The following is a 922,746-nucleotide window of genomic DNA, read 5'->3' on the forward strand; positions in this document are numbered from 1 at the left end:
CGGTCATACATTAGCTTCGAATAAGTGTAAAGGATAATACATTGGGGCAGCCTTGCTCTAACAATACTTTAGCAGCGTGCCTCAATGTCACTCCTGTCGTATATATATCATCGACTAAAATAACCGGTTTGTTAAGCGGTTTTTTTAATCTAAAAGGATTTACAGAATTCAACCTTTCTTCTTTTGATTTTTTTGCTTGTTTTTCACTCCCGATCCGTTCTAAATAATTCGCTTTTGGGATAGGGAGAAACTCAGCTAACATGGCTGCTTGATTAAATCCACGCTCCTCTTGTCTTTCTTCACTTAAAGGAATCGGCACTGCTACATATGCCTTTGAAGTAGTCTTTATCATGCGTTTAAAGTGGATACGAAATGTTTTTTTAAACACATTACCAAGTTCATAATCTCCTTGATACTTCCATTTCGTGATGATTTCTTGCATAAAATTACTATACGGGTAAACCGAATAGTTACTAGCTAAACTATCCTTTGAAGGAGCTTTTTCCCAATGGATACAGTCCAAACATTTCCCTTCCGTACTCGAACGACTGCATCTTGTGCAACGTGGGCCATCTATTGCCACTAATAACTGATTGCAAGCATCACAAATAACTTTTGCTTCTGGATAAAGCATGGTTCTCCACGTTACTTCAGGGAGAATATTCTTTTCACAAAGTAGACATGTCATCATGTAAATCCTCCTAGTTGATTCATTCTTTTAATTAAGCGAATGGCTCGCACCATGGCATTTGTTTTTCCATCATGAAAGAAAACGACTTCCCCGTCAGGATCTTCTGCGCTTCTTCCTGCCCGTCCTGCAATCTGAACGAGCGCTGCTTCATCAAATACAGAATGACCAGCGTCTATGATAGCCACATCAACAGAAGGAAAAGTTACGCCTCTTTCTAAAATGGTCGTGGTGACTAATACTAGGAGCCTTTTATTTCGAAATTGAGAAATTTTTCGTTCCCTTTCAGGATCAGATGCATGTACAGAAGTTATTTCCGATGCATCTTTAATTATTTTCTGGTTAAAAAGAATAGTATATATATGACTAACTACTTTTTCTGTAAGAGAGATAGTTGGAAGGAAAATCAAGAGTTGACGTTGCTTGTTTTCTCGCTGACAAAGCCATCGGATAAATGCTCGAGGAGCGGTTCCCTTTTGTAATTGCTTGTGTAGAGAAAAGCACATGCACATCTGAGGAACAGGGAGCGGATAACCGTGATAACGGGTTGGCACAAAAACATGTTTCAACTGATTCCACTGTAGTTTACGTCGTTCTTTACGTCTAGGAGTAGCAGTTAAATAAATCATTGTACCTGAAGGCTTTAAAGCTCTTTCTGTCGCAAAGGCCAAAGAAGTATCTGCATGATATGGAAAAGCATCTAGCTCATCAATAATGACCACATCAAATGCATGTTCAAAGCGTAAAAGTTGATGGGTGGAAGCAATAATGATTTGCGAGGTGCCTCTCTTTTCCTTGCTACCTCCGTATAACGCTTGAATCAGTATGGTTGAAAAAGCTTCTTGTATTCTCGGAAGTAGCTCCCTTACTACATCGACTCTCGGAGTAGCAAGACAAATGCGCATCCCTTGCCGTAAAGCTGCTTCAATACCAGCAAATAGCATCTCTGTTTTTCCAGATCCGCAAACAGCCCATACTAAAAGCGAGGATTCTTGCTGCAAAATAGCATCACGGATTGTTTCAGAAGCCTTGGATTGCGCACCAGTAAGTTGACCTTCCCATGTACAAGCCCACTCATGCTTTTGCCAACAAGCTGGCTCACCATTCCACCGATACAGTGGTTCTGTCTCCATTACTCGTCCCATTTGGATGCAATTACGACAGTATGCAATAAGGCGTTTCTGATTAAGATCATGCATGTTGGAGAATTGAGATTTTTTTCGATTTCCGCAACGTCGACATATTTTGATAAACGGGGTTTTCATGATAGATGGGATAGGGGTCAATATGTTTTGCTCGAGAGAGGCGTGGAATAGTTCTTCATCAAGAGGAATTTCTTTTCGGAGCAGTAATTTTCCATCACAATGTTTGACAAGTTCTAGATATAGCGAAGTAGTAAGTTTTTCTATCATCTTTATCTCCTTTGATTGTATTAATTATAGAAAGTAGGATAGATAGCAATAGGGGTACATTTTTTTGAAAAACCTGGATTTTTACCAAATCTTTATCGCAGAACAACGGCAGTGTTTTTCTTATAATCTAAACCTTAAAACTTTTTGCTCACCTATACTTACCTATAGGAAAACAAAAATTTATAATTACTTATCTGCTGACATATGGTGTTTAGAGAGGGTATATAGTCAATCATAGCAAATGAAATAGGGTTTATAAAGTGACAATTGCAAGTTTTCTTTCGCGCAACTATAAGAGGAGATTTTCTCTAGAAAATTTCGTTAAAAACCCTACTTTATTCGTGCTAGTACAAAATGATACGAACTTTTATAATTTAAACGAATTGAGCTCTTATAAGGAGGATATAATTATATGTCACAAACCGCTAACCTGCTTAAGAAAATGACGAAAGCTCTAAAAGAAGATACTTCCTTAATAGATGATATGGATGTCGTCTATCAGTTTAATTTTAAAAGCGATTATCCAACCACTTATCAACTACTATTACGCGGAAAAGACAGTTATGTTGTAGAGGGAAAAACAAAAAAAGCAGATTGTATTTTATTTATGAAAGAAGAGCATTTTCTTCAGCTAGCGACAGGTGAATTAACCGGGACTAAGGCGCTCTTTACTGGTAAGTTAAAAATGGAAGGCAATGTGAAATTGGCCTTAAAATTAGAGCATATTCTATCTGCTTATAATCAACATAAGACCGTTTAAATTTTAAATGATCCCTTTTCTAATTGCATACGCAACCGCTTCTGTCCTGTTTTTCACCTCCATTTTTCGCATAATTGCCGTCATATAATCACGAACTGTATACTCGCTTAGATGTAATTTATCAGCCGCACTACTCGTTGACTCTCCTTCTGCCATCAGTGCTAAAACTTCAACTTCTCTCACAGTTAAGCAGAATGAGCGTTTATCTATATGCGGCTTTTTTTCGAACTTTCCAATCACTTCTCCTGCACTTTGTCCAAATTTAAGCAAAGCTGTGTATGCGTCTTGTGAGATAGAAAATTGGCTATAAGGCCCTTGATCAAGAATAGCTGCACCTATAAGTCGGTTATTTGAAGGCTGATACAGCGGAGCAACAACTATAGACTTCAATTGAAATTTATTAATGTATTCAATAGGAAAGCTTTCCTTTGCATCCGTAATGAAAAGAGGTTGCAGATATTTCATCCCCTCTCCAAACAATTGCAATAGCTTCATTCCTTTGTCAATCAAAGGAAGATTACGCACATCCTCCATTATTTCTTGAATTGCTTTATTATCAAATTGATGACCTAACAAGCCACTTCCCACTCTATCATCTGATGAATAGGAAAAAATACCACATCTTTCAAAAGGTAAATAATTAATGAAGCCTTGCGTAACTAATTTCACAGATTCATCAAATGTCTTTGCTTGAATAATGGATTCATAAAACATAATAACAGAGTCTTTCCATTGCTGTTCTTGACGAGGTGCCTTTAATCTCCTTGAACTGTTTTCAAATAATTGCAATATATAGTTTATAAAAGGAATTGTATAGCCAGCTCCTTTTCTATCTATACATATTAAAAGTGTACTATACTTATAGGGTATCGTAATCGTATTTTTATTATTGGAATATGGCATACTTGAGAGTGTAAAATATTTTGTGTAAATAGAAATACCAATTAAACAAGTTCATAGAAAAAGGAAGACCCTTTTTGTAGAATAAAGTTAGCACACAAAATTCACAGAAAAGAGGTCTTCCCTATGAACCATCTTACTACAGATTTAATTGAAGCACTAGCAAAAAAACAAGATATTGAAGAAGTTTTTCGCCGTCATCTAGAAGAAGCTATTAACCAATTACTAAAGCATGAATTAACTGTATTTCTGGATTACGAACCGTATGAACGCAAGGGAGTTCATTCAGGTAACTCTCGTAATGGGTTTTATGACCGTACTTTTAAGACGGAGTACGGTGAGCTACAACTTCGTATACCAAGGGATAGGAACGGAGAATTTCAACAACAAACAGTGGCTCCATATAAGCGTTCTAATGACACGCTGGAACAGTTTGTTATTCACCTTTATGAAAAGGGAATCACAACAGATGAAATCGCACATCTAATCGAACGAATGTACGGACATCATTACACCAAACAGACCGTATCTAACTTAACAAAATTGGTAGCAGAAGATGTACAAGCATTTCATGAACGTAAATTAGAAAACCGTTACGCATGCATTTACTTAGATGCTACTCAAATCCCTATCCGTCGTAACACGGTAGAGAAAGAGTCTGTATATATTGCAATTGGGATCACGGAAGACGGCATAAAAGAAGTATTAGACTTTACTATTGCACCAACAGAATCCGCACACGTATGGGAAGAATTGATGCAGGAACTATATCAGCGTGGTGTTGCAGACGTTCTGCTCTTCATCTCAGACGGTCTAACTGGCATGACAGATGCTATTCACCGTGTCTATCCTAAAGCAAAGCATCAGGTGTGCTGTGTCCATGTTGCCCGCAATATTGCTAAGAAGGTTCGTGTCAAAGACCGTGCAGAGATACTTAGTGACTTTAAAACGGTTTATCATGCCATAGACAAAAAAGAAGCCCTACAAGCGTTAGAACAGTTTCAAAGCAAATGGGAAAAGACATATCCACGTGTCATTGACGCAGTTGTAAAAAATGAACAATTATTAACATTTTATGAGTTCCCTGCCTCTATTCGACGGAGTATCTATTCGACAAATTTAATTGAAGCCTTCAATAAAGAAATAAAGAGATACGTCAAACGAAAAGAGCAGTTTCCAAACAAGGAGGCTTTAGAACGTTTTCTTGTCACGCGATTTCTAGAGTATAATCATAAATTCAGCATGCGCTGCCATCGAGGCTTTGATCAGGCAAAATCTGAATTAGTTGCCTTGTTCGAATCTCTGGAAAATGGGACTTAGAACCCGCCATCCTTGACCTTGTTTACGGTCGTGGTGTATATCTACTGGCGGGTGCAGAAAATATAGCCACATAAGGCTCCACCCGCTTTTTTATGGTACCACGACCGTACTCTTCTATACTCTCGCTGGCAGGGTCCCCTATGCCCAACACAGCGAATCACAAAGAAGAGGCACAAGGTCAAGGACAAGCAGCTAACGCTGTGGCTATAGAGATTTCCTGATTATTTATTCAGAGTTAACATCTACAAAAGGGGATTTACACAAAATTATTGACACACCCGCATACTTTTTAATAGTTCTTCTGTTAAATTAAAAAAGGTGCTAGCTTTAAAATCATGAGATGGACGATTCCATTGTTTATTGCTCTGAAACCATTTGCTGATGTAAAATACTTGCTCATTTTTTTCCACGACTGCTAACCAATCAATTGGAAATTGTTCCGAATTTACAAGTTGATCTAGAAAATCATCTATAGTAAATAGAAAATCTTGTTTATCCGTAAGTATATGGTCCCGCATCTTCATAAACACATATTGAATGGCTTGCAGGTCACTATAATCATAGTTTGACTTCCGTTTAACTACCCTATGGACAGCAATTTCCATTAAAGTAATAACAAATTGGTTCATGGGCTGACTTACAGATTTCCTCTTCCCTACTTCGTTTATTTTAATTAATAGAGCTTCTTTATCATATTGAGAATCAAAGATTAAATCTGAAAGCACTTGTAATGAAATAGGGATTTTTGCTAACTTCGTTTCACCACTTTCAAAATAACCTGAAACTTGTTTCCAATGATACTCAATTTGTTTTTGGTTTTCTCTTATTAAACATAAACCATACTGAAAAAAAGTATCCATATATTGGTCTAACCGCATTACTTTCGCCTCTTTTCTTTTTTTAGATAAAAGTTAATAACCACCACCTCACGAACGATGAATGATTATTCATTCATAAATAGACGACATCCTATAATTTTAGGGGGATTATTGCCGCATTTTTTGAAATGCTACAATTTTCGGAATTGAATAGATAACAAAAAGAATCTACAGTTAGATTAACATCTTCAGTATAACAGATATGATTTTTCATTTCTGTACTATAACTGAATTTATATTAACAAAAATTAAAAAGGTTTACAACACGATGGAAACATTGTTCAAAGGAGCGTGATATCAAAAAATGCAATTTAGAAAGCATTGTAAATAAAAAAGGAGGAGATTCTCATTCATAAATTCTCAAAAAAATTGATCATGGTAGTGTTGAGCTTTTTTATTGTGTTTTTCTATAGTGGTGGAATGAAGACGGCACATGCCCAAGAAACAACAAAATCATTTAATTATGTATGTACAGCCAATACTTCTTTTGGTGAGATAGCTATTAATATGAACGTTACACCAACTGCCACAGTACCAAATAAAGTACAAGCCAATCAGGAGTTTTCTGTTTCTAATATACAGACTACTATTGGTGTAGACTTAACCGGACAAATCGAACCATTAAAGGGATTTATTAACCCATTTAACGGTCATGTAAATCAATTGAATTTAACATCGCCAAGTGAAACAGTGAATGTGTTTGGTTCGGAAGGAGTGGCTATTCCCGAGACGCCATTTGATCCCAACGATACCCTGATTTCCTTTCAAATTAGTGGCAATGATACGAATTTCAATGCAGGAGAGGATGATGTAAACATTCATGTAGGTGAAATAGAAGCAGAAATTTATGCAAAATTAGGCACGACACCAATTGATCTACCTGTCACTTGTACCCCTCCAGAAGATACACTGTTTACAACAGTAAAAGTGGAAGAAAAGCTGGATAATCAAGCACCTGTTATTACGTTAAAGGGTGATAACCCAATGACTATAAAAGTTGGAGAAACATACAACGATCCAGGAGTCATGGCTAAAGATGAGATAGACGGGGATCTAACTAAGCAAGTAATAGTTTCTGGTGATCTGAATACTGAAAAACTAGGCGAATACAGCATTACATATACAGTAGAAGATAAAGCCGGAAATCAAGCGACAGCTACTCGAATTGTATATGTAGAAGCTGCAGAACCAGATGACGATGAAAAGCCGGGGGATGGTGAAAAACCTAGTGACGATGAAAAGCCAGAGGATGATGAAAAACCTAGTGACAGTGAAAAGCCGAGCGACGATGAAAAACCGGGTGACGGTGAAAAGCCAGGGGATGATGAAAAACAGGATGATGGCGAAAAACCGGGGGATGATGAAAAACCAGAAGAAAATAATTTAGGTGCAGGAAATGATGACAATAAACCTGGTAACGGCGTAGTGCTTCCAAATACTGCAACGAATATACCGTTCATATTATTAATCGGTGCAATACTTCTAACAGCAGGCGCGTCCATACCTTTGTTTAGAAAATATATTTTTAATTAAACAAGGAAATTGGCAGTGAAAATCTGTATTGATTTTCATTGCCTTTTTAGAAAAAGTGCTAATAAAATCCTTTTCCTAATTTATAATCTTCAAGAAAATAGATAAATTCGACCTGTAGCCAATCCTTATAGGGGAAAGTTTCTACAAACCTTAAAATTCTAAACTGCCCACTGTACAAATGAAGTGCCTGCTTACAAGCATTTGAACAACCCTGAAGCCAACAAGATAACTTAAAGGAGGATATGATATGGGAAAAGCGGGTTATATTTCCGCAGAAATAAAACGTATTTTCCAAAATAAACATGTAATTCTCACCGTCTCTTTAGCTATATTCGTCCCACTTCTATATGCCATGATTATGTTGTCACCAAAATGGGGTCCTTATGACAATACGAATAATTTACCAGTAGCAGTAGTAAACAATGACCAAGGTGCCATGTCAGATGGTGAGCGTCTAAACATCGGCGATAGTTTAATGACTAGCTTGAAGGAAAACAAATTGCTAGGCTGGGAGTTTGTATCGTCCAAAGAAGCGAAAAAAGGCATGGATAATATGAAATATTATATGACGATTGAAGTTCCAGAAGACTTCTCAACAAAAGCCTTGACCGTTCTCGATGATGAGCCAATAAGACCTACATTACATTACATGCAGAATGAAGGGCTACACTTCATGGCAGCACAAGTTACTAATAAAGCTGCTGAATCAATAAAAACGCAGTTATCTACACAAATAACCACAACATATGTAGAAAATGTAGTCGCTCAATTAAAAGAAGTATCAAGTGGATTTACAGAAGCCTCAGATGGTGCGAAACAGATCAATCTTGGGTCTAATAAACTAAAAAATGGGTCTGAGCAAATTCTAGATTCTTTAAATGAAAAATCCTCCGATATCAAACGATTAGCAAATGGAGCTCAACAATTAGAAGATGGGTCCCAAACGATGAAAGAATCGCTGGTTTCTAAACAGGAAAATATAACGAGTCTTGCTAAGGGTGCGCGAGAATTAAATATAGGAACAGGCACACTTTTAAACAACTTACAAAATAAAACAAATGATGTCACAAAATTAGCTAATGGCTCTTCACAGGTACATGAAGGAACGATACAGTTAATGAACGCTTTAAATGAAAAATCAGCTGATATTGCTCGTCTATCCAATGGGGCTTCCGAATTAGCAGATGGAGCGAACGAACTACGTACTGGTTCCACAAATTTATTGACAGGCGCAAAACAAGCAAAAGATGGAACAACACAACTGAAAAATGGGCTTAGTGAAAGGATTATCCCCGGAAGCGAACAATTAGCTACAGGAGTTCAACAAGCCCAAGCAGGTGTTCACGATACCATTCAATCCATGCAAAGCTTACAAGCAGCGCTTCAAGAATTACCCAACAGTGTTGACGGACTAGAAGATAATGCTTTATACAACATCATTATGGCTCAACTAAATGAAACTTTAAAAACAAGCCCACAAAAACAAAAAGATTTTCAAAAGCTTGTTAACGGAGCAAATCAATTACGAGACGGCCTAAAAAATGAGCTAAGTGTAGGTGTGACCGATTTGAACAGTGGTCTTAAGCAACTTGTAGAAGGTCAACAACAATTTCAAAACGGTGTAATTGAACTAGAAAAAGGAGCGACTGAAGTAGCAGCTGGTAATAAAACCGTAGAAGCAGGATGGAAAGAGTTACAGACAAACGTAGCTACATTACAGGAAGGAACCAAGCAAATAAAAGACGGGAATCTAACTGTAAAAAGTGGGTGGAGTGAGCTTACAGCTGGTACGAAACAATTGCTTAATGGCTCCAGACAAGTACGTGATGGAAACAAGACAGTAGAGATTGGGTGGCAAAAATTGACCGCTGGTGCAATAGAACTGGAAGATGGTTCTAGTCAAGTAAGCGCTGGAAATCAAACTGTAAAACAAGGCTGGGAAACGTTAACAGATGGGGTTTCACAAGTAGACGGTGGCCTAGCAAATTTATCTGATGGAAGTGAAGAATTACAAGCAGGTTTAGAGGGAGGTGCTGCGAAAACGAACAATTTAAACACTACCCAAGAAAATATTTCCATGTTTGCGGAACCTGTTGTTTTAGATGGCGAAGTAATGAACAGCTTTCCTTTTTACCGTGATTCAAACGCACCATACATTTTAACATTAGCGCTTTATGTTGGCATTTTAATTATGTCCTTTGCAGTTAAATATCGCACTCCTGTTATTATTCCTCCATCAGCAACAGCTTGGTTTACTGGCAAAGCTATAAAGCTAATAATGCTTGCTATTCTACAAGCATTAATCCTATCTTTATACACACTCGTTTTCCTAAATTTAGATGTGCAAAGCGGTGTTTCTTTCGTCTTGTTTTCTATTATGGTAAGCTTAACTTTCTTAATGATTATTTTATTCTTAGTAAGTGCAGCTGGAAATGTTGGGAGATTTATAGCATTGGCATTCGTTATCCTGCAATTGTCCACAACCGGATCACCCTTACCAGTTGATATGCTCCCAGAAGGATTACGTCAGATGAGTACTTTCTTACCATTTACGTATTCGCTTGAAAGTTACAGAAGTATTATATCTTTAGGCATAACCTCCAATACATGGGAGAGTGTTGGCGGTCTATTCTTATATTTTAGTATTTTCGCATCACTCGCTATGAGTGTGTTCTATATTCGATTCAAATTTATGAGAAAACAAATGCATTATCAAAATAGTGATGCTAAGGAATCCGTTAGCTAACAAAACTGAAAAGAGCCTCCTTTATAAAGAGGCTTTTTTTTACTTAAAAATTTTATACTATCATAGCGTGTAACAAATGCTATTTCTGCTTATACCATGTCACACCCAATGCACCTTCTCCAAGATGTGTGCCAATAACAGGTCCAAAATAACTGATAGTCGTTTCAGCGTCAGGGTATTTTTTTAAAAATCGTTGTTCCAAATCAAGAGCGTCAACTTCATTATTTGCATGAACAAAGGCTACCTTGATTGCCCCACCTTCAGAAGCATCTTTTTCCAGCATATCAAGTATCCGCTGTAGCGCTTTTTTCTTGGTACGAATTTTTTCGTATGGCACAATTATTTTATCTACAAAATGAAGAATTGGCTTTACTTGTAGGACACTACCTAAAATGGCCTGTGCCCCATTAAGACGTCCTCCACGATGTAGATTACTTAAATCGTCTACCATAAAATATCCACGCATCGTTTGCTTCATCTCATCGAATCGACGGATAATTTGCTTAGGCTGTTTTCCTTTTTGCACCATATCTACTGCTTCTAATACATAAAAACCTTGCGCCATACAACTAATTTCCGAATCATATGCATAAACTTCAATTCCGTCTACCATTTCACCAGCACTTACTACCGCCTGATATGTACCACTAATGCCACTAGAAAGATGGACGGAAACAACCGCATCATATTCTTTAGCCAAATCCTCTAAAACATTTGTAATATAACCAATCGAAGGCTGTGAAGTTTTTGGCAGTTCGTTCGTTTCCTTTAATTTTTGATAAAACTCTTCCGTTGTAATGTCAATTTCTTCCTGATAAGAAGTGTCCGTAAACTGGACACTTAATGGCACCATATGTATATTAAATTTATTTCGTATTTCTTTGGGTATATAGGCCGTGCTGTCTGTCATTACAGCAACTTTCATGCAAACCTTCTCCTCTTTATATAGTCTTTGCTTTTATATACTAGTACAACAATCCTATTATATTCTACATGAAATTAATAAAAAATGCATGTTTTAGATAAAGGAAGTATGTGTCAAGTTTTTCTCAACATAGTTACAACCTCTACATTTCCAGCACTCTATTTATGCACACTTTTAGTGATTTATAATACAATAATTTTTTTAAATACATGTAAGCGAAATGTAGCTAGTGACCGCTCTCGCTATATACACTGCAGACTCCCTCCATGGATATGGAAAATCTCTTTAGATTAGGAGTTGTATTTTGATGGTAGTTTTCATTCATTATCCCCGTTTCCTATACTATTAAAAAACTACCTTATGACAGCCACCGTTTTTCTGATCTTATACCTCCGATAGTGCAAAAAAAAAGACACTTCTGAATAGAAGTGACGTTTTCTTATGGTTTGATTGGCTACACTTCGCCTTGTTTAAATGGTAGCTTCATATACGAATAAGTAGAAGAAGTAGAGTGCTTACTAGATTACTTCTACCCACCCTTTGCGGATAGCAGCAACAACAGCCTGTGTTCTATCATTAACATTCATTTTTTGTAGAATATTACTCACATGGTTTTTTACTGTCTTTTCGCTAATATAAAGTGTTTCAGCTACAGCGCGATTGCTTTTTCCATCTGCCAATAATTGTAATACCTGGCACTCTCTTTTTGTTAGTAAATGGAGTGGTTGCCTATATTCTATACCATTTTCCGCTAATGACGATAGATTGTCTTTTGCTAGTCTGCGATACTCCATCACTAAGTTATGTGTCACTTTTGGATGCAGATAAGAACCGCCATCACTGACAACCTTAATCGCTTCGATCAATGCCTCTGAATCCATTTCTTTTAATAAATAACCTTGTGCCCCAGTTTTTAGAGCGTGGGTAACATAGCTCTCATCATCATGGATCGATAAAATAATGACGCTTGTATTTGGAAAATAACGGACAAGATCCTTGGTTGCCTGAACTCCATTCATATTTGGCATATTAATATCCATTAACACGACATCTGGGTTATTTTCCTTTACAAGTTTGGCAGCCATTGAACCGTCATCGCCTTCTGCCACTACTTCAAATGCCGGTTCAAAATCCAATATTCTTTTTACGCCTTCACGAAATAATTTATGGTCGTCTATTAAAACAATACGTATTTTTCTTTCCTCAGTCATTATAATAGTTCCTCCTGCATCAAAAATAAATTTCTTTCCCCTGGAATTCCTTATGATAGAATCAAATATTATCTATATCTAGACTTACCTACGATGAATAAGCTTCTTCCGAAGTTAGGGTTTGTTAATATCTTCCTTAGAGCAAAAAACTTCTGTTTCATATCGGAATTTTAGAGTGTTCTATTTTATTATACCGTTATACAGACGTATAAGGAACCTTTATGTAAATAGTTGTTCCTTTTCCTATGCTTGATGAGATATTCATTTCACCTTCAAGCATCTCCACTCTTTCTCTCATACCAATTAATCCAAATGATTTATCTTTTTTTAACGAAGGGTCGAACCCTACCCCATTATCTTTAATTACCATCGTTAAATCACTTTTTCCTATATCCAATTTCACTTGAATTAAAGAAGCTTCTGCGTGTTTTACAGCATTTTGTAAAGCTTCTTGTACTAATCGAAAAACAGCAATTTCATATTTTTGATGCAATCGCTTTTTCTCTCCAAATGCATGAAATTCAATTTTCAAATTATTATAGTCTGCGGTGGTAGAGATATATTTTTTCATGGTAGGAATTAAACCTAAATCATCCAAAGCCATCGGACGGAGGTCATAAATAATTCTTCTTACTTCGTATAAGGAGGAGCGTATCATCTCACGAACACTTTTGATTTCTACCAGTGCTTGATCTACGTCTTGATTAAGAAAAGTACGTTCTACCAGTTCAGATCGCAATAGTATATTCGCGAGCATTTGTGCTGGTCCATCATGAATTTCCCTGGAAATTTTCCGTCGTTCTTCTTCCTGGGCTTCAATAATTTTTAAGCCAAATTCCTGTTTTTCTTTTGCTTCTTCAAGCATTTCATTTACTTGTTTAAAGTCATCATGTAAATAGTTAAGAACCACAGATATTTTACCAGCTAACCCTTCAGCCCGTTCAATGGTTTGTGCAAGAGAAATTAATCTTCTCTCTAAATCATCTCTTTTTTCACGCAGTACACTTTCTTCCTGACGCAACATGGCTAGTTTAGTCTGCATAGAATGTGTCTTTTCATATACTTCTCTTATCTCGGCTTCAGAGTATCTATCGAAATGCTTACTCACTTCAGCTAGTCTCCTACGAGAAAAGCGAACTTTTTGTTCCAAATCGTCACCATCATTAATATGTTGTGCTACCCTTATTTTTGTATCTTGCAACTCTTTCACAAGATGTTCATGCTCTTTTCTTGCTTCTTCACTAATACTAAAAATTTCATCTTTACTATTTTGCACTACTTCAATCATCTCATGAATAATATAATCTAAAACTCGATCGCTAATTCTTTGCGCCATCATTTCCCACCAACCTATGTTATAATTATACGCAAACTGTCCAACTTTTTATAGGGTCTTTTAGCATACATAAGAAAGACGTAAAATGCATCTTTGTACTCAATTTATAAATACAACCGGACCTCTATTCCTACTTTTTACTATAAAGTGAATCTTCAATACGTGTGGTTTTCTTTAACCCCCACTGATTCTTTAAATGAACAAAGGTGCTGTTATCACCCAATTAGGCTTGTTCAGCTCACATCTTTTAATGCTTGAAATGAGAGCTTTACAGCACTTTATACCCGGGATAAAAGGACATGTTTATACATTTTTGTAAAGCCGTTTTTTCCATAGCTTATAAAAGAAAATCTTGTGAATGAAAGATTCACTTTATGATGTATATCCCTTTTTCTACTCTATAAAACCTTTGTTGTAGGTTATATAATTTTAATTTTTTATCGCTAATGTGTTTGAAAATACTTTATTTGTAGGATTTATGTAGAAAATTCGAGAATATACACTGTTTGTTAGCACTATAATCCGACGGTTTACAAAACGAATATATCTTATTTTATCACGCAAATACCAAGGAGGAAATGGAAATTGCTCGATCGTTATTATACTGTAAAACGAGAAGGTCAAGACGAAATTATAATACAAAAATCTAGGTTTATTGGCTATGTTAAAAGAGTTGAAACGGAAGAAGATGCACAAAAATTCATTCAAGAAATAAAGAAAAAACATCATGATGCAACACACAACTGCTCTGCTTATATAATAGGAGAACACGACCAAATTCAAAAAGCGAATGATGACGGAGAACCTAGCGGAACAGCAGGAGTGCCTATTCTAGAAGTACTGAAGAAACAAAAATTGAAAGATACTGCAGTTGTTGTCACACGTTATTTTGGAGGTATTAAGCTTGGAGCAGGTGGTCTCATTCGAGCATATGGGAGCACAACTTCACAAGCAATTAAAACAACTGGAGTGGTTAAGCGTCAGCGCATGCAAGGATATACGGTGACTGCGGATTATGGGTTATCTGGTAAATTAGAGCATGCTCTACGACAGTCGGAATACATCTTACACAAAACAGATTATACAGATCAAGTCACGTACCATGTTTATGTCGAAGTGGGAGCAGAAGCAGATTTGGAAGCTTTTATAGTTGAATTAACCAATGATCAAGCAAGAATAAACAAAACAGATACGACTTACCTTGAAATTGATGTATAAAAGCTGATTTTTATCCTTCCTATCATATAAAGGGAGCTCTTCTTTCAAAAGAGCTCCCTTGAAAATTGTTCTATTTTGTTGAAATATAGATGTAGACAAACTCACGTTTTGGCAAGTACAAAGAAATATGAACAGCACTTTGACTCCTCATTTATTCCTATCCCAACCTCAAACATTTGCTTACTGCTTCCCAAATTAAGAAACTCTTGCTAATAGAGAAGCCTTTTATTAAAGTAACTTACACGCTGCTTCGTCCGCTATAATAATAACATTATTATGGTTTTGCAATATGGAAGCTGGAAATTCTTCGCTTACTTTACCATTTACTACTCGTTTCAACGCTTCCGCTTTTCCTTCTCCAGAGACAAGCAATACAATTTGCTCACTCTCCATAATGGTTTCAATTCCCATTGTTATTGCTTGCGTAGGTACTTCATCAAGCGATATAAAAAAACGTGCATTAGCTTGACGCGTAGACTCATCCAGTTGAACAATATGCGTTCTGCTTGTGAACGGGGTTCCTGGTTCATTAAAACCAATATGCCCATTTAAACCTAGACCAAGAATTTGCAAATCTATATTACCTGCCTGTTTAATACGTTTTTCATAATTTATAGCTTCTTGATTAAGATCAAGTGCATTACCATTTGGCAAGTATGTTTGATGAGCTGGTATACCAAGATGATTAAATAGTTTTTCATTCATATAGTAGTTATAGCTATTAATATCTTCTTTTTCCAAACCTACATATTCATCAAGATTGAAAGTAACAACATGTTCAAATGATACTTTTTCCGCTTTATATTGGTTAATTAAATACTCATATAATCCTTCCGGAGTAGATCCTGTTGCCAAACCTAGTACTGGTTTTTCAAGCGCATTTACTTTTTCGATGACCATTTCTCCGGCACGTTCACTTAACTCTTCATAATTACGAACCTTCATTAATTCCATTTTCTCTATCTCCTTTAAATGCTATTTTCCCTCTGCAAAATGTATACTTAATATCCAAATGTTCATTCACAATGAGAACATCGGCATCTTTTCCTGGTGTGATACTACCTTTTCTATCATATATGTTTATTTGTTTGGCAGGATTTACAGCAGTCATTTCAATAATGTTATGCATAGAAGCTTCTGTTAATCGCAACATGTTTTGCGCACCTTCCTGCATTTTTAAAATGCTTCCTGCTAAAGTACCATTATCTAATACTGCTCTATCTGCAGAAACATGTACGGGCTGCCCACCTAACTCATACTCACCAGCAGGTAAACATTTTGCCCGCATCGCATCTGTAATTAAAAGTAGTCGTTTACTACCAATGTTTTGATAAATAAGTTGCAACATTTCTGGTACAACATGAATACCATCTGCAATGAGTTCTGCACGTAATTCTTTGAGTTGCATAGCTGCACCAACTGTGCCGATATCACGGTGATGAATACCGTTCATAGCATTACAAAGATGTGTAACTTGCTTAACCCCATGCTTTACAGCTTGTTGCATCATAGAAAAGTTAGCATTCGTATGACCTGCAGACACATTGACCCCATCAGCAGCTAATTTTTTTATAAACGCTCCATTCGAGTCAAGCTCTGGAGCCATTGTAATCGTTTTTATTTTGTTTCCAGATAGTTCCTGCCAGTGGTTGAATACGTCTATATCGGGATCTTTAATGTATTGTAATGGCTGAGCACCCGCTTTCTTCTTTTCAATGAATGGTCCCTCCAAATGCACCCCAACCACTTCTGCTTGACCAATTTTATTGACGTAATCACGTACATTTCTTAAAGCTGCTTCCGTTTGCTCAGGAGACTGTGTAATCGTTGTCGCTAAATAGCTAGTCGTCCCTTCTTTGGGAAGCGTTTTACTCATCGTATCTAAAGCTGCTTCGGTAGCATCCATCACATCCGAACCATTCGCACCATGAATATGTCCATCAATAAAGCCAGGGATTACAGATAAACCATTTGCATCTATCACTTGCGTTGCTTCAGGTAAACAAGCCGGAAAATCCCCATGTTGGTGAACAGAACTAATTTTCCCTCCATCTAAAAGCAAACTGCCATTTTTGATGATCGTCGTTTCTGTGAATATATTAGCGTTTTTAATGAACATAGGCAAAGTTTTATCCATTTCAGGTCGCTTCCTTCCTTTGATGTAAAATATGTATTCTGCTATATTGAAGCAAAATCACCATTATCTATTAAAAACATCATTTCCTTCATTAAGCACCATAATAACACAACTTGTGTTATACTTCACATTTTTTTATAATCATTTATCACTTTATGATTTGCTGAAAAATTTTTGCTATCAACATTATTTATACATTGATTTTCCCAAAAATATAAAACTTATAACATATGAAGAAGTAGCATCCCAGATATTGAAATACTACTTCTTAGTTTTAAGATTTAGGTGCTACTGAACTTGTTAACGTAATACTCCTTAATTCTTTAACAAGCATATTCACCATTTCTTGTGAAGAGTTTATATTTTGATTTTCTGTTTCTTGAATAACTTTCTTTAATAAATTTTTATACTTTTCCTGCTCACCCATTCATTTCCCACCTCTAAACTTCCATTTTGTGTAAATGAACCATTGACATGAAGCTTCAATAATTTTATAATTTTTTACCAAATCACTATAAATTCTACTAAACTTTACACAGTTATACAATGGTTTCACTATTTTTTTCAAGATTAAGAATATACATAATATTAACCCCTTATTACTTCATTGCTTTTCAAGTTGGTTGAAGTAGCTCATTTTGTGTTAAAAACACAATCCTTCGTTCCCGCTTTTATTTTATGATTAGTGAAATTTGGCTTATCGCCAAAACCGCATCCTTTAGAAGATAACCGGGAAATTTTTACGCTTTCGTTTGCCAAATATTTTCAGGCTATAATATTATATGTCACTAAAATAAAATTGGGAGTCACTCTAATAAAACACCGAATACTTTCCTAACGTGTAAACAAAAAAAGAATAATCCAGAACTTTTTACCGCTCTTTGGTTATTCTTTATTCATTCGCCATTTATTAAATTCTAAGTATTCTTTAAATGTTCTTTTATCATTCCCGATTCCATTGTTTCTTTAACAATTTCCAGCCACTCCTCATCATATTGTTCTGCTGCTAAACTTGTTTCCTCTTGTAACAACTCATTTATGGACACACCTAGTACATAAATTAATTTTTCAATGAACCGAATAGAAGGATTTTTCTGTAAACCGTGTTCAATGGAACTTAAATAGGATTTTTCTACACCAGTCTTTTCCGCTAATGCTGAAATTGACATTTTTTGCCTTTTCGTAATTCTTTTTATTTTTTCTCCAATCAATTCTTAATTCCCCCCCTTCTTTCAAATGGCATTATGCCATAACTTTTGACAATAGTTGTTTTTTTCCGAAAAATCATTTTATACTTTAATCCCTTCTCGGACATTACTTAAAAACAAACGAATACTTTATCTACATGTATATGCGGTTGCTTACAAAATTGAAAGGAGAGGAAAAATAGACGAATACGACTAATTTCGATATAATCAAACCGTAAATTAATTTTATAATTTGCCTCTTTAAATGATCATTTATACAGACAAATGCAATAAGGTGTAAAATATTAGCAAATAACACTAACAGACTTCTATCATCTTAAAAATGCTTTCAACTAAGCACATGTTCAACCTAGCAGCCCAAGTTGGGTTAAGGTAGCTCTATCATTTTCTTTAGAATTACTTTACTTATCACTAAATCATTATGGCGAAAAAGCGCCTTGGTTTTACTTTTAGAAATTTTATATACTTTATACAGTGTTAAAAATTCGTCTTCACACAAGGAATATAGCTAAGTTAACAAGAATAATGATATAGGAGTGAATTTATTGAGTACGAGAATGGAGAAAAGCAAAAAAAAGCGGAAATGGCCGTTATGGCTAGGTAGTATCTTTATAGCCATTCTTTTAATTGTAGGAGCAACTATTTTTTACATTTGGAATCAAATTAATAGCACAGTTGACACGATGCATAACCCACTTTCACGTGACAATGATCCAGAACGACAAAAAGAACTCGAAGCTATCTTTAAAGATACAAAAGCTGTGAACGTTTTACTGCTCGGAGTCGATGAACGAAGCGGTGATAAAGGAAGATCGGATACGATGATCCTTTTATCGCTTAATCCAAAAACGAATGCAATGAAAATGATAAGTATCCCCCGTGATACATATGTCAACATTCCTGGTAGAGGAAAAGATAAAATTAATCACGCATATGCGTTCGGAGATGTAGAACTATCCGTCCAAACCGTGGAGGAAAACTTTGATATTCCAGTACATTACTATGCCAGTGTCAACATGGAAGGTTTTAAACAAGGGATTGATGCATTAGGTGGAGTGACCGTCACGAATAAGACCGCTTTTTCTCAAGGGGGTTCTGAATTTCCAAAAGGTGACGTGCAATTAAACGGAGAACAAGCATTAGACTACATACGGATGCGAAAAAATGATCCCAGAGGTGACTTAGGTCGTAATGAACGACAGCGCGCAGTAATCATGGCTGCTATTAATAAAGGAGCTAGCTTTTCAAGCATTACTAAATTTGGAGATATACTTACCATACTCGGGGATAATGTCAAGACGAATTTGGACATGGATGATATGCAGACGTTATTCAGCAACTATCGAAACACGAGAAATAACATATCCACTATAGAAATTAAAGGGAACGGTCAAATGATCGGCGGGATTTGGTTTTATGTTGTCCCTGAGTCGGAGTTTAGTCGTGTACAGTCTGAGATTAAAACGCATATGGATGGGAAATAGTGTGGAATAAAGTAACATGAAAGGACTGTACGTCCATGTTACTTTGCTAAATTGAAATAAAGGGAGGTTACTATGAGAAAATTAATTGTTATCGCAATCATATTGTTAGTAGGAGTCATAACTGCCTGTTCTGATGATAACGCAACACCAAGCGATCGCTTTTCCAATTATATCAATCATTGGAACAAGAAAGAATTCGATAAAATGTATGCCATGTTAAGCAAATCAGCTAAAGAAAATTATCCAACAGAACAATTCGTCGATCGTTATAAAAAAATTTATCAGGATTTAAATGTTTCTGATTTAAAAATTGAAGCAGAAACATTGAGTGATAAAGAAAGTGAAAAAGCGATGGAAGATGGAAAAGTATCCATTCCTTTTTCCGTAAGCATGAAAACAACAGCAGGTCCTATATCTTTTGATTACGAAGCAAATCTAATCAAGCAAGAGGATGAGGATAAAGAAAACTGGTATGTAGATTGGGACACTGGTTTTATTTTCCCAGAAATGAAAGATAGCGGTGAGCTCCGGATTGATTCTACAACACCTGCTCGAGGCGAGATTCGTGATCGCAATGATATGCCTCTTGCGATGAATGATACCATTTATGAAATAGGAATTGTACCTGAGAACCTTGGGGAAAACGCAAAACAAAACAAGAAAAAAATCGCCCAACTACTTGGACTATCTATTGAATCAATTGACGAAAAACTGAATGCCAGTTGGGTAGAGCCAAATTTATTTGTTCCAATAGCAAAAATTACGAAAGAGGATGAAGCGCTCTGGAATGAGCTTGTTGCTATCAATGGTATTACTAGGCAAGAAACGACAGGACGAATCTATCCAGGGGGAGCAGCTACCGGAGCACTCGTCGGTTATATCGGACAAGTAACTGCAGAAGAGTTAAAAAAACAGAAGGAAAATAATTACTCTGCACAAGATACTATTGGTAAAAGAGGATTAGAGAAATTATACGAAAAACAGCTACGCGGCATAAAAGGTAGTACCGTTAAAGTTATAAATGATGGAGAAGAGACGATTCTCGCAGAAAAAGAGGCCAAAGATGGCGAGAATGTACAGCTAACCATCGACATAAATGTGCAGGAGAAAATCTATAACACACTAGATGGCGATAAGTCTACAACCTCTGTAATAGATGCAAAAACAGGGGAAACACTTGGCTTAGTATCCAGCCCTTCTTTTAATCCAAATGAGATATTATATGGAACAACAGCAAATATTTGGAAAAAACTAGAAGAGGACAAAGAAAATCCACTCTTAAATCGTTTTTCTTCCACCTATGCTCCTGGATCGGTAATTAAACCAATTACTGGGGCAATTGGAATGAAAAATGGAACGATCGATCCAAAAGAGGGGTTAAAAATAAGTGGTCTTACTTGGAGTAACGGGGAAGGCTGGGGAGATTATGAGGTAACACGTGTATCCCAATCAAACGGCCCTGTTGACCTACATGATGCTATCGTTCGATCTGATAATATCTATTTCGCCATGCAAGCTGTCGATATGGGTGCAAAAGCTTACGTTGAAGGACTGAAAGCATTCGGCTTAGGTACGGATTTCCCATTTGAATACCCGATTACAGCATCTTCTATATCCACTTCAGAAAAGCTAGATGATGAAGTGCTACTAGCAAATACAAGCTATGGTCAAGGCGAAGTAGAAATGAGCTCGTTACACCTAGCTACAGCTTATACAGCATTTTTAAATGACGGGAACATGCTAAAACCAACTTTGTTAACAAGTGAAGAGAAGGCACAAGTGTGGAAAGATAAATTAATTACACCAGAGCAAGCGGACATAATCAAAGAAGCACTGCGAGATGTTGTTGTAGATGGAACAGCAAAGCGTTCTGCAAAAAATGCTAAATTCCCTGTTTCGGGTAAAACGGGGACGGCTGAGTTAAAATTAACTAATGATAGTGACGGTCAGGAAAACGGTTGGTTTGTTGGTTATCCTACAGACGATGAAGACATTATTGTTTCCATTATGATTGAAGAAACAAAAGGCAATAGTGGTCTTTCTACAGAAAAGGCGGTAGAAATACTCCATAAAATGAAAGAATAACTGTTAACGCACTCTGACTTTTACCATTCATGGGAAATAGCTCTTGGTATGAAGAAGGATACGCACATGGGAATATGCGTATCCTTTTCTTATTGTTCTAAAGTTAATTGTTCTTGTTCCGTAAAAACTCTAGATCTCGTTAAAAAACGCTTCCCTTCAGGCCCTTCTAGGGAGAACATGCCTCCCCTTCCATTAACTGCATCTATAATGAGCTGTGTATGCTTCCAATATTCATATTGATCCTTTGATATATAAAATGGCACTCCAGCAATACTACCCAATAACACATCCGCATCACCGACACGAAACTCATGGAGAGGGTAGCACATTGGTGAGCTTCCATCACAGCATCCTCCAGACTGATGAAACATTACTTCTCCATGTTCACGTTTCAACTTTTCTAACAATTGAAGTGCTGCTTTCGTCGCTGTTACCCGTTCTACCATATGATCCCCCTTTTAACAAAAAGTCTATACAGCTCTAAAAGCCCACTCTCCATTTCTCCGCCTCCTATTAAAACAATATAGTTTATTGTCGATTTCTTATCGTAAAACTGGACTTTTTGGCGCATTTGAAGTACAGAACATTTCCACTTTCTATTGCATTAAAATAATCCTGCCGGCCTTTCGCTATAGCTTACTAGCAAGTTTTTCGTTTGCTGATAATGGCTAAGCATCATTAAATGATTCTCCCTACCAATACCAGACTTTTTGTATCCGCCAAATGCTGCATGTGCAGGGTATTGATGATAGCAATTTGTCCATACGCGACCAGCCTCTATATTTCGACCAAAACGGTAAGCGGTATTAATATTTCTCGTCCATACCCCTGCACCTAGTCCATACAGTGTATCATTTGCAACCGTAAGTGCTTCTTCTTTATCTCTAAAAGTTGTTAATGACAGAACTGGTCCAAATATCTCTTCTTGAAAAATGCGCATTTTATTATTCCCTTTAAAAATAGTTGGCTCTACATAATAGCCATTTTTCAAATCAGGGTCATCGACTTCTTGTACATTTCCACCAATTAAAACCTCTGCTCCCTCTTGCTTACCTATATCTAAATAAGATTGGATTTTCTCCAATTGTTCTCGAGACGCTTGTGCTCCCATCATCGTAGTAGTATCCAATGGGTGCCCTAACTTAATTTGTTTGACCCTATCTATAGCGCGCTCCATAAATTTATCATATATCGTTTCTTCAATTAATGCTCTAGATGGACATGTGCATACTTCCCCTTGATTTAACGCAAACATCGTAAACCCTTCGACCGCTTTTTCTAAAAAACCATCATCCTCTTCCATTACATCTGCAAAGAATATGTTCGGAGATTTACCACCAAGTTCCAATGTGACAGGAATAATATTTTCCGACGCATATTGCATAATTAATCGTCCGGTAGTTGTTTCCCCTGTAAAGGCTACTTTTGAAATTCTACTATTTGAAGCTAGTGGTTTACCTGCTTCAACGCCAAATCCATTAATCACATTCACAACACCTGCAGGAATTAAGTCTTTCACTAGATCAAGCCATACATGAATAGAAGCTGGCGTTTGTTCAGCTGGTTTTAAAACAACACAGTTTCCAGCAGCTAGTGCAGGAGCTAATTTCCATGTAGCCATTAATATTGGAAAATTCCAAGGAATAATTTGTCCTACTACTCCTAAAGGTTCATGGAAATAATAAGCGACCGTATCTTTATCAATTTGACTAACTCCGCCTTCCTGTGCTCGAATCACACCTGCAAAATAACGAAAATGATCAATAGCAAGTGGTATATCTGCAGCTAACGGTTCACGGACTGCCTTTCCATTATCCCAAGTTTCTGCAACAGCTAACTTTTCCATGTTCTCTTCCATTCGATCAGCGATTTTATGAAGCAACAATGATCTTTCCGTTACCGATGTTTGGCTCCATATCATTTTCGCCTCATGAGCGGCATCTAACGCAGCTTCTACATCTTCCTTTGTCGATCTTGCTATCTGACAAAATACTTCTCCAGTTACCGGACTTGCATTTTCAAAATAATTTCCATTGGCTGGTGGAAGATATTCTCCTCCTATAAAATTATCATATTTTTCCCTAAAATGAACTACAGCATTTTCCGTATTTGGATTAGCATACCTCATCTAACTTTCTCCTCCCTTTTAAGAAAGCGCTTTCAAGTAATTGTGATTTTAGTATAACAAATCATTTCGAATAATTGCAAGATTATAGCTACTTGTATAGTATGTCTAAGATTTATCATATCTTAAGGAAACGATTCTTATAATATATGAGCGAAGGCGCCGGCGCCAGTTTAGCAACGTAGCGAATCGAACGAATCAACAGAGATAAATATAGTGCAAAAAACCCTTGATATCTATCAAGGGCTAGTAGCAGGGGTTTATATCTTATAAAGAGATACTTATTGGTTCATGCTACTTAAGTTCAGGAAGAGTCCTTACTTCCTTTTGCATAGTGGACTTACATAACGGACATGTTGGTTCCTCCTCAAAACTATACGACTCCCGCATCCAACCTTGACAGTCGTCACTGGTGCATGACCAAATGTTCGTTTCCACTTCTGGAACCGGTTCTTTTGGTCCACGTGAAAAAGACATGTGAGCATCTCCTTTCTTATACTAACTTCTATTATACGCCTATTGTTGCCAGAAGGAAAGCTACTAAGCGTACAACTATCGTTCGATGCATCCTGTTTCTAGGGTTTAAAAAGGTTATTCTACTTATATTATATGTTATTGAGAAAAGATTTATGTAATGAATTAAATATAACAACCGTGCTAAAGGCGCCCTATTGTCACTTGTGTAGTCTTGGTGAAAATTGAAACTTCCCATCAATGGACTACTAATTCTTGAAGCGAGAATCTTAGAGCCCCCTTCTATTTGCTATTAGAAAAACGCTGTCATTTTATTATACTATAAAACTTTCCTAAAGTATAAAAAGGAGAGAAAGATATCTCCCCTTTTGTTAAACCGTTCTATACATCTACAGCGCATGCCGTCTAATTGCTTTGCCAACTCCATCTGCGTTGTTCACATCTGTAATGTAATCCGAAGCTTTTTTTACCGCTTCTTGCGCGTTACCCATAGCAACACCTACTCCAGCTTGTTGAATCATTTTTATGTCATTCAAACTATCTCCAACCGCCATCACTTCATCCATTGTTATTCCAACCAAGTTACAAACTTTTTCTAAACCTTTGGCTTTATTTACTCCTTCAGGGTTTACCTCTAGGTTCGTTGGTAAGGAATTCGTCATTTCCAGCCCATCTATAAAAGATAGCTCTTTAATCATTTTTTCTAAAGTGACTGGGTCATGAGACTCACAACCGAATTTCAACCATTTTAGCTCATGAACATTTTCTGGTAACTCATTACGATATACTTGTTCTGTAGTGATCATCCATGTCGTAAGTCCAAGCCCTGTAGCTATATGGTACATCTGTTCAATTTTCTTAGAGTCGAACAGATGTTGCTCGACAAGCTCTTGGTCTTTCGTCCAAATCTCTCCACCATTCACTGTTACGAGATAAGATTGTAATCCTAAAGATTCTGCAAATGGGTAACAAGATTTCAACCAACGTCCAGTACTTAATACAACATGAATTCCTTTATCCATTGCTTCTGAAATTGCTTGACGAGTCAGTGGTGTAATTTCATGATCCTTTGTTAATAACGTGCCATCCATGTCTAAAGCGATGAGTTTAATATTCTTTGCTTGCTCCATTATTTTCCAGCCTCCATTTATCAAGTATTTCTAGTTAAAACGAAACCCCGATCATACATACTCGTTGTTATATAAGGAATGATAAGTAGTGCTAATAAAATAAAGAATAACAATTCAATGTTAAACATATCTACAATAACCCCACCTAATACTGGTCCGACCATTCTTCCTGCGGCACCAACACTATTTACGATTCCTTGATAAAAACCTGTCCTTCCTTGTGGGGCTAAATCATTTGCCAAAGTAGGAACGGCAGGCCAAACAAGCATTTCTCCCACTGTTAAGATTACCATAGCTATCGCAAACATGCTAAAGGTTTCTGACCATAACGCAATCAGAAAAGATATAAGAAATATGGTATTGCCCACATATATTTGCATTTTTTGTGAAGTAACCTTTGTGGTAAGCAACTTTATGAAAGGCTGACCTAACACAATAAGAAAGCCATTAATTGCCCATAAGGTACTATATAATTCTAATGGTATTTGTAAATCTTGCGTATAGGAAGCAATAGTGGATTGCCATTGACTATAAGCAATCCAAGTTATTAAAAAGCCGCCACATAAAATAAATAAGGAGATAAAAGCTGCTTTATCTTTAATATTTCCTTGCTGTTTTAAAACGGTCGTATGCATCTGGCGATCTATATAAGCATCCATTGGTTTAAACGTCATGAAAACAATAAGAAAAAAGCTAAAAAACAAAATCGCATTGCTTATAAAAATATAATTAAATGATATACTTGCTACATAGCCACCGACAGTAGCTCCTAATGCAACTCCAAAATTCTGAGCAACATATATGGCATTAAACGCACGTCTTCCTCCTTCTTTCCAAATCGAACCAGCCATCGCAAACATAACAGGCCAGGTTATCCCAGAACCAAAACCTATTAGAATAAGCGCAATAGAATAATATACAATGTCATGATGCAATAATACCATAACGGTAGAAGCCGTCATTGCTAACCCTGTTCCGAAAAGGATCGTTTTATAAGGGCTGAACTTATCAAACAATATACCGCCTAGTAAGTTACCTGCAATGGAAGCACCTTGGTTAAGCATTAAAATAAACCCTGCAAAAGCAAGGCTTTTCCCCAATTCATTGTGCATATATATAGTGTTTAATGGCCATAAGAAAGAAGCACCAGTGACATTTACCGTTGTTGCAATTACAAGTAGCCAAATTTGTTTTGGCATACATATCACCTTCTATCCTATGATCTTATCTACGTTATTTTAAATCATTTCGGATAACGAATCAATAAAGTAGCTCTACATATACCGTTAAAATTTATTAACACAGTCGCAATGCTTCATTAGATTTAGTAAATGTTCAAAATTGAAGTTTTTAGCACCTTCTATCGAGATAAAGTAGAAATAATTGTTTTTACAGCGCGCGTTAAATCGGACTGCGACCAGCTAGGAAGTTGTTTTTTTAAAGCGAGCTCATGAGATGCTGGAAGATGGATAAAACCAACTGGGATGGATAAAGCATGCTTCTGTACAAAATGTAATGCGTGATACATAACGTTGTTGCATACGTATGTACCGGCAGTATTTGATATATGTGCAGGTAGCTTTTCTTCATGTAATGCATCAATTATTTTATGTAAGGGTAAGGTGGAAAAATAACCATCTGCACCACCAGTTACTATTTTCTCTCCATGCGGTTGGTATCCTCCATTATCTTTTAAACCGTCATTACAGTTTATCGCAATCCGCTCAGGTGTAATAGCACTTCTTCCTGCAGCCAATCCCAAAGCAATCACAGCTTCTGGCTCTAGTTCTTCCATATATGCAATCAATTGTTTTCCTGCCATCATAAAATCAACCGGCAATTTTCTAGCAACAATTTTATAACTATCTATTACTTCTCCATCTAGTTCTTCTACTATTTTTTCTGTGGGGTTTATTGGATTATCTAGGAATGCCGCGAAACCAGTTAACAATAATTTTTTCATATTTATAACTCCTTTTACTATTTTATCCAACTATTACAACAAAGAATTCTTTATAAGAAACATCATAACATACATTGAAAAATAAACTCACTCCCTCGCTCCTATCTATGTAATGAACGAGTTGCTTGCAGAAAAAGTAAAATAATTACCGAATGAAACGAAAAATTGCTATTGACAATGAAAACGAAATCATCTTACCTTGCTCAAATTATGATAGTTAAATATAATGTTATACATGGGAGAAAAAGGGGGAATATGTATGATTTCGTCAACTTGGAATTGGATGTGGGAGAAACATGACGAATTAAAATCTTTTTTTACATTTTTTGTCCAAGCTAATTCCTCTAGATTATCAACTGGTAGATCCATAGACCCTTTCGATAGTCTAGTAGGAAACAATAATGATCCGGGGAAAAATCGTAACTATAAGCCTGGGCAGCTTATTGGTTTAATTGCAGGTCCATTATTATTTACCATCACTTTATTATTCTTTTCACCTGAAGATTTATCTCAACAGGGATTAGCCGTTTTAGCTAGTACGATTTGGGTTGCAATTTGGTGGATGACCGAAGCAATCCCCATTCCAGCAACTTCTTTATTACCAATAATTTTATTTCCTTTAACAGGTGGCTTAGATATTGGTACTACTACATCTTCCTATGGAAGCGATACCATATTTTTGTTTATGGGTGGTTTTATGATAGCGCTAGCAATGGAAAAATGGAATCTACATAGGAGAATTGCACTATCCATTATTTCTGTAATTGGTACGAACACGAACCGTATTATTCTAGGATTCATGGTTGCAACTGGTTTTTTATCCATGTGGATTTCTAACACTGCTACAGCAATGATGATGGTTCCTATTGGTTTAGCTATTATTTACCAAATTTCAGACGCCTTAAAAGACGATCCTTCCATCGACACATCTAAAGAGAACTTTGCTTTTGGAAAGGCTCTCATGCTGAGTATTGCATATTCAGCATCTGTTGGAGGTATTGCTACATTAATAGGAACACCTCCTAACGCAGCATTAGCAGGCGTCATTAATAAAATGTATGGAATAGAGCTATCTTTTGCGAAGTGGATGTTATTTGGCGTGCCAATCGCATGGGTGTTTATTTTTATCATTTGGTTCTACCTAATTAAAATAGCTTACCCATTAAAACTAAAACAGCTTCCTGGTGGCAAAGCATTGATTCATCAAGAAAAGCAAAAGCTTGGGAAACCTTCCGCTGAGGAAAAGGCTGTTTTCACTGTATTTATTCTAGCAGCTTTGGCTTGGATTACTCGTTCATTTTTACTTGTTCAAATTAACCCTAATATAAATGATGCGATTATCGCTATGAGCGCAGCTATCCTTTTGTTTTTGCTACCCTCCAAAAATTATAAAGACACGTTTCTATTAGATTGGAATACAGCTGTGAAGCTACCATGGGGAATCTTGTTATTATTTGGGGGCGGTTTAGCAGTAGCAGCAGGATTTACGCAGTCTGGCCTTTCTGAATGGATCGGAAATCAATTAACTGCATTGCAAGGTATTCATATTTTTATTGTATTGCTAGTTGTTGCAGGACTAGTCATATTCTTAACAGAGATTACTTCCAATACCGCAACAGCAAATATGATGTACCCTATCATGGCGGCGCTCGCTTTAGCTCTAGGAGTCCATCCATTCGTAGTCATGATCGCTGCTGGTGTAGCTTCATCTTGTGCTTTTATGTTACCGGTTGCTACCCCACCAAATGCCGTCGTCTTTGGTTCAGGTTACTTACGAATTCCAGATATGGTTAAAGCTGGTGTGGCGTTAAATATAATTGGCTCTATTTTAGTCACGGTAGCCATTTATTTCTTACTGCCGATACTTTGGGGAATAAACATTACGGAAGTACCTGATTTTGTGAAATAAAAAGAAACAGCAACAAACAGTGACGTAGTAAAAACATATTCATAATTTGTTGTTATTCATAAACATGTGGGAACAAATAGATTCCCACATGTTTATTTTCATACTATTGAAAAGCTATAACAAAGGAGCAAGCGCCCGTTTAGCAACGTAGCGAGTGGAGCGAATCAACTAAAGTTTTAGGACTCATGGAACCAATGATGACTTATCGTAGGGCGATTCGTGAAGTGGCCTAGTTGCTGGACGCTGGATCCGGACGTGGCTTATTTCGATTATTTTGTTATACATAAGCCCCCAATTTTATACTTTCTTATCTTCTAAAAAAGTTGAACAATAGGCCCAGCTTTTTTACGTATCAGTAAATGGCAGAGTACTTATCATTACATTTTCTTTATCCTTTTTCTTCCTCCATATTTCTAATTCGTATGGTGTCTACCACGATATTTTCCCCATAACTACTGGCTTATTTGCACCAGTTGCCGCAGGGAGATTATTCGTTCTTTGCTTATAACATTGATATCCTAGTAAAGCAAAAGAGATCGCCTCTTTGGCATCTGCAGGCATTCCAATCTCATCCGTTCCGCAAACAATGACGTCCTTAGACAAATATTTAGAAATAAACGTTAATAGCGTTTTATTATATCTGCCCCCACCACTAATAAACACTTCTTTTAAGCTAGCAGATGCTATATATTTATTAATCTCTAAAGCAATGGTCTTTGCAGTTAAAGCCGTTACCGTAGCCACTTTATCATCATTATCAATTTGAAGACGCTCAGCTTCAAGCCATAGCTGGTTAGAGTACGCTTCTCCGAATAATTCTCTTCCCGTACTTTTAGGTGTTGTTAGATGGAAGTAAGGGTGATCTAAAAGCTGCGACAGCCAGGCTTCATTGACTGTCCCTTTTGCTGCTATAGCACCATTTTCATCATAACTTTGTACACCGTTTGTAGCCAAACTTGTAAAAGCATCCATTATCATATTTCCAGGCCCGGTATCATAAGCTAGTACATCCGCTTCTTTACATCCTTTTGGAAGTATGGTTACATTGGAAATGCCTCCAATATTAACTAGCGCTCTTCCGTATTCTTCTTTCCGATACAACTTATAATCCGTGTATGGTACTAATGGAGCTCCTTGTCCACCAGCTGCCATATCTCTCGTTCTAAAATCACCAATTGTTGTAATACCGGTAAGTTCTGCAATCATACCAATATCCCCAATTTGTAGCGTTGAAACGACTTTATTTCCTTCTATTTCCCTTGGTTCTGGCTGATGATATATCGTTTGACCATGTGAACTAATTAACAAAATTTGTTCCGATGACAACCTAGCATCTTCCATCACTTGTTTCGAAGCATCTGCAAATAACTTTCCAAGATACATATTCATGCTTGATATTTCTTCAATACGTACTGTTTCTGGATTACACATGTTTGAAATTCTTTCTTTCATTTCTTTTGAATAGGAAAAGCTAGCAAAATGAAGTAGTTCAAAATTTAATGAGTGATCTTCATTTATTTTGACGACCGCTGCATCAATACCATCTAAAGAAGTACCAGACATTAAACCAATAACAATATTGCTTGACGTCGCTGATTCTAACATCTCCATTGTCCTTTCGTGTTCATAAAATGAATTTATATAAGCGTTTTCAGATCGCTCTATGTTAACTATACCATAATCAGGCGTCTTTTGAAATTATGTTTCGTTAATTTTAATGATTTTCGTAACTAAATTTCAATCGAGAATTTATATGCATTTGCATAAATATAACTCACATTCATTTTTTTCGCCGTAAACTCTTCGGTAAATGAAAAATGATGAAAGCTAAACCTATTCCAAGGCTAATGTAAGGTAGAATTAATGTTGGGTCTTCATAAATGAAGTAAGCACCTACACCGGTAAAAAGCCAACCAATTAATTCATAAAACAAATGTTTTAACATATAATCTATTTCTCCTCCTTCCATAATAAAGCAGAGTTCTTTATAACTTACACAAGTACCTACATAAGTTTTATTTATTCATGTAAGCAGAATTGGAAGTGTTCTGACGCCTACCGTGTGGAATAGAACGACTGACAAGTAAATAAACCATTGGTATTAGTCCAAGTAACACAGCTAGTCCTTTCCAATGGAAATTTTCCCAAATTGGCGCTAAAGCAGAACTACCTAAGGTAACACCTATGTAATAGGAAACCAAATACAAGCTAGAAGCACTCCCTTTGTGGTGTGTAACTGTTTCACTGACAGAAGAAGCTGTCAATGAATGTGCTGTAAAAAAGCCAAGACAAGTAATGCAAAGCCCAACCACAATAATAGGTAATGAGTTATGTACTGTAAACAATATACCAATACCTAAGGTAAGCATACCACCTATGCGAACTTTTTCTAACCCTATGAAACTGGAAAGCCACCCGGCTAAAGGTGAACCAATGACTCCAAGCCCATATGCCAGAAAAAAGTAAGAAATAGTATGCAGTGATAATAAAAATGGCTCTTCTTGTAGATAAAAAGGCAAGTAGGTCCAAACCCCTGTAAACGACATTTGCAAAACAATTCCTAATCCAAAAACGAGTAACAATTGTGGATCTTTAAGATGAAATAGAAATCCGTCTATATCCTTACTAAATCGTAGCCGGCTAGGTTGAAAATGTTTAGAATGTGGAAGCAAGAAATGAGTTAATATTAAAATAAGACCTCCAAATGCAGCTAGTCCATAAAAGGCAACCTGCCAAGATATAGCATCTGACACTATCCCCGTTATTACTCTTCCAGCCATCCCTCCAAGTGCATTACTAGATATATATAATGCTGTTGCAAAAGCTGCACTTTTAGGTTCAATCTCCTCATGTAAATAAGCAAGTGCTGCAGCTGGTAAACCAGCAAGAGCAAAGCCTTGTATAAACCGAAGTATAATAAATATTATAAAACTATCAGTGATTGGCATAAGCAGAAACGGAAAAATAGCTCCTAATAAGGATATTTTAATAAACTGCGTTCTTCCCATTCGATCTGATAAAAAGCCCAAGATGATTAAACCTACAATTAAACCAATAATAGTAAATGACATAGATAAACTAGAAACGGAAACACTAATTTGAAATTCATCAACAAAGACTGGCAATAAAGGTTGAATTGCGTACATACTAGCAAAAATAAAAAAAGATGCTAACGCTAAACTAGCATTAATCCTCCAAAAATAACTATCTTTCACACTATATGGTTTTTTTTCAATCGTTTTATTTGAATTCTCTTCTTTTGTTACATTATTTTTCAAAAACATACTTGTCTCTCCCTGCACCAAAACCAAATGTTACAACAATCACAGAAACGATAATTAACACTACTAATGAAACGTCCCAGCTCTTGGTTTTATCAAAAATAAATCCTATCATAAACGGCCCAAAAGCAGCAAGAATATAACCAAAGGTCTGTGCCATTCCTGATAAAAAGGCAGCTTGTTTTGCAGTTTTCGCTCGCATACCAAGGAATGTCAATGCCAAGGCAAATGTACCGCTTAAGGAAAAGCCAATTAAAATAACACTGATCACCATAATAGAAAATGTTTCTCCGAATAATAAACCAGCATATCCACTAACAGAAAATAATCCTAATGCTAGTACAAGCCCTTGTTGAGAACGAAATTTCTCAGCAATTACAGGTACAAGAAAACTTGCAGGTAATCCAATAAATTGCATAAAAGATAATAGCCAACCTGCTGTTGAAGCACTTATCTCATTTGCCTGCAAAATCTCTGGCATCCATGATATCGTGACATAAAATAAAAAAGATTGAAACCCCATGAATCCCGCTACTTGCCAAGCTAGTGACGAAAGCCATATTCGTTCTTTCTCACTGTTATTCCCATGATAATAAACAGGATGCTTCATTTTTTCATGTTTTGTTAGGTAAAACCATACTACCGTCCCGATCAATGCCGGTAGAGCCCAAATCCATAAAGCCATCTGCCATCCAAGTCCGAACCCTTCCGCTATAGGAACACTTACTCCAGAAGCTAATGCTGCAAAAATCCCCATAGCTGTAGAGTAAAGGCTTGTCATCCATGCTACTTTCGTTGGAAATTTTTCTTTTATTATACTCGGTAAAAGAACATTACAAACCGCAATTCCTAAGCCAATGAATAACGTTCCTGCAAAAACAAATACAGCCATCGAAACACTGCGTAAACTAATACCGAGAAACAAAGTAAGCAGCCCTATGAGCATAATCATCTCATTGGAATATCGATAACTGAACTTCGCTACAAGCGGTGACATAACCGCAAATGCTAATAATGGCAGACTCGTAAGTAACCCTGCACTCCAATTAGCTAATTCTAGTTGGTCACGTATCATACCGATAAGCGGTCCAACAGAAGTGATTGCTGGTCGCAAGTTAAAAGCAGCGACAATAATACCTGCTATTAATAAATATTGATACAAAACGGATTTCTTTTCTTTCATTTGTTCCACCGTCGCTACTCTCCTTTTTAAAAATTCCCTCTCTAATCATAGCACAAAAAAGTAAGGTTAGCCCCTGAAACAAAACAAACTCTTTAGCATTTTCCGTATAACTTTGCTATAATAACACATATACTAAAAAGACCACAGTGCTAGCTGTGGTCTATGGATAAGCGGTTCTCAAAAGAGGATCGGCTTTATTGGGATAGGCCTCTGCAATGACGTTTTTTTAAGAGCATGAGGTCTATTTTTTATTCATGATGCGTACCACTAACGTCAACAATGTCACCAGAAAGGTGCCAAATGCGAAAATAACTACAAAAACTTCATATACATTCACCTGGCTCACCCCCTTTCTTATAGGGTTTGCCGCCGACTCCACAAGAACGTTATCTTTATTTAGTATGCCATACATATAGAATTCCATACACAAAAACGGAACAAACGTTCCTTTTCGCCTATATGCAAGCACAAGCCACTTACTAAAGCTTGTATATTCCATTATATGTTCTTTCCGTGCCACGATGTAATGCATTTGAAATGTATATTAACTAAATAGTTATTTGAATACACACATATATTAACAATTTTCCAACGATTAAAAAATCTTCCTTTGTTGTTAAGTTATAGGAAAGGCTATCATTTTTCTTACACTTTCCTATAGGGCATGAATGATCTCAAAAAGCCTCTTTTCATAAGATGCCTTCACTCCCTCTCAAACTTGACAAGCGCACATCCTCCCATTCCTGACAGCGTAAGCCTTACTTACCACGGGCGCCTTATATACGGATAGTATCTCGTTCCACGAGGATCACAAGGCTGCTCTATAATGAAATAACCAATCGGAGCACAGCATAATACTGACCACGATTGGTTATTTTCTTTATTTCTCTTACTCTTCTTTATTGTCACTTTCATCTATAACACTTTCTGGACCACCATAGAAATAATCACTTGTATCAACGGCGTCCCACTTTTCATTCGGTGTGTAAAAACGAAGTAGATCGCCATATAGCACTTCATCGGAGAGCTCAAGTTCTTTCATAACTTTCTCGTGCATTTCTTTCATTTCATCTGTAGGCTCTTCAATAACTTCTTTTGTTTCACTATCATAATATTTTCCGTCTACATAGCTGTACTCTGGCGACATAAAGTTTCCATTACGGAAAGGAACAACCTCATGATGGTCTTCAGAGAACATATCAGTACCAAACTGAATATAGTCTTTCGCATCAATACCAAGAATATGAAGCATGGTCGGCATGACATCAATTTGACCAGCATATGTTTCTACTGTTCCTTCACTCTCTACACCAGGAATTCTGATCATAAACGGAACACGTTGTAAGTCTGCATTCTTCATTGGTGTAATTTCTTCATCCGTTATTTCTTCCATTGCACGATTATGGTTATCAGAAATACCATAGTGATCACCATAAATCATGATAATCGAATCTTCATAGAGCCCTTTTTCTTTCAAATCATTGAAAAATTGTTTTAATGATTCATCTAAATAGCGAGCTGTTTGGAAATATCGATCTACTGATCCATCACCCGTTTCAGCAGGCTCAATGGTAGCATCTTCCTCATCAATCAAATACGGATGATGATGCGTCAACGTCATCATATGCGCGTAAAATGGTTGATCCATATCTTCTAAATACGGCATGGATTGTTCAAAGAAAGGTTTATCTTTCAATCCATAGTTGATAACATTTTCTTCACTCATATCATAGAAATCTTCATGATAAAATTCATTAATTCCTAGGTGTTTATATACTTCATCCCGATTCCAAAACGACTTTCCATCACCATGAAAAACAGAACTTGTATAATTTTGCTCTTGTTCGAGAATTGCCGGTAATGCTTGATACGTATTATTACCTTTTGTAACAAAAGCTGAACCTTGTGGTAAACCATACAACGACGTATCCAGCATTAATTCAGCATCTGCTGTTTTCCCTTGCTCTGTTTGATGAAAGAAGTTATTAAAGTACGTAAAACCTTTCTCTTGTTCATGAACTAAGGAATTAAGAAATGGTGTTACTTCTTCTCCATGGAGCTCGTAATCAATTAAAAATGATTGAAATGACTCCAAGTGAATTTTAATAATATTTTTCCCTTCACCTTTACCGAAGTACTTTTCATTTGGTGCCGCATACTTAGATTTCGTGTAATTTTCTACTTTCGTAATGTCATTACTATCAGCTAAAACGCGCCTTGTTGACGTCTTTGCACTTTGAATAGCATCATAGATTGTAAAATTGAATGCTCCTAAATATTTTACTAGATAGTTTCTATCAAATGTACGTTCTAGTAATTGTGGTCGGTCTGCTTCCGCTAAACCAAGATTAATACTAAAAGCTAATACCCCAGCTGCAATTACTAAAAATGGTTTACGGAATTGCATCCGTTGCACAGACCAATTCTTTCTCACAAAAACAAATAACCCGATTAATAAAATAATGTCAATCCCATACAATAAATCGCTCCACTGTGCTAGGTCAGCAATGCTTCCTCCTATGCTGCCGAAGTTATCTGTTTGAAGCATCGTTGGAATCGTAATGAAATCACTATTGAAACGATAAAACACGACATTCGCATATAAAATAAATGTAAGTATCGCATCAATAATGATAATCCAAATTCCAGCTCTTCTACCCTTTGCAAATAACGCTAGTCCTAGAAAAATTAAGGCAGAACTTAGTGGGTTAAAGAATAATAGAAATTCTTGCATTGCTCCACTTACCCCTAAGCTGAATTCAAATTTATATATCAAATACGTTTTCACCCAAAAAAGCACTAGTGCTACCGCGAAGAATCCTAATTTACTGGATATAAATTTCTTCACTTTCTTCACCTCAAATTGTTATAATTCAAAATTTGTTCCTTTAATTTCATTTAAATTTAATATTAATTTTTCTTAATACGATTGTTAATTATAACGTATTAAATCCTTGCGGTCAATTTTTTTATAAGAGTAATAGTTGACTAGTTTTACCAAAATTTGTCGAAAAACAACTAGATAGAAAAACTCGGTTGACCGCCTTTCATATGTAGCGATCAACCGAGTTCTACTAACTGGCTCAACTTTAGCTGGTGCTTGAAGAACCTTATAACCCAATAAAATGGATAACTATAATAAGAAAATGTACGCTTCCATTATATAGTAAATCGTTGCATTAAAGTTTTTAAATTGTCTGCGAGTTTGGAGAGGCGGTCAGCGTTGGCAGATACTTCTTGCATGGAACTACTAGCTTGCTGAGCAGAGGCAGATGTTTGCTCAATACCAGCTGCAGACTCTTCAGAAATCGCCGCAATTTCCCCCACAGAACCATGCATCTCTTTACTATTTTCAGAAACCCAATCAAAATGTTCTTTAACCTGAGATATTGCATTTGCCATTTCATTGACAGAATGATATATAGATTCAAATGTATCTTTTGTTTCTTTCATTTGTTCTGAACCAGCAGTTACCTCTTTATATCCATCTTGAAGTGATGTAGTTACTTGATCGGACTCTGTTTGAATATCATTAACTACTTTTGTAATATCATTTAGTGACAAAGATACCTGTTCTGCCAGTTTCCGTACTTCATCGGCAACGACCGCAAAGCCTTTCCCATGCTCCCCAGCCCTTGCTGCTTCAATGGCTGCATTTAACGCTAATAAATTCGTTTGTTCAGCGACTTCACCTATCACAGTTACTAATTTTGAAATTTCCTTCGTTTTTATATCTAAACCGCGTACGCTTTCTACAGCATTCTTTACAATATGATCTATCTTCACCATTTGGTCGTTTGTCGTTCCCATAATATCATGTCCAGACTTTGTTTTTACTAAAACTCCCTTAGAAGATTTCTCTATGCGATTACTGTTCTGACTCACTTCTTGGATGATATTGTTTAAATCGTTCATCATACTTGCTAAATTAGCTGCATGATTTGCCTGATTTTCTGCCCCAGAAGCAAGCTCTTCCATCGTCGCAGCCACCTGCTCTGTCCCTTGCTGCATTTCATCAGAAGCTTGGTTCAGAGCTTTCGATTTATCATCAACCACGCTAGACACATTTTTAATGGAAATTAACAATTCTTTTAATTGCTCATTCATCTCGTTCGTTGTCGCCATTAGCTCAGCAATTTCATCTTTTCCTTTTATATCTAGCGGTTCATTATTCAGTTCTCCGTTAGCTATCTTCGTCATTCTTTCTTTCACACGCTTTAACGGTTTTGCTATGGAATAAGCAGTTAGCAATGCAGTAAGCACTCCTAGTACTACAACGGATACTGTAACGATCAACCCAAAGCTTAACGTGAACTCTCCAGCTTGAATAACGTCCTCACTTTTATTTGTAATATTGTTTTCACTCTTTTGTGCTAACTCCTTAAATCCATCAATTAATTGATTTCCAATTGGTTGAATTTCATTTGCCATGATGACCTTTGCTTTAGCACTATTTCCTTCGTCCATTTCTTGAAAGAACTTATCCGTCAGTTCACCCCATTCTAGTTTCTTTTCCATTAAAAGCTTAACTTCTTCCGAATTATTGTGTTTTGAAACATAGTTCTCCAATTCTAACGTTTCATCAATTGTATTTTGGAAGCTCTGTTTATATCGTTCATCATTATATAATAAGTACCCTCGCAAATAACCGGTTCGCTCAGCCATATTAAATGCCAATTGTTCTTCAGTAACTAATAATTGCATATCCTGTTGTATCATTTCTTCTGTACCCTGATTACTTCTGTTAATGCTTATTACATTTATGACTCCTAATAAGATAACTAGCATAATTACAATCGAAAAAGCAAAAAAAAGTTTCATCCGAATGCTTTTAAATGTAAATAACTTACGCATGTTCATTTCTCCCTTGTATATAGTCTAGATGTTCCACTATCGGAAAGTATAAAATTGTAAGGTTTTTAGTATAGCAAAACGATGACATATCATTGCTAAAGATTTGGCGATAATCCAAGTTTTTCTCATAAATAAGTAAATTTTATATAAATATTTTAATCCATATATAAATTTCCCTTCTCCAACGTGGGTGTATAATTATTTTAAACATTCATATAGCTAATTAGTGAACAACAATCAAGTTTTAACAATTCGCTTATTTTTTTATCGGTATAAAGATACGAAATATGAAGCTTTATGAAGTTTTTTTAACAAATCTTCTTATTTATTGTGAGGCAAGGACCTACCTCACTCCTTTTATAATTCGTTAGTTTATAATTAGTAATAAAAATGAAGCTATTTATAAATATTGCTAAGCTTCCGATATTAATAATGGACGCCTTTTTCTTGCGAGTGAAAATTGTTTCTTTATTTAACAACTTCGTATAATGACTTTCTCGTAAGGAAGAAGAGGTATTAAAAGATGATGAAACAAAAAACAAATCAATTAGCTTTACAACCTGATTAGGAGTGTGGATAAAATGAAGGAAACAACAGTTGAGCAAATAAATACGCACCCTTTGCTGCAGTCATTTGTTACTGTTGCTCCATTTTTACAAGATTTAATTAACGATGATATTACAATAGGTATTTATGACACAGAGAAGTTAATTATTAATTTTCCGGCTAACACTTTCTCTTTAAATGTGCAACCTGGCGATCCATTAGTAGAAGGGGATATAGTAACAAATGCCATTCGGCAAAATAAAAACCAATCGGCCATCGTTCCTGCTGAGTTATTTGGTGTGAACTTGATTGCTCGTGCTGTACCACTTCATGATGAGACTGGAAACCTTATTGGGGGTGTTGGGGTCGGGCTTAGTGTGGAAAGAGCAAATCAGCTGTCCGAAATTTCTTCTAATTTGTCAACTGTTTTTGAAGATGTAACCAATACCATACAAGATATGGCAGAATCCATTTCCGGTTTAGCAAATAACATGTCCGTCGTCTCAGAAAAAGCTACAGAAGTTACCAAACAAGTAGATACAATCGAAGACGTCTCCAATGTGGTGAAAGGAATAGCTGACCAAAGCAATTTATTAGGATTAAATGCAGCCATTGAATCTGCCAGAGCTGGGGAGCATGGGAAAGGATTTTCGGTTGTAGCAAATGAAATTAGAAAAATGGCGACAAACTCCAAAGATCATGTGTCTGAAATCCAAACAATAACAAATACGATTAAAGAAGTCATTGCTAATTTGAATAAGCATATTCAAGATACGAATGTAGAATCAGATAGCCAATCAGCGGCTATTGAAGAATTATCTGCAACTGCGCAAGAAATAAATAGTAATATTCAATTACTAGCTCAACTTGCCAAAGAAAATATGCAACTGAAAAATTAATTTATCGGAGGGGTAACTATGTCATTTAAAAAATTGCCAAGTCAATATATTAACGGCGTGTGGAAAGAGGGGGCTTCTCCCCTTATTATGGAAAACAAAAACCCTTATAATGGCGACCTTCTCGCCACATATCGTGCAGGCAGTAAAAAAGATTTGGATGATGCTTATCAAGCTGCAAATGCGGCACAGAAACAATGGGAAAAAACCAACCCTGTAACTAAGCGCGAGGTGTTTGAAAACGCAGTTCAATATATAAACGATAACTATGAATCCATTGTTAAAATAATAATAGAAGAGATTGGTGGGACAAGGTTAAAAGCAGAATTTGAAATAGGACTTGTAACCAACATCATAAAAGAAGCTACCACATTTCCTTTTCGAATGGATGGGAAAATCTTAACCTCCCCTATCGATGATAAGGAAAATAGAGTTTACCGTGTTCCTGTAGGTGTTGTTGGCGTAATCAGCCCATTCAATTTTCCATTTTTCTTATCCATGAAATCGGTAGCAACAGCATTGGCAACTGGTAATGGAGTTGTGCTAAAACCCCATGAACATACACCAATTACTGGTGGAACAATGATTGCATCTATTTTTGAACATGCTGGATTACCAAAAGGTCTACTCAATGTAATCACAACAGAAATTTCGGAAATTGGGGATGACTTTGTTGCACACCCTATCCCTCGAGCTATTTCTTTTACCGGCTCCACAAAAGTTGGAAAACATATCGGTGCCATTGCAGGAAAACATTTAAAGGATGCACACTTAGAATTAGGAGGAAATAGTGCATTAATAGTATTAGAAGACGCGGACATTGATTTAGCGGTAAGTGCTGCTGTATTTAGTCGTTTTACACACCAAGGGCAAATTTGCATGTCTGCGAATCGCTTAATTATACATGAAGCAGTTTATAACGAATTTGTTGAAAAATATGTAGCGAAAGTAGCTACATTACCGTGCGGAGATCCCAAAGATCCAAACACCATTATTGGGCCGTTAATTAATCAACAGCAAGTAGAAACAACGAAAGCTTTCATTACTAAAGCAATAGAAGATGGAGCCAAGCCTATTCTTCAAGGAAAAATAGAGGGAAATGTGATAGAACCTGTGATCTTCACAAATGTGACTCCTACTATGTCTATAGCAAAAGAGGAAGTATTTGCCCCTGTTGTATCTATTTTACAAGCATCAAACGACGAAGAAGCCATTTCTATTGCAAATGATACCTTATATGGTCTAAGTGGAGCTATTCATACAAGAGACGTTGAGCGTGGTGCAGAGCTTGCAAAGCAATTAGATACAGGGATGATCCACATTAATGACGGGACCATTAACGACGAGCCTCATGTCGCATTTGGGGGAATGAAAAATTCAGGTTTAGGACGTTTAAATGGGGAATGGAGCTTAGATGCCTTTACTACTTTTAAATGGATTAGCGTTCAGCACAAGGCTAGAAACTATCCATATAGTTAAAACTCGCATGTTGAACAACCTATAGTATAAAAAACTGCACCCAATTGGGTACAGTTTTTTTTATTTTTAAGCCGCAATAGTCATGGACTAGTAGAAGAAGATATAATTCCCCTTATCATCCTCTTCCTGTGAACAACTCAGAAATATAAGAAAGCAATTGTTTTGCTAAAATTGTTGGATTATATATATAAGATGGACCGCTAGGATTCACATCTAAGACATAGATGTTTCTCAAATCGTTCATCGATAAGCTAATAGCTACTTCAGACATACTTTCTTGATACGTGTTTTTTAAAGTAGTAGCAGCATTTTCAGCAATAGCCATAAGCTCTGATTCCAATAACTTTACCTCTTGACCATCGTATGTCTCTGTTAAATACTCCAGCATATCTCGCCTGTGAACAGTCGCATTGCTTCCTGCTTCAAAACTTTTCGTTTTGACATATCCACTTATGAAATCCCAATTTTTCATTTCCTTGTTCATTAAATGAACATGTATAGAAACCAAATCATCTCTATTTTCGAAAGCTGTAATACGTGGATCAACTTGGACAACATAGCTTCTTTCCTCTAATAATTCCTTTAGTTTATTTGTCAATGGAAGTTGACTGTACACTGTTTTTCTTTTTCCATGAATAAGCAAATATTTACCATGTTCAAGTTCCTTTATAACATGTTCATCATATAATGTCCCAACTTCAGGCTTTAGCACAACCTGGTGATGGGCCTCTAACATTCTAAAAATATCTCTCGTTCTCTTTACTTGTTGGAAAGGTAACATATACTCCCTGTCTGCTAGATGGTTATATAATTCAGATCGTTCGGTGAGATCATTCCAATTATTAGTAAAACTTGCTTTCTCAGACAATTCTTCATACAGCCATTGCATCTGTTTACTATTTCTCATCTTCAATCTATCAAACACTATGTCAGGATACTCTATTATTTTAGCAATCCACACCCCATCCTCTAATACATAACCACGGATGACTCTTTCATATTCATCAACATCCTTGGGACTAAATACATAAAAATAAAATTCTTTTTGTTCTGCCAGCTTTGCAAATTCCTTGGTCAATGCATCTCGAACATGTTTTCCTACTAACATACCTATTGTAGGTTTTCCATTCGTTGACGCATTGGAGATATTGGCTATACTGGAATTAAACCGTTGCTGAAGTATCCGATCAGAACGAAATATACCATTTTCAGCAAGGTATTTCGCATAGGCTATTGTATTGACTGCTCGTTTTTCTTCGTGATAGGCAGTTTGCGGACCATTATTCGCTTCATGCATCCAGTATCTACCATTTTCATCAATTGCAAAATCCAAACCAAGTTCATCTAATGCAAAGTTGTATAACTTATCTAAATGGCTCGCTACTTCTAAGGATAGTTGCAAAATATCATGTGCGTACTTTTCTCCAAGTTCGCCATACTCATGAAGTAAAAATGTATGAAAGTCTTCTACTCTTCCTTCTGTAGCAACATTACTTAAATTACTTTTTCTATTTCCAACACGCGGGTATATGTGCGTGATTATCCAATCCCCTTGTCCATTCTTTTGGACGTGAGAGCGAATATGATACGGTTCATCGTCTTTCGTACGTGTATGAATATACCGTTGAATAATAAAACTACCTTTTTTTCTTAAAATATGCTCTTGCAACCATTTTGAAAACACATCTTGATTTAAAATTTTTTCTTTTTTATGCTCCATTAAAATGTAACGGTTACCTTTTTTGGTAACAAAGAAAATATTTTCCCCACGGTTACTTAATAGTGATTTAAACACTACTTTATTATTTTCTTGTAAAAAGTCAAAAACATCACTTTCCTTTTGACAAAGTCTAAACGGAACGAGTAAATCAGCATATTTACGGTACTTAACCATTCGTTTAGGCAAAGAAAATTTGTTACCTACATGATAGCTTGTAAAAGGGATTTTCCGTCTTAATTCCCTTTCGACATGGGAAGGTCTAATTGTTCCTATATTATTAATGACATCTGGAAAAGGAGCAGTTATTCTCTCCCAGTTTCCATTTACATATGTATCAGCTTCTACCTCATTATTCTTTAGGTCGACATCTGTTTCTGTAAAGAATAGTAAACGGGCATGTTGTTGTTGACTTTCTTTAACTAAAGCTTGAAGCCTTGGTTGAGGTAAGAACTTTACAGGATTCGCCTGTGGGGAGAAGACACCAATTGTATACACTTTTTCAGCTTTATTTTGCCCATCTATTCCTTCCATATAGGATAACATTCTCTTTAAAAGTGGCAAAAATGAAAATTGAAGTACTTCTGTAATCTTAATGAATTTATTTGCTTCCAATAATTGAGCGACTTGCAATAGATAGTTTTCTAATTTACGCTTGTCATCTCGTAAAAACTCGTCATTCTCAAACGTCTTACTTACGGATTGCACACCTTCCACAATAGAACTAAATATAAAGATTGCCTGATGGCTTTCTTCTTGCTTTACTAACTGATAAAAATATTCTGTTGCCTCAACAATGGTATGTAATATGTTGTTCGCTTGTGATAGCTGCTTTTGCGATATTGCCTCCATATGAACACTCCTAAGGGTTTAAAAACTCTTCTTTATTGTTATTATCGGATCAAAATAGAAGTAGTTTGAGAAAATATTTGGATTTTTAATGCAGAGCACATCAGATTTGTTCCAACTTCCCCGCCTCTTCATTTATTTTTAATGTCCTGGATCATATCTTTTACTAGCGCTTCTTGATAGCCTGCTTTTTTCATTCGTTTCATTTCTTTTACAAGTGGCAATAGTGTAGTGTGTTCCATGCACTCTAGTTTTTTTAATCGTTCTTTATCGATTGGTTTCACAGGATTACTTTTATGATATGCCGCTACATCCATTTGCCATAGACGCAACTGGGGTGCATAACGATGTAATAATCTTTCCGCCATTCCCACTCCTTCTGGATAAAAATCACTCGCATAATGAATGATACAATCTTCCTTTGCTAGTAAATCGCTAAATGTAGATAGTCTTTTTTGCGACTACGGAAATAGTGGCGGCGTTCTCCCAATCGCTGGACGACACGAGTAATACGACGAATTTGTTCATTCGTTCGCGTTTGTAAGCTATCTAATTCACTTTCTCGATAAGCATCTCCTAAAAACCAGATTGTTAACGTCTGCCACTTGCCTTCCATATCTTCCATTAATGCTTCATCTTCTGTTACATCTTCAAAACGTGGCACATGTTGCTGGTGAACGATGACTTGCTGCATAAAAGCATATAACTTTTCCTTATCGATCGTCCGAAGTAATTGCTGTGTTTTTTGCGCCGTATGCTGTAACCCAACGATAAAATCTCTTAAATAAGTCGTAAATTGATCTTTAAACACGAGAAAAGCTTCCGTATGTATACGTTCTTCTGCTTGTTCACTATTTATATGTACAATATAATCTGAGGTGTTTTTAGTAATGGAGCGAAAATAGGTGAAAATGTCATTCCACAGTTGCGAACATTCATCAGCCGCTGGAAAGAATGACTGTTGAAGCATCTTTTCTAGTTCGACTAATGATTGGTACAACCGTTCGAATTCTTTTTTCTCCAAAGATCCACCAAATACGTCACCACCTTTTTCCATTTCAACGAGCATTCGTTCAAATTCGACTGTATAAGGTGTACATTGATAACGAAAACGTTTCTTTTTAAATTCCTCGATTGTATGTGCTCTTCCCATTTCTTGTCTAGCTAATAAATTATTCCATTTTACCAATTGATCTAAATCTTGATGGAGTTGTTCTTCTGTATAATCTTTTAAATCCGTTGATTCTTTTAAATACGTCAATATTTCTTCTGGAAATAAAAATTCACGCATTCGTTCATGTTGGATATAGAAATAACGTAGAATAGCTCGATAACTCCAAGCTTTTTCAGCCGTTAAATAACTCGCTTCGACAACCTTTTTATACGTTTGCATATCTACATTCTCCTAGTTTAAACGTTTCTTCACTTAGAATGTACTTTTATCATAGCTAGTGAATCGCCTAAAGGTATTTTATATTACAAGAATCGACTTTTTTTATATTGTAAAGTCTTATAATCCACAAGTCCAATCGTACAATAGAGAGGGGGGGCGTATCTGTCTCAAACAATTTCCAGCACTTCATTTATACACACTTTTACTGTTTGTTTCGTGCGGTAGTGGCCACTGCGGAAAATTTTTTACCATTAGAGGGGGTATCACTTACGTAATGAAGGGAAATATCATCTATATAATTATAGAATAACTACATGCGTATTTATGCCTACATCCTCTTAATAAATCCTTCCAAATGCACTTGTTCATCTTACGATTGCTTGGTATTCTGATTACCGTCGCGTTTGTAGTGAAATGTAGAAATTTTTTAGAGGTTGTTCAAAAAATGCATTGAAAAAACTTAGCTTATCACTAAGTCTTATGACGAAAGCCTTTGTTTTTCTTATACGATAAACCAAAAAAAATTATACTTTTCCTATAGTGCTAAAAAGTGACTCATGGAACTTCATCGTTGCTTATTTAACGGACTGCATACACTCCACTACTTCAAACTTCACCGTCCAGAACTGTTATCCTTTTTATCTATTTTTTGCACATGCGCTTTTTTATATGGTTATCTTCATGCTAAAGGGGGAAACGAGGCTTGAATCAAAAGCAGATAAATGATTTATTATCCACCATGAATGATTTGCTGGAAGAATTGGAAGAAATACGAGAAAAAAGTAGGCAAGTGGATGATCAGTGTAACGATTTAGACATTCGAGCAAGTAATATGAAAGGAAATATAAACCAATTAGAACAAGGGTTACAATCCTTAGAAGGGCAATTTAACTTAGTCACAACAGGTCACGAAAATGTGATCTTTTCCAACACTTCTTGGCTTTAGCCCCATCATCAGTCAAAAATTCAAAATATACAGGAGGTACATTAAAAGAGTATCTCCTCATTTTTATGACCCATATATTCCGAAAATTGTTTTTTTCTGAATAATGTGGTATATTATTCATATGACAATTGACGAGAGGAGGGCATAGGTAAAGAAGCAATACTTAAAGAAGGGGGATTTAAATTGAAAAAAGCTTTTTTCTTATTGTTTGTAATTAGTTTATCATTATTGGCAACGCCATCAGCATCATTAGCTTTGGAAGAAAAAGAACATGACTTGAAATTAACTAACGAGGATTTGTCACATTTACAAGAAGAATTAGTTAAATATGATGTAGAAGCAGAAATAGCTAAGAGTCTAAGTGAGAAGCTTAATAGCGGACAATTACTAGATTCCATGACTATGACAGAGGAAGATGCAGTAGATTCAAGAATTAAGAAGCATTTAGACGGTAGCGAAGAAAAACTCTATATCTATCCTGACGGTTCTATTACAGTGGCAGGTGTTGAACCTGATAAGATTACAGCTTTCGCAGAAGGTATTAAAGGAGGTAGTTGTAGAACTGGAACAGGTTATACAAATTGCACTAACAAAGTGGTTTACTATAAAAACCCTGGCGTTTGGGAAATCAGTTTTAGAGCAAATTATACATTTCAAAGATCGCAATTTGACATTATCTCAAGAGTTTATAATCATAGTGTATGGATGATTGGTGGAACAGCCCAAGACCCATCATTAAGAATGTTAAAATCAAAAGAAAATAGCGCAGGTCCAGCAAAAGCTCGCTTCTCTACTTATCTTAACTTAGGCGGAAGCTATGGAACTTTAACCAGAAGTGTTGAATTGAGAGTAGGTAATAACCGAGCAAAAGTTTACGCTGCTAAATATTATTAATATTTTACAATAGGGGACTATTCCTGAAGAGGAATCCCCTATTTACATTTTAGAAATTTAATTCTACAATTAAAGAAACATTAGATTAATTTCAATAGGAGGAATTGCTGTGTTTCTAGGAGATTTGTTGTCACAACTTTTCGTCTATGGATCAATAGTTTTAATAATATTGATTGTCTTTTTAATATATCGTAATTCGAAAAATAATTAACACATAAAAATCTGTATCCCTTCATAATAATATATTTTATGGTAGTTGTAGCATAAATTATTAAAAACATACCCATTTGATAAAAATAATTTTGCCTATTTTAAAAACAAACCTTCTTAAAGGAGATAAATAAAATTAAGAAAAATCGGGCAAAAACTGAGGCCACTGAAAAAGCCCAAAAAGATATGATTTCCAACTTTATCATGGGAATCATGTCTTTTTAGATGCAGGAATGTAAGTTTGTAAAGCTGGACATATGGCGATTCGCAAAGCACGCCAAGGAAAGAAAAGTGTCGCGAAGAACCAAACAGATACCTATTATTTTGACGTGGAAAAATGTAAATTTTGTCCGTTCAGAGAAGGCTGTTACAAATCTGGAGCTAAAAGCAAGAGTTATTTCGTAAGCACCAAATCGAATGAACAAAATGAACAGGCGAAGTTCCAAGAAACGAATGATTTTAAAGAGAAATCCAAAGAACGCTATAAGATTGAAGCGAAAAATAGCGAGTTAAAACACAGACACGGATATGATTTTTCAACATCTTCGGGTCTAGTTGGCATGGAAATGCAAGGAGCCATGGCAATATTCTCTGTAAACCTAAAACGAATATTGAAACTAATGGGTTAAAAATAAGCAAATTGAGTGCATAAATCAGTAAAATGAGGACTTACACTAAGAAATCATAAGATTTTCAGTGACCTCTCTTAGGCTGCCTTTCTTCTAAATTTAAATGGGATTGGTACCCTAATTTTTCTTGAATACGTTCTTCATTATAAGGCTTCATAAGTATTATTCCTACACAATTTCTGATCTCCTGAAATGATAACGAATTGTATTTAATTGGAATTCTTCCTATGTTAATTAGCAAACACCAATAGTTATTAATACACTATAAATAACGCACTGGAAATATAAAAGTTATAACTATGTCGAGAAAAACTTCCACTCCTTTAAAAGCAAATGACCATTCTATTCTAAAAAGTGGTAAAATAAGAAACAAATACTTTGTCACGGAAAGGAGTTTACTTCATGACAAACATTCCTATTTTGGATGGTCATAATGATACATTATTAAGATTACACAAGTCACATGAAAGTGAAATGATTTTCTTTAATGAAAATACTTTTGGGCATATTGATTTGCCACGTGCAAGAACAGGCAAGTTTGCTGGAGGCTTTTTTGCTGCCTTTACTCCAAATGAGAACTACAAAGTCGAACCAGAAAAACATGTAACTAAAACAGGATACGATATGCCCTTACCACCACCTATTGATCAGCCATTTGCATTGAATTATACGAACGCCTTGGCTGCAACTCTTTTTAAGCTAGAAGCCGCTTCAAATGGAAAAATAAACGTCGTGAAAAGCAAGGAAGAATTGATCCGTTGTTTGAACAAGCAAAAATTGGCTACTATTTTCCATATAGAGGGAGCTGAAGCGATTGATCGTGAGTTCCATGCGCTTCACGTCCTTTATCAAGCTGGGTTGCGATCATTAGGCATTGTTTGGAGTAGACCTAATCGATATGGCGAAGGTGTTCCTTTTCGCTATCCATCTTCTCCTAACATCGGTGATGGGTTAACAGATGATGGAAAACGCCTCGTAAAGGAATGTAATCAGCTCGGAATTATGGTTGATACAACGCATTTAAACGAGAGGGGATTTTGGGACGTTGTTCAGTTAAGTGATGCTCCTATTGTAGCAACTCATTCAAACGTCCATGCAATCTGTCCAATTTCAAGAAACCTTACCGATAATCAACTCAAAGCAATTAAAGATAGTAATGGAGTAGTAGGCATTAATTATGCAGTCAATATGTTACGTCCTGACGGTCAATTTGATACAAATATTCCATTAGATACCATTGTTGATCATATCTCCTATATAGCGGATAATTACGGAATTGATCATGTCGCTTTAGGATCCGATTTCGATGGCACAACTGTACCAGATAGTCTAAAAGATGTGACAGGTTTACCTAAATTACTAAAGAGGCTAGAAATAGCGGGGTTTGCAGAGCAAGAAATTGAAAAAATTGCTTATAAAAATTGGATACGCGTATTAGGAGAAACTTGGAAGGAGTAAGGTCTATAGTTAGCATTTCAGAAATTAGATATGTAGGGAGTTTATCCTAATAAAGTGATACTACAGGCAGTAACCGTTTACCGTTCTTCTACTTCATGTTTTCCAGCTTATTCAAGGAGATGACCTAAAGTAATAGGTGCTGTTATCTTCCACTTAGACTTGTCTAGCTTACATTTTCCAATTCTTAAGCTGGGAGTCCTACAGCACCTTAAATCCGGATAAACTCTAAATCTTAGTTTGTACTTGCCTCTTGCATCCTTTTTATCATATCAGAAGTAACTTTTACATCAAGTTGTGTAAAACCGCCTACGATAGATCCATAAACAGGTAAGAGAGAAGGAGTTAAAACTCGAAAATAGTCATCCTTTTCCAAGTTCCTATGGACAATTGGTAAAACTCCATCCACATCGTTAAAGATTCCGCCACACAATACCACTTTAACTTCTTCCCTATCTGTAAACAATTTACGATAAAGTGTTACGATGTGATGTACTATTTCAATTGCAGCATTTTCAACTATCCGGCTAGCTACACGATCATTTCTTTTATAGGCACAAAAAACAATTTCAGATAAACTTGCAATCGTTCTCTTCATATCTTGCGCAAAATAAATATGGTCAATGAGAGAGCGAGCATTATCTACACGGAAATGTTCATAGAGCATATCCAATAGTATTGTTTGATCTCCTCTTCCATCTTGGAATTTTAAAGCGGCAGATACACCTTGCCTTCCTATGCTGTAACCACTACCTTCATCACCAAGTAGATGCCCCCATCCCCCTACTCTATCTTTATTTTGCTTCTTGTTTATTCCATAAGCTACAGATCCGGTTCCTGATATATGAACGATCCCCGGATCACCCAAAGTTCCGGAATATAACGCATTTAACGCATCTATCTCCAAATAAACTTTGCTGTTCTTAGGAACTAATGATGATAAAATACCTGTTATTTGCTGTTTTATTTCAGCGCTCCCTGCCCCAGCTATACCTGCATAAACACAGATTACACGTTCAAATTCAACTGGTGCCCGATCTTTTATACGTTGGAATATAGCTTTAAATATCTCATGTAATTCCTGGTTAGATATTACATTTGCATTCGAAGGACCGACTGTAAAATTAATTACTGTATTTCCTCTCATATCAACCATTACTACCTGTGTTTTTGTACCCCCACCATCAATACCAATTATATATTCCATTTTCCCCCTTATTTCCCTTCCCTTTGTATATCCATAATGGCTTCACGTAAATTACCACTGTTTTCCTGTAAAATATAACAGGCCTCATCTGACTTCAATTGAAACATGCTAATAAGAATAGCTGCCTTTAAATTAAACTCAGATTCCTGCAAAGCCTTTTTTGCTTCATGTTCTGTAACATTAGCAATGTCACATACTATACTAACAGCTCTATCTCTTAATTTTTGATTCGTTGCTTGAACATCAACCATATAATTATTATATACTTTTCCATTTTTTATCATAGAAATAGTCGATATCATATTTAAAACCAACTTCTGAGCCGTACCTGCTTTCAAACGAGTAGAGCCTTGAATAACTTCTTCTCCTACAAGAAGTTCAATAGGATAATCGACTAATTGACTTATTTTTGTATTTTCCTTACAGACAATACAAGCAGTAGGTATATGCTGTTTTTTTGCTTGCTTAATTCCACCAATAACATAAGGTGTTTGACCGCTTGCTGCAATAGCGATTAGGAAATCTTTTGATGATAGATGCTGTTTCGCATCATGTTCCCCCGATTCTACACTATCCTCTGCATTTTCAATTGCTTGTCTGATCGCATTTTCCCCACCAGCAATCAAAGCAGTGAACAGATCGGGTTGAACCCCAAAAGTTGGTGGACATTCCGATGCATCTAGTACACCCATTCTTCCACTTGTGCCTGCCCCCATATATATAATTTTTCCGCCATTCTTAATCGTTTCGGTTACTTTTTGAATAACGGGCTCAATCTGATGAAAAGCTTTTTCTACAGAAACAGGAACCGTCGTATCTTCTTTATTCATATAAACCATAATTTCTTTAATAGACATTTGATCTAAACCCATTTAAAAGAACCTCTCTTCAATTTTGAGCTACATTCGTTTAACGTCCATGTAAAGCTAGTGAATAATTTTTTCAAAAGCTGCCACACCAAATTTATGTAACTCAAATTGTTTTCATTTTTCTTCGAAGCCAAACTTATCCCATGGCTGCAGATGATCAAGAAGTAATACCTCTTCCTCACGTATTCTGCCAACAACATTGGACTTACCTGAATTCACCATATCTTGCAATGCAATTTGTAACTCTCCAGCATATTGTTTATATAAATCACTTTCAATAATAATATCCCCGCGCTTTATATTCGGTGTATGATGCACAGGGAAAGAATGCCCTCGATACTTGACCCGACTTTGAGTAGACCGAATTAAATAATCAGATACATCCCCACGATAGAAATGTGGTTCATCAAAAATAATTTTTCTCTCCAAGTCAGAGATTCCTTCTTCTACTTTTATTGAAAAAATAATTTTTTCACGCTGTAGCGTACTCAGCTTCTTTAGCTCTTCTTCAGATGCATAAGCATTGCCAATAATTACATCGTCAATTAAATTGGTAGCCCATAAATGTTTTGCCTGTACTTCAATAGGTAATGTACGGTGCATTTCCAAAGTAGGAAGGCCTTCCATAATAGGCCATGGTCCATAAGTCGCATCGGAAGAAGATACAAATGCTGCTGTTCTTAAACCGTAATCTTTAAATTTCTTACTACACTGTATAAAAAAGTCATAAGCAAGACCTGAATACCTATGTGGATAAAAATTATGACAGCCTACTAACTTTTCTTTATTAGGACGATAACTCATGATATTATCTAAGTATTTCGTTGCGTTACTCATGTTTATTTCTATCTTTAATTCATACGGATTAAAAGTCATTTGCGCTTCTTCATTTCCAGTAAAGCCAAGATCTAATCGAATACCATCAACACCTAATGCATTAAAAAATGATAAATCATTATATGAAATATTTAATTCTGAAAAAACTCTTGGATTTATATCACAAATTACTTCCATACCCAGTTGTTTGGAGAACTGAATGGTTTGTTTAAAGTGTTCAATAATTTTCTCAGCATCACCTTCCATGGATAGAAGGCATGTAAAAATACGAGTAAAACCATATTTATGCGCCAATTCAATATACGCTAAATCATCTTCCACCCTTGAATGATTCGGGTATATAGAAATCCCCAAGTTTCTCATCTAATCACCTCTATCATGATAATTTTGTTTCTAAGCAATGAATTCGTTGTAGCATTTTTATCATCTGTTCAATTAAAGATATTTCACTAATGGATGTCATTAGATGGTCTTGGGCATGCACCATTAATAATGACATCTTCACTGGTTCATCATTTATTTCTGCTTGAATTAATTTCGTTTGCGTATTATGCGCTTTCGTTAATTGCTCTTGTGCTTCCTTCAATTTTTCTTCTGCATCGGAAAATGCGCTCTCATAAGCTAACTCCAGAGCTTTGTAGGCAGTAGCTTTCGCGTCACCACCGTGGGAAATAATAGAAAAAATATCCATTTCTACATTCATGATATAGACCTCCTTAGCTATTTATCAACATCATATCATACTTAAAATAAAATTTTAAGTTTTATTTTTTTATATTGAATTTTTCTTTCACATACTATATAATCAATGTATGTGAAACCCTTTTCACATTTTCACGACTTATACAAATTGAGGAGGTAATAAAATGAAAGTGTTATTTGTATGTTCTGGGGGAATGTCTAGCGCAATTGTAGTTAAGGCGCTAAAGACGGAAGCGAAAAAACATGGGCATGAAATGGAAGTCCACGCTATTGGAACAAGTGAGGTTGAACAAGAAATGCAAAAAGAGTGGGATGTTTGTATGGTCGCACCACAAATTAAACACCGCTTTGACCAAGTCAAAGTGCATGCGGACGAAGCAGGAGTTCCTTGTGGAGCAATTCCAGCACAAGCTTACACGCCATTAGGTGGTCCTTTACTATACAAAACTCTAAATGAACTCATCAAGTAAAGCGAAGGGGAGAGATTACCTTGAGTAAATTTGTAGATTTTATGGAAAATAAACTATCCGCTCCTATGGCACGTTTATCGGAACAACGTCATTTATTAGCTGTTCGAGATGGAGTTATTTCTGCATTACCTTTTATTATTGTTGGATCATTCTTTTTAATCTTTGCTTTTCCGCCATTACCACAGGATTGGTCAATTACACAATGGGCAACAGCGCATGCTGCAGAAATTTTAATTCCATACCGAATGACCATGTTTATTATGTCATTATACATAGCATTTGGTATTGGCTATAATCTAGCGAAGTCCTATAAAGTAGACCCTTTATCCGGAGCGCAAATCGCTGTTGCGGCTCTACTATTAACCCTAACGCCAACTGCTCTTGATGAATTAGGGTTTGTTCTACCAATGCAATATTTAGGTGGACATGGACTATTTGTTACCATTATTGTATCCATTCTTGCTGTAGAAATATTTAGAGTTTGTAAACAAAAACAAATTACCATTAAATTACCTGAGCAAGTACCATCTTCGGTTTCTCGCTCATTCGAAGCACTTATTCCCGTTGCCATAGTAATCATCTTAATGTCAACCATTACCGTTGTAATGGGAGTAAATCTACATCATGTAGTCGATAAATTAGTTGCTCCATTAGTAACTGCAGGCGATAGCTTATTCGGTGTATTAGTACCAGTATTTCTCATCACTTTCTTCTGGTCATTCGGTATACATGGGGTTTCTGTCGTAGGTTCTATTGCAAGGCCACTATGGGAAGTATATCTTGTTAACAACTCTCAAGCAGTGGCAGATGGAGCTTCGACCATTCCGCATATCGCACCAGAAACTTTTTACCAATGGTTTATTTGGATAGGTGGTTCTGGGGCTACATTAGGTCTCGTTATTGCGATGTTGCTTTTCGCAAGATCTAAATACATTAAAAATTTGGGTAGAGCTACGATCGTTCCTAGTTTGTTTAATATAAACGAACCAGTTATTTTCGGGGCACCAATTGTTCTTAATCCCTTATTGATTATTCCGTTTATTATTACGCCAATTGTTACAGCGATTATTGCTTATTTTGCAACATCTATAGGATTAGTAAGCCCGACATATATTATGCCACCATGGACATTACCAGCTCCAATTGGTGCATACTTATCCACTGGTGGTGATTGGCGAGCTGTTGTATTAGTACTAATAAATATTACCATATCTGTAACAATCTATATGCCGTTCTTAAAGCTATATGATAAAAAAATGATAGCTATGGAACAAGGAGAGGAATAAGAAAATAACATTACAATGGGACAGGCATCCAAAGCATTAGGCTCCCATTCATTATTATCGGAGTGTAATAATATGAAAGAATTTGGAGTGCAAGGTGGAACGCAGCTATATGGGATCAATTTCATCCTTGCGTAAGACGTTCATTTTTCCTATGCAGCAATGAAGAAAAGAGAATAGAAGGTGTTCTCTTTTCTTTTTACTCTATAGATGAGGTGAAAATATGATTCAATCCAAAGGCATCATCCCTAGAATTAGTTTTAAAGGGGTATTTGTGTTTATGTCAATAACCATTTTAGGGTTATTGCTGTTTCCCACCCTTTTCATGACTTTAGGTATTACTAAAACAGCTAGTTTTTTTATCGCTTGTACCATTTCTTCATCCATTGGTAGTATGCTCGTTTTAACTAAAATTGATGGAAAACCTACTGAAAGAATCTATTTCAGAAAAAGAATAGCGCTTTCAATGATTGTCGGACTTTTATCAAGTGCACTCATTATTTTTGTTTTTGGAGGAGATATTTTTGGATACTAAAGGTATAAAACTTGTCACTATTGGCGGTGGATCAAGCTATACACCAGAATTTGTGGAAGGCATTATTAAACGGTATAACGAATTACCAGTCAAGGAGCTCTGGCTTGTCGATATCGAAGACGGCAAAGAAAAACTTGATATTGTAGGAAACCTAGCTCGAAGAATGGTTAAAAAAGCCAACATCCCGATGGAAGTACATTTAACTTTAGATAGAGAAACTGCTTTACAAAATGCGGACTTTGTAACTACACAAATTCGAGTCGGATTGTTAGATTCAAGAATTAAAGATGAAAGGATACCAATTAAACACGGAATGATTGGCCAAGAAACAAATGGTGCTGGCGGATTATTTAAAGCCCTTCGAACCATTCCAGTATTAATGGAGATTGCTGAAGACATGCAAAAATTATGTCCAAACGCTTGGTTAATTAATTTTACAAATCCAGCAGGTATCGTTACGGAAGCATTAGTAAAATATAGTAAACATAAAAAAGTGGTTGGTGTTTGTAATGTACCAATTAATATGAAAATTACTATTGCAGACCTTTTAAGCGTGCCTGAAGAAAAAGTTCAAATTGAATTCGCAGGTTTAAACCATATGTCTTATGGTACGGATGTATTTGTAGACGGGGAATCAAAATTAGCGGAAGTGATTGAATTATTGGCTAAACCTGAAAATCAACTATCTATGAACAATATAGCACCTCTTCCATGGGAAGAAGAATTTATTAAAGCACTTCATATGATACCTTCTCCTTATCATCGTTATTATTATAAGACGAAGGAAATTTTAGCTAATGAACAAAAAGAATACCAAGAAGGAAAAACAAGAGCAGAAACAGTCAAAGAGCTGGAAAGTAAGTTATTTGAACTTTATAAAGATCCAGACCTAAATATTAAACCACCCCAACTTGCTGAAAGAGGTGGCGCATACTATAGTAATGTCGCTTGTAATCTTATTTCATCTATTTATAACAATACAGGAGACATCCAAACGCTTAATGTTGTGAACAACGGAGCAATTTCCAGTCTTCCTGACAACACTGTAGTCGAAGTGAACTGTACCGTAACAAATAAAGGACCAATCCCTTTAGCTGTCGGTGCTTTACCATCTCCTATTAATGGACTTATTCAACAAATCAAGTCTTTTGAGCTAGCTGCGATTGAAGCAGCTGTAACAGGTTCTTATGAAAAAGCATTGTTGGCATTATGTATTAACCCTTTAATTACAGATGATGGAAAAGCAAAAGTAATTCTTGATGAATTACTTGAAGCACATAAAGAATATTTACCACAATTTCAATAATACTTAATAAAAAACTTGGCTTGTCACCATGTCCTATGGCGAATGCTGTAGTTTTTCTTAAACGATAAAAACCATACGTCAAAAATGAAAGCTACATTCTGGCGCATGGTTTTTATTTTTATCTTCCCCCTACAGAATCCCGATACACAATTTCATGTGGAATAATGATACGTTTTTCAGGGACAAAATCCGATTGCGTTTTTTCAATTAAAGCTTTCGCAGATTGTACACCCAGTTGATATATTTGAATGTCAACAGTTGTTAAAGCTGGACTTGTCAGTTCAGATAGGTATACATTGTTAAAGCTTACCAATGAAATATCAGTAGGGACATCATACCCTAATTTTTCCAAAGCACTTAGCACCCCTAGACTCATTAAATCATCACTTACAACAATTCCTGTTGGCGGATGCTCTAATTGCAGCAACTTCTCTATTGCTTCTCTCCCTCCTGATTGAAGGAATTCACTATGAATACAATAAGCTTCACAAACTGGTAGTTCCGCTTCATTTAAAGCCGCTTTATATCCGTTTTCTCGATCCATCGTTACAATAAGATCTCTGGAACCACCAATAAAAGCAATATGCTCATGGCCTTGGTCAATTAAATAATTTGTTATCTCTTTTCCTGCTTTATAGTTATCATTATCGACATGTGTAATTTCACTTACATAATCATACGGTTTTCCTACAATTACAAATGGGAAATCTTTTTCACGCAAAAAATTTGTTATTCGGTCATTCATACGTGAGTAAAGTAAAATGATTCCGTCTACATAACTGCCATAAACCATACGTTCTACTTCAGCAAACATCTCTTCTTCTGTTCCACCACTCGATAACATCATCGAATATTGCATATCATGGGTAACCGTTCCGATACCTCGCAACACTTCCGGGAAGAACGGATTTTGTAAAGACTTATCAGCAGATGAAGGCATCACAACGCCAATCGTTTTGGTAGACTTGGCGACTAAATTTCTAGCATTTACGTTAGGGTGATATCCTAATTCCTTCATTGCCTTTCGAACCTTCTTTTTCGTATCCAGACTGATTCTCGGATTATCTGCAATTACTCTAGACACAGTAGAAGGTGATACACCTGTCGCCTTTGCTACATCTTTTATTGTTACCATTTTTTACATCTCACCCTCTACTCCATCATTTGTATCATTAGTTAGTATATGTTATAGGTTTATCGTTGTTTGCTTTCCACTTTTCGCTCCATTTATTATAACATGCTGCCCTTCGCTAAGACCAATTACATTCACTTTTATGTCCTGATAACTTGGCTGATACGTACCCTCTTTGCGTTTCACTTCAACGGCTACTTGATCCTTTGTCGAGATGATCTCTAAGTCGAGTTTAAGATAAGTACCATTCTCAAAAGCAAATGTTTCTCCATCATCATCATAAAGCATACATGTATATGTTGCATCTTTCTGGCTTGCGAAAATATGCATGGTCATATCGGTTCCTTGTTTTTCCTTGTTAGAGATATAAGGATTTTGCAACACTGCTGTTCCTTTTTTAATAAAGATCGGTAATTGATCCAGTTCTGCATGAACAAGGTGTACTTTACCCCCTTCAAATTCTTTTCCCACAATGAAGTCTACCCAATCACCTTCTGGAAAGTATACAGCACGATCTGTAACTGCTGGGGCTAAAATTGGCGCGATCATCACATTATCCCCAACCATAAATTGATCGTTTAGATTATAGGTCTTCTCATCAGTAGGATACTCCATGAATAACGGACGCATTACAGGCAAACCTCGTTCACTTGCTTGACGAAACAACGTATACCATTGTGGCATCCATTCATAACGCATTTTAATATATCTTCTTATAATATCTTCATACTCTTCCCCAAACTGCCATGGCTCTTGATACAGCGTTCCGATAGCTGAATGATTACGGAAAAACGGTGTAAACGCGCCAACTTGCGTCCAACGAACCAATAGTTCTGGGTTTGTATCATGGGCAAATCCACCTACATCAGGGCCAGTAAAAGCAACACCAGATAACCCTAAGTTCATTACCATTGGCAGACTCATTTGTAAATGTTCCCAAAAGCTCCGATTATCGCCCGTCCATACTGTAGCATACCGTTGTACACCAGCGTAACCGGAACGAGTAAGCAAAAAAGGACGTTTACCATTTAATTGTTCTTTTAATCCTTCGTAGGTTGCTTTCCCCATTAATAAACCGTAGACATTATGCAATGCACGATGTGTTGTAGGATTGCCATCATTCCGATGCATGACAGCGGTATCCATTGTTTTTGTTTCATTAAATACAGCTGGCTCATTCATATCATTCCAGACACCTTCTACACCCATATCGCTGTAAAACATATGCTTATCGCCCCACCATTTCCTTACACGTTCCTCGGTAAAGTCAGGAAAGGCGCTTTTACCTGGCCAAACTTCTCCAATATAAATATCATCTTCAAGATACTTACAGAAGTTGTCATCTCTTACCCCTTCTTGGTAAATGGTATATTCAGGATCTTTTTTCACACCTGGATCAACGATTGGCACAACACGAATTCCCATATCTCGAAGATCCGCTATTAATTTTTTAGGATCAGGGAAACGATTTTTATCAAACGTAAATACACGATAACCATTCATATAATGAATATCTAAATGGATGACATCAACAGGAATATCTCGCTCCACAAATTTTTTCGCTAAAGCACGAACTTCTTCTTCCGATTCGTAGCTATACCTTGACTGGTGATAGCCTAATGCCCACTTTGCTGGAAGAGGCATTCTTCCAGTTATGAAAGTATATTGTTCTAAAACTTCTTTTGGAGTGGGCCCTGCCATCACATAATAATCGACTTGTCCCCCTTCTGCACGAAAGGTATACATATTATTATAGCTTTTCATATCAAAGGTCGTTCTAAATGTATTATCAAAAAAGATACCATGTGCTTTTCCTTGGCGTAGTGTCATAAAGAAAGGAATAGATTGGTACAAGGGATCTGTTTCTGGATTATGCGGTGCATATACATCACTATTCCACATCTCATATTTTTCTCCGCGTTTATCTAAAAAACCACTTTTTTCTCCGAATCCATAGTAATGATCTGTAGTGAATTTCTCTTTACATACGATTACTTCTCCGTTTTCTCTAAAAGCCATGCCACGTTCTTTTTCTCGAACAATAACGCGTCCGTTGATTTCATGAATAGAGACACGAAATGGCTGTTTACGTATAGCAACTTCAAGCTCCTCTGTTTGTAACAAAATGATATCCGACATTTCCTTTTCAGTAATTGGCATGTTTTTTGGCTCTACTACCACTGATTTCGAGTCATTTAAATCAACTTTCCCTGTAGGATTCATTACAACCCTAACAATGGAAGGATGATAAAAACAAACAACGACATGTCCCTTTTCACATCGAAAAGAGTAGCCTTGGGAATTTCTCTTAAACTCTATTACATTCCCAATATCGCAGAATCGAATTGCTTCTGTCTCTGTATTATTTCCTGGATGAATAGCAAAACTAGTATCCTCTAGCACGGTAATACCTCCTACTGTCGATTTTCGAACCGAAAAAAGATATGTTGCTACCCTTTCGTCGCTCCTGAGGTTAAACCAGAAATTAAGTAACGTTGCAATAATAAGAACACAAGCGCAATTGGCACAGCAATAAGGATGGAACCAGCAGCAAACCTAGTGAAATTTGTTGAAAATTGGTCATTGATAAAATTAAATAACCCTAGTGCTAATGTATATTTTTCAGGACTTGTTAGCACAATCCTTGGCAATAAAAAGTCCATAAATGGCGCCATAAAATTAAATAATGCGACAACGGCTAAAATAGGCTTGGCCAATGGTAACATAATCGTCCAAAATATTTTTAAATGACCTGCCCCATCTATTTTTGCCGCTTCGTCCAGTTCTTTAGGTATCGTATCAAAGTACCCTTTCACCAACCATGCGTTGAAAGGAATTTGCCCACCTAAATAGATTAACATTAAACCATAAAGAGAATCGGTTAAGCCAATTGTATTTAATAGAATGTACAAAGCAACCATACCCATTAAAGCAGGAAACATTTGTAATAGTAAAAACATGTACAATCCGTATTTTCTACCAACAAATTTGTATCGTGAAAATGCGTATGCAATTAACGATGTAATGATAACCGAACCGACAGAATTGACAACGGCAACATAAAGGCTATTTTTATACCAGATGACATAATCACTATTTGGATCAGTAAACAACCATTTATAATGTTCTAACGTTGGGTTTTTTGGTATTAGCTCTGTAACCATCATGTTAGAACCCGGATTTAAGCTCATCATAAATGCCCAAAACAGTGGGTATGCGATTAAAACAAACATAACAAATAAAAAAATATAGATAAACGTTACTTCTATTTTTGATTTTTTCTTACGCGACATAGCCATTAGTAACGCCCCTCCTCTTTAAACGAAGCCGTTTTTCTAAACTGATAAAAGGCAAATATAGAAACAACTAACCCCATAATTATCGTGATTGCAGCAGCCATATTGTAGTTATTAGATTCAAATGTTAGTTTATACACCCAGGATATTAGTATATCTGTTCCCCCAGCGTTTTGACCACGAACTGCTGGGTTACCTTCATTAAATAAGTAAATAATATTAAAGTTATTAAAGTTTCCTGCATATTGCATAATTAACAATGGCGCAGTTGCAAATAAAATATGCGGTAATGTAATGTGTCGTAATTTTTGCCATCTTGTACCACCATCCACATCTGCTGCTTCGTACATATCTCGAGGAACGCTTTGCAATACACCTGTAAATAAAGCAAACACAAACGGAAAACCTAGCCACGTTTGAATCATAATTAAAGCAACCTTTGTCCAAAATGGATCAGATAACCAAGGCAACATAACATTAAACTGGCTTAGAATATCACGATTAATGGCTCCAAAAGTAGGATTAAATAAGGCCGAGAAAATTAAGATAGAGACAAACGCCGGAACCGCCCAAGGAAGAATTAGTATCGTCCGTATTGCCCGTTTAAATTTTATTCGTGTATCGTTTACTAACAATGCTAATATTAACCCTAAAGCAATCTGCAATGTAGTGGCAACAACCGTCCATACTATCGTCCAACTAAAAACACTAAAAAATGTATCTTTCCAAATATCAATATGAACTAAATCAACAAAATTAGTAAAACCCACCCAATCCAACAGTTTTCGGGGAGGGGCATTATATTGATTGTAGTTTGTAAATGCTAACGCAAACATAAATAGTAAAGGTACTACAACAATAAATAACAACATAATTAACCCCGGCATTATCATGAAATAAGGGAAACCGTTGTTATAAAACCCTTTTACACCCTGTAACAAGGTTGGTTTAGGTCGATTTGCTTCTCTTGCTATGGCGTCAGAACGAGCATCCATAAAATTATAGATGTATATTCCAATACCGAATGCTAATACAATTAATGAAATTAAACCTTGAATAAGTAATTGAATAGAATGGTGTTCCCTAGGTATCGTACCAAGTGTAAAAAGCCCCCAAATACCTATATCTATATAATCCCAAGTTGTAATTAAAAATGCAGTTGAAATAATTAAAAATATAAAACCTTTTAAAAAACGTCGATTATACATTTGTCCTAAACCAGGTATAATAGATAAGATTACTGCTAGTGTACGAGGTTGTATTTTTCGGGTTTTAGATACCATCTTTTCTTCAGCCATCCCGTTTCTCCTCCTCTTGAAACATACTGTGACAAAATTTATCGTAAGCGATTGCGGTATAGTCTCTCTATACCGCAATCATATTTTAATTAGCGCCAGTAGACTCTATTTTTTGTTTAATAGACTCTACTGCCTCATTTAAAACTTCCTCTACAGGTTCACCTTTAGAAATAAAGTTTAAAGCATCATTAAACGGTTCCCATACTTGCTGCATAGCCGGTACACTAGGCATAGGCTCTCCATATTTAGTCTGTTCAGCAAATGCTGAGTAAAGAGGATTTTCAACAATTTCCGGGTCTTCCATGGCATCTTTACGCGCAGGTAGTTCTCCGGCAATATCGTAATAAAGTAAAGAACTCTCAAAATTAGTCAAATAAGCCATTAAATCTTGAGCCCACTCTTTGTTTTCTGAATAATAAGAAAGCATATATGACTTAATACCTACAAATGATTTAGGGTGTTCCCGGTTATCTAAAACAGGAATTGGAGCTGCACCTAAATCTTCTCCTAAATCTTCCTCATATTCTCGAACCATCCACGGTCCATTGATAACTGCGGAAACCTTACCTTCTTTAAATAAACCATTCAATATATCAGGAGTTAGATCTTGTGGAATATATTCTTTTTCGTACCATTCTTGTACTAATTCTCCACCTTTGATAGCGCCTTCATTATTTAAACCGATATCCGTTGTATCGTATTTCCCATTTTCATTTCCGAAAACGTAAGCTCCATTTCCTGAAAAGAATGGATATACAAAATACAAATTCGCTGCTTCTAACAAAAATCCATATTCATCTCTTGCAGGATTAGTATCCTTTTCAGCAATTTCCATAATCTGTTTCATTTCTTTCGGTTCTTCTTTTACACGAGACTTGTTATAAAACAGAGCATAAGTTTCCGAAACAGCTGGATAACCCCAATACTCTTCCTCATATTGCACAGCTTTCAAAGCATTCTCTGTATATTCTTCTTCTTTTTCTCCAAGATCAATTGGCTCTACCAATCCTCTAAGGACTAAGTCGCCTATTCTATCATGAGGTTGGTAAATAACGTCTGGTCCATTACCTGCAGGACCCTCTACATCCAATTTTTCAATTTGTTCTAACATACTAACTGGAATCATTTCAACTTTAATCCCTGTTTCTTCTGTGTACTTTTTGGTCATTTTTTCTAAGGCTTCTCTTTGTTTTTCTTCATCATTTACCCACAGCGTTAAAGTTTCTGGTTTTTCTGGCATTTCATCAGTAGTTTTGGCATCTTCTTTTTCACCTGATTTTTTACTATCATCAGGCCCACAAGCTGCTAAAAAGCCAATAAGTAAAAACATTGCAAGTAAATACATAAAACCTTTTTTCATATTTGACCCTCCTAAAAATGAAGTTATTCACAATCAGCACATTTTGTGAAAACGTTTGCGCTATATTGTATTTTTATTATACATCAATTTAAGTAAAATGCAATATTAAATATAAATTGTTTTCTTTATTAAGTATAGTATGGTTACGTTTGCAACGAATTACACTTTATTCTCATTATATTAGCGCAAACGTTTTGATGAAGGGTAACTGAATTTTTTATTAATCCTTCACTTTTAGATTGACATTTTAAATTAAGCGTTTAATAATTAATTTATATACTATGTTAGACAGCATAATTTGAGGGCAATGCTTTTGTTTATCAAACAACCCCGACTTTTGATGAAGTCGGGGTTGTTTTTTTGAAGGGAGGGTAATTGTTGCTAACTTCTCACAAAATTATAAGGAGGATGTATGAATGAAAAATATTTGGAAATCGCTTGCATTAATTATTTTTATTTTTTTCGCCACACCCAACCTCGTTTCAGCTGATCAAAATGAAATGAGCACAATTAATTACTCTAAAGATGTTATTTACCAAATTGTAACAGACCGCTTTTGGGACGGCGATAAAAATAACAACCCACCAAGTGATATATACAGCGCGGACTGCCAAAACCTTCATAAGTATTGTGGAGGGGATTGGCAAGGAATTATAGACAAAATTAATGACGGTTATTTAACAGACTTAGGCATTACAGCTATTTGGATTTCTCAACCAGTTGAAAATATACATGCTTTGCATCCAAATGGCTATACATCATACCATGGTTATTGGGCTAAAGATTATAAACGAACAAACCCTTATTACGGAGATTTTTCTGATTTTGATCTTTTAATCAATACTGCACACCAAAATAATATTAAAGTAATAATGGATTTTACACCTAACCACTCTTCTCCAGCTTTAGAGTCAGATCCAAATTATGCTGAAAACGGAGCAGTATTTGATGACGGCTCATTATTAGGTAGTTATTCCAATGACCCTGAAAATATTTTTAACCATAATGGAGGAACTGATTTTTCAAGTTACGAAGATAGTATTTATCGAAACCTATATGACTTAGCTGATTATAATTTAAATAGCGCCAAAATGGACAACTATTTAAAAGATTCCATTAAGTTATGGCTAGATAAAGGCATTGATGGTATCAGAGTAGATGCAGTAAAACATATGCCTCAAGGATGGCAGAAATCACTAATGAATGAGATTTATACACATAAGCCTGTATTCACTTTTGGAGAATGGTTTTTGGGTAAAGGAGAAATTGATCCAAAAAACCACCATTTTGCTAATGATAGTGGTATGAGCTTATTGGATTTTAGATATGGACAAACTATTCGTTCTGTTTTAAAGGATGGTACAAGTAATTGGCATCAATTTCATGAGATGATAAAACAAACAAAAAATAATTACAATGAAGTAAATGATCAAGTAACATTTATTGATAACCATGATATGGCTAGATTTACATCTGAAAAGTCTTCAAAAACATCTACAGATATTGCATTAGCAGTATTATTAACTTCTAGAGGCGTACCTACTATCTATTATGGTACGGAACAATATTTAACTGGAGACAAAGACCCTGAAAACAGAAAACCAATGACAAAGTTTGATAAAACTACGAAAGCATATAAAGTCATCCAAAAGCTATCAAACTTAAGAAAAACAAATCCAGCTCTTGGCTACGGACGTACAAAACAAAGATGGATAAATTCAGACGTATATATATTTGAAAGAAAATTTGGTAACAACGTTGTGATAACCGCTGTAAATAAATCAGATAAAACGTATACAATTTCTAATCTTAAAACATCCTTTCCAAAAGGAAAATATCGAGACATACTAAACAGTAACTTAGCTGGAGTAGATTTGGTTGTTCAAGATAATGGAGATGCGGATAATTTTGATATCGAACCAAATTCAGTATCTGTTTGGGAATGTACTCAAAAATCTGAATCACCCTTAATAGGACATGTTGGTCCTATGGAAGGACAATATGGAAATACGGTTACAGTTTCTGGAGAAGGGTTTGGAAAGGAAAGAGGTACCCTAAAAATAGGGGATGAAAAGGCAAAAATAATAAGCTGGGATGATTCAAAAATAAAATTCCAAATACCGAAGATGTCTGGCGGAAAATATGATATTTCACTTAAAACATCTCAAAAAATAGAAAGCAATACCTATCAAGATTTTGAAGTTTTAAACGGAAAACAAGTAAGTATTCAATTTGTAGTTAATGACGCCTATACAAGAACGGGAGATAATATTTATCTAACCGGTAATATAAGTGAACTTGGCAATTGGAAAACCGAGGAAGCCATTGGTCCTATGTTCAATCAAGTTCAGTATAAGTATCCTAAATGGTATTATGAGGTAAGTGTCCCTGCTAATAAAAAAATTGAATTTAAATTTATAAAAAAAGATCATACAGGTACTGTAATATGGGAAAGTGGAAAAAATCACACATATACTACACCAAAACAAGGGACCGATACAATTAAAGTAGATTGGCAGGAATAAATATTTAACTCACTTTAATGGAAGGTGGCTCGCGCTCTATGCGAGCTGTGGTGGTTTCTGACTCTAGTAACAAAGGAATTTTAAAACAATTTTAGCGCAAACGTTTTAATTAAGGAGGTAATAAAAATGAGGAAAGAAGCAATCTATCATAGGCCTAAAAATAACTTCGCTTATGCCTACGACAAAGAAACACTACACATTGTTCTACAAACAAAAAAAGACGATATGAAAACAGTACAGCTTATATTTGGTGACCCATACAATTGGAAAAATGACGAGTGGCAAAGTGAAACGAATTCAATGGTTAAAACAGGTTCTACAGATTTCCATGATTATTGGTTTATTGCCATTCGCCCACCATATAAACGATTACGCTATGCTTTTATTTGCAGTGATGAATCAGAAACGTGCTTTTATGGGGAAAGTGGCATTTTTGACAACCCTCCAAAAGGTATCGCTAACTATTTCTGCTTTCCATTTTTAAATGCAGCCGATGTATTTCAAGCACCAGAATGGGTGAGAGATACGATTTGGTATCAAATTTTCCCCGAACGATTTGCAAACGGGGATAAAAATCTAAATCCTGAAGGCGCTTTACCTTGGGGGTCTACCGATCCTTCAACAACAAACTTTTTTGGCGGGGACTTTCAAGGAGTTATGAATCATTTAGATCACCTTGAAAGTTTAGGAATAACAGGCATTTATTTTACGCCAATTTTTAAAGCGGATTCTAATCACAAGTATGACACGATAGATTATATGGAGATTGATCCGCAGTTTGGTGATAAACAAACGTTTAAAAAGCTAGTGGAAGCTTGCCACGATCGAGGGATTAAAGTAATGCTTGATGCCGTATTTAATCATAGTGGCTATTACTTTCCACCGTTTCAGGATGTATTGAAAAACCAAGAGCATTCCAAGTACAAGGATTGGTTTCATATTTGGAATTTCCCTGTCGTTACAGAGCCACAACCAAACTACGACACATTTGGATTTGTCGCATCGATGCCTAAACTAAATACGGAAAATCAGGAAGTAAAAGACTATCTATTAAAAGTTGCGCGTTACTGGATAGAGGAATTTGATATTGATGGTTGGAGACTAGATGTAGCTAATGAAGTGGATCACAGTTTCTGGCGCGATTTTCGTCGTACCGTTAAAGAAGCAAAGCCAGATGCTTATATATTGGGTGAAATTTGGCATGATTCCATGACTTGGCTGCAAGGCGACCAGTTTGATGCTGTTATGAATTATCCGTTTACGAATGGGGTCATCGACTTCATTGCCAAAAATACAATGGCTGCAACTACATTTAAAAATGCGATTACAAAAGTATTGCATATGTACCCAAGGAATGTAAATGAAGTGGCATTTAATTTATTAGATAGTCATGATACACCAAGAATTTTAACGATAGCTAACGAAAATATCGACCGTATTAAATTGCTTTACCTGTTCCAGTTTTCCTTCTCAGGAACCCCTTGTATATATTACGGGGATGAAATCGGCATGAGCGGAGGACACGACCCAGGTTGCCGCGCTTGTATGGAATGGGATGAGGAAAAACAGAATTGGGAGCTGTTTACCTATGTACAGAGACTAATTCATTTACGTAAAACGGAGCCTTTATTCGGAAATGACGCTTCATTTCGCTTTTTATATGCAAATGATAAGACGAATACGATTGCCTATGAAAAATATGACGAGAAAAAACGTCTTATTTTCCTGTTAAATGCAGGTGAAAAAGAGGCTAGTATATCAAATGCTTGCATTTTTGAAGCGAGCGAGCAAGTAAATGAATGGAGCGTTTCTCTCCAATCAAATGGTGTGAGTAAAGAATGTACAAACATATCAGAATCGCTAACTGTACCAGCTCTTTCCTATCGTATATTTGAATGTACGAAATAATATGTAAAGCCTTTTGAGGTGGTTTCTCAAAAGGCTTTTTCGTACTATAGGATGGCTTCGATGTTTCGTATATGGCTGATAGTATCTTAAGATAACTCAATTTGTCCACCTGCTTTATGCAACAGAAATGAATGAATTTGTTGTTTGTGGTGATTATCATGCCAAATAAATGCGGCAATATAATTAAATAATGTGTGTGGATAACCAGAATATTGATCCATTTTCTCGCCGTTTAATGTGAAGTTTGCAAAAGATTCAGCTTCTGTTTTCTGTTTTACAGCAAAAACTAATTTTTCACGCGTAATCGTTTTTTGCTCAATGAGATGTTTGCATATGCACAGGCTGGCGTGTTGATTATTTCAAAGTCCACGCTCTGAATAGTAGCATCTTGCTTCATTTTTGGAAGCATTTCTTCAAGAATGTACCTATCCCAAAAAGTCATATGACTAATGATCTCTGCTGTCGACCACTTCCCTTTCGCAATTGCTTGGAACATGTCATCTTCTGGCACTTTGGTTAACTCGCTTATCCAATTATTGCATATAGCAAATGCATGTACTAACGCTTTCATACTTTCCATCGTTCTTCCTCCCCACTCCCCATATAATTCGATATAATCATTAGTACCCAAACGCCCATCATACATATTATCCAAATTTACGAAAAAGTCCTTCTTTTGGGATTTTTATTTCTATGAGGAAAAGGGTTGATGAATAAAAATGATAGGAGTATTATATTTTATGTAATACCTTTGCTGGTGTAGCACAGTTGGTAGTGCACTTCACTCGTAATGAAGGGGTCGGAGGTTCGAATCCTCTCACCAGCATTAATACAGTAGAGCGCTTAAACCTTTTATGTCAATGGTTTAGGTGCTCGTTTTTATTGGTACAGTTTATACTATTTTTGAGTGATACAGCATTTTTGCCGCAAAACTGCCACAAAAAAATGTAACCTTATATTAATAAATTCATATAATAAATGAAAAACGTATGGTGTGTTTTAAGTCGGTTAAAATTTTGTTGTCGATATAGAACTTTTTCTTTTAATAATATTAATACCATCGTTTTTAATAATTCCTCAATAGAACGGGAGCTTTGGGGCAACAGAAGCGGCGAAAGCTTTAAGTTTTTCAAAACCTCATGATGCAATAAAAAATCACGTTGATGAGGATGACTCCGCCATCCACGGAGTCATCGACAAACTAGGCAGAAAACAAAGAAAGAAATTCGTGAATGAATCGGGATTGTACGCTTTGATCTTTGGAGCTTCTAAGCAAGGTAATAATCCAGAAATAAGAGAAAGAGCTAAGAAATTTAAACGTTGGGTAACTCATGAAGTGCTTCCGTCAATCAGAAAACATGGAATGTACATGACAAACCAACTAGCACAAGAAATTACGAACAATCCAGAAATCATCCATTTTATTGCAGAGCAAGTCGCCAAAATAAATACGGCTAATAATCAATACCATGAACAAACGAACAACAAATTAGAAGTTATCGACAAAAAGATTTTTAGTTATCAATTCCTGTGACTTCTGTTGCCTTATTTAAACTTAATTCAATATCAGTATTCCCCACAATATGTCTTACCTTTTTAGTATAAAGTTTATTCGTCGTAGTTTTTGCAAACAGCACGATAATAACTTTTTCTCCAGTAGAGTACCCTGCTTTAAATAATTTTAGATCAATCTCTCTTTTGCTTTTTGTAAACCCTTTAGTATCAGCCCATTCTAATTTCACTCTTTTTGTATCCCTTGATAAAACATTGATTTTCTTATCCTTTTTCATTTTTATATAAAATCCTATTTCGGTAATAATAATAGGTACATTTCTCTTATTTACAAACCTGATTTGATATAGCCTCTTCTCTTTTCTAAACAATAATTCTCCCTTTGGAAAATTACTAACACGAACGGTATACAATGTAACTGCAAGTGCTAAAAGAGTCAATACTGAGAGTGAAATATTTGATATGGCAGTTATAGCATTCCAATCAACTATACCGTTTTCAAGCAATTCAGCAACCCCCTTTTTTCACTAAGTTATTATCTCGCCATCCTTTTCGAGGACTGTCCTGTGATAATCTGGATTAACTTCTTCTGTTGGTTGTTTATCCCAACAGTTTGCTCTTTCTAATAATTTAAGCCAGCAGGAACAGCCATTTTATATTCGCCGATATATAAGCGGTGACCTCTATCCTCATTGGTTATCGCTCCTCTCGTGCTCTTCCTTCTATCTTCTTTTCGCTTCCCCCTTCATATTTGACGGAAACAGGTCATTTAATGTGCATTTAAATATTTTTGCTAACAATAACCCTTCTTGAATAGTGAACTGTTTTTTTCCGCGTTCTTTTTCGTGGTATGTTTGAGGATGCACCCCCAACTTTATTGCTACCTCTTTTTGATTTAGCCCACTTTCCCTTCTCGCTATATACAGATTGGAATTCATCTACCTTTCCTCCTTATACTTAATTAGCTATTTTCTCTAACTCTGTATCAAACAAATAACCTATCAAGAGACTTAGCTAATTGTTGAATAGTCATAACAAGATCCATTCCAAAATTCAACCTCGCTTCATTCAAGCTTTTCTTTTACCGCTAGTGATAAATTTGTTTGTTTCCTCCTTCTCTTTTCTTCTTCTTTTAATAATTATCGGTGCTGAATGTAAAGCAAAAAACATTAGAATTTTCTCTTGAACATGCTCTGGTGCGTTGTTCACGTTCGTCACCTCCTTTGTTTTTATTTAATTCCGAACCACTCGTTGATGGCATCATAGATGCCGAAATCACTTATAGCTGAAAAATTTTGCTTGTTTAAAGCCATTATTAGGCCTGTTATCCGTTAAACGGATATTGGCTTTTTTTAATCATCACGCCTTCTGAACGTTGCGATCTAAATATTACTTTATAGATACCGAAGTCACTTAGAAAAAAACTTTTGATTCATACCCGTCAATTTGACAGATGTGAGATATTTCTTTTTTAAATGTCTTGTCATTGCGCTTGTTTCGCTATAACCCAACGCATTAGCTACCGCCCACCATTCAGATTATTAAAACTTCAACAAATAACCTTTATTAGAAAAAACTTGAGTAGAGGACAAATTGTCCCTAGTTGCAGATTACTCTACTAGTACCCTTGTCCAATTTTGGATAGGCTCCTTCTGTAGTAAAAAATCACGCATGGTATAGCAAGTACCCACCTTTTGTGGGTAGGTAATTCCAATTAGGACGACCTAAGTTAGGGCTCCCTATACTTTAAGTGATGATGGCACATTTATTTCTATCTGCTAAACGGATAGTATTCTTTTCTTAATCATCAAGCAATACCTATTACATTCACTATAACAGATCCCTCAAATTTGAAGATACCCTTCAGGGATTTTTTTGCTTATTTTTAGCAATACAAACTGAGGGTTGCCGAAAATTCGGCAACCTGGTGTAAAAAAAGAAAGACTTGAAATAAATCAAGCCTCTGAAATAGGAATATTACCTAAAACTATCCCTCACCTTCTTATTACGTCTTTGCTTTTCTGTCACATAAGGCTCTGCGATATAACCTAGTTGTCTACCATCTACTTCAAAGCTTAAATGTCTCATAGCCTTAACCATAGCCATAGCCATTTTATCGTAGTCAATAGATTCGCCACCATTAGCCGCAGGATTATATTTCTTAGGTACTACAGCTTCACCTTCGTGTAAGTACGCCAACCCGTCTTTAGCTACGTAGTTTGTACCTACGTTTAACTTAGGAATGTTAGGGATGTTAGGAAACCCAATTGATTGCCCGCCTTTACCCCCAAGCCCGGGAACCCAATCGGGAATTTTAGGTAGTTTTATATCTAACCCATTTAAAGCGTTAATCATTCCATTTATAGCACCTATAACACCATTAACAGCACCTTTTACACTACCCGTTATGCCATCCCATATATCATCGGTTGAGCTTTTAACACTATCCCATACGCCTGTGATGGTATCTTTAATGCTGTTAAACACTCTTGATACGGTTCCTTTCAAACCATCCCATATACCCGTGACAATGCCTTTTATTCTATTCCACATGTTTGATGTGATACTTTTAAGCCTGTTCCATATACCAGATATGACGTCTTTAATACCATTAAAAATCCCACTTGCAGTTGACTTAATACCATTCCATAACCCTGTCACAAATGATTTAATAGCATTCCATACGGTTGATGTAACGGACTTAATACCATTCCACACGCTCGAAAAGAATGCTTTTACAGCATTAAATACAGTCATGGCTACTGATTTAATCCCATTCCACACGCCCGTTAAAAATGCTTTTAAGGCTGTCCATACAACGGTTGCTACTGTTTTAATATTATTCCACGTTTCAGCAAAAAAGTTTTTAATTGCTGTCCAAACAACCACAATTACATTCTTCATGATTTGCCATTGTTCATTGAGAAATGCACCTAATGATGTAACAACTTCAACAGATTTAGCTTTTAACCAATCCCAAGTTTCCCCTATCCACTTAGAAACAGAATCCCAATTCTTCCACAGTAGTACAATTCCAGCTATCAAACCTGCAATAGCTGCTATAGTTCCCCATATAGGTGCAGATATAGCTCCAATCGCTGTGGCTACAGCAGAACCTACAACTTTCAATACACCAAGTATTTTTGTTACAGAAAATATGATAGGTGCTAACGCCATTAATGCACCAAGCACAACGGTTATCACAGAACCAATAACAGCCAAAGTAGATACCAGAGCAGAATTTTCTTTTGCCCAATCTGCGAACGTTCCTACTACATCAGCAATATCATCTAATAAAGGTTTGAGTGTTTCTTTTATAGAAACAAAAGCTTCTCTGATTCTTTTTAATGGATCTTCGTCGGCTTCTTCTACTGCATCTGTAAATCCTTCCGTTCCTTCTTTTAGATCAAAAGTATCTTTTTTCGCATTTATCAATACATCTGTAATAGCTTTCCCTTGATCTTCGTACATTGTTCCGAAAATAGCTACACCTAGTTGACTTCTTTTTGTTTCATCATCAACGCCAACCAAAGCCTTTGCTACATCAGACATTGCCTGCTTTCCTGTTTCTCCGCCTTTCGCTACATCTTTACCCCACTGCTGTAGTTGTTCAGATGAAATATCAGTTCCTTCTATTAGTTTCTCTACAGATTTAGGTACTTCATCACCAAATTCAGAAAGAAGTTTTCTCCCTTCTCCTAATCCATCTAAAAGATTATCTATATTCCAAGATTTCGTATCAACGCCAGAAGCGAATATGGTTTGTATTTCTTCGGCGTTGTAACCAGCCATAGATAATTGAGTACCATACTCAGCTATAATATCTAATTGTTCTGGAGGGAAGTTAGCTTTCAGTAATGAGTTAGTTAATGCTAAAGCTTCTTCATTACCTATCCCTAGTGCTGCGCCTATCTCATTTGTTTCTTGTATTAATTCTGTGAAATCAATACCAGAATAGTTACTAGCGATAACAGAAGCGCCTTTAGCCACTTTTGAATTAACTTCATCAGTTGCATTTGCGTTTAAAGCCCATTGCCTGCGAACACCTTCTAAAGCTTCTTCTGCATCAATTCCATAAGTAGTGACTTCATTTATTGCCCCTCTTACCGCTTCTTTTGATTTTTCTGGTACATCAAAAGTAACATCAATTTTTGTATCTAAGGATGATGTATCGAGCGCCTGTTGTATAGCTGTTCCTGCACCAACTCCTGCCGCTAAACCACCTAAAGCTGATTCAACGCCATCTATGGCTTTTTCGGTTTTTCCTGCTTCATCTTTAACGCCTTTCATATCTTTTTGCAGGTTATCTAATTCTTTACCATCATCAACAGAAGCTAACTTCTTTTTAAATCCATCTAGTTGGCTCTCTGTTTTAATAACTTCCCTTTGAAATGCTCTGTAAGCATCTTCCCCTATACCCCCACTTTTGAATTGTTTTTCAACTTGTTGCTGAGCTTTACGTAATTGACCAAGTTTATCACTTGTGTTTTCTACTTGTTGAGTGAGTATTTCCTGTTTTTGCGCTAATAGAGTGGTGCTTTTAGGATTAAACCTTAAACCTCGTTCCACTTCCCTTAATTCACTATTCAATTCGCTACTACGCTTATTTACGTCTTTAAGCGCCTTGTCCAGTCCTTTCGTTTCACCATCTAATTGTATTGTGATGCCCTTAATACGTTTTGACATAATATTCCTCCTTGTTAAATAAAAAAAGCACTAACTAAACGAAAAATCGTTTAATCAGTGCCCTGGTTGTTCCAGTAGCGTATTTATTTTTCTGTAAAGCTAACCTCATAATGAGAAATCTTTCCATCTTGCCATACAATGGTTTGCTTTCCATAACCGCTTTTAGGTTTCGTCACTTTTTCCTCTTTACCATTTCTAATTATATACGTTTCATGATTTTGCTTTTCCACGGAAACGCCCCTTTCTAGCATGTTGGGTTATAGCGTATGCTATTAATTCATTAATCTGCTGAAAAACAGATATAACTGGGAATTGCTTAAAATCTTCAAGCCATATTCTAAGTTTAGGAATTTCTTCATTAGCGTTTTTCGCAAAGATCCAGCAAACATGAAGCAAAGCATAATGATCAACTTTCTTTAGATCTGATGGCGGAGATGTTACGGAATTAATATTATACTTTATAACCACATCATATTTTTTAACATCTTTTAAGAAATCTCTTTTTAATAGTTTTTTATATCTTTCTACAGTATCTTCTGTAGCTTTAAACCGTATTGGTTTTGCATCTATCATAATGACCTTTTCCATATATAATCGCCTGCCTTCTCCCATTTGCTTTAAAAAAAGTTCTCTCATTACTATGCTATTGGAAAAGTCTCCCCTTGCCTCGGCATCCCAAAACCAATTTAAAGCTTGCATGGGGCGGGGGATCTATTTAATATCAATATAGGGGAATTCTTTCTATTTCCGTTCATAATAGCTTAAAAACATATTTATAGTGCTATTTCCTTTTATCTATACCACACCCCTCACGCGTGACCTCACGCATAAAAATTAACCTCCTTCCAACGGTTTCCTTTATGAAAGCGAATTTCAGAGAACAAGGGGGCGTTAAAGCATAGATATTATTTTTAATCTCTCCAACCTCTCTTTTCGTTCTTCTTCTTCAAATTCTTTTAATAATCGTTGTCGAATTGCTTCTTGCTGTTGGTAACTTATAGGCTGATCAACATGAATTTCTGAATCTTCATAAGCAGGTAAAGCTACAGCGCTGATCTCTGTCAACTTAGCTTTATGCACGGTTCGATAACTTAAACCATATTTGGAGTGATCCCATTCATCACCACCTTTTGGTATTCTAAAACCAATACTAATACCTGTTAAATCTCGCCTTCTAACTAATTCAAATAGGTCATTACCTAATGATGTGTCCGGTACATATAACCTAAAATGTAATCCTATACCGTTTTCCTTTAAGGATAAGGTTCCCGCACTTTTACGCCCTAACACTTTAGAACTATCATGAGCCATGAAAAAGAATTGATCATCACGTAGCAAGCTTTCGAGGAAAGCACCTTTACGGATGCTTTCCTTAAATTGCTTGGATCCCCTTTTTAATATGGATGAATAACGATTCCATTTAACGGCATAGCCCGATAACGTTCTTTCATCTTCATTGACATTCGTTGGTGTAATACGAGTTTCGATTGTTCCCATTAGAAAATTCCTCCACCGTGAACAACAGCATTAGGTTTCGTATTAATCTCATATTTTTGTTTATTGAATAGCTGCGCATAACCATTATCAAAAAATTCCGCACGTGGTTGGATCTTTAAACCTTCTACTGTTGACCAATCATAACGATTAGCTAAAGGCCTGACTTGTCCTTTCAATTTCCTATAATCCTCATTTACTTGTTCTATTTCTTCAAGTAGCTGTAAATACTCTTGTTTCTTCGCTTCGATCTTACCCTCTAACTTTTTACCCTTCTTTAACAAATCTTCTTTTTGGTCTGCATATTTATTAATGACATCAATAGCTTGATCTAGCATATTCTCTGGTTTTGAAGGATCTAAACGTTTGATGAAATCCTCAAGGGTGGAAATGCGACTTTTAACATTTTCTTTTTGTTGTTTAACCTTTTCAGCTTGATCAAATTCCAGTTTTGACACATGAGCGCTATAATCATCTTCTAGTCCTTCTAGCTTTTTTTGTTCCTGGGAAAGCTCTTCTTCAAATTTTTCTTTTTGATTTTGTAACTTTTCACCTTCGGCACGATATTTTTTCATTAAATCTTCCATGTTTTCATTCTCCTTTATTTTCGTTTTATATAATTAACTCTTTGAATTTATGAACGATTCAAACCCGTCATCATCATCATTATCTTTATTTGCTAAGTGCCTGTTCATGGCATCAGATAGAACTCGATAATTCGTTTGATTCAATTTAATAAAGTCTTTATATTCCTTAGCCTGTACTCGTTCCCTTTCATAAGGCGGCGTATTAGGAGATTGTGTAAAGAGTTCCGTATAACCATACTCATGCAAGTTTTTTGACAGATCTTCTATCCTAACCTCTAATATCGCTGTATTTAAAATTGTCTTATCCAATACAGCTAACATAGATGGAGATAAATCTTCATATTCTTTTCTAAGTCTTTCGTATTCTTGTTTTATCCTTTCATCTACAGATAAATCTTGTTCAATTGGCATAAAAACACCTCCTTTTTTAGGGTAGGGGGTCACGCGAAATGACCTGTGTATTATTTGTACCTCCATCCAACGGTTTCCAAATAACTAGCACTGTTTATTTTTTAGGAGGGCATAGCTATATCCTTTTTTGAACAATTGTTTTATCGCTTAATATGCTGACTAGCATTTGTTTAAACAACAACTCTTTCTTCTCTTGTTTGTTCATTCCCTTGCTCCCTTTCTTTTATATGTTGTATGTCATTTGCTATTGTTCGAACAACTTCTCTAATCTGTTCACCTAATCCGTTTTTAGAGAAGATCAGATGATTATCCTTCATCAATTTATTAAACAAATGTTGCTGTTCTGCTCCTAATCCTTCTATAGCTTGTTGATAGTAGTTCATGTTCCTTTGTATGCGCACCTTCTGCTTCTCATAATTTGATGATAGAGAAGCTAACTCAATACCTAACGTTTCTGTTGATCTATGGCAATAACCAATATGTCCTAAAGCTAGATCTAGTTGAGGATAGCCACTATATAGAATTTCTTCCCTTCGTTCCTGGTATTGCTCATTTAACACTTGCATTTCTTGCTCTGCATAAATGTATTTTTGTAACTCATACCATTCTGTTAAATCCATTTCCCCACCTCTGCATTTATGTTGGCTTGACTGCTTTTTTCATTGCTTTGTCACCCCTTTAAGATACATCTTCATATTCTGCTTTTTCTTCTAATACTTGTATAATCTCGTTTTTATAAGTAACTAATAAACGCTTTAAATAGTATGGAAGATTAGTTCCGTTATTTACTATTAATCTATCTTCATTTACAGATAGAGAGAAACCAGCTAATTCCGCATAATCTATCAACTTTATAATTCCGATCACGTCATCACATCCTTGTATGAATAATTGGGTATAACTCTAGTTCATTTAAGTGTTTTTTTATAGAGTAACAAGTAAGTAACAAACAGTAACAAGGGGTAACAAGCATTTTATATTCTTGTTACCAAGATCCGCCTTACTCTCACAAGGCTTTTAAGATTTCAGTAACAAAAGTAACAAGTTTAAGAAAAAATATACTTACATATATATTTATTTTTTATTATCATGTTTTTTTCAGTAATCCCATGTATGTTTTATATTTCTTGTTACTATTGTTACTTTTGTTACTCATGACGTTTCAAACGTTGATATATAAGGTTTTTGTAGAGTAACAAACTTCCCTTTTCGTACCTTTTGACTTGTTACCTTTGTTACTATTCGCTAAAAACGTCATCACATCCTTATATGAATAATTACCAAATTACCATTTCAATACTAGATAATTACCTGTCTTTTATTCTTTGGTAATTGCTCTATTAGTTATCAATTCAACGTTTGTATCGTTCAAATTACCAAATTACCATTTTTGATAAAACTATAACTTATATATGATATTGTTTTTTTATTTTTTTTACTTTCTAGTTATATGTTAGTGTGTGGTAATTTGGTAATTTTGGTATTTTACACTTTCTAGCTGTTGTTGCTCTTGGCTTTAATGAATTACCATTTTTTTAACCAATTTGTATTAATGGTAATTTTGGTATTTAATGAGATATCCCAAATTCGAACCCTAGTTCACTTACGTATTTCATATTTACAGGAATAGCCTTATATGTTTTCCTTTTAACAGTAATCGGCTTATAATCTACCTTTTTACCATTCCTTTCACATGGGATTGTAATTCCTCTTTTCATCCATTCCTTACGTATCTGTTTCTCCTCAATTCCTAAATAGTCCTTAACATACGCAATCATTAAATAAAGTTGATTGTTTCTGTAGATAGCCTTATGAATTTGTGGTTCATATTCATAAAAAATATCTTGCCTGCTACTATCCAAATCAGTTAAAATTTCCTCCAGAAACTGCATAGGCTTGTCTATTGCTCTGTTTTCTTCTGCCATTTCATCAAATAAGCGTGATATTGCTTTTAAATCTATATCCATCCCTAGCATTTTGTTCAATATACTTCCCGTAAAATGAATAGCTGCATAATATCCCGCTAAACGACTTAAAACTTCATTCCCTTTTGCTTTATCTATATAATGTTTTCTAAAGTTGTGGTATTCAGGAATTAAGTCTTTCTTTTGTTTTTGCCATGCTTCCAAGAAATCAATTCCAATTGCGCCATAATTGTTTTCCATTCCCTCATACAGTTGTATGATGTTGTCTTGATCTTTTTTTAATGGTTCATCAATTAACGGAATAATTCTAGCTGCCGCACCGCCCTGGTTCTTAGCATATTCATTTAGAGAAACTTCTCCTGTACTTAATAGGATATTGTTCCAGGTGTATTCCCTTTGACTTCCTTTTAAGCTACCTCGCCCTTTTGATCTACCGCCACTAAATTGATAGATAATATCTTTTAAAACTCGTTCATTAGCTTTTCTAGTATCATCAAGCAATAAAGGATAGCTGTTTAAATATGCCGCCTTGCGTTCTATAGAAACTCTTGTGGCGTTCCATTCACTTAACAAGTTCTCATTTCCCCAAACACTAGCTGCCGCTCTTAATGTTGTTGTTTTTCCTTGTGAAGTCGTTCCACTAAGATCAACAATGAATGGCTGTACTCTAAGATCTTTTATAACAATGCTTGCAAAGCTTGCTAATACCATGAAAACAGCTTTTGGGCTTTGTTTAAGTCGTTCAAATACTTCATTTTTCCATGATTCGCTTGTTCCTTTTATTTCAAAGCCTTCATTTATTTGTTTTTCACCTTGATCTATCGCCATAATCTCAACATCATTTGTAAGAATAGGATGAATGAATCTTCCTTTAATGCTTCCTAACCTCTCAACTGCATAATGCTGTTTAATATCGTTTGCTAGTAAATACCGATCAAAATAAGTGATAATCTTCCTAACGTTATTTTCATTAATAGAAAAGCCTCTATCGCTTAGTTCAAGCAATTCTTTTCTAATAGCAATAGTAGAAGCTGGTATGATCTCTTTCACCGTTCTATTACGTTCTTTCCATTGAATTTCATAAAATACTTGTGGCCGTTCCACATTATAAAACTCTTTCGTTATATATGGTGTTTTTCGAGATACAAGCGTTGTAGCTACATTTCCATCCTTATATTCTTTTTCCTCAAACAAAGTGTTCTTAGAGCCTATTTTAAACGGCTTGGGTATTACTATATTTTCTTGTTCACCTTCAATTTGCAATTCAAAACTAACATCACTCTTATTGGAACGGTTATTCTCTTCGCCAACTTTTTTTAAAGCTGAATTAACCTTCTCTCCAATAGATCTAAGGGGAAAATCTTCTTTGTATGGAACAAAGTATTCATAAGCTAATTCCAGGCTTTCTTGCACCTCTTTTTTACTCACACCACAATGCAAAAGCCTTCTTGCTAAGTCATAAAAATCACCATCACGTGAACCATTAGTTTCATATGGATAAGCCATAGGTGAAGCTGTTTTTTGTCCATTCCATACTTTTTTTAAATAATGTGGTGGTTCATCTAGCTGTTCTAAGCTAGTTGATACAATATAACGCCCCTCAGTATTATAAGTTGGAAATACTTCATAACCTGAACCTGCCTTACGTGCATCTGTTGCAATCCCTAATCTATTAACATAACCTTGATACTGAGTAAGTCCTTCCGATTCTCTAAATATAAAATGAAAACCTTTAGGCGTTTTAATAGCGTGGTGATGTACTAACTCACCTTCTAACAAGTCTTTGAGCAACTTCCCCTCTACTTCATCATCCACATCAATTAAATATCTTCCTTTAGGGATAACAGCGCCGATCCAACCGCCTTGTTCTAACCATTTATTTATTTGATCGTCATTTAATGACTGTGTATCTTTCCATTTTCCAGCAGCCTTTTTAGCTGTTTGGTAATCAGTATTTCCCTTGGAATATCCAATTAGCTTAATGATCTTTGCACCAGGCATTAATTCATGAACTTTATCTGTATAACGTGTTGTGATAGCCTGCAAGAAGTTCACCCCCTTTACTTCAAAAAAACTGTATATCAAATGCGATTTATGTTATACTTATGGTAACTATATAATTGCTTATAAGGGCTGGAAACCTAAGCGATTAATATTGGCAAGATTCCCTTTCAAGGTCGGATAACCATTTATCAATGGATTCCTTTTTAAACATGGTTCTTGTCCCTATCTTGATATGAGGAATCTTCTTTTCCCTACATAACTTGTAAACAAAATCTGTACTTAAATCTAAATACACTGCCATTTCTTTCACAGTCATGGTAGTACGTTCAATTGTTGGAAGGTTTTTCATTTCCTTTTGCTTAATAGCTTCTTTTATATTCATTGTTTATTCCCCTTTCGTTATTGGACAACTGCTAAATGCTTGGATTTTGTTTCCTTAATTTTTTCTGGTTTCCCATCTCGAATATACATTGCTTCACCTTTACTGTTTTTAAAGGTATTTGGCGTTTCCATGCCTTGAGAAGCCATAAATTCTTCCATAAGGCTTAAATGTCCTTCCGCTCTTCTTAAAGAACTCATATAACAAAGTAACTCAACTTCAAAGTTCATTACTTCCCCATTCATGTACTCCCATAAAAACTCAGATATGTTTTCACCAATAGGCACATCTTTATCCAGCATTTCGATATACTCTTTTGTATAGAAATAATCTTTCGCTTCAATCTTATAACCTTTGAAGTCTTTATCAATTGGAAATATGTTCGTAAATTCTCTAGGTGTAAGCAATCCCATTGTGCTTTTGATAGCACTAGCTAATTGAAATGCGTCTAATATCTCATTAAATCCTTTTTGCTCTGGTGCGCTGTTTACCATTTTTACACCATATAATACGGTTTTTTTAATATCATCCTTATCTAAGCTAACTTGGTATGCTTTTACCGAATTAATGAATGCTTTTAAGTACAAATAATATTTCTCTTGATCGTTACGCCTCATGTTGTACCTCCTGCTTAATGAATTTTTCGAACAATTGTTGTTTGGTGTTTTTCAACTCATCATTAACCTGGTTTAGGTCATCAACTGTATATTTTAAAAGATCATCCATAAGCCGAATGGTTTGGTGAAACTCTCGAAAAGAAATGCGTAAAGTTTCTATATTCACGTTATCCATATCATCACGTAAATGCCCTATAACTTCCCTTACATCATTTAAAGTGATTACCTTTAAGTTCAAGTCCCCTGTTTGCGACTCTAATTCATGAACAAGTTCATTTAAATTATTTTCCATTCGCTTCATCTCCAATCAATAGATTCGAAATATTTTTTTGGCACTCTTGTATTGCTTCCAACTGCGAATTAAAAAGATAAAAAATTGCGTTTAGCTTTTTTTGGATCTCTCCATGTTTCATAAAAGTGCAGCTGCTTCAGGATGCTGCTGTGTATCGTCTATAAGTTCACCAAAGAATGACATTTGTCCGTCCATTATCTCTAAGCTTGCTTTTATTTCCGTGGCTTGATCCATAATTTTATGGTTTTTATTTTCCATGCTTACCACCTCCTTCTCTTTATTTTCCAACACATGACATTCCATAGTTTTACTAACTTCTTGCTTAGAATAAAATCCTTCGTATGCTTCATGAGCGCAATCTTTTGAACAGAATACAGATCCATTCTTTCCAGCCCGATAATAGCGACTTTGAAGTATACCATTCCCACAGTTAGAACAAATCATTTTATTTCTCCTTCCTTCGCTTACGTTTTAACTATCACGTTCTATAAAGAACTTCTTTTGTAATTCGTGGTTTACATTAATGTCAAAAAAAATATCATATGGATTTTTTTCTAAAACGTCACATATTGCAGATATTGTCTTTTGTGTAGGATTACTTTTTCTATTTTCAACATTACTTACTGTAACCCTACTTAAACCAGATCGCCTTGCAAGTTCAGAAATAGAGATTCCTCGTTCTTGTCTAAATACCTTCAATTTATTGTAATTCATGATTTACACCTCCTTGAGCATAATTATAAAGTATCTCTCTGATTTTTGTCAACCATGATTTACAAAACCTACAACCAAATTATAATAAATATCTTGCTATTTTGTCAACCTCGATTTACAATTGCTTTAGAAAAAGATTTAAAAGGTGGTGACAAAATGAGTCAACTAGGTGAATTTTTAAAAGAACTCAGAGGGAATAAATCAATTCGAGAAGTCGCTAAAGGTATTGGCATCAGCCATACTTATTTAAGCACATTAGAAAAAGGATATGACCCTCGAACAAAAAAAGAAAGAAAACCTACATTCGAAGTCTTAAGTAAATTAGCTAAATACTATAATGTATCAAGTGAAACATTAATGCATAAAGCAGGTTATACTGATTTAGATCCTCTTAAATCATTTGGAGAGAATTTAAAAATATTACGAGGTGAACAACCACTTGAAAAAGTAGCAAAAGAAACAAATATATCTGAGAAGTACTTAAAAAGATTAGAGGAAGGTTTACCAGGGAATCAGAGACCAACTATATCGAATGTTATTAAACTTGCTGAATATTTTAATGTGAGAATATCAAATTTTGCCTTTTTAGCTGGTTATGACGAAACAGACATAGTCAAGGAAAGAGTTGGTATAGACATGGAATCTCCTGCAGATTTAGATATACGATATAGATTGGTCAGACCAGATAAAGATGCATATTACAACGGAATCAAATTAACTGAAGAAGAACGAAATGAAGCTGTATCGATTCTAGATAATCTTTTTAAAACCAAATGTAAATAGACAATTCTAAAAGTTATAGTTGAATAGGGTGATCTTATGGCTGGTAGTGTAAGAAAGCGTGGTAAAAATTCTTGGGAATTATCTGTCAGTCTAGGTTTAGGTGCTGATGGAAAATATATAAGAAAATATAAAAACGTTAAAGCTAAAAACAAAACGGAAGCCAGGAAGCTTCTTACGGCTTTTGAAAATGAAATAAATAGTGGTGAATATATCGAACCAACAAAAATTAAGTTTGCTGCTTTTGTAAACGACTGGCGTAATCTATATGCAAATAAGCATTTTGCAGCTAAAACACTTGAAGCATACAACTATATATTAGATGGCCATATCATACCTGCATTCGGAAATAAGAAACTAGAAACCATTCAACCAATCCATATAACAAAATATCTTGATGACTTGGAAAATGCTCGTAAAGATAAAAAAGAAGGAAAGCTTTCAACTGCTACAATCTACAAACATTATGCAATACTCCGATCTATCTTCAATTACGCTACAAACCATTTACGCATTTTGAAGAAAAATCCCGTATCACTTGTTCCTAAACCTAAAGTTGAAAGCAAAAAATATGAGGTATACACAGATGAAGAAGTGAATGATTTATTTGCTTTACTGGAGAATGAGTTAATTCATTATGGTTTAATGGTAAAAATCGCTATTTTAGGTGGGCTTAGACGCGGTGAAATACTTGGCTTGCTATGGGAAAATGTAAACTTTGACAAGAATACCGTTCAAGTACAATATTCGCTTAACTACACAAAAGATAAAGGATATGAATTGAAAGCACCTAAAAATGGTGAGGAAAGAACTATAACGTTACCTGGCTTCTTAATGAATGAACTAAATGAGTACAGCCATTTACGAAAAAAAGATCAATTACAAGCTTCAGAATTATGGGATGGAGAATACCACGACTTTGTATTTTCTACTCACGAAGTAAAAGAAGGTCAAATTGTGGAGTTTGGAAAGCCTTTTTACCCTGGTAGTGTCTCGAGGTGGTGGACTAGATTTTTAAACCGCACTAAATTTAAAGCAATTCGCTTTCATGATCTACGACACACAGCTGCAACACTTTTAATAAATGAAGGACTTCATGCAAAACATATTTCCTCACGATTAGGTCATGCCGATATTCAAATCACCATGAATACTTATGGCCATTACTTACAAGAAGCCGATCAAAATGCTGCTAATATCTTAGAAAAAAAGTACGGAAAAAAGAACGTTTAAGCACCATGTTTATGGTGTTTTTGTTTGCCTACAATTGCCACAAAAACTGCCAACAAATTTACACAAAAATAATTATAACCTATCAAATTTATCAAATGAAAAATAAGCAGGTAATAACAAAAGCCTGCTATATCAGTACATGCAAAGCCAAAACTGTTATAGTATTTTCAATGTAGCACACTCGTAATGAAGGGGTCGGAGGTTCGAATCCTCTCACCAGCATATTTGGCAAGTATTGATATAATGCTGTTCTTGATAAATTCAAGAGCAGCATTTTTATTTTCAATCTTTTTTTGCCGACCAATCTGCCGACTAAATCTATACTAATTTTGGTGATATTGGATTTATTAGATTACTGTAATAATTAAACATTTTAAGTTAAGACTGATTAAAAAAATGTGCGTAAAGCATATTTTCCGCAAACAAGACATAGCATATTAGCCTTTGTAATTTGCTATGTCTCATTTTTTCCTAACTTAGCTGATATAGATAATACTTATAAAAATCCCACCACAGATGATTTCTCTATTCCCAATAAGCTACTGAGCGCTTGTGAAGCATCTCTCGAAATTGTTGCGTTGTTTTTTCCAAAACAGTGTTTGTTGAAAAATCAATAATTACCCCATATTGACGAATTAAGTCTAATTTCCCTATTACCCCCTCTCTATACTTTATAATTACATTTTGTGGTTCTTCTGTTAGCCACGCCTTTCTATTTTCTCTTATATAATTGCGCTTTCTGCTGGTTTCTTCTTGTAAAATTTCATAATAAACAACATCAGGATCAATTGCCTTGATAACCACGCCATAATCTTTTTCTGCACGAGCAATAGAAACGTAGCCATCTTTAACATCTTCTAATACCGATTGTGGATTACGTTTTAGTGGGTCGCCAAGTCCGCCTCCTCCAGCTGATGGTCTTGTAAATCTATCCCCTTCTTTTAATGAAACATTAGAAAAAAAAGCACCTAAAAATTCTTCTTTATCTGTTTGAGGATTTAACCAATTTCCGTGCGGGTTTGACGGCAAACCGCCAAAGATCCCCCATGTAACTGATCTTGAACGGTCACAACATACAGACATAACAGCGTCTTGAATCGCCGTTAGTGTTCCCCCTTTCTCAACTCCACACCCTCCGCGATATTCACCGGGTCCTCCAGAATCAGTCATAATTTTATGATAAGATGTAATCACAGGGGTTAAACGCTCTTGACCTTCACAAGGTTGCACACTCAACCCCGCTCCAAAGACTGGTGACATAGCATTCGCCCCATCTTTACTTATACGACCACCGTGGCCACCGACCATCCAGTCATACCACATAAAAAATTGATTATATCCTTCTCTTTGATCCCATCCTCCAATTAATAAATACTCTAAATTAAAAGAACATGCTAGCGCTTTTTCCGGCATAATATGTGACCACAACTCAAAGCAAGCATTCATAATTTTCTCAAATGGTCCTGAACAAAAACCAGATACAGCCACTGGCCAATCTGCATGAACAACGGAACCTTTTGGTAAACTTGCTTCTATAACGCGATAGAAGCCAGAGTTTAATGGTATATCAGGAAAAAACGTTTTCGTCCCAGCATATAGACCCGAAAGTGAGGAACCAAAAGTTGCATTCAAAAAACAACCAATAGTGGAATGTGTCCCATCCAAATCATAAACAATTTGATCATCTTTAATAGATAATTTTACTTTAATAGGAATCATTCCGTCTCCAAAATCTGGATCCATATCGATATAATCTATTGTTTCCCATGTTCCGTTTGGAAGCTGCTTTAATTTCTCTCTGGTTAATCGTTCTACATAGTTTTGAACTTCAGCAAATGCTAATAATACTTTATCTATTGTATATTTATCTATTAATCTGAGAAGCTCTTTTTCCGCTACTTTTGTTGCTTCTACCTGAGAACGTAAATCTCCAAACCGTTCTTCTGGCACCCGCATATTGCTCACAATAAGATTAGCTACATCTTTCAAATAGTTACCCTTACTCCAAATTCGAGTTGGAGGTATGCGAACACCTTCTCCAAAATGAGCTTTAGAGCTAACATCAAAAGATCCAGGCATACCTCCACCAACATCAGCCCAGTGACCATTTGACTGGATAAATGCAATCAGTGTTTTCCGGTAGAAAACCGGTCTTATCACCCTAACATCACTAAAATGAGTCCCCCCACGATAAGGATCATTAATGAGAAATACGTCCCCGGGGTGAATATCCTCTTGAAAATATTCAATAATTGCTTTTGCAGTTAAATGTAAAGTGCCTACATGAACAGCGATATCCTGCGTACCTTGCATTACAATATTCCCATTAGCGTCACATAATGCAGAACTGAAATCTCGATTATATATAACAAACGAATAACACGTTCGTATTATCTGTTCCGACATCTGATCAACTAAATTAATAAAACTATTCTTTAACACTTCAAATGTTACTGGATCTAAAGAATTGTTTTTCATCACTTCCATCACGCTCCCCCTATATTCACATGAATAATTATATTTTTATACTCATCAACGGTAGCGGTAAACTGTGGCGGAATAATAATTGTCGTATCTAACTGTTCGACAATTGCAGGTCCATGTATAAAGCTATCTACTGGGAGAAGTGACCGTTTATATATTGGTGTACGAACTAAACCATCTTCTTCCTTAAAATAAACATGACGATATTTCTTTAAAGCATTTTCTAAATTCCCTGAAGGCTCCTCTTTTGCTAGTTCTGGTTTAGGTACTGTCCCAATAGCCTCAACACGTAATCCATAAATTTCTACCTTTTGATCTGGATTCGAGAAGGCGAATGCCCGCTCATGTTCTTGGTGAAACTTGTCTAAAGCACTACTTAAAGAAACGATTGGACGATTGACAGTGACAGCTAGCGACCTCCATTGACCGGAGTAACGCATTTCCAAATGCCGAATCAATTGCATGTTTTGTACGGAGACCTTTTCCTTTTTTAATAACTCTATTCCCTTTTGCTCTAATTTAGCAAATGCCTTATTTAAATCTTCTTGATCCACATCTTCCATATTGGCTACATAAGTTTGGGTTATATCGTGGCGGTAATCAACAAGTAAACAGCCGTATGCAGCTGCAACACCAGGATAGGTGGGTATAATAACATGAGGAATATGCAGTTCTTTTGCTAGATAAGCGCTATGCAGTCCTCCTGCTCCACCAAAAGCAACTAATACGAAGTCTCTTGGGTCATAGCCCTTTCTAACCGAAATAAGACGAAGCGCATCACTCATGTTAGCATTAGCTACATTTAATATCGCGTCTGCGGCTTCCAGAGAAGTATAGCCAAACGTTTCACATATTGGTTGCAGCGATTGAAGCGCTTGTTCTTTTTTTAACTGCATCTCGCCATTTAATAGGGAGTTGCTGAGCCGACCTAATATCAAATTCGCATCGGTGTTTGTAGGCTGTGTTCCACCTTTCCCATAACTTGCAGGGCCAGGAAATGAACCAGCACTCTCTGGACCATTTCTCAGAGAACCACCTGCATCAATCCAAGCTAAACTCCCTCCCCCTGCACCAATCGTCATCAGTTCAATACTTGGAAATCCTATTGGATACCCATACTCGATATACCATTCTTTTGTCATTTTCAAATTTCCATCATAAACTAAAGAAATATCCGTACTTGTTCCGCCCATATCTAATCCAATGGCACTCTTATACCCGCATAAACTTGCAATATGCTTAGTTGCAATTGCTCCAGCAGCAATACCCGAACTCGCAAGTCGTCCCGCGTATTTTGGTACATTTTCCGAAGTAATCACACCACCTCCAGAATGCATAATTAAAATTTCTCCTTTATACCCCTTTTCACCTAATTTACTTTCCAATGTCTTCATATAATTGGTTATTTTTGGGCCAAGAACAGCATTAATTACTGTTGTACTCATCCGCTCATGTTCAAAAATTTCTGGAAGAATATCACTTGAAATAGTGATGAAAACATCTGGTAGTTGCTCTTGTAATATTTCCTTTGTTACACGTTCATTTTCCCCATTGATATAAGCATTTAAAAAACAAACGGCAATGGCTTCTACCCCTCTTTTTTTCAGCTTGTGTGCTAATGCTTTTACTTCCTGCTCATTTACATCAACAAGGATATCACCAGCGTAATCCGTTCTTTCTGTAATTTCAAAACGATCTCTTCTTTTGATATATGGCTGGGCAACATCGTTATACGCATCCCATAAATCCAATTTTGTACCTCTACGTATTTCTATTGCATCACGAAATCCTTTCGTAGTAATTAGTGCCGTATTAGGAAGTTTCCGTTCTATTAAAGCATTAGTCCCTGCAGTCGTACCGTGCGAAAAAACCTTGATCTCTTCAAAAGGTATATTAACCTTTTTCAGCCCTTGTATGACACCAATATCAGGATTTGCAGGAGTAGATGACGTTTTCTCTACAGAAATCTTCTTATTAATTTCATCAAATACAAACACATCTGTGAACGTCCCACCCACATCAACAGCAACTCTTAAATTCCCCATATTTCTCCTCCAATGCTTTAGAAAGCCTTTGTTTTTCTTATCCTATAAACCAAAAAACTCACATTTCCCTAAAATATTTAAAACCAGTTATACAGACAGAGAAAATCCATCAATATAACTGGTTTTAATCTAGGGTTTGCTCAACCGAAAAAAGAGAGTCAATTAGATTTGGCAGTTAATTAAATTTAGGTACTTAAAATACGAATTATTCTTTATTTAAAAAATATTTTAACAAATAATCTTGCAATTGTCACGTTTTTTTAATTGGCTTAAAATATGTGCTTCCTAAAGATGTCTGTTTAAAATATAAAGACAGACACGATGAATAAGCCTATTGCTATCGCAATAACGAATAGTAAACTACCTTTCCACCCTAAAGCACCTACTAAATCTGACAAAACACTTCCATGAATACTACTTGAAGGATTATTTAATTCCTCTTGTCTCATTCTTTCCCTTTTTCTTTCAGGAGTTTCCTTACCCTCTCCGTCTTTTTTCATTAAGTACTTCCTCCCTTCCTAATTCAACATGTACAAGGTAGAATCTTCTCTAAGCCAATGGAAAGAAGTATTTTTTGCTGATCATATTAGCTAACAAATTTATACAACCGCTTCCTTTTTTATGGTACTATTACGTGGAGGAGGAATTCATATGGCTATAATCAGTACATTATTAGGTACAATCGCATCATTGGGGATCATTGCTGGCATTATCTTACTAATCATGGGTGCTATTAAAAAGAAAAAATACAGAGGCGGCTTGATAACACTCGTTTCCATCGTTTTATTTAGCATAGCATCCTTTATGATGCCTGACGAGTTGAAAGAAAAGTATGCAAACCAAGAACAAAGCAAAGCCGAAACCACGGATAAAGATAAACGAGTAATTGATGATGATTACGATGACGACGAATACGACGATGATAAACGCAAAAAGAAAACCAACGCGCTTTCTTCTCAACAGAAAAAAACGATAAAAGCAGTACAAAATTTCCCTACTTTTACGAAAGAATACAAAAAATTAAGCCGTAGTACACAAAAGAAAACATGGGATAAGCATTTATCTGGAAAAAAAGTAACTTGGAAAGGTTACGTGATGGAAGCCAAAGGAAAAAAGGTATACGTTTGGGGAGGAAACAGATACAACGGGCAAAAATGGTCTAAAGTTAAATCAAGTAAGAAAAATGAGGCTTACCAAGTGTTTCTTGCCGATTTTGGAAGAAGTACTCCAAAGAAAGCATTGAAGCCTGGGGATAAAGTAACAATAAAAGGTACATTGATGTCCAGCGGTGACCCGAAACAAAATATGCATTGGAAACTACATAACGCCAAAATTGGGTATTAGAAAAACCTAGCTATCGGCAAAATCTTATGACGATAGCTAAGCTTTTCTTATATTATTGTTTTCCTATAGGGAAAGGAGACAAGTTTCCTTTCACTAAAACACGATCGTTTTATTTTGATGCACAATGATCCGATCCTCCAGATGCCATTTGACAGCACGTGATAGAACAACCCTCTCGATCGCTTGTCCAATCTTCTTCATTTTCGCAATATCATCTCTATGGTCTACTCTACCGATATCTTGCTCAATAATCGGACCTTCATCCAGATCATTGGTTACATAATGAGAGGTCGCTCCAATCATTTTTACACCGCGTTCATAAGCACGTTCATATGGCTTTGCACCAACAAAAGCTGGTAAAAAAGAATGATGGATATTAATGATTCTGTTCTCATAATTTTTAACAAAGTCACTTGTTAATATTTGCATATAGCGCGCAAGCACAATAACATCGACCTCGTAATCTTTCAGCAATTGAAGTTGCTTTTCCTCTACTTGTTTGCGAATATCTTTATTTGCTGGAATGTAATAAAAAGGAATTCCCAGCGACTCAACTGTTTCTCTAGCTGTTTCATGATTGCTAATAACAAGAGCGATATTCGCCATAAGACCACCGCTTTGATATTCCCACAACAATTCCATTAAACAATGCGGTTCATTAGAGACAAAAATCGCTACATTTTTCAATTGACTAACATAAACGAATTGCCAATTCATCGCAAATTGTTCGCCAATAGGTTGAAATGCCTGCTCAATTTGCTCTGCCTTTTCACCTAATTGCGGACAATAAAATTCAATCCGCATAAAAAACTGACCGCCGTCAGGATTCAATGTATATTGATCAGAAGTAATAATATTTGCTCCGTTTCGATATAAAAAATCAGAAACAGTGGCTACTATTCCAGGCTGATCTGGGCATTTAATTAACAGACGTGCCTTGTTTTCATTTTCAATTTTAAAATATTCAATACTTTTCTTCATGAAGTGATTCATAGTTAATACCTCAATCATTTATTTTTACATAATACAATATGCTATTTTAAGAAATGAGTCAATACTATTTCTTTCTATCACTTATAGATTTCATGCAAATAACTTGTCACTATTGAAAAGATCTTTTACAATATTTATTGTTCTTATATATGGAGAAGTACCCAAGTCTGGCTGAAGGGGGCGAAATGCGCTAGAGCGTGTATGCGCCTTGTTGGTTCAAATCCCACCTTCTCCGTTTGATATTCACATGTTAAAAATACCAACAATTATTTGTTAAGTTGCATATATACTACCTCCATCGAGATGAGCTTCCCTCCTTCTTTTAAGTCCTATTTCTACAATAGCCATTAAGCTTACCAAAATGCATGAATGATGTTAGCTTCTTTCCCTGCAAGCTTCTATAAACGCATGAAAAATATTTTTAGAGACAGCATCTTCTTCTATCGCTAAGTTTTCCGGATGCCACTGAACTCCTAATAAGAAAGACTCTTCTCTGCTTTCTATTGCTTCAACGACGCCATCACTTGCCATACCACAAATTTGCATACCCTCTCCAAGCTTTCGGTTAGCCTGATGATGCCTACTATTCACTTTTATTTTTTCCATACCGGCAATTTCTCGTAATACGGAGTCCTCTTTCACGTGAACATAATGAGAAGCATGACCATCGGGAGCATGTTGCTTATGCTGTAACAATTCCCCTTCCATTTGTGCATAAATATCTTGGTACATATCGCCGCCTAAGGCAATATTTAAAATCTGACACCCTCTACAAACTCCTAATATGGGTTTTTGGTGCTTTTGTATTTCTTGTATTAATGCAACTTCGTATTGATCACGTATCGGATTAATTTCCCCTAACTTCGGATGCGGTTCTTCAACAAATAATGTAGGGTCGATACTATTGCCCCCTGTTAAATATAACCCGTCAATTAAACTGGCAATTTGTCTTATTTGCGTTTCTGAAGGTACAAAAGGAAGAATTATTGGGGTGCCTCCCGCTCCCTCAATTGCTGTAATATTAGCAATACTTACAAAATGCATATTCGATGCGTTTTCTACAGATGGCGTTACTCCAATAACTGGCTTCATTGAAAACACACTCCCTAGAGAGAATTTTCTGTCTATAAACCTGACTTCTAATTAGTATACGGATAATTTGAGCAAGTTGCCACATGTTAATAAAAATATTTCTTATTCCTTATAAAAAGAAATATTTCTATGTATTTTTCGTTCAACTGCATAAAATGAAGCTTCAATCAGTGAGGGGGCTTTCATCCCCCCACGAATTGTTGTTCTAAAGCCATTATCTCCCTCTTATACTTTCCTAGTACACATCTTTTCTAATGCTAACATCACCTTATATCCAGAATAAAGACATAGCCACAAAGCGACCTTTTTAGAGAAATAGGAAAGTATAAAAATTTGCTACTATAGGACAAAGAAATAACGTAATAGCGACGTCCGGTTCCATTGCCAGCAACTAGGCAACTTCACGAAATCGACCTACGATAAGTCACCATCGGTTCGTACCTCACCGTGGTTCCTTTATCTCAGTCGCTTCGTTCCAGTTGCTACATTGCTAAACGGGCGCTTGCGCCTTTGTTCAAGACATTTAAATGAAACGTGCTCTTAATTTTCCTGAAATCATATCAATTACCGTTACCATCAAAATAATCCCTAACAAAATAATCCCTACTCTTTCCCAATCTCTAACACTTAAAGCGAAAATAAGCGGTGTTCCTATTCCTCCAGCGCCAATGACACCTAAAACTGCCGCGGCACGTACATTTACTTCAAAGCGATACAATATGAACGAGAAAAAGTTTGGTAATACTTGTGGTACAATGGCAAAAATAAAGGTCTTTACTGGATTTGCTCCAGAGGATATTAATGCTTCTTTGGCACTTAAATCTACATGATCCATACTTTCTGAAATTAGCTTTCCTAACATACCAACAGCACCAATACCTAAAGCTAGAACACCTGCAAAGGCTCCTGGTCCTACTGCTTTAATAAATAATAAGGCAAGTACAATATCAGGGAACACACGAATAAAACTTAACATAAACTTACTTGTTCCAACAGTAGCCTTAGACTTAATAACATTTTTTGAAGCTAAAAAAGCAAATGGAATACAAAGAATACCAGCAATAAATGTTCCTAGCAAAGCAATAGCTAGTGTATCTAACAACCCACGAAGTAAATCCTCTCCATCGGGGTCATACACATAACCCCAATCAGGTTGAAACAGACCAGAAACAATAGCAGAAACCACTTCAACAGATGTATCCTTCCATTCTAATTTCGGTAGACCAACAAAAGCCCAGATGTATATAGCTGAAACGATGGCAACAATTGCAATCAAACGAATTCGCTTCATGTTAATTTCTCCCTTATTCTTGTTGACAAATAATCAATAATTAAAACAACTACTAATGTATAAATAATAATGGAAGCTGTTTTCCCATAGTCAAGAAATCCAAGTGTTTGTTCATAATATAGACCAATACCCCCAGCTCCCACCAAACCAAGCACTGCTGCCGCACGGATATTAATTTCGAATGTGTATAGAAAGAACGACATAAATGATGCCATTATTTGCGGGACGACACCATAAAAAATCCATTTTAATTTATTTGCACCAACTGCGGTCATTGCCTCCAGTGGTCCAGGGTCTATTGCTTCAATCGATTCATAAAAAAGCTTAGCAATAATACCAATAGAAAAAAACATGAGCGCAAAAATACCTGGTATAGGTCCAATACCAAACACGGCAACAAATAAGGCAGCTAATAACAACTCAGGTATCGTACGAATTAAATTTAAAACAAACCTGGCTGATGTTGTAATCCATGCAGAGCTGAAAACATTCCGCGCTGCCAAAATTGATAACGGGAATGCGATTAAACCACCAAGCGTTGTTCCAACTACCGCCATACGAATGGTTTCTAAAATCGGCTGTGTGATAACCGAAAAATAATCCCAATTCGGCGGCACCAATTGAACAATAAGATCCCACATATTCGGCAATCCACGAAGTAACTCTGTAAATGAAAATTCAATTTGCCAACCTCCCCAAAGCAGTAACACTGCTATGAAGACTGTTGTAAAAAAAGGCTTTAGCTTAGATGGAGGAACAGGTATTACTAGCGACTGGTTAAACTGTGATTCTTTCATTTTGCAACTCCTATCTGTTCTGCCACTAATTCATGGTTTCCATAAATAGTTGCAAAAACTTCTTCTGTTGCTTCATTAGCTTTTCCATCAAATACTATTTTCCCTTTATTTAAACCAATAATTCGACTAGCATATTTTCTAGCCAGATCAACAGAATGCAAATTAACTACCATTGTAATATTTAATTCTTGATTAATTCGCAGCAAGTCATCCATTACTTGCTTCGTTGTAATTGGATCTAAAGAAGCTACTGGTTCATCCGCTAAAATAACTTTAGCCTCTTGCGCTAACGCACGAGCAATGGAAACCCTTTGCTGCTGTCCTCCAGATAGTTGATCCGCACGAATATAGGCTTTTTCTGCTATATTTACACGGTTTAATGCATTCATAGCAAGTTCTTTATCTTGCTTAGAGAATAAACCTAGTATCATTTTTAATGTCGAATGATAACCGACTCGCCCAGATAAAACATTTCTCATGACGCTGGATCGACGTACGAGGTTAAAGTTTTGAAAGATCATCCCAATGTCTCGTCGAATTCGATACAATTCGTTTCCTTTTGCTTCAGAAATCGAATTTCCGTTAACTGTTATTTCTCCTTCACTTATTTCATGCAGACGATTAATGGAACGGAGGAGCGTAGATTTCCCTGCACCAGATAACCCTACTATAACGACAAATTCCCCCTCCTTAATTTGTAAATCAATATCATCTAATCCTTTTGTACCATTGGAATATACTTTAGAAACATTTCTTAATTCTATCAAGGTTTCCCCTACTTTCTATTGAAGTAAAAGGAGGCTGTTCGCGATTGGCGAGCAGCCTTCTTTGTAATTTATTGTAGTCACAGAAACGCAGTCTGTAAGATTATTTTTCTACTTCTTTACTTACCTTTTCTTCATATTCTCTCACAATATCAAAATTGCTATCTTGTGATTCTACGTATCCTTCATGAGAATAAATATCACGAATGATTTGCTGACCTTCCTCGTCTTTTCCAATAGCAATAAAAGCATCCGTAATAGCTTTCTTCATTTCATCATTAATTTCAGGACGAATCGCTACGGTATCATTCGGAATTGGTTCCGTAAATTCAATAATTCGTGTTTCTTCAAAAACATCTTCATAGTCACTAGCAACGACATTACGAGCATCTTGAAACGTTACAGCTGCGTCTATGTCACCATTTAACAAAGAAATCACCGCTTGATCATGCCCTTTTAATGTTACTGGCTCCACATCGTTCAAAGGATGAATACCAGCCTCTAGTAATGTAGCTGCTGGCCAAACGAAGCCTGCTGAAGATGTTACATTTTGATAACCAATTTTCTTTCCTTTTAAATCTTCAACAGACTCAATATCAGAATCTTCATTGACAATAAAGATAGAATTATATGAATCCACTAATTCTTCTGTTGGGGAACCATCATCATTTACACCATAACGCTGCGCTTGCAACATGACATCGCCTGAACCTTTTTCTTGTGCAAGTACATAGGCGGTTGGTGGTAAAAATCCAACATCCACTTGTTCTGAATCCATAGCTTCTATGATCGTGTTATAATCCGTAGATACACTTACTTCAACAGGAATATCTAATTCTTCACTAAGTAATTCTTCCAAAGGCTTTGCTTTCGCCTCTAGTGTATCTGCATTTTGTGAAGGAACAAATTGCACAGAGAGCTCGTCTAATTTTTCTTCACCTTTTTTTGCTTGTGCATTATCCGCATCATCCCCACAAGCAGAGAGAAATCCAATTGAAAGTAATAAAGATAGTCCTACGTATTTTGCTTTTTTCAAGCCCGTTCCCTCCTAATAGATGTAATCTTCAAGTGCTTTTCACCGAAAAAAACCACTTCTCTTTCCCTTTCTAATGATTGTTATGTATAAAGTTTTGATTTCGCTGAGCACTCTTCCCCTATTCTACAAAACAATTATTTGGCTAGTATTAATTACATGTAAACTTTACGTAATTTCTTTAAAGCCATATAATAATTCGAAACCTTAACTATGCTAATTCGTATATTTATAAATAAGGGGGAACACAAATGAAAACCTACCATTTACAAGCTCCTATTTATTTTTCAGCAAAAAAATCCATACCTATAACCATTGATCAAGAAGAGGTCGGATACATTCGCAAAACAACTGCTAATACACTTGAAAAAGATCGTGTTTTTACCTATACAAGCTATGATGAGGAAAAATATTATGTTCTTGGAATAAAGAAAAATGGTTGGAAACGCCTCGTATTAACCGAGTATCAGCTACAAACTAATTCTAAAAAGTATCATTTCAAAGATAAATTAGGGAGTAACATACTTTATTTTTGTGTTATGGGGGAGGTAGAAAATCATCAAATTCTAATCGAGGAAAATTGGGCTGGAGATTTAGAAATAAAGTTTAATCATAATAAAGTTGCCAAGATTAAAGTTGCATCCCTTAGCTTGAAAACAACCTTTCAGTTTGAGGACACTGTGGAAGAAAATAGTCCTTTATTCGCACTCACCATTCTTATGTATTTCATGTTCAAAATATATAAAGATGAAAATAATTGGATAGAAGGACTACTTGAATGAATGTTAATATTTTTCATGAAATGATACTTTTAATCACTTCTTCGCGAACACTTCCAGCACATTTCTCTTCCTCATTACTCCCTATCCTGCATCACTGCTAATTTGCGCCTCATTTACTTTTTCCTTTTATATTCATGATATAATGGATAATACACTTATACATCATGGATAAAAAGGAGTTATAAATTAATGAAGGTGAAAATGAACGTTCAAACTGTCTACCACGGAGACTTACTACGTGCAGGAAAAGTATACGACGTAGATGACGAAACAGCGAAGCGTTGGATTGCCAGTAAATTAGCTGAAAAGGCAGAAGATCAATCAGTTAAGCGATAGGATTTAATATAATAAAGTGAAATTTTCATCACTGGGTGGCTTTCTTTCACCCCCCACTAATAATTAGAAAACCAATCTGTGATTTTGTTGCTGGAGGGAAAAGGAATGAACAACATATCGAAAACCTATTGGGATAATTTTTGGAATGCTAGACGTGAAGAAAAACCAACAGCTGTAACCGCTTGGCAATTTGACGATGACCCAGACGACTATTTGGCTCAACTGGTTATCGATGGTCTAAAAACAGCTCTGGGCAAATATTTTATGAATCGGAAAATGAACCAATTCATACTGTCCAAGACTATAGCATTATTTTAAATAGCAATGAGGAGCCACTAGCAATTATTAAAACCATCGACGTACAAATAATGCCTATGAATGAAGTTCCAGAAGATTTCGCTACCGCAGAGGAAGAAGGAAATAGAACATATCAATACTGGAAAGATACGCAATGAAAAGTTCTTAAAACAGGAACTTAGGAATGTAGGTCTTGCATATTCAGAAGATATGATGTTGGTATGTGAACGTTTTACATTAAATGATGTCAAGCAGAAGTAAAAGGCTCTAGAAAACTTAGCTTGCTTTTAATCGTTTTAAAAAAACTTAGCATCACCCAGTCTTTATGGCGATGGAGCGCCATCGTTTTGCTTATGCTATTAACTAGAAATTTAATACTTTCCTATAGTAGAAAAAACGAAACGCACCTCCAATTGTTAACTGATGTTCAACGATGGGAGGTGCAATCTATAGACAAGTATTTTTACCACCTAAAAGACATTTCTTTTATTTAAAAGGTAGTATACAAATGTATTTTTCGTTTTCTTCTTTAAATTACAACGTCATTTATTCGCAAAAAATTCTTCTGCTTTTTCTAGAAAGACTTCTTGATCAGCAGTTAGATCGTATTCTTCTTCAATGGCATCTACAGGGCATACTGCTTTACAAGCGCCACAATCAATGCAAATATCTGGATCAATATAAAATTGATCAGGACCTTCTTCTATACAATCAACAGGGCAAACGCTAACACATTCCCCTGACTTCTCGCCTCGGCAAGGATCTAAAATAACAAAAGCCATCTATATTAACCTCCCTTATATCATTAAACCAAGCTTACTTCTTATTTAATGATACATGAGAACATGATTGCAAGTAAACAGCTTTGAAAAAAAACTTTAAATTCAATACGTGAAACGGATCAACCTACTCCAATTGCACACCCCATTATTGTTTCCTATTTTTATGTTTCTTTTTCAAAAGCATGCAACGTATCTATCGCTAACTGCGCTAAAAAGGATGTTCCGATAGGTAAAGCACGTTCATTTATTTGAAAGCGCGCATCATGTAGGGAAGCTTGTTTATTAGTTTCGTCTAATTGAGTACCTAACCAAATAAATGCACCAGGATAACTTTCTAAAAAGCGACTAAAATCTTCACCAGCTAAAGACGGATTTATTTCTGGTGTATCTAGATTTAATTCGTTAGCTGTTTCCCTTGCTAGACTGGCCCATTTTGGTATATTAATCGTAGCAGGATAACCATCTTGATACGTAATATCTACTTTCACTTCAAAAGCTTCTGCAATTTGTTTCGTAATAGTGAAAAAACGTTCCTTCAGGCGAGCTCGTATAAAAGGCTCATAGGTACGAATAGAACCTTCCGCTTTTACTTGATTTGGAATAATATTCGCTGCCTCGCCTCCCGTTATTTTGCTTATCGTTACAACGGATGCCTCCAAAGGATCTAGACTTCTACTAACAATGGTTTGCAAACTGGTGATAACATGGCCTAAAGTTACCATCACGTCCGTGGTTTGATGAGGCATGCTTGCATGCCCGCCAACCCCAGTAAGCGTGATTTCAAATTTATCCGAAGCGCCCATCATTTCTTTATTTCTTACACCAATTTGCCCAACAGGCAAATCCGGCCATACATGTTGACCGTAAATTACATCTGGAACATATTCAGAGAAAATACCCTCATCCATTAATCGCTGGGCTCCTCCTTCTGGCGCATCTTCTTCAGCGGGCTGAAATACGAGCAATACCGTTCCATTAAATTCATGACGTAATTGTTGCAACACATAACCCGCTCCTAACAACATAGCCATATGCGCATCATGACCACAAGCATGCATTTTATTTTTGTATGTTGAACGGTAAGCGTGGTCGACTAATTCCTGAATAGGCAATGCATCCATATCAGCACGAAGCGCCACGGTTTTTCCTGATGACTTACCATGAATAATACCTAATACACCATGTGTTGCGTATCCGGTTTCAAAAGGGATTTCAAACTGCCGTAATTTTTCTTGAATAAAAGCTGAAGTTCCAATTTCTTCGTTGCTTAACTCCGGATATTGATGGAAATATCTACGTATGAATTCCACTTCTTTCTCTATCTTTTTCACCTCATAAGCTATATTCGATTTTTTCATTATTCCCTCCATCATACAAACATTGTGATAATACTTTATTTTAGTATAATTTCTCTTTTTTAAAAAATTTCATTTTGAGTGATATTTTATAGATGGTTTAACAGCTGTTTATTACGTTTAGAGCATGCTGGATGTTGACTATTGAAGTAGTTCAATTCAACAATAGCATGATGACAACTCAAAAGAAGTTTTTATTATGCGAACATATAGCTACCAAATGTTAATGCAACTAGATGTGAGGATGTAGCGCTGAAAATTATAAAGAGCAAAAGATGATCCCATTGAAGCTACAAAACAAATGGCAAATGAGAAGCGACCTAGCAAGGTGAAAACACTCGAAAAATCCCATCAAGCACTAGATGAAAAGCGGTATAAATAAGCATTTAAGAACAACAACCTTGTGATAAAAGCTATCACAAGGTTGTTATAGCTCATTTATTTCTTCAACTTTAGTTTTGCCAGCTGTTCTGCTAATGCATTATTAGCAAATCCATCATCATCCTGCTTTTTCAAGTATTTATTAACTTCTTTTCTCGAAACATTATGCTTTTTCTCTCGTTCTTTTCTTGTCTGGAAAGTAGATAATTTTTCTCTATGCCCACATTTACAAGTGAAAATTTGCCCTTCTCCTTCTCCACGAAGTTCCAGACGTTTATGGCAGTTAGGGCAACGAGCGTTTGTCTGCTTGGCAATATTCTTTCTATGTCCACATGAGCGATCTTGACAGACTAACATTCTCCCTTTTTTATTGGATATTTCCAGCATGAGTTTTCCACAATCTGGACATTTTGTTCCCGTCATATTGTCATGTTTGAATTTTTCCTGACTGGATTTAATTTGCCGAACAACTTGTTTTGTGTAGCCTTTAATTTCAGAAATAAACTGCTCTTTCTTCGCTTTTCCTTCTGCAATTTGACTAAGCTTTTGCTCCCATTCGGCTGTCAATGCCGGGGAACGTAAATCTTCTGGTACTAATTCAAGCAGTTGTTTGCCAGTTGAAGTTAAATAGATATACTTTCCTTTCAACTCCATGTACATGTTATGAAATAATTTTTCAATAATATCTGCGCGTGTGGCGACCGTACCAATCCCACCCGTATCTTTTAACGTATGGGCTACCTTTGTATCATACGTATTCATGTAACGAACAGGGTTTTCCATTGCTTGTAATAATGTACCTTCTGTGAATCGTTCTGGTGGTTTCGTCTCTCCTTGTGTTAACGTATAACGAACAGGGTGAAGTTGCTGTCCCTTTTCTATAGTCGGTAATTGTTGTTCATCTTCTTCTATATCATCCGAGAAGTTGCGCTGATATAATTCCTTCCAGCCTTGTTTCTTAACCATTTTCCCTCGTGCAACAAACTTTTCACCCTTTGCTTCAGCGATAATTGTCGTTTGTTCATATTCATGAGGATCTGATAAAACTGCCAAAAACCGCTTTACAACTAAATCATAAATTTTTCGTTCTTTATCATCAAGATCCGAAAGCATAACAGATTGTTCGGTAGGAATAATCGCATGGTGATCTGTTACCTTCGCATTATTTACAACTGATTTTGGTAATTTTAAATCTTTACGCAAAATCTTGTTAGCATGACGAGCGTAAGCATCTACGCCACACGCTTTTACGCGATCTTTTAATGTAAAAACGATATCTGTTGAAATCACACGTGAATCTGTTCTAGGATAGGTCAATACTTTATGCTGTTCGTATAGTTTTTGCATAATAGACAAAGTTTGCTTACCAGAAAATTGAAACATTCGGTTAGCATCACGTTGTAATTCTGTTAAATCATACAATTGTGGTGCAGATTTTTTCTTATAATTTTTCTCAACATGCACAATTTGTAGCGCTTCATTGGTTATTTTCTGAATTATTTTTTCAGCTGTTTGTTTAGAGAAAAGTCGTTTATTATTTTTTTCATCTTGCCAAAGAAGCGAAAACTCTTTGTTCGTTTTTGCTTCTATTCCATAGTATGTTTTCGGTTGAAACGTTTTTATTTCCTTTTCTCTTGAGGCTACCATCGCTAAGGTTGGTGTTTGCACACGACCAGTGGATAGTTGGGCATTAAATTTTGTTGTTAAAGCTCTTGTAGCGTTAAGACCAACATACCAATCCGCTTCAGATCTTGCGACGGCTGAAGCATATAGATTTTCGAATTGTTTCCCCGGTTTTAACTGTTTAAATCCATCTTTAATTGCTTTATCCGTTACAGAAGAAATCCATAGGCGCTTAACAGGTTTTTTCACATTTGCTTTTTCCAACACCCAGCGAGCTACTAACTCTCCTTCTCTTCCAGCATCTGTAGCAATAACAATTTCATGAACATCTTTTCGATGAAGTTGTGTTTTTACAGCTTGGAATTGCTTCCCTGTTTTTTTAATTACCGTCAATTTTAATTCTTTCGGCAGCATCGGAAGGTCTTCTAATTTCCATGTTTTATATTTTGCATCATAAGCCTCAGGATCTGCTAACGTCACAAGATGCCCTAGCGCCCATGTGACGATATATTTTGAACCTTCCATAAAACCATTTCCTTTTTTATTGCATTGCAATACACGGGCAATGTCCCGTCCTACAGAAGGCTTTTCTGCTAATACTACTATTTTACTCATATTTAAAATCCTCTCTAACGTTACCTATTTTTCATCATAACATAAAAGCGAGTTTCTTTGACACTCCAACCCTTAAAGGCATAAGCTTCGGAAAAATGTGTACTTGCACAGCTAGTGAGGAGAAAAGTTATTCGTCTTAGAAAAACTTGATTTATCTCCAAATTTTTATGGAGAAAGCCTAATTTTTGCTTAACCTATAAATCCTAAAATTTTTATACTTACCTGTAGCGCAAACAGAATATGCAGTGAATATAAAGCGTATGATTTATCACGAGGTATTCAGAAGTTGGATACGCACAACAAATAACATCGTACATACAATATTTTTAGAACAATGCAAAGGAATTGATGCTATGCTATTTTATACAGGGTTAATTCTATTAGTAATTGCGGTAAGTTTAGACAGCTTTAGTGCAGGAGTTGTTTATGGTATGCGTAACATTCGTGTCCCTTTTAATGCTCTTTTCATTATTATGGTATGCTCTGGAGTTATCGTATTTGTATCTATGACTATTGGTAGTATGTTTCTTACTGTCCTTACACCAGATATTGCAAGTATGCTCGGAGGAAGTATCTTAATTGTACTAGGTTGCTTTGCTTTTATTAACTGTTTACGTTCAAAATCGGACACGTCGAATCAAAACCAGAAGCGGAAACAAAATATTTTAACAACTGTTTTATCTACACCTGATAAAGCTGACTTGGATCGTTCTGGTATCATTTCACCAAGTGAAGCGGTATTGCTTGGCTTTGCTTTAGCTCTAGATGCATTCGGCGCTGGGATTGGTGCATCCATGCTAGGATATGCCCCTATTCTAACCGCTTTGTTAATTGCTTGCATGAGTGGCGCTTTCTTATACCTAGGTTTAACAGCAGGCAGAATACTAACGAAAAATAGGCATATGCAACGACTCACCTTTCTTCCCCCGCTATTACTCATTACACTTGGCATAACAAATTTAGTTCATTAACTTTAAGATGAAGTCGAAAGCCGTTTATCTATTTAAACACTGGCATTGTGATGAATTCATCCCTCACGGAAAATATATGTCACTTTTACACGAGTGGCGGGTGACCCAGTTCATTCTAATCGCATTGTTGGGTCTCACCGCCGCCTATAGAAGTCTACCTATATTATCACATCGTCCAATCATCTCTGAGGTTAATAAACTAAACCGTCACACTGTAGCTATTCTTTTCTATGAATATTTCTGCAAATCCAAACTTAAGTGTACTTTTTTATAAATTCAAGCCATACGTGTACTTATTCACTTGCTTAGTAATGACCTGCTTGATTTCGTAATATCATCCACTTCCTCTCAAATGCTTTTCATACAGTTTAGTTTGAATTTAGGGAAACCATACATTTATTTTATCTACAATGCTTTTACAAGCCCGCCATCTACGATTAAAGCTTGACCTGTAATATACGTATTTGCTCCGGAAGCTAAAAATACAATTGCTTTGGCAAATTCCTCTGGCTTACCATAGCGCTTCATGGGAATATTTTGTTCAGCTTTAGCCATGATATCTTCTGGCGATGTTTGCAATTTATCTGCTTTTTTCTTGTTTAAATCAAGAACCCGATCTGTTTTCACAGAACCTGGACCCACCGTATTAATTAATATATTGTCTTCACTTAGTTCTTGAGCTAACGTTTTGGAAAGACCAACTATACCTGGTCGCATTGTATTAGATAAAACTAGATTGTCAAGTGCTTGCTTAATAGAAGAGGAAGCGATATTGACAATCTTCCCACCTCCATGCTGTTTCATATGCGGAACTACTTCACGAATCGTTCTTACAAAACTAAGTAAATTTAATTCAAATGCATGATACCAGCTTTCATCATCCATTTCGAGAAAACTTCCTGCTGGCGGACCTCCAGCATTATTAATGAGAACATCTACCTTCCCTTCTCTTTCTACAATAGAGAGAATCATTTGCTTAATTGCATCCGCATCTTTCATATTGCATACGTAGTATTCCACGTTTGGATTAGCCGTAGCTTCTTTTATTTCTTTTACAGCCCTCTTTAAGTTTTCTTCATTTCGGCTACTAATAAACACAGTTGCTCCTTCTTTTGCAAACTCTGTAGCAATCGCATTTCCTAACCCTTTACTTCCAGCAGTAACTAGCACGGTTTTGTGTTGTAATTGCATATCCATTAATCATGCTCCTTTTTATCATGGCTTTTAAGTATTAATCCTAATTTCCCCACAACAATGGGTTACTTATACAAGTTTTTCTCTTTCAGTACACGAAGAAACTGTTTATATAAAAGTAAGCTACAAAATTTCTAAATTATAGTATACCTAATATGAAGCTACTTTTCCTCTTCTAGATCACATGCAAAATCTTTTTCAGAAATTCATAATTGACAAAACAATAATAATATGATAGTATTTATTAATTGTAATGAAGTGGCATATAAGCATTGGCATTCTACTATGTTTTTGACCATGCTTATTCACACTGGCGCGACTTCGGGGTCGCAAGGACGTAAGAGCAGGTAGGGCTTACGTTGCTTAAGTTAGAGAACATCCAGTGGAAAGATTACCGCGGTTATAGATGAAATTAGCATGAATCATATTTTAAATGAGTAACGTAATAGTTGTTTAGAATTGGCATCCATGAACACATTACTTCAACTATCGCATCTTTTAGTTGGATAGTTACCTTCGTACGTAACATCTGATGACTATTTCAAACGTACTGAAATTAATGATGAATTTCTCACTCGATTCCTATCGAGTTATTATAAGACTTATGTGTTACTTTGTAATATAAGGGGTACTCTAAGATGGGTACCCCTTTTCCAATACATATCACAATAACTTGCCTTATGGCAAATCTTTACGGCGAAGCTAATACGATAAACCCTACAAATTTATATTATAGTGGAAAAAAGGAGTTAAAATGATGCATCATTTAACTGGAACTATTCAGAACTTGCTAGTTGAAAGAAGGATTGATACTGGTTATGTATTAAGCCACAAACAGAATGAGGTTTTATTACATCATCAAGAAACAAATAAGGAATTAACGCCTGGGGAAGAAATAGAAGTATTTTTATATACAGATAAGAAAGGGAAGGTTGTAGCTTCTACACAACTTCCTCACATACAAATGGATAGCTATGGATGGGCGACTGTCAAAGAAGTAATACCTAATCTTGGCGTATTCTTGGATATTGGAACAACGAAAGAAATACTTGTTTCTAAAGATGACCTCCCTCTATACGAAAACGTATGGCCACAAATCGATGATTGCTTATATGTAACGTTGGGACGAGATAAAAAAGGAAGGTTACTTGCTTTTCCTGCTACAGAATCCGTAATTTTACAAGACATAGAATCTGCTCCAGAAGAATTATGGAATACTCCTATCTCTGGTACAGTGTATTTCACTAGCAAAGAAGGTTCGGCAATAATTACATCTGAACATTACCGAGGTTTCATTCATTACACCGAACGCAAGCAAGAACCTCGATTAGGAGAGCTTGTCACAGGAAGAGTAATTGAAGTAAAGACCGATGGAACGTTAAATATCTCCCTTCGTCCAAAGAAAAAAGAAAGCATGGAGGAAGATGCAAAACAAATTTTAGACCATCTTCAAGCAAATAATGGCTCTATTCCATTTGATGACAAAAGTGACCCAGAAGATATACGAGCTACTTTTCACATTAGTAAGGCAGCTTTTAAACGGGCACTCGGTAGGCTAATGAAGGAACACAAAGTCGAACAACATAATGGCTACACTTATTTGGTCCAAAAAAAAGTATAGATAAACTTGCTTTACGGTGAAAGCTACACACTAAACCCTAAGAGCATACTTTTCTTTAGTACAAACAAAAAAGAGCGAAAAAGTATCGCTCTTTTTTGTTACGCTTTTACATTTGCATACGTGTCAGTTAACGCTGTAATAATGAGGCCAATCGCTGCAGCAAATAATGATGCAATGCCCCATCCCCCTAAACCAGCGCCCATGATTTCTACTTTTCCGATTACGGAAGCTAACATAAGAAACACCAACCCAGTTAAACCTATTAAAATACCTGGGAAGTAACCTGTATAGCTTTCCTTTGAAGTCGCTTTTAGTAGTATCAGACTAACTGCAACTACTGCAACTGCTAATATTGCACCAATTGTAAGCACCGATTGAAACATTTCTCTCACCTCATACATAAATAGCTACTGAATATAGTCTACAATTGAACAGGTATAAAGTCAATAAGTCTAACTCTTTTTTAGAATGCGTTTCCATATAAAGGACGTCTTCATTCAGTCAAGTTTTCTAACACAATTAACGGAAGTTACATCTATTATAATACAAGAGTAGTTTCGTTTTCATTCTAATTAAGTAAATTCATGTATGAGAATAAAAAGCTTATGGAACAATTATATTAATTATTTAAAGCACTGTGTACGTACCATTTTCCAGTACAAAGCTTATGTATCGTTGACAAATAATACAATCATTTCAATAATAGATAGGATGATACCTTCAAAAATTAATAAAGGAGAAATGAACCAATCATGACATACAAAACGCTATTCTTGGACATTGATGGAACTATTTTAACCCCAAACCATACTTACACTGCCTGTACAAAAGACGCAATTAAACAAGTACAGCAACAAGGTATACTCGTCTTTATTTGTACGGGAAGACCTTTACATGAAGTAAAAGAATTAGGTGAAGAATTGGGAGTAGAAGGGTACATAGGCTACAATGGAGCTTATGCAATTTATGAAAACCACATACTTGTTAATAAACCAATGGATAAACAAATATTAGAACAGTTTTTAGCTTTAGCAAAGCAAAATCACCATGAATTAGTTTGTTATACAAAAGATAAAAACTATTACACTTCACTGTCACATCCTGTCATCAAGAATTTTGTAGACGTTTTTCAACTTAGAAACAACCAACTTTTAACTACAGATGTACACGAACAAATCCTAGGTTCCTCTATAATTAATGTTTTACCAAGTCAAGTACAGGCTTATGAAGAATTAGATACAGACATCCACTTGTCAGAAGTAACCGTAAATAATATATCAAATTGCTATGATATCATTCGTCAACAAGTTAATAAGGGAGAAGCGATAAAAAGCGTGCTGCAGCATTTAGATATAGAGCCACGTCAAGCAATCGCTTTTGGTGATGGAATGAACGATAAGGAAATGTTACAAGTCGTAGGGGAAGGGTTCGCGATGGAAAACAGTAACCCTGAGCTATTTGCTTATGCCAAGTACAGAACTACTTCTGTAGAAGAATCAGGTATATACAACGGGCTTAAACAACTGCAACTTGTGCGATAGAAGGAAGCTCTAGCTAAGAACTCGGATATCCCCAAGCATTCAGAACAAAGGATCGGGGCGCACGTTTAGCAACGTAGCGAATGAAACGAATCAACGAAATATTTAGGAATCATGTCACTAAAACAGGGGTATGCCGACGTCGGGCGGCAAGCCCTTTTTAGTCGACCTTCCTCTTAGCGACGAACCGATGATGACTTATCGTAGGGCAATTTCATGAAGTTGCTTTTTTGCTGGGCGATGGAGCTTATTTCGTTATACACAAGCAACTCATTTTATACTTTCTTACCTTTTAACAAAACCCTTCGCTGTGCTTATATGTTAAAGAAGTGAATCTTCCATATAAGACGTTTAGGTACTGTTAGCTCCCAGTTCTTAAAGTAGGAACACCTTATACTGACGCTAACGCTCTGTCCATCATGCATAGCTTGCAACACAAACTCATGCTATGCTTTTATAACAAAAAGCCTCCATAAACCAATGCACCACCAATAACAAATGCGGGATGCAATTTAAATTTTTCCATTAATAGATAACTAATTAAGCTCAACAGTGCTGTTTGGAGCAAACCTATGTTAACGTAAGATTCACTAAAAAAACGCCAGGCCATAACACCAAGCAGGATACCGATAACTGGTCTAACATATAAGGTCATCCGTTTTACTTTCGGAGAGTCTTTATATTTATATAGAATGCTTAATAAAATAATAACCAAAATCAAGGAAGGCGCTACAGTTGCAAACACTCCAACAGATGCACCCAGCGGTCCACCTACTTCATATCCTATATAACCTGCCATTTTTGTAGTGATAGGTCCAGGTAACGAATTGCCAAGTGCTAAAACTTCACTAAACTGTTGGACATCCATCCAACCGTAACGAGAGACGACCTCATTTTCGACAAGTGGTATAGAAGCAGGACCTCCACCGTACCCTAAAATCCCTGGAATAAAGAAAGCAAGAAATATCTCCCAATATATCATGATGAATCACCTTCTCTTTCCGATAGGTGCGTTTTCTCTCTTTTACGATCTTTTTTTACAATCGCTAAGAATAATAAAACTCCAATAAGAATACCAGGATGGATATTGACGAATTCTAATAGGACAAAAACGCCAACGAGCATAGATCCTGTGGGAACCCACCCCATACCTTTTCCAGCTTTCTGAATGAAATGCCAGGTTAATACTGCAAGCATTACTCCAACTACTGGAATTACAGCTGCTGTCATCCCTTGTACCCAATCATAACCTTTAATAGATGAAAGGGAAGATAGTAATAAAATCATTAAAAAAATCGTAGGCAAAATCGTTGCTAGTACAGCATTTATGGTTCCTAAAATGCCAGAAACACGATATCCAATATATCCTGCTAGTTTCGTTGCGATTGGTCCAGGTAATGTATTGCCAAGTGCTAATAAATCACCAAATTCTTCATCACTCATCCACTTATATTTATCGACCACTTCTTTATGAACGAGCGGAATGGAGCTAGGGCCACCGCCATAACCTAATATACCTACTCTGAAAAAAGCTACAAAAATATTCCATTGTAATTTCATAAGTCACGTACCTTTTTGTAAAATTAACCTCCGACTCATACAACCAGCTAAACTATATGATGAGAAGGTTGAAATATCTTATGGAATCAATCATCGCTTACTAACCGCTAGGTAAACGAATAAGAACTTTGAGTGCTGTTAGTAAGTTGCTCCCCATTCTTTAAGCGAAGTCTTAAAGCAACTTAGATTAGTATAATATGAACCTATGTTTTCTACCTCTATTTTACCAAGCAGCTATCGTTCCATCCGCCCTCGATTCTGTACCACCAATCAACACACCAGTGTCTGGATTTCTCCAAATAATTTGCCCTCTTCCAAAGTTATTTGGTTCTAGCTGTACTTGAATACGATGTCCTTTTTCTGCTAACTCCAAAGCAATATGATGTGGAAAACGATCTTCGACTTCAACTTGCTTATCTTTTATCCACTGCCACCGCGGTGCATCTAGTGCGACTTGTGGGTTCATTTGAAAATCAAGCGTATTCATAATCACTTGCACATGGCCTTGCGGTTGCATAAATCCTCCCATCACCCCAAATGGTCCTACAGGCTGATTATCTTTAGTCATAAAGCCAGGTATAATGGTGTGATAGGTTCTTTTCCCACCTGCAAGAACATTTACATGGGAAGGATCCATCGAAAAATTGTGACCTCTATTTTGCAAAGCAATCCCTGTGCCAGGAACTACAATACCAGAGCCAAATCCCATATAATTGCTTTGTATAAATGATACCATATTCCCTTCCTGATCGGCAGTAGCTAAATAAACAGTACCACTTAAGGCAGGCTCTCCAGCTTCTGGTTGTAGTGCATGATCTCCTATTAACCCTCGGCGGAGCGCCCCATATTCTTCACTTAGCAACTCACTTACTGAATACCTCATATATAATGGTTCAGATACATGTTTCTGTCCATCTGCAAATGCTAGTTTCATAGCTTCGATTTGCTTATGATATGTTTCAACATGATCTTTCTCTTCAAAATGAAATCCTTTTAAAATGTTCAATGCTTGAAGAGCAATAATCCCTTGGCCGTTCGGTGGTATTTCCCAAATAGAGTAACCTCGGTATTTCACATGGATCGGTTCCACCCATTCCGGATAATAGCTAGCTAAATCATCATTTGTTAGAAAACCACCACTTTGCTTGGAGAATTGATGAATACGCTCTGCTAATTCTCCACGATAAAAAGACTCCCCGTAGCTATCTGCTATTTCCTGTAATGTCGTTCCATGGTTTGGTGCGTACCATATTTCGCCTGCTGCAGGTGCTTTTCCTTTAGGTGCAAAAGTTGTAAACCATTCTTTAAATAAATCGTCTGTCAGTTTCCATTCATAAACTTGATAGGCCTTTTTCCAAAACCTACTTAATATTGGCGAAACCGGAAATCCTTCATATGCATAATGAATTGCAGGCTTTAAAACTTCTTGCAACGAAAGCTTACCAAACTTTTTAGATAACTCTGCCCAAGCGCTTGGAGCTCCAGGAACAGTAACTGGAATCCATCCATATTCTGGAATATCCTTATAACCTAACTCCTTGACAGCATCCACGGAGATATGTTGAGGTGATTTTCCACTTGCATTTAAACCATGTAACTTCCCTTTTGTCCATACTAATGCAAACGCATCTCCTCCAATACCATTCGATGTCGGTTCTACTACAGTTAGACATGCCGCCGTTGCAATAGCAGCATCAATCGCATTGCCTCCTTGTTTTAATATTTCAAGCCCTGCTTGTGCGGCTAACGGCTGCGAAGTTGCTACCATTCCTTTTTTTGCATATGTAGCTTGACGTGGGACAGCATAAGGATAAGTTTGCCTTTGAAAAAATTCCATAACTATTTGACTCCTTTTTCATAAACGTTTTTAATCTTTCTAAATCGATAAAAAATGAAGTTTCATCCAGGGTATAAGGTACAATAAAACTCCACATCAAGAAATGGAAGATGTGAGCTGGACAAATCTAAGAGAAAGATAGCAGTTTTAAACTTATTCCTAAGACCTTGAGGTAATACCATCAAGGTGCTAAACAATCAGCGGAAAGATTCCTTTTATACGAATGGAGCAATTTTAAAATTATTTAAATAATAATAAACAATAATCCCGTTGTCAACCCAATTACATTCATTAATAAACTTTTTAACTATAATTACAAACATAAAAGGTCTAAATAGCAAAAACAACTTTCATTTCGTTACATTTAACACTATATATAGGAACTCATTACACATCGTAATTTTCTTACGTTGTTATTTTTGTTAAAATAAATAGGAATACAAAAAATTAGTAGGAGCTATGATATGAAATTGGATCATATAGATAAAAAATTACTAGAAGCTTTAACCGAAGATGGTAGGTTATCCTACGTTGAATTAGCAGAAAAAGTCGGGCTATCACGAGTAGCCGTAAAAGACCGCGTTCAAAACCTAAAAGATAAAGGAGTTATTGAAAAATTTTCGGTTGTTATTAACTCCGAAAAATTTGGCAAGCAAGTCTCAGCTTTTTTTGAAGTAGATGTAGAACCTATGCAATTACAAGAAGTTGCTCAAAATTTAGCTGATAATCCTCAAGTAGCAAGCATCTATCAAATGACTGGTCCTAGTACATTACATATGCATGTACTAGTTGAAGATTTTCAAAAATTAGAAGCTTTTATCAATGAAGAATTATACTCTGTAAGCGGAATCACTCGCGTCGAAAGTTCGATTATTTTAAAGCGTTTTAAAAGCCGAACTGGATTCAAACTGTAGTTTTGCTTATTATATCCTATATTATAAAAAGAAGTTCACCTTTCACTTCCAAAACTTAGAGGAAACCAAAACCATCTAAAAAGCAGTAAAATACACATCACCACATTGTTTAAGCTTAAAGTTATTTGTGAAATTTCCAACATATCGTTACAAATGAAAAGAGGGACAACATGTTTGACCTACTAGTTATGATGTTAGAGCGACTCGGTATTATTGTCATGATCGCTTTTTTACTTACACGTCTACAATTTTTTCGCAATATGATTTCACAACATACATTAAGTCAAAGCCAACAATATAAGGCTATGCTTTTCTTTGGCTTATTTGGCATTATTGGTACATACACGGGATTAATTTTTAATACAGGTACTTCTGAAATTGAACGTTGGCGAATTGGGATTGAGCCAGATGAAGCAATTGCGAACTTTAGAGTTATCGGCGTCGTTGTAGCAGGACTTCTAGGTGGTTATAGAATTGGCATAGGCGCAGGAGTTATTGCTGGTGTTCATCGTTTCCTACTAGGAGGCTATACGGCGTTAAGCTGTGGAATTGCTACCATTATTGCGGGTTTTTTCTCCGGATATTTTCACAAAAAACAAAGCCACCATTCATTACCAAAAGTATTTACAATTACCGCAACGGCAGAAATCATCCAAATGTTGCTTATTCTGCTTTTGGCAGGGTCATTTGAACAGAACATTCCTTTAGTAGAAGTTATTGGCTTGCCTATGGTAATTGCAAACGGCCTGGGCGGTGCTTTATTCATGCTCATTATTCAAATGGTCATTCAGGAAGAAGATAAAGTTGGTGCAGTTCAAGCGCAATTAACTTTGCGTATTGCTGATAAAACACTTGCCCATTTAAGAAAAGGACTAAATGAACAAACGGCGCAAGCAGCCTGTAACATCCTTTATCAAGAGATGAACGCTATTGCTGTTTCCATGACGAATGATAAGGAAATTCTCGCTCATGTAGGGTTGGCTGATGATCATCACAAACAAGGGAATCAAATTCAAACACAAATCACAAGGGATACCATTCATTCTGGAGAATTAATCGTTGCTTCCGGGCAACAAATCCATTGTAGCCATGATAATTGCCCGTTAAAAGCCGTCGTTGTAGCTCCATTAAAACAACGAGGAAAAACCATTGGCACGTTAAAATTTTACTATCATTCCAAAGAAGATATTAACCGTCTAGTAAGAGAGATGGTAAGCGGATTGGCAAAACTGCTAAGTAATCAATTAGAGATTGCCCGTGCCGAAGAAGCGTTGCAATTAGCAAAGGCATCAGAGATTAATGCGTTACAAGCACAAATCAGACCCCACTTCTTATTTAACACGTTAAATACGATAACGTCTCTCGTACGAATTGACCCGATGAAAGCAAGAAAATTACTTGTATCGCTTTCCCATTTTTTAAGACAAAATTTAACTGTAACGACAGATCAAGAAGTTACCATCGATCAAGAATTAAAGCATGTACAAGCCTATTTAGATATTGAGCAAACACGTTTTCACGATCGCCTACACGTGGGGTATCACATTGATGACGATTGCTTAAAGGAAACAGTGCCTCCATTAATTTTGCAACCAATTGTTGAAAATGCAATGAAACACGGCTTAAAAGATAAAAAGGAAAACGCAAATATTATTATACAAATTTATATTAAGAATAATGCTACACATATATCTGTTACAGATAACGGAAAAGGAATACCGAATAAAGAAATGGACCGTATTGGTCAAAAAGTGGTTCCATCTAAATCCGGTACAGGAATGGCTTTATATAATATTAATCGCAGACTAACCATGAAATTTGGCCCATCAGCGAAGTTAGTCATCACTAGCAAAACACATGAAGGAACATGCGTGCAATTTTCAATTCCGAGAACAAAGGCGCAAGTGCCCGTTTAGCAACGTAGCGACTGGAACGAATCAACCGAGATAAAGGAATCACGGTGAGGAACGAACCAATGATGACTTATCGTAGGGCGATTTCGTGAAGTCGCCTAGTTGCTGGGCGCTGGAGCTGGACGTGGCTAAATAACTTAGTAAGTTTATCCACAGCTGCAAAATTTTATAATTTCCTAGACGAGAACAAAGGCGCAAGTGCCCGTTTAGCAACGTATCAAGTGGAGCGAATCAACGAAAGATTTAGGAATCACGCCACTAAAACAGGGGTATGCAGACGTCAGACAGCAAGCCGATTTTTAGTCGGCCTTCCTCTTAACCACGAACCGATGATGACTTAGCTTAGGGCAATGGAGTGAAGTCACCTAGTTGCTGGGCGCTTAAGCCGGACGTGGCTACTCGGTTGTTTTGCGATACACAAAGCGCCTCATTTTATAATTTCTGGACAATAAGAAATAGACAGACGGAGGAATATTCATGAATCGCACCATTAAAACTTTAATTGTAGATGATGAAAAATTAAATCGAGAAGAGCTTATTTATTTACTAAATAACTTCCCAAATATTGAAATTGTGGGACAAGCAAATTCTGGAGAAGCATGCATCATGGAAACCATGAAAAAGAAACCTGATCTTGTTTTTCTTGATGTAGAGATGCCAGAAATGGATGGAATGGAAACAGCTGCTTCACTAAAAGAACTTAAACACCCTCCATTATTAGTATTTGCTACAGCGTACCCTCAGTTTGCTGTCCAAGCTTTTCGATATGAAGCCATTGACTATTTATTAAAGCCGTATGATGAAAAACATTTAGAACAAACGATTTCTAGAATTGAAAAAACGTTATTTCATGTAGAAGAAAAGGAACAAGAGGTTGCTAATAAATTGGGGATTGAAAATGAAGATGGCGTTATATATGTAGACCCTACTGAAATACTCTACTTGCAGAGCGTAGACAAACAAGTCAAGATCGTGACCAAATCTAAAATATTTTTTTCTAAAAAAACTTTAAAGGATTTAGAAAAAAGATTAAGCACCTTTCGTTTTTTTCGCATTCATAAAAGTTATGTTATTAATCTTCATTATGTAAGCAAACTCACTCCATGGTTTAATGGCGCTTATAATTTACAGGTCTTCGGCAGAAATGAATCTTTACCAGTGAGTAGAAATTACGTAAAATCCTTACGCGAACAATTAGAACTTTAAACAATTTTATTTTTGTCACCTTCTCATAGAAAGTGAATCTTCAATCAGCAGGGAGAATTGTTTATAAACGCACAAGGAAGGTAGATAGTAACCGCTGATGGGCTCGCTCAGCCTCCTTGTTGGAAAAGCTTGGCTTGTCGCCAAGTCTTATGGCGACAGCCTTTGGTTTTCTTATACTATAAAACAAAAAAACCTTATACTTTCCGATAGTGAAAAAAAGCAGTTCGCTTTTTTTCCTGCGGGATCTTACATTCCCTTATACTAAGGCAAGATTGGCTACTACAAAACGTCTATATCTTCTTTATTACTCTTAACATAGTTTACTTGATTATACTATTTTCTCATATTCCATCTCACGTATTTCCTAAACTGTTCATCCCTTTCACGTTAATCTAAAATCAAAACATGTTAGCTAGGAAAACTTGCATGTTATCCTGAATTCCCCCTTTAAAAACGGTTTCATATTACATTAGGAGTGTAAACGAATTCAACGAGAAAGGGATGACGTGATATGTTTACATTTATAGGAGGAATTATATTATTAATTATAGGTTATTTCACACATGGTAAATTTATTGAAAAAGTTTTTGGAGTTCAACCAGACAGACCAACACCAGCCATTACGAAACAAGATGGCGTGGATTATTTGCCATTAAAACGGAACAAAAATGCCATGATAGAGTTAATTAGTATTGCAGGCGTCGGTCCCATTTTTGGGCCCATCATGGGAGCTTTATATGGACCAGTAGCATTTCTTTGGATCGTTATAGGTTGTATTTTCGCAGGAGCAGTGCACGATTATTTAACAGGGATGATTTCCATTCGTAATGGCGGAGCACATCTACCACAACTGGCCGGAAAGTTTTTAGGAAAATATATGAAACATATTGTTAACATATTTTCCGTTCTGCTTCTACTACTAGTCGGTACCGTTTTTGTTAGTTCTTCCGCTGGCCTAATTTTTGATTTAGTAAATGGATCAATTGCACTTGTAGCACTTATTGTCATTATCTTTGGATACTATATCCTATCCACGATGTTACCGATCGATAAATTAATTGGGAAGTTGTTCCCGATATTTGGTGCATTTTTACTTATTGGAACATTAGCGTTAGGTATTAGCCTTGTTATCAATCAAGCGCCAATTCCAGAAGTATCTTTAACCAATTTACACCCTGAAAATACACCCATATTTCCGTTATTGTTTCTAGTTATTTCATGTGGTGCTTTATCTGGATTTCATGCAACACAATCACCAATTATTGCTAGAACGACAAAAAATGAAAAAGAAGCAAGAAGTGTCTTTTATGGCATGATGATCGTAGAAGGAATTATTGCTATGGTATGGGCCGCCGCAGCTATGAGTTTATTCGGTGGGACCGTTACTTTAAATGAACTCATTAACACCATCGGAACGGGTGGGATTGTAAGTGAAGTTGGCACGATGATGCTTGGATCCATCTTGGGATCTGTTCTTGTATTATCCATTATTTTTCTTCCACTTTCATCTGGTGACACGGCATTTCGCAGTGCACGCATGATCATTGCTGACTACTTTCATGTATCACAAAAGAAAATTACGAAACGTTTAATCATCGCTCTACCATTATTTTCAATATCCGTTATTTTAACAAATATGGATTTCACCTTGCTTTGGAGATATTTCTCTTGGGCCAATCAATCTTTAGCGGTTATTGCATTATGGGTAGCATCCATGTATTTATTTATTGCCAAAAAGAATTATTTCGTAGCCATGATTCCAGGCATTTTCATGACCTATGTAACTACAGCATACATCCTAAATGCTCCAATTGGATTTAGAATACCAATGAATATAACTTATATACTAAGCGCAATAATCACAATTGGAATAATTGGCTTATTTTATAAATATGCACGGCAAAATGCAAGAAATGGGATGAAAATTGAAGAAAGCGTTGCTGTTTCTCCATCTAAAGCAGCTTAATAACTTCATAAATACTTTAGAACCCGTATTTCCAAATAGTACGGGTTCTTTGTTAAATACGATACACTTTTAAAATCCAACATCTTATGAAATTTGAAAACAATATTGCCCTCTTTACTTTAGTAAGCAAGAGGGCTAAAAGAATATTTTATTTATTTTTCAGGGAAAGAACTGCGTACAGCTTCATAGACATCATCCACGTTTTTGCCCATACCCGATTCTACTGCGGCAACATATGCTCCTTCTACAATTGGCGCTTCGACTAATTTAATGTCTTCTTGATCAGCTATTTCCATAGCCATTTCAGCATTCATTTTTGCACTACCAAGATCATAAAATAATAGTACGCCGCTTCCGCTATTTGCTTTTTCTATGGCACTGTTAATTTTTTCAATACTCGTACCTATCTCATTGTCCTCCGTTCCTCCAGCCACTTCAATAGGAACTTCTTTCATCACTTGACGAATCAATTCTTTAGCTCCTTCAGCAATTTTATGGCTATGAGAAATCAACACAATACCTACATAACTCATGCTTTACTATCTCCTTTCCACACTTCTGCTAGAGCTTCAAAAATAAAATAAGTAGAAGCTGAACCTGGATCTTGGTGTCCGATCGTTTTTTCTTTAAAATAGGCTGCTCGTCCCTTGGTTGCGGTCATTGCTTTAATTTTTTCAAGTGCAGCATCCGCGCTGGCCATGAGTCCATCAGGTGTCGAATGCTCATTATCTGTAAAATAATGTGCGATTGATGCCCACATATCAACCATAGTTTTCTCGCCTTCTTCTGCTTTACCACGTTGTTTTAACCCATTTACTGCTTCATTTAATGCAGAGCTGAAACTAGTTTGGTCTACAAGTTCTTCTCCTTTTAGTTTCGTTGATAGTTTAAGGAAAGCAGTTCCAAATAGGGGACCTGAAGCGCCGCCTACTTTCGACATTAACGTCATCGCCACATCTTTGAAAACTTCAGATACATTCGTATAAGTAGCTTCTTCCAATTTTGAAGCTACTTCTTGAAACCCTCTAGCCATATTTATTCCGTGGTCACCGTCTCCAATAGGCTGATCTAAAGCCGTTAATTCATCTTTGTTGGTTTGCATTTTTTCATTTGCTCGTTGCATCCATTGAACTGTATTCATTACATTTAGTTGCATTTTTATTTCCTCCTAATTGCGAAATGCAGGTGCTTCAGACGGAGCTTGTAGTAAAGATTTTAATTCGTCATCTAGCTTTAGCAAAGTAACTGAACAACCCGCCATTTCCAACGATGTCATATATTCTCCTACAAATGTTTGAAATACTTCAATACCTTTATCTTTTAACAGGCTTTGCACCTTTTTATTAACAATAAATAGTTCCATTTCCGGAGTAGCACCTAAACCATTAATCATTACAGCTACTTCTTGTCTTTTTGGTATGTCTATATCAGCGAAAATTCGTTCTACTAATTCTGTAGCAATGTCATCAGCAGAAGCGATTTGCTTTCGTTCAATTCCTGGTTCTCCGTGAATACCTATTCCTATCTCCATTTCATTATCATCTAACTGAAAACTTGGCTTCCCAGCAGCTGGGACAGTGCCAGAAGTTAACGCCATTCCCATGGAGCGCACATTGGCTACAACCTTATCAGCAACACGCTTTACCTCTTGCAATGAAGCGCCACTTTCAGCCATAGCCCCAGCTATTTTATGAACGAGTACGGTACCAGCTATACCCCTTCTCCCCGTTGTAAACGAGCTATCTTCTACAGCAACATCATCATTTACAATTACTTTTTCTACTTGAATACCTTCTGCTTCAGCTAACTCTGCAGCCATTTCAAAGTTAAGTACATCCCCTGTATAGTTTTTAATAACGAGAAAGACGCCTTTTCCTCCGTCTGCTGCTTTAATTCCTTCAAATACCTGGTCAGGTGTTGGCGATGTAAAAACTTCACCTGCAACTGCACAATCTAACATACCTTTTCCAATATATCCAGCATGAGCTGGTTCATGACCGCTACCCCCACCACTCACTAAACCAACTTTATCTTCTACAGGAGCATCTTTACGAGCGATGACAAGCGTCTCAGGAATTACTTTTAATTTGGACGGATAAGCAGCAACTAGACCTTGCACCATATCTTGTACAACTTCATTTGGATTATTAATAATTTTTTTCATTGCTTCATTCCTCCTTAACTCTATTGTAGTAAAATTTTTTTACACTTGGAAGGCTTTGGAATTTTTGTTTTCAACAATCTTGTGTATAAGTACTTCCCTTAAAAGGTATTACTTTTCGCGCCTTAGAAAAATTGGTTTGTCGCCAAGTCTTACGGCGAAGCCTTTGTTTTTCTTATACTATAAACCCGAACAAAGGATCGGAGCGCCCGGTTAGCAACGTAGCGACTGGAACGAATCAACTAAAGTTTTAGGAATCATGCCCCTGCAACAGGGGTATGCCGACGATGGGCGGCAAGCCCGTTTTTAGTCGGCCTTCCTTTTTAACACGAACCGATGATGACTTATCGTAGGGCGATTTCGTGAAGTCGCCTAGTTGTTGGGCGCTGGAGCTGGACGGGGCCCATTCGGTTATTTGGTTACGCCATAGCATCACATCTTATACTTTCTTATCTTTCAAAAAATCTTATGCTTTCCTGTAGTGTAAAAAGAGGTCATGCTTACCCTTAAGATAATCCTGACCTCCTTTTTTATACATTTTATACGATTATTTAAAAACTCTTGTCGCTTCTACAGCCTTTTGCCAGCCAGCATATAATTTTTCACGTTCTTGTTTGCCCATGTTTCCATGAAACGTTTTTTCTACTTCCCATTGACGGGCTATTTCATCTTTGTCTTTCCAATAACCTAACGCTAAACCAGCTAAATATGCAGAGCCTAATGCTGTCGTTTCCTGAATGACAGGACGTTCAACAGGTACTTCATCCAAAATATCACTTTGAAATTGCATTAACAAATCATTTTTAACGGCTCCTCCATCCACACGTAACGTTTTTAAATCTAATTGTGAATCAGCAACCATGGCATTAATAACGTCTTTAGATTGATACGCTAAAGATTCTAGTGTTGCACGTATGAAATGACTTTTTGTTGTTCCACGAGTTAGCCCAAATACAGCTCCTCTAGCATCGCTATCCCAATAAGGTGTGCCTAAACCTACAAAGGCTGGGACCATATATACGCCATCCGTGTTTGGAACATTTTTGGCAAACAGCTCACTTTCCGGAGAATCTTCAATGAGTTTTAACCCATCTCGAAGCCATTGAATAGCAGAGCCAGCCACAAAGATACTGCCTTCTAATGCATACTCTACTTTACCGTCTACTGCACAAGCCAACGTAGTTAATAAGCCATGGTCAGAAGCTACACCCTCTTCACCTGTGTGCATAAGCATAAAGCAACCTGTACCGTACGTGTTTTTTACCATTCCTTTTTCAAAGCACGCTTGCCCGAATAATGCTGCCTGCTGGTCTCCAGCGATACCTGCAATTGGAACTTCTTCACCAAAGAAATGATAGGATACCGTATGTGCGTATATTTCTGATGATTGTTTCACTTCAGGTAGCATGCTTTTCGGGATGGTTAAAATTTCTAATAATTCATCATCCCACTGGAGATCATAGATATTAAACATCAATGTACGAGATGCATTCGTATAATCGGTTATATGTGTGGTTCCAGCAGAGAATTTATAAACGAGCCAGCTATCAATCGTACCAAATAATAATTCTCCATTTTCCGCCTTTTTTCTTGCACCTTCTACGTTATCCAAAATCCATTTTACTTTCGTACCGGAAAAATAAGGATCAAGAAGCAATCCTGTTTTCTTTCTAAACAATTCATTGTGTCCAGCTTCTCTAAGTTCCTTACAAATATTTTCTGTTTGACGAGATTGCCAAACAATGGCCCGATAAATTGGTTTGCCTGTTTTTTTATCCCAAACCACAGCAGTTTCACGTTGGTTTGTTATTCCAATACCGGCAATTTGATTCGCTGCTAAATCAGCTTTACGTAATACATCTGCTATACAAGCTAGTACAGATGTCCAAATTTCATTTGCATCATGTTCCACCCAACCTGGTTGAGGAAAAAATTGTTCAAACTCCCTTTGTGCTGTCTCGACAATTTCCCCTTTCTGATTAAAGATAATCGCACGAGAACTTGTCGTACCTTGATCAATTGACAAAATATATTTATTTTCCATTATTATCCCCCTAAGCGTTATGATTATTTATTTTAGCAGAACGCTCTCCCTTCGTCTCCATGCTAACTGCCCCTATTATAAGTAATGCAATAACAACACTTAATATCCAGAAAACAGCAGTGAATTCACCGATAAATAGTGCATCGTAAAAAAATGCTCCATATATTCCACCTAAGATTGGACCTACGATCGGAACCCAAGCATATTTCCAATCGGAAGAACCTTTCCCCGGAATCGGAAGTAAGGCATGAGCAATACGTGGCCCTAAGTCACGAGCAGGGTTAATAGCGTAACCCGTTGCCCCACCTAATGACATACCTATTGCTATAATCAATACCCCAACTATAATCGGATTTAAACCTTCTGTAAATTCATTTGCTCCAATAAACAAAAGCCCTAAAACGAGCACAAATGTACCAACCATTTCACTCAATAAGTTTGCAAGCGGACTGCGAATTGCTGGTCCAGTAGCAAAAACGCCTAGCTTCGTAGCTTGATCCTTTGTTTTTCTCCAATGGGGTAAATAATTAATAAAAACGACCGCCGCACCAATAATTGCCCCTATGATTTGCGCCGTTACATACATCGGTACTTTAGACCATGGGAATTCTCCAATAGATGCGAAACCTATCGTAACAGCAGGGTTAATGTGTGCAGGAGAGTAGTTCCCGACTGCATAAACCCCAAAGGCAACTGCCAATCCCCAGGCAATCGTAATAACGACCCACCCAGATCCTTCCGCTTTGGATGACTTTAAAGTCACACCACCAACAACACCACCACCAAGAATAATGAGAATCATCGTACCAATTAATTCAGCTAAAAATTCTGATTCAGCCACCATAACACCCCTTTGATTTAGACTACATTAATTATGGGCTTTAAATATAAATTTCTTTCAGTGAGAGCTTCTATCTAGTTGTATACTTCTAATGTTGCTATCTTTACATTCACTCACTCCATTCTCATGACGGAGTATACTGAGAAGCCTTTCTCCAAACCACTAATAGAAGCACTAGCCTTTTCTAGCTCTCCAATTTAAAATATCAGAATTATTTTAATTTTACAGCATACGAAAAAAATCCACACCTTTATATGCATATCATTCCCTCAAGAATTATACTATCATAAAGTGTGGATCTCCTATTCTCCGCCACATAATTAACTTATAGGTTTATATTACTTCACAAAGAAAGCGTTGTCAATATTTTTTTACTGCTTACCTTGGTCATAAAAGAACTCCGATTATCGTTCTTTTATATTGACAGAAACTTATGTTTTCTACAACATGACATAAATCTGTAAAAATATTTTAGGAATTAGGTTGCTAAAGTTTATTCCCCGGGAAATATTCTTCATTTACGGGTACAGTGTCAATTGCTCTCCTGTCATACTATCCAAATAGGTTGTATGATAATTCCCCTTCACCCAATCTGGTAATTGATCCTGATACAACCGACTTTTCACGTGACCTGATTGTCCAGGTGAAACGATATGGTAGCCTTTTGATGGGGTTGCCATATCTATTACAAACCGCCAAGAAGCACCATGATCTACAATCCCTGTTTCTTCTTCAAAACTTGCAGCCATTGGCGTTACACTGCTTCCATCTACTGGAATAGGACCTTCTTGATTAAAAATATACTCTAAAACAGGATGAACGTTGGAAAGAGGGTGTTCAAAGTAGACGCGATGGTAATCTCCCCATTTCCACTCTGATATAGTCTCCCCATATTTTTCTTCTAACTCCGTAATAGACTGTTGTAATGAATCCAATAAAACTTGTTGTAAACCTCCATAAGTTTCTAACCATGCAGACGGTTCTCCTTTAATTGCTTTTCTTAATAAAGTATCTGTCGAATGTCCCTTCCCTTTAAATAGATCTAACATGGAATCTGGTATTTCTTGATAAATGGTCTTTTCAATATTTTTGTGCCAATGATGAAATAGTAATGGCTGACTAGCAGAAGCATCATCCTTATAATCCCATTCATCTAAAAGACAGAGTGCTTCTGTAGCTTGTTTGGATAGTTTTCCCCCTTCTAATAATTGTAAAAATGAAGGTGTAAGTTCTTTTGCTTGCATGTTAAAGCTATCCATTTGTAAATCCTGCATGCCTTGAACTGTTATTTCCTCCACACTCTCTAATACTTCTGCAATGCGTTCATAGCGATACGGTTGCGCCCATACATTACTTATATGGTACGGATAATCTTCTGTCGTTATTTTGTTGTTAGCAGTCGCAATATAACCTTTTTCTGGATTAATCATTATAGGAAGCTCATCAAACGGAATATAGCCACGCCATTCATTTTCTCTTTGCCAACCTGGAAGTGGGAGCAAGGCATCTTTTCCGTTTTCATAAACTGGAATATTTCCATTTGCCTTATAAGCTATTGTTCCGCTTTTAGAAGCAAAGACAAAATTTTGTGCGGGGGCTAAGAACTTTTCCAATCCCTTTTCAAAGGATTCCCAGTTCTTCGCTTTATTTATTTGTAAAATAGCCTCCAATTCCGTCGTTGCTTCTAATGCAGTCCACTTGAGTGACAGAACATTTTCCTCCCCACTATCTTCAACAAATTCGGAGATAACAGGACCATGCCTTGTTTCGACTACTTCATAATCAATCGTTGCTCCGTCTTTCACAGCAATCGGTTCCTGAATAATACTTGCTTTTTCCCACTCCCCTTCAAATAAAAACGTCGCTTTAGAATAAGGCTTTCTTTTTTCAAGGTATAATTGTTGCACATCTGGTCCTGTGTTGGTTACTCCCCACGCAATTTGTTCATTATGACCTAATATAATTCCTGGAACTCCTGCAAAAATAACACCGCTTACTTGTTGCGTTTCGGTTTGCAACTGCATTTGAATCCAGATAGATGGAGTCGCTAAGCCCAAATGTGGATCATTTGCTAACATAGGGAATCCAGAAGCTGTTTTCTCACCAGAAACGACCCAATTATTGCTCCCATTAAATGCTGGCGGAATAATTGCTTGAGATAGTTTATCTTTTACAGAAACATATTTTTCTTTCATAATAACAGGCTTTTCTTGAGGATAAGATGGAAATAACTCGTATGCTTTTTCTTCTCCAAATTGTTGTAGTAAATAGTAATTGAACGCTTGCTGCTCCCAGTGACCACCCAAATCAAATGCCATGTATTTACCAATAGTTAATGAGTCTAGTGGTGTCCATTTTTCTGGTTCAAAGCCCATTAATTTAAATTCAATTGGTAGCGTATTATCTTCCTTCGCTTGTTGCATATAGGCATTGACCCCTTTGGCAAACGCCTCTAATACTTCTTTTGCTTCATCGCTGTAAAGGTCGTAAGATTTCTCAGCTGCTCTTCTTAGTCCTAATGTACGAAAATATTTATCTTGATCAACAGCTGCCTCGCCTGCTACCTCACTGATCGTACCGGATGCCTGTCTGCGGGACATTTCCATTTGAAATAACCGATATTGTGCTTGGACATACCCTTGTGCTGCATATAAATCATGTTCATTTTGCGCCTGTATCTTTGGCACGCCATTAGCATCCGTGATCACGTCCACCTTCTGCTTTAAAACGGAAAGCTGAATGCTTCCCTCTGTTTTTTCAACCAAGCGATCCAAGTAAACAGTAACAACAAAAAAAGCGATTACTAAAATGAGTGTTATCATTCCAAAAATAATGATTGTTAATTTCGTTTTCTTTCTTGTTTGTTTTATGGTCTTTTCCTCCATTCTTTCTTCCACTTTCCTCCCCTGCCTTCATTTAAGATGTAATTTTTTATCTATTGAAAAATATTTATCACAAAAAAAGATCTATAGACCTTTCGAGATACATGTTTTTCTTCGTCTACTACATGCACTTTTACGCTAACGTGTATTAAAAGCTTAAGCATGTTGTCCAGCTATGTCAGAAAACAAAAAATTTATTCATTTCATTTTGATAAGATGTGAAACTTTTACATCTTTCTATTCGTAACCTAAGTAACGTATAAGCTTTGCTAAGAAAATTTGGCTTATTGATAAACCCTTTCTTTATATTTCAAGTCTCACTATTCTCATACAGGAGGTGACTTTCCTTGAGTATTCTGTTGGATTTATTTGATATTGTACGTTATTTTTATGAATCAAGGCGTGTGGAAGAAAAAGATATTGAAAAAAATATCCGTTACCTAAAGCAACAACAGTGGTTTCAAAACTACTTAAAACATCCAGAAATATATAAAGTAATTGTTTATGATAGAGATGTGCGTGAATGGATCGGAAAATTAAAGTACAAGAAGCTAAACCATCCATCTTATGTAGAAAAAGTACGTAAAAAAATAGTAAATTACTATCAAAAAAGATAGATATTGTTATTCATTAAGTACTTGATGAACATAATGTCTTGCTATCCATTGATACGGTAACTATTTTCCCCTATTTTTAACATGCACGAAGCGACAAACTCCATCGAAAAGCTGTTGTACATCAAACGCCGTGGTTTTCGTGCAACCACGGCATGTTTGCTCATACATGTTTATCTAAGAACAAAGGCGCGGGGCGCCCGTTTAGCAACGTAGCGAGTGGAACAAATCAACGAAAGTTTTAGGAATCATGCCACTAAATCAGGGGTATGCCGACGCCCTAAGGCAAGCCCGTTTTTTAGTCGACCTCCCTATGTAGCACAAACCGATGGTGACTTATCTTAGGGCAATGGAGTGAAGTCGCCTAGTTGCTGGGCGCTGGAGCCGGACGTGGCTTATTCTATTATTTCCTTATCCCAAAGCATCTAATTTTTATACTTTCTATCTTATGAGATAAACATGACTTTTCTTCAACTCTTATGGTGGAAAAACGTCGCTCCTTAAAATGTATGCTTTCCTAAAGCATTAGATTAAGAATCGATCCTTACTCCACCACCTTGACATCATACGTTCTCAACCAGTAATCTATCTGGCAAAGATGAGCAATGAGTTGCGGTCCTTGCATTAATTGTCCATACCACGGTTCTTTAAATTCTTTCCCCTCGCTTACTAAAATAGCCTCTACTTTTTCCTTATTTAAGAACTCAAATAATCGAGCATCCTCATCGTCTACTATTTCCCGCATCCATTTTTTCACTGCATTTGTATACGCTGGTTGAAATGTTTTTGGAAAAGGGCTTTTTTTACGGTAAAGGATGGTCTCTGGTAGAATGCCTTCCATTGCTTTTCGTAAAATACCTTTTTCTTTCCCTTCAAGTATCTTCATTTCCCATGGTATATTCCACACGTACTCTACTAAACGATGATCCGCATAAGGCACACGAACTTCTAAACTCGCTCCCATACTCATCCGATCTTTTCGATCCAATAACTGAGCCATAAACCAATGCATATTTAAATAAAACAGCTCTCTTCTACGTGCATCCTCCTCTTTTTCTCCATCAAGGCGTGGTGTTTCATCGATTGTTTCCTGATAACGCGCATACACATATTCTGAGAGCTGTAACTTCTCCTGCCAGTGAGGATGAAGTAAATCAATACGTGATGACAAAGATCGCATCCATGGAAAACCTGTTTCTTCATCCGTCGGTGGGGAATGAAACCATGGATATCCTCCAAATATTTCATCGGCACATTCTCCTGATAAGCTCACTGTCGTTTGCTTTTTAATCTGTTGACAGAACCAGAGTAATGACGAATCTATATCCGCCATTCCAGGCTGATCTCGTAATTCTACAGCCTTTTTTAAATGGCTTGCTAATGCTTCCCCAGAGATCACTTCATTATGGTGATTCGTTTGAAAAACGGTTGCCATCTCCTCAATAAATGGCTGATCCATGGACGGTTGAAATTTGCTTGCCTTAAAATAATCTGCATTACCTTTATAATCTACAGAAAAAGTAGTGAGAGACCCTTTTCTTCGTTCCTGAAAATATTGCGAGGCAATTGCTGTGATAGCACTCGAATCTAAACCACCAGATAAAAAAGTGGATATAGGAACATCAGAAACGAGCTGCCGTTGCACTGCATCAATACATAGCTCTCTTACTTTACTTATTGTTTCGGACATGGAATCTGTATGATGACAACTGTTTACATTCCAATAGCGCCATTTCTTGAGACCATTTTTTGAAAAAGTTAATGCATGACCTGACCGAAGCTCATGCATATTTTTAAATAGGCCATGTCCTGGTGTCCTAGACGGACCAAGACCAAATATTTCTGCTAAACCAGAACGATCAATTTCCGCTTTTACTTCTTCGTGAGCTAGGATAGCTTTTAGTTCGGAGCCAAAGATAAACTGCCCATTTTTTTCTTGAAAAAATAACGGTTTAACCCCCAAGCGATCTCGAGCTATAAACAGTTGTTCTTTTTCTTCATCCCAAATTGCAAATGCAAATATTCCATTTAAATAATCGACGCATTGTTCTTGCCATTCCAAGTAAGCAGTAAGCAACACTTCGGTATCAGATGTCGTTTCAAAATGATAGTTTTTCTGCCTTAAATCGCTACGTAGTTCATCCGTATTATATAGTTCACCATTATATATAAGCGTATAAGTATGACGGTTTTTCGCTTTGTGCATTGGTTGCTTTCCACCTTCAATATCAATAACTGAAAGCCGCTGATGCCCAAAAGCAACATGTTGATTCATCCATGTATTCGTTTCGTCCGGTCCACGATGTAGCAATGTGTCTGTCATCTGTTCAAGCATTTTTTCCTTTGCCCGCACATCTCTATTAAAATCCACATAACCTACTATTCCACACAAATTAAGTCACCCTCCCTAGATGCATAGAGCCTACAGAACAGTTTATGAAAGGATGTAGCAAAATATAACTTGCATCTTACATAGTGAAGTAATTCTTCATTCCGTACAGATTTTTCATTTCTCACCAATGAAGTACAAAAGGCGAAAGGGGGCATAGGTGACGGCTACCTCCTCACCTACACTTGTCCAGCACACAACTCTCCCATTCTTGAAGTATATGTCTTAGATCAACTTCTATCCAGAACAAACAAAGAAACAGCCTGTGAAATAGGTTCACAGGCTGTCTATCTAAATGTTTTATTCAGCTTTTACTGGTTCTTCTTGCGTTACCGCAATTTCATAGTAATTACCCCAGTTATGTGCTACAGAGTAATTCAATACGCGCTTATTCACAGGAACTAATTTTGCGCGATAATTGGTAGGAATGACCGGAACTTCTTCGACCATTAATTCTTGCCATTCTTTATACACTTTCTGACGGTACTCTAAATCCATAGCATCTCTAGAGACACCTTGCTCTAGAAGTTGATCATTTTCTTCACTTGCATAGCGAGAGAAGTTAAACAGAGCGTCACGTCCATATAATCCTGCTGGGTTGACATCTGTTGCCACACCCCATCCTGCTGCATATACATCGACTTTCGGATCATCGTCACCACTTTGTCCAATTCGATCATAGAATGAATTAAACTCTTGTAAACGACCATCTAATAGTTGTACATTTAATCCAACTTTTTTCCAAGATTGAATGTAGTAATTTGCAACTGGTTCAGCCGTTTCTCCACCAGACATAGAAGCAAAATTAATCACCAAATCTTCGCCATCAGGATTTTCACGCATTCCGTCTCCATCGGTATCCTTATATCCTGCTTCATCTAACAGTTTCTTTGCTTGTTCTGGATTATATTCGATTCCAAGATTGTCTTGATCATGGAAATCTGGATGTGATGGTGGAATTAATGTTGTCGCATTCCAGCGTAAGCCATTGTAAAATTGCTTCCCTACAGCTTCATTATCAATGGCGTGTCCCATTGCTTTACGTAAATTCACATCCGCCATTTTCTTATTTGGATCCGGTTTTACTTCTTTCTTCTCTTTATCCCAAGTTCCTAATTTGAAGCCGATATAAGAATAAGCCATGTCCACATTCCCTATAAATTCTACATTAGACATATCCGCATTGTCTGGATATTGATCTGTAGGAAATTCATGAACCGTATCTACTTCTCCCGATTCTAAAGCTTGTACAACTGTTTTCGGATTCACGACTTTAACTGTAACTTCATCTAACTTTGGTTCACCTTGCCAATAATCTTCATTTTTTGTGTATACGACAGCTTCTCCTGGTGTAATACTTTTTACTTTATATGGTCCCATGCCGATTGGTTCTTTTCTGACAGCGTCAGACTTTTCCATTTCCGCTATAGGGATATCTTGAAAAACATGCTTTGGTAAAGCGTAAGACCAAATTCCACCGCTTAATAAAGAAGGGGATGCTTCTTTGTACGTAATTTTCATCGTTTTCTCATCTACCACTTCAATACCAGAAATAGAATCAGCTTTTCCGTTATGATATTCCTCCATACCTTCAATAACTGTAAAATCATCGCCATAACGAACACCAGGATAATCAGGGTGACCGATAACTTCATAAGCATATGCCCAGTCTTCAGCAGTTACAGGCTCCCCATCATGCCAATTTACATTATCACGAATCGTAAACGTAAACACCTTACCACTATCATCTACTTCAAATGTGGCAGCACCATCTTGGGTGAAATTATGCGTTTCATCCGCAGATAATAAAGATTCATCAAACCATTTAATAAACTCAACATCATAAGCTCCTGAGTAGAAGTTAAAATTTAACAGCCCTTCGAAAGCTGTATCTGTGACGACACCAAATTTCAAGTGCCCGCCATCCATCGCTTCGCCTTCATTTTTCGTTTCTACATTAAAATCTTCAATCGAGTAAATTTGATCTCCATCTTTTCCAGACTTCTTATCGCCCGATTTATCTGACTTACTCTCGTCATCTCCGCCACAGGCAGCCAGTGTAAGTACTAAACCTAGCAAGAGTGCGTATAATAAAATACGCCAACGACTTCCTTTCATGTAAAAACCTCCCTAGTTTGTTTATACGTCATAGGACGCGATCTATACTTAACATCATGTGATGTAAGCAACATAATCAATTAACCTCTGCGCTGTCTTGCATCTGTAGCACGCTTCAATGCTTCGCCAACATTTCGGACAGCTAACATTAATAAGAAAACCATAATCGCTGCTGGCACCCAAATCCACCATCTTAATTCTAGAGTTTGTGGGTTTCTTGCATAACCAAGTAATGTTCCAAGACTTGGGGTATCTTCTGGAAAACCGAATCCTAAAAAGGACAACCCAGACTCTAAACCGATATTCGCAGCCAAGTTTAACGTCATCGTCACAATAATTAACGAACTTAAATTCGGCAAAACTTGAAAAAACATAATCTTCCAGTTCGGAGTTCCTAACGTTTTGGAAGCCTGTGCATAATCAAGTTCTCGCTCTTGTAACGCCTTTGAACGAATTAACCGAGCAATCCCCATCCAGAGAAATGCAGTCATTATCAATGAGAAAGACCATATACTATATTTAGGCACAATCGCAACAAATACAATAACGATCATTAAAAATGGCAAAATTAAAAAGAAATCAACAATACGCATCATAATGTTATCGACTGTTCCACCAAAATAACCAGATACAAGCCCGTAAGTAATACCGATAATCCCTGTCATAAGCGTCACTAAGATACCTATTGATAAGGAGTTGCGCGTCCCAATAATAAGCTGTCCAAAAATATCTCTGCCCCCATAATCCGTTCCTAGCAAAAACTCACTAGACGGTGGCTGATTAATAGCAAATAAATCTACTTTAACAATTTCATCTTGATTCAAAAATAAAGATACTCCGTAAACAAGGCTTGTAATAACAATAAGAAAAATAAAAGATATAAGCGCTACTTTATCTCGCACAATTTCTCGCCAAATTACTTTCGCCATAGAAGGAGCTTTTTCTTGTTCTACCTCTACTACTTCTACATTTGAATATTCCATTTATGTGTCACCTCCATGATAGTCCATTGTTTATTTAATTCGAATACGCGGATCTACGAGACTTAAAATAATATCTGATAATAAGGCGCCTAAAATAGATGCGATTCCAAATAACAAGACAACAGATGTTACGACACTATAATCCCTTTGCAGCACAGATTCCATAAATAACAATCCCATACCTGGATAGCTGAAAATTGTTTCAATAAAAACGGTCCCGCCAATAAGTCCCGTAATTTCAAAACCGAAATAAGCAGCAATTGGTAATAAGGAATTGCGGAAAATATGTCGACGATAAACGCGTGATTCAGAAGCACCTTTTGCTCTTGCCGTAATGACAAAGTCTTTCTGTTTTGTATCAATGATTTCACTACGCAAATACTGCACCGTATTTACGGTAGTAATTAATGCCATCGCTATCGCTGGTAGCAATAAGTGATTAACTTTACTCATAATATACGCAAATGATCCTGGTTCTAATCCCGGATCTACACTTCCGCCAGTTGGGAACCAACCTAAACCATAACCAAAAGCCCATAACATCACTAAAGCAAAGATAAATAATGGCGTGGCAAAACCAATATACGTGTAACCATTAATTAATTGATCTCGCAATGTATCATTGTAACGTCCACTCGTAATACCTAATGGGATGGCGATGAGATATGTAATGATTAACGTCGCTAAGGATAACCAGAATGTGTTTACAAGGCGCTGGCCGATTAACTCAGAGACTGGCATCTTAAAGCGAAAAGATTGTCCTAAGTCGCCTTGAATGGCTGATGTCACCCAATCTTTATATTGTACATACCATGGATCATTTAGCCCGAGTTTCTCTCGTTGCTCTTCAATTGCTGATGGATCAATATTTGGATCGATTAAACCAGACAACGCATCCCCTGGCATTAGTTGTGCCATAATGAATACTAATATACTTAGCAAAACAACTTGTGGCATCGTAATTAACAGTCGTCTAACAATAAATTTCCACATGCTATCAACCTTTCTGCGGTAAAGCTACTAAATGGGAGTCAGATATATGGCGTAATGTATACGCTAGACCTTCTTGATCAAAATAATCATTATAATTTTGCTGATACTCTTTCTCTACTTCTTCGCGGTATACTTTTTGCTGTTGACGGTTAACTGGATTAATATCTGGGATAGCTGCTACTAAGCGTTTCGTATAAATATGTTGTGGATGATTAAAAATATCCGCTTTCGTACCCGCTTCCACGTAACGTCCTTTATACATAATGCCAATCTCATCACACATATGCTTTACAATGCCTAAATCGTGGCTTATAAATAAGTACGTCAAATTTAAATCCTTTTGAATATCTTGCATAAAGTTAAGGACTTGTGCCTGAACCGAAACATCTAATGCAGAAACAGGCTCATCGGCAATAATTAATTTAGGCTTTAAGGCGATTGCTCTTGCAATACCGATCCGTTGCCGTTGTCCACCGGAGAATTGATGCGGGTATTTTAAAATACTTTCAGGGCTTAACCCTACTTGTTCAAGCAATTCTTGTACGCGTTTTTTTTCTTCTGTTTTCGTTAAGTTTTCAAAGTTTCGCAACGGCTCTGCAACAATATCAAGTACTCGTTTTCTGCCATTTAATGAAGAATAAGGATCTTGGAAAATCATTTGAATATCTTTACGAATATCAGACTTTTTGGATTTAAAGCCTGCTAAATCTACACCATCAAACTTCACCGTTCCTGAAGTAATATGATTTAAACCGATAATCGCTTTTCCGGTTGTTGTTTTTCCAGAACCAGACTCTCCTACAAGACCATACGTTTTTCCTCTTTCAATGGAAAAAGACACGCTATCAACAGCCTTTATTGCACCTATTTTACGATTTAAGATTCCCCCTCGAATGGGAAAATGCACCTTTAAATCGTTTACTTCAAGAAGTGCCATGACTTGATTCCCCCTCTACCTTTTCTTCCGGAAAATAAAATTGCTGATAACAGGTACAACGAACGAAATGCCCTGGTGTTATCTCATGTAGCTCAGGATTTTCTTCATGTGCATCCTCACTAATCCACGGAATTCGTGCTTTAAATCGACACCCTTCTCGCGGAAGATTTTGCAAGGATGGAACAATTCCTTGAATCACGTGGAGTTTGTCATGCACACTATCTTCAGCCGGAATGGAATTTAAAAGGGATCTCGTGTATGGATGAAGCGGCTTTTGAAACAACGTATAAACATCCGCAATCTCTACAATTTGCCCTGCATACATAACGGCTACACGATCCGCCATTTCAGCGACAACACCTAAATCATGGGTAATTAAAATAACACCTGTATTCATTTGTTCTTTTAAATCATTCATTAAACCAAGTATTTGGGCTTGAATCGTTACATCAAGCGCTGTAGTAGGCTCATCAGCAATGAGTAGTTCTGGCTTATTAGCAATAGCAATGGCAATCATCACTCGTTGCCTCATTCCACCAGATAATTGATGTGGGTACTGTTCACAGGTGTACTCTGGACGAGGGATGCCAACTTGATTTAACAAGTGAATAACCCGTTCTTTTCGTTTTGTTTTCGATAGTTGTCGATTATGTAATAATAAAGCTTCCGCGATCTGATCTTCTACCGTCATCAACGGATTTAACGCTGTTAACGGGTCTTGAAAAATCATCGCCATATCATTGCCTCGTAGCTTGTTTAATTTCCCAGCTGATAAATGAACAATATCTTCACCTTTAAATTGAATGCTTCCATCTATTTTGGCTTTTGTATGTAATCCCATAATAGAAAATGCTAAGGCGCTTTTTCCAGAGCCTGATTCACCAACAATCGCTAATGTTTCATTCTTATTAACAGATAAAGAAACATCATCCACAGCGGCATAATAGTCATCATTAATACGAAACGATGTTTTAAGATTTTTAATTTCCAAAATGCTATTACTCATGTTGACCTCCTTCTAAATTCCAATCTAAAAAGAAAGAAAATTCTTTCTTTTTTACTTTCAAAAATTGGTTTTGTGTTGTTTTAATTTTTCTGACATTTAATCTAGTGACATGGTGCCTATTCCATTCGTATATAACGACACATAAGAGTTTAGATTATTGTAAACTAAAATAAAATAATTATTTGTATTATACGGTAAAAGACCTCCCTAATCAAGTTTTTATTTAAAGAGAATATTTTTATTTCATAAAATTTTGCGAATATATTCTTATTAAATAAAATATTCCGTCTTTTTTTATAAACATAGAACACATCATACTATTTTAACTTATTGTTCTTTTCTGGCAGTGCTACTATTGACAGAAAAAACTTGGTTTATTAGTACATATTCTTGACAAAAGGCCCAGTTATTTTACTTACACGACCGTAGAGGTTTTCTTTTATCCCCCAAGGATTGTTTAATACCACTTTCAGGTAGTGCTAGACTTTTTTTTTTTAAACAAACTCAAAAGAAAAAAGAGCTGATAGCCCCTAATCTGCAGGGTATAACAGCTCGTATTACGCAAGAGGAATTCATTTTTATTTGTTATTCAGATAGATAAACAGAATCAACCACTGTCCGTTTAAAAGGCGATCCAGAAATTGTCTCGCCATTTATATCCATCGTAATATTGTAGCTTCGATTCTTTTTTAACTGCGAAAATTCTTTTGATAATAGAGGTAAGCCTTTCGACGTGGCAGTCACTACAGGAATTTGCTGTCCTGATTCCACAATTGTATAGTGTACTTCTATACTCTCTTCTTTCACCTGCTTTTTATTCGTTTTCCATTTGCTATCGCTTCCACGATCTTGTGTCTCTGATAGAATTTGCTTTTGAATTGCTTTATCATATTGACCATGCAATAAATAGGCGTTTTTCTTCTCACTACGCATTTTTAATGACCATTCTCCAGCTGAAGGTTGATTGATTTGTATGTGATACCCCGTCGCTCCAGCGAAAAAACCACCCTCCTGTTGCGTCACTTGCACATCGTCATAAACTTTTCCATTCGGATCAATAAGTTCTACACGTTGGAGTGGATTAGCTGTGTACAACTGTATATTTACCTTGTCAATAGCGTCTTCGATTGGAAATAGATGCTTTTCAGCTTTGTTATTCCTTAATGCATCGCCGTGTACATATTGCTCTGTTTTTGCAGTCTTTGAGATTTGTTCCTTATAAATCAAATAATCCCGACTCGGGTTATTCCCCTGCAACACATCGTCTTGTATGATAGGAAAGATACGATTACTTCGGATAGAAGTATGGTTCCAATCCCCAATTGCAACTTCTTCTCCTTTAGGCAGACGACTGCTCACAGTTGTTACCACGCCATCATTATCACCGTAACTGGATAAATACATTCCTCCAAACCATGTCGATGAAAATACCGATCCCCAATCCGTACCACCTAAAGTGTAATAATCATTTACATAGGCATAGGTTTCTTCATCTGTCAAAGAACGAAAATGTTCCATATATCCGGTCTCAACCGCAGATGTTCCTTCACCTCGCATCCCGAGTAATTCAGCTAGCCAACCAGCCCAACTACTATTAGCCAAGTCCGCTAGTTCGGATCCATGATGCGGACTAGATAGAGTAATAATACGATCTATATATTGCCAAGCTCCGTAATAAGTTGCCGCAGCTTGCGCATCAACGCCACCTTTACTGTACGCAATAATCGTAATTGGCTTCCCTTGGAATTGATCTGAAATTTCCGTAATTTTTTCAGCGAGCAATTTTCCATTATCCCACATATCGGCAGAAGCGCCACCTGCATCATGAAGCTGGATAAAAACCGTTTCATATCCCGCTTCAAAAGCAGCTTCATACAATCCACCATCCTCCCAAAATACTTGTGCCACATTGTTTAAACCAGGCACAAATAAAAGCAAAGGGGCGTCAGGTATTGGATTAGTTGGCGTCTCTCCTACAAACCATTCCCCTGGCGTTTCATCATTTCCGTTATCTCCCTTCCCCATTGCAGACCCTTTTGTTTCTTCATGAAGCTGTTTGGCTTCCGACAAACTTTGCGATTGTGCAATAGCATAAGATGGAGTGGACAATAGCAATAAACCGAACAACAACGACAGAAATAAGCGTTTCGCCATTTTTTCTCCTCCATTTTAAATTTGTCATCTATAGAAACATCATTAGACAATGATGGGATTTGCAAGATGTCTGGAAAGCATCTAATTCTACGAAAATAACATAATGAATAAAATCGAGATGGTGGATTTTCAACATGTATCATAATAACTACGTTGGAACGAAAATAGGGAGTGTGTTCATCCTTCCTATTAGTACTGATTCCCAGTTTATAAATTAGGGTTATATGCTGAACAGCAGAAAATAAGCACTTATTTGCCTTTTTTCAAAGAGGTCTTTCCCGTCTTACGCAAGTTGTATGAACAATCCGTAATGAAATCCTTCTGTGAATTGTTCACTGGCTTTATAAGATCAATGTACATGATTTTTTATAATTTGAACATCCGTTATTCGTCCTGTGAAAATAATCCTAGAAAATAGTAATGGGATGGACCGCTGAAAAGTGCGTTTTGCTTGAGTAAACCATCCTGCTTTCATGTTTGATGACTGACTAAAGCTAGCATAGCGAATTATTATACTATAAAAATAATGTTAATTTATCTTAACATAATGGTAACTCAACTTGACATTACATCCGCTATCTCATACACTATTTGTAACCTCTACATATATGTTTGAAGGAATCACTCGCGCATTGGAAGTTCTCTAGGAAGGAGATGGCTTTCGTGAAATTAAACAATCGTGTAAAAGAACTACGAGCGCGATTTGATTTAACGCAAGAGCAACTCGCCAAAAAAGTAGGCGTAACCAGACAGACCATTGCTGCCATTGAAAAAGGCGATTATGTACCATCCTTACTTTTGGCATTAAACATATGCAAAGTGTTCCATCTTCCTATGGAAGAAACTTTTTGGTTATTGGAGGACGATTAAAAGATGAGATTAAAATGGGTGTTCTTTATTAACGTATTGTTATTGTTGCTAGCTGCTTGGGGATTTATTCCTATTTATTCATTTGGAATGCAAGTAGCCAATGCGATTAAAGGTGAGAGCACAGGAGAATGGATTAATATTACACCGACGATCATTTTTTTATTCATCTGTTTAGGGGTTGGGGTCTTGATGTACAGACATAATGCAAAGAAACATAAGCGTATGCTATTGAAATTATTCATGCCTGTAGAGTTTTCTGAACAAGATGAACGTGAAAAAATGATTAACGCTCACGCTTGTCGTAAAGTTTATCTTTTCATGCCATTGATTTTTGGGATAATCCTTTTTTTAATGGGCTTGTATCCATTCATAGCTGACACGTTTCCTTCTTATCCGATGTTACTTTTATTCATCTTTCCGATTGCACAAATTACAATCTACTATTTATCTGTACGTAACAAATTTTAACTACTAGTCATAAGAAACACATTTACATTGTACAACAAGAAGCCGCTCTGCCTGCTTAAAATGCACTTCCAGGCAAAGCGGTTACTGGGTGCGTTATTTATTCGTTCTCTGAATAAATAAGAATCCAATTACCCCTAACAGCAATTGCTTATACTGTTGAGATAACTTATCAGAGACCTCGACAATATCATTATCTAAGTCGTGAAACAAAGTAGTATACTCATGCGGAAACCTTCCATTATAAAAATAGGCCCAGCGATGATGATGTTCATCGATCCATGTGAAATCACCAGTCATAGTAGATCCATCAATAAAAAGCATTTGCTTTCCTTTCTCATCAAAGAGCTTCCCTTTTAGTCGCAAGACACTTTTAAAATCTTTCTGAATATAAAACCCGATATAATTGTCACTTGCATCGTAATACGTAACTTCCGTTTTCTTCATGCCTTTTCGCTTCAACTTAAATATCAGTTCTCCAGTGTTAGAGATAAACGCAAACTTTACTGGTAGCCAATTTATGAACGAACTATTATAAATGAGCAAAGGATAGCACCAGAACGAAACGTGCATAAGTTGAAAAGCGCCAACATACTTGCCCGTTTTTTCAAAACATAATAAACGCGGTAACAAACTAGCATCCTTTTTAAGTACGACATGATCAAGTTGCAAAATAGATGCTTGTGAAAGGCCTATCTCTACGTCTTTTAATTTCTGATAGCTTATTCTGCTTCGAATAATTATTATTATTAAAAATAAAACGGGTAAACCTATAATGGATACTTCTCCCCACTGTTTGGCTCCTGTTGGCGTCCAAATCAATATATACCCAAGAACTACAACGATAAATATAGCTAAAAATATATACCCCATTTTTTCTCTTCGTTTATACATTTCTTGTAACAAATTCCTACCCCCTATCAACGATTTTTAGCAAATGTTTTCGTCCATAACCAACGTCCAATTGAAATGACAATAATAACGATCGCATACGCCGTAACGATACGTAAGAAGCTATTACTAATCTTATTCATAAGCCAACTACCAGGATAATAAAAAATAATAGCAGATAGAACTGAAATAATGATAAATGCCAAAACAATATATACCACATGCATAAGGGATATATCTTCTATATCGTTTATTCGTTTATATAAAAGGCATATGATGACAATGAAACTTGCTATTTCTAAAACCCATTGTAACAATAATCCCTCCCTTTTAAATAAAGTACGAAGAGGTACTAGGCACAGTTTCATATTTCATCAAAATTTTAGCATTCCCCCTTATAAAACCTCACTAATCGCCAAGCCTGGATGGGACAAATGCAAATATCGTTTTCTTCTATAAACGCTATATTTTTTGTTATGTAGAAAACATGAATTGTCGACAAATATTATGCGATAAGTCAAGTTTTTCTTATACTATAAACCTTTACACTTTTATACTTTCTTATAGTGCAAAAAAGCACCCCATGGAGTGCCTTTAATCTATACTATTATTTATTTCTTTTATTCATTAATAAACACTTGCAGAAATCGATGAAAAGATTGATTGTCTTTAAACACTCCTGCATCTTGTAAAATACGTACGAACGTATTACCGACTTCTTTACGCACAATTTCTCTTGCTTCTTCTGTAGTTTGTACATCTGGATACTGCTTTTTTAAGTTGTCTGCCCAAACGCTATGATGCTCCGCTACTTGCTGCTGTCCATGTAATAAATAGCTCTCTATTTCAGCTAATTCTTGCTTCAAACGGGCTGGCAATACAGCTAAGCCCATCACTTCTATTAATCCAATATTTTCTTTTTTAATATGATGTACATCTGCATGCGGATGAAAAATACCTTGAGGATACTGTTCTGTCGTTCGGTTATTCCGCAAGACAAGATCTAATTCATATTTGTCCTTACGTTTTCTAGCAATTGGCGTAATGGTATTATGCGGCGTTTGCTCCGTAAAAGCTTGAATATCCGCTGATTCATCCGAATAATCTTTCCATGAGGCTAAAATGTCATCTGCTGCTTCTACTAAATCAGTACTATTGCTTCCCACTAAACGAATAACGGATAATGGCCAATGTAGGACAGCACAATGCAATCTTGGATACTTTCTCCACGAAAAGGAAAATGCTTCTTTCGCATTCATCATAGCAAATTCATACTTCCCTGCCTGATAATGATCATGACTTAAGATAGATCCACCAACGATTGGTAAATCTGCATTGGAGCCAATAAAATAATGCGGGAATATATCTATAAATGCTAAGAGCCGTTTGAATGTTTGCTGATCGATTTTCATATTCCGATGTTCTCCAGCTAGTAATATACTATGCTCATTATAATATACGTACGGAGAATATTGAAAAAACCACATCTCGTCATGTAAAGGTACTCTTATCATGCGGTGATTTGCCCGAGCTGGATGATCTATTCGCCCAGCATAGCCTTCATTCTCTATACATAATAGACATTTCGGATACGTCACATTTTTAACATTTTCCCGCTCTAGCTTCATTTGCTCTGGATCTTTTTCCGGTTTGGATAAATTAATCGTAATATCCATCGTCCCATAAGCCGTGTCCACCTTATAGCTTATGTTTTTCGCAATTCGATTCATTTGAATATAGTTACTATTTTTTGATAAAGCATAAAAGTAATTCGTAGCTTCTATTGGTGATTGCTTATACTTTTCATAAAATGTCTGGTTAATTTCTGAAGGGCGCGCGATAAGACAATTCATGATATGAGCCGTCAGTATTTCTTTTTCACTTAAAACGTTGCGAATAATTTCATGCTCCAATGCATATTCAATCAAATGCTCTACTAAATTTGGGATGGAAGTATCTCTTGCTGGTACTACTCCATCTGGATATGCCTCTAATTGCAAGACATTCATAATTTGGTTCCTAGCATATACTTTGTCAGCTTGTGCAATCATTTCTGTGGTACCTGCTTTTTCAATAAGTCCTGCTAAATAGGGATACACCATCCTTCATCACTCCTTTAAGGTCCATATTCTACAATTTCACATAACATCCAACTAGGAAAGCACACACGCTCTTAACCCTGCACCAATAATGCCTTGGTGATTGTTCAGCTTACTAATCTCCATATTTTCTAGGATATGGATTTGTTCAGCAAGCAAATACGTTTGGAGTTTTACTTTGATTAGCTCTAATAACCAAGGATTATGGGTAACTACACTTCCTCCAAAAACAATTTTATTTGGATCTAACAAACTACTGACAGTATAGACACCCTGTGTTAGAACAAATACCATTTCTTCTATCAACTGCTGTGCTTCTTCATCACCTGTCAAATAGTTAGCAAAAATATCTTTCGTTATGACCTGATCATCTGCATATATCTTTCTTGCCTGTAGTTGCATTGCTGGTCCTGAAGCAGCATTTTCCAATCTTTGTAAGGCTTCGCTGTTTAATTTAGAATAAACTGGAATTAAACCTAATTCCCCAGCAAAACCAGCACCACGAATAAATTCACCATCTTGAATAATAGAACAGGAAATACCAGTACTAATTGTGATATAAACAAGCAATTCTTGATTAGCCATTTCCGCTTTTTTCCACTCTGCAAACGCAGCCATATACACATCATTATCAATGGCAATTTTGTCAATACCGATTGCTTTTTGGAGTCGTTCCATAAATGGAAAGTTATCCCAGGGTAAATTATTCTGATAAACAGCAATCCCTCGCTCACGATCTACCTTCCCCGGGACACCTGCGCCAATGCCATATATTTCATGTTTTGGAATACTAGAATGGTCTAGCAGCTGTTCTACACATTGCACAACTTTAGCAAACATCGTTTCCTTATTTGTAGGATCACTGCTCACTTTTACCTGTTGAATTAAATTGCCATATTCATTTACAATTCCTGCCGCCACTTTTGTTCCGCCAATGTCAATCCCAATGCTGTATTTCATCCTTATCCTCACCTTTACAACACATGGCTTAAGTTACTCTTTATAGATAAACTTAGATATCGCCAATTCTTATGGCAAAAGCCGTCGTTTTGCTTATACTATAAACCTTAAAATTTTTATATTTTCTATAGTCCAAGAACGAAGCCTGCTTTTTTAATCTTCCGCACACAGAGTAAAGACTGCACTACTCCTTTATACAAATTTCCGATTATAGTTCCATAGTAAAAATAAAAGACCTGTTAAGCCAATAAGTTGAAGAAATAGTTCAAATTTGCCAACGGTTTGTTGTCCATAAAATATGAGAAACAGACAAAATAGAAAGAAAACAACCTTGACAACTACAAAAATTTTATCCTTCATGTGTAGTCCTCCCATATGATTTCGCTTGCTTCTAACTCAACTTGACGTTTGTTTCCATCGCCATCATAAACATTGGTAACTTGTTTTTCGGTAGAGTTATTAATAATGGCATATTTTTTCACTTCTGGGTATGCATGTACTTCACAGTGCACATTTGAAGCAAACCATTTTCTCATTTCTTCTTCTTTATGAGCTGCATAATACATGGCACGTAATAATAATCTCGTATTCTCATGACTATACGGTAAACCTGCGATATATACGGCTCTCCCCTTTCCAAAACCGGAGCTAGCAAGATGAACACCATCATTAGAATATTCGATAATTTCTGTCGCCTCGTTTAATGCAAAGATATACTCCATGCTTTCACCAAAATCAAATGCAGTCATATCTTCAGCAATAAAATGATTCTCGATTACTTCTGTAAAATATTTATTCGTCGATAAGCTAAAGCCTAATTCTTTATCTAATCCAAAAACATTAGCAAGCTGAAAATAGCGCCCTTCATGATGATAAGCAGTTGGTTCTCCTATACCAACGAAACCGCCCCCCTCATATATCCATTTACGAAGAATGGAAATTAATTGAGGATTTTTCCATTTCTCGCCGCCAGAAAACGCAGTCCCTGCATCACCTACATTAATAATCACATCTATATCTTCTGGTACCCCTTTTGCGATTACATCGTCAAAACTAATAAAAGATACGTCCACTGCTGATCCACTTAATGCTTCTAATACACCATGATAAGAATACGCTTTTTTATACCATTTTCCGTGGGCAACAATATGCGTTTGCCATGTTCGCAATTTCCCCCATGCATTTAAAACGGCTACTTTTAGACCTGTATACGGTTGAATTCCGTGAATATTATCATAAATTTCTCGAAATTCATTTGTAACCTTCTCCACGTAATCAACAAATTTAGGAAACTTATATGCTAAACTTAAATAACCGCCATAACCAATTCTATCTAAAGGTTTGCGCATTAACGCTCTTCTTGCTGTTAACCAATTTTCGTTTGCTTCAATAACCGGATCATTGCCTTCATAGAATGTGTCAGGAAAGAAATAAGGTAAAAATCTTCCTTCCGTATATTTCACACCTGGAATATCAGAAATAATTCGTAACGTCGTTCCATCACCAACGCTACCAACAACGGCGTCCATGCCGACAGATGGAAAATAACTACCATAAGGTTCTGTTCCAATCCAATTATCGCCTAAAAACATCATCGCTTCTTTATCATGCTCATGAACGATATCAACTAATTCCTTCACTTCCTTTGCAACGAACTGCTGAATAAAATCAATATAATCTAAATACGCTTGTGAAGGAATACGAAAAGTCGTGTTGTAATAGCCTTTGTTCACAATATCTTCTGGCCTTAAACGGTAGCCTTTCTCTTTTTCAAACGCTTCAAGTGCTGCAACGGAAACACTCGCACCGTAGCCAAACCAATCCACAAACTTCTCCTTACCTAAATCATTAAAAATGAGTGTGAAATGATAGAAAAAGGTCGTAAAGCGAACAACGTCTGTATCTGGATTTTCCTTTAACCATTGTTGTAAATATGCTTTTACATACTGGTTAGAATGAGGTTGACGGACATCAAACGGGATATCATGTGGTGTATCTCCCCAATCATTTGTTATATGATTATACATTTGCGTCGGATCCCATTTCATATATGCTAAAAAAGAAACCGTATATTCATGCCACTGTTCAACTTGTTTCATCGTTACACAATTCGTTGCTTCATCTACTTGCCAATAGTCTGGTGAAACAACCTCACCTGTTGTTCGGTCGATTACTTCCCACCAACGCTTTGGATCATGAATATAATCCGGCGTTATTTGTTCCTCAAAATAACCCTTTAAAAACGGAATTTCCAACGTGGTTTCTGTTGCTGTATAATAGGGCGACATTAAATATAGTTGCTGCATTTCCTCTGGATGCTGTTTAGCAAAATCATTATGATTTCGAGCCACAAAATACGTCGTATAAATTTTCGCATCTAATTGTTTGATCTCATCATCCAACTTCGTTCCATCGCTATCTCGCAGTGCATCTGCACCCCAGCGCTCCATCAATTCCTTCGTCTCTTGTAAAAAATGTTGCTGACTTGGTAATGTAACTCTTCCTGTTGTTTTTTTCATCTCTCACACCTAACCTTTCACTCCACCAACTGTCATTCCTTGTGTTAAACGTTTTTGAACCAAAATATATAGAATTAATGTAGGAAGCATGACGATTACCATACCTGCATACATCGGTCCGTAATTCACTGCTGAACGTTCTGCAGCCATTAAATTCAACAATCCAACTGGCAACGTTTGATTTTCTGCCGGCATTAGCGTTAGCGCTAATATATACTCATTCCAAAATAATAAGAAATTAAATAAGATAACAATCACGATACTCGGTGCCGCCATAGGAAACATGACCGAAAACATTGTCCTATAGTACCCTGCACCATCTATACTTGCTGCTTCTTCAAAATCAGAAGGTAATGTTTTAAAATAACTTGATAATAAATAAATCGTAAATGGTAAAGCTGTTGAAGCATAAATGAGCGCCAACATAAATCGATTATTCAGTAAAAGCTCACTTCCTACAATTGTTCTTAAACCTGTATCCCAATCTAAGAGCATTAGGAAAATCGGCACTGCAATATAACTAACATTAATGAACAAGCCTGCTTTTACCATGCCATTAATGAAACGATTTCCTCTAAATTCAAATCTAGACAATACGTATGCCGCTGGCAGTGCTACAACTAATAAAATGATTAAAGCCATCGCTGTAACAAGTACAGAGTTTAATAGATATTCACCCATCTGCGCTTCTTGGAACGCTTCTACAAAGTTAGCTAAATGAATACCATCCGGAAGTGCCCAAGGGCTTCCATAAAACTCTTTATTTTGCTTGATTGATGCTAAAAACACCCATGCGACAGGTACAATAATGGAAACCGCTAATGTGATTAACGCCACATAAATAAATAATCGCATTAAACCGTCTAAACTCAATTTCTCAGAATTTTTCATTAGAGACTCAAACCTCCTTTAATACTCCAATACATCGCGCTTTGTTATCCTGCTAACAATCGCTGCTAATAAGAAGGAGAACAGAAACACAATAACCCCAATAGCCATTCCGTAGCCGAAGGTAGAGTTTCCATACGCTTGATCATACATGTAAGAAAGAAATACTTCTGTTGACCCATCAGGTCCTCCGCCTGTCATCGCTTTTACTAATAAAAAGCTCAAATTAATCGTACTTATAATAAAGAAGGTTAGCGTTGTACGAATGTTATTCCATACTAGAGGTAATGTAATACTCGTAAACTGTTTTAGTTTACTTGCCCCTTCTAAAGAAGCTGCTTCATAAAAACTTGGTGGGATACCTGCCATACTTGACATATACATCACCATATAATAACCAATGGCCTGCCATATAAGAGCTGCAGCCAAACTATAAATAACGACCTTTTGATCCCCCAACCACATTTGTTGTAGATTCTCTAAGCTGAATATACCTAGAATGCTATTTAATAGACCACTTGAAGGGTCATAAACGGCTGAAAATATCCCCGCAATAACAACAATGGATAAAATATTTGGGATGTAGAAAATAATCCGAAAGAAATTTCCACCCTTTACGTTTTCTTTCGTTAAAATTGCCGCAAAAAAGACGGCAAACGAAAATGTAACAATCGCGACGACAACGATTAAGAAGATGGAATTTTGAAAAGAACGAATAAACGTCATATCATTCCAAAGTAGCTTAAAATTATCTAAGCCAACGAACTGTTGCGTGTTAGAAAAACCACCCCAACGGTAAAGCGACATCCGAAACACCTCGAATGTTGGCATAAACATAAAGACCATTAATAAAATCAAAGCTGGCGAAACGCATAAGCCAATAAATAGATTACGTGACCTCGTTTTGCTCATTTTCTCACCTCTCTCCAATACAAAACCATCATGTAACATGAATTTCATTCAAACGCTTCTTAGAAATGTCAAAAGCCATTTATAGGTATGTTTATTAACATTTCATTGTAATTATCTTGCCCTGACTTGTATATTCATGGAAGGCAGCCAGTTCCTAAAATGCTGTTCTTCCTAAAATAACATGCATGCAGAGGAGGCTGCCCTGTAAATCCATTTATTGATTCATCCAATTATTTGTTAAAGACTGAGCGAATAGATTTGGAACGAACGAAAATCTTTCTAACGTCCATTGGATATGATTAATTTAAAGCTGGTCTAAGCTTATCACTTACTTCTTCTATTTTCTCTTGCCATTCTTTAAATGTCATATCGCCACTAATGACACTATCAATACTTCCGTATAAAGTATCACCCATATTCGCCCCAGGAACTGGTTTTGTAGAAGCAAAAGTTCCCATAGCTGGCAGCACACCTTCCTCGTCATAAATACTATAGAAAGTTTGTTTTTGGCCATCTAATTGTTCGGTAATACCTTCAATTGGCTGTACTGCTCCTGCTTCTAAGAATGTATCTGCTGCTTCGTCTGAATACATATACGCAATAAAATCTTTCGCTACATCTTTATTCTTTGCATCTTTTGGAATCCAAATTTGCTCGAAGAAAGTAAATGCATAACGGTCACCATCATCTTCAAAGGCAGGGATAGAAGTCATACCCCAAGCAAAGTTTTCAGCACGTGGTGCTTCCTTCATTTCATCGACAACCCAGTTACCATTTGGCATAAATAAAGCTTTATTATCTAAGACTAATTGCTGGTTTTTCGTAAAATCATTTGGATTAGCATTTGCTACTGTATTCGGATGTACATAGTCTGCTAGTTTTTCGACGGTTTCTAATGCTTTAGTTGCTTCCTCGGATTCCCAAATGCCATCTTCATAGGTCATAGCAGAGCTGTAGAAATCTGCTCCACCTGCAGCATATAGCATGGATCCAAGTAACGTATCAAAGTAGTTGCTCGTTGGATACGTAAATAATGAAATACCTTCTTCTTTTGCTTTATCTCCTAATTCCCACATCTCATCCCAAGTTTTCGGCACTTCCCAACCTTTTTCTTCAAATAAACCTGCATTGTAGAATAAGCCAGTTGGACTGTAGAACATTGGCGCTAAATAAGTTTCTCCATCAGCGTATGGGTTAGTAGCTAGTGTATCTGTAAAACCTTCTAAAAGTTTTTCATTTACTTTTGTTTCTTCTCCAGGTACTTGCATATCAAAAACATCTGTAATGTTTTCTACACCATCTTCTTTAATCAAGGTTTCCGTTAAAGCTTCTTCTCTGTTTGTAGCTAGTAATAACACATCTGGGTAATCCCCGGCTTGCATATTTGGTCGTACAACTTCTTCCAAGTTCTTTTCCATTTGCAGATCAACCTCTACATCTGGATTTACTTCTTCGTAAGACTTCACAACATTTTCCCACATTTCCGTACCATATGCAGATTCTAATGCAGCTACTTTTAATGTTGTTTTCTCGCCGCTACCTTCTTTATCTGCTGATTTTTCTTCCTTCTCTTCTCCATTGGAACATGCTGCTAAAGTAAAAATAACGAGAATGATAGAAACAGTTAATAAAAACTTCATTTTTTTCATTATTGAAGCCCCCTGTTTTAATTGTTTTCTTGCTTACCCTTATACTACAATGGTTAAAACGCTTTCACAATAAACATCTTGTCTACTTTTTTAGGTTTATTGCTTTTTGCAAAAGCCCCCTATAAAATAGTACGTATAGATGCATAATATGAAAATATCCGTAATTAGAATTCTTTTGGCGAAAGCGGTCGTTATGCTTAAACTATAAAGTCTATCATGTATACAATGAAACTACCTCCTTTGCATGCACCCACTCCTAGTTAGATATAAAAATGTAGTAGATTTTCTATATAAAAAACAAATAAAGTGTAGTTCAATAGTAACATATACTTGTTTACCACTTCACGAGCTTATAGATGATAGAAAAGAGGTTATAGTAAATGTCCTATGAGGTGTACCAAATGAAAGGTGCAAAGCATGAAAAGCCACCGTTCAAACTTCTATATATTACTCATTCCGAATATGATAAAGGCTGGCATAGCACGCAACACACCCATCATTTTTCCGAATTATTCTATATTGTCAAAGGTAAAGGCTCATTTATACTTGCTGACCGAGAAGTTCCCATTAAAGAAAATGATTTAGTCATTATTAATCCGAATGTGGAACATACAGAAAAGTCTAATTGGGATGATTCCCTTGAATATATTGCTTTAGGGATAGAGGGATTGTTTTTCAGCCAAGCGGATAATAAAGACTCACACTCTAGCTTATACCGTTTTCAAGTAGATCGAACTAACATTCTTTTCTACTTGAACCGAATATTAGAGGAAATACAGGAGCATAAAGAAGGACATGAATTAATTTGTCAAAACATTATCGAGATAATGATTATCAAGTTACAAAGAGACAAAAAGCTTACCATCAATCAAACGGAGTCACCAAATATTAATAAAGCTTCTGCCTTTGTCATGTACTATATAAATCAAAACTACCGTGATGACTTAAACTTAAATAAATTAGCTGAGATCGGCCATATTAATAAATATTATTTAGCACATACATTTAAAAAAGATATGGGTATATCACCAATTGAGTATTTAAACAGAGTCCGAATTAAAGAAGCAAAGCTCATGCTCGAAACAACCGATTACTCTATTGCGCACATCGCTGCTTTTACTGGTTTTTCATCCCAATCTTTTTTCACACAAGCATTCAAGCGCTTAGCAAAGCAAACGCCTTCTAAATACCGGAAGGAAATGAGAGCGAATTCATAACTAAGATTTGTAAAGATAAAGTTCATACAATTTGTGTAGGGGTGCTTACACATCCCACTGATTGCTAGGAATCAAGGGTATGACCTGAAGGCCTCTGACGAAAAAAGGTCATTTAGGTGATGTTACCTCACACTTTGACTATAATATAAATCCCATGCTAATTATGCATATATCTGGAGATAAAGAGAAAAACCGCATGAAAACAAGTTTCTTCTAAAACTTTCATTTCATGCGGTTCATTATAGTGATATTATATAAGTACATATTTTCTTCGACTTATACAGTATTCTTAGTTTTAGTATGCGTATGCATAACTACTTCATTTGTCTCTAATCTTCTACGGTTTCAATTCGTAAATTATCTAGCATAAATGTACCTTTACCAGTACCGCCATTTAATGATGTACCGTCATTAAAAATACCAATATACGTTTGGTAATTTTCTGACCCTTTTACCGTAAAGGTTGCCGTTTTCGTGTCAACTGCTGACGAAAGTTTTTCATTTATTTGAATCCCTTCCGCTTTATTAATGTCACGAACATCAATCGCCTTATTACCAGAGATAAATCGATAAGAGTCGGCTGTTGTTTGATAATCAAACGTTACTTTATACGTTTTCCCCGCTTCAAAATGGAAATGTTGAGGTATAGTACGATAAACGAGACCTTTATTACCTGTATTTACTTTCAGCGACCAATTTCCAGCTATTACATCATCGACTACTTTTTTGCCTGCCCAACCTTTTTGTGTGTACGGGGCATGAAGCTGAGATAAATGAACGCGGTTATCTTCTACGCCTTCTGTATTACCAACAACGAACGGATAGATACCTTGCACAACAGATTCAAAATCTTGTTCAAATACAGCTTCAGAAGCGTGGTTACTTAAGCTTTTTTGTACGATACGAATATCATCAAATTTCGTAATCCCTTCTCCAGATTCACGTTTTAAAATTAATTTAGCAGATGATTTTTTCGCTGTAAATGCTACTTGCATACGTTGCATCTTACTATTATATCCGTCATTAGTTGCATGAGAATCTGCTTTCACATAATTTTTTTGCAAGCTTCGATACGTATAATTCTCTACATTTTTCTGCTTACTGCCTTCGATTTGAATACTCGCTTTTGCATCACTATTATTTTCTACGTAAACTTCTGCAACATAATCTTTTTCTGGCTCTAAATTACTAATTTTCTTCGTTACTTTAGAGTCTTTGGTTGGATTTGTAAATTGCAAATAGTAATCGCCACTGCTTAAATTCCGTTCACTACCTGTTTGATCTGTTCGTTTCACATGAACCGATTTTTTATCGCCAGAAACCTTTGTATGCTTCGTTTTCAAAGTTCCAGCATTGAAGCCTGTATCAATAACGTGGGAGTTTTCACTCCATTCTTTTACTTGCACGCCTTTCGTTTGCTTCGCTTCAATAACGTATGGTGTAGCTGGTTGAGCGTTTAAGGTGATCTGATTATTTTTAACGTTTATCTTTTGTTTTTTGGATCTACCTTGATCGGTTAATTTATACACGTATACCTTCGATGCATTTTTAAATTCATCTGGTAATTCCCAAGTCGTTTTACCGCCCTCTAAATTCCAATGATACAATTTTTTTGCATCAGGTGTCGGTGTTTCAAAATCTTGTTCAACCCATGGCAATAAATAGGTGTCGCCATCTAAAACAACTTTGTCGTTAAGCGTAATTACTCGCTCTCTAGAATTGTCTTTTCTTGTAACTTTTACTACATCACCATTACTAGGGTCCTTTAAAGTAATTTCTTTCTCTAGATTCGTTTTAGTAGGGTCACCGTCCATCGTTTCCCAATTCATAACATAATATTTTTGTAAAAATTTCGTTGGTACGTTGGTGTCAAAAGTCATGTTTATAAATTGGTCAAAGTTTTTATCGGATTGCCAGCCTTCAAATCCAGCTAACTCAAATCCACCAAGCAATGGATGATCTGCTGTGCCACCAGCTTCCGGCCAATTCAGCACCCATGAGTCTCTTTGGTGATTGCTAATAAAACGAAGCACTTCCGAATTAATCCCTTTATCAGTTGGTCCACCATAATTTTTATCAGTAGCCCAATGCTGCCATGTGGAATAATTAGCAATAGCTGTGCCAAATTCCGTTGTCATTCTCCAGCCTCGATCAGCAAATTGCTCTGCTACACGATTAGATTCCCATTGATCTTGATACCATACATCTAAATAAATAAAATCTAAATTTGGTACATTTGCCTTCAGTTCATCCAAGCGTTTCGCACGCGAACCAGTATATAAATCTTTTAACTTATCGATGGTGTAAGACTGATCTAACCAACCCCATCCTTTTGCTTCTGGTCCATTTATTAATTCTTCACTAAATGATTTTGCTTCCGGATAAGCTTCCTGAGCATTAATATGCACACCAAATTCTGCGTTATATTTGTTTCCTTCTCTAATTAATGCGTTTATATCTTTTATACCACCAATACGTTCCCCAACATCGCCATAATCTGGATGTCCACTATCATGTCCTTCATTGGCGTATCCTTTTAAGAGAACTGCTTGTCCTAGTCCATCCGTTGCTAAAGCAACCTTTTTCACATTATCAAGCGTTTTCAAAAAGGGCTGTTGCGCATGAGAGCCAAAGTTCATAGCAATTCGTGTTCCTACTGTATTGTTTACCGTCTCAGCACCTTCTACTTTTGGCAGTAAATCTCGGTATTCAATGGCTGCATCCTGCCAATCAACTTGCCCATCGTCATTTATATCTTCTGCAATAACAACTTTAACGGTAGGGGTATTAGAAGCAGGCTGATTCATAAAATCACGGTGATAATATAAAGCATTTGAACCAATTCCCATTACTTTATTACCGTTTTCATTTTCATAACGGCTTGCTACAAGATTTCGATAACCGTTTACTTCTGAGCTTGACCATACGCCTGCGCTAAGTTCATTGGTGGATAAAAATGCCGTATAATAGCCTTTTTTTGCGCCGATATCCTTCAGCGTAGCATCCACTTTTACAGTAGTATCTCCCGGCTTCTTAACATCACTGCTCAAATTAGTAAGCTTGGCTTCGGCACCTTTTTGCGCATCATGCACCGAAATAAAATTTAAATCAACAAATTCTATTGTTTCTATTTGAACATCTGTTTTCGAATCTACTTTCTGTATTTGGTAAACGACTTGGTTGCCATCTACTTTTAATGAAAGCTTCACATGCACGTCTATATTTTCATATTCATCTTTTACATGTAATGAATAGATCGCTTCCTGATCATTTACCTTTTCAAATGCCACTTCTGGATAGTAAAGCATGTTATTCACCTTTAATCCATATACCGGCGTTTCTTGTCCATACATCATTTTCCCGTCTACATCATATTCCACTACTCGAGGATAGACTTGATCAACGGTTACATCCATATAATCAGAGCTTAACGTTTCTAATATAGGATCTTTACTTGGTGGTGTTGGTGGTACATATTCTTTTATTTTCACATTCGAAATGTTTATATTTGCTTCACCTCGGCTCTTTTCCAAACCGAGCAACCCTGGTGAATCAACACCTTCTGCTTGTGTCCAAGCACCTATCTTGTCACCATTAATATATAGGCTTGCAGTGTCATCCATAAATTTAACCCGAAGCTTATAAGTTTTATTTGCCTCTAACGCCACACTATTTGTCATGGAAGTCCACTTATTTGTCGGACCAAAGATTTCCCCAAAATACTGATTATTACTATCTCCGGTTCCAACATACGTATAAGCAGAATTGTCTTGAACTCGGTAAATAAAGCCAAAACGCTTTAAATCCGAATCTGCTGTAATATCCGCCTCAAAAACTCCATTCTTTATTTTAGGCATGTTACGATAGACAATTTTGTTCTTTCCATGAGATGTTACACCGTACGTAACGGAACCATCGTTGTTATACTTTAGCGTCCCATCTCCTTGTAAAACTTCAAAATCGCCATCTTCCAGTTTGGAATCAGTAATATGGACAGATTCTGATTTTTTTTCAGCTTTTGATTGCTTCTCCACTTGTACTTTTGAATCCTTTACATCTAAGTTAGCATCAGACTCTTCAGCCGCAACACGAGATGGAGACATACTTGTTATTATTCCTGTCGATACGAGCATCAGTACAGTAAGAAAAATGGCTAGTCTTTTTTGCAAGCTTTTACTCAAAATAGCAACCTCCTCCAAATGTCTATGTTTTAGTACTAGTACTAAGTTAAGCCTATCCTTAATGAAGCGCTTTCACAATAAGAATGTTGTTAGATTTTTTAGAGATATTGTTTTCTCTGCAGTGAAATAAGATAAAAGAACTAGCAAAATGGCTCATATAGAACAAAAGACTTACCAGTTTTTACGTTTTATATTCGTTGTCCATGACGCGTCATTGAACAGTTAGAAAAACGTGGGTGATACTTTAATTTTTCTATAGTGGAACGAATCAACTAAAGTTTTAGGAATCATGTTCCTGCAACAGGAGTATGCAGGTGCCCTCCGGCAAGCTCGTCTTTAGTCGGCCTTCCTATTTAGTACGAACCGATGATGACTTATCTTAGGGCAATGGAGTGAAGTCGCCTAGTTGCTGGACGCTTAAGTCGGACGTGGCTTATTCTGTTATTTCCTTGCCCCAAAGCATCTATTTTTTATATTTTCTTATCTTACAAAAAAATGTACTTGTCCAACAAAGACAAGTACACTACGCATTCAGAGTACATTCCTATATTTATTTACGATATCCATCAGGATTTCCCACGTGCCAATTCCAGGCATCCTCTATAATTTTTGTTATTAGGGTGCGCTTTGGATTCCATCCTAATATCTCTTTCGCTTTATGTGAACTTGCAATTAGTGTACTAGGATCGCCTGCACGCCGTTTCCCAATTTTGGCAGGTATTTTCTTACCAGTTACTTGTCTAGCTGTATCAATAATTTCTTTCACCGAGAACCCTTGGCTACTTCCTAAATTGAATATATCGCTTTTTCCTCCGCGCTGTAAGTAATCTAATGCAAGTAAATGTGCATCAATTAAATCTTGTACGTGAATATAATCACGAATACATGTACCATCTTCCGTAGCATAATCATCTCCAAAAATGGTTATATGGTCTCGTTGTCCCAACGCTGTTTGTAGCACAATTGGTATTAAATGTGTCTCTGGATGATGGTCTTCCCCTATCTCGCCTGTTTCTCTTGCTCCAGCAACATTAAAATACCTTAACGATACATATGTTATTCCATGTGCTTGTTCAGTCCATTTCATCATTTTTTCCATTGTTAATTTTGTTTCGCCGTACGTATTAGTTGGATGAGTAGCCATTGTTTCTGTAATTGGAACGGCTTCTGGCTCTCCATATGTAGCGGCAGTAGATGAAAAAACGATATGTTTCACGTTATATTCAGTCATGACTTGTAGTAAAACTTGCGTGCCATACACATTATTATCAAAATATTTCAATGGATTTTCCATCGACTCACCAACCAAAGAATTGGCAGAAAAATGAATCACAGCCTCAATGGATTCTTTAGCAAAAACCGTGCGTAAAAAATGAATATCACGAATATCTCCGTTATAAAATACAGCTTTCGGATGAATTGCCTCTTGATGACCTGTCTCTAAGTTATCTACTACGATTACTTCTTTTCCTTGATCCATTAATTGGTATACCGCATGAGAACCTATATAACCAGCACCGCCTAATACTAATATACTCATTTTGTTGTCTCTCCTTTTGTATGTAATGGGTGTTGCAAATAGCGCCGTTAACGACTAATATCATCATCTTTTGTCTTACATACTTGATCTAACAGCATTCTTAAAGTACGCGCTTTCAAGATGACATTAACTTTTTTCATTTCAACTATATCCTACATCGCTTATGACTTCCAAACAAGTAAATACATCATTTACACAAAAATTAGTCGCATTTTTTACATATAACGGACCAAATAGTTACTTCTAATCCCTTATTTTTTGCATATATATCTTTTGGTGTACGTTTGAATTATAGTAAAACTACAATGAGGAGGAGTTATGCATTGCCAAACACCATTTGCGAAAGGAACATCAAGATAAATATTGATAACATGTGGTCATTTATTAGTGACCTTAATAACTGGGCACCACTGGTTCCTGGATATGAACAGCATAAAATGGTGAACCAAAAGAAATCTATCTGGATATGTGAAGGAAAAGTTGGATCGTTCCAAAAAACGGTTCAATTAACCGTGGTCATTACCGAATGGAATGAACCAGAAAAAATCTCTTTCCAACTATCCAGCAGCAACCAAATGCTAACAGGGAATGGAACCGTTTGCGCCAATAAACTTAGTGATAGAGAAACCAATTTTACTTTTTCTCTTACACTCCATGCAAAAGGGTTGGCTGGAAAAATGGTAAATGGCTCATTAAGAGCATTTCTACCGAAACTAACTTCAAGCTTCATAGATGCAATGATTCGTCATATGTACGGAACAAAGGCGCAAGCGCTCGTTTAGTAATAGAGCGACGGGAACGAATCAACGAAAGATTTAGGAATCCTGCCACTAAAAAAAGGTTATGTCGACGTCGGGTAGCAAGCCCATTTTTAAGTCGACCTTCCTCTTAGTGACGAATCGACGATGACTTATTGTAGAACGACTTGGTGAAGTCGCCTAGCTGCAAGGCGATGGAGCTAGGCGTGGCTATTCGATTATTTCATTATTCACAAGCACCTCCGTTTACCATTTCCTATACTACGAAGCAGTTGCTATTGCTAATTCTTAACAAATCATTAGAAAAACTTGACACATCCCCTTTTCTAGAGAAAGTCGACAGCATATTTCCTACATGTTAGAATGGTATGCGTGTTTACTTTGCTTTTTAAAGAGAGGGATTTATATACATGACGACTATTACGAAAAAAATGAATCCAACCGTACTAGCATACATACAAATTATCCTTGGTGCTACGCTAGTAGGCTTAGCTTATAATATTTTTCTATTACCTGCTAAATTGGCAGCAGGTGGCATATCTGGTGTAAGTACCATTTTATTTGAGTTGTACCAAATTAGTCCTTCTTTCGTTCAATTTTTAATAAATATCCCTATCTTTATTATAGGATGGATAGCATTAGGCAAAGACTTCAGCTCGAAAACGCTGGTAGGTACATTTTGGGTTCCATTTATTATTTGGTTAAGTTCCGACATTCCCATTACATTAACAAACCCTTTACTTAGTGCCATCTACGGAGGGATTATCCTTGGAGTTGGGTTAGGGATTGTTTATAAAGGAAATGGATCAACTGGTGGTACAGCAGCTATTGCGCAAATTGTAAAGAAATTTACTGGATTATCGAGTGGATACTCCCAATTAATTGTGGATGGAGTAGTTGTCATTTCTTCCATTATTGTATTTAACTTGGAATTAACACTTTTTGCACTCATGTGTATTTATATTACAAGTAAAACGATCGATATTGTTCAACTACAAACCTCTGCCACAAAATTGGTGATGATTATTACGGATAATGAAGAGCGTATTCAATCCATAATTCGAACGGAATTGGATCGAGGTTTAACAAAAGTACGTTCTGTTGGAGGTTATTCAGATAAAAAGAAAACAATGATTCTTTGTGTTGCAGAACAGCAAGAGGCCGTTCAATTAAAGAAGATATTGCAGCGAGAGGAAACCGATTCATTTGTCATCTTCTTGAATGCTTCCGAAATACTAGGTAGAGGTTTCTCACTTGATAAATATTATGGACAAAAACTCTAAACCATTTTTAATGTGCTTCTTCACATAGCACTCCCCGCACCATTTTTGTTCATATGGTACGGGGATAAATTTTGAAAACCGTTTTTATGAGGTTCCCTAAACTAGCGTTATGAGTAAACAAGCTCACGGTGAGACAAACGTGCAGCTAGTTCCTGTATTTTGGGCATGGTGCTAATATCCATGTTTCCACCACTTACAATGACCCCACAATGTCGGGATTTTAATTGCTCATTATGGGTGAATAAGGCGGCAATTGCTGCAGCACCCGCTCCTTCCATTAATGTTTTATTTCGTTCAAGCATGTAAACAATAGATGATGCAATCGCTTCGTCAGAAACGGTTATCATATCATCCACGTATTGTCTGATTAACGGTAATGTTCGTTCACCTGGCTTTTTCACTGCAATTCCCTCAGCAATCGTTTGGACGGCATGTAGATTTTCTGTTTTACCAGTATGGAAGCTTTTATAAATAGCAGCTGCTCCCTCAGCTTGCACCCCAATCACCTTCATATTTCGATTCACATGCTTTGCTGCAACAGCAATACCGCTAATTAATCCTCCTCCACCTACTGGAACTAATATCGTGTCAACCCGATCTTCTTGACGTAATAATTCCATTGCAACTGTCCCTTGACCAGCCATGACATCATAATCGTCAAATGGATGAATATATGTTGCACCTGTACGAAGCTGATGATCCATAGAAGCCTCATATGCTTCTTGAAAAGTTTCTCCAGACAAAACGACTTCTGCTCCATAATTGCGTGTTGCATCTACTTTTGCTTGTGGCGTTTTCTCTGCCATAAAAATTGTCGCTTTTGCCCCTAATTTACGAGCTGCATAGGCCACTCCTTGTGCATGATTTCCAGCTGAAGCAGTAACCACACCTTGATCCAGTTGCCGTCGCTTTAATTGCATTAATTTATAGGTAGCACCTCTAAATTTAAAAGCACCTGTTTTCTGTTGATTTTCCATTTTAAAATAAACATATTTCCCTAAAGCTTGATTCGTTGTCTGTGATGTTAATAAAGGTGTTCGATGAACAAGCGGAGCAAGTCGCTGCAACGCATTATATACCTTTTCACCTGTTAAGCAATCCCCAATATCTCCACACTCCCTATCGAAATTAAAATTTTTCCTTGATTTTTATCACATACTTTTTTCGTATCGTGCAATTTTTTCCTCATGTTGTAATGTTAAAGCTATATCGTCCAATCCGTTCATTAATTTTTGCTTATGATACTCTGGAATTTGAAACGGATAAACCATCTCTCGGTCCATAATTTGCTGCTTTTCCAAATCTACATCTAAAATAAGTTCCTCTCGTTCCGCTTTTTTTAACCATTGGTTTACAAGCTCTTCTTTTACTTGGATAACGATGATGCCATTTTTTAAAGCATTATTATAGAAAATATCCGCAAAGCTTGGCGCTATAATAACTCGGAACCCAAAATCTAATAGTGCCCATGGAGCATGCTCTCTTGAACTACCACAACCAAAATTTTCACCTGCCACTACTATCGAGGCGTCTTCATACCGTTTATCGTTTAAGTTGAAATTTTTTCTAAGCTCTCCATCATCATCGAATCGCCAATGGTAGAAAAGATATTGCCCAAATCCAGTACGCTCAATTCGTTTTAAAAATTGCTTCGGTATAATTTGGTCCGTATCTACATTCGTTCGATTTAATGGGTATACTACACCTCTATGCCTTTGAATAGCTTCCACTGGCTCCCCTCCCTCTTTTATGCATAAAAATAAGTTAAGAAGAAACTTTCGTGCTTGCATAGTCTCGAACGTCTACAAATCTCCCTTCAATCGCAGCAATAGCTGCCATTTCTGGACTAACTAGATGTGTTCTAGCACCATTTCCTTGCCTGCCTTCAAAATTACGATTGGAAGTAGAAGCACAGCGCCCACCAGAAGGAACTACATCATCATTCATAGCTAAGCACATGCTACAACCTGCATCACGCCATTCAAACCCAGCTTCTTGAAAGATTTTATCTATTCCAAGTTTCTCCGCTTGTAATTTGGTGCTAAACGAACCTGGAACAACAATGGCACGTACTTCAGGATGGACTTTTCTCCCGCTTACAATAGAAGCAGCTTTTTGTAAATCATCTAATCGTGAATTCGTGCACGAGCCAATAAATACATGATCAATATGAATAGAAGAAATTGGCTGGTTCTCCAATAACCCCATATATTGAAGCGCACGTTCTACATCTTCAGGGTAATCTGTCTCCTCTAAACTTGGCGTTGATCCACTTACAGGTACACACATAGCTGGATTCGTTCCCCATGTTACTTGTGGCTCTACTTCGTCACCTCGGATGCTGACATAATGGTCATATATTGCTCCTTCATCTGTAGCTAAAGCTAGCCATTGTTGCGCTTGTTGGTTAAATGCTTCTCCTTCCGGGACATGCGCCTTTCCGCGTAAATAGTCCACCGTTTTTTCGTCAGGGCTAATCAAACCTGCACGCGCACCAGCTTCAATGGACATATTACAAACGGTCATCCGACCTTCCATGGGAAGATTACGAATTGCTTCTCCCGTGTATTCAATAACATACCCCGTTCCAAAACGAACACCAAATTTAGCAATGATTGCTAAAATTAAATCTTTAGCAGTTACACCAGATCCTAAATCACCTTCCACATGGACATTTAATGTCTTTGGTTTTTCTTGCCATACCGTTTGTGTCGCTAATACATGCTCCACTTCACTCGTACCAATTCCGAAAGCTAAAGCTCCAAACGCTCCGTGTGTGGACGTATGACTATCCCCGCAAACAATCGTTTTTCCCGGTTGTGTTAAACCTAACTCTGGCCCAATCACATGAACAATCCCTTGATCAGGGTGGAACATATCTGCTAATGATATATGGTTTTCCTTACAATTACGCCGCAATGTTTCCATCTGCTTCTGCGAAATCGCATCTCTTATTTCATCTCTGTTTTTGGTTGGTACATTATGATCCATCGTCGCATAAGTTAAATCTGGTCTTCGGACTTTGCGATTATTCAATCGTAAACCTTCAAACGCTTGTGGGGAAGTTACCTCATGAATTAAATGCAAATCAATATATAATAAATCTGGTTTCCCTGCTTCTTGATGCACGGTATGTTGTTCCCAAATTTTTTCAATAATCGTTTTTCCTGCAGCCAATTTTTCACCCCCTCTTTGTTATGCATAAGAATTACAAATACATTGTGAAGCATCATTCGTAGCAAGGTTTCCTAATATTATATCTGTCATTTCTTTTGTTCCAACGACCGTACCGTTTTTAATAGATAAATCAGGCGTATGGTAGCCTTGTTCAAGTGTCATTTGTACAGCGTACTCTATTTCGTCAGCCTCCTGTTCCATACCAAAGGATTGACGGAGCATAGAGCTTGCAGAGAGAATCATCCCGAGTGGATTGGCAATTCCTTTGCCAGCAATATCTGGTGCTGATCCATGAACAGGTTCATAAAGACCTACGCCATCCGTTCGAACACTTGCAGAGGAAAGCATTCCTAAGGAACCCGTTAAAACAGACGCTTCATCACTTAAAATATCTCCAAACATATTTTCCGTCACAATGACGTCAAATTGCTTTGGATTTGTAATGAGTTTCATTGCCGCAGCATCGACAAGCAAATGATCCACAGCGATGTCTGGGTATTGTTTGCTCTTTTCTTCCACAACCTCTCTCCACACCCTGCTTGATTCTAAAACATTTGCTTTATCCACAGAAGTGACGCGCTTCTTTCTCGTTCTAGCTGTTTGAAAAGCTTTATCAACGATTCGCTCTATTTCTGTTTGAGTATAATACAATGTATCTACCACTGCATTTTCCTCTGGAATACGTTTTTTCGGTTCGCCAAAATATAATCCACCTGTTAATTCACGAATAATTAAAATGTTGCTTCCCTCTACTATCTCTTCCTTTAAAGGAGAGGCATGCAGTAAAGGAGTAAATGCCTTAATTGGCCGCAAATTTGCAAATAAACCTAACTCTTTGCGAATACCTAACAATCCTTTCTCTGGTCGCTTTTCTCCAGGTAAGGCATCCCATTTTTCCCCTCCCACTGCTCCTAATAAAACGGCATCCGCTTTTTTGCACGCGTGAATCGTCGTTTCCGGTAAAGGCGATTGTTCTCCATCAATTGCAGCACCACCTATGAGATGCTCTGAGAAGGTGAATTGATGATTGAAATTTTCAGCAATTGCTTGTAAAACACGTACGGCAGCATCCATAATCTCTTTACCAATACCGTCACCAGGAAGAATAACAATTTGCTTATTCATACATTTCTTCTCCTTTTCACTGAGTTTTTACAACTTCTTTCTTCTCTGCATTCACCTGTTGAATAATATACCGATTGACTGCATTTAGATACGCTTGCACGGAAGCTTCCATGACGTCTTGTGCCGAACCCCGGCCATTTACAGTTTCTCCATTCACTGTAAGTTGAACGCGCGATTCCGCTAACGCATCTTTTCCACCTCCGACAGAGTTAATCTGATAATCAATTAATCTTGTTTCTTCTTCGGTTAATGACTCTAGTGTTTTATATAATGCTTCGACACTCCCTTGTGCTGTACACGCCGTTTTCACCTTTTTACCAGACGGGGTCTTTAATTCAACAGCAGCAGTCGGAATGTTATTGGATCCATATTGTAGTTGAAACATTTCCAACGTATATTTATCCACTGTAGCAGTGTTGGTTTGGATCTCCGTTACAATAGTAAAGATATCGTCATCCGTTACCTCTTTTTTATGATCTGTTAATCGCTTAAACGCCTCAAACGCTTGCTTCATATTATCTTCTGTTACGCGCATTCCAAGTTCTTTTAATTTATCTTTAAAAGCGTGACGCCCCGAATGTTTCCCCAAAAACAGCGTATTTGCTTGAACGCCAACCAACTCTGGAGTAATAATTTCATACGTAGAAGCATGTTTTAACACACCATCCTGATGGATTCCAGATTCATGGGCAAATGCATTTCTTCCAACAATGGCCTTGTTTGCTTGAATATGCATTCCTGTCAGTTTTGCCACCATATCACTCGTTCTTTTTATTTCATCAAGCTTTATATTTGTTTGATAAGGATAAAAATCAGAACGAATCTTTAAAGCAACGACAATCTCTTCTAAGGATGCATTTCCTGCCCGTTCACCAATACCGTTAATTGTTCCTTCGATTTGTGTCGCACCATTTTCTACAGCAGCAATAGAATTTACAACTGCCATCCCAAGGTCATTATGACAATGGCATGATAACATTGCTTTTTCAATATTAGGAACATTCTTTCTAATATAATGGAACATATCCCCATATTCCTTAGGTGTTGTGTAACCTACCGTATCTGGTAAATTAATAACAGTCGCACCAGCATCAATGACCTTTTCAATAATTTGTGCTAAAAATCCCCAATCTGAGCGTGACGCATCTTCTGCTGACCACTGCACTTGTGAAAATGTTTGCTTTGCATATGCTACCATTTCTGTTGCTGTTGCAATTACTTCTTCCGGCGTCTTTTTCAGCTTATACGTCATATGAATTGGCGACGTCGCTAGAAATATGTGAATTCGCGGTTCATCTGCACCTCTTAATGCTTCCCAAGCAGTATCAATATCCGACTTGACTGTTCTTGCTAAAGCGATAACGGACGTATTTTTTAACGTGTCTGCAATTTCCTTGACCGCTTGAAAATCGCCTTCGGACGAAGCAGGAAAACCTGCTTCAATCCGATCCATACCTAACCGTTCTAACTGTTTGGCGATTTCTATTTTTTCTAACTTATTCAAATTGACGCCTGGTGATTGTTCTCCATCGCGCAGTGTCGTATCGAATAGTTTAATTGTTGACATGAACTTTCACATCCTTTTGTTTATTTTGCTTTTTCTGTAACGGCTCTGAAACAAAAGGCATTAATGCACGTAACTCCTTTCCTACTTGCTCGATTGGATGCTGGTTCTCTTTCGCATTAATTGCATTAAATTGCGGTCGTTTCGCTTGATTTTCTAAAATCCAGCCTTTAGCAAAAGCTCCTGTTTGCACATCTTGCAAAATTTCTTTCATTCTAGCTTTCGTTTCTTCATTTACTACGCGTGGCCCTGATACAAAGTCCCCCCATTGGGCTGTATCAGAAATAGAATAACGCATATTTTCCAAACCACCTTCATAGAGAAGATCAACAATTAACTTCATCTCATGCAAACATTCAAAATAGGCTACTTCTGGCTGATAACCAGCTTCCGTTAATGTTTCAAATCCTGCTTTAATTAAACTTGTCACGCCTCCACATAATACAGCCTGCTCGCCAAAAAGATCCGTTTCTGTTTCTTCTTGAAAAGACGTTTCTAAAATTCCAGCTCGAGCAGCGCCAATCCCTTGAGCATATGCTAATGCAATTTCTTTTGCCTTTCCAGACACATCTTGATAAATGCCATAAAGTGCAGGAACTCCGGCTCCTTCTTCATACGTACGACGAACTAAATGACCAGGCCCTTTCGGTGCTACAAGAAAAACATCGACATTAGATGGCGGGACAATTTGACTAAAGTGAATATTAAATCCATGGGCAAAAGCGATCGCATTTCCAGGTTGCAAGTTCGGTTCAATGCTCTCTGTATAAACGGTAGTTTGCATTTCATCTGGTAAAAGAATCATGACTACTTCTGCCTGTTTTACAGCATCTGCTACCGACAGGACTGTAAACCCATCCTCTTCTGCTTTTACTTGAGACTTTCCTGGTCTCAGTCCTACGATAACATCAAACCCGCTCTCTCTTAAATTCTGAGCATGTGCATGGCCTTGTGAACCATACCCAATAATAGCAATTCGTTTCTCTCTTAAAACCTCTGTGTTTACATCCTGCTCATAAAGTACTTTTGACATTTTTATTCCTCCCTATTTTAAATCGTAAATGCATTAAGTTCTGTCACCTGTGTTGGCTGCTGTCCACGTAAGAAAGCTGTTACACCAGTTTTAGTTAGTTCTTTAATCCCATACGGCTTTAATAATGAGATAAGTGCTTCTACCTTATCTGGCCTTCCAGTTACTTGAATAGTTAAGCTATCTCTACTCACATCAATCACAGAAGCCCGAAACGGGGTAATCATTCCTTGTATCTCTGCACGTAACTGACCACTTCCGCCAACTTTAATTAATGCTAGTTCCCTCGCTACAATTGCTTTTTCTGTAATATCAGAAACTTTCAATACGTCGATTTGCTTATTTAACTGTTTTGTTAGCTGTTCTAACTTCTGATGGTCCTCAATTTCAACAACAAACGTCATTTTTGAAATACCCTCTGTTTCTGAGGCACCTACAGAAATACTCTCAATATTGAACTGTCGTCGATATAGCATTCCTGTAATTCGGTTGAGGACACCGCTACGATTTTGTACGGTTGCCGTAATAATCCGCCTCATTTTCTCACCCCGATCATTTCATGAATTCCCTTACCAGGTGCGATCATTGGGTAAACAGAAGTTTGCTGTACAACACGACAGTCAACTACAACAGGACCATCGAAAGCTAACGCTTCTTGTAATACTTTTGGAACGTCTTTTTCCTTTTCAACACGCATGCCGCGCACGCCATAACTATCAGCTAATTTTACAAAATCCGGATTTTCCATAAACAAGGATTCTGAATAACGTTTTTCATAAAAGCTTTCCTGCCACTGTCTCACCATGCCTAAAGCTTGATTATTGACAATAATAACTTTTACGGGCAATTTTTTCTCTTTTACGACGGATAATTCTTGAAACGTCATTTGAAACCCGCCATCTCCTACAATCGAAATGACTACATCATCTGGAGCTCCCAATTGTGCGCCGATCGATGCTGGAAATCCAAATCCCATTGTCCCTAAGCCTCCTGATGTTACCCAGCGGTTTGGCTTTTCAAACGCGTAATACTGTGCTGCCCACATTTGATGCTGCCCAACGTCCGTAGTTACAATCGCTTCTCCTTTTGACAAATCATGAATTTGTTCCATCAACCATTGTGGTGAAATAAATGTTTCCGATCGATCGTACCAAAGCGGATATTGCTTTTTATACGAAGTTAATTGATCTCGCCAAGCTGATCGCTCTACAGGCTCATTAGAAGTTGCTAGTAACGCTATTAATGCTTCTTTTGCGTCTGCCACCACTGGTATTTCCGTTGAGACATTTTTGCCAATTTCCGCTGGATCGATATCAATATGTGCTACTTTGGCTAAAGGAGCAAAATGCTGTAAGTTACCAGTTAAACGATCATCAAAACGAGCACCGATATTAATTAAAAAATCACATTCATAGATTGCCATGTTTGCTGTATAGCTCCCATGCATACCTGCCATACCAAGTGACAATTCATGCGATCTTGGGAACCCTCCAAGCCCTAATAACGTGTTCGCAACTGGAAGCTGAAACTTTTCTGCAAATGCGATTAATTTCTCACTTGCATTTGCAAAAATAACTCCTGCACCAGCTAAAATTAATGGACGGCTAGATTTGCTTAATGCATCCATTAGTTTCGTAATTTGCAATGGATTTGGGTTTTTATTTGGTTGATAGCCAGGAAGCGCAAAGTGATCATCGTAAACAGCATCAGATAACTCAGAAGAAATATTTTTCGGAATATCTACGACTACAGGACCTGGTCTACCAGTAGAAGCAATATGAAAGGCTTCTTTAATAATTTTTGGTAGCTCCAAAAGATTTGTTACTTGATAATTGTACTTCGTAATTGGAGTGGTAATCCCCATGACATCTGCTTCCTGAAAAGCATCGGTACCTATGACGCTGTTAGCTACCTGACCAGTAAAAACAACAATTGGTAATGAATCCATCATTGCATCTGTAATTCCAGTAATTAAATTGGTAGCTCCTGGACCAGATGTAGCAATAACTACCCCCGGCTTCCCTGTAACTCGAGCATATCCTTCCGCCGCATGAATGGAACCCTGTTCATGACGGGAGAGAACATGCTCAAATGGTGCATTGCTGCGATAAATAGCATCATAAATCGGTAAGACCGCACCACCCGGGTAACCAAAAATTGTATCCACTTCTGCTTCTACTAAGGCATTAATTAACACATCAGCACCTGTAACTATTTCTTTTGTACTTTCCAATTCATGCTTTACCTGCACTTTCACTTCTCGTGCCTCCTTTTAAAAAGTAAATATTAGGAAAATTTTGCTTGCCGCCAACTTTTTATTGTGAAAGCTATCATTTTTTTATACGATAATGCCTAAAATTATATAACGCATAAAATTAAGCTCTACACATATCATTTCTAACTCTCAATCATTCCTTTCCCTCCAAGATAGACCAAATCTTTTGAAAATAAATCGTTTGTTTTCAGCGAGATAGTTGCCACCAATCTTAGAGAAAGTTAACTTATCACCAAAGTCTATTGGGCGAAAGCATTCGTGTTAGCTCAGATGGTTTCCTATTGTACAACAAATAAAAAACGCCCTCCTCCCCCATAAGACTGCAAGCTTAATTACAGTAATTGGGGAGAAAAGCGTCTGCTCTTCACGGTACCACCCAGCTTTTTAGTATCCTCACGAATACTAACTCGACGAGTATCATCGGTTACGGTATTAGAAACATAACCTAAACTCTTTTGGATAACAGGTACATACAAATTGCACCTGGCTGGCCTATTAGGTTGCCTGTTCAGTCCAGCACTCAGAGATGATGTCAGAGTATATTGTATTTCCGGGCTTCCAGCGTCCCCGAATCTCTGTGAATACAGTAGTCATACTCCTTTTTTCCCTTCATCGCATTAAATTCATATTCTTTTGTAAATAATCATTGTTTCCATTTATTTGTTTTTTTGATATTGCCGTTAATAATATACTGTTTTTATTCAGACGTCAACAGCTTTTTTAAAGTTTTTTGGTATTAATAATTTTATTGTTCATTTGTATACGCTTACAGAGTTGTCGGACTTCATTTAGCTATTTTTATTACAATTTCTTTACAAAGCAATATATCAGTTAAAACTTTATTATTATAGGTTTAATATAAAAATAACAATGCGCAATATATTTTTAGCATATATTGCGCAAGTTATGAATTTGAAAAAGTATTTCATTAACAAATATATTGGTATCTCACTTGACTATTTATTTAAATAATCGGTAATAGCTCCTAACGAAGAACAGGATACGTTATGAGCATATTTACCTAACACACCTTTTTTGTACAATGGAGGAGCAGTCCAATGTTTCTGTCTTTCCGCTAATTCTTGATCTGATATTGCAAACGATATCTCTTTTTGCGTAGAATCAATCGTCACCATATCCCCTTCTTGCAAGAAAGCAATTGCACCACCAACCTGCGCTTCTGGTGCGATATGCCCGACGACTAGCCCATGTGTTCCGCCAGAGAATCTACCATCGGTTAATAGAGCTACTTTTTCACCTAGCCCTTTTCCAACTAAAATAGCTGAAATAGACAGCATTTCCGGCATACCCGGGCCTCCTTTTGGTCCGACGTAGCGTATGACAAGTACATCTCCTTCTTTAATCTTATTATCCAATACCGCTTCTGTTGCTTCTTTTTCTGTATTAAAAACCCGCGCAGGCCCTACATGTCGACTTACCTTTACACCAGATACTTTTGCTACAGCGCCCTTTGGGGCAAGGTTACCCTTTAACACAATAAGTGGTCCATCTTTACGTTTCGGATTATGAAAAGGCATTATCACTTCTTGTCCTTCTTGTAAGGACGGCGCTTCTTGCAAATTCTCTGCAATTGTTTTACCAGTTACCGTTAAGCAATCGCCATGAAGATACCCATTTTCATGAAGGAACTTCATTACAGCTTGTACACCGCCTACCCGATGTAAGTCTTGCATAACATACTTACCACTTGGTTTTAAATCAGCTAAATGAGGCGTCTTTACTTGCATGCGATTAAAATCCTCGATGGTTAAATTCACTTCTATAGCGTGTGCAATAGCTAACAAATGTAATATTGCATTTGTTGAGCCACCTAATGCCATTACAACCGTAATGGCATTTTCAAAAGCTTCTTTCGTCATAATATCTTTTGGATAAATGCCTTTTTCTAATAAGTGATAAACTGCTTTACCAGCTTTATTACAATCATTTACTTTTTCTTTTGATTCTGCAGGATTAGAAGAACCTCCTGGAAGACTCATACCTAGCGCTTCTATTGCTGAAGCCATCGTATTTGCCGTATACATACCACCACATGAACCTGCTCCAGGGCATGCGTGACATTCAATTTGGCGTAACTCTTCATCGTCAATGGAACCATTATTATGCTTTCCAACACCCTCGAAAACCGACACTAAATCTATATCTTTCCCCTTTAAAGAACCAGGTGCAATCGTACCACCATATACAAAAACAGCAGGTACTTCCGCATTAGCGATCGCAATCATACATCCGGGAATATTTTTGTCGCATCCACCAATAGCTACTAACCCATCTATATTCTCCGCGCCTACTACTGTTTCAATAGAATCTGCAATTAGATCTCTACTGGGCAAGGAATAGCGCATTCCTTGCGTTCCCATTGATATTCCATCAGACACTGTGATCGTATTAAAAATTAATGGAACACCCCCCGCTTCTCGCGCCCCATCTTTTGCTTGACGAGCTAGCTCATCAATATGTATATTACACGGGGTTACTTCACTCCACGTACTCGCCACACCTATCATCGGCTTGTTAAAATCCTCATCTGATACACCAACTGCTCTAAGCATTGCTCGGTTCGGCGCCCGCATAACACCATCACTAAAAACATGACTTTTAATTCGCAAATCTTTATCCAATGAAACCCCACCTTTCTTTCGGAATATTATATGCCTAATTATCAAATAGTTCAATATGTTTTTACTTTATTTTAGAAAAGCTAAAACTATCACCACACTTTGTGACGGAAAAACCCGATCGTTTTGCTATACTATATTCTTTATACGTTTTTAGTCTTAAGAACTTGGCTTTTAGCTAAGTTCACATGGCAAAATCCTTCACATTGTTTATACTAGACAAATAAGTAGCTCAATTCAGATTTATTTACGTAGAATATCGCTTTTGAACATTTTACTGTTTACTCGCATACACCATTTTTTACAACATTCAAGCACTTACTTATCACTACGATATCTTTGTTCCATTTGCCACCTCAACATCAGGTGCTAATAAAATAACGTCCCCTTTTTCTGGCACTCCACCTAATACGAGCACTTCAGACTTGAAGCCTGCGATTCGCATAGGCGGAAAATTAACAACTGCTGTTACTTGCCTCCCTACTAAATCTTCTGGTTCGTATCGTTTCGTAATCTGAGCAGATGCTTGTTTTATTCCTAGCTCCCCGAAATCAATATATAGTTTAATTGCTGGTATCTTTGCTTCTGGAAAAGGTTCTGCGTTTCTCACTGTTCCAATACGCATATCTATTTTTTTAAAATCTTCTATATGAGCCATATTAACGCCTCCAATATTTTAATAAAGTGAATTTTCAATTCGTAAAAATTTTTCATCCCACTCTAACTATTTCAACATTAAAATCTCGTTTTTTATCCTATTCTCTCTTCCACCTTCTAGACATGACCATTCGATTATTTTGTTATAACAAGCACCTCATTTTATATTATCCTAGACAACGAAATAAAGCATGTAGGGCTGTTTTTCTCCCTTATTGACTCAAACACACATCTTGTATTTGAGAAAAAGACGTGCTACTTTTAAGCACATAGCACACCTTTTCCCACTCCTATTATTCCCTAACCTGACCGTCTCCATAGATATAAAACTTACTTGAAGTAAGTGCCGGTAACCCCATAGGCCCTCTAGCATGTAATTTTTGGGTACTAATACCAATTTCCGCTCCATACCCAAATTCAAAACCATCTGTAAATCTTGTAGAAGCATTGTGATAGACAGCGGCAGCATCGACGTGCTGCTGGAAATAATCAGCATGTTCATTGTCCTGCGTAATAATAGCCTCTGAATGCCGTGTACCATACTTATTAATATGATTGACCGCTTCCTCACATGTAGAAACTAATTTAACACTAATTGCTAAATCAAGATATTCTGTATACCAATCTTCTTCTGTGGCTAATTTCGCTTTTGAAAAAGCCTTACAAACATTTTCGTCCCCGTAAATTTTCACCTGCTCTTTGTCCAGTTTTTCTAGTAAAGAGTTTCCATGTTCCTTAAACCAATCCTGATGAACGAGCAATGATTCGATTGCATTACATACAGACGGACGCTGTAATTTTGCATTTAAAACAAGCTTAAAAGCTAGCTCTTGCTTAGCAGAAGCATCAATATACATATGACAGTTACCAGCTCCAGTTTCAATTACTGGTACTGTTGAAGATTGTAAAACTTTTTGAATGAGGTTTTTCCCTCCTCGAGGAATCAATACATCTAAGTATTCATTTAACGTAAATAATTGTTGTGCCGTCTCTCTACTTGTATCCGTAATGAGTTGAACCGCATCTGCTGGAAGCTTTGATTTAGCCAAAGCTTGGTGAATCGATGCGACGATAGCTTGATTGGAAAACGTAGCAGATGAGCTTCCCCTTAAAATAACCGCATTTCCTGTTTTTAAAGCTAATGTGGCCGCATCAATCGTTACATTTGGTCGTGCTTCATAAATCATACCTATTACGCCGATGGGAACGCGTTTTCTTTCCATACGAAGACCATTATCTTTTTCAAGACGCTCAAGAACTTCACCAATTGGATCATCTAATGCAATAAGTTGAAATATAGCGTCATACATGGCTTCAATTCTCGTATCATCCAACATAATTCTATCTAAGATCGATGTTGAGATGCCACTTTTTTCTCCGACCTGTAAATCCTTCTGATTCTCTTTTAGAATCTTCTCCTTGTCTTCTACCAACTGCTTTGCAATGTATTCCAACGCTTCGTTCTTTTCCTTTGTTGTTATACCATTCAACTGGTAGCTTGCAACTTTTGCCAACTTCCCTTTCTCTTGTACTTCTGCCATCGTCATTCCTCCCTGTTTCATTTAAATTATGTTAATCTCACCCAACGGTCTCGATGAATAACCCTAGATGATAAGCAATCTTTGTCCACGCTCCTTAGTTGCAATTCTTTCATAATTACATCTGCTGAACAACTTGCCTCCCCCTTGCCAATTAACCCATTTTCTCCATATACTTCTACAACGTCCCTCTCCTTAAACTGCCCTTGCACTCTCCGGATCCCTGCAGCTAATAAACTTGCTCCTTGATAAAGGATTGCTTCTTCTGCACCTTTATCCACGTAAAGTTGACCTACCGGATCTGAATGAAGTGCAATCCATTGCTTATTGGTCGTAATCGAACCTTTAGCAGGATTAGAAATATAAGTACCATCTCCACTTCCTTCCAAGATTTGCGATAATTTTTCAGCGCCTTTTCCAGTTCCGATAAACACACTAACACCTAATGATAAAGCCATCTTTGCAGCTTCCAACTTCGATTTCATTCCTCCAGTACCTACTGAAGACCCATGTTGATCTGTCTGGTCAACCATTTCTTCTGTAATTTGGGCAAGATGGTCATATTTTCTAGCTGCTGGATTTTGACGTGGATTTAAATCATAGATGCCGTTAATATCGGTAAGCATAATGAGCTGGTCTGCATGAACAATACCGCTAACTAAAGCTGACAACATATCATTATCTCCAAATGTAAGTTCTTTGATGGATACCGTATCATTTTCATTAATAATTGGAATAACTCGCCGTTCTAATAGTTCCATTAACGTATTAAACGCATTTTTATATCGTTCTCGATCTTTAAAATCGTCTCTCGTCAATAATAATTGGGCAGCCCGTAAATCATATTCTGAAAATTTTTCCATATATGTTTGAATTAACAATCCCTGTCCTGCAGCCGCAGCAGCTTGCTTTCCTTTTAAGGTTACAGGCCTTGATGCATAGCCAATTTGTGGAAAACCTGCGGCCACTGCACCTGATGAAACTAAAATAACGTCATGCTTTAATTCGCGAAGCTTGGCAATCGCTGCCACATGTTCGGTTAACTTTGCCTCATCCATTTCACCATGTGCATTTGTTAACGAACTACTTCCTATTTTTACAACAACTCTCTGTTTCCTCACTTTACATGCTCCTATTCCCATATCTTTTATATTTTATATGTATCTATCACATGGATATATAACATGATCTTAACACCGTTGTTTTACTTATAATAAACCTTAGAAATTTTTACCTATAGTGAAAAAAGCCCTATTCATCCCTCTAAATCAAGGACGAAAGAGCTTCTTCCGCGGTACCACCTATGTTAGATGTTAGAATAACATCCCGCTTGCTTCGATAACGCCGAATATAGCGCCCATTTTTCATGGGACTCAAAAGGCAGGTTCTGTGGCTTCAAGCGTGGAAAGCTCCCAGCTTCTAACTCCCCATCTCTGGCACTGAATCATCCACATACTAATCCTTTTTTACCGTTCAACTTGTTTTTATAATATTATGGATACAAAAGCGAAGAATGTCAACTATTTTATTTATTTGGTTGCTTCTAGACGAAAAAGCATCATCTAAAACTCTCTTTATCTACTAAGTTTAACCGACTCTTTGTTTGATTCCGTTTTGATAAATAGAGATAAGACAAGTGCTATAATCGCAAACACTCCAGCTACAATAAATGAAACATTTACTCCATGAATCATTCCTTGAACACCTTGTTCTGGTAATGCGGAATTTGTCATCACTGTTACTAGTAAAGCTGTTCCAACAGCTCCGGCAACTTGGCGCATCGTGTTATTCATCGCAGTTCCATGCGGTATAAGATGGAATGGTAATTGGTTTAATCCTGCCGTTGTAACAGGCATCATGACCATGGCTATCCCAAGCATACGAACCGCATTTACTGTTGCAATATAGCCAAATGACGTATTCATAGATATATTTGTAAACATAAATGTCGTTATCGTGACAATAGACAGACCAATAATGGCTAACCAACGTGCACCGAATCGATCAAATAATCTTCCAGTAATTGGGTTCATTACTCCCATAACAATGGCACCAGGCAAAATCATTAAACCAGATTCCAAGGCGGTAAACCCAAGCATATTTTGTGCAAGAATAGGAATGATAACTGCTGCGCCAATCATTGCCATAAAAGTAACCATTCCTAACGCTGTTGTTAAAGAAAAAACAGCATTACGGAATACGCGAAATTCTAAGATAGGTTGTTCCAATTTCATCTGCCTTAAAATAAACATGGTTAATGTAATGGCACCAACAACTAACGATATAATTACCTGTGCGCTTCCCCAACCGCTATTACCTGCCACACTAAATCCATATAATAAACCACCAAAGCCCAATGTAGACAAGATAATCGATATCACATCTACTTTCGGAAATGTTTGTTTCGTAATATTTTTTAAAATAAAATAGGCAACAACGATGTCGATAATAATAATTGGCAATACGACATAGAATACACTTCTCCACGGAAAGTGCTCTACTAGCCATCCAGACAATGTCGGCCCTATAGCTGGCGCAAAAGCAATCACCATACCGAACATCCCCATCGCTGTACCTCTTTTTTCAATTGGATATATGAGGAACAGTATCGTTTGCATTAACGGCATCATAATGCCTGCTGCCGCTGCTTGACCGATTCTCCCAACCATTAACACAGAAAAGTTTGGAGCAATTGCACAAATAAGTGTACCTACCGCAAATATACTTAATGCTGTTAGGAAGAGTCCTCTTGTCGTAAATCGTTCAATTAAAAATGCCGTAATTGGAATCATAATGCCATTTACTAACATAAATATAGACTGTAACCACTGAACTGTATTGGCGTCTAACTGTAAATCTTGCATGATCTTTGGCAAAGCAGTTGCTAATAAAGTTTGATTTAAAATGGCAACAAATGCACCTGAAATTAAAACGATAAGCAGTGGTACTTTATTTACTTCTCTCGGATTATTTGTTGTTGTATTTTCTGAAGTCACCATACCTCCCCTTTCTTCATGCATAAAAAATATTTTTCGTATGCACGTGTTCTTTTGCTTGCTCCTGTATAATGGAGCACGTGAAATACTTGTGTTTATTCCAGAAACACATTGCACAGTGAAAAAATTCATTTCTTATACGATAAAGTGAGTCTTCAAGCAGTGAGATACTTATCATCCCACTGCTTATTAGAAAACTTGATTTATCCCTCATTCTTTTTTAAAAAAACTTGGCTATTGTCAAGTCTTTATGACGAAAAACATGGTCGTTTTGCTTATACGATAAACCCTAACTTTCCTATAATGTAAGATAACCACGCTGTTGTTTGTCCTATGTTTTTCTATGGGAGCAATCGTATGAACTAAAGGTAGCTAAAGAGATAGGAGATTTAGATGTTGTTACCTCGCATTTTATATCTCCCAATTCTAAAGCTCACTTTTATTAGGAAAAACTTAATCATAATCAACATTCACTCACTATGTGACATAATTAACATCATACCATATGATAAAAATGATACAAACCAATACGTTTTTATGGTTTAAAAGTATAAAATCCAAATTACAGGAAGGATACTTTTAGTAGTGTAACGTTGTAGAATTTCTATTTATTTATAATAACATTCATTGACAAGAAATCAGTAGCCATAAGTAGTTGGATCTGAATTCTTAGCTAAACGTTCCATACAAAATGAAAAATATGGAAATCATACCTTTAAAGGGCAATTGCATACGCCTACTCAATCTTGTTCACAAAAATTTTTTCAGTTGTTTGTAAATATCATAAAACGATCCTCTAGTTCAAATTTAAAGTGAAGGTAGCTATGAAGTTCCCCATTTTGAAATGGGTATAACTGTAATTCTTTTGCTTCTGTTGCATGGTTAACAATAATTTCTTCCATTAAATCAACAGGAGTTTTATTCATTGTAAGTAACCCTAATTGTTCGGCAGTATGGTATAATTTAGCTTCATGTACTTCTTTAATTAGCTGATCTATGCCTTTTTCACGTTGCTTTATTCCTAATCGCCTGGCTTCTACCTCTACCTCAAATTGGATTAATGCTTGTTTTAATTGTTCTGTCGTTTTACCTTCACATACAACCCCCAATTGGTTGGCTTTCTTCCTTAATTGTTTATCATATACTTCTTTCGCTAATTGTTCTGCCGATTTTCCAGTTGTTTTTAAACCAAGCTGTTTTGCTTTTTGAACCACTAGCGTATAATGAATCGCTTCTAGTAGCTCTCTTTTACTTCTTCCTTCTGCCTGAATGGCATATTTTTTCCTAGCTTGTTCTATAATTAGCTGCTCTACTTCCTTTTGTAATGTTCCTTTAGATTTCCCTTCCACTTGAATGCCCATTTCCTTCGCCGTATACATCAATAACATTTTATTATAACGCTGTTGTTCTTTATTGTTAGTTGGATCGGATTTTGTTAACAGTTCATGAAGAGAAGCTTCTATTGCTTGTTGACCTGTTAAAAGCAAAATCAAAATCACACATATCGATACACACATTTTTTTTTGCATACGAACCATCCTTTGTTGTTAGTGCTCTCAAATATGTAGTTTTGCCAAATTAGTCAGCCACAATTATACCAATTACTTGAAACCTTCTGGATGATTATTCGTACATAGTAATAGTAAGGAATAACAGATACTTCCATACTCGCTAAAGCGGAATTATTTTCAATGGTAATTAGAATAGAATATACGATAAATACTTTTAAGTTTTTTAAAAAATCTACTTATTACCAAAATGCCTTCCATTTAATTCAGAAATAATTCCCAAAATTGGTTATGCGATAATCTTAGAAAAACTTGCTATAAATCCTAAAGATTTTATGTTTTTCTATAGCGAACAAAGAAAGGTTGGAATACATATGAAAAAAGTAATGCTCGGTTTGTTAAGCCTATCCTTGTTATTGTTGAGTGGTTGTGCCCTATTAGAGGAAACGACGAATTCTTTAAATTATGCAGAGGAAGCAACTGCCTACGTTAATGATTTAAACAATTTTTTAGAAAAAGCTTCTACTTTAGAAGCAGATGAATTAAGAACAGAACTGAAAAATCTACAAACTACAATAACTGACTTTATTGATATCGACCCACCTGCCATCGCTGAAGACATACACCAAGAATTAAAAAGTAGAAGTGAACAATTATTAGATACAACGAACAATTTAATGGATCAAGGGGAGATAACAGTTGAACAGTTTACAGATACAGAGCTTTATCGTACGATTGAAAATATCCAATCACTGCAAAATCAAATTGAACAATTGGAACTGTAGTCGGGTGAACTGTTCTTTAATGGAGACTTCAAAGCGAGTTTCAAGTAATATTTTGGAAGTTTTATAACTACCGCAGATAGCCCATTTAAGTAACAGCATCTTGCGCTTATAGAGATGCTGTTACTTATATTAAGGGAGCCTTCAATTAGTGACATACAGAATAACTTGGCTTTTCACTAAATCCGTCTGGTTCTGAAAAAAATTATTCAAAGAATTCCATATGCTGTTTATTTTGTTTATAATAAGTTAATCGATCTGCTAAAGTACCTGTGTGAAATTCGAACTTATGCCCATCAGGATCTGTAAAATAGATGGATTTTTTATCCCTCACATCTCTTTCTCTTCCTTGCAAAATATTCACATTTAACCTACATAATAAATCATATGCTCTGTCAAACTCTGCTTCATCAATGGAAAATGCGAGATGCGTATAAGATTGATGGATTTCTTGCCGCGGAATATCTTTTTCTTCGTTTAACGCAAGCCACAGCCCATCCGTATCAAAATATGCAGTGCTCCTCCCTTTAACTAACAGCTTTGCCCCGAAGACTTGTTCATAAAATATAACCGACCTTTCTAAGTCGGAAACAGAAAATAAAACGTGATTTATTCCCTTCATCATCTTTCCCCTCCGCTCAAATATGTATATGGAGTGATTGTTTCCTATTGGATAAAAGCGCATACGTTTTTTTAAAGAGCGAGTCATCATTTGCCTGAATAACTTGCTTTAAATGAAGTGATCGTCACTTTATCCAAATATGGTCTATATATTTTTTTCTATACACTATTTACTATAACAGGAAGTATGTATATAGCATCATTCACCATGATAAGTTTTAGTCGATTTACGTTTATCAAGGTATTTCTTCACTACTGGATATATGACTGGTCCATATTTAATTAATTTTCGAATTAATTTCTTCATCCCAAACCCTCCCATTTATACTTTAGTTTATCGCAAATTACAATTAAATGAAATCTTGTTTGACAAACCTTCGTTATGTATTAAAAATTCATTCCCTTTTTTAACCGCCACCAAACAAATCCTCGCAAATATTCGCTGTTTAATTGGTCATACTAATAACATACAACTATTAGAAAAACTGTCGCTAAGTCGCATAGCGAAAGCTGTAGTTTTTCTTATACGATATACCAAAAAATTTTATACATCTATAGCGAAAAAGGAGTGGTAATATATGGCACATCATCGAAATTCGATTGAACAGACGTTATTAGCGTACAAAAAGGGTGTAGACACCTTTTTAAAACAAATGCCTGCATTTACGAAAAAGTATCATGATTTTACAGAAGCTTGCTTTCAAGAAGGAGAGCTTTCTGCTAAAGCAAAGCAGTTAATAGGTCTAGGTATTAGCTTACATGCACAAGATGAGTATTGTATTATTTATCACACAAAAGGATGCTTGGACCAAGGTTGCACAAAGCAGGAAATTTTAGAAGCGGCAGCTGTTACAGCAGCATTTGGTGGTGGAGCATCTATGAGCCAAGCAGTAACGCTCGTTCAGGAGTGCATTGACGAACTTTCAAACTAAGCAAATGCAGAGAGTTGCCACAATTGTTGTCGCTTGGCTCATGTGGTAACTTTCTCTTAACTTTTGCTACAAAGTACCTTTATTCTCCTCATTTAATGCTTACTATTGACACGCTTTTCTGAGAGTAGTCACTTCCTTTACTTACTTTTATAGATAATCCTCCGTGCAGGTTGTTAGCAACATGCTCATCATGGTAAGTAGGATGCAGAACACGATTGGAATTTTTCACGAAAGTTACTCCTGTCGATCTCAGATTTCATATGCCTGGCTATGTAAAAGCAAATGAACAACACTTAAAAAGAGCTGACGTTGCGATGGCTTTTCCCAGTCTTCAGGAACTTCCGCCATCAGCCACAATACTTCGTCTAAAAACACATGCTCTAAAGCCATTTTCCATACTCTTTTTTCTGCTTCTGTCAATTGTACAAACTGATAATAACCAGATAAAAACGCCTTCCATTGTTCTAAGGTAAATACGTGATCAGGTGCAGAAGATAATTCATTATGAAATAATAGTAATGCTAAAGCTAAATCAAAAACACGCGGAACTTTTGCAGCATTGTCGGGATCAATCAAATAAGGTTCAGGTGTAAAGACTAGGTTATTCGCTTTATAATCATGCGGTGTTAAAACATGGGGCAAGGAAAGTTCCTTCAAACAAGATTGTTTGGTTACACAGGAAAGTAATTTTTCTTCTAACTGAGTTATAGGAAAAGTAACACGGTTCCGTTTAGCATGATTTGTGATCGCTCGTACGCTTTCCTCTACTTCTTCATTTGTGAAATCATACACATCATATTCTGGAAGTTGAAATAGCTCTCCTTTTGGTGATAACGCATGAATATGCCCTAATAAACAACCCGATGCATATATTTGTGTATGTGTCGCTGTATACGCTTTTCCATGGATAAATGGGTACACAACGTAACACGCATCTCCCAGTTCTTGCTGATTATTTGTGTTCATTTTAATCGGTGTAACAATATAAATGCCGTTCTCTTGTAAAAATCGTGTGTATCTCGCTAATGCTTCGGCACGTTCAAGTGGTTTTTGCGTTTTCTTCACAATAACCTCTTCCCCTTTATATGAGGCATGGTAAACGGGAGAAAAAGGGTAAATACTTTTGGGCTCTTTTTCAGCAGCTATTTGAAATTGTTCTAATACTTTTGTACTTTGTAAATCAATTACCTCCTCTTGTAAGTGTCGTCCATCCTCTATTATAGGATTTGTCCAGGTTTCTAATTTCTAGCAATTCAGAATAAATATCACCACACTATGAACGATGAGCTTTTTTATCAGTGGTATACATCAATAGCCAACAGTCGTGATATTTCCCTTCATGAAACGCATAATGCAATAATTTTTTCACACGTTGAAATCCTGCTTTTTCATAACAAGCTACTGCCCTAACGTTCTCTACATGTGGGTCGAGGACAACCTTGGACGCACCGTACGCTTCCATGAGAAATGCCGTTACTTTTTTTATAAGCTCCGTTCCAATTCCTCTATTTCGATAATTACCTTCACCAATGAATTGATCCATACCGTAAGCGCTTGAACCTACAAGGGGCATCAAATTACTTGTACAGCTATTAATTGGATAATACTGCAAATAACCAATTGGAATTTCATTACAATATATAATACAGCGGGATATTAAAGCATTATTTGTATAGAATTTATCCTCTATCATTTCCATAGTATAGGATTTATCCCTCCCCCATAAAATTTTAAAACAGAAGGATCACACAACCAACTCCTTAGCAGTGCTTGATGCTTCTTGTTTAACGGCCGAATGGAAAGATTAATTTGCATTTCATACCTCCTCGGATAGTATGTTAAGGCATTACTTTTTCGCCTTCTTAATCTGATTAATTCATAAAAATTGTATCTGCTCTTGCACCCGTTACTTTCCACTGCAGGCGGACGCTTTCCTCAGGGCTACTTGAGCCTCTTCGCTCACAAAAATTTTTCGCTGTGGGGTCTCAAGACTCATGCTATTCCGCTGGAGTCGCGCCCTCCGTTCTAAGTAACTTGGTTTGGATTCACGAATGAGTAAAGACCTTAAATAGTATGTCAAATATCTTGGACGTTTCGTGATGTTCTAGATAATGGTCTTAGGATCATTTGGGATAATAATATGTATGAGGAATAGAATTAGAAAAAGGTATAAAAAAATTTCAATTAAACGAGACCCGTCATAAAAATACATCTGTACAGCATTAATTTTTTTTGCTAAAAATAACTTTTATAAGCATTTTTAAAACGCTTACTTTACATTATATCAAAAACAAGATAGCAAAAAATCACGATCTTCCTCAAAGGTTAAAGGCAGTTGATGTAGTTCTTCTTTTTCTTTCCATGCAACATCGTAAATTAATCCATCGGGATCTTGTATCTTTATATGGCCATTAATTAGTTCAACTAAAAAATACTGTATTTCAACGTTTGCTATTTTCTTTGTATGTAGCTTTTTGTTAATGGTTACCTGATATCCTGTTTCTTCAAAAACCTCTCGTATACAACATACTTCGAACGTTTCATTAAGTTCTGTTATTCCAGATGGCACTGCCCACTTCTTTTTTTCTTCAGGCTTCCCTTGTAGCACCATTAACATTTGATTGCAGTTATTCATACAAATCCCTGCAGCACCCGTTATTCTATCCACTCTTTCTCCCCCTTTATGCATACTTATTTATACCTAGTTTTATTGCTACACATTACACGACATCCTAAAAGGTGTATTCTTTTAGAAAACGAGGCTTATGGTGTAAGTTGTAGCTTTACTTATTCTATAAAACTTTCAATTTTATACTCTTATTGTGTAAAAATACTTATATCTTTCCAACCATATACAAGCGTTGGTAATTCATGACCTCCAACATGCAGCTTTGTGCGCTGGAGCAAGCTTCCGCCCATAGCTTCATAGAAATGTTTCGCTGGATTATCCGCTAATACCATGACAATCATTGTATCTACACCGTCCTTATAGAGCTGTTCCACAACCTTTTGAAACAACATGTTCCCTATTCCTTTTCTTTGGTAGTCTTCTAAAAGATAAATAGCATAAAGTTCACCATCATATCCAGCATATTTTCCTGTCCTCTCTTTGCCGCCCATAGCAAAACCAACCATATAGCCGTCCTTATCTTCAGCTATATGGATTGGTTGGTTTACTATTTGCTCGCGCCATTTTTTTGGCTCATACGTTAAAGTTTGTAAAAATTCATCTGGCAAGATTCCGCTGTACGTTGTTTTCCAACTATCTATATGAACTTTGGCTATAGATGCAGCATCATCTACATTTGCTTTACGTATCTGCAACTTCTTACCTCCTTTTAATAGCGTTCGTTTCTTTCTATCATTTCAGCGCATATATCATGAGATAGATTCAGTATAGCCGCTTCAACGACAATAGCCGTTAACCCATGTTCTGATTGCGTTACATGCCGTTCATTCTGTTCCCAATATACAGCTTCTCCTTTTTGAACAGGTAGAAAGTATCCTTCAGCTCCTTTTACTTCCCCGCTACCTTCAACTACAAAAAGAAGCTGATCTGTTGAAGCAGCATGCTCACCAACAACACCTCCAGCTTCTAGATATAGATAGCTCATTTGGATGGACGCTTTATCAAGTTTTAATAACGGTGTAATGCTTAGATTTTTTGATTCATGTGCTGTAACTTGCTTTGCATACGCGGTTGAAAAACGGTAAATTTTCATTTTAATCGCTTCCTTTCTACCATTTTTATACGTCGTCATAAAAAGGTGCAAAGGATCTCGGCTTTATTTTTTTATATTTTTATAAGCTTGAAGGGACAAGTACAAACGATGGGGGACTGAATGGTAATCATACTGCATAGGTTTTTACAACTATCATTTGCTTCTTTATGAAAGCACCATGCGAACTGTTTGCAATTGTTGCCCAGCAAAATCTTCCGTGAATTCTTCTACTTTTTTAAAGCCTTTATGTTCATAAAAACGCGTGCCTTGCTTATTTTCTTTCTCAACATGAATATAAATTGCCGCATTGCGATTTATTTGTTTTCCAGCTTCTAATAGTGCTGTACCTACTCCCATCCCTTGATATTCTGGCAATATATAAATAGCAGCTAATTCCATTGTTCCTTTATCTGTAACAGGAGAAAAATTTGCAAATCCAATCACCTTTGCGTCTACTACAGCAACGAAAAAATGCGATCCTTTTAACCGTCTAAGCAACATATCTTCACTATAAGCACCAGCTAAAAATGTATCTCGAGTACCTTTAGGTATAATTCCTTCATACGTGGCGTGCCAGCTTGTTACTGCTACTTGTTGAACGGATTCAATATCTGCTTCTTCCATCTTGCGTATGCTCAAATTCATGCTCAGTCTCCTCGTATGTATAAATTAGGCAAATCGTTTTTAGCCTATTGTTTTTATATGTGCGTGAACCATACTTCACAGTGAAGTCGAAGCGCTCCTCTCATACTGCTTAGGCCCCTAAACGTTCGTTGCAGAAACCCGGCTTACGCCTCTTCCGTGCCATTCAAAAAGCTGTTCCATCTTTTATTGACTTATAATCATTTCTTGCTTGATTTCGAAAATCGCTTTATTCATGTATTTTGTTTCGCTGTAAAGAAGGCGGGCACAAGCGATTGTATTGTTTAATTTTTTTATTCGTAAGTTTTATTTTGGCCTTCCTTTCTTCTACATGCAAAATAGCTAGTTCTTCTTTTAACACGTCAATTTCATTAGCTAATTCGATCCATTTTGGTAAGACGTGATTATCCTTCATTGTTTTATATAACTGCTGTTCTTGACTAAAATTGTCACCCTTTAATTTTAGTGGCTTTCCTTTTCCTGGTAAATTTTCAAATTGTCCTTCCCTTTCTGCCCGTTTAACCATTTCACTAATGGGATCAGTATATTGAATTCGCTCATTCACTTCATGCTCTTTTTTCGATTCTTTATCCATCCACATCCCTCTTTTCACTTTTGGTTTTATTATAGTATTCGACATATTCCATAAATAACCTGCTTCACAGAAGCGTAAAAACAGGCGAAATATCTGAGAATAAAAGCCTTTTTTATTGGACAAATGAATACCGATATAACAGTTCTACATTTGCTTCTATTTCTATTTGCCCGGCTTGAATCAGTGTCGTGGTACTTTCAGCAGAAGCAGAAAAGGCTTTATAAGCTACTGGAGGTGGTGAGGTTTGTTCTATAATCTTAAGCGGAACGGTATCTAAGACTACATGGAAATTTTGGGCAATGGTGCTGGCTTTGCGAGTTCCATCCTCTAAAGCAATTTGCAAAGCCTGATCATAAGCGGCTGCTTGCTGATCAGTTGAAAATTGAATATCAAATACGCGGTTTACTCCTTCTAGAACAGTCCTATCAATAATAGCTCCTATTGCTTCAAAATCTGTAAGTGTAACTTGAAGCGTGTTCATAACCTGATACCGTTGATTTACAGGCTTTCCATCTTTATAGTCAAAAATAGGTCGGATAGTAAAGGAAGAGGTTTGTATTGCTTGTGGAGGTACACCTAATTCATTTAAAGATTGGATCACTTGATTCATGATGCGCGCATTTTCCTGTTGCGCTTTCGTAAGGGATGGATCTTCTGTAACGACTCCTAATTGAATCGAAGCAATATTTGGCTCCACCATTACTTTTCCTGTTCCATACACTTTCATCGTCCTACTAAAGACGGCCTCTGTCCTTGTAGGCATTTGATAATAGTTGGGATACATGTGAAACAGTCACTCCTTTCATGATGCTTTTTAGCAATCATTAAAGGTTATGCGGACATTAACGTAAAGATGAAAAAGAGAGGAAGGAAGTTTAAGCGGATTCGTTCTAATAATTGTGAACTTCAGCGAAAAAGTGGTGAAATTCAAGCAAATTCCTTGTGGACTCCAGCGACTTTCTTATAAATTCAAGCGATTCCCTTGTGAACTTCAGCGACTTTACAGAATTTGTATCCTGCTCTCTCTTAGAATCGTAAAACTTCTACCTTATATTTTCTGCCACTAGTATTTCCAACAGCGCCCATTTTTTCTTTCATAAGTAATCGTTTCATCATATGGGAAGATGGTACTTCTAAATACTCTCGAGCTTGGCGATTCGTTATATACGGTTCTATCAATAAAGCATAATCAGAAAGCGCATGTCGATGAGCTGTTTTTGACTGTTGATGACAGCTACTGCACCGCCACATCCCATAATGAAAGTACATTTTGCTTTTCTTACAGTTAAAGCAAAATACACCTCGAAGAAGCTCATTCTTTGTCAGCGCATACTTCTGCATAACAGCAACCTCTTTTGTTATATGAGAAGAAATTAGGAGAGAGGATAAACGAAGCAGTTCTTCTTCAGATAAGCAAGATTGCGTATATGTTTCTTGAAATAGCTCCACCTTTTCAAGTAGCTTTTCTTTTTGAATAATATGTTTTGAAATCGTCGGATCGTTTGTGAGATTTTTAAGAATGGTTTTGGGGTGAGTATAAATGACTAATTTTTCAAGTGGGACTGGCGGAAGGTTGTATTGTCGCAACCATCGAAGCAATCTCGTGTGTTGTAAATTTATTTGGTATATTGGATGAGTAAAAGCTTCTTCTTTTTCATTTACAAAGCGAATAGCTTGTCCCATGTCATCAAAAATTACATGATCTTTAATATTTTTCACTTCCAAAATGAAGAGAAACTTCGTAGAGGCAACGAGAATGTCTATTTGAAAATAGCCGTGTTCATCTTTCAAGCGAATATTATAGAAGATGAAGAAATTATGGTAGGGTAAAAATTGGAGATAATATTCAAGGGATGCTTCGCCTATATAACCTGCTCGCAATCGTTTCGCTTTACTTGTAATGCTCTCTTTTAATATGTGATGAGGTGAAATTCTTCGTGCTAATGCTTCCATTTGTAAAAGATAATGTGGAGCTTGCAATGGCTTTATTATCAATCGATCACTCCTTTTATTTAAGTTACTACTAAAATAACAGATTCGATAACATACTTCAAAAACCTGCAAGAAGTTTAAATTTATTACGCTTAGATTGTGAACTTCAGCGAAAAAGTGGTGAACTTCAAACAATTTCCTTGTGAACTCCAGCGACTTTCATATAAATTCAAGCGATTTCCTTGTGAACTTCAGCGACTTTACAGTTACATCCAGTAATCAGGATTAGCCATTCTAATTTCTTCAACAACATCGTCTAAATCTGTCGGTGTAATCGTATAAATGGCATGATTTGGTAAATATCGTTTAGCTATTTCATAAAAGAAGCGCGTACTTCCTGGATACTCCTGATCCATAAGTAATAAGCAGGCGTCGCTTTTATCCGCTAGCCATAAGTTTTTTGCTTTAAACTGATAGGCTCCACGATAATCGCCTTGATATAAGGGTTTATAAAAATCAGCTGTTGCAACGATGGATTGGTACTTCTCTTGCAATGGCTCCGGCCAGCGACTGTCCTGATTTTCAAACGGTGGAAATATTCCTAATTGAACATCATAATTATCTTGCAAATCAAATATCACCTCTGCAGTCCACATTTCCACACCCATTTGTCCAGATAGGATCACCCATTCCAAGCCCTCCTCGATCATCGGTATTAATCGCTTTTTTATTGCGGCCTTTACATATGTAACCCGTTCATCCTCCTCATTAAATATATTGATTTCCATTGGTTTATATCCTGTTACGGTTAAAATTTTCATTTTATACGCTCCTACTCATTGGGTCTTTATTCCACTGAAGAATAGCTTTATACAATGACATCAAATTAGTGATGGCCACTAACAATAACATAACACACTTCTGCTTGGGATAATAAAGAGCTGACATATACTATGCCAGCCCTCATTCTAAGTTAACACCATTTATGTGGTGGTTGGCAATGTTTTGGCTTATGACAGCCGTGACCCATTCCTGGTCCCATTCCTGGCGCCATTGCTCCTGCTACTTGACCATTTCCCATTCCTGGTGCCATTGCCCCTCCTACTTGAGATGGCACATTAAAAGACCCACCGTATACATCTACACTGCTATTTGTATTTTGTACAGAAGTAGAATGAGGAAATACATGCTTATTAATTGTCGTATGATGATTTTGCACCGTCGTATGCGAAGGGTGAATATGCTCTACAACATTTTCACTACATTGTTTTACACAATCATATTTTGTTGGATGAACGACCTGCTTTGGGGGACAACACTTCCCATGATGATTCCACATGAAAAATTCTCCTTTCCTGTTATAGGTTCACTAATAACCTATGGCAAGTATCACCCTTTTGTATAAGTCAATCACCTAAAAAGCTAAAATATGTTGTAAAAAAAAGACTAGTCCTGTTTGTTTTCATTTACATCAACAACATAAATTTAGTAAAAACCAAAGCTAATTGCTGTAAACCATAATATATATTTCCCTATAGCGTCATATAGAGTCGAGCAAAATATAAGTAATAACCCCCTCACTTATGCTATAATATGATTTTGTTTTCCATATTGAATTAACGCTTCAAAGGGGTCCCCTTCAAGCCCTAGTAGTTTACAAAAAGCTACCTCTGTATTCACCCCTGATTGTTTGAAGTGAATCACTTTCTGTTTCCATTCAGGATACTTTAACAATATTTTTTCTTCAATAATCATGTGCAAGTAGGCGTATTGCTCATTGACTGGCTGATTTTGCGCAAAAAGTTCAAAAGAGAATGATTGATAAATAAAGTTCACTTTCAACACTTTCCGTTCACGAATATATTTACGTTTTAATGTAAATGATTCATGGTGCGAGTATAACCGCTTTAGCTTCTGTTCCAAACACCGCAAATCTTTAGAATGTAAAATGATATCTAAATCTGACTTAGAAGTATGAATCCCTAAAGGAAATGTACCGCATAAAATCGGATTATATGCTTTTAAATCATGCAGTACATTTAAATGCATGATTACTTCATACGCTTGCTTTTGCTGTTTATCGCCAGTTAAAAGCCTTTCATATACGTTTAGCATCATTTTAACCTCTTTTCCAAACCGGTGCATGTATGCACTCACTCAAATGTTTGCCGAATAGATTCTTCGTTCTCCCCATTGTAATGAGCCCAAGCTTGAACAGGACGAAGCGCTTTAACCTCACTTTTTACATATTGCATTTCACTTTTACCCTCCATAAAAACATGCAAATAAGCATAAACTGGGCGAAAATCATTTTTCTTATACCAGTCTACAACCCAGTCATCATCTCTTGTCCATGCTTCCAAATAGGTCAAGCCTTTTTCGATTGCAAGGTTTTCGACTCGGTGTAATAATTGCTGTCCAATTTGAAGTCGCTGATAATCAGGGTGTACAGCAAGATTCCAAATCATTCCTCCAAGCCCCCGTTCACCTGTACATACCTGATTCTTTTCCGCCTCATATTCTACATCGATCAGCCCAACTACTTTGTTTTGGTAAATAGCCACCAGTTCAATAGACGGATGCTTATACTTTTCCTTTTCTTGTAAGACATTATCATAGTAAGCTGTTGATAGAAAAGCCAATACCCTACATTGTAACCATCCTTTTTCATCATTTGGATGGTAGGCTTTAATTTCCAAATAACCCCCTCCAATATCTATCTATTATTTGTTGTTCCCCTGCGCTTTCAATAAATCCCTTATTTCCTTTAATAATTCTTCTTGGGCGTTCACTTCTAGTACTTCCTCTACAGGATCTTCTTCTTTTTTACGTTTAAATTTCATTAATAACCGAATAAATAGAAATATAGAACCTGCAACAATAAAGAAATCAACAATGGATTGGATGAACAACCCATAATTAATAGTCGCACTTTTATAGGTGAATGATAAATTGCTTAAATCGATACCATTCATAATAATGCCGATAAATGGGGTAATCATATTTTCTACTAAGGATGTTACAATGGCGCTAAATGCTGCTCCAATTACAACGGCTACAGCTAAATCAACCACATTTCCTTTAAACGCAAATTCTTTAAAATCTTTCCACATAACGAAGCACCCTCTCCTGCCAATTTATACGTTTAATCATAGCAAAAAGTGGGGGAAAAGTAATTAAAAAGTATAGCTGCTAAAAAAGAACAACTGTCATATAGACCCCCTAGCATAACCAATCATCCTTTGTAACCTCCAATAAATTTCTTTTACTAGTGGGTATTTGGTAACTGCTAGTCATAATAAATTCAAATAACAGGGCAATGGAAGACATTACAAAAAGACTGATTATTGATAATGACATGTATTAACATGGAGATAGCTTATTCCGCAAAACATGCCACATTACTGAATTACGTTTTCAGGCGTATCATAGATGCAAATACTATGACTCAAAATCTAAAGGGAATTTACTTCAAATACCTTATACACTCAAAAGATTCTATATCCTAAAAGAAATCAAACACTACAAATTTTTTTACTATATAATAGATATTGCTTAAAAAGATCTAGTTCATCTAGAGTGGGGGAATCTTATAAAAACAATAGTTGTTTATTGTCATTATTCATCAAAAACTGGCCCCATATATATCATAAATGATAACTTGAGAATTTAACCATTATAAAAGTTGGAGGTATTATACGTCTATGGAGCAATTATTGAGGCAGATCAAGCTACTAAGTGAAAAAGAACCAAAAACATTGGAGCAAATGGCACTAAAATTATCAGAAGAGGTTGGAGAAACCTCACAAGCAGTATTATCTTACTTAAAAGTAAATGGAAGTGAATATAAACAATTAGGTATTCATGAAGTAAAAGAAGAATGTGTAGATGTCATTCTTGTAACGTTAGCTTTATTCTATAAAGTAGCTGAAAATGAAAATGAGTTACAAGAATTAATAATAAGAAAAATGGACAAATGGCAGCGTAAAATATAAAAGAGCTGAGCCATTTATTATTTACTAGGTGCTTTAATAAAATAATTTAGGGGCTATTTTTACTGCTTTTTGTATTTTCCAATATTCATTAAACAGTTTTTTTCATGGAGTAAGGTGTTGCATAAAAACCCTATACGGCTACCTTTTTCAATTTATACCTCTCATAATTTCACTATTTAAGATTATATAATACTTTCATTTTTGTTAAACTATTGGTAGTAAATAGGAGGTTAGAGGAAAATGAATGTCATTGAATTTCAACAATGGGTAAAGGATTATTATGAAAGTAGGGGCTGGTCCGAATTAGACATTTTTATTCGTATCGGTTTTTTAGCAGAAGAAACGGGTGAAGTTGCACGCGCTATAAGAGCGCTTGAGATAGGAAGAGATAGGCCCGATGAAAGGAAGGAATCTTATGAGAAAAATAAACAAGCGTTAACTGAAGAATTAGGGGATGTATTGGGTAATTTAATCGTAATTGCAAACAAGTACAATATCCCACTAAAAGAGGTGTTTCACTCACATAAGAAGAAACTCTCCGATCGTTATTTTAATGATGAGGCAAGCAAATAGCTTTAACCAATCAGTGGGATTAAAAAACCCACTGATTCAGTTTTTTACTTTATAACCCATGATGTGGATTATGCTTTTGTCTTGAATGATTTGCCTTTTTCACCTTTTTAGAGCCAGCTAACGGTTCTCCATAAGGTTGCCTCGGGCTTTCAGGTAGGTCAGGGTGTGATTGCTGTTTTGGACCTTTTGGTTTACCTCCCATGGAATCCCTCCTCGTTTCGTTACAATTAGCATTTGTAGCAAGCGCCCAGTTTATTCGTGATAAATACACATAAAAAACTTATCTAGGATAATAACGAGACAGAGCTACCTTTCCATTCTTCTCCCAAAATAGCATAAGCGTATTCATCCCACCATTCGTCTTCATGAGGAATGCATTTTTTAAAGTAGCCTTCTCTCCTCATACCGATCTTTTCCATGACACGATATGAAGGAACATTCTCTGGCTGGCAAGTGGCTACCACCCTATGTAACTTTAGCTCTTCAAATCCATATTTTAGCATTGCGAATGCAGCCTCTGATGCGTAACCTTTATTATGATATTTGGAATTAAATACCCACCCTATCTCATATGTATGGTTGCCGAAATATTCTAAAAATTCAACGTGGCCGATTAGAGTTTTCGTGTTAACTAATATTACTGGGAATTTTTCGGCTGATTTACCCATGTTCTGTTTAATACAATTTTGTGTTTCCTCTTTTGATAGCAATCCTTCAGGCATATATTTCATAACAGAGCTTTGGGATGTATAGTGATACACTTCTTGCCAATCACCCCATTCAAAATTACGTATAAGCAATCTTTCTGTTCTTATTTTCATACAAATTCTCCCTAAAATTATTTATTGACATGAACTCAAAAAATAGAATTTTTTTCTACAGAACTTGCTTTCAGCTGTTTCCCCTTCATATGCATCATCCTAACTAACATACACTTTATAAGAAGCTTTTCTAAATTAAAAAAGATATATGCCCATGTGGAGCATAATATCTTTTTTTATTTAGTCTATTTGCGTATATTCCTTTTCCCTTATGCATTCTTATTTATTTCTCATAGGCATCTGTTAATGCTGTTACGATTTGCTTTTTACGTGAGACAACTCCTTTTAACAACGCACGGCTACGCTGGTCAAGGTCAACGTTAAATGCGTCTTCTACTTTTGTTTTTCCAATCCCAACAGCAAGTACTTCCGAATCATTGTTCAAGATATCCGTAACAACGAATAAAAATAAATCAAGATTTTTTTCTTTGATAATATTGGAAATTTCCGCTTCAATTTCTGCTTGCATTGCATAGATTTGTTCTGTATCAACAGCATTTACTTGGGCAATTTCTACTTTTGCACCACCCATAGAAAATTCTTTTGCATCCATGGTTATTAATTCGGAAATAGACTTATCTCCTAAATCTGCACCTGCTTTTAGCATATCAAGACCATACGTATGCACATCTACTTCAGCAATTTTTGCTAATTCATAAGCCGCATCAATGTCTTCTTGTGTACACGTTGGAGATTTCAAAAGTAAAGAATCAGAAATAATGGCTGATAGTAATAAACCAGCAATTTGCTTTGGAACAGCAACCCCATTTTCTTTATACATCTTATTTAAAATAGTAGCTGTACATCCAACAGGCTCAGCACGGAAATATAACGGTTCACTTGTTTCGAAATTGGAAATTCGATGGTGGTCAACCACTTCCGTAATACGAGCATCTTTAATATTCGCTACACTTTGTTGAAATTCATTATGGTCAACGAGAATTACATTCGTTCCTGGCTCTACTTCCTCCATTAGCGCAGGTGCTGTTGCTACAAAATAATCAAGTACATATTGCGTTTCTTTACTAACTGCACCTAATCTAGCAGGCTCTACATCCATTCCTAATTGCTGTTTTAAATTCGCATATCCGATTGCAGAACAAATTGCATCTGTATCTGGGTTTTTATGTCCAAAAATTATCGTCTTTGCCATCAATCATTTCTCCTTCTAATAAGCTTTTACCACTATTAGCTTATCAAAATTCATTTAGCTTGAATAGCAATTTAACAAAAATTCATTAGAATAGTCGTAAAGAATAGCCATGGATTTACTTTTTTCACACTTATTTTTATGATGGTATAGAATACTATTTTTAGATACAGTATGAAAACGAAAGGAATATCTTTAATGAAAAAAAAAGCAATTATCATTGGGAGTGGCATTGTTGGTGCTTCTGCTGCTTATTACCTTACCAAAAGCAATTGGGATGTCACCATTGTTGATAGTAAAGAAAAAGGACAAGCGACAGACGCAGCAGCAGGGATCGTTTGCCCGTGGCTGTCCCAACGAAGAAATAAGGCATGGTATGAATTGGTCAAAGCAGGTGCTAGAATGTACCCAAACTTAGTGAAATCGCTTGCTAAGGATGGAGAAAATGAAACTGGGTATCAACAAGTTGGGGCATTACATTTACATCGAGATGAGCAAAAATTAATCGCAATGAAAGAACGAGCAGAAAAACGAAAAGCAGATGCACCCGAAATTGGGGATATAGAGCTATTATCTCCCGAACAAACGAAAGCACAGTTTCCTCTATTAGACGACAGCTACCGTTCTGTATATGTTAGTGGAGCAGCACGTGTTGACGGAAGAAAGCTCCGTGATGCACTTCTTCGAGGAGCACAAAAGCACGGAGCAAAGCTAATCAAAGGAGAAGCAATCTTACAAAACATTGGACAAAGAATTACAGGAGTTACTCTACAGGATGGAGAAGAGATAAAAGCAGATATCGTTATTGCTGCAACAGGTGCTTGGATGCGTGAATTACTTTCTCCTTTAGGAATTTCCTTTCAAGTTGAAGCGCAACGAGCACAAATTTTACACGTACAACTTGCAAACCAAAATGTAGACTTGTCTACTGCACCCGTTGTAAAGCCACCCAATAACCAATATATGCTCACCTTTCCAAACAATCGAATTGTCCTCGGTGCAACATATGAAAATAATGTTGGTTACGATTGGCGGGTAACTGTCGGTGGAATGCATGAAATAATTACAAAAGCGATGGAATTCGCACCACATGTAAAGGATGCGTCAATTGTAGAAGCACGAGTTGGCTTTCGTCCTGTAACGCCAGGACATCTACCAGTTGTTGGGGCTCTCGCTGGTTTTCAAGGATTGCTATTAGCAAATGGACTTGGATCAACAGGTCTAACGATGGGGCCATTTATTGGTTCTCAGCTAGCAAGTTTAGCAATGAATATACAACCAGAGATTGATTTCTCTCCTTATGATGTACGAAACGCTATCAGAAACCGAGCCTAATCTAATCTGAGGAAGCCACGGAATAGCTTCGCGGGTATGTTTTGTAAAATAGGTAAATAAAGTTCATATTCAATTTTCGTTTTTCTTTCATCCCCACTCATTGTCTAGAATCCCAAAGGTAGGACCTTAATGCATCTGAACGAATCGAGTTTTTAAGAATAAAATAGGTCGGATGAAATCAAAGATAATCTATTGATTCCATCCGACCTTACTTAAAAATCTAGTAACCCGTTCATTTTACAATTAACACAGGGCATTCCACTCTTTTAGCAACTTTGTGACTGACACTACCTAACAAAAACGTTTGTAGGTTATTCCTGCCACGACTCCCTAAAATGACACAATCAACATCATGTTCATTGGCATAAGTTACAATTTTCGGGCCTGGTTCGCCATGTAAAACAGTAACCGTATAGTCTATTTCTCCTTCTTGTAGCACCTCTGTTACAGGTTGCATCCTTTCTTGCCTGTTTTTTTCTACTTGCGTATGATCTGTAGCATGTAGCACATCTGCTTTTGCAGTCTCACCGTCAACCACATATACCACTTCTACTTTAGAAGCAAACTTTTTAGCTATTTCCACAGTATACTCAGCAGACCTCACCGAATGAGAAGATCCGTCTGCTGCTAATAAAATATTTTGAAACAAAGCTTTCACCTCACATATTATTTTTTATAAAAACTTGGCTTATTGCCAAATCTTTATAGCGGAAAAACGCTATCTTTTTTCTTATACTATAAACCCTATAGTATAACGTAGAGAATAACGTACTTTGCTGAACTACAGATTTCGGTTACATACGCTATTTCTTTTAAAAAACTTGGCTATCTGTCAAGTTTTACTTATACTTTAAAGTCTAAAAACATTGTTTTAATGTCCAGATGCGTTAGAAACACCGCCAATTCTCTGCTTTAAATTTCTGCTTGCTTCATTTAAACCTGTGATTTCCACACGAATATCCTGTTGAGCGAATTTGGCTTCTATTTTATCTAATGCGCCTACTGCTGAGTCGTCCCATAAATGGGTTTGTGACAAATCAATTTCTACACATTGAATATTCTCCGTATACGAAAACTTGCTTGGCAAATCACTGACAGAAGCAAAGAAAAGCTGTCCTACCACATAATAGATGCGCTTGTTTTCACCATTTACTCGTTTACTCCGTACAGTAACATGGGAAATTTTCGCCGCAAAGAAAATGGCGCTAAGAACAACACCTGCAAGTACACCTTTAGATAAATCGTGCGTATAAACAACTACAACAACCGTTGTAAGCATAACGATGGCATCTGTGCGTGGGATTCGATGTATATGCTTGACAGATTTCCAATCAAATGTGCCGACAGATACCATAATCATAACGCCTACTAAAGCGGCCATAGGAATCTGCACTACTAACTCGCCTAACGCAATGATAAGAAACATGAGAAACACACCTGCTACTAGAGCTGACAATCTCCCACGCCCTCCAGACTTCACATTAATAACCGATTGTCCAATCATGGCACAACCTGCCATGCCACCAAAGAAACCCGCAGCAATATTGGCAATACCTTGTCCGCGACTTTCTTTATTTTTATCACTCTCTGTATCTGTCATATCATCTACAATACTTGATGTGAGTAGTGATTCTAATAACCCGACAACAGCTAACGCAAAGGAATAAGGTAAAATAATCATGAATGTTTCCCACGTAAATGGAACAGATGGAATTAAAAATGCAGGTAACTCTTGCGTTAGTGCTCCCATATCGCCAACTGTACCAACTTGAATATCACCGAAAATAACAATGGCTGTTACGACCACAATTGCCACTAAAGCTGACGGAACTGCTTTCGTAATTCTTGGTAATAGATAGATAATCGCTAAAGTTACACCTACCAACGCGAACATTACCCAGCTTTCACCTTGAAAATGGGGGATTTGCGCTGTGAAAATTAAGATTGCCAACGCATTTACAAAACCAATCATTACTGACCTGGGAACAAATTTCATCACTTTAGCAAGCTTGCAAACCCCAAAAATAATTTGAATAATACCAGTTAAAATGGTTGCTGCTAATAAATAATCTAACCCATACTCAGCAACTAATCCCCCCATTAGAAGAGCCATTGCTCCAGTTGCAGCGGAAATCATACCTGGACGCCCTCCGACAAAAGCAATCACTACTGCGATACAAAAGGATGCATATAATCCAACCATCGGATCAACTCCAGCTATAATAGAAAAAGCAATTGCTTCTGGAATCAATGCTAAGGCAACCACAATTCCAGCTAAAATATCCCCTTTAACGTTACCAAACCACTCCCGCTTCCAATCTTGTACTATCAAATAGTTCTACCTCTTTCTATGAGTATTCTTCAAGCCTCTCCTAGCTTAAATCCGTAATTAACCTTAGCATTATAGCATAAGATTACCTTTCACTAAACACGCAAGAAAGCGGGTACATTTTTACCTATATTTATTTTACTTTGATTTACTTTGATATACTACCTCATTTGTTAAAAGTAATCTTATTAACATATTTACATTAACATAAAGGTTTGGTAAGCTAACTTTATATTTAATACCATTGAACATGAAGATACATTGGGGGATAAATTGTTATGAAAGGAAAGATAGCTGTTTTCGCAGTAATTATTTTTACAATGATTGTACTTATATTATGTTGGTTTTGGTTGCAAGATGTAATTACTGATTATGATTTAGAACGTACTTCTCCTGTAGATGGTGTACATCCGCAAACAACAGAAATGCTTCCATCTCACATCGATTGCAAGCAGTTTTAGAAAAACTTAGTTTATTGCCACATTTTTTATCTATGGGCTACGAACAAGTTGCAGGAGGAAAAAAATACATCGATCAGGACGCCATTTTTCTAATCGATGGTTACTCATCCATTCAAGCCCTACCGCGTACAAAAAATGAGTAGCAAGCATAACACCTTTCCATTTCTTCTTTACTGTTTATACCAACTTAATGCCCGCTGCTCTACATCTTTTACAAAATCATTTTTTCCGCTCATATATTTTTCCATTTGATTTGGGTAGTTTTTTGCCAAAGTCAGTTTTAGGTTTCCATATTCTATAGCTGTCGAGGGGTGATGGATTAAATAATCCCTAAATGCGATATGCCGTTTGATATGCTGGTCTCCTTGTTGAAACATATGTACATGATGCGTCCGCTTGTACTCACCTTTAATAAAGAATCTTCTTCCTTCGATACCATATTCACCTAATGCATGATACCCTAGATTTTCCATTCCTTCTATATACTCACCTACTTCCTCAATGGACTTTACTACTGGCATTATATCTATAATTGGTTTAGCAGCTAAATCCGGCACAGCCGTACTACCAATATGATGTATCGTAACTAATTCCGTTTGAAATAACTCTTTTATATATGTTGCTTCTTGTCCAAAAAGTTGCTGCCACTGACTTTGGTATGGAATAACTACTACTTCACGCATGGATTTATCTCCTCTTCCCGTTATTATAATGAGGCTCCTGTGAATGAGAAGCCTCATTTCATATAATACAATACTCTCTTAGGAAAACTGTTGTCGTCTTCCCCTAAAAGAGTGCATTTTCGCAACCAAAAAAACTTATATTGCACGTATGCTACTGTTATTAAACGATTACTAGTCTTCTTTATCAGTAAAATAAGCATCTATAATCCGTTGCCCGATTGTTTGGTTAATTTGATGTTTTCCACTAACAATCCCTGTGTGAGGTACAATAATAGCAAAAGCCATTTCAGGGTCATCATAAGGTGCATAGCCAACAAGCGTGAGATTTTCTGTATCAGCCTTCTTTTCTCCATCGGCATAATAAGCGTTTTGAGCCGTTCCTGTTTTTCCAGCGACTTTATAACCTCGATACTTGGATGTTCCGAAAAAACGAACGGAAGTTCCTTGTGATTCATTGAACACTTGCCTAAATCCTTCTTGAATACGTTCAATATTTGATTTGCTCATATCAATACGATTTAATACTTCTGTCCCCTTGCTTTCATAAACAGAACCTAATTGATCTTCTGTTGGCGACGGATTACGAATTTCCCTTACTAAACGAGGGCGAACACGATTGCCATCATTTGCTATTGTGGATACATATTGCGCTAGCTGTAATGCGGTGTAGTTGTCATACTGCCCAATGGCAAAGTCCATCAATAAACCTGGTTGAAATTGTTTATCGCCAATTACTCCTTTTGGATCCTCAGGATAATCGATACCGGTTCGGCTACCTAAACCAAATTGTTGAAAATAGCTACGCATTTCATCCCATGCTGCTACATCAAATGCAGCACTTTCTCCATTGGGAAATGGATAACGATGTTCCCCTCCCATTTTTAATGCAATATAAAACATATATACGTTTGATGAGCGACGTAGTGCATCAAAATCATTTACTGAACCTAAATCACTATAAGATCCTTTCGGAGCACCAGAGGCAATCTTTATTTTCCTGTCATGAAATACTTGCCCTGGAGAAATAACGCCTGACTCATAACCTGCTAAAACGGTCGCCCCTTTTATAGAAGATCCTGGCAAATGCGCATCATGAATTGCTTTATATGGAGCGTTATTATATTCATTTTTTTCCTTATCATACAATACACCGCTGACAGCGAGTAACTCTCCTGTTTTTGGATTCATAACTACCGCCATCGCATCTGACATGTACTGATGCTGATAAGGATGCTTTTGAATGGTTTTCTGTAACTCTGTTTGTAATATTTCATCTACTTTTTTTTGTAAATCCATATCAATGGTTAATATAAGATCTTTCCCAGCTATTCCTTTTACAGCTACTTTTGAATCTATTGTGGTTCCATCTTTCGTCGTAGTGTATTGTACTTGCTCCTTTCTACCTCGTAAAACGTGTTCATAATATTCTTCAATCCCACTAATTCCAACGCGATCATTCCGACTATATCCTCTTGTTAAATAGTATTCCAGTTTTTCTTTTTGCAGTCCCCGTTCTTGAGATGTAATCTTACCAACTAGGCTTTTAAAAGTTTCTTCATATGGGTATTTACGTTCCCAATCTGCAATCGCATTGACGCCAGGTAAATCACTTAAATTTTCAGACACTTTGGCGTACTCTTCGGCAGTTACACCTTCATTCTTAACAATTTGTGGCGTTAATGCGTATGCTTTATCTAATTCCTTTTTAATGGCAATAATTAACCTATCTTGCTCTGACAAGTCATTCATCTCGTGCTTCTTTATTCGTTCTAGGGCAAGATCATATTCTTCTGTATCATCTAATTTCTTTCTTTCTTCATCCGTAAGTCTTTCTATTACATCCTCTTTATGATTCAAGTAATAATACTCTCTTTTCAGTCTTTCATTAATGTCTGCAACATCTTTTACTTCAACTGAAATGAGCTTAGCTAACTTTTCAGCTACCTCTAATCTCTCTTTCGCCTGTGTTCTTTTAGCTGGAGTATAAGTAATGGCATATCGCGGTTCGTTTCCAACAACTAGTTGATGATTTCTATCATATATTTGTCCACGCGGCACTGGCACTTTCGTTGTATCGTTTACCGTGCGATCGATCTCTTTCTGAAATTCTTGGCCCTTCAGAATTTGCACAATACCAAGCTGAAGAATTAAAGCTGCAAACATAATAAACATAATAAAAAATAACAAATTCAATCGAAATGGCAGCTTATCCTTCCGTTCTTTTTTCTTTATTCCCTTACTCATTGCTTTCCCCCTTAATTGAAATACTTATCCCCTTTCAATTATTTTAAAATTTCCACTTATACGCCTTTTGAATTGATCATATCACGTTACACATACACCATCAACCAATAATTTCCTTTTAGAGACATGTGTTAATTACACGTCTCTAAAATAGTGACTGTTCTTTCATCACTTACACCTTTACTGAGTAACCCAAAAGTAACACTTTTTGCTAATACATAATACAATCATTAACAATTTTGTCGAAAGTACGTTACAAAAAATTCAATATTTCCGTCGTTACAAACAGGGATTTAATTGTATAGTATTAACAGGAGGTCCAAATGTCATAGTAGAATTGGGCTAATTCTGTTTATAAAGTTCCATTTTTGCTTTCATAGTAGGATGCAATCATGCAGGCGAGAGATTAATGTCCACATATCCTTATATTAGAGATATTCTCATTAACTATATTTTGCTCGCATGTTATTTTTGGAAATTATTTTTTTCGCTTGCAACCGAACATAGGTCTTATCGATCACATACATGTATCATGCAAAACTTTCCATACATCTGAAATGATTATAAAATCTATATCTTCATAAACAGAATGCTTTTCATTCATATTGTTCAATAGCGAACATTGTGAGACATACGGAACGTAATAAATTATTTCTTTTTCACATTTGGCTCACTCCATGAGGGGATGTTCAAACAAGATATACATTCCACTAACTATTCGAATGATGAGATTTACTGAAAAAAGCTTAACCCCACAAAAAATGGGAGGAAGGAGAACCTTTATGGACGTTATTATGTTATCGCGAATTCAATTCGCATCTACAACTATTTTCCACTTTATTTTCGTGCCTTTATCCATTGGTTTAGTATTTTTAGTTGCACTTATGGAAACATTGTACGTTGTAAAAGGGCAAGAAAAGTACAAAAAAATGGCAAAGTTTTGGGGACACTTATTTCTTATTAACTTTGCTGTCGGAGTCGTTACCGGTATTTTACAGGAGTTCCAATTCGGGATGAACTGGTCTAACTATTCTCGCTTTGTCGGTGACGTATTCGGTGCACCACTCGCAGTTGAAGCACTATTAGCTTTCTTTATGGAATCTACTTTTTTAGGTTTATGGATTTTCGGTTGGAAAAGACTTTCTAAAAAAGTACATCTCCTATGTATTTGGCTCGTGTCCATTGGAACAATTATTTCTGCGTTTTGGATATTAGTCGCTAACTCATTTATGCAATATCCAGTCGGTTATGAAATTAACAATGGTCGCGCCGAAATGAATGACTTCCTAGCATTAATTACGAGCGGTCAAGTATGGGTGGAGTTCCCACATACTGTGTTTGGATCATTAGCCACAGGAGCATTTCTAATTACTGGTGTAAGTGCTTGGAAATTGCTTAAAAAACAAGATACGTATTTCTTTAAAAAATCATTTCATATCGCTTTAGTCGTTGCAATTATTTCTGGTTTAGGTATTGCCTTTACTGGTCATGCTCAATCACAATTCTTAGTAGAAACACAACCAATGAAAATGGCAGCAGCAGAAGGTTTATGGGAAGACAGTGCTGATCCAGCTCCATGGACAGTCTTTGCTAACATTGATACAGAAAATCAAGAAAACTCATTTGAAGTCAATATCCCATATATATTAAGTTATCTTTCCTACAGCGAATTTAGCGGAAGCGTGGAAGGAATGAAATCCATCCAAGCCAAATATGAAGAGTTGTATGGAGAAGGAGACTATATCCCTCCAGTTAAAACAACATTCTGGAGCTTCCGTATTATGACGTTCACAGGCGGATTAATGATCGTATTAGGACTTTATGGTGCTTACTTAATAAAACGTAAAAAGCTAGAACAAAGCAGGAAATATTTAAAAACGATGCTTTGGGCAATTGCTTTACCGTTCATTGGAGGTACAGCCGGCTGGATTATGACAGAAATTGGCAGACAGCCTTGGGTCGTATTTGGAGAAATGCAAACACAAGACGCAGTTTCACCGAACGTAACCGCTGGGCAAGTCCTATTCTCACTCATCTCATTTAGTGCAATCTATTTGATCCTTGCACTTGTGATGGCTTACTTGTTCGTTCGAGTAATCAAAAAAGGCCCTGTTGAAGAAGAAAAAGATGTCAAACTAACAACAGATCCTTTTGGAGAGGAAGGGTATGGTTCCTATGCTAAGTGAGGTATGGTTTATTTTAATTGCTGTATTGTTTGTCGGATTCTTGTTTTTGGAAGGCTTTGACTTTGGTGTTGGCATGGCGATGCGTTTTGTTGCTAAAACGCCAGTTGAACGTCGGGTATTAATTAATACAATTGGCCCTGTTTGGGACGGAAATGAAGTTTGGCTAATTACAGCAGGTGGGGCGATGTTTGCTGCGTTCCCAAATTGGTATGCCACTTTGTTCAGTGGCTTATACATGCCACTAGTAATCATGCTTCTTTTGCTCATAGGGCGCGGAGTAGCATTTGAGTTTAGAAGTAAACTAGATAATCCTAAATGGCGGGACACTTGGGATTGGACAATCTTTATTAGTAGCCTATTGAACCCATTATTATGGGGAGTTGTGTTCGCCGCATTGATGGCAGGCTTACCAATTGATAGTGAGATGAATATTTACGCTTCTGTCTTTGATTACATCACACCGTATACGTTAATTGGTGGAATTGCAATTACATTGCTCTGCTTTTTACACGGGCTATTCTTTATCACGTTGAAAACTACAGGTGACCTACAAAGTAGAGCTCGTGAAACTGCCAAAAAAATTGTTTACGTTGTTGGTATAGCTTTAGTTACCTTTGTGGTTGCATCTTATTTCTACACAGATATTTTCGAGGTGAGAGGTGCCATATTAATTCCCATTTTCGCGCTTATTGTATTGGCAGTTGTCTTAGCTGGAAATTTTGCTAAGAAAAGTCGTGATGGTTGGGCATTTACGATGACCGGATTAACTATCGCGCTCACAGTAACGTCTGTATTCGTCGGTTTATTCCCACGTGTAATGGTAAGTAGCTTAAATCATGCTTTTGACTTAACGATTCACAATGCAGCTTCAGGAGACTATTCGTTAAAAGTCATGACCATTGTAGCCGTCACTTTATTACCTTTTGTACTTGGTTATCAAATCTGGAGTTATTATGTATTCCGTAAACGTATTAAAGAAGAGGAGCATTTAGAATACTAATGAAGAAAATGATGCGTAATCATTTACTAACGTACAAAGGGGTAAGACCGACACTTGCCATTGTTATTTCCATTACAATCGTGGAAGCAATAGCCATCATTCTGCAAGCAAAATGGTTAGCAGAATGGTTATTTCGCTTATTTAACGGCGAATTATTTCAAGAAACATGGAAGCTAGGCGTTTTTTTCCTTATTGCCTTTGTTACAAGGTATCTTATGGGTACATTAAAGAAAAAAATAACCTTCCAGTTTGCTGAAAAAACAAGAGTGGAAAAAAGAAAACAATTATTGGCCAAGCTTTTTGCGCTTGGCCCTAGCTACACGAATAAACACGGTACAGCCAAGTTAGTTAATTTAGCCATGGAAGGCGCAAACCAACAACGTACTTATTTAGAATTAATTATTCCCAAGATGATTGCTGCATGTATTATTCCACCAATGGTACTCATTTACGTTTTCTTTCAAGATAAACTGTCAAGTATCATTTTACTCTTAACCGTTCCTATCATTATTGCATTTATGATTTTATTGGGATTAGCTGCGAATAAGAAAATGGAGCGTCAATGGCATTCCTATCATTTATTATCCAATCATTTTATTGATTCTTTACGGGGGTTAGAAACATTAAAGTTTTTAGGTAAAAGTAAATCACATGGAAATACAATTGAAAAAGTGAGTGACGAATACCGAAAATCCACTATATCAACATTACGAATTGCTTTTCTTTCATCTTTTGCACTTGACTTTTTTACGATGTTATCGGTTGCCTCTGTTGCTGTAGGACTAGGATTACGTCTCATTGAAGGAAACCTATTATTAGATATTGCTTTAGTCGTATTAATTTTAGCTCCAGAGTTTTTTCTTCCTATAAAAGAAGTTGGAGCAGACTACCATGCAACATTAAATGGACAAGAAGCAGCCAAAGCAATTGATCGGATTTTAGCAGAGCCTGTTCCTGAGAATAATTCCGTTATTACCAACTCCATTGCATGGACAGAAAGCAGCATTTTAAAGCTTTCTTCTGTTAGTCACTCCCATGACGATAACGGCTTACAAGCTCTATCTACCATTTCCATGCAAGTAAAAGGTTTTGAAAATATTGGTATTGTTGGTGCAAGCGGTGCAGGAAAGTCGACTTTAATAGATATATTAGGTGGATTTTTAACACCTGATCAAGGGAGTTTTCGCGTCAATCAGCAAATTTTAGATAGCTTAAATACAGAAGCTTGGCAGCGTCAAATCACATACATTCCACAACGCCCATATATTTTTAGTCAGTCGGTTGCAGATAATATTCGATTTTATGAACCAAATGCATCGGATGAAGATGTGTGGCAAGCTGTTCAAGATGCAGAATTGGATAAATTAATCCATACCTTTCCAAATGGTATAGAACAAGAAATTGGTACTGGCGCACGTGCAATTAGCGGCGGTCAAGAACAACGTGTCGCTTTGGCTCGAGCTTTTCTTGGTAATCGTCCTATCCTGTTATTAGATGAGCCGACTGCCCATTTGGATATTGAAACGGAATACGAATTGAAACAAACGATGACAACATTGTTTAAAGATAAATTAGTCTTTTTTGCAACGCATCGGCTGCATTGGATGGAGCAAATGGATAAAATTATTGTGTTAAAAGATGGTGTCATCGTAGAAGTGGGGGCACCACATGAATTATTGCTTCGTCGCGGAGAATACTATGACCTCGTGCTATCACAATTGGAGGGAGTACAATGAAAGCATGGATTATTCCATATGTAAAAATGCATTACAAAGGGCTAGCAGCCAGCATTATTATCGGTTTATTAGCTTTAGCCTGTGGTGCAGCGCTTATGTTTACATCTGGGTACTTAATTTCCAAATCCGCCTTAAGACCTGAAAATATTTTAATGGTCTATATTCCCGTTGTTTCAGTGCGAGCCTTTGGTATTTTTCGAGCGGTATTTCACTATCTTTCTCGATTAGCGAGCCATGATACGATTCTGCGCGTACTAGCAAATATGCGTAGCAGATTGTATCAGACTTTAGAGCCACAAGCAGCTTTTATTCGTTCTCGTTTCCAGACTGGTAGGATACTAGGCGTATTATCAGATGATATCGACCATTTGCAAGATTTATTTATTCGTACGATTTTACCGAGTATCACTGCACTTGGTATGTACGGCATCGCTATTGCTTGTCTAGGCTGGTTTGATATGGTATTTGCTTCACTTATGGCAATATATCTCTTTTGTATCGTTGTGTTCATTCCGTTGTTTTCTTTGTGGTCTAGTCGAAAACGTACAGCATTAATAAAACAGGGGCGCTATGATCAATATCATATATTAACAGATGGATTACTTGGCATTAAAGATTGGATGATTGCTGGAAAACCAGATGAATTTACGAAGCATGATGCAAAAAAAGATCAAGCTGTTGCCATTGTTGAGCGACGCGTTAAAAGTGAGCAACGAATTCGCGACTTATTCCTTCAGCTCATCATTGGTGCGATGGTGATTTCCATGGTGTACTGGTCAAGTTCGATGGTAGCTGAAGGAAACATGCACGTGACATTAATTGCTGCTTTCGTTTTAGTTACATTGGCTATTGCAGAAGCTTTTTTGCCCGTATCCGAAGCCTTAGAACAAATTCCAGAATACACAGAATCGCTTTCAAGATTAGAAACGCTCGAAGAAACAGATCAAGAAAAGGTTGCTACTAAGTCACACATATCTTTACCAGAAGCATCTGATTCTGTAGATATTCAGCTTGATCATGTTGCCTTTCAATATCCGGGTTTTGCCAAACAAATTTTAAAAGATGTTTCCATTTCGGTACCTCAAGGAAAGAAATTAGCTTTGTTGGGAAAAAGTGGTGCTGGAAAATCAAGTATCATCCAACTAATTTGTGGTTCTTATGCACCGACAAAAGGAAATGTTACACTTAACGGCATCGATGCAACAGCTTACGGCGATTCTCTATTTGAAATCGTATCGATTTTAAATCAACGACCTCATTTATTTAACACGACGATCGCCAATAACCTACGACTCGGCAACCAAAAAGCAACAGACCAAGAAATTGTAGAAGCTGCTAAAAAGGTACAGCTCCATGATTATATTATGAGCCTGCCAAAAGGTTATAACACGATGATGGAAGAATCAGGACAAATCTTTAGTGGCGGTCAACAACAACGAGTAGCATTAGCAAGAATATTATTAAAAGGCTCTCCTGTCGTTATTCTCGATGAGCCGACAGTCGGCTTAGATTCAAAAACAGAAGCTGACTTGTTAAAAACCATTTTTTTAACGCTTGATGATAAAACCGTTATTTGGATTACACATCATTTAGCTGGTATGCAGCGTATGGATGAAGTTGTCTTTTTAGAAAACGGCTATATTGAAATGCAAGGTTCGCACCAAGAACTACTAAGCACTTCACAGCGATATCAAGATTTATACTATTTAGACGTCCCACCATCAATTCGTAAAATGGTGCAAGTTTAGTTTAGAAGGTTTCAGTTATAAATAATAACTGAAGCCTTTTTTTAGTTTAAAAAACGATAGCTTTTGCATAGATACTTAGCAATAGCTATCGTTTTGGCTTAATTTTGCATGAAATAACTCACCTACAAGTGCTGTTCATATTAGATGGCGGCTGTCCCAATACGAGCCATAAAGGTTTCTAATACAAGTAACTGCTTTTTATTTCAAAGTCGATAGCACTTTCTCCACTGCTTGCGCTGAAATCGCGTTTGCAAATGATTGTCTTTCACGAACTGCTTTACCAAAATGATATTGCTCTGCTTTTGTTGTCTGTTTGACTTCAGCAATATTATCCGGAGTGAGGCCTGCACCAGGCATAATGATAGGTCCTCCTGTTTCATAAGAATACTGAACTAAATGAGCGAGCTGTTCTTTTCCTGCTTCACAGCTTTGCTTTCCACCAGATGTTAGAATACGTTTTACATGATCTTTATACTTTACTAACGTTTTGTATGCTGCATACATATCCTTCACTTCATCAAAAGCACGATGAAACGTAATATCTACTCCCGGAAAGCGTTCAATGAGATCATGAAGCATTTGTTCGTTAATTGTAAGATCCTCATTTAGTGCGCCAAATACAATCTGATTACATTGCAAGCTCTCCAGTGCCTTTATATCTTCACAAATAACTGCAAATTCCTCTTCTTGATAATAGAAATCATGGCTATGTGGCCGTATCATGACTTGAACAGGTATGTGCACACTTCGTAAGACTGTTTTTATCATTCCAAAGCTTGGTGTCAAACCACCCTCCTGTATAGCTGAAACAAGCTCTAATCGATCTGCTCCTAGCTTTTCAGCTTGCAATGCATCGTGTTTATTCTGTACAATCAATTCCAATTGCATTTCGTTTCCCCAACTCCTTTTCTACCAATTTGGTTAATAATCGGACTCCAAAACCAGTAGCCCCTTCGACATGATAGCCATACACCTTCCAAGGTCGCACCGTATTTGCCATATCAATATGTACCCATTTCATATGTCGCTTTATAAATTGTTGCAAAAAAATGGCTGCCGTAATCGAACCACCATATTTAGAAGCACTCCTATTATTTAAGTCTGCATAATCACTGTGCAAATATGCTTTATAATCTTCAATTAATGGCATAGGCCATACATGATCCCCAGTTTCTTCGCCAATTTCTTTATATGTCCACAAATCCTTCTCGTTATTAGTAAAAACACCAGCTGTTTTTAACCCTAAGGCTTGACCAATAGAGCCTGTGAGTGTAGCAATATCAATAATAGTTTCCGCTCCTACGTCTTGAGCGTATAAAATGGTTCTATGTCAAATGTTGGGGTGGAGTGAGATGCAATCTCACCCTACCCAACATGACTTCCAATTTTTTTATACTTATGTAAAAGAAGTATTCTTGCTCTTGCCCTTAGGAAGTTCCTGAATCCAAAGGCGTTCCTCTTCATGACTTTCGTTAGGTTATTAATTCCCTCCAAAAAACCATTTGAGTAATCAAATAAAAAGCTGTTTAATACCTCTGTCTGCCAGTTCTTGAATGTACGGATAGCCTTCTCAAATTCAGGGAGACCCTCTTGTTCTACCTTCCTGTAAAAATCCAATAATCCTTGTTTCGTTTCTTTGATCTTAACCTGTCCATTTTCCTTGGCTTGCTTGAACCAAAAGCAGTAGGACTCTTTCAATTCGTAAGCCCTGCGAAGTTCTTCATCCATCCCAAGATACCTGTCCAAATACCAGCGTTCCTTTTCGGTTAGCTTTGCACTGTCTTTATAAAACACATAGCGCATCCTTTTACATTTTTTACGGTCATAATCATTCCATTCAGATTGGATTCTTCTTCTGACTCCGTCAAGAGCCCAATAGATATAACGACAAAAATGAAAACGATCGGCTACAATAACCGGTTTCCCCAATGCCTTTTGGACAGCTGCCTTAAAAGAAGGACTCATGTCCATAATGACTACATCCACATTGGTTCCATGTTTTTGGAGATAATCCTTGAGGGTCTTCTTTTTTCGGTTTGGCAAAATATCAATCGGTTCCTTGGTCTCTCCATCAGCAATAATCAATTGATATTTTCCTGCCTTTGTATCTCCCTTGTATTCATCGATGGCAATCACCTTTGGCAATTCTTGAACCTCTGACATTTCCTTTACGGCCAAACGGTCAAATCTGCGCATGACGGTCGATACGGAGACGCCAAACTGCTTGGCTGTTTCCTTAAAAGTCTTCGCTTGCACTATCCGAACGGATACCGCCCGATTCCATTCCATAGAAAGCCGTTGATATCGATGAACAAAAGGATTCTCCTCCGCAAATCGTTTCCCGCAGCACGAACAGGCATAGCGGCGTTTTTTGTAGAAGAGATAAGTTAATCGTTCAAACCACTTTAAATGTTTGATCTTTTGGATCCGATAATCATGAACTTTCTTGGTTCTCTTTCCACAGCTGGGACACTTGTGTACCTTGACAGGCATTTCTACATGAAGCGCAATACCACCTTCCATTTCCTCCACTTTTGTAATCCATACATCTTCAAGACCAGGCATTTTTATGGTAAAATTCATTTGCACGCAACTCCAATCTTTTCTTGTTTCTAGTCAATTCAAGTATAAAAGAATTGGATGTTTGCGTGTATATTTTTATGCGCAAATTGTGGGGAAACCCCAACATTTAGTATAGAGCCTATAAAAAATACCATCGGCTAAAATTAGTCTACCTTCTGCATCCGTGTTACCTACTTCCACATGCATTCCATTTGCATAAGAAATTACATCTGCCGGCAAGTATGCATTTTTCCCTACTACATTTTCTACTAATGGAATAACTGCGGTAACGTATACAGAGCTATTCAGATCAGATAAAAGCTTCATCGCACCTACGACAGCCGCTGAGCCCCCCATATCCATTTTCATTTCCCAAATTCCAGTCCCTGTTTTTACATTAACACCTCCTGCATCAAAGGTCACTCCTTTACCGACAAGCGCTACATGCTTTCCTACTGTATTTTTTAATGTAAGAACGACCATTTTAGGAGGATGAACACTTCCCTTTCCGACCGTTTTAACAGCTTCTAAACCATGTTTCGTAAGATCAGCTGTATCCAAAATAGCCACGTCTACATCTGTATCTCTAAAAATTTCTACTATTTTGCTTGCATAAGCTTCTGGCGTCAGTTTACTAGGGGGCTCATTACATAAGTCTCTAGCTAAACATACAGCATCACTTTTAGTTTTGGCCAATGCAACATATGCGCCATAAGATGAATAATTATATTCTAGCACATAGTCCATCTCTAAACGATTACGCTTATAGTACTGAAATCGATAACCAGCCAGATACCAACCTTCCATAAGAGCGGTAACATAACTTGCAACATTGCTTCCCTCCATTACAAGTTCCAATCCTTTAAACAAGCCGTTAAAATTGATAGTAACTGTCTGAGACAAAAATTCTTTGTCCACCTTCTTTCGTAATTCTCCACCAAGATGTCGGATATTTTCCATATTTTCACTCACCGGACAGATACAAACCAATAAATAGATCGTTGTTTCCGTATAAAATAATTTCATCTCCCCAAAAGATGCTTTTTTAACAAATGAATGACTTAAAAGCGGACTAGGCTCTAAAGGACAAACATGAATTTCCATTTTCTAACCTCCCAGTACAAGTAGAAATTATTAAAAAAACTTGGCTTATTACCGAATTTTTATGGCAATAGCTTTAGGTTTACTTATACTTAGAATATAGAATTTTACTCCCTCATAGTACAAAAAAAGACGACCCAGTAGCGTCATGCACATAAGCCGTCTTTTATTTTCCTATATTTCTTAATAGTTCTTAACATCTATCTCTTATTTTTCACTGCTAGAGCAATCGAACCTTTAACTGCTTGTTCATCATCAAGTTTCGGTGGAACAATTAATTCATCTACATCGTTCACTTCCAAATAGTCGTTTAACAACTTCATAAACTGCTCGCGAACCATTGCATAAAGCCTTTCCTGTTTCAATACTCCGCCACCAATAACCATTTTCTCTGGGGAGAGAATAACATAGATATTCATTAGCCCTTGCGCTAAATAATACGCTTCTATCTCCCATACCTCATCAAGATGTGTAAGTAAATTTGCTTTTCTACCATATCGTTTTTCAATCGCCGTCCCAGAAGCAAGCCCTTCCAAGCATGACCTATGACTCGGACAACTACCTACAAAAGTGTCGTTTGGGTGTTGCTTTAGTAACATATGTCCCATTTCTGGATGATTTTTTCCTTGAAACACTTTCCCTTCCCCAACAAATCCTGCTCCAATTCCAGTTCCTACCGTCATGTATAAACAGCTCTCCGCATGCTTACCAGCACCGTAGTAATACTCACCCAGACAAGCTGTATTCACATCCGTATCCAAATATACAGGAATATTGTATTCGCTTTGCAATTTTTCAAGAAGCGGATAGTAACGCCATTTTGTTTTCGGGGTATTTAAAATGGAGCCATATGTTTTGCTGTTCTTATTCAAATCAACAGGCCCAAACGTACCTACACCCAACGCTTCCATCTCAAATGAAGAAAAGAACTGTTTTGCTGAAGCTAGTGTATCCTCTGGAGAAACAGTTGGAAAGCTCGTCTTTTGAAGAATGTTTCCATTTTCATCGCCAACCGCACAAACGAATTTTGTACCACCTGCTTCAATTGCTCCAATTAACATAAACATCTACCTCCTATAAGCGGGGAAAAGCAACATTTTTTTCTTAATTTTATCTCCATTTCATGTCTAAATATCCATAACTCGACGTACATCCCATTTTTTCACATCAAGCTTTATTTCACCGTCCGCTGTAAACAGAACATTCTCTTCGTTCTCATCGTCAAATACTCGAGAAGTAAACACTTCCTCTCCTTGATTTAGAAAAATTTCTATAGAGGACGTATCTTTTAAAATAAGTATGTCGCTTAGGGTATCTAATTTGCAGTGTCTGCTTTCCATAGTCTGATAACTTGTAAAGCTTTTTCGTTTAAAAGTGAAAACTTTTAATAACGAATCATATATAATTTGAGACCCAGCTATTTGTATATTTAAACAGGATTGCTTCATATCTTCCACAGTTAAATATACAGCAAATGCCTTGTCAACGCATAATGATAACAATTGTTGCGCATTTAATACAACTTCATTAAAACGAACTTCGTTTTCCAGTAACTGTTGAAACTCTTCCACAGGATATTGTAGCAATGTTCCATTTTTCCAATCCAATTGACGCGGAACGGTCAAAGCATGGACCCACCCATTATTTGCTGTAGGAAGCTGGGAAGACCCTTCCTCGGCATTTCCCATCCACCCAATCAATATCCTTCTCCCCTCCTGATCTTGCATCGTCTGAGGGGCATAAAAATCAAAACCTCGATCCAATTCCACAAAAGCATCATGCTCAAAAGACATCGTTTTTTTCTCTATCTCCCCAGCAAAGTACCCAGATTGATAAATATTTTGATATTGAAAGCCTTGTGCAGGTATTCCTTGTGGGCAAACGAGCAGAATATCTTTATTTCCTAATCGAAACAAATCAGGGCATTCCCACATATAACCGAAGTGGTCTAACCCTTGATGTCCGTTACCAGTTAACGTTCCTGCAAATGTCCAATTCCATAAATCAGCAGAACGACATAACACAACCTCTCCATTTTTCGCCTCTGTTTGTGCACCAAGCACCATCCACCAGGATTCATTCATATAGAATACTTTTGGATCACGAAAATGAGCAGTGTAACCGTCTGGAACTTGAATAATTGGTCCCTTTTTTTCAAAATGGATTCCATCATTCGATATTGCCAAACACTGATAAGATTGCCGATTTCCTTCATTATCCCTCACATTCCCCGTATAAAAAACGTACAGTCGATTCTGGTATACAACAGCACTTCCAGAATAACATCCATTTTGGTCATACCATTGATCAGGGAGTAAAGCAACAGGTACTTCTTGCCAATGAATAAGGTCTTTAGATATAGAATGCCCCCAACATTTCACACCATGCTCAACAGCAAAAGGATTCCACTGATAAAAAATATGATATTTTCCTTTAAAAAAGACAAAACCGTTCGGATCATTTAATAGTCCTACTGAAGGCATTAAATGGTAATGCAAACGATAGCGATCTCTTGCTATTAAAGGTTGGTTTTTCTCCATTTGTTTACATACCATATCTTTTGTTACGTTATTATTCATATTCTAAACTCCTAAACTTATATATGATACAAAGAAACTTCAATCTATAAGTGCTCCCTTTCAAAATTAGAGTAAAGCAGGAATCACTTATTTTAATTTTGATAGCCTTTATCCATTGTTTTTCAATTGCTTATCGGAAAATCCAAATAACCAAGTTAGCGCAAATGCTACTCCAACTGCAATGATATTCACAAGTAAATAGGATAGAATTTGCCCATCCAAATACAATAATGTACCTGGAATTATGGTAATAGCCATTCCAGTCCCTTTTAATTCTAACAACATAGCGGAAAAACCTCCTACGCCACCACCAATTAACCCCATAATAAATGGTTTTACATAGCGTAAATTCACCCCAAATATAGCTGGTTCCGTTATACCTAAGAAGGCAGATAATGAAGATGGAAAAGCTAAAGCTTTCAATTTCTTTGATTTTGTTTTTAAACCAACTGCAAGTGCTGCACCACCTTGCGCAGCAATAGAAGCGGTAATAATGGCATTAAATGGATTACTTCCTACATCCTCTAACAGTTTTATTTCTAAAAGATTAAAAATATGGTGAACACCCGTAATGACAATAATTTGGTGCAAAAAACCGATAAGCAAACCAGCTAACCCAAATGGTAAATTTAAAACAGCAAGTGTACCATCTAAAATATAATTTTCTACCACATGGAAAATGGGTCCAATGATAAACAGAGCTGCACCTATCATTATAAGTAACGTTAAAAACGGCGTTATAATTAAATCCAATGCTTCCGGCACACGCTTACGAATTGCACGCTCCAATTTAGCTCCAATAATTCCAGCAATAAACGCTGGAAGTACCGATCCTTGATAACCTACTACAGGTATAAAGCCAAAAAACAGTAATGGTTCAGCACCTTCTGCAACTCCCCAAGCATTTGGTAACGAGGGGCTAACAAGCATTAGTCCAAGTACAATTCCTATAATCGGTGTACCGCCAAATACACGAAACGTGGACCAAGCAACGAGTGCTGGTAAAAAGATAAAAGCCGTGTCCGTTAATATTTGCGTAAACAAGATAAAATTATTAGGAATATCTGCTGGAACGAATCCGAATAAAGCTAAAATTTTCTCCTGCATAAGTAACCCACGTAGCCCCATAAATAAACCTGTTGCTACAAGTACTGGAATAATGGGTACAAACACGTCTCCTAATGTACGAATTGCACGTTGTAACTTATTTCCGCTCTTGCTAGCTTTCTTCGTTTGCTCCTGTTTATTAATCGTAGAAACATGAAGCTTCTCTACTTCTTCATAAATTTGATTTACTGTACCAGTTCCAAAAATAATTTGAAACTGTCCAGAATGAAAAAATGCCCCTTTCACTTTTGCTATGGTTTCCACCTGTTCACGGTCAACTTTGTCCTCATCCATCACCAGTAAACGTAACCTAGTTGCACAATGTGCGATCGATGAAATATTCTCTTTCCCACCAACAGCTTCCAACAGTGCTTCAGCTATTTGTTTGTTATCTAACATTTTATCCCTCCTAATTTTGTGGTATCGATCCCACAAAGCAGATATAATATTGCAACGCTTCACCTTCGCATAAGTGAAATTTTCAATAGAATAACTTGACCTTGGGGCAAATCTTATGGCGGAAAAACGCCCTAGTTTTTCCGCTATACCCCTAAAGTTTCTATACTTTCCTATAGTGGAACAAACGAATATTGACTATTCCCTCTCTATTCTTAAAGAGGGATTTAAAGATAAAACGGTGCATGATTCCATTGTGGGATCGATACCACACCGCATAAAAATAGGTGAAATCGATTTCACCTTTATCATACACTATCTCTAGATAGAAGTCTATAGTCTAATACAAATTTCTTTTGATAATCTTCACCTTGAATAAAAGCTAGTAGCTGTTTAGCCGCTTCTTCTCCTGCTGTTTCGTTTTTGTAATCCACTGTCGTCAAAGGCGGATCGACATATTGAGATAGTTCAGAAGCACCAATGCCTGCAATGGCAATATCTTTAGGTATCTCCATACCAATCCGTTTTACATAACTCATCGCCCCGATTGCAAGTCTGTCTGTAACAGCAAAAATCGCTGTTGGTCGCTGTTTGGAATCCTCTATAATTTTCTTCATCGCTTTACAACCAGAATCAATATCAAACACACCTTTTTGCACCCAAGCTTCTTCAATAGGCAAGTCGTGGGATTTCATTTCATCGTAAAAACCTTTTTTACGAAAACAGCCTACAGCCTGATCTGTTTCATCCACGCCAATAAATCCAATTTGTGTATGTCCTTTATCAACTAAAAAAGCTGTCACGTCTCTGGCAACATGATAATCATCATACGTCACGCATATCACATTTTCTGCTTCCTGACCTACCATTACAAATGGAAGGTTCATGCTTTTTATTTTTTGCGTGAGCTCTGGTTCTGTGTTAGTCGCTATTAATACAATACCATCTACTTGTCTAACAAGGAGATCCAAATATTCAAGTTCCTTCTCCTTATCATGATCCGTATTCGCAAGTAAGATTTGGTATCCGTGCTTAGATAATTCCCTTCCCAGACCTGTTACAACTCTGCTTGGCGTTTCCGTTTGTATGGTTGGTAAAATAACTCCAATTACTTTTGTTTGCTTTGTTCGCAAAGATTTAGCATACCCACTCGGTACATAACCCGTTTCCTCAATTACTTTTTCTACTCTTTTTCTAGCCTCTTCACTCACATAGCCTGAATTATTTAGCACACGAGAAACCGTTGACCTTGACACATTTGCCATTGTTGCAATATCCTTAATCGTTACCAAATAGCTATCCTCCCTACAGCAGTTCTGTTTACATTGTTTTTAATCTTTATGGCTTTAGAAAAACACTACTTTTCTTTCCTGTAGTGTAAAAAAATATCCGCACCTTCTTTAACGATAGACGTTACCACTTTCAATAAAATACCATTTCCCCTGACTTCTTCCGACTACTCCACTTAGTTGCCAGCCTTCCTCACATAAATCTGTTATTTTCTTTGGTACGGACAATGGTCCAATTACCTTATTCCCACCAAACATTGGTTGTAGCCACAGCTTCCCGCTTTCAATGTGGTCAATATAAAAGTACCCTTCCTCTTCTTCTTCATACATTACTTGTGGTGATTTTTTTGTTTCCTCGTAAATAAGATCGGATACTTTTTCAACGGTAGGCAAATTACTCGCCTCTGAGAAATATTCTTTCAGTTCTGCATAAACAGCTTGATGAATATATTGATTATCATATAACCATTTGACTAACTTTTTCATAACACGAAATGCTTTTTTCATAAAATCTTCACTACTCATCACTTTACGGATAATAAAGTAATCTAAAAACTCGCCAAAAACTTTACTTGACAATTGTTCTGCTCCAAATATACGCGTAAAGCTTTCCATATCCTCTTCTATCTCTTTCTCCCAACACTCCAAATTCGCATCATCTAAATAGTTATGCGCGTAATCATTTAAGTAGATTCTAAATAACGACACCACACTTTCATAATCACGAAATGTTTTCGGTTTTAACCGTTGTTTCTGTTCATTTAAGAATTCTTCCAAAATAGCATTAATAGAAATCATTTTTAGCCTCCTAATTTTAATGACATACCTTTGTCAGCCTTATGTTCTCCCCCTCGTCAAGTGGTTGTAAAACACCTATACAAAAGATTTTACAGGAAAATAGCTTGCTGGTAAAACATACAACAAAAAACCTCTTTAACAAAAGGTTGTCCATCTATAAAGAAGAGAAAACAAACGTTGAAACTACATTTTGGATGGATGCTGGATTACTGCAAAGGTTAACAGTAGAATCTGCCATTTTAGGAATATATATTATGAGGGCGTTAATTAATAAGTAGAAGACAATTAACATAGCAGTCATTGTGTCAAAAATTTTAAATTCTAGCAACCGGAAAAATATTCCCCCCTGTATGCTACTTTAAATCAGCCTCTAGTTCTATTGTTACATTTCCTTGTATAGCTCTTGAGATCATACAGCTTTTCTCCGCTTTTTCAACAAGCTTTTGCAGCTGAATTCTTTGTTCTTCGGTCGCTTCTACCTTTAGGGTAACCTTTGGTCGGTGAACAATTTTTTGATATGTAAATACACCTCGTGTAACATCAACAATTCCTTCTGAGTCTAAGCTCATTTCTTCTAAAGGAAGCGCAGCACGTTCAATCATGGCCGCAAGTGTAATAAGGTAACAAGTTGCCGCTGCCCCTAACAGCATCTCATCTGGATTCGTCCCAATACCCGGCCCATCCATTTCCGGGGGGATAGATACGTTAGTCCGTAAATTTCCTGATGCAATATAACCGCTAGAATTTCTTCCACCAGGCCACGTTGCAGTTAAATGAAAACGATGTTCTGCCATTTTTATCACCTCCATTAAAGAATAACAGAATACCCAAATACCTAAACTGGCTACCTCAGAATCTTTAAAGCTGAATCCATCGTTTCACTTATACTATAAAGCCTAATATTTGCGTTGTCTATAGACAAAAATCAGAACAAAAGGATCGAATTGGTATCATTCGATTTTACAAATCATGCTTTGTTATTCTCGCTCATAAAAATGGAAGTGGTTATATTTTTACTGTTTAAATATTCTTTGATCTATATATAAGCTAGAGACATTTTTAAAGCACTTTTTCCTTCCTATACCTATAGTCCATTGCCTCTAAAAAAATGGAAAAACCCTAAAAATAATAGCTCATTTCATGATATAATGAATGGGCATTTATAAATGAAGTAATAAAAGGGGAGAGGAATTTGGCATTAACAGATCACGAAAAACTACTCGTAAGCTCAGAATTGAACCGAAAAGGTAAAAACATGCTTTTAGCGTATGTATTACTTATCTTCTTAGGTACCTTAGGTATACATCGATTCTACCTTGACAAAAAAGGGACTGCTATTACGCAACTTATACTCAGTGTTGTAGGTGGGCTTACAGCAATCATTCTTATTGGGTTTATCCCTCTTATTATCGTGGGCATATGGCTTTTCATCGATCTATTCTTAGTTCCAGGTATGGTCGAAAAAGAAAATGAACGTATTGAGCAAGAAATCATTCGAAATTTACGTTAAATGATGTCATTCATTTACATTTCATAAAACTTGGCTATCGCCAAAATCTTTATGACAATAAAGCGTCAAAACTCTAAAAAATTCATGCTTTCCTATAGTTAAATAAAGGTGAACGGCAATCCAAGCCGTCTCCTTTATTTTTCTTTTACCCGACTCTCTTTGAAACTTTGAAAAAACATCTTTATCTCCAAATCTTTTCAGCTTGAATAGAAACTCGCCTGTACGTGCAATGCCTATTCTAATAGATGAGTTTTTGCAAGTACAATCCATGATGACCTACAATACGGTAAACACTACAACCTTAAAAATTACTATAGAGTAAACAAAGCCACCCGCATTAAAACTACGGATGGCTTTATTCCTTTATTTATCACCATTTATTAACGCTGTTCTTTCTTAGAAACTTAGTTTTGGGTTTGATAGCTTTTATTTGCTACCTTATGATCGGCAACAATTAGATAGGTTTCTTCAATTGGATTATTTTCCATAAAGCTTGTTAATATTTCAAAAACACCTTTTTGTATTCTCCCCTGAGCCTCTACAGTCATACCTGAATAATGAACAGTAAGACCTGTTTGTTCAAGAGAACGCCAAGGATGGTTCTTTGGTGCCGGTTGTGGATACCAAACGTCACCACCATAACGAACCTTACCACGATTAACTGCCTCTGCAATAGCATTTCGTTCTACAATTCCACCTCTAGCGCAATTCACAAGTACAGCACTATCTTTCAAGTTACAAATGACGTCTTTATCAAATTTATTTTTCGTATCCTTTGTTAACGGTGATTGAATAATAATTACATCAGATGTTTTTACTAAAATATCAAAATCAACATATTTAATTCCTAGCTTCTCTTCTATATCTTCTTTACGATAAGGATCATTATATTGTAAATGTACCTCAAATGGCTTTAATCTCTCTGCCGTTAATTGGCCAATACGACCAAATCCAAAAATACCAATTGTTTTACCAAACATGTCATGTGCTTTAGCACCTACTTTAGGTAAATCCCACTCTCCTTCTTCAGCTTGTCTATGTCCTTCTTCATAATTTCTTAGTAGCAACAGTGCTTCCATAACGTTTTGCTCCGCTACACTTACATTATTACTCCCAGGTATTTCGGCTACTGTAATCCCTTTGTCTATAGCAGCATCAAGATCGACATGGTCTGATCCAATTCCAGCAGTAATAGCTAGCTTTAAGTTTTTCGCTTTATTTGCCCTTTCTTTCGTAATATAAGCTGGAAGAAATGGTGATGAAATGACTACATCCACATCTTCAATGTAATCGTCCACTTCTTTATCACTGGTAACAATCGTTAATTTATGCTCTGTATTCTTTAGGAATTCATCTAGCCCCAATGTCTTTTCTTTGGATAATAATTGTGTAGCAGTTGTAGCTTCTGGAAAAAGTGCTAGGATCTTCATGTGTAACTCCCCCTCGTATATATTGTATAATTTGATCCATATGTTAGATTTACCACTTTTTTACTTTTATTAAACATTTTCATTCAAATGTACCATTCCATACTACTCTACTCACTATTTTCCTTCTACATACTTTAGGAAATCTCAATAAAGAACAGAAAAAATCTTTAAATTGTATATGTTTTTTATAAAAAAATGTAATTATATGTAAAAATATAAGTATATATAACTATTTAATAATAAAAAACAGTTCTATTTACCTAAAAAAAGTGGTTGACTCACCTTTTTATTCCATTGTATATTAATTTTGAACAATAAAAAGATAAAGAAAGAAGTGAAATGAAGCTATAATGTGAAGTGTTATACAACATGATATTAACTTTTGGAATCGTTTAACTGGCAGGAATTTTTTAATCAGATGGGTTGATTTGGCTTGACCTCTCCTCTCCTTTCAAATGCAAGCATCCAAAGGTTAAATAACAAATGGAGGTGAAATAAAAATATTTTTTCTGAATAATGATACAAAACCAACTTTCATTGAACTAAAACGGTAATTAATTTCAGCACCTAAATTCAAGCACAAATAATTTGTGAAATTTATCACAATATAACTATGGGTTTGAAAGGTAAAAACCCCTGTAAGCCGAACGTTTGTTAGTAAATGATCGCTGCTACTAAACTAACATTTTACATCAATTCAAGAAACACTGAACTTAGAAAGGAGCGTTTTTTATGAAGAAAAAAATACTATCATGTTTAATGATTCTAGTTGTTCTATTTACTGTCTTTATACCCCAAAGCGCATTTGCAGAATCAAAAGAGAGTTTGCGGAGCGTGACTTTTTCCAATTGGATAAGGACATTAGGTTCTCAATACCCACTGCTTCAAGCTTATGGATTAGTAATTTTAAAGCAGCCAGATCTAAACGTCAAAAACATGAGTAGCTTATCAAATAACCAGTATATAGCAAGGAATAACGTTCGTGAATGGCTAGATGAATACAGTTCAAAACTCATTTACATTAATGAAAATATGAATGGATTAACACAAAGAGTCGATTATTACTACGACCGCCTTTATGATTTATCGGAACAAATAGATAGTAATGAACAGGCTAAAAATTCCTTTTTAAGTCGATATAACCGACTACAGAGAGTCATGGATGATGTACAATACAAAATGGAAAGAACCTCCATGAATTTACAAGCTTATCATGACCTATTAGAAGAAGATAGCAACAATTTTTCCAAAAAAGCAGATCAAGCAATTGCTTCATTGAACGGCGGAGATGGCAAAGCAACAACAATAAGATCAGCTATCAAAGCAAATATGGAAGATATTCAAAATGAACTAGTAAAAATACTCAATAACCCGGACGAAGTATATGACTTCTCTTTTAAACTAGGTACAGAGATTTACAACACGGTGAAAACGGGAGCGGAAACCAAAACGGTAGATGTAGCGTCTATTGAAGCTTTAGGAAAAACATTAATGAGTTCCGAAGATCTGGATACAAAAGAATCTTATTCTACTATTCGCCAAAAACATAAAACCGTTACTTCATTAATGAAACAGCTATCGGAAATTGAACATCAAGCAACAGAGGTTACCATTACAGAAGATCAACTATTTGGATTTTCTTCCATGGTTGAACGCCAAATCACTATCTTTAATTATATAGTAAATGAATTTACTGAACTAAATCATATTATGGGCAATTTAAAAGAAGATATTATAGAAGGCAACATTACTCCATCTGAAATAAAGCGACAACTTAGATATTACAAAGATATAATGGATGAAATAGATAAGCAAACAGGACAATTTGAAGAATTTACTACATCAGTTAAATACTAATCATTTTGTGTTAGGAGGGAATACGAATGGCAAAAAAATTTTTAAAACCTATTTTACAAGTAGCAGTGGCAACAACATTAATATTTAGTAGCGTTGCTCCTTCCTACGCTTCTGCTAGTGTAGCTGAAAATAATCACCAAGCAGACAAAGTTAGTGACTTAGCCAATCAATATAAAAAATATGAACTAGGGCCAGAAGGACTAAGACAAGCACTCGAGACAACAGGATCTAATGCGCTGGTTATGGATTTATATGCTTTGACAGTTTTAAAACAGCCAGATATCAAGTTTACTAATGTTGTTATCATCGACAATAACTTACAAAATAAAATCATATCTGATCAAAGTATTGCAAGAGAGAATGCAAAAGTATGGTTAGATCAATTAAAACCACAATTAATTAAAACGAATGAAAATATTATAAATTATGATAATCGTTTCGAAGGGTACTATGATAAGCTAATAGAAGCCGCAGAAAACAAAGATAAAGATGCCTTAGAAGCTAGAATAAAAAGACTATCGAGGAGCGTTTCCAAAAACAAACAAGAAGTCGACCAATTAATTGTCGATTTAAAAGAATACAGACAAAAATTACAGTCTGATACACAAAATTTAAAAGAAGATACAAATAGGCTTTCCTCTATTTTAACGGGCGAAGATGCAGGTATACCGCTTTTAAAACAACAAATTGAATCTTACCATGATGCGATTAGTAAATATAACAAAGTATTAATAGCCTCTTCTGTCTCTACATCATTAGGACCTATAGCTATTGCAGGAGGAATCGCTGTAATTGCTACAGGCGCAGGAACGCCACTTGGTGTTGCTCTTATAGCAGGCGGAACTGGACTAACTGGTGGAGGAATTACGGGTATTGTATTAGCCAAACAAGGAATTGATGAAGCAGAGTCAGAAATTAAATCTATAACCAAAGAATTAACAGATACAGAAATTCAATTAGCGTTAGCAACAGGAATAAAACAACAGACGAATAATTTAACCAAGACGATTGATCTAGCAATTGACTCTTTACAAAACATTTCAACGCAGTGGAGTACGATGGATGCAAAATATAGAAGTTTACTTAGCGATATTGATTTTATGAGTCCTGAAGACCTTGATCTTATTAAGGAAGACTTATCTATTGCTAAAATGAGTTGGAGTAATATTCGAGACTATGCGCAAAAATTATATGTAGAAGAAATTAAAGTTGTCGATAATCAATAAAATGCAACTTAGGATATAAAATGAACCAACAATCAGTCTAGGAGTTCATCCCTCCTTCACTGATTGTTGGTAGCTTAAACTTTTGCTTATACTTTAAAATCTAAAGAACGCTAACAAAACACGCAGTTCATGCTGTAATCTTCCACTTAGATTAACCTAAAGGCAGATTACAGCACGTTATATTCGGAATAACAGGTGATAAATATGCAAACCAAAGTAATGAAACAAATATTTATTTGCTCCATCATAACAACTTTTTTAGTAACCTATTCGTTACCACAAACAATGATTTATGCAGCTGAACAAACAGAAACAATGAAACCCGATTCAGAAAAGATAATAAAGAATTTAGAAGAATTGGCTACTAGTATAGCGAGTATAGACTCCTATGCAACAACTATCCAAAACGAACCAAAACCCAATTTAACAAATTTAAATGCTGTAAGTGACAAATTAAAACGTAACATAAACAATCATTTTGCCGATGCTAAAAACAACGCTACGTATTGGACAAGTAGTTTAAAGCCTTCCATGAACACATTTCTAGAAAGTATTGGACATTTTAACGATGTATTTCAAGAAAGGCATTCTACATTATTAGCTGCTTTGGAGAATAATGACAAAGAAAAGATACGTGCTGAGGTAGAACGGCTTAATGATAATATTGTAAGACAAAGCGAAAACGCAGAAAGATTAGTTAAAAATTTAACCCAATTTCGAGATAATGTAACGAAGGATACACAACGTTTCAAGAACAATTCTAATCAATTAGAAGTCCAAACCATATCATCTTCACAGGCTGATATACCTCTTTTAAAGAGAAAAATTAATTATTATAATGATGTCATTGATAATACTGATTATAGAATAGCGGCTGGTTCATTAGCGTGCGCTTCCCTGATTGGCTGTATTTGGGGAGGAATTGAGATTGATAACGCTACAAGTGATAAACGAGATGCAGAATATCAAATAGACAAACTTAAAGCAAAAATAGATGGGATTGAGAAAGAAATAGCTACGATAACAGACATACAAAGTAAACTAACAAATATGGTTCAAAAAATTGATACAGCTATCGATTCCATCCAAAATTTAACAAATTACTGGTACCTCATGAACTCTAAATACCAAAACTTGCTGGACGATGTCCGTATATTAAATCCAGGAGAGTTAGATCTTTTAAGAGAGGATATGCAAATTGTAAGTAGAAGTTGGGAGCAAATTAAACAGTTTGCCAAAAACCTAGCTCAAGCATTAAAATAATACAATAGCACGATACACGTTTATTCCTATTAAAATATTTGATGTCACTTTTATTACACATAAACAGTGAGGGTTTTTCCCTCACTTCAAAGTGGCGAAAAACAGAATGAAAGGAGAAAAACACATATGACATTTGAAGAAGTATTACCTGAATTAAAATCTGGTAAGAAAGTGATTCGTAGTGGATGGAATGGCGCCGAAGTATATGTAAAGCTCGTTGAAGAAAGTAAGCACGATGGTGAAAAGCTTCATCCATACTTTTTAATCAATGTCTCTGGAGAAGGCTATACCATGTTCACCCCTACTGTATGTGATATTCTTGCTGACGACTGGACCATCATTGAATAATATGAATGTTTTTGGAGGTTGTATATGAAGTTTGATGAATATACAGGACAAACTGTTTTTATCACTGGTGGCGCTTCGGGTATAGGAAAAGCGCAAGCTGTCTGTTTTCTAAGAAATGGCGCTAATGTATTTGTCTTCGATAAAGAGAAAAAAAACGTAGCAGAAATGGAAGAACAATATAGCGGACAATTCACCTATGCGTTAGGAAGTGTTACGGATAAAGCGTCTGTCCAAAGAGCTGTGCAACACGCATTACATAAATTTGAACGCATTGATATTTTACTAAATACAGCGGGGATACTGGATGGATATGTAACTACATTAGAAACAGAAGAATGGTTATGGGATAAGGTTATGGACACAAATGTAAAAGGAACCTACCTTGTAACCAACGTCGTACTTCCTTATATGCTTCAGCAAGAAAGCGGAGTTATCATCAACATGTCATCCATTGCAGGCTTTGTTGCTGGTGGCGGTGGTGCTGCGTATACTGCTTCTAAGCATGCCATTATAGGTTATACCAAACAATTGGATTATGACTATTGCAGAAAAGGAATTCGAGCTAACGCGATTGCACCAGGTGCGATTAAAACGCCAATGAACAAAGCGGATTTTTCTGGAGATGGAAAAATCGCCGAATGGGTAGCGAATCAGACACCTGCTGGGAGATGGGCAGACCCCATAGAAGTAGGCGAGCTCACGCTTTTTTTAGCAAGTAGGGCTGCTGATTATATGCATGGTGTCGTTATTCCTATTGACGGCGGATGGACCAATAAATAATTCTATTATTGCGCAAGCTGTTTCGTTCTAATATAATAGTGTAGCAAACATAACAAAGATGTACTGCAACACTTCCTTCTTTGGTTGCAGTTATTACTAAAATAGCTAGATGCTATTTTACAAAGGAGAAATATAAATGCATAAGTTAATATCTCAAACATCTTCACCAACGATGATCTCCGAGCTAACTAAAATTGCCATTATTAGTTCCCTCTATGTGATTGTTACCATTTCTCTCGCTCCAATAAGTTTTGGTGCTATTCAGTTTCGTTTATCTGAAATGTTTAATTTTCTAGCATTGTATCATAAGCGTTACGTTATTGCCGTCACTTTCGGAGTTGTTATTGCCAATTTCATGTCCCCTACTTGGTTCTTTGATGTTCCAATTGGTAGCATTTCTACTTTTCTTGTGTTAATTTTTTGTAGACATGTAACCCAACAAATGAAAAATGACATACTAAAAATAGCTACAACAGCTATTATTTTTGCTGTCTCCATGTTCACAGTTGCAACACAATTAACGCTCCTATTTGACTTGCCTTTCTTTTATACATGGTTAACCGTCGGCATCGGGGAACTATTATCCATGACGATTGGTGGAATAGTGATATACTGGTTAGCAAAGAGAGTAGATTTCACAAAATAATAGGTAGCTAAGTTTCTCTCAAACAAGCCTTCCTAAGTGAACGGCTTGTTTTTTATTTCACCCTAATTATTCATTCTAAAAATAGGCGCAGAAAAAATTTAAAAGGATGATATCTAACAAAAATACGCTAGCTCCATAATTTATTCTATCTGTAAAATTTTGATTCGTTGTAATACCTTCCAGAAAAAAGCTTAGTACACAAAGCTAGACGATAGTTTGAGGTGCAAATTTTGTCCTGTTTTAACCAACCTACTAGCAACTTTAAACATTGATAATAACTTATCATAGGGCAATGGAGTGAAGTCGCTATTCGGTTATTTCGTTATACTTAAGCACCTAATTTTTATACTTTCTTATCTTGAAACTAAGGCTCGGAGCGTCTTTATTCTCACATCATTGTGTTGACAACAAAAGGACTAATGTATATCATATGACTAAATAAACAATTTTAGTCACACAGTACATAAGGAGGTATAAATTTGGCTACCGCTTTCTCCAACAACGAAAAAGAAATAATTAGAGGAAAACTGCAACAGGCTGCAAAGGAATGCCTCGGGAAGTATGGCGTTAGGAAAACGACCGTCGATCACCTTGTCCAAATAGCTGGCATATCAAAGGGTGCCTTTTATAAATTTTATCCCAAGAAAGAAATCCTGTTTTTTTACGTCTTAGAAGACTATCAAAAATCACTCATGAAAGAATTAGCAAACAGACTTGAGAAAGAGCTTACCATAGGAGTGGAGCAGTTCACTAATTTCATTTTTCAGTTATATCAAAATGTAAAACAATCTTTTCTGATGAATCTTATTCAACAGCAAGAATTAGAGTACCTCATGAGAAAAATCCCGCCAGACATCATAATGAACCACCACTCATTAGATGCTATGTTTATGGAGCAAGTTTTTTCTTATATAAAGATAAAAGACCATGTAAATAAGCGTGTTGTCGCAGCTTCATTAAGATCGATTTTCATGAGCATGATGTACATGGAAGAAATCGGTGAGCAAGAATTTGATGAAGTTCTAAAGCTTTTAATTAAGGGAATCGCTCTGCAAATTATAGAGGAGGTTGAGACATGAATGACGTTATTTATACAGAAAATCTAACAAAAGCATATGGGCAAACCTTTGCAGTTAATAACGTTGATTTATCTGTTGCGAAAGGCGAAATCTATGGTTTTTTAGGTTTAAACGGTGCTGGAAAAACGACAACTATCCAAATGCTATTAGGTATGATCACACCTACTTCTGGAAAATGCTACCTCAATGGAGAAAAAGTTCATTCTAAAAATAAGGACATTTGGCGTCATGTCGGTTATATGGTGGAAACACCCTATTCCTATCCAGAGTTAACGGTAAGAGAAAACCTTGACGTTATCTGCAAACTAAGAGGGATTAGAGACAAAAGTTGTGTCGATTGGATCATTAAAAACTTAAAATTAGAAGCCTACACTGCTAAAAAAACAAAACAACTATCTATGGGAAATAACCAAAGACTTGGAATAGCAAAAGCGCTACTTCACCATCCTCCTATTTTAATATTAGATGAGCCGACGAACGGATTAGACCCTGCTGGCATCGTTGAAGTTCGTCAACTTCTGAAGGAATTAGCCCAAAACAGAGGCGTAACCATTCTCATATCTAGCCATAAGTTGGATGAAATTTCAAAAATAGCTACAAATATAGCCATTATACATCAAGGGATGCTAATCAAAAAAATATCTGGTGAACAACTGGAAAAACAGTTGCACAAAACTTTGCTACTAGATGGAAAAAATAGGTTAGCAATCAAACACACTCTATTGACAGCAGGTTATAAGGTTTCTACGGATAATGAAGAAAACTCACCACTTCAAATGAAGGAAGCAAATGCAGTACATGACCCTGGGCAAATTGCTACATTACTTGTAAATGCTGGGCACCCACCAACATTACTAAAAGTAGTAGAAGAGGATTTAGAAATGTATTTTCTAAGAACCATTCGAGAATTTGGAGGCGATCAACATGAATAAACTTTTCGTCAGCATTTCCGTTGAATTTAAAAAGTTATTTCACTCAAAAATCCCTTTAATAACTTTGCTTACATTTATGCTCATACCTTTTATTGGTGGTTTTTTCATGTTCGTGTTAAAGCATCCGGATTTTGCTGAAAGCCTTGGTTTTATTTCTACCAAAGCACAAATAATGGGGTCAGCGGATTGGTCCTCTTATCTTAGCTTACTTGCACAAGCAATTTCCATTGGCGGATTAATTATTTTTGGTTTTATTATAAGTTGGATCTATGGCAGAGAATACTCCGATCGAACGATAAAAGATTTATTAGCACTACCACTATCTAGAAGTACCATTGTATTGGCAAAGTTTTTAACAGCCTTTATTTGGTGTCTTATCTTATCTTTATTTGTTTTATTGGTTGGACTACTTGTAGGAATGATGCTTGATTTACCGCAAGGATCAAAGGAAATAGTAACTCAAGGCATCATCGTCTTTGGTCTTTGTGCCACATTGACCGTACTTCTTTCTACACCAGTCGCTTTTGTTGCAAGTATTGGTCGCGGATACTTATCCCCCCTTGGATTTATGATTTTCACACTCATCTTAGCACAAATAGTTGCAGTAGCAGGATACGGTGCGTATTTCCCTTGGTCTATCCCAGCCCTTGCTAGTGGAGCAGCTGGCAACAAAGCATATATCGTTGAAGAAATCAGTTTAATTATTTTACTTTTCACTAGTGCGTTTGGATTGCTAAGTACGATGCTTTGGTGGCGATTAGCAGATCAATGCTGATAAAAACGCTTCTTTGACAACTGTGCTTATGTAAATACGTAGAAAAACTTAACTTATCGCTAAATCTTATGAGATAAAGAAATCACGGTAAGGAGACGAACAGTGATGATTTATCTTAGGAAAATGAAGTTAAGTCACCTAAGGGGTGGGTGGGGAGCAGACATGGCTATTAAATTAATTCCTTATCCCAAGGACCTTATTTTATACTTTGTCACTAGCGTTGCATTAATTAAATCTGATGATTAAAAATACTAAAAATGTTCAAAAATTAGTGTTCATACAACAAAAAAATCCTTTACAATGGAAGTACAGGTGGTTCCTGTCCAAATCCAAAAGTAAAGGATAACTGCATGGACAAGAATACACTAAAATCATCATTTGGTAAATGGGTTTCACCTATAAATACGAAAAAACTATATGAACAAGTAGAAGAAAATAAACAAGATTACTACACAAAAAAACTGACAACGGAAGCGTATATAAAGTTGCTGTTACTTGCTCAATTACAAGGATTTGAGAGCTTGGAAGAGATGAGCGATGCACTAATAGATGGTGAACTTCAGAAAGTATTGGGGTTTGAATCGATTAGCCCATCGCAACTTTCAAGGAAGAACAATGAAATGAATCCAGCCATCCTTTCCCATTTATTCTTTGATCTTGCATACAAAATCAAAGGTCTCCAATTTAAAAATGGGAAATACATGCCATTAAAAATCATTGATTCTAGCACGCTTCCATTAAACTTAACGAATCATAAGTGGGCGAAATTCCGTAAAACAAAAGCAGGAGTTAAGCTACATTTACGACTTGTATTTATGGATAAGGGCACCGTCTATCCTGAAAAAACTGTGATTACAACAGCCAAAGAACATGACAGAAATCAACTGGAAGTTCTCGTAGATGACAAAGAAGCCATGTATGTGTTTGACCGTGGATATGTTGACTATGAACGATTTGACCGAATGACGGATGAAGGCTACTTTTTCGTGTCCAGACTAAAGAAAAACGCCGTCATTCGTGAAGTAGAATCATTTTCTGTACCTAAAGATGCTACAGCTTTATCCGACAAGATGGTTTACATCGGTTCGACGCAAAATCGCACAGAGAATGTATTCCGTCTACTTGAAGTAGTGGATACAAAGGGGAACATTTTGCGATTAATTACTAACCGTTTCGATCTAAATTCCGAAGAGATTAGTGAAATTTACCGTCAACGGTGGGCCATAGAGCTATTTTTCAAATGGCTCAAACAGCATGTAGAGATCAAACACTTTTATGGTATGAGCGAAACTGCCATTCAAAATCAAATCTTCCTTGCGCTCATTGCTTACTGTTTACATGTACTTATCCAGTTAGAGATGAGGAGTAAGAAGTCCTTACTCCGAATTAGCCGCTGGTTAAATAAAGTGCTGTGGAAACCTGCGTACATCTGGATCCGCAGATTTGACGATAGATCTATTCCGTAAATACATACACTGTCGTTGTTGCTAACAGTTTAATTGTATAATTTTTCCAAATGGACAGCCCACCTTTGCTTAGGTAATGTCTTATTGGCAAAAAATCTTGTGCAAATGATTACTGAATTTTCAAACTAATTTTATGCAACGCTAGTGATACTTTGTATAAGATAAACTCTATTTACACTTATTTAACCATTGATTTTAGACATTTTTTAAGAATCTAAAAGTTATAAAGAAAAAGTTTTTTATGATAGTTAGTGGTCTAAATGGGAACCATTGTAATTTCTTGTTTCTAAACAGTCGCTCAAAACCAATTTAAGGTACTGTTTTATCTCTTATTTAAAGTTTTCAATTACGTTAACTCTCTAATAGGAAATCTTACAGTACCAAATATTAACGTTAAAAAACCTTATTGCTTAGATTCTGATTTTTTCTTTTTTTCCTCCTCTTTCACTCTTTCCGCCTGTATTAATAACCTTTCTCTGTCTGTTGGATACGGGTGACAGGTGAATAAAGTAGCTAAATCCCGATTTTTTTGAATTTCAAGTGGGTCCGTTTCATCAGGAGCAACCACTTGTTGACTGTACACACGATAAGTTAACGTATCGGTCATAGTATGGATATAGAAAATGTCACCATCGTTTAATTCATCGACATTACGAAACATGGCTTTCGTTCCCATACCTCGGTGCCCCGCTAAGACGGTATGATTGCTCTCACCACCAACTGGCAATGATGAGCCTTCAATTTGCCCAATCCCTTTATCAAGGGTTTCTTCTGTAGCTCCTAAAAAAATTGGAATCATCTCTCCAAGTTTTGGAATTTCGATAGCCGCAAACACTTCATCGTCGTCTATTCCAAGACAATTTTTAAATTCAGCCAGCTTTTCTTCATTATCAAGAAATGGATCACGAAAACCTGAACTATCATAAAAGATTTCTTTATTACATGCAGAAGCTTTTTCCATAAGCTTGTTTATTTCCTCTTCGGGTTTTTCTTCTAAGTCAGCCTGAAATTGATCAACTTGTTGTTTTTGTAAGTAACTGTTGACGAGTTTGGCTGCATGCGGATATAAAAAAATCAGAATACCTGCTACAAATAATAAGATGATTGCTTTTTTTCCCTTCATGAGCCTTCCACCTTATTCTTTTTTTTACGACGTTTCAACCACCAAACAAGAATTAAAATTACTAATAGGCCTGCACCACCTGCAATATACCAATAGTTAAACGTATCGGTTACTTCTTCTGTTTCTTTCGCCTTTGATTCATCATAGGGTACTCGCTTTCCTTTCACTAGCATCCGGTGAGTATTCAACATATAAGGTTCACATGTTAATAATGTCATGTATTCTTCATTATCTTCTGTCTGTAGCCACTGCGTTTCATGTGGAAGAACAATTTCTACATCATACACTTCATAAGCATATTTTTCGTTCAACACATTAACATAGAATTGATCTCCTTTGCCAAGCTCATCTAAATTACGAAATAATTTCGCACTAGGCAGACCTCGATGAGCGGTGAGTACGCTGTGAGTCCCTTTTTCTCCTGTAGGTAAGGAAGAATTCTCCATATGCCCCACACCACGTGATAATACATCTTCCCCAGTGCCATGATAAATAGGCAGGTTTGAACCTATTTTAGGAATCTCGATACTTCCAATTGCTGGGTCAATATTTAGTGCATCGTAATAACTTTTATTTCCAGCTGCCTTATTTCCCTCCGCCCCTTCTTCTGAGAAAGGATCAACAAAATCGACTTCGGAATTCTCCAATTTTTTATTATGTTCAGCTGCTTTCTTTTTTTCTTGTTTAATTTCCTCTTCATCCATGTTTTCAACTGTCTCAGCATATTCTTTTACTACAGATTGATGTACTTGTGTCGATAAAATGTTACTTATTATAGGATAGGAAAAGACACCCAATCCAACTAAAAATATGATAATAATTATTACTCGCTTCATCATTTTCCCTTCCTATCGTAAATAAATTTTATACTATTGAATGTATTTCACTACAATGGAAATTATGTTTAGCTTATAGATCAAAAAAAATTAAAAAAAATGATTATTCCTTAGAAAAATATGTAACATGGAAAATAGGAGAAAGAATAATTCTCTCTCCTATTCAACCATTCTTCTAACTAAGCAATAGCTTCTAGCTTTCTACGACGGAAATATAGTGCAAGCGCCATTCCCATTAACGTTAAACCAATAAGTGTGAAAATAATCGTTCCAATACCACCTGTTGTTGGTAGTTCCCAAAGTGACTTCGAGTTTTCAACTTCATAACTCAACTCTTTATTATTTTCTACTTTTACTTCTACAGGTTTTGATAGTAAACGATATGGCTTTTCTTCACCATTTTCTGTAGTATACGTGGGTGCTTTTGTTTCATGAAGCTGATACGTTCCTGGTGTGAGACCAGTAATAGAGAATGTACCATCTTCTCCAGTTACTAAGTTTTCTAATTTGCCATTGAATGCTTCTCCGTTTACTTTAACGACTTCTCCAGCATTAGATGTGTCAATGACATTACCATCCATATCTGTTAATTTAAACTCTGCACCTTTTAGTTTTACATTGTTATCAGAAGCATCCACTTTAATAACGTCTATACCACCTTCTGTAGGTACTACTACTGGTGGTTCTTCTGGATTTGGTGGTTCTATTGGTTCTCCTGGTTCATTTGGTTCATCTGGATCTTCTGGATCGTATGGCTCGTATGGGTCAGGATTGTCTGGATCAGCTGGTCTTGTGTAAGATCCTTTATTGTTATTGAAATGAAGATCAGCCGTATTTTCAATGCCGATTTCGCCTTCTTTTAATTCGGCATCCGGTTTAATTTTTGCTGTAAACGTAATTTTAACGTCCTCACCAGGGGTTAATTGACTCGGATCTTTAATTTCCCAAATTAATGTTTGGCCTTTTTGCTTAAAATCAACATTGGATTTATTTGTACCTTCAATCTTCCATCCACCATCAATACTACCTTCAGAAACAAACTCTAGACGTTCATCTAAAGTATCTGTCACACCAAGTGCTTTATATTTGTTAATATCTTTTGGTGTTTTAATTGTAAGGTTGTACTTATATTCTTTATTACGATCAAAATCCAATTTCTTTTCGCCATTAGCATCCTTGTCAATTTCAGGAGTATTATAGTTTGTTACTACTCCATTTTCATCGACAATTCCATCGACTGTCGTCCACTCTACTACTATATCTTGTAAATTTTCTCCAGCTTTTTTAACTTCAAATGGAATTCTGGTTGTATTTAATGCATATCCTTCTGGAGCTTTCGTCTCTTGGAAATAATACTTTCCTTGTGCTAAACCATCCACTTTAATTTTTCCAGCTTCATTTGTTGTTAGTTCCCCAATCTCATTTCCTTCTTTATCTACAGCAAGGGTACCGTCTTCGTTATATAAGATAAAACTTACACCTGGTAGTGGATTTCCATCTTCATCCTTTTTCACTATTTCCACAGCAGAACGAACGGTTTCATTTTTTGGATATACATGGACATCGTAATTTAATGTAGTGCGATCTTTGTTCGTCATTGGGATATCAACAAAAAATGGATCTGGATTTAAAATAACATTTGCAGGTCCATCTGTTTCAGTAACTTCATAACGACCTAGCTCTAATTCATCTGCTTTGGTGAAAACGACTATTCCATCTTCGCCAGTTTGTTTTTCAATCGTTTTTCCATCAGCTACCTCTGTCCACTTATCTGTTTCCGAATTATATTGATGTGTTTGTTTTAACGTAAATGTTACCCCTTCAACTGGATCTCCTTCTGCATTTTGGCCAGGTAAACCTGTTCCATCTTCACCAGGTGCTGTTCCAGGTTCTTGTTCGAACTTATGAATTGTTAATGACGGATTGTCCTCATCCCCTTTTATTTCCTTGGCAAATGCTGCCTGTGGAAGTAACAAGGATACAATTAAAGTAAAGATTAATGCGATGTTTATTTTCTTTTTTTTCGTTACGTTCATTTAACTTCTCCTCTCATTAATCACACATGAATAATCTTATTTTGATGTTTATAAACATATATAGCTTTAAAATACATCATTACCTTAAAGCGTATTTTCCGTAGATGTTATTTGTTCTTTGGATGTTTGATCTCTTCTTTTTTTTCGTATAAACAGGAGAATGGCTACTAACATTAGCCCAACACCCGATCCATAAAATAGTAACGTTCCAATCCCACCAGTGTCTGGCAAAATCCAACCGTTTTTACTATTTTCTACTTCAATCTCTTCATGAAGGTTTTCGGCAGAAATTTCTACATGGATAGGATTATTTAGCAAACGGTAACCTTCTGGAGCCTTTGTTTCTGTTAGTTCATACTCCCCCCACGACAATTCTTTAAATTCTGCTATACCCGCTTCATTCGTTTCTTGAGATTCTACTATTTCTCCATTAGCATTTTTTAATTCAAAAGTCGCTCCTTGTAAAGTTTCACCGTTTTCATCCACTTTTTGAACCGTTAATGTTCCGAGTTCTTGCTTGTATATATAACGGACAGTCTGCGGATCTTTTTGGAACTTTCCAGTTGCCGGAGCACCTTCCTCGTCTACTTTTACAAATGTATATCCTGAAATATCCTTTTGCTTCGTCGTGTATGTGTCACCAAGTTTACCAGTGAAAATTTCATTGGAGGCTATCTTATTGCCTTCTTCATCCACATATTCTGCAGTGACATCACCAGCAATCAGATCCGTTTCTTTCACGTAACCAAACCAAACCTTTTCTATTGGATTATCTGCTTTTAAACTTACACGTGTTGGGTTTTCACCTACATGCAATGTATAATCAGTCACATCATTTGCTGTTACTTGATACGTTTCATTAAACTTTAATTCTTGCTGATCATTTTCTTGATGGGCTTCTTCATAAAATTGCTCTGCTAAGGATGGATCAGAAACGACATTACCATTCTGGTCAATCGGATCTCCGTCCACATTTACACGATAACCCTTTTTAATAATTTTTCCTTTATCAATTCCTGCTTCTGGAATTGGAAATGGTTTTGTTTGCGGGTCGCCATTTGGATCCGTATAATTTAGCGGTGTATCTTTGTTCGTTGGATATCGTTCATTTCCTTTTGGGTTTTTATCCCAATCAATAGTCACCTTGTACTTTAACGTGTACGTTTCATTCTCCTTAATATCACCTATATCCCAAGTAAACGTTTCTTTTGCTTCATTCCAATTTACTTCTCCATGACTTGCTGAAAAGTTTTTGCCACTGTAACTGCCATCTTTTACGAGGTTGAACATGTCTCCCATTGGGTCAGTTACAACACTATTACTTGCTGCATAGTGCGACAAATCTGCACTAATTTCAGTAAAAATCTGTTGTAATTCATCTTCCGTTCCTTCATAGTAACCTCTGTTTTGGCTATTTTTTAATACATATATTGCTTCTTCGTAATCGCCCACATCTATGCCGATGGAATATATATCGTTGCCAGAAGTCATAATCTGAACTGCTTCAGAAAGAGTTGCAATTCCATTTGTTCTGACTCTGAACCCATCAAGCCAATATGATTCCCATCCTAAGTAGTAAGATGCTCCAGAACCAATTAGTTCATTATAATTAAAATCAGAGAGCATAAAGTTATATCTATTATTCGGCCATGTATACCCCTCTGCCTTCCCCGCTCTAAAACTAAAGGTCGGTTCACCATCACTTAAAAGGACAATCGTTTTTCTGTCTGCATTACTTCTATTCAGTAATTGTTTTGCTTTATGGAGACCTGCCTGGATATTCGTTGCTCCATCTGGTCCTCCAGTTACACGGATTCGTTCAATCGCCCTTTTCAATACTTGTTTTTCGCTATGGCCTTTAAAATCCACATGTCTGTCTGCTTCTGTACCAAACGGCACTAACGCTATTCTAGTCGTTGCATCTTCTGTTAAAAGATTTTCAACAAACTGTTGTGCAGCCTGTTTAGCTTTATGAACACGACTCCCATACATCGTATTAGAACGATCAAATAATAAAACAACATCTGATTTTTGTTTTAAATTTTTTCCTTGAGCCGTTAATTCTATCTCCCATTCTCCATACTCATCAGTTGATTTTGCCTCTTTTAATAACTTTAATGAGCCTGGATTTGGCCAGTTTGTATTTATTTTTGCCATATATTTTGCAGGTGTAGTATACGATGGATACTGCTGTTGCTGCCCCTGTTGTTTTATAGAATCTTTATTTTCAGCTTCTGGTTTTACTGCTTCTTTTTTATTTTTTTCTTTTTCTTCATTCTTTTCTTTTTCTACTTTATTTTCCGATGTTTCTTTGTTCTGTTTTTTCTTCTCAGGTTTCGAACTATCCGGTACTTCCTTTACTTGAAATGAATAATCCTCTTCGAATACTACATTTCCATCTAACTTTCCAGTAATAGCTAAAGCGTTATGAGATTGTTCCAGATTACTTAAAACAAACGCTATTTGTTGCTCGGGTACACCTTTTTCCCCTTTAAGCGTTAACACGTGTTTTTTAGCATTGTAATCTAAAGTAGCTCCTTGTTGTATAGAACGCGTCTTTTCCTCATCATACGTAGCCCCTTTTGGCAGTTTGATTTCAAGCATACGAAATGTGGAAAATTCCGCCTGAACTTGCACAACTACACCCTCTGTAGTTGCCTCCTGATTTGTAAGAATATCTAAGTACGGATCTTTATCGTCTACCTCACCTCCAACTATTGTAGATGTAAACCCTTGTAGCACGAGTACCATAACAATAAAAAACAAAACTACTTTTTTACGAAGAGTTTTTAGTATCAATCTGTTCCCTTCCCTCCTTTCCATTCCTGAAATATTCTAAAGACTTGTTCTAAACAAATAGTAAACATTTCTAAATATTAAATCCTCTACACTTTCATCTCCATTTAAAAAATAAGCGTTAAAAAGCCCTACCTAATGATAGGTAAGGCTTTTTAACGCTTATGATTAATCTTTAATTTGAAAAATATGTTTCCGTATTGTAAAAAAAACTTAACTTATCGCCAAATCTTTATAACGAAAACCGTAGTTTTGCTTATACTATAAACCCCAAAATTTTATGCTTTCCTATAATGTAAAGAAAAAAATGTTTTTCAGGTAAAAGTTAATTAATTGATCTTTTAAGGCCATATGTTTCTGGGGTAATATCATTAACTTTTGGGATTCGACGTAATTCTGATAAGATCAACCACACAAATGAAATGGAGAGCATACCGACACCTCCGATAGCAAATATAATTTGCCCACCGAAAACAGATCCTAGTGTACCACCAATTAAAAAACCTAGAGGCATCGTTATAGAAGACAAGCTTGTAATAACTGAAAAAACCCTTGCTAGTAGTGAACTTGGAATAATACGTTGCCCTGTTGCTGATAGTAGTACTTGTGTAGCACCAAGTGGTATCAGTGATATTCCATACACAATGACAGCGGGTATATCCCATGGAAGAAATGCAGAACTTATCCAAAGTAAGGCACTAAACAAATAAGTTACAATCATCGTCTTGCCTAGTGGAAAAGCACCGACAACGGAGCTTAATAGTGCTCCAATTAAGAATCCAGCAGAAAATGCACCCATAAGAAATCCATAGGTAGTAGATCCTCCACGAAAATCTGCGTAGACAGGCATTACCGCCAAAGCGATACCGAAAGAAAAGTTAGCAATAATGGTAGCAATAAAAAACTTACTTATAATGGATTGAAAAACATACTGGAATCCTTCCTTTAGGTCTTTTCCATACTTTTGAAACGCCTCCGTCAGTTTTTGTTTTTCTTGTTTTTCTTTTTCATACGTTTTTAAGACGGGCAATGTCCAAAATAAAAGCAGCGCCACCATAAAAACAATAGAATCTAACAAATAAATGCTAACAGCACCAACTATACTTATAAGTACTCCAGCAATGCCATTAAATGTCATATCAATACCCTGATTAGCAAAAGAAAAAAGAGAATTACCTTTCACCAACTCATTTTGCTTCAATAACTTTGGCAATGCAACCATTTGAGCTGGATACGAGAATTGTTGAATGCAAGATATAACTGGCATAATGATAAGTACCATCCAGACATTTAAATCTCCGGTGTAGTGAGCGATTGGTATAATAAGCACAAGTATAATTTGACATACTTGTGTGATTATTAAAGTTTTTCGCAAAGACCAGCGATCGATAAATGGTCCAGCCAGAAATTGAAAAACATCCGGAATTCTTGTCAAAAACCCAGCTAATCCAGTATAAAACGCTGAATGACTTAACTCATACACCAACCACATTGCTGCAATAGCATACATACTATCACCAATATTTGAAACGATCTTCCCTAAGAAAAGCTTGGTAAACGATTTGTTTTTTAAAAGTATCCACATCGAAAAAACCCATTTCTACTAATAAAATGAACCTTCGATCAGTGGTATTTCCCCCCACTAACTGAAGTAAAACCATTACTAAAATTATAGTCTCCCTTAAAAAAGAAATAATATTTTTTAAGGACGATGAATTACTCCCCACTACCCATGTTTTTATAAATAGAATATTTCATAGAGAATATCTTTTTATAAATCCAAGGTTGTCTACTCTATTAAATGATCCCAAAGCCATTGCTCAGGATTTTTAGCGATCCATTCTTCTCCTTGTGCAAATAAGTGTTGTAGAAAGGTGGACTGAGATAATGCGTTGGGATCAAGACTATCTCCAACCATGAAACGAACTTTGTTTTCCTCTTCATTCCAAATAGAACCCAGAGGATATACTTTTGCTGACAGACGCTTGGCAAGCACATAAACACCAATTGGTGCTTTAAATGTCCCACCTAAGAAGGGCACTTCCTCTTCTTCTTGATTAATACCATATGAAAACTCTGGGAAAATAATACCCGTTGCTCCCCTCATAATAGCTTTAGTAAATTTTAAAGGGCTTGTATGTGAAGGTACAGGAACCATATCTATGGAATCACTGTATGATGCTTCAAGATATGTAGACATCCATTGCTGAATGATATCTATTTCATCACTATTTACGAGTATTGTTGTTTTATCGAAATAACGTGTAACTAACGGCATGGACATCGTATGCATACCCATATGAAATGGAGCAATGATAATACGATTTTTAGAATGAGCGGGTTCTATCGATTTTAATAATCGATCACTCTCCGGTTCAATGATCTGATCATATTGTTTGTTGTATAGGGACAAGGACAAGTAGGTCCAAGCAGATTTTCTTTTTTCTGCAAATAAACTATAAGCATGACTAATTTCCTCAGCGCTTTGGTTCAAAGCGGGAAATGACTTGATCACAGGTACATATTTCAATGGATTTAGTGTATTCGAATTCATGTCTGTTTCAACAATGGTTTTCAAAAAAAGATCTGCTAATTGTTGCTCTTCTTTTTTTTGAAAGGGGATATTCTTTAAAATAGAGTGAAATTGCAACAAATTATTAAAGTTTAAGATTGACATGTTATGACCTCCTTCTTTTTTTAAGAGATAAGAAAGTATAAAAGATGCTATGGGATAACCAAATAACCCAATGAGCCACGTTCAGCTCCATCGCCCTGCAACTAGGCAACTTCACGAATCGCCCTACGCTAAGTCATCATCGGTTCGTGCTAATAGGAAGGAAGACTAAAAACGGGCTTGCCTTAGTGCATCGACATACCTCTGTTTTAGTGGCATGATTCCTAAAACTTTAGTTGATTCGCTCCACTCGCTACGTTGCTAAACGGGCGCCCTGAGCCTTTGTTCACTAAAAGAAATTACATACACTTTACTATACACAGTCAAGCATACTTAAACTTATTTCATAAAACTAGGATAGGACTTTGGTATATTCGCACACCAATCACAATTTTCATTACGTGAACCTGGTCTCCATTTGAATTTTCCAGTTTCTAAATCAAAATCACCCATTCCATTCACAAGTAAAGGCCTTGTTAAATTAGTAATAACAGCTACTGTATCCGAGATGATAAAACTTACAAGAATTTGTATCAGCGGATTAAAAGAACCAGAAATGCCACGGATATGTTGATAAACACTATGCATATCTTTTCTCTCCACCAGCGAATCGTAACATTTCCAACACCCAGTTACTCCCGGAATTACAGTTGTACCTGTACTAGTAGAATGACCATGATAGCCACCTCCAACAATATGCGCAATATTGTTCTTTGTAAGATGGGGCGTGATCCAATCAGCTAATGTATCTACAGAAGGCTCATCGGCACATAATATAACAACCGAGCATGTTTTAAGTTTTTCTAAAATGTTTGCAGAAATATCTTGGGTGATAGGGTCATGCACAGTTTCTATTAACGTTCCATATCGATGATGTAATATATTTTTTAAAACGTTTACTTTCAATTCACCAACAGTGTTTTTAGGATACAATGATTGATGAGTTAAATTGTGAGTGCTTACATTATCATGATCAATTAGAATTAGGGAGGGAATTCCCATTGCCGCTAACTCATGAGCAACTCTGCTTCCAACGCCTCCCACACCAATGATTCCTACTCGGCTTGAACACCATGCTCGTTCACTGTCTAATAGCTGATCAAGCGAGGATGTTTGTGCAGCAAGATAACTCCACAATCTACTTTCTCCTGTTAAATTCCAAGGTTGATTACCAGTTAACAAGATTTTATCATTTACTAGAGTTTGTAATGTTTCTACTAGCATTTCTTTTGTAATTTCATTTTGTTCTCCCCAAACGAGAAGTTCTTCAAAATTTCGCGGCTGTTGTAAATAGGTTAAAAAATTTATAAATACACTCATACTTTCATATACAATGGTTTCTGAACGGTTTAACAATCTACAGATAATTTGTCCCTGTTCCGTTTCTTCTACCTGAACATCAGGCTGTTTTAACCAATATGTCGACACTACAATCCCCCCGTAAAAAGAAGCCAATTCATTTGTAGAATTGGCTTCTTCACTTTAACTAGCATTTTTTTGTCCCAGAAGTATAGCGATCCACGCACTTAATCATTTCTACCACCACCTTGTTATTATTCATAGAAATTATAATATATTAGAAAAAAATAGTCAAATTTGATTTTTTTGTTAATTTATCTTTAATTTTTAGATTTTTAACTTTACAATTATGAAAAAGATATTGTTTCAAATTGCTATACCGTTTAGCTGAATAACCACTTATTTACACCTATTAAACATTTTTCATATAGTAAAGACGGGTCCATAAGATAGTTTTAACCACGAATAAAACGATTCTTCACAGATTACATATCATTTTATTTTATGTTATACTCCTTTGCATTTTCTAAACATTTATTTAAAATGCCGTAGAACAGCTTGACTATCGACAAGTTTTTATGGCGGTGGCTATTATTTTGTTTATACTATAAAACCTGAAAACAGTGTAAAAAAATAGAGAATTTGTGCTTCCTTTTCATACTATTCCCCTCTGAACATTAATGAGAAAATACTTTTCTGCCTGACTTCCATGAGTTGTACCATCCAACAATATCATTGTTTGGGAGCACTCCTACTTCAGTTTTTAAGTAGCTTTTCAAATATTCATACTGTTGATGCACATGCGCAGGATTGTTTTCAAGTGCATAAATTTTCATTAAAGCAAAATGAGCACTTTCTGTTTCTGGGATAATTTTACATATATAACTATACCATAGTTTTGCTTCAGCCATATTTTGATTCTTTTGATAAAATGCCGCAATCTCCAAAGCTTTCGTCAACCAAATCTGCTCCCAATAATATCGTTCTGACTCTGCCCACCAAAAGTCATATCCCTGTAGATATGCACCTCTGTATAAGAACAATACTTGAATATAATTATTAACGGATGTTTCATTCAAAGATGGTAGCGTTTTAATTTGTTCTTTCCATTCTTCAAAATCTAAAATAATATTCTCTGTTTCTAAAACGTAGCCATCAGAAACATTTTGTAATCTCAAATGTCTATGATACTTTCTCAGTGTTTTTCTTACGTAATAAATTGTTGTATACAACAATGAATTGGCTCTTTCTAATGCTAGGTCAGGCCAAAGTAGCTCAATTAAAAATGATTTTCTGACCATTTTCCCTCTATGATGTAATAAATATAAAAATAATTCCGCTGCTTTTTTCGTTCTCCAGGCAACAAATTCACGTTTCCCTTTAACCGATTCAACCGAGAATTGACCGAGCACATTTACATAAAGTGGTGAATTTTTTTCAATTGTAGATGACTGTAAATTATTATCTATTCGTTCAACTGTTTTTTTCAAACGTTCAGGTGGAATTGGCTTAACTAGATAATCGATTGCATTAAGCTCAAATGCCTTTACAGCATATTTATCATAAGCAGTCACAAAAACAATAAGTAAGTTTGGCTTATCTTTTAAAACTTTTTCAGCCAAACGAATACCATTCATTTCCGGCAACCCTATATCTAAAAATATTACGTCCACGTCCTCTTTAAGAATAGTTTTATGTGCATGGATAGGATTAGTTATTTTACCAATAACATACATTTTACTAATCTTTTTGAGCTGTTGTTCCAAATAGTCTAAAGCCGATTGTTCATCATCCACAATAATAGCCTTCATAATAATTCCTCCATCCATTCAAATTATTTTCACCATTTCCATACTTTATCAACGATTTCTAAACAAAAACTAAAATGTAAGCGTTCAACCAGTTATATAGTCCTAGTTAAATAGCATTATTTACTAATTATATATACAAAAAATAGTTAATAAGGACCATATCGGTTTTAACAGCAAAACTTGTTCTAACAGCATTAAACTTTTTAAAAACATCCTGAACGAAGTAAGCAACTGTTGAAAAACATTTATAAAACTTGTCAACACTGAAGTAGTGGATGCGTTTTAAAAACTTCACTTGATAAATTACCTGTCATGAAAATAATATGCGAGAATGGATAAAGAATATTATAATTTTTTAGATTTAAATTTGGTGAGATGAGATAGATTTTTAAAAAAATGAAGAATCCTGAGGGTAGAAATATATATAAAGGTTTTGTACAATTTTTAAATAATGATAGAATTTTACTAGCAACATATATAAGGCGAATATGCCGTATGAAACTGAAGCTTTATTATGGATACAGTTTCTAAAAACAACCTTGCTCATCTGTTAATTTGGATGAATTGCCAAGGATGTCCACTAGAGGTTTTTCTTTTTATTACATTATTTTGAGCTTTCGACGTCATTATCTTTCCTCCTAGGCACATTTATAATCCTTTACCCTAATAGGTGTTTATGGAAACTTTTAGTAAACTTAAATAAACGAAACATACAGTAAGAGTTTTCATCTAACTCCTACTGTATGTTTCGTTAAACCCATTGAGCAACATTCGTACCATGAATATTACCATTTATATAGGCTTGTTTATGCTTTCTTATAGTAGAAACAAAAAAACATCCAAACTTCGCTTATTACAAGTCTGGATGCTTTTCTACCATTTTATTATTTATTATACGCAACTCGATTAATATTCATTAACTGACGAACACTTACGTTATCCGTAATACTGCTTCCACCAATTGCACCACAGCCCAGTGTTAGGGATGGAGCTAGATTTGTAGAAAAACCAATTCCCCCAAATGTTCCCGGTGTATTAATCAAAATACGAGAGGCTTTCATACGTAAACCAAAATCTTCTACTAACTCATCATTTGTTGTGTGCAACATAGCTGTATGTCCTGCACCTTCATTTTCTAAAATGGTATTACATGTTGTAACACCTTCATCCCAATCATTTACCGTGTACATTGCTAGAATTGGGGTTAACTTTTCACGTGAGTACGGATTATCAGGTCCTATTGTCGTTTCCTCTGAAATAAGCACACTTGTATCTGCAGGAATGATAATCCCACATAGATTAGCAACTTCTGTAACGGCTTTACCTACAATTTGTGGGTTCATGGTGCCATTTTCTCGCATGATAAAGTGAGATACTTTTTCTGATTCTTCCTGGTTCATAAAATAAGCTTTACGCTTTTTCAATTCCTTTACAACTTCTTCTTTTATACCTTTCTCAACAATAATGGATTGTTCTGAAGCGCAAATCGTACCATTATCAAATGTCTTACTCGTAATAATCCGATCGATTGCTTCTTCGATATGAGCTGATTTTTCAATGAAAGCTGGACCGTTACCAGGCCCCACCCCAATTGCTGGGTTACCTGAAGAATAAGCAGCTTTTACCATTGGTCCACCACCAGTTGCCAAAATTAATGCTGTATCATCGTGTTGCATTAATGCTTGTGTTCCTTCTAAGCTTGGCGACTCAATTACTTGAACTAAACCTTTTGGTGCTCCAGCGTTCACTGCTGCTTCTTCCACAACGCGTGCAGCTTCAACAATACAGTTGACAGCTTTTGGATGTGGTGATAATACAATGGCATTTCTTGTTTTTAATGCCACTAGTGTTTTAAAAATAACCGTAGATGTTGGATTGGTAACCGGTACAAGTGCTGCAATTACTCCCATTGGCACGCCTATTTCAATCACTTTATTCATTTCATCTCGATTAATAACGCCTACGGTTGGTTCATCTTTAATGCTCTCGTATACTTGCTCACTAGCGAATAAGTTTTTCGTCGTTTTATCTTTCACATTACCGAATCCTGTTTCAGTATGTGCTTTATATGCTAAGTCCTCTGCAGCCTCTGTTAGTCGGACAGATATAGCCTTTACTATTTCATTGACTTGTTCTTGGGTGAAACTGGCATATATATGCTGGGCGTGTTTCGCTTTTTGAATTAGCGTCTCTACCTCATATGTTTGTACAGTTTCTTGCACTAAATTTATTGCCATGTTTGACATCCCCTTTTCAATTAATTTCTATACCTCTATGATAAAGCGTTTACAAAAAAACTGTTAGGACTATTTATATTTATTTTTGGACAATTTTGATATTAGTTCATTAATTCACAAATAGATGCATGTATAAACCTAAAATCACCTCCATTATCATGTTATACTTATAATAGAAGAGATATTTCATATTTACACCCCTTCACATTGTTCCCAAAAACATGTATTCTGTATGAATTAGCATGTAGAAGTAGAGTGTTTTGTTCTAAAGATCAGGAGAACCTATAGAGAGGTGATAGCATGTGTCGTGTATTATTAGCTAGTCCCGAACACGCAGACCGTAAATTTCTAAAACAAATTTTTGCAGAACATTTTTTTAATGTCCTATTTCTTGACGATGCCTTATCTGCTGAAAAAGCATATGAACGTTCATTAGAACAACGACCTGATATGCTTATATTAGATGTCAGTGGATCGAGTGAAGAAATTTTTCAATATAAGATAAATATCGTTAAACGCCACCCAAACGTGAAAGTTATTTTAATAGACAATGAGGAAAACTTTAAACATATTCAAACAGCAATTCGTTGTGGAGCAGTTGACTACTTGGTGAAGCCATTAAAAGTCGAAGAATGTAAATCTGCCATTCATCGGGCAATTTTGGCACTAAATCAAGTATCTTTATTAGACTATGAACGTAAATCTGTTACCGATACCATTAAAGAAAGCGCCGCTCAAATGATGCAATACGTCCATGAACATTATTATGAAGAGATTAACTTGGATTCATTAGCAGCATTCATGCATTTAAATAAAAGTTATGTAAGCCGTTTTTTCAAAGAAACCGTCGGCATGTCTTTCGTAAGTTATTTACGACATTATCGGTTAGAACAAGCAAAAAAATTATTGCGCACATCCGATTTAACAGTCACAGAAGTTGCCGAACAAGTTGGCTATCTTGACTTAACCTATTTCAGTAGGATTTTTAAAAAAGAAAACAACCATACACCCAATGAATATAAGCAAATTTTTCAAGGAGAACATGTGCCAGCTGATATTGCTTTTGCAGAGGGACATCATTGAATGATGGATGCCAGTTACACAGAAGAGACACAGCTATAGGACGTGTCTCTTGCTTTATTTAAATAGCCAACCATCCTCGTGTAAAAGGATAAATAAATCTGCATCCAGAAAAGTTCGACCAATACGCTAAGTAATGATTTCTAGTTGATGATCAATTCGATGATATAGCACTTTAAAAGCTAACTTCAAGGAGAAGTATGAAGCATTTTCTAAAGTCTATGAAAAGCTTAAAAGAAGAAAACAGTATCCATTGCTATAATAATATTATAGTTGGGTGAGTGGCCAAAAACCTCCGAGATAGAGAGGAGGCTCGTGATTACTGCAGATATAGCAAATGTTATTATAGATTTTGCATCATTAGCCTTAACATTTCTAATGGTTGTAATTATGATCATGCAAAAAGAGTAATCACCCCTAGCTATCCGGCTGAGTGGGTGATTACCCTTTAAATTCACTATTATAAAACGCTGAACGCTCTTCAAAGCGGACAACTATTTATTGACGTAGGGGTACAATCACCTGCGACTTTCTTTATATACCCAAGTTATAATATAGTTATGCTTACTTATCAAAAACGGATAAAACACAGTATACTGTGCTTGAAGCATTGCCTTTTCAACAACATAGTCAACATTTAGTTCAGAAATAGCCCTTTCGCCACTCTGAACTATTTTTCTTCCATCACATCCGCCGTATCTTCTTCGTCAGCAAATAGATCAATTATTTTCCCAAAAACGTATAGTAGAAAAACAAATACCAAGCCTATGATTGTAGCTCCAATAAAATTCGTATCTAGTCGTTCAGAATAGAGGTTAAACGCATTCATATACACACTAAAAACCGTTAAGAAAATAATCCATTCCTTCAAACTGCTAGGGCCAATGTCATCCAAAGAACGAAACTTTTTATCTTTTCGATCAATGAATATCGCAATTTCAATGATTGCTACCATGAATAAGCTTAACAGTGTGAAGCCTGTAAAAAACCAGAAGTTCCCCCAGAAGTCTTCATAAAAATGAAAATCAATGAACGGTATTACTTGAGCAAGGTAAATGACAGCAAAGGAAATAACAAATGGTATGGCTATAAACAAAGTTGCTAAAATAATCACCATGACTAGTAATAGCATATTCGCCAAAATCAACCCGATATCTACTTTCTTTTTATTGTTTCCCATATTCATGCCCCTTTCATGAGAAAACTTTGAATATCGTAAAGTCTTATTGGCGATAGCTTACGTAGTTTTGCTTCCACTATAGGAAAGTTAAGATATATCACAGAGCCCCTTGTTAGCTTAAGAATAACGGCGAAATCTTTCTGCATTTTAACTTATATCTGATACGTATTTACTAACTACTTTGTTTCGTGAAGTTTCATGTTCTCTTATATTCTTCCGCCGTTTAACTGGTTTGGACGTACTGACTTTATTCCAATTAAAAAACAGTCTGTACAATGAGAAGAAACTTCTTCAACCTATCTCTGTATTAGGAAAACTTTGCTTGTCTCCAAGTTTTAGTAGTGAAAGCTGTAGTTTTTCTTATACTATAAACCTATAAACTTCTATACTTTCCTAAAGTATAAAAAAGCTTCTCCTTTGCTTAGAATACCAATTTTATAAAAGGTGGTGGGGCTACTTGCGACAATCCATTAAGAATCAACCAGATAAAATAAAGATATTGAGGTTGTAGCAACGATTATTAATGGTGAAAAAGTTTTTGATATCACTTTATCCTAGAAGTGAATTTTCCATCAGTGTGGGTTCTCTTTGATCCACACGGATAATTAAACAAAGAAGCCACCATCGTAGGCAGGCTTCTATGATGCTACTTCTAAACGAAATCTACATTTCATATAAAACAAAGCTAATTCTGAATGTACGTATCAAATACTTCGCCAAAATCCTTTTGCGTATTTTCATCATATGTTGATGTATACCATTCAAATGCAAATTTAGTAGCTTCTTCAAATTCTTTGGATATCATTCCCTCTTGAAAACGGTTATCGTTAAATAAAGATTGAGAGACTTGTAAACTATCTTTAGCAAATTTTTTCTTCCGCTCATTCGAATCTTGTATTTGCGAAATGGTTACCAATGATTTGTATAAATCTGCAATTGCTTCGCCTTCTTTTTTACTAATATCAACAGAAATTGGCATCTTGCCAATGGAGAATTTAATTTCTAAATCCAAATCCACAGTACCTGCTGTTTCTACAGATACATCGCTAATGGGATGTTGATAGTAATCATAACGATAAATGTTACGTTTACTACTTGATGCTTTTTCGCCATCAAGGTGAATTAACGCAAAGTTTGTAAAGCAATACTCATCTGATTTTGACTTAATGAGAAAGTGAATCTTCTCTCCTTTCTCATGTAAAATATAGTCATCTGACTCTGTCTTATCAAAATCCTCTGGAGAAATGATTTTTCCGATATCGCTTAAACCTAAAGCATCGCTTGCAATTTTCTTAAACATCGTTGTTGGCCTCCTCAAAATTTGTCAAAGCACTATCTCTTTCATCATAACTTATCCACACAGAAACAGAAACCTTTTTGGCAATATAGGAACGCATAAAATTATTATGGCTAAACAAAACAACGGCTTTCTAAGGGAGTTTGTCAAAATCTACTTCTATAGAACACTAAGATGCCACAAAGTAAGCTTTCAACCAGTCTGTATACGTTTTAATATTAGGAATATTAATTTGTTCCCACGGCAAATACTTCATGGCATGGGAAGTATTAAATAACACAACCTCATCATTGGAAGTAACCCATCCTCTCTCAACTAAACGTTGAAAGCCAGCCCATGTTGCTGCTCCTTCAGGCGATGAGGATATACCTTGCTTTCCAAATGATTGCTGAGACTGCTTAATTTCCTCTTGAGTTACTGCTATAGCTTTTCCACTTGACTCAGAAAGAATGGAAACAATTAATTCACCGTCAGGAGGGCTTGGGACGCGCATACCAGTAGGTGCCGAATCAACGTTTTCCGCTTGCGCTTTAAACTTCCTACCACTTTCACATGTATCAACAATTGGTTGGCACCCAGCTTCTTGTACGCTTACCATTCGAGGTAAATCTCCTTCAACAAGCCCTAATCGCTTTAATTGTTTAAATGCTCTCCACATACCTATTATTCCTGATCCTCCTCCTGTAGGATAAATAATAATGTCTGGCAATTTCCAGTTTAACTGTTCCGCTAATTCTAACCCCATTGTTTTCTTTCCCTCAGCTCTTCCTGGCTCTTTAAGTGTACCAACATTATGCCAACATTGATCAGCTTGTCCAACTGAAATAATCTTCCCTGCATCGTGAATCAACCCATCTACTAGAAAAGTGTTAGCGCCATATTGAACACATTCATCTACAATTAAACCTGGACAGTCGCTTGGTACAAATACATGTGATTCCATACCGGCATAACTAGCATATGCTGCTAGCGCAGAAGCAGCGTTACCATTTGAATTAACAGCAACTTTCTTAATTCCATATTCCTTTGCAATAGACAAAGCTGCGGAGAAACCTCTTGCTTTAAAACTCCCAGTTGGGTTCTGTTCTTCTCTTTTTACCCATAATCTTTTTGCAGGGAATTTTTTCTCAGCCTCTTTCATTCGTACAAGTGGTGTCCATCCTTCCCCTAAAGAAACAATATGCTTTTCGTCTTCTAACGGCAATAACTCCTTGTATCTCCACATCGTAGCAGATCTTTCTTTTAAGCTATCCTTTGTTAAAGTATGACCAACATGTTCCATATCATAATCTACTAAAAGTGTTCCTTCACATGTACATTTCGTTTCTTTAAGACTAAAAGCAGAAGTTTTCCCGCAATTACTACAGCTAAACCAAAACTTCATATTATTGTTCCTCCTCATTTTTATAAGGATCTTTTTGATTCGCTAATGCTATATTTCTAGTAATTGTTTTGTTTTTTAGTAGTGATTGTTACTCCTTTTTCTCAATAGCGAAACCAAATAGTAAACTAAGACAATTTTCTGTCATATAACTTTATACGCTTTGATTTTGTGGCCAATACAAATCATGCTCTTCCACTTCGGTTATTTTATTTTTCTCATCAACAAATACTACTTTTGGGTTTAATGATTTGATTTCTTCGTCAGTCATTAACCCTAAGCTTAATATGATAACAATATCACCAGGTGAAAATAAGTGAGCTGGAGGACCATTTAAACAAATCCTACCTGATAATTCTGGAGCTGGTATAGCATAAGTTTTCCATCTAGTTGCATTTCGCAAGCTTGTGACTTGAACCATTTCATACGGTTTAATATTTGCTTCTTTCATTAGTTTAGAATCGATTGTAATACTACCCACATAATCCAATTCAGCTTCTGTAACAGTTGCTCGATGAATCTTCCCTTTGCACATCATGCGATACATGATTATTCCCTCCTTTTCTTCATGGTACAATACTGTTTTTTATAAATCTATAAAGTCATAACGTCCGAACCAGTTGATAATACTAGTAATAGTAGTATTATTTTAATTAATATTGCATATAATGGAAGCTTGATGGTATGCCAAGTTTTCATTATAGTAAAGCGTAAAATATTTTCTTTTAGTGCGTCTTCAAAAAGAAAAAACAGGCTTGGTTGATGTAACGGCGTGAGAGCAACTAGAATCACGATAGTACTAAGTGAAAAGCTTAACTGCTTTATAATTTTCTGCGTTGAAAGCACTTAGTCTTTTAAAAAATGGACAGAAATGTTAAAATAAAAAAATAAATCGCATAATTTCTGTTTGCTCCATACTTCCACATAAAAATACTTATTCTCAAACTCTCCTTAGACTTAGGATATATAATTACAAGAGATAGCATTTTGTTGGATTAAAACCCTAGCAGTTCTTATTTTTATTACTAAATCTTCCAAAGAGGTGATATAATGATTATTCCATACAACCAACACCATCCCTTTGTTCATGATAGCGTTTTCGTAGCACCAGGTGCATACTTAATTGGCGATGTAACTATTGGTGAAGAATCTACTATTTGGTTTAATACCGTCTTAAGAGGGGATGAGGATGCCATTACAATAGGGGAAAAGTGCAGTATTCAAGACAATTCTACTATCCATTTGTTTAAAAATTGTCCTGTGGTTGTAGAAGATGAGGTTACAGTGGGACATAATGTTATTTTACATGGTTGTAAAATAGGTAAAAGATCCATTATTGGAATGGGATCTACCATTCTAGATGATGTAGAAATTGGCGAAGAATGCATCATAGGAGCAAATACCCTTATACCACAAGGTAAAAAAATACCTTCACGTTCCCTGGTAGTCGGATCTCCAGGTAAAATCGTTCGCGAAATAACTGCAAAGGATCTTGAGCTTATTCAATTATCCATTGATACATATGTACAAAAAGGGAAAGATTTCAAACAAATACTGAAAAAATAAACCATTGCTGTTGGGAGGTATCCCCTCCCAATACATTATGCGTCAACTTAACACTATACCACGGTTAACTCCTACAAAAGTTTTTCCATACTAAGCTTTAATATCTGTTTGGCATCTCTTACCATCGTTTCTACTAATTCCTCTACAGTAGGACAATCATCAATCAAGCCGGCTATTTGTCCACCATTAATAAAACCATTATCCAAATCGCCTACTATCGCCCCTAATTTATGGTGATCTTCGGTTGTTTTCTCTATAAACAAATTAGGGTTCTCATGATTCATTTCGAGTTCTGCCAACTTATGAACAAAGTTTGTTTTCATTAATCTACGAATATGATGATATCTTCTTCCAACAATAATTGTTGATTCATCCGTAGCATGAATAATTTTCTGTTTATAATTATCATGATAAGGTGATTCCTTCGTAGCAATAAAACGCGTTCCCATTTGTACACCTAGCGCCCCTAACGATAAAGCCGCCGCCAAACCTTTACCATCAGCAATTCCTCCCGCTGCGACAACGGGTACACTTGCTTTTTCAACAACTTGGGGAATAAGTGTCATTGTAGTACTTTCATTTAGTGCATTAATACCAGCAGCCTCATACCCTTCACAAACAATAATATCCACCCCAGCAGCTTCAGCTTTTTTGGCTTGGCTTACGGTGGAAGAGACACAGATAACCGTTATATCATGCTCTTTGAGCAATGAAACAAATGGTGCTGGGTTGCCTGCAGATAAAGAAACGACAGGAACCTTTAAGTCAATTAATTCCTGAATTAATTGTTCTGTATGCGGATGAACAGATATAGGAACATTTACACAATAAGGCTTTGATGTTCTTTTCATCATTTCTTTTATTTTTGTTAAAACCTCTTCAACTGGCATATTCCCTACACCTATTGTTCCTAAGCCACCAACATTCGAAATCGCTGCTGCAAGCCCAGGATCACTTATATTTCCCATCCCTCCCTGTAAAATAGGATAAGTAATATTTAGTCGTTCCGTTAACAAATTGCCCAATTTACTCCTCCTTCGCAATGGTTTGTTTTTGCCTTGGACAGTTATCATATCCTGCTAAATAAATCGCTCTGAAAAAAGCATTCGCTTTTGTTGCAAGAATTTGATAATACTCATTAAATAACTTCGCCGCACGTTCACCTAACCATTTCTCTGGCAATAATTCTTTTGGAATACCTGGATCGACAAACAATGATTTCCGATAGTAATGAACAAGTAAAGTTCGTTCTACAAAGCAGTCTTGGTCACTCATTTGCCCATGTTCTATTTTCATGGCATTGGCAATCATTTTTTCCTCATACGCATGAATAAACTTTTCGTATAGCATATTTATATGATCTATATCCCAACAGCTGCGTATGATTTGTTTATTCGCTTGGAAACCTTCATTTTTAGCTTCAAAAAAATAAACCTCTTCTTTAATACCGTATTTATCAATAATGTCATAAATTTGCTCTTTTAAATGATTCGGTGTAATCCAAACGCCATTGGACAGTAAGCCAAAACCACTCCAAATCAATTCTTTACGCAATTCATCGCGAATATGCCTTCTTTCTTCAGGAATGGTGTACAGTAGCGTCCGCCATTTTCCATCCCACTCCGCAGGCTCCATTCTATAAATACGACTGGCCGCTTCTTCCATTCTTTTTTTTCCACGCTCGGTCAATGAATAATAACTTTTGTTTGCTTCCTTACGACTGACAACCCATCCCTGCTTACTCATTCTAGAAACAGCTGATCTTATAGACTGTTCATTATGGTCAAATGGCTCCAATAATTTAATTAAGCTACCAACCCATATTTCATTACCGTAGTATCGAATATAGTCTCCAAATAACGTAAAAATCATTGAACGTGTGTTTGGTTTGCTTTGCACGATTATCATCCTTTGCTAGTATGAAACTGTATTATCTTCTAAATAGAATATGGGAGGAACACGTTCAATGCCTCTATTCATTCACCGATAAATTTAGGGGGTCTTTTTTCATAAAATGCGGTCAGCGCTTCGACCCGATCTTTCGTTGGAATCGTTAAGTGATATGCACTTTCTTCTATTTTTATCCCTGTTTTTAAATCCGTGTCCATCCCATGTTGAATAGCAAACTTTGCTTGCCGAATGGCGATTTGCGGCATACGCACGATAGACTTAACAAATAATTCACAGCTTTCAAAAAGTTCTTCTTGTTCCACTACTTTATGAACAAGACCATACTCCAAAGCTTCGTTAGCATAAATCTGTTTTGCCGTTAAAATAAATTCCATTGCTTTTGCTTGCCCTATTAATCTAGGAAGTAGTTGCGTACCACCAGCACCAGGTATAATCCCCATACTTGTTTCTGTTAACCCCATTGTCGCATAAGAAACAGCTATGCGAAAGTCACATGCAAGCGCAAGCTCCAACCCACCTCCCAAAGCATATCCATTTATTAACGCAATGGTCGGTTGAGGAAGATTGGCAACTTGTTCAAACACAGAGCTAATTTTTTTAACGTTACGAATAACTTCCTTGTTTCCTAATTGTCTACGTTCTTTTAAATCTGCTCCTGCACTAAAGGCCTTCTCACCACTACCTGTAATGACTACCGCCCAAATATCGTGATTCATCGACAAATCTTCTATAACACGCTCTAACTCTAGTAATGTAGAATAATTAAAGCAATTTAACACTTCAGGTCGATTTATCGTGACATAGGCAATTCGTTCTTTTGTCTTTAATAAAACGTTACTCATTTTTTCTCCCCCTAACTTACCATTTTTCAATAACTGTCGCAATTCCTTGCCCCACACCAATACACATTGTAGCAAGCGCATATTTACTATTACGACGGTTCATTTCATGTAATAAAGTCGTAAGAATTCTTGCTCCACTAGCTCCTAATGGGTGACCAAATGCAATTGAGCCTCCGTTAACATTAACTATTTCCGGATTTAATTCAAGTTGTTTCATACATGCAATCGACTGGGATGCAAACGCTTCATTCAATTCAACTAAATCTACGTTTTCTATTTGTAGATTAGCTCGTTGCAATGCTTTTTTGGATGCTTCAATAGGGCCAATACCCATGATAGAAGGCTCTACCCCCGATGTTCCACTCGCTATGTAGCGTGCCATAGGCTCCGTACCTAATTGCTCCGCTTTTTCTTTGCTCATTAATAACAACGCCGATGCCCCGTCATTTATTCCAGATGCATTACCTGCTGTAACCGTCCCTCCACCAAATAATGGTTGTAAGCTAGCTAGTTTTTCTCGAGTTGTTGCGGGGCGTGGATGTTCATCTTTATCGACAACCTTCTCTTCCCCTTTAAACATATACTTTACTGGAGTAAGTTCATCATAAAACTTATTTGTTTCTATTGCTGCTTTAGCTTTCATCTGACTAGCATAAGCAAAATCATCTTGTTCTTCTCTTGTTATTTGAAATTGTTTTGCCACATTCTCTGCCGTTTGTGGCATGGAATCAGCACCATACATTGCTTCTAGCCTTGGATTAGTGAAACGCCAGCCAATCGTAGTATCTAGTAAAATCTTATTTCCCCGTTGAAAAGCGAATTCTGATTTAGGTAAAACATACGGTGCTCTTGTCATGCTCTCTGTTCCACCAGCAATATAAATATCCCCATCTCCAACCATTATTGCGCGTGCCGCCATATGAACAGCATCCATTCCTGAACCACAAAGGCGATTTACGGTTGTACCAGTTACACGAACAGGGAGCCCAGCAAGTAGGAGAGCCATACGAGCAACGTTTCTATTTTCTTCCCCAGCACCATTTGCATTACCTAAAATCACTTCGTTAATGGCATCTATGGGTAACTTTGGCTGTCTATCAATGATCGCTTGAATGACAACCGACGCTAAATCATCTGGACGTACATATTTTAATGAACCGTTGTATCTTCCTATTGCCGTCCTTACTGCATCAACGATAACCACTTCTTTCACCTCTCACTCCCTCCTTCATAGACATAGACACCTTTTCCTGTTTTTCTTCCTAATCGCCCTGCTTTTACATACTGTTCTAAAAGCGGTGCAGGACGGTATTTATCCCCTAACTTCTGATGTAAATACCGAAGATTATGAAGTCTTGTATCTAAACCAACTAAATCTCCTAATTCAAATGGTCCCATTGGATAATTCAATCCGAGTTTAATCGCTTTATCAATTTCTTCCGGGGTACCAAGTCCTTCCTGGAGCATATAAAATGCCTCATTGCCTACTAAGCAACTAATACGACTTGTAACAAACCCAGGAAATTCTTGAATTGTCACCGTTTCTTTACCCAGTTTTTCAGCAACGTTTTCTGCTATTTTTACTGCTTCATCACTTGTTTCCAAACCACGAACAATTTCAACTAATGGCATTTTATGAACTGGATTAAAAAAATGCATAGCAATAACGAAATCGGGTTTGGTTGTGTATGAAGCTATCTCCGTTGGACTCATGGTCGACGTATTTGTAGCAAATAAACAATTTCTTGGTGCATGGCGATCAAGTATGGAAAAGATATCTTTTTTAATCTCTATTCTTTCCGGAACAGCCTCAATGATAATGATGGCATCTTTCACCGCTATTTCTAAATCTGTTTCATAACGAATGCTATCCTTTCCTGCTATCGCCTTTGCCTCTGTTATCTTTCCATTAGCTATTCCCTTTTCATACAATACATCTATCTCTTGTTTCGCTTTGACAAGGACTTCTTCTTTTACATCCACAAGCTTAACAAAATAACCACTTAATGAAGCAACATAAGCAATTCCCCTTCCCATTACCCCTGCGCCTACAACCACAAAATATCCACGCATCGAAATCTTCTCCTTTTCTGCTATTTGAAATAAAAAGCGAACTTTTCCCTAAAGGATATTCGTTCGCTTTTATTCCAAGACAGTACATATTATTCTATAGATTTAATGGATTTAACGGTTTTCTTCCTGCATAAGATAAAACACTTTTAGTTTCTGTATATAAATCTAGCGTCTCTATTCCTAGTTCACGACCAAATCCAGACTGTTTATATCCACCAAATGGAGTGCCAGGAAAAGCAGAAAACGGGCAGTTCACCATCACCACACCAGCCTGAATACGATCAGACACACGCTTTATAAGACCTTGATCTTTCGCCCAAATAGCCGCAGCCAGACCGTATTTTGTATCATTAGCTAACTGAATCACTTCTTTTTCATCTGTAAATGTCATCACAACAACGACAGGACCAAAAACTTCCTCTTGCGCAATTTTCATATCATTTGTTACATTTGTTATTACGGTTGGTGCATACCAATATCCTTCTGCAAAACCTTCTACTTTTAAGGGATGTCCCCCTGTTACAACGGTTGCACCCTCTTCCTTTGCTCCTTCTACATAACGATGGATCTTATCCAATTGTTGTTTACTAATAATCGCACCAACGTGAGACTTTTCTGACATCGGGTCATCTACAACTAGTTTCCTTGTCTTATCGAGAAAACTTTCCATAAATTCATCATACATATCTTCATGGATAAATAAGCGCGATCTTGCTTCACACGATTGACCAGTGTTGTAAAAAATACCGAAAACAGACCCGTTAACCGCCGCCTCTAAATCGGCATCTGGGAATACGATGTTGGGAGATTTTCCTCCCAACTCTAAGGTAACCCGCTTTAAGGTTTCCGAAGCTTTTGCCATAATATCCTTCCCTGTATTTGTTTCTCCTGTAAAGGCAACCTTGTCAATGCCTTCATGTTTCGTTAAATAAGCGCCAATCGTTGCACCTGATCCTGTTACTACATTAACAACCCCTTCAGGTACACCCGCTTCTGCACAAATTTCTGCTAACAAAATTGCCGTAATTGGTGTTAAACTAGCGGGCTTTAATACAATAGAACAGCCTGTTGCAATGGCAGGTGCCACTTTCCAAGCAGCCATCATCATTGGGTAATTCCAAGGTATAATTTGCGCTGCTACACCGATCGGTTCTTTCTGCGTATAATTAAAAAACTGCCCCGGAACATTATTTACCGTGCCACAATGTCCAACAATTGCCCCAGCATAAAACTCGAAATCTTCTATTGCCTGCATAACTTGACCTTGAGCTGCGGAGATGGTTTTACCACTATTCATAACTTCCATCTCAACTAATTGATGAAACCGCTCCCTCATAATCGAAGCAATGTTGTTTAATACGCGTGCGCGCTTTCCTACTGGATAACGCTTCCATTTACCATTATCAAAAGCTTCTCGAGCTGCTTCTACTGCTAAGTCTACATCTTCCAGATTTGCTTTTGGCACTTCAGCAATGACTTCACCTGTTGCAGGATTGTAAACCGTCGCCATTTCACCTGACTTAGCCTGTGTTGATTTTCCATTAATAACCATTTGGTATGTCTCACGCTTTAGCTCTTTCGCAAAAATTGGCTGTTCTGTTGTTTTTACCATTTCCAACGCTCCTTTTTTAATATCCTTTATATTTAGGGGATCGTTTATCCAAAAAGGACTGAACCCCTTCTGCATAATCTTCTGTCTTACCAGCAATTTCTTGTCCAAACGCCTCATAATCTAGCATATTATTTAAGTTCGTTTCAAAGCTTTGGTACATGTAACGCTTGATTAACCCAATTGCTTTTGTAGGCATATGAGCCAAGCGATCAACAAATGAAGTCGTTTCTGCCTCTAACTGATCTGGTGGGACTACTTTTGTTACTAGACCAACCTCCTTCGCTTCTTTTGCCGTTAGCTTCTCACCTAAAATAGCTAATTCAAGGGCTTTTGCTAAACCGACGATACGAGGCAAATAATATAAATTTCCAGAGTCTGGAATTAACCCAATATGGATAAACGCCTCCATAAATGAAGCTTGTTCCGAAGCAATTCGAAAATCACACGCCAATGCCAAGCTTAACCCAGCACCTGCTGTTGCTCCATTAATAGAAGCAATAATTGGTTTTTCCACTCGAGCAAGCTCTTTCATCATCGGTTGGTAGCGGGATTTAATAATTTCCCCTAGTTGCATCTCAGGTTGTAGGCTGCTAATATCTTCTCCAGAACAGAATGCTTTTCCGACACCAGTAATAACAAGGGCACGTATTTTATGATCCTTTCCCACGCTTTGAAATACTTCGATCATTTCTTGATTCATCGTACTTGTAAATGCATTTAATTTCTCAGGTCGATTCAAGGTTAGCCAAGCGACCTGATCCTTTTCTTCATAATGAATGGTCTGAAACATTTGCCCAACTCCTATTTCCCCTGAAAATGAGGCGATCGCTTTTCCATAAATGCCTGCATCCCTTCTTGTTGATCCTCAGAAGCAAAAAGCAAAGAAAAGTTTTTTCGTTCATATTGCATCGCTTCATTTTCAGTTACATTCTCTGCCCTTCTAACCGTATCTTTTATTAACCGTAAAGCCAAAGCCGGTTGCTTCTTTAATTTTTCAGCAAAATGTATCGTCTCTTGCATAAGAAGTTCATTTGGTACAACCCGATTCACCATTCCCCAATGTTTCGCTTCTTCTGCTTCCAAATGATTTCCACTCCATAGAAATTCTAATGCCTTTCTTTTCCCTATTAATTTCGTTAATTTCACACAACCTCCAGCACTCGGCATAACACCAAGTTTCACTTCTGGAAATCCAAATTTACTATTTGCTGCTGCAAATATCATATCAGCACATAATGCAAGCTCAAATCCACCACCGAGGACAAATCCGTGCACTGCAGCTATTACTGGTTTTTTTATTAATGCAATACGATCCCAATCAGCAAACTGATTTTTCAACTCCATGGAAACCGCATTTTCTCCCATCATTTCTTTAATATCTGCTCCAGCAGCAAAAGATTTACCGGCGCCAAATAAAACAATGACTTTCACTTGCTCTGAATAATCAAATTCACATAATGCAGTTAAAATTTCTGCTACCATCGATTGATTAATAGCATTTAAAACTTTTGGGCGGTGCAACTCAATGTTTCCAATTTCGTTGTCCGTCCAAACTTTAATATATTGATAGTTATTCAACTTCCTCACCAATCATCATCGTCACTAAATCCCCAGCGAATGACATCAAATCTTTTCCAGATGCTTTTGCTTCATCCGTTTTCATCGCCGCTTTTAATGCATCGTGATCGTCATAATACATTTCACATAACAGATAGTACTTACTTTCCCCACTAGGTGAACCTACAATTTTAGTAACTTCCATTTTACGTAATCCAGGAATTTTTTTAGTGATGGGCGTATGAACATTCTGATAATGTTCATCAAAACTAACCTTATCCTCAGGGCGTTTATACAATGCTATTAATTTAACCATTTATTTTCCACTCCTTCAAATAAATTAGCAATGGGTTTCATTGCTTCAAATGGGTTTTTACACGCATTACAATAAAGAATACTTCGGCATGCTGTTGGTCCAAATATATTATCCATCGTTGTATACATGGAATGACAATAAGGGCATGGAATCTTCCAAGGTTCACCCGCAGTAAAAGAAGCAGGTGGGGGTGAAACTCCATTTTGTCTTAATTTTTCTTTCCCCGTTTCCGTAATGCGATCCGTTGTCCACGGAGGATGAAAACGAAATGTAACTTCAACCTCTAATTCATCGTTCCAATCTAACAAGCGCTTTTTCACTTTTTCTTTTACATCTGCTTGAATCATATTTAAAGCTGGACATCCACTAAATGTTGGTAATAGCTCCACTTGAACAAAACCGTCCCTTTTCATTGCTATGTTTTCCAACATGCCTAATTCAACGATACTAATATACGGCATTTCTGGATCAGTTACTTGCTGTAATACTTGCTGTACTTCTTTCTTTAGAAGTAAGTTTTTCGTCATCCTGTATCCCTCACTTCATCTTTATTACCAAGAAACTGCTTGCTTATCACCTCCGTATACTTCACTCAACACTTCCAAAGCTTCCGTTAAATCTTCCGTATGTTCTCCATTGCGTCCATTTCCACTTTCCATGCCAAGAGATGTCTTGGGTGAAAATTGCATTTCACCAAATGTATCACAAACTCTTCTTAACCATTCATTTCGCAATTTGTCTTCTTGCGCTATCAACTGATAATCACATATTTCTTTACCGTATCTACCTAAAGAGATTACTCCGTCAAACTCTTGCCAACATGAGTTGATAGCATTTTCCATACGATGACGGGCTTCTTTCGTACTCGCCATTAATTGTGTGAACCAAGTTTCCCAATGCATAGAATGGTAGTAATGCTCTGATGAGATTTTCTCTGCTACTTGTTTCAAAGGCTCATAACTAGAATGATATAGAGATTCTAAGCGAATTTGTTTCAACACACTGAACAAATAATGGCGAACTACCGTATTGGCCCAATCATAATTGGGATTTTTTAAATAATGGCCTAATCCGTTCTTCCGCTCTAAAAGAATAGCATTTCGAAAGGATTCTGGCTCTCTACAATGTGATAACGTATCAACATCGCCCGCTCCTAATTCCTCTAACAATTGATAATACATGACCGCATGCCCCATCATATCTTGATTGATGGATGAAAAAGCAACATCCTCCTCAATATGAGGCGCCATTCCGAGCCATTCCGAGCCACGATAGGCTAGAATGAAATTATCATCTGCTAATTGATAAAGTAATTCACACAAAACCATATCTTCTCGTTGCAACTTCTTTATCCCTCCTTCACTTTTGTATCATGATTAAATTCTTTCCATTTCTTAGGGAGATCTACATAGCCACGAGTTTCCCGATAAGCTTTATTATCCATGAATTGAAAGGCTTCTCTTTCTTCTTGGGTCATCTTCCTAACTTCTTTTCGACTTACAACCCACAATTCTTTCACGGCTTCACGCCGAAAAAAATTTTCTTTCGCCATGATATAAGCCATTTCCTTGTTGGGTGCTGTTAAGCTAAATCGGTGTTCTAAAGGTAAGCCATCCCTTTTCCTGCTAAAAACTTCAAACGCTTCATAAAATTGTTCACTTGCCATGATCGCACTCCTCTCCGTCATCCAACATGTTCACTTGCTTGTTCTTTGTATTGTTTTAACGCATCCCGAACCCATTGACTATTTACATAAGAATTCCTGCGTAAAGCTAGCCTTTCATCTGATTTTGGTCCATTCCCAGCTACTATTCTTTTAAATTTCTGCCAATCTGGCTCTGTATAACGCCACTCTTGTGTATCTTCATCAAAACGCAACTGTTCGTCTGGAATGCTTAATCCAAGTAATTGAATTTTTGGTACATATTTCCTTAAAAATTCTTGCCGTAATTGCTCATTTGTTTTTGTTCGAAGTTTATACTTTATACCAATATCAACATTGGTGTGACCTGTTTCTTGCTTTGATTTCGGGCCAAAAAAGGTTAATAACGATTCCCACCAACGATGAAGTGCTTCCTGTAACATGGTTTTTTGTTTTTCCGTTCCACTAGCCAAAGCTAGTGTTAAGCTTTCCCCATGTTTCGCATGGAAGGATTCCTCCTGACAAATTCTTTTCAATGCTCTTCCATATGGTCCATAAGAAGTATTTAACATCATCGTTTGTGATAAAATAGCCGCTCCATCCACTAACCAAGCAATAATAGCTGCATCTCCCCATGATGGTGCAGGCATATGAAAGACATTATGAAATTTAAGTCGCTTTGTAAATAAATCCTCCATAATATGGTCTCTTGTTTTCCCCAATGGTTGGATTAAATCTTCTACGACGCGTAACAGCAACTGACCATGCCCCATTTCATCCTGAACTTTAGCCATAATAGCTAATTTTCGATGTAAAGTTGGCGCCTTAGGTACCCATTCTTTTTCAGGGAGTGCCCCCATAATTTCACTAATCCCATGCATCGAAATTAAACGTATCAATGCCTTTCTATATTCGTCTGGCATCCAATCTTCCGCCTCTATTTTTTCACCTTTTTCAATCCTTTCCATAAAATGATCATATTTTTCATCAGCTGTTAATTGGTGAAAAGGAGTTAAAACCATGTTTTGCAACCTCCTTAAATTTTTATTCCGCTGTCTCTAACAACACGAATCGCTTTCCCCATCGACCGAGGGATCGTACCAGGATGTTCAATGCTCACATCTATACTAACGAGACATTTACTTTTTAATTGTTGAAAAACTTGATCAGAAAGCGCTTTTATTTTTTCGTGTTCTAAATTCCCATCTAATTGTCGGTACATCGTTTCATTGATCTCTACTTTTAACAACACTTTATCTAATGAGCCTTGATTCACAACATAAAGCTGATAATGTGGTTCTAGCTCCTGCATCTCTAATAGAGCGCTCTCTATCTCCGTCGGGTAAACATTCACGCCACGAACAATAAGCATATCATCAATTCTTCCTTTTACACGTGACATTCTCGTTGTTGTTCTGCCGCATATACAAGGTTCTTTCGTAATGGAAGCTATATCACCAGTACGATAACGAATAATCGGAAAAGCTTCTTTGGTTAAACTAGTAAAAACAAGCTCCCCTTCTTCTCCTTCTCGTACGGGGTCCAACGTATCTGGATGAATGACCTCCACATAAAAATGATCATCAGCGACATGCAGACCAGATTGTGCTTGTAAACATTCACAGGAAATTCCAGGCCCCATCACTTCACTTAATCCATAAATGTCCATGGCTTTAATTCCCAATCTTTCTTCTAACTCTTTGCGCATTTTCTCTGACCAAGGTTCAGCACCAAATATTCCATATTGCAAGCTGGTTTTTAGGGGGTCTTTTCCTAATTGTTCCATTTTGTCAGCAATATTTAAAATATAGGAAGGAGTACCAACAATGACACTAGGCTTAAAATCTTCTATTAATAACACTTGCCTTTCTGTATTTCCTCCTGAAACGGGAACGGTGGCCATTCCTAGTTTTTCTGATCCATAATGTAAACCAAGCCCACCAGTAAACAAACCATAACCAAATGCATTTTGTAGAATACGATGCTTATTTCCTCCACAAGCAACAATTGCTCTAGCAACAATTTCCGCCCATACTTCCAAATCGTTTCTAGTGTATCCTACAACAGTCGGTTTCCCGCTTGTACCGCTAGAAGCATGGATTCTTTCAATTCCACTTATTGGTAATGCAAATAATTGGAATGGATAATTATCTCGCAGATCTTTCTTTTGCGTAAATGGTAATTTCTGAATATCTTCTAAGGATTGAATGTCGTTTGGGGTTAGATTTAATGCTGCAAATTTTTTATGATAATAAGGGGTTTTATCGTAAACGGTTTGCACTGTTTTTTTAAGTCTTGATAATTGAAGTTTTTCCATACTTTCTCTAGGAAGCGTTTCCATTCTTTGGTTATAAAACATGATTTCACCTACCTATTCATTGTATTTATGCAAATACTCTAGATGAAATTTACATTAGGAAACGGACTTTCCGCTAAAAAATCCGTAGCTACATAAGTTTTTATCATTTTTCGCCGCACTTTATTTATAGTTGAAAAACATGACTTTTTACGAATTTCCTATGAAAAAAACGTTTTCATTTTACATATACTATTAAAATAACTTCGCTATCGACAGATCAATATGGCGATAGGCGCCTTCATTTTGTTTATACGACAATCCATAAAAATGTGCTCCTTCCTACAGCGCCAAAAAAACTCTGTTTGTCTCAAGAGATAAGAAAGTATAAAAATTGGATGCTTTGGGATAAGGAAATAACTAAATAAGCCACGCCCGGCTCCAGCGCCCATCAACTAAGTGACTTCACGAAATTCCCCTACGATAAGTCATCATTGGTTCGTAACCTCCCCATGGTTCCTAAAACTTCAGTTGCTTCGTTCCATTGGCTACGTTGCTAAACGGGCGCCCCGAGCCTTTGTTCATGTATTCCTTCTCTTTTTCAGGGACGTCTTCTTCTGCATATATAGCTTGAACTGGGCAAACTGGCTCACATGCTGCACAGTCTATGCATATGTCAGGATCTATGTAGTACATTTCATTTCCTGAATGAATCGCATCTACAGGACAAACTTCTACACACTCAGCAGACTTTTCAAAAGAGCAAGGAGATGTAATAACAAACGCCATGTTCCTCTCTCCAATCTTAACTTTTCATTTTTTCCCACTTTTCAAATAAAGTTGTGCTATGTTGGGGTTGATGCCTAGATTTAGGGTCTATATACGTTTTAGCACTACTAATTGCAGTAACTGCATCACCAAATCCTGAAGCAATTAACTTCACTTTTCCGTAAAAGGTAACAACATCGCCAGCAGCATAAATACCTTGGATATTCGTATTCATAGCTGAATCTACTTGAATAGCATTTTTCACAAATTCTAGCCCCCAATTTTTAATCGGACCTAAAGAAGATATAAAGCCGTAACTAGCGATTAATTCGTCTAACGGAATTTTCATCATTTCTGAGTCTTTTACGTTTTGGATAGTAATTTCTTCTATTTTTCCGTCGCCTACAATTTCATGTAATTGAAAGGGAGTAAATACGTCAACCTTAGAGTCAAACAGTTTAGAAACAGTATGTTCGTGGGCCCTGAATTGCTCTCTTCGGTGAATAACTTTCACATTTTTCGCCGTTGGCTCAATCATCATTGCCCAATCTACCGCTGAATCTCCACCACCTAATATACAAACGTTTTTATCCTTATAACGATTTACATCTTGAACAAAATAGTGTAAGTTCTTTCCTTCGTATGTATGTGCATTTGCTAATTTTATTCGTCGAGGTTCAAAGGCTCCTATACCAGCAGTAATAAGAATTGTTTTTGAATAATGCACTTCTTTGTCTGTAGCAAGTTGAAAATATTGATTATTAACCTTCACTACATTTTCTACCGTTTGCTGTAATACAACATGGGGATTAAATTGCATTGCTTGTTCCGTTAGCTGATCAATTAATTCTTGTGCCTTCACTTTCGGATATGCCGCAACATCATGAATGTACTTTTCAGGATATAATGCAGACAATTGCCCACCTAAATGAGGTAAACTTTCGATGATTTTCACTTTCATCTGTCGTAACCCCCCATAAAAAGCAGCAAATAAACCTATTGGCCCACCACCTATAATCGTTACATCATACATACATTCTTCTTTCACTTTTTCACCTCCACTTATAAAAGCTCTCTTCCTATTTTATCTAGAAGCTATTATTTCGCCCTACATCCATGATGGTTTTCTATAGCGTATGAAAGGTAAATATTTCTTCTCATCTATCAAGCATTTAAATAGACGATTTATTTCATGATATATCTTTAGAGCAACTATTAGAACAATATTTTATATAACGTTTTATAAACGGCATATAAAATAACGTTATATAGATGGTATCATCAAAGATTAAATTTTGTCAATATTTTATTTAATTTAATTATTTAAATATTTTATAAGTATCAAAGGGAACACAAATAAAACCCCTTTAAAAACGAAGGAGTTTTATTTAAAATGCTTATTCTAGTTTACCTTTGTTACACTGAGTTAAGAAGTAAGGGAGGAGGTTTATTTTATCCCAAATATAAAGTGCTTTAAGACCGTTGTAAAATTCACTTTAGCGTATCTTTAGGTTGGCCATAATCTTTAAATCTTTCTACCATCATCGTCATTTCCTCGTCGGCTAATATGATGGGATCACCAATTGCTTTGGACTGCCAGTACAACCTTGCACAAAATTCCAGTTGCTCTGTAATAGCATAAGCTTCTGCAAGAGAACTGCCAACTACATTAATACCATGATTTGCTAATAAAACTGCTTTTCTATCTTTCATAGCTTCAAGTGCATTTTCAGCCAATTCCCTTGTGCCATATGTTGCGTATGCAGCACAACGAATATTTTTTCCTCCACTGTGTGCAACAAGGTAATCGATAGCTGGTAAATCAACATTTAAGCAAGATATTGTTGTGGAATACAGAGCATGTGTATGAACCATTGCAGTTACATCGCATCTATTTTTATAAACAATGGAATGCATTTGAAATTCACTCGAAGGCTTTAACTCACCTTCCACCACATTACCATACAAATCCATAATAATAATATCTTGCTCCCTCAATTGATGATAATCGATTCCACTTGGTGTAATCCCCATTAGCCCAGCTTCTTTATCAAAGATACTAATATTCCCACCAGTTCCAACCGTTAAGCCAGCATCAATCAATTTCTTTCCATATGCAACAATTTGTTTTCGTTCTTCTTTTAAATATTTCATTAGTAACCCTCCACATATATGTTATTTTACCTAGTTATTCTTTTTCATACCTTTGTTGAAGTAACCCTTTAAATGAGCTTGCTTTTTTAGGGTATCTTCTTCTGTGTAAATATTGAGCTATCATTGCTAAAATCACAGCTAAGATAGTAGGAACTATCCATTTCGTAAACACGGAAATAATTAAACATAACGCCGAAAGAAAAATGCATATGTTTAGCAAAAGCTCTTGCTTATTCATCTAAGTTATAGTTCAAAGATTTATTTTTAATCGTACAAATACCTAACTTATCAAATAATAACGCTTTTTCAGCAATGTATGCATTGTATTCCAAACGTCCAAGATTATCATAAGCTTTTATTAAATTAGTATCCGTAATTAACACGCCATGCTTATTCAATAACATAACGTTTGTTATTGAATCTAAAGCTTTATTCTCCATATGATGTTTAACTGTATCCGCTAAATCTTTTGAAGTCGCAGGAGCAAAATCTAAACATGGTATATCGCCAAACTTTTGCGTTGATTCTGTTAAATTAGGCATATCCATTCCCATTGTCGCAAACACCATTGATTTAAGTGCGTGTGCATGAAGTACACAGCCAATCTGTTGATTGTGTTTATAACATGCCATATGCATATTAATTTCTCTTGTAATTTTCCCGTCACCTTCGACAATATTTTCATCCATATCTACCACTAAAACTTGGTATGGGGAAATATTACAATGGTATTCTTGAGACATATGGGTTGGTGTCATAATAATATGTTGATTATTCACCCTAACGCTAACATTGCCACCAGCTGTATTTGTCTCATAGCGAGAGAACATGTTTCTCACAATTTTAGCCAACTGTTCTCTTTCTCTTTGATACAACAATCTTATCGCCACCTTATAATTGAGTGATTTTTACTTGTTGCTCTCATTTCATTGCCGCCTTCACATCAAACGTCGAATCCTATATAAATATAATTTAGTACTTTCTATCCTTGTGCCTTTAATTCTTCTGTTCTCTTCAACATTTCTTTTCGATACAGGATAAAACCTAATACCCATACAGCAGCTAAAGCCAGTCCAATTATGCTAAAACTACCAAGCTCCGTTAAAATATACCGAAATACTGGGTACTCCACTGTACTCCAAGTAATTTGCTGACCCGCTTCTAATTCAACGGCTTTGGTTGAATGGGCTAAATCTGTCATAATATCAGCAAAATAGGTAGCAGCATACAGAAATATTGGTGTAGTAATTGTACAGATTACTAACATCCGTAATAAGTTTCCACCTGTTACAATTAATGCGGGTACCGCTAATCCAATGTTTAAGATTCCCGCGAAAGGTAGAACTGCATTTGCTGGTAATATAAGAGCAAAGAATAACGTAATTGGAACTAAAATAGTCATTACTACCCATGCCTCACTAGATCCAGCTAGTATTGGCCAATCAAGCCCAATAAAAATTTCTCTACCTTTAAAGCGTTTCTTCATATAATCATTAATTGCTTCTGACAATGGAGATAACGCTTGCATAAATAGTTTAGCTACCATCGGGAATAATGTTAGCGCAGCAGCTGCTTGCATAGACAAAATGAGTGAGTCAGCGATGGAATAACCAGCAGCCAATCCTAAAAGCAACCCAATAATAAAACCCATTACATGATTTTCCGCAAAAATACCAATTTTGTCTCTTAAAGCATTGGCATCCATCTCTTTATTAAACACTTTAAATTTCCGTAACATCCAATCAATTGGCATTAGTAATGTACCGATTAAAAAAAAGTTATGAGAACTTGTAACTCCCGGAATATTAGTCAATGTCTCAATTTGTTTTTGGTTCAAATCAGCAAATACCAATTCAAAAATGATTACTATAGCTGAACCAATAAGAGCGACATACATACTTCCTGTTACACCGTATATAAGCACAGCTGTAAAAATCTTCCCCCATACGTTCCATAAGTCAACATTCAACGTTTTTGTCTTATTTATCAGTAGCATCACTCCATTAATAACAAGCTGAATAGGAAATAGAAGAAATGCATATGGCCAAGCCCAAGACAATGAAGCGGCGGTCGTCCATCCCCCATCAACAGCAGTTAATTCAATGCCTGTTCTCTCTGCTAAAGCTTGCGCAGCTGGTGTTAAAGCATCAAGCATGAAGCCAATCACAAGATTCATTCCTAAAAAAGCTACACCTAAAGTAATGGCTGCACTTAAAGCATTTTTAAATTTCATTTTTACAAAAATACCAATTAATAACATAACTGCCGGAACAAATACAGAAGCACCTAAATCTAAAATATATGAAAATATTGTGTTTAGCAGTTCCACCATTTAACCTCCTCGTATAGATAAAAGTTACTATAATTCGACCAGACTATTTCGTCTCTTCGATAAATTAAAACGCTATTTACTTTAATGCATCTAGCAATTTTTGTGTTTCTTCTTCCATTCCCATACCGGTTAAAAAGGCTATTCCATTTAGAGTTGGAATATCATATTCTTCTGTATTTTTTGTAATTGAAATATACACATCGCTGGTCTTTATATACTGATCTAACGACTTAATATCAACTGCTTCTACACTTGCTCGAACACCTTTTTCTTCCAAAATTGACTTTACTTTTGATGCTACCGTCTGACTAGTCGCTACCCCTGAACCACAAGCTACAATTACTTTTTTCATTTTTCATCTCTCCTAAAATTGTTTTTTAAAAATGCAAGCATCTCTTTCTCATTTGAAATAGATTGAAATGTATGAACAAATTGCTCATCCTTGAACTTATCAATAATCACTGAAAGTAGACCGACTTGTTTTGCTGGGTCCTTTATACCAAGCATAAATATGATATTTACTTCAAGCCACGTGTCCGTAGTTGCCATTTGCAAAAATTTCATTGGCTTGTTAGCCTTTACAACATATATAAATGGCTTTGTAATATGCTTTGTATCCGTATGTGGTATAGCTAACAATGCTTTTCCTGTAGACAATCCTGTTGGAAATTCTTTTTCTCTTTCGATGATTGCTTGATTAAAAGTATCCTCTACATAACCGTTTTTTATTAAATCATGACTAAGCGCTACAAACATATCATCCGACGAATGAAATTCAGTATTTAGTTTAATTAGTTCTTTCTGAAATAAAGTTTCGAAACCCATCTTCTGCTCCTCCTAGATTGTTAAGAATACTCTGGATGGTAAATATATTATCTTCCTTCATCATTTCACACATGACGTTTTTATCCATAAATAAATTGTTTAATCGAATTAAAGTTGGTACGTGATCATTATCAACAGAAGGAGCTAACGCTACAACTATCTTTACTTCTTCACCAGTAGGGGTAAATACTGGTTTTTTTAGAATATTAATTTGGAAGTCCTTTTTTTTCACCCCATATTCTGTTGCTGCATGAGGCAAATAAACATTCGCAGCAATTAACATCTGCTCATAATTATGGTAGAAAATCGTTTTAGTTTTATTGATATATTTTTCTGTAATACTATTTCTTCTTAAAAGAGGTAACATGGAACGATCAACAATTTCCTCCCAATTCACATCCTCTTTCATAATGCTTATATGGTCGATAGAAAATTTAAAGTGCTCCAATGAATTGTTCAAATAATCACAAGTTGTTTGATTTACTAAGACGGAACCAATTTTCTTAGAAACAACATCCAAATATTGTGTTGGAACGTAAGGTTGAATTAACTTTACCAGTGAATGCACGAATCTATTACTATCACTTTTCATCTCATTTCGCACCTTACTTCTTAATTCCATCCTACTTTGGCTATCTAAAATTGGTGGAACAATAAAAGTGGTTCGATGATCATTAATTGGAATCGTTGTAAAAATGAAATCAACCTCGTATCCACCTTTTTTAAACTGTCTAACTGCATAAGCACCAATAAAGTCTATTCCTGGAAACATGGATTGTAATGTCACTAATAATAGTTTAGATATGGATGTTCCGCTTGGACATAGCACTACAGCTTTAAAAATGGTTTCTGTCTCTTCTGTTTCATAGATCCAACTTAAGACAATCATGCATAGGTAAACAATTTCTTCTGTAGACATCTCCCTATGAATAATATCTTCAAAAGGTTTAACAGATTTTTTTACTATACGATAGATTTCTTGATATTGAGCTAAAAATTCTTTTGTTAGTGGGTTATTAATTTGAAAACCAAGCAAACTTCGGTAAATAGCAGGTCTCATATGAAGAAGTACTTTATGCTTTAATTCTTTTCTACGATACATATTAATAGCCAAATTCACTTCAATATTGTCAATAAAATGATCCGTTGCTTGAGATACCTCGTCCCCATCTGTAATAAATAGCGCTGACTCTACCATATTGGATGCTAATATTTGTAAGGATAAGTAAAGCAAATCGCTTTGTGTTAAATCATTATAATCCCAAAACATCTGCTGTATTTCAGGAAACTCTACAGTGTTTTTAATATCATAGCTTTCTATTTTAAAGGACCAATTACGATTGAATTTGCTCGCCCTTTTTAAAACAAAGTGAATAATATATGGAAGTTCATCTAATTGTTCATCGGTTAATGTTATACCGATTCTACTCTCTACTCGCTCCAGTCTTTTTTGCAACCGAAATATTTCTGAACTATCTACAAAATTCTTTTCTTCCAACAGTATTCGCCCTGCCGAGGACCGAAGCACGTTTTTCACTGCTGTTACTAATACATTTCTTATTGTAAACTCTGAACCTTTCATAAAATAACCTAACTTGCGAGAATAGTCCACTTCAATTCCTTTTAAACGTAAATTTTCTTTCAGTGGTTTCATATCATTTAATATCGTATTTTTACTCACTAAGCATATGTCTGCTAATTCCAGTAAGGATAAATATTTTTTATCCACTGCTAATGCAATAAGAATCAAATGGTAGCGAATTTCAAATTCATGTTGACTAAATAATTTTTCTCTATCTAGAAAAAATTTCTTATAGCAGATCATCTTACCAACTTCAGACATATAGACTACTTCATCACTTGAAATAATGACATCTTTTTTGAAAGATTGATTCATATCTTTCATTATGTTCATAACTTCATGCTTCGTAAATTGGAACTCGGTTATTAATTCATTGCATCCCACACTTTCTTTCAGTATTAGGTATTTAATAAATCTTCTTTTAACGCCTTCCATCCTTTCACCTCCTTTCCTCTAACAAAAGCGTACCATAAGAAATAAGTCTATTTTCGACAATCTATCACAAAACAATTAAAGCGCTTTCGCTTCTTTTGTGATGAACCTCGTTTTCTTTTCGTTATATTTCCATTCATATAGTCACTGAAATACAAAAACAGTCTAAATATATTCTTAGAAAAACTTGGCTTATCGCCAAGCCTTATGGCGAAAGGCGTAGTTTTTCTTATACTATGAACCTTTACACTTTTATACTTTCCTATAGGGAAATTAAAACAGCGTCAACAAGGCAATCTTACTAAGCCTCGTTAACGCTGTTTCTCTTCAATATCCATTTTATCCTATCATCTACTTCTTTTGTTTTGCGCATCCCTACTTTTTCCAGCACGCTTATGGATGGCAAATTTGTAACCAAGCATTCTGCATGAATTTGCTCTACAGAAGCGAAAGCAAAGGCCCAATCTATAAGCGCTCCAACAGTTTCTGTCGCATATCCTTGATTACGAGCATCATCCATGATTCCATACCCAATTTCTACCGATCGTTCTATACCCGGTTTTCCTTTAAATCCAGCATTACCAATTAAAAGTGTATTCTCTTTATTACAAATCAACCACGGTCCCCAGCCCAATTGACTTTGATCTTCTTGCAACTTTTCTATGTGTTGATAGATATGGTTACCAACACTTTGTTCTCGTTCTAAAACCATGTTTACGTTTTCCTCTGTACAAGGAACTAATAAAAGTCGTTTCGTTTCAATTTTCATGATTCCCTCCAATAACAACAAAAGGAGCTAAATTACGAATATACAAGTTGCATGACTTCATCTATTAGATGATCAGGTTTTTCTTCCGTCAATTGTTCTCTTTTATGACTCCCCCAAGTCACTCCACATGATGAAATAGCAGCAGCTTTAGCCATTTGTAAGTCATATATAGCATCTCCTACCATAACCGTCTCTTCCTTTTTTAAATGATACTGTTCAACGATGTTTAAAATACCGTCAGGATGCGGTTTATAATGAGATACTTTGTCTGATCCTATAATATCATGAAAATAAGTACCTATGTTTAAACTTTGTAGATTCCGTTTTAGTACATCTGTCTTTTTACTTGATAAAACAAATAACAATTTTTCCTCTAAAACCATTTTATGTAACACTTCTGGTATATTCTTAAAAACGGTTAGTAAATCGCTTTCTAACTGTTTATACTGTTCACGGAAAGTTTGCAATAAAAGCTTATACTCATCTTTCAATAACTCTCGATCTGCCATTTTTTTAAAAGATGTTTCAATTGGGATTCCCATATAGTGTTCGATAGTATCCGCAGACGGTATATGTAGTCGTAACGCTTTAAAAGCATTCTGTGTTGCTAATACACTGCATTGCTTTGAATCTGCCAAGGTTCCATCAAAATCAAATATAATATTTTTATAGTTCAATTTGTACACCCCCCTCTTCATCCATAAACCTCAGTTATTTGTTTGCCGTATATTTGTTACTCCCTGGACGTTGCTTTATGTTGTTCCAAGCTTTAATTGCATCTTCCCTACTTTTTCCTTTATTAGCCGGATCTGCAAAAAGTCACGAATAAATTGATTATATTCAAATTGTGGAGCAATCGTTTTCTTGTATGACGGATCTTTCTTTCATTCGCCCTCCTCATACCACGCTTGAACAACATCATGATACGTGTTACCGACATTTTCTTTAAAATAGTTTTGAATATACGTAGAGAAGTGAAAATTCGGGATAATTGTTTTAAAAAAAGCCCGCACATGCTGACTACAACGATGATTTTCCGTAATTACAGTATCTAAGCTTAATTCGTCTTTTGTTTTTGCTTTTTTAGTACCGCTTCTTTTTCGGATTGGCTTTTTTACCTCACCTGTACGCAAGAAAGTTTCAATGCGGTCTGTAAGTTCTAATTTCGATCCCGAAGTACGAATGCCATTTTGCTTACAAAATAATTGTAACTCTTCTTTTAACCAATAGTAGTCTTTGAAAGTTTGTACATGAATATCTTTCGTTAATGCTGGTCTCAATTTTCCATCTCCTAACGATTACATCTATTATAGAACATTCGTTGCTTTATATCCACCCGCTATAACAAATACAATTAGTATTAGAACAAAGACTCGGGGCGCCCGTTTAGCAACGTAGCGAGTGGAGCGAATCAACTGAAGTTTTAGAAATCACGGTGAGGCACGAACCCATGATGACTTATCGTAGGGCGGATTCATGAAGTCGCCTAGTTGCTGGGCGATGGAGCGGGACGTGGCTCATTCGGTTATTTGGTTATCCCATAGCATCAAATTTTTATACTTTCTTATCTCTTGAAAAATAAAGTTGACTTTGTATGACACTATGATATGCTTCAAGTATAGTATTTCTACTAGGGGAGCCCCACTGGCGGCTGAGACAACGACCCTTAGAACCTGATCTGGTTTGTACCAGCGGAGGGAAGTGGAAAACTACTTAACAGCGTTACCTGTTTCATTTTTATATGTATGGACAAAAAGTCCTTTTACACAGATAGGTTGCGTGTATTAAGTATATCCCTTTCTTCCTCGAGCAATGAAAACATGTATGTATGAGGAGGAATTTTTTTATGTCATTTACAGACACATTACGAGAAGTAACCGCAAAGAGTTGGGAGCAAAGTGTAAAACATCCATTTGTAAAAGGGATTGCCAAAGGTGATTTATCCCTAGACATTTTCAAGTATTATATTTTACAAGACATTTATTACTTGAAGCACTATGGAAAAGTCCATGCCTTGGCAGCTACATTAGCTGAAGATTTTCAAGTAACAGCTATGCTAGCTGACAAAGCAAAAGGAACTGCACAAGCAGAGCTAACCGTTCATAAACAGCATGCAGAAATCTTAAACATCACAGATACAGATTGGGATCATTTCAAACCAGCCCCAACTGCTTACGCCTATACATCACACTTATATCGCGCTGTAGCATCTGGAAGCCTAGGTCAAGCTATTGCAGCCATGTTGCCTTGTTATTGGTTATACGCAGATATCGGAAAAACGTACGAAAATGCAAAACCAACCGAAAAAATCTATCAAAATTGGATTGCTACCTATGCAAGTGACTGGTTTCAAGATTCAACCAATGAACAGATTCATTTGCTTAATCAAATTGCATCCGAATCTACGGAGAAGCAAAAAGAAAAGATGAAAGAGCAATTTATCATTGCTAAAGAATACGAGCTTGCCTTCTGGGAGATGTCCTATATAAAGGAAAATTGGTTCTCTGACAGACATTGGCATGAGCTTTCGATGGCTTAAATAAATACAAAATCAGTGAGAGAAACCTATCTTTCACTGATTTTTTAATGTATAGAATTATTCCTCTTCTCCAGAAAATCTGTAAGTTCCAGGTTAATGATTATTTTTTATCATCATGAACATATAGAAAAATTGAACTACAATGGACACAACGAAATTTTTTCTGCATAATAACGATATATCCTAATTTTCAACTTACTACAACATGGATATAGAACAGATAATAATTGTTTATAGCTAGGAATGAATTCACTCTATATCCAGTCAAAACTATATTCTAGCCGAAAATAATTATCTAACATTTATTAATTTTGAAGGAGCGTTAATATGAACACTCTCCCCCTTTTATTAAGAAAACTTGTTACTTCTTACATACTAACTATCTTTATTGCTATCTACTTTGCAATCTTTTATCTATTCCCAATAGAATCAGCTTCCTATTATTTAGAAGTGGACTTTTTAGGGTGGACTTTCATTTATAGCATTTATATTTTTCCTGTACTGCTTTTATATGGAAGTCCTATTTCAATTATAGTAGAGCTCATTCATAAAAAAGGCATCTTTAAAAATAGATGGCTTTACATTCTATTACATAGTTTATTTGGAGGATTTTTCGGTATTATTGTGGTGACTCTTGACTCTTTTCTTTTTAATTGGTTATTCATTTTATTTGGCGCATTTCTGGCATTATTATACGCTGTGATTGATCGCATTCTCTATATAAAAATAAAAAGCAAAAAAGCAATTTGGATTAGTCTATCGTTTCCAGTTATTATATTAGCATTCATGTGGGGTGGTTTTCAATTTGCATCAGAGCCTCTCCCTCCATTTACTGCAGAAGATGCTATAAAATTTGCCTCAGAAGGAGATGAAATGCTAGCAAAATTCCCACAAAAAGAAGGTATTTCTAAAGTGAAAATTGACGGATACCATATAATTCAAGAAACAAAAGCTGAAATTATTGATGATGATACTTATATCCTATATTTTTTTGAAACATGGAGTAAAAATAGTGAAAGCGATTCATTTTCTGTTTCCTATAAGATAGACCGTAATTCTTCAACTTTGCACAACTCAGATTGGAACTATAGCCGTCCATTTGAATATTAAGTCTATCTAGTTTGGTAAATTTAAAGCGTTGGAAAACAGATTTTTTCTAAGAGGACAATAGATAAAGTGAACCTCAATGAGTGGTTTTCTCATCCCCCACTGATGTTAGTACCGCAAGGGTATCACCTAAAGGCAACTGAACGAATCGGGGATTTGGGTGCTGTTATCTCCCACTTAGACTTGATCAACTCACATCTCCAATTTTTGAAGTGGGAGGCTTACAGCACCTTATACCCGGATAAAAACCCTGGCTGCACCATTTTCTAAATTATTTGAGATAAACGAAAGGATTGCATAATTGCACCTTGTAATGAAATACTTTTTTATAAACTGTTAATTAGTTGCTCCGTTGTCCGTATCGTGGCAAATTCACCATGCAATGTAGCCAGAGATACATTATGTATAGTTTCTGCATCATAATATCTATTATTTTGATCTTTCAATCCAAATGCTGCAGTAGCATCTGAAATCAGATATGTATCAAACCCTAAATTACCACTCATTCTTGCAGTCGTTGATACACAATGCGGTGTAGTCAATCCCGTAATTACAACGGTTGATACTTCATTTGCTTTTAATTGTTCTTCTAAGTTAGTACCAATAAAACTACTGTTTACTTTTTTTGTAATGATAACTTCCCCCTCGATTGGTTCAACTATTTCTTTGATAGCAAAGCCTTTATTCGCCATATGAAATACGGAATGAGGATTATCAGACGTGTGTTGTATGTGAATTACTATCCACTTCTTTTCTCTCCATAATTGTAGTATTTTTCTCATATTATCTTCTGCATCTTGATTATTTCTCTCGCCCCATTTTTTATCATCAAAAGCCTTTTGTACATCGACCAAAAGTAAAGCTTTTTTCTTTTCACACATAAATTTCTCTCCTCCTAATGTTTTATCTACCATTTTTATTCTTATTTTAAATAAAAATTTTACATATTTTACAAAAAAAGATAATTAAAACGACTAGGTAGTGTAGCTACTTTTGAATATCTTCTTGTACATCATTAGGACAATTAAACTGTCGGTTGGGTTTCTATTATTCATTGTACTTCCCCTTCCTTATCTACTTTTAGCCTAATATAATTATTTCAAAATTGCTATCTTTTTTGTAAAAATCTAGGCAGAGTACCTTTATTGCCATAGATGGATCCCTTTATGGTTTAATTTGCAATATCCCCCACCGGCATTCTCCTAACTTATACTTATTGAATACAATAATAAAAACACCCAACAGTTAGTTTAATATCACGCTAACTTCAGGGTGTCCTCATCTATATTGTTACTTTATCATGTAAGAATTCAAGCAAAAGTAAAATGAAATGAACCTATGCACATTCCTTTAAAATACAAATTCCATATTGCTTTAGTTCCTTATGGATCACAGGACTATCAGCTATACCTTGACAATAACTGTATTCTAAGAAAACGGCATACATACTGTTCCATGCAGCCTCTAATTCGGTAAGTAAATCCTTTTGTTCCGTAGTAGTTAACGCTGCTTGTAATTGCTTGAAAATGTCATCAGCATGATCTTCTTCTTTTTTTAAATTTGAGTTTGTTAAAGCATTACGGTAGGCAACTTGGTGAATGCGCTCAACAAAAACGATGTTATTAAATGCCTTTCGTAATATATGCTGCTTAGCATCTTCTGTTTCTTTTTCGTCCGTAAACATATATCCTTCTTGTTCATCACACAGCATTTCTTCTGTTTGCTTCACGTGAAAGAAATTATACATGTCGTTCCATTCATTTACCGAATTAAAACAACCCGATGTTTCTTGAAAAACAGTCAAAGTGCTCGCTTTCATATTGCATCCCTCCATCAAAGTTAAGTTACCTTATTCCTGGCACATGCCTTCTACCGTCATAGATTTTGCATAATTCCAAAAATTATTCATTTGAAAAGTAATTTAGAGAATTATACAATATTTCACCTCACTATAATTAAATTTTCAAAATTAATCTGTACAATTATACTAACATATGTTCGTTTTTTTGCACAGTTAAACCTCTTAAGATATGAAAGCTTTTTTACCTATACCCACCTTCGTTCATAGGTGGATTTGTTCATCCTTTCATCAACAATTTCTTGATTAACGCCATAAAATAACCGCAGAAAGTCACAAAAGCAAATTCGACTTCCTACGGTTACTATGATGTTTCAAGTTTAGTTAACTATAAGTTAAACACAAAACAAGCATCAACGATTACTTCTATTCTACTTTTTTCATTGCTTTATTACTTGAACCAAATTCTTGGATTTTTTCATGTACTGTTTCCTTCATTGCCTGTTTACTTAACTCCAATAATTTCTTTGGCTCATATACTTCTGGATTTTCTACTAAACTTTGTTGTAGTGCTTCTCTCCAAGCTATATTCATTTCAGTATTAATATTAATCTTAGCATGCCCCAAGCGTATTGATTTTTGCAGTTGGTCTAACGGTATTCCACTTGCTCCATGTAAGACAAGTGGGATTTCAACTTCTTTAGATATTTCAGCCATCTGCTTAAATCCTAGCTTTGGTTCACCAACATACTTCCCATGTACAGAACCTAGTGCAGCGGCAAGCGCATCGACTCTTGTTTTCTCCACAAGCTCTACACATTCTCGTAAATTGGCATAACAAATATTGCCTATTAGACCATCTTCATAACCACCAACCGTACCAATTTCTGCTTCAACGGATACACCATTTACATGTGCATAGTCTACTACTTGCTTCGTATTTTTAATATTCTCAGCAACTGGAAAATGGCTACCATCGTACATCACAGAGCTATATCCAGCGTCAATCGCTTCAAAACATCTTTCTACACTTTGCCCATGATCCAAATGTAATACAACCGGAACAGTAATTTGTTGAACTTCCATTAGATTACGAACCATATCAGAAATTAGTTTGAAACCACCAAGATAATCCACCAATCTATCCGAAGAAGCAATAATAACAGGAGCCTTTGCCTCTTGAGCTGCTTCTAATATAGCTTGTGGCCAAATAAGACCATTTATGTTAAAATGTCCTACAGCATATCCTGCTTGTTTAGCTTGAGGAAGTATATCATTTAATGTTACTAATGCCATGTTCATTTCTCCTATTTAATTTTACAAAGCTTTCTCTTTTACTTTATTTATTCCTTAATACCCTTTCGCCTGCTTCATTGCTTCTTGCTTATTTTGAAATGCCTTATTTATACTTTCCTTTTTAGAAACTTCAGATAAACCGACATTCCACCAACTTCCCTCATAGCCATCTGACATTGTTTTTGGAAGAACTTTAATTTCAATTAATGTAGAATTTGGTTGTTTTTTCGCATCTTCAATAGCTAGTCTCAATTCATCAAGATTACTTATTTTATAGGTCTTAGCGCCGTAACCCTCTGCTACTTTTGCATAGTCTATGTTTAAAATTGTACCAGCTGCTGTTCTAAATTCTGTTCCTTGGTTTGCGCACCCGTTACCCATTTGTAGATTATTAATACAACCAAATCCAGAGTTATCAAATAGAATAATATTAATTTTTTTATTGTATTGAATAGCTGTAACAAGTTCCGAATGTAGCATTAAGAAACTCCCATCACCAACAAAGGCATACACTTCTTTATCTGGTTCGGCTAGACGTGCTCCTAATGCACCAGCAATTTCATACCCCATACAAGAGTAACCATATTCCAAGTGATACGTATTAGGAACGACCGGATTCCATAATCTTTGCATATCTCCTGGTAATGAACCAGCCGCCGAAACAACAATGGCGTCTTCATTAAGCGATTCATTTAATGCAACAAATACTTCTGTTTGCGTTAGTTCTGTCTGTAAAACATTTGCGTATTCGTTTAACTTTTCTTGTGAAAAATGTCCGTCTATTTCAGGAACAAAATCTTTCCGTTTAAATTGAACATTTGCTAAACGCTTTCTTTCATCTAGCCATTCCCTTTTTAATTTTTCTAATTGCGTACCATAATTTGCCTTATATCCTTCTAATAGTGGCGCTAACTCCTTTAGTGTCGCTTTGGCATCACCGACAACTTGAAATGCGTCTAACTTATATGCTTGCATACGACTTATATTAATGTTAAGGAATTGACTTTTTTCCAAATTAAACAACGTTTTAGAAGAAGTGGTGAAATCGGTATATCTTGTACCAATACCAATAATTAGATCTGCCTCTTTAACTACCTTATTTGCAGCAGATGTACCTAAAATTCCTAGTCCACCTAAATTATTTTTGAATTGCCACTCTACAGTCGATTTCCCAGCATGTGTTTCTACTAATGGAATATCATGTCGTTCTGAGATGTGGATTAATTCCTCTCTTGCTTCTGAGTACTTACAACCACCACCAACAACAATTACTGGTTGATGACTGTTTTTAATTCTTTCTACACTTCCTTCCATTTCACGCTTTGTAGGTACTGTACGGTTGATATAATGTACGCGTTTTTGAAAGAATTCAATTGGATAATCGTACGCTTCCCCTTCTACATCTTGAGGTAAGCAAATCGTAGCTGGCCCCATCGTAGCTGGATTGGTCATTACTTCAAACGCTCTGATCAAAGCAGACATTAGCTGTTCTGGTCTTTGAACGCGATCCCAATAACGCGAAACGGCTTTAAATGCGTCATTTGTTGAAATAGCAATGCTTGACTCTTGCTCTATTTGTTGTAATACTGGATCTGGCTGTCTTGTAGCAAATGTATCTGCTGGTAAGAATAAAACAGGAATCTGATTAGCCAAAGCTGTGCCGGCAGCTGTTATCATATTCGCTGATCCTGGTCCAGCTGAACTAGATAAAGCATAGATCTTTTTACGTAGGGATTGTTTAGAAAAAGCAATTGCTGCATGAGCCATCCCCTGTTCGTTTTTTCCCATAAAGGTTTTTAAGTGGCCTGCGTCTTCTTCTAAAGCTTCCCCAATTCCAAGAACATTGCCATGGCCATATATATGAAAGATACCTTCAACAAAAGGATGTTCTTTGCCATCAACAGATAAATACTGCTGGTTTAAAAACTTTATTAACGCCTGGGCAGTTGTTAAACGAATGGTTGCTACCATAAAATCTCCCCTCCATATCTATTGGGACTGATCGTTGATTAAATCCTCAATCTCTGAAACGGTTGGCATCGCTTCAGAAGAACTATGCTTACTAACAACAATCGCTGCTGCTGCACTAGCATATTTTAAAGCGGTTTCTACATCTTTCTCATTAAATAACGCATAAAGAAATGCAGAAGCATAAGCATCTCCAGCACCAAATGTCTTTAAAACTTTGGTCTTGTAAGCGTTTGCTTTATATTCTTTTCCCTCTTTACTATATGCAAAAGATCCTTCGACACCGTGTTTAATGACAATTAATTCAGGCTCATATTTAAATAATTCCTTTACAGTATCTTGATTATCTCCTGCTTCTTTTCCCTCTAACATATCAAATTCATCACGGGTACCGATGACAATATTCGATTTTTGTGCTACTAATGTGTAATAAGTGGATACTTCTTCCTCTGATTTCCATGTGTATGGACGGTAGTCGATTTCAAAGATAACTTTTACATTGTTTGCTTTTGCGTATTCAACAGCAGTTAATACAGCCTCTCGAGAAGGACTTTGTGCAAGAGCTGTTCCAGATACTAAAAGAACTTCAGACTCACGGATATATCTTTCTTCCACCTCTTGTGGTGTTAAATAAAGATCTGCTACATTATCTCTATACATTAAGATAGAACATTCACTAGGACTCTTAATTTCTGTAAAGGCTAACCCCGACTTCCTTCTTTCTTGATCCGACACCATTTGCGATGTATCTACACCTTTTCCAGCCATATAAGTCGTTATAAATCTTCCGTGCTGATCATCGGATACTTTTCCAATAAACCCAACATTTAGCCCTAAATTTGACGTCCCAATAGCAATATTTGCTGGAGAACCACCGACATACTTTTGAAAAGTCATAGTTTCTTCCATTGGCCGATTATATTCAACAGCATTTAAATCAATACACGCTCTACCAATAGCGATTATATCCATTTTTTTATTTCTTTTTTTTAACCTCATGCTCTTATCCTCCAATTTCCAATTAGAAAGTTTGTTCACCTAGTCACTACAGATAACTGTTTCCCATATGAAGAGTATATGTGTAATAAAATGAAGCTTTATCTTTCATGATTTACTGCTGTGCTAGAGGCGCTGTGATCTCCCACTTAGATTTGTTCAGCAAGCATCTCCAATTATTGAGATAATAATGTTACAGCGCCGTCCAGATATATTATCAATTCATCTACACCTATTTCTTAGGGGGATGAATGCGTATTACTTCCTCTTTAAAATCCACTCATGATCTAAATCGTTATGAAACTTCCAAATCTTTTTAGGACCAGCCATGACATTTAAATAATAGGAAGTGTAACCATCTGGCACTCCAACAGGGTGATAGCCTTTGGGAACGGAAACTACATCCCCATGCTCTACACTCATCGTTTCATCTAAAGAACGATCATCTGTATACACACGCTGGAACACAAAGCCTTGTTCAGGGTCTATTTCATGATAATACGTTTCCTCTAAAAATGATTCTTCTGGCAAATTATCCTGATCATGCTTGTGAGGAGGGTAACTTGAAAAATTACCCTCATCCGTATATACCTCTACAACTAGTAAACTACTAGATACAGCTGAACTATCTGGTAATATATTGTGTACCATTCTTTTATTCTGATATTTCCCTCGATGCTCTACAGAGTTATCAGCTGCCCGTATCACTTGAGCTTGCCGTTTTTCTGTTGCAGGTGCATAGCATAATGCTATCTTACAAGCACTTTTTGCAGCTATTTTTAATGTAGAATCCTTTGAAACATAAACACTATCTGTCGGTTTCTTTTCAAATACGGAATCGCGTGTTCCTAATTCTTCAAACAGTTGATCTCCTGTTTTTACAGAAGCCTTTCCTGTTAAAACAACAATACATACTTCTTTATCAGTCAATTCTTCAGCATAGGTCGCTTGTTCATCCAACTGAATGAGTTTAAATGCGACGTATTTTAAATCTGAATTTCTTTCATGAACATCTTGCAAAATAGTAACTCCAGAAACGTTATGATCGTTCGGTTTGTATTGCAACTTACTCATAACCATGCTCCTTTATTTAAAATCTTTTGTTGCATATCTAGCGGTAACCACTTTCTTATGTGTGTAGAATTCAACACCGTCTTTTCCATTGGCGTGCAATGTTCCATAAAAAGATGATTTCCACCCTGAAAATGGGAAGAATGCCATTGGTGCTGGAACACCTAAGTTAACTCCGAGCATACCCGCATCTATATTTTCACGGAAATAACGGATTGCATTTGCACTATTCGTGAACAAGCATGCACCATTAGCGAATACAGATTTATTGGCCAATTCTACTCCTGCTGCCAGATTCTTCACTTTCACAACACAAAGAACAGGCGCAAATAATTCCTCTTTCCAAATGGTCATTTCTGGAGTGACATCTGTAAATATAGTTGGACCGACAAAATATCCTTCACTTGGAATTCCTTCACGACCATCCAATACTAATGTAGCACCTTCGTCTACACCTTTTTGAATATAATCAAATGTTTTTTGCTGATGTTCTTTACGAATAACTGGCCCTAAAAACACCTCTTCATCTAATCCATTTCCCATTTTTAATTGTTTAGCTTCAGATGCCAGCTGTTCCATGAATGCATCATAAATACCTTCTTCTACTGCCACAACGGATGCAGCCATACATCTTTCACCAGCAGAACCATAAGCAGCAGCGATTACATTCCGAATCGTTTCATCTAAGTCTGCGTCATTTAAAACAATGGTATGGTTTTTAGCACCAGTTAAAGCTTGCACGCGCTTAAGATTTTCAGAACCTTTTTGGTAAACATACTTTCCAACAGGTTCTGACCCTACAAAAGATACTGCTTGTATTTCTGGATGTTCGAGTATTCCATTCACTACATCATGTGCACCATTTACAATTTGAAACACACCATCTGGAAGACCAGCTTCTTTAAACAATTCAGCTAATTTTTCTGTTAAAAGTGGCGTACGTTCGGATGGTTTCAAAATAAATGTGTTTCCACATGCAATGGCCATTGGGAACATCCAACAAGGCACCATCATTGGAAAATTGAAAGGTGAGATTCCGCCAACTACACCAATAGGGTAACGATAATTGGTCGCTTCTACATCGGTAGCAATGGATGATAATGAATCTCCCATTGTTAAAGAAGGTGCTCCAGCAGCAAATTCTACATTTTCAATTCCACGTTGCACTTCCCCTAGAGCTTCACTGTATGCCTTTCCATTTTCAATCGTTATTAAACGAGCAAGATCCTCCTTGTTTTCCATGAGTAACTGTTGGAACTTAAATAAGATACGTGCTCTTTTTGGTACAGCAGTGTTACTCCATGAATGAAAAGCTTCACTGGCTATTTCTACGGCTTCATCTAATTCTTTTTTTGTGGAAATAGGAACTCTTGCAACGACTTCCTCTGTTGCTGGATTTAAAACATCTTCAAAAGTTTTCGTTTCACTTCCAACCCATTTTCCATTCACAAAGTTTTTCAAAGTTCTAATTTCACCCATTATGAACACCTCTTTTTGAGTTTTATTGTTATCTTTTGATTAACATTTAGTTATATGTTGATTACAATTCAATATTATATTAAACTTATATTAAAGTCAAGGTTTGATCATTTATTATCATCACTTTATTATTAAAACATGGTTAACTGTTGATTAACTACTATGAAAATGGTATCTTGAAATACAATAATATGACTAAGGAGCGCTTAAAATGAAATTAAAAAGAATACAGGAAATTGAAGCTTACGTTCACGAAAACGGTAGTGCAAGCATTGATGAACTTTGTGATAAGTTTAATGTGTCTAAAAACACTATTCGTCGTGATATAAACAAAATTGTAGAAAATGGGACAATAAAAAAAGTCTATGGTGGAGTTGCTTCTGTTTCTAATCAGCTTAAACCCTACGAGCATCGCCACTCCAGCCATTCAGAAGAGAAAATAGCCATTGGTAAAGCCGCAGCGGCGGAAATTGAGGATAACGATCTTGTTTTTATTGATTCCGGTACAACAACTAGTTGTATAGGCGATTTTTTTGATCCGGAAAAAAGAGTAACCATCATTACCAATAACTTAAATATTATTAATAAAGCCGCTGAGTTAAGTAATTATCAGCTCATATTAATAGGTATGACATATAAACGTGCTACCAGATCTTTTGTCAATGTAGAGTCTTGGGAATACTTTAAACGCATCAATATTACCAAAAGCTTTATGGCAGCAACAGGACTTTCAATTGAACGCGGTGTTACGAATTCAGATTTACTAGAATATGATATTAAAAGCCGCATTGTCGAAAAGACGGATCGAAACATTCTGCTAGTCGATCATTCAAAATTCGATAAAGCCGCTTTAGTCACCTATTCAAATGTTGAAAAGTTTCATCAAATCATTACTTCAGATTCTATTCCAGAAAACTATAAAGTCTATTGTAAGGAGAAAGGTATTAAAATTAATTATGTCAATCAAAATAAAAGTCATTAAACTTCTAAAATCCCTTGCTCATCCGCCTTCATTTGCTAGGGGCTAATGTTATACATTCTGCCCTTTTCTTTCCCCTTACCCACGCTTCTTAAAATACGGCATTGTGTTGCTACTTTTTCAATTTTTACATGCTATTAGCTATATTTTCTCATCATCTCCATGCCATTTTTATATTACCAAAGTCTTTATAACCTAGAACGCCATCTCTTTCTCATACTATAACCCTAAAAATTTTATACTTTCCTATCGCAAAATAAAAAACATAACAGGATAAAGTGATTCTCAATCGGCGGGGTCTCACCCCACCGATTATCAGTAACCCAAGGATATCATCGCCTCTTAAGAAGGAAGTGACTTAGATGTTTTATGTACCACTTAGACTTGTACAGATTCGCATCTCCAATTCTTTGAGCGAGAGTGTTACAGCACCTTCTACCCGGGATAAATAGCACTTTATCTATTCTGTTACGTTTTTTGTATTAAATCTATAACTCACCATTTAAAAATTGTGCCTCACCAAATCCAAAGCTCCAATCGCTTGCACTGTTCGTCACAATTGAAACCATTACATCCTTCGAGTCCATACCGCAAATCTCATTCAATTCCTTGACAAGGAGGTTATAGAATAATTTCTTTTGCTTATCCGTTCGAGGTGTACTTCTTACAGAAATAGCCACAACTTCATCGCTTCTTTTAAATCCTAAGCCTGTATCTTCTATGATTAGTTCATGTTTGGGATGCTGATGAACTATTTGATATCTATCACCCTCAGGAACTTCAAATGCTTTAACAACAGCACGGTGAGATGCATCTAATAATAACTTGATTTCTTCTTCCGTCCTACCTTCTATCAAATCAAACGTAAGTAACGGCATATACCTTCCCCCCTATTGTTAATACCTTATTTTTATACGACATCTATAAGATTTAATTTTCTCCATTATCCACAAACAGAAAAAAATTATTGATATTTTTCTACTTTTATTGGAAGTCCAGTTAATAACGATTCTTTTGCCGCAGAAGCAATTCGCTGTGCCATGATGCCATCAACGAAGCCACAAGGAACTTCCTCATCGTTATTAATTGCTTCAAAAAACTGTTCTACCTCTTCAATAAAAGCATCATTATATCTTTCTAAAAAGAAGTGTAGCGGGTTACTACTTTTTACACCCTCTTTTAATAGAACCTCAACACTAGATTCTTTTTCATTATTTACTTTTGCTGATCCTTTTGACCCAAATGCCTCTAATTGCTGATCATATCCATATACAGCTTGTCGACTATTGTCAATAACACCTACTAAACCGTTTTCAAATTTTAAAGTAATTAATGCTGTGTCAATATCTTCATACTGCTTAATCTCTGGATTTATGAGCGCTCCACCTACCACATATACTTCTTCAACCTCAGAACCCGATATGAAACGGGCCATATCAAAATCATGAATACTCATATCCATAAATATACCACCAGAGTGAGATACATATTCCAAAGAGGGTGGTTCGGGATCTCGAGATTGAATCTTTAAAATATGCAAATCACCAATAGCTTTATTTTTTACCAACTCTTTCGTTTTTGCAAAGTTACGATCAAATCTTCTATTAAAGCCCAATTGAAACTTCACACCAGCTTGTTTTACTACCTTATGAGCTTTACACGTATTTTCATCCGAAAAGCATATCGGCTTTTCGCAAAAGATGTGCTTTCCTGCTTTTGCTGCTTCTGTGATAATTTGAACATGCAAACTGGTAGGAGCACATATAAAAACCACATTAATTTCTGGATCGCTTATAATATTTTTATAGTCTTTGGTTAAATTTTCCACTCCAGACTCAGAAAACCAATCTTTCATATGATCAGCCTGGGGATCTGATACTGTTTTCAGACGTACATTAGGCATATTTCTCATATTATTAATATGCAATCTCCCAATTCTTCCTGCTCCAATTACTCCTACTACATTCACTTTTTCTTTTTCCATGATTTGATATCCTCTCTCTTTTAGATATTTCATCGTTGTTATTTTCCTTTAATTAGCTAACACAACAGGCGAGAAAACAGTATACATAATTACCACTAATAACAAAGCTATGGCACTCACCCATTTCACATGTTTCCAAGGAGTCATATCAACCTTATTAAGATTTGCTTGGAATTGAAAAGGTTCTTTTAATGGATTTATTCTTGTTGACATCCATAAAACGAAACAATCTAATATAAATAAAACACTAAATATATAAAGATAGTTTATCTCAGCGAGCAACCCTTGAGCTGCAATATAAACAACAAGGTGGAAGGAGAAAGTAATTTTGGCCCCTTGCGCAGTAACTCGCTTGTTCCAAAAACCAAATAGAATAATAACTAGTAACGGCAAACTATATAACCCGTTAAACTCCTGTATAACGTTATATAAGCCAGTTGGTGCAAAAGCAATTAATGGCGCAATGATTATTGATATAAACCCAACAATGACGGTTACAATTTTCCCCATCCTAGCGACTTGTCTATCTGTTGCATCTTTATTAAAAATTGGCTTGTAAAAATCCAAAGAAAACAAAGTGGCCGTTGAGTTTAATGAACCAACAAATGAGCTTAATATTGCACCAAATATAACAGCCGCAAAGATGCCATATGCCCATTCAGGTAACACTGCCGAAACTAAACTCGGATAAGCGTCATCTTGATTAGCAATGCCTCCATCAAACATATTAAAAGCAACAATACCCGGTAATACTAGAAATAAGGCTCCAAAAACTTTAAAGAAAGCTACATAAAGCGCACCTTTTTGTCCTTCTTTCAAACTTTTTCCACCTAGCGCTTTTTGCACAATCATTTGATTACAACACCAAAAATATAAATTATTGAACAACATCCCTAACATTAAGGTAGGCCACGGGACATAATCAGAATCTATAGCGCCCCAAGCATTTAACTTTTCCGCTGTATTTTCACGAATAAAATGAACCCCGTCCATAGCGCTTCCATTTCCAAGTGTCACTATTCCCAAGATTAATATCAGTATACCTCCTGTAAGTAGACCAAATCCATAAATAGTATCACTAAAAGCACTTAATGAAAGCCCTCCCATTAAGAGGTATAAAACTCCTACAGCGCCAATAAAAGCTGCACAAATAGCAACTGCTATTAGTGGATCTACACCTAGGATTTCATCTATGTTAAACAACTTATTAAAAACCAAAGCTCCAGAATAAAGTACTACAGGCAAAAATGAAGTCAAGTACGTAAACATAAACAGTATGGAGATAAGCCTTTTTGTAAACGTATCATAGCGAATTTCAATAAAGTCAGAAATCGTATTTACGCCATACTTCATGTACCTCGGAAGAAAAACTAAAGCTAATAAAACAATCGCAATTGCAGAGGTGACCTCCCAAGCCATGACTTCCATACCAGCTGCATAACTTTGACCATTCTGTCCAACTAGTTGTTCTGTTGATAAGTTCGTCATAATGATTGTCCCTGCTATAGACAATCCCGTTAGACTATGACCTCCCATAAAAAATCCTTCTGCAGTAGAAATATCAATATTTCTACTTTTCCGCCATGCATAAAGCCATACTAGAGCTATAATGACAACAAATGTCACTAGGGCAAACGCATTCAATGTATCCCCCTCGTTTCTAACTTCTTTTAATGAAATTATTTAGATATTTCGATCATTTTTCCAGCGTCAACCGATTCTTGACAAGCATTCGCAATTACTGTACTTTCCAAACCATCGTATACAGTTATACCTGGTTGTTTCCCATCCTGAATACACAAAATAAATTCTTTCATCTCTCGGAAAAAGGCCTCTTTAAAACGTTCTGAAAAATGTTGCGAAGTAGGCCTTACCACTCCTTGATTATTAAAAATGGAAACTTGATTCTTTTCAGGTTCCTGCGCAATGCGCAGCATTCCTTTTGACCCTATTAGTTCCGTTTCCACATGATAACCGTGCGCCGCATTTCTACCGGCAACTAAAAGAGCCATTGTATCATCCTCTAATTGCATCATAGCGGCTCCAGTTTCTAAATCACCTAAATCATCTAATTCAGGATAAGTAGTATTCTTTCCAATTGCCCACACGCGTTTCACTTCTTTTCCAGAGAACCATCTGACTAAATCGATATCATGGATAGCCATGTCAGCGAATAGCCCACCACTTTTACTGTTTGTTGCAAATTTCACAAAATTTTCTAATTCAGAAGCTGGATCAATGCCATAACAGCGAATTAAAGTTAAATCACCAATTTCACCATTGTCTACCTTTTGTTTTGCGTATTGATAAGACTTATCATAACGTCTCATAAAGCCTAAGTGGAATATTTGTTTCGGATAACCTTCTACTACTTCAATCGTTTTTTCTATATCTTCTACTTCTACACCGATTGGCTTTTCACAAAATACATGCAGCCCTTTTTTCATAGCTAAACGGATATGTTCACCATGAAGCCCCGATGGAGAAGCAATCACTACTGCATCAATTTCAGCATCCAAGAGCATATTTTCAAAACTTGTATACGTTTTCTCCACACCTAGCTTTGTTTTTGCCATTTGGAGTTCTTCATCCACAAAACTACAAACAGCTACCAATACAGCTTCTGGAATTCTCTCCACAATATTTTCAGCATGAGTAAAACCCATTCTTCCTAAACCAACAATTCCCAAATTTATTTTCTTCAATTAGCTCCCAGCCCCTCCTGTGTCATAAATATTCGACTTATTTTAGATAGAATGATGAGATGACGCCAGAGAAAACTACTGTATAGATGCCAATGATTTATTTAAAGGCAATAATGTCTCATCAATGTACTTTTTTCCTTTTAAGGCATATTCTAAAGGATGCGCTTTATTAGGATCTTGTTCTGCTTCTATAATAATCCACCCTTCATATCCAGATGAAAGCAATTTTTTATAAACTGGGACAAAATCAATATTTCCATCACCAGGAACCGTGAACATTCCAGCTAAAAATGATTGTAAAAATGATTTCCCCTCTTTGTTACATTCCTCTTTTTCATCTTTACGAACATCTTTAAAATGAACATGTTTTATTCTATCTATATGCTTATTTAGTAGATGCATATATTCATCATCAGACACATAGATATGCCCTGTGTCATAAAGCAAATTCACATAATTTTGGTCTGTATTGTACATTAAACGATCGACCTCTTCTAGGGTTTGAATACCCGTTCCCATATGATGATGATAGACAAGTTTCAACTCATATTCATGCGCTACCTTACCAAGAAGATCTAATCCACTACATAAACGGTCCCATTCTCCATCTGAAAAAAACGGTTTTTCGGCAAATACATTCTTATCAGTTCCCTGAATGCTATACGTTTGTTCAGATACTACAGCGACATCTGCATTTACCGCATTTAAATATTCACAATGCTTACGAAATGCTTTTTCCGCCTCTTCGATACCATCTCGAATAATATAACTACTAAACCACTTACCAGCAATTCTTAATTTGCGAAGTTCCAATTCCTTATTTAATACTTCTGCTTCCGGAAAGAAGCCTCCCACTTCTGTTCCTGCATAATCAGCAACAGCAATGTCACTTAAAACATGTGATAGCGTGTTTTCTGCTCCAATTTCAGGAATGTCATCATTTCTCCAACCAATCGGTGCGATTCCCCATGCAATATTCGTCATTAAAATTACACCCTTCCATATTTTATTAATAAAGTTAACCAATAACTTGTTAATTATATCCTTATAAAAGTAAAAACAACAACTTAATATCATATCTTGGTTAAGTATTGGTTATGTTTGATTACATTATATATTTAAAAGCGTTTACAGTCAATAATTTCTTTGTGACATATTAATGTATAACAAGGTGTATTAAAATTTCTGTATAATTTGGTTGTTTTTTGGTATTATTTTGATTAAGTACAACTATAATGTAGACATAGGTGATCATCATTATAAAACCCATTGATTCACTCCACATTAGAAAAACTTGGCTTGTCGCCAAGTCTTATGGTGAATGGCGTAGTTTTTCTTATACTATAAACCTATAGACTTTTATACTTTCCTATAGTGGAACAAAGGCACAAGCACCCGTTTAGCAACGTAGCGAGTGGAACGAAACAACTGAAGTTTTAGGAACCATGCCACTAAATCAGGGGTATGCCGACGCCCTAAGGCAAGCCCGTTTTTTAGTCGTCCTCAATATTTAGCACGAACCGATGGTGACTTAGCTTAGGGCAATGAAGTGAAGTCGCCTAGTTGGTGGGCACTGGAGCCGGACGGGGCTCATTCGGTTATTTGGTTACGCCATAGCATCAAATTTTATACTTTCTTATCTTTTAAAAAAAGCTTGGCTTATCGCCAAGCTTTTTTATATATAGAGGCTAAAAATGAAAATGTAACGTCTGCTAAATCTTAGAAAACTTGTTGAAAGCCGCTTATTAGGCTTTTTTTTACCTCAAATTTGATAATTTTAATCCTAAAGTTACCTTACCTTTTCAAAAGAAATATTGGTGCCTTCTTCCTTAATTATTCACACTTCCATATCCAACGTCTCATCCATACGCACTCTAGCAACTACACCAGCTAAAAATGGCAATAAAGCTACCATTCCTATCGCCCAGCCGACCCCCATCACATCAGCTATGAGTCCAGCTAGTAACGCACCAAAAGCATAGCCGCTATCTCGCCAAAACCGATACACCCCCATTGAAGAAGCTCTCCAGTTAGGTGCAGCGACATCACCAATAGCAGCTTGCAACGTCGGATAAACCATTGCCGTTCCTAAACCTAATATTAAAGCTCCAGCGACCCATAGTGAAAAACTGCTAACTAGCAAAATAAACCACAGCGCAATAGCTTGTATCCACATGCCATAAGTAATTAATTTCTTTCTACCAATTTTATCACTTAATATTCCTGTAAATAATTGAAAAAACCCCCATGCAGCTGGGTATAATGCAACTATGGTTCCAGTTTGCGCTACCGATAATCCAACAGAAGTAAAATATAATGGGAACAACCCCCATGCCATTCCATCTTTGAGATTAGTAGATAGACCTGAAAAGCTAATAGCTGAAAGATTCTTGTCCTGCCATGTAGTTAATTGAAAGATTTTTCTCGATGATAAATCTCCTCCACTATTTGTCATAGCTGCGCTTTGCTTCATTTGTAACTCTATATGATGCCTTGTATCTCTCACAGTTAATGATAACAGTATCCCTACCACCGAAATTCCTATTCCGATATAAAATGGCTCGGGTCTCAAAGAATAAGTAGAAGCGACATAACCTGAAATAGCTGCCAATAAAGCTACTCCAGAATAACCAGCGAATTCATTTAACCCCACTGCTGTTCCTCTTTCATTCGACTTGGAAAGATCAATTTTCATATTAACCGTCATGGACCAAGCCAATCCTTGATTAATTCCCAGTAAGATATTGGCAAAAACGATAACCCACCATGCATGCGCAAAAATAATCAACATAGGAACAGATAAACCAACGATCCAACCAAGTAATAACACCTGCTTACGACCAAATCGATCTGCTATATGACCAGCAAAATAATTTACGATCGCCTTAGAAAAACCAAAGCTGATAATAAAAGACAACGCAGCACTTGTTGATGCCAGTCCGAATTGATCTTCGCCTATAATCGGCAAAACGGTTCTTTCTATCCCAACCATTGAACCAACAAACAAGTTCGTAATTACTAATAAGAAAAACTGAACATAATTCTCCTTCATTCCTAGCTTGAATTCACTCATTTTATTCACCTTTGCTTTCTAAAAATTCAGGTATTCGCCAATTCTTTTAGCGAAAGCCGTAGTTCTTCTTATACTAGACCTTTAGACTTTTGTACTTTCCTATCGTACAAGAAGGGGCTGTTGCACAATCAGGTAATTGATTGTGTAACAGCTTTTTTGTGTATACACAAAAAAACAGACCACAAAGGGCCTGTTCTCATGTATTATTGATTTATGACAAATAAAAGAATAATACAAGCCCAGTATACGCAAACTGCAGCAAATTATCAATTATATTTACCGATGGATGTAGAAGAAATGATTCCTATGGATGATTCGGTCCGGCTCCACTGCCTCTTATGTGAAAGGATGGATTATAGAGAACTACTACAGGCATACGCTTCCAAAGGGAGAAAACCAGCAGTCGATCCAGTCATTCTATTTAAGGTCATTACCTACGCAGCCTCGCAAAAAATCTACTCTTCCCGAGGGATAGAAAAAGCATGTCGTCGGGATATCAATTTCCGTTGGCTTCTTCAAGGGTATGCAGCTCCTGATCATTCTACTATCAGTCGTTTCAAGCAAAAATATCTGACCGATACGGTGATGGAACAGCTCTTCTTTCAACAAGTCGTGTGGCTTTATCAACAAGAAGCGATTACCGGTGAAACCATCTATATCGATGGCACCAAAATCGAAGCGTATGCCAACCGGTATTCTTTCGTATGGAAAAAGGCAATCACCAAACATGAAGCCAAGATGTATACCAAATGGCAAGCCCTGCTGGAACAGATCAATACAACATACTGTCAGATTTTCACCAGTCCTTACGAGACTTTTTTAGAAGATTTGAAAAAAGTGCTTGTTTTCCTGGAGAAAGTAAAAGCGAAAGAAAACATCACGTTCGTTTATGGAAAGGGGAAAAGAAAAACGGTCCTTCAACGTTATCATGAACAAGTAAAGGAAATGCTTCAACGTAAAGAACACTACGATACTTCCAATCAGATTATGGGAGAGAAACGAAACAGTTATTCTAAAACAGACCATAATGCCACGTTTATGCGAATGAAAGATGATCCTATGAAGAATGGTCAACTCAAACCAGCTTATAATGTCCAAGCTGCCGTGGATGCGGAATTTATCGTTGGGATCAATGCGTTTTCCGATCGAAACGACACAACAACATTGATTCCAATGCTTCAATACGTAAAGGAACATCTTCCCTTTACCTATCGCAACATCGTCGCAGATTCTGGATATGAAAGCGAAGAAAATTACGTGTATTTAAAGAAGCAAAAACAGACGGCCTATATCAAGCCGCAAAATCATGAACGCAAGAAAAAAGCTTCTTTCAAAAAGGACATCAGACACCGAGAAAACATGGCTTATGATAAAAGCACAGATACCTATACCTGTGCCAATAACCAGCAGCTGCATGCCATAAGAAACTATACGCGAACCTCGCAGACTGGCTATCAATCTCAGGTAACCGTCTACGAATGTGAAGATTGTACAGGTTGTCCGCTCAAAGAAAAATGTACAAAAGCGAAAGGGAATCGCCAACTGCATGTAGCCAAGGAATTTCTGGCATACCGGGAAACAGCGCAAGAAAATATTCTAACAGAAACAGGCACACTTTACCGTATGAATCGCTCCATTCAAGTGGAAGGAACGTTCGGCGTATTGAAGGAAGATTATCATTTGAAGAAATTTCGTACGCGAGGAACAGGCAATGTACGAAACGAACTTTTAATCCTGGCATTTGGTTATAATCTCAATAAAATACATACGAAAATTCAAGCTAATCGCCTAAACCTCTATTATCATCCATTAAAGACAGCTTAAAAAAAAAAAAGGCGAGGCTTATTTAAGTGCGTCAAAAACCGATTAAATTTCCCTTTATCACCATAAATAAAATAATGCATCTTAAAACGAGCAATCTCATATATAAAAAGGAGCTGTCAGCAAATGCATAATATGCATTTTGCGACAGCTCCTTCTTAACTGTTCTATTTCTTTATCAATAACAATGACATCGATTCTTTCAAATAACGGTTCAGAAATGTTTATAGAAGATGAATCATTACTATCAATGGCTTTCCATTGTATTTCCTCTATGTTAAATGCTTGTTTCAATTTATCACTGGAAAATGGTAGAAACGGATGTAATAACTGAGCTAAATTGACAATAATATAGACACAACTTCTTAACGTATTTTGACAATCTTTAGGAGAAGTTTTTACTTGAAGCCATGGCTTTTGCTGATCAAAATATTTATTAACACCCCTAATAAACTCAAAAATTAACTCTAGCGCTTGTTTAAAATGAGTGTGTTCAATCATTGTACCCACTTGATGATAAAGCTCATCTACCTGATGCTTCATTTCTTTATTAATCTGTCCTTCAGGCACGACTCCATGAAAGAATTTTTCAATAAATTTCACACTCCTATTCACAAAGTTACCATAAGCTCCAAGCAGCTCGCTATTATGGCTATAGACAAATTCACGCCAGGAAAAATCAGCATCTCTATGTTCAGGAGCATTGATTGTTAAGAAATATCGTATGGAATCTGGGTCATATTTCTCCAACATGTGCGGGACCCAAACCGCCCAGTTTTTGCTAGTAGATAGCTTTTTCTTCTCGATCGTTACATACTCATTAGAAACCATATAAGTTGGAAGGGCCGGCTTATTTATACCTAATAATATACCTGGCCAAATAATTGCATGAAACGGGACATTATCCTTTCCATGAACATAATAAGAGATCGCGTCCTCCCCCCAAAAAGAAGTATGATCCTTATGATTATCCTCTGCCCATTTTTTACTAGCGGTATAATAACCAGCAACTGCTTCAAACCAAACGTAAATTTTTTTGTACTCATAACCTTCAACAGGTACAGGTACACCGACTGGTAGGTCTCTTGAAATTGCTCTATCATGTAAGCCTTCCTGTAAATATCTTTCTGCTATTTTAAGTGCATTTTCTCGCCAAGTCCCCGTTTCTTTCATATCTTTGAGGTAATGCTCCAATAACTGTTGAAAAGTACTCAATTTAAAATAAAAATGCTCTGTGTTTCTTGTTACAGGTGAACTGCCACATAGTTTACATTTTTTATTCACCAGTTCTAATGATTCAAGTATCTTGGAGCAATGCTCACATTGATCTCCACGTGCTTCTTTTCCACAATGTGGACAAATACCTTCTACGAAACGATCAGGTAAAAACTGTTCACAAGTACTACAATAAGCTTGTTCCACCTCTTTGCGGTAAATGTTACCCTTTTCCATTAAGGTGGTGAATATTTCTCCAACCGTGGTATGGTGATGTTGTGCATCTGTACGTGTATAGCAATCGTAAGTGAAGCCAAGCTGATCAAAACATTGTTTAAACTCTTTATGATACGTATTGGCTATTTTTTTTGGTTCCACTCCCTCTTGTTTGGCCCGTATTGTAATAGGTGTTCCATTACAATCACTTCCAGACACATATAGCACATGATCACCCTTTGCTCTGTAATAACGCGCTAAAATATCTCCAGACAAAAGACTGGATATATGCCCTAAGTGCAATGATCCATTTGCATATGGCCAAGCCCCACCAATTAGTATATTCATCACTTTTTTCCTCTCTTCAAAAATTTATAAAAATCTTGTGTTTTCTTATAATGCCAAAAACCCCGCCCCAAGACAATAAATATTGTCAAAGGACGAGGTTATACTCGTGTTACCACCTTTATTCACTAATCATTCACATGAATAGCCTCCATTAGTACGGAACAATAGACGACATGTTCTTATACAATGACATGGATAACGAGTGTCAAATCTCGTCATACCCTTACTTAAGAGCTCAGATATGCAGCTCAGAGACCATGTTCAATCAATTATTCCTTGCTTCTTTTCAGCTACCAAAGCTTTCTGTATAAGAATTCACTTGATCTACTCTTCTCTTCATCGCTTTTCTTCTAAATAATGATAGTCATTAGTATTGCACAAGGATGTATAGAAGTCAACGATAACAAACAGAATATAATTCCCTCAACTAGCTTTTACATTAACTCATGATCTGTATTCACTTAGACTTTATTAAATAAAACAACGTCTACAGTTGAAAAAATGAAACATTCGCACTCATCACTTTAATGCATTATATCAACAACTATCCGCGATGCAAAATCAGGCGTTTCATAGAACACTTTTCTTTCTTGCAAATGAAAATCAGCAATGAACATTGTATCTTTTTTCAAATATTCAATAGATGATAATACAGGACTATTGCTTATTTCAATGGTGCCTCCTTCTTGTAATAACTCACCACAAATCTTTGCATAAGGTATTTGGATAGTTAAAGTATTTTTCCCTTCAACTATTTTAAAGTCATTCATTCTCATATTTATATCTAACACAACTCTTGTATAGTTAGAATGAATACCATACCTTATATTGTTTACATAGCGTGCCGAAACAAGTATTTCTCGGTTAGCTGTATAGCTTCCATATTTTGCTGTTATTTGTCCCTCTCCTTCTTTTTCAGCGTGAAATATCTCGTTTTCTATATACCCAATATTCCCTGAGGTAGTCCAAGTAATTAAACTAGTATCAATCTCTAGTTTTCTGCCATTTTTATCATAACCTCTTAAAGCTAATGCCACATTTTGACCTGAAATCATTTCCACATCCAAGGGCATAATCCCTAACGCCCCTGATGGCTTGTAAGGTTTTGCTTTATCTGGATATGGAGGATAAATTAAATACTTATTTCGAACATTCTTTACCCACTTATCCAAATCCACTTGCCACGAGTTAATTATTTCACTGACTGGATGATCGTTCATAATCTTAGTAGGTACTTTAGTATTTCCAATTAAATTAACATAACTCTCATTCATTTTAAATTTTTCTGGGTTTTGATCTCTCATTGCATCAAGCAAGTTTAACCCTAAAGAAACCAAGTCAACTTCTGAAATATTACTTATATGAACCTGTACCCCACCAATTAATTTTCCCTTATACTTTCCGAATCTTGAAGTAAAATAAGCTGGTCGAAACTTAACACCTACAAGATTACGTTTTTTCATTTCTTCTGCCAATGCTTCACTTTCAATCCATGGGGCACCTACTAATTCAAACGGTTTTGTAGTACCAAGCCCTGTAGACAGTGACGTATCATCCAATAGCTCCGTTCCAGTATATAAATAAGCTGTCTCTTCAGTAGGAATATTTGGGGATGTTAGAACCCAAGGTAGCTCCGTATTAGAAAAATACACGTTTCTTCTCCAACCTTTGACTTTAGCTACTTTTACATCTATTCCCAAACTGTATTCTTGGTTCCACATTAAAGCTAATTCTCCAACCGTCATCCCATGCCTTACAGGGAGTAAAAATCTCCCCATAAAACTTACTGCATCTTTTGATCGCAACGGCCCCTCCACTTTCATACCACCAATTGGATTCGGTCTATCTAAAACAATTATTTGTTTATCGTACTCTGCAGCTGCTTCCATAACAAATCCAAGAGTGTAAATATAGGTATAAACATTGGAACCTATATCCTGAATATCAAATAATAACACATCTACATCCTCAAGCATTTCTTCTTTTGGCTTCCAAGTCGGACCATATAAACTGTATACAGGTAAGCCGGTTTTTTCATCTACATAAGATTCCACATACTCTCCAGCTTCCCGGTCACCTCGAATACCGTGTTCAGGGCCATACAACGCCGTTAAATACACTTCTGGATGTGCATATAATAAATGAATGCTACTCTTTAAATCACTTGTAACTCCTGTATGATTTGTAATTAATCCTACTCGCTTCTCCTCCACCCACGATAAATGTTCATTTAAAAAAACTTCAATACCTGGTATCAATTTTCAATCCCCTTCATTCCTATTTTTAAATATATATGTGAAGAGAGTAATATTTTTAACCGCTTCATGAAACTTTTTCTTTGCCACCAATTTTTGATAAGTACAACTCACTCAATTGTTGAAACTTAGTTATCATACATCCTATTCATTAAATGGTTGATTTTTTCACTTTGTTCATTTTGATTTCGATGAAGTATTATTAATTCTTCTATTAAGCTCTTTTCTGATATTACAGACATTAAATGATCCTGAGCATGAACTAATAAGACAGGGATATTTTCAAGCTCTCCCTTTGTATCTTCTTGAATTAGTTTCGTTTGTAATTTATGCGCTTGCAATAATTCAGTATGAACAAGCTTCATTGAAGATTCAATGGCATTAAATTCAGCCTCCCGAGCATGATTTAATGCCTCATACAAGTGTTGTTTTGCATTGCTTGCATGTAAAATAATATTCATTGATGCATTCTCAACGTCCATCCGCGACTCCTCCATAATGAATCAATTCAATAGATTGTTTTTGCATATATTCTTTCATCTTGTTGTTAGTTAAGACAGCCACTTCTTTCATTCTCATCCTGTTATAACTGCTAATTTTATATAAACCAGAATCTATAAATCCTGGGTGGCACATCATTTCTGTAATCCCTGGTTTTAAACGTGTTAAAATATCTTTAAGATTATTAATTGAAACGTTTTCTTCCCCATAAAAACCTCCACAAAAATAATCTGGACTCGCTATTTTATACGCTATCTTTGTGTCAGGAAGCAATCTAACCGGCATATTATAGTTTTTTGCAGTCTCTAAAACGACATCCAGTAACAATGGAAAATGATGGTGCAGGTGATGATGACTATCTATATGCGTTACATTTCCATACCATTTATGTGCTAAATCAAGCTGAGCCTCGACCTCATTTTTTATATCCTCTCTTTTAGCAGATTGCATTAACCCTTCCTTTTTCAAAAAATATCCAGAATGACTCGTTAAACTACTTTGGGAAGCAAAGACGGGACGACCTGCATCAAAAACGAGATGCAAGCCTACTCCCAAATTAGGATGTTTTTTTGCTTCTTTTAAACTCTCTTTGGCAAATGGCATATTAACCATGACAGTTGTACTTGATACGATGCCATATTGATGAGCAAATAGAATTCCATATGTCACACCAGCCGTAATCCCAAAATCATCCGCATTTATAATAAGTTTGACTGTATTGTTACCCATAATAAGACTCCTAACTTTCTGTAGTAGCAGCCACTGACTCACTAGCTTGCTCTTCTTCTAATAGTTTTTTATCGTACAAACGGAAAAACGGATAATAAATACAGATAGCTACAATAATATTGATCATCATTAATACACCACCACGCCAATCACCTGTTGTCAATATTCCAGAAAAAGGAGGTGGTGTCGTCCATGGAACAATTACATAAGGTTTTCCTACAAATCCAAGCGACATTGAAAAATACGTGATAATACCTACTGTTAATGGTGCTAGTATGAAAGGTAAAAATAACAACGGGTTCATTACAATTGGAGCTCCAAAAACGATTGGTTCACTTATATTAAAGAAACTTGCCCAAATAGAGCCTCGTCCCAATCCTTTTAAATGCCTCGAACGAGCTCGCCAAACAAAAAGTATGGTTAATGCTAAAGCCATGCCTGAACCACCAACTGCCCACCATATCGCCATAAATGGTTGCCCAATTATATATGGAAGTTCCTCACCAGCCTGTTGTGCAGCAACATTTTGTTCTGTTAAACTATACCAAATTGGAGCCATAACACTTGCTACAACGGATATGCCATGAATTCCAAACGACCACAGTAAATGGATTAGAATTATTGCAATAATTGCTCCCCATAAACTTGATCCCATAGCTTCTAAAGGTTGCCTTAAAATAGCGGCTACTACTCCATGCAATGATAAATTGAAGAAGTTACGCAACAATAAGTCTACTCCCCATACTATAAAAATAATGATTGCTCCGGGAATAAGAGCTGTAAATGCTCGCCATACTGACGGTGGCACCCCTTCAGGCATACGAATAACAATATTTTTGTTTTCAAAAAAACGGAAAACTTCTACTGTGAAGATGGCTAAAACAATGGCAATAAATAGTCCTTCACTTCCCATTAAGTTTAACGGTATATTTCCTTCTTCAGTAAGAGGGGTAGCGACAAAAAATGTAGCCACACTTAGTACACCAGCAGATAATTCATCCATTCCATAGCTTTTCGCAAGGCTATATGCAATTGAAAATACTGCGATTAGACCTAACAAACCAAAGGTAGCATTTACTGGAATACTTAACGTTTGTGCATAGGGTTTCATAAATTCAGCCCACGATTCAATTGGTGGAGATGAAATAATCAGAAAAACGCTTCCAATAATTAATAGCGGCATTGTTGCTATAATTCCATCTCTTACTGATTTTAAATGACGTTGTTCAGCCAATTTCCCTGCAACTGGCATAAAATAACGTTCCATAGACTCATTAAAACGATTCACTATACACCCTCCTCATCATTATTCTTTAAATGAAGCGCTTGCTCTAGCACTTTTTCACCATCTGTCGCTCCATATGCTCGTATATCAATAATAGCAATTGGCACCTTTTCCTTTTCTGCTTTTTTAAATAGTTCCTTCTTTTTATAGCGAATTTGTGGACCTAAGAGCATGACATCTGAATCTTTAAGTTGTCTATCTATCTCGTCTACCGAATGTGCTTCTATTTTCACATCCAACTCTCTGCGACTGGCTGCTTTTTTCATTCTTTCTACCAAAAGGCTTGTACTCATCCCTAATGCGCAAAGCAACGTTATTTTCACTGTACGTTTCCCTCCTTAAATCTTAAACTGCGGTAAAAACTTTTTATTTATCATAAACATTTCTTTTAAAATAGCATTTGCCTTTTCAGCGGAAGGGATAAGTGGGTGTAACGTCAATGCCTGATGAGCAACACCTTTATCCCCATTAACACCAGCTTCAACAGTGAGTTCTTCATATGCTTTCACATGTTGTAAAAGTCCTCTGATTTGCGGAGAAACTTGCCCTACTTGCAATGGAGTAACCTGATGCCGTTCCACAACACAATTTACTTCTATACAAGTATTGATAGGTAAACAAGAAATTGATCCATTATTACGAACATTCAATGTATGCATTTCTTTTGTATTCAACTCAATCGATTTAATCAAATTTACAGCTGCCTCCGAATAGTACGCACCACCTCTTTGTTCTAAAACTTTTGGTTTTTTGCTTAGTTTTGGATTTTGATAAATTTTAAATAGTTCTCGCTCAATCTTCTGAACTTGATCAGCACGGGTTTCATTTCGTTTAAACTCCTCTAATTGCTGTTGTAAAATCCGATCAGACTGATAATAATATTTATGATAACCACATGGAATAGCATCTAAAGATCTTAAGAAATCAAGATCCCAGCCAAAGTCAGGAATATTTTTTGCTTCATAAATATTTGACCATCCATTAAATATATCTTTAATTCTTGACTCGCCCCTAATATATAAATCAGTCAGCCAAAGCAAATGATTTATACCTGTGAAATTGATGCTCACATCCTTCATAGAAACGTTATAAGCAGCAGCAAATTTTTTATAATAATTTATCGGGTTATTGCATAAACCAATAACTTTTACATTGCTATATTTTAAGACCGCCTCTGTTACAATTCCTGCAGGATTTGTGAAATTCAATAACCATGCTTTGGGTGCAAGTTGTTCCATATCATTGCAAATATCTAAAATAACTGGTATGGTACGTAATGCTTTCATATAGCCACCTGCTCCGGTTGTTTCCTGACCAATTACTCCGTGTTTAATAGAGGTGTATTCATCATAACGACGCATTTTAAGCTGTCCAACTCTAAGTTGGGTAATAATGTAATCTGCACCTTTTATCGCCTCTTGTCTATTGAAAGTTGCAACAATTTTAATTGAATATCCTGATGCTTGAATCATTCGCTTTGATAGCCCTTCTATAATGGACAACTTCTGTTTTCCTTCTTCTATATCTACTAACCAAAGCTCCTCTACTCGTAAAAGTTCTTGATTGTTAATAATTCCCTCTAACAATTCAGGCGTATAGGAAGAACCCCCTCCAATTACCGTTATTTTTAATCCACCCATTAAAGATCATCATCCTTTCTTTGATTAAATTAAATATTCCACTTTCATCATAGTATGTTAACGCATACATATCGAGGTTGGTTTTTACCTCTATTAAAGGTAAAAAATCACTTCGAAATAGAAAGGATTTCCCTTTTCCAATAGAAATAAAGTTATGTTATAGAAACATAAGAAAAACTACAGCGTTCGCCATAAGGCTTGGCGAACGCTGTAGTTTATAAACCTTTAAACTTTTATAATTTCCTATAGTGTAATAAAAGAGCAAAAGTTTAACTAAAATACTTTCACTCTTTTTTCTATTCTTCTATTACTTCTAATAATTCCGAATACGTCTTGCATCTTAGTAACTGAAAGACCTTTTGTTTATCATTCATTAAATGAACAAGAGATTGAAACATGAGTTGCAGATCTTCTTTCCTATTTTTATTTATATTAAGTAATATGACTAATTGAACAAACTTATCTCCCCAGTTTATTGGACGTAATAAAGTTAATATAGAGAGAAAGGTGGCATTTGTTCCTGGTTTTAGTGGATGAGGAATCGCTACCATATTGCCAAAACTAGTTGGTGCATAACTTTCTCTTTCTAGTACAGATTGTATATAATCTGTGTCTGCTTTTCCTTTCTGCACTAAATTATTTGTTAAAAATTTAATAACTGATTCTGGTATTTGAAAATCATATTGTAAAAATGTAAACTCTGGAAAAATAAATTCTTTTAAGTCTATATCCAAACAATCTAACATACGCTCAATTTTAGAAACATCTATATTACCAAGAATATTACTTATATGAATAACTGGTATTGGTAGTTTATTTTTAATTGGAATTGTACTAATAATAAAATCATAATCTTTAAGGTTAAGACGTGTTAAGTTATATAGTTCTATTGTCCCAGTAATATGAAGTTTCTTCCCAAAAATATTTATCAACTTATGTAAAAGCAATTGCGAGCTTCCCAGACCCGTAGCGCAAACAATTAAGCTACGCTTCCGTTCCATATAGGAGCGTTTTGCCTTTTCTAATGCAGCCTCTATATGAAGAGCAACATAGCCGACTTCACTTTCATTAAACTGAACACTAAATCGTTCATTTATTACACTAACCCCTGTTAATGCCGCTTCGAATGAAAGAGGGTATTCCATTTTTATTTCCTCCAACATTGGATTACGTATATTCATTTGATAGCGAAAACGACTAATAGCAGGTTTAAGATGTAAGCATAAATTTCTTAACAGTTCTTCATCATCTGTTAACTTTAAATCGTACTCATTATCAATGACCTGTATAACCTCCTTTGCTAGACAATAAATTTCCTTATCAACTATACTTTGAAAATCTAAATGATTAGCAGTGGAAGTCAGCTTTGTTCCTTTTAAATGAATGGCTAAATAAGCAACTTCTGTTTTGGGAAATTTAATTCCTAATCCGCTTTCGATTTGCTCTACTATCTTTTGTGCTACTTCATATTCTCTTTCATAAAATAAAGAATATATTTCTTCTTTTACAAATTCAACAGACTTGTGTTCTAACAAACGCTTATATGCAATGGATAAGTGAATGATCAAATTGTGTAAACTAATATCGGAAATAGCGATATGATGTTTTCTTATATTTTCGAGAATGGAATTCCTTATGATATTCAATTCTTCTAACGACAAAATATTCCCCATTTGCTCTTTTAGAAGTAATGGATGTTGATTAAAAATGTATTCAGACAAACAAAAACGGATGAACGTTTCATCGCCAACTATTTTCATTCCAAAGTTAGGTTTATGTTCAATAAACAACCCATAAAATTGTAGTAATTCTCGAACCGTTTTTAAATCACCTTGTAAAGTAGATCTACTAATGAATAACTCTGCAAGTAACTCCTCTATTTTTATATAATCGGTACAAAACAATAGTTTTTCTAATAGATAATTTACTCTGGCACTTGAATCTACGGGGACCACCGTGCGAAATTCGTTTACACATTTTGATAACAATTTAGTTATTTTTTCTTTATTCTTGCCTTTTAAAATATATCCTTTTCCGCGTAAGGATTTAATATACATATTGTAGTCTCTAAGAATCGTATTCAATTGTTTTATTTCCATTCTTACTGTCTTCGGACTTACATTAACCTCCGTAGCCAGTTGAGCACTCGTCACCACCATACCTTCTTCGTTATCAAGCAATTTTAAAATTGCAAACTGGCGAGATCTCATAAGCTCACCTCAGTTATATAATACAGACTTTAAATTATATAAATAAACAATTGTTTTTTTCTATATTTAACATCAGCAAATTAACCCTATAGCATCATTGGGATTTCTCCCAAAAATTCACAGAGTCATTTTAATACTAAGAAACTATATCAATCCATTAATTATTTTTTCAACTCCTCCCCTGCTATTTTCTTTTATTATATACAATTATTTATTGTTTGTAAAACTTTATACCAATTTTTAATTGCCTTAATCTCCACAGTCTTTTGGTTTACAAAATAAAATATTCATCTGATATAAGGATATACAAAAAGCGCATCAAGTAATGCGCAACCGTTTTTGGGTGATCTTTAAAACGTAGTTAGAGTTTTTATCTTCTAATTAATAATTGAAGCCAGTATTTATCTATTTAAAAACCGTTTAATTTTTATCTTTCCCCCATATTTCCAAACACTTCTTTTTTACTTTTTCTGCTTCAGATTCTGTTTTGCATAGTAATAAACAATTGTCATCACCACTAATGACACCTGCTAGCTGCTTCCATTCTAACGATTCCATCATATATCCAATGGCTTTCGCATTGCCTGGATCTGTTCTAATAATGACAAAGATTCCCGACACTTCGATGGATTGAATCGCTTCCGAAAAAAACTGTTGTAATTTTTGAATGGTTGATGATTTTTCTTTTACACTGCTGGGTAAATGATAACTCTCCACACCATTTGGTGAATACTCTTTCCTCACTTGTATTTCTTGCATATCTCTTGAAATGGTTGCTGGTGTAACATCATACCCCTGATTCTTTAATAATTCACGTAATTCTTTTTGCGTACGCACTTCGTTGGTTCGTATAAGTGCACAAATTTTTTCTTGGCGTTCTTTTTTATTCATCAAACAACCTCCCATTTACAAGGGATTATTATAGATACTGTGCTCCCGCTTCAAATTTTTGAATCATCGTGAAGCGAGAGCCTAGATAATAAGCCAACAATACCGCAACTATTCATTTTGGATAACTGTTCCAGCATTTTCTCCTACAGCTTCAGCAGCTTTACTTAGCGAAGTAATAATACATTTTCTACCAGGTTTCGATTCAACAAATGTAATGGCAGCTTCTATTTTTGGCAACATACTACCTGCAGCGAATTGACCTTCTTCCGCATATCTTCGTAATTCTGTTGTGGTAACTTGTTCGAGCACTTTTTGCTCTGGTTTTTGATAATTTACATATACATGTTCTACTTCAGTTAAAATTACTAACTTATCTGCTTGAATGAGCTCTCCTAATTTCTCGGAAGCAAAATCTTTATCTATCACAGCTTCTACACCGATAATCTGCTCATTCTTTGAATAAACTGGAATACCACCGCCACCAGTACTAATCACAATCGTTTCCTTATCCATTAGAGCTTTAATGACTTCATGTTCTAAAATTCTCAAAGGCTGAGGCGAAGGAACTACTCTTCTCCATCCTCTTCCAGCGTCTTCCTTAAATGTAATATCATTCTTTTCCATTTGTTTTTTTGCTTCGTTTTCCGAATAGAACGGACCAATTGGTTTGGTCGGTTGTTGAAAAGCTTTATCATCTGGATCAACCTCTACTCTAGTTACAACCGTAGCTACTTGGTTGTTGAGCCCAGCTTCATGCAACTGACCATAAAGTGCATTCTCCAACCAATAACCAATCATTCCTTGACTCATTGCCCCACACGTATCCAAAGGCATCGCAGGCGTCTGTTCACTATGAGATTGAATTTGTTGTAATAAAATATTTCCTACTTGAGGACCATTACCGTGTGTAATAGCTACTTGGTAGCCTTGTTTAATAATTTCTATTAACTGTTTTGCCGTATGGTTTAACGCTTGTTGCTGTGCTTCAGCCGTTGCACTACCAGACTGAATCGCATTACCGCCTAGTGCAATCACAATACGTTCATTCGCCATTTCATCCTTCCTTTCTGTTAGATGGTTATCCTGCCAGTAACTAAGCCACCTATTGCAATTACTGCTAAGACAACAAATGCAATCATTAGCGATTTTTCTACCTTCGTGTCTTGCTTTTGAATGCCATTTTCTTTTAACGCCCGTTTATAAAGAATAATCCCTGGAGCATATAACAACATGGTTAAAAGCAAGTAGCTTATTCCAGCAGCATATACGAGCCACAAAGCATAAATGCTCGCAATAAAACCAATCACTTTCTCTTTGATACGTTTTTCTCCTACTTCATATCCTTCACCTGTCATGGTCAATTTTACTTGGTAAAAAGCCGATAACATATAGGGAATAAGGATAGCTGAAGTTGCCAAAGAGAACATAAAATTATATGCTGCTTCAGAAAATAAAAGCGTTATCAGAAATAGTTGGATAAGCCCATTGGTTAACCATAACGAATTGACGGGGGCGTGATTTTTATTCTCTTTTGCTAGCCATTTAGGAAACACTTTGTCTTTTGCCGTGACATAAGGTAACTCCGCTGCGAACAACGTCCAACCAAGCCAAGCTCCCATAACCGAGATGATTAGACCAAGGTTAATAACAATAGCTCCCCATTTCCCAACAATTTCTTCTAACACATAAGCCATTGCAGGATTTGGTAAATTAGCTAATTCTTCTCTTGACATAATCCCTAACGATAACAAAGAGATTAAAATGTAAATTAAAAGCACACTAATTAACCCAATTACTGTGGCTTTCCCAACATCAGAGCGATTTCTTGCTCTACCTGACATTACAACAGCACCTTCAACACCGATAAATACCCATAAAGTAACTAACATCATGCTTCTAACTTGTTCACCAACAGAGGCCCAACTAAAACCTTCACTGCCCCAGAACTCAAATGAAAATGTATCCCATTTAAACGCAATGATCGCTATAATAATAAACAAAAATATAGGAATCACTTTGGCAATCGTTGCTACTGTATTAATAAGCGCAGCTGAACTGACACCACGTAAAACAAGAAAATGCACGGACCATAAAACGACGGAAGCACCGATAATACTAGCGACATTTTGACCGCCTTCGAACATGGGGATAAAGTAACCAATTGATGAAAAAACTAATGTAGCATAAGCTACATTCCCTAAAAACGCCGATAGCCAATAACCCCATGCACTATTAAATCCTAAAAATGTTCCAAACCCAGCTTTTGCATAGCTATAAATACCGCTATCTAATTCTGGTTTCCTTTGAGTTAAATTTTGAAAGACAAAGGCAAGGGCTACGATACCAATGCCTGTAATAATCCAGCCAATAATGGCTGCACCGGAATTAGATCCAAGTGCTATATCTCCAGCTAAGTTGAATGCTCCTCCTCCAACCATGGAACCGACAACTAGCGCAATAAGCGCCACTAGCCCTAGCTTTTTTTCATCTTCACTCATTTTGTACACCTCCCTTTATAAATAGGGGTTGATTAGCTAGTTTCATTTCCATTCGTTGCAGCCATTACGGCTTTAATCGTATGCAGCCTGTTCTCTGCTTCATCAAAGACAAATGAATTCTTACTTTGAAATACTTCATCCGTTACTTCCATTTCCTTTAAACCAAACTTTTCGTGTATATCTCGTCCTACTTCTGTCTCTAAATCGTGAAAGCTCGGTAAACAATGGAGGAACATGACATTGTCTTGATTACCTGTTTTCTCAAGCATTGCTTTATTTACTTGATATGGATAAAGTAAATCAATTCGCTCTTTAAACTTATCTTCTTCTCCCATAGATACCCACACGTCAGTATAAATCACTTCAGCTCCAGAAACGGCTTCATCAATATCGGAAGTAATCGTAATGTTTGCTCCAGAATCTTTTGCCACTTCTTCCGCATAACGAACTACATCCTCATCCGGAAATAATACCTCTGGTGAGCAAATGCGAACATCCATACCAACCTTCGCACAGCCGATTAATAAGCTGTTTCCCATATTGTTTCTACCATCACCAACATAGACGAACTTAACACCTTTCAAATGTCCAATATGTTCTTTTATCGTTAATAAGTCGGCAAGAATTTGTGTAGGGTGGAATTCATTTGTTAACCCATTCCAAACAGGAACGCCAGAATTTTCCGCTAAACCATTTACCGTTTCCTGATCGAATCCACGGAATTGAATGCCGTCAAACATTCTTCCTAATACAATGGCTGTATCACGAACAGATTCTTTCTTCCCAAATTGAATATCATTTTTTCCAAGATATTCTGGATGTGCTCCTAAATCAATGCATGCTACTGTAAAGGCGCAGCGTGTTCTGGTAGAAGGTTTTTCAAATAATAGGGCAATATTTTGCCCTTTCATATAATGGTGTGGCGTGCCAGATTTTTTCTTTGCTTTTAAATCAGCTGCTAAATCAAGCAAATAATGAATCTCATCCGCTGTAAAATCTTTTAATGTCAAAAAATGTTTACCAGTTAATTGTTTCGTTAACTTTGTCGCCATTTTCATCCTCCTAAAATTATTAATTTATAGTTAAAAATGGTAATTACCTTTTGTTATTTTTTTCACTATGCAAGTAGTTTCTCGATTGCATGCTTTTTAGCTTTATAAATCTTCTCTTGATAACGGCATACTCATACAACGCGGACCACCACGACCTCTCGACAATTCAGAGCTAGTGACTTCAATAACTTCAATGCCATGTTCACGTAGCAATTTGTTAGACACGTAGTTACGGTCATATGTGACAACGACACCAGGTGCAATTGCCAATGTGTTTGAACCGTCATTCCATTGCTCTCTCGGCGCAGCAATAACGTCTCCTCCTCCACATGGGATTAACGCAACATCTTTTAGACCCAGTACTTCTTTTAGTGTTTCCAACAAATTCGTTTTATGCGTTATTTTTACGGTGTCTTCTTCTTTCCCTTGTTCCAAAATATAAATATCCATTTGTCCATCTTTATTTTGAATCTCGGGGTGGATGGTAAATTTATCGAAATCAACCATTGTAAATACGGTATCTAAGTGCATAAATGCTCTTGACTTCGGAATTTCTACAGCAACAACGCGCTTTATTTCCTTTTGGCGTTTAAAAATATTTATAGCCAATTGCTCAATGGATTTTGCTGCCGTTCTTGCACTTATACCAATGGCGATCGTATCTTTGCTTAAAACAAGCTCATCGCCACCTTCTATGGGGCACGGATAATCGCGATCCAACCAAATAGGGATATCAAACTCAGCATACCTAGGATGATGATGAATGATATAACTCATAAATAGCGATTCTCGCCTTCTTGCAACTTCTCTCATGGTATTAATCGTTAACCCATTACCTATCGTTGCCGCTGGATCTCTCGTAAAATAAAGATTCGGCATTGGATCTAAATAAAATGGGTAATGATTATCTAACAATTCATATAGATGGTTCCTTTTCTCCACTGGAATTTCTGATTTTCTCACACCAGCCATAATTTTCTTTACCATCTCTTCGGTGTCAAACGACAATAAATAATCAGCTATTTTTTGCGCACTACCACCATGGACATTCGATTCCAATAATATTTGCTTCACAAATTGCTGTCTTAACTCTTCTGTATGAAGCGCTTCTGTCATTAAATTGGTTAAATAAAGTACTTCAATACCTCTATTTCGTAACGTTTGAGCAAAATAATCATGCTCTTTTTGAATCATTGGTAAATGAGGAATATCATCAAATAACAAATGCTCTAAATAATCAGGGGTTAAATTTTCAACTTCTTTACCAGGTCGATGCAACAAAACCGTTTGTAGTGCACCAATTTCAGACGTAACATGTAATGGTTGCTTCACTTCCATACCTCCTCATATTGTAAAAAGTGGATGAAGACCTAAATGAAATAATGATTGGTCGCCACCTTTCCAAAGCTTTTCATGGACTTGATCTTAACTCGCAAATCACTAAATGATCCATGAATGTTAACTTATTTTAGATTGGGCAGAGATTGCATCTGCTTTTCTTGTAGATAGTTTAAACAAATACGAAATAGCTATACATGTTAGGTTAAATATTTTTAGTTCAAGAAATTAAAATGGCATTTTTCGCTTGAGGTGAACTACTTTTAAACCGGCATGAGCGAATTCCGTGTTATGGCGAGCGTTTTTTGGACGAGTAGGAGCGAGTTTGTGGGGGAGAGCGATTTTCGGAGAGCAGGAGATAGTTCTACGCAAGGACGGGCGAATTTCAACAGACGCGAACGATCCAATCGCCAGCTCATGGCAGTATACATATTTTCACAATACAAATAGCCGAACAATTATCTTATGATTGTTCGGCTTCTATTTATATAACGTTTTACATTTTTTCTGGTGCATGTACACCAACCATACGAAGCGCATTACCAAGCGTTATTTTAACTGCTTCTAGCAACGCTAGCCTTGCTTTCGTTACTTCTAACTGACTTTCATCTAACACTTTCTCTGCATTATAGAAACTGTGCAATTGAGATGCTACATCAAATGCGTACTGGGTTATTTTATGCGGAATTCGTTTCTCCGCAGCATCCAACACCAGTTGCGGAAATGTAGCTAATAGCTTTAACAAGTTTATTTCACTCGTTTGTTTTAATAAAGAACTGTCATACTTTTCATAAGCATAACCATTTGTTTCTGCCTTATCTAATAACGTACAAATTCGTGCATGCGCATATTGTACATAATAAACCGGGTTGTCATTCGATTGGGAACGAGCAAGATTTATATCAAAATCCAAATGCGTATCACAGGAGCGCGTATTCATCATGTAACGCATGGCATCAACGCCTACTTCTTCCATCAGTTGCCTTAGTGTTAGCGCCTTTCCAGACCGCTTACTCATTTTCACTCGCTCGCCGTCTTCAAATAAATTCACCATTTGAATAATCTCCGTCTCTAACTTCCCTTTTGGATACCCTAATGCTTGGATTGCCGCTTCCATTCGCGGAACATAACCATGATGATCCGCTCCCCATACGTTAATTAACTGATCAAAGCCACGCTCCAATTTATCGTTATGATAAGCAATATCAGACGCTAAATACGTGTAGCTTCCATCTGATTTAATAACGACGCGATCTTTATCGTCCCCATATTTTGTCGTCCGAAACCATGTAGCACCATCCTGTTCATAAATGTCACCAGATGTGCGCATTTTATCGAGCGCTTGATCTACTTTCCCCTTTTCATATAAAGACATTTCCGAAAACCATTGATCAAATGGCACCCGAAATTGGTTTAAATCATGCTCGATCTTTTTCAATTCAAAGTCTAATCCGTAGCGCCGAAAATAAGCTAAACGCTCTTCTTTCGGTTTGTGCAACCATACATCGCCTTCATCTGCGGCTAATTTTTTCCCAATATCGATAATGTCTTGTCCGTAATAGCCATCCGCTGGCATTTCCGCTTCTCGTCCTAGCGCTTGCATATACCGCGCTTCCACTGATAAAGCAAGGTTATGCATTTGATTACCAGCATCATTGATATAATATTCTCGCTCGACGTGATAACCAGCAGCTTCCAATACGTTACCAAGCGCATCCCCATAACTCGCACCACGAGCATGACCTAAATGAAGATCCCCTGTAGGATTGGCAGAAACAAACTCAATTTGAATACGATAATCTTTCGTATCATGTTTGCCATAATCCGCTTGTTCTTCCAAAATATACGGTACTAACGGTGTTAAATAATCATAGTCCATAAAAATATTAATAAAACCAGGTCCAGCAATGTCCACCTTGCGTATATATGTACCTGCTACATCGATGTGGTCGACAATAGCTTGGGCGATTTGCCTTGGCGATTGCTTTGCCATTTTTGTCAGTTGCATAGCAATATTCGTTGCGTAATCACCGTGCTGTTCATTGTTTGGCTTTTCTAAGACAATTTGCGGTATATTGACTTTCTGATCTACTAGTTTAGCTCGTACCAAAGCTTCTAATATGGAAGTCTTCACCTTTGTTTCAATCTCTTGCACCATATTCATTCGTGTTGTCCTCCTTTTTAATTTCAATTCCCTCTATAAACTATATTAATACCTTCAATCTCATTAACAAGAAGCAAAAAATGGAATTACTTCCTATTTCATAGCTATCTTTCCCTGTTTTCATTCTAGACATACTGATTTGGAACAAAGGCGCAAGCGCCCGTTTAGCAACGTAGCGAGTGGAGCGAATCAACTGAGATAAAGGAATCACGGTGAGGCACGAACCGATGATGACTTATCGTAAGGCGATTCGTGAAGTCGCCTAGTTGCTGGGCGATGGATCCGGACGGGGCTCACTTGGTTATTTGGTTACGCCGTAGCATCAAATTTTATACTTCCTATATTTGAAAAAAGTATGACATTTTTCGTACACTTTACGAACATTGCCATGATATTTATTATGCATCTATACAAATTGTACCCATAATCCTTTATGATAAATCATAACCCTTATGATAATGTAAAGACATAATATAATGGAGGTTATTTCCCATGTTAACAGAGCAACTTGCTTCAGAAATTGTAAAACGAACAATGTCTATATTGGAGTTAAATGTCAATGTAATGGATAGGACAGGAACGATCCTTGCTTCAGGTGATCCAAATCGCGTTGGACAACTTCACCATGGAGCATGTAAAGCGATTGAACAAAAACAAACCATTGACATTCATTCGGTAGAAGAAAGTTGGCGAGGTAAAGCAAAACCTGGTATTAATTTACCAATTCGATTTCATGATGATATCGTTGGAGTTATTGGTATTACCGGTGAACCAGAAAAAATTAGAGGCTTTTCTAAATTAGTGCAAATGGGAGCAGAACTAACGTTAGAGCAAGCTTTTTTGACTCGAGAGATAGACCGAAATGCTAGAATGCGTGATGATGTTATCTCTCACTTATTATTAGGTTCCGATAAAGAACAAGCATACATACTAGATAGAGCGCGCTCGCTTAAAATCAATACAGAAGAAACATTTGCCGCTATTCTTCTTTCTATACCTTATCATACAGCCACCACCCAACCTGTAAATCAAATTGAAGCTTGGGCAAATACGTTGGTTACAGAAGAAGATGAAATCGTTCGTTTTTACACGAACCAATTTGTTATTTTAAAAAAACAACAGAAGCCGTATCTACATACAAATGATACCTTAAACAAATGGTTAACAAACAAATTACCCTCTGCACCTATTTCGGATTTAACGGTTGCCTTAGGTCCATTTGCAAGTGGATTTATTGGCTGGAGACATTCCTTTGAAACGGCACAAATTGTTAAAGATACAGCAGAAGCTTTATATCCAGAAGGCGGCGTTTGGGACCAACAAACACTAGGGCTATCTATCTTATGTTATCGTTTTTTACAGGCCGCAAATGAAGAAGCACAAGCGATTAGCTCTATTTATAAAAAAATACTTCATGCAAATGACGGTAAAACACTAGATGAAACATTTACAACCTACGTTAAAGCGAATGGAGAAATGACAAAAACAGCAAATATCCTCTTTATTCATCGTAATACATTAGCATACCGGTTGGACAAAATTCATGAAATAACTGAAAAAAACCCAAGACATCTACAGGATCTTATCGAGCTAAAAGTGGGAGAAATACTTTATAAGTTAGCAACATAATGCATATGCACAAAACAACACAATGAAAGCACTTACTTTTCATGCGTTTGCACAATGATTCATGACCTACTTCCCCTCTACAATAGACCTATAACATAAAACGTCGAAGGAGGAAACCCTAATGGATATTGAAGTAAGTGCATGGGGCGCAATTATCGGTTTATTCTTAGCTATTTTTATGATTTTAAAGAAAATCCCACCTGCTTACAGTTTAATTACTGGCGCCGTTGTAGGTGGACTTGTCGGTGGTGCGAGCCTAGTAGACACCGTGCAATTAATGGTTGGGGGCGCGCAAAATATCATGCCCGCTGTACTAAGAATTTTAGCTGCTGGTGTATTAGCAGGCGTACTAATTGAATCAGGTGCGGCCTCAAAACTAGCACAATCAATTGTTTACAAATTCGGGCATACGAGAGCATTGCTTGCATTAGCTATCGCCACTATGTTGTTAACGGCAGTAGGTGTATTTGTTGATGTTGCCGTTATTACGGTAGCACCAATTGCTTTAGTCATAGCTTCAGAAGCAAAACTATCAAGATTTGCCATCCTTATTGCCATGGTAGGTGGAGGTAAGGCGGGGAACATCATGTCACCGAACCCGAACACGATTGCTGTATCGGAGGCTTTTGACGTGTCATTAACATCGGTTATGGCAGCAGGAATGATTCCAGCACTTTTTGGGCTTATGGTAACTTATATGATCGCAAAACGTGTTTCTGCAAAAGGTACGGCTATTCAAGCAAGTGAAATTGAACAATCAAATATGGAATCGCTACCTTCTTTGTTCACAGCAGCCTTAGCGCCTATTGTAGCCATCCTGTTACTTGTGATGCGTCCATTATTTCATATAAATATTGATCCAATGATCGCATTACCTGTTGGTGGATTAGTCGGCGTTATAGCAATGGGGAAATGGCAGAACACAAATGCTTATATTAAAAGTGGATTAGCAAAAATGGCACCGGTTGCAATTTTACTCATTGGAACAGGAACAGTAGCCGGAATTATTACAAATTCGAAATTAGATACAGTCCTGATTCATGTATTAGAAGGATTTGGTTTACCTGCTTTTGCGCTAGCGCCAATATCAGGAATGTTTATGTCAGCAGCAACAGCATCCACTACGGCAGGATCTGTCGTAGCAAGCAGTGTGTTTAGCGGAGCTATTTTAGAATCCGGAGTTGCTGGTTTAGCCGGAGCTGCTATGATTCATGCAGGTGCTACCGTACTTGATCATATGCCACACGGTAGTTTCTTTCATGCCACAGCAGGCAGTGTTGGCATGCAAGTGCAAGAACGTTTGAAATTAATTCCTTATGAATCGTTCGTAGGTATCACAATGGCCATCGTCTCTACCCTTATCTACGGTGTATTTGAATGGTTTTTATAAGTCTTAACATAGAAAAATATGCAATACCTTATTCCTATAGTGTAAGAAAGGAAGTGAGCAAAAATGAAGAAAACCAAAATTGTGATTGCCCCAGATTCATTTAAAGAAAGCATGACAGCAAAACAAGCTGCTAAGGCTATAGAGCGTGGATTTCGTTCTGTATATACGGACGCTTTAGAGGTGGATATTATTCCAATGGCTGATGGAGGTGAGGGAACAACCCAATCTTTAGCAGATGGATTACAAGGAACACTATATGAAAAAGAAGTTACAGGACCGTTAGGAGAGGGCGTAGTTGCAACCTATGCGATCTCGGGAGATAGATCAACTGCAATCATTGAAATGGCAGAAGCATCAGGACTTCACCTCGTTCCAAAGGAAAAACGGAATCCATTGTTAACTACTACTTTTGGTACAGGTGAATTAATCAAAGCAGCCTTAGATAAAGGCGTTACGAAAATCATTCTAGGGATTGGTGGTAGCGCTACAAATGACGGTGGTGCAGGGATGATTGAGGCACTTGGCGGTATTTTTTACGACAATCATGGCTATCAACTAAAGCGAGGTGGCGGGGCATTATCTCATCTAGCTCAAATAGACTTGTCACATCTAGACGTCCGCTTAAAATCTATAGAAGTAGAAGTTGCTTGTGATGTGGATAATTTGCTTCTTGGTCCTGATGGAGCAAGTGCCGTTTACGGTCCACAAAAGGGAGCGACGGAAGAAATGGTTCAACAATTAGATGATGCATTATGTAATTTCCATGAAATCATTTCAAAAGCTACTGGTACTAGTGTTAAAAACGTACCTGGTTCAGGTGCTGCGGGTGGTTTAGGAGCTGGTCTATTAGCTGTACTTCATGCCAAGTTAACACCAGGCATTGATATTGTGCTAAAAGAGAGCCAATTTTTCGACCGAGTAAAGCACGCTGACCTCGTCATTACAGGAGAAGGGAAAATAGATAAGCAAACGATTTACGGCAAAACTCCTATTGGTGTTGCAAAAGCTGCCAAAAAATGTGGTATTCCTAAGGTCATTGCATTTTGCGGTACGCTAGGAAAAGGATATGAAACGATATATACTTATGGTATTGATGCAGCATTTAGTATCACACCTGGCCCATGTCAACTAGAAGAAGCAATGATACATGCAGAAGCATATTTAGAAGGAGTAGCAAGGAATGTAGCTAGGATTTATTGTTATGACATTTAAAGAATGGAGAAGTGGAATTTCTCGAGATAGAGCCACTTCTCATTTTTTAGCTTCATTCATTGTAAGTACAAGAAAAAACTTCAAGTAGTGCTTTTACACATAGTACTGATTTTGCAAGCCTTTGAAGCACTTAGTAGAAAACTACATAAATCCTTTCATCCACAACCACTAACACAGACCTTATTAAAAGCATTTCACAACGTCTAACACCACTTATTATTTCAAATGTACTTTTTACTATTCTGGATCTCCTTCTGTAGCTTCAATTCCAGTTACAAAATCATGCTTATCTAAATTAGCTTTAAAATCAAAACCATCAGTGCGCTATTAAGGTCTGAATTCGGTATTGTACCAGGCTCAGGCCTTTTAGTTTTGCCTTGATTCGTTTGTTGTTATAGTATTCTATATATTTTTCTAGCTCTTGCTTAAAATGCTCTATACTTTCGAATTCATTTAAATAAAGAAATTCTGATTTCATAATGCCAAAGAAGTTTTCAATAACGGCATTATCATAACAGTTGCCTTTACGTGACATACTTTGCGTAATCAATCTTTCTCTCAAGGCGTGCTGATATTGTTTCATTTGATAATGCCAGCCTTGATCCGAATGAATAAGCAGTGCATCTTCCTCTGATAACCGTTTAAATGATTTCTCCAACATTTCCGATACAAGTGAATAAGTAGGTCTAGAGTCGATTGTATAGGCAATGATTTCCCCATTATATAAATCCAGTATAGGTGAAAGATAGAGTTTCTCCCCAAATAATTTAAACTCTGTAATATCCGTTACCCATTTTTGATTTGGCTTTTCGGCATTAAAGTTCCGATCTAAAATATTTGGTGCGATATTGCCAACCTTTCCTTTGTAAGAGCGATATTTTTTCATTCGAACTAGGCTTTTTAAACCTAATTCTTTCATGATGCGTTGGACTTTTTTATGGTTTACCTTATGCCCTCGATTCCATAGCTCGTCCCGGATACGGCGGTATCCATAACGTCCTTGATGCTCATCGTAGATAGCTTGAATCAGCTTTTTCAACTCCACATCTTTATCCGGAAGTCCGAATTTACTTACTATATAGTAGTACGTGCTACGTGGAATCTCTGCCAGCTGCAGAAGTGCCTTCACAGGGAATTCATGCCTTAGTTCATAGACTACTTGCGCTTTGTCCTGTTTGGTAATTTCTCCTTATTTTGAACTAAGGCATTTAGCCAATCAAGGTATGCTTTTTATTATGTTTTTTAATCAACTAGTAACTCCAAGTAATATTTATCATTTTCTTCTATTTTTCTTAAAAATTCCTCAAGAGAAGTCGCAATTTGAATATCATAATAATAAACTGGACTGCTATTCTTTTCATTCAATTCAATTGACATTAAAGCTGATTCGCTACTTTCAAAAAATATTAGTTTGTTATTTTCAAATTCATTATAGATTTCTATGTCAGGATAAAACTCAAAATCATTATCTCTTAATCGAAAATCTCTTACGGAATAAGGATCCATAATACGATTTATATTAAACTCTGAACCTTTAATAAACCCGTAGCCAACCTCTATATAAAAATTAACAAACTCCTTAGGAAATTTTAAATCGAGTTCCTTCTCAACCTCTTTTATTTCATTTTCAGTTACTGGATAAAAACTATTTTCTTTATTTGCCTTCATAGATTCGTATCCCATTATTTTTTACTTCCTTTAAATAGTTTATTTGCTTGTGTACCTGCTCCATGTATACCAGCTTGATGCTCATTTGGGAACTTTGCAGGATGCATATTCCACCATTCATGTTCTCCGCCAAAAGTATTTTCAATCATATGATGAGCATCATACTTATCTCCTTGTTTCCTAATTATTTTACCTATTTTTTCTGAAATAACATTTTCATTAACACAGGCCACTTTTGCCCCGTGTTTTCTTCCCACTCTTTAATTACTTTATTTTTTTACCTTATCAAATGCCTTAAACACATTACTAATTATACCGCCCTCTATTTGCTTCAAATTCGCCCAGATATCATTACAATCCACACGCATCATCGTATTTCTTGAGATCGGTGAGATATACCTGGTAGTTGTTACGTAATAACCTTATTAAGCTCCGAAATTAAAGTCTAAAAAACCTTGACTGAGTAGTCAAAACTCAATCAAGGGTTATTAATCACTCATTAGTCATAAGTTCCGAAATGAACTTGGGCAATGTAACATTCAACTAATTGTTTTCCTTTTTAATTTGTTCAAACCAAAGTCTAGCAATAGAACTTGCAGTTTTATTAGAATCATTTGTGTGTACAAGTTCATATTTATAACGTGCGGTTAGTTCATTTGATTTCACATCATAAACAATCTTAATTTCTGCAGGCATTTCACGATCATATTTCTTACATAATTTAACTATTTCTTTAATATTTTCATTAATTATTTTTACAACTGCTTTTTGCCGTTCCACTGCTATATCATAAGAAAAATTGGTATCATCCTCTTCATTAACTAATGCATCATTGAGTTTATGTCTCTCTACAATTTTACCATTGATATTATAAAAAAAGTCACTTGAAACTAGACCTTCTTCATATGAACAATATATATATTTTTATTAGCTCTTTCAAAAACATACTCTAAACAAATTGAAACCATATCTTCCTGCAATTCACTAAAGTAATCCTCAAATACTTTACCCAATTCATTCACTCCTAGTTTATTATATTTACTTCCTCATATTTTCCACCTATTTCATATTCCACGATAAATTCTGATGGCCTTTTATTATTTTGGTCGTATTTGATTTCAACATTAACTTTTATTTGTAAGTCACGCTTCACGAACCTTCACCGCCAATGGCTGCTCCAAGCTCCTCGTCAACTTCTTTCATGCCTTTAAGTAGAGCTACACCTGCTTGATGAATTTCTTCCATCTGTTTGACCAAGTCTTGATTGACATCGTTATTCATGTTATCTAATAAACCATCCACTTTGGAGATAAAATCCGAATTAAAGGTTTTAAGCCTGTCCCTCGTATTAGAGCGAAAGTCTGTTGTATACCCCTCAAAATCATCAATCGCTACCCGTAACTCATCAATAATTTTTTGCAGTGCTATAAAGTCCACTTTAATTTGTTGTCCAGATACCACAAAACCTCTCCCATCATCCAAAACTAGCGGAAATGAATGGATTCGATTTCCGAAATTAATTGTTGAAGTTCATGCACCATCTCATTCACAATCGCTTCCATATGCTCCTCTACAGATGCATTTTCTAAATCCATATCAGCAAAGTTTTGTTTAATTTCCTTCCGTGCATCTTGCAAATTGTTAATAATCCCTGCATCCCATCCCGCGTACAACAAGCCACGGCAAAAATCGCGATCATATAATGCCATCACACATCACCTACTTTTTGTTTCAAATCCATCTCCTGCTCTAACTGAGCCATATCATGATTGGAAAACTCAATCGAGTTCATACCTTTTTCAACAATAAATTCTTTTTTCATTAAGAATACATACGCTTCTTCCATCTCATCCTGATACCCACGGTGAATGATTCTTTTTATCAGTGGTGCGGTAAAATTGATTTTCGCACCCGCTTTGATCTCACCAACTGGATACAATATTCCGACATAGGGAAAATAACTTTGGTAATTTTTTGGACTTACAAACCGCTCCGTAATTACTACTTTAGAAGGAGATGTCTTATTTTTATCCGGCTTAAAAAAAGTAGGATCGAGCTCCACAACCGTTCCAAGTGGCAGTACTTCCCTCATTATTTCTATTGCATTTGTTAAAAGTTGAAATAACCTATCATGATGCAAAGTAAACTGCTTATTTATAAACATAACTGTGCAGTAACCTTCTTCTTGCTTACATGAAATGATGCCATGGCTCCATGCTACATCAATGTTAGGCTCCCTTTTCTTAACAGCTAAAAATAAATCGTATAACACCTTCTCCTCGCGCAAACATAATTGAAAAAATTCACGAACGTTTTGTTTTAGGTCCAAATCCAAACCGGATTGCGATGTTTCCAATATCTGATTTATTTTCTTTAAAACAAGCGTGGTTAATTGTTTTTGCATCCGTTCCGTCATAACTATCAACATCTCCTTTCGTTATCGGTAGAAGAAATACCTTGCTCCCCGATGTTGGCTTATCGCAAAGTCTTATGAAACACTGTCCATGTTTACTATAAACACTAATTTTTTTACTTTTTTATAGTGTAAAAACTTAAAGCCTGTTTAAAACAGTATCTCAGTCTAGTAAAGTGTGCCCACATGGGCTCAGTTCCCCAGTCCAAATTGAATGGCCATCTTGTTCTGTTTTAATTTGCTTTATATACGTCATCTTTGTATGGAAAAAACTATCCTATAGTGTAAAAACTCACCTGCAAATGCTTTTATAATTAATGGTAACTACTGTCCAAGCGGTTACATGTTTATAAAAATGCATAATTCAGCTATTTTATGCTATATCATTATCATAATGCTAAAATTATCCATTCACAACAAGGCTTTTTTCCTAATTATTCATGAATAATTCCAACTATATGAGTATAAGTACAGTTCTTTTCACCTAGTATTTTTACCATATGTTTTATTTTTTACAACGTATTATTGTGATTAAAAACTATACTGTTGTTTTAATTGAAATAAAGCTCTTTTCATAAACGTTTGCACAACAGATTAAACTTACCTGAACATCTATTTGCTTCTTCATTAATCTTCTCAGCCAACAACTCTTCCTTGTAGCATATACACTTTACCAATTATTAGTTGAAAATATAAAAACAACCAATATTTAATTGTATAATTCTGTTAAAATACCTTTAAAGGGGGCTGGCAATGTACAGCTTTAGTGAACGTTTAACAGATGTACGAGTAGAAAACGGATACGGTCAAAAAGATATCGCTGAAAAACTAAATATAACTACAAGTGCGTACGGCTATTACGAACAAGGAAAAAATGAGCCTTCCATTGAAACAATTAGAACACTAGCAAAGCTGTTTGACGTATCTACCGATTATTTATTGGGGTTAATTGATCAACCTAAACATCCCGTGAATTTTACTATAGAAGATGACTTCTCATTAACTGAATTGGAATTGCAAATCGTAAAAGAAATGAAAGAAGAAGAATTCCTAAAACAATTGAGCGATAATCCTACTGAAAACGTGGAAAAACTAGTGAAATTTTGGCGATTTATTAATGAGGAGTTGTAAACAATAAAGAGATACATAGCTTGAATACCAGCGATAAGTTTATGAAGGTCTTTCCTACTAATCCACATAATCATGTTGGTGCGAACCTGAAGTGCACATAGAAACCTCGGGGGATCGCACCTATTTTTGATTGTTTTTGTTAATAAATGGAATGAAAGAAGCCAGTTTTAGATTTTCCTTCTAAAAATAAAGGATTTAGAGTGTTTTTGGGGAATTATAAATGGGAATCGCTATCGCACCTTGGATAGGTGCGTGGATTGAAATAGGTGGGGATACAAACCCTGATACACTATAAGTTAAGCGCTACAATCACAGATTGGTCTGTATCAAGCTAGAGATTCGGTGACAATGGAGGGTACCGTCACCGAAAACATTTAGCCTTTCCGTATTTCCGAGTAAACATAATAATAGTAACTCTTAACTGAAATTCATTTGCAAGGATCATTACGATGATGAAATATTCAAATTTTCTGTTTGAAATTATAAACCTAACAGTCAACTATAATATTATCAATTAGTCTTGCCGTTGAAAATCGCACCGCAACCGCAATAAGCACCTTTCCATTTACTTCAGAGATGTCTTCTAAATAAGGAAAAGTCAGCATTTCCACATAATCAACTTCTACATTTTCACCTAACTGCTGATCTAAATAATGACGAACTGTTTTGATAATAACGTTTGCGTCTGTCTCTCCTTCGATAATTAGCTTTTTCCCTAATAGCAAACTATTAAATAAAGCAGGCGCTTTTTCTTTCTCCTCTCTTGTCAGCTTGACATTCCTTGAGCTTATTGCTAGTCCAGAAGGTTCACGCACTGTATCCACTGGAACAATTTCTACAGGGAAATCGAATTCCTCGACCAAAGCAGTTACAATTGCGAACTGCTGCACATCCTTTAATCCAAAATAAGCGCGGTTAGGCATCGTAAGATGAAACAGTTTTGTTAGTACAGTAACCACGCCATCAAAATGTCCTGGACGTGTTGCACCACACAACTTATCTGTCTTTTCTGTCACCATCAATTTTATAGACTTCTTATGCTTGTACATGTCATCAACACTAGGCATAAATAATATATCAACACCAGCTTCTTCAGCTAGTTTCTTATCCCGCTTTTCATCTCGAGGATATGTAGTATAGTCCTCGCCTTGTCCAAATTGCAGCGGATTAACAAAAATACTCATAATAACGTAATCATTATTTCGTTTTGCTTCTTCCACTAATGCTAAATGCCCCTCATGCAAAAACCCCATAGTCGGAACAAAACCAATGGAATGATCAGCTGCTTTTACTTGTTTTGCCCACAAATACATTTCTTCTTTTAATGCGATGGTTCTCACGTTATTCCCCTTTCTCTAAGGAAGTTAATTCTTCCTGTTCCATGCTAAATGTATGCTTACTTCCTTTAGGAAAGTGACCTGCCTTTACCTCCCGTATATAATCGTTTAATCCATGCAATACTTCACGATTTACATCTGCAAAACTTTTAACAAATTTCGGTACACGCTCGACGCCAAATGTTACCACATCATGAAAAACAAGCACTTGTCCATCTGTTTTCGAACCAGCTCCGATTCCAATTACAGGAATACGTAATTGATATGCAATTTTTTGCGCAAGCTGGTGCGGAATGCACTCTAATACAAGAGCAAATGCTCCTGCTACTTCACATTGCTTCGCATCTTTCATTAATTCTGTCGCTTGTTCAGCAGTCTTTGCTTGCACTTTGTATCCCCCTAGTACTCCGGCAGACTGCGGTGTTAATCCAAGATGCGCCATCACCGGGACCCCCGCATTCGATAACGCTTGAATGATGTCTATTACTTCTCCCCCTCCCTCTAATTTGACTGCATGAGCACCACCTTCTTGCATCATTTTCCCAGCTGTTCGAAGCGCTTCCTCTTTGCTAATATGATAAGACATAAAAGGCAAGTCCGTTACAATAAACGTGTCTTGCGCACCCCGCTTGACCGCTTTTGTATGATGAATCATATCACTTATCGTAACAGGTATAGTCGAATCATAACCAAGCACAACCATTCCTAATGAATCACCAACCAAAATCATATCGATACCTGCTTTTTCTGCTAGCTTTGCTTGTGAGTAATCATAAGCAGTTACCATTGCTATTTTTTCTCCTACTTGTTTCATTTTCAAAAATTCAATGGTAGACTTCATTTTCATCTCCCCTTCCGTTTGGTTGGAAAACTTGTTTTTACCTAAATTTATAAGGATACTGCAGCCTTTCATTTACTATAATCTAAAGATTCTATACTTTTCAGCAGATAAAAAATAATAACTTGCTTATCGAGCAAGTTAAACACGCAAACTTCAAATCGCTCACTTTAAAACAAAACGTTAAATTCTTTAACGTATACAGCGTTTTCAGATTTGAACGTTCAATGATGATGCAGTATGCTTATACAACCTAGTCTTTATTTTCACTTACTTTCATTGTAACTTCAATGGCTTTCCTACCTTTCCATAACAATATACGGTATCAAAAGGTACCATAGCAGCCCTTAACATGTATTAATTTTAAATTGCTGTATCTTTTTATATAAAGTCACACGTGAGATACCTAGTTTTTTAGCAGCAACTGATTTATTGCCATTATATTTTTCTAGCAACTGTATAATTCTTTCTTTTTCGAGTTCTTCCTTTTCCTGCAATAAAGACATATCAGTTATTTTATTCTGTTCCACTTTTTTTCTCTGCAAGTTAAAGTGTTGCGTCAGCTCTTCCCAGTTGATATATCCATTTTCAGCCAATATCGTAATTCTCTCCATAAGATTACGAAGTTCTCGTATATTTCCTGGCCATTTGTAAGCAACAAGTTGCGTTATAACTTCTTCTTTTAATAAAGGGACAGGCATTTGGTATTGGGATGCAAATTGTTTCAAAAAATAGTTAGCAAGCTCTGGAATATCCTCCGTTCTCTCTCTCAACGATGGCATTTTCACTTGAATAACATCGAGTCGATAATATAGATCCGAACGGAACTTATTTTCATTCATAAGTTTCTCAAGATCTTGATTCGTTGCTGCAATGAACCGCACATTTAACCCTTTTCCCTTTGAATCTCCAATTCTAAAAACCCGGTTTTCTTGCAATACTCGAAGAAGCTTCACTTGCATTTTTTTAGGAAGCTCACCAATTTCATCTAGAAATAAAGTACCTCCATCAGCCATTTCTATTTTTCCTTTTCTCCCTTGTTTTTCCGCCCCTGTGAATGTCCCTCTTTCATATCCAAATAACTCACTTTCAAACAGCGCTTCTGGAATAGCACCACAATTTACAGGTATAAAAGGTCCATCCCTTCGAGCGCTTGCATCGTGAATAGCTTGCGCACATATTTCTTTTCCTGTTCCACTTTCCCCAAGGATAAGCGTTGTGGCATCTGTACTAGCGACTTTTCTAGCAATACGTATGGTTTTTTGTAAAGCTGGACTTCTCCCTTTCATTTTTGAAAAAGGGGTTTCTTCTTTATTCATATATATTTTTCTCTTAAGTTCATTTAACTCTGTAGAAGTTGATAACAAATTTTCATTTAATCTTACAATGTTAGAAACATCACGATCAATGGACACTACACCAATCAATTCGTTGTTATCGTTGTAAATCGGAGCGGAATTTATTACAACATGCTTATCCTCTCTAGGACGATGATACGCATTTTTAACAGGTTGTTTCGTTTTTAAAACATATAAAAGCAATAAATCTTCGTCTTGAAAAAAATCTGTTATTGGCTTGCCAATGATTTCATCTTGGTGAATCGTATACGTTTGAACTGCAGCATCATTCCAAAATAAAACTTTACAATCAGGTGCAATAACTACTATAGCATCATCTTCTGTTGCAAGAATTGTATTTAATATGTAATTCTTATTCATTTCACCCCACCCCCTTTATCAGATAACTGTAAACAATTGTATACTTTTCTTACATTTTTGTAAATAAAGTATACATAAAACAAAATACAACACCTTATCAAAATGTATATCAAATAGTTAGACTTTTATTTATCCCCACTATTTTTCAAGTCACTAGCGTATTATCTAAAAACTTCTTACAAAATCCTCTCTGACTTTGTCTTGTTCAGCACACATCTCCCAATTATGGAAGCAGTTTAATACTCAGGTTTTCAAGATGATGAAATCATGCCGTTTAAAGCTGAGTTTAGACTAGTGGGATCCAAAGCAATTGGCATATTTTTTGCTATATGAATTTTGAAAGCTTTATATCATTAGAAAGGAAGATGACTATTGATTAATATCTCAAGCCTATTACAAGCAATCGATACACATACAGTGGGAGAGCCAACTAGAATTATTTTAAAAGGGATACCTAAATTAGAAACAAATACGATGTGGGATAAGAAACAAGAGCTAGAAGAGAAATTTGACCATTTAAGAGCAGTTTTAATGAATGAGCCAAGAGGGCACTCAAATATGTTCGGAGCATTTATTACCGAACCCTGTAATAAGAATTGTGATCTCGGCGTTGTTTTCGCTAATACGAAAGGCTACTTGAATATGTGTGGTCACGGTACTATCGCTGTAGTTACTGCGGGAATTTCACTTGGTATGATTGAAAAAAAAGAAAAGGTTCTTCTTGATACACCTGCTGGTATTATTTCATGCCATGTAACATTTGAAAACGAAAAAGTAAAACGAGTCTCATTCCATAACGCCCCTGCTTTTGTGTACAGACGAAACCTTACTGTGAAAATAGAGGAAAATCTAGAATTGACGTTGGATATTTCCTACGGTGGTAATTTTTTTGCCATATTAGATGCTACTCAACTTTCTTTAAGCATATCGCTTAATAATGCGGAAAAATTTATTGATTTAGGGATGAAAATAAAGGATGCGGTTAATAAACAGATAACTATTTCACACCCAGATTATCCGCATATAAATACAGTAGATTTAGTAGAATTCAGTGAACAAGTTGAGGACAATTATTATCGTAATGTCGTTGTATTCGGAAATGGTCAAATCGACCGTTCACCTTGTGGAACTGGCACCTCGGCAAAACTTGCTTTACTTAATTTCCCAGTTGGTGAGCAAATGAAACATGAAAGTATAATTGGTACTTCCTTTACTGCGAGTGTTGTAAAACAAACAAAAGTCGGTCATTTTAATGCTATTATTCCACAGGTATCTGGTTCTGCATGGATAACAGGATTCCATCAATTTGTAATTGACCAAGATGACCCCTTTAAGCACGGATTTTCGGTATAGTTATAGAAAAAGGAGTTTAATATGAACACAAAATTGACAGCGCTTCAATTATTAGCAGTTAGCTTCATGCTGTTCGCAATGTTTCTTGGTGCGGGAAATATTATTTTTTCCCCTATAGTTGGGCAACAAGCTGGCAGTAATGCATGGGTTCCCATGTTTGGATTTTTAATAACAGGAGTAGGACTTGTTCTCTTAGCGATTATTGCGCTAGCAATGGCTGGTGGGAGAGTGGAAACTCTAGCTGAACGAGTCCACCCGAGGTTCAGCTTCTACTTTTGTATTTTATTATTTTTAACCTTGGGACCATTTTATGTTATACCGCGTACCACATCCGTAGTATACGAGATTTCTATACGTCCTAATTTATCAATGATTAATATGGAAGCAAACGTTATTTTATTTGTTTTTTCGTTTCTATTTATAACAATAACAGCTATTCTCTCTCTTAACCCTAATAAGTTTGTTGACCGACTAGGAAAAGTCATTACTCCTATATTCTCCATTCTACTTCTTATTATTGTAATAAAATCGATTATTACACCAATGGGAGTAATACAACAACCACAACCGGCCTATATAGAGGGTGCATTTCTTAAAGGATTTACAGAAGGTTACCTTACAATGGACGTTCTAGCAGCGTTTGTTTTTGGAGGCGTTTTCATGAAAACGCTAAAGGGTTTAGGTGTAGTAAATCCAAAACAAACTGCGAGTATCTTTATTAAGTCTGGTTTCATTACTGTTGTCGGCTTATCCCTTTTACATATTTCACTTGCATGGCTTGGAGCGACAAGTATTGAAGCAATTGGAATCTTAGATAATGGTGGAGTCGTTCTTGCTGAAGCTTCCCGATACTTACTTGGTAACACTGGTCTATTGATGATTGGGACAATTGTTATTCTGACTGGGTTAACGACAAATATCGCATGCTTATCGGCCGCTGCTGAATTTTTTGAACGCGTATGCCCAAAGATCAGTTATAAGAATTGGATATGCATGCACGCTTGCTTGGGTTTAATAGTTACAAATTTTGGGTTAAATCAAATCTTAAACATGGCAACGCCTGTACTATTCTTTCTATACCCAATGGCCATTACACTCATTGTATTAGCGCTAATGAATAACTGGTTTAAAGGATATCAACCTGTATATATTGGTTCAATGATAGGCGCAGGTAGCATTGCTATCATGGATGCTATCAAACAAACGGGACTTGTCACGGAAAATATTTTAAATGATTTTTTTTCATTCCTTCCTTTATTTTCAAACGGAGGAGGCTGGATACTACCAGCATTTATTGGAGGAGTGGTTGGTTTTCTATTTTCTATATATAGCCGAACAGACAAACGTAAATATAATCTCAAGGGAAAAGCTATCTAATTTTATTGTAAAGGGGTTTAAACATGATGCGAAATTTTTTCATCCATATCTCTAATAATGAATTCTTAAATAATCAAGCGAAAAAGTGGGGCTTTTTCCTTGGAGCAGATAAATTCATAGCGGGAACTACTATACAAAATGTTTCAAAAGCGGTTAAACAACTGAATGCAACTGGAATAAGTTGTACACTAGATAATTTAGGGGAATTTGTATTGGATAAGACAGAAGCTAGCAAAGCAAAGGATAAAATCTTATTATTGCTGGAAGCCATTGAACACGAAAACATGGATTGCCATTTATCCGTTAAATTAACACAACTTGGGTTAGATATTGACCAAGACTACTGTATTTTAAATATGACAGAAATTCTTGATCTCGCAAAAAAATATAACATTTTTGTCAATATTGATATGGAAGATTACGCCCATTATGAGCAGACATTAACGATTCTGAAATATCTACGTAAAAATTATACAAATGTAGGTACGGTTATCCAAGCTTATTTATATCGGTCAGAAGATGATTTAATGGACCTTAAAGATGTACGTATACGTTTGGTAAAAGGCGCTTACAAGGAGGATGCAAAAGTAGCTTTTCAAAACCAACAAGAAATAGACGATAACTTTTTGCGACTTTGCAAAAAAAGACTTTTAGATGGGGCGTTTACCTCATTCGCTACACATGATCATCACATTATTGATGAATTAAAAAATTTTGTTAAAGAGAATAATTTGGATCAAGAATGTTTTGAGTTTCAAATGCTTTATGGATTTCGAAACGATTTACAGTCTAAACTCGCTAAAGAAGGCTATCATTTTTGTACTTACATTCCATTTGGTGATGACTGGTTTGGGTATTTTATGCGCCGCCTAGCAGAACGTCCGCAAAACTTGAATTTGGTTATAAAAGATGCCTTTTACACAGATAATAACCGATTAAAAAGAAGACCTGTGATTACAAGTCTTTTCATTGTATCCTTTGCGACGATTTGCTGTATAAAGGCAAGAAGGAGAAAATCATAAACTTATTTAAGAACAAAGGCGCAAGCGCCCGTTTAGCAACGTAGCGAGTGGAACGAATCAACTAAAGTTTTAGGAATCACGGTGAGGAACGAACCGGTGATGACTTATCGTAGGGCGATTTCGTGAAGTCGCCTAGTCGCTGGGCGCTGGAGCCGGACGAGGCCCATTCGGTTATTTGGTTACGCCATAGCATCAAATTTTATACTTTCTTATCTTTTAAAGTAAAACGTCATTCAGCAGGAGGTTAATCCTATCTCCCACTGAATGACGTCATCATTTTGCCCCTACTGCCATTTTCGTATATTACTCTTCTATAAAGTAGATTTTCTAGCTTAGCATGCAATCAGTAAGCATTGTACAACGAATATTATTACTTCATTCCGCAAAACAGACGAAGCATCTCTCCTAAAAAGGGGCACTTCGTCTGTTGATTCTTTCCATATAACGACATTCTATTTCTCTTTTGGAAAAGCTGGTTTAGAAAACGCGCTTTTGATGGGCTAAAACTACCGAATATAAGAAACATTTCGCTTTACGATCGCATCTTTGAGCCACTTTGGATGCATACGAAGGAGGTCATCTGGTAGCTGGTTTATATCAAAGTAACGCACATCTAACGTTTCATCATTTTTCCCAACGACATTTCCCCCAATTACTTCACATGCAAAACAATTGGTTACGAAATGACTTACGTTTCCATTCGGATAAGAAAAAACTTGCGACTCTGGATCAGAATAAACGCCTATCAATCGGTTTACTTTAACATCTAAGCCAGTCTCTTCACGAATCTCTCTAATAATCGCTTCCTCCACTGTTTCTCCCGGCTCAACATGTCCAGATGGTATCCCCCATAATCCATTATCTGCTCGTTTCATTAATAACACACGCTGATCACGATTAAATATGATCCCTGCTACGCCAGCTTTAATTGCTTCAGGCCATGCAAAATCTGGCGGCGTCCAGTTTTTCATGACGATGCTTTGATCAAAAAGCGCTTTTAAATTCGATACCGTAACATCTGAATTACGAAAATCTCTTGCTGATGGAAATGCCTTCACTTGCTTATCGGATACTAAAACAGCTGGTATTCCGGCTTGATGTGCACCCAATATATCTGTAGATGGATTATCACCAATCATCACCGCTTTTGTAGTAGCATCCACATTCTCAAGCGCTTTTTCAAACATATACGGGTAAGGTTTTCCGATAATAAATGGTCTTTGATCTGTTGATGCATGAAGCGCTTCTATAATTGCCCCAACGGCTGGCAAAGGCCCATTTGGCGTAGGGAATGTTTTATCTGGGTTCGTTGCAACAAATTTTGCTCCTTGATGAATACATGCTGCAGCATGTTGAAGATCATAAAAAGAGAGGTCATTGCTCCATCCGACAACGACAGCCTCTACTTCTGTTTCTACTTCTGTATCCATTCCAACCTGCTTGCATTCCCATTTTAAATGTTCATCGCCTAAAATAAATGCAGTATGAATGCTTTCCCTTAGTAAATATTGTGCCGTTAACCAAGAGGAGGTAATCACTTCCTCTTTGCTTACTTCTATCCCAAGACGCGATAATTTCTTCACCGTTTTTTCTCTTGTTGTACATGGGTCATTCGTTAAAAACCGAATATCTTTATTCGCTCGCCGAAGTCGTTGAAGTGATTCCACTGCCCCGTAAAGAGGTTCATCCCCGATAAAAACAACCCCATCCAAATCAAATAAAAATCTATCAAACTCATCAACTATCGCCATTATTTCCTCTCCTTAGAATCGGTAATAGAACTTAGTTATTACCCATTCTAATAGAAAAACGATATAATTTCACTACTATTTCGCTGGTTTCATCGATTTATATATGGCAAACGGGGGAAATTTCCATTCCTGTTTCCAATGATGAAAAGGATGCTTTTCTTGGATCGATTTTAATTCTGCTTCAGGAATATCTTTTAACGTTGGCTCTATAAGTTCTAATCCTTGGAAACCAGCTTCTGTTAAAAGCTCCTCATAGACAGACTTCGGCCAATGAAAATCACGCAATATTAAGTCCTCTTGCTGGTCTAAATGTAACCATTCTTGCCGCGCTTCACCGCACCTATATGTTTTTCCCTTCCTTCCATTTTGAAACGTAGAAAACTCAATCCCCGTAGAATCCGGGTTCGTATCTAAGATAATAAAAGAAGCTTGAGGAGTTAAAACGCGATAAATCTCCTTCATAATTGTTAAAATTTGTTCTTTTTTCTCCGTATTAATAAATACATAACATGCCATAGCTGCATCTACTGAATTATCTTGCAGAAAAGAAAGATTATCATTATTTATTAAATGATATTTTATATTTGGATGGCTCCGTTTTTCCGATGCGATGTTAATCATCTCTTTGGACTCATCTACAGCGTAAACATTTACTCCCGTTTTTTCCGCTAATCGATACGATACCTTTCCTGGACCGCAACCATAATCAAGTACACTTGCTATCTTGGAGTTTGACCGTAGTGTTTCAAAAACAAATCGAAAACCTAATATTTGTTCAAGTATGTCATTATAAGCTTCAAACTTATTCGCGATATCACTTTTTTTAAATGACGTTTTCATACGATACCTCGCTATCATTCTAATTTACTTGCTTTGTAGAATGGGCCATTTGTTAACTACTAAATGCTGATATACTGGCCACAACTGATGATAAAGGGAATAATCCATTGGTCTTTGATAAGCTATATATTGATACAAACTAAAAAGTAACACAACTTGCTTCCAATATTCTGGTAAATCAAGCTGTTCAATTTCACTGCCAGTCATGCTTATATGGTCATTTCTTAATAAGGCTTCATATTTTAATACCATTTCTATGGCAGGCCAATTATTACCGCTTGGCATACGCGGAAATTCAAACATTGCCTTTTTATGCTTGGATACAGAACTCGCTTCATGAAGCACACTTTCCGTCCAATGATCATCTGGCTGATAAATATGGATAGATCCAACATGGTGAAAGAATTCTCCTATTTCTAAATCAAGTTCTCTTGCCATTAATTCTTGCATCCATGTAAAGGAAAAAATATCACTAACCATGCCGCGAAATGCATCATTTGCGCGCATAAACGAGGCCATATACAATTTGCCCTCTCTTACAAAAAACTGCAATCCTAAAGTACAAGAGATGTCCATATTATTGGCTATTACTAGTTCTGTTGCATCAAATATCTGAATAAACGCTCGTTTGGAATCAGGATCGTTATTCATTAATAAATCTTTAATTTGGTTCCATTGGTTTATTTTCGCATTGCCAAACTCAAAAATTTTTGGACCATATGCTGTGCCTGTCAATGTTTTTCCATTCATGGAATACGCACGCATTTTCTTATTATAATAACCGATAAACGCTAGGCTATTGTCACCTGCTGCATACCATAAAGCTTCAGCAAAATTAAATACTATATTTGTTTTTCTGCTAGGCAAATAGCAGATTCTTTCTATCGGATTTTCAATAGTCAAGTGATAACTTAGTTTCTCACGGCTTTTATTTCCACGCGGCGCATTATAAAACTGTGGCTCATTATATACCGTGTCAAGCGTTTCAATATACGCCTCATGGAAGTTGTTAAATCGCATGTATGTCATCCTCCAGTTAAATTATAAGTTCATTTCTTCTAGTTTGGTTAAATAGTCTGCTTCTTCTTGATAATACATATAAGTAACAGGAGCCATAGATTCTAAACCTTGAATTAAAAACGCATAGTCTTTTCCTTCTTCTAATAACAAAATAATTGGTTTTTGTAATGCGGATGCCCAACCAATTTCAATATGGGTACCTGGAGAAGGTGGAGATCCTGGAAAGGCGACAAATAGATCACAAGCGCTTATTTCTGCAAAATCGATTGCTGTACATTCATGAGGCGTCATAAAATCTTTTCCCCACCCTTCCCGCTTGTGTGCATTATGAACAGTAAAGCCTTTATCCTCAAAATAAGAGATAAGCTGCATTAGCTTTTGCTTTTCATGATGATCCATTACTCCCGTTTTTGGGTTGACAAGACTTTTAAATGGACCTGCAAGAAATAGTTTTTTGCGTTGACTCATTTACTCACTCCTTAAAAATAAATAGGTACCCTTGGATACATGTAATGCGGTATACTATTTATCCTTTCTTTATGAAGTCTGTACTGCTTTTTCCTAAGTAGGTTGATGCTAATTTATTGTTCAATCATTGCAATATTGATACTTCCTACTACTTAAGTAAAAAACAGTCTATACATGGTTATGTTGGTTTTTTGTTTCATAGAACACCCTTTTACAAAAACTATGTAGCGAGTTCGCTTTCCTATGTTATCTTCACTCGCTTGAAACTTTTTACAGCAATGAATCGTACTAAAAACATAAGGAGGAAAAACGATGCTAAAAAACTCGGCCTAGTATTTGGTATTATCCTATTCTTATGTTTGATCCCCAGCACCGTTTTTGCCGTTGATTTTTCCATTAATCAAAGCAGAGTGGATGCCTATTTACAGAATGATGGGGAAGTTCATGTAAACGAGCAGCATACGTACCAGTTTGACGGCGAATTTAATGGCATGACTCGTACCCTAATTCCTTCAAAGGATGCATCTATTCATAACGTAACTGCTAAGGAAGCTGGAAAAGATTTAAAAGTAAAGCAAGAAGAGAATGTTTATAAGATTTATCGAAGTGGTAAGGACGAAACCGTTACGATTCAACTGTCCTATACCATTAAAAATAGCCTTCAAGCTTATTCTGATCTGGTTGTATTTTCTTGGTCTTTTTTTGATAGTGAAAATGAAACGGATTATGAGCATTTCGATGCATTTATCCACCCACCGGAAAAAACAGAAAATAGCGTTGCCTACGGTGAAGATGAAGCTTTTAAAACAGAGAAACAAAAAGAGGATGGTACGATTCATTTTGCCATGGGGTATGTGGATTCTTATGAAAATGGAGCTATTACTGTTAGTTATGATCGGTCTCTTTTTCCGGGTGTTTCTATTACGGAAGAGAAACTCATACGCGAAGAAATGCTTGCAACGAAGCAAGCATTGCTCGATAAAGAACAAGCATTTTTAAACAGAAAATCAACGTTAAAAGAAATATCACCTTATGTGATAAGTATTTTTAGCCTACTTAGCTTGTTCCTACTATTTGTTGCCTGGAGGAAAAAGCAAGTACAAGAATTAGAATTGGCGCGTTTGTCAGAATCCGTACACTTTTTACCTAAACAAGAAATGAGTTTACCAGCAACGGTCGCTTATATGAAGCATGGCAAAGTCGGTTCTACAGTAATGACTGCTGCTTTACTTGATTTAGAACGAAAAGGATTCATTCAACGGGATAACGATGATTTGCATAAGTTTACTGTGATCCATGAACAAACAGACCATCAACATGAGAAAATACTTATTGACTTGTTATTTTATACGGTTGGAAATAATGGGGTATTTTGCACGAACGATTTAAAAGAATTTATGGAAAATAAAGCAAATCAAGACATGTATCAAAAAGAACTTTACCGCTATAATTATACTGTCACGAAGGAAATCAAAGAGCATCATCTCGTTGATAAAAAAACGGGTACTCGTATAATGGCAGGCGTATTAAGCTTTCTTATCATCCCATTCAGTATCGTCTTTGCCATGCACGAACTATACGCTAGTATGACGATCACGAGCTTCTTATTTGTTTTTCTTGCTTTATTTGCTATCCTTTATCGACCACGAACGTTAAAGGGAGCACGAATTTATAAACAGTGGAAGGAATTTGAAGAAAAAACCTTACAACCTGAAAGTACTTCTTTAGAGAATCTTACTGACGATGAACAAAAACGCGGTTTGATTTATGGGGTAGGAGTTAACCATACTCCACTCCATACAAAGTGGACGACTTCCAACAAGCAGCTATTGCATCATTCCACATCAGCTGAGGCAAGTTCGGATGATCATACGGATGTCATGATGCTTGTACTCGCTACAGCTGCTATTAACACACAATTTCACGACGCACAGACAGCAGTAACTGCAGACACAACAAGTGCCTCCATCGGTGCAGGAAGCGGTGCTGGAGCTGGCGGAAGTGGCGGAGGATCAGGCGCATTTTAACCACTTTCTACATTAGAAGAACTTGGCTTATCATTACGCTTTATGGTGATGAAACGTTCGTTGCTTATACGGTAGTCCTTAAAAATTCTATACTCTCCTATAGAGCCGTAATAATCAAAACCACCAGTGTGAATGAACTGCACCCCAATTTTTAGACACAACTCTAATAAATGGAGGTGCAGTTTTTTATGGCTAAATTCACCAATGTTGAAAAAATACAAGCAGTCATTCGCTATCAAAGTGGTGCAGAAGGCGTAAAGTCAATGGCTAAATCCATAGGAGTTGACCNTTTTACATAACCGTTGGCAAAGTCAAGAGTTTTCGAAACCATAAAATAAAGAGAAAGAGTTCCCTAGCTTCTTTCTAGCCTCAAAAATATTTCTCTTTAAAAAGACTTAGTGCTCTTTGTTAATTTTTTCATAAATTCTTCCAATCATTTCATTTGTCTTTGATGAATCGATACCTCTTCTTACAGCTGTTTCAATAACAACATAGAGTATGAAATAAAAGATTATGCTACATATTATAAATCACTAGCGTTGCATAAAATTGGTTTGAAAATTCAGTAATCATTTGCACAAGATTTTTTGCCAATAAGACATTACCTAAGCAAAGGTGGGCTGTCCATTTGGAAAAATTATACAATTAAACTGTTAGCAACAACGACAGTGTATGTATTTACGGAATAGATCTATCGTCAAATCTGCGGATCCAGATGTACGCAGGTTTCCACAGCACTTTATTTAACCAGCGGCTAATTCGGAGTAAGGACTTCTTACTCCTCATCTCTAACTGGATAAGTACATGTAAACAGTAAGCAATGAGCGCAAGGAAGATTTGATTTTGAATGGCAGTTTCGCTCATACCATAAAAGTGTTTGATCTCTACATGCTGTTTGAGCCATTTGAAAAATAGCTCTATGGCCCACCGTTGACGGTAAATTTCACTAATCTCTTCGGAATTTAGATCGAAACGGTTAGTAATTAATCGCAAAATGTTCCCCTTTGTATCCACTACTTCAAGTAGACGGAATACATTCTCTGTGCGATTTTGCGTCGAACCGATGTAAACCATCTTGTCGGATAAAGCTGTAGCATCTTTAGGTACAGAAAATGATTCTACTTCACGAATGACGGCGTTTTTCTTTAGTCTGGACACGAAAAAGTAGCCTTCATCCGTCATTCGGTCAAATCGTTCATAGTCAACATATCCACGGTCAAACACATACATGGCTTCTTTGTCATCTACGAGAACTTCCAGTTGATTTCTGTCATGTTCTTTGGCTGTTGTAATCACAGTTTTTTCAGGATAGACGGTGCCCTTATCCATAAATACAAGTCGTAAATGTAGCTTAACTCCTGCTTTTGTTTTACGGAATTTCGCCCACTTATGATTCGTTAAGTTTAATGGAAGCGTGCTAGAATCAATGATTTTTAATGGCATGTATTTCCCATTTTTAAATTGGAGACCTTTGATTTTGTATGCAAGATCAAAGAATAAATGGGAAAGGATGGCTGGATTCATTTCATTGTTCTTCCTTGAAAGTTGCGATGGGCTAATCGATTCAAACCCCAATACTTTCTGAAGTTCACCATCTATTAGTGCATCGCTCATCTCTTCCAAGCTCTCAAATCCTTGTAATTGAGCAAGCAACAGCAACTTTATATACGCTTCCGTTGTCAGTTTTTTTGTGTAGTAATCTTGTTTATTTTCTTCTACTTGTTCATATAGTTTTTTCGTATTTATAGGTGAAACCCATTTACCAAATGATGATTTTAGTGTATTCTTGTCCATGCAGTTATCCTTTACTTTTGGATTTGGACAGGAACCACCTGTACTTCCATTGTAAAGGATTTTTTTGTTGTATGAACACTAATTTTTGAACATTTTTAGTATTTTTAATCATCAGATTTAATTAATGCAACGCTAGTGATTATAAATAAACTTAATGATATTTCCATTCTTACACCTCAAATAATTTTCTACTACAAACACTTTATCATAATTATTCAAATAATCAAATAAGATTATGAGGTATGTATCTCTTTTTATCTTACAAGGATAAAGTTATTGTTGTACTTGGGAATTATTTTAAGTTTTAAACCAACTGTGTGTTGTACTTCTTACTGACAATAGCATGCTCCACCCACATCTAAAATATCAATTTCCTTAAATTCACACATTTAACAATCTATACAACGATGGGTTGAAATCTAAACATTTATCTGTAAGGTTTAATCACCAAAAGTAAATAAGGCGCATACGGAGTAAGGAGTAAAATCGTGCGTCAAAAGCTAGAGCAAAACAACATTGGCATGCATCACATACAACCGCCATTTTCAATATCGAAGCAAAACTTACCAAATCAACTATTGTAGAAAAACAAGCCTGCATATCCACTTACTCCTCCCATGGAATGCGCGTTATCATCATGAACGATACCTCGTTTATACCCACCTATGCACCCGTTATACTCCGTTGCTGCATAGCGTTTCGGTCATTTCCAAAGGTAGAAAAATTTTTCTTTCTACAAAGGATTCAAAATATTCCACAGTTTTTCCTCCACTAAATTGTAAAGAATCATAGAGTTAAGGTCGCTATATAACACTTCTTTATTTAACGTATATGTCATTTTTTCCTTGCAAATTTGCTCAAGTACTTCCTCCCCCCCAAGTCCTTCTTTATAAAAGTGGCGATGTGCTGCTAATCCTGATGTGTGCGCTAGTACATGCCCTAGTCGAATGCTTTCTTTTCCATTTTGTGCAAATAAAGGGTGAAAAAAGCTAACCAAGTCATCCAAACGCACTTCTCCATTATCGACTAACTTTAAAAAGGCGGTAAAGTGGCAACTACTTTGGTAAGGGAGGTGAGATCAAACATTGTATTGAGTTGCAACGGAGCTTGGGTTGGATAAACCACGCGATTACCTATCGCTTCCTTGAGCACTACTTCATTTTGATAAGAAACTTGTATAACGACAGCAGGTATATGCTTCAGGTCCATTTCTTTTTGCAGAACATCTAAAACTACTTGTCTCATGAATCGCCTCCTGATTCCAATAGCTTTTTAAATGAGGTATAGCTTTTCCAAACCTCATAACCTAGCTTTTTATAAAAATCTACTAGTCCCGTCCAATCAATAACAATCTTTTGTATACCCCGGTTTCGCAGTTCAGCAATTCCCGCTTCCACTACTGCCAAACCATAGCCTTGCCCACGTTCTAAAGCATCGATACCTAATGGCCCTACGCCACCAAGTGCTGTTTCAAATAACGGAGCCCAGTAGACATTTTGAGCAATAATGGGTGAATTGGGATCGTTAATTCGACAAAATCCAATGAGTCGTCCACGTTTTCTCATGACGACAAATTCACGACCTGTTCCACCAAATTCAAAATACTTTATTGCTTCATATTCCCATCTGCCTGGAAAACAACGATGTAAAAAAGCTAAGAAATTCTTCTTTTCCCTTGTATGAAGTACAGAAAAATCGATTTCTGGAAAGTCAGGCTTTGTAACTGTGGTGGTCTTATTGTACGTTTTTAATAAATCATGCTCCGTTCCATATGCTTTATACCCTGTTGCCAAAAACCACTGTTTTGTTTGTTCATTATGGATTGGAATACCCGGAAAGTAATGCCAAGGATCACGGCCTAGCAAAATTTGCTGTATTCCTTGCTTATGTAAAACTTCTTCTGCATGTTCAAGCAACTTTGTCCCAATCCCTTTATTTCTATATCGATGATCTACGAGAAGCACTTGAATCCAGCCTGTTGTTTTAGACATTTGCACCTGAATCTTTTCCTGCCACACTTTCACAATAATGAAACCGATAACATCATTGTCATTATTTAAGACAATCCATGAACTATCACGACACACATTTTTATCTTGAACGCTATTTTGTTTAAAAAGGGAATCACGCATTGGGAATGCAAGCCCTAACTCCCGATTCCACAGATTTATCAACTTTTCAACATAAGTTTCGTCCCAAGCTACTGTTTTCATCTCATCAGCTTCTTTCTCGATTGATGGTAGTTCTCTACAAATGCAACCGCATCAATGACGACATTTTTTACTTTTAAGACGGCGAACCACCCCTAACGACAGGCTCCACTTTTTGCAAGACTAGCTGTACATCCCTTTCCTGTGTAGCAATTGATCTGAAATAAATCAATCTAGCTAAATATACCACCTGCTAAAACAATAGGAATTGGCTCTGCTTGATTAGAAACATGTTTTAACTAGAAGTAGATTCTCCCATTCCTAATTCGTCCACATTCACGCCCTGCCCTTTGCTTTCGCCCCTCCGCCATCAATACCTAAAAAACACATCATAATCGCCCCCATGAGAAAAACTTGGCTTGTCAACAAGTCATATGACAAAAGTCTTCTTTGTTTTTCTTCTACCATCAAAACTAAAATTTTACTTTCCTGTAGTAAAATGAAAGGATTAACCCTTCATGAGCTAACCCTCCATCTACCATTCAAATTATATTTTCACCATTGCCATTTAAGGAAATCAACCGCATCCCTCGTTGCCCCTAAATGCTTGACACTATCCTCATATTGTAACGAAGCAACACACATAAAGAGGATGTCAATAACTTGCAATTGGGCAACCCTAGAAGATGTAGCTCCGCTTCGAAAAGTTGGTTCATTTGTCGCTGACGTATATAAATTGATCTTCGCTTGATCGCCTACATTCGAACTTCCATACTTGGTTAAACTAATCGTCGTAGCTTGATTTTCATTTGCTAATTGTAATATTTTCGTGATCTCTTGCGTTTCCCCTGAAAAAGAAATACCTACCACCACATCGTCCGCTGAAGTATTTGCCACGAGCGTTGCAGCCATATGCATATCTTTAAAAGCATATACTGTTTTATCAATGCGTAAAAATTTATGCTGGGCATCTTCTGCAGCAATACTGGAAGCACCTACCCCAATAAAATGGATCTGCCTAGCTTCTCTCAGTGCATCGACTGCTTTTTGTAGCTCCTCTGTATTCAATAAATCAGCTGTTTCCCTAATAGTTTGAATGGAGTTATCGGTCATTTTTTTAATAATAGAACTTGCCGATTCATTCGGTTGGATATCTTGGTAGCCTACATGATCATCTGGCTTTTGTAAATCGCCAGCAATCCTTAATTTTAAATCTTGAAATCCTTTCAAATGAAGTGATTTACATAAACGTATGACTGCTGCACCACTCGTAGAACTCCGCTTTCCTAACTCATTTGCTGTTAGCGAAATCGATTCTTGTGGATGATCTAAAATATAAGCTGCAATCTTTTTTTCAGAAGGAGGTAATTTTTCCAACATCTCCGTTAATATAATTAAACCACCATTTGTCATGCTATCAACTCACTTTGTATTTTATTTCTTTTTTCACTATAGTAGTTTTATCGTATAAGCAAAACGACGTCACCATATCAATTTGGCTATAAACCAGTTTTTTCTAATCTTCATTGTATAAGGATAGCCCACGTTATAATAGGAATTTATGCTCCAGCATAGTTAGTGTTTACGTAGGTCGAAACCACTTATTGGTATAAAAGATACGGTTCTCTTACTTGTCGAAAAGATTCCAATTCATCTTCACAAGCATTTACAAACACCTTTGCCTTTTCTTCTAAAATAAATTGTCTGAGCGATTTTGTTCCAGCTAATAAATCGAAAAAGTATTTATTGTTTTCATTCGTTATAAATGAAAATGCATCTGGGTAAAGTGAAGCTACAATTTCAAGTAATAGGATACCTGTTACTACAGAGTTTAACAGATGACGATCTTCTATATGAAGTTGAACGCCTCCACATAATTGATTCTTATATTTTTGATAAAAAGGTGTAAACGATGTCGGTCTGGCTAGCACACCAGGGATGTTTCTTTGATTAAAAGCGCTAGCTAATATTTGCCCATCTATAAACGGAGCACCAATAACTTCAAATGGTTTCGTTGTACCTCTACCTTATGATAAATTCGTCCCTTCAACGAGACAAGTCCCCGGATACAGCATACTCATATCCAGTGTCGGCGTGTTGGGAGAAGGTGGCACCCAGAATAGACCAGTCTGATCAAAGTACATCGTTCTCCTCCAACCAACCATATGAATCACCGTCAATTCACAATAATAACCAAATACATGTTTAAATAAAACAGCAAGTTCGCCAACTGTCATGCCATGCCTATTCGGAATTGGCAAGAGCCCAACAAAAGAACGAACATCTTCTTCTACTACATTACCTTCCATTTTTATACCGCCGATTGGATTAGGTCGATCCAGCACGACAACATGCTTTCCTTCTTCCATACACGCTTCCATCACGTATGCCATCGTATAAATAAATGTATAATACCGCGAACCAATATCTTGTAAATCAAAAACAATGACATCTACAGGTTCAAGCATCTCTTTTGTCGGTTTTCTAGTCGTTCCATAAAGACTATACACTGGTAGCCCCGTATAAGGATCAACAGTTGAAGTAACCTTTTCCCCTTCTTTAGCGTCCCCTCGTATACCATGTTCAGGAGCATAGAGTGCAGTAAGTTTAATATGTGGGTGATGGTAAAATAAATCAATAGCAGGAATTAACTGTTGATTCACCCCCGTCATATTCGTTACTAGACCAATTTTTTGATGTTTAAACTGCTTGTATGCTGTTTCTAAAAACACTTCCAACCCGAGCTTCATATAAAGTGTCCCCACTTTCATCTCTATCTGGAAGATAAAGTAAAATCATGTTCAATCTCCTGCACTTTAGCAATACGATCTACCTTTTTTATTATGGAAATATCGTTACAGGAGATGTACCACTTACTTTCTCCTTGCCAAAAACTGCTCCCGCTGCTACCTGTAAAGCGGGATAAGTAAATTCATATGTGTTGATATATGCTTTCACTTGTGGGATATACCGCAAGTCATAGGGGCTTCGCATGGCAATAACGACAAATGACAACTGAGCTTGCGCTAACTTTTCAACTAGCGTTACCTGCTTACTACCTATCGTAATGGTCAACGTACCAACAAAAATAAAGTCATAATGATGTGCTTTAGCAACGATTTCTTCTATATCAAGTGCTGTCATATCATCCGTGACATCTATCTTGTCAACTTCTTTATGATAGCTCTTTACTGCTTCATCTAGCGCATGTGTCGTATGCCGTTTATCTTCCACCCCCATCGTCCCTCCATCGTTTGGCCAAAGGACAAGCACGCGATCCTTTTCCTTTAAGGAAACCGGGATAACGTTTTCATTTTTAACAACCGTTATACTTTCCTTATACATTTGATAAGCTATCTCCTCGTGTTGTTTACAGTTTATAACTTTTGGAACCGCCTCTTCACCCACAAGCTGGATATCATCCCAATGTAAGTATTTTTCCTTTAGGGAGTCTATTCGTCTAATGGATTGCGTAATAAAACTTCGATCTAACTCATTTGCTTCTATTAACTGAATGATTTTTTGAATCGTATCTTGTTGTTTGTTAGCTGTATGAGAAATTATAAGTAAATCAACACCAGCTTTGATAGCCTCCACGGCACTCTGTTCTGTCCCAACTCCATTGGCAATTGCACGCATCTCCAAACAGTCTGTCGTTACAACGCCGTCAAATGCTAATTCCGTTCTTAATAATTCAGTAATGACCTTTTTAGATAATGTAGCTGGAACACCTTGCTTTGATTCAATAGCTGGAAAATACACATGTGCGGACATCACCGTATCAGCGCCAGCGTCTATACTTGTTTGAAAAGGTAGTAGCTCAACTTTTTTTAATCGTTCCTTATGATGAGAAATAACGGGTAAATCAAGATGGGAGTCCACATTTGTATCACCATGACCAGGGAAATGTTTTAATGTCGTTATCACGCCACCATCTTGCATTCCTTGCATCATTTGCCTACCAAAATCTGCGACCATTTCAGCTGACTCTCCAAAAGAGCGGACACCAATAACAGGGTTATCTGGATTATTATTCACATCCAAAACAGGTGCAAGATTCCAATTAATCCCCAGTGCTTTTAGTTCCTTCGCAGTTGCTAGCCCGATGTGATAGGCATTCTTAGGATTATTCGTGGCACCTAACGCCATTGCTCCAGGAAATATTGTTGTTCCTTCACCTAAACGACGAACGACCCCATTTTCTTGATCTACACATATAAGTAACGGATGGGTATAGCCTGCTTTTTTTGCTTCTTTTTGCAAGTCTGTCGTAAGGCGAAGCACCTCTTCCGGTGTACCGATATTTCTACTAAAAAGGATCATACCGCCAATATGGTATTGATGCATCATTCTCCTAATATAGTCAGGAACTTCCTTACCCGGAAAACCAATAACCAATAATTTTCCTACTTCTTTCACAAGGCTTTTATTCATGGAAAACACCCTCTGGTATAAGTATATTTAGGCGCTGCTATTTGCCTATTATTTCTAACATTTTATTTGTTTCCTAATCAAGATTGTATACGTGTTTGAATCCGTCGATTTTCACTACAGGCGGACGCTTTCTTCAAGGCTGCTTGAGCCTCTTCACTCGCAAAAGCCAAGCTTATGCTGTTCTCAAAAGAGGAACCACCTTGCATCCAAGGGACTGATTACCTGCTCCTATTATTACTAGCTATCCATTTCTTGGAGGTTTATGAGATGTTTCTAGATAATGATCTTCGGATTATTTAAAACAATTCTTGCTTCTTGTAGGTGTAGCCACATTATAAAGACTCTTTCCCAGTGTACGTACGGACTTCATATACGTAAACTGTACACCTTGGTCATTCAAACTTGGATGTAGCACTTTTTAAACAAACCGCTTGTGCAAAAGATTTTTTCTTCTCTTTTATATTAGCATATTTATCCGCTTACCAAAACTTTATTTTATTTTTTAAAAAATATTCCGATTTAACATTTCAATTATTGTCCTGCTATCCTTCTACAATGGACTAGCACTAACAATTCTATGATAGAGATTTCTTCCTAAAGATCCCGCAGGCATTTGGTAAGGCCCGTCGAAATAAAGACGATCTTCTGCTAACTCTTCTATTACAACAATTTCATCTGCCAACCACTTTTTGATACGATATTGAACCGTATCCAAACGTGTAATCACTCCACCATATCGTATTTCAATGATTTCCCATCCAAACGGCTTATTCATAGAAAACCATAAATCTCTATGTGTATCTCTTAATTCAATGAGTTCCTCCTGTAACACTTTTATTTGCTCTAAATACATTTGCATATTCTCTTTATGAACGGTGTCGTATGCCTGTTTGATATGTATCCCGAGTTCTGCCTTGGTACTTAATACTCTCGCCAACTGCTCATAAAAGGCAAATAGAGAAAAAAACGTTGGATTGCGTTCTTTTGCTTGTGTTAATTGCGGGATCATTTGTTCATAATGTTTGCCTAAAGATAGCCCTTTAATATTTTCATCATATAAGCCGAGCAAAATATCTTGCCACAACAAAAATTTAGAAGGATTTGACGCATGTAAATTATTTTCCGAAACACCAGGCGTTTCATCAAATTGATGTAAAACCATAAAATCGTTATAATTAGCACCTACACAGCACGCGAATCTCGCTTGCCATGTTTTAGCATGAACGACTTGATGATACGTATGCTCTGCAAAAAGTTGTAGCATTGGCAATGCGGTTGTCATTGGCGTTTCAGCCCCGTTATCTCCCCACATTGTAGCAAAAACTTCCTTTACTCCTTCTTTTTTACATGCTGTTAAGGCTGCTTCTGTCGTTTGTATAGCTTTTCCATAGTTTGGAGCAATACCATTCCAAGTCCAAACCCCACCTGCAAATACTGAATTTGGTTTCAGAACTTGATGTCTTTTTATAAACGTTTGATAGAATGCTTGATCGGTATGATAGTAGTCCCAATAAACGAGCTGAACATCAGGAATAGACGCCACTACATCATCAGGTATCTCTGCTTCCAGGTCATAATATCCACCAGTTTTTGATCCAAGTCGAAAATACATATCACTCCAAAGCATTGGTTTTAAGCCAAGCTTTTCTGTCATGGCAACAACTGCTTGCAAATGTTTAGTCATAATCGCAAATCGCTGTTCATAACCATTTCTTTCTAAATATTTTCCGAGTCCTAACTGATGTGCTTCATCCATCCCGATATGTATTCGATTCGATTGAAATGGCTTGGAAGCAGCCGTTATCATCGCCTCGATAAAGGCATATGTTTTCGCCTCCCCTACAAGTAAAATATCCGCTGTATCCTTCATCTCTCCAGCATAATTCCACTTTAACGCTTCTGTTAAATGAGCTAGCGTCTGAATACATGGGATCATCTCTATCCCAAGGGTAGCAGCATATTGATCGCATGCTTTCAACTCATCCTCTGTATACCTCCCACGCATATAACCAAAATAGGGGTATTCTTCTACTTCATACGTATCTTCTGTATAAATCATCAGCACATTTAATCCCATTACTGCCATTTTTCGTAGCATGGCTTTCATTTCTGATACACGCATTACCGCATTTCTCGAAGCATCTAGCATAGCTCCGCTGCTATCGAATTGGGCTTCTTCTACCAATTCAAATTCTTGCTTTAGTTGGTACTGCTCCAGCCACAAACCTAACGCTCTAAAAAAATGAATCGGCTTTTCAAAACAGATTTGTCCGCTATACTGGTTTTTGGAAATATAAATAGAACCTTTCCTCTGTTGAACGTGAATTGGGAAACCATTGATATCATCTATTACAAACCCTAATTCTGTGGCAAGTATTTTTAATCCATCATGTACAACGCTTACGTCACCAACAAACTTTATCTTCATATCTATCCTCTCTCCCTTGGTAAGATAAAGTAAATGACTGCATCATCTGGTTATCAATTACTATTATCATATCACAAACAAAAGGCGGATGAAATAAATATTTAGAAATATTTTATTTTTCTGTAACTTGATTTCATTGTTTGAAGATGTTTGCCTAAAGATTGTACAATTCATTCTTTTACACGTTCAAACTGATTTTGTGTTCACTAAACTCGCTTGCAGTGCGTGGCAGATTAGATGGTACTATCTTCATGCATGAAATGACGCTTTTTTTATAAAGTGAAACTTCCATGCGCAGTGCTATTACTACTTGGCATGACTTATTATTTGAACTATCATATAATATTTTTAGATAAAATATGGTTTATTGGAGAACTTTTTTAAGAAACGAAATTAAAAATTAGGTGCGAACCCCAAGTGCACATGAAAACCCCGGGAGATTCGCACCAAAAATCACTTGCTTTTTTGGTGATTTTTATAATAAAGTTGAGAGTAACTAATCATATTTGAGATTTCTAATCTAAAAATGGACTGTTTTTGATTGTTTTTGTTAATTTTTAGGAAGAAATCGCAGTCGCACCTTGTATAGGTGCGTGGATTGAAATTACTTCGTTTGCTTCTGTATTATCTTTTTGCGTTAGTCGCACCTTGTATAGGTGCGTGGATTGAAATTTCACGGCGGCGGTCTTCTTCGCCGGGTCGTTGGTGTCGCACCTTGTATAGGTGCGTGGATTGAAATATGATAATGATGACATAAAAGACCAAAATGAGTTGTCGCACCTTGTATAGGTGCGTGGATTGAAATGTATAAAGCTACTACCATCAGCATTGCCACCGAAAGTCGCACCTTGTATAGGTGCGTGGATTGAAATCACCTGCATCAAATGAATAGCCGCCGCTTTTACCGTCGCACCTTGTATAGGTGCGTGGATTGAAATTTCTTTTACTAGTTTTTGTTGGCTTTTTGGTAAAAGTCGCACCTTGTATAGGTGCGTGGATTGAAATTCGCATTATTGTCATTGATAAAAATTAAATTTTTAGTCGCACCTTGTATAGGTGCGTGGATTGAAATCGTTGCTTGCGGAAACGTATGCGTCGATTATAACGGTCGCACCTTGTATAGGTGCGTGGATTGAAATCGAATTATAGGGATTACCATAATTGAAAGACTTAGTGTCGCACCTTGTATAGGTGCGTGGATTGAAATTTATCCGCTTATACCCCTTACGTATGCTTGATTCGTCGCACCTTGTATAGGTGCGTGGATTGAAATGGTCTCCGTACTCTCCAGACATCGTTAAGACTACGTGTCGCACCTTGTATAGGTGCGTGGATTGAAATTACTGCACGTCTGTAACCGTCCGTGTTATCCCAAAGTCGCACCTTGTATAGGTGCGTGGATTGAAATTTGGAGACGAAAATCTAAACTCTAGAGAGTTTAGGTCGCACCTTGTATAGGTGCGTGGATTGAAATCGTTAAAAAAGCCCTGTCTATGGTTATTTCCAAGGTCGCACCTTGTATAGGTGCGTGGATTGAAATAACGACATTAATGCATTTCTTAAAAGCAAGCGGAGTCGCACCTTGTATAGGTGCGTGGATTGAAATGGAAAATGATAATAAACAGGAAGGTAGGAGATATAGTCGCACCTTGTATAGGTGCGTGGATTGAAATGTCACCATAATTTGACTTCATCATCCCCCGTGTTTCGTCGCACCTTGTATAGGTGCGTGGATTGAAATCAACTATTTGCACGCGGTTATCATCGCCAAGTCCTAGTCGCACCTTGTATAGGTGCGTGGATTGAAATCTCATCAGACATGTCATAATCACGATTATATTGGTCGCACCTTGTATAGGTGCGTGGATTGAAATTCGATAGTTTTAATGGTCTTATTGACCTTAAAAGTCGCACCTTGTATAGGTGCGTGGATTGAAATACAATTATTTGGGCTTTCTTCACCCCTACTCCTTTGTCGCACCTTGTATAGGTGCGTGGATTGAAATATGTTGCTCAAAGTATCTACTAGAATTGTTCCCCGTCGCACCTTGTATAGGTGCGTGGATTGAAATCATCCACGCCACGCACCATTTGCAAAGGCTCTAAGTCGCACCTTGTATAGGTGCGTGGATTTAAATCGCATCCTCAATTACTACCTCACCATCGTCACAAGTCGCACCTTATATAGGTGCGTGGATTGAAATTGTTTGAACATGGAAAGTAATTGATTTAAATCCTGTCGCACCTTGTATAGGTGTGTGTAAATTGAAATATAGCTCAATAGCGCCCTTACCTCGTGGAGTAGCATCTTGTATTAAAATCAACCTATCGTAGTCCTTCTTCGTCTAATAGTTACAAGGAGGAAATACTATGAAAGAACAAATTAATTATTTGATTTTCTCAATACTGACATTCGTTGGTTTTACGTTGATGTTTCCTGAGATGGGTAATGTAACTAAAACCATATATTTTGCATTCATTATATGGACCTTCATACTCATCATAAATTTAATAAGAATAATAATGAAGAATAAAAAACATCTTAGCTATTTTAATTACTTAATTGGCTTCCAAAATATAAGTCACATGAAATAAGTTATATTTCATGTGACTTATCATCAAATAATCAATAAAACTGCATACCATTAATGACTCTTAAGAAAAAAACCATTAAGCCAAAGGTAGTTGGTACCTAATTACCCTCATACATATCATCTTAACAAAGGAATACGGTCTCTATATAGCTCCATTTGCTTTAGATTTTTATCATCCGAACCATCCATATTCGCACTTACAAGTAATGGAGGTCTTTCATCGCGGCGTAAAAGTTCTTCTATCGTCATACTAATAAGCGTTTGGACAAGCACTATCCCTACAACAGATGAAGATGGTCCATACCGTGGTTCTAAACCTGGAGATTTTAAAAATGCGTCTCCTACTTCGCCATAATTATCGAAAGCTAAATCAGTTAATTCAAATAACCGCTTACCACTTTCATGGCGTGATTTTACTGATTTGCTATGTTCAAATGAAGATATTGATATGGTATATACATTTTTTTGTTTCATATAAAAAGTAGCTTCAATAGGAAAAACATTCCTCCCTGAATTAGAAACAACCAAAAACACATCGTAACCACGAATATCTACACCTTCTAATAACACTTCCGCATAACCAGATAACCTTTCCATTCGAGTGCTTTTTGTAGCTCCCTCATGTAGCATAAATCCAGAATCAAGAATAGGATTAACGAATAACGCTCCACCTGCCCGATAAAAGATTTCCTCCGCTATCATATGTGAATGCCCCGTTCCCAGCACATGTAAAACGCCACCCTGCTTCACACAATCCGCAATTAAACTTGAAGCTTGTTCCAATTGATTCGTTTGCTTACTAATTGCTCTATGTAGCTTATTCATTACTCCCTCTACATAGCCATGCATATATACATCTCCTCCTCGAAAGCAACAAAAGTGCTTCTATTACTTCCCTTTGAATCATTCTTTAGGCAAAATTTTAATTCCACTTATACCAGCTTGAATAGCAGTTTGCTTTAATTCACTTAATGTAGCGTTCTCCCTAGTAAATAAAACTTCCAACACCATAGAAATATTAGCACCAGCCACTACAGCACCTGCAATTTTTCTTTCTTGCAAAATGCACTTATTTTAAATGGAGTTCCTCCCACAATATCCGTCAGAAACAAAATATTAGTGACATTATTCATGCTATCAAGATAATGCTCTAATTTCTCTCTTAAATCACTAGGTTCATCGCTCTCCAAAAAATCAACATACTTAACTTCATGCTGCTCACCAGCAATTAATTGAATGGTTGATTTCACGCCGCTAGCATAAAACCCATGACCAGTAATGACCACTCCTGTCATACATTTGCCTCCTATTTTCTTTAAAATATATTGAAATAAAATCACACTTCTTACTCAAAGTGCCCTCGTTTATAAAAATCCAAAATACTTACCTACTAATCCCAAAAGTACAATAATACCTATAAGTTTAATTGGAGAAAAACCCTTTCGTAACAACATATATAGTAACAACGTAAAACCAAAGGGCAATAAATTAGGCATAATTTGGTCTAATAAATCTTCTTGTATCTTTATCTCCGCTTCACCTGCTGTTGCTTTTAAAGGAGTTTGAATACTAACGTAAGAAGCAATTAAAGCTCCTACTACCGTAATACCGACAATCGTAGCTGCATGTGCAATATCTTTCGTACCGGATTTTAGTTTTTGCATGGCATTTATTCCTGATCGGTAGCCAAAATAGATGCCTCCGAAACGGATAAGAAAATGCACCGCATTAAAACTAAGCAAGAAAATAATTGGACCAGCCACATTCCCTTCCATTGCTAATGACACGCCAATCCCCGCACAAATTGGAAGTAATGTAAGCCAGATTAGCGCATCACCGATTCCTCCGAAAGGTCCCATCATTGCTACTTTTACTGCACGGATAGAGTTTCCATCTTGTTTCTTTTCTTCCATAGCAGCAATCATCCCAAGAATAATGGTAGAAATAAATGTATGGCTATTAAAGAAATCTAAATGCCGTTGCATTTTCTCTGAAAGTTCTTTTTTGCTCTTCGAAACACGCTCCAAAGCTGGAAGTATACTGTAAAGCCATCCCCCTGCCTGCATTCTTTCGTAGTTAAATGAACTTTGCAAAAAGAAAGAACGGAAGGCCATTTTAAATAAATCATATTTAGTGATTACTTTTTGCATCCTATTTTCTTCCACTTGCTCCTTTTTCACATCAGATACCATTCGTTGTCGTCTCCTTTCGCTCTGTACTCTTTCGGAAATAATCGTACATTGCAATTGCAATAGCAATAATGGCAATACCTATTAACGACAATTCAAAATATGTCACTAAAACAAAACCTATCAAAAGAAACGGAATATATTGCTGCTTCAGCATAATATGAAGTAACATAGCAAATCCAACTGCGGGCATCATTCCCCCAGCCACACTTAAACCATCAAGTATCCAAGAAGGCAAACTTTCTAAAGCAGTTCTAGCGGAATCAACACCTAAATAAATTGGTAAAAAAGCAACGATGAAATTAAATAAAAATAATACAGGCAACTGCGAAAGACTAAGCCATTTTATTTTTCTTACATTACCTGCTACTGCAAGCTGATCAAATTTATGCATAATTGGAGAATATACCGTAAACAACAAAGTGATCGCACCTTGAACAGCAACCGCAAACGGTACAGCTACACTCACCGCTACCTTTGGATCTTGATCTAATAAAATAGCGAATGCAGTCCCGATTATACCGCCAATTACAACATTTGGCGGCTGCGCTCCTCCAATTGATACAAGTCCCATCCATATTAATTCTAGCGTTGCTCCTGTAATTAACCCTGTCTCCATATCTCCTAGAATAATTCCAACAACAACCCCGGTAACAATCGGTCTGTGTAAATGGGTTTGAAAATTAAATTGATCAATTCCAGCTATTCCAGCCCATATAGAAATAAGGATAGCTTTTATTAACATGCAATTTCACATCCCTTCATTATAATAAGCCAACAATGTCATATCCCCGTTCTTCTGGTACACGCTGAATCGTTTGTTTAACACCCATTTCTGCTATTTTTCTTATACACGCTCTGTCTGCTTCATTAATGGCAACGGATTTAGCAATTTGCTTCTTCCCATCTTCGTAGTGAAGATTGCCAATGTTAATCTCTTTAATTTCTAGGCCTCCTTCAATTAATTTCAATGCATCCTGAATATATCTGACAACAACTAGTAACTTTTGCTGTGCGGATGCTTGTGGTAATTTAAGAATGGCTTCTTCTATAGAAAAATAACGGGTTTCAATTCCTGACGATACCGCCATATCCATTAAGCTTTGCTGAAACGTATCATTAGCAACTTCATCATTAACTACAACAATCATATTTGCTCGTAAATAATTCACCCAACCAACAGCAACTTGTCCATGAATTAATCTATAATCAACTCTTGTTAACAATATATTAGCCATCCTTACACTCTCCTTCATTCGCAAATAAGTACAAATATTCTCTTACAGCTTGCTTTATCTTATCTTCCGATTCAGGGGCTAACAACGTCGTATATGCTTCATAGTCTCTTTTCTCCCAGTATTTTTTTGGAACAATGTATCCGATTTGATCGTTTGTATTTCCTGCAAATAATAATGGGAAATCAAAATAGGTAGCAATCTCCTCTCCCGATTCGAAATAGAATTCGCCTGGTATACCAACAAACACAATATGTTTAATCCGAAACAGTTGAATCACTGTCGTAATATCATTTACTTTTTTTACATTTTTGACTATTTGCAGTAAACAATTAGCCCCTTCTATTTGTGACGCTATTCTGCGTAATTCTCCCACAGAAACTTTATCTTGTTTCTCGCTATATATAGCCTGTAATTTTTTTAACTCCTGTTTAATCGTTTTTTCATCAGGTATATCTCGCATTTGTAAAGTAATTGGATATAACGCTGCTCTTACAATTGGCCGCTCTATAGCTGTTGCACTTTCTGAAGTTTGAATTACCTTTTGTGCTAATTTCCCACCTATACGCTCTATTTCTTGAAAAGTGGATGCTTTTCGCGTAAAGCGTGTACTAATATCTGCTGATGGACCATTTATAAACATGGCACAGTTTACATCCGAACGCTCCTCTAAAACTTTGCTCACTTCACCGGGGAAATCAGCGCTAATATATACGTTATTAGCGTTTAAAATGGTTGGGTGGCATGCAAAATGATACATTATTGCCTTTTCTCCTTGTTTATTCGTAAACGTAATAACGCTTACTTTATGATCATAGCTAGCTTCTAAATTGTTACGATTGGTAGCTATTCCTTCTGCAACCCCCTCCCCAAACTTAACCTCACATATCTCTAAATTTTTTAATGCATAATCAATAGCTGCTAATATTTGGTTATGTTGATGGTCTACAATTGACTTTGTATATGGTAAATAGCCATTCAGATACGGATGAGCAGTTGCAAGTAAAGAACTCTCATCAAATATGCCTCCGGGGCCTGAGTGGGTATGGGTTGCATGAACAAACACATGATGTTTAGGTATGGAAAAGTTCTCCCAAATCCTTTTTGTTAATAATTTCACATAGCGAGAATCAATGCCTACTAAATCAAGATTTATCATAATAAATAAGTCATTTTCATTCGAAAATACAAATACTCGCGTGTAAAGAGGATCATGAATTCCTGCTGCTTTTCTTTCCTTCATATAACCTGCTAAGTTTGTACCTATTTGAGGGGTAATTTCTTTCTTTGCTGTTCCACAGTGAAGCGGCATATAGTATTATAGCTCCTTTCATGATAATTAAATGTTAGTCATCGATTAAACACCGAAAAAAGAAATGATTATTCTTCCTGTACTTAGCTCCAAGACAGCTTGTTTTTCCTTTGGAAAATATGTCCGGATAAAGTAACTCGACATCTACTTTAAAGAACGATCCATACTTTATTCATGTGTGTTGCCAATCAAGATAATTTTGTTAATTTTCAGTTAGTATCGACGCTAGGTCATTCAGCAACTACTTCTTGTTTATATATTTGTAGCTTTCTCCCCAACATACGCCTCCTTCCCTTTAATATTTTTTCGTACTATACACACTATAAATGATAAATAAGTTATCGTCAATATCTTTTTTGAAAATAATAGTATCATTTAAACTATCTTAAACTATATTGATATTGAGATGATAGATTTAAAGAACAAAGGCTCGGGGCGCCCGGTTAGCAACGTAGCGAGTGGAACGAATCAATGAAAGTTTTAGGAATCATGCTCCTGCAACAGGAGTATACCGGCGCCCTCCCGCAAGCCCGTCTTTAGTCGGCCTTCCTTTTTAGAACGAACCGATGATGATTTAGCTTAAGGCAATGCAGTGAAGTCGAGTCGCCTAGTTGTTGGACGCTTGCGCCGGACGTGGCTAAATAAATTAGTTAGTTTATCCACAGCTGCAAAATTTGATAATTTCCTCTAATTTCCTAGACAAAAACAAAAAATCATGCTCCCCTCCCATGTGGCACATGATTTTTTAACGTTGTACCCTTTTCTTTTGAATAAGCAGTCTAAGAGGTTATCATAAATCGTTTAAACTAATAGAAAATAGATATATAGATTCACATGCTTATAACTCCTAGAATCAATAGCTATTTGTTTTCCTCAACGTCATCTTCCTCTCATTTACCATTACTTCCATTAAAAATATTTGAAACGTTTTTCATCATTATTGCAGTATGGTTTATACTTTACTAATGTATCTTATCAAGCTTAACGTCTCTTTTTTTAATGCTTTTGACATAGTAATTAAATACCTATTCTTTTGCTAATTCTTGTTAAAGTCAGTTAACGTTTCATTATAGTTGTATGAGTGCTTTTCGTCTCATTAACTACCGCTTCTTTTAGATAACTTATTTATCGCAACCATTTATAAATAACCAAATAATATACAAGATTTTATTGTAAGTATTTTTTGAAAACTTTATTATTATAGATAAACATTTTATCGGTTGTCCGTTATAATAGAGGTAATTTGAGGTGATGAGGTGATGATGTGAAAAAGAACTCCCCTGTATTTGGAAATAGATTGAAATTTCTACGGAAGCAGAGGGGCTTAAAACAGGAAGAAGTTGCAAAGTCTCTTAACATTTCCCGTGCTAGGTATTCCCATTACGAGAACAATCATGTAGAGCCAGATATAGAAATGCTTAAAAACTTATCTCGTTTTTATAATGTAACCATTGATTACCTAGTAGGAAATGGTAATCAAAACAATGATAAAGATGAAGTTTTAGATATTGATCCAGAATTAAAACTTTGGTATAGGGATTTGCCAAGCAATGGAGAGAAAGATATGCTTCGGCTTAAAAAAATTTGGGATGTATTTAAAGAAGAATAAAACTGATTGGATTTTGTGTCAAAGTTGAGTTAAAAAAATTTCCTTTATATAATACGACAACGGATAACTAAAGCTTTCATGACCGCATTCTGAGTATACATTAATTTGTTCTAAATACAACAATTTTTACATAATATACTTGGTGCGATCCCCAAGTGCACATAAAACCCAGGGGGATTCGCACCAAAATCTACTTGCTTTTTTATTGGTTTTTGTATTAACATTGAAGATAATTAATAACATTTAAAATTTTCAACCTAAAAATGGACTGTTTTTGATTATTTTTGTTAGTTTTTTAGGGTGAACTCGCTACGTCGCACCTTGTATAGGTGCGTGTATTGAATACTGCATAAACAACTTTTATGCTGTTAACAATACCATAAATTGAAGTGGTTTGTAGCTAAAAACTCATAAAGAAAGGATGATGAATATGCTTGTTTTATATCCTTTAGTACAAGGAGTTTTTATAGGGGGCATTGTTGTAGCCTTAACCATCTTATTTGTCAAGGCCATTAAATATAAAATTGTTATTTATGCACCTAGCTCTCTAGCAATTGTTATTTCTCTTATAATGTTGGTGGAAGCGCATACTGCTGCATGTGCTGCTCCTAATTGTTATACTTCAATGATAAATACTATTACTTCTATTACTGTATTAATCTTTTCAATCCCCTCTTTCATTTGCGCCTATTTAAAAGTTGGTTAAGCTCTTGTTTTTTGTAATATCCCAACAGGAAGCTGCATTAGCAAAGTAGTAAGCGAACCTGATCACGAAGCTCGTTGCTCACTGCTTACATTGACCATATATGCTAACTCAAGGCAATAGAATTCGTAAGGGCTCAGAAGCAATTAAAGTGGCTGTGACTGAGGGGTTTTTCTTATTAAAAAGCACCTTACTCTTCTATTTTTCGAAGCTAAGTACAGACTGGTTTCTTTAAATAGGTCGCACATTACATAAATATACTTATCTACTAACTAAAAAACCGCTAGTTATACAAGTTTGCCTTCCCACGCATAGCGTACTTAATCTATTGTTCTACAACTAGCGGCTCCTCATTTTTTTCAATACGATTGAACTATTTTCAATAAATGAATATATCCGCATACTTTTTTAACAAGCCCCCTAAAAAACAATCAATTCAAATCCGTGAAAATTTTACCAGGGTTAAAAATATGATGCGGATCTAGACTGTCTTTAATACTTTTCATCACTTGAAGAGCTGCGCCATGCTCTGCCAGTTGATATTTTGCTTTACCAACCCCAACGCCATGTTCACCAGTACATGTTCCACCACATGACAAAGCATAGGAAACAATTTGCTCATTCACCTCATTTGCTTTTGCAATATCTTCTGGATTCTGTGCATCAATCATCATTAATATATGATAATTACCATCGCCGACATGCCCAATGATACCTCCAGCAAGTCCTGAAGCATCCACAGCAGCTCTTCCTTGTGTAATAGCATTTGCCAAATTAGAGATTGGCACACAAACATCGGTTACCATCTGCTTTTTCCCAGGATAATGATGTAAAAAAGCGTACGCAGTTTGATGTCGTGCTTCCCACAAACGATTTCTCCCTAGCGTATCTGCTTCAAATGCGAGATCTTGACATTGATGTTCCTCTAAAATTTCCGTAGTAAAATTCATATCCTCTTGGAGGCCCGCTTCATTTCCATGAAATTCTATAAAAATTGTCGGCTTTTCTAAATAATCCGTATTACTAAATAAATTGATGTGTTTCATCGATGATGCATCTACGAGTTCCACCCTAGCAACAGGAATGCCAGCTTGTAATATAGCAATAACTGCCCCCACTGCATTATCTAACGTAGTAAATGCCGCTCTTCCTGCCACCATTTTTTCTGGTATACCATGTACTTTTAACGTAAGTTCTGTAAAACAACCAAGCGTTCCTTCTGAACCAATAAATAATCCATTAAGATGTAATCCAGAAGAAGACTTCGCTGCCATATTCCCCGTATGAATAACGCTACCGTCTGCTAAGACAACTTGCAAATTCCTAACCTGATCTCGCATTACACCATATTTAACAGATGTTGTGCCACTTGCATTTGTCGCTGCCATCCCTCCTAGAGTTGCATCGGCACCAGGATCAACAGAGAAAAATAAACCGTACTTTTTCAACTCTTTTTCCAATTGCTTTCGCGTCACACCTGGTTGCACCTTAACTAAAAAATCATCTGGTCGTACTTCCAAAATTTGATTCATTAAGGAGAAATCAATCGTAATCCCTCCTTGATATGGAATAACACTCCCTTCCAGGCTCGTACCTAAACCAAAAGGCACTATCGGCACATTAAACTCCGAAGCCAGCTTCACCACACGACTTACTTCTATTGTTGTTTTTGGAAAAACAACTACATTTGGTAAAGCAGGTGTATGGTAAGATTCATCTGCACTGTGCTGCTCTAATATCGTTTCATTATCACTTATACGATCTGATGGAAGTATCTGTTCTAATGCATTCATAAATATCATTTTCTACTCTCTCCATCCCACATTAATTTAAATAATTCAAAAATTAAACCTGTATGTAAACACATATTAGTTTCCCTTTAAATACTTAGAGGTTAACAGTAAAAAAATATCATCATTTACACAACAATACTTACAAGTGTGTTAAAAAAGCAATACTCTCCCCCCATAGGAAGACCTTATCATATTTATGAATTATTGAGAAGTTACCAATTATCCTAAAATTTCATGAACCCATTCCATCCTTTTGTAAGAACAACACGGATAACCATGATGCTACTAAAAAGAAGAACAAGTAAATGTCAAAAAATATCGTTACTGTGATTTAAATAAAATTGCTATAAGGAAGACACGTATAGTCAAGAATAAGTAATATTGACGTTACAAAAATTTGCAAGCTAGAAACTAAAAAACAGTATTGTACAATTATATTCATGAAATGACTAATTATGAATTATGCCTTATAATGAATATAAAATTATTCATATCATTTCAGTTTACTTTTTAGTGCGAACCCCAAGTGCACATAAAAACCCTAGGGGATTCGCACCAAAATTTAAGTAATATTACGGTAATATATGTAATATAATTCCATTTACACAAATTATTTGCGATTTCTAAGCTAAAAACGGGCTGTTTTTTATGATTTTTTTAACTTTTTAGTGTAAAATCGCAGTCGCACCTAATATAGGTGCGTGGATTGAAATCTTTCAATGAATACTTTAAAGCGTGGATGAAAACAGTCGCACCTAATATAGGTGCGTGGATTGAAATTGCATTTAATCGCCCGTAATCTCGATTGCACAAAGCCGTCGCACCTAATATAGGTGCGTGGATTGAAATTGCTTTGATTAAAATCATAAATAATTGAAGAGAATAGTCGCACCTAATATAGGTGCGTGGATTGAAATATTTTAAAACAACTCCTTTAAGGTTTTTTTAACTGTCGCACCTAATATAGGTGCGTGGATTGAAATCTCGACTATGTGATCATCTAATTGCTTTTGCATGTGTCGCACCTAATATAGGTGCGTGGATTGAAATATTTTGCTGTGCCAACGAAACTACACTCGACAATACGTGTCGCACCTAATATAGGTGCGTGGATTGAAATATCCTCAAATGAGGAAGGACAAGAAAAACAGACGTCGCACCTAATATAGGTGCGTGGATTGAAATGCCGTTGTTATACGTATTTAAACCGATATTTAATCTTCGCACCTAATATAGGTGCGTGGATTGAAATCGTAACCGGGTTAACAAATTCACGAGCGAAACCAAGTCGCACCTAATATAGGTGCGTGGATTGAAATCGTGGCATGTCTTAATACTCCCTGAGCAAATACTGCGTCGCACCTAATATAGGTGCGTGGATTGAAATGTAACAACTATCAAAAATTCGGTCGATTGTTATTGTCGCACCTAATATAGGTGCGTGGATTGAAATTCTTAAAGCTAAAATTGTTTTCTCGTCCATTTTTTAAGTCGCACCTAATATAGGTGCGTGGATTGAAATAGCTATCATCCAAGTAGATTGCAATAATGAAAAAGGTCGCACCTAATATAGGTGCGTGGATTGAAATAAAACAAAAACAACAAGCTCCTGGAAACGAGAAAGTCGCACCTAATATAGGTGCGTGGATTGAAATTTTGCCAGCCATGCCCGATTCCGCAACCGGGTTAGTCGCACCTAATATAGGTGCGTGGATTGAAATACACGATCATCATCATTAACACTGTAAAGTACTGGTCGCACCTAATATAGGTGCGTGGATTGAAATATCATGTAAATCTCTCCATACACCTGCTTTTCTTAGTCGCACCTAATATAGGTGCGTGGATTGAAATTTACTTGCATTTACAAACATCTTATTAGATGCCGTCGCACCTAATATAGGTGCGTGGATTGAAATTGGCTTTCGAGCTTTTGATTGGACTAAATTCCCATGTCGCACCTGATACAGGTGCGACATGGGAATCATCACATAAAACTTCAATAATCATGAAACATCGCTTGTATTTCTGATAGGTCATCCGTCAGAGTAAGTGCTAACATTAACAATATTCTAGCTTTTTGCGGTGACAAGTTATCTGCGGTTATAAAAGGAAAAGTATCAAAACTTTCAATAGGGACAACCCGTCCTTCAAAGCACCGACTACTTCTAACCACTACTATTCCTTTTTGACAGGCTTTTTTTAGCGCCTTCTCCTCTTTTGGAGAACACCTTCCCGCCCCCGTCCCAGCTAACACAATTCCAGAATACTTCCCACTATCGACAATAAAATTAATAATATCTTCGTTTACACCAGCGTATGAATACACAATGGCCACCTCAGGTAAGTTTCTAACGTTGCTATTATCATTAAACACAGATTGAAAAGTATGCTTTCTAGTTGGATATCTATCATATAGCACGGTGTGTTCCGCACTTACATACCCTAGAGCCCCCGCTTTTCCTGATTGAAATGTTTCCAAACTATACGTATCTGTTTTGGATACTTCTCGTGCAGAATGAATTTCATTGTTAGCAACAACAAGAACTCCTTTATCATACGATTGTTCATCTATTGCTACTTTAAAGGCTATCCACAAATTTTGTAACGCATCAGAACCAAGGGCGGTAAAAGGTCTTTGCGCCCCCACAATTACTACTGGTTTTCCACTTTGAACCGTTAAATGCAAAAAGTAAGCCGTTTCTTCTAACGTGTTTGTTCCATGCGTAATGACAATCCCATCATAATGCTCTTGATTAAGCAATTCATTAACAAGTCTTTTTAACTTTAGCCAATCAGAACTTTGCATTTTTGTACTACTCTTGTTAGCTAACTCGTACGCATCTACTTGAGCTATATTCAAAACTTCTGGAACTTGTCGCAATAAATCTTCCCCCTTATAATAACCAGTCCGATAGTCTTTTAGGTCAAGTCGGTTCGCACCTTTACCTGAAATAGTTCCCCCGCTTGCAATTAATTTTATTCTTTTCATTATTACCCCTCACTCAAGTAATCGTCTTCTTTTTAAAAGCTGGAATAACAATAGACAACAAAGCTACTATAAAGAGAGCCATTGCTATAGGACTTTCTAAAAAAATGCCCAAACCCCCTTCAGAAATAGTCAGTGACTGCCTCAAAGATTGCTCCATCATTCCTCCCAAAATAAAACTTAAAATAAATGGTGGTGCTGGGAAACGCGCTAATCGCATTAAAAACCCAATAACCCCAAATATAAGTAATAAGTAAATATCAAATGTGTTAAAACTAATAGCATAGACGCCAAGCATACAAAAAGTAATTACTAGTGATATAAGAAGTGGTCTAGGAATAAGTAACAGCTTGGAAATATACGGGATCAACGGCAAATTTAATATTAATAAGAAGACATTTCCGATATACATACTAGCAATAACGCCCCAAAACAAGGTCGGTTCATCCTCAAATAACAGAGGGCCAGGTTGCACTCCTAGCACAAGTAACGCTCCTAATAACACAGCTGTCGTACCTGATCCTGGAATTCCAAGACTTAATAACGGAACAAACGCGCCACTGGTAGCTGCATTGTTAGCAGTTTCTGGAGCTGTTAATCCTTTTATGGAACCTTTCCCAAATTGCTCAGGTCTTCTCGATAATTTTTTCTCAATAATATAACCAATAAAAGAAGCAATCGTTGCGCCAGCGCCCGGTAACACACCAATGATAAATCCAAGAAAAGATTGCCTTGTTGCTGGCCCTTTCATTTCTTTAAGATCCGATTTCGTCAGCTTGAGACTACCAATATTTTGGTGTATATCGTTCTTCTCTTTAAAAGAGTTAATGATTAAAAAGCAAATTTCAGCCAAAGCAAACAAACCTAGAGCTATAACTAAAAATTCAATACCACTTAATAAATTTGTCATCCCAAACGTAAAACGAGGGGTTCCTGTTTGCGCATCAATCCCTACTGTGGCAAACATAAAACCAATCACTCCCGAAATAAACGCTTTCGCAAGAGAACCTTCTGATAAACTAGCAATAGCCGTTAGCGCTACTAACATTAAAGCAAAGTACTCAGGCGGTCCAAATGCAATCGCCACTGAGGCAAGCATTGGAGCAAATAACATGAGTAATACAATTCCTACCGTTCCACCAATAAAAGAAGAAATAGCTGCAATGGCAAGTGCTTTTCCCGCTTTTCCTTGTTTCGCTAATGGATGACCATCAAAAGCTGTGGCTACTGTTCCAGATATACCTGGAGCATTTAACAAAATCGATGATGTAGAACCTCCAAATACAGCGCCGTAATAAACTCCCGCCATCATAACAAGAGCAATAGTAGGATCAAACCCATAAGATATAGGAATCATGACCGCAATTGCCGAAATTGGACCTAATCCCGGTAACATACCAATAAAAGTACCTGCCAACACACCAATAAAAACAAAAATAATCCCTTCTACACTAAAAGCAACCTGAAAACCTGATAGTAATCCTTCCAAACCTCCCATAATAACCTCCCTCTAAAAAGGCATAACCCCTTGCGGCAATCGAATTTGTAATGCGCTCGTAAATAAAAGATAAAATGTTAATGGTACGAGAATAGCTATAACAGCATTAATTACATGTTTTCTATAACCTAATAAGTACGAGCAAAAGAATATGAAGAAAGTGCTTACAATTAAAAACCCTAAACTCTCTAAAAAACTAGCATAAAGAACGATGAGCAAAAACACACCAAGTAATTTCAGCAAATCAGTCTTATTTATATTTAATTTGTCATTTTCAGCGTCCCCTTTTCCGAAAAATAAGATAGTGGAAAGAACTAGTAATAATATTCCTAAAATTATTGGCAAAGCATTCGAATCTATTGGTACATAAGCATAGGACGGCAATCTATAGGCAAAGAAGAGATATAAAATAGCTATGCACCAAAGAAGCACTGCAATTTTTCTATTTAATGTTTTTAACATGTTTATAGATCAACTCCCATCTTGCCCTCATTCATTTTTTAATATTCCTAGCTCATCCAGTAATTGTTCAGACTCTTCTTTCTGTTCATCTAAAAAATCTTTGTACTCTTCTCCATACATGAACATTTCATCCCAACCATACTGCTTTCGAATTTCTTTCCATGCTTCTGACTCATTTAATTCTTTAAACTTAGACACATAAAAATCTATGGCGTTTTCGTCAGTATCAGGTGGTGCAAAAAAACCTCGCCAATTCACAAAATAGGAGTCAATCCCCTGTTCTTGAACCGTTGGAAATTCAGAAATAACTTCTCCCTCTAATCGCTCTTCTGAAGTGACTCCAAGCACCTTGATTTTCCCAGCCTTTGCTTGTTCAATGGTTTCCGCAACACCAGTTGAATAAACATCAGCACTTCCGTTCAATAAAGCTGTTAATGTTCCTCCATCTTGCTCAGATACATATTTAATTTTTTTAATATCTACTCCAGCTTCCTTGGCAATTTTCACAAATTGAATATGATCCATACTCCCAGGAGAAGATGCGCCAATGATTGTAACGGATGAAGGGTCTTTCTTCATATCTTCAAATAAATCGTTTAAATTCTCCCATTTTGAATCTGCCCTTACTGCAAAAGCACCATAATCAGCAATTACATTGGCAATTGGCGTAAAATCATTATGATCATACTGAGATTGACCATTTAATGGCACATCAATAATTGGAGGGGAAGCGATAAACATGTGATGCGGATTTCCTGCTTTCTCAGCTACATAAGCCCAACCAACAGCACCCCCTCCACCAGGTTTATTTACTACGCCAATATCTTGCTCTATTATCCCTTCTTCCTCAAATATTTTGGCAGCCATTCTCGCAGTTGTATCCCAGCCACCCCCAGCACCAGCAGGAGCGACAACCTCAATCGATTCTTTTGGAGACCATTCCCCACTAACCGCTTTATTATTATTAGAACAAGCGATTAAAGTAACCATGCTTACAAACACTAAAATCAAACCCCATTTTTTTCCCAACGTAATCACCCTTTCATTTTTGTATAACAAACTCGCCTGTAAGTGCTATTCATAGTAGAATCATTTGTTCATAGAGATACAAAAACTATCATGCCTTCACCCAAAAAAGTAGTTGAAAATAGATAATTCCCAAAAAGGTCGATTTTTAAAAAATCATATTTTCAAAACACCGTATATAGTTGCTTGTTCAATAAATGGAATACTATATGCCGACATGAAATAATCTAATGACCTTTTTGGGGTAAGAATCAATCAAACTTTTATCGCGCTATTGAAACAGTCACTTTTTAGGTGCACTAATCAATTCAAATTTTATTTGACTTGCTAGTAACCCCGTTGTGCATTGCATAATATTCATTTATATATTTCAATTTTTATAAGGAATTAGATCACTTCTTTATCATTTTGTTTTTCCTTATCAATAGCATAAAAAATATCTGGAAAAAGTTTTTTTATATCTTCGTTGAAAAATAATTCATACTTCACCATTGTATCTCGACCAGGATCAGCATCTCCTTTTTCTATTTTTCTAACATAGATAGTTGAAATACCCAATTCTTTTGCTAATTCTTGTTGAGTCAATTGATGCTTTTTTCTGAGCTGTGTAAATGCTTTTCGTTCCATTAACTATTCTCCCTCCATTTGATAACTTTTTTATCATTACAAATACTATAAAAGATAAACTAATTATCGTCAATGATTTTTAGAAAATTTTATTATCATAGATAAACATTTTATCGGTTGTCCGTTATAATAGAGGTAATTTGAGGTGATCATGTGAAAAAGAACTCTCCTGTATTTGGAAATAGATTGAAATTTCTACGGAAGCAAAGAGATTTAAAACAGGAAGATGTTGCAAAATCTCTGGGTATTTCTCGTGCTAGATATTCCCATTACGAGAACAATCATGTAGAGCCAGATATAGAAATGCTTAAAAATTTATCACAATTTTATAATGTAAGTATTGATTACTTGGTAGGAAATAGCATTAAAAACAAGAATAAAGATGAAGTTTTAAATATTGATCCAGAATTAGAACTCTGGTACAAAGAATTACCAAGCAATGGAGAGGAGGATATGCGTCGTCTTAAAAAAATTTGGGATGTTTTTAAAGAGGAATAAAATTGGTGTTGTAAAGCTTTCTTCATTTTAGAGTGTATAAGAAATTTTTCTATTGGAGTTTGGTTTCAAAAAGGCGTTCAGAAATTTGCTTTATATAATACGTCAACAGATAACTAAAACTTTCATGACCGCCTTTTGTGTATTCATTAATTGTTCTAAATACAAAAATTTTTACATAATATACTTGGTGCGAACCCCAAGTGCACATAAAAACCCAGGGGGATTCGCACCAAAATCCGCTTGCTTTTTTGATGATTTTTGTAATAATATTGAAGATAATTAGTAATATTTAAGATTTTCAACCTAAAAATGGACTGTTTTTGATTATTTTTGTTAGTTTTTAGGATAAAATCGCAGTCGCACCTTATATAGGTGCGTGGATTGAAATTCTTTTATATCACTCTACATCCACAATAATATTAGGTCGCACCTTATATAGGTGCGTGGATTGAAATTGATGGACTTTGACCACTAACAAAAAATCGTTTTTGTCGCACCTTATATAGGTGCGTGGATTGAAATCTTAGATAAAAGATGAATATGTCGTGCCAAATAAGTCGCACCTTATATAGGTGCGTGGATTGAAATATATCCTCATCAAGATCAAATAATTGATACAATTGTCGCACCTTATATAGGTGCGTGGATTGAAATAACAACTTACCGTACATTTCTGTCAGCTGGCCAGTCGGTCGCACCTTATATAGGTGCGTGGATTGAAATAAATTGTGCTCTTACCATTTCTACTATTGCAACGTCGTCGCACCTTATATAGGTGCGTGGATTGAAATAATCACTCTATATCCGTAATACCTTGGTGGTGCAAGTCGCACCTTATATAGGTGCATGGATTGAAATAAATATCAATTCGTCATGAATAGTCCCCCAAAGCGAGTCGCACCTTATATAGGTGCGTGGATTGAAATGTAGAGATTACAACACCAACGCACCAAGTTATTAGTCGCACCTTATATAGGTGCGTGGATTGAAATTTTAATGTTTTCTTTGGCGTTTTCGCATTATATGAGTCGCACCTTATATAGGTGCGTGGATTGAAATTTGCAATAAACAAAATGAAAACAACTAATCAAGTTGTCGCACCTTATATAGGTGCGTGGATTGAAATAAATATTATGGAATATTTTACTGATAATGACCTAGTCGCACCTTATATAGGTGCGATGGAAATTACAGCTGGTATAATAGCCATTTTTACCTTAAAATAATTCAGAATTATCCACCATATCCTTTATTGAAGATGTTTGTAACTTCCCCCTATAAATTTGTAGTTGCCACTAATAAACCAAAGTTTTTAGTGATCAAGTATTAAAAACATACCTATACATAATTTGAAAACTTGCAGGTGTTTCTTAGCCATGTATAGAAGTCTACTATAATAAAAGAGTTAAGGGGAAAGGCGAGTTTTATTATTGAGACAAGAACTATAACTGGGTTATTTACATTTGTTTTATTAATGTGCATTTCAATGGCGAATATTAAGATTTGAAGCACCAAATTGGAAAGGAACATTTTTTTAAGTTCAATGTTAGAGGATATCCTGACGGTGATAACGGAAAAGCCGAATTGTATCTAAGCAAGACAACGTATTCTTTAAATTCAGTAAGCACGAGATGGTATGATTAATTATACTTGTAGCATAGGCATAACATATTAAGGGGTGATTCATTTGAAAAAGTATGCCAACCTTATACCAGTTTGCTTAGAGAATTGATGAATACGCTCTGCTAATTCTCCACGATAAAAAGACTCCCCGTAGCTATCTGCTATTTCCTGTAATGTCGTTTCATGGTTTGGTGCGTACCATATTTCACCTGCTGCAGGTGCTTTTCCTTTAGGTGCAAAAGTTGTAAACCATTCTTTAAATAAATCATCTGTCAGTTTCCGTTTATAAAAGAGCAAGTACCAACATCTGGTGAAATCATTGTACATTCAGATAAATATGAAATGATACCAGGAGATTATGTGTCTAAAGGAGAGCCAGAAATACAGTCTGTAGATACTCCCTCCGTATTGGAACTTTCCGAAGAATTTGAAACACTTACGGTCAATAAAAATAGTAGTATAGAAATTATCGTTAAAGAAAATCCATCACTTACTGTTTTTCAGTGGAACGAAGATGAACAAACAAAAGAAGTTGCTCTTAAAGACAATAAACTAAATGTCCCACAAAAAGAAGGAATTTATATTTATGAAGTGAAAGCCAAGTGGGAAAACGGGGAGGCATCGTTTATATTTGATGTAGAAGTTAAATGACCAAGTACTATCATAAAGCAGTAAAAGCAAATATCTTGTTAATAACTCGCACCCGGATAAAAAAACATCTACTACTCAACAAAGTTAGATTATTTTTAACAAACAGGAATGACTAGCGAAGGAAAAATATTAGGAAAATTTGGCTGTCGCCAATTCTAATAGCGACAACCTTTGTTTTTCTTATACTATCATCCACGAATGCTTTCTACAGTTCAAAAAACCGCACAAGATGTGCGGCATATTTTAAACAGTAATTAATCCAATAGCTACGGTGCTTGCTAAGAGAACAATACTAAGCCCCCATAGCCAAAACAGGGAATAACGAATATGACGTCCCATTTCCAAGCCTGCCAATCCCAGAGCCAACCAGACTGCTGGTGAAAATGGACTAATAAACGTTCCAACAATATTGCCAACAATCATCGCATAACCAGTAGATAGAGAATCAATCCCAAAGCCAGTTGCAATTTGTTCGACTACTGGCATTAATGCGAAATAATACGCATCCGTGCTTAACAACAAATCAAATGGAACACCAAAGAATCCGATAATTAAATGAATATACGGCGCAATGAATGCTGGGATTACTTTGACCACATCTTCTGCAATCGCATTCAACATTCCCGTACCAGTTAAAATCCCTAAGAAGGTTCCAGCTGCTAGTATAATTGTCGCCATCATTAAGGCATTTGGAGCATGAGCGCGAATGCGATCCATTTGATCTTCCATGTTTGGATAATTTAGCGGTAGCGCTAAGCTTACCCCAATCATAAATACAAGCCCTGCTGGGATAATGCCCCATACTAATGTCCCTACAACGGCAACGGCTAATAAAACGTTAAGCCAAAATTTCCAAGCAACAGTTTCTGACGCTTTGTTTATAGTTTCTGACGTAGCGTCTACGTTGGTTACATCAGGCTCCATAGCTGCCGCCGCTTCTACGGATCCGTATGCTTTCGTAATCCGCCTTTTTTCCCGATATCCAAGAACAATCGCTAAAGCAATCATAAGTACAAGTCCAATGGCTTGAACAGGTATTAACGGTCTCCATAATTCCGTGACATCCATATTTAACACAGAAGCCGACCTGCCCAACGGCCCTGCCCATGGTAACATATTCATAATGCTTGCGCTTCCTGCAATCAATAGCAGAAGTAAATATGGATTCATCTTTAACTTTTTATAAAGCGGCAACAATGCTGGTATGGTAATAAGAAATGTAGATGCCCCAGACCCATCTAATTGAGCAATGGCAGCAATAAAAACACTACCAACACTAATTGCGATGACATTCCCCTGCGATACAGTAATCATCCCTCGAATTAATGGATCAAATAATCCAACATCTTGCATAATACCGAAAAAAAGAATCGCAAAAATAAACATAATTGCAACATGTACAACATCGGCAATCCCATCATTAAAAAATGTTCCGATGTCTTCTAGACCAAATCCAGCAATGACTGCAGCTATGATAGGTGTCAACACTAATGCTATAATTGGCGCCACACGTCCGCTAATTAATAATAGTACAATGATGATAATCGTCAAAAATCCATTGATACTTAAAACTCCCATGATATCCCCCTTCTGCATAGCAAAGCGGTATGTAAAACCCCAAAGTCACGCAAATGTTATCTTCTAACGTTTTCTCAACTAGTTTTATGAGAAACAATGCTTTTCACGATAAAAGTTATCGAAAAGTATTAGATTAGTAATTAAAATATCACGGAATGTAAGCGGTTAAAATATTGTGTCGATAAGTATTTTAACTATTATTTGTTTCATTTTGTTCATAAGTTTCACAAAGGACATAACGCCTTTCTGGTCTGCCTACATTTCCATACAGCAGTGTTGTCTTAATCTTTTTTAAGGAAACGAGATACTCTAAGTATCTTCTGGCAGTTGATCGGCTCGTCCCAATTTGTTCACTTAACTCCATAGCTGTAATTCCTTTTACCTTTTTAGTTTGAAATAGATTGGTAACTTCATCTAACGTAATTGAATCAATTCCTTTAGGCAACTGACCATGCGTTTTTTTGGTAGGAGAGAAACCCCCAATCTGTCTTTCCATCAGATCATCGATTTCATGCTGTTCTAAAACTTCTTTCGACATCAAAAAGCGCCGCCTTTGTTGATACTGCTTCAACATCTTTGTAAACCGCTCTGCATCCACAGGCTTAATGATATAATCAATCACGCCACCACGTAGCACTTCCTCAATGACGTTTTTTTCTATCGCAGCGGAGATTACCACAATATCTACTCGTTTACAGTGGGTACGCAATTGCCAAAAAAGTTCCAATCCTTCTACATCTGGGATATAGATATCCAATAATATGAGATCTATTTCTGTCCCTGGCTGCCGCAAATAATGATAAGCTTCTTCGGCTGTTTTGACACTTTTTACAACCTGATACCCATCTACTTGTTCCACAAATTGTTGATTGATCGCTGCAACGCGAAAATCATCTTCAATAATTAGTACCTGTATCCCCTGTTTGTCCATGCCTTTCCCATCCCCCTTTCGGCATAATAATGATAAAACGAGCCCCTCCTAATTCGCCTTCTTCCACTAAGATTTTTCCTCCTACACGATCTACAAAATGTTTACTTAACGCTAAACCAACACCACGATGGTCGCCATTTTTGGTCGTATAACCTTGTTCAAAAATATAATCCATATCCTGATGTGAAAGTCCGCTTCCCGAATCATCCACCTCTACAATGACATCTTCACCAATATCTGTAAATAGAACCGTCATGTTACGATTCGATTTTGCTTCCTTTTTCACAGACTCGATAGCATTCTCAAGCAAATTACCGACCGCTGTTAAAAACGCCCGTTGCTTTTCTCCAACAAAACTAGTAGAAAGCTGGCTATCTGGATCAATCGTCATCGTAACGCCAAGTTCGCTAGCTTGATCCCATTTCCCTTGAAGCAACCCTTGAACCATTGGATCAGCTACTTGTTGCAGTAAAAATCGCGAAAGTGTCCCTTGGGTTTTGTTTTCTTGCTTTATATAAGCGATCGCTTCTTCCTGCTTATCTAGCTGTAACAAACCTAGAATAGTATGCAATTTATTAGAAAATTCATGCGTTTGTGCACGTTGGGCATTGGCATATTGTTTCATTTGCGATAACTCTTTTGTAATGCTTTCCAGCTCCGTTTTTTTACGAAATGTAGTAACCGCCCCAATGATAGTATGTTGATGAAAGATAGGCATTCGGTTCGTCAAAACAATGACATCACCAAGGATCATCTCTTTATTAAAATGCTTCTCACCTGTTTTCAAAACATCAAATAACCCCGTATGAGGTAAAAATTCATCAACACTTTTCCCTACATACGACCTTCTATCTATTTCTCGCTCGAATAAAATAGTTTGCGCAGCAACGTTCATCATCATCATTTTCCCTTGGTTATCCACAGCAATAATTCCTTCATGTGTAGACTGTAAAATGGCCTCCTTTTGCAATAATAGTTGAGTGATTTCCTCAGGCTCCATTCCCGATAATAATTTTTTTAAATAGGTAGCAATCAGAATAGCGCCTATAACCCCTATGAAAAGAATACCAAACAGCATTAACCAAACAGATCTGCTTTGCTCCTCAATAATATGTTGCACTTCTTCATTTAAGAAGCCAACCGATACCACACCAATAATTTCTCCACGCTTATCTCTAATAGGTGTTTTTCCGCGAATGGATAACCCTAACGATCCTTCACGCTTTGAGATATATGACTGTCCTTCTTCTAAGGCACGAGCATTATCCCCACCAACCATTGGCTTTCCAATTTTTTTCGGGTCTGGATGTGCATAACGAATGCCTTCCTTATTTCCTATAACTATAAACTCTGCTCCAATATTTTGTTGAAGGGGTCCGACAATATTTTCCATGACCGTTTCCGGACGCTCTAACTCAAAAGCATCGCGTACACTTGGCATATTCGCGACACTTTTAGATACGCTTAACGCCCGCTTTGCTATTTGATCTTCCATCGTTGTTGCTATAAATGAGCGAAGAAACAATCCAAAAATAACAAACATCCCTATAAGCAAGATACTTATAAGCATGATCATTTTCACCTTTAAACTGAAATATCGTTTATTAGCAATAATATCTTTCTTCTTATGTAGAATAAACATCTTTACGCCCTTTTTCATCCTCTCTCTTACTAGTATAATGACATGTTTATGATAGGAAGAAAGAATTTGCTTTAACGAACCGATTGTAGACAGGATAAAAAGAAAAATGGATGCTACTGTGAGCAAAATCTTCTCCCTTCGCTTCTTTCGTCATATGACGATATACTCATTTTTCAAAAAAATCCCTCTCTTCACTTTCATTTGCTCATAGTCAACTATATACTATACATAACTGAAAATATGGGTCATATTGGTAAATGTCCTATTTATCGGAGGCTAAAATGTGAAGAAGCAACGATACATTTTTTTGCTACTGTTATTCATAATTTTCTTAGGAGGTTGTCAAATGGAAAGTGAGAAAACAAAGAAACCTTCCGAAATGAACCCCGAAGACCTGCCTGATGTAAGAGCATTTCAAGATGAATTTACCCGAGGTTTTTTACAATCGACAGAAGAAACAAGACCTGGCTATTATCCATTTTTGTCCGGGACGGGGAAGTATGAAATGGATTTTCCTGAAGGTGGAATTATTGGAGAAAGGGCTTATTCCCTGAAGAAGGATCAATTCGAAAGTTATTTGATTGGAATTCAGAGTTCATTGTTTGAATCATCTATAAATATAACATATACAGAGGAAAAAGAAGGAAATGAACAAATCACGTTAGACATGCTAAGAAGGAGCACTAATGAAGACTTAAAATTTAAAAAAGAAGAACTACAAAACACACGCCTATATACAGCGCCATTAAATGAATATGGTGATATTGGATTTGTGAGCTACATACAAAATTTGAATGGTATAGGAGGAATTCAATTGACTTATGTGTCAGAATGCGTCAAAGAGAATGAAAAATGCTCGAAAAACATTGAAAAACAAAAGCTTGTAATATTAGATTGGATAAAATCAATACACTTTATTAAAAAAGAAAACGAAAGCGAATGATATTGATGCCTAAGAAAGCAACTGCTGGAGATACATTTCAGTTAAGATTAATAGATTTAGAATATAAAGGTTTATCCAAGAAGGAAATGACTAAACGAATTAAACAAATATATTTAGAAGAATATGGAGATAAACTTAATGCAGAAATTGAAATATACCAATCTTCTGAAGCAACTACTTTAACACAAAATTCAGGATATGACGGAACCGCGGTTTATCTTAAAAGACATAATGAAAATGATAAGCTTTTTATTATTTCCCAAGGCTCTAAAGATAAAGTTGATTGGAATTATAATATAAAAGCCATGTTAGCTGGGAAAAATTATTCACAGGCGCAAGATACTCACAAATTTACAGAAGAAGTTATAAATACATTTGGGATAGATAAAATAAGAGAAAAACCTAATATTGTAGGATTATCACATTCACTAGCCCATAATAATAATACAACAGCTCACTTAGTCTATGGCACATTCGATGAAGTGTATAGTGTGAATGGAGCCCAAACTAATTATTATCAACTTTATTCAGCTGATAATAATTTTGCAAATAAAATAAGAAATCAATTTTTCATCTCTCGTTCAGATCCAAATTCCATCTACAACATAGACCCAAACCAACTCCGTCAATTCGCGGAAAACTACTATAAAGACAAAGCAAAAAATATCCACCAAATCATCTCAAAGGATGATCCACTTTATGCTGCAAGTGCTGTGCGTGGCTTCTTCACGCTTGGGAATGTTGAAATGGTGGACACAAATCCTAACTATCCAGGATTGCGATCACTAGTAGAGGATATTCCAGATGAAGTAATACAGGACTTTCAAGAACTAGCCATCCAGTACACCACTGCTTCTAATCAAGGTGGGATAAACGGAGCTATGCAAGATATTTTGGGCGTTAATATGGATGTTGTAAATAAAATCGATGATACATTTGATATACTTAAAACGTATACAACAGATCAAGCTGAAATTGATGAAATGATTCGTCAATTAGATAAAAAAGTGCCAGGACTACTTCAACAAGTAAAAACAATTACAAGTAATTCTGATTTAATTTTTGGTAGATTAGAAGATGCAGGATATATATCAAATGCACAAAAGCAACTTATTGGTAAAGAATTCTCCAACATAGAAACAGAACTAGAAGGGATTCAAGAGACATTATCTAGCATAGTAGATGTGCGAGGCACTGGGAACTTTATCACACAAATCGGCGGGGACATTGCAGCAGCGCTAAAAGTAAAGGGACATATTAACGCGATCAAAGATAGTCTCAAAGTGTTAAATCAAGAAGATCTTCTGAAGGTTTTAGATGAGTTAAAGGCTAGCCATAGTATTATGGAAGTTTTAAGTGGTTTGTCGCATGGTAAAAAATCCTATTTAGGAACAGATATGCTTTTTACTACCAATCATGGGAATAAAGAAATAAAAGTGAATATTTCAGCCGCTTTGCGTATGTATCAAGAAGGGAAAACCGTTTTAGAAGAAAAGCTATCTAAGATTCGTCAGTTTCAAGCAGCAATAGATAGAGAAATTCCCAAATCCTATGACAGAAACAAATATAAAGTGATGCGCAAAATAGATGACATAGAGGCAAATCCTAGTGTATATACACATATTCTTAGAAAGCATCTTTACTTTTCACGATTAGATAAAAAAGTAAGGCGGATTCAAGTCCACGACGTATTTTTTCCATTAGAACATACGAACCTAGATGAAGAAATATACGAACTAAAGCAAAGTGTACAAAAAAGCTATACATATATTGAAAATTATCGCAAAGCCATCGAAGATTTGTTTACGGAAGAAAAAGAAGTCGCTACTTTATTTCGGTTAGTAGAGGGAGAATGACATGAAAGATATAGAATCAATTACAGTAACAGAAAAAATTGTTGCAAGTGAGAATCTCATGCATAAGAAACAAATTCTACGTAACTATACAGAGGACATATTTAAAATCGATAAGACTTTTTTCAATCTCATGGATGATATTATTGTTAATGAGGATCAAAAAGGTGAAATTGTAGAAGCAATGAAAGAAGAAACAAAAAAGTTAACGACGTACAATCGTAATTTACTAGAACACATCGATAAACGTATGAATAAGATTGTGCAAAGGCTAGATGAACAAGTCGATGAAATAAAAAGCCAACGCATGACCATTACCTATGAAAATACACCGTCTGCGTAACGATGCACTCCAGCCTGTGGTAGAAAGGCAAATTATTCTCCCCCTATCAGTCATCATCCCCCACCCTCACTGGAACATATATCTATAGGGCTGTCAGCTCCCGCTTTTGCATATGTGAACGAGCAGCGCAAGAACAGCCCCCTAAATATTTACCTATTCAACTGCTTTTATTGATTTGGGGAAATGAATATGGCTTCACCACTGATAATCGTGGTCATCTGTTTGTTTGCGGACTTAACCGTTGAACTAACTGCTCGCTTTCTATTTTTTCTGCATGCTCACGTTCTTTCCGATGACCTGACCGTTTAATACATTCACATTCCTTTTTCGTGCCCCAACTTAACAGACGTATCATTTCAGCAAATCCGAATTTATATAATATAACACATGTTTTTTCAGAATACTTCCCAATACAAGGTGTAAAATCAGCTTCAAAAGTTGCTCGATGAAACCCAATAAATCCTAAAAATTCATTCGTTTCCTTTTCTTCCACAGCAAAAAGTCCATATCCATTCGCTTTGATCTTATCTACGATTAATGTGTAAAAAGCCTTTGTTTCTTCGGTTGATAATGTTTTAGGAAAATACTGCATCACGTTTTCATCCGCATTTAGTGCCGAAAACGGAACTATATCTGTTTCATCCCAGTCACGCAATCTTAATCTGGACGCCTCTACATAAATCATTTTCCACCTCATTTCTTTTAATATCATACAATTTTAATACAAAATCCCCTATTAATCGATACAAAAAACAGCGGAAAAGTAAAACACTCTTCCACTGATCCTTCCTTTTTCCAGCAAACTTACTTACCATACTAATTAATCATCTGTCATCGTCTTTTTAAAGCAATGTACATGAACAAAGCTGCTGCCAAAACCCAACCATTAATGATTGCTAGCACCCCTATAATGACCACTTATACATAAACGCATGCCGCTCCTTTTTACCAACTCGACTTTTTCACACCTGGAATCTGACCTTTATGTGCATATTCCCTAAAAGCAATTCGAGACATTTTAAACTGTCTCATATATCCGCGAGGTCTCCCAGTAATCGCACACCTTCCTGTTAAACGTGTAGGGGAAGAATTCCGAGGAAGTTTTCTAAGTGCCTCATAATCTCCTTTTTCTTTTAATTCTTTTCGTAATTCAGCATATTTTGCTACCATTTGTTGTCTTTTTTTCTCTTTTGCAATTTTTGATTTTTTTGCCATTAATCTCACCTATTTCTATTATTTTTAAAATCAAATTCAAAAATTATTGTTTTGTCTAGTTTTATCAGCTTAACTTACCGTAGCATCTCAACGGACTACCATTTTCTCTAACTTAGATTTCCTAAGTATAAATTGTAAGCCTTACGATTTGAAGTTTAAAAAAATTTATTTTACGATACATGCACGAAACTGCATTTAAGTTTTTCTTTATCGAGATTCTTCCTAATACATACAAGCTCACTTTTACGTTGTTCATTGCCCCTATTATTTTTCTTCCCCTGCAAAAATCATATGAACGCCTTGAAAAATAAATCGTCTATCTAACCCATCTATGTTTAATATCCCTTTATAACGATATAGGTTTTCTCCTTGCAGTTGAACAAGATAAGAAAACCACATGTTGAGTTTCCTTAAATTAAGCGGTCTTGATTCCTGTAAGGAGAAGATGTTACTTTCTCATCATGATGACCTTGATCTGAGGAATAGGAATTTAACGTAAATTTTTCATGCAGATTATAAGAAAAAATATTTCCTACTCTATACAAATCTACCTGACTGTTTACACATAAATATGTAAAAGCAGTAGGATTGATTCCATCCAAACGAGTTATTAGCTTTTTTAAAACATTTTTCGTTACTAAATCTGTTTTGTTTACAACAATTACATCTGCAAAAGCAATTTGACTTCATGCTTCATCCTTTTGGTCTAAATGATAAGAAATATGTTTAGCATTAACAAAGGTACAAACACTGTCGATAACGTATTCTTCCACCATGCTCTCATCCATCAAGAAGGTTTGCACAATTGGCGCAGGATTTGCTAATCCAGTTGTCTCTATCACTATTCTGTCAAACTCAATCATGTTCTGTATCCTTGAGAAAGAAAGCATATCGAATGCAGCAATTACATCTTTACGAACATTACAGCAGATACAACCGCTATTCATTTCGATGATTTCTTCTTTGTTTTTTTCAATGAGCTGATCGTCTATACCAATATCACCAAATCCAATTTACACTAACTGCCATCTTTTCGTTCGTTTGCTCTAGAAGATGATTCAAGATGATTTAAGAAAGGTTGTTTTTCCTGATCCTAAATATCCAGTCACAATAGTCACAGGAGTTCTCATCTCCATTTACTTTAGCATCCTCCCTTCCTCTCTTTATTAAAGATGGACATAGATAGTAGATGTCTGCCTAAAACTAATGGCGTACGCTCTGATCGAGTAGAGGAGATTCTTTAAAATGGGCAATGTTCAAGGTTTTTCAAGAGATCAAATAAGTTTTCAATTACTGTCTTTAGATGAAATGATTGATAAGGAAAATCCTGTTCGAGAATTGATGCTTTCGTCGAATCACTCTGCTTGGTCGATATGGGAATTAAAGAATATAAAAAACATAATCCTGGACAACAACCGTATGAGAGAAAAGATTTATTAAAGTTGTTCATCTATGGATACTTTAACAAGATCAGATCTTCTCGTTTTTTAGAGACAGAATGTAAAAGAAATATCGAGTTAATGTGGTTAGTAAATGGAATACGTCCTGATCACGGAACTATTTCATTATTTCTAAAGGAAAACCGTAAAGGCTTTAAGAAAGTTATGCGCACTTTTACATGCTTACTTAAAGGATGGGGATTAATTGATGGCAAGCTCATTGCCATTGATGGAACAAAAATACGAGCACAAAATAGTGAGAGAAATTACATTACTTCAAATGGATTAACAAATAAGATGAATTATATTGATGAAAAGATTGAACACTACCTCCAACAACTAAAACGAATAGCACAGGAGGATGAATTAACAGAAGAGAACGTTTCATCTATCGAATCGAAAATTGATAAATATCAAAAGAAAAAAGAACATCTAATAGAAATAAAAAAGAAAATGAATGAAGAAGAAAAGAACCATTGACAACTACAGATCCCGAATCTAGAGCTATGAAAAATAACGGGAAAATAGATGTAGCTTACAATATGCAATCTTCTGTCGATAATAAGCATAAACTGATTGTCACTTTAGATGTAGTAAACGATGTAAATGACAGAGTCAACTATCCCCGATGGTTTCAAAAACAAATGAAATATTATCAAAAAACAAAGACAGAGTCATAGTAGCTGATACAGGATATTATAATGCAAAAGAAATAAAAGATTGTTTAGATGACGGAAACACTTTGTATTTAAAACCTCAAAAAAAGAAAAGTATGTCAGGAGAGCCTACTTATTCAAAAGATAATTTTCAGTATCAAAAAGAAACAGATACTTATCGTTGTCCTCAAGGACAAGAACTTCCTTACATGGAAAACACGTCTAAAAATGGTTTGAAGTACAAAAGGTATATTGGAGGAGATGTTTGTTTATCTTGTCCTGTATATAGTTTATGTACAAAAGCTAAAAGAGGAAAAAATATTCAACGCTGGGAACATGAAGAACTTCTCGAAAAATTGAAAGAAGATACTGAAGCCAATAATGAAATTTATAAAAAACGATCACAAATTGTGGAACATCCTTTTGGAACCATTAAGCGATCCTTTGGTTATACTTTTTTTCTAGGGAAAGGGCTGGATTCTGTGAACGCGGAAGCGGCTCTAATTGGTGTTGCCTATAATTTCAAAAGACTAACGAAAATCAAAAAATTTCGGATATTGTGGAGCTATTAGTAGCTTAACCACACCGAAACTCTTTGTTAATTTCAATATTAGAAGTTTTGCAAGCAAAATGAAGAAAAAAAGTACGTTTGAGTGCTGAAAATTGAATATTTGTTAGACAGTCTGACGTACGGTTCCGTATACGGCGGTTCAATAGTTTCAAACTGGTATTGGGTCTTACGCAATGTTGGTGAATGGCAACCTATGGCAATGTGACTAGATATGATTATTTTATTAATATAATTATTTTGTGGTATGCAATACACGGATATTCAAAACTAGCGCGTCCATACATCATCCGTTTAATCATTTTTAGTCGATTAACATGACCTTCTTCGACAAATCCATTGCTTTCCTCAAATGAACATGCATGGAGAGTAGACGGAAAATCGACAAGTAAGCGATCGATGAATGCTTTAGTTAGAGAATCCTCACGACTTTTTTCAAACAGGACAATTTCCCGTAATTGTTCTTTATCCCGGTTTTAAGCCGCCTCTCGAAAGCCTTGAATGAAAGCAAAATAGGGGCGTAGTTCTGGATATCTTTTAAGAATAATATAAACGAACGCCTTGTCTTTTTCTTTTGTAGAATACCTCCATTGCCATAAAGCTCGACGAATTTCATTTCTTGTGTAATAGCTTGATGGCTGAAGTGTTTGTCCCTGTTTTCGTTTTCTGGGAATCTCGGTAACTAGCACTCGTACAGAACTATAGGGACCTTTATATCCCTGTTCGGTGATGGTATTGTAAATTTCCTGAACAGTACGTCCATTTTTTTCTAAGGTGAAAACAGTTTCAGTCCAGTCATTAATCGGTTTTGAACGTTTTTTCCGTTCGCCTGTGTCTGGCTTTTTCTTTTAAGAGATCTGCCTTTACAGTTCGCCAATCCATATTCATCGTTGTCGCGATATGTCGGATGGAGTGTCCTTCCCCTTTTAACTTTTTGACTTGGATAGCTCGTTCCCATTTTTGCTTTGCATTTTGTTCTCTTCGCTTTTCCTGTTTCGTTAATGGTAGTGGAGAAGATGATGGAGACGGTTTATTCTCTTTCAATATCCGCGTGGGAAGCACTTTTTTTATAATCTGATTATGCAACGTCCATAGATTTTGAATAAGATGAAAACGGTCATGTATTTGGATGGCCTGCGGGAAAACCTCATTAATTGCTTCTCTAAAAAGGGCGAACCGATCTCTCGATATTCTTTGGATGACAGTATTGTATTGCGCCAACCATGTCTTAAGTGTTTCAGCTGTTCGATCGGGTAATAAGTCAATGGGATGAGATGTTTGAGGATCGCAAATAATAACCCCATACTTGTGTCGCCGTTTGAAAGCAAAATCATCAATACCAACGAAAGGGACTCTCCTTTTTTGGCAGAGGTGTTTTGTAGATAAGAAGCAATAAAGAATCATGGCTAACCGGCATACCTAATGTCCGGCACACTTTTTCTGCCTGCATTGCATTCGTTGAAAATGCAACCTCTCAAAGAGCATTTTCCAGTCGCTGAGTACGTCTGCGATAAGGAGCTATCCAAGGTAGTCGTTCTGTAAATACTTGTCTCTCACATTTGCTATTTTTGCAGAACCATTTATAAGATTTTACATGAATAAAAACTTTACGTTCTTCTATAGGGAGATCTGAAATCTTACGCATATAGGAGCTATGACGATTAAAAGAACGCTTGCCGCATGTTGGGCATAGGGCGGAAGACGAACAACAAACTCCATTCGATCAGATTCCTCTAATACCGATTCAACCTTAAGAAAGGGATCTAGTCGTTTCAGAACATTTTTCATGAGAATCACGCCCTTTTTCCTTTTGGTTGTTATATTCCCGTTTTATTGTCAAATAACACCCACCAAAAGTGCGTAAGAACCATTTTATCATTGATATTTATAAGCTCTCACTGCACCCTCACAAGACCTCCTCCGGTAAGAGCGGAAACTTTCCTCCCATGTAACTGCTAGATCTACTGTATAGGTTTCGCAGTATTGGACTTTGTCTTGTTGTGCAGACTTATCCGACCTAATTCAGCCTTCTATCTAGTTCTGTTCGTCAGTTCAGGAGTTTGCGTCCAGCTTCCTTTATCCATTACCTCACGACAACCACCTTGCCTTTCGCTAACAGTTCCTACTGCCAAGCCTGTAGTGGACTCTCACCACCAAGTTTCCACCCATGCAGGGCGCACCCAAATGAACAAATCGTAATAGTTACGATTTGTTCATTGCTACTTACTTTAACATGAAACATGTAATGAGCAAACTATAAAAAAATAAAACGAGGTTTACTTCATAATACAAGACATATTCAGAAATCCTAGCCCCTGGCCTCTCAAGCCAAACCAATAAAAAACAGTAGCAATATAAAACGCTGCTGTTTAGACACGCTGGAACATGGAAAACTTAATAAGGGGTATCGTCAGGAAAATGCGAATTTACAACGCTAAGCACATTTTTGAGACGATTCCCACCATTTTTAACAATGTTAAGAAAGTTTCAATGATCTTAATGAATCTAATGAGACTGCTTTTTCCAAGTGAAAATGATATTCTCCTAGCAAATTAATATGTTCCTAGCCTAAAGGAGACATGTGGTACAATAATTTTTCATTAAAGCTACCTGTTTGTTTTTTATATTTAACTGCTTTTGTTAGATGTAAAGTATTCCAAGCACTTATGGCATTGATAATTATGTTTAAAGCACTGGCTCGTTGTAATTGATGCTGTATGGTTCGTTCCCTAAGCTCTCCTTGTTTTCCAAAGAAAATAGCTCTTGCCAGCCCATTCTGGCTACTCCTTTATTCAATCCTTTTTGTGTTTTCCTTCTTAAAGATTCATCCGAAATATAATTTCGGAACAAAGACACGGTGCCTTGATAGCTATTGAACGGAAACAACCATTAGAACCTTTAATACATTCAGAAACTTCAATCTCAGCAAAGGTGTCACATGCCTTGTTAGAATCTATATTTTATCCAGGCAGCATTCTACATGACGAAGCAGTGTTGAAAGAAATAAAATTGTCTCTGCAGGCATCCTTTTATCCCTACAAGATACCACAGAAAAAATCTCGGGATGAGACATAGCAGTCGTTGGATTATCTGAACAGAGCGATGCCATTGTATCCACCCGGTGGGGTTAATTTACAAGAGACTGTTATGCTCCTTTAAACGACCAATCCTTTTCCAACTTCCACTTTCAATAATTTTCTTTAATTCATTTGGCATTATTTCTTATCGTCCGAATTGCCTTTATAAAAAATATTTGTGCCAATATATAATAAAATTATTGATGAAATTACTATGATAACCCATAATAGGGACACAATGTACTTAAAGGATAAAAGAAAAAATGTCATCCCGATAATAATAAAAGCTAATCCTATCAAACGATGATTCGTCATAAATATGATCCTCCCTTTTCAACATGATATACTTTACCACAGATTTTTTTAATAAAAGACCATATAACTATTATAGATGAAACCCTCCCTGATTATTACAAATGGTTTATTATTAAATAACAGTGAAAACTCTGCAACTAACAAATGTCTATTCCATCTCTTGAAATCACAAATTTCTTAAAAAGTGAGACAAACAAAATCCCCGGGCAAACAAGAAAAGCGTGAAAAGCCAAGCTTATCTCAATTTTCTTCTTTCACAAAAGGTACTTTTTATAAAACAATCTCCATTTAACCTTAAGACATCACCATATTTTCTGCTTCGTCTCGGTTAGAGTTTTATGCTATATGACAATCCAAGGAAGTACCACACCACTTCAATCTCGTTGGAATGTAAATACATTTTTCAACAAATCATAATCAGAATCTATTTTTTATCTTTCAAAACCCTCGCTCTACTAAGATTGAAATGATAAGCTTTATCAATTTAGGAAGCCTTCACAGTTTTGTTTCTGTTTAATTTTCTAGTATATAGTAGTAGTGCTATTGATGAGAAGCTCAAAATAATCATTGAAATCACTCCTGCCTCAGACCCAAATTCACCGGCATGTAAAAGTTCATTTTGACTCACTTTAAATTTCAGCAGACTAGTTGCTTCTCTACCACTTACGGCAAATCCAAATACAGTTCCCTCACTTAAATTCCACATTGCATGAAACGATATAGGCAATAATAGTGAGCCTTTATAGTCAAGTAAAAGAGCCATAAGTATTCCAAAAATAGTTAGTCCAATAAATGCCGAAAAGGAATACCCCGGGTTGAAGAGATGTGCTAAAGAAAATAATGCAGCCTGTAAAAGTATTGCTACACTAACTGGTAAGTATTTTTTCAAGTGATTATAAAGAAAGCCTCGAAATAAAAATTCTTCTACCAATCCTACGCAGGTGTGAATGATCATTCCAGGAGCAAATCCAAACAAAATCCAATATGGAACACTATTTGATAGTCTTACTAGCTCTGCCCCAGTCAACATGTAGGTTACAATAATAAGTGTTTGAACTGTTAATGCCATGAAAAAGCCATTTAATATTTGTAAACTATTTCGCTGGGTTGTATCAAGTCCTAAACTCCTTAAATAGGTTATATCTCTATACCATATTATAAAAAAACCAAATAAGCCTAATAACTGACCAATTCTTTGGAATATTGATATTAATAACTCAGAATTTAAAATTAATCCTATACTACCAAACATAAAAGCAACTATTTGGGAGAAGATAAAGGCAAAAACAACGAATAAAACATATTCCGACAATTGTCTATTAATACTATTCATATTATCACTCTTCTAACTCTTAATTTACATCACAATCCGATCTAGTTTATTCTCAAATTGATTTCCATTCTAACGTAACGATAATCCATTTATGACCTTAGGTCTCATTAGCGCCATTTAAACGTAACCTTACCAATATAAAATAGTACAATAGTGGAACCAAAGAGTACTAATATATTAATATAAGCTGGAAACATAGGTGAAAAACTATCAAACATGACAGTACGAAGTAAATCCCCAAAGTAAGTAAAGGGTGAAATCATCGCTATTTTTTCAAAAATATCGGGAAATATTGTTAATGGAAGCAGCACACCACTTAACATTAATACTGGAGCTGAAATACCTCCTAATAATGCGCCAGAAACCTCTACTGAATTAAATATGCTACCGAAAATAAATCCAAGAGGTAAAATAAGGCACATTCCAAGTAAGGAAGCCCCATAAAATGGGATGAGGTGCTTTAGTTGGATGACCTGTATAATAAATCCAACACTAAAAAAAAGGGTTATTTGAATAATTGATATGATAAATCGGATAGTTATCTGTGATAATAGAAACTCTCCCTTCGATAAAGGCGTCACTTGAAATAACTTTAAAGTTCCCTTCTTCCTTAATTCAATCAAGGGAGTTGTCGTACCAAAAAGCCCTGTTGACAAGAGTGCAAATATTAAAACACCCGGAAACATAAACTCAATAAAGCTTAATTCCATCGATTCTGAATTAGGGATAAGCATTCCCATCAAACCAAACATAATTAAGAAGGTCACAGGAAAAATAATTATAAAAAAAGCTGTTTTAAAATCTCTCATGATCTCCAAATATCCTGTCTTTACAAGTTTCACAAAGGATGTATTTTTCATTTTTCTTTACTACCCTCCAATTTTTGTGTTGTTATATTAATAAAAGCATTTTCCAAAGTATAATTATCTTTCCTTGCAAACTTTTGAATGAAAGAAGTCGTATTGTCCGTATCCAAAACGGTTTTGTCATGCAATATTGAAATTCTATCACACAATCTTTCTGCTTCTTCCATATGATGTGTAGTTATCAAAATTGCTTTACCCTCTTTTTTTAAATACTCTAAAATATCCCACATTAATAACCTAATATGAACATCTAATCCTGCTGTAGGTTCATCTAGTAAAAGGATTTCTGGATCGCCAATTAAAGCAACGCCTATATTGACCCTTTGTCTCTGTCCTTGTGATAATTCTCTGATTTGTTTGTCTTTTACATTAATTAAATCGAGTTTGGTCAACAATTCCTTCACAGGAATACTTTTTTTATAAAGGCTACCAAATAGTTCCAGTATTTCTTGAATGGTTTGTCTCTCAAATAAGGAATATTCCTGTAATTGGATCCCAATATATTCTTTTATTTCCTTAGCCGAGAGTTTCTTTTGCTCTTTATTATAAATGGATATATCACCTGAATCTGGTTGTCTAAGCCCTACTAAACTTTCAATTAAAGTGGTTTTACCTGCCCCATTACGCCCTAATACCCCTAAGATTTCACCTCGGTACATTGTTAGATTAACATCTTGAATCGCCAAGACATTATCATAAGACTTTTTTAAGTCATTTACGGATAAAACAACTTCATTATTCATTTGATATCAACTCTTCTCCTTTAAATAAGCGTCCAGACTCTTCGTCATATAAAGGTTTTAACAAAGCAGCAAGGTACGCCTCCTCAACAGGCCAAATACCTAAACGATTATTCATCATATGAATATAATGAAAACATAATTCCTCTATGGGTTGTGGAACCTTTTGATCACTTATAACTCGTTCTACTACTTTATTAATATCTTTCGCAAACTCCTCTATTTTTCTAATTAGAACCTCTGGCAAGGAATCTTTAATTAACTTTGTAGTCTCTATTCGTTTCTGACCTGCTTTAAGGAAGCTATCTCTGTACATCAATCCTTTATCAGAATAATTGGCCCCAATCCAATAACTTATATAATTCATTAAAAAAGAGCTCACTTTATTTTGTTCGAGGCATGTATTCATGAATTCCGCCATAGTTAAAAGCCCAATGGTATACCGGTCAATTCTATCTTTATTTATATAATGCATGAAATCTAATGTTAAATTGCTTGAAATCTCAAAAATATCCTCCGCATAGGTTACCCCAATACTTCCACCGTACTTTTCAATTTCGGGTTCATATATGTCCAATTCATAAAAACAGTCATTCAAACCGCTACTATTTTCCACATCTTCTAAAGGCAATATTCTCTCCTTCGTTGTGATGTTGACCTCTAATACCTCTGGTAGCTTTTTCTCCAAATCTTCTTCTATATAATTACAAACAAAATCTAAATCCTCATTATATACTTGCAATCTAAGCCTAATGTGATTACCAGTCTCATCAATAAATTTTATAAAAAACCACTTTTGAACTTTTTCATTTGATTTTAATTCTTTATATAACTTCGACATAATATTTTCTACAAAATAATCAATATATTTTTCTTCTGGAAAGTATATTTTGTAATACACCCATTCTAAGTTTTGGTTCATTTGAATTATCATCCTTTCTCTGTGCTCAAAGCACTAATATTCATACAATTTTTCCCTTAAAAAGAATAGAAACATTTAAGGTTGAAAATACAGCACGTGAAAGCGAAAAAATCCGTCTCCTTATTCCGTATTCAATTTCACCTTCAATAAGTACATGTTTTCAGTTTATTCTGTCCTGTTAAGACTCATAAGCTCTGTGTTTAAGGGCTGACCTGATGTATTAGTATAAAAAGCTTCATCAGAAGATGGTAGAGCCTCTGTAAAAATCACATATTCTATGTCATGATTTTTCTTCTTTTTAAGAACCTCTAAACAATAAGGATTACAAAAATTCATCCACATTGGTTTTCTAATCATTGAATCACCTATATAATAAGTACTCATATAAGTTTCTAATGGGATCCCATGTTTCAGTCGAAAGTCATTAACTTTTATAAAATAATCGACCTCAGATTCGTTATGATGCTTCATAGGTAATTCACTGAAAGGAATTTCCCATTGAGCGCGCTTATAAATGATATTCCCTTCCTGTTCTCGCGGGACAAAAGATATTTGATCCACTTTCTTCTCTTTGTTCTCCCAAGGTCTGGGATTGATCCCTATATTGGTATTAGCTGTCCATGGATTTACTAATGTTAATAAAATATTTGCTGGACCATTAAGTAAATGTTGAGGAATAGTTCCCAAGTATACTGGGGAAATAATCTGTCCCTCATCATCAAGAATATCCAATGTGTGATTATAAGAATTATAAGAAATCCTTAGTTTGGTAATATCTATATTTTTTCTACCGGTATGATATGATAACTCTGCAATACTGTCCACGGCATCTTTTAACACATTAAAGTTTTCCTGAAGGTTAGACCAATCCCCACCTGTAGTAAACTCTGCGACATTCCCTTCGTAGAATGTTGTTTCTATCCAGTCTCTAAGGGACTTTTGATATGCTTCTCCTAACAAAGGAACAAAACGTGAAAAAATATTACCCATCCCTGTTGAAACTTTATTCACAACAATATCGTATCCCTTTTCTGATACGTTGTTAGGAACTATTTGGAAGTAAATAGTAGATGTTGGTTTAGCAATAGAATTTCTCTCAGGTTTATTTTCTGCCTCCCCTTCCCGTACTTTTTGATAGGAGTCTTGCACCATCTCGAAATAATTGAGATTATCATGTCCACTAGCATAAATAGTGAAAATAAAGCTTAATAGATTACAGGTGCCATCCTCTCCATATTCTTTTAAAAAATAATCAACAATCTCTTGGTACATTGGCAAAATCTGCATATCAGAGGAGACTTTTTCATGAATTTTCTTCAGTTGTTCTTCTATATCTTCAGGTAAACTCACGTTTGTGTTGGAAGAGCGGACATCTTCATAAATCATATTCGTATCGTTTATCCAATATGGCTTTTTTATATCCAGTATAGTAAAAATGTTATTAACATGCTTCCTAAGTTTAATAACGTTATTTAACCTTTGATTGACATCTATTTCATAGTCCTTTAACTCCTCAATTAGTCTGTCAATAATAGAAAAGACTTGAATAAGTTCGTCATGATCCACCTTGTTTTCTATTAAAAAATCCTTCATGTAATGAAATATTCTTTCATCTCGAATATCCCATGGAATCATCGGTCTTAAAACTTTTGAAGATAAAAGTTGTCTAATAATAAAGGTTGATTTACTACCTAATCTTTCTTTTATTTCACTTATTTTATAAGTCTCCCTTTCATAGTGTTCGACTAAACCATTATAAATTTTCACAATATTACTATTCTTTAAAACATCTTTAGTCTTCCAGGGAAAACCATCAGAATGCTTATAAGAACTCTTTATAAAGTATGTATGATCCCCAACTTTAACTTGAGGGTTAAATTTAAACATAAATAAGTTTTTATAATAAAGTGCAAATGATTCGACAATAGTAGATATAATTGATCTATTTAACTTTAATGAACTTTTATGCGACGATTCACAAACGGAACTTGATTTTTCTTCTATTGGTATATACTTCAACTGTGTCAGTGCACTGAATGGACTTGTTTTAAGCGCACTTCTTTGTAAATAGGTAAAAGTAGTATTAGATAAAATAGACTTGTAATTATATAAATCCTTTTTGTCTTTTAGGATCGCTTGCGCAAAATCTTCACTTGCAAGAACAATACCTTTCATCATATCGTTAACGTCTTCACTATTCATCAAGTTTAATAAATTATTACTGATACTCTCTATTTCTAGGTTATAGACAGAATTAGCTTCTATCATGATATGTTTGAAATCGTTATATTGTGTTAAGTGATTTTGTAATGTAGCCTTTTCATTAGCCGATAATAGCTGATCTAATCTGTAGATATAGTCCATCTTTAAATCCAAAGATCTTCCATTATATATATCTCTATTCAACTTTAATATATACCTTCTTAATGTATTATCTTTTATTTGAGGAACGCTCTTGTACAGAATATCATTAACTTCCGGCATGGCATGTTGTATCTCTTGTTTTAGGTTATATATTTTCTGATGTAAAGAGTTTGTTTCTTGTAAGTTTAATTGTTCCATAAAATAAGAAGGTACCGAGGCTATTCTTCCTAAAAGAAAATTGGCTGTACTGACTCTTTCTTTTAGATTAATATTACCCATCATATATTTTTCTCCTTTTTGATTAGCAGTTATAAATCACTAAAAATGTTTTACGAAGATGAGAGGAAACAATTTCAGCATAAAAATTATAACTTTCTCAAAAGATTCTCAAAATAAATTCTTACTTATACTAGTAACATAAAATAATAATAAAGTACTTATAAAAACCATCAAATACAATGAAGCTACTACTGAATAACTTATATATATAACTTCTTTTCTCTTTGACATACTATTTAGATATTGTGGTTTTTCTTTATTCAACAAAATAGATTTCAAATATTGAAAGCTATTTCTTCTTAAATTCATATCTTTCGTTAAACTTTCAATAAACCGATATAAGTCACTCGGAAGCAATAAATTTGTATTTATTAAAAAAACAAAGATTTGAATCCCCATAATATAATATGCTATATCCTGTAGCTGACCACCTTGTGTCATAATAATTGTGACCGTTATCGATAAAGAAATGAGATCAAAAAGTGGACCAGCTATCGAAATAATTGCTCTCGATTTCCGAGGCAACTTATATGTATCTGTTAAATCTAAATATGCAACTGGAAGAATATAATATAATAACCCCACACCTATCTCCCTAATATCTCCTCCAAGTACCTTACAAGTAAATGCATGCGATAACTCATGTAACAGTAAATGCATCAAAATCCAAGGCGCTATATAAAACAGTAACGAAGCACTGGGAGGGCGAATTTCAGGATTAAAATTGAAGAAAGCGTATATTAAGTACGAGAGTAAAACTATAAATAAAACACCAATAAAGTACAGCGTGATCTTACTAGGGCTTTTGGCCTCTCTATTCTTTCTTTTAAAGAATAAGTCCATCATGTTATTGATTTTATAGGTACCTAATTTGACTACGCGAAACTTAGAGCTTTTTTCTCCTTTTGAATGAATTTCGTTTGTTGTTTCAAATCCCTTGTATACAATTAAGCCCTTTCCAACAAGCTGTTTAATAAATAAATGTAATTGTTTCTCAACTTGCACATCATTATATTTGTCATGTTTTTCACAAAATTGAGTTACAAGTTCTTCAGCCGTCGAGCATTGCTTTTCTAACAACCTAAATAATTCAACGGCGGAATTTCCAATTTGATAATACTTCTTTGCAACTTTTGAATATAACAAGTACTCGTTACCATTATGGATGAGAGTCACATCCGGATTAATCATTAATTGATTCATGGTTTTCTTAGTTTCATTAGATACTTCATGCTCGTGAAGCATATAGGTTCACCTCCTTAATATTTAGATAAAAGGGAAGATCAAAAATCTCCCCTCTACTATTTAACCAGCGGTTGAGTACGAACTTCCTGTACTGAAAGATGATCCTGCACACGCTGCACAGAAGGCACACGCAACCGTTGCAGCTACGCCTGTATAATTAATGGATTCTGGCAATTCCTCGGCATAGAGCGTTAGTTTTTCGACCTTCTCTCCATTCATATCTTTGTTGGTATACGACATTTTATACATCCTCCTCAATTTAAGTTCATCTATTATCCGCTAGCACAGGCTCCAGTTGATGCACATGATGCTGTCGCTGGACAACTAAAACAAGCAAAACTAGCCGCGGACCCCCAACAACTAGCTATTCCAGTATAGTTTATTTTTTCTGGAAGCTCCTCAGCAAATAGTTCTAAATCTAATTCCTTTTTTATCTTATCATTCATCCTAAACACCTCCCATCTTACATCTAATTCACACAACAACTTGTTATTACCAGCTTAAAGATGCTGCACTGGATTGCGTACTCATTGTTGTACCTGGACAAGATGCACTAGATATTGTTGAGTTGGTTGATGCTGTTGATGGTGAAACAGCTGAATATTGGGATAAGTCCGGTAACTCTTCGGCATAAAGCTCTAACTTTAATTTTTCGTCAACTATCTTTTCCATTTCCCTCCCTCCCTTCACTAAGTATTTTCAATGTTTTTCAATATATATAGTTAAATTCATGGATGTACATTTTAAGGTTTTTTATGATAAATTTGGTAAACTTACACAGTATATCCAAATGCAAATGCTAGTACTTGGTACTGCCGGTATCCATCAATACCACTAATTTGGTAGAATAATCTAGGATTAAACCCAGCATAAACCGTTCCTTCATAACCTAAAGATAGGCTATACAGCCAAGAATAATAAAGAATGCTCCCGGATTGAATTAACATATCCTTATAGCCTCTCAAAGATGGGCTACTTTCCTTTAGAAATTCCTCTAATTTTGCAACTAATACTATGTTGGCTGGAGCTTCTGAAAACTCTTTTTGCAGAAATAACTTTTGTATTTTTTCCTCTTCTACTTCCTCTTTTTTTATTATAGATTTAGAATTTACATCATATAAGTAAATATGATTATTGGAGATACTTTTATCATCTGTATTCCTTATGAGTACATATTGATCAAACATATTTGGGTTTTTAAAACTATTAGAGATAAAATGATAATTGTTGTATAAAATATTTAAAAGATCGTGTAACTTTACTGGTTTTTCATTAAAGAATCGTACAGACCGTCTTTTTGATAATATATCCTCAATGGACGTTCCCTCTTCAGCCAGATGTAAAATGCTTGTACGATCAAACTCTTGCTTTGTTTTAGTTGGATCTACCTTTATCATACTTTTATTTATAATATCTCCAACTATCTGTTCTGGAGCAGTACCTTTAAATGTGATCATTTTTATCACCCACCTTAATTGTTAATACAACAGTTATAATTTCATTTAAATTATCAATCCCTAGGGCCTGTCCCACCTTTTCTTCATTGACATGAATCTCCCCTACCCCTAAATTTAGATAGTGAGCGACAGTTCGAAATTGTGTTAATGCAACTCCCGCATCAAAATGTATAACTTTATATGCAAAATCATAGTATTTTTGCGCAACCTTTGAAAAATCTCCAGTTAAAATAACATATCCCAATGTGTTCGACATATCCTCAGTGCAATGAGTCTCTAATTCATCTATTACATGATTTGGTAATGTAGCCAAACAATGATTAGATTCTTGATAGAAATATGTTCCAATTCCTAAATCTTCTATTCTTTTATTAACAAAGTAGACATTTTCTGATCCGAGATTCCCCCCAGTAGGCGTCCAACGTTTTGCTTTACCTTCTTTATACTCTACACTTTCTCTATTAAATCCAACTGTATAAAGAAATAACTTCGCTAGATTGTCTGTAGAATAGGTATTTTTTTCTCGTGTGGAATTTAAATCAGGCAATTTTTCATTATTTTTTAAAGGTCTTTTCGGAGCACTATAATACCCCTTAGACTCTTTAGCAAGCGCTAAGTTACTAGTTTTATAATGATTTTGATGGTCCTTTGGATTCAATAAGTCGGGAGGAGGAAAAGCTATTTTACTTTCCAACTCTATAATTTTATTAAATATAGCTGGCGACCCTTTTTTTACGTCGCATTGTTCACAATAAGGTTGTTTAACGATATAATGAAATTCTCCGGTGAGGTGCTTAATATTAATGATCTTTACGCCTTGGTGAATTTTCGAAGGGGATATTCTGCTGATAAAATTTATGAGATCGATGATAACTGTTGAAGCGCTTGCTGACATAAAATGAATATTTTCATTTGAATTCGTGTGATCCTTTTCTATATTGATTTGGTTTAAGTAACAATGAAAGCAAAGAGAGTCCTTCTTGCAAAAGTACGGCCCTATAAACACATATGGACTGTTATTTACAATCAGAATCCATGGAATCTCCCGCTTTCTCATTTGTTTATCAAATTCCATGAATTGATCAAGGTCTTCGATATTATTACAAATACCTATACCAATTCTACTCATGCCCTCAACATCACTAGTGTCCGTATATTCAGTGTACTGTCTATATCGAATTGGATATTTAGCTAACTCCTCCAAATATTCCTCTATGTCACTATCCGTTGAATGAATGATTAATTCTGTACTTTTCAAGATTTCCATTGCCTCTGCCGCAGTTGTATTAAAACGTGTCTGATCCAAGTGTCGCTCGAAATATTTACTTAATGCTGTATCCTGCTGATTATTTTGTCTGCCTTGTATAAGACCGCGACTATATAACAATGCTATGGCATCATACTTCGTTTCTACCGTGTGCTCAGGTAAAATATGTTCCAAATCTTCCAGTGTTTTTTTACCATCTAATTGTTTTAATAATGTGGGCAAAAATTCTTTCGTCAACCTCCCCCTTAAAACTTGCTTTTGATTGACCCCATCAAAAATCACTCCATTTTCGATAGGTACTTGTACTGTATTCGTTGGAAAATAAGGAAGTTTTGGGAGCTGAAACTGCGGGTCATGTCTTACTGCCTTACCGATATCCTTTGCCGCTATTTTTTGTATTGTTTTCAAATTCATCTCATCCTTTATTTAATTAAATAATTCCTCTTGAATATGAATATACCCTCTTGTTTTTTCTTCTCTTCCTAAACCACACCTTGGACATCCATGTACTCCTATCACCTGGGATGAAATTGGTTCTCTTGTTACTAAGTTTAGTTGTATAACTTGTCCACGAACATCTGAGAAACAATTGGATAAATTACCTAATAACCAGGATGCTAAAAAACTAGGTTCTGATGGGTGATAACCGGTAGAAAATGTTTGGAGATTGTGATCATAAAATTGCCACACCTCTTTTAATACTTGAGAAACTGGTGAATGCTGCAATATTCGATCAATATAACAATGATAACAAGCGTCTTCTGCACTTCTCCAAATGGGTCCAATAATTACATTAGGCTGATCAATTATAATTGGAACAAATATCTTTTTTTCTTTGTAACTATAATCGCTTATTTTCTTACAAAAGGACACGCAAGGGTTATCTGATATAACTACTATTAACTCCGCTGCTTCTAAGTCTGGATTATTTAAAATAATTGCTTCACTTATCTCGATTGAAGTAGTTGTTGAAATATTTTTTTTCAATATTTGAGATACTTCTTTAGATAAGGGACCATTAGTAAACATATGAATATTCATCTAAATGCCTCCTATGCAAATGGACTCGGATTCGAATTTATTGAAGACTCTTTTCTATCCCCAAGTCCTAAATTTATTGCTGCATCGTATACTCTATTATGCCCCAAGTATCTTGCTCTGTGCACAAAGGATAAGGGCTGTAACCCTGGTATAATAACCTTGACAGTTCTAAATCCACACCTAAGCGCCTCATCTGTAGTAAGATCCACTACAAAAACCTCTAAATTTTTTTCTTTTAGTTTGTTAATTAAAAAGGATAGCTCCATAGCTGAAGATTCTTTCGATAAATTCTTCATATCTAATAAATTAATCTCTTCCCTCGAACTAGTTAAAAAATCAAACTCTTTCATTTTATCTGGTTTCCCCATATAAAGAGCACCATCAAAGACATCCCTAAAATGATCTATATTTGATGTTTTGGGGAACCTATTTTGTAATGCATACTTTACTGAAGCTGTTTCACGGGTAATTTTTGTATAAGCTTTTAAAGGGTCTAAGTCTGTAGTACACATGACGATGGTTGAAATTTTATCATTGTATGGAGAGAACTGGATTGAATAAATTGTCGGTACACCAATATCAGTTGTAGCATCTAAATAATATGTTTTAAGATAATCAATTTTTTCATTTTGCACATAGAACTTTTGGGCCCATTTTGGTAATTTATTATAATCTACCTGTATTCTCCGCCATGAGATTTTATGTAACCATGTTAATGAAATTGCATCCCGCTCTATGACTTCATTGATTCCATTTATTATAGCTTGATTATATGTTGTATGAGTTGCGGTTCCAGTTGAGATTGGTAAATAGAACTCTTCTGCACGACTTTTAAAGGGGATGAATAAATAAGCCATAATTGCTGGAATCCATATAGGTCGCTCTTGAGTTAAGGACATTCCTTTTACCCAACGAATTTTCTCATTTTTATCTGGTTTTCTTACTGGACAATATGGACTGGCTAATTCTTGTTCAGAACATATCGGGACTGTATCTAGATTTAATGCTTCTTCTCCCAACTCATTGGCCGTAGCAAAAATAAATTGATCTTCTGTATAAACAGCATTACAGTACCTTTCAAGCGCCTCTGCATATGCCTTAAGCCTAGCCTCTTCTCTGTCGACATCCCCTCCCGCCCCTGGTAACTCCATTGGCATGCCATAATTATTATTTTTTAGCCTGGCGATGTTACTTAAATTTCCTGAATCACATCCAAACATTATATATTGTGGTTCCCCGGGTGTGTTAGGAAGTTCGTATGCTCCTGTAAGTAGTCCACCTAATGGTTGAGCTAGTGCATCAATCTTCATTTCATTCATGTCCTCTATCTCCTTTACCTTTAATAAACTAGCTTGTTCCTTATAATATTAAACCCAAGTGTTAGATCCCTATATTCGTATTACTAGAACTATAAACTAAATATCCCGCCAGTAGGTTATTGCACTCCTGAATTATCTGAAAATTTCGTTAGTCACATCATATGCCCGATAAGGTTTATTGTCAATGACTTATAGCTGTTTTTCTGTTTACACTTCTCTTCTATATCTGTATCTTCCGAAATTTCAATCCCTAATCGATCACAGAGTAACTGGAGAATTTCAGGACTTGCATTCGTCTTTTGATTCTCTATTTTTGATAGATAGGACAAGGAAACGATACCCTCCGATAATTCTTCTTGTGTCATCTTGCATTTCAATCGGTGCAATTTAATAAATGAGCCAATATGCACTAGATTCACCCGCTATCCTTAAACTAATAACCTTTCTAGTTATATTATACCATTAATTCAGAAAAATCATATTGGTAAAATAATCTGATTTTAGCGTGTTTTCTGAGCTGAATTACACTAATAATTTGTTGATTTTCTTCAAACAGGAAAATATGTGTCAGTGGGGAAGATAGCTCTCTACTTTTTATATTAGAATTTATCGCTAGTTCATCAATAATTATTTCCTCTTGTAACAAAAATTTCTTGTTTTATTTCAAATAAAACAAGAAATTGGAAGCATTTACTTATTTTCTTTTTGCTTATGTTATTTTGTCTAAAAGAAGGAGGTATTTTTATGAGTAGAGTTTTAGTAGCGGTAGTTTCGCCAATCGTACTTTTTTCCTTATTCTTTATCTTTGGCTTTATCATTAATCCAAGCAATGCTTTTAGACAGGAGGCAATCTCACCTATTGTAGACTTATTTGTTATTTATATAATTTCACTCCTATTTTTCTTAATCTAGAGCTACTTTGTCTACCTTATTAGATAAACTAAAAGGAATAAGGTTCATAAATTATACAATTGCTGTTTTTTAGAGTATAGAAGTTATTTTGAATTTCAAATGGTAGAAGCGCAAAACCTATTTAGATATGCTTTAGCTGGAATCAGTTTTTACTTATCACTGTTATTTTTGGAGAAACTCTTAACTATATGTTAGGTATACTAGTTGATAATATAATTATAAAGCGATTGTATTTGAAACTTGTCCAATCAATTGTTCACTTTATTTCATATTTAGGATGGTCTAATAAAAAATTATAAATGCCCATTTAAGTACGTACAAAAATGCTTTTATTTGCGTAAAATAAGCGTGAGGAATAACATAAAAACTCATGGTTAGCAGAGGATTTCATACGTCACGTTAATTAATAGCTACAGCTTTCCCCATAGAGGATTGGAAAAAGCTGTATAAATTACGAATGAGCTAGTATGTTCATATTCCTTTTCATCGCTGTTTCAAGAAACATTTCACCTATCTATACGGGAAATAATGCATACAACCATTAAACAGATACACTAAAACCATTGTTCTTTTCTTCCGTTGATTGCTCCCCATTTTCCTTTATTTGTTCTTGAATCGTTTGGAGCTTCTCTTCTAACTTTATTAATTTTTCTTGCTTTCTTTCACTATAAATTCCTCTATTTGCATCTAGCTTCATTTCGCTTTCAAGCGTGGTTTTTTCCCGCTCTAGCCCTTTGAAAACATGATTCATTTTTTGCGTTTGATCTAACGCAAAGGCTTGGGTAAATAACTGTTCTTCCTCCGATTGTGGAGTCTCATTCTTCTTTACATCTTTTTCCTTCCCAAGTGCTTTCTCTTGCTCTTTCATCTGCTGTTTAACAATTTTACTGTCAAGTTCAGCAATTTGCTTCTCAAATTCCTTCAACTGCTCTTGAATGCTTGTAATATCTTTTCCAGCTTCAAGTGTTTTCTCCGTCAAATTCTGCTTCATCTCCACTAGAGATTCACGATGTTTCATCAAGTTTTCGATTAGGGAATTCTTCTGTTGTCCCTTACTACCATTGAATAATTGGAGCGACTGACTGCTAATATACACACCGTCTTGCTTGGTATTGGATAAATTAGTATGAGAAGCAGCTGGAATAGATTTTGTAAAAAAAGGTACACTAACTCGCATTTCATTACTATGAATCGTCACTTTTGTTCCTCCCCTCTCTTTTAGTATCGGGAGGTCTTTTTAAAAGTAAAGACAAGTGACACCTTTTAACATAGCATCAAGCTCATCCATAGAGGTTTTTTGTCAAGTTACCTTGGCTATAAACGATGAGCTTTAGATACTTATTTCTCGGAGACTAGATAATAAATATGCAATACATCCATTTTAATCCCCTATCCGTACTAAAGTGAATAAGTGAATCGTCAAGCAATGTGTTTTCATCTTCCCTGATTGTTAGTAACACAAGGATATGGCACAAAGGCCTCTGAACGCGAGATTTAGATCAGTTATTTTACAAGCTCAACCTTCCCATTCTTGAAATGGGAGTCTTACAGCACTATATTTCCAAAAACAATCATGTTATCAAACAAACCTCTGTTCAAACACTCATCTTCCTACATTTATTTTTCTTTCGTTTTCTTCCCCTAGCACCAAATATCTTAATTCCGTCTCAGGTATCGCATGATATTCTTTTCGCTTCAGTAGATAAAAGCTTAATCCAAGTACAATCCAAATGACTAGTGCTACTCTAGATTCTATCCCCAAAAATGCCGGCGAACCTGGCGCTAATAATAATCCAATAAATACCAAACTAAATAATGCACCTGTTAAAGCAAACAATTTTTTTACTGGGGCTACCTGTTTCTGAGGATCTCTTGCTTTATTTGACCATTGTAATAAAGAATAAGCTGTGAAACAGGTGTAAAAATATGCGATGGACACGCCTAAGAAGACATATCTACCACCCATAGCAATACTTCACGACCAAACCATGGCACGGAGCTAGCATAGCAATGATGACGGTGAAAATGATTCCTGCATATGGTGTTTGGTACTTCGGATGCAGCTTTGAGAATATTTGAGGTAATCTCTTGGCACGATACATCGAAAATAATAAACGACTTGTCGAAATCATAAATCCATTTAAGCCAGTAAATATTCCCATACTTAGCGCAACTGTTAAAATAATCAGACCTATGACACGAAGTTCCTGCTTAATAACAGCTCCTTTCCCCCAAATAAGTTGTCCGTTAACAACATCTAGCCAAGGCATTGGCATGGCAGTGGTTATTACCATAAGGCTATAAATGAATGCCGCAGCAGTCAAAGCAAAAATAATCAGCACGAACGCTTTCTTGAATGAAAAATTAAACTCTTCTGCAACCTGTGGCACATTATCAAACCCTACATACGCCCATGGAGCAATGGTGACAATAGAAATGATGGCTCCAAAAGAACTTAATTCCGGGTGAAATACAGGCTATTTTCGAAACCAGATATTGGTGACATGCTAAATACAACAAGGATACTTGTAATCATAACAAAACAGAAGATAAACTGTGCGCTACCAGTCAATCCTGTTCCACGGATATTAAAATAGGCAAAAACAAGTAAGGCGGTCGTGGCAATAAGAATTTCGGTAACATACACATCCCAACCGCCTATTTCATACAATTTATACGTTTGTACAAAAGAAGGAAATACATATTTAAACATTAATGCTAACGCAAATGCATTTAATGCAACAATACATATATACCCTAACGTAAGAAACCATCCACTTATAAAAGCATGCGTTCGCCCTAAACCGATAAATGCATAAGCAAATCCACCACCCGAAACAGGGTAGTGCTTAATCAAAAAACCATAACTTACAGAAATCACCATCATCAATAAGGCGCCAATAACCATTCCAATAACCACACCAAGTGGGCCTGCTTGCCCCATCCAGTTGGTTGGTTGTACAAATGCCCCCCAACCAACGGACGAACCTAACGCCATTGCCAACACCCAATGCGGTTTCATTGTCTTTTTCAACGTTGTTCTCTCTTTCCTATTCGTCTCCCGCGTATATCTATGTCTCCCTGTTGTTTATCAACATGTTGCATTCCTTCATTGTCTTAACTTGCGTTTATGAAAGAGGGAAAGCCGTTCATCGAATATGACCTTCGACTACCATTACTTCATTTGATCCTAAACTCCTGCTATCATATCATGAACTTTAGCAACTTCTTCAGCTGGGACTTGATAATAATAAATACCGCCAATGTTCGTGCCGCTTCCTTGCATCATGTAGCTGTTCACATTTTTTCGTACGTCCTTATACCCGAATAACAAATCTTGCATATCATCAAAATCCATATTTGTTGCCATGTTGTTACCTAGTACATCAATTACGCCATTAATTTTATTCACAGAGCCAACGCTTGCACCCTTATTAATAATTCCTTCAATTACTTTGCGTTGTCGTTCTGTACGTCCGAAATCACCTGCTGGGTCTTGCTTACGCATACGGACAAAATGCGTCGTTTTATCGCCATCCATTTCTACAGGCCCTTTGGTAAAGTGATAATTGCCGTCATCCCATTCAACTTCATTATCGACATGAATCGTTCCTAATTGATCGACAAGTTCCTCTAAACCTTCCATATTCATACGTACATAGTAATCTAAATCAATATCAAGGAAGTTCTCCACTGTAGCTACAGACATATCCGCCCCACCAAAAGCATAGGCGTGATTAATCTTATCTTGGACACCTTTCCCAACAATCGTCGTTCTTGTATCACGTGGTATGCTTACCAATTGCATGGTATCTTCTTTTGGATTTAACGAAAGCACCATTAATGCATCTGAACGGCCACGATCGCCGCCTCGTTGATCGACACCAAGCAACAAGATATTCAATGGTTCTGTCGCCTTAATTTTCTTCTTTGCTACTTTTGTATCAATGGTATCTACTGGTTCATTAATTTTGTCATTTACAGTCGACTTTGCATTATTGTAAATCGAAAATGCATACGCACCCCCGCCAAGTACAAGAATTAAGATAATCGCAAGCGGGATTTTTAGCCATAGCTTACGAGATTTTTTGCGTTCACTTCGTTTCATCTGTTTTCACCTATCCATTTCTTTTCTATATTTTCAGTTATTAATTTGTTATATACAACTACTATAATCCTACTTAAAAAGTATACCATAGTTCGTCAAATACAAATGACCTAATGACAACGCTGAGGCTGTTATTAGGTCTATAAGCATAAAACAGCCCACACCTATTACCTAGAAAGGGGATATTTTATGCTTACATTCACTTGTCTTTTAGAATATTACCACCTAGATGTCCTAAGATTATTGTGTGTATTTTTACGCTTAACTCCTTTTATTCATATTTTTATATTACTCCTTGTTTTTGCTCTTCTAAAAAAGGTTGTTTTTTTCTATTATACTTAGTAGCTTCCAATTTTCTTTTTTTTATTTGTTTCTTTGACATCATCATATAAAGTATAACATTGTAAATATTTTTCAGTTTTGTAAAACACATAAAAGGTATGTAACTCGTGTTCTTTTTTTCCGATATCTTTTTTCTCAACATAAATTTGTTTACCATTTGACAAGTTATACAACAATACTAGTTGACTTAGCCTACTGTTTATAGAATTCAAGATAATATTGGTTTCCCAATTACTAGTACTAGTAACATTTCCGTTTAACAAATTACTTGTAAAAATCATGAGGTAAAAGAACCCAAAAAGCAGTACTAATGGAAGTAAATCTTTTACTTCCATTATATTTTCACTTGTTACAGCCACTAAAAAATTCATTACACATAACGACACACAATATATAATATGCTTACATTTTCCTATTTTCCTAAAAGAACTTATAATTAACATCACTATCAATACTATAAGAGTTACAAAAAGAATAAATGCCATAATTATCAATAACACATCTGAAATATTATAGTTTATTTTAACTTGGTAGCCAGTCAAGGTTACAATCAAAGCAAATGAAAAAGAAAATATGATATTTTCAAACAAATTGTTTGTCATTTTTTTGTTTTTATCCTCCAACACTCTGACAATCATAGATCTATTTAAGAAATCAATAAAAAACATGCGTAAAGTTAGTAAGAAGCTAATAATAGCTATTATAGTTTTAGAATTCTTCATAAAATATTGAAAAATTTCCATTTAAACCCCTCACTGCAAAATATTTACTTCCTTTTATTATATACATACATGAAATTCCTTTTTAAAATTATACCATAGTTCGTCAAACACAATTGACCTAATGACAACTCGAAGGCTGTCATTAGGTCTAAACTAAACTGTCATCATACGAGTCGATGATTAATCTCTACTAAACAAGTCTCTTGTATATACTTTATTAGCGATATCACGAATGTGATCATCTAAACGGTTCGCAACAATCACATCGGCTTCTTCTTTAAACGCTTCTAAGTCATTAACGACACGAGAATTGTAGAATGTTTCTTCCTGCAATACTGGTTCGTAAACGATAACTTCGACGCCTTTTGCTTTAATCCGTTTCATAACGCCTTGAATCGCAGAATGACGGAAATTGTCTGAATCTGTCTTCATCGTCAAGCGATAAATACCTACGACATTCGGCTTGCGATCTAATACCATATTCGCAACATGATCTTTTCGCGTGCGATTTGCCTCTACAATTGCATGGATAATATTATTTGGTACATCTTCATAGTTTGCTAGCAACTGTTTTGTATCCTTTGGCAAGCAATACCCTCCATAACCAAATGATGGGTTATTATAATGCCCGCCAATTCTTGGATCAAGTGCTACACCATCAATAATTTGCTTGGCATCCAGACCACGTACCTCTGCATAGGAATCAAGCTCATTAAAGAATGATACACGCATAGCCAAATATGTATTAGCAAACAACTTAATTGCTTCTGCCTCTGTTGAGCTGGTAAACAAGACAGGAATATCTTCTTTTTCTGCACCTTGAACTAATAAATCCGCAAAGATTTTCGCACGTTCTGACTGCTCCCCGACAATAATGCGAGAAGGATGTAAATTATCATATAAAGCCTTTCCTTCACGTAAAAATTCTGGGGAAAAGATAATATTGCTCGTAGCAAATTTAATGCTAATCTCTTTCGTATAACCTACAGGTACGGTAGACTTAATCACCATTACCGCATTCGGATTCGTATCTAATACATTGCGAATGACCGATTCAACGGTTGACGTATCAAAGTAATTCTTATCTGGATCATAATTTGTCGGCGTGGAAATCACCACATAGTCTGCATCTTTATAGGCTTCTTCCATATCTGTTGTAGCACGTAAATTCAATTCCTTATCTTTAAGGAAACGATCAATCTCTGCATCAACAATAGGAGATTGTTTACTATTGATCATATCTACCTTTTCTTGCAGAATATCAAGTGCTACCACTTCATTATGTTGTGCTAAAAGTATGGCATTTGCTAAACCAACATACCCTGTTCCTGCAACTGCAATTTTCATGAAAAGTTCCTCCAGTTTTGTCAATAAGATAAGGTTTTAAAAGCTATATAGATTAATTTATTAAGATAGTTCTCTTATAAAAAATCAAACAGTCTAAGAGCACATATTATTATTTTTTAAAAAATTCTAAAGGTCGTATAAACAACTTTTTCTCATATTGATTTAAGCTAAAAAACCATAGTAGGATAACTGATACAATACTAAATATAAATAACTCAATAATTAAAGTTAACAACTCTGAATTAAAATTTATTTTTTTTATAACTAATCCAATTGTAAAAAGTGCGATGAAAGAAGTACTTAATTTAAATATCTCAGACCAAAACTTTATTACATCTAGTTTGACTTTTTTATAATAATAAATGTTCATTACCAATACATTGCCTACTAGGTAAGAAACACCCGTTGCGAAAGCTGTTCCTATTCCACCATAGTAAATGGCCAATGGGATTGAGATAACTATATTTAGTAAAGACATAATAAAAAAAGTAATTGCTCTAAAACCATACATATTCTTTGCTTGTAGTATTACCAGACCAATATTTTGAATTAAATCAACAGTAAACGGAATTAAAATTATTAATGTGATATAATAAGATTCACTAAATCCGCCCCCAACCCATACATAAATGAACTCTTTTCCAAATAACAAAAATCCAACTAATACTGTACCTAATAAAATGTATTGTAGTCTACCAATTCTTATAAAAATTTTCGTTAACTGAATATCTGAATTTCGATTTGTTACAACCTTTGTAATATTCGGTAAAAAAACACTGGTCATTGAAGTAGATAAAGTCATATAATACATAACTATTTGTGAGCCAATAGAATAAACCGAGACAGCTGTAGTTCCCAAAATAGCTCCTAAAATTAGTTGATCTGACCTCCAAAAAATTTGATCCATTACGACAGTAATAAAAATAAAAAATGAATATCGAAGCATTTCTTTTAAAAGATTTTTATCCCAAAAATGTAACTTGATTTTCACTTTAAGATTTTTAATTGAGTAACCAATTTTCAAAATAATACCAGCAACTACAATTAAAGCTTGGATAACTACAACAACTAATGCACTTGCTTCTATTGTGAAAACTGTTACAACAACAATAGGACGAATAACAGTTTGTATAATAGACACTAGTCTTAAAAATATAAACTTCTCATGCGCGTTTATAATGGAATTAAAAACAGATGTCGAAACAGTAACAGAAGCTGTCAACAAAATAATGATATACATTTTTTTTGCGTCTACTAACTCAGTTTGAGTTAGAGAATTTCCAAATATAGCATCTAAGTAGAAATAAAATACAACTCCTACTATAAGTAAAAAAAAGGTTATTGTTGCATATATTACTGCTGAGATAGCAAGTAAATTTTCTTTTTTTTCTTCATCATTTAAAGCAAGATATTTTGAATAGTACCTAGTTACAGTATTAGATAGACCAAAGTCAAATAAACCTAAATAAACTAAAACAGAGCCCATTAGTTGATATAAACCATACTCATCTTTCCCTAAAAAATGTATTAAAATAGGTATATAAATAAAGCCAACCAAAGCAGTTACTATGGTAAGCGTATATGAAAGTACAACTCCTGCTTTTCTTTGATTTATTTCCAAAACACATACCTCTACAATTTATTATTTTGTATTCTATATTATCATTGAAAATTTTTAATTAACTTTCTTTCGTTCATTAAACACCCCAAATACACAAAATAAACTATATGTATTCCCATTAATCGTGAATCAATAAAAAATAAGTTTTCAAATTGCCCCAGTAAATAAAAGCCAATAAAAAAACTAATATACTCTAAATTTTTGAGTTTTATTGACTTGGTAAATATGTAAATACTTATCGCAACAAAGAAGACAAATGATATAAACCCATATGCACTTAGTACTTGAATAAAAATATTGTGAGCATCTCGTAAATTGTAATCTAAAAAATAATTTTCGCCTTTACCAAACCATGTTACACCATTATTTATGATACTACCCCAAAATTCAAATCTACCAGAACTTATATCTTGACTGCCTCCCCATTTATAAATAAGCATTTTCATTACAAATGAATAAGACAACAATATGCCAAATAATATAGTTATAAGCGCAATAATTTTTTTTACAATTATTATATATGACGTATTGCTTTTCATTATATCATTAAAAAAATAGAATGTAGATACAACAAAAAAAGATAAGATTGCAGTTCTGGATTGGGTTAAAAAGAGAAATAAGAAAAATACTAACATACTTATATAGATATATTTATTGTTTATTTTTTTTGCTCTCAAAAGAGATAGTAACAATATTCCAGCAATACATAATATAATCCCTAGGTTATTATTTGGGTTATTTGGTCTAATTAGGTATAAAAATGGAGTTAACGATATTATAAAAGAGAGTATTACACTAAATTTGTATTGATAAATATTTGAAGTAAAAAAAATTATTGGGACAAAAACTGCATATACCAGAAACTCAAACATATTAAATTCATTTAAAGTGTATTTGGAATAGAATATAAAACATATAAATAGTTCCCATGTAAAAATGAATATAATTTTTTTCAAATGTAATTTTAACCTACTTGGATTGAATATGTTCCACAAATATTTATTAAACGAAAAAAGGTAAATAACAACACAGGCAGCCAATAAAATTATCCATTTATTTGTAATCTTATCAGGATCAATATAATAGATTGTCATCAGATTACTTATAACCATAATAATTGAGAATAATAGAACTAATAATATTTTGTTAATTTTAATGTTCATTACTGTAACCCCATTATCACATAAAGTCCTTTAATTTTTTATACCAAACCTGTTTGCTGAATTTTTCTGCATATATTTCGTAAGCTTTTCTCCCCATATAATCCCTTTTCTCATTATTATTTATAAGTTCAAATATACTAGTACAGATTTGTTCTACATTATCTATATCGACCACAAATCCTGAATAATTATCCCTTACACTCTCTGGTAACCCTCCTTTATTAGATACAATGCAAGGTATACTATTTTTCATAGCATCTAATACAGAAATACCATGGGTCTCTCTTTTACTAAGCTGCAAATACAAATAAGCAATTTTGTATAAATCAGCTACATTCTCTTTAAAACCGATAAACTCTATATTACTATCATTTTTTGTTTCTAAAATATAATAATTTAAAAGTTCTCCATCACCTGCCCATAGGAATTTTATGTTTTTTTTGTACTTATTTACTTCTCTTGCTACTTTTACCCATAAATCGGGGTTTTTATACTCTCTAACATGACCAAGGGTTAAAATAACTTTTTCATTACCTCTAGTAGTTGTTTTACCAACTAAAGGCATGCTTGAAAAATTATACAATACTTTCACATTCTTTTTATTAATTGCCCAATTCTCTACTATTAATTTTTTATTGTAATTTGATACTGTAATGATTAAATTATCTTTTATCATTTTGGCAATAAAATATTTTACTAACTGAAATAACTTTTTAAAACGATTGGTTTTAGTCGCATCAGAATGAACGAAAAAACGCACCTTTATTCTAAAAAACAAAAGAAGAATAGAAGGCAAATCACTAATTAAATCCCACTGAGTGAAAATAACTTTATTGATTTTCTTCTTAAAAATACTCTTTATTACAAAAAACAATATAAATATATTTTGGTAATATCTATTAAATATGCTAATATTTGAATCACTATTTAAGATAGTATAAGAAAAATTGTTTTTTTCTAATATCTTCAATTGTTCAGGACTTACATTAGCAACAAATAAAATATATGGTTTATAACCTTCTTCTATACAATATTCTACAAAGTTATTATAGAAGGTGCGAGTGCCACCCATTTTTGAAAACCTACTTATTACAAGTATATTCATAAAAACATCACCTTATTTAGAGAAACTAGTAAATTATTTAAAATAGTATTTTTGCATAGTTGTATTTTCTTTAAACAAACTTATTACCTTTTTAACAACAAAAAAAGGATTAACAAATCTTCTATCAAATAACAGAAATCTATTTTTTATTAAAGTCAAGGCTACAGATATAACCTTACTATATCCTAACTTATAATTAATCGCTTTAATAACCATTATCAATCCATTAATATTTAATAATTTAAATTGTCTTTTAGTTATTCTTGTTTTAAGAAAATCTCTGTAGTCTATATATACTTTTAACCTAGAATCAAATATTTCTTCACTAATATTAGTAGTTAAAGAACCGCTATTTCTAGTAACGCAATAAATCACTTCCTTTGATGCTTTATAAGAATTCATATAGTAGCCTACTTTTGCTGAAAACATTACATCGTTCGAAGCTATGACCTCATCAAAATCAATATCATTTTGAATAATAAACTTTTTAGAAATTAATTTTGACCATGGAACATCAAAACTATACCTTAAGTATAATTCAGATTTATAGTCTTGGTATTTTATATAATTATCTATTATTTGTTGGAAATGCTGATGTCTATTTGAAACTTCATTTGTATCTTTTTCTATGCTTACAGGCGTAAAGAATACAACCTCATATTCAGATAAGAAATACTTTTTTATTATATTGTAGAAGCCTTCAATGAAATAATCATCAGAATCTGCAAAGAGTATCCATCTCCCTTTTGCGTATTCAATTCCAAGGTTACGGCAAGTACCAGCGCTTCTTTTTTCTTTATCATTTCGTAAAAAATGAACATGACCATACTTTTTATTATTTTTTAGCAACTCAATTTTTTGAACGTCACTTTTGTCATCAACAACAATAATTTCTATTTCCTCTATATTCGGTATACTATCCAATAAAACAGCTAAAGATCCAGTAGAATTGTAATGAGGAATTATAATTGATAAAAGAACCAAAATAACAACCAACTTTCATATGATATATTAAGCCACTTCATGCGAATTTTTTTCAGATCGACCTATGATATTGCATTCCTATATAATTCAATTATATTCTGATGATAAACACCTACGGAAAAATTTTTGTCAATTTTTTTGTTAGCTTCTTTTATTTTATGAACTTCATCATCATAATTTCTTATTATTTTAGTAATTGATAGCTCTAATTGCTCTGGGTCATTCCTTTGATATAATAAACCTAACCCAATTTTTTTAATATTTTCCGATTGCGCACCAATATCTAAACATATAGGTATTAAACCTAATCTAATCCCTTCAAAAATAACTAAGCCGAATGTCTCAGGGATAGCTGAAGGCAAAACTAAAATTTTTGAATTCGTTATTTTTTCCAACAATTCATCTCTACCTAAAAATTTTTCAGATACAAATATGCTAGTTTGTAGGTTATGTTCTTTTATTTTTTTTATGTAGTTATCCTTTTCTGGGCCACCGCCTAAAATATTTAAATGTAAATTAGGATTTTTTTCTTTTGCCAATGCAAAAGCATCAATTAACATTCCAACATTTTTCTCTTCGCTAAATCTACCTACGTAGGAAATTTTATCTTGTTTTGAGTCTAAATCACTTAAATTTTCTTCCATTTCTATAGGGTTAGGAATAACTTTTATATTTTTAAAATTATGTCTCGATTTCAGTAAAATTTTTTTTAAATGTTCACTTGGAGTTATGATATAGTCGAACATATTATAATTTCCCGATATTTTTTTTCTTAAAAAAAAGTCAATAAACCTAAGTACTGAAAATATTCTCCCTCTTTTATCACATTTATTTTTAATAACTCTGTGTTCTTTTCCATAAAAAACACAATCATAGCATTGCGCCTTCTTTTTATAGTTATAGCAACTATAGATTGGACAAATCAAACCATACCCATGAGACGTATTTATCACCTTTGCATCACCTTTATTATTTTTGATTGCTGCTAAAACACTTAAGCTAAGTGAGACATTACTATGAATATGTATAATATCAACAGGGTTTTGTTTTAAAAAATTACTTATTTTGAAATAGTTACTTGGAATAAAAAAGTAGGCTAAAAGTTTTTTAACTGGATTCTTATAATCATTTATTGTTTTTAAATTTATGTCTGCACTCTTCTTATCAGTAGGACGAAAAGCTTTTATCAATTTAACATCTGCTCTATTAATTGAATTATTCACCCTAAAAACAGTTTCAATTCCTCCTCCTACTTCAGAATGCGCAATACTTAACACTTTCATTATAACACTTCCTATTTATAAAATAATAAAAATCACAATGTAAAATTACTTTCCAAGTCATCTAATATCTTTGTATAAGTTTTTTTTCTATTAAATTTATCTTCAGCTAAACTTCTGTTATTTTCTCCCATCTTTTTCCGCATAGTTTGGTTGCACATCAATGTTAATATTTTATTAGCTATATCATTAATGTCAGAGTTTTTACAATTAAAACCGATATTATACGATTGAACTAAAGACATATACTCTAAATTATCTTGCGTATTTATAACTGGTAACCCTGCTGCTGCATAATCTCCGACTTTATTTATTATGCTTCCCGCCGAACCAGATTTTATAGGATTGACTGCTAAATCACATGCTTTTAATAAACCAACCATTTTTTTATATTTTAAACGACCTGTAAATTCTACACTTATATTTTTATGTCTTGCATATTCTTCATACTGTAACTTCAAGGGGCCGTCTCCCATAACAATTAGTTTAAGATTATTAATATTATATTCATTTTGTAAGATATAGATAGCATCAACTACTGTAGGGATATCATAACTATGTCCTAATGTACCAACATAAGCAATCCATAATTCATTACTTGGCTTTTCCAAGTCTTCTATAATATCATAGTATTCTAACTCAGTTCCTAAATAGACACTATAGCAATTATTGTTTTGTGTAGCAACTCTGTGCAAATACGTCTCTGATACCGTAATAACTAAATCAGCTACTTTGTAAATATAATCAGCTTTTTTTCTCATAGGATAAAATAAAATATCACTTAGAAAAGGGAAATTAAATATCATTTTAAAAGCTTCTGGCCATAAGTCTTGAACATCTATAATCAGCTCAATATTATATTTTTTTGCATGTTTTGCTACAACTTTTCCTACGTCTAATGAAGGAACTGCACAATAGATTTTATCTGGCTTGTCCCTTTTCCTCAAGTATTTTTTTAAACTTCTACTAAATAAGTAATGACTATAAAAACGACTTAATGACACGTTCTTTTTATATCCCGGTTCGTAGAGCATAGTTAATTTGTAATCAATACTATTAAAAGATTGATTAGTCAGTATTCTTTGTGCTTTTGTTTGATGCGAAAAGCTTGTTGTCACAACCTCTACATTTGATTTTTCTTTATTAATTCTTTCAGCGATGTATTTAAACCTTCCGTTCCCTGTTTCCCCAGGAACTTGTGTGAAATGAGCAACTATCAATATATCTTGCATAACAACCTCCGTAAACGTTTGAGATAAAAAACCCTGAATGTATCTGATTTCAGCAACTTTAAAAATTTTATTATTATATAATCCATATCAATTATCTTAGACTTGTTTGGTGGAATTGGATCTACGTCAATATTTTGGACACAAAAAAGTTAAGTTTTAGTCCCCGTACTTTGAATTATATTTATTTAAAGCTGTTGAGGTTTGACAAAGAGCCTCTGCGGGCATGATTTCTAAGTCAGGAAGCCAGCTTATTGAAATTCGTTGCTGGCTTGCCAAAAAGGCTATCATGCCCTCATCTCCTTGTAAAACCGTGCAGTGAGTAAATTATGAAATCATGCAACGAAAGTGGAGAACTCTTCCATTGCTTGTGGTGTTTTATAACCAATACTACCTTGAATTCTTTTGCGATTATACCAGCCTTCGATGTATGAAATAACGCTCGTTTTGCTGATTTGAAGTCCAAGTATTGTACATGATTTACTTCTTCTTTCTTTAATATGGCGTGAAATAATTCTATACAAGCATTATCATAAGGGCTATCCTTGTAACTAAAGGAGTGTGTCATCTAAAATTTTTTAATTGTTTTTGCAAATTTCTCACTTGTGTACTGTGCCCCTAGATCGGAATGGAATATCAAGCCTTTTTCAGGCTTTTGTGTGTAATAAGCGTTCTCTGATGCTTGTTCAATTAATTCCGTTGTCATCGTTCGTGAAAAGGAGTAACCAACGATCTTTTTTGTGTGTAAATCCATGATGGAAAGCAAGGTAACACCAGCCATGCCTTAGTGTATTGATATACGTAATATCACCGACCCACTTCTCATTCATTGTTTTTGTGGAAAAGTCTCTTTTTAAGATGTTTTCACGCTCTACAACCTTTTCTTTACTAGGGGTTGGACGATATTTCTTCACTGTAATTGATTTAACATCTGCTTGTTGCATTAAACGCTGAACCCGCTTAAGACTTACATTATAGCCTTCTTCTTCTAAAAGATGATGGATTTTCGGCGCACCATAACGCTTACCACTTTCTTCATGGATTTCAACAATTCTTTTTGTGATTTCGTTATTTTCTTGTTCACGATTAGATATTGTGTGATGAAATGACTGATAATACGCACTTCTGGGCATAAGAAGTACACGACACATGGTTTGAACAGAGTAACTCGTTTTCTCGCGATCAATAAGGTCAATTAGTTCGATATCTGCTACTTTTTTGCGAATATGGCCATAGCCTTTTTTAATATCTCGTTTTCCTCCTGTAAACGAAGAGCTGTTTTTGAAGTTGAGCATAGTCATCTGAAGTTACAGATGACCCGTCCTCAAGTTCAATTTGAGAAAATTTCTTAATCCATGCATAAATAGTTACTTCAGATACGCCATACTCGCTACTTAAATTACTAACAGATTGACCTGAATGATATAGTTCTACAACCATTTTGCGAAAATCATCATTATAACGTTTAACATTGTTTTTCATTTGGACACATCCTCCTAAATTGATTCTAATAACTTAACTAAGATGTGTCCATGAAACTATACTAGCATCAAAGAATACGTAAAATCATAACGGAGTTTATATAAACGTTTTACTAACTAATCTTTATAAATCACAAAAACTATTTTCACTACAGTTATTGAAACAACTCCTGTGTTATAGTGTTTGTCTAATCTTTATTCCGTAGTTTGGATATAAAACGACAAAACCCTCTGCATTCTAACTCTTACGCCATTTTATTTTCAGTTGGAAATCTAGCCCTTTTCTTTAGTGCTATCAAAGTATACTATGTATACACATATCATTTATTTTTTTTAGCTGGTACACCAATATATGTAGAATTTTTTTCTGTGTTTTTAATAACTACACTTCCAGCACCCAATATTACTTTTTCTTCTATTATTAAATTTTGCAAAACGCTAACTCCCGTTCCTATCATAGAATTAGACTTAACTAAAACATTTCCAGAGATACGAGCACCTGGCATAATGGTTACATAGTCAAGCATTGTTACATCGTGCCCTAGGGTAGTACTTATATTAATATGACAATGATCACCTAAAACACTCTCTGGGTTAATAACAACATTAGCACATACAATGTTTCCCTTACCCATTTTGATATGTTTGCTAATTATTGCGCTGGGATGAATCAAATTAGTCCAAATAACATCATCTAAGCTATTACTAATTTTCTCTTTGATCTTTGGATCGGCTATGGCAATTACACCGTAAATCTTTTCGTTTCTTGCATACTGTCTTAGATAATTGGTATCACCAATTATCTTATATCCTAAAATTTCTTTACCAATTAACCTTTTTTCATCATCAATAATACCTAGCAAATTGTATTCCTCTTTTAAGCCCTCTATCATTTCTATAACTTGTTTACTAAATCCGCCACTTCCAATTACTACAATATTTTTCATTTTTCAATCCTTTTATGATGGTTTTTTTGTTCCCTTAAATTTGTTATCTTTTACTTTATTATCAAAATTGATTCCTTCACGTTTAAAAACACTTCTTATTGTCAATAGAACTATTTTTAAGTCTTCTCCAAAGGAATTTTTTTTCACATATTGTATATCAAGGTTAAATTTTTCTTCCCATGATAATGAATTTCTACCTTTAACTTGAGCCAAACCGGACAAGCCAGGCCTAACCTCATGGCGCCTTTTTTGGTTATCATTATAAAGCTCCAAATATTCCACTAATAAGGGTCTTGGACCAATAAAAGACATATCACCCTTTAAGATATTAAAAAGTTCTGGTAATTCATCTAAAGATGTAGACCTTAAAAACTTACCAAATTTAGTTAGTCTTTCACTATCCGGAAGAAGGTTTCCATTCACATCTTTTTCATCAGTCATAGTTCTAAATTTATACATAGTAAAAATTTTTTCATTCTTACCTGGTCTTCTTTGCTTAAACAAGATTGGACTACCTAATTTTGTTTTAACTAAAATAGCAATCACTACGAGTAACGGGCTTAGTATTATAATAGCAATTAGAGATAGTATGAAATCCATAGGTCTTTTTAAAAACCTTCTATAAATACCACCCTTTTGTTTTTCCATCTTACAACCACAACCCTTTAATTATCTTCACTACTCTTTCCAAATCCGTATCTTTCATTTTCGTATCCGATGGTAGACATACACCATTTGCAAACAATGTTTCTGCAACATTGCTTCCAATGAAATCATAACCTTCAAAGTACGGTTGCATATGCATTGGTTTCCAAATTGGTCTAGACTCGATATTTTCTTTTTCCAGAGCTTCCATAATATCGATTGGTCTTACTTTACCATTCAAAGTAATGCAACTTAACCAACGATTTGGCGCATCAAAAGAGTTCGTTGGCATGAATTCAATGCCTTCTAGATTTTCTAGCTCTTTCTTATAATAATCAAAGATATAATTTTTCTTCGCAACACGATCATCTAACACTTTTAACTGTCCTCGACCAATGCCTGCTACTACATTACTCATGCGATAATTAAAGCCCAATTCACTATGTTGATAGTGCCGTGCTTTATCTCTTGCTTGGGTAGCCCAAAAACGTGCTTTTGCAATTTTTTCTTCATTATTAGAAATAAGCATACCGCCACCTGAAGTAGTAATAATTTTATTACCATTAAAGGAAAAAATTCCGTAGTCTCCAAATGTACCGGTTTGCTTGCCATTATAGTATGTACCTAATGATTCTGCTGCATCTTCTATTAAAGCTACATCATGCTTCTTGCATATATCTATTATTCTATCCATATCTGCTGAAAGGCCATATAGATGAACGACAATGACCGCTTTTGCATTAGGATATTTTTCAAATGCTTCTTCCAGCGCTTCTGGGTCCATATTCCACGTCTTTTCATCGCTATCTATAAAAACAGGTATAGCAGATTGATAGATAATTGGATTAGCTGAGGCAGAAAACGTAAGTGACGGGCAAAATACAATATCCCCTTCACCGACACCTGCTGCTTTTAAAGCCAAGTGAATAGCAGCAGTCCCAGAAGATAGTGCTGCTGCTGATTTTATTCCAACTTTATCTGCCAATTCGTTTTCAAATTGGTTCACATTCTCACCTAGTGGAGCTATCCAATTCGTGTCAAATGCTTCATGGACATATTGTAATTCATAACCTTCTTCACTCATATGAGGTGATGCTAGAAATATCCGCTCATTCATGTTAAAGACTACCCTTCTATTTAAACTGACGCTTTTTCTTCCTGCACTTTCTCCACTAAATACTTCAATAAGTCGTCACGCATTTCTTCGTTTTCTAATGCTAAATCAATCGTTGTTTTCACAAAGCCGAGCTTTTCACCAACATCATAGCGTTTCCCTTCAAAATCATACGCATAGACGTTTTGTTCTTCGTTTAGTTTTTGAATAGCGTCAGTTAATTGAATTTCACCACCGGCACCGATTTCCTGTTTATCTAAGTAGGTAAAGATTTCTGGCGTTAATACGTAACGTCCCATAATCGCCAAGTTAGATGGGGCAGTACCTTGTTTCGGTTTTTCCACAAAGTGATCGACTTGATAACGACGACCTTCAATCGTATTCGGATCGACAATACCATAGCGATGCGTTTCGCTATCTGGCACTTGTTGTACGCCAACGACAGATGATTGAGTTTCTTCAAATTGATCCATTAATTGGCGTAGTCCAGGTGTATCAGCTTGTACGATATCATCACCTAGTAATACAGCGAATGGCTCGTTGCCGATAAATTTACGTGCACACCAAACCGCATGCCCTAATCCTTTTGGTTCTTTTTGGCGGATATAATGAATATCCACTTTGGAAGGACGTTTTACCTTTTCTAGTAAATCAAACTTTTCCTTTTTCATCAAGGAATCTTCTAGTTCAAAATTGTTATCAAAATGATCCTCTATCGCACGTTTGCCTTTTCCCGTTACGATAATAATATCTTCAATTCCTGATTGTACGGCTTCTTCAATAATATATTGAATGGTTGGTTTGTCTACAATTGGAAGCATTTCTTTCGGCATCGCTTTTGTTGCTGGTAGGAATCTTGTCCCTAATCCCGCTGCTGGAATGATCGCCTTTTTAATCGTACGCATGAATGAATCCCCCTTTTTCGTTTATGAACCTTTTACAGTTACATAACTATGTTCCATATAAACAATCTGCATAAGTGCATCTTTCAAATCTTTGTGTGTATAGTCTTCAAAAGTGTGAATAATGCCGTGAATGACGTCTTGCTCGACGGCGGACGTTTTGCCAACATAAATCTTTTCATAGACTGCTTCAGAATGTACTTCATCTTCGCCGAGCAGTTCTTCGTACATTTTTTCCCCTGGGCGAATGCCAGAATATTGAATGGGAATTTCTGCTTCTGTATAGCCGGATAGCTTGATCAAATTTTTTGCAAGGTCGATGATTTTTACTGGTTCGCCCATATCGAGAACGAATATTTCGCCACCTTTCGCTAGTGTACCTGCTTGAATGACGAGTCGAGAGGCTTCTGGAATCGTCATAAAGTAACGCGTCATTTCTGGGTCCGTCACCGTAACCGGACCACCATTAGCAATTTGCTTCTTAAATAATGGAATGACACTACCACGACTTCCTAGTACGTTACCAAAGCGGACTGCAGTAAATTTAGTTTTACTCCGAACTGCTAAGTCTTGAATGACCATTTCCGCAATACGTTTCGTTGCGCCCATCACATTTGTTGGATTGACCGCCTTATCCGTGGAAACTAATACGAATGTATGTATACCGAATGTATCTGCAGCTTCAGCGACATTTTTAGTACCGATAATATTATTCTTTACCGCTTCATGCGGGTTTTGTTCCATTAAAGGCACGTGCTTGTGCGCAGCTGCATGATACACAATGCGCGGTTTGTACGTTTCCATAATTTCAAACATCCGATCACGGTCTTGTACATCACCGATAACAGGTACGATTTCAATGCCTGCGTCACGATATTTCCCCCGTAATTCCATATCAATCGTATAAATGCTGAATTCGCCATGTCCTACTAAGATTATTTTACTCGGGGAAAATTTCATCACTTGTCGACATATTTCGGAACCAATCGACCCGCCCGCACCGGTGACCATGACCGTTTGTTCACTAACGTATTTGGAAATCGCACGAATGTCGAGTTGTACTGGTTCGCGACCAAGTAAATCTTCCACTTCGACATTTTTTAAGCTACTTACGGTTACTTTACCAGTCATTAAATCTTCAATTTTCGGGATCATTTGCACTTTCGCATTCGTCTGATTACAAAAATCTACAATTTTCTTCAATTGCCCATTACGAAGCGACGGAATGGCAATGACGATGTGTTCGATATGCATATCGCCAACCACTTCCGGGATATCTCGTACTTTCCCTTGAACTGGTATATTATATAATTGCATTCGCTGTTTCGTTAAATCATCATCAACAAAAGCAACTGGTTGAAGCTCGGTTTCCTTACTCTGATCACGCAATTGCCGTGCAATCATTGCACCTGCTGCTCCAGCACCGACAATAAGTGTCCGTTTATGTTCGTGGTTATCTTTTATATATCTGTCGCGTACGACGCGCCAAACAAATCTAGAACCACCAATAAAGATAATATGTAACATCCATGTGACGAGCAATGCACGTCTGTAAATACTAAAGTCATTCGCAAGATATTGTACAATCGTTGCACCAAGAACAGAAAAAGTTACTGCTTGTACAATAGCGATTAACTCGCCAACACTGGCGTAAGCCCATACTTTGTTGTATAGCTTAAAAATGTACGCAAATACATGATGAAAAATTAAAAGTGCAACTGCGCTAATAATGATTGCGTCCATGCTGACAACATCGGTATAAGGGTATACGACCCACGATGCAATAAAAATAGCAGTCGTGACAATGATTGAGTCTAGCACCATCAACAGACCCAGTCTTGATTTGTACCCCATATTCATACTCCTTCCTGTCTATCTCTATTGCTGTAAAATAAATTATCTGGATAAATGCCCTTGCTTATAAAATAAGGATGAGCAGGAGATATTCTTGAACTTTAATGAACATGAAAAAACATGTCATTTATTTAAAAAAGTCGTAATTATGGAAGCTCCCTAACGGAAGTGCCTGCTCCAGTACCTGCTAATTGCAAAAAACAAAACGCAAAAGGAATCTCGTGTCACGCCAACCATTTTGAAATTGATTCTGAAACAAAACGAATTACAAAACAATTATATGCATAAAAAACAGCACTGTTCGACATGCTGTTTTTTATTGTATGTAGCTTTTTTATCTAACAGATACAGTAACACTCCCTATTACTTATGAAGAAGCACACATTTGGTTGAAGCTTTTGAAAAACCTCAAAACAAAACAGTGACTCTATTTTAATACGTTTATGTAAATATTTCCAGTGTTTTTTCGCATAGCCAGGTACTTTAATTACAATACTATAATACTATAGACCCAGTCACATTTTTAGTGACTTTTACAATTAAAAGTCATAATCATACATCCTCCTGTGAAAAGGGTGAGCATAGTAATAATAACCTCATAATGAAAGCGTTCTATCCAACGCATGACTTTACTTACAACATTTTTAAGAAACAGGCTTTTTTTCTAACAACTCCTGAAAATACGCGATGAGTTGCTTGCGATTATTCGTTTGGAATGTTTGATATATACTGCTGATATAATTCTTCACTGTGCCCTCACTTAAATATAATCGATTGGCAATATCCTTATTAGAAACACCTTTTGCTAATAAATACGCAATATCAAGTTCTCGATTCGACAAATAAATCCCTCTATTTTTTAACGCTTCATCAAGTAACTCTCGTTTATCAAGCTTGCGTTCTAGTATACGTTTCGCCAAAATTCGCGCAGCTTCTCCAGAAAAGACAACCTCATCTTGCATAACAGAACGCATACAGGCAATTAGGTGCTCCCCGTTTAGTTTTTTTAATATAAACCCGTCTGCACCAGCATAAATAGCTGCCACAATAAGGTCTTCATCTGTAAATGAAGTAAGGACAAGAATTTTCACAGTAGCACGAGACTCTTTGATATGTAAAATAAGCTTAATCGCATCTGTATGTGGCATATGGATATCAATGAGCACGAGATCTGGTTGATACGCTTTGAATTGAAGAATAGCTGACTTTTCATTTGTAGCTGTTGTAACGACTTGCATATCCTCTTCTTGGATCAACAATGCTTGCACACCATCCATAAAAAGCTGCTCGTCATCGACTAGCATGATTCGCATCAATGAACATCCCCCCTCACTTTTAGGTGGTGACTTATAAGAAGCGTTTAGGTAATTCAAGGCGCTTAAGTCGTACATATTATTTTAAAAAGATGAAAAACTGTTAAACTCTTGTTAATAAATCCGATAATAAGTATAACGCAGAAAACAGTAGGTTAGGAGAGATTTAGAAGAATCAGCTCTAACCCTAATAGCTACGGTACAATCCCTTTGTGCAATTTACGCATTCAGAAAGCTGAGCCATCTCAAAGAAATCGCTCAAGTTTCACGGAAAGTCGACCGTCTTTCGTGAAACTTGCAACTCTTTCATTGGAATTTCGCTCGCTAATTCATGATATTGGCTCACGTACTTTGGATTTTCGCTCGCCATCTCATAAAATTCGCTCACGAACGCTGATTTTTCGCTCTCCCCCACGTAAACTGCTCACGTTCAGTGGAAACTTGCCACTATCTCGTGAATGTCGCGTACGGCGGAATTCCGCCATCGCTTCATTGTACGATCAAGTACAAACCGTCAAACTAGTTACCAATCCTTTTAAAATAGCCCGAGAAATTTCTTTTTCTTCTTTACTCGCAATGGTTCTAAGCGATTTACATGATTGTTATCGACAAGTAGATTACTATTTTCTAAGAACATATAATAATAGTCTGAACCAAAGTTTTTCTTCACATTTTCAAAGGCTTCTCGTAGGTAGAAAGAACGTGAAGTCGTATTATGCGCATCAGATGCAATAAAATGCGTTAAATTTGCTTCGATGATTTGCGCAGTAAACTTCTGAATATCTTTTCCAAATTTACCTACTACACTACCAGATGTGACTTGGGAAAGTGCACCTTTGGACACCAAATCATATAATAGATTCGGATGTTCGAGCAGAGCTCGATTTCTTTCCGGGTGCACAATTATTGGTGTATAACCTTCTACTTGAATATCAAATATAAGTTGTGTGGTGTATCGTGGTACAGCGTCAGAAGGGAACTCCACAAATAGATATTTACCGTAATTTAACGGAAGCAATTCGTTTTGTCTAATGCCATCGACCATTTCCCCATAAATACGCGTTTCCTGACCAGGCAATACCGTTAGTGGCATACCTTCTCTTTTGAAGAAATCATTTAATATTTCTACATGGTTTTCAATTTCCCAACGAAAATTATTAAAAGCACCATTTTGATGATGTGGTGTAGCGATAATAGTGTGAATTCCTTGGTCTATAGCTACCTTAGCCATTTCCAAACTATATTGTTCTGTTTTCGCTCCATCATCTACACCTGGTAATATATGACTATGAATATCGATCACTTGTATTCACATCCTATGAAACAAACATTTTTTAATTGGATAATTAGGTAGATTATAACAAATAAATGTATGAATTGCACTTTAGAGAGTTTAAACTTAAAAATCTTTTTACAAATTTGAATAGTGCAACACTAGTTTGTCCAATTCTTTATTACTGACAAGAATAAGAAAGCTTCATGGGTTCATACACACTAAAAATATTTTGCTAAGTTCGTAGCATAACGAAACACCGTTTTCCAAGACTTCATTTATAACAAATTTTATCCAACTTTATATTTTCTGCTTTTAGAAAGACTTAGAGATAGAACGCCAATCGTTTTGCTTTTCCTATTAACCATGGAATATTCTATACTAAATTATAGTGGAACAAAGGGCAAGCGTCCGTTTAACAACATAGCGAATGGAACGAAGCAACCGAGATAAAGGAATCACGCCACTAAAACAAGGGGTATGCCAACATAGGGTGGCAAGCCCGTCTTTAGTAGGCCGTCCTCTTAGCGATGAACCGATGATGACTTATCGTAGAAAAACGGAGTGAAGTCGCCTAGTTACTAGGAAATGGAGCCAGACGTGGCTATTCGTTATTTCCTTTTCCACTCAAACCTCTTTTCATACTTTATATGAAAAAGTCACCTGCAAGCGCTTTTGTAATAGATAATGATCCGAAATGCGAGCCATGGTGATTTCCAATCATTGAAAACAGCGCTTCATTTTGGCGTCCTCTTTTTTCACAACTACATGTAAACAAGAACTTCAATAAAACTCCTTATCCAATAGAATAAGGAGTTTTGCTTTATTTTGATCCGTAATAGTAATAATAATTGGACTGTTTCTTTTCACGGTCATTAAGCACAGCACCTAAAAGTTTTGCTTTAGCAGGCTTTAATGCTTCAATCGCTTTTTGCGCGCCTTCAATTTCAGTATGTTTGCTGCGAACGACAAGAATGGAACCATCTACAATGTTCGCCATAATTTGCGCATCGGTCACAGCTAAAACTGGAGGCATGTCGAAAATGACCATATCATAATTTTTCTTTAATTCTTCTAACAAGTTTTCCATTTTCTTTGAAGCTAATAATTCAGATGGGTTTGGTGGTATAGGACCACAAGACATCACATCCAAATTATCCACATCCGTTTGCTGAACCACCTGCTCCAAAGAATTTTCTCCAACTAATAGATTACTAAGCCCCCGTAAATTATCGATGCGAAACGTATAATGTACTGTCGGTTTACGTAAGTCAGCGTCAACTAACAGCACTTTTTTTCCTTGTTGAGCGTACACAACAGCTAAATTAGCAATCGTCATAGATTTCCCTTCTGCAGGGCCTGATGACGTTACGAGCAAGGAACGAATTTCATCATCCACAGAAGCAAAGTCTATATTCGTACGAATCGTACGATATTGTTCAGAAATAGGTGATTTTGGATTTAATTTGGCAATTAAATGACGCATCTTTGTTCCAGGTCTAGACGGATTTTTTCCGCGTAACATGTTGGTTCCCCCTCTCCAGATTTCTTGGTTGTGGGCGGAATTGTTGCTCGCTAATGTCTTTTTCTTGGACTGTTGAAATCGTACCTAGGATAGGGATATCAAGGTGCTGCTCAATGTCGTCTTCGGTTGTAATCGTATTATCCAAATATTCTAATAAGAATGCAATTCCAACACCAATCATTGCACCGAGCACAATCGCAATCGCTGTATTTAACATTGGGTTTGGTGAAACAGGAGACGGATTTGTTCCAAGTTCTGCCTCCGACAAAATATTCACATTGTCGACATTCATGAGTTCTGGGATTTCATTTTGAAATGTTGTCACCGTTGTATTTGCCATTTCAACTGCACGTTCAGGACTTTCATCCGTAGCAGTTACCGTCACAACCTGTGACTGTTCTTCACTAGATACTTGAATTTTTTGAGCTAACTGCTCACTTGTCATGTCCAAGCCAAGTTCGTCTACTACCTGACTCAAAATGCGTGGACTTTTAATAATGACATTATATGTATTAATGAGTTCCACATTTGTTCGTATGTCATTAACATTATATGGCGTTTCCGCATCTTGCTGGCTTTGGTTAACGATAAAGGAAGAATTTGCTTCGTATGTTGGTGTCAACACCAAATAGCTAACGACAGCAGCAATCACCGCAGCCCCAAATATACAAGCTAAAATAAGCAACATTCGCTTTTTTAAGACAGCAAATATCTCCTTTAAGGAAATCGTCTCTTCCATAAAGTTACCTCCATTTTTATTCTTCTGTACATTGTTTTATGAATAAACCTAGTTATGAATTATAACATAAAACGACATAGAGTAGTTGGTAAATTTATGAATGGACGAAAAGATAAGTTGTCAAAACGTTTTATGCAAACAATGAACCGATTAGAGTGAACTACTCCCACCACTTACCACCCTTCGGGTTGCTTGAAGTGGGGGCTTCTTGGGTAATCGCCACTTTTGGTAGCTGACGAAATTGACCAAGCTAACCCTCTTGTTCCAAGAGTTTATATTTTATTAGGCGCTTGCCAATAAGCGAATACCTTCTTTCTTGATATTGAGTGCTGAATTGTAATCTCTATCAAGCTTTAGTCCGCAATCACATTGATAAGTGCGTTCTGATAATTCGATTTCTTTTACTGAACCACATTTAGAACAAGTTTTTGTAGAGGGAAACCATTTGTCAATTTTGATAAGTTGTTTCCCTTGTTCTTTTAGTTTGTACTGCAAGAAAGCAGTGAATATTCCCCATCCATTATCAGCTACGCTTTTACCGAATTTAAGTGCTTGTGACATCCCTTTCATGTCCAAATCCTCAATCACAACGGCATCATAACTAGTCGCTAATTTCTTTGATTTATGGTGAAGAAAATTCTTGCGTTGATTGGCAACTTTTTCTTGAATTTTAGCTACCTGAATGCGTTGTTTATTCCAATTTGAAGAACCTTTCTTTTTACGAGAAAGTTTACGTTGTTCTTTTGCTAATTTCTCAAGCATTTGTCGATAAAACTTAGGGTAATTGGCTTTCTCACCCTCACTGTCGACAAATAATCCATCCATCGCAAAATCTAATCCAACTACTTTTTCGATTTCCTTGCTTTTAATGTCTATCTCGTACTCAGTTAGAATAGAAATATAGTATTTTCCTGATGAAGTCATAGATAGAGTACAAGATTTGATTTTGTGTTTCAAAGGTATCTCTCTATGTTGCTTGATTTTTATCCATTTTAATTTAGGTAATTTGATATGATCATCCAACAATTCAATGTTCCCATTAACAACATTGGTTGTGTAGCTTTGTTTGTGTCGCTTGCTTTTGAATTTTGGAAATTTAGCATTTCCCTTGAAAAAGGCTTTATACGCCTTATCTAAGTTTAGTTGTGCGTTTGCCAACGCTAAAGAGTCTACTTCTTTGAGCCATTCAAAATCCTTTTTATATTTAGCAGGAGTAGGATGTTTTACTTTTTTCAATTCTTCTTTATCATCTTTTAGTCTTTCATACGTCTCTTTTCGTTCTGCTAACATTTTATTATAAACAAAGCGAACACAACCGAAAGTTTTGCGTATAATCAAAGCCTGTTCATCTGTTGGATAAATTCTGAACTTGTACGCTTTATTTTGTTTAGTCACATCAAATCACCTCACTTTATCCCTTGATTTTCAATATATTCTTTCACCACTTCAATAGGTGAGCCACCAGTCGTCAACAAACAAAAACTTCTTGACCAAAACATTTCTTTCCATAACTTTTTACGAACATGAGGAAAATCCTTTTTGATAAGTCTTGAACTGGCACTTTTATAGGCGTTGATGAATTTCGATAATTCACTGTTAGGTTGTGCTTTGAACAAAATATGAACATGGTCAATATCATGGTTCCATTCTACTAATGTGATATTATACTTTTCACTCATTGACACAAATTTATCTTTAGCATATTTCGAAATCGTAGCATCTATTACTTTTCTTCGATACTTCACGACTAACACAAGATGGTAATACATTAAGAATACTGAATGATTGTTACTATCTAATTTCATTGTTATATCAATCCTTATATTTTATAAGACTGATTATAACATTTTAAGAAAAAAGACAAAATAAAAAAGCCTTTGGGCTGTCGACCAACCGAAATTCATCTCCCCCTTACCGTTGGGCTTTGCCCTTCACACGCTTGAAGAGGGAGACTTCTTTCGGAAATGCGTTAAAATCCTGTTACAAATAAACCTCGATATTTGGAAAATGTTCTCAAAGCTAGCACTTGGATCAATATGCAACATGGATTACTAAGTAGAAAGTGTCTTGGGAATTGCCGCTTCAGGACATAAGACGCAGGTACTACATCGTTTTAAACAAAAGATAACAGTATCTAAATACCCATCTTATTCAAGTCCTTTAGGTCATCTACGTCTAAAATTTTTTAGAGTTACAAATCTAGTTCTTTTGCCACAAGCTTCGTTTCCAAAGGTACGAATCATAAGTCATAGAATCAAAATAATTTAAAATACCGTTCACATCCGCTCTGTAATAACGTTTCGCTTACGATTAAATGATTCTTCTCTCTGCCAATTAATAGACGAAAGAACTAATTATATTTTTCTACTTTTTTCCCTAAAATGATTTAACAATAGGAAAATCGAACCGATATAATATGAAAATGTATCTTTTATACTGGTTCTTTAGTATTATTGGAGAAGCGCTATTTAGATAACAATTACTAATTTAGTTAAAAATATACAACAAGGAAACAACGTGCAGTGCTATTAAAGAAATATAGACACAGTAATTTGTTTAGTTTTGTAAGAGAAAGATTTTATATCATCATTTCATGTCTTTACTAGGCGATTTTTGTCGTATTGAGTTCTTGGGAGGAAAAGTATTTTATGTACGTTCATGGTTAATAAGCATCATGGCAGAGGAAAAACTTTAGGGATTGTTCTTTTTCAGAATGAATCAAGCAAAAATAACTAGAAAAATAAAATTAACAGTACTTTTGAATCAAAAACCAAAGACTAACCACCTAATATGAACTATAGGAAAGTATAAAATGCTAAAAGTTTATCCGACTAGCATTGGGGGAGCGACCACTAAAAAGCACTTGCAGCGTTTTCGCTATAAAGACTTTGCGATAAGTCAAGTATTTATAAGAAATAAGACTGCGTCAAAGGTCATTGTTTTTTTAACTTTCTCCATCAGGAGTGGTTAAAAAATATTTCAACATAAATAGGGAGGAATACTTAATGAATAATAAGAAAATGTTAATGTCTGTAACAGCAGGAGCAGCAATTGCATCAATCATTTTTACCGCAGAAGAGGCTGAAGCCGCATCCTATAAAGTAAAAAACGGTGATTCTTTGTGGAAGATTGCCCAAAAGTATAATACAAGCGTTTCAGAACTAAAATCGATTAACAACTTATCTAGTAGCTTAATCTTTCCTAATCAAATCATTGAAACAACCAAAAATGGAAGTTCTTCCAACCAGTCCAACTCAAATAATTCCAGTACTAATTCCAATAACTCGAATAGCAGTTCTAGCAGCAATGCCAAGACATACACTGTAAAACGCGGTGATACATTGAGTGGCATAGCTTTCAAACACAATATATCTATACGAAACCTAATGAAATGGAACAATTTGAATTCCACCCTCATCTACCCTGGCAATGTTTTCGTAGTGAGCAAAAATGGGACAAACAGTAATACAGGATCATCAAACAGCAATTCAAGCTCTGGAGGTAACTCATCAAGTGGATCTTCAAAGACGTATGTCGTTAAATCCGGTGACACGCTATCTGAAATCGGAGCAAAATACAAAGTATCAGTATCCAATTTAAAACGCTGGAACAACTTGCGCTCAGATCTCATTTTCGTCGGCCAAAAGCTTCATATTGGAAAGAAAGCAAGCTCTAATACTGGCAACTCCAACGGATCATCAAGTGGAAATAGCGGGAGCGGCTCAACTGGAAATGCAAACGTAGATTTCAATGTCAATAAAGTCGTTAGCACTGCCAAAAGCTTTCAAGGCGTACCTTATGTTTGGGGCGGGTCAAGCCCTTCTGGATTTGATTGTAGCGGCTTCATCCACTACGTCTACAATAAAGGTGGAAAAAGCATGGGCCGCACATCTAGTGATGGGTATTACAACAGATCCTATCACATTAACAATCCAAAAGTAGGCGATCTCGTCTTCTTCGCAGGTACCTACCGCCCAGGAATATCACATCTAGGTGTTTATTTAGGAAACAATAATTTCATTCACGCAGGAGCAGATGGCGTAGAAATTAGTAATCTAAATAACTCCTACTGGAAAAGCCATTTCGATAGCTTTAAACGTTTTTATTAAAATAGAATACAAGATAAATTATAAAGAAGCTTTGCAACGTTTTGCAAAGCTTTTTATTATGACTTTGGTCGGACGAAGCGATCTCTTCGTGGAGGCAGAACGAGAACGACTTCTACTTGTAGCGAGCAGTTTTCGCGCAAAGGTGAGCGATTTCCGTGCGGGGCGAGCGATTGGCGACGAACAGGAGCGATTTCTCCGCGGGGATGAGCGATTGGCGACGAACAGGAGCGATTTCTCCGCGGGGGTGAGCGATTTGGCGACGAACAGGAGCGATTTCTGCACGGGGGCGAGCGATTGGCGACGAACAGGAGCGATTTCTGCACGGGGGCGAGCGATTGGCGACGAACAGGAGCGATTTCTGCACGGGGGCGAGCGATTGGCGACGAGCGGGAGCGGTTTCTCCGCGGAGGCGAGCGATTTGGCGACGAACAGGAGCGATTTCTGCACGGGGGCGAGCGATTTGGCAACGAGCGGGAGCGATTTCTGCACGGGGGCGAGCGATTGGCGACGAACAGGAGCGATTTCTCCGCGGGGGCGAGCGATTTGGCGACGAACAGGAGCGATTTCTGCACGAGGGCGAGCGATTTGGCGACGAACGGGAGCGATTTCTGCACGCGGCGAGCGATTTGGCGACGAACGGGAGCGATTTCTGCACGAGGGTGAGCGATTTGGCGACGAACAGGAGCGATTTCTCCGCGGGGGCGAGCGATTTGGCAACGAACGGGAGCGATTTCTCCGCGGGGGCGAGCGATTTGGCGACGAACGGGAGCGATTTCTCCGCGGGGGCGAGCGATTTGGCAACGAACGGGAGCGATTTCTCCGCGGGGGCGAGCGACTTTTCCACGAACAGGAGCGATTTCGTTCGAGGAGGAGCATTTTCCTTGTTAATGTCTGTTGCTTGTAATATTAATTAGGCATTTTCCATATTTGCTCTTTTTCATCGTAAATGAGGCGCATAGATTGAAGTATTCTTTTAGCGGTAAAACGTGATGAAACATGTAAAAATTTCCTACATGCTCCGTTTGTTATATTTGGTTCGATAAGGAGAAAATAGTCATTGATAGCTTGCCTATGAGCGTTCTTCCATTTTTTACGGCAAGGCTCACAATGCCATCCCCCATGTACTCGTTGTAATCTTAAGTTATGACAACCCGGGCACTGAACTCCGGTTAAAATGGATTTTCTATTTATGTTGTGTATTGCAACAATATCTTTGTTGAACGTCGTACTTTTTTCCGCAATTATCTTGCCAATTTGTACATGAGCAAGAGGACTACAGCCCTTCTCCTTAAAACTTTGTTCATATTTATTAATTTTCTGTGGGATTAACTCAGCATGCATGACAATGTCTTGAAGCTTATACTTATCTCCTTCAACTTTGATAACTGTGCTTGGACGACTAATAGCTATAAAAGAGCAAATAGGAATATCTATAAGATGGTGTCTATGAAGCCATTGTTTGAGTAGGTCTGCCTGAGTAGTCGCTTGTGTGATGGGGGATCGAAAACCTTCTTCTTTTGAACCGTTATTGCGTATGAGCTGATTGAAAAATGTGTCAAATGTTAGTGTACCGTCAAAATTCTTGATTTCTATAATGTACATTGCGTAAGTAGTAATTATAACTGTATCCATCTGAAATGATTTGCCTTCTATTTGGAGCTGAACATTATAAAGAATTGTATTCCTATCTTTAAGCCGTTCTGTTTGTCTATCTACTAATAGTTCACCGTGATAACCTTTTAATTGTTTTCTATAGGCCGCTTCAACGTCCGATATTTGATGAAAAGTAGGAGGTAGACGCTTTAGTAGAGCTTCGTATTTTTTTAAAACGATAGGGTAAGTGCGTTTTCTTATGATCAACTTATATTACTCCTTCCCTTTTTCTTCATTCTATAGTAAAAAATGCCTACTGAAAAATCAGCTGAAAGACGATTTAATGCACGTCCTACACTAATTAATAAATTTTATATATTAAAATCACGTTGACTTTTAAAAAATAAGCTAGCGGTCCCTATCTATTTTCCAATTTACTGCATACATTCTTAATAATTCATCATATCAGTTTTAATTTGAAGTCTGTTTTTTCAATACTGAAAGTTAATGAGGACAATAGCAAAATTAATTCAGTAATGCTAAATTATTACCATTTATTAAATAGAATTAACCTACAGCTTCCCTCATTTTCGAATAGACCGCGATTGACTATAACCATCAATCTTAACCGTCTAAAATCAAAAGGGGCGAGCGCTTTTCCAGACGAACAGGAGCATTTCTCCGCACGGGGCGAGCGACTTTTACACGTACGCGAGCGTTTCTCTACACGGGGCAGCGCTTTTTACACGTACGCGAGCGTTTCTCCGCACGAGGCGAGCGACTTTTACACGTATGCGAGCGTTTTTCCGCACGGGGCGAGCGACTTTTACACGTACGCGAGCGTTTCTCCGCACGGGGCAGCGCTTTTACACGTACGCGAGCGTTTCTCCGCACGGGGCCGAGCGACTTTTACACGTATGCGAGCGTTTCTCCGCACGGGGCGAGCGACTTTTACACGTACGCGAGCGTTTCTCCTCACGAGGTGAGCGACTTTTACACGTACGCGAGCATTTCTCCGCACGGGGCGAGCGACTTTTACACGTACGCGAGCCATTTTTCGCACGAGGTGAGCGACTTTCACACGTACGCGAGCGTTTTTCTGCGCGGAACGAGCTACTTTCCGAAAAACGTTTAGACAAATTAACCTAAGCTTAACAATATCACACCAATTCAACCACAATATTATAAATGGTAATTAAAATAATGATTAACAGCGTTATATTAAAAATGCGTTCTACAACACTTGTGGATATTTTTTTGACAAAACTACTTCCAATCATTCCGCCAAGAATTCCACCAGGAACCATAAACCAAATCATGGATAAATCATAAGGCGCAAATCCAGTCGAAGTTGCGACTAAAATGAGCGAAGATAGTTGCGAGAAAAAGATAATAAATATGGAATTAATACTGGCATCCTTTGTATTCATAGAAAAAATGTATACTAATAGCGCAACATTTAAAGGTCCTCCGCCAATGCCTAAAAAAGCAGATAATAAACCAAGAATAAGCCCAACGAATAATATGAGGGCACGGTTTTGCACGTGGTACGTTTTAATTCGATGATTATACTTCATAAAAATAAAGATAATGATTAATAAGATAGCTAATAGTATAGATTGAATAATACCAATAACCGTAGATAAGCCTGAATGGACAACGAAATAATTAAAAATGCCTTTTCCAATAAAACCGCCTGCAATCGAGCCAATTGCAATGAATAAACTATTTCTCCAATTAATATGCAAACTAGAATTTCGCGCTTCGACCAAGGAAACGACAGACATAGAAAAAACCGTTGCTGCAGAAAGTATGCCAATCGTCGATAAATCGTAATGCCCTAACATATCTAATAAAGGCTTAATAATAACTCCCCCGCCTAAGCCAGCCATTGCTCCAGCGGTACAGGCGATCAACCCTATCAAGAAGTAAATTATAAAAATAATCATCATCTCACTTTCTAAGTTGTGGATCAGTAGCTAATTATGTTAAGTTGTACATGAAACCGTAAGGAAAACTTGGCTTATCGCCAATTCTTTATAATGAAAGCCGTCCGTTTTTGGTCTCTGCAAAAATCCTCAATACCATATAGAGTATATAATTATCCAATAAAACTCCATTCTATTGGGCTTATTGAATGAAAGTCCATTGTTTTTCTTAACGATAAACCCGGAAATTGTATAAAAAACTCGCCTTCAAGTTCTTCCCTATTAGATGATGACTCTTCTAAAACTATATAGTGTAATGTAAATCTATAAAAGAAAGCTTCCATCAACACGATTTTCTCTCATCCCCGCCAATTGTTTCGTACTTCAATGTATAACCTAAAAAGGGCGTAGGTGCTGCTATCTTCCAATTAGCTTTACTCACATCTACTGACATCTTACAGTAGAGAAACTTCAATGCATAAGTGTTATGATTAGGACATTAGTCAACTCTGTAATCCTCCACTTGACCTCTTTAATACGTAAAGCGCCAATATACAGTACCTCATTTCGGCATCCATACGCCATCTTTTATTTTAGCACAAAAACATAAAAATCTTATGAAGGCTGTTTGAACAGAGCACATTTTTACCCTTTTTTGTTTCTTCATGATCAGGTTATCGTTATAATATGAACGAAAAGGGGGCTATTTTGCAAAAGAAGTTGCTGTCTAGTTGCCACACTCGGCTGAGAGGACATGAAGTGCGTATTTTTAAAAAATTGCCTTAGCCAAATCAAATCTTTATGGATTTGTAGTTTTCTTATACTATAGTGCAAAAAAGAAATAATAAAGCGTGACATTAGCGAAGAAATGAAATGATACAAGTAACTGCTGTGCATCCTTTTTCCACTCAGCAGCCAATACTAGCAAAAGTAATTGGTGTGGTGACCTTTTTAGTAACCGTCTAATGAAATGAAGAGCTTCTTCCTATTAAAAGTTAAACTTACATGCAGAAAGGATGTTTACTTTGCAAAAAATATTTACACTTACAACGCATCGTCATACTGATATGATCGATATTACAACCGAGCTGGAACAATGGATTCATGAATTAAAGGTTACTAACGGAATCATGGTTGTATCTTCCTTACATACAACTGCGGGAATTACGGTGAACGAAAATGCTGATCCCGATGTGAAAACAGACATGCTTATGCGATTAGAGGAAATTTATCCTTGGAAACATGCGGAGGATCGGCATATGGAAGGCAATACTGCTGCACATTTAAAAACAAGTACGGTTGGCCATGCGCAAACGCTCATTATCCAAAACGGTAAGCTGGTATTAGGTACATGGCAAGGTGTTTACTTTTGTGAATTTGATGGTCCACGAAAGCGAAAATTTCATGCTATGGTGATTCCAGAATAAAAAAAGATTTGAGAGAAGCTTTTAATGTCGATCATAAAATAACTTGTCACACGCTTGAAGCAATGCAGTTTTATCCCAACACATTCAAGAGAACTTGTCCACATGGTTTTTAAGAGGACAAGTCCCTCTTTTTAATGCGTTGGATAAACTTGATCCAATAAGCCGTTATGATACTGTCATTTCGCTTATCCAATAGCTTTTTTCAATAGATGAGACAAGAAATGGTTCCTATTATCAAACTGCATACTAGGAGCTATTTTTCAATTACATAAAAAGGCATGCATCCAGTTGCTAAGTAGTCCTTCTTCGTTCTTTTCCAAAGCCATTTAAAAAAACTTAGCTATCAAAGCCTTGATATCGACAGAATTCCATCGTTTTGCTTATACTATTAAACCGTAAAAAGTTTGCTAGAGTACATAAAAGCTAGCTTCTTTCCCTTTTCACTGATCGTAAGGGGAATAAACTTCCTACGAATGCAATCGCAGCGGCAGCTAGAAATAATTTGTCAAAGCCGAAAACTGCTATTGTCGCTACACTACTAAAAACCAGCAAATCACAAACCGAATCAATAATGGATAGCAATGAGATCGTTGTTGCTCTTACCTTCGAAGGAATCATATCGTTGGCTAATTGCGCATATACCGGGTAGCGTACAGCACCAACAAATCGAAGCAAAACCATAATAAGGAGCAAGATCCAAAGGTTTTCACGGTAGAAAGCTGCTAATAACAATCCGAATACGGCAAGAGCACCCGTTATATATAAAAATAGAATTCGAGAAATGCGAGTTGTCATCCACCCAATAGACCGAGAAACGAAAAAGCTAAATATGGAAAGCCCTGCAAGCGAAAAACCAATAAAATAGACAGGTAAACCGGCGTCTAGAAGTAATTTGTCACTAAAGTTATCAAAAATTGCTACAGATGGGATAAATACCAGTGTGATATTTAAAAACATCCATAACAGCTGGGGTGCTTTTTTTATTACTAGCATCCCTTCTTTCACTTGTTTAAAAGGATTTTCGCGATAGCTCCCATGTTCTGGTGGATTTTTTGCAAAAATTAACAATACAATTTGCATGCTTTGAAAAAACACACCTAATGCAATAAGCATGATAAATTGTTCATCCGTCAAATCTTGAGCTATAATAGCGCCTAGTATTAATACAATAACCATGACCATAAATTGCGCGGATTGGATAATTCCAAGTGCTTTATCGAGCATATTTTCTTCATTTGATTCTTTTAAAGATTCATAGATAAAAGCTTCATCAGCACCACTAAAAAACGTTACACTGAATCCACTTAAAAGGCTACTAATGACGAATACCCACGGGTCGTATGCCCAAATTAACATTGCGTGACTGATAATACCTAGAAATGCTCCAATCATAAACGACAATTTAGCACCATATCGATCCGCAAACATACCTGTTGGAATTTCACCAATTAATACACCAGTACTCCAAAAGAGCAATAACCATAAAATAGATGCTTCATCCAGTCCCCGTGAAAAATAAAATAATGCTAAGACTGGTTGAATAAATCGAACACTGCCAAATAATTCCGCCCAAAATAACACACGAATGTTGCGTGAAGCTAATGTACCTTGTTTCAATGTTTTATCCTCCTGCTTCCTGTTTATTCCGCTATAAACAAGCAGGAGTGAACAACGATGGAATTTTTAATTAACTCTGCTTACCCATTCTTTAGCTATGCTATACAAAAACGCCATATATCCGTATTGAAATGACCTACAACTGAAAATAAAAAGCATTTTTAAGCGTATTTTAAATAAAAAAATCGCTTAACGCTTGACTCCTTCCCTAAGAATCACGGACATTTTTGTAGAAAGCATGCTGGGTAATCCGTTATTTTTCTTATCCGAACTTTTCACCCCTACTTGTTGGTTTGAGAAAAATCGTTTGTTTTTTTGCACGTTAATTACCTCCTAACAAAATATATACTTTAATTATACAGAAGTGGATCAAATAGAAAAGACTTACATTTATAAAATATAGAAAAATGCCTTTATAATTTAATACAGGTTAAACATCAAAAAATGTTTTTTAAATACAACTATCCAAAAATCACAATACGATGTAGTTTTATTAAATATCCGCATAATAATATGTAGTGCAAAAATAAGCGACCTTTTTGCGTGAGAACCAAGACAAGATCTTCTATATTTAAGGGAGCGGGCAAATGCTCGCTCCCTTTCGTTTACTACTTCTGTCTATTTGCGAGATCTTGTTCAGCCATTTTTATCATACGCTTCACCATCTCGCCACCCACGGAACCATTTTCTCTTGCAGTAGTATCAGCTCCAAGATCGACATTAAATTCATTAGCGATCTCATACTTTAGGGAGTCGACTGCTTTTTCTGCACCTGGCACTTCTAACTGATTACGGTTTCGTCGAGCCATCGGAAACACTCCTAATGGGAAAAGTAGTAGAACAGCAAATACTGTTCAATAATAGTGTGCGTACGTTCAGATGGTACATACATGGCAATATAAGGTTGCATAATTATGTGACAATGCATTATCGCTATATGATAATAGACAACCCTACGCTCACATTCCACAGACCTCTTTTACGAATACAAAGCAAGTAACATCTTGATTCCATATAAGTAAAACAGTACAAGCCGAACAGATTTCTACTTTTATGAGCGCTACCATTAATACTGAGCCAGTATGCTTCTATTTTTGATCCATAGTTATCTATGCAACACGTATTAATTATTAGTACAAGTTGAGCAACATTGATTTATGCCACGCAAATTTCTTACCTCCGTGCGTCCTGTTACCATCGACGGATGGTTCTTGCTCTATGCCGAAACACTTTTATACCTTTGGCTTCGATTTCCCTCCAAAGCAAGCATGCATTTCTTTGCCTACATCATTCTTTATTGCAACAAAATTGGTTTTCCACCCGCATAGCAGGTGATTTTCTGTTTCGCACGCTGTTGCGAGCTCAACGGACTAAAGTCATAAGAAAAAAGCTTATCTCTTATTTGAGATAAGCTTTTTTAATTATCTATTATAGACGAGTTACGTTAGCTGCTTGTGGTCCGCGGTTTCCTTCTACGATTTCAAATTCAACGTCTTGACCTTCTTCAAGAGTTTTGAAACCTTCAGCTTGAATAGCTGAGAAGTGAACAAATACGTCGTCTCCGTCTTCACGCTCGATGAAACCAAATCCTTTTTCTGCATTAAACCATTTTACTTTACCAGTCATTAAAATGACCTCCTTATTCAAATATCGTGCAAAGTAATTGAATCATGAATACTTTTACACCACTTTGATAAAGAGATCGTAAAGTATTATATCCAAACTTCAATTTCCTTTTGCACCTTTAACTTTACCCTTTTCTGAAACAAAATGCAAGTGTATACATCTAAAATTTGTAATATTTTTTTCCATTGGTTAGTTTTTTTTGAAATTTCCCGCAAGAAAACCGTTTTTTAATACCTATTTCTGTGTTTAAATTCAACTGACCACAACTAAAGTTGCAAACGATAAAATCTTGAATGATTTAACGTTCGCATTCCATTTCTGTTATAAAATGCTTGTAATGATTAACCTACACTACCTAAACTTCATATCCATTGTAAAATTTTATTTCTTTGGGCTATATACTATTAGAATGCAAAACCAAAGCTTCTTATACAATGTTTTGCCGTTCCAGAAAAATCATGACGCTCTTTTTCCTTATAACTTCATTTTGTTCGCTGTTCTTTGTAATCTTTAAGAAGGTACGTACATATCAAAGTAGTAAATACCTCCACTTCATTGACGAATCATAGCCTTACCTAACAATTTTAGGGTGCATAGAGCCATAAGTAAAATGTACTTATCTCTAAAGAACAACGTTTATTTTCTAGAATCATACTTAGCTTTCTTTACATTTTTAAAGGTAGGTATATCCGTTTGCTTGAGCATTAACATAACGTAACTTTCCATAGCGAATGCATCATTTTGCTTATACTATAAAGCCCGATAATCAAAAAGCACTGTCAAAATAGATGACAGTGCTTTTAATGAGCCTTATTTATACAACAACATCATAACCTTGTTCTTCAACTGCTTCCCGCAATGCTTGAATGTTCGTTTGTGCATCATCATAAGTTACATCCACTTTTCCTGTATTTAAATGCACTTCTACTACTGTCACACCTGGTAATGCTTCGAGTGCTCCTTTTACTGCTTTTTCGCAATGACCACAAGTCATTCCTTTTACATCTAAAGTTGTTTGCATATCGCAAATCTCCTTTCATTCATTTTAATTTTTCTTCAACAAGCCCGATAAAACAAAGCTTTCACTATAGCGTTTAATCAGCTCTTGTTGAAATATTTATAGATAAAAGCTAATCCGGGAATGTATCTATCTCCCTATAGCTTTACCCGCTTTAATCGTAAGGAATTTGATACGACACTTACGGAGCTAAATGCCATTGCCGCACCTGCAATCCAAGGTGCAAGCAAGCCAACTGCTGCAATTGGAATTCCTACTGTGTTATAAGCAAAAGCCCAAAATAAGTTTTGGCGAATATTTTTTATCGTTGCATGACTTGCTTTAATCGCCTTTGGAATCAATAATAATTCGCCACCTAAAATAGTTACATCAGCAGCTTCTATTGCCACTTCTGTACCTGTTCCAATTGCAATACCAATATCGGCAACAGCTAATGCTGGAGCATCATTAATACCATCACCAACCATCGCTACATGCTTGCCCATTTCCTGTATCATTTTTACTTTATCCGCTTTTTCCTCTGGTAAAACTTGCGCAATAACATGATCGATACCAACCTGCTTGGCGATTGCCTTAGCTGTTCGTTCATTATCGCCTGTTAGCATAATAACTTCAAGTCCTTCGTTTTGTAGCTGACTAATCGCTTCTTTCGCTGTTTCTTTCACCGTGTCCGCTACTGCGACAATTCCTGCAAATTGATCATCTACTGCGATTAACATGGCCGTTTTTCCATTTTCTTCAAAGGATTGCATAGCCGTTTCTTCCTGCTGATAAACAATGTTGTATTTTTCCATTAACGCCCTTGTTCCTACAAGAATCTTTTTTCCATTAATTTGAGCAGAAATACCGTGACCAGGTATTGCTTGAAATTCATCCGTATCGAATAACTCCAAGCCCTTTTCTGTTGCCCCAGCAACAATTGCTTCTGCTAGCGGATGTTCAGAACTTTTTTCCGCACTTGCTACTAACTGTAGAACTTCATCTGTGCCCGTGAAATCCGTTATTTCTGGTTTCCCTTTTGTAATTGTTCCTGTTTTATCAAAAATAATAGCATCTAGTTGGTGTGTACGTTCTAAATGCTCACCACCTTTAAACAAAATCCCCTGTTCGGCAGCTTTACCAGTTCCGACCATAATCGATGTTGGTGTTGCTAAACCGAGTGCACAAGGGCATGCGATGACTAAAACAGCGATGGAGGTGACTAATGCCGACTCCAACTCCCCTGGTGTCACAAAAGCAATCCAAATAATAAATGTGAGCATTGCGATACTAACAACAATTGGTACAAAATAACCCGAAATAACATCTGCCAAACGTTGGATCGGCGCTTTTGAGCCTTGCGCGTCTTCCACTACTTTTACAATCGAAGCTAAAGCCGTATCTTTTCCTACCTTAGTCGCTTCCATTTCTATCGTTCCATTTTTATTCATCGTTGCACCAATTACTGTATCTTTTAAAGCTTTTTCCACTGGTAAAGATTCACCAGTAAGCATCGATTCATCCACAGCTGTATGTCCTCTAATAACAACACCGTCTACAGGTATTTTCTCTCCTGGTTTCACAATGAGGCGGTCACCGAGAACGACTTCTTCAACAGGTATCATTGTCTCTTCATTATTTCGAATGACACGTGCCTGTTTTGCTTGTAGATTCAATAATTTAGAAATCGCCATCGTCGTTTTACTTTTCGCTTTTGTTTCTAAATACTTTCCAAACAGGATAAGCGTAATTAAAATTGCACTTGTTTCAAAATAAAGATGTGGCATATAGCCAGGATTGCCAATCGTTTTTATTGCTTCATATAAACTATAAAAATAAGCAGCACTCGTTCCTAAAGCTACGAGTACATCCATATTGGCTGCTTTATTACGAAGATTTTTATATGCGCCGTCATAAAATTGCCAGCCAATAATAAATTGTACAGGTGTCGCCAAAGCAAATTGGAACCACGGATTCATAAAAATACTTGGTAGGCTAAGTCCAAACAAATGATCAAGCATCGTTACCAAAAGAGGAATGGATAAAATAGCCGATATAATGAGTTTCGTTTTCATACGTTGGATTTGCTTTTCTTTATGGCTTTGCTTTTCTTCTTTATTTGCTTTTGGCTGGGCTTGATAACCTAATTTTTCAACTATGCCAATAAATTTTTCTTCGTCAATGAATGACGGTTGATATTCGATAACAGCTGTTTCATTAGCAAGATTTACTGTCGCATTCTCCACACCTTGTTGTTTGGACAATACTTTTTCAATCCGGTTCGAACATGCTGCGCAAGTCATACCTGTAATATCAAATTCAACTTTTTCCGTTTCCACACCATAGCCTAGCTTTTCAATTTTTTCCGTAATATCTTCTAGAGAAACTTTTTCCGGGTCGTAATCTAAGTTTGCTTTTTCCGTTGTTAAATTCACCTGTGCTTCAACACCGTCTACCTTATTCAGTACTTTTTCTATGCGACTGGAACAGGCCGCACAAGTCATACCAGTTACTCCAACTGTTACATGTTCTTTCTCTTGCATTACCCTTCACCTCACTTATTGGCTCACACCTTTGGAAAACTGCTATCGATAAGTCTTTATAACGATAAAACACCGTCGTTTTACTACTATAAAGCTTAAAACACCTTAGATAATTTTGCCAAAAATACTACATACCGGCTAAAAATTTTGCTTTCCAAAGTGAATATTTTTTAAAAGAGCACTTCTAGGAGTGCATGGTCTTTTTATTTGGACAATTGTTTTAGCACTTCCATTAATTCATCAATCGCTTCTTCCCCTTGCCCTGAACGTACTGCATGTGATACACAATGCTTCGTATGCCTTTCCGCAATGGAAAAACCTACTTTTTTAAGCGCTGCATTAATAGCACTAATTTGGACTAAAATATCAATACAATATCTATCTTCTTCCACCATTTTCTGAACTCCCCGAACTTGACCTTCTACCCTTTTCAGCCGGTTCGTTATCGCGGATATTTCATCCTTTGTTCGTGGCGTTACAGGATGTTCTGGTTTTGACGTTGTCATCTATATCAACTCCATTTCTTATTTTTCGCTACTACACTTATACTATACCCCCCTATTGTATTTTATGCAATATGTTTGCTTATGAAAAATATAAACTACTGGGAACTGAAGTGGAATTAATAGCCACCCCTTTTTTTGCAAGGAATTTTTAGAGGATGCAATGAGGTTTTAAAACGCTTCATAATTCATTTTATGATGCTTAAATATTTACATGTTCCATAGAAGGCGTGGTAACGAGAGCCACTAAGGTATTTAGTGACCTTGAAAAAACTTTTAAGAATAAAAATGGGGCGCAGTTTAGCAACGTAGTGAATGGAACGAATCAACGAAAGACTTAGAAATCATGCCACTAAAATAGGGGTATGCCGATGTCGGGCGGCATACCCGTTTTTAGTGTCCTTCCTCTTAGTGGCGAACCGATGATGACTTATCGCCGTGAAGTCGCCTAATTGCTAGGCGATGGAGACGTGGTTATTCGGTTATTTTCTTATACCAAAAACCTCATTTTACTACTTTCTTGTCTCTTGAAATAGATGCAAAAAACCTCCTATTTTTTATAGTGTGATCCATGTTTTTTAGTAAAACAAAAATACCTTCCATTAAATGGCTTACTTTTTGCCAATTTTTCAAATTTGAAAGTACATCACCAACATAAAAACCTTTCTAGCAAAAATCTGCCAAAAAGGTCTATAGTTAGTTTCATAAATAGCTTCTGCAGCGATGCAGTCACTAAAATGCATAAACAAAAAACGCAATCAATCCTACCAAAATGGTCACTGCATATATCCAGATGAGTAGTGGCACATTTGATTTCAAAGATTTCGTTTCATATTCCATCGAACGTTGCAATTCACTTTGAGCGGTTTCACCTTCCGCTTCATATTGCTTCATTTTTCTCTCTTCCTGTTTAAACACGTACAACGTGCCCCCCAGAGCAACAAGAAATAAACAAAATAAGAAAATAATTAATACCATATTCATAGTAATAATCCCCCCCACGTTTACACGTATTTTCAATAAAAATTAACGATTGCTATATCGATAATTACAACATAAGTTTTATCATTTCCACTGGAATACTCAGAAAAATAAGATTTTTTCTGAGGGTGCCTGGTGAAAGCTTGGTTAAAATTTCTAGCTGCCTATTATGAAATAAAACTTTTATTATTGCAACTTTTCGACTGCCCTCTTAATTTATAGCTATCATAACTTTTACATGGATAGAAGCATTTTGCAATTCTTTTCATGCAATTGTCAAAAAAAGTTAACGTTTTCATGATTAGCTGTGGAAGTTAATTCGTAGGTAAAAGATTTTTTACTTGTGCTTTTTACCCCACCATACCAAGGGTGAGCGAAATTACGTGAGGGCGAGCACGTTCTTGACATGCGGGAGCGAATCCAACGACATAGCGAGCGTAATTTTGACGTACATGAGCGAAGTCAGCGGCATAGCGAGCGTAATTTTGACGTACATGGCGAAGTCAGCGGCTAAGCGAGCGTAATTTTGGCCTACATGGCGAAGTCAGCGGCATAGCGAGCGTAATTTTGACGTACATGGCGAAGTCAGCGGCATAGCGAGCGTAATTTTGACGTACATGAGCGAAGTCTACGGCTAAGCGAGCGAAATCTCGACCTACATGAGCGAAGTCAGCGGCATAGCGAGCGAAATCTCGACCTACATGAGCGAAGTCTACGGCATAGCGAGCGAAATATTGGCCTACATGAGCGAATCCAACGACATAGCGAGCGTAATTTTGACGTACATGAGCGAAGTCAGCGGCATAGCGAGCGTAATTTTGACGTACATGGCGAAGTCAGCGGCTAAGCGAGCGTAATTTTGGCCTACATGGCGAAGTCAGCGGCATAGCGAGCGAAATCTCGACCTACATGAGCAAATTCAGCGGCATAGCGAGCGAAGTTTTGCCCTACATGAGCGAAGTCTACGGCATAGCGAGCGAAATATTGGCCTACATGAGCGAATTCAAGCACGAGGCGCGGTGATTTCTCGACAAACCGGTGCAAATCACGCATTTTATACATATTATTTTAATAGAATAATTTAGAATAACGATCCACTCATATAATTTACAAATCTAATTTTTCTTCGTTTATACTACCTTTTGTTTCGTTTCTAAAATTAAATTAGCATGTACGAGACGTTTTCGTACAGCAATTCCTATCCAGCTAGCTAATGCAGCTTTAATAAGCCCAACGACGATAAATGGATACACTCCAGCTACGAATGCTGCATTCCACGAAAGATCTAAAATAAATTTCAACTGCGTTGTCCCAAACGCTAGCGTAATCAACATGCCAATTATATTTGCAATTAGAGCATTCTGGAAACGAAAGCTTGTTTTTTCGAGAATGAAACCTGTAACATATGCTGTAACAATAAAGCCAAAAATATATCCTCCTGAAGGACCTACTAACACATGTGCCCCGCCGCTAAAGCCAGCAAAAACAGGCACACCTGCTCCTCCAATTACCGCATAGCAAATCATCGCTAATGCACCTTGCTTACTGCCTAAAATAGTTGCCGTAATTCCGACTGCTAAAGTTTGTCCACTTATCGGTATGAGTGGTAGTGGTATTTCAATTTGCGCCAAAATAGCTGTGAGTGCTGCAAACAAAGCACAATTAAGCATAAAGCGAAGTCTTTTTCGTTGCTGTTCCATATTAATAAATCCCCCTATTTCCAATAAACGTTGATGTTTTTCAAAATTGTACTTGGAAAAAACAACATTGTCAACTTGATTAACGTAATAGTTTACATTCAGGATGAGCAAATTTATTGTTTAAACGTTCTATTTAGAGAGAAGCAATAATACCTTATTCAGTAAATACCATCAATCGATGCGTTTCTAAATAATTAAAATATAAATGAATATAGCAAAGAGTACCAGAAGTAATGAAAGTTATTCAGTCTTTCGGTTAAAAGTAACTTATTCTCAACTAAGCGGCTACTTCCTTATGGCGATAAACGTACTTAACCAGAAGATGAGCGACTTTTCCCACGCGGCGAGCGCTTTTTCCACGTTCATGAGCGACTTTACGACGTGCGGGAGTGATTTTCTCATGATAGGAGTCTGTAGTTTGAATTTATTCTTTCATATAAGATATACTTACAATACAAGTAAGAATCAAGGGAGAGGGGATGACTTACGATGGGGCAACAAATTAAAGGAAAGATTGCGTATATTACAGGTGCTGGTAGCGGTATTGGAAGAGCAACTGCACTTGCTCTTGCTAAGGAAGGTGTTCATTTAGGCATCATTGCGCGTACGGAATCCAAACTGGAAGCTGTTGCAAGAGAAGTAGAAACATATGGCGTTAACGCCAGTTATGCTGTTGCTAATATAGCAAAGTTGGAAGAAGTAGAGGGGGCTGTTGCGAAGCTAGAAACGTCGCTTGGGCCTGCAAATATTTTAATAAATAATGCAGGTATTGGAACATTTGATAATTTTCTAGAGATGGATCCAGTAACGTGGAAGCAAACTTTAGAGGTGAATGTGTTCGGTACGTATCACGTGACCCGTGCCGTCTTACCACATATGCTTAAGAAAAACCAAGGCGATATTATCATGATCTCCTCCAGTAACGGAATAAAAGGAACAGCAGGTTCGACTTCTTACAGTGCTTCCAAATTTGCCATTCAAGGTATGTCCGAAGCTTTAATGCAAGAAGTGCGCAGAAATAACATTCGCGTTTTCACATTAAATCCAAGCCTTGTTGCCACAGAGCTTGCTTTCGGCGAAAAGTTAGCGGAGAAAAATGACGATAAATACATGCAAGCCGAAGATTTAGCTGAATACATGGTAGCACAATTAAAATTGCATCCGAGAATGTTTATTAAACAGTCGTTACAATGGGCTACGAATCCGTTCTAAAACAAAACTGTTACAAAACGTTGATCCAAAAGCGATTTGCAACATTTTTCTATATTTATATATCATATTAATTACTTTGCAAAGAAAACTATTAAAATATATCACTAAGTCAGTGCAATTGTTTACGGCTTATTGTTAACATAATTTAGAAAATTCAACAATAGACTGCCATTTCAAACTTCGGTTTTTCACTCATCCGTAGGGCATATCGAAAGAACTGTTTGTGGAGCTGGACTGTTAACTTGTCCAGCTCTAGCAACTTCAATTCTTGAAGCAAGATCTAAGATGTTTAATCGTTATGTAACGTTAATAGCCAACGTCATTTTTATAAAACTTGGCTTATCTCAAATCTTATGGCGAAAGCTGTAGTTCTTATACTATGAACTATTATGCATTCCTATAGTGTAAAGTAAAAACGTTGGCTATGAATATAAAAGAACACGGCTTTCGTTTTTTCTTTGTAGTCTTAAAAGAAAGCAATTATATTTAAGAAGCTTTCTTCACCTGTTTTTTGGTCATAAATGTTTCTGCCTGCACTAATCGCGGAGCACTCGCTAAAATCACTAGCAAAACAATCGTACAAAAAACAAACGCACCTACAAAAGTCGTTCCATTCATTATAAATGAATACAGAACTGGCGACATTCCTTCGGGGGCATATTTCCCCCAGAAAATGACACCTGCAAGAAAATGCCAAAAATACCTCGCGATGCTACCAATGAATGTCGCAGCTACAACCCATGCCAAAGCAATTCGTTTATTCCCTTTTTGATAATTATTTTGAATTAAAGGAGCGAGTATTCCGGCAAAACCAACGCTAGCAAAAGCAATAAAATATTCAATAAAAAATTGCAATGGTGTCAAATAGTAAGCATCACCGAGCATTACCTGCAATAACCCCCATAAGAAACCCGCTAATATACCCGCCAACATTCCTCTCCGAAATGCAAGAATAAATATGGGCACCATAGCAAAAGAAATCGATATAGCTGGTGATAATTTAATCGAAGGAAGAAAATCCAAAATCATGGCAAATGCTGCAAAAAATGCTGCTTCAATCATTACTAATAAGCGAATATTTTTCATTAAAAAAGCTCCCCTTTCACGGAAACCTCAAGGGAAGCAGCATTGTTCGACGTAGTTGTTCATTGATTGTATAAAAGGTAAATGCTTTAAACGTTCGTTTTACACACAGAATCTTCCTTGTAAATCAAACTAGCATTTTATGCATAAACCTAAGCATTGTTGCCCACATCCCTACGCAAGTGCTAACTAAACAGGTTCAAAGGGTCTCGAACGATTCCGTTCCATCTCAGCCAAATGGCTCCCCTTGTGGTTTCTATGTATATGATTTTCATCTATTATAAACGATAAATTGTTCTTTGAACAGCTTTTAGCGTTAAAAGTTGTTTAGCATCCATTTTTTATAGCTATTGTTCAAATAAATAGTCAGAGAGATGAAGGTAGCTCTTAAACGACCACCTGCTAAAGCAGGTGGATTTAGACAAAAATGTCGACGACTAAAGTCGTTCCCCAGGCTAAAGTCCTGCTCAAAGGCCTTAGCTAAAGCATCCTCAAAGCTAGACTAAATATTTCGTCCTTACCTTCATTGAATTGATTTGTTATATCATTTCTTATTATTTCTTCCGTTACCGTCCCTACGGTGGCACAAAAATATCCTCTTGCCCACAAGTGCTGCCCCCAATATCTCTTTTTGAGTTCTGGAAACTCATCCTGCAATAATCTTGATGATCTTCCTTTTAGATACGGCAATATTTTACTTGGAGCAATACTTGGAGGACAGGATAATAATAAATGAATGTGGTCTTTTCCAACACTTCCTTGCAAATATAGTAATTCCCCTAGCTTCACAACCTTGTCTTAGCAAATCACGCACTCTCACCGCTATATGCCCGCCCAAAACCTTATATCTATACTTTGTCACCCATATGACATGATACTTAATATCATACACAGCATGACTATTTTTTCTATATCCTTCCATACTTTCACCTCTTCACTTCGTATGGACAAAAAAGATAAGGCTAAAAGCGGATACCGTCTAAAGAAGGTGGAGTTAGACCACGCATTTGTAAGTTAAACCACCTGCTGCTTCCATACACTAGTGAAGATAAATAAACGGTAAATACATATTTATCAAGAACAAGCAAATGTGTCGCCAATTTCAGACAAATGAATCTAAAACGACCTAGATTCAAAAGCAACAGCTTGCTTATCATCACACCTTGATGTGATTCGTAAATGACCTACTATTTCCACACTCATTTGCACTTCAAATTCATTCTTTACACCTTCTTATTAGTTTACACCAACGCGCTCCCACGCACGAGCAACTTCCTGAGCAGCGCTTTCCCCATACAAATCTTGAGCAGATTGAACGAGTGCTTGTCTTGCATCTTGGAAACTACTATTCGGCGTTAAATAGGTCGTTAATGCACGATAATAAACTTGTTCCGCTTTGCTTATACCTATGCTATTAACAGTGAAATAGGCCGCTTTATTCGGAATCCCACTATTGATATGAACTCCACCCCAATCGCCTCTTCGTGTGTTTGGTAAATGTTGATAATCATTCATATGATCTGGCTGATTATACCTTGTTGGGTTTGCCAAACTGCGCAATGCATCCCCTTCAACACCAGGTGTAAATACATCTTCACCAATTAACCAATCACCATCCACAAAATAGGCAAAAACATCAGCAAACGATTCATTTAATGCACCAGATTGGTTGGCATAGACGAGATCAGCTGTTTCGTCAATCACCCCATGTGTAAGCTCATGAGCTACAATATCATTTGCCCCAGATAACGGAGCAAATCTTCTTCCGTCTCCATTGCCGTAAATGATTTTATCACCAACCCATACCGCATTATTATAATTATTCCCATAATCGACAATAGACCGAATTGTCGCGCCATTATTGTCGTAACTAACCCGACCAAATGTATTATAGTAATAATCAAATACTTGTCCAGCATAATAGTGAGCATCAACAGCTGCCTGTTGTTCTTCATTCGTAAAGCGATTATCTTCATCTTTCACATAAACACCTGGAAGATTTTTATCGCCTCTTCCTTGATTCGTGAACGTTTCAATAACCCCATTCATTCGTTTTGTCGTATCATAGAGATAATAGTCCCCTTGATGATAAAACGTATTTAACTGTCTATGGTGTCCAAGGGTACCTATTCCACTTCCAGTAGAGGCAAATTCTTGCGCCTGATTGATTGCTTTTAAAACCTCTCCACTCTCTGCATTCACCCAAATATTCCAATACGCTGGTTTCGGTTTGGCAAATTGAAGCTCTACGCGATATGCTAATGTGTACTGTTTATTGTCATCGTGATAGACAACTAAATCAGCAGTTTCTTCCAGTGTATTAAACGTTTCTCCAGTTAATGATGCCATTTTTTGATCGGCTTCACTACGTTTTATATCAATGTGTTTCCAAGCATGATTAATTGCTTGTTTTTTAGTTAGTTTTTGTTTTTCTGTTAATTTTTCAGGAGCATTAGGATGAAATTCCCCGTTAATTGCTATAATTTTTTTGTCTTTATTCACATGTACGACAATTTTAGAATTATCTATCGGTATATTTTGAATTTTCGGTTTATAAATGTAGTGAGTCATCCCTATATCATCTACATTAGATTCTATAAAATCTAGTTTTGTTTCCGAGTTAATTTGAAAGAGTTCTTTATTCTCCAGCAAAAATTTTCTTACATCTGCCTCTTTCGTCACTTTTCGTTCAGATAACTCTCCGTTAATAAACGAAGGCCCTTTTTGCTTATTTTCTTGCTCCCATTTTGTTTCAACATCTGCATTTATTTCCCATTCATCCCTTGAATCAGCAGCATGGGTCACCTGAGCATTACTTACAATTAACGTAGTAGCTAAGGTGAGCAAACCCATTCGATGAAACCATTTCTTTTGCATTTGCATTCACTCCTTTTATTGGAAACTATTGGTATTTCTTGTGGGGATAATAGTATCGTAGATTTCCATATATGACAATAAATCATTTAACTCATTCTCGGTAAACTAATAGGTATTAATACCTATAAAACAAATTAAATAAGTCATAGTATAGACAATATATACATCCTTGAGTTACATAAAAAATGTAACTTATATAGGCTTTTTAGGAGATTTTTTCATTTTCTTTATACTACGTCGTTTCATGCTTCCCTTTCATATAAAAATGTCCTATTATAAAAGTATTAATCTATGAATAGCATGTCTTATTTTATAATTCTAAATAAAAATATCTATTATTGGCACACGCTTCGAATCAAAAGTGTTTGATAAGATAGTCTACCATGCATTGATTTAGGTTATCATAAAGAGCTTAGGATATATGGATGATCATTCTAGTTTCTTATATTGAAAAATGCTTCGACTTTTCTCATTTTTCATTTGTCCCACCTACTTCCTTTTTCATTTTTTTATGCTATAATTTTGATTACATCACATGACATATAAGTTATTATTTTACATCTATTACGTACTACTTTATAAATCTACTAACAATTCCGATATTCTAATTGCTATGACTAACTAGAAAAAGGTAGGCGATACATATCTTATACTAGTTGAACGATGTAGAAATATGATTTTTCCTTTGTGTCCATACACGCGAACTTTCTCGTTCACTGTTTAACAAAATAAGAAGCTTGCTAACTCCATAAGGAGTAAAAACAGGGATTTTGACTATGTCGGAGGTCTACGATGAGTTATAGAACTACACCATTAGAAGAAGGTATTAAAAATCTTTACATGAAACTAGGATTTACAGAACCACAATATCCTATTGAAGAACTTGCAGAAAAATTAAACATTCATTTAAGTTATCAAAAAAAGCCTATTTTGCAACAAAGAGGGACCATATATTTAAACCCTCATTTGTCAAGCGAAAAACAGAAAGAGCTATTTTATTATGAATTATCACATGTCCTTCCACATGTAGGGATACAACTATTTATGCCAAAATTATTTAACAGTTTGCAGAAACATAAAACAAGCTATATTGCGCTACATTTAGCTATACCAACCTTCATGTTACAAAAGGTAAACTTCCCTCTATATCATGAAGAAGCAATTGCAAATGTTGCTAATGAATTTAAAGTAACAACTGAGTTTTCTCAAAAACGCTTACATGAATATAGAAATCAAGTAAATCAAAACTGGAACATTCTTTAATAGCTGTTGGGGAAGTTGCAATTCTACAATGAGTTAATTTGAACAACATCTATCCATTCAAAATTCATAATTTAAAGATGTTTCACAAGTGGAAGTAAATTTATACGAAAGTGAGCTACATTTTTTAGGGGGGGGATCTTTGGGCAGAGGCAGACCATGAAAATTTACAAGCTACAGCGTTCTCTAGGTGCGTAGGTAGTATTTTTCACATAAATGCTTTTTTAACTTAATCAAGTAAACCAATAAGAGGAGGAATAACATTGAAAAAAATAGGCTTAACTATTATGGTGCTAGGAATTGTTGTTCTTGTTAAGAAAGGGTTTTCCTTAAAAATAGAGGTGAAGTGTACATAGACAATGACGATTTTGTGTTTGCCACTAAGCCATTCATAACACGATCTTCTTGTTTAAAATTTTATCTTTCTATCGTGTCAAGCTTTCATAAAATATGGTTCTCACCCAAAAAAGGCTTTTTAGTTATTTTTGATACTAAATATAATGTTCTCACAATAGATGAAACTACATATTGGGTTTTTAAGACATCTATTTTTAGAACAACCCCATTTTTGGGTATTAACCAAATTGTTAGAAAACCGTAGTTTTTGTTATACTTTAGGCCTTTAAAATTTTATGCTTTCCCATAATGGAATAAAAGTGCGGGGCGCCCGTTTAGCCACAGAGGGAATGGAACGAATCAATCGAGATAAAAGGAATCACGAGAGTATAAAATATTTTGTGTAAATGATTTTTAGAACATAGAAAAAGGAAGACCCTTTTTGTAGAATTAAGTTAGCCGACAAAATTCACAGAAAAGAGGTCTTCCCTATGAACCATGTTACTACAGATTTAATTGAAGCTCTAGTCCAAAAACAGGATATCCAAGAAGTTTTTCGCCAACATCTTGAGTCAGCAGTCAATCAATTACTCAAAAATGAATTGACAGCTTTCTTAGATTATGAACCTTATGATCGAAAAGGTTTTAATTCTGGCAATTCACGTAATGGCACTTACCCTCGTTCAATTAAAACGGAATATGGGGAATTAAATATTGATATTCCACGCGATCGTAACGGTGAATTTAAGCAACAAACTCTGGGCTCTTATAATCGCACGAATGATACTCTTGAAAGTTATATCATTCATATGTATCAAAAAGGCATCACGACAGACGAAATCGTTCAACTTATTGAGCGAATGTACGGCCATCACTATACGAAACAGACCATTTCCAATATCACTCAGCGTGTATCAGAGGATTTAGAAGCGTTCCACAGCCGAAGGCTCAACGAGCGCTATGTTTGTGTCTATTTAGATGCTACGCATATTCCAATTAGACGCGATACTGTCCAAAAAGAAGCTGTCTATATATCGATTGGCATTACCGAAGATGGCACAAAGGAAGTTTTGGATTATACGATTGCCCCAACGGAATCAGCTCACGTTTGGGAAGAGATGCTTTCGTCCCTTCGTGAACGAGGCGTTAAAAACGTTCTGTTGTTTGTCTCTGATGGGCTTAAAGGAATGACCGATTCGATTCATCGTGTTTACTCTAAAGCGAAACATCAGGTTTGCTGCGTACATGTTTCTCGAAATATTTCTAAAAAAGTACGCGTCAGCGATCGTGAAGACATCTCTAATGACTTTAAAAAGGTATATCAAGCTGAAAATCGTACTGAAGCTGAATCTCAACTCGAACAATTTCGGGAGAAATGGCAAAAGCTTTATCCATCTGTCATTAAAAATGTGATGGGGCATGAACAACTCCTAACGTTTTTTGATTTTCCGGCTTCTATTCGAAGAAGTATTTACTCCACGAATTTAATAGAGTCTTTTAATAAGCAAATCAAACGCCATATCAAAGCCAAAGAGCAATTTCCGAATGAGGAATCGCTCAAACGTTATTTAGTCACGCAATTCCATCATTATATTGAAAAACATAGTATGCGATGTCATAGAGGGTTTGAAAAAGCTAAACCAGAACTACTTAAAATGTTTGAAGCTATCGAAACTTAATCTTCTTCAGTTTTGGAAGTTTAGCTGGTTCTCACCAAGCATCAAGCCAAATACGCTTGACCCTTGGTGAGAACCAGCTATGGGGTTAGTAACTGAAGAAGAAAGTCACAGTCCGACCTGCAAGGTCGTTTATAATAAATAACTAGCTTAATTCTTACAAAAGGGCTTAGTGTCATTTACACAAAATTATTGACACTCCCGGAATCACGGTAAGGGGATGAACGATGATAACTTATCATCGTGCGGTTTCGTGAAATCACCTAATTGCTGGGCGATAAGTGGAGCCAGATGTGGCTATATAGTTGTTTCGTCATCTTCAAGCATCTAATTTTCTATACTTTTGTATGAAAAAATTGCCTTCAAGTTAAGTGGTTCGAAATGCGATCCACTTAATTTTGTACAAAAAAGATGGAGCATAAACAAAACGTTTTCAAGCACCATCTTTCTATCATAAATCTTCAGTGACGTTCTTTCACTAACGGAGGATCAACGTCATATATTACAGGCTCTTCTTCCTTTAAATCAGAGTACGTATTAATAATTTCAGGGTTGTAAATTATTTGTAAACGTGAAGGCATATCTAGTTGATTTTCCCGACCTTCAAAATAACTACCACCTATATATTGTGCTCCAAAAAAGCGATTATCTCTCGCCCGCCCGCGTATCGCATTTAATACGACACGACGTGCAGAAATACCGCCATCTATATACATATTTGAACCTACACCAAACATTTCAAAATCACTTTTCGAATAGAAAAAACCACGAATTTTACTCGGTTTATCCTGATTCACACTGTTATTTCTTATATGAATATTCCCATTAGCAAAAATAATAAGCGACTGCTCTTCACCATCCTCCTTCACACCTTTAATTTGCGTGTTTTCAATGGTGACATCTCCATTAACATACATTAACGTATTAAATGTTGCATCTGCACCTTTGATCGTTAAATCGCCATTTACGTAAATCGAACCTTCCATTTGGATCTTATCATAATAATTCGGATGATAACTGTTACTTCCATTTCCAATAAAAAGATCTCCACCAACATACATCGTTTCGGCGATGGAAGTCGTACCAGCGCGATTAACTAAACTTTTTTCTGTAGCAAACTTTTTGAAGGTGTTATTTCCTTGCAATATATATTCTTGCACATCTTGACACCAAAACCAGCTACATTCCTTCGCCCCATCTGCATATACCTTCTCTTTAGCATAACGATTTCCCGTTGTTAGCTTTTTTTCATCAAGAATATTCGCGGGATGATCAATTTCGCTTTTTTCATAGAAATGATTCTTTTTTTGTTCATTGATTCTTATTTCTTCTTGATTAGGTGAACGTGAGACAATATTCGGCGCTTGGGAAAAAACTTCCTCAGGTCGATAATGCTTTTCGTACCGATTATTAGAAAATTTGGTGCGCTGAATATGATTTTTATACCAATTACGTTGCCAATTATAATGATTCGTAGGTGGATCGACGGTATATAAATCGCCGCCTAGCACGAGCTTCGCCTTATTTGTATTCCCACTTGGTAAAATTTCTGGAGATAGCGAATCAATCCATTCATCACGACCTAAATAGGCGTATCCTTTATCGGAAGTAATGACATGCTTGTCCACTTTTAAATCCCCTTCAATCGTGACTCCGCCGTGTAAAAATAAGTTCCCTTCCCCTGGAATGCTTCCATCTGCTTGATGAGAACCGATAGCATATTTCAAAGCTTCGGGGACTGTTTTAGCACCTATTTCTACATTACTATGAAAAGTCCGTTCTCTACCTTCCACGAAGCCAACGCTTTTAAACGAAACAAGTTTACGCAATTCATTGACTGTGCCGTCACGATTGATGACATTCTCCCAGCCTCCATTAATACAAGCTTCATATTTGCCTGTTTTTCCTTTTACTTGGATCGTATTTTCCTCACATGTATAATTTGCAAGTACATCTTCTAACTCTTGAATAAATTGCTGGCGTGGCAGTCCATACTCTCCTAGTCTCGCTTCCAATTGTGCATTAATTTCTTTTGTTATGTGCAGTAATCCCTTGTCTGCTAATTCTGTTGCTTGGACATATTCTTCGCGCACTGTATTTTTTTTCATCCCTGACATCGTCATCATAACGGCTGATAACGCTAATGTCATAAACACAACAATTAAAAGCAGTACGAGCAATAATGTGTAGCCGGATTCATCATGTTGATGACGCCTTATCATGCACCTCACTCCTTAGGACCACTCCGATCATTGATAATTCCTATTTCACTTTCCAATTGCAGAGCGTAACCGTTCTTCTCCAAAATCAACGTAATGTGAAAGAGGTCTTCATTTACCTTGTATAATGTAGATGTCGGTCGGACAGTAATATCCGTTGATGAAAGTGGCAAGCGTTTTTGCTTTATAACAACTTTCCCATTGACAATCCCAATCTTTTCCTCGGTATTCTGTAAGACAAAGTAAAGGTTGTTATCATTGGGAAATGCTTTTACTTCACTTGCTTTTAATGTATACAATTCGTCAATCAAATAAGCCATCATAAGGTCTGCTTCGTCTCTTAATTCCGCGTTTGTCTTCGCGCGTTCATACGCATGATAACCACTCATTAAAATTTGCACAGCAATAACCGATACGATAGCACCAATAACAAATACAGCCAGCACTTCAACTAATGTCATTCCTCGCTCATTTTTTCTATTCATCATTCACATAGCCTTCTACTTGATTGTTTATCCTTCCTGTTTCATCTTCTACGCTTACCATCACATTGATTAAACCGAGTGATTTTTCATGAACGGTTCTCCCACCCGCACTTTGGCTGGCTGTAATTACAATAGAATAAACTCGATCGTTAATTGTTGGCTGGTAGCGTTGCTTACAACCAGATAAACCAAGACGTGTACATGTTTCATAATCAAAGGTAGTTTGCTGATCTGTTATTTCCTCTGGTAGAAAAAAAGCAGATGGTTCCATCTTTAATCGCTCCATTGTTGCTTTACTAAGGTTTAAAACAATAAGTTTTTCATTATTTGATGCAGCTGCTTTATTCGTAAAAATGAACAATTGGCTAACCCCTATAAGAATGACAGATAACATAACAAGCGAAGCTAGAACTTCGACTAATGTAAAACCACGCTGTTGTTTATGCATGCATAAACTCCTTCCAAAGCAAGCTACTTTCTATCGTAAAAAGTCATCAATTCGACAGTGTATTCGACCGTTTCATCCGGATTTTCTTCTAGCGTTAATTCCTTTTCCCCTGGTTTCTCCATTTCAATGGCATGTACCATCGTCACTCGCTCTAATTTTTCAATTTGTTGTAAAAACTGCTTGAAATTTTTATATTTCGGTGAAAATATTTTTACGCGCAACTGAACCGTGTGAACAGACGTAGCAACGGTCTCCATCACTTGTCGTGTAGCTTCCTCCGATTCTGCTTTCTTCGCCTCATTTTCTTCCGTTGGGGTTGTGTTTTCTTCTGTAGATGATTCCGCTTCTCTTCCATCTTCAACTTCTTCATCCGCCTGTTCTTGTTCCAACACTTGCAAAGATTCATCATAAGCAAATTCCATGTCTTCCACACGACTAGAACTAATCGTTGCTATTTTTTCGATGATGAGAAGTAATTCATCTATCTCCTTCGACTTAGGGATTTGTTTGTCCAAAGCGATCGTATCTATTTCTGTATCTTGATTTCTCACATCAGTTAACTTTTGTTCTTGTTTGGAAATGTCCTCTTGTATCATTTGCATGTCGGTTTCCTTGGCGTCTATTTGTTTAAAGAGCGGGTGGATAACGATGACATAAATTACAAGAAGTAAAACAAAAAATAGTGCTAAAATGGTAAAAATAAGTCCTTTTTTTTCTTGAAACATGTCATTCATGATCCGTATCCCCCAATAAACGTTCTTTGTTAGGTTGGAACGTTAATTCCACATCGTAACGTGGGATAACGTCATAATTGACTTTCTTTAGCTCTTGTTCTTCTGTGTCAAGAATCGAAAATGCTTCTATCTCGTTAATTTTCGCATCTTGTACATATTTCGACTTATTCAATCGACGAACATATTTAGAAATCTCCGATAACGTTTCAAACTGTACTTGAATTGTGACATCTGCTAAGGAATATTTGTATTCACTAAGATAAGACCGCTCTGACAAAAGGGTTACTAATTCCTCTATTAATGTGGATGTATGTACATTATAGGATTGCAAATAATCGAGCGTCGCTTGTTTATCCGTTGTGTCTTTTTGCTTATCACTTGTAAGTTGTTTCTCTAACACCTCATACTGGTCGTTATATTGATCGTATTGCGTAGACAGCCTTTCCAATTCCTTGGTTGAATGAAAATAAATAAAAATGAATACACTCGAAACAACGACGAGGAAACCGATACCGATAAGAAAACCATAATAAACACCTTTTTTCTCTTTGCGCTTTTCAGGAACTAAGTTAATCTCTGGTAGCATGCGATGTTTCCCCTTTCAAAGCTAACCCAAGCACTGGAACAAAATCTTTATCTTCCCCCTCCACATTTCCAGCTAACATCGTTACTGGTTTAGCAGTAATAGACTCTAACCTTGCCGCAATCGTTGGTAGTATTGGCATATCACCATATAAAATAATTTCGTCGACTGTTTTTTCCCCTTTATATAAGGAATAGCAATAAAAATCCATAATCCGTTGTAGTTCTAGTATTTCATCTTCTATCAATTGCTCTAATTTGACATGATCTCGTTTAAATGTCCAATTTAGATATTTGCTATATTTCGTATCTGCTTGCCAGTCGGAAATTTGTAAATCAAGCTGTTGCGAACGGTTAAATTCTGGTAGATGTTTACAAAAAATGCTAATATGTGTCGTTAAAAGATTACATTCAAATAATAAGTAAGCTTTCTCGGATAAGGCGGAATAGTGGTGTTGAAAATACCGATATACGCTAAGTGGTTGCACATCAATAACGGCAACTTGCCAACCTACATCCTCAAAAACACCAATGTATTTCGTCATTTCTTCTTCTGGAACAGCAAATAATATCCCTTTTCTACTTTCTTGTTGCCCTGGTTCTTGACATTGATCAGGAATGAACACATCCAATAGTGGTGAAGAAAAAGGGAAATGGAGCGTACTTCCAACTTCATTTAAGAAATAGTTGTTCACATCATCTGCCTCTAGCTCCAATGGCACGTCTACATGGCGCATAATAACAAGCTGATTAGGAACAAGAAAACGAACTGCGCGATGTTTTAATTTCTCATAACGGACAAATTCTTTCATAAACTGGTAAAAACCTAGCTCATCCACTATTTTCCCTTGTTGTATGCAACCACGTGGCAATTCTCTTTCTTCGATAAGGCGAATGGATTTTAAATCATGTCCTTTGTTTTCGACAACACGAAGGACATAATCATCAATCAGAATATTAACAGTAAGTTTTGGCTTAGATAGTAATAACATGGACTCACCTTCCTATAATGTTGAACAAAGGGTCGGGGCGCGCGGTCAAAAACGTAGCAACAGGAACGCATCAACGAAAGATTGAGGAATTATACTACTAACACAGGGGGGATGCTATGCTGACATTTGGGCGGCAAACCCATTTTTAATCCGCTTTCCTCTTTGTGACGAACCTTATCATAAGGATACAATGCCACGCTATTCATGATTTATTTGCTACTGCCCAACTAAAAATTGTTGTAACAACTTGCTCCACGTTTCTGGAAACAAAAAGTAAAGGAAAGCTGCCACACTAATAAACGGTGCAAAAGGTAATGGTTCCTTTCGCTTCCTTCTCTTTCTTATCATTTGTACAACACCATACAAAACACCGAACAAAGAAGCTAAAAAGAGGGTCCAAAGCACACCTTGTACACCAATAAAGAGTCCAAGGACAGCAAATAACTTTATATCCCCGCCTCCCATTGCTCCTTTACTAAAAAGTTGAATTAAAAATAGAAGCAGAAATCCAAGTATAGCCCCTAAATAACTATCCCACCACGGGGAAGTAGGGATAAACAGTCGTATAATGAACAGGATGCTTGCAAAAAAGAGCAATAATCTATTCGGAATGACTAACCTATCTATATCAGCGATGCTTACCGTGATTAATAAAGCGATAAGTAAATAAGCAATGAATAGCTCATTAGACCAGCCAATCCTTAGTGGAGTGATAGCAAATAGTATTGCTGTTAAAGCTTCTACGAACGGATATTGTAAGGAAATAGGAATGTGACACGATTTACAGCGACCCCTTTGCATAAGAAACGATACGACGGGAATAAGTTCTGCCGCCGTTAACTGGTGATTGCACTGTGGACAATGTGATCTCGGTGAAATGATAGATTGATCATTAACAAGACGAAGTCCAACGACATTAAAAAATGAACCAAATACTAAACCGACAATAAATAAATAGACAATGAGCATCGCTTCTATCATGCTGTCATTCCTTCCTTTTTAAGTGTAAAGAGTAATGATCGGGATTCCGTTTACTACTTCTATAAAAGGAATCTTTTCTCACTTAGTAGCCCAAGGGTATACGCTGTTACCTCCCACTTCGTATCCAGTGCAAAATCTTCAATTTTCAAAGTGGGGTTTAACAGCGCCTAATATTTGGGATAAATCAACCCCTAAATTTATCTACCTATTTTCATAAGTTATTCCGTTTCATCACAAGCTTCGCGACCTTTGTTTAGGTCTTTTTCTGACGCACTATCCAATTTACACTTTTCACCTATAAAATCCTCTATGGAATAAACGCCTTTCTCCGTCTTTGTTACTGTAGCATCCTCTCCATAATCCTTATTTTCATCATTCCAAGGGTCTAAAATTTCTTCCTCAATAAAGCCATCATCTTGCAAAGCTTTTAAAGTGACACCATTATTTTCAAGGTCTCCGCCCGTTGATTCATACATTTTCGCTGCGGAAATAATTTGTTGCGCGTTAGCTACGTGTGCATCTTTTTTTGAATTATCAATAACATTACCTATAACAACAAAAGCAATTGCTGCAACAATAGCTAAAATAACGACTACTGCGAGTAATTCTACAAGTGTTAACCCTCTTTGATCTTGTTTTAATTTTTGTTTCCATTTTTTCAACATTTTGTTTGCACTCCTTTTTTAATCAAAATTCTATGCATGCTAAAGTAATTCTGAATCCTATCTTTCTCCCACTACCACCCCCTTTTAAAAACGGTTCATAAGAATTAGTCATGCTTATTGAATGTCTGTAAACACAGTAAACATTGGGATGAGAATCGCTAGCACGATAAAGCCAACAATAGTAGCAAGGATTATAATCATAACGGGTTCAATCAGGGATTTTAATGAATCGACGGTACGATCTACATCCTGTTCGTAAAAGTCAGCAATTTTTGTCAGCATGTAATCTAATGAACCCGTTTGCTCCCCAATAGCAACCATTTGTGATACCAATGGCGGAAACACCCAGCTGTTCGCTAACGGTTCCGATAATGGATTACCTCGTTCTAAGTTTTGATATGACGCTCGCACAACTTTACTAATAATCGGATTGCCCACAACTTTTTCAACAATTTCTAAAGCATCTAAAATAGGCACAGAACTAGCAAATAACGAAGCAAGCGTTCTAGTCATTCGTGCAATGGCTGCCTTTTGTAACACTTCTCCGAATACTGGCAATTTTAAAATGATAAGATGTACCCCATAATGAAAGGTTGCATGCCGCTTAAATAGAGTTAAAAACACCCCAATAAAAATAATAGAAATAATAAGAACGAGCCACCATAAATTTTTTACGATCTCACTTAGTTGCATCACCATTTTCGTGATTATTGGTATTTCTCCATTAAATTGATTAAAAATACCGACAAAATTTGGCACGACGAAGAGCAACATAAAACTGACAACACCTATAATTAAGACCAAAAGAACAATCGGGTATGTCATCGTCGACTGCACTTTTCGCTTCAATGTATATTGCTTTTCGTAGTAACTAGCAAGACGATCAAGCGTATCATCTAAATTCCCCATCATCTCTCCAGCTCGAATCATATTCACGAATAAGACTGGAAATATTTTGGGTTGTTTTTTTATTGCTGCTGAATAAGCTTGTCCCTCCCGCACTTCTTCTTCCACAAATAACAATGCTTTTTTTAACGCTTTGCTATTTGTTTGTTGAGCAAGGATTTTTGTAGCTTCTACAATGCTAATCCCTGCGCGAATTAAAGTAGCAAACTGCCGACAATAAATAACAAAATCACGATTTTTTACAGACTGTTTCGCTAAAGATAGATCTTTATTAAAAATAGTTGCTTTTGTCTCTTTTATTTCTCGTACATTTACACCACGCTGTTGCAATTCTTTCATCGCTGTATGCTTCGTTGCACTTTCAATCGTTCCACGCTTCATCGCACCTTTTTTCGTTCTTCCCATATATTTATAAAGTGGCATTACTTGGCACCTGCTTGATTTAAGTAAGGTTTTGCTTCTTCATACGAAATTTTATTTGCATGTAATAATTGTTGAATGGACATTTGTAATGTATGCATCCCCATCGAACGACTCGTTTGAATTACATTTTCTATTTGTTCCACTTTGTCACTGCGAATTAAATTAGCAATAGATGGGTGGTTAACGAGTAATTCGGTAGCTGCGATTCGATCCTGACTATGCATACGCTGGAATAGACGTTGCGATAAAACACCTTCCAACACATCTGCTAGCTGTACTCTAATTTGTCCCTGCTGGTGAGGTGGAAACACATCAATAATACGGTTAATCGTTTGAACAGCACTATTCGTATGCAATGTTGCTAACACAAGATGACCCGTTTCTGCTGCCGTAATCGCAGTTGCTATCGTCTCTAAATCCCGCATTTCTCCAACAAGAATAATATCCGGGTCTTGACGTAAAGATGCCCGCAAACCTTTGGCAAAGCTTTGCGTGTCAACACCTACTTCTCGTTGATGGATCATTGATCTATGATGTTGGTGAATATATTCAATTGGATCTTCTAATGTGACGATATGTTTTGCTTTATGTCTGTTAATATAATCGATCATCGCTGCTAAGGTAGTCGTCTTTCCCGAACCAGTTGGTCCTGTCACTAAGATAAGCCCATGCGGTCGTAATGCAAGGCCTTTTAAAATTGGTGGCATTTGTAGCACTTCTAAGCTAGGAATCTGATGCGGAATGATTCTAGCTGCTAAAGTAATTTGTTGTTTTTGATAGTAAATGTTTAGTCGGAACCTTCCTACATCTTTGATTTCATAAGCGGCGTCAAGCTCTCCTTCACGTAGGAACATGTCCCATTGCTTCGGAGAAACGATACACTTAACCATATTTTCAATGTTTTCATTACTAAACCTTTGTTCCCCATAAGCAGTAAGTTTTCCGCCAATCCGAAAAACTATTGTCCTCCCAGCAGAGATATGTACATCAGAAGCGTTACTGTCAACCGCTGTCTCTAATAATTGATTGATATCGCCTTGCACTTTTTCCCCTCCTATTCGATAGCTGTCACGCGCAGTACTTCTTCCGTCGTAGTTAAACCTTGTGACACCTTCTTCAAACCATCATCCAGTAAAAAGGACATCCCTATTGATTCTAAGTGCTTGCGAATGATCGTCGCACTTTCCGAATTCATCATATATGTGCGTAACTTATCATCAATAACCACAACTTCATGGATCGCTATCCTGCCACGGTAGCCTGTCATACCACAACTGGCACAACCTCTTCCTCTAACTACTGTAGAAATCGGTAGATGACGCTGTTTAAAAATAGCCCGTTCTCGCTCTGTTGGCTGTTCCTCTACTTGACAATCGCGACATACTTTTCTAACTAACCGTTGCCCTACTACACCACTTAAAGAGGAAGAAATAAGAAATGATTCAATCCCCATATCCATTAATCGTGTTAAAGCTGCGATTGCACTATTTGTATGTAACGTACTAAGCACTAAATGACCTGTTAATGATGCTCGAATAGCAATTTCTGCTGTTTCTAAATCACGAATTTCCCCTACCATGACGATATCCGGATCTTGCCGTAATATGGAGCGCAAACCTTGAGCAAAGGTCATCCCTATTTGTTCCTTCACTTGCACTTGATTCACGCCATCTAAATGATATTCCACAGGATCTTCAATCGTAATAATATTTACTTCATCCTTATTCAAATGATGAAGTGCGGCGTATAGTGTCGAAGATTTTCCAGCACCAGTTGGTCCTGTAATGAGCACGATTCCATTTGGCCTTTCAATCACTTGTTTAAAAGATTGCAAATTCACTTGCGCAAACCCTAATTTATGCAAATCATCAAATGCGTGGCTTCGATCCAGAATACGCATAACGACCTTTTCCCCATACATGGAAGGTAATGTAGATACCCGTATATCAACTGATTTAAAATCAATCGTAAGCTTCATTCGTCCGTCTTGTGGCAAGCGTTGTTCCGTTATATTTAAGTGCGACATAATTTTCACTCTTGCTGTAATAACGTTTTGCATATGTTTTGGTAACGATCGCTCCGTCCGTAACACACCATCAATACGATAGCGAATACGTAACTCCGTCTCTTGCGGATCAAAGTGAATATCACTTGCTCGTTGCCCCACCCCGTTAGCAATAATTTGGTTTACTAACCTTACAATAGGAGAATCTTCATCCGCAATTCCGGCGTCATCGATTTGCTCTTCTTCTCCCATATCATCCATTACATCTGCCAGCGATTCTTGTAAATCATAATATTTTGTAATCGATTGAAAAATATCATCCTTCGTCGCAATAGCTGGCGTAATTTGATAACCAGTAGCCATTCGTAATTCTTCCATTGCAAAATAGTCCATTGGATCTGCCATTGCAACATAAAGCTTATGATCCTCTGTTCGAATTGGCATCACGATATGGCGTCTCGCTAGTTCTCGTGGCACAAGTTGGACAGCTTCCTGCTCCATGGCAAACTGCGAAAGATTAATATGAGGAATACCTAATTGAAATTCAAGTACTTCAATAAGCTGCTGTTCTGTAATATCCCCTTCACGCAAGAGGGCGTCGCCTAGTTTCTCGTCAGCATTCTTATTAGCCAACGCCTGCATCAATTGTTCCTCGGTGATTAAGTTAGAGGTTACTAATAAATCTCCTAATCTTTGTCTCACCATTACTGCCTCTCCTCTTTTTGTCGTTGTTCTACTGCTTTTTTCTGTTTTTGTCCTTTATCTTTTCCTTGCTGTACTGCGTTTGACTCCATCCGTACATCTTTGGTAACATCTGTTTCTTTTAACCAACGGATGAAATCATCCAACCATGCCACTGAATCTTCTTCAGAAAAAGATTTTTTTAGTTCTTCCAACTCTTGGAACACTTTGTTTCGGTCGTTTTGGTCGTTTTCGTCGTCCAATTGAACCGCTGATTGTCCTTCTGCCTGTGGCGCATCACTTGCTCGTTTAGAAACTGTTTTTCCATCTTCGACCTCTTGGTCCTCTCCACGCAAAGTGAATGTTTCCTTGTCTATTTTGTCCTCCCCATCCCATTCAACTTCTTCTTTTTCGTTATCTAAGTCCTGTAACGCATGCACAATAACCTTATGTTGCGGCGGATAATAGTAATTGCGAATACGTTCATCCTGCAGCTGCGCCCCGTTTTGCTTTTTAACCCGATGTACATGAAAGCTTATTCCTGATTTCCCGGCTTGGATGACTTTCTTTTCACCTTCATCTACATCATAGCTATATCGATGAATTGTCTTTGGTTCTAAGATTTTACGATCGTTTATTTGATAGGCATACGTTACGTCTGTTGGAAAACCAAGTAATATTATGGACAATACGTTGTCTTTCACTTTCGATTGCAAAACATACGCAAATGGGTTTGGATTATAAAAAGTAAGGTCTTTATTTGCTTGTTTATTAATGGTTGTTGGTATTTCTTCGTTTTTCATGGGCTGTTTTGGAATATGATGTTCTAAAATTTCGCTATTTGTTTGTAACAACAATTTATAAAATGCTGTCGCTACTCGGTCCATATCATTCTGTGATTGCGCTAATGTATCATTGATATGGATCATCTCAAGAAAAGAAAAGGTTTGATTCGGATAAATGTTTACCCCATTTATTTGCTTTGCTACATAGTTCATCATCGTAGTAGAATGAGCAGGAATTTCCATTTTTACTGTTGCTACTTTTTCCAAATTTTGTTTTGGATCTTCCTTATATATAAGTTCCATACTTTCCGCTTCCAGCTGTGCTGCTATTTGCTTTGCTTTTTGCAACGTTTTTTCTTTATCAATATGATTTGGTAATTTGAGCTTTTTACGTTCTGCTGCATCTATTTCTACTTGTAATGGCACGTCTATACGGTTAGGCTTTATAAAGAAGTTTTTCCAATGTCGAGAAGACTTTTCTGTTAATTTGTCCACTGTTTTCTTAATAGAAAACTTGAACATGGATTTTGGGATTTGGTGTTGTTCGTATTCACTTTCAGCTATAATCACTATGTCCTCCTGCTGCCATTGTTCGACTTTTTTTTGCAATAAGGAACGCATTTCAGTTTTGGAAAGGTCTGTTACGGATATACCAGCAACATATTCACCATCTCGATTTGCTTCGACGTATGCAATATAAGAAGAAGCAATAATGACAATGAACAAAATAAGCAGTAATAATAACATTTGTTTTCTTTTCATCTGAATCAACCTACCGTTTCCTGCACAGATGCGCAAAGTGATTCTTTTGACCTATATTTAATCATTAATGAGTAATTATACCTATTAAAAGGTGATAAAATTGTCTGAGTAGCAAGCAAATAAATAGCTTTTATGCTCCTCTCCCAAAATGTTACAATGCAATGAACTGTCTTCTTAGTACGATAAAGTAAATCTATCTTCTTTTATAAAAAAAACCCCCACATAAATCTGTTAAATTTATGTAGAGGCCGGTTGCACCACTAGCTCCATGCGATTTCAGGTGCCCACTTACCATCGCATATCGTTGCTTCCCCAATTATCTTGCTATTTTTTAATAGGTATTCAGGTTCATCAATATAGGTACATATTACCAGCACATCTTTTTATTTGTCAATGTTTTGGATGAATATACTTATTTTTTATAGACATTTAGTCAAAAAATGTAACATTTCCGACGGCGGCGAGCGAATTCCACGCAGGGAGGAGCGAATCTCACATGGAGGGGAGCGCATTCTCGACCATCATGAGCGAAATTTTAAAAAATTAAACATTATACATGATCAAGCGAACGGTTTCATAAGAGATAGTGGCTTTAAATGGAGCTATGATAGTTTCTGATCATCAAAAATAAGGGAAACCCCCTATAGTATGAGAAGCTATTCAATCGTACAATAAATATAGATCTGAAAAATAACTTTGTAAAGCGAGGGGGAGACATATGTCCAAACATTATCAAGTTCTCATCGTAGGTGGCGGTACTGCTGGCATAACAGTTGCTGCTCAGCTGTTACATTACTCCAAACATTTTAAGCATAAAATAGCAATTATTGAACCAGCAGAAGAGCACTATTATCAACCTTTATGGACACTTGTCGGAGCAGGAGTTTCTAAAATAGAGGCGACAAAACGATCCATGGAAAGTGTCATACCAGAAGGGGCAGACTGGATTCAAGAAAAAGTAATTTCTTTTGACCCAACAAATAACAACGTTTACACCAAAGAAGGCAACCATATTTCATACGACTACCTTGTTGTAGCAGCAGGGATTGACATCAACTGGCAAGCAATAAAAGGATTACCAGAAACGTTAGGAAAGAATGGCGTTTGCAGTAATTACGCTTTTGAGCACGCTCCTTATACATGGGAAGTTATTCGTAACTTCACAAGCGGAAATGCTATATTTACGCATCCAAACTCACCAGTAAAATGCGGTGGGGCACCACAAAAAATTATGTATCTTGCAGAAGAATCTTTTCAAAAAACCGGTGTTCGGGATCAAGCAAATGTACTATTTTATTCGGCGAACCCTGCCATTTTTGATGTTAAAAAGTACCGTAATGCCTTAGAAAAAGTCATTGACCGAAAGCAGATTCAACCACACTTTCGTCATCATTTAATTGAAATACGTGGCGAAGAAAAAGTAGCCGTTTTCGAATCATTAGAAACTGGCGAGCAACAAACCGTATCCTTCTCCATGTTACATGTTACTCCACCAATGCAAGCACCATCTTTTATTAAGGATAGCCCAATTGCAGATGATGGAGGCTGGGTGAATGTGCACCCGTATACGTTACAACATACTCAATATGCTAATATTTTCGGCATTGGTGATTGTAGTAATTTACCGACATCGAAAACCGGAGCCGCGATTCGTAAACAGGCACCTGTTGTTGTGCAAAATATTATTTCTTCGATAAAGGAAAAACCGCTTGCAGCAACGTATGACGGGTACAGCTCTTGCCCACTTGTAACAGGGTATAATAGCTTAATTTTAGCCGAATTTGATTATAATAAAAATCCACAAGAATCGATGCCATTTAACCAAGCAGTAGAGAGAAAAAGTATGTATTTATTCAAAAAAGATTTCTTGCCAATTATGTATTGGGATGGCATGTTAAAAGGAATTATGTAAACGGAGAAGGGGGATGAAACAATGCCACATACAGCTATCCATTCAGATGATAATAAAGACCTTCTTCATGAGTTAAAACAACCGGAAATCCATCAAGCTTTAACGGGTATTATTCATCGGTTACCTGAAATCGAACGCACGCTACAATCGCTAGAGCAAATGACACAATTTTCGTTGCATGTCGCAAAAGACCAAACTACGATGGAAGCTTTAGAGGAACGATTGCAGTTATCCAGAATCGATGAAGCATCATTGGAAGCGCTTATCGCTTTATTAGCCAAACTTCCTACTATATTAGAAATGGTCGAGCAAATAGAAATGATTGCCTTGTTTATCAAACATGTTGTCCATGATGAACAGTCCATGGAGCAAATAAAAACATCGATTGCAGAGCTTCCGTTCATGCAGAAACAGAAGGAAGCAAAAGATTTCTTCGAAGCCGTGCAAACGAGACACGAATCAATCGATCAACACATTTCTATTTTTACCATTATCAAATGGATGAAAGAACCTAATGTACAAAAATATTTAAAATATATACAAGCTACTTTAGACGTTTTAAAAGCGAAGAAATAACCTAGTGCTGACGTTAAAATAAGGGTGATTGTTGAAAATCAACGTGCTTTCAACAAGTCTTATTTAAATACAAGATATGAAAAGGAGTTGTCTATCATGTTATTACAATATTTTTATGATGATAAGTTAGCGCAAGCATCCTATTTAGTCGGATGCCAAGCAAAAGGAGAAGCGGTTGTTGTTGATCCAGCTCGTAACATTGAAGCGTATTTATCTACTGCTGAAAAAGAAGGGATGAAAATTGTAGGTGCGCTAGAAACACATATTCACGCTGACTATGTATCCGGTGCTAGGGAAATTGCTGATCGCGTAGGCGCTACCTTGTACGTATCCGATGAAGGAGATGCAGATTGGAAATATGAAAACCTTGATAGCTTTTCTTATAAACTACTAAAAGATGGCGATACAATTACACTTGGTAATCTAACATTTAAAGTCATGCATACACCAGGGCATACACCAGAGAGTATCTCCTTTTTACTAACGGATGGCGGTGCTAATGCCGACGAACCGATCGGCATTTTCACAGGTGATTTTGTGTTTGTCGGAGATGTCGGGCGCCCTGACTTACTGGAAAAGGCTGCTGGCGTGCAAGGAACGAGTGAACCTGGCGCAAGAGACATGTTCCATTCATTAGAACGATTTAAGCAGTTACCGGATTTCTTACAAGTTTGGCCAGCACACGGAGCTGGTAGTGCATGTGGAAAGTCGCTCGGAGCGGTTCCATCTTCTACCGTCGGCTATGAAAAACGATTTAATTGGGCATTACAGCACGAGAATGAAACGGACTTTATAAAAGCATTACTGGAAGGACAACCGGAGCCGCCTGTCTACTTTGCGATTATGAAGCATGTGAATAAAGTAGGACCAGCAATCCTTCGCGATCTGGAAAAACCAGAAGTTATAACTGATGGAAACCAAATCAAAACGCTCCTAAATGATGGAGCACAGGTTTTGGATACGCGTGAAGCAGAAGCATTTAGCAAGCAACATATACCAGGTACGATCAACATTCCATTTAACCCGTCATTTACAAATTGGGCTGGATGGCTCATCAATTATGACGAACCTTTATATTTGTTATGTGATCCAAATCAAACGGATGACATATTAACTGCCCTTCGCTCCATTGGAATTGATTTAGTTAAAGGATTTATGGATGCGGAGCAGGCTATCAAACAAGCCAAAAACCTAGAATCGTATGCAAATATCTCACCACAAGAAGCGAAACAATTGCTAAAAACAGAAGCTGTCACGTTCATTGATGTTCGCAATCAATCGGAGTGGGATGAAGGGCATATCGAAGGTGCAAACCACATCATGCTTGGGACATTAAAAAATCGCCTTGACGAAGTTTCAAATAACGGCACGATCCTCATTACATGTCAGTCAGGTGGTCGTTCTGCAATTGGAGCGAGCTTATTACAAGCTAAAGGGTATAAACAGATACAAAACATAACAGGCGGATATACTGCTTGGACGGAGCAAATTAGCTAAGCGAAAGAGAATGGAACACGAAGGTAACGGGGGTATGCTGGAAAAGAGTAGCCCCCTTTTCCAAACCGCTTATTCATGACGGAAGGCTTCGTTTTGTTTATACAAAGATATACTCCTATCGCGCTTTGGTTAATACCAATCTAATCATTGACTCCCTTACTAAATCATTGGCTTGTACAATAACATACAAGCACAGATGAAGAAAAGAGGAAAGTCATCGACTATAATGAAAGGAGAAATGCGATCATTTTTTGTAAGTAAAGGGGGAAATCACCGTGTGTTCCATTCAATATGAGAATAAATATTTGCATCAAATCTTCGAAAACATTCAAGATGGGATCATTATTATGGATCAGAGCCGTAAAATTTTAGCTATGAATCCTTCTGCAAAGAAATTAACAGGCTGGTTATTACATGATCGTGTACCGTATTGTTCTTTTTGTGAAACTCGGTTGTTACAAGGAAATGAAAATAAATGTTATTTAATTGCGCATGATGAAGTGCCTTATTTTCTTTCTGATATGCCGACGTATCATGGTAAGAAAATTAATGTGGAAATGAGCACCGCATTAATGTTCCACGATGCTACAACACATCAAAAAGAGTATTTACTTGTCTTACGCGACCAATCTCTCATGCAAAAAGAAAAAGAAGCACAACTTTCAAAAAAAATGATCCAAAAATTAATTGAAGCAAAAGAAAATGAGCATAAGCGGCTTGCCCAAGAGCTTCATGACGGGGTTGGTCAAGCACTCTACAGTATTTCTGTCGCTTTACAAGCCATTGAATCCTTTGTAAATAATACACGAATTCAAAGCTATGTCGATGAAGTGCAAGAAGAACTAAATCATGTGATGAACGATATTAAAGCCTATTCTTATCAACTACGGCCCCAGAGTATTGATCGTTTGGGATTGATTGCAACGATACAAGGGCTTATGCATACGTTAGAAAAAAGTAATCCAAACATTACGATTACTTTCACCACCACCTTAAAAAATCGACTTCCTTCTTTAATGGAGATTAATCTATATCGAGTTATTCAAGAAGCCTTACACAACACGATTAAATATGCGAACGCGACACAAGTTGTCATTGAACTTATAGACATGCCTCATAAACTAGAATTAACAATACGAGATAATGGAAAAGGGTTTGATACAAGCAAACGTTCCGCGGGGTTAGGCCTAAAGCATATGGAAGAACGAGTGAATTTACTTAGAGGTACTTTTCAAATTGCTTCTGAGTTACAACAAGGTACCATTATTCGTGCATCCATCCCAAAGGAGGATCACCTTCTATGATTCGTGTATGCATTGTAGATGATCATCGGTTAATTCGTCGAGGACTTCAATTATTGCTCGAAGCTTATCCGGATATTCATGTTGTTGGCGAAGCAGAAGATGGAGACGAAGCGATACAGCTCATGCATCAATTGGAAGTTGATGTTATGTTAATGGACGTATCCATGCCTAATGGGCTAGATGGATTTACAGCTTCTGAAGTTATTTTACAAAACCACAAACATGTCCATATTGTTCTTTTAACGATGCATGATGAAGAAGTATACATACAAAAGGCCATTCAACTCGATATTGGGGGATACATTTTAAAAAATAGTAAAGGCAACGAATTGCATGAAGCCATACATGCCGTTCATCGTGGTGAAAAATACTATAAAGTAGGCTTACCTGAAGATCAAATCGCTAAATTATTTAAACATAGCAAAAAAGATTATTCGATTTTATCTGTTAGGGAAAAAGAAATTGTTCGACTTACTGTGCTTGGCTATACAAATAAACAAATGTCGCAACGTTTATTTATTAGTCCAAAAACAGTGGAAAACCACAAAGCAAATATTATGCACAAACTCGAGTTAAAATGTAAATCTGAATTAATCCAATACGGTCTAACGAATCATTATCACACAATATAGTTGTTTATTTTTTGTATAAAGTGAACCTTCAATCAGAGGGGGCCGAGGTTTCTCTCTTCCCACACTGATTGTTAGGTGAACAAAATCGCGGACGTAGGTGCTGTTATCTCCCACTTAGACTTGTTCAGCTCACATCTTCCAATGCTTGTAGTGGGAGTCTTACAGCACCTTATACCCAGAATAAAAAACTTGCCACAATGGGGAAATCACTTTTCATAAGAGATAGTAGCCATGGCAAGTTCTTATAATCAACTAACAAAACAGCGGAGGGAAAGCAATTGAGTTTTGATTTTATGTTACTCATTTTTTTCATTGGTTTTATCGGTTCATTTATTTCAGGTATGGTAGGGATTGGCGGTTCGATCATTAAATATCCCATGTTACTGTACATCCCTCCCCTCCTCGGATTCGCAGCTTTTAGCGCACACGAAGTATCAGGTATTAGTGCTGTACAAGTATTTTTTGCTACGATTGGTGGCGTTTGGGCATATCGTAAAGGTGGATATTTAAATAAATCACTCATTCTATACATGGGAATTAGTATTTTGCTTGGGGGATTAATTGGGGGTTATGGTTCCAATATCTTAGCGGAATCTACCATTAACATTGTATATGCTATTTTAGCTACCATTGCCGTTATTATGATGCTACTACCCAAAAATAATGATGATAATCCGGATTTACAAGAGGTAACGTTTAATAAGCCGCTTGCAGCTAGTTTATCTTTTATCGTCGGAATCGCAGCTGGCATTGTTGGGGCAGCAGGCGCTTTTATTCTCGTTCCGATTATGATTACCGTCTTAAAAATACCAACGAGAATGACAATCGCCAGCTCACTTGCCATTACGTTTATTTCTTCCATTGGTTCTACAGTCGGGAAGCTAGCTACCAATCAAGTGTTATTTATCCCCGCGGTCATTATGATTGTTGCCAGTTTAATCGCTTCTCCACTTGGCGCAGAATTGGGAAAGCGTATGAATACAAAGATACTGCAACGGTTATTGGCAGTACTCATTTTTGCTACAGCGGTCAAAATTTGGTGGGATATTTTTTGAGTAGGTAGAGCATAAAAGTAGTATATTTGTACATAGTATAAAGTGACTTCAGTCTAAGTTTCCCTGTTCGTTCTTTAGAAAAACTTAGTTAGCTATCGCCAAGTCGTTATGGCGATGGCTGTAGTTTTTCTTATACTATAATCCATAAAAATTTTACGCTTTCCTATAGTGCAAAAAAGTGGGTTTAGATACTGCTATCTCCCTCCTGCACTACAACGCATCCCTTCTAATTCAATTCTAAAATGGGATTCTTCCAGTAAAAAGCAATGCACGATACATTATCCTTATAGAAAATGAGGAATTCTATGTTTAAATATGCTATGTTACTAATTTATCTGCTTTTATCATTTTTTCCGACTACTGAAAACCTACATGCATATACAGAAGAAAGAATAAAGTATGAGAAGTCAGGAGATGTTATATGGGAAGGTTATACGGATGAAAAAGTGGTTGCATTAACATTTGATGACGGACCTAACCCTAAATACACACCACTCATTCTTGATATTTTAGACAGATTTAATGCCAAAGCAACCTTCTTTGTCACTGGTTCCAACGCAAAAAAATACCCCTACCTTATATATAGACAGCATTTAGAAAATCATGAAATTGGAAATCATACATTTAACCATGATTATCGAACAAAGAACTTGAAAGAAGAGCTTAAGAAAACAGCAACCATTATTTATGAGACCACTGGTACATCGCCTACTAATTTCCGCCCACCGGAGGGCGTATATAATGATGAAATTGTTGCCATCGCAAGCGAACAAGGATATACCGTTGTCTTATGGTCTTGGGATCAAGACCCAAAAGACTGGGATCGCCCCGGTGTTGATGAAATTGTAAATCATGTCACATCCAATATTTCGCCAGGCGATATTATTCTTTTACACGATTCAGGAGGAAACCGAAGCCAAACTGTAGAAGCACTACCAAAAATATTGGAGTTTTTAGATGAAAATGAATATAAGACGATAACAGTATCTGAAATGATTCAACGAACTTCCTAATTGCACCAAAGCTTAATTCACATAAATATTATCTAAAATCGAACATTAACAAATCTATATGCACTTCCCTTAGAGCAACTAGCTTGTCACCCTAGTTTTATGACCTAATAAGAACATAAGCATCATCTTCCATATATTGGGCAAAAAAATACCAATTCACTATAAAATTGTGATTTGGTATTTTTGTTTAACAGTTATTAATACTATTATTTTCAAAAAAAGTTATCGCTAAACCTTTATAGAGACAACCGTAGTTTTTTATAAAATGCCTTATTCTTCTGTTTCTTTAACAGTAATCACAAGTCCACCAAATTTTCCAGCAAATAAATTGTAGATTAAAGTACTTAGCAGTGCAACTAATACATAAATCCCTACAAATATGACAATACCTAATAAAGATCCGATTACAACAAGAGCCCCCATACCATCACCCATCGAAAAGATCCCTACAATTCCAATTAACGATAATAACCAATACATTATTGCAGGTATGATTGCGAAGTAAACTGTTACCTTCGCTACACTTCCATACGAAAATTTTTTAATTTCCTTTTTTGTCATTTCTTCCATCCCCTTATACTTTATTATTTATAATAATGCTGCAAACATATTACCCTTTATTTGGAAAATTAAACCTTAACTTACGACAAAAACCTCCTATATTAGAGTTATGCCTGTAGCGCAAACAGTATGAATGAAACAGGGTGTCTTCTTTCTCTTTCAAAAACTTACACTCTTTCTTGTCTGCAGATGATGGTTGTTTTCTCACAACCACAGGTTTAAAACTTTGCACTCATGACTCCATTCATTTGCAACCAGCACCTATCACTATGAAGTCTCTGGTAAACGTTTATACCTTTATCCTGCTAAAACTTGTATAAATTGAAGTATATAGATTACATTGAACCACTCGTAACCGCTATCACTTTATTACAATACGCTTCGTTTGTAAGATCATGAGAATAAATACAATTTTATCCTTTTACTCCTCTAGTAAAGTGGAAAAGATTTCTTGTTGAGCATCTTTATCTATATTACTAGTTTACCTCGTCTAATATGATACATCAAAATCTTCAATAAAATTAAAAAACATTAAATTCTGTACGAATGTATTTATTAAACGAATCACTAATGCTGTACTTTGTCCAAATTTGTTTACAGATGCTCTTGATGCATAGATTTTCTCCAATGATGGATGAATTAAACGATTTATCCTTTCCATATCGCTCTCTTGTTTCATCATATCCGTATTTTTAAAAACAATATAAAACTGCCATACAACTTCATCCATTGCTGGCTGTAGTACGCGATATATGTCCTTATCACAATAAACATCACCAAAACTGTTTGTACAAAAAATCACAAACTAGAATATATCTAAAAAACATGCTACAATGTACAATTGCAAGATAGAAAAATGAATAACGACTACCATACATTTGTATCTTGCAAATATAAATGATAGGTGGTAAACAACATGGAAAGTAATATGCCATATGAGGTTTTATTGTATTATCATTATGTTCACATCGATGATCCAGATGGATATTCAGCTGAGCATTTGAAGTTTTGTAAGGAATTAGGTTTAAAAGGAAGAATTCTTGTTGCCCATGAAGGCATTAATGGCACATTGTCTGGCACAAAAGAGCAAACGAAAGCATACATGGATATGATGCATGCCGATCCTCGCTTTGCCGATATGGTGTTTAAAATTGATGAACATGATGGGCATGCGTTCAAAAAAATGCACGTACGACCACGAAAAGAATTAGTTACCTTCCGTCTTGAAAAGGATGTTGATCCACATGAGACGACAGGAAACTATTTGTCACCAAAAGAATTTTACGAGGCAATGCAGCATGAAGATACGGTCGTCATTGATGCGCGTAACGATTACGAATATGATTTAGGTCATTTCCGTGGCGCTGTACGTCCAGATATTAAAACATTTCGTGAATTACCAAATTGGATTCGCGAGCACAAGGACGATTTTAAAGATAAGAAAATTTTAACCTATTGTACTGGTGGCATACGTTGCGAAAAATTCTCCGGTTGGTTAAAAGAAGAAGGTTTTGAAGATGTAAACCAACTACATGGTGGGATTGTCACATACGGCAAAGATCCGGAGGTACAAGGTGAATTATGGGACGGTAAATGCTATGTCTTTGACGAGCGCATTTCCGTGCCAGTTAACCGAAAAGAGCATGTCGTCGTCGGTGTCGATTATTTTGACGGCGAACCATGTGAGCGTTACGTCAACTGTGCTAATCCAGAATGTAATAAACAAATTCTTTGCTCGGAAGAAAATGAGCATAAATATTTGCGTGGTTGCACACATGCATGTCGCGTGAGCCCACGTAACTTATATGTGAAAGAGCACGAACTATCGGAAGAAGAAGTGGAAGCGCGCCTTGAAGCTATAGGTGAAAGCTTAACAATGAAAGCATAACATAATGGCTTGTTTCATAGATCAGATTATAACTATGAAACAAGCCATTTCTACCTTCTGATTAAACGCATTTTCAAAAGCGCCCTTTAACGCACCTATTCGAAAAAATCCTCATCGTACAGTTGCCTACTTATTCAAATTTGTTAACGAGTTCTTGCAATTCTTCCGATATTTTCGCTAAGTTTTCTGCGGATGATTCCACCTCTTCTATTGAGGCCAGTTGTTCCTCTGTGGCTGCAGAGACAGTTTGTGTTTGCTCACTCGTATTTGTCACAATTTCTTTAATCTCATTCATAGAAGTTTGCAAATTCTGTGCTCCAGACGACAGCTGATTAATATTTTCACTAATTTTCGCAAATTGACTTATAATGCTATTAAATGTACTTTCTATTTTTTCAAACGTACTACCAGCTTCATGGACGACGGTCGTCCCAGTTTCTACAGCTGCATCTGTAACGTCCATAGACTCCATCGTTTCATTCGTTTCGTGCTGGATATTCTCAATTAAGTGCGTGATCTGTTTAGCGGATTCGTTGGACTGCTCAGCAAGTTTCCTTACTTCTTCGGCAACGACAGAAAACCCTTCTCCATGTTCCCCCGCTCGGGCAGCCTCAATAGCAGCATTTAGAGCTAATAAATTCGTTTGCGATGCTATATCCGTAATGGTTTGGTTCATCGCATTAATTTCCGTTAAACTGCTGCTTAAACTATGAATTGTTTTCCCCAAGTTAGTAACGTTGTGACGAATGACTTCCATCTGACCGATGACATCATCCATCTCTTTTTCCCCTTTTCTAGACAATTCCGCAGATGCTTTCGCTTCACCGGAAACAAGAGACGTATCCTCATTGATTTTTTGAAAACTGGATATCATCATATCCATCGTATCAGCTGTCTTTTCAATATGTTCCAGCTGATTTGCAGATCCGGCAGCAACCTCTTGAATAGCAGAAGCAACATGTTCTGAAGCTTGTGTATTTTGCCCAGCACTAGCACTTAATTGCTCAGAAGACGCAACGACATTTTCAGACGCTTCTTGGGTCGACGAGAGTAAGTCCTTAAATGTAGTAATCATTCCGTTGAAAACTGTCATTAATTGACCAAGTTCATCATTTGCTTTGTAATCACTTGTTACTAGCTTCCCTTGCTCAGCAGTCTCCATGATATATCGTAAATGCTTCAATGGCTTTATAATTGCTTGAGCTATCCATAAGCTAACCGCTATGAATGCAATTATTCCTATTGTACTTACTGTTATGAAGATCATACTTACTTCTTGTAAATGATCTTGATTATGCTTGTTCATATCCTTCGCTTTGTTCGAAAAGTAGTCTTGAATTTTTGTCATTATATCGTCAAGCTCGATTCGTTTACTCATAACATAATCTACATAGTAATTATACCCAGCCTCCCGGTCATCTTCCGCTAACTGCAGCGCATTATTTCTTCCTTGAATATAGTCATCTACGAGCACATAATAACTATCCTTATCAACTATTTGTTTTGGAAATAAGTTTTTCGTTTCCAATTTTTCATTTTCACTTACAAGCTCATCAATACGCTTTTTTAAGTCATTATCCGTATTAGAGTCATTTGTCATCATAGCCTCCATGGAATAGGCATCAATTGTAGCATTGTTTTTTTGAATTTGACCAAGCTTATCAACTGAAATGAGATACTTTTCATACATTTCTTTCGAGTCATCTGCCATATCATGTAAATAAGAAAAACCTACAACGCTAATAATGGTCGATAAGAGGACAGCAAATGTAATAAGTATAACAAACTTTTTTTGCAATTTTTAAATTTCTCATTATTTTTTCTCCTTTCTTTTTTAAGCTAACGCTTTAAATGAAATTTTTGTGAAATAATGAACAATTAAGTAGAATAGAATGTAAAATGTATTTTTTCTTGTAATATTTACAAAATAAATAGGTAAATTTACCTATTCATAATCAGCAGTAACACTATCATAGTCTTTTTCACTACTATTTTCAATTAATTTACCCTATTAAATAGACATTTAATAGTCAACGATTTTTAAACCACTCTTTAAACGATATTTTTGACAGTTTATTTGCTTATTGCTATTCTTTTTTTAGAAAGACTTTGCTCATCATGTGAAAAAACACCGTCGTTTTGCTGATACTATAACACTTGGAATTTTATACTTTTCTATAGTGCAAAAAGGAGGCTTCGTTATATGTCTATATACGATTTTGACGTAGAAACGATAGATGGGAAAGAGAAGTCGTTGGCTGATTATAAAGGGAACGTACTGCTTATCGTAAATACAGCAAGCAAATGTGGTTTTACCCCGCAATTGGAAAGTTTACAACAGTTATATGATGCATATAAAGATGACGGTTTTTATGTACTCGGCTTTCCATGTAATCAATTTAAAAATCAAGACCCAGGCTCAGAGAAAGAGATCGCTGCGTTTTGCCAATTGAATTATGGTGTCAATTTTCCAATGTTTGCCAAAGTTAATGTAAAAGGAGAGTATGCGCATCCGTTGTTCAAGTATTTGACAGATGAAGCAAAAGGGATGTTTACGAAGCAAATGAAATGGAACTTTACAAAGTTCTTGATCAACAAGCAAGGCGAGGTCGTTAATCGCTACGCACCACAAACGAAACCAGAAAACATAAAAAAAGATATTGAAGCAGCTTTACAAGCGTAAAAAACGTTTAGTAAAGTGGTGGGAAGCGTTTTTTAATAGAAAAATAGGTAGGATGACATAGGGATGTGGACATTAGCATTTTATAACTAGTTTGCTTCCTTGAGTATCCAACTAAAAAATGGGTCGTTTTTACGTTGTGGACTTTCTTGCAATAGTACCTTACAACAGATTAACTTTGTGAACTACTCTCACCACTTATCGCCATTAATAGTTGTTGGAAGCGAGGACTTGGGTTTTTTCGGAAGTATGTTAAATGATGTTTCCAATACAAATAATAGAGTTCGTACGACTTTTTTTGCAAGCGTTGTATTGCTGTTGTATTTATCGTTTTCCATGTACACCTACACTAGCACGTTTTAGCGGTCCGTCACAGAAACGAAAATATAAGCAGCAATATGTCCTATCAGGCACTTGTTTCGTAAAACAGGGCATTTTTCAATCAATCCATTTTTCATCTAATTTATCTGAATAGAATTTTATCGCCCTTCTATAACGCATAATCTCAGCATCATTTGTCGTATCGATAATTAGTAATAGTTCCATAGCCTTATCATGTTCGTTTAAATTGTATAACGTCATTGCATAAAATGTTTGCAATGCCCTGTTTTTAGGGAACTGTTTCATTCCTTTTGCAAATAGATTTTTTGACTTCTTGTATTCACCTATTGTTCTATATGTACTACCCAAGCCTAGAAAAGCACCTTGCAATTCTTTTGCAGGCAATCCTAACTTAATGGCATTTTTATAATAAGGGATTGCTTTTGTTTCCTCTCCTATTATGTCAAAGCTACCAGCACACTGATAGTTAATGAAGGCATTATTAGGAAACTTTTCTACCAATTTCATGAGCAATTCGTTAGATTCTATATGTTTGCCTTTCTCTCGTAAGTTCATTGCTCTAGATCATTCTATATCCACTACCCTTCACCTCCTTCCTCACCCAAATGTACCTTAAGATGAATCATGTAAACTTCTAAGATTATTATCACATTTCCAACAAAAATTACTTTATGTTTGTAAAATTACAACCAAGGTTGTATAGCTATCGAAAATGCACAAGCATACCTTCAATTACATGCGCTTTACAGCTTTTGCCGAGCATAAATGGGCTCCGTACTTCCATTTTCTTGTGTCAGCAGCACAGGCACACTTTTCATCCTGTGTTGCTTGCGTGTTCCTTGCCACAGGTCAAAAAACATTACATCATAGGTCGAACATACTTACTTAAGACGCATTCTATCTATAATACTTTATCCAAAAAATCTTTTGCTCGTTCTGTAGCAGGTGCTTGGAAAAAAGTAGAAGGATCTGCTTCTTCAATGAGCTTTCCTTGATCTAAAAACAGAATACGATCGGCAACCTCTTTTGCAAAATTCATTTCATGTGTGACAACAACCATGGTCATACCAGTATTTGCTAAATCTTTCATCACATCGAGTACTTCCTTCACCATCTCTGGATCAAGCGCTGACGTAGGTTCATCAAAGAGCATTATTTCTGGTTCCATAGCGAGTGCCCTAGCAATGGCTACACGCTGCTTTTGTCCACCAGACAAGCGATTCGGGTAAGCTTCTTCTTTATCCGTTAAGCCTACTTTTGCTAATAATTTTTTTGCTATTTGATAGGCTTCTTGTTTGGATATTCCTTTTACTTTTTGTGGTGCATAAGCCACATTATCTAATACTGTCATGTGTGGGAATAAATGAAAATGTTGAAACACCATACCGATATGCTTTCGGACAGCTAATTTATTTTGCTTTGGATCGGTAATTTCTTGCTTGTTAAGCCAAATCTTTCCTTCCGTTGGGAGTTCCAATAAGTTTAAGCAACGTAAAAATGTCGATTTACCAGATCCAGACGGGCCAATGACAGCGACAACTTCTCCGTGCTGAATCGTTGTCGATATATTTTTTAATACGGTTTGTTTGCCAAATTTTTTCGTTATATTTTCCGCTTTAATCACTTTGACGAAGCCTCCGTTCTAGTAATCTACCAAATTGTGTAAGAATAAAGACCATCACCCAGTAGATTAATCCTGCAAATAATAATGGTTCAAAGTTGCGATATAAGTCGGAACCGACCACTTGCGCACGGCGCATTAAATCTAGATAACCGATTGTAGATACAAGGGCGGATTCTTTTGTTAATGTAATAAATTCATTCATCATCGCTGGCAATATATTTTTAAATGCTTGTGGCAAAATGATATGTGCCATCATCGGACGATAAGGAATTCCCAACGCCTCTGCTGCTTCAGTTTGCCCTTTTTCCACTGCTTGAATACCACCACGAATGATTTCAGAAATATAAGCAGCTGAATTGAGACCAAATGCTAATACGGCAGAGATAAATGCGGATATATCATAGCCTGTTAACTGTGGAACAGCATAATAAATAATCATTAATTGCAAAATGAGTGGTGTGCCACGAAAGATGGAAGTATACGCATCTGCAAAAGGTTTTAACACAGGAACTTTTGTTACTTTACATAAAGCTAGTAATGTACCTAAAATAAATCCAATCACTATAGATACACTGACGAATTTTAATGTTGCCCCAATTCCTTCTAATATAAAAGGAATGTAAGGCACGATTTGGCTGAAATCCAAATTCATGCCTTATCACCTCACTTTTCTCTCTCTATGTTTTTTCATCCATGTTGCATTTAGAAGTTACCCAACTTTGTCCGTATATAAAGTGAAGCTTCTATTCAGTGGGGTATTCTTCCATCCCAGCTGATGTTCCGTCCCCAAGGGTAAAACCTCAAAAAGGGGAATTAGGTGGTTATCTTTCCGTTAGACTTGATCAACTCCCATCTTTTCATTCTGGAGGAGGGAGATACCAACACTTTATATCTTTGATAAATGTGTCAACTTCTGGTCACTTATCTATTGCAATTCTTTCAACCACTTATCTTCTAGCTCTTGAATTTCCCCATTTTCTTCAAATTTAGCTAGTACATCATTTACTTTTTCTACCAATTTACTCCCCTTTGGAAACGCAATTCCCATCCCTGGAGAACTTTCTGTTGGATCATCAAACAACTTCAAATCCTGTTCTTTTACATAACCAGCTGCAACAGTTTTATCCATATAACCGGCATCAATCCGATTGGCGTTTAATTCTTGAGGGACAAGTCCTGCTTTATCTACTGTTTTCACTTCAAATCCATATTCTTTTGCTAGTTTTTTTGCTCCTTCCTCTTGAATCGATCCGAGCTGCACACCGACTGTTTTTCCTTTTAAATCGTCGATGGTTTCAATTTCAGAGTCTTTCGTTGTTAAAAAGCTTTGACCTGAACGATGGTATTCTGTTGAAAAATCGACATTCTTTTTCCGGTCCTCGGTTGCACTCATTCCAGACATGACCATATCCACTCGATCTGCTTGTAACGCTCCAATTAATCCGTCAAATTGCATATCTTCTATTTCTAATTCATACCCTAATTCTTCCGCTATCATTTGTCCTAATTCAATATCAAATCCTTCGAAATTCCCCTCTGGATCACGCGTTTCAAATGGAGGAAAGTCCGCTGATGTTGCCATTTTTAGAACCTTTTTCTCTTTTCCTTCTTCTCCAGATGCTTGATCATTACTACTTCCACAAGCTGTTATTATTCCAGTTAAAAGAACGACAAAAACTGCTAGGATCATTTTATGTTTCATTTTATTCACTCCATTTTTTTGTTTATACTTGTTCTAGATTAAAATAGTAATTTGTCTCCATATGAGACATGATGATTTTATCGTATATAACACATAATGCTTTCTCTACATTATTGATCTCGCTACTTATGAAGACAATTTCGATGTTTATAAGCCTGTACGCTGTTACTTCACTTTTTCTTACTTAAACATAATCAAACTTTTGAAATGATTCTTACATAAGCTATTCCTTTCACATATTCTTGGTAAACTGTTAACCGATGATTGTAAGGTTTTCCTTTAAAACTTAGCTCTCATCTATGAATGCTGAACTTAGGGAAAATTAGAAAAACTGAGCTTATCAACTTTATAAGGAAAGCCACCGTCTTGTTTAGCAACAAACTGCGACATTTTAACCGTTTTTATAGTGCTTAACACTCGGTTTTGCTAAACTCTTGTTGAATTTCTGCTAAAAGTTTTGCGTCTGTAATTACTTCGAAACCCGTCTGTGCTAGAGCCAGTGCTCCATCAGCAATCATTTGATGCCCTTTATCTGTAATTGTCATATCTGCAAACGCTTGTGTATGTGCAGTTAAGCCAGGTATATCAAAGCCAATATATGGATGAATCGCTGGCACCACATGGCTTACATTTCCCATATCAATCGATCCATAGCCTTCTTTAGCAGGCAAAACAGGCTGAGCGGTGATATTCTCCAAATGCTTCGTAAAGGCTTTGGATAGAGCCTGATTGGTTATCATATTGTCGTAGCTCAATTCATAATTAGAAACTTCTAATCTAGCTCCTGTCATCAGTGCCGCACCTTCTGCAATGTATTGCACTTTTTCTACTACCGCATCTAATTCCTTCCGTTCTTTTGCTCGCACATAAAATTGCGCCACTGCTTTATCGGGTACTACATTCGCTGCCTCTCCACCGTCTGCTATAATACCATGAATGCGTACATCTGTTGGAAGATGCTCGCGTAATGCGTTAATCCCATTAAACAGCTGAATGACGCTATCCAGTGCATTAATTCCTTTTTCTGGTGCAGCAGCTGCATGGGACGTTTTACCGAAGTAGGCAAATTGAATGGCATCCATCGCAAGAGCCTCTCCGCTCTCGTACGCTTGATCACCAGGATGGACAATCATTGCCACATCAATGGAATCAAAAAAACCTTGTTCACTCATCGGCACTTTAGCACCATTCGTTTCTTCGGCTGGTGTGCCTAAAACAACGACACTTCCTCCAGCTTCTGCTACCTGTTTACTTAAAATAATCCCCGCTCCAACACTCATCGTGCCAATGATATTATGCCCACAAGCATGTCCAACTCCGGGAAGTGCATCGTATTCAGCTAAGTACGCAATAGTAGGGCCAGGTTTTCCACTATCAAATGTAGCTTTAAATGCAGTGTTTCTTCCAGCTACACCTGTTTCTACCTCAAACTGATGCTCCTCAAGTAATTTCGTTAATAATTGCATGGATTGATATTCCTGATCGCCTAACTCTGGATGGTGATATAAATAGTCACTAATATGGCATAACTCACCATGGATATCTTGTATTGTTTCTTGTAACGACTTCATCTTAGTCCCACCTACATGTATAATTATTAATATGTAGGTATATTTATACCATTAAATGCATCATTATGCAATCTTTTTTTCATTTTTTATGAAGAAAAGTATGTTTGTACTGTTATTTTACGTTTTCAATTGTATTGCTGATTAATTAGCGTGATTTGCAATAACACGTCCCTTTAAACCATAAAATTTATGCATCAAGTTATGCTTTTTGCAAAAAATTCCCATTATCTTGTTAACGGAACCGTTGATTTTCTTTTATCTACTGCTTGTTCGTACAACAAGGGCAAGGGACGCTTTCTTATCTACAAAGAATGAATTGATTTTCTACATAGTAGCGTAAATGTAACATGAGACATACCTAGTAAGAGAGTCTATAAGGAAAGGAAAACTGTTGTAATTGAGAGGGATTTATCTATGAGGACTATCCCGATTTGTAGGAAAAGACTTGCTTGAAATGCATTTCATAGTAGTGCAAGCCATTAGGGGTTTTTATTAGAAAAACTTGGCTTGTCGCCCAGTAATATGGCGCGCCGTGGTTTTGCTTATACGATAAACCCTAGAAACCTTGATACTTTTCCTAGTAGTGAATAAAAACGACCGAACCGCGCTTAATTTCAGATATTAAAAAAGAGAGGAGCATCCCCTCTCATTTTTAATATGCTTTTGCCCAATACACTAACTCTTTCGCTTCTTTTCCACAGCATACGCATGTATCTGCAACTTTTTCTTGTTCAAATGGAATACAACGAGAGGTTGCTAATGTAGCTTCTTTAATTTTTTCTTCACATGCTACATCGCCGCACCACATTGCTTTAATAAATCCAGCTTGTTCTTCTAAAATAGTTGCAAACTCTTCCATGTTGGTTGCGGTATTTGTTTTTTCATGCAAATGATCTTCTGCTCGTTGATATAAATTCGCTTGTACTTCATCAAGTAGCGCAGGTAAACGAGTTGGTAATGCAGCCAATGGAACAAATTCTTTTTCACCTGTATCACGTCGCACAAGGACTACCTGTTCTTTCTCGATATCCTTTGGTCCCATTTCAATCCGAACTGGTATACCTTTCATTTCATACTCATTAAATTTCCATCCAGGCATTTTATCACTAGCATCAATGTCTACGCGCACAATATCTTTTAATTGGTCACGAAGATCATATGCTTTATCCAATACGCCTTCCTTATGCTGGGCGATTGGTACGATCATCGCTTGTGTAGGAGCAATGCGCGGTGGTATTACTAAACCACGGTTATCACCATGAACCATAATTAAAGCCCCCATGATTCGAGTGGATAATCCCCAAGAAGTTTGATGAACATATTGACTGTCTCCATTTTCATCTAAATACGTAATGTCGAATGCTTCAGCAAAGCCTGAGCCAAAATGGTGGGAAGTTCCTGATTGCAATGCTTTTCCGTCATGCATTAAGCTTTCAATCGTCAATGTGTATTTAGCACCTGCAAATTTTTCCTTATCTGTTTTCTTACCTTTAAGGACTGGAATCGCTAAATATTTTTCCACAACATCCGCATAAATCCCTAGCATCCGCTCTGTTTCTTCCGATGCTTCTTCATCTGTCGCATGTGCTGTGTGCCCCTCTTGCCAATGAAATTCGGAAGAACGTAAGAAAGGACGGGTTGTTTTTTCCCAACGGACAACATTTCCCCACTGATTGTACAGCTTTGGTAAATCACGATAGGAGTGAATGTTTTTCGAATAATAATCACAGAACAACACTTCTGAAGTAGGACGTACAGCAAGACGCTCAGCTAATTCTTCGTCCCCACCGTGCGTAACCCAAGCAACCTCAGGTGCAAAGCCTTCCACATGATCTTTTTCCTTTTGCAATAGGCTTTCTGGAATGAATAATGGAAACGCCACATTCGTATGACCGGTTTCTTTAAATTTTTCATCTAATACATCGCGAATATTTTCCCAAATTGCAAAGCCATATGGTCGAATGATCATTGTTCCACGAACTTGGCCATAATCAACCAATTCAGCTTGCTTGACAACATCGGTATACCATTGCGCAAAATTCTCTTCCATGGCGGTTATTTTTTCAACAAATTGCTTATTTTTCTTACCCAAACGTAACACCTCATTTAAATAGTTTTATCTACATGTCCATACATTTTTTTGCAAATATAAAACCTTTCCGTTTTACCTATTTTGGTAAACACGTGCTTCAAACAATAAACTTGCCACGGCCTTGTGATTTACATTCATTGCTAAAACTTCGCATATTGCTATATTTTTCTGGCAGAAGCTGTGTTGTTTATAAAAATTTATCTGCAAGTGCTTTTTTCATAAGAAGTGGTGGCTTTCCCCATAGTGAACCATGGCCGTTTCTCATTCGCTAAACCAAGGAAAGTGTTGCTTGTGAACATCCCTTCACTTTTTCTCTATAAACATAAAAAATCCTCCATCCGATAAGGGACCGAGGTTGGTGGTACCACCCTTGTTTGCAAAAAAATAAACTGCACACTTCATTGGATAACGGGCTGTCCCCGCGCTATTTTGCAGCATAAAGCTTTCTAATAGCGAACTCCGAAGCAGGTTCTATTGATTATCTTTGGAAATTTCCACCAGCCATTTCCTCTCTATAAAAGACGTTTCAATATACTAATCTTCATCTACGTTTGTATGACATAATTGTACTTACACTATATAAGTTGACACAAAGAAAGTCAAGGTTAATGGAACTTCTTATTTCAACAGAAAAAAAGGGCAAATGGGTTAACGCGATAGGTCGTTTAGATAAAATTCGCTTATCGTCACATATTTATGGAAAAAGCTATCATTTTACACAATAGAAAGCCTCTGTTTTTCGTATACGATAAACTTTTATACGTTTTACACTCTAGTGCGAAAAAATTTGTCTGGAAGTGGTTTTCATCGTAGAGCCGTTCTCCCAATGTGCGCCATGAAACTCTTCATATAAGACTAAACAACCTTAGCTCCCAACGTGTTTTCAAAGTGTCCAAGCGCCCATTCATGCCCTGCTTGATTAAAACTGGCAACGGCATCTTGATGAACAACAATGTCGAAGCCCTTATTATAGGCATCGATCGCCGTATGTAATACGCAAATATCTGTACAGACGCCGATAATATGTACTTCTTGAATACCACGTTCACGCAGTTTCAGTTCTAAATCTGTGCCAGCAAAAGCACTATATCTTGTTTTATCAAAATAATATACATTATCCTTATTCTGGTACTCATTATAAAGGGTAGCAAGCTTTCCATATAACGCTTTCCCTGCTGTACCGATGATATTATGTGGCGGAAATAAGTTTGCTTCAGGATGAAAAGCGTCTCCTTCTTCATGTGCATCAATGGCAAACACAACATAATCGCCATTTTCAATAAATTGTTTCGTTAAAGAAACCACTTTGTCTTCAATAGCTTGTCCAGGTATGCCACACGTTAATTTTCCATCTTCTGCTACAAAATCAATCGTATAATCTACATTTAAAAGCGCCTTTTTCATGAATGAAATCTTCCTTCCACTTTGGATTTTCGGCACACCTTTGTCTTAAAAGATAATCACCACAAAGAACCAAACAATCATAACGAATTGAAGTACAATTTTAGCAACTGTCCCACCTAGAAATCCGATTAAGGAACCGAATGAAGCACGGAACGCTTCCTGTACAGTCCGTTGCTGTAATAACTCGATAATAAAAACAGTTAGAAACGGCACAATAAGAATTCCAAACGGCGGGACGATAAAGGAGCCAATAATAACTGCAACAGCCGCACCACGCTCTCCCCACTTACTACCGCCATACTTTTTAACAAAATAACTATTCGCAATAATATCAGCGCCGACTAATAAAGCTGTAATAATACCCATTCCAATCCAAAAAGAAAGGGTTAATTCATTAGGATTGAGAGCAAACTGATACAAAAGGAAACCGCCCCAAAGCACAAACACAGACGGAATAATTGGGAATATAATACCTGCAAAGCTTAAAACAAATAAAGCAATAATTAATATCCAAATAACGATCTCCAAAATAACATTTCCTCCCGTAACGACTAGTTTTTACGAAACATACTTGATAGCCTCGTCTCCTGTTTTGTTACTATACGTCGAAAGTTCTCCATATGTTTCATGATGCTTAAAATAGATAAAAAAATAACAATTAAAGTTGGTTCTAAGCCGAAGAATATATAAGTCGTCAACAAGAAAGAAAGATACATAACAAGAACACCCATTACTAAATAATCGGTAGCAATTGTAATAACAAGTAATAGTCCAATACCGATTACAGCGACTTTCCAATCGACAGCGAGTAAGATGCCAACTAGCGAAGCAGTTCCTTTACCACCACTGAATTTCATCGTAATCGGATAATTATGTCCTAAAATAACAAATAATGCCGTAACATATATAAGCAGTATTCGTTCATCTCCGCTTATACCATACACATCTAATAAGTATAATACAACAAAAATGGCAAAAGTACCTTTTAAAATATCAAAGAGGGCGACAAATATTCCATACTTCCAGCCTAATAAGATCGTCGTATTTGAGGCCCCAGCATTTTTAACACCTGAATTTTTAATATCTACACGTTTATATAAGCTAATAAGTTGTGAACCGTGTATGCAGCCTATGAAGTAACCAATCATAGCAGCTAGTGCCGTAACCATGGGTCCCCTCCTTTTTTCTTATTATAACGTAAAAATTGCCATTTCGTAATGACAATTTGTTATTATGCAAACACTCCTTCATTTGCTATGCTAATAGTATATGATATGTATGCTTACACGTTTATTGCATACGAACAATTTTCTGTAGTATACGAAACGAACTACAAATTCATGCCTATGAAAGGTTAATAATCAAAAGGGAGTTTTCTAAAAGCTTCTGCCCCTGATATAGTTCCCTATCAAATGAATATCTCATATATAATTCGTATTAAAAAATAACTAAGTGCCCTTTTGGGCGAGAATTCATGAAATGAAATGTTTAAATCTAGTATATTTTCCTTTCTTCTTCAGCGAGGACTATAATGCCCTTGAACAATTAGATGATTTCCCACTTGCAAGTTGTGTAGAATACATTTTGAAGCGAAAAGTATTGCAGTACCATTCTATTGGAATTACATGAACAGATTCATGTATTATTATGAAGGAGATACATGCAGCATGAAGAGAATTCAACGAACATTATTACCATGGCTTATTATTTTAATCGGACTCATTATTTTGTTTGTCATATACAATCAAAAGCAAACCGTTGATATAGATAAAGAAATGCCTACTCAGCTTCATCCAGTGGTTCAAGAAAAAAAAGAGGTATTCATAAATAAAGCAGCCTCTAGAAATATAGAGGTTGTCATAACAGACGGTTTACGTACCATACAAGAACAAAATGAATTATACGAACAAGGAAGAGAAACAGAAGGAAGAACGATCACCAACGCAAAAGGTGGACAATCCTATCATAATTATGGATTAGCAATCGATTATGCACTAAGAAGTAAGACTGGAAAAGTTATTTGGAATATTGATTATGACGGAAACGGCAACGGCAAATCCGATTGGTTGGAAGCGGCTTCTATCGCCAAAGGCCTCGGCTTTGAATGGGGCGGAGACTGGAAAACGTTTAAAGACTATCCCCATTTGCAAATGACATTTGGATTAAGCATTAACCAATTACAACGTGGAATTCGCCCAGGCAAAGAACGCAGGTGAGTGCTTTTTCGACGAGCGTGAGCGATTACCCAGCGTGGATGAGCGACTTTCCGATGAGCATGAGCGAGTTCACAGCACAGACGAGCGACTTTCTTCCGAACGAGAGCGATTCTCTTAAAAAGGTCGCACTATTGTGCGACCTTTACTATCGATCCTTATTCATTAGGAAAATGAATGCCATTTTCCTGTCTCATTTTTGTTGTTAATTGTGCGACAGTTCTGCTTCTTTCTAAAAAGGCGTTATGCGAATCCCAATCATTATTTGTCACCATTTTCACAAATGCTTCTACTTCAAATATCATATCTGCATCATATTGCTCGTTTGCCAGTTCGCTTACATGCGCTGTTTTTCTATCATAAAGCTGTATTTGAGATATCGGTGCAATAGCATCCATCATCAGTGTACCTTCTTCGCCATGTATTTCAGATTGCATAAATGCATTCGTTATTTTAGAAGTTAATAATGTTACCACAAAACCTTCATATGTAAGGACCATCGTTCCGCTTCCGTCAATGCCGTTTTCCAGTAAAACAGGGTGATATGTTGCATTTATAGGTTGACCAAATAAATCAACAGCCATGCTTAATGGATAAACGCCCAAATCCATTAACGCCCCCCCTGCAAATTGTTGCGAGAATACATTCGGTTCTGCTCCTTCCTTATACTTATCATATCGAGATGAATATTGCATATATTGAAGCATTGCACTACGGACAGTGCCTACGCTTGCTAATGCTTCTTTTAGACGCTCGTAATTCGGTGAAAACAAGTGACGAAACCCTTCAAACACAAATACTTGATGTTCTTTAGCTAGTTGAGCAATTTCTTGCCACTGCTTATCTGTAAACACCATCGGCTTTTCACAAAATACATGCTTTCCGCTACGTATGGCTAGTTTAATATGATCCGGGTGCAAAATATTCGGAGATGCAATATAAACAAAATCACTGTTATCATCTGCAAGCATTTCCTGAATATTTGTAAATGCACTAACTTCTCCATATTTATTAGCAAACGCTTGTGCAGATTCCGATTTCCTTGAGTAGACGGCCACTAACTGCGCTTCCCCACTACGGTGAGCTGCTTCAATAAATGCTTCTGTAATCCAACTTGTGCCAATGGTACAAAATTTCATAATGTACTCTCCCCTTCTTAAGTGCCTTTTTCATTGTTGTCATTGCCTTCTTCAGGTAAAGGGTCGATTTGATGTTTATATGCGTACCCTTTTTTTATGGTGATTAAAGATAAAACAAGTACGAGAATAACTACTACGAAAGATATCATACTTACAATCATTATCGTTGACATAACTATACCTCACTTTACGTCCTATTTTCAAACGGTTTAATGATACCGTAAATAGCTGTCATATATTTAAGCTCCAACTGCTTTGCTTTTGCTAAACGAATGGCGCCACCATGTAAATGATCGAGTTCAAGCGGTAACTCTTTCCGTAAATCTTGGTGCATAGACGAAGTAGCATCAGCATCAAGCTGCTGCATTATCTTTATTGCTTCTGTCACATCTTGATCTGTGATTTCAACACCATACTTCATGGCTACATGTTTCATTTCTTCTAATAGATGTATAGCGATTTGGAAAGTTTCTTCATGCTTTCGAACCACTCCTATTGGTAAGTTCGTCGCTGTTGTAATACCAGAGAAAGCATTAATAAACATATACTTTTTCCATAATTCATACAAAATATTATTGGTTTGTTTTCCTCCTACAATCGCTTTATCACACAACGCTTCTAAGTTTGCGATTACTTTTTCTTGCTTTGCACCGAGCGCTCCAAAGATCAGATCGTGAAAATCACCAGTATGAACGACATGACCTTTATCATTTAATGTAGCAATAATAAAAGCTAATCCGCCGAGTACGTTATCTTTGCCAAGTTCCCGTTGCAAAATAGAGATATGTTCAATCCCATTCAAGACCGGCAAAACATAAGCCCCTTTATTTACAAGCGGGCGCAGCTGATCTAATGCGCCACGGAGATGGTATCCTTTTACACTTACTAAAATGACATCAGCGCTTGGAATAACGGATGGATCTGTTTCCCAATTTAATTCCTTAGCAAATATATTCCCGTGCGGACTTTGCATAGCTAATCCATACCGTTCAAGTTGGTTAGCTCTTTTTTCTCGCACTAAAAACGTCACCTTTGCACCTGCCTCTTGAAAGCGCAACCCAAAATAAGCTCCCAATGCACCCGCACCTAAAACAACAATATGCATAATTCGTTCCCCCCTTAACATGAATCATACATGGAATTGAAACGAGCGTCTATTCATATCAATTCACCGAGACAATTTTTGACCATAGGGTAGGATCATTGATTATCATACAGCATATATACGTTAATTAAACTTATACGAATGGTATACATGGTTTTAACAATTAATTAAAAATTATCAAAAAATATAGCATTTGAGACTGCCGTCAAATACCTGTAACATTTTACTAGTAATGTTCAAAAAGGAAGAAATCGGCATGAGTTAACTTCATTTTCCCCAATAGAAAATTCAATATTTTTTAAGGTTATCGTAAACATAATGACATTTATCCCATGTTTACATAAATAATGCCTTCTTAATAGTTTATCTTCTTTTTGAACATTTACTGTTCGTTTCTTTTACGAAACGAGTAATTTTAAAGGAGGGAATAGTATTTATGAGAAAAATCTTACTTACATGTCTTTTCGGATTACTATTTGTGCTCGCTGCTTGCGGTTCAAATGAAGGGGATACAAATGATGAAGCAAGTGGGAGTAAATTAGATGAATTAAAAGATTCCGGAAAAGTTACTATCGGCTTTGCCAATGAAAAACCATATGCTTACGAAGAAGATGGTAAACTCAAAGGCGCCGCAGTTGATATTGCTAAAGCTGTCTTCAAGGAATTAGGAATTGAAGAAATGGACAGTAAGCTAGCGGATTTCGGGCAATTAATTCCTGGCTTAAAAGCAGGGCAGTTTGACGTTATAACAGCAGGAATGGCAATTAATCCTGATCGTTGTAAAAATGCTGCTTTTGGTGAACCAGAAATGATGTATGGTGAAGGGTTAATTGTACAAAAAGGGAATCCGTTAAATTTAAAAAGCTATAAAGATATCGCGGACAATCCAGATGTTACTGTTTCTGTCATGTCTGGTGCTACAGAAAATGCATTTTTAAAATCAGAAGGTGTAAGTGAAGAGCAAATTACGAATGCAGAAGATATTCCCGCGACTTTTTCAGCAGTGGAATCTGGTCGGGCAGATGCGACAACTGGAACAGAAATGACCATTAAAATGGCTCTTGAATCCGCTAACTCTGATCAGCTTGAATTCGTGGAAGGTTTTGAACAACCAGATGTAGAGGGTGTTCCAAGCTATGGCGCTGCTGCTTTTCACCTCGATAATACAGAATTACGCGATGCTTATAATGAAAAGCTAGCTGAATTAAAAGCAGATGGTACTGTAGCGGAATTGCTAGAGGCGAATGGTTTTAGTGAAGAAAATAATATGGTAGCCGACGATATTACAACAGAAAAAATCTGTAGCGGAGAAATGTAAGATGTTGAACTGTGCTCTGACACCCCCTCAGAAGCAACTAAACTAGCAAAAAAAGAGTTCTATTTATCTATGCTTCCATTTACTGTTACAAAGTTAGTGGGGATTGCTTCTTCCCCACAGTTTATTTTCTAGTGAGATTTCTAACTTATAATCTTTGAGCAGACTGGGGGAAGGATGAAAACTCACCTCTAACCTAAGATTCACGAAGGAGTGGTACACATTAATGCAATCATCGAGATTTTCCCTGATTTAGCAAAAGGACTAACGATTACCATTACCGTTTTAATTGGTGCAGCATTTTTTGGTTATTTATTTGCGTTTATTGCTGGTCTATGCCGAATGTCCTCCAATGTCTTCCTCCGTAAATTCACAGGGTTTTATGTGGAAATCTTTCGAGGGACTTCGCTAATCGTTCAATTATTTTGGCTTTATTACGCGATTCCGATGCTATTTGGTATTGAGCTAGGAAGCAATTGGTGGGCAGGCGTCATTGCAATTGCCTTAAACTACGGGGCATACATGTCTGAAATTGTCCGTGGCTCTATTCTTGCAGTTGCAAACGGGCAGTCCGAAGCAGCAACTGCTTTAAATATGTCACGCTTTCAACGAATGCGATTGGTAATTTTACCACAAGCAATTCGCATGATGCTTCCTGAATTCGGGAACTATTCTATTCAAATGTTGAAAGCCACTTCCCTCGTATCCCTCATTGGTATGGAAGATATTCTTTATCATGGAAATATTATTCGTAGTACAAATTTATCACAAGCACCTACCGTCTATTTGCTTGTCTTACTATTCTACTTTATTTTAGCGCTACCGCTTATCTTTTTAACTCGTAAGATGGAGGCGTTCTCTAAAAAAGGGGTGGCTAGCGGATGAGTAATTGGAGTTGGGAAGTAGTTGCAGAAGCATTCCCCAAAATCATCGACGGCCTTGGAATTACCCTCGGCTTAACGATAGCTTGTTATGCATTTGCACTTGCATTTGGATTTATTTGGCTGTTTATGAGAAAGATTCCGATCATGCCGCTTCGTTGGCTGATTACATGGGTGATGGAATTTATTCGTTCTACCCCGCCTTTAGTCCAGCTATTTTTTATTTATTTCGCATGGCCAATGGTTCCCGTTATAGGTTTTACCTTAAACGGATTTACGAGTGCCGTACTCGGCTTAGGAATCCATTTTAGCACCTATATTGCAGAAGTATACCGCTCTGGAATAGAAGGTGTAGGGAAAGGACAATGGGAAGCTGCAAAAGCTTTAAATTTTTCTAAGCGGCAAAAGTGGACAAAAATTATTTTACCACAAGCAATACCACCAACCATCCCAATGCTTGGAAATTATTTTATTATTATGTTTAAAGAGGTTCCATTAGCATCAACGATTGGTGTTGCAGGTATTTTGCATATTGCGAATAGCTATGGAGCAGAAAACTGGACCTATCTAGAACCCTTAACCATTGTGGCCATTCTTTTCTTAGCTTTGAGCTACCCATCTGCTATAATCATAAACAGACTAGAAAAGAAATTGAACCGACGCTTTGATAAAAAAGAAGCTTTGACGAGAAGTAAAGGAGCGACAGCATAATGATAGAACCTATCGTCTCATTTCATGACGTACACAAATCCTTTGGGGATGTTAAAGTCTTAAAAGGAATCGATTTAGACATTCGACCAGCAGAAAAAGTAGCAATTATTGGTCCCAGTGGTTCAGGTAAAACGACGATCATTCGGATGCTTATGACGTTGGAGGAGCCTACATCTGGAGATATCATCGTAAATGGTACGAATCTGTGGAAAATGGAGAAAAAAGGGAAGCTTGTGCGGGCTAATGAAAAGCATCTACGGGCAGTACGCGGTGATATTGGAATGGTATTTCAACATTTCAATTTGTTTCCGCATATGACGATCTTGGAAAACTGCATGACAGCTCCACTACATGTAAAAAAAGAAGGGAAAGAAGTAGTGAAGCAACGCTCCCTTGAAATGTTGGAGCGCGTTGACCTAAGCGATAAAGTCTATCAATATCCGAGCCAACTATCTGGTGGACAAAAACAGCGGGTAGCGATGGCACGAGCACTTGTTATGCGACCAAAAATCATGTTATTTGATGAGGTCACTTCCGCGCTCGATCCAGAATTAGTAGCCGAAGTACTTCAGGTTATCCGTGATATTGCTAAAAACGATGATATGGCGATAATTCTTGTGACACACGAAATGGATTTCGCTTTAGATATTGCCGATAAGGTGCTGTTCTTAGATGAAGGTGTGATCGCAGAACAAGGTACTGCTAGAGAAGTTATAGAACATTCTAATAACGAACGCTTACAGGAATTTTTACATCGCTTTCGAGCGTAGGCGCTGAGGTGATTATATCAAGTAAATCCGTGTTGGTTTTCTCATCTCTGCTAATTGTTAGCACCGCAAATATCTGACTTAAAAGTCGCATATGCTATTTTCTGCTGCTTCGACTTGTACTGCAGCAAAGTATAAAGATTTCAAGGTTTATCTTAGAACAAAGGCTCGGGTGCCCGTTTAGCAACGTAGCGACTGGAACGAATCAATGATGATTTATCGTAAGGCGATTGGTGAAGTCACCTATTTGCTGGGCGCTGGAGCCAGACGTAGCTTATTTGGTTATGTTGTTATACACAAGCTACTGATTCTATATTTTCTTATTTCTTAAGAAAAACGGCGGCGTTCTTTCACCATAAAGACTTGGCGATAAGCTAAGTTTTTCTTATACAGCTTATACCCGCAAACTCTTGAAATTACGAATCTTAAAGTACCTTATATAGGATATGCACGAGTCATACGAAGTTGGACATATCATAAAGCACCCTATCCGCATTTCCTAGCGTTAGATGGGTGCTTTTTCTCTTAAGAAAGCAATACATTGTCTATTCCTTATGAATACTGCTACTCTAATTATTACTACGTCCTTGAACACCAGGTTTGGATAGATGTCGTTTATTGATCCAAACACGATCATGATTTGTATTTTCAGGAAATTTTTCCCCAGCTGTTAATTGAATTTGCTGTGGGTCATTTACATTGCTACCCGTTTCTCCGCATTCAATGTAAACACCATTGTTTGGCGCCTTATCTCCTGCACGAAATTGCGATTGTTCACCCATCATATTCCTCCTTACATCGTTTTATGTTTCTTATTATGCTTCATTATTAAAAGTTTATAAATGCGAGTTCGTAGTAAATGCAAATGGGCCTCCTCTTTTCAAATCGAGTAGAGGGAAAAGTTAAGTAACTTTACGCCCCTCTCACACCACCGTACGTACCGTTCGGTATACGGCGGTTCAATAGTTTGAGTGTACGAACTGGTATTGTAGAGCGATGTCTTTATATCCTCTCGATGCCAGTTCTTTATCTGTTAATGAACGATGGAGTACATAACTACTGGATATAACCCAGTAGCCCTTTCTTGTATTCGACCATTCATAAGCTTTATGTTTATCGATACCTAAGCGAATTAGATTTTTCCTTTTTGTGCGTGGGTTTTTCCACTGCTTCCAGAGATATTGTCTAATTCTTCGCTTCAACCATCCATTGAGATTCTTTATAAATCCTTTCATTTCCCCTATGCCATAGTAGTTTATCCAACCTGTCATAAGTTGTTGGATTTCTTTAAGAATCACTTCGAGATGTCGTCCACGATTGCGTTTGGTGATCCGCTTGAGTTTCCTTTTGACGGTCACTTTCGCTTTATTATGCGGACGAATTTTGACACCCTTCTTCGTAGCTAATAAGCAGAAGCCAAGAAACTTACGTTTCAAAGGACTTCCAACCGCACTCTTTTCTCGGTTAACAGTTAAACTCAGATCCTTCTCAAGAAAGTTCGTTATATTATCCATTACCCGATATCCTGCTCTCCTGCTTTTCACATAGATATTACAGTCGTCCGCATAGCGGACGAATCTGTGACCACGCTTTTCTAATCGTTGGTCTAATTCATTCAGATAAATATTACTGAGTAACGGCGATAAGTTTCCACCTTGCGGCGTTCCTTCTTCCGATTTCTCAAAGATACCGTTTATCATAATTCCACTCAATAAATACTGTCTTACCAAGCGAAGCACGCGCTTATCATCTATCTGTTTTTCCACGAAATACATCAGTTTGTCATGATTTACCGTATCGAAGTAGGATTTCATATCCAAATCCACCACATATTTGTACCCTTGTTCGTAGTATGACTTTGCCCGTATGATGGCTTGATGTGCACTACGTTTTGGACGAAACCCAAAACTATTATCGGAGAACTTTGGTTCAAATATTGGTTGGAGCACTTGGTTAATCGCTTGTTGAAGCATCCGGTCGATGACTGTCGGAATCCCCAGTTTTCTCTTTCCACCGTCTGGTTTCGGGATTTCAACCCGCAGGACGGGTTGCGGTTTGTATTTTTCTTGATATAACTGGAGTAATAGTTCCTCTTTATGTTCCTTCAAGTATGGAAGTAGTTGGTCGCACGTCATACCGTCTACACCGGCTGCCCCCTTATTTCTGACGACTTGAAGGTAAGCTTGATTGAGATTGTTCCTTGACAGGATTCTTTCAAACAGATTGGATACACCATTTTGATTGTTCTTTTCACCATGTAAGCCACTATGCGCTTCGACATACCCTTCATGTTCCACACTATCTCTCTGCCGATAGCCAGATTCTCCTGTTTTCTGCAGTTGTCGCACCTTACACACCTCCTAGAGCTTTCAAAACGACTATTGTTCGGTCCTTCATGTTTCGTCAAGTAACATTACTATGACCTCTGCTGACTTCTTGTGATTCACCAAGACGTCATCGTCTTGGTTGTGCTGGTTTGTTATCATTCAACTCCCACTGCACCCTCACAAGACCTCCCCCGGTAAGAGCGAAAACTTTCCTCCCATGTAACTGCTAGATTTACTGTATAGGTTTCGGGCAGTATTGGACTTCAGTTTGTTAGGCAACCTTATCCGACCTAATTCAGCCTTCTATCTAGTTTCTGTTCGTCAGTTCAGGAGTTTGCGTCCGACTTCCTTCAGCCACTACCTCGCGATAGCCACCTTGTCTTTCGCTAACAGTTCCTACTGCCATGCCTGTAGTGGACTTTCACCACCAAGTTTTCGCCCATGCAGGGCGCACCTAAAAAACAGCAACCATGTTATAACATGGTTGCTGCTATCCATTATTTTGGGTCTTCCCCAATAATTCGTACTTCGCGTTCTAAATTTACGCCAAATTTATCTTTTACAGTCGATTGAACAAAACGTATTAAGTCAATGTATTCTGTAGCTGTAGCATTATTTTTGTTTACAATAAAGCCTGCATGCTTGGTTGATACTTGCGCACCACCAATTTGCTTACCTTGTAAATCGCTATCTTGAATTAACTTTCCAGCAAAGTATCCAGGGGGGCGTTTAAACACACTGCCACAAGAAGGGTATTCCAACGGCTGCTTCGATTCCCGTTTATATGTGAGATCATCCATCACCGCTTTTATATCAGCTGCATCTCTTTTTTGTAATGAAAATGTTGCTTCTAATACGATGTATCCCTTATCAGGAATATTACTTGTGCGATAATGTAAATCAAGCGCACTAGCAGGTAATGACAATAGTTTCCCTTCTCGAGTGACCACTTTTGCACTTTCAAGCACATCTTTCACTTCTCCACCGTAAGCTCCGGCGTTCATGTATAAAGCTCCACCAACCGAACCAGGTATACCACAAGCAAATTCCAGCCCGTGCAAGCTTTCCTGTAAAGCCTGACGAGAAACATCAATAATTTTTGCTCCACTTTGCGCAATAATTTTTTCTTCTTCTCGCCACATGGAACAGAGTTTTTTTAAATTCATAACAATTCCACGAATGCCGCCATCTTTAACAATTAAATTGGAACCATTTCCCAGTAATGTAAAAGCTATTTTTTCTTGATTGGCAAGCTTTACAATTGCTTGCACTTCTTCGTACGTTTCTGGTGTAACTAAGAAATCTGCTTTCCCACCTAACTTCGTATACGTATGATTTCTTAAGTGCTCATCCACCATCACATTTTTCTCGGAAGTCACTTCCGTCAATTTACCGTACATATGATGATTCCGTTCCACACCTATCATTCCTTTAACATTTATTCAGCCTATACCATTGTAAGCTATTGAACTTGATCTTGCCACAGAAATTCATAAATATAACGATCCACTCTTCTGCTTTCATGCAAATCGCTATGACCTAATACATCATCGTCAATGACAATTTCTGTCAATTGTTGATTCGGTACCATTTTGCGTATCGCGCGGACACTTTCAGGTACTGCAACTATATCACCTGTACTAGAAATACTGAGAACTTTTGTATGGTTTGGAAAAGAACGTTCCCTTAAATGTTGTAGCGCTTTAGAATTAGGTCGTAAATCGGTTGCTGCTGGATCATGATGAATACGAAAATATTCTTCACTGTATATCCCATCAAACGGACTTCCTACCGCCACAAACCTGTGGACAGACGGATAGGATTTTCCTTGAAATTGCTTCATATATTCTAACGACACAATTCCACCCATAGAATGTCCAACAATATTTACATCATCGACACCATATGTTTGCTGCATATCTTTTAGTACATTTGCTAACCAACTGGATGTCATTTCAAAGCTAGCTCGATTATTTTCAAAAATCACTTGGACATAGAGGGGCTTTTCTTCCCCAAGACGCGGTTGATATTTTTTCACTTCCCCTTGCTTGGTTACATAATAAATAAGTGCTTTATTTCCCCACTTATACTCATGCTCAAAGCGCTGTAGCATAAATCCAAATGAATTTTCAGTCCCCTTATATCCATGCACGAATAATGTTGGGCGACTTTTGTTAAAATCGGAAATCGCTCTATTTGGCATGCCTATAAGCACGATAAAACCAATGATGACTAGACCAAAAGATGCCAAACTTAATATCTGTTTCTTATTCAAAAAAACCTTCCTCTTCCTCGTTTGCTCCTATAATTTCACTCATGTTTTATATTATATCACGGTCAAAACGAATTTTCCTATTATAATAAAGTAACACTTTGTACATTTAGAAATATGGATAGCAACAAGTTTTGTTTTGCGAAAATTCATACCGAGATGTTCATTCCATACGCTTTTTGTATAGAAAAAACATATATCCTCTTTCGGGTAGGGATGTAAATGGTGAACTTCAGGGACTTTTCCTAAACCCAAGCGATTTTTTATAACTTTAAATAACTTTCCAGTTCAAACCATTAAATACGGTGGAAAGTTGGCTGTTTATCTTGAAAGGTTGTAACATATCGAAAACCGAGCTGTCGTAACAATTTTAGCGCATCAGAGACGCCGTATCCAACTGTTTGTGCACGATGAGAATCAGAACCAATCGTAATGATTTCTCCTCCGCATTCTCGATACAATTGTAAAATATCTTCACTTGGCATCGCACATGGTAACCCATAACGAAAACCAGAAGTGTTTATTTCAATTCCTTTTCCAGCATAAATGATTGCTTCAAAAATGTTCGTCAATACATCATAAAAATGATCTTGAACAGGTTTATTTTTAGTATAACGTTTCACTAAATCAATATGCCCTATCACTTGAAAATCTTTAAAACGTGATACGCAATAAAACAGTTCTTCATAATATTTTCGGTATGCTTCTTCCACAGGCTGTTTTTCGAAAAAATTACTTGTATGCAAGGACTGCTTATCGGTTGTATGCATGGAACAAATGATAAAATCAAACGGTGCAGAATGAACAGTTTGGGTACAATTTTTTACTAAATGGGGTTGAACGCCAATTTCCAATCCTTTACGTATTTTAATTCGTTCTCCGTATTCTCGTTGCATTGCTTGGATTTTTCGATGATAGCTTGCAAGGTCTAGCGAAAAATCAATCGTAGGGTCTGGGTAATCTTCATCTATATGCTCCGTAAAACAAATTTCGTGTAAACCTTCTTTTATAGCGTATTCTATTGTTTTTTCCATCGGCGTATTGCAATCAGCGGAAAAATCACTATGAATATGAAAATCAAACATAAAAATTTCGCTCCTTTTAGTTGACATTTTATTCTGTAGTTATTAGAATACTATATAACTTTACTTAGATAAAGTGATAAAGTAATAAAATGATTTTTACACCAAAGTGAACCTTCTATCCCTAGGAACAATACTCGCCACCATGGAGGCTTCATACGAAAGTATAGTACGTCATTCGTTTTTCTTATACTATAAATCAAAAAAATCTATAACTTCCTATTCTGTGAAAAAAGGTATTTTTAAGACAATAGTTGGTGCACGAATTTTCATTCAATGAAATGGAAATCCTTCCACCCTCTGTTTAGTAAAAAAGCTTGGCTTATCACCAAGTCTTTATAGCTAAAACACCGTTGCTTTGCTTATACGATAAAGCCTAAAAAGAAAGGAGAAATACAAATGATGCACCCTCTGTTACATACACCTTATTTGGATAATGACCTGCTTCAACAGCGCGATAAAATGGTTGCTACATTAAAGCAACGGTTTAAAACTTACGGTTATCAGCAAATACAAACAGCAACACTAGAGCCTTATGATCTTTATGTAGGAAATCCCAAGATTGGCAATACAGACGAAATGATAAAAGTGATGGATACTTCTGGAAAAGTACTTGTATTACGACCTGATGTTACAATTCCGATCACACAGCAAATTGCTACCGCACATATGAATGTTGGTGAAGATACTCGGCTATTTTACATCATGGATGTCTTCGGCTATCGATTTGAAGACGATCAAAAACAACGTACACAAGCAGGAGTTGAATATTTTAGCAACCGCACCCCTGCTGGTGATGCAGAAGTCATTGCCCTTGCCATTCATATATTAAAAGATTGTGGTTTTCCAGAATTTAAATTGGAGATTGGCCATGCTGGTTTTTTTCGAGCATTGCTAGCCCAAGCAAATTTATCTAATGAACAAATTGCTCCCTTACAAACATATATTCAAACGAAAAATATTGCAGAAATGGTTGATTATTTAGCTACCCTCCCTATTCAAGAAACAGTTAAAGAAGCAATGCAGCATATTCCATTTCTTTACGGAGAACCAAATGAAGTGATGGAAGGAATCAAGCAGAACGGGTTAAATGGGATAGTACAAGCAGAATTAACTTATTTGGTTGATGTGTATAACAGCATTCAAGCATACGGACTTACAGATCATATTGTGTTTAACCTAGGACTTATCAATGATATGAACTACTACTCCGATGTTATTTTTCAAGGATTTGTCAACCAAGTCGGAAAGCCTGTTGTTATGGGAGGAAGATACGATGGCTTAGGTGATTACTTCGGGGCTCGTATTCCAGCAATCGGTTTTGCCTTTGATGTTGATTTGTTACTTCATGCAGCAAAACAGCACGGTTTGTTCACTACATTAAAGGAGGATGAACCCATAGCAGTATCATATAATATTTCCCAGCAAAAGGAAGCATTAGCTATCGCGCTAGCATTACGCGAACGAGGATACGCCGTCGTCACCTACTCAACAAATGACAACCGACAAGCTGCTTCTAAAGAAACCGTACACATTATTTGTGAAACTGATTCATATAACCTTTATCACGGTGAGCAAGCTATTTCATTTCAGCATATTTCAGAAGTAATCCAATTGTTACAAGAAAGGGGGAGTTAAATGGCTGCATTTACAATCGCCGTTGCCAAAGGTCGGACAGCAGATCAATCGATTCATTTACTGGACAGTATGGGGATTACATTCCAACAGTTAACTTCTTCTAGCAGAAAACTAATTTTTTATAACAGTGATGAAACGATTAAATTAATCTTTGTAAAAGGTGTAGATGTACCTACTTATGTAGCAAAAGGAGCAGCGGATATAGGAATTGTAGGAAAAGACAATATTTTGGAATCACAAGCAGATGTCTACGAAGTTCTCGACTTAAAAATTGGCACGTGTAAATTTGCCGTTGCTGGAAAGCCCGGACAACTTTTAGATACGATAAAGCCATTAACAATTGCTACAAAATATCCAACCATTGCACGAAACTATTTTTCTCGTAAAGGGAAATCAATAGATATTGTGAAATTGAACGGATCTGTCGAATTAGCCCCGTTAATTGGCTTAGCAGATGTCATTGTTGATATCGTAGAAACTGGCAACACATTAAGGGAAAACGGCTTGATTATTTTAGAGGAAGTAGAACCAATTAGCACAAGACTGATCGTAAATAAGGCAAGCTTTGCATTAAAATCACAAGCAATCCATTCGTTTATTCAAGAAGTTCAGAAAAACTTAACGTAGCACCATTCTTTATGGATTAGAAAAACTGTCATTATTTGTATGAAAACTCGCTTGCCAGTATTTTTCATAATGATGTAGTTCAATAAATCTAAGTCTACTATATTTAGTAACAAAGATGACTAAGTGACCTTTTTGAAGAGGAGAGAACCTTAACATATATTTTTTCCCACAGTGAGAAAAGGGATATAGATGTTGTTATCCCTCATAGATTTACGCAGCATTTTTCAGTCCTAAAAATGGAGGAATTGATATGGAACGCTTAACGAAACAACAATATTGGGATTATAAAGAAAGAAGCGCACAACTTATGGAGGAAAAAGAGGCAGCACGTAACGAAACGGTGTTGGAAATTATTAAGCGCGTTCGAAACGAAGGAGATCAAGCAGTCCGCTCTTTCACAGAAAAATTTGACCGTGTCCAAATCCTTGATTTCACCGTTTCGGAGGAGGAGTTTGCCGAAGCTAGAAAATCCGTATCTCCTGCTTTTATGAAGGCAATTAAAGCAGCGACAGAAAATATTTCCCAATACCATAAAAAACAGTTGGAGCAATCCTGGTTAGATATGAGTGAGCCTGGAAAAGTGATCGGACAGAAGGTTACGCCTTTGGATCGTGTGGCAATTTACGTACCTGGCGGAAAAGCAGCGTATCCTTCCACCGTATTAATGAACGCTATACCAGCCAAAATTGCGGGTGTAAAGCATATTTATATTACGACGCCACCACAAGCAGACGCTAAAATTAATCCGTATGTATTAGTAGCGGCAAAGGAAGCCGGCGTTGAAAACATCTATAAGATTGGCGGAGCACAATCAATTGCAGCTTTTGCTTACGGTACAGAATCCGTACCCAAAGTACAAAAGATTACTGGACCTGGAAATGCTTATGTAGCAAGCGCAAAAAAATGGGTGTATGGTGATGTAGCCATTGATATGATTGCGGGGCCAAGTGAAATTTTAGTCGTCGCCGATGAAACAGCAAACGCAGACTTTGTCGCAGCCGATTTACTCTCACAAGCAGAACACGATGAAGAAGCACGTGCCGTTTGTATAACGACAAGCGATGCACAAGCAGATGCCATTGAACAAGCGGTACGTTCCCAAACAAAAAATTTGACAAGAAAAGAAATTATTAAAAAATCGCTTGCCCAGCACGGCAAAATCATTGTCGTTGATACAATAGATGATGCTTTTCCCATTGTAAATGACATCGCTCCAGAACATTTACAGCTCATGATTGCGAATCCAATGGAAAAGCTTGGCGCGGTAAAACATGCGGGTGCTATCTTTTTAGGAAATTATTCACCAGAAGCTTTAGGAGATTACGTTGCCGGACCGAACCATACGTTACCGACAAACGGCACGGCTACGTTTGCTTCCCCGCTCGGTGTGTATGATTTTATGAAAAAGTCAAGCGTTATTTATTATGATAAACCTTCACTACTTGCTAGTGCAGATACGATTATAGAGATTGCTAATACAGAGCAGTTAACCGCACATGCGCAATCCGTACAGATACGAAAGGAGGAGACAGATGCGAAACCATAATATAAGCCGGTCGACCACAGAAACATCTATTGATTTAAAACTTGCTATCGATGGTACGGGGAAAAGCTCGATTCAAACAGGGATTGGTTTCTTTGATCATATGTTAACTCTTGCAACGAAACATGGATTAATGGATGTAGAAGTTCATTGCCAAGGAGATTTAGAGGTGGATCAACACCATTCCGTAGAAGATGTTGGTATCGCATTTGGTGAAGCTTTCCGCAATGCACTAGGAGATAAAGCAGGCATTACTCGTTATGCAAGTATTACAACCCCAATGGACGAGGCGTTATCAACCGTATCATTAGATATAAGTGGTAGAGCCTACCTCGTTTATCAAGTTGAAGGTTTAAAAGATAAAGTTGGAAACTTTGATACAGAATTGGTGGAGGAATTTTTTCAAGCATTTACTAGCAATGCAAAGGTAACCTTACACATTCACCAAGTTTATGGAAAAAATACACACCATATTATTGAATCGATTTTCAAAGGCTTCGGTCGAGCACTTGACACAGCAACAGAAAGAAGTGGAAAAATTACAGGGATTCCTTCCACAAAAGGAACGTTATAAAGCGGATATTCCATTAGTGAGGGTTTTCACGGCTTGTTTAGACTAAGATGATGGTTTCTCCAACTTAGACTTGTCCAGCTCACATGGTGTGCGTGTTGCAGCATCTTATATCCCGATGAAATCCAATAATGCAAGGGAAAACTTATCCTATTGCTAAATATTTATAACGAAAGACCTTTGTTCCTATGTTGTTCTCTTCTGTAGTGCAATTAGGATTTAAAAGCCTCCTATGCTAGTTACCTCTTCGTTTCTTAAAATGGGGGACTCGCAACAGCTTATATTTTAAAGAAAGGAGCGAATCGATGATTTCTATTATTGATTACGGAGCTGGTAATACGAAAAGCTTGCAATTTGCGCTAAATAAAATTGGGGTAGATTCCCACATTACAACCGATAAAACGACTATAAAGAAAAGTGATGCGATCATTTTACCAGGTGTAGGCGCCTTTCAAGATGCCATGCATGCATTAGACACTCAAAATTTAACGAGCTTCATTAAACAAGAAGCAGCTACAGGCAAACCACTACTAGGTATTTGTCTTGGCATGCAATTATTCTATGAATCTAGTGATGAAGACGGAGAAACAAAAGGGTTCGGGTTTTTAACTGGAAAAGTGAAAAAAATTCCTAATGACGTTAAGGTTCCTCATATGGGCTGGAACAACCTCCATAAATACCGGAATAGTTCTTTATGTAAACAAATTACGGATGAAGCATTTGTTTACTTTGTCCATTCCTATGCTGCTACAGATGTAGATACGAATACGTTAGTAGCCAGCGCGGCTTATGGGATGCGCATTCCTGCAATCGTACAACAGAACAATATTATTGGTATGCAATTTCACCCAGAAAAAAGCGGGGCAACAGGGTTACAACTTTTAGCAAATTTTAAGGAGATGATAGCATGATTTTATTTCCAGCCATCGATATTAAAGACGGGAAATGCGTTCGTTTAACACAAGGAGATTACGATCAAGTAAATGTCTATAGTGATACACCAGTTACTGTGGCAAAAGATTGGGAAGCGCAAGGTGCAGCCTATCTTCACCTCGTCGATTTAGATGGAGCGAAATCAGGTGTTTCCACGAACGAACCTATCATTAGAGAGATCGCTCAAAATGTCTCCCTGCCAATCCAAGTAGGAGGCGGCATTCGTAGTTTACAAGTAGTGGAGAAGTACTTATCTGCGGGAATAGATCGCGTCATCCTCGGAACTGCCGCTATCAAAGACCAGTCTTTCTTGCAAACTGCTCTGTCTAAATTTCCTCATCAAGTTGCTGTATCGATCGATGCACGAAATGGTTATGTCGCAACAGATGGATGGACAAAGACAAGTGAAAGGAAGGCCATTGATCTTGTGCAAGAATTAGAAGATCTAGGATTGCAAACAATTGTTTACACCGATATTTTAAAAGACGGCATGCTAAAAGGGCCCAATTTTCATGAATTAGAAAACTTACAAGCAATTACTTCTATTAATATTATCGCTTCTGGTGGGGTTACAACAATTGCCGACATAAAACAATTAGCACAAATGAACTTATATGGAGCAATTATTGGTAAAGCGCTTTATGACAATTCCCTTCCTTTAGAAGCGAGCTTGGAGGCAGTAAAACATGCTCACTAAACGAATTATCCCATGTTTGGATGTCGATAAAGGACGTGTCGTCAAAGGAAAAAAGTTTACAAACATCCAAGACGTTGCCGATCCAGTAAAATTAGCGCAACGGTACAACAAGGCAGGTGCTGATGAGCTTGTCTTTTATGATATTACAGCTTCAAACGAAGATCGAGATATTTTCGTCGATGTAGTAGAGCAAGTCGCTACTGAAATTGCGATTCCCTTTACCGTAGGCGGTGGTATAAGAACCGTAGAAGATATTCATAGCGTATTACGTGCAGGCGCTGACAAAGTTTCGATAAATAGTGCTGCCGTACAGCAACCAGATTTGATTGAAGAAGCAGCTAAGAAATTTGGAAAGCAGTGCATTGTCCTATCCATTGACGCCAAACAAACAAATGACGGAAGATGGGCAGTCTATATCCATGGGGGCAGAAAACAAACTGCTTTAAATGCCGTGGATTGGGCTGAGCAAGGCGAAGCACTCGGTGCAGGAGAACTTGTGCTCAACGCAATTAATACAGATGGCGAAAAAAACGGCTACGACCTAGATTTAATGCATGCTGTTGCACAAGCAGTCAATATTCCCATCGTCGCCAGTGGAGGGGCTGGTAAAATGGAACATTTTTCGCAAGTTTTACAACCGACGTATGCAGATGCAGCTCTAGCAGCTTCCGTATTCCACTACGGCGAAATACCTATTCCCGCATTGAAAGCTTATTTAGCTACCCAAGGCATCACAGTAAGACCCATCCCCCATTAATAAGGGAGTGAGCGGATTCTGCGCGAGGGTGAGCGAGTTTCAGACGAACGTGAGCGAATCCACCGTGGGATGAGCGGAGTTTCAGACGAACATGAGCGAATTCTGCGCGAGAGCGGGCGGATTTACGACGATCATGAGCGAGTTTCATGAGAAGCACGCTTAAAAAGCAATACAGAAATCACTATATAAGGAGAGATGATGATGAAGCAAATAACGTTTGATGATAACGGACTCGTTCCTGCTATTGTACAAGATACAGATACAGGTCAGGTTTTAACGCTAGCGTATATGAATGAAGAAGCGCTTAAGAAAACAATAGCGACAAAAGAAGCATGGTTCTATAGCCGAAAGCGTCAGGAACTATGGCATAAAGGAGCGACATCTGGAAATAAACAGGTGGTACACTCCATGTCTATCGATTGTGATCAAGATGCTATTCTGCTGCAAGTGAAGCCGCAGGGGCCTGCTTGCCATACAGGAGAAGAAACCTGCTTTCATAAGGATGTTTTCCAAGACCAACCTGCCTCATTTATCATGACGAAACAATTAACAGAAAAAATTAAAACTCGTAAAGAAAATCCTTTACCAGGTGCATACACGACATACTTATTTGCAGAAGGCATGGATAAAATTTTAAAGAAAGTGGGCGAAGAAACAAGTGAGGTCATTATCGGCGCGAAAAATAACGATAAATCTGAAGTAACATGGGAGATTGCTGATTTAACCTATCATACGCTTGTGTTAATGGAACTACTGGATGTATCTGTTACAGATATTAAGCGTGAATTGTTAAAAAGGCATTTACAAAAAGGGGATGGAAAGAAATGAAATATTGGAGTGAAGTAGCTAAACGATCAACCCCATATGTTCCGGGTGAACAATTAAATGATCCAGCTATTATTAAACTAAATACAAATGAAAATCCCTATCCTCCGTCGCCAAATGTGCAGGAAGCAATCAAACAAGAGATGAACCAAGCATTACATCTTTACCCGTCACCGACTGTTGACAGTTTAAGAGAGAGCATTGCTAAACAGGAGGGGACGGAAAAGGAATCTGTTTTTGTTGGAAATGGCTCCGATGAAGTACTAGCGTTCGCATTTATGGGGCTATTTTCACCAACTCGAACGATACGATTTCCAGCAATTACATATAGCTTTTACCCTGTCTACGCCAATCTTTTTCAAATTCCGTATGAAGAAGTGCCATTAACGAATAATTTCACATTAGATGAGAAAGCTTTTTTTCATACAAAAGGCGGAGTTATTCTACCAAATCCAAATGCGCCGACAAGCATATTTACTAGCTTAGAAAAATTGGAAGAAATCATTCAACATAATCCAGATAATGTCGTTATTATTGATGAAGCTTACATTGATTTTGCACCAGAATCTGCCATAGCACTAACGCATAAGTATGAGCAGCTGTTAATTGTAAAAACTTTTTCAAAGTCACGTTCTTTAGCTGGATTACGTGTTGGCTACGCAATTGGACATCCAAATTTAATTGGAGCGTTAACCCGTATAAAAGACTCCTTTAATTCTTATACGATAGACAGGCTTGCTATAGTCGGTGCAAAAGCAGCTATGGAAGATGCTGCTTACTTGAAAGAAACGACTCGTAAGATTATTCAAACTCGGAAGTGGACGCAAGAACAGATGGAAAAGCGCGATTTCCATGTGCTCCCAAGCGCAACTAATTTTCTATTTGTTCAACATCCTGATTATAATGGAGAACAATTATATGAGCGTTTAAAGGCGAAAAAAATTCTCATACGCCATTTTCGTAAATCTGGCATAGAAAATTATATGCGAATTACCATTGGTACAGACGAGATGATGCAACAGTTTTTGTTGGTGTTGGATGAAATTATGCAGAATACGTAAATGCTTTTACTTCTGTTTCGAATTCGTTTTCGCACCTAAAAATGGGTAACCGCCAACAGACTGGTTACCCATACAACATATTCGATAAGTGTGGGGTTCTTTCCACCCACTGATTGTTAGGAGACAAAGGGGATGATCTAAAAATCTCAAACAAAACGGAAATTTAAGTGCTGCTATCCCCCGCTTAGACCTGTCCAGTTTGCATCTTCCAATGCTTGAAGGAGGATTTTGTAACACGGTATATCACAATGCGAAGATCATAACGCATCAATGGTTTGATATAATGTAAAGAAATGCTTATTAAAACTATATCATTGTCTCCACATCAGCATCTTCTTTTAATTTTTCCACTCGCTTTTGCAATTGTTCGTTCGTTTTTTCATCCTTCAAGGTTTGTTTAATTCGATCTTTTACATCTTCTAACTTACCTATTTCTTCATTTTGTTCTTTCATTTGTTTATAATAATCTTCCACTTCTTTATCTGTTACTTCGATGTCAAATTCAGCATTTAAATATTGAGAAGTAATTAGATTATCTCTTAGCATGTTTTTAAACTGTTCTTCATTAAGCTGGAACTGCTCTAGTGCAGTATTTAAACGATCTTTGCCTTCTTTTTTAATCGTATCAAACTCTTTCTGCACGTCATCTTTAGATACTTCGATGCCTTTATCAGCAGCATCTTGATTAATCAATTGCTGGTTTATAAGCATATCTAACGTTTGTTTTTTTAATTGATCCTCATTAACATCTTGATTGAATTGCGTATTCATTGTTTTTAACTGTAAGTAAGCTGGGTTATAACGATCACCTTTAATTTCTTCGCCATTTACAGAAACAACTGTTTCTCCATCATCAACTTTTTCCTCATCTGTTATTTCAACAGGCTCTGGCTTTTCTCCGCCATCTTCTGTATTGCCTTCTTCTTGTTGCTCATCTTGTTCTGCGGTTTTATCTTCTTCATTATCTCCTCCGCAGGCAGCTAGTACGAATGCTAGCGTTATCGTAAGTGCAAATATAATCCACTTTTTCATTCGATCCATCCCTCTTTCTCATTATGAATGTCCTTTCATTCAAACATATTTTGTCCAAACTTTGCAAGTAGCTCCTTTTGCATCATGACCTTGAAAAGCTACTATGTCTAGTTTTAACGCCTATCTTTACAGTTGAACAACAAATAAACGGTTTATCCCATTATTGTGCCACAACTTGGTATCTGTTACATGATTCATTCTACACTACATTCGATATACAGTTCAAATAGATAGGACAAATGAATAGAATATATGTAAACTATAAAACAGACATAAGACTTAGAGGTAGATGTTCGACTTTTAAGTGTTTCTTTTTCTCATTATAATTATATAAAGATATCGGTCTACAATGCGCTTTTGGCTGAATGTCGAGTTGCACTATAAATCAAATAAAAGATAAATAAGCAACGAAGGATGCTATTATAAATGGAATAGAAAATGCGGACGTTTTGAATGAAATAAATACAATTAACCCTGTACTCAATAGGTTCTAATAAAAAAATAGGCTTTCCTATATAGCAAACAAGCCGAACAATCACTGTTCAGCTTGTTTGTACAAATTCTTTATTCTAAGCTTGCTTCTACTTCTTTAATCATTTCTTGGACAGAGACGAGTCCACCACCGGACAGATACCAGAATTCTGGATCTAAGTACGCAATGTTGTCATTTTTATATGCTTTCGTTCCTTTTACTAATTCATTTTCGACCAAGTTTTTAGCAGCTGGTTCTTCGCCAATCGCTGCACTACGATCGATAACGTACAGTAAATCAGGGTTTTGCTCCATGACGTATTCAAAGGAAACATTCATACCATGTGAAGACGCTTCAATGTTTTCATCTACTGGAGGAACACCAAAAACATCATGGATTAATCCAAAACGAGAGCTAGGACCATATGCACTGATTTTATCATCATTAGCTAGTGTTATAAGCGCTTTTTGATCCATTTCTTCCGCTTTCGCTTTCACTTCTTCAATAGATGCATCAATAGCAGCAAGCTCTTCTTCTACTTCTGCTTGCTTATCAAAAATCTCACCTAGCGTGTTCATATTTGCTTTGAAAGACTCCATATAGTTAGCTGGATCTACACCTAAATAAACAGTCGGAGCAATTTCAGCTAATTGATCATAAACAGGGGACTGTCGACCCGATATGAAAATAACATCTGGATTAATCTCAGCAATTTTTTCAAAATCCGGCTCTTTCAAGCCGCCAATATTTTCATAGTCATCACTTTCAAATTTGTCTAAATAAGATGGGATTAAACCACCTTTAGCTACACCTGCAACATCAATCCCTAATGTATCCAATGAATCAAGCACACCATAGTCGAACACCACAACATTTTCGGGATTTTTTGGAACTTCTGTATCACCAAGCTCTTGTTTAATCTCCATTGTTTCCGACTCTTTCGCATCGGAACCTTCGCTATTACTACTATCTTTTTCTTCACTATTTGAACCACAAGCCGCTAAAGTTAACACGAGCAAACTTGCAAATATAAGCCATACGGTTTTTTTCAACATATATAATCTCCTCTTTCTTTGTTATTTTGCTTAAGTATTGTTCATAGAATATTTCTAATCATACTTATAAATGCTTCAGGAAAACTCGGATTTCACACAATGCGTTATATGTACGATCAACCCAACCGTTTCCTATTTTCCTACAGACAAGATAAGGCAAATTCATTTACCTTTCGACATCCATTCGTTAAAATAGATGTATACGCTATCCTTCATCATGACTTGGCTTGGTGGTCAGTCATGGTGTGGGATTTTTATTTTGTTTTTCAAACTAACATTCCCCCATTAAAAGTAAACACAAATTCGTTTATTATCTATATCCTTAATATCAATATCCATGTCATAAATATCTTTTAATACACATTTATCAATGACATCGCATGCTCTTCCTTGCTTAACGACTTTCCCATCCTTTAACGCGACAATATTATCCGAATAACAAGAAGCAAAATTAATATCATGAATAACAATCAAAACGGTTTTGCCAAGCTCATCCACTAAATTCCGCAACGTTTTCATAATTTGCACAGAATGGCGCATATCTAAATTATTTAACGGCTCATCTAGCAAAATATATTCTGTATCCTGCGCAATGACCATGGCGATGTGTGCTCGTTGTCTTTGCCCACCACTAAGTTGATCTAGAAACTTATCTTGCATATCACGCAGTTCCATATAATCAATCGCCTCGTCAACTTTTTCCCAATCGTAATCATTTAATTTACCTTGAGAATAGGGGAAGCGTCCAAAAGATACGAGCTCACGTACCGTTAATTTTAAATTAATGGAGTTGGATTGTTTTAAGATCGATATTTTTTTAGCGAGCTCATTACTCTTCGTTTTCATAATGTCTATTCCGTCAATCGAGATATCCCCATTATCTTTTGCAATAAGGCGACTAACCATAGAAACCAACGTACTCTTCCCTGCACCATTTGGGCCAATGAAGGAAGTAATTTTCCCTTTTTCAATCGTCAGAGATACATCTTCAATCACTTTCTTCTGGTTAAATGACTTAAATACATTTTTAATATCTACCATGATTTATTCTCCTTTAACAAAAGATAAATAAAGTAAATACCACCGATAAAGTTTATAATGACACTAATCGTCGTTTCAAAGGTAAATACTTCTTCTACAATAAACTGTCCGCCAATTAATGCAATAATACTTATGAGCATGGAGCCAATTAAAATATAAAAATGACGGAATGTCTTTAAAAATTCATAAGCTAAATTAACAACTAATAACCCCAAAAACGTCATTGGTCCTACTAAAGCTGTAGCCATCGAAATAAATACAGCAACAATAACGAGTAAATGCTTGACGACTTTTCCGTATGGAACCCCTAAGTTAACCGCATTATCTTTTCCTAGTCCCAATACATCTAAGTATTTGTAATAGCGCATCATGTAAACAAGAAGGAGTACAAATAAAACGACAGATATATAGACAAGGTCTGTGTTTACGTTGTTTATGCTGGCAAACATTCGATCTTGAGCTACCATGAACTCATTCGGATCAATTAACACTTGCATAAATGAAGTAATACTGCTGAAAAAAGTTCCTAATATCATTCCTACAAGCAATAGAAAATAAATATTGTTTTGCTCGCTTGTAAATAACAATCGATATAGGAGTAATGAAAATACGACCATTCCTCCAATGGAAACGAGGTAATTCACATGGCTATTCATCATAACTAACGAATTAGCCCCTACTACAAAGATAATAGCTGTTTGGATCAAGAGGTAAAGGGAATCCAGTCCTAATACACTTGGCGTTAAAATACGATTATTCGTTATTGTCATAAAAATCGTTGTCGCAAATCCGATTGCTGCACCTGTTAAAAGAATCGCCACAACTTTGATGATACGTCTCGGTAGAATGTATCCAATATTTCCAGTAAGGTCATAAAAAACATAAAGCAATGTTAATGATATAGCGATGAGAGTTAGAATAATTGTCTTCTGTTTATATCCCATATTTTTTTCTCCTAAAGAGCAGATAAATAAATAATCCGCTACCGATGACCCCTACCGTTAAACTAATCGGTATTTCATATGGATATATAATAATTCTGCCGATAATATCACAAATAAGAACGAAAATAGCACCTAACAATGCGGTATGTAGCAAACTTTTTTTCAAATGATCCCCTTGGTAGATAGTCACGATATTAGGAATAATTAATCCTAAAAATGGAATCATTCCTACTGCCAATACAACGGATGCGGTTACAAGTGCTACGATAATCAGTCCCAAATTAACGACTTGCCGATAGTTTAATCCAAGGTTTTTGGAAAAATCTTCACCCATACCAGCAATCGTGAATTTATTTGCATAAAAGAAAGCAATCATCAATATCGGAATGCTGACAAACATGAGCTCGTAATTCCCTGTCATGATCATGGAAAAATCTCCTTGCATCCATGACGAGATGTTTTGAATTAAATCATAACGATAAGCAATAAAGGTAGACATGGAACTAACAATATTTCCAAACATTAAACCAATTAATGGGATGAATATCGCATCTTTAAATTTTACTTTTTCCAGTATCTTCATAAATGCAAACGTACCTAACAGAGCAAAAGCAAAAGAAACAAGCATCTTTTCAAATGGATTCGCAGAGGTAAATAACACCATGGATACTAATATTCCAAGTCTGGCGGAATCCAATGTTCCTGCCGTTGTTGGCGATACAAATTTATTTCTGCTTAATTGTTGCATAATTAAGCCGCAAATACTCATGCTCATACCAGCAATTAAAATACTTAAAAGTCTCGGAACTCTTGAAACCATTAATACTTTTGCCTGCTCCTCCGTTAGCTGAAATATATCTAGCGGAGAAACGTTTGATACACCAACAAAGATAGATACAAAGGAAAGTATAATTAATATGATTGTTAGATGTCGTATTTTCATAGACTGCCCTTCACTTTCCACTTCCCCATTTTGTTTAGAATCATTATTATCTTTGATTCGTTCTAATCAATAATGATATTCATTATCAATTAGATTCAACTAATAGTATAACAGATTTCCTCATTACGTCAATGAAAAAATGCCAAAAATCGCTTGCTCATGGACTCACAGGATAAATGGAAGTAAAGATTGAAGAAAGGAAGAATATTTAGAAGAAGACTAAGCAGTTTGTTGATTATCGGAGAAGTATTTATAAAGAAGTTGCTTCGTAGTAAGTTAAGCGACTTCCTATAACTAAAAAAGCAGGTTCCTACATTTAATAGAATACCTGCTTCCAATACATGTTTATTTATTCTTCTTCTATTTCACAACAACCCTCATCTGTACAGTACATTGTTTTTGACCCTTTAGGGTTCAATGATTGAAGTCTGTTTTCCATTTTCGCTTCTTGCCAAACTTGTTCCAAAACCTGGTCAAAAACCTCTTTTGGTTGCGCGCCAGACAGCGCATATTTTTCATTAAAAACAAAAAACGGAACCCCTTTAACGCCCATTTCTCTCGCTTGATGTTGGTCGTCTTTTACATCTCTAGCATAGCTATTCGTACAAATAACCTCAGCGACGTTCTTTTTATTTAAACCGACTTTACTAGCAAGGGTCTGTAATGTTTCATGATCACTGATTAATTGAGAATCAGTGAAAAAAGCATGCATCAACGCTTCAGCCATGTTATTACCTTTGCCCAGACGTGCTGCATACTTTACTAAGCGGTGAGCCGTAAACGTGTTTGTATGCTGCATGGTATCAAAATGATATGTCAGCCCTACATCTGCTGCTTGCTTTTCTATCTGTTTACTCATTTGCTTTATTTGTTCTATGGGAATCCCTTTTGTATTTGAGAGATATTCATACATATTTTGATTTGGCTTTTCTTCTGCGTTAGGATCTAATTGATAACTTTTAAACTCAACAACAATATCATTACGATATGCAAATGTTTCTAAGGATTGCTCCAATTTTCTCTTTCCAATATAACAAAAAGGGCAAACGAAATCAGACCATATCTCAATCTTCATACATACACCTCACTTTCAATTCATTGTAGCATAGCTATTCCCATTGCATGAACAATCCTGCTTATCCAAGAGGCATAACGACATAAACCACAATATGTTTAGAGCATTTAATAAAAGCTACAACTAATTACCTCTCTATAAACTCGGCTTTTCGTTAAATTTATAGAAGCTGGTGTTTTAGAATCTCAATTTGTTGTTACATATCAATACGATATAAGACAATATAGGAATAGATTTTACATGTAGCAGGGAGCACTTAATAAGCTTATCCTTTCCTTCTTGATAAAATGGCTTTTCTAAGTTTCTGTAGGAAAACTATAGCTTGCATCCTTTTTTTACAATATTGTAAAAAAAGGGTGCTATTACTGCTATAATCGCATCTCTTCATTCTTCCTATAGTGAACAAAGGAATTTACTCGACACGTTATTGATATAAGTTATTTTCTTTATCTACATACTTTCCATAATCAGGAATAGCTAAATCTGTAAATTGTTCAACAAGCCTGTCCAATCCGTTTTTTAACTTTTTACCTTTCATACTCACACCATGGCCTGGTACCACTATTTTAGGATTTAGTTCTGCTAATTTTTGTACAGATTCAAATGCTGCTTTCCAGTCGGTTGTATAGTATCTAGGTGGACCATTCACTTCCGCTGTTTGCATCAGCACACGATAAAATGAATCCTGTCTTACAGTAATGAACGCATCCCCTGAAAACAATAGCCGATCATTCTCCCGATAAAAAGATACATGACCAGGTGTATGTCCTGGCGTATGTACCCATTTCCAATTTTCTAAATGAGGAACTTGATTGTCTTCAGGAAGGGCTTGCACAGCATTCCCTAGATCAATCGGCTCATTCGGATATAGGTTAGCCATTTTCGCTAGTAGACCACCTTCTACGCTAGTGTCCGGTTTTGGGTAGCTTTTTTCACCACGTAAGTAAGGGAGTTCTTTAGAATGTGCATAAATAGGGACATCCCACTCTTCCAATAACGCAGCTAATCCCCCTACATGATCAAAATGAGCATGCGTCAACAGAATTGCAGCTGGCTTACTACCTTTTCCAAATCGGTCTACAACAACCGATTTAATTTCTGAAGCTGCATGAGGTAATCCAGCATCGATAAGCACCCATTCCCCTTTTTCAGGATGACCTACAAAACTAATATTTACCATTTGGTCCGTATAATAGTATATATCGGCTTTCACCTGTACACCGCCTCCACTTGTAATGGAAGTCATCGGAATAAATTTATCATGTTCGCGTTGATGAAAATTCTGTTCCATGTGCTAACCTGCCTCCTCGCTTAGATGATTAGTCCTAGTATTTACAACACGAAAAAAAATAACCACATCATCTGATCTGGATTACAGGTCGCTATATATTTTGATAATCGAATCTTAAAGTTAAAGATGGCTTGCACTTTATAAGGTAGCTTCTTCCAATTAACAGCGAACGATCTTGAACAAAGGCGCAAGCGCCCGTTTAGCAACGTAGCGAGTGGAACGAATCAACGAAAGTTTTAGGAATCACGGTGAGGAACGAACCGATGATGACTTAGCTTAGGGCGATTTCGTGAAGTCGCCTAGTTGCTGGGCGCTGAAGCCGGACGGAGCCCGTTCGGTTGTTTGGTTACGTCATAGCATCAAATTTTATGCTTTCTTATCTTCTTAGAAAAATTTGGCTTGTCGCCAAGTCTTATAGCAAAAGCTTAAATGTACCAGCAAATCTCCATAAGAAAGCCTTCGTCTGGCTCATACGATCAACCTTAAAACTTTGTGCTTTCCTACAGTAAGGATATCGGCTACATTTTTGCTTAGCAGCATGAGATATGCGTTACAATTGTGAACTTCAGCGACTTTGTTGTGAACTTCGACCAACTTACTTGTGAACTTCAGCGACTTTCGTGTAAATTCAAGCGAAATTAATGTAAATTAAAGCGATTTTACATTTTCTTGTAGAATAATACGTTTTTTAGCAGTGAGATGCCTTCGTTTCGCTTATACTATAAATCAACTATAGACAAAAAAAGCTAGTTGCTGAGCAACTAGCTTTCATCTAGCAGAGAATTCCCCATAATCGATACGCGCCTTGTTTGTTGCAATGCTTCTAATGAAGTTACACCAATTCCAAACATAGCCATTTTTAATTCCAATTCTATTTGTTCCATCGTTGTTATGACTGCATCGGCTGATTCGGTTGCTGCCTGCAATAATTGACGTGCAAAACCGATCACATCTGCGCCAATAGTTATGGCTTTTGCAGCATCGACACCTGTTTTCATTCCTCCGCTTGCTACAAGAGGAGCTTTTGGAAGCTTATTTCTTACTGACACGATACAATCTTTTGTTGGCAGACCCCAGTTATTAAAAGCTTCAGCTGCCGCCTTGCGAAGTGGATCTTGCGAACGGAGCTTTTCAACTTGGCTCCATGATGTCCCACCAGCTCCTGCTACATCAATATACGCTATTCCAGCATTGTACAACTGTTCAGCCACGAAGCCATCAATGCCAAAGCCAACTTCCTTCGCACCAACTGGCACGGTTAATTTACTGCAAATTTCTTCTACTTTAGGCAATAAATCAGCAAAATTTAAGTCACCACCATCTTGTACAGCTTCTTGCAAACTATTAAAATGGAGAACAAGTGAATCAGCTTCCGTCATATCTACAATACGCTGGGCTTCTTCAGCGCCGTAACCATAATTCAATTGCACAGCACCTAAATTAGCAATTAAAGGTACTGTCGGAGCTTGCTGGCGTATTAAGAATGAAGCTTGGTGGGCATCACTTTCTAGTAAAGCTCGTGTTGAACCAAGGGCAACAGCCCATCCCTTTTCTTCAGCAGCTAACGCTAAGTTTTGATTGATCTTAGTAGCAAGCTCCGAACCACCAGTCATCGAACTTACCAAAAATGGCGCTTGTAACGATTTATTTAAAAAGGTTGTGTTGATTTGTATATCATCAAAATGAATCTCAGGAAGCGCATTATGTATAAATGAAATACCTTCTAACCCCGTCGATTTATTCACACCTTCTACATGCTCTGTTAAGCATAGCTGAATATGTTCGGTTTTTCTACGATTTATTCCCTCTTCCATGTTAAAAAACCTCCAATTTTACGACCCTGCATTCTATGATAACATAACTTAGATTCAAATCTTACTGTGACGATTTTTTAAAACTTATGCATGGTATAAAGCCATAAGGTTGAATTCCTTGTATAATATATAAGATGTTAAAAGACGAGATGAATTTGCTAAACTGTGAAATAGTCGAACTGAATTCATTTTCTGTTCCAAAAGGCAGTAATATGGATTAAAATTTTCTAGGTAGCAACCTCTCAGAAATGCAATTCGTCATTTTTTGCACCGTTTTTGAAGATTAGACATGTTTTAAACGGTAGCATTTTTAATTTATCGTTTCATAAAACAAGCACAAGTACATTTCATAACAAGCGTAAAAGCGAAAGGAATTCGTTAAAATGATGAAAGATAAAGCAAAAGAATTTGCTACTAAAGCACATGAAGGACAATGGAGAAAAGGTTCCAAGGCACCTTACATCACGCATCCTATTCGTGTTGCGAATATACTTGAAGAAGCTGGTTGCAGTGAGGAAGTTATCTGTGCAGGTTATTTACATGATGTTGTAGAAGACACAGCTACAACCATACAAGAAATCGCCATCCAATTTGGTAAACACATTACTTCTCTTGTCTGTGCAAATACCGAAAATAAAACCCTGCCTTGGGAAAAGCGAAAACAGCAAACGATTTACACATTAAAAACATTAAATATGGAAGTAAAGCAGTTAATTATAGCGGATAAATTAGACAATTTATTAAGTATCGAGGCAGATTTGCAATCCTTTGGAGAGGTTGTATGGGATCACTTCCATGCGCCTTTTGATAAGCAGAAATGGTATTATCAGTCGATAAAAGAAGTTATGTATCATGGCATTTCAACGAAAGAAGCACCTGCTTTTTTTAACTGTTATGAAAAGACCGTGTCACGTGTTTTTTAACGATCTTGGGACTTCAATCAATAGGGGTTTTCTCTCATCCCCCACTGATTGTTTACCTCAAGGGTATGACCTAGAGGCCTCTGTACGAATTGGGGGATTTAGATGCTGTTATCCCCCACTAAGACTTGATCAACTCGCATCTCCAATTCTTGAGAAGAGAATCTTACAGCACCTTATATTCGAGATAAAATCGAACGATGCCAAAAGCTTAAAACAGCTTTTGGCATACTCCTTAGCATAAATCTCTGTCTAATTGTATCCACGTTGTTTGTACGTGGCTTTCATATTTTTTGCTCGCTGTTTCCATTTGTTTTTCTCTTCCAACTGTGCCTTTTGATCCTGCTTTCTTTTTTCAAATGCTAATTCTCGCAACAATTTTTGATAACTATCAAAACGATCCTGTGAGAGCTCGCCTGAAGCAAGTGCTTCTTGAACACGACATCCCGGCTCTGTATCATGCTGACAATCACTAAAAAAACAGGCACTAGCAAAATCTTCTACATCTTCAAAGGCAGTATCTACTGCTGCTTCTCCGTCCCAAAGCTGTAATTCTCGCATTCCTGGAGTATCAATTAACAAAGCGCCGCTTTCTAACACGAACAATTCTCGATGAGTTGTGGTGTGTCGCCCTTTGCTATCATCCAAACGAACATCTTTCGTTTTCTGTACATTTCGCTCGGATAAAACATTGACTAAAGTCGATTTCCCTACACCAGAGGACCCTACTAAAGCGACAGTTTCGGCAGGTTTCAAGTAGGTATTTAAATCCTGAATCCCTTCTCCAGTAATATTGCTCACAACGATAATCGGTACGCCAATTGCTACTGTCTCTACCTGAGCAATTAACGCTGGTAACTGTTCTTCTTCGTACGCATCCTTTTTCGTTAACACGATGACTGGAGAAGCGCCACTTTCGTAAACAGCTACAATATATCGTTCTATGCGGCGTATATTGAGATCATCATTGAGTGAACTTACGATAAATATCGTATCTAAATTTGCTGCAACTAGCTGCGCCTCTGTTTTATCCCCAGCCGCTTGTCGAACAAGCTGGCTTTTTCTTGGCAAAACATGTTGAATAACGGCCTTTTTCTCTAGCTTCAGCTTTTCTACTGCTACCCAATCACCAACAGTAGGAAAATCAATTGCTCCATTTGCCGCATTCAAAAATTTACCACTAACGTGAGCCAAATACTCCATCTCTCCATCAGAAATGCGGTAACTATTTCTCTGCACCGTTATTACCCGGGCAATAATTGCTGGGTCAGTTTTTGTAAACAAAGTCTCATTCCAACCAAGTTTGGTTAAATTAATATTCAATTATTTTCCTCCTTCAAAAATGGAAGTTCCATCGTGTAAGAAAACAGCTTTTACGTAAAATACAATTTTCTCCCACTGAACATCTGTTGTTAAGGAGGAAAGCCAAAGTGTATATCTATCTATTCCGACCGTTCCTCCATTTTGTTTATGTTTGTTTTCTTATTGAATACATACATCAACATCAACTCCTTTCAAAATGGAACAACGCGTGTTGAACCTTAAGTATGTTATAACTGATTTTAACTTCATTTGTAAAGTGTTTTTAACCGTTTGTTTCACATTCAAATAGTAACTATCTCATGTAAAGTGAAACTCTTATCAGTATGGATTTCTTTTATCCCTCACAAATTGCTTCCTAGCCCAAGGGTAAACCTAAAGCTTGCGAATCGGAGGTTAAGGTCACTTAGACTTGTTCAGCTGGCATCTGCCAAATCTTACAGCACTTTTTATCGGAATTACAAGCGATTTTTATACAAAACGTACAGCGTGGCGGGCTTCCTTATCACCAAACCTTTCTAGCTGAAACTGTAACGATGCACACAAAAAGCTGCCTTTTACTTTTAAGCGTAACAGGCAGCTTTTGTTTTAGCGACTATTCATTTCGCTCGGCTTTGGTCCTTTTCGTTCGCCTCGGTCCAATTTAGAAATGGCATCCATTTCCTCTGATCCCAGTTCAAAATCAAAAACAGCGAAGTTTTCCTTTATTCGTGAAGGTGTTACCGATTTCGGTATAACAATATGGTTCGCTTGCAAGTGCCAACGCAACACGATTTGAGCAGGTGTTTTTTGATGCGCTTGGGCAATCCTTGTAATTTCTGCATTCTGCAGCACTGCGCCACCTTGCATAAGGGGACTCCAAGCTTCGACATAAATATGATGTTGATCACAAAAATGCTGTAACTCTTGTTGCTGCAAGTATGGATGACATTCAACTTGATTAACCGTTGGAACAACCTCACACTCATCCAACAACCGTTGTAAATGTTCCTTGTTAAAATTGCAAACACCGATCGCTTTCACACGACCATCTTGATACAATTTTTCCAATGCTTTATAAGTTTCAACATATTGATCAAATGCAGGTGTTGGCCAGTGGATTAAGTATAAATCTACGTAATCTAATCCAAGCTTATCAAGACTTTCCTCAAAAGCACGAAGCGTGTTTTCATAACCTTGATCACTATTCCAAACCTTTGTTGTAATAAACAATTCTTCTCTAGGCACAGAGGTATTAGCTAGTGCTCTTCCAACTCCACGCTCATTGTCATAAATTTTAGCTGTGTCGATGGACCGATATCCCACTTCGATTGCTTTTTCAACTGCTTTTGTTGCTTCTTCATCAGACACTTGCCATACACCAAAGCCAAGTTGTGGCATACGTAAACCATTGTTTAAGGTAATGTAATGCATTGATTAGCCCCTCTCTATTCCGATACTTTTATAGTATCACAATTAACAATTGCAACCAAAAAATTCCTAACTAATAGGCGACTTTAAATTGAAAGGGGCAATAGAAGCTAGCATGACACAAACTTTTTCACACGAAATTCAGGGACAGTACTTAGTGAATTACTTCGACCACTAAGATGCTTAAAGAAATCGAGGGAGCATTGTTTCTTAGGGGAATTTCGCTTTCGTTCCCCTAAATAAAAGAATGGTGGCTCCTCTTTATCTTGATTATTTTACGAACGAAGGGATATTTGACTTCATTATCGCATTATGCCTTCTTTATCCACTCAACTTTATATCACTTAGAAGTATATATTTTCTCAGGTAAATGTTTCGTTTAACGCCTCACCGAAACTATCCCCTCCAGTTGGTTGGAGAGGAATGTTTCTTTCGCAAGTACGTTAAATTCCGTTATGGAGCCAACGTTTTCGAGCATAGCTGTAATTTCCTTCAATTCTTTCCAGTTGCTTATTTTCTAATACATATGTGATTGGAAAAAGTCGATCCAAAAAGTAACGGTCATGGGATACAGCAATAATCGTACCATCGAACTGTTCTAATGCTTCTTCTAACATTTCTTTCGACTCTATATCCAAATGATTTGTCGGTTCATCTAAAATTAGGATATTATGATTTTGATACATTAATTGGGCAAGACGCAAACGTGTCTTTTCTCCTCCGCTTAAGTTTTCCGTCGTTTGAAATACCTTTGCGCCATAAAAAAGAAATTGAGCCAATATATTTCTCGCCTCTCCCTCCTCCATTGGAACATGGTCGCGGAATTCATCAATTACCGTGCGTTTCCCTTCCATCTCTAGCATATGCTGCGACAAATAGCCAATAGACAAACGACTACCTAATTGCCGTTCTCCTGCATCTGCTGCTATCTTCCCTAATATTATTTGCAATAGCATTGATTTACCCGTACCATTTTCACCAATAATTGCCACTCGCTCTTGAAAGCGTACATGCATATTCACGTGCTGAAAAAGCATTTTATCTTGCACACTTTTTGAAACACCTTCCAGCCGAATAACATCTTTTCCGCTGCGATCTTGCATTTTAAAATCGATTTGCATACGTTTATGCTCCAATATGGGGCGTTTTAACCGCGTCATTTTATCCAAGGCTTTTTGCATACTCTTTGCCCTGCGATGTAATCCATCATTTGGTGGATTCGCTTGATTTGCCCATTCTTTCAATCGTTTTATGGTTTCTTTCATTTTCTTTATTTTCTTTTGCTGATCTTGATATTGCTGAAATTCCTGTAACAGCCTTTCCTCTCGTTCTTTTACATAATTCGTATAATTCGTGGCAAAGGTAATTAATTCTCCTTGATCTAATTCCCAAACCTTTGTGACAGTGTCATCTAAAAAATAGCGATCATGGGAAACAATCATTACCGTTCCTGTGTAATTGCGAATAAAATCCGTTAACCATTCGATTGCTTGAATATCCAAATGATTGGTAGGCTCATCTAACAACAGTAAGTCTGGTGCTTGCAACAGTAATTGAGCTAAACCAACTTTTGTCCGTTCCCCACCACTCAAATGTTTCCAACACTTTGTTGCCAATTCTTCTATCTGCAAGCCGCTCATGACCCTCCGAATACGAGCGTCGATTTCATAACCACCACGTTCTTGAAAGCTTTCTTGCATATCTCCATACTTTTCAATCAGCTTCGTTAATTTTTCTACGTTTGCTTCTTTTGCCATCAAGCTTTCCAAACGTTCCATTTCAACTTTTAGCAAGTTTAAATCTGTAAACACTTCCGTTAGTAGCATTTCAACCATTGATTCCTGTTCCTTGATAGGATTTTGCAACAGCAAACCAACGGAACTATTTTTCTTCCAAGTTATTCTTCCTTTAGCAGGTTCGGTTTTTTTCGCAAGTAACTGCAATAAAGTCGATTTCCCTGTTCCATTTCTTCCAATTAAACCAATTCTGTCTCCTTCTTTCACTTCTGCAGTAATCTGTTCAAAAATTTGATTGGCCCCTATTATTTGGGTCACTTGTTGGATACTTACCGTTATCATTTTTTCTCTTCCTCCGCTCTAGAAGAGACAACTCTACCTATACGTTAGGAACAAGATTTCATTTTATTAGTAAGTGATTTTTTTAAGCGTATTCCCCTTGCATGAGAAGCCAGTAAGGTGGTGCATATGCAAATCACCATCCACTGATGTTTTCGTGTTCATTTAGGCAACGATAAATGAACTGCTCATGAATACCGTTTAGAAACAGGTTTTCTGACGTTTTTCTTATACGATACACCTTAAAACGCAATCCTTTCTTCTAGTTGAAGTATATACATGATAAACCTGTGATGAAAAAAATATAAGTCTCTCCCACTTAGATTAATTTCATTTTTTACAGTGGGGTATTACAACTTGATGTAGTTGATTAAAAACGTAGCTTATCACCAATTCTTCATAGAGAACGAATGCTTTAGAAAAACTTGGCTTGTCGCCAAGTCTTTTGGCGAAAACCTTGTTTTTCTTATACTATAAACCAAGAAAATCTTATACTTTCCTATAGTGTAAAAAATTCATAGCAAAAAGACGTAAGTAGAGTTTTCTCCTTACGCCGTTTCATAAATCCACAAATAAGCATCGCACTTTAGTAAGTACGATTGTGCACACTCGTCACACTTATTTCCGTCCGGTTAGGTAGATGTCTCTCACTGATTTTTTCCATTATTTTGAATTCGCAATGGACACACGTATCCCGTTGCTTAGATTATTGGAAAAAATTGCATAACGAATAGCAAGATATGCTTTCATTTTCGTTATACCACCAGTTTGATTCATCTACCTCACCTCCCTGTTATAATTGTTTTAAGTTTATCCGACCGTACTTTCTTTGTCAATCCCCTATATTTTCATTACTTGGAATTGGTTCTGTAAGACTGGCCAATTTTGGGCAAACGGGATCCCTAACACCCAAAACATAGCGCCTCTTAAATCGTAATTAGCTATTCGTTCGTATTTCGCCTTTATGCTGCGAGCATCTTCAAACCAAACCTCATGCCTCTGCCCATTGTCATCTGTATAAAGAAAATTTGGCGCTTGATAAATTTCATCATATTGAATAGCTTCTTTATAAGTGAAAGCTAAATCGACAGCTTCCTGTGTGTTAATTGTTCTAGCACGGGTTCCTTCTTGCCAAGGTATCTTCCAATCTCTTCCGTATAAAGGGATTCCCATCATTATTTTTTCTTTTGGTATGACAGTAACTGCATAATCCAATACTTTTTCGACTTCATTAATAGGCGCAATGGCCAGTGGCCTGCCTCCCGCCCATCCCCATTCATACGTCATCAAATTAATAAAATCGACTACTTTTCCTTGTGCTTCATAATCATGTGCTTCATATAGTAATCCCTGTTGGTCACTACTCGTTTTTGGTGCCACTGCTGTTGTTACCAGATATCCTTGAGGATGCAAACGACGAACCATTCGTTTTAAAAATTCCGTATACCGATCTCGGTCTTCCGGATATACATATTCAAAATTAATATTTATGCCTCTATATCCCTTATCATTCATAATAGTTAACGCGTTTGTAATTACTTTATCCTGTAACTGGACATCTCGTAAAATAGCTGCTGCTGTATCTGAATCAAATTCCCCTGCTTTAATATTACTTAATACAAGTAATGGTGCTACATTCATTTCCTTTGCCGCTTCTAAAATGCGTTCATCAGGTAAAGAAGTTAAACTTCCATCTGGATTTACTTGATATGAAAATGGGTTTACATATGTCAGCAATCGACCATTCATTAACATATCTTGCTTTCCTTGCTGGTCTAATTGGATAGTATAGGCACATACTTGTTTTTTAGGCTTTGCTGGAAAAGGAATTCGTATAATAGTACCTGGATAGATGATAGATGGTTGAACAAGGAAATTCACCTGCAAAATTTCTGCTGTTGTTACACCAAATCTGTGTGCAAGCTGCCAAATAGAGTCGCCAGGCTCAACAAGGTAGAGAAAATAAGGCAAGGATAACAATTGCCCCTCATATATAATAGAAGTTTCTGTAAGGTTGTTAACAGCTGCCAGATCAGCTAATGCAACATGGTAATTCTTTGCAATCTGAGCTAATGTATCCCCTGTTTGTACAACGTATTCTTTTGTTGGATTTGGTATGACCAAGCTTTGTCCAACGACGAGCTTATCTGCATCTGGTAATTGATTAAGTGTACGTATTTGTTGTACATTTAATCCATAGCGTTGCGCTATTTTCCAAAGTGTATCTCCTTGATTTACCACATATACTCCCATACATCATCTCTCCATTTATTTGCTCTTCCTATAGCCTATTCCATCCATGTTTGTCCTGTTCGTAAACTCTGACCAATTACAGCCCTTGCGAATTACTGCTGCTATAAGAATTAAGTTAAAGCGCATTCATGACGGCTTCTTTTAGGCAGTTTATCGGAGTTAATAATTTTATATATTTTGTAAACGAACCGTATAGCATCCTTCATCTTAGTCATATTGTTAAGCTGTCCCATTTTGATAAGCATTCAACGTCAGTTCTAACGCTTTTCCGTAAGGTGTTCTCGGCAATGCGCCTACTCTTTCTTCATACTTTTCTCCATTTAATATTACAGGGTGTTGATTTTAAAAACATTCGTATTGAACATATTCGACGCAAAAAAGCCTGATCTAACAAGGAGACCAAACAATTTTTCCATTTTCTTCTTTATGATTAATACTTACGTCAAAATAGTGCTTGGCGTAAAAATGTTTCAACCGCTCCACATGATCAAAGTCGCGTTTAACGATATCACCAGTAATATAATGTTTATTTTCATCATAAGCAAGCTCTTTTAAATGGTTCATTAATACAGAACCGTAGCCTTTATTTTCTTCCCCTTTAATATCAGTAATGTGAAGGGTATTTTCTAGTTTATATTCAGCTTCAATAGCTGAATCCCATTTCCCGAGAAATGGCTTTGTGCATTCATGAAGCATCATTTGAATCGAATTTGCTTTTCGAATTGCATAGATGATGACCCAGTTAGCCTCTTTTGTTTGATCAATACTAACAATATATGCTTGTTTGGCAATTTCTTTTACATTTTGTTGCATACGAAAGACTTGTACTTCCAATGTATTTAGTTCTTCCTCTAATTCTTGCTTACTTTTTTCGCTTGCTATAAAAGCAGAAACTTGCATTCTATCACCTACATTCTTTTAATTACGCACACAATTTGACATTTTACATGAGAATGGCTTTTTAACGCAAATGGTAGCATTGTTTGTTAGTTATTTAAGTAGCGAGAAGTTCTCCACTAACTTTGTTTCAATAATTTATAAGGGCCATTTTAATGCAAATCGCACAGCTTAGCTTGAACCTTTTTACTAACCTATTGTAAAAAAATTTGCACTAATAGCTTTAATTCTATTCGAATTTAGTCGATATCTTAAAAAAGGTAGCATTATTTATAATGATAGAAATATTCTTTTCATCTTTTCAAAAGAACATCGTGAAATTTCTTATATTTTGTAATTCATACTGCACCAAGACTTTTTACAGGTTACTAATCATATGAAGCAAAACTAAGAATTTGACAATAAGTCTTAATTCTTTGAACAAAGGAGCGAGGTATTCGTTTATTATTGTAACGAATCAAATGAGTCAACGGGGCTAAAGGAATCATGCTAAAACAGGGGGGGATTCTATGAAAAACAAAAAAGTCCATACAAAGGAAAAAAAGCAAAAGAACTGGAGAAAAAAAGTCGTTTTTGCTTGGGGAAATCTACGCATTCATAAAAAATATTTATCGGTTTTCTTTTTAACAATTGCTTTAATGCTTACTTCTTCTATCATTGTATATGTGCAGTTAAAAGGAGGACAACAAGATATTCATAGAGTGAATGAACTACAGGAACAAACAGACCAAATTTCCCAATTAGCAATCATTATTCAGGCGAAAGATGTACAATCCGCCGACTATTTAATTACTGGGAATGATAAATATTTTACTAATTTCGAAGCCTATCAAAAGGAATTCGAGCAAGTTGCCCAACAATTAAATAAAACGATGGATGATAAAAGTCAGAAAGCTATTCTTAACGATATTGTCGATAAAAACGAGTCCATCGATAAAGCATTTATGGAGCGGATGGTAACCTCTGTCGAAGAAGGAAGAGAACAATTCGCTAACACTATTCGTCACTATTCGGGAGGATTGCGAGAAGACACACTGACACTTGTCAATAATCTTCTCGATCAAACGCAACAACAACAAGCTAGAGCCATTGCTGAAACAGAAAACAGCTCAAACAGGAGTGTATACATACTAGCATTCTCCAATCTATTATCGCTAGCTATCGGTATACCACTAATGATTATGATTAGCCGTGGCATTACTTCCAGATTGCAAAGCATTGTTCACACTACAAAAGATATAGCAAATGGAAATTTGCATATACAACAGGAAGAGACTAAATCGAAGGATGAAATTGGACAACTAGCTCAAGCTGTACATAGGATGCGAGATCGAATACGAACAATTATTCAGAGCGTCCAAAGCGTTTCTTCCTCTGTATCTGCACAAAGTGAGCAATTAACGAAATCAGCTAGTGAAGTGAAAGAAAGTAACCATCAAATCGCTACAACGATGGAAGAATTAGCTAGCGGTACAGAAATGCAAGCAACAGGCGCAAGTGAACTATCTGACAATATGAATCACTTCGTTGATAATGTACACATTTCTGAACAAAGAGGAAGCGAAGTAATGACAGATGCTAGCGAAGTGCGAAAATGGACGACAGAAAGTTCTACCTTCATGCAACAATCTGTCCAGCAAATGAACCAGATTGACACCATTGTAGAAGAAGCAGTAACGCAAGTAAAAGGCTTGGATAATCAGTCAAGTCAAATATCCAAACTTGTGAAAGTCATACGAGATATTGCAGAACAGACGAATTTGCTCTCGTTAAATGCCGCCATTGAAGCTGCAAGAGCTGGTGAACATGGTAGAGGTTTTGCCGTAGTAGCAGATGAAGTTCGAAAGCTTTCAGAACAAGTTGCGCAATCTGTCGGTGAAATTACTACCATCGTGCAGCGGATTCAATCGGAGACAAGCGACGTCGTTTCTTCTTTAAATCGAGGTTATGATGAAGTAAAAAACGGAAAGCAACAGATTGAAGATACAGGAGCTAACTTCCAACAAATGAATAATGCGATAACGGGTATGATTGAAAAAATGCAAGCTATTACCATGAAACTAAAAGAGAATACAGAAACAAGTAAAGATATGGAGCAACTCGTTAAAGAAATGGCTTCTATCTCACAGGAATCAGCAGCTGGAGTAGAAGAAGTTGCTGCTTCTACCGAAGAGACAACTGGTACTATGGAGCAAGTTTCGCACAATATTGAAGAATTAGCAGAATTAGCTAGAGACCTTCATAAACAAGTGAATGTCTTTAAGCTTTGAAACTGGAGAACAAAACAAATCGTTATACCTACAAACTTTATAATATATCATTTTCTATTCCATTCTATAGTCGCATGTAGCTCTGAGAAAAAAACCATTGCTTATTCGTCTATGTAAATTTAAGAAGTTTTAATGATAGCTTATTTATTCGATGAAGTGTTGCTTTAAAAAGCATATCATATATATTGTTTACTTATTTGCTAGTTGCCTTATCTCTAGAGAGTGTAAAATATTTTGTGTAAATAGAAATACCAATTAAACAAGTTCATAGAAAAAGGAAGACCCTTTTTGTAGAATAAAGTTAGCACACAAAATTCACAGAAAAGAGGTCTTCCCTATGAACCATCTTACTACAGATTTAATTGAAGCACTAGCAAAAAAACAAGATATTGAAGAAGTTTTTCGCCGTCATCTAGAAGAAGCTATTAACCAATTACTAAAGCATGAATTAACTGTATTTCTGGATTACGAACCGTATGAACGCAAGGGAGTTCATTCAGGTAACTCTCGTAATGGGTTTTATGACCGTACTTTTAAGACGGAGTACGGTGAGCTACAACTTCGTATACCAAGGGATAGGAACGGAGAATTTCAACAACAAACAGTGGCTCCATATAAGCGTTCTAATGACACGCTGGAACAGTTTGTTATTCACCTTTATGAAAAGGGAATCACAACAGATGAAATCGCACATCTAATCGAACGAATGTACGGACATCATTACACCAAACAGACCGTATCTAACTTAACAAAATTGGTAGCAGAAGATGTACAAGCATTTCATGAACGTAAATTAGAAAACCGTTACGCATGCATTTACTTAGATGCTACTCAAATCCCTATCCGTCGTAACACGGTAGAGAAAGAGTCTGTATATATTGCAATTGGGATCACGGAAGACGGCATAAAAGAAGTATTAGACTTTACTATTGCACCAACAGAATCCGCACACGTATGGGAAGAATTGATGCAGGAACTATATCAGCGTGGTGTTGCAGACGTTCTGCTCTTCATCTCAGACGGTCTAACTGGCATGACAGATGCTATTCACCGTGTCTATCCTAAAGCAAAGCATCAGGTGTGCTGTGTCCATGTTGCCCGCAATATTGCTAAGAAGGTTCGTGTCAAAGACCGTGCAGAGATACTTAGTGACTTTAAAACGGTTTATCATGCCATAGACAAAAAAGAAGCCCTACAAGCGTTAGAACAGTTTCAAAGCAAATGGGAAAAGACATATCCACGTGTCATTGACGCAGTTGTAAAAAATGAACAATTATTAACATTTTATGAGTTCCCTGCCTCTATTCGACGGAGTATCTATTCGACAAATTTAATTGAAGCCTTCAATAAAGAAATAAAGAGATACGTCAAACGAAAAGAGCAGTTTCCAAACAAGGAGGCTTTAGAACGTTTTCTTGTCACGCGATTTCTAGAGTATAATCATAAATTCAGCATGCGCTGCCATCGAGGCTTTGATCAGGCAAAATCTGAATTAGTTGCCTTGTTCGAATCTCTGGAAAATGGGACTTAGAACCCGCCATCCTTGACCTTGTTTACGGTCGTGGTGTATATCTACTGGCGGGTGCAGAAAATATAGCCACATAAGGCTCCACCCGCTTTTTTATGGTACCACGACCGTACTCTTCTATACTCTCGCTGGCAGGGTCCCCTATGCCCAACACAGCGAATCACAAAGAAGAGGCACAAGGTCAAGGACAAGCAGCTAACGCTGTGGCTATAGAGATTTCCTGATTATTTATTCAGAGTTAACATCTACAAAAGGGGATTTACACAAAATTATTGACACACCCTATCTCTACTTTATATTTTATCTATTTAAAAGCAGAGGTAAGGCATAGCACTTTATATGTTTACGAGTTTTTGATCGACACAAGCATTTTCTATTTCTTTTATCCATTTAGATATGAAGTCCTTTTTCATACAATTTATGTGACCTAAAATAAATGAACAAAACCGCACCTTATTTTATCTGATAATTATTTACTTTCCGATAAAAAGATGATAAGATCTACTTGAAAACAAATATTTAAGAGGAGAAAATTAAATTGAAAGGAAAATTCAAATCGTTAGCAATTGGTACAACCTTAGCAACAGCACTAGTATTAGGGCTTTCATCACCAGCACATGCACAAGTAAATGCATCTCCGCAAGTACAATCAACTTCTCCAACAAGTGACGTTACACCTTTTGCGTACCCTACAAAAATAGGTATGAAAGCTCCATCAACTATTTACGGCATGAACGCTACAACAACCATTCGCTTAAGCTTCTCCGGGGATAGAGCAGGAGGAAAATATAGGTATTACCTAAATGCAGGGAATGGAAATAAAAGGAATGGCTCTACAGCTGCAACAACTGTCGCTTTTCCTGAGAGTTATTATCTAGGATCGAAAGATTATGCTGTTTATTCCCTCTTTGCATCCGTTACTGGTTATAGCCATGATAGTACAAGCCGTACCATGAGACATTATCGCTAAACACACCCGAAAAACGGAAGGAAGCAGCAACTGGTTATCCGTTGCTGCTTATTCGCATAGGAGTTGATAGATTTGATCGCAATAGAAAACGTCTGTGTATCCTATACTCATCTGGAAACAGCTATTTTACAAAATGTTCATTTACATATTTCATCTGGTGAATGGGTGTCGGTTGTTGGGCCTTCTGGCTCTGGGAAGACATCTTTGTTAAAAGTTATCGCTGGTTCATTAAAAAATATGGAAGGGCATGTCACTATAAACGATACCCCCATTTATACGTTGCCGACCAATGAACGACATGCTTTTTTACGTAATAAAGTAGCTACAGTATACCAACAATTTCGCTTATTACCACAATTTTCCGTCTTAGAAAATGTCATGTTGCCATTATTACCATATCAAAAACGAAAACATCTTAAAGATAAGGCAATACAGTTAATTGACGAAATCGGGTTACACCACCGGATAACCCATTTTCCCCATCAGTTATCTGGGGGTGAACAGCAACGGGTTGCTTTTGCGAGAGCACTGTTGTCAGAACCGACTATACTACTATGCGATGAACCAACAGGCAATTTGGACAGCGCAAATCGGGATATTATTATACAGTTATTAAAACAAATCCATGCCAAAGGAAAAACAATTATACTAGCTACGCATGACCCGATTGTTGCCGAACAAGCAGATCGTACTATAACCATTCAAGACGGAGTAATCCATGAAGGGGAAGTTGTGGAATGATTCGTTTAAGCTGGCAATCCCTTAAAAATAAAACTCGCTCAAGCTTCTTACTGTTCGGTTCCTTACTAGCTATTTTCGTTGCCGGTCCAATTAGTATTGCTACTTTATTCGATATACAAACTGAAGTGAAGGGGAATATTGAAAGTCATGCAAGAGGAACATATGATATTCTCGTCCGTCCTAAAGATGCACAAACTGAAGTCGAGAAAGAAATTGGCAAAGTAGAAGAAAATTACTTAAACTATGGAGATGGTGGCATTACGCTACAACAGTGGGAGCAAATGAAGGATTTGGAAGAGGTAGAAATCGCAGCCCCTGTTGCATCCTTAGGCTATTTTACGGGTGATAATAAAACATTTTCCTTCGAATTTCCCACCTCTAGCAGTTATCTGGAGCTTTATTTTAAAACTTCAGATGGCATTAATGATTATCGGATAACGCAAGGAAGTAGTTACTATTACATGTTAAAACAAAACGGGTATTACACGGATGACTTTGACTTTATACGCAAGCCAGGAGCGGAATCTATTTATGAAGGAATGCGACCGGAATTCACCCTTCCATATACTTATTATCTGACTGTGGGCGTGGATAGAGAGCAGGAAGAAAAATTAACTGACTTGGACTTATCGGCGATGGATAACTCCATTACACAAGAATACGAACAACTTATCGCACACGATAACGCAGATACACATATACCCTTAATTTACTTAGAAAATGCCTTTACACCTTTAACTGCTCATGTAACAAAAGCTACACTAGATTGGAGTAGTGCACAAACTATTCAGCTAAAGAAAGAACTAGGTCTACCAGAAGGCCAAGCGTTCTTTTTTTCCGATCAATACGACCATTTATCAAAAAGAATGCAAGAGGTAGCCTATACGGATAAAGAAGAATTTGAAATTGATTTATCAAACCACATACTACCTTTTTATTATAAGCCTTTTAAATATCATTATGATGGAACATTTAGCGAATCTTTCAATTATCTTTCTGGACTAAGTGAAACTCCTCTATTTTATCGCACACATCCTATCGACTATACGATCCTTGAGCAAGACGCTTTAAAAGTCGTGCAAGTCGGTAAACATACAGGAGTACCAACTTATCGAGAGATAGAAAAAGTAGGGAAGTCAACAAGGCTAGAGGCTACCGATCCTCCCTTTAGATTAGTTCCAGTCGGCACTTTTACAACAAAAGAATTCCAGCAAACTTTAGCTGCAAGCCCATTAGGAATGTATCAACAATCGCCAACAACAACATTACATGAGGGCAAAAACGTACGTGAAACAATTACTCCTGGTAGTTTTATTAGCTCTCCGGCGTACGGAATAATTGATTTAGAAGATGCCGCCTATATAAAAGGAGATAGCCCTATTGATGCTATACGTGTGAAGGTAAGTGATATTTCTGCTTATAACCAAGCAGCAATTGATAAAATCCGTCGAACGGTTGGTCACATATCTGAAATTGGTGATTTCCATATAACAGTTGTGGCTGGCGCTTCTCATTCACCTGTTACATTGGATGTTGAAGGGATTGGAAAAGTAGAGCAAATGTGGACAACACTAGGTGCCGCAACCACGATTGCAGAAGGTTGGAATACGACGAATATACTTATCGCCAGTATGTTTTCCATGATTAGCATTCTCTATATTATGAATCATTTTTCATTTCGCAATCGAACACAATTAGAAGAGCGTCAACTATTATACGACATAGGTTGGACAAAAAAAGCTATTCAACGTTTTCATCTATCAGAAAGTGGATTAGTGGTTAGTCTTGCATGTTTATTCGGCGGTATTATTCTACTTATTTGTTACTTCCTTCAGTTTATACAACCAGTCGCTTGGGTTGCCTTTAGTCTCTTTGTCCTCTGCACCTTCATCATCATGTTAGGCTGTAGCAAACGATTTAAAAAACAAAAACATCGTACTTGGAATAGCAATAAACTCAAGCGCGTATGGATGCGAAACTTGGCTTTTTATAAAAATCTGATTTCACTTAGCTTTTTACAATTGGTATTTGTCACATTACTCGTCAACTTTGTCCCGTCTGTGTTATACGTAACAAATCAAACGACTGGTGAAACACATTTAGGAACTTATATTAATGAACTTGTCTTCTTGCTCATGATGATTATTTTAGGAGCCACGTTTTACGTTGCATTAACAACAATTATGGAAAGCATTTCTTCTACTCTACTACTTCGAAGAGATGAAATCATTACATTACGTGATATAGGCTGGCGAAGCAAAGATGTCCGCCTCACCATTATGAAAGAATCTTTAGCATGGATGCTACCAGCATTTATGCTAGGTATGACATGTAGCATCACATTATTATTCGTTCTATTTACACCTTCTATAAATGTTGTATATATATCCCCCCTTATTACATCAGGTTGCTTTAGTTTAATAAGTGTAGGAGTCGCTTATGTAATTGTAAAACAAACATTAAAACAAATTGCCACTTCATAAGATAAGATTTTCATTCATTGTAGATCGTCTTTCCACCCCCGTCATGTTTGACGGGGGGTGGTTGTATGCGCTTGAAGAGGCAAGCTATCTGATATACAAAAGGCTTCCAGCGCGGGGGAGCGATTTTGCGACGTACGTGAGCGAATTTCCGCGCGAGATGAGCGATTTTGCGACGTGCGCGAGCGAGTTTCCCGCGGGGAGAGCGATTTTGCGACGTACGTGAGCGAGTTCCCGCGCGCGAGGAGCGATTTCACCACGAACGTGAGCGAGTTTCAGTGCGAGATGAGCGATTTTGCGACGAGTACGAGCGGTTTACGGGCGAATTCTCCCGCCCGTGTTCAGCGAGCTATAGACAAAAAGCAGTCTTTCGTATGGTCATTGACCATGCCTGTCGCTTGCATAAAAGCGTAACAAATGGTTGGCCCAACGAATTGGAAACCGCGTCGTTTTAGATCTTTGCTCATTTGTTCGGATTCTGTCGTATATGCGGGCACTTGTTCATGCGTTTCCCAGTGATTAACAATTTGTTCCCCGCCGACAAAGGACCATATATAGGAGGAGAAGTCTCCCAACTCCTGCTCTACTTGCAAAAAGGACTGCGCATTCTTAATGAAAGCATTTATCTTTCTCCGGTTACGAATAATTCCTTTATCTTGGAGGAGCGCTTCTATTTTCTGATTGCTATATTTACTTATTTTTAACGGATCGAAATCATCAAAAGCTTGGCAATAATTTTCTCTACGCTTTAATATTGTAATCCAGCTTAATCCTGCTTGTGCCCCTTCCAAGCAAAGCATTTCAAATAATTTTTGGGCGTCATACTGCGGGACGCCCCATTCATGATCATGATAAGTAATATAGACAGGATCATCTGTGACCCATTGACATCTTTGTTTTGTCATGCATCTTCACCAATTGCGACTTCATTTTCATCATAAGAAATCCAATCACTAAAGCTACCAGGGTATAATTTCACATTTTCATAGCCAAGTGATTTTAAGGCTAAAATATTGGGACAAGCCGATATACCAGAACCGCAGGAAACAATGATTTCTTCATTTTTCTGAAAGGAAGCAAATTGTTTTTCTAGTACCTCCTTCTTTTTCCATGAGCCATTTTCATCCAGCACCTTTTTCCAGAAATAGTTCTTGGCACCAGGGATATGGCCCGCTCGAGCATACATCGGTTCATCATCTCCTAAATAACGTTCTCTTGCACGTGAATCAATTAAAACAGCTTCGTTTCGAGTTACTTTTTCTTTTACTTCTTCCATATTAGCAATTTGATTGTCTCTTAATTGCAAGTGAAATACTTTTGGCGTTAGTGTTGGTACTTCGGTAGTTGTTTCATTGCCTGTTTTTTTCCAGCCACTATAGCCCCCGTCAAGAACATACACTTTGTCATGCCCCATATAATGGAATAACCACCATGCTCTAGCAGCAAACATATCATTATCTGCATCGTATATCACAACGGTTGTATCGTGATCAACACCTAACTTTCCTACTTTTCCTGCAAGCATTGTAAGGTCAGGAAGCGGATGGTTTCCACCATGTTTTCCTTTTTTTCCAGACAAATCTTTTTCTATATCCATAAAAACAGCGCCTGGGATATGATCTTGTAAATATGCTTTTCTGCCTGCATCAGGATCCGTTAACTGAAAACGCACATCGATAATTACTGTATTGTTTAAATGATTATGTAGCCGATTCTTTAAACGGTCTACGCTAATAAGATAGCCCATTTTCTTCCCTCCAATAATTTTATAGCCATTCGTAATCCGTATTTGTTACCCTTATTTTATACGATAAGCTTCCTTATGCCTACCCCTAACTTAGAGACTCGAACTATTTAAGTTAGAAAATTAGTGTAATTAAGTTATAATAGAAAGCATACTATTCATGTTTACATGATGAGGTACATACTTTTTACTTTGACAGGAGTTGACTTTCATGAAAAAAGAAATAATGGAAAGGTTTATTACGTATGCAAAGATGGATACGCAATCCGACGCAAGCAATGAAGCTACACCTTCTACACCTGGACAGTTTGATTTAGCGAATCTTTTAGTACAAGAGCTTCAGGAAATAGGAATGACAGACGTTGCCGTTGATGACTTTGGCTATGTGATGGCAACACTTCCAGCAAACACGGATGGTGATATACCGACCATCGGATTTTTAGCACATGTGGATACAGCAACAGACTTCACTGGAAAAAATGTTCAACCACAAATCACGGAGAATTACGACGGGAAAGATATTGTATTGAACAAGGAAGAAAATATTATATTATCGACTACTGATTTTCCAGAGCTTTCGCAATACAAAGGTCATACAGTAATCACTACAGATGGAACAACTTTACTTGGCGCTGATAACAAAGCGGGGATTGCTGAAATTATGACTGCGATGCATTATCTCATCACACATCCAGAAATCAAGCACGGGAAAATCCGCGTTGCTTTTACGCCCGATGAAGAGATCGGCCGTGGACCACATAAATTCGATGTGGAACGTTTCGATGCTACATATGCCTATACCGTCGATGGTGGGCCTTTAGGAGAGTTGCAATACGAAAGCTTTAACGCAGCTCAAGCAAGAGTAACCTTTAAAGGAAATAGTGTACATCCAGGAACAGCCAAAGATAAAATGGTGAACGCTGGGAAAATGGCAGCAACCTTTATAAATGAAATTCCAAACGAAGAAGCGCCGGAATATACAGAAGGGTACGAAGGATTTTATCACTTAAGCAATATTACTGGTGATGTGGAAAATGCAGAACTTATCTACATTATCCGAGATTTTGATAAAGCGAAGTTTCAAGAGAAAAAAGTTTTATTGCAAAAAATCACAGAGAAATTTCAGACCAAATATGGAACGGAAGCTGTTAGCCTTGAATTGCGCGATCAGTATTATAATATGCGCGAAAAAATTGAACCGGTGAAAGAAATTGTCGACATTGCTTATGATGCAATGAAAAGCTTAGATATCGAACCAATCGTAAAACCGATTCGTGGTGGTACAGATGGTTCGCAATTATCCTACATGGGACTGCCAACACCGAACATTTTTACTGGTGGAGAAAATTTTCATGGTAAATTCGAATACGTCTCGGTAGATAATATGATGAAAGCCTCAAAAACAATCATTGAAATCTGCAAGCTATTTGCCCGACGCTATTAATTAGAAAAACTGACTTATCGCCAAGTCTTATGGCGAAAGGCATAGTTTTCTTATACTATATACCTTTAAGCTTTTATACTTTCCTATAGTGGAACAAAGGCGCAAGCGCCCGGTTAGCAACGTAGCGACTGGAGCGAATTAACTAAAGTTTTAGGAATCATGGTGAGGCACAAACCAATGATGACTTAGCTTAGGGTGATTCGTGAAGTCGCCTATTTGCTGGGAGATGGAGCCAGACGTGGCTTATTCGGTTATTTCGTTATACACAAGCACCTCACCTTTTACTATCGTAAAAGAATGCAGTCGTATTTCTTATAGTATAAACCTTAAAAATTTATGCTTTCATAATAGTGTACAAAAGTGCCAAGGAAGAGCGTCTCCCCAACAAAGTTAGAGATGACAATCAAACAGTTGGCACTTTTTTATATGGATCTCCATCGTAAGAAGGCCCCCACAATAACTTATGAACTTCGCGAAAATTTGCGAACTTCAAGTAACTCTCTTATGAACTTCAGAGAATTTCCTTAAACGTACTTTAAAATGGTTTCGTAATCATCAAAATAATAATGATCATAAACAACAGACTTTCGATTCTTTCATAGAAAAATAGCTTTCTGGATAATCGAAAGTAGTCATCAGGGATCGTACTATCCGGATGCGTCTGTAATAGTTTTTTGATTGGTTTGGAACGCGGCGACAGCACGAGTGGGCCAAATGCCAAAGCAAGCAAAAATAAAAGCAAACTGCCTATAAACCAACCTTGTGCAAATAAATAGGGGCGAAGTACTCCCATGATTAGCCCCGTTATCAATAGTAATGTACCACCAATCATGACACAGCCGTGTAATTTGTTTCGTATTTTATAACCATATTGCAATTCTGTCATCGTAGTTGCTGTTTTCACTGGCAAAATCATGAAGAAACCTGGACCCATACCAATAATTGCAGCAATGATGTGTATGAACACCATGAGGTCATAAAACTCCATGTTATCTATCCCTTCTAATCTCCTACATAATAACGCAAAATTCTATCAACATTTGATCCGTACACTTCTCCAAATAAGTTTAGATGAACTAATAAATAGAATAATTGGTATAACGGCTTACAATCTTTGTAATAATCCGCTAATGGAAAAGTGGCTTTATAGGCTTCATAAAAGCTTGTAGAAAAGCCACTGAATACTTCAGTAAAAGCTATATCAAAATGTCTATCCCCAAATAAAAAGGATGGATCAATGAAATAAGGGATTCCATGTTCTCCAACTATCCAATTACCTCCCCATAAATCACCGTGTAAATAGGCTGGAGAAATGTTATTAGGAATCCAGCGGTCTAATCGCACTAGTAACCTCTCTAGCTTCTCTCGTCGTTGCGCATGGATAACATTCCGTTTGATCCCAATCTGTAATTGTGTTTTCAGACGGCAGTCACGATAATAGGAAAGCCAACTATCATACCAGCTGTTTGGCTGTTGTAATGTACCAATAAATGTTGCTTCCGAATAGCCATGCTGCTCTCCACTGGTTTGGTGCATGGCAGCTAATCGCTCACCAAGTAGCTTGTCCGTATGTTCGGTTCTATGTCCATTTACCCATTCCAATAGCAAAAATGACTCACCTTCTTGATCCGAATAACCGATAACATCTGGAACATCCATCGTATTTGTAGACTTTATCAGTGCTAGACCTTTCGCTTCTAATGCAAAAAAACGAGCAGGTGAAGCTTCATTTAACTTCATAAAAAAACGTTGCGCATCTGTTTCTACTAGATAGGCGTCGTTGATGGAGCCACCAGACACTTTTTTCACCCGCGTTACATTCCCTTTAACACCTGATTGCTTTAACAGCTTCTGGAATTGCGGCTTCATATACGATATACTCCTTTCTTTTCGTTTAATTTTCCACAAGTTTATTCATAAGATATTTTCATATCGCCTGGTTGAATCCAGCCTTTTTTCCGAAGTAAAGTGACAATAAGCAAACTAATTATAGCCGGGATCATGATATGTAACATGAGCATACTCCAAAGAAGAGGCATGGAAAAGCCCATCGATTCGATTGTCATAATTTGTCCAACGAAGCCGCTTGTCCCCATACCAGCTCCAGAAGGATTATTCGTTAGCTCTAGCCATACAGTAGCAAGCGGCGCAACAACAGCTCCTGCTATTGTCGGTGGTAATAAAATAATTGGTTTTTTTACAATATTAGCGACTTGTAACATCGACGTTCCAATACCTTGCGCAATAAAGCCACCAAATCCATTATCCCGATAACTAGCCACCGCAAAACCAATCATTTGTGCGGAGCAGCCTACCGTAGCGGCACCTGCAGCTAGCCCATCCAAAGATAGCATAATAGCAATAGCCGCAGATGAAATCGGCGCTGTTAATGCTATTCCCATCAATACAGCTACTAAAATTCCCATGATAAATGGTTGCTGTTCTGTTGACCAGTTAATCATTTCGCCAAAGCCTTCCATCAAACTACTTATCCCAGGACCGATAAATTTACCCGTTGTAAAACCTACTACAATCGTTACTAATGGCGTAACAATGATATCCACACGTGTTTCTTGATATACTAATTTGCCAAGTTCTGTAGCGAATACCGCACTAATGTAACTTCCAGCTGGCCCACCTAGTTCTGCACCAAATGCACCAGCAAATAAAGCTGAAAATAGTACAAGTGGTGGGGCCTTTAACCCGTAAGCAATGGCGACACCGATAGCACCACCCATAATTTTTGTGTCCATTGCAAAACTTCCCATTTCCACAAAAACTTCCGCCAATGAAGGAGAAAACATGATGATGATCTGTTCACCAGCTGTCTTAATAATAAGTCCAATAATCAAGGATGAGAGTAAACCTAACGCCATGTAACTTAAAGCGGTGATAAAATAAGCTTTCCCTGTAATATGGACACCTTTACGTTGTAAAAATTGCTGCATCGTTATTCCTCCTATCATCGTGAATCTACTCACATAAATTCGTGCCTAAAATTGATTTTAGTAAATGCTCCCTATACACCAATATGTCTGAAATATGGAATTTACATTATATCTTTATTGTTTCCCCCTTTTTCTAGTTCATCTTTGTGGATTGTATACCTTCCATCTTTCTATACGTTGTTGCCTACGAAGTATTACCCCTAATTTCACTCCACTGCCTCACCTATCGCCAGTCGTCTGTCGCCACAACCGTTACATTCTCTCCTCATTTACAGTATTATCATCTATTATTACGTTATTCGAGTAGTACTTCAAGCAGAATAACCCACACATTGTTCTCATATATTGTATTACTATCGTAAATGAAATTGTTTAGTTGCTTTTCTATACCTATTCGGCTACAATTTAACTGAAAATAATTATCAATTATATACATATAACAAGGGAGATGAAAGATATGGGGAATATTACGACAAACTCGCAGCTAGCGAAGCTTATCCGCGAACGCCGTGCTGTTAAAAAAGGGTATAATGATAAAGAAGTAACCAAAGAGAAGGTATTAGAAATACTGGAGGATGCGATTTGGGCGCCTACGCATGGGATGCGTCAACCATGGCGGTTTATTTTTGTAGAGAAAGATCAACTACCGGAGTTTGCAAAAAAAGTTGCTGCTACGTACCCACTGGAAAGACAACAAAACAGAGAAGATTATTTAAACGAGCCGAATGCCATTCTTGTCGTTGTTATGGATGAACCAGAATCGCAAAAAGAATGGGAAGAAAATTACGGTGCAGTTGCTTGTATGATTCAAAATTTCTGGCTACTCGCTTGGGAAAGAAAACTTGGCGCAGTATGGAAAACAAACCCACATATTCAAGATCCGAAAGTAAAAGAAATCTTACATGTTAAGCCAAATGAAAAAATTGTTAGCTTCCTTCATTTAGGATATTTTGATGAAGCACCAGCTCCTAAAGCCCGGATTAGCGTGGAGGATAAATTCTCGACTTACGAAGGATAGAGCAAAAGAGCCCTTCTCTTACCAATAACTTAGTAACATTAGTTTGGTGCATTATCAACACTTTTGGACAGCTATCGTTCCATTTCATGATAATGGCTTACACCATACAAACAAGCTAGGCTTGAAATTTGATCTGTTTCGGGCAGAACGTAAGTGTTGAAAATAGGCCATTAGAAAAACTTGGCTTGCCGCCAAGTCTCATAGCTGAAGCCTTCTTTTTCTTATACTATAATCAATAATAATTTTACACTTTCCTATAGTGTAAAAATAAAGAGGCATGAAATAGGATGTAGCATCCTCTTAAGATGAAATCATTGCAACTTAAGAGGAGCATCTACTTTATTATCATGCCTCTTTTCTTATACTTACATTAATCCCATACAGAACTTTTTAGTCCATGGTTTCGGTTGTGCCGATCCATTGCTAGTTCAATTAACGTAGTAATTAATTCTTGATAAGAAAGCCCACTTACTTCCCATAATTTTGGATACATACTTATTTTTGTAAATCCAGGTAACGTATTAATTTCATTTAAATAAATATCCCCAGCTTCTGTTAAAAAGAAGTCTACTCTTGCTAAACCTTCACACTCTAATGCTTTAAACGCTTGAATAGCAACATCTTGAACACGCTTCGTTGTCTCCTCAGACACATCTGCAGGGATCGCTAATTCTGCCCCTTTTTCGTCAATGTATTTTGATTCATACGAATAGAATTCGGTTTGTGGTAAAATTTCTCCTAGTAATGATGCTTTTGGTTCCTCATTTCCTAATACTGAACATTCTATCTCTCTACCAATAATGCACTCTTCGATAACAATTTTATGATCATAGCGAAATGCTTCTTGCACACCTTGATAGAACGCTTCTTCTGTCGTTACTTTGCTAATGCCAACAGATGAACCTTGATTAGCCGGTTTAATAAACATTGGATTTCCCAATGCTTCCACAGCTGTTTCGAAACTTATCTCATCTTGTTCATTTTTTCTAAATACAAGTCCTTTAGCAACGTTTATTCCAGCTCCTTGTAATAAACGCTTCGCAACGTCTTTATCCATACAAACAGAAGAAGCTAAAACGTCTGGTCCCACAAATGGAAGGTCTGCTAAACGAAGCATTCCTTGTATACTTCCATCCTCTCCCAATGTTCCATGCACAATTGGAAACACAACATCTAATTCTTCTAGCTTTATTGCGTTAGAGGTATGGATAAATTGTCTCTCCTTATCTCCAGGAACAATCGCAACTGTATCATTCGATTTGTTTAATTGAATCAGCTTTGGATTATCCGCGTGGAGCAAATAAGAAGATGACTCATTTAATTGCCATTTCCCATCCTTATCAATCCCAATTAAAACAACCTCATACTTATCACGGTCTATCGCATCAACAATATTTTTAGCTGACTGAAGTGATACTTCATGCTCAGCAGATTTCCCGCCAAAAATAATTCCCACTTTTTTCTTTCTCATATTTGTCGTCCTTCCCTCATCATAATCGTTCAAAAAGGACAGGCTGATTTTTATGACAACATAAATGAATTGCCTGCAATTAAATAGAAAAATATAATAACCATGAAGGGTCACTGCCAACTATGTAAACACTTTCGAAACCTTTCACATTATCTGCAAATCTCCCACATTGGTGTATTTAAATTATACTCCTTTTTTGAACAACATATCTTTTAAACGTAAAACTATAGCATACCATTAAAATAGCACAAAATTAGCTTAATAATAAAGGGAAAAGTGATTTTTACACACTTTGGTAAATTTGAAGCTATCATACAGTAAGCGATTTATATATATTACTATAGAATAAAGTAGAAAGAGATAAATGGCGCTTCGCTCTCAACTATTCACATCGCTATACTACTCATTATTATACTACGTATCTTGTCATGGAATTAGCCTTTTAGCATACCTAGTATTGTTTCAAACTCCTTTTTACTATAATCAATTAACGCGTCCAGATTATTTTCTATATCTACTAATTCCGCTGTATCCATTGAATTATTACTGTAATCCGTTAAGCGATTCATATTCATAAACATATATGCCATGATCATTTGTAACGTATTATTTTCTAAGTATACAAAGCTACTATTAGGAGATGATGTGTCTTCCCTTAATGCTTCCAAGTGATTTTTAATCAATGAATAGATGGATTCCTTCCACAATTTTTCCATTTCTTCGTTATTCATGTCCCTTCTCCTCCTCCACTTTTCCACTAACACTGATTTGATTTACTGCGTGCATCCCTTCTTCTACTTCATCTCCATATGTAAACCCTTTCACACTACAGCTGTATGACATATTCGGCACCCATTTTAATTGAAAATTTTGAAAAGTTAAAGTTTCTTGTGGATAAAGTATTTGCTGCTTACTTGGCTTTAACCAAAATTCTTGTTGATCACTTGCTTCATTAAATCTCAACCAAGCATTTGCGAGCTTCATTTTTTGTTGTGTTTGTTCATAAAAATACTTACCAGAAAAGTCGAACTGGCCTTCAGCGTTTAGCTTGATGCATATATATGGGTGGTGCAACGGTTTAAAACCCAAATTAGTTATGTGATAGGAACCAATAATCAGATTTTCTCCATCTGGTTGATGGTTCAAATTAACGGAATAAGTAAAGAAACTCACAATCTGTATGTGTTTTTTCTGAACCTCCTTCGCTACTGTCTTTAGTTCCTTTAAGTAGGCGTCATTGATTTCCTGCAAATCACGTAGTTTCTTTTGAATTGTTCTTATTTTTTCCATTTTCATTCCTCCTGTTTAACATGAAAATATTTCCGCGCATTTGCTTCCATATACAAGGTTTAAAAGGGCTGAAAAAGTGAGTAATTTCAAAGAATTGTTTCCCTGCATGTGATACGTTGACACTAACTATTCCTTGCATATTGAAAGCTTTTTTACGAGCGACGACTGCAAAGGAAACATTTACAATCTTCCACTTAGACATATTTAGCAATTCTAAATGTAAAAGCAAAAATAAAGAGAGGATATGTTCCTCTCTTTATAAATATGCCAACTCCTTAGTCAATACAACCATTATTCGGGAAAATAACTGGACATTGTGGTGGCATAGTTGGCGTAGGGCATGGCGTTACCGGAAGAACATCTCTTGGCTCACAGAAATCTGCTACGATTTCAAGAGTGACGTCAAATGTGGATTGAATGCTTTGGCATAAGCGAACAGTAAGCGTTACATCTAGTTCATTTGGATGAACTGAATCATCACAAGCCGCAGTACAAACAAAGCAATCTAAGTCTGTGTAAGCCACATCAATTTCTGTTCCTTCAGGTGCGCAAAGCACTACTTGTTCACAACGTGTAAAATATGCTTCACAGACCTCTACTGTTCCACTGCAAACTTCTGGTAATAAATCAACAAAAACTGTTACAACAAAGTTTTTACGAATATTAACCAGCTGTAACGTCACCTCTGTACCATCAATGACAAAATCCTGATCTACTCGATCCAAAATAACAATTGGCTCGGTATCACAAGGTGTAACTGTACATGTAACTGTATCTATATCAATATCAGCACATGTCAACTGTTCACCCGTATTTGGATTTGCTGGCAATTCCATATCCATTAAGTTCAGATCAAATGTGGCTTCATTCAGAATCCAGTCATATACCTTTTCTGTATTAATACATAGGAGCTCCTGACCCCCAGAAAAATTATTTGCCTGCATTATAGCAAACACCTCCGAATAAGATTAATTTCTTTCACTGTAGCCTATGAACAAATCCCCAAAACGGTATAGTAATTTAGCGGAGATTAAGACAAAAATCATGGAATTAGGTCTTCGTCTTATCAATAAGGCTTCTGGATTTTAGATTAAATCTAGAATATTGTGCATAAGATAAATATGTCAGAGCAATGATGTTCTGAAGTTAATAAATGCACTTTTGTCACAGATTGCTGTTTGATAAATAGTATATTAATGTGCTGTAAAAGGGTGAATGAAAATGCATCGATACGAGTTGTACAATGTTAACGATATTGACAAGTTAAAAAAAGAGCTCAATGCCTACAAGGAAACGATGAGAACTGTAACAGAGGGAAAATTAGTGGAAGATTATCTTAAAACAAAAGATGATTTTTATGATTTGAAGATGAAAATTTTTAAACTAAAAGGGGAAATGAAAGCGATGGAAAATAAATTTCAAGAAGAATTTCTGAAATATCAAATGGAAGAAGAGCATCTAGCTAACCAGCAAGTGTCTATCCTAAATACTTTAGAGCGATTAGATCAACAAACTGAAATAATTAAGCATCAATTAGAACAGGTATCATTTGCTGAGCTTTTCAAAAAAATTGATCAATTACTAAAAACGCATAATGAAAAATCGGAGGAGCAGATAAAAGAGCTTGAAAGTTTAAAAGAAGAGATTCTACAAATAAAGGAAATAATGAAAACGGAAGAGAGTACTACTTCTAAAAATAAACGTTCCACTCATAAGTCAGAATATAGGCAATTACAGAGCTTACTGCAATATCCCAACCAAGTTGAACAACAATCAATCAGCAAAAAAAAAAATAATCAAGTAAATAGACAACACTATAGCCGGACAAAGTCAAACCATGGAAATTCCTATAATCCCCATCATTATGACACAAAAAATTCTGGAACTATATCTATGAATAAAGCAAAGAAGACTTTTCTCAATTCCCAATATGAATTAAATAAAAATATTGTTACTCGTACAGCTACTCCCAAAAGCAAAACTCAAGTTGAAAACAAAGAAGAAAAGCTAGATACGGACAATACAACACCTACTTATGAGAATGCTAACCCTCACAGTGATGAATTAAAACTAGAAAATAATGTGGAGAAACAGGTACAGGATATAGAACTAGAAAATAGTGTCGAGAAACAGACACCGAATGCATTAATAGGAAAAGTATTAGAGAGTAATACAGATTCTCCAAACAACGAATTAGAAAAAAATGAAAATAACACAGACTCTGGGAAACAAGCAGAAGATGCAGAGAGTAATATAAACTTTACTGAAAATCAGATAGAGGAAACAAACAGTAGTACAACATCAACTGAAAAACAAATAGATCAAACAGAAAATACTAACGCAATAAATGCTGATGAATCAGTTAAAAAGTCAGATTCCTTGACATCCTTCCTTTCCTTATTTAAGAGAGGATAAGATGAACACGTAGCAAATAATTATTCGTATATATCTATACACTCAGAAAAGCCGTACTACCTTATGAATCGTGCGATATATTAGTAGGATATCGAATAAACTTACAATCTGTTTGGCAATTAGGAACGAGCGCAATGCTATAGTAAGCATAAACTTGAGCATACGTTGACAAGAATTAAAAAATAAATCAAGAACTCTTTCTCTTTACCATTCTCACCCTTATACAGCACTTATCCCTTTCTACATTACCTATTGCCAACCACCCCACTAACCAATATAAAAATGGTCATTATTCCCTTTAAAGAAAATCACCCTTTAGTGAAAATGCTATCAAGTAAAAGCTCCAACTATGGAGAATGCCCTTTTCGCATAGAACCCGCATGTTAGCCCGACCACCATTCAATACAATACGTATAATACATTATAACCCCTAAGGAGTTGAAGAATATTGAAGAAAAAAAAATTGCTGAAAGCAGAAGCTAGCTATACTAAATTAAATACTTCCACAAAGCCTATTGTACTGGCATCATCGCCATCAGTGAAAAAAGGAATGTTCCGAAAAGGCGGCTGTTGCGGTAAAGCAAAATAATACAAAAGACCAATTTCATCCTCCGAATAGGTTCTTAGAGCGGTCTTAATTAAATTCTCTACCCTTGTTTGAAAAAGTTATGTCGTAAAAGGCTATCTTATTGAGTGCTAGTCATACCACATTGTATATAGATATCTTCATTCTTAACATTTATGCCTATATACACAAATTAACAATAACCCGCATTCCAATAAGAAGCCTTTTTATTTCACTATCATAATTATTCTTTTAAAGTAATCTATATCTATGGAATTTTCTTTGTGATACCAATTTATTTTAGAGGCAATTAGGGGTTTATTTCAGATATTCGCTCAGCTTTTTGGCAATAACAATAGCTATGTTTACAAAAAAGCACTTGTTACCTGTTCAATGAAAGAGATAATAAAAATTCAGCTTCTTCTTAAACGACTTAAATCTCCTGCCTTTATGTCAAATGCCCATTTCCTTTCTTTTCTTACTTAAAACTACTCTCTAAAGTATACAAATAGTTTAACCCCAAAGTTTCTGTATGTATACAATTCTTCTGGGATAGCCTTCCCTTTATTTCACATATCAGAAATATACAAACATTACACATACCTATTTTTAGGAAGTCTCTATACTAAAGCTTACTAAATAATCAATACGTCCAATCAGAAAACACCTTTAACTAATAGTATAATCATGAAAATAACATTTTATTTTCCAAAAAAGAGTTCACGAAAGGAGGGAGGATGTAATGTCCTCTAAAAAATATTACAAAAGTGTTGCGATGTCAGGAAACCAGGCAAAAAAATGCAAACCATACCCTAAGCGAAAATGTTTTAAAGATGACTGTTGTAAGCGCGAAACTTGTGAATGTAATTTTAAGAAGCCACAATTCAAGCCCGCAAAATTAACTAGTGATTGTGTTGTCGTTCATTCACTAGTAGGCTCAAAATCTGTTCAAAAGGTGGCAGAAACAACACTTCCCATTACTCTATTCCCAAATTTACTTGATACCGCTGATCTTGTTTCTGTAAATGTGGTGCCCAATTTAGATGAAATTACACAAAATGCCAGAATCATAAAAGATAAAGTAGTCAATATTGGATTAGTGCCAGCAACTATTTCTGTTACAATTGCAGGTGTAGCTTTACCAGACATTATAACAACAACTATCCCATTCCAAGCGCATACTGATTTCTTCGGCGCTTGTCCACAAGATATGCTACAGGAGACGCCACTTGAAGTAGAAGGAATCTTCACACAGCCAGGAGTAGAGGTTGTCGATGCTCTTGGTACGGGGCTTGTTGAGGGGATCTTAGTTAAAATTGTATTACGCACCCAAATTACAGTTACTAGGCAAGTTATCAAAGATCAACAAGGTAATGTATGCGAAATTAATCCCAACCGCTGTGAAATAACAGATACTCCATCATTCACTTTCCCAACACCAAACGGTGGCTAATAACAATACACTGAGTCGGTGACACTTATAAAGTGTTACCGATTCATTTCTTAAAAAAGTGACTTTACTTTAGAGCAACCTCGGTGCTAGCTCAAACAGCTTGGCTCATTTAAAATAACTATGGCTCTCATATCCGCAGGGATACTGAACTTTCCAAATACCGAAAAGCCTGCCCTTCATGCATACTCGCTTAATGGAAAATCCATATTATAATGAGAATAAAAATTCTTATCTGTCAAAAAAGTATTAAAAAAGGGTTGACTTTCAACATGAATTATCTTAATATTGTCATCAATAACTTAATCAATGTTAAAACAATGATGAAGAGTAGTAATCTAATTGAGCGCAAAAGAGAGCTGATGGATGGTGAGAATCAGTGTGTTTCATTAGATGAATGGACTTCGGAGTTTCCAAACCGAACCGTAATTGTAGTAGGCTTTGGCGAGTTAATCTCATCGTTATCTGAGAATTACATGAAGCTAAGTAAAGCTTCATGTAATAAAGTGAGTTGTATATATGCAGCTAATAAAGGTGGTACCACGGTCCCTCGTCCTTTGTCGGATGAGGGGTTTTTTGTATTTATAAAGGATACGGTTGAAGAAATTAGCATTAAATAACTCTGACAAAAAAGATAAATCGTTGCGTAAGAGAAGTAAGCATAGCAGAAGCATTGAAGAGAGCTAGCGGTGGTGGGATGCTAGCATGTGGAGTCTTGCTGAATGGACTTACAAGAGGTTTCCTGAAAAAACAGTAGGGAAACACGGAGTTCCGCCGTTATACGGATAGAATATCGGATAGGTGGGTCAGTTTACCGAATCCTCTCTCCTGTATTCGAAATAAAGATAAAAGGCTTATGCTTTTTAACAGAGGTGGCACCGCGGTTCCAATCGTCCTCTACAAACACCAATGATGTGTTTGTAGAGGATTTTTTATTTTACCCTTTAGGGCATTAAATGCTTATAGGAAAGGATGAAATTGCAATGGAAAAAGAAGCAGCATTTAAATTTATCAAACTTAATGCAGATACATTAACTCCTGTAGAATTATTTAAGCGATTAACAGGCAAGAAAAAATTCTTGTTAGAAAGCACCTTGCAGCACGAAAAGAAAGGAAAGTTTTCCTTTCTTGGTTGCGATCCTTATGAAGAGATTATTGGTTTTGGTAATACAACTAAGCATATTGATCTTGTCAATCATACAACTAAAACCATCCAACAAAACGCTTTAACTTATATGGAAAGGAATCTTCCCCACATATCCATTGATCTACCACTCCCCTTTTACGGTGGAGCAATTGGCTATGTTGGCTATGATACTATTCGAGCCAGCGAGCATATTGGAGAAGCGTTAACGAATGATGTAAACATGCCTGATATCCATCTTATGCTTTATAAAAATGTTCTCGTGTTCGATCACACAAGTGAAATCCTATATGTCATAGCAATTCAAGTGGGTGCGAAGCCCGAAAACTTAGAAAATCAACTGGCAAATTTGCAAAATCAAATTAATGATGCGAAATATACAAGTGCTTCACAAGAAGCACCTATTACCTTTTATCCTGAAATAACAAAAGAAGCCTTTCAGCAAAAAATTACAACAGCAAAAAAACATATCCAACAAGGTGACATATTCCAAGTTGTTTTATCTCAGCGTATGAAAGCAACCGTTAGGGGGGATACGTTCTCATTTTATCGTCAACTCCGAAAGGCGAATCCATCCCCATATATGTTTTATATCGATTTTGAACATTATCTTATTCTCGGGGCATCACCAGAAAGTTTAATTGAAACTCGTGGTAGGAGTATCATGACAAATCCAATTGCAGGAACAAAGCCTCGTGGGAAAACCCCCCTTGAGGATGCACAACAAATGGATGACCTACTGAAGGATGAAAAAGAAATTGCTGAACATCGCATGCTCATTGATTTGAGTAGAAATGATCTAGGACGTATATGTGAAGTTGGAAGTATTAGCATTCCAACCTATATGACAATTGAAAAATACCAACACGTTATGCATATTGTCTCAGAAGTGCATGGAACACTTCGAAATAGATACAACTCATTTACTGCTTTAAAATCCTGCTTGCCTGCTGGGACTGTCACTGGAGCACCAAAGATTAGAGCGATGCAAATCATTAATCAGCTAGAAAAAACAAGAAGAGGCTTCTACGGTGGAGGCATTGGCTTTATCAACTACAACCATGACTTAACAATGGCGCTCGCAATTCGATCCATCATCGTTACCGGTAAACACGCTTATCTACAAACTGGAGCTGGCATTGTACATGATTCTGATCCAGAGAAGGAGTATATGGAAACATTGTTTAAAGCCAAATCCCTTATGGAGGTGTCTATAAATGATTGTGTTAATAGATAATTTTGATTCATTTACTTATAACATCTTCCAATATGTCTCTAAAGAGGGCTTTCATGTTCACGTTGTTAGAAATAACAACATTACACTCAATGAGATAAATATTCTTAATCCTGAAGCAATTATTATATCACCAGGACCTGGCCTTCCAGAACAAACAGGAGCCTGTCCAGAAATAGTTAAAAACTTTTATCAGAAAATTCCTATTTTAGGTGTATGCTTGGGTCACCAAATTATCGGTGAGGCATTGGGAGCTTCCCTTCAACCGTCTAACCAAATAATGCATGGTAAAACATCACTTATTACGCATAATGGATCTGGGATTTTTCAATACTTATCGCAACCACTTGAAGTCATGCGCTATCACTCATACGTTATTGAGGCGAATTCCCTCCCACAACAGCTTGAGCTAGTGGCAACATCGCTTGAAGACAATGAAGTTATGGCTATTCAGCACACTTTTTATCCAGTATACGGCGTGCAATTTCATCCTGAATCTATCGGTACAACTTCAGGAAACAGAATAATGCATAACTTTTTACAAAAAATTAGAAAGGAGACTTCATATGAGAAATTACCTTAAAAAATTAATCCAAGGTCATCATCTAAATTTTCATGAGATGAAGAATGTTACACTCTCCTGCATCAATAATTATACAACAGAATCCGAAATAGCAGCTTTACTAACTGCATTGCAAATAAAAGGAGAAACATCTGATGAAATAGCTGGCTTAGTAGAAGTAATTCGCTCTCGATCACTATATAATACTACAAATGTAAAAAATGTCATGGACAATTGTGGAACCGGAGGAGATATGTCAGGGAGTTTTAATATTAGTACAACTTCTGCATTTGTAATTGCTGGTACAGGTGTGCCAATTGCAAAGCATGGAAATCGTAGTATTTCAAGTAAAACTGGAAGTGCTGATGTCTTAGAAACACTTGGAGTTTCTCTATTTTTCACACCGGCACAGGTAGAAGAATCGTTAGATAAAAATAAGATTGTCTTTTTATTTGCTCCCCACGTGCATAACGCATTAAAGTCATTTTCCAAGGTTCGTAAAGACTTAGGACTACCAACCATTTTTAATATCATTGGTCCCTTAATCAATCCAGTTATGCTGCATTCGCAGTTTATCGGTGTTTACCGTAAAGAAAAACTTGAAATCGTAGCTCAAACCTTGCATAAATTAGGGAGAAAGCGTGCTATCGTTGTCAATGGTGCTAATGGTATGGATGAAGCTTCCCTTTCAGGAGTAAACCATCTTATCCTGCTTGAAGATGGGAAACTAAAACCTTTCACTTTGCATCCAGAAGAAGTTGGATTACCAATGTATCCCAACGAAGAAATTCAGGGTGGTGACGCTAAGAAAAACGCTGCCATTATGAAAGACGTTTTGCAAGGGAATTCAAGCGCTTATTTAGATACTGTCCTTCTAAATGCAGGTCTGGGCCTTTACGCACATGGAACAGCATCTTCTATACAACAAGGAGTGGAATTAGCGAATGAAAGTGTCCGTTCGGGAAAAGCACTAGCTTGCCTATTAAACTTGGTGGATTTTAGCAAGAAATGCACAAGAGAGGTGATTTAAATGACTATTTTAGAAAAAATTATAGCACACAAGCAAATGGAGGTGGATAAGCTTTTGGAGGAAGCCAGGCTTTTTGATATGAGTAAACAACCGGTTCCTTTCAAAAATAGAGTGACTACTTCCAACGAGGTACAGATTATTTCTGAAATCAAACGTTCCTCTCCTTCAAAAGGAGATATAAAAGCGGAGGTCCATCCAGTTACACTGGCTAAACAGTATGAGGCTTACGGTGCAGTAGCGATATCTGTACTCACCGACAACGTTTTTTTTAAGGGGTCGATGAAGGATTTGCAAGCTGTTGCAGAAGTGGTGCAAATACCTGTCTTATGCAAAGATTTTATCATTCATACCGTACAAATCGATCAAGCTAAAGCAGCTGGCGCCTCCATCATATTATTAATTGCAGCTGCATTATCCAAACAAAAATTACATGAATTATATCATTATGCTACCGAAAAAGGACTTGAGGTTATTTGTGAAGTACATCAAATGGAAGAATTAGAAGCCATATTAGAACTAGACCCTGCAATTATTGGAATTAATAACCGGAATTTAAAAACCTTTGAAGTAGATTTACAAACAACAGTTAAACTAGCATCTCATATTAAAAATAAAAACACTTTAATTATTAGTGAAAGTGGAATTAGTACCCGTTCTGATGCACTTTTAGCACGAGATGCTGGTGCAGAAGCACTACTTATAGGTGAAACATTAATGCGTTCGACTAACTTATTTGAAACTTATCATACATTAAAGGTTTCCAAGATAAGGAGGATGCACGATGCTCGTTAAAATATGTGGCATTCAATCCGTTGCTGCTGCTCGGGCAGCTGTCGAAGCAGGAGCAGACTTCATTGGCTTTGTGTTTGCCGAAAGCAAGCGATCGATCACTCCTAAAGCTGCTGCTACCATCGCAAACACCCTCCCCCATTCAATAAAGAAGGTTGGCGTGTTTGTAAACGAAACTGTTGACATTATGAATACAATCGCTGCACATGTCCCACTTGACTATATCCAACTTCACGGTCAAGAAACCGCTGCTGTAGCTGCAAAACTAACATGTAAAATAATTAGAGCGTATCCGGTCGATGACGAAAATGTATCTTGTATTAAACCATTTCCTTGCAATTTCTACTTGTTAGATGGCCCAGTAGGAAAAAGACCTGGGGGTAACGGGATGACTTTTAATTGGAGTATACTCAATCATTTATCCATTCCAAAGGACAACATAATGATTGCTGGTGGACTAACACCTGAGAACGTTCATTCCGCTATAGAAGCCCTTCAACCATTCGCTGTTGATGTCTCAAGTGGAGTAGAAACAAACGGTAAGAAAGATTTTGAAAAGATAAATCAATTTATAGTTCATGCTAAACGAAAGGATGAATTCGATGCCAACCTACACAATGCCTGATGTAAATGGAAAGTTCGGTAAATTCGGAGGAAGATACGTTCCAGAAACACTTATGCCCGCTTTACTTGAGTTAGAGCAAGCTTATGAAGAAGCAATGAATGATCCAACATTTACAAAAGAATTAAATGATTATATGACCCAATATATTGGTAGAGAAACTCCATTATATTATGCAAGGAATCTCACGAAGCGGTTTGCAGGACCACACATATATCTAAAGCGTGAGGATTTAAACCATACAGGAGCACATAAAATAAATAATACGATCGGTCAAGCTTTGTTGACGTGCCGAATGGGCAAGAAAAAAGTTGTTGCAGAAACTGGTGCTGGACAACATGGAGTAGCTACTGCAACAGTTTGCTCCCTACTTGGTCTGAAATGTGTTGTATTTATGGGAGAAGCAGATATGCGCAGACAAAAACTTAATGTATTTAGGATGGAACTATTAGGTGCTGAAGTACGCAGTGTTAAAAATGGGAGTGGTACTTTAAAAGATGCAGTCAATGATGCCCTAAGGTATTGGGTGGCAAATGTTGAAGATACGCATTATATTCTTGGTTCTGTTGTGGGACCTCATCCATTCCCAAAAATTGTCCGCGATTTTCAATCTATTATTGGAAAGGAAACGAAGAACCAAATGCTTCAGAAGCACGGTTCATTACCAGATGCTATCGTTGCATGTATTGGCGGGGGAAGCAATGCCATGGGAATTTTTTATCCCTTTATAGAAGATAAGGATGTAAAGTTATATGGTGTAGAGGCAGGAGGAGTCGGGATAGATACCAACCAGCATGCATCTGTATTAGTAAGACCAAACCCTGGGATCCTGCATGGGACAATGACAAATTTACTGCAAGATGATCATGGACAAATTCAAGAAGCTTTTTCGATTTCCGCTGGTCTAGACTACCCTGGTGTTGGACCTGAGCATAGCCATTTAAATGATACAGGACGGGTAATATATGAATCAATTACTGACGATAAAGCTGTGTCTGCATTCCAAACATTATCTCAGACTGAAGGCATTATTCCAGCATTAGAAAGCGCGCATGCGATTGCTTTTGTAGAGAAACTAGCTAAACGAATGACCCCCGCGCAAACGCTTGTAGTTTGTCTTTCAGGCCGCGGTGATAAAGATGTCGAACAAATAAAACAAATATTGGAGGAGAAATAATATGGGGAAAGAAAAATTAACCAATCACCTTCACCAACTACAAAACGAAAGTAAAAATCTTTTTGTTCCCTATATTATGGCTGGCGATGGTGGATTGGATAAATTAGAGGAAAATATCCAACTTTTGCAAAATTGCGGTGTCGCTGCTATAGAAGTAGGTGTTCCATTTTCTGATCCCGTTGCAGATGGGCCAACAATACAAAACGCTGGTAAGCGTTCACTTGAAAATGGCACGACATTGACAGCAGTATTACAAAAGTTAGAATTATTTAAAGCTAAGCGTACAGTACCAATCATTGTTATGACCTATATAAACCTTATATATAAGTATGGCGTGAGCCGTTTTGCTAAATCCTGTGTGCAAGCTGGAATAGATGGTTTAATTATTCCAGACCTCCCCATCGAAGAGGAAAAAATGGTAACAGACGTATTAAATCAGCAATCCATAGCACTTATAAGACTTGTTGCTTTAACAAGCTCAAAGGATAGAATTAAAATGTTAGCCAATCGCTCTGACGGATTTCTTTACGCTGTCACTGTTACTGGGACAACTGGGGAAAGAACAACTTACGAAAAAAAAGTAAAAACATATCTTTACCAATTAAAACAGCAAAGCCCTGTTCCTGTTCTAGCTGGATTTGGTATATCCACAAGTGAACAGGCTATAGAACTAGCTTCATATTGCGATGGTGTTATCGTTGGAAGTAAAATCGTAGATCTTTTTCATCAAGGAAAAACAGCAGAAATTAAACAACTCATACAAACAAGTATTTAAAAAAAGGGTTATACCCCAAACATGCTAAATGAGTAGCACAAACCCATAGTCATGGATCTGTGCTACTCTTTTTTACACTATAGGAACGTATAAGATTTTTTATAGTTTTGATTTGTCAAATTAAGCGAGACAACATGTTTTGATCAAATTCTTTATCGACATGGGACATGAAACACTCCATCGGTGTTTTGTAACCTAATGATTTTCTTGGAATATTGTTTCGTCTAAGTGCTACTTCAGAAATATACATTTGGGTTATGGGGTTGAAATCCATATCCTTTGGTAGCCCATTTCTTCGAAGCAGACCGTTGGAATGCTCATTCAATCCTCTTTGTGAAGGGGTTCCAGGATCTGCAAAATAAATATCAATATCTTGCTTATTACTGATAGATTTCCAATTAGAAAACTCTTTACCACAGTCGAAAATAATCGATTTAAACAAGTGTTTCGGCAGTGGAGCGAGCCAGTCATTAAGCGATGATTCAACATTAGCAGCTCTTCTTCCTTCTGGCTTAATGGCAATGATACATTTTGTTAATCGCTCAACCAATGTGATGACAGCACTTTTATGGTGGCGACCAACAATCGTGTCTCCTTCTAGGTGACCAAATTCTTTCTTGTAATTCGGATGGTCATTGTCTCGGTCTTGAATGCCGCGTCTAAAGCTTTGTTTCCCTCTTTTTTCCTTGTAGCCATTTGGCTTGCGTTTGCCTTGCATAGGTAAAGTATTCACATCAAATTCGCCTGCTTCAAACTTACGATAAAGGGTACGCATGCTACAGAAAATAGGTCTTTCATTCCGACCGATGATGACATCAGGCGTCCAACCGTCACAGGCTTTTTCTTCAATGTAGGCTCTTTCTTCATCTGTTAACTGCGTTCTTTTTCGACCGCATTTAGCTTTGTTCGCTTTATAGTTCAAATGAATATCTATCGCAGTTAGACCGTTTTTCAATTCGCGAATCACACGATATATAGTTTCATGACCACGCTTTAATTTTTCAGCAATTTTTCGACCTGATAGACCAAATTCAAGATATTCCGCTATGAATATGAGCTCTGTTTTGGTAAGATGGGTATAGGACATGTCAGATACACTCTCCTTAACTTTGGTTGGTTTTGATTGAGTATATCATGGCATGTCTTTTTTGTATTGCATGGTGTCATCTCTTTGAAGTTACAATATCACACTAACCACAGCTTTAGCTGCCTGCCCTTGACCGCCGTGCCCATTCTTAGTGATCGCTGGAAGGGGGTCGGGGCCCCACCAGCGGAGCTTAGAATGGATTGTCCGTGGTACGCTATTCATGCGGATGTTGCCTTATGGCATTTTTTCAACCATCCGCCGTTTACATCTCACCACGGACACAAACAAGGTCAAGGGTGGTGGTAGGGTGACTTCACTTAAAGCCTAAATCTGATGACAATGTTTTATGTGTCTCGCTTAATTTTACAATCTAGGAGTATAAGAAAAACAAAGACTTTCAATAACACGAAAAGAGTATTATGAGAAATTTCATCTAGCAATTGAAGTTTACTATGCTGAAAAGAAAAATCAAATAGTAACATCAAATGAGAAGCTATGAATCGTGGCGAAAACTACATAGTTCAAATCATGTTTAAATTAGATACATTTATAACTTATTTCCGCAGAATCTTCCGAGTTAATAAAACCTGATTAACTAGTATCTTTGCTAGCAGCTAATCCCCTTCACTTACATTATTCAAAAAGCATATACTGCTATAACTTGTATCTAAAATCAGGAGTAACTATTTTATATCTCTGTAACTGTAAATGCCGACAATATCTGTTAAAGTTACGACCTTTTTATTATAGAGACGGAGGTTTATATGTTGAAAGATATTTCAGTTATCATTATTTTCCCTTTCAGCCAAAAAGTACTTCAACAAATGTTAGTGTCTTTGCGAAAACTCCAAGCAAGAATAAGTTCCGTTATCGTCATACAAGCTACAAATATAACTCTTAACAAAAATCAGGTGAATGATTGGTTAAACGATATATGCTTTATTACTAGTAAAAACAATGAATTAGCACATACATTAGATAATATAATGGATCAGACAAATAACCGTTATGTTTTATTCCTTTCTCATACACATTGTTTATCCGCTTCTGTAAACTCAGAAATGCTTCAGCTAGAACAACCAAAGACTGTATTAACAACTGGGTATCGTTTCAGAAATCATGCTATTTACCTGCCACTTTTAGCATTAAGTAAGTATATAAAAAAAATAGGAGGTTTCACCAACATCCACCCCCCATTTAATGAAGCATTTTTACCTGCTTGGCTCGCAAATTTAGATAAATCAAGTCAATTAACTATAGAAAATCTCATTAATCCATCAGTGGAAACAAGAAACACTACTACAAGCGCAAAATATATGATAGCGCAAAAATATCAATTTAAAAAAGAAAATCTGACCAGCCCCTCTCTATCTGTACTCATATCCAATTATAATATGGAAAAATATGTGGATATCGCAGTTGCTTCCTGTCTATTACAAAACATGCCATTTGATCAAATACTAATTATCGATGATGGATCGACAGATTACTCCTTAAAAAAACTATTACAATGGGATAGAAATAAACAGGTGAAATTAATTACTAAAAAAAATGAAGGGAAGGCGAAAGCTCTTAATACGCTACTCCCCTATATTACATCAGAATTCATCTTAGAGCTTGATGCAGATGATTGGCTTGATCCGAATGCAGTAGCCATGATAAAGAAGCACCTATTAGAGCTTCCTGAAAATTCGTCTTTACTCTATGGTAATTTTAGAAGATGGAAACAAATAAATGATGAGGTTTTTTTCAAAGGAATTAAAAAAGGGAAACAAATTCACAGGCCTGCTGAATTGCTAACCTATTCTTTTCCTCTTGGACCAAGAATATATCGAACCTCTACTTTAAAAAGTACAGGTGGCTTTCTAATCAATGACTTTGAAAATGGCAGACTGTATGAAGATGTAAGTACGCTATTGCAATTAATAAAGCACTCTAAATTAAATTACAGCAATTTCACTATCTATAATATTAGAGAACATCAAGAAAGTATTACCACAATAAACCGTAGTAAATGGAGTGAGTATTTGAATCATATAGATCTGTAAACAAGCAGAAGTTAAAATAACTATTTAGAGTTATCTCATAACTTTATGGTGAACTGAATAGGTTTAGGACTAGTCAGGTAGTCAACGTTACTTACGACTTCGCCATTCGCAACAAGATTTACCTTCCTTTCATAACGTAAAATGGAATGATCCATGTTTCCTTTTCAATTATCTTAGTATTCTCCCTTCATGGGTAAAAAAATAAAAATTCCCATAAAGATTACATCTTTATGGGAACAAAATTATTTTATTTAAGGTTTTCGATTTAAAAAATCTAATACTGTTGAAATCACATACATTTGCTTTTGAATAGATAACATTGGATAAATTGGCAGAGCAAGCGTTCTTTTCGCGGCTTTTTCTGCAACTGGCAAATCTCCTGCTTTATAATTTAGATAATCAAAAGCGGCCTGCAAATGTAAAGGAATCGGGTAATAAATAGAAGAAGCAATTCCATTATTTTTTAAATTTAGAGCAAGTTCGTCTCTCTTATCTAATTCAATACAATATTGGTGAAAGGTATGCGCTTTATTTTCTGGTATAGTTGGACTTTTTATTAGATTATGAAAGCTGTCTGTATATCTCCTTGCGACTTCCTTTCGCTGATGCAAAAAAATATCTAAATATTTTAGTTTAACTAATAAGGTTGCAGCCTGAAATTCATCAAGCCTACTATTCATACCAATTGTTGAATGATAATATTTTGTTTTACTTCCATGATTCCTAAGTCGGCAAATCTGTTCATATAAATTTCTTTGATTCGTAGTTACCATCCCAGCATCACCAAAAGCGCCGAGATTTTTGGAAGGAAAAAAGGAGAAACAACCGATATCACTAATTGCCCCTGCTTTTTCCCCATTATATTCTGCTCCTAGCGCTTGACACGCATCTTCAATAACTTTTAAATCATTTTTTTTAGCAATATCCATAATTTCTTCCATTTTAGCAACTTGACCGTATAAATGAACTACGATAATACCTTTTGTTTTTTTAGTTATCGCTTTTTCAACTTTTATAGGATCTATATTGTACGTTTCTTCTTCAATATCTACAAAAACAGGGGTCGCGCCAACTCTTGCAATGGCCTCTGCAGTAGCAAAAAAAGTAAATGGAGTAGTAATCACTTCATCGCCATATCCAATATTTAAAGCTTGAAGGGATAACTCTAAGGCATCCGTTCCATTTGCTACCCCAGCTGCATAGCTTGCTCCCACATAATGAGCTACTTCCCTTTCTAGTTTTTCTCCTTTTTCTCCTAATATATATATACCACTATCAAGTACGTCAGTTAATTCCTGTATAATTAATTTTCTTATTAAATCTAACTCTTCCTTTAAATCTACCATTGGAATAGGAGTTAATTTATCGTTAGACATAATAACTCACAGCCTCTCCTTTATATCATCGTTACCTATACTTCTATAAGTAATTCCAAGCCTTTGAATCTCATTTTTACTTAATTTATTTCGTCCATCTAAAATAATCCTACAGCTTATAAATTTTTTGAAATCTAAACTCGCATACGCTTTATGAAAGGCTTGAAGAATTACCGCATCCATTTTTGAAGTAAATTCACTCTGTAAAGATAAAGGAGAAACACCATATTGTTTTATTTCACTATTTGTAAATAAAGGATCATTTACGAACACATTTGCTCTTAATTTGATTAATCGATCAATTAAAAGTAATGTGGTAGATTTGGTTGGTTCCTTTACATTTTCCCTATATGCTAAACCAAGGATAAGAACATTTTTGTCTGTTAAGCTGCCAACTTCCTCTTCCACCTTATTAATTGCATAATCAGCCATGCTATCATTAATCATGCGAGCCATTGGAGTTATCCCTTTTGTCAAACCTTTATTAATAAAAAAATACGGGTATATTGGAATACAATGTCCTCCAACGCCAATTCCAGGCTCATGTAAATAGGAATAAGGCTGACTATTACTGGCTTTCCTTACTTCAGACATATTTACACCGATTTTTTCCGTAAACTTTGCAAGCTCATTTGCAAGCGCAATATTTACATCCCTGTACACACATTCTGCAACTTTAGAAAACTCTGCTGTTTCTAATGAACTCACTTCAATTAGCTTACAATTTAATGCTTTTTTATAGAAATCTACAGCTAATTCCAGACTCTTCTCATTGATTCCGCCAACTATCTTTGGATATTTTTTTAAATCTTCTATTATTCGATTAGAATAAACTCTTTCCGGACTATAAGCGAGGTAGAATTCTTCTCCTAAGCGTAACCCGGATAGTTCTTCTAGCTTTTTTCCAAACCGATATTGTGTATCACCAGGAGGAATAGTTGTTTCAAAAATGACTAACGTACCTTCTTTCATTCCTCTAGCTATTTCTTTAACGGCAGCATCTATAAATTGATAATCTACATTGTATTGATTATCGATTAGTACGGGAACAATCACAATCACTATATTCGATTTGGCAACGGCTTCAGCTGTCTCTGTAGTTGCTGACAATGTTTTACTGTTATAAGCAGCAGCAACCAATTGATCTAATCCAGGTTCATTTGTAATATGAGATTTGCCTTGATTAATGGTAGCTACAACATCTTCATTAATATCGGAGCCATAGACGTTAAAATGATTATTTGCAAACACTGCAGCCAATGTTAGTCCAATTTTACCAAGCCCCACTACAGTTACATTCGCTAATGTCTCCTCTTGATTTGTCATTACGATTCACCTACATTTCTACAAAGAAAGATAATATACTATACGAATACATTTATAAAATGATTGGACATTAGCAATAGGATTACAAATTCAAGTTTTTCCTGTAAGGTTGTGGTTATAATTGGTTGTAAACTTCAAGATAGCGATTAGCAACAATTTGTGAATCATGATATATTTCAATATATTCTCTCCCCTTTTTTCCAATTTCCTCCCATCTATCAGGACTTTGAATGAGTTTCTTTAATACGCTAGTAATCGTAGAAGGAGTTGCGTTTACAACTGGAATTTCCCCGGGATACTTTCCCCTTACATCCTCCCTTATATAGCATATAACGGGCTTTCCAAATGCCATAGCTTCTGAACTAATATATCCGCTAGCCCCAATTCGTAATTGATCTATAACAATATCTGATTGAGACAACAAATCCTTCGTCTCTTCATATGTCAATCCTTCGAGTAATTTAAACTGAAAAGATATTCCCAATTGCTTTAATTCATCCACAGCATGTAATATAAATTCTGTTCCTTTAAGATTACGCGATGTAGGAGCATGCACCACGAGTGGTGCTCTGTTATTTACATCTGGATAGATGGGCTTAAACTCACGGATATTAATGGCATGCGGAATTACATGGGTATGTTTATAGACGTGCGAGGTATATTCTTGCAATTCAGGGTCTTGAACGATGGCATGGTCCATATAAGATGATAACGTCGCTAAATTGTTATTTATTTTTTCTTCCGTCCATTCAGGTTTAACACGGACATATGGATTGAAACGCTTTGCAACGGATAACAATCGAACATCCGAACCATGGTGATGAACAACCATTTTCTTTCCAGCTTGTTTTAAAATAGCTAAATCCCTTTTGTCAGGAAAAAAAGTTTCTCCAAAATGAAAGTGAAAAATGTGGTAAGTTTGTATCGCCTCGTAGAAGAATTCGGTAACTTTTTCTTCTCTTTCATTAGGTGGATAGGAGTTTAAATGAAGGCAAATATCCGGTTGGAATTTATATCTGTTATCACTAAAGTGACATGCTGTTGCTTCTATCCCTTTGTCTCGTAATCCCCGACATAATTCAATCATAGGAGCACCATAAGGCAAGTGTAAAACTCTCATAAACATTCCCCTTTCAGCTTCGTAACATTTAATCCACGCTTTATTATTCAAAAGTCATTCGTTAATTGCTCATAAACCTTCCTGAGCCTATTTTCCATATGCTCCCAGCTAAACATAGCCTCCATGATTCCACGTGCTTTGTAACTCATTTTATCAAGCTTATTATTAGCTAAGCTGACTAAGGCTTCTGCATAATCCTCTGCAGTAGCCCTTTTTTTGGGAACGACATAACCACAGTTATAGGTTTGAATAAATTCCATCATATCTTTACATTGATTTACTAAAACAGGGATGCCATTATTTAAATAACTAAAGAATTTATTTGGCATGGCAAAATCATTATTCAAGGAGTGTTTTGCATCCAAATCAATCCATCCTATATCTACATCTTTCATCGCTTCTGGTATACAATTCAAATCCAACCAACCAGTAAATTGGATATATTCACTTATATTGGTAAGGTCGGGAAGCTCAACATCATAGTTAGTTTTCTTCCAGCCTCCAATGATTTTAGCGTGTATAGTCCTTTGTTTATTAGCTAACTCCAACATTTGAATAAATTTGTCAAAGCTACCTCTTTTCTTACCCAGGGTACCTTCATACACAATCGTTAATTCAGAATTTGACCTTCTTTTTGGCACATATTCATGAGCAAGCGGTGGAGAATTATAAATAATTTCTACGGGAAGACTAGCATTCAAAGACAAATGCCACTCCTTAATAGATTCAGATACAGTAATCAAGTAATCTATCTCTTTTACCATTATTTTCAGCATGCGATTTTTTATTTTTAAGACTTGTATTGGTTGCTCTATCAAAGGGTCAGGGTCTAATTCATGGCTATCATAGATTAACTTACACGATTTTCCCTCTAACAATAGGGTGCGTTTGATAATGACGCCCGAATAAAGAGAACAAAACTCGTGGGCATGATAAATGTCCGCATTCTGCTCTATTCCAAGTTGTGTTAACATATCTATAAACCTGTGTGTCTTTTTCGACTGGAGATTGTGATCCAATGTTTTAATATTTTTTTCGAAAAATATCTGCTCATAGGTGATTATTTTTACACCTTCATGATAAAACGTAGGTTCTAGAAAGCTTTCCGTAAACCTACCACCGTCAATATCAAAAAGATAGCCGTTTATTCTAGGTACAATCATCGTTACTCGATATCCTCGTGCCACCAAACTTTTGGCTTCCTTTTTAAAAATACGAGCGTCTAAAAAAGGATGCTCCGTTACTAAAAAACAAACATCTACCTGCATCGTACACCCCCAGAAATAGTAGCACCTACTAAGACAGTAGATATGGCAATGAATTGGCATCTACGGATTGATAAACTGACAACAATCTTTTTTCCATATGTTCCCAGCTGTAAGTAGCCTCCATTACCTTTCTAGCATTTTTTTTCATTGTCTCCCATTCATCCGGGTGCTGTTCCACATATTTTATCGTTTCTATATAATCTAAAGAGCTTGGTGTTAACTTATCAATGACAATCCCGCAGTGATGCGTTTTGATAAACTTCTCTAAATCACTACATTTGTTGGCTACAACAGGGATTCCATTATTTAAAAAACTGAACAGCTTATGAGGCATGTTAAAGGCATTATTCAGCGAACTGGAAGGATCTAGATCGATGAAACCAAGATCCACATCTGACATAGTCAATGGCAAAGATTGGTAGTCCACCCACCCTGTTAGTTTTATTCTAGATTGTAAGTGATTCGGGATTAAAAGCATCTCATTCCCGTATCTTGAACCACCAATGATCTTAAATTGAATACCTTTCTTTCCATTATAATCACTGGTAATCGCTTTTATTTTCTCAAAAGTTTCTTTTGATATATTCCCCTCATGTGCGATCACAAACGAGTCATCAGAGGTACTTTTCTCCTTGATAGTTGGTGTTAATGGAGGAGCATTATAGATGACTTCTACAGGCAATAATGGATTTATAGCTAGATACCAGGCTTTAATCGAATCAGATACTGTAATAATAAAGTCAACCTCTTTAATATTTTCTTGGAGCATCTTCATCCAATTTTGTTTTGTTTCAGCATTTATTTTTGAAGACATTGGATCAGGGGTTATTTGTCTACTATCATAGATTAATTTAACTTGTTTATTTTGCTGTTCTTTTAAGGTACGCTTTATTTCTTTCCCATATGAAAAAGAATTCAGTTCATGAGCATGATAAAAATCCGCCTCCTCTTTCAGTCCTAGTTGAAAAAGCGGATCGACTAAATAGTCAGAAGATCGCTTTTCACTATCATAGGCAATGACCTTCATACCGTGATAATGAAAAATTTCATCACGAAATTGATTGGAAAAAGGTTTTCCATCAATATGAAATAAAAAACCATTTTTCCGTGGGGCAAGGATGGTAACATCATAACCATGCTTTACGAGACTTTTGGCCTCACATTCAAATATACGGGAGTCTAGAAAGGGAAGGTAACATAGGAGCATGCACACCTTTCGTTTCAATTTTAAAACCTCATTTCTTGAACAGAATTTTTATCTAATACTATAAAGTATTAACAACCAAACTAAAACATTCATACATATAATTGAATGCATTCTCATTGCATTATTTGTTTACGGCTATATGAGAAATTGGAGGATAGCTTATGGATTTGCAATTAAAGGGCAAGAAAGTACTTGTCACTGGCGGTTCAAGAGGAATTGGTAAAGCAATAGCTGCATCCTTCTTAAAAGAAGGCGCTGACGTCGGAATTGTAGCTAGAACAAAATATGAACTCGAAGAAGTAAACAAAGAACTGGATGTGAGAATTTACACGAATGATCTCACAAATGATTACCAAAGAAAACAATTAATTACTGATTTTATAACCGATTTCAATGGGATAGATATCCTCATTAATAATGCAGGGGCTAGCTATGGAAAAACTGTCTCAGAAACATCCCCCATTCTTTTTCACAAAACGATGAACCTCAACTTTATCGCTGCCGTTCACTTAAGCCAATTAGTAAGTCAGCACATGATAACACAAGGAGAAGGCGTAATTATAAACATTTCCTCTATTTACGGCAAGGAAGCAGGTGGCGTACCGGCTTATAATGCTTCAAAAGCCGCTTTAAATAGTTTTACAAAATCTTTCAGCTCTGAAGTCATAAAGTATAATATTCGGGTCGTCGGTATTGCCCCTGGTGCTATCTTCCACCCAAATAAGGAGTGGACACGTCGAATAAAAAACGATCCTGATTTTTTAGATAATTACGCCAAATCCAACATACCTGCAGGGAGACTTGGTAAGCCAGAGGAAGTTGGTAATATTGCTGTATTTCTGGCCTCGAACAAAGCGGCTTGGATTGTAGGTTCTACAATCAGCGTAGATGGCGGGCAATCACGAATGAACTATTAACATGGAAATACGAGAAGGGAAGTGGCAAATCTGAAACGTGTACCACTGGAGAACAGTACCATTTTAATTGTTGGCGGAGCCGGTTTTATTGGAAGTCATTTAGTAGATCATTTATTAGAAAAAAAAGCTAAAGAAATCATTATTATTGATAATCTTTTTACTGGTACTCAAAATAACCTAACATCCGCATTAGCAAAGAATGCAATACTTTACATCGATAATGCTGAAAACCAAGAAGCTTTAAACTACATTATGGAAAAGCATACTATCGACATTGTTTTTAATTGTGCAACCAAAGCATTGAACTATTCATTTATGAACCCAGCTGATGCTTTTTTAACAAACGTTATTGTCTTAAAGAATTTATTAGAATTACAGCGTAAAGAGCTATTTCACACACTTTGTCATTTCTCATCATCAGAAGCATATGGTTCTTCTCAATACCAGCCGATGGATGAAAATCATCCATTAGATCCGACAACGACTTATGCTGCAGGTAAAGCTGCTGCTGATTTAATGTTAACGTCTTATGTAAAAATGTTTAATTTAGATGCTTTTATCGTTCGACCTTTTAATAACTACGGACCTAGACAAAGCTTCACAGGACCTTTAGCTGGTGTTATTCCCACTACAATTAAAAAAATACTAGCTGATGAAACTCCAGAGATACATGGCACTGGTCAACAAACAAGAGACTATATTTATGTAAAAGATACTGTTGATATGGTAGTTAAATTGTATCCGTTGATTCCTTCGGGAGATACTGTAAACATTACGACTGATCAACAGTTATCCATTCAATATATCATTGAAACAATCATTGATGAAATGAATTATAATGGTGAAGTCCTAAAAAAGCCAAATAGAACATCTGATGTTACTAGTCATAGAGGCTCCGTAGAAAAATTGCGGAAATTAATTGGCACTTATAATAAAACCGACTTCAAGGATGGAATTGCCTCGACGATAAATTGGGTGAAACGCCATGCCACAAAGTAAATTCTTATGAACGCATGACAAAGAGAGAACAGAAACGATGATGTTAATTACGGGATTAAGCGATGGTACACATTCTTTAGTCTGTTCTCCATTTTCTCCCAGCAATAGATTTCTTCCATTACTTTTCTAGCGTTTAAGCTCATTTGTTTCAACATTTTCTTATTGCTGGCTAAATACAGCATAGCTTCTGCATAGTCTGAAGCTGTAGCATGTTTTTTATTAATTACTAATCCACAACGATGAGTCCGTAGAAAAGATTCCATCTCATGGCATTGGTTTACTACAATCGGAACACCATTATTTAAAAAGCTGAAAAACTTATTTGGCATCGCATAAGAACGATTAAGCGAAGTATTTAACTCTTCATAATCGATCCAACCTATTTCTACGTCTTTCATATGCTGTGAAATAGAATAATAGTCCACCCATCCAGTTAACTTAATTTTATCGCTTAAATGATTAGGGAGTTCAAATGTTTCACCAAACCTTGTTCCACCTATAATCTTGAATTGAAAATCGATGGAAGTGGCGCATTGTTCAGTAATCTGTATAATTTTATTTTTACTACCTCTTTTATAATCAATATTACCTTCATAACAAGCTATGAGTCCCTTTCCAGTAAATTCTTTGGTTTGATAGTTTTTAGCTAATGGATGTGAATTATAAATGACCTCTACAGAAAATGTGGGGTCTTGAGAAAGGAACCATGATTTTATGGAATGGGAAATAGTAATGATTTGATCTACTTCCTTCAGCATAACCAGTAGCTTTTCTTTCAAGTTATTGCGGTGATTTACGTGATTTCTCGAATCAAAGGGATCCGGAGTTAATTCATGACTGTCGTAGATTAATTTTACTTTTTTATTTCTTTGTTTCAATAATCTTTTCACACCTATTCCAGCAAAAAGGGATAAATATTCATGAACATGATAAATATCTGCATCTTGTTGTATCCCAAGCTCTGTTAATGGGTTATTAAAACCTTTCTCCCACTGAGAAACAGGGGCTACGACTTTACTTAATGGTGCTCTGCTTTCTTCAAAATCGTAAGTAACTATTTTAATTCCCTCATAAGTAAACGTTTTAGAAGTAAATTTATCTTTCAAAGGTGTACCATCAATGTCAAATAAATATCCATCTTTTCTAGGAACAATTAGTGTTACATCATAACCCAATTTTAATAGGCTTTTGGCTTCACGTTTGAAAATTCTCGAATCTAAGAATGGGTGTTCTGCTACAAGCATGCATACTTTTCTAGACATATTTCATGCCCCTTTCCTTTGTTCTTAATAACAACTCTTTTTTTATTATATTTTTTATTTTTGCGGTTCATGCGCAACAATTGTTTAGTAGAATATAAATATTTATAACCATCTAATGTAACCCTTAGATAGAAAGGAGAAAAAATGAAGATATTAACTGTTGTGGGCGCAAGGCCTCAGTTTATTAAAGCATCCATGCTGTCTAAAGCAATCAAGGCACAGTCAAAGATAGAGGAAATTATGGTACACACAGGTCAACATTATGATCATAATATGTCTACCATCTTTTTTGACCAATTAAAACTTACTAAACCAGATTATTATTTAGGTATAGGCTCTGGCTCTCATGGAGAGCAAACCGCTAAAATGCTATTCGAATTAGAGAAGATTATGCTTAGTGTTCAACCCGATATTGTAATCGTATATGGAGATACGAATTCGACACTAGCAGGGAGCATTGCGGCATCAAAAATTCATATCCCGATAGCACATGTGGAAGCTGGTTTACGTAGCTTCAATAAAAAAATGCCTGAAGAAATTAATAGAATCATTACCGACCATTTATCACATTTATTATTTTGCCCATCGAAAACTGCCATTCATAATCTAAAGCAGGAGGGCATTGACAAAGAGGTTTATTTAACGGGAGATATCATGTACGATGCCGTTATACACTTTAAAGATCCTGCAATTCAACAATCAACCATTCTAAATGATCTATCACTTACAGCTGGTAACTATTTTATTGCAACTGTTCACCGGGCTGAAAACTCGGATGAACCTGAGCGTTTAAAGCAAATACTAACAGCGTTTCAACGACTAGATAAAACAATCATTCTTCCGTTACATCCTAGAACTAAAAATAAAATTCAACACTTTAAACTTGATCATTTCATTACTTCATCTCATATAAAGACAATAGATCCCGTAAATTATTTTGATATGTTGACATTAGTTTCTCAAGCAAAAGCCATTTTAACGGATTCGGGCGGTTTACAAAAAGAAGCATATATGCTCAGAATTCCATGTATTACGCTAAGAGAAGAAACAGAATGGATGGAGACTGTACAGACCGGTTGGAATCATCTTGCAGGATATAAAACAAATCAAATATTAGATAAAGTTAATCATCTTAAACTCCCCCATTATTCTCCTTCCATTTTTGGTGATGGAAGGACTGCTCACGTGATTCATAATATCCTACTCCATTCATTTTAAAGACGATGATCCCTCTCCAACGAGTGGTTTACACATCGTATAACCAAAAACTAGCGATGAAAGACGCTGGCTTCTAATATGACTTTAACCTGATCCGAACAAGTGCACACTTGTTCAGATCAGGTTTGTAGCAAATACATATATCCCATACACTTTCAAAACCATTCATAAACATATAAGAGGTGCGTATATCATCCTTTTCTTTATTTGTAACTATATAGTAAATCTTTTCCCCTCTAAATAACCTTTCCATCTTTGCAATACCTTGTTCATTTTTGTGTCCTTTTCTATCGAGTTTAAAGCAGCTAATAAATGAATATGAGTAATATGATACCCCCAGTTAGCTACATTTGGATACCCTCCATCCGTTGTATATTGCGTTAAATCATAGGCTGTACAGTACCCCAAATCATATAAAGGTAGCATTCTTTTTAGTGAAATAATTCCTTCTCGATATAATTTTTTTGTTTCTATATCACCAGTTAGTTTATAAAGATCATATAATCCAATTAACGCAAACATGAAACCGTTTAAAATAAAACTAGGTGGATCTGTAGGACATTCCTCGTAGAACATGTATTTACCTTCAAATTTAGCTAGTATTCCATTTTTTTCTGAGGGGATGTTAAAAATAGGAGTAGCTCTTCAATGTATTCTTAGTGTTTAACCATTCTTTTTCTAAATCGTATCCTTTTTCCAGTAAAGTAATAGGAATAAAAAAATTTTCTTTCCAATTGCTTCGTATTGATTGTGCATCAAAACTTTAATATCCTTAAGTTCTTCTATCATTTCATCAACTCTTTTCAACCTTAAATTTAGTCATGCATTACGATAAATCTATTCTCTTTGCTGGAACACCAACAGCAACTATCCTATCTTCTAAATCCTTAGTAACAACAGAACCTGCGCCTACTATTGTTTCTTTTCCAATTTTTATCCCTGGCAATAGTGATGCGTTATTGCCAATTTTAGCTCCATGTTTAATATACGGGCCTTTTAAATTGTAGCTCTGCGCTCCCATATATTTATCATTAGCCATGGATACACAGGGACCAATAAATACATTATCTTCTATTACGGTATCTCCTGTCACATACGATTGTGTTTGGATCGTACATGATTTTCCAATTTTTGTATTCAATTCAACTATTGCTGCTCGACCAATAACAGTTTCATCTCCAACTATAGTATTTTCTCTTATACTTGCATGATCACCAATAAATACGTTCTCACCAACTCGTGTACTAGAATAAATAGAGACTAGATGCCCAATTCGCGTGCCACTCTCAATTACTAATTCGGTAAAATTAGAAGTTTTTCTCATTCTTTTATTAACCGTTGGCTTAATACCAAGAACGCAATTACAGCCAGTACTTACATTATTACCAATCTTTGTTCCTCGTAAGATGACAGAGTTATGACCTATTATCACATTATCACCAATATGGACATCATCCTCGATGATAACGTTATCACCAAACTGTGCGGTGTCCGATATATGAGACAAGCAAAAAACCTCCTCATTCTATAATGGATAGTTTAGTTTTCTTTCTATTATCTTGACTAACTGTTGCGCTCTATGTTGAACAGTATGATGTTGATGAACAAATTGATATCCTTGTTCAACTATTTGTTTCCGTTCCGCTTCATGCGATAAAAAATAATCTGCCTTTGCTGCAAAATTATTTTCATCTATTGCTATAAAATGTACATCAGGAATAAAACCAATATCTTCTAGTTCTTTAAAGGTAGGTGCTAATAACAAAGTTTTACAAGCCAACGCTTCAAAGTATTTGATAACTGGATAATTAAATTTAGATGGGCAAGTAAAAAATAAGATTGATCTGTTCAATTCTTTCGCATAATTCTCTCCTATTACCTCATTGTTATCTTTTTCTCTAAAATATTGATAACCTGGATGCTTGTGATAAATGAAATTAGCGTTTCCTTCATACGCCTTAATAATCTTTTGTCTTAAAGGATATAAATCCGTTACGGCACCCATTAATAATAACTTGATATCTTTTTTCAACTCATAGTTCTTATATATTTCTGTATTAACGAAATGTGGAAACCACTCCATTTTATTCTGATATTCAGAATATATTTGAAGAAATTTATCCCTGATCACAGAAAATAAATACGTAATATTATTTTTTTCAATAAAATTTCGTCTAAGACTTACAAAACGGTGAACATCATTAACAAATAATCCTGTGGGTATATGAATATGAGCAAGCCCTTTTATCATTGGTGACATTTTCCTATCCATATCATTTAAAATTAGTATAAAATCCGGTTTAACGTCTAGTCGATTAATAATATAGTCAATGTGTCCAGATTCTCTCCATAACATCAAGTTCACCAAATTTTTTAGCTCTTGTTCTAAATAATGAAAATTTCTATTAATCATTTTTGAGGTGTCTTTTGCAATAAAGAGTAAATTGATCTTACTCCCCCCTCCAGCAAGAATATATACTTAGTCAATTGCCAATTTTGTAATTTATTGTTATAGCGGTCTATCTCTCTTTCTATCTAATGCATACGATATAAAAGAATTAGAATTCAAAGTGAGGAGACTTTAATATGAGAGTTGGTGTAATTGGAACTGGTAATATGGGAGAAAATCATATACGGACGTATTTATCCATGTATGATCACTGCCAGCTTATTGGTATATATGATAAAGATACAATTAAAAGAGACAAAATTGCTAAAAAATATAATATAAAGCCGTTTTCATCATTAAATTACCTATTAAAAGAAGTTGATGCTGTAAGCATAGCTGTCCCTACGGAGTTCCACTATGATATTGGCTTAATTTGCATTCAAAACAATGTACACATGTTATTAGAAAAACCTATGACTAGTACAGTAGAACAAGCAGAAGATTTAATTTATAAATCGTCAAAAGCAGGAGTCATCATTCAAGTAGGCCACATTGAACTTTTTAATCCATTGATTCATGAACTCCTAAAATTAATAAAAAATAAAAAAATAATTGGTATTGAATTTCAAAGAATGGGTCCCTATAATAAAAGGCTTGAAAATGTCGATGTTGTGAACGATCTAATGATTCATGATATTTATATTCTACAAGAAATCCTTCAAGATACATTCATAGACATTCAAGCATTGGGAAAAATTATGGATGGTACAATTAAACATGCAGTTGTAATTGCCGCATCTACAAAGGAGATCATCATACAGCTTTCTGCCAGTTTTAAATCGCAAAATAAAGTTAGAACCATTCAAATCCTCACTGAAGATGCTTTTATTGAAGCCAATTTATTAAAGAAAGAAATCAAAATACAAAGCTCTATTTTTACTAAAACCCTTACAGTCGATGATTCTATTCAACCATTACAAGTACAACTAACTGATTTCTTAAATTGTATTAGGTTTAAAAAAGAACCTTCTGTATCAGGGAATGAAGGAATAAAAGCATTATTAATGACTAATAAAATTAGTGAGGAAATTTACAAAAAAGAACATAAGTAAAAATATTAGTGAAAATTTAATAGAATTTATTAATAAAATACACCTACAATCAATAGACTTTACCTGCTCCTCCCTTGATTGTTCGCTTCTCAAGGGTACAACCAAAAAAGACGGGCATTGAAATACTGTTATCTCCTTAGACTCATTCGCCTTTTCTTGAACGAGATCTGATTCTTGTAGCAGTTTATGGATAAAATCGGCTTAGTATCTATATATTATATGCCCTAATAAATCAATTCATGCATATAACCTTTTACTAAATTCTTAGAGTTTTTCCCTTTCATTATTAACAGAATGATAGTCACTTCATTCGTTTTGATCACCGACAAATAAAATACAACCCTTATAATTTATGCAAATAAACTTACGAAACAGCCGTTATTAAGGTCTGAACTCGATATTAAATCGGATTCAGACCTTTTCGTTTTGTTTTGGTTTGTTTATTTTTCTACATATTTATCCTATTACCTTTGTTCAATTAAAATAACAACATTATATATCTAAGTTCCGTGTGCTAAAACATCCACCAATATACGATGTGCATTTCTGAAATATTTATCATTTCATTTATATAACCTTGCGCTTAAGACATCTACTCCGCCTCCAAGATAATTCCTACTGGGCAACATTGGATATATTGTATAATCCTAATCGATTCTAATTTTCATACAAAATAGTTTAATTGAACCCTTTTAAAAATGTATATTCCTTAAAGTTACTATTCTTATAAAATATAGATCTCCAAGAAACCTATCATTTAAAAAAAGTACCATTCCTCGAAAAGAGAAATTGTACTTTTTTTACAAAATAAAACAATAAAAACGCTAACTATCACTAACAAACCATTTCATATCTTTAAGAAAAGCGTACAAAATTGATGAAATTGAAAGCTATATATACTTTTTCTGGTCCATAACCACTATCCTCCTCTACTATTACTAATTGTGAAGTTACCTTTAAAATAACACCTTCTGTCAAACTACTATCTGTAGCTATTTCTGCATTAGAACCTACACGTGTCCTAAGCTCAGCAGCAAAACTATTTCTAAACATTTATATACCCCCTTTATACTTCACTAAGAAGTTCAATTTTATCAATTGGTACTAACACCTGAGCATTAGTAACTTCAGTAATAACCGTATAATCATCTTTCACTTGGGAAACAGTACCAGTTATCATTCCAAAATTAGTAGTAATTTGGACATCTTGACTTAATAACTCTAATAATGCTTCTCTAACCGTGGAGGGATTTAACAATTATATTCATCCTTTCTATAATATATTTCTATATACCATATGCTAAATATAAGGAGCCGTAAGGGCTTTAATTGTAATAAGACATTATTTCCACCAATGCCATATACCTCATTTAAAATTAATAGTCTCCTATCTTTGAGAAATAATAATTACTTTTTAAAGACACAGAAAAAGTAATATACCTTTTACAACTAGCTTAAAATTTAATTTAAACCCAATCCTATTCTAGTAAGATTCGAAGTCTTCACAAATGATTCAAACTAGGGTATTTGTTATTAAAGCTAAATATTGATCTTTTCTAAAAATAAAAATCAACCAAGCTTGTTATTCATAGCTGTTTAGCAATTAAATCTAAACTATTTCTCTTTGAAACCAATGTTTATAGTAAACTTAAATTTATTTTTTAGTAAATTTCAACTTACGCATACAAGCACACATAAACGATAACTACATATAATATAATAAACCAATTTATCAGGGGCCTATTTAGCCCCTGATAGGATAATGAACTATTTACTCAGAGGAATTGTCAAGTTCTTTTAGCATGTTGACAATTTCTCTAGTAGCATCTTTATCAATGACAACATTGTCTTTATAATCGTTGAGGAAGCTTAACAAAATCACAATAGCTGCAATTGATAATGCATTTGCCTCATTTTTCACGATTACATTTGGATTTCCAATGTTTTCAAATTTTGTCCGATCACTTTGTGCCTGACCTTGATACTGATCTTGGTACTGATCTTGGTCTTGATTCTGGTATTGCTTTTGCTGTTGCTTCTGAAGTTGGAATAGAATATCCTTCAAAATCACCTCTAAACGTCGGAAATCTTCTTTCCTGTCAAAGTCATGATGTCTAGAACTACAACTCATTTTCTCATCTCTCCTTTCTTAGTTTACATTAGTAATATATGAATTTTAAAGAAGTGTGGTAGGGTATTCGTCTTTTAGCATGGAATTGATAAAACTGACTACCAAAACGAAACAATCTGTGCTAACCTGACAACCGTAATTACGATGCATAGATTCATGAAATAACATTAAATAATCTCCTCGTATTGTTATTTTTAAAATGAACAGTGTTAAACATTTCATGACTTCTTCTTCTTTTGAGCACATGACGTGAGAAAACTTAGGTAATCACCAATTCTTTATGACAAAATCCGTAATTTTGCTTATACAATAAAATATAAAATTATTTACTTTCCTATAATAAAAAAAGACATTAGCCCGACTTCATGTCGAACTAATGCCACAGTTAAATTAATAAATGAAACTGTCTAGAATATGGGGAGAACTATTACAACTATTTCTTAGAGGAAAACTTTTCATGGGAAAATCAATACAAGCTTGTATGATTTATACTATGGTATGCTTTTACATTTAAACAGAAACGGCACTTTACTTACAGCATGTATACATTTTTTATAGTCTAGTACCTTTCCTTTATTATTAAACAAGGTAATTGAATGATTTTTTAAAAATACACAATAATACAAGCTATATGAAAATAAATACATAAGCTATACTATAGCATTTCTTATAAACTTCACACCGTTTTTATTGCAGATGATAAATAACAAAAAACATTTTGAAGTCATAATGCTTAATACAATTAAAGTAAGCGAGGTGAAAAGAGATGGGTTGCTCTAACCAAAATAATATCTACTCCACCAAACATCGAGAACATTGTGTATGCGATATAGTTCAAAGCATTGTTCATGCACAAGACAAAGTAAACAAGGACACTTGTGATACGAGCTGCTATGCATCAATTCAACAATTAAACCACAAGAATTCTTTCAATAGGCATACAACTATTCCATTTTTGCTTTACTGCCGCAACAGTTGCAAGCCGTTTATTGGAAAAGGATTTATGACTAAGCATCATAATCATTGTTCCGAAAAATCCTTCAAAGAAATTGAATCCCCATTTTTCAGGGCAAAAAAATTCTTAAGAGGGAGCAAATGTTGTGTTCGATTAGAACTTTTATTACCAATCAAGGATAAAAAGTTTTCTCAATCTTTCGATAAACGATCTTATTGTGATGATCATATTGATAAGAAGATAACGGATTTCATAGCTACTGGAGTTTGTTTAACAGTGGACCTTAATCAATTTATTGGTATAACCTGCCTTGATCCAATAACTCCAATCCCTCCTAAGTAAAATTCATGCAGTAGGGGTGTTGTTTTCCATCTCCTACTGCATGCAAGTAACGTAAAATTATGTATTTAATCCTGTCCCAATACTCATCTAAATTAGCTCGACATTCTTTTATATTCCCTTATTTTCGCTCCATCTTTATATCCCTTCCTATCATAAATAACCTTCATATTTTTTGATATAAGACAATGAATCGTTCTTCCACCAGCTAGAACGTAAATCAAGAAGTCTAATTACGAATATGGTATGCTAAAGTCAGGAGGGATAGCAAATGGCTGAACATTCGTTTACTGTCATAACAAATTTAACAGACATTGATACGTTTATCGAACAAAACAAGCTCGCTTTTCTATATATTTCCCGCGAAGGCTGTAGTGTGTGTCACGGATTATTACCACAAGTTGAGGCGTTAATGGAATATTACCCAGAAATTGCTACGGCGCATATCAAGGCCGAACAAGTGGAAGAAGTCGCTGGAAGATTCTCCGTATTTACCGTTCCTGTACTCTTACTTTTCGTCGAAGGAAAAGAATATTTGCGTGAAGCGAGAATTGTGCATATGGATTTATTTCAGGAAAAACTGGAACAAATTTATAGCCATGTGGTTGGCGCTAATTAAAGCACCAACCACATCCTTACAGCAAACATCTCCAGTCCTTGAAATAAGGGAATCAGTATTTTAGATGTGGAGTAACCGCCCTACACTTCTACGTGCAAATTCGCCAATACTTTTTTATCGTTCATTGTTCATTTTCATACATATTTTCGATCATGATAGATGCCTTTTTCGCAGTCTGATTGTTCGGTGTTAATTCTCCTTCATAACGTAAAGCCTTATCTTTTAGGTCAATAACATACATTAATGGTGGGTTACCTTTTATTTGTGGGGCATTGCCTTCTCCCCCCATGTAGCTGTTCATATCATACAAGAGGTACAGCTTATCATGAATGATTTTCGTATACTTCATCGTGTTGACGTCGATAGCATCGGAAATGGGAATTTCAATTGGATCATCCAATTGTTGTTCGGCAACTTGATAAGGCGTCACGCTTAGTTTGCCTTTCTGTTCGTAAATAAAGTAGAACGTTTGAGCCCTCATATCAGCTATCACTTCTTGTTCTAGCATTTTTTCTGAAACATCAACCGACAATTCTGCCTGTTTCTTTATATCAAATAGCCGAAGTTGCTTTGTCTGGTCATCTTCGTCTAAATTTCTAGTCATAACAGCTATATAGCTACTTGCTTGAAGTTCATCTGTATCATGCAATAAAGTTACTTCTCGATCTCCTTTCACGTTTTCTTCCTTGTCGGAAAATAACCTTTGTTCACTAATTAGTTTTTCATTTGTAAGATCGATCGTGTATAGCCGCATTTCACTTTGACTTTCATCATCTACTAACATGTCGTTTTGTGTAAGAACATAGAGCTTATCTCCCAAAACTGTTACCTCTCCCACATCCATGTAATCATACTGACCTTGGTTTGGAAGTTTGATGAAAAAAGAGGTTGTTTCATCGTCACGCTTAGATACTGTTTCCACTTCTAAGGCAAAGTTACTTTGTTTAAACTGGCTACCATCCCACTCCGAAGACACATTCGCATATGCCAGCATACGTTCATCTTCATAAAAGTTATACGTACTCTCCTCTTTCCCACGCATAAACTGGCGATATTTCTGTTGTAATTGTTTGATTTTTAAATCATCCATTGCACCAGTTAGCCGTTCTAAAAAGCTAAGTTGGCTTAAGTACTTTCTTTTTTCTCCAGCAATCTGGATTGTTTCCCCAATATAGCTACCGTCCTGGATATAAGCTTGCACCAATACATCTTCTAATACCTCTTCATTTCCCTTCTGTTTTTCCCAAGTATATTCCGGTAGTTCTTTTTCAGCAAATGTATCATGCAAGTAGAAAAATCCAATGCCAAAAACAAATAGACAAGAAGTAAACATAAGTTTCCAATATCGTTCCACCATTCTTCCCCCTTACACCGTAATTTTCTTCGTTAATAAATAGTAGCTCAGGAATATGGAGCTTGCCGTTACTATTATTCCTATAATGATTTGCAAAATGAGCCATTCTAATGGATATAAAGAAAATAATCCCCATTCCATACTTAGAAAGATTAACGACATAAATACTGCCGTTGCGACTGCTACGTACCCAATTGCAAATAGCAAACCCTTCCAGCGATAACTCCGCTCGATAAGAATTGCCGTAAAAAAGATGCAGACAAACATTAACCCAGTACCGTAGTATAGTACAAACTCCGTGAATGTTGCTGGTAATATCGTGTTTACATATTGTGAAGCAACACTCACTTCTGATACTCCCATCGTTTGCATAAACTCATTCGGAACCATCCATTCTAAAACAATTCCTGCGATATAGATAAGGAACACTTGTAAAGCAACTAAGCCGAGCACCATGATGAAAATAGTTGTCGCTTTAGCAAAAAACAAATGTATTCTTTGCGTCGGAAGCATCAACAAGCGATAAATAAAGGTATTTTTCCCTAACCAATCCCGGTACCATATGAAAAACATGTAAATTAGCAACGTAACAACACAAAGTGCTATTGGCGCTAAAAACCAAATGGAATTCGTCCAGTCTAGCAAGCTTATCAGTCCACGCTGGTCCATAAATGCTTGTTTCGATAAGCCATCTTGATAAATTGCTTCATTTGCCTCTTGCATATACTCCTTAGATACAGCGATCACGCCAATTATTTGAGAAACTATCGTCAATCCAATAAGCACGAGATAAAATTTAAAAAATCTGCCCAGTTCAAATTCCGTTAAGCGAAAATAGCTTTTCATCCTTGATACTCCTCTCTCATCACATCAATGACCGATTTCCCTTCTGCCTCACGAACTTCTTCCGTATAGAATTGCTTTTTCACGACACCATCATCAAGCAATACAACTTTATCAATTAAATGCTCGATATCACCAATTTCATGAGTGGTAATAATCACACCACGGTCTTCGATTAAATGACTCGTAAACACGTTCGCAATTTGTTCTCTACTAAACATATCAATCCCTGAGAAAGGCTCATCCATAAGGATATAATCGACATCAAGTGCAAGTCCTAACAGTAAATTTGCTTTCGCTGTATTTCCTTTGGATAAAGAAGCTATCTTGTCTTCTGGATTTAATTTAAAAAAGGATAATAATTCCTGTGCTCGCTCCTCATTCCATGTCGTATAGTAATCTTTCATAAATTGCATCGATTCCGTAATCGTCATTTGCGGAAGTACCGTAATCGCATCAGGGATAAAGGTAATATGATTAAAAGTTTTTGGCTTTAGTTTTTCGCCATCAATCAAAATTTCTCCTTTTTTTATCGGTGTTAAAGCCATAATCGCATTTAAGATTGTGGTTTTTCCAACACCATTAATGCCGATTAAGCACGTTATTTCTCCTTTTTCAGCAGTAAAGGTTACGCCTTTTAACACTTGTTTACGACCAAATTTTTTCGTAATATTGTTCACTTCAATCATTATGCTCTTCCCCCTTATCCGCATTTGCTTGCTCATACTTTTCCTTTATAATGGTGACAATTTCATCAAGTGGCACTTGTACAGATTGAACAGTTGTAACCAATTGATCCACCGCATCCATAATTAACTCTTCCCGCACAACTTGAAGCACTTGTTCATTACGTGTTATCTTACTTGGCAAATTTCGCTCTGTATAAATCAAGCCTTGCTCCTCCATCTCCTTATAGGCACGTTGCACCGTATTTGGATTGATTTTTAATTCGCCTGCCAACTCTCGACGTGAAGGGATTTCCTGTCCCGGTTCTAGCATATTCATCGCAATCTGTTGCTTAAAATGACGAACCACTTGCACATAAACAGGCTCCCTACGATTAAAATTTATTTTCATAGCAACAGCTCCTCATTTCATCGGTGTATTATGTGATTAATACACTAAAGGCAAAAAAATTGATGTATCATGACTCGCTTATGAAAACACTACGCTTACCCAAATTTCCTCAAGGTCCTGTTTACTTTTACCTTACAAAACGCCACATAGGATAACTAACATAGAACGAACCTGAACAGCAGTTAACAATAGGTAAAATACGATGATTTTTCTTAATATGTGAATTTCTTTTGTCTGATTGTCTACTACCTTTTTTTAGTTTTAACTCAAAGCGTAATCATAAGTGTATGAAGCATATAATACAATACTAAGCTGTATTATATGCTTCATACACTTTTTTGTCAATGCTGTCTCTTTTTATAAAAATGAATTAGATGATTACCTCATTCTTACATATTGCATTTCTAGTAATTTGTGTTTTATATGCTACAATGATTCTGTGCTTCATTTCCATATAAAGCAAACCTTCAATCCGTGGGGGGATTACTTTCATCCCCCACGGATTATTCGTACCGCAAGGGTAGACTAAAAGACTCAGAACGAATCGGGGACTTAGGTGCTATTATCTCCCACTTAGACTTGTTCAGCTCCCATCTCCAATTCTTAAAATGGGGGGCTTACAGCACATTATACCTGGGATAAACTATCCTAAGTTGAAAGAAAGGAATTAAAATTTATGAAACTCGTATCTTGGAATGTAAACGGACTAAGAGCATGTATTCGCAAAGGATTTCTAAACTATTTTCATAGCATAGATGCTGATATTTTCTGTGTGCAAGAAATAAAATTACAAGCAGGACAACTTGATTTACCATTAGAAGGCTACTACCAATATTGGAACTACGCTGTCCGAAAAGGATATTCTGGTACCGCTGTTTTCACCAAACAAAAACCATTGACTGTCTCATATGGCGTTGGTGACGCGAATACCGAAGAAGAAGGGCGCATCATTACATTAGAATATGAAGATTTTTATCTCGTCAATGTCTATACTCCAAATGCAAAGCGAGATCTCTCTCGCCTAGACTACCGCTTACAGTGGGAAGATCAACTTTATGCTTATTTAGTAGAGTTAGACGAAAAAAAGCCCGTCATTTATTGTGGTGACTTAAATGTTGCCCATCAGGAAATCGATATTCGTAATTATAAATCAAATAATGGTAATTCCGGTTTTACTTTAGAGGAACGAGCAAAAATGTCGCGACTATTAGACGACCGTTTTATTGATACGTTACGTTACTTTCAGCCGAATACAGAGGGATTATACACGTGGTGGTCCTATATGAAAACCGTTCGCGAGCGTAATATTGGCTGGCGAATTGATTATTTCCTAGTTTCCAATCGTTTAAAAGAGCAATTATTACATGCAGAAATTGATTCAGAAGTATTCGGGAGCGATCATTGTCCCATTCAGCTGGAGCTGAAACAAGCATAAAGGAAAAGTAAACTTTGCTTCGTTAGAAAATATAAAAACAAGTCGCACCGTAATTTTCATAGTAGGTTCTATCTGCGAGAATCATAGGCATGAGAGAATACTTATACGATTAACCCTAAAATTTCTTGCTTTCCGATGTATAAAAAATAATGAAAAGTAGCACTTTTTATTTTCATTGAAAATAAAAGAGAAAATCCATTTATTCACACTCCGTTCATAAAACTATGGTAGGATAAAGTGAAACAATCTATGACTTGATGAAAATGGGAGAAAAAGGGGTGCTATTGGATTGAATACGTATAGTAAAACATTACTGCGATTTTCGGCTATTTTTGCTGTAATAGGAGCGTTTATTGGCTCACATATGGCAGGTGCAGGCGGATATGAATTTCGTACTGTTCACGCACATATTCTTGTCGTCGGATGGCTTACTTTATTTGCTTGGGCGATTTATTATAAAATTTTCATGCCTGCTAACAAAAAACTTGCAGCACTTCACGTATGGACAGCGATTATCGGTGCCATCGGTTTAACAATCGGCATGTGGCTATACTATTTACGTCCGTTTAACTTCAATGAAACAGTAATAACGATATTGTTTATCGTTGGAGGTACGATTCTACTTATTAGCTTTGCGATTTTCCTTATTCTCACTTTCTTAAAAACAGAAGATGAGACGTAAGGATTAGAAAAGCTTGGCTTATCGCCACATCTTTATGGCGTAAGCCCTAAATTTCATGCTATCTATAGTTAAATAAAGCCTGTTTCCTAATGAACAGGCTGCTTATTTTTTTCTTGCTTTTGCAAATAATCAATGATACCTAACGCACAAATTTGCATATCGACATTTAAAATAATGTATGTCTCGTGGTCATCAGGAATTCCTTTCTCCCGCAGCTCCACACGAATTGTCTCTAGCATTCTGTCAGCAAGTTGATCATAACCTACGCCTTCTGCATATGCATCTTCGGCAATTTTCATGAAGGTGTCTAGCCATGTAAATACTTGTTGTAATGCTTCATTGGGTTGTTCGGTCATACCAAAATGCCCATAGTAAATCCGATCTAATTGTAAATTTTCGAAGCGCTCCCACGATTGACGTAATTCATTTGGATCAAATTGATTGGGAGAAGTCGATGGTAAGAAAAATGGCACGCCTTGGTCCTCTAATAACTGATACCGAACCCCAGCAGTATCGCCAGTAAATAAACCATTACTAATCGAATCATAAATACTAAAATGATGTCGCGCATGTCCTGGTGTATGTAAAAATTGCAATGTACAGTTTTTGCCGATTGCTAATGTATCCCCATCTTCTTTCACGATCATTCGTTCTTCTGGAATTGGAACAATGGGGTCATATAAATCCGAAAAACTATCGCCATAGACAGCCCGAGCTCCTGCCGCAAGCTTTCTCGGATTGGCTAAATGCCTTTTCCCTCGTGGATGGATAACTACTGTCGCATTTGGACAAGATTTCAACAAAAACCCAGCTCCTCCTGCATGGTCTAAATGCACATGTGTGACAATGATGTATTTCACTGCATCTAATAAAAATCCTAATTTTTCTAACCCCGCTTTGATATGCTTAATGGACGGGCTAGGTCCCGTTTCAATAATGGTTAACTGCTCCTCATCAAGCACATAAGCTCCTGTGCGGTTTGGTATGTTAAAATCGAAACCGTCAATAAGATAAATACGATCATCTAAGCGAATAGGGTCTTTCGTTTGCATGTCCTAACCTCCCAAAAAGATTCATTTCTTCTATCATAGCATAGGCCTGGATAGGGAGCTAAATAGCAGTGTGAATAACTATCTGTTAGAAACAACTTAGCTATCACCAAGTCTTTATGGTATTAAAACGTTTCGTTTTACTTATACGATGAAGCCTAAAATTTTATACGCTTCTATAGTGCAAGATAAAAACCCTCCCCCTTTTAACCTAACTTGAATAAGATGATAAAAGAAATATTAATCATTCTTTTTATAAAAAGGGGGAGAAAAATTGATAATCAAAAAATCAAAACAAAGGTGTACTTCTCATTACCATCAAGGTAACTGTAAATGTTCCAGTAAGAAATCGTCGCCTTGCAGTTGCTGTGATCATGACATTACAATTATTAACAATTTTAACTGCTATCCTCCTATTCCGCCTACACCACCTCCCCCATCTCAAGTTTTAAATGTAGAAACTTCCCAATACACAGCACTATCAGATGGGGTAAAGACAATATATACGAATCAAGATAAAGAGCCACAGTTTAGCACTTCAGATATTTTAAATCCCAACGATGTATCTTATATCAATTTATTTATAAATGGCATATTACAACCTCCTACCATTTATAATGTTCAACCAGGAACGCTCACACTTCTTGTCGGTCCAAGCGAAGTGCCAAGAAATGGAGTCCCAATTATTTTACAATTTATTAAGATCTTTTCTAGTTAGTCAATAAAATCGCTAATAAGCCATGTATAACCCTTTTTACAATGATTCTCTCCAATTAAGCTAAACGTCGCTTCAAAAAAATCACGAAAGCATATTGTATGTAGCAGGGAGTAATTTTGGTATGGACAAATAAGGACATTAAATATAATACTCCCTAAAAAAGTAGGAGGGATCAATATGGCAATTGTTAAACAGTTTATGGGTGCAGAAAGGTTTGTTGCAACCATTGGGGATGGTACAGGTACTGGAGCAACGTTTAATATTCTTGCAACAGATTTCACAGATGATACAGGAGCGGCAGCTACAGCATTTCCAACTGCACCAGCATACTACAATCTGTATCTTAACGGTGTACTTCAAACAGCTGATACGTCATCACTAACTACAACTGAAATAACGATTCCAGATGGTGATACACTTAACCCTGGAGTTCCAGTAGTTGTCGAATGCGTGGTAAACTAAGCCCAAGGAATAAAAGATGGAACAATAGAATTATAGCTAACGAAAATCCGAACTTTCATTCTGCAATTTTCAAAATACTTGCAAGTTCGGATTTTCTTCGTGTCTATATTAGCTATGGTTAATAACTACAAAGCTCATTTAGCTTAAGAAATCATGTTTCATTAAAAAGTCCATTATCCCTTCTAATAACCCATCAGCTAGTGGTAATTCCGAATTTGTATATGTTGCCATATTTTCCTCGCGATCTTTCGGAGCGTCCTTTAATATATGATTCATCTTTTCAAGCAATAATAATTCCGAGTTAGGTGCTGCTTCATGTAAGATGGTAGCTTCATCAGCAGGCACTTGTATGTCGCGCTCTCCTTGAACAATGAAAGTTGGTATTTGTAAATTAGCGATGACTGCTTTAGGATCATGTTTCATCCATGAAATTAAAAAAGGCTGTACGGACGTTCGAAGTAATGGTTGTAATTCAGGCCTCACTTCATTTACCGTTTTTCCTTCTTTTAAACTTTGCAAAATAGCTTCACTTTCTCGAAGTAATTCTTTTGGAAGTTGTGACTGTGCACGTAATTGATCGTATATCCCTTCATCCGAGGGACTACCAAAACCAGCTAGTGAAATAAATACATCCATATCCTTTTCTAAAATAGCAAGCATACCTACTAAAGAGCCTTGACTATGCCCGATAACACCAATTTTAGAAAATCGGTTATCTGCTTCTAATTTGTCTATAAAAGCGGCAGCGTCATCTACAAATTGGTCAAACTGCATATCTCTTTCATTGATGTTTGCTTGACTATTTTTTCCAACCCCTCGTTTGTCATAACGAACTGTAGCAATACCTTGATGTGCTAATCCTTCTGCTAACAGTTTTAAACTATTATTCTTTCCAGCTATACCAATTGTATTACCGTCACGATCTGTTTGCCCAGAGCCAGGAATAATGACCATTACTGGGTAAGGTCCTTTCCCTTTCGGTTTCACTAGCTCAGCAGACAATGTTCCAACAGCTGTTTCTACTTGTAAAAATTCTTCGTCTTTTTCTGCGGTTTGTTTCGCTTTCGCTAATTGAAAGGGAAAAGCTTGGCCATTTTGTTTAAATGTCCCCGTAATTTGATTGGATTCCATTTCCCCTTCAAACGAAATGTACTGATTTTGTACTTTTGTTGTAAAAGTAATCGCTTTCTCCCCATCCTGTTTAACCGTTGTCAAAGGATAATCAAGCAACCCTTGAACGGGAATGCTCATCGTCCCAGATAGCTCACTAGCTTGCTTTTGCAAGGTCACTTCGATGCCTAAGGGCTGATCTGGAATTTCAATTGCGCCTTCATAATATCCAGCAACATCCGCTTTCGCTTCTTTTTCCCTATCTGCTTTATCTGCGGACTCACACGCTGTTAACAGCAACCCAAAAAAAACGACGACGATAACACACCATATTTTCTGCAACAAACCCCTCCCTTTCCCCTTATAAACGAAGCATTATTTATCACATTAAAGATAACAATTAGAAATCACCTCCACCACCTAAGATAGATCCCGCTCTATTATTGAATTTCATTTGTTTAGAAATTCCAACAGCGTCCCTTTCATTTACAAATTCCTTGTGATTTGATAGTCCAATTGCTTTTTCCGTAATTACTTTATTAACCAAGATCGTTTTACTACTTCATTACAAAAACAATGACACGAGCCAAGGTGCTGCATACAACGTCATAAATTGCACCCCATAATTTACTCCTTTACGGTGCAAAAATCCAGCAACAAGTGCCACAACAATAACGCCAGCTATATTTACAATTCCCGCATCCATATAGGCAAGCATAATGACAAGACCAAAGAATACACCTAACATGGCTTCATGCGGAATAAACCGGAATACGAAGGCACAAATTTGCTGTGCATATTTAATCGTAATATAAAACGTGATACTAATAGCGACAATGGACCCAATTAATGTAGCAACAATAAAATCAGACATAGACAACATATGGTGCAGATTATTTTCTTCTGTAAATACTGGTGGCGCATTAAACAAAGGACCACCCGGACCAATTGCTGTAGGAGACAAAGGTAAACCTATAGCAATTAACGGGATAAGCGTCCCAGATAAATAAGCTGCGTTTGTCAGTCCATCCATACTGGATATAGCTCGAGCCGCCTTTTTTACTGGATCTTTTATTCGACTGGTTAACGTTTCGCCAAGGAAAATTGTCATGCCAACAGGACTCATAAAAAAGGTGAGCACTCCTAAGATAGATGAGATCGAAGTTGTACCAATCTCCCTTCTGGTAAGGATTTTAAACGGATTTGGGAATCCTTTTACTTTTTCCGTTCGTCGCATTGCAATATCTTTTTTGCCATAGCGTGGAAGCTTCCTTCTGATCCTTCCATTAAGTAACTCTGCTAATTTTAAAATGACCGGGCCTATGGTTATTCCTAAAAAGAAGGATGTAAATACAGTTTGATCTTCAGGAACGATGCCTGTTTCCCAATAAAACATACGTAAGCCTTGGATCAAAACAGCAAACGGTACAATGGAAAGTAGTGCAATCCAACGATTTTTCGTCATAAGTGCTAAAAAGATGGCACCGCCAAGAAAAATTTGGCTCGCGTATTGCGTGATTTCATCGGATAAGGGAGCGATTAAATTCGCCATTAATAAACTCATAGGTACAGCAATCACAGTACCAATAACGGAACCCGATGCCATTTTTCGAATGCTCAGCTCAGACATGCCATGTTTTTTTAATACCATCGCATGCTCAACCATTGGTGCCGACATTACCCCACCAGGAATTCCGGCAATGGCAACTGGGATAGAATCGGTTAATTTTTTAGCAACAATTGCGGATATAAAAAAGGCTAGAATAACAATGGGTTCAAAACCTGATAGCACTAGTACTAATGTAACCGGCGCCAAGACAGCGGTTTCATCCGTTCCAGGTGCTATTCCAATAATGGTATACAAAATAGATCCTGCCACAGAAGCAGCTATCAATTGAATAATTAATACAGCATCCATTGTCTATTCCTCCTCCTCATCCATATAACGGAAATTTCGTTTCGGTTTAATGAGCAAACTGCTAATAATGAATCCTACAACAGCACCAACTAAGCCAAATATAAGAGGTTTTGGTGGATCATTTGGTGCTATTATATAAGCACCGAGTGTTGTAATCGTAGATATAATAATCGCTATAACGAGATCTTTAATATGTACGAGGTCTTCCCACACCTCAATGTTTTCTTCTTCCTGTCTCTGTTGTGCCATATCGTTTACTCCTTTACTTCAACATAGTATCTGAAATTATATTATACAATGTACAGCTAGATTCTTGAAGTCGTATACATGATAGAAACGCATAAAGATAACTTTCATTTCATACTTTCTTTTTCCTTAAAAACCCTCCCACGTCTATATTAGGCAAAAAGAGGCTGTGGAAAGGTGCAGCTTCTTAGAAAAACTTTGCTTATGGCAAAAGGCGTAGTTTTTTTTCTTATACTATAAACCTTTTAAATTTATGCTTTCCTATAGTGTAAAATAATTATTATTCGATTATCACCATCCCTTTTTATAATTCTTACTGGTTTTGCGTCCTTTAAATCGGTAGTTCCTCTCTCCAACAAACGTTGCATGGGTATTGCCAACTTTAGTAACTGTAGCTACACACATGTACAAAGTGATCTCACATTTTCTGTTCCTCTAAATTGGACGTTCTTTTATCCAGTTAAAATAGTTTCTACATAAAAAATATGACTTGCTATAAATATTTGTACCCGTTTTAGGGAATGATAACGCATAGTACTAGTACTACAAAGTACGCTAACGAATACATTATAGAGGTGAGAAAATGGGACGCGATGAGCATTAGAAAAACTTGGCTTGTCGTCAAGTCTTATGGCGAATGGCATAGTTTTTCTTATACTATAACCCTTAAAACTTTTATACTTTCCTATAGTGTAAAAAATCTAAAAACAGCTTTATGGCACAGACGCCGAAAACTCAAATGACAGACGGAATGGATGTCGAGTTTGCAGAAGAAAACGCAGATCACAATGACCTAGAAGCACAAGAGCGTGCCCGTCAAGCGGATAAACGAGCAAAGCGAAAATAATTCCACAGCACATCAATTTACTGTAAGGAATGCTCCTCACAAAAGGATTGTTGTGGTTATGTTTAATATGGGGCGCCATCATCCTAAAAAGAGAAGGAACCGGCACCCATATACATATCTTCAACAAATGCCCTTGTTTTGAAAACTTTCCTTATTCCCCAGTCTCCTTGAGGAAGCCGTCGTTTTTCTTATACGATAAACAAAAAATTCATGCTTTTCTATAGCGTAAAAAAATAACTATTAACGCTTAAAGCTCGTTACCTATCCAAATTTATTCATTGAAGGAAACAGGCATACACAAACAAGATATTATTCTTCCTATTCATACTTTGTACCCACTTTCTTTGCTTATCCACCTAACCCTTTGTACAATAGAATTATCATAAAAGAAGTGAGGAATATAAATCATGAGCAAGAAAAATGTCGAAGATTATCTCACAGAAGGAATGTATGGAACGAGACTGCCCAAAGATCACGAACGAAAGCAATTTTTAGGCACATTACGTGAACGAATTGTGCTCGCCCTTACCAAGGGACAGGTAATGTCCAATAAAGGATTAGAACAACTCGAAAAAGCAATGAAAGAAAATCCAGAAGCAAAATTAATTATTAACGGTCATGTTTCCTATCGCTTTTTAACAGAGGAAAAGAAAATTGCAGATAAATACGGCATCCCCCACTCTACAATTACCAATGAGGAAGCTGAAGATACAAATATTGGGGCAGTTTTAACTTATGACTATGCCATTGATAAAGAAGAAATATTTATTCAAGAAGAAACAGAGCAAACGAATGATGAAGAGGAAAAAAAAGAAGAAGATGGCTCCTTTTTCACTAAAATAAGAAGCTGGTTTGATTAACAAATTAACTTACTAATATAAGGTAGGTTGTAGAAATTATTTTATTTCTTTTCTACAAGCTACCTTATTTCATGATGCAAAATCATTAAAAATGATCTTTAGCGTCAAGCCTTTTCTAGCCCGTATTTGACTAATTAAAGACGTATCCGTTTTAAAAGACACTCCAGTTTAATTTCACTTTCACTCTCAGGAAAAATTTATGATAAAACTTACAATTATTTTCCTTTTTTCTGTCGATGCTCTGCTCGAGCTGTCTTATAAAACGAAGCAGCCATTAATAGTATCACGATCGAAAAAGGCAATGCAGCAATAATAAGCATGTTTTGCAACCCTTGCGTGCCGCCAAAATAAACAATAATGGCAGCCAAAGCGGATTGCATGACACCCCACATAATCTTTACCGAATTACGGGGATTTAGCGTTCCATTTGTGCTTAGCATCCCTAACACAAAGGTAGCGGAATCGGCAGAAGTAATAAAAAAAATAGCCACAACGAGGAGCGTAATCATTGACATAACAAACCCTAGTGGATATTGCTCTAAAACGCCAAAGGTGGACGTTTCAAGCGAAAACTCAGAAATCTTTGCCATGCCCTTCTGTTCCAAATTCAATGCGGAAACACCAAAAACAGAGAAAAAGATAAAACAAATAATGGATGGTACGGCGAGTACACCAATCATGAACTCCTTTACTGTTCTCCCTTTAGAAATACGTGCAATGAAAATACCGACAAACGGAGCCCATGAAATCCACCAAGCCCAGTAAAAAATCGTCCAATTATTAATCCAAGTTCGTTTGTTTTCATCTTGAGGAGCTAATCGTAAACTCATATCAAAAAAATCCGATACGTAGCTTCCTAATGTATGTGTAAACATGTTCAAAATATCTAAAGTCGGTCCTGCAAAAAACAACAGGAGTAATAACACAACAGCTAACCCCATATTGGCATTGCTCAAATATTTAATTCCTCTTCCAATTCCCGACCAGGAAGAAGCAATAAATAACACCGTTGCCGTACCTAAAATGAGTAGTTGCATCCAAAACGTTGCAGGAGTATTAAATAAAAACGCTAACCCTCCGTTTATTTGCGCTGAACCAAATCCAAGTGTTGCGGCAACACCGATGACTGTCGCAAAAACTGAAAGCACATCAATAACTTTACCAAACATGCCACGCATGCTTTTCTCCCCAAATATTGGCATTAACGTCACACTAATCAGTCCAGGTTGATCTCGATGAAACTTAAAATAAGCCAACACGAGTGCAACAATACCATATACTGCCCACGCATGGATCCCCCAATGAAAAAATGTATACTTTAAACTTTCCCGAATAGCTTCGTCTGAACCAGGTGTCGGTCCAGGCGTACTTTTAAACGCATGAGAAATTGGTTCTGCTGTTGTCCAAAACACGAGTCCTATTCCCATCCCTGCACTAAATAACATCGCAAACCAAGATGGTAAACTGAATTCCGGATCATCTTTTTCTTTACCGAGCTTAATATTTCCATATCTTGAAAAAATAAGATATATACTAAATGCTAATATAACCATAACAGCTAGCAAATAATACCAGCCAAAATAATTGGACACTGCTGCCGTTACATTAGCTGTGAAATCTTCCAAACCTACAGGTGATACCGAACCCCAAATAACAACCGCAATACATATAACTAAAGAATACCAAAATACACTTGTGACATTCTTCATCCATTCACCTCTTCCCTGATTTACGGACCTTTAGCTTTTACTAGCTTTATATATACCCGATTTTGCAATAATTAAACAAATTTTTCATACGAAGAGTACTCATTGAAACGTCTAACACCCATTCTTTAAAAAATTGTTTTAATCATAAATTATACAATTTCAAACATCATTCATGCAATTTTATCCAATCTGCCATTACTTTTTTAAGCTTTTTTTGTACTATAAATGTAAACAATATCGAATACGAACAACGAAAGCGTTTTCCACCATAAATTTTTGGCAATAAAGCATGTTTTATTAACGTAAGGAGGCTACTAATGTGAAGATAATTATTGATATCGATGCCATACATAAGGACACATGCGTTACGATCCAAGCAAAAGAATGGTCTAACGAGCTAAAAGAAATTGTGGATTATTTACAAGACAAAGATGCTGCCCCATCACGATTATTTGCGGTAGATAATGAACAAACAATTTTGTTACACCCACAGAAAATTGATTATATTTATGCTGACAAGAGAAAAATTTTTGCTGCTGTCGGAGATAAACGTTTTGAAATAAGGATGAAATTATACGAAGTTGAAAAAACTTTAAAACATGCACATTTCATGCGCTTTTCAAAGTCTGTTATTGGAAACGTACTTCGAATAGCGTATTTTGAACTACATTTTAATGGCAATCTATGTGTTTATTTTCAATCAGGTAATAAAGAATACGTGAACCATAAATATGTGAAAGCAATTAAAAGAAAACTAATGATGGGTGGAGAAAAAAATGTGGATTGAAGCCATAAAACGTTTAACAGTTGGCGTCGCTATTGCTGGATTAATCACGTTTATCGTGCTTACCGTTATTACCTTTCAAGACATCGAAATATCAATCATGTATTTTTGGAAAAGTGCGCTATCTACGCTATTCATAGCGTCTTACTTTGCATTAGCATCACTTCTATTTGAACGAGAGCATTGGAGTCCATTAAAGCAAACAAGCATTCACTACCTGTTGTCAAATTTATTCTTTTTTCCCATAGCCATTTGGGCAGATTGGCTACATATGTCCATCAAATCATTACTATTCGCTATTGTAATCTTCACTATTATATACACTATCATTTGGATTATTGGCATGTGGATACAAAAAAGAAACGTCTTGCAATTAAATAAGGCAATGAAGTGAAGCTTCATTTATTTTCTATGTCCGAAAGACTTTTAACAAGTTGACTTCCAAACTCTCGAAATGGTGCATCTTATGTCTGGAATAAAAAAACTGTCTTTAGAAAACGAAGGCTTGTCGTCAAAGTTTTTATGGTGAGAAAACGCTGTCGTTTTTAAAAAGATTTTATGCAAGGTAACAGTTTATTTTCATCGTAGTCAGTGATTTATCCAATATACTTACTCATGATGGTTGCCCAAATTCTCTCTTTAATAGCTCCAGCTTTCTTGTAATGCGGTTCGTTTGCTACAATAGTTGTATACGGATACGGAGGGATACAATGCGATTAAAAAACAAACAAGTCATTGCACTTGTAGATCATGACTTTGAAGACTTGGAACTTTGGTATCCAGTCCTGCGTTTACAAGAAGAGGGAGCTACCGTTCATTTAGTAGGTAAGGAAGCTGAAAAAGTATACCATGGGAAATATGGTGTACCAGCTACTTCCGATTTCGCATTCTCTGACGTCTGCGTTGACGACTATGATGCTATTTTAGTCCCTGGAGGTTGGGCACCAGATAAATTGCGACGCTATTCAGAGGTAATTCAAATGGTACAAGCAATGAATGAAAAACAAAAGCCAATCGGACAAATCTGCCATGCTGGATGGGTATTGATTTCAGCGAACATCTTAACCAATAAAAAAGTAACCAGCACTCCTGGCATTAAAGATGATATGATGAATGCAGGGGCTACTTGGATAGATGAGCCTGTCGTTGTTGACGGCCACCTCATTTCAAGTCGTAGACCACCAGACTTACCAGCTTATATGAAAACATTTTGTGATGTTTTAGCAGGCAAAAACCAATAAACAGCCTTCGTTCTTTTAGACAAGATTTATCCAGCAGACCTTCCTAAGCTTGTAGTGGGAGCTTTACAACACGCACTATTGGAATACATGTACATTGTTTTTAATTAGATGATCTATGCATACTCCTGTGAACCAAATACGGTATACAGGAGTATTTTTCCTATTCATATACACTTTACACAAAGAAACCGTTTCCATATAATGAAAGAAAGAATCATCTGATAAAATAAATTTCACATCGAGAAAGAGACAATCTAATATCTCTTGTTTTGTTAATGGAACGAATTGAACGTAGAAGGCTGTGGCTTCCGCTTTATCCTCAGAATTTGGGAAAAGGAAGCCTTACAGCACTTCAAAAAGGGGAACAAGGAGGGGCATGATGAAGGAAGTAAAAGAAGGGGAATTACTATGGGAACCAAGTTCAGAGAGAAAAGCAGCCGCAAAAATAAACAGCTACATGCAATGGCTACATGAACATAAAAATTTGTATTTTCAGGATTATCACAGTTTATGGAATTGGTCTGTAAAAGAAATAAAAGTATTTTGGGAAAGTATTTGGGAGTATTTTGATTTGCAAGCAAAAAAAGACTATCAAACTGTGTTGTCTTCACATCATATGCCAGGAGCAAAATGGTTTCCTGAAGCGACTGTGAACTATACAGAGCATATTTTTCGAAATAGAGGGCATTCGGATCAACCAGCCATCATCCATACCTCTGAACGTAGAAAAGTGTCTGAAATCTCTTGGCACAAACTGTATCAAGATACAATAGCAATACAACAAACATTTAAACGATTGGGCATTCAAAAAGGAGATCGCATCGTTGCTTATATACCAAATATTTACGAAGCTGTCGTTGCCTTTCTAGCTACTGCCAGTCTCGGAGCAGTATGGTCTAGTGCTTCTCCAGATTTCGGCACGCAAAGTGTTATTGATCGTTTTCAACAAATTGAACCGACGTTATTTTTAACGGTGGACGGTTACCAATATGGCGGGAAAACATTTGACAGAACAGAAGTAGCAGCAGAAATTCAATCCAGTCTGCCAACCTTAAAAGCGACGATTGCTATTTCCTATTTAGATGATCAGGCTACCTTTTCCTCATTACAACATGTTGTGCATTGGGAAAAAGCAATCAATCAGGCAGTCAAAGGTGATATTGAATATACACATGTTGCGTTCAATGATCCTTTATGGGTACTCTTTTCTTCTGGAACGACTGGAAAACCAAAGCCTATCGTTCACAGCCAAGGCGGTATTTTATTAGAACATTTTAAAGCATTGACACTTCATGCTGACCTTGGAGAAAGTGACCGCTTTTTTTGGTTTACCACAACGGGTTGGATGATGTGGAACTTTCTAGTAGGCGGACTACTGACAGGAAGTACGATTATTTTATATGACGGAAATCCTGCTTACCCTTCGAAAGAAAGATTATGGAAATTAGCGGAAGAAACGAAAATGACAGTGTTTGGAACAAGTGCAAGTTATATTACAGCTTGCATGAAGGACGCTATAAAACCGTATCAACAATATGACTTGAGTCATTTAAAGAACATCAGCTCCACCGGATCTCCACTTCCACCTGAAGGTTTTCTATGGTGTTATGAAAATGTAAAAAAAGATTTGTGGATTGCTTCTGCCAGCGGTGGTACGGATGTATGTACGGCGTTTATTCTCGGCGTGCCTACTTTACCAGTCTATGCTGGCGAATTGCAGTGCCGTGGCTTAGGGGCTAAAATTGAAGCTTTTGATGATAATGGTATGCCTCTTATTGAGGAAGTTGGTGAACTTGTCTTAACAGAACCTTTTCCTTCCATGCCAATCTATTTTTGGAATGATCCAGAAGGGGAACGTTTAAGAGAAAGCTATTTTGACATGTTCTCAGGTATATGGCGACATGGCGATTATTTAAAAATAACGGAACGAGACACGTGCGTCATCTATGGAAGATCAGATGCAACTATTAATCGCGGTGGCGTGCGTATTGGAACGAGTGAAATATATCGAGCAGTTGATCGCATTCCAGACATTGAGGATAGTTTAATTGTAGATATTCCTAGTCCAGACAGTGATTCATTTGTTCCTTTATTCGTCGTTATGAAAGATGGATATCCATTAACAGATGACCTAAAACGGAAAATCAACCAACATATTCGCGCCCATTGCTCTCCACGCCACGTTCCTACTGCTATATATGAAGTACCAGATTTACCAAGAACGTTAAACGGTAAAAAACTAGAGATTCCCGTAAAGAAGATTTTACAAGGAAAACCGATGGAACAAATTGTTAACAAAGGGTCTTTGCACAATGCAAGTGCATTGGATGCATTCTTTCAGTTTAAAGAAAAAATGAAGATTTAAACATAGAAGCCCCCTTATCTATTTGAAAAACTTGACTTGTCTTCAAGTTTGTGGCGAAGCCTTTGTTTTTCTTATACTATAAACCATAAAATAAGGGGGCTAATTCTTGATAGCCACTTGCAAGGGATTAACACGCGAATCTAACTAGCAATTATAACACACGCATCCTCGCTGTTTGCTTTTGCGTAAGTAAGCTAACCACGACATAAACAAAGAAAGAAACGACGACTGGCATAACAACCGAATGGAGACCGAACGGCTGTGGAAAGAATAGATCAGAGATGATATACAATCCTACGCCAGTAACCATGGATGCAAGCGCGCCATATTTATTGCCTTTTTGCCAATACAATCCAAGCACAATCGGCCAAATAAATGCTGCCTCCAAGCCACCAAAAGCAAATAGATTTAACCAAATAATTAGGTCAGGCGGGTTTAAAGCCATCAAGTAGATAATTACACCAAGTAAAGCCGTAATCCCTATGCTTAAACGTTTAATCGTCTGTTGAGAGGCATCTGGCTTCACATAGTTTAAGTACACATCCTTCACGATCGTTGAGCTTACTAGAAGTAATAACGAATCTACCGTTGACATAATCGCTGCCATAGGGGCAGCAAGTACAATTCCTGCCAACCAATTTGGCATCACTTCTAAAGCAATTAATGGCATCACCTTATCACCAACTTCAATGCCTGGTAAGATAGGCCTAGCAAAAACACCGATTAAATGCATATTAAGCATAATAAACCCTACTACAACGGTACCAATAATAATTGCACGATGCATCGATCGAGCGTTTTTGTAAGACATAGCTCGTACAGCAATTTGTGGTAAAGCAACCACACCTACACCAACTAGAATCCAAAATGAGGATACATAAGTAGGTGTTAATTGCCCTTCGGAACCATAAGGGGTAATTAGATTCGGGTTTTCAGCAGTTAAATCAGCAATAAGTGCTGGGACTCCACCACCTGCGATAATAACTGCAATGAGCAAAATAAGTGTACCACCAAACATGATACTTCCTTGGATCGCATCTGTTAATGCTACAGCTCGAAATCCGCCAACCGTAACATAAATTAATACAGCTACAGCAAAAATGAATAATGCACTCATATAGTCAATTCCAATAAGCGATTCAATTAATCTTGCACCGCCAATCCATTGCGCAGCCATAGCTGAAAATAAGAAAATAATAATACTAAGTGCCGAGAAAATAACGACCCACTTAGATTGATAGCGTGCCTTTAAGAAATCCACCATCGTTAAAGCTTTATACTTTCTAGTAACAACAGCAAATTTCTTTCCCAAAATCATTAAAACAAAGTAACCAGTTGCTACTTGCGACATGGCGAGTAACACCCAACCAAGCCCTTCATTATAAGCTGTTCCAGGTCCACCAATAAAACTGCTTGCACTCCCATACGTTGCGGTCATTGTCATAGCGAGCACGAATCCCCCGAGACTTCTGCCACCTAAAAAGTAATCCTGTGCAAAATTAGTAGATGACTTTAAGTAGCCGCCTGCCCATATTCCTGCTCCAAAAATAATAATAAGTATTGCAATTAGCGGTATGAGTGATTCCCAATTCATTCTTCTTCCATCTCCTCATCAAATGGAATGGCTACGAAATATTTCTTTACAATGACTGTTACAAGCACAGCCATAACAATAAATCCAAGGATACAGCTATAGAAGAACCATGCAGGGAAGCCGAGAATATATGTATATTGATCAGGTTCTTTCTTACCCAAGCCATAAGCGAAAGCGAACCACCATGTAAAATTAAAAATAACCAAACCTACGCCTATCCATGCTTCTCGATTGGCGATTTTTTCATGCTGCTTCTTCAAAAACTTCACTCCTTATACGTTTCTACAATTTTCATTAACAATAATATATCGTAATTATTTCATGAATGTAAAGAATGGAAAAGATAGATGTCTTAGAAACGTGTTTTTAATAATAGACAGTTTAAAGTTCCGATTTATTATCATTTTTAATCCCTTTCCGTTTATTACATTTTATACTTCTTTACAGACAATTTGCTAGCCATATTTACTATTTTCCAGTGGACTGTTCATTTCTACTCATACCTAAGAAGGCCACAGTGCAAATCACTGTGGCCAATGAAATTAGATTCTTCCCATCTCTATAAAGCTTTGTCTACTAAAAAAATTAACCTTTACCAAATTGCTTATATATCTAATCGCTATCGTCTTTCCTACAAGCCCTACATTTATCCTATTTTCTTCGATATACGAAACGTACTAACAAGCGCAATCATTGTAATAACAGTTAGTGCAAAAAAAACATCAGAATAATGAGGCACATGTGAATCATAAATAGGATTAATGGCATTCTCCCCTTTACGACGTAAGGCTAAGAAAGTACCCATCAACGCTGAACCTACACCTGTACCTAAGAATAAAGCGCCTTGGAATAATCCCATTCCTACTCCTACCTGTTCCTTGTTCAATGTAGATACGGCAAAGTTATTCGCAGGAGAATTTATAAGCGCATAAGCAATCCCACTTCCTAGCACGCCCATCGATAACGTGATAGGAGACCCTCCTGAAAAAGTGGAGAGAAAGAACGTAGAGCCACCCATACATAGCAGACCAGCTATTAAGAGAAATTCATGTTTTATACGGTCAGATAATCTTCCTATAATTGGTGATAAAATGGCAACAGCTGCTCCTCCTGGTAACAGGAGCATTCCAGCCTCACCGGGTGAAAATCCATTTACTTCCACAACTAACAGGGGAATAAATACAAGAATAGGAAAATAAGCAAACATGGATAAAAAAATGATGAGCACAGAACGAACATACGCACGATTTTTTAACAAGATTGGTGGAATAAATGGATTACTAGCAGTCCTTATTCGTATGGTTAAAATAACTAAAGCGACGAACGATACACCTAAACATACCATGGTTAAATAGGAAGTTAAACCTTGATTTTCAGATAAAGTAATCCCTAGCAAAAAGAAACCTATCATTAGACCTAGAGAAATACCACCTATGACATCAAATGTTTTGTTTTTTTCACTCTCTAAAGGATAGATTTTTTGCATGGAAATTTGTGCACTTATTGCAATAAGTATCCCTAAAGTAAATGTTATCCAAAATAAAGCTTTCCAACCTAGCCATTGTCCGACGAGTCCTCCAAAAATCGGACCACCGGCAGTTCCGATGCCAATGCTGCCAGCAACAATTCCTAAAACGATACCACGTTGACCTGGTGGGTACACTCTAGAAATAACGATAATAGAAACAACGGACACAGAAGCCATTCCAGCACCTTGAATCATTCTTCCAATTACTAACATGTTTAGCTCCGTCGCAAGAGCAGCAATAAGATTACCTAATGTTAAAATTAAAACACCAATAGTAAACAACTTTCTTGCCTCTACAAAATCGGCAATACGTCCATAAAAAGGAATGGCTATTGCCAAAACAAGTGCAACACCACCAACTATCCAACTCGTTTGAGCTTCAGATGCCCCTAAGTCATTGCCAATCAAACCTAATACAGGCGTAACCATATCGACAGTAACTCCAGATAATAACACAGAGAATGCTAAAGTCAGGATTAACAAAACATTTTTTCCGTGTTTTTGCGCGCTTTGATTATGATTCAATTGTTCATTCATTATTTTTCCTCCTAAATAGTGTAATTTACAATTTTAGGAGGAATTTTCTATTGTTTTAACCACTTCTAACACTCCTGAGATGACAATATAAGTACTTCGCTCTTTTTCAAACTAAAGCTATCATACCATAAAAAAAATCCAAAAAACAAAGCGTTGATTTATATGTTTCTTATATTGCAAAATATGAAAAAGGAATGATGTAAAGTATCTTTACATCATTCCCATTATTTTCCAGTGAAACACCAAGCCATTCTTCTTTGTCTAAACTCTAGAACTTCCTTGCAAAACTTTAACCCCTTTAACTAAATTGAGAATAAAATAATATGCATTTATAACCACTACTGTTGCTATCGCTAAGGTTGTCACATTTTCATTTAAGTTACTTATCAAAAGAGCAATGAATGCTCCAATAACCGTTATCGCAGGAATTAAATGTATAAATAAAGCACTTTTAGCATGGTTTTTAATACCTTTATCTGATAAGAAATAAACAACAATGGGAAAAATAAACGGAGCAAAAAATACGCTAAAATAACAAAGTGAAGATAAGATATGTTCGGATTTCATTGTCATTTCACCTCATCGATTGATTTGATAAATTTATATTACCATAAAAACAGGCAAAATTATCTTACAATGTCGAAAGATTGATATAACATTTCATCTACCTTTAACACATTTCCATTATGATGAAGGAGATGTTTTTTTGTTTTAAAGAGAAATCTCACACGATATTTTAGAACATCATTTTCATTGGGGCATAACCTATTATAGTTATGTAAATATGGAGGGATATAATATGGTAAAAGAAGAAGTTCAGCAACTATTGAATCAACTCATTCAGATTGAGCATATATCAACAACTTTGTATTTAGCTATGTCAGCCTATTTAGATCGTAAAAATTACACTGGTATGGCAAGGTGGTTACGGTTGCAATCGGAAGAAGAGAGAACACATATGCTAACTTTAATTGATTATTTAACTGGAAAAGACGGCATTGTTAAGCTAAGTGATGTTCCTCAACAACCAAGTGATTTCGGAACGCCACTTGAAACTTTTGAAAGCGTTCTTGAACATGAGCAATATGTAACAAACGCTTATCGACAGGCTTATGATTATATAACACAAGTGGATCCACAAACAACTGTTATCGTTCTAGAGTTTTTAAGGGAACAAATTGATGAAGAAGCGCAAGCATTAACGATTGTAGAACGATTGAAATTGGCAAACAATAATCCATCAGCATTATTACTTATGGATCAAGAATTAGGTCAAAGACAAAATGCAGGAGGTACTGCATAATTGTAAACCAGTCGTATCATATCGGACTCGCGCACTCCAAATTGGGTTGATCTGTGCAGAATAAATGTCACCTGTCTCATTATAGATAAAATATCTTCATGAGACAGGTGTAAATCTTAACGAATCCCTCTCATAAACTGTTGAATTTTTGGTGACATTAAAAGTAAAATTACTCCTAACAAAATTGCAGCCCCGCCAATAACACCAAAATAAATAATTTCTGTAGCTGGCTGATAAAGTTTCACAATTTGCGCATTAATTGCTTGAGCAGAAGCGTTTGATAAAAACCACAGACTCATTGTTTGGGCTGAAAATGCAACTGGTGCAAGCTTGGTAGTTGCCGATAAACCGACAGGCGATAAACATAGTTCACCAATAACAACGAGTAAAAAGCTAAGCACTAGCCAGATGGGATTCACTAACGTTTCCGTTCCATTAATAGCTGCTGGAATAATCATGACTAAGAAAGATAGCCCAGCAAAAAACAGACCGAGAGAAAACTTTTTAGAAGTGGATGGCTGTCGTTCGCCCATCTTAATCCATAATCCCGCAAATACAGGCGCCAAAACAACAATAAATAATGGGTTTAACGATTGAAACCACGATGAGTGTAGCTCTATACCTAGAAATTCCAATTGTGTCCGTTTGTCTGCATATTCTGCTAGAATGATAGATCCTTGCTCCTGTATTGCCCAAAACATGATCGCGGCAATGAATAAAGGAATATAAGCAAGCAGACGTGATTTTTCATCTTCATTTGTTTTAGGGCTACGATACATGACAATAAAGTATATGGTAGGAATAAGAATTCCGAGTATGCTTACAAGGTAAGTAAATCGGTTAATTGTTAATATGCCTGTCGATATAGTAACAAAACCTAATATAATAATAAAGATAACTCCAATAGTCATTTGTCCAAACACTTTTTTCTTTTCATCTTTAGCGAGTGGATTAGGTACATACGTTCCGGCTAAACCGAGGTATTTCTTTTTTGTAATTACAAAAACAATGAGACCTAATAACATACCTATTGCTGCTACACCGAAGCCTAAATGAAAATTGTATTCTTGGCCTAATGTACCAACAATTAAAGGTGCAATTAACGCCCCCATATTTATACCCATATAAAAAATACTAAATGCTGAGTCGCGTCTTACATCCGATAAGCGGTAAAGATCACCAACTACACTAGAGACGTTCGGCTTCAACAAGCCTGTACCCATAATAATTAAAAACATAGATAAAAATAATCCTGTTACCCCAGCAGGTAACGCTAATACAATGTGACCAACCATAATTAATACGCCACCATAAAACACCGTTTGCTGTGTTCCTAGTAGCCTATCAGCAATCCATCCTCCGATAATTCCTGACATATACACAAGTGATCCGTAAATTGCCATAATGGATTTAGCAGTATCATCAGCGATACCTAATCCACCACTTGCAATCTCGGTATACATGTAATAAAGTAACAGCGCGCGCATTCCATAATAGGAAAAACGTTCCCAAAATTCGGTGAAGAAAAGTGTAAACAAACCTTTTGGATGACCAAAAAACCCCGTCTGGGGGACACTATTTACAATTTCTTCTTTACTATGTGCTGACATGATTCAAACTCCTTCAGAATAGACTGATAATTTTTCTTCAAGATGTTTTTATGGTACTCCTCACATTTTTAAACGTCAAATGGCGAAAAATTATGATATTTAAAGTGAAGTTGTTTCATATCTTCATTTGTAAAAAGCTTGTCTATCTTTGTTTTGACAATTATTCAGAGAGTTTCAAGAAAGCTCCTCCATTCGCTTAGATATCACTTTTCTGTATACATATCGTTCACCAATTCGTCATTTATAAATATTTTGTCAGTATTTCTTGATTTATACACTTGAAATAATATACGCAATTATTTATAATAAGATTTGTGTCTATACTGGGGGTCATAGCTCAGCTGGGAGAGCGCTACGCTGGCAGCGTAGAGGTCAGGGGTTCGATCCCCCTTGACTCCATTAATAAAAAGGGGCGCAGTAATATTACTTACTGCATCCCTTTTGCCATAATATGAAGAATGTGATAGTATAGTCCAGCTCTTTCTAATCTATTTGTTACATCCCTTATTTCTTCTGACTTTTGCCCCCTCACTTATTACAAAAATCACCCCAAGTATGGGTTTCTATAATTTTTACTATATTTATAAAAGCCATGCCTATTCATATACACCATTTTCTTCCTATTCTCTGGCGTATCAAAATGAATCAATTCTAAAACTAAATTGGTAAACTCCATAGAACCGTTTTATTTGCGACCAAATTTTTATCTTTTATTGCTTGTTGCTCTAGAAAACTGCCCTCAGGATGATAATTTTCATAATCATTCCATATGTAAACTGAATTACCAGTATGGTTATAATTGTTTAAAACCCATTTTTCTCCAAAAAATCAACTGCACCACATATAGCTCCTATTGAATTTACAGTAGCCTCTAACGATATAGTATGAACGTTCCAGTCCTCTCGTTGATTTAATGCACTGCTAAATGAGCACCTTCCCAATCTGCAACTCCTCTAATATAAGAAATAACGCCCTATTCATAATCCAATTTCCCTTCGAACAAAATTTGCCAAATTTCATGGAACTATTCAGGGGCTACTAGCTCCACTTTTATTCGATCTGGGTCCTCAAAGTATACAGCATAGTGGTCATCTCCACCAGCAAATGGATGCTGCTTTTTATACAGTATAGCAATTCCTTTATTTTTTAATTTCTCCGTCATATCATCTACGTGTTGACGTGAATCAGCATAAAATGCAAGATGATTTAAACCAACTCGACATCTATGATAAGTCACATCCAGACATCGTTCTTCTGCTTGTACAAAAACGATGTATGTATCACCTTTTTTCCAGCTTTGTCCACTTTCCCACTTTTGAAAAGAACGGTATCCTAATTCCTCCAGATACCACCCCCAAAACTTAGTGGATGTTTTTAAATTAGAGACATATAACTCTATATGGTGAATAAGCCCTTTTGACAAAAAGTCCACCCCCAACATCTTCCAATTTTAATCCGTTTCATGAAAATAATATTATTTTAGTTGGCATGTAAATAATTATACATTTTCGTGTCATATTAAAGGGTAAAGTGTTCTAAATGAGGTGAGATAATGGAATATGCATTAGAACTATTAAAGATTTTAGGACGAGTTGCGACCATTTTGCCACTAGCACTATTTGCAACACTTTTTATGGGAAAACGCTCCATAGGAGAATTGCCGGTGTTTGATTTCTTAGTTATTTTAACTTTGGGTTCTGTAGTTGGTGCTGATATTGCAGACCCAGAGATAAATCATATTTATACAGCTATTGCAATTGTAGCAATTGCTTTACTTCAAAAAATAGTGGCAACGTGGAAAATCAACAATCGTAAAATAGGCCGCTTGTTAACATTTGAACCTACAATGGTCATTTATCAAGGACAATTTTTAGTGAAGGAAATGAAAAAAATACAGTATCCCATTGATACTATTTTACAAATGTTACGAGCACAACAAATTTTTAATGTAAAGGATGTTGAAATAGCTATCGTTGAAGCAAATGGTTATTTATCTATTAAATTATATCCTGAAAAGGAAGCTGCACGTGTCGAACATATTCTAACGCAACAAAGAAGTTCCGCTAAGGGGATTGATGTACCAGTTGTTATTGATGGAACAATCTACAAACACGTTCTTTCTTCGAGAAATTTAAATACAACTTGGCTTTATCAAGAATTGGAAAGAAAAAATATTTTTGATGTAAATGATGTCTTTTATGCAGCTGTTAACGATCTGAATGAACTCCATGTTAGCATAAAAAACACAAATAATTCAGAAAACCTTCCACCTATTCTACATTAGAAAGCTTGGCTTATTACCAAGTAACTATGACAAAACCCTCCGTTTTACGTATAGATAAACCCGGAAGCTTTATGCTTTGGTATGATGGAAAAGGATCTCTCCTTTTCCTACATGAGAGAGCGTTTCAAGGACACCTATATGAAGTAGCAAAATGTTTAACTAAAACCGTCCACGTCCTCCATCCCTTGAACTTCTTCTATCTTTTTGCACAGCACGAAAGGTTTATTTACTCTTTAGATGCCCGTAATCACCCTCTTATATCGCAATGATCCAACAAGAATCCTGCTTGTTTTAAAGCTATTTCTGCTTCGTTAATTTGTTCTTCTTTAGCAGCAACTAATGTATGCAGATGTACCCCTTCTGTAAGCTCAGACAGATAAGCTGCACCAGTAGAAGTAATTTTTTTAATAAATTGCTCTACATCCTTACGATTGGATACCATAATCGAAGCTGTTAGATCGCCATATACGAGATGTTCAATCGTTACATCCTTTACTGTCACACCATGGTCAACAATAATATTTAATTCTGCCTCTGCCTCATCAGGCGTATGCTGGCAAGCGATGGTCTTTTCTACACTCTCAGTAGCTGACGCTTGTAAATACATATACCCTTGACTTGTTGCAATAATTGGTTCGCTTCTCGCTTTTAACAAAGTCACATCGTTAACAATAACTTGCCGGCTGACATTTGTTCTTTTAGCTAATTCACTACCAGTAATCGGTTTGCTCGCATCCTTTAATACGCTTAAAATGAACTGCCTGCGTTCTTCACCAAGTACTTTTTTCTGTTTTTGCAAACTCCTTCACCTACTTCTTTATTTCTAGTTACAATTTCCTTTAATATTTTTACCAATTGCATAACGTCTTTTTCTTTCGTATCTTTCCCAAAAGAAATACGGATAAATTCCTTCTGCCTTTCCTGTGTGTATCCCATTGCTAGCATTGTTTTTCCAGCTGTCGATAACGCATGACCACATGCGGAGCCAGTTGATATACAAACACCTTTGCGATTACATTGTAACATAATGAATTGTCCTTCATAATGATGCATTGCCAAACCAACAATATGAGGAAGTTGCGATACAGGCGATTCAATCACTTGATAGCAATCCTTCAACTCACGCTTTAACTTTATTAAAAACAGTCGACGTAAAGCATCTGCATGATCTACTTCTGCTCTCGTATACTTTACCGCTGCAGCAACAAAAGCTGCAATACCTGGGGTGTTGACGGTTCCACCACGAACACCATGCTCATGGGTTTGTAAAGGAAAAATCCCTTTAATAGCCAACCTCGGTTGTATGTAAACTGCCCCTACACCTTTTGGACCATACAATTTATGCGAAGAAATGGAAAAACTGTCAACAACCTGATGCAGCTTGGAAAAATCAACTTTACCAAAGGCTTGGACAGCATCGGTATGAAAAATGATATTCGGAGGTAGTAGCTGTTGAATTTTTTGAAGTGGTTGAATAGCGCCAATCTCTGCATTGACATAACTAATGGTTACCATTATTGTATCCGAACGAATTGCTTTTTCTAGTTGATGTACATCTACTTGTCCTCCTTTTGTATACGGAATCTTCGTTATTTCAAATCCCTTATTTTCCAAATAAGCTAATGCTGAAAAAACAGAAGCATGTTCTGCTTGCGATGTGATAATGTGCTTTCCTTTGTTCGACTGACTTAAGGCAAGGGACACAATTGCTAACTGATTGGATTCTGTACCACCTGATGTAAAATAAAGCCCTCTTGCCGGAACATGTAATAACCTCGCTAACTTTTCCCGGCTGTTTTCTAGTATTTCTTTTGCTTCTCCCCCAATATGGTGTATGCTACTTGTGTTTCCCCAAAAGTTTGCAGCTACCTGCTGATAAATAGCTAACGCTTCCTCATCCATGGGCGTTGTTGCAGCGTAATCAAAGTATAGCATGTTTATCTCCCCTCTTTCTTTCTGAAATTTATTTTTTTAGAGAAAAGAGCTCCTTCTATCTCCCTTCTTAGAAAACAACCTATCGATCTATGGAAGCCAGAACAGTATCTAATAAAAAACACTTGTATTTAGTTTAATAATATGTAATGATATGTGTCAAGACACATATAAAAAGGTGAATTTACAGTGAAAAAGACAGACATCATTATTATTGGTAGCGGGATTGCTGCATTACAACTTGCCAACCAACTTCAAGAGCAATTAAATGTGACAATAATCACAAAGAAAGCTATAACAAATAGTAATTCCTATCGTGCACAAGGAGGTATTGCTGCTGCTATTTCCACAGACGATGACGCCTACGACCATTATCAAGACACGATCATTGCCGGTGATCAGCATGGGAATGCCACAGCGATTTATGATCTAGTTACAGAGGGCAAGCAATTCATGCATGACTGGGTTAAACTTGTCCCATTTGATACACATGCAAATGGAAAAATTTCTTTAGGCTTAGAAGGTGCCCATAGTAAAGCTAGAATTGCTCATTGTGGCGGGGACCAAACGGGTAAATATGTCATCCATTTTTTGCTTGACTCATTGCGTTCCTCTACACGTGTTCACTGGATAGAAAACGAGATAGTCATCGATCTATTACAAAATAAATCAGGTCGATGTATTGGCGTTACAACAAAAGACAAAAATGAAGTCTCTCATATGTATATGGCTAACCATGTCGTGTTAGCAACAGGCGGTGCTGGTGAACTGTATACAAATACATCTAATGCTTCCTCTGTTACAGGCGATGGAATAGCGCTTGCTTACCGAGCAGGGGCAAAAATTTGTGATATGGAATTTTTTCAATTTCACCCAACACTGCTCTATATAAATGGGAAAAGTGTTGGACTTATTTCTGAAGCTGTTCGTGGCGCAGGTGCTAGATTAATCAATGATTTAGGCGAGAAAATTATGAAAGAGGTTCATCCACAAAGAGACTTAGCACCAAGGCATATCGTTGCCCATCAATTATTTCAACAAGTAAATAGGGGCAGAAAAATATATATAGATATACGACAGGTAAGAGATTTCTCTACAAAATTCCCTGCCATAACAAAGATGTTGCAACAGCACGGAATATCTATGAAAACAGGTAAGATTCCTGTTGCCCCAGGCGCACATTTTATGATTGGAGGTGTCCTGATTAACGCATGGGGAGCTACCTCCGTAAAAGGTTTGTACGCCATTGGGGAAGTAGCTGCTAGTGGCGTCCATGGTGCCAATCGGCTTGCTAGCAATTCTTTATTAGAAGGACTTGTTTATGGAAAGCGCCTTGCATCCTATATACAACAGTTGGACAGTTCGCAGACGATGGATTTTATACCAAAGAAACAACATCGAGCTCAACTAACTGGCATTCCTTTTTCCAAAAAACAAATTCAACAATCCATGATGCAAGCTGTTGGAATTATTCGTGATCATGATTGTTTATCCAAACAATTAAGCTGGCTAAATAAGCATCCCAATGACCCTTTTAGACAGATAGAACAATGTAGTCTTTCCACCATTCAAAATTATTTTATGTGGATTGTCGCACGTCTTATCACAGAGGCTGCATTACTTCGGACAGAAACAAGAGGCTGTCATATTCGCGCTGATTTCCCGAATAAAGATAACGAACATTGGCTACAAAAACGAATCATTCATTACCAAAGTAATGACAGAATGGAGGTCACTTATGATACCCCTTATACAATTAAAAACCATACTTAAGCCATTTTTTTTAGAAGATATTGGACATGGTGATATAACAAGTCAACATTTGTTCGATTATCATACGCAGGGGACACTTACATTGCTTGCTAAAGATGATGGCATTTTTTGTGGGGCAGAAATAATCGAAGTCGGCTTTCCAATGGTGCATCCGCTTATGCAAATAAATCGCAAGAAAAATAACGGTGACCAACTAGTGGCTGGTGATGTGATTGCAACTGCAACAGGACCCATGATCCATCTATTACAAGCAGAAAGGGTTATACTGAACCTCATTCAGCGAATGAGCGGTATTGCTACACGCACATACAAAGCAGTAGAAATGGTCAAAAACACAGATGTGAAAATTTGCGATACAAGAAAAACCACACCTGGATTACGTATGTTAGAAAAACAAGCGGTGCGCTCTGGTGGTGGATATAATCATCGGTACGGTTTATATGACGCCGTGATGATTAAAGATAATCATATTGCCTTTTCGGGCTCTATAACCAATGCCGTACAACAAATAAAGTCCAAGCTCGGTCACACCGTCAAAATTGAAGTTGAAATTGAAACAAAGGATCAATTGCTAGAGGCAATCTCTAATAAAGTGGATATCATTATGTTTGATAATTGCTCTCCAGAAACTATTAAACGTTGGATACACCATGTTCCAAAAACAATCATTACAGAGGCATCTGGTAGGATTTCGTTTGACCAATTACCTACATACGCGAATAGCGGTGTAAATTATATTTCATTAGGTAGCTTAACCCATTCAGCACCTTCACTGGATATTAGTGCGTCTGTATATCGTTAACGCATGCACATGGATGTTCCCTTCCTATACAGGTATAGTACGAGGTAAGAAAAAAAATGCCGCTTTACATGCTACTAACCAAAAATGTATACATTTTATATCGTATAAACGAAAGGGGTTTTTTATACATGGATCTACTTCAAGAACTGATTTCATCGACCAACTCTATTCCCGAAGAATATTTGCATGTATCACAACAAGAAATGGAGGAACGGGTGAAGCAAATAAAGAATGATTTAGGAGAAGCCTTATTCATCCCCGGTCATCATTATCAAAAAGACGAGGTTATCCAATTCGCCGATGCTGTTGGAGATTCCCTTCAACTTGCCCAAGTCGCGGCACAAAATAAATCTGCCTCTTATATTGTATTTTGTGGGGTGCATTTTATGGCAGAGACGGCTGATATGTTAACCACTGATGAACAGATCGTGCTCTTACCAGATAGAAGAGCAGGCTGTTCTTTAGCAGATATGGCTGATATTTACCAAACGGAACGTGCTTGGGAGAAACTAATGCAACAATTTGGCGAATCCATCCTCCCGTTAACCTATGTCAATTCAACAGCAGCAATTAAAGCATTTGTCGGTCAACATGGAGGAGCTACGGTTACATCTTCCAATGCCCATCAAATGGTGAACTGGGCATTTACGAAAAAAGAACGGATTTTATTTTTGCCTGACCAACATTTAGGTAGAAATACGGCTTCTGATCTCGGGATTGCTAAAACAGAAATGGCAGTTTGGGATCCAATCCAAGAGGAACTTCTTTTTTCTGGCAATGTAAAAGATGTTAAAGTAATTTTATGGAAGGGACATTGCTCTGTACACGAAAATTTCACCTTAACCAATGTAGAATATATAAGAAAAGAGCATCCCGGCATGCATATCATCGTTCACCCCGAATGCAAAAAGGAAGTGGTTGATGCCGCCAATTATAATGGTAGCACGAAATATATTATTGAAACGATTAAACAGGCAAAAGCAGGATCTGCCTGGGCAATTGGAACAGAGATGAATCTTGTCCAACGAATCATTCACAACCATCCAAATAAACATATCATTTCACTAAATCCGTATATGTGTCCATGCTTGACTATGAATCGAATTGATTTACCACACCTCCTTTGGTCTTTAGAAAGTATAAAGAAAGGAAAGCCTGTCAATCAAATTACAGTCGATAAACAGACAGCTTGCCAAGCTCGTTTAGCACTTGACCGTATGTTGGAAAGGGGATAAGCGTAGACTTTTCTAATAACAAATCTACCCTCCCTTATAAAAGAGGCTTATGCAGATAAAAGGTGATTCCTATATTAAATAGGAGTCATCTTTTTTAGGTTCCGCTAATAATGGTATTTGTTATAGTAAGTCATGTAATGATTGATTTTCCATTTTAATTCCTTCATGTTTTGGATGATTCATATTCTACTTCATAAAATCTACTTCATCCTTTAGGTGACCAAAAAATGATTCTTGAGGATCGTTGTCCAAACAGTTACCTCTTCGTGACATAGAGTGGTCCAATCCATACTTCTTTACTACAGGTACCATTTTAGTTTCTTCTATTTGTCATTTTTATTATAATAGGAAGAAAATCACGGTATAATGTAAGTATGTTATAATAGTAATAACGTATGTATATAAGGACTTTTTTCGGCATATACTGAAAAAAGAATATGGAAATGAGTGTGGTTACAATGGAAAAAGAAACTCGGAAAGTGAGCAAGTTGGGAAATAGTTTAGGAGTTGGAATTCCAAAATCAATGGTTGATGCGTTAAATATTCGTCGTGGTGATGAACTAGAATTTGAAGTGAAAGAAAACGCTCTTGTGATTAAACGAAAAGAGAAGTTAGAAGATCAATTAGAACCAGAATTCCTTCGTATGATACAAGAAACTATGGAAGAACATGATGAATTGTTTAAGAGGCTAAAATAGTTCCTATGCGTATACATTATTTAACCGTAAAAGAAGTTACAATCATACACTTCCTTATCATGAGAAAGTACGGAGATGGGGAACAAGCAGGAATTAAAGAGCAAGGATATTTAGAATCGGCAGTATATCGCCCACAGCAAACCTTATTTAAAGAAGATGCCTATCCAACTCTATTTGGAAAAGCTGCGGCATTTTTTGAATCATTAGCGCGTAATCATACATTTTTTAACGGAAATAAGCGTACAGCATTTGCTTCGTTAGATGTGTTTTTGAAAAAGAATCATAAAAAAATTATTTCAGATACAAATGAGAATGAAGTTTTCACTGTGCTTGTAGCAGAAGGAAAATTTAAATTTGAAGACATCGTTCATTGGTTAGAAACTCATACCATCCCTTTAAAATAAAACAACAAAAGCAACAAATTTAATGCTTTCTTAATCTGGTAAAAAATTGGTTCCAATCTTCAAAGACAACAATGATTGGAACCACTCTTCATAAATTTCATCTATTTACATCTCTAACCCTTTCTCCAAAACAGTCAACTTGCTTTGTTTGCTATATATCGTTTTCTTAGATACAACGCTACACCGCCACCCAAAAGCGCTAATCCAATGAATATCAGATTATAAAGATTAGTTGCTGTGTTTGGTAATTTACTTCCATCATCATGTTGACTTCCTGCTGTTCCTAATGCAGTATGTTTCGTACCTCCTGTCAACGTGCCATTACCGTTGTCACTCATCGAGCTGTTGCCGTCATTATCTCCATTATCATCATAGTTATCTTTCCCTAGCGTGTTCCCACCATCATGCTTCTTTTGCTTCTTGGCGTTGTTACCGTCATTTCCAACATCAACATTTGTTCCATCACCGTTATCGCCATTGTCTGTTCCTGGATTTTTTGTCGGTTCTTCTTCATCTTTTGCAACGGAAATTCTTCCTTCCGCTGCATATAAAAACGGGTCATCCTCTGTGGAGTTTAAACTTTTAACAAATTCAACTGTTGCATCAAGATCAGTCGGACCCATGACAGGCTTTTTGCCAAGGTCACTAATCGGACGATATTTCGACCCTTTTGAAGTTCCCATAAAATTATTCACCGTTAAAGTAAACGTTTTGTCTTCCTCAATTGGCGTTCCATCTGGATGCGTAACATTTACTACTTTGCTCGCCTCGGGGTCCCACGTATAATGAAAACCGCTAATGCTATAATCCGGTCCGTATTCTTTCGACAGTTGCGCATTAATAATTGGCACTAAGTCTTTTCCTTTAATTTCAAATTTCATTAGTGTATTACCGAATGGCTGAATATTGTACAAGTCTCCCCACGTTACTTTTCCAGCTAATAAATCGTCGCGAATGCCGCCACCATTCATCATTGCAAAATCACTATTCATAACCGACTTCATTCCATCTGCGAGCAGATTCCCCAACCCGTGATCACCATCATTACTGTAATCACCCGTTAAATCTGTTGCATTATAGCCAATCACTTCATTCATCATCGGCGCAATTTGATTTTCATATTTTGTTAAAATTTTACTGACATTCGGATCCGCTTCGTAATCGCTTTGCTTTACAAATACAACTTCCGCATCTTTTTTCACAATATCACCAGTCGTGCGATCAATTTCCACATCTACATCAGCAAAAGCTTTTCCATATTCGGAAGCTTGAACAATAAGCTTATTATCCACGACACCATCTACGACTTGGTGATTATGCGCAGCAAAGATAATATCCACGGCATCATTTATTTCTCTCGCTAGATCAGCAGCTTCTCCAGTTGCCCCATCGCCTGCTTGATCAGCTGGAATATGTGCTAATACGGCAATTGCTTCGACACCTTGCTGCTGTAATGCAGCTACTGCTTCATTGACAGCCGCCACTTCATCCGTAAATTGGATATCAGCAATTCCATCAGGCATGACCATACTAGCTGATGCTTGTGTGTTCACACCGATAAAACCGATTTTTTCACCATCCACTTCTTCCATATGAAATGGTGGTAAAATCGTCTCGCCACTCTCCTTATCCACACAATTTGCACAAAGCTGCGGGAAATTCATTCCATCATAGCCTTCTGTACCTTTCCCTTCTGGGTGTTCTCCACCATTTACCATGCGCATAAATTCTTTCGTACCTTCGTCAAACTCATGATTTCCAACTGTACCGACATCAAAGCCAATTTCTTCTAAAATTTCCACCGTTGGCTCATCTTGTAGTAGCCCTGAAACAGGTGAACTTCCACCAATCATGTCACCAGCATGTACCATGAACGTATTCGGATTATCCTGCTCTCTTTCCTTTAAAGCTGATGCCACAAAATCCATGCGCCCATACGTATCAAAAACACCGTCCCCATCAGGATCTAAATTGTATTGCTGATCAATTTTCCCATGTAAATCATTCATGCTTAAAAATTGTACAAGCAGATTATCTTCGGATGGATTTCCTGTAACAGATTGATACCCATAGGATTCTGCTTCTTCTGCACTTGAGAAAAATACGCGCTTTTCTACCGGCACGTCTGCCCAATCATTTGGCTCTACATATTCTTTTGTAGCTGAATTACCGACATAACGTAAAAAGCCTTTTTGATCATCATTTGCGCGGAAAGCAAACGGTAATTCCAATAATGGATTCGTTTCATCCCAAATACCTAATCTTTGATCTTTTGCTTCTTTCACCGCTTGTTGATATTTTGGATATGCTTTTTCATCAATTGGTGCAATAAAGTAAGAGACAGCATAGCCATCACGAACCATTTCCAAATTTACATTTTCCCCATCAGCAGTAATGACCTCTGCAAGGAGACGACCGTAATCATCTGTCGGTTGTTCTCCGACTTTGACGGTGATTTTATCCCCAGGTTGAATATAGGTTTGAACATGCTTCGTCGCTTCGTCACCATGATACTTTTGATTTTCGTTTATTTCCTGACGTTCTGGAGCTTTATTTTTTGCTGCATAGGTCTCTGGCGTATCCATATTAACAAACCGAACACGGTCACTACCGAAGACAGGATCAGCAATGCGGATCGTATCGCCATCCGTAATTTTTTCCACCGTTGTTTCATATTCTCCAGCTGCTGAAGGTGGCTCGGGCTGTTGCTGCGCTACTTGTACATCAGCTTGCTTCGTTGGAAGAATCTGATAATCGTTGTATTGACTAACAATTCCCGTAACATCATACCACTGTTTCTCAGCAACTTGACGAATATCTACCGCATTTTCCATGATTCGTAATAAAATAGCATTATAGTCTTGATCAATAAATGACACATTATAGCCGCCACCCGCTGGAGAGCTAGGAATGGAAGGAATATATCCATTGACACGTACGAGCTCGCCTTCATAAGACTCGGCTACCTCTTTATTTTGTAAATCTTCTAATGTGATTTGTTGAACGGCTGGCAAAGTTTGACCCTGTTCAAGTACTTCAATCGAAGCTGGAACAACTTCTTTTAGCCCCTTATAGGATGCTGTTGTTCCTATTACCTTCACACGATCTCCTTTTTGTACCTCAGGTAAGTCTCCTTGTTCAAAGTTAAACAAATTAACCCCAGCGGTTTCATCCTGCATGTATGTACTAAACTGGTTACCATTGCTCAATGCTTCGGAATTAGCTGTCACAATCCCTTCCACAACAACTTCTGAACCATTCGCTAACTGTCTCGCTTCCGCAATCGTGCTCACTTCTGGCTCTGGATCTGGGTCCGGATCAGGATCTGGGTCCGTTGGTTCACCTGGATCTTGTTCGCCTTCCCCGTCCATCGTATGGCTTCCTAAATAAGTAAATATATCTTTCCCATAATCCGTCCATTGGTCTATACGAAAAGTAGCAGTTGGTGACGACACATTAGCATTTCTGACGAACGTCTTGTCTTTAGCAAAATCAGAATCATCCCCTATTTCACCAAAAACATCGATGATTTCGCCATTCTTTTCCAACGCAATCGCGTCGTTTCCATTAAAGTTAACCACTGCTGATGTAAGATCCGTTACTTGTTGAACAGCAGCATCTGCATCTCTATGCGAGAGTACGAACACATCGCCATTTTTAAGTATCCCTTTTAAGGTTTCCGTATTTGTAGGTTCTGTTTTGCCATTACTGTACAAATTCAACTGATAGTTTGCTAGATTCATGTCAGCACCTGTACCATTATAAATTTCAATGGCTTTATTAAAAGAACGCCCTTCCACATACTCGGATATAAACAAATCTTCTGCTTCCACATCGCCTTTATCTGCTGCAATCGCAGTCGATGTTGGAACTAGATTTGAAAATATCAAAGCAATAATGAATACCATGTAACATAATTTCTTTCGTAATTGGTTCCCCATACATACCCTCCATTTTAGTAGATGATGATAACACATCCATACTATGACATAGAGGAAGCGAATATACTATAAAATTTTGCTTAATTTTTTGTAAATTTAACGAAATATAATGTAAAAAGCATTAGACAATATTCGTTCTGCTTGCTTTATTTATACAACGTAATAATAACACCGCCTACGTTATCCCCAGAAATCGTATAGTTATAACCTTTTGGTATCTTTACCTTTTTCGCTTTGGAAACTGCATAATAACGAATATTATACTCTTTTCCATCCACTGTCGCAGAAATTTGTTCCTTTTCTCTTAAGTAAGCTAAATATTCCTCTAAAACAAAGTTTTTATCTTGCATAATGACACTATGCGGTTTTCCGACATAACGTATATGCCATGGCTCATATTGGATGCCAGTAACGTCCGTTTTCGCTTGCGGATAGCGTAACACAAAACCATACTGCCATGCATTTTCCGCAATCCATTTTCCTTCTGCCGCTTCTGCCATCGTTCCTTCTGATGAACCTACATCCAGTGCTAAGCCTAGTTGATGTTCGCTGTAACCCCCTGGCAACGCATAATCTCTTCCCTTTTCTTGATACAATTTTGTTTGTTCTTCAAATGAACGATAGCCACTGCTAATTAAAAAATTATTTACGCCATCTTTTTTTGCGCCCTCTATCATTTCATTAAAATATGCAGTAATCTCTTTGGACAACGCTATATCTGTCGTAAGTAAACCATAATCACCTGTTATTTCTTGATTTTCATATAGGTTTTTAATGTCCGTTTTGGCACTCTCTTTTATCCCATACTCCTCGTTCACCAATAATAATTCTCCTTGATGAACATCTGCTACATCTATTTTTAACGGGTTTTCATCTTCTACTTCTATTGGATCATGGTAGATAACTGAACTATTATTTCTATCAAACCATAAAACAGCAAGAATAATAGCTATCATAATGATAAACAAAAACTTTGTGCTTTTCTTCATTTTAATTTCCTCCCTTGCTTTTTAAGCATAGAAAGGAAAACTTAAATATTTGTGAGGTTAAACCTTAAATTTTTCTTAAACTTATTTATAAATCATTTCACTGTTTCGGAAGGCGAACTTTAAATACTGTTCGGATGACGGTACTATCAACATCAATACTTCCGCCATGTTGTTCAACAATGTTTTTCGCAATAAATAATCCTAGCCCTGTACTATCAGCCTTGTAAGACCTTGCTTGATCTTGCTTAAAAAACATTTCAAAAAGATGTGGCAATACATCTTCAGGAATACGATCCCCGTAATTGGTAACGTGCACCATGATGTTTCTCTTATCTTCAAAAGCTACAACATCTATAAATTCGCCATCTGCGCCATAACGAATGGCATTTGTAAACAGATTTTCAAACACTCTGGCGAGTTTCTCACCATCTGCTGTCATCATTAAATTTGGTTGCATATCCAATCGTGTCTGCACGTGGTTCTTTTCAAACATTGGATAAAATTCTTCGTTCAACTGTTGAATTAGTCCGCTAAGATTAATTTTTGTTTTATTTAATTGTAGCATGCCATAATTCATCTTCGTTATATCGAATAACTCATTAATTAGCCCTTCCAAACGCTGTGATTTCTTAAAAGCAATGGACAAATAATGCCTTTTTTGTGCATCTGTTACATGCTCATCCGTGAGCACCAAATCCAAATACCCAAGAACAGATGTTAACGGCGTGCGTAAATCATGAGCTAAATTGACAACTAACTGATCCTTACTACTTTCAGCAAAATCACCTCGTTCAACAGCTTCCTGCAACTTTTTAGTTGCAGCATTAATGTCTGTAGCAATTTGATGAAATTCATCATTCGTGTTTATTTGTACATGGTGAGTAAAATTACCGTTCGCAAGTTCATGAATTCCATGGGATATTTCTTTAAAATAAAGCGAATACCGCTTCGTTAGCAAAAAGAAAAACATAATCGAAAGCGGGATAAATAACAAAAGAAAAAAATTAAAGTCACCTATTGTCCTTATTACACTACGAATACTTGCTAATGGATCGCCTACAAATACGTAGTTGTGATAGTAAAAACGCGCTCCTAGAAAGAGAAGCAATGTTGTTAGACCTGCAAACAACATACTTATTCCAACCAACAAGACCATCTTAAAGCGGAAGTTTTTCATCTTTTTATCCATGAAAGCTGTACCCCACTCCCCAGACGGTTTTAATCCGCTTATCCTTACGCTCGTCTTCCTTCAGCTTTTTTCTTAACGTTCGTATGTGTACCATGACCGTATTTGCGCCTTCAAAGTACAAATCATCCCATACTTGTTGAAAGATCATTTCCACATCAAATACTTTTTTTGGATGGCTAGCCAGTAGAAATAAAATATCGAATTCTTTCCGAGTTAAGTCAACTTCTTTGTCGTACAAAGTTACCATTCGCTTATCTTTATCGATACATAGCTCACCGTATTCTAAGACGTTGTTTCTTTCTTCTTTTGCGCCATTCAACACGGTATATCGCCTTAATTGCGCCTTTACTCGAGCAACTAATTCCATTGGTGTAAATGGTTTTGTCATATAATCATCTGCACCAATAACAAGCCCCTTCACTTTATCAAAATCAGACGTTTTTGCGCTGACAAAAATAATCGGCATTTGGTAACTCTCTCGTATCTTTTGCGTTACTTCATATCCATTCATATTCGGCATCATGATATCTAAAATCACTAAGTGAATAACCTGTTTTTGTATCATATGTATGGCTTCAACACCATCTGCTACCGTAATCACATTATATCCTTCTTTTTTCAAATGAATAGAAATTAAATCAGCTATTTCCTTCTCATCATCTGCAACTAGTATCGTTGTTTGTGACATCTTCTTCACTCCAATAGTTTATCTCTGTATGATCATACAATACTGGTAATTAGATGTAAATCTTTGAAGAATCGGGAGGCTCATGGTGTTAGCTTGGAGATAACAGTTGATCATACCTTTCATGTTAAACAAGATACCGTATAACAAAGGTGCAAGCACCCGGTTAGCAACGTAGCAAGTGCAACAAATTAACTAAAGTTTTAAGAAGAACGAACCGAATGACCTATCGTAGGGCGATTCGTGAAGTCGCCTAGTTGCTGGGCGCTGGAGCCGGACGGGGCCCATTCAGTTATTTGGTTACGCCATAGCATCACATTTGTTTTCAGCTATTTCCAGATTAAATTTCTTCAGTCGCTGTTTTAACGCTCTGTAGAATGCCTGAGCATCCTGTTGATATTGGAAGCAGCACACAAAACCATCTGCATATCTAACCATGTAAGCCTGCATAGTTATCTCAATTTTTAATGTTCTCTGGATAAGATTCATCGCGAATTTCTGGATACTCTTTTCTCCCCACTAATATAAAAAGATTACTTCCAAAAACTTAAAAAACAAACAATATTCGAACATTTTAAATCTTATTTATTGATTTCCGATATATCATAACTATCCAAAACATATTTTTCTTGAAACCCAACGGATTTGTATAAACTTATTGCTGCTGTATTCTTACATGAAACGCATATAGTTATTTCATCTATACTAGGATATGAGAAAAGTTTCTTCAAAGCATCTATTATGAGTGTTTTCCCAACCCCTTGACCTCTAAATTCCGGAGATACAGCAATGTACTCAATATTCCCTTCTTTATGCTCTGGAGTTGCTTCTATATACACATAACCTTTAATATCAGATTCATTTCCTTTTATAACCAATAGGTTATTGTTGCTATTTCAGCCTATTTAATATAGAATCTGAATTGAAGTATGTCTTTGGAAAGATCTCATCATGCAAATTAACGAATGAATCATAGTATTCTTTTTCTATTTTCTTTGAAGTTGTAATGATTTCTTCGCTAAATATACTTCTTTTAATATTAAGAACCAAATCTGTTCCAGAGTAATGAGCTTTATTTTGCATTGCAATTTTTTTCGCAAACAAGTTATTTTTGTTAATAAAAAACGAACAGGAGTTTATCTCTTGAGGTATTTTAAGAAGAAGTTTGTTCCATAATTCTTGACCAACTTCCAAATTCTCATCGGTGACAAATGGCCCCCATATATCAGCTTCACCTCCGGCTAAATCAGCATCCATTCCAATCGCACCAACTATATTTTTTTGATCATATGCAACTAAAAAAGAATCTTCTAATTTTAAGTCAGAGAAATCATTCATTAAAGTATCATATATTTCTTTATTTTTTTCTCCACAAAATCCAATGTGACTTCTACTTTTTCTATTCATTTTTTCGAGATAAATAGAGACTTCTTTTATATCTTTTGGTGGAATGATTTTAATTTTCATAATAATCTCCCTTTAATAGTGTCCAAATAATCCTTTTTGTTTTGCATTTTTTTCACATTTTTTAAACAAATATAATCCTATCATTAAATAAATAGCAGAATTGAGTATCAAAAAAATCAAATCACTTAATGGAATATCTATAATTGAAACATTAGAGATTCCTATATCTCTTATTAATTGTAAACCAAACATAAAAGGTACATATTTTAGAAAAGGTGCTATGGTAATAGGTATGAAAGTCATGGCCATAATAACAAATTGAAAAAGCTGTAATATATGGTCTACTTGTTTGAATACTAAAGTTATTCCTGCTATTCCTGCTATAACAAAGCCAATACCCATTACACCTATTAAGGTAATTATAGTTATTGGTACAATAGATAATAAATCAAGATTTAACCATTGATTTGAGGTGATCGTTGCAGCAAAAAGCAAAATTGTTATAGTAACTATTTTTATAATAATTGTCGATAGGATTCTAAAAAAATCGTTAGCCAAAACGGAAAGGGAGTTATGTATAACTGTTCTAAAGTACCTTGACTAGCTTCATTAGATATGTCCCATCCTAATCCTTGTGTAACCGTTAATATTATAAACCAAAAAATATAGTTTAGTATAACCATTTGTATATTATAATCAATACTTTCTGGGCTACCTACAAGAGTTATACCAAAGAAAAACCCTATAAATACTAAATAAAAAATCACAACTTCACTTACGCAACAACTCCTGTGTGGACACCTGCTCTCCTCGTAAAACGGCTAGATCATACGCTCGTTTCGCTCGTACATAATCGGGCACAGCTACTAATTGCTCTTTCTTGTATTTCTTCGGTGGCTCACTTGGAAAATTGGCTAATCGTTCTTTTATGAAAGATTCACCGTAATAATCCATTGCCGTCATCAACCACTCACGCTGAACTAGAGATTTATCCGATAGATCTAAACTTGGCATCCGTAAATGAATACGCTCGTCATAATAAGCTCCAAATAAACGCAACGCCAGCTGCAATCTTTTAATTTCCTTCAACATACTTTCAAAGTTGTCTTTTTCAGCAGGAAATAGACGGTCCATAGATGCTTTCTTCTGAAGCGATACCCTCTGCTGTTGCTAAAAGGTTGCCGCTCGCGTTTGCACAGCTTATAAGCGCTCCTGTGCTTCGATAACAGTTGGAATCGGTTGTTTTAAAATCGACTGGACTTGTTCCACCACTTCTTCCTCACGCGCCTGTAACAATGTTTCCTTAATTTCCAACTCATTTAAAGTTCGACCCAGGCGAGCCGTTTCATTGACTAGCTCTCGCTTCTCATAAGACGTCCACTGACTCGTATCTAGGGTTGGATAATACTTCACAGTCAATCGGTCTGCCTCCGATTAAAAAGCTCCTCAGCAAGTTGGAAAGCTTCCTCTTGCGCCTGATATCCTTTATAACTTGACTCATTGAATAATCCGAGATCTACTTGGGCCTGCAGCTTAACATCCCATAAATAAAGCATCCTTCTTTTATCAGCCAATGACTCCGGCTTCACATACATTTTTAACACTTTTGATAGTTGGCAAAGTTCCTTTTTTTCCGCTGGAGATAACGCCTGTAAAATCAGCTGATGATTTTCTAGATTCGTCAGCTTCTCATCAACTTCAAGTAAAGAAACAACTTTATCATTACGTGCTTTCACTTGCCGATTTATTTCCACACGATCTGAAGAACGCCCCTCTTGTTCCAAACCTAACGCTGCATGGGACTTCTCTGTAATTTCAACAGCAACACCCGCAAGTGCCAAATGCTGATTCGCATAGAGTGCCCATGCCTGACGCCACTCCTGTATTTTCTCTCTTTTATTCCAGTCATTCATATCAATTTTCCGAGATTTCTTGGCGCCACTCGCAGTATACAAAGACTCTCCATCTTCATCTAAGATATATTCTTTTTTCAACTTGGCTCCCCAGCTGCCATCTTCTAAAAACGGACGCATCGTTAACATCACATGCGCATGAGGATTCTTATCATCATCCCAATGAATTGCGATATCTGCTACCATCCCTTCATTCCACCGCAATCTTCTGTTGCTATAACTGCCGATACACTTACTAGCATCACCTATACGTGTACGGGGCCAGATCCGACCGCTTTCTGTACGGGATCTTTCGAAGCGAGCCTGTATTATTGTGTAGATTGTTAGATAAGGAGAAAAGAACACTCTGTTGAACAAAAGCGCAGGGGGCCCGTTTAACAAAGTAGCGACCGGAACGCATCAACTGAAGTTTTAGGAATTATGCCATTAAAACAGGGGTTACCGACGCACCCAGGCTAGGCCGTTTTTAGTGGATCTTCCTATTTCACACGAACCGATGATGACTTAGCTTAGGGCGACTCCGTAAAGTCGCCTAGTTGCTGCACTTAAGCCGGACGGGCTATTCCGTTACATCGATATCCCAAAGGGAATAAATTTTAAACTTCCTTTACATACTTTTCATTTTAGGGTCTAACGCATCGCGTAACCCATCACCGATAAGGTTAAAGCCTAACACTACCAACATAATGGAAACACCGGGAAAAATTAATGTCCAAGGTGCAAGTTGAATGAAATCCCGCGACCCTGCCAACATTGCTCCCCATTCCGGAGTTGGTGGTTGCGCCCCTAATCCTAAGAATCCTAATGCCGCTGCGTCTAATATAGCTGTTCCAAACCCTAATGTAGCTTGTACAATAATTGGTGCAGCACTATTTGGTAAAATATGATGGAAAATAATGCGCCCACTCTTCATTCCTTGCGCTCTTGCAGCCATAATAAATTCCTCTTCTCGCAAACTAATTACTTTTGATCGAACAATTCTACCGAAAATGGGGATGTTAATAATGGCAATAGCAATTAAGGCCTTTTGCAAAGAAGCTCCTAAAATAGCCACGATGGCAATTGCTAATAAAATACTAGGGAAGGCTAGTAATATATCAAATACGCGCGAAATAATTGTATCGACCCACCGTCCAAAATAGCCGGCGACCATACCTAATAACGTTCCAAACACAAGCGCTCCTGTAACAGCAAAAAAACCCACCTGTAACGAAACCCGAGCACCATAAGCAATCCGGGTGAATATATCTCTTCCAACATCATCCGTACCAAACCAATGCTCTTTTGACGGAGGTTGCAGACGGTTGCCCAATGCTTGTTCTTCATAAGAATACGATGTCAATAACGGCGCTACTAGCCCAAATAAAATAAAAAATAGTATAATGGAAAAACCAACCATCGCAAAACGATTCTTTCTCAATTGCTTCATTGTATCTTTCCACGGGGACGTTTCTTCCATATCATCAGCTTCGAATTGCGGAGAAAGTGTAACAGGGTTGGTTAACGGTAGCTGATCTTGCTTTTTATCACTTTCTGGACCCATTCCATCACCCCCTAATATTTGACTCTCGGGTCAATGAACGTGTATAAAATGTCGACAATTAAATTAATAATGACAAAGAGGAAGGCAATGACTAAAATGCCCGATTGAATGACGGGATAATCACGATAATTGATTGCTTCGTATACATACCTGCCAATTCCTGGCCAACTGAAGATTGTCTCCGTTAATATAGCTCCCCCCAAAAGGACGCCTGTTTGTAAACCAATAACTGTCAGGACGGGGATTGTAGCATTTTTTAAAGCGTGTTTATAAATAACAAGGAACTGCCCTGATCCTTTAGCACGGACTGTACGAATATAATCAGATTGCATCACTTCCAACATACTAGAGCGGGTCATCCTCGCAATAATTGCCATTGGAATCGTTCCTAATGCAATGCTCGGTAGTACGAGATGCTTTAGGATCGTTAATGCCCTTGAAAAGTCTAAATGAATCAGGGCATCAAGTACGTAAAAATGCGTAATGGCTGCAATTGGATCTCTGCTATCTTCTCGCCCATAGGCAGGGAACCACCCAAGTTCTTGGGCAAACACCCATTGCTCCATCAGCGCTAACCAGAATACAGGGATGGAGACACCGACAAGCGCAAAAAGCATCGCTAATAAGTCAAACCACGAATTTTGCTTCCACGCACTAATAATTCCTGCGTTCACACCAATACATACAGCAAATAACATGGCAAAGAAAGTTAGTTCAAATGTCGCTGCAATATGCGGCCAAATTTCTTCCGTAATTGCAGCTTTCGATCGTAAAGACGTTCCTAAATCACCTTTCAGTAAATCGGTAACATAAATTCCATACTGAGTTAGATATGGTTCATTTAAACCCATATTTTCTTCTAAATTCTCTACAGCTTCTTGTGTAGCTGCTTCCCCTAAAATTGTTTGCGCTGGATTACCAGGTATTAAATGTACAATGGAAAACGTTATAACTGTCATTCCAAGTAATACTGGAATGACATGCAGTAAACGGCGCATGATATATGCAGTCACCTTTTCACCTCCATTCCAATCTATGTTGGTACCAATAGAAAAACTGAACTTTTTCTATAAAGGGAATCTTTTAGATCATGTAGCCGTTCTTTTTCTCCAGTGCAGATATCGGAATTGATGTACCGCTATCTCTCTCTTCACTTTTTGTTGTCCTAGATTTTAAAGGGAGAGTGTGTTGCGGTACACCTTATTTTTAATAAACACCATCGTTTTGCTTCATAATTCACCTCAACGTTTCATCATTTCTATAGTGAAAAATCATGTATCCATACCTTATCGACTGTTCAAAAAGCAATCTGATTGCTTCTTTTTCACCAAGTGCGAAAACAACCTCTTCTATGATTCCTATACAAACTGTTCTTTAAGAACCTTCTATAGTTTAAAAATTCGGAAAAATGACTGGATTTTATGTTTATCAAGCTTAGATTGTTTCAATTTCTATCCATGAGCTCATCATTTAGCAAACCAACGTAACCTTTTAGTCATGCTCTTTGATACTTACACTCCTTTATTCCGTTGCTATTTCCACTTCTTCTAGCGGGTCACTTGTAGATGGATGTGGTATAAAGTTTTTCACTTTATTTTTAGCGGCAACTAGCGGTGTTGAGTGAACAATATTTACCCCTGGAACTTCTTCATGAAGAATGGTTTGCACTTGTTTATACAATGCTGCCCGCTTATCTTGATCGATTTCTGCACCAGCTTGATCAATTAATTTATCCACTTCATCATTTTGAAAGAAAGAACGATTTTCTCCGCCGATGCTATCTCCATGTAGCAAACTGTCAAAGAAATAATCTGGATCACCATTTGAGCCTGACCAACCAAGCAAATATAAATCCTGCTCCCCTTTACCTGTTTTTTCTAAATATGGAGCCCATTCTTCACGGACAATATTTGTTGTAATACCAATCTCTTGTAAATTGCTTTGGACTATTTCAGCAACTGTTTCAGGATCTGGCATGTATGGTCGCGATACAGGCATCACCCATAAGTCCATTTCAAATCCATCCCCATAGCCTGCTTCAGCTAATAATTCCTTCGCTTGCTCTACATCATGCGCGTAAGGCTCTAATTCATCATTATACCCCAAATAATTTGGTGGAATTAGATTCGCTGCTGTCGTTGCATAACCTGCATAAAGCGCCTCGACAATCGCATCTGTATCTACCGCATAATTGATCGCTTGGCGAACTAATTTGTCATTTAACGGCTCTTTTTCTACATTCATCCCTAAAAAGCCAATGTTATTTTCACCCCGCACATATAAATCAAGCCCTTCTTCTGACTCAATACTAGCTGCATCATCTGGATTAATTCCATCAATAATATCCACTTCTCCAGAACGCAACGCGATTAACCTAGCTGAGTTTTCTGGAATAACTTCAAAAATAATTTGATCTAATTTGGGTAATCCTTCTTTATGGTAATTAGCATTTTTCTCTAGCACGATCTGATCATTCTTACTCCAGCTAACAAATTTGAACGGGCCTGTCCCTACAGGATTTTCATTAATAGTAGAACCATATTTTTCTAAAGCAGTTGGTGAAGTCATTGCAAAATAGGACATAGCCATATTTTGTAAAAAAGGTCCTTGAGGTGCGTTTAAAACAAATTCCACTTCATAATCATTCATTATATTTATTTCTTTAATATTATGTGCGTCATCCCCTTTATACCCGCCAAACATACTGCCATACAATGGATAAGCGTATCCCTCATCCGCAAATGCATACGTATGTTCAGGGTCGGCCCAACGTTCGAAATTCACCTTTACAGCTTCCGCATTAAATGGTGTGCCATCATGGAAAGTAACGCCTTCTTCTAGAAAAAATGTGTACCGTAAACCATCATCAGATACTTCCCAGTCATGCGCTAAGCCTGGAACTACCTCAAACGATTCTTTATCATAATCGAGTAAACTTTCATAAATATTCTCTGTAACACGCAAGGATTCCCCATCAGAAACACTCGCAAAATCTAAACTAACTGAATCACCACCACGGCCAAATACTAATACCTGCTCTTCGTTAGCCGTTGCCTCTTTTTCGCCCTTAGTACCCTCTTCACTTGCACCACCACTTTCCTCCTCTGCTTTGTCCGTTTTTGCTCCACCATCACCACTACACGCTGCTAGAAATAACATACATAGCAGCATGAAAATAAACCAAATCGCGCATTTCCCCTTCATTTTTCTTCCCCCTTAAAATTTTTTAGTTAGAAAGACTTGTTTTGTCGCCAAGTCTTATGGGCGAAAGCTGTAATGTTATACGATAAACCTTTAAAATTTTATGCTTTCCTATCGTGTAAACGAACACGAAGTTCTACATTTTACCCTCACACATTTAATGAGCACTCCATATGCACTAGTAAGTTTTTTCATGCTCGCTAACCATTTTCAATCGTGCACATCCCTTTACACAACATGCTTTCACGTGTATAAATGACAAGCAATAAAATGATTCGCTTCCATCTCTTGGAAAGCAGGTTTAGCTGTTTTACAAATATCCATTGCTTGCGGGCATCGTGTATGAAAGACACAACCTGGTGGGGGGTTTGCAGGGCTAGGTACATCCCCTTTTAAAATAATTCGTTCTCGAATGCCATCTGGATCTGGGGTCGGTACAGCTGATAATAATGCTTGGGTGTATGGGTGCTGTGGATTTTCATACAATGTATCCTTGTCCGCTAATTCCATCATTCGTCCCAAGTACATGACCCCTACACGATCACTAATATACTTTACAACACTTAAGTCATGCGCAATAAACAAATAAGTCAATTGAAATTCTTCACGTAATTTTTGCATTAAATTCAAAATTTGCGCCTGAACAGATACATCCAATGCAGAAACAGCCTCATCGCAAATAATTAATTTAGGATGATTTGCTAACGCTCTAGCAATACCAATTCGTTGCCGTTGTCCACCACTAAATTGATGTGGGTATCTGGAAGCATGGTAGCTATTTAAACCGACTATTTCTAACAGTTCTTTCACACGCTGTTTACGTGCTGTTTTGGCTGTCACCCCATGAACAAGTAGCGGTTCTGCAATGATTTTTTCAACCGTATGTCTTGGATTTAACGAAGCGTAAGGATCTTGAAAAATAATTTGCATATCTTTGCGGAGCTTTCGCAACTCTTTTGCTTCAAGATCCTTTATCCTTTTTCCAGCAAACATCACTTCCCCACTCGAAGGCTCCAATAATCGTAAAATGGCTTTTCCAGTTGTTGATTTTCCGCATCCTGACTCTCCAACAATACCAAGTATCTCTCCTTCTCTTACACTGAATGAGACATCATCGACAGCTTTGATAACACGCTTTTTCCTTCCAAATACCCCGCCTTTAACTGCGAAATGTTTCTGTAATCCTTTCACTTCTAACAATGGTTGGACCACTTTCTCCTCTACCTCCTTCCTGCTTGCTTTAATGGGAGCAATCATGCTTCCTTTTCATGTAAAAAGCATCTACTTGTGCGGTTATTTTCTAGTTCATATAATGGAGGGTTTGCTTGAAAACATGGTGCAAATGCCCATTCACAACGAGGTGCAAAACGACAACCTATCTTTTCCTTCTGTGGCTTAGGAACCGTACCTGGAATAGAATATAATTGTTGTTCTGTTTTCTTCACATTTGGTAATGAACGAATTAATCCTTTTGTATAGGGGTGGTTAGGATATTTTAATATTTCTCTCGTCGTCCCTTCTTCGATGATTTGCCCAGCATACATCACTGCGACGCGATCACAAATCTCTGCAACGACACCTAAATCATGTGTGATGAACAGAATAGCTGTCTGCTTTTCTTGATTTAACTGTCGCATTAAATCGAGTATTTGTGCCTGTATCGTTACATCAAGTGCTGTTGTTGGTTCATCCGCTATTAACAAATCTGGTTCGCAAGCCATCGCCATTGCAATCATGACCCGCTGTCGCATTCCACCTGATAATTGATGCGGATAACTAGCGACAATAGCATTTGCCCTAGGAATTCCAACAAGTTCTAATAATGTAATCGCTTTGTTACGCGCTTCTTTTTTGCTTGTTTTTTCGTGTAGTCGAATCGCTTCTATCATTTGATTACCAATGGTAAATAAAGGATCTAAAGATGTCATTGGTTCCTGAAAAATCATAGCAATTTCATTTCCCCGTATCTGTTTCATTCTTTTAGGAGAAGCTGATACGATATTTTCCCCTTTAAAATAAATGTCACCACTTACAATTTTGCCAGGCGGGCTAGGTATTAATTGCATGATGGATAAGGATGTGACGCTTTTTCCACAGCCCGATTCTCCAACAATACCAACGACCTCTCCTTTACATACAGATAAACGAACCCCATTCACAGCGGGAACCTCCCCTTTTTCCGTAAAAAAATGCGTATGGACATCTTTTAGTTCCAGTATGACTTCTTTGGACATTCTGATTTCACCTCGTTTCTTACAAATTTCCACCACTCTAAAGCACCTCAACTTTAGAAATAGATAGTTTCTTGCCATATATTTGCGGTGGATGTTGTCATGCCTTTACATTTTAAACTCGCAAATAGGTATCTTGTTAACAAACTAAAAATTCAGTCTATTGAAACAGTTTTTTCCCCGGTTCATTATCACCTGTAAGGAATATCTTGCATTTACTTATTTTGTAATAGATTTGTTCCCCCTCCTTTCACTTTCTGATTTATCCTTCTATAATCTCATGGAGTAGGTCACCACCTCTTCATGAAAGCGTTTCTAATATACCGATGAAAAACTAGGATTTTAGAACCATCTTGTAATGCTTATCATATTCATGTCCACATGAAATTATTAACCTTTCTTTTAAAAGTTTTGAATATGTTTTAACTTCATCTATAAAAGATGGACCGTAATTTTATAGAAAGTGGATTTGCAGGCCATTATTCAAAACAGGCAATTATTTTCCCTTTACAACTATCTCTAAACCACGCAAGTACAATTCAAGGTAATAAAGATGCGGAAAGGTACTAGCTTTTTCCATGACAAACATCTACCATTTTGTTAAGCTTGATGTGTTAGCGTTTAATATTTTAGTAGAATATTTTATAAGAACTACTAGGGGAGCCTATCATGGGCTGAGAAGAAGCAATAGCTTCTGACTCTTATTGACCTGATCTGGTTAAGACCAGCGGAGGGAAGTAGTAGAGATTCTCTTTCTATATTTCTTCTTCTAAGTCAGGTTCTGTCTGGGGTCTGACTTTTTTTGCATGTTAGGAAAAGATAAGGTTTATAGGATAAGTAACATGGCGTTATGCTTGTTCCTTTTGTTCTATTCTATTCGTCGACAACGACTTCCCGTTTAGAATGAAAGAAACCTTACAGCAACTTCTATTAAAAATGCTGTTCTTCACTACTTTCCTCTTAGTAAAATAGACAAAAGCAAGGTGATGCTATGAAAAAAACATACACATTAACATTAATGGCTGTCTTTGTTGCTATTGGCACACTAGCAGCACAATTTCTTTGGTTTCCTGCTGGATTTGCCAAAGCGTACCCCGTGCAACATGCTGTTAATGTGATGGCAGCTATTACGTTAGGACCTGGACCTGCTGTAATAATAGCTTTTATGATTGGTCTGTTACGAAATATGCTAGGACTTGGAACTTTATTAGCATTTCCAGGAGCCATGGTAGGAGCATGGTTTGCAGCTTTACTGTATCGTAGATTTGAGAAGAAACGATGGGCTGTCATTGGAGAAAGTATAGGGACTGGAATTGTAGGATCCTTGCTTGCCGTACCCATTGCTCGCTTATTCATGGACAGTAGTGCCGGAGCTCTATTCTTTGTCCCGTCATTTTTAGCAAGTAGCATTTCTGGAGCTTTTTTAGGGTGGTTTATTGTTTCACGCGTGAATACAGATAAGCTGATTCGTATACAAAGGCAGTATTAAACTGGCTTTAAGTCCAAGACTATATGATAACTATTTATATGTTTGGGAATCATTCTAGATAGTAGTTCGCTCGAAAATGAGCCATCATGGTTCACGAAATATACTGGCAATTATATAAAGAAAGGAAGCGAATAATTTGAAACCAATTCCATGTGCATTAACGATTGCAGGAACTGACCCAAGTGGAGGTGCAGGTATTCAGGCAGATCTGAAAACATTTCAAGAGTTAACTGTTTATGGTATGTCCGTCATCACATCGATTGTTGCACAAAATACAACTGGTGTACAAAATGTCCACCATATCCCTATTGATATGATAGATGAGCAATTGCAATCTGTTTTTTCTGACATGCCTGTACACAGTCTAAAAACAGGCATGATTGCCAATGAATCGATGATGCGCGTCATCCAAAAACAACTTACTAGTACAGACGCATACTACGTCATGGACCCTGTTATGGTTGCTACTAGCGGCGATCCTTTAATTGCCGAAGAAGCAAGAGATTATTTAAAAGAACAGCTTCTACCTTTAGCAACTGTTGTTACGCCAAATATTCCAGAAGCAGAATTTATTACTGGCAACAAAATCCATGATGTTAACGATTTACAAGAAGCAGCCAAAGAAATGGTGGATAAACATGGTGCTCGGGCTGCCCTAGTAAAAGGTGGACATATGCATGGAGATGCCATTGACTATTTATATGATGGACATAAGATGCATACCTTTCACTCCAAACGCTTTGACACAACAAGTACGCATGGCACTGGTTGTACGTACTCGGCAGCCATTACCGCTCATTTAGCTAAAGGCCTGCCGTTATATGAAGCGGTAAAAGAGGCTAAACAATTTGTTACAGCAGCTATTAAGCATTCTTTCCCATTAGGCGCTGGGAACGGCCCTACCAACCATTGGGGAATTCGTGAAGAAAGGGTGAAACAATGAATACATCAATTATAGAGCAAGTTAGGGAGGCCAATCCGTTAATTCACAATTTGACAAATGAAGTCGTGATGAATTTTACTGCTAATGGTTTACTAGCTTTTGGGGCTTCACCGATTATGGCAAAAGCAACAGAAGAAGCAGAAGAAATGGCGTCCATTTCTAATGGTGTGCTTATAAATATTGGTACATCAACATTGACAGAGATACCAGCAATGAAGCTTGCTGGTAAAGCCGCCAACAAAAAAGACATCCCAGTAGTACTAGACCCTGTTGGCATTGGCGCCACATCATTTCGTAAAGATGTCGTTAAACAATTATTACAAGAAGTACAATTTACTGTTATTAAAGGAAATGCAGGCGAAATGGCTAAGCTAGTTGATATGCCATGGGAAGTAAAGGGGGTAGAATCTGTCGGAGATGGTGATGGAAAAGAGATTGCTAAAAAAGTAGCCAACATGTATCATACGACTGCTGTAGTAACAGGAGAGACGGACTATATTTGTAGTAACAATGAAACGGTAATAGAAAACAGAAGCGGGCATGTCTATTTGGAAAAAATCACAGGTGCTGGTTGTTTGCTAGGCTCTATTATAGCAGCTTGTCTAGCTACAAATGCGAAAGTAGAAGAACAGGCATTTGCAGCCGTACATTTTTATGGATTAGCAGCCGAGTATGCTGCTAATCAAGAGCATGTTCAAGGTTCTGGCAGCTTTCTTCCAGCCTTTATTGACGCATTGTCCAATGGAATAGATCAGCTTAACATCAAGTAATATGTCTTTCGCAAGAGCTAAACGTTAAGTAAATAAGGAGGCTAGAAGCTTGCATTTACAAAAAGCTTTACGTAAATATTTCATCATGGGAAGCCAAAATTGTGATCGAGACCCGAAGCAAGTTTTAAAAGAAGCGATTCAGGCAGGTATTACAGCTTTTCAATATCGGGAAAAAGGATCTGGTGCTTTATCTGGCATACAAAAAACGTTATTAGGAAAAGAATTGCGCAATATCTGTCGCCAACATAACATTCCGTTTTTTATTAATGATGATGTAGAGTTAACAGCAGTTTTAGATACAGATGGCATACATGTCGGTCAAGATGATAAGCACGCAAAAGAATTGCGCCAACAGTTTCCAAATAAATGGATTGGTCTTTCTGTTTCCAACCTGGAAGAACTGCATGCCAGCCCGCTGGATTACGTCGACTATCTTGGCGTGGGCCCCATTTTCGCAACTTCTACAAAAGAAGATGCAAAGATGGCAGTAGGTACAGGCTTTATAACAGAAGTAAAACGGCTATACCCCAACATGCCAATTGTTGGTATAGGCGGAATTAACACTGAAAATGCAGCAGCTGTTATGGAAGCAGGCGCTGATGGCGTTTCTGTTATATCGGCAGTTACTAAAGCTCCCGATATACAAACAGCAGTCGCAAATCTATAAAGGAAGCCAAACCAATTAGATAAACTTGGCTTGTCGCCAAGTCTTATGGCGAATGGCATAGTTTTTCTTATACTATAAACATTTAAACTTTTATACTTTCCTATAGTGGAACAAAGGATCGGGGCGCCCGGTTAGCAACGTAGCGACTGGAACGAAGCAAACGAAAGTTCTAAGAATCATGCTGCTGCAACAGGAGTATGCCGGCGCCCTCCGGCAAGCCCATCATTAGTCGGACTTCCTATTTAGTACGAACCGATGACGACTTAGCTTCGGGCAATGGAGTGAAGTCGCCTAGTTGCTGGGCGCTTGCGCCAGACGTGGCTAAATAACTTAGTAAGTTTATCCACAGCTGCAAGATTTTCTAATCTCCTTGACAATAAAAAAACAGCAGCGTTTTGATTCTACTGTTTTTTTATTGGTTTAAGGTGTAGCAACTCGTCCATCATTGTGAACTTCAGCGTCTCATTGGGAACTTCGAATAACTAGCTTGTGAACTTCAGCGACTTTTCATGAAACTCAAGCGAAATTAGATGAACTTCAGCGACTTTACATATTTCTACAGTCTCAGCGGGCCATGCGCTCCCACACTGAGGCTTTATCTGTCATTAGGAAGCTTTAACGATGATCTGCGTAAATTGCCATGGCATCACGCATAAAAATGGCTAATCCTTCCCCAAATTGATCCATATTTCTCTGAAAACGTTCGTCTTCTACATACATTTTTCCTAAGCCTTTAAAAGCGTCGTAAGAATAGGTTCCTATATGATTTAACAGTTGATACCATTCTCCAATTCGCTGTTGTGCAATGTCTGAAGCAGGATCTTCATTACGAATCTCTGCCAGCCTGCGATACAAATCGTTCATGATTTGTTGCAAGTTTTCTTCGTCCTTTAATTGTTTAATCTTGGCATTTGCTTTGTCAACAGCTTCATTCCCCCAACGCTCACGCGCTTCTTGCTCGTAAGGGTTGTTACTAAAATCAAAGCCTGCAAAGCGTTCCTTGTTGCTCATGTTCATTTCCCCTTTCGTATGTTGAATCGTTTTTTGAATCGTTTCTAGCATCGTATCAATTTGGCTTCGTTTAGCAAGCAATCGTTCGCGATGCTTTTCTAACGCTTCAACTTGATCAAAGATAGGATTATCTAAAATGGCTTTTATTTTTTTCAAAGGAAAGCCAACTTCTTTATAAAATAAAATTTGCTGTAGCCGTTCCAATTCATCATCTGTATAAATGCGATAACCTGCTTCGGTTGTATGTTCCGGCTTTAGCAAACCAATGGCATCATAATGATGAAGCGTACGGATGCTAACACCAACTAAACCAGCAACTTCCTTTACTTGCAACCTATATCCCTCCCTAATTTTTTTAATAGTAAAAGCTGTCATTTTCCTTGTATTATAATCCCTAAACCCTATAGAAAAAGCATAAACGATAACGTTACGTTAGAGTCAATACCTTCTAGCAACGCTTTTCTAATTTAATTCTCATTACTCTGTTTCTCAGGATTTCCTTGTTGCTTTACGTCACTAAACTGTTCACTTGGAACTGCTCGATAAACCAAAAATGCTAAGATAACCGCAATGATCGAAATAGCAAATGCAATAAAATAAACAAACTCTACTCCTATAATCATTGCCTCATTTATTGTTTCGGGATCATTTGGAGCTGCCGATTGACTTAGATAAAGGCTTTGCCTAGCATTTAACATACTAATAAAAACAGAAACACCGACAGCCCCCGCTACGGGCTGAAGTGTTGCCATCACAGACGTCCCATGTGGATACAACCGTTTCGGTAACTGGTTTAATCCATTTGTTTCTGCTGGCATCATAATGGCAGAAACAGTGAGCATTAAAATAATATAAGCAACAATAATCATCCATGCTTCTGTATTTTCGTTTAATCTACTTAACAAGAACATCGTACTACTTAAAATAATCGTCGCAGGAATCATCATGACACGTGGTCCAAATTTATCAAATAAATGTCCCATCACAGGAGACATGACGCCATTAATGAGACTACCAGGCAATAATAGCATTCCTGCCTTAGCTGCAGTAAACGCTAAAGCTCCCTGCATAAAAATAGGTAAGATTATTTCTGAAGAAAACATCATCATAATAATAATTAAAAACATCAGCATCCCGTGCGTAAACATCGGATATTTAAATACTCGAAGATCCAAAACAGGTTCCTTTAACTTAAATTGTCTAAAAGAAAAGATGGTAATTCCCAACACACCGATAACGATGAAACTGTACACACTTGGGTTAAGGAATCCTTTTTCTCCACCTGCACTAAATCCATATATAAGTGTTCCAAAGCCTATCGTAGAAAAAACGAGCGAAAGAATATCCACTTTTGGTTTTGTAGTTTCTGAAACATTTACCAAATATTTATAAGCAAATGCTATAGAAAACAAGGTAAACGGTATAACCGTAATAAATAGAAAACGCCATCCTAAATATTCCACAATCACGCCGGATAAGGTAGGGCCAATTGCAGGTGCGAACATAATGACAAGACCTACCGTCCCCATCACTTTCCCTCTTCGATGTGGGGGAAAAATGAGCAGAAACACATTAAAAATAATTGGCATCAATAAACCAGTACCCACAGCTTGAATTAATCTACCTGTAAGTAATATGGGAAATGACGGTGCGAAAGCGGCAATAGTTGTACCCGCTGTAAATACAATCATTGTCCCTAAAAATAATTGCCTTGTTGTAAACCATTGTAGTAAAACAGCAGAAGCAGGTATAACAATGCCCATCACAAGAAGAAATCCTGTCGCCATCCATTGCACCGTTGTCAAAGACACTTGGAACTCTTTCATTAATGTCGTAAGGGCAATATTAAGTAATGTTTCATTAAGAATAGCAAAGAATGCACCAATAATTAATGACAGCATAATTGGCATTACTTTAAAATTCGGATCATCCGCTAAATATTCGTACTCTGTGTTTGTTGAACGCATTATAAAATTCCTTCCTCGTTGTAAATTATTCTTTTTTATACTATAGGAAAGTATAAAGTTTTAAGGCTTAGAGTATAAGAAAAACTTGGTTAATTGCGAAAGGCTTATGGTGAAAGCTATCATTAAACTCCAAAATTTATACTTTCTAATGTACATGAGTAAATCTAACAATCAGTAGAGTTTTCTTTCATTCCTCCACTGATTGTCACATGAACAAATCCATTTTATTTGCTTACAAAGTAAGATAATCCTATCACCACTTATTTTTATTAGCAAGCATAAGTTTTTCATGTAAATTTTTTTTAAAACAGCGAGCTATTTAGGACAGTGCGCCCATTTGTCGGAAATGAATAACAGGTAAGGCAGTTGACCCATATAGTAAACTAGACGACTCATTTATAGGAGGAAAATGTATGTACCCATATGACTATCATTATGATCCGAGCTTGGATCAGGAACGCGTTTTTCCTTTTTCCACGTTAGGAAATATGTTTTTTGGGCCAGGGCAGTCAAGCGGCACTTTTGGCCCTCCAGGGTTTCCGCCCGGTCCTCCACCTGGATTTCCTACAGGGCCAAGCGGTGGAGGTGGAATGCCAGGTTTTCCAGGTGCACCGACCAGCGGATTTCCACCTTTTCCGGGAAACCAAGGTGGTGGACCTTCAGGGCCCGGAAATCAACCACCAAGCTCTCCACCCCCGGCCTTCACACCGCAAAAATCACAAGTACAAACTTTCGCGGTTGACCCAGGAGGCATTCGTAATTGTTTATTTCGCTACACGTATATTTGGTTAAGAAGAGACGCTTTCTGGTTCTACCCTACATTCGTCGGACGAAATTCTATTGCCGGATACCGCTGGACCGGTTTCAATTGGGTTTACTTTGGCATCGACCTTAATCGAATCCAATCATTCCAATGCTTTTAGATTCATCATCTTACACCGTTTAGCAAAACTCGAATTCTCATCCATTCTTTATAGCGATATAATACCGTTTTGCTGCACAATAAACCCTACCTAACATTTTTACTTTCCCATAGTAGAGAAAACAAAAAACAGGAGCCGATTTAGATTTAACCTCTAATCGTCTCCTGTTTAGTTATTTATCATATAAAGTGCTGTGAGACTTCCAAATAGAAATATAAGTTGAATAGGCCTAATGTTATCTACTTCATTTGTTATTGAAGATTACTATCTACTCTTATATTGACTGCACAATTAAAACTGGTAAAATGTTAAAAATACTATTCTCTAAGGAGGGTTTAGATGAAAATTCATTTTTACGATAACAAATTCAAAAATGCGATTGATAATTATGAATTAACCGAAGAACAACTTCGCTATACTAAACACCCAAAAGATTGTATACAATTAGTAAACGAGGATCTCAATCGTTATTCAATAGTAGCAATGGAAGGAAATAAACTTGTAATTTTTTTTGTCTTACATAAAAATGACGGGGTAAAACCATATTCAAATAATAATAAATCCATCTTATTAAGATCATTTTCAACTGATTTCCGTTTCCAAGGCAGAGGCTATGCTAAAAATGCATTAATTATTTTACCTAAGTTTGTTAAAGAGAATTTCACACAAACGAATGCGATTGTCTTAGCTGTTAATAGTACCAATAAGGTAGCATTAAGATTATACAAAAAATGCGGATTTGTTGATGAAGGAGTTCGAGAAATGGGGCCAAAAGGGGAACTAATAATAATGAATTACTATTTATAATCCAAAAGCAAATTAGCGTATAGATTGAAAAACAATACCTTCATTCCAGAGGTCATAGCCTTGAGCTAGAACAAAGGATTAGTGCGCTCATTTAGCAACGTAGACTAGAGCGAATTAACTAAAGTTTTAGGAATCATGCTCCTGCAACAGGAGTATGCCAGCGCCCTCCGGCAAGTCCGTCTTTCGTCGTTCCTCTTAGACACGAACGGATGATCTTTAAGGCGATTCATGATTTCGCCTAGTCGTTGGGAGATGGAGCCACACGTGGCTATTACCCTTCTCACTCAACATTACCTTATTAGTGAGATCAACTTGCCATCAAGTTCTATGATAAAAGCTGTCATTTCTCTCCCCCTTACCTTCTAACTAAACAACCCGTGGGGGCTTTCATCCTCCGCGGGTTGAAAATTCTCTTTATCTTTTAATCATCAACGACAATATAAGTAGCTTGTACGGGACCGTGTACACCAACAATTAAATTCATTTCAATATCTGCACTATTACTTGGCCCAGATACGAAGCTAACACAAGATGGCGTAACCTCCCCTTTTTCCACAGATGTGTGTAGTTGCTGAGCAGCTTGGGTCATTCTAGGTACAATGGTACTTTTTGGGATAATTGCAATAAAGCTTTTTGGTAATAAACTAATTGAGCGCCCATTATCTTTATGATTAAATAAGGTCACTGTCGCTGATTCAGCTAAAGTGATATCACTAAATGAGATACCAATATCAGCTCGTTCCGCAATCTGCTGATTTTCTTCACCGAGCTGCGCATCCCAAATATGCACTTCTATTTCTTCACCGAGCTGTTCATACAATGGTTCTAACCCATAAGTAGTATTTCGCTCATCATGAGCTGCAATAATCGTTTTGCCTTCATACCGCTCGATCGCCTCTAATAAAGCTTTCGGCAACTGCGCTGTATTTACTTCTACAACATCTGTATGGATTGCTTTACATTGCTTTTTTAATACCGCTATAAGTTCTTCTTTGGAGTAGCCTGCCAACACACGATCTTGCGGACGGACACTCCATGTTGGGCCCTCTACTCCTGATATGCGACGTGGCCGACCTAAATGGGCAGCTACATTACTTAAAAATGCATCTTGATTATGAATGGTCATGATTTATTTCCCCCTTCTTCCGTTCTTTCCACCAAGCACGGAAGGATTGTTTCGCTGGTGCCGGAAAATCTCTCACATTCGTCCACCCTTTTAGAGGACCTGGGCCATTTTTAATTGTGTCTTCTTTTGTCCACGGCTTTAAAGCTGTTCTTGCCAATTTCGTACTTAATTTATACGCTGCAGGAGTCGAAGCCCATTGAGCAAATCCTTTCATCATTATTTTTTCCGTTACGGGTGATTTTTTCTCCTTTTCTACAATAATTTGTCGATGGCGAATCAACTGTTCATGTAATGGAATTTTCACCGGGCAAGCCTCTGTACAGGCAGCACAAAGAGATGAGGCATAGGGTAATTCTTTATGATCCTCATATCCATCCAATAATGGGGTTAACACAGCACCAATCGGCCCTGGATAGATAGAGTTATAAGCATGCCCACCAACATGTCTATAGACAGGACATACATTGATACATGCGGCGCAGCGAATACAATGTAAAGCAGATTGAAATTCTGTGCCTAGTATTTTAGAACGCCCATTATCAACAATGACCAAATGATAATCTTCCGGTCCGTCAATTTCCCCTTCTAGCCTAGCGCCAGTATAAGATGTCACATAGCTGGTTAATTTCTGTCCAACAGCTGCTCTCGTCAATAAACTTACTAACACTTCCATGTCTTCCCATGTAGGGACAATGCGTTCCATTCCCATGACGGTTATTTGCGTATCAGGCAAAGCAGTAACCATACGTGCATTTCCTTCATTCGTAACTAGCGTAATCGCACCAGATTCGGCTACGGCAAAATTACACCCTGTAATACCAACATCTGCGGAAAGGAAATCTTTTCGTAGTTGTTCCCGGGCAAAAGCTGCTAGTTCTTCAGGAGAATCAGATCCCTTATACCCTCTTTTTTCCGCAAACGTCTTCCGGATTTGCGCTTTATTCTTATGCAAAGCTGGTGTAACAATATGGGAAGGTGGATCTTCATCAAGTTGTAAAATCCATTCCCCTAAATCCGATTCCACAACTTCCGCTCCCATTTTTTCTAGTTGCTGATTTAAACCGATTTCTTCTGTTACCATCGATTTGGATTTAACAATCTTTTTAGCGTTTTTTTCGGTAATCACTTTTTCAATATAGGCATTTGCTTCCTCTGCTGTAGAAGCAAAGTAGACACTTCCACCACGTTTAGCTACTTGCTCACTTAACTGCTGTAAATAGTAATCGAGATTTTCTAATGTATGTGTACGAATTTCCGATCCTAGCTGTCGCCAATCTTCCCAATCACCAAGTTCTGCCGCTTGCGTGATACGTCCGTTTCTAAATCGACCTTGCGCAGAAGATACAGCCTCTCTCATGAAATCATTCTCTATGCCTGTTTCAATACGCTCTTGATATGACCTATCTCCGAGTTTAATACTCATGCAATCCCCCCGCCTTGTTCGTGAGAATTCAAAATTTCCGTAATGTGAACAACTTTTACGTTCTTTCCTTCTCGTCTCATCCTACCACCAATGTTCATTAAACAGCCCATATCAGCGCCAACTAGATATTCTGCTTTCGTCTCAGAAACATGCTGTGATTTTTCTTTTACCATTTCCTGTGAGATTTCTGGATTTTTCACCGCAAACGTTCCCCCAAACCCGCAGCAATCTTCCTTTACAGGTAATTCGATAAACTCCATTCCCTTCACATGCCGTAAAAGAGTTTGCGGTGCATCCTTCACACCAAGAATACGTGTCATATGACACGATGGATGATAAGTAACCCGACCTTTAAATGTCGCTCCAAGATCTGTTACGCCTAAAACCTCCACTAAAAACTGTGTGATTTCATAGCTTTTATTTGCCAAATCAACAGCAGCTTCTTGCCACTCTGGATCATCTTTGAAAATAGCAGGGTACTCTTTTAACATACCGACACATGAGCCTGATGGACCTACCACATACTCAGAATCTTGAAAAGCTTGCATCATTTGTTTCATCGCTTGCTTCGCTTCTTTTACATACCCGCTATTATATGCTGGCTGGCCACAGCAAGTTTGCGCTGCGGGAAAATCCACCTCACAGCCGACACGTTCAAGAATTCCCACTGTATTTTTGCCGACATCGGAAAAAATGATGTCACTGACACATGTAATAAATAATGAAACCTTCATTACGTTCACCCCATTTTTCTATCTGTAGCGGGCAGATAATCATACTTACAGGTGTTTAAACACGATTGCTTCTACCTTTTCTAAATGATCGTACATTGCTTCTTCCGCTTGATCTGCCCGTCTATCTTTTATTGCTGCAAAAATTCGTTGATGCTCTTGAAACAAAATATCTGCTCGATCTTCGGTATATAATAATATTTGTCTCGTTTCTCGTATTGTTTCTGACATGAGTTCGGCAACACTACCCATTAAATGATTTAATAGATTAATATGCGTCGCTTTGGCAATGGCGAGATGAAATTCGGTATCCGCCTGCTCAGCTAAAGCTTCTTTTCCTTTGGCATGCTCCATAACGACTAATGCTCGCTCCATTTCTAATAAATCCGCTTCCTCATAATTTTCCGCAGCTAATCTAGCCGCGCCTGCTTCCAATATTTTACGGACTTTGTAAAGTTCTTGTACATCTTGACGTTTCATTAAGAACGCGGTACTAACCGGAAGCGTGAATCTTTTTGCGTCAAATGTCTTCACGTATGTACCTTCCCCTTGACGCATTTCTATTAACCCCATTGAACGGAGACCACTAAGTGCTTCACGAATAGCCGATCGGCCTACTTCAAAATTCGCTGCTAATTTCTCCACAGAATCCAATTTGTCGCCAGGTTGTAACGATCCAGATTTAATCATATCTATAATTGAATCAGCTACTTGTTCATAAATTTTTTTCGGTTGGATACGCTTGTATTTCATCGTTCCCACTTCCCTTCGTTTGAACCCATTTTACTTGATGCCCTGCTATTTGCAAAGTTTACCAAGGAAGGGGCATGCACATTGTATAAGCTAGCAATCGCTTTACAAATAAGAATATAAATGCATGTTTTAGAAAAACCTTTAAATGTAATACTTGCCTAACGTATAATCTCAACCCGCACTATTAATGATAGTACGCTTTAACATCATACATAGAAGAGAACATAACTAGCTAGTCCAATAACCAAGCCATATAAAATGGCTGGTAGCAATGTTTTCCTTATAATATCGCCTTCTTTCCCTGATAAGCCTACGACTGCACTGGCTGCTACGACATTATGCACGCAAATCATATTACCAGCTCCTGCGCCCACGACTTGTGCTGCTAACACAGCATTTACGTCCATACCTATCTGATTTGCAACACTATGTTGAATTGGCGCAAAAGTTAACGTTGACACGGTAGCACTCCCCGTAATAAACGATCCCAGTTCACCAACAAAGGGAGCTACTAAAAACCAAATAGATCCTAAAGAATTCGCTAAAGACGCCGCTATATACTGCGGCATACTTACTAATTCATGAGCGTTCATACCTGAATTGGTAAACACATGCACCATAGCTAATGTAGCTATTAAAGATATCGCTGTCGTTTTCATGGTAGAAAAAGACTGATTTGCTGCAGCAACAAAAACGGAAAAACGTTTTCTATGTAGAAAAACTGATACCAATGCTGCTATCGCTAGAACAGTTCCAGGAGAATACAAAAACTCCCAATTGGAAGTGATGCCTTCCACCCCAAAAATATTCGTCCAAGAAAAATCGATGGCGCTTTTTGTAAACTGAGCAAGTGGTGTAATAATTCGCGTCGTTAACAATAGAACAACGACAATGACATACGGTGACCACGCAGCCATCAATCCCATACTTGATGGCTGCGTTTCTAACTGAAAATCTTCCTGTAATGCGTCTTGCCAAGATTTTCTTGGTAGTAACCACCCCTTTTTTGCAGTGAAAGTAGCAACAATTAAAGCCGTTAAGGAAGCTAAAATTGCAATAAATTCTTGCCCAAATACAACGGCATATAGCAAAGCAGATAGTGTGTAAACGGTACCAATTAATAACGTCCACGGTAACATTGGTAATGCATCTCTCAGCCCTTTCCCTTTTCCAAAAAACACTGTCATAATTACAATTAACGTAAATGGAATAAATGTTCCTGCAAATAAATCCAGTGTCGTAATAGCGATACCTATTTCTTGATAAAACGTAGGACTGGCTTCTGGAAGTGTACTTAAACCAACAGCAACTGGAGTTCCGACTGCACCAAAAGCAACTGCTGTACTATCTGCAATTAAAGCAAGTGTTGCAGCCGCTAATGGACGAAAACCAAGTGCAATCATTAATGGACCAGTTACCATTGCTGGTGTCCCAAAACCAGCAGCTGCCTCTATTAACGATCCAAATAAAAATGCAACAATAATTACTTGTACACGCATATCTGTTGAAATGTTTTGAAAACCTTGATTTATTCTATTTACTGCTCCTGTTTTCCGAAGTGTATTTAAAAGTACAAGTGCCCCAAATAAAATCCAAAGTATCGTTAGCGTTTTGTGTATTCCCTGTAAAACGGAGGAAGCAATTAATTTTCCTTCTACTCCCCAGATTGTCATAGCAAGCGCAATCACAATGAAAGCACTCCATGTCATTCCCTTTATTGCAGGCAAACGAAAAACTACTAAAAAAACAAACGGTGCAATGATTGCACTAAGTGCCACCAATAGATACATAGAAACCCCTCATTTCTCTCTCTTTAAGTAAAACGTTTTTACCCATCCCATAATAAGGTCATCTGATGACCTTATGTATAGTTTAATTACTTTTCTTATTTAATTCAAGGTTTTGAATTTGTTCACAACTGAACATAAAAATGCGTATACTCAACGTTTTATAAAGTGAATGTTCCATCAGTTGAGAAGTCTTTCCTTCCCTAAGGGTCGTTTCATACCGGGAAACCACCTAAAGATTTCTCAACCTAAGCCAATAAAAACAGTAGCACCTCGTAAATAATTGTGAACTTCAGCGACTTCATTAAGAACTTCGAGTAACTATCTTGTAAACTTCAGCGACTTTTTATAAAACTCAAACAAAATTATAATAAACTTCAACTACTTTACAAATTTTCACAATTTCTAAGCATTTAATTTTATGCTTTCGTATCTTTTAGAAAAAACTTGGCTTATCGCCAAGTCTTATGGAGGAGTTATAGTTTTTCTTATACGATAAACCTTTTAAACTTTCCTGCGTATAAAAAAATCTCCATCCAACAGGAAATTTACGCCTATTAGATAGAGATTCTAGTTTATTTATCTACTTTTTTCAGTAATTCCCTTTGCCAAATTAAACCTTGTTCCAACGCCATTGTCCGGGCAATTTTAGGAGCATTCCAAAGAGCTGGGAGCAGTAAAATCGATACAGGTACAGCTGTTATTACGATGGAATTTTGAATGGAAGCAACACTATCTTCACCAATAGTTAAAATTGCTGCCGCTGTTCCACCGAATATTAAAGCCCAAAATACACGTAACCAACGTTTCGGATGGTCGTTTCCAGTAATAGTCGCTGCTACCGTATACGACATCGTATCCGCTGTCGTAGCAACAAAGATGATGGAAACAATGAGAAAACCAATACCGAATAATGTACCTAATGGTAATTGATCCGTAATTGCCATTACTGCTGCAGGCATACCGCCTTCATTTAACGACTCAGAAATGGATCCGGGATGTTTATTCTCAAAAAACACACCCGTCCCACCAACAATGGAAAACCAGAAATTATTAACGATCGGGGCTACGATAGAAACAGCAATAATTAATTCCCTAATCGTCCTTCCTCTCGATATTCTACTAATAAATACAATCAACATCGGGGCATAGCCAAGGAACCAACCCCAGAAAAAGATTGTCCAAGACGATAGCCAGCCTTCATCACCACGGAATAATGTCATCGTAAAAAAATTCTGCAAATGTACCCCCGTACCGCCTACAAAAGCATCAATGATAAATGCAGTCGGGCCGACAATAAGTACAAGTACAGCTAAAAATATGGTAAAGCCTACATTATAGCGGCTTAATGTTACGATTCCTCGATCTACACCAGTAGCAGCTGAAATAGCTGCAACAAGCACCAAACCAATAATTACAATTATACTCACTGCTAACGTATTAGGTGTGCCTAACAAATGACTCATTCCATAGGCAATTTGCAAACCTAAAAACCCTAAAGGTCCAAGAGTTCCTGCTACTGTTGCAAAGATAGCAAATACGTCCGCGGCAGTACCGATTGCACTTTTATGATATACTTTTTCACCAAATAAAGGGTATAATAGCCCTCTTGGTTTAAGCGGAAAACCTTTGCTATAGTGCACATACATCATCACTATAACAGCAAGTGTTCCTAGAATGGCCCACGCTAAAAATCCCCAATGCATAAACGATTGTGCAAAGGCAGCGTTGATATTCTGAAAATCACCACCTCCAAATAATGGTGGGTTTGTCATATAATGGTACATTGGTTCAGAAGCAGCCCAAAACACGCCACCACTTGCTAGGAGTGTTACTAATATCATGGAAACCCATTTGAAATAACTATATTTTGGTTGGTCTTGATTTCCTAGCTTAACTCTTCCATATTTTGAAAAAGCTAGAAATAAACCGATAAAAAAGTTTCCTAACAATAATATTTGCCAATAAGCACCAAAAATATCTGAAGCATATGCAAACAACGTATCCACTGCATTCCCGACTGCATCGCTACTCCAAACTGACAACAGAATAAACAGTATCAGTATTCCTCCACTAATCATGAATACTGGCCAATCTAACTTCGTGTCTTTTTTTAAGTCCACGTTTTTCCTCCTAATTTTAGGAGCAAGTGCCTATAATTTGCTTACACAAGCTAGTTTAAAAAGTCAGTAAAATAGCATAGCGAATTTCTTTGACGGTTTGTTTCTACCTATACAGAAGTATTATGCCATTCCATTACGTGTTATTCGAAACAAAACACAATCGAAATTCAAGTCGCCTATTTATCCTCCTTTTCAAACATCTTTTCACTCGTCATTAAAGACCATTGGACGGATAAAGATTATTCCTCGCCATTTCACTAGGTAGTCTCCTTTAAGTTACTAAAGCAAAAGCCTTCGTCGCACCTATACTGCAAGTGCAGTATGAAATAATCTTGACAAAAATCCATCGACTTGCTCGTTTTTAAACACAATTCATGATTATAGGTTGATGTTATTATTTTGTCAACCAATCAAGACTTCTATACTAGAAAAACGAAGACTCGTCATCAAGCCTTATAGAAAAAGCTGTAGTTTTTCTTAGGTTTAACACGCATACTTTCCTATCTTATAAATAGCTGTTGGCAAGGACTTATCCCACTAATTTGCCGCATGAGAAGAGGTATGCTGAGTGGATCAAAGCAAAAACAACATTTTCAGTATGCGCTTTAGGCTATAGCCCCTTGGAACAAAGGCTCGGGGCGCCCGTTTAGCAACGTAGCGACTGGAACGAATCAACGAAAGTTTTAGAAATCATGCGCCTGCAACAGGAGTATGCCGACGCCCTCTGGCAAGCCCGTCTTTAGTTGGCCTTCCTATTTAGCACGAGCCAATGATGACTTAGCTTAAGGCGATTCGTGAAGTCGCCTAGTTGCTGGGCGATAGAACAGGGTGGATCATTCAGTTACGCCATAGTATCAAATTCTTATGCTTTCTTATTCCTTTAAAAAAACACCAACAAGCCGTGAGGGATAAAAGAAGCCCACTACGGATGAAAGAATACTTTATTTTATTCGCAAGTTTACTGTCACATGTTATTTTCTATTAACTTTTCCATGTTTTCTACCGCATCAATCTATTTTTTTAAAATATCATCGACTGTAGCTTCAACTTCGGCTCGCGACATTTTTTCTTCACCGTTTTCTAAAGCCGATAATGTCTTTTTCGCTAACGCTAGCGGAATTTTACAAAACAATAAAATGTTTCTTGTTTGAATATCTTTTAAGTAGCGATCCGCTTGTTGTAAGTTTTCTTTTGCATACATAAATAAATCCGCTCTTGTCCAATCATCAGGCATAAAATGAACGCCTCGTTCTGCATCTTCTTGTTGATTTCTTAACATATTTACTGCTTGGAGACCTCTGCCATATCCAATGGCTAAATCATAGTCTGTCTTCGTCCCATCATACCAATTCCAAATATCTGAAAGCATCACCCCGACAAGGCCAGCAACATAATATGTATATTCATCTAAATCTTCTTTTGTACGTAAATTCCAATTCTTTTCGGTCCATTTTGCCATACCATCAGCCATAATACTTGTAGACTGTTTAATTTTCGCTACGATATCTTCTGGACATACGTGCAACCAATCAGCAAGCCGCATAGTAACTTCTGGAAGTATTGCTTGATATGGCTTCATTAATTGTAGATAAGCTTCTTTATCAAATACAGACGTTTGCAATAGCTTAGAAGTAGCCCGCAGTAAATGCTGCTTTGTATCGGCAGAAAGCTGTTCATGATCTTCTATTTCATCAATGGCACGCATGCATAAGTACGCAGAGCCGACCGTATCTTTTAATACTGACTTTAACAACTTAATCGGAATATAAAAGGTTCTGCTCGTTTCTTTTAAAACACGCATTGCATCCTTTTGTAACTTCACATCTTTAACCAACAATGTTTCCTCCCTATATCAATATGAGGTATAACATTAAGTATATCAAAAAAGAATGAAAACTTCATGCTGTATTTATTCCATTCGATAGCCTGTCAAAATAGCTAACAGACTCCAAAGGGTTTACAGTGTAAACAAAAAGTTTTTTGCCATAAAGTATGACGATAAGCTTCATTTTCTATAACACTACTTTATAATAATAAATGGGCGCATCATTTCATAATCTTCATGTTCTAATATATGACAATGCCATACATACTTTCCAGTATACGTAAAAAATTGTTTTATTATTTTTGTTACTTGCCCTGGATTGGCACGCACAGTATCTTTCCAGCCGTTTTCAATTGGTTCTGGAGGCATAGGATCACCTGTGTAAATAATCTCTCCTGTTTCATTAAAATGTTCCACATCAAAAGTTTGCCTACTTATAATTTGAAAAAAACCCAAATGAATATGAATCGGGTGGGTGTCCCCCGTTGTATTTATGAAATACCATTCTTCCGTTGTTCCCCATCTTGGAAAGATCGTAATGGGTTCAGACCATGTTTTATTGTCCAATAACAAAACTGGCCGATTATATGCATCTCGCGTTACATCTAACGTTAACATCCTTTCTTTCGTTGCTAATTCAGGCTCTATTTTATTAACACAACCAGGAAACTTTGGAATACAACTTGTATCAATGGAAGTTGCTTGTTCTATTACTTTAAATTGCATCACAATGCCAACCGTCTCTGGATTAGGAGCTTCTCCATTAGGGTAAGGTATGGGCGCATTGTTACGGACTACCACTGTTTTTCCATACATATTCGTAAAATCAATAATAACATCTACACGTTCAGCAGGTGCAAGCAGAATTTTTCTCACAGCAATGGTTTGATTCATGAACCCACCATCTGTACCAATTTGATAAAAGAACTGACCAGAATCTAAGTAAAATTGGTAAAAACGAGAGTTTGAAGCATTTAATAAACGAAAACGATATTTACGCGGTTCCACAGCTAAATAAGGCCATATTTTCCCATTCACCATATTGAGTTCTCCCACAAACTCAGGAACGATAGATACAGGCAAAGATGGGATAGGGGGTTGCGGCTGTGATGGATAATACAGTGAGCCATTTGCATTTACTGTCTTATCTTCCACCAACAATGGAATTTCATATTCCCCAGCAGGTAAATTCAACTCTTTTTCTTGTTGACTACGAATAATATAAAAGCCCGCTAAACCAGCATACACATTCAATCTCGTTATTCCTAATGTATGGTCATGATACCAAAGCGCAGTACTTTTCATATTATTGCTGTAATCATAAATTTGTTTTGTGAAAAAAGGGCCTACCTCCCCAAAGTCTTTTGTAAACCATGCTTCTGGATAGCCATCGCTTTCCGGCTCCGTTACTCCACCATGGACATGCACAACAGTCCGAACATCTGGTACATCTTTCCCCGCACCATGTACTGTATGGTCGATGGGCAAAAGATGTCGTTGCGGTAATGCATTCATCCATTTAACCTTTATGCTCTCTCCAGAACACACTTCAATTGTTGGTCCTGGGGAACTATACTCATATCCCCATACTAATGTATTTGGTAAATCTCTATGTAAAGATGTTGTAAATTCAACCATTCGCACTTCATAGTAATTCACATAGTCTTTCTTCCCTTTTGGTTTTAAAACAGGCATCTTAGGTAAAGCATCTACAAATTTTTCTAATTCTGTTGGATTTAATTTCATACACTTTCACCCCCAACTAAATGATATGCATTTATGTGCTAGTATCATGCCAACTAAATGAACATGAGTTCCTGTTCTTAACGTAAATTTAATACTGGAACGCAATTTCATCACAAATATATCCCTCATTTACGCATATTTCTAAAATAAGCAAAAAAGCGGAAAGAACTCAAGGGATTCTTATACCCCAAAACATATTTAACTATTGAAAACTTCAATCTTAAAGTCCCCTTACATCTTTTACTATGAAAACACACGAAAGACTTCCAAAAGTTCGAAGTAAAATTAATTATTGGGAACTTTCACTATTGCTATACTCCTTGTTTCGTGTTTAAATTACTATTAAACATAAAATGAGGTGATGATGTGGCAAACAAGGTTTCTATCGGTCTATTAGGGTTAGGTGTCGTTGGTTCAGGAATTATGAAGCTTATTGAAAATCAGCAAGAAGAGCTCGTTCACCAATTAGGCTGTTCTGTTGAAGTTAAGAGTGTATTAGTGCGCGATCTCGATAAAGCTCGTAACGTTAATGTGCAACAAACGTTTCTCACTACCGACCCAGCAGACGTTCTCGAAGATCCAGAAATAGACGTGATCGTCGAAGTTATGGGGGGTATTGAAGAAGCATATCCATATACACTGAAAGCATTTAAAGCTAAAAAACATGTCGTTACTGCCAATAAAGATTTAATTGCTTTACATGGAACAGAATTGGAAGAAACGGCTCGCGAACATAAATGCGATTATTATTACGAAGCTAGCGTAGCAGGTGGTATACCTATTTTACGAGGGATAACGGACGGTTTAGCTGCAGATAAAATTGAAAAAGTGATGGGGATTGTGAATGGAACTACAAATTACATTTTAACAAAAATGACAAACGAAGGAATGACGTACGAAGCAGCCTTAAAAGAAGCGCAAGATTTAGGCTTTGCAGAATCTGACCCAACAGCAGATGTTGAGGGATTAGATGCGGCTAGAAAAATGGCGATTTTGGGGAGACTCGCTTTTTCTACAGATGTTGCTTTATCCGAAGTAGAAGTAAACGGTATTAAAAATTTAGAATTAGCAGATTTAGAATATGGAAGAAAATTCGGCTATACCATGAAATTAATTGGTTCTGCCGAATGTGAAGACGGACAAATGGAAGTGAGTGTGCAACCTACCTTACTATCCAATGATCATCCCTTAGCAGCTGTAAAAAATGAATACAACGCTGTTTATGTATATGGTAAAGCGGTTGGTGAAACAATGTTTTACGGCCCTGGTGCGGGAAGCTTGCCGACAGCGACCGCTATCGTCTCGGATCTTATTACCGTAATAAAGAATATGCGATTAGGCGTAAATGGTAATTCTTCTTTAAAACCAAGAATTTCTGCGACATTGCGCAGCAGTGAACAACGTTCTGGGCAATTTTATTTACGTATTCATGTCAAAGATCAAATTGGAGCATTCTCAGAAATCTCCACATTATTTAATGACTTACATGTAAGCTTCAAACGTATACTACAAACACCAATGAAGCAACAAGATTTAGCAGAAATCATTTTGATTACACATCAAACATCTTTAGCAACTTTTGAAAATGCATTAGAACAACTTTATGAGCTAGATGTCGTCCAGCAAATTAAAAGCTACTATAAAGTGGAAGGAGATGCACCAGATGAAGTGGCCGGGACTACTAAAGCATTATCATGAGTATTTACCAACAACACATCATACACCTGCACTAACGTTACATGAAGGGAACACCCCGCTTATTCCATTAACAAACTTATCACAAAAATTAGGCATAGAATTGTATGGAAAAATAGAAGGTGCTAACCCAACTGGATCTTTCAAAGATCGAGGAATGGTAATGGCTGTCGCAAAAGCAATCGAAAAAGGTAGTAAATCTATTATTTGCGCCTCAACTGGAAACACTTCGGCTTCTGCTGCAGCCTATGCTGCAAAAGCTGGCATCAAAGCAATTATTGTTATACCTAAAGGAAAAGTCGCACTCGGTAAACTAGCACAAGCGATCATGTACGGAGCAGAGATTGTCGAAATAGATGGTAATTTTGATGAGGCATTAACGATGGTACGTCATTTAAGTGAAACCCAGCCCATTACCTTAGTTAATTCGGTGAATCCTTACCGGATAGAAGGACAGAAAACAGCTGCTTTTGAAGTTTGTGATGCCTTAGGAAGTGCTCCTGATGTGCTTGCTATCCCTGTAGGTAATGCAGGAAATATTAGCGCTTATTGGAAAGGCTTTAAAGAATACGACGCTTTTAAGCAAACAGGTCTTCCAAAAATGTTCGGATTCGAAGCGGAAGGAGCTGCAGCCATCGTTCAAAATCAAGTCATTGAACAACCAGAGACGATCGCAACAGCAATTCGGATTGGAAACCCTGCTAGTTGGAAATTAGCTGAAGCTGCTAGAGATGAGTCGGGAGGAATGATAAAAGCTGTTAGTGACGACGAAATTATCCATGCATTTAAAACATTAGCGCAAACGGAAGGAATTTTTGCTGAATCAGGCTCTAATGCGTCCATTGCTGGCGTTATTCGCGAAACAAACAACGGAACAATTAAACAAGGAAGTAAAGTGGTAGCGGTGTTAACAGGAAACGGGTTAAAAGATCCACAAACAGCAATCGATCAATTAAACATCGATCCTGTATCATTGCCAAATGATGAACAGGCAGTAATAGACTATATAACGAAACAGGTTAACGTATGAACAACTTTACCATTTCTGTACCAGCCAGTTCCGCAAATATCGGACCTGGCTTTGACTCATTAGGACTAGCACTGGATCTATATCTTACATTAACTGTTTCTGAAAATGATGCATGGAAAATCTACCAACAGTCTCTGTTACTCCCAGCTTGCAACAATTATACAGATCATTTTATTTATCAAATAGCGCAACATACGGCTACACAATACGGAAAAGAACTACCTACTTGTTGTTTAACCATCGATAGTTCCATTCCATTAGCTCGTGGCTTGGGAAGTAGCGCATCAGCAATTATTGCTGGCATTGAATTAGCCAACCAATGTTGTCAGCTTCACCTTTCAAAAGAGGAAAAACTACAGTTAGCTACAGAGCAAGAAGGCCATCCCGATAACGTAGGTGCGGCTCTTTTTGGTGGACTTGTCATAACGAATTATAATGGTGATACTTCTGTTGATATATGTAGAATAGATCAATTAAACATAGATATGATCATTTTTATTCCACAAGATGAATTAAAAACCGAAGCTGCAAGAAATGTGTTACCGGATACGTACTCACGAGCTCATGCTGCACAAGCAAGCAGTATTGGGAATGTCTTTATTGCAGCATTAATGAACGAAGACTATCCAATGGCAGGAAAGATGATGGAAAAAGATATCTTTCATGAACCTTATCGCGCTGAATTAATTCCAAACTATGCGCCTATCAAACAGAAAGCGAACGAGCTTGGTGCATATGGTACGGTGATTAGTGGTGCTGGGCCAACGATGATCTCCTTTTTCCCTAAAGGAACTGGCACCCAGAACAAGCAAAAGTTACAAGCAGCATTTCCTAGCTACAACATCCAGCAAAGAAAAATGGATTCTACAGGTTTACGAGTAGAAAAGAAGTAGGCTTAGAGCTCCCATCTACATCGATGGGTTTTTCCAACTCCTTCAAGATAAATAGAGGCTCATACCATATGAACCTTACTCCTTTTCTATCGTGTACGTGGATGAAATAGGGACATCATGCAAACAGCTATTAAAAAACGTAGCATATCTCCAAAACGATAAGGTGATATGCTACGTTTTAAATCTCATTTTTTATAAAATGGAAAACACCCCGAATAAAAATAGACTAAATTCCTGTAAGAAACAGTACAAACGGAAGCACTCACACGAAAGTAATTTTTGCTTTTCGAAGATTTGAACGCCTTGAACGCAGAAAACGATGTATGTTATCGTAAAGGCGTTTTGCATATTCGGTAAATATTATAAACTTCAGCGAATAAATGATGAACTTCAAACAGCTTTCCTGTAAACTTCAGCGACTTTTCTACAAATTCGAGCACATTTCCTGTGAACTTCTACTTAATCGCTCATTAAAGCAGCTAATAAAGCTTTTTGAGCATGTAATCGATTTTCTGCTTGCTGAAAAACAACGGATTGTAAACCATCCATCACTTCAGCAGTCACTTCTTCCCCTCGATGGGCTGGTAAACAATGCATAAAGTTGCCCTCATTTTTTGCTAGTTGCATTAATTCTCTATTTACCTGGAAATCAGCAAACGCTACTTCTCTCTTAGCTTGCTCTGCTTCTTGCCCCATACTCGCCCAAACATCTGTATAGATAATATCCGCTTGCTGTACAGCTTCTCGAGCGTCATCCGTAATAAGGAGGCTCGCATCAGACTGATCAGCTCGTTTACTAGCTTCGGTTACAATCTCCTCATCTGGTTGATAGCCTTTCGGAGATGCTATCGCAACATCCATTCCTAACATGCTCCCGCCAAGCATTAACGAATGTGCCATATTATTGCCGTCACCTATATAGGCTATTTTCACGCCTTGAAGCTGACCTTTTATTTCTTTTATCGTTAACAAATCGGCTAAAACCTGACAAGGATGATATACATCTGTTAGTCCATTAATTACAGGTATACTAGCTTTATTCGCTAATTCTTCTACATCTGTTTGCGAAAAAGTGCGAATCATAATTCCGTCTAAATATCCTGACAATACTTGCGCTGTGTCTGCAATTGTTTCCCCACGCCCAATTTGTAAATCATTGGAACTTAAAAAAATTCCGTTCCCACCTAGTTGATACATTCCGACCTCGAAGGACACTCTCGTTCTCGTTGAAGATTTTTCAAAAATCATCCCTAACGTCTTACCTTGTAGCAATGGATCTGGCTTACCAATTTTATGGTTTGCTTTCAATTTTTGCGCAAAATCAATTAACTCTTCTATTTCCTCACGGGTATAATCAGCCAAAGTTAAAAAGTCTCTCCCTTTTAAACCTTTTAACGTTTCTTTCACTCCAATTACCATCCTATCGCCGCCTTTTTTAATTGTTTATGAATTATTATGCACTATTAATAATAAATATACAATAGGAGCATGCGAAATTGTTTGTAATTTATAAATAAAACATCTTTTTATGGAGGGATGATGTGAAAGAAAATGGTCATATAGGATATAAGTAAGCTCCATACACGCAAAAGGTGAACGGAGCTTTTCACTATAAAAGTGATATAAATTTTCAGGAAATAGGACAGCTATTGCTTATAAAAGATGAATAGCAAGCAATTGTCTTCATCAAGCTTACACTTATTTTTTCTGTATTTGCACGATACACACTTTCAAGTAATTACTTTGGATAAACTGTTTATTCGTTTGAAAATCAGCTGGCAGTTGATACTGTTCCAGAATATTATAATTCACTTGCATTTTATGACACGCTTGCTTGATGAAACCTTTAAACTTCTTCATACCAAAACTAGCATTATTGGTAGATGCAACAATGACACCACGATTACTTGTAATGGAAATGGCATCTTGAAGCAAGGTAGGATAATCCTTTGCTGTACGGAATGTTCGTTTTTTAGATCGTGCAAAACTAGGAGGATCAAGGATGACTAAATCATATTGCAATTGCTTTCTGCGCGCATACTTAAAATAATCAAACACGTCCATGACCACAATTTCATGTTGCTCAAAATCAATCTCATTTACACTAAACTGTTCTACGGTCTTTGGCTTACTCCGTTTTGCGAGGTCCACGCTTGTCGTTTTCTCAGCTCCACCTAACGCAGCAGCGATGGAAAACGCACCCGTATAAGAAAATGTATTTAAAACACGCTTGCCTTCAGCATATGTATCACGTATTGCCTTACGAACATCACGTTGGTCTAGGAAAATACCTGTCATAGCACCATCGTTTAAATAAACAGCATATTGCATGCCATTTTCTTTCACAATAATTGGAAATTCCCCGCGCTCTCCTTTTATAAAATCATCGTCTTCCACGTACTCACCATGTTTACGAAATCGCTTTTTCTCATAAATGGCATCATAATCGCCTAATGTATCTAAAACGTCGATGACAAACTGTTTATATGCATATATCCCCTCACTATACCAGTTAATTAAGTAATAACCCGCATAATAATCAATCGTTAAACCACCTATACCGTCTCCTTCGCCATTAAATACGCGAAACGCATTTGTGTCCGGGGATTGAAAAAAGCCTTGGCGTTTATTCATCGCCGCTAACATCTTAGACTGAAATAACGCTGCAAGATCCAATGGACCCTGACGGTGCGTCAATACCCAGCCTACTCCTTTATTTTGAACACCAATATATCCATTAGCGATAAATCGATTTTTCATATCCAATAGCCGAACCACGGAGCCCTCTTCTGGCAACTCCTGCTCCTTTACAGCTTCTTTATGGATAAGCGGATACCCTTCTCGCATTTGTTTGCTATAATCATCGTTTATATGTAATGTTACTTCTTTAGCCATTTTTTCATTCCTAACCTACGTTTTTCTTTATTATGGCATGCCAATAAAGAAATGAAAAGCTCTTTTACCCGATTGTATGTGTCGAGTTTTTTAGAAAAACTTGGCTTGTGGCGAGAGCCTTTATAATGTACTTGCTTTCACAATCAATTATTCCATGTAATCAATGATTTCTTTATTATGTAAAACTTTTATGAACACCCTAATAATTATGTGACAATTGTTTCTACTTATTTCATCAAATTCATGGATGAAGCAGTAGCCTGTTCCGACTCCATAAATAAATTAACCGCTTTCATTGTTGTTTCTCCGTGTTCTAATAACAATGATTGGTATTTCGAAATAAGCCCCTCTAGCAAGTCATTCATTGCTTCTAATTTTCTTGCCATCCCCAGTGTATTGTTGACTAATTGCGTACTTATCATATTCGCATGCAATTGATTGCTCGTTGTTTCTACATTTGTAATCGCTTTTTGAATTGGAGCATGGGCTACCTTAATTTCGTCACTCATTAATTCAATAACTCCCTTCGTTGTTTCCCATATAAATCATCTAAAATATCACTTTGGGTTGACAAATCCATACGGATATCAATGATGGATTGTTTCGTTTCTTTAATTTTATCATTTAATTGCTCCAACGTTTGGGTTAATTGATAATCATATAAATTAATATAACTTCTAAACAGCGTATGTTCTTTCCACTGCTCATACTGATCTGCTAAATGACCTGCCCATGTATTTCCAGTTAACTCAGGCTTTGTACACCATGTCTTATACTGTTTGAGTTCTTCCTGGTTCTCCTGTAAATTTGCTTGTGCTAATACAAGTCGTTCTAAGTCCCTTCTTTTTTCATCTAATTGAAGATGAAGCATATATAGTGAATTTTGTGTTCGGGTAATTTGTCCATTAATCCAATGCAATGATTCCATTTCCTCACCTCGGACTTCTGTCTTCCAGCTATATGTTGTCTTTCATCCACTTACTTCTATTATATAGTATTGAAAACTTTGTTTTAAGAGGAACTTTTGCCTATATTTGTTTACAAAAATATTCTCCCCGAGTAGGTAGGAAGTAGCAAAGCAACGGACAAATGCAATGTTTTAAAGACAATGCTCTTGCAATGTTAACTTCTTTCATGTTTGCTGTAAATTTTAATATAATATAAACAACGGCTATCGCAAAAGCCTTTATGACGATAAAACGCCGTCTTTTTTCTTATACTACAAAATTTTATACTTTTCTAAAAATACAAGCAAAAAGCCCCCATATCTAGATATACTGTAAATGTCACTTACTCCGATTACAGCATTTCCTTGGAGACTTATCTACTATCCGGTTGTTATCATTGATTAATATATCTGACGTTTCCATCCGACTTCAATTCTATATCCTCAGCAGCACGAATGAACAAGATTCTTTCACCATTACGAAACGCCCCATCTGACAAGTTTCTTTCTTCGCTAAACTGTTTAAATGGCAGCTCCGATTGTATGGTATAAACGTTTTTTTCTATGCTTTGAGGCTCCCATATCGTCAGTTGCGGGTCTTTAAATGTAACGATTGGAAATACATCTTCTTCTATAAATTGCATCACATTGATACCATTAATAAAGTGTGGAGACTGAAAATAACGGATGTCAATTTTATTTTGCAAATCCCCTGTTCTTTCCACATACACATCCATGGAACCATCAGGCGATACTATATGTAATGGTTGATTAGAGGATACAGAAAACTCCCATTGTTTTTGTTGATAGGAGGAATCTACATCTTGCCAATGACGGTCACCTGCAAAATAATTGTACAAAACGATATCCGAATTCTTCGCTTGCCTTTTTACAACTTCATTATATGGAACAAAAAATGAGATCCCGGCAGCAATCAATAGTAGGATGACATATCCAAGAAAAATAAACTTTACATATTGATGGTAATGACGAAAACGATGTTTAGAGAGTTTGAGAACACCAAAAACAATTACAACAAACAGAAGCAAAATGAACAGAGGCAAATACGCTAAAACGCCCATTACTTCAATTCCTCCTTCCTATTAGATAGAACAATGGCTAAACCAAATAAGACAGAAATTGTAACTAGCACTTTTATTATAAATAACAGGAAAGAGGTTTCTTGAAGATAAAAATCATACATTGTTGCATATAAGTCTATATAGCCGATTCCAAAGCTCAAACCAACGAGCAAAATTGGAATGACAATTGCTATAAAACGATTCCATTGTAGAATAATTCCATATACATATCCGATAGCACTAGCTAATAATATGTAAAAAATCATCGTTAGAACGCCAACAATCAGCTCAGAACTTTCTAACGTACTTAATTGTATAATCGGTTCATCACGCAACATATAGTGAATAACGACATTTACATACTTGGTTAACAATGCCGTTATCCCACCTACAATACTTACCGTAGTCAACAAAGCAATATTTGCCAAATGATTGCTAAGACGATTCGTTACAAACATAAAATTTTCTATCCAATATCCCTTTGTCGTAAGCAATATAGCGCTGATCCCTCCCCATATAACGGTGAAAAAGAAGGCGACATCTGCAGAATATTGATGCATGTTTAAAGTAAAAACATCCGTAGTTTCCCCCGTATAAAGTGTACCTTCTATAGAAATTAGTATTGCAATAAGCTGCAATACCATTAAAGACATATACATACCAACATAGCTTTTTTGTTTATATTGGTACTGCTTCCAAACAATAGATGACAGCGAAATATTATTGAAAGACATCATCAATCGCTCCTTTTCCTGCACGCGTTAGGTAAACACAAAAATCACTTGCGGATACAGGAGTTACTTGAATACCGAGCTGTTTTGCTTTTTCCATATCCACTTGATTCGCTTTTATAACCGTATACGTTGTATCCATACCAATACTTTCTCGATAAAAGACCGTTTTGGCTTGTGTATATGTATAAACCATCTCCGTTCTCCCCGTTAGACCTACAGCTTCATGTTTTACATCATCCATAGGGAGATAGAGTTGCTTTTTCCCTCTATCCAGTAGCAATACAGATTCTAATAACTCTTCTACTTCTTCTAAATGATGACTAGATAGTAAAATCGTACGCGGTACTTGCAAATAATCTTTTAGTAAAGCTCGGTAAAAATCATTTCGCACTGCCTGATCCATCCCTGTAGTTGGCTCATCAAATATTGTGATCGGGCAGCGGGAAGACAGTCCAATAATTGCATTAAATGTATTTCTTTTACCTGTTGAAAGCTGTGTATATAAGTCATTGTCCCGAAACCCGAAGTATTCAACTAACCGTCTAGCCAAATCATCATCCCATCGCGGATAAAAACGACCTGCTTCTGTTAGTAACGCGGATAAAGATAGGGAGTTCGGCAATACCATTTCATTGCTAATGTAAATCGTATTTGCTGATACATATAAACTATTAAATGGATTTTCTCCTAACACATGGACATTTCCAGATGATGCCCTCCATAATCCAGCTAAAATTTTAAGCAAGGTCGTTTTTCCTGCCCCATTTCGACCGACAACGCCTACGATCGTATTTTCAGCAATTGAAAAAGACACTTCTTTTAACGTAGTCAATTGTTTCTGCTTTTTTGTCAACCCTTCACAGACAATCGCTTCCATTATTTTCTCCCCTTCCGCTTCGCTATGGTTTCTTGAAGTAGCTGCATAAGCTCCTGTTCATCCACCTTTAACTGTTCTGCTTCGATCACTACATCTTCCAATAATTGTTTTAATGTTTGGTTTTTCCGTCTATCCATAATAATTTCTTTTGCTTCTGGGGTTACAAATTTCCCTAGGCCTCGTTTACTGTATAAAATATCCTCTTCTGCCAAGAGCGTTAATCCTTTTGCCGCCGTTGCAGGATTAATGGTAAACATATCAGCAAGCGTATATTGCGAATACACTTTATCATGTGGCAGAAAGTTTCCATTTAATATTTCCGCTTCTATCCACTCGGCAATTTGAATATAAATCGGTTTCATTCCACTCGTATCTAACAGCAAATTTGCAACCCCCTTTCCGTCATGCGCATGAGTGCATTAGTCTTGTAATGTAGTATATAATATATAGGCATAATTAGCAAGGTGGAAATGTAGACCATGAGAGGAGTACCAAAAGGGAAAGATGTTGCTAGGTCATAGTCCATTTTGTGAAAAATGCTATAAAGAATTAAATAATTCAGAAGTGATCTCTTGATCTTGCTTTGCTCTTAAACTTATGATCATGCAAGTTTTTCTCTTTATATTTTTTGTCGAACGATTTTTTTTAAAGTTTAAAGGTCAAATTTACATTTAAAAAGAATAAAGTATTCAAATAAAAACTAGAGGATCGTATTATGAACAACAAATTGTATATTTTTTTACTTATCATTTTTTATTTATTTCTTACTGGTTGTACAGATCAAAAAGATTTACAAGATACTAAATCGAATTTTAAATTAACTCTTAAACAGGCAATAGAATTAGCTTATTCAGATGCAGTACTTTGGAACAAACAAGCTAAGTTAATCGATGCAATTAGTATCGATAACGATGAGAAACAAACTGGAGGGGATGGAAAACGTAGATATTGGAATATAACGTTTGGGCTACCTAACACAAATGATTTTTATCTAGTAAACATACACGATGGGAAAATCAATGAACATGTAGCTTTTCCAAATGAAGGAGAAGAACTTAGACCAAAAGAATATTTCATTACTAACTTGTCAGAAATCAAATATGACACAACTGAATTACTTAAAAAAGCGAAATCACTAACAAATTTATATCCGGGAGACGTATTTGCAAAAGGTTATAATTTTGGAATTACAAAAGATCCTAGAAAAAACATCATTCTTATAAAAATTATTGGATGGGATAAAGCAAGGAAAAAAATGAAATATTTACTTTTCAACGGAGAAACAGGTGAATTGCACAATGAATTTGAAAAGAATCAATACAAAAGAGAGGAAAACCATTGATGAAAAAGGTTTTTCATTAATTTTTTTAATGTCTGCTTTTATATTTTTATTCACTCCACAAACACAAGCTGCTACTCAAGTCTATCAAAAAGTCGCCTAATTGCTGGACGCTGGAGCCGGACGTAGCTGTTCTGTTTTTCGTTATCGCAAAGCATCTAATATGCTTTCTTGTCTCGGAACAGAAGAGTTTCGGTACTCGTACACAAGCTATTTTTCATTTATTGCAAGTGGCAGTCGGACAATTGAGATGACAAAATCCATCCCTTGTCCGAAGGCGATTCATCCCCCACTTACTCATTTGGGTTTCTCATTGCTTGAAAATGGTATTTTCTCGCCTGTTTTTGATAAAGAAAAAAACTGAGGCATGATGACATCCTCAGCAAATATAAAGGTAGCAACAATTGATAAATAGCTCCACTATATCTCGTTCGTACTTGTAGAAAAGTTTTCACAGAGAAAACGCTATTATTTAAAATCCTATAGTATAAATTGAGAACGGTATTTTGATGGAGACACACCCTTACATTTAGAAAATTGTCTAGAAAAATGCGAAGGCGTATTAAAACCAACTAAAAAAGCTATTTCCTCCATGTTGTAACTACTTTTTTTCAGTAATTCTGTTGACTTATTTATGCGATATTGTCCAATATAGTGTGTGGGATTGACATTTAGATACTTTTTGAACAACCGATACAAATAGGATCGCTCAATTTGTAGCAATTGTGCAAGCTCTTGAACAGAAAACGTTGGCTGATTATAATTTTTTTCTATCACTTCAATGGCACATTTTACATACTTCTCTCCTTGTGTGATACTGCACCGTAAATCTTCTTCATGCTGCTCCATTAAAAGATTCATAATATGATAGGATTCTCCAATCGCAGCATACGGCCTTCTTTTTTGTGAATAACTAAACACACTAGCGAATAATTGACCCATTTTCTGCTTGTTCTCATATCGATATGTGAAATTCTCCATCCCATTTTTCGTTTTCTTTAAGAAGCCACATTGATAAAATAAATCATCACACGCTTCCCCTTTAAAGCCAATCCACCGATAACTCCAGGGATTACCTGCGAGTGGATAATAATTATTCTTCGTATTAGGTGGAATGACAAATCCCTCTTTTTCACCCAAGTGATACACTTCATCATTGATGAAAAATAGCCCTTCCCCTTCTAAAATATAATGGATTAAATAATAATCAATAGGCTGATACTGATAAGGCTCCCGCGGCTGTACGTCTTCAAAACCACATTCATATACATAAAAATGACTATTTGGCTGCTGATCCGTTTCAAAAGTACCAATAGAATGAAACAAAAACAACTCCTCCTCTATACAACATAATGTCAAGAACGAACAACATTAGATCATTAACTTTCGTGACAAATAACAGTATGATGAAAGCGTAACCAAATCATATTTATTTATCTTCATCGTACCAAATCACCTTGTACATGTACATTTTGCACACAAACATCAAAAGAGAAAGGAGCAAAAATTGTGACAGAAAATAGAAAAAAGATAACTGCTACCTCGTTTTTATTAATGGCGTTCACAGCAGTGTTTGCATTTAATAACATCATTAATGCAACTGCAAGTATTGGTTTATCTGCTGTATTCACATTTCTTTTTGCTACTGTTTTTTACTTTATCCCTTTCGCTCTCATGATTGGTGAGTTTTCATCGGCAAATGCGGAATCCGAATCTGGTGTATATAGCTGGATTCGAACATCATTAGGGGAAAAATGGGCATTCTTAGGATCATGGTCTTACTTTTTTGTCAACTTGTTTTACTTTACCGCATTACTGCCACAAATTCTAATTTATGCGTCCTATACCTTTACTGGAAAAAACGTATTCGGAACTGGAGCTACTGTTGCCATTTCTTTACTGTCTATTTTCTTGTTTTGGTTAGCTACATTTGTGTCTATTAAAGGTGTTTCTTGGATTTCAAAAGTAACAGATGTATCAGGAGTAGCCCGTATTTTAATGGGTATTGGCTTTATCGTTTTTGCTTTAGCGGTTGTATTTATTTTAGGAGAGCCATCTGCACAGGAATTTAATCGTGAATCAGTTGCTCCCTCAATGAATTGGAATTATTTTGCCACCCTTGCCTGGATATTACAAGCTGTAGGGGGAGCAGAAGCAATTGGTGTCTATGTAAAAGATATTAAAGGCGGTAACAAAACCTTTATCCGAACAATTATTATTGCTGCTTTTTCCATTGGGATCATGTATGCTTTAGGATCTGTAGCAGTTGGTTTAATCATGCCTGCTGATGCCCTTCAAGATAACTACTCGGATGCATTGTTTGAAGCCTTTGCTATTTTAGGTAGCCATTTTGGAATTGGAGATGGTATTACGAGATTCGTCGGTTTAATTATGCTATTAAGCGCTGTCGGTTCACTCGTCATTTGGACTGCTGCACCGGTTAAAATTCTATTTTCCGAAATTCCAGAAGGCATCTTTGGAAAATGGGTTGCCAAAACAAATCATGAAGGAAACCCTACCAATGCACTAACACTACAAGCGATTGTTGTAACCATATTATTAGTCATACCTGCTTTAGGCATCGGCTCTGTCAACTCTTTGTTAAAAACATTAATTAATATGACAGCTGCAACGTCGTTAATTCCAGTCCTGTTCTTGCTCATTGCCTATATCATGTTTCGCGTTAAAAAAGATAATCATCCTCGAACCTTTAAAGTTGGAACGCGAACTACTGGTATAGTGATGGGGGTTATGCTATTAGTTTTCTTTTTATTCGCTTTCTTTGTTTCTACGTTCCCATCCCCTTTTGCATTAATGGAGTACTTTAAAACCGGGGTGGTTGCTGAAGGTTCTATGAATCCACTATTCAGCCTTGTCTATAACTTGTTAGGAATTGTCATCTTCATTGGCTTTGCATTAATCTGCTATAAGCGGTATGAAAAAAAAGAGAGGATGGGTAAGCAATGAAATCGTTCGATAAAAAAAGATGGGAAGATTATAAAAATGATGGGATTCATAGATTAGAGGCAAGAGCGCATTTTACAAGTGTAACAGAAAATGGTCACCCTTATTTTAAGCAAAATTTAAACGGCGATTGGGCGTTTCTATTCCTAGATGCACCAGAATACAGTCCAGAAGGCTTCTATAAAACCGATTTCGACATATCATCATGGGATACGATTGAAGTTCCGGGAAATTGGCAAATGCAAGGCTATGGCAAGATGCATTATTCTGATTTATGGTATAATTTCCCAATTATACCACCGTTTGTACCAACGGAAAATCCTACTGGTATATATAGAAAAACGGTAGAAGTTGATCACATCCATTCAGGCTATCAATATATTCTACGCTTTCAAGGCGTTGATTCGGCATTTGAAGTGTACGTCAATGATGCATTTATCGGCTATAGTAAAGGAGCGAGAATTCAAAGTGAGTTCGATGTCAGTGAAGTTTTAAATAAGGGAACAAATACGTTAACCGTTCGCGTGTTTCAATGGTCTGATGGAACGTATTTAGAAGATCAGGATATGTGGTGGTTAAGTGGTATTTTCCGTGATGTAGAAATGTTTGCTAGACCGACATTAGGTCTCTACGACTATACCATAAAAACACGATTCGACGATCATTATAAAGACGCAACATTCATTGTACATCCTCTGTTTGATAAGATGCAAAAGCAGAGCATACGCTACGAATTAAAAAATGCAGAAGGAAAAGTTATTTTTACGAGCGAGCAAGCTGGTAATAAGAGCTTTATGCAAACGGTGCAACAACCTGTAAAGTGGTCAGCCGAAAACCCCTATTTATACAAGCTTACCATGACTATCTATCACGAAGGTCAAATAGTCGAAATCGTGGAGCAAGATGTTGGTTTTAGGCAAATTGAATTACAAGGGAAACAATTTCTTGTAAATGGTGTGGCAATTAAATTAAAAGGTGTTAACAGACATGATTATAGTCCAGATAAAGGGCGTGTAACGACGTATGAGAGCATGGAGCAAGATATTATGCTTATGAAACAACATAACATAAATGCTGTGCGCACAGCGCATTACCCAAATTCACCTTGTTTTTACGACTTATGCAATCAATACGGGATGTATGTTATCGCAGAAGCGGATGTAGAATGTCACGGCTTTGAGTTGACTGGTGACTATAAATGGATTTCTGATAATCCAGAGTGGGAAGAAGCGTATGTGAATCGGATGAAACGGACGTTATTACGAGATAAAAACCATCCATCTATCATCATGTGGTCCTTAGGTAATGAATCGGCATTCGGCTATAACTTCCGAAAAATGGCGGAGTATGTGAAAAAGGCAGATACTACTCGTTTAGTACATTACGAGGGTGATTTTGCAGCTGAAGTAAGTGATGTATACACGACGATGTACACGTGGCTAGAGCATGACCGTAAATTAACGATGGATGAAGTTATTCAAATAACCCAAAAACCACATATATTATGTGAATATGCCCATGCAATGGGAAATGGTCCTGGAAACTTAAAAGAATATCAAGATCTCTTTTACCGTCACGATCATCTGCAAGGGGGGTTTATTTGGGAATGGTTTGATCATGGAATCCAAACCGTTACAGAAGATGGAAAAGTATATTATCGCTACGGTGGTGATTTTGGCGATGAACCGACAAATGGAAATTTTTGCATTGATGGTCTACTTATGCCAGACCGTACGCCGTCCACAAGTTTAATAGAATATAAAAAAGTGATCGAGCCTGTTCAAACAGATCCTATCGATATTGCTGCTGGATTATATCAATTAACGAATCGTCTGGATTTTACTAGCTTGCACGCGTACAGATTGGTTTGTCAATTTTATGAGGATGACAAGCTCATTGAAGAAAAAATAGTTCCATTGCCAGAACTAGCAGCACGAAGCTCTGCACTAATTACGATTTCTTATCCAAATGCAAACAATAAACCTGGCGCCCAGTATACCGTCCACTTTATTTATCAATTAAACCAAGAGGCAGATTGGGCTCCACAACATTTCGAAATTACAAGATCTGTTTTTATCTATCATAAAGAGCCGAATCAAGTTATACCTGTTCCAGTAAACGCTGATCTATCATTACACAAAGAAGGAACTACCGTAATAGTATCTGGTGATCATTTCACATACATCTTTGATCGCGTACGGGGAAACTTGCTTCATGCATCTATCCATGGAGAAAAAGTCCTTGAGAAAGGTCCCATTTTTACATGGTGGCGTGCTCCGATTGATAATGATATGTATATATTAGAGGATTATCGACACAAATACTTTATGCACTTAGACCATCACATCGTTCGAAACGTAGAATATGAAATCAAAGATAACCACTTCATTTGGATGGTCCAAGCTTTTTACGGGACAACGAACAGCTCCTGGTACTATGACTTAACCTATTGCTATACCATCACGCCAGATGGGAAATTACAAGTCTCTATTGCTGGCATTGCTTCTGGACGCAAAGAAAACGCACCACCAATGTTGCCAAGAATTGGAGTAAAGTTGCATATTCATCAACAATACGACACCGTATCTTGGCGCGGATTAGGCCCACACGAGAACTACGTTGATTCCTGCCAATCCGCTTACCATGGCGTATTCCATGCACATGTAGATGATTTATTTGTCAATTATATAAAACCTCAAGAAAATGGAAACCATATGGATTGTGATTGGATTGGCTTGGCAAAGCAGAATAAAGGCATACTCGTCCAAACAGAAAATCCGCTAAACTTTAGCGTTTCCAAGTATGAAGATCATGACTTAGAAATAGCAAAGCATACGATTGATTTAGTGGAACGCGATTATCTCATCCTTCACTTGGATAAACAACAGAACGGATTAGGAAGTAATTCCTGTGGGCAAGATCAACTGGATAAATATCGTTGTAAATTTGATGATTTTTCATTTAATTTTTCACTTACTCTGAAAGATTTAACTACGCGAAGTCTTGTAGATTGGGGAAGATGCCAAAGCTAAAGGTACAACTTTTTTAAATAAACCGCATGAGCTCTCACAAGAACAAAACGGGAAGAGCTTTCATGCGGTTTGTCTATTTCTTAGCTTTAACAGAAAGCCATTGCTAATTGTTTTGCTTATTCATGCTGCGAAACTTTCTACGCAGTGCATCATATCCAAACCTTTGTGATGTAAGCCATCATTTTGCTAATGCGGAATCAACTTTGCTATAGTGCTTTGAAAAAGGGAATTCAACGATTCTTTATCCAAAATCGTCTTGTTTCCAAACCGTTTTCATCTCGATGTGATTCAGTTTCCACGCCACCATTATGCATAATCACCTTTGCAGAGCCAACATTCGTTGCCGCACATGTAACTAAAATATCTCCTAATTCCAATTGCTTACATTTAGCTAAAGCTTCATCTAGTATTCTCGCGCCATACCCTTTTCTACGTTGTGATGGTCGCACGCTGTAACCGATATGTCCGCCTACCCTCCAGAGGAAGTCATTCAGCTCATGTCGGATACTAACCATTGCTACAATTTTTTGTTCCCCGTTAACTAAGAAGTAATTAGAGTTAGGAACCCAATGCTCACTTCCTTTTTGCTTTAACCTTAATGCTTTCAAATAAACACTGTAATCTGTATACCCATCTAAACTGAAACTGTTTGGGATCATTTTTGATGGCCCCCACTCTTTGCAATAAGCCTGATGTTCAGACTCCCATTTTAAACTCGGTGTAACTAATTGCATGACTTCCCTCCTCATCAACATTTCATTTGCGCTGGATCATCCTAGAATTTATATGTTCCCACAGTACATAAAAACAAATAGTAATCGCTTTAAATTTTTTTGTTACTCTTTCATTGGTATACAACAGTGTGGTTTCATATAAAACAGTTATATTAGTTCGTAATTATAAACGATATCTCTATAAAAAGATATACATTTTTTGACTTTGCTCATTTTTATGGATACAGTGTTATATTCCTAACTTTGTGAGGTATTTCAAAGGTTTTGCATTTTCATTTTTATATCCATCTAACTTTACTATTTATTCACGCTACTTGACTTTTTCTTCTGTTCGAATTATGCTCACGGCAATGCATGTGAAGAAAACTCGGCTAGGGAAACCGCTGACCAATTTATGTTTTCCTATCGCACATCTTCCATTCCATACATGGGAGATTATATGCCTTTGAATTGCTCGTAACCTAAGAGCATGACCTAAAAATCCCAAACAAACTGTAGTTGACATACCGTTATCTGCTTCTTTATTTTCTTACACGATTATTTTTTGAAGAATAATTTACCGCCATATGATTCGGGATAAATAAATGAGAGGTTGTTTTCATGAAAATATTTGTTGATGCCGACGCTTGCCCAGTTAAAGAGTCTATTATGAAGTTAGCTCAAGCATATCGCATCCCAGTTACACTCGTGCAAAGTTTTTCCCATTATTCTAGTAAAACAAATCCAAAAGGGGTGGAAACCATCTATGTAGACTCAGGGGCTGATGCCGCGGATTATCGTATTATCAAACTAGTCAGTCGTGGAGATATTATTGTTACACAAGATTATGGACTCGCTTCATTAGGACTTGCTAAAGGATGCCATGTGATGCACCATAAAGGATTTCTATACACAAATGAAAATATAGATTCGCTTTTACAGACACGTTATTTAAATGCGATGGCAAGGAAAAGCGGAAAGCGAACGAAAGGGCCAAAAGCTTTTTCTGAGGAAGATCGGCAATTGTTTGAAACTCGTTTTCGTTCCTTACTTATAGAAAAACTCGGGTAATCATGATGTCTTCCGTTCAAAACTATTATTTTCTGCCTATAAGCCATGAAGCATTTTTCCAACTAGTGAAAATTAGGCATTTTGGTGCTTTATTTTCCATTTAGACTTGTGTTCACATAGATTTTCCAGTGTTTAAGATGGTAGTCTTACAGCAATAGTTACGTGTACTTTATATAAAAAACCCGGGTGTAAGAATCTCCTAATTGAGCAATCCATTTGTATGAAGATAATGAATTGCTCCATAAGACTCTTTCAATTTTCTATAAATAAGTAAAGAAAAAACTGTCAATCCATAAGAAATCAACAGTTTTTTCTTTACTTATTTATTTATTTCGACTCGTATATCTTAGCTTTCGGTTCTCTCTACGAAATGGTGCCGACTCATACAAAATCTTTTCTTCTTCCGTTTCTGGATATACTTGCGGCACTGGTACTGGCTTACCTTCCTCATTTACTGCAACCATCGTGAGAAATGACTCTGTCGTTAACCGTTCGTTTTGATTAATTAAATCACGCGCTGTTACTTTAACGTAAATTTCCATCGAACTTCTTCCTGTATAACTAACAAAAGCTTCAATCGTTAAAGCATCTCCAGCTTTAGCTGGTGATAAAAAGTCTACCGAATCAATCGATGCGGTTACTACTGTACTTTTAGCATGCTGCATGGCACATAACGCACCAATTTCATCAATATAAGCTAGGATTCTACCACCGAATATCGTATTTAAATGATTCGTATCTGGCGGTAAAACCAGTCTTGTTTGAACCGTTCTCGAGGCACTCATTGGTAGTTTTTCCATCTGTTTTTCCCCCTTACAAGAAACTTATTCCCTATGCATTAACTTGTTGTGCTTACATAAACGGCTCGGCAAACTATCATCTTAGCTCATTTCTTAAGTAGCATGTGATGAATTATTTTTAAATCATTCATTTCATAATGACAGACTAAGACACAACTTTATTAGTATAACATATAATTGCAGCGCTAGTTTTATCCAGTATCTAAGCTTCTGGAACAATCCCCGTTCAAGAGTCGGCATCATTTTAGATCTAAATGGGAAAGGAGCACAATAGAAAAAGAGAAATACCAACTGAATAAACAATCCATGAAGAAGCCCTTGCACAAGATTATAATTTGCTTTTTTGTTAAGATTTATTTAGAAATATGGTTACACGCTTTAGATTTTTTACTTCATAAAAAGTTTCATACTTGAGGAGGTTTATAACATGCAAATCACATCGATCGAACCGACCCCTAGTCCATATTCCATGAAAATTAATGTGAATGAACAATTACAAGATGGAGAAACGTTCAATTACACGCTTCAGGATGACTTACAGGATGCACCTGCCTATATACAGCAATTATTTCAAATTAACGGAGTAAAAGGTATTTATAGGGTGGTCGACTTTATCGCTTTAGAACGAAATCCGCGTGTAGCTTGGGAGGACATCTTACCCAAAGTAAGCGAAGTTCTAGGCTCTGCAGAAGATAATGATGATATTACACCTACAAGTTTCCTAGATACAGATGAAGCTTTTGGGGAAGTTCAAGTATATTTGCAATTATTCCGCTACATCCCCATGCAAGTAAAAGTAACAGATGGAAACACAGAAAAGCGTTTTGGGTTACCAGAGCGATTTATGAACGCCGTAATGGAAGCCTCAACGGCATCTAATAATATGTTGGAAGAGCGCAAATGGATTGAGCAAAATCCCCGCTATGGCGAGATAGAGGCTGTGGGAGAAGAAGTCGTTGAAGAAATTACTGCAAGCTATGATGACAAACGGATACATGATCTCATTCAATATGCAAAAACAAATGATGCGTCATTTATTTCTTCCTACCATAAAAAAGTAACAATGGAGATGTTAGATTACCCCAATTGGAAAAAACGTTATGCTGCACTAGACCGCATGGAACCCTCCAAAGCAGACTTACCTGTTTTAAATAAAGCGATCGAGGATGAAAAAGCGTCCGTTCGCAGGTTAGCTACTGCCTATTTAGGTATGATTGAAGATAAAGAAGTGCTTCCATATTTATATAAAGCACTAAAAGATAAGGCTGTTAACGTAAGGCGAACGGCAGGTGATTGCCTATCTGATCTTGGTTTTTCCGAAGCCATACCAGCAATGATCGAGGCACTAAAAGATAAAAGCAGATTAGTTCGCTGGCGTGCTGCAATGTTTTTATATGAACGAGGCGATGAAGCTGCTATAGAAGCTTTGGAAGACGCAGTGAACGACCCTGAATTTGAAGTACGCATGCAAGCAAAAATGGCTTTAGCACGAATTAAAGATGGAGGAGAAGCAAAAGGATCCATTTGGAGTCAGATGACAAAAGCAGTGAAAGAAAAAAATTCTAGGTAGGGTTAGCTTATCGTAAAGTTATATAGTTAGAAAAACTTGGTTCGCCCGCCAAGTCTTATGGCGGAAAGCCTAATTTTGCTTATACTATAAACCCTAGAATCTTTATACTTTTCTGTAGTGTAAAAAATCCATTTAGTTTAACTTGTGATTTTGCACGAGTTGGCTTTCTAAATGCGAGCTACGCTTTATCGCTAGTTAGAGGAGCTTCACTTCCTTAAAATTTTATGTTTTCCTGTTGTGTAAAAGAGCTTTTTGTTCATCGGTCGGAGTAAAAACGGAACTACTCTGACCTTTTTTGCAACAAGCTTCATTGTTCAGTACTTTAAATCATAATATTCCATTAGCTATTGGCGACATCTGATAAGCGCCAACTTGAAGATAGCGAGGTTAGTCACCTAAAAGGTAAAATCACAACATAAGATAGTTTGTTACATTGAATCATCACATATTCTATTTATTAGCAGAATGCCTAGTGCCAGATGAACATTTTGGACGAAAATCCTAAGCAAATTATTACATATATATGTAATGTTGTATGCAATTTTAGTAGTAAATGAAGCGTTTTTGTGTGAACCATTTTTCTGTACACATAGAAAAGAAATCCAGATCACTACCTTGCATTATTTAGTAGCAAGGTATAAACTATAGTTAACTATTAAATAATAAACAGTACTCATCATTAGATCATTGAATCCATACATCGGAAGGCTTAGAGTATTATATAGCTCAAGCATCTTTCGTAATAGTTTCATATTGATTATAATTAGCATGAACTTATAAGGAACTTGTAAACATAAAATTCTTAGTAGTTATGAAGCTATTTTAAAACAAAACGCTTATAAAAGAACGGAATTTTCACAGTACGACTATGAATATAAAATTTTTAGAATCCAAATCGCAATCTTTTTCGTATAAAATAATACTACTGATAGCACAGAAAAAGCATACATACAGATAGGAGAGATGATTGTGCAACAAAAAGAAATCTACTTATTACTTACAGATACAAATTCATGGCTTACGAGACTTATTAAATTGTATACAAAAAAACCATACAATCATGCTTCTATAGCTTTTGATGAAAAACTTGAGCACGTCTACAGCTTTGGGAGAAAAGCTCCTAAAAATCCATTCATAGGCGGTTTTGTAAAAGAAAATATACATGAAGGTTTATTTAAACATGCAAACGGCGTTATTTATTCCATATCTATCACAGAAGAACAGTGGCAGCTAATAAACCAATATATTCAGAACATATATGCAGAAAAAGATGCTTATCGATACAATTTCATCGGTTTATTTGGTTTTCTTCTTAAACGCCCGATTAATAGAAAAAATGCTTTTTTCTGCTCACAATTCGTAGCTACAGTCCTACAAGAGAGCAACGTAGTCAAGTTTAATAAACCAGCTCCCCTAGTTACTCCTCATGACTTGGAGGATGCAGGTATTTTCCATCTTGTTTATCAAGGGAAAATAAATGCATACTATAATCAACCTCAATTGAGAAGCATGGAATCAACCAGTTGCTGACCTTTCCTCCCCCCTTTTCTTACCTTTCTAACCTAGTCATCCATGCGTCTTCTATTTTTGATATCAGAATCGGTGAGGGATTCCTCTCAAAATAAAACCTTCCTTTTCCTAGATAAAATACTAAGCAATTTTCGTGGTGATGGGCGACTGCGCAGGAATATCGTACATTAAGTTGGTTGAAAAAGCCACTCCATCGTTGTAAGATTGGTTCACGAAAGACGTCTTTGTCCGTTAAATACCCTACTTGAACCAACTGATGAATTAACTCATCAATCACTTCCCGGTTTCAAATGAAATTATCCCTTCTGTTAATAACTCGGTGATTTTCATACTTTCACTTCCTGTCTGTATATATATGAACGGAAACATCTTGAGCTAACTTCTCTACTAGCTGTCGGTCACATAAATCATTACTAAAAGCTGTCGCACTCCCAGCTGCTACTGCATAACGGAAAGCATCGACCTTACTTGCTTCTGCTGTCATTTGCTCGATAAAAGCCGCTACCATAGAGTCACCTGCACCAACTGTATTAATTACTTCACCTTGCACAGGATCTGCTACAGCGATACAGTCATCGGTCAAATAAATTGCACCTTTTGCACCTAAAGATACGATGACGTGCTGTATCCCATTTTCCACCAGTTGTTTGCCAAAATAGATAGCTTCATCTACGCTGGTTATCTTTTTGTTAAATAAATCACCTAATTCGTGCTCATTTGGCTTTACGAAATATGGTGTCGTTGTCATTAATTGTCGCAAAGGTTGTCCAGACGTATCTACTATAAGACGAACTCCTAATTGTTTGCATGTTTTAGCAATTTCTTCTAAAAATGCAGATGATATCGTACTTGGTATGCTTCCCGCTAAGATAAGCCAATCATGTTTATTAAACTGACTTATCTTTTTTAATAGTTCACGCTGCTGTTTTTCAGAAATGAATGGCGTTGGTCCATTTAATTCTGTCGCTTCCTCCGCCTTTACTTTGACATTTATTCTAGTCGTTTCCTTCGTTTGAATAAAGTCTGTCTTAATGCCTTCTTCTTGCAACTTTTGTGTAATAAACTTTCCTGTAAATCCACCAACAAACCCAAGCGCTGTGGACGGGATATTAAACTGCTGTAACACTCTTGATACATTAATCCCTTTTCCTCCAGGATAGTAATTCACTGCATTTGCTCGATTTAACCCTCCTACTTGAAATGATGCAAGATATGTTGTGTAATCCACGGACGGAGTCATGGTGCATGTGTATATCATTACTCTGCCACCTTTACTGTTGTTTCATTTGTAAAATGTTCCATTTCATCTTGAGGCAGTTCTTCCGTTATTAAAGTAGCCTCCTGCAAATCAAGTACTTTTGCAAAACTTACTTTACTTTTTTTGGAATGGTCTGCTAGTACATAAGTTTGTAAGGCATGGTTCGCGGCCGTTTTTTTCACCATTGCTTCTTCTGGGTCAGGTGTCGTATAGCCCAACTTCACGTGAAAACCGTTAGCACCTAAAAAGCATTTGTCAAAACGATAATGATGAATGGATTGAACGGCTTGTACACCTACTAACGCTCCTGTTTTTTCTTTCATATATCCACCCGTAAGGTAGGTAACGATACCGTTTTGTATTAAAGCTTCGACATGGGAAAGACCATTTGTTACAACGACAACATCTTTTTCTCTAAGAAATGGAATCATTTGCAATGTTGTTGTTCCAGCGTCAATAAATAAGCAATCACCTTCATGAACAAGATATGCTGCAACTTGCGCGATTTTGTTTTTTTCTTGAAGGTTTTTGGTGGATTTTTCTTTTACGCTACATTCTTGTAATTTACGCTCAGGTAAGGTAGCCCCTCCATGAATTCGCACTAATTTGCCTTGTGATTCCAAATCTGTTAAATCCCTACGAATAGTTGATTCAGAAGCTTTCGTTACTTCCATAGCATCTTGTATTTTAATGGATTGCTTTTCCCCTAATAATTGCATTATTTTAGCGTATCGATCTGTCGTTAACAAGTTTATCACTCCAAGCTTGGATTCATTGTTATCATATACTACATTTCATTCAAATTCAATCAAAAACGTTTAAATTCATTTAAACGCATGCACTTTTTCCTATTGCCATCCTTTCCCATTCTATCTTATAATTAATTTACATATATATGGAAATTAGCTGCTGTATAAAGGAAATCTTCAACCAGTAGGAAGGGACTCTTTTACCCCTTTTTCTCCAACTCCCATCTTCCAATTTTGAAGTAAAAGTCTTACAGCAACTTATATCTTGAATGAAAATCACTAACGCCAACTTATAGATATTAACCGGAAAAGGGTGTCTAAAAATGATTTACATCATTATGTTTTCTTTACTTATTCTTCATATTATTATCCAAAAACGACTAATTAGGAGCTTGAACATGAACGCAAACGATGATGATGAATCAAAAGAGAAATACGTAAATAATATTCATCGATACGGTGAAAAAACGCTTAACTTTTTAATTCTGATCATCATTACAATAACCATCATCGATTATCACGAATTTAGAGTATTTATCTTTATAAGTATGGCTATCCTTTTCGCTTTTCGCACCTATATAGAATGGAAGCATATAAAGGGAAGCCTGCAATACCTGCTTAGCGCTACATCTATTGGATTATGCATTATTGGTGCCGTCGTTTACAGCATACTGGATCATATAATTTAAGAAGGCTACCGTTTTCTTGTGCTATTGTTCTTAGAAAAAATTGGTTTATCCCCAATTCTTAAGACGGAGGAACGCCGTCGTTTTGCTTAAACTATGAACTCTAAAATCTTTATACTTTGCATAAGTACTATTACATCAGTACTTTTATGAAAAGTGATGGCTTGCTGCGTTTAAGATAACATAAATAAAGTGAATAAACTTTCCATTTCAGTTAGACAAAATAGCAAAAATTCTATATAATGGAATTAACAAATTACGGAAAGGGTGACCCAATTACATGAAGTATTAATCCTATTTACTGAAAAATTGTTCAACATGCAGCATTTTCAACAGAAGTCTGTTCAATTTGTATGCATTTCAAGCCTTTCAGAATAGGATGATACGCTTTGTAATTGGCATAAAATTTTTCACATTGCTTTTTATATGTAGATATTACCAGCTTACATATACAGGCTTGTGTTTATTTATCACTGTCTTTACATTCGTCTTCTGTTCTGAAAAGTTCAGGAGGCTTTTTTTGTGCTATGAAAGTAGGTTTATTCTATAAACAAGACTAGAAACTACCATTTTCGATCGGTGGAAACCTTATAGCATGTTAGAAAAGCATGGCTAGCGATAAGTCTTTATGACGATAGAACGCCATCATTTCGCTTATGCTACAATCCCTAACATCTCTACTTTCCTATCGTGCAAAAAAACCTCCTGTTTCCGCTAATTATTCGGTTTACATGAACCTATCTACACAGGAGGCGATCCTATGCATTTACTATTGGATGCAAAAAAGATTTCATACTATATTAAAGATCGTAAATTACTATCCATAGAAGCATTACGTGTGCATCGAGGAGATCGAATTGGTTTAGTTGGTAAAAACGGTTGTGGAAAGACAACGCTATTAAAAATACTTGCAGAAACAATGACGGCTGAAACGAGCCATCTTTCTCTGTACGGTTCGATTGATTTAGTACCACAATTAAAAGAAACGAAAGAAACAAAAAGTGGCGGTGAAATAACGCAAGCATATATAAGCAAAGCACTAGCAAGAAAAGCAGACATTTTACTTGCTGATGAGCCAACAGCAAATTTAGACACCTCCCATATGGAAGCGTTAGAAGCCAACTTACAAAACTGGCCCGGTGCCTTCATTATCGTTTCTCATGATCGGGAATTTTTAGATGCCATATGTACGAACATTTGGGAGCTAGAAGATGGCATTCTTACAACATACAAAGGCAACTATTCTGATTATCAACAACAAAAAGAAGTACAAATACAACAGCAAGAACAAGCGTATGATACCTATATAAAAAAGAAATCACAACTAGAAGAAGCACTCGCTTTAAAAGAAAAAAAGGCACAGCGGGCAACAAAAAAACCAAAGCAAACGAGCAACTCAGAAGCGAAAATTACAGGAGCAAAGCCTTATTTCGCCAATAAACAAAAAAAATTACGCAAAAACGCTAAAGCAATAGAAACACGCATTGAAAAACTAGAAAAAGTAGAAAAAGCTCGGGAAGTTCCCCCTCTTAAAATGGAGTTGCCAAATGAAAAAACAATCTTAGGGAGAAATCTTTTACGAGTTGAAGATGTAACAGGAGAAGTACATCAACGTTTATTATGGAATAAAGTTAGCTTCCAAATAAAAGGTGGCGATAAGGTAGCGATCATTGGAGCTAACGGAAGTGGGAAAACAACACTGATAAAAAAGTTACTCCTACCAACAGAGCAAGTCCACCATTCTCCAGCTATGAAAATCGGTTACTTTAGTCAAAATTTAGATGTACTTGATACGAACAAATCTATTTTACAAAATGTACGTGAGACCTCCCATCAAAACGAGACTTTAATCCGTACAGTATTAGGAAGGCTTCATTTTTATCGCGATGATGTCCATAAACAAGTAGCTGTCCTTAGTGGAGGTGAACGAGTCAAGGTTGCTTTTGCTAAATTATTTGTAAGCAATATTAACACCATTATTCTTGACGAACCGACTAATTTTCTTGATATTGAAGCTGTGGAAGCTTTAGAATCGCTGTTAACAGAATATCAAGGCACTGTCATATTCGTCTCCCATGACCGAAGATTCATTCAGACCGTCGCAACTACAATCTTCGCTTTCGAAGATCAGACCATAAAGATTTTCGCAGGCACTTATGAAGCGTATAAGCAAGCATCCTCACAACAAAAAGAAGACGCAAGCGAGCAGGAACGAATGGTTATTGAAACAAAAATGACCGAGATACTAGGAAAATTAAGCATAGAGCCTTCAGACGAATTGGAGCAAGAATTTCAAGAACTTGTCGCGAGAAAAAATGAATTAGAAGCAAAGAAAAAACGTTAATTGGCTATGGAACACTGGACGGAGATATTGCTTGAATAAGCAATATCTCTCTTACATAAACTAAATTTACACAACAAGCTTTGATTATATTGTACGAATCGTATTAGTCAAAAAATTCTCTTCGTTTATGTTTTCACTTGCTCCACAACAAAAATTGACATAAAATTAAATATCATTTTAACATTTAGCCTTCATCGATTATGTTTCATCTCGCTTTACCTGTTTAAAATTTCTAATCAGGAATTTAGCACGTCTTCTGAACCATACAACGATAATCGATATGCTTTGACACGTGTTGGCAAATCTTTTATATTTAATTAAGAATATATGAATTAATATATTTCGTAAGATAAGGAGAATGAACAACTATGAAAGAAAATCTATCGCTAAAAGCTTTTGTCGTATTAATTAAAGCGTCAAAAGCGTTACAAGACTATGTTATGGAAGATATGAAGAATTATGGCATGAAGACTTCTGAATTCACTATTCTTGAAACGCTTTATCATAAAGGAAAACAAACCGTTCGGGAAATATCTGAAAGTGTACTGATTAAAACTGGCTCCATTACGTATGTTATTGATAAATTGGAGGAAAAAGGATTGCTCCAAAGAAAACATTCCCAAGAAGATAGACGTGTCGTTTATATTGATATTACAGATAAAGGAAAGCAACTGATGGATGAAATTTTTCCAAAGCATCAGCAAGTCATTGAAGAACTCTTTATGGATGTAAGTGATGAACAAAAAAAAGTTGTTATCGACGTATTAAAAAAAGCTGGAAAGCGTTTATAAGGAGAGATTAAAGATGAAACATATTTTTCAAGAAGGAAACGATCCTACAAAACCTACATTATTATTGTTGCACGGTACTGGTGGTACAGAACAGGATCTGCTTCCATTAGCTGAAAGAATAGATGAAGGGGCAAATGTATTAAGTGTAAGGGGAAATATTCTTGAAAATGGCATGCCTCGCTTTTTCAAGCGTTTAGCCGAAGGAATTTTCGATGAAGAAGACCTTATTTTTCGAACCAAGGAATTAAATACCTTTTTAGATGAAGCGGCGGAAACATATACCTTTCATAGAGATAACATCATTGCTATCGGATACTCCAACGGCGCAAATATCGCAGCAAACTTACTTTTTCATTATCAACATGCACTTCGTGGTGCAATACTCCATCATCCTATGGTACCACGTCGGGGTATAGCTTTACCAAATTTAGCTCATAAACATGTGTTTATCGCTGCAGGAATAAATGACCCTATTTGTCCACCACAAGAATCAAAAGACTTAACAAAAATATTAAAGGATGCTGGCGCAAATGTCCATTTGCATTGGGAAAATCAAGGTCACCAATTAACATTACAAGAAGTAGAATCCGCAGCACAGTGGTACCAACATTTATAAGCTTTTTTACACTTACGTTTATTTGAATAGCCGACGATAAATGTAAAAGCGGGTGTTTCTTGCTCACTTCTGCGCGTGACTTGCTGAATCCACGCTCGTACCGCTAATGTCTGGGCGCAACTTTCTTGATATACCTCTCTCCTTTTTCCATTCCAAAGGCAAAATTTTTCGCAAGCGTGCGCCCGCTATCACTTCACGCGATGGGCGGGCGAATTTTTGCATGGAGGGAGAGATTTTCTTGGATTGACGAGCGACTTAGAAACGCTTCCTGCCTTTGTTTAATTTCTTACTATGATATACACCGTATAAACGATATAGCCTATAACTAATACAAGGCCTTCACGTTTATCGATGCGAAAGTTTGTGCGAGAAAAAATAAGTAGTAGCACGGTGATAGCAATCATTATCAAAATGTCGATAGTAATTTTCCCGCTGACTTCTAAAGGAGAAATAACTGCAGAAGTTCCAAGAACGAATAAAATGTTAAAAATATTGCTTCCAACAATATTTCCTAAAGCTATTTCACTTTCCTTTTTTAAAGCCGCTGTAATGGAGGTTACTAGTTCTGGTAGGGAGGTTCCAATCGCTATGATGGTTAAACCGACAAGAGCTTCACTCATTCCCCATGAGTAAGCAATGTCCTTTCCATTTTCCACAACCATCTGACCACCGAGGACAATGCCTAAAAGCCCAAGAATGGTAATTGTAATGTTTTTTCCCCATTTAACGTCTTGAACAGCATTAACTTCACTTCCATTTTCACGACTCTTTAACGCTACTTCAATGACATAGAACATGAATACAGATAAAAACAATAGAAATATAAGCCCGTCACTTCGAGATATTGTATTTAGATTCAGGCCTTGCAATACTTTATCATTAATTAATATTAATAAAGCAACACTTGCAAGCAAAGTAAAAGGAATTTCTTTTCGAATTGTTTCATTCTCTACTTTAATTGGAAACAATACCGCTGCGATTCCAACCACAAGTGTTATATTAAAAATGTTGCTCCCAATAACATTCCCCATCGATACGTCTGCTGTCCCTTGTAATGAAGCAATAATACTTACCGTTGCCTCTGGAGAGCTTGTACCAAATGCAACAATAGTTAAACCAATTAATATTGGTGGAACTCTTAGTAGTCTGGCAATATTTGACGAACCATCTACAAAAAAATCAGCACCTTTTATTAATAAAACAAATCCAACAATCAATAGAACATACGCCATAAATGTGATCTTCCTTTTCTGTCAATTAGTATGTCTTTCTGTTAAGGGGTAGTGATCAATTTCACAACCATCTTTTGATCTAAGTAGCTGTACAATGTAACGTATTGATGTACTATATGTAGCATTTCACAGCTTATAAAATAATTACATTACCGTTTATACTCTTATTCTCCACATTTTAATAACCACTACACATTTTAACGTATATGTAGCAAAAACGTTATTAGAAAGACTTGGCGATAAAACGCCATTGTTTTGCTTATACTATAAACCATAGAAATTCCATACTTTCTAATAGCACCTAAAAAACAAGCAAAGATTGCTTTGCTTGTTCTACAATAAATCTCTAATTACTAGTCGCTTGTCCCTCACTGATTGTTTAAATTTAATTTAATCCTCTCCAACACCTATTCTCTACAGCAACTTATATTCAGGATAGATAAATTTCATTTCCAGACGGGTCGTCTACGTATAAACCATCCCCATCCTTTGCTCGAATAGCATGCCATCCCCTTTTCTTTAACTGATCATGAATTATATCTATTGCTTGCGTTTTCGGAAATGCAATAGAAAAATACTTTAGACCAGCACTATATTTTTCTGGTGGAAGGGCTTTTTCTCCATTCCAAACATTAATAGCAATATGGTGATGATAGTCACCAGTCGATAAAAATAATGCTCCTGGATAATGGGCTACTTCCGTAAAACCTAATATTTTTACATAAAACGCTTTCGCTTGTTCCAAATTGTTTACATGTAAGTGTATATGTCCTATCAGACTTTCCTTCGGTGCACCTCTCCATTTACCAGATGGTTCCGCCAACAATCCAGCTGTATCTAACTGATGCGTTGTCATCATTACTTGATCATCATCCCACTTCCACCTACTTGATGGGCGATCACGATACACTTCTATTCCATTTCCATCTGGGTCCGTTAAATAAATCGCTTCACTAACGTGATGGTCTGAGGCCCCAAAAGGAATTTGTTCCTCTAAACAAAACTGTAAGAATGATGCCAAATCACTTCTATTTGGAAGCAATATAGCAAAATGATACAGCCCTGTTCTCCCCTGTTGTTTCGATAAAACAGATTCTGGCTGTTCCAAAGTTAATATCGGAGTAGCACCATTTGCTGACAGTACAGCTTGGTGTTGAGATTTCTCTAATAAAGAAAAACCGAACAAATATTGATAATATGCAAGTGAATGCTTTAAATTTGTCACGTAAATCGAAACTTCGTTTACATGAGCCACCGAATGATCAAAAAACTTCGTCTCCATTACTGCACCCCTTTTAGTTACTTTTTAAAATAAAGTTATTTATAGTAAGTAATTGTATAGGCAAAATGTTTTCTTGTCAATCTTATTCGTGTAGAATTGACATGCACTTCCTAAAAGCACATCCAATTGGGAATAGCTTTGGGTTCAAAAAGCTCCTTCTAAAATCACCATAACAAATTAAAAAAATAATTGAAGAACTTGAAAAACGATTATTATACCAATTCTGTTATAAACACAAAATCATTAGAAGAACTAGAGTTAATCCCAAATCTATCATGAAACATAAAAGCTGTAATTATTTGTATGTTACTTGGCTAACCGCCAAACCTTGTAAAGGAAGTGGTCGTTTTTCTTATACTATAAACTTAAAAAATTTATACTTTCTGGCAAAAAACCGCTTGCAAGAACTTTTCATAGTAAATGTTAGTTCCCCATTACGAGCTATGGCAATTCATGATACGATAGTCACGCTTTCATTATGTTCGTTTTCTTTCGTGTAAAATGAGGAATATATAATAAAAGCATTCATTTCTTACTTCCAATTAAAAAGGAGGATGTTTTATTGATTATTCGCAAGCAACAAAATAGCTTTATCTTCATAGAGCAAGATCAACATGCTCGCATATCTGAAAGTATGATTAGACATTGGAACAAAGCATATTTACCGCAATCTCCATACCACGATTCTGCCATTTATGCCATCCAACAACATGATGTTGGATGGAGACCGTTTGATGAAGAACCATTTTGGAATGACCAATCGCAAGCACCTCACAATTTCACAGATTTTCCAACACCAGCTAAGACCGTGTTATATACTGCTGGAATCGAAAAAGTCGCTTCTGCAGATTTGTATGCAGGTTTGTTATGCAGCTTACACTATACGCGTTTTCTTGAAAAAGATACTTCTACTATAGTAAACAATTTGTTAATCAAGAAAGAAGCAGACAACAACGAATAATAAATATCCTGAAACAGTTTGATAAAGAAGTATTAGCTATCCATCTTGGTTTATTGCAGCTTTGTGATAATCTTTCTTTATTTATTTGCCTCAATGAACCAGGAGAAAACACGCACCCTTTCTTTAAAAAAGGTATTCCCTTATCGGCTAAATTGAAAGGTTTTACAAACCAACTACTAGAAGCGACGTGGCAAGATAAACAGACAATTCAACTATCACAACTGCCATTTTCATCAGCAACAGCATTCACTTACCCGTATAAGCAGGTAACAAAAACGTCCATTTTAAAGCAAGGATTGATTCCAGCATATCAACAAGCACCTATAGAAGAAGTAGCTATTACTTTTGTGCAAGGATAAAGTGATCTCACACCTAAACGAATAGGCTAAAAGATCTTGACTTGCTGTTATCTCCCACTTAAGCTTACCCATTCACATTTGCCATTATGAAAGTGTAAGTCGTACAATTCTTTCTATCTGCATTCAAATTGCTGCAACACAACCATTAGAACCCATATCCATATTCAGCATTTTTAGCCAAAATGGTCTCATGCTTGTAGTTGTTCTCGTATCACAACTGCATTCCGATGAAGTTTTCCATTCTCCTATGAATATGACTTAAGTTAGTCGAATCAATATAATGATTTTAAGAGGCACTTACCTCACTTTGTTGTTGTGCCTCAAAGCTTTTATACTACGCCCTAACCTTCCTCCCCTTCCCTTACATGCGTCAAAAAGTTATCCGCTTCATTTGTGACAAATAATTTTCGTGTAGGCAACGCGATGGTCACTTGTTCTTTTTCCAAAATATCTAAAATCATTAGATTCACTTCTTCTCTAACTTGCAAATACGCTCCCCAATCCGTCGTATTCGTGAAAAAGTATAAGAATATATCTAAACCATTTTCCTGATATTGATCAAAATGAACAAAAATGGTTTCTTTATGAATCGCTTCGTTTGCTAACAGTTTTTTTCTAATTTGCGCAATCACATTTTCCATTCTATCTCTTGGTGTATCATAAGTCACCCGTAAATTAAACGTAATTTGTCGCTTTTCCATTTTGCTCCAATTTGTGATGGATTCATTGGCTAGCGTTGCATTGGGGACGGTAACGAGTGCTTGAGCAAATGTACGTATTTTTGTACTACGAAAAGAAATATCTTCTACCGTCCCTTCTACACTTGGAGTTAAAATCCAATCGTCAATCGTAAATGGTTTTTCCGTAATGATGATGATCCCACCAAAGAAATTAGCAAGCGCATCTTTAGCAGCCAGTGCGAAAGCTAACCCACCAATACCCAGACCTGCGACAAATCCATTGATATCATAACCAAATTCCTGGGCAATAATGCTAAAACAGATAGCCACAATAATTAACCTCACTGCCTTTGATAAAAAAGGGATTAAAATGGAGTCGATATTAAATTGAAATTTTTCATTCAACTTTGCAAAGAGCAAGGAGGAGGAAGAAGATAGATGAAATAATCCCCAGCCAAATATAAAAATAATGGCAGAACGAATCACTTGCAGAAAAAAAGTGTTTGTATGATGAACATATGGAAATAAGATCACAGCGATATATATGCCCATAATGAGAATAAGCCCTTGTATAGGCCTTTCAAAAGAAGCGCGCAACTGAACAAAAATGCCGTTCAATGTATGATTACTAATCTTCAATAACAATGCAAATAAATAACGAGTAGCTCGTTTGCGTAAGAAGAAAAAAGTTAGTAACACGATAATCGATATACTGCTATGAATGATTTTTTCATATGCTTGCAAAATATCCCATAACATAAAGCAACCTTACCTCCACAACATAATGTTTTCCTTGCTACTATGTATATAAGCTATTACAGGAAATTAGACATACAGGTTAAGTGAAAATATCGTTGCAGTAAAAAAGAGAAATATGCCAATAAAGGGCAACCGTAGCAGGGGTTCTATCATTCCTATGGATTTGTGGGGTTTAACTGCTGATATGTATAGCTACGCTTTGCATCTTTCTTACAAGCACAATAAAGGAGTGATCAATTATTCCACTTTCTGTCCCCCTTTCCTATAACATAAAAAGCACGGCATAAGTACCGTGCTTTTTTTGCTTCCATTAATCTGTATTTCATCTATACTTTGAATGGATAAATGGAAGGAATGTTCCAATCAAAGCGCCTACTACAATGACAATCGCAAGGAAATAATTACCCATAATTCCCCATTCGTCTTCACTAAAAAGATATGTTAAAGCGAAAAAAATAAATGATGCCAAAGTTACCACGATTACTGTAGTCAAGTACGTCATTTTTTTATAATTTTTGTTTAGTAAAGTCCGAGAAGTAAAATAAAAAACAACACTCCGCGAATGAAGCAGGGTCTACATTTTAATGGTATATACCCAACACCAAAATATTGTTAAATGTTTTAGCAATATCTAGGTTTTTTGGAGGGTACTAAGGCGTAAAAATCGTGGATGGTTGGAACAATTTGTCCTCGTTCCCTCATTTGTTGATAGGTTTGTTTCGTCACCCATTTCGCATCTATAACTTCTTCCGGTTGCAGGGTAAGTTCTTCGATGGCAATATTCGAAAAAAACAACCACGTGTCAAGATGATAATTTTCTCTAACCTCATGCTGAAGTAACTGCGCAGTTTCCATTTGCAAAGGCAAACCTAATTCTTCAGCTACTTCCCTACATGCACCTTGCAAACTATTTTCTCCAGCGATCACAGAGCCACCTGTACATTCCCAATAACCTCCATATGACTTGCCTGGATGCCGTTTGGAAAGCAACAATTCTCCTTGATCATTTTGTATCCAAACATGAACAACTAAATGATATTTCCCTTTAGGTATTGGCTTCCCTCTCGTATGTATCTCCTTCAGTTTGTTTCGGTTCCGATCATAAAGATCCCATACTTCCATCCAATCCCCCTCCAGTATATGTCATTTATGTCATCCAAATGTTTCGTTATCGCCTACTCTTTTTAGCGAAAGATCGACCTATTTCCTTATCCTATCATGTAGTTCAAAACTACCTATACAATTTTCTTATCGCTTAATCATTGCTTGCCGCTGTTGAAAATCAACGTCTTTGTAATACGTGTTCTTTACCAATACGTTGGGGCCAAGACATTTTACAGCAGGACAATGGCAGTTAAGAGATGTAGCCGTTTCGGTTGCCATCCAGCGCTCATAAGCCTCCGGTAAACGAGTCGTTTGTACATTTCCGAGCTTCGGTTCATCACCAAAATCCGTTACAATGATGTCCCCGGAAAATATATTCACATTTAAGCGAGAACGACCATCTGGATCATTTCTTACCGAAACATTTTTCGCTTTAAATATACGTTTTTGCAGTTCTAAATCAGCCTGTGACGAGCTACATGGATAAAACGGCAATGTGCCAAATAACATCCAAACTTCTTGGTTTCGATGATTAAGTAATCGTTCTATTCCAGTACGAATTTCATCCAAAGTCAACGTTTCTAAGTTGCTTGCAAAATCAACGGGATACATCGGATGAATTTCATGTCTTGCACAACCCATCTCCAGAACATGATCGTGTATGCTCTCCAAATATGGATACGTACGACGATTTAACATCGTTTCGGCTGATACCATGACACCTTCCTCGGATAATCGTTGTGCATTTTCTACCATTCTAGAAAAATATTTTTTCCGGTTTTCTAACGAAGGTTTTCGCTCCATTTTTGCAAATCCTGTTTCCGCAAACTCATCGGCAGTGCCCCAGTTATGAGAAATATGTAAAACGTCTAAATACGGAATAATAGCTTCATATCTACTATATGGTAACGTCAGATTCGAATTTATTTGCGTTTTCACACCACGACGATGAGCATAGCGCAATAGTGGCACAACATGTTCGCGCACCGATTTTTTGGACATCATTGGTTCGCCACCCGTTATGCTTAATGTTCGCAAATGGGGAATTTCATCAAGCCTTTGCTGCAATAATTCCATTGGCAATGCTTCTGGGTCTTTCGCTTGCAATGTGTAGCCAACAGCGCAATGGGCACAGCGCATATTACAAAGCGTTGTTGTAGTAAATTCAATGTTTGATAATGTCATCTTTCCATGCTGTTCCACATCTAAATATGCTTCCCAAGGATCATAGGAAGGTGACATTTGTTTCTTCGCTTGTATTTGTTTCACACGTAAAACCCCTTCTACTTTGGTTAGAAAACTTTACTTGTCGCCATGTCATATGGCGAAAGCTGTCATTTTCTTATACGATAATCCTGTAAACTTTTATTTCCTATCGTGTTAGAAAAACTTGGTTTAGCACCAACTCTTTATGGAAAAAAACGACGCCTTCTGTCTAATTCTACTATCGATAGCATCAAAATATCATTTATTTTACATGTTTGAAAAGAATCTGTCTATATAGCCAAATACCAACTGCTATTTCCTTTATTCTTGTTTAGAAATGAAAGACCCACCACCCGGAAGTGACAGTAGACGTAAGCGATATGCATTCATCGCCGTGTCTCCTAGTTGGTCCAATAAATTGTAGTTAGCATATGCACCGACTATCGCACCAAACCCTGGCACCATTTGCAGTAATTTTACCAAGTCGATATAATCGCGATATTCTTGTTGAAACACTTCCCAATCCATTTCAACTAGCTTATGTTTTTCCTGCTCCCAATTTTCAATCGTATACATCGTTTGTTTTCGCATTTCATCGCGAGAAAAGGCAAGCTGGAAAACATGTAACATAAATAACCGTTCTTCGTATTCTTTTGTATCAAAACCATAAATAGCCGCAGTTTCAAATAAAAACTTCACCTTAATAGACAATAAGAGTGGAAAGTCTGCCAAACCAAGAAATATACCTCCTGCTCCTGTTCCAGCCCCCTCAATCGTAGCTGTTTTGCGATAGCTTTCTAATTTTTCTTTTACGAGCGCATCCTGCTTGTATAAACTTTTTTCTGGAATAAGCGCTTTTTTAGTCGTAAGTTGCGATCCTACTAGCATAGTTTTCACCATATTTTTAATGCTTTCTGTAATAAAACGTTGCACCTTAGCAGGAATCCAACTATTTATTTTCGTTTGCGCTTTTTTAGATACTTGATGAAACAGATTAGGATTTTGATACATCTTCTTTCGCCACTGCGCGAGTTCACGTTGTACAGACTGTTCGTAAGCATCCATAAAATAAAGCCTCCTTTATTGTATAAGAAAAACGACAGCGTTTTTCCGCCATACGACTTTCGACAAGTAAAGTTTTTCAAAAAGGGAAAAGAACACAAATATATTGTATATTTCCATGACTTCTTATTTTAATGTATACTATTGATTATACAATATATTTATTCGGTAAAGGGGGAAAAGAGATGCCTATACCTGTAAATCATTCGAAACCTGTTCGACAATCAGCAAAAGAAAGCGCATATAATCAAATACAGCAATGGATTATTGATGGTACATTACAGCCTGGTGAAAAGCTGAATGATTCAGAATTAGCGCAAGCATTGGGGATTAGCAGAACACCAGTGAGAGAGTCGCTGCAACTATTGGAAACAGAAGGATTTGTTCAAATGTTTCCTGGAAAAGCTACACAAGTAACCGAAGTGGAAAAAGAATCGATGAAAGATTTGCTACCGCCTTTAGCTGCTTTGCAAGCTTTAGCTGCTGAATTAGCTGTAGACAATTTAACGGCAGATGTCCTCGACTTGCTAGAAACAACGAACGACAGATTTGCAAAAGCCATTCATTCCGAAAATTACTATGCCGCATTAAAGATCGATGAAGAGTTTCATCAAATCATTGTTGATATAGCAAACAACCCTTACATCCAGCGAATTATTGCACATCTGCAAGCGCATGTCAGACGATTATTTTTTCATAACTCCATTGTTTTAACTGAAAAATCGATCGAAGAGCATGCAAAAATTATTGAACTAATAAAAAATAGTAACAAAGAAGCATTATCACCAATAATGAAAGAGAATTGGTTACGAACGATAGACGAAATTGAATCATCACAATAAATTTATACAGGAGATATAAAAGAAACTCATCTATACCTGACAAAGGCGTAGTCAACTGTAAACCCAACACGTAGTAAATCATGAACTTGGCTCACGCCAACCCTTCAGGTGCATATATTCGTCCATTATCATTGGCTCACCTTCCTCAATATGACCGCATCTCCCCCTCATAGCATTTTACTATTTGCAACAGCAATCCTCTATGTTAGAAAAATCGGCTATTTGTCATAGCTTTTCATAACGAAAGCCTTCTTTCTTTGCTAATTAGTGGGAGGTTTCTTTTATCTTCCACCGCTTATTTAATTGCTCAAAAATATGACCTAAAGGCCGCTTACGAAAAATAAATAAATTTTGTTCTCTACTACTTACACCTAGCTCCCATCTTCCAATTCTTAAAATGGAATTTTACAGCATCTTATCTACAGGATAAAAACGAAAATGATCTGCTCGCATATTTTTGCAAGCAGATCATTTTCACATATGAATAATAGCGAATTGGCTCTTAATGGAAAAACCACTCAAAATTGCTGAGTCACACTCTTTAAACATAATATAGTACAAGTTTAGAAAACTTAGCTTTGTGCAAAATCATATGGCGTGGTTTTGCTTTACTATCAGAAATATATACCTTCTATAACGAAACATGGACGTTAAGAAGCATGAACCGTAGAAGGCTTTACTAATCTCAAAACCGTTCCAGATATAATCAATACGATAAAAGCAGGTAATAGCCAGCCAAGCCCTTGATTATAAAGAGGCAACATCGATTCATAAAAAGAAATAATTGGCTTTAACCACGGAAAGTACGCGATGCCTAACGTCTCACATAATGTTTTCAAACCATCAACCAAACTAATGCCAAATGTCACTAAAGTGACGGAAACATAAACGGCTCTTTTATGATGAAACAATGGTGATAGAAACGCTAATATCATTAATACAATGGCAAGTGGGTATATCAGCATTAAAACGGGTATCGAATATTTTATAATGTTAGTTAATCCAAAGTTCGCAATGGTAAAAGTAACAATCGTAAACAGTAATACGAACTTCCGGTAACTTAACTTTGGATATAAAGAATGGAAATATTCCGAACACGCAGTTGTTAAGCCAATACTCGTTGTTAAACAAGCTAACGTAATAACGATCGCAAGTAAAATCATGCCAGCTGTTCCAAAATAATGTGTTGCTGCACTACTTAAAACGGGGCCACCTGTGTCAAAAATACCATAGACACTCGTACTCGTAGCTCCTAAATATGCAATTCCGACATAAATAGTAGCAAGTAACGCAATTGCAACAGTTCCTGCCTTCGCTGTGGTGCGCATAATTTCTGTTTTTGATGTTACTCCAAAGGAACGGATAGCTTTAATCACTATAATCCCAAATACAAGTGATGCCAGTGCATCCATCGTATTATAACCTTCTAAAAACCCTTTAACAAACGCTCCACTCACATAACCGTCTTGCGGCATTTCAGCTGGCCCCATCGGGTTAACAAAAACAAACGTCAATAATACAAGTAGTAATATAACAATTCCTGGAGCTAACAGTTTACCGACATAATCGACAATTTTTGCTGGATATAGTGAAAATAGCATCGTTATAACAAAAAATAGAAAAGAAAAAATAAATAGTCCGATTTGTGAGAATTCTTCAGCCGTAAAAGATGAAAAACCAACATCATAAGCAACTGTAGCTGTACGTGGTGCTGCAAAAAAAGGCCCAATTGTTAAATATAAAACAGATGTAAATAAAACACCGTAAACAGGATGAATTCTTCCAGCTAAATCCTGTAGACTTTCACTATTTGAAAAACTCATAGCTAAAATACCTAATAGAGGTAGTCCAACTCCTGTAATCAGAAATCCAGCTACTGCTTGCCAAATGTTACCTCCTGCCAGTTGACCAAGTTGGGCGGGGAAAATTAAATTACCTGCTCCAAAAAACAAGGCAAACAACATAACGCCTATTGCTGTATAACTAGAAAAAGATAGTTTTTTATCCATATATTATGTTCTCTCCCGATGTTAAAATAGTTAAACAATATAATATGCAATATATCGCTGATGACATACATCATACTATGTTTTCGACAAACATGCAATATATTACTTAAATTATTTCAACATTTCGACATGAACGAAGAGAATTGTCACTATTTATTAATAAATCTGGTTATTATAGACAATTCTCCCACTACAGATAATCCGTATTGTTTGCAATTCGAACTTCTCTTGCTCTTTTGCTACAATATCATATAAAACATATCATCAGGAGGATCTATTCTGCAAAGAATCCATGTTATTCGTGTAATAACCACGTTTGCGATTGCTACAAATGCTTTAATGGCTGTGTTCTTAATCGATAATCGCAATCTCATTGCTTGGATAATAGCTCTTTCCACCACGCTTCTTCCGTTTGTTGGAAAGAAAATAGAAGTGCAATCATTGGAGGAGACAAATAGCTAGGGGGAAAATGTAATGCCCACATGATTGATTATTAGTTTCCTATAGTGCAAAAATAAGCTAGCCCACCATCAGTGAGCTAGCTTAAAAAGCTTACACACTAGCTAGTTACTGTTTTCGCCATTCGTTAATTGTTGCTCAGCAAACTCTCGATACAAAGTATGTTGCTCTAATAACACTTCATGCTTTCCAATACCTGTAATCTTGCCATTTTCTATAAAAATAATCTTATCTGCGTTTACAATCGTCGCTAATCGATGCGCAATAACAAACGTTGTCCTTCCGTGCATTAATTTTGTTAACGCCTGTTGGACAATTCTTTCCGATTGACTATCTAAGCTCGCAGTAGCCTCATCCATCATCAATATTTGTGGATCTCTTAGAAAAGCGCGAGCAATATTGATACGTTGTCGTTGCCCGCCAGATAATTTAATACCTCTTTCTCCTACTTTCGTATCCAATTGGTCAGGAAATGCAGCAATAAATTCATCGGCGTACGCCATTTTAGCTACCGCCCATAGCTGATCATCTGAAATAGCTTCTACTTCTTCTAGCCCGTATGTTAAATTTTCACGAATCGTTCCAGCCATCATAGCACTTTCTTGAGAAACATAACCAATTTGCTTTCGCCAATCTTTGAGCGAGATCGTTTGTATGGAATGATCCCCAATCAAAATATCGCCTGACGTAGGAAGGTAGAACCTTTCTAACAAACCAAATAAAGTTGTTTTTCCACCACCACTAGGACCAGCAAAAGCAACCATTTCCCCTGGTTTTGCAGTAAACGATACATCTTCAAGCACCGTATCGTTCCCTTCATACGCAAACGAAACATGTTGCACATGAATCGGTTCACTCACCTTTTCCTTAACAAAGCCTTCTCGATCGACTTCTTCAGGTAAATCCAAAATCGAAATAATTCTCTCTGTAGCCCCTTGTGCTTTTTGCAATTGGGTAAAGAACATAGCAAACGACGTAATCGGCATCACGATTTGAAATAAATAAAGTAGGAAGGCAACTAACGAACCCGTTGACATGGTTCCATTAGCTACACGAATTCCTCCATAACCAATAATGAGGACAACTACTGCCATAATGATAAAATACATCAATGGCCCAATCAAAGCTAAAATTTTTGACTCTTTCAAGCCAAGTGTAAGTAGCTTGCCAATCCCTTGGACACCTTTTTTCGCCTCATATGGCTCTGCAGTAGAAGCTTTCATCAGTCGTATTTCACTTAATGTTTGCTGAATATCTCCAGAAAAATTTGCTGTTTCGTCCTGCAGGCTTCGAGAAATGGACGCCATTTTTCTCCCAAGAGGTATCATAAAAATAATTGTCACAGGTACAGAGATAAGCATAATGAGCGTCATTTTCCAATCCATAATTAATAAAATAGCAACCGCGCCGATAATCGAAATAATCCCGCTGATAAACTGTGGAAAGTGTTGGGAAATAAGATCTTTCACAATCCCAGTGTCATTGACTACACGACTAACGGATTCCCCACTTTTCGTTCGATCAAAGTAGCTCACTGGTAATTTAATAAGCTTTAACCACATGCGTTCACGAAGCCTGGCAACAATTTTTTGCCCTACTGCAGCTAATAGATAGGTGGAAACACCATCAATAATGGCCTGCAAAATAAATACAATCCCGATGACAACAACGAGCGTCCAACTTAAGGTAGCTACAGAAAAACCATCTACTAGCTCTCTCGTTAACAACGGTATACTTAAACCAACGATTGTTGTAATTATACTTCCTACAAGCCCCATAATAAGGGAGGCTTTTGGGATATTGGTAGAACGAATTAAAGTGATAAAAGATGTAAAACGACGTTTATGATGTTCCATATGTAATGCTACCTCCAGCTTCCATAAGCACTCAACTTCATTATCCATGAAAAAGCCGAACAACTTTCATGGCATTATGTTAATTATACCAAATGCTCATTGTATTATATACATATACAGTAGCATATGACGTTACGTTATAGGCAATATAGTTTTTATTTGGATGCATATGAATGCTTACTTCAAGCTATATGGACAGCTTTGTCATGAAATCGCGCACAAATATTAAGCATTAAAATGAAAGCCGCCTTATAAAATTACCCTTCTAGATCACGCTTTCGGTAGCCAATAAAACCGATGAACATAAAAACAACCGCTATCAAGGTTAAACTTACGGTCACTCCCCAATCCATATCTTCAATAGGTAGTTGAGGAATATGTCCGAATGGAGATAGCTTCATCATCCACTCAGGGAATTGTAGGAGATTTCCTAAATAAACAACAATGAACGAATACAACAAATAACCCCAAACAAAACTTGAAAACTTCACTGATATTCCAATTAACGTCACTGTAATTCCAAGCATGACCCATATAGCAGGTAAATAGACGATAGCAGCTTTATACACAACTATAAAGTCTAATCCGTCTTCTACAACTGCAGCCCCTGCACTCCATAAGCCAACTGCGGCAAGAGAGATCATAATAAACGCTACGATAAACGCAATTGCTAGGGAACTACCGATTAAACGCGGACGAGAAACAGCACGGCTAAGGAAATGTTCCGTACGGTTCTTTTTTTCTTCACTAATGATTTTCAACATAGCAAGCAATACGGGGATCGTGCTGATCATTGCCATAATGCTCATCAGCATAGCAATGAATTGCTCCATTAACGTATATCCTTCCACCGGATTTAACATTTGTTGCATCATATCTACATCAGCAAAAAACGAGTCTAAGTCTCCAAGTACTGAACCGTAAGACACACCTATAGCAAATAAAGCGATTGCCCAGGCAATCATTGTTGTGCGTTGAATACGAACAAACAATCCAATAGGTGTAGTCAACCATTTCGATGCCTGCCTTCTCCCACCTATTGCAGGTAGAAAGCCAGCACCCATGTCTCTAATATGATGTAAATAAAGAGCGAGTAACCATAAGAAGAACGAAGCCATAATGGTAATCAGCACTGGCCACCAATAATTGGAGACGAAAACTTCTCCACCTAAAATCCAGCCTAATGGCGAGAACCAAGATAACGCCTCATTACTGACGTCTCCAATTGCTCGAACGATATACGCCATACCTAAAAGTAAAAAAGCAAATCCATTTGCACCTCTAGAGCTCTCAGACAACTGCGCAAAAACAGCGGTAATTGCAGCGAAAAAATAGCCAATTGCCCCGAGTGAGGCTCCATATAATAAGGAACCTTGCAAATCGATACTCTCTATTCGAAGCGAAAACAACCCTATACCTACTATCAAAGCTAATAGTAGATTTATTACTAAGGCAAAGTTTTGCACGGCAACCAAGTTGGCTAAACGCCCTGTGGGAAGTGATCGGATAAGCTCCATCCGTCCATCCTCTTCTTCTGCACGGGTATGGCGGGTTACTAACAAGATACTCATAACAGCAACGATAATCGCTGTAAATAATAGCATTTGATGAGCCATCATCGCCCCAAATGTATAGTCATCTAATCCGTATCCTTTCCCTACCATCGCCGTCATCGCTGGATTATGCATCGTTTCAGCAATTGCTTGTCTTTCTGCCTTATTATCATATAAATCCGTGAACGATACAGCAATCGTTAACGTTAACATAACGATAGAAAGAATCCAAATAGGCATTCTAATACGATTTTGCCTAAAAAGAAAGCGTGATAAGCGCCCCGTTTGTTTCCACAGTAAGTGACTCATACAATCCCTCCTCTCATTTTCCTTCATAATGCCGCATGAATAAATCTTCCAAAGTTGGCGGAGCGCTTTCTAGTTTTGTAATTCCAAACGTGCTCACATACCGAATAATTTGATCTAAATTTTCTGTATCAACTTGGAATGTTACTTCAACGCCTTCTTTTTCTATTTCATGGACGCCAATTTGTTTTTCCAAATCAAGAATCGGCTGTTTCGTTTCCACTAGTAAGTTTGTACGCGTTAAATGTCGCATTTCACGAAGAGAGCCTGATTCAATGATTTCCCCTTGTCTAATAATTCCAACGTGATCACAAAGTTTTTCCACTTCTGATAATATATGGCTAGATAATAAGACGCTTTTTCCTGCTGCTTTTGCTTCCATCACACAAGATTGAAAAACCTGCTCCATTAATGGATCGAGTCCAGATGTTGGCTCATCCAATATGTATAAGTCGGCTTCTGAGGAAAAAGCAGCTATTAACGCAACTTTTTGCCTATTCCCTTTTGAATAGGTGCGACATTTTTTGCTAGGATCTAAATCAAAACGTTGGATAAGTTCTTCTTTACGGTTATTCTTAACACCACCACGTAATTGAATAAATAAATCAATGACTTCACCGCCAGATAAATTTGGCCAAAGATGCACATCTCCTGGCACGTAAGCCGTCCGTTTATGAATTGCCACCGCATCTTTCCAAGCATCCATTCCAAAAATGCGTGCTTCCCCACTCGTTGCTTTCAAAATCCCTAACAAAACACGAATTGCAGTCGATTTTCCTGCTCCATTAGGTCCAATAAATCCATATACCTCCCCTTCATTCACGTCTATATTGACTTGATTTAAGGCAGTGAACTTTCCAAAACGTTTGGTTAAACTTTTTGTTTGTAAAACTGTCATCATTTATCATTCCCTTCAGGTTTATAAAGCAAGTACACGGTACGCAACCAATTTGTAGTCATACTTCCATAGTGGAGAACGTTTTGTAATAGCAATTTTTCTCCTTATCCAGATCGTGGTTCGTTAATGGGAAAATTCAGGTTGCCACCACGCTTTTATAGTGAACGGACTCCATTCTTTATATAAAAATCTTCCTGCATATACTTTTCATAGTATATGGTGATTATCCTCATGCAATCCATGAGGGTTTCCTACAGAATTAACACTTACCATAGGTTACACTAACTACAAATTATGGTGGGTTCCTATATCATATTTTTGTTACTGTTATCTCTTTGAACTTTTTCCTTATACAAAGCAATTCATCTTATGTTCATGTTAGTGTATAATATGAAATAAATTTACTTATATATTTCATATTATACAATTTATAATACATTCACAATAAGATATGAAATATTTTTATTATTTTGTTTCATTTTTTTATTACACTAGTGTTGAGGTGAACTACATGGATGGGTTTCAAAGAAGGCGTGAAATGAAAAAAGCGGATATTTTACAAGCAGCGCTTCATCTGTTTATGGAATACGGGGTACAAAAAGTATCGATAAAAGAAATTGCCAGTAAAGCAGATGTTTCTCAAGTTACCATTTATAACTATTTTGTCAGCAAAGACATTCTAATAGATGAAGTCATCAACTATTATATAGATCGTGAGTTAGCAAATTTTGAGCAGTTAATAAAGAGCAATGATACATTCCCACAAAAAATAAAGGCGGTTATTTTTAATAAAAGCCAAACAGCAAAACAGATAAATGATAACTTTTACCAAAAAATTATGGAGATATATTCTAGAAAAGATAGTTATATTCAAGATGTATACAGTAAAAAAGCAGTGCCCATGATGATGGATTTTTTTGAAGAAGGGAAACGACAAGGCTATATCGACCAAAACATATCGAACGAAGCATTGTTTGTTTATTTACAAATCTTTCAAGAAGCTTTTCAACGTAAAGAAGTGTTTCAACAAATTTTACCCATAACAGAAGACATTACAAAGCTTGTTTTTTACGGTATTGTCGGAAATAATGGGTACGCAGAAGGGTATTAAGCAGCGGATGATGTTTAGTACTCTTTTTTTATTTAAATGTCACATCCGAGCAAGCTTGCCAGAGCTGCGGTTCCGTTTCCTCTTCCACGAGGCGAGCGAGTTTTCTACGTTTACGAGCGCTTTTCCGACGGGCAGGAGCGATTTACGCACGAGGAGGAGCGCTTTTCCGACGGGCAGAAGCGAGTTACGCATGAGGAGGAGCGCTTTTCGACGGGCAGGAGCGGTTTACGCACGTGGAGGAGCGTTTTTCCGACGGGCAGGAGCGATTTACGCACGAGGAGGAGCGCTTTTCCGATGGTAGGAGCGGTTTACGCACGAGGAGGAGCGCTTTTCCGACGGCAGGAGCGGTTTACGCACGAGGAGGAGCGCTTCTCCGACGGACGGGAGCGTTTTCCGAACGGGGAGGAGCGTTTTTCGACGGTCATGAGCGGTTTCCTCGCGAGGAGGAGCGCTTTTCCGACGGACGGGAGCGCTTTTCCGACGGACAAGAGCGGTTTACGCACGAGGAGGAGCGCATTACCGACGGACAGGAGTGGATTCCGCGCGCGGGGCGAACGACTTTTAAATCCGAACCGTTGAAGTAGCTTATCTTTTTCATTATACTTAAAAGATACGAAGGGAGATTATAAAATGGAACAACAAAAGAAGCTAACTCCTCATGTTTTTTCTATTTTGAAAGATAAAATTCAGCGGATAGATAATGGTGACGAAGCAATATATTTAGTTGGGCCAATTCAACTCCCTGTGAATTTACACGGAGAGACAAGCCTATTTCATTGGTATTGTTGGCTGAACGCTGAAGTAGTTACGAATGATTATCAATCTATTATTGAGAAATTATCCTCTGCAAATTTAGCTGATTCGCAGCAATCCAGTGTTTTAGTTTATGGTGATTTCGGTAAAGCAGATAATGCGCTTGTGCGGATGCATTCGATATGCCATACTGGGGATATTTTCGGTAGCAAGCGTTGCGATTGTGGATTTCAATTAAGGGAAGCCATGTTGCGTATAAAAGAAAATGGTTCAGGTGCGCTGTTTTATTTGGCCAATCATGAAGGCAGAGGTATTGGACTGTTTAGTAAAGCAATGGCCTATATCTTGCAAGAAAATGGCTACGATACAGTCGAAGCTAATGAAAGCTTAGGCTTTGTAAATGATTCCAGAAATTACATGGACGCGCTTCGTGTGTTAAAACAGTTACGTCAAAAACCTGTAACCGTTATTACCAACAACCCTGAAAAACTGGACGCTTTTAACGAAGCAGGTGTGCCTATACACGGTAGGACTCCACTATGGGGGGATATATCAGAGTACAATCGTAACTATTTACAAACAAAAGTGACAAAGTCTGGACATTATCAACCAGAAGGAGCTTTATTACAATGACCACAGATGCATTTTATATGAACATAGCTTTGAATCATGCTCGTGCTATGAAAGGACAAACAGATCCCAACCCGTTAGTCGGTTGTGTCATTGTTCATCATAGTCGGATCGTTGGCATTGGTGCGCATTTAAAAGCAGGAGAAGCCCATGCAGAAATACACGCTTTGCGTATGGCAGGCGAACAAGCTCATGGAAGCACGTTGTATGTTACATTAGAACCTTGCTCTCACCATGGTCGGACGGGACCATGCGCTGAAGCAATCGTTCAGGCAGGTGTTAAAAAAGTCATCATAGCCACGTTAGACCCAAACCCAATGGTGTGTGGAAATGGGGCTTCTATTTTAAAAACAGCGGGTATTGATGTAGAAATTGGTGTTTGCGGAGAAGAAGCACGCAAAATGAATGAAGTTTTCAATACATTTATGGAACAAAAAAGACCATTTATTACCTTAAAAACAGGCATTACGATGGACGGGAAAGTAGCCACACATACGTCTCATAGCAAATGGATTACATCGGAGGAAGCACGAAAAGATGTTCATCAATTACGCCACGAACATGTAACTATTTTAACGGGAATAAATACCGTTTTAAAAGATGATCCTGCGCTGACAGCCCGTATTCCAAATGGACGAAACCCAATTCGTATTGTGATGGATTCAACATTAAAAATACCACTGCATTACCAACTCATTCAAGATAAGCAAGCAGAAACATGGATTTTCACAACGTCCATTCATGATATCGAAAAGCGAAACGCATTAGAAGCAGAAGGAATAAAAGTTATTGTAACAAATGATTCTCAGGTGATAGATCCTTGTAACATTGTGACCTATTTAGGAGAACAAGGCATTTCTTCTTTACTTTTAGAAGCAGGCGGCACCATCAACGCCGCTTTCTTGGAACGCAAGCTCATAGATAAATTCATTCTATACATGGCACCAAAGGTAATTGGCGGAAAAAATGCCCCTACTTTTTTGGAAGGGGATGGAGTTGAAACAATGGAAGAATCCATTGAATTCACCGACGTATCCATTGAAAAAATAGGCAAAGATATAAAATGGACAGCATATCCACTATATAAATAACAGCTCTAAAATAACTCAACAGCAAGGCATGTTTTACACTTGCTGTTTTTTATTGAACTTAGCTTAACCACTTATTCAATTCTCCATCTTTAGAAAAATGTTAAGTGGGATTCGTAGCCTTAGAAGAACGCTGTTTCTTATAAAAATCAGTAAGTAAAGGGCTTTCTTTCATCTCCCACTGATTGTTCGTACAGAAAGAAAAACTTAGCATGTCGCCAAATCTTATGGCGAAAAAACGCTACGTTTTTGTTATACTAATAAACTTTTACAGTTGCTGAACGATTGGAGGACTTAGATGTTGCTATTATCTCCCATTGAAACTTTCCCAGTTCGTAGCGTAGCTTCCAGGGGTCTTGCACAGCACTTTGAATTTGGAAAAACTCGCCTGCAAGTATCATTCATAGTATGTAGTGGCTCCCAACGTGCGATACAAGGCGATTACCTAAACGATTAAAAGCAAGTATTCTTCTTCCCTATCGCACAGAGAGGGATGTAAATTTCCTAAAGAAGGAATTATATTTACAGATGTAATGCTTCACATTGATTTTATAGCTATAATAGATTTTAGATATTAATGTAAAAGTATGGAAAGTAGCCGAACAAGAAATGTGGTGATAACCATTCCGTGCACATTATAAACTAGAGGAGCATCTATCTTGAGCAACAAATTAACTCGTTTTCTAAGGAGAAAAAAATATTTTTTATCCATTACTATTCTTTTCCTCATCTTATTGTCTGGTTCACGCTTTTTATGGACAAACATTTTCCAATCGCAAGAACAGCTATCTATTAAAAATGGGCAATTAGATTTACGAGATTGGGATGCTACCAGTGATGACATTCTTTTATTAGATGGGAATTGGGAGTTTTATCCACAAGCACTAATCACAGGGAATGAACCTTCACAGTTAACGAAAACACCAAAAACAATACAAGTTCCAGGTGAATGGAATGAAGCCTTACAATCTCCATATGGATTCGGTACCTACCGGTTGCAAGTACAAGTAGATCCTAACCAAGATATCAATTACAGTATGCGCGTTTCTAGCATACGAAGTGCTTCTAAAATCTTTGTGAATGGGCGACTCATCGATGAATCTGGACAAGTAGGCAAAGAGAAAGAAACATATCTATCTAAAAACCTCCCTTACTCAGCTACGTTTACAGCAGATGAAAACGGGAAGGTTGATATTTGGGTACAGGCAGCAAATTTTACGGACAAACGAAGTAGTGGGATTGTTCGTTCGATGAAGTTCGGTTCAGAAGACGCCATTTTAACAGACATTAAATTTTCCTATACGATGCAGATTGCTTCAGCCATTGTATTTCTAGTCCATGTAGTATATGCCCTGTTACTATATTTCCTTGGAAACAGAGAAAAAAGATTACTATTCTTCTCCATTCTAGTATTTAGCGCGATGATGGGAAGTTTATTAAGTAGTGATGAAAAATTATTTCACCAATTCATTTATATGGGACAGGAATGGGATTTTCGCTTAGCAAACACTCTACTACTCCTTACTTTTTATGCTTTGATAAACTGTACCGAGCATCGAACTTTACCGTATTGGCAACGAATCTATCCTATTTACGCTATTATGTTGCTTGGTACGGCAGGGATAACATTATTTTTAAATGTGACACAAATTATATCCCTTTTTCCGGTTTATCTTTTATTTATTGGAATCGCAACAATCATTTCTGTAATAGCCATTTGGCGTCAATTTACAAGCGATCCAAAAGTAAATGTTTTGTTGCTCTTTTCATTAACCGCATTAACCCACCATTTTATCTGGACTATTATTTGGAGAGAAAGCGGCGTTACTGTACCGCATTATCCATTTGATCTGTTTATTGCCATGGGGTGTTTTGCTAGTGTATGGTTTAAAGATTATTTTAAAATGTACGCTGATACGAAAAAATTGGCGTCCAGATTGCAGCGTATGAATGAACATAAGGATCAGTTTTTAGCAAATACGTCGCATGAATTTAAAAATCCGCTCCACGGCATCTTAAATATGTCGCAAGCAATCTTAGAGAGAGAGCAATTCTCTTTACAACAAAGAAGCGTCAAAGAACTGGAAACTATTTTATCCGTTGGGCGTAGAATGGACTTCATTCTCAATGATTTGCTTGACGTAACCAGTCTTAAACAAGGGAGTTATCGATTAAAAAAAGAACCTATTTCCATTGCTTCCATTATTGCAGGAGTCAATGACATGCTAAGGTTCACCATAGAAGGGAAACCGATTAAAATTGTTCAACAAATACCACTGAACTTCCCAAAGGTATTAGCAGATGAGAACCGAGTTATTCAAATCGTCTTTAATTTACTCCACAATGCGGTGAAATACACAAATGAAGGACAAATTACGATCCATGCATATGTCGAAGGTGAAAAAGCCATCATTTCCATAACGGACACGGGTATTGGTATGGACAAGGAAATGTTAACACGACTATTTCAACCTTATGAACAAGCGAACGCCAAAGAAACTAGGATTGAAGGCGGATTTGGACTTGGATTAAGCATAACGAAACAATTGGTTGAGCTTCACGGTGGGACATTAGAAGTGGATTCCACTTTAGGTAAAGGATCTACATTTACTTTTTCCTTAGAGCTAGCAAATGCTCAAGAAGTAGATTCATTTTACCAAGAAACACAAACGTTCTTGGACCAAACGACCTATTTTCACACGGAGTCTTCTGCCCTTCAAACGGAAACTGCTTCAACAACGGAAGCTAAAAGAAAAAATAACCCAACAGCTAGACAAGCAAACATTTTAATAGTGGATGATGATCCAGTTAATTTAGAAGTAATGAAAACAATTCTCCACCAAGAAAATTATAGGATTACTACTGTAATGAATGGACAGCAAGCTCTTGCCATTTTGAATGAGAAAGAATGGGATCTCATTATTTCCGATGTGATGATGCCACAAATGTCTGGTTATGAGCTTACAGAAAGGATTCGCAAACAATATTCTTTAACCGAACTGCCTATTCTTTTATTAACAGCACGAAGAGAGACAGATGATATACGTAGCGGTTTTCTAGCTGGAGCAAATGACTATGTAACAAAACCGGTGGAAGCGATGGAAATCAGATCCCGAATTGAAACATTAACGAGCATAAAACAAGCTGCTCAGGAACAACTACGATTAGAAACGGCTTGGCTACAAGCACAGATTCAACCGCATTTTTTATTTAATACATTGAATGCCATAGCTAGTTTAAGCATCATTGACGTTGAAAAAATGCAAGATTTACTAAATGAATTTAGCCATTTTCTTAGAAATAAGTTCAAATTTAAAAATATGAATGAATTAATTCCGCTTGAAGAAGAATTGAAAATGGTCCGCTCATATTTGTACATTGAACAAGTAAGGTTTTCAGACAGGCTACAAGTGGATTGGGATATAGATACACATGAAGAGATTAAAGTTCCTTTTCTGACTATCCAACCTCTCATAGAGAACGCCATCCGTCACGGCATTATGAATCGCGTTCAAGGTGGAACTATTTGGATAAGAGTTAAAAACTATGCAACGTATGTAGAAATATCCATAGAGGACAATGGAGTCGGCATAGATGAAGCAAAGTTAGCCCATATTTTATCTAAACAATCGGCTAGTAAATCAGGAGTTGGGCTTGTCAACACAGACTTACGCTTAAAGCGGTTCTTTGGAGAAGGCCTATCCATCGCTAGTATACTTGGAGAAAGTACGATTGTATCTTTTCAAATAAAGAAGGAACAGACAGAAAACCAAACTATTTACGATTGAACGATTAGAAAAACTTGGCTTGTCGCCGCCAAGTCTTATGGCGAAAGGCGGAGTTTTTCTTATACTATGAACCTTTAACTTTTATGCTTTCCTACAGTGCAAAAAAGCCTGAAGTCGTGAAACATTCAGGCTTTTTCGTTCACATCAAGCACCAACGATAAGAATAAATACCTTCATGAACTGTTTTAATTTGATTCCTTCCCCTCTTTTACATATGCCTCTAAAAAGCGGTAATGATAAATCTCATTATACACATTCTCTGTTAAAACCCTGTCAAATCGAACCTTATCCAGATCACGAATTGGAACATCCGAACGTTTTTCTAAGCCGTTTAAGGCATACTGTACTTGTAGTAAAAACGAGTTTAATTCTTGTAAAAATGCCCGCTCTTGTCCATTTAATCTTCCATCCTCTAAAAATGGCGGAATAAATTGACCTTTATGTTTTGTACCTCTTTCTATGTAGTTGGCTGCTGCGCCTACACTGTTTGAAACGCCACCTTCTGAGAAAAAATAATAAGGAACTCTACGTAACATAAAATCTATTCTAGTAAGTTGGTTTAAAAAAGAAACCATACTATCTATTAGCTTGTTCCCTTCAGGGTCATGCGTTAAAAGGAATTCTAAGCTATCGATTGTCTCGTCGACTTCATAATAAAAATCCGTAAATAAGTATGCGAATTGTTGCTCTTCTTCTTTTATGGTTTGATAATAGCGATAGTTAAAAAAAATACTAAGCAGAAAAACACAAAAGAAAAGGTAAACTCCTATTTTTTTAAAGCGAGTCAATATTAATCACCACCTTTACGATTTAAAACCCTTTTTATCCATTACAATTAATTCCTGACCCGTAAAAGACATCTAATTTTCTATATTTTCTGCATACTATTTTAGCACTTTTCACTTACTTTATCATGGGAATAATAAACTTATTACTGACCTTTGGCTAAGGTAGCCACTTTTCCATTAAGCTAATAACTTCTAAAATTTCTGGTTTCCTATCAAATGGACCTGGTGTGATGTTCACTCCACCATCTCTTTGTTAAAAGCTCATTTTCCATTAGAAAAACTTGGCTTGTCGCCAAGTCTTATGGCGAAAGGCGTAGTTTTTCTTATACTATAAACCTTTAACTTTTATACTTCCTATAGTGTAAAATATCACTTTTGCTAAGGTCGCAGAGAGCAATACACTCGCTTTCGAACGCCCGAACTTCCTCGCAAACCACGCTGTGGGGTCTCGGTCGCCCGTTTTTCCGCAAGAGTCTCGCATATTTCCTCTGCTATGTACTATCTCAAACTAGAACCTTTCTAACCTCTTGCTACTATAATACCAAATGAATCTCGCTTTAAAACCTCTATCGTATTGTTGATGCCTTCGATATAACCATTATTAAATGGATACATAAACGATTGTAAGGTCTCTTGTTTCTAACACGTAAAAACGTTTTTCTTAAGCGATGAAATGCCCCCAATATGGGAAGCACGCATCCATTCCTGACATCCCTCCAGTTTCTTCTCATCACTTGTTTTGGAACCATTATCTATATCCCTTTAACTCACATGCTTCTTTTAAAAGGGGTGAATCTGAAGTAGCTCTACTAATTTTACTTTAGGGCAACAAAGGAGAATGAGTGTATTTTTTTGCACAATGCAGGAAGCCCATTGTTATAGAGGACAACACCACATGTAGTATAGAGCCGAATTTTTCACTTCCCTCTAGGATAATTAAAAACCATGAAAGAGCCGCCACCTCTTCATGGTTTTTATGTGAGTTACAACAAATTATTCTCCAATTCCTTCATTTCATAGAAATACCCTTGTTTTTCCATCAATTCTGTAAATGTACCAACTTCTACGACTTTCCCTTCATCCATGACAATGATTTGATCCATTTTTTCCAATCCTGCTAAACGGTGACTAATGAGCACAACGGTGTCATCTGCCGCTTGCCTGAATAAGTGATCATAGATGGCTTGCTCTGTAACCGCATCTAAAGAGGATGTCGGCTCATCCAATACCCAAAATGAGCCGCCTTTTAACATCGCTCGGGCGATAGCAAGTCGTTGTTTTTCACCGCCGGACAAGTTTTCTCCTCGTTCATACACTTTATCCTCTAAATGAAAATGCTCCAATTGCACCATAGCTAAAATGGATTGTAATTCCTTATCGGTAGCTGTATCATTAGCCAGCAATAAGTTATCGCGAATAGTACCATAAAAGAAATGATTCTCTTGTAAAACAACATTCGCTAATTGCCAAATACTTTCCTCATCCACATGCGCTAATTCTATTCCATTTATCATGACCCTTCCTTGCTCCGGTGTAACCAAATAAAGCATTAACTGCATAAGCGTTGACTTCCCTGAACCACTTGCCCCTACAAGTGCTGTTTTTGAACCGCTAGGAAGGTGAACATCTACCTGTTCAACAGCTCGCCGCTCTTCTCCAGTAAATGTGAAGCTAACATTTTCCAATGTGATTTCTGGTGGCTCATTGATTGTTAACGTTTTGGCAACCGAAACGTGCTCCTGTTCCTGTCCGTCTTTTTGCTCCATAATGGAAAATAACCGTTTGGCAGAACGACGACTATCGTTAAAATGAATCGGGAACACAGCCATTGCTGGCGCATCTTCAAACACAGTTAACGTAATCATAATCAGCATAGCAAGAAAAATCCCGTCCAATTCACCTGTATCAATGAGATAGGCACCTACTGCTAATACGGCTACTGTTACAAGTAAGGAGACGAATTGATTTAACGACTGATTAAATAACGTCGTCTTTTCTTCTTGTTCTTGCTCCGTAATGTAAGCATCAGAAGCTTGAAGTAACTGTTGTTCTTTATCATCTAACTGCTGATAAATCTTCAAATCGCGAAATCCGTATAGTAATTCCGTGACCTCTGTAGAAAGAGCCGCTCTTTTTAAGCGTACATTACTATCAATAGTCCGTTGACGTGCCGCAAAAATAGCTGGTATCACGATCGCAGTGAGTAAAAATCCGCCAAACAAAATTACTGCTGTTTCGATAGAATAAAACATTGTAAAAAAGATGGTACTCATAAATACGAGCGCCAATACAATCGGCGGATACACAACACGTAAAAAGAGATTTTGCAAACTCTCCACGTCACCGACAATACGAGATAGCAAATCCCCACTACGATATTTCTGGAAGATTCCTGGCGCTAATGGCTCTAATTTTTCATAAAAAGCCATCCGCAATTGGCTAAGCATCGTAAACGTACCTCGATGAGATACATATCTCTCACCATAACGACTAAACGCGCGAATAAAGCTTAATAATTTCACAGATGCAATGACAAGCATTAATGTGTAAAAAGGCGGGGCAAATGCTGCTTTTGATATTAAATAACCACTAGCAGAAAATAACAGCACGGCAGCCAAACCAGCAATAAATCCCAATATGATAGAAAGGACGATATCTTTTTTTTCTTTCATCATCATTCGCATGATAGAGGTTAATTCTTTCATCGCTGCAGCCCTCCTCGCTGTATGGTTACCATCTTCCGGTAGCCCTCTGCATGTTCCAGCAGTTGTGCATGCGTTCCTTCCGCAATTAACCGTCCTTGATCAAGGTATAGAATATGATCCGCATCTTTAATCGTGTGCAGGCGGTGTGCAACGGTAATGATAGTTGCTGTTTCCGACAATTTTTGAATGGAAGCCTGAAGAATACGCTCCGTCTTTAAATCAAGCCCAGTCGTCGGCTCATCAAATAAAACAATTGCCGGTTGTTTTAAAAAAGCTCTGGCTAAAGCTAAACGTTGCTTCTCACCACCAGATAGCCCTCTCCCACCTTCACCAACATGGGTATCATATCCATTTTCTAAAGCCATAATCATGTCAGCTAGCCCCGCTTCTTCTGCCGCACGTGTGATGGCTTCCCGTGTTGCTGTTTCCCGACTGCCAATGGCAATATTTTCAGCAATCGTTCCAGCAAATATATACGGATGTTGCGAAATATAACTCAGTTGCGCGAACCAATCTGCTTCCTTGTATGCAGATAATGGGTTACCTCCTAGTAATATATTTCCTGCATCTGGCACGACAATTCCTGCAAGAAGGTGCAATAGCGTGGATTTACCAGACCCTGTTTTTCCTACAATAGCGTTTTTAGATTTTGGAGCAAAAGTTGTACTCATAGGATGTAGCGTAAACGCGTCCTCCCCATACTGAAATGTAACTTGTTGCAATTCCAAACTTGCAGGCCCCGCTATTTTAGAAAGTGGCTTTTCTCCCCAAATAACAGCAGAATCCTCCTCTAGCGCCAATTCTTCTGCTACTTTTTTAGCAGCTCCCATGCTGCTTTTCCCATTATGAAATGCCGTTCCCAACTGACGAAGGGATGTAAAATATTCTGGTGCCAGAACGAGTACAAGAAATGCAGTGAAAAAAGAAATCCCGTCAAAAACGATAAGCTGTAAGGCCACTTCTAAAGCAACCAACCCGATTGCTAGCATCGAAATAAGCTCAAGCATAAACGAAGAAGTGAAGGCTACTTTTAATATCTCCATGGTTGCATCTCGAAATCGTAAACTGCTCGTTTGAATTGCCTTTTTTTGTTGTTTCGCTTTACCAAACAATTTTAACGTAACAAGCCCTTGCAACGTATCCAAAAATCGACCAGAAAAAGCAGCTAGCTCCTCCATCTGCTCTTCCGATTTCTTTTTTGTTTGCATACCAATGATCACCATAAACAACGGAATAAACGGGGAGGTAATCAACATGATGAGGCCAGAATTCACATGTTCCGTAAATACAACAATTAAAATGATGAGGGGAATAACAGATGAGCGAATGACTTGTGGAATATAACTGCTAAAATAACTATCCACTTCATCAATCGCGTCCATCATAAGACTAACTTTTTGCCCCGATTGCCCTTTTAAAGAAGCTTGGACTGGGTTATTAGCAAAATGGGCAAGCAACTGCTTACGAAAATGGCTTTTCGCTGTTGTACCAAGGCGTATCCCAATCTTTCCGCTTATAAAAGGAATGAAGCTTCTAGCTAGTAAAATAAAGAATAGAACTCCTAATAATGGAACAATTTCTTGAAAGCTCCAATCTTTCAAAAAAACACCATCAATGATAGTGACAAGTAAATACGCCTGTACAATGATGGAACCGCCCATTAATAGGGAAAGCAGCAGCAAATAGATCGCACTTTGTTTATTTTCATATAAATAATTTTTTATCTGATTCATGTAGACGCTCCTTCATCTGTAGAGCTATGATTCATCTTCATTATACATGAAGGCAAACGCATTGTGTAAGCAATAATTTATAGCGTACCGAAAGCGTGAAAACTTGGCTTATCGTCAAGTCTTAATGGCTAATTCTTTTGTTTTTCTTATACTATAAACTCTCCTATAGTGGAACAAATGACAATTTAGGTGCTGTTAATCTCCCAAATCCATACAGCCGCCAAAGCTAAGGAATGGAAATCTTACAGCACCTAATTTTTTAACTTTCCTTTTAGAAAACGGGGATTATGTCCAAATTCTTATGACATAAAAACGCCATCGTTTCCTAATAGTACTTGTACTTGTAAAGAGGGGATCAAAGGGAGATAAGCTCGAAGTCCCCTATTTTTTCCCTTTTACATAATCAGCATCAAATAAGAACAAGCGCATGAGCAATATTAATGAAGGAATGAGAAGGAATAGCCCCGCAATAAATACGATAATTAAGGCAATTCCTGTCGACTCATGTGTCGCATTTTCGTAAACCGTAATATATGGATCTAATATATACGGGAGGTGACTAACACCATACCCGAAGAAAGCAAAGAAAAATTGCAACATCACACTAATAAACGCTAGTCCATACCGTTTTCCTTCATAGATTAACCACATGGCAATCATAAAGAAGCCAACGGATAATCCAAACATCCACCAGTAATTGAACATATTTTGGTAATGACGCTCATTATGCTGGCCTAAGGCAATAAATGTTGTCAAGGCAGCGATAATCGTCGGCGTAGCCCAAAATAGTGCATATTTACGAACAAGTTTTAATGCCGCAACGTCATTGGCTCTCGCCGCATAGAAAGTCAAAAATGCGGCACTAATAAACAATACCGAAACGATCGCTAAGAAAACGACGCTCCAAGAATATGGGCTTGTAAATAATGCTAAATAATCTAAAGCTACTTTACCATTTTCTTCAGTAATAAAGCCACCTTCAGAAAGCGTTAACGCAACGGATAAAGACGCAGGAATTAATAAACCTGTAGCTCCGTATAGAAACATATACAGATTACTTTGTTTCGAACCATAATTTTCAAATGCATAAAACGAACCACGAATTGCCAACAAGATAATCGCAATACTACCAGGCACGAGCAGAGCTGTACCGTAATAATAAGCTGAATCTGGGAAGAAGCCAACAATACCAACGAAAAAGAAAACAAAAAACACGTTGGTCACTTCCCATACTGGGGACAAATATCTGGATATCAGTTGGTTCATAATATGATCTTTCTTTGTCACTTTCGCATAATACGCATAAAACCCTGCACCAAAGTCAACCGAAGCAACAATTAAATACCCATATAAAAAGAGCCATAATACAGAAATCCCAATTATTTCATAGTTCATTATTTATCACCCTTTTCAATGGTCGGATATTTTTTCTCCAATTCGTCTTCAACTGGATTATTTTTAAAGACTTTACGCAGCACAACTGCTCCGATAACTCCTAAAGCAATATAAAGGAGTAAAAACAACACAAACATCCAACCGACATATGGTGACGTCGTCGCTGCTTCTTCCACCGTCATATATCCTCGTAGTATCCACGGCTGTCTACCTTCTTCAGCGTAAATCCAGCCAAATTCAATAGCAAGCATCGCTAAGGGTCCGCTTAAAACGAGCATCCAAAGCATGAATTTGTTATTTTCATTCCATCGTTTTAATTTCGATAGGAGTAGATAAAGGAATGATATCCCTAGTAAGAAAACGCCAATCGTAACCATCAAGTCAAACATATAGTGAATCCATAACGGCGGTCTCTCCGCTTCAGGAAACTCTTCTAAACCAGTAACCTCCGCGTTAAAATCACTATAGGCTAAAAAGCTCAGTAATCCTGGCAAACGAATGACACCTTCTGGCTCATTACCCTCATTTAACCAACCAAATAAGATCAGGTCAGCATTTCCCTCTGTTTCAAAATGCCATTCCCCTGCTGCTAGTTTTTCTGGTTGATATTCAGCAAGAAACTTAGCAGAAACGTCTCCAGCAATTGCTGTAAAAATCGCAAAAATAAACGTTAACGTTACAGTCAGCTTCAATGCTTTTTTATGGTATTCTTTTGTTTTTTTCCGCAACAAACCAAACGCCGCAATCGCTGCTAAAATAGCTGCTACCGTTAAATAAGCAGAAGCCAACACATGAAACACTTTTGTCGGTGTCGCTGGGTTGAACATCGCTTCAAGCGGATTGATCGCCGCAAACCCATCTCCACCAATTTCAAACCCTTCTGGTGTATTCATAAACGCATTGACGGTAGTAATAAAGAAGGCAGACATTCCCCCACCAATAACTATCGGTAATGATAACCACCAATGTGTCATCGGCTTTTTAAAACGATCCCACGTATACATGTATATACCTAAGAAAATAGCTTCAAAGAAAAAAGCAAATACTTCCATAAATAACGGTAAAGCTATGACATTCCCACCAACTTGCATAAACTCCGGCCAAAGCAAAGATAGTTGTAAACCAATAGCCGTACCTGTTACAACTCCAATCGCTACTGGGATAACAAATCCTCGGGCCCATCGCCTTGCCAACATGGTATAATGCGGGTCTTTTTTCTTTATCCCGATAAATTCAGCAATGGAAATCATCAATGGGACCCCGACACCTAAGGTTGCAAAAATAATATGAAAAACTAAAGTGATTGTCGTTAACAATCGACTCATTAACACCGGATCCAAATCCATCATATTCGGTAATCCCTCCTAATTTAACGGCATGAACCGTCTTGTTCAGTAATGATCAATTAGTCATTTATTTCGTTGTCTTTTTAACTTTACATTCTTTTAATGAAAAGTTAATAATTAGTGATTTACTCACATAATAATTAGTATAAACTATTTTCGTATAAAAAAGAGAAAAAAGCTATGACAAAAGTATGACAAACTACAGACAAATATTTGTCTGTTTTGCTCTTTAATTGTTTTCACCGAGTTTTATATAGTAGATGATTGTGATTGAATTTCACAGAGATCTATACAATGTTATCATTATTAGATTCCCTATTATTGATAATTTACACGTAAAAATGAGAATTTTTTTAGCTTAATTCAATAGATTTCAGTTCATTTGTTCAATTATGAGCATAATATGAACCTTCCATGAGCGAGAAATTTGTTTTACCCTTCACGCTTTACTTAATAGCCTAAGGATATGACTTAAAGGCATCTATTGGGTACTACTCTCCATCTCCACTTAGACAGCTTACATCTCCTGATTTGAAATGAATTTTCACAACACCTTCTATACTCCCATTAAAAAACCACAGTGAAGAAGTCTGTGGCACCACTTATATATTGAATAGAAAAACATACAGGCAGTAAACGTAACTTATTTTACTGCCTGTATGTTTTTTCTACATCAGTCAACAAATACCACCCTCGTATTCCCTATCATATCATGAATACCTTGCTTTTCATGCGAGAAAGCAACGACGATATACAAGAGCGCAAAAATTTGAAACACACGATAAAAAAATCGACCAATGACCTCGCGAAAGAATAAATCACTCCACCTTAAAGGTCCGCCATCTTGACGTACAACTTTAATACCTAAGATCATTTTTCCTATCGTTTGGCTGAACTTTTTTGTCATTAGCAGAAAATACACGTAAAAAACAATAGCTGATAGAATCCCCGTTAATGTCCAATAACCGATATCAACGACTTCTCCATCATTGATAAATTTAAGCGGGGTTAAAAGAATGCCATTGATACTAAACAGAACAACTAAATCAATGAGATACGCCCAAAATCGCATCCAGAAGCCAGCATATCTCCTCGTTTCTGGTACGAATTCTGACGCTTCTGCAACAGTAAGATCACTCATTTTATCCCCCCTTTAATTAGTGTATAAGTACATAGCACGCGGTGCGTTCGATTGACGGATCATATCCATGATACCGAGGAATTCTGCTTCATCTGTAAACATCGATTGTACCGACATTCCCAGCCATTCATTAAAACCAGCAGCATGATTGTATTTTACAACCTGCACATCATTAAAATCATTGTCCTCTGCCATATAAGCAATCGTATCGTCTAACGAGCCTAGTTCATCTACTAGCCCATTTTCTTTCGCTTGGCTTCCAGTATATACGCGACCGTCTCCTAATTCTCTTACCTTGGATTCAGACATATCTCTTCCATCAACAATGACATTTACGAAATCTGCGTACATATCATCAACCATTGTCTGCAAAATCTCTCGTTCTTCATCTGTCATTTCTCTTGAGAAAGACAAAATATCTTTATATTCGCCACTTTTAATCGTATTAAAATCAATTCCCCATTTTTCCGCTAAGCCTGAAAGGTCATAACCTTCCATAATGACACCAATGGACCCTGTTACCGTTGCTGGGTGCGCAACTACTTTATTGGCTGGTGCGGAGATATAATACCCTCCAGAAGCGGCTGTATTCCCCATCGAAACATAAATAGGCTTTTCATATTGCTCCTGAATTTCAATGATCTTGTCATGGATTTCCGCACTTTCCACAACACCACCGCCAGGAGTATTCACGCGCAAGATAATACCATCGACGGTAGAATCTTCTCCCGCCTGCTCTAACATGTCCAAAAAGCGTTTATGGTTGTACGAAGTAGTATTCAACACTGGGCTTGGCGCTGTGTCTTGAATAATTCCATTAAGTTCAAGAACAGCTATTTTGTCTCCTACACCTTCTTCGATAATTTCTTCTTCAAATTGATTATCATCTAATTTAAACATGTCTTCAAAATTAGTAGTTGCTATGCTCCCCATAAATCGAAACCCCAGCGAAGCAAGCAATAAAACCGCAGCTATTAAAATAGCCCACCAACGTTTTGCATTCACACAATCCCCTCCATATTATCCCAAATTTCTTGAGCAATTCCATCATACACTATAGTTTTCACATGAAGCAATAAAACGACAAACGAATATGTATGAAGTTTCCCTCCACATAGTTATAGCCCCATATTTCCAGCACTTTTTTTATGTACATTGATACTGGTTTTTAAAGCGACTTTTGTTTCGTACTATAGGAGAAACTATTCCTTTTAGTATAAGCAGTAAGAAAGCATCCTATGCGAATAATCCTTCAACAAGTTTTTATTAAGCAGTTTTTCTTGAACATGCGCTTCAAACATAATCAAATGAGTGGAGGCAATCCCATTAGTATCTATTACTTTCCATCTCCCAACTTCTGTTATATCCTATATAGATAGAAGAAAATATCGAATAATTTACACGTTTGGAGCGATAGCTATGACGATGAAAAAAACTTTAACACTTGCAGGTTCTGATTCCAGCGGCGGGGCTGGCATTCAAGCTGATTTAAAAACATTCCAAGAACATGATGTGTATGGCATGACAGCCCTTACTTCCATCGTAACAATGGACCCAAACGGATGGAGCCATAACGTGTCCCCCATTGATGTATCCATTGTGGAGAAACAATTAGATACCATTCTATCCGTTGGTGTCGATGCAATGAAAACCGGAATGTTAGGCTCCGTTGATATTATAGAATTAGGTGCGAAAAAAATTGCCGACTACGACATACCAAACTACGTCCTTGACCCTGTTATGGTTTGTAAAGGAGACGACGAAGTTTTGCAACCAGAAAACACGGATGCGATGCGTGAATGCTTACTTCCTCATGCTATCATAACAACACCTAACCTATTTGAAGCTGGTCAACTTGCTCAAACAGGTACTATTACAACGCTAAATGATATGAAAGAAGCGGCTGTAAAAATTCATGAATTAGGTGCAAAAAATGTCGTTATTAAAGGTGGCAAAGCTTTTTATCACGAGAAGGCAATTGACCTTTTCTATGATGGGCATGAATTTACGGTATTAGAAGAAGATAAAATCAACACAAGCTACAACCACGGTGCTGGATGTACGTTTGCTGCTGCTATTACCGCTAACCTAGCACATGGACGTACTGTAAAAGATGCTGTAAAGGGAGCAAAAGATTTTGTAACAGCGGCGATTAAGCATGGCTGGAAACTCAATGAATATGTCGGTCCCGTAAGACATGGTGCTTATAATAAGTTTACGAGATAGATGAAAAAATTTTTTAACACTATGGCACAAAAAATCCAGGGCAGATTTTCCCTGGATTTTTTGCCAAGATTAATGTATTCCTATTCGAACGGTCTCATTCTCTAGTTGAACGCTTTTCATCTCAGCACGCTCTCCAAAATGAATGTCCTTTAGGAGCAGGTTCGTTTCTAACAAAGATTGAAACGATTTAATGACGGTTTTCATTTCTTCACTAGCAGCAAACGTAATATTTACCCGTTGGTCAACCGGTAAATTCAACTCTTTCCGATAGAGTTGCACTGCTCTTATAAGCTCGCGAGCTAAACCTTCCTGCTGTAATTGCTTCGTTAATTGCGTGTCTAAAAGAACGGTAAACGTTGGGTTTACAGCCATTTCCAGTCCTTTTTTTGTCACCTGCTTTACTAACAGATCTTCCTCCTCAAGTTGTAACGTCTCTCCAGACGGTAACGTTAATGTTCGATCTCCTTTTACTATCTGAGTGATTGCGTCTTCTGGTAATTGTTGCAATCTTTTCTGCACAATCCCTACCTGCTTTCCTAATTTCGGACCGGCGACAGGGAAATTCAGTTTAACTTCATAACGCACGTTTTCACCCATTTCTGTTGCGACATCCACTCGCTTCACATTAATTTCTTCTTTAATAATTTCCGCATATTTATAGACATAGCTTGCGTGTGACGCATCGCTAACCACTGTTAAAGAGGCTAATGGTTGCTTTGTCTTTATTTTAGATACGTTACGAGCCTGCCGTGCAAGTTCTACAACTTGGACCACGCCACTCATTTCCTCTTCTAATTGAACTTTAATCGCCGCATTGTCATCGTTAGGAAAATCAACGAGGTGCACACTCTCACCTGTTAACTTTACATGAATATCCTCGGTAACAAACGGAATAAACGGTGCAAGCAACTTACTCGTTGTTATCAATACTTCTCTTAACGTATGATAAGCAGCCAATTTTGTACTCCCCATTCCCTCACCCCAAAAACGGTCACGAGAACGACGAATATACCAATTACTTACTTGATCTACAAATTCCGCTAAAACCTTCGCGGCAGATGTAAACTCATAGGCATCCAAATAGTAATTCACCTGATTAACAACTGTCTGCTGACGAGATAAAACCCATTTATCCAACAATGTTTGCTCCCCTTTATCATGCTGATGAGGATCAAATTGATCAATAGCCGTATACATTGCATAAAATGCGTACACATTTTGTAACGTATCGACCACTTTTGATTTGGCTTGAGCAACTAAATTTGCTGAAAAACGTTTATTGTTCCACGGTGCACTATCTGCTAATAAAGCCCACCGAAGCGCATCCGCCCCATACGTTTCCACCAGTTGCATCGGATCAATCACATTGCCTTTACTTTTCGACATTTTTTTACCATCTTCATCTAAGATATGTCCTAAAGATAACACTCGTTTATAAGAAGGTTTGCCGACGAATAAGGAAGCAACCGTTAATAAGCTGTAAAACCACCCTCTAGTTTGATCCACACCTTCAGCAATTATATCTGCTGGGAATTGTTTTTCAAATAACTCTTTGTTTGCAAATGGATAATGATATTGCGCAAACGGCATCGAGCCACTATCAAACCAGACATCAATTACTTCTTTTGTACGGTACATATCACTATGGCAGTGCGGGCAACAGAGCACGATCTTGTCTACGTATGGTTTATGCAACTCCAACGATTCAGGAATTGTATCTTTGGCATATGCTTTTAGCTCTTGGATACTATTCGGAACAACTTGATGCTCACAGTCTTGACATATCCACACATTTAATGGTGTTCCCCAGTAACGGTTTCTTCCTAAATTCCAATCCACCATATTTTCCAAAAAATTTCCAAAGCGACCGTGCTTCATATGCTCTGGATGCCATTCGATCTGTTCGTTATTTTGTAAAATCGTATCTTTTATAGCTGTCGTTCGGATAAACCAACCTTCCATAGCGTAATAAAGAAGCGGCGAATCACAACGCCAGCAGTGTGGGTAGCTATGCTCATATTTTTCCTTTGCAAACAACAAGTCTTTTTCCGCCAACATTTTAATAATCGCTACATCGCTTTGCTTCGCTAATTGCCCTTTTAAAGGAAGCATATTTTCCTTATATCTACCTGTCTCATCAACGACATGAATAAAATCAAGATTATTTTCTTCCACCGCATGATAGTCATCTTCTCCATACGCAGGAGCGATATGAACAATACCTGTACCGCTATCGTTTGTAACAAATTGAGCACCAATGACTTGGTACCCACGCTTTACTTTAGACATTGGAAAAGGAGGTTGATAGGAAAGTCCAACAAACTCTTTTCCTTTATGCCAGCTTAACACGTCAGCTTCTTTACATATTGCTTGTAAACGATCAGCTGCTACAATAAACACTTGCTGATTTTGCTGAACTTTAGCATAGTCCATGTCAGGGTGTACAGCAAGAGCAATATTTCCTGGCAACGTCCATGGTGTTGTCGTCCATCCTAAAAAGAATGTATTCGCTACATCTTTTAGTGGAAATTTCACTGTTACGGATAAATCTTTAACATTTTTATATCCTTGTGCGACTTCATGAGAGCTTAGCGAGGTTTGACAGCTTGGGCAATAAGGCGTTACACGATGCCCTTTATCCAATAATCCTTTTTTATGAATGGTAGCTAAAATATACCAAACACTTTCAATATAATTATTTTCGAGTGTCACGTACGGTTCATCCATATCTACCCAATACCCAATTGCCTCTGTAAATTTCCGCCATTGTTTTTCATAATCAAAGACACTATCTTTACAGGCTTCAATAAATTCTTCTACACCATACGCTTCGATTTCTTGTTTACCGGAAATACCTAGTTTTTTCTCCACACCTAATTCAACGGGTAAGCCATGTGTGTCCCAACCCGCTTTTCTTAACACTTGAAAACCTTGCATTGTTTTATATCGCGCAACAAAATCTTTGATTACGCGACCAAGCACATGCCCAGCATGTGGTAAACCATTCGCTGTAGGTGGCCCCTCGTAAAATACAAACGTTTCTTTCCCTTCCCGTTGTGTGATGGATTTTGCAAATATATCCTGCTGCTGCCACCACTTCTTAACCCGATTTTCCCTTTCAACTACCGTCTCTTCTACATGATGATCCAACTCAATTCACTCCTAACTTTTTTATCACTTTTGATTTGTCAAATTAAGCGAGACAAATCGAGTAGAGGGAAAAGTTAAGTAACTTTACGCCCCTCTCACACCACCGTACGTACCGTTCGGTATACGGCGGTTCAATAGTTTGAGTGTACGAACTGGTATTGTAGAGCGATGTCTTTATATCCTCTCGATGCCAGTTCTTTATCTGTTAATGAACGATGGAGTACATAACTACTGGATATAACCCAGTAGCCCTTTCTTGTATTCGACCATTCATAAGCTTTATGTTTATCGATACCTAAGCGAATTAGATTTTTCCTTTTTGTGCGTGGGTTTTTCCACTGCTTCCAGAGATATTGTCTAATTCTTCGCTTCAACCATCCATTGAGATTCTTTATAAATCCTTTCATTTCCCCTATGCCATAGTAGTTTATCCAACCTGTCATAAGTTGTTGGATTTCTTTAAGAATCACTTCGAGATGTCGTCCACGATTGCGTTTGGTGATCCGCTTGAGTTTCCTTTTTGACGGTCACTTTCGCTTTATTATGCGGACGAATTTTGACACCCTTCTTCGTAGCTAATAAGCAGAAGCCAAGAAACTTACGTTTCAAAGGACTTCCAACCGCACTCTTTTCTCGGTTAACAGTTAAACTCAGATCCTTCTCAAGAAAGTTCGTTATATTATCCATTACCCGATATCCTGCTCTCCTGCTTTTCACATAGATATTACAGTCGTCCGCATAGCGGACGAATCTGTGACCACGCTTTTCTAATCGTTGGTCTAATTCATTCAGATAAATATTACTGAGTAACGGCGATAAGTTTCCACCTTGCGGCGTTCCTTCTTCCGATTTCTCAAAGATACCGTTTATCATAATTCCACTCAATAAATACTGTCTTACCAAGCGAAGCACGCGCTTATCATCTATCTGTTTTTCCACGAAATACATCAGTTTGTCATGATTTACCGTATCGAAGTAGGATTTCATATCCAAATCCACCACATATTTGTACCCTTGTTCGTAGTATGACTTTGCCCGTATGATGGCTTGATGTGCACTACGTTTTGGACGAAACCCAAAACTATTATCGGAGAACTTTGGTTCAAATATTGGTTGGAGCACTTGGTTAATCGCTTGTTGAAGCATCCGGTCGATGACTGTCGGAATCCCCAGTTTTCTCTTTCCACCGTCTGGTTTCGGGATTTCAACCCGCAGGACGGGTTGCGGTTTGTATTTTTCTTGATATAACTGGAGTAATAGTTCCTCTTTATGTTCCTTCAAGTATGGAAGTAGTTGGTCGCACGTCATACCGTCTACACCGGCTGCCCCCTTATTTCTGACGACTTGAAGGTAAGCTTGATTGAGATTGTTCCTTGACAGGATTCTTTCAAACAGATTGGATACACCATTTTGATTGTTCTTTTCACCATGTAAGCCACTATGCGCTTCGACATACCCTTCATGTTCCACACTATCTCTCTGCCGATAGCCAGATTCTCCTGTTTTCTGCAGTTGTCGCACCTTACACACCTCCTAGAGCTTTCAAAACGACTATTGTTCGGTCCTTCATGTTTCGTCAAGTAACATTACTATGACCTCTGCTGACTTCTTGTGATTCACCAAGACGTCATCGTCTTGGTTGTGCTGGTTTGTTATCATTCAACTCCCACTGCACCCTCACAAGACCTCCCCCGGTAAGAGCGAAAACTTTCCTCCCATGTAACTGCTAGATTTACTGTATAGGTTTCGGGCAGTATTGGACTTCAGTTTGTTAGGCAACCTTATCCGACCTAATTCAGCCTTCTATCTAGTTTCTGTTCGTCAGTTCAGGAGTTTGCGTCCGACTTCCTTCAGCCACTACCTCGCGATAGCCACCTTGTCTTTCGCTAACAGTTCCTACTGCCATGCCTGTAGTGGACTTTCACCACCAAGTTTTCGCCCATGCAGGGCGCACCAAAAAAGCCCGCCCCTAATTATCATTAGGGACGAGCTTAAACCCGCGTTACCACCCTGGTTCCAGAGTTATCGATGTAAACCATATTCTCCGGCACTCATCAACGTACATTTCATACGCGCCTCTATGATAACGGTGAGGATTCCGGAAAAGCTTACTTACAGCATCAGCTTTTCTTCTCGGAGAGGATCTTCAACATAAGTGGAACATTGGCTTACAGCAAGAATGCCAACTCTCTGGAGAACCATCATTACGCTTACTCATTCTCGTCAATGAATGTAGTCGTTTGTTTCATCATTACTATAAACCTATACGAAAGCCTCATTGCTGTCAAGTTGGATAAAGAATTACAGTAAAATTTCTATGCCTGAAGCGAGTTTTGCTTATATGGTATTCCCTATAAATTGTTGGAGGAAGTGAATTTATTTTTAAATTTTCAATTAAAATGGTTGATTTTCTCCAAGAAATATTATATGTTTCATATATGCAACTTTATTAGTTTTAGGTAAATTTTATTCCTTTGGTTATTTTTTTTACCTAAAGGAATAAAGATGGTAGTACAGGTAATTCAACATGCTCTCCCGGGGTGGTAGCCGGGAGAGCGCCCCTTCTTAACGTACACTTTTTTATACTATAGATGAGCGAATTTACGACGAACATGAGCGGGTTCCGTGTGAGTAGGAGCGAGGTTACAACGAACGGGAGCGAGTTCTGCGCGGGGATGAGCGGATTTACGACAAACGGGAGCGATTTACAAGCGAGTAGGAGCGAGGTTACGACGAACATGAGCGATTTACACGCAAGCAAGAGCGAATTTACGACGAACATGAGCGATTTCTGCGCGGGGATGAGCGAATTTACGACGAACGGGAGCGGATTTACACGCAAGCAGGAGCGAGGTTACGACGAACGGGAGCGATTTACACGCAAGTAGGAGCGAATTTACGACGAATGAGCGATTTCTGCGCGGGGATGAGCGAGGTTACGACGAACATGAGCGAGTTCTGCGCGGGGATGAGCGAAGTTACGACGAACAGAGCGATTTCTGCGCGGGGATGAGCGAATTTACGACGAACATGAGCGAGTTCTGCGCGGGGATGAGCGAATTTACGACGAACGGGAGCGAGTTCTGCGCAGGATGAGCGAATTTACGACGAACGGGAGCGAGTTCTGCGCAGGATGAGCGAGGTTACGACGAAAAGGAGCGATTTACACGCGAGCAGGAGCGAAGTTACGACAAACGGGAGCGATTTACACGCGAGCAGGAGCGAATTCACAACGAACAGGAGCGTTTTCCAGTAACTTATCTCTATACGATAAAACCTAGGAATGGAGGATAAGAAATTGTTCAAACTCATGCGGAAATCCTTACAATGGAGCAGTAGAATTAGTTTATTAACATTTGGAATGGCTTTTGTGTTTGCATGTATATCTACATTATTTCAGGAAGGTGCGGGGTTACTTTTAAGTTTGTTTATTGTATTTGTCTTTATACTAATCGGTATTACCGGAGATACGGTTGGACTTGCTGCAGCTACGTCAAACGAGAAACACTTTCATGCTATGGCAGCTAAGAAAATAACAGGGGCAAAAGAAGCAGCTTTCATCGCTAAAAAAGCACCATTATTTTCCAGTTTATTTAATGATGTAGTTGGGGACATCGCAGGTATTGTTAGTGGTGCAGCTTCTACAGCTGTTGTATTTCAACTCGCTAAATTGATCCGTACTTCAGAAGGATCCATCCCTTTCATACTGATTTCTGTTATTTTAACAAGTATCATTGCAGCCCTTACAGTCGGTGGAAAAGCAATTTGTAAAACGATTGCTATTTATCATTCAACAACTATTATTCTATTTACCGGAAGAATGATCTACTACACGAAAGCTACCGTACATATTTTTTCGTTACATCGTCCATACAGATTAAAAGATAAACACTAGAAAACAGCAAATGAGTAATAAAAAAACACTTGGCTGCTCAGCCATTGTACAAGCAGCCAAGTTTCATTTAGATTCACGCACTCGGTTTTTATGTTATTCTTCCGTCTCATATGTGCTTACAGGTGCTTTTTGGATAAACATATTTGGTTCCTTATTAACAATCATGACTAACTCATGCATTGCTCGCGTACAAGCCGTGTAAAACAAAGTTTGATCTGCCTTTGTATAGTTACTATTCGTTGCATCTGGAATAATAACGGCATCAAATTCAATCCCCTTTGCTAAATATACAGGGATGATCAAAACTCCTTTTGATAATGTATACGTTTCTTCATCCAATAAGGTACATAGAACCTCCCCTGTTAACGCATCATAGATATGTTTACTCTCCTGTAAAGATTTCGTAACTAGAGCTATCGTTTCATAGCCTTCATTCATTAGATCCTTTATCTGATGCTTTAACACTTCTTTACGTTGCGTCTCTTCGTTTACATAGATAAGCTTAGGCTTGTTTCCTTCCCGTTCAAACGGTTCAATTTCATGTTCACCCGGGGCAAAATGCTTCGTGAATTGGACGAGTTGCTTTGTAGGGCGGTAGCTTTTTGTTAATGTAATGCGCTCTACCTCTTCTCCATCTTTTAGAAGCAACGGATTTTGTTTCGATATTGGGGCATAAATAGCTTGATTTATATCGCCTAATAATGTCATTCTCGTATGTGGAAATAATTCCGAGATATACGCGAATTGAAAAACTGAAAAATCTTGCGCTTCATCTATGACTAAATAACGTACGGATCGATCCTTCATATCTCCTAATAACTGCCCTTTAAAATACACATATGGCGTTACATCTTCCCATTGCAGACGGCTAGCTTGAATATGTTTCACTGTTTGCGCAGCTATATCCTTCCATGACTTAGGGAGCTCAGCTTGCTCTGGATAATGTTTAAATAACTGTTCAAATGTTTTTGCGACATCTACAAACGCAAAGTCCTGCACTTCCGCTTTCATACTAGCAAACATTTGATGAACGACGGCCTTTCTTAAAATAGCCTCTTCATCTACCACACTGTCCGCACCTTGTTGTTGCGCTTTATAATACGCTTTAGCATAGGCTTCTTTATCCAACAGCTCTATCTTTTCTCCTACCCAATCCTTCGAAACCTCCTCCTGTTGAATGCTAATTAATTCCTTCAACAGCCAATCCACTACTAGCTCCATTCGGTTTGGTAAAGAAATGGATGATTCCATAGTATAAAAGTAATCAGCGATCGCCTCTTTAGAAATGAGGACTTCTCCGCGAAATAAAACAGGGCGAAAACAAATCCCCTTGTCATGTAAAGTTGCCAAATAGGCATCCACCATTTGTTTAAATGCTAAAGAAGATTTATATTCAATTCCCCGCATACGTATTTGATCCGTCATTGTATGTTTATTTGTTAACATGTACTCCATTTGATCAAAAGGAGATTCAACAGAGAAATCATCTCCTACTTTTTTTTGCACAAAGTGATAAAAGGTAGTTTGTCTCACGTTCTCTTCCCCAAGCTCAGGTAATACATTATTAATATAACTTGTAAACAAAGGATTAGGGGAAAACAACATCACATTTTCTGGGTTTAACTGTTTACGGTAACGATACATCAAATAAGCTATTCGTTGTAATGCTGCGGAAGTTTTGCCACTACCAGCAACACCTTGCACCAACAATAATTTACTCTTTTCATTACGAATAATCTTATTTTGCTCTTTTTGAATGGTGGCGACAATATTACGCATCGTTGTACTTGCATTATTACCTAACGCCTCTTGTAACAATTGGTCGCCAATAGTAAGCCCCGTGTCAAACATCGCCTTCATCTTTCCTTGGCGAATAATAAATTGCCGCTTCAAAGAAATTTCTCCAGAGATTTCGCCCGCTAAGGTTTGATAACTTGCTTCACCTAATGCATAGTCGTAATAAAGGCTTGATATAGGCGCTCGCCAATCATAAATGAGGAAGTCCTCCTCTTCTTTATTCATAAGAGAAGCAATGCCAATGTAAATTTTTTCTTTTTCTTCTCCATCTTCTTTAAAATCAATGCGTCCAAAATATGGATTATCTTTTAACTTATTTAATGTTGTTAATTCTTTAGCCAAACTGCCATGAACGGTTTCTTTTTGTGCTAACAGTTCTGCTTGTTGTTTTATACTTGCCTCTGTTTCAATCACATCATCCGGCTCATCCAAATTGACAGTTACATCGTCCCAAAATGTCTTTCTTAACTCGATGACATTTTCTTTTAATTGTGCAGTTTTCTCCAATAATTTGTTTTCTTTCTGATTAATTTCTCCTCGAATACGATCTACACGTTGTTGTTCTTGGAGCAAATCTTTATGCATTTCTTCCATTTCCGCAACCCCTTCCCATTTTCCTTGACCCTCTTTTTCAAACATGATATAATGTAAATTAGGATAAATGTATAAAAATCGAAATACAATACTTCAACCTATTTAGCATAGCATCTTTCTGTCTTTGCTTCAATAGGTTTATTTTAATAACTTCCATTATTTACCGCTAGACCTCCCCTTGGATTTTAAAACTATGTAATACGTTATATTTTGTAATCCCTACATTCAGTTATTTCCTGTTGCGCAGAAGTTTATTTATAATTTCTCATAAAATACATACACTAAACTAGAATACAACAGGAGGAGGTTTAAAAAACAATGCATACAAATCATTCACAACACCCTATTAAACATGTTAAAAACGAATTAGATAATGTGTTTCAATCTTTTTTTAACGACACTTCGCTTCTCAATCATTCTCCATGGAACAGATTTTTCAGCAGTCCGATTGCATGTAATATGAAGGAAAAGAAGCATGAATATGTCATAGAAGCACAAATTCCCGGAATGGATCCAGCTCATATTGACATTGAGGTAGACCATAATACAGTAACCATTAAAGGCGAGAAAAAAGAAGAATTAAAGACAGAAGACGACAATGATACAAAAATGCACTTTATCGAACATAGCTACGGAGCATTTCAACGTTCATTTTCTCTTCCAAACAATGTAGACAGTAATGCAATTCATGCCGACTATAAAAATGGAATTCTTTATATTCATGTACCCAAAACTGAAGACGACAAGAAGCGGAGCATCAAAATAAATACACATTGATTTTGCACAGTTTAATCTCATAACATGTATGCAGTAATTCTAAAAGCCGATACTACCCACCTTACAGGGAGTAGGGTAGTTCGGCTTTTTAACATGCTAAAAAAGTATAGATTTTTTGGTTTATCGTATATGACACATCCGTTTACGCTTTTAACAATTTCGCATTAATCGCAACAATGACCGTGCTTAAACTCATCAGTACAGCACCAACTGCCGGACTAAGTACAATACCTATTGGAGCAAGTACTCCTGCAGCTAAAGGAATGGCAAATATATTATATCCCGTTGCCCACCATAAGTTTTGCAGCATTTTGCGATATGTTTTTCTCGATAAATCCATTAGAGAAACAACATCTTTTGGATTACTTTTCACTAGTACAACATCTGCCGTTTCCATGGCGACATCCGTACCTGCGCCAATCGCTATTCCTAAATCAGCAGTTGCTAATGCCGGTGCATCATTAACGCCATCTCCTGTCATAGCAACCTTCCATCCTTGCTGCTGAATTTCTTTTACTTGGCTCGCTTTATCATCAGGTAACACTTCAGCATATACTTCATCTATACCAAGCTGATCTGCAACCCAATTCGCCACTTTTTTATTATCTCCTGTTAGCATAATGGAAAGAATGTCTTGCTCTTTGAGCGTAGATATTGCTTCTTTTGCTGTTTCACGCACCATATCAGCTAAAGCAATCATCCCAATTAATTGTTCATCTACAAGAACAAACACAACCGTCTTTCCTTGCTCCGACATCTCGTTAAATAGTTCTTTATCATATTCGAGCTGCTTATTATGAACATATTTCGGACTTACTACATGTACTATCTTTCCATTCACTTTCCCTTGAATCCCTTTACCAGTAATCGATTCGAAATCCGTTACTTTGTCCACACGTATTTCTTTCTCTTTCGCCGATTGAACGATACCTGTTGCAATAGGATGTTCAGAATTTTGTTCTACACTTGCGGCATATGCAAGTACATCTACTTCCCTTTGTCCCTCTACCGGCACAATATCCGTTACACCAAATTCACCTTTTGTTAACGTTCCTGTTTTATCAAAAACGATGGCATTTAAATTTCTCGCTCCTTCAAAATTAGCTCGGTTACGAATAAGCAAACCTTTTTTTGCTGAAATGGATGTCGACACAGCAACGACTAATGGCGCCGCTAAGCCCAATGCATGCGGACAAGTAATCACCATAACCGTAACCATCCGTTCCATAGCCACATCAAATGAATACCCAAGTAATAACCAAATAATGAGTGTTACAAAACCAGAAAGTAAGGCAATATAAAACAACCATTTTGCCGCACGGTTCGTTAAATCTTGTGTTTTGGATTTCGACTCTTGTGCCTCTTTTACCATCGTGACTACTTGCGACAAGAATGATTCTTCGCCGGTTTTTTCTACTTGAATGGTAAGAGAACCTTCCTTGTTCACTGAACCACCGATTACTTCGTCGTCTGCCCCTTTTTCTACGGGGACAGATTCACCAGTTAATAACGATTCATCTACCGCAGATTTCCCATCCCTAATAATGCCATCAACTGGAACTTTTTCTCCCGGTTTTACGAGCACATAATCTTTACTTTTTAACTCAGATAATGGTACATCTTGTACATTTCCTTGCTCATCTAATTTGTGCGCTTCATTCGGCATGAGTTTTACCAACTGCTCTAACGCATTAGATGCCCCCATTACCGAACGCATCTCTATCCAATGCCCAAGTAGCATAATATCAATTAGTGTCGCTAGTTCCCAGAAGAAATCTTTTCCTTCCCAACCGAACACTGTAAGAGAACTATACCCATAAGCAACGAGAATTGCTAAACCAATTAAGGTCATCATCCCAGGGTTTCTGTCATTTAATTCACGAATGGCTCCAGTAATAAACGGCCAGCCACCATAGAAAAAAACAAAGGTCGATAACGCAAATAAAATATATTGATCGAATGGAAATTGCCAATCAACGCCAATAAATTCTTGAATCATTGGGGACAAAGCTAAAATAGGTATCGTAAGGATAAGTGAAATAAAAAACCGTTTTTTAAAGTCATTTACCATATCTCCATGGTCATGACCGCCGTGATGCCCATGATGCTGATGCCCCTCCCCATGACCTTGGTGCGCAGTGTTATCATGATGCGCATGAGTCTGGTGATCATGATGAGAGTGGTCGTTCTGATGATGATGACCGTAATGTTTGTGCTTATGATCCTCATTTTGTTTCATTATACCCCTCCTACTTCATTTTCTTTTTAATATAAGTTACAAACTAAATTTTCATACCACAATACTATACCCCCCTATGGTAACTGTCAAACAAAAATTTTTTAAAGTGAAGCTTCTTTCATTCCACTATTAGAGCATCCAAAGGGATAACGTAAAAAGTTCTTACGAAAAAAGGATTTAGGTGCCGTTATTTTCTACTTACACTTGCTCAAGCTCGTATCTTCAATTTACGAGTCTTACAGCACCTTATATTCGGGATAAAACAATCCCCTTTTTAAGTCATTGACAAAACATTGCTATTAACATGTTTAAAAACGCATTGCATGGGAAACATACGAACTAAAAGGAGGAAGATAGATATGGCACACCAACAACACGAGGAATTAATTCAAGCTTTACATGAATGCATGGCTGCTTGCAATCATTGCTATGATGCTTGCTTACGAGAGGACAACTTAAACATGATGGCGAATTGCGTTCGTCTAGATCGTGAATGCGCAGATATTTGCAGCTATGTCGAACAAGCACTTACGAAAGGGACGCCATTCGTGTCTGAATTGACTGCTTTATGCGCAACTATTTGCGAAGCTTGCGGCGAAGAATGCAAAAAGCACGAACACGACCATTGTCAAAAATGTGCAGAAGCCTGTTTTAAATGTGCGGAAGTTTGCCGTGCAGCCTAATATATGACTTCAATTTTAGCGGAAGGTTCTCCATCCACCGTTTGATAACCAAGCATTTTACTAAAGCCTTAAGAAAACGGAATGTAAGCGCTGGAATCTTCCATTTAAATTTGTTTAAACCACCCAAATTTTGAAGTGGGGGTTCTTACAGTGGAAAGCCTAAAGAACGAGTTATAGGAAAAAAACAACAATTTTAAGCACAGATGATGTATATTCTTTTATAAGAACAGGGATAATATTTCATAAATATACATTAACATTTAGCTATTAGTTAAAGTTTTTTCACTACTACGAAAGTATTTTTCTATATAGGAGGTTATAACACATGAACATGAAAAAATGGATGTTCAGTCTAATGGTAACTCTATTCGCAACTGTTTTCGCTGCTTGCGGAACGGATCAAGAAAACGAACAAGATAAAGAAAACACAGATACCAATCAACAACAAGAGGAAAAAAATCAAGAAAACAACTCCAATGATGCAGAAGATAAGGATATGATGCATTCTAGCTCAGGGGAGGTTCCTGACGGGTTAAAAGAAGCAGAAAACCCTAAATTCCCTGTTGATAGTAAAGCGATTATTGAAGCGAGTCATATGGAAGGAATGAAAGGTGCGGAGGCAACCATTAAAGGTGCATACGACACCACGGTATATTCCGTTACGTACACCCCGACAGACGGTGGTGAAAAAGTAAAAAACCACAAATGGGTGATTCATGAAGAATTAAAAGATGTGGGTAAAGAGCCTTTGAAGCCAGGGGATGAGGCAACAATTCAAGCCTCCCATATGAAAGGTATGGACGGCGCTACGGCTACGATTGATTCAGCAGAACAAACAACCGTTTATATGGTTGATTATACGTCAACAACAACCGATGAAGAGGTTACTAATCACAAATGGGTTACAGAAGATGAACTATCTTCTGTAGAACAGTAAGCAAATAGCTACTTTTAGAAAAGATTAGCTTCAAGGATTATAGGAACAAAGGCTAGGGGCGCCCGTTCAGCAACGTAGCGAGTGGAGCGAATCAATGAAAGTTTTAGGAATCATGCTCCTGCAACAGGAGTATGCCGGCGCCATCCGGCAAGCCCGTCTTTAGTCGGCCTTCCTATTTAGTACGAACCGATGATGACTTAGCGCAGGGAGTGAAGTCGCCTAGTTGCTGGGCGCTTGCGCCGGACATGGTTAAACAACTTAGTAAGTTTATCCACATATGCTAAATTTTGAAATTTACTAGACCATTATAAAGCCTAAAAATAAGGATTCTGTGCGAATATGCAACGGAATCCTTTTGCATTCGTTTGTAAAACTTAAGAAATAAACCTTCGAAGTCAGATTAGTATTACGCACTAGATATTATTTTGCTATGGTAATACTTCCATTAGCTGTCCTCGCTTTAATAACATGCTCTCCATCTCCAACAACAGCATTCCAATTATCCGTACCAAACACTTCGATACCACCATTACCCGTGCGCAAGTCATACGTCACATTCGTCGGTTCTTCCTCTACATTTATCTCAATACTTCCATTTTCGGTATTCATTTCCATCGATTGATCCAAGGTTTTAGCAGTCAAAGTAATTGATCCATTACTTGTTTCTCCATGCAGGCTTCCAGCTACATCATTCAGTTCAATGCCGCCATTTTGCGTGGAAGCTTCTGTCGTGTCTGTTATGACTTTATCCAGCACAATTTCTCCATTTGCTCCTGAGGCTTGTAAGCTTTTTACAGTGAACTTTTTCCCGTGAATTGTTCCATTTTTCGTATCAGCTTGGATCGTTTCATACGCTTTTTGTGGTAAATGTACCGTAAGTGTCAGTGAATCACCTTGGTTAAAAAAACGAAACTTGAATTTTTCCGACTTTTTACGTACTTTTAACGTATTTTCCTTTTTGTCAATGTCCAGAAATTTTTTATCTGGCTCGTTACTTTTCCCTTTCAGTTCTAAAACGATGTTTGAACCATCAGTAGGGATAATAGTTATTTCTTCATTAATCATATCAAGTTCCAAATTTGTTATTTCATCAGCAGAAAATTCTTCCGTAATATCGACTTTTTCTCTAACTAATGATTTAAATGTAAACAAACATCCAACACCCCCTATAATAATGAATATAATAGCAACTAAAATAAGTTTTTTCAATTTACTCATTGTTCAGACCACCTTTGACCATTTTAACATTAAAGTGTAAATACTTCATAAAAGCCTTAAACATATAACGGGTAACATAGTACATGCCGATAATAATAAGAATGCCAATACCTGTTAAGGCAATAGAGACAAATACATCAAATAAAAGCAACGTCTCTGGGTATAAAACGACATTTACTAAAACAGCTAACGGAGATAATATAAACGATCCGCCGATTACCCACCCAGAAGCAATCAATGAAACTAAAGCAATAAATGGCCCTAATACAATGACTAAATTGAAGAAACCTAAACCAATAACAGCCCAAACCGCACGAAATACATCCCCCGCATTAGAACTATGATTTACTTTTTCCAAATGGTAGGTTGCTACAAGCTCTTTAGCAACCTGATTCGGAGCCCCTAAAGCAGCGGCAACTTCCCCTTCTGTTTTACCTTCTGCCACACCAACGGAAAAATGCTCTGCAAAATCTTGAAGAATTTCCTTTTGCTCCTCTTTAGGAAGTTTTTTAATACCTGCAGCTAACTTTTTCATAAATACATCTTTATTCATTATGATCACTCTCCTGCAACAACTTATTTACGCCACTAGTAAACTGCACCCACTCATGAATCAATTGATGCAAATAGTCTCTTCCTTTATCCGTCAGACAATAATACTTCCGAGATGGCCCTTCCTTTGATTCTTGTAGATAGGTTGTAAAATATTCCTCTTTTGCAAGCCTTCTTAATAATGGATAAACAGACCCTTCCGAAATAGCGATTCTTTTCGATATTTTATTTGCTAGCTCATAGCCGTAATGATCTTGCTTATCTAATAAAGCAAGCACACACAGTTCCAGAGCACCTTTTTTAAATTGAACATTCATGTAGTTTAAGCACCTCATTTCTTATATTTAACTTTCTACCTTCTGCACTAAAACCATGAACAAAGGCTCAGGGCGCTCGTTTAGCAACGTAGCGAGTGGTGCGAATCAACAAAAGTTTAGGAATCATGCTCTTGCAACAGGAGTATGCCGATGCCCTACGGCAAATCCGTTTTTAGTCGGCTTAAAACAATGTAACGAACTAAATCTTTATTCATTAACTTGCACAGGTGTGACGAAGGTATATAATATTCGGCATAGTACACTTTATCACTCACTATTATACATTAAATAGTACCTATATATATAATATACTTTAGTACTGAATATTGCAAGGTACTAAGATAAAGTTTATTGTTTTACCTATGTTAGAAACCACGCTTCCATAAGCAATGGCTTGAACTTTTTATTATAACCACGAAAAATGGAGACAAACACTTGGCTTATCGTGAAATCTTTACTCTACGGTGAAAGCCGTCGTTTCACTTTTATTACACCTTCCCTATAGGAACAAAGGCTCGGGGCGCCCGTTTAGCAACGTAGCGACTGGAACGAATCAACTGACATAAATGAACCACGGTAAGGCACGAACCGATGATAACTTATCGTAGAGCGATTTCGTGAAGTCGCCTAGTTGCTGGGTGCTAGAGCCGTACGTCGCTATTCCGCTAAATCGGCATCCAACAAAAGCAACCAATTTTATACTTCCTCATTCTTCGAAAAAGAGAGGATACTCCTCTCTTTAACCAGTAAACACATCTTCTTCTGGATACCGAATTGACGACTCCCTTTTTTTAGCAAACACAAACGCCATGGTAAGTGGTCCTATTCGTCCAATAAACATCATAATCATAATGACCTCTTTCCCAAGAGTAGTAAGCTCGCCCGTCAGTCCCATGGATAGCCCTACAGTACCAAAAGCAGAAATCACTTCAAATGCAATCGTTAGAAATGGCGCATTTTCAGTGACTGTCAACATGAAAATAGCTATAAATATACAACTAATACTAATCATCATGATCGAAAGGGCACGAACAATAACGTGAGATTTTATTGTTCGCTTAAACGCTGTTGTTTCATTTTTTCCACGTAAAAACGACATCGTTGCTAGCAACATAACAACAAATGTTGTCACTTTAATTCCGCTACCAGTAGACCCACTTCCTGCCCCAATGAACATCAGTAGCATCGTAACAAGTATAGAAGATTCGTTCATTGCAGCAATATCCAAAGAATTAAAACCAGCCGTCCTTGGTGTTACCGCTTGAAAATACGACCCCCATAGTTTATCAACGAATGAAAAGTTACCAATCGTTTCTGGGTTACTATATTCTAAAACAAATAATATGCATAGAGCAGTAACATTAATAACTAACGTACCAACGAGCATTAATTTAGAATGCAAAGACAATCGATGAAATCCTTTTTTATCCCAAATATCTACCAAAACCGTAAATCCTAGACCACCTGTAATAAATAATCCTGTAATAACAATATTTACTAACGGATCACCTACATATTGCGAGAGGCTGTCAGACCAAAGCGAAAACCCTGCATTATTAAAAGCAGATATGCTATGAAACAAACTATAATTTAACCCGTCAGCCCAACCGTACGTGGGCACCCATTTTACAGCAAGGAATATAAAAGCAATTGCTTCTATCGTAATCGAAAAAATAAATAATAATTTCACAAGACGAAGGAGTCCACCTAGCGAGGTTTGATTTAAATTTAAGGACTCCTGTGTTAACAACCTTTGTCGTAACCCAATCTTTTTACGCATCATCATTAAAATAAGTACAGAGAAAGTCATGAGACCTAGTCCGCCAATTTGCATTAAAAACATAATGACAATTTCTCCGAACAAGGTATAAGTTGAGCCAGTATCAACAACAACTAAACCTGTGACAGTTATGGCAGAAGTAGCCGTAAACCAAGCATCTAACCAAGTTATAGACGTATACGTAGCTACAGGCATTTTTAGCAAGCATGCGCCTACGACAATAAAAAATAAAAACGTCAATGCTAAAATTTGTGGCGGATTACAATGAATAATAATTCCACGTATTGGATGTAATGAGATAATTTTTTTCATCATCCCCACCTCTTTCTATAAGTGAACAGATACCTACGCACATTGCTTAGAAAAACTTAGATCTCACCAAATGTTTATGGCAAAATCGCAATACACTCCTATAGTGTCCCCTAAGGCGCTGTTATTTTCCATGCATCCTGCAAAATCTTTGTTAAAGGGAGTGTTACAACACCGATTATTTGAAATAAAAAAAGACCAGCAAAAACACATGGTCTCAAAGGTCGCGATTTCCCTAGGACCTCTCTCCTAATATTACATACGCTTACGAGGTTAGCTGTCGGGTTCGGGATGGAGAGCACCCCTTTCTCTATTATGAGAATTCACCCCAAGGCCGCAATAAATCATTTCTACGACCAAATTCCTGTGGTTCCCCCGTTCAAAACAAGATTCAGCAAAGGTTCATAGTTAATTATGAGTAAATCTTTTAATAAGCTATAATTTACTCCGATTGTATCGGATTGTCAATATTTAATTGTGAACTTCAGCAACTTTTTTACAAACGCAAGCGATTTCCTATCCATCTCATTAACATAAAGCAACCATAAAGAGTTCAATCTCTTTATGGTTGCTTTTTGGCACGCATTAAGCGCAAGGAATTGAATACAACTAATAACGTAGCTCCCATGTCAGCGAGTATAGCTAGCCATAAGGTGAGCCATCCTGGAATAACTAATAAAAGGGCAATTACTTTTAAAAGTAGCGCAAAGCCTATATTTTGTTTGATGATCGTTAACGTTTGTTGACTTAGCTCCATTGTATATGGAACTTTGCTTAAATCATCAGCCATTAACGCAATATCAGCTGTTTCCATAGCGGTATCCGTACCAGCACCTCCCATAGCAACACCGACATCTGCTGCTGCTAAAGCGGGGGCATCATTGATCCCATCTCCAATCATCGCAACCTTGCCGTATTGCTGCTTCAATTCTTTAATTGCTATTAATTTATCTTGCGGCATAAGCTCCGACTTTGTCTCCATTATGCCTACTTCGCGCCCAATCGCAGAGCCAGTTGCTTGGTTATCTCCTGTAAGCATCACCGTTCGTTTACCTAGTTGGTGCAGCTTTTCAATGATAGACAGACTTCCTTTACGAACTTGGTCGGCCACAGCAATTAGGCCTTCGATACGATGATCGGTTCCAAATAGCATCACCGTTTTACCTTGCGTTTGTAATGTGCGAATTTGCATTTGCAATTCTTTAGGAAGATGTGCTTTCCCTTGAAATAAGGAAGGACTTCCAATTCTGTACATAGAGCCATTCACTGTTGCTTGGGCGCCCTTCCCCGTAAAAGACTGAAAATTTTCTGCATGTAAGTTATTTACATTATCTGCTTTAGCTTTTCGTAATATAGATGAAGCAAGTGGATGCTGTGAGTAAGTTTCAATCGCTGCTGCATGCGCTAACACGTCTGATTCTGACATATCTCCAAATGAAATAACTTCTGTAACAACAGGCTTTCCCTCGGTTATCGTGCCTGTTTTATCAAAAGCAACTACATCTATTTTTCCTGTTTCTTCTAAATGAATGCCACCTTTAATTAACACACCATGTCGAGCAGCATTGCCAATTGCTGTTACAATAGCTACAGGAGTAGAAATAACCAACGCACACGGACATCCTACGACTAATACCGCTAGCCCGTTATAGATCCAATCAGACCACGTTGCACTAAACAACAATGGTGGAATCGTAGCCACCAACATAGCAATAACGATAATGGCTGGAGTATAATATTTCGCAAAACGATCGACAAATTGTTGAGAAGGCGCTTTTTCCGCCTGTGCTTCCTCTACTAAATGAATAATTTTAGCAATTGTGGTATCTTGCGCATATTTGGTAACACGCACTTCCAAGGAACCCTCTTCATTCAAAGTACCAGCAAATACTTCATCACCAGCCTGTTTAAACACAGGGATAGATTCACCAGTTATGGTTGCTTGATTAATAGACGATTCTCCTTTAAGAACTTCGCCATCCATGGCAATTTTCTCACCTGGTTTAATCACCATGACATCATTCACTTGTACATCCTTGACATCCATTTCAATTAGCTCATCGCCCCTACGAATTGTTGCACGATTTGGGGCAATATTCATTAATAAACGAATGGATTGCCGAGCCTTCTCCATGGAATATCCTTCTAGCGCTTCACTTACAGCAAATAGAAAGACAACGACAGCACCTTCTGCCCATTCTCCAATAATAGCAGCACCTATAACTGCAATCGTCATTAACGTTTTCATGTCAAATTCAAATCTAGCTAAGTTTTTAAAGCCAGTACGAAATAGCTTCCAACCCCCGATTAGAATAGCAGCTGCAAATGTACTTACTGTTGCAAGATTACTTTCGCCCACTTGAAAGAAAAACACATATCCAAGTGCAGTGAATAAAAAGGAAAATAACGTCGTCAAATTACTTTTCTTTTTCCAAAACGATTGCTTATCTTCCGTTAATCGCTCTCTTTCTGGAAAGACTTTAATATCATCAAAAGCTCCAGCCGCTTCCAACTGTTGCACAGAAGCTTCGCCTTGCACTATAACTTTCGATGCACCAAAATTTAGTTGCACGTCGTCAACGGTTTCAATGGCACGAATATTTTTTTCAAACTTTGCTGCACAATTTGTGCATGATAACCCTTGCAGACGATAAACGTTTTTATTCTCTTCCACGATCGACACCTTCTTTTGCATGAACTGTAGCTATTGTTACGAGCTGATGCACATGCTCATCCTCTAAAGAATAAAAAACAAGTTTTCCTTCTTTTCGATGTTTCGCCAGCCCCATATTCTTTAACAAACGTAAATGATGCGATGCAGTTGCCTTCGTTGCACCAATAATCGTAGCTATATCACATACACATAACTCTCTTTCTAGTGTAAGCGCATAAGCAATTTTTAATCTTGTCGCATCAGCCAACGCTTTAAATATTTGTTCAACCCCATCCATCTTATCTATTTTAGGACGAATTCGGCTTACCGTATCCTCGTCATAACAAAACGTCTCGCAAACGTCGATTGGTTTTTCTTTAGAAGCGCCCATAATTTATCCCCCTAATAATCAAATAGTTGTTTGACTGTTTGTTTATAGTGTATGAATGAGTCCTTTTATTGTCAACTATATGTATCCCAAATTCAAATTTAAATTTGACAAATTCGTGAACATGATTGATAATAAAGAAAATACTTTAAATTTGGATATTGACTCGTAATCATTGTTACATTTTAATACAGTCTAACTACGTTTTAAAAGGAGTTACGGTACATGAAAAACGAAAAGCTGTTAAAAGCAACAAAATATGTCGGAGCAAGTATATTGTTGACCGGTATCGCCATTTTTCTTTATGGTTTCTTTGTAAGCGATTACAGTTACATTACTGGAATTGGTATTGGAACCGTTATGGGAGCTGTATTTATTTTTCTCATGGGGGTATTTTTAGTAGCCACAGAAGAAATGAATTCGAACAGAAAAACTTGGCGATAGCCGTAGTTTTGCTTATACTAGAATCCATAAAAATGTATTCTTTCCTATAGTAGAAAAAAGACTTAACAAATCCGTATCTAAGATTTAATAATGCGCCCATGAAACGAGCCGTTTGCTTATGCGAAGCAGACGGCTCGTTTCATCTATTGTGCAGCGCACCATAGCATTTCGCAGCTAGACTTACTAAAACATGTTTTTTCAATGGTTGTTACAAGCCGAGTTGCCTATATCATTGATTATATATGGAAAATATTGTTTAATTGTATACATAAAATGAAACTTCAATTAGTGGGATTTTTATATCATACGGATTATTGATTGACGTAAAGGCTTTTAATTAAACTGAAGATTTAAATGCTGTTAAATCCCACTTTGACTTATTCAGCGCTCACAACGTCCCATTTTTAAAGTAAGAAAACGGACAGCACCTTATATCTGGGATCAAACTGTAACCGTAGAGGAGAGCTTGTACATGACCTTAAATCAACTATTCCAATCTTTGATATCGTATATTCCAGCGACAAACATGAACATGAGAAAAGCATACCAACCTGATGAAATTATTTCAGGCGTGCAATATGATATTTTCTCAAACACTACGAACAAAAACGTAGCAGTATTCACCGTGGATAATCAAGGAAAGCTGCTTTACTTTTCTGTAGAAGATGAAATTTTAAAACCATCAAATTACACATTAAAACGTGATGAATTAATCGAAAAAGCAAGTCATTTTGTAAAAACATTTTACCCTGAGATGTATAAAAATTGCAAACTAGCTTCTTTTTTAAAATTAGGAAATGCATACACGGTTCACTTCGCCTATCAGGATGAACAATTGCATTTATTTCTCCCTGAAACAGGAGTTACATTATTTTTAACGAAAAGCGGTAAAATCAGTACGATTATTTCTTTTCATGATAAGAATACGAACATACATTATCCTGATGTCATGATCTCTGCTGAAGCAGCAAAGAAACAATACTTGCACCATTTGGAACCAGAATTACTAATTGCTCCAATGGATACATATTATATAAACAATAATGGCAAATTTCGACTCGTTTACAGCATAATTGAACGTGCATTCTACATACCAGCTGACGGGGGAGAAATCTATGTGCAAAAAGATGCTATAAAACAAATTCCTTTTCATAAACCAGAAAAAGTTAAAACGAATTTACACGATATCATTGGTTTAAAGGGTTATAAGCTAATGAAGAAAAAACAAGCAAAGAACAAACGAATAGAGGTTTGGTCTACCCTACCAAATGTCATTCAGAATAAAACAGATTTTGATATCGAGGAAATAGATTCTTGTCTTATGAAATTATGCTTTGATAAGCAAGATCGATTGCTACAAATAACGAGTGAAGAACTGCCTCCAAAAGACATAAGTAAACCTATTGGCGTAGACCAAGCCGAAGAAATAGCGTATCAGTTATTATTCTACCTTTATCCTGAAGCGCACAAGCAATTGATTAGAATTGATGGTGAGGGGGAAATAGAGGATGTTTATTGCTTTGATTTCCGCTGGCAATATAACAGCATCCGTATTTTACACGATATCATTTCTATAGATGTTGGGAAATATTCAGGTCGGATTTGTAGCTTTGATCATCAACCGTTATGTAAACAACGATATGAGCATGTCCATACGACACCGACACTTTCTAAGCAAACGGTCAAACAAATATACGCCGACGATGTACAAATGGAGTTACGTTGGTTTCAAGATGGAGAAAGCGATTATAAATTAGTGTATGCACCCACTTTTCCAAAATTAGCTGGCGTTATCCGAATGATTGATGCGCATACAGCGCAAATATTTCAAACTGAAAAGACAGAACTATTTTGTTAGTGCATTGTTCTTAATTGAAAGTTAAAGGACACATACACCTAAAATTTTTAACTTCCTAGGTGTATGTGATCATTCCGTGTTACAGTAATACTTCCAATATACAAGCGGTTTTTACGCTCTATCCATCCAGCAAAGCTACTAAAAATGCTCTCTTATGAAACTTGCTAAATTATATCCACTATAAAGCAAAAACGTCTACTTTGTTCCAAATACAATTTCAAATTTAGCTCCACCTAACTCTGAACGGCCAACCGATATTTTTCCATTGGATTGTTCAATGATGGCTCTAGCAATAGCAAGTCCAAGCCCCGTTTCTCCACCTTTTCCTTTCACAAAACGGTGAAAAATATGAGGAATTAAATCTTCAGGCACACCTTCTCCGTCATCTTCTATACGAATAAGCACTTTTTTATTTTCCTTCTTCATCTCGATCTGAACTTGTTGATTGGCATGACGAATGGCATTGAATGTCAAATTCAACAATGCTCGTAACATTTTCTCCGCATCCGCTGTGATTTCTGGAGACCCTGTAACGGTATGCTTCAATTCAATACCTTGCTCATTAACGATTGGAAGTGCCCTATCAACCACTTGTTCCATTATTTGTTTTAACTGGAATCGTTCTGGAGTAAAAACGTCTGGTTCACTATCTAATTTAGCTAATAATATCATCTCGTTTATAATTTTTTTTAGACGGTTAACTTCTGTTACCATCATCTCAAGACCTTTTTCTTCCTCTTCTGCATCAAAAATATGATCTCGAATTCCTTCCGCATACCCTTGAATTGTCATCAGAGGTGTTTTTAACTCATGACTCGCATTTTGAAAGAATGTTTGTTGTGAATTAATATATCTTTCCAGCTCTTGGGCCATATCATAAACACTCTGTTCGACTTCTTTAATTTCGCCTGTTGCTTTAATTCGTTTAATGGAATGGAATTGCCGTTTTTCAATTTTTTTCAATTGCTTTTTTAATTGTGAAAGCGGCGTGACTAATTTGCGTGTGAAAAAATAGCTCAGAATAATTGCAATAGCACCGCCAATGAAAAACACAATGAGCAAACGAAAGAAAAAACTTTGTTGAACGAGTTCTAAATCACTTAAAGGAGTCAAAAGAATCAGTTCAACCCCTGTACTCTCAGGTCTAAAAATAATGCGCGACGTGACAAACTTAGAACCTTTATATTCCCATAATGCTTTATTAGTATCAGAAAAGTCGTTTTTCTTAAAAAAACCTGCAACTACACTATCAGGAAGCGAAGGAGAAACGGCCACATCTTGATTCCTATCATAAATAAACATTTGCAAACCTTGATCTTCCAACAAACTATTTAAGTTCTCTACACTCGTGCTATCGTATTGATCATTTAGCACATCCACAATTAAGTCGCCTTTTTGCTTTAACTGCCGCTGCTCATCTTGAATGAGTAAATCTAAGAGTAAAGAATAGATCACATACCCCGTAATTGCCATAATAACGAAAAGCAAAGTTGTAAAAGCTACATTTAATTGCGATTGCAACTTCATGAAGTTTCTCCTTCATCTCTTAAACGATATCCATAGCCCCATACCGTTTCTAACGGTAAATCAGGAAGCTTTTTCCGAATACGTTTTACAAGGTCATCTACGGCACGATCACTTCCAAAGTAATTATCGCCCCAAATCTTGATTAACAGCTCTTCTCTCGAAAAAGCTCGGTTCACATTCTCTACTAAAATAAGTAGCATATCAAATTCCTTTGTGGTTACCTCGTATTCTTCATCCCGAAAGAAAATACGCCGTTCTTCTTTATCTATGGTTAATTCGTCAACTGTGACTCTTGCATCGTTTTCTTCTGTATGAGCCAATCTAATATTCGACCGTTTAAATAATCGTTTCACTCTAGCGACCAGTTCCCTTGGGCTAAAAGGTTTTGTTAAATAATCATCCCCTCCAAGTTCCAAACCAAGGATTTTATCAATTTCTTCGTCCTTCGCGGAAATAATAATGATGGGAACTTCACTTTCCATGCGAATTTTTTTACAAAACTCATAGCCGTCCATTCCTGGAAGCATAATGTCTAATATCCACATACCCGGAGGCTCTGTTTTCCAAAGCTCCCAGGCAGCTTCAGCTGATTCCAACAATGTAACTGTAAAACCTTCTTTTTTTAAATAGGCCGCAACAATATTACGTATATTAGGATCATCTTCAACAATTCCGATATGATGATTCATTTTTTTTCACCTTTCTCTTCATTCTTTGTCTCTATTTTCACATAACGAAAAGAAAACTTCATTAAAAATGGGTTTTCCTTGCAGAATTTCTAATACGTCTGTGGCAAATCGAAACATCTCTTATGGAAAAGGACATTTAAGTTTACGGTTATCTTTCCATTAGGCTTGTCCAGCAGGAAGTCCAAATGACCACTCCGCTTAAATTTCTATTCTTTAGTTATTGTACCATTAATGAAGTAACTTCATGAACAAGAACAAATGAAAGACAGTAGATTGAAATCATTCTTCTGTCATCCATACCCTCAAACTGATCTTCAGCAATAGAAACTACTCATACCAAGTTAAATTAACTTACAAGAACGATTAATAAATTATTTTTAGGGGTATACCAATAACAAGCGGAATAGCAGCGATTTATATGTGATCATTCCACCTAAACTTTACACAATTATTCCACAGTTATACCAAATGATTCCCCAAGGAAACGGGTATACTAAAAGTATCAATCGGAACTTCACTCTTTGTGAAGGAACCGTTCACCATACAAGGCGAAAAACAGACATCTTTTGAGCGTCCCCCCCTACTCCCCTCGATGCCTTTTGATGTCTGTTTCTTGCCTGACATTATAATCTGTCTGAAAGGGTGATGAAAATGGATGATAGAAACAATGAACAAACGAATCAACATAACGGATTTACCGATAACGAAAACCTTCCATCTCAACAATTAAACCAGAATCAAAATTCTCACCAACTAACGGATGAACAGTCTAATACGCAACAAAATACGAGCTATGATAGCACCACAGGAAATAAAAAAACAGCGAATAAGTCCTTGTTACATTTTATTTTAGGTGGTATTTCTGGTGGTGTTGTATCTGTTATTATCATAGCAGTGTTAATGTTTACAAATATTATTCCAATGACACAAGACAACGGAAATGGATCCGCTTCAACAGACGGAAATAACAAAGCTCAAGAAGTCGTCAAAACGCTCGCCTCTGAGGATTCAGAAGTGTCCACAAATATCGAAGAAACCTCTAAAGCAGTTGTTGGAGTTATTAATAAGCAACAGCAAGATATTTGGACAGAAAGCCAAGAAGCAGGTACAGGTTCAGGAATCATTTATAAAAAAGAAAACGGCAAAGCGTATGTAATTACAAATCAACATGTTGTAGCAGGAGCAGAAGAAGTAGAAGTCGCTTTAAATTATTCTGAAGAACGCTTAAATGCTAACGTGTTAGGTACAGACGAGTTAACAGATTTAGCCGTGTTAGAAATTGATGGTGATCCTATCACTACCGTTGCAAACATGGGATCTTCTAAAGATTTAAAAATAGGGGAAAATGTTTTAGCCATTGGAAATCCATTAGGTATGGAATTCGCTAACACCGTAACGAAAGGTGTGATAAGTGGACTTGATCGTTCTGTACCCATCGATACAAACGGAGACAGTCGAGCAGATTGGATTACCGAGGTTATCCAAACAGATGCTGCCATCAATCCAGGCAATAGTGGTGGTGCCCTCGTCAATGAAAAAGGTGCCGTCGTTGGAATTAACTCAATGAAAATTGCCAGACAGGAAGTGGAAGGCATTGGTTTTGCTATTCCTGTAGACGCAGCACTTCCAATTGTGGAACAGTTAGAAAAGAAAGGTCAAATTGAACGTCCACTAATCGGCATTAGTACGGCAGCCATTGAACAAGTACCACCTCAATATAGAACAGACATCCAATTACCTGAAGATGTAAAAGGTGGGATGGTTATTGCAAACGTGGAAAACGGATCTCCTGCTGACAAAGCTGGGCTACAACAATTTGATGTGATCACTAAAATTAATGGAAATGACGTGACATCCATCTTAGAATTACGGAAATTTTTATATTCTGATGCTTCTGTTGGTGAGAAAATAGATGTTGAATATTACCGAGATGGGCAAAAAGAAACAACCAAGCTAACTCTGGAAGCAAAACAGACAAAAAGTGAAAACACAACAGAAGAAGGATAGAATAAAGCAGGTTACGGTCCAATTGGATCATAACCTGCTTTTTAAGGCAATCCATTTTCTCTTAATTTTAGCTATGCCGAATTCATTCCTTTTGTCTTAAGAGCAGGGGTTTTCCAAGAATATGTCGAAATGAGATACTTAAGAGGCGAAATGCAGATAAGGTAAATGAATAACATGAAATGTTTATTTTACCAAATTTACCTAATGCTGTTATAATAGAGGCCTATCTCTCATTACAATTAAAGGAGGAAGGGTATGATCTGTCCGAATTGTGAGCACGAAACAAAAGAAGGAAAGTTTTGTACGAATTGTGGTGTACATCTTAATCTTGAAGAAGCAGCAGTAGCTGAAGAAGGGGAAAGTCAATCTGATACCACACTAAACAATAGGGATTTTTCTTCAACTGTAAGTACAGTAGGAAAACATTTTGCAAGTTTTTTCATGCACTACTTAAAATCTCCACATAAGGCGCGCTTTGCCACACAGCAAGATATCATTCCTGCCATCATAAGCATCGTTTTATTCGCACTTGCAGTAACCATAAGCTTCTATGTGGTAGTAACGAGTCAAGTAGGTAGTTATTTTTTGGATATTGGCTTTTTAGATGGATTTATCATCCCATTTATACAATATCTTCTACTATTTGCTTTTATAATTATATTAACTTTCATTTCTACAAAATTAACAGCACAACATATGACTTTGCAAGAAACAGTAACAAAAGTTGGAATTTATACAATCCCTTTTCTTCTTATTTTTTTAGCTGGAATTTTACTTACTTGGATTAGAATCCCTTTTTTCAGTGTGCTTATTCCGATTAGTTTACTTGGCCCAGTTATATTCATACCATCGTTTATTTTACTTGAGTCAAAAGAAAAAGAACACGGTTACGATAGAGTTTATGTTTTAATCGCCTTTTATTTCATTTCTTTTGTAGTCATGTCTTTCCTTTTACAAGATATGATAGGAAGATTACTCGGGGGGTTATTTGGAGGATTAATGGGCGATTTTTTCCAAGGTTATTAATAAGAAAAACAAAGGCTGTCGGACAGTCTTTGTTTTTCTTTTTTTCGTATAACGATGATGACTTATTTTAGAGCAACTGGACAATGGAACAGTTGGCAGTATTAAACAAGGAACAAAGGCTCGGGGCGCCCGTTTTGCAACGTAGCGACTGGAACGAATCAACGAAAGTTTTAGGAATCATGTTCCTGCAACAGGAGTATGCCGGCGCCCTCCGGCAAGCCCGCCTTTAGTCGGACTTCCTATTTAGGGCGAACCGATGATGACTTAGCTTAGGGCAATGGAGTGAAGTCGCCTAGTTGCTGGGCGCTGGAGCCGGACGTGACTAAATAACTTAGTAAGTTTATCCATATATTCTAAATTTTGTAATGATAGCGAAAAAGTGCCTGTTATTGAGAACGGGCACTTTGATCTTCACCCAAAAAACAAATCAAAAATATTGCTTCCTTTAGAACTTTTCTTGTTATAGAATTCCGAATAGCCACATTCTTTACAATAAACGACTAAAAATTGATTGTTTTGTACGTCGAACACCTTTGACAAGCCGGTTCCCGTCATAGCCACTTCCTTTTGATCAGCGTTTGTACTTCCGCATTTTAAACAACCTTTTTGCTGCAATCTAATCACCTCTCAATTAGAAAAACTTGTCTTGCCTTAGTTTGTCTTATACTTTTATTAAAAATAATTTTACTCCCCTATAGTATAAAAATACGTTTCTCATAGAAGTTTGGTTTCAAGAAATGAAGATTTACTTTTAGAAAACTCAGCGCTTACTAATTTTAAATTTATTTCCTTTTTTATCTATCGCGCAAAAGAAAATGAGCCTTTCTTACATCCATCTTATTTATGACTATTTTTAAAACTTCATTTTATATTTATCTCAAATACAAAGCATTGTAGAGCCAGCTTTAAGCGTTAAAAATGCCGGTTGTAGAAGTTAAAAAGAGACAACCGCACCTAAAAAATTTTTTCGTTAAAAGATAAAGATTTGCTTATTCTTTATCGTTCATGCTCATCATCTGTTTGGTCCATAACAGGTTCCGTATATTTCCCATCAGAAGATGCACCTAAATATCCTTCCACATCTTCTACATAGCCGACTTGTTCGTCACTATTCGGATACATTTTATTATAACTAGCCTTATCACCGTAAAAATCAGAAGGTGTTTCCGATGTACCATAACGGCTAACTTCCTGCCAAGCATCCTCAGCGTCATAGCCAACTTGTGTCTCATCACTTATTTTATCAGGATTTATATTTGGGCTATACACTTCCTCTTCCATGGTGCGCGTTTGGTTAAATGAATCTTGTACGGTATGCTCCATACATCGGTCTGCAGTTGGGAGAGCTTCAAGCCGTTCATAAGGGATATCATTGCCACATTCTTTGCAAATTCCATAAGTACCTTCTGCAATTGCATGTAAAGCTTTATTAATATCTTCTAATTCCTTTTCAGCATGCTCATTAAGCGCGACATCCTTTCCTCTTTCAAATAATTCGGATGCTGTATCTGCAGGATGATTATCATAATTGGACAATTCACCACTTGATTGTTGCACGGATTCTAAAGTTAAATCCATATGCTTTTGAACATGGGAAATAAGTTCGGATTGGCGATTTTGTAAAGCTTGTTTACAATGTGCTAATTGCTGTTCATTAATCATCTTTTCACCCTCTTTTATATCCTGTTTATTTTAATACTATGCGCAAAAAAAGAGAGTGACATGCTTTATTTCTGTTCCCAAATCATGTCAATATGCCAAATCCCATCATCTAAGTACGCAGTGGATACCTGTTTAAAACCAAATGCTTGATAAAACGCCTTTAAATGCTGTTGGGCTTGAATCTTAATATTGTTTTTAAAATGATTCACTGTATATTTCATCGCTTCCTCCATTTATTCTTTTCCATATACCCTATCCCAGTAAGCTTTTGTCACAAGGACTCTACCTATAGAAGCTTCTACATATTTACTACCAGCAGGAAGTATTCTTGCATATGACTAAACTTTGGTTATCTTGAAGCTGCACATGTGTTGCTTTTAAATCATATGCGTCTATTTCTTGATATGCGCATTGCTGTTCGACTACAAATACATTCACTCGAGACTTTAATTAAGTATATAGTTCCAGTTGGTCAAGTTCTTGAAAAGATTTTTTTCTCCACCTCATATCATGTCCTCTCCTTCATTATTTCTAGATAGAATAACAGGATTTTCCCATTTTTTGTCGAATGAATGTAATATATAGTGCCAATGGAAAGGAGAATGATTTTGCTTACATATGAGGATCGAATTGGTTTTATAGGTACTGGCGTCATGGGGGCGAGCATGGCAAAGCGAATTATGAACGCAGGATACCACGTTTCCATCTATACACGCACAAAGCAAAAAGCTACGAGCTTAATTAACGCTGGCGCGGATTGGGAAGATTCCATTGCCAATTTAACAAAGAACTGCAAGGTCATTATTACGATGGTAGGCTATCCAAGTGATGTGGAAGAAGTTTATTTTAGCGACCAAGGTATTTTAAAAAATGTAGCTCAAGGTACTTACTTAGTGGATATGACAACTTCTAAACCTAAACTAGCAGAACAAATTGAAAGCGAAGCAGAAGAAAAAGGGTGCTATGCATTAGACGCGCCTGTATCTGGTGGTGATATCGGTGCCAAAAATGGCAAACTAACCATTATGGTCGGTGGAAAAGAAAAAGCATACAAAGATATACTCCCATTATTGCAAACAATGGGCGAAAACATCATTTTGCAAGGAGAAGCTGGAGCTGGACAACATACCAAATTAGCGAATCAAATAACGATTGCTTCTAATATGGTTGGCGTATGCGAAGCCATTGCTTATGCAAAAAAATCAGGACTTAACCCTGAGTTAGTGCTTGATAGTATAACAGCTGGCGCGGCTGGAAGCTGGTCACTTTCTAATCTTGCACCACGCATGATCAAAGAAGATGATGCACCAGGATTTTATGTAAAGCACTTTATTAAAGATATGAAAATCGCACTAGAATCAGCAGAAGAGCTAGGACTGTCTACACCTGGATTAGCTCTATCGTTAAAGCTTTACGAGGAGCTTGAAGCAAAAGGAGAAGCAGATAGCGGCACACAAGCCTTAATCAAATTATTTTCCTCACCGTAATAATTTTTCATACAGAAGGATAACGCATAAACCTTACGCTATCCTTCTGTTTTTATTTTTGTCACGTTTGCAAGTAATAGGAAGCATTTTTGAGTGAAAAGTTATAGCTTTATCCCTATTAAATTTTTTAAAAATTTAGTTGTTTTACATTTTAAAGCAAATTATACTTGTATTGTACAAACAATGGAAAGGAAGGGAGAAAGGTATAATGGAATCCAAAATAGAAATTATTCCAAAACAACGAATTGCTTTTATGCGACGAACCGGCCCCTATGGTCGCGAAAATAGGCAAGTAATGGAGCGTTTAAAAAAATGGGCTACGGAAAAGAGTCTCCTTCCATCTGCAACTATTTTTGCTATACCTCAGGATAACCCGAAAAAAACATCACCTAAAAATTGCCGATTTGATGTGGGTATCACCCTCTCTGAGGAATACCTTTTACAAGAGGATAGAGCCATTCGCGAAGGTTGGATTTCTGGAGGAAAATACGTTGTTTATAACATCAATCACACAGCTAAAGATATTGCCAAAGCGTACAAAGCTATTTTCCCAGACCTCAACAAACACGGTTATCAAATAACGAACAAACCTATAATGGAAAGATATACTGGCGATATGTATAACCATCCTTATTGTGACATTTGTGTGCCTGTAAAGTAAAATTTTGGCATACTAAAAGAAGTTATCCGTTTGATAACTTCTTCTTTTTTTCATGGATGAAATCACCATTGATCGCATGGAAAAAGCCATTATACGACTTGTAGGTTCGCTATTCACACAGAAGGTTTTAACTATAAAAGTATCGAAGTTTATTGGTAACACTTGGCTTACGACCATATTTTTTTTGGGATATAGCATCATCGTTTTCCGTATAAGACAACCTTAAAGCTAAACATTAGATACTTTCCTATCTACTTACTTTTAAACAAAAGCTAATAATATAGCATAGAGGTTGCTTAAAGTTGATCATTTCCCAATATTTTCATCGTTTGCACGCATGTAAAAATGTATATGGCACACTTGCGACAAGACAGTAATAACCGTTCCAACAGATCATTTTCCTTTATTCATGTTTTGGTTATCTACTTCTTGCTGAACGGCAAAAGCTAAATCATCATTTCCAAATAACTGAAGCGCTTGAAGTACCGTTTCTGTTGCGATGAAATCAGCTTCTTCTTTGGGCACTGTCTCCTCCATCATTTCTTCCAACACTTTATTAGCTTGTTGATGAGGATACGCCTTTTTATACACTTCTAAAGCATCTACATCATAATTGACACACCACTGCGCAAAAACTAAAATCATCATTCTTTCATTTTGCTCATAGTTTGCAATGACCGTTTTTTCTGTTTCGTTCATACGCTTACCCACCATTTCTTAACATAAATATCCAAGAAAATGATAACGACTGTTGTAAATCAAGCGGCAAATGGTTATACATCTCCTTGCTAACACCTTGCTTTGGTACACCATATCCATCTACATATTCCAAATCTATATCCGTACAAAGCTGTTGAAATTCCCAAGGCATCATTGTATTACAAATGACTGTTTCCCCATGCAAGCGCGGATAACTGTTCGCACGCGGTCCTGCAGTCGGTCCTAATATTCCTACACAGATATGTCCACCCTCTTTTACTACACGCTTTAACTCTTGCAACGCTTGCTTTGGATTTTCCGTCCACTCCAAAACATTCATTGCCATAATGGCATCGAATGTATTTGTGGAAAAAGGAATCTTTTGTACATCTCCTTCCAATACATGGATGCTATTTGGAAGTTTGTTCTTCGCATATTGTACCATCACCGAAGAAATGTCAATTGCAGCTACTTGATAACCTTGCTCATATAACTTATACGCACCATACCCATCACCACAACCTATATCTAATACATGCTGATTAGTGCTCAGAAAACGACGCAAAAATGGGATAACAGCCTGCCTGCTTCCGGTTTCCCACATGTTTTTACTACGTTCATTCCAAGTAACGGCACGCTCATCCCATTGCTTTGCAACCTCTCCATTCCAATTAAACCCCATATTACATCCCCCTCATTCCCCTTATCCTTGTTTCCATTATGCCTTTTATCCAGCTTTTTTTACAGTAAGATCTTAGATAAAATAATTTTTCAGAAAATTACGCTTACCGTTTTACAGAAACGCTTTCTTATAAATAGTGTAATAAAAAACATGCTAAGACCACAGAATGATATAATTGGGATTGAAGTTGACAGTAACTTTTACGAATGAAATAATTGTTTACGTTTGAGTGAAGCTTAAAATTGTTCTATGTCACCACAATGGACGGATTTTATCATTTACATAAAATGAAGTTGACATATCTACATGTGTGAGAAAAAATAAAACCGCATCATTGTAGATTGTGAAAGGAGAAATAATTTGGAAGCATTTTTAATAATAGTAAAGGATATTATTTTACCAGTTTTTATTATAATGGGATTAGGTTTTTTCTTACAAAAGAAATTTGACCTTGATTTACAGACGCTGGCAAAATTAAATATTTACTTTCTTGTTCCTGGGTTTATTTTTGTAAAACTATACGATACAACATTTTCAGGGCAGCTCTTACTACAAATAGTCGTCTTTTTTATATTATTAATTTCCGTACTCTATATCGTAGCAACAATTACCGCGCGCCTTATAGGGTTTGATAAATCAAAATCCACTACATTTTCTAATAGTATTCTTTTCTTTAATTCTGGTAATTATGGAGTTCCTGTCAACGATTTGGTGTTTAAAAGTGATCCTGTAGCGATGTCCATTCAAGTCATTATCTTAACCTTACAAAATATTCTACTATTTTCTTATGGCATTTTTTCCTTACAATCTATCCATATTGGTAAACTACGAGCACTATTCAGTTATTTTAAAATGCCCGTATTATACGCCATGCTAGCAGGAATTTTATTAAATATCGCAAATGTTTCCATTCCTTCTTTCGTTTGGGTTCCAGCTAATTATATAGCTGATGCAATGGTAGCTATGGCCCTACTTACTTTAGGTGCTCAAGTAGCTCAGCTTCGTTTAAGCTCCAGTTTGCCAACAGTTTATATCAGCTTAACTATTCGCCTCCTTCTCGGTCCAATCATTGCTCTTGGTATTATACGTATCTTACAACTAGATGGCATTATCGCTCAAGCTCTGTTCATTGCCTCAGCAATGCCCACAGCTGTGAACAGTTCGGTTATCGCTCAAGAATATAACAATCATCCAAATTTCGCCGCACAAATCGTTCTATTTTCCACCATTTTCAGTACGATTACGGTAACAGCGGTCATTTATTTATCAAGACATTTATTTTAAAAGATCAGTTCGCAGGTATCTTCAAATATTTAGTAAAATATGCACCTAAAATAAACAAAGCAACAGTGATCCCAAAACTCACCAAACCGAGAAATTCAAAGAAGTAGGCAATGATATTTACAATTGATATGCAGAAAAAACAAATCGGTGTCAGCGCGCTTTTGATGCCTTTCACCCCTGCTCGTTTTCTTTTTTGTATCGTTACATATATTGCAATGATAAGTATCATTGCTAAACTTCCCCACATTATGTCTGAAAACAATGCTATAAGCCTCCTGTGTTTCAAGATGTTACTTTCCTATATCATATCAAATTTCCCCTGTTAGAAAAACATACCATATCGCAAATCTTAAAAAGTCACCATAACCCACTAATTGGTTTATAAAAACTGCTTTGGCTTCTTTATTTAAAATGGTTTCACTTCTCCTTTCTCTCCTCCTTATTATAACTATGTAACAATAGTACTTGAACTATTGTTACATAGTTATAATAAGGAATTTTTCAATTGGTTTTATTTGAATAGAAAGGAAAGGAGTGTATTTCAACCAAGCAACCAAAAAAGGTTCGATAATGCAAGTATTTTCATTTCCCTGTTAAATTTAGTTAATTTACCTTTTTACGTACAAATCATCGTGTTATAATGGGGACTGTTAAAGAGGTTGGGTCATACATTCGTATAAAGAGAGCCTTCCATCAGCGGGTATTTCTTTTATTTCCACTGATTATTAGGCGGATTGAGGTGCTGTTATCTCCCTCATAGACTCGTTCCAGCTCGACAGTCTTACAGCAACTTATATCTGGTATAAAAGGTTAGCTTATTTTTAATGCTATTGGATTTGAACCTCTATTCTAGAAGAGATGAGGGTGTGATATTTTTTGTGGAAACGTAATATTGTTTTATGGATTTCGTTAGCGTTAAGTAGTTTATTTGTAGTTGTAGGTGTTGTATTTAATCAATGGTTAGGAGAAAAAGCGGCAATCTTCTTAGACTTTGCAGTCACTTATTTCAATTGGTTTTATTTGCTTGTTGGATCTCTGTTTGTTTTCATATGCGTTTTTTTAATTTTTTCAAAATACGGAAATATCAGACTTGGAAAAGATACAGATAAACCAGATTTTAGTACTACCGCTTGGATTTCGATGCTTTTTAGTGCGGGAATGGGGGTAGGTCTAGTATTTTGGGGGGTAGCAGAACCAGTAAAACATTATTTATTCCCACCATACGGGGAAGGTGGAACGATAGAATCTGCAAATAATGCAATGACATATACATTCTTTCATTGGGGATTGCACCCTTGGGCCCTCTTTGGAATCGTAGCATTAAGCTTAGCTTATTTCCATTTTCGAAAAGGTTTACCTTCAGCGATCAGCTCTATTTTCTATCCTATTATAGGTGACAAAATTCATACGAACATAGGCAAAACAATCGACGTACTGTCGGTTTTTATTACGGCAGTAGGCATTTCTAGTACGTTTGGTTTAAGTACATTACAAATAGCTAGTGGCATGGAAGCACGATGGGGCATTGAAAATACATTTAGTACGCAGCTGATGATTATTAGTTTTGCAACAATCATTTTTTTAATATCTTCATCGACTGGCGTTAATCGCGGCATCAGATATATTTCTAGCTTAAATGTAATTCTATTATTTACTTTAATGCTTTCTGTTTTTCTCATCGGTCCAACAAAACAAATTTTAGAAATTTTTATTAGCTCTACAGGAAGTTATCTTGGTAACATCGTTCCAATGGGGTTGAAAATGGAACCATTTGATCAAAAAGCAAACAATTGGATCGGCTCATGGACGGTATTTTATTGGGCATGGTGGACAACATGGGCACCGTTTGTTGGTTCATTTATTGCTAGAATTTCTAAAGGGAGAACGATTAAAGAGTTCGTCATTGGTGTGTTAGTCGTTCCGTCTTTAATTTCTTTCGTCTGGTTCTCGATACTCGGTGGAAGTGCCATCCACTTCATTCATGAGTTTCAAAATACTGGCTTAGCAGATAGTATTAATGCTGATGTAAATGCGGCTCTGTTTGCTTTTTTTAACGAAATACCTTTAGGACCTATTTTAAGCGTATTAGCAATTATACTTATCTTTTCATTTTTTATTACTTCTGCTGACTCTGCAACTTTTGTACTTGGCATGCTAAGTGATAAAGGAAATTTAAATCCATCTAATCGAATTAAAATGACATGGGGAATTATTTCTTCTGGATCTGCTATTGTATTTTTATTAGCTGGTGGATTAGATGCCGTAAAAACGATCTCCATTGTAGTAGCTTCACCTTTTACCATTATGATGTTGTTTATTTGTTACAGCCTTATAAAATCATTAAAACGTGAATTTAAATAAAATAGCTAATTAGAAAAACTTGGCTTGTCGTCACGTCTTTATGACGATAGACATCGTTTTTATTATACTATAAACCTTAAATTTTATGCTTTCCTATAGTGGAACAAATATACAGGTTGTTACCTCCCGCTCAGAATCGCACTTTATATTTTATCAACTTATGAAGCGGGAGTTGGCACAACCTGATATGCAGCATTGCATTTAAACCCATTCCTCTACTTTCATCTGCTCTGTGCACCAAGCAACTTTCGTTATATCAACATATCCTGTCTGCTCTTCCATTGCGTTTAATACACCCATAGCTAAACCGAATCTGATCAGTTTTTCACCTGAAAGTTGTCTAGCTAATCCGGTGGCAAAGCCGGCAATGACAGAATCACCGGAACCAACTGGATTAGCAGCATTAATTTTCGGAGAATGTACGCGATATACCTTATCTTTATGTTTTACAACCGCTCCTTGTTCTCCCATCGTAATAACAACCCAGTCAACTCCATCAAATAATGCTGACTGAACAGCTACTTTCACATCTTCTATATCTAGCTTTCCTTCTCCAAGCAGGTCAGCTAGCTCATCTTGGTTTGGCTTAATCAAATAAGGGACTGTATCCCCTTGCAACGAACGTGCTAATAAATCACCTTTGGTATCCAATAACACCGGAATGCCAACTTCATTTGCGATAGCCAACATTTGCTCATAGTAATTTTCCTGTAACCCTTTTGGTAGACTACCAGAAATGGTTATCCAATTTGCTTGTTTCGCTTGCTCACGAAATTGACGTAAAAATTGACTAGCTTCTTCTTGCTGAATAACTGGGCCATCCTCTAATATTTCCGTTTGTTTTCCATTATGAATCATTGCAATACAGTTTCTCGTATCTCCAACAACTGGCATAAAGCCATTTTCAATATTTAATCGTTTTAATTCGCTGTTAATAAAATCTCCTAAACTACCACCAAGAAAACCTGTAGCACTAACCTTCTCATCAAGCTGACGAATAACCCTTGCTACATTGAGTCCTTTTCCACCAGCTGTTTTTCTAACATCCGTAACGCGATTTACTGTATCTATGTTAAATTCTGATAAGCGATATTGAATATCTACGGACGGATTTAAGGTAATCGTCAAAATCAAATTTATTCCTCCTCATTGGGATCTTTTCCAATGCATATCTTTAAAACTTAGCCTAACTCTATTCAGTATGGCAAAATCTTTGTTTTTTTATAGAGAAACGACCTGATCCCTTATAGCGAAATACGCCATCGTTTTTCTTATACAATAAGCCTAAAATATTATACTTTTATACCGTATGAAAAAATGCTGCAAAATCTGTCCTTCGTTTAAGATTTATTTTTACGATCATCGTTTCCATAGTAGACCCAGCCAGTCCATCTGCATAATTAGAGGCAAGAGCATAGATTTTCTTACCTCTATTGCTTCCCTTTTATGCTTTACCTGCACTCATACAAATTTCAATTTTACCTTTTACTGCAGCTTTCATTTTTTCTTTAGCAGGCGTCATATACTTCCTTGGATCTGTTTCATTTGAGTGCTCGATTAAATGCTCACGAAGCCCTTCTGAAAACGGAATCTTAAGTTCTGTAGAAATATTGACCTTCGCACATCCTAAAGCAATACACTTTTGTACATCTGCTTTTGATATTCCAGAGGCCCCGTGGAGAACGATTGGTACTGTCGCTACATCGTTAATTTTTTCAAGCCGTTTAAAATCAAGTTGAGGTTCGGTTTCATACAAGCCATGGCCTGTACCAATTGCTACTGCTAAAGAATCGACACCGGTTCTTTCGATAAATTCCACTACGGTATCTGGGTCCGTATATGCCGCATCTTTCGCTTCAACTACTAGATCATCTTCCTGACCTACTAATTTACCTAATTCTCCTTCTACTGTTGCTCCATAAGCATGTGCTTTTTCGACTACTTTTTTTGTAATAGCAATATTTTCTTCAAATGTATGATGCGAACCATCAATCATCACCGATTTGGTTCCTAATTCAAGAGATTCAACAATAGATTCATATGTTTCATGATGATCAAGGTGTAAGGCAATTGGAATATCATGGAGCTTGGCTGCTACTTCTGCAATAGCTTGTACATATGCTCTACCAGCGTACTTCATCGTTCCAGGTGTCTCTGCCAAAATAACAGGGGACTTCATTTCTGCTGCTGTTTCTACAACTGTTTGGATTGTTTCTAAATTATGAATATTAAAGGCTGGAACGGCATATCCTTCGTTTCTAGCTTTGATAAGCATTTCTTTTGTGTTTTGGACATATCCCATCGTAAAACTCCTCACTTCTCGTTGTTTTTTTGATATTTAATTTCGCCACTAATGACAGTAGCTTGAATATGGTACTGCTCATCTATGACGACATAATCGGCATATTTTCCTGGACGTATGCTTCCTAGTTCCTGTTCACGACCTAAGCTATGAGCGGGACTTAGACTAGCTAAATGCCAAGCTTCACCCCATGTGCGATCAGACCATTGACTCAAGTTTTTAATCGCATCCTTTAGAATTAACGTACTTCCAGCTAAAGAACCGGTTTCTGTCCGCGCAATCCCATTTCGCATTACAACAGGGAATTCGCCTAACTGATAACTTCCATCTGGCATAAGCCCTGCACGCATGCAGTCCGTAATTAGAACAGTACGATCGCCTTTCACTCGCCAAGTAAAAGCTGCGACATCAGGATGTACATGATGCCCATCACAAATTAATTCAACAAACGCTTGTTTAGCCATTAAGGCTGATCCAGCTACTCCCGGATTCCGGTGATGAAAACCAGCCATCCCGTTAAATAAATGAACAAATGTATTTGCTCCTGCTCCAATAGCAGCTTTACAGCAATCATAATCTGCATTGCTGTGACCAAGGCTTACTTTTACATTTGCTTCCGTTAATGCAGTAATAAATTCTTTAGATCCTTTCCGTTCTGGTGCTAGCGCAATTTTCACGATAGAACCACCCGCAAGCTTTTGCCATTTTGTAAACATTTCTAAGTCAGGATCACGAAAATAAATAGGGTTTTGAGCCCCTTTATGCTTTTCTGTAAAAAAAGGTCCTTCTAAATAAATCCCCTCTGACTGCGCTCCAGACAGCCCTTCCTCCGTCGCCTCCACAATCGCTGCTATAGATTGTTCCAAGTTTTCGGAAGAGGACGTTAATGTCGTTGGTAGAAACCGCGTTACCCCAAGCGGCAACAAAGCTTCTGAAATTTGCTGCACAGCTTCTTTTGTCCCATCCATAATGTCATAGCCATTGACACCATGAATATGTGTATCAAATAACCCAGGAGCGATGGTATAACCGCTCCAATCCACGATATTAGCTTGTGTAGTAAGGCTTTTCTTCCATTCGCCAAAACGTCCATGATCAATGGAAAGATAACCTGGACCTTCCAACCTATCTTCTAATAAAAATTGATCTGCCTTTATATAATATTGCATTCCTTACACTTCCTTTAAATTGGGTACGAATGAATAGGTTATTTTAGAAAAATTTGGCTTATTGATATAGCTTTGTGCGAAAAACGTTGTTGTTTTACTTATGCAATAAACCGTATCGTGTAAAAGCTTTATATGCCGTCCAAATCCTCTTCTTTTTTCTTTTTCGCGATTTCAAACGATTTAATGTTTGTTTGTCCTTCATATAAAGCATGTTGTACAAAATCATCTAGGTTTTGTTCCCTTTGGAATAAACTGCTTAATAGCATTGGTGAATTGGTTCCGCCAATTACCCTTACATTACCCTTTGATGCAGCAATTTTAGAACTTATGTTAAAGGGTGTGCCTCCTGCTAAATCCGCAAAACAAACAACACCACTTCCATATTCAACCTCAGCCATTGCTACTATTAAATCATGCTCCAATTGTTCTTGATTTTCATGAAAAGGAACTATTTTTAACCCTTCTACATCTCCTGCTATCAAACGAATAGATTCATACATCCCCTCAGGATAAGAACCATGTCCAGTTATTATAATGCCAATCATTGTGTGCACCCTTTCCAATTTTAAATTCCATTACTCTCTACACCTACATAACTCCAAAATAAGATCCTATAAGCCCTACAACGACTGTTAATCCAATTAAAGTAAGCGGTGAACGACCTTTTTTAAGCAGCCAATAAACGAGTAGTGTATAGGCTAAAGGTAAAAGAGCAGGCATGATTTGATCTAATATATCTGTTTGAACATTTAATTCAGATTCACCTTGTGTCCACGTATAGTCAATTTTAAATGAAACGTACGTAGCTATTAATCCTCCAACAACGGTTAATCCGACAATAGAGGCCGCACGTGAAACATGCTGTGTTCCTTCTTTCAATTTTGCAATTGCTTTTACTCCTGTTTTGTAGCCATAGTTCATTAAACCGAATCTAACTCCAAAATGGATGATATTGAACATGATTAGAAACACAAATGGGCCAAAAATATTACCATTTACCGCCAGAGAAGCACCGATACTCGCTGTAATAGGTAATAATGTAAGATAGAATAACGCATCCCCTATACCACCTAAAGGTCCCATCGTTGCCACTTTAATTCCACGAATAGCTTCTCTATCTTCCTTCTTTTGCTCCATTGCTAAAATAATACCCATAATAAAAGTGACAAGAAATGGATGCGTATTAAAGAATTCCATATGGTCTTTCATCGATTTACTTAAATCTTTTTTGTTTTTATGAATTGATTTTAAGCCTGGTAATATAGAGTAAAGCCAACCTGCTGCTTGCATACGCTCATAGTTAAATGAAGCTTGTAATAATAAAGATCTCCATGCTAATTTTCTAAGTTCCTTCGGTTGTAAATCCGGAGCAGAAGTTGTATCTTCATAATGATAACTATTAGATGCCATCCGTAATCTCCTCCTCTTTAGGCGCAGGACCTTGTTTATTTTTATTTTGATAAAAATCATATAGCGCTATCGCTAAACCAATTAAAGCGATTGCTAATATTGGTAATTCTAAATATGCCGCAAGAATAAATCCTACGATAAAGAACATAATATACTCTACTTTCATCATAATTCTCAGTAGCATTGCAAAACCAATAGCTGGCATAATTCCTCCTGCAATGGATAATCCATCAATAATCCATTGGGGGACGGTTTCAACAAAGGCAGCAGCTTGTTCTGCTCCGAAATAAATTGGTAAAAATGCGATAAGTGCATTAAAAGAAAATAGAATGGCAATACCTAAATAATTTATCTTTTCTATTCCTTTTGTATTTGCGTCTAAAGCAAATTGATCTGCTTTATGCATGACAGGGGCAAATAATGTGAAAAATAATGTAATTAATCCTTGTACCGCCACAGCAAATGGTATTGCTACCCCCACGGCTACTTGTGGATCCTGACCTGCTATAACGCCAAAGGCTGTACCAATAACTCCTCCTATAACTACATTTGGAGGTTGGGCTCCTGCGAGCGGAACCATTCCCATCCAAATTAATTCCAATGTACCCCCGACAATTAAACCAGTAGTTACATCACCTAAAATTAAACCGACAACTAGACCGGTAACAACAGGGCGGTGCATATGGGTTAAACCTACATATAAATCAATTCCAATAATACCTGCCCAAATAGCAATTAAAATCGCTTCCATTAACATGTTTGATTCCTCCTTTAAGCGTAATTTATTTAAGAAGATCCATAATGTCTTGCCCTTTTTCGTTTGGAACTCCTCTTAAATCAAGAGTTACACCCATATCATGCAGCTTGTTAAATGCTTCAATATCTTTTTCATCAACAGAGACAGTAGAAGAGATTTGCTTTTTCCCTTCTGCATAATGCATATTACCTATATTAATATGATCTATTGGTACACCACCTTCTTTTAAAGCTAGTGCATCATGAACATCTTTAACGACGAGAAATATCTTTTGCCTTGGTGAAGCCTTATGGATAACATCAATGGTTTTTTGAATAGAAAAGTACCTTGCCTGAATAACATCTGGCAACACCATATCCATCAAACTCTGTTGCACTTCGTCTTGTGAAACTTTATCATTGGCAACTACGACTAGATTTGCTCCTAAATGGTTAACCCAAGTAACTCCGACCTGGCCATGTATTAAACGATTGTCAATTCTTGTTAACAAAATATTTGGTTTTGTAGTCATTTTTTTCATCCTTTCGATTTGTTTAAATAAAGGTTGAGAAATAAGATTTTTCTTTCAATTGCTGTAGAAATCCACTGCTATATCGATTTAATTGCTTTTAGGATGCAGTAATACATTTTGAAAACACGTACTTTCACCTATGTCCCAACCTCATTTCTTACCATAAAGTAAAATCCTGCAAAAATAGGCATCTATTGCTGTAGCCCATATTTATTTACACGTAACCAGCCTTTCACTATGCGAATGTCATAGGATAAATCGTTACGCCTTGCACTACGCGATTGACGGATCCGTCTGGGCTTGGGTTATCTGGCGTAATTCCTAATTGAATCGATTTTTTCAGTGCTAAAACTTGTGCAAATACGACGTATAGTAAAGATAGGTAGAAATCATTTTCTAGTGACTGCTTGCTATTATTAACAGACACTGTCCAGTTTGCATATTGACTTACTTCCTCATTATCCATTTCAGTAAGCGCAACCGTTTTAATCTCCTTTGGTTCTCCGGATAACTCTTTTAATATATCCAAATCATATTTTCGTGTATAAGCATCTTGAGACGTAAACAGTACGACGATGGATTTGTCATTCAAAATAGATTTCGGTCCGTGACGGAATCCTAACGAAGACTCGTGAACAGCTACCACTTTACCTGCTGACAGCTCAAGCATTTTTAAAGCTGCTTCATGAGCAAATTGCCCAAGCGAACCAGAGCCTAAATAAACAATCCTGTCCATACCATGCTCTAACACCGCATCTACTGTATTCACAACGCTTTCAATAAATTTCTCCCCATTAGTAATAACCGTCTGTATCTTCTCACCTGCATTAGTATCTTTAGAAAAAGCCAAATAACAAATGACCATCATACTAGTAAAGCTGCTTGTCATAGCAAATCCTTGATCATGCGCTTCTTCCGGTGTAAGAATCGTTAAGCTGTTCTTATCATCCTTTGTATTTACTGCTAGCTTCCCTTCTGGATTACATGTAATATTTACTTGATAAAAATGATCGATCCTATCTGTTGCCAACTTAACCGCAGCCAAACTCTCCGGACTATTCCCTGATCTTGCGAACGATACCAAAATGGTTGGTACTTCCTTGAAGAGATAGTTAGTCGGATTAGAAACGAGATCTGTTGTTGCAATTGCTTCAAATTGCACCTTTCCCTGATCTTGTTTTTGTAATTCAGAAACTAATATGTCACCAGCAAACGCTGACGTTCCAGCACCAGTTAAAATTACTCGCACTTTCTCATGCTTACTATATATAGCATGTAAAAAGTTGTGAATTTCCTCCTTTCTCTCTGCAAATATGTGTAATGCTTTATTCCAAACTTCAGGCTGCTGATAAATTTCTTGAGCCGTATGACCTGCCTTGCCTTTTTCTAATTCTTTCTGAGTTAAACCAAACATGTTGCTCCTCCTTCATTCATCTGGTTATGTTGTCATAACCAGTTGTGTTATGAAATAGCTCTATTAAGTATAATATGAACTCAATAGAGGTTTTTTACGTTAGTTCTACTGTATAATCAAATTTATCTCCTCGTGCTACGCTAATGGTATACTCAATTAGTTGCTCGTGGTGATAGGCAAATCGTTTAATTAACATGGCTGGTTGCTGGGTTGGAGCATTTAAATAACCAGCTTCTGTTTCCCGTATTTGGGTTGCTGAAAAACGTTCAATTGCTCTCGTAACATGGACCTGATAATCATGTGAAAAAATATCATACATGGGCTTTTCCATCAATTTTGCTTTTGTTAAATGTGGAAACAGTTTCTTTGGTAAATAGGAAATTTCATACATAAGTGGTTGTTCATCTGCAAGTCGTAAACGTATTACCTCGAATACTTCATCCAACGGTTCTAACCCCATTTTATTTGCAATTCTAGTATCAATCGCTATCTCTTTAAAGGATAAAACCTTGGTCATCGGCGTCTTTCCCACTTTTTTCATTTCTTCTGTAAAGCTGTACAGTTTGACTAAATTTTGTTCAATGGAGCTAGCCGATACAAATGTTCCTTTTCCATGTAACTTATAAATATAACCTTCTCTTTCTAACTCTTGCAGCGCCTGTCTAACCGTAATCCTGCTTAATTTATACATATCACACAGTTCGCGCTCAGAAGGTAATTTATCATGTTCTTCATATGTTTCTTGTTCGATTTTCTGAATGATTTCGTCCATAAGTTGTAAATATAAAGGTACCTTACTACTTTTTTCCAATACTTTAAATGCCCTCCTCCCCATGTGGTTATAACCAGTTGTTAATTTTAGTATAAAATAAACTTTAAATAATGTAAAGGCTTTTATACGAATGAAATGTACATAGTTGCCGCTAGTATAATACAGATACAAATCTATTTTTTTACATAATGCGTTGCATATAGCCTTTCCGCATACGGATTTCCTGACTTTGAAAATCGTAAATGCTTTTTTGGTCCCAAGATTTATATATAGTTTCAGAAGGCTTTATTTCCTGTTCTCGAGCAACTTTTTAACGTTTACAAGATAAATTGCAGTTTGGATAGGCTACCAAGTATCATTCGCTCTAGGTAGGAAACCCTGCTTCGCTTCCAATCTTCCACTTGCTTCGGAGTAATTCTTTCCATTTTTATTAATAAATCTAACGGACTAATGTATCCTTTTTCATGCACGAATTGTGCCACATAATAGCGAACGCTTTTTCAATTTTTTGTTTACTCATTTTATCCCTCAGTTTAAAATGTGCATACTTGGTATTATGTCTTCCCCAATTCCTCATAGTTTCTTCACACTTTCTTCACCTATAAAGGGTAACCTAAGATACAATGAAAGGCATTATGTTACACCTTGCAATGACTGATGGAGATATCCAAGATTTAGCATTAGCTTATAACTTTCTATACTATTACCTGTAAGGCAAAAGCTTTATAATTTCATCTACTATTCTAAATAAGCCTGCAAGTTTCATCTGTTCCTAAAACAAGTTACAATGAAGGAAAGGAGTGCTCTGCACATGAATGATAACCAGACGAATACGATTAGAAAAAGATATAATCGTATAGCGGGTGTCTTTGATATCATGGATAATATGATTCAAGAAACATGGCGAAAGGATGTTACTCAACAAGCTGAGGGAAAAGTACTTGAATCGGCATCGGAACTGGTAAAAACTTAGAATACTATCCATCTCACGTTGAAGTAACAGGAATTGATTTCAGTCCTGGCATGTTAAAACGTGCCAAAGAAAAAGCAAATCAACTTGGTCGGACCTTTGAACTACTGGAAATGGACGCGCAAAATTTAGCTTTCCCTGATAACACATTTGATACCGTTATTACCACTTGTGTATTTTGTTCCGTACCTGATCCAATTAAAGGTTTGAAAGAAATGAAAAGAGTCACAAAGCCGACTGGTAAAATATTGATGCTTGAACATATGCGAAGTGAACATAAATTGATTGGTAAGTTGATGGATATTTTAAACCCAATTGGACTTCATATTGTAGGAGCTAATATTAATCGTAAAACACTCGAAAACATCCAGCATGTTGGTTTAAAAATAGCCAAAGAAGATTTACTCATGTATGACATATTTAAAACACTGGTTGTATCACCAAATAAAAATCATTGATAAAGTTTTGTTACCTAGTGATTTTTTTGAGATCCTTTGTGAATAAGAACTAACGAATAATTCGCTTGTTTTATTCTATAACTTTCTCACAATATGATATAATCGTGTTATATTTTAGAGAGGAGGGACTACATACATGCAAATGGAAGAAAAGATCATTACGATGCTGGAACAAATATCTACAAGCGTACAAGAACAAGGGGAACGAATTGGTTCTCTAGAATCACGTTTTGATTCATTAGAGCAAAGATTTGATAATCTGGAATCGCGCTTCGATAACCTCGAGCAACGTTTCGTTAATCTGGAATCACGCTTCGATAACCTCGAGCAACGTTTCGTTAATCTAGAATCACGATTTAGTCAGCAAGAACAAAGACTTGATGAGCAAGGGCAGAGAATCGCAACTATTGAGCAAAAACTGGATGAACAAGGGCAAAGAATTACAACTATTGAACAGATACTTGATGAACATAAAGATATCTTAACTGCACTTCTCTCTGGGCAAGAATATTTAAAAGCAGAAATAGACGGAATGCGTGTAGAAAATGCAAAAGAATTTGGTTATGTGAAGAAAGAGATCAGTAACATGCATGTAAACTTTGCTGTATTGCGAGAAGATGTATGGACGAATAAAAAAGACATCTATCAGCTAAAACAAGCAAGCTCGACTTAACTACCATAGACTTGCTTTATTTTTTATTTTTCAAAAAATATCCTCTGTTTTTCTCTTCAACAAAGTCCCCAAGACTAATTATCCTATTATTACATGACATCCCCTTTTCAATTGTAAAAGGGGATGTACATATCTATTAGGGATTATTTAAAAAAACTTAGCTTATCATCAAGTATCATGGTGAAAAACGCCGTCAATTTACTTATACTATAGACTTAAAAATATATGCCTTCTTTCGTGTAAAAAATACGCAGCCCTCGCGCAGTTAAACCTGTCTATTATTAGCAATCTTCAACATATACATCATACAAGCATGAGTAAATATGGCGCAACACGATGAAAAAAGTTGCTTTCTTCATACAAGCCATGTCGTTTTCCTATCCTAAAACAGAATCAAATATTTCCACCAAAAGCAACGCTACAGCACCCAACACAGTAGCATCTTTCCCAAGTTTCGTTACCTTCACTTCTGTATTTTTTGCACCTTCTGTCAATGCATTGTTATTGACTGTCTTTTTAATAATAGGTAAAAGGAATTCCTCACTTTTCATAACCCCTCCACCTAACACAATTTTTCCTGGATTGACAATATGTATTACATTGGTTAAGCCAACACCTATAGCAAAGCCTGTTTCTTCTAATACATCTAGGTACAGTGCATTTCCAGATTTTGCAAGTTCGAATACACTCTCTGCAGTGAGTTTAAAAGAATGCACTTCTCCTCGTTCAGCTAATTTTCGCTCTGCACGCATAGCAATTGCAGAACCCGTAGCAAAAGTTTGCAAGCAACCGCGATTTCCACACTCGCAAATTTCCCCGTCAATGTCGATCGTCATATGACCTATTTCTCCAGCAATATCTTTTGCACCATGAAATAATTTTCCATCTGTTACAATCCCAGCGCCCACGCCTCGCCCTAAATTAACAGTCACCATACTACCTAAGTCACCATGACCACCAAACCATGCTTCACCTAGAGCCATTGCACGCGCATCGTTTTCCACTTTTACCGTCACACGAAACTCTTGTTCTAAAGCTTCTTTTATCGGAATATCCGTTAATTGTAAATTAGGAGCATATAAAGCCCTGCCTGTTGCGATCTCGACAACACCATGCATCGCCACACCTATACCCATAACCTCTTCCATCTTCACATTCGCATGACGTACAACCTCGTTAATACTCTGTTTCATAACATCTAGAAAGGAGGCCTCTGTAATCGGAGTGTTTAACACATATGATATACGTCCTAAAATTCTACCACCCAAATCAGCAACAATTGCCTTTATCTTCTCCGGACCAGCATCCACTCCTACCAAATAGTAGGCTGTTTTATTAATATAAAGCATCGTAGGTCTTCTCCCACCCATTGAGGTGGCCTTTTTCTGTTCATAAACCATACCTTGCTCTAGTAATTCTTTAACAATACTACTTACTGTAGGGGGAGTCAGCTCTGTTTCCTTAGCTATTTGTGCCCTAGAAATCGGCTCGCACGTCCTAATTTTATTTAAAATAATTGATTTATTTACTGATTTCATTAACTGAAATGTTCCTCGTTGCATAGCAACCTCCAAAATGATAGCAAAATATTTGTGTGCAACTTATCTCTTTAGAAAAACGTCGTCGTTTTATTTTAATAGAGCAAAAAAATATCAGACTTTTTGAATCTACTGTGAATTATTATACCATTCCCATTGTTAGATGAAAAAGGCTTGGCTTATTGGAAAATATTTCTGATGTTTTCCTAGCAGCGTATGGAACACCGCATTTGGGCTCTGTACCTATATTTCATAATAGATGGTAGTTCTCCTAATGCGAGACGAGGCGGTTTCTTATACGATAGCCCTTATAAAATTATATTTTCCTATACTGTTAGAAAAATTTGGCTTAACGCCAAATCTTTCTAGCGGAAACTGTGGTTTTTCTTATTACTATAAGCCTTAAAACTTTATACCTTCCTATAAGAGACTTGGCAAACCACCAAGCCAGACGGATATGTTAACAACCTATACACGCTTTGCAAAGGTAAAGTCTACCCCTACTTCAATTGCCTATCATTTGGATAACCTTTGTTTAGCACTACTTTTCCCTTTATAATTGACAGCAATAATTCCTATTGCCACTAACCCTAAAGCTCCAATAATATATACATCTAATGTCTCCGCTGGAATAAAGATAGCTGATAAAATGGCTCCAGATACAGGAGTAATAAATTTAAACATGCTTATTTCGCCAGCTTTATTATACTTTAAGATCGAGTACCACAAAGCAAAGGCAGCCGCAGACAATACAGCAGAATATACGAACAACCAAAACCCTAAAGGCGTGAAAGTCATCGCTTCACTTTCTAACTGTGGTACTCCAAAGATCAACATCAGACTAGCACCAATTGACAATTGCCATCCTGTTATAGCAAACGGATGAATACCAACGGCTAACTCTTTTGCCATTATTGTACCAATGGCACCTGTTAATGCCGCTAAAATCATATAGCCCTCCCCTGTAAATTGGAAGCTAAGCTGGAACTCCTGCCCCCAATTAGCAACAATAATTCCGGCAAAACCAGCCGCTAAGCCAATACCTTTTTTCCAATTCATCCGATCATTGCTATAGAAAAAGTGAGCTAATATAACGGTAAAAAATGTACCGCTTGAGACTAAGATCGCCCCTTGCATTCCAGAAACTTTCGCTAACCCGTTATAAAAAAAGAAGTATTGCAATCCTGTTTGGATAATACCAAATATCGTCAAAAACAGCATTTGCCTTTTCGTTACCATTAATCGCTTTCGATCTACAAGGAAGAGACCAATTAATATGATTAAACCTGCTAGTAAAAAGCGCATTCCTGCAAACACAATTTTAGCAATTGTATCATCTGCTGCCATTTGTAACTCATCATAACTTACTTTCAAAACAGGAAAAGCACTGCCCCATAAGATGGAACAAAAAATAGCAATGCCCACCACAATCCATTTTTTCTCAAAAACACGATTCACTTTATGCCATCTCCTCTATATTCCATTTTCTATTATTCTTTATGAAAACGCATTTCATCATCTGCATTCCCCGAAAATATTGAATTTAAAATGTGAAGGTACAATACTCTATTATTTAAACATACAGACCTATTGTCAAACATATCGTTTTGTTGTACATTTATATTAGTTAGTTAATTAATTTAATTAACTTAATTAAATTATATAAATAAACTATATCACCAAAATTCAACAGGAGGCCTATAAAAATGAACGATTTACGTACGACATTTAAAAATACGTTTAACAATGTAGCAGAATCTTCCATCTGTTTTGCACCTGGAAGAATTAATTTAATTGGCGAGCACACGGATTACAATGGCGGGTATGTATTACCTGCAGCTATTTCCTATGGTACCTATGCGCTTGGTGTTAAAAGAACCGATCAAAAGTTTCGCTTTTTCTCTGAGAACTTCCCTGAATCAGGCATTATAGCATGTGATTTAAAAGACCTTTCCTTTCAACAAGCAGACCAGTGGGCAAACTATCCAAAAGGTATGATTCAAGCGTTAAAAAATAGCAACTACCCCATTCATACCGGAGCTGACATTATGTTTTATGGGAATATCCCTAACCAAGCAGGTCTTTCTTCCTCTGCATCCATTGAATTAGTAACCGGGATTTTATTACAACAACTGTTTCACTTCGAAGCCGATAAGCTTACCTTCATTCAATTGGGGCAACAAGTTGAAAATGCGTATATGGGAGTAAATAGTGGTATCATGGACCAATTTGCAATTGGGCTAGGTAAACAAGATCACGCTATTCTATTAAACTGTAAAACGAATGATTTTAAATATGTCCCCCTTCACTTGCAAGAATATGAGATCGTTATCATCCATTCCAATAAGCAACGTACATTAGCAGACTCCAAATATAATGAACGATTTAATGAATGTCAAGAAGCGCTAACCGCATTACAAACTGTATTGCCTATTCAACATTTAAGTGACGTTTCCTTGCAACAATTTCACGCCTATAAGCATGTCATTACATCCCCTACGATTCAAAAACGAGCGAAACATGTTATATCGGAAAATGCTCGTACGTTACAAGCCAGTACAGAACTAAAAAATGGCAACTTATCCGCATTCGGAGAGCTTATGAATTTGTCTCATCAATCATTGCAAGAAGATTATGAAGTCACGGGAAAAGAACTGGATACGATAGTCCACACTGCATGGAAGCAGGATGGTGTGCTAGGTGCTCGCATGACTGGAGCTGGATTTGGCGGCTGTGCTATAGCTATCGTTGCTCAAGAAAAAATAGACGCATTTAAAGCGAATGTAAATAACACGTATCGACAAACCATCGGTTACGACGCTTCTTTCTATACAGCATCTATCGTTAATGGTGCCAATTCATTGGAAATCGCACCAAACAAATAGCAGCTTCATGCATATTTTACGCTTTGGAAAGGAAGGTTGACATGGGATACATTGATACACTAATAAACAAACTTATCCAACAGGCTGTTCAAAAAAATTTAATCGAACAGCTAGACACCGTTTATGCAAGAAATCAAATAATGGCGCTATTAAAGCTCGAATCCTACCACATTCCATGTAATCAGGATGAACAGCTTACGGTAAATGAAACGATTCCTGATTTATTAGAGCAATTGATAGCGTGGGCTGTCGAAGCGCAGATAATTGAAAACGTTTTTGATGACAAAGAAATTTTAACAGCGAACATAATGAATTGTTTTCTAGATAAGCCTTCAACGATTCACGATACATTTTATAAGAAATATGCAGAATCGCCACAAGCGGCCACCGACTATTTTTATCAATTAAGCAAGCATAGTAATTATATTCAAGTTAAACGAACACAAAAGAATGTCCATTTTACCACGCAGTCAACGTACGGAGAAATAGAAATAACAATTAATTTGTCCAAACCTGAAAAAGATCCTGAACAAATTAAACGAGAACGTGAATGGAAACATACAACCAGCTATCCCAAATGTGTTCTATGCAGAGAGAATGAAGGTTATGTCGGGCGGACAGGTTATCCAGCAAGAGCGAACCACCGCGTCATTCCTATTCCTTTATTAGACGAAGTTTGGTATTTACAGTACTCCCCATACGTTTATTACAATGAGCATAGTATACTGTTGTCTGAAGAACACCATGAGATGAAAATTGACCAACATACATTTGCTAGGTTGCTCGCATTTGTGGAGAGATTCCCGCATTATTTTATAGGTTCTAACGCAGATCTTCCCATTGTAGGTGGCTCTATTTTAAGTCACGATCATTATCAAGCTGGCCGACATACATTTCCCATGAGTCATACCCAGTCGATATGTTCATTTTCGATAAAAGGTTTTTCACAAGTTGAAGCAGCTATTTTAAAATGGCCGTTATCTGTCATCCGTTTACAAAGCAGGCAAAAAAACGAACTGATCTCCTGTGCAGCGTATGTGTTAGACGTGTGGAAAAGCTATACTGACGAAGCTGCAGAAATCATTTCTGTTACAAATGACATTCCCCATAACACGATAACGCCAATAGCAAGATGGCGAGGGAATGTGTATGAATTGGATCTCGTTTTAAGAAATAATCGTACAATAGAAGAACATCCAACTGGGATTTCCCACCCTCACAAAGATGTGCAACATATAAAAAAGGAAAATATTGGTTTAATTGAAGTGATGGGCCTTGCCGTCTTGCCAGCGAGATTGGAAACCGAGTTAGGTGAATTAAAGCGCTTTTTATATAATCAACCAAATAAATTAGCCGGCTATCACAGCGATTGGGCTCATGAAATAAAACGCGCTTATAGCAACGCTGAATTAGAGCTTCATGCAGAGACAATTATACAAGCTGAAGTGGGGAAAAAGTTTATTCGCGCACTAGAAGATGCTGGCGTTTTCAAACAAACAGAAACTGGCATACAAGCTTTCAAGCGATTTATAAACGAGCTGAATCAATAATGGAGTGAATAGCAAATGGAGATAAAAGAAAAAACGGTTCATACGAATTGGAAGCTACGAACATTGATAAACGATAATCATATGCAAATAAGCTTTCTCGATTATGGCGGTGCCATCACCGAAATTGTCGTACCTGATAAACAAGGACAATTGGATAATGTCGTATTGCACTACAATCATTATCAAGATTATGAAGCCAACCCATTTTATTTAGGAGCTTTAATCGGAAGAGTTGCTGGCAGAATAGCAAATGCCTCCTTTTTAGTGAAAGGAAAAAGGCACTTTGTTACTAAAAATGAGGGGCATCATCATTTACACGGTGGTATAAACGGCTTTAGTCATGTGCTCTGGCATGTTACTACAGAGCAAACAGAAAAGGATGTTCGTGCTATTTTGACACACCATAGTCCTGATGGAGATAATGGTTATCCTGGCAATGTGAAAGTGACGATCAGCTATATTTTGACAAATGAAAATACGTTTACGATAGATTATAAAGCGACAACGGATCAAGCTACTCCTATCGCCTTAACGAATCATAGCTACTTCAACTTGCGAGGAAGTAAAGGCGAAACAGTGAAGCAGCATTATGCTAAAATGAAGAGCGATATTTGCTTGGAATTAAACAAAGACCTCATTCCAACAGGGCGCTTTATTACAAACGCACATGCTTTTAATTTTCAATCTTACCAGCAATTATGTACAGGCATGAATGCCAACCATGAACAAAACAGCATCGCCGGTAATGGGTATGACCATTATTTTTGTTTCGCGAAAGAAAAAGATAAGCAAGCATGCTTACTCGATAAAAAAACAGGCAGAACACTTCACGTTACAACCAATCAACCTGGCATGATTTTATACACTGGTAACTATTTACATGAATCACATAAACAAATACAAACAACATTTTCTCGTTACCAAGGAGTGTGTTTGGAAACACAGGGTTCTCCAGTTGCACTTATCTACAAACACTTACCAAGTATTATGTTAGAGCCGAATGAAATCTATCATCAAACAACTGCTTTTTCCTTTGGAATAAAGGGTTAAAAGGCTACTTTTAGAAAAACTTGGCTATGTCGATTGAACACCGTCGTTTAACCCATAAAATTTTATATACCAATGATGCCTAGGTTTCAAGCATCATTGGTTGTCTTCATGAAGATTGATATTAAAATGATAAAACCAGAACATAAATAATGACCTACTATAAATCTTTTATGGACTTTCATTTTCGGGGTAATCTTACTAGATAATTTTATCTACAATACTTATTTATCTTCATATTTTATTTCATGCCTATGACAAAAATCAATCGCGATTTCCTTTAAACGGTTATGATGATAGTCATACCAATCGTCTTCTAGGTCTAATGCGATTATTTTATCTTTAAACCTACGAAAAGCGCCCTTCCCTCGTATCGCCGTTAACAATTGCTGTTGATGTCGCTCATTTTTTACTGCTAGACAAAAATCTTCCATAATGTCGTATTCATTCATATCATATTTACTCGGAATGGTTTGATATTTCTCAAAAGAAAAAACAATATCTTCTGCCAATTTCAACTGTTTTTGTTCCCACGATGGTAAATGATCACCCTTTTCGCCATCTTCTGCCATACTTAAAAACTCTCTCATGATGTATACGATTTCCCCTGTTTTCTTATTCACAAATCCATTTGAATCATCAGATTGCATATCCATCTCGTCGATTAAATCGGATAGTTTTAGAGCTTGGCTCATCCTTATTCCCTCTATTCTATAAAATAATTTTTCCCTCTTGTGGGTTCTTCACCCGTTACAGCCTCATGTGTCTTATCGTCAAATTTTTATGACGAAAAACGCCATCGTTTTACTTCTACTATAAATGCTTGAAATTTACACATTTCTCCATCCTAGAAAGTTAAAAATAAATTTCTTTCGTCAATGAAGGATCTCACGCAAATCGAAGCAACGCGTTATATTTAAGAGCTATGTTTCATCTTGTAATAATGCTACAAAATGAGCAATAATTTTTGCGGTTAAACCCCAAATCACTCTATCCTCGTAATAGTAAAATAATTCCTCCATTTTCGGTGTGCTCCAATTGTAATCTCTTCCCCCCTGAATATCATGATAAGGAAAATTCTCTTCCGGTATCACTTTAAAACTCACTTGATAAGCTTTTGGTTTCGTATCAAGGAAAAAACGTAAAGGTACCGAAAATACTTCTGCCACCTCTGCAGAGTTAGGATTAATGGTTTCTATATTCTCGACAGTCCCAGTAAAAGGAAATACAATCCTTCCAAAATCAGATACAATATAGTCTAAAGGAATTACATTACGAATTTGCGTTTGCTCTATCCCCAATTCTTCCGATGTTTCCCGTAAGGCACAATGCAACTCATCTTTGTCACTTTGTTCCACCCGCCCACCTGGAAAGCAAACATCTCCTGGTTGACTCCGCATATGCTTCGAACGAACTTCAAAAAGCAGATGGGTTTCATTATTTACTGCAATCAATGGGATAAGAACTGCAAATTCACGAAAATGCTCCCTCCCTAGGATGGTCGGTTTTCGATGTTGCAATCGTTCAATAACTTCTGCTGTATTCATTATGTCACCCCTAACCAGCTACCTATACATATTATATAACACTTGTAGTTAAGTTGAAATCAAACCAAAACGATTAGGTAGAATGACCCAGAAGTCTTCCCTTATTATTAATAGAGCGAAAGATCCTCTAAAAGAACCACTCTAAAGCGTTTAGCAAAACTTGCTTATTGTCAATTATTGATGTCGAAAATTATACGATGAACTTCCACATTTTACTATACCTTTATGTATTGTGCATGACTCATATTGGTTAACCATAAATCCCTTCGTTCAAACAATGATTCATAGAATAAAAAAAACACTTCTTCTAGCTAAATGATGATCGTATATGGACACACGATCCAGCACTGAATATAATCTTTTTGTTTTCCAATAATGCTATTCACTATATCGTCACAAACTTTGCGAAAACTACATGGACCATTTATGAGGAAGCGCTTATAACAAGAATCCTATAACATAACACGCTTCACTTTTTTAAAAATTTAATCCTTTTTCTTCCATTTATAAATAGTTGTTTATAACAGGTATTGTAAATATGTCGATATTTCCCGGGAAATGGGAAAGAAATACGGCTTAAAAAAGACAAATAGTTATGAACGAAACGTGGAATCAAATGATGTAGGAGAGCTTCGATATGAGGCAATGCCTTAGTAGGAAAGGACTTTTACTGGTGCGATTAACCATCTGTAATTACGAAGTCAACTTGTTGACCCCCCTTTGTTTGTTGCATGCATGGTAGAAAAACTTGGCTTATCGCCAATTATTTAAGTCGAAAGTGTTCATGTTGATACGATAAGCCTTAAACTCTTTTGCTTTTCTATCGTGCAAGCAGTACTATTGGCTCATTTTTTTAGGCAATTCGTAAATGGAGGCAATTAAAATATTCAACTTGCCTTCTATACGATGAAGCAGATAAAAGGTCACTGCCATCGGAAATCCAACTTCGGTTATAAATGCTATCCACATATCCATATGCCATGCCTCCTTTCTCCTAAAATCTGTCTACTTTAAATAAATATTCGTTAATATACATACCCTGTTATTAACAGCACACGTTTTCATACTGGAAAACCACTACTAAAAATTGATAGCTGTGTAGTTTATACATTTTTTTCACAACACTCGCCTGAATTAAATTTAAATTTCACTTACTAGCAAGTTTCTCTTATCCCACTGATTGTTACGTAAATTCATCGGCGATTTACATGATGTTATTTGCCACTGAGACTTGTCAAGCACTTGCACTTCCAACTCTTAAAGTGAGATTCTTATACCATCTTATATCCAGACCCCGCCTTAGAATAAAACAATAGTTTATTTCATGTAAATTTGAAATGTAAAGCAAACGACCAGCAGATGACTACTGGTCGCATACGTTTACCTAATTGTTATTGCATATCTACTTCTTCAACAATTCTCTCCACGATTCTTGCGCTTTTTTTAGCAACTAAATCTCCTCCACTAGAAGTGAAAGCATTTTGTTGCAAGATTTCATCCATAGCTGCGTTAACAGCTGCAGTATCAACTGGCTCCACTGGCTGATCAATGGAATAATTGACTGTTTTACCATCTTGGTTCGTAAATTTTAATTCGAGCTTCTTCATCTTTTTCCCTCCCTTCCTTTTCGTTTTATTCATTTACTCCTCGACAATGTTTGAGCTATCCTTACGCTCAATCGATAGCAATGACAGCTTTTGTAAACCAACAATTGCTTGGGCAACTGTATACAGTTGCTCAGGCGTAGCAGTCGTTTTCACATTATTGAAGCTTTTAGCCTTTGTGAGTTGCTTCCCGCTATTTCCATCGATACCATTGTCAAATTCCAATCTAAGAGACGAATCCGTCAAAGTTGCAATAGCCATGTTTATCACCTCCTTCACACCTATAATCGATAGAAGTCGTTTGGAGGTAGTGAAATGAATTTTGTAGTTTTTTGTTCGATGAAATTAGCTAGCAATTGTATGTAAGGAAGTATTTAATTTATCGTTTCATTATGAAATAAAACCATATTTTGTACTAAAAAATTTGGCAGTTTATGTCTTTACATTTAGGGTACACTATTCATTAAGCCACTCCTCTTGTATCAAAAGTGACCTACCTTTCAATATTGTAATGTAAATGTAATTTACGCCAAGTACATATAGTAGTAAAATGAAAGATAGTATGTTTAATGAGGTGTAAATATGTCGAAAAATAGTGAAAATATATCTCGAGTAAAAAATAAAAAACCGAAAAGCCGCAAAAAAATCTTCTTCTTTATCATCATTCCCCTAAGTATATTGCTAATAACAACCGTTTCCTACGGTGCTCATGTCTATAATACAGCACAAGAAGCAGCCGACGACTCATTTGAAAAAATTGGTAGGGACGGAGAAAAATCCGCTTTAAGAGATGAAACTGTTACTCCAGTAGAAGACAACGTCTCTGTACTTATTATTGGGGTGGATGATAGCGAAACTCGTAAAGAAAACAATAGCAGATCCGATACACTGATGCTTGCAACCTTTAATAAAGAAGAAAAAGATGTAAACATAGTAAGCATTCCAAGAGATTCTTATGTAAATGTCCCTGGATATGGATATACAAAAATTAATCACGCCCATGCATATGGAGGACATAGGAAATCCATTGAAACGGTAGAGAATTTTTTAAATGTACCTGTTGATTATTTTGTCAAACTAAATTTCGAAGCTTTTATTGAAATGGTTGATACCATCGGTGGGATTGAATTTGATGTACCGTTTGAAATGAGTGAGCTTGATTCTGACGATAATCAAGACGCTATACATTTAATGCCAGGTTATCAAAAATTAAATGGTGAAGAAGCTTTAGCATTAGCGCGAACAAGAAAATATGATAGTGATTTTGAAAGAGGAAAACGGCAGCAGGAAATTATCCAAACAATTATGAAGGAAACTGCATCGGCTTCTTCCGTACTAAAGCTTGATGACCTTATTACTTCAGTAGGCGATAATATGAATACAAACCTAACTTTCAATGAGATGAAAAGTTTTCTTAGCTATGGTTTAAACACAAATTTAACGATAAACTCAATAACAATGGACGGTGAAGGCGGTAAAATGGACGACGGCCTTTGGTATTATCAAGTAGATGAACAAAGTAGAAGTGAGGTTGAGAACGAGTTGCGTGAGCATTTAGACCTACCTGTATCTACTGTTCAAAAATGATGTGATTTGCAATAAGATTACCAAACTTGTACTTTTTAAAGAAATATCAAATTTTTATTCTTGTAAAACAAAAATTTGATTTAAACGACTTGACCTTTTTATTTTTTCCGCACCTTGACGAAAACACACCTCAAATCTTATACACCTAAGAATTAAAGGGAATACTTTTTCTCAACATGCATTTTAGGAAAACGTAATGATTTTTTCACTTTTTACTATCTTCCAGTTTAAATTACTCAAAAATAAGATTGGGCAAAAGTTATTCTCTTTTTTATTATGAATCACGTACAGCATCGTATTAAGCTATATATTTTTATCACTAACTTCTACTGTTCACACTTTCTTATTTACGGATGTAATGATTCATAGTAGAATTAAATTTAGTTTATAATTAACTATAAGATATAAAGCATTATAATTAGCATTCACTCAATATATTTAAGGATGGTCCTGCAATGGATAATAAAAACCAAAGAAGAGTAGTCGTACGTAAAAAAAGGAAACTTAAGAAAAGAGCATATTTTATATTAGTTCCGTTGTTACTTGCTTTTGTTGGTGTAGCAGTTTATGCAACATATTTATATACCAAAGCGGATAGTGTTCTTTCTGAATCATATGAAGATGATGGAATAGAAAAATCAGAGCTTAGAGAATCAAAAGTTGATCCATCTGTAGATAATGTTTCTATTCTGATAATGGGAGTAGATTCCAGCGATATTCGAAAAAATGCGGACAATGCAAGAACAGATACTTTGATGGTAGCTACGCTAAATAAGGATGATAAAAGTGTGAAACTATTAAGTATTCCACGTGATTCTTACGTCTATATTCCTGAGGTTGGATATGAAACAAAAATTAACCATGCGCATGCATATGGTGGGACACAAGCTGCGAGAGATACCGTTGAAAATTTACTAGACATCCCTATTGATTATTACGTAAAGGTTAATTTTGAGGCATTTATTGATGTTGTTAATGCTGTAGACGGCATAAATGTTGAGGTTCCTTATGAGTTAAAAGAACAAAACTCTGCAGACGAAGCTAACGCAATACACTTACTTCCAGGGAAACAGAAATTAGATGGCGAAGAAGCCTTAGCTTTAGCTAGGACAAGAAAATTAGACAATGATATAGAACGCGGAAAACGGCAACAAGATATTATTAAAGCAGTTATTAAAAAAGCTGTATCTTTAGATTCCATTTTAAAATATGATGATATAATAGAAGCCGTGGGAAGTAACATGACCACTAATATGACTTTTAGTGAAATGAAAAGCTTTATTTCCTATGGTACAGAAGGCAAAAACATAAATTTTGAAACAATGACATTGGAGGGACATGATTACCAACCAAGCGGTTCATATTATTGGCAGCTAGATCAAGAAGCACTTTTAGAAACTCAAAATAAACTTAAACAACATTTAGATATAACTGATATAAACTCAACCAATTCTGTGCAATTTAACAATTAAATTGTTTTAAAACATATAAACACCTCAAAGTTATTCTTTGAGGTGTTTATATGTAATGGAAGCAAGCCTACAATTTATAAAGTGGACCCCATTGTCAAGACACAAATTTTAAATATTTAAGGTGGGGGAGCTATGGAGCTCCTTTAAGGGAAGGGGTATTAACATTTTTTTCATTATTATTCTCATTCATAGGAACTTGGTGGTCAAGGAGGGGCTTCACAACAAAGTTCCTATGGATGAGAGGGGGTATTCTTTTATGAATAATAAACAAACTCAGGTGTCTGGTAATTTAGCGATTGATGTAGTCGCTTTTGGTTATAGAATGCAAAATAGTTTCGAATTTCTTGTCTAGCCTCTCTGGGGCTGTTGTATTCTTTGAGATAAATTTCTTCGTATTTGATGGTACGCCAAAGTCGTTCCGTAATGATGTTGTCTAGAGCACGTCCTTTGCCGTCCATACTAATGTTAACTTCATTCTGTTTTAATAGATTAATATATTTAGGGCTAGTAAAATGACTGCCCTGGTCACTATTTAAAATGACTGGTTTCCCTTGGGAAAGCGCACGTTGGACGGCTTCTATAACGAAATCCATTTCCAATGTTTGATCCAGCTCCCAACTGATCACATAGCGAGAACACCAATCAATAAGGGCAACCAAATAAAGCCAGCTCCGTTTAAGACGCACGTAGGTAATATCTATTCCCCATACGTGGTTGGGATATTGGATGGTTAACCCTCTTAATAGATAAGGATAAATTCTGTGCTGCTGATTCCGTTTACTAAGATTTGGGCCGGGGGATATCCCTGCAATACCCATTTCTCTCATGTGCCGTTGTACAGCCTTTCTGTTAACAATGCGTCCTTCTTGTTTAAGGGTTTCTGAGATGCGTCTGGAACCATAAAAAGGACATTCTGTGTATATCTCATCGATTCTATTTTTGATACGGAGTTCCTCTGGAGAAGGCTCTACAGGCCTATAATATAGACTTGAGCGATTAAGATTCAACAGCTCTGCCTGAGTCTTTATGGAAAGCTCTGAACCATTCCAATCCAGCATGTCTAGACGCTCTGTTCTAGTCTTTGATTCCAGATTTTTTTTTAAGCCACGACAATTGCGTGGTAAGTCGCCCTACTTCTGCGTAGAGATTTTCTATTTGATCTTCGTACTCCTCCTTCATTTGGTCGATTTTCTTATTCTCTCTCTCAAATAGTTGTGGCATGTGTTCAAGTGCAGCTTTCCGCCATTGACGTAACTGATTTACATGTATGCCATGTTCTGAGGAAATCTCAGCAAGACTTCTTTCTTCTTTAAGCATTTCTAGCACGATCTTTGATTTGAATTGTGATGTATAACTTTTTCTTTTACCCATAAATCTACTTTAACATCTCCTTATTTCGTGTCTAGATTTATGGGTCCATTATATTATGTTTAATCGCTTTTAAAAGATTAGTTAGAGGTTTATACTTAACGCTAATTAACTCTAAGTATTCAATAAGTATTTGTAAAGCAAGAATGGAAATAATAAAAATTGAGATCGTTCCCCATACCGTTGTCATAGAGAAAAAAATAGCTGCCATACTAAACATAATACTGAGCATATAGATAAATAAAACAGTGTGTTTATGAGAAAAACCCATTTTTAATAACTTATGATGCAGATGAGAACTATCAGGGCTTGAGAGCGGCTGATCATTGACATATCTCCTAATAATAGCAATTAGTGTATCCGAAATTGGAACAGCCAGAATAAATATAGGAATAATGAAAGAGATAAAAGTTACATTTTTAAACCCTAAAAGCGCTAAAACAGAAATCATATAGCCTAAAAAAAGAGCACCTGTATCACCCATAAAAATCTTTGCAGGGAAAAAATTATATTTTAAAAATCCTAGTGTGCTAAAAAAAAGCAACAAGGCCATGATTGTAACGTACACATCTCCCATAATACTAGCCATTCCTGCCATTGTTAATAATGCTATTGCTGAGACACCAGCCGCTAAACCATCTAAACCATCAATAAGATTGATTGCATTCGTGACTCCGACAATCCAAAAGACAGTAATTATAGAACCCATCACACCAAATTCAATTTGTCCTCCAAATGGAAAGTTAACATATTCCACCATTAGCCCACCCTTAAAAACAACAAGGAAAGCTACAGCAATTTGAACTAAAAATTTTATTTTGGGAGAAAGAGTAATAAGATCATCTATAACTCCAAGTGTAACAATAATAGTTGCTCCTGTAATAATGATAGCATGGTAATGAGCATCTGGTTGTAAGATAACTAAACCTAATAAGAAACTAATATATATAGCTAAGCCACCTAATGTAGGAATAGGGTCTTTATGAACTTTTCGTTTATTCGGTTTATCAGTAAGTTTAAACACCTTCGTAAGTCTAATTATAATTGGTGTTATTACTAAAGAAAATAGCAGAGTTAGTAAGGTTAACAGAGCTATTTTAAGCATGTTGTTCACCTCTTTTTTTGACGTACATTACATTTATTTACCACAAAACTATACTGGCATCACTATTATGATTGCGCTTTCAATGAACATTCTATTCTTCTTTTGGCATCTTACACTTCTTTAAATTTATTGTATAATGCGAAGTATTTATACTTTGTAAAAGGGGCGATAATGCCTAAGTTAATTTTGAATGTCACCTCAAAATACATTATAAATGTTTTCACCAAAAACCTCCAACAAAAATCAGCTTAATCATATCACCTTTCTCCAATTAGTGATAATTTCCGTTAAATAAGAACAAATAATGCATCTTTCATTACAGCAATAATTTCCATTCTATCCATTGAAGTAACCAACCAGCATACTAAGTTATTTACAATATTTACAATACAAAATTAATTTCTCTATTTTATGCTAGTAATAACAACACAATTGTGAAAGCTCTCTCTTCCATCCTATACATAAGTGTTAAGCATAATATACCCACGCCTTACTTTATTTACATGATACGCCGTGGATAGTCAGTCTATTGGCAATATTTTTCTTTATTATGTATAATAGGGAAAGCTTAGATAGATATAACATACACTTTAAGTAACCATATAGAGTTAGAAAAGAAATTTAAGAAAGGAGTTATTAACTAATGACATTCAATTTTGCGCATAGAGGTTCATTAAAAGAAGCACCTGAAAATACATTACCCGCTTTCCACAAAGCAATCTCACACGGTGCAAAAGCGATTGAATTAGATGTTCAACTAACCAAAGATAAACATCTTGTCGTTTGCCACGACCACAAGTTAACCCGATTAAATCCAGTAGCAGATATGCGAATCACTGATCTGACCTTGCATGAGTTAAAACAAATTGATATTGGGTCAACTTTTAGTCAAAGTTATGTTGGAGTAACCGTTCCAACTTTATCGGAGGTTTTAGATTACATTCCAAGAAATATTTTCTTAAATATTGAAATAAAAAATATCCCAGTTATTTATAATGGGATTGAAGAATTACTCATTCAATGCTTATTTGACTACAACCGACTTGAAAATGTCTTAGTTTCATCCTTTGATCATCTAGCTTTAAAAACGGTTCAAGAAATAGCACCAACCTTGCCTTTAGGGATGCTTTTCTATTATCGATTCATTAACCCTTGGGATTATGTCGAAAAAAGCGGCTTAAACATCAGTAGTATTCATCCAAATCACGTCTATATAGAAAAACATTTTATTGAACAATGTCATAACAAAGGATATCAAGTATACCCATTTACTGTTAATAACAAAAAACGGTTTAATGAACTAGTTACGTACGGTGTAGATGGGGTATTTTCTAATAATCCAGACATTTATACACGCGAATAAATCGTAATCCCCCATTCAAACGGTAACCGTAAAACAGCCCACACCTATTATGTAGATGTGGGGCTGTCTTACGCTTACTTTTAACTTATCACGCTTTCGGTTACAAAATACAAACAGGCAAGGAGAAAAAGGGTCTAAATCGAAGCATTCTATCACAATGGCAGCAAGTCCATCAATCGATTTACGCATATCTGTGCTACCGCAAGCTAAATACACTTTTTCAAATGTCATATTCATGAACGTGATTACTTCCCTAAAACATGAATAATATCTGAGAGTAAGTTCATATCCGTTCCTGATCGCACTTCAATGGAGATAGAACCAACGTGAATAAAGATCGGTTCTTTCTCGTGAGGTGGTACAAGTGGAGAATCACCCATTTGAACGGTTAGCCATTGTGTTTCCCTGGATGCGCTTTTCTTGATGGAAGTTTTTCCGTGCTCACGAAATTGTTGCACCCAATAATACATCTGATGCGTTTTAATTTCTTTCTCCCGGCGCCATTCAGATATACTTTGTCCGCTTTCTTTCCAGGCATCATAACGCGCTTTCCATTCTATTCGCTTGTCTTTTAGGGTCATCGCATAACCTCCTAATTTATTTTCTAAGAAGATTATCACATAGATGCCCTGTGATTGTTATGTGTATTTTATTTTACGCTTACTATTTTACTTTTACGCTTACGAACAAAGCTATCACCCCAACGCAAAAGCGAGCTTATCACGCCCGCTTCTCCACGTATAGCCTGTAATTTTATTGTGTGCAACCCATTTACACAAAATAGTTTATATTCCCTAATAGGAACCATTTTATGTTCTGTTTAGTCTACTTCACCTTAATTCTTTTGCCTAGTCAAGTGTAACCTATCCATTTCTTATTTATAGATAGGGATATCAAAGTTTAATGTGTACTGATTTAGCAAGCCGTATATACTGTACATTCTATAAGTCTGTTTATAGGCCCAACCTATATCAGTAGCATATTGATGTGAAGCATAACCGTTTTTTTCCGCAAAAATAGGGTTCCAGCGCATTTTATATAATGTATCTTGCCCAATATCAATATATTCTTTACCTACAAATTGGGCACCTCCCTTTATAGCAAGTTCTGGTGTAAACCAACCAGCTTCATAAGCATATCTTTTCCCACACTCTACTGGACAACTATCTTTTGCACCAATACCATACATATTGTACACCGTTTTACCATTATGGGTGACACCTCTTGCTAACTCTGAAGTACCATTACCTGTTTCTAATAAAGCGTGGGCTATTAAATACACCTCATTTATACCATATAATTTTGCACCATCTAAAAAAAATTGAGCTTTATTCTCCAAGACCCCTTTACCTTTTAGTACTTTATCATTTACTTCAGATTCATTAAGATTAGCACTTCGAGATAAACTTAAAAATTGATATTTGTGTCTTGGATCTTTGATAAAATTACTAGGATTAAGGTAATATCTAACATCGTTCTTGTCAGCAGTAACCCAACCAGTAGTATCTTTTACATAATACCACGTAAATCCATCGGCTCCTTTTGAACTTGAGTAAAGCTTATAAGAAGTACCATCTTTCACCTTGCCCCCAATCTGATATATTGTACCAGGGCCCCTTCTTAAATTCCAATTTCCTTCCACTACTCCTTTTCCGTTACTAATACTTGAGAAAGCATCCTCTCTTATCCATAACTTATAGCTTTTATCTGTTTTAGGGTTGACATTCATTTGTATATCAAGCATTTTATCCAAAGTTAAATTGTATTTCGAATAATAATTATTAAAAGGTGCTACATTATATGCTTGAATCCAAACTTTTTTACCGTCCAAATAACCTCTGTACCATATTGCGTCTCCTACTTTTTCCGTTAAGTTCACTTGAAACTCTTTGTTGCGATATGGCGTTAAATCATTGTATATTACGTCTTTTCCTGCTCCCCACGCATCAGTGTAAGCCCAACCAGAACCTTTTAAATAAAATGTTTTTTTCTCGTGATCTACCGCTTTATGACTTTGCGACCACATATCTTTTGCATTTACCCAACCTATAGCACCTTTGGTTGCACTCGCCACTGTACTTATTAAATAATAATCTTCTCCGTTTATCTGAGCTTTCTTTTTTATATAGAATATTTTATCTGTATACTTTGATCCTGCTTTAATACTGGATCCTTCGTTTCCTATTGTTTTATATATTTTCGCTTCTGAACTTTGAATTCGTCCTAGCTTACTTATGGCACTTTTCACTGGGCTAATTACATTATATGCTTGAATCCAAACTTTTTTACCGTCCAAATAACCTCTGTACCATATTGCGTCTCCTACTTTTTCCGTTAAGTTCACTTGAAACTCTTTGTTGCGATATGGCGTTAAATCATTGTATATTACGTCTTTTCCTGCTCCCCACGCATCAGTGTAAGCCCAACCAGAACCTTTTAAATAAAATGTTTTTTTCTCGTGATCTACCGCTTTATGACTTTGCGACCACATATCTTTTGCATTTACCCAACCTATAACACCTTTGGTTGCACTTGCCACTGTACTTATTAAATAATAATCTTCTCCGTTTATCTGAGCTTTCTTTTTTATATAGAATATTTTATCTGTATACTTTGATCCTGCTTTAATACTGGATCCTTCATTTCCTATTGTTTTATATATTTTCGCTTCTGAACTTTGAATTCGTCCTAGCTTACTTGCTTCTATTTTAGTATATTTTAATTGATGTTGGTTATTAATATAATTTTGTTTAATATCATTCTCAATTTCTTCTTTGTTTACCTCTTCTTGACTTTCAACCTCTTTCTCCATTTCCTCTTCGTCTACTTCTTCTTGACTTTCAACCTCTTTCTCCATTTCCTCTTCGTCTACTTCTTCTTGACTTTTAACCTCTTTCTCCATTTCCTCTTCGTCTACTTCTTCTTGACTTTTAATCTCTTTACCCATTTCCTCTTCGTCTACTTCTTCTTGACTTTTAACCTCTTTCTCCATTTCCTTTTCGTCTACTTCTTCTTGACTTTTAATCTCTTTACCCATTTCCTCTTTACTTTCCTTCTTAGGGTTGAGATTCACTTGCTCATCTGCAAAATTTTGATAAGGGAAACCAAAATTAATAATCACTAAAACTAATATAAAAATAAAAAATTTCCTCATATTACTCCCCCCATTAGATTATATATATATAATCGGATGATTATCACATTTTTTAAAGGCCAACCTTCTTATCTGGCCTATAACTACTAGAACTGATGCTAGTATAGATTCCACATCTGGTCATGCTTTAAACAATATAACTCCACAATAATAATTAGCCATTATCAATAAGGATTTAGTATTCTGGATACCTTATTTTCAAGATCAATGGCAAGTAGATAACTTTTGGTTAAAATAGCATATATCACTGAATTTAGACAAATTTTGTCAACATTAAATCAAGAAATAGTATAAGAGGGGTAATTTAATATCTTTAATCATTTTTTAAATATATTTTCAACAACCCTTTTACTTGCCATACCGTCCTCTAATGAACAAAAACTTTTCGAAAAATCATTGATGGATCGATTATTTTTATAAAAATCGCCCCTTTCGTTTTTTTTAATTATTTCTATAATTTCTTCTGTTTTTCGTACCAACGGCCCTGGAGCATTTAATTCAAAATCAAAATAAAAACCACGTAGATTATCTCGATAGTCTTCTAAATCATAAACATAGAAAATAATTGGTCTTTTTAAAATAGCAAAGTCAAAAAACACAGAGGAATAATCGGTAATTAAAAAATCTGAAATTAAATATAGGTCCCTTATATCTTCGTAATTAGAAAAATCGTAAACGAAATCAGAATAGGACGTTAAATCAAGGTCTTCAGTAACAAGATAGTGAAGTCTTAGAAGGATTATATATTTTTTTCCTAAACTATTTTTCATTTGTTCTAAGTCCATTTGTATTGTAAATTTATATTTACCTCTTGAATAATAAAGGTTGTCTCTCCATGTAGGCGCATATAAAATAATCTTCTTATTAAGTGGAAGGTCTAATGATTTCTTTATATTAAATAAAGTTTTTTCATTATTAGAAGTAAATAAATAATCATTTCTTGGATAGCCAGATTCTATTAAAGTATTTTTAAATTGAAAGGCTCTCTTAAAAATTTGAGTTGAATACTCATTAGGAGAAATTAAATAATCCCATTTTCTTGCCTCAGTTAAAAAATTTCGTTTATATTTTTCAGTGTCAGTTCCTGGCATATAAACTTTATCCATATCTGCTGCAAGTTTTTTTAAAGGGGTTCCGTGCCAAGTTTGTATATATTTAGTACTATGAGGTTTAGGTATCCATAGTGGTAACCTACTATTCGAAACCCAATATTCTGCCCTGGGCATCAAGAAAAGCCATTTAATAGAAAATCTTTTAATAGAATTTATATTTCTATTTTTAAAAGAGTCATAGGTTTTTTTTTCAAAACTCCAGTACATTTTATAATTATAATTATGTTCTACCATGTATTCATAAATGGCTCTTGGGTTGTCGCTGTATTGCTTTCCTAAAAAGCTTTCAAATATAATAGTATTTTTCTTAACCGGTAACTTCCCTAAAAGATAGAAAGAGAACCTGTACACCCTTTTTAAAATTTTTTTCATTTTTTTAGAAATCATAAAATAAGTTAGACCCCTTTCTATTCAACTTAAACGACCACCTGCTAAAGCAGGTGGATTTAGACATAAATGTCGACGACTAAAGTCGTTCACCAGGCTAAAGTCCTGCTCAAAGGCCTTAGCTAAAGCATCCTCAAAGCTAGACTAAACTCATTCTTCTATCCTAAATATTTCGTCCTTACCTTCATTGAATTGATTTGCTATATCATTTCTTATTATTTCTTCCGTTACCGTTCCTACGGTGGCACAAAAATATCCTCTTGCCCGCAAGTGCTGCCCCCAATATTTCTTTCTAAGTTCTGGAAACTCATCCTGCAATATTCTCGATGATCTTCCTTTTAGATACTGCAATATTTTACTTGGAGCAATACTTGGAGGACAAGATAATAATAAATGAATGTGATCTTTCCCAATACTTCCTTGCAATATGGTAATTCCTCTGGCTTCACAACCTTGTCTTATCAAATCACGCACTATGACCGCTATGTGCCCGCCCAAAACCTTATATCTATACTTTGTCACCCATATGACATGATATTTGATATCATACACAGCATGACTATTTTTTCTATATCCTTCCATACTTTCACCTCTTCACTTCGTATGGACAAAAAGGATAAGGCTAAAAGCGAATACTGTCTAAAGGCGGTGGAATTAGTCTACGCATTTGTAAATTACAATTTAAAAAACCTAGTATATTTATTTAGAATAAATTCTTCTTTTTAACGCTCAAGTTGCCATACCTAGTTTTATATAAATACACTTTTCTGTGACTATTATTCTTTTCTGGATTTGTCTCAATTTTAATTCTTGATGAAGGGGAATCTGGATAATTTTTCAAGCAAAAATAGAAATCCAAAACTGAATCTACTTCCATCTTTTTTATAAAATTTAGATCCAACACCATATTAAAAGAAAAACGCTCATAAGGATACACAAGATTTTTGCTAATTACATCATTCAAGGTGATTGTACCAAGACAAATACGCTCCTTACTTTTTCTATTTATAACATATACTTCTCCCTCAGTTTTATATGAAGCTTTTGGAATATAAACTTTTCCAAATATTTCCCACCTTAATCCTATAGCCCTTTTTTTTACTTTTTCTACACTAATTAACGGTTTGAGGAATTTAGTTACATTGTATTCTGTTTCCCCTTTAAGAATAAATTTATTTTTTAATTGAATAACATTCCTACTTTTTTCTTTATTCAGTAACGTCTCTGAAAACAACAATAAATCTGTGAAGTTTTCTGATACAAACATATCATATATAGTTCGTTCTTTATTTGGTAATTTGCAGGCTATTGATGTAGGTATCTTCATCAATATATTTTTAATTTTCAAAGACCACTCCTTTTTTTCTGACTCGTCTACCAGGCAATATTTTAATACGTGTAATCTAATTACATCTAATAAAATTTTTAGATCATGTTGCTCCACAATCTCTTTTTTTACATTTGAAGTAATGAGCCAATTTCTATTTTCTAATAAAACATTTAATCTATTTGCTGTATTATTTAAACTCATCTGTTGTTGTGTAATTGAAGGGTTCTCTTCATTATCTCTTACTCGCCAATAATAAACAATATTCTTAACAACTGCTATTTTATTCGCTAAAACTGCAGCTTTCGTAGTAAAAGATAAATCTTCATACAAACTATTTTCTTTAAAGAATAAATTATTTTTTAACACAAAGCTTGTTCTCCACAATTTATTGCATGCAATACTATCTTGCAATAATTCTGTACTCTCCCAAATATTAGTAACTTGATTATCATTATATAAATTAAATTCAATATGTCTAACTGGTATATATTTTCTAACTTTATTAAACCGAACTACTTTTCCAACTGAATAGTCTGCATCGTTCCTCTTTAGTTTATCAACAAGTTTACTTAAAGCTTGCTTAGGAATTATATCATCAGCATCTAAAAAAAATAAATAATCTCCACGACTTAGAGATATACCTTTATTTCTTGTAAATCCTAAACCACAATTTGTTTGAGAATAAAAACGAAAGCGTTCATCGTTCTCAACATATTTTTTTATAATTTCTTCACTGTTATCTGTAGAGCCATCATTTATAACAATAACTTCAAAGTTTTGATATTCTTGATTTATTACTGATTCAAGGCAGTCTGCAATAAACTCCGAAGTGTTATACACAGGGATAATTACTGACACTTTACCTCTCATATTCCTCACCTCAAAACAAGAAAAAGGTTGAAAAGATAAATGACAACCTTTTCACCTTTTTAATTAAAAACTTTCTCAACCACTTTAATAGTGGCGTTACCATCTTCGTGCATTGCAAATTCCTGATTAAACTGTTCTAATCTCCCCTTATAACTATCAAGATAGTTCGGAGATAAGATGAAATTCAGTACATCCTCTATAGTAAAACATAATGGTCCTGGAGCATTATCATGTAAATTAAAATACAATCCACGCCTTGCTGTATATTCTTCTAAATCATAACAGTAAAATATAATTGGTCTTTTCAAGATAGAGTAATCAAACATAACTGAAGAATAATCTGTTATCAAAATATCGGTAACAATATATAATTCTTGTACATCTTGATACTTAGAAACATCTATTACATTATGTGGAAGAGTTATGTTTGCCATCTGTTCTGATAATAAATAATGTAAACGCAATAATAATACTGTTTGGGAGTCAATATTACTACTTATTCTAAGTATATCATTATACATTTTTTGAAAGCCATCTTTATCCCAGTCTCTAAATGTAGGAGCATATAAAATTAATTTAGCGCTATTCGAAACCCTTATATTTTGTTTAATTTCCACTACCAAATCGGACGAGTAATTTAATAAAATATCGTTTCTTGGGTAACCAGTTTCAAGAATTTCTCCACTATATCTAAAAGCTTTTTTAAATATTTTTGTACTATAAGGGTTTTGAGATATAAAATAATCCCATGCATTCTTCTGTAATTCAAGCCTATTAATACCTATTTTTGAAATAGAAGTTTTTTGGTCAAAACCCATCCTTTTTAATGGGGTTCCATGCCAAGTTTGTAAATAGACTTGATTATTTTTTTTCTTGGCAAGATGTACCAGGCCCTGATTATCTACCCAAAACTTAGCACGGTTTAAATAATAATAATGCTTCAAGCTGTTTCTTTTAACTTTTACAGCTGGCCCGGGGATATTTATTGAATTTGGGTTTTCAAATGACCATATATATTTATATTTTTTATTTTTGTCATAAAGATGAGCATAGATGTATTTAGGACTATCACTATACTGTTTCCCCATATGACTCTCAAAAACAATCCATTTTCTATTAACTGGAAGATTTTCGATAATTTTATAAATAACCTTCCTCAGTTTAACTGAAAGTAGACTTCGTTTCTCTTTTTGCGAAATTGGTTTTCTGTTTTTGAAAAACCATTTTATTTTGTTAAACCTTTTTTGCGGAATTACTTTAATGGCTAACGAATTCTTATAATTTACATATACTCTTTTAATTAATTTGCCATTATTAACTTGCAAATTGCTTGAGCCTTTTACTTCAGATAACTTCACTAACTTTTTATGGACAACCCCCATGTGCTTTATAAGTAAAGTTAAATAATAGTTACCTGGATGTACTTCTGAAATATTAAACGATACTTTTTCTTTGTTATTGTTTTCTGCATAAATGATTTCCCCTGTATGTTTGTTCTTTAATCTCCACAAATAATTAGTACTTGATTTTTCAATAGAAAATAAATTGACTTTCGCTGTAAAGGAGAATATGTGATCTTTTAGTACAATGTCCTTAAGTTCATATTGTAATTCAGGTTTCTTTAATTTAAGAAATTTCTCATGCTCTTCATTAGAAGTATACTTAGCCTGATGAAAATAGTATTGTTTTCCGATACTATAAACACGTTTCATAGTCGTTTCAAGTCCATCTTTATACCTGATAAAATCTTCAAAGCCTTCTCTATCACCAATATACAGCAAATAATACATAATTCTTTCAGGTTCCGGTAAATAAATAAATGAATATTCATCCATTACATCATTTAGATATTTATATACTAAATCATTAAATTTATTTTTGTATTCCTCATCAAAATACTTATAATCATTTGTATACAACTTCAAGTCATGACGAAGGAATTTATTATTTTTATGTGGTTGATACAAAGTATAATTATTTTTTTTTATAAAATCATCTAATTGTCTATGAGCGTTAATTCGATTTTCAAAATTTTGATAATCACTTCTTTGATTTGTGATCGATTTAACATTGGCGTCTTCTACCACCCTCCAATAGTAGATAGGCTCTGGTATAACACTAACAGAATCTGCTAAAAAATAAGCTTTCCCAGTAAAAACTATATCTTCGTAGTGTATACCTTCGGGAAAACGGAGACTATGTCTATCTAAAAAAGATCTTTTATATATCTTATTAACAGACAAACTGTCAAAAAGTAACATTGGAAACTCTCTAACATTAATATTGATTCGTTCTTTTGAATAGATTTGATTGTGATACCATATCTCATAATTATTTGTTCTTATTACCTGACCAGCCACAAAGTCAGAGTGGGATTTATTTAATGCTACAACCATCTTTTCACAAGCGTCATTAGTATACCAATCATCCCCATCTAAGAACATAATATATTCACCTGTTGAATTGTTTATTCCTGTATTTCTAGGAGTACTACATCCTCCACTGTTTTCCTCTAAATGTATGGCTTTAAAATTTGGTCTACCCTTAACAAAATCATCAATTATATCTCCAGTGGAATCTGTAGAAGCATCATTTACTACAACTATCTCTAAGTTATCATAAGTTTGCTCTAGCAACGATTCTAAAGCTTCTCTAATATAAAGTTCATTATTATATGCTATAACAACGACTGAAAGCCTAGACTGTCTTACTTGATGCATCATCTTTCAGTCCTCCTACTTCTTCAAATATTTGATACCATTTTTGCTTAATATTCGACACTTCAAATATGGCACTGTGTTTATAAGCTTGTTCAGAGAATGAAATATAACAATCTTTATTAGATACTAGACGGTTAATATGCCTTGAGATTACATGCACATCATCAATTGGACTAAGATAGCCACTTTCATATTCCTTAATAATTTCTTTAATACCAGGTGCGCAATCTGTAGAAATGCAAGGAAGGCCGCAAGATTGAGCTTCAATTAATGACATTGGCAAACCTTCAGCCCTAGAAGTTAATACAAATATACTCGATGAAGTAAGTGCTGACTTCATATCGTTAACTTCTCCTTTTAAAAAAACGCGATTCTTTAATCCTAAAGCCTCTATAAGAACCAACAAGTCTTCTTTAGCGGGACCATCCCCATATATATTTAACTTCCATTGTGGTATTTCATCGGCTATTCTAGCAAAAGCTTCAATTAAAATGTCAAATCCCTTCCCTTCAACTAACCTTCCAGAAGAGGCAATGGTTCGATTTTCAAATAATTTTTTAGGGTCTGTTTTTTGTGAAAAGGTTGAAGGGTTATATATATAACCTGTATTAATAAAACCATGCTTATCAAATTTAAGTTTATCTTTATTAGTTAGTAATAAAAATTTATCTATCTGTCTATAATATTTAAGCACTCTTTTAAACCTCGCTGAATCTTTTGAAGCTTCATAACTTTCATGACTTTGCCCAATCATTTTAACATTACTCTTATATATTAAGGGCTCTAACCACTGCATACCATAAACCTGTATAACTATTACATATACAAGCTCAGTACCATATTTGTTAAAAAACTCTACTACTTCTTTCCTCTTTTTCTCTAGTAAATAGCGACGTTTCAATTCGTTTTTTACTTTTCTAAATTTTAACGCTTTTAAATTAGAAGATATTCGCAAGGGTTTGGTAGCGCGGTACCCGCTTGGGTGAAGAACCTTAATTGGTATCTCTTTATGGAAATAGTTTGGCTTATCAACTTGCTCATTAATACTCAGTACAGAAACGTTATGTCCATCTTGAACAAAGTCTTTGGCTAAGATTGATGCAACTCTTTGAGCACCACCAGTTCCATTATATTCATTTAAGACAAATACAATATTTTTGCCATGCATACTTATGCTCCTTGTTTTATATTAAATACTTAATCGCAACCAGCTTTAGTAAGTTTCAAACGTTTATTCTGAAATTCCAAGCTAATACTACTATTATTGTAATAGTATGGAGTTGAAGGGTAATTTTCCCTCTTTGAGGCCCAAACTAAATCAAAGGCTTCCAAGAAAGGCTCTTTATTATACTTATAGGAAATTCTCATTTCATATTTTCCCACTTCGAGGTCATTAATATCAACTATCGTTATAAATTTAACAATTTTATATGTTTTACCATCTGAATTGATAATTTTATTATTAATTAACTCATCAGTTTCAAATAAAAGTACAGATAGTTCAAGTATTTTAAAAGTTCTAAGATTATAAAGAAATACCCTTATATTTACATCATCTTTTGTAGCTGTCTCAAAACCTTTAACAAAAGCCACACCTTGAATTTTGATTAAATTATCTTTAAATCCGATATTTTCTATTTGTTGCTCTAATTTATCTCGGTTAGAAATAATCAATTGGACTGTATTATTGCTTAATAGTTCAACTTCATATAAAAATGATCCATTCCTACCGTTACTTGTATTAATCTGTATATCCTTTGCCCAAAATGGTACTTCCGTTACTTGTTCATCTATAACGTCTTTATACCTTAGGCCTATTGAAAAAACATCTGGCTTAAAAAAAAACGGATAATCTCTCTCTGAAAATTTCACAGCAAAAGGAGACTTTTTTTCATTTTCTTCTTTAAGCCTTATATCTATGGTCTTAGAAATTGTTTCACCAGTCCGAACATTTTTGATAACAAATTCCAAACCTTTTGTTTCAGATTTTCCATTTTCTGCTATAGTACCTGAAAAATTTAATACTGTGCTTCTATTAATTAACTCTAAGGTACACTTTTCAAGGGAATGAATAAGCTTGTTTTCACATCGTATTTCATCAATAGTTTTATTCCCACTCATAAATTCTTTATACATATTCGATACGTATTTAGCGTCCCCGTACATTATTAATTGACCTTTTTCTATCCAAGCTGCTTCGTTACAGAAAGATTCTACCGCATTTTTATCATGACTAACAAATATAATTGTTTTTCCTTGAAATTTAAATTCATTCATTTTATTCATACATTTTTTTCGAAATAACTCGTCACCAACTGCAAGTGCTTCGTCAACAATTAATATATCAGGATCAACATTCACTGATATTGCAAAGCCAAGCTTTGATTTCATACCAGAAGAATAATTTTTAACTGGCTGATAAATAAATTCACCTAGCTCTGAAAATTCAATAATATCCTCAACTTTTTCTAACATTTCTCTTCTAGAATATCCTAAAAGAACTCCTTTCATAAAGATATTATCGTATCCACTTAGCTCAGAATCAATGCCAGAACTTACATCCAAAAAAACAAGACTTCCTTTTACATTTACACACCCATTTGTTGGTTCAGCAATGCCAGTAATTATTTTCAATAAAGTAGATTTGCCAGACCCATTTTTACCCAGAACACCTATTGTCTCACCCACAGGAAAGTCTAGAGAGAAATCCTTTAAAGCAAAGAATTCATTGTGTAATTTTTTTTTTGAAAACAGCTCTTTAATTGGCCCCCATTTATCCTCATACAACATATATTTTTTAGTTACGTTTTTAACAGAAACAGCACTTTCCATAAAGAACTTCCTCTCTAATAATAATCATAAAGTGTCTAGGAAAACTTGTTTTAGCCTCTTATACAAATAGTTTCCTATTACAAACAAAACAATTACAAACAACCAAAAATATAGTGAATATAAAGGGTATTCCCAAAAGCCCACGCCAAACAAAAAAGAATCTCTATATCCCTGAACAATATAGTGAAATGGATTCAGCTTAACCAGAGTTTCTATTACACCTCCTAAGTTATCTGGAGTCCAAAAAATCGGAGTCATCCAAAACAAAAAAACTAAAACAGTATCCAAAAACCTTCCGAAGTCTTTGCTGACCGCCACTAACGGTGCCGTAACAGATCCAATTCCTATTAATAATATGATAGCAGCAAAATCATAGTAAATTATTTGCAACCACCACCAAGATATAGTGTCAAGTGATATGATAGAAATTACAATAATCACTAACAACAAAGTAATATGCTTATAGTATGAGAAAACGACCATCATGGTAGGCAATATGGCAATAGGAAATGGAGTGTTTTTTATAATACTTCGTTTACTACGATAAGATTTTTGAGAATATCTAAATCCATCATTAATTAAAAACCATGCAGTCATCCCTATAGCCAGCCAAGCCATATAAGAAACGCCTTCTCTAATTGGTATACTAGCTCTAGCTCCTATTGAAAAAACAAACCAAAAAACAGAAATCCTCATTAAAGGGTTAACCAATCCCCACAAAAAGCCCAAAAGTGTTCCTGCAAACTCTCTTTTTATTTCTTGTAAGGAAAGCTCGTGAATCATTTTACGTCGATTCCACATTTCCTTATATATTTCAAACATAAGTTATCTCCTTCAATCAGCGTTTATTGTTCACTTTTGTAGCCATTAGGGTTTTCTACTTGCCACTTCCACGCATCTTTGCACATATCCTCTAATTTTTTTACAGCACTCCAGTCAAGTACCTCCCTAGCTTTATCAGAATTAGCATAACAAACTGCTATATCCCCTGCACGTCTCTCAACTATTTCATACGGTATAGATTTAGAAGTAACTTTGCTAAACGTTTTTACTAAATCAAGCACACTATACCCCTTACCTGTCCCCAAATTAAATATTTCAACTCCAGTATTTTTATTAATATACTCTAACGCCTTTAAATGACCCTTCACTAAATCAACTACATGTATATAATCTCTCACTCCTGTACCATCATGAGTATTATAATCATTTCCAAAAATTTTAAGTTTCTCTCTCTTTCCGACAGCAACTTGTGTGATATAAGGCATCAAATTGTTGGGCTCCCCTTTAGGGTTTTCCCCAATTCTCCCACTATGGTGCGCACCTATAGGGTTAAAATAACGAAGTATAGCTATACTCCATTTCATATTAGAATACGATAGATCTTTTAAAATTTCTTCTATAATTAGCTTTGTTCTTCCATAAGGATTGGTTGCTGATGTAGGGAATGTTTCATAAATAGGAACTGTTTTAGGATCGCCATAAACTGTTGCCGATGAACTGAAAACTAGCTTGGTCACCTCAAATTCATCCATTACTCTACAAAGATTAATTGTTCCACTAACATTATTATAGTAATAATCAATAGGCAACTCTACAGATTCTCCAACAGCCTTAAGTCCTGCAAAATGTATAACAGAGTCAAAGTTATACTTTTCAAATAAACTCCTCATTTTCCCGTAATCTAACAAATCGTATTGATAAAAAGAAAAATTTTTCCCTGTTATTTCTTTAACTTTTTTAATTGACTCTTTATCACTATTACTTAAATTGTCTAAAGCGACAACATTATAACCATTTTGGAGTAGCTCTATTATAGCATGACTTCCTATATATCCGGCTCCTCCAGTAACAAGTACAGTCATATTATCCCTCTTTTAATATTTTAATTTTGCATATTAGTATTAAACAAATTCACTAGTAATTTACAAACAAAATAATAACACAACTTTTATCATGCTTCTACTTTTTCATTTTACATCATATTGCATTATAGTTGAAGTTTACGAGAGTGTAAAATATTTTGTGTAAATATAAATTGGTTCTCTGTCAAATATGGTAGTGTGATATTCACTCTACCCTCTCTTTGTTAAAAGCTCGTTTTCCATAAAATATCACTTTTGCTAAGTAAACCCCCATTCAAACCACGCATATAAAATCCCAGCACCTCCTTGGTAAGATATAGATATCAATAAAAGGAGGTGCTTTTATATGCCTGAACAAAAACTTACCATTGTCCCCGTTACATTACATTCCAAAAATGAAAATAGTACTGCATCCTATCCAGAGGGGCCGTCTTTCTATTCAACTTGCACCATCAAAATGGGCAAAGTTGATATTTCCTTCTCTAACGGCGTAGATGAGCACATCATTCAAACCATTATGAGGGAGTTGAAAAACCTATGAAATACGATTATACAAATGTCAAAAATATTTACATCATCTGTGGTAAGACAGATATGAGAAAGGGCATTGATGGACTAGCGACATTGGTTCAGGATTCTTTTGACCTTGACCCTTACGGAGATTCTATCTTCTTATTTTCCGGTTGGAGTAAGGACCGATATAAATGTTTATATTTTGATGGCAATGGCTTTGCCATGCTGTATAAACGTCTAGATAACGGAAAACTTCAATGGCCCAAAAACGAAAATGAGGTGCGAAATCTATCGCAACAAGAACTTCGATGGTTACTCGAAGGTTTATCCATGCAGCAGCCAAAGGCGATTCAACAATCACCAAAAAGTTTGTTCTAAAATTACTACAAATGCTTCACTCTTACGTTCAACATGGTATACTATAACTACCTTATTCGAACGGAAAGTGGTGAACTGGATGGTTAATACTTCTTCTAATCATGAGAATCCATCCGATAAATTAATTCGGCTTCTTGAAGAACAATTGGATCTTTCTAATCAACAAAACAAAGAATTATCGGAACAGGTTAAAGTGTTAACCGAGCAAGTTCGCCATTTAACAAAGCTTTTATATGGAGCTAAAACAGAGAAATCGAAATATAATGCGCCTGATGGGCAGACCTCCTTATTTGATGATGATTCAACTTTTACCGATTCTGAGCAGACAGAAGAACAAAGCCAACAGACGATTTCTTATACTGTTGTACGAAAGGTTCAAAAAAAACGAAATGATTCCTTACGTGCTGATGTCGAGGTAGAAGTGATCCACCATCATCCAAAAAATACAAACTGCACATGTTGCAATCGTCAAATGGTTGAGATTGGTGGCACCATGGTGCGTGAAGAAGCAACCTTTATTCCTGCGAAAATGAGGAAAGTGCAACACGTGGAACATGCCTATGAATGTAAAAACTGTAAAGGTGATGCATTCCAGCCAGCGCAAATTGAACGTGGCAAAGCACCGCAACCAGTCATTCAGCGAAGTATCGCTAGTCCCAGCGTTCTAGCCAAAGTCATCTATGATAAATTCATGCAATACGTACCCCTTTACCGGCAAGTAAAAGAATGGGAACGTTACGGCCTGAATACAAATGATAAAAATCTTTCTAATTGGGTTATCCGAACATCGCATGATTGGCTATTGCCTATTTATGACCATATGAAGCATAAGATGATGTCTAAATCGATTTTACATGTCGATGAAACGCATGGACAAATCATCAACCGATCCGATGGAAAATCCGGTCAATCCAACGCTTATAATTGGGTTTATCGAACAGTCCCTTGTCAAGGGCCAACCATCGTTTTGTTTCAAAGTGCATTATCACGCGCACGATCTGTTCTTAAAAGCTTCATTGAAGATTATTCAGGGACCATTGTGTGCGATGGTTATTCTGCCTATGACAAAATCGAAGGGGTGACCTTCGCAAATTGTTGGGCACATGTTCGCCGCTATTGGCTAAAAGCAGACAGTAAAAATGGGCGAATTGGTGTAACATATTGTGATGATTTATACCAATTGGAGAGGCAGTTTAAGCACTTATCACCGAGTGAACGGAGAAAAAGGCGGAACAAATTCTCAAGACCCATTGTAGATAAGTTTCTGGACTGGGTTGATAAATCACCATTCTATGGGAAAAGCGCACTCGCCAAAGCTGCCGATTACACGCTAAACAGGATAAATGGACTAAAAGCATTTTTGAAAGATGGTCGTATTGAAATGGATAATAATCCAGCGGAAAACGCCATCCGTCCAAGTGTAATCGGGCGAAAAAATTGGCTTTTTTCCGTGAGCGAGGCTGGCGCCAAAGCCAATGCGATCTGTTTAAGTATCGCAGAAACGGCTAAGGTAAATGGTATAGATTTCTATCGCTATCTGGTGAAATTACTAACGGATTTGCCAAATTTACATATACATAGAAATCCAGAGGTTTTAAATGAATATATGCCTTGGTCAAAAATGATTCAAGCCGAATGTAGTAAATAACCGTAAATTTGATTTAAAAAATCAAGATTATACGGTTATTTGTCATGCGTACCAAAAAGGTGCGCATTTTTTATTTCGGGCTTACTTTGCTAAGGTCGCAGAGGGAAATATACTCGCTTTCCGCGGAATGATTATATCGCAGGCATCAACAATAAGATAAAGGTTTTATTATTTAGATGAATACATGACGATTGTATATTCGGGCGACTCGCTTTGTCACTATAGAGAACAGAAAAGCGTTCTTCATTAATTTGCGAGAAGATAAAACGATAGAAGTCACCCGCCCAGCTTTTTTGTAACATGTCCATTACATAGCCTGGAAAGGATTGATCCTGATCAAATAGTGTTTTTTGTACGTCCTTTTACCGTGCTTAAACATGAGCCAAAACCTCCAACATCAAAGTGCTATTTCAATTACAACGATTTTTTTTCATCTATTTAGGTGTTTTTTGACCTTTTGGGTGAGAACGTTAGAGTAAAATGTTTATGGGAGAACATACACCCCCGTCATAGGTGTTGAAGTCGGAAGAGTTCAACACCTATGACGGGGACAGCAAGCGAAGCGCGGTAGTTCTACTGTCGTTTTAGATGAAAAAAAGGACCTTCTTTTGTATAGTTAAGTTTACGACAATACCAACTATAGAAGGAGGCCCTCCATTGAAAGATACCATATCTACAATCACAATGAAAGAGTTAGAACAAATTACATACCGTGCATTACAGGAAAGTTTTTCAGAGGTGATGTCACAAACGCTTCAGGAATTAGATGAAACCATTGCAACAACGAGGGATAAGAAAAGGTTTTATTTAAAGGATAAGAGAACGTTAAAATTTGAATCTGTTTTCGGGCAGGTCGAGTTGAAAAGGAATTATTATCAAGATAGAGAAACGGGGAACTATGTATTTTTATTGGATCAATATTTAGCATTTGACGGCACCAAGGGGATGAGTCCGGTGGTGCAGGATTTGGTGATTGAATTGGCTGTTACAGGTGTTTCTTACCGTCAGGCCAGTCGGGCAATGGAAAACCTTTTAGGCTACCCTGTAATTAGTCATGAAGGCATACGCCAGCAGTTGTTGAATGCGGAGGTTGTGCCAGAGAAGTCTGTCCCGCTTGAGCAGGATGTCGTGTTCTTGGAAGTGGACGGGCTTTATACGAAAAGTCAAGAAAAAAATAAAAGGCAGGGAAATTAAAATTGCCAGTGTACATCAGGGCTGGGAAATGAATGGCAAGCGGGCAAAACTGATAGAAAAAAGACATTTTATTCATGAAGGAAAGCTGCCGTTCTGGGAAGAGTTTGAGCAATATTTAATGGCTACATAAGAGTATGATCCGACCAAACACCATCTCGTTATAAACGGGGACGGGGCAAAGTGGATCACATCCTGCCGCGACTATTTCCGAGGCAATGCCACCTTTGTCATTGACCGCTTTCATGTTGCCCGTGATGTACAACGGTTATTTAGGAAACATCCGAGATATCGAGCCATTCGAAAAAAAATGGCAAACTATGACTGGGAAGACTTTATGGTGGAGTTGAATAGTGCAGTTGGTACGCTTGAAAATGATAAGAGGGAAGAACGGTTGGAAGAGTTAATAGCCCAGTTTTCTCAATATCCGGAAGCACTTGGAGACTACTGTGAGAAGCTGAGAAGCAAAGGTATAGACACCACAGGATTTCGCACCACGAGAAGTGCAGAAGGAACGGTGAGCGTGTTCGCCAGACGCCTTAAAAATGGGCGCAACTGGTGCGAAAACGGACTTGATAAATTTATCGACATTATGGTTGCCCTAAAAGATAATCTTGAGATTAAGAAATTACAGGGTATGCTTGAACCGACAATGGAAATAGCAGAAAAAAGCAAGAAAGAGAAGCCACCTAAACACTTTGTAGAGAAGTTGAAGGACAGCGCTGCAGAAGCAACCCGGAACAACCTGGGTTATTAGGGGCTCTTGGGAAACCAGTTACGGCTGCTTTAAAAGGGTTGCGAGGCATTTAAAAAAAAGCAAAAAAGCTTTAAAGAATAAAGGAAGGAAGAACTGAAATCGCTACCAAAAACTGAATCTAAAACCATGCAAAATAAGGGACTTTAAAAAATCTCTCACAAGTACTTGACTCAATCGGTGAGAATCTTACAATTTCATCTATCAAAGTTTTGTTATATAATAAACTTTAAGTTTAATGTTAAGAATTTGTAAACGCAACGTAAATGTTTTATAGTATAATATAATTAACATCACTCGGTTATTTGGAGGTTTAAGAAAATGAAAAAGGTAATTACTTATGGTACATTCGATTTGCTACACATGGGTCATATAAATTTACTACGTCGAGCTAAAGAATATGGAGACTATCTAATAGTGGCAATTTCAGCAGATGAGTTTAATGCTCTGAAGGGAAAAAAAGCGTATTACACATTTGAACAAAGAAAGGCCATTTTAGAGGCTATTAAATACGTAGATGAAGTTATACCTGAGTATACGTGGGAACAAAAGATAGAAGATGTTAAAAAACACAACATTGATGTTTTCCTAATGGGAGATGACTGGGAAGGTAAGTTTGACTTTTTAAAGGATTATTGTGAGGTCATTTATTTACCGAGAACAGTTGGTATTTCTACGACAAAGATTAAGACAGACTTAAATATGGCAAATAATGGGTAAAGAAATTGCAATAAGTTTATACCTTTTTGTTTTTCGTATACTTTTTAATTTCTTTAAACAATTTCCATTAAAAACAAAAACTGTTTGTGTAGCAACATTTGGAGATAATATCTTTTATACTACACAATCAATATCTGACATATCCAATGAAAAAATGGTCATTTTAAAAAGTGGTTCGTGTAAACATCCCTTTTATCATTCAAAAGCAACCATTATTTCATTTAGTTTAAAGCGTCCAATTGCTTATATACAATCAATCTATCATCTTGCTACCGCTAAAACGATTATAGTAGATAACTATTATGGATTTTTGGCAGCTACTGCATTCAAAGAAGAAGTCACGTGCGTTCAAGTATGGCATGCTGCTGGTGCTATTAAAAAATTCGGCTTAAAGGACCCTACTAATAAATATAGAGCTAAAAAAGCAAACAAACGTTTTCAAAAAGTTTATAATAGTTTTGATTATACTGTTGTTGGTTCAGAGCGAATGGCAGAAACATTTAAAGAAAGTTTCGGACTTACGGACGATCGAATTCTTCGTACAGGTATACCTAGATCTGATGTTTTATTTGACGATTCAACAAGAGATCGTATTTACAATCAATTAACAGAAAAACATCCACTGATAAATAATAGAAAAATAATTCTATATGCACCAACTTTCAGAAGCAACCAACTAAATGACTATCAAATACAATTGGACTTGGAAAAGCTGTATCAAGAAATATCAGATGATTACGTACTGTTGATTAAACCGCATCCTGCTGTTACTTTTGAAATTAGTGAAGCATTTCAAGACTTTGTGTATAATGTATCGGAGTTCTACGATACAAATCAACTGCTATTAATAACGGATATATTGATTACAGATTATTCATCTATTCCATTTGAATTTGCCTTACTTGAAAAGCCAATGATATTCTTCGCATATGATTTAGAAGAATATCGAATTACAAGTGGATTAATTGATAATTACGAAGACCAAATGCCTGGCCCTATAGCAGATTCAACCGAAGCTGTTATTCTTGCAATTAAGGAAGACAATTTTAACTATGAACAAATTAAAGAATTTGCAAAACAATGGAATGAATATTCAAACGGAACAGCTAGTTTGAATTTAGCAAAGTATTTAACCAATACAGAATTAAAAGAAAGAGAAAAAGCTATTATTTAGCATCCCATATTTATCATTAGGGATGTTTTTTTATTGCTCAACTATCTTGTTATTAGAATACCATATTATATACCTCACTACTGTTAAGTTTTCGTAAAGATTATTAATTATCTGTAAATAATAATGAAATTTAAGCTTAAATATACTAGTATTATGTTGTTATATAAATAGAATAACTACGTTTGGTAGAATAAAGGAGCTTTTAAAAAACAGATAAAAATATATCCTTATACTATTTTGTTGCAATCTTGTTATAAATCTCATACTTCCTTAGTATAATTATATTCTTGTGCTCTTTAAACCAAAAAAACAACGTAAATATCTAGAATTGACTTACCACTTTAATAATGCAAGTCAAAGTTTAGGACAAAATTTAACCAATAATACTTGGTCGTAATGGTGATCGTTTAAAAAATAATTAAAAGTGTAATTGCTAAAAATACTTATGGATGTATCCTTTTTAACAAGCAAAACCGCCACAGAAAAAATTTTCACTGTTATTAAAGTAAAAAAGACAATGATATCCTATACTATATAAAAGAGAATTGATTCAAAATGAAAACTAAATTAAAATTTATTTTAAATCTAGGTATGAGTGAATGAATCGTACATACATAAGCAATATATCTAATTGTACATATCTCACCTCGTTTAAAGGAGTTTGTGACCGTCATGAAGTACGTTAAAATAATGGGAATCCCCTTCCTTCATACAGACCAACAATCTTTTGTAGATTTGTTAGATCAGAGGATTGCGCAAAGTAAAAGAACATTTGTTATTACAGCAAATCCCGAGGTTGTGATGAAGGCAAAAAAAGATAAAGATATTTGGCAATATATGCACAGTGCTACGTATGTGGTAGCTGATGGAATTGGGATTGTAAAAGCAGCAGCTTTATTAAATCAACCTTTACCAGAACGTGTTACAGGCTTTGATACAATGATTCATTTATTAAAGCTAGCTAACCAAAAACAATATCGAATATTTTTACTTGGTGCCCAAAAGGATACTTTGCTAAAAACAGCAAGTGCCATTGAATCTCAGTACCCTGACTTAGAGATCGTTGGTATGCAAGATGGATATTTCGATTGGAAATCTAATCAGGTAGCTGAATCAATTGCAGATTTGAAACCAGATATTACGTTTGTTGCGTTAGGTTGTCCACGTCAAGAAACCTGGATAGCCAACAACTTATATAAATTTAACGAAGGAATATTTATTGGGGTTGGAGGATCTTTCGACGTTATAGCAGGTACAGTTAAACGTGCTCCACGTATTTTTCAAAGATTAAATGTAGAATGGCTTTATCGACTGCTAAAGCAGCCAAGCAGGTGGAAAAGGATGCTTGCATTACCACAGTTCGTTATTTGTATTTTGAAGCAAAAAATAATGGGGAAAAACTCGTGAGCCGCTCTACTTTTGTAAAAAGCACAGTTTTAATAACAGCTGCTACATTAATATCTAAAATATTGGGAAGTATATTTCGTATCCCTTTACAAAATATAGCAGGTGATCGTGTATTAGGAATTTTCAGTCTTGTTTATCCAATATACATGGTGGCTTTAATATTATCCGTAGCAGGCATTCCTATTGCTATTTCAAAACTAATTGCAGACGCTCGTGCCCAAAACCAATTAAATCAAGTCAAAGAAATTTACATAACAGCAAGTATTCTTGCTTTTCTGTTCGGCCTAAGTAGCTTTCTAGTTATTTACATCTTTTCCACAAACATCGCAGAAATATTAGGCGGACAATCCACAAGATTTGCTTTAATTATAGTAGCCCTTACATTACTAGTCGCACCATACATGGCGGTCTATAGGGGGTATTTTCAAGGCTTTGAAGATATGAAGCCTACTGCTGTGTCACAGGTAATAGAACAATTTATTCGAGTTGGATTAATTTTGTTTATCGCTTATTTATTGGTCGAACGAGAACTTGCAGATAATGTAGTTGCTGGTGGGATAATGATTGGCTCAGTAGTAGGTGCCTTTATCTCTCTTGTTTATTTACGAGTAAAATACGTTCGGTCCTCTTTTAAGCAAGCAACATCTCGAAAATTTACGTTTCATCGCTTTACTTCATGGAGTAAGCATATTTTAAAGTTATCTATACCAATTGCTATTGGGGCTATTACCATGGCTTTGCTTAATTTTATTGACTCTATTACGATTCCATATGGTTTAAGAGTTATTGAAGCTTCTGAATCACATATTAATTATCTCTATGGTATATACGGTAGAGGGCTTTCCGTTGTACAAATCGCAACTGTCTTCGCCACATCGATTATTTTGCCATTGATACCACTAATTACAACTAAATTAGCTAAAGGAAATACTGTGCAAGTTCGAAATTTAATTGAAAAAACATATCGACTCACACATCTCCTTTCTTGGCCTGCAGCAGCAGGCTTGCTTGCGCTAACTTTACCAATCAATTTAGCTTTATTTACAGACTTGGAAGGAAATTGGGTATTAGCTATTATTGGAGTTAGTTCTGTCTTTACTTCATTAACTGTTTTAAGCACCGGTATTTTACAAGGGTTAAACCTCGCTAAACAAGCTGCCCTATTTGTGATATTAGGCGTATTAATTAAAGCTATAGCAAATATCTATTTCATTCACCTTCTAGGACTAGTCGGTGCAGCACTGTCAACATTAGCAGTATATATTATTTTATTTATTATTAACACTTGGTATATATATAATCATCAGCCATTTAAGGTGATGAAAAGAATGATTTTTAAAATACAAGTAGCTTCACTGTTTATGGCAGTCGTTATTGGATTACCGACATTATATATTTCCATAGCTGACTGGACACGTCCTCAAGCCTTCATGTATTTAACTATCGCTATCATAATTGGATCAACTATTTATGTTACGTTATTACTCTTCATGAAAGTAATCAATATGAACGAGGTCGTGCAGTATATTCCAGGCATACAAAAGAAAGGAAGAGCTGACAGATGATGAAACCGAAATGGCTTTGGCTTGCTTTGCTACTATTATTAGTAATCACCATCCCGGGACTTACTGATCGATGGCAAAAAGAAAAAACGAATAATACTTACGAAATTGCTGTTCCTTATAATGAAATTGAAAAATTGGCTGCTGAAACAGAAGATTTGAATATAGAGGATATATTAAGCAGGTTAGAAGAAGCTGGATTGAATACAGTCAGTATAGCGCCCATATCTTTAAATTGGATGGAAGACCAAAACCTTATTTCCATATATAACGATAAGGAAATAAAAAAGGCTCTTTTATTTAATGATAAAAACCGTGAAATGAATGATCTCCAAAAAGGGTACTATATTACTCAACCTAAAAAAGCAAATTTTAAACAGATTATCGAACAAAATCTAAATCCAGAAACCATTGCCATTAAAGATCAAACATTTTACTTCATTAAAGAAAAACCGGGTTTACTATCGTCCAACTTTGCCTATAATGAAGAAATGATTGAACAAGCAAAAGCAAGCGGTTTGAATTTTATTCTCCGTGCAGGAAATGAAGATCAGCTGGTGAATGGAAATATAATGGAACAACTTAATGAAATGAAAGAATTAGACACAAGTAATATACTGTTTTCTGGTAATGAAATTATTGGCTACCCCAATATGGAAAAAGTTGAAAAATGGACAAATTCACTCTCCAATAATGGTTATCAATTTTATTTTATAGAATTTAACCTCCAAAAAGGATTACAGACAGTTGCTCGTAATACAGATTATAACATAATTAGACTACACAGTTTGGATTTAGACAATAAGAGTTTGCCTGAAAATGTGGATCAAGCAGTTAGAGCTGTGAAAGAACGTAACATACGTTCAATTTTCTTCCATATACAAACTGGTACACCTGAAGATCGTCTAAAGAACGCAACCACATTTATTGAAGGAGTACATGATAAATTAGCAGGCCAGTATACTCAAGGAATACCTGCTCCGTTTGCGAAAATAAACACCCCTATTTGGATACAGATGGCTTTATTTGCTGCAGGTATTCTATTTACAGGATTGTCTTCTACTTTGTTAAGGAGGAAGAAGTGGGTCTTTATTTCCACCACGCTTATGACTGTTTTAGCAATTGCTTACTTATTGACTCAAAAACTATTTTTATTACAAGGCTTTGCGTTAATCATTGCTATTTTAGCTCCCACTTACGCTGTATTAAGCACAATGAGAAATACAAATAGTATGAAGGACATTACCGTTCAATATATGAAAGCAATCGGGATTACTTTTATTGGAATATGGATGATTGTCGGCTTGCTAAATGGAAATTCATTTATCACTGGGTTTGAAGTATTTCGAGGAGTAAAACTTGTTTATGCTATTCCAATTATATTCGTCTTTCTATTTCTATTGTGGAGAGAAGCTTTAAAATTACAACATATTTCTGTGAAATACTGGCATATGATTATTATTCTTGTCATTGGATCAGTAGGGTTTTATTACATGACACGAACGGGTAATAATGCATCTGTAAGTGAAATAGAGCTAGCTATTCGTAGCGGATTAGAGCAATTACTATATGTAAGACCTAGAACGAAAGAGTTTCTCATAGGTTTTCCAGCTTACTTATTAGCAATTTATGTGTGGGGTAATCATCAACTCATAGGTAAATTATTGCTTATTCCAGGAACCATTGGTTTTTTGTCAATGATGAATACATTTACTCACCTTCATATACCTTTGCATATTTCATTGTTACGAACGGGATACAGTATAGTAATTGGATACCTTATCGGTTTGTTATGTATTTATATATACAAAATTTGCGCTCCAATGGTCTTTAAATACATTGCCATTAGAAGGGAGCCGCAATAATGCATATTGTACTATCTGGCTATTATGGTTTTGACAATGTCGGTGATGAAGCCATATTATTTGCTATAATCGAGCAACTTCGCATGGTTGATCCACAAGTAGAGATTACTGTACTATCTAATAATCCTGAGAAAACAAAAAACACATATCATGTGAATGCTGTACATCGTAAGAAAATCTCGCAAATTATTAGAGCATTAAAGGATGCAGATGGGTTAATTAGTGGTGGAGGAAGTCTGTTACAAGACAAAACGGGCAGATTTACTATTCCATATTATACGGGAATAATAAAATTAGCTAAGTTATTTCGAAAACCTGTATTTATTTACGCTCAAGGCATGGGACCAATTCACCGACGTTTAAACAAATGGATTGTTAAACACACTTTAAATAATGTTGAAAAAATAACGATACGAGATAAGGCTTCTCAACAATTATTAGCAGAAATTGGTATTAGGCAAGACAGCTCCATTGTTCCAGATCCAGTAATAGGATTAGACCCCTTTGCTTATACCAGTCAATGGAGGGAGTTTAAGAATTTTGAGCAAAAGTTCGTAACCGTGAGTGTAAGAGACTGGCCAACTACTCAACCGTTTACAAAAGAAATAGCATTATGTTTAGATCGACTTGTTCAGGATGGTTACGATGTTGTTTTCATTCCCATGCATGGTGAACAAGATGAGGAAACATCCAAAGAAACAGCAAGACGAATGAAGGAAAAAAGTTATATTTCACCTGCTGACGACTCGTTGCAATCAAAGATAGCTCTTATAGGAAAAGCTAACCTTCTTATCGGGATGCGTCTTCACTCACTGATATTCTCAGCAATTAATTATACACCATTTATTGCTATTTCTTATGATCCAAAAATAGATGCTTTTGCTTCCCTTGTTGATCAGCCTTTAGCTGGCCATGTAGAACATAGTGACTGGAATAATCAAGTTTTATATCAATTAGCCATTGACTCTCTCACTAACGAAGATCGTATTAGAGTGCATTTAAAAGAAAAATTAGCCATTCATAAGCGCAGTGCTCAGCGCACACCAGAGCTTGCCTTAAGTGCCTTCCATAAACAAATTAAATGCGAACAAAGCTACTAAGCTTTGTTCGCATTTAATTTGCTTTTTTGTCGTCTAGGAAATTATAAAATTTAGCAGCTGTGGGTAAACTTACTAAGTTATTTAGCCACGTCCGGCTCCAGCGCCCAACAACTAGGCGACTTCACGAAATCGCCCTACGATAAGTCATCATCGGTTCGTCTAAATAGGAAGGCCGACTAAAGACGGGCTTGCCGGAGGGCGCCGGCATACTCCTGTTGCAGGAGCATGATTCCTAAAACTTCAGTTGATTTTCGTTCCACTAGCTACGTTGCTAACCGGTCGCTTGCGCCTTTGTTCTTTCTTGACAATCTCTACCACCTTCGTTGTAACAGCTATAACTGCATAGCCATTTAATACACACATAATTGGTATAATAAAGAATCCGTAACGGGGTATGGTTAAGAACAAATTAGATAATCCAATATACATAATTAAAACCGCTGCTACTGCAACTGCTTCTCGTTTACGTGAAAACAAGCTAATAATTGTTGTAACTATTGCAATGCTTACTAAGTAATTATGCATTGTCTTTACAGTTCCTGCAAAGCTATACGAATGATAATAATAAATGGCGTCAGGGAGTTTGAATAACTCATATGTTTTACCAACCGTAAACCACGAAAGCCATAAACCAAAATTATTTTCAAAACCATCTTTTATTTTCATAATAGCATATTCTTTACTATCCATTCCTAATTCCTTTTGTTCTTTGAAATAATCCGAGAAATCATATATATTAAATGGGTTACTTCCGGCAAACCAGCTATTACCCGAATGAGTTGATAAAAGAATAAACTCATCAAATAATAAAAAGTTTCTAATCACCCATGGAGCGATAATCACCGCTGCCCCAGCTGCCCAAATACTACTAATTAAAACCCACGTTTTAAGTCGCTTACGATGCTTTATAAACATAATGATAAACCCAATTAAAACTAATGGGGCAATAACAGGTCGAATGAGTACACCATAGCAAAATACAACAGCAAATAAAAAGTGAATGAACTTTTTATTTTTCTCCATTGCTAGTAAGAATAAATAAATGGACAAGCAAAAAAAGAAGATACCTGGAATTTCAGTTAGTGCTGTCCTAAAATAATGAAGCGGTGTGAAATATGTTGCGTAAAATAAAGCAGCAACAAGGCCTACCCACTTATTTTTAAAGGCCTTGGTACCAATTAAGTATATTAGGGCAATGGTTGCTATGCTTAATAACATATTAAATATTTTAACCATTGTCATTTGATCCATGTTAACTACATTGGCAATTTGAAAAACTACTACTAGTATCAATGGATGACCAGGTGTCACGAAGGCATTGCTTTGCTTATCCGTATTGTAACCATAGATGCCATCATTAATAATTTGATTGGCCATTTCTGAATATAAGTACGCATCTCTACTTCCGTATTTCCAAGTATGTTCTCTTAACATTGCAACTCTTTCACTGATTTTTCCGTTATTTAATTGCTCCTGTATTTCTTGATCGGTAGGTTGAATGAAATTAGTTCCAGGGTGTTCAACAAAGAAAATAATATGTAAAATAAGGCTAAAAATCAAAATAATCCCAAGTAAGTATATAGGTAAGTGATTTGATAACTTTTGAGACATTGTCATGTGTTCCATAATTTACCTCGCAATTAAATAAACTCCAAACACAATAATTATTGCTCCAATCCATTGTGTAGGGGTAACAACTTCCTTAAAAATAAAATATCCAATTACTACACCGATGACATACGCTAAACTCTGAAATGGATACGCTATACTAAAAGGCATTCTCGAAAGAATAAAAAGCCATAGTCCTGTAGCAAATACATAAATAATTCCTCCGCCGATGATGTACGGAGACTTAACAACTTGCCATATACTTCCTAAAGTAATTTCTCCTATCTGCGACATACCCGCTTTCCATAGCATCTGTCCACTTACTAATAATAATATATTAATGACTAACAATATATAATTCATACGTTTTCTTTCCTCTGCCTCTGTCTATCTGTTTTAGTTAAATGTTTATGTTTCTGATAATCCTGTTTCAGTAAAGATAGCTCTTGTGTTAGAAGGATAACTTTATTATTTAATTTGGATATTCGCTTCGTCAAGTCGAAAATCATAATGATGGTACATAGTAAGCCAAATAAAAAAAGTAAACTAGGTGCATATGCAATTCCCAAGAGCTTTGCTAAAAAGTTTAAAAATCCTGGTGAGAGACTCAATACTCCTAGAACAATGCATGTAAAAATCCAAATAAGTGAATCTTTTGTTTCAAAAATCCCCCTTCTTACAGCTTCAATTACTATTACAAAGAAAATACAAACGATAATAAAACTAAATACTGTAATATCCATAAAGTGCATTACTCCTTAACTATTGATTGCATTAGTATGGAAAGGGTAACTTTTCCCATGTAATAAACGCTTTTCCAAGGGGTGATAGAAGACTCCCCTCCTTGCCTATCCTGCATATTTGCTGTAACTTCTTGTATTCGCATCCTTTTTCTAGTTAAATGCATCAATACCTCAGGCTCTGGATAGTCTTTTGGATAATTATTGGCAAACAATTCAATTACATGAGCATTTATAGCTCGATAACCTGAGGTAGGATCCGTATAGCTTTTTTTTGTTAATAACTTTAAAATGAGATAAAAATAATAGATTCCAACTCTTCTGAGTTTACTTCCTTTATAATCCGTTCTCTGCAAAAACCTAGAACCTATAACCATATCCGCTTCATTTTTTATTATTGGTGCTACCAATTGAAACAAATCGCTTGTTTTATGCTGTCCATCTGCATCAAACTGCACTGCTATTTCAAATCCTTCGTTAAAAGCATACTTATAACCTGTTTGAACTGCCCCACCAATTCCTAAATTTTGTGAAAGTGTAAGTTGAACTACGTCAAACATGTTTACAATATCTTCTGTTTTATCTGTTGAACCATCATTAACAACACATACTTCTAAATTTCCTATTTTTTTCTTCATTTCCATTAAACTAGTTAAAGTTTTTCCAATACTTTCTTGTTCATTATAAGCAGGAACGATAATAAGGGTTTTAGGAATGTTTTCTAAGTTCAAGTTCATCACCTTCCTTCATGTTTTTAAAGAATAAATGTGGCTGTTCCATTTTCCCAAAAAGCAACCAATAGTGCGGGAACAATCTGAAGACCAAACGAACCACGAACCAACTCAAAAATGTGACACATACAAATGAAAAAATTTGCCAGCTATTATATACAATTGGTGAACCACCATTAACTAAATACCGAAATAACATTAAAAATAATGGGTGGATTAGGTAGATCCCAAATGAGGTTGCACCAATCTCCATTAAAAATAATTTTACCCTTGGTTTAACAGATTTATTCGCAATATGCGCTATATAAAATAATAACAATCCTGCAAATAAAGCATGTGTTGCCCATGTAAACTCCCCTAGATATTTAGCGACGAGCGGATGAAGATTATTAGCTACATTTGAAAACACGTTCGTTCTTGCCAAATACATATATCCTGTATAAAGAATTAAAATCACACCATATCCTACGCTTAACAGAATAATGATTTGATCTTTAAACAATGGTCGCTTAAATTTATTTTTTATATCTGTATAGTACATTCCCAGATACGCTCCAATAAAGTAGAAGGATAAATAAGAAAAAGACACCGACCCTTTCCATGGGATATGAAAATATACGTCGTTCAGCACAACCCATACCCATTGTGCAATTAAACCAATTAAAACAGCATACTTTCTCAAAAATGAAAACTGCTTAAACGCTAATAACAACAACGGGAATAATAAATAAAACTGAACACTAATAAAAACAAAATATAAATGTGTATGCGCCTTGCCTAAGGCTAATAAAAATAAAAACCGTTGGATGGCATAAGATATACTAGGGTAATCATAATAAACATACATCTTAATTACGAAATATATTGCTGAAAATAGAACGTATGGAATTAAAATAAATTTTAATCGTTTAACATAAAAACGCTTTATTAATCCTGTATCTATTTTTCTTGGATAATAGTTATAAAATAGAACAAAACTACTTAACATAATAAAAGTTGGTGTTCCTAACTTTCCCGCTATATTAAAAAAGTTGTATATTGGAAAAAGGATGGAATCATGTTCTATAGTTGTTACGCCACTTGATGAAGAATGAACAATTAGAACAGCAAAGATCGCAAAAGCTCTTGCTAATTGTACCTCATCCAATGATTTTTTCTTTAAATTATTCACTGCTATCACCATATCGCAATATAGAATTTGTTAAGAATTTTTAAAGTATTAAATACTAAAATAATAATTCTATCTTCATTTCTTACCTTGACTTTATTTTCTCTACTCTTAACCATCTTAATAACGGGCGGTAACTTTCGCTGATTATTCCAGTTAATTCAACGAGTAACTCGACTATTATTAATACTAATATTAAAATAATAATAGAACTCCACATTTCTGAACGATTTAGAACTATTCCAGCTAGGCTAAATAATATACTCATTCCATATATTAAAATAACGGTCTGTTTATGTGTAAATCCAAGTTTAAGAATACAATGGTGCAAATGGAATTTGTCTGGTGCGGATATTGGCTTTTTGTGTATTATCCGACGAATAACCGCAAATACAGTATCTAAAATAGGAATTGCCAAAATAATTATGGGAACCAAAAGTGAAAACAAAGCGACATTTTTAAATAGACCGGTAACTGCAATAACACTGATCATATATCCTAAAAATAAAGATCCAGTATCGCCCATAAATATTTTTGCGGGATAAAAATTAAATAGAAGAAAACCTACTGTACTGCCAAACATCATAAGTGAAATTAACGCAATAGGCAGATTTCCCATTGAAACAGCTAAGCCGGAAATTGTTAAAAAAGCAATAGCTGCAATACCAGCTGCTAGACCATCTAAACCATCAATTAAATTAATTGCATTTGTAATTGCGACAATCCAAAGAATTGTTATTGGCACAGCAAAAAAACCAAATTCAATTCGATCAGTAAACGGCAATGTAATAAAGTCTATTTTAAAACCACTTACAACTGGAACAACAGCAGCAATGATTTGCATAATAAATTTAAATTTTGCAGACTTTTGAAATAGATCGTCCAAAATTCCAACAAATACAATAACAGTTGCACCTAACATAATAGGCCAATAATGAATCGTTTCTGGTATAAAAATTAAAAACCCTAATAAAAAGCCAACATAGATGGCCAGTCCACCTAATCTAGGCATTATTTTTTCGTGTACTTTTCGATTATTTGGTTCATCTGTTGCGCCAACCTTTATAGCTAATCTTTTTACCAGTGGAGTTAAAATAATCACTGTTAAAAAGCACATCATAGCCCCAATATAAATCATAAGAATCCTCCTGCATTTACTAGCTAATATCTATTTCTATAAAACTATGTTTTCTGCATAAGAATAACGCTGTCAATTCTTTACCACTACATCGAATGACCGCGTTATAAAAAGTGAAATCTCAGGTCTGATAAGATGTACCTTTTTTATACAATAACTTCCTTATATTCTGCTATATTACTAAAATCACTTTTGAATTTTTTGTATTTTTCTAATTCATCTGTTGTGATAAGAACAGATGGATATTCACTAAATCGTTGCATTTGTTCAATATTATTCACAGTCCAAACAACAACCTGAATTCCAAGTTCATCCAACTTTCTAACGTATTTATTTTTTATCCCATCATGCTTAACTGCCAAGTATTCAGCATTTAGTTTATTAATAAGTCTGAAATGGGATCGTTTCATCTTATTTACTAAAGGACCAACTTTTATATTTTTTGACAATTGCCTCAAATTCATTAGCGCATGATGATTAAATGAAATAACATAAACTTGCTCAATCATCTCTGTTTGTTGTATTACTTGAAATACCTTCTCTTCAAAGGAGTCGTATAACTTTGTGTTTTTCATCTCAATGGACACCGTAACTTTGTTCTTAGCTAAATGAAGTACTTCTTCTAGTGTAGGGATACTTTCTTTTCCTTGTACTTTGAATTCCTTCAACTCATCCAAAGTATAATGTCTAATTTCCCCACTTCCATCTGTCATCCGGTCTATTTTATAGTCATGCATCACAACAGGAATACCATCTTTACTTAGATGTACATCCAGTTCTATATGTGTAACCCCTAGTTCAATAGCTGCATGAAATGAAGTGATTGTATTCTCTGGGTATTTAGCTGGATATCCCCTGTGCCCTATAGCTCTAATAGACATAAATGATTCTCCTTTTCATTTAAAGAATGTATTTATTAGATTAGTTCTATTATAAATATTGAACATTGAGCCCATATTAGATTAAAGTAAAGAGTTTGTAAATTTTTAAGATTTTTCATTAATACTTTTTTTTAATGTATTGTATTCGAAGTATCTCGACCTTCATTTTGTACGCAAAGTAAATAACCCCCCATATCAAAGTTTTACCCTCTATTAATTTTTATTCTTTTTCAGTTAAGATAAATCGAGTAGAGGGAAAAGTTAAGTAACTTTACGCCCCTCTCACACCACCGTACGTACCGTTCGGTATACGGCGGTTCAATAGTTTGAGTGTACGAACTGGTATTGTAGAGCGATGTCTTTATATCCTCTCGATGCCAGTTCTTTATCTGTTAATGAACGATGGAGTACATAACTACTGGATATAACCCAGTAGCCCTTTCTTGTATTCGACCATTCATAAGCTTTATGTTTATCGATACCTAAGCGAATTAGATTTTTCCTTTTTGTGCGTGGGTTTTTCCACTGCTTCCAGAGATATTGTCTAATTCTTCGCTTCAACCATCCATTGAGATTCTTTATAAATCCTTTCATTTCCCCTATGCCATAGTAGTTTATCCAACCTGTCATAAGTTGTTGGATTTCTTTAAGAATCACTTCGAGATGTCGTCCACGATTGCGTTTGGTGATCCGCTTGAGTTTCCTTTTGACGGTCACTTTCGCTTTATTATGCGGACGAATTTTGACACCCTTCTTCGTAGCTAATAAGCAGAAGCCAAGAAACTTACGTTTCAAAGGACTTCCAACCGCACTCTTTTCTCGGTTAACAGTTAAACTCAGATCCTTCTCAAGAAAGTTCGTTATATTATCCATTACCCGATATCCTGCTCTCCTGCTTTTCACATAGATATTACAGTCGTCCGCATAGCGGACGAATCTGTGACCACGCTTTTCTAATCGTTGGTCTAATTCATTCAGATAAATATTACTGAGTAACGGCGATAAGTTTCCACCTTGCGGCGTTCCTTCTTCCGATTTCTCAAAGATACCGTTTATCATAATTCCACTCAATAAATACTGTCTTACCAAGCGAAGCACGCGCTTATCATCTATCTGTTTTTCCACGAAATACATCAGTTTGTCATGATTTACCGTATCGAAGTAGGATTTCATATCCAAATCCACCACATATTTGTACCCTTGTTCGTAGTATGACTTTGCCCGTATGATGGCTTGATGTGCACTACGTTTTGGACGAAACCCAAAACTATTATCGGAGAACTTTGGTTCAAATATTGGTTGGAGCACTTGGTTAATCGCTTGTTGAAGCATCCGGTCGATGACTGTCGGAATCCCCAGTTTTCTCTTTCCACCGTCTGGTTTCGGGATTTCAACCCGCAGGACGGGTTGCGGTTTGTATTTTTCTTGATATAACTGGAGTAATAGTTCCTCTTTATGTTCCTTCAAGTATGGAAGTAGTTGGTCGCACGTCATACCGTCTACACCGGCTGCCCCCTTATTTCTGACGACTTGAAGGTAAGCTTGATTGAGATTGTTCCTTGACAGGATTCTTTCAAACAGATTGGATACACCATTTTGATTGTTCTTTTCACCATGTAAGCCACTATGCGCTTCGACATACCCTTCATGTTCCACACTATCTCTCTGCCGATAGCCAGATTCTCCTGTTTTCTGCAGTTGTCGCACCTTACACACCTCCTAGAGCTTTCAAAACGACTATTGTTCGGTCCTTCATGTTTCGTCAAGTAACATTACTATGACCTCTGCTGACTTCTTGTGATTCACCAAGACGTCATCGTCTTGGTTGTGCTGGTTTGTTATCATTCAACTCCCACTGCACCCTCACAAGACCTCCCCCGGTAAGAGCGAAAACTTTCCTCCCATGTAACTGCTAGATTTACTGTATAGGTTTCGGGCAGTATTGGACTTCAGTTTGTTAGGCAACCTTATCCGACCTAATTCAGCCTTCTATCTAGTTTCTGTTCGTCAGTTCAGGAGTTTGCGTCCGACTTCCTTCAGCCACTACCTCGCGATAGCCACCTTGTCTTTCGCTAACAGTTCCTACTGCCATGCCTGTAGTGGACTTTCACCACCAAGTTTTCGCCCATGCAGGGCGCACCTAAAAAGACGATTCTAATAATTAAAATTTAGAATCGTCTTTTATATATTATTTTTTGTCGCTCTTGAGTTGTCTTATTTTATATATGGCGATTCTCCGCCTCAATCTCTTTCGATCCTAATATTAAGTAATTTAACTCCTCTTTTGGAATCTTATTAAACTCTCCACGTTTCACCAAATAAAAGCCAATACCTAGCACAATCCACACGACCAAGGCAATTTGAGATTCTATACCGAGAAAAGCCGGTGATCCAGGTATTAATAATAATGCTAAAAAGATTAAGCTAGCTAGCATCCCAACACCTGAAATGGTTTTCTTAAATGGAGAAACGATATGTTTCTTCGGATTGAATGCGACTGTTTTCTTTGTTTTAAATAATGTAAACGCCGTGTAACAAGTATAAAAATAAGCAATGGTTACACCTATAGAAGACATGTCGACGACCCATAATAGTGCTTCTCTTCCAAACCATGGAGCAAATGCAGAAACGACGACAGTAAAGATGATCCCAATGTAGGGAGTTTTATATTTTGGATGCAGTTTTGAAAAGCTGGCAGGTATTATTTTAGCTCGTGACATTGCAAATAGTAGACGGCTTGAAGAAATAATAAACCCGTTCAACCCCGTAAATACTCCCATCGTTAATGCCGTTACTAAGAGCACTAAGCCAATGGTGCCAAGCAATTCTTGAATGGCTGCTCCTGTTCCCCATACATGATCCTCTGCGACTAAGCCTTCCCATGGCTGTGTCATAGCAGTGGCTAAAATCATTAAACTGTACAAGACAGCTGCAAAAAAGATCGCCATAATAATTAAGGAAAATGCTTTTTTAGATGAGAAATGAAATTCTTCGGCTGCTTGTGGTACATTGTCAAAGCCAACATACGCCCAAGGAGCAATGGCTACGATAGATATAATAGCAGCCCAAGCAGTTGTGTCAGAAGGAAAGTAAGGTTGTACACTGGAAAGACCTGTTCCCGGCTGTGCCCCAACCATCCATGTAATCATTAAGATACTAGCAATCATCACACTGCAAAATAAAAATTGCATGCGACCAGAAATGCCTGTCCCTCGAATATTAAAATAACCAAATGTCCCTAAAGCAACGGAAGCAATAATAATTTCCATTCCATAAACGTCCCAACCAGCTATTTGATAAAGTGGAAAGTTTTCAATCAATGTGGGAAACACAAATTTAAACATTAAAGCAAAGGCAGATGCATTTAACGCTACAATGCAAATATATCCTAACGTTAAAAACCATCCACTAATAAATGCATGTGTCCGACCTAAACTTATAAAAGCATAGGCAAATTCTCCGCCTGTTACCGGGAAGCTTTTAATTAAGAAACCATAACTTACTGCAATGAGCATCATTAATATTGCTCCAATACTCAAACCGATAATGACCCCTAGTGGACCTGCTGTTTCCATCCATGTGGTCGGTTGAACGAATGCACCCCAACCAATTGATGAACCTAAAGCGATCGCCCATACCCAGTGAGCCTTTAAAGATTTCTTCAGCGTCGTTCTTTCTTCCATAAAATTGGAATCTCCTTTAGTTTTAAATAACTACGATTTTGTTTACTTGTAAAATGCTATCATGTTTTGTAGTAAACGAACAAATGGACCATAAGTCTAAAATTGTTGTTTAGAAGCTTTTTCTGCCTCTCTCATGTAGAATAACATCTTGAACGTTAAGTTTTAATATATATTCTTCCTTATTCCTGTTTCATGGATAAATTAAACTTCAAGGAAGTGTTTCACAGCATAAATGGATAAGCTTATGACAAATGAATAAACATAAAAACCATCATAGATCATTAGAAGTGAACCATGATGATTTCCATTGTATAAAATTTTTTTCTTTTTTATAGTACAAAAAACAGAATGCCAACGTGAGAACTATTTATTATATTTTTGCTTCATTTCTTTTAAATGCTCTTCAGATTTCCCTTTAGGAATGCTTAAGCTTTTCCATTCATTTCCCTTTCGCTGCTTGCCAATTAACATAATTTGTCCAACGTGGGAAGCATAATGAGCAAGCTGTCTTTCAATCGCATCTAAAACTAAAATGGGCTGTTCGCGAATCCTTACATTTTTTTTCAAATCCGCAGCCGTTAACTGTTCTAATGCTGCAAATAAGACAGACCAGCCCTCATTCCACAAAGTAAGCATATGCTGTTTTGAATCGACAGTGTTAATAAATTCCTGATCTCGATGTCGATTACTTTTCTCTCCGTCAGTTGTTAAAAAATCCGTCCATCTTGACAGCATATTGCCTCGTAAATGTTTCACAATGACAGCAATACTATTGGAAGCCTCATTCAATGTCCAATGTATATCCGATTCATTCAACTGTTGAAAAGCGCCCTCCCCTTGCTCCTTGATTTGTACAAACCTTTGTTTAATAATACGTATATATTCATCCCCTAAAGTCATCGCTTCAACCTCCATGTTAATTTCTTCTATTTTAAATGAAAGGGGCTTCTTGCCAAACACTTATAGTGAAAACATTGCCGTTTTGTTGAAAAAGCTCGCCTGTAAGGGCTTTTCCTATTAGAAATGGACTCCTATAATATAAAGCGAACCTGCAATAAGTAATCGCTTTCTTTCACCCCTATTAATTGTTTAGTAGCCCAAGGGTATGGATCTAAAGACCTCTTACGAAAAAGGAGTACGTGCTCTTATCTCCAACTTAGACTTGGTCTGCTCATATCTTCCAATTCATGAAGTGAGAGTCTTACTGCACCTAAAAATATTCACATAAAGTGCAAAGAAAGACCCGACACTAATCTAGCGCCGAGCCTTGCTGACATTTAACTCATTTACTTAACCAAAAATCGACCATAATTTACCGAACATGATCCATAATTGGGAAAATAGATAGGAAAAGAAGTTGTCCTCTATGCCTCCGTCTTTATCATCATCTTTATCCTCTTCGTCTTCTTTGCTCTCTTTTTGTTTTGTTACTTCGTGCGTTTTAACTGTTTCATTTCCGGCTACATCGACGACTTTAAACTCAAATTCGTTTTTCCCATCCTCTAAGTCTAGTTCTACTTCGACAAGCTCATCGAAACGGTTATCACCATAAGGTTGGGAAAGCTCATGTGTATAGACATGGTCGCCATCAACAAATACATTAATATCGTCAAAGTTGTCGCGAACTCTTGCTTTTACAGTAATTGTATCTTGCTTTGTTTTCTTTTTTCCTTTTACATTTAATTTAGCTTCCTTCGTATCGACAAAATAGCGTCGGCCTATTTCTGTTTCGTTGCCAAGCGTGTCCACTGCTTTCACCCGTTTAAAATAATACCCGCCCTTTTTATGTTTCACGGGTAAGGAAAATTCATAACGGTCTTTTTCTTCATTAAATTCAAGCTTTGCTTTTTTTCCATCGACTGTTACTTCCTTTACATCCGTTTCATCTGTTACATAACCAGAGAAAACAACTTCTCTTTTATCATGAGCCCCTAGATTTTCTGGAGCAAGCAAACGTAAGTCCGGTGCGGTTTTATCAGGCTCTTGCATTTCTGCTTCTACTTCCGTTTCATTTCCTGCATAGTCTGTCACTTTTACTGTTATTTTTGCATCTTCATCGACGGATAAAGGATGTTCCTTTTCTCCATTCACATACGGTTCTTCTAACACAGGTTCATCATTTACGAAAATCTCCCAAGAAGCGACGCCACTCCCTTTTTTAGCATCTTTTGCTGTTACAGTAAGCATTTCATTATCAAAATTATACGTTGCTTCTACTTCTGGAGCAGTTGTATCTAAAATTACTGGAAGCTTTAGCTTCTGCCATTCGGCACCTTCATAATCAACCTTTGCTTCTGCTTGTAAATAGTATTTTCCTTCTGGGGCCATCTTCCCCTTCACTTTTCCATCCCAAGCACGATCTGACGAAATAGAATAATAGGCTCCTTTTCCAGAGTCATAATAGTTTTTACTAATATGAGACTCTAAACGAATGGTACGAACTTTCTTTCCTTGTTCATCCAGTACAGTAAACTTGGCATCCTTTGCATTTCTTAAAAATGACAATATCGGAAGCGCATCATCTTTTACACCATCATCATTTGGAGAAAAGGCGATCTTCTCAGGGTTAATGTCACCTGTATTTAAATCTTCTCCTAAAAAATTATATTGCATATCACCATTTTTATCTTCGCCAGTTGAAGTTACAACCCCTGTCATACCATAAAATGAATCTTCTTCCCATACTGGCGCATCAAAAATCGAAGCTGCATCCCAATCACCTTTAAAACCGACATATGGAACCGTTAGTTCTGGATATGTGTCTGTCGGATCGGTTAATGTAACAAATCCTTCTAACCAGTAACCATTTGTAAATACTTTTGCTAACTCGTTGTTGACAGAACTTACATCAACGGTTACCGTAAAAGTTGTCTTTCCGTTTGCAGGTACTTCAATCGTAGCTTGTTTTTTCCCATTAATGGTCACAGCGTCTCCTAAATCATTAGACGGTAATAGATTTGGAGCTGTAACGAGATCATCTCCACTGTTTGCAGACGTATCTGTTTGCGCATTTGCATTCACTTCATAGGATACAGCTGTATCTTGGAAATTTTCAGCTGTTAGTTCAAAAGACACGCGATCTTCTGTTATTTGTTTTAAAGCGACCTTGGCTTCTTTCGTGTTAGATTCTGTCACAACTATAGGGGTAGTAAGTGCCGCGTGAAGTTGCATTATACCAGAACCTTGTCGGCGTGGAGATACTGGTTCTTCTTCAAACTGTACTTGCTTTGCCGTATTCATCATCATATTTTTGGCTAATGCAATCCGATCAGCCTTCTCATATCCAAATTCCTCATCCACACGCTGTAAAACAAGAGCCCCTCCTCCTGCTACATGTGGTGCAGCCATCGATGTTCCGCTCATTAAACCATATTTATTATCATTTAATGTAGAATAAATTTGTCCACCTGGGGCTGTAATTTCTGGTTTAAAGTCTAGATTTGGAGTAAGTCCCCAAGAAGTAAATGCGCTCATTTTTCCAGCATCTGGGTTGTCTATCGTTGCACTATCGCCTGTAAAAGCAATATTTACTTGCTTTTCTTCTGCAATAGCCTGTGCGAGCTTATCTCCATCACTCTTTAACATAAATAACTGTGGGATGGTAATTTCAGCTTCAGTTGCCATATTAACAATACCATCTGTGTTATTATAAATAATTGCGCCAGCAGCTCCCGCATTTTGCGCGTTAATTACTTTATCTGTAAACGCCAATTCTCCACGTTGCATTAGGGCAAATTTCCCTTCTACATCTTTGCCTTCAAAATCTTCTGGCTGTCCAAGCCCAGCATGAAAGAGAGAATAAGAAGTACCATCTGGCTTAGGCTCCGTGTTACCTGCCGACAGAAAGGCTGCTGTACCTTGTTGATCATCTATCGTATACGCTAACTGATCTACTTGCATAAACGTATTTTCAAACGAAGCAACCTGAAGCGAATCATCAGAAACACCAGGCGAGCCTGCTACACCGTAATCTGGGTTATTTACATCTGGATAAGCAAACCCATCTCCAAATAAAGCAGAATTTCCTGCAGAAATAGACATAAGAACGCCATTTTCTACGGCACGAGAAACAGCCTGTTGTTCAGGAGAATCATTATTTACATAGCCTGCGGGTGATCCTAAACTCAAATTTAACGCATCTACGCCAAGCTTAATCGCATCATCAATCGCTTTTACATAAATATCACCAAAAGTAGATCGCATTTCAGGGTCATTTCCAAACACTTTTAGTGCAAGTAGCTGCGCTTCTGGTGCCACCCCGATGACACCACTATTTTCTTCATCCCCATTAGCTCCAACCGTACCTGCTACATGCATGCCATGGTAATTTGCATTTGCATGTATTTCTCTTATTTCATCATTTTTATCCATATAATTATAGCCATATGGAACTTTTTCGTTATAAAATTTACCTGGAAGCGACTCGTCATTTACGACTTGTTCGACCTCTTCTTCAGATAAATCCGCCGTTTGCTCGTTAGATATAGCCATATCCTGGTGAGTTGGATCAATACCAGTATCAATAATACCGATAACCATGCCCTCACCTTTAAAATCATATTCCCTCCAAGCCTGCTGTGCTTCTACTAGTTCTTTACTATACTTCATATCTGGCTTAGCAATTGGGCGCTCATATTCATTTACCGTATGCACCTTTTTAACATTTTTAATCTCTTTTATTTTATCGAGATCGCCTTGTTTTACTTCAGCACTAAAGCCATTTACAACTGTTGTAAATTCTTCATGATACGTTACATCGACTTTTTTCTGTTTCATTTCTTCTTTTACCGACTTTTGCTTTTTCTTGGCATCGTTTTCCAGTTTTTCTTTTTCATTTTTCGGCATTTGATTAAACATAATACCTTTTTTCGTTGCCTTTTCAATCGCCGGTTCATCCTCTACCTCTACAATAACACGCGTTTTCTCATCTGGATTTTCTGTTTGTTTTAATGGTTCAGACGAAACATCAGGCTTGTTCTTCATTTCTGGCAATTGCTCGACGGCGTGGATAGTTGAAAAACTACTAAAAGTGAGTAAAAATATTAATAAAATCATAAAAGAACGTTTTATTGCCGGTGTAAACCTCATTCATTTTCCCCCTTATAAAATGGTAGAAGTTTTGATCCATTACTAGAAAAGACACCAATGGATAAAATCCTTAGAAAAACTTGGCTTCTCGCCAAGTCCTTATGGCGAAAGGCATAGTTTTTCTTATACTATAAACCTTTAAACTTTTATACTTTCCTATAGTGTTAAAAAAACTTGTTTCATACCACATTTTCATGACATAAACTGCCGTTTTTTGTTTGCAGTTGCTTTTCTTAATAGAGTAAGCTATCTCAAGCTATTCATGGTAGTTTTTCTGGAACGACACATTTTATTTCATATTTAAAAACAAGAAATACCCCCCTTTCTATTAATCTAAATTTTCCGATATATTAAAGCATAATAAAGTTACTAGATTGAAGGAAGTGTAAATAGTCCTGCATGTAAATAGGGAAATTGGGAAATTTCGACAAATACATACATATTTTTATCAAACTTTTGCACTACACAAAATATTGCAAATCAAAATGACTAGCTTTATTTTATAGCATTTCAGGTACTGAAAACGTATTTTGCGGTTTGAGAATATGGACCGATGCTTGACTTAATCTTTTCGAGGTTTACTTCATTGGGGAGTGAGAGTACAGATTTAGGGGCGACTACTTAATTCGGGATTTTGGGTGTTTATCATCATCTATTCAGTGGGTGAGCATCCCATTTGGATGCTGTCCTTCAAAAGGGAAGGGGCAACATTTGATCGATTGAATCCACGAGATGATCGCTTGGATGCTCAGGCTGTTCCATGTACATAACTACCGTCGTTATGTGCATCTTGCTCCGCCTTGCTTATGAGAAAAGCTTGTCCTAATTATAATTCTATGGCGAAAGCTATCTTTTTGCTTATATTATAAAACAAAAAAATTATACATAACTATATTGTAGAAGTAGGACTTTTTTAGTAGTTTTCGTCAAATTCTGCATAATTTTGTTTTATATGGTATGTTTTGATTGTTAGAAATTCCATACGTAGTATAAAATGGATGTATAGTAGAATAATTACAATCTGACATCCTTGTTAAATTGTGAACTTCAGCGAAAAAGTTGTGAACTTCAAGTAGATTGGTTGTGAACTCCAGCGAATTTTTATTGAACTCAAGCGAATTTTTTATAGCTCGAGCTAATTAACATTATTTTCCACTTTAAGCACCACAACTAAACCCCCTCCACTTGATGTGGAGGGGGTTTATGTTGAGAAATAAGAATATATACAATTAGCTGCTTGTCCACGTCTGGCTCCAGCGCTCAGCAACGAGGCGACTTCACGAAATCCCTACGATAAGTCATCATCGGTTTGTCGATAAGAGGAAGGCCGACTAAAAGCGGGCTTGCCGCACGACGTCGCGATACCCCCTCTGTTTTAGTGGCATCATTCCTTTGTCTCGGTTAATTCGCTCCATTCGCTACGTTGCTAAACGGGCGCCCCAAGCTTTGTTCATTGTTAAAACCAGTTGGTGTGGAAAATGCCTGTTTTATCTTTTCGTTGATACGTATGAGCACCAAAATAATCACGTTGGGCTTGCACTAAATTAGCTGGTAAATCCGCAGAACGATAACTGTCGTAATAAGCAATTGCGCTAGAAAAAGCAGGAACAGCAATACCTTGCTTAATTGCAACTGCGACGACTTCTCGTAAAGCATCTTGATAATTTTCTACAATCTCTTTAAAATATGGATCCAGTAATAAATTCGCTAAGTCAGGTGTTCTGTCGTACGCATCTTTAATTTTTTGTAGGAATTGCGCACGAATAATACATCCACCACGCCAAATCATCGCAATATCGCCATAATTTAGATCCCAGTCATTTTCTTCCGATTGCGCACGCATTTGCGCAAATCCTTGAGCATATGAGCAAATCTTACTCATATATAAGGCCTTTCTAACTGCTTCAATAAGCTCTTTTCGATCACCAATGAATGGCTTTTTCTCAGGTCCATGCAACTGTGCACTTGCATGTACACGCTCATCCTTCATCGCAGAAATAAACCTGGCAAATACAGACTCCGTGATTAAAGGAAGAGGTACACCTAAGTCTAATGCATTTTTACTTGTCCACTTTCCTGTTCCCTTCTGTCCTGCTGTATCTAAAATAACATCTACTAGTGGCTGATTTGTTTCTTCATCTTTCTTCGTAAAAATATCTGCCGTTATTTCAATAAGATAGCTATCTAATTCTCCTTCATTCCATTCAGCAAACACTTCATGTAACTCGTCTGCTTCCATACCGAGGACATGTTTTAAAATAAAATAAGCTTCAGCTATCAACTGCATATCGCCATATTCAATACCATTATGCACCATTTTTACATAGTGTCCAGCACCATCAGGGCCAATATATGTGGTACATGCTGCTCCATCTACTTTAGCTGCAATAGCTTCAAAGATGGGAGCCACTAATTCATGGGCTTCTTTTTGACCACCTGGCATTATGGAAGGACCTTTTAATGCTCCTTCTTCACCACCGGAGACCCCTGTTCCAATAAAATGGACCCCTGATTTTACTAGTTCTTTATTACGACGAATCGTGTCTTCATAAAGTGTATTTCCACCATCAATTAAAATATCGCCTTTATCCAAGTGAGGAAGAAGTGATTCAATCGTAGCATCCGTAGCAGCTCCTGCTTTAACCATTAATAAAATTTTTCTAGGCTTTTCTAATGATGCAACAAATTCGTCAATCGATTTTGCACCTTTAAATTGTTTTCCTTTTGCCTCATTGGCTAAGAAAGCATCTGTTTTATCACTTGAACGGTTATAAACAGCAACCGAATAACCACGACTTTCAATATTTAACGCTAAGTTCTTACCCATTACTGCTAGACCGATTACGCCGATTTGTTGTTTTTCCATGTTTGTAGGTCATTCCCTTCTCTAATCATGCTTCATGTATTATAAATTGCAGCTTCAATGAGTGAGGTTTTCTTACCCACTGATTGTTCGATGAATATATCAGAGTTTAGATGCTGTTATCTCCACTTAAACTTGTCCAAATCGCATCTTCCTATTCTTAAGGTCCGATTGTTACAGCATCTTATCCCCAGAATAAATTCTTCCTTTATTATATTAAACTTTTCACATTTTGACGATTGATTACGTTTATGCTTTCGTATTCCTATTTCCAGCGTGAAGAATGCGCACACTGTAAAAGCACGTATATGTTCCGTTGCTCATAGACTTTACGTCTTATCCTTGTAGCGTAATCAATCACTTGAAAGACTTTCACGTATTAACGATTTTTTTTCTTTCTTGTAACCAATAGACGAAGCATACGCAAGACAGGTCGCTTTCCTCCCATTACAATACCTGCCATTTCAGCAAATAAATGCAATAAAATAAGCACAATAACGGTAATAATAAAGGAAACCGTAATACTTGCATTGGAAAACAGCACAGCCAAAGTGCCGAACAATGCACTAAAACCATAAATAATTAACACTGTTTTGCGATGACTATACCCAGCCTGCAATAGTTGATAATGAATATGCTTATTATCAGGCATCATAATATTTTCCTTATTATATGCTCTTCTTGCAATTGCAAACAACGTATCAAATATAGGTACAGCTAGCACAATAATCGGAATTACAAAACTAAATAATGCCACGTTTTTAAATAAACCGAGCATGGAAACGACAGCTATCATATAACCTAAAAAATTAGATCCCGTATCCCCCATATAAATTTTAGCAGGGTAAAAATTATGGTATAAAAAACCAAGGTTACTCCCTATTAAGGTAACGCATAAATACGCAACCATCATTTGCATATCAATAAATGCCATTACGCTAATGCTAATTAAAGCAATCGTTGTTACCCCTGTTGCTAAACCATCTAAGCCATCAATTAAATTTATAGCGTTTGTAATTCCTACCACCCAGAATACCGTAATTAATACACTGGCAAATCCCAATTCTACTGTTCCAAAAAGTGGAAGCGTTAATTTTTCAATAATTAGTCCTGAAGAAACTAAAAAGGAAGCTGCAATTAATTGTCCGGTTAACTTCACAACTGGTTGGATGCCAAATCGGTCATCTAATGCACCAGTTACTATAATAACTACTGCTCCAGCAGCTATTTCAGCTAAGTGTGGATGGCTCGGCTGTAAATATAATAACCCTGCTCCCATTCCTAAAAATATAGCTAAACCACCTAAACGAGGCGTTACCTTCGTATGTATTTTTCGATAGTTCGGGAAATCTACAGCGCCCACAAAAACGGCAAATTTTTTCACCGGATAGGTCAATAGAAAAGAAGTGGCAGCTGCAATGACAAAAGCTATCATAAAGTCTACATAATTTATCATATTATTCTCCTACTGTTCTTAGCTGAGTTTCTTCTTCGCTAAAATGTATAATCGACTTAAATTATATCGAATCCTAGCAGTTTTTAGCAAATTATATTGTACACACCATTAAAACATGATAGGCTATTTTTGGAAGTGCTTTGCCCATTCGAATCCGGAAAAGATTTTGTTTCTAGTAATTTTTTCTAATAAAGATTGTTCAAAAATTGCATGGTTACGCACTATTCAAATGCAATTTTTGTTTATTTATATCATAACCTGAATCATTACGACATGAGGAACATAAGGCGCTTACTTCGTTTCATTCGCCATATCTGAAAATAGTGAATTGTGTTCCAACCATTTACAACTACCACACCAATAACGATAAAGGAGGTTTCCAAATGATACCGTACATATTTGTTGCAGCAGCTACATTAGCTATGTTTCCTATTTTAACTCTTTATAAAATGAATGTGGAAAAATTAAAACAAGATCCAAGTCAGCATGCGAGAGTACAAAATAATTTAATGATTGGTGTCGCTCTGAGCGAAGCTATTCCTATACTACTCATTATTTATGGCTATGCACAGATGGAAAGTGTGTCTACCGTGTCAGACTTATATCTGCCAGGGATTATTCTATTATTTTTGGTCATTTTTGCTGTTTTATTTATTTTCATGCAAGCCAAAGTGGGCGTCCCTGAAGAAGCAAAATCCATGATTACGCAATTTTCCATCATTAGTATCATGCTGGCTCTTGCTATTCCTATTATTTCTATTGTGTCTTTATTTATGATGATGCCTTAGCACAAACAAATATGAAATTTTAGAAAAACTTGGCTCATACTATAGCATTCAGTAGGAGATTTTCCCTCCCCCCTACTGAATGCTTCTTGATATTAAAAGTCCTACACAAATGAAAAAGGTAAACCCCTTTCACTTTGGCAGCAAGATCTCTTTCTTTTGGATAAACAGAAGCAGCTTTTCGTGAACTACTCCAACATTTATCACCTTTACAGTTTGCTTAAAAAACCTTCTTGCATCATCGACAACGAACACCTTACTATTCGGCTATACCTTCACACTCGTGAAGAGGGGCACTTCTTTCGCAATTACGTTACATCGACACATAGCTATTCCGTTTCTTTATTTTCAATATCTGTTTCCAATCGCTGAATAAATTCTTCTGCAGCGCTATAACCTTGTTGATGTAAGTACCAATTATTTGCCGCAGCTTCAATTAAACCGACAACGTCCCGACCAGGCTGTAATTGAATTTCTATCGCCGGTATAGCAACACTCATATAATCGTTCGTCTTTGTTTCAAGCTCCAATTCGTTGTTTAAAGCATCCTTTTCCCATTCTGTTAAATGTATATCAAGCGCGATACGCGTTTCTTCTTGAAAGGCCTTTTGACCATATATGCGAACAACATTAAGAAGTCCAACGCTACGCAAAGCAAGGAACTCTTTATTCGTTTGGTTATGTGTACCTAACAACGTATCCGGACCTAGCTTCTTTAACACAACGATATCATCTGCGACTAGCCGATGACCTCTACCAATTAGTGTATGGGCAATTTCACTTTTGCCAATTCCTGATTTGCCGCGAATGAGAATTCCAAGTCCAAAAATATTTACACAAACAGCATGAATGGCTGTTTCTGGAGCCAACGCTTTAATCATGTAAGCATCATATTTTTCAATAAAAGTTGATGTCGGCTCTTTTGTCCGAAGTAAAGGAATGCCTTCCTGATTACAAAATTGGGTTAAATACATCAACCCCTCCTGTTCTGAAGTTACAATAAAACAAGGTGGATGATACTTTACGATATTGCCAATTCGTGATCTTCTCTGCTCATGTGTCAATTGATGTAAATAAGTAATTTCTTTTTTCCCTAATACTTGTACGTGTTCCATAGGAAAAAAATCAAAGTACCCAATAAATTCAAGCCCCGGACGATGCGTTCTCGGCTTGGTGATTGGTCGGTTCAATTCAACTTCTCCGGCCAATATCTCTAAATTAAACTGTTCTGCTAATTGTTTTACAGTGACGGATTTCATCATGATACGCTCCATTTCTAATCTGCTATAACTATGTACTATTATATACGATAACGGGTAATAAAAGTTTCGTAAGGCTTGGTCTATAATTAAAATTTTGTGCTATATTTCACAATAACTATTTGTATGAAACTTTACAACTAACAGTCACTCTGTTTAGTGTTGACTTAAATGAAAGTGTTTATCCTTTGGGGATGCTATAAGACTATTGGAAGATGAGCTTAAAAAACCCTGAGAGGCATTTGGCCAATCAAGGTATGAGTTTCATTATCATTTCTAATCAACTAGTAACTCCAAGTAATATTTATCATTTTCTTCTATTTTTCTTAAAATTCTTCATGATAAGTCACAATTTGAATATCATAAAATAAAGCGGACTGTTATTCTTTTCATTTATGGAACTTGTCAATTACAATTTGAGCTTTCCGTATTACTATGTTAACAGCACTTTTATAATATGGCTACAAGTTCAATTTTATCCATGTTATAAAGCTTTGAAGGTAACTAATAACCGTATCTTTGTTAAATTTTCGTAAAATGTCAATTACAGACTTGTTTTCAACGACAAAGTAGTTAACCCCATTTCATGCTTACATTATTTAAGACTTCATAAATGGTTTAATAGAGCTTTTTTTCCTTGGCCATCTAAATTTTGGAACATGCTTTACCATTACTTCATAAGTGATTCCCCATTGCTGTTCCGATAAAGTCGCAACTGAAACCTTATTTTTTATTCCAAGCCTCCTTTTTAAATGCTTCATTTGAGATGGTGTAAATACACCTTTTAATGCTAAATCAATAGATGATTGGGGAGTTTTAAGCACATAATCGACCAATCCCCAAAAGATTAAATAATCTCTATAAGGTACAATCGGTTTAGCTTTTCTGTTTATTGTAATTATTGCGGAATCAACTCTTGGTGGTGGAGAGAAATTCTTTCTTGGAATCTCTTTAATATACCGAATATCAAACCACATTCTCCAAGCAATTATATATGGATCTTTCACAAAATTTGACGTGAATCTTTTGGCTGTTCCTTTTTCCAATACAATAACTCCTCTTTGAAAACCACTTGAAGGTTTATTAAGAAGCATTTTCATAATCGGTGTTGTAATGGCATATGGAATATTCGAAACAACCACAAAAGGCTCTCGGGGTAACAAAATTTTTAATATGTCTTGTTGGATTATCACTGTGTTTTTCATTTCAAGTTGTTTTAATTTCCTTATAAACTTATGGTCGTATTCAACAGCGAGAACCTTTCTTGCCCGATTACTTAAAACGTTAGTAATTGCTCCTTTTCCAGCTCCCAATTCTAATACAAGATCACTCTCTGAAATCTGAGCAATGTTTACAATATCCTTTAGCAATCCTTTGTTATGCAGCAAGTGTTGCCCGCTAAAGTTCGGAAATTTCTCAATGGGAGATTTTGTATGTTTATACTTTTTCCTTCTTTTTGTCATTATTCAAACAATCCTTCCTTAAATTAATTGACTTTTCGGCTCTGAATGCAAAAAAACCACAGAAATAGACGTCTGTAGTTTCCAGTAAACGGAATCAATTATTTAGAAGTAGACAAAAAGACATTTTGACGTAGGAAAAAGTTATACGACACAAAATGGGTTTTCTCTCTTGTAAAGAAAGCTAAATAAATTTCTCATAAAAATATTAAAAGGAAAGGATGAATAATCAACCTTCCCTGTCTCATTAACAAAATATTTTAATATAGATTGTTAAATAAAAATGGACAGACTTATCCCGTTTACTCTGTAAGCAAAAGCAACAGAGCCTTCGAACGTATTAAATTACATGTTCAAAGCATGGTAAGTCTTGATTGCCCCCATATTATTTAACAACCCTCCTTAGTTTAATTACATTAAATACAGTATAGATTATAAATAAATCTATAGATAAAGTCAATAAACAGAAGGACTTGATAAGAGTGACCCTTATTAGAAAACGTTACTCGTCAATAAATCGCTTGGAAAAAATTGGATCCCTGTACGATAAAGTTTAATATTTTACAATTAGATAACCTTTGTTAATATTAAAATTGAAAATCAACTTGCTTGTTTTCTTGATTTTCATACCCTTTCATATAATCAATTCTTCGTTGTGCAGAGGTCTTGCTTACTTGTTCATCGGCATGATAGGAAGAACGCACTAAAGGGCCTGCTTCACAATGTTTAAACCCTTTTTCCAAAGCAATTTGCTTTAATTCTTCAAATTCATCTGGATGATAATAACGTTCAACTGCTAAATGCTTCTTTGTCGGCTGTAAATATTGACCAATTGTCATAATATCTACTTGATGCGCGAGTAAATCATCCATCGCTTGAATGATTTCTTCTTTTTCTTCACCTAAACCAACCATGATACTTGATTTTGTTGGCGTGTTTGGTCGAATTTCCTTTACTCGCTGTAAAAGCTGGAGTGACCGATCGTACATCGCTCGCGCACGTACTCGTTTTGTTAACCTTCGCACCGTTTCAATATTATGGTTAAAAATATCTGGTTCACTATCCATAAGCGTATGTAAACTTTCATAGTCGCCTTTCATATCAGAAGGAAGAATTTCAATCGTACAACCAGGATTTTTCCGTCTAATTGCTCGCACCGTTTCTGCAAAAACAGCTGCCCCACCATCAGTTAAATCATCTCGAGCAACAGCCGTAACTACAACATGCTTTAACCCCATGATTTCAACGGAATCTGCTACACGCTCTGGCTCTCCCCAATCCAATTCATTCGGTAGGCCTGTTTTTACCGCACAAAAACGACATCCCCTCGTACAAGTGTCTCCTAAAATCATGAAGGTTGCTGTCTTTCTCTCGCTCCAACATTCATGAATATTTGGGCAACGGGCTTCTTCGCAAACGGTGTTTAAACGATTTTCGCGCATAAGCTTTTTCAAACCACGATACGATTGGTTCGTATTAATTTTTGTTTTTAACCATTCGGGCTTTCTTAAAGTTGTAGTGTTTTTAGACATGTGAAACCACTCCTTCTAATGGTAAATTGGCATACTCTTTTTCAGCTAACTGATACACTTCATTCCACTGGCTTTTTGTTAATGAAAATTCGGTTAGTTCAATACCCAGTCCATCTGAAAAACCTTTTTTAAATGCGGTTTTTACAGTGTCATAGGATACACTTTTCTTTAAAATTCGATTTATCGTTGTCGCCTTGTTCCAAAAAGCTTGTTTCTTTCGCGCTTTTAATTTTTCGCTTGGTAAAATAAACATATCAAACAACATGTCTATATCCATCGAAATAGGAATAGATCCATGCTGAAGCAGTACGCCTTTTTTTCTCGTTTGCGCATTCCCTGACAGTTTTTTACCATCTGCTACCATTTCATAAAATGCTGGGCGCTCAAAACAAATATTGCTTCTTTCTTTCGAAGCTAATTCCGCATACCCCGCTTCAATGCCTAAGTTTTTATATCCTTCCAAAATCCCTTTTGATAAATCATAATAGGCTTGGCGAATAGATGAAGCAATTGCTGGATGTGACTCAGAAATAACAATGCTGTATGTCAATTCATCGTCATGAAGCACAGCACTTCCTCCAGTCATTCGGCGAACTAATTGGCATTGATGTTTCTTTATACCATCTAAATCAATTTTTCCTGCTATCTTTTGGAAGTGCCCAACAGAAAGCGTTGGTTTCCTCCATTGATAAAAGCGTAATGTTGGAGGTATTTTCCCTTCTTTATGCCAATGCAATAGTGCCTCATCTAATGCCATATTAATTGCAGCATCGTGAGGTACATTTTCTAAAAATCCCCATCGCTCTTTCATTTACAACCGCCTCCAGTAAAGTAAAATTTCGTCTGTGGAAGGTTATGCCATATTTATCAAGTGCACTACTATTTAATGTAATAATTTACCTATCATTCATTTTATTAGAAAATCATCAAAACGCCAAATCTAAAGCGAAAGCTATATAGTTTTTCTTAGACAGACTATAAAGCTTTAAACTTTTATACTTTCCTATAGTGGGACAAAGGCCCGTGGCGCCGTTTAGCAATGTAGCGAATGGAAAGAAACCACTGAGATAAAGGAATCATGCCACTAAAAAACAGAGGTATGCCAAGGTCGGGGCAAGCCCGTTTTTAGTCGGCATTCCGCTTAGTGACGAACCGATGATGACTTATCGTAGGGCGTTTTCATGAAGTCGCCTAGTTGCTGGGTGATGAAGCTAGATGTCGCTATTCAGTGATTTCCTTATCCACTAGCACTTCATTTCGAGAAAGGCATTTAGATTCTAATAGCTTGCTTTAGACTTGCGACTCACATTCTTGAGGATTCTTACAACACTTTATATCCAAATAAATATTTCTGAAAAATAAAAAACCGCATTCCGCTTACGTGAAATGCAGTCAGGTATGACCACACTTTCCCACGCAGGCATTATCCTGTTCGGGTACAAAGGGTCAGAACGTGCACCGTTCCTCTCAGCTCATCAACTAGCTCCCCTAGTGTTAACAGTTTTAGAAAAAATTTGCTTGTCGCAATGCTTTTTAGTAACAAAGCTATGCTTTTCTACGACTATGAATATTTTTATGCTTTTAAAATTTATTTAAGCTAAGTTAAGGTTAGCAATAATACAAAAAAATGTAAAGTGTGAATTTATTTAATACGTCCGTATATTAAATAAATATAGAATACTAGTGCTTAAACAACTCTACTCATAAAATACTGCATTCGCATTTATTTGCATGCTCTTATATAATATTTAATAGGAAAGATATTCATGTTTATAAAGCACGTTAAAAATCACTCTAAACAGAGTTAATTTTAGCTCGTTACCTACAACTAAAAAATATTCAATTCGTGGGGGAGTTTTGTTTCAACCCCAGCGAATTGTTTAGTAGCCCAAGGGTATGACCTAAAGGTCTCTTACGAAAAAAGAGATTTAGGTGCTGTTCAGCTCACTTCTTCCAATCTTGAAGTGGAAGTCTTACGGGGTAAATGGTTTAGAAAAATGATCTAATATGGAGGCTACAAAAATGAACTCGATTCTCGATGAAGTTCTGTTAAAATATCAAACCTTAAGTAAAACGGAAAAAAAAGTAGCTGATTATGTCATTAATAATAGTCAACATATGTTAAATATACATATTAAAGATTTAGCAAGTCGTATCCAAGTTTCGGTAGCTACAATTACTCGTTTTTGCAAAAAAGTAGGCGTAAGTAACTTTGTAGAATTTAAAATATTATTACGAGATGCAGTCGAACAGACAGTGGAGTCGGATGAAGTAATAGACATAGTGGCTCAAGTTTATCATTCTGTCATTAAATCCACACATTCGGTAGCAACCATGAATGATTATGAACGTGTGTCCAACTGGATACAGGAGGCAAATCGAATTCATATTTACGGTATTGGCAGTTCAGGCTTATCTGCTGAGGAACTAAAAATAAGATTAACTCGAATGGGGTATAGTGTAGATACACATACAGACTCGCATGCAATGGTTATTAATGCCTCGATTCTTACAAAAAGTGATGTCGTTATTGCGATATCTTCTTCTGGTCAAACGAAAGAAGTGATCGATAGTGTGCACATCGCCAAATCAAAAGGAGCAAAAATTGTCTCTATTACAAATTTTTCCGAAACAAATTTAGCACATCAATCTGATGTGATTCTATACACTACAAGTATTCAGCACTATCAAGCAAAAGGTTTTATGAACAGTCAATTATCTATTCTAATTTGTTTAGACATTCTTAGTATGATGCTTTTAACAGATGAACAGGCACATGCTACTTATAATCAGACCCTAGCTAAATTAGAAGAATACAAAAAAATATAGCGGTAACCAACTTAATGGTTACTACTATATTTTTGAATTTCATCTACAAAGGTTTCCGTAATTAATTGCGGTCTAGTAATGGCACTACCAACTACAACAAAAAAAGCGCCATTCCTAAGAGCTGCTAGAGCTGTTTCTGGTGTACTAACTTTTCCTTCAGCAATAACTGGAATGGATATTACTGATTGCATCTCACGCAATAATTGAAAATCGTTGGCTGCGATATGTTGGTCTGCCGTTTCTTGTGTGTATCCTACTAAGGTCGTCGATACACAATCAAAACCTAGCGATTCCGCTCGTTTCGCCTCCTCTACTGTAGATATATCCGCCATTAGCTCGGTATCATCAGATTGCTCCTTGATAAAGCGTATCATTTCTTCTAAGTTTTCGTTTTCTGGACGCTTTCGCATCGTCGCATCCATTGCAATAATATTTGCACCTGCATCTAGCAAAGCGGACGCTTCTTTTTTTGTTGGTGTAATATAAACATCGCTATCCTTGTAATCTTGTTTAATTAAACCAATAATTGGAACGTTTACTTGTTGCTTTATTGCTTCTATATCAGCTACTGAGTTGGCTCGAATACCTTTAGCACCACCTTGTACAGCTGCTAATGCCATTTTTGCCATTATTTCTGAAGAATGCAGTGGTTCATCTTCTAACGCCTGACAAGATACAATTAGCTGATTCTCTAGTTGTTTAACATACATATTACAAATCTCCCATTGTCTTCTCAATATTGTTTTTAATCGTCGTTACCTCTGGGCCATAGATTACTTGAATTCCATTTCCTTTAGCTACAACACCTTTGGCACCAGTTTTCATGAGCGCTTCTTTTTGTACTTGATCTTGCTCGAATACGCTCACCCTTAATCGTGTGGCGCAATTATCCACATCTTTAATATTAGATTTACCACCAAGCCCGTCGATAATAGCGCGTGCTTGTTCTTCTGGAGTAAACATTTGTATATCCATATCTTCTTCTTGACGACCGGGTGTTTTTAAATTGAATTTTACTATAGCAAAACGGAATGTAAAATAGTATAAGAAAAACCAGAACAGACCAATAATTGGAACCCATATCCAATTTGTTTTTTCAACACCTTGTAAAACACCGAAGAGCATAAAATCAATAAAACCACCTGAAAAAGTTTGCCCAATGGTTACTTCAAACATATGTGCGAACATAAACGCTAACCCATCAAAAAAAGCATGAATAACGTACAGAATCGGAGCAACAAATAAGAAGGAAAATTCAATTGGCTCTGTGATCCCTGTTAAAAAAGAGGTTAATCCAGCTGATAACATTAATCCGAGTACGATTTTTTTGTTTTTCGGCTTAGCCGTTTGATAAATAGCCAGACAAGCCCCAATGAGACCAAACATCATCGTAATATGTCTGCCAGCCATAAATCGAGCAGTTCCAATATAAAATTGCTCTACATCGGGCTGTGCTAACTGAGCAAAAAAGATTCTTTGCGTCCCTTCAATCAAAGTACCGTCAACGATCATCGATCCACCAAGACTTGTTGTCCAAAATGGAATGTAAAAAATATGATGTAAACCGAATGGACCAAGTAAGCGCAAAATAAATCCATATAAGAAAGTTCCTAAATAACCGGTTGCCTCTACTAGCCCACCAAGCGAGAAAATCCCCGTTTGGATGATTGGCCAAATGTAGTATAAAATGACACCTAATAGAATGGACATAAATGCTGTAATAATTGGTATGAATCTTGACCCACCAAAGAAACCTAAAAATTTAGGAAGTTCCACATTATTATATCGTTGATGAAGGAAATAAGTTAAAAGCCCTAAAATAACACCACCAAATACGCCTGTCTCTAAAGATTGAATACCTAGTATCGTTCCTTGACCAACTTCAGCCAAATTATTTTCAGCTAATTTACCAGTAATAGTCAGCATTGCGTTAATTGTCGCATTCATAACTAAATACCCCAATACAGCTGCTAGACCTGCTGTACCTTTATCATTTCTTGCCAGCCCTATTGCGACACCTACGGCAAAAATCAATGCAAGATTTGCAAAAACAATACTACCAGCTGAACTCATAATGGTAAAAATAGCTTGTAACCATTTCTGATCAAGGAAGGTGTATGCCTCTATTGTTGCTGGATTACTAAAAGCTCCTCCAATCCCAAGCAACAACCCTGCTGCAGGTAGCACTGCAATTGGAAGCATAAACGATTTCCCAAACCTTTGCGCTTGCTCAAATAATGCCTTTTTCATTTCTAAACACCTCATCTCTTATATGTTGTCAAATACAGCTCCACAATCTGTAAGCGTCTACTTTTCAAAGCAATAAAAACATCACTCACCATGTCAAAAATAATGCCATTCAATTACAATCATTTTCAATCAACATGGTTGTTTGGCTAAATTGGAAAGCCTATAAAGACTGAAGGTAATTTAACTCTTCTCGAATTGTTTTAAATAAACGTTTTTGATTGCAATGAAAACCTTTTTGTAAACCATTTACAAAAATATTATAAAACAGATAATAATTTTAATCAAGTGCAAATATTATCCTGTTATTTTTGAGGTATTGAGATTATTGTGTGGAAAAAACTTATAGTTAATTGTTGTTTAGACAACCGTAAAATTGGATAATTGTTTGGAGAATTTTTTTACAATCTAATGATTGATAACTAATCGCTATTTAAACAATACTCCACATCCTTAAATTGTGTGGATAATAGAAAATAATTGTATATCACTTTAAAAGATTGTCGGTTTAATCCGAGAGTAAACTTATACAATTCATGCTAAAAATTATTGTTTTTTATAGTCCGATGATTTAAGATAATAGTAATAGTAAATGGGTGGAGGTATTCTAATCATGATGATGGCAGTGTTCTTGACAGTTATTCGATAATCACAAATTGAATAGCAATCATACTTGAAAAAACCCTTGATGGATGGGTTTAATTAGTCATGTAATTTTCAAGTATTAACAGTCAATGAACTTAATTATCATAATGCCGTTAAATATGCTCTTTGCACACACGTGTTAAACAGTTTATAAATAAAGTTTACAAGAGGTCGTGATGAATCTTAAGGTGGTTCATTCACGGCTTTTTTGTCTTCTTAAAACGGCGTTCAAAAAATTGGAGGCGTTATTATGACTCTTTATTTTGCGAGCGTATTGTCTGGATTAGAATACGTTTTATCAAATGAAATTAACAACAAGGTGAGTGATTCTGAAATAATTCAAATAAATAAAGGGAAAGTTTTCTTTACGATAGCTGAGTCTGTTACATGCTTAAGTTCTTTAAGGTCGGCAGATAATTTATTTCAAGTGATTGACCAATTTCAAATTGGTCCACATAAAAAGCACTTATCTCAAGTAAGTGAGCAAATATCCCAGTTGGATTTGGATTTTATTGATCATAAAGATTTATATTGGGTAAATGCAAGCCGTAAAGGAAAACAAACCTATAGTCGTTTTGAAGTGGCAAAAAAAGCAATGGAGGGCATTAAGAGGCGGTACCCTGATTGGAACATTGGAACGTCTCAAAATCATCAGGTAGAATTCAGACTCGACATCGAACATCATAATGTGATTTTTTCATTTCGACTTACAGATGCGACGTTTCGTTTTCGCAATCAGAATCGACGGTTCTCTCGTGCATCATTACTTCCTACTGTAGCTCATGCGATGGTGTGGTTGTCAGATCCTAAATCGACAGATATTTTCGTAGATCCTTGTTGTGGTTCAGGCACAATTTTGTCTGAACGAGCCACATACCCTGCAAATCAGATAGTTGGTGGAGATATATCTTACCCAGTCACAAAAATAGCCAAACATAATCTTGATGATTTGATGGTGGAAGTTAATGCTTGGGATGCAAGGAAATTGCCTTTTGCTACTGGTTATGTCGATAAAATTGTAACTAATCTTCCATTTGGTAGACAAATTTCCCCCGACGAGGATTTAGAATTGTTCAATCGCCATATTATGAATGAAGTATGTAGAGTCTTGAAGCCGAACGGGAGAGCCGTTATTTTGTCTGAGAGTGTCAATCAATTGTTTTGGGAAGCAAAACGATTAGGGCTTTTTTGTCTGAAATCTTATCCTCTCAGTTTGAAGGGTGTGAATCCTACCTTGTTTGTGTTTGAAAAACAAGATGAACATAGAAAGGAGTAGCAATTTAAGAGAAAAATTCATTAAAGTAGAAATAGATGGTGGTCAAGCAGAGAATATTCTCCATCATTTTTTGATGATAACGTGTCGAAAGTTGTTTACAAAACGGTTATTAATATAAAGAAATTTTCAAAAAGAGACTAAATTTATTGTCGTGGGTACTCTTTCAAAGCTCTAAGAGCAAAGGTTTTGTTCACTCAAGGCTATCGTAAAGTTAAAAAATAAATTCAAAAAAGTTGGAGTTACTTTTGAAAAAATGTTACCTAATCTATTCCCATTTGGAAACAAACTGGCTATGAATGGGTGTCTGAAGACTTCTATTGTGCTGATTTTTCCATATTAACTAAGCAATAGAGGAGGGGTATTTTTAACTCTCTTTCCACACTATTTTCAAGATTACCCCTAATTGTTTATAGACCAAGGTGAGGAACAAAAGGACTGCGTGAGGAAGTTGCGTAATTTAGTAGACTTGTGCAGTCCTCTTCTTTCCTTTGAAGCGGGAACCTGATAGCACCTTGGATAAAAATTCGTTTTTACTTTTCAGAAAGAATTGGCCTGTCTCCAAGTCTTATGGCAATACCTTTGTTTTTCTTATACTATAAAACCAATAAAACTTATACTTTTCTATAGTGTAATTAAAAACTCGGTTTATCCCAGCCTTTTTTGGTGAAAGTTGGATGTTCACTTATACGATAGCCCCGAATATTTCACTCTTTCCTATAATGAAATAAAAAAAGCTGTACCGAAGTTCGTTTTACGACTCCGTACAACTTTTTTAACTAGTTATTACGTTTATTGTTTAACTAAAGATAACGCTTGATCCAATACTTTATCCCCTTGAATCATGCCATATGCCATTTGATCAATAACTTCTACGGCGATGCCTTTAGGTTCAAGCTGTGTTCTTATTTTTGCTTCTAAATATCTGACTTGCGGTCCTATAAGCACGACATGAAGGTCGTCTAGCTCATTCTTTAGCTGTGATTCTGCCATAGCACGAATATCTACTTCTAAATTCCGTTGCGTCGCTGCTTCCTTCATTTTCTTCACGAGCATCGATGTTGACATACCTGCTGAACAAACAAGAATAATCTTCATCTTTGATCCTCCTCTATCGTTTCTAGTTTTTCATATAACGCTATCATTTCAATTGCCAAATCCTTTACAGTTAGCGCTGTCATTAAATGGTCTTGGGCATGGATTAAAATGACGGATAAATCGGTGTGTGCGCCTTCCGCTTCTTGCTGCAACAACTTTGTTTGCATTTGATGTGCTTCAACAAAAGCTTCTTCTGCTTCCTCTATCTTTGCATGAGCTTGCTCAAACTGATACGCCTTCGCTTTTGCTATCGCTTCCATTGATAATGACCGAGCGTTCCCCGCATGCAATATAATTGTAAATGATAACTTTTGCAACTCCTCTTTTACAGTCAATTTGTTTTCCCCTCATTTCGTTTCATCATTCTCGCTCCCGCTAAAATAAACGGTATATACATAACAATAGCGAGTGTTAAATTGAATAATTGTAATACGACACCTCTAAAACTTCCTCCTGTTACAAGATAACCGCTTAGAATAGGCGGTGTGGTCCAAGGTAAGATAGCAACTGTTCTAGGGACTAGCCCTGTCGCAATGGCAATATAAGAAGTGATTGTAAGCGTAACAGGAATTAAAATAAAGGGTATTAACATCACTGGATTCAAGACGATTGGCAATCCAAATATCACTGGTTCATTAATGTTAAAAAGTCCTGCTGGCGCAGATAGTTTGGCTACTTGTCGATAAGGATGATTCTTTTCTCTGCGAATAACGATAAAGACAGCAATTAATAACGCAATGGTCGTCCCAGAACCTCCCATAAATACAAATGAATCTAAAAATGGTTTAGTCACAATATTTGGCACTTCAAATGCAGACATGCCACTCTTAAACAGATGAAGATTTTCTTCTATTAAAGGCAGATAAACAGGTTCAATGACAGAACCGATAATATTCGTGCCGTGCAATCCGAAAAACCAAAGCAAATGATTCAAAAATGAAACAAGCATAGCAGCAGGCAACGTATTTCCTAACCCTTGCAATGGCTCTTGAATAATCGTAAAGATAACTTCAAAAATACTCTGCTCTGCAAATACAATCATCAAAGCTTGGAAAAATCCAAGTAAAATTAAAATAATCACAGCAGGGATGAGCGCTTCAAAGGATCTAGTTACACCTTCAGGCACACCTTCAGGCATCTTAATGGTCAGCTTGGAAGTAATTAATATTCGAAACAACTCGGTTACTACTAACGATAAAATGATACCAACAAACAAACCTTGTGTTCCAAGCCATCCCATATTTAGACCGCCGTCAGCAGTAATAGGAACTAACATAATAAATCCAGCACCTGCTATTAACCCCGCAGCCAAGCCATCCAATTCATATGACTTCGCTAAATTATACGCAATGGAAAAGGTAACTAACAAACCTAGAACAGCAAACGTCCCATTCCAAATACTTCCCCCCACCGCTTGCCAGTTTCCATCTCCAAAAATACCGTTCATCCATTCCACAAAATGGAACGCTCCAAAGGGAGGAAAATTGTTAATTAAAATAGCTAACGACCCGACAATAATTAATGGCATGATGGCAACGAATCCATCACGTATAGCTACAAGGTGACGCTGTGACCCAATTCGACCAGCAATTTCAATGAATTTTTGCATCGCTTTATTATCCATTCGTAAAACCCCCTGTATTAGAATTGTGGTAAATAATCTTTATGTGCCTCTAATAACGCATCCAGCAATCTCTTACTATCAGCCTCCTCCCCAATTAATGGATTCATAACCATTGCCAGATAGGCATCTTCGTAATTACCGGTTATACTTGCACGGATAACCAATTTTTCAAACGCTTTTATTTGGTAAATATGTCCTTTTACACTGTCTGGTAAAGATCCAACTACAATTGGTTGTGGTCCATTCTTTGTAATAACACTATTCACTTCAATAACCGCATCTTCTGGCAAATCAGGGATTGCTCCGTTATTTAATGTATTTACCGTTTGAACATCCGCTTTGTTATTATAAATAGAGTCCATCAGACTACATGCTACATCACTATAAAACGCCCCACCTCTTTCTTCTAGCTCTTTTGGTTTTTCACAAAGGTCAGGATTTTTGTATAGCTCAAATAACGATTTTTCTAGTTGCTGGACCACTTCTGCACGCGTTCCGTTTTCTTTTAATGCCTGCACGTCTTTCTTTAATACTTGGGCGGTTTGAAAATAATATTGATGATACGGGTTTGGCAATAACGAAGTTGCTTTAATAAAAGTTTGAGACCAACCGAGATTTACGATATTGGCAGGAGAATAATCTAAACCTTCTTTTAATTTAGCAAGCACTTCTGTTGTATAGTCAACACCGTTTACCCATACTTTACGACCAAACACATAATGATTCATACCAATAAATTCAATCATTATATTTTCAGGTTTTGTATTTAAGATTTCTGCAGTGGAATGACGCATATTATAAGGAATATTGCAGACGCCGATTACTTTTTTATGTGGGGAATACTTTAACAACGCCTCTGTCACTATTCCTGCAGGATTTGTAAAATTAATTATCCAAGCATTAGGACAAATTTCATGGACATCTTTTGCTAACTCCATTAAGACGGGGATCGTACGGAATGCTTTGAATATGCCCCCTGCCCCATTTGTTTCTTGACCAATATATCCATACTCCAGTGGAATTCGTTCATCTTTTGACCTTGCCGCTAAACCACCCACCCTTATCTGTGTCGAAACAAAATCAGCCTGTTTTAATGCCTCCCTTCTATCCAATGTCCATGATAATTGTATTGGTTTTTTGGCTTTTTCAATCATCCGCTTTGCTAACTGCCCGACAATTTCCAGCTTTTGTTTACCTGCTTCAACATCTACTAAAACGATCTCTGTAACGGGAAAGGAATCATGTCGCAAAATAATTCCTTCGATAATCTCTGGTGTATAACTAGACCCACCGCCAATTACTACTAATTTAAGTGTCATTTGTCTATCTCCTTTGCTGTACGTATTATGCATACACTGGTACTTCGTTTTTCTTCTGAATCACCTAAAATGTATCATACAAATTTTAAAATGTAAATACATTTAGTGAAAATAATAATTTGTAATACCATTTATACGGAATAAGTTGTGTTTTAACAAATAATCTTGTACACTTTGACTACATGTTACTTCTATTTACTGTTGCTAAAGAAAATAAATACATTTGTTGTAGCTGTATACATCATTCGCATTAATAGGATCTACTATTGCTTCTATAGGAAAATGGATAACTCCATAAACAGATTACGAAGGATAATACAAGTATTAAAATGTTATTACAAATAGGTACATCTAGCAATTTCTGTTAGTGTGTCTTTATTCCAGGTGATCTAAAACTCCCACCCAAATATTGGGGCTATATAAGCTGAACAAGTCGAAAGCACCTAAATCCCTTTTTTTCATAAGAGTCCTTTAGGCTATATCCTTGAACAACTAAACTAATTAGGGGATGTAAGAAGACCGCTACGTATAACAGTTTCATTTTATATAGATATTAGAAAAACTTGGTTTGTCGCCAAGTCTTATGGTGAAAGCTCTAGTTTTTCTTATACTATAAACCAAATAAACTTATACTTTCCTATCGTGTAAAAAAGCTGGACCTCAAATTTATTTAAGCTGTATGTAGAAGAAAGCGTTGTTTTATTCAACTGTATATGTGTAGTACGTTAAATAACGAAAACATATGAATTAGAAAGGAGAGCAAAATGAAAAAAAATCCATCCTTGCATGCCTATATTAAAGATGAGCTACTGAATCAAATAAAAGCAAACAAATATAAACCAGGAGACAAAATTCCAACAGAGCTAGAATTGTGTAAAGATTTTAATGTAAGTCGTACTACAGTTAGAACTGCCCTTAACCAATTAACGCTCGAAGGCTACTTAGTACGTCATCAAGGGAGGGGTACCTTTGTAGCTGATCAAAAGCTAAAGCAAACGTTAACCCAAACAGTGAAACGCTATAGCGATCAGGTAGCCATTCAAGGAAAAGAGGCAAAAATCTTTGTTCTATCGATCACTGTTATTCCAGCAAATGAATATTTAAGTCAGCAGCTAGAGGTCGCGCACAACGATCCCATTCAATGTATTGAAAGAATTCGCAAAGCCAATGATGAACCTACACAATATGAAATTGCTTACATCCCTTGGATTGTAGCACCAGGAATTACGGAAACACAAGCGGCTTCATCGCTATACGCTTCTTTAAAAAATGATTTTCAAGTGCATGTTGCAAAAACGATTGAGCATATAGAAATAACGCTGGCGGACGAAATTTGTTCCAAGCATTTAGACTGTGAGTTGCATGCACCTTGTTTTTATATTGAAACCCTTGCTGAAAATGAAAACCAAGAAAAAGTAGAATATTCACGTGCTTATTTTAGAGGAGATAAAACTAATTTTGTCATTGAGCGAAATTATCCTAATTCTTAGAACAACTCGGCTTAACAGCAAATCATTATGATGCAAGCTACCGCTCGTAAAATGCGAGATATTTTAATGTACAGATTGTAGCATTTCAACTATTATAAAATATATGGGGGCATATCTCATGAAGATTTTAATCAATGCAGACGATTTTGGCTTAACAAAAGGTGTAACAGAAGGAATTATAAAAGCACATACAGATGGTATTGTTCAATCTACAACACTTATGATGAACGGCAAAGCTACACAATACGCTATTGCAAAAGCAAAAAAACACCCTTCCTTACAGGTGGGAATTCACCTCGTTTTAACTTGGGGAAAGCCATTGAACAACGATTTAGCCATATTAACTAATAAAGACGGTTTTTTCAAGTTTTCAAAATTGGAAAGAGAGCTTCATACAGAAGAATTAACAGCCATTAAAAAAGAGTGGCAGACACAAATAGACGCTTTTCTATCTTCCGGATTACCTCTTCACCATATTGATAGCCACCATCATGTACATGGATGGAAAGCGCTAAAGTCTGTTATTATAGAATTAGCTACGATGTATCAAGTTCCCGTTCGCTACACAGAATCGTTACGAAATGAAAGCGATTTGCTATTAACAGAACAGATTTGGACACATTTTTATGATTCTGGGGTGAACAATAATCTCTTTTCACATTTAAAAGATTTACCGGTTAAGCATGTTGAAGTGATGGCTCATCCAGGATTTGTTGATGATGATCTACGACAACAAAGCTCATATACAATGAAGCGAGAAGAAGAATTAGAGTTACTTTGCTCCCTACAATTGCCGGATTGGGCAGAGAGGTTTTAACCGAGCGTTTCTCCCGAATAGCATATTTTTAAGAGATACTCTTTAAAAATTGGAAGTTGTGAGCTAGTCTAAATGCAAACATCGCATAAAAGTCCATTTCGAATGAGTCCTTCATCCATATGGCGATGAAAGAAAACACCCACTAATTGAAGTATCCCTTGATATACAAGTTTTGAAAGATTAGTAGTAAGGAAAAATCAAGGTCTTAAGGTAAACCCTTAATGAAAAGGGGGCTTACTCGACACTAATTGTTAGATCACACAGGCACGAACTAAAGACCTCTGCATGAATTGGGTATGTAGGTTTTCTGTGAACTACTCGCGACTTAGCATAGCTTAAAGTGGGAGAGACTTCTCTCGCAAATACGTTAATGTTTAATAGCAACTCTTCATGACTTGTACATGGCATATTACTGTATAGCCTTCGCTACAGATTAAAAAATTTCACTGGAGGAGAACAGATGAACGCTCAACCTGGTTCCATTGCAAAAGTTTGTTTGCTTGCAGGCAAAATCATGCTGGAAAGCGGTGCTGAAACGTATCGTGTAGAGGACACGATGAACCGGATTGCTGCATCATTTGGACTTGAAAACGCTGAAAGTTATGCTACACCTACAGGGGTTCAGTTTTCTACGGAAGGAGAAGTTTCCTATTTTCGGAGAATTTCCAATCGTTCCAATGATCTTCAAAGAATTACAGACGTCAATAGTATATCTAGGCAAATTACAGCCCAATCCTTAGATGCCAAAGAAGCTTTATTGCTTTTAAAAGGAATCGAACATCAGAGTGAAACTTTTCCACTTTGGTTACAGTTTATAGCTGCTGCCCTTGCTAGCGGAAGTTTTGCCATTATGTTCGGAGGTTCTTGGTCTGATTTTTTACCTGCCTGTATTGCTGGTGCTCTCGGATATGCTGCTATGATTTGGATTGAAAAATTAATTGAAATACGGTTCTTTGCTGAATTCATAGCCTCATTTTTCATTGCTGTTATTGCGGCTTTCAGTATTCATGCTGGATTTGGGCAGCATTTAGATAAAATTATTATAGGTGCTGTGATGCCGCTTGTCCCTGGTTTACATATTACAAATGCCGTTCGTGATTTAGTTGCTGGTCATTTAGTAGCAGGCATCTCAAAAGGCGTAGAAGCTACATTAACAGCATTTGCGATTGGTGCAGGCGTTGCTGTTCTGTTTGCATTTTTTCCGTAGAATGCATTTATAACGTTAAAAAGTATACACTAAAGAATGGTAACTTATTTAAGCATTTATCCATGATTTCTGTTTTAATGATCTTCACTAGGGAGTGATTACAATGTTACTTGCTCAGCTTGTTACAAGTTATGTTGCGGCGGCTGGTTTTGGTATTCTTTTTAATGCACCGAAGCACTCTCTTTTTCAATGCGGTATGGTTGGAATGTTCGGTTGGATGGTTTATTATATTTTAGTTGAACAAGGATTAGATGCTGTTCCTGCTAGTCTTTTTGGTTCTATGCTTGTAGGGATACTTAGTCAACTTTGTGCAAAGATATTTAAAATGCCCATTATTATTTTTAATGTTTCAGGCATTATTCCGCTTGTACCTGGTGGTTTAGCTTACGATGCGATGCGAAAGTTTGTAGAAAATGACTACTATACCGCGGTACAACTTTCAGCAAAGGTCATGCTACTTGCTGGAGCAATCGCTATCGGATTGATGTTTTCCGAGGTAATGAATCAATTGATGAAAAAAACTTCAGGCTGGCTTCATATAGAATAGTTGATTTTCACATTTTAACCTTATATGATAGTTGTGTTACTAAACAGAAAATGGAGAGGGTTCTATTGAAAACGGTGGATAAACCAAACGTCGTGATTGTCATCTTTGGAGCAACAGGGGATTTATCAAAAAGAAAGTTATTCCCTTCCATTTATCGTCTTTATCAAAACGGAAAAATTGGTGAGGATTTTGCAGTTGTTGGTCTTGCTCGCCGTCCGTGGACGAATGATATCTTTCGCGAAAAAGTATGTGAATCAATAAACGAATCAGAATCAAACAATCAAATAGACCTAGAAGCATTTGCTTCTCATTTTTATTATCAGTCTTTTGATGTTACAGATAGTTCATCTTATACCCATTTAGATGGATTGTTAAACCATCTAGAAGGTCAATACCAAACAGATGGGAATCGAATTTTTTACTTAGCTATGGCTCCGGAATACTTTGGAACGATTGCTAATCAAATTGAACAAAACGGTTTAAAAGAAAGTGTAGGCTGGACAAGGTTGGTCATTGAAAAGCCATTCGGGCACGATCATACCTCGGCAAAAGCGTTGAACAATCAAATCCGATTAGCATTTAATGAAGATCAAATATATCGTATTGACCATTATTTAGGAAAAGAAATGGTGCAAAATATTGAAGTTATTCGCTTTGCAAACGGGATATTTGAACATTTATGGAACAACCGATTTATTTCCAATATCCAAGTTACGTCCAGTGAAAAACTCGGTGTCGAAGAACGCGCGCGATATTATGATCGCTCAGGAGCAACAAGAGATATGGTGCAAAACCATATGCTTCAAATGGTCGCCTTACTAGCAATGGAGCCGCCCATTAAGCTAACTCCCGAAGAAATACGTTCAGAAAAAGTGAAAGTATTACGAGCTCTGCGGCTTGTTGAACCAACAGAGGTTGAAAATTATTTCGTCCGTGGCCAATACGGTCCAGGCCCTCTAGGAAAAGGATATCGCGAAGAAGCGCCAGAATTGAAAAACTCGATCACAGAAACGTACGTTGCTGGGAAGGTAATGATTGATAACTATCGTTGGGCAGGCGTCCCTTTCTATATTCGAACAGGTAAGAAAATGAAAGAAAAATCAATTAAGATCGTTGTTGAATTTAAAGATATTCCAATGAATCTATATTATAAGGATGAAGCAAAGAGACATCCTAATCTGCTCGTCATCAACATTCAACCAGACGAAGGCATTACACTTCATTTAAATGCAAAAAAAGCTGGTATAGGTTCCATTGCCCAACCAATTGAATTATCTTATACAAACAATGGTGTCGATGGAATAAACACACCAGAAGCTTATGAAAAATTAATTTACGATTGTATTATCGGTGATACGACTAACTTTACCCATTGGGATGAAGTAGCCTATTCATGGAAATATGTAGATGCTGTTTTAGACGCATGGTCAAAAACAGAGCCTCTGTTTCCAAATTACGCTGCCGGATCAATGGGACCAGAAGCGGCAGACCGCCTACTTGAAAAAGACGGGTTCCATTGGTGGCCAATAACCGATTAAAACTGAAGCTCTTTGCTTTTATAGCAAAGAGCTTTTTTTGTTTACTATGATGATGCGCGAACTTCTGGCTTCCGCGAGCGATTTTCTGGCTGACGTGAGCGATTTTTCGACTGACGCGAGTGATTTCCACGCAGGAGCTATCGAGGTTTCGACACATGAAAAAAGGTTCCTTCAGCAGAAAACTCTTTTCATTTTATTTCTTTTTATGACGTTTTGTAATTTTTGCGGTTAGATCATCAAATAATGTGTAAATAACTGGGATTAACAGCAGGGTGAAGATACTGGATATCCCGAGACCAAATATGATTGTAACAGCTAATGGTTGTTGTGTTTCCGCACCTTCCCCTAAAGCCATTGCTAATGGTACCATTGCTAAAATAGTGGTTAGTGTCGTCATTAGGATTGGACGCAATCTACTTGGCCCTGCTTCTAATATAGCAGCGTATCGTTCCATTCCTTTACGACGCAGAAGATTGATATAATCTACTAGCACAATGGAGTTATTGACGACAATCCCTGCCAGCATAATAATTCCAATAAACGCTGGGATACTTAATGGAATTCCCGCAATAAAGAGTCCAAGCATTACTCCAATCACTGTTGTTGGCATAGCAAACATAATGATGAGCGGAAATAGGAAGTTTTCAAACTGAACAGCCATCACCGCATATACAAGGAAAATCGAGAATACTAATGCGATTGCTAAATCAGTAAATGATTCTGTCATATCCTGTGATTGACCACCAATTTCATAGTTATAACCTTCAGGGAGATCCATGTTATTCAACGTCTGCTCAACATCTTGGGTTATACTCCCTAAATCACGATCAACGATTTGACTGGTCACATTCATTTGTGGTTGCTGATTTTCTCTTTGCAAACTTACAGGTCCACTCATTTGTTTAAATGTAGCTACCTCATCCAAGGAAATGGTTGGACCTTGCGGCGTTTGAATTTTCATATCATGCAGATCCTCTATTTTACTCCGCTTCTCTTCAGGATACATTAATGTAACATCCATCTCCTGACCTTCTTCTCTATATTTTGTTGCTACTTGACCAGTGAATTGCATTTGAATTTGCCCTAAGACTTGTTCTTGATTCAGTCCATACAGCGCAGCTTTTTCTTGATCCACTTCAATATTCATTTGCGGTACACCTTCAGAAGCTGACGACTCAGGATTATAAATTCCTTCTACTTGTTCAATCTCTTGAACAACTTGTTCAGAAATATCTCTTAACATATCGTGTTCTGGCCCGTTTAACTGGATTTGAATCGGATCGCCCATATTCATACCAGAATCCATGGAATGAACAGTAATTTCTGCACCTGCTATTTCCTGCAACTTATTATCTATCTCTTGAACGATTTGCACCGTTGTTTTTTCTCGTTCACCCGAAGGAATGAGTTGCATTGTATAAACGGCTTGATTTCCACTACTGCTTCCACCTCCAGCAGCCATGCCTCCGCCGCCAACACTGACGTAATTTGTTTCAATCACAGATTCAAATGGCGTTAATTCCTTATTAACTTGATCTACAATGTCTTCTGTATGCTCTAAAGAACTCCCAGGCGTTGTTTCTACACGGATTTCTAATTGCCCTTGATCTGCAGAAGGAATAAATTCAGCTCCAATAAACGGTGTCAACGCAAGGCTTCCGACAATAGCTAAAATGGTAACAAAAACGGTTGTTTTCCGATGACCAAGTACCCATTTAAGAACCTTTTTATATTTGGCATTTATCCAACCTAAAAAGCGATCGAACCAATAACGTTTCCCACTATCTTGCAACGCTTTTTGTAACAGTTTAGAAGATAGCATTGGCACTAAAGTAATTGCTACTACTAAAGAAGTAATTAGGGAAAACGAAACTGCTAGTGCCAAAGGTGTAAACATATCAGAGGCAATTCCTTCTACATAAATAATTGGTAGAAATACAACCAATGTCGTTGTTGTTGAAGCAATTACCGCAGGCGCTAACTCCGTCGCTCCTTGTATAGCTGCATCTTTTAAACTATATCCACGTTGTCTATATGAATAAATATGTTCCAAGATAACAATAGAGCTATCTACCATCATGCCGAGCCCAAGTGCTAGACCACCTAAAGTTAATATATTTAATGTTTCACCTGTAAAGTACATTAAAATAAACGTTGTTATAATCGCAATTGGTATTGACAAACCAATAACAATCGTTGCACGGACACTTTTTAAAAAGAGAAGCAAAATAAATATGGAGATAACCCCACCAATTAAAATGTTTTGTACAACAGAGTCAATCGACATTTGAATAAAATCAGATGTATCAATAATAACGTCCAAATTAGCGTCTGAAGGTAAATCTTGTTTTATTTCTTTTAAGCTATCTTCTATATTGGTAGCTACTTCCACTGTATTACTATCTGTCTTTTTTAAAATAGATAACACTACAGAAGGCTTACCGTTAACTAAGGTTAGCCCAGCATCTGTTTTAAAGTCATCTTTCACTTCAGCTAAATCATTAACATGCACCGTTGCGCCAGATTCCGTTTGAACGATCGTTTGTTTGATATCCTCTAATGATTCAAATTGCCCGGTTACTCGAATTTGTAAATCTTTGTCACCTTTCTCCACTGTACCTACTGACGCTGATTGATTCGTACTCGACAACGCCTGCATAATAGCTTGGGAAGTAGTTCCATACTGTTGTAGTTTAGCTTCATCAAGAATTAATTGAATCTCTCGTTCTTTTCCACCTTCTACATTAACGGAACCTACACCACCTTGTCGCTCCAAAAATGGGACGACTTGTTCATCAGCGGTTTCCGTTAACGATGCTACATTTTCTCCAGTTAAACCAACCCACATAACGGGCAGTTGGTCTGGATTAAAACGCATGATATTTGGGTCCCCTGCTTGACTAGGAAGAACCCCTTTCACTTGGTCAACACTTTCTCTTACATCCAATAAAGCTTGATCTAAATCTGTGCCATTTTTAAACATAAGTAAGACAAGCGAAGAACCGGCTTGCGATTGCGATTGTACCGTTTCAATTCCTTCTACTGTACTAACTGCTGATTCAATTGGTCTACTGATTAAATTTTCTACTTCTTGTGGCGCTGCATCTTGATAAGATGTCGCTACAACTGCTACTGGGAGATCAATTTTTGGAAAAAGATCTACGGTCAAGCTCCGTAAAGAAACAGCTCCCAGAGCTAGTAGAGCAACAACAATCATAATAACGCCAACGGGACGTTTGACAGATGTTTTAATTAACTTCAAGGTTTACTCCCCTTTCGCAACTTTAACCTGGCTTCCATCCTTTAACGATAGTTGTCCTTTTACGATAACTTGATCGCCAGATTTCACGTCGCCTTCAATTGCCGTTTCTTCTGTTTGTGATTCTTCCACAGAAACGTCCACACGCTTTGCTTGCTTATCTTTTACAATATAGACAAACGATTCACCGCCTTGTTCTTCCACAGCACTGGTTGGAACTACGATAGCATCTTTTATTGTCGTTTCCTTTACAATTAACTGAGCGGTCATGCCTGGTAATAGCTCCGAATCTTCATTATCGATCTCCGCTTCTATAGGATAAAGCCCTGTATCATTTGGAACGGAACCAACAGAAGTAATCGTTGCTGTCCATTCTTTTCCTTCTATATGGATAGGTAGCTCATCATCTTCTTCCAATAGTTTACGATCACTTGCTGTTACAGACAATTCCACTGTTAAAGGATGAAAATCTGCAACAATCGCTAGAGGTTCTTCTTGAGACACCATTTCTCCCTCATTTGCGGTTAGTTGAACAAGCTTGCCATCTTTAGGTGCACGAATACTTTGGCTTCCAGCTTGTGAAATGATCGTGGCAATAACCTCATTTTCCTCCACCTGGTCTCCATTGTTAACCTTTAACTCATCAATTTTTCCTGAGGCTTGCAACATCACGGGACTGGAAACAGAGGGACGCGTTCTGCCATAAATACTTTTTTCAATTTCAATAGAACCTTCCTTCACCTCTTCTGTTTCCACAGGTACTACGCGCTTTTCCTTTTCCTCTTTTGTTTCTTCTTGATTACATGCAGCTAATAAAAGAATCATCCATACAACCGTTCCAACAATTATAATCTTCTTCACCTGTGTTGCTCCTCTCTATCACTATCAAGCTGTTATAATAATTCAATATTCAATATAGTAGCGATTTTACTGACATCTTCTATTAATATATCATAGGCATAAAAATGGGCCAGTAAACCTTGAATAACAACGATATTACAATCTTCAAGCCCTTCTTTTTCCAATAGGCGTACAACTTCATATAATCGCTCTTTTTTGCTTTGTTGCACATCTAACAATACTATCTTTTCTTTTAAAGCGTTTAAAACCTTTTGCAATGTCTGCTTCTCCAAGGTAGATCTTCTCGTTGATTTGTAGATTTCCGAGATTTGTGCCATATCGACCAGTCCGGAAGATTCTCGCTTTAACATACCCGTTATTAAATCATGCAAACGCCGAACAATAAATTCCCCCGCTTGCTCTTTATCAAGATCAACATTTTCCAAAACAAACCAATGGAAATAACTATGTAATAAGCCTTCTGCTTGAATAATCGCATCGATTAAAAATTCCCGCAATTGCTTCCCATATATCTTTTCTAAGTTGTCCTTCAACCAATGAAAATGATCTACCCTTACATCCGTTAATTGTTGATCCAACTCCTCAATAATAAGGATATTACTTCTAAAATACATCATAATATGGTCCTTATGTTGTTCCATATATTTCATTAATATGGCTATTTGTTTGGCAAAGCGTTCTTTATCGTCACCTTTCACATCTACCTGGTTCAGTTCTTCCATAACCTGTATGTGAAATGCTTTTACAGTTGTTATCGTAAATGCTTTTTTAGATGGAAAATAACTGTAAAAAGAACCCTTTGAAATACCTGCTTTATTGGCAATTTCTTGAATAGACGTATTATGATAGCCTTTTTCAGCAATTAATTTCATGCCAATTTCCATTAATTTCTTTTTCTTTTCAAGCATTGCCCTCACCTATTTCTTTTACGAAACATAGCGGAAAATGTTTCAATGGTTTCACTTTTTTGAAACATTTACAAAAAGATGCTGTTTAACTATCCCTTTGACTAACTGGTCAGTCAATCAGAGATGTTCATATGATAACAGTATATGCGTTGTAAAAACAAGTTAAAAAACTCACTTACTTTCATTGGAGAAAAAAGTATGATTAGAAAATAGTTAAACAAGACTGGATATCGCACATTAATATGCGAACAGCTCTCGGTAGTCGTTAAGTTACAACTATTCTTTTGACAACAATGAAATCAAGCCAAGTAATTTAATACATCGTTATTTGCATTTTGTCATATAGATTTATTAGCATATTTACAAAAATCGGTATCACTCACACAGCTGTTACAATCGTTTTAGGCGTGATCTCGGTATAGGGAATTTTGATTGTCCAAAGAGAAATGTTCGATTCAAATGGACGATTACCTGACTTGTCCGCTTATACTGTAAATCGAAAGTATTCATCGATATATCCAATTGAATCCCTGAACCATCGAAAAAAGTAACATATGTACCACTTTTATTTTCCTCAAAACCGTAAATATGATGATAAGTAAGCCACACATTATTTTTATTTTTTACAGAAGCTGTTGGCATCATAAAAACACCTTTATCTGGTATCACAGGTACAGGAAGCTTACTTGAAGAATCGAGTATATCTTTTACAGCTAGTCTTCTCCCCTCTAATGAAGATCCGTATATTAAACAACTATTATCTAAAATTTGCTCTGGTTTATGAATGGACATTTTCTCGGCCCTTCCACTTTCCATAATCCGAGAACGATAATAGCTATGTTCATTCCTGTATATTGCTTTTGTATGCGGTGATATGACATACAACGATGTAATCCTCTGTTTCAATCCGTATCCACCTTTCTTCCCCAATCAGATTCTCCAGTCTCCTTAGAAAAAATTGGCTTATCATCAAGTCTTATGGCAAAAGACCTTTGTTTTTCTTATACTATAAACCAAAAAATCTTCTACTTTCCTATAGTGTAAATATCACAGCTCTGTTTACTTTTTATTGTACTACCTCCATTACTCGATGTCTCGGTTTGCCAACTTAGTAAGGCCAAGTAAACTTGTTAAGAGCAGATGTTTCATGTACACTTTTAAACATGCTTTTTAATCTACTTATTTCTTAGAATTCATTCAAATTCCGCCCCCCACAATGGTATGAATGATAATCCATTTAAGAAAACCTTATCGAGTATTTTTTGCTAATTTATTTGTCGAATTAACTGCTCTAGTCCTTAGAAAAAATGGTAAACAAAAGCAGAACACAAATAAAGTACATGGTGTTCTGCTTTTATAAGTAAAATACGTACTATACCTTGCTATTGCTTTCACTTAAATGCGGTAAATATTCCCTATTTACAACGTTGTGAATGCAATAACTAACTTTTTGCAACCACATCATAACATAGAGCCATGAAAAGTGAATCTTCCAGCAGTGGGGATTTTTTCTCCCTCAATGTTTGTTCCTATCCCAAGGGTATAGACCAGGCTAATTACAAAATGGACTTTTATGCCCTGTTTTCTTCCTTTTAGCCAGACTCACAACGCTTAATCCTTGAAACGAGATGCTTTCATCACCTTAAATTTACGATAAAACTCCATTTGACAAACTTATTGAATCCCCTAGCTTGTCACTATCTAGCTACTTGTTATGCATGGAAGTACTATTATTGATTTTTCTCGTTTTGCTTTTCTTCATCTTCCATCATATTGTCATTGCCATTGTCGTTCGTATTACCATTATCTTCATCCTGTAGTTCTTGATCGTTTTCATCCATCCCACCATTATCATCAGCAGGATTGTTGTTGTTGTCCTGTTCCTCCGTCGGAGACTCATCTGCAGGATCCTCGTCATTACCCATATTACAAGCAGTAATTAGTGATAACACTAAAACAGAAGCACCAAACTTCATGATAAGCTTTGATTTCATGTATACTACCTCCTTTTATAATTGGTTCGTTTTTTATCTTAACCAACTTAAAAGAAGTCATACTCTTTTTTTATCCATTTTCAACTATTTCAGACATTTTTTTATGTTGATAGCTATTCACCTATTGGAATAATGCTCGAGCTTACCGATGTAATTATTTAATAGCAAACATGATTTCCGCCTCGCAAGCTAACTCTCCATCTACTTTGGCAACTGCTTTTCCTTTACCAATTGGGCCTTTTAAGCGCAAAATTTCCACTTCCATTTGTAATTGATCTCCTGGACGAACTTGACGTTTAAAGCGACAGTTATCGACTCCTGCTAAGAATCCAATTTTCCCACGATTCTCTTCTTTTCCTAGAATAGTAATGGCACCAAGCTGAGCTAAAGCTTCGATAATAAGCACTCCTGGCATCACCGCATATTCAGGAAAATGCCCTTGAAAAAAAGGTTCATTAGCTGTAACATTTTTCAACCCAGCAACACGCTTTCCTTCTTCTATCTCTGTTACTCGATCTACTAGTAAAAACGGATAACGATGAGGAATAATCTCTTTAATTTGTTCTACATCCATAGGTATAGCCTCTTTTCTTAATTATAATTTATATTATACGTATCTTTCTCGTTGAAAAAACACCTACGTCATGATGCGACAAAGGTGCTACTTTGATTTTGTAACAATATCAATAATATGCTGCCACGTTTCTATTTTTAACACATCTAGTGGTGATCCATCACCAATGACTCCATAGCCGACCATTAATCCAACAACCAAGGCAATCATACAAAATAATAAAGTAACGATGATACGTAACCAAATTGGAAAAATACGCACCCTAATCCGAACATTCTTTTTATTCGGTGTTTGCTTACCATTCTCCTTGTCGTGATTATGGCGGCTTGGCTCATCATGAGCTTCCGTTTCTTGTTGTTTGTTTTGCCAAAGTTGTTTCCATGCTTTCATAAACGAATTATATTTGCCTTTGAAAGTTGGATTCTTTTGCATGGACATATTCTTTCTCCTTACTTTTCACATTAACTAAATCTTCAATCAGAAGGGGGCTTCTTTTATCCCCCTCTAATTGTTTAGTAGCCCAAAGGGTATGACCTAAAGACCTCACGTATTAACGTAGCTGATTAATCAACCCAGACATTTGATCGCCCATAGAAATCGTCCTAGCATTAAATTGATAAGCTCGCTGTGTCATAATTAAATCAGACATTTCCTTGGACATGTTTACGTTAGAAGCTTCTAATTTTCCACTTTCAAGCATTTTACCCCCAGCTGCTGGTTGAATAGCATCAGCAAATGCTACTTGAGCATTTGCTTCCTCAGATAAACGAAATGCATTTTCCCCTGCAGCTTCAAGTAAATGGGGTCGCAAAGCTTCAACAATAGCAAGTGTTCCTACAACTTCACTGTCATCGCCACGCTTCACTACGATCTGTCCATTTGGCTGTACAGCAATGGCGTCAAATCCAGTAGCTGTAATAATCGGGCCATCAGCACCCAGAATAGCATTTCCGTTTTTATCCACAAGCATCACTTCTTGATTTCCGTTTATCGGAGTTAGATAAAATGCGCCATCCCTTGTATAACGTGTTTCTGTTACTCCATTTTCTGTTGCTTCTACTTGAAAGAAATGGTTTGGTGCTAACAATGCCGTGTCTAAACTGCGATCTGTCTTACGCAAAGAACCAACTTGGAAATCTGCGTTAATGGAACCCAATTTTGCTCCAGAACCAATTCGTAAACCATCAGGAGTCATTCTTCCTTCTGCATTTGCAGGATCTGTAAGGTTATCCATCTGTTGAAAAAGTAGCGAAGAAAAGTTTGCCTGTCTACTTTTATAACCAGTTGTTTGACTATTAGCCATGTTATTACCAATAACATCCATTTTATTTTGCAGTTGATTCATCGTTACCGCAGCCTGAATCATCGTTCTTGACATGGTCATCTCTCCCCTACACTAAACGTCCGATTTCACTAACTGCTTTTTCCATACTTTGATCGTACGCTTTTAGTACACGCTGGTTCGTTTCAAATAAACGGTAAGATTCCATCATTTGTGTCATTGCCTGTAAAGCATCCACATTCGATCTTTCCAGAAAGCCTTGTTTCACGGAATAAATGGCTTCTGCGGGAACTGCTTCCACATCTCCTGCGTACACATTATTCCCTTCCTTAACCATTGTGTTTACATCTGTACTATAAGCAATTCCTAAAGCCGTTGCGCCATCAGCAGTTTGTAATAAACCATCAGAGGTTACTGTAAAGTCCATATCATTTGTTTCAATAGGCTCCCCATTCTCGTCTAACACATAGTATCCTTCGTTAGTAACTAAAAACCCGGCGCCATCTACGGTAAAGTTCCCATTTCTAGTATAGCGTACATCTCCAGACTCATTTTGCACGGTAAAAAAGAGCGCCCCGGATTCATCAGGTAAATCTCTTTGGGTTAATGCAAAATCAGTAGAAAGCCCCGTCTCTTGGACATCTCCTTGTTCGAAATTTGGGATCATTTCTTGAACATATACTCCCGTATTTAGCGAACCTATTGGTTGCTGAAATGGTACATTTGGTTTATTTTGTACTGGAAGCTTTTTTCCTGACATTTGATGTAATAGCATTTCAGGAAAAGCACGCAACGTCGTTTGATCTGCTTTATAGCCTGGAGTATTCGTATTGGAAATATTATTCGCAAAAGCTTCTTGCTGTCGTTGTTGTGTGATCATGCCATTAGCAGCTGTATAAAAGCCTCTTAACACTAGCGTTACCTCCTTGATTATACCAACATGTTTATATCACTTTTTTACGGTCGACTTTGTCAATGTTTTCTAACATCATACCAGTACCTTTAGCGACACAATTCATTGGCTCTTCAGCAATAAAAACAGGCACCTTTAATTCCTCAGCCAACAACTCATCAATACCATGAATCAAGGCCCCGCCACCTGTTAAAATAACTCCTCTATCTATAATATCGGCAGAAAGTTCTGGAGGTGTACGTTCTAAGACAGATTTTGCAGCTTGTACAATGAGATAAACAGATTCACGCAATGCTTCTTCAATTTCTTTGGAGTTCACTGTAATGGTTCGCGGCAAACCAGAGACCATGTCACGTCCTCTAATTTCCATTTCTTCATTACGCGAACCTTGGAAAACAGTAGCTACGTTAATTTTAATTTCTTCCGCCGTTCGCTCACCGATCAGCAATTTATACTGTTTCTTTATGTATTGAAGAATTTCGCTATCAAAATTATCACCAGCCATTTTAATGGACTCAGATGTAACAATATCTCCCATTGAAAGAACAGCTACATCCGTCGTACCGCCACCAATATCAACGACCATATTCCCACTCGGTTGAAATATCTCCATACCTGCACCGATTGCAGCTACTTTTGGTTCTTCTTCTAAATAAATTTTTTTACCACCTGATTTTTCTGCTGCCTCTTTAATCGCTTTTTGTTCCACTTTTGTAATATTGGTAGGACAGCATATTAAAATCCTTGGTTTCGCTAAAAATCCTTTGACATTAATCTTATTGATGAAATGCTTTAACATTGCTTCAGTAACATCAAAATCAGCAATTACTCCATCCTTCAATGGACGAATTGCCTCAATATTACCTGGTGTTCGACCAACCATTTTCCTTGCTGCCTCGCCAACTTCCAAAACTTTTCCTGTATTTCGATCCATGGCAACAACAGACGGCTCATTCAAAACAATCCCTTTTCCTTTGAGATGAATTAAGACGTTTGCTGTTCCAAGATCAATTCCTATATCCCTTGAAAACATGGGCTAATATCCTCCTAATTACAAACTATATCTTTATTTTGTCCATACTACCTCTAATATATTATTTTACCACAATTCTCTACAATTAACTGCAGTTTATTATAATTTTGTTAGAAAAAAGTCAGCTTATCACCTATCTTTATCCCAAGCTATTCACACCTCTAAAATAAGTGCAGAAAAAATGAAAAGAATGGATATCCAACAAAAATAAGCCAAATAAAATAGAATCTATATGACTTTTGCTCCATGTATGCTTTCCATATTAAAAAAGCTCTGTTTTTGGTTATACGAATCCCTTGTTTTTTCCATCATTTTTTTAAATGATAATGATGGAATAATATATGACGTTTTATCAAAATGTCATGCACCCACGGAAAAACACTATGCCAGCTAATAGGTTGGTTATAAACAAACATCCTCTATATGTAACTAGAAAAAACTTGGCGATATGCCAAGTTTTTTCTAGCGTGACCCATAACGAAGGGAGAGCCCTATAAAACCTTTCATTTAAGAGGGTATTATCCTACAGGTTTTACTTCTTTTTTAGTGGTTGAATCTGCATCTACCATATATTTCTTTTTCGTTGCTTCCCCACCTCGCAAATGTCTAATTGCTTTATGATGTTCTAAAATTTTTTTAACGTGCTTTGCTAATTCTGGATTAATCTCGGGTAATCTTTCCGTTAGATCTTTATGGACTGTACTTTTAGAAACACCGAACTCCTTTGCTATAACGCGAACTGTTTTTTTTGTTTCCACCACATAATTCCCTATCTTGATCGTTCGTTCTTTGATGTAATCGTGCACACCGTTCGCCTCCCTGAGTTGTATATTTCTGAGGTGACCAATTGGTACAGGCGTTTATAAATGGATAGTTAGAACCATACAATATTTGTTTTATGTAGATAGTATTTATAGTTTAGAAAAAGTTTTAAAATTCTGTATTTTAAAACTATAAAATATCAGTAATGATGTTTTTCAGCTGCTTAGCAGGTTCACATACCTCACCTCAGACACTTATGTTTTAGTGGTTTGTATAAGTTTATTATGACGCAATGAGGTTTATGCTTAAAAAAGAGACCTTGTTCATATAAGACAAGCCAATTTACAATTAAACTGGAAATTATATAGGATACAGAATGAAAACCGGTTACGCCAAGCCATATGGAGATAGCCGAGTTTCTATTTTTTTTGCTCTCCTATAGTGCAAAAAAAACGCCTTTGATTTATTTTCAAAGGCGTTACTTTTTCACTATGAAACGTTAGAAACAAGAGATTAATTATTCAACTCAGGGTCCATTTCTTCCGTTTTATCCACATTATCTGCTTCTTCTGAAGTTTCATCTGATTCTTCATCTGTAGTTTCGCTGTCATCAGAAGGGGTTTCGGTTTCTTGTTCTTCTTCTGCATCTTCCGTTCCTTGTTGATCTGCTTCATCTTGAGCATCCACATCTTTCGTTTCTTCCTCGACTGCACTGTTCAAGCTACTTACCGGTTGATTGAAGTATGCTTCTGGGTTAACTTCTTGATCCTGTTTACGTAGCTCAAAGTAAACATGCGTTCCGCTGTCTTTGCCAAATACGCTCTTACCTGCTTTACCTAATGAGTCACCTTGCTTCACTTCAGAGCCTGCCTTTACATCTACTTCTTCAAGACTAGCATAATAGGTTTGGACATCATCTTCATGGGTAAGTACAACAACATTTCCTAATAGCGGATCTTCTTTTACTTCTGTAACTTCACCACTTAAAGCTGCTACAACCTCAAATGATTCACCACTTGCAGAAGCAATATTTACACCATCACTCTCATAGTACTTATTGTTGTACAGAACCAAGGCCTGCTCTTGCTCTTCTTGATCTGCATTGTAATCATAAAATTTAGTTACGATTTCTGCTTCTTCTGGGTTTGTCACAGGCATTTGGATCATTTCCTGTTGCTCCAACACAGGTTCAGCTCTTTCTCCATGCTCAGATGGAATGAATTCATCTGTTCCTTCTTGGGCATCAGGCACTTGATTGTCCACATTTTGATACCAAACGACAACAGATAATAATACAGCGGCAATAGTTAAATAGACAGCTGGGAAGAACCATTTTTTACGAAAAATTCGACTCCACTTGTTTTTTGAAGCCCCTTTGTTTTCCTCTTTCATAAGATCATCACCTCAACAACCATTCTGATCAGAAAAAGGAATTTATATACATCTAATAAGAAATAATTTGCATTTCGCCGTATTTTTTTGTAAAAAAGGGGTAAATTAAGAGGACTTTGCTTTTTCTGACGATCCAATAGATTGCACTATATCCTATTATAGAAGTTTCTATCTCCTACTATTATGAGCTATGCTACAATCTTTGTTAGATGAGTGATTAAAAAATCCATCCTATCGTGCAATAGCAGGCTGTAGCTTTTCTTATACTATAAATCTTTAAACTCTTATACTTTCCTATAACGCATTAGAAAAACTTGGCTTGTCGCCAAGTCTTACGGCGAATGGCATATTTTTTCTTATACTATAACCCTTAAAACTTTTATACTTTCCTATAGTAGAACAAAGGCTCGGGGCGCCCGGTTAGCAACGTAGCGAGTGGAACGAAGCAACTAAAGTTTTAGGAATCATGGTGAGACGTGTTGCACGAACCAATAATGACTTATCGTAGGGCGATTCGTGAAGTCGCCTAGTTGCTGGGCGCTGGAGCCGGACGTGGCTAAATAACTTAGTAAGTTTATCCACAGCTGCAAAAATTTTATAATTTCCTAGACAAACAAAAAAACTCTCGTCTATTTTGCGACAAGAGTTGGAGCTGTATCATTAATTGTACTTATTTTTACATCCTGATAGTAATAACGGACAATATCTTGATAATTTTTTCCTTCTTTAGCCATTCCATTTGCACCATATTGACTCATGCCGATTCCATGACCAAATCCTTTGGTTGTAAAAATGAAATGGTTATTTTTTTGTTCAATGGTAAAATCACTTGAGCGCAATTCTAGCTTTTCTCTAACTTCCCTTCCTGAAAAAGTTTGCTTTGCTAATTGCAACTGTTCTACCCGATTACTATCTGTATGCGTAGTCTCAACAGCTAAAGGAAATTGATTCGGTAAATCTACTTCTAACGCTTTTTCTAACTGCTGTATCGAAAACGTCTTTTGATCTAAATATTTCGGAGACTCCTCATCCCAATGACTCTCCACACTACGTAAATATGGAAGTTCATTTTCCCAGTAGTCTTCTGAATTCTCCGTATAGCCGTTACTCGTAGAGAAAAAAGCAGGCGTAATTGGCGTATCTTTATAGGTTACTATTTCTCCCTTTGTTTCTGCCACCGCTTCTTTTACTTTTTTCATTTTCCATTCAAAATCGCTCCCCCATAACTTTTGCAGCTGACCTTCATCTTTATATACCTGATGTTGCACTGTATCTGTGACATCTGATTCTTGTTTAGCTCCTCCACCATGAAGCTTTTGATTCACAATATACGTTCTCGCTGCAAGGGACTGCGCTTTTAACGCTTCTTTTTCAAATTCTGCGGGCATTTCAGAAGCGACTACACCAACTACATATTCCTCTAAAGGTACTCCCTCTACTTTATCTACATTCGAACGCATCACTGATACCGAGAAAGGAGAGCTACCTAAATCCATATTTTGGTTGGTTGTTTCTTCACTACTTGCAATTGGGGGGGCTTTCGCTACTTTTTCATCCCCCTTGCTATAAGGAATGACAATTAATGTAGGTACTACTAAGATAATCATCAGTAAACAAGCTAACAAAATGGCAGAAGGAATTTTCCATACATGTTGCTTTGGTCTTTTTTGTAAATAGTGCTTTTTGGGTGCAAACCAATATTTATTACGTGTTAGCGACTTTTTCTTGAATGGTTTTGATTGATTCTGAGATTGGTGCTTTGCTTTTAATTTTTTTAATAATAAGGCATTTCGTTTTTTCGTGTAGTTAGACCCATGTTTTTTTGAATATTTGCTAGGTTTCATTGCCTACCCCCTTCAACATCACTTCAATCTAGCAGTCCTATTAAGATATATATACACGACTTCTTCTATGTAGAACTAAAAATGTAGAAAAAATTGACTGTTGCCAAGCCTTTAATGACGATAAAATGCCTTCGTTTTTCTATACAACCCTTTAGGTTTTATGCTCTCCTAAAGGAACAAAGGCTTGGGGCGCCCGGTTAGCAACATAGCGAGTGGAACGAAGCAACTAAAGTTTTAGGAATCATGGTGAGGCGGTGTTGCACGAACCGATGATGACTTATCGTAGGGCGATTCGTGAAGTCGCCTAGTTGCTGGGCGCTGGAGCCGGACGTGGCTAAATAACTTAGTAAGTTTATCCACAGCTGAAAAATTTTATGATTTCCTAGACCATGAAAAAAAGACATTCCGTAATAGCCGTTTTTTATCATCTACTACGGAATGTCTTTCGGCTACATAATTGCAATAACTACAAAACTTTATGAATAAAGATGGCAGGCAACAAAGTGCTCTGGTGTTATTTCTCGAAATTGCGGTTTTTGTTGCTCACAAATACGCATAGCCATTGGACATCGCGTACGAAACACACATCCGCTCGGCGGGTTAATCGGACTTGGGAGTTCACCTTGCAATATAATTCGTTCTCGCTTTTCTTCGACTTCTGGATCTGGAATAGGGATTGCAGACAATAGCGCCTTTGTATACGGGTGGTAGGGATGGTCATATAGCTGTTCTGATTTTGTAAGTTCGATTAAATTCCCTAAGTACATGACGCCAATTCGATCAGAAATTTGCTTCACCATCGATAAATCATGGGCAATAAATAAAAACGTTAATCCTTTTTCATATTGAATTTTCTTTAATAAATTGACGACTTGCGCCTGTATGGAAACATCCAAAGCCGAAATTGGTTCATCTGCAATAATGAACTCTGGATTTAAAGCGAGCGCCCTTGCAATACCTATACGCTGCCTTTGACCGCCACTGAATTCATGAGGATAACGATTAGCATGATCCCGCTGTAAACCTACCTCTTCTAATAATTGGTATACTCGTTCTTTTATTTCCTTCTTATGTCGATACAAACGATGTATTTCCATTGGCTCAGAGATAATTTCCTGTACAGTAGATCGAGGGTTTAATGAGGCATACGGATCTTGAAAAATCATTTGCATTTTTTTATGCAACTTGAATCTATCATTTTCTTTTAAACCATGAATATCCTTCCCGTCGTACAAGACTTCTCCAGCTGTCTTATGGTATAAACCGAGAATGGTTCGCCCAATCGTAGATTTACCACAACCCGACTCCCCTACTAAGCCAAATGTCTCTCCTTCGCTTATTTGAAACGATACATCATTGACAGCCTGTAGCGTCTGGTTTCTGTTCACTTCAAAAAATTTCTTCAGACGGTTTACTTCGAGAATTGCTTTTGCCATTTTCGATCGTTTCCTCCTCCTGCCAGTAGCGCCTAGCCGCACATAACTCCGTTTCATACATCGTATTCGCAAGTCTGATTTGTTCAATTCCCTTTCCCGTTTGTGGGGCATGTAGCATTTCTCCGTTACCAGAATAAATACCTACATGATGTATCCTTCCTTTCCCATTTTCATAAGCAAAGAAAAGTAAATCACCAGGTAGTATCCTATCTAGCGGAACTTTGATTCCACCTTTTACTTGATCGCCTGCATCTCTAGCAATTTGATATCCATTCGCTTTATGCGTAGCGTAGGCTAAACCTGAACAATCATAACCGTAAGCGCTCATCCCGCCCCATAAATAGTCAAGCCCTATGTAAGATTTAGCAACAGCTACAATGGACTCCCCATTACTATGGGGGATACCGTCTGCGTTTGAAAATAACTCTATATCTTGTGTATTAACATATCCGTTACCATGTGGTGTTACTACAGATGTCGTAGAACCATGATGTCTTTTTACTGGTAAAATGGTTAAATAACTTAAGTGTATAAAGGATTCATTATGAATAGTTAACGGAGCAAAAGGAGATCGAACGATAGCACCTATAGGCTGAAGCCAGTCTTGATTAGAAATTTGTTTGAGTTGGCAAGCAGGCACCCAACCTGGATAACCTCTTCTATCTTTATGTGACGGCTGAGTAGGTATAATAACATGAGCCCAATCACCAGCCCACTCCGTTACTAGTACTTGTTCGCCATACAGCAATTGTGTTTGAATACGATTTTCCACGCATAATGCCAGTTTTTCAGTATAATCTAATTGCTTCACCCACTGATCTACATGTGCAGGGTTATGAATCGCTAATGCATCTATTCTTCTAGCACATAATGGCTCTGTCCAAACCGTAGCAACAGAAACACAGGTTACATACAGTTCATTTGTTATTTTCCCGTACATTTGCTGACTCACTATTGACCCTCCTATTTTATAAAGTGAACCCTCCATGAGTGGTGTTTTCTTTCGCAATCCACACATTATTTAGTAGCAGCTCAAACTTCCACCATAAAACTTGGCTTGTCGCCAAGTTTTATGGCAAAAGCTGTAGTTTTTCTTATATTATAAACCTTTAAACCTTTTATACTTTCCTATAGTATTAGAAAAACTTTGGCTATCATAAGCAAAAGCTCCTTGACAAGAGCCATGTTGGTTTTCTTAATACCCCCCTTACGTAGCTATTGCTTATCGGCATACTTTAAATCCAGATACCCTACTGGATGGCGAAGTATGTTTGTTACACCTTCTTGTAATACTTCTACCTGATTATAATAACGAACTGGAAATAACGGCATTTCTTCTGCTAATAGCTTTTCTGCCTCATACATATATTCCCAACGTTTCGCTTCATCCGCTTGTGATTTTGCATGGACAATTAATTTATCATACTGTTCATTGGACCAGCCTGTGCGATTCATATATGATCCAGTAATAAAGCTTTCAAGGAAATTAACTGGATCAGCGTAATCGTATAAAAAGGAGCTTCTCGATAATTGATGATTTAAAGCCTTTTGATCTTCTAAGAAAACATTCCATTCTGTATTTTCAAGCTCTACATCGACACCAATATTCTCACTAAGCATTCCTTGAATTGCTTCAGCTACTTCTTTATTTAAATCGCTTGTATTATAGGATAAAGTAACCGTAGGCAGTTCATCATAGCCCTCTTCTTTCATCCCTTTTTCTAAAAGCTGCTTTGCTTCCTCAGGATCAAATGAGACGAGATCGCCATTTACATCTCGGAAGTCTTCGCTGCTAGGGTTGGTAAACCCAGGAGATATATAACCATAAGCAGGCTTCACTTTATTTTTCACCACATATTCTGCAATATTATCTTGATCTACTGCTAACGCAAAAGCTTTTCTTATGTGCTTATTTTGAAAAGGCTCTTCTGTAACATTAAAGCGGAAAAACTCTAATCCTCCTTGGTCAACAATCTGCACATTATCTCCATCAATTATCTGATCGGATAATTCTGCAGGGATTTGGGCTGAATCTAACTCTCCTCGTTCAAACATTTGATATTCCGTATTCGTATCATTGACCATCGCCCAATGCACGCCGTCTAAGCTTACACTGTCTGCATCCCAGTATACATCATTTTTCGTAAATATCATTTCATTATCATGTTCCCAAAATTCCAGCTTAAATGGCCCATTACCTACAAATGATTCTGCTTCAGTATGCCATTCTGGATTTTCTGCAGCCACTTGATGGTTCACTGGAAAAAAGGCAGGATTGGTTAGTACATGTAAGAAAAATCCAGTCGGGTTTTCCAATTCAACTTCTAGCGTTTTTTCATCAACTGCGGTAATTCCTAAATCTTCTGTAGAACCTTCCCCGCTGTTAAATGCTTCTCCCCCTTTGATAAAGTAACCTAGAAATCCAGCAGATGAGCCTGTTTCTGGATTTAATAAACGCTCCCACGCATAGATGAAATCTTCAGCCACAACTGGATCGCCATTAGACCAGTTCGCATCCTCACGTAAATAGAATGTGTATGTGGTACCATCTTCTGAAACATCCCATTTTTCCGCAACTGCAGGTTGTGGTGTATGATCTTCACCGAGTCGCGTGAGCCCTTCCATTAAGTTGTTTAACGCATTCCAAGAAACATTATCAAAACCTATTGCTGGGTCAAAAGATGTTGGCTCTTCTCCGTTATTAAGTTGAAGAATTTTTTCATCTCCTGCCTTCTCTCCCTCTCCATTCTCATCTTCTGTACCAGTACTCTCATTTGCCGTACAAGCAGCTAAAACAAGAAACACCAAAACTCCCATTAAGTAAAGCAACCCTTTCTTCATTACCTCTCCCCCTCGTTATTGGTTGGCTGTGCGAGCTAGAAGTTGTTGCGCCCGTTTGTCCTGCAGCCAGCAATCCACTCGATGTGAACTGCTTCGTTCCGTCGTTACAGGATATACGTTATCACACACCTCCATGGCGTAAGGGCATCTCGCTGTAAACGGACACCCTTGCGGTGGCGCAAATAAATCCGGCGGTGTCCCATCAATTGGTGATAATTGCTCTTCTTTTAAATCGAGCCTTGGAACTGATTTTAGCAAACCTTTCGTATAAGGATGCTGCTGATTGTAAAATATGTCACGCTTTGTTCCCGTTTCAATTATTTTTCCTGCATACATAACTGCAATTCGATCGGCTATTTTAGCCACAACCCCTAAGTCATGCGTAATTAGAATAATAGATACACCTGTTTTTGCTTGAATTGTCGTAAATAATTCTAAAATTTGTGCTTGAATGGTTACATCCAAAGCCGTTGTAGGCTCATCAGCAATTAATAACTCTGGCTCACAAATTAAAGCCATAGCGATCACAATTCTTTGCCGCATCCCTCCACTAAATTGGTGTGGATATTGCTTTAACCGTTCCTTAGGGTTTGGTATCCCAACTAAATGCATCATTTCTAAAGCTTTGGAGGTAGCTGTTTCTCCGCGAATGGATTGATGCTCCTGCAATCCTTCCATAAGCTGCGTGCCAATAGTTAGCGTAGGATTTAATGCTGTCATTGGATCTTGGAAAATCATCGATATATCCACACCACGAATCGATCGCATCTGTTTTTCGGTATAATGAGTTATCTCATTGCCCTTAAATATTACCTTGCCTCTAGCAATTTTTCCTGGCGGTTCTGGAATCAGTTGCATAATCGCTTGTGAGGTGACGCTCTTCCCGCAACCTGACTCTCCAACAATTGCTAGTGTTTCCCCTTTATTCAAATAAAAATCCACACCTCGAACGGCTTTAATTGTCCCACCATACGTCGAAAAAATTACATGTAAATCTTGTACCTCAAGTAGTCTCTCCATCTACTCACCTACTTTCTCAGCTTTGGATCAAGTGCATCCTGAAGCCCATCCCCTAATACATTAAATGCAAACATCGTAAAAGAAATGAAGAATGCTGGAAAAAATAATGTCCACCAATGTCCAGATAAGATTGCCCCTAACGAATCATTTGCCATCACTCCCCAGCTTGCAAATGGGGCTTGAATCCCAAGTCCAAGAAAACTTAAAAACGCTTCTGCAAAAATCGCACTTGGAACTGTTAACGTCATTTGCACAATAATTGGCCCCATTGTATTCGGTAATAAGTTTTTACGAATAATCCGTGCTGTCTTCGCACCAAATGACCTAGAAGCAAGCACAAACTCATAATTTTTGATTTGCAATACTTGCCCACGTACAATTCTTGCCATTCCTACCCAACCTGTAACGGTTAAAGCGAGAATAATAGTACCTAAGCTGGGGCCTAAAACGACGAGTAATAAAATAACGACTAACAAATAAGGAAGACCATATAACACTTCAATAATCCGCATCATAATATTATCCGTACGTCCTCCTTTATATCCGGACAAGCCACCATAAATAATCCCAATGGTAAAATCAATAAGTGCTGCCATTAAGCCGACAAATAATGAAATACGTGCTCCATACCATGTACGAGTAAACACATCCCTCCCACCACTATCCGTTCCAAACCAATGTTCTAAAGAAGGTGGCTGATACTGATTCGGTAGATCTTGTTTGTTTACTTCATACGGTGATAATAAAGGTGCGAATATTGCGAAAACAGTAAGTAAAACCAAGAACACCAACCCCGTCATTGCTAACTTATTTTTCACTAATCTTCGCGAAGCATCTTTCCAATACGATAAAGATGGTCTTGATACCGTTTCTAACGCTTTCGCATCCCGCTCTTTCCAAGAAAACCATTCATTTGGTATTTCCGAATGAGAAGTTGGCTTCTTTCCTGTTTGGTCTGTCACATTTATTTTCATTCTCTCCCGCCTTTCTTATGCAGCTTAATACGCGGGTCTAATATGCCATAGGCAATATCAACGAGAAATAGCATCACAATTAAAAAAGTGCTGTAAAATACTGTCGTTCCCATAATAACAGGATAATCACGCTGATTGATACTTTCTACAAAATACTTCCCCATTCCGGGAATAGCAAATATTTTCTCAATAACAAACGTGCCTGTTAATATTCCTGCCAGTAAGGTTCCCATAATGGTAACCACAGGCATTAACGCATTTCTTAAAGCATGCTTGCAAATAATCTTCCACGGTGCTAACCCCTTAGCTCTAGCCATTTTAATATAGTCCTGTGTTAACACCTCAAGCATTGTTGACCTTGTGAGCCTTGCGATAATCGCCATTGGCCCTGTTGCAAGTGCTGTAACGGGTAAAATCATATGTGCGGGACTTAACCATCTTGCAACTGGAAACCATTCTATATTCACTGCCAATTGCTGAATAAGCAAGGTAGCTAGTACAAAATTGGGAATGGATATACCTAACACAGCAAAACCCATGGCTACGTAATCAATAAGCTGATTATGCTTTAACGCTGCAAACACACCTAACGTTATGCCAGATAATACGGCGACAATAATAGTAATTATTCCCAGTTCCAAAGAAATGGGAAAACCGCGGCCAAGCATTTCATTGACCGTTTGTGATGGCTGTTTAATCGATGGGCCAAAATCAAACGTAACAATCGATTTTAAATAAAGGACATATTGAACTATGTATGGCTCATCCAAATTATAATGTGCTTCTAAGTTTGCTTGAACGACTTCATTTGTCCCCCGTTCACTATTAAACGGAGAACCTGGTATCGTCACCATTAGAATAAACGTCAATGTAACAATTACCCATAAAGTAACCATCATCATAAGTAAGCGCTTTCCTATATAACGTAGCATACTCCACCCCCTTATGAGAATTTCGTCAACATGGCAAGCTCTGTCATAACAAGCATTGCCTGATATGCTTCCAGTATGTCTTTTGCTTGAAAGCGAACAACTGTTGTTCCTGCTTCTATCTTTGTACCAGGCATTAAACTAGCCCATTCCGCCTGTCCGAAATTAGCAAATTCTATTCGTAAAACAGGTTTATCGGGAGGTATAAGCGGTACAACAAGATGGCGATTTTGTACAGCTTCTGTTATCTTCTCCGTTAATAACTGCGCCGATTTTTTAGGTGTTAAGCTTTTAACAGATGACCGAGAAATCGTCTCTTTCACAGCTATAGCTGTGACATTTGGAATAAGTTCACTTGCTTCCTTTGCTGCTTGATCATCACCTGCAACAGCTATAATGGGTACTCCATAAAAACCTGCCAAATAAGCATTTAATCCCATCTCACCAATTTCGTGATCATTGATATACATCGTCCTTACAGCATGAATCATCGTATGAGACATAACTCCAAACGTTCCTGCTCGTGCATGATAACCGACAAATATAGCGGCATCATACGAGGCATCTAGCCCATGCATCATGGAAAATGGCTTTACGTCACCAGTAATAAGCTGCGCATCTTCATGTAAATCCTCAATCAGTAAGTTATTCATCTTAGAATGGCTATCATTAACAATAATTTCTAAACAACCTTGGGCAATAGCCGCACGAATGACCACGTTGGCTTCTTCCGTCATCATCTTCCTGGAACGTTCATAATTGTGCATTGATGAGGCGACGAAAGTTTCATCTGGCACCCCCGTAATTCCTTCCATATCCATAGAAACATACAGTTTCATCTGAACATTCTCCCTAATGTTAAAATTTTCTTAAATTTTAACACAAAATTACTAAAAAGAAAAGTTTGAATTTTAATAAAAAACTATTACTGCATTATATTTAATACAAAAAAACAGATGATCGAAACCTTTTCATCTGTTTTTACTTATATTGTATATCTATGAAACAACATCTTTTAATAATAATGATAATATCCAAATTATGACAGTTTTGCAGCTATAGAACGATTGATTGGTTCTACATGCACATAAGGCAAAACTGAATTACCATGCTCATCCACTCTTTCCACATCTGCTCCTAATGCTGCTAATTTTCCAGCAAAATCCACGTAACCACGGTCAAGATGTTTTAATTCCGTAACTCTAGTCACACCATCAGCTACTAAACCAGCTAAAATAAGTGCTGCAGCCGCTCTTAAATCCGTAGCTGCCACTTCAGCTCCTTGTGGATTACAAGGTCCCTCGATAATGACACTGTGTCCTTCTATTTTCATTTTAGCATTCATACGACGGAATTCTTCCACATGCATAAACCGATTTTCAAACACCGTCTCCGTAATAACACTAGTGCCTTGAGCAACTAACATTAAGGCCATCATTTGGGATTGCATATCTGTAGGGAAACCAGGATGAGGTAACGTTTTTATATCCGTTGCTTTCAATTGCTTTGGACCAATTACCCTTAAGCCATTTTTTTCTTCTTGCACGATAACATTCATTTCTTCTAACTTGGAAATAACGGAACGTAAATGCTCAGTAACAGCATTTTCAATTAACACATTTCCTTCTGTTATGGCTGCAGCCACCATAAACGTACCTGCTTCAATACGATCAGGTATAATCGAATGCTCTGCACCATACAATTTGTCTACGCCTTCAATACGAATGGTTTCTGTTCCTGCACCAACAATTTTGGCACCCATCTTATTTAAATAATTCGCTAAATCTACAATTTCTGGTTCTTTGGCGCAGTTTTCTAAAACTGTCTTTCCTTCTGCTAGCGCAGCCGCCATCATAATATTTTCCGTTGCACCAACACTTGGCATATCTAAATAAATTTTCGCACCTTTAAGACGCTTGTCGACATGAAGCTCGACAAACCCATTTCCAACATGCGTCTTGGCACCCATCGCCTCAAAGCCCTTCAAATGCAAATCAATTGGTCTAGAACCAATTGCACACCCACCAGGCATAGCTACTTTTGCATGACCGTAACGTGCTAACAATGGTCCGATTACAAGAACAGAAGCACGCATTTTTCTTACATATTCAAATGGAGCTTCTGTTGTTAAACGATTTGAAGCATCAACCGTAACTGTGTTATTGTCAAAATGTACACTTGCATTCATATTTTCCAACACTTGATTAATTGTATATACATCAGCTAGTTCAGGAACATCCTTAATGACGCTTTTTCCTTCACTTGCAATAAGACTAGCAGCAATGACAGGGAGAACAGCATTTTTAGCACCTTCCACTTTCACAGTGCCTTGCAATTGGTGTCCACCTCTTACGATGATTTTTTCCATATTTCAAATCTCCTTCAGATCCATTTTCACTATATTAATATTCATTTATTAGGATAGGTGTTCCTATCACGTATGTAGGATTGTCCGATCCATTTTCTTCAACTGCGATTTGTATGTTCATAGGTGTATCATTTACGGAAATTTTTCGTTCCCACACTGGTGTATACCCGTAAATGATTTTTTTATGTGTCGATTGTTCTATTGTATCGAATTGCGTCTGTTTTTGCTGTATTTGAAAATAATTTGTTAATTTGTTTAAAAAATAATCACTACTTATTATACCATTTCCTTTAGTCGTCAGACAAGCAAATTTCTTTACAGAACTTGTGAAATATTCTTTTTGAAAGCTTAAAACGGTATTCCGATAGTTTTTTTCCATATCCGAATGCCATCCATTTCCTTTCACAACGACGATCAATTCTGCATTAACATGTTTTTGACGCGGAAGGATCACATGAAACAATACGTTGAACCCTTTATAGATATGGCTGTCTTCAAAGGAATATTTTATTTTCTGCTCATCTTTTGTTACATGCTTATGATATTTACGACTTAGCATTTCTACTAAATCATCTGTTCTTGCTTGGGAAATAGATTCTTTCCACGTTGTTTCCCATTCCAGAATAGAAGTGTCTTCAGCAATCATAAAATGAACTAAATCCAATAATTCATTTTCAGTTCTATCATGCGTTTGCGCTACTATTGTATTTGCGACGAACAAACATAAAATTGCTAGAATAATAGACTTTTTCACAATAAAATCCCCCATATCCACCTATTTACTATAAATAGTATGAACTGGGAGAAGCAAAAGCATACATGGTCCTACACGTATTCTCTTATTATACGTAAATTTTAAAATAAATGGTTTAAATCTCTTGACCACTGGAGTACTTCTAGAAAGAAGCGGCTGACACCTGATCCAATCACGATGGTTAAAAACAGAATTAATATTTGCGCCTCTTTGGCTCTTCCTTTTTTAATCATTGGCTCAAAATTAATTGCCATCATCAATCTCCATGTTACATATATAAAGAGAATATGTGAGATTAAACTAACTAATGCCTGTTGCCCTAGTGAAAACATAAGAACCACCTTTATACATTACTGATTAAATTATCACCAAGTTTTAATGGAGAAAGGCTCCGTTTTTGTGATACTAAAATCCAAAAGACTTTAGGCTCTTAACTGAAAACACTTTCCAGTAAAACTCTTCTAATTGAAGCGCTACTAGTTACTTTGCCATGGATATGGAAAAAAGTCAATGTAAATGACAGCTAGAGATTATATCCCGTTTTAAAGTAGTTTGAAATAACTACATTTCCCGGGAAATATCGACATTGCTATAGACAATACTGACAAATAGCTTTCATTATAGACTTTCTACATCATCTAAAAAAATCCAGTGAATTTGATGGGCTTCATTCATCTCGTACTCATTGCTTCGTAACCTAGGGGTATTACAATAAGACCTCTTACAAAAAAGAGATTTTAAGCGCTGTTATCTCCCACTCAGACTTGTTCAGCTCACATCTTCCAATTAATGAAAAGAGAGTCTTGCAGTACCATATATTCGAGATAAATAGGTAAGATCCTCTTAGTTTTAGAAAAATTTGGTTTTTATTCAATTTTTTATAGCGGAAAATAGTTCTTTTCTTGCACTATATAAAGAGTCATTAAGTCAATGGAGTTGTCATTTTCCATTAAATTGTAAAAAACTTGTAACAAACAATGCCATCGTTTTGTTTATGTTATAAAATTAAAAATTTTTTGCTTTCCTATAATGCAAAAAACCTCTTATAACATATAGTTATAAGAGATTTCTCAAATTATCTTATTACCCTTAAGCGATTGATAGCTCTTTTGAGAGCTAGTTCTGCTCTTAACGTATCAATATCATCTTGTTTTGATTGGAGACGGCGTTCCGCACGCTCTTTTGCACGCTCGGCACGATCGATATCAATGTCAGATGGTTTTTCTGCAGACTGCGCTAAAATCGTCACTTTATCTGGACGCACTTCCATAAAACCACCATTAACCGCTAGTTTATCTACATGATTTTCACGTTTCAAACGAACTGCATTAATGGACAATGGTGCAACTAAAGGAATGTGGCCAGGTAAAATACCCAATTCTCCGCTTTCTGCTTTACAACTCACCATCTCGTAGCTATCTTCTAGTACTGGACCGTCGGGAGTAACAACACTCACCGTTAGTGTTTTCAAAGCAACCCCTCCTTAGCTTAACATGAAGGCGGTCAATGCATAATACGTATTCATCAACCTGCAAGTATGAATAGGATTCATTCCTATCAAGCCTCTTATTCCATGCTTTTTGCTTTTTCAACTACTTCTTCAATACGCCCTACTAAACGGAAGGCATCTTCTGGTAGATCATCGTATTTTCCAGCTAATATTTCTTTAAAACCTTTTACTGTTTCTTCAACAGGAACATAGGAACCTGGTTGACCTGTAAATTGCTCTGCGACGTGGAAGTTTTGTGAAAGGAAGAACTGAATACGACGTGCACGAGACACAACGAGTTTATCCTCATCACTTAACTCATCCATTCCTAAGATCGCAATAATATCTTGTAGTTCTCGATAACGTTGTAATGTTTGCTGTACTTCCACGGCTACGTCATAATGCTCTTGTCCAACAACTTCTGGGTCTAATGCACGCGAAGTGGAAGCTAACGGATCCACCGCAGGATAGATACCTTGTTCTGATAAACCACGATCAAGGTTTGTTGTTGCATCTAAGTGCGCAAACGTTGTTGCTGGTGCAGGGTCCGTATAGTCATCAGCAGGTACATAAATAGCTTGGATTGATGTAACAGAACCTTTTTTCGTAGATGTAATACGTTCCTGTAATTGTCCCATTTCTGTTGCTAACGTTGGCTGGTAACCAACCGCAGAAGGCATCCGTCCTAGTAGTGCAGATACTTCTGTTCCTGCCTGTGTAAAACGGAAGATGTTATCAATAAATAACAATACATCCTGCCCTTGCTCATCACGGAAATACTCTGCCATCGTTAGCCCAGTTAGAGCTACACGCATACGCGCACCAGGTGGTTCGTTCATTTGACCAAACACCATCGCTGTTTTAGAAATAACGCCAGAATCCTTCATTTCATAGTACAGATCATTACCTTCACGGGTACGTTCACCAACACCAGCAAACACAGAAATACCACCATGCTCTTGTGCTATGTTATTAATAAGCTCTTGAATAAGTACTGTCTTACCAACACCGGCTCCACCAAACAAACCGATTTTTCCACCTTTTACATAAGGTGCAAGTAAGTCGACTACTTTTATTCCTGTTTCCAAAATTTCTGTTTCCGTTGTTAAATCTTCAAATTGTGGTGATTGACGATGAATTGGATCACGACGCACACCTGAGTCCAACGGTTCATCCAAGTCAATATTGTCTCCGAGTACGTTAAATACTCTACCTAATGTTACATCGCCAACAGGAACCGAAATCGGGCTTCCTTGGTCAACAACCTCCAAACCACGTCTTAAGCCATCCGTTGATGACATTGCAATGGTACGGACACTGTTATCACCTAAATGAAGCGCAACCTCCAAGGTGAGCTCTTTCATTTCATTAGATGATTCATCAGGTATTTTAACAATAATCGCATTGTTAATGTCGGGAAGCTGTCCATCAGCGAATTTAACGTCAACGACAGGTCCCATTACTTGTGTAATACGTCCTTTGCTCATCGATTTCCCTCCTAACATACTTTCCTAAATTCCACCGAAGAAGCCTATTCAAGCGCGGCGACTCCTCCGCTAATTTCTGTTATTTCTTGTGTAATTGCAGCTTGACGCACGCGGTTGTAGGTCAATGTTAAATCATCAATAAGCTCATTAGCATTATCTGTTGCACTCTTCATTGCAGTCATACTTGCCGCATGTTCACTTGCTTTTCCATCCAATAATGCTCCATAAATGAGACTCTCTGCATATTGTGGTAAAAGCACTTCGAGAATTTGTTGCTCATTTGGCTCATACTCATACTCATCATGAAAGGCAGAATCAGTAGTCTGCACTCCTAAATCCGTAATCGGCAACAGTTGCGTTGTCGTTACCTTTTGCGAGATGGCACTTACATAATGATTATAAATGATGTGTAGCTCATCAATTTCTTCATCTACATATAATTGCACCGTTTCCGAAGCAATTTCTTTAATATCTGCAAAGTCAGGCTGATCGCCAATACCAATAATGCTTTGTGTAATTGGCAGATCCATCTTTTTACAGAACTCATAGCCCATTCTACCGATGGCTATAATGGTGTACTCATCTTTGGATTGATGATTCTGTTGAATTCTTTGATACAGAGCTTTTAAAATGTGGCTGTTGTATGCTCCGACAAGTCCTTTATCTGCTGTGATGACCATATACCCCGTTCGTTTTACTGCTCGTTTTTCCAACATAGGATGTGTAGTCTCTGTAGCAGAGTTTGCAATATGTGCCATCACTTCTTGAATTTTTTTACTGTAAGGTTCAAAAGCTTTTGTATTTTGCTCTGCTTTTGCCATTTTAGAAGCTGAAACCATCTGCATGGCAGAGGTGATTTTTTTCGTTTTTTGCGTAGAAGTTATTCTACCTTTAATCTCTCTAAGTGATGCCAAGCTCGTTCACCGCCCTTTCTCATAAAAGGTTACGCGCTATTATATACATTAACCTTCAGATGGCAAAAATGTTTTCTTGAAAGCTTCAATAGCTTCGTTCATTTCTGATTCATCAGGTAATTTTCCAGTCTCACGAATGGAAGTTAGAAGCTCTTTACGATTATTCTCTAACCAAGTATTCATTTCTTCTTCGAAACGAAGAATGTCCTCTACTGCAATATCATCAAGGAACCCTTTAGTGAGTGCATAAATACTCATAACTTGTTTTTCTACAGCCATTGGTTTATGCAATCCTTGTTTTAAAATCTCTACAGTGCGTTCTCCACGGTTTAGTTTTGCCTGTGTCGCTTTATCCAGATCGGAACCAAATTGCGCAAATGCTTGTAACTCACGATAAGAAGCTAAGTCCAAACGCAAAGTACCTGCAACTTTTTTCATCGCCTTAATTTGTGCTGAACCACCAACACGTGATACGGATAAACCAGCATTAATCGCTGGACGAACGCCAGAGAAAAATAGATCTGATTGTAAGAAAATTTGTCCGTCTGTAATGGAAATAACGTTTGTTGGAATATAGGCAGCAATATCACCAGCTTGTGTTTCAACAAATGGTAACGCCGTTAAAGAACCGCCACCTTTTGCATCACTTAACTTAGCCGCACGCTCTAATAAACGAGAGTGAATGTAGAATACGTCACCAGGAAATGCTTCACGTCCAGGCGGGCGACGTAAAAGTAATGAAAGCTCACGATAAGCTACAGCCTGTTTGGACAAATCATCATAAACTACAAGCACGTGCTTACCGTTATACATAAATTCTTCTCCCATAGCAACACCTGCATAAGGAGCTAAGTATAATAATGGAGCAGGATCAGAAGCACCAGCTGAAACAACGATCGTATAATCTAAAGCACCATAACGACGGAATGTTTCCACGGTGCTTCGTACAGTAGAGTCTTTCTGACCAATCGCCACATAAATACAAATCATGTCTTGATCTGCTTGGTTCAAGATGGTGTCCACCGCAACCGTTGTTTTACCTGTTTGTCGGTCACCGATAATTAATTCACGTTGCCCTCTACCAATTGGTACGAGCGCATCAATCGCTTTTATACCTGTTTGTAATGGTTCGTCAACAGATTTACGATCCATTACCCCGGGTGCAGGAGATTCAATCGGACGTGTTTTCGTTGCTTCTATCGCACCTTTACCGTCCAATGGTTGTCCTAGTGGGTTAACCACACGACCAATTAATTCATCTCCAACAGGTACTTGCATAATACGTCCTGTACGACGTACTTCATCGCCTTCTTTTATTTCACTGTAAGGACCTAAAATAACAATCCCCACATTACTTTCTTCTAAGTTCTGCGCCAAGCCCATCACGCCATTAGAGAATTCAAGTAATTCCCCGGCCATCGCGTTATCTAGACCATGAGCACGAGCAATACCGTCACCGATTTCGATTACTGTGCCGACATCGCTAACTTCAATATCTGTATCAAAAGTTTCAATTTGCTGTTTAATCAGACTGCTAATCTCTTCAGCTTTGATGCTCATACCATTTCACCCCTATCTTCATTTGTTTGCAGTTACAATATTTCGCTCAATTCTTTTCAGCTTACCGCTAACGGAGCCATCATAAATCGTATTGCCAACACGTATTTTCATGCCACCGATTAAGGAAGGATCAACAATATTTGTTAGCTCGATTGCCTGTTTATCAAAACGCTTGGCAAAGCTTGACTCCAATTCCCGACATTCTTCCTCCGATAATGCTCTTACAGAATAGACGGTTGCAGCTGCAATTCCTTTTGCATCATTTACTAGCCGAATAAAATGATCAATAATTGCCGGAAGTAAATCAATTCGATGACGCTGCACAAGCAGATTTAATATATTCACCACTTCTTTATGCGCCTGTTGAAATACATCTTGCAAAAATTGTTGTTTCTTCGCATTGCTAATACGTGGATGCATGAGGAATGTATAAAGATCTTTATTGTCCTGAAAAGCTTTTTTGACTACTTTCAACTCTTGAGTCAACGCTTCAAGTAGAGACTTTTCTTGACCAAGTTGGAAAAGAGCATCCGCGTAACGCTTCGCTATTGTTTCATTACTCATAGCTCTTCTCCTACCTCTTTAATGTACTCATTAATCAGTTTCTCTTGATCTTTCTCATCGATTTCTTTTTCAATCACTTTCGTTGCAATTAATACTGATAATGATGCAACTTTATCCTGTAATGCTTGTAATGCTTTTTCTTTTTCATTTTGGATGTCTGCTTGGGCAGATTCTTTAAGGCGATTAGCCTCTTCGCGAGCTGCTCGAATAATTTCTTGCTCTTGCTTTTGACCAGCCTCTTTTGCATCATCCACAATCTTTTGTGCTTCCTGTTTCATTTGCTTTAAGCGTTCCTGTGCTTCTTGAGAAGCTTTTTCAGCATCAGCACGGCTTTTTTCAGCTGCATCTATTTCATTAGCTACATATTCTTCACGCTTTTGCATCATATTAATAACTGGGCCCCAAGCGAATTTCTTTACTAAGTATAGTAGAAGAAGGAAGAAAAATAATTGAATCGCCATATCGATTACTCTTAAGCCTCCAACGCTGGCACCTACGGATAAAACATCGATGTATGAATACACTAATCTCACTCCTTTCGTGATCGGTAACAACTTCAAACTATTTTGCGATTAAACCCCATAAAGGAATGGCGAAGACTGTTTAGCTAATCCTCGCCATGTTAAATTATGATAGTTTACATAAAAATAGCCATAAATGCGATTACCGCTGCGATAATAGGAATCGCCTCAACTAGTGCTACCCCGATAAACATTGTACCTTGTAATGAACCTTTTAATTCTGGTTGACGAGCAATCCCTTCTACTGTTTTACTAACGATCATCCCGTTACCAAGACCAGCGCCTAACGCTGCCAAACCAATTGCTATTGCTGCTGCTAAAGCTTCCATTCCTATTTCCTCCTTTTATTATAAACCTATTTTTTTATGTTTTTATTTAATGGTCACTGCTCACCTTATGAGACAAATACACCATTGTTAACATTGTAAATACAAAGGCTTGAATTCCACCAATAAAGACACTGAATCCTTGCCATGCAAGCATAGGTAATGCTGCACCTAGAAAACCAAGAGCATTAGATCCTGCAAGTCCTACTAGCAGCCCTAACAACACTTCCCCAGCATAAATATTACCAAATAGACGAAGACCTAACGTTAACGTATTGGTAAACTCTTCAATAATTTTAAAAGGGAGCATAATTGGCGCAGGACTAACATAGCCTTTCAAATAATGCTTCATACCTTGAATCTTGATTCCATAAAAATGGGTTAATAAAATAACCATACCTGATAATGTTAATGTTAATGTTGCATCAGCCGTCGGCGATTTCCACCATAAATCATGACCAATTACTCCTACTGTGGCTACTCCTAGCAAATTACTAACTAAGATATAGGTTATTAATGTTAAACCAAGCGGGAGGAATATTTTACCGGTTTTCCAATCCATGGTATCGCTAATAATCCCTTTCACGAATTCAACGATCCATTCCATAAAATTTTGCAAACCAGTTGGCCTCATTTGCAACTTTCGACTTGCAATGACACTAAGTATAAACACGATGGCTGAAGAAACAGCTACCATGAAAAGATTCGCCAAGTTGACGTCGAACCAGGAAATACCAAATAGGTCATGTGCTATTGGCGCAGTATGATTCACGTTGTTCACCCCTCCTTCTTGTGCGATTGTTTAAAGTTACTTAGAGCAAAATCTATCATAATGACAGGATAAGATGTCATTAATCCAATAATTACAGCGATAATATGAAAGTAGGCATCAAACCGAATGGCAATTAAGATGGCAAGGATTGCGGCAGTCATACGCGATAGTGTTCCTAATGTTTTTACTTTTTGATTACTCGTCACAGCCTCGCCAAACAGATCTACTTTCTTCTGGAGTAAATACAAGTTATAAAAGCTGATAGATGTGCCTAGTAACAAACCAAGAAAGATCTGTACATACGGTGTAAAGCCAGCTCCTATAACAAAAATTGCAAGCAGATAGAGCATCCATTTCCGCTGTCGTGCAACCATTATTTTATATTCCGACATAATTCCCTCTTCCCTTGCCCATAATACAGCATGTACATACGCAAAATGTTCTGCCTATTCAGCTATAGCTTTACGCTTTAAACTACTAAAGCTTAAGAAATTCGTATGTAAAAAAAGATCCATCTACATAGTATACTACAGCTTTTTTCACTTTACTATGAAGTTTATGTGAACAAATGAACAGGTAAGTAGCAAACCCGAAATGAAAGCGTTAATATTTATGAAGCCACTACCTTTCCACACTAAGCAAGTTTACATGAGGGACCCCTTAATGTCAATTGGTTTCAAGCATAATTTGCAAAGGAGAAGATAAGATTTTTAACCTCCAAAGAATAAAAAATCCCTCTTCCTAGTATAGTGTATATTCCGTGTCTAAAACGTGACAAATTTGTGAACGAAGGAACCCTTAGAACACCTAGGCTTACCATCAAGCTTATGACGAGAACTCCTCCTTTTACTTATATGATAAAGCCTTTTCCTATAGTGCAAAATCAACGCTTATCTCTACTTCGGAGGAACATATATCATTGTTTCATAACTTGCATTTTCCCCTGTGTTAAGTTCTACGGAAACGACTGCATAGTAAAAACCTGCCTTCCCTACTTTTCGCGCATTTAATTCACCTTCATTCATCCCTACCGCTACATCCGTATCCTCTATAAGCTGTCTATCGAATACAAGCGTGTCTGGATCATACAAATTCACTTGTACTTTTGTGGCTGGCTCTGTCATATAATAGTGATACGAAAATGTATCATTCGATAAAGGCTCTAATGCAAATTCAAACCCCATCGCCTTTGGATTATCCGCATTCTGATTTACAAATAAATACGGCAAATGATGTACTGTACTGCTTTGCTTTAACGTGAGCCAACCTTGATGAACGCCTTCTTCTAACTGTTGAGATGTTATTCTTGCTCCAATAGAAAGTTGTTTTTTTTCATTCGCAGGTATCGTTACAGCTTGTGGTAAGTTCCAACTTATCCCGCGTTGCTTACATGGAATGTCAAAATAATACGTTTGTTCTTCTTTTGTCCTATTTTCTATAATAATTTGTTCGTTTTTCACTTCACTGTTCCCCTGAACTTTACCAAACGTTAATTGTGGATCATCTATAATTGTCCCCGCTTCTATAGCTTCTTTAGGTTGAATGAGGCCCATTCCTTGAATGGTAGGATGTAACGGTTTTTGATTTACTTCCATTCGTAACGCTGTCGTTTTAATCGCTCCATATATTTGTTGATTCGTCCATTCAGGTCTAGCTTCTTTTATTAATGCAATGACACCACTTACATGAGGAGCGGCCATACTCGTTCCTTGTAAAGCTTGATAACCACCAGGAACTGTACTTACAATATTCGTCCCAGGCGCAACAACATCTGGTTTAATATTCCAATTAATAGTGACTGGCCCTCTTGAACTAAATGGGGCAATAGAAGAAGCTTTGTTTTCGTATTTCGTATCTAAGTGAAGACGATCTGACTGTAAATATTCTTCCAACCACGCACCATCCTGCTTCGATATAGTAGCAACCGGAATCTGAACAGCATTTTTTGCAGTAGATACATCCCCGTGTAGAGGTCCTTCTTCATTGTTTGCAATAATCACGGCTTTAGCACCTGCAGCTTGAGCTTGTTCCACTTTTTCTACAAAAGGAGTTTCATCTCGTTGAAAGAGAGCTATCTTCCCTTTTACATTTGCACCTTTGTTTGCATGCTTAATGGGATAAAATGTATCAAGCAGCCACGACGGTGCGCCTGCCATTTCTTGTATAGAAATACGCTTATCCTCCCATCGAGCATATAAATACGGGACTTGTTGTTGATGACTGGCAGCACCAACGGATAATGCGTGATTTGCTGTCGCAGGTGAGCCAACAGTCCATCCCCCAGGCCCTGCATTCCCATTCGCTATAACAACAGCAACACCTAATTCAGCAGCTTTATTTACAGCTACACTTGTCGGGTAATCTGGCCCATTCACTTGATTACCTAAAGACAAATTAATGATATCCACATCATCTTTTATCGCCTGCTCCATAGCAGCAATCACCTGTACCGAAGTACCACTTCCTCCTGGACCTAACGCGCGATAACCGTATAACTCAGCATCAGGGGCTACGCCTTTTAAATTTCCGTTAGCAGCAATAATGCCAGCAACATGCGTACCGTGTAATGTCGGTTTTCCTTGTTGCGGCTTTGTTTCCATCGGATCATTATCTAAATCAACTACATCATACCCTGATTTGTAATTCGTCTGTAAATCTGGATGGTTATAATCTATTCCAGTATCAATCACGCCCACTTTAACACCTTTACCCGTATATGTTGTATTATTTAAATCAAAAGGAAAAATGGCGTTTTTATCGTTCGGTTGGTTCAATTGGTTCGTTGTTGTTTCATATTTATGAACGGAGTGAACGGTTTTCACAAACTCTAGCGACCCCATTCGCTCCAGTTGTCTTTTATCTCCCTTTAAAGCAAGACCGTTAAACAATTCTGTATACACTGCCACCACTTGAATAGAGGGATAATGATTCTCCAAAAACAATTGATGATCTTTTGGATTACCTTTTACTTCAATAATAACTGCTTTTTCATTCATTTCTTGCTTCTCTTTCAACTGTTCTCCTGAGCTAGTAACACCTATAGAAATAAATGTCATTATCACGACAATCATACTAATAATCATTATTCGTACACGCATAGCATCCTCTCCTTAATAAGTAGGATTTGATGAAAGAAAGGGAAATATACGTGCATATAAGAGCTAATACCCATTTACGCTGTTTAAGTGCAACCGATATGAAAAACACTACGCATACCGCCAAAGCTTTATGACGGAAAAACGCTGTCGCTTTTCTTATACTATAAGGCCAAATAACCTTTATACTTTTGTATAATACAAAAAAGAGATGCTGGGCATTCACAGCAACTCTTTTTTCATTTGTTATTTATCAAAATAATCCACAATTGTATCAGCAATTCTGCGGGAGGCTTGTCCATCACCGTAAGGGTTGGACGCTTTTGCCATCTTCTCATGAGATTGTTTATTCGTTAACAATTCATTTGCCATTTGATAAATAGGCTCTTCCTCTGTTCCAGCTAATTTCAACGTTCCAGCTTCAATGCCTTCTGGACGCTCTGTTGTATCCCTTAAAACAAGGACAGGAACTCCAAGCGATGGTGCTTCTTCCTGTACACCACCAGAATCTGTCAATATTAAGTGTGCACGTGACGCGAAATTATGAAAGTCAACGACACCCAAAGGTTCAATTAGGTCAATGCGTGTATCATTTCCTAAAATCTCATCTGCTGCTTGTTTCACAACAGGATTCAAGTGTACTGGATAAATAACGTGAACATCATCATGCGTTTCCACTAAACGTTTAATTGCTCTAAACATTTGCTGCATATTTTTCCCTAGGTTCTCTCTCCGATGTGCAGTCATTAGAATAAGTCGTTTTCCTGCTATACGATCTAAAATTGGACTCGTGTACGAAGGATCTACCGTAGTTTTCAGTGCATCAATAGCTGTATTTCCTGTAACAGCAATTCGTTCACTAGGTTTATTTTCCTGTAATAAATTCGCTTTTGATTTTTCCGTTGGAGCAAAGTGTAAATCTGCCATAACCCCGGTTAATTGGCGATTCATTTCTTCTGGATAAGGAGAGTACTTATTCCACGTCCTTAGACCAGCTTCTACGTGACCTACTGCAATTTGGTTGTAATATGCAGCAAGAGAAGCAGCAAACGTAGTAGTTGTGTCTCCATGAACAAGCACAATATCAGGCTGCGTCTTTTTCATTACTTCGTCCAGCCCCTCTAACGCTCTTGTCGTAATTTGCGCTAGTGTTTGCTGCTTCTTCATAATATTCAAATCATAATCTGGGGTAATGTCAAAAATATCCAACACTTGATCTAGCATTTCACGATGTTGTGCAGTCACAGTGACAATGGATTCAAATTCCTCACTGCGCTTGTTCAACTCGAGAACGAGCGGAGCCATTTTAATAGCTTCTGGCCTGGTTCCAAAAATCGTCATTACTTTTATCCGATTACGTGTCATTATATGTTCACTCCAGAATGTATTGTCATTTCCATCTATTGTACCGAAAAAAAGCTTATCTTGCTATCCTGTACGTAAATTTGTCGACTACTTTGTCCCGAAAAGTCGATCGCCAGCGTCTCCTAATCCAGGAATAATGTAGCCTTTTTCATCCAACTTTTCATCCATCGCACCTAAGTAAATATCAACATCAGGGTGCTCTTGCTTAATTACTTCTACGCCTTCTGGTGCAGCTATTAAACACATCAACTTTACATGCTTTGCTCCCCTATTTTTCAATGAATGGATAGCATCATTTGCCGAACCACCTGTCGCTAACATAGGGTCGATAACGATCAATTCACGCTCATGAATATCAGAAGGTAATTTTATATAGTATTCAACTGGCTGTAATGTATTAGGATCACGGTAAAGCCCAACATGACCTACCTTAGCAGCAGGTATTAAATCAAGCATTCCGTCTACCATCCCTAATCCTGCACGCAGAATAGGTACTAAACCAATTTTTTTGCCTGCTAGTACATTTGCTTTGGTTTCTATTACTGGCGTTTCAATCGTTTTTTCTTGTAAAGGAAGGTCTCGTGTAATTTCAAATGCCATAAGCATGGAGACTTCATCGACTAGCTCACGAAACTCTTTAGTACCCGTGTTTTTATCTCTTATGTACGTTAGTTTATGTTGAATTAATGGGTGATCAAGTACAAATACTTTTCCCATGCGCCGTTCACTCCTTTTGTTTAGTTGCATCTTTAAAATTGTACTCAAAATTACTTTCACATGCAAGTTATGCTTTACATTGTCTCCATTTGTTGTAACCCTTGATCGCTAAGATAGATACACCTTTCACATACTTCCTGCATCGTATAAGTGTCATGATCTAGACACATTCAAACATAGATACTCTTTATACAGGCGAGTCTACATTCCATTATTAGGAAAACTTAACTATTCATGAAAAAGTAAGGTCGCCCCTTGTAGACTTTCTTCAGCAAATATTAATCATCCATAGTCTTATTTATAAGAAAAACTGTACTATTTCATACTTTATATTAGTAAAACTTAGTTTACCGCCAAATGGAGGAAGCTGTAGTTTTTCTTATACTATAACCTTAAAACTTATACTTTCCTATAGTAGAACAAAGGCGCAAGCGCCCGGTTAGCAACGTAGCGAATGGAACGAAACGACTAAAGTTTTAGGAATCATGGTGAGACGGTGTTGACGAACCAATGATGACTTATCGTAGGGCGATTCGTGAAGTCGCCTAGTTGCTGGGCGCTGGAGCCGGACGTGGCTAAATAACTTAGTAAGTTTATCCACAGCTGCAAAATTTTATAATTTCCTAGACTATAAAAAAGAGATGCCAAAGGTGGTGACCCCACAAAGTTAGAGTTTTTATTATGCAGCTGTTTGGCTGGTTTGAGTTCGGTATTGTACTGGACTTAAACCAGCCAATTTTAACTTTATACGTTCATTATTGTAGTAATCAATGTAATCCTCAATTTTTCGCTTTAGCTCTTCATAAGACACTATTTTTTCCCCATAATACATTTCTTGCTTTAGAACGCCAAAAAAATTTTCCATTGCCGCATTATCCGCACATGTTGCTTTTCTAGACATACTTTGAAAGATTTTGTTTTTCTTTAATGTTTTCATCCACTTGTTATGTTGATAGTGCCAACCTTGATCAGAATGAATCGTTGTTCGATATTCAGCTTCATTTTTAATAATTTTTAGTGCTTGATTTAACGGTGCTATAACGAAATCTAATGTTGGACTGTTAGAAATACCATAGGATATAATTTCACCATTATATAAATCCATTATTGGACTTAAATACAGTTTTTGATCTTCGGTACATTTAAACTCAGTCACGTCTGTCACTAGTTTTTGAAGGCGAATGGATGTATTAAATCTACGGTTCAAGCGATTTTTAGCCACTTTTCCAACCTTACCTTTATACGATTTATAGCGAGATTTACGTGTGAATTTCACGCACCTTAAACCCATTTCATTCATAATTCGCTGGACTTTTTTATGATTTATTACATAACCTTGGCTTTTTAACTCTAAATAAATACGACGATATCCGTATTTACCCTCGTGCTTTTGAAAAAGCTCAAGGATGATTTCTTTCCACTCTTTATCTGGATCTTCTTTCTGTAATTGCTTCATATGGTAATGATAAGTCGCCTCTGGAATACCCACAATTTCTAACACATCTTTTAATTTGAATCCTTCTTCTTTGAGTTCGAACGCCAACGCTGCTTGTGCTTTTCGAGGAAGGCGTTCGGATTCTCCTGAAAAGCTTTTAACTTTTTTAAATAGGCATTCTCTAAGCGCAGAAGTTCATTTTCGCGTTCTAACAGTTCTTCACGAGATAACTCTTTTTCTTGTTTCGCTGGTTTAGCTTTATGATTTTTAGACATAGGAGGCCGTCCTTTCGATTTATCTTGCAGGCCCTCTATACCTTCATTCCAGAAAATTCTGTACCAGTTCGCAATTAATGTGGGATTGTTCATCTTAAAAACAATCGCGGTATCTTGATAAGAAGCGCCTGTCCTTTTCATAAAGTTTAATACATCTAACTTAAATTGAACAGGATAAACTTGTTTAGAATGCTTCCTGCGTAGCCCGTCCTCACCAAATTCTTTATAAGCACGAACCCACCTCTCAATTGGTGATTGGCTTGGAATACCATGTTTTTTCGCTAGCAATCCATAGCCCAAGGAATTTTCAAGATATTCTTTTACAATCATCAATTTAAATTCATAACTATATTTAGCCATATAAAAACACCCCAAAAGTCAGATTTTCACTCTAACTTTTGGGGTGCGGCACCAAATCGGCACCTCTTTTTTATGCATAAACAGCATAAAGTGGAAATTTTTCAGTTAATGTTTTTACACGTTGTGCAGCTGTCTCTAGCACCTTTTGATCTTCATGATTTTTTAACGTCATTGCCATAATAGACGCTATTTCTTTCATTTCTGACTTGCCAAAACCACGCGTAGTAACTGCTGCTGTTCCTATACGTAAACCACTGGTAACAAACGGACTTTCTGTATCAAAAGGTATCGTATTTTTATTAGCAGTTATTCCAATTGAATCCAATACGTGTTCAGCTACTTTCCCTGTTAAATCTAGTGGAGTAACATCTAATAATAAAAGATGGTTATCCGTACCTCCAGATACGATACGTATTCCTTCAGATTGCAACGCTTCTGCTAGGACCTTGGCGTTTTCAATAACATGCTTACTATACGTTTTAAAAGAATCAGATAATGCCTCTTTAAAAGAAACAGCTTTAGCTGCAATAATATGCATTAACGGGCCACCTTGCATTCCAGGAAATACGGCTTTATCAATTTTCTTAGCAAATGCTTCCTTACACAAAATCATACCGCCTCTAGGACCTCGTAATGTTTTATGTGTTGTCGTCGTAACAAAATCAGCATATGGAACTGGGTTAGGATGTAAACCAGAAGCTACTAATCCAGCAATATGCGCCATATCCACCATTAAATATGCGCCTACTTTGTCAGCAATCTCACGAAATTTTGCAAAATCAATGATTCTTGAATAGGCACTAGCCCCAGCTACGATAAGCTTTGGCTTTTCCTGTTCTGCTATTTTTAAAACAGCTTCATAATCTAGTTTTTCTGTCTCTTCATCAACACCATAATCAACAAAGCGATATAATGTACCACTAAAATTAACTGGACTACCATGTGTTAAATGTCCGCCATGATTCAAATTCATTCCTAGCACTGTATCGCCAGGTTCTAAAACTGTAAAGTAAACAGCCATATTTGCCTGTGCGCCAGAATGAGGTTGCACGTTTGCATGATCCGCACCAAACAACTGCTTTGCACGATCTCGAGCAAGATTTTCAGCGACATCTACGTGTTCGCATCCTCCATAATACCGTCTTCCCGGATAACCTTCTGCGTACTTATTCGTAAGTACAGATCCCATCGCTTCCATTACTGCTTCTGACACAAAATTTTCAGAAGCAATTAGTTCAATATTATCTTGTTGACGTTTCTTTTCCGCTTCTATTGCTTGAAAGATTTCGATATCAGCTTGTTTGACATAGTCCATTTGATTACCCCCTTTTATGTATAATTCTATTGTAGCTTGAAACGGTTAGAAGAACAAACCCAATTTTTACTTCGTATTCATTGAAAAGAAAGGAACTCTTTCTATATAAGTATTAGAACAGCAAGCGAGTGGCTTAATAATGTCCAAAGATCTCAATACAGTTTTCGCTTATTTAATTAACAGTCTCTGTTCATGGAGTCATGATTATCATCAGGATAGACAGCACGAGCTCCGCCAATTCTTTTCGCACGCGTATAGGCTGCATTAACACGCGCTTCTCCTAAAAATCGTTGTTGAAACCGAAAAGGTACAGCAACTGGTTTCAAATGCATTCCAATCATCGTTTCACCAAAATCTATTCCTGCATGTGCTGCTACATTCTCCACTACCACAGGATCTTCCAATTGTTCAAATGCATAAGCAGCCATCGCCCCTCCGGCTTTTCTAACTGGTATAACGGATACTTCCTCTAATTGAAAATCAATCATCGTGCTTCTTTCCATCACCAATGCTCGATTTAAGTGCTCACAGCATTGAAAACAGAGGCGAATTCCAGTTTTATCTGCCAGTTCCTTTAATGCTTGATAAATAATAATCGCAACCTCTTTCGTTCCTGCCGTTCCAATAGACTTTCCTGCTACTTCACTAGTTGAACATCCAACCACAAATAAATTCCCGCGCTGAAGACGCCCTGACTCTTGCCACTCTTTCTGAATTCCATTCATTTGCACTGTTAATTCTTGATAAAACGACTCTTGCATCAACTTGAAACACCTTTCTTTCGTTATAAAAGAATCTCTAATGAGTGTTGATTTTTTTCATTTCGCACTAACTATTGCACTCCATCTTCATATGTTGTAATTTTACCAATGCGATTATCATGTCGACCGCCATCAAACTCTGTTTCTAACCATACTTTTGCTACTTCACGGGCTAATCCCGGACCAACTACCCTTTCTCCCATAGCAAGTACATTCGTGTCATTATGTTGCCTTGTTAACTTCGCACTATATACATCATGTGTAAGTGCACAACGAATGCCTTTTACTTTATTTGCAGCGATAGACATGCCAATTCCGGTTCCACAAATGAAAATGCCACGGTCAAATTCCCCTTTTGCTACACGTTCCGCTGCCGGTAGTGCGTAATCAGGATAGTCAACAGAACCTTCGCAACTACAACCGGCATCCTCAAATTCAATTCCCATTTCAGTTAACAAATCTTTGATTTCGTTTCTAATTGTCATACCTGCATGATCTGCTGTTATGATTACTTTCATTTGCATAAACTCCTTTTTGTCTCTTATTTTATCATGTTCATTCCATTACATCCTAGTTATTACTCACCACTTTATGCGACAAGGACGATTCTAATATTGATATTAGCCTAGATAAAGATTGGCTTCATCGTCAAACTTTGCTAAAACTTACCAAAAAAACAAAAATTAATTTACTGTAAACTGATTAATTTGCTTATTCAAATTTTTAGCCTGTTCTTCCAACGCATGCGCTAATTCATCAATCTGTTCTATTGTGGAAGCTTGTTCATGTATAGAGGCATTCACTTCCTCAGCACCAGCAGATGTCTCCTCAGCTACAGCAGCTACCTCTTGGGATTGCTTTACTGTATTTTGGATGGATTCCAATTGGCGATCGACTAAATCCGTAATTCTGCCAATCTCTGTTGCCACCTCACTTACAGAACTAGACATCTCCGCAATGGAGGAATTTGTTGATTTGCCATTACTTGCTTCCTGTTTTGCATAGGATACATTATCATTAATTTTCCCAACTACCGTTGCAACATCCTCTTGTATAGCAGTAATTAATCCAGAAATTTGCTGCACAGCTTGTGCACTTTGATCTGCAAGCTTCCGAATTTCATCAGCCACTACAGCAAACCCTTTCCCATGTTCTCCCGCTCGAGCAGCTTCAATTGAAGCGTTGAGAGCTAATAAATTCGTCTGTTCAGCTATTTCACCAACAAGTGTAATAATGGTTTCCACTTGTAGCGCATTCTGTTTTAAATGATCCACATCTTTAAGGGAAGCTTCCTGTTCATTGGCAAGTTTTTGAATTCCTTCCACAAGTTGATTAACTGCGACTTTACTGCGCTCTAAAATTTCCATCATGGCGTTCGATTTATGTTTAGAATCATTGGCTTTTCTTTGTACTTCTTCGGCAAGCTCTGTTGACATTTCTACTGCTTCAGCGGTATTTTGAATGGATTCTGATGCGCTTTCTGCTCCTTTAGAAATTTCATCAGCAGATGAACGTATCGACATAGAATGATGGCTTGCTTGTTCCGAAGCCTGTCGAATTTGTACAACAGATTGATTCGTATTTTCAAAATGTTGATCGATATTATGTACAATATTGCGTAAATTTTTTAACATGCTATCAAAAGCCAGTCCTAAAGCTTTTACCTCATCATCTGATTTGGAGATTTCAATAACTTGATTTAAGTTCCCTTTAGCAGCTTCTGAAGCGGCTGCTTCTAGCTTTTCTAATGGCTTTACAATCACTCTTGCAGCAAAAAAAGCGAGAATACCAGACCATATAATACCAAGGATAAACGTCGTTATTGTAAAAAAGTGTTCAGAAACGTCCCAGTAATCCTTTACATAGTCATAAATAAAGTATATAAATATAGCACTTACTGAATACGTTACCAAAGCTAAGCTCGTTGTAAATAGCACGAGTTTTAAGCGCAAACTGAACCGATATTTCTTCTTCTCCATAGATTATTCCCCCGTCTACTTTGTAAGTTTTTTACGAAGCAGATCAATATACTTATCCAACTCATCAAGCGTCTCCTGATAGGTCCGCAAATCTCCACCAAAAGGATCAGAAATATCATAATTGATTAGATTCGCTTCTAGCCTTCGAATATTCACCATGTCTTCGGCTAAATGTTCTTGAATGCGTTGATTGAGAAGAGAATTATCCAGTTTATGCTGATGTTTCTGGATAAATATTGATCTTTTTTCCTCATAATCTGCATATGCTTTTTTTAACTTTTCCCATACTTTTTTATCGGCTTCTAAGACATATTCCTTTAATGTAAAGTACTTATCTTGAAATTGGGGGAAATTCATAATTAACGACTGCTTATGCTGGGTTGTCATTGTTAAGACTACGTCAGCCCAATGAAGTAAATCTTTCGTAACCGGCTGGGAAAGATGGTTCATTTTTATTTGTTTTTGCTTTAAGACTTCAATCGTTTTAGGGTTTGCTTGTTGATCATTGGTTGCAAATATGCCAGCTGACTGTACTTCTACTTCCGGAATTTTATGCTTCACTAAGGCTTCAGCCATTGGACTACGACATGTATTACCAGTGCACACAAATAACAATCTCATACTGTTACCTCCGATACTAAACTCTGATATCAATATATCATATCCATCTTTCCTTTCACCAGTTCTTCCCCCTGTATAGAGACGAATGAACAACTTCCTTTAGTAAGAACAAAGGCTCGGGGCGCCCGGTCAGCAACGTAGCGAGTGGAACGAAGCAACTAAAGTTTTAGGAATCATGGTGAGGCGGTGTTGCACGAGCCAATGATGACTTATCGTAGGGCGATTCGTGAAGTCGCCTAGTTTCTGGGCGCTGGAGCCGGACGTGGCTAAATAACTTAGTACGTTTATCTACAGCTGCAAAATTTTATAATTTCCTAGACTATTAGAAAAAACTTGGTATAGAACCAAGCCTTTGCGCAGTTATAAAAAACATGCTTACCGCTAAGTCTTTACTGCAAAACAACGTTGCTAATTTTGTTCGTATAAACTTTAAACTATTGAACCTTCCCTATAGCAGAACAACATGCGAACTATTTCTTATTTATCCGAATAATACATGTAAGCCAAAAGCAATTAAAATACTCCCTCCTAACAGCTCACTATAAGCACCTAAGTAACCTTCTACTCTTCTTCCAAGCAGCATGCCGATCCAAGATAGACAAGCACTTACCATTCCAAATAGCAAAAGTGCTATAGCCGTCTTGACTCCAGAGATACCTAAACTTAACCCAACAGAAAAGCTATCAATACTTAAGCCGAGTGCTAATAAAAGCAATCCGACACCAACTGGTTGAATCATTTTTTTTACGTTCTGATTAAAAGCAGAAAAAAACATTTGGGCGCCAATCCCTACAAGTAACAATCCGCCAGCTAAATTAGTTAGACTACCGATTTGTTCTGATATCATAGTACCAAATAGAATACCTAAAAATGGCATAAGTATATGAAATAGCCCTACTACAACCCCAATGAGCGCTATACGCTTTAAACGAAGACGCTGTAACCCTAATCCTAAACTGACAGAAAAGGCGTCAAGTCCAAGCGCAAAAGCTAGAAATAATAAGGCTGTCACCTCACCAATGTATCCTGACACGTAGACTCCCCCTTGGACATGCTTTTAAACTATATGATGATCTAAGGAGAAATATGTTTGATTTCACTAGCGTTGCATAAATAACATCTAAATTTTCAGATCAAATATTCTTTCTAATAAATCCAAAAAAGTAAATACCCAACTAAAGATGGCACTATCCATTTGGAATATATTCACAATCAGACTAGAGTGACAGTCGCTGTTTTCTTATTAAGAAGCACCTTTCCCTTCTATTTTTCGAAGCTAGATATAAGCTGATTTCCATTTAGGCTAGCGTCTAACAACATTTAATTAATCTTAAAATTTTTAGAGGAAATCAAATTTATAAAGGAATAATCTATATAAGAAATTCGAATGTCGTGAATATTTTACATTATGTAAAAAACAAAAAAATAAATTACAATAATTGTATTAGAATTCCAGAAAGAAAAGAGGTATCTCAATGTTAGAGAACTATATATCTGCAGGAAGGGCTGAGAAGAAATGGACCCAGCAACACTTTTCGATGACGTAGGTGTTAGTCGCCAAACAATTGCAGCATTAGAAAAAACAAATATAACCCTTCATTGATATCGGCCTTTAAGATTTCTAATTCATTGGGAAAAGAGATTACAGAAGTATTTAAATTTAAGGAGAAAGTTGTATGATTACGTTAACCACAACCTATTTATAGAGCTAGCATTACTTATTATTGTTTCGGAAATATACAAAGCCAATTTTGAAAGAAAAAAGGAATCAATGGATGAAAGAGGAGAGTTATTATTTTTTTAAAATTAAATCTTTTTCTTATTCAATATTAACAGGAGGAATACTTCTTGGCGTTGCATTAGTAGCAATATTAGATGTGATTCATAAAGAGTATTTTATTTATTACGTAATGATTATATTCTATATTCAAAGTATTGTTCCCTCAATATATTTAGCTGTAGCTAAACGAATATAAAAAATACAAATACAACACTTTGAGAAGTAACTTCTCAAAGTGTTGTAAAAAATCCCTACTTTTTAATTGGAATTTCGCATGTTTTCTCATTGCAGGAACCAGTAGGAAAAATAGTTCGTCCATTTGCAATCCAGTCATAAACTTTTTGTCCCATTCCTATCTTAGATGATAGACTCAATAATGGTTCAAAAAACCTTACATACATATTCTGTTGATGCTGTTTATACCATTCTCTAATTTGTTAGTTGAGTTGATATTATAATCGAATACATCGTCTTTCCAACATAGGAATATCTAGACATTATGGTGAAAAAGGCAAGCTACCCTTTTCCTGGTTTATTTTAAAATCCTCTTATTATTGTCACAACTACAATGAAATGATACGACTAGCAGCTTTCGTTAAGCGATTCATTACTGCTTGTCCAATACCTTGTTCAGGAAAAGACTCACAAAGAATAATATCAACTTCCCCTAATTTAAAGGTACGTAATGCGCCATATAAATTGGCAGCTACTTGCTCCATTGTATTTCCTAGCTTTATGATTGCTTCTACCTGTAGCCTTTCCACGGTACCGTCTTTCCCCATGACACCAACTCTTTTTCCTTCCATCTGTAAACGGTAGATCATACTCTGCAAGTTTTCGCTAGCCCCAGAAACAATCCATAGCGGAACTTCAGGGGAATAATGCCGATACTTCATGCCCGGAGATTTTGGTTGTTCATTTTCATTTTTTACTGCTAAGCCAGGATCAACCATAACAGCCCCCGCTACTTTTTCAATTTGCTCTTTCGTGATACCACCCGGTCGTAAAATAACCGGAATATCCTGCGTGCAATCAATGACAGTTGATTCTAATCCAACACCAGTAGCCCCACCATCCAAAATTCCAGCAATCTTATCACTTAAATCATGCCATACATGTCTAGCACTAGTTGGGCTAGGTCTTCCCGATATATTGGCACTTGGTGCAGCAATTGGTAACTGACATGCGGATAGCAACTGATGAGCAACTGGGTGACTCGGGATTCGGACACCGACAGTATCTAAACCTGCTGTTACAGCAGGAGAACACACATCATTACTCGGTAAGACGAACGTAATTGGCCCTGGCGTATAAGCAACTAATAATTTATCTACATAAGCAGGCCAATAACGTACTAGACTTTCCATTTGCAAAGCATCGGCCACATGAACAATTAGCGGATTATCCTGTGGACGCCCTTTTGCCTGAAATATTTTCTGTACTGCTTGCTCATTTGTAGCATTAGCTCCTAATCCATACACAGTCTCCGTTGGAAAAGCAACAATTTCGCCTTGGTGCAGTAGCTGACTCGCTTCGATTATCGACTCTTGTTGTTCTCTTTTAGTCATTTTAGATATATTCCAATACTTCGTTTTCATTTTCAGTTACCTCTTTTCTACTAACATTATTTTAGTAGATCAAGACGGGTTGTGCAATGAAAGCAAACAGAGTTGCTGTTATTTTGATACTTGAATACTAAGGACGCAATTAATAATCGCCTCGACAACAATGGGAATAATTTAAACCAAAGACATTTGCCGCGATTGGATTAGGACAGTAAAAAGAGGATAGTTTTTCATTCCAATATAGGAAAGTATGAGATGTTTTTGGTTTATAGTATAAGAAAAACAAAGGCTTTTTCCATAAGACTTGGTGACAAGCCAAGTTTTTCTAGGGAATACTATGAAAATATATTCACTTTTACTATACTAAAAACCTGTAGATAACTAATGAACAACATATCCACAGGCCTTACATTTATAAACCTTTATTATTAAGTTTTTTTTACATTTATACACATTTTCCACAACAAATTTAAATGTTATCCACAAAAACAGTGGATAACATTGTTAGTAACTTAATTTTTCGGCAATTTATTTTAGATAACCATCACGAAACATGATACAACCACCAATTACCGTCTTTTTGATCAAATTTATCAACAAAAGCTCTCTCTTTTTGTGGATGAAACTGCAAAGCTTCAAGTAAAATATCCACAACTGGTTGATGACTATGCACATAAACTCTTTTTGCGTGCTGTTGTTTAGCCATCGTTAAAATGGATTCCAATAATACTGGAAGGACAGCTGCTTCTGATTGTGTAATATATAGCTGTTTTAACCAATACGTTCCTTCTTCCATTTCCTCAAGGATAAAACAACCTTCTATCTTTCCTTTTATCTCAACAACATACCCTTTTTGTAATAAACTATCCTTATTCATATGTGGATTACTTAGTAAAAAGTAGTCTAACTTTTCCTGCGATACTTTGTTAGCCTGAATTAAATTCATTTCTACTCACCCCTATTACGGTTTAATAGTTTTGCTTATATATAAATATAGTATATGCACAGACAACGAAATTATGACCAGCCTAACCATTCAAACAAGAAAAAGCTCACTTCCGTATCTTCATCATCTTCTCGCTCCACTTCTTTCTCTTCTTCTTTATCTTCTGTCGTTTCAGCTGATACGGCGCTCGTTCCGTTAGAAAAATCTAGAAAACAGAGAGGAGGAAATAAAACACACCACCAATTGTCACCCTTCCCTTCTCCAATTGTAATTAAAACTGCTTCATATTCACCTGCAGGATATAAAAATTCACCATATATTTTCGTTGGAAAGGAAACATTTTTATTGTAAGACACTTCATAACTTTGTTTTACATCCGCTTTCTTGAGCACGGACCCTACAATCTGATTTAAGTCTGGTATACGTTTTTCTATTAAACTTCTAGCCTGCTCAATATCTGTAATATCCTCTACCCATTTCGTAATCTCTTTATTCACTTGATCGCGTATACTTCTTTTTAATTCTTGATCTGCTTCACTATCACTATTAGCCAATATACGTAAACGGATCGCTTCATCCGGAATAACTTGATATTCATCTTGATTGTTAAGCGCTGTTTCCCCTGATTTTTGGCTTATCACTTGCCCAGGAATAATTAATAATCCAATAAATAATATAACAGCAAAAAATACTAGTTTTTTCATCACCGTCTTCCCCCTTTGTATTCTTCATTATGTACAAAGGGCGATGATTTTAAACTAGTATTCTTAAATATTATTATTTACAATGACCATCCGATCTTTTCCATTGATGTCTTGTAACACTTGTGGATAACTGTCAGGATAAACATACTTGATTAAATCAGATACAGCTTCACCTTGTTGATAGCCTATTTCAAAAGCAACCAAATAAGGTCTCTCGGACAATTGCGCCATTTGATAAACAATTTTTTTGTAAGCAGCTAATCCATTTTGTTCTGCAAACAAAGCTAAATGAGGATCAAAGTTTTTCACTGTATCTGCCATAAAAGAAATATCCTCCCTCGCAATATAAGGAGGATTACAAACCAATACATCCATAGAAATATTTTGTTCTAGTACTGGTGCTAAAAAATCGCCAGCAGTAAATACAACAGCAGCTTGATGTCGGCTCGCATTTTCCTTCGCTACTTTTAGAGCTTGTTCCGAGACATCTGTTGCGTAAACCATCGCCTTAGGCAACTCTAAAGCGAGTGTAATGGCAATTATGCCACTTCCTGTACCCACATCAACAATAGTCGGGCACTTATCCACAAAATGATGGTTTACATGTTGAATAACCTGCTGCACGAGTTCCTCTGTTTCTGGCCTCGGAATAAGTACATCTTCGTTTACCTTAAATTCCCGTCCATAAAACGAAGTGCACCCCATCAAATGCTGTACTGGTATACCCGTTGAAGCATGTTGCTTAATGGCTGCCATATACGGTGTAAGCACTTCTTCTGGAACAAGTTGTTGCATATTCATGTAAAATTTAATAGCGGTCACTTGTAAAAAATGTTGTAGCAAAATAACGGCAACATTTTTTTCTCGACCGTGTTCCTCTAAAAAAAGGGAAGCCCATTGAAGGACTTCGTATTGTTTCTTCACTTCCATATTATTCACCAATTTGTTCCAATTTCTTCGTTTGCTCTTCCATAATTAACGCTTCAATAATTTCATCTAATTTACCTTCTAGAATTTGATCTAGTTTCTGAATAGTTAAACCAATCCGATGATCGGTTACACGATTTTGCGGAAAGTTATAGGTGCGAATACGCTCTGATCGATCTCCAGTTCCTACTGCAGATTTACGATTTTCATCGTATTCAGCTTGAGCTTCTTGTTGATACATATCATATATTCTAGCTCGCAGCACCTTCATTGCTTTTTCTTTATTTTTAATTTGCGATTTCTCATCTTGAATTGAAACCACGATGCCTGTTGGAACATGCGTTAAACGAACAGCTGACATTGTTGTGTTAACACTTTGACCACCCGGCCCACTAGAGGCAAAGGTATCCACACGTATATCCTTTTCATGAATATCCACTTCCACTTCTTCAGCCTCGGGCAGGACAGCTACGGTCGCCGTTGATGTATGAATTCTTCCGCCTGATTCCGTCTCAGGAACACGCTGAACACGATGGGCGCCGTTTTCATATTTCAAACGAGAGTAAGCACCTTTACCGTTAATCATAAAGATAATTTCTTTGTATCCACCTACACCAGTTGTATGAGCTTCCATGACTTCTAGTTTCCACCCATAAGTCTCGGCGTAACGGGAATACATCCGATATAAGTCTCCTGCAAATAATGCCGCTTCGTCTCCACCGGCAGCTCCGCGTATTTCCATAAATACGTTTTTATCGTCATTTGGATCTTTCGGCAATAGTAAAACTTTTAACTTCTCTTCCAATTGTTGTTTATTTTCTGTAAGCTCGTTAATTTCAAGTTTTACCATTTCTTCCATTTCTTCATCTAGCTCGTCTTCTTGCATTTCTTTTGCGTCTTTTAACTGCTGTACGACATCTTTATATTCTCGATAAACTTGAACAACATCTTCTAAGCTTGATTGTTCTTTGGAATATTCTCGAAGCTTTGTCGCATCGCTAATTACTTCCGGATCACTTAGCAATTCATTTAATTTATTGTAACGATCTTCTAAAGATTGTAAACGATCTAACATCACGGCCACCTCTTTCTAATTAACAGTATAATTATAGTATACTCCTGTTATTAGGTCAAAATCGGTGTGGATTAAAGACAAGAACTTCTTTAAAACACCTCTAAGTTCGTGTTCAGGTTGTGCTAGTCTTATTTTATACGAGATAAGAAAATCGGCTTATTTGGACATTTTTGTTAAACATATGTTGGTTGTTGCTTTATTCGGTTTATTTGGTACTTCATGGTGATGGCGGCATCTTGGCTCATAAGATTCAGAAGCTCCAACTAATATAATTGGATCATCATAAGAAGCTGGTTGCCCGTTGATTAAACGTTGTGTTCTACTTGCTGGAGAACCACAAATGGGACAAATAGCATTCAACTTCGTGACGGACTCGCTTAACGCCATTAATTGCGGCATAGAACCAAATGGCTCCCCACGAAAATCTGTGTCTAAACCAGCAACCACAACCCGTATACCAGCATCCGCTAATTGTTCTACAATAGTGACAATGGAAGCATCAAAAAATTGCGCTTCATCTATACCAACAATATCCACATTTTCATTTATATGTTCAAGCAAATCTGCTACATCTTTAATTGGTCGAGCGATTATCGACGTTCCATTGTGAGATACGACTGCTTCTTTTTCATAACGGTCATCTAGAGATGGCTTAAATACCCTTACAGTTAAATTAGCGTATGTAGCACGTCGGACTCGGCGAATCAATTCCTCTGATTTACCTGAAAACATGCTCCCACAAATCAATTCTACCCAGCCACTTTGTTTCATTACATACATACGTCTTGTCCCCCACTTTTCCATTTTCGTTTATTTCCATTTTGCTTATCTGTTCGTTTTTCTATACATGCTTCACTTTCTATGAACATACAACGAATTTGAAGTTCATTTACAAATTTCCATGGTGAAAACTGTAGTTTTTCCTTATACGACAATCCTTATAATTTTATATTTCTATAGTATAAAGTAAAAAAACAGGCAAAGTTGGAGATTTTGCCTGTTTTATACACTATTGTAAATAGATGATTCGTGTTCGGAACTTCATGGGTTCCAACAATTACTTCATATTATATTTTTTCTTGAAGCGATCCACTCGACCACCGACTTTATCAGCCTTTTGCTTACCAGTGTAAAATGGATGTGATTCTGAGCTGATCTCCACACGAATTAATGGGTACGTATTCCCATCTTCCCACTCAATTGTTTCATTGGATGATTTGGTAGATCCACTTAAAAATTTAAAGTCGGAACTCGTATCAAGAAAAACTACTTTTTGGTACTCTGGATGAATATCCTTTTTCATGTTTTCCACTCCTTTTTGCCCTGAATCCTTTGGAGACAGAGTTATTGTAAGAGCCCTCATAGGTAAAATACCTGATCTAAACTCACATAAAAAGATTATAACAGGATGATTTCTATAATGCAATAGTAGGCTTTACCTACTCGGGATTAGAAAATCTTGGCTTAGCGTCATGTGTCTATAGGGAAAGCTGTAGTTTTCTTGATATGAAAAGACGTATTAGTAAATGCTGCTGCCCTCCCAATGCAAGCAATGACTGTTTCTTATAAAGAATAAATCTAATTTTATACTTGGCTATAGTGTGAAAAGCGTGAACAGGTTTAGAATATACTTTAAGAACGTTTCATGCCACGTCGCTTCATCTCTTCATCCATCATTTGGAAAAATTCTTCATTATTTTTTGAAGCTCTTAATCTACGTAAGAAGCGTTCCAGAAAATCATTAGAATCTTGCATTGTTTTACGAATAGCCCACATTTTATCCAAGTGCGATTTATTAACAAGTAATTCTTCTTTTCTAGTTCCAGACCGTAAAATGTCAATAGCAGGAAATATACGACGCTGAGCCAGATTACGATCTAAGTGTAATTCCATATTACCGGTTCCTTTAAATTCCTCATAAATCACATCATCCATGCGTGAGCCTGTATCGATCAATGCTGTCGCTAATACTGTGAAGCTTCCACCCTCTTCGATATTTCGAGCAGCTCCAAAAAATCGTTTTGGACGATGAAACGCAGCAGGATCAATACCACCTGATAACGTACGTCCACTAGGCGGAATAACGAGGTTATACGCGCGCGCCAAACGAGTAATACTGTCCATTAAAACGATAACATCTCGCTTATGTTCCACTAAACGCATTGCCCGTTCTAATACAAGCTCCGATACTTTTATATGACTCTCCGGAACTTCATCAAATGTCGAACTGACAACATCCACATCAGGATGTACAGAGCGCTCAATGTCTGTTACTTCTTCAGGGCGCTCATCTACTAAAAGAATAATTAATTTTGCATCTGGATGATTTTCAGAAATGCTGTTAGCAATCTCTTTTAATAAAGTTGTCTTCCCAGCTTTAGGTGGAGCAACAATTAGTCCACGCTGTCCATAACCGACAGGTGTCATTAAATCAATAATACGTGTTGATATTTCATTTGATTTCGTTTCTAGCTTCATTAAGCGATCTGGGTATAATGCAGTTAGCGCTGGGAAATGCACACGTTCTTTCGCTGTTTCTGGGTCATCTCCATTGACAGCATCTACATGTAATAGACCATAATATCTTTCGTTTTCTTTAGGAGGTCGAACCTTTCCAGATACTTTATCACCATTACGTAAATCAAAGCGTCTAATTTGCGAAGCTGAAATATAAATATCTTCAGCGCTTGGTGAATAGTTAATCGGTCTTAAAAAACCAAATCCCTCGGAAGGAATAATTTCTAATATCCCATCCATAAAGAGGTAGCCATCTTTTTCCGCTTGTGCTTTTAAAATTGCAAAAATTAGTTCTTTTTTCGTTAACTTTGCATAATAAGAGATTTTATACTCTCTTGCTAATTGGTAAATCTCTTTTAATGTTAACGTCTCCAAACGGGAGATAGTTAGTCCTGCCATAAAATCACCTTACCTATAAAAATTTTACTTTCTCTGTTGAAAAACTTGGCTATTCGCTATGTCTTGATAGCAAAAACGCCGTCCACTTTCTTTATCGTATAAATAAAAAACTTGGCTTGTTGACACATCTTTTAAGCGGAAAAAGATGCTGTTTTTACTATAAACCAAAAAAATCTTATACTTTCCTATAGAAAAAAAGATATATATGGTTTTACTAGTACATCTACTACATTATACGAGGATCATGCCCAAACAGACGAAGTGAGATGGTATTTTCTCTTTTAAAACCTGTTCATCTGGAATTACATATAGAAGTAAACTTCAGCCAATTTTTTCTTCATTTCTAGTATCAAAAGTTTTTTTAGTTTGAATTGCTGCAAGAGTCATTTCTACTTAGTTGTAAAGCAATCGTTTTACATCGTCTTTTCCTTCGAATAAAAGCTGCTGTATGGCTACTACTTTCAAAAATTGGAAAAACCAAGCTGGACAAGTCTATATGGGGAAATACCCATACTCAAATATCCTTCTCATCAGCAGCCTGTCCGTTCTACCAATCGGCTACTACCAAACCGTAGTTTTTCTTATACTTTTCTATAGTGTAAAAGACAACCGCATTAATTGGAAAATTTAGTTTATGCACATAAACTCGTAGAAATGTATTTTAATTGAGATGGCCTTTTTCCCTTTCCTTATTCAACTTTATACTTCATGTAGAATGTAGCCTATACCAACTACCAAATGTATTCCATGATACTTCAGTAATATAGCATGAGAAAAACATGACTTCACACCAAGGATTTAAGTCGATAATTACCGTTCTTCTTATACTTTAAACCGCTAGAAATTTTGATACTTTCCTAATAGTACAAGAAATTGAATAGAATTTTTCACTTCTTTATTGGAAAGCCTGTCTTCGAAGAAATGAAGATATTTTGTAGGGAAGCTAGATTCGAAGTTCAACATAATACATAAATTATAAACATATACCATCTTACTCTTTTAACATGCAAAATTCAACCGTATAACGCTATTTAATTACACAAATTATACTAGGTTCATTTTAGCATATGCGAATGAATCTTGAAATAAAACAGAATTGATAAAATGCAAGACAATTCAACGAGGGGTATTCCTATGGTTGGCATGAAAATATGAACTACATGGAAATCTTAAGAAAAAATTATCCTTTTCCCACCTGTTATCTACGCTCATCTTATAAAATCTTTCATCATACTTAGGCTAAATCTAATCTTCTACGGAAACTTGTGCTTTTCTTATACGATTATTGCCAACTATTTATGGTTAGAATAAACTTGAAAATTCCCCATAGTGTAGAGAAAAGGAAGCTGGTGTGCGTAGCTTCCTTGTTACATAAAAGTGAAAAGATAAGGAGCGAGTCACCTTGTTTACAGTTTTCCTTAGGTTCGATCTCAAAATAGAAAGCGGCTCGCTCCATGCAACCTTTTTAATAAAATATAAGAAATGTGCTCTATCTTTTATTTATTCCCCGTTATGAAGTGAACTATACCTATTATTTTATAACGAGATCTGGTTTTTTCTTCAAGCTATGTGTACCATCAATAAAGCGAACGGTTCCACTTTTTGCTCGCATAACTACTGTTTCAGTAGTAGCATTCGTTCCTTTAAATTGAACGCCTTTTAATAATTCTCCGTCTGTAACTCCAGTAGCAGCAAAAATGGCGTCATCCCCGCTGCAAAAATCATCCATATGCAATACTTTATTAATATCCATAATACCCATTTTCGAGCAACGATCGGATTCTTCTTTATTTGCAGGAACCAATTTACCTTGTATTTCTCCCCCCAAGCATTTAAGGGCAGCAGCTGCAATAACACCTTCTGGAGCTCCACCAATTCCTAGTAACATATCCACTCCAGTTTCATCAAAAGCTGTATTGATAGCTCCTGCAACATCACCATTTGAAATTAGCTTAATGCGAGCGCCAGCCTCGCGGATTTCCTCAATTAATTTATGGTGACGTGGCCGATCCAAAACAGTTACTACTACATCTTCTACCGCTTTATTTTTTGCTTTAGCAACGGCTTGTATATTATCAAATGTAGAAGCATTAATATCAATTGTACCAACTGCTTCAGGGCCTACTGCGATTTTATCCATATACATATCTGGTGCATGTAATAATGTTCCTTTATCTGCTATTGCAATTACAGAAAGTGCATTCCAAGAGCCGTTTGCCACGATACTCGTTCCTTCTAGAGGATCAACAGCAACATCAACCCCTGGTCCATTACCTGTACCGAGCTTTTCTCCAATATATAGCATAGGTGCTTCGTCCATCTCTCCTTCGCCAATGACGACCGTACCTTGCATTGGAATTGTATCAAAAACAGCACGCATAGCGGTTGTCGCTGCATCATCTGCTTCTTCTTTCTTACCTCTTCCCATCCAACGTGCTGATTTTAAAGCTGCGGCTTCCGTGACTCTTACTAATTCCATTGATAAGCTTCTTTCCAAAGTTAACCTCTCCCTTTTGTAAACTGTCCTCATCCCAAGAAGAAGTTTGACAAAAAGTATTCTCTCTTTAACAAGCTGATTTCTTCTTAAACCATCTTTACACAACTAGTATACGACATATGATTTATAGATGAAACAATCCAACTGCAATTTATAACTTATCTATCCCATTAGAAAAAATTGATTATTCAAATAAAAAGCTGTCGCTTTGCTTCTATCATAGACCTAAAATTGTATGCTTTTCTATTGTGCCAAAAAGTCGTTACGAATTTTGTAATTCTTCAACTTCTTCCTGCGTCATCGTATCGCGCCAAATTTTTGCACCTAAATTCGTTAGCTTCTCTGTAATCTTTTCGTACCCTCGATCGATATGATCCAATCCCGTTATTTCAGTAATTCCCTCAGCCATTAAGCCGGCAATAATTAATGCTGCTCCAGCACGAAGGTCCGTAGCATTCACTTTAGCTCCTTGTAATTGCACAGGGCCTGACACAATAGCAGATCCGCCTTCTACTTTAATGGAAGCATTCATTCTGCGTAACTCGTCAATATGCTTCAATCTTGCCGTATAAATTGTGTCTGTAACAACTCCAGTACTTTCTGCTTTTGTTAGCAGCGTTGTAAACGGTTGCTGTAGATCTGTAGGGAAACCAGGATATACGAGTGTTTTTATATCTACACTTTTAAAAGGTTGTTTCGGCGCAATAAATAGTTGCTCATTATTTTCCTCGATGGGAACGCCCATTTCTCGCATCTTTGCTAATAGTGATTCCAAATGTGGAGGAATGACATTATCAATCGTTACTTCTTTTCCCATAGCAGCGGCTGCTATAGCAAATGTTCCTGCTTCAATTCGGTCCGGAATGATCGTATGACGGCAGCCGTTTAGGTAAGGAACGCCTTCTATGCGAATCACATCCGTACCAACGCCTTTAATCTTTGCCCCCATATTTGTAAGCAAAGTGGCTACATCAATAATCTCAGGCTCTTTAGCTGCATTCTCTATAATTGTCTTTCCTTTTGCTTTTACAGCAGCAAGCATAATATTGATCGTTGCCCCAACGCTAACAACATCTAGGTATATACGTGCACCAGTCAATTCCTTCGCACGCAAATAGATTGCTCCCTGTTCATTTGTAACTTCTGCTCCAAGTGCTTCAAAGCCTTTAATATGCTGGTCAATAGGTCTAGGGCCTAAAAAACAGCCACCAGGTAACCCTATAACCGCTTTTTTAAATTTCCCAAGCATTGCACCCATAAAATAATATGATGCTCTTAGTTTTTTTACTTTTCCATTTGGTAGCGGCATCGCTATCATCTTAGCAGGATCAATGTGCACGGTTTGTCCATCCCAGGAAACCGAACCTCCAATTTCCTCTAGTAAATCCCCTAATGTGTACACATCAGATATTTGCGGAAGTCCTTCTATCGTCACGTCAGAGTCAGCCAATATAGCAGCAGGTAATAATGCGACAGCACTATTTTTCGCTCCACTTATACGAACTTTGCCATTTAGAAAATGACCACCTTCAACGAACATTTTTTGCATGTAAAAACCTCACTTAAGCAAGGAACATGCGAGCGCATATCCATGCGCCCACATTTACTTGCAATCTTTATTGCAGTAAACACTGCCTTGTCTCTTAGGTTGTACAACATTTCCATTTATATGCAACTAATTTTTTTTATTCCAATCAGCCAAAAACTTTTCAATTCCTTGATCTGTTAATGGATGTGACACGAGTTGCTGAAGTACTTTAAATGGAATAGTGGCTATATGTGCACCCTTTTGTGCAGCATCTATAACATGTAAAGGATGGCGAATTGATGCAGCAATAATTTCAGTGTGAATGCTATGCTTCCTAAAAATATCAGCGATCGTTTCAATCAGGTCCATTCCGTTATGCCCAATATCATCGAGGCGACCAAGAAAAGGAGACACATAAGTTGCACCAGCACGAGCAGCAAGCAAAGCTTGATTTGCATTAAAAATAAGTGTAACGTTCGTCTTAATGTTTAAATCACTGAATGCTTTCACTGCCTTTAAGCCTTCTAGTGTCATTGGAACCTTCACTGTAATATTAGGAGCTATAGCCGCAAGCTCTTTTCCCTCTCGTATCATGCCCTCTGCATTTTCTGCAATTACTTCCGCACTAACCGAGCCAGACACTTCATTCGTTATCTCTTGCAGACGATCATGAAAAGATACACCTTCTTTTGCTACAAGACTAGGGTTTGTGGTTACCCCATCTAGAACACCAAGTGCATTTGCTTCACGAATTTCATCAATATTAGCTGTATCAATAAAGAATTTCATAAATTCCTGCCCCCTTCACATATTGTATAAAAAACTTAGCTTGTTTTTAAAACAATCTATCTTCTATATTATAAAGCATGAGCTTGTAAAAGATAAGAAAATACGTTTATGCTTTTTGTGATGAACCAAATTCACGCATTTTACCAATAACAGTTTCTTTAATCGCATCTTTACCAGGTCCTAAGTATTTACGTGGATCATATAGATCAGGGTTTTCGTTCAAAACTTCACGTACCTTATTCGCTTGAGCGATTTGATTTTCTGTATTTACATTAATTTTAGCAGTTCCAAGTGAAATAGCGCGTTGAATATCTTTTGTAGGAATACCTGTACCTCCGTGAAGTACTAAAGGTAGTTCTACTGTATCTAGAATTTCTTCCATTTCTTTGAAGCCAAGGTTAGGTTCCCCTTTATAAGGACCATGAACAGAACCAAGTGCAGGAGCTAAACAGTCAATACCTGTTGCATCAACTAATTTTTTACACTCTTTTGGATCTGCATAAATAACTCCATCGGCAACTACATCGTCTTCTTGTCCACCGACAGTTCCTAGCTCAGCTTCTACAGACACACCGTGTAAGTGAGCTAATTCCACGACTTTTTTCGTAACAGCTATATTTTCTTCTAATGGATCATGAGACGCATCAATCATAACAGAAGTGAAACCAGCATGAATTGCTTCCGCACACTTTGCAAAGCTTGAACCGTGATCTAAATGTATCGCAACAGGTACAGTTGTGCCATATGCTTCCATTAGTGATTTCACCATTGCAACAACAACATTAAAACCACCCATATATCTTGCAGCACCTTCAGAAACCCCGATAATGACAGGAGATTTTTCCTCTTCTGCAGCTTGCAAAATGGCTTGACCGTACTCTAGGTTATTTAAGTTAAATTGACCAACTGCATAACCATTTTCTTTCCCTTTTTCTAACATTTCTTTCATTGATACTAATGGCATGTATATCCTCCTCTAGATGAACATTACACCTATGTCAAAATAAATTACACTAATAGAATACCAACAACTGCACAAAGTCGCAACAATACGCTTGTGAAATTATTTCAAAATGGAGTGAACCAATTCGCAAACTTCCTTAATATTAAATGGTTTACTAAGAATGGTTACAATATTATTACAATCTTCTTTTTCTCGAACAACACCTTCTGTCATGCCAGTCATGACAATTACAGGGATTTGATTGTTTGGTTTTTCCAACTGCTTTAATACTTCAAATGCATTGAATATCGGTAATTGATAATCCATCAACACTAAATGGTAAACGGAAGCATTCATCTTTTCTAGCCCCTCTTTTCCAGTGCTAGCAGTTTCTACATGATATCCTTCTTCCGTTAGTATATCCGTTAATAGCATACAGATACCTGGCTGATCATCAACAACAAGGATTGTTTTTTTCACTATTAACTTCCCCTTTCCAAATCATTTGCCCCCAACAATACTATTCTCTATTACATAACAGATATCCTGCTGCATTTGCTGTTTATCTTAGAGAAACTTGGCTTATCTCCAAGTCTTATGGAGAAAAGCTTTTTTTCTTATACGATAAACCCTAATTTTATACTTTTTTATAGTATAAATAAAATAAAAAAGGGAGCCGCCTACCTTCACCCCGACTCCCGTTTCTAACATATCCCTTATTTATAGACTCCTTATGCTTTCTGAAAATCAACTGCCGCTCCAACAAATCCTTTAAATAAAGCTTGTGCTCGAGTCGGTCGCGATGTAAATTCTGGATGGAATTGACTTGCTACAAACCAAGGATGATCTGCAATTTCAATCGTTTCTACTAGTCGACCATCAGGGCTAGTACCAGAAAATACAAAACCGTATTCTTCCATTTGCTCACGGTAAACATTATTAAATTCATAACGATGACGGTGGCGTTCTTCAATATAATCAGCACCATTATAAGCTGCTTTCACTTTTGTACCGTCTTTTAGTTTGCAAGGGTAAACTCCAAGTCTCAATGTGCCACCAAGGTCAGAGATATCTTTTTGCTCTGGAAGCAAATCAATAATCGGGTATGCTGTATCAGGATCAATTTCTGAAGAATGCGCACCATAAAGACCTACGACATTGCGAGCAAACTCTACAGTAGCTAATTGCATACCTAAACAAATGCCTAAGAACGGAATTTTATTTTCACGTGCGTATTGAACAGCTGTGATTTTCCCTTCAATACCTCGATCACCAAATCCTCCAGGTACTAAAATCCCATCTACATGCTGTAATTGTTCATGAATCGTTTTCTCATCGAGCAACTCCGAATTCACCCAATGTACACGAATATCAGCATCATACATAAATCCAGCATGCTTCAATGCTTCTACTACGGACAAATAGGCATCCGGAAGCTCCACATATTTCCCAACTAAAGCTATATCTACTGTTTTGGATAAGTGACGCACTTTGTTTAGAAGCTCCAGCCACTCTTCCATATCTGCCTCCTTGCAGTCTAGCCCAAAATGATTACAAGTGAGCTCATCTAATCGTTGCTCTTGTAAAGCAATCGGCACTTGATACAATGTATCTGCATCTAACATTTCTATAACAGCTTTTTCATTTATATCACAAAACAAAGCTATCTTTTCCTTCATTTCTTTACTAATCGCTTGTTCGGTTCGTAACACGATAACGTCTGGCTGAATTCCTAAAGAACGTAATTCTTTGACACTGTGTTGTGTGGGTTTTGTTTTCATTTCACCAGCAGCTTGAATATAAGGAACAAGGGTACAATGCAAATACATAACGCTGTCCCTGCCTACATCTTTCTTAATTTGGCGAATAGCTTCCAAAAAAGGTAATGATTCAATATCACCAACCGTGCCACCAATCTCCGTTATAACAATGTCTGCTCCTGTCGCTTCACCCGCACGAAATACTTGTTCTTTTATTTCGTTTGTAATATGTGGTATAACTTGAACTGTTCCACCTAAATAGTCTCCACGTCGTTCTTTGCGAATGACACTTGAATACACTTTACCTGTTGTAATATTGCTATATTTATTTAGATTAATATCGATAAAGCGTTCGTAGTGACCTAAATCTAAGTCTGTCTCCGCACCATCTTCTGTCACATAAACTTCTCCATGTTGATAAGGACTCATCGTACCAGGGTCAACATTAATATAAGGGTCAAATTTTTGGATCGTCACTTGTAAACCGCGATTTTTTAATAACCTTCCTAATGAAGCAGCTGTAATTCCTTTTCCTAAAGAGGATACAACTCCTCCAGTTACAAAAATATACTTGGTCATCTTTTCTTTCCCTCTTTCTCTATATTGTGAAATGCGATAATGAAAACTTTATTCAGTAAGCTGATTGCTTACTGGATGCCTAAGTACCACATGGGTATATAAAGTAAAGATTCTTACATGAATCCATCGCTTAGGAGCTATTTTCTCTCACTTAACTTGTTTCGCATGCGTAACAAGCGGCATAAAACCCTAGCAAAAACAATAAAAGCGTCTCCCCAATCAACCGAGGAAACGCTTTGTTAATTAAAATAAAAGAGCCCAAGATAAATTGTACTGACCTCATTAAAAAAAGTCAAGGCTTTAAAGGATGTTTTAAATTTCCAGATGCATTGTATTCGTTATCCAATGTCGTTTAATTTCTATCCTCAGTTTCATCGTCATCGTCATACGCTTCATCCAAATCTTCATCATATGCTTCATCGTCAAAATCTTCGTCTAATTCTTCTGCATCATAATCTAGACCTATATCTAAATCATCATCTAAAATCTCAATATCCTCATCAACAATATCCAACTCATCTTCGTCTTTTTTCTTCTTTGCTTTTTTCTTTCTTTTCGGAGCAACATTTACTTCTTCATCCATTTTTTCTACAGGGTACCAACGCTTTAATCCCCACATATTTTCGCCAACAGTAAGAAATCTACCTTCAACATTTAAATCTGTATAAAATTGTGCAATCGCATCTTTCTTTTGCTTTTCTGTATAGCCTTTCAAATCTGCTAAACGATTAAATAAGTCTTTAAAGTGAAATGATTTTCTTTCTTCTGCCAGTAATAAGCTAGCCAACTCAATCATTGGCATTTTTTGAATTTCTTCGTGGCTATATTGATTTAAGCTCACGGTCATGCACTCCCTTTAATTTATATTGATGGCTTCTATACCGTTTATTTCATAATAATGAGGTTGCATAATAGAAATGGTTCTCTGTTTGAACACGCACGAATAATATATTATGTAACCTACTTTTGTTCTATCCCTCTATTCTCTTTAATGGATATGAACAACATAATTGAAACCACTTTAACCATACCATACATTATAAACAAAATTATATAGTTTATGCTAGAGATAAAGCAGAAAAAATGCAAGTAAAATGTAGATAGTGACCGCTACGGAAAAACACTACGATTTCCATGGACTGGAGCTCAGACTCCTCGAAAGAAAACAGTTCGCTTTTTTCCTGGGGGGACTTTCCACTGCGCTTTCCCACCGGACAAGGGAAGCTGCGTCAGCGAAACATCGCATGAAGAAAATGACTGTTCATTTTCGAGGAGTCTCCGTGTTTTTCCTCCGCTAACTTAATAGTATCAACTGTCGCTATTTTGGACTGTATCCGCTCGCTCTTACGCAATCCAATCTACTTAACAAACGGATAGTGTATATTTCCATCATGCACCAAGGTATGTTGAAAGCAAAGCGACCCAAACGTGAACCATTTTTGTTCTTCTAGTTGGATTGTCCATCCTTGTTCTTGTTGCTTTTCTTTGATAACCTTGTTCGCCTGCACGAGCACTTTATACATCACATATTGAAGACGTTCTTCCAAACAGACTAAATCATATGATTTTTTATTTATGTTAGAAAAGCTTGTCTATCGTAAGCATTTATAACGATAGAACACCGTCGTTTTGCTTAAACTATAAATCTTAAAAAATCTATAGTGTGAAAAAGAAAAACTTCGCATGAGAAACGTTATACTCATACAAAGCTTTTTGGTTTCCAACGAGATGGTATGCCTGCTTTCTTTAGCTTTTATCGCTCAAGGATTTAGCCTGAATAGATTGTATTAGAAATTGAATTTGGCTATCCATGTAAGTCTCCAGTGTAAATTGCTTTTGTAACATCCATCTCCGAAATCCCCACATCTGCCCTTGAATAAAAATATTATTGGCAAGGAGTTGCCGCTCATTCGAGTTCAAGGAATGAGGAAAGCATTTAGCAATAACTCGCTCTAACATAGACACCATATCTTTTTCTTTCTGTAGCACATAATCTTTACTCTCTTTTTTTAGCGACTTTACTTCTTGGTACATAATGATGACTTCTTCTTGCATGTCATCCATTAAATAAAAATAGGAACGAATTACATTAATAAAATGCGCCAAGGAAGAATTATCAGGATCAATTTGTGCTTCTAAACGTTCACGTACCTGTAAATAAATAGAGTCACATACAAGAAATAGAATGTCTTCTTTTGTACGAATGTATTCATATAAAGTTCCGATGCTAAACCCGGCTTCTTTGGCAATTTCTCTTGTTGTTGTCCGATGGAACCCCTTTTTTTCAAACAAACTAATCGCGGATCTAATAATTTGATTCCGTCGCTTCTCAATTAACGACGGATCTTTGATGGAAGAAAGGATCGAGTTCATTTCCTTCACTCCTTCCCGTTAGGTACTTGGATTCCCACATGCGGCAGTAGCTAATAGCTTAAAACACAAGCTATACGAACGACATCACACACATTGTAAACAGATGTCACCTTACAGTCCGTTTCGTGTTAAAGAGTTAAGATATCATTTTGTAAGCATCCTACCAATGACGAGACGTTGAATTTCATTTGTTCCTTCATATATTTGGGTGATTTTTGCATCTCGCATGTATCGTTCGACAGGATAATCTTTCGTATATCCGTAACCACCAAATATTTGTACAGCCTCCACCGTAATCCTCATCGCGGCATCACCTGCGAACAACTTCGACATAGCAGAAGCCTTTCCGTATTCCATACCCTGTGATTCCAACCAAGCTGCTTGATACGTCAGTAAGCGAGCAGCTTCTACCTCTGTAGCCATGTCTGCTAATTTAAACGAAATACCTTGATTTGCTGCAATTGGCTTACCAAATTGTACCCTTTCCTTGGCATACGTGGTCGCAGCATCCAAAGCACCTTGCGCAATTCCTAATGCCTGTGCCGCAATACCATTTCGCCCACCATCTAACGTGCTCATTGCTATTTTAAACCCTTCCCCTTCGTTACCAAGTCGATTTGCTTTTGGTATACGGCAATTTTCAAAAATTAATTCCGTTGTCGGTGAAGATCGAATTCCGAGCTTTTTTTCTTTTTTACCAAATGAAAATCCTTTTGTTCCTTTTTCAACGATAAATGCTGTAATACCTTTATGCTTAGCATCAGCGTCTGTTTTAGCAAAAACAATATACATATCTGCTACCTCGCCGTTGGTAATCCACACTTTATTACCGTTTAAAATGTAACTGTCTCCATCTTCTTTTGCAGTTGTTGACATAGACACAACATCACTTCCCGCAGCAGGTTCGGATAAAGCATAGGCACCTAACGCCTTTCCAGTTGCTAAGCGATGCAAAAAGTTGTGCTTTTGTTCTTCTGAACCGTACTTATAAATTGGCCAACTCGCTAAAGATACATGCGCAGATAAAGTGACGCCTGTCGAAGCACATACACGTGACAGCTCTTCAACAGCTATAACATAACTCATATAATCAGAGCCAATCCCGCCATATTCTTCTGGCCAAGGAATTCCCGTTAGCCCAAGTTCTGCCATCTGGTCAAAAATCACCCGATCAAATCGCTCTTCTTCATCTCGTTCTGCAGCTGAAGGTTCTACTTCATTTTCCGCAAATTCGCGTACCATTTTTTTTAGCATCTTTTGTTCATCCGTAAGATCAAAATTCATGGACATTTCCTCCTTATTGTTTGAGTAAATTTTTAGCTACCACCATGCGTTGAATTTCACTCGAGCCTTCGTATATTTCCGTAATTTTTGCGTCACGGAACAGTCGTTCAACAGGATAATCTTCCGTATAGCCGTAACCACCAAATATTTGCACCGCTTCAATGGCATTATCTACAGCTACTTTAGAAGCGTGTAATTTAGCCATGGAAACTTCTTTCCCTGATGTCACACCACGCTCTACGAAATGAGTTGCTTGGTAGACGAGTAGTTTAGCCGCCTCTGTCCGAGTTGCCATGTCCGCTAATTTAAAGGAAATGCCTTGGTTTTCTGCAATTGACTTGCCAAATTGCTTTCGTTCTTTGGCATACTTTGTTGCCTGCTCTAGCGCTGCTTCACTTATTCCAAGCGCTTGAGCCGCTATACCAATTCTACCGATATTTAAATTATGCATGGCAATTTTAAACCCTTTTCCTTCTTCTCCCAAAAGTTGTTCTTTGCTAATGCGACAATTGTCAAACGTCAGTGTCACTGTATTGGATCCGTGTAGCCCCATTTTCTTCTCTGGTTTACCAATGATAAGCCCGGGAGTATCCCGCTCCACGATAAACGCACTAATTTCTCTTTCTCCTGTACGCGCAAAGGTGATATATGTATCAGCCACACCACCATTTGTGATAAACACTTTCGACCCATTTAAAATGTATACCTCTCCGTCTTTCACAGCTTTTGTTTTTAGACTTGCTGCATCCGATCCTGCATTCGGCTCTGTTAAAGCAAAAGCCCCTAAATATTCACCACTTGCCAGTTTAGGAAGGTAAAAATCCTTTTGCTGTTCCGTACCAAAATAAAGAATCGGATTCGTTCCAACAGATGTATGGACGGATAAAATAACACCTACCGTTGCACTCACCTTTGATATCTCATGAATGGTTTGAATATACGCAGTGTAATCCATTCCTGCTCCGCCATATTTCTCTGGAATAGGAATTCCCATTAGTCCAAGCTCTCCCATTTGCTTGACGACTTCTATTGGAAAGCGATCCTCCTCTTCCATAAGAGGTACCGCCTTCAAGATTTCGGTTTGCGCAAAATCTCTCACCATTTTATTTAGCATTTGTTGCTCGTCGGTCCAACGCAGCATATTGTTTTCCCCCTCGATCTTTACAAGTTTTTATGTATACACATAAAAACCTCGACCTGTTTTTTTACCTAACCATCCCGCTTGCACATATTGCTTAAGTAACGGGCAAGGTCGGTATTTACTATCGGAAAAGCCTTCATGCAGTACCTCCATAATGTACAAACATGTATCCAAACCAATAAAGTCAGCGAGTGTTAACGGACCCATCGGATGATTCATACCTAGTTTCATCGATGTATCTATATCTTCTGCCGTAGCAACTCCTTCTTGTAATGTATAAATAGCCTCGTTAATCATTGGCATTAATATACGGTTGGAAACAAAACCTGGGAAATCCGCGACAGTAACTGGCGTTTTATGTAATGCTCTCGCCATTTGCTCAACTTTAAAATAGGTTTCATCACTTGTTTGTAATCCCCGAATAATTTCCACCAACTCCATAATTGGAACCGGATTCATAAAATGCATGCCAATCACCCGGTCAGGGCGATTCGTCGCAGATGCTAGTTTAGTAATTGGCAAAGATGACGTATTAGAAGCTAAAATAGTACGTGCTGGCGCTAATTGGTCCAACTCTTTAAAAATAGCCGCTTTTGCATCCATATTTTCGATGACAGCCTCAATAACGATATCCGCCTTTTCCACAGCTTCTACCTTCTCTGCACGTTGCAATCTTTGCAGCGTTTCATCACGTTGTTCTTCCGTTATTCGTTCTTTTTCAAAAGCTCGTTGTACAAACGTGTGAATTCTTTTCATACCATTATCCAATGATGCGACATGTTTATCATATACGACTACATGAAACCCAGCTTGAGCACAGACCTGGGCAATTCCTGCCCCCATTTGCCCAGCGCCTATGACCATCACTTGTTTAATATCCAATTCCTCTCCCCCTTGTTAATTACTGTTTAGGTACTTCGATTAAAACAGCGTCACCTTGACCTCCTCCGCTACAAATTGCAGCAATGCCAAGTCCACCCCCACGTCGTTTAAGCTCATAAATAAGCGTTAGAATAATCCGCGCTCCACTTGCACCGATTGGATGACCCAATGCAACTGCCCCACCATTTACATTCACCTTTTCCGGATCAATCCCGGCAATTTTGCCACTCGCTAATGCCACTGCAGCAAACGCTTCATTAATTTCAAATAAATCAATTTCTTCTTTGGAATACCCCGTTTTTTCCAATAATTGATTAATAACTAGACCTGGTGTTTTCGGAAAATCTTCTGCAGGAACAGCAATTTCCGTATGCCCTTTTATAACTGCTAATGCTTCTTTTCCAAGTTCAGAAGCTTTTTCATCTGACATAACAACAAATGCACATGCACCATCATTTATCCCCGGAGCATTCCCTGCGGTGATCGTACCATCTCGGTCAAATGCCGATCGAAGCTTCGCTAGTTTTTCTATGCTCGTATCTTTTCTTGGAGCTTCATCTTGATCGACAATAATTGGCCCCCCCCTACGTTGTGGCACTTCCATAGCTACAATCTCTTCAGCAAACTTGCCATCCTCTATCGCTTCTACAGCACGTTGATGGCTGCGATACGCCCATTCATCCTGTTCCTCTCGCGTTAAATCATACTCTGCTGCTGTCGTATTGCCATACGTTCCCATATGCACACCATGGAAAGAACAAGTCAATCCATCATGTACCATCATATCGACAACTTTCTTGTCACCCATTCGATTACCCCAACGAGCATCTGGTAAAAAGTATGGAGCATTACTCATGCTCTCCATCCCACCAGCAACAATGATATCTTCATCTCCTAAACGAATAAGCTGGTTTGCTAATGTAACACTTCGTAATCCCGAGGCACATACCTTGTTCACCGTTTCTGTCTTCACTTCCCAAGGAATTCCTGCTTCCCTGGCTGCTTGTCTAGAAGGAATTTGCCCTTGACCGCCCTGTAAAACATTTCCTATAATTACCTCATCTACATCACTACCAGTTATATGGGCACGTTTTAATGCTTCTTCAATAGCCTTCCCCCCTAACTGTGAAGCGGTAAAAGGTTGTAGTGCACCACCAAACTTTCCAAACGGAGTCCTAGCTCCAGATACAATCACTGCTTCTCTCATAACTTATTAATCACTCCTTTATTTTGATTGAACGCTCGCTCATCGTTTCATTCGGAATATGTTCAAAAAGCTAGTTACTTAGAAAAACTTGGCTTGTCGCCAAGTCCTTATGGCGAAAGGCGTAGTTTTTCTGATACTATAAACCATTAAACTTATACTTTCCTATAGTGGAATAAAGGCTCGGGGCGCCCGGTTAGCAACGTAGCGACTGGAACGAATCAACGAAAGTTTTAGGAATCATGCTCCTGCAACAGGAGTATGCCGGCGCCCTCCGGCAAGCCCGTCTTTAGTCGGCCTTCCTATTTAGAACGAACCGATGATGACTTATCCGTAGGGCGATTTCGCGAAGTCGCCTAGTTGCTGGACGCTGGAGCCGGACATGGTTATTTCGTTGAACGTATGCCAAAGCAACAAATTTTACACTTTCTTATACTATAAATCTAAAAGCTTTATCCTTTCCTATAGTGGTAAATATTCTATAGACTATTAGAATAACAGGTATTGTGCAATATTCGAAGTGTTTTTATTGCAAATTTGTTAGAAAAACTTGGCTTGTCGCCAAGTCTTATCGCGAAAGCCTTTGTTTTTCTTTATACGATAAACCCCAGAACTTTGTACTTTCCTATGGTAAGCAGTTAAAGACAATTTCACGCTGTCACACCATTCTATTAAGCGGATTTTATTTGTTCTTCATTACATACAGAAATAGCTAAAATCTCTGCTACATCCATCGTGCTAATATCCTCTTCTACTTCTTTCGCTTTTGTACCATCACTGATCATCGTTAAACAATACGGGCATGCACTAGAAATCATGTTCGGCTTAACCGCTAACGCTTGCTCTGTACGCGCAACATTAATACGATTTCCTGTCGTTTCCTCAGCCCACATTAACCCACCACCTGCTCCACAGCACATCCCATTTTCTCTCGTACGTTGCATTTCTACCAATTCTAACCCTGGAATAGCTTGGAGAATCTCCCGCGGCGGATCGTATACGCCATTATACCTTCCTAGGTAACAAGAATCATGGTATGTCAGCCTTTGGTTAATCGCTTTTTGAGGCTTCAACTTCCCTTCTATCAATAAATCATATAATAATTGGGTATGGTGGTAGACTTCCGCTTCAAATCCAAAATCTGGATACTCATTTTTAAAAATATTGTATGCATGTGGATCAATCGTAACTATTTTTTTCACATCATTTTTCGTAAATTCTCTAATATTTTTCTCCGCTATTTCCTGGAATAAGAACTCATTCCCTATCCGACGAGCTGTGTCTCCAGAATTCGCTTCTTTATTTCCTAAAATCGCAAAGCTCACACCAGCTTGGTTTAATAACTTGGCAAACGCAATAGCAATTTTTTGACTCCGGTTATCATATGCTCCCATAGAACTAACCCAAAATAAGTATTCGAAATCTTTGCCTTCTTTACTTAATTCTTTCATCGTTGGTATGTGCACAGACTCATCTTGTTCACGCCACTTGATGCGATCTTTTTTCGATAATCCCCATGGATTGCCTTGTCGCTCAATATTCATAACTGCTCGTTGAACATCTTGATCCATCTTTCCCTCTGTCATGACCAAGTACCTGCGCATATCGATTATCGTTCCTACATGCTCATTGTTAACAGGGCAGGCATCTTCGCAGTTGCGGCACGTTGTACAACCAGCCAATTCTTCTTCTGTAATGACATCGCCAATTAAACTTGCGCTTTGCACAGTGGCAGCAGCCTCTTGTTTTGCAGTGGCTTGATTGCCCGTAGTGTTGGCAAATGCATAGGCTGGGACCCATGGCGACTTTCCAGTAATTGCTGCGCCTTTTTCTGTTAAATGATCTCGTACTTTAATCATAATATCCATTGGCGATAGCATTTTCCCTGTACCTGCAGCAGGACAAACATCTGTACATCTACCGCATTCTACACATGCATAAAAATCAATCATTTGATGCTGTTCAAAATCTTCCACTTTCCCAACACCGAATGCGATCTCTTCTTCCTCTTGATCTTCGTCCATATCAAAATCAATTTTCTTTAACTTACCTGGTACACGCTTACTTAAAAACACATTAATTGGTGCAGCAATTAAATGGGCATGCTTGGATTGTGGGACGTAAACAAGGAACACAAGGATTGTGATCGTATGAATCCACCAAGCGACATAAAATAATACCATAGCAGCAGTAGATGACAACCAAGAAAACGCCATCGCAATGACACTTGCAACGGGCTCCGTCCACGTTACATCATGACCGTGCCATAATAATGCCATTCCATTTCCAAATAACACAGAGATCATTAATGTACCAATAAACAATAAAACTAAACCTGCCTTAAACCCGCGTTTAAGACGGACAAGTTTTTCAATATAACGGCGATAAAAAGCCCATATCACCGCTACAAGAATCATTAATGTTACTAATTCCTGAAAAAATACAAACCCTGGATAAAGCGGCCCAAAAGGTAAGTGGTTTCCAGGTGATAAACCCTTAATAAACATGTCCATCGCACCAAATTGTACGAGAATAAATCCATAAAACATCATGACATGAATAATGCCAGATTTTTTATCCTTTAAAAGTTTCGACTGACCAAAAACAATTTTCCCTATTCTTCTGAATCGCTCTTTAAACTCCCCATCAAACTCTGACTTTTTCCCTAAACGAATATAAGCCACCCGTGTAGCTACGACTTTTGCAAATAAGTACACCCCATAAATCGTAATGACGGTAAACGCAATGGCATTTACTAACAAAAATGTATTCACTTCACTCACTCCCCCTTATCATGCAGTAGAACAATTTGAATAGGTGCACAACTCTCCCTTGACAACGATTTCATTTTTCAGAAAAATGGTTTGTTTTTAAATCTTATATTTACTACTATAAATATGAATGATCATTCAGTCAACTGTTTTTCTACTATATTTTCTCTTTTAAATAAGAAAGAATAAAGTTTTTTACATCTTTCTGTGAACAAGTATTATAAGTCCCGACATCTTTTTTGGGGTAACAATGAAAGGATTCTTATCTAACTTGTAACAGAATTAATACAGTCCAAGTATCATGGATAAAACAAATTCATATATTATAAAAACTTGGATTGTAGCGAAATCTGTAGTTTTTCTTATACTATAATCGGTTAAATTTTTTACTTTCTTACTAATAGGATAAAAGTGACGTTCTCCTAGTTCATATTATACGGTTTTCAAAACCATATTTTTACATGTAAACGTATTCTTTGTGAATACTTATAAAGAGAGGTAAATGTCATAAAAAAATCACATGTGATTACTTTCACAATATGATATTTTTGTTATACTATTAATAGAAGCTTTAAATTTATGAAGGAGGTAGTTCTATGACTACTACTACTTTATCCCCTTGGAGAACTTTCCGTAGTGGGAAATGGGAACAAGACGTTAATGTTAGAGACTTTATTATACGCAACTTTACTGGCTACGAAGGTGATGAACAATTTCTAGCTAAACCTACACAAAACACTTTAGATCTTTGGAAACAAGTAACAGAACTTACTGCAAAAGAACGCGAAGCTGGTGGCGTATTAGATATGGATACAAAAATCCCTTCTACCATTACGTCACATGGTCCTGGATATCTTGATAAAGATAAAGAAACCATTGTCGGCGTTCAAACAGATAAACCATTTAAACGTGGTTTAATGCCATTTGGTGGTATTCGCATGGCGAAAAATTCATGTGAAGCATATGGCTATGAGTTAGATAAAGAAACGGAGCACATTTTTACGGAATATCGCAAAACACATAACCAAGGCGTATTTGACGCTTACACTCCAGATATGAGAAAAGCACGTAAAGCTGGTATCATCACAGGTTTGCCTGACGCTTATGGACGTGGTCGAATTATCGGTGACTACCGTCGTGTTGCACTATATGGTGTAGACTTCTTAATTAAGAAAAAACAAGAAGAACTTACATTGTTAGAAAACGACGGTGTTATGACTGAAGATATCATTAAACAACGTGAAGAGCATAATGAACAAATAAGAGCATTGCACGAATTAAAACAGTTAGCAGAAAGCTATGGATTTGATATTTCTAAACCAGCTACAAATGCGCAAGAAGCTATTCAATGGGTATACTTGGCTTATTTAGCTGCGATTAAAGAACAAAATGGTGCCGCAATGAGTTTAGGGCGTGTATCTACATTCCTAGACATTTATATTGATCGCGACCTACAAGAAGGTCACCTAACAGAAGAACAAGCACAAGAACTTATTGACCATTTTGTTATGAAATTGCGTTTAGTGAAATTCGCTCGTACTCCAGAATATAATGAATTATTTAGCGGGGACCCTACTTGGGTAACAGAATCCATTGGTGGTGTAAGCTTACAAGGTGAGCCGCTTGTTACAAAGAGCTCATTCCGTTTCTTACACACATTAACGAACTTGGGACCTGCTCCGGAGCCTAACTTAACGATTCTTTGGTCTACAAAATTACCAGAAGCGTTTAAAAAATATTGTGCTAAAATGTCCATTGAATCAAGCTCCATCCAATATGAAAATGACGATTTAATGCGTAAACATTACGGTGATGACTACGGTATCGCTTGTTGTGTAAGTGCGATGGAAATCGGTAAACAAATGCAATTCTTTGGCGCACGCGCTAACTTAGCTAAGGCTTTACTTTATGCGATTAATGGTGGCGTAGATGAAAAATTCAAAATGCAAGTAGCACCACCACTTCGTCCGATTACTTCTGATGTGTTAGACTTTGAAGAAGTTATGGAACGTTACGATGTCATCTTAGATTGGTTAGCTAAGCTATACATGAATACATTAAACGTCATTCACTTCATGCATGATAAATATGCGTATGAACGTATTGAAATGGCACTACACGACAAAGACGTTCTTCGTACAATGGCAGGAGGTATTGCTGGACTAAGCGTTGTTGCAGATAGCCTAAGTGCTATTAAACACGCAAAAGTTCATGTTATTCGTGATGAAGACGGCTTAGCAGTAGATTATCGTATTGAAGGGGACTTCCCTAAATATGGTAACAACAATGATGAAGTGGATTCCATAGCTGTAGACGTTGTGAATAGATTTATGAATAAGTTCCGTCAACACGAAACATACCGTAATGCTGTACCAACATTATCTATCTTAACAATTACTTCAAACGTTGTTTACGGTAAGAAAACAGGTAACACACCAGACGGACGTCGTGCTGGTGAGCCATTTGCACCAGGTGCTAACCCACTTCATGGTCGTGATCAATCTGGAGCACTTGCATCCTTGAACAGTGTTGCTAAAATACCTTATGAAAACTCATTAGACGGTATTTCTAATACAACAAGCTTTGTTCCAAAAGCACTAGGTAAAACAGAAGATGAACGTACGAGCAACTTAGTATCCATTCTTGATGGCTATGCAAGCAAAGAAGGACATCACTTAAACATTAACGTATTTGACCGTGAAACGTTAGAAGATGCCATGGAGCATCCAGAACTATACCCACAATTAACGATTCGTGTTAGTGGATATGCAGTAAACTTCATTAAACTTACTAAAGAGCAACAGCTCGATGTTATTAACCGTACATTCCATAAAGGATTGTAAGCATAATTGTAACTTAATTTTGTTAGGGAGGGCATTTATCCTGCCCTTCCGCCTTAAAGAAGGGGGCTTTACCAATGATCGGAAGAATTCACTCGATAGAAACATGCGGCACAGTAGACGGACCAGGTTTGCGTTATGTCATCTTTTTACAAGGCTGTCTGCTTCGATGTCAATTTTGCCATAACCCCGACACGTGGGACGTAAAAGGCGGGGTTGAGAAAAGTGTAGCCGAAATCATCACAGACCTAAAAGACTACCTCCCATACATTAAGAGCAGTGGAGGAATTACGGTTAGTGGCGGAGAACCATTATTACAAATTGATTTTCTGCTGGAGCTGTTTAAGGAATGCAAAAAATTAGGCGTCCACACGGCAATTGATACATCAGCTGGATGTTTTCGGGAAAGCCCTACCTTTTTAAGGAAAGTGGAGGAATTATTAAGTGTTACAGATCTTGTACTCTTAGATATTAAGCATTTAGATAATGATTTACACAAACAGCTTACAGGGATGCCTAACGCGCATATCTTGAAATTTGCGGAACTATTAGCCGAGAAAAATACACCTGTTTGGATTCGCCGTGTTCTTATTCCAGAAAGAACAAATGACCCAGACGAATTAGCAAGGCTAAATGATTTCATTAAAAATATGGGTAATGTACAAAAAGTTGAAGTACTTCCGTATCATAAGATGGGAATTTATAAATGGGAACATTTAAATTTAGAATACCCACTTGCTGGTGTCGAACCACCTACAGAAGAAGAAGTGAAGCGCGCTAAAGAAATACTTTCTATTCCCGCTGAATCGTAGAATCGTTAGTCGAAATCATCACAAAGACGAGACTAGGCTAGCAAAACGAAAAATGCATATAAAAACATAATTAAAACGAAGACTTTTCGCCATAGAGGGCTGGCGATAAAGTCTTCGTTTTTCTATACGGACAGAGCTTTCTTTTCTTTTAAAAAGCGATGGTTGTTTATAACCGAAACCTTAACATGCTATATTTCCAATAAGGTAACGTTGAAAACTACATTTTCTCTGGCGCCGTTACACCTAACACGCGTAAACCATTCGCCAATGTAATTTTGACAGCTTGCATGAAAGCAATACGCGCTTTCGTTCTTTCGAGATGATCCATATCTAATACTTTTTCCGCATTATAAAAACTGTGTAGCAAGGACGCCAAGTCAAACACATACTGAGTTACTTTATGTGGTGTCTGCATTTGAGCTGCATCAGCGATAACTTGCGGAAAGGCAGCTAATTTTTTTAACAAATCGGTTTCTTTTTCAGCGGTTAAAAGCGAAACATCGGCATCACTATCAACAGGGAGTCCTTTCGCTTCTGCTTGCTTTAACATCGTACAAATTCTTGCATGTGCATATTGCACATAAAAAACAGGGTTATCATTCGATTCAGATCGGGCAAGATCCATATCAAAATCAAGCTGTGAATCATTGGAACGCATTACAAAATAATAGCGAACCGCATCTACCCCGACTTCTTCTATAAGCTCTCTTAATGCTACAGCTTGACCAGTACGTTTGCTCATCCGCACCTTTTCGCCATCCGCAAATAAATTTACCATTTGCACGATTTTTACGGAAAACTTTTCAGCGGGATAGCCTAACGCTTGAATCGCAGCACGCATCCGCGGGATATAACCATGATGATCGGCGCCCCAAACGTTAATAATTTGATCAAACCCACGATCCAATTTATTCTTATGATACGCAATATCCGGGGTTAAATAAGTATAAGTACCATCTTGTTTAATTAAAACGCGATCTTTATCATCGCCAAATTCCGTACTACGGAACCATGTAGCACCATCTTTTTCGTACGTGTAGGTGGCTATTTTTTCTAGTGTCTTTCCAATTTTATTTTCCTTATAAAGGGAGCGCTCAGAAAACCACGAGTCAAAATGAACTTTGAATGCTTGTAAATCTTCTTTAATTTTACCCAGTTCATAACTTAACCCATATTCTTTAAAGAAAGCTAAACGTTCTTCCCTATCTTTTTGTACCCACTGTTCTCCATATTCTTCCCTTAATTGTTTACCAATTTCCGTAATATCTTCACCAAAATAGCCGTCTTCAGGCATGGGTACGTCTTGACCTAATGCCTGCAAATAGCGCGCTTCTATAGACAAGGCTAAATTATCGATTTGATTCCCAGCATCATTAATATAGTATTCTCGTTCAACCCGATAACCAGCAGCATCGAATACGTTACATAAGACATCTCCGAAAGCCGCGCCTCTTGCATGACCTAAATGCAAATCACCCGTTGGATTCACAGAGACAAACTCCACTTGTACACGCTCATTATTACCAGCTCGTGATCTTCCATAGGCTTCTCCCTCTTGTAAAATATTTGGAACAATCGAGCCTAGAAAATCCTCTTTCATAAAAAAGTTAATAAAGCCTGGCCCTGCAATTTCTACCTTTTCAACAGATGCCTTCACTCTATCAAACACGTTTACTAATTCTTCCGCAATTTGACGTGGCGCTTTTTTTGCAACACGTGCTAGTTGCATAGCAATATTTGTCGCAAAATCCCCATGCCTTTTATCTTTTGGTTTTTCAAGCACCATTTCCGGTATTTCTTCTTCACTTGCAAGACCCGCTCGCAAGACGGCATCCCTAATTTGTTGTTTCAATGTCTCTTCTGTTTGCTCTAATACATTCATGCCATGTCCTCCTCTTTTATAACTAAGTCGAGCGTTTGCTGTCTCGCATCTTGTCCATTTAGTTTGAGATCATAAACAATTTGCAGGTTGCCATTCTTTGTTGACGATAACGGTTCATAGACAATAGCTGTCGTATAAGTTTCCATATGTATATTACCATAAGGATGCTTTAGTACATTCTCTGTCGTTTGATTCATATGGAATTGCTGATTCATGGTAACATTACCCGAACGCTTCAAGTTTACCTTTTCACGTTGAATTGTAATCATGTTTTTTACAACAGACGCATCCTCTAATACTTCTTCAAACGTCAGCACGTCTATATTTCCTTTTTGATAAAGCGTACCAGTCTGTTTGCTTTCGTGAAATTCTTTTTGTCCATTGTCATTAATCGTCGTATAAAGTTCAATCCATACAGCTGTTTGTTGCTTATTATTCGACATACCTGACTCCTCCATTCATTTCGTTCCAGATGGAGATTTACTTTATAAATCATAATAGAATAGTGTATTCTTGTGTATTCTATTATAACAAAGATTATTTATCAAGCGGTGAAAGAAGGAATAGAAGACATGACAATCTTATGAAATAACAACTATTTAAACAAGAAGTGTGAATCTCTATATAACTTAATTAGCTAGTTGTATAACTTCTCTTACAAAGAATGTCATGCTTGCTCATACTTTGAAAACGTTTGCTGCGCTCCCCATGTTACAATATAAGCAAACACACTCCCACCAAAGAAAAATAGTAAAGCTGGAATGGTTAGGTAGATAAAATAAAACAAACCGCT

The 922,746-nt window shown here is 36.7% G+C and carries 800 protein-coding genes, 2 tRNA genes, 24 pseudogenes, 3 CRISPR repeat arrays, 6 riboswitches and 5 other annotated features (1 of these 840 cut by a window edge); of the genes and pseudogenes, 232 read left to right on the forward strand and 594 right to left on the reverse strand.

Features of this window, described 5'->3' with window-relative positions:
* Nucleotides 1–10 precede the first annotated feature (10 nt).
* A complete protein-coding gene (locus B2C77_RS14895) occupies nt 11–691 on the reverse strand; it encodes a ComFC family protein (RefSeq protein ID WP_237342764.1) in 681 nt (226 codons plus the stop codon).
* Complete coding sequence (locus B2C77_RS14900) at nt 688–2,100, reverse strand: ATP-dependent helicase ComFA (protein WP_077705366.1); 1,413 nt, start codon at nt 2,098–2,100, stop codon at nt 688–690. The genes B2C77_RS14895 and B2C77_RS14900 overlap by 4 nt, the downstream gene beginning before the upstream one ends.
* Nucleotides 2,101–2,512: 412 nt before the next feature.
* Here B2C77_RS14900 and B2C77_RS14905 point away from each other — a divergent pair, with 412 nt between their 5' ends.
* On the forward strand, nt 2,513–2,860 hold the full coding sequence (locus tag B2C77_RS14905; RefSeq protein WP_077705369.1) for an SCP2 sterol-binding domain-containing protein: 348 nt from the start codon (nt 2,513–2,515) through the stop codon (nt 2,858–2,860).
* Between the two features lie 3 nt (nt 2,861–2,863).
* On the opposite strand, the gene B2C77_RS14910 is transcribed toward B2C77_RS14905, so the two are convergent.
* Nucleotides 2,864–3,649 (reverse strand): helix-turn-helix transcriptional regulator, encoded by a 786-nt coding sequence (locus B2C77_RS14910; protein WP_176087338.1) that lies wholly within the window; start codon nt 3,647–3,649, stop codon nt 2,864–2,866.
* Between the two features lie 237 nt (nt 3,650–3,886).
* Between B2C77_RS14910 and B2C77_RS14915 the strand changes: the two genes are divergently transcribed.
* Nucleotides 3,887–5,080, forward strand: a complete 1,194-nt coding sequence (locus tag B2C77_RS14915; protein ID WP_077701822.1) for an IS256 family transposase — start codon at nt 3,887–3,889, stop codon at nt 5,078–5,080.
* Between the two features lie 266 nt (nt 5,081–5,346).
* Here B2C77_RS14915 and B2C77_RS14920 read toward each other — a convergent pair whose 3' ends face one another.
* A complete protein-coding gene (locus B2C77_RS14920; RefSeq protein WP_077705374.1) occupies nt 5,347–5,958 on the reverse strand; it encodes a hypothetical protein in 612 nt (203 codons plus the stop codon).
* A gap of 375 nt (nt 5,959–6,333) precedes the next feature.
* Between B2C77_RS14920 and B2C77_RS14925 the strand changes: the two genes are divergently transcribed.
* On the forward strand, nt 6,334–7,491 hold the full coding sequence (locus B2C77_RS14925; protein WP_077705376.1) for a DUF5011 domain-containing protein: 1,158 nt from the start codon (nt 6,334–6,336) through the stop codon (nt 7,489–7,491).
* Nucleotides 7,492–7,738: 247 nt separating this feature from the next.
* Nucleotides 7,739–10,237 carry a YhgE/Pip family protein gene (locus B2C77_RS14930; protein ID WP_077705379.1) on the forward strand — a complete coding sequence of 833 codons (2,499 nt, stop codon included), beginning with the start codon at nt 7,739–7,741 and terminating at the stop codon, nt 10,235–10,237.
* Between the two features lie 79 nt (nt 10,238–10,316).
* On the opposite strand, the gene B2C77_RS14935 is transcribed toward B2C77_RS14930, so the two are convergent.
* The 3 genes from B2C77_RS14935 to B2C77_RS14945 form a co-directional block, all read right to left on the reverse strand.
* Nucleotides 10,317–11,162 carry a DegV family protein gene (locus tag B2C77_RS14935; protein WP_077705381.1) on the reverse strand — a complete coding sequence of 282 codons (846 nt, stop codon included), beginning with the start codon at nt 11,160–11,162 and terminating at the stop codon, nt 10,317–10,319.
* Between the two features lie 518 nt (nt 11,163–11,680).
* Complete coding sequence (locus tag B2C77_RS14940; protein WP_077705384.1) at nt 11,681–12,373, reverse strand: response regulator; 693 nt, start codon at nt 12,371–12,373, stop codon at nt 11,681–11,683.
* A gap of 196 nt (nt 12,374–12,569) precedes the next feature.
* The gene (locus tag B2C77_RS14945) at nt 12,570–13,709 is read right to left on the reverse strand and encodes a sensor histidine kinase (protein ID WP_077705387.1); all 1,140 of its coding nucleotides are present in this window, start codon (nt 13,707–13,709) and stop codon (nt 12,570–12,572) included.
* 585 nt (nt 13,710–14,294) lie between these two features.
* Between B2C77_RS14945 and B2C77_RS14950 the strand changes: the two genes are divergently transcribed.
* Nucleotides 14,295–14,927: a YigZ family protein gene (locus B2C77_RS14950; protein WP_077705390.1), complete on the forward strand. Its 633-nt coding sequence runs from the start codon at nt 14,295–14,297 to the stop codon at nt 14,925–14,927.
* 228 nt (nt 14,928–15,155) lie between these two features.
* Here B2C77_RS14950 and nagB read toward each other — a convergent pair whose 3' ends face one another.
* The 4 genes from nagB to B2C77_RS14965 all read right to left on the reverse strand — a co-directional run bounded on the left by nagB (nt 15,156) and on the right by B2C77_RS14965 (nt 18,275).
* Complete coding sequence (gene nagB, locus B2C77_RS14955) at nt 15,156–15,881, reverse strand: glucosamine-6-phosphate deaminase (protein ID WP_077705393.1); 726 nt, start codon at nt 15,879–15,881, stop codon at nt 15,156–15,158.
* Nucleotides 15,859–17,064: an N-acetylglucosamine-6-phosphate deacetylase gene (gene nagA / locus B2C77_RS14960; protein ID WP_077705395.1), complete on the reverse strand. Its 1,206-nt coding sequence runs from the start codon at nt 17,062–17,064 to the stop codon at nt 15,859–15,861. The genes nagB and nagA (B2C77_RS14960) overlap by 23 nt, the downstream gene beginning before the upstream one ends.
* Before the next feature lie 274 nt (nt 17,065–17,338).
* Nucleotides 17,339–17,491 (reverse strand): hypothetical protein, encoded by a 153-nt coding sequence (locus tag B2C77_RS21735; RefSeq protein ID WP_162985848.1) that lies wholly within the window; start codon nt 17,489–17,491, stop codon nt 17,339–17,341.
* A 490-nt stretch (nt 17,492–17,981) separates the two neighbouring features.
* The gene (locus B2C77_RS14965; RefSeq protein ID WP_367946643.1) at nt 17,982–18,275 is read right to left on the reverse strand and encodes a helix-turn-helix domain-containing protein; all 294 of its coding nucleotides are present in this window, start codon (nt 18,273–18,275) and stop codon (nt 17,982–17,984) included.
* A gap of 533 nt (nt 18,276–18,808) precedes the next feature.
* Between B2C77_RS14965 and B2C77_RS14970 the strand changes: the two genes are divergently transcribed.
* A complete protein-coding gene (locus B2C77_RS14970; RefSeq protein WP_331804331.1) occupies nt 18,809–19,756 on the forward strand; it encodes an LCP family glycopolymer transferase in 948 nt (315 codons plus the stop codon).
* A 72-nt stretch (nt 19,757–19,828) separates the two neighbouring features.
* A complete protein-coding gene (locus B2C77_RS14975) occupies nt 19,829–21,841 on the forward strand; it encodes a penicillin-binding transpeptidase domain-containing protein (RefSeq protein ID WP_077705401.1) in 2,013 nt (670 codons plus the stop codon).
* An 89-nt stretch (nt 21,842–21,930) separates the two neighbouring features.
* Here B2C77_RS14975 and B2C77_RS14980 read toward each other — a convergent pair whose 3' ends face one another.
* The 6 genes from B2C77_RS14980 to B2C77_RS15005 form a co-directional block, all read right to left on the reverse strand.
* Nucleotides 21,931–22,287, reverse strand: coding sequence for a DUF779 domain-containing protein (locus B2C77_RS14980; protein ID WP_077705403.1), 357 nt, complete (start codon nt 22,285–22,287; stop codon nt 21,931–21,933).
* Between the two features lie 158 nt (nt 22,288–22,445).
* Nucleotides 22,446–23,969 carry an acetaldehyde dehydrogenase ExaC gene (exaC, locus tag B2C77_RS14985; RefSeq protein ID WP_077705406.1) on the reverse strand — a complete coding sequence of 508 codons (1,524 nt, stop codon included), beginning with the start codon at nt 23,967–23,969 and terminating at the stop codon, nt 22,446–22,448.
* A gap of 291 nt (nt 23,970–24,260) precedes the next feature.
* Entirely contained in the window at nt 24,261–24,443 is a 183-nt protein-coding gene (locus tag B2C77_RS14990) for a cold-shock protein (protein WP_073007670.1), read from the reverse strand.
* Nucleotides 24,444–24,829: 386 nt separating this feature from the next.
* Complete coding sequence (locus B2C77_RS14995; RefSeq protein WP_077705409.1) at nt 24,830–25,570, reverse strand: Cof-type HAD-IIB family hydrolase; 741 nt, start codon at nt 25,568–25,570, stop codon at nt 24,830–24,832.
* Nucleotides 25,571–25,590: 20 nt separating this feature from the next.
* Nucleotides 25,591–26,769, reverse strand: a complete 1,179-nt coding sequence (locus B2C77_RS15000) for an MDR family MFS transporter (RefSeq protein ID WP_077705412.1) — start codon at nt 26,767–26,769, stop codon at nt 25,591–25,593.
* 161 nt (nt 26,770–26,930) lie between these two features.
* Nucleotides 26,931–27,533, reverse strand: coding sequence for a pyroglutamyl-peptidase I (locus tag B2C77_RS15005; protein ID WP_077705415.1), 603 nt, complete (start codon nt 27,531–27,533; stop codon nt 26,931–26,933).
* Nucleotides 27,534–27,792: 259 nt separating this feature from the next.
* Here B2C77_RS15005 and B2C77_RS15010 point away from each other — a divergent pair, with 259 nt between their 5' ends.
* On the forward strand, nt 27,793–29,442 hold the full coding sequence (locus B2C77_RS15010; RefSeq protein WP_077705418.1) for an SLC13 family permease: 1,650 nt from the start codon (nt 27,793–27,795) through the stop codon (nt 29,440–29,442).
* A gap of 429 nt (nt 29,443–29,871) precedes the next feature.
* Here the strand turns inward: B2C77_RS15010 and B2C77_RS15015 are convergent, their stop codons facing one another.
* The 7 genes from B2C77_RS15015 to B2C77_RS15040 all read right to left on the reverse strand — a co-directional run bounded on the left by B2C77_RS15015 (nt 29,872) and on the right by B2C77_RS15040 (nt 38,760).
* Complete coding sequence (locus B2C77_RS15015; protein WP_206193291.1) at nt 29,872–31,047, reverse strand: anhydro-N-acetylmuramic acid kinase; 1,176 nt, start codon at nt 31,045–31,047, stop codon at nt 29,872–29,874.
* 175 nt (nt 31,048–31,222) lie between these two features.
* Nucleotides 31,223–31,387 (reverse strand): hypothetical protein, encoded by a 165-nt coding sequence (locus B2C77_RS21740; protein WP_164085260.1) that lies wholly within the window; start codon nt 31,385–31,387, stop codon nt 31,223–31,225.
* A gap of 70 nt (nt 31,388–31,457) precedes the next feature.
* A complete protein-coding gene (locus B2C77_RS15020) occupies nt 31,458–32,726 on the reverse strand; it encodes an MFS transporter (RefSeq protein ID WP_077705424.1) in 1,269 nt (422 codons plus the stop codon).
* A complete protein-coding gene (locus B2C77_RS15025; RefSeq protein WP_077706933.1) occupies nt 32,710–33,906 on the reverse strand; it encodes a CynX/NimT family MFS transporter in 1,197 nt (398 codons plus the stop codon). Before B2C77_RS15025 ends, B2C77_RS15020 begins: the two co-directional genes overlap by 17 nt.
* 241 nt (nt 33,907–34,147) lie before the next feature.
* Nucleotides 34,148–34,438: a putative holin-like toxin gene (locus tag B2C77_RS22530; protein ID WP_077705427.1), complete on the reverse strand. Its 291-nt coding sequence runs from the start codon at nt 34,436–34,438 to the stop codon at nt 34,148–34,150.
* Between the two features lie 357 nt (nt 34,439–34,795).
* Nucleotides 34,796–36,754, reverse strand: coding sequence for a lipoteichoic acid synthase (gene ltaS, locus B2C77_RS15035; RefSeq protein WP_077705430.1), 1,959 nt, complete (start codon nt 36,752–36,754; stop codon nt 34,796–34,798).
* A gap of 311 nt (nt 36,755–37,065) precedes the next feature.
* The gene (locus B2C77_RS15040; RefSeq protein ID WP_176087340.1) at nt 37,066–38,760 is read right to left on the reverse strand and encodes a methyl-accepting chemotaxis protein; all 1,695 of its coding nucleotides are present in this window, start codon (nt 38,758–38,760) and stop codon (nt 37,066–37,068) included.
* A gap of 581 nt (nt 38,761–39,341) precedes the next feature.
* On the opposite strand from B2C77_RS15040, the gene B2C77_RS15045 reads away from it, so the two are divergent.
* Together B2C77_RS15045 and B2C77_RS15050 are read left to right on the forward strand one after the other, a co-directional pair.
* Nucleotides 39,342–40,205: a methyl-accepting chemotaxis protein gene (locus B2C77_RS15045; RefSeq protein WP_077705435.1), complete on the forward strand. Its 864-nt coding sequence runs from the start codon at nt 39,342–39,344 to the stop codon at nt 40,203–40,205.
* An 18-nt stretch (nt 40,206–40,223) separates the two neighbouring features.
* Nucleotides 40,224–41,681 (forward strand): aldehyde dehydrogenase family protein, encoded by a 1,458-nt coding sequence (locus B2C77_RS15050; protein WP_077705437.1) that lies wholly within the window; start codon nt 40,224–40,226, stop codon nt 41,679–41,681.
* A gap of 115 nt (nt 41,682–41,796) precedes the next feature.
* On the opposite strand, the gene B2C77_RS15055 is transcribed toward B2C77_RS15050, so the two are convergent.
* From B2C77_RS15055 to B2C77_RS15065, 3 genes are all read right to left on the reverse strand, one after another.
* Complete coding sequence (locus tag B2C77_RS15055) at nt 41,797–44,250, reverse strand: YheC/YheD family protein (protein ID WP_077705440.1); 2,454 nt, start codon at nt 44,248–44,250, stop codon at nt 41,797–41,799.
* Nucleotides 44,251–44,378: 128 nt separating this feature from the next.
* On the reverse strand, nt 44,379–44,657 hold the full coding sequence (locus B2C77_RS15060) for a DUF2399 domain-containing protein (RefSeq protein WP_077705443.1): 279 nt from the start codon (nt 44,655–44,657) through the stop codon (nt 44,379–44,381).
* A gap of 14 nt (nt 44,658–44,671) precedes the next feature.
* Entirely contained in the window at nt 44,672–45,640 is a 969-nt protein-coding gene (locus B2C77_RS15065) for a TIGR02677 family protein (protein WP_077705446.1), read from the reverse strand.
* Between the two features lie 703 nt (nt 45,641–46,343).
* Between B2C77_RS15065 and B2C77_RS15070 the strand changes: the two genes are divergently transcribed.
* The 4 genes and pseudogenes from B2C77_RS15070 to B2C77_RS15085 all read left to right on the forward strand — a co-directional run bounded on the left by B2C77_RS15070 (nt 46,344) and on the right by B2C77_RS15085 (nt 49,777).
* Nucleotides 46,344–46,586, forward strand: coding sequence for a hypothetical protein (locus B2C77_RS15070; RefSeq protein ID WP_077705449.1), 243 nt, complete (start codon nt 46,344–46,346; stop codon nt 46,584–46,586).
* Nucleotides 46,587–46,769: 183 nt separating this feature from the next.
* Nucleotides 46,770–47,480, forward strand: a complete 711-nt coding sequence (locus B2C77_RS15075; protein WP_077705452.1) for a DUF5626 family protein — start codon at nt 46,770–46,772, stop codon at nt 47,478–47,480.
* 449 nt (nt 47,481–47,929) lie between these two features.
* A pseudogene (locus B2C77_RS15080) lies at nt 47,930–48,319 on the forward strand (transposase); the annotation flags it as partial.
* A 402-nt stretch (nt 48,320–48,721) separates the two neighbouring features.
* Nucleotides 48,722–49,777 carry a dipeptidase gene (locus tag B2C77_RS15085; RefSeq protein ID WP_077705455.1) on the forward strand — a complete coding sequence of 352 codons (1,056 nt, stop codon included), beginning with the start codon at nt 48,722–48,724 and terminating at the stop codon, nt 49,775–49,777.
* 232 nt (nt 49,778–50,009) lie between these two features.
* On the opposite strand, the gene B2C77_RS15090 is transcribed toward B2C77_RS15085, so the two are convergent.
* The 4 genes from B2C77_RS15090 to B2C77_RS15105 all read right to left on the reverse strand — a co-directional run bounded on the left by B2C77_RS15090 (nt 50,010) and on the right by B2C77_RS15105 (nt 53,390).
* The gene (locus B2C77_RS15090) at nt 50,010–50,981 is read right to left on the reverse strand and encodes an N-acetylglucosamine kinase (RefSeq protein ID WP_077705457.1); all 972 of its coding nucleotides are present in this window, start codon (nt 50,979–50,981) and stop codon (nt 50,010–50,012) included.
* Nucleotides 50,982–50,989: 8 nt separating this feature from the next.
* Nucleotides 50,990–51,853, reverse strand: coding sequence for an N-acetylmuramic acid 6-phosphate etherase (gene murQ / locus B2C77_RS15095; protein ID WP_077705460.1), 864 nt, complete (start codon nt 51,851–51,853; stop codon nt 50,990–50,992).
* Nucleotides 51,854–51,964: 111 nt separating this feature from the next.
* Nucleotides 51,965–53,050 carry a DUF871 domain-containing protein gene (locus tag B2C77_RS15100; protein ID WP_077705463.1) on the reverse strand — a complete coding sequence of 362 codons (1,086 nt, stop codon included), beginning with the start codon at nt 53,048–53,050 and terminating at the stop codon, nt 51,965–51,967.
* Between the two features lie 13 nt (nt 53,051–53,063).
* Nucleotides 53,064–53,390, reverse strand: coding sequence for a PTS lactose/cellobiose transporter subunit IIA (locus B2C77_RS15105; RefSeq protein ID WP_073007731.1), 327 nt, complete (start codon nt 53,388–53,390; stop codon nt 53,064–53,066).
* A gap of 163 nt (nt 53,391–53,553) precedes the next feature.
* Between B2C77_RS15105 and B2C77_RS15110 the strand changes: the two genes are divergently transcribed.
* From B2C77_RS15110 to B2C77_RS15125, 4 genes are all read left to right on the forward strand, one after another.
* Entirely contained in the window at nt 53,554–53,859 is a 306-nt protein-coding gene (locus tag B2C77_RS15110) for a PTS sugar transporter subunit IIB (RefSeq protein ID WP_077705466.1), read from the forward strand.
* Nucleotides 53,860–53,879: 20 nt separating this feature from the next.
* Nucleotides 53,880–55,145, forward strand: a complete 1,266-nt coding sequence (locus B2C77_RS15115; RefSeq protein WP_077705469.1) for a PTS sugar transporter subunit IIC — start codon at nt 53,880–53,882, stop codon at nt 55,143–55,145.
* A gap of 220 nt (nt 55,146–55,365) precedes the next feature.
* Nucleotides 55,366–55,677, forward strand: a complete 312-nt coding sequence (locus B2C77_RS15120) for a hypothetical protein (protein WP_077705471.1) — start codon at nt 55,366–55,368, stop codon at nt 55,675–55,677.
* Complete coding sequence (locus B2C77_RS15125) at nt 55,667–56,983, forward strand: 6-phospho-beta-glucosidase (protein WP_254843981.1); 1,317 nt, start codon at nt 55,667–55,669, stop codon at nt 56,981–56,983. The genes B2C77_RS15120 and B2C77_RS15125 overlap by 11 nt, the downstream gene beginning before the upstream one ends.
* Nucleotides 56,984–57,101: 118 nt before the next feature.
* Here the strand turns inward: B2C77_RS15125 and B2C77_RS15130 are convergent, their stop codons facing one another.
* The 5 genes from B2C77_RS15130 to B2C77_RS15150 all read right to left on the reverse strand — a co-directional run bounded on the left by B2C77_RS15130 (nt 57,102) and on the right by B2C77_RS15150 (nt 64,069).
* Nucleotides 57,102–58,118, reverse strand: coding sequence for a LacI family DNA-binding transcriptional regulator (locus tag B2C77_RS15130; RefSeq protein ID WP_077705473.1), 1,017 nt, complete (start codon nt 58,116–58,118; stop codon nt 57,102–57,104).
* A 51-nt stretch (nt 58,119–58,169) separates the two neighbouring features.
* Nucleotides 58,170–60,518: a glycoside hydrolase family 31 protein gene (locus B2C77_RS15135; protein ID WP_077705476.1), complete on the reverse strand. Its 2,349-nt coding sequence runs from the start codon at nt 60,516–60,518 to the stop codon at nt 58,170–58,172.
* A 47-nt stretch (nt 60,519–60,565) separates the two neighbouring features.
* On the reverse strand, nt 60,566–61,408 hold the full coding sequence (locus tag B2C77_RS15140; protein ID WP_077706935.1) for a sugar ABC transporter permease: 843 nt from the start codon (nt 61,406–61,408) through the stop codon (nt 60,566–60,568).
* 5 nt (nt 61,409–61,413) lie between these two features.
* Complete coding sequence (locus B2C77_RS15145; RefSeq protein ID WP_073007877.1) at nt 61,414–62,694, reverse strand: carbohydrate ABC transporter permease; 1,281 nt, start codon at nt 62,692–62,694, stop codon at nt 61,414–61,416.
* A gap of 100 nt (nt 62,695–62,794) precedes the next feature.
* Nucleotides 62,795–64,069 (reverse strand): sugar ABC transporter substrate-binding protein, encoded by a 1,275-nt coding sequence (locus B2C77_RS15150; RefSeq protein WP_077705479.1) that lies wholly within the window; start codon nt 64,067–64,069, stop codon nt 62,795–62,797.
* Between the two features lie 416 nt (nt 64,070–64,485).
* Here B2C77_RS15150 and B2C77_RS15155 point away from each other — a divergent pair, with 416 nt between their 5' ends.
* Nucleotides 64,486–66,594: an alpha-amylase family glycosyl hydrolase gene (locus B2C77_RS15155; protein WP_077705481.1), complete on the forward strand. Its 2,109-nt coding sequence runs from the start codon at nt 64,486–64,488 to the stop codon at nt 66,592–66,594.
* 126 nt (nt 66,595–66,720) lie between these two features.
* Nucleotides 66,721–68,502 carry a glycoside hydrolase family 13 protein gene (locus tag B2C77_RS15160; RefSeq protein ID WP_077705484.1) on the forward strand — a complete coding sequence of 594 codons (1,782 nt, stop codon included), beginning with the start codon at nt 66,721–66,723 and terminating at the stop codon, nt 68,500–68,502.
* Between the two features lie 86 nt (nt 68,503–68,588).
* Here B2C77_RS15160 and B2C77_RS22390 read toward each other — a convergent pair whose 3' ends face one another.
* Together B2C77_RS22390 and B2C77_RS22140 are read right to left on the reverse strand one after the other, a co-directional pair.
* Nucleotides 68,589–68,723 carry a hypothetical protein gene (locus B2C77_RS22390; RefSeq protein ID WP_296360902.1) on the reverse strand — a complete coding sequence of 45 codons (135 nt, stop codon included), beginning with the start codon at nt 68,721–68,723 and terminating at the stop codon, nt 68,589–68,591.
* A 65-nt stretch (nt 68,724–68,788) separates the two neighbouring features.
* On the reverse strand, nt 68,789–69,082 hold the full coding sequence (locus B2C77_RS22140) for a hypothetical protein (RefSeq protein ID WP_254843982.1): 294 nt from the start codon (nt 69,080–69,082) through the stop codon (nt 68,789–68,791).
* A gap of 173 nt (nt 69,083–69,255) precedes the next feature.
* Here B2C77_RS22140 and B2C77_RS15170 point away from each other — a divergent pair.
* A tRNA-Thr gene (locus B2C77_RS15170) sits at nt 69,256–69,328 on the forward strand.
* Nucleotides 69,329–69,607: 279 nt separating this feature from the next.
* Nucleotides 69,608–70,036 (forward strand): annotated as a pseudogene (locus tag B2C77_RS15175) (BRO-N domain-containing protein); the annotation flags it as partial.
* On the opposite strand, the gene B2C77_RS15180 reads toward B2C77_RS15175, so the two are convergent.
* The 17 genes from B2C77_RS15180 to B2C77_RS15250 all read right to left on the reverse strand — a co-directional run bounded on the left by B2C77_RS15180 (nt 70,017) and on the right by B2C77_RS15250 (nt 83,123).
* Nucleotides 70,017–70,520 (reverse strand): hypothetical protein, encoded by a 504-nt coding sequence (locus B2C77_RS15180; RefSeq protein WP_077705490.1) that lies wholly within the window; start codon nt 70,518–70,520, stop codon nt 70,017–70,019. The pseudogene B2C77_RS15175 and the gene B2C77_RS15180 sit on opposite strands and share 20 nt — an antisense overlap.
* 216 nt (nt 70,521–70,736) lie before the next feature.
* Nucleotides 70,737–70,952, reverse strand: coding sequence for a helix-turn-helix transcriptional regulator (locus tag B2C77_RS15185; RefSeq protein WP_077705493.1), 216 nt, complete (start codon nt 70,950–70,952; stop codon nt 70,737–70,739).
* A 130-nt stretch (nt 70,953–71,082) separates the two neighbouring features.
* A complete protein-coding gene (locus B2C77_RS21745) occupies nt 71,083–71,223 on the reverse strand; it encodes a hypothetical protein (protein WP_176087341.1) in 141 nt (46 codons plus the stop codon).
* A 768-nt stretch (nt 71,224–71,991) separates the two neighbouring features.
* Nucleotides 71,992–74,700: a hypothetical protein gene (locus B2C77_RS15190; protein ID WP_077705496.1), complete on the reverse strand. Its 2,709-nt coding sequence runs from the start codon at nt 74,698–74,700 to the stop codon at nt 71,992–71,994.
* 83 nt (nt 74,701–74,783) lie between these two features.
* Entirely contained in the window at nt 74,784–74,930 is a 147-nt protein-coding gene (locus B2C77_RS21450; protein ID WP_176087342.1) for a DUF3954 domain-containing protein, read from the reverse strand.
* Nucleotides 74,911–75,399, reverse strand: a complete 489-nt coding sequence (locus B2C77_RS15195; RefSeq protein ID WP_141130741.1) for a hypothetical protein — start codon at nt 75,397–75,399, stop codon at nt 74,911–74,913. Before B2C77_RS15195 ends, B2C77_RS21450 begins: the two co-directional genes overlap by 20 nt.
* Nucleotides 75,400–75,591: 192 nt before the next feature.
* Nucleotides 75,592–76,197 (reverse strand): HK97 family phage prohead protease, encoded by a 606-nt coding sequence (locus B2C77_RS15200; protein ID WP_077705500.1) that lies wholly within the window; start codon nt 76,195–76,197, stop codon nt 75,592–75,594.
* Nucleotides 76,197–76,781: a hypothetical protein gene (locus B2C77_RS15205; RefSeq protein ID WP_077705503.1), complete on the reverse strand. Its 585-nt coding sequence runs from the start codon at nt 76,779–76,781 to the stop codon at nt 76,197–76,199. The genes B2C77_RS15200 and B2C77_RS15205 overlap by 1 nt, the downstream gene beginning before the upstream one ends.
* 33 nt (nt 76,782–76,814) lie before the next feature.
* Nucleotides 76,815–77,192: a hypothetical protein gene (locus B2C77_RS15210; protein ID WP_077705506.1), complete on the reverse strand. Its 378-nt coding sequence runs from the start codon at nt 77,190–77,192 to the stop codon at nt 76,815–76,817.
* 170 nt (nt 77,193–77,362) lie between these two features.
* The gene (locus B2C77_RS15215) at nt 77,363–77,812 is read right to left on the reverse strand and encodes a hypothetical protein (RefSeq protein WP_077705509.1); all 450 of its coding nucleotides are present in this window, start codon (nt 77,810–77,812) and stop codon (nt 77,363–77,365) included.
* A gap of 58 nt (nt 77,813–77,870) precedes the next feature.
* Nucleotides 77,871–78,059 carry a hypothetical protein gene (locus B2C77_RS15220; RefSeq protein WP_077705511.1) on the reverse strand — a complete coding sequence of 63 codons (189 nt, stop codon included), beginning with the start codon at nt 78,057–78,059 and terminating at the stop codon, nt 77,871–77,873.
* 701 nt (nt 78,060–78,760) lie between these two features.
* On the reverse strand, nt 78,761–81,118 hold the full coding sequence (locus B2C77_RS15225; protein WP_077706936.1) for a DUF927 domain-containing protein: 2,358 nt from the start codon (nt 81,116–81,118) through the stop codon (nt 78,761–78,763).
* Between the two features lie 148 nt (nt 81,119–81,266).
* Entirely contained in the window at nt 81,267–81,503 is a 237-nt protein-coding gene (locus B2C77_RS15230) for a helix-turn-helix domain-containing protein (protein ID WP_254843983.1), read from the reverse strand.
* Between the two features lie 17 nt (nt 81,504–81,520).
* Nucleotides 81,521–82,117 carry a hypothetical protein gene (locus B2C77_RS15235; protein WP_077705514.1) on the reverse strand — a complete coding sequence of 199 codons (597 nt, stop codon included), beginning with the start codon at nt 82,115–82,117 and terminating at the stop codon, nt 81,521–81,523.
* A complete protein-coding gene (locus B2C77_RS15240; RefSeq protein WP_077705517.1) occupies nt 82,107–82,409 on the reverse strand; it encodes a hypothetical protein in 303 nt (100 codons plus the stop codon). Before B2C77_RS15240 ends, B2C77_RS15235 begins: the two co-directional genes overlap by 11 nt.
* Before the next feature lie 117 nt (nt 82,410–82,526).
* The gene (locus B2C77_RS15245; protein ID WP_077705520.1) at nt 82,527–82,853 is read right to left on the reverse strand and encodes a hypothetical protein; all 327 of its coding nucleotides are present in this window, start codon (nt 82,851–82,853) and stop codon (nt 82,527–82,529) included.
* A 27-nt stretch (nt 82,854–82,880) separates the two neighbouring features.
* Entirely contained in the window at nt 82,881–83,123 is a 243-nt protein-coding gene (locus tag B2C77_RS15250; RefSeq protein WP_077705523.1) for a helix-turn-helix transcriptional regulator, read from the reverse strand.
* A 54-nt stretch (nt 83,124–83,177) separates the two neighbouring features.
* Here B2C77_RS15250 and B2C77_RS21750 point away from each other — a divergent pair, with 54 nt between their 5' ends.
* Entirely contained in the window at nt 83,178–83,906 is a 729-nt protein-coding gene (locus B2C77_RS21750) for a helix-turn-helix domain-containing protein (protein WP_176087343.1), read from the forward strand.
* A gap of 36 nt (nt 83,907–83,942) precedes the next feature.
* Entirely contained in the window at nt 83,943–85,136 is a 1,194-nt protein-coding gene (locus B2C77_RS15260) for a tyrosine-type recombinase/integrase (protein ID WP_077705528.1), read from the forward strand.
* A 525-nt stretch (nt 85,137–85,661) separates the two neighbouring features.
* Here B2C77_RS15260 and B2C77_RS15265 read toward each other — a convergent pair.
* The 3 genes from B2C77_RS15265 to B2C77_RS15275 all read right to left on the reverse strand — a co-directional run bounded on the left by B2C77_RS15265 (nt 85,662) and on the right by B2C77_RS15275 (nt 90,165).
* Nucleotides 85,662–87,623 (reverse strand): hydantoinase B/oxoprolinase family protein, encoded by a 1,962-nt coding sequence (locus tag B2C77_RS15265; RefSeq protein WP_217697390.1) that lies wholly within the window; start codon nt 87,621–87,623, stop codon nt 85,662–85,664.
* Entirely contained in the window at nt 87,623–89,665 is a 2,043-nt protein-coding gene (locus tag B2C77_RS15270) for a hydantoinase/oxoprolinase family protein (protein WP_077705531.1), read from the reverse strand. Before B2C77_RS15270 ends, B2C77_RS15265 begins: the two co-directional genes overlap by 1 nt.
* Before the next feature lie 299 nt (nt 89,666–89,964).
* Nucleotides 89,965–90,165, reverse strand: a complete 201-nt coding sequence (locus B2C77_RS15275; RefSeq protein ID WP_077705534.1) for a DUF6366 family protein — start codon at nt 90,163–90,165, stop codon at nt 89,965–89,967.
* A gap of 151 nt (nt 90,166–90,316) precedes the next feature.
* Here B2C77_RS15275 and B2C77_RS15280 point away from each other — a divergent pair, with 151 nt between their 5' ends.
* Nucleotides 90,317–91,009, forward strand: a complete 693-nt coding sequence (locus B2C77_RS15280; protein WP_077705537.1) for a hypothetical protein — start codon at nt 90,317–90,319, stop codon at nt 91,007–91,009.
* A 93-nt stretch (nt 91,010–91,102) separates the two neighbouring features.
* Here B2C77_RS15280 and purU read toward each other — a convergent pair whose 3' ends face one another.
* From purU to B2C77_RS15310, 6 genes are all read right to left on the reverse strand, one after another.
* The gene (gene purU, locus B2C77_RS15285) at nt 91,103–92,002 is read right to left on the reverse strand and encodes a formyltetrahydrofolate deformylase (RefSeq protein ID WP_077705540.1); all 900 of its coding nucleotides are present in this window, start codon (nt 92,000–92,002) and stop codon (nt 91,103–91,105) included.
* Nucleotides 92,003–92,377: 375 nt separating this feature from the next.
* On the reverse strand, nt 92,378–93,094 hold the full coding sequence (locus B2C77_RS15290) for a gamma-glutamyl-gamma-aminobutyrate hydrolase family protein (RefSeq protein WP_077705543.1): 717 nt from the start codon (nt 93,092–93,094) through the stop codon (nt 92,378–92,380).
* A gap of 523 nt (nt 93,095–93,617) precedes the next feature.
* Nucleotides 93,618–94,385 (reverse strand): phosphonate ABC transporter, permease protein PhnE, encoded by a 768-nt coding sequence (phnE, locus tag B2C77_RS15295; protein ID WP_077705546.1) that lies wholly within the window; start codon nt 94,383–94,385, stop codon nt 93,618–93,620.
* Nucleotides 94,382–95,182 carry a phosphonate ABC transporter, permease protein PhnE gene (gene phnE / locus B2C77_RS15300; protein ID WP_077705548.1) on the reverse strand — a complete coding sequence of 267 codons (801 nt, stop codon included), beginning with the start codon at nt 95,180–95,182 and terminating at the stop codon, nt 94,382–94,384. Before phnE (B2C77_RS15300) ends, phnE (B2C77_RS15295) begins: the two co-directional genes overlap by 4 nt.
* Nucleotides 95,179–95,949: a phosphonate ABC transporter ATP-binding protein gene (gene phnC, locus B2C77_RS15305; protein WP_077705551.1), complete on the reverse strand. Its 771-nt coding sequence runs from the start codon at nt 95,947–95,949 to the stop codon at nt 95,179–95,181. The genes phnE (B2C77_RS15300) and phnC overlap by 4 nt, the downstream gene beginning before the upstream one ends.
* 100 nt (nt 95,950–96,049) lie before the next feature.
* Nucleotides 96,050–96,982 (reverse strand): phosphate/phosphite/phosphonate ABC transporter substrate-binding protein, encoded by a 933-nt coding sequence (locus tag B2C77_RS15310; protein WP_077705554.1) that lies wholly within the window; start codon nt 96,980–96,982, stop codon nt 96,050–96,052.
* Nucleotides 96,983–97,230: 248 nt separating this feature from the next.
* On the opposite strand from B2C77_RS15310, the gene B2C77_RS15315 reads away from it, so the two are divergent.
* The 3 genes and pseudogenes from B2C77_RS15315 to B2C77_RS15320 all read left to right on the forward strand — a co-directional run bounded on the left by B2C77_RS15315 (nt 97,231) and on the right by B2C77_RS15320 (nt 98,655).
* Complete coding sequence (locus B2C77_RS15315) at nt 97,231–97,761, forward strand: tubby C-terminal domain-like protein (protein WP_077705557.1); 531 nt, start codon at nt 97,231–97,233, stop codon at nt 97,759–97,761.
* A 189-nt stretch (nt 97,762–97,950) separates the two neighbouring features.
* Nucleotides 97,951–98,097 (forward strand): hypothetical protein, encoded by a 147-nt coding sequence (locus tag B2C77_RS21755; RefSeq protein WP_176087344.1) that lies wholly within the window; start codon nt 97,951–97,953, stop codon nt 98,095–98,097.
* Nucleotides 98,098–98,202: 105 nt separating this feature from the next.
* Nucleotides 98,203–98,655: pseudogene (locus B2C77_RS15320) on the forward strand (ASCH domain-containing protein).
* 281 nt (nt 98,656–98,936) lie between these two features.
* On the opposite strand, the gene B2C77_RS15325 reads toward B2C77_RS15320, so the two are convergent.
* From B2C77_RS15325 to B2C77_RS15335, 3 genes are all read right to left on the reverse strand, one after another.
* The gene (locus tag B2C77_RS15325; protein ID WP_077705560.1) at nt 98,937–99,176 is read right to left on the reverse strand and encodes a ferredoxin family protein; all 240 of its coding nucleotides are present in this window, start codon (nt 99,174–99,176) and stop codon (nt 98,937–98,939) included.
* Nucleotides 99,177–99,337: 161 nt separating this feature from the next.
* On the reverse strand, nt 99,338–100,534 hold the full coding sequence (locus tag B2C77_RS15330) for a M20 metallopeptidase family protein (RefSeq protein ID WP_077705563.1): 1,197 nt from the start codon (nt 100,532–100,534) through the stop codon (nt 99,338–99,340).
* Nucleotides 100,535–100,969: 435 nt separating this feature from the next.
* Nucleotides 100,970–103,150 carry a DNA topoisomerase III gene (locus B2C77_RS15335; RefSeq protein ID WP_077705566.1) on the reverse strand — a complete coding sequence of 727 codons (2,181 nt, stop codon included), beginning with the start codon at nt 103,148–103,150 and terminating at the stop codon, nt 100,970–100,972.
* 353 nt (nt 103,151–103,503) lie between these two features.
* Here B2C77_RS15335 and ytaF point away from each other — a divergent pair, with 353 nt between their 5' ends.
* On the forward strand, nt 103,504–104,121 hold the full coding sequence (ytaF, locus tag B2C77_RS15340) for a sporulation membrane protein YtaF (protein ID WP_077705569.1): 618 nt from the start codon (nt 103,504–103,506) through the stop codon (nt 104,119–104,121).
* A 405-nt stretch (nt 104,122–104,526) separates the two neighbouring features.
* Here the strand turns inward: ytaF and B2C77_RS15345 are convergent, their stop codons facing one another.
* Nucleotides 104,527–105,318 carry an SDR family oxidoreductase gene (locus tag B2C77_RS15345; protein WP_077705572.1) on the reverse strand — a complete coding sequence of 264 codons (792 nt, stop codon included), beginning with the start codon at nt 105,316–105,318 and terminating at the stop codon, nt 104,527–104,529.
* 754 nt (nt 105,319–106,072) lie between these two features.
* Between B2C77_RS15345 and B2C77_RS15350 the strand changes: the two genes are divergently transcribed.
* A complete protein-coding gene (locus tag B2C77_RS15350) occupies nt 106,073–106,936 on the forward strand; it encodes a CvfB family protein (protein WP_141130742.1) in 864 nt (287 codons plus the stop codon).
* A 98-nt stretch (nt 106,937–107,034) separates the two neighbouring features.
* On the opposite strand, the gene B2C77_RS15355 is transcribed toward B2C77_RS15350, so the two are convergent.
* The gene (locus B2C77_RS15355) at nt 107,035–107,319 is read right to left on the reverse strand and encodes a hypothetical protein (RefSeq protein WP_077705577.1); all 285 of its coding nucleotides are present in this window, start codon (nt 107,317–107,319) and stop codon (nt 107,035–107,037) included.
* 369 nt (nt 107,320–107,688) lie between these two features.
* On the opposite strand from B2C77_RS15355, the gene B2C77_RS15360 reads away from it, so the two are divergent.
* Nucleotides 107,689–108,477, forward strand: a complete 789-nt coding sequence (locus B2C77_RS15360) for an HAD family hydrolase (protein WP_077705580.1) — start codon at nt 107,689–107,691, stop codon at nt 108,475–108,477.
* 451 nt (nt 108,478–108,928) lie between these two features.
* Here B2C77_RS15360 and B2C77_RS15365 read toward each other — a convergent pair whose 3' ends face one another.
* The 3 genes from B2C77_RS15365 to B2C77_RS15375 form a co-directional block, all read right to left on the reverse strand.
* Nucleotides 108,929–109,456, reverse strand: coding sequence for a chromate transporter (locus B2C77_RS15365; RefSeq protein ID WP_077705583.1), 528 nt, complete (start codon nt 109,454–109,456; stop codon nt 108,929–108,931).
* Nucleotides 109,453–110,034: a chromate transporter gene (locus B2C77_RS15370; protein ID WP_077705585.1), complete on the reverse strand. Its 582-nt coding sequence runs from the start codon at nt 110,032–110,034 to the stop codon at nt 109,453–109,455. The genes B2C77_RS15365 and B2C77_RS15370 overlap by 4 nt, the downstream gene beginning before the upstream one ends.
* A gap of 223 nt (nt 110,035–110,257) precedes the next feature.
* Nucleotides 110,258–111,871 carry a gamma-glutamyltransferase family protein gene (locus B2C77_RS15375; RefSeq protein ID WP_077705586.1) on the reverse strand — a complete coding sequence of 538 codons (1,614 nt, stop codon included), beginning with the start codon at nt 111,869–111,871 and terminating at the stop codon, nt 110,258–110,260.
* A gap of 464 nt (nt 111,872–112,335) precedes the next feature.
* Here B2C77_RS15375 and B2C77_RS15380 point away from each other — a divergent pair, with 464 nt between their 5' ends.
* The 4 genes from B2C77_RS15380 (at nt 112,336) to B2C77_RS15395 (ending at nt 117,870) form a co-directional block, all read left to right on the forward strand.
* Entirely contained in the window at nt 112,336–112,785 is a 450-nt protein-coding gene (locus tag B2C77_RS15380) for an Lrp/AsnC family transcriptional regulator (protein WP_077705589.1), read from the forward strand.
* Between the two features lie 170 nt (nt 112,786–112,955).
* A complete protein-coding gene (locus tag B2C77_RS15385) occupies nt 112,956–114,701 on the forward strand; it encodes a sensor histidine kinase (RefSeq protein ID WP_077705592.1) in 1,746 nt (581 codons plus the stop codon).
* 474 nt (nt 114,702–115,175) lie between these two features.
* Nucleotides 115,176–115,904: a LytR/AlgR family response regulator transcription factor gene (locus B2C77_RS15390; protein ID WP_077705594.1), complete on the forward strand. Its 729-nt coding sequence runs from the start codon at nt 115,176–115,178 to the stop codon at nt 115,902–115,904.
* A 511-nt stretch (nt 115,905–116,415) separates the two neighbouring features.
* The gene (locus tag B2C77_RS15395; protein WP_077705597.1) at nt 116,416–117,870 is read left to right on the forward strand and encodes a carbon starvation CstA family protein; all 1,455 of its coding nucleotides are present in this window, start codon (nt 116,416–116,418) and stop codon (nt 117,868–117,870) included.
* A 152-nt stretch (nt 117,871–118,022) separates the two neighbouring features.
* Here the strand turns inward: B2C77_RS15395 and dhaM are convergent, their stop codons facing one another.
* The 6 genes from dhaM to B2C77_RS15425 form a co-directional block, all read right to left on the reverse strand.
* Nucleotides 118,023–118,403 (reverse strand): dihydroxyacetone kinase phosphoryl donor subunit DhaM, encoded by a 381-nt coding sequence (dhaM, locus tag B2C77_RS15400; RefSeq protein ID WP_073012906.1) that lies wholly within the window; start codon nt 118,401–118,403, stop codon nt 118,023–118,025.
* Nucleotides 118,400–119,026 (reverse strand): dihydroxyacetone kinase subunit DhaL, encoded by a 627-nt coding sequence (gene dhaL, locus B2C77_RS15405; RefSeq protein WP_077705600.1) that lies wholly within the window; start codon nt 119,024–119,026, stop codon nt 118,400–118,402. Before dhaL ends, dhaM begins: the two co-directional genes overlap by 4 nt.
* Before the next feature lie 12 nt (nt 119,027–119,038).
* A complete protein-coding gene (gene dhaK, locus B2C77_RS15410; RefSeq protein WP_077705603.1) occupies nt 119,039–120,034 on the reverse strand; it encodes a dihydroxyacetone kinase subunit DhaK in 996 nt (331 codons plus the stop codon).
* Between the two features lie 544 nt (nt 120,035–120,578).
* Entirely contained in the window at nt 120,579–122,075 is a 1,497-nt protein-coding gene (gene glpK, locus B2C77_RS15415; RefSeq protein ID WP_077705606.1) for a glycerol kinase GlpK, read from the reverse strand.
* Between the two features lie 10 nt (nt 122,076–122,085).
* Nucleotides 122,086–122,916 carry an MIP/aquaporin family protein gene (locus B2C77_RS15420; protein WP_303046185.1) on the reverse strand — a complete coding sequence of 277 codons (831 nt, stop codon included), beginning with the start codon at nt 122,914–122,916 and terminating at the stop codon, nt 122,086–122,088.
* A 518-nt stretch (nt 122,917–123,434) separates the two neighbouring features.
* Entirely contained in the window at nt 123,435–125,801 is a 2,367-nt protein-coding gene (locus tag B2C77_RS15425) for a penicillin acylase family protein (RefSeq protein ID WP_077706939.1), read from the reverse strand.
* A 344-nt stretch (nt 125,802–126,145) separates the two neighbouring features.
* On the opposite strand from B2C77_RS15425, the gene B2C77_RS15430 reads away from it, so the two are divergent.
* The gene (locus B2C77_RS15430) at nt 126,146–126,415 is read left to right on the forward strand and encodes a hypothetical protein (protein WP_077705611.1); all 270 of its coding nucleotides are present in this window, start codon (nt 126,146–126,148) and stop codon (nt 126,413–126,415) included.
* A gap of 541 nt (nt 126,416–126,956) precedes the next feature.
* Here the strand turns inward: B2C77_RS15430 and asnB are convergent.
* The 7 genes from asnB to B2C77_RS15465 form a co-directional block, all read right to left on the reverse strand.
* Nucleotides 126,957–128,804: an asparagine synthase (glutamine-hydrolyzing) gene (gene asnB, locus B2C77_RS15435; protein WP_077705614.1), complete on the reverse strand. Its 1,848-nt coding sequence runs from the start codon at nt 128,802–128,804 to the stop codon at nt 126,957–126,959.
* Nucleotides 128,805–129,101: 297 nt separating this feature from the next.
* A complete protein-coding gene (gene opp4A, locus B2C77_RS15440; RefSeq protein ID WP_077705617.1) occupies nt 129,102–130,919 on the reverse strand; it encodes an oligopeptide ABC transporter substrate-binding protein in 1,818 nt (605 codons plus the stop codon).
* 80 nt (nt 130,920–130,999) lie between these two features.
* A complete protein-coding gene (locus B2C77_RS15445) occupies nt 131,000–131,902 on the reverse strand; it encodes an ABC transporter permease (protein ID WP_077705620.1) in 903 nt (300 codons plus the stop codon).
* A gap of 30 nt (nt 131,903–131,932) precedes the next feature.
* Nucleotides 131,933–132,895: an oligopeptide ABC transporter permease gene (gene opp4B, locus B2C77_RS15450; RefSeq protein WP_077705623.1), complete on the reverse strand. Its 963-nt coding sequence runs from the start codon at nt 132,893–132,895 to the stop codon at nt 131,933–131,935.
* 4 nt (nt 132,896–132,899) lie between these two features.
* Nucleotides 132,900–133,832, reverse strand: a complete 933-nt coding sequence (locus B2C77_RS15455; protein WP_077705626.1) for an ABC transporter ATP-binding protein — start codon at nt 133,830–133,832, stop codon at nt 132,900–132,902.
* The gene (locus B2C77_RS15460; protein ID WP_077705628.1) at nt 133,819–134,838 is read right to left on the reverse strand and encodes an ABC transporter ATP-binding protein; all 1,020 of its coding nucleotides are present in this window, start codon (nt 134,836–134,838) and stop codon (nt 133,819–133,821) included. The genes B2C77_RS15455 and B2C77_RS15460 overlap by 14 nt, the downstream gene beginning before the upstream one ends.
* 585 nt (nt 134,839–135,423) lie before the next feature.
* Entirely contained in the window at nt 135,424–136,992 is a 1,569-nt protein-coding gene (locus tag B2C77_RS15465; RefSeq protein WP_077705631.1) for an esterase/lipase family protein, read from the reverse strand.
* A 663-nt stretch (nt 136,993–137,655) separates the two neighbouring features.
* Between B2C77_RS15465 and B2C77_RS15470 the strand changes: the two genes are divergently transcribed.
* Both B2C77_RS15470 and B2C77_RS15475 read left to right on the forward strand, forming a co-directional pair.
* Nucleotides 137,656–137,862, forward strand: a complete 207-nt coding sequence (locus tag B2C77_RS15470; protein ID WP_303046186.1) for a helix-turn-helix transcriptional regulator — start codon at nt 137,656–137,658, stop codon at nt 137,860–137,862.
* 3 nt (nt 137,863–137,865) lie between these two features.
* Nucleotides 137,866–138,330: a hypothetical protein gene (locus B2C77_RS15475; protein WP_077705634.1), complete on the forward strand. Its 465-nt coding sequence runs from the start codon at nt 137,866–137,868 to the stop codon at nt 138,328–138,330.
* Between the two features lie 93 nt (nt 138,331–138,423).
* Here the strand turns inward: B2C77_RS15475 and B2C77_RS15480 are convergent, their stop codons facing one another.
* The 9 genes from B2C77_RS15480 to B2C77_RS15515 form a co-directional block, all read right to left on the reverse strand.
* On the reverse strand, nt 138,424–139,233 hold the full coding sequence (locus tag B2C77_RS15480; protein WP_077705636.1) for a hypothetical protein: 810 nt from the start codon (nt 139,231–139,233) through the stop codon (nt 138,424–138,426).
* Between the two features lie 14 nt (nt 139,234–139,247).
* Nucleotides 139,248–139,535, reverse strand: a complete 288-nt coding sequence (locus tag B2C77_RS15485) for a hypothetical protein (RefSeq protein WP_077705638.1) — start codon at nt 139,533–139,535, stop codon at nt 139,248–139,250.
* A gap of 303 nt (nt 139,536–139,838) precedes the next feature.
* On the reverse strand, nt 139,839–141,320 hold the full coding sequence (gene galT / locus B2C77_RS15490; protein WP_077705641.1) for a UDP-glucose--hexose-1-phosphate uridylyltransferase: 1,482 nt from the start codon (nt 141,318–141,320) through the stop codon (nt 139,839–139,841).
* A 51-nt stretch (nt 141,321–141,371) separates the two neighbouring features.
* Nucleotides 141,372–142,277, reverse strand: coding sequence for an ROK family protein (locus tag B2C77_RS15495; RefSeq protein ID WP_077705644.1), 906 nt, complete (start codon nt 142,275–142,277; stop codon nt 141,372–141,374).
* Between the two features lie 192 nt (nt 142,278–142,469).
* Entirely contained in the window at nt 142,470–142,637 is a 168-nt protein-coding gene (locus tag B2C77_RS21760) for a DUF6903 family protein (protein ID WP_162985856.1), read from the reverse strand.
* Nucleotides 142,634–144,796: a 1,3-beta-galactosyl-N-acetylhexosamine phosphorylase gene (gene gnpA / locus B2C77_RS15500; RefSeq protein WP_077705647.1), complete on the reverse strand. Its 2,163-nt coding sequence runs from the start codon at nt 144,794–144,796 to the stop codon at nt 142,634–142,636. Before gnpA ends, B2C77_RS21760 begins: the two co-directional genes overlap by 4 nt.
* 9 nt (nt 144,797–144,805) lie before the next feature.
* A complete protein-coding gene (locus B2C77_RS15505) occupies nt 144,806–145,687 on the reverse strand; it encodes a carbohydrate ABC transporter permease (RefSeq protein ID WP_077705650.1) in 882 nt (293 codons plus the stop codon).
* 18 nt (nt 145,688–145,705) lie between these two features.
* Nucleotides 145,706–146,596: a carbohydrate ABC transporter permease gene (locus tag B2C77_RS15510; RefSeq protein ID WP_077706940.1), complete on the reverse strand. Its 891-nt coding sequence runs from the start codon at nt 146,594–146,596 to the stop codon at nt 145,706–145,708.
* A gap of 299 nt (nt 146,597–146,895) precedes the next feature.
* The gene (locus B2C77_RS15515; RefSeq protein WP_077705653.1) at nt 146,896–148,245 is read right to left on the reverse strand and encodes a carbohydrate ABC transporter substrate-binding protein; all 1,350 of its coding nucleotides are present in this window, start codon (nt 148,243–148,245) and stop codon (nt 146,896–146,898) included.
* 380 nt (nt 148,246–148,625) lie between these two features.
* Here B2C77_RS15515 and B2C77_RS15520 point away from each other — a divergent pair, with 380 nt between their 5' ends.
* Nucleotides 148,626–149,462 (forward strand): AraC family transcriptional regulator, encoded by an 837-nt coding sequence (locus B2C77_RS15520; RefSeq protein ID WP_077705656.1) that lies wholly within the window; start codon nt 148,626–148,628, stop codon nt 149,460–149,462.
* A 329-nt stretch (nt 149,463–149,791) separates the two neighbouring features.
* Here B2C77_RS15520 and B2C77_RS15525 read toward each other — a convergent pair whose 3' ends face one another.
* Complete coding sequence (locus B2C77_RS15525) at nt 149,792–153,595, reverse strand: endo-alpha-N-acetylgalactosaminidase family protein (protein WP_077706941.1); 3,804 nt, start codon at nt 153,593–153,595, stop codon at nt 149,792–149,794.
* Between the two features lie 598 nt (nt 153,596–154,193).
* Nucleotides 154,194–155,183, reverse strand: a complete 990-nt coding sequence (gene galE, locus B2C77_RS15530; RefSeq protein WP_077705658.1) for a UDP-glucose 4-epimerase GalE — start codon at nt 155,181–155,183, stop codon at nt 154,194–154,196.
* Nucleotides 155,184–155,506: 323 nt separating this feature from the next.
* Between galE (B2C77_RS15530) and B2C77_RS15535 the strand changes: the two genes are divergently transcribed.
* Both B2C77_RS15535 and B2C77_RS15540 read left to right on the forward strand, forming a co-directional pair.
* Nucleotides 155,507–155,965: an SRPBCC family protein gene (locus B2C77_RS15535; protein WP_077705661.1), complete on the forward strand. Its 459-nt coding sequence runs from the start codon at nt 155,507–155,509 to the stop codon at nt 155,963–155,965.
* Between the two features lie 386 nt (nt 155,966–156,351).
* Nucleotides 156,352–157,224 (forward strand): YitT family protein, encoded by an 873-nt coding sequence (locus B2C77_RS15540; protein WP_237342771.1) that lies wholly within the window; start codon nt 156,352–156,354, stop codon nt 157,222–157,224.
* A 107-nt stretch (nt 157,225–157,331) separates the two neighbouring features.
* Here B2C77_RS15540 and ilvA read toward each other — a convergent pair whose 3' ends face one another.
* The 14 genes from ilvA to B2C77_RS15610 all read right to left on the reverse strand — a co-directional run bounded on the left by ilvA (nt 157,332) and on the right by B2C77_RS15610 (nt 175,754).
* Complete coding sequence (gene ilvA, locus B2C77_RS15545) at nt 157,332–158,291, reverse strand: threonine ammonia-lyase (RefSeq protein ID WP_237342772.1); 960 nt, start codon at nt 158,289–158,291, stop codon at nt 157,332–157,334.
* 84 nt (nt 158,292–158,375) lie between these two features.
* Nucleotides 158,376–158,954: a 3-isopropylmalate dehydratase small subunit gene (gene leuD, locus B2C77_RS15550; protein ID WP_077705666.1), complete on the reverse strand. Its 579-nt coding sequence runs from the start codon at nt 158,952–158,954 to the stop codon at nt 158,376–158,378.
* Nucleotides 158,955–158,988: 34 nt separating this feature from the next.
* Nucleotides 158,989–160,401, reverse strand: coding sequence for a 3-isopropylmalate dehydratase large subunit (gene leuC / locus B2C77_RS15555; protein WP_077705669.1), 1,413 nt, complete (start codon nt 160,399–160,401; stop codon nt 158,989–158,991).
* An 18-nt stretch (nt 160,402–160,419) separates the two neighbouring features.
* Nucleotides 160,420–161,526, reverse strand: coding sequence for a 3-isopropylmalate dehydrogenase (gene leuB, locus B2C77_RS15560; RefSeq protein ID WP_077705672.1), 1,107 nt, complete (start codon nt 161,524–161,526; stop codon nt 160,420–160,422).
* Between the two features lie 16 nt (nt 161,527–161,542).
* Nucleotides 161,543–163,093, reverse strand: a complete 1,551-nt coding sequence (locus B2C77_RS15565; RefSeq protein WP_077705675.1) for a 2-isopropylmalate synthase — start codon at nt 163,091–163,093, stop codon at nt 161,543–161,545.
* A complete protein-coding gene (ilvC, locus tag B2C77_RS15570; protein ID WP_077705678.1) occupies nt 163,080–164,123 on the reverse strand; it encodes a ketol-acid reductoisomerase in 1,044 nt (347 codons plus the stop codon). The genes B2C77_RS15565 and ilvC overlap by 14 nt, the downstream gene beginning before the upstream one ends.
* Nucleotides 164,124–164,140: 17 nt before the next feature.
* Nucleotides 164,141–164,659: an acetolactate synthase small subunit gene (ilvN, locus tag B2C77_RS15575; protein WP_073008515.1), complete on the reverse strand. Its 519-nt coding sequence runs from the start codon at nt 164,657–164,659 to the stop codon at nt 164,141–164,143.
* Nucleotides 164,656–166,377, reverse strand: a complete 1,722-nt coding sequence (gene ilvB / locus B2C77_RS15580; RefSeq protein WP_077705681.1) for an acetolactate synthase large subunit — start codon at nt 166,375–166,377, stop codon at nt 164,656–164,658. The genes ilvN and ilvB overlap by 4 nt, the downstream gene beginning before the upstream one ends.
* Before the next feature lie 974 nt (nt 166,378–167,351).
* The gene (gene ilvD / locus B2C77_RS15585; protein WP_077705684.1) at nt 167,352–169,037 is read right to left on the reverse strand and encodes a dihydroxy-acid dehydratase; all 1,686 of its coding nucleotides are present in this window, start codon (nt 169,035–169,037) and stop codon (nt 167,352–167,354) included.
* A 325-nt stretch (nt 169,038–169,362) separates the two neighbouring features.
* Nucleotides 169,363–169,692, reverse strand: coding sequence for a chaperone CsaA (csaA, locus tag B2C77_RS15590; protein WP_077705687.1), 330 nt, complete (start codon nt 169,690–169,692; stop codon nt 169,363–169,365).
* Between the two features lie 292 nt (nt 169,693–169,984).
* The gene (locus tag B2C77_RS15595) at nt 169,985–171,232 is read right to left on the reverse strand and encodes a glutamate-5-semialdehyde dehydrogenase (RefSeq protein ID WP_164085271.1); all 1,248 of its coding nucleotides are present in this window, start codon (nt 171,230–171,232) and stop codon (nt 169,985–169,987) included.
* Nucleotides 171,233–171,258: 26 nt separating this feature from the next.
* Nucleotides 171,259–172,350, reverse strand: coding sequence for a glutamate 5-kinase (proB, locus tag B2C77_RS15600; RefSeq protein WP_077705692.1), 1,092 nt, complete (start codon nt 172,348–172,350; stop codon nt 171,259–171,261).
* Between the two features lie 453 nt (nt 172,351–172,803).
* Nucleotides 172,804–174,228 carry an MDR family MFS transporter gene (locus B2C77_RS15605; RefSeq protein WP_077705695.1) on the reverse strand — a complete coding sequence of 475 codons (1,425 nt, stop codon included), beginning with the start codon at nt 174,226–174,228 and terminating at the stop codon, nt 172,804–172,806.
* A gap of 761 nt (nt 174,229–174,989) precedes the next feature.
* Nucleotides 174,990–175,754: a hypothetical protein gene (locus tag B2C77_RS15610; protein WP_077705698.1), complete on the reverse strand. Its 765-nt coding sequence runs from the start codon at nt 175,752–175,754 to the stop codon at nt 174,990–174,992.
* Nucleotides 175,755–176,107: 353 nt separating this feature from the next.
* On the opposite strand from B2C77_RS15610, the gene B2C77_RS15615 reads away from it, so the two are divergent.
* Entirely contained in the window at nt 176,108–176,518 is a 411-nt protein-coding gene (locus B2C77_RS15615) for a DUF6376 family protein (RefSeq protein WP_077705701.1), read from the forward strand.
* Between the two features lie 202 nt (nt 176,519–176,720).
* Here the strand turns inward: B2C77_RS15615 and fosB are convergent, their stop codons facing one another.
* On the reverse strand, nt 176,721–177,140 hold the full coding sequence (fosB, locus tag B2C77_RS15620; protein ID WP_077705704.1) for a metallothiol transferase FosB: 420 nt from the start codon (nt 177,138–177,140) through the stop codon (nt 176,721–176,723).
* A 195-nt stretch (nt 177,141–177,335) separates the two neighbouring features.
* Entirely contained in the window at nt 177,336–177,458 is a 123-nt protein-coding gene (yxzF, locus tag B2C77_RS22660) for a small protein YxzF (RefSeq protein ID WP_497012654.1), read from the reverse strand.
* Between the two features lie 256 nt (nt 177,459–177,714).
* On the opposite strand from yxzF, the gene B2C77_RS15625 reads away from it, so the two are divergent.
* Nucleotides 177,715–178,068 (forward strand): carboxymuconolactone decarboxylase family protein, encoded by a 354-nt coding sequence (locus B2C77_RS15625; RefSeq protein ID WP_077705707.1) that lies wholly within the window; start codon nt 177,715–177,717, stop codon nt 178,066–178,068.
* A gap of 249 nt (nt 178,069–178,317) precedes the next feature.
* Here B2C77_RS15625 and B2C77_RS15630 read toward each other — a convergent pair whose 3' ends face one another.
* The 14 genes from B2C77_RS15630 to mscL all read right to left on the reverse strand — a co-directional run bounded on the left by B2C77_RS15630 (nt 178,318) and on the right by mscL (nt 188,072).
* Nucleotides 178,318–179,289: a phosphotransferase gene (locus tag B2C77_RS15630; protein WP_367946663.1), complete on the reverse strand. Its 972-nt coding sequence runs from the start codon at nt 179,287–179,289 to the stop codon at nt 178,318–178,320.
* Nucleotides 179,290–179,341: 52 nt separating this feature from the next.
* On the reverse strand, nt 179,342–179,767 hold the full coding sequence (locus tag B2C77_RS15635; protein WP_077705712.1) for a GNAT family N-acetyltransferase: 426 nt from the start codon (nt 179,765–179,767) through the stop codon (nt 179,342–179,344).
* A gap of 585 nt (nt 179,768–180,352) precedes the next feature.
* A complete protein-coding gene (locus tag B2C77_RS15640) occupies nt 180,353–180,736 on the reverse strand; it encodes an NUDIX hydrolase (RefSeq protein WP_176087345.1) in 384 nt (127 codons plus the stop codon).
* A gap of 149 nt (nt 180,737–180,885) precedes the next feature.
* Nucleotides 180,886–181,392, reverse strand: a complete 507-nt coding sequence (locus B2C77_RS15645) for a GNAT family N-acetyltransferase (protein WP_077705718.1) — start codon at nt 181,390–181,392, stop codon at nt 180,886–180,888.
* 14 nt (nt 181,393–181,406) lie between these two features.
* Nucleotides 181,407–181,829 carry a cupin domain-containing protein gene (locus tag B2C77_RS15650; protein WP_141130744.1) on the reverse strand — a complete coding sequence of 141 codons (423 nt, stop codon included), beginning with the start codon at nt 181,827–181,829 and terminating at the stop codon, nt 181,407–181,409.
* Between the two features lie 126 nt (nt 181,830–181,955).
* Nucleotides 181,956–182,435 carry a GNAT family N-acetyltransferase gene (locus B2C77_RS15655; protein ID WP_077705723.1) on the reverse strand — a complete coding sequence of 160 codons (480 nt, stop codon included), beginning with the start codon at nt 182,433–182,435 and terminating at the stop codon, nt 181,956–181,958.
* A 226-nt stretch (nt 182,436–182,661) separates the two neighbouring features.
* A complete protein-coding gene (locus tag B2C77_RS15660; protein WP_254843986.1) occupies nt 182,662–183,027 on the reverse strand; it encodes a DnaJ family domain-containing protein in 366 nt (121 codons plus the stop codon).
* A gap of 112 nt (nt 183,028–183,139) precedes the next feature.
* The gene (locus tag B2C77_RS15665) at nt 183,140–183,811 is read right to left on the reverse strand and encodes an SIMPL domain-containing protein (protein WP_077705728.1); all 672 of its coding nucleotides are present in this window, start codon (nt 183,809–183,811) and stop codon (nt 183,140–183,142) included.
* A 242-nt stretch (nt 183,812–184,053) separates the two neighbouring features.
* Nucleotides 184,054–185,022, reverse strand: coding sequence for a nuclease-related domain-containing protein (locus B2C77_RS15670; RefSeq protein ID WP_077705731.1), 969 nt, complete (start codon nt 185,020–185,022; stop codon nt 184,054–184,056).
* Between the two features lie 203 nt (nt 185,023–185,225).
* Nucleotides 185,226–185,780 carry an SLOG family protein gene (locus tag B2C77_RS15675; RefSeq protein WP_077705734.1) on the reverse strand — a complete coding sequence of 185 codons (555 nt, stop codon included), beginning with the start codon at nt 185,778–185,780 and terminating at the stop codon, nt 185,226–185,228.
* Nucleotides 185,781–185,932: 152 nt separating this feature from the next.
* Nucleotides 185,933–186,298: a spore coat protein gene (locus B2C77_RS15680; protein ID WP_077705737.1), complete on the reverse strand. Its 366-nt coding sequence runs from the start codon at nt 186,296–186,298 to the stop codon at nt 185,933–185,935.
* A gap of 242 nt (nt 186,299–186,540) precedes the next feature.
* Complete coding sequence (locus tag B2C77_RS15685; protein ID WP_254843987.1) at nt 186,541–187,116, reverse strand: DUF4269 domain-containing protein; 576 nt, start codon at nt 187,114–187,116, stop codon at nt 186,541–186,543.
* The gene (locus B2C77_RS15690) at nt 187,113–187,658 is read right to left on the reverse strand and encodes a GNAT family N-acetyltransferase (protein ID WP_077705743.1); all 546 of its coding nucleotides are present in this window, start codon (nt 187,656–187,658) and stop codon (nt 187,113–187,115) included. The genes B2C77_RS15685 and B2C77_RS15690 overlap by 4 nt, the downstream gene beginning before the upstream one ends.
* Before the next feature lie 24 nt (nt 187,659–187,682).
* Nucleotides 187,683–188,072: a large conductance mechanosensitive channel protein MscL gene (mscL, locus tag B2C77_RS15695; protein ID WP_077705746.1), complete on the reverse strand. Its 390-nt coding sequence runs from the start codon at nt 188,070–188,072 to the stop codon at nt 187,683–187,685.
* Between the two features lie 591 nt (nt 188,073–188,663).
* Between mscL and B2C77_RS15700 the strand changes: the two genes are divergently transcribed.
* Both B2C77_RS15700 and B2C77_RS15705 read left to right on the forward strand, forming a co-directional pair.
* A complete protein-coding gene (locus B2C77_RS15700; protein ID WP_077705748.1) occupies nt 188,664–188,954 on the forward strand; it encodes a MazG-like family protein in 291 nt (96 codons plus the stop codon).
* A gap of 240 nt (nt 188,955–189,194) precedes the next feature.
* Nucleotides 189,195–189,527: a MazG nucleotide pyrophosphohydrolase domain-containing protein gene (locus B2C77_RS15705; RefSeq protein ID WP_077705751.1), complete on the forward strand. Its 333-nt coding sequence runs from the start codon at nt 189,195–189,197 to the stop codon at nt 189,525–189,527.
* Between the two features lie 49 nt (nt 189,528–189,576).
* Here B2C77_RS15705 and B2C77_RS15710 read toward each other — a convergent pair whose 3' ends face one another.
* From B2C77_RS15710 to B2C77_RS15720, 3 genes are all read right to left on the reverse strand, one after another.
* Nucleotides 189,577–189,729 (reverse strand): small acid-soluble spore protein P, encoded by a 153-nt coding sequence (locus B2C77_RS15710; RefSeq protein ID WP_077705754.1) that lies wholly within the window; start codon nt 189,727–189,729, stop codon nt 189,577–189,579.
* Between the two features lie 82 nt (nt 189,730–189,811).
* Nucleotides 189,812–190,348: a GNAT family N-acetyltransferase gene (locus tag B2C77_RS15715; RefSeq protein WP_077705757.1), complete on the reverse strand. Its 537-nt coding sequence runs from the start codon at nt 190,346–190,348 to the stop codon at nt 189,812–189,814.
* Nucleotides 190,349–190,571: 223 nt separating this feature from the next.
* Nucleotides 190,572–191,501 (reverse strand): manganese-dependent inorganic pyrophosphatase, encoded by a 930-nt coding sequence (locus B2C77_RS15720; RefSeq protein WP_077705760.1) that lies wholly within the window; start codon nt 191,499–191,501, stop codon nt 190,572–190,574.
* Between the two features lie 195 nt (nt 191,502–191,696).
* Between B2C77_RS15720 and B2C77_RS15725 the strand changes: the two genes are divergently transcribed.
* The gene (locus tag B2C77_RS15725) at nt 191,697–192,833 is read left to right on the forward strand and encodes an NAD(P)/FAD-dependent oxidoreductase (protein ID WP_077705762.1); all 1,137 of its coding nucleotides are present in this window, start codon (nt 191,697–191,699) and stop codon (nt 192,831–192,833) included.
* A 232-nt stretch (nt 192,834–193,065) separates the two neighbouring features.
* On the opposite strand, the gene B2C77_RS15730 is transcribed toward B2C77_RS15725, so the two are convergent.
* On the reverse strand, nt 193,066–193,482 hold the full coding sequence (locus B2C77_RS15730) for a universal stress protein (protein ID WP_077705765.1): 417 nt from the start codon (nt 193,480–193,482) through the stop codon (nt 193,066–193,068).
* 222 nt (nt 193,483–193,704) lie between these two features.
* Nucleotides 193,705–195,165, reverse strand: coding sequence for a SulP family inorganic anion transporter (locus tag B2C77_RS15735; protein ID WP_077705767.1), 1,461 nt, complete (start codon nt 195,163–195,165; stop codon nt 193,705–193,707).
* 275 nt (nt 195,166–195,440) lie between these two features.
* On the opposite strand from B2C77_RS15735, the gene B2C77_RS15740 reads away from it, so the two are divergent.
* Nucleotides 195,441–195,623: a hypothetical protein gene (locus B2C77_RS15740; protein ID WP_077705770.1), complete on the forward strand. Its 183-nt coding sequence runs from the start codon at nt 195,441–195,443 to the stop codon at nt 195,621–195,623.
* Nucleotides 195,608–195,766 carry a hypothetical protein gene (locus tag B2C77_RS21765; protein ID WP_176087346.1) on the forward strand — a complete coding sequence of 53 codons (159 nt, stop codon included), beginning with the start codon at nt 195,608–195,610 and terminating at the stop codon, nt 195,764–195,766. The genes B2C77_RS15740 and B2C77_RS21765 overlap by 16 nt, the downstream gene beginning before the upstream one ends.
* 27 nt (nt 195,767–195,793) lie before the next feature.
* On the opposite strand, the gene B2C77_RS15745 is transcribed toward B2C77_RS21765, so the two are convergent.
* Both B2C77_RS15745 and B2C77_RS15750 read right to left on the reverse strand, forming a co-directional pair.
* The gene (locus B2C77_RS15745; protein ID WP_077705773.1) at nt 195,794–196,306 is read right to left on the reverse strand and encodes a GrpB family protein; all 513 of its coding nucleotides are present in this window, start codon (nt 196,304–196,306) and stop codon (nt 195,794–195,796) included.
* Between the two features lie 171 nt (nt 196,307–196,477).
* Nucleotides 196,478–198,550 carry a peptidoglycan D,D-transpeptidase FtsI family protein gene (locus B2C77_RS15750; protein ID WP_077705776.1) on the reverse strand — a complete coding sequence of 691 codons (2,073 nt, stop codon included), beginning with the start codon at nt 198,548–198,550 and terminating at the stop codon, nt 196,478–196,480.
* Between the two features lie 782 nt (nt 198,551–199,332).
* Between B2C77_RS15750 and B2C77_RS15755 the strand changes: the two genes are divergently transcribed.
* The 4 genes from B2C77_RS15755 to cydC (B2C77_RS15770) are packed head-to-tail and all read left to right on the forward strand — an operon-like array spanning nt 199,333 to nt 205,220.
* Nucleotides 199,333–200,736, forward strand: a complete 1,404-nt coding sequence (locus B2C77_RS15755) for a cytochrome ubiquinol oxidase subunit I (RefSeq protein WP_077705778.1) — start codon at nt 199,333–199,335, stop codon at nt 200,734–200,736.
* Entirely contained in the window at nt 200,717–201,736 is a 1,020-nt protein-coding gene (gene cydB / locus B2C77_RS15760; RefSeq protein ID WP_141130745.1) for a cytochrome d ubiquinol oxidase subunit II, read from the forward strand. The genes B2C77_RS15755 and cydB overlap by 20 nt, the downstream gene beginning before the upstream one ends.
* 11 nt (nt 201,737–201,747) lie before the next feature.
* Nucleotides 201,748–203,472, forward strand: a complete 1,725-nt coding sequence (cydD, locus tag B2C77_RS15765; RefSeq protein WP_077706944.1) for a thiol reductant ABC exporter subunit CydD — start codon at nt 201,748–201,750, stop codon at nt 203,470–203,472.
* Complete coding sequence (gene cydC / locus B2C77_RS15770; RefSeq protein WP_077705781.1) at nt 203,469–205,220, forward strand: thiol reductant ABC exporter subunit CydC; 1,752 nt, start codon at nt 203,469–203,471, stop codon at nt 205,218–205,220. The genes cydD (B2C77_RS15765) and cydC (B2C77_RS15770) overlap by 4 nt, the downstream gene beginning before the upstream one ends.
* A gap of 198 nt (nt 205,221–205,418) precedes the next feature.
* On the opposite strand, the gene B2C77_RS15775 is transcribed toward cydC (B2C77_RS15770), so the two are convergent.
* The 10 genes from B2C77_RS15775 to B2C77_RS15825 form a co-directional block, all read right to left on the reverse strand.
* A complete protein-coding gene (locus tag B2C77_RS15775; RefSeq protein ID WP_077705784.1) occupies nt 205,419–206,108 on the reverse strand; it encodes a copper homeostasis protein CutC in 690 nt (229 codons plus the stop codon).
* Nucleotides 206,080–206,541: a M17 family metallopeptidase gene (locus B2C77_RS15780; protein WP_077705786.1), complete on the reverse strand. Its 462-nt coding sequence runs from the start codon at nt 206,539–206,541 to the stop codon at nt 206,080–206,082. Before B2C77_RS15780 ends, B2C77_RS15775 begins: the two co-directional genes overlap by 29 nt.
* A gap of 44 nt (nt 206,542–206,585) precedes the next feature.
* Nucleotides 206,586–207,803 carry an ISL3 family transposase gene (locus B2C77_RS15785; RefSeq protein ID WP_077703226.1) on the reverse strand — a complete coding sequence of 406 codons (1,218 nt, stop codon included), beginning with the start codon at nt 207,801–207,803 and terminating at the stop codon, nt 206,586–206,588.
* 75 nt (nt 207,804–207,878) lie between these two features.
* A complete protein-coding gene (locus tag B2C77_RS15790) occupies nt 207,879–208,886 on the reverse strand; it encodes a M17 family metallopeptidase (RefSeq protein ID WP_077705789.1) in 1,008 nt (335 codons plus the stop codon).
* Nucleotides 208,887–209,083: 197 nt separating this feature from the next.
* The gene (locus B2C77_RS15795; RefSeq protein ID WP_077705792.1) at nt 209,084–209,944 is read right to left on the reverse strand and encodes an ROK family protein; all 861 of its coding nucleotides are present in this window, start codon (nt 209,942–209,944) and stop codon (nt 209,084–209,086) included.
* A gap of 66 nt (nt 209,945–210,010) precedes the next feature.
* Nucleotides 210,011–211,462, reverse strand: coding sequence for a glycoside hydrolase family 32 protein (locus B2C77_RS15800; protein WP_077705795.1), 1,452 nt, complete (start codon nt 211,460–211,462; stop codon nt 210,011–210,013).
* Nucleotides 211,463–211,570: 108 nt separating this feature from the next.
* A complete protein-coding gene (locus B2C77_RS15805; protein ID WP_077705798.1) occupies nt 211,571–212,968 on the reverse strand; it encodes a sucrose-specific PTS transporter subunit IIBC in 1,398 nt (465 codons plus the stop codon).
* Nucleotides 212,969–213,273: 305 nt separating this feature from the next.
* Nucleotides 213,274–214,257: a LacI family DNA-binding transcriptional regulator gene (locus B2C77_RS15815; protein ID WP_077705804.1), complete on the reverse strand. Its 984-nt coding sequence runs from the start codon at nt 214,255–214,257 to the stop codon at nt 213,274–213,276.
* Nucleotides 214,258–214,365: 108 nt separating this feature from the next.
* Entirely contained in the window at nt 214,366–215,052 is a 687-nt protein-coding gene (locus B2C77_RS15820) for a hypothetical protein (RefSeq protein ID WP_077705807.1), read from the reverse strand.
* Between the two features lie 353 nt (nt 215,053–215,405).
* On the reverse strand, nt 215,406–215,846 hold the full coding sequence (locus B2C77_RS15825) for an OsmC family protein (RefSeq protein WP_077705810.1): 441 nt from the start codon (nt 215,844–215,846) through the stop codon (nt 215,406–215,408).
* A gap of 398 nt (nt 215,847–216,244) precedes the next feature.
* Between B2C77_RS15825 and B2C77_RS15830 the strand changes: the two genes are divergently transcribed.
* Nucleotides 216,245–216,562, forward strand: coding sequence for a TM2 domain-containing protein (locus B2C77_RS15830; protein WP_237342776.1), 318 nt, complete (start codon nt 216,245–216,247; stop codon nt 216,560–216,562).
* A 21-nt stretch (nt 216,563–216,583) separates the two neighbouring features.
* Here the strand turns inward: B2C77_RS15830 and B2C77_RS15835 are convergent, their stop codons facing one another.
* Nucleotides 216,584–216,832 (reverse strand): hypothetical protein, encoded by a 249-nt coding sequence (locus tag B2C77_RS15835; protein WP_077705813.1) that lies wholly within the window; start codon nt 216,830–216,832, stop codon nt 216,584–216,586.
* Between the two features lie 134 nt (nt 216,833–216,966).
* Nucleotides 216,967–217,992: an NAD-dependent formate dehydrogenase gene (locus tag B2C77_RS15840; protein WP_077705816.1), complete on the reverse strand. Its 1,026-nt coding sequence runs from the start codon at nt 217,990–217,992 to the stop codon at nt 216,967–216,969.
* 732 nt (nt 217,993–218,724) lie between these two features.
* Here B2C77_RS15840 and nheA point away from each other — a divergent pair.
* From nheA to B2C77_RS15890, 10 genes are all read left to right on the forward strand, one after another.
* Nucleotides 218,725–219,849, forward strand: a complete 1,125-nt coding sequence (nheA, locus tag B2C77_RS15845) for a non-hemolytic enterotoxin subunit A (RefSeq protein WP_077705819.1) — start codon at nt 218,725–218,727, stop codon at nt 219,847–219,849.
* 26 nt (nt 219,850–219,875) lie between these two features.
* Nucleotides 219,876–221,075, forward strand: a complete 1,200-nt coding sequence (gene nheB / locus B2C77_RS15850) for a non-hemolytic enterotoxin subunit B (protein WP_077705822.1) — start codon at nt 219,876–219,878, stop codon at nt 221,073–221,075.
* 204 nt (nt 221,076–221,279) lie between these two features.
* Nucleotides 221,280–222,338 carry a non-hemolytic enterotoxin subunit C gene (nheC, locus tag B2C77_RS15855; RefSeq protein ID WP_077705825.1) on the forward strand — a complete coding sequence of 353 codons (1,059 nt, stop codon included), beginning with the start codon at nt 221,280–221,282 and terminating at the stop codon, nt 222,336–222,338.
* 126 nt (nt 222,339–222,464) lie between these two features.
* Complete coding sequence (locus B2C77_RS15860) at nt 222,465–222,686, forward strand: DUF2829 domain-containing protein (RefSeq protein ID WP_077705827.1); 222 nt, start codon at nt 222,465–222,467, stop codon at nt 222,684–222,686.
* Nucleotides 222,687–222,710: 24 nt separating this feature from the next.
* Nucleotides 222,711–223,466, forward strand: coding sequence for a 3-oxoacyl-ACP reductase (locus B2C77_RS15865; protein ID WP_077705830.1), 756 nt, complete (start codon nt 222,711–222,713; stop codon nt 223,464–223,466).
* A 136-nt stretch (nt 223,467–223,602) separates the two neighbouring features.
* Nucleotides 223,603–224,112 carry a QueT transporter family protein gene (locus B2C77_RS15870; protein WP_077705833.1) on the forward strand — a complete coding sequence of 170 codons (510 nt, stop codon included), beginning with the start codon at nt 223,603–223,605 and terminating at the stop codon, nt 224,110–224,112.
* A gap of 479 nt (nt 224,113–224,591) precedes the next feature.
* A complete protein-coding gene (locus tag B2C77_RS15875; RefSeq protein WP_077705835.1) occupies nt 224,592–225,191 on the forward strand; it encodes a TetR/AcrR family transcriptional regulator in 600 nt (199 codons plus the stop codon).
* Entirely contained in the window at nt 225,188–226,123 is a 936-nt protein-coding gene (locus tag B2C77_RS15880; RefSeq protein ID WP_077705838.1) for an ABC transporter ATP-binding protein, read from the forward strand. Before B2C77_RS15875 ends, B2C77_RS15880 begins: the two co-directional genes overlap by 4 nt.
* On the forward strand, nt 226,116–226,898 hold the full coding sequence (locus B2C77_RS15885; RefSeq protein WP_077705841.1) for an ABC transporter permease: 783 nt from the start codon (nt 226,116–226,118) through the stop codon (nt 226,896–226,898). Before B2C77_RS15880 ends, B2C77_RS15885 begins: the two co-directional genes overlap by 8 nt.
* Nucleotides 226,899–227,248: 350 nt before the next feature.
* On the forward strand, nt 227,249–228,364 hold the full coding sequence (locus B2C77_RS15890; RefSeq protein ID WP_077702340.1) for an IS4 family transposase: 1,116 nt from the start codon (nt 227,249–227,251) through the stop codon (nt 228,362–228,364).
* Between the two features lie 403 nt (nt 228,365–228,767).
* On the opposite strand, the gene B2C77_RS15895 is transcribed toward B2C77_RS15890, so the two are convergent.
* From B2C77_RS15895 to B2C77_RS15935, 9 genes are all read right to left on the reverse strand, one after another.
* Nucleotides 228,768–229,487 (reverse strand): class C sortase, encoded by a 720-nt coding sequence (locus B2C77_RS15895; RefSeq protein WP_077705844.1) that lies wholly within the window; start codon nt 229,485–229,487, stop codon nt 228,768–228,770.
* Complete coding sequence (locus B2C77_RS15900) at nt 229,484–230,323, reverse strand: class C sortase (RefSeq protein ID WP_077705847.1); 840 nt, start codon at nt 230,321–230,323, stop codon at nt 229,484–229,486. Before B2C77_RS15900 ends, B2C77_RS15895 begins: the two co-directional genes overlap by 4 nt.
* Before the next feature lie 179 nt (nt 230,324–230,502).
* Complete coding sequence (locus B2C77_RS15905) at nt 230,503–232,359, reverse strand: SpaH/EbpB family LPXTG-anchored major pilin (RefSeq protein ID WP_077705850.1); 1,857 nt, start codon at nt 232,357–232,359, stop codon at nt 230,503–230,505.
* An 84-nt stretch (nt 232,360–232,443) separates the two neighbouring features.
* Nucleotides 232,444–235,158 (reverse strand): SpaA isopeptide-forming pilin-related protein, encoded by a 2,715-nt coding sequence (locus B2C77_RS15910; protein ID WP_176087347.1) that lies wholly within the window; start codon nt 235,156–235,158, stop codon nt 232,444–232,446.
* A gap of 322 nt (nt 235,159–235,480) precedes the next feature.
* Nucleotides 235,481–236,740 (reverse strand): MFS transporter, encoded by a 1,260-nt coding sequence (locus B2C77_RS15915; RefSeq protein ID WP_077705855.1) that lies wholly within the window; start codon nt 236,738–236,740, stop codon nt 235,481–235,483.
* 204 nt (nt 236,741–236,944) lie between these two features.
* Nucleotides 236,945–237,832 (reverse strand): LpxL/LpxP family acyltransferase, encoded by an 888-nt coding sequence (locus tag B2C77_RS15920; protein ID WP_077705858.1) that lies wholly within the window; start codon nt 237,830–237,832, stop codon nt 236,945–236,947.
* Between the two features lie 336 nt (nt 237,833–238,168).
* Nucleotides 238,169–239,257: a ThiF family adenylyltransferase gene (locus tag B2C77_RS15925; protein ID WP_077705861.1), complete on the reverse strand. Its 1,089-nt coding sequence runs from the start codon at nt 239,255–239,257 to the stop codon at nt 238,169–238,171.
* A gap of 548 nt (nt 239,258–239,805) precedes the next feature.
* A complete protein-coding gene (locus B2C77_RS15930; RefSeq protein WP_176087348.1) occupies nt 239,806–240,939 on the reverse strand; it encodes a response regulator in 1,134 nt (377 codons plus the stop codon).
* An 884-nt stretch (nt 240,940–241,823) separates the two neighbouring features.
* Nucleotides 241,824–243,176 (reverse strand): acetaldehyde dehydrogenase (acetylating), encoded by a 1,353-nt coding sequence (locus tag B2C77_RS15935; RefSeq protein WP_077705867.1) that lies wholly within the window; start codon nt 243,174–243,176, stop codon nt 241,824–241,826.
* Between the two features lie 300 nt (nt 243,177–243,476).
* Between B2C77_RS15935 and B2C77_RS15940 the strand changes: the two genes are divergently transcribed.
* A complete protein-coding gene (locus B2C77_RS15940) occupies nt 243,477–244,259 on the forward strand; it encodes a helix-turn-helix domain-containing protein (protein ID WP_077705870.1) in 783 nt (260 codons plus the stop codon).
* 667 nt (nt 244,260–244,926) lie between these two features.
* Here the strand turns inward: B2C77_RS15940 and B2C77_RS15945 are convergent.
* From B2C77_RS15945 to panD, 4 genes are all read right to left on the reverse strand, one after another.
* Nucleotides 244,927–245,436, reverse strand: a complete 510-nt coding sequence (locus B2C77_RS15945) for a hypothetical protein (protein WP_077705872.1) — start codon at nt 245,434–245,436, stop codon at nt 244,927–244,929.
* A 685-nt stretch (nt 245,437–246,121) separates the two neighbouring features.
* Complete coding sequence (locus tag B2C77_RS15950; RefSeq protein ID WP_077705875.1) at nt 246,122–246,736, reverse strand: PH domain-containing protein; 615 nt, start codon at nt 246,734–246,736, stop codon at nt 246,122–246,124.
* 166 nt (nt 246,737–246,902) lie between these two features.
* Nucleotides 246,903–248,117, reverse strand: coding sequence for a threonine synthase (locus tag B2C77_RS15955; RefSeq protein WP_077705878.1), 1,215 nt, complete (start codon nt 248,115–248,117; stop codon nt 246,903–246,905).
* 151 nt (nt 248,118–248,268) lie between these two features.
* Nucleotides 248,269–248,661, reverse strand: coding sequence for an aspartate 1-decarboxylase (gene panD, locus B2C77_RS15960; RefSeq protein ID WP_077705881.1), 393 nt, complete (start codon nt 248,659–248,661; stop codon nt 248,269–248,271).
* Between the two features lie 503 nt (nt 248,662–249,164).
* On the opposite strand from panD, the gene B2C77_RS15965 reads away from it, so the two are divergent.
* Nucleotides 249,165–249,680 carry a gamma carbonic anhydrase family protein gene (locus tag B2C77_RS15965; protein ID WP_077705884.1) on the forward strand — a complete coding sequence of 172 codons (516 nt, stop codon included), beginning with the start codon at nt 249,165–249,167 and terminating at the stop codon, nt 249,678–249,680.
* 71 nt (nt 249,681–249,751) lie between these two features.
* On the opposite strand, the gene B2C77_RS15970 is transcribed toward B2C77_RS15965, so the two are convergent.
* The 25 genes and pseudogenes from B2C77_RS15970 to B2C77_RS16090 form a co-directional block, all read right to left on the reverse strand.
* Nucleotides 249,752–250,705, reverse strand: a complete 954-nt coding sequence (locus B2C77_RS15970; protein WP_254843988.1) for an NAD(P)H-dependent flavin oxidoreductase — start codon at nt 250,703–250,705, stop codon at nt 249,752–249,754.
* Between the two features lies 1 nt (nt 250,706).
* A complete protein-coding gene (gene paaX / locus B2C77_RS15975) occupies nt 250,707–251,552 on the reverse strand; it encodes a phenylacetic acid degradation operon negative regulatory protein PaaX (protein ID WP_077706945.1) in 846 nt (281 codons plus the stop codon).
* A gap of 104 nt (nt 251,553–251,656) precedes the next feature.
* The gene (locus B2C77_RS15980) at nt 251,657–252,433 is read right to left on the reverse strand and encodes an enoyl-CoA hydratase-related protein (RefSeq protein ID WP_077705889.1); all 777 of its coding nucleotides are present in this window, start codon (nt 252,431–252,433) and stop codon (nt 251,657–251,659) included.
* A gap of 16 nt (nt 252,434–252,449) precedes the next feature.
* A complete protein-coding gene (locus B2C77_RS15985) occupies nt 252,450–253,646 on the reverse strand; it encodes a thiolase family protein (RefSeq protein WP_077705892.1) in 1,197 nt (398 codons plus the stop codon).
* A complete protein-coding gene (locus B2C77_RS15990; RefSeq protein ID WP_077705895.1) occupies nt 253,643–254,506 on the reverse strand; it encodes a 3-hydroxyacyl-CoA dehydrogenase in 864 nt (287 codons plus the stop codon). Before B2C77_RS15990 ends, B2C77_RS15985 begins: the two co-directional genes overlap by 4 nt.
* Before the next feature lie 94 nt (nt 254,507–254,600).
* A complete protein-coding gene (locus tag B2C77_RS15995) occupies nt 254,601–256,118 on the reverse strand; it encodes an aldehyde dehydrogenase family protein (protein ID WP_077705898.1) in 1,518 nt (505 codons plus the stop codon).
* A gap of 16 nt (nt 256,119–256,134) precedes the next feature.
* On the reverse strand, nt 256,135–256,908 hold the full coding sequence (locus B2C77_RS16000) for an enoyl-CoA hydratase/isomerase family protein (RefSeq protein WP_077705901.1): 774 nt from the start codon (nt 256,906–256,908) through the stop codon (nt 256,135–256,137).
* Between the two features lie 11 nt (nt 256,909–256,919).
* On the reverse strand, nt 256,920–257,696 hold the full coding sequence (locus B2C77_RS16005) for an enoyl-CoA hydratase/isomerase family protein (protein ID WP_077705904.1): 777 nt from the start codon (nt 257,694–257,696) through the stop codon (nt 256,920–256,922).
* Complete coding sequence (locus B2C77_RS16010) at nt 257,689–257,991, reverse strand: EthD family reductase (RefSeq protein WP_077705907.1); 303 nt, start codon at nt 257,989–257,991, stop codon at nt 257,689–257,691. The genes B2C77_RS16005 and B2C77_RS16010 overlap by 8 nt, the downstream gene beginning before the upstream one ends.
* Entirely contained in the window at nt 257,979–258,518 is a 540-nt protein-coding gene (gene paaD, locus B2C77_RS16015) for a 1,2-phenylacetyl-CoA epoxidase subunit PaaD (RefSeq protein ID WP_077705910.1), read from the reverse strand. The genes B2C77_RS16010 and paaD overlap by 13 nt, the downstream gene beginning before the upstream one ends.
* Before the next feature lie 24 nt (nt 258,519–258,542).
* Entirely contained in the window at nt 258,543–259,334 is a 792-nt protein-coding gene (paaC, locus tag B2C77_RS16020; protein ID WP_237342778.1) for a 1,2-phenylacetyl-CoA epoxidase subunit PaaC, read from the reverse strand.
* Between the two features lie 5 nt (nt 259,335–259,339).
* Nucleotides 259,340–259,657, reverse strand: a complete 318-nt coding sequence (gene paaB / locus B2C77_RS16025) for a 1,2-phenylacetyl-CoA epoxidase subunit PaaB (protein ID WP_077705913.1) — start codon at nt 259,655–259,657, stop codon at nt 259,340–259,342.
* 17 nt (nt 259,658–259,674) lie between these two features.
* The gene (gene paaA, locus B2C77_RS16030) at nt 259,675–260,655 is read right to left on the reverse strand and encodes a 1,2-phenylacetyl-CoA epoxidase subunit PaaA (RefSeq protein ID WP_077705916.1); all 981 of its coding nucleotides are present in this window, start codon (nt 260,653–260,655) and stop codon (nt 259,675–259,677) included.
* A gap of 14 nt (nt 260,656–260,669) precedes the next feature.
* Nucleotides 260,670–261,992: a phenylacetate--CoA ligase family protein gene (locus tag B2C77_RS16035; protein WP_077705919.1), complete on the reverse strand. Its 1,323-nt coding sequence runs from the start codon at nt 261,990–261,992 to the stop codon at nt 260,670–260,672.
* 456 nt (nt 261,993–262,448) lie between these two features.
* Nucleotides 262,449–262,718, reverse strand: a complete 270-nt coding sequence (locus B2C77_RS16040; RefSeq protein ID WP_077705922.1) for a ferredoxin family protein — start codon at nt 262,716–262,718, stop codon at nt 262,449–262,451.
* A gap of 16 nt (nt 262,719–262,734) precedes the next feature.
* On the reverse strand, nt 262,735–263,730 hold the full coding sequence (locus tag B2C77_RS16045) for an NAD(P)/FAD-dependent oxidoreductase (RefSeq protein WP_077706947.1): 996 nt from the start codon (nt 263,728–263,730) through the stop codon (nt 262,735–262,737).
* Nucleotides 263,731–264,188: 458 nt separating this feature from the next.
* The gene (locus B2C77_RS16050; RefSeq protein ID WP_077705925.1) at nt 264,189–264,851 is read right to left on the reverse strand and encodes an L-fuculose-phosphate aldolase; all 663 of its coding nucleotides are present in this window, start codon (nt 264,849–264,851) and stop codon (nt 264,189–264,191) included.
* A gap of 230 nt (nt 264,852–265,081) precedes the next feature.
* Nucleotides 265,082–265,729 carry a class II aldolase/adducin family protein gene (locus B2C77_RS16055; protein ID WP_077705928.1) on the reverse strand — a complete coding sequence of 216 codons (648 nt, stop codon included), beginning with the start codon at nt 265,727–265,729 and terminating at the stop codon, nt 265,082–265,084.
* A gap of 104 nt (nt 265,730–265,833) precedes the next feature.
* Complete coding sequence (locus tag B2C77_RS16060) at nt 265,834–267,180, reverse strand: PTS galactitol transporter subunit IIC (RefSeq protein ID WP_077705930.1); 1,347 nt, start codon at nt 267,178–267,180, stop codon at nt 265,834–265,836.
* Nucleotides 267,181–267,259: 79 nt separating this feature from the next.
* Nucleotides 267,260–267,535: a PTS sugar transporter subunit IIB gene (locus B2C77_RS16065; protein WP_077705933.1), complete on the reverse strand. Its 276-nt coding sequence runs from the start codon at nt 267,533–267,535 to the stop codon at nt 267,260–267,262.
* The gene (locus B2C77_RS16070; protein WP_077705936.1) at nt 267,532–268,008 is read right to left on the reverse strand and encodes a PTS sugar transporter subunit IIA; all 477 of its coding nucleotides are present in this window, start codon (nt 268,006–268,008) and stop codon (nt 267,532–267,534) included. Before B2C77_RS16070 ends, B2C77_RS16065 begins: the two co-directional genes overlap by 4 nt.
* Nucleotides 267,971–270,025 (reverse strand): BglG family transcription antiterminator, encoded by a 2,055-nt coding sequence (locus B2C77_RS16075; RefSeq protein ID WP_077705938.1) that lies wholly within the window; start codon nt 270,023–270,025, stop codon nt 267,971–267,973. The genes B2C77_RS16070 and B2C77_RS16075 overlap by 38 nt, the downstream gene beginning before the upstream one ends.
* A gap of 298 nt (nt 270,026–270,323) precedes the next feature.
* Entirely contained in the window at nt 270,324–270,791 is a 468-nt protein-coding gene (locus B2C77_RS16080; RefSeq protein ID WP_077705941.1) for a GNAT family N-acetyltransferase, read from the reverse strand.
* A gap of 32 nt (nt 270,792–270,823) precedes the next feature.
* Nucleotides 270,824–271,468: an HAD family hydrolase gene (locus tag B2C77_RS16085; protein WP_254843989.1), complete on the reverse strand. Its 645-nt coding sequence runs from the start codon at nt 271,466–271,468 to the stop codon at nt 270,824–270,826.
* Nucleotides 271,469–271,502: 34 nt separating this feature from the next.
* Nucleotides 271,503–272,071, reverse strand: a pseudogene (locus B2C77_RS16090) (DUF6434 domain-containing protein).
* A gap of 342 nt (nt 272,072–272,413) precedes the next feature.
* Nucleotides 272,414–272,508, forward strand: a riboswitch (TPP riboswitch).
* A gap of 129 nt (nt 272,509–272,637) precedes the next feature.
* On the opposite strand from B2C77_RS16090, the gene tenA reads away from it, so the two are divergent.
* On the forward strand, nt 272,638–273,330 hold the full coding sequence (gene tenA / locus B2C77_RS16095) for a thiaminase II (protein WP_077705947.1): 693 nt from the start codon (nt 272,638–272,640) through the stop codon (nt 273,328–273,330).
* Nucleotides 273,331–273,780: 450 nt separating this feature from the next.
* Nucleotides 273,781–274,440, forward strand: coding sequence for a hypothetical protein (locus B2C77_RS16100; RefSeq protein WP_141130747.1), 660 nt, complete (start codon nt 273,781–273,783; stop codon nt 274,438–274,440).
* A gap of 323 nt (nt 274,441–274,763) precedes the next feature.
* Here the strand turns inward: B2C77_RS16100 and B2C77_RS16105 are convergent, their stop codons facing one another.
* The 7 genes from B2C77_RS16105 to B2C77_RS16135 all read right to left on the reverse strand — a co-directional run bounded on the left by B2C77_RS16105 (nt 274,764) and on the right by B2C77_RS16135 (nt 283,045).
* The gene (locus B2C77_RS16105; RefSeq protein WP_077705953.1) at nt 274,764–275,318 is read right to left on the reverse strand and encodes a cysteine hydrolase family protein; all 555 of its coding nucleotides are present in this window, start codon (nt 275,316–275,318) and stop codon (nt 274,764–274,766) included.
* Nucleotides 275,319–275,773: 455 nt separating this feature from the next.
* A complete protein-coding gene (locus B2C77_RS16110) occupies nt 275,774–276,256 on the reverse strand; it encodes a hypothetical protein (protein ID WP_077705955.1) in 483 nt (160 codons plus the stop codon).
* Nucleotides 276,257–276,661: 405 nt separating this feature from the next.
* On the reverse strand, nt 276,662–277,531 hold the full coding sequence (fba, locus tag B2C77_RS16115; protein WP_077705958.1) for a class II fructose-1,6-bisphosphate aldolase: 870 nt from the start codon (nt 277,529–277,531) through the stop codon (nt 276,662–276,664).
* A gap of 54 nt (nt 277,532–277,585) precedes the next feature.
* The gene (gene iolD / locus B2C77_RS16120; RefSeq protein WP_077705961.1) at nt 277,586–279,502 is read right to left on the reverse strand and encodes a 3D-(3,5/4)-trihydroxycyclohexane-1,2-dione acylhydrolase (decyclizing); all 1,917 of its coding nucleotides are present in this window, start codon (nt 279,500–279,502) and stop codon (nt 277,586–277,588) included.
* An 18-nt stretch (nt 279,503–279,520) separates the two neighbouring features.
* Nucleotides 279,521–280,498, reverse strand: coding sequence for a 5-dehydro-2-deoxygluconokinase (iolC, locus tag B2C77_RS16125; RefSeq protein ID WP_077705963.1), 978 nt, complete (start codon nt 280,496–280,498; stop codon nt 279,521–279,523).
* Between the two features lie 255 nt (nt 280,499–280,753).
* On the reverse strand, nt 280,754–281,569 hold the full coding sequence (gene iolB / locus B2C77_RS16130) for a 5-deoxy-glucuronate isomerase (protein WP_077705966.1): 816 nt from the start codon (nt 281,567–281,569) through the stop codon (nt 280,754–280,756).
* Nucleotides 281,570–281,581: 12 nt separating this feature from the next.
* A complete protein-coding gene (locus B2C77_RS16135; protein WP_077705968.1) occupies nt 281,582–283,045 on the reverse strand; it encodes a CoA-acylating methylmalonate-semialdehyde dehydrogenase in 1,464 nt (487 codons plus the stop codon).
* Nucleotides 283,046–283,256: 211 nt separating this feature from the next.
* Here B2C77_RS16135 and B2C77_RS16140 point away from each other — a divergent pair, with 211 nt between their 5' ends.
* Nucleotides 283,257–284,027 carry a DeoR/GlpR family DNA-binding transcription regulator gene (locus tag B2C77_RS16140; protein WP_077705971.1) on the forward strand — a complete coding sequence of 257 codons (771 nt, stop codon included), beginning with the start codon at nt 283,257–283,259 and terminating at the stop codon, nt 284,025–284,027.
* A 485-nt stretch (nt 284,028–284,512) separates the two neighbouring features.
* Here B2C77_RS16140 and B2C77_RS16145 read toward each other — a convergent pair whose 3' ends face one another.
* From B2C77_RS16145 to B2C77_RS16170, 6 genes are all read right to left on the reverse strand, one after another.
* A complete protein-coding gene (locus B2C77_RS16145; protein WP_077705974.1) occupies nt 284,513–284,902 on the reverse strand; it encodes a tautomerase family protein in 390 nt (129 codons plus the stop codon).
* A gap of 86 nt (nt 284,903–284,988) precedes the next feature.
* Nucleotides 284,989–286,041 carry an inositol 2-dehydrogenase gene (iolG, locus tag B2C77_RS16150; RefSeq protein WP_237342781.1) on the reverse strand — a complete coding sequence of 351 codons (1,053 nt, stop codon included), beginning with the start codon at nt 286,039–286,041 and terminating at the stop codon, nt 284,989–284,991.
* Nucleotides 286,042–286,056: 15 nt separating this feature from the next.
* A complete protein-coding gene (locus tag B2C77_RS16155) occupies nt 286,057–287,652 on the reverse strand; it encodes a solute:sodium symporter family transporter (RefSeq protein WP_077705977.1) in 1,596 nt (531 codons plus the stop codon).
* Between the two features lie 35 nt (nt 287,653–287,687).
* Nucleotides 287,688–288,713: an inositol 2-dehydrogenase gene (iolG, locus tag B2C77_RS16160; RefSeq protein ID WP_077705980.1), complete on the reverse strand. Its 1,026-nt coding sequence runs from the start codon at nt 288,711–288,713 to the stop codon at nt 287,688–287,690.
* 75 nt (nt 288,714–288,788) lie between these two features.
* Nucleotides 288,789–289,697 (reverse strand): myo-inosose-2 dehydratase, encoded by a 909-nt coding sequence (gene iolE / locus B2C77_RS16165; RefSeq protein WP_077705983.1) that lies wholly within the window; start codon nt 289,695–289,697, stop codon nt 288,789–288,791.
* An 853-nt stretch (nt 289,698–290,550) separates the two neighbouring features.
* Complete coding sequence (locus tag B2C77_RS16170) at nt 290,551–291,786, reverse strand: MFS transporter (RefSeq protein ID WP_073008844.1); 1,236 nt, start codon at nt 291,784–291,786, stop codon at nt 290,551–290,553.
* Between the two features lie 213 nt (nt 291,787–291,999).
* On the opposite strand from B2C77_RS16170, the gene B2C77_RS16175 reads away from it, so the two are divergent.
* Nucleotides 292,000–293,610, forward strand: coding sequence for an IS1182 family transposase (locus tag B2C77_RS16175; protein ID WP_077705985.1), 1,611 nt, complete (start codon nt 292,000–292,002; stop codon nt 293,608–293,610).
* 96 nt (nt 293,611–293,706) lie between these two features.
* Here B2C77_RS16175 and metG read toward each other — a convergent pair whose 3' ends face one another.
* From metG to argS (B2C77_RS16245), 14 genes are all read right to left on the reverse strand, one after another.
* Complete coding sequence (gene metG / locus B2C77_RS16180) at nt 293,707–295,386, reverse strand: methionine--tRNA ligase (protein WP_077705986.1); 1,680 nt, start codon at nt 295,384–295,386, stop codon at nt 293,707–293,709.
* Nucleotides 295,387–295,471: 85 nt separating this feature from the next.
* Nucleotides 295,472–295,735: a binding site (T-box leader), on the reverse strand.
* Nucleotides 295,736–295,910: 175 nt separating this feature from the next.
* Nucleotides 295,911–297,644: an exo-beta-N-acetylmuramidase NamZ family protein gene (locus tag B2C77_RS16185; protein ID WP_141130748.1), complete on the reverse strand. Its 1,734-nt coding sequence runs from the start codon at nt 297,642–297,644 to the stop codon at nt 295,911–295,913.
* 125 nt (nt 297,645–297,769) lie between these two features.
* Nucleotides 297,770–298,123, reverse strand: coding sequence for a PTS lactose/cellobiose transporter subunit IIA (locus B2C77_RS16190; protein ID WP_073008852.1), 354 nt, complete (start codon nt 298,121–298,123; stop codon nt 297,770–297,772).
* Complete coding sequence (locus B2C77_RS16195) at nt 298,113–298,871, reverse strand: ChbG/HpnK family deacetylase (protein WP_077705987.1); 759 nt, start codon at nt 298,869–298,871, stop codon at nt 298,113–298,115. The genes B2C77_RS16190 and B2C77_RS16195 overlap by 11 nt, the downstream gene beginning before the upstream one ends.
* Nucleotides 298,872–298,881: 10 nt before the next feature.
* A complete protein-coding gene (gene celB / locus B2C77_RS16200) occupies nt 298,882–300,159 on the reverse strand; it encodes a PTS cellobiose transporter subunit IIC (protein WP_254843990.1) in 1,278 nt (425 codons plus the stop codon).
* Nucleotides 300,159–300,479, reverse strand: coding sequence for a PTS sugar transporter subunit IIB (locus tag B2C77_RS16205; protein WP_077705988.1), 321 nt, complete (start codon nt 300,477–300,479; stop codon nt 300,159–300,161). The genes celB and B2C77_RS16205 overlap by 1 nt, the downstream gene beginning before the upstream one ends.
* A gap of 15 nt (nt 300,480–300,494) precedes the next feature.
* Nucleotides 300,495–301,796 (reverse strand): 6-phospho-beta-glucosidase, encoded by a 1,302-nt coding sequence (locus B2C77_RS16210; RefSeq protein WP_077705989.1) that lies wholly within the window; start codon nt 301,794–301,796, stop codon nt 300,495–300,497.
* 296 nt (nt 301,797–302,092) lie between these two features.
* Nucleotides 302,093–304,006 carry a BglG family transcription antiterminator gene (locus tag B2C77_RS16215; RefSeq protein ID WP_077705990.1) on the reverse strand — a complete coding sequence of 638 codons (1,914 nt, stop codon included), beginning with the start codon at nt 304,004–304,006 and terminating at the stop codon, nt 302,093–302,095.
* Nucleotides 304,007–304,426: 420 nt separating this feature from the next.
* Nucleotides 304,427–304,897: an arginine repressor gene (locus tag B2C77_RS16220; RefSeq protein ID WP_164085282.1), complete on the reverse strand. Its 471-nt coding sequence runs from the start codon at nt 304,895–304,897 to the stop codon at nt 304,427–304,429.
* A 108-nt stretch (nt 304,898–305,005) separates the two neighbouring features.
* Nucleotides 305,006–305,950: a carbamate kinase gene (gene arcC, locus B2C77_RS16225; RefSeq protein WP_077705992.1), complete on the reverse strand. Its 945-nt coding sequence runs from the start codon at nt 305,948–305,950 to the stop codon at nt 305,006–305,008.
* A gap of 17 nt (nt 305,951–305,967) precedes the next feature.
* Nucleotides 305,968–307,395, reverse strand: coding sequence for an arginine-ornithine antiporter (arcD, locus tag B2C77_RS16230; protein WP_073008873.1), 1,428 nt, complete (start codon nt 307,393–307,395; stop codon nt 305,968–305,970).
* Nucleotides 307,396–307,427: 32 nt separating this feature from the next.
* The gene (gene argF, locus B2C77_RS16235) at nt 307,428–308,447 is read right to left on the reverse strand and encodes an ornithine carbamoyltransferase (protein ID WP_077705993.1); all 1,020 of its coding nucleotides are present in this window, start codon (nt 308,445–308,447) and stop codon (nt 307,428–307,430) included.
* A gap of 102 nt (nt 308,448–308,549) precedes the next feature.
* Complete coding sequence (gene arcA / locus B2C77_RS16240; protein WP_077705994.1) at nt 308,550–309,779, reverse strand: arginine deiminase; 1,230 nt, start codon at nt 309,777–309,779, stop codon at nt 308,550–308,552.
* A 502-nt stretch (nt 309,780–310,281) separates the two neighbouring features.
* Entirely contained in the window at nt 310,282–311,949 is a 1,668-nt protein-coding gene (argS, locus tag B2C77_RS16245; RefSeq protein WP_077705995.1) for an arginine--tRNA ligase, read from the reverse strand.
* Nucleotides 311,950–312,441: 492 nt separating this feature from the next.
* Between argS (B2C77_RS16245) and B2C77_RS16250 the strand changes: the two genes are divergently transcribed.
* The 3 genes from B2C77_RS16250 to B2C77_RS16260 all read left to right on the forward strand — a co-directional run bounded on the left by B2C77_RS16250 (nt 312,442) and on the right by B2C77_RS16260 (nt 316,180).
* Nucleotides 312,442–313,578, forward strand: coding sequence for a CdaR family transcriptional regulator (locus B2C77_RS16250; protein WP_077705996.1), 1,137 nt, complete (start codon nt 312,442–312,444; stop codon nt 313,576–313,578).
* A 121-nt stretch (nt 313,579–313,699) separates the two neighbouring features.
* On the forward strand, nt 313,700–314,968 hold the full coding sequence (locus B2C77_RS16255) for a GntP family permease (protein WP_077705997.1): 1,269 nt from the start codon (nt 313,700–313,702) through the stop codon (nt 314,966–314,968).
* A gap of 63 nt (nt 314,969–315,031) precedes the next feature.
* On the forward strand, nt 315,032–316,180 hold the full coding sequence (locus B2C77_RS16260) for a glycerate kinase (RefSeq protein ID WP_077705998.1): 1,149 nt from the start codon (nt 315,032–315,034) through the stop codon (nt 316,178–316,180).
* Between the two features lie 316 nt (nt 316,181–316,496).
* On the opposite strand, the pseudogene B2C77_RS16265 reads toward B2C77_RS16260, so the two are convergent.
* From B2C77_RS16265 to B2C77_RS16295, 8 genes and pseudogenes are all read right to left on the reverse strand, one after another.
* Nucleotides 316,497–317,390 (reverse strand): annotated as a pseudogene (locus tag B2C77_RS16265) (IS3 family transposase); the annotation flags it as partial.
* A gap of 32 nt (nt 317,391–317,422) precedes the next feature.
* Nucleotides 317,423–317,863 carry an SMI1/KNR4 family protein gene (locus tag B2C77_RS16270; RefSeq protein WP_077705999.1) on the reverse strand — a complete coding sequence of 147 codons (441 nt, stop codon included), beginning with the start codon at nt 317,861–317,863 and terminating at the stop codon, nt 317,423–317,425.
* Nucleotides 317,863–318,125: pseudogene (locus B2C77_RS16275) on the reverse strand (LXG family T7SS effector ribonuclease toxin YxiD); the annotation flags it as partial. The gene B2C77_RS16270 and the pseudogene B2C77_RS16275, both read right to left, overlap by 1 nt.
* 266 nt (nt 318,126–318,391) lie before the next feature.
* Nucleotides 318,392–318,816: pseudogene (locus B2C77_RS16280) on the reverse strand (DUF600 domain-containing protein).
* Between the two features lie 56 nt (nt 318,817–318,872).
* A complete protein-coding gene (locus B2C77_RS21880; RefSeq protein ID WP_217697392.1) occupies nt 318,873–319,001 on the reverse strand; it encodes a DNA/RNA non-specific endonuclease in 129 nt (42 codons plus the stop codon).
* The gene (locus tag B2C77_RS16285; protein ID WP_077706000.1) at nt 318,998–319,309 is read right to left on the reverse strand and encodes a hypothetical protein; all 312 of its coding nucleotides are present in this window, start codon (nt 319,307–319,309) and stop codon (nt 318,998–319,000) included. The genes B2C77_RS21880 and B2C77_RS16285 overlap by 4 nt, the downstream gene beginning before the upstream one ends.
* Nucleotides 319,310–319,332: 23 nt before the next feature.
* Nucleotides 319,333–319,560 (reverse strand): hypothetical protein, encoded by a 228-nt coding sequence (locus tag B2C77_RS16290; protein ID WP_141130749.1) that lies wholly within the window; start codon nt 319,558–319,560, stop codon nt 319,333–319,335.
* Nucleotides 319,557–320,264 carry a DUF4176 domain-containing protein gene (locus tag B2C77_RS16295; protein ID WP_176087349.1) on the reverse strand — a complete coding sequence of 236 codons (708 nt, stop codon included), beginning with the start codon at nt 320,262–320,264 and terminating at the stop codon, nt 319,557–319,559. Before B2C77_RS16295 ends, B2C77_RS16290 begins: the two co-directional genes overlap by 4 nt.
* A 750-nt stretch (nt 320,265–321,014) precedes the next feature.
* Between B2C77_RS16295 and B2C77_RS16300 the strand changes: the two genes are divergently transcribed.
* Nucleotides 321,015–321,392 carry a helix-turn-helix domain-containing protein gene (locus tag B2C77_RS16300; RefSeq protein WP_077706003.1) on the forward strand — a complete coding sequence of 126 codons (378 nt, stop codon included), beginning with the start codon at nt 321,015–321,017 and terminating at the stop codon, nt 321,390–321,392.
* 488 nt (nt 321,393–321,880) lie between these two features.
* On the opposite strand, the gene panC is transcribed toward B2C77_RS16300, so the two are convergent.
* The 3 genes from panC to B2C77_RS16315 form a co-directional block, all read right to left on the reverse strand.
* Nucleotides 321,881–322,732 carry a pantoate--beta-alanine ligase gene (gene panC, locus B2C77_RS16305; RefSeq protein WP_077706004.1) on the reverse strand — a complete coding sequence of 284 codons (852 nt, stop codon included), beginning with the start codon at nt 322,730–322,732 and terminating at the stop codon, nt 321,881–321,883.
* 1 nt (nt 322,733) lies between these two features.
* The gene (gene panB, locus B2C77_RS16310; protein ID WP_077706005.1) at nt 322,734–323,570 is read right to left on the reverse strand and encodes a 3-methyl-2-oxobutanoate hydroxymethyltransferase; all 837 of its coding nucleotides are present in this window, start codon (nt 323,568–323,570) and stop codon (nt 322,734–322,736) included.
* Nucleotides 323,571–323,914: 344 nt separating this feature from the next.
* Nucleotides 323,915–325,285, reverse strand: a complete 1,371-nt coding sequence (locus tag B2C77_RS16315) for a sigma-54 interaction domain-containing protein (protein WP_077706006.1) — start codon at nt 325,283–325,285, stop codon at nt 323,915–323,917.
* Between the two features lie 372 nt (nt 325,286–325,657).
* Here B2C77_RS16315 and B2C77_RS16320 point away from each other — a divergent pair, with 372 nt between their 5' ends.
* The 3 genes from B2C77_RS16320 to B2C77_RS16330 are packed head-to-tail and all read left to right on the forward strand — an operon-like array spanning nt 325,658 to nt 329,037.
* On the forward strand, nt 325,658–326,638 hold the full coding sequence (locus B2C77_RS16320) for a proline racemase family protein (RefSeq protein WP_077706007.1): 981 nt from the start codon (nt 325,658–325,660) through the stop codon (nt 326,636–326,638).
* Between the two features lie 21 nt (nt 326,639–326,659).
* Nucleotides 326,660–328,015: a branched-chain amino acid transport system II carrier protein gene (gene brnQ / locus B2C77_RS16325; RefSeq protein ID WP_077706008.1), complete on the forward strand. Its 1,356-nt coding sequence runs from the start codon at nt 326,660–326,662 to the stop codon at nt 328,013–328,015.
* Between the two features lie 23 nt (nt 328,016–328,038).
* Complete coding sequence (locus B2C77_RS16330; RefSeq protein ID WP_077706009.1) at nt 328,039–329,037, forward strand: proline dehydrogenase family protein; 999 nt, start codon at nt 328,039–328,041, stop codon at nt 329,035–329,037.
* Nucleotides 329,038–329,543: 506 nt separating this feature from the next.
* Here the strand turns inward: B2C77_RS16330 and B2C77_RS16335 are convergent.
* The 4 genes from B2C77_RS16335 to B2C77_RS16350 form a co-directional block, all read right to left on the reverse strand.
* The gene (locus B2C77_RS16335; protein ID WP_077706010.1) at nt 329,544–330,788 is read right to left on the reverse strand and encodes an HAD-IIA family hydrolase; all 1,245 of its coding nucleotides are present in this window, start codon (nt 330,786–330,788) and stop codon (nt 329,544–329,546) included.
* Nucleotides 330,789–330,863: 75 nt separating this feature from the next.
* Nucleotides 330,864–331,628 carry a class I SAM-dependent methyltransferase gene (locus B2C77_RS16340; RefSeq protein WP_077706011.1) on the reverse strand — a complete coding sequence of 255 codons (765 nt, stop codon included), beginning with the start codon at nt 331,626–331,628 and terminating at the stop codon, nt 330,864–330,866.
* A 24-nt stretch (nt 331,629–331,652) separates the two neighbouring features.
* Nucleotides 331,653–332,648: a thymidylate synthase gene (locus B2C77_RS16345; RefSeq protein WP_077706012.1), complete on the reverse strand. Its 996-nt coding sequence runs from the start codon at nt 332,646–332,648 to the stop codon at nt 331,653–331,655.
* Between the two features lie 21 nt (nt 332,649–332,669).
* Nucleotides 332,670–333,116, reverse strand: coding sequence for a nucleoside 2-deoxyribosyltransferase (locus B2C77_RS16350; RefSeq protein WP_077706013.1), 447 nt, complete (start codon nt 333,114–333,116; stop codon nt 332,670–332,672).
* 359 nt (nt 333,117–333,475) lie between these two features.
* On the opposite strand from B2C77_RS16350, the gene B2C77_RS16355 reads away from it, so the two are divergent.
* Nucleotides 333,476–335,143 (forward strand): DUF2207 domain-containing protein, encoded by a 1,668-nt coding sequence (locus B2C77_RS16355; RefSeq protein ID WP_176087350.1) that lies wholly within the window; start codon nt 333,476–333,478, stop codon nt 335,141–335,143.
* A 678-nt stretch (nt 335,144–335,821) separates the two neighbouring features.
* On the opposite strand, the gene B2C77_RS16360 is transcribed toward B2C77_RS16355, so the two are convergent.
* The 16 genes and pseudogenes from B2C77_RS16360 to B2C77_RS16430 all read right to left on the reverse strand — a co-directional run bounded on the left by B2C77_RS16360 (nt 335,822) and on the right by B2C77_RS16430 (nt 353,279).
* A complete protein-coding gene (locus B2C77_RS16360) occupies nt 335,822–336,937 on the reverse strand; it encodes an IS4 family transposase (protein ID WP_077702340.1) in 1,116 nt (371 codons plus the stop codon).
* A gap of 733 nt (nt 336,938–337,670) precedes the next feature.
* Nucleotides 337,671–337,943: a serine hydrolase gene (locus tag B2C77_RS16365; RefSeq protein WP_164085293.1), complete on the reverse strand. Its 273-nt coding sequence runs from the start codon at nt 337,941–337,943 to the stop codon at nt 337,671–337,673.
* Nucleotides 337,944–337,969: 26 nt separating this feature from the next.
* The gene (locus tag B2C77_RS16370; protein WP_077706016.1) at nt 337,970–338,182 is read right to left on the reverse strand and encodes a serine hydrolase; all 213 of its coding nucleotides are present in this window, start codon (nt 338,180–338,182) and stop codon (nt 337,970–337,972) included.
* A complete protein-coding gene (locus B2C77_RS16375; protein WP_077706017.1) occupies nt 338,179–339,150 on the reverse strand; it encodes a GNAT family N-acetyltransferase in 972 nt (323 codons plus the stop codon). The genes B2C77_RS16370 and B2C77_RS16375 overlap by 4 nt, the downstream gene beginning before the upstream one ends.
* 492 nt (nt 339,151–339,642) lie before the next feature.
* Nucleotides 339,643–340,500, reverse strand: coding sequence for a MurR/RpiR family transcriptional regulator (locus B2C77_RS16380; RefSeq protein WP_077706018.1), 858 nt, complete (start codon nt 340,498–340,500; stop codon nt 339,643–339,645).
* Between the two features lie 188 nt (nt 340,501–340,688).
* Nucleotides 340,689–341,102 (reverse strand): annotated as a pseudogene (locus B2C77_RS22535) (DUF1343 domain-containing protein); the annotation flags it as partial.
* A gap of 12 nt (nt 341,103–341,114) precedes the next feature.
* Nucleotides 341,115–341,837 (reverse strand): exo-beta-N-acetylmuramidase NamZ family protein, encoded by a 723-nt coding sequence (locus B2C77_RS22540; RefSeq protein WP_367946645.1) that lies wholly within the window; start codon nt 341,835–341,837, stop codon nt 341,115–341,117.
* Nucleotides 341,838–341,928: 91 nt separating this feature from the next.
* Nucleotides 341,929–343,521, reverse strand: a complete 1,593-nt coding sequence (nagZ, locus tag B2C77_RS16390; protein WP_077706019.1) for a beta-N-acetylhexosaminidase — start codon at nt 343,519–343,521, stop codon at nt 341,929–341,931.
* A gap of 550 nt (nt 343,522–344,071) precedes the next feature.
* Entirely contained in the window at nt 344,072–345,949 is a 1,878-nt protein-coding gene (locus tag B2C77_RS16395) for a beta-N-acetylhexosaminidase (RefSeq protein ID WP_077706020.1), read from the reverse strand.
* 573 nt (nt 345,950–346,522) lie between these two features.
* Nucleotides 346,523–348,153: direct repeats of the CRISPR family, unit length 32 nt; unit sequence GTCGCACCTTGTATAGGTGCGTGGATTGAAAT.
* 507 nt (nt 348,154–348,660) lie between these two features.
* A complete protein-coding gene (locus B2C77_RS16405) occupies nt 348,661–349,392 on the reverse strand; it encodes a sugar isomerase domain-containing protein (RefSeq protein ID WP_073006605.1) in 732 nt (243 codons plus the stop codon).
* Nucleotides 349,393–349,446: 54 nt separating this feature from the next.
* Entirely contained in the window at nt 349,447–349,605 is a 159-nt protein-coding gene (locus B2C77_RS21770) for a PTS sugar transporter subunit IIA (RefSeq protein ID WP_176087351.1), read from the reverse strand.
* A complete protein-coding gene (locus tag B2C77_RS16410; protein ID WP_077706022.1) occupies nt 349,575–349,838 on the reverse strand; it encodes a PTS sugar transporter subunit IIA domain-containing protein in 264 nt (87 codons plus the stop codon). Before B2C77_RS16410 ends, B2C77_RS21770 begins: the two co-directional genes overlap by 31 nt.
* A gap of 69 nt (nt 349,839–349,907) precedes the next feature.
* Nucleotides 349,908–350,735, reverse strand: coding sequence for a PTS system mannose/fructose/sorbose family transporter subunit IID (locus B2C77_RS16415; protein WP_077706023.1), 828 nt, complete (start codon nt 350,733–350,735; stop codon nt 349,908–349,910).
* Nucleotides 350,725–351,477, reverse strand: a complete 753-nt coding sequence (gene agaW, locus B2C77_RS16420; protein ID WP_073006600.1) for a PTS N-acetylgalactosamine transporter subunit IIC — start codon at nt 351,475–351,477, stop codon at nt 350,725–350,727. The genes B2C77_RS16415 and agaW (B2C77_RS16420) overlap by 11 nt, the downstream gene beginning before the upstream one ends.
* Before the next feature lie 19 nt (nt 351,478–351,496).
* On the reverse strand, nt 351,497–351,970 hold the full coding sequence (locus B2C77_RS16425; protein WP_073006598.1) for a PTS sugar transporter subunit IIB: 474 nt from the start codon (nt 351,968–351,970) through the stop codon (nt 351,497–351,499).
* The gene (locus B2C77_RS16430; RefSeq protein WP_077706024.1) at nt 351,963–353,279 is read right to left on the reverse strand and encodes a neutral/alkaline non-lysosomal ceramidase N-terminal domain-containing protein; all 1,317 of its coding nucleotides are present in this window, start codon (nt 353,277–353,279) and stop codon (nt 351,963–351,965) included. The genes B2C77_RS16425 and B2C77_RS16430 overlap by 8 nt, the downstream gene beginning before the upstream one ends.
* Before the next feature lie 1,264 nt (nt 353,280–354,543).
* Here B2C77_RS16430 and B2C77_RS16435 point away from each other — a divergent pair.
* Complete coding sequence (locus B2C77_RS16435) at nt 354,544–354,888, forward strand: helix-turn-helix domain-containing protein (protein ID WP_077706025.1); 345 nt, start codon at nt 354,544–354,546, stop codon at nt 354,886–354,888.
* A gap of 421 nt (nt 354,889–355,309) precedes the next feature.
* Nucleotides 355,310–355,594 (forward strand): hypothetical protein, encoded by a 285-nt coding sequence (locus tag B2C77_RS16440; RefSeq protein WP_147301663.1) that lies wholly within the window; start codon nt 355,310–355,312, stop codon nt 355,592–355,594.
* A gap of 428 nt (nt 355,595–356,022) precedes the next feature.
* On the opposite strand, the gene B2C77_RS16445 is transcribed toward B2C77_RS16440, so the two are convergent.
* The 6 genes from B2C77_RS16445 to B2C77_RS16470 all read right to left on the reverse strand — a co-directional run bounded on the left by B2C77_RS16445 (nt 356,023) and on the right by B2C77_RS16470 (nt 363,986).
* Nucleotides 356,023–357,393: an FAD-binding oxidoreductase gene (locus B2C77_RS16445; protein WP_077706027.1), complete on the reverse strand. Its 1,371-nt coding sequence runs from the start codon at nt 357,391–357,393 to the stop codon at nt 356,023–356,025.
* A gap of 672 nt (nt 357,394–358,065) precedes the next feature.
* A CRISPR array of direct repeats spans nt 358,066–359,303; the repeat unit is 32 nt; unit sequence GTCGCACCTAATATAGGTGCGTGGATTGAAAT.
* An 80-nt stretch (nt 359,304–359,383) separates the two neighbouring features.
* Complete coding sequence (locus B2C77_RS16450; RefSeq protein WP_077706028.1) at nt 359,384–360,376, reverse strand: asparaginase; 993 nt, start codon at nt 360,374–360,376, stop codon at nt 359,384–359,386.
* 13 nt (nt 360,377–360,389) lie between these two features.
* Nucleotides 360,390–361,871 (reverse strand): tripartite tricarboxylate transporter permease, encoded by a 1,482-nt coding sequence (locus tag B2C77_RS16455; protein WP_077706029.1) that lies wholly within the window; start codon nt 361,869–361,871, stop codon nt 360,390–360,392.
* 12 nt (nt 361,872–361,883) lie between these two features.
* Nucleotides 361,884–362,333: a tripartite tricarboxylate transporter TctB family protein gene (locus B2C77_RS16460; RefSeq protein WP_077706030.1), complete on the reverse strand. Its 450-nt coding sequence runs from the start codon at nt 362,331–362,333 to the stop codon at nt 361,884–361,886.
* A 27-nt stretch (nt 362,334–362,360) separates the two neighbouring features.
* Complete coding sequence (locus tag B2C77_RS16465) at nt 362,361–363,323, reverse strand: tripartite tricarboxylate transporter substrate binding protein (protein WP_077706950.1); 963 nt, start codon at nt 363,321–363,323, stop codon at nt 362,361–362,363.
* 423 nt (nt 363,324–363,746) lie between these two features.
* On the reverse strand, nt 363,747–363,986 hold the full coding sequence (locus tag B2C77_RS16470; RefSeq protein WP_077706031.1) for a helix-turn-helix transcriptional regulator: 240 nt from the start codon (nt 363,984–363,986) through the stop codon (nt 363,747–363,749).
* Between the two features lie 153 nt (nt 363,987–364,139).
* Between B2C77_RS16470 and B2C77_RS16475 the strand changes: the two genes are divergently transcribed.
* A complete protein-coding gene (locus B2C77_RS16475; protein ID WP_073006582.1) occupies nt 364,140–364,484 on the forward strand; it encodes a helix-turn-helix domain-containing protein in 345 nt (114 codons plus the stop codon).
* A gap of 356 nt (nt 364,485–364,840) precedes the next feature.
* A CRISPR array of direct repeats spans nt 364,841–365,610; the repeat unit is 32 nt; unit sequence GTCGCACCTTATATAGGTGCGTGGATTGAAAT.
* Between the two features lie 557 nt (nt 365,611–366,167).
* Here B2C77_RS16475 and B2C77_RS16480 read toward each other — a convergent pair.
* Nucleotides 366,168–366,404 carry a gamma-glutamyltransferase gene (locus B2C77_RS16480; RefSeq protein ID WP_077706032.1) on the reverse strand — a complete coding sequence of 79 codons (237 nt, stop codon included), beginning with the start codon at nt 366,402–366,404 and terminating at the stop codon, nt 366,168–366,170.
* Nucleotides 366,405–366,449: 45 nt separating this feature from the next.
* Between B2C77_RS16480 and B2C77_RS16485 the strand changes: the two genes are divergently transcribed.
* Nucleotides 366,450–366,758 carry a hypothetical protein gene (locus tag B2C77_RS16485; protein ID WP_141130752.1) on the forward strand — a complete coding sequence of 103 codons (309 nt, stop codon included), beginning with the start codon at nt 366,450–366,452 and terminating at the stop codon, nt 366,756–366,758.
* Between the two features lie 243 nt (nt 366,759–367,001).
* Here B2C77_RS16485 and B2C77_RS16490 read toward each other — a convergent pair whose 3' ends face one another.
* The 3 genes from B2C77_RS16490 to B2C77_RS16500 form a co-directional block, all read right to left on the reverse strand.
* A complete protein-coding gene (locus B2C77_RS16490) occupies nt 367,002–368,336 on the reverse strand; it encodes a CitMHS family transporter (protein WP_077706034.1) in 1,335 nt (444 codons plus the stop codon).
* A gap of 190 nt (nt 368,337–368,526) precedes the next feature.
* The gene (locus B2C77_RS16495) at nt 368,527–369,267 is read right to left on the reverse strand and encodes a response regulator (RefSeq protein ID WP_077706035.1); all 741 of its coding nucleotides are present in this window, start codon (nt 369,265–369,267) and stop codon (nt 368,527–368,529) included.
* Nucleotides 369,233–371,035: an ATP-binding protein gene (locus B2C77_RS16500; protein ID WP_367946646.1), complete on the reverse strand. Its 1,803-nt coding sequence runs from the start codon at nt 371,033–371,035 to the stop codon at nt 369,233–369,235. Before B2C77_RS16500 ends, B2C77_RS16495 begins: the two co-directional genes overlap by 35 nt.
* 220 nt (nt 371,036–371,255) lie before the next feature.
* Here B2C77_RS16500 and B2C77_RS16505 point away from each other — a divergent pair, with 220 nt between their 5' ends.
* From B2C77_RS16505 to B2C77_RS16515, 3 genes are read left to right on the forward strand one after another with little or no spacing between them, the layout of a single operon-like run.
* Nucleotides 371,256–371,852, forward strand: coding sequence for a YvcA-related protein (locus tag B2C77_RS16505; protein ID WP_077706036.1), 597 nt, complete (start codon nt 371,256–371,258; stop codon nt 371,850–371,852).
* A gap of 5 nt (nt 371,853–371,857) precedes the next feature.
* A complete protein-coding gene (locus tag B2C77_RS16510) occupies nt 371,858–373,708 on the forward strand; it encodes a DUF6792 domain-containing protein (protein WP_077706952.1) in 1,851 nt (616 codons plus the stop codon).
* Between the two features lies 1 nt (nt 373,709).
* On the forward strand, nt 373,710–374,048 hold the full coding sequence (locus B2C77_RS16515) for a hypothetical protein (RefSeq protein WP_077706037.1): 339 nt from the start codon (nt 373,710–373,712) through the stop codon (nt 374,046–374,048).
* Nucleotides 374,049–374,262: 214 nt separating this feature from the next.
* Here the strand turns inward: B2C77_RS16515 and B2C77_RS16520 are convergent, their stop codons facing one another.
* The 4 genes and pseudogenes from B2C77_RS16520 to B2C77_RS22155 all read right to left on the reverse strand — a co-directional run bounded on the left by B2C77_RS16520 (nt 374,263) and on the right by B2C77_RS22155 (nt 376,276).
* A complete protein-coding gene (locus B2C77_RS16520) occupies nt 374,263–374,733 on the reverse strand; it encodes a GNAT family N-acetyltransferase (RefSeq protein ID WP_077706038.1) in 471 nt (156 codons plus the stop codon).
* 260 nt (nt 374,734–374,993) lie between these two features.
* On the reverse strand, nt 374,994–375,263 hold the full coding sequence (gene rpsN / locus B2C77_RS16525; RefSeq protein WP_077706039.1) for a 30S ribosomal protein S14: 270 nt from the start codon (nt 375,261–375,263) through the stop codon (nt 374,994–374,996).
* Nucleotides 375,264–375,527: 264 nt separating this feature from the next.
* Nucleotides 375,528–375,662 carry a GTP-binding protein gene (locus tag B2C77_RS22150; protein WP_254843991.1) on the reverse strand — a complete coding sequence of 45 codons (135 nt, stop codon included), beginning with the start codon at nt 375,660–375,662 and terminating at the stop codon, nt 375,528–375,530.
* An 11-nt stretch (nt 375,663–375,673) separates the two neighbouring features.
* A pseudogene (locus tag B2C77_RS22155) lies at nt 375,674–376,276 on the reverse strand (CobW family GTP-binding protein).
* Nucleotides 376,277–376,508: 232 nt separating this feature from the next.
* On the opposite strand from B2C77_RS22155, the gene B2C77_RS21885 reads away from it, so the two are divergent.
* From B2C77_RS21885 to B2C77_RS21900, 5 genes and pseudogenes are all read left to right on the forward strand, one after another.
* Complete coding sequence (locus B2C77_RS21885) at nt 376,509–376,703, forward strand: hypothetical protein (RefSeq protein WP_217697402.1); 195 nt, start codon at nt 376,509–376,511, stop codon at nt 376,701–376,703.
* Nucleotides 376,637–376,780: pseudogene (locus tag B2C77_RS22665) on the forward strand (transposase); the annotation flags it as partial. The gene B2C77_RS21885 and the pseudogene B2C77_RS22665, both read left to right, overlap by 67 nt.
* A 3-nt stretch (nt 376,781–376,783) precedes the next feature.
* The gene (locus B2C77_RS21890; RefSeq protein WP_497012659.1) at nt 376,784–377,182 is read left to right on the forward strand and encodes a hypothetical protein; all 399 of its coding nucleotides are present in this window, start codon (nt 376,784–376,786) and stop codon (nt 377,180–377,182) included.
* On the forward strand, nt 377,179–377,382 hold the full coding sequence (locus tag B2C77_RS21895; protein ID WP_217697394.1) for a hypothetical protein: 204 nt from the start codon (nt 377,179–377,181) through the stop codon (nt 377,380–377,382). The genes B2C77_RS21890 and B2C77_RS21895 overlap by 4 nt, the downstream gene beginning before the upstream one ends.
* Nucleotides 377,331–377,930, forward strand: a complete 600-nt coding sequence (locus B2C77_RS21900; RefSeq protein ID WP_217697395.1) for a transposase — start codon at nt 377,331–377,333, stop codon at nt 377,928–377,930. Before B2C77_RS21895 ends, B2C77_RS21900 begins: the two co-directional genes overlap by 52 nt.
* 794 nt (nt 377,931–378,724) lie before the next feature.
* Here B2C77_RS21900 and B2C77_RS16540 read toward each other — a convergent pair.
* The 3 genes and pseudogenes from B2C77_RS16540 to B2C77_RS16550 form a co-directional block, all read right to left on the reverse strand.
* Nucleotides 378,725–379,330, reverse strand: a complete 606-nt coding sequence (locus B2C77_RS16540) for a transposase (RefSeq protein WP_077706040.1) — start codon at nt 379,328–379,330, stop codon at nt 378,725–378,727.
* Nucleotides 379,331–379,400: 70 nt separating this feature from the next.
* Nucleotides 379,401–379,610 (reverse strand): annotated as a pseudogene (locus B2C77_RS22545) (transposase family protein); the annotation flags it as partial.
* 792 nt (nt 379,611–380,402) lie between these two features.
* A pseudogene (locus tag B2C77_RS16550) lies at nt 380,403–380,767 on the reverse strand (Tn3 family transposase); the annotation flags it as partial.
* A gap of 21 nt (nt 380,768–380,788) precedes the next feature.
* Between B2C77_RS16550 and B2C77_RS22550 the strand changes: the two are divergent.
* Nucleotides 380,789–381,001 carry a diadenylate cyclase gene (locus B2C77_RS22550; RefSeq protein WP_176087352.1) on the forward strand — a complete coding sequence of 71 codons (213 nt, stop codon included), beginning with the start codon at nt 380,789–380,791 and terminating at the stop codon, nt 380,999–381,001.
* 801 nt (nt 381,002–381,802) lie between these two features.
* Here B2C77_RS22550 and B2C77_RS16560 read toward each other — a convergent pair.
* From B2C77_RS16560 to B2C77_RS22645, 14 genes are all read right to left on the reverse strand, one after another.
* Nucleotides 381,803–382,651, reverse strand: coding sequence for a CPBP family intramembrane glutamic endopeptidase (locus B2C77_RS16560; protein WP_077706042.1), 849 nt, complete (start codon nt 382,649–382,651; stop codon nt 381,803–381,805).
* A gap of 107 nt (nt 382,652–382,758) precedes the next feature.
* On the reverse strand, nt 382,759–383,511 hold the full coding sequence (locus B2C77_RS16565) for an ABC transporter permease (protein ID WP_077706043.1): 753 nt from the start codon (nt 383,509–383,511) through the stop codon (nt 382,759–382,761).
* Nucleotides 383,508–384,260 (reverse strand): ABC transporter ATP-binding protein, encoded by a 753-nt coding sequence (locus B2C77_RS16570; RefSeq protein WP_077706044.1) that lies wholly within the window; start codon nt 384,258–384,260, stop codon nt 383,508–383,510. Before B2C77_RS16570 ends, B2C77_RS16565 begins: the two co-directional genes overlap by 4 nt.
* Entirely contained in the window at nt 384,253–385,179 is a 927-nt protein-coding gene (locus tag B2C77_RS16575; RefSeq protein WP_176087354.1) for a thiopeptide-type bacteriocin biosynthesis protein, read from the reverse strand. Before B2C77_RS16575 ends, B2C77_RS16570 begins: the two co-directional genes overlap by 8 nt.
* A gap of 165 nt (nt 385,180–385,344) precedes the next feature.
* Nucleotides 385,345–387,825, reverse strand: coding sequence for a hypothetical protein (locus B2C77_RS16580; protein WP_077706046.1), 2,481 nt, complete (start codon nt 387,823–387,825; stop codon nt 385,345–385,347).
* 105 nt (nt 387,826–387,930) lie between these two features.
* Nucleotides 387,931–389,067: a PqqD family peptide modification chaperone gene (locus tag B2C77_RS16585; protein WP_077706047.1), complete on the reverse strand. Its 1,137-nt coding sequence runs from the start codon at nt 389,065–389,067 to the stop codon at nt 387,931–387,933.
* A gap of 60 nt (nt 389,068–389,127) precedes the next feature.
* Nucleotides 389,128–389,307, reverse strand: coding sequence for a thiocillin family RiPP (locus B2C77_RS16590; protein ID WP_077706048.1), 180 nt, complete (start codon nt 389,305–389,307; stop codon nt 389,128–389,130).
* A gap of 32 nt (nt 389,308–389,339) precedes the next feature.
* Nucleotides 389,340–389,513 (reverse strand): hypothetical protein, encoded by a 174-nt coding sequence (locus tag B2C77_RS21775; protein ID WP_176087355.1) that lies wholly within the window; start codon nt 389,511–389,513, stop codon nt 389,340–389,342.
* Between the two features lie 46 nt (nt 389,514–389,559).
* Nucleotides 389,560–389,739 (reverse strand): thiocillin family RiPP, encoded by a 180-nt coding sequence (locus B2C77_RS16595; protein ID WP_077706049.1) that lies wholly within the window; start codon nt 389,737–389,739, stop codon nt 389,560–389,562.
* A gap of 101 nt (nt 389,740–389,840) precedes the next feature.
* A complete protein-coding gene (locus tag B2C77_RS16600; protein ID WP_077706050.1) occupies nt 389,841–390,524 on the reverse strand; it encodes a nitroreductase family protein in 684 nt (227 codons plus the stop codon).
* Nucleotides 390,511–392,199 carry a SagB family peptide dehydrogenase gene (locus tag B2C77_RS16605; RefSeq protein ID WP_176087356.1) on the reverse strand — a complete coding sequence of 563 codons (1,689 nt, stop codon included), beginning with the start codon at nt 392,197–392,199 and terminating at the stop codon, nt 390,511–390,513. The genes B2C77_RS16600 and B2C77_RS16605 overlap by 14 nt, the downstream gene beginning before the upstream one ends.
* An 18-nt stretch (nt 392,200–392,217) precedes the next feature.
* Nucleotides 392,218–392,832: a hypothetical protein gene (locus B2C77_RS16610; RefSeq protein WP_077706052.1), complete on the reverse strand. Its 615-nt coding sequence runs from the start codon at nt 392,830–392,832 to the stop codon at nt 392,218–392,220.
* 11 nt (nt 392,833–392,843) lie between these two features.
* A complete protein-coding gene (locus tag B2C77_RS16615; RefSeq protein WP_077706053.1) occupies nt 392,844–394,151 on the reverse strand; it encodes a YcaO-like family protein in 1,308 nt (435 codons plus the stop codon).
* A 152-nt stretch (nt 394,152–394,303) separates the two neighbouring features.
* Nucleotides 394,304–394,570: a helix-turn-helix domain-containing protein gene (locus B2C77_RS22645; protein ID WP_438272965.1), complete on the reverse strand. Its 267-nt coding sequence runs from the start codon at nt 394,568–394,570 to the stop codon at nt 394,304–394,306.
* Nucleotides 394,571–394,895: 325 nt separating this feature from the next.
* Here B2C77_RS22645 and B2C77_RS21780 point away from each other — a divergent pair, with 325 nt between their 5' ends.
* Nucleotides 394,896–395,063: a hypothetical protein gene (locus tag B2C77_RS21780; RefSeq protein ID WP_176087357.1), complete on the forward strand. Its 168-nt coding sequence runs from the start codon at nt 394,896–394,898 to the stop codon at nt 395,061–395,063.
* Nucleotides 395,064–395,604: 541 nt separating this feature from the next.
* On the opposite strand, the gene B2C77_RS16630 is transcribed toward B2C77_RS21780, so the two are convergent.
* The 24 genes and pseudogenes from B2C77_RS16630 to tnpA (B2C77_RS16740) form a co-directional block, all read right to left on the reverse strand.
* A complete protein-coding gene (locus tag B2C77_RS16630) occupies nt 395,605–396,261 on the reverse strand; it encodes a hypothetical protein (RefSeq protein WP_077706055.1) in 657 nt (218 codons plus the stop codon).
* Between the two features lie 405 nt (nt 396,262–396,666).
* A pseudogene (locus tag B2C77_RS16635) lies at nt 396,667–398,085 on the reverse strand (APC family permease).
* Between the two features lie 168 nt (nt 398,086–398,253).
* Nucleotides 398,254–399,171 carry an LCP family glycopolymer transferase gene (locus B2C77_RS16640; protein ID WP_077706056.1) on the reverse strand — a complete coding sequence of 306 codons (918 nt, stop codon included), beginning with the start codon at nt 399,169–399,171 and terminating at the stop codon, nt 398,254–398,256.
* Nucleotides 399,172–399,509: 338 nt separating this feature from the next.
* Nucleotides 399,510–400,256 (reverse strand): hypothetical protein, encoded by a 747-nt coding sequence (locus B2C77_RS16645; RefSeq protein WP_077706057.1) that lies wholly within the window; start codon nt 400,254–400,256, stop codon nt 399,510–399,512.
* A gap of 159 nt (nt 400,257–400,415) precedes the next feature.
* Nucleotides 400,416–401,582 (reverse strand): nucleotide sugar dehydrogenase, encoded by a 1,167-nt coding sequence (locus B2C77_RS16650; protein ID WP_077706058.1) that lies wholly within the window; start codon nt 401,580–401,582, stop codon nt 400,416–400,418.
* A 109-nt stretch (nt 401,583–401,691) separates the two neighbouring features.
* On the reverse strand, nt 401,692–403,203 hold the full coding sequence (locus B2C77_RS16655) for an oligosaccharide flippase family protein (protein ID WP_077706059.1): 1,512 nt from the start codon (nt 403,201–403,203) through the stop codon (nt 401,692–401,694).
* Between the two features lie 41 nt (nt 403,204–403,244).
* Nucleotides 403,245–404,366, reverse strand: a complete 1,122-nt coding sequence (locus tag B2C77_RS16660) for an O-antigen ligase family protein (RefSeq protein ID WP_077706060.1) — start codon at nt 404,364–404,366, stop codon at nt 403,245–403,247.
* 16 nt (nt 404,367–404,382) lie between these two features.
* The gene (locus B2C77_RS16665; RefSeq protein WP_077706061.1) at nt 404,383–405,471 is read right to left on the reverse strand and encodes a glycosyltransferase family 4 protein; all 1,089 of its coding nucleotides are present in this window, start codon (nt 405,469–405,471) and stop codon (nt 404,383–404,385) included.
* Nucleotides 405,472–405,504: 33 nt separating this feature from the next.
* Nucleotides 405,505–406,467: a glycosyltransferase family 2 protein gene (locus B2C77_RS16670; protein WP_077706062.1), complete on the reverse strand. Its 963-nt coding sequence runs from the start codon at nt 406,465–406,467 to the stop codon at nt 405,505–405,507.
* Nucleotides 406,468–406,517: 50 nt separating this feature from the next.
* A complete protein-coding gene (locus B2C77_RS16675; RefSeq protein WP_077706063.1) occupies nt 406,518–407,738 on the reverse strand; it encodes a glycosyltransferase family 4 protein in 1,221 nt (406 codons plus the stop codon).
* A gap of 32 nt (nt 407,739–407,770) precedes the next feature.
* On the reverse strand, nt 407,771–408,967 hold the full coding sequence (locus tag B2C77_RS16680) for a glycosyltransferase family 4 protein (protein WP_077706064.1): 1,197 nt from the start codon (nt 408,965–408,967) through the stop codon (nt 407,771–407,773).
* 332 nt (nt 408,968–409,299) lie between these two features.
* Nucleotides 409,300–410,446, reverse strand: a pseudogene (locus B2C77_RS16685) (IS3 family transposase).
* Nucleotides 410,447–410,765: 319 nt separating this feature from the next.
* On the reverse strand, nt 410,766–411,392 hold the full coding sequence (locus tag B2C77_RS16690; RefSeq protein WP_077706065.1) for an acetyltransferase: 627 nt from the start codon (nt 411,390–411,392) through the stop codon (nt 410,766–410,768).
* Between the two features lie 12 nt (nt 411,393–411,404).
* On the reverse strand, nt 411,405–412,040 hold the full coding sequence (locus tag B2C77_RS16695) for a sugar transferase (RefSeq protein WP_077706066.1): 636 nt from the start codon (nt 412,038–412,040) through the stop codon (nt 411,405–411,407).
* 1 nt (nt 412,041) lies between these two features.
* Nucleotides 412,042–413,154 carry a DegT/DnrJ/EryC1/StrS family aminotransferase gene (locus B2C77_RS16700; protein ID WP_077706067.1) on the reverse strand — a complete coding sequence of 371 codons (1,113 nt, stop codon included), beginning with the start codon at nt 413,152–413,154 and terminating at the stop codon, nt 412,042–412,044.
* A 20-nt stretch (nt 413,155–413,174) separates the two neighbouring features.
* The gene (gene galU, locus B2C77_RS16705) at nt 413,175–414,056 is read right to left on the reverse strand and encodes a UTP--glucose-1-phosphate uridylyltransferase GalU (protein WP_077706068.1); all 882 of its coding nucleotides are present in this window, start codon (nt 414,054–414,056) and stop codon (nt 413,175–413,177) included.
* A 21-nt stretch (nt 414,057–414,077) separates the two neighbouring features.
* A complete protein-coding gene (locus B2C77_RS16710) occupies nt 414,078–415,907 on the reverse strand; it encodes a polysaccharide biosynthesis protein (protein ID WP_077706069.1) in 1,830 nt (609 codons plus the stop codon).
* A 644-nt stretch (nt 415,908–416,551) separates the two neighbouring features.
* On the reverse strand, nt 416,552–417,220 hold the full coding sequence (locus B2C77_RS16715) for a response regulator transcription factor (RefSeq protein WP_254844051.1): 669 nt from the start codon (nt 417,218–417,220) through the stop codon (nt 416,552–416,554).
* 265 nt (nt 417,221–417,485) lie between these two features.
* The gene (locus B2C77_RS22395; RefSeq protein WP_303046187.1) at nt 417,486–417,608 is read right to left on the reverse strand and encodes a hypothetical protein; all 123 of its coding nucleotides are present in this window, start codon (nt 417,606–417,608) and stop codon (nt 417,486–417,488) included.
* Between the two features lie 147 nt (nt 417,609–417,755).
* Nucleotides 417,756–418,523: a tyrosine-protein phosphatase gene (locus tag B2C77_RS16720; protein ID WP_077706071.1), complete on the reverse strand. Its 768-nt coding sequence runs from the start codon at nt 418,521–418,523 to the stop codon at nt 417,756–417,758.
* 793 nt (nt 418,524–419,316) lie between these two features.
* A complete protein-coding gene (locus B2C77_RS16725) occupies nt 419,317–420,018 on the reverse strand; it encodes a CpsD/CapB family tyrosine-protein kinase (RefSeq protein WP_077706072.1) in 702 nt (233 codons plus the stop codon).
* Nucleotides 419,993–420,757, reverse strand: a complete 765-nt coding sequence (locus tag B2C77_RS16730; RefSeq protein WP_077706073.1) for a YveK family protein — start codon at nt 420,755–420,757, stop codon at nt 419,993–419,995. The genes B2C77_RS16725 and B2C77_RS16730 overlap by 26 nt, the downstream gene beginning before the upstream one ends.
* 282 nt (nt 420,758–421,039) lie before the next feature.
* Nucleotides 421,040–422,152, reverse strand: coding sequence for an RNA-guided endonuclease TnpB family protein (locus B2C77_RS16735; RefSeq protein WP_077706074.1), 1,113 nt, complete (start codon nt 422,150–422,152; stop codon nt 421,040–421,042).
* A gap of 11 nt (nt 422,153–422,163) precedes the next feature.
* Nucleotides 422,164–422,562, reverse strand: coding sequence for an IS200/IS605 family transposase (tnpA, locus tag B2C77_RS16740; protein ID WP_077706075.1), 399 nt, complete (start codon nt 422,560–422,562; stop codon nt 422,164–422,166).
* Nucleotides 422,563–423,762: 1,200 nt separating this feature from the next.
* On the opposite strand from tnpA (B2C77_RS16740), the gene B2C77_RS16745 reads away from it, so the two are divergent.
* A complete protein-coding gene (locus B2C77_RS16745) occupies nt 423,763–424,866 on the forward strand; it encodes a C40 family peptidase (protein WP_077706076.1) in 1,104 nt (367 codons plus the stop codon).
* A gap of 906 nt (nt 424,867–425,772) precedes the next feature.
* Here the strand turns inward: B2C77_RS16745 and B2C77_RS16755 are convergent.
* Together B2C77_RS16755 and B2C77_RS16760 are read right to left on the reverse strand one after the other, a co-directional pair.
* Complete coding sequence (locus B2C77_RS16755) at nt 425,773–426,726, reverse strand: nuclease-related domain-containing protein (protein WP_077706078.1); 954 nt, start codon at nt 426,724–426,726, stop codon at nt 425,773–425,775.
* A gap of 893 nt (nt 426,727–427,619) precedes the next feature.
* Nucleotides 427,620–428,384 carry a sulfite exporter TauE/SafE family protein gene (locus B2C77_RS16760; protein ID WP_254843992.1) on the reverse strand — a complete coding sequence of 255 codons (765 nt, stop codon included), beginning with the start codon at nt 428,382–428,384 and terminating at the stop codon, nt 427,620–427,622.
* Between the two features lie 1,028 nt (nt 428,385–429,412).
* Here B2C77_RS16760 and B2C77_RS16765 point away from each other — a divergent pair.
* Nucleotides 429,413–429,814: a secondary thiamine-phosphate synthase enzyme YjbQ gene (locus tag B2C77_RS16765; protein ID WP_077706080.1), complete on the forward strand. Its 402-nt coding sequence runs from the start codon at nt 429,413–429,415 to the stop codon at nt 429,812–429,814.
* A 423-nt stretch (nt 429,815–430,237) separates the two neighbouring features.
* Here B2C77_RS16765 and B2C77_RS16770 read toward each other — a convergent pair whose 3' ends face one another.
* The 9 genes from B2C77_RS16770 to B2C77_RS16805 all read right to left on the reverse strand — a co-directional run bounded on the left by B2C77_RS16770 (nt 430,238) and on the right by B2C77_RS16805 (nt 439,781).
* Nucleotides 430,238–431,431 (reverse strand): MFS transporter, encoded by a 1,194-nt coding sequence (locus tag B2C77_RS16770; RefSeq protein ID WP_077706081.1) that lies wholly within the window; start codon nt 431,429–431,431, stop codon nt 430,238–430,240.
* A gap of 189 nt (nt 431,432–431,620) precedes the next feature.
* Nucleotides 431,621–431,752 carry a hypothetical protein gene (locus B2C77_RS22400; protein ID WP_303046188.1) on the reverse strand — a complete coding sequence of 44 codons (132 nt, stop codon included), beginning with the start codon at nt 431,750–431,752 and terminating at the stop codon, nt 431,621–431,623.
* A gap of 287 nt (nt 431,753–432,039) precedes the next feature.
* Nucleotides 432,040–432,240, reverse strand: a complete 201-nt coding sequence (locus B2C77_RS16775; RefSeq protein WP_073006504.1) for an alpha/beta-type small acid-soluble spore protein — start codon at nt 432,238–432,240, stop codon at nt 432,040–432,042.
* Nucleotides 432,241–432,859: 619 nt separating this feature from the next.
* The gene (locus tag B2C77_RS16780) at nt 432,860–433,057 is read right to left on the reverse strand and encodes a cold shock domain-containing protein (protein WP_021288643.1); all 198 of its coding nucleotides are present in this window, start codon (nt 433,055–433,057) and stop codon (nt 432,860–432,862) included.
* An 814-nt stretch (nt 433,058–433,871) separates the two neighbouring features.
* A complete protein-coding gene (gene copZ / locus B2C77_RS16785; protein ID WP_077706082.1) occupies nt 433,872–434,078 on the reverse strand; it encodes a copper chaperone CopZ in 207 nt (68 codons plus the stop codon).
* Nucleotides 434,079–434,212: 134 nt separating this feature from the next.
* Nucleotides 434,213–436,597, reverse strand: coding sequence for a heavy metal translocating P-type ATPase (locus tag B2C77_RS16790; protein ID WP_077706083.1), 2,385 nt, complete (start codon nt 436,595–436,597; stop codon nt 434,213–434,215).
* 203 nt (nt 436,598–436,800) lie between these two features.
* Complete coding sequence (locus tag B2C77_RS16795) at nt 436,801–437,103, reverse strand: metal-sensing transcriptional repressor (RefSeq protein ID WP_077706084.1); 303 nt, start codon at nt 437,101–437,103, stop codon at nt 436,801–436,803.
* A 729-nt stretch (nt 437,104–437,832) separates the two neighbouring features.
* Nucleotides 437,833–438,084 (reverse strand): hypothetical protein, encoded by a 252-nt coding sequence (locus B2C77_RS16800; protein WP_077706085.1) that lies wholly within the window; start codon nt 438,082–438,084, stop codon nt 437,833–437,835.
* 1,127 nt (nt 438,085–439,211) lie between these two features.
* Nucleotides 439,212–439,781 carry a biotin transporter BioY gene (locus B2C77_RS16805; RefSeq protein ID WP_077706086.1) on the reverse strand — a complete coding sequence of 190 codons (570 nt, stop codon included), beginning with the start codon at nt 439,779–439,781 and terminating at the stop codon, nt 439,212–439,214.
* A gap of 489 nt (nt 439,782–440,270) precedes the next feature.
* Here B2C77_RS16805 and B2C77_RS16810 point away from each other — a divergent pair, with 489 nt between their 5' ends.
* Nucleotides 440,271–440,993, forward strand: a complete 723-nt coding sequence (locus tag B2C77_RS16810) for a 3-ketoacyl-ACP reductase (protein WP_077706087.1) — start codon at nt 440,271–440,273, stop codon at nt 440,991–440,993.
* Between the two features lie 486 nt (nt 440,994–441,479).
* Here the strand turns inward: B2C77_RS16810 and thiT are convergent, their stop codons facing one another.
* From thiT to B2C77_RS16825, 3 genes and pseudogenes are all read right to left on the reverse strand, one after another.
* Complete coding sequence (thiT, locus tag B2C77_RS16815; RefSeq protein WP_077706088.1) at nt 441,480–442,079, reverse strand: energy-coupled thiamine transporter ThiT; 600 nt, start codon at nt 442,077–442,079, stop codon at nt 441,480–441,482.
* Between the two features lie 151 nt (nt 442,080–442,230).
* Nucleotides 442,231–442,334, reverse strand: a riboswitch (TPP riboswitch).
* 222 nt (nt 442,335–442,556) lie between these two features.
* A pseudogene (gene tnpA / locus B2C77_RS16820) lies at nt 442,557–442,998 on the reverse strand (IS200/IS605 family transposase).
* Nucleotides 442,999–443,312: 314 nt separating this feature from the next.
* Nucleotides 443,313–444,953 (reverse strand): M4 family metallopeptidase, encoded by a 1,641-nt coding sequence (locus B2C77_RS16825; protein WP_077706089.1) that lies wholly within the window; start codon nt 444,951–444,953, stop codon nt 443,313–443,315.
* Between the two features lie 792 nt (nt 444,954–445,745).
* Here B2C77_RS16825 and B2C77_RS16830 point away from each other — a divergent pair.
* Together B2C77_RS16830 and B2C77_RS16835 are read left to right on the forward strand one after the other, a co-directional pair.
* On the forward strand, nt 445,746–446,216 hold the full coding sequence (locus B2C77_RS16830) for an ImmA/IrrE family metallo-endopeptidase (RefSeq protein ID WP_077706090.1): 471 nt from the start codon (nt 445,746–445,748) through the stop codon (nt 446,214–446,216).
* Nucleotides 446,217–447,040: 824 nt separating this feature from the next.
* Entirely contained in the window at nt 447,041–448,228 is a 1,188-nt protein-coding gene (locus tag B2C77_RS16835; protein ID WP_077701816.1) for an IS256 family transposase, read from the forward strand.
* A gap of 458 nt (nt 448,229–448,686) precedes the next feature.
* Here B2C77_RS16835 and B2C77_RS16840 read toward each other — a convergent pair whose 3' ends face one another.
* The 12 genes from B2C77_RS16840 to B2C77_RS16895 form a co-directional block, all read right to left on the reverse strand.
* Nucleotides 448,687–450,447 (reverse strand): hypothetical protein, encoded by a 1,761-nt coding sequence (locus tag B2C77_RS16840; protein WP_077706091.1) that lies wholly within the window; start codon nt 450,445–450,447, stop codon nt 448,687–448,689.
* Nucleotides 450,448–450,452: 5 nt separating this feature from the next.
* Nucleotides 450,453–450,932: a PulJ/GspJ family protein gene (locus B2C77_RS16845; RefSeq protein WP_077706092.1), complete on the reverse strand. Its 480-nt coding sequence runs from the start codon at nt 450,930–450,932 to the stop codon at nt 450,453–450,455.
* Nucleotides 450,922–451,377 (reverse strand): type IV pilus modification PilV family protein, encoded by a 456-nt coding sequence (locus B2C77_RS16850; protein WP_077706093.1) that lies wholly within the window; start codon nt 451,375–451,377, stop codon nt 450,922–450,924. Before B2C77_RS16850 ends, B2C77_RS16845 begins: the two co-directional genes overlap by 11 nt.
* Before the next feature lie 23 nt (nt 451,378–451,400).
* Complete coding sequence (locus tag B2C77_RS16855; RefSeq protein WP_077706094.1) at nt 451,401–452,111, reverse strand: hypothetical protein; 711 nt, start codon at nt 452,109–452,111, stop codon at nt 451,401–451,403.
* Nucleotides 452,104–452,697, reverse strand: coding sequence for a PilN domain-containing protein (locus tag B2C77_RS16860; RefSeq protein ID WP_077706095.1), 594 nt, complete (start codon nt 452,695–452,697; stop codon nt 452,104–452,106). Before B2C77_RS16860 ends, B2C77_RS16855 begins: the two co-directional genes overlap by 8 nt.
* Nucleotides 452,681–453,685, reverse strand: coding sequence for a type IV pilus biogenesis protein PilM (gene pilM / locus B2C77_RS16865; RefSeq protein WP_077706096.1), 1,005 nt, complete (start codon nt 453,683–453,685; stop codon nt 452,681–452,683). The genes B2C77_RS16860 and pilM overlap by 17 nt, the downstream gene beginning before the upstream one ends.
* Before the next feature lie 216 nt (nt 453,686–453,901).
* Nucleotides 453,902–454,666 carry a prepilin peptidase gene (locus B2C77_RS16870; protein ID WP_254843993.1) on the reverse strand — a complete coding sequence of 255 codons (765 nt, stop codon included), beginning with the start codon at nt 454,664–454,666 and terminating at the stop codon, nt 453,902–453,904.
* A gap of 218 nt (nt 454,667–454,884) precedes the next feature.
* A complete protein-coding gene (locus B2C77_RS16875) occupies nt 454,885–455,331 on the reverse strand; it encodes a type II secretion system protein (RefSeq protein WP_077706097.1) in 447 nt (148 codons plus the stop codon).
* A gap of 114 nt (nt 455,332–455,445) precedes the next feature.
* Nucleotides 455,446–456,660 carry a type II secretion system F family protein gene (locus B2C77_RS16880; RefSeq protein WP_077706098.1) on the reverse strand — a complete coding sequence of 405 codons (1,215 nt, stop codon included), beginning with the start codon at nt 456,658–456,660 and terminating at the stop codon, nt 455,446–455,448.
* Nucleotides 456,660–457,703, reverse strand: a complete 1,044-nt coding sequence (locus B2C77_RS16885; RefSeq protein WP_077706099.1) for a type IV pilus twitching motility protein PilT — start codon at nt 457,701–457,703, stop codon at nt 456,660–456,662. Before B2C77_RS16885 ends, B2C77_RS16880 begins: the two co-directional genes overlap by 1 nt.
* A gap of 11 nt (nt 457,704–457,714) precedes the next feature.
* Nucleotides 457,715–459,370 (reverse strand): GspE/PulE family protein, encoded by a 1,656-nt coding sequence (locus tag B2C77_RS16890; protein WP_077706100.1) that lies wholly within the window; start codon nt 459,368–459,370, stop codon nt 457,715–457,717.
* Nucleotides 459,370–460,893, reverse strand: coding sequence for a G5 domain-containing protein (locus B2C77_RS16895; RefSeq protein WP_141130755.1), 1,524 nt, complete (start codon nt 460,891–460,893; stop codon nt 459,370–459,372). Before B2C77_RS16895 ends, B2C77_RS16890 begins: the two co-directional genes overlap by 1 nt.
* Nucleotides 460,894–461,130: 237 nt before the next feature.
* Nucleotides 461,131–461,214: riboswitch (cyclic di-GMP riboswitch) on the reverse strand.
* A gap of 397 nt (nt 461,215–461,611) precedes the next feature.
* Between B2C77_RS16895 and B2C77_RS16900 the strand changes: the two genes are divergently transcribed.
* From B2C77_RS16900 to B2C77_RS16930, 7 genes are all read left to right on the forward strand, one after another.
* On the forward strand, nt 461,612–462,805 hold the full coding sequence (locus B2C77_RS16900; RefSeq protein ID WP_077706102.1) for an NAD(P)/FAD-dependent oxidoreductase: 1,194 nt from the start codon (nt 461,612–461,614) through the stop codon (nt 462,803–462,805).
* Between the two features lie 21 nt (nt 462,806–462,826).
* Nucleotides 462,827–463,381, forward strand: a complete 555-nt coding sequence (locus tag B2C77_RS16905; protein WP_077706103.1) for a hypothetical protein — start codon at nt 462,827–462,829, stop codon at nt 463,379–463,381.
* Between the two features lie 96 nt (nt 463,382–463,477).
* Complete coding sequence (locus B2C77_RS16910; RefSeq protein WP_077706104.1) at nt 463,478–464,878, forward strand: MBL fold metallo-hydrolase; 1,401 nt, start codon at nt 463,478–463,480, stop codon at nt 464,876–464,878.
* A gap of 275 nt (nt 464,879–465,153) precedes the next feature.
* Nucleotides 465,154–466,182, forward strand: coding sequence for an ATP-binding protein (locus tag B2C77_RS16915; RefSeq protein WP_237342786.1), 1,029 nt, complete (start codon nt 465,154–465,156; stop codon nt 466,180–466,182).
* On the forward strand, nt 466,179–466,814 hold the full coding sequence (locus tag B2C77_RS16920; RefSeq protein WP_077706105.1) for a response regulator transcription factor: 636 nt from the start codon (nt 466,179–466,181) through the stop codon (nt 466,812–466,814). The genes B2C77_RS16915 and B2C77_RS16920 overlap by 4 nt, the downstream gene beginning before the upstream one ends.
* 293 nt (nt 466,815–467,107) lie before the next feature.
* A complete protein-coding gene (locus B2C77_RS16925) occupies nt 467,108–467,869 on the forward strand; it encodes a sulfite exporter TauE/SafE family protein (RefSeq protein WP_176087404.1) in 762 nt (253 codons plus the stop codon).
* A gap of 305 nt (nt 467,870–468,174) precedes the next feature.
* The gene (locus B2C77_RS16930; protein ID WP_077706107.1) at nt 468,175–468,882 is read left to right on the forward strand and encodes a polysaccharide deacetylase family protein; all 708 of its coding nucleotides are present in this window, start codon (nt 468,175–468,177) and stop codon (nt 468,880–468,882) included.
* Between the two features lie 270 nt (nt 468,883–469,152).
* On the opposite strand, the gene B2C77_RS16935 is transcribed toward B2C77_RS16930, so the two are convergent.
* Nucleotides 469,153–469,443 (reverse strand): hypothetical protein, encoded by a 291-nt coding sequence (locus tag B2C77_RS16935; RefSeq protein ID WP_077706108.1) that lies wholly within the window; start codon nt 469,441–469,443, stop codon nt 469,153–469,155.
* 490 nt (nt 469,444–469,933) lie between these two features.
* Nucleotides 469,934–470,245: a hypothetical protein gene (locus B2C77_RS16940; protein WP_077706109.1), complete on the reverse strand. Its 312-nt coding sequence runs from the start codon at nt 470,243–470,245 to the stop codon at nt 469,934–469,936.
* 114 nt (nt 470,246–470,359) lie between these two features.
* Here B2C77_RS16940 and trhO point away from each other — a divergent pair, with 114 nt between their 5' ends.
* A complete protein-coding gene (gene trhO, locus B2C77_RS16945; RefSeq protein WP_077706110.1) occupies nt 470,360–471,331 on the forward strand; it encodes an oxygen-dependent tRNA uridine(34) hydroxylase TrhO in 972 nt (323 codons plus the stop codon).
* Between the two features lie 130 nt (nt 471,332–471,461).
* Here trhO and B2C77_RS16950 read toward each other — a convergent pair whose 3' ends face one another.
* Complete coding sequence (locus B2C77_RS16950; RefSeq protein WP_077706111.1) at nt 471,462–473,129, reverse strand: methyl-accepting chemotaxis protein; 1,668 nt, start codon at nt 473,127–473,129, stop codon at nt 471,462–471,464.
* A 405-nt stretch (nt 473,130–473,534) separates the two neighbouring features.
* On the opposite strand from B2C77_RS16950, the gene B2C77_RS16955 reads away from it, so the two are divergent.
* A complete protein-coding gene (locus B2C77_RS16955; RefSeq protein WP_077706112.1) occupies nt 473,535–474,014 on the forward strand; it encodes a glutathione peroxidase in 480 nt (159 codons plus the stop codon).
* Between the two features lie 435 nt (nt 474,015–474,449).
* Here the strand turns inward: B2C77_RS16955 and B2C77_RS16960 are convergent, their stop codons facing one another.
* The 9 genes from B2C77_RS16960 to B2C77_RS17000 form a co-directional block, all read right to left on the reverse strand.
* The gene (locus tag B2C77_RS16960; RefSeq protein ID WP_367946647.1) at nt 474,450–474,860 is read right to left on the reverse strand and encodes a tetratricopeptide repeat protein; all 411 of its coding nucleotides are present in this window, start codon (nt 474,858–474,860) and stop codon (nt 474,450–474,452) included.
* A gap of 394 nt (nt 474,861–475,254) precedes the next feature.
* Nucleotides 475,255–475,977 carry an amino acid ABC transporter ATP-binding protein gene (locus B2C77_RS16965; RefSeq protein WP_077706114.1) on the reverse strand — a complete coding sequence of 241 codons (723 nt, stop codon included), beginning with the start codon at nt 475,975–475,977 and terminating at the stop codon, nt 475,255–475,257.
* Nucleotides 475,970–476,629, reverse strand: a complete 660-nt coding sequence (locus B2C77_RS16970) for an amino acid ABC transporter permease (RefSeq protein ID WP_073006454.1) — start codon at nt 476,627–476,629, stop codon at nt 475,970–475,972. The genes B2C77_RS16965 and B2C77_RS16970 overlap by 8 nt, the downstream gene beginning before the upstream one ends.
* A gap of 273 nt (nt 476,630–476,902) precedes the next feature.
* A complete protein-coding gene (locus B2C77_RS16975; protein ID WP_077706115.1) occupies nt 476,903–477,679 on the reverse strand; it encodes a basic amino acid ABC transporter substrate-binding protein in 777 nt (258 codons plus the stop codon).
* A gap of 410 nt (nt 477,680–478,089) precedes the next feature.
* Nucleotides 478,090–479,250: a M20 family metallopeptidase gene (locus tag B2C77_RS16980; RefSeq protein ID WP_077706116.1), complete on the reverse strand. Its 1,161-nt coding sequence runs from the start codon at nt 479,248–479,250 to the stop codon at nt 478,090–478,092.
* Nucleotides 479,251–479,902: 652 nt separating this feature from the next.
* Nucleotides 479,903–481,342 (reverse strand): proline--tRNA ligase, encoded by a 1,440-nt coding sequence (gene proS / locus B2C77_RS16985; RefSeq protein WP_077706117.1) that lies wholly within the window; start codon nt 481,340–481,342, stop codon nt 479,903–479,905.
* A gap of 341 nt (nt 481,343–481,683) precedes the next feature.
* Nucleotides 481,684–481,899, reverse strand: a binding site (T-box leader).
* A 298-nt stretch (nt 481,900–482,197) separates the two neighbouring features.
* On the reverse strand, nt 482,198–482,746 hold the full coding sequence (locus B2C77_RS16990; protein WP_077706118.1) for a cysteine hydrolase family protein: 549 nt from the start codon (nt 482,744–482,746) through the stop codon (nt 482,198–482,200).
* A gap of 45 nt (nt 482,747–482,791) precedes the next feature.
* Complete coding sequence (locus B2C77_RS16995) at nt 482,792–483,277, reverse strand: DUF456 domain-containing protein (protein ID WP_077706119.1); 486 nt, start codon at nt 483,275–483,277, stop codon at nt 482,792–482,794.
* A gap of 20 nt (nt 483,278–483,297) precedes the next feature.
* Entirely contained in the window at nt 483,298–483,915 is a 618-nt protein-coding gene (locus tag B2C77_RS17000; RefSeq protein WP_077706120.1) for a glycerol-3-phosphate acyltransferase, read from the reverse strand.
* A gap of 498 nt (nt 483,916–484,413) precedes the next feature.
* On the opposite strand from B2C77_RS17000, the gene B2C77_RS17005 reads away from it, so the two are divergent.
* Complete coding sequence (locus B2C77_RS17005) at nt 484,414–484,962, forward strand: M15 family metallopeptidase (RefSeq protein WP_077706121.1); 549 nt, start codon at nt 484,414–484,416, stop codon at nt 484,960–484,962.
* A gap of 155 nt (nt 484,963–485,117) precedes the next feature.
* On the opposite strand, the gene B2C77_RS17010 is transcribed toward B2C77_RS17005, so the two are convergent.
* Genes B2C77_RS17010 through B2C77_RS17020 form a run of 3 tightly spaced genes read right to left on the reverse strand, consistent with a single transcriptional unit; the run spans nt 485,118 to nt 487,203 of the window.
* The gene (locus B2C77_RS17010; RefSeq protein WP_077706122.1) at nt 485,118–486,098 is read right to left on the reverse strand and encodes a Gfo/Idh/MocA family protein; all 981 of its coding nucleotides are present in this window, start codon (nt 486,096–486,098) and stop codon (nt 485,118–485,120) included.
* A 17-nt stretch (nt 486,099–486,115) separates the two neighbouring features.
* A complete protein-coding gene (gene ytzI / locus B2C77_RS17015; protein ID WP_077706123.1) occupies nt 486,116–486,271 on the reverse strand; it encodes a YtzI protein in 156 nt (51 codons plus the stop codon).
* Nucleotides 486,272–486,285: 14 nt separating this feature from the next.
* Nucleotides 486,286–487,203, reverse strand: coding sequence for a ketopantoate reductase family protein (locus tag B2C77_RS17020; RefSeq protein WP_077706124.1), 918 nt, complete (start codon nt 487,201–487,203; stop codon nt 486,286–486,288).
* A gap of 436 nt (nt 487,204–487,639) precedes the next feature.
* Here B2C77_RS17020 and ehuB point away from each other — a divergent pair, with 436 nt between their 5' ends.
* The 4 genes from ehuB to B2C77_RS17040 all read left to right on the forward strand — a co-directional run bounded on the left by ehuB (nt 487,640) and on the right by B2C77_RS17040 (nt 490,880).
* Nucleotides 487,640–488,521 carry an ectoine/hydroxyectoine ABC transporter substrate-binding protein EhuB gene (ehuB, locus tag B2C77_RS17025; protein ID WP_077706125.1) on the forward strand — a complete coding sequence of 294 codons (882 nt, stop codon included), beginning with the start codon at nt 487,640–487,642 and terminating at the stop codon, nt 488,519–488,521.
* Between the two features lie 219 nt (nt 488,522–488,740).
* Nucleotides 488,741–489,403 (forward strand): amino acid ABC transporter permease, encoded by a 663-nt coding sequence (locus tag B2C77_RS17030; RefSeq protein WP_077706956.1) that lies wholly within the window; start codon nt 488,741–488,743, stop codon nt 489,401–489,403.
* Nucleotides 489,400–490,110, forward strand: coding sequence for an ectoine/hydroxyectoine ABC transporter permease subunit EhuD (ehuD, locus tag B2C77_RS17035; RefSeq protein ID WP_077706126.1), 711 nt, complete (start codon nt 489,400–489,402; stop codon nt 490,108–490,110). Before B2C77_RS17030 ends, ehuD begins: the two co-directional genes overlap by 4 nt.
* Nucleotides 490,110–490,880 carry an amino acid ABC transporter ATP-binding protein gene (locus B2C77_RS17040; RefSeq protein WP_077706127.1) on the forward strand — a complete coding sequence of 257 codons (771 nt, stop codon included), beginning with the start codon at nt 490,110–490,112 and terminating at the stop codon, nt 490,878–490,880. The genes ehuD and B2C77_RS17040 overlap by 1 nt, the downstream gene beginning before the upstream one ends.
* Nucleotides 490,881–491,446: 566 nt before the next feature.
* Here the strand turns inward: B2C77_RS17040 and B2C77_RS17045 are convergent.
* From B2C77_RS17045 to B2C77_RS17065, 5 genes are all read right to left on the reverse strand, one after another.
* The gene (locus B2C77_RS17045; RefSeq protein WP_073006428.1) at nt 491,447–491,659 is read right to left on the reverse strand and encodes a YjzC family protein; all 213 of its coding nucleotides are present in this window, start codon (nt 491,657–491,659) and stop codon (nt 491,447–491,449) included.
* Nucleotides 491,660–491,836: 177 nt separating this feature from the next.
* Nucleotides 491,837–493,225 carry a group II intron reverse transcriptase/maturase gene (gene ltrA / locus B2C77_RS17050; RefSeq protein ID WP_077701832.1) on the reverse strand — a complete coding sequence of 463 codons (1,389 nt, stop codon included), beginning with the start codon at nt 493,223–493,225 and terminating at the stop codon, nt 491,837–491,839.
* A 476-nt stretch (nt 493,226–493,701) separates the two neighbouring features.
* On the reverse strand, nt 493,702–494,631 hold the full coding sequence (gene murB, locus B2C77_RS17055; RefSeq protein WP_176087359.1) for a UDP-N-acetylmuramate dehydrogenase: 930 nt from the start codon (nt 494,629–494,631) through the stop codon (nt 493,702–493,704).
* Between the two features lie 35 nt (nt 494,632–494,666).
* Nucleotides 494,667–495,479 carry an alpha/beta fold hydrolase gene (locus B2C77_RS17060; RefSeq protein WP_176087360.1) on the reverse strand — a complete coding sequence of 271 codons (813 nt, stop codon included), beginning with the start codon at nt 495,477–495,479 and terminating at the stop codon, nt 494,667–494,669.
* Between the two features lie 293 nt (nt 495,480–495,772).
* Nucleotides 495,773–496,561, reverse strand: coding sequence for a histidinol-phosphatase HisJ family protein (locus B2C77_RS17065; protein ID WP_077706129.1), 789 nt, complete (start codon nt 496,559–496,561; stop codon nt 495,773–495,775).
* Nucleotides 496,562–496,957: 396 nt separating this feature from the next.
* Here B2C77_RS17065 and B2C77_RS17070 point away from each other — a divergent pair, with 396 nt between their 5' ends.
* The 9 genes from B2C77_RS17070 (at nt 496,958) to hisC (ending at nt 505,210) form a co-directional block, all read left to right on the forward strand.
* Nucleotides 496,958–498,196: an ATP phosphoribosyltransferase regulatory subunit gene (locus B2C77_RS17070; RefSeq protein WP_077706130.1), complete on the forward strand. Its 1,239-nt coding sequence runs from the start codon at nt 496,958–496,960 to the stop codon at nt 498,194–498,196.
* A complete protein-coding gene (hisG, locus tag B2C77_RS17075) occupies nt 498,197–498,823 on the forward strand; it encodes an ATP phosphoribosyltransferase (protein WP_077706131.1) in 627 nt (208 codons plus the stop codon).
* A 250-nt stretch (nt 498,824–499,073) separates the two neighbouring features.
* On the forward strand, nt 499,074–500,369 hold the full coding sequence (gene hisD / locus B2C77_RS17080) for a histidinol dehydrogenase (RefSeq protein ID WP_077706132.1): 1,296 nt from the start codon (nt 499,074–499,076) through the stop codon (nt 500,367–500,369).
* Nucleotides 500,356–500,940, forward strand: coding sequence for an imidazoleglycerol-phosphate dehydratase HisB (hisB, locus tag B2C77_RS17085; RefSeq protein WP_077706133.1), 585 nt, complete (start codon nt 500,356–500,358; stop codon nt 500,938–500,940). Before hisD ends, hisB begins: the two co-directional genes overlap by 14 nt.
* Nucleotides 500,941–501,242: 302 nt before the next feature.
* The gene (hisH, locus tag B2C77_RS17090; RefSeq protein WP_077706134.1) at nt 501,243–501,848 is read left to right on the forward strand and encodes an imidazole glycerol phosphate synthase subunit HisH; all 606 of its coding nucleotides are present in this window, start codon (nt 501,243–501,245) and stop codon (nt 501,846–501,848) included.
* The gene (gene hisA / locus B2C77_RS17095; protein WP_077706135.1) at nt 501,845–502,567 is read left to right on the forward strand and encodes a 1-(5-phosphoribosyl)-5-[(5-phosphoribosylamino)methylideneamino]imidazole-4-carboxamide isomerase; all 723 of its coding nucleotides are present in this window, start codon (nt 501,845–501,847) and stop codon (nt 502,565–502,567) included. The genes hisH and hisA overlap by 4 nt, the downstream gene beginning before the upstream one ends.
* On the forward strand, nt 502,557–503,324 hold the full coding sequence (gene hisF, locus B2C77_RS17100) for an imidazole glycerol phosphate synthase subunit HisF (RefSeq protein WP_077706136.1): 768 nt from the start codon (nt 502,557–502,559) through the stop codon (nt 503,322–503,324). Before hisA ends, hisF begins: the two co-directional genes overlap by 11 nt.
* A gap of 195 nt (nt 503,325–503,519) precedes the next feature.
* A complete protein-coding gene (gene hisIE, locus B2C77_RS17105; RefSeq protein ID WP_141130756.1) occupies nt 503,520–504,152 on the forward strand; it encodes a bifunctional phosphoribosyl-AMP cyclohydrolase/phosphoribosyl-ATP diphosphatase HisIE in 633 nt (210 codons plus the stop codon).
* Nucleotides 504,149–505,210: a histidinol-phosphate transaminase gene (hisC, locus tag B2C77_RS17110; protein ID WP_077706138.1), complete on the forward strand. Its 1,062-nt coding sequence runs from the start codon at nt 504,149–504,151 to the stop codon at nt 505,208–505,210. The genes hisIE and hisC overlap by 4 nt, the downstream gene beginning before the upstream one ends.
* A 306-nt stretch (nt 505,211–505,516) precedes the next feature.
* Here hisC and B2C77_RS17115 read toward each other — a convergent pair whose 3' ends face one another.
* From B2C77_RS17115 to fni, 8 genes are all read right to left on the reverse strand, one after another.
* Complete coding sequence (locus B2C77_RS17115; RefSeq protein WP_077706139.1) at nt 505,517–506,242, reverse strand: SurA N-terminal domain-containing protein; 726 nt, start codon at nt 506,240–506,242, stop codon at nt 505,517–505,519.
* A 564-nt stretch (nt 506,243–506,806) separates the two neighbouring features.
* Nucleotides 506,807–507,766, reverse strand: a complete 960-nt coding sequence (locus tag B2C77_RS17120; RefSeq protein ID WP_414930265.1) for a siderophore ABC transporter substrate-binding protein — start codon at nt 507,764–507,766, stop codon at nt 506,807–506,809.
* 288 nt (nt 507,767–508,054) lie between these two features.
* Nucleotides 508,055–508,810, reverse strand: coding sequence for an iron ABC transporter ATP-binding protein (locus B2C77_RS17125; protein WP_077706141.1), 756 nt, complete (start codon nt 508,808–508,810; stop codon nt 508,055–508,057).
* Nucleotides 508,804–509,754, reverse strand: a complete 951-nt coding sequence (locus B2C77_RS17130) for an iron chelate uptake ABC transporter family permease subunit (protein ID WP_077706142.1) — start codon at nt 509,752–509,754, stop codon at nt 508,804–508,806. The genes B2C77_RS17125 and B2C77_RS17130 overlap by 7 nt, the downstream gene beginning before the upstream one ends.
* The gene (locus B2C77_RS17135; protein ID WP_077706143.1) at nt 509,744–510,697 is read right to left on the reverse strand and encodes an ABC transporter permease; all 954 of its coding nucleotides are present in this window, start codon (nt 510,695–510,697) and stop codon (nt 509,744–509,746) included. Before B2C77_RS17135 ends, B2C77_RS17130 begins: the two co-directional genes overlap by 11 nt.
* 349 nt (nt 510,698–511,046) lie before the next feature.
* Nucleotides 511,047–511,772: a DsbA family oxidoreductase gene (locus B2C77_RS17140; protein WP_077706144.1), complete on the reverse strand. Its 726-nt coding sequence runs from the start codon at nt 511,770–511,772 to the stop codon at nt 511,047–511,049.
* A 424-nt stretch (nt 511,773–512,196) separates the two neighbouring features.
* A complete protein-coding gene (locus B2C77_RS17145) occupies nt 512,197–513,063 on the reverse strand; it encodes an MBL fold metallo-hydrolase (RefSeq protein WP_077706145.1) in 867 nt (288 codons plus the stop codon).
* A gap of 761 nt (nt 513,064–513,824) precedes the next feature.
* Nucleotides 513,825–514,877 carry a type 2 isopentenyl-diphosphate Delta-isomerase gene (gene fni, locus B2C77_RS17150; protein WP_077706146.1) on the reverse strand — a complete coding sequence of 351 codons (1,053 nt, stop codon included), beginning with the start codon at nt 514,875–514,877 and terminating at the stop codon, nt 513,825–513,827.
* A gap of 383 nt (nt 514,878–515,260) precedes the next feature.
* Between fni and B2C77_RS17155 the strand changes: the two genes are divergently transcribed.
* A complete protein-coding gene (locus tag B2C77_RS17155; RefSeq protein ID WP_367946648.1) occupies nt 515,261–515,800 on the forward strand; it encodes an HD domain-containing protein in 540 nt (179 codons plus the stop codon).
* A 249-nt stretch (nt 515,801–516,049) separates the two neighbouring features.
* On the opposite strand, the gene rsgA is transcribed toward B2C77_RS17155, so the two are convergent.
* From rsgA to B2C77_RS17180, 6 genes are all read right to left on the reverse strand, one after another.
* Nucleotides 516,050–517,120 carry a ribosome small subunit-dependent GTPase A gene (gene rsgA / locus B2C77_RS17160; RefSeq protein WP_077706147.1) on the reverse strand — a complete coding sequence of 357 codons (1,071 nt, stop codon included), beginning with the start codon at nt 517,118–517,120 and terminating at the stop codon, nt 516,050–516,052.
* Nucleotides 517,121–517,705: 585 nt separating this feature from the next.
* A complete protein-coding gene (locus tag B2C77_RS17165; protein WP_077706148.1) occupies nt 517,706–518,530 on the reverse strand; it encodes an aldo/keto reductase in 825 nt (274 codons plus the stop codon).
* Between the two features lie 440 nt (nt 518,531–518,970).
* Entirely contained in the window at nt 518,971–520,605 is a 1,635-nt protein-coding gene (gene abc-f / locus B2C77_RS17170; RefSeq protein ID WP_077706149.1) for a ribosomal protection-like ABC-F family protein, read from the reverse strand.
* 660 nt (nt 520,606–521,265) lie between these two features.
* Entirely contained in the window at nt 521,266–521,379 is a 114-nt protein-coding gene (locus B2C77_RS22670; protein ID WP_497012655.1) for a hypothetical protein, read from the reverse strand.
* A 63-nt stretch (nt 521,380–521,442) separates the two neighbouring features.
* On the reverse strand, nt 521,443–522,855 hold the full coding sequence (locus B2C77_RS17175; protein WP_077706150.1) for a LysM peptidoglycan-binding domain-containing protein: 1,413 nt from the start codon (nt 522,853–522,855) through the stop codon (nt 521,443–521,445).
* A 387-nt stretch (nt 522,856–523,242) separates the two neighbouring features.
* On the reverse strand, nt 523,243–523,755 hold the full coding sequence (locus B2C77_RS17180; protein WP_077706151.1) for a hypothetical protein: 513 nt from the start codon (nt 523,753–523,755) through the stop codon (nt 523,243–523,245).
* Between the two features lie 506 nt (nt 523,756–524,261).
* On the opposite strand from B2C77_RS17180, the gene B2C77_RS17185 reads away from it, so the two are divergent.
* The 5 genes from B2C77_RS17185 to B2C77_RS17205 all read left to right on the forward strand — a co-directional run bounded on the left by B2C77_RS17185 (nt 524,262) and on the right by B2C77_RS17205 (nt 531,744).
* Nucleotides 524,262–526,022, forward strand: a complete 1,761-nt coding sequence (locus B2C77_RS17185) for a methyl-accepting chemotaxis protein (protein ID WP_077706152.1) — start codon at nt 524,262–524,264, stop codon at nt 526,020–526,022.
* Nucleotides 526,023–526,359: 337 nt separating this feature from the next.
* Nucleotides 526,360–527,553 (forward strand): IS256 family transposase, encoded by a 1,194-nt coding sequence (locus B2C77_RS17190; protein WP_077701822.1) that lies wholly within the window; start codon nt 526,360–526,362, stop codon nt 527,551–527,553.
* 535 nt (nt 527,554–528,088) lie between these two features.
* Complete coding sequence (locus B2C77_RS17195; RefSeq protein ID WP_077706153.1) at nt 528,089–528,520, forward strand: hypothetical protein; 432 nt, start codon at nt 528,089–528,091, stop codon at nt 528,518–528,520.
* A 72-nt stretch (nt 528,521–528,592) separates the two neighbouring features.
* On the forward strand, nt 528,593–529,261 hold the full coding sequence (locus B2C77_RS17200) for an ABC transporter ATP-binding protein (RefSeq protein WP_077706154.1): 669 nt from the start codon (nt 528,593–528,595) through the stop codon (nt 529,259–529,261).
* Complete coding sequence (locus B2C77_RS17205; RefSeq protein ID WP_077706155.1) at nt 529,258–531,744, forward strand: DUF443 domain-containing protein; 2,487 nt, start codon at nt 529,258–529,260, stop codon at nt 531,742–531,744. Before B2C77_RS17200 ends, B2C77_RS17205 begins: the two co-directional genes overlap by 4 nt.
* 338 nt (nt 531,745–532,082) lie before the next feature.
* Here the strand turns inward: B2C77_RS17205 and B2C77_RS17210 are convergent, their stop codons facing one another.
* Nucleotides 532,083–532,646, reverse strand: coding sequence for a DNA-3-methyladenine glycosylase I (locus B2C77_RS17210; protein WP_077706156.1), 564 nt, complete (start codon nt 532,644–532,646; stop codon nt 532,083–532,085).
* Nucleotides 532,643–533,488, reverse strand: coding sequence for a sulfurtransferase (locus tag B2C77_RS17215; protein WP_077706157.1), 846 nt, complete (start codon nt 533,486–533,488; stop codon nt 532,643–532,645). The genes B2C77_RS17210 and B2C77_RS17215 overlap by 4 nt, the downstream gene beginning before the upstream one ends.
* A gap of 208 nt (nt 533,489–533,696) precedes the next feature.
* On the opposite strand from B2C77_RS17215, the gene pepT reads away from it, so the two are divergent.
* A complete protein-coding gene (gene pepT / locus B2C77_RS17220) occupies nt 533,697–534,929 on the forward strand; it encodes a peptidase T (protein WP_077706158.1) in 1,233 nt (410 codons plus the stop codon).
* A 535-nt stretch (nt 534,930–535,464) separates the two neighbouring features.
* On the opposite strand, the gene B2C77_RS17225 is transcribed toward pepT, so the two are convergent.
* From B2C77_RS17225 to B2C77_RS17235, 3 genes are read right to left on the reverse strand one after another with little or no spacing between them, the layout of a single operon-like run.
* A complete protein-coding gene (locus tag B2C77_RS17225) occupies nt 535,465–535,917 on the reverse strand; it encodes a DUF2269 family protein (protein WP_077706159.1) in 453 nt (150 codons plus the stop codon).
* A gap of 14 nt (nt 535,918–535,931) precedes the next feature.
* The gene (locus B2C77_RS17230; protein ID WP_077706160.1) at nt 535,932–536,798 is read right to left on the reverse strand and encodes a fructosamine kinase family protein; all 867 of its coding nucleotides are present in this window, start codon (nt 536,796–536,798) and stop codon (nt 535,932–535,934) included.
* Nucleotides 536,799–536,839: 41 nt separating this feature from the next.
* The gene (locus B2C77_RS17235) at nt 536,840–537,877 is read right to left on the reverse strand and encodes a PTS sugar transporter subunit IIC (RefSeq protein WP_077706161.1); all 1,038 of its coding nucleotides are present in this window, start codon (nt 537,875–537,877) and stop codon (nt 536,840–536,842) included.
* Nucleotides 537,878–538,334: 457 nt separating this feature from the next.
* Here B2C77_RS17235 and B2C77_RS17240 point away from each other — a divergent pair, with 457 nt between their 5' ends.
* Nucleotides 538,335–538,895 (forward strand): nitroreductase family protein, encoded by a 561-nt coding sequence (locus B2C77_RS17240; protein WP_077706162.1) that lies wholly within the window; start codon nt 538,335–538,337, stop codon nt 538,893–538,895.
* Nucleotides 538,896–539,265: 370 nt separating this feature from the next.
* On the opposite strand, the gene ddlA is transcribed toward B2C77_RS17240, so the two are convergent.
* The 4 genes from ddlA to B2C77_RS17265 form a co-directional block, all read right to left on the reverse strand.
* Nucleotides 539,266–540,366 carry a D-alanine--D-alanine ligase gene (ddlA, locus tag B2C77_RS17245; protein ID WP_077706163.1) on the reverse strand — a complete coding sequence of 367 codons (1,101 nt, stop codon included), beginning with the start codon at nt 540,364–540,366 and terminating at the stop codon, nt 539,266–539,268.
* 434 nt (nt 540,367–540,800) lie between these two features.
* A complete protein-coding gene (locus B2C77_RS17250) occupies nt 540,801–541,097 on the reverse strand; it encodes a hypothetical protein (RefSeq protein WP_077706164.1) in 297 nt (98 codons plus the stop codon).
* On the reverse strand, nt 541,090–541,656 hold the full coding sequence (locus tag B2C77_RS17255) for a hypothetical protein (RefSeq protein WP_077706165.1): 567 nt from the start codon (nt 541,654–541,656) through the stop codon (nt 541,090–541,092). The genes B2C77_RS17250 and B2C77_RS17255 overlap by 8 nt, the downstream gene beginning before the upstream one ends.
* Nucleotides 541,657–541,931: 275 nt before the next feature.
* Complete coding sequence (locus tag B2C77_RS17265) at nt 541,932–542,600, reverse strand: BMQ_0737 family morphogenetic spore coat protein (RefSeq protein ID WP_077706167.1); 669 nt, start codon at nt 542,598–542,600, stop codon at nt 541,932–541,934.
* A 277-nt stretch (nt 542,601–542,877) separates the two neighbouring features.
* Here B2C77_RS17265 and B2C77_RS17270 point away from each other — a divergent pair, with 277 nt between their 5' ends.
* From B2C77_RS17270 to trpA, 10 genes are all read left to right on the forward strand, one after another.
* Nucleotides 542,878–544,071 (forward strand): hypothetical protein, encoded by a 1,194-nt coding sequence (locus tag B2C77_RS17270; protein ID WP_077706168.1) that lies wholly within the window; start codon nt 542,878–542,880, stop codon nt 544,069–544,071.
* A gap of 448 nt (nt 544,072–544,519) precedes the next feature.
* Nucleotides 544,520–544,660 carry a hypothetical protein gene (locus B2C77_RS21785; protein ID WP_176087361.1) on the forward strand — a complete coding sequence of 47 codons (141 nt, stop codon included), beginning with the start codon at nt 544,520–544,522 and terminating at the stop codon, nt 544,658–544,660.
* Nucleotides 544,661–545,378: 718 nt separating this feature from the next.
* A complete protein-coding gene (locus tag B2C77_RS17275; RefSeq protein WP_077706169.1) occupies nt 545,379–546,089 on the forward strand; it encodes a hypothetical protein in 711 nt (236 codons plus the stop codon).
* A gap of 308 nt (nt 546,090–546,397) precedes the next feature.
* Nucleotides 546,398–546,647 (forward strand) — a binding site (T-box leader).
* A 72-nt stretch (nt 546,648–546,719) separates the two neighbouring features.
* Nucleotides 546,720–546,987, forward strand: a binding site (T-box leader).
* 82 nt (nt 546,988–547,069) lie between these two features.
* The gene (trpE, locus tag B2C77_RS17285) at nt 547,070–548,467 is read left to right on the forward strand and encodes an anthranilate synthase component I (protein ID WP_077706171.1); all 1,398 of its coding nucleotides are present in this window, start codon (nt 547,070–547,072) and stop codon (nt 548,465–548,467) included.
* Nucleotides 548,448–549,047: an anthranilate synthase component II gene (locus B2C77_RS17290; protein ID WP_077706172.1), complete on the forward strand. Its 600-nt coding sequence runs from the start codon at nt 548,448–548,450 to the stop codon at nt 549,045–549,047. Before trpE ends, B2C77_RS17290 begins: the two co-directional genes overlap by 20 nt.
* Nucleotides 549,031–550,056, forward strand: coding sequence for an anthranilate phosphoribosyltransferase (gene trpD, locus B2C77_RS17295; protein WP_077706173.1), 1,026 nt, complete (start codon nt 549,031–549,033; stop codon nt 550,054–550,056). The genes B2C77_RS17290 and trpD overlap by 17 nt, the downstream gene beginning before the upstream one ends.
* On the forward strand, nt 550,057–550,848 hold the full coding sequence (gene trpC / locus B2C77_RS17300; protein ID WP_077706174.1) for an indole-3-glycerol phosphate synthase TrpC: 792 nt from the start codon (nt 550,057–550,059) through the stop codon (nt 550,846–550,848).
* Nucleotides 550,838–551,470, forward strand: a complete 633-nt coding sequence (locus B2C77_RS17305) for a phosphoribosylanthranilate isomerase (RefSeq protein WP_077706175.1) — start codon at nt 550,838–550,840, stop codon at nt 551,468–551,470. The genes trpC and B2C77_RS17305 overlap by 11 nt, the downstream gene beginning before the upstream one ends.
* A complete protein-coding gene (trpB, locus tag B2C77_RS17310; RefSeq protein WP_077706176.1) occupies nt 551,448–552,644 on the forward strand; it encodes a tryptophan synthase subunit beta in 1,197 nt (398 codons plus the stop codon). The genes B2C77_RS17305 and trpB overlap by 23 nt, the downstream gene beginning before the upstream one ends.
* Nucleotide 552,645: 1 nt before the next feature.
* Nucleotides 552,646–553,419 (forward strand): tryptophan synthase subunit alpha, encoded by a 774-nt coding sequence (gene trpA, locus B2C77_RS17315; protein ID WP_077706177.1) that lies wholly within the window; start codon nt 552,646–552,648, stop codon nt 553,417–553,419.
* A gap of 115 nt (nt 553,420–553,534) precedes the next feature.
* On the opposite strand, the gene B2C77_RS17320 is transcribed toward trpA, so the two are convergent.
* Nucleotides 553,535–554,506 carry an IS30 family transposase gene (locus tag B2C77_RS17320; protein ID WP_077706178.1) on the reverse strand — a complete coding sequence of 324 codons (972 nt, stop codon included), beginning with the start codon at nt 554,504–554,506 and terminating at the stop codon, nt 553,535–553,537.
* Nucleotides 554,507–555,270: 764 nt separating this feature from the next.
* On the opposite strand from B2C77_RS17320, the gene B2C77_RS17325 reads away from it, so the two are divergent.
* Nucleotides 555,271–556,554: a glycosyltransferase family 2 protein gene (locus tag B2C77_RS17325; RefSeq protein WP_077706179.1), complete on the forward strand. Its 1,284-nt coding sequence runs from the start codon at nt 555,271–555,273 to the stop codon at nt 556,552–556,554.
* Nucleotides 556,555–556,805: 251 nt separating this feature from the next.
* Here the strand turns inward: B2C77_RS17325 and B2C77_RS17330 are convergent, their stop codons facing one another.
* From B2C77_RS17330 to B2C77_RS17350, 5 genes are all read right to left on the reverse strand, one after another.
* On the reverse strand, nt 556,806–557,930 hold the full coding sequence (locus B2C77_RS17330) for a DegT/DnrJ/EryC1/StrS family aminotransferase (RefSeq protein ID WP_077706180.1): 1,125 nt from the start codon (nt 557,928–557,930) through the stop codon (nt 556,806–556,808).
* A 6-nt stretch (nt 557,931–557,936) separates the two neighbouring features.
* Nucleotides 557,937–559,256, reverse strand: a complete 1,320-nt coding sequence (locus B2C77_RS17335) for a nucleotide sugar dehydrogenase (protein WP_077706181.1) — start codon at nt 559,254–559,256, stop codon at nt 557,937–557,939.
* A 115-nt stretch (nt 559,257–559,371) separates the two neighbouring features.
* On the reverse strand, nt 559,372–560,376 hold the full coding sequence (locus tag B2C77_RS17340) for a glycosyltransferase family 4 protein (protein WP_077706182.1): 1,005 nt from the start codon (nt 560,374–560,376) through the stop codon (nt 559,372–559,374).
* Nucleotides 560,377–560,423: 47 nt separating this feature from the next.
* A complete protein-coding gene (locus B2C77_RS17345; RefSeq protein WP_176087362.1) occupies nt 560,424–561,644 on the reverse strand; it encodes a glycosyltransferase in 1,221 nt (406 codons plus the stop codon).
* A 28-nt stretch (nt 561,645–561,672) separates the two neighbouring features.
* A complete protein-coding gene (locus B2C77_RS17350) occupies nt 561,673–562,869 on the reverse strand; it encodes a glycosyltransferase (protein WP_077706184.1) in 1,197 nt (398 codons plus the stop codon).
* A 143-nt stretch (nt 562,870–563,012) separates the two neighbouring features.
* Here B2C77_RS17350 and B2C77_RS17355 point away from each other — a divergent pair, with 143 nt between their 5' ends.
* Complete coding sequence (locus tag B2C77_RS17355; protein ID WP_077706185.1) at nt 563,013–563,768, forward strand: SDR family NAD(P)-dependent oxidoreductase; 756 nt, start codon at nt 563,013–563,015, stop codon at nt 563,766–563,768.
* A gap of 21 nt (nt 563,769–563,789) precedes the next feature.
* Entirely contained in the window at nt 563,790–564,767 is a 978-nt protein-coding gene (locus B2C77_RS17360; protein WP_254843994.1) for a dTDP-glucose 4,6-dehydratase, read from the forward strand.
* Between the two features lie 47 nt (nt 564,768–564,814).
* On the opposite strand, the gene B2C77_RS17365 is transcribed toward B2C77_RS17360, so the two are convergent.
* Nucleotides 564,815–566,029, reverse strand: a complete 1,215-nt coding sequence (locus B2C77_RS17365; protein WP_077706186.1) for a glycosyltransferase — start codon at nt 566,027–566,029, stop codon at nt 564,815–564,817.
* Between the two features lie 144 nt (nt 566,030–566,173).
* On the opposite strand from B2C77_RS17365, the gene wecB (B2C77_RS17370) reads away from it, so the two are divergent.
* Nucleotides 566,174–567,247: a non-hydrolyzing UDP-N-acetylglucosamine 2-epimerase gene (gene wecB, locus B2C77_RS17370; RefSeq protein WP_077706187.1), complete on the forward strand. Its 1,074-nt coding sequence runs from the start codon at nt 566,174–566,176 to the stop codon at nt 567,245–567,247.
* Between the two features lie 213 nt (nt 567,248–567,460).
* Here wecB (B2C77_RS17370) and B2C77_RS17375 read toward each other — a convergent pair whose 3' ends face one another.
* From B2C77_RS17375 to B2C77_RS17385, 3 genes are all read right to left on the reverse strand, one after another.
* A complete protein-coding gene (locus B2C77_RS17375) occupies nt 567,461–567,880 on the reverse strand; it encodes a D-glucuronyl C5-epimerase family protein (protein ID WP_077706188.1) in 420 nt (139 codons plus the stop codon).
* Between the two features lie 193 nt (nt 567,881–568,073).
* Complete coding sequence (locus B2C77_RS17380) at nt 568,074–568,754, reverse strand: acyltransferase (RefSeq protein WP_077706189.1); 681 nt, start codon at nt 568,752–568,754, stop codon at nt 568,074–568,076.
* 18 nt (nt 568,755–568,772) lie between these two features.
* Nucleotides 568,773–569,660, reverse strand: coding sequence for a glycosyltransferase (locus B2C77_RS17385; protein ID WP_077706190.1), 888 nt, complete (start codon nt 569,658–569,660; stop codon nt 568,773–568,775).
* A 173-nt stretch (nt 569,661–569,833) separates the two neighbouring features.
* Here B2C77_RS17385 and B2C77_RS17390 point away from each other — a divergent pair, with 173 nt between their 5' ends.
* Complete coding sequence (locus B2C77_RS17390) at nt 569,834–570,748, forward strand: Gfo/Idh/MocA family protein (RefSeq protein WP_077706191.1); 915 nt, start codon at nt 569,834–569,836, stop codon at nt 570,746–570,748.
* 855 nt (nt 570,749–571,603) lie between these two features.
* Here B2C77_RS17390 and B2C77_RS17395 read toward each other — a convergent pair.
* The 3 genes from B2C77_RS17395 to B2C77_RS17405 form a co-directional block, all read right to left on the reverse strand.
* Nucleotides 571,604–571,801 (reverse strand): hypothetical protein, encoded by a 198-nt coding sequence (locus tag B2C77_RS17395; protein ID WP_077706192.1) that lies wholly within the window; start codon nt 571,799–571,801, stop codon nt 571,604–571,606.
* Between the two features lie 13 nt (nt 571,802–571,814).
* Nucleotides 571,815–572,006, reverse strand: coding sequence for a DUF2642 domain-containing protein (locus B2C77_RS17400; protein WP_077706193.1), 192 nt, complete (start codon nt 572,004–572,006; stop codon nt 571,815–571,817).
* 513 nt (nt 572,007–572,519) lie between these two features.
* Entirely contained in the window at nt 572,520–572,879 is a 360-nt protein-coding gene (locus tag B2C77_RS17405) for a hypothetical protein (protein WP_077706194.1), read from the reverse strand.
* Between the two features lie 766 nt (nt 572,880–573,645).
* Between B2C77_RS17405 and B2C77_RS22555 the strand changes: the two genes are divergently transcribed.
* Nucleotides 573,646–574,176 (forward strand): CotY/CotZ family spore coat protein, encoded by a 531-nt coding sequence (locus B2C77_RS22555; RefSeq protein WP_077706195.1) that lies wholly within the window; start codon nt 573,646–573,648, stop codon nt 574,174–574,176.
* A gap of 268 nt (nt 574,177–574,444) precedes the next feature.
* On the forward strand, nt 574,445–574,792 hold the full coding sequence (locus tag B2C77_RS17415; protein WP_077706196.1) for a thioredoxin family protein: 348 nt from the start codon (nt 574,445–574,447) through the stop codon (nt 574,790–574,792).
* A 121-nt stretch (nt 574,793–574,913) separates the two neighbouring features.
* Here B2C77_RS17415 and B2C77_RS17420 read toward each other — a convergent pair whose 3' ends face one another.
* Genes B2C77_RS17420 through B2C77_RS17435 form a run of 4 tightly spaced genes read right to left on the reverse strand, consistent with a single transcriptional unit; the run spans nt 574,914 to nt 578,066 of the window.
* Nucleotides 574,914–576,146 carry a hypothetical protein gene (locus tag B2C77_RS17420; protein ID WP_077706197.1) on the reverse strand — a complete coding sequence of 411 codons (1,233 nt, stop codon included), beginning with the start codon at nt 576,144–576,146 and terminating at the stop codon, nt 574,914–574,916.
* A gap of 12 nt (nt 576,147–576,158) precedes the next feature.
* Nucleotides 576,159–576,992 carry a hypothetical protein gene (locus B2C77_RS17425; protein ID WP_077706198.1) on the reverse strand — a complete coding sequence of 278 codons (834 nt, stop codon included), beginning with the start codon at nt 576,990–576,992 and terminating at the stop codon, nt 576,159–576,161.
* Entirely contained in the window at nt 576,989–577,678 is a 690-nt protein-coding gene (locus B2C77_RS17430; protein ID WP_077706199.1) for an ATP-binding cassette domain-containing protein, read from the reverse strand. Before B2C77_RS17430 ends, B2C77_RS17425 begins: the two co-directional genes overlap by 4 nt.
* Complete coding sequence (locus B2C77_RS17435) at nt 577,671–578,066, reverse strand: GntR family transcriptional regulator (protein WP_077706200.1); 396 nt, start codon at nt 578,064–578,066, stop codon at nt 577,671–577,673. Before B2C77_RS17435 ends, B2C77_RS17430 begins: the two co-directional genes overlap by 8 nt.
* 676 nt (nt 578,067–578,742) lie before the next feature.
* On the opposite strand from B2C77_RS17435, the gene B2C77_RS17440 reads away from it, so the two are divergent.
* Both B2C77_RS17440 and B2C77_RS17445 read left to right on the forward strand, forming a co-directional pair.
* The gene (locus B2C77_RS17440) at nt 578,743–579,501 is read left to right on the forward strand and encodes an exodeoxyribonuclease III (protein ID WP_077706201.1); all 759 of its coding nucleotides are present in this window, start codon (nt 578,743–578,745) and stop codon (nt 579,499–579,501) included.
* 289 nt (nt 579,502–579,790) lie between these two features.
* Complete coding sequence (locus tag B2C77_RS17445; protein ID WP_077706202.1) at nt 579,791–580,183, forward strand: hypothetical protein; 393 nt, start codon at nt 579,791–579,793, stop codon at nt 580,181–580,183.
* An 86-nt stretch (nt 580,184–580,269) separates the two neighbouring features.
* Here B2C77_RS17445 and B2C77_RS17450 read toward each other — a convergent pair whose 3' ends face one another.
* Entirely contained in the window at nt 580,270–581,235 is a 966-nt protein-coding gene (locus tag B2C77_RS17450; protein ID WP_077706203.1) for an MBL fold metallo-hydrolase, read from the reverse strand.
* 271 nt (nt 581,236–581,506) lie between these two features.
* Between B2C77_RS17450 and B2C77_RS17455 the strand changes: the two genes are divergently transcribed.
* Together B2C77_RS17455 and B2C77_RS17460 are read left to right on the forward strand one after the other, a co-directional pair.
* On the forward strand, nt 581,507–581,950 hold the full coding sequence (locus tag B2C77_RS17455; RefSeq protein WP_073006265.1) for a DUF4183 domain-containing protein: 444 nt from the start codon (nt 581,507–581,509) through the stop codon (nt 581,948–581,950).
* A 177-nt stretch (nt 581,951–582,127) separates the two neighbouring features.
* Nucleotides 582,128–582,412: a DUF4183 domain-containing protein gene (locus tag B2C77_RS17460; RefSeq protein WP_077706204.1), complete on the forward strand. Its 285-nt coding sequence runs from the start codon at nt 582,128–582,130 to the stop codon at nt 582,410–582,412.
* A gap of 138 nt (nt 582,413–582,550) precedes the next feature.
* Here the strand turns inward: B2C77_RS17460 and B2C77_RS17465 are convergent, their stop codons facing one another.
* Genes B2C77_RS17465 through B2C77_RS17475 form a run of 4 tightly spaced genes read right to left on the reverse strand, consistent with a single transcriptional unit; the run spans nt 582,551 to nt 585,689 of the window.
* Complete coding sequence (locus tag B2C77_RS17465; RefSeq protein ID WP_077706205.1) at nt 582,551–583,864, reverse strand: alpha/beta hydrolase family protein; 1,314 nt, start codon at nt 583,862–583,864, stop codon at nt 582,551–582,553.
* Nucleotides 583,865–583,922: 58 nt separating this feature from the next.
* On the reverse strand, nt 583,923–584,069 hold the full coding sequence (locus tag B2C77_RS21790; RefSeq protein WP_164085328.1) for a hypothetical protein: 147 nt from the start codon (nt 584,067–584,069) through the stop codon (nt 583,923–583,925).
* Nucleotides 584,070–584,087: 18 nt separating this feature from the next.
* The gene (locus tag B2C77_RS17470; protein WP_077706206.1) at nt 584,088–585,440 is read right to left on the reverse strand and encodes a tripartite tricarboxylate transporter permease; all 1,353 of its coding nucleotides are present in this window, start codon (nt 585,438–585,440) and stop codon (nt 584,088–584,090) included.
* A gap of 3 nt (nt 585,441–585,443) precedes the next feature.
* Entirely contained in the window at nt 585,444–585,689 is a 246-nt protein-coding gene (locus B2C77_RS17475; protein ID WP_077706207.1) for a hypothetical protein, read from the reverse strand.
* A gap of 709 nt (nt 585,690–586,398) precedes the next feature.
* On the opposite strand from B2C77_RS17475, the pseudogene B2C77_RS17480 reads away from it, so the two are divergent.
* Nucleotides 586,399–586,533, forward strand: a pseudogene (locus tag B2C77_RS17480) (YfhD family protein); the annotation flags it as partial.
* A gap of 407 nt (nt 586,534–586,940) precedes the next feature.
* Nucleotides 586,941–587,393, forward strand: a complete 453-nt coding sequence (locus B2C77_RS17485) for a YueI family protein (RefSeq protein ID WP_077706209.1) — start codon at nt 586,941–586,943, stop codon at nt 587,391–587,393.
* 215 nt (nt 587,394–587,608) lie between these two features.
* Here the strand turns inward: B2C77_RS17485 and B2C77_RS17490 are convergent, their stop codons facing one another.
* Nucleotides 587,609–589,102: a BCCT family transporter gene (locus B2C77_RS17490; protein WP_077706210.1), complete on the reverse strand. Its 1,494-nt coding sequence runs from the start codon at nt 589,100–589,102 to the stop codon at nt 587,609–587,611.
* Nucleotides 589,103–589,421: 319 nt separating this feature from the next.
* On the opposite strand from B2C77_RS17490, the gene B2C77_RS17495 reads away from it, so the two are divergent.
* The 4 genes from B2C77_RS17495 to B2C77_RS17510 all read left to right on the forward strand — a co-directional run bounded on the left by B2C77_RS17495 (nt 589,422) and on the right by B2C77_RS17510 (nt 593,492).
* Nucleotides 589,422–589,889, forward strand: coding sequence for a LytTR family DNA-binding domain-containing protein (locus tag B2C77_RS17495; RefSeq protein WP_077706211.1), 468 nt, complete (start codon nt 589,422–589,424; stop codon nt 589,887–589,889).
* Nucleotides 589,879–590,280 (forward strand): DUF3021 family protein, encoded by a 402-nt coding sequence (locus B2C77_RS17500; protein WP_077706212.1) that lies wholly within the window; start codon nt 589,879–589,881, stop codon nt 590,278–590,280. Before B2C77_RS17495 ends, B2C77_RS17500 begins: the two co-directional genes overlap by 11 nt.
* A gap of 316 nt (nt 590,281–590,596) precedes the next feature.
* The gene (locus B2C77_RS17505) at nt 590,597–591,127 is read left to right on the forward strand and encodes a type 1 glutamine amidotransferase domain-containing protein (protein WP_077706213.1); all 531 of its coding nucleotides are present in this window, start codon (nt 590,597–590,599) and stop codon (nt 591,125–591,127) included.
* Between the two features lie 379 nt (nt 591,128–591,506).
* Complete coding sequence (locus B2C77_RS17510) at nt 591,507–593,492, forward strand: acetoacetate--CoA ligase (RefSeq protein WP_077706214.1); 1,986 nt, start codon at nt 591,507–591,509, stop codon at nt 593,490–593,492.
* A gap of 151 nt (nt 593,493–593,643) precedes the next feature.
* On the opposite strand, the gene panF is transcribed toward B2C77_RS17510, so the two are convergent.
* The 4 genes from panF to B2C77_RS17530 form a co-directional block, all read right to left on the reverse strand.
* Nucleotides 593,644–595,086, reverse strand: coding sequence for a sodium/pantothenate symporter (gene panF / locus B2C77_RS17515; protein WP_077706215.1), 1,443 nt, complete (start codon nt 595,084–595,086; stop codon nt 593,644–593,646).
* Complete coding sequence (locus tag B2C77_RS17520; RefSeq protein WP_414930262.1) at nt 595,083–595,355, reverse strand: YhdT family protein; 273 nt, start codon at nt 595,353–595,355, stop codon at nt 595,083–595,085. Before B2C77_RS17520 ends, panF begins: the two co-directional genes overlap by 4 nt.
* A gap of 377 nt (nt 595,356–595,732) precedes the next feature.
* A complete protein-coding gene (locus tag B2C77_RS17525) occupies nt 595,733–597,151 on the reverse strand; it encodes an MFS transporter (RefSeq protein WP_077706217.1) in 1,419 nt (472 codons plus the stop codon).
* 261 nt (nt 597,152–597,412) lie between these two features.
* Nucleotides 597,413–597,718 (reverse strand): magnetosome magnetite crystal formation protein family, encoded by a 306-nt coding sequence (locus B2C77_RS17530; protein ID WP_077706218.1) that lies wholly within the window; start codon nt 597,716–597,718, stop codon nt 597,413–597,415.
* Nucleotides 597,719–597,950: 232 nt separating this feature from the next.
* Here B2C77_RS17530 and B2C77_RS17535 point away from each other — a divergent pair, with 232 nt between their 5' ends.
* Nucleotides 597,951–598,454, forward strand: a complete 504-nt coding sequence (locus B2C77_RS17535; RefSeq protein WP_077706219.1) for a ferritin — start codon at nt 597,951–597,953, stop codon at nt 598,452–598,454.
* Nucleotides 598,455–598,570: 116 nt separating this feature from the next.
* Here the strand turns inward: B2C77_RS17535 and B2C77_RS17540 are convergent, their stop codons facing one another.
* Complete coding sequence (locus B2C77_RS17540) at nt 598,571–600,064, reverse strand: peptide MFS transporter (RefSeq protein ID WP_077706220.1); 1,494 nt, start codon at nt 600,062–600,064, stop codon at nt 598,571–598,573.
* 326 nt (nt 600,065–600,390) lie between these two features.
* Here B2C77_RS17540 and B2C77_RS17545 point away from each other — a divergent pair.
* Nucleotides 600,391–600,463, forward strand: a tRNA-Ala gene (locus B2C77_RS17545).
* 145 nt (nt 600,464–600,608) lie between these two features.
* Here the strand turns inward: B2C77_RS17545 and B2C77_RS22160 are convergent.
* Both B2C77_RS22160 and B2C77_RS17555 read right to left on the reverse strand, forming a co-directional pair.
* Nucleotides 600,609–601,045, reverse strand: a pseudogene (locus B2C77_RS22160) (type 1 glutamine amidotransferase family protein).
* A 43-nt stretch (nt 601,046–601,088) separates the two neighbouring features.
* Nucleotides 601,089–601,487 carry a VOC family protein gene (locus tag B2C77_RS17555; RefSeq protein WP_077706221.1) on the reverse strand — a complete coding sequence of 133 codons (399 nt, stop codon included), beginning with the start codon at nt 601,485–601,487 and terminating at the stop codon, nt 601,089–601,091.
* 129 nt (nt 601,488–601,616) lie between these two features.
* On the opposite strand from B2C77_RS17555, the gene B2C77_RS17560 reads away from it, so the two are divergent.
* The gene (locus B2C77_RS17560) at nt 601,617–602,348 is read left to right on the forward strand and encodes a DUF421 domain-containing protein (protein ID WP_077706222.1); all 732 of its coding nucleotides are present in this window, start codon (nt 601,617–601,619) and stop codon (nt 602,346–602,348) included.
* 247 nt (nt 602,349–602,595) lie between these two features.
* Here the strand turns inward: B2C77_RS17560 and B2C77_RS17565 are convergent, their stop codons facing one another.
* Both B2C77_RS17565 and B2C77_RS17570 read right to left on the reverse strand, forming a co-directional pair.
* On the reverse strand, nt 602,596–603,147 hold the full coding sequence (locus B2C77_RS17565) for a transcription repressor NadR (RefSeq protein ID WP_077706223.1): 552 nt from the start codon (nt 603,145–603,147) through the stop codon (nt 602,596–602,598).
* Entirely contained in the window at nt 603,096–604,283 is a 1,188-nt protein-coding gene (locus B2C77_RS17570) for an IscS subfamily cysteine desulfurase (RefSeq protein WP_077706224.1), read from the reverse strand. Before B2C77_RS17570 ends, B2C77_RS17565 begins: the two co-directional genes overlap by 52 nt.
* 186 nt (nt 604,284–604,469) lie before the next feature.
* Here B2C77_RS17570 and nadB point away from each other — a divergent pair, with 186 nt between their 5' ends.
* The 3 genes from nadB to nadA all read left to right on the forward strand — a co-directional run bounded on the left by nadB (nt 604,470) and on the right by nadA (nt 608,090).
* Nucleotides 604,470–606,053 carry an L-aspartate oxidase gene (gene nadB / locus B2C77_RS17575; RefSeq protein ID WP_077706225.1) on the forward strand — a complete coding sequence of 528 codons (1,584 nt, stop codon included), beginning with the start codon at nt 604,470–604,472 and terminating at the stop codon, nt 606,051–606,053.
* Nucleotides 606,022–606,855, forward strand: a complete 834-nt coding sequence (nadC, locus tag B2C77_RS17580; protein WP_141130802.1) for a carboxylating nicotinate-nucleotide diphosphorylase — start codon at nt 606,022–606,024, stop codon at nt 606,853–606,855. Before nadB ends, nadC begins: the two co-directional genes overlap by 32 nt.
* A gap of 128 nt (nt 606,856–606,983) precedes the next feature.
* Nucleotides 606,984–608,090 (forward strand): quinolinate synthase NadA, encoded by a 1,107-nt coding sequence (gene nadA, locus B2C77_RS17585; protein ID WP_077706227.1) that lies wholly within the window; start codon nt 606,984–606,986, stop codon nt 608,088–608,090.
* Between the two features lie 104 nt (nt 608,091–608,194).
* Here nadA and B2C77_RS22165 read toward each other — a convergent pair.
* Nucleotides 608,195–608,372 (reverse strand): annotated as a pseudogene (locus tag B2C77_RS22165) (integrase core domain-containing protein); the annotation flags it as partial.
* A 161-nt stretch (nt 608,373–608,533) separates the two neighbouring features.
* Here B2C77_RS22165 and B2C77_RS17595 point away from each other — a divergent pair.
* A complete protein-coding gene (locus B2C77_RS17595) occupies nt 608,534–608,788 on the forward strand; it encodes an AbrB/MazE/SpoVT family DNA-binding domain-containing protein (RefSeq protein WP_176087363.1) in 255 nt (84 codons plus the stop codon).
* A gap of 5 nt (nt 608,789–608,793) precedes the next feature.
* Nucleotides 608,794–609,192, forward strand: coding sequence for a type II toxin-antitoxin system death-on-curing family toxin (locus B2C77_RS17600; RefSeq protein WP_073013129.1), 399 nt, complete (start codon nt 608,794–608,796; stop codon nt 609,190–609,192).
* 134 nt (nt 609,193–609,326) lie between these two features.
* Here the strand turns inward: B2C77_RS17600 and B2C77_RS17605 are convergent, their stop codons facing one another.
* From B2C77_RS17605 to B2C77_RS17660, 10 genes and pseudogenes are all read right to left on the reverse strand, one after another.
* On the reverse strand, nt 609,327–613,133 hold the full coding sequence (locus B2C77_RS17605; RefSeq protein WP_077706229.1) for a 5'-nucleotidase C-terminal domain-containing protein: 3,807 nt from the start codon (nt 613,131–613,133) through the stop codon (nt 609,327–609,329).
* Nucleotides 613,134–613,279: 146 nt separating this feature from the next.
* Nucleotides 613,280–614,122, reverse strand: coding sequence for a M15 family metallopeptidase (locus tag B2C77_RS17610; protein ID WP_077706230.1), 843 nt, complete (start codon nt 614,120–614,122; stop codon nt 613,280–613,282).
* A 97-nt stretch (nt 614,123–614,219) separates the two neighbouring features.
* Nucleotides 614,220–615,311: a sensor histidine kinase gene (locus tag B2C77_RS17615; RefSeq protein WP_077706231.1), complete on the reverse strand. Its 1,092-nt coding sequence runs from the start codon at nt 615,309–615,311 to the stop codon at nt 614,220–614,222.
* Nucleotides 615,304–615,999: a response regulator transcription factor gene (locus B2C77_RS17620; protein WP_077706232.1), complete on the reverse strand. Its 696-nt coding sequence runs from the start codon at nt 615,997–615,999 to the stop codon at nt 615,304–615,306. Before B2C77_RS17620 ends, B2C77_RS17615 begins: the two co-directional genes overlap by 8 nt.
* A gap of 297 nt (nt 616,000–616,296) precedes the next feature.
* Nucleotides 616,297–616,485 carry a reverse transcriptase domain-containing protein gene (locus B2C77_RS17625; RefSeq protein ID WP_077706233.1) on the reverse strand — a complete coding sequence of 63 codons (189 nt, stop codon included), beginning with the start codon at nt 616,483–616,485 and terminating at the stop codon, nt 616,297–616,299.
* Between the two features lie 92 nt (nt 616,486–616,577).
* The gene (locus B2C77_RS17630) at nt 616,578–616,874 is read right to left on the reverse strand and encodes a GNAT family N-acetyltransferase (RefSeq protein WP_077706234.1); all 297 of its coding nucleotides are present in this window, start codon (nt 616,872–616,874) and stop codon (nt 616,578–616,580) included.
* A gap of 13 nt (nt 616,875–616,887) precedes the next feature.
* Complete coding sequence (locus B2C77_RS17635; protein WP_077706235.1) at nt 616,888–617,463, reverse strand: hypothetical protein; 576 nt, start codon at nt 617,461–617,463, stop codon at nt 616,888–616,890.
* 12 nt (nt 617,464–617,475) lie between these two features.
* The gene (locus tag B2C77_RS17640) at nt 617,476–617,961 is read right to left on the reverse strand and encodes a hypothetical protein (RefSeq protein WP_141130759.1); all 486 of its coding nucleotides are present in this window, start codon (nt 617,959–617,961) and stop codon (nt 617,476–617,478) included.
* Nucleotides 617,962–618,174: 213 nt separating this feature from the next.
* Nucleotides 618,175–618,537 carry a hypothetical protein gene (locus B2C77_RS17650; protein ID WP_077706238.1) on the reverse strand — a complete coding sequence of 121 codons (363 nt, stop codon included), beginning with the start codon at nt 618,535–618,537 and terminating at the stop codon, nt 618,175–618,177.
* A gap of 66 nt (nt 618,538–618,603) precedes the next feature.
* Nucleotides 618,604–619,502: pseudogene (locus B2C77_RS17660) on the reverse strand (MobA/MobL family protein).
* On the opposite strand from B2C77_RS17660, the gene B2C77_RS22560 reads away from it, so the two are divergent.
* On the forward strand, nt 619,479–619,643 hold the full coding sequence (locus tag B2C77_RS22560; RefSeq protein WP_367946649.1) for an S-Ena type endospore appendage: 165 nt from the start codon (nt 619,479–619,481) through the stop codon (nt 619,641–619,643). The pseudogene B2C77_RS17660 and the gene B2C77_RS22560 sit on opposite strands and share 24 nt — an antisense overlap.
* A 280-nt stretch (nt 619,644–619,923) precedes the next feature.
* Here the strand turns inward: B2C77_RS22560 and B2C77_RS17665 are convergent, their stop codons facing one another.
* The 5 genes from B2C77_RS17665 to B2C77_RS17685 all read right to left on the reverse strand — a co-directional run bounded on the left by B2C77_RS17665 (nt 619,924) and on the right by B2C77_RS17685 (nt 626,294).
* On the reverse strand, nt 619,924–620,775 hold the full coding sequence (locus B2C77_RS17665; protein ID WP_254844054.1) for an ABC transporter permease: 852 nt from the start codon (nt 620,773–620,775) through the stop codon (nt 619,924–619,926).
* A 95-nt stretch (nt 620,776–620,870) separates the two neighbouring features.
* Nucleotides 620,871–621,872, reverse strand: coding sequence for an ABC transporter permease (locus tag B2C77_RS17670; protein ID WP_077706242.1), 1,002 nt, complete (start codon nt 621,870–621,872; stop codon nt 620,871–620,873).
* A 508-nt stretch (nt 621,873–622,380) separates the two neighbouring features.
* Nucleotides 622,381–624,063 carry an ABC transporter substrate-binding protein gene (locus B2C77_RS17675; protein ID WP_077706243.1) on the reverse strand — a complete coding sequence of 561 codons (1,683 nt, stop codon included), beginning with the start codon at nt 624,061–624,063 and terminating at the stop codon, nt 622,381–622,383.
* A gap of 240 nt (nt 624,064–624,303) precedes the next feature.
* Nucleotides 624,304–625,272 (reverse strand): ABC transporter ATP-binding protein, encoded by a 969-nt coding sequence (locus B2C77_RS17680; protein WP_077706961.1) that lies wholly within the window; start codon nt 625,270–625,272, stop codon nt 624,304–624,306.
* 41 nt (nt 625,273–625,313) lie between these two features.
* On the reverse strand, nt 625,314–626,294 hold the full coding sequence (locus tag B2C77_RS17685) for an ABC transporter ATP-binding protein (protein WP_077706244.1): 981 nt from the start codon (nt 626,292–626,294) through the stop codon (nt 625,314–625,316).
* Nucleotides 626,295–626,937: 643 nt separating this feature from the next.
* A riboswitch (TPP riboswitch) is annotated at nt 626,938–627,044 on the forward strand.
* 238 nt (nt 627,045–627,282) lie between these two features.
* Here B2C77_RS17685 and thiW point away from each other — a divergent pair.
* From thiW to thiE, 4 genes are all read left to right on the forward strand, one after another.
* On the forward strand, nt 627,283–627,780 hold the full coding sequence (thiW, locus tag B2C77_RS17690) for an energy coupling factor transporter S component ThiW (protein WP_077706245.1): 498 nt from the start codon (nt 627,283–627,285) through the stop codon (nt 627,778–627,780).
* A 136-nt stretch (nt 627,781–627,916) separates the two neighbouring features.
* Nucleotides 627,917–628,723, forward strand: a complete 807-nt coding sequence (thiD, locus tag B2C77_RS17695) for a bifunctional hydroxymethylpyrimidine kinase/phosphomethylpyrimidine kinase (RefSeq protein WP_077706246.1) — start codon at nt 627,917–627,919, stop codon at nt 628,721–628,723.
* Nucleotides 628,720–629,493: a hydroxyethylthiazole kinase gene (thiM, locus tag B2C77_RS17700; RefSeq protein WP_077706247.1), complete on the forward strand. Its 774-nt coding sequence runs from the start codon at nt 628,720–628,722 to the stop codon at nt 629,491–629,493. Before thiD ends, thiM begins: the two co-directional genes overlap by 4 nt.
* A 49-nt stretch (nt 629,494–629,542) precedes the next feature.
* Nucleotides 629,543–630,160, forward strand: coding sequence for a thiamine phosphate synthase (thiE, locus tag B2C77_RS17705; protein ID WP_077706248.1), 618 nt, complete (start codon nt 629,543–629,545; stop codon nt 630,158–630,160).
* Between the two features lie 615 nt (nt 630,161–630,775).
* Here the strand turns inward: thiE and B2C77_RS17710 are convergent.
* Both B2C77_RS17710 and B2C77_RS17715 read right to left on the reverse strand, forming a co-directional pair.
* On the reverse strand, nt 630,776–631,546 hold the full coding sequence (locus tag B2C77_RS17710; RefSeq protein WP_077706249.1) for a MerR family transcriptional regulator: 771 nt from the start codon (nt 631,544–631,546) through the stop codon (nt 630,776–630,778).
* 92 nt (nt 631,547–631,638) lie between these two features.
* Nucleotides 631,639–633,138 (reverse strand): MDR family MFS transporter, encoded by a 1,500-nt coding sequence (locus B2C77_RS17715; protein ID WP_077706250.1) that lies wholly within the window; start codon nt 633,136–633,138, stop codon nt 631,639–631,641.
* A gap of 1,262 nt (nt 633,139–634,400) precedes the next feature.
* Here B2C77_RS17715 and B2C77_RS17725 point away from each other — a divergent pair.
* On the forward strand, nt 634,401–634,868 hold the full coding sequence (locus tag B2C77_RS17725; protein WP_077706251.1) for a GNAT family N-acetyltransferase: 468 nt from the start codon (nt 634,401–634,403) through the stop codon (nt 634,866–634,868).
* A gap of 421 nt (nt 634,869–635,289) precedes the next feature.
* Here the strand turns inward: B2C77_RS17725 and B2C77_RS17730 are convergent, their stop codons facing one another.
* From B2C77_RS17730 to B2C77_RS17765, 8 genes are all read right to left on the reverse strand, one after another.
* Nucleotides 635,290–635,994, reverse strand: coding sequence for a LutC/YkgG family protein (locus B2C77_RS17730; RefSeq protein WP_077706252.1), 705 nt, complete (start codon nt 635,992–635,994; stop codon nt 635,290–635,292).
* Nucleotides 635,981–637,417, reverse strand: a complete 1,437-nt coding sequence (locus B2C77_RS17735; protein ID WP_077706253.1) for a LutB/LldF family L-lactate oxidation iron-sulfur protein — start codon at nt 637,415–637,417, stop codon at nt 635,981–635,983. The genes B2C77_RS17730 and B2C77_RS17735 overlap by 14 nt, the downstream gene beginning before the upstream one ends.
* A complete protein-coding gene (locus B2C77_RS17740; protein WP_077706254.1) occupies nt 637,414–638,151 on the reverse strand; it encodes a (Fe-S)-binding protein in 738 nt (245 codons plus the stop codon). Before B2C77_RS17740 ends, B2C77_RS17735 begins: the two co-directional genes overlap by 4 nt.
* Before the next feature lie 45 nt (nt 638,152–638,196).
* Complete coding sequence (locus tag B2C77_RS17745) at nt 638,197–638,901, reverse strand: FadR/GntR family transcriptional regulator (protein WP_073009829.1); 705 nt, start codon at nt 638,899–638,901, stop codon at nt 638,197–638,199.
* A gap of 206 nt (nt 638,902–639,107) precedes the next feature.
* A complete protein-coding gene (locus B2C77_RS17750; protein ID WP_077706255.1) occupies nt 639,108–640,691 on the reverse strand; it encodes an L-lactate permease in 1,584 nt (527 codons plus the stop codon).
* Nucleotides 640,692–641,263: 572 nt separating this feature from the next.
* Entirely contained in the window at nt 641,264–642,769 is a 1,506-nt protein-coding gene (locus tag B2C77_RS17755) for a BCCT family transporter (RefSeq protein ID WP_077706962.1), read from the reverse strand.
* A 1,054-nt stretch (nt 642,770–643,823) separates the two neighbouring features.
* Nucleotides 643,824–644,645 carry a squalene/phytoene synthase family protein gene (locus B2C77_RS17760; protein WP_371413686.1) on the reverse strand — a complete coding sequence of 274 codons (822 nt, stop codon included), beginning with the start codon at nt 644,643–644,645 and terminating at the stop codon, nt 643,824–643,826.
* Nucleotides 644,646–644,831: 186 nt separating this feature from the next.
* Complete coding sequence (locus tag B2C77_RS17765) at nt 644,832–646,382, reverse strand: multicopper oxidase family protein (protein ID WP_077706256.1); 1,551 nt, start codon at nt 646,380–646,382, stop codon at nt 644,832–644,834.
* Between the two features lie 366 nt (nt 646,383–646,748).
* On the opposite strand from B2C77_RS17765, the gene B2C77_RS17770 reads away from it, so the two are divergent.
* From B2C77_RS17770 to thrB, 3 genes are read left to right on the forward strand one after another with little or no spacing between them, the layout of a single operon-like run.
* Nucleotides 646,749–648,080, forward strand: a complete 1,332-nt coding sequence (locus B2C77_RS17770) for a homoserine dehydrogenase (RefSeq protein ID WP_077706257.1) — start codon at nt 646,749–646,751, stop codon at nt 648,078–648,080.
* Nucleotides 648,046–649,107, forward strand: a complete 1,062-nt coding sequence (thrC, locus tag B2C77_RS17775) for a threonine synthase (RefSeq protein WP_077706258.1) — start codon at nt 648,046–648,048, stop codon at nt 649,105–649,107. The genes B2C77_RS17770 and thrC overlap by 35 nt, the downstream gene beginning before the upstream one ends.
* Nucleotides 649,104–650,000, forward strand: a complete 897-nt coding sequence (gene thrB, locus B2C77_RS17780; RefSeq protein ID WP_077706259.1) for a homoserine kinase — start codon at nt 649,104–649,106, stop codon at nt 649,998–650,000. The genes thrC and thrB overlap by 4 nt, the downstream gene beginning before the upstream one ends.
* A 459-nt stretch (nt 650,001–650,459) precedes the next feature.
* On the opposite strand, the gene argF (B2C77_RS17785) is transcribed toward thrB, so the two are convergent.
* The 8 genes from argF (B2C77_RS17785) to B2C77_RS17820 form a co-directional block, all read right to left on the reverse strand.
* Nucleotides 650,460–651,419 (reverse strand): ornithine carbamoyltransferase, encoded by a 960-nt coding sequence (argF, locus tag B2C77_RS17785; protein ID WP_077706260.1) that lies wholly within the window; start codon nt 651,417–651,419, stop codon nt 650,460–650,462.
* Nucleotides 651,420–651,698: 279 nt separating this feature from the next.
* A complete protein-coding gene (locus tag B2C77_RS17790; protein ID WP_077706261.1) occupies nt 651,699–652,895 on the reverse strand; it encodes a class I SAM-dependent rRNA methyltransferase in 1,197 nt (398 codons plus the stop codon).
* A 227-nt stretch (nt 652,896–653,122) separates the two neighbouring features.
* Nucleotides 653,123–653,404, reverse strand: coding sequence for a DUF5344 family protein (locus B2C77_RS17795; RefSeq protein WP_077706262.1), 282 nt, complete (start codon nt 653,402–653,404; stop codon nt 653,123–653,125).
* The gene (locus B2C77_RS17800) at nt 653,404–653,823 is read right to left on the reverse strand and encodes a YwqH-like family protein (protein ID WP_077706263.1); all 420 of its coding nucleotides are present in this window, start codon (nt 653,821–653,823) and stop codon (nt 653,404–653,406) included. The genes B2C77_RS17795 and B2C77_RS17800 overlap by 1 nt, the downstream gene beginning before the upstream one ends.
* Nucleotides 653,824–654,236: 413 nt before the next feature.
* Complete coding sequence (locus tag B2C77_RS17805) at nt 654,237–654,923, reverse strand: hypothetical protein (protein ID WP_077706264.1); 687 nt, start codon at nt 654,921–654,923, stop codon at nt 654,237–654,239.
* On the reverse strand, nt 654,923–655,660 hold the full coding sequence (locus B2C77_RS17810) for a hypothetical protein (RefSeq protein ID WP_176087364.1): 738 nt from the start codon (nt 655,658–655,660) through the stop codon (nt 654,923–654,925). Before B2C77_RS17810 ends, B2C77_RS17805 begins: the two co-directional genes overlap by 1 nt.
* Nucleotides 655,644–656,534 carry an ATP-binding cassette domain-containing protein gene (locus B2C77_RS17815; RefSeq protein WP_077706266.1) on the reverse strand — a complete coding sequence of 297 codons (891 nt, stop codon included), beginning with the start codon at nt 656,532–656,534 and terminating at the stop codon, nt 655,644–655,646. Before B2C77_RS17815 ends, B2C77_RS17810 begins: the two co-directional genes overlap by 17 nt.
* Complete coding sequence (locus B2C77_RS17820) at nt 656,534–656,917, reverse strand: GntR family transcriptional regulator (RefSeq protein WP_077706267.1); 384 nt, start codon at nt 656,915–656,917, stop codon at nt 656,534–656,536. The genes B2C77_RS17815 and B2C77_RS17820 overlap by 1 nt, the downstream gene beginning before the upstream one ends.
* A 332-nt stretch (nt 656,918–657,249) precedes the next feature.
* On the opposite strand from B2C77_RS17820, the gene B2C77_RS17825 reads away from it, so the two are divergent.
* Together B2C77_RS17825 and B2C77_RS21470 are read left to right on the forward strand one after the other, a co-directional pair.
* Complete coding sequence (locus tag B2C77_RS17825; protein WP_077706268.1) at nt 657,250–657,876, forward strand: hypothetical protein; 627 nt, start codon at nt 657,250–657,252, stop codon at nt 657,874–657,876.
* 100 nt (nt 657,877–657,976) lie between these two features.
* Nucleotides 657,977–658,237, forward strand: coding sequence for a hypothetical protein (locus tag B2C77_RS21470; RefSeq protein WP_141130760.1), 261 nt, complete (start codon nt 657,977–657,979; stop codon nt 658,235–658,237).
* Nucleotides 658,238–658,353: 116 nt separating this feature from the next.
* Here the strand turns inward: B2C77_RS21470 and B2C77_RS17830 are convergent, their stop codons facing one another.
* Entirely contained in the window at nt 658,354–659,199 is an 846-nt protein-coding gene (locus B2C77_RS17830) for an AraC family transcriptional regulator (protein WP_077706269.1), read from the reverse strand.
* Between the two features lie 183 nt (nt 659,200–659,382).
* Between B2C77_RS17830 and B2C77_RS17835 the strand changes: the two genes are divergently transcribed.
* Both B2C77_RS17835 and ebgA read left to right on the forward strand, forming a co-directional pair.
* Entirely contained in the window at nt 659,383–660,840 is a 1,458-nt protein-coding gene (locus tag B2C77_RS17835; protein WP_077706270.1) for an amino acid permease, read from the forward strand.
* Entirely contained in the window at nt 660,837–663,869 is a 3,033-nt protein-coding gene (gene ebgA, locus B2C77_RS17840; RefSeq protein WP_077706271.1) for a beta-galactosidase subunit alpha, read from the forward strand. The genes B2C77_RS17835 and ebgA overlap by 4 nt, the downstream gene beginning before the upstream one ends.
* Before the next feature lie 230 nt (nt 663,870–664,099).
* Here the strand turns inward: ebgA and B2C77_RS17845 are convergent, their stop codons facing one another.
* Entirely contained in the window at nt 664,100–664,603 is a 504-nt protein-coding gene (locus tag B2C77_RS17845; protein WP_077706272.1) for a GNAT family N-acetyltransferase, read from the reverse strand.
* 600 nt (nt 664,604–665,203) lie between these two features.
* Between B2C77_RS17845 and B2C77_RS17850 the strand changes: the two genes are divergently transcribed.
* Nucleotides 665,204–665,653, forward strand: coding sequence for a YaiI/YqxD family protein (locus tag B2C77_RS17850; RefSeq protein ID WP_077706273.1), 450 nt, complete (start codon nt 665,204–665,206; stop codon nt 665,651–665,653).
* A gap of 323 nt (nt 665,654–665,976) precedes the next feature.
* Here B2C77_RS17850 and B2C77_RS17855 read toward each other — a convergent pair whose 3' ends face one another.
* Nucleotides 665,977–666,453: an acyl-CoA thioesterase gene (locus tag B2C77_RS17855; protein ID WP_073009779.1), complete on the reverse strand. Its 477-nt coding sequence runs from the start codon at nt 666,451–666,453 to the stop codon at nt 665,977–665,979.
* 427 nt (nt 666,454–666,880) lie between these two features.
* Here B2C77_RS17855 and B2C77_RS17860 point away from each other — a divergent pair, with 427 nt between their 5' ends.
* Nucleotides 666,881–668,023: a conserved virulence factor C family protein gene (locus tag B2C77_RS17860; protein ID WP_077706274.1), complete on the forward strand. Its 1,143-nt coding sequence runs from the start codon at nt 666,881–666,883 to the stop codon at nt 668,021–668,023.
* Between the two features lie 969 nt (nt 668,024–668,992).
* Nucleotides 668,993–669,553 (forward strand): hypothetical protein, encoded by a 561-nt coding sequence (locus B2C77_RS17865; protein WP_101932754.1) that lies wholly within the window; start codon nt 668,993–668,995, stop codon nt 669,551–669,553.
* A gap of 334 nt (nt 669,554–669,887) precedes the next feature.
* Here B2C77_RS17865 and pfkB read toward each other — a convergent pair whose 3' ends face one another.
* Together pfkB and B2C77_RS17875 are read right to left on the reverse strand one after the other, a co-directional pair.
* On the reverse strand, nt 669,888–670,811 hold the full coding sequence (gene pfkB, locus B2C77_RS17870; protein ID WP_077706276.1) for a 1-phosphofructokinase: 924 nt from the start codon (nt 670,809–670,811) through the stop codon (nt 669,888–669,890).
* Complete coding sequence (locus B2C77_RS17875; protein ID WP_077706277.1) at nt 670,811–671,560, reverse strand: DeoR/GlpR family DNA-binding transcription regulator; 750 nt, start codon at nt 671,558–671,560, stop codon at nt 670,811–670,813. Before B2C77_RS17875 ends, pfkB begins: the two co-directional genes overlap by 1 nt.
* A gap of 338 nt (nt 671,561–671,898) precedes the next feature.
* On the opposite strand from B2C77_RS17875, the gene B2C77_RS17880 reads away from it, so the two are divergent.
* The 4 genes from B2C77_RS17880 to B2C77_RS17895 all read left to right on the forward strand — a co-directional run bounded on the left by B2C77_RS17880 (nt 671,899) and on the right by B2C77_RS17895 (nt 675,997).
* The gene (locus B2C77_RS17880) at nt 671,899–672,249 is read left to right on the forward strand and encodes a DUF4181 domain-containing protein (RefSeq protein WP_296360656.1); all 351 of its coding nucleotides are present in this window, start codon (nt 671,899–671,901) and stop codon (nt 672,247–672,249) included.
* 757 nt (nt 672,250–673,006) lie between these two features.
* Complete coding sequence (locus B2C77_RS17885) at nt 673,007–674,590, forward strand: Vga family ABC-F type ribosomal protection protein (RefSeq protein ID WP_077706279.1); 1,584 nt, start codon at nt 673,007–673,009, stop codon at nt 674,588–674,590.
* A gap of 368 nt (nt 674,591–674,958) precedes the next feature.
* Complete coding sequence (locus B2C77_RS17890) at nt 674,959–675,381, forward strand: MarR family winged helix-turn-helix transcriptional regulator (protein WP_073009747.1); 423 nt, start codon at nt 674,959–674,961, stop codon at nt 675,379–675,381.
* 13 nt (nt 675,382–675,394) lie between these two features.
* Entirely contained in the window at nt 675,395–675,997 is a 603-nt protein-coding gene (locus B2C77_RS17895; protein WP_077706280.1) for an alpha/beta hydrolase, read from the forward strand.
* Between the two features lie 278 nt (nt 675,998–676,275).
* On the opposite strand, the gene B2C77_RS17900 is transcribed toward B2C77_RS17895, so the two are convergent.
* Together B2C77_RS17900 and B2C77_RS17905 are read right to left on the reverse strand one after the other, a co-directional pair.
* Nucleotides 676,276–677,229, reverse strand: a complete 954-nt coding sequence (locus B2C77_RS17900; RefSeq protein WP_077706281.1) for a calcium/sodium antiporter — start codon at nt 677,227–677,229, stop codon at nt 676,276–676,278.
* A 430-nt stretch (nt 677,230–677,659) separates the two neighbouring features.
* Entirely contained in the window at nt 677,660–678,511 is an 852-nt protein-coding gene (locus B2C77_RS17905; RefSeq protein WP_077706282.1) for a VOC family protein, read from the reverse strand.
* A gap of 562 nt (nt 678,512–679,073) precedes the next feature.
* Here B2C77_RS17905 and B2C77_RS22175 point away from each other — a divergent pair.
* Nucleotides 679,074–679,831: pseudogene (locus tag B2C77_RS22175) on the forward strand (DUF3891 family protein).
* Between the two features lie 341 nt (nt 679,832–680,172).
* Here the strand turns inward: B2C77_RS22175 and B2C77_RS17920 are convergent.
* The 4 genes from B2C77_RS17920 to B2C77_RS17935 form a co-directional block, all read right to left on the reverse strand.
* Entirely contained in the window at nt 680,173–681,270 is a 1,098-nt protein-coding gene (locus B2C77_RS17920) for a mechanosensitive ion channel family protein (protein WP_077706285.1), read from the reverse strand.
* A gap of 621 nt (nt 681,271–681,891) precedes the next feature.
* The gene (locus tag B2C77_RS17925; protein WP_077706286.1) at nt 681,892–682,392 is read right to left on the reverse strand and encodes an NUDIX hydrolase; all 501 of its coding nucleotides are present in this window, start codon (nt 682,390–682,392) and stop codon (nt 681,892–681,894) included.
* A 126-nt stretch (nt 682,393–682,518) separates the two neighbouring features.
* Entirely contained in the window at nt 682,519–683,616 is a 1,098-nt protein-coding gene (yfkAB, locus tag B2C77_RS17930; protein ID WP_077706964.1) for a radical SAM/CxCxxxxC motif protein YfkAB, read from the reverse strand.
* Between the two features lie 285 nt (nt 683,617–683,901).
* Complete coding sequence (locus B2C77_RS17935) at nt 683,902–684,645, reverse strand: EcsC family protein (RefSeq protein WP_077706287.1); 744 nt, start codon at nt 684,643–684,645, stop codon at nt 683,902–683,904.
* 182 nt (nt 684,646–684,827) lie between these two features.
* On the opposite strand from B2C77_RS17935, the gene B2C77_RS17940 reads away from it, so the two are divergent.
* Nucleotides 684,828–685,484, forward strand: a complete 657-nt coding sequence (locus B2C77_RS17940; protein WP_077706288.1) for a GntR family transcriptional regulator — start codon at nt 684,828–684,830, stop codon at nt 685,482–685,484.
* A 650-nt stretch (nt 685,485–686,134) separates the two neighbouring features.
* Here B2C77_RS17940 and brnQ (B2C77_RS17945) read toward each other — a convergent pair.
* The 4 genes from brnQ (B2C77_RS17945) to B2C77_RS17960 form a co-directional block, all read right to left on the reverse strand.
* Nucleotides 686,135–687,493 carry a branched-chain amino acid transport system II carrier protein gene (gene brnQ / locus B2C77_RS17945; RefSeq protein ID WP_077706289.1) on the reverse strand — a complete coding sequence of 453 codons (1,359 nt, stop codon included), beginning with the start codon at nt 687,491–687,493 and terminating at the stop codon, nt 686,135–686,137.
* A 563-nt stretch (nt 687,494–688,056) separates the two neighbouring features.
* Entirely contained in the window at nt 688,057–689,808 is a 1,752-nt protein-coding gene (locus B2C77_RS17950) for an ABC transporter ATP-binding protein (protein ID WP_077706290.1), read from the reverse strand.
* Nucleotides 689,809–690,065: 257 nt separating this feature from the next.
* Nucleotides 690,066–691,670 (reverse strand): ABC transporter permease, encoded by a 1,605-nt coding sequence (locus tag B2C77_RS17955; protein ID WP_077706291.1) that lies wholly within the window; start codon nt 691,668–691,670, stop codon nt 690,066–690,068.
* A 13-nt stretch (nt 691,671–691,683) separates the two neighbouring features.
* Nucleotides 691,684–692,565, reverse strand: coding sequence for an ABC transporter ATP-binding protein (locus tag B2C77_RS17960; protein ID WP_077706965.1), 882 nt, complete (start codon nt 692,563–692,565; stop codon nt 691,684–691,686).
* 538 nt (nt 692,566–693,103) lie between these two features.
* Here B2C77_RS17960 and B2C77_RS17965 point away from each other — a divergent pair.
* The 4 genes from B2C77_RS17965 to B2C77_RS17985 all read left to right on the forward strand — a co-directional run bounded on the left by B2C77_RS17965 (nt 693,104) and on the right by B2C77_RS17985 (nt 699,935).
* A complete protein-coding gene (locus B2C77_RS17965) occupies nt 693,104–693,676 on the forward strand; it encodes a TetR/AcrR family transcriptional regulator (RefSeq protein ID WP_254843997.1) in 573 nt (190 codons plus the stop codon).
* A gap of 630 nt (nt 693,677–694,306) precedes the next feature.
* A complete protein-coding gene (locus B2C77_RS17975) occupies nt 694,307–695,062 on the forward strand; it encodes a GTP cyclohydrolase II (RefSeq protein WP_077706294.1) in 756 nt (251 codons plus the stop codon).
* Complete coding sequence (gene ribD / locus B2C77_RS17980; RefSeq protein ID WP_073009696.1) at nt 695,059–696,150, forward strand: bifunctional diaminohydroxyphosphoribosylaminopyrimidine deaminase/5-amino-6-(5-phosphoribosylamino)uracil reductase RibD; 1,092 nt, start codon at nt 695,059–695,061, stop codon at nt 696,148–696,150. The genes B2C77_RS17975 and ribD overlap by 4 nt, the downstream gene beginning before the upstream one ends.
* Before the next feature lie 656 nt (nt 696,151–696,806).
* A complete protein-coding gene (locus tag B2C77_RS17985) occupies nt 696,807–699,935 on the forward strand; it encodes a hybrid sensor histidine kinase/response regulator (RefSeq protein WP_077706295.1) in 3,129 nt (1,042 codons plus the stop codon).
* Nucleotides 699,936–700,120: 185 nt separating this feature from the next.
* On the opposite strand, the gene B2C77_RS17990 is transcribed toward B2C77_RS17985, so the two are convergent.
* The 8 genes from B2C77_RS17990 to sppA all read right to left on the reverse strand — a co-directional run bounded on the left by B2C77_RS17990 (nt 700,121) and on the right by sppA (nt 710,048).
* Nucleotides 700,121–700,723 (reverse strand): hypothetical protein, encoded by a 603-nt coding sequence (locus B2C77_RS17990; RefSeq protein WP_077706296.1) that lies wholly within the window; start codon nt 700,721–700,723, stop codon nt 700,121–700,123.
* Between the two features lie 519 nt (nt 700,724–701,242).
* Complete coding sequence (locus B2C77_RS21475) at nt 701,243–701,338, reverse strand: transposase (protein ID WP_123059358.1); 96 nt, start codon at nt 701,336–701,338, stop codon at nt 701,243–701,245.
* A 368-nt stretch (nt 701,339–701,706) separates the two neighbouring features.
* Nucleotides 701,707–703,428 (reverse strand): thiol reductant ABC exporter subunit CydC, encoded by a 1,722-nt coding sequence (cydC, locus tag B2C77_RS17995; RefSeq protein ID WP_077706297.1) that lies wholly within the window; start codon nt 703,426–703,428, stop codon nt 701,707–701,709.
* Nucleotides 703,425–705,161 (reverse strand): thiol reductant ABC exporter subunit CydD, encoded by a 1,737-nt coding sequence (gene cydD / locus B2C77_RS18000; protein WP_077706298.1) that lies wholly within the window; start codon nt 705,159–705,161, stop codon nt 703,425–703,427. The genes cydC (B2C77_RS17995) and cydD (B2C77_RS18000) overlap by 4 nt, the downstream gene beginning before the upstream one ends.
* Nucleotides 705,162–705,542: 381 nt before the next feature.
* Entirely contained in the window at nt 705,543–706,556 is a 1,014-nt protein-coding gene (locus B2C77_RS18005; RefSeq protein ID WP_176087366.1) for a cytochrome d ubiquinol oxidase subunit II, read from the reverse strand.
* Entirely contained in the window at nt 706,556–707,905 is a 1,350-nt protein-coding gene (locus tag B2C77_RS18010; RefSeq protein WP_077706300.1) for a cytochrome ubiquinol oxidase subunit I, read from the reverse strand. Before B2C77_RS18010 ends, B2C77_RS18005 begins: the two co-directional genes overlap by 1 nt.
* Before the next feature lie 670 nt (nt 707,906–708,575).
* Nucleotides 708,576–709,043, reverse strand: coding sequence for an RDD family protein (locus B2C77_RS18015; protein WP_077706301.1), 468 nt, complete (start codon nt 709,041–709,043; stop codon nt 708,576–708,578).
* 12 nt (nt 709,044–709,055) lie between these two features.
* The gene (gene sppA, locus B2C77_RS18020) at nt 709,056–710,048 is read right to left on the reverse strand and encodes a signal peptide peptidase SppA (protein ID WP_077706302.1); all 993 of its coding nucleotides are present in this window, start codon (nt 710,046–710,048) and stop codon (nt 709,056–709,058) included.
* Nucleotides 710,049–710,462: 414 nt separating this feature from the next.
* Here sppA and pdxK point away from each other — a divergent pair, with 414 nt between their 5' ends.
* Entirely contained in the window at nt 710,463–711,269 is an 807-nt protein-coding gene (pdxK, locus tag B2C77_RS18025) for a pyridoxine/pyridoxal/pyridoxamine kinase (RefSeq protein WP_077706303.1), read from the forward strand.
* A 69-nt stretch (nt 711,270–711,338) separates the two neighbouring features.
* Here the strand turns inward: pdxK and ileS are convergent, their stop codons facing one another.
* The 3 genes from ileS to ltrA (B2C77_RS18035) form a co-directional block, all read right to left on the reverse strand.
* Nucleotides 711,339–714,419: an isoleucine--tRNA ligase gene (gene ileS, locus B2C77_RS18030; protein WP_077706304.1), complete on the reverse strand. Its 3,081-nt coding sequence runs from the start codon at nt 714,417–714,419 to the stop codon at nt 711,339–711,341.
* A gap of 131 nt (nt 714,420–714,550) precedes the next feature.
* A complete protein-coding gene (locus B2C77_RS22565; protein WP_367946650.1) occupies nt 714,551–714,889 on the reverse strand; it encodes a group II intron maturase-specific domain-containing protein in 339 nt (112 codons plus the stop codon).
* Nucleotides 714,879–715,940: a group II intron reverse transcriptase/maturase gene (gene ltrA / locus B2C77_RS18035; RefSeq protein WP_367946651.1), complete on the reverse strand. Its 1,062-nt coding sequence runs from the start codon at nt 715,938–715,940 to the stop codon at nt 714,879–714,881. The genes B2C77_RS22565 and ltrA (B2C77_RS18035) overlap by 11 nt, the downstream gene beginning before the upstream one ends.
* A gap of 457 nt (nt 715,941–716,397) precedes the next feature.
* Nucleotides 716,398–716,655 (reverse strand) — a binding site (T-box leader).
* A 1,062-nt stretch (nt 716,656–717,717) separates the two neighbouring features.
* Between ltrA (B2C77_RS18035) and B2C77_RS18040 the strand changes: the two genes are divergently transcribed.
* A complete protein-coding gene (locus B2C77_RS18040; protein ID WP_077706305.1) occupies nt 717,718–718,314 on the forward strand; it encodes a hypothetical protein in 597 nt (198 codons plus the stop codon).
* Between the two features lie 93 nt (nt 718,315–718,407).
* On the opposite strand, the gene helD is transcribed toward B2C77_RS18040, so the two are convergent.
* Nucleotides 718,408–720,705 (reverse strand): RNA polymerase recycling motor HelD, encoded by a 2,298-nt coding sequence (helD, locus tag B2C77_RS18045; RefSeq protein ID WP_176087367.1) that lies wholly within the window; start codon nt 720,703–720,705, stop codon nt 718,408–718,410.
* 318 nt (nt 720,706–721,023) lie between these two features.
* On the opposite strand from helD, the gene B2C77_RS18050 reads away from it, so the two are divergent.
* Entirely contained in the window at nt 721,024–721,482 is a 459-nt protein-coding gene (locus tag B2C77_RS18050; RefSeq protein ID WP_073009660.1) for an Hsp20/alpha crystallin family protein, read from the forward strand.
* 142 nt (nt 721,483–721,624) lie between these two features.
* Here the strand turns inward: B2C77_RS18050 and B2C77_RS18055 are convergent, their stop codons facing one another.
* Nucleotides 721,625–723,721 (reverse strand): heavy metal translocating P-type ATPase, encoded by a 2,097-nt coding sequence (locus B2C77_RS18055; RefSeq protein WP_077706306.1) that lies wholly within the window; start codon nt 723,719–723,721, stop codon nt 721,625–721,627.
* A gap of 359 nt (nt 723,722–724,080) precedes the next feature.
* Between B2C77_RS18055 and B2C77_RS18060 the strand changes: the two genes are divergently transcribed.
* Together B2C77_RS18060 and B2C77_RS18065 are read left to right on the forward strand one after the other, a co-directional pair.
* The gene (locus B2C77_RS18060) at nt 724,081–724,404 is read left to right on the forward strand and encodes a four-helix bundle copper-binding protein (protein WP_077706307.1); all 324 of its coding nucleotides are present in this window, start codon (nt 724,081–724,083) and stop codon (nt 724,402–724,404) included.
* A gap of 325 nt (nt 724,405–724,729) precedes the next feature.
* Nucleotides 724,730–725,341 (forward strand): DUF1541 domain-containing protein, encoded by a 612-nt coding sequence (locus tag B2C77_RS18065; RefSeq protein WP_438272966.1) that lies wholly within the window; start codon nt 724,730–724,732, stop codon nt 725,339–725,341.
* A 420-nt stretch (nt 725,342–725,761) separates the two neighbouring features.
* On the opposite strand, the gene B2C77_RS18070 is transcribed toward B2C77_RS18065, so the two are convergent.
* The 6 genes from B2C77_RS18070 to B2C77_RS18095 all read right to left on the reverse strand — a co-directional run bounded on the left by B2C77_RS18070 (nt 725,762) and on the right by B2C77_RS18095 (nt 732,561).
* On the reverse strand, nt 725,762–726,559 hold the full coding sequence (locus B2C77_RS18070) for a DUF4097 family beta strand repeat-containing protein (RefSeq protein ID WP_077706308.1): 798 nt from the start codon (nt 726,557–726,559) through the stop codon (nt 725,762–725,764).
* The gene (locus tag B2C77_RS18075; protein ID WP_077706309.1) at nt 726,552–727,112 is read right to left on the reverse strand and encodes an HAAS signaling domain-containing protein; all 561 of its coding nucleotides are present in this window, start codon (nt 727,110–727,112) and stop codon (nt 726,552–726,554) included. The genes B2C77_RS18070 and B2C77_RS18075 overlap by 8 nt, the downstream gene beginning before the upstream one ends.
* Nucleotides 727,105–727,428, reverse strand: coding sequence for a PadR family transcriptional regulator (locus tag B2C77_RS18080; RefSeq protein WP_077706310.1), 324 nt, complete (start codon nt 727,426–727,428; stop codon nt 727,105–727,107). The genes B2C77_RS18075 and B2C77_RS18080 overlap by 8 nt, the downstream gene beginning before the upstream one ends.
* Before the next feature lie 739 nt (nt 727,429–728,167).
* Nucleotides 728,168–729,520: a TrkH family potassium uptake protein gene (locus B2C77_RS18085; protein WP_077706311.1), complete on the reverse strand. Its 1,353-nt coding sequence runs from the start codon at nt 729,518–729,520 to the stop codon at nt 728,168–728,170.
* Between the two features lie 244 nt (nt 729,521–729,764).
* A riboswitch (cyclic di-AMP (ydaO/yuaA leader) is annotated at nt 729,765–729,924 on the reverse strand.
* Between the two features lie 155 nt (nt 729,925–730,079).
* Nucleotides 730,080–732,191, reverse strand: coding sequence for a heavy metal translocating P-type ATPase (locus tag B2C77_RS18090; protein ID WP_303046189.1), 2,112 nt, complete (start codon nt 732,189–732,191; stop codon nt 730,080–730,082).
* A complete protein-coding gene (locus B2C77_RS18095; RefSeq protein ID WP_073009612.1) occupies nt 732,178–732,561 on the reverse strand; it encodes an ArsR/SmtB family transcription factor in 384 nt (127 codons plus the stop codon). Before B2C77_RS18095 ends, B2C77_RS18090 begins: the two co-directional genes overlap by 14 nt.
* Before the next feature lie 222 nt (nt 732,562–732,783).
* Between B2C77_RS18095 and B2C77_RS18100 the strand changes: the two genes are divergently transcribed.
* Together B2C77_RS18100 and B2C77_RS18105 are read left to right on the forward strand one after the other, a co-directional pair.
* Nucleotides 732,784–733,002: a hypothetical protein gene (locus B2C77_RS18100; protein WP_073009609.1), complete on the forward strand. Its 219-nt coding sequence runs from the start codon at nt 732,784–732,786 to the stop codon at nt 733,000–733,002.
* A 472-nt stretch (nt 733,003–733,474) separates the two neighbouring features.
* Nucleotides 733,475–734,860, forward strand: coding sequence for a YcdB/YcdC domain-containing protein (locus B2C77_RS18105; RefSeq protein WP_077706313.1), 1,386 nt, complete (start codon nt 733,475–733,477; stop codon nt 734,858–734,860).
* 195 nt (nt 734,861–735,055) lie between these two features.
* Here the strand turns inward: B2C77_RS18105 and B2C77_RS18110 are convergent, their stop codons facing one another.
* The gene (locus B2C77_RS18110) at nt 735,056–736,387 is read right to left on the reverse strand and encodes a sensor histidine kinase (RefSeq protein ID WP_077706314.1); all 1,332 of its coding nucleotides are present in this window, start codon (nt 736,385–736,387) and stop codon (nt 735,056–735,058) included.
* Nucleotides 736,384–737,076 carry a response regulator transcription factor gene (locus tag B2C77_RS18115; RefSeq protein ID WP_073009600.1) on the reverse strand — a complete coding sequence of 231 codons (693 nt, stop codon included), beginning with the start codon at nt 737,074–737,076 and terminating at the stop codon, nt 736,384–736,386. Before B2C77_RS18115 ends, B2C77_RS18110 begins: the two co-directional genes overlap by 4 nt.
* Before the next feature lie 651 nt (nt 737,077–737,727).
* Here B2C77_RS18115 and B2C77_RS18120 point away from each other — a divergent pair.
* Both B2C77_RS18120 and B2C77_RS18125 read left to right on the forward strand, forming a co-directional pair.
* Nucleotides 737,728–739,083 carry a S1C family serine protease gene (locus B2C77_RS18120; RefSeq protein ID WP_367946652.1) on the forward strand — a complete coding sequence of 452 codons (1,356 nt, stop codon included), beginning with the start codon at nt 737,728–737,730 and terminating at the stop codon, nt 739,081–739,083.
* A 255-nt stretch (nt 739,084–739,338) separates the two neighbouring features.
* Nucleotides 739,339–740,109 (forward strand): zinc ribbon domain-containing protein, encoded by a 771-nt coding sequence (locus tag B2C77_RS18125; RefSeq protein WP_077706316.1) that lies wholly within the window; start codon nt 739,339–739,341, stop codon nt 740,107–740,109.
* Nucleotides 740,110–740,520: 411 nt separating this feature from the next.
* Here B2C77_RS18125 and B2C77_RS18130 read toward each other — a convergent pair whose 3' ends face one another.
* From B2C77_RS18130 to B2C77_RS22180, 3 genes are all read right to left on the reverse strand, one after another.
* Complete coding sequence (locus tag B2C77_RS18130) at nt 740,521–740,724, reverse strand: zinc ribbon domain-containing protein (protein ID WP_073009591.1); 204 nt, start codon at nt 740,722–740,724, stop codon at nt 740,521–740,523.
* Between the two features lie 381 nt (nt 740,725–741,105).
* The gene (locus B2C77_RS18135; RefSeq protein ID WP_077706317.1) at nt 741,106–741,771 is read right to left on the reverse strand and encodes a TraR/DksA C4-type zinc finger protein; all 666 of its coding nucleotides are present in this window, start codon (nt 741,769–741,771) and stop codon (nt 741,106–741,108) included.
* Between the two features lie 65 nt (nt 741,772–741,836).
* Nucleotides 741,837–741,992 (reverse strand): GNAT family N-acetyltransferase, encoded by a 156-nt coding sequence (locus B2C77_RS22180; RefSeq protein ID WP_254843998.1) that lies wholly within the window; start codon nt 741,990–741,992, stop codon nt 741,837–741,839.
* Between the two features lie 381 nt (nt 741,993–742,373).
* Between B2C77_RS22180 and B2C77_RS18145 the strand changes: the two genes are divergently transcribed.
* Nucleotides 742,374–743,258 carry an NAD(P)-dependent oxidoreductase gene (locus B2C77_RS18145; protein WP_073009585.1) on the forward strand — a complete coding sequence of 295 codons (885 nt, stop codon included), beginning with the start codon at nt 742,374–742,376 and terminating at the stop codon, nt 743,256–743,258.
* A gap of 208 nt (nt 743,259–743,466) precedes the next feature.
* On the forward strand, nt 743,467–743,919 hold the full coding sequence (locus B2C77_RS18150) for an AraC family transcriptional regulator (protein ID WP_077706318.1): 453 nt from the start codon (nt 743,467–743,469) through the stop codon (nt 743,917–743,919).
* A gap of 393 nt (nt 743,920–744,312) precedes the next feature.
* Here B2C77_RS18150 and yxiS read toward each other — a convergent pair whose 3' ends face one another.
* Both yxiS and B2C77_RS18160 read right to left on the reverse strand, forming a co-directional pair.
* A complete protein-coding gene (gene yxiS / locus B2C77_RS18155) occupies nt 744,313–744,618 on the reverse strand; it encodes a protein YxiS (RefSeq protein WP_073009579.1) in 306 nt (101 codons plus the stop codon).
* A gap of 4 nt (nt 744,619–744,622) precedes the next feature.
* Nucleotides 744,623–745,300 (reverse strand): class I SAM-dependent methyltransferase, encoded by a 678-nt coding sequence (locus tag B2C77_RS18160; RefSeq protein WP_077706319.1) that lies wholly within the window; start codon nt 745,298–745,300, stop codon nt 744,623–744,625.
* A 360-nt stretch (nt 745,301–745,660) separates the two neighbouring features.
* On the opposite strand from B2C77_RS18160, the gene B2C77_RS18165 reads away from it, so the two are divergent.
* On the forward strand, nt 745,661–746,584 hold the full coding sequence (locus tag B2C77_RS18165) for an AEC family transporter (protein ID WP_141130764.1): 924 nt from the start codon (nt 745,661–745,663) through the stop codon (nt 746,582–746,584).
* A 4-nt stretch (nt 746,585–746,588) separates the two neighbouring features.
* On the opposite strand, the gene B2C77_RS18170 is transcribed toward B2C77_RS18165, so the two are convergent.
* On the reverse strand, nt 746,589–746,846 hold the full coding sequence (locus tag B2C77_RS18170; RefSeq protein WP_438272967.1) for a hypothetical protein: 258 nt from the start codon (nt 746,844–746,846) through the stop codon (nt 746,589–746,591).
* A gap of 614 nt (nt 746,847–747,460) precedes the next feature.
* Here B2C77_RS18170 and B2C77_RS18175 point away from each other — a divergent pair.
* Complete coding sequence (locus B2C77_RS18175; RefSeq protein ID WP_077706320.1) at nt 747,461–748,945, forward strand: BCCT family transporter; 1,485 nt, start codon at nt 747,461–747,463, stop codon at nt 748,943–748,945.
* A 201-nt stretch (nt 748,946–749,146) separates the two neighbouring features.
* Here the strand turns inward: B2C77_RS18175 and B2C77_RS18180 are convergent, their stop codons facing one another.
* From B2C77_RS18180 to B2C77_RS21795, 10 genes are all read right to left on the reverse strand, one after another.
* Nucleotides 749,147–750,079, reverse strand: coding sequence for a hexose kinase (locus tag B2C77_RS18180; RefSeq protein WP_077706321.1), 933 nt, complete (start codon nt 750,077–750,079; stop codon nt 749,147–749,149).
* A 310-nt stretch (nt 750,080–750,389) separates the two neighbouring features.
* On the reverse strand, nt 750,390–751,247 hold the full coding sequence (gatY, locus tag B2C77_RS18185) for a tagatose-bisphosphate aldolase subunit GatY (protein WP_077706322.1): 858 nt from the start codon (nt 751,245–751,247) through the stop codon (nt 750,390–750,392).
* 11 nt (nt 751,248–751,258) lie between these two features.
* A complete protein-coding gene (nagA, locus tag B2C77_RS18190; RefSeq protein ID WP_077706323.1) occupies nt 751,259–752,416 on the reverse strand; it encodes an N-acetylglucosamine-6-phosphate deacetylase in 1,158 nt (385 codons plus the stop codon).
* A gap of 128 nt (nt 752,417–752,544) precedes the next feature.
* Entirely contained in the window at nt 752,545–752,961 is a 417-nt protein-coding gene (locus B2C77_RS18195; RefSeq protein ID WP_077706324.1) for a PTS sugar transporter subunit IIA, read from the reverse strand.
* Between the two features lie 43 nt (nt 752,962–753,004).
* Entirely contained in the window at nt 753,005–753,826 is an 822-nt protein-coding gene (locus B2C77_RS18200; RefSeq protein ID WP_073009558.1) for a PTS system mannose/fructose/sorbose family transporter subunit IID, read from the reverse strand.
* The gene (gene agaW, locus B2C77_RS18205; protein WP_077706325.1) at nt 753,816–754,583 is read right to left on the reverse strand and encodes a PTS N-acetylgalactosamine transporter subunit IIC; all 768 of its coding nucleotides are present in this window, start codon (nt 754,581–754,583) and stop codon (nt 753,816–753,818) included. The genes B2C77_RS18200 and agaW (B2C77_RS18205) overlap by 11 nt, the downstream gene beginning before the upstream one ends.
* 25 nt (nt 754,584–754,608) lie before the next feature.
* Complete coding sequence (agaV, locus tag B2C77_RS18210; protein ID WP_101932810.1) at nt 754,609–755,094, reverse strand: PTS N-acetylgalactosamine transporter subunit IIB; 486 nt, start codon at nt 755,092–755,094, stop codon at nt 754,609–754,611.
* 235 nt (nt 755,095–755,329) lie between these two features.
* Nucleotides 755,330–756,508 carry an SIS domain-containing protein gene (locus B2C77_RS18215; RefSeq protein WP_077706326.1) on the reverse strand — a complete coding sequence of 393 codons (1,179 nt, stop codon included), beginning with the start codon at nt 756,506–756,508 and terminating at the stop codon, nt 755,330–755,332.
* A 94-nt stretch (nt 756,509–756,602) separates the two neighbouring features.
* Nucleotides 756,603–757,319, reverse strand: coding sequence for a GntR family transcriptional regulator (locus B2C77_RS18220; RefSeq protein WP_237342792.1), 717 nt, complete (start codon nt 757,317–757,319; stop codon nt 756,603–756,605).
* A gap of 278 nt (nt 757,320–757,597) precedes the next feature.
* Nucleotides 757,598–757,762, reverse strand: coding sequence for a hypothetical protein (locus tag B2C77_RS21795; RefSeq protein WP_176087368.1), 165 nt, complete (start codon nt 757,760–757,762; stop codon nt 757,598–757,600).
* A 329-nt stretch (nt 757,763–758,091) separates the two neighbouring features.
* On the opposite strand from B2C77_RS21795, the gene B2C77_RS22185 reads away from it, so the two are divergent.
* The 3 genes from B2C77_RS22185 to B2C77_RS18230 all read left to right on the forward strand — a co-directional run bounded on the left by B2C77_RS22185 (nt 758,092) and on the right by B2C77_RS18230 (nt 759,381).
* Nucleotides 758,092–758,253, forward strand: a complete 162-nt coding sequence (locus B2C77_RS22185) for a hypothetical protein (RefSeq protein ID WP_254843999.1) — start codon at nt 758,092–758,094, stop codon at nt 758,251–758,253.
* Between the two features lie 32 nt (nt 758,254–758,285).
* Complete coding sequence (locus B2C77_RS18225; RefSeq protein WP_254844055.1) at nt 758,286–758,708, forward strand: class I SAM-dependent methyltransferase; 423 nt, start codon at nt 758,286–758,288, stop codon at nt 758,706–758,708.
* Between the two features lie 136 nt (nt 758,709–758,844).
* A complete protein-coding gene (locus tag B2C77_RS18230; RefSeq protein ID WP_077706328.1) occupies nt 758,845–759,381 on the forward strand; it encodes a coiled-coil domain-containing protein in 537 nt (178 codons plus the stop codon).
* A 377-nt stretch (nt 759,382–759,758) separates the two neighbouring features.
* On the opposite strand, the gene B2C77_RS18235 is transcribed toward B2C77_RS18230, so the two are convergent.
* On the reverse strand, nt 759,759–760,943 hold the full coding sequence (locus B2C77_RS18235) for an ROK family transcriptional regulator (protein WP_077706329.1): 1,185 nt from the start codon (nt 760,941–760,943) through the stop codon (nt 759,759–759,761).
* Between the two features lie 492 nt (nt 760,944–761,435).
* Nucleotides 761,436–762,377: a DMT family transporter gene (locus B2C77_RS18240; protein WP_077706330.1), complete on the reverse strand. Its 942-nt coding sequence runs from the start codon at nt 762,375–762,377 to the stop codon at nt 761,436–761,438.
* Nucleotides 762,378–762,625: 248 nt separating this feature from the next.
* Between B2C77_RS18240 and B2C77_RS18245 the strand changes: the two genes are divergently transcribed.
* Genes B2C77_RS18245 through B2C77_RS18255 form a run of 3 tightly spaced genes read left to right on the forward strand, consistent with a single transcriptional unit; the run spans nt 762,626 to nt 766,404 of the window.
* Nucleotides 762,626–763,804: a galactokinase gene (locus B2C77_RS18245; RefSeq protein WP_077706331.1), complete on the forward strand. Its 1,179-nt coding sequence runs from the start codon at nt 762,626–762,628 to the stop codon at nt 763,802–763,804.
* A gap of 41 nt (nt 763,805–763,845) precedes the next feature.
* Nucleotides 763,846–765,354 (forward strand): UDP-glucose--hexose-1-phosphate uridylyltransferase, encoded by a 1,509-nt coding sequence (gene galT / locus B2C77_RS18250; protein WP_077706332.1) that lies wholly within the window; start codon nt 763,846–763,848, stop codon nt 765,352–765,354.
* 15 nt (nt 765,355–765,369) lie between these two features.
* The gene (locus B2C77_RS18255) at nt 765,370–766,404 is read left to right on the forward strand and encodes an aldose epimerase family protein (RefSeq protein WP_077706333.1); all 1,035 of its coding nucleotides are present in this window, start codon (nt 765,370–765,372) and stop codon (nt 766,402–766,404) included.
* Nucleotides 766,405–766,625: 221 nt separating this feature from the next.
* On the opposite strand, the gene B2C77_RS18260 is transcribed toward B2C77_RS18255, so the two are convergent.
* The 5 genes from B2C77_RS18260 to B2C77_RS18280 form a co-directional block, all read right to left on the reverse strand.
* Nucleotides 766,626–767,096, reverse strand: a complete 471-nt coding sequence (locus B2C77_RS18260; RefSeq protein ID WP_077706334.1) for a UPF0158 family protein — start codon at nt 767,094–767,096, stop codon at nt 766,626–766,628.
* A gap of 228 nt (nt 767,097–767,324) precedes the next feature.
* On the reverse strand, nt 767,325–767,948 hold the full coding sequence (locus tag B2C77_RS18265; RefSeq protein WP_077706335.1) for an NUDIX hydrolase: 624 nt from the start codon (nt 767,946–767,948) through the stop codon (nt 767,325–767,327).
* Nucleotides 767,949–768,785: 837 nt separating this feature from the next.
* Complete coding sequence (locus B2C77_RS18270; RefSeq protein WP_077706336.1) at nt 768,786–768,923, reverse strand: YvrJ family protein; 138 nt, start codon at nt 768,921–768,923, stop codon at nt 768,786–768,788.
* A gap of 416 nt (nt 768,924–769,339) precedes the next feature.
* Nucleotides 769,340–769,555 (reverse strand): DUF2922 domain-containing protein, encoded by a 216-nt coding sequence (locus B2C77_RS18275; protein WP_077706337.1) that lies wholly within the window; start codon nt 769,553–769,555, stop codon nt 769,340–769,342.
* A 33-nt stretch (nt 769,556–769,588) separates the two neighbouring features.
* On the reverse strand, nt 769,589–769,813 hold the full coding sequence (locus tag B2C77_RS18280) for a DUF1659 domain-containing protein (protein WP_077706338.1): 225 nt from the start codon (nt 769,811–769,813) through the stop codon (nt 769,589–769,591).
* Nucleotides 769,814–770,134: 321 nt separating this feature from the next.
* Here B2C77_RS18280 and B2C77_RS18285 point away from each other — a divergent pair, with 321 nt between their 5' ends.
* Both B2C77_RS18285 and B2C77_RS18290 read left to right on the forward strand, forming a co-directional pair.
* Nucleotides 770,135–771,139 (forward strand): LCP family protein, encoded by a 1,005-nt coding sequence (locus tag B2C77_RS18285; RefSeq protein ID WP_077706339.1) that lies wholly within the window; start codon nt 770,135–770,137, stop codon nt 771,137–771,139.
* A gap of 455 nt (nt 771,140–771,594) precedes the next feature.
* A complete protein-coding gene (locus B2C77_RS18290; RefSeq protein ID WP_077706340.1) occupies nt 771,595–772,611 on the forward strand; it encodes an LCP family protein in 1,017 nt (338 codons plus the stop codon).
* Between the two features lie 254 nt (nt 772,612–772,865).
* On the opposite strand, the gene B2C77_RS18295 is transcribed toward B2C77_RS18290, so the two are convergent.
* Both B2C77_RS18295 and B2C77_RS18300 read right to left on the reverse strand, forming a co-directional pair.
* Nucleotides 772,866–773,982, reverse strand: a protein-coding gene (locus B2C77_RS18295; RefSeq protein WP_237342795.1) for an IS3 family transposase whose coding sequence is annotated in 2 segments (ribosomal slippage) — nt 772,866–773,712 and nt 773,711–773,982 — 1,119 coding nt in all. Because the reading frame shifts where the segments join, the coding sequence is not laid out codon by codon here.
* A 37-nt stretch (nt 773,983–774,019) separates the two neighbouring features.
* Nucleotides 774,020–775,084, reverse strand: a complete 1,065-nt coding sequence (locus tag B2C77_RS18300; RefSeq protein WP_077706341.1) for a glycosyltransferase family 4 protein — start codon at nt 775,082–775,084, stop codon at nt 774,020–774,022.
* A 643-nt stretch (nt 775,085–775,727) separates the two neighbouring features.
* Here B2C77_RS18300 and B2C77_RS18305 point away from each other — a divergent pair.
* On the forward strand, nt 775,728–776,447 hold the full coding sequence (locus B2C77_RS18305; RefSeq protein WP_077706342.1) for a glycerophosphodiester phosphodiesterase: 720 nt from the start codon (nt 775,728–775,730) through the stop codon (nt 776,445–776,447).
* Between the two features lie 15 nt (nt 776,448–776,462).
* Here the strand turns inward: B2C77_RS18305 and tnpB (B2C77_RS18310) are convergent, their stop codons facing one another.
* The 11 genes and pseudogenes from tnpB (B2C77_RS18310) to galE (B2C77_RS18360) form a co-directional block, all read right to left on the reverse strand.
* Nucleotides 776,463–776,684, reverse strand: a complete 222-nt coding sequence (gene tnpB, locus B2C77_RS18310) for an IS66 family insertion sequence element accessory protein TnpB (RefSeq protein WP_141130765.1) — start codon at nt 776,682–776,684, stop codon at nt 776,463–776,465.
* An 8-nt stretch (nt 776,685–776,692) separates the two neighbouring features.
* A complete protein-coding gene (gene tnpA / locus B2C77_RS18315) occupies nt 776,693–777,028 on the reverse strand; it encodes an IS66 family insertion sequence element accessory protein TnpA (RefSeq protein WP_077706343.1) in 336 nt (111 codons plus the stop codon).
* A 293-nt stretch (nt 777,029–777,321) separates the two neighbouring features.
* The gene (locus B2C77_RS18320) at nt 777,322–779,601 is read right to left on the reverse strand and encodes an N-acetylglucosaminidase (protein WP_254844000.1); all 2,280 of its coding nucleotides are present in this window, start codon (nt 779,599–779,601) and stop codon (nt 777,322–777,324) included.
* 317 nt (nt 779,602–779,918) lie between these two features.
* Nucleotides 779,919–781,097: pseudogene (locus B2C77_RS18325) on the reverse strand (CDP-glycerol glycerophosphotransferase family protein); the annotation flags it as partial.
* Between the two features lie 153 nt (nt 781,098–781,250).
* A complete protein-coding gene (gene tnpA, locus B2C77_RS18330; RefSeq protein ID WP_077706345.1) occupies nt 781,251–781,682 on the reverse strand; it encodes an IS200/IS605 family transposase in 432 nt (143 codons plus the stop codon).
* 121 nt (nt 781,683–781,803) lie between these two features.
* The gene (locus B2C77_RS18335) at nt 781,804–783,300 is read right to left on the reverse strand and encodes a glycosyltransferase family 2 protein (protein WP_077706346.1); all 1,497 of its coding nucleotides are present in this window, start codon (nt 783,298–783,300) and stop codon (nt 781,804–781,806) included.
* 59 nt (nt 783,301–783,359) lie between these two features.
* A complete protein-coding gene (locus B2C77_RS18340; protein ID WP_077706347.1) occupies nt 783,360–786,023 on the reverse strand; it encodes a bifunctional glycosyltransferase/CDP-glycerol:glycerophosphate glycerophosphotransferase in 2,664 nt (887 codons plus the stop codon).
* The gene (locus B2C77_RS18345; protein WP_077706348.1) at nt 785,998–787,188 is read right to left on the reverse strand and encodes a glycosyltransferase; all 1,191 of its coding nucleotides are present in this window, start codon (nt 787,186–787,188) and stop codon (nt 785,998–786,000) included. Before B2C77_RS18345 ends, B2C77_RS18340 begins: the two co-directional genes overlap by 26 nt.
* Before the next feature lie 29 nt (nt 787,189–787,217).
* Nucleotides 787,218–788,852 (reverse strand): ABC transporter ATP-binding protein, encoded by a 1,635-nt coding sequence (locus B2C77_RS18350; RefSeq protein WP_077706349.1) that lies wholly within the window; start codon nt 788,850–788,852, stop codon nt 787,218–787,220.
* Nucleotides 788,853–788,876: 24 nt separating this feature from the next.
* On the reverse strand, nt 788,877–789,674 hold the full coding sequence (locus B2C77_RS18355) for an ABC transporter permease (RefSeq protein WP_077706350.1): 798 nt from the start codon (nt 789,672–789,674) through the stop codon (nt 788,877–788,879).
* Nucleotides 789,675–789,697: 23 nt separating this feature from the next.
* Nucleotides 789,698–790,717, reverse strand: coding sequence for a UDP-glucose 4-epimerase GalE (gene galE / locus B2C77_RS18360; RefSeq protein WP_077706351.1), 1,020 nt, complete (start codon nt 790,715–790,717; stop codon nt 789,698–789,700).
* A gap of 346 nt (nt 790,718–791,063) precedes the next feature.
* Here galE (B2C77_RS18360) and B2C77_RS18365 point away from each other — a divergent pair, with 346 nt between their 5' ends.
* The 11 genes and pseudogenes from B2C77_RS18365 to csaB all read left to right on the forward strand — a co-directional run bounded on the left by B2C77_RS18365 (nt 791,064) and on the right by csaB (nt 803,029).
* Nucleotides 791,064–791,258: a hypothetical protein gene (locus B2C77_RS18365; RefSeq protein ID WP_077702792.1), complete on the forward strand. Its 195-nt coding sequence runs from the start codon at nt 791,064–791,066 to the stop codon at nt 791,256–791,258.
* Nucleotides 791,255–791,608 (forward strand): IS66 family insertion sequence element accessory protein TnpB, encoded by a 354-nt coding sequence (gene tnpB / locus B2C77_RS18370; protein WP_077706352.1) that lies wholly within the window; start codon nt 791,255–791,257, stop codon nt 791,606–791,608. The genes B2C77_RS18365 and tnpB (B2C77_RS18370) overlap by 4 nt, the downstream gene beginning before the upstream one ends.
* Nucleotides 791,609–791,687: 79 nt before the next feature.
* Complete coding sequence (gene tnpC, locus B2C77_RS18375) at nt 791,688–793,256, forward strand: IS66 family transposase (protein WP_077706353.1); 1,569 nt, start codon at nt 791,688–791,690, stop codon at nt 793,254–793,256.
* Nucleotides 793,257–793,913: 657 nt separating this feature from the next.
* Nucleotides 793,914–794,450, forward strand: coding sequence for a UPF0236 family transposase-like protein (locus B2C77_RS22190; protein ID WP_254844001.1), 537 nt, complete (start codon nt 793,914–793,916; stop codon nt 794,448–794,450).
* 28 nt (nt 794,451–794,478) lie between these two features.
* A pseudogene (locus B2C77_RS22195) lies at nt 794,479–795,204 on the forward strand (UPF0236 family transposase-like protein).
* A gap of 318 nt (nt 795,205–795,522) precedes the next feature.
* The gene (gene tagD / locus B2C77_RS18385) at nt 795,523–795,921 is read left to right on the forward strand and encodes a glycerol-3-phosphate cytidylyltransferase (RefSeq protein WP_077706354.1); all 399 of its coding nucleotides are present in this window, start codon (nt 795,523–795,525) and stop codon (nt 795,919–795,921) included.
* Nucleotides 795,914–797,095 carry a CDP-glycerol glycerophosphotransferase family protein gene (locus B2C77_RS18390; RefSeq protein WP_077706355.1) on the forward strand — a complete coding sequence of 394 codons (1,182 nt, stop codon included), beginning with the start codon at nt 795,914–795,916 and terminating at the stop codon, nt 797,093–797,095. The genes tagD and B2C77_RS18390 overlap by 8 nt, the downstream gene beginning before the upstream one ends.
* Before the next feature lie 672 nt (nt 797,096–797,767).
* Nucleotides 797,768–798,502 carry a WecB/TagA/CpsF family glycosyltransferase gene (locus B2C77_RS18395; RefSeq protein ID WP_077706356.1) on the forward strand — a complete coding sequence of 245 codons (735 nt, stop codon included), beginning with the start codon at nt 797,768–797,770 and terminating at the stop codon, nt 798,500–798,502.
* Complete coding sequence (locus tag B2C77_RS18400) at nt 798,499–800,067, forward strand: putative polysaccharide biosynthesis protein (RefSeq protein WP_077706971.1); 1,569 nt, start codon at nt 798,499–798,501, stop codon at nt 800,065–800,067. The genes B2C77_RS18395 and B2C77_RS18400 overlap by 4 nt, the downstream gene beginning before the upstream one ends.
* Nucleotides 800,064–801,929 carry a DUF5693 family protein gene (locus B2C77_RS18405; protein ID WP_077706357.1) on the forward strand — a complete coding sequence of 622 codons (1,866 nt, stop codon included), beginning with the start codon at nt 800,064–800,066 and terminating at the stop codon, nt 801,927–801,929. The genes B2C77_RS18400 and B2C77_RS18405 overlap by 4 nt, the downstream gene beginning before the upstream one ends.
* A complete protein-coding gene (csaB, locus tag B2C77_RS18410) occupies nt 801,929–803,029 on the forward strand; it encodes a polysaccharide pyruvyl transferase CsaB (protein WP_077706358.1) in 1,101 nt (366 codons plus the stop codon). Before B2C77_RS18405 ends, csaB begins: the two co-directional genes overlap by 1 nt.
* A 240-nt stretch (nt 803,030–803,269) precedes the next feature.
* On the opposite strand, the gene B2C77_RS18415 is transcribed toward csaB, so the two are convergent.
* The 13 genes from B2C77_RS18415 to B2C77_RS18475 form a co-directional block, all read right to left on the reverse strand.
* Nucleotides 803,270–804,655 carry an ArnT family glycosyltransferase gene (locus B2C77_RS18415; RefSeq protein WP_077706359.1) on the reverse strand — a complete coding sequence of 462 codons (1,386 nt, stop codon included), beginning with the start codon at nt 804,653–804,655 and terminating at the stop codon, nt 803,270–803,272.
* 3 nt (nt 804,656–804,658) lie between these two features.
* Nucleotides 804,659–805,000, reverse strand: a complete 342-nt coding sequence (locus B2C77_RS18420; RefSeq protein WP_077706360.1) for an EamA family transporter — start codon at nt 804,998–805,000, stop codon at nt 804,659–804,661.
* Nucleotides 804,997–805,380, reverse strand: coding sequence for a DUF2304 domain-containing protein (locus B2C77_RS18425; RefSeq protein WP_077706361.1), 384 nt, complete (start codon nt 805,378–805,380; stop codon nt 804,997–804,999). Before B2C77_RS18425 ends, B2C77_RS18420 begins: the two co-directional genes overlap by 4 nt.
* 8 nt (nt 805,381–805,388) lie before the next feature.
* Entirely contained in the window at nt 805,389–806,108 is a 720-nt protein-coding gene (locus B2C77_RS18430) for a glycosyltransferase family 2 protein (RefSeq protein WP_438272968.1), read from the reverse strand.
* Entirely contained in the window at nt 806,086–807,291 is a 1,206-nt protein-coding gene (locus tag B2C77_RS18435; protein WP_077706363.1) for an acyltransferase, read from the reverse strand. Before B2C77_RS18435 ends, B2C77_RS18430 begins: the two co-directional genes overlap by 23 nt.
* A 70-nt stretch (nt 807,292–807,361) precedes the next feature.
* Nucleotides 807,362–808,414, reverse strand: coding sequence for a glycosyltransferase family 4 protein (locus tag B2C77_RS18440; RefSeq protein ID WP_077706364.1), 1,053 nt, complete (start codon nt 808,412–808,414; stop codon nt 807,362–807,364).
* Between the two features lie 146 nt (nt 808,415–808,560).
* Entirely contained in the window at nt 808,561–809,295 is a 735-nt protein-coding gene (locus tag B2C77_RS18445; RefSeq protein ID WP_077706365.1) for a glycerophosphodiester phosphodiesterase, read from the reverse strand.
* Between the two features lie 318 nt (nt 809,296–809,613).
* A complete protein-coding gene (ltrA, locus tag B2C77_RS18450) occupies nt 809,614–811,002 on the reverse strand; it encodes a group II intron reverse transcriptase/maturase (protein ID WP_077701832.1) in 1,389 nt (462 codons plus the stop codon).
* Nucleotides 811,003–811,514: 512 nt separating this feature from the next.
* Complete coding sequence (locus tag B2C77_RS18455) at nt 811,515–812,978, reverse strand: APC family permease (RefSeq protein WP_077706366.1); 1,464 nt, start codon at nt 812,976–812,978, stop codon at nt 811,515–811,517.
* Between the two features lie 363 nt (nt 812,979–813,341).
* Nucleotides 813,342–813,878, reverse strand: coding sequence for a DUF1572 family protein (locus tag B2C77_RS18460; protein ID WP_077706367.1), 537 nt, complete (start codon nt 813,876–813,878; stop codon nt 813,342–813,344).
* 390 nt (nt 813,879–814,268) lie between these two features.
* Nucleotides 814,269–818,066: a S8 family serine peptidase gene (locus B2C77_RS18465; RefSeq protein WP_077706368.1), complete on the reverse strand. Its 3,798-nt coding sequence runs from the start codon at nt 818,064–818,066 to the stop codon at nt 814,269–814,271.
* Between the two features lie 1,456 nt (nt 818,067–819,522).
* Complete coding sequence (gnd, locus tag B2C77_RS18470) at nt 819,523–820,932, reverse strand: NADP-dependent phosphogluconate dehydrogenase (protein ID WP_077706369.1); 1,410 nt, start codon at nt 820,930–820,932, stop codon at nt 819,523–819,525.
* Nucleotides 820,933–821,308: 376 nt separating this feature from the next.
* A complete protein-coding gene (locus B2C77_RS18475) occupies nt 821,309–822,385 on the reverse strand; it encodes a glycosyltransferase family 4 protein (RefSeq protein ID WP_077706370.1) in 1,077 nt (358 codons plus the stop codon).
* Between the two features lie 383 nt (nt 822,386–822,768).
* On the opposite strand from B2C77_RS18475, the gene B2C77_RS18480 reads away from it, so the two are divergent.
* The gene (locus B2C77_RS18480; RefSeq protein WP_077706371.1) at nt 822,769–823,173 is read left to right on the forward strand and encodes a hypothetical protein; all 405 of its coding nucleotides are present in this window, start codon (nt 822,769–822,771) and stop codon (nt 823,171–823,173) included.
* A 326-nt stretch (nt 823,174–823,499) separates the two neighbouring features.
* Here B2C77_RS18480 and hprK read toward each other — a convergent pair whose 3' ends face one another.
* From hprK to B2C77_RS18500, 4 genes are all read right to left on the reverse strand, one after another.
* Complete coding sequence (gene hprK / locus B2C77_RS18485) at nt 823,500–824,429, reverse strand: HPr(Ser) kinase/phosphatase (RefSeq protein ID WP_077706372.1); 930 nt, start codon at nt 824,427–824,429, stop codon at nt 823,500–823,502.
* A 599-nt stretch (nt 824,430–825,028) separates the two neighbouring features.
* Nucleotides 825,029–825,892: a 23S ribosomal RNA methyltransferase Erm gene (gene erm, locus B2C77_RS18490; protein ID WP_077706373.1), complete on the reverse strand. Its 864-nt coding sequence runs from the start codon at nt 825,890–825,892 to the stop codon at nt 825,029–825,031.
* Nucleotides 825,893–826,476: 584 nt separating this feature from the next.
* Entirely contained in the window at nt 826,477–827,421 is a 945-nt protein-coding gene (lipA, locus tag B2C77_RS18495) for a lipoyl synthase (RefSeq protein ID WP_077706374.1), read from the reverse strand.
* Nucleotides 827,414–828,232: a lipoate--protein ligase family protein gene (locus tag B2C77_RS18500; protein ID WP_077706375.1), complete on the reverse strand. Its 819-nt coding sequence runs from the start codon at nt 828,230–828,232 to the stop codon at nt 827,414–827,416. The genes lipA and B2C77_RS18500 overlap by 8 nt, the downstream gene beginning before the upstream one ends.
* Nucleotides 828,233–828,813: 581 nt before the next feature.
* A riboswitch (TPP riboswitch) is annotated at nt 828,814–828,921 on the reverse strand.
* Nucleotides 828,922–829,443: 522 nt separating this feature from the next.
* Here B2C77_RS18500 and B2C77_RS18505 point away from each other — a divergent pair.
* Complete coding sequence (locus tag B2C77_RS18505) at nt 829,444–830,250, forward strand: MurR/RpiR family transcriptional regulator (protein ID WP_077706376.1); 807 nt, start codon at nt 829,444–829,446, stop codon at nt 830,248–830,250.
* Between the two features lie 11 nt (nt 830,251–830,261).
* On the opposite strand, the gene B2C77_RS18510 is transcribed toward B2C77_RS18505, so the two are convergent.
* Nucleotides 830,262–830,960, reverse strand: coding sequence for an N-acetylmannosamine-6-phosphate 2-epimerase (locus B2C77_RS18510; protein WP_077706377.1), 699 nt, complete (start codon nt 830,958–830,960; stop codon nt 830,262–830,264).
* A 1-nt stretch (nt 830,961) separates the two neighbouring features.
* Entirely contained in the window at nt 830,962–832,500 is a 1,539-nt protein-coding gene (locus tag B2C77_RS18515; RefSeq protein ID WP_073009367.1) for a PTS transporter subunit EIIC, read from the reverse strand.
* 892 nt (nt 832,501–833,392) lie between these two features.
* Here B2C77_RS18515 and B2C77_RS18520 point away from each other — a divergent pair.
* On the forward strand, nt 833,393–834,418 hold the full coding sequence (locus tag B2C77_RS18520) for an EmtA family 23S rRNA (guanine(2470)) methyltransferase (RefSeq protein ID WP_077706378.1): 1,026 nt from the start codon (nt 833,393–833,395) through the stop codon (nt 834,416–834,418).
* A 789-nt stretch (nt 834,419–835,207) separates the two neighbouring features.
* On the opposite strand, the gene B2C77_RS18525 is transcribed toward B2C77_RS18520, so the two are convergent.
* From B2C77_RS18525 to B2C77_RS18540, 4 genes are read right to left on the reverse strand one after another with little or no spacing between them, the layout of a single operon-like run.
* Nucleotides 835,208–835,513 (reverse strand): PTS sugar transporter subunit IIB, encoded by a 306-nt coding sequence (locus B2C77_RS18525; protein ID WP_077706379.1) that lies wholly within the window; start codon nt 835,511–835,513, stop codon nt 835,208–835,210.
* The gene (locus B2C77_RS18530; protein ID WP_077706380.1) at nt 835,510–835,848 is read right to left on the reverse strand and encodes a PTS lactose/cellobiose transporter subunit IIA; all 339 of its coding nucleotides are present in this window, start codon (nt 835,846–835,848) and stop codon (nt 835,510–835,512) included. The genes B2C77_RS18525 and B2C77_RS18530 overlap by 4 nt, the downstream gene beginning before the upstream one ends.
* Nucleotides 835,845–837,137 carry a PTS sugar transporter subunit IIC gene (locus B2C77_RS18535; protein ID WP_077706381.1) on the reverse strand — a complete coding sequence of 431 codons (1,293 nt, stop codon included), beginning with the start codon at nt 837,135–837,137 and terminating at the stop codon, nt 835,845–835,847. The genes B2C77_RS18530 and B2C77_RS18535 overlap by 4 nt, the downstream gene beginning before the upstream one ends.
* A 17-nt stretch (nt 837,138–837,154) precedes the next feature.
* A complete protein-coding gene (locus tag B2C77_RS18540) occupies nt 837,155–838,456 on the reverse strand; it encodes a 6-phospho-beta-glucosidase (protein WP_077706382.1) in 1,302 nt (433 codons plus the stop codon).
* A gap of 764 nt (nt 838,457–839,220) precedes the next feature.
* Here B2C77_RS18540 and B2C77_RS18545 point away from each other — a divergent pair.
* From B2C77_RS18545 to zwf, 5 genes are all read left to right on the forward strand, one after another.
* Entirely contained in the window at nt 839,221–839,946 is a 726-nt protein-coding gene (locus tag B2C77_RS18545) for a GntR family transcriptional regulator (RefSeq protein ID WP_077706383.1), read from the forward strand.
* Between the two features lie 118 nt (nt 839,947–840,064).
* Nucleotides 840,065–840,763 (forward strand): chitin disaccharide deacetylase, encoded by a 699-nt coding sequence (chbG, locus tag B2C77_RS18550; RefSeq protein WP_077706384.1) that lies wholly within the window; start codon nt 840,065–840,067, stop codon nt 840,761–840,763.
* A gap of 460 nt (nt 840,764–841,223) precedes the next feature.
* Nucleotides 841,224–841,970, forward strand: coding sequence for a threonine/serine exporter family protein (locus B2C77_RS18555; RefSeq protein WP_077706385.1), 747 nt, complete (start codon nt 841,224–841,226; stop codon nt 841,968–841,970).
* Nucleotides 841,971–842,073: 103 nt separating this feature from the next.
* Nucleotides 842,074–842,517, forward strand: coding sequence for a threonine/serine exporter family protein (locus B2C77_RS18560; protein ID WP_077706386.1), 444 nt, complete (start codon nt 842,074–842,076; stop codon nt 842,515–842,517).
* Between the two features lie 65 nt (nt 842,518–842,582).
* Nucleotides 842,583–844,055, forward strand: coding sequence for a glucose-6-phosphate dehydrogenase (gene zwf / locus B2C77_RS18565; protein WP_077706387.1), 1,473 nt, complete (start codon nt 842,583–842,585; stop codon nt 844,053–844,055).
* A gap of 193 nt (nt 844,056–844,248) precedes the next feature.
* On the opposite strand, the gene B2C77_RS18570 is transcribed toward zwf, so the two are convergent.
* The 43 genes and pseudogenes from B2C77_RS18570 to B2C77_RS18780 form a co-directional block, all read right to left on the reverse strand.
* Complete coding sequence (locus B2C77_RS18570) at nt 844,249–847,317, reverse strand: efflux RND transporter permease subunit (RefSeq protein ID WP_077706388.1); 3,069 nt, start codon at nt 847,315–847,317, stop codon at nt 844,249–844,251.
* Nucleotides 847,318–847,320: 3 nt separating this feature from the next.
* Nucleotides 847,321–848,175 carry an efflux RND transporter periplasmic adaptor subunit gene (locus B2C77_RS18575; RefSeq protein WP_077706389.1) on the reverse strand — a complete coding sequence of 285 codons (855 nt, stop codon included), beginning with the start codon at nt 848,173–848,175 and terminating at the stop codon, nt 847,321–847,323.
* Between the two features lie 32 nt (nt 848,176–848,207).
* Nucleotides 848,208–849,083, reverse strand: a complete 876-nt coding sequence (locus B2C77_RS18580) for a TetR/AcrR family transcriptional regulator (RefSeq protein ID WP_077706390.1) — start codon at nt 849,081–849,083, stop codon at nt 848,208–848,210.
* A 390-nt stretch (nt 849,084–849,473) separates the two neighbouring features.
* On the reverse strand, nt 849,474–849,989 hold the full coding sequence (locus tag B2C77_RS18585) for a competence protein ComK (RefSeq protein ID WP_073009343.1): 516 nt from the start codon (nt 849,987–849,989) through the stop codon (nt 849,474–849,476).
* Between the two features lie 824 nt (nt 849,990–850,813).
* On the reverse strand, nt 850,814–851,077 hold the full coding sequence (locus B2C77_RS18590; protein ID WP_077706391.1) for a hypothetical protein: 264 nt from the start codon (nt 851,075–851,077) through the stop codon (nt 850,814–850,816).
* A 154-nt stretch (nt 851,078–851,231) separates the two neighbouring features.
* Nucleotides 851,232–851,651: a 3-hydroxyacyl-ACP dehydratase FabZ gene (gene fabZ / locus B2C77_RS18595; protein WP_077706392.1), complete on the reverse strand. Its 420-nt coding sequence runs from the start codon at nt 851,649–851,651 to the stop codon at nt 851,232–851,234.
* An 87-nt stretch (nt 851,652–851,738) separates the two neighbouring features.
* Nucleotides 851,739–852,089 (reverse strand): DNA-directed RNA polymerase subunit beta, encoded by a 351-nt coding sequence (locus tag B2C77_RS18600; RefSeq protein ID WP_237342796.1) that lies wholly within the window; start codon nt 852,087–852,089, stop codon nt 851,739–851,741.
* Nucleotides 852,090–852,201: 112 nt separating this feature from the next.
* Nucleotides 852,202–853,029: a flagellar hook-basal body protein gene (locus tag B2C77_RS18605; protein WP_077706393.1), complete on the reverse strand. Its 828-nt coding sequence runs from the start codon at nt 853,027–853,029 to the stop codon at nt 852,202–852,204.
* Between the two features lie 13 nt (nt 853,030–853,042).
* Nucleotides 853,043–853,846 carry a flagellar hook-basal body protein gene (locus B2C77_RS18610; protein WP_077706394.1) on the reverse strand — a complete coding sequence of 268 codons (804 nt, stop codon included), beginning with the start codon at nt 853,844–853,846 and terminating at the stop codon, nt 853,043–853,045.
* Between the two features lie 31 nt (nt 853,847–853,877).
* Entirely contained in the window at nt 853,878–854,879 is a 1,002-nt protein-coding gene (locus tag B2C77_RS18615; RefSeq protein WP_077706395.1) for a rod shape-determining protein, read from the reverse strand.
* Nucleotides 854,880–855,397: 518 nt separating this feature from the next.
* Nucleotides 855,398–855,685: a sporulation transcriptional regulator SpoIIID gene (gene spoIIID, locus B2C77_RS18620; protein WP_077706396.1), complete on the reverse strand. Its 288-nt coding sequence runs from the start codon at nt 855,683–855,685 to the stop codon at nt 855,398–855,400.
* A 469-nt stretch (nt 855,686–856,154) separates the two neighbouring features.
* Nucleotides 856,155–857,033: a stage II sporulation protein SpoIIQ gene (gene spoIIQ / locus B2C77_RS18625; RefSeq protein ID WP_077706397.1), complete on the reverse strand. Its 879-nt coding sequence runs from the start codon at nt 857,031–857,033 to the stop codon at nt 856,155–856,157.
* 629 nt (nt 857,034–857,662) lie between these two features.
* Nucleotides 857,663–858,877, reverse strand: coding sequence for a stage II sporulation protein D (spoIID, locus tag B2C77_RS18630; RefSeq protein WP_077706398.1), 1,215 nt, complete (start codon nt 858,875–858,877; stop codon nt 857,663–857,665).
* Between the two features lie 476 nt (nt 858,878–859,353).
* Nucleotides 859,354–860,313, reverse strand: coding sequence for an ABC transporter ATP-binding protein (locus B2C77_RS18635; protein WP_077706399.1), 960 nt, complete (start codon nt 860,311–860,313; stop codon nt 859,354–859,356).
* Nucleotides 860,267–861,265 (reverse strand): C40 family peptidase, encoded by a 999-nt coding sequence (locus B2C77_RS18640; protein ID WP_254844003.1) that lies wholly within the window; start codon nt 861,263–861,265, stop codon nt 860,267–860,269. Before B2C77_RS18640 ends, B2C77_RS18635 begins: the two co-directional genes overlap by 47 nt.
* Nucleotides 861,266–861,528: 263 nt before the next feature.
* Nucleotides 861,529–863,154: a peptide ABC transporter substrate-binding protein gene (locus tag B2C77_RS18645; protein WP_077706400.1), complete on the reverse strand. Its 1,626-nt coding sequence runs from the start codon at nt 863,152–863,154 to the stop codon at nt 861,529–861,531.
* Nucleotides 863,155–863,169: 15 nt separating this feature from the next.
* Nucleotides 863,170–864,174, reverse strand: coding sequence for an ABC transporter ATP-binding protein (locus tag B2C77_RS18650; RefSeq protein ID WP_077706401.1), 1,005 nt, complete (start codon nt 864,172–864,174; stop codon nt 863,170–863,172).
* A gap of 8 nt (nt 864,175–864,182) precedes the next feature.
* Nucleotides 864,183–865,148: an ABC transporter permease gene (locus B2C77_RS18655; protein ID WP_077706402.1), complete on the reverse strand. Its 966-nt coding sequence runs from the start codon at nt 865,146–865,148 to the stop codon at nt 864,183–864,185.
* Nucleotides 865,145–866,080: an ABC transporter permease gene (locus B2C77_RS18660; RefSeq protein ID WP_077706403.1), complete on the reverse strand. Its 936-nt coding sequence runs from the start codon at nt 866,078–866,080 to the stop codon at nt 865,145–865,147. Before B2C77_RS18660 ends, B2C77_RS18655 begins: the two co-directional genes overlap by 4 nt.
* Nucleotides 866,081–866,091: 11 nt before the next feature.
* Nucleotides 866,092–866,916: a D-aminopeptidase DppA gene (gene dppA / locus B2C77_RS18665; protein ID WP_077706404.1), complete on the reverse strand. Its 825-nt coding sequence runs from the start codon at nt 866,914–866,916 to the stop codon at nt 866,092–866,094.
* A gap of 200 nt (nt 866,917–867,116) precedes the next feature.
* Nucleotides 867,117–868,445 carry a UDP-N-acetylglucosamine 1-carboxyvinyltransferase gene (gene murA / locus B2C77_RS18670; RefSeq protein WP_077706405.1) on the reverse strand — a complete coding sequence of 443 codons (1,329 nt, stop codon included), beginning with the start codon at nt 868,443–868,445 and terminating at the stop codon, nt 867,117–867,119.
* 34 nt (nt 868,446–868,479) lie between these two features.
* Entirely contained in the window at nt 868,480–869,199 is a 720-nt protein-coding gene (locus B2C77_RS18675) for a YwmB family TATA-box binding protein (RefSeq protein ID WP_164085343.1), read from the reverse strand.
* Nucleotides 869,200–869,300: 101 nt separating this feature from the next.
* Nucleotides 869,301–869,531, reverse strand: a complete 231-nt coding sequence (locus tag B2C77_RS18680; protein WP_073009292.1) for a DUF1146 family protein — start codon at nt 869,529–869,531, stop codon at nt 869,301–869,303.
* Nucleotides 869,532–870,274: 743 nt separating this feature from the next.
* Nucleotides 870,275–870,670: a F0F1 ATP synthase subunit epsilon gene (locus B2C77_RS18685; RefSeq protein WP_073009289.1), complete on the reverse strand. Its 396-nt coding sequence runs from the start codon at nt 870,668–870,670 to the stop codon at nt 870,275–870,277.
* A gap of 95 nt (nt 870,671–870,765) precedes the next feature.
* Nucleotides 870,766–872,175, reverse strand: a complete 1,410-nt coding sequence (gene atpD / locus B2C77_RS18690; protein WP_077706407.1) for a F0F1 ATP synthase subunit beta — start codon at nt 872,173–872,175, stop codon at nt 870,766–870,768.
* Between the two features lie 44 nt (nt 872,176–872,219).
* The gene (gene atpG / locus B2C77_RS18695) at nt 872,220–873,089 is read right to left on the reverse strand and encodes an ATP synthase F1 subunit gamma (protein WP_077706408.1); all 870 of its coding nucleotides are present in this window, start codon (nt 873,087–873,089) and stop codon (nt 872,220–872,222) included.
* Nucleotides 873,090–873,137: 48 nt separating this feature from the next.
* Nucleotides 873,138–874,649: a F0F1 ATP synthase subunit alpha gene (gene atpA / locus B2C77_RS18700; protein ID WP_077706409.1), complete on the reverse strand. Its 1,512-nt coding sequence runs from the start codon at nt 874,647–874,649 to the stop codon at nt 873,138–873,140.
* A gap of 18 nt (nt 874,650–874,667) precedes the next feature.
* Entirely contained in the window at nt 874,668–875,213 is a 546-nt protein-coding gene (locus B2C77_RS18705; RefSeq protein ID WP_077706410.1) for a F0F1 ATP synthase subunit delta, read from the reverse strand.
* On the reverse strand, nt 875,210–875,737 hold the full coding sequence (gene atpF / locus B2C77_RS18710; RefSeq protein WP_077706411.1) for a F0F1 ATP synthase subunit B: 528 nt from the start codon (nt 875,735–875,737) through the stop codon (nt 875,210–875,212). The genes B2C77_RS18705 and atpF overlap by 4 nt, the downstream gene beginning before the upstream one ends.
* Before the next feature lie 113 nt (nt 875,738–875,850).
* Nucleotides 875,851–876,063: a F0F1 ATP synthase subunit C gene (atpE, locus tag B2C77_RS18715; protein WP_077706412.1), complete on the reverse strand. Its 213-nt coding sequence runs from the start codon at nt 876,061–876,063 to the stop codon at nt 875,851–875,853.
* A gap of 46 nt (nt 876,064–876,109) precedes the next feature.
* Entirely contained in the window at nt 876,110–876,832 is a 723-nt protein-coding gene (gene atpB, locus B2C77_RS18720; protein ID WP_077706413.1) for a F0F1 ATP synthase subunit A, read from the reverse strand.
* A gap of 5 nt (nt 876,833–876,837) precedes the next feature.
* Nucleotides 876,838–877,224: an ATP synthase subunit I gene (locus B2C77_RS18725; protein WP_077706414.1), complete on the reverse strand. Its 387-nt coding sequence runs from the start codon at nt 877,222–877,224 to the stop codon at nt 876,838–876,840.
* Nucleotides 877,225–877,728: 504 nt separating this feature from the next.
* Nucleotides 877,729–879,930, reverse strand: a complete 2,202-nt coding sequence (locus tag B2C77_RS18730; protein ID WP_141130766.1) for a S8 family serine peptidase — start codon at nt 879,928–879,930, stop codon at nt 877,729–877,731.
* Nucleotides 879,931–880,173: 243 nt separating this feature from the next.
* Nucleotides 880,174–881,292, reverse strand: a complete 1,119-nt coding sequence (wecB, locus tag B2C77_RS18735; RefSeq protein WP_077706415.1) for a non-hydrolyzing UDP-N-acetylglucosamine 2-epimerase — start codon at nt 881,290–881,292, stop codon at nt 880,174–880,176.
* 87 nt (nt 881,293–881,379) lie between these two features.
* Complete coding sequence (upp, locus tag B2C77_RS18740; RefSeq protein ID WP_077706416.1) at nt 881,380–882,009, reverse strand: uracil phosphoribosyltransferase; 630 nt, start codon at nt 882,007–882,009, stop codon at nt 881,380–881,382.
* Nucleotides 882,010–882,688: 679 nt separating this feature from the next.
* Nucleotides 882,689–883,555 (reverse strand): annotated as a pseudogene (locus B2C77_RS18745) (IS3 family transposase); the annotation flags it as partial.
* Nucleotides 883,516–884,079 carry a helix-turn-helix domain-containing protein gene (locus B2C77_RS18750; RefSeq protein ID WP_077701823.1) on the reverse strand — a complete coding sequence of 188 codons (564 nt, stop codon included), beginning with the start codon at nt 884,077–884,079 and terminating at the stop codon, nt 883,516–883,518. The gene B2C77_RS18750 and the pseudogene B2C77_RS18745, both read right to left, overlap by 40 nt.
* A gap of 70 nt (nt 884,080–884,149) precedes the next feature.
* A complete protein-coding gene (glyA, locus tag B2C77_RS18755; protein ID WP_077706417.1) occupies nt 884,150–885,394 on the reverse strand; it encodes a serine hydroxymethyltransferase in 1,245 nt (414 codons plus the stop codon).
* 176 nt (nt 885,395–885,570) lie between these two features.
* Nucleotides 885,571–886,155, reverse strand: coding sequence for a TIGR01440 family protein (locus B2C77_RS18760; protein WP_077706418.1), 585 nt, complete (start codon nt 886,153–886,155; stop codon nt 885,571–885,573).
* A 71-nt stretch (nt 886,156–886,226) separates the two neighbouring features.
* Nucleotides 886,227–886,673 carry a ribose 5-phosphate isomerase B gene (gene rpiB / locus B2C77_RS18765; RefSeq protein ID WP_077706419.1) on the reverse strand — a complete coding sequence of 149 codons (447 nt, stop codon included), beginning with the start codon at nt 886,671–886,673 and terminating at the stop codon, nt 886,227–886,229.
* A 165-nt stretch (nt 886,674–886,838) separates the two neighbouring features.
* Complete coding sequence (locus tag B2C77_RS18770) at nt 886,839–888,134, reverse strand: methyl-accepting chemotaxis protein (protein ID WP_077706420.1); 1,296 nt, start codon at nt 888,132–888,134, stop codon at nt 886,839–886,841.
* Between the two features lie 15 nt (nt 888,135–888,149).
* On the reverse strand, nt 888,150–888,755 hold the full coding sequence (locus B2C77_RS18775) for a low molecular weight protein arginine phosphatase (protein WP_077706421.1): 606 nt from the start codon (nt 888,753–888,755) through the stop codon (nt 888,150–888,152).
* 481 nt (nt 888,756–889,236) lie between these two features.
* Entirely contained in the window at nt 889,237–889,788 is a 552-nt protein-coding gene (locus B2C77_RS18780) for a manganese efflux pump (protein WP_077706422.1), read from the reverse strand.
* Between the two features lie 442 nt (nt 889,789–890,230).
* On the opposite strand from B2C77_RS18780, the pseudogene B2C77_RS18785 reads away from it, so the two are divergent.
* Nucleotides 890,231–890,435, forward strand: a pseudogene (locus B2C77_RS18785) (helix-turn-helix transcriptional regulator).
* Between the two features lie 663 nt (nt 890,436–891,098).
* Here the strand turns inward: B2C77_RS18785 and B2C77_RS18795 are convergent.
* The 22 genes from B2C77_RS18795 to B2C77_RS18895 form a co-directional block, all read right to left on the reverse strand.
* The gene (locus B2C77_RS18795) at nt 891,099–892,133 is read right to left on the reverse strand and encodes an L-threonylcarbamoyladenylate synthase (RefSeq protein ID WP_077706423.1); all 1,035 of its coding nucleotides are present in this window, start codon (nt 892,131–892,133) and stop codon (nt 891,099–891,101) included.
* 511 nt (nt 892,134–892,644) lie between these two features.
* Nucleotides 892,645–893,046 (reverse strand): GNAT family N-acetyltransferase, encoded by a 402-nt coding sequence (locus B2C77_RS18800; protein ID WP_077706424.1) that lies wholly within the window; start codon nt 893,044–893,046, stop codon nt 892,645–892,647.
* 71 nt (nt 893,047–893,117) lie between these two features.
* Complete coding sequence (spoIIR, locus tag B2C77_RS18805; RefSeq protein WP_077706425.1) at nt 893,118–893,750, reverse strand: stage II sporulation protein R; 633 nt, start codon at nt 893,748–893,750, stop codon at nt 893,118–893,120.
* 63 nt (nt 893,751–893,813) lie between these two features.
* On the reverse strand, nt 893,814–894,680 hold the full coding sequence (prmC, locus tag B2C77_RS18810; RefSeq protein ID WP_077706426.1) for a peptide chain release factor N(5)-glutamine methyltransferase: 867 nt from the start codon (nt 894,678–894,680) through the stop codon (nt 893,814–893,816).
* A 1-nt stretch (nt 894,681) separates the two neighbouring features.
* Nucleotides 894,682–895,752 carry a peptide chain release factor 1 gene (prfA, locus tag B2C77_RS18815; RefSeq protein ID WP_077706427.1) on the reverse strand — a complete coding sequence of 357 codons (1,071 nt, stop codon included), beginning with the start codon at nt 895,750–895,752 and terminating at the stop codon, nt 894,682–894,684.
* A 156-nt stretch (nt 895,753–895,908) separates the two neighbouring features.
* Nucleotides 895,909–896,532 carry a thymidine kinase gene (locus B2C77_RS18820; RefSeq protein ID WP_077706428.1) on the reverse strand — a complete coding sequence of 208 codons (624 nt, stop codon included), beginning with the start codon at nt 896,530–896,532 and terminating at the stop codon, nt 895,909–895,911.
* 277 nt (nt 896,533–896,809) lie between these two features.
* Nucleotides 896,810–897,055 carry a type B 50S ribosomal protein L31 gene (locus tag B2C77_RS18825; protein ID WP_073009220.1) on the reverse strand — a complete coding sequence of 82 codons (246 nt, stop codon included), beginning with the start codon at nt 897,053–897,055 and terminating at the stop codon, nt 896,810–896,812.
* Nucleotides 897,056–897,384: 329 nt separating this feature from the next.
* The gene (gene rho, locus B2C77_RS18830) at nt 897,385–898,668 is read right to left on the reverse strand and encodes a transcription termination factor Rho (RefSeq protein ID WP_077706430.1); all 1,284 of its coding nucleotides are present in this window, start codon (nt 898,666–898,668) and stop codon (nt 897,385–897,387) included.
* Nucleotides 898,669–900,199: 1,531 nt separating this feature from the next.
* Entirely contained in the window at nt 900,200–901,165 is a 966-nt protein-coding gene (gene glpX, locus B2C77_RS18835) for a class II fructose-bisphosphatase (RefSeq protein WP_077706431.1), read from the reverse strand.
* A gap of 262 nt (nt 901,166–901,427) precedes the next feature.
* Nucleotides 901,428–902,714 carry a UDP-N-acetylglucosamine 1-carboxyvinyltransferase gene (gene murA, locus B2C77_RS18840; RefSeq protein ID WP_077706432.1) on the reverse strand — a complete coding sequence of 429 codons (1,287 nt, stop codon included), beginning with the start codon at nt 902,712–902,714 and terminating at the stop codon, nt 901,428–901,430.
* Nucleotides 902,715–902,840: 126 nt separating this feature from the next.
* On the reverse strand, nt 902,841–903,482 hold the full coding sequence (gene fsa / locus B2C77_RS18845) for a fructose-6-phosphate aldolase (protein WP_077706433.1): 642 nt from the start codon (nt 903,480–903,482) through the stop codon (nt 902,841–902,843).
* A gap of 106 nt (nt 903,483–903,588) precedes the next feature.
* A complete protein-coding gene (locus B2C77_RS18850; RefSeq protein ID WP_077706436.1) occupies nt 903,589–904,446 on the reverse strand; it encodes a class II fructose-bisphosphate aldolase in 858 nt (285 codons plus the stop codon).
* A 99-nt stretch (nt 904,447–904,545) separates the two neighbouring features.
* Complete coding sequence (locus tag B2C77_RS18855; RefSeq protein ID WP_077706437.1) at nt 904,546–904,905, reverse strand: response regulator; 360 nt, start codon at nt 904,903–904,905, stop codon at nt 904,546–904,548.
* Nucleotides 904,906–905,156: 251 nt separating this feature from the next.
* Nucleotides 905,157–906,764, reverse strand: coding sequence for a CTP synthase (gene pyrG, locus B2C77_RS18860; RefSeq protein WP_077706438.1), 1,608 nt, complete (start codon nt 906,762–906,764; stop codon nt 905,157–905,159).
* Nucleotides 906,765–907,116: 352 nt separating this feature from the next.
* Nucleotides 907,117–907,605, reverse strand: coding sequence for a DNA-directed RNA polymerase subunit delta (gene rpoE, locus B2C77_RS18865; protein ID WP_077706439.1), 489 nt, complete (start codon nt 907,603–907,605; stop codon nt 907,117–907,119).
* Nucleotides 907,606–908,122: 517 nt separating this feature from the next.
* Nucleotides 908,123–908,311: a hypothetical protein gene (locus B2C77_RS21485; protein ID WP_141130767.1), complete on the reverse strand. Its 189-nt coding sequence runs from the start codon at nt 908,309–908,311 to the stop codon at nt 908,123–908,125.
* Nucleotides 908,312–908,510: 199 nt separating this feature from the next.
* Nucleotides 908,511–909,137 (reverse strand): TetR/AcrR family transcriptional regulator, encoded by a 627-nt coding sequence (locus B2C77_RS18870; protein ID WP_077706441.1) that lies wholly within the window; start codon nt 909,135–909,137, stop codon nt 908,511–908,513.
* Nucleotides 909,138–909,281: 144 nt separating this feature from the next.
* A complete protein-coding gene (locus B2C77_RS18875; protein ID WP_077706442.1) occupies nt 909,282–910,421 on the reverse strand; it encodes an acyl-CoA dehydrogenase in 1,140 nt (379 codons plus the stop codon).
* 13 nt (nt 910,422–910,434) lie between these two features.
* On the reverse strand, nt 910,435–911,562 hold the full coding sequence (locus B2C77_RS18880; RefSeq protein ID WP_077706444.1) for an acyl-CoA dehydrogenase: 1,128 nt from the start codon (nt 911,560–911,562) through the stop codon (nt 910,435–910,437).
* A gap of 30 nt (nt 911,563–911,592) precedes the next feature.
* Complete coding sequence (locus tag B2C77_RS18885) at nt 911,593–912,444, reverse strand: 3-hydroxybutyryl-CoA dehydrogenase (RefSeq protein WP_077706445.1); 852 nt, start codon at nt 912,442–912,444, stop codon at nt 911,593–911,595.
* A 19-nt stretch (nt 912,445–912,463) separates the two neighbouring features.
* Entirely contained in the window at nt 912,464–913,651 is a 1,188-nt protein-coding gene (locus B2C77_RS18890) for an acetyl-CoA C-acetyltransferase (protein ID WP_077706447.1), read from the reverse strand.
* A gap of 668 nt (nt 913,652–914,319) precedes the next feature.
* The gene (locus B2C77_RS18895) at nt 914,320–916,422 is read right to left on the reverse strand and encodes a (Fe-S)-binding protein (RefSeq protein WP_077706448.1); all 2,103 of its coding nucleotides are present in this window, start codon (nt 916,420–916,422) and stop codon (nt 914,320–914,322) included.
* Nucleotides 916,423–917,015: 593 nt separating this feature from the next.
* Here B2C77_RS18895 and pflB point away from each other — a divergent pair.
* Nucleotides 917,016–919,262, forward strand: coding sequence for a formate C-acetyltransferase (pflB, locus tag B2C77_RS18900; protein ID WP_077706450.1), 2,247 nt, complete (start codon nt 917,016–917,018; stop codon nt 919,260–919,262).
* A gap of 74 nt (nt 919,263–919,336) precedes the next feature.
* A complete protein-coding gene (pflA, locus tag B2C77_RS18905; RefSeq protein WP_077706451.1) occupies nt 919,337–920,071 on the forward strand; it encodes a pyruvate formate-lyase-activating protein in 735 nt (244 codons plus the stop codon).
* 217 nt (nt 920,072–920,288) lie between these two features.
* Here pflA and argS (B2C77_RS18910) read toward each other — a convergent pair whose 3' ends face one another.
* From argS (B2C77_RS18910) to B2C77_RS18920, 3 genes are all read right to left on the reverse strand, one after another.
* Nucleotides 920,289–921,953 (reverse strand): arginine--tRNA ligase, encoded by a 1,665-nt coding sequence (argS, locus tag B2C77_RS18910; protein WP_077706453.1) that lies wholly within the window; start codon nt 921,951–921,953, stop codon nt 920,289–920,291.
* A complete protein-coding gene (locus tag B2C77_RS18915; RefSeq protein WP_077706455.1) occupies nt 921,950–922,396 on the reverse strand; it encodes a YwiB family protein in 447 nt (148 codons plus the stop codon). The genes argS (B2C77_RS18910) and B2C77_RS18915 overlap by 4 nt, the downstream gene beginning before the upstream one ends.
* A gap of 224 nt (nt 922,397–922,620) precedes the next feature.
* Nucleotides 922,621–922,746, reverse strand: the end of a protein-coding gene (locus B2C77_RS18920; protein WP_077706456.1) for a YesL family protein. 486 nt of this gene lie beyond the right edge of the window; only the last 126 of its 612 coding nucleotides appear in the window; the start codon falls outside the window, past its right edge; its stop codon occupies nt 922,621–922,623.

Origin of the sequence: Virgibacillus dokdonensis (genome assembly GCF_900166595.1) — a bacterium.
Lineage (GTDB): Bacteria > Bacillota > Bacilli > Bacillales > Amphibacillaceae > Virgibacillus > Virgibacillus dokdonensis.

What these genes read in the sequence shown, in the direction of transcription:
- B2C77_RS14895 (WP_237342764.1), bottom strand. Translation starts at nt 691, where the DNA reads ATGATGACATGTCTACTTTGTGAAAAGAATATTCTCCCTGAAGTAACG.
- B2C77_RS14900 (WP_077705366.1), bottom strand. Translation starts at nt 2,100, where the DNA reads ATGATAGAAAAACTTACTACTTCGCTATATCTAGAACTTGTCAAACAT.
- B2C77_RS14905 (WP_077705369.1), top strand. Translation starts at nt 2,513, where the DNA reads ATGTCACAAACCGCTAACCTGCTTAAGAAAATGACGAAAGCTCTAAAA.
- B2C77_RS14915 (WP_077701822.1), top strand. Translation starts at nt 3,887, where the DNA reads ATGAACCATCTTACTACAGATTTAATTGAAGCACTAGCAAAAAAACAA.
- B2C77_RS14920 (WP_077705374.1), bottom strand. Translation starts at nt 5,958, where the DNA reads ATGCGGTTAGACCAATATATGGATACTTTTTTTCAGTATGGTTTATGT.
- B2C77_RS14925 (WP_077705376.1), top strand. Translation starts at nt 6,334, where the DNA reads ATGGTAGTGTTGAGCTTTTTTATTGTGTTTTTCTATAGTGGTGGAATG.
- B2C77_RS14930 (WP_077705379.1), top strand. Translation starts at nt 7,739, where the DNA reads ATGGGAAAAGCGGGTTATATTTCCGCAGAAATAAAACGTATTTTCCAA.
- B2C77_RS14935 (WP_077705381.1), bottom strand. Translation starts at nt 11,162, where the DNA reads ATGAAAGTTGCTGTAATGACAGACAGCACGGCCTATATACCCAAAGAA.
- B2C77_RS14940 (WP_077705384.1), bottom strand. Translation starts at nt 12,373, where the DNA reads ATGACTGAGGAAAGAAAAATACGTATTGTTTTAATAGACGACCATAAA.
- B2C77_RS14945 (WP_077705387.1), bottom strand. Translation starts at nt 13,709, where the DNA reads ATGGCGCAAAGAATTAGCGATCGAGTTTTAGATTATATTATTCATGAG.
- nagB (WP_077705393.1), bottom strand. Translation starts at nt 15,881, where the DNA reads ATGGAATTAATGAAGGTTCGTAATTATGAAGAGTTAAGTGAACGTGCC.
- nagA (WP_077705395.1), bottom strand. Translation starts at nt 17,064, where the DNA reads ATGGATAAAACTTTGCCTATGTTCATTAAAAACGCTAATATATTCACA.
- B2C77_RS21735 (WP_162985848.1), bottom strand. Translation starts at nt 17,491, where the DNA reads ATGGGTGAGCAGGAAAAGTATAAAAATTTATTAAAGAAAGTTATTCAA.
- B2C77_RS14975 (WP_077705401.1), top strand. Translation starts at nt 19,829, where the DNA reads ATGAGAAAATTAATTGTTATCGCAATCATATTGTTAGTAGGAGTCATA.
- B2C77_RS14980 (WP_077705403.1), bottom strand. Translation starts at nt 22,287, where the DNA reads ATGGTAGAACGGGTAACAGCGACGAAAGCAGCACTTCAATTGTTAGAA.
- exaC (WP_077705406.1), bottom strand. Translation starts at nt 23,969, where the DNA reads ATGAGGTATGCTAATCCAAATACGGAAAATGCTGTAGTTCATTTTAGG.
- B2C77_RS14990 (WP_073007670.1), bottom strand. Translation starts at nt 24,443, where the DNA reads ATGTCTTTTTCACGTGGACCAAAAGAACCGGTTCCAGAAGTGGAAACG.
- B2C77_RS14995 (WP_077705409.1), bottom strand. Translation starts at nt 25,570, where the DNA reads ATGGAGCAAGCAAAGAATATTAAACTCATCGCTTTAGACATGGATGGC.
- B2C77_RS15000 (WP_077705412.1), bottom strand. Translation starts at nt 26,769, where the DNA reads ATGCCAAAACAAATTTGGCTACTTGTAATTGCAACAACGGTAAATGTC.
- B2C77_RS15005 (WP_077705415.1), bottom strand. Translation starts at nt 27,533, where the DNA reads ATGAAAAAATTATTGTTAACTGGTTTCGCGGCATTCCTAGATAATCCA.
- B2C77_RS15010 (WP_077705418.1), top strand. Translation starts at nt 27,793, where the DNA reads ATGATTTCGTCAACTTGGAATTGGATGTGGGAGAAACATGACGAATTA.
- B2C77_RS15015 (WP_206193291.1), bottom strand. Translation starts at nt 31,047, where the DNA reads ATGTTAGAATCAGCGACGTCAAGCAATATTGTTATTGGTTTAATGTCT.
- B2C77_RS21740 (WP_164085260.1), bottom strand. Translation starts at nt 31,387, where the DNA reads ATGTTAAAACATTTGTTTTATGAATTAATTGGTTGGCTTTTTACCGGT.
- B2C77_RS15020 (WP_077705424.1), bottom strand. Translation starts at nt 32,726, where the DNA reads ATGTTTTTGAAAAATAATGTAACAAAAGAAGAGAATTCAAATAAAACG.
- B2C77_RS15025 (WP_077706933.1), bottom strand. Translation starts at nt 33,906, where the DNA reads ATGAAAGAAAAGAAATCCGTTTTGTATCAATATTTATTAATAGCAGGT.
- B2C77_RS22530 (WP_077705427.1), bottom strand. Translation starts at nt 34,438, where the DNA reads ATGCATTACATCGTGGCACGGAAAGAACATATAATGGAATATACAAGC.
- B2C77_RS15040 (WP_176087340.1), bottom strand. Translation starts at nt 38,760, where the DNA reads ATGCGTAAGTTATTTACATTTAAAAGCATTCGGATGAAACTTTTTTTT.
- B2C77_RS15045 (WP_077705435.1), top strand. Translation starts at nt 39,342, where the DNA reads ATGAAGGAAACAACAGTTGAGCAAATAAATACGCACCCTTTGCTGCAG.
- B2C77_RS15050 (WP_077705437.1), top strand. Translation starts at nt 40,224, where the DNA reads ATGTCATTTAAAAAATTGCCAAGTCAATATATTAACGGCGTGTGGAAA.
- B2C77_RS15055 (WP_077705440.1), bottom strand. Translation starts at nt 44,250, where the DNA reads ATGGAGGCAATATCGCAAAAGCAGCTATCACAAGCGAACAACATATTA.
- B2C77_RS15065 (WP_077705446.1), bottom strand. Translation starts at nt 45,640, where the DNA reads ATGCAAACGTATAAAAAGGTTGTCGAAGCGAGTTATTTAACGGCTGAA.
- B2C77_RS15085 (WP_077705455.1), top strand. Translation starts at nt 48,722, where the DNA reads ATGACAAACATTCCTATTTTGGATGGTCATAATGATACATTATTAAGA.
- B2C77_RS15090 (WP_077705457.1), bottom strand. Translation starts at nt 50,981, where the DNA reads ATGGAATATATAATTGGTATTGATGGTGGGGGTACAAAAACACAGGTA.
- murQ (WP_077705460.1), bottom strand. Translation starts at nt 51,853, where the DNA reads ATGGGTTTAGATCAAATGTCTATTAAAGAAATTATGGTTTATATGAAT.
- B2C77_RS15100 (WP_077705463.1), bottom strand. Translation starts at nt 53,050, where the DNA reads ATGAGAAACTTGGGGATTTCTATATACCCGAATCATTCAAGGGTGGAA.
- B2C77_RS15105 (WP_073007731.1), bottom strand. Translation starts at nt 53,390, where the DNA reads ATGAATGTAGAAATGGATATTTTTTCTATTATTTCCCACGGTGGTGAC.
- B2C77_RS15110 (WP_077705466.1), top strand. Translation starts at nt 53,554, where the DNA reads ATGAAAGTGTTATTTGTATGTTCTGGGGGAATGTCTAGCGCAATTGTA.
- B2C77_RS15120 (WP_077705471.1), top strand. Translation starts at nt 55,366, where the DNA reads ATGATTCAATCCAAAGGCATCATCCCTAGAATTAGTTTTAAAGGGGTA.
- B2C77_RS15130 (WP_077705473.1), bottom strand. Translation starts at nt 58,118, where the DNA reads ATGGTAACAATAAAAGATGTAGCAAAGGCGACAGGTGTATCACCTTCT.
- B2C77_RS15140 (WP_077706935.1), bottom strand. Translation starts at nt 61,408, where the DNA reads ATGTCGCGTAAGAAAAAATCAAAAATAGAAGTAACGTTTATCTATATT.
- B2C77_RS15145 (WP_073007877.1), bottom strand. Translation starts at nt 62,694, where the DNA reads ATGGTATCTAAAACCCGAAAAATACAACCTCGTACACTAGCAGTAATC.
- B2C77_RS15150 (WP_077705479.1), bottom strand. Translation starts at nt 64,069, where the DNA reads ATGAAAAAAGGTTTTATGTATTTACTTGCAATGTTTTTACTTATTGGC.
- B2C77_RS15155 (WP_077705481.1), top strand. Translation starts at nt 64,486, where the DNA reads ATGAAAAATATTTGGAAATCGCTTGCATTAATTATTTTTATTTTTTTC.
- B2C77_RS15160 (WP_077705484.1), top strand. Translation starts at nt 66,721, where the DNA reads ATGAGGAAAGAAGCAATCTATCATAGGCCTAAAAATAACTTCGCTTAT.
- B2C77_RS22390 (WP_296360902.1), bottom strand. Translation starts at nt 68,723, where the DNA reads ATGGATCAATATTCTGGTTATCCACACACATTATTTAATTATATTGCC.
- B2C77_RS22140 (WP_254843982.1), bottom strand. Translation starts at nt 69,082, where the DNA reads ATGGAAAGTATGAAAGCGTTAGTACATGCATTTGCTATATGCAATAAT.
- B2C77_RS15185 (WP_077705493.1), bottom strand. Translation starts at nt 70,952, where the DNA reads ATGAATTCCAATCTGTATATAGCGAGAAGGGAAAGTGGGCTAAATCAA.
- B2C77_RS15190 (WP_077705496.1), bottom strand. Translation starts at nt 74,700, where the DNA reads ATGTCAAAACGTATTAAGGGCATCACAATACAATTAGATGGTGAAACG.
- B2C77_RS15195 (WP_141130741.1), bottom strand. Translation starts at nt 75,399, where the DNA reads ATGCAAGCTTTAAATTGGTTTTGGGATGCCGAGGCAAGGGGAGACTTT.
- B2C77_RS15200 (WP_077705500.1), bottom strand. Translation starts at nt 76,197, where the DNA reads ATGGGAACAATCGAAACTCGTATTACACCAACGAATGTCAATGAAGAT.
- B2C77_RS15205 (WP_077705503.1), bottom strand. Translation starts at nt 76,781, where the DNA reads ATGGAAGATTTAATGAAAAAATATCGTGCCGAAGGTGAAAAGTTACAA.
- B2C77_RS15210 (WP_077705506.1), bottom strand. Translation starts at nt 77,192, where the DNA reads ATGCCAATTGAACAAGATTTATCTGTAGATGAAAGGATAAAACAAGAA.
- B2C77_RS15215 (WP_077705509.1), bottom strand. Translation starts at nt 77,812, where the DNA reads ATGGATTTAACAGAATGGTATGAGTTACAAAAATACATTTATGCAGAG.
- B2C77_RS15225 (WP_077706936.1), bottom strand. Translation starts at nt 81,118, where the DNA reads ATGCCTGGTGCAAAGATCATTAAGCTAATTGGATATTCCAAGGGAAAT.
- B2C77_RS15230 (WP_254843983.1), bottom strand. Translation starts at nt 81,503, where the DNA reads ATGAATATAAAAGAAGCTATTAAGCAAAAGGAAATGAAAAACCTTCCA.
- B2C77_RS15235 (WP_077705514.1), bottom strand. Translation starts at nt 82,117, where the DNA reads ATGAGGCGTAACGATCAAGAGAAATATTATTTGTACTTAAAAGCATTC.
- B2C77_RS15240 (WP_077705517.1), bottom strand. Translation starts at nt 82,409, where the DNA reads ATGGAAAATAATTTAAATGAACTTGTTCATGAATTAGAGTCGCAAACA.
- B2C77_RS15245 (WP_077705520.1), bottom strand. Translation starts at nt 82,853, where the DNA reads ATGATTTGTTCTAACTGTGGGAATGGTATACTTCAAAGTCGCTATTAT.
- B2C77_RS15250 (WP_077705523.1), bottom strand. Translation starts at nt 83,123, where the DNA reads ATGAATTACAATAAATTGAAGGTATTTAGACAAGAACGAGGAATCTCT.
- B2C77_RS21750 (WP_176087343.1), top strand. Translation starts at nt 83,178, where the DNA reads ATGATTTACAAAACCTACAACCAAATTATAATAAATATCTTGCTATTT.
- B2C77_RS15260 (WP_077705528.1), top strand. Translation starts at nt 83,943, where the DNA reads ATGGCTGGTAGTGTAAGAAAGCGTGGTAAAAATTCTTGGGAATTATCT.
- B2C77_RS15265 (WP_217697390.1), bottom strand. Translation starts at nt 87,623, where the DNA reads ATGGAAGTGATGAAAAACAATTCTTTAGATCCAGTAACATTTGAAGTG.
- B2C77_RS15270 (WP_077705531.1), bottom strand. Translation starts at nt 89,665, where the DNA reads ATGGGGAATTTAAGAGTTGCTGTTGATGTGGGTGGGACGTTCACAGAT.
- B2C77_RS15275 (WP_077705534.1), bottom strand. Translation starts at nt 90,165, where the DNA reads ATGAAAAAAGACGGAGAGGGTAAGGAAACTCCTGAAAGAAAAAGGGAA.
- B2C77_RS15280 (WP_077705537.1), top strand. Translation starts at nt 90,317, where the DNA reads ATGGCTATAATCAGTACATTATTAGGTACAATCGCATCATTGGGGATC.
- purU (WP_077705540.1), bottom strand. Translation starts at nt 92,002, where the DNA reads ATGAATCACTTCATGAAGAAAAGTATTGAATATTTTAAAATTGAAAAT.
- B2C77_RS15290 (WP_077705543.1), bottom strand. Translation starts at nt 93,094, where the DNA reads ATGAAGCCAGTTATTGGAGTAACGCCATCTGTAGAAAACGCATCGAAT.
- phnE (WP_077705546.1), bottom strand. Translation starts at nt 94,385, where the DNA reads ATGAAGCGAATTCGTTTGATTGCAATTGTTGCCATCGTTTCAGCTATA.
- phnE (WP_077705548.1), bottom strand. Translation starts at nt 95,182, where the DNA reads ATGAAAGAATCACAGTTTAACCAGTCGCTAGTAATACCTGTTCCTCCA.
- B2C77_RS15315 (WP_077705557.1), top strand. Translation starts at nt 97,231, where the DNA reads ATGAAAACCTACCATTTACAAGCTCCTATTTATTTTTCAGCAAAAAAA.
- B2C77_RS21755 (WP_176087344.1), top strand. Translation starts at nt 97,951, where the DNA reads ATGAAGGTGAAAATGAACGTTCAAACTGTCTACCACGGAGACTTACTA.
- B2C77_RS15325 (WP_077705560.1), bottom strand. Translation starts at nt 99,176, where the DNA reads ATGGCTTTTGTTATTTTAGATCCTTGCCGAGGCGAGAAGTCAGGGGAA.
- B2C77_RS15330 (WP_077705563.1), bottom strand. Translation starts at nt 100,534, where the DNA reads ATGAAAAAATCGAATATAGCTTATGAGGTGAAAAAGATAGAGAAAGAA.
- B2C77_RS15335 (WP_077705566.1), bottom strand. Translation starts at nt 103,150, where the DNA reads ATGAGTAAAATAGTAGTATTAGCAGAAAAGCCTTCTGTAGGACGGGAC.
- ytaF (WP_077705569.1), top strand. Translation starts at nt 103,504, where the DNA reads ATGCTATTTTATACAGGGTTAATTCTATTAGTAATTGCGGTAAGTTTA.
- B2C77_RS15345 (WP_077705572.1), bottom strand. Translation starts at nt 105,318, where the DNA reads ATGGATATGCAATTACAACACAAAACCGTGCTAGTTACTGCTGGAAGT.
- B2C77_RS15350 (WP_141130742.1), top strand. Translation starts at nt 106,073, where the DNA reads ATGCATCATTTAACTGGAACTATTCAGAACTTGCTAGTTGAAAGAAGG.
- B2C77_RS15355 (WP_077705577.1), bottom strand. Translation starts at nt 107,319, where the DNA reads ATGTTTCAATCGGTGCTTACAATTGGTGCAATATTAGCAGTTGCAGTA.
- B2C77_RS15360 (WP_077705580.1), top strand. Translation starts at nt 107,689, where the DNA reads ATGACATACAAAACGCTATTCTTGGACATTGATGGAACTATTTTAACC.
- B2C77_RS15365 (WP_077705583.1), bottom strand. Translation starts at nt 109,456, where the DNA reads ATGATATATTGGGAGATATTTCTTGCTTTCTTTATTCCAGGGATTTTA.
- B2C77_RS15370 (WP_077705585.1), bottom strand. Translation starts at nt 110,034, where the DNA reads ATGAAATTACAATGGAATATTTTTGTAGCTTTTTTCAGAGTAGGTATA.
- B2C77_RS15375 (WP_077705586.1), bottom strand. Translation starts at nt 111,871, where the DNA reads ATGGAATTTTTTCAAAGGCAAACTTATCCTTATGCTGTCCCACGTCAA.
- B2C77_RS15380 (WP_077705589.1), top strand. Translation starts at nt 112,336, where the DNA reads ATGAAATTGGATCATATAGATAAAAAATTACTAGAAGCTTTAACCGAA.
- B2C77_RS15385 (WP_077705592.1), top strand. Translation starts at nt 112,956, where the DNA reads ATGTTTGACCTACTAGTTATGATGTTAGAGCGACTCGGTATTATTGTC.
- B2C77_RS15390 (WP_077705594.1), top strand. Translation starts at nt 115,176, where the DNA reads ATGAATCGCACCATTAAAACTTTAATTGTAGATGATGAAAAATTAAAT.
- B2C77_RS15395 (WP_077705597.1), top strand. Translation starts at nt 116,416, where the DNA reads ATGTTTACATTTATAGGAGGAATTATATTATTAATTATAGGTTATTTC.
- dhaM (WP_073012906.1), bottom strand. Translation starts at nt 118,403, where the DNA reads ATGAGTTATGTAGGTATTGTGTTGATTTCTCATAGCCATAAAATTGCT.
- dhaL (WP_077705600.1), bottom strand. Translation starts at nt 119,026, where the DNA reads ATGCAACTAAATGTAATGAATACAGTTCAATGGATGCAACGAGCAAAT.
- dhaK (WP_077705603.1), bottom strand. Translation starts at nt 120,034, where the DNA reads ATGAAAAAAATTATTAATAATCCAAATGAAGTTGTACAAGATATGGTG.
- glpK (WP_077705606.1), bottom strand. Translation starts at nt 122,075, where the DNA reads ATGGAAAATAAATATATTTTGTCAATTGATCAAGGTACGACAAGTTCT.
- B2C77_RS15425 (WP_077706939.1), bottom strand. Translation starts at nt 125,801, where the DNA reads ATGGAGGAAAAGACCATAAAACAAACAAGAAAGAAAACGAAATTAACA.
- opp4A (WP_077705617.1), bottom strand. Translation starts at nt 130,919, where the DNA reads ATGAAAGGAAGTCGTTGGCGTATTTTATTATACGCACTCTTGCTAGGT.
- B2C77_RS15445 (WP_077705620.1), bottom strand. Translation starts at nt 131,902, where the DNA reads ATGGAATATTCAAATGTAGAAGTAGTAGAGGTAGAACAAGAAAAAGCT.
- opp4B (WP_077705623.1), bottom strand. Translation starts at nt 132,895, where the DNA reads ATGTGGAAATTTATTGTTAGACGACTGTTAATTACGATGCCACAAGTT.
- B2C77_RS15455 (WP_077705626.1), bottom strand. Translation starts at nt 133,832, where the DNA reads ATGGCACTTCTTGAAGTAAACGATTTAAAGGTGCATTTTCCCATTCGA.
- B2C77_RS15460 (WP_077705628.1), bottom strand. Translation starts at nt 134,838, where the DNA reads ATGAGTAATAGCATTTTGGAAATTAAAAATCTTAAAACATCGTTTCGT.
- B2C77_RS15465 (WP_077705631.1), bottom strand. Translation starts at nt 136,992, where the DNA reads ATGGCGAAACGCTTATTTCTGTCGTTGTTGTTCGGTTTATTGCTATTG.
- B2C77_RS15475 (WP_077705634.1), top strand. Translation starts at nt 137,866, where the DNA reads ATGAGATTAAAATGGGTGTTCTTTATTAACGTATTGTTATTGTTGCTA.
- galT (WP_077705641.1), bottom strand. Translation starts at nt 141,320, where the DNA reads ATGGTGTATCCCTATTTAGCAGGACTTATTGAAAAAGCAGGTACCACA.
- B2C77_RS15495 (WP_077705644.1), bottom strand. Translation starts at nt 142,277, where the DNA reads ATGAAATACAGCATTGGGATTGACATTGGCGGAACAAAAGTGGCGGCA.
- B2C77_RS21760 (WP_162985856.1), bottom strand. Translation starts at nt 142,637, where the DNA reads ATGAAGGATAAAATTTTTGTAGTTGTCAAGGTTGTTTTCTTTCTATTT.
- gnpA (WP_077705647.1), bottom strand. Translation starts at nt 144,796, where the DNA reads ATGAAAAAAACAACAGGAAGAGTTACATTACCAAGTCAGCAACATTTT.
- B2C77_RS15505 (WP_077705650.1), bottom strand. Translation starts at nt 145,687, where the DNA reads ATGAAAAATTCTGAGAAATTGAGTTTAGACGGTTTAATGCGATTATTT.
- B2C77_RS15510 (WP_077706940.1), bottom strand. Translation starts at nt 146,596, where the DNA reads ATGAGCAAAACGAGGTCACGTAATCTATTTATTGGCTTATGCGTTTCG.
- B2C77_RS15515 (WP_077705653.1), bottom strand. Translation starts at nt 148,245, where the DNA reads ATGAAAAAAATGAAGTTTTTATTAACTGTTTCTATCATTCTCGTTATT.
- B2C77_RS15520 (WP_077705656.1), top strand. Translation starts at nt 148,626, where the DNA reads ATGTCCTATGAGGTGTACCAAATGAAAGGTGCAAAGCATGAAAAGCCA.
- B2C77_RS15525 (WP_077706941.1), bottom strand. Translation starts at nt 153,595, where the DNA reads ATGCTCGTATCGACAGGAATAATAACAAGTATGTCTCCATCTCGTGTT.
- galE (WP_077705658.1), bottom strand. Translation starts at nt 155,183, where the DNA reads ATGAGTATATTAGTATTAGGCGGTGCTGGTTATATAGGTTCTCATGCG.
- B2C77_RS15540 (WP_237342771.1), top strand. Translation starts at nt 156,352, where the DNA reads ATGACGACTATTACGAAAAAAATGAATCCAACCGTACTAGCATACATA.
- leuB (WP_077705672.1), bottom strand. Translation starts at nt 161,526, where the DNA reads ATGAATAAGCAAATTGTTATTCTTCCTGGTGACGGTATTGGTAAAGAG.
- B2C77_RS15565 (WP_077705675.1), bottom strand. Translation starts at nt 163,093, where the DNA reads ATGTCAACAATTAAACTATTCGATACGACACTGCGCGATGGAGAACAA.
- ilvC (WP_077705678.1), bottom strand. Translation starts at nt 164,123, where the DNA reads ATGTCAAAAGTACTTTATGAGCAGGATGTAAACACAGAGGTTTTAAGA.
- ilvN (WP_073008515.1), bottom strand. Translation starts at nt 164,659, where the DNA reads ATGAGGCGGATTATTACGGCAACCGTACAAAATCGTAGCGGTGTCCTC.
- csaA (WP_077705687.1), bottom strand. Translation starts at nt 169,692, where the DNA reads ATGGCTCATATAGAAGATTTTAAAAAAATAGATATGCGTATTGGAACA.
- B2C77_RS15595 (WP_164085271.1), bottom strand. Translation starts at nt 171,232, where the DNA reads ATGGCAGAAGTACAAGAGAAAGGGAAGTTGGCAAAAGTTGCAAGCTAC.
- B2C77_RS15605 (WP_077705695.1), bottom strand. Translation starts at nt 174,228, where the DNA reads ATGGTGACTTCAGAAAATACAACAACAAATAATCCGAGAGAAGTAAAT.
- B2C77_RS15610 (WP_077705698.1), bottom strand. Translation starts at nt 175,754, where the DNA reads ATGCAAAAAAAAATGTGTGTATCGATATGTGTGATTTTGATTTTGCTT.
- B2C77_RS15615 (WP_077705701.1), top strand. Translation starts at nt 176,108, where the DNA reads ATGAAAAAAGTAATGCTCGGTTTGTTAAGCCTATCCTTGTTATTGTTG.
- fosB (WP_077705704.1), bottom strand. Translation starts at nt 177,140, where the DNA reads ATGATGAAGGGAATAAATCACGTTTTATTTTCTGTTTCCGACTTAGAA.
- yxzF (WP_497012654.1), bottom strand. Translation starts at nt 177,458, where the DNA reads ATGGGAGGGTTTGGGATGAAGAAATTAATTCGAAAATTAATTAAATAT.
- B2C77_RS15625 (WP_077705707.1), top strand. Translation starts at nt 177,715, where the DNA reads ATGGCACATCATCGAAATTCGATTGAACAGACGTTATTAGCGTACAAA.
- B2C77_RS15635 (WP_077705712.1), bottom strand. Translation starts at nt 179,767, where the DNA reads ATGGAAATGATAGAGGATAAATTCTATACAAATAATGCTTTAATATCC.
- B2C77_RS15650 (WP_141130744.1), bottom strand. Translation starts at nt 181,829, where the DNA reads ATGACGACGTATAAAAATGGTAGAAAGGAAGCGATTAAAATGAAAATT.
- B2C77_RS15655 (WP_077705723.1), bottom strand. Translation starts at nt 182,435, where the DNA reads ATGAATTTGAGCATACGCAAGATGGAAGAAGCAGATATTGAATCCGTT.
- B2C77_RS15660 (WP_254843986.1), bottom strand. Translation starts at nt 183,027, where the DNA reads ATGGATAAAGAATCGAAAAAAGAGCATGAAGTGAATGAGCGAATTCAA.
- B2C77_RS15665 (WP_077705728.1), bottom strand. Translation starts at nt 183,811, where the DNA reads ATGTATCCCAACTATTATCAAATGCCTACAAGGACAGAGGCCGTCTTT.
- B2C77_RS15675 (WP_077705734.1), bottom strand. Translation starts at nt 185,780, where the DNA reads ATGAAAATTTTAACCGTAACAGGATATAAACCAATGGAAATCAATATA.
- B2C77_RS15680 (WP_077705737.1), bottom strand. Translation starts at nt 186,298, where the DNA reads ATGTGGAATCATCATGGGAAGTGTTGTCCCCCAAAGCAGGTCGTTCAT.
- mscL (WP_077705746.1), bottom strand. Translation starts at nt 188,072, where the DNA reads ATGTGGAAAGATTTTAAAGAATTTGCGTTTAAAGGAAATGTGGTTGAT.
- B2C77_RS15700 (WP_077705748.1), top strand. Translation starts at nt 188,664, where the DNA reads ATGGAGCAATTATTGAGGCAGATCAAGCTACTAAGTGAAAAAGAACCA.
- B2C77_RS15705 (WP_077705751.1), top strand. Translation starts at nt 189,195, where the DNA reads ATGAATGTCATTGAATTTCAACAATGGGTAAAGGATTATTATGAAAGT.
- B2C77_RS15710 (WP_077705754.1), bottom strand. Translation starts at nt 189,729, where the DNA reads ATGGGAGGTAAACCAAAAGGTCCAAAACAGCAATCACACCCTGACCTA.
- B2C77_RS15715 (WP_077705757.1), bottom strand. Translation starts at nt 190,348, where the DNA reads ATGAAAATAAGAACAGAAAGATTGCTTATACGTAATTTTGAATGGGGT.
- B2C77_RS15720 (WP_077705760.1), bottom strand. Translation starts at nt 191,501, where the DNA reads ATGGCAAAGACGATAATTTTTGGACATAAAAACCCAGATACAGATGCA.
- B2C77_RS15725 (WP_077705762.1), top strand. Translation starts at nt 191,697, where the DNA reads ATGAAAAAAAAAGCAATTATCATTGGGAGTGGCATTGTTGGTGCTTCT.
- B2C77_RS15740 (WP_077705770.1), top strand. Translation starts at nt 195,441, where the DNA reads ATGAAAGGAAAGATAGCTGTTTTCGCAGTAATTATTTTTACAATGATT.
- B2C77_RS15745 (WP_077705773.1), bottom strand. Translation starts at nt 196,306, where the DNA reads ATGCGTGAAGTAGTAGTTATTCCATACCAAAGTCAGTGGCAGCAACTT.
- B2C77_RS15750 (WP_077705776.1), bottom strand. Translation starts at nt 198,550, where the DNA reads ATGAGTAAGGGAATAAAGAAAAAAGAACGGAAGGATAAGCTGCCATTT.
- B2C77_RS15755 (WP_077705778.1), top strand. Translation starts at nt 199,333, where the DNA reads ATGGACGTTATTATGTTATCGCGAATTCAATTCGCATCTACAACTATT.
- cydB (WP_141130745.1), top strand. Translation starts at nt 200,717, where the DNA reads ATGGTTCCTATGCTAAGTGAGGTATGGTTTATTTTAATTGCTGTATTG.
- cydD (WP_077706944.1), top strand. Translation starts at nt 201,748, where the DNA reads ATGCGTAATCATTTACTAACGTACAAAGGGGTAAGACCGACACTTGCC.
- cydC (WP_077705781.1), top strand. Translation starts at nt 203,469, where the DNA reads ATGAAAGCATGGATTATTCCATATGTAAAAATGCATTACAAAGGGCTA.
- B2C77_RS15775 (WP_077705784.1), bottom strand. Translation starts at nt 206,108, where the DNA reads ATGCAATTGGAATTGATTGTACAGAATAAACACGATGCATTGCAAGCT.
- B2C77_RS15785 (WP_077703226.1), bottom strand. Translation starts at nt 207,803, where the DNA reads ATGAATTTTACCATAAAAATGCCTGGTCTTGAAGATGTATGGATTACA.
- B2C77_RS15790 (WP_077705789.1), bottom strand. Translation starts at nt 208,886, where the DNA reads ATGGAAATTCATGTTTGTCCTTTAGAGCCTAGTCCGCTTTTAAGTCAT.
- B2C77_RS15795 (WP_077705792.1), bottom strand. Translation starts at nt 209,944, where the DNA reads ATGTTAATTGGAGCAATTGAAGCAGGTGGTACAAAATTCGTTTGTGCG.
- B2C77_RS15800 (WP_077705795.1), bottom strand. Translation starts at nt 211,462, where the DNA reads ATGAATAATAACGTAACAAAAGATATGGTATGTAAACAAATGGAGAAA.
- B2C77_RS15805 (WP_077705798.1), bottom strand. Translation starts at nt 212,968, where the DNA reads ATGTTAGATAACAAACAAATAGCTGAAGCACTGTTGGAAGCTGTTGGT.
- B2C77_RS15820 (WP_077705807.1), bottom strand. Translation starts at nt 215,052, where the DNA reads ATGATTTCTATTAATGCTATTTTGGAAGAATTCTTAAATGAACAGAAA.
- B2C77_RS15825 (WP_077705810.1), bottom strand. Translation starts at nt 215,846, where the DNA reads ATGGCAGAACATCGTTTTCATTTAACTGCAACGTGGCCTGGTGGAAGA.
- B2C77_RS15835 (WP_077705813.1), bottom strand. Translation starts at nt 216,832, where the DNA reads ATGGATTGTACTTGCAAAAACTCATCTATTAGAATAGGCATTGCACGT.
- B2C77_RS15840 (WP_077705816.1), bottom strand. Translation starts at nt 217,992, where the DNA reads ATGAAGATCCTAGCACTTTTTCCAGAAGCTACAACTGCTACACAATTA.
- nheA (WP_077705819.1), top strand. Translation starts at nt 218,725, where the DNA reads ATGAAGAAAAAAATACTATCATGTTTAATGATTCTAGTTGTTCTATTT.
- nheB (WP_077705822.1), top strand. Translation starts at nt 219,876, where the DNA reads ATGGCAAAAAAATTTTTAAAACCTATTTTACAAGTAGCAGTGGCAACA.
- nheC (WP_077705825.1), top strand. Translation starts at nt 221,280, where the DNA reads ATGCAAACCAAAGTAATGAAACAAATATTTATTTGCTCCATCATAACA.
- B2C77_RS15860 (WP_077705827.1), top strand. Translation starts at nt 222,465, where the DNA reads ATGACATTTGAAGAAGTATTACCTGAATTAAAATCTGGTAAGAAAGTG.
- B2C77_RS15865 (WP_077705830.1), top strand. Translation starts at nt 222,711, where the DNA reads ATGAAGTTTGATGAATATACAGGACAAACTGTTTTTATCACTGGTGGC.
- B2C77_RS15870 (WP_077705833.1), top strand. Translation starts at nt 223,603, where the DNA reads ATGCATAAGTTAATATCTCAAACATCTTCACCAACGATGATCTCCGAG.
- B2C77_RS15880 (WP_077705838.1), top strand. Translation starts at nt 225,188, where the DNA reads ATGAATGACGTTATTTATACAGAAAATCTAACAAAAGCATATGGGCAA.
- B2C77_RS15885 (WP_077705841.1), top strand. Translation starts at nt 226,116, where the DNA reads ATGAATAAACTTTTCGTCAGCATTTCCGTTGAATTTAAAAAGTTATTT.
- B2C77_RS15890 (WP_077702340.1), top strand. Translation starts at nt 227,249, where the DNA reads ATGGACAAGAATACACTAAAATCATCATTTGGTAAATGGGTTTCACCT.
- B2C77_RS15895 (WP_077705844.1), bottom strand. Translation starts at nt 229,487, where the DNA reads ATGAAGGGAAAAAAAGCAATCATCTTATTATTTGTAGCAGGTATTCTG.
- B2C77_RS15900 (WP_077705847.1), bottom strand. Translation starts at nt 230,323, where the DNA reads ATGAAGCGAGTAATAATTATTATCATATTTTTAGTTGGATTGGGTGTC.
- B2C77_RS15905 (WP_077705850.1), bottom strand. Translation starts at nt 232,359, where the DNA reads ATGAACGTAACGAAAAAAAAGAAAATAAACATCGCATTAATCTTTACT.
- B2C77_RS15915 (WP_077705855.1), bottom strand. Translation starts at nt 236,740, where the DNA reads ATGTGGATACTTTTAAAAAACAAATCGTTTACCAAGCTTTTCTTAGGG.
- B2C77_RS15920 (WP_077705858.1), bottom strand. Translation starts at nt 237,832, where the DNA reads ATGTCAATCTTAAACTTTAATAATTTGTTGCAATTTCACTCTATTTTA.
- B2C77_RS15930 (WP_176087348.1), bottom strand. Translation starts at nt 240,939, where the DNA reads ATGAAGGCTATTATTGTGGATGATGAACAATCGGCTTTAGACTATTTG.
- B2C77_RS15935 (WP_077705867.1), bottom strand. Translation starts at nt 243,176, where the DNA reads ATGGCAATAAATTTAGTGCAAGAAACTGTACAAACATATGAGGTAGAG.
- B2C77_RS15940 (WP_077705870.1), top strand. Translation starts at nt 243,477, where the DNA reads ATGTGTCGTGTATTATTAGCTAGTCCCGAACACGCAGACCGTAAATTT.
- B2C77_RS15945 (WP_077705872.1), bottom strand. Translation starts at nt 245,436, where the DNA reads ATGGGAAACAATAAAAAGAAAGTAGATATCGGGTTGATTTTGGCGAAT.
- B2C77_RS15950 (WP_077705875.1), bottom strand. Translation starts at nt 246,736, where the DNA reads ATGTTTAAGAAAATTGCAAGCGATGCTTTAGGTTTAAGCGATATCGGA.
- B2C77_RS15955 (WP_077705878.1), bottom strand. Translation starts at nt 248,117, where the DNA reads ATGAAGTTTTGGTTTAGCTGTAGTAATTGCGGGAAAACTTCTGCTTTT.
- panD (WP_077705881.1), bottom strand. Translation starts at nt 248,661, where the DNA reads ATGTATCGCATGATGTGCAAAGGGAAGATTCATCGAGCAACTGTTACA.
- B2C77_RS15965 (WP_077705884.1), top strand. Translation starts at nt 249,165, where the DNA reads ATGATTATTCCATACAACCAACACCATCCCTTTGTTCATGATAGCGTT.
- paaX (WP_077706945.1), bottom strand. Translation starts at nt 251,552, where the DNA reads ATGATTTTTACGTTATTTGGAGACTATATTCGATACTACGGTAATGAA.
- B2C77_RS15980 (WP_077705889.1), bottom strand. Translation starts at nt 252,433, where the DNA reads ATGAGTAACGTTTTATTAAAGACAAAAGAACGAATTGCCTATGTCACG.
- B2C77_RS15990 (WP_077705895.1), bottom strand. Translation starts at nt 254,506, where the DNA reads ATGCGTGGATATTTTGTGGTTGTAGGCGCAGGGGTAATGGGAAGGGGA.
- B2C77_RS15995 (WP_077705898.1), bottom strand. Translation starts at nt 256,118, where the DNA reads ATGGTAAAAACAACAGAACAGCCAATTTTTGCGAAAGAGCTAAAGCGT.
- B2C77_RS16000 (WP_077705901.1), bottom strand. Translation starts at nt 256,908, where the DNA reads ATGTTTCAGACCATTCATTATGAAGAAAAGGATCAGGTCGCTTGGCTA.
- B2C77_RS16010 (WP_077705907.1), bottom strand. Translation starts at nt 257,991, where the DNA reads ATGGTTAAATTAATAGCATTGTATAAACGCCCTGAGGATAAGGTTAGT.
- paaD (WP_077705910.1), bottom strand. Translation starts at nt 258,518, where the DNA reads ATGACGAAAAACTTACTTCTAAAGAAAGAAGTACAGCAAGTATTACAG.
- paaB (WP_077705913.1), bottom strand. Translation starts at nt 259,657, where the DNA reads ATGGCAAGTGAACAATTTTATGAAGCGTTTGAAGTTTTTAGCAGGAAA.
- paaA (WP_077705916.1), bottom strand. Translation starts at nt 260,655, where the DNA reads ATGGTTTTAACTCCTTTTCACCAATTAACAGCTGATGAAAAATATGAT.
- B2C77_RS16035 (WP_077705919.1), bottom strand. Translation starts at nt 261,992, where the DNA reads ATGTTTTATAACCAAAGAATGGAAACGCTTCCTAGAGAAAGTATGGAA.
- B2C77_RS16040 (WP_077705922.1), bottom strand. Translation starts at nt 262,718, where the DNA reads ATGGCGTTTGTTATTACATCTCCTTGCTCTTTTGAAAAGTCTGCTGAG.
- B2C77_RS16045 (WP_077706947.1), bottom strand. Translation starts at nt 263,730, where the DNA reads ATGTATGATGTAACGATTATAGGTGGTGGGCCAATAGGTTTATTTGCT.
- B2C77_RS16050 (WP_077705925.1), bottom strand. Translation starts at nt 264,851, where the DNA reads ATGAAATATTTAAAAGAAGAACGAAAACAAATTGTTGCATATGGAAAG.
- B2C77_RS16065 (WP_077705933.1), bottom strand. Translation starts at nt 267,535, where the DNA reads ATGAAAAAAGTAATTGTAGCTTGTGGTTCAGGGGTAGCGACTAGTCAG.
- B2C77_RS16070 (WP_077705936.1), bottom strand. Translation starts at nt 268,008, where the DNA reads ATGGGTTTCGAAACTTTATTTCAGAAAGAACTAATTAAACTAAATACT.
- B2C77_RS16075 (WP_077705938.1), bottom strand. Translation starts at nt 270,025, where the DNA reads ATGGAAGGCGTTAAAAGAAGATTTATTAAATACCTAATACTGAAAGAA.
- B2C77_RS16080 (WP_077705941.1), bottom strand. Translation starts at nt 270,791, where the DNA reads ATGAAAATTGAAACGAAACGACTTTTATTAGTTCCTTGTACAGAGGAA.
- tenA (WP_077705947.1), top strand. Translation starts at nt 272,638, where the DNA reads ATGTCATTTACAGACACATTACGAGAAGTAACCGCAAAGAGTTGGGAG.
- B2C77_RS16105 (WP_077705953.1), bottom strand. Translation starts at nt 275,318, where the DNA reads ATGTGTGAAAAGAAAAAAGCTTTACTTTTGGTCGATGTACAAAAGGCT.
- B2C77_RS16110 (WP_077705955.1), bottom strand. Translation starts at nt 276,256, where the DNA reads ATGAAAGCGAGCACTTTGACTGTTTTTCAAGAAACATCGGGTTGTTTT.
- fba (WP_077705958.1), bottom strand. Translation starts at nt 277,531, where the DNA reads ATGGCATTAGTAACATTAAATGATATACTTCCTCAAGCTAAACAAGCA.
- iolD (WP_077705961.1), bottom strand. Translation starts at nt 279,502, where the DNA reads ATGGTAGCAACCATTCGTTTAACAACTGCCCAGGCGTTAATAAAGTTT.
- iolC (WP_077705963.1), bottom strand. Translation starts at nt 280,498, where the DNA reads ATGAGGTTAAAAAAAAGAAATAAAAAAATGGATATAATCGCTATTGGT.
- iolB (WP_077705966.1), bottom strand. Translation starts at nt 281,569, where the DNA reads ATGAGTAAGTTGCAATACAAACCGAACGATCATAACGTTTCTGGAGTT.
- B2C77_RS16135 (WP_077705968.1), bottom strand. Translation starts at nt 283,045, where the DNA reads ATGGGTGAAATTAGAACTTTGAAAAACTTTGTGAATGGAAAATGGGTT.
- B2C77_RS16140 (WP_077705971.1), top strand. Translation starts at nt 283,257, where the DNA reads ATGAAATTAAAAAGAATACAGGAAATTGAAGCTTACGTTCACGAAAAC.
- B2C77_RS16145 (WP_077705974.1), bottom strand. Translation starts at nt 284,902, where the DNA reads ATGCCGTTACTTACGTTTGATTTGATAGAAGGTAGGACGGAAGAAGAA.
- iolG (WP_237342781.1), bottom strand. Translation starts at nt 286,041, where the DNA reads ATGAAATATCTAAAAGAGAGAGGATATCAAATCATGGAAAAAGAAAAA.
- iolE (WP_077705983.1), bottom strand. Translation starts at nt 289,697, where the DNA reads ATGACGAATATTGCATGGGGAATCGCACCGATTGGTTGGAGAAATGAT.
- B2C77_RS16170 (WP_073008844.1), bottom strand. Translation starts at nt 291,786, where the DNA reads ATGAGTGAATTCAAGCTAGGAATGAAGGAGAATTATGTTCAGTTTTTC.
- B2C77_RS16175 (WP_077705985.1), top strand. Translation starts at nt 292,000, where the DNA reads ATGACAAATAAAAGAATAATACAAGCCCAGTATACGCAAACTGCAGCA.
- metG (WP_077705986.1), bottom strand. Translation starts at nt 295,386, where the DNA reads ATGAATATACTAATTGGTGGGGCTTGGCCATATGCAAATGGATCATTG.
- B2C77_RS16190 (WP_073008852.1), bottom strand. Translation starts at nt 298,123, where the DNA reads ATGGACGTTGAGAATGCATCAATGAATATTATTTTACATGCAAGCAAT.
- B2C77_RS16195 (WP_077705987.1), bottom strand. Translation starts at nt 298,871, where the DNA reads ATGGGTAACAATACAGTCAAACTTATTATAAATGCGGATGATTTTGGG.
- B2C77_RS16210 (WP_077705989.1), bottom strand. Translation starts at nt 301,796, where the DNA reads ATGGGTGGATTAAAAATAACGGTAATTGGAGGGGGTTCTTCCTATACG.
- B2C77_RS16215 (WP_077705990.1), bottom strand. Translation starts at nt 304,006, where the DNA reads ATGAGATCTCGCCAGTTTGCAATTTTAAAATTGCTTGATAACGAAGAA.
- B2C77_RS16220 (WP_164085282.1), bottom strand. Translation starts at nt 304,897, where the DNA reads ATGAATAAAAAAGAACGCCAAGAAAAAATTTGTGCACTTATACGAACC.
- arcC (WP_077705992.1), bottom strand. Translation starts at nt 305,950, where the DNA reads ATGGCGAATGAACGTATTGTGATTGCACTAGGCGGTAATGCGATTCAG.
- arcD (WP_073008873.1), bottom strand. Translation starts at nt 307,395, where the DNA reads ATGAGTGAAGATGAAAAAAAGCTAGGGCTAGTGGCGCTTATTGCGCTA.
- argF (WP_077705993.1), bottom strand. Translation starts at nt 308,447, where the DNA reads ATGGCGACAAAGTTAACGAAACAATTAACTGGTAAACATTTTTTGACA.
- argS (WP_077705995.1), bottom strand. Translation starts at nt 311,949, where the DNA reads ATGAATATGGTGCAAGAGATTGAAACAAAGGTGAAGACTTCCATATTA.
- B2C77_RS16250 (WP_077705996.1), top strand. Translation starts at nt 312,442, where the DNA reads ATGTTAACAGAGCAACTTGCTTCAGAAATTGTAAAACGAACAATGTCT.
- B2C77_RS16255 (WP_077705997.1), top strand. Translation starts at nt 313,700, where the DNA reads ATGGATATTGAAGTAAGTGCATGGGGCGCAATTATCGGTTTATTCTTA.
- B2C77_RS16260 (WP_077705998.1), top strand. Translation starts at nt 315,032, where the DNA reads ATGAAGAAAACCAAAATTGTGATTGCCCCAGATTCATTTAAAGAAAGC.
- B2C77_RS16270 (WP_077705999.1), bottom strand. Translation starts at nt 317,863, where the DNA reads ATGGGATACGAATCTATGAAGGCAAATAAAGAAAATAGTTTTTATCCA.
- B2C77_RS16295 (WP_176087349.1), bottom strand. Translation starts at nt 320,264, where the DNA reads ATGACGGAACGGATGCAAAAACAATTAACCACGCTTGTTTTAAAGAAA.
- B2C77_RS16300 (WP_077706003.1), top strand. Translation starts at nt 321,015, where the DNA reads ATGTACAGCTTTAGTGAACGTTTAACAGATGTACGAGTAGAAAACGGA.
- panB (WP_077706005.1), bottom strand. Translation starts at nt 323,570, where the DNA reads ATGAAGTCTACCATTGAATTTTTGAAAATGAAACAAGTAGGAGAAAAA.
- B2C77_RS16315 (WP_077706006.1), bottom strand. Translation starts at nt 325,285, where the DNA reads ATGAATAAGAATTACATATTAAATACAATTCTTGCAACAGAAGATGAT.
- brnQ (WP_077706008.1), top strand. Translation starts at nt 326,660, where the DNA reads ATGAACACAAAATTGACAGCGCTTCAATTATTAGCAGTTAGCTTCATG.
- B2C77_RS16330 (WP_077706009.1), top strand. Translation starts at nt 328,039, where the DNA reads ATGATGCGAAATTTTTTCATCCATATCTCTAATAATGAATTCTTAAAT.
- B2C77_RS16335 (WP_077706010.1), bottom strand. Translation starts at nt 330,788, where the DNA reads ATGGCGATAGTTGATGAGTTTGATAGATTTTTATTTGATTTGGATGGG.
- B2C77_RS16340 (WP_077706011.1), bottom strand. Translation starts at nt 331,628, where the DNA reads ATGAAAACGTCATTTAAAAAAAGTGATATCGCGAATAAGTTTGAAGCT.
- B2C77_RS16345 (WP_077706012.1), bottom strand. Translation starts at nt 332,648, where the DNA reads ATGCGATTTAACAACTTCCATGAGGCGTATATTGAAACGCTTGACACG.
- B2C77_RS16350 (WP_077706013.1), bottom strand. Translation starts at nt 333,116, where the DNA reads ATGAGTCAACGCAAAAAACTATTTCTTGCAGGTCCATTTAAAAGTCTT.
- B2C77_RS16360 (WP_077702340.1), bottom strand. Translation starts at nt 336,937, where the DNA reads ATGGACAAGAATACACTAAAATCATCATTTGGTAAATGGGTTTCACCT.
- B2C77_RS16370 (WP_077706016.1), bottom strand. Translation starts at nt 338,182, where the DNA reads ATGAGACAAGTAGTTTTAGATGTTCTGCAAAAAGAAATGGACCTGAAG.
- B2C77_RS16375 (WP_077706017.1), bottom strand. Translation starts at nt 339,150, where the DNA reads ATGAAAACAGTAGCTTGGGACGAAACTTATGTTGAAAAGTTGATAAAT.
- B2C77_RS16380 (WP_077706018.1), bottom strand. Translation starts at nt 340,500, where the DNA reads ATGACAAATGGTGGTTTAATTATATTAACGGAGATGTTGGAAAAATTA.
- B2C77_RS22540 (WP_367946645.1), bottom strand. Translation starts at nt 341,837, where the DNA reads ATGAAGCTCGGGTTGGAAGTGTTTTTAGAAACAGCATACAAGCAGTTT.
- nagZ (WP_077706019.1), bottom strand. Translation starts at nt 343,521, where the DNA reads ATGAATAAAAGCCTTGTGAAAGAAGTAGGAAAATTATTGGTTATTGGT.
- B2C77_RS16395 (WP_077706020.1), bottom strand. Translation starts at nt 345,949, where the DNA reads ATGAAGATAAAGTTTGTTGGTGACGTAAGCGTTGTACATGATGGATTA.
- B2C77_RS16405 (WP_073006605.1), bottom strand. Translation starts at nt 349,392, where the DNA reads ATGCATGGCTATGTAGAGGGAGTAATGAATAAGCTACATAGAGCAATT.
- B2C77_RS16410 (WP_077706022.1), bottom strand. Translation starts at nt 349,838, where the DNA reads ATGACAGGAGTGGTCATTACTGGTCATGGGTTTTATGCTAGCGGCGTG.
- B2C77_RS16415 (WP_077706023.1), bottom strand. Translation starts at nt 350,735, where the DNA reads ATGGTATCTGATGTGAAAAAGGAGCAAGTGGAAGAAAATAGGATGCAA.
- agaW (WP_073006600.1), bottom strand. Translation starts at nt 351,477, where the DNA reads ATGTTAATAAAAGCTATCCTTATTTCTATATGGGCTGGAATAGCTGGA.
- B2C77_RS16425 (WP_073006598.1), bottom strand. Translation starts at nt 351,970, where the DNA reads ATGGCTAATATATTGTTAACAAGAGTTGATTATAGATTAATTCATGGA.
- B2C77_RS16430 (WP_077706024.1), bottom strand. Translation starts at nt 353,279, where the DNA reads ATGCCGCTTCACTGTGGAACAGCAAAGAAAGAAATTACCCCTCAAATA.
- B2C77_RS16440 (WP_147301663.1), top strand. Translation starts at nt 355,310, where the DNA reads ATGATGAATATGCTTGTTTTATATCCTTTAGTACAAGGAGTTTTTATA.
- B2C77_RS16445 (WP_077706027.1), bottom strand. Translation starts at nt 357,393, where the DNA reads ATGATATTTATGAATGCATTAGAACAGATACTTCCATCAGATCGTATA.
- B2C77_RS16450 (WP_077706028.1), bottom strand. Translation starts at nt 360,376, where the DNA reads ATGAAAAGAATAAAATTAATTGCAAGCGGGGGAACTATTTCAGGTAAA.
- B2C77_RS16455 (WP_077706029.1), bottom strand. Translation starts at nt 361,871, where the DNA reads ATGGGAGGTTTGGAAGGATTACTATCAGGTTTTCAGGTTGCTTTTAGT.
- B2C77_RS16460 (WP_077706030.1), bottom strand. Translation starts at nt 362,333, where the DNA reads ATGTTAAAAACATTAAATAGAAAAATTGCAGTGCTTCTTTGGTGCATA.
- B2C77_RS16465 (WP_077706950.1), bottom strand. Translation starts at nt 363,323, where the DNA reads ATGGTTACTTTAATCGCTTGTTCTAATAATAATAAAGCGGTTAGTGGG.
- B2C77_RS16470 (WP_077706031.1), bottom strand. Translation starts at nt 363,986, where the DNA reads ATGGAACGAAAAGCATTTACACAGCTCAGAAAAAAGCATCAATTGACT.
- B2C77_RS16485 (WP_141130752.1), top strand. Translation starts at nt 366,450, where the DNA reads ATGATACCAGGAGATTATGTGTCTAAAGGAGAGCCAGAAATACAGTCT.
- B2C77_RS16490 (WP_077706034.1), bottom strand. Translation starts at nt 368,336, where the DNA reads ATGGGAGTTTTAAGTATCAATGGATTTTTGACGATTATCATCATTGTA.
- B2C77_RS16495 (WP_077706035.1), bottom strand. Translation starts at nt 369,267, where the DNA reads ATGGACAAACAGGGGATACAGGTACTAATTATTGAAGATGATTTTCGC.
- B2C77_RS16505 (WP_077706036.1), top strand. Translation starts at nt 371,256, where the DNA reads ATGGAAAGTGAGAAAACAAAGAAACCTTCCGAAATGAACCCCGAAGAC.
- B2C77_RS16510 (WP_077706952.1), top strand. Translation starts at nt 371,858, where the DNA reads ATGCCTAAGAAAGCAACTGCTGGAGATACATTTCAGTTAAGATTAATA.
- B2C77_RS16515 (WP_077706037.1), top strand. Translation starts at nt 373,710, where the DNA reads ATGAAAGATATAGAATCAATTACAGTAACAGAAAAAATTGTTGCAAGT.
- B2C77_RS16520 (WP_077706038.1), bottom strand. Translation starts at nt 374,733, where the DNA reads ATGATTTATGTAGAGGCGTCCAGATTAAGATTGCGTGACTGGGATGAA.
- rpsN (WP_077706039.1), bottom strand. Translation starts at nt 375,263, where the DNA reads ATGGCAAAAAAATCAAAAATTGCAAAAGAGAAAAAAAGACAACAAATG.
- B2C77_RS22150 (WP_254843991.1), bottom strand. Translation starts at nt 375,662, where the DNA reads ATGTGGTTTTCTTATCTTGTTCAACTGCAAGGAGAAAACCTATATCGT.
- B2C77_RS21885 (WP_217697402.1), top strand. Translation starts at nt 376,509, where the DNA reads ATGGGCAATGTTCAAGGTTTTTCAAGAGATCAAATAAGTTTTCAATTA.
- B2C77_RS21890 (WP_497012659.1), top strand. Translation starts at nt 376,784, where the DNA reads ATGTGGTTAGTAAATGGAATACGTCCTGATCACGGAACTATTTCATTA.
- B2C77_RS21900 (WP_217697395.1), top strand. Translation starts at nt 377,331, where the DNA reads ATGGTTTCAAAAACAAATGAAATATTATCAAAAAACAAAGACAGAGTC.
- B2C77_RS16540 (WP_077706040.1), bottom strand. Translation starts at nt 379,330, where the DNA reads ATGATTCTTTATTGCTTCTTATCTACAAAACACCTCTGCCAAAAAAGG.
- B2C77_RS16560 (WP_077706042.1), bottom strand. Translation starts at nt 382,651, where the DNA reads ATGAATAGTATTAATAGACAATTGTCGGAATATGTTTTATTCGTTGTT.
- B2C77_RS16565 (WP_077706043.1), bottom strand. Translation starts at nt 383,511, where the DNA reads ATGAAAAATACATCCTTTGTGAAACTTGTAAAGACAGGATATTTGGAG.
- B2C77_RS16570 (WP_077706044.1), bottom strand. Translation starts at nt 384,260, where the DNA reads ATGAATAATGAAGTTGTTTTATCCGTAAATGACTTAAAAAAGTCTTAT.
- B2C77_RS16575 (WP_176087354.1), bottom strand. Translation starts at nt 385,179, where the DNA reads ATGAACCAAAACTTAGAATGGGTGTATTACAAAATATACTTTCCAGAA.
- B2C77_RS16580 (WP_077706046.1), bottom strand. Translation starts at nt 387,825, where the DNA reads ATGATGGGTAATATTAATCTAAAAGAAAGAGTCAGTACAGCCAATTTT.
- B2C77_RS16585 (WP_077706047.1), bottom strand. Translation starts at nt 389,067, where the DNA reads ATGCTTCACGAGCATGAAGTATCTAATGAAACTAAGAAAACCATGAAT.
- B2C77_RS16590 (WP_077706048.1), bottom strand. Translation starts at nt 389,307, where the DNA reads ATGTCGTATACCAACAAAGATATGAATGGAGAGAAGGTCGAAAAACTA.
- B2C77_RS21775 (WP_176087355.1), bottom strand. Translation starts at nt 389,513, where the DNA reads ATGAATGATAAGATAAAAAAGGAATTAGATTTAGAACTATTTGCTGAG.
- B2C77_RS16595 (WP_077706049.1), bottom strand. Translation starts at nt 389,739, where the DNA reads ATGGAAAAGATAGTTGACGAAAAATTAAAGTTAGAGCTTTATGCCGAA.
- B2C77_RS16600 (WP_077706050.1), bottom strand. Translation starts at nt 390,524, where the DNA reads ATGATCACATTTAAAGGTACTGCTCCAGAACAGATAGTTGGAGATATT.
- B2C77_RS16610 (WP_077706052.1), bottom strand. Translation starts at nt 392,832, where the DNA reads ATGAATATTCATATGTTTACTAATGGTCCCTTATCTAAAGAAGTATCT.
- B2C77_RS16615 (WP_077706053.1), bottom strand. Translation starts at nt 394,151, where the DNA reads ATGAATGAAATGAAGATTGATGCACTAGCTCAACCATTAGGTGGACTA.
- B2C77_RS21780 (WP_176087357.1), top strand. Translation starts at nt 394,896, where the DNA reads ATGAGTAGAGTTTTAGTAGCGGTAGTTTCGCCAATCGTACTTTTTTCC.
- B2C77_RS16640 (WP_077706056.1), bottom strand. Translation starts at nt 399,171, where the DNA reads ATGAAACGAAGTGAACGCAAAAAATCTCGTAAGCTATGGCTAAAAATC.
- B2C77_RS16645 (WP_077706057.1), bottom strand. Translation starts at nt 400,256, where the DNA reads ATGGAAATTTTTCAATATTTTATGAAGAATTCTAAAACTATAATAGCT.
- B2C77_RS16650 (WP_077706058.1), bottom strand. Translation starts at nt 401,582, where the DNA reads ATGAAAATTGCAGTTGCAGGAACAGGGTATGTTGGTTTAGCAAATGCC.
- B2C77_RS16660 (WP_077706060.1), bottom strand. Translation starts at nt 404,366, where the DNA reads ATGAACATTAAAATTAACAAAATATTATTAGTTCTATTATTCTCAATT.
- B2C77_RS16665 (WP_077706061.1), bottom strand. Translation starts at nt 405,471, where the DNA reads ATGAATATACTTGTAATAAGTAGGTTTTCAAAAATGGGTGGCACTCGC.
- B2C77_RS16675 (WP_077706063.1), bottom strand. Translation starts at nt 407,738, where the DNA reads ATGAAAGTGTTAAGTATTGCGCATTCTGAAGTAGGAGGAGGAATTGAA.
- B2C77_RS16680 (WP_077706064.1), bottom strand. Translation starts at nt 408,967, where the DNA reads ATGCAAGATATATTGATAGTTGCTCATTTCACACAAGTTCCTGGGGAA.
- B2C77_RS16690 (WP_077706065.1), bottom strand. Translation starts at nt 411,392, where the DNA reads ATGAAAAATATTGTAGTAATTGGAAGTGGCGGATTTAGTAAACAAGTT.
- B2C77_RS16695 (WP_077706066.1), bottom strand. Translation starts at nt 412,040, where the DNA reads ATGGAAAAACAAAAGGGTGGTATTTATAGAAGGTTTTTAAAAAGACCT.
- B2C77_RS16700 (WP_077706067.1), bottom strand. Translation starts at nt 413,154, where the DNA reads ATGAATGAGCGGATATTTCTAGCATCACCTCATATGAGTGAAGAAGGT.
- galU (WP_077706068.1), bottom strand. Translation starts at nt 414,056, where the DNA reads ATGCGTACGATTAAAAAGGCGATCATTCCAGCAGCGGGATTAGGGACA.
- B2C77_RS16710 (WP_077706069.1), bottom strand. Translation starts at nt 415,907, where the DNA reads ATGGGGTACAAATCAAGACTGGGTCTGTTGATGGTGCTAGACTCAATC.
- B2C77_RS16715 (WP_254844051.1), bottom strand. Translation starts at nt 417,220, where the DNA reads ATGCGAATCATGCTAGTCGATGACGAGCAGCTTTTTATGGATGGTGTG.
- B2C77_RS16725 (WP_077706072.1), bottom strand. Translation starts at nt 420,018, where the DNA reads ATGTTACGCGGAAAAAATCCGTCTAGACCTGGAACAAAGATGCGTCAT.
- B2C77_RS16730 (WP_077706073.1), bottom strand. Translation starts at nt 420,757, where the DNA reads ATGGAAGAGACGATTTCCTTAAAGGAGATATTTGCTGTCTTAAAAAAG.
- tnpA (WP_077706075.1), bottom strand. Translation starts at nt 422,562, where the DNA reads ATGAAATTAGATAGTAACAATCATTCAGTATTCTTAATGTATTACCAT.
- B2C77_RS16745 (WP_077706076.1), top strand. Translation starts at nt 423,763, where the DNA reads ATGAATAATAAGAAAATGTTAATGTCTGTAACAGCAGGAGCAGCAATT.
- B2C77_RS16775 (WP_073006504.1), bottom strand. Translation starts at nt 432,240, where the DNA reads ATGGCTCGACGAAACCGTAATCAGTTAGAAGTGCCAGGTGCAGAAAAA.
- B2C77_RS16780 (WP_021288643.1), bottom strand. Translation starts at nt 433,057, where the DNA reads ATGACTGGTAAAGTAAAATGGTTTAATGCAGAAAAAGGATTTGGTTTC.
- copZ (WP_077706082.1), bottom strand. Translation starts at nt 434,078, where the DNA reads ATGCAAACAACTTTAGATGTAAAAGGAATGACTTGTGGTCATTGCGAA.
- B2C77_RS16790 (WP_077706083.1), bottom strand. Translation starts at nt 436,597, where the DNA reads ATGCAAGAGAAAGAACATGTAACAGTTGGAGTAACTGGTATGACTTGT.
- B2C77_RS16795 (WP_077706084.1), bottom strand. Translation starts at nt 437,103, where the DNA reads ATGACAACGTCAAAACCAGAACATCCTGTAACGCCACGAACAAAGGAT.
- B2C77_RS16800 (WP_077706085.1), bottom strand. Translation starts at nt 438,084, where the DNA reads ATGAATATGGTATTAATTATTTTCTTATTTTGTTTATTTCTTGTTGCT.
- B2C77_RS16805 (WP_077706086.1), bottom strand. Translation starts at nt 439,781, where the DNA reads ATGGAACAGCAACGAAAAAGACTTCGCTTTATGCTTAATTGTGCTTTG.
- B2C77_RS16810 (WP_077706087.1), top strand. Translation starts at nt 440,271, where the DNA reads ATGGGGCAACAAATTAAAGGAAAGATTGCGTATATTACAGGTGCTGGT.
- thiT (WP_077706088.1), bottom strand. Translation starts at nt 442,079, where the DNA reads ATGAAAAATATTCGCTTATTAGTAATGATTGAAGCAGCATTTTTTGCA.
- B2C77_RS16825 (WP_077706089.1), bottom strand. Translation starts at nt 444,953, where the DNA reads ATGCAAAAGAAATGGTTTCATCGAATGGGTTTGCTCACCTTAGCTACT.
- B2C77_RS16830 (WP_077706090.1), top strand. Translation starts at nt 445,746, where the DNA reads ATGAGTTATAGAACTACACCATTAGAAGAAGGTATTAAAAATCTTTAC.
- B2C77_RS16835 (WP_077701816.1), top strand. Translation starts at nt 447,041, where the DNA reads ATGAACCATGTTACTACAGATTTAATTGAAGCTCTAGTCCAAAAACAG.
- B2C77_RS16840 (WP_077706091.1), bottom strand. Translation starts at nt 450,447, where the DNA reads ATGATAAGGCGTCATCAACATGATGAATCCGGCTACACATTATTGCTC.
- B2C77_RS16845 (WP_077706092.1), bottom strand. Translation starts at nt 450,932, where the DNA reads ATGATGAATAGAAAAAATGAGCGAGGAATGACATTAGTTGAAGTGCTG.
- B2C77_RS16850 (WP_077706093.1), bottom strand. Translation starts at nt 451,377, where the DNA reads ATGCATAAACAACAGCGTGGTTTTACATTAGTCGAAGTTCTAGCTTCG.
- B2C77_RS16855 (WP_077706094.1), bottom strand. Translation starts at nt 452,111, where the DNA reads ATGAATGACATGTTTCAAGAAAAAAAAGGACTTATTTTTACCATTTTA.
- B2C77_RS16860 (WP_077706095.1), bottom strand. Translation starts at nt 452,697, where the DNA reads ATGCTACCAGAGATTAACTTAGTTCCTGAAAAGCGCAAAGAGAAAAAA.
- pilM (WP_077706096.1), bottom strand. Translation starts at nt 453,685, where the DNA reads ATGTTATTACTATCTAAGCCAAAACTTACTGTTAATATTCTGATTGAT.
- B2C77_RS16870 (WP_254843993.1), bottom strand. Translation starts at nt 454,666, where the DNA reads ATGATAGAAGCGATGCTCATTGTCTATTTATTTATTGTCGGTTTAGTA.
- B2C77_RS16875 (WP_077706097.1), bottom strand. Translation starts at nt 455,331, where the DNA reads ATGTTGAAAAAATGGAAACAAAAATTAAAACAAGATCAAAGAGGGTTA.
- B2C77_RS16880 (WP_077706098.1), bottom strand. Translation starts at nt 456,660, where the DNA reads ATGCCACTTTATAAATATATGGGAAGAACGAAAAAAGGTGCGATGAAG.
- B2C77_RS16890 (WP_077706100.1), bottom strand. Translation starts at nt 459,370, where the DNA reads ATGGTGAGACAAAGATTAGGAGATTTATTAGTAACCTCTAACTTAATC.
- B2C77_RS16895 (WP_141130755.1), bottom strand. Translation starts at nt 460,893, where the DNA reads ATGAAAAGAAAACAAATGTTATTATTACTGCTTATTTTGTTCATTGTC.
- B2C77_RS16900 (WP_077706102.1), top strand. Translation starts at nt 461,612, where the DNA reads ATGTCCAAACATTATCAAGTTCTCATCGTAGGTGGCGGTACTGCTGGC.
- B2C77_RS16905 (WP_077706103.1), top strand. Translation starts at nt 462,827, where the DNA reads ATGCCACATACAGCTATCCATTCAGATGATAATAAAGACCTTCTTCAT.
- B2C77_RS16910 (WP_077706104.1), top strand. Translation starts at nt 463,478, where the DNA reads ATGTTATTACAATATTTTTATGATGATAAGTTAGCGCAAGCATCCTAT.
- B2C77_RS16920 (WP_077706105.1), top strand. Translation starts at nt 466,179, where the DNA reads ATGATTCGTGTATGCATTGTAGATGATCATCGGTTAATTCGTCGAGGA.
- B2C77_RS16925 (WP_176087404.1), top strand. Translation starts at nt 467,108, where the DNA reads ATGTTACTCATTTTTTTCATTGGTTTTATCGGTTCATTTATTTCAGGT.
- B2C77_RS16930 (WP_077706107.1), top strand. Translation starts at nt 468,175, where the DNA reads ATGTTTAAATATGCTATGTTACTAATTTATCTGCTTTTATCATTTTTT.
- B2C77_RS16935 (WP_077706108.1), bottom strand. Translation starts at nt 469,443, where the DNA reads ATGACAAAAAAGGAAATTAAAAAATTTTCGTATGGAAGTGTAGCGAAG.
- trhO (WP_077706110.1), top strand. Translation starts at nt 470,360, where the DNA reads ATGGAAAGTAATATGCCATATGAGGTTTTATTGTATTATCATTATGTT.
- B2C77_RS16955 (WP_077706112.1), top strand. Translation starts at nt 473,535, where the DNA reads ATGTCTATATACGATTTTGACGTAGAAACGATAGATGGGAAAGAGAAG.
- B2C77_RS16960 (WP_367946647.1), bottom strand. Translation starts at nt 474,860, where the DNA reads ATGAAATTGGTAGAAAAGTTTCCTAATAATGCCTTCATTAACTATCAG.
- B2C77_RS16970 (WP_073006454.1), bottom strand. Translation starts at nt 476,629, where the DNA reads ATGAATTTGGATTTCAGCCAAATCGTGCCTTACATTCCTTTTATATTA.
- B2C77_RS16975 (WP_077706115.1), bottom strand. Translation starts at nt 477,679, where the DNA reads ATGAAACATAAAATGATCCTAGCAGTTTTTGTCGTTCTTTTAACTGGA.
- B2C77_RS16980 (WP_077706116.1), bottom strand. Translation starts at nt 479,250, where the DNA reads ATGAAGTCGTTACAAGAAACAATACAAGATATCCATGGTGAGTTATGC.
- B2C77_RS16990 (WP_077706118.1), bottom strand. Translation starts at nt 482,746, where the DNA reads ATGAAAAAGGCGCTTTTAAATGTAGATTATACGATTGATTTTGTAGCA.
- B2C77_RS17000 (WP_077706120.1), bottom strand. Translation starts at nt 483,915, where the DNA reads ATGGTTACGGCACTAGCTGCTATGATTGGTTACTTCATAGGCTGCATA.
- B2C77_RS17005 (WP_077706121.1), top strand. Translation starts at nt 484,414, where the DNA reads ATGAAGAGAATTCAACGAACATTATTACCATGGCTTATTATTTTAATC.
- B2C77_RS17010 (WP_077706122.1), bottom strand. Translation starts at nt 486,098, where the DNA reads ATGAAATTTTGTACCATTGGCACAAGTTGGATTACAGAAGCATTTATT.
- ytzI (WP_077706123.1), bottom strand. Translation starts at nt 486,271, where the DNA reads ATGTCAACGATAATGATTGTAAGTATGATATCTTTCGTAGTAGTTATT.
- B2C77_RS17020 (WP_077706124.1), bottom strand. Translation starts at nt 487,203, where the DNA reads ATGCATATTGTTGTTTTAGGTGCGGGTGCATTGGGAGCTTATTTTGGG.
- ehuB (WP_077706125.1), top strand. Translation starts at nt 487,640, where the DNA reads ATGAGAAAAATCTTACTTACATGTCTTTTCGGATTACTATTTGTGCTC.
- ehuD (WP_077706126.1), top strand. Translation starts at nt 489,400, where the DNA reads ATGAGTAATTGGAGTTGGGAAGTAGTTGCAGAAGCATTCCCCAAAATC.
- B2C77_RS17040 (WP_077706127.1), top strand. Translation starts at nt 490,110, where the DNA reads ATGATAGAACCTATCGTCTCATTTCATGACGTACACAAATCCTTTGGG.
- B2C77_RS17045 (WP_073006428.1), bottom strand. Translation starts at nt 491,659, where the DNA reads ATGGGTGAACAATCGCAATTTCGTGCAGGAGATAAGGCGCCAAACAAT.
- murB (WP_176087359.1), bottom strand. Translation starts at nt 494,631, where the DNA reads ATGATAGGTGTGGAACGGAATCATCATATGTACGGTAAATTGACGGAA.
- B2C77_RS17065 (WP_077706129.1), bottom strand. Translation starts at nt 496,561, where the DNA reads ATGTTTGATTTTCATATTCATAGTGATTTTTCCGCTGATTGCAATACG.
- B2C77_RS17070 (WP_077706130.1), top strand. Translation starts at nt 496,958, where the DNA reads ATGATGCACCCTCTGTTACATACACCTTATTTGGATAATGACCTGCTT.
- hisG (WP_077706131.1), top strand. Translation starts at nt 498,197, where the DNA reads ATGGCTGCATTTACAATCGCCGTTGCCAAAGGTCGGACAGCAGATCAA.
- hisD (WP_077706132.1), top strand. Translation starts at nt 499,074, where the DNA reads ATGGAACGCTTAACGAAACAACAATATTGGGATTATAAAGAAAGAAGC.
- hisB (WP_077706133.1), top strand. Translation starts at nt 500,356, where the DNA reads ATGCGAAACCATAATATAAGCCGGTCGACCACAGAAACATCTATTGAT.
- hisH (WP_077706134.1), top strand. Translation starts at nt 501,243, where the DNA reads ATGATTTCTATTATTGATTACGGAGCTGGTAATACGAAAAGCTTGCAA.
- hisA (WP_077706135.1), top strand. Translation starts at nt 501,845, where the DNA reads ATGATTTTATTTCCAGCCATCGATATTAAAGACGGGAAATGCGTTCGT.
- hisF (WP_077706136.1), top strand. Translation starts at nt 502,557, where the DNA reads ATGCTCACTAAACGAATTATCCCATGTTTGGATGTCGATAAAGGACGT.
- hisIE (WP_141130756.1), top strand. Translation starts at nt 503,520, where the DNA reads ATGATGATGAAGCAAATAACGTTTGATGATAACGGACTCGTTCCTGCT.
- hisC (WP_077706138.1), top strand. Translation starts at nt 504,149, where the DNA reads ATGAAATATTGGAGTGAAGTAGCTAAACGATCAACCCCATATGTTCCG.
- B2C77_RS17115 (WP_077706139.1), bottom strand. Translation starts at nt 506,242, where the DNA reads ATGAAAAAGTGGATTATATTTGCACTTACGATAACGCTAGCATTCGTA.
- B2C77_RS17125 (WP_077706141.1), bottom strand. Translation starts at nt 508,810, where the DNA reads ATGGTAGATATTAAAAATGTATTTAAGTCATTTAACCAGAAGAAAGTG.
- B2C77_RS17130 (WP_077706142.1), bottom strand. Translation starts at nt 509,754, where the DNA reads ATGGGATATAAACAGAAGACAATTATTCTAACTCTCATCGCTATATCA.
- B2C77_RS17135 (WP_077706143.1), bottom strand. Translation starts at nt 510,697, where the DNA reads ATGAAAATACGACATCTAACAATCATATTAATTATACTTTCCTTTGTA.
- B2C77_RS17140 (WP_077706144.1), bottom strand. Translation starts at nt 511,772, where the DNA reads ATGAAGATTGAGATATGGTCTGATTTCGTTTGCCCTTTTTGTTATATT.
- B2C77_RS17145 (WP_077706145.1), bottom strand. Translation starts at nt 513,063, where the DNA reads ATGGAACAGAATTTTCATCAACGCGAACATGATAAATTTATTCCGATG.
- fni (WP_077706146.1), bottom strand. Translation starts at nt 514,877, where the DNA reads ATGGAAGAGGGAATAAATCGTAGAAAAACCGAACATATTCAGCTATGC.
- B2C77_RS17155 (WP_367946648.1), top strand. Translation starts at nt 515,261, where the DNA reads ATGATGAAAGATAAAGCAAAAGAATTTGCTACTAAAGCACATGAAGGA.
- B2C77_RS17165 (WP_077706148.1), bottom strand. Translation starts at nt 518,530, where the DNA reads ATGCATTACATTACCTTAAACAATGGTTTACGTATGCCACAACTTGGC.
- abc-f (WP_077706149.1), bottom strand. Translation starts at nt 520,605, where the DNA reads ATGATAACGGTAAGTATCCAACAAGTGACCCAAATAATAGGGGCCAAT.
- B2C77_RS22670 (WP_497012655.1), bottom strand. Translation starts at nt 521,379, where the DNA reads ATGAATCAAACTGGTGGTATAACGAAAATGAAAGCATATCTTGCTATT.
- B2C77_RS17175 (WP_077706150.1), bottom strand. Translation starts at nt 522,855, where the DNA reads ATGGGAGTATATGTGGTAAATCAAGGAGATACACTTTGGAAAATAGCG.
- B2C77_RS17180 (WP_077706151.1), bottom strand. Translation starts at nt 523,755, where the DNA reads ATGCAAGTTTCTGCTTTTATAGCAAGCGAAAAAAGTAAGCAAGAATTA.
- B2C77_RS17185 (WP_077706152.1), top strand. Translation starts at nt 524,262, where the DNA reads ATGAAAAACAAAAAAGTCCATACAAAGGAAAAAAAGCAAAAGAACTGG.
- B2C77_RS17190 (WP_077701822.1), top strand. Translation starts at nt 526,360, where the DNA reads ATGAACCATCTTACTACAGATTTAATTGAAGCACTAGCAAAAAAACAA.
- B2C77_RS17205 (WP_077706155.1), top strand. Translation starts at nt 529,258, where the DNA reads ATGATTCGTTTAAGCTGGCAATCCCTTAAAAATAAAACTCGCTCAAGC.
- B2C77_RS17210 (WP_077706156.1), bottom strand. Translation starts at nt 532,646, where the DNA reads ATGACAAAACAAAGATGTCAATGGGTCACAGATGATCCTGTCTATATT.
- B2C77_RS17215 (WP_077706157.1), bottom strand. Translation starts at nt 533,488, where the DNA reads ATGGGCTATCTTATTAGCGTAGACCGTTTAAAGAATCGGCTACATAAT.
- pepT (WP_077706158.1), top strand. Translation starts at nt 533,697, where the DNA reads ATGAAAAAAGAAATAATGGAAAGGTTTATTACGTATGCAAAGATGGAT.
- B2C77_RS17225 (WP_077706159.1), bottom strand. Translation starts at nt 535,917, where the DNA reads ATGGAGTTTTATGACCTCATGGTGTTCATACACATCATTGCTGCAATT.
- B2C77_RS17230 (WP_077706160.1), bottom strand. Translation starts at nt 536,798, where the DNA reads ATGAAGCCGCAATTCCAGAAGCTGTTAAAGCAATCAGGTGTTAAAGGG.
- B2C77_RS17235 (WP_077706161.1), bottom strand. Translation starts at nt 537,877, where the DNA reads ATGCAGCAATTTTTACAACGTAAAGGTGTCCATATTACAGGGAAAGCT.
- B2C77_RS17240 (WP_077706162.1), top strand. Translation starts at nt 538,335, where the DNA reads ATGGGGAATATTACGACAAACTCGCAGCTAGCGAAGCTTATCCGCGAA.
- ddlA (WP_077706163.1), bottom strand. Translation starts at nt 540,366, where the DNA reads ATGAGAAAGAAAAAAGTGGGAATTATTTTTGGCGGGAAATCTGCTGAG.
- B2C77_RS17250 (WP_077706164.1), bottom strand. Translation starts at nt 541,097, where the DNA reads ATGAATAACGAAGAAATGGAAAAATTGTGGAAGGAATCCATCTATTCA.
- B2C77_RS17255 (WP_077706165.1), bottom strand. Translation starts at nt 541,656, where the DNA reads ATGGAAAAAATAAGAACAATTCAAAAGAAACTACGTGATTTGCAGGAA.
- B2C77_RS17265 (WP_077706167.1), bottom strand. Translation starts at nt 542,600, where the DNA reads ATGCAGGCAAATAATTTTTCTGGGGGTCAGGAGCTCCTATGTATTAAT.
- B2C77_RS17270 (WP_077706168.1), top strand. Translation starts at nt 542,878, where the DNA reads ATGCATCGATACGAGTTGTACAATGTTAACGATATTGACAAGTTAAAA.
- B2C77_RS17275 (WP_077706169.1), top strand. Translation starts at nt 545,379, where the DNA reads ATGTCCTCTAAAAAATATTACAAAAGTGTTGCGATGTCAGGAAACCAG.
- trpE (WP_077706171.1), top strand. Translation starts at nt 547,070, where the DNA reads ATGGAAAAAGAAGCAGCATTTAAATTTATCAAACTTAATGCAGATACA.
- B2C77_RS17290 (WP_077706172.1), top strand. Translation starts at nt 548,448, where the DNA reads ATGATTGTGTTAATAGATAATTTTGATTCATTTACTTATAACATCTTC.
- trpD (WP_077706173.1), top strand. Translation starts at nt 549,031, where the DNA reads ATGAGAAATTACCTTAAAAAATTAATCCAAGGTCATCATCTAAATTTT.
- trpC (WP_077706174.1), top strand. Translation starts at nt 550,057, where the DNA reads ATGACTATTTTAGAAAAAATTATAGCACACAAGCAAATGGAGGTGGAT.
- B2C77_RS17305 (WP_077706175.1), top strand. Translation starts at nt 550,838, where the DNA reads ATGCTCGTTAAAATATGTGGCATTCAATCCGTTGCTGCTGCTCGGGCA.
- trpB (WP_077706176.1), top strand. Translation starts at nt 551,448, where the DNA reads ATGCCAACCTACACAATGCCTGATGTAAATGGAAAGTTCGGTAAATTC.
- trpA (WP_077706177.1), top strand. Translation starts at nt 552,646, where the DNA reads ATGGGGAAAGAAAAATTAACCAATCACCTTCACCAACTACAAAACGAA.
- B2C77_RS17320 (WP_077706178.1), bottom strand. Translation starts at nt 554,506, where the DNA reads ATGTCCTATACCCATCTTACCAAAACAGAGCTCATATTCATAGCGGAA.
- B2C77_RS17325 (WP_077706179.1), top strand. Translation starts at nt 555,271, where the DNA reads ATGTTGAAAGATATTTCAGTTATCATTATTTTCCCTTTCAGCCAAAAA.
- B2C77_RS17330 (WP_077706180.1), bottom strand. Translation starts at nt 557,930, where the DNA reads ATGTCTAACGATAAATTAACTCCTATTCCAATGGTAGATTTAAAGGAA.
- B2C77_RS17335 (WP_077706181.1), bottom strand. Translation starts at nt 559,256, where the DNA reads ATGACAAATCAAGAGGAGACATTAGCGAATGTAACTGTAGTGGGGCTT.
- B2C77_RS17340 (WP_077706182.1), bottom strand. Translation starts at nt 560,376, where the DNA reads ATGAGAGTTTTACACTTGCCTTATGGTGCTCCTATGATTGAATTATGT.
- B2C77_RS17345 (WP_176087362.1), bottom strand. Translation starts at nt 561,644, where the DNA reads ATGCAGGTAGATGTTTGTTTTTTAGTAACGGAGCATCCTTTTTTAGAC.
- B2C77_RS17355 (WP_077706185.1), top strand. Translation starts at nt 563,013, where the DNA reads ATGGATTTGCAATTAAAGGGCAAGAAAGTACTTGTCACTGGCGGTTCA.
- B2C77_RS17365 (WP_077706186.1), bottom strand. Translation starts at nt 566,029, where the DNA reads ATGTCTAGAAAAGTATGCATGCTTGTAGCAGAACACCCATTCTTAGAT.
- wecB (WP_077706187.1), top strand. Translation starts at nt 566,174, where the DNA reads ATGAAGATATTAACTGTTGTGGGCGCAAGGCCTCAGTTTATTAAAGCA.
- B2C77_RS17385 (WP_077706190.1), bottom strand. Translation starts at nt 569,660, where the DNA reads ATGATTAATAGAAATTTTCATTATTTAGAACAAGAGCTAAAAAATTTG.
- B2C77_RS17390 (WP_077706191.1), top strand. Translation starts at nt 569,834, where the DNA reads ATGAGAGTTGGTGTAATTGGAACTGGTAATATGGGAGAAAATCATATA.
- B2C77_RS17395 (WP_077706192.1), bottom strand. Translation starts at nt 571,801, where the DNA reads ATGTTTAGAAATAGTTTTGCTGCTGAGCTTAGGACACGTGTAGGTTCT.
- B2C77_RS17405 (WP_077706194.1), bottom strand. Translation starts at nt 572,879, where the DNA reads ATGAGTTGTAGTTCTAGACATCATGACTTTGACAGGAAAGAAGATTTC.
- B2C77_RS22555 (WP_077706195.1), top strand. Translation starts at nt 573,646, where the DNA reads ATGGGTTGCTCTAACCAAAATAATATCTACTCCACCAAACATCGAGAA.
- B2C77_RS17415 (WP_077706196.1), top strand. Translation starts at nt 574,445, where the DNA reads ATGGCTGAACATTCGTTTACTGTCATAACAAATTTAACAGACATTGAT.
- B2C77_RS17425 (WP_077706198.1), bottom strand. Translation starts at nt 576,992, where the DNA reads ATGAAAAGCTATTTTCGCTTAACGGAATTTGAACTGGGCAGATTTTTT.
- B2C77_RS17430 (WP_077706199.1), bottom strand. Translation starts at nt 577,678, where the DNA reads ATGATTGAAGTGAACAATATTACGAAAAAATTTGGTCGTAAACAAGTG.
- B2C77_RS17435 (WP_077706200.1), bottom strand. Translation starts at nt 578,066, where the DNA reads ATGAAAATAAATTTTAATCGTAGGGAGCCTGTTTATGTGCAAGTGGTT.
- B2C77_RS17440 (WP_077706201.1), top strand. Translation starts at nt 578,743, where the DNA reads ATGAAACTCGTATCTTGGAATGTAAACGGACTAAGAGCATGTATTCGC.
- B2C77_RS17450 (WP_077706203.1), bottom strand. Translation starts at nt 581,235, where the DNA reads ATGCAAACGAAAGACCCTATTCGCTTAGATGATCGTATTTATCTTATT.
- B2C77_RS17460 (WP_077706204.1), top strand. Translation starts at nt 582,128, where the DNA reads ATGGCAATTGTTAAACAGTTTATGGGTGCAGAAAGGTTTGTTGCAACC.
- B2C77_RS17470 (WP_077706206.1), bottom strand. Translation starts at nt 585,440, where the DNA reads ATGGATGCTGTATTAATTATTCAATTGATAGCTGCTTCTGTGGCAGGA.
- B2C77_RS17475 (WP_077706207.1), bottom strand. Translation starts at nt 585,689, where the DNA reads ATGGCACAACAGAGACAGGAAGAAGAAAACATTGAGGTGTGGGAAGAC.
- B2C77_RS17485 (WP_077706209.1), top strand. Translation starts at nt 586,941, where the DNA reads ATGAGCAAGAAAAATGTCGAAGATTATCTCACAGAAGGAATGTATGGA.
- B2C77_RS17490 (WP_077706210.1), bottom strand. Translation starts at nt 589,102, where the DNA reads ATGAAGAATGTCACAAGTGTATTTTGGTATTCTTTAGTTATATGTATT.
- B2C77_RS17500 (WP_077706212.1), top strand. Translation starts at nt 589,879, where the DNA reads ATGTGGATTGAAGCCATAAAACGTTTAACAGTTGGCGTCGCTATTGCT.
- B2C77_RS17505 (WP_077706213.1), top strand. Translation starts at nt 590,597, where the DNA reads ATGCGATTAAAAAACAAACAAGTCATTGCACTTGTAGATCATGACTTT.
- B2C77_RS17510 (WP_077706214.1), top strand. Translation starts at nt 591,507, where the DNA reads ATGAAGGAAGTAAAAGAAGGGGAATTACTATGGGAACCAAGTTCAGAG.
- panF (WP_077706215.1), bottom strand. Translation starts at nt 595,086, where the DNA reads ATGAATTGGGAATCACTCATACCGCTAATTGCAATACTTATTATTATT.
- B2C77_RS17525 (WP_077706217.1), bottom strand. Translation starts at nt 597,151, where the DNA reads ATGAATGAACAATTGAATCATAATCAAAGCGCGCAAAAACACGGAAAA.
- B2C77_RS17530 (WP_077706218.1), bottom strand. Translation starts at nt 597,718, where the DNA reads ATGAAATCCGAACATATCTTATCTTCACTTTGTTATTTTAGCGTATTT.
- B2C77_RS17535 (WP_077706219.1), top strand. Translation starts at nt 597,951, where the DNA reads ATGGTAAAAGAAGAAGTTCAGCAACTATTGAATCAACTCATTCAGATT.
- B2C77_RS17540 (WP_077706220.1), bottom strand. Translation starts at nt 600,064, where the DNA reads ATGTCAGCACATAGTAAAGAAGAAATTGTAAATAGTGTCCCCCAGACG.
- B2C77_RS17560 (WP_077706222.1), top strand. Translation starts at nt 601,617, where the DNA reads ATGGAATATGCATTAGAACTATTAAAGATTTTAGGACGAGTTGCGACC.
- B2C77_RS17570 (WP_077706224.1), bottom strand. Translation starts at nt 604,283, where the DNA reads ATGCTATACTTTGATTACGCTGCAACAACGCCCATGGATGAGGAAGCG.
- nadA (WP_077706227.1), top strand. Translation starts at nt 606,984, where the DNA reads ATGGATCTACTTCAAGAACTGATTTCATCGACCAACTCTATTCCCGAA.
- B2C77_RS17595 (WP_176087363.1), top strand. Translation starts at nt 608,534, where the DNA reads ATGAGTGTGGTTACAATGGAAAAAGAAACTCGGAAAGTGAGCAAGTTG.
- B2C77_RS17600 (WP_073013129.1), top strand. Translation starts at nt 608,794, where the DNA reads ATGCGTATACATTATTTAACCGTAAAAGAAGTTACAATCATACACTTC.
- B2C77_RS17605 (WP_077706229.1), bottom strand. Translation starts at nt 613,133, where the DNA reads ATGGGGAACCAATTACGAAAGAAATTATGTTACATGGTATTCATTATT.
- B2C77_RS17610 (WP_077706230.1), bottom strand. Translation starts at nt 614,122, where the DNA reads ATGAAGAAAAGCACAAAGTTTTTGTTTATCATTATGATAGCTATTATT.
- B2C77_RS17615 (WP_077706231.1), bottom strand. Translation starts at nt 615,311, where the DNA reads ATGGATAAAAAGATGAAAAACTTCCGCTTTAAGATGGTCTTGTTGGTT.
- B2C77_RS17620 (WP_077706232.1), bottom strand. Translation starts at nt 615,999, where the DNA reads ATGTCACAAACAACGATACTAGTTGCAGATGATGAGAAGGAAATAGCT.
- B2C77_RS17625 (WP_077706233.1), bottom strand. Translation starts at nt 616,485, where the DNA reads ATGAATCTTATCCAGAGAACATTAAAAATTGAGATAACTATGCAGGCT.
- B2C77_RS17635 (WP_077706235.1), bottom strand. Translation starts at nt 617,463, where the DNA reads ATGAAAATTAAAATCATTCCACCAAAAGATATAAAAGAAGTCTCTATT.
- B2C77_RS17650 (WP_077706238.1), bottom strand. Translation starts at nt 618,537, where the DNA reads ATGGACCGTCTATTTCCTGCTGAAAAAGACAACTTTGAAAGTATGTTG.
- B2C77_RS22560 (WP_367946649.1), top strand. Translation starts at nt 619,479, where the DNA reads ATGAATTGCGATATCTGCTACCATCCCTTCATTCCACCGCAATCTTCT.
- B2C77_RS17665 (WP_254844054.1), bottom strand. Translation starts at nt 620,775, where the DNA reads ATGGAAGAAACGTCCCCGTGGAAAGATACAATGAAGCAATTGAGAAAG.
- B2C77_RS17675 (WP_077706243.1), bottom strand. Translation starts at nt 624,063, where the DNA reads ATGAAGGGGAAATGCGCGATTTGGTTTATTTTCATGCTGCTATGTATG.
- B2C77_RS17685 (WP_077706244.1), bottom strand. Translation starts at nt 626,294, where the DNA reads ATGTCCAAAGAAGTCATACTGGAACTAAAAGATGTCCATACGCATTTT.
- thiW (WP_077706245.1), top strand. Translation starts at nt 627,283, where the DNA reads ATGAAAAAAACATACACATTAACATTAATGGCTGTCTTTGTTGCTATT.
- thiM (WP_077706247.1), top strand. Translation starts at nt 628,720, where the DNA reads ATGAATACATCAATTATAGAGCAAGTTAGGGAGGCCAATCCGTTAATT.
- B2C77_RS17710 (WP_077706249.1), bottom strand. Translation starts at nt 631,546, where the DNA reads ATGACAGCTTTTACTATTAAAAAAATTAGGGAGGGATATAGGTTGCAA.
- B2C77_RS17715 (WP_077706250.1), bottom strand. Translation starts at nt 633,138, where the DNA reads ATGCGTTCAACAAACACAGAGTACGAATATTTAGCGGATGATCCGAAT.
- B2C77_RS17725 (WP_077706251.1), top strand. Translation starts at nt 634,401, where the DNA reads ATGAAAATTCATTTTTACGATAACAAATTCAAAAATGCGATTGATAAT.
- B2C77_RS17730 (WP_077706252.1), bottom strand. Translation starts at nt 635,994, where the DNA reads ATGACCATTCATAATCAAGATGCATTTTTAAGTAATGTAGCTGCCCAT.
- B2C77_RS17735 (WP_077706253.1), bottom strand. Translation starts at nt 637,417, where the DNA reads ATGAGTATTAAACTCGGAGATAGGTCATATCAAGAGCGTATTGAAACA.
- B2C77_RS17740 (WP_077706254.1), bottom strand. Translation starts at nt 638,151, where the DNA reads ATGAAGGTTTCATTATTTATTACATGTGTCAGTGACATCATTTTTTCC.
- B2C77_RS17745 (WP_073009829.1), bottom strand. Translation starts at nt 638,901, where the DNA reads ATGAAATACAAGCGTATCCAACCGAAAAAAATTTATGAACAAGTAGCT.
- B2C77_RS17750 (WP_077706255.1), bottom strand. Translation starts at nt 640,691, where the DNA reads ATGTATCTATTGGTGGCACTTAGTGCAATCATTGCACCGTTTGTTTTT.
- B2C77_RS17755 (WP_077706962.1), bottom strand. Translation starts at nt 642,769, where the DNA reads ATGATTAGTGGAGGAATACTGATACTGTTTATTCTGTTGTCAGTTTGG.
- B2C77_RS17765 (WP_077706256.1), bottom strand. Translation starts at nt 646,382, where the DNA reads ATGAAATTAAATCCAACAGAATTAGAAAAATTTGTAGATGCTTTACCT.
- thrC (WP_077706258.1), top strand. Translation starts at nt 648,046, where the DNA reads ATGAAGTGGCCGGGACTACTAAAGCATTATCATGAGTATTTACCAACA.
- thrB (WP_077706259.1), top strand. Translation starts at nt 649,104, where the DNA reads ATGAACAACTTTACCATTTCTGTACCAGCCAGTTCCGCAAATATCGGA.
- argF (WP_077706260.1), bottom strand. Translation starts at nt 651,419, where the DNA reads ATGGTAATTGGAGTGAAAGAAACGTTAAAAGGTTTAAAAGGGAGAGAC.
- B2C77_RS17790 (WP_077706261.1), bottom strand. Translation starts at nt 652,895, where the DNA reads ATGGCTAAAGAAGTAACATTACATATAAACGATGATTATAGCAAACAA.
- B2C77_RS17795 (WP_077706262.1), bottom strand. Translation starts at nt 653,404, where the DNA reads ATGAGTGACGAAATTAAGGTAGCCCATGCTCCAATTCAAAAAGCGATT.
- B2C77_RS17800 (WP_077706263.1), bottom strand. Translation starts at nt 653,823, where the DNA reads ATGGAATCATTGCATTGGATTAATGGACAAATTACCCGAACACAAAAT.
- B2C77_RS17805 (WP_077706264.1), bottom strand. Translation starts at nt 654,923, where the DNA reads ATGGGCGTTTTAGCGTATTTGCCTCTGTTCATTTTGCTTCTGTTTGTT.
- B2C77_RS17810 (WP_176087364.1), bottom strand. Translation starts at nt 655,660, where the DNA reads ATGATGTCTTTCAATAATATTTCGCTGTCATCTATTGTTTGGAAGCAG.
- B2C77_RS17815 (WP_077706266.1), bottom strand. Translation starts at nt 656,534, where the DNA reads ATGGAAGCGATTGTCTGTGAAGGGTTGACAAAAAAGCAGAAACAATTG.
- B2C77_RS17825 (WP_077706268.1), top strand. Translation starts at nt 657,250, where the DNA reads ATGAACAACAAATTGTATATTTTTTTACTTATCATTTTTTATTTATTT.
- ebgA (WP_077706271.1), top strand. Translation starts at nt 660,837, where the DNA reads ATGAAATCGTTCGATAAAAAAAGATGGGAAGATTATAAAAATGATGGG.
- B2C77_RS17845 (WP_077706272.1), bottom strand. Translation starts at nt 664,603, where the DNA reads ATGCAATTAGTTACACCGAGTTTAAAATGGGAGTCTGAACATCAGGCT.
- B2C77_RS17850 (WP_077706273.1), top strand. Translation starts at nt 665,204, where the DNA reads ATGAAAATATTTGTTGATGCCGACGCTTGCCCAGTTAAAGAGTCTATT.
- B2C77_RS17855 (WP_073009779.1), bottom strand. Translation starts at nt 666,453, where the DNA reads ATGGAAAAACTACCAATGAGTGCCTCGAGAACGGTTCAAACAAGACTG.
- B2C77_RS17860 (WP_077706274.1), top strand. Translation starts at nt 666,881, where the DNA reads ATGCAAATCACATCGATCGAACCGACCCCTAGTCCATATTCCATGAAA.
- pfkB (WP_077706276.1), bottom strand. Translation starts at nt 670,811, where the DNA reads ATGATATACACATGCACCATGACTCCGTCCGTGGATTACACAACATAT.
- B2C77_RS17880 (WP_296360656.1), top strand. Translation starts at nt 671,899, where the DNA reads ATGTTTTCTTTACTTATTCTTCATATTATTATCCAAAAACGACTAATT.
- B2C77_RS17885 (WP_077706279.1), top strand. Translation starts at nt 673,007, where the DNA reads ATGCATTTACTATTGGATGCAAAAAAGATTTCATACTATATTAAAGAT.
- B2C77_RS17890 (WP_073009747.1), top strand. Translation starts at nt 674,959, where the DNA reads ATGAAAGAAAATCTATCGCTAAAAGCTTTTGTCGTATTAATTAAAGCG.
- B2C77_RS17895 (WP_077706280.1), top strand. Translation starts at nt 675,395, where the DNA reads ATGAAACATATTTTTCAAGAAGGAAACGATCCTACAAAACCTACATTA.
- B2C77_RS17900 (WP_077706281.1), bottom strand. Translation starts at nt 677,229, where the DNA reads ATGGCGTATGTTCTATTGATTGTTGGATTTGTTTTATTAATAAAAGGT.
- B2C77_RS17905 (WP_077706282.1), bottom strand. Translation starts at nt 678,511, where the DNA reads ATGGAGACGAAGTTTTTTGATCATTCGGTGGCTCATGTAAACGAAGTT.
- B2C77_RS17920 (WP_077706285.1), bottom strand. Translation starts at nt 681,270, where the DNA reads ATGTTATGGGATATTTTGCAAGCATATGAAAAAATCATTCATAGCAGT.
- B2C77_RS17925 (WP_077706286.1), bottom strand. Translation starts at nt 682,392, where the DNA reads ATGGAAGTATGGGATCTTTATGATCGGAACCGAAACAAACTGAAGGAG.
- yfkAB (WP_077706964.1), bottom strand. Translation starts at nt 683,616, where the DNA reads ATGTCACCTTCCTATGATCCTTGGGAAGCATATTTAGATGTGGAACAG.
- B2C77_RS17935 (WP_077706287.1), bottom strand. Translation starts at nt 684,645, where the DNA reads ATGGATGCTTACGAACAGTCTGTACAACGTGAACTCGCGCAGTGGCGA.
- B2C77_RS17940 (WP_077706288.1), top strand. Translation starts at nt 684,828, where the DNA reads ATGCCTATACCTGTAAATCATTCGAAACCTGTTCGACAATCAGCAAAA.
- brnQ (WP_077706289.1), bottom strand. Translation starts at nt 687,493, where the DNA reads ATGGATAAAAAACTATCTTTTTCTAGTTATACAGCAATAGGCGTTATG.
- B2C77_RS17950 (WP_077706290.1), bottom strand. Translation starts at nt 689,808, where the DNA reads ATGGAACATCATAAACGTCGTTTTACATCTTTTATCACTTTAATTCGT.
- B2C77_RS17955 (WP_077706291.1), bottom strand. Translation starts at nt 691,670, where the DNA reads ATGAGTCACTTACTGTGGAAACAAACGGGGCGCTTATCACGCTTTCTT.
- B2C77_RS17960 (WP_077706965.1), bottom strand. Translation starts at nt 692,565, where the DNA reads ATGACAGTTTTACAAACAAAAAGTTTAACCAAACGTTTTGGAAAGTTC.
- B2C77_RS17965 (WP_254843997.1), top strand. Translation starts at nt 693,104, where the DNA reads ATGAAAAAAGCGGATATTTTACAAGCAGCGCTTCATCTGTTTATGGAA.
- B2C77_RS17975 (WP_077706294.1), top strand. Translation starts at nt 694,307, where the DNA reads ATGGAACAACAAAAGAAGCTAACTCCTCATGTTTTTTCTATTTTGAAA.
- ribD (WP_073009696.1), top strand. Translation starts at nt 695,059, where the DNA reads ATGACCACAGATGCATTTTATATGAACATAGCTTTGAATCATGCTCGT.
- B2C77_RS21475 (WP_123059358.1), bottom strand. Translation starts at nt 701,338, where the DNA reads ATGTATCCATTTAATAATGGTTATATCGAAGGCATCAACAATACGATA.
- cydC (WP_077706297.1), bottom strand. Translation starts at nt 703,428, where the DNA reads ATGAAAGAATTAACCTCTATCATGCGAATGATGATGAAAGAAAAAAAA.
- cydD (WP_077706298.1), bottom strand. Translation starts at nt 705,161, where the DNA reads ATGAATCAGATAAAAAATTATTTATATGAAAATAAACAAAGTGCGATC.
- B2C77_RS18005 (WP_176087366.1), bottom strand. Translation starts at nt 706,556, where the DNA reads ATGAACTATGAAATAATTGGGATTTCTGTATTATGGCTCTTTTTATAT.
- B2C77_RS18010 (WP_077706300.1), bottom strand. Translation starts at nt 707,905, where the DNA reads ATGATGGATTTGGATCCGGTGTTAATGAGTCGATTGTTAACGACAATC.
- B2C77_RS18015 (WP_077706301.1), bottom strand. Translation starts at nt 709,043, where the DNA reads ATGAGTGATCTTACTGTTGCAGAAGCGTCAGAATTCGTACCAGAAACG.
- pdxK (WP_077706303.1), top strand. Translation starts at nt 710,463, where the DNA reads ATGACGATGAAAAAAACTTTAACACTTGCAGGTTCTGATTCCAGCGGC.
- helD (WP_176087367.1), bottom strand. Translation starts at nt 720,705, where the DNA reads ATGGAAGAAATGCATAAAGATTTGCTCCAAGAACAACAACGTGTAGAT.
- B2C77_RS18050 (WP_073009660.1), top strand. Translation starts at nt 721,024, where the DNA reads ATGCATACAAATCATTCACAACACCCTATTAAACATGTTAAAAACGAA.
- B2C77_RS18055 (WP_077706306.1), bottom strand. Translation starts at nt 723,721, where the DNA reads ATGAAACAAAATGAGGATCATAAGCACAAACATTACGGTCATCATCAT.
- B2C77_RS18060 (WP_077706307.1), top strand. Translation starts at nt 724,081, where the DNA reads ATGGCACACCAACAACACGAGGAATTAATTCAAGCTTTACATGAATGC.
- B2C77_RS18065 (WP_438272966.1), top strand. Translation starts at nt 724,730, where the DNA reads ATGAACATGAAAAAATGGATGTTCAGTCTAATGGTAACTCTATTCGCA.
- B2C77_RS18070 (WP_077706308.1), bottom strand. Translation starts at nt 726,559, where the DNA reads ATGAGTAAATTGAAAAAACTTATTTTAGTTGCTATTATATTCATTATT.
- B2C77_RS18075 (WP_077706309.1), bottom strand. Translation starts at nt 727,112, where the DNA reads ATGAATAAAGATGTATTTATGAAAAAGTTAGCTGCAGGTATTAAAAAA.
- B2C77_RS18080 (WP_077706310.1), bottom strand. Translation starts at nt 727,428, where the DNA reads ATGAATGTTCAATTTAAAAAAGGTGCTCTGGAACTGTGTGTGCTTGCT.
- B2C77_RS18085 (WP_077706311.1), bottom strand. Translation starts at nt 729,520, where the DNA reads ATGAAAAAAATTATCTCATTACATCCAATACGTGGAATTATTATTCAT.
- B2C77_RS18095 (WP_073009612.1), bottom strand. Translation starts at nt 732,561, where the DNA reads ATGGGCGCTTCTAAAGAAAAACCAATCGACGTTTGCGAGACGTTTTGT.
- B2C77_RS18100 (WP_073009609.1), top strand. Translation starts at nt 732,784, where the DNA reads ATGAAAAACGAAAAGCTGTTAAAAGCAACAAAATATGTCGGAGCAAGT.
- B2C77_RS18105 (WP_077706313.1), top strand. Translation starts at nt 733,475, where the DNA reads ATGACCTTAAATCAACTATTCCAATCTTTGATATCGTATATTCCAGCG.
- B2C77_RS18110 (WP_077706314.1), bottom strand. Translation starts at nt 736,387, where the DNA reads ATGAAGTTGCAATCGCAATTAAATGTAGCTTTTACAACTTTGCTTTTC.
- B2C77_RS18115 (WP_073009600.1), bottom strand. Translation starts at nt 737,076, where the DNA reads ATGAATCATCATATCGGAATTGTTGAAGATGATCCTAATATACGTAAT.
- B2C77_RS18120 (WP_367946652.1), top strand. Translation starts at nt 737,728, where the DNA reads ATGGATGATAGAAACAATGAACAAACGAATCAACATAACGGATTTACC.
- B2C77_RS18125 (WP_077706316.1), top strand. Translation starts at nt 739,339, where the DNA reads ATGATCTGTCCGAATTGTGAGCACGAAACAAAAGAAGGAAAGTTTTGT.
- B2C77_RS18135 (WP_077706317.1), bottom strand. Translation starts at nt 741,771, where the DNA reads ATGATTAATGAACAGCAATTAGCACATTGTAAACAAGCTTTACAAAAT.
- B2C77_RS22180 (WP_254843998.1), bottom strand. Translation starts at nt 741,992, where the DNA reads ATGAAATATACAGTGAATCATTTTAAAAACAATATTAAGATTCAAGCC.
- B2C77_RS18145 (WP_073009585.1), top strand. Translation starts at nt 742,374, where the DNA reads ATGATTTTGCTTACATATGAGGATCGAATTGGTTTTATAGGTACTGGC.
- B2C77_RS18150 (WP_077706318.1), top strand. Translation starts at nt 743,467, where the DNA reads ATGGAATCCAAAATAGAAATTATTCCAAAACAACGAATTGCTTTTATG.
- yxiS (WP_073009579.1), bottom strand. Translation starts at nt 744,618, where the DNA reads ATGAACGAAACAGAAAAAACGGTCATTGCAAACTATGAGCAAAATGAA.
- B2C77_RS18160 (WP_077706319.1), bottom strand. Translation starts at nt 745,300, where the DNA reads ATGGGGTTTAATTGGAATGGAGAGGTTGCAAAGCAATGGGATGAGCGT.
- gatY (WP_077706322.1), bottom strand. Translation starts at nt 751,247, where the DNA reads ATGGGATATGTCCAAAACACAAAAGAAATGCTTATCAAAGCTAGAAAC.
- nagA (WP_077706323.1), bottom strand. Translation starts at nt 752,416, where the DNA reads ATGCAATATTATATAAAGGCAGATCAATTTTTATTAGAAGATAGGTTG.
- B2C77_RS18195 (WP_077706324.1), bottom strand. Translation starts at nt 752,961, where the DNA reads ATGATTGGCATTATAATAACTGGACATGGTTCTTATCCTGAGGGGATG.
- B2C77_RS18200 (WP_073009558.1), bottom strand. Translation starts at nt 753,826, where the DNA reads ATGGCATCTAATAGTTATCATTATGAAGATACAACTTCTGCTCCGGAT.
- agaW (WP_077706325.1), bottom strand. Translation starts at nt 754,583, where the DNA reads ATGTTAATGGAAGCGATTTTAATTGCTATTTGGGCAGGTATTATTGGA.
- agaV (WP_101932810.1), bottom strand. Translation starts at nt 755,094, where the DNA reads ATGACTACAAAACCAAATATTTTGTTAACAAGAATTGACAATCGTTTA.
- B2C77_RS18215 (WP_077706326.1), bottom strand. Translation starts at nt 756,508, where the DNA reads ATGTTTGGTTTAACTCAGAAAGAATTAGAAAAAGGCAAGGCAGGTCAT.
- B2C77_RS22185 (WP_254843999.1), top strand. Translation starts at nt 758,092, where the DNA reads ATGAATGATAACCAGACGAATACGATTAGAAAAAGATATAATCGTATA.
- B2C77_RS18230 (WP_077706328.1), top strand. Translation starts at nt 758,845, where the DNA reads ATGCAAATGGAAGAAAAGATCATTACGATGCTGGAACAAATATCTACA.
- B2C77_RS18235 (WP_077706329.1), bottom strand. Translation starts at nt 760,943, where the DNA reads ATGCAACGAGGAACATTTCAGTTAATGAAATCAGTAAATAAATCAATT.
- B2C77_RS18245 (WP_077706331.1), top strand. Translation starts at nt 762,626, where the DNA reads ATGAACGATTTACGTACGACATTTAAAAATACGTTTAACAATGTAGCA.
- galT (WP_077706332.1), top strand. Translation starts at nt 763,846, where the DNA reads ATGGGATACATTGATACACTAATAAACAAACTTATCCAACAGGCTGTT.
- B2C77_RS18255 (WP_077706333.1), top strand. Translation starts at nt 765,370, where the DNA reads ATGGAGATAAAAGAAAAAACGGTTCATACGAATTGGAAGCTACGAACA.
- B2C77_RS18260 (WP_077706334.1), bottom strand. Translation starts at nt 767,096, where the DNA reads ATGAGCCAAGCTCTAAAACTATCCGATTTAATCGACGAGATGGATATG.
- B2C77_RS18265 (WP_077706335.1), bottom strand. Translation starts at nt 767,948, where the DNA reads ATGAATACAGCAGAAGTTATTGAACGATTGCAACATCGAAAACCGACC.
- B2C77_RS18270 (WP_077706336.1), bottom strand. Translation starts at nt 768,923, where the DNA reads ATGGATATGTGGATAGCATTTATAACCGAAGTTGGATTTCCGATGGCA.
- B2C77_RS18275 (WP_077706337.1), bottom strand. Translation starts at nt 769,555, where the DNA reads ATGAAGAAGCTCGAATTAAAATTTACGAACCAAGATGGTAAAACAGTC.
- B2C77_RS18280 (WP_077706338.1), bottom strand. Translation starts at nt 769,813, where the DNA reads ATGGCTATTGCAACTTTGACGGATTCGTCTCTTAGATTGGAATTTGAC.
- B2C77_RS18285 (WP_077706339.1), top strand. Translation starts at nt 770,135, where the DNA reads ATGTCGAAAAATAGTGAAAATATATCTCGAGTAAAAAATAAAAAACCG.
- B2C77_RS18290 (WP_077706340.1), top strand. Translation starts at nt 771,595, where the DNA reads ATGGATAATAAAAACCAAAGAAGAGTAGTCGTACGTAAAAAAAGGAAA.
- B2C77_RS18300 (WP_077706341.1), bottom strand. Translation starts at nt 775,084, where the DNA reads ATGCTTAAAATAGCTCTGTTAACCTTACTAACTCTGCTATTTTCTTTA.
- B2C77_RS18305 (WP_077706342.1), top strand. Translation starts at nt 775,728, where the DNA reads ATGACATTCAATTTTGCGCATAGAGGTTCATTAAAAGAAGCACCTGAA.
- tnpB (WP_141130765.1), bottom strand. Translation starts at nt 776,684, where the DNA reads ATGAATATGACATTTGAAAAAGTGTATTTAGCTTGCGGTAGCACAGAT.
- tnpA (WP_077706343.1), bottom strand. Translation starts at nt 777,028, where the DNA reads ATGACCCTAAAAGACAAGCGAATAGAATGGAAAGCGCGTTATGATGCC.
- B2C77_RS18320 (WP_254844000.1), bottom strand. Translation starts at nt 779,601, where the DNA reads ATGAGGAAATTTTTTATTTTTATATTAGTTTTAGTGATTATTAATTTT.
- tnpA (WP_077706345.1), bottom strand. Translation starts at nt 781,682, where the DNA reads ATGGAAGGATATAGAAAAAATAGTCATGCTGTGTATGATATCAAATAT.
- B2C77_RS18335 (WP_077706346.1), bottom strand. Translation starts at nt 783,300, where the DNA reads ATGAGAGGTAAAGTGTCAGTAATTATCCCTGTGTATAACACTTCGGAG.
- B2C77_RS18340 (WP_077706347.1), bottom strand. Translation starts at nt 786,023, where the DNA reads ATGATGCATCAAGTAAGACAGTCTAGGCTTTCAGTCGTTGTTATAGCA.
- B2C77_RS18345 (WP_077706348.1), bottom strand. Translation starts at nt 787,188, where the DNA reads ATGCATGGCAAAAATATTGTATTTGTCTTAAATGAATATAATGGAACT.
- B2C77_RS18350 (WP_077706349.1), bottom strand. Translation starts at nt 788,852, where the DNA reads ATGGAAAGTGCTGTTTCTGTTAAAAACGTAACTAAAAAATATATGTTG.
- B2C77_RS18355 (WP_077706350.1), bottom strand. Translation starts at nt 789,674, where the DNA reads ATGTTTGAAATATATAAGGAAATGTGGAATCGACGTAAAATGATTCAC.
- galE (WP_077706351.1), bottom strand. Translation starts at nt 790,717, where the DNA reads ATGACTGTACTTGTTACTGGAGGAGCCGGATATATAGGAAGTCATGCT.
- B2C77_RS18365 (WP_077702792.1), top strand. Translation starts at nt 791,064, where the DNA reads ATGCCTGAACAAAAACTTACCATTGTCCCCGTTACATTACATTCCAAA.
- tnpB (WP_077706352.1), top strand. Translation starts at nt 791,255, where the DNA reads ATGAAATACGATTATACAAATGTCAAAAATATTTACATCATCTGTGGT.
- tnpC (WP_077706353.1), top strand. Translation starts at nt 791,688, where the DNA reads ATGGTTAATACTTCTTCTAATCATGAGAATCCATCCGATAAATTAATT.
- tagD (WP_077706354.1), top strand. Translation starts at nt 795,523, where the DNA reads ATGAAAAAGGTAATTACTTATGGTACATTCGATTTGCTACACATGGGT.
- B2C77_RS18390 (WP_077706355.1), top strand. Translation starts at nt 795,914, where the DNA reads ATGGGTAAAGAAATTGCAATAAGTTTATACCTTTTTGTTTTTCGTATA.
- B2C77_RS18395 (WP_077706356.1), top strand. Translation starts at nt 797,768, where the DNA reads ATGAAGTACGTTAAAATAATGGGAATCCCCTTCCTTCATACAGACCAA.
- B2C77_RS18405 (WP_077706357.1), top strand. Translation starts at nt 800,064, where the DNA reads ATGATGAAACCGAAATGGCTTTGGCTTGCTTTGCTACTATTATTAGTA.
- csaB (WP_077706358.1), top strand. Translation starts at nt 801,929, where the DNA reads ATGCATATTGTACTATCTGGCTATTATGGTTTTGACAATGTCGGTGAT.
- B2C77_RS18415 (WP_077706359.1), bottom strand. Translation starts at nt 804,655, where the DNA reads ATGGAACACATGACAATGTCTCAAAAGTTATCAAATCACTTACCTATA.
- B2C77_RS18420 (WP_077706360.1), bottom strand. Translation starts at nt 805,000, where the DNA reads ATGAATTATATATTGTTAGTCATTAATATATTATTATTAGTAAGTGGA.
- B2C77_RS18425 (WP_077706361.1), bottom strand. Translation starts at nt 805,380, where the DNA reads ATGGATATTACAGTATTTAGTTTTATTATCGTTTGTATTTTCTTTGTA.
- B2C77_RS18435 (WP_077706363.1), bottom strand. Translation starts at nt 807,291, where the DNA reads ATGGTGATAGCAGTGAATAATTTAAAGAAAAAATCATTGGATGAGGTA.
- B2C77_RS18440 (WP_077706364.1), bottom strand. Translation starts at nt 808,414, where the DNA reads ATGATTTATATTGGGGCTATGATGTGCTTTTTAACAGTGATTATTTTA.
- B2C77_RS18445 (WP_077706365.1), bottom strand. Translation starts at nt 809,295, where the DNA reads ATGTCTATTAGAGCTATAGGGCACAGGGGATATCCAGCTAAATACCCA.
- B2C77_RS18455 (WP_077706366.1), bottom strand. Translation starts at nt 812,978, where the DNA reads ATGGAAGAAAGAACGACGCTGAAGAAATCTTTAAAGGCTCACTGGGTA.
- B2C77_RS18460 (WP_077706367.1), bottom strand. Translation starts at nt 813,878, where the DNA reads ATGACTTTAGGGGATGAATATATACGTATTATTAAACAAAGGTTTGTA.
- B2C77_RS18465 (WP_077706368.1), bottom strand. Translation starts at nt 818,066, where the DNA reads ATGAGGTTTACACCGGCAATAAAACGTTCTTTTATGATTTTATTAATA.
- gnd (WP_077706369.1), bottom strand. Translation starts at nt 820,932, where the DNA reads ATGGAAAAACAACAAATCGGCGTAATCGGTCTAGCAGTAATGGGTAAG.
- B2C77_RS18475 (WP_077706370.1), bottom strand. Translation starts at nt 822,385, where the DNA reads ATGATAAATTATGTAGACTTTATGATAGCTTTTGTCATTGCAGCTGCC.
- B2C77_RS18480 (WP_077706371.1), top strand. Translation starts at nt 822,769, where the DNA reads ATGATACCGTACATATTTGTTGCAGCAGCTACATTAGCTATGTTTCCT.
- hprK (WP_077706372.1), bottom strand. Translation starts at nt 824,429, where the DNA reads ATGAAATCCGTCACTGTAAAACAATTAGCAGAACAGTTTAATTTAGAG.
- erm (WP_077706373.1), bottom strand. Translation starts at nt 825,892, where the DNA reads ATGACAAAAAGAAGGAAAAAGTATAAACATACAAAATCTCCCATTGAG.
- lipA (WP_077706374.1), bottom strand. Translation starts at nt 827,421, where the DNA reads ATGTCTAAAAACACTACAACTTTAAGAAAGCCCGAATGGTTAAAAACA.
- B2C77_RS18500 (WP_077706375.1), bottom strand. Translation starts at nt 828,232, where the DNA reads ATGAAAGAGCGATGGGGATTTTTAGAAAATGTACCTCACGATGCTGCA.
- B2C77_RS18505 (WP_077706376.1), top strand. Translation starts at nt 829,444, where the DNA reads ATGAACTCGATTCTCGATGAAGTTCTGTTAAAATATCAAACCTTAAGT.
- B2C77_RS18510 (WP_077706377.1), bottom strand. Translation starts at nt 830,960, where the DNA reads ATGTATGTTAAACAACTAGAGAATCAGCTAATTGTATCTTGTCAGGCG.
- B2C77_RS18515 (WP_073009367.1), bottom strand. Translation starts at nt 832,500, where the DNA reads ATGAAAAAGGCATTATTTGAGCAAGCGCAAAGGTTTGGGAAATCGTTT.
- B2C77_RS18520 (WP_077706378.1), top strand. Translation starts at nt 833,393, where the DNA reads ATGACTCTTTATTTTGCGAGCGTATTGTCTGGATTAGAATACGTTTTA.
- B2C77_RS18525 (WP_077706379.1), bottom strand. Translation starts at nt 835,513, where the DNA reads ATGAAGATTATTCTTGTTTGTTCAGCAGGTATGTCAACATCGATGCTC.
- B2C77_RS18535 (WP_077706381.1), bottom strand. Translation starts at nt 837,137, where the DNA reads ATGGATAATAAAGCGATGCAAAAATTCATTGAAATTGCTGGTCGAATT.
- B2C77_RS18540 (WP_077706382.1), bottom strand. Translation starts at nt 838,456, where the DNA reads ATGACACTTAAATTAGTAGTAATTGGCGGTGGGTCTAGTTATACACCA.
- B2C77_RS18545 (WP_077706383.1), top strand. Translation starts at nt 839,221, where the DNA reads ATGAAAAAAAATCCATCCTTGCATGCCTATATTAAAGATGAGCTACTG.
- chbG (WP_077706384.1), top strand. Translation starts at nt 840,065, where the DNA reads ATGAAGATTTTAATCAATGCAGACGATTTTGGCTTAACAAAAGGTGTA.
- B2C77_RS18555 (WP_077706385.1), top strand. Translation starts at nt 841,224, where the DNA reads ATGAACGCTCAACCTGGTTCCATTGCAAAAGTTTGTTTGCTTGCAGGC.
- B2C77_RS18560 (WP_077706386.1), top strand. Translation starts at nt 842,074, where the DNA reads ATGTTACTTGCTCAGCTTGTTACAAGTTATGTTGCGGCGGCTGGTTTT.
- B2C77_RS18580 (WP_077706390.1), bottom strand. Translation starts at nt 849,083, where the DNA reads ATGCTTGAAAAGAAAAAGAAATTAATGGAAATTGGCATGAAATTAATT.
- B2C77_RS18590 (WP_077706391.1), bottom strand. Translation starts at nt 851,077, where the DNA reads ATGAAATCAAAGCTTATCATGAAGTTTGGTGCTTCTGTTTTAGTGTTA.
- fabZ (WP_077706392.1), bottom strand. Translation starts at nt 851,651, where the DNA reads ATGGATGTAGAACAAATTAAAGAGATTATTCCTCATCGTTATCCGTTT.
- B2C77_RS18600 (WP_237342796.1), bottom strand. Translation starts at nt 852,089, where the DNA reads ATGTCCATGCAAAAGAATCCAACTTTCAAAGGCAAATATAATTCGTTT.
- B2C77_RS18605 (WP_077706393.1), bottom strand. Translation starts at nt 853,029, where the DNA reads ATGTCAAGAACGATGATTCAGGCTGCGGTAACGATGAATCAACTGCAA.
- B2C77_RS18615 (WP_077706395.1), bottom strand. Translation starts at nt 854,879, where the DNA reads ATGTTTTCAAGGGATATAGGAATTGATCTTGGAACAGCAAACGTCTTA.
- spoIIQ (WP_077706397.1), bottom strand. Translation starts at nt 857,033, where the DNA reads ATGAAAGAGGAAAACAAAGGGGCTTCAAAAAACAAGTGGAGTCGAATT.
- spoIID (WP_077706398.1), bottom strand. Translation starts at nt 858,877, where the DNA reads ATGAAACCTAGCAAATATTCAAAAAAACATGGGTCTAACTACACGAAA.
- B2C77_RS18635 (WP_077706399.1), bottom strand. Translation starts at nt 860,313, where the DNA reads ATGGCAAAAGCAATTCTCGAAGTAAACCGTCTGAAGAAATTTTTTGAA.
- B2C77_RS18645 (WP_077706400.1), bottom strand. Translation starts at nt 863,154, where the DNA reads ATGAAGAAAGGGTTGCTTTACTTAATGGGAGTTTTGGTGTTTCTTGTT.
- B2C77_RS18650 (WP_077706401.1), bottom strand. Translation starts at nt 864,174, where the DNA reads ATGGAGAGACTACTTGAGGTACAAGATTTACATGTAATTTTTTCGACG.
- B2C77_RS18655 (WP_077706402.1), bottom strand. Translation starts at nt 865,148, where the DNA reads ATGAAAATAAATGTGACAGACCAAACAGGAAAGAAGCCAACTTCTCAT.
- B2C77_RS18660 (WP_077706403.1), bottom strand. Translation starts at nt 866,080, where the DNA reads ATGCTACGTTATATAGGAAAGCGCTTACTTATGATGATGGTTACTTTA.
- dppA (WP_077706404.1), bottom strand. Translation starts at nt 866,916, where the DNA reads ATGAAACTGTATGTTTCTATGGATATGGAAGGAATTACGGGGGTGCCA.
- murA (WP_077706405.1), bottom strand. Translation starts at nt 868,445, where the DNA reads ATGGAAAAAATCATCGTAAGAGGTGGACACCAATTGCAAGGCACTGTG.
- B2C77_RS18680 (WP_073009292.1), bottom strand. Translation starts at nt 869,531, where the DNA reads ATGTTTTCACTAGGGCAACAGGCATTAGTTAGTTTAATCTCACATATT.
- atpD (WP_077706407.1), bottom strand. Translation starts at nt 872,175, where the DNA reads ATGAGCAAAGGACGTATTACACAAGTAATGGGACCTGTCGTTGACGTT.
- atpA (WP_077706409.1), bottom strand. Translation starts at nt 874,649, where the DNA reads ATGAGCATCAAAGCTGAAGAGATTAGCAGTCTGATTAAACAGCAAATT.
- B2C77_RS18705 (WP_077706410.1), bottom strand. Translation starts at nt 875,213, where the DNA reads ATGAGTAATGAAACAATAGCGAAGCGTTACGCGGATGCTCTTTTCCAA.
- atpE (WP_077706412.1), bottom strand. Translation starts at nt 876,063, where the DNA reads ATGGAAGCTTTAGCAGCAGCAATAGCAATTGGTTTGGCAGCGTTAGGC.
- B2C77_RS18725 (WP_077706414.1), bottom strand. Translation starts at nt 877,224, where the DNA reads ATGTCGGAATATAAAATAATGGTTGCACGACAGCGGAAATGGATGCTC.
- B2C77_RS18730 (WP_141130766.1), bottom strand. Translation starts at nt 879,930, where the DNA reads ATGCGTGTACGAATAATGATTATTAGTATGATTGTCGTGATAATGACA.
- wecB (WP_077706415.1), bottom strand. Translation starts at nt 881,292, where the DNA reads ATGACACGTAATCGGATAAAAGTAATGACGATTTTTGGAACCAGGCCA.
- upp (WP_077706416.1), bottom strand. Translation starts at nt 882,009, where the DNA reads ATGGGAAAAGTATTTGTACTTGATCACCCATTAATTCAACATAAACTA.
- B2C77_RS18750 (WP_077701823.1), bottom strand. Translation starts at nt 884,079, where the DNA reads ATGGCTAAATATAGTTATGAATTTAAATTGATGATTGTAAAAGAATAT.
- glyA (WP_077706417.1), bottom strand. Translation starts at nt 885,394, where the DNA reads ATGGACTATGTCAAACAAGCTGATATCGAAATCTTTCAAGCAATAGAA.
- B2C77_RS18760 (WP_077706418.1), bottom strand. Translation starts at nt 886,155, where the DNA reads ATGCAAGAGTCGTTTTATCAAGAATTAACAGTGCAAATGAATGGAATT.
- rpiB (WP_077706419.1), bottom strand. Translation starts at nt 886,673, where the DNA reads ATGAAAGTAATCATAACAGCAGATCATGCAGGTATGACAATTAGAAAC.
- B2C77_RS18770 (WP_077706420.1), bottom strand. Translation starts at nt 888,134, where the DNA reads ATGGAGAAGAAGAAATATCGGTTCAGTTTGCGCTTAAAACTCGTGCTA.
- B2C77_RS18775 (WP_077706421.1), bottom strand. Translation starts at nt 888,755, where the DNA reads ATGAGATTGTTATTTGTGTGCACTGGTAATACATGTCGTAGTCCAATG.
- B2C77_RS18795 (WP_077706423.1), bottom strand. Translation starts at nt 892,133, where the DNA reads ATGAAAACGAAGTATTGGAATATATCTAAAATGACTAAAAGAGAACAA.
- B2C77_RS18800 (WP_077706424.1), bottom strand. Translation starts at nt 893,046, where the DNA reads ATGAATTTAATTCAGGCTAACAAAGTATCGCAGGAAAAGTTAGACTAC.
- spoIIR (WP_077706425.1), bottom strand. Translation starts at nt 893,750, where the DNA reads ATGAAAAAACTAGTATTTTTTGCTGTTATATTATTTATTGGATTATTA.
- prmC (WP_077706426.1), bottom strand. Translation starts at nt 894,680, where the DNA reads ATGGAAGTGAAGAAACAATACGAAGTCCTTCAATGGGCTTCCCTTTTT.
- prfA (WP_077706427.1), bottom strand. Translation starts at nt 895,752, where the DNA reads ATGTTAGATCGTTTACAATCTTTAGAAGATCGTTACAATAAATTAAAT.
- B2C77_RS18820 (WP_077706428.1), bottom strand. Translation starts at nt 896,532, where the DNA reads ATGTATGTAATGAAACAAAGTGGCTGGGTAGAATTGATTTGTGGGAGC.
- B2C77_RS18825 (WP_073009220.1), bottom strand. Translation starts at nt 897,055, where the DNA reads ATGAAAAAGGATATTCATCCAGAGTACCAAAAAGTAGTTTTTCTTGAT.
- rho (WP_077706430.1), bottom strand. Translation starts at nt 898,668, where the DNA reads ATGGCAGGACTAACTATCTCCCGTTTGGAGACGTTAACATTAAAAGAG.
- murA (WP_077706432.1), bottom strand. Translation starts at nt 902,714, where the DNA reads ATGCAAAAAATGTTCGTTGAAGGTGGTCATTTTCTAAATGGCAAAGTT.
- fsa (WP_077706433.1), bottom strand. Translation starts at nt 903,482, where the DNA reads ATGAAATTCTTTATTGATACAGCTAATATTGATGAAATTCGTGAAGCA.
- B2C77_RS18850 (WP_077706436.1), bottom strand. Translation starts at nt 904,446, where the DNA reads ATGCCATTAGTATCAATGAAAGAAATGTTAGAAAAAGGGAAAGAAAAT.
- pyrG (WP_077706438.1), bottom strand. Translation starts at nt 906,764, where the DNA reads ATGACCAAGTATATTTTTGTAACTGGAGGAGTTGTATCCTCTTTAGGA.
- B2C77_RS18870 (WP_077706441.1), bottom strand. Translation starts at nt 909,137, where the DNA reads ATGAACTCGATCCTTTCTTCCATCAAAGATCCGTCGTTAATTGAGAAG.
- B2C77_RS18875 (WP_077706442.1), bottom strand. Translation starts at nt 910,421, where the DNA reads ATGAATTTTGATCTTACGGATGAACAAAAGATGCTAAAAAAAATGGTA.
- B2C77_RS18880 (WP_077706444.1), bottom strand. Translation starts at nt 911,562, where the DNA reads ATGCTGCGTTGGACCGACGAGCAACAAATGCTAAATAAAATGGTGAGA.
- B2C77_RS18890 (WP_077706447.1), bottom strand. Translation starts at nt 913,651, where the DNA reads ATGAGAGAAGCAGTGATTGTATCTGGAGCTAGGACTCCGTTTGGAAAG.
- pflB (WP_077706450.1), top strand. Translation starts at nt 917,016, where the DNA reads ATGACTACTACTACTTTATCCCCTTGGAGAACTTTCCGTAGTGGGAAA.
- pflA (WP_077706451.1), top strand. Translation starts at nt 919,337, where the DNA reads ATGATCGGAAGAATTCACTCGATAGAAACATGCGGCACAGTAGACGGA.
- argS (WP_077706453.1), bottom strand. Translation starts at nt 921,953, where the DNA reads ATGAATGTATTAGAGCAAACAGAAGAGACATTGAAACAACAAATTAGG.
- B2C77_RS18915 (WP_077706455.1), bottom strand. Translation starts at nt 922,396, where the DNA reads ATGTCGAATAATAAGCAACAAACAGCTGTATGGATTGAACTTTATACG.